Consider the following 922,746-nt stretch of genomic DNA (forward strand, 5'->3'; position numbering starts at 1 on the left):
GCTGAACGGTGGCAATACCGCAGGTGACCACACGGTGAATCTGACAGCGACAAAAACGGCAGATTGCAATGAGTGGATAACTCCCCCACTGATCTGTCTACTAGATATTCTCTGCTTAAATGGAACGCCCGCCGGTACACGAGGTGCCGGCGGGCGTCTTGACTAACTAGTTAAGAATCCGTGTTTAGCGGAAGTCCGAACCGTGGTCGTAGTCATCCATCGAGATTGCCTGGAACTCTGGCGAAAGGTTGCCCTCAAGCGCATCGTCGTACAGTCCCGAAGAGAAAGCCGAAGAACCGGTGAACAAAGTTGCCTTTGCTTCGTCGGTTGGCTCGACGTTGATCTGGGTGTAGCGATCCAAGCCGGTACCGGCCGGGATCAACTTACCGATGATCACGTTCTCCTTCAGACCCAGCAATGGATCCGACTTGCCTTCCATCGCAGCCTGAGTCAAGACGCGGGTGGTTTCCTGGAAGGAAGCAGCCGACAGCCATGAATCGGTGGCAAGCGATGCCTTGGTAATGCCCATCATCTCGTCACGGCCAGCGGCCGGACGCTTGCCCTCGGTGACGGCCTTCTTGTTCGCAGCGGTGAAGCGCGAACGGTCGGCCAACTCGCCTGGGAGCAATTCGGTTTCACCGGATTCGATGACGGTGACGCGACGCAGCATCTGACGGACGATGACTTCCACGTGCTTATCGTGAATGCCTACACCCTGGGACTGGTACACGTCCTGGACCTCGCGGACCAAGAACTTCTGAGCTTCACGTGGGCCGAGGACTCGAAGAACCTGCTTCGGATCCAAGGTACCGCTGGTGAGCTGAGTACCGGCGACGATGTTTTCGCCCTCTTCAACCATCAGGCGAGCACGACGCAGAACCGGGTAGGCCTGCTTCTCGTCGCCATTGTCTGGAGTAACGACAACGCGCAGCTGCTTCTCGTCGTCCTCGATCGACACGCGACCGGTGACCTCGGACATCGGAGCCACACCCTTAGGGGTACGGGCTTCGAACAGTTCCTGGATACGAGGCAGACCCTGGGTGATATCGTCAGCCGATGCCACACCACCGGTGTGGAAGGTACGCATGGTCAGCTGGGTACCAGGCTCACCGATGGACTGCGCGGCGATAATGCCGACAGCCTCGCCGATGTCCACGGTCTTGCCGCTGGCCAGCGAGCGGCCGTAGCACTGAGCACAGGTTCCAACTGCCGAATCACAGGTCAGCACGGAGCGGACACGGATCTCATCGATGCCAGCTGCGTACAGCTCGTCGATGAGCACGTCGCCCACATCGGCGCCGGCTTCTGCCAGCACCTTGCCCTCGGCGTCCTTGACCTCAGTGGCCAAGGTACGGGTGTAAGCCGAGTTCTCAACGGTTTCGTGCATCATGCGAACGCCAACAGAGTTGTTGGCGATCGGCACGGTCAGGCCGCGGCGGGTGCCACAGTCTTCTTCACGCACGATGACGTCCTGCGAAACATCCACCAGACGACGGGTCAGGTAACCCGAGTTAGCGGTCTTCAACGCGGTATCGGCCAGACCCTTACGGGCACCGTGGGTCGCGATGAAGTACTCCAGAACCGACAGGCCTTCGCGGTACGAAGACTTGATCGGGCGAGGAATAATTTCACCCTTAGGGTTGGACACCAGACCACGGATACCTGCGATCTGTCGCAGTTGCAGGTAGTTACCACGAGCCTTGGAAGTCACCATACGGTTAATGGTGTTCAGCTCTTCCATGCCGTTCTTCATCGCCTCGGCAACCTCGTCGGTAGCCTTGGTCCAGATGTCGATCAGGTCCTGGCGGCGTTCGGTATCGGCAATCAAGCCCTTATCGAATGAAGCCTGAACCTTGGCGGCGCGGATCTCGTAAGGAGCAAGGATGGCTGCCTTGTCCATATTCGAGGTGATGTCCGAGATAGCCACGGTGACGCCCGAGCGGGTTGCCCAGTAGAAACCGGCATCCTTCAGGTTATCCAGGGTTTCAGCGGTGGTGATCTTCGGGTAGCGCTCGGCCAGATCGTTGACGATCTCCGAGAGCGCATCCTTGCCGGTCACGTGGGCAACCCATGGGTAGTCCGCTGGCAGGGTGTCGTTGAACAACACCTGGCCCAGCGAGGTCTCCAAGAGTGCCTCTTGGCCTGGCTCCCAGCCTTCCGGAGCTGGCTGCTCCTCGGAAGGAATGAAGTTCGGCACGCGAATCTTGACCGGTGCGTTCAAGTGCAGCTCACGCAGGTCCATTGCCATAATGGCTTCGGCCACCGAGGTGAAGGTACGACCTGCACCCTTTTCGTTGGCGCGCTTGGTGGTCAAGTGGTGCAGACCGATGATCATATCCTGCGAAGGCAGAGCAACCGGGCGGCCATCCGAAGGCTTCAAGATGTTGTGCGAGGACAACATCAAGATGCGAGCTTCGGCCTGCGCTTCTGGGCTCAGCGGCAGGTGAACTGCCATCTGGTCGCCGTCGAAGTCGGCGTTGAAGGCAGCACAAACCAGCGGGTGCAGCTGAAGGGCCTTACCTTCAACCAGCTGTGGTTCGAACGCCTGGATGCCCAAACGGTGCAGGGTAGGTGCACGGTTCAGCAGTACCGGGTGCTCGGTGATGATCTCTTCGAGAACATCCCAAACCTGCGGGCGGTAACGCTCAACCATGCGCTTGGCGCTCTTGATGTTCTGTGCGTGGTTGAGGTCAACCAAGCGCTTCATCACGAACGGCTTGAAGAGCTCCAGAGCCATCTGCTTAGGCAGACCACACTGGTGCAGCTTCAGCTGCGGACCAACAACGATGACCGAACGGCCCGAGTAGTCAACACGCTTGCCCAACAGGTTCTGACGGAAACGACCCTGCTTGCCCTTGAGCATGTCGCTCAGGGACTTCAGTGGACGGTTACCCGGTCCGGTGACCGGACGGCCACGACGGCCGTTGTCGAACAGGGAGTCAACAGCTTCCTGCAGCATGCGCTTTTCGTTGTTCACGATGATCTCGGGGGCACCGAGATCAAGCAGACGCTTCAGGCGGTTGTTGCGGTTGATCACGCGGCGGTACAGGTCGTTCAGGTCCGAGGTGGCGAAACGGCCACCGTCGAGCTGAACCATTGGACGCAGCTCTGGTGGGATCACCGGAACGGCATCCAGAACCATGCCCTCAGGCGAGTTCTGGTTGACCAGGAAGGCATTGACAACCTTCAGGCGCTTCAGTGCACGGGCCTTCTTCTGGCCCTTGCCCTCGTCGATGATCTTCTTGAGCAGTTCAGCTTCGCCGGCAAGGTCGAAGTTCTGCAGGCGCTTCTGGATCGATTCTGCACCCATGGAGCCTTCGAAGAACAGTCCGTACTTCTCACGCATGGTGCGGTACAGGCCTTCATCGCCCTCAAGGTCAGCGACCTTCAGGCCCTTGAAGCGTTCCCAGACCGCACGCAGGCGCTCGGCTTCAGCCTTCGCGCGCTTGTCGATCTGCAGCACGGTCTTCTCTGCCAGGGTGCGAGCCTTGTTCAGCTCGGCGCCCTTGGCACCGTCGGCTTCCATGCGCTCAAGCTCGGTTTCGAGCTCGGCCGCAATAGCCTTCTTGTCGGCTTCCGCGTTATTTGCCAGGTTGCGCAGTTCCAGATCGTGCTGGGCCTGCAGGTTAGGCAATTCGGCGTGGCGACGATCTTCGTTCACCGAAGTGATCATGTAGGCAGCGAAGTAAATGACCTTTTCGAGGTCCTTCGGAGCCAGATCAAGCAGGTAGCCCAAGCGCGATGGAACGCCCTTGAAGTACCAGATGTGGGTCACTGGAGCGGCAAGCTCGATGTGTCCCATGCGCTCACGGCGAACGTTGGCGCGGGTCACCTCGACGCCACAACGCTCACAGATGATGCCCTTGAAACGTACGCGCTTGTACTTACCGCAGTAGCATTCCCAGTCACGGGAAGGACCGAAGATCTTTTCGCAGAAAAGTCCGTCCTTCTCTGGCTTCAGGGTGCGGTAGTTAATAGTTTCCGGCTTCTTGACTTCGCCGTAGCTCCAACCGCGAATTTCTTCTGCGGAAGCAAGGCCAATGCGCATGAGGCCGAATGAGGAATCGTTGGACATAGGGTCCTTTTCTCTCTTCTTTGGTGTCTGAAGTCGATACGAATAAGTAAGTCTCGGTGCGCCGCTGCGCTTGCTGGGCCCTTAGGCCACTCAAGGCAGCGGTTGAACCTAGACCTCCTCTACGGAGTTTGGCTCCGACCGGGAAAGGTCGATGCCCAACTCTTCGGCTGCACGGAACGATTCCTCGTCCGATTCACGCATTTCGATAGTGTTGCCGTCGGTACCAAGTACCTCAACGTTCAAGCACAACGACTGCATTTCCTTGATGAGCACCTTGAACGATTCTGGAACACCTGGCTCCGGAACGTTCTCGCCCTTGACGATTGCTTCGTAGACCTTCACACGACCGTGGATATCATCCGACTTGATGGTCAGAAGTTCCTGCAGGGTGTAAGCGGCGCCGTAAGCTTCCAGTGCCCAAACTTCCATCTCACCGAAGCGCTGGCCACCGAACTGGGCCTTACCACCAAGTGGCTGCTGGGTAATCATGGAGTATGGACCGGTGGAACGTGCGTGAATCTTGTCGTCCACCAGGTGGTGGAGCTTCAAGATGTACATGTAGCCAACAGATACCGGATCCGGGAATGGCTCGCCGGAACGACCATCGAACAGGCGGGTCTTACCGGTGTTGCCGATCAGACGCTCGCCGTCACGAGTGAGGTTCGTCGAATCCAGGATTCCACGGATTTCCTCTTCCGAGGCACCATCGAAGACCGGGGTCGACACGGTGGTCGGACCGGACTGGCGAGGAAGGTTAGGCAGGTTTCGCACCCAAGCTGGCTCGTTTTCGATGTTCCAACCCTGCTTGGCAGCCCAACCCAGGTGGATTTCCATAACCTGGCCGACGTTCATACGACCTGGCACACCCAGTGGGTTCAGGACAACGTCAACCGGGGTTCCGTCCTCGAGGAATGGCATATCCTCAAGTGGCAGAATCTTGGAAATAACACCCTTGTTGCCGTGACGGCCTGCAAGCTTGTCACCGTTGGTGATCTTGCGCTTCTGCGCCACGTACACGCGAACCAGCTGGTTCACGCCTGGGGACAGATCATCATCGTTGTCGCGATCGAAGATGCGAACGCCAATGACGGTACCGGACTCGCCGTGCGGAACCTTCAGCGAGGTATCGCGAACTTCGCGGGACTTCTCACCGAAGATCGCGCGCAGCAGGCGCTCTTCCGGGGTCAGCTCGGTCTCGCCCTTAGGGGTGACACGGCCTACCAGCACGTCGCCTGCTTCAACCTCGGCGCCGATGTACACGATTCCGCGGTCATCAAGCTGAGCAAGGATGTCCTCGGAGACGTTCGGGATATCGCGGGTGATTTCCTCGGCACCAAGCTTGGTGTCGCGGGCATCAACTTCATGCTCTTCGATGTGAATCGAGGTGAGCACGTCCTCGAAGATCATGCGCTGCGAAAGGATGATCGCATCCTCGAAGTTGTGGCCTTCCCATGACATGAATGCCACGAGCAGGTTCTTACCCAGGGAAAGCTCACCCTTGTCGGTCGAAGGACCGTCGGCGATGATCGACTGGAACTCCAGGCGATCGCCCTCGGTGACCAGCACGCGCTGGTTGTAGGCGTTGCCCTGGTTCGAGCGTGCGAACTTCATGATTGGGTACATCGACTCGGTGCCGTCATCGTTCATGACAACAACCAGGTCTGCGGAAACCTCGGTGACAACACCTGGCTTCAAGGCAACAACGGAATCGCCGGCGTCAATAGCGGCGTACTTCTCCATGCCGGTACCAACCAGTGGCGACTCGGAAGCCAACAGCGGCACAGCCTGGCGCTGCATGTTGGCGCCCATCAGTGCGCGGTTCGCATCGTCGTGCTCGAGGAATGGAATCAGCGCGGTTGCAACCGACACCATCTGGCGAGGGGAAACGTCCATGAAGGTCACTTCGCCCGGCTCAACGATGACGGGCTCGCCGCCACCGCCCTTTTCACGGACGAGTACGCTGTCTTCCAGGAAGCTGCCGTCTTCGCCCAGCGGAGCGTTAGCCTGTGCGATGAAGTGCTGAAGCTCGTCATCTGCGGTCAGGTACTCAACCTCGTTGGAAACAACGCCATCCTTCACCTTGCGGTAAGGGGTTTCGATGAAGCCGAAGGAGTTGATCCGGCCGTAGGTAGCCAACGAACCGATCAGACCAATGTTTGGACCTTCGGGAGTTTCAATTGGGCACATACGTCCGTAGTGGGACGGGTGAACGTCTCGAACTTCCATGCCTGCGCGGTCACGGGACAGACCGCCTGGGCCCAGAGCCGACAAGCGACGCTTGTGGGTCAGGCCGGCTAGCGGGTTGTTCTGGTCCATGAACTGCGACAGCTGCGAAGTACCGAAGAACTCCTTGATTGCAGCTACCACCGGGCGGATGTTGATCAGCGTCTGCGGGGTGATCGCTTCGACGTCCTGGGTGGTCATGCGCTCGCGCACAACACGCTCCATACGCGAAAGACCGGTGCGGATCTGGTTCTCGATCAGCTCGCCGACGGCGCGGATACGACGGTTGCCGAAGTGGTCGATGTCATCGACGTTAACCGGAACGTCGACGATCTCGCCCTTGCGGGTACCGGAGATCGTCTTCTCGCCTGCGTGCAACGCAACGAGGTAACGGATCATGGCGACGATGTCGTCCACCGACAAAACGGCAGGGCTCTCGGCGTCAACCGGAGTCTCGACACCCAGCTTGCGGTTGATCTTGTAGCGACCAACCTTGGCCAGGTCGTAGCGCTTTGGTTCGAAGTACATGTTGCGCAGCAAACCCTGTGCGGCGTCAACCGTTGGTGGCTCGCCCGGGCGCAGCTTGCGGTAGATATCCAGAAGTGCTTCGTTCTGGTCCTTGATGTTGTCCTTTTCCAAGGTGGCACGCATCGAGTCGTACTGACCGAACTCGGACAGGATCTTCTCTTCGCTCCAGCCAAGGGCCTTGAGCAACACGGTGACCGACTGCTTGCGCTTACGGTCCAGGCGCACACCGATCTGGTCGCGCTTGTCGATTTCCAGTTCGAACCAGGCGCCACGCGAAGGAATGATTCGCGAGGAGTAGATGGTCTTGTCACTGGTCTTGTCCGGAGCGGACTCAAAGTACGCACCCGGGGAACGGACCAGCTGCGACACAACGACACGCTCGGTGCCGTTGATGACGAAGGTGCCCTTGTCGGACATCAGTGGGAAATCGCCCATGAAAACGGTCTGCTGCTTGATTTCGCCAGTTTCATTGTTCATGAACTCGGCCTTGACATACAGCGGTGCCGCGTACGTGGCGTCGCGATCCTTGCACTCAGCGATGGAGTACTTTGGATCAGCGAATTCCGGATCCGAGAAGCTCAAGGACATGGTGTCCTGGAAGTCTTCAATCGGGGAAATTTCCTCGAAGATTTCAGCCAGGCCCGAGGTGTTCGGCACGCTGGTGTCACCAGCGGCTTCGGCCTTGGCTAGGCGGGCCTTCCAAAGTTCATTGCCGATGAGGCGGTCAAAGCTCTCAGTCTGCAATGCCAGCAGGTTAGGCACTTCAAGGGGTTCGTGAATCTTTGCAAAAGAAAGTCGGCCAGCGTATGCAGCATCGCGAGCCGAACTAGCGGTTTGGTTGTTAGGGTTGCTCGAGGCGACCAAGATGGATCCTTCCAAAGACCGTCAGGTTTCCGAACGCCTACCGTGCTAAGGTGCCTGTCATAGGACAAGTCCTCTTGTGACGACGCGAACCCACCGCTATATGAAGGCCGCGCGCAAACAGGTATGGCGCAAATTTCTACTCTACCGGAGTATTTTAAGCTTGTCGATATCCGCGGCAGAGATTCATGCTATAGTTTCTTGCCGTCTTTTACAGTCGCCGGAAAATTCTTGAATTTCCAACCCCGCCCCTCCCCCGGAAAACTAACCGGCTATCGGTAGCACGCGCGAGGCTTTGGCATTGACCCATGTGAACAGGCAAATAATTCTTCACCCCATAACCTCGGGGCGAGCGCACGCAGACGCTACTTACCTCACTATGGGCAGAGCCAACTTTTCATGTGCTGTTACTCACATCCAGTATTCCAGTTACTGATATGTACGCCTTTGCGGTCCATTAAACCCGCCCACGAATTGCCTTATGGCCGTGCGCGACTGATTATTACATGCCATCGGCGCGTTCACTGAGCAGTCCTTCACTGAATTCGCAGAAGCCGCATTTGCCTTTTCGCATGTTCCCCGCAACAGCAAACGCTTAACTTCGACCCGTCTGAGATTCCAGACTGCAGATCTAAAAACTCCTTATAACAAGCCATGTGATCGCGATTACATGTACAGGTAGCTCGGCGGCGATGGCTGGATATCAATTGTCCAACTCCCCGCTCGAATCCCCTAGCTTCCCAAGGAGAGCAGTGAGAACCAGTCAACCAGCCCAAAGCCTCAAGCGAGGTTTAAGCACTCGACATATACGATTCATTGCACTCGGCTCGGCAATTGGCACGGGACTGTTTTACGGTTCGGCAGGTGCCATACAAATGGCAGGACCGGCAGTGCTGCTCGCATATCTCATCGGAGGCGCCGTAGTCTTCATGGTCATGCGAGCACTGGGCGAGATGGCGGTTCGAAACCCGGTCTCAGGTTCCTTCGGCAGCTACGCGTCGACATATGTCGGAAGGTTCGCGGGCTTCGCTACCGGGTGGACCTACACATTCGAAATGTTCGTCGTAGCCCTAGCAGATGTGACGGCCTTCGGCGTGTACATGGGCTTCTGGTTCCCCAATGTTGAACGCTGGATTTGGATCCTCGCCGTGGTCTTCTTCATTGCTGCGGTAAATCTGCTTTCGGTGAAGGTTTTTGGCGAGCTGGAATTCTGGTTCTCGCTGATCAAGGTGGTCGCTATCATCGCGATGATCGCGGGCGGTGTACTGGTTATTGTCTTCGGACTGGGTAATCAAAGCGAAGATGCCGCCGGAATCTCAAATCTCTTCGCCCATGATGGATTTATGCCGCAGGGCATTTGGGGAGTCCTGATGTCCTTCACCATTGTGATGTTCGCTTTTGGTGGCACTGAGGTTATTGGCATTACCGCCGGAGAAGCGCAAAATCCCCGCAAAGTCATCCCTCAGGCAATTAATTCAGTTCCAGTACGTATTCTGCTGTTTTACGTATTGACCTTGGGCGTCATTATGAGCATCCAGCCCTGGAACACGATTAACGGCGAAGAAAGCCCATTCGTCTCTATCTTCTCCAGTATCGGGCTCACCTCTGCCGCGCACGTTTTGAACTTCATCGTTATAACCGCAGCATTGTCAGCAATTAACGCAGATATTTTCGGTGCCGGACGAATGATCCATGGGATGGCCCGAATAGGGCAGGCTCCGCAAGTATTCACCAAAACCACCGCCAACGGGGTCCCCTGGGTAACATCGCTGTCTATGATCGGTGCGCTGCTGATCGGCGTTCTGCTCAACATCTGGTTCGAGGATCAAATTTTCTTCTTGATTGCAGCCCTAGCAACCTTTGCGACTGTCGTGGTTTGGTTCATGATCCTCATTTCCCATATCGCGATGAAACGCAGAATCATGCGAGACAATCTTGAGCCCTCGGCCTTCCCGGTACCCCTGTGGCCGTTGGGAAGCTATATTGCCGTAGCGTTCATGGTCTTCGTAATCATCATGATTGGCATCGTTCCGCAGACTCGTAGTGCTTTGCTGACGGGCATCGCGTGGGTAGCTCTCTTGGCGATCTGCTATTGGTGCTTTGTACGGGGCAAACCGATACCTGCCGGAGGGAGCGACGAATATGACGGCGTTCAACCTCAGCGTGATTCAGTGGCGGCGCAGGATGCACGCAGCTAATCTAATCAATCTCTGAACGAAGCAGCGGGCAGCGGGCAGCGGGCCAACCACTGCTCGCTGTTTTGTCGGGCACCAATCACCCTTGTGCCCCATGTCACCAAATCGTATTGATTATGCGTTAGCCTCGGGGGAAGGACAATTCTCTTCGAGAGGAACTCGATGGGCTGCACGACTAGATTCTGACACTGACCGCCGCGGTTATGTCTTGAAATCTGAACTGTCCAGAGAACAGCAACGATCATGCAGGAGTGAAGAAAATGAATCAGTCAAAAGTCAATGAAGCTCTCACCCGTGTCAGCCTCGATGCCTCACGCCGTGATATCTCGATCGAAATCGTGCCGCGGGAAGCCGCTTCCTCGCTGGAAGAAGCTGCTGAGTTGATGGGGGTCATTCCAGCTCACTTGCTTAAAACCTTAGTCATCAAGCGTTCCGACGATACATATCTATTTGCGCTGATCCCAGGTGGTCGCAAATTGAGTTGGCCAAAGTTGAGAGCCGAGGTTGGGGTCAATAAACTTTCCTTGCCGGCTGCTGATATCGCTTATGACGTCACCCGTTATGTACACGGCACCATTACGCCGTTCGGTTCGCACACTGTCTTGCCGGTATACATTGATTCCAGCGTCTTTCAAGAACCAGTGCCGGAAGTTATCGCTTTGGGCTGCGGCGAACCAGAACACGGTCTGCTAGTTCATCCGCGTGCTTTGGCTACCGGCTTTGATGCCACGATTGCTGATATTTCCGAGCCCGAGTAGTTGATATCGACTCTGGTACCGGAAGCTTTTTGGCCCATGCGTTCAACGCGGTGAGCGACCTGATTGATTCGTTTCGCAGCCAAAGGCCAACCGGCTTCTCCACGTAGCGTGCCACGACGTAGGCCACAACCAGCATGATGCTTACGGTCAAAGCGAGCAACACATATTTATTCAGACTGGAGCTCAAGGAATTGATGATCCACCAACCCCAAAGCTGGTGGAACAGGTACAGCGGATAAGTTAGCGAACCTGCAACGACAAGCCAACGAGCCTGCACGTGCTTCAATGGGGTGAGTACGCAGGCTGCCAGCAATGCAACGCAAACCACCGCGAGTACCGAGAAATGCCAGGCCGGCACGCTCAGTCCGGAAAGGTAATCGCTGTCAAAGCTTCCCTTGATGCCAGTGAAGTAAGCAGAAATCACGGTATTGAAAGCTACCAAAGCCCAGCGTCCGAGGGTATGCCCATTCTGATAGATCAGGAACAGGACCATGCCGGCAGCAAACTGTGCTGCGTATTGGCCGGCAAACCAATCTTGCATTTTAGGCATATCAGCCACATGCAGGAGGACTCCCAGAGCAGGCCAGATAAATGCCAGCCACATGATGTTCTTGGTCTTTACCAGTCCGAATACCAGCAACAGTCCGAGCAGGACGTAGAAACGGAACTCCACCCACAGCGTCCAATAGACGCCGTCTAGGTCTCGAACGCCCAACCCCTGCTGAACCATGGTGAGGTTTGGAACGATATCTCCGCTGCTTCGACCGTCCTTTTCAGCTGGCCAAATCTTAAAAGTCAGAATAGCTGCCGCGATGACAGCCAACCAATAAGCCGGATAAAGTCGGCCAAGTCTCGAGCCGATGAAGTGAATTATGCTCTTTCCCTGTACGGACAACAGAATCACGAATCCGGAGATCAGGAAGAAAAGTTGCACGCCGATCGAGCCGTACCGAGTGAATTCTGACAAGACCGGCCAAGCTTCCGGCGCTTTAACACCCCAGTGACTGTGACCCCAGGTCGTGTAGTGGTAGAGCACAACGATCAGGGCAGCACTAATACGCAACCCGTCTAGTAAGCCTAGCCGTGCACCCGTTTTCTTTGATTCCTGCGTTTCGGTTGTCGACACCTATTCACTGTAAACAATGAACTTGAATAAACCCTGTTAATAGAAACGTTATAAACTTATAAATTTGTGACATGCGCCTAGTCAGGTTAACGACCAAAGGGCCCATAGACACGAAGTCTATGAACCCTTTGATAATAAGTTGCGAGTGACCGCTGAACTTACTACTTGACCGAGACGGTGGCGCCGGCAGCTTCGAGAGCTTCCTTTGCCTTTTCTGCGGCTTCCTTGGTAGCACCTTCAAGAACAGCCTTTGGAGCCGAATCAACGACCTCCTTGGCTTCCTTCAGGCCGAGGGAAGTCAACGCGCGAACTTCCTTGATGACTGCGATCTTCTTGTCGCCAGCCGACTCGAGGATAACGTCGAATTCGGTCTGCTCTTCAGCTGCGGCTTCGCCACCGGCTGCTGGGCCTGCAACTGCAACAGCAGCTGCGGAAACCTCGAAGGTCTCCTCGAATTCCTTCACGAACTCGGAGAGCTCGATGATGGTCATTTCCTTGAATGCTGAAAGCAGCTCTTCAGTGCTGAGCTTCGCCATGGTCGGCGTCCTTTCGGTTTTGGCCCTGGGGCCTATGAATTGGGGTTACGATGCGAGAGAGTCGCGAAAGCTTAGGCTTCTGCCGGAGCTTCCTCGGCAGCAGCGCCGCCGTTCTCTTCTAGCTTCAGACGCAAAGCGTCCACGATGCGTACAGCTGCGGAAGCCGGAGCGTTCAGTACAGCTGCAACACGTGCCAGCTGAACTTCGCGGGATTCCAAAGCTGCAAGAGCAGCGATGCCAGCCTGATCAAGGGCCTTGCCCTCGAAGAAGCCGGACTTGACGACAAGCTTCTCGTTAGCCTTGGCAAATTCCGTGAGGCTCTTTGCGGCAGCAACTGCGTCACCCTTGATGAAGGCGATTGCAGTCGGACCGGAAAGCTGACCATCGAATGCATCGATGCCAACTTCCTTCGCTGCGATAGCGGTCAAGGTGTTCTTCACAACTGCGTACTTGGTGTCCTGACCAAGTGAGCGGCGAAGTTCCTTGAGCTGTGCAACGGTAAGCCCACGGTATTCAGTCAAGACAGCCGCAGTTGATTCCTTAAAGTCTGCAGTGATTTCTTCAATCGCTACAGTCTTGGTAGGCGTTGCCATAACACTCCTTCCGGGGATTTGTTCGGTACCGTTTCATAACCGGCGGAGCCCATAAAAAAGGCCCCGCGCAGGAGCACAGGGCATTTCAACTAATTCAAGTCAAAACAAATCTATGAAACCTGCGTTGGCCGCTCTTTCGAACTTTTAGGGGTTTGTGTAAAACACTTACCCGGCCGACGGTCTTCGGTACATCTAGTCTAAACGGCCACCGCAGTATCTTCCAAATCCTAAGTCGCCAGGGGCGCATGATTCGAATCACTAAGTGGCCGTTAAAGTGACAAGGCCTGAGGTCAGCACTTGGGGGACGCTGACAACAGGCTACTTGTCGACAGGAAAGTTTTGGGGAAACTTTCGTGCCCAGCGTCTACATGGTCTTGGGGGGCCCATGTAGAAACTGCCGATCAAGTCGGTGATTCAAGCCTATCACCTCTCCTTGCAACAACGGAATAGATCACAGGAAGATAACGGTGAGAATCCAGCTAATTCACATATTCGACCCTCGCTAGTCCTTGGCGAGTGGGTTTCCTCTGGTCAGGACGATTTTTCCGGAATTCTAGTTGCCCGGTGGTCTAGCAGCAGCACGGTGTTATCGCTGCGCCACCTCGTGTTCCTGGAATAGCCAGCAATGGGCCTAAACAACCATTTGACTAGGTATTTCAACTACCATTTCGGACACTTCGTTTAAGCTGGCGAGAGCGAAAACAAAAACCGCGGGGCAGACCAGATTTCTCTGGTCCGCCCCGCGGCTTTAGTGCTCGTTAAGCCTTAGGCTTCGATGCGAGTCACGTTCGAATCAACAGGGATACCTGGACCGAAGGTGGTCGAAACGGTTGCCTTCGAGATGTAGCGGCCCTTGGAGGAGGAAGGCTTCAAGCGAAGAACTTCTTCCAGAGCTGCTGCGTAGTTCTCGGTCAGCTGCTTGGCTTCGAACGAAGCCTTGCCGATGATGAAGTGAAGGTTCGAGTGCTTGTCGACGCGGAAGTCGATCTTGCCACCCTTGATGTCATTGACAGCCTTGGCCACATCCATGGTCACGGTGCCGGTCTTAGGGTTTGGCATCAGGTTACGAGGACCCAAAATCTTACCCAAGCGGCCAACCTTACCCATGAGGTCTGGGGTCGCTACGGCCGAGTCGAAGTCGGTCCAGCCGCCCTGGATCTTTTCGATCAGGTCGTCCGAGCCAACGAAGTCGGCGCCAGCTTCACGGGCTGCTTCAGCCTTGTCGCCAGTGGCGAAGACAACCACGCGGGCGGTCTTGCCGGTGCCGTGTGGAAGGTTCACGGTACCGCGAACCATCTGGTCAGCCTTGCGTGGGTCAACGCTCAAGCGGAAAGCTACCTCAACGGTGGAGTTAGTCTTTTCGCCTGCGATTTCCTTTGCCAGGACAATTGCCTCGGTTGGATCGTAGAACTTGTCAGCCACGATCTTGGCCGCGGCGGCTACGTATGCTTTGCTGCGCTTTGCCATCTGCGTTATCTCCTTATGCAGTCGTGGTCATATGGACCGCGCCCGGTCCTGCCACGGGCGGGCAGGGGGTTCCCTGCTCACCTTAAAATAAATTCTTTGTTGCAGTCACCGAAGTGAACTACGGAAAGCTAAAAATTAGCCTTCGACGGTGATGCCCATGGAACGGGCGGTACCGGCGATGATCAACGAGGCGGCAGCCAAGTCGTTGGCGTTGAGGTCAGCCATCTTGGTGGTGGCAATTTCCTCAACCTGAGCCTGGGACAGCTTGGCAACCTTGTCGGTGTGCGGGGTAGCTGAACCCTTAGCAACGCCAGCAGCCTTCTTGATCAGCTCTGCAGCTGGAGGGGTCTTGGTGATGAAGGTGAATGAACGGTCTTCATACACGGTGATTTCAACTGGAACAACGTTACCGCGCTGCGACTCAGTCGCTGCGTTGTAAGCCTTGCAGAATTCCATGATGTTGACGCCGTGCTGGCCAAGTGCAGGACCAATTGGCGGAGCCGGGTTAGCGGCGCCTGCCTGGATCTGCAGCTTGATGAGTCCGGTGACCTTTTTCTTTGGGGCCATGTCGGGTCCTTATACTCTTGCAGTTCCCACAACACAGGAGCGTGCTGCGGGTTTTGGCCGTCGTGGCGCGACAGCCGAACGTGCCCTCACCCCGTAAAGCAAACGGAATGGGGCACGAAGACTTAATACTACTGGATCTTGGTGACCTGATTGAAGTTCAAGGTCACTGGGGTCTCGCGTTCGAAGATCGAAACGAGGACAACCAGCTGTGCAGCTTCCAGCTTGATTTCCGAGATCGTCGCCGGCATGGTCTCGAACGGACCATCGTTGACGGTTACCGCTTCGCCAACCTCGAAATCGACGGTGACTTCGGTGATTGGTGAACGGCCTGGCTTCGAAGCCGATGGCTGCTCAACCGGATCGACTACCGTGTGCTCCAGCATGGAGAACACTTCATCGAGGTTCAGCGGGTTAGGATCATGCGCGTTTCCAACGAATCCGGTTACGCCTGGAGTGTGTCGAACAACACCCCATGAAGCGTCAGTCAGCTCCATGCGAACCAGGACGTAGCCCGGGATACGCACACGGCGGACGATCTTGCGCTGAGTGTTCTTAACCTCAACGACCTCTTCCATCGGAACCTGGATTTCATAGATGAATTCATCCATGTCCTGAGTCTGGATACGGGTCTCTAGATTCAGCTTCACGCGGTTTTCGTAACCTGCGTACGAGTGGATGACGAACCAGTCGCCCGGCTGACGACGCAGCTTCGAGCGGAATTCTTCCTTGAGCACGGCGACTACGTCGACTTCGTCCTCAGCAACTTCGCCCTGAACATCTTCTTCAGTGGCTTCATCCTGAACGTCTGCTTCTGCAGCTTCGCCGTCTACGTCGGCTTCGTCTTCGGCGGCTTCGCCGTGAACTTCTTCTTCAGCAACAACGGCTGGAGCTTCGGTCTCGTCGGTTGCAACTTCCGCGGCGGTTTCTACCTGCGCGCTATCAGTTTCAACGAACTCGTTTTCGACCTCGTCATTAATCTGCGGTTCGAGTTCCTTGTCGGACACTGCAGCTCCTGCTTTCTTTGACTGAATGACATCTACTACCTGCCGGCGATTATACCGCCGCGGCAAATAAATTACTGTTCTGGCTGATTGGTGAACAGGAGGATCGAGCCTTGGCCCAGAACGAAGTCAAGGATCGTAACGATCAACATGACGACGCAAACAAAACCGATTACAACCAACGTGTAATTGATGAGCTCGCTACGCGTTGGGGTAACGACCTTCTTCAGTTCTGAAATTACCTGGCGCAGAAATAAGAAGATGCGTCCGAAGAAGCCCTTCTTTTCCTTCTCACCATTTCCGGAGTTGACGGCAGCTGATTCGCTCAACTTGATCCTCGTTTCAATTTATTTGGCCAGTTGAAACAATCACGGTGTGCCGCAGCCTGACCGACCACAACACACCGTGATTTGAGATTCGCTGTGCGATTATTACTATCGCTACTGCGCAGGGCAGACAGGACTCGAACCTGCAACCTGCGGTTTTGGAGACCGCTGCGCTACCAATTGCGCCACTACCCTTTGAGCTACCGCTCTTGCTTCTACATCTTAGCCGATCAGGACTTTCTCCATGTCGGTTGCGATGTCTCAGCAACGAGAAATAACTTTACGCAACGAACTAGCAAATGTCGAACTGACTGCACCCTGTGTGTCGCACACCGCATTCTGACCACCAGTTAGTGACCACTTGGTGTCATTTTTCGATTTCACCGGGCATCGACAAATGCTGCGTTCTAAGATTGAAGACAACAGCAGCTTACGTAACCGTCAGGATGCATTTTCTATGTCTAGAATTTCACGCCGCATCGGCGCCATTTCCGAGTCCGCAACCCTAGCAGTAGATGCCAAGGCAAAAGCGCTCAAGGCCGCCGGTCGTCCAGTCATTGGCTTTGGTGCCGGAGAGCCGGACTTCGCAACTCCGGATTACATCGTTGAGGCAGCGGTCAAGGCCGCCCAGGATCCTAAGAACCACCGCTACTCCCCCGCGGCCGGACTGCCTGAACTTCGCGAAGCAATTGCCGAGAAGACTCTGCGTCACTCCGGATACGAACTGACTGGCGCCCAGGTATTGGTGACCAACGGCGGTAAGCAGGCGGTTTACAACACCTTCGCCACCTTGCTCGACCCAGGGGACGAAGTAATTATTCCGGCTCCCTACTGGACCACCTACCCGGAGGCAGTGCAGCTGGCAGGTGGGGTACCCGTTTCCATCTTCGCCGGCCCCGAGCAGGGCTATAAGGTCACCGTCGAACAGCTTGAGTCGGTACTGACCGAACGCTCCAAGGTATTGCTGTTCGTTTCCCCGTCGAACCCTACCGGCGCGGTCTACACGGCAGAGCAAATCAAGGAAATCGGCCGCTGGGCAGCCGAAAAGGGCTTGTGGGTTGTCACCGATGAGATCTACGAGCACCTGACTTACGGGGATGCGTCATTCAGCTCGATTGCGACTCTTGTCCCGGAGCTCGAAGACCGAGTGGTCATCCTCAACGGTGTAGCCAAAACCTATGCCATGACCGGTTGGCGCGTGGGCTGGATGGCGGGCCCATTGGACGTCATCAAGGCGGCCACCAACCTGCAGTCCCACGCGACCTCGAACGTTGCCAATGTGTCCCAGCGTGCAGCTTTGGCCGCGGTAGCCGGCCCCTTGGATGCTGTCGAAGAGATGAAGGTTGCCTTCAACCGCCGCCGGCTGGCCATCGTCGAGGGCTTGAACGCCATCGACGGCCTGCACTGCCCGATGCCAGACGGTGCCTTCTATGCATACTCTGACGTACGCGGGCTGTTGGGCCGGAAGATCCGCGGCGTCGTGAACAACACCAGTGCCGAGCTCGCCGCGTTCATCTTGGAGCAGGCAGAAGTAGCGGTCGTGCCGGGCGAAGCTTTTGGGCCTTCGGGCTATATCCGCATGTCCTATGCATTGGGAGATGCCGATCTGGCCGAAGGCGTGTCCCGGATGGCCCGACTGCTGGGCGAAACCGAATAACATCTCAACGTAAAACTGCGGGCTCGATCCATTGGATCGGGCCCGCAGTTTTTGACGCTTAGAAGATCTTCCGGTCAACTGCCCAACGCGTGAGCTCATGTCGATTCGAGAGCTGCAATTTACGCAGCACATTCGATACGTGGGATTCCACGGTTTTCACCGAAATGAACAGCTCCTTGGCAACTTCTTTATAGCTGTAGCCTCGTGCGATCAAGCGCATCACCTGCAGTTCCCGGTCAGAGAGCGAATCTAGTTCTTCGTCGATTCCCGTCGCTTCATGCACCTTTGCACCACCGAATGCGTCAAGCACAAAACCTGCCAATCGTGGGGAGAACACCGCATCTCCCCCGGCTACCCGGCGCACGGCGTCCGAGATCTCGGGTCCGGAAATACTTTTAGTCACGTAGCCCCGTGCCCCGGCGCGAATCACCGTGACCACGTCCTGGGCCGAATCCGAAACGCTCAAGGCCAAGAACTTGGTGGTCCCCAGCAGATGCGCGCAACCGCGCAAGACCTCGGCGCCACCACCACCACGACCGCCTGGAAGATGCACGTCGAGCAGAACCACATCCGGTCGCTTGCTTTCGATAACTTCGATGGCTTGTTCAACCGACCCCGCTTCACCCACGATCTGCAGGTCTTCCCCGAGATCCGCGCGGAGTCCGGAGCGGAAGATTCCATGGTCATCCACCAACACCACCGTGAAGCTCTGCTGTTCGCTACTCATGATTCTGTTCTTCCTGACTGCTGTTCCTTGGCATTTTCAACTCTACTTCGGTGCCCGTCTCGCCACTTCGAATAGCGGCTTGTCCGCCGGCACGCTGCATCCGACCGATAATCGATTCGCGGACCCCGTAGCGATCTTCCTCGATCTCTTCAATGTCAAAGCCCGCCCCACGATCCCTGATGAACACCTCGATGAGTTGCTCGCTGCATTCCACATATACAGAGATCGTCCCCTCGGCATGTTTTGCCGCGTTCATCATGGCTTCTCGGCTCGCCGCAACGAGTGCCTGCTGCCCGGCGAAACCTCTCGCATTGCCGACGGTAATCACATCGACATCCCGCAACATCAATTTCTCTACGTAGTCCGCTTCGGTCTGAATTTCTACGACCACGTCTTTTTCGTCAAGATCTTCGGTCTCATAGAGCCAAGCTCGCAATTCGCGTTCTTGCACGCGCGCTAAAGTTCTCACCGCTGCCGGATCATCGCTGCGTTTTTGAATCACTGCAAGTGTCTGCAAGACAGAGTCGTGCAGATGGGCGGCAAAGTCCGCGCGTTGCGCAGCCGCCTGCCGGTTGCTTCTTTCCGAGAGATAGTCGCGCCATAATCTGGCACCCCATGGCAATAGCACAACCACAGCGCCCGCGATAATCGCCAGCGCCGCCCACATTCCACCAACAAGATCGGAGGTGCTCACGCTCCCGCTGAGAATGGCCAGCAGTCCGCCGATAGCCAGGAGCAGCCCGAGAATCAACCGCCCGAAGACTAGCGCCTTGGCTTTGCGGTCACCGTCCAGGCTCTGCCCGTCGATCTGCAACCAGGCGAGCAAGACACCGGCAAGGATTCCCAAAGTAGGCCAGATGAGATCCCAACGAATATTCAGCCCGAGCCACTGCCCTAAAGCCAGTAGCGCTACCAGTAGCAAGGCCACCCCAATGAGGGTTTCGCGCCATGAGGCAAGCTTCTCGCTCATCTCGCGCGGGGAAAAAATCCCCTGCTGCACGCGGCCCATTTCTTCGGCGAGTGTTCGCGGGCCGGTCCCCCAGGAGCGCAACTCCCCGGCCTTGGATTCCTCGGCACTTGGGGTGAATACCCACAACCAGGCATAGAGCAATACTCCGACCCCGCCCAGGGCGGTAAGCCCCAAGAATCCGATACGGAGGTAGTTCACCGGTATGCCAAGGTGCACAGCAAGACCGCCGCACACCCCGGCGATCAGCCGGGATTCACTGCGGACGATCTGGTTTCGCTGCTCGGATCTTTCCATACTGACAAGTCAAGCACGTTCCAGGGCAGAAAACCGGGTCAAGGCCAGAAGTCAGGGCCTCCCCTAGGGAAGAATCAGGGTAGCCCCTCATAGCGCAAATCATGCACCCGCGAGAAGATTTAAGCATGGACAACGAGAACTCTTCGCGTAGCAACGTTTTCGACCAGTTACGCAAAATTGGTATCGAACGTCAAGACTCCCAATGGCTGGGCGGTGTTGCGGCGGGCATTGCACAGCGTTTCAACTACGACGTGGTGCTGGTGCGCGGCGTATTCGTCGCTTTGAGCTTGCTAGGCGGAGCAGGCTTCCTGCTGTACGGGCTAGCTTGGGGCCTATTGCCCGGCCCTAAGGGCACGATCCCGGTGGAACGGGCAGTGCACGGCAAGGAGTGGACCAGTGCACTGACCGGAGCACTCGTATTTCTGGTCATTGGCTTCTTCCTCGCTCCATGGCTGCTCAGCACCGTGGCCCCGATCCTGTGGCCACTGCTGGTGGTCGCCGGAGTACTCTTCGTGATCTTCAGTCGACGCGACACCAAGTTCGCCGGCACTTCCAAACCACGGCGTACTCCCAAGAACCATGATTCGGCACCCGGCTCCGTCGTTGAAAAGCCCTGGCGGGAACCGCACGCCCAGTCTTTCAGCGCGCAGGCAACCGTTTATCCCGAACAGTCCCCACCGGCTACGAAGCCGATGCGCGGTCCGGGTTCCACACGCTCAAACACCAATAAGAACAACGCAGACTCTGAGGAGGACGCCATGGACCCCGAACCTCGTGGCTTCGGTCATGTCCCACATGATCCCGTGCCGCATCTGGATCCGCATTTCCCCAAGACTTACAAAAAGCAGCGCAATGCGCCTCCCGTTCCCGGTTGGGTTGCCACGGTCATCGTCGGCGTCACGATCCTCACGGTTGCGTTGGTGCTCGCCGCGGATTATCTCGGTGCCATCGCGCTGCCCGGCAATGGTTGGGGCACGGCGTTTGCCGTCGGGTTGTTCGTGGTCGGCTTGTCGCTCATCTTTGCATCCCTGGCGCACCGCACCAGTGGCGGGCTGCTCGGACTTGCAATCCCGTTGCTTGTTCTGACGGTGATTTTCGGCGGAAACGACTTCCGCGGCTCACAAGGCCAACCGGTGAGCGCCGCGACTGATTCGAATCAATACAGCTCGGTGTTCAGCAAATCTACGGTGGACCTGCGGCATCTATCCACTATCACCGAGCCAACGACGGTGGAAGTTTCCTCGGTCTTCTCCAAGGTAGATATCGAACTGCCTTCGAATATCCCGGTGCAGATCCAAACCGACGGACTGTTCCTCTCTTCGCTCAACGAAAATGAGTCGCAGCCGGCCGGCAACTTCGCCGAAGATGCCCCCACGCTGACAGTGGTCATCAATGGCGTATTCTCTGGGTACGATCCCGAGTACTCGAAGGCTGGAACCAATACCGTCACCCCAACGTTCTAAGGAGCGGACAGCATGAATTCTGATCAGCAATCTGAAGCAAAATTTCCCGCCGGTACGTTGGTGTTTGGCTTGATCCTCGTAGTGGTCGCGCTCGCGACGCTCAGCCAGACCCTATTCAACTGGCACTTCGATACCCCGTTGTTCTTCATCGCGCTAGTTGCACTGGCCGGTGTGGGGATGATCTTCGCAGGCATCTCCTCGGCACGCAAAGCCAGCGCCAAGAACTCCGAACTACCATCCCAAAACGACTAGCACTCAACATTCTTAGGAGCACTCATGGATACCTTCTTCAATCAGATCCGTTCGATCCCACTGCGCCGAGGCCCTTCGCGCATGGTTGCCGGGATCGCCGGCGGCATCGCAGATAAGTTCGGCTGGGATGTCACCTTGGTCCGCATCGGGCTGCTGCTCTCGTTCCTCCTGCCGGTCATCGGCATTGGCGCCTACCTCCTGGCCTGGCTGCTGATCCCGGCACAGGATGACACCATCGTGATGCAGAAGCTGCTGCGCAAGTTCTGATCCCCCAGCTTCTATCCGAAGCAGAGCGGGTTGTTCGCTACCTCAAGTGGCAAACAACTCGCTCTTGTGGTTTTAACCACGTAGAATCCTATACAACTCGATGCTCAATGGTGCGCTGAATCGAATGAAGTCCGAAGGGTTTTCCTCGGATATCCGGCCCACTCCGCAACAGCATTCAACAAGGAATCCGCCGCGTATCCGAAGTCTTCCCTACTTACTAAGTGAGGGTAAATGCGCATTGGAATCATGACTTCGGGAGGCGACTGCCCGGGGTTGAACGCGGTGATCCGTGGTGCGGTGCTCAATGGCATCAAAAGCTACGACTACGAATTTGTTGGCTTCCGCGACGGCTGGAAGGGAGTCAAGGAAGGAGACTTCTTCGAGCTTCCCCGCACCGCCGTCCGCGGTATCGCCAAGCAGGGCGGAACCATTTTAGGCACCTCGCGCACCAATGCGTTTGAGGGAGAAAATGGTGGAGCCGAAAATATCGCTGCCACCCTGAAACGAAATAATATTGACGCCTTGATTGCCATCGGCGGCGAGGGAACCCTCGCCGGTGCGCAGCGCCTCTGCGAAGCCGGCCTGCCGGTGGTTGGCGTCCCGAAGACCATCGACAACGACCTTGACGCCACCGACTACACCTTCGGCTTCGACACCGCGAATCAGATCGCCGTGGAAGCCATCGACCGGCTGCGAACTACCGGGGACTCTCACCATCGGTGCATGATCGCCGAGGTCATGGGGCGGCACGTGGGCTGGATAGCCATGCACGCAGGCATGGCTTCGGGCGCCCATGCGATCCTGATCCCAGAGGTTTCCACCACCATGGAAGAGATCTACCAGTGGGTGGGCGAAGCCCACGAACGTGGACGTGCTCCATTGGTTGTGGTCTCCGAGGGCTTCGTCCCCGAAGGCCTGGACGAGGCCTTCTCCGTGCGCGGGGTGGATACCTTCGGCCGGGCCCGCCTCGGTGGAATCAGCGAAATGCTCGCTCCCCTGATCGAAGAGCACACCGGCTTGGAAACCCGCGCCACCGTGCTGGGCCACATCCAACGCGGTGGTGTGCCTACCGCATTCGACCGGGTGCTGGCCACGCGTCTTGGCATGGCCGCGGTGAATTCGGTCGCCGATTCGGCCTGGGGCACCATGGTCGCGATCCACGGCACCAAGGTCAACCGTGTCCCGCTGCGTGCGGCGCTGAACAATCTCAAGCGGGTTCCGATGGACCGCTACAACGAGGCCCGAGTACTCTTCGGATAAATTCCGCACGAGCAAAACGAACAGCGGTCCGGTACCTCCAGCTGGAGGTACCGGACCGCTGCTTGTTTACCTCTGCTAGGCAGTGGGCGGAGTGCGCAGGAAACCGGTGAACCGGCCCGCGGTCTGTCCGGCGTCAGTAGCCACAATGACTTCCTGCGAGGCCGGGTAAACGCTCTCGCCGTCCACGACGCTGAGCACTGCTTCGGGGTCCACATTGCGTTTAATCACGCCCAGCGCAATCGGTCCGGCTTCATAGTGCAGACTCGCCGAGGTCAGTTTGCCGATGGTGCGTTCACCGAGCTTGATCTCCGAACCGGGAGCCGGCAATGTGTGCATCGACCCATCTAGGTGAAGGAACACCAATCGACGAGGTGGATGGCCGATGTTGTGCACGCGAGCAACTGTTTCCTGGCCCTTGTAGCAGCCCTTGTCCATGTGCACCGCGGTGCGTAGCCAGTCCAGTTCATGCGGGATGGTCTTGTCGTCGTTCTCAAAACCGAACCGCGGCTCCCAGGCGGCGATGCGCAGGGATTCAACCGCCATGGTTCCGGCGAGTTCTTCTTCCCCGACAGCTTCTGCCAGGCGCTCAAGTTCAACTACATGCAAGAACCATGGGCGCTCCAGACCCGGGTGGTCCGCGCGCGAGTAGGCCCATCCTCCGGTGCTGATTTCCGGCCAAGGATTGCGCCATACCAGATCGTTGCAGGTGGGAATCTCACGCACCGCGCCGAGCACGCCATGGGTGCTCGAAAGGTTTGTCAGTTCCACACGCAGCATGAACCGCATCGATTCAAGGAACTTCTGCAGCGGCTCGGCGCAGTCCTTCTCGACGATCAGCAGCACCCGGTCGGTGTCGATGAGTACCTTCATCTCGTGCTCGATGCGCCCCTGCACCGAAAGCAGCAACGCCTGGCTGGACTGCCCCGGCTTCAGTCCGGTGATCGACTGGCTGCTGAGCGTGTTCAACCAGCTCTGCCGGTCTTCGCCACGAAGTTCCAACACGTCCAGGTGGCTCAGGTCGGCGATTGCTTGGCCTTGGAAAAGTTTGCGGGCCTCGCGTGTGGGCGCGCCGTAATGCGCTGCCACGCCGGCATCCGCACCGGATGCCTCGATAGCTGCCGCACGGTTGAGCAGCACGGAACGATACTGGTTTTCGCTCATTTTCAGGAATCCATCGCCTCTGTAGTAACACGTTTTAGCGCGGCTGAGGCATGAGCCTTGAGATCTTGATTGCCCAAGGACACGTCCCAACGCCAAAATAGATCGCCGCCAACCAGCCCATACATCCGGGTCGAGGAGGCGTACTGCTTCGCATTCTTGCTTCGCAACAATGCTTCGGTTGCCAGGTGCACCCGCGGGCCGTCGATCAGCCCGTAATAAAGTTCGCTGATCCCTCCAGGCTGCACGATCTGCGCTTGGATTTTGAATCCTTCGGTGGTGTGCAGCCGCTGCACGTCGTCTGCCGAGCGCAATGCCGGGAAGATATCACCCGGGGTCATTCCTGGCCCCGCGTCCGCGTCCTGCTGCTGGCGATCCAGCGACCAGAAACCATTTTCCAGGGCTAAGATCCGCAGCTTCGTCCCATCGGCTTCGGTGAGCCAAGCTTCGGAGCGGTATTCCAGATAGGGGGCGCCGACATCACGGAAGGTGACCTGCTGCCAAAAGTGTGGGTCCGTTTCCTCCCCATCGCCTAGGCGTCCGTTTCCTGCCCAGCTGCCAATGAGCCACGAGAAGGGTACGAGTTCCGGCGTGAGGTCCGTGGGAATGTCAAAAGCCATAGACTAGCTGCTCCTTAACTGCCAGGTTAAATGGAAACAGCGCACACGTTTTTGTGTGCGCTGCTTCTACTTCTGCCCCTTGAAGAGACGCTTTACTACAAGTCCGGCGAATCCGGCCATGCCCAGACCTGCAACGGTCAGCAAGGCGAGGAAGAAAATTTCGAGTGCAAGGTAATTTTCATTCATGCCTACATCTTAGCCCGAGCACTTCGGTATTTCCGACACTCGTGACGAAGCAGGCATCACATTTCGTGATTAGCTCAGCAAAGCCATCGCGTACCAACTCATCGCTCCGGCCAGGATCAAGATTCCGCTAGCCAAGGCGAGCACTCCCGATAGCGTTCGTACGCTGCGGGTGGCCAGTGCCAGGGCGCGCAGGCTGCCCACCAGCAGTCCCGCCAGCACGCCAATGGTCAGCGCCTGGTACCAGGTGGGTCCGAAGGTCAACGCGCTTGCCGCCGCGCCCAGTGCCCCGCCGATCAATGGCGCCAGCAGAAAGGTGATGCGGTCTGGCAACCGGGTGATTGCGATCGCCCCGGCCCCAACGAGCGCGATGAGCGTGAATACGGTGATCCCGAATGCGCCCTCGCCGATACCCATGGCGGCCCAGCCCGAGCCTTGAGCCACGATGGCTAAACCGGTGACTCCGGAAACCACTCCAGCCAGTCGGCCGTCGGCGGTGGCGCCGCGCATAACCTGCGTAATGAAAATCACCAGTACACCGGCCGCAATGACCTCAACGCTATGCGAAGTTTGCGTTGCTCCCGGCATAAATAACGTTGCCGCGGTGGAGGCCAAAGCGGCGACCGCGAGGATGATGCTGATCGTCCAGGGAGTCTCCGAACGAGTCATCCGTGGCCAAGTGTAGGCAAAAACTAGTTGCAGCACCACGGCGACAGCTGCCATCGCAAAGTCCAGCGAACTGAGGCTGGCGGCGCCAACCAACAAGGCCGCGGCGAGCAGCCCACTAATCAGTACCTTGATTCGCAAACTAAATTTCCCATCGGTAATAGTCCGGGCACTTGCTCGTTCACATGCGCACTTTGATTGATTCTTTCTTTATACTGTGACACGTAAAAACGAATTTTTCGTAACCACTGGCAGGAGGAACTCCATCATGGCGCACCTACTGCTCCTGAGTAATAATGCAAGCACCGGTGCCGAAGTGCTTCCAGCACTGGAACTGCTGCTTCACGAGAACCGCTGCTTGCCGGCCAACACCGAGGCGCTGAGCCAAATCGGCGACGCCGAAGCGGTCATTCTCGATGCGCGCACCGAACTGATTTCCGCGCGAGCCCTCGCGCAAACCATTCACTCTACCGTCAATTTACCGTTGTTGCTGGTCATTGGCGAAGGCGGTCTGGGCGTCTTGAATTCCGCGTGGCATGCCTCCGATTTCATTTTGCCCACCGCGGTCCCGGGTGAACTTGAGGCTCGTATCCGGCTGATCCTTTCGGCCGCTCCAGAGGTAGTTGTCCCGGACAATACCTCCGGGCTGACCATCGATGAGCTGAGCTACACCGCGCGAATCGATCGACGCATGCTGGATTTGACCTACAAGGAATTTGAGCTGCTGAAGTACCTCTCGCAGTTCCCGGGACGAGTCTTCACCCGCGAGCAGCTGCTCCACGAAGTGTGGGGCTACGACTACTACGGCGGAACGCGCACCGTGGATGTCCATGTGCGCCGCTTGCGCGCCAAACTCGGCACCGACCATGAACAACTGATTGGCACCGTGCGAAATGTCGGCTACCGCTTCTACACCGAAATATAACTTTCTTTCTTTACTGGTAGCTCTAAGGAATCTCGGGCTAAAGTGAAGGTATGAGCGAACTGCCACAAACTACTTTGTCCATTGAGAAAACTCAGGGTGAGCTGGAAGAACGCGATCTTGCGGAAGTACGAAAGCTCGCCACGGCGGCTCAGGAGACCGACGGCAACCCGCCACTAAGCGACCAGACGTTGGTTGCCCTTGGATCCGAAGATCTCTCGGACAAGGTCTTCTCGCTGCGCGCCGAGCAGCAGGCGGCGCCCGGGGAGTCCTCGCTGGTCGGCGTGGTGGCTGCGGTACGCGAACCGGAGACCGATTCCTGGGTCGTGGAACTTGTGGTGCACCCGCAATATCGACAGCAAGGCGTCGGTTCGGCACTCTTGCAGCGCCTCGGCGAAGAGCTGGATCTGAGCACCATTCAGACGTGGGCGCACGGCGGGCATCCCGCGGCGAAGAAGTTGGCCGAAGGCATCGGCCTGTCAACCGTACGTGAACTTTACAAGCTTCGCCGCGAAGGCTCCGAGGCATTGGAGATTCCGGAGCTGGACCGCCGCAGCACTGTTCGCAGCTTCCGCGTGGGAGAGGACGAACCTGCTTGGCTGGCTGCCAATGCGGCGGCATTCGCCGACCATCCGGAACAGGGATCGCTGACCTTAGCGGACCTGGATTCGCGGATGGCTGAAGCTTGGTTTGATCCCTTGGGCTTCTTCTTGGCTCTCGACGCCACGGAAAAGGTCATCGCTTTCCACTGGACCAAGATCCACCCGGCAACCACAGACTCGGTCCGTCCGCTGGGCGAGGTGTACGTGGTCGGGGTCGTACCCGAAGCCCAAGGCATGGGCCTGGGCCGAGTCCTCACCGCCCTTGGCGTGAACTACCTGCTGGAGATGGGCGTGGGCGCCGTCATGCTCTACGTTGATGCCGAGAACCAGGCGGCGGTCAATCTCTACCGGTCGATGGGCTTCACGCTTTGGGACACGGACATCATGTACGGCCCGAAGCCGATAGAATCATAAAGTGCCCGGCCAGAGAGTCATCTCTGGCCAGCCCAATGAGGTGCAACTAGGTTTCCACTTGCAGAAAGAAGCGAGTTAGTAGATGACTACCACCCCAAAACAGCCGGCCTCGCAGTTACGCGATGTGCCAGCTTCAAAGATGAATGAAGACCGCATCGAGCCGGCAACCAAATCGCCGGCTCGGCATCCCGAGGGTGGGTTCAACAACGAACGATTCTTGGATCGGGAGTTGTCCTGGTTGCACTTTAACGCGCGCGTTCTGGAACTCGCCGAGGACGAGGATCTACCGCTTCTGGAGCGAGTGAACTTCCTGTCCATTTTCGGATCGAATCTCGACGAGTTCTTCATGGTGCGCGTGGCAGGCCTCAAGCGCCGCATCGCCACCGGCATGGCGGTGCCCGCTGCCAACGGGATGAACCCTGTCGACCAGCTCGAACTGCTGCTGAATTCGGCCCACGAGCTGCAGACCCGGCATGCCTTGGTCTTCTCCGAGCAGGTTCGCCCGGCCCTGGCCAAAGAAGGCATCCGGATTACCCGCTGGGATGAACTCGGCGAAAGCGAACGCCAGCACCTCTCCTCCTGGTTCGTTTCCCAGGTGTTCCCGGTGCTCACCCCGCTTGCCGTAGACCCGGCACACCCCTTCCCCTACATCTCGGGGCTCTCACTGAACCTCGCGGTAGTGGTCCGCAACCCGCTGACCGGCAAGGAACTCTTCGCCCGCCTCAAGGTCCCCGACACCATCGCCCGGCTGGTCGGAATCGACGGCACCAAGGCCGCGCACTCCTCGCAGCGCACCGCGCGGTTCATCCCGCTCGAAGCGCTGATCGCCGTGCACCTGGATCTATTGTTCCCGGGCATGGAAATCGTTGAACACCACTTCTTCCGCGTCACCCGCAATGAGGATCTCGAGGTCGAAGAAGACGACGCCGAGAATCTGCTCCAGGCTTTGGAGAAAGAATTGCTGCGCCGCCGCTTCGGCCCTCCGGTGCGCCTGGAAGTCGCCGACGATGTGAACCCGCAGGTGCTCGAATTGCTGGTGCGCGAGCTGAACATCGAGGAAGACGAGGTGTTCCGGCTGCCCGCACCGCTGGATCTGCGCGGGCTCGGCGTCATCTCGGCGCTGGACCGGACCGAGCTGCACTACACCAAGCATGTGGGACACACCTCCCGCTTCCTGAACGAATCGGAGACCGCGAAGGCTGCGAATGTCTTCGGCGCGGTGCGCCGGCGCGATATCTTGCTGCACCACCCCTACGATTCCTTCTCCACTTCAGTGCAGGCATTCCTGGAGCAGGCGGCCGCGGATCCGAAGGTCATGGCGATCAAGCAGACCTTGTACCGCACCTCCGGCGACTCGCCGATCGTCGACGCATTGATCGACGCCGCCGAGGCCGGCAAGCAGGTGCTGGCCCTGGTGGAAATCAAGGCGCGCTTCGACGAGCAGGCGAACATCTCCTGGGCACGCAAGCTGGAGCAGGCCGGGGTGCACGTGGTCTACGGCATTGTGGGCCTGAAAACTCATTCGAAGCTCTCCCTGGTGGTGCGCAAGGAAGGCGACAAGCTGCGCCGCTACTGCCATATCGGCACCGGTAACTACCACCCGCGCACCGCCCGCTACTACGAAGACTTTGGTCTGCTGACCTGCGATGAAGCCGTAGGCGAGGATGTTTCCAGGCTGTTCAACCAGCTCTCGGGCTATGCTCCGCGTTCGACCTACCACCGGCTGCTGGTGGCCCCGCGCACCGTGCGCACCGGGCTGCTGGAACTGATCGAGAAGGAAATCGCCAACGCGCAGAACGGGCTGGAAGCCCACGTATGCATCAAGGTGAATTCGATGGTTGACGAGGCAATTATCGACGCCCTGTACCGGGCGAGCCAGGCCGGTGTGAAGGTCGACGTGATCGTGCGCGGCATTTGCGCGCTGCGCCCGCAGCTGCCCGGATTGAGCGAGAACATCCGGGTCCGCTCGATCCTGGGCCGCTTCCTGGAGCACAGCCGCGTCTTCGTCTTCGCAAACGCCGGCGACCCGCTGGTCTACATCGGCAGCGCGGATATGATGCACCGCAACCTGGACCGCCGCGTGGAGGCCCTGGTTTCGCTGCGCAATCAGGAAGACATCGACGGCATGATCGATCTGCTCAAGCGCTACATGGACGATTCGACCATGGGCTGGCATTTGGGCTCCGATGGCGACTGGACCCGGCACCACCAGGACGCCGACGGCAAGCCGCTCACCGATATCCAGTTCTGGCTTATGGAAGAGCACACCCGGCGCCGACAGAGCGGACTGCACAGCTAGTGACCGCCTCCCCTCCTCAACATCCGCGCTTGCACTTGTTCGAACTGCAGCGTTCAAGCGACGCCGAAGAGATTCGCCTGGGCGAATTCGACGTGATCGCGGCCGGGGCGATCCCCTGGCAGCTGCGCAACGGCGAACTGCAGGTACTGCTGATCCACCGTCCGCGCTATGACGATTGGTCCTGGCCCAAGGGCAAGCTCGACGCCGGCGAATCGATCCCCGAATGCGCGGTCCGCGAGCTGAGCGAAGAGGTCGGCTTGCAGCTGACCCTCGGCATCCCGCTGGCGGCCACCGCCTATTCGGTCAAGGGCAAAACCAAGGTCGTCTACTACTGGGCGGCCAAGGTGGATGCCTCCTTGCAGGCGGCGCCCGACGGCGAAGAATGCGATGAAATCCGCTGGGTCCCGGCTTCCCAGGCCGCCGCGCTGCTGACCAATCCCTCGGATCTCGCGCCACTGGAAGATCTGCTCAAGGCCCATGACAAGCAGCGCTTGGAGAGCCAGGCATTCATCATCTTGCGCCATGCCAAGGCCAAACCGCGCGGCAAGTGGACCCGCGCCGAGGGCGAACGCCCGCTGGCCGCCACCGGCCGCCGGCAGGCCCAAGCGGTGGCGCGCATGCTCGAGGCGTGGCGTCCGGGACATGTTGCCTCCTCCCCGTGGACCCGCTGCGTGCAAACGGTCACCCCATATCTGGCCTTGCATTCGCTGAACCTGAAGACCATTCGAGCCATCACCGAGTACGAAGCGAATCGCAAGCCGCACAAGGCCCAACGCGCCATCGAGAAGCTCGTCGGCAAGTCGCGTTCGCAGGTGATCTGCACGCACCGCCCGGTGCTGCCGCTGATCATCGAGGTGTTGCGCGCACGGGTCTCGCCGAAGGTCGCCGCGGTGCTGCCAACGCAGGATCCATTCCTGGATCCGGGCGGGGTGATTGTGGCCCAGCAGGTGATCGGCGCCAAGCATCAGTTCGTGTCCGTGGAAATCCACGCGCCTTATCACGACTAACTCGTTCATACCCGTTGCATCTATCCCCAAATGCGACTATGACTAGAGGTGAGAGAAGTCACGTTCGAGGAGGCAACAGCCATGACTGCCCAACAGCCAGAACACCCGGTGCAGAAGATTGTGCATCAGGGGCTGCGCCTGGACCACGATCCGGGACGCGGGCGCTATTCGCTGTGGCATGGGTCCACCTTCGTGGGCTTCATCGGCTACCACCGCGAGGAGTCGCTGGTGACCTTGCAGCATACGATCGTGAACGAGGAGTTCGGCCGCCGCGGCTACGCCCGCGCGCTGGTGACCATGGTGCTCGATGAGCTACGCGCCGAGGGAGCCAAGATCGTGCCCGAATGCAGCTACGTGCAGGATTATCTGGCCCGCTACCCGGAGTACCACGACATGCTCGCCTAGGGCGGGCATGGTCCCGCGCACCGCTCATCAAAAGCTAAGATGGAATGGTGACTTCACAGACTATCGCCACACCATACGAAGACCTGCTGGCCGACGTGCTCGCGCATGGCGCCGCGAAGGAAGACCGCACCGGAACCGGCACGCGCTCAGTTTTCGGCCGTCAGCTGCGCTTCGACCTGAGTGAATCCTTCCCGCTGATCACCACCAAGCGGGTGCATTTCAAATCGGTGGCCGCGGAACTGCTCTGGTTCTTGCGCGGCGAATCCAATGTGAAATGGCTGCAGGACCAAGGTGTGCGCATCTGGAACGAGTGGGCTGATGAAAACGGCGAGCTCGGCCCGGTCTATGGCGTGCAGTGGCGCAGCTGGCCGACCCCGGACGGCGCGCATATCGACCAGATCTCCCAGGTCATCGACTCCTTGCGCAGCAACCCCAATTCGCGCCGGCACCTCGTTTCGGCCTGGAACGTCGCCGAAATCCAGAAGATGGCTTTGCCTCCCTGCCACGTGTTCTTCCAGTTCTACGTCGCCGAGGGCAAGCTCTCCTGCCAGCTCTACCAGCGCAGCGCCGACATGTTCCTCGGCGTTCCCTTCAACATCGCTTCCTACGCGCTGCTGACGCTGATGGTCGCCCAGCAGCTCGACCTGGAGCCGGGCGAATTCATCTGGACCGGCGGCGACACCCACATCTACACCAATCATCTGGAGCAGGTCCGCGAACAGCTTAGCCGCGATCCCTACCCCTACCCGAAGCTTGAATTCGCTTCCAAGCCGGCGTCGATCTTCGACTACACGCTGGAAGATTTCGTGCTCAAGGATTACCAGCATCACCCGACCATCAAGGGGGCCGTCGCCGTATGAGTCCACGGCACGCCACCGGCCAGCAGCCGATGATCGGCGCGATCTGGGCGCAGGGAGCCAACTCGATCATCGGCGCCGCAGGCACCATGCCCTGGCATGTGCCAGAGGATCTCGCCCATTTCAAGCGCGTCACCGCCGGGCACCCTGTGATCATGGGGCGCAACACCTGGGAATCCTTCCCGGCCAAGTTCCGCCCGCTGCCCGGGCGCAGCAATATCGTGCTGACCTCCCGCGCCCACGAGCAGCTGCGCGCCGACGGCGGAATCCCGGCCGGCGACCTGAGCGAAGCGCTGGATCTCGCCCGGCAGAGCCCGGGCAGCGAAGAGATCTGGATCATCGGCGGCGGACAGCTCTACGCCGCGGCGCTGAGCCTGCTCGACGTTGCGGTGATTACCCGGCTTGCGCTGAGCCCCGAGGGCGATACCAAAGCCCCTGCGCTCACCGACGATTTTAAACTCTCCGCGGCCGACCCGGCCGGGGCATGGCACAGCTCAAAGAGCGGTATTGGCTACCGCTTCGAATCTTGGACCCGCGAAAAGGACTAACCAACGTGAAAAAATATCTTGGCGAGCTCAAGAGGCATTCCGAGGCGCTGTTCATCCTCGGCTACATGCTCTTCCCCCTGCTGGCACTGGTGGTGGCGGGCTTGGGCTTCTTCATGGTGCTCAGCGGCAGCAAGGTCTTCGGGCTGATCATGCTGCTGGTCCCCACCCAGCTGTTCATCTTCGGCGCGATGTGGGCCATCAACAATCGCAAGAAGCTGCTGGAGGAAAAGTAACTCTTCGGCTTCCACGAATCACACTCGATCCCTGCTGGGCCTCGGGTGTGATTCTGCTTTAACTGCTGTAACGAACCCGGCCAAGAACCAGCGCGCGCCCTACCATGGAGATATGACTTCATCTGTTGGATTTGTTGGTTACCGTGGCATGGTTGGTTCCGTGCTGATGCAGCGCATGCTCGACGAGGGCGACTTCGCGCAGCTCGACCCGGTCTTTTTCTCGACCTCGAACGCCGGCGGCGCAGCCCCGGCCTTCGCCGAAGGCGCCGGCGCGCTGCAGGACGCCTACGATCTTGAAACCCTGGCCAAGCTGCCCATTATCGTCACCGCGCAGGGCGGGGACTACACCTCCAAGGTCCACAGCGAACTGCGCAGGGCCGGCTGGGACGGGCTGTGGATCGACGCCGCCTCCACGCTGCGCATGAACGATGACTCGGTGATCGTGCTGGACCCGGTGAACCGCAGCGTGATCGACCATTCGCTTCTCGCCGGAGTCAAGGACTTCGTCGGCGGCAACTGCACCGTCTCGTGCATGCTCATGGGACTGGGCGGGCTGTTCAAGAACAACCTGGTCGAATGGGGCACCTCCATGACCTACCAGGCAGCTTCCGGCGGCGGCGCCCGCCATATGCGCGAGCTGCTCACCCAGTTCGGCCACCTCAACGAGCACGTCGCCTCCGAGCTCCAGGACCCTGCCTCGGCCATCCTGGAGATCGACCGCAAGGTCCTCGCCGCGCAGCGCGGTGGGCTGGACGCCACCCAGTTCGGCGTCCCGCTGGCCGGCTCGCTGATCCCGTGGATCGATGCGGACCTGGGCAATGGCCAGTCCAAGGAAGAGTGGAAGGCAGGGGTCGAGACCAATAAGATCCTGCAGACCAGCGGCGAAAAGCACATTATGGTGGACGGGCTGTGCGTGCGCATCGGCGCGATGCGCTCGCACTCCCAGGCGCTGACTCTGAAGCTTAAGGAGGACCTGCCGGTCTCCGAGATCGAGTCCTTGCTGGCGGGGGACAACGAATGGGCAAAGGTCATCCCGAACACCAAGGAAGCCACGGTCGACGCGCTGACCCCGGTCGCCGCCTCGGGCACCCTGGACATTCCGGTGGGCCGCATCCGCAAGCTGGAAATGGGTCCACAGTACATCTCGGCATTCACCGTCGGCGACCAGCTGCTCTGGGGCGCCGCCGAGCCGCTGCGCCGCATGCTGGCCATCGCCCAGGGCCGCCTCTAAGCACAAGTCAAAGCCCCTTCGAACTTTTCGTTCGAAGGGGCTTTTGCGCGCTATCTAGAGCGCCAGGCCGATCAGCAGCGGTTCGTTGACCAGCGTGATGCCAAATCGCTCGTGGACCCCTTCGCGCACCGCGCGGGCGATGGTCAGCAGATCCTCTGCGCTGGCCCCTCCGCGGTTGGTGATCGCCAGGGTGTGCTTGGTGGAGAGCGCCGCCCGGCCGCCTGCCAGCGCGTAGCCCGCGGTGCCCTGAAGCCCGAAGCCCTTGGAAAAGCCTGCCTGATCGATCAGCCAGGCCGCCGACAGCTTCACCAGGCCCGCCTCGGTCACCGGGTAATTAGGTGCGTTCTCCGGCAGCCGCGTCAGCGCCGCGGCCGGGACGATCGGGTTCGTGAAGAAGGACCCGGTGGAGTGCGAATCGGGGTCGTTCTGGTCGTACACCATGGCCTTGGAGCCGCGCAGCTCCAGCACGCTCTGGCGCACCAGCGCCGCTGGCGCGCTGTCGCCGGCCCCGACGCCGAGCCGCTTGGCAAGTTCCGCATAGCGGATCGGCGCAGAGCTCTCGGTGCGCCGCAACCGGAAGCCGGCTTCCAGCACCACATAGCGCGGCGATCCGTTCGCGGAAGTTCGCTTGATCAGCGAGTCGCGATAGCCGAAGTCCAGCTGCGCGTTGTCCATGGTGAGCTGCTCGCCAGTGTTCCGGTCGTAGAGCCGCGCCCATTCCAGGGTCTGTGAAATATCGGCGCCATAGGCCCCCACATTTTGCACCGGGGTGGCCCCGGCGCAGCCCGGAATGCCAGAAAGCGCTTCCAAGCCGCTGAGCGATTCGACAAGGCTGTATTCCACGGTGGCATCCCAGTTCTCGCCGGCTGCCACGCGCAGCAACGCGGTGTCCTCGGTCTGCTCTTCCACGCGCACCCCGCGGGTGGCGATCTGGATGGCGGTTCCGGGGAATCCAGCATCGGAGATGACCAGATTCGAGCCGCCGCCGATGAGCAGCATGCTCTGCCCGGCGGCGTCGGCGCCGGCGATGGCGGTAATCAGTTCCGCTTCGGTGGTGGCCCGAACCAGCCGCTGGGCCGGGCCGCCGACCTGCGATGTCGTCAAATTCTTCAGCATGCTCCTACTTTCGGATAGTTACGTGTGCTAGCTGCGCTCGGAGGGACGGTACCCTGCCATATTGGAGGAAAGGCAGAAGGCGAGCACCACCAGAATCGAGATGCTTCCCAGCGCCGGCAGCAGCCCGATCACCCCGGCCAGGAGCCCCAGCAGGGGCGGGCCGCCGAGGAAGGCGCCATAGCCGATGGTGGAGACCACCGCTACTCGGGTGGCCGCATGCAGCGGATCGTCCGAGGCGGCGCTCATCGCCAGCGGGAAAGTCAGCGCGACGCCCATCCCCCACACCGCCAGGCCGATGAAGGCCAGCGGCAAACTGCCGCCGAAGGCGAAGAGCAGCACGCCCGCCAGCGCGGCGATCGCGCTGGCTTGAATCATCCGCACGCGGCCCAGCCGCAGGATCAGATCCCCGGACAGCAACCGGGTCAGGGTCATGGTGCTCACGAACACGCCGTAGCCTATGGCGCCGACCGCTGCGCTGCTTTGGTAGCCGTCGGCCAGCGCGAGGGCCACCCAGTCGCCGGCCGCACCTTCGGCCAGGGCCATGCCCAGCACCAGCACGCCGAGCAGCACCGTCTGCGGTTCTTTCCACGCCGCCTTCAGCGAGGGCCCGGAGCCGGTGCGCGCAGTCCTGGCGAAGTCCTCGCCGAAGTACCGTGCGCTGCAGAGCACCGTGCCCACGATGAGCAGGCCCATCGCGCCGTAATGGTATTGCAGGGGAAGGCCCAGCGCGGCAGCCCCGGCCCCGATGCCGGCGCCGAGCACGGTGCCGATGGAGAAGAAGCCGTGCAGGGCTGGCATGACGCTTTTGCCCAGCGCCCGCTCCATGGCCGCGCCCTGCACATTGGAGGCGACATTCCACGAGGCGGTCCCCAGGCCCTGGGTGAAGAGGAACGCTCCGGTCAGCCAGGTGGAGCCCAACGCCCCGGAGCTGACCCCGACCAGCAGCAGCGAACTGCCAGCTATGCTCGCCGCGCCGCGCATGACATTGGTGGCTCCAAAACGCAGAACTGCCTGCCCCGAGAGGGCTACCGAAAGGAAGGAACCGGCGCTGAGGCAAAGCAGCAGCAAACCGACGTTCGCGTGATCCAGCTCCAGCGCATCGCGCACCGCCGGCAGCCTGGAAACCAAGGCCGAGATCAGCAGTCCGCTGGCCAGGTAGGCCGCCATCAGCGAATTGCGCCAGGCGGTTACCGCGCCGGGCGCCTCGCCTATGGGGTGCTTGTTCAGAGCTGCACCACGGCCTGGCACTTCATCAGCACCTTGGTTCCGTTCGCCGATACCGTCAAGTCCACGCGCGCGGTGCGTGCTTCTTCGTCCAACGCGCCGATCTTGCCTTCGATGTCGATGGCGGTGCCCGCCGCGTCGCTCGGGTTGCTGCCCGCTGGATCCTCGACGATGACCGGCTTGGTGAAGCGGGTTTGGTAGTCCAGGATCGCGCCGGGGTTTCCGACCCATTCGCTGACCAGTTCGATCACCGAACCCATGGTGAACATTCCGTGGGCGATCACCGAGGGAAGCTCGACTTCCTTGGCGAAACGCTCGTTGTAGTGGATCGGGTTGAAGTCCCCCGAGGCCCCTGCATAGCGCACCAGATCGCCGCGGTTTACGCTAACCGTCTTCGAACCGATGACCTGGCCCTTTTCCAGGGTGGAGAATTCGATCATGGCCTAGTCCTCTGCTCTTACCAGTAGCGATGAAGTGGTGGTGGCGACCTTCTCGCCGTCCACGGTGGTGATTTCCGAGCGGGTGGTAATCATCGCTCCGGCACCCATTTCGCGGACCTGGTCCACGTAGAGTTCGGCGAGCAATTCGTCGCCGGCAACGATCGGGCGGTGGTGGGTGAACCGCTGATCGGCATGCACTACGCGGGAGAAGTCGATCCCCGAAGCCGGATCCGCGATGAGCTGGGCATCGGCACGCTGCGCGATGATGATTGCGAAGGTTGGCGGGGCAACCAGGTCCGCGTAACCCAGATCGCGGGCCGCGCTCACCTCGAAGTGCGCCGGGGAGCTTGCCTTGGTTGCCGTAGCGAATTCGCGAATCTTCTCGCGTCCTACCTGATAGGACGCACCAGCGGGGTAAATACGCCCCACGAGGTCAGGGTTGATACCCATTGGTTCTCCTGAACGTTGTAAGTGGCTTTTGGTGACCTGGTTACTTTTTCTTCTTGGCGCGCGGGGTAGCCAGGCCATTGGCGATGCGCCAGTTGCGGGTGTCCCGGGCACGAACCGCCAGCGCCACAATGTGGCACAGCATGCCAACGACCATAATGCAGATTGCGGTGTAGACCAGCGGCAACGAAGGAATGTTCGACCCGATGATTGCCAGAATGATTCCAAAGCCCATTACACCCATGGCGGTGAACACAAGCTTCTTGTAACGCGGAGAGGCCGCTTCCCATGGAGTGTTGGTCATGGCATCCAGTTTAGTTCAGAGTGCGCCCCGCAGCGCCCAGCGTGAAGCGAAATCGCCCGTGAGACTCAGAACAGTGGCGATTGCTCTTCGAAGAACTCGCCTCGCTGCTCTTTCACGCTCACCACACGCGTCTTCAGTTCTGCAGCATCTAGCAATCGAAAGGTTGTCTCCGCGCCGCTGTCCACGAGGATCGTCTGGCCAAGCACCCCGCGGATACGCAGATTCAATTCGCTGCCCGGAACCGCTCCGGCCCATGGATGGATGGACTTCGCATCCCACGCGCGGATCACTTCTCGCGCAAATGACGGTTGCTCCCACTGCTGATCCAGCAATTCCACGCCATAGGCCGACAAATCGCCCTGGGATTTGAGGAAGGCTTGCGTGCGTTGCGCGGCCGTTGCATTCGCAGCGTCCAAACTCGCGGCATCCATTTCCCAAGAAGTCAGTCCTTTTACCTTGGATTTTTGTCGAATTTGTTGTTTCAGACCCACATGTTCGGTGACAAGATCTTCCAGCACGCGGATCGCTGCGCCATCCACGGCCCGTGCGACGTAGCGCGCTGATACCGCCCCCTGTTGCGCCAACCGCGCCCATTTGCTCTGCGTCGAGGTCGTTCCAACCTTGGTGGCCCCTTGGGCGAAGCTTGCGACGTAGAGGAAATGCGGTTGTTCCAGGTATTTGCGCAATCCCTCAGGCGCTTCGCCGGTCTTGTGAAATTGGTGCATGAATTTGCTTTGGTCCAATCTTCGGCAACCGTCGCATTGAGTACCGGTATTCAGACCCTTGAGCTTCGGGCAGGTATGAAGGCTGCGTGAACCATCGGCGCGCATGCTCACATATCCAAGGCAGAACTTCGTCTCCCCCACGCTCAGCGTGATCGATCGGTTCTCACGTAGTGGTTCATTGATCCACTCTTCGCCTCGGCGAAGTCGCAGCATTGGAGCTGGCTCATTTTGCGAAAAACTAATCCCGTGACAGAGCTGCCGGTTTTCACGTTCGAGAATCATCCGACCCTTTCAAAAAGTCCTGCACTCAACGTTAGAGCGTTAAACACCATGAAGATGCACTCCCAACATGTATCTAGTTCATGCCCAATTCTTAGAGGACAGGATTATCGTGGAAGAAGTTGACGAAATATTGGTATGCCCCCGGGCCTACTACTTTATGCAGAGGTGGCCAAAATTTCTCCCCATTCAGAAGATCATCACGCCGTCCTACCTACTCCGATCAGCAATTCCGGTGGTGGTGACGGACCGCTAGCCTATGACTTCGCGTTGTCTCTTCGACAGTCGCTCCCCAAGTTCATGATGGAATACCGCTTCGCCGCGGACGAAGTTTTGACCAAGGTTTCGATCCTGCGCGAGGAATTCTTGTACTTGCATAAGTACAACCCGATCGAGCATGTCACCTCTCGGGTGAAATCCCCGGAGAGCATTCTCCGAAAAGTTGTTAAGCGCGGCATCGATCCGGCTCTTCCGTCAATCCGAGCAAATATTACCGATATTGCGGGGATTCGAATTACCTGTAGCTTCATCAAGGACACCTATAAGATCCTTCATACGCTCACGTCGCAGAACGATTTGAAGGTGCTTCAGATCAAGGACTACATCAAGAACCCGAAACCTAACGGGTATAAAAGCTTGCACTTAATCTTGGAGATTCCGGTATTCCTGTCGGAAGGGCCAGTCCCGGTGATTGTCGAGGTACAGATTCGCACCATCGCCCAAGATTTCTGGGCCACTTTGGAACACAAGATTTTCTACAAGTACGAAGGCTCCGTGCCTAAGCATTTGGTCGAGGAACTGACGGAAGCGGCCGGCGCAGCCGAAAAACTTGATTTCCAGATGCAACGGCTTCATACCGCCGTGCATGGGCACGATGCGAATGCGGGAGACCCCGCTACTGGTGAACCATTTGATGAAGACTTGCTTGAGCAGGTCCGCGCGTTGGCGCTGAAATCCTCGTCGAACACGACTGGCAATATGGAAAAGCGTTAGAGAACGAAGAAAGCCTCGAAAACTTAGAAAGTTTTCGAGGCTTTTGTCGGTAGCGGCGCCGGGACTCGATCCCGGGACCTCACGATTATGAGTCGTGCGCTCTAACCAGCTGAGCTACGCCGCCACAAGTGGGAAATCATCCTGTAGAAGCCAAGAAGACTTCCCACTCAGAGCCCCCTGCCGGAATCGATCCGGCGACCTCGTTCTTACCAAGAACGCGCTCTACCACTGAGCTAAGGGGGCAACAGGTAAATACTTTACACGGATTTCTCAGCAAAGAAAAATCGGACCAACCCCACGTGAACCGAATGCCAAATTTTCACAAAGCCCCAAGTCGGAATCACTATTCCTATTCCTGAATCCTGGACTTTCAACACCTCTCAAGAAAAAACCTACCCGTGACGCTACTCACTCCAAGCTACCTACCGCAGATACAGGTCCGAAGCTCTTTCCTTCGAATCACTTTCGGTCTACTCAACCCAGTCGGCCAGGGCGGCAACCGTCACCGCTCGCCAGATGCGCCATTGCCGCACGGCGCCTCATCTCCCGCTCGGAAATACGCAGAACCCCTACTGAGCGCGTATTTTGTGAGGTCGAGCACTTACCTGCCCCTGATTTTGAAAACACAAAAATTGTGTGTAAAGTATTTACCTGTTGCCCCCTTAGCTCAGTGGTAGAGCGCGTTCTTGGTAAGAACGAGGTCGCCGGATCGATTCCGGCAGGGGGCTCGGATAAAAGGGAGAAAATCTGTAAACAGATTTTCTCCCTTTTTGCTTCCCAAAAACATTTTCGAAAACTGCGCACGGGCCACAGTCCTCGTTGCACACAGCCCGGGCACCGACCTCTTGCCCGTTAACGGGCAATTCTTGTCGAGTCAATCAACGGCGTTAACGCCACTGCCTGCGACTCTTCATTAACGTTATCCACAAGCGCTCGACCAGGTAAATTTCCACTAGTCCACAGTTGGTAAACACCACCCCAAACCGTCCCAACCACCCCGTACAGTGGAAACATGTTCGAAGAACAGAACGAAGCCAACAAAGACTTCGAAACCCAGCCCCCAACCAGGCCACCCACCCCAGGCGTCCTGGACACCCCCATGCCCTTCATCGAAGACCTCAACACCCGCCTCGCCACCACCTTGCAGCACCGCGACAGAGCCACCCTCACCCAGAGCATCGACGACCTGGAACGCCTCAAAGCCAGCTGCAGCGCAGCCCAAGCCAAACTCGCCTACCACTACGAAAAAGAAGTCGTCCGCGCCCACGAAGACCGCGGCATCCATATCGACCGCAGCGAACGCGGAGCCGCCGCAGCCATCGCCATCAACCGCCGCCAATCCACCCACGGCGCCTGCAGCTACCTCACCTCCTGCCGCATCCTCAACGAAGACACCCCACACCTGGCCCACGCCTTCGAACAAGGGGACCTCACCGAGCGACAAATACTCGCCATCACCGCGCCACTCCAAGAAATCGACACCAACCCCCGCCGCGAATTCGACGCCCTCTTCGCCACCCACCCGGACATGTTCACCCACCTCGGCCTCAACGCCATCACCGACACCGTCCGCAAATTCACCGAACGCTTCCAAAGCAGCGAAAAAGCCATCCAAGCCGAAGACGAAGCCGCCAATCGCCACGTCCACTTCCGCAAAGGCAAAAATTGCGTCCTGCTCAGCGCGAAACTCCCCCTCATCGAGGGCACCGCACTAGCCAAATCCATTAAAGACCGCGCCAAAGCAATCCACCGCACCGGCCAAGACCCCCGCACCAAAAAACAACTCCAAGCAGACATGCTCATCTGCAGCCAACTCGACGGATTCCCACCCAAAATCCCGCTGTTCCTGGACGTCAAGCTCATCATGACCGACAAAGCACTATTCCTCGGCGACCGGGAACCAGCAAACCTGCCAGGCTACGGAATGCTCCCCGCGCAATACGCCCGCGAACTAGTCGCCGGAGCCCGAGTAGACCTCAAAGACCCCTTCCACCTCACCGTCCACGATGACGAACTCAACCGACGGATCTGCACCTTCCCCGAAATCCAACGAATCTACACCGCCCCAGGGAATCAAGACCTCATCGCCATGGACTCCAAAGCCCGCGAATTCCCCGAAGGACTCAAAGAATTCATCCGAATCCGCGACGTGCACTGCCAAACCCCCTACTGCAACGGAGTCCCGGAAGAAATCGACCACGTGGTCCAACGACACCTCAATGGGCCGACCACGGTCCACAATTCTTCGCTCCGCTGCTCCTTCTGCAATAAAGCGAAGGAACTGCCGGGCTGGTATGAAAAAGTGGATCCGTATCTGCCCCATTCCATCGTGATCGACACCGGAGACGGACGGACCTACCGCTCCTTGGCGCCACCAGCGACGGGAGTGGTCCGGGACTATGCGCCCCCGGTGATTCACCTTCCGCAGCATCAGCAAGAGTAAACAACCCAGAAGCCTTTACTCTGCCCAGCATGCATGCGCTATCGGCACCTACATGCTGCTAGCGGTCTTCGAGTGGGCTCTTGCATCGCTGCACCAGCACAGCGAAGCCTGGCCTGCAATCATTGCCAAATGAGCGAGATCTTTGGCCCGATATCCAACGACTGTTTGTCGGACAGCAAGGGTAGTGCAGCCTCGACGGCGGTAAGCGGCTCGGTGGCCAACTAGCTGAGAGTCGAAGCATTACTCTCTAGAAGTATCAGGGTTAAATCAAAGCACCCTCCCGAGCCGTTTTCACGGCTCAAGAGGGTGCCTTCAATTCTAGTGCTTAGTAGTCCCGACGTCCGCCGCTACGGCCTGATTCGCCGAAACGGCTCTTGCCGCCGCGTCCGCCACCGCCGCCGAAACCGCCGCGCTTTTCGCCACCGCGTCCGCCGCCGCCGAAGCCGCCGCGTCCGCCGCCAAAGCCACCGGAGCGCTTCCGGTCGCCGTAGCCACCGCGATCGGAGTCTTCAGCTGGGCTGCGACCGTTGTCGAGCTCCAATTCGATAGCTTCGCCGCCGATGCGTGTCTTGGACAGTGCACGCCACTGGTCCTTGCTCAGCTCTGCTGGCAATTCGACCAGGGTGTGATCCGAACGGATATCAATGCCACCGATTTCGGAGGAGTCGAAGCCACCTTCGTTTGCCAGTGCGCCGACGATCGAGCCTGGCTGAACGCGGTTACGACGGCCAACGGCCAGACGGTACATAGCGTTGCCCTCAGCTGCAGTCTTGCGTGCACCGCGCTCACGTGGTTCGCGACGGGCGCCGCCGTCACGACCACCCTCACGGCCACCTTCGCGGTCCATACGGGCCTTCTTCGATGGTGGAATGACTGGTTCGGTCATCAGCAATGGACGACCGCCCTGAGCCATCAGTGCCAGTGCGGCAGCGATTTCCAGCTGATCCAGGTCTTCGTGCTCAGCAGCGAAACGCTCGACGATTTCACGGAAGGTCGTCAGATCCTGACCGCTGATGGTCTGATCGATGCGATCGGTGAAGCGCTGGATACGACGGTCGTTGACCGTGTCCAGGGAAGGAAGCTGCATCTGAGTCACCGGCTGGCGGGTAGCCTTCTCGATGGCACGCAGCAGGTACTTCTCGCGCGGGGTCATGAAGAGGATTGCGTCACCCGTACGGCCTGCACGGCCGGTACGGCCAATGCGGTGTACGTAGGACTCGGTGTCGTGTGGGATGTCGTAGTTGATGACGTGGGAGATGCGCTCCACGTCAAGTCCACGAGCGGCCACGTCGGTTGCGACCAAGATATCGATCTTGCCCGAACGCAGGTTCTCGACGGTGCGCTCACGCTGCTGCTGTGGGATGTCACCGTTGATGGCGGCAGCGGTAAAGCCCCGGGCCTTCAGCTTGTCGGCAAGATCTTCGGTAGCCATCTTGGTACGCACGAAGGCGATAACGCCTTCAAATGGCTCGGATTCCAGGATGCGAGTCATGGCGTCCAGCTTGTGGGCACCCATGACCTGCAGGTAACGCTGGGTGATGTTCGTACCGGTCGAGGTGTTCGACTTGACGGAAACTTCCTGTGGGTTACGCAGGTATTCCGCAGCGATACGACGGATGGTGCGTGGCATGGTTGCCGAGAACAGTGCAACCTGCTTGTCCTTTGGAGTCGACTCCAAGATCTTGTCGACCTCTTCGGCGAAGCCCATGCGCAGCATTTCGTCGGCCTCATCCAGTACCACGTACTGGAGGTTGGACAGGTCCAGGGAACCCTTGTTGATGTGGTCGATAACGCGACCTGGGGTACCGACAACAACCTGTGCACCGCGGCGCAGGCCGTTGAGCTGTGGGCCGTATGGGGAGCCACCGTATACCGGCAGGACGGTGAAGTCGCTGAGGTACTTAGCGTAAGAAGTGAAAGCCTCAGCAACCTGTAGTGCCAGCTCGCGAGTTGGAGCCAGAACCAAGATCTGTGGGGTGCGAGCTGGACCGTTGAGGTCAGCAAGCTCGGCCATGCGGGACAGAGCCGGCAGCGCGAACGCAGCGGTCTTACCGGTACCGGTCTGAGCCAAACCAACAACGTCACGGCCTTCAAGAAGCAGTGGGATGGTGGCGGCCTGGATTGGCGATGGCTTCTCGTAGCCTAGGTCGGCCAGTGCAGCAAGCACTCGGGCGTCAAGACCAAGTTCGCTAAAGAGCACAGTCGGCTCTTCGGTGGTCTTTTCGTCATTGGTGTTTACGGGCATGTCAGATGACACGAAGAATTACCTCATTCGTTTGGGGAAGGCCTACCCGTCCCCAAATGAAAGAACGACGCATAGGCTACACAGTAAGAAAACTACTCACGCTCATCAAGCGCTCCCCTATGACATAAAAACCGCGCTCACACTTGGCGGAAGAAATACAACACGAGAAGGCTCTAGCCTCAAAAATTGGGCGAGATGCAAGGAAACCCTGATGTTCGCGAACACCTAATACTATCGACATAAGGGCTCATTTGTCAGGGTGGGAGCCGTGTGAGTTCGGGCACCGCGATTCAGAAGACCCAAAACCAGCTCTGTAACGCTAGGCTGGAAGACGTGAAAAAGCCCGCGAACCCCACGCTTACAGACGTACCAACCCCCGGTGCATTGCGCATTTCTCGGTTCGTTTGGATTTTGGCCGGCGTGCTCTTTCTGGGCTTCGCAGCGAATTTATTCTTCGACACCTGGACTGGTCAATCCCTGGACTTTGGTCCGCTGGCCCTCGTAGCGCTGCTGGCCGTAGCCGGCATTGCGTTCTGCCTATTGGCCATCCGGCTGTGGAAGGGCGAACGGTCAGCGCGTGCCCAATTGACTTGGATCGGGTTGATTGCAGCGCTGCCTACCCTGCTGCGCATGGGACGCTATGCGATTCTTGCGGCCGTGGTGCTGGTCGCTGTGCTGCTGATGTGGACGCCTGCAAGCATCAAGTATTTCAAGCGCGTCTCGCCGAAGCCCAAACGAAAATAGTCGAGGGCCCAACCGCTTAAACGCTGCGGGACTCGCAACCTATGTGGTTACGAGTCCCGCAGCGTTTTTCTGCCTACAGCGCCGTGAAAGCGCGCTCCAGGTCATCGATCAAGTCGGCGGTATCTTCGATACCTACCGAGAGGCGAAGCAAGTTCACCGGAACGGCCAGTTCGGTGCCCTTGACCGAAGCGTGAGTCATCTCCGATGGGTAGTTCATCAGCGATTCGATGCCGCCAAGGGACTCGGCCAGAGTGAAGAGCCTAGTGCTTTCGGCAATCTTCCGGGCAGCGGCTTCGCCACCGGAGAACTGCACGGACACCATGCCGCCAAATCCACTCATCTGCTTCTTTGCGATCTCATGGCCGGCGTGGTCTTCGAAGCCTGGGTAGAGCACGCGCTCCACTTCCTTGCGTTCGCGCAGCCACGAAGCAACCTGGGCCGCGTTCTCGCTATGGGTGCGCATGCGCACACCGAGGGTCTTCAAACCACGGGTGGTCAGGAAGGCATCCATCGGGCCGGATACGGCACCTACGGCGAACTGGATGAAGCCGATCTTCTCGGCCAGCTCGTCGTCGTTCACGATGACCGCTCCGCCAACAACATCGGAGTGTCCGCCGATGTACTTGGTGGTGGAGTGCACCACGATATCTGCGCCCAAGGTCAGCGGCTGCTGCAGGAAGGGGCTGGCGAAGGTGTTGTCCACGACCAGCAGCGCGCCGGCTGCGTGGGCGATCTGGGCTACCTTGGCGATGTCGGTGATCTTCATCATCGGGTTCGACGGGGTCTCGACCCAGACAAGCTTCGCCTTGTTCTTCTCGATCGCGGCGGTCAAGGCTCGCTCATCGGACATGTCTACCGGGGTGTTCCCGATGCCCCAGGCCCCGAGCACGCGGTCGATCAGGCGGAAGGTGCCGCCATAGGCGTCGTTGCCCAGCACGATGTGGTCCCCCGGGCGCAGGATCGCGCGGATCAAGGAATCCTCTGCAGCCAGGCCCGAGCTGAAGGAAAACGCGTGTTTGCCGAATTCTGCGCCGGCCAGCTGCGTCTGGAGCGAGTCGCGGGTTGGGTTGGTGCCGCGGCCATATTCATAACCGTTGCGCAATTTGCCGATCGCTTCCTGCGCATAGGTCGAGGAGAAGTGCAGCGGTGGTACAACAGCGCCGGTCACCGGTTCAAATTCCTGACCAGCGTGTACGAAACGAGTATTTGATCCCTGAGTATTTTCGGTCATGACGTTCCTGTCCTTGTGATGGAATTCTTTAGCGGGTGACGTAGGCCAGCAGGTCCGACGCGGACAATGCGGCGACTACGTCTCCGCCTTGCGTCAGCAATACCGCCGGGTGCGTTGCCAGCATTTCTTGGGCCCGGGCGACTTCTTCGCCCACGCCGAGCAGCGGAATCGGCAGCTGCGCAAGGTCCGCCAGCGTGCTGGTGGCCTGAGCGCCGGCCAAGAGCGCGTCGGTGATGGCTGCCGCGCCGAGTACCCCACGAATTTCGCCAATCCGGGCGGGCAGCTGGCCGGTGGCCACGATCAGCGCCTCAGCACCCGACTCGCGCAGCGCCTTGGCGGCCTGAGCCAAGGTGGTTTCGGGAGCAACGGTCGGCTGTGGCTGCGTGGCTAGCGCGCGGGCAATGCTCGATAATTCGGAGTCCGCATCGCCGGTGAAGCCTTGGGTGAGCATCCAGGAGTCGTTGAAGATCTTCGCCAGATAGCCTCGGCCGCCATCGGGCGCGATGACCACCACGACGTCGTCTTCGCTCAGATCCTTGGCTACGCGCAACGCTGCCACGATGGCCATCCCTGAAGAGCCGCCTAGCAGCAGGCCCTCCTCGCGAGCCAGCCGGCGAGTCATTTCGAAGGATTCAGCGTCGTTGACTGCTTCGACGACGTCGGGCACCGCAGGATCGTAGTTGCCCGGCCACATGTCCTCGCCGACGCCTTCTACGAAATATGGGCGGCCGGTGCCGCCGGAGTAGACCGAACCATCCGGGTCCGCGGCGATGACCCTAACCGGACCGCCCGCACGGTCGGCGGAGATCTTTTTGAGGTAGCGCCCGGTACCGGTGATGGTGCCGCCGGTGCCCGCGCCGATCACCACGTGGGTGAGCTTGCCGTCGGTATCGTTCCAGATTTCCGGGCCGGTCGACTCGAAGTGGCTTTCCGGGGCTCCGGGATTGGAGAACTGGTCTGGCTTATAGGCGCCATCGATCTCGCGGACCAGACGATCCGAAACACCGTAGTAGGATTCTGGGGATTCCGGGGCAACTGCGGTCGGCGTCACGACGACTTCGGCGCCATAGGCACGCAGTACGTCACGTTTTTCCTCGCCGACCTTGTCGGGGGTGACGAAGATGGTCTTGTAGCCTTTTAGCTGTCCAACCATTGCCAACCCGACACCGGTGTTGCCACTGGTAGGTTCGACAATGGTTCCGCCGGCCTTCAACTCACCGCTTTGCTCTGCACGCTCAACCATTTTCAGGGAGATGCGATCCTTGATGGATCCGCCCGGATTCAGATATTCGAGCTTGACCAACACGGTGGCTTTGATACCGTCGGTCACGCGATTGAGTTTGACGAGTGGCGTGTTGCCAATCAGATCTAGAACTGTAGACGCATACTTCATGTCAAGAACTTTACCGGCGGATGTCACACATGTCGTGGCGGCTCGTAGCTTTGCGTCATCCAATAGCCATCGCTGGCCTGAAATGTTAGCGGTAGATCCGAAACGGGGGAAGAGGAACTGAGCGTGCAAACACCAGCAGTCAGCAGCACCTACGACCCTCAGCGCCCGGTGAACCTGCTGAAGTCCTTGGCAATCATGCGTCGCGGCCTCGGCGACCCGACGATCCGGCTAACGGCGACGGACGCCTGGATAGCCTTCATCACGCCCTTGGGAGATGCGACGCTGCACATCTCAAAAATGTCGCTCAATGATGCCGCTCAATTCAGTGCATGGGGTCCTGGCGCACAGTGGGCCATCGATCATGCGCCAGACCTTTTGGGCAAAAAGGATGATTGGGCGAGCTTTGACCAAAGAGATTTCTTCACGGCCCTGCCCGAAATTGTGCAGCGCCAGCGCATCGAGCACCGGGATCTGGTTTTGCCACGAACCCACCGGCTCTTTGAGCATGCCGCCGGTGCAGTGCTGGAACAACGCGTCACCGGTATCGAAGCGAATCATGCCTGGCGCTGGCTGATCCGGCACCATGGAAGGGCAGCGCCCGGCCCAGTACCCGAGGGACTTCGGCTTTTTCCGCAACCGGAACAAGTAGCTGCGCTCAAACGCTGGGATTGGCAAAGCGCCCGAGTCGATAATCAGCGGGCACAAACCCTGAACAGGCTAGCGTTCGCAGCTAGCCGTTTGGAATGGTGGGCCACTCATGATTTGGCTGAGAAGAAACCGCAGGCAAGCGGTGCCGGCACACTCGAAGCTGCGTTGCTGGCCGTGCCCGGCATTGGCCCCTGGACGGTGGCCGAAACCTTGCAGCGTTCCCACGGCTCTCCCGACCACATTTCGGTCGGGGACTTCCATTTGGCCGGGTTCGTTGGCCAGGCGCTGACCGGCCGTCGCATCGACGATACGCAAATGCTTGAGTTGTTGTCCCCGTTTGCCGGACAGCGCCAACGCGTTATTCGGTTGCTTCTGCTTTCCGGCCAGAAAAAGCAAAGCTTCGGGCCACGCTACGCCCCATTGGATCACCGAGGTCGTTAGCAGCCCGAAGCTTTAGTTGCTAGATAACTGTTGTACTACTCCGCCTGTGCGCCTTCCTCGGCGATCTGTGCGTGCACCTCGGACATGTCGATGCCCTTCACTGCGGTGACTAGATCTTCGAGCTGTGCCGCATTCAGGACACCAGGCTGGGAGAAAACTAGGACCTTTTCGCGGAATGCCATCACGGTCGGAATTGACGTGACGTTGGCAGCGCGGGCCAGACCCTGTTCGGCTTCGGTGTCCACCTTTGCGAACACTACGTCCGGGAACTTTTCCGAAGTTTGCTCGTAAACCGGCGCGAACTGACGGCAAGGACCGCACCACGCTGCCCAAAAATCAACGAGCACAATGCCATTGTCTTCAATCAGCTGGGCGAATTCTGCTTCGCTCACATTTTTAGTTGCCATGCTTATACGGTAGCCGAATTCAGTCAGAAATACGTAGCTGAGAGAGATTGAACGCAGTGCGAAAGCCCGAGATACCGGGATATTTGCGTAATTTTCGCGGGAAGCAAAAAACTCCCAGATCCTAAGATCTGGGAGTTATTTGTGGCAGATACTGGATTCGAACCAGTGAAGGCGTTGCCAGCTGATTTACAGTCAGCCCCCTTTGGCCACTCGGGTAATCTGCCCTGTTTGTTCACGTCGGAACGAGAAATAACTCTACAGGAGTTTTCCAGAGTTGTGAAATCGAGGGGCGTATTTTTGATGTAACCCTGATCACAGCCCAAATTCATGTTGCTAAACCGGTAGGCTATGAAGCGAATTGGACCCGTAGAACACCAAGGAGAAATCACATGGCTAGCGATTCCACTTTTGATGTCGTCAGCAAGGTAGACAGCCAAGAAGTCGCCAACGCACTACACCAGGCCCAGAAGGAAATCGTTCAGCGATACGACTTCAAGGGCGTCGGAGCCGAGATTGATTACAGCGGCGAGAAGATCCTGATGAAGGCCAACGCCGAGGAGCGTGTCAAGGCTGTGCTGGATATCTTCCAGTCCAAGCTGGTCAAGCGCAACATCTCGCTGAAGTCCCTAGATGCTGGGGACCCATACGCATCGGGCAAGGAATACCGCATCGAAGCGTCCATCGTTGAGGGCATCGCCCAGGACGTTGCCAAGAAGATCAATAAGCTCATTCGCGACGAAGCACCGAAGGGCGTCAAGTCCACCATTCAGGGTGACGAGCTACGCGTTTCCTCCAAGTCCCGCGACGACTTGCAGGAGACCATGACGCTGCTGCGTGGCTTCGACGAAGCCGACCTGCAGTTCGTGAATTTCCGCTAGGCCAATGCCGGAGCGCTAGGCCATCACATGGTGGTTTAGCCGGAGAATGACAAAGCCGTTGCCAACAATCAGTTGGCAACGGCTTTGTCGTCGCATAGCGAAGTTTCAATCGCAGATTTAGTGGCCGCGAGCCATGGCTTCCAAGCGGGCGACGCGGTCGTCCATCGGCGGGTGGGTCGAGAACATCTGCTTCAGGCGCGATCCGAAGGGGTTCGCGATCATCAGATGCGAGCTGTTCACCAGCTTCTGGTCCTGCGCGGCCAGCGGGGCGGCGCTGATCCCGGACTCAAGCCGGCGCAAAGCACTGGCAAGGGCCAGCGGATCTCCGGTGAGTTTGGCGCCATCTTCATCCGCGTCGAATTCACGGGTTCGGCTCACTGCCATCTGGATGAGCGAAGCAGCCAGTGGTGCCAGCAATGACATCGCGATCAGCGCAATCGGATTAACGTTTCGGTTGTCCCGTCCGCCGAAGAACAGCATGAATTGGGCGACGGCGGTAATCACACCGGCGACGGCCGCGGCCACCGAAGAGGTGAGGATGTCACGGTTGTACACGTGCATCAGTTCATGGCCCAGGACCCCACGCAGCTCGCGCTCATCGAGCAGCTGCAGGATTCCCTCGGTACAGCACACTGCGGCGTTCTGCGGGTTGCGTCCGGTCGCAAAGGCGTTAGGCGAGGTAGTCGGGGATACGTAGAGACGCGGCATCGGTTGCTGCGCGTTGATCGAGAGCTCGCGAACGATTCGATACATGGCTGGCTGATCCGCCTCGGTGACCGGATAGGCGTGCATCGAGCGCAAGGCAATCTTGTCGCTGTTCCAGTAGCCGTAAGCGGTGGTGCCCACACCGATCAGGGCAAAGATCCAGATGAATGACCCGTTTCCACTTCCGAAGGAAATCAGCGATCCGAGCGCCAGCAGGAGGGCAAACATGCCGCCGAGCAAAAGCGCGGTTTTGAAGCCATTATTGTGTTGATGCACCTTAGGTCCACTCCCCGTGTACGAAATCCCATTGCGGTTCTCTTTAGTGTATTTGAACGAGCCGTTTGATGGTTTTGTTCCCAGCAGAAGCCCGCCACAAGCGATGCGAGATGAATCACGGCGCGGTTTATTGGCGCGAAGTGACTGCGCTTAGCCGTTGGGCATAGCATCGACTCATAATGCTCTGATCCATGGCGCACCTCGTGGCCCGTGGTGACTCGGTGGAAGTGGAAACGATTAACTAATGAGTTCAGGCAGCACTAAACCAGTTCGCTCCGAACATTCCCTTGGACTGATCCAAGGCACGACCGCATATTTGGTCTGGGGTCTACTCCCCCTGTATTTCCTCTTGCTGCCTGAAATCTCAGCCTTCGAATTCGTCGCCGTGCGGATCGTCTTCTCGCTGATTTTCTGTGCCCTGTTGCTCTTCGCAACCAAGCAGATTCGCTTGTTCCTCAACATGTTCAAGGATCGCCGGACGATGGGCCGGCTGGCCCTGGCCAGCGTGCTGATCGCGGTGAACTGGACGCTCTACGCCGCAGCGGTGCTCACCGGCCATGTCCTTGAAGCGTCTCTGGGCTACTTCATCAATCCCATCGTCGCTATTGTCCTCGGCGTGATCGTCCTGAAGGAACGGCTGAGCCGGTTGCAATGGTCCGCCTTGGCTGTTGCGACCATTGCGGTGCTGGTTTTGACCTTTGGTCTAGGCCGAGTCCCGTGGATTTCCCTGGGCTTGGCGTTTTCCTTTGGCTTCTACGGACTGGTCAAGAGCCAGGTGGGGAAAAGCGGCACTGCCCTTGGCGCACTGACTATGGAAACGCTCATTCTGGCGCCGCTAGCTGGCGGCTTCCTGATCTGGACGTCGAGCCAAGACACATCGGTATTTACCGGGGTTGCCTTGCCGATGCTGGTGCTGTTGGCCACCAGCGGCATTATCACCGCCGTGCCGTTGCTGCTCTTTGGCGGGGCGGCACGTCGTCTGCCGCTGAGCACCCTGGGCTCGTTGCAGTTCTTGGCTCCGATTATGCAGTTCATCCTCGGCCTGCTGGTTTTCGGCGAGGCCATGCCGGTGGAGCGTTGGGTCGGTTTCGGCTTGGTCTGGGCAGCGGTTGCACTGATCATTCTCGACATGGTTCGAACTTCCCGGGCCGGCCACGACCCGGAACCAAAACAAGTTAGTTAACCCACTAGGGGCCTGGTTCAGCTGAACCAGGCCCCTAGCGTTTAAACGAGTTACACGTGCTTGCGAATCGCTGCCTCTAGGACATCAAATGCTTCGCTCAGCAGAGCGTCACCGATGACTAGCGGAGGCAGCAGGCGCACCACGTTGCCGTAGGTGCCGCAGGTGAGAATCAGCACGCCCTGCGCTAGGCATTCCGCAGCGATCTTCTTAGTCAGATCCGCATCTGGCTCCTTGCCCCCGGCCTTGACGAATTCGAGGGCGACCATCGCGCCGCGGCCTCGGACGTCGCCCAGTGCGGAAATTTCCTTCTGCAGGGCACCGAAGCGGTTGAAGAACTGCTCTTCGATCTCGCGCGCGCGCCCGGCCAGATCTTGCTCTTCCATGAACTTGATGCTTTCCAGAGCTGCGGCCACCGCGACAGGGTTACCACCGTAGGTGCCGCCAAGTCCGCCGCCATGAACCGAATCGAGCAATTCTGCGCGTCCGATGAGGCCCGACAACGGCATGCCGCCAGCGATCCCCTTGGCTACGGTCACCAGATCGGGTTCGATTCCTTCGATTTCCGAAGCAAACCACGCGCCAGCGCGAGCGAAGCCGGCCTGGACTTCATCGGCAACGAAGACGATGCCGTTTTCCTTGGCCCACTCGACCAGACGCGGCAGGAAGCCGGTGGCCGGGACAATGAAGCCGCCCTCGCCCTGAATTGGCTCGATGATGATCGCGGCGATCTGGTCGCCGCCAATCTGCTTCTCCATAGCCAGGATCGCGCGCTCGGCTGCTTCCTTGCCGGAGATGTTCGGGTTCTCTTCGCGGTAGGGGTAGCTCATTGGCATCCGGTAGATCTCCGGAGCCAGCGGACCAAAGCCGCGCTTATATGGAGCTGCCTTGGCGGTCAGTCCCATGGTGAGGTTGGTACGCCCATGGTAGGCGTGATCGAAAGCGACAACTGCCTGACGGCCGGTAGCAACACGAGCAACCTTGATCGCGTTTTCTACCGCTTCGGCCCCGGAGTTGAAGAATACCGCACGCTTTTCGAAGTGGCCCGGAGTGATCGCTGCAAGCTTCTCAGCTAGCTCGATGTAGTTCTCGTATGGGGCCACCATGAAGCAGGTGTGGGTGAAGCGCGCCGCTTGTTCGGCAACTGCTTTGGCCACCGCGGGGTTGGAAGCTCCCACGGAGGTTACCGCGATGCCAGAACCGAGATCAATGAGCTGATTGCCGTCAACATCGACGATAATTCCGCCATCTACATCGGCTGCGTAGACCGGCAGGCTTGATGCCACTCCGGCTGCGACTGCCTTGGCCCGGCGGGCGCTCAGTGCCTGGGACTTGGGTCCTGGGAAGGCACCAGTAATCTGGCGTTTCTGCTCAATGCGGTAAGTTACGTCCACCGTGTTTCCTTTCGAAAATTCTTGCCGGCCCTTGTTGCCGGAATGACTCTATCTAGAACAATATGGCTGTGCGGCTTATAGCTCTACCCGTACCAGCACAATAATGAACCATATTCATAGTGCACTTGCACAGAGAAAAAGCCTCTTCCTCTCCGGATAGTTATCCGGAGAGGAAGAGGCTTAGCTGTTTAGGCAGTGGCCTAGTGTTTATTCGTTGCCTGTGGTGGCCGGCTCGACATCGTCATCGTGCTTTTCCGGATTGCGCGAGAGATTCACTAGGCTGATCGCCAGACCGCCCCAAATGGTCAGCATGGCGATGATCATGAAGGTAATTGCAATTCCGCTCATGGCTAGAACTCCTTTCCAACTGGATCAGGCAGTTCTTCTGCCTCAACTTTTTTCTGATGTTCCGCAAATTCGGGATCATTCAGCTTCGATTTCTTGCTCCATGGAACGAGCGAGAGCAGCACGGCACCGACGATCAGGGCGCCTGCCATGCCCCAGCCGAAGACACCGTTGAACCAGACCGGGTAGCCGGAATACGGCTCGGAAATCTTGGTCTGGATCTCGTTGATCAGCATGTAGCCGAGCGCAGCCGGACCGATGCCACCAACAAGAACCATCCACCCGGTACCCAGCTTGATGGAGCTGTGGCGGTTCAGGTGCTTGGCCAGCCGCGGCAGCATGCCTAGGCCAGCGCCGAAGACAATGATCAGCACCAAGGCACAGGCGAGAATGCCGAACTGGTTCACGAACGCGTCCATCGTATCCAGCAGGTACAGCCCGGTCGTGGTTGGGAACAGAACCATCGAGATCAGCGCAACCGGAATGGTCACCACCAAGGTGGCGGCCTTGCGGTTCCAGCCCAGCTTGTCCTGGAAAGCCGCCACGATAACTTCGAGAATCGAGATCAACGAAGTAATCCCCGCAAAGACCAGCGAACCGAAGAACAGCACGCCGATGACCGAGCCGAATGGCGCGGCAGAAACGATGGTTGGGAAGGCGATGAAGGCCAATCCAATACCGCTGGTGGCTACATCTGCAACCGCGGAGTTCGCGTTGTAGGCCATGAAGCCCAGCGCCGCGAAAACGCCAATGCCGGCAAGCAGTTCGAAGCTGGAGTTGGCGAAGGCCACCACGTAGCCCGAACCGGTCAGGTCACTCTTGCGCCTCATGTACGAGGAGTAGGTGACCATGATGCCGAAGGCGATAGACAGGGAGAAGAAGATGTGGCCGAAGGCCGCAGCCCACACGCCTGGGTTCGACAGCGCTTCGAAGTTCGGGGTGAAGAAGGCGTTCAGGCCATCGACTGCTCCGGGCAGGAAGACCGACTGGACGACAAGGATCAAGAACATCACGATTAGCAGCGGCATAAAGATGCCGTTGGCACGTGAAATGCCCTTGTTGACGCCAGCGACCATGATGATGATGGCTACCAGCCAGACGCCGAGCATTGGCCCGAAGACCCCGCCCACAATATCCATCGAGACACCGGCTTCCGGCGCGACCTGGAGGAAGCCCTCCGTGAAGAAGGTCGCTGCGTCATCGCCCCAAGCCTTCGTGATGGAGAACCAGCAGTACATGGCTGCCCACGCGATGATGGCCGCGTAGTAGATGGCGATAATGAAGCAGATCAGTACCTGCCACCAGCCAAGCACCTCGGCCTTGCGGCTCGCGCGGCGGTATGCCAGCGGGGCCGAGCCCCGGTAGCGGTGGCCGATCGAGTAGTCCAGGAATAGCAGTGGAATACCTGCGCAGAGAATTGCGACGAGGTAGGGAATGAGGAATGCGCCGCCGCCGTTCTCGTAGGCGACATAGGGGAAACGCCAGATGTTTCCCAGACCAACGGCTGAACCAATCGCCGAGAGAATAAAAAGCTTGCGCGACGAGAACGTCTCGCGCTTGCCTTCAGCGAGTGGAGCGCCCTTTTTCAAAGATGGAGTGCTCATGGCACTAAACTAGCGCAAGTGGTTCACATTATGGGCAATTCTCCAAGAAAAATGTCCATAATCTGAACAATCTGATTTTTCGGGAACTTTTGCGCGGCAACCTAGAATTGCAGTATGGCAATCACATTACGCGCCCTATTGGCCCTTGACGAGCTGGATCTTCGTCCGCTCAACGATCATTCGGCAGCCAATAACACCGCAATCACCTGGGGCGCGGTCACCGAACTTCTCAACCCGGCAGACTTCCTCACCGGCCGAGAAATCGTGCTCACGACAGGCGTTCGGCAGAAAACCACTGCCAGCCAACGAGAATTCGTCAAGACCCTCGCGCAGAACGATGTCGTGGCTTTGGGATTCGGCACAGGTTTGGGCCATAAAAACGTCCCGGCCTCAATCTTACAGACAGCAAATGAGGTTGGACTACCGGTCTTCGAAGTTCCCTATCAGATTCCCTTTGCCGCAATTACACGAGTCATCGCCGAGGCGCTGAATGCCGACCACCTGCAGCGGCTCGAACGACTGCTGCGCTCGCACCAGCGGCTGACCCGCGCACTGCTATCCTCCGATCTGGACACCATGCTCGGCGAACTGGCTCGGATTCTCAAGACCGATGTCGCTTTGACGCTTTATGGCGAATGCATCAGTGGCAGCTATGACGAGCAGCGCGATTGGAATAGCTTGCCGGTGGCCACCGGCGTCCGCGACAAATGCATTTTGCACCTAGCGCAGCCGTATGCACCGGATCCGTTGATCGAATACGCGCAGTCGCTGATCGGACTTGAGGTAGCCAACAATGCTCGACTGCTCGCTTCAGAGCGTCAATCCAACGGGCAAGTGTTGGCGGATCTGGCCACCGGCACGCTGGCCGGAGCCGATGCTGCGGTCAGAATCGGCGCGCTTGGCCTCAACCCGAAGCGCGAGCATGCGGTGATCTTGATTCAGGCGGCCGAGCACCCCGAACGCTTATCGGCTTTGCCGCTGCCTGCAGAACTGAGTTCACAGGTTTCCGTCATCATCGAGGATCGTCTGGCGATCATCGTGGCGCATAACCAGCTGCAACTCTCGGTTCGACGGCTTGATAGCTATCTGTATGAAGCGGGTATCACCGCACGGGTGGGATATGGCGGGCGCTACCCGAATACCTCGGGCATCCGGTGGAGCTATTTTGAGGCACTCGAAGCCCTACGCCATGGCGATCGCGTCAACGTGCCCAATAAGTTGTCCCTTACCTCGCTGCTGCTTGCAGCCCGCGATGTGCCCTTACAGGACCTAGCCGAGGAAGCCTTGGGGCCAATTCGCAAATTTGATGCAACTCACGATGCGGATCTGGAGCAGACGCTGCGTGAGTACCTTAATCGTGACGGCTCGGTCGGTGCCGTTGCGGAATCACTGGGCTTGCACCGCAATACCGTGCGCTATCGAATGCAGCAGATATCGGAGCTCACCGGGTACGACCCGAACGTCACTAGCGATCGAGTGCAGCTGTGGATCGCGTTGAGCGCACTTGAACTTGGCTAATTCTCGATAGGATAAAGACATGGCTGACATGTTTCTTGAGAAGTTCCGTTCCCTGGTCCCCAAATACCTTGAGGACCAGTGGAATGAAGCTGATGGATTGACCGCCGAAGAATTGGCTGAGGGGCTGGCTCAGTCCGGGGTTTCCATTCCTTTTGTGCTCGAAGAGTTCTACCTCGCGGTGGGTAATAATGAAGACTTCACCGAGGCTTACCACTTCTTCTTCGACCCCGAAGAGCTGGAAATCGACGGGGACTACTTGTTGTTCCTCGAAGACGAAGAAGAGAAATACGTGTGGGGCTTCAAAGCCTCCCAGCTCGACGTCCCGGATCCGATCGTTTACCGCCGTAACAATGCCAAGGGAACCTGGGCCAGCGAAGAAGGAACCTTCAGCGAATTCACTTTGGACCTGTTCAGCTGGGTCTTTGAAGAACTAGCTGCCGAACTGGACGACTAGTGCTGCATAGTTCCCACGAACCAGCGGGCTATCGTTGCCCTTTTTGTGAGCTTGTCAATGAGCAACCATTTAGCGAAGGCAACCTCTGCGCGCCGAGCGATCTGATCTATCAGACCAAATTGGTCGCAGCGATCATGGCCTGCGATGGTTTCGGGAACTACGGTGGGCACGTGATGATCATTCCCACGGCGCATTTGGAATCGCTCTACGATCTTGATGAGCAAACCGGGTCTGCCATCATGTGGGAGACCAAGCGCGTCGCGTTGGCGATGAAATTGGCGTGGAATCCGGAAGGCACCAGCACCCGTCAGCACAACGAGCCTGCGGGCAATCAGCACGTGTGGCACTATCACCAGCATGTGTTCCCGCGGTACGCCGATGACGAGTTGTACCGCCAGTTGCGCCACCGCGTCGGCGTCGAAGAACGTGCGCAGAAGGCCGCGGAGCTGCGCACGGCGGTACTCTCCGCCAGCCACCCAAACCGACTTCAGCAGGCGGAAATCATTCGCTGAGCGCGGATTGCGTTTGTCCCCTTCACCATGCGCCCTGCACCGGCTACGGTTATGGGAATAAACCGGCTACGCTCTTTGGTGATGGTGATGGTGCAACGCAGTAAAGACACGCATAAACCCACGATCCTGGCCGTTCTCGCGGTCTTCATTTCCTGCGCCGTGCTCTGGAGCATGACTCAAGCGACACCCAGCGCGGCACAGAACTGGCTAATCATAGCGTGGATTATTCTGGCTTCCGCGGCGACCGCAGGCATGCTCAATACCCCGAAGGTTTCTCGGCTTGCGTGCTTGGTGATCACTCTTGGGTCGTTGGCTGTGGCGCTGTCCGCCAAGCTCTCGGGGATTAGCGAACCGCTGCTGCTCACCCCGTTCTTCGGTCTCGCATTTTGCTTCTTCCTGCAATTACTCGCCGCGAAAAAACCGGCAACGCCCTAGCAGATTAAAACAAAGCGCTGCTTGCGATCGAGATCGCAAGCAGCGCTTTAGTGCGTAGAACTAGGCTTCGCGGGTCACTACCGCATCGGCGAAGGAAATCAGCGCTTGCTTGATAGTTCCTTCAGGCAATGGCGCAAGTACGGCAATGGCGTCATCTGCCCACCGGCGGGCAACGTTCCAAGCCTCGGCGGTGGCCGGGTGCGCGGCGACCGCCGCGACGGCGACCGCCAGTGCCTCATCGGTGCTCAAGTCTGCCTCGACCAGTGCTACGGCCGCCTGCGCCGCTTCGTCGCCGTCCCGGGCTGCTTGGCGCAGCAGCAAGATTGGCAGGGTTGGCACCCCTTCGCGTAAGTCGGTGCCCGGAGTCTTGCCCGATTCGGCTTCCTTGGATGCAATGTCAATCACGTCATCGGCGACTTGGAAGGCGACACCGACCTTTTCACCGTACTCGCGCAATACGTCGATGAATTGCGGGCAGCCGCCGAAGTTGGCGCCGTAGGCCCCAGAGGTTGCCAGCAGGGAAGCGGTTTTGTCGCTGATCACCTGGATGTGGTGGGCGATCGCGTCTTCGTTTTCGTGCGGCCCAATCGACTCGTGCAGCTGGCCCAGGCACAAACGTTCGAAGGTCCGAGCCTGCCATTTCACCGCCTCGGTCCCAAGCTCGGCGCCAAACACCGAGGCGCGGGCGAAGATCAGGTCGCCTGCCAGGATGGCCACCGAGTTGCCCCAGACCTCATGGGCGGTCGGTGCACCGCGACGCATGGGAGCTGAGTCCATCACGTCATCGTGGTACAGCGTAGCCAGGTGGGTTAGCTCAACGATGGCGGCGGCCTTGATGACCTCGTCGTTGATGCCCTCTCCGAGCAGCGCCGTGAGCAGCACCAGCAGTGGGCGCACGCGCTTTCCGCCGGCCTCCACGAGGTGCCGGCTGGTGGCATCTATTAGCGGGTCGGAGTTGGCGATCGCGTCGCGCAGCAGCTTCTCAACCTTGGCCATGCCCATGGAGATGGCGGGACCAAACTCCGGGTCCTCGGCGATCAGCGCGAAGCCCGAGGGAAGATTGATGGCCGCAGCGAGTACCGCGGTTTCAGGATTCAGCTCAATCGAGTCGGACACGTCGTGTCCGGCTGCGGTCCAGTTGCTCTTGGAATCAGTCACTGTTTTACGGCTTACTTATCTTTCATCGGGTTGGTCATCGCAGGGTGCGAAGACTCCATGCATGCCAAATGCACGCAAACTTCACTCTAGCCGATGCTTACCACTCAACGTCTTCGGGCGCTCCGCAACCACCGTCAGTGACAGTCGGAGCACCTGAACTGTATTCGCCCCCGAGTTTACCGGTTGCTGCGGGCTCGGTGGAACAGACCCGCTGCATCTCACATGGGTGAGCAGCAGCACTTGGACAAGACCGTCGACCGCGTTGCGCGGTAGGCTTAGGCTTATCATGTCTGCCGATTCGACCGCTCTCACCGCCAGCGCGCATCAATCCACGACACCGGCTCTGACCAGTGTCACCTTCGATTTCAAAGATGCCGCGCAGTCACTAATTTCCGACTCCCTGCGCCACCACGCCATGGTGTGGACACGCAACGGAAATGGCCTCGTCGGGTTCGGCGTCGCCGCCCAGATCCACACTCAGGGCGAAGAGCGCTTCGCGCAGGCCCGCCAGTGGTTCGCGCAAATCATCGAGCTGGCGCAGATCACCGACCCAATTGCTCGTCCCGGCAGCGGCCTGGTCGCCTTCGGGTCCTTCGCTTTCTCCTTCACCAGCACTTTCGCCTCACGGCTGATCATCCCGGAGGTCGTGCTGGGCAAGGATGGAGATCAGGCGTGGATCACCATCACAGGTCCGGCGGCGAAGCTTGCCGGACTGCAATTTGCCGACGCGCTGCGCATGGCCGAAGCCAAGCTCGCAAGTTCGGGCATTCCCGCCCAAGAACCAGGGGAAATCGAACTCACCACCGGCCAGCTCACCGCTGGATCCTATCTGGAAGCGGTGACGGCGGCATTGGGCCAGTTCGAAGCGCGCGGCATCTCCAAGCTGGTGCTGGCACGCGACATCCTGGCCCGCAGCACCAAGCCCATTGATCTAGCCTCCGTGCTGCGCACATTGACCGAGCAATATGAAAATTGCTGGACCTATGCGGTTGATGGATTGGTCGGGGCGACTCCGGAGATGCTGGTTCGCGTCACCAACGGGCTGGCCGAGGCTCGGGTGCTGGCTGGCACGCTGGATCGGGCCACCGAAGGCGCTGACGCGTCCGGATATGCGCAGGAAAAGCTTTTCGAGGACCCTAAGCAACGCCACGAACACCAGTTGGCCATCGACTCGCTGACCGAATCCTTGAACCCGATATCCCATGGCATGCTCTCGCCCGATCAACCGTTTATCTTGCAGCTGCCCAACGTCTGGCATCTGGCAAGCGACGTGCGTGCGGAATTGCGCGCCGACGCCGATGGCCAGGTCCCATCGGCACTGGCTGTCGCCGAGATCTTCCACCCGACCGCCGCGGTGTGCGGCACTCCGACGAAGCCAGCCGGAGTCATGCTGCGCGAGTTGGAAGGCATGGACCGCGGCCCCTATGCCGGGCCGGTGGGTTGGGTGGATAGCCGCGGAGACGGCGAATTCGGTATCGCCCTTCGTGGCGGCATGCTCGAAGCCGAGAATCTCATGCGGCTCTACGCTGGTTGCGGCATTGTGCCCGGTTCCGAACCCGAAGCGGAGTTGGCCGAGTCGTGGGCCAAAATGCGTCCGATGCGCCAAGCGCTGCGAGCAGAATAGAATTTCAGCGGGCCTCGCCAAGGCATATCTCAGCATAAGTAACACTTAGGCTTTGCGTCTCATGTGTGATGGAAATCTCGGTCTCGCGTGTCCGTGGTTATGATTGTTTCTACGCAATGATCCACTCGCATTACCGAAAGTAGGTTCTGATCCTATGCGTCCTCTTAAGAAGCGCTTCGTATCAACTCTCGCCGTTTCCTCGGTGGCCCTCCTGGCCTTCACCGCCTGCGGCTCAGATGGCGGTTCGGGGACCTCCACCGAGTCCGAAGGCAGTGGATTCCCGGTCAACGCCGGCAAGCTAACCATCTGTTCAGATATCCCCTACGAGCCTTTCGAATTCGTCAAGGACGGAAAGAACGTCGGCTTCGACATGGACATCGCTGCCGAAATCGCCAAAGATGCAGAACTCGAACTGAATGTCATCGATGCCAGCTTCGACTCGATCGAGTCGGGCCTCTTCAACGTTCAATGCGATATTGCGATCTCCTCGGTCTCCATCACCGAAGCCCGCGCAGCAAAGATGGACTTCTCCACTCCCTACATGGACGACGATCTAGTGCTGATCGCGGCCGAAGGTTCAGGAATTACCGATTTGGAGTCCGCAAAGGACAAGAAGGTCGGTGTGCAGCAGGCGACCACCGGCGAGAAGTACGCCAAGGAGCAGGGCCTGAATGACACCATCGGTTACGAAGATGCAGGCCTGCAGACCCAGGCACTTCTTGCGGGCCAGGTCGATGCGCTGCTGGGCAACCAGTCGGTACTCGGCTACACCATCAAGGACAAGCCAGGCTTCAAGGTCGTTGCTGACTTCAAGACCGGTGAACAGCTAGGCATCGCAGTGCCAAAGGAACAAGCCGAGACCCTCGAGCTGGTCAATGGCACCCTGAAGCGCCTGACCGATGCAGGAACCATGGAAGAACTGACCGTGAAGTGGTTCGGCGAAAAGTAATTCTGCACCGCTGAACGCATTATCACCGAGCGGAGTCGAGACGGGACTCAACGAGCCCTCGTCTCGACTCCCTCACCTTTACGAGAGGTTTTCAAGCATGGCAATGACCACAAGTCAGCGTGCCCGCATGAGCAAGACCATCCAGATCGCGATCTTTGTTATCGCGATCATCGCGATACTGTTTGCCGTGGATTGGGAGAAGACCCGCTACGCGTTCTTCTCCTTCGAAAAATTGGGACCGATGTTCCCGGACATGATCCTCATCGGCCTGAAGAACACCCTGTTCTACACGGTTATTTCCTTCGCATTTGGCCTGACCCTGGGCCTCATCCTGGCGCTTATGAAGATGGCCTCATTCGCCCCGTATCGTTGGTTTGCCACGGCATTCATCGAATTCTTCCGCGGTATCCCGGCAATCTTGGTACTGCTGGCCTTCGGCTTCGGATTGCCTCAGGCCTTCGGAACCAACTGGCCGCAACCGGTGAACGTGATGTTCGCCCTGGGTCTGGTCTCCGCAGCCTACATCGCAGAAACCTTGCGTGCGGGTCTGCAGGCAGTGCCTAAAGGGCAGACCGAGGCCGCGCGGTCCTTGGGCATGCCGGCATGGCGCGCGATGGTCACCATCGTGATCCCGCAGGCGTTCAAGATCGTGCTTCCACCGATGACCAACGAAATCATCTTGCTGACCAAGGACACCTCCTTGGCCTTCATCCTCGGTGCCGCCTTCGCCCAGTACGAGATGACCAAGTTCGGTCGAGACGGCATCTCATCGCTGGACGCGGGCATCACCCCGCTGGTAGTCGCTGGTCTGCTTTACCTAGTCATCACCATTCCATTGAGCTTGGTTGCTCGTAAGTTCGAATCCCGCTCGGCGCGGACCAAGCGATAGTTAGGACTAGAGAATGACAACTCCAAACAACGAGCTATCGGTCAAAGCTTCGGGCGTGGACATCGTCGGCCTGCGCAAGGCCTATGGCTCAAATGAAGTGCTCAAGGGAATAGACCTCGAGGTCAAACCGGGCGAAGTGGTGTGTCTCATCGGTCCTTCGGGCTCCGGTAAGTCCACCTTGCTGCGCTGCGTGAACCTGCTCGAACAGCCAAACGGCGGAACCATCCACGTGGCAGGTTACGAGACCACCGATCCGGAGGTGAACCTGGATAAGATGCGCCAGAATGTGGGCATGGTCTTCCAGCAGTTCAACCTCTTCCCGCATCTGACGGTCCTGGAAAATTGCACGGTGGCCCAGCTCAAGGTGCTCAAGCGCAATAAGAAGGATGCCAACAAGGTCGCCCAGGGAAATCTGGAGCGAGTGGGCCTAGGCGACTTCGGCGAACGCTACCCTGATGAGCTCTCCGGCGGACAGCAGCAGCGGGTGGCTATCGCCCGAGCGCTTTCGATGGACCCTTCACTGATGCTCTTCGATGAGCCAACCAGCGCGCTTGACCCGGAGACTGTGGGTGAAGTTCTTTCGATTATGAAAAAACTCGCCAAGTCCGGCATGACGATGTTGGTAGTCACCCACGAGATGAGCTTCGCGAAGGAAGTCGCGGACCGGGTGGTGTTCATGGACGGTGGCGTGGTGGTCGAAGAAGGCAAGGCCGTGGATGTGATCGGCAATCCGCAGCAGCCGCGTACGCAGGACTTCCTGCGTCGCGTTTTGGACCCGACTCACGTAGACCTCTAAGCGCTATGTCCAGCTAGTCATTTTGCAGGGCGTGGAATCAGCTAACACTGATTCCACGCCCTGCTTTTTTGGGATTACGCGGGCCAGCGAAGCCTGGCTATGCGCGAGGACAGCTCTAGGTTCTCGGCCCGCAGCCCCGCTCGGCTCGCACTGATTTCGATCAGCCGCAGTTTGCGAACTTTGTGGCCGCGCAGCGTGGCACGCAACTCGGCCGGCGTTGCCACCAGTTGATATTCCCAGCCATAAGCCGCCGCCAGCTCCTTGAGCCGGGCGTTCTGCGGTGTGGCGAAGAGCCGCTCCACCGCCTGCTCATAGCGGCCTGATTCGTCTACCAGGCCGTGTTCCAGCGTGGTGAAGATGGCTCCTCCCCCGTCGTTGTAGACCACTACGTCAAGGTCCGGTTCCATCTCGCCCGGGGTCCATGCCAGGGAGCTTGCATCGTGCAGGAAGGTGATATCTCCCATGATGCTCAACGTCGGTTCACCGGTAGCCACCGCAAGGCCCAGCGCGGTGGAGATCGTTCCGTCGATCCCGGCAAGCCCACGGTTGGCGAACACCGTGGCGCTGGCCGACGCGGCGGGAATTGCCGCTAGATCGAAGTCACGAACGATATTCGAGGATCCCAAAAGCAGCGGGCCGCAGTGCGAGCGCCAAATCTCCTCGGCCACCATCGGGCCGGTGAGCAGCGCTTCGCGTTGCAGATCCTGCCGCACGGCGAGCGCTTGGGCATCTAGCTCTTGCCAGGTCGAAGTCCACCCTTGCGGCGCAGTCCCTGCGAACTCGACCAGCATCTGTGGTTCGCTGATCACCAGCTCGCGGCGGCGTCCGGGTTCATACCAGGCCACCGGATCCGGTTCCCAGATCGCAGTGGACACCGCTGGGTTCGCCAATAATTTGCCCACCGGACGGCTAAGCGTGGGACGCCCAAAGAGCACCACGCGCTCAATCTGTGCCTCCCCCACGGAAAGCAACGGTCGATAATGCCCGATGGCTTGGGTTGAGAAGCGCGCATTGGAGGAAGGTTCGGCGAAGAGCGGCAGGCCTAGCGACAGGGCAAAAGCTTGCGCCTGGGCGCCCGCACCATGGCCTGCGACCACCACTGTACGGCGGATCTCCAGACCTTCGGCTTTCGGCCAGCGAACGGAGTCTGTGGCCGTGCGCCAGCGGTCCGGCGTAAGCTCGGTCCAGGCTTGCTGCGCGACATGGTCGGCTTCCCCGGGGGTGAGCGGGTCACGGAACTGCAGGTTCAGCTGTACCGGGCCACCGGGACGCTGGTCTGATCCCGCCAAGGCCGCGAGCGCTTGGGCTAACGCCGGTGCCGGGTCGACACCGGCGGCGACGTTCAGCGCCGCTCGCACGTGGGAGCCGAATAGGGTCTTCTGGTCGGTGCTTTGGCTTGCGCCGGTGCCCAGTAATTCATCGGGACGGTCCGCGGCGAGCACCAGCAGCGGCGTTGCCGTGTGGTTGGCTTCCATAACGGCTGGCAGGAGCTGCCCGATCGCGGTTCCGGAGGTGGCGGCGAGCGCCACTGGAGTCTTTGATCCTTGGCTCAGTCCCAGTGCCAGGAAGCCTGCAGAACGCTCGTCGATGCGTACGTGTATCCGCAGGTGTCCTGCGGCTTCCGCCTCGGCCGCGGCGTAGGCCAGGGGCGCGCTGCGTGAGCCTGGCGAAAGCACCAGGTCGCGCAGGCCGGCCCGAATGAGTCCGGCCAATACCTGACGGGCTGTGCCAATTGCTGGTTGACCTTCATCTTGCCGCGCGCTCACGCCGTGTTCCACCCCTGAAGTCTCGCCTGAAAGCATCGGTTCAAGTCTATGCCCAGACATGGCAAGACCCCGGTGCAGACGCTCAGTGATGCACTGAGTCGCCTGTACCGGGGTCTATGGTCGGCTAAGACCGAAGATCAGTCTTTGTTTTTGCCGTTTCCATTACCGTTTCCGTTGTTGCCGTTGTTTCCGTTGCCGTTGCCCTGCTTGAAAACCTGGACAACAGATGGACGTGGGCCGTAGAACTGGCCCTTGCCAACTGAATCAGCCGAGTTGATGAAGTCCGGGAAAAGCGAGGTCGGCTGCGCAAAGCTGCCGCCTTCACCCGGGTGCTGGACCGAAACAAAGACCGAATTGTCTTTGTCGTGCACTACCGGGCCGCAAGTCTCTGCTCCGGTTGGCACGGCCAGGAACTGCTCGACCCGTCCACGATCCTTGCCGTGCAGGCTGACCTTGTGCAATGCGTCGGACAGTCCGATGACTCCTGGTGCGCCGTCGGTGGAGATCCACAGGTTACCGGCTGAGTCGAAGGCCAGGTTATCCGGGCAGGAGATCGGGGAGACCTTATCGGTCGGGTACCCGGAGAAGTAGGTCGAGGAGTTGACCCGGGGGTCTCCTGCAACCAGCAAAATGTTCCAAGTGAAACGAATGCTGGTTGCATCGTTCCCGGCCTCGGTCATTTCCAGTACGTGGCCGTCGCGGTTGGCGATGCGAGGGTTCTGCTCGGTGGCGCCTTCCTTGCCTGCCTTGCCTCGGTCGGTGTTATTGGTCAGCGCGACATATACCTTGCCCGATACTGGGCTCGGCTCCACGTCCTCTGGACGGTCCATCTTGGTGGCGCCGGCCTTGTCGGCGGCCAAGCGGGTGTATACCAAGACCTCGTCAACGCTCATGCCTTCGACCATCGATTCACCGTTTCGCACCAGTGGAATCCACTGGCCGGTGCCGTCGAATGCGCCGTCCGTTGGAACCTGGCCGCTTCCGTCAAATTCGGAAACCGGGGAGTTCCCGGCGAACTTGGCCACGTACAGGTCGCCCTCGTTGAGCAGGGACATATTGTGCTGGCGATCGTTCTTGCGGTAGGTGTTCTTCGAGACGAACTTGTAGATGTATTCGAAACGCGAGTCATCCCCCGAGTAGGCAACTGCCTTGCCGTTCTTCGCAATGCGTACCGTAGCGCCCTCGTGCTTGAAGCGTCCTAGGCTGGTGTGCTTGACGGGCGTGGAGGTTGGATTCTGCGGATCGATCTCAACGATCCAGCCGAAACGGTTCGCTTCGTTTTCGTAGCCCGCATTGTTCAGGCCAAAGCGTGGATCGGTCAGTTCCCAGCCTCGGTCGGTAGCACCGGTGCCGAGTCCGTAACGGGTTTCCTCGGCGGTTCCGCGGCCCTGGAAGTACTGGTCGAAATTCTCTTCGCCGGAGAGCACGGTGCCCCATGGGGTGGTTCCGCCGGCGCAGTTGTTCAAGGTACCGAGCACAAGCTTGCCGGTTGGATCCGCGACGGTCTTCAGCAGATCGCTGCCGGCGGCAGGGCCAGTAACGGCGAATGGGGTGCTTGCGGTGATACGGCGGTTGCGCTCGCCACCGACAACGTAGGTCCAACGCTTGTCATTCTTCTTGCGCTTGATCTCTACGACGCTCATCCCGTGGGAGCTCATCGCGATGCGGCGCGCTTCGTCGGTGTTCTCGGCAAACCACTGGGCATCGAACATCATGTCTTCATTGGAGTACTCGTGGTTAGCCACCAGCACGCCGGTGCGTCCGGAGTACTTATCGGCAATGATGTCCAGGTAATCGCAGTTGTAACCGAACTGCAGATCCTGAGACTTCGCGGACTGCTTCGCAGCATCAAATTCCGGGCTCGACTTGAACAGCGGGTCACCCCAACGGATGATCGCGTGCCAGTCATATCCTTCGGGCACGCTCATATCGTCCACGGAACGCGAAACCGGGTCGATAGCTTCGAATTTAAGGTGGCCGCCTTTGCCGTTGCCGGTTTCCACCAGTGGTGCTGCCACGGCGCCCGGGGCACCCAGCAGCTGTGGGCCGATAACCAGTGCCGAAGCGCCGACAGCGCCTAAACCGAGCACGTTGCGCCGGGAGAGCGCCTGGTCGGCGATGTCTTTGAAGTAGCTATTACCCGAGGTGTTGCACTCTGGCTTAACGCAGGCGTCACCACATTTGAAGTGGCAGGTCGCTGCGGATCGTCCGCCACGGGTGTGGCCCAGCATCGGCAACAGGGTTCGGATGGGATTCATAACTACGGCACTTCCTCATTCTTTGGCTCAAGTTCAGGGGAACGAACTAGTTGAGCTTTTCATCGCGAAGTGAGCTGTTGCCGACGACCAGATTAACTGCGCGTAAACACCTGTCAGGGCAAAAGTGCTGATTGCACCAGCTGTGCGTAGCAGTCTCGGACGCGCTGTTCCCACCAGGTTCTGCGTTCCGCGCTGACCCGCAGCTTGTGCAGTTTCTCTGGTTCCGGTGCTATTCGCCGTACCGGAAGCTGACCGGCGGTGGCCAACAACGGGTTCGAGCTCACGTCTTCGGTGAATAGCGACCCGGTTGACAGTCCGCAGGCGTAGGGAAGCTCTGGCAAAGCGGCAGCGAGGGCAGCGGCCTGTCCCAGTCCCACGGAGGTATCCAAGGCGCTGGAGACCACTACGTCCAGCCCTGATTTGGCGGCGATTTCCAGTACCGCGTTGATGCCTCCCAGAGGTTGGGCCTTGATGACCATCAGGTCCGCTGCACCGAGCCGGGCGACTTCGAGGGGATCGGTATGTTTGCGCACGGCTTCATCGGCGGCGATTTTCAGGTTGACCCCGCGGGCGCGCAGCCGTTCGCGGACCTGGGCCAGCCCCACGATTCCGGGAACTGGTTGCTCGGCGTACTGCAGGTCGTAGTCCGCAAGTGCGAGTAGCGCAGTGACGGCTTCCTCGATCCCCCAGCCGGTATTCGCATCAACACGCAAGGCGGCCTCTGGGAAAAGCTGTCGAGTCTTCGCGACCCGGGCAATGTCATCTTGCAGGCTTTGGCCCTGCTCGGCGACTTTAATCTTGATGGTGTGCGGCGCATCGTAATTTGCAAGGACGCGGCTCACTTGATTTGCGGCTACCGCCGGGAGCGTCGCATTCACCGGAATGCTGGACCGCAGGGCCGGTGGATAGGGCTGATAAGCCGATTCAATGGCCGCGGCCAGCCAGCGCGAGGCCTCTTGCGGACCGTATTCAAGGAAGGCGGAGAATTCTCCCCAGCCGGCTGGCCCCTGAATCAGCAGGGCTTCACGTTCGATTACCCCGCGGAATTTCACCCGCATAGGTAAACGCACCACGTGCGCATTGGCAATCAAGTCTTCCACCGGAGGCAAGGCAAAATTCATAATCCTAGACTATCGATAGTGTCTAGGCTTACAGGCATCGGCGATAGGGCTGGGCACCCAAAATGTGAGATTCTTGAATCATGAGTCCGCGGCCATTTTTCAGTAGCCCTCACTACCTTCGCTGGTGGTGGGCTTTGCTGTTGCTTGCGGGACTCCTTGCCGTCGAATATTTGTTTTTCGTTCGGCTGCGCGTCGGGCAATGGGCGGATCAGGCAGCTTTCGTGGGGTGGACCCAGTGGTGGCCACGCACTGAAATAATAGATCCGTTGCGCCAATTCTTGGATCTCCTGCCGTGGATCTGCGCCGGAATTTCAGGGGTTTTTTTACTCTATCGGGTGATTCGGGATCGCAGTTTCCTCCGGGCCGCGCTTGCCGTTTCTGCGGTGGCCGCAGCGTTGCTGAGCACCCAGGCGCTAAAACATCTGCTGTTGGATCGGCCTGATTTCAACTTCGGCACGGCCGGAAACTCATTCCCTTCCGGACATACCACGGCCGCCGCGGCGGCCATGGGTCTGATGTATCTCATTTCGCCGCCAAAACTTCGTCCGGTGGTGCAGCCTATCGCCTGGATTTTCACTACCGCCACGGGGCTCGCTACGCTGATTTGCGGATGGCACCGGCCCAGCGACATCGCCGGCGGATTCCTCATCGTGGCGTTCTGGCTGGTGCTGGCAAGTGCCATCTTGCAGCGCATCCAACCACTGGCCCCGGTCGTTTCAGAATCGGCGTGGTCCCGTAAAACCGGCGTTAGCTGTCTACTGATCTGGTTGCTGGTTTTAGCTGCCTCGGCGTGGTTGCCGCACCCGCATATCCAGCGCATCCCCGACGCACTGCTGATTGCTTACGCAATCATCGGTCTGGTCCACGTGACCGCAGTTTCGCTCATTGCCAGCCTGTGCCTGCGCTCGGTAATTTTGGGTCCAACGCGCAAGCAGCTACAGGACTAGGCGCCGACGCACGGTCTACCCATCGTTTCTGGCGCGCGCACGCGAAGCCTGCGGATGCTCAGGATTCAGCGAACTGCAGCAGGCGAACTGAAAATTTGAGGTTAGGCGTGCTGCATCTTTGCCTGCAAGATCGCGGCCGCGCGTTGCGACTCTGGGACGGTGACCGCGAAGCGTTTGCCGTTATGCAGATCGAATGCCAGTCCTTCACTCTTGCGCAGCACGACCGCAGATCCTCCTGGGAAGAAGCGCCAACCCCAACCGCCCCACAGCATCGGAGAGATTTCTTCGCTTTGCACTTCCTTGATTTGGCCCACGGTGAGGTTTCTTAGCGGGAATCCGAAAATAGCGGAGGAGACGCGAATTTTATCGCCGTGGATTCGCACGCGCACCAAGCACAGTCCAAGAACCAATGGGGTCAGCAACAAGATGAATACCGGTCCGGTAACCAGCAGAATGAGAGTTTCGGAGCTGTCCTCGCCTTTTATCACCGTTAGCATGAGGATGCCCAAAACCAGTGGGAACAGTCCCAGCAGCCAGAACCACCACGGCGCGCTAGCTTTCTGATTAAATTCCTCGGCGGCCTTCTGGGCTACTACCTGCGCTGGTTCATCCACTTTACGGCCCTGAGCTTGGGCTATGCGACGACGGCGCTTTTCTTGATGTTCACGCGCGTATTGCTGGTACACCCCTGCGATCCAGACCGGCAGCAATCCAACCAGCGAAGCGAGAACACCAACAAAAGTCAGCCAACCGGTTACCGCCTGAGTAGGATCCCCCGCTATTGCAGTTGGCACGGCGCAGGTTACGAATAATCCGGCGCCGGTCCAAGCCGCCATGGGTCCGAGGAACAGCAGCGCAAGATGAAGCACTGGCTTGTTTGCCAACGCTAAGGAAAGAAAACCGAGCAGCCCTCCCCCGATGGCCAGACTGGCGCACGCAGCTACAAAAACGCGAGTGTCGGTAAAACCGTCAGGGTATGAGCTGCCTGACCAGTGGGTAGCGGTGATCGCAGGCAGGCTGTCGCCCAAGAGCATCCGCGTTCCAAGCACAATAAGGATCGGAAGGATCAGTAAGAGCGTGACCAACGAGCGGCGCTTGACCTCATAGCGTGATGTTGAAATGATCGCATCCTTTTCACTGGGGTTTGCACTTAGCCGGTGCACATTAATCCCTGAGGACCTCACCGAAGCATTGAAACCATTCTAGTAAACCACTGATGACTTGCAAACAATTCATACGTTCGCCATTCGATTTGGCGACTGGCCGGCAAATAGCTATCGCCCGGCACAGGGCCGGGCGATAGCTTGTTAGGGATCTTAGCTACAGCGCTGTCAGCGCTGCCTTCGGATCGGTCATGGCATCTGCAACAAAACGCAAGAAGCCTGCGGCCGTTCCGCCGTCGCACACGCGGTGGTCGAAGCTCAACGTCAACTCACAGATCGAGCGGACCTTGATCTTGCCGTTGACTACCCACGGCTTTTCGACAACTCTGCCAATGCCCAGAATTGCCGCTTCCGGGTAATTGATGATTGCAGCCGAACCATCAACGTTGAAGACGCCATAGTTATTAATCGTGAAAGTACTGCCGGACAGGTCGCTGACCTGAGCCTTGCCCTCACGGGCCAAGGCAGCTAGGCGGGCAAACTCTGCCGAGAGTTCCACGGCATTGAGCTTGTCTGCACCACGCACATTCGGCACGACCAAGCCGCGGTCGGTCTGCGCGGCGAATCCCAGGTTTACCCCGTCGAATACTGTATGGCGCAGGGAACCATCGGCTTCGGTATCGATGCGGCTGTTCATCGCCGGGAATCGAGCAAGTCCGGCGACAGCAAAGCGTGAAATCAACGCGAGCATGCTTGGCGCACTGCCCTGCGCTTCCTTGAGCTTGCCGCGAAGCTTCAGTAACTTGGTTACGTCCACGTCGACCCACACGGTGGCTTCAGGAATCTCCCGACGCGAGGTAGCCATCGCATTGGCGATGGTCCGGCGCACGCCAGTAAGTAACTGCGAGCTGGCCACCGGCAAGCCGGTGCGCGAGTCTGCGTCCGAGGACGTGCGCTGCGCTGCGGAATCCTGAGCAGGCTCAACTGGTGCGGCCTTGGCCGGGACCGGAGCATCGGAGGCCGGCGCCCCCTGGCCAATGAGTGATTCCACATCGCTGCGCAGAATCAGCCCGTCGGTTCCGGTTCCCCGCACCTGGGTGATATCCACGGAGTTCTCGCGAGCGAGCTTGCGCACCAGCGGATTGATAACTCGGGTTGCCACCGAGGTCGTTTCACTGGAAGCCGCTGCCGTGGTGATTCCATTGCGCGGGCGACGGCGACGGCTGGCGCTGCTCTTCGAGGCACCGGTTCCGTAGCCGATCAGCACGTTGCCGCTGCCTTCGTCTTCTTCCTCTGGCACCTGCGTTCCGGCAAGCTCCTCTTCGAGGTAGGTTTGCGCCCCAGAGGATGCTTCCTCTGCCGGTGCTTCTTCCGCTTCCCCAGTGGTCACCGAGAAGAATGGTTCGTCAACCAGCATCATCTGGCCGGCCTCGCCATGCAGGGTGGATACTACTCCCTCGAAAGGCGAAGGGATCTCCACCAATGATTTGGCGGTTTCCACCTCTGCGATGGGCTGGTCTACGGCTACCGAGTCACCGGTGGCAACCATCCAGCGAACAAGTTCCGCTTCGGTTAGCCCCTCACCCAAGTCGGGCAGGAGAAAAGTCTTGACGCTCATTTATGCCTCCCACTGAAGTTGATCTACCGCATCGAGGATGCGTTCGGCGCTTGGCAGGTTGTATTTCTCCAAGGTTGGTGCCGGATAAGGAATATCGAAACCGGTCACGCGCAATACCGGCGCGGCCAACGAGTGGAAGCAGCGTTCTTGGACGCGGGCAACGATTTCGCTGGCTACGGAAACGAAGCCCTGGGCTTCGGCCACCACAATCGCTCGCCCGGTTTTGCGTACCGAGGCGCAGACGGTTTCATCGTCGAAGGGCACGATGGTGCGGATGTCGATGACTTCGAGGCTGATACCTTCCTCGGCGGCGAGCCTTGCCGCCTCCATGGCGGTGGACACGCTCGGTCCGTAGGTGATCAGCGTGGCGTCGGATCCGGCACGAGCGATGCGCGCGGTGCCTTCGGTGCGTGCCGCACGTTTGGCTTCGTACTCGGCTCCCAAGGCCTTGAGGTCTACCTGGTCCTTGGACCAGTAGAGCTTCTTGGGTTCGAAGAAGACGACCGGGTCCGGCGAGTCGATGGCCTCGCGCAGCATCAGGTAAGCGTCCTTGACGGTGGCCGGGGTGAAGACCTTGAGCCCTGGGGTGTGTGCGTAGTACGCCTCGGAGGAATCGCAGTGGTGCTCCACGCCGCCCACGCCTCCGGCGTAAGGGATGCGGATAACCATCGGCAGATCCACCTTCCCGCGGGTGCGGTTGTGCATCTTTGCCACATGCGAGGCGATCTGCTCGAAGGCCGGGTAGGCGAAGGCATCGAACTGCATTTCGATCACCGGGCGCATCTCATTGATGGCCATGCCGATGGCCATGCCCACAATGCCAGACTCGGCCAGCGGGGTGTCGAAGCAGCGGTCGGTGCCGAAGCGTGCGGTCAACCCGTCGGTGATGCGGAAGACCCCGCCCAGGGTTCCCACGTCTTCGCCGAAGATGACAACCGAGTCATTGGCTACCAACGCGTCGGCCAGTGCCGTGTTCAGTGCCTTGCCGAAGGTGACCGGCTGGTTTTCGTTCGCTGCCTTGGCGGCTGCGCGTGCGGTTGCATCGCTGACGTTCGGGTTCACCCGTGATGTCGTGGCGGTCATGGCTAGGCCTCCTCGCGGGCTAGTTCGTCGGCCAGCAGCGCCTGCTGCTCGGCCAGCTGGGTGGTCTTGGAAGCAAATACGTGTTCGAACAGTTCGCTCGGCGGGGTGTCGGCGTCCTGGTTCATGCCGTCGCGCAGTTTCGTGGCTACCGCCTCGGCGCGCTCGGTGATCTTTGCCTGCGCCGCCTCGGTGAGCAGTCCGGCATCGTCGAGGTAGGCCTGCATGCGCGTGACCGGGTCCTTCGCGATCCAGGCCTTGACCTCAGCGTCCTCGCGGTAGCGCTTGTCATCGTCGGCATTGGTGTGGGCCTGCATGCGGTAGGTGTGCGCCTCGATCAGCAACGGACCGTTGCCTTCGCGCGCCAGCCGCACCGCGCGTCCCATGACGGCCATGAGCGCCATCAGGTCGTTGCCGTCTACGCGCTCGCCCGCCATGCCATAGCCGACGGCTTTGTGGGCCAAAGACGGCGCAGCAGACTGCTGCGAGAGCGGCACTGAGATGGCGTACTTGTTGTTCTGCACAAAGAAGATCACCGGAAGCTTGAAGACCGCGGCGAAGTTCAGCGCCTCGTGGAAGTCGCCCTCGCTGGTGGCGCCGTCCCCGCACATGGCGACCACTACGGTGTTCTCCCCGCGCAGCTTGGCCGCGTGGGCCACGCCAACCGCGTGCAGCAGCTGCGTGGTCAGCGGGGTGGACATCGGAGCGCAGTTGTACGCCTTTGGATCGTAGCCGCAGTGCCACTCACCGCGGAAGCTGGTCATGACCTCCATCGGGGCTACGCCCTTGGTGAGCACGGCGACGGTGTCGCGGTAGGTCGGAAACAGCCAGTCTCCGGATTCCAGGCATAGGGAGGCAGCCACTTGGCAGGCTTCCTGTCCGTGGCTCGAGGGGTACACGGCCATGCGTCCTTGGCGGACGAGAGCCGAGTTCTGGTCGTTGACGCGGCGGCCGACGGCAAGGGCAGAATATGCGTCCATGAGCTCGGCGGGGCTTGGCAGCGGGTACTCGTGCCCTGGCTCGGTGCCCTGTTCGCTCTGCTCGCGCAGCGTTCCATCGGGATCCAAAAGATTGATCATGTGCCGCGCTGGCAGCATGTAATCTTCGGGTGTTATCCCGAACTTTTTACTGACTTCGGAGATGCGATCTTCGTGAGCTTCGGTGCTCATGCCATCCCGCCTTTCGTTCTCTGGTTGGGTCTCAAGAAACAGCGCCTTGTGACTCAACTCACCCAAACATCATTTGCAATCAATTATGCGCAGGACGTTCATTTTGTATCCACTCCGGACTCGAATCGTAGAAAGTTGCGCTGAGGATCCGTATACTTGTAGACGATTAGTACTCACAAAATGGGTTTGGCGGATACTCGTCCTGCCCCTGCAAGGAGAAGAAATGGCCGCGGATGCCGAGCTGAAGCTGGACGATGTTGACCGAGCGATCATGGCCGAGCTCACCAACGACGGGCGGCAATCGGTGACGACGGTGGCGCAGCGCGTTCACGTTTCCCGAGCACATGCCTATTCACGAATCGCAAAACTGCAAGATGCCGGGGTCATTACCCGATATACCGCGGTGATTGATCCGGTGAAAGCGGGATTAAAAGCAAGCGCCTACGTGACCCTTAAATTGCGTCAGCACACATGGCGAGAACTGCGCGACCACCTCGCATCGATTCCCGAGGTGCATCATATTGGCTTGGTCGGCGGAAATTTCGATGTGATCCTGTTGGTACGGGCCAAAGACAATCTGGACCTACGCCGCGTGGTTTTTGAACAATTGCAATCTTTGCCTGCGGTGCTGGATACCCAGACCTTATTGATTTTCGAGGATTCTGATACCCGCTAAGCGCGGACAGACAGAAGCGGGCGGAACAGTGAATACTGTTCCGCCCGCTTCTGTCTGTCTAGTTGCCGCCGGTAAAGACCGGAGGTCGCTTCTCCTGGAAGGATTTGAATCCTTCGGCGTAGTCGCTCGTATCGCACAGCGCCGCCTGCGCCTTGTTTTCGGTGCGCATCGAGGCCCAGAGTCCTACCCGTTGATCGCGGATCTCGGCAACAAGCTGCTTGGACGCGACGAAGGCCTGAGTCGCGCCGTGGGCCACCTTGGAGATGATCTCTTCACTGCGCTCGATCAGCTCATCGGCTGGGAACGCGCGGGAGAATAGTCCCGAACGCACCGCTTCCGCTCCGGAAATGAGCTCGGCGGTGTAGATCATGTCGAGCGTTCGGTGGGCTCCCAAGCGTTCGGTGAGCAGCCAGTGCCCGCCGGAGTCGAGGGTGGCGCCGAGATTTGCAAACGGCGAACCGATCTTCGCGTTCTCCGCGACATACACCACGTCGGTAGCTACCGCGAGTCCCAGACCAACACCCAGGCAGGCTCCCTGCACGATGGCGAAGGTGGGTGCCGGGAAGCTGGACATTTTCTCCAGCAACGGCTGAACCTGGCCATCGAGGTAACCCATGACGTCGTCATCGGCCGGGTTGACGCCGGAAATATCGCGTCCTGCGCAGAATCCTCGGCCTTCGCCGGTGAGCACCAGGGCACGCACCGTTCCCTCGGCCACCCCGGCAGATGCCCGGTCATAGGCCTCGGAGAGCTCACGCAATGCGGCCGGGTCCAAGGAGTTCATCTTCTTCGGTGCGTTGAGCACCACACGGGCAATGCCCTGGTCAATGCTGAGCTCGATCATGGCCTATCCCCTAGGAGTCGAAGTTGACGCTGAGCTTGTCGCTGGTCGGGTGCGACTGGCAAGTGAGCACGTAGCCGGCTTCAACCTCTTCCGGTTCCAGCGCGTAGTTCTCCGCCATGGTCACGGTTCCTGAAGTCACCTTGGCCCGGCAGGTACCGCAAACGCCGCCGGCGCAGGCGAAGGGCACGTCCTGGCGAACCCGCAGGGCCGCATTGAGCACGGTCTCGTTGGCCCTAACCGGGGATTTCACCTCTCCCTGCAAGCCATCGAGGGTGAAGGTGATTTCAATGCTCTTCTCGTTTTCATCCACCAGCACGGGACGGCCCACGTGGCCCTGTGGACGATTCGGCACACCGGTGGTGAACAACTCGAAGCGCACCTTTTCGCTCGGGACTTCAAGCTCGCTGAGCTGATCGCGAACCAGCTGAACCAATTCGAATGGACCGCAGAGGAACCACTCGTCGACCTGCTGCGCCTGCAGCACATTGGTGAGCAAGGCCGAAAGCTTCTCGGCGTCGATGCGTCCGGACAGCAATGGGGAAATCCGCTGTTCGCGGCTCAGCACGTGGTGCAATGCCAGGCGTGCCGGGTAGCGATCCTTCAGATCAGCCAGCTCCTCCAGGAACATGACGTCCATGGCTGCCTTATTGGCGTAGATCAAATCGAAGCGGGTATTTTCGTTGGCTGCGAGAATGGTCCGCGCGATGGCCAGAACCGGGGTTATCCCGCTACCGGCGGCCACCGCCACGAACTGGTCCTGATTCACGGTATCCACCGAGCTTGGGTCGTTCATTTCGGTGAGTTTGTGCTTTGAAATGAACGCGCCGGTTGGGCTCATCACGTCGATCTGATCTCCGGCGACAAGTTCTTCGTTGGCCCAGGTGGAGAACTGGCCGCCAAGGTCACGCTTGATTGCTACCTTGATCTGTTCACCGGTCGGCACCGCGCAGATCGAATAGGAACGGCGGACTTCGACCAATTCGCCTTCTGCGTTAGGCAGCTCTTTGCGCAGCGCGACATATTGGCCGGGCAAGTAGTCGAAGTCGCTTGAGAGCTCTGCGGGAATTGCGAAGCTGACCTCGATGGAATCCTTGGTCAACCGGCGCACTTCGGCGACCGTCAGGCGGTGGAAAGTGGCCCGACGACGGGTGGGGATAGTTTGTTCGCTCATGAAAGCACCTTGAAGTAGTCGAAGGGTTCTAAACAGTCTTTGCAGGAGTACAACGCCTTGCACGAAGTCGAAGCGAAGCGCGCGAGTTCACGGGTGTTCAAGGAGTGGCACCGCGGGCATTTGACGCTCATGCCCAAGGTGATGCGCCCGCTATGTCCGGTACCGGTCGGTGGCGCAATTCCATACTCTTGGAGTTTGCGTTTGCCATCCTCGGTCATCCAGTCGGTCGACCAAGCCGGGGTCAGCACCAGCTTCACGTCGACCTTCTCGATGCCCTCCTCGCGGAAGGCCAGGTACAGATCTTCGGTGATCACGTCCATGGCCGGGCAGCCCGAGTAAGTTGGTGTGATCACCACCTGCACGCTACCGTCCGCATTCGCGTTGACCTCGCGCAGGATGCCCAGATCCGCGATGGAAAGTACCGGGATTTCTGGGTCATTGACCTTAGCGGCAATGCCGTAGAGCACTTCTGCGCTGGTTATTACTTTGCTCAAGGCTGTTGCTCCCTTCAAACGGATTAGGGAATCGGTTACCAGCTCGCACCGGGGTGCTTGCGGGCAAGTACTTGCATCTCGGCCAGAATGAAGCCCATATGTTCGGAATGTTCTCCGGCGCGTCCATGCGCCATCGCCAATCCCGACTTCGGAATCTCCAGCCCTGCCTCGGCAAGGACCGCGGTGATTTCGGTGTCCCATGCTTCGCGCAGCGAGGACGGGAGAACCGCCACGTCGCCGAGCTCGCGGTGGAGGTCTTCATCCTGGAACATTTCTCCGGTGTATGGCCAAAGAATCTCCAGCGCGTGGCGCATCTTTTCGGCCGACTCTTCGGTGCCCTGTCCCAAGCGGATGGTCCAGGCGATGGCATGGTCCCGGTGGTAGTCAACTTCCTTGACCGCCTTGGCGCAGATCGCCGAAATGGTTTCATCCGCGGAGCCCAGCAATCGGCTGTAGAGCAGATGCTGGTAGATCGAGACGATTAGCTGGCGGATGATGGTCACGCCAAAATGACCGTTTGGCTGTTGCACGATCTGCAGGGAGGTAAATTCTTCCTCCTCGCGCCAGTAGGCCAGATCGTCTTCGGTCTTGTCCCAGGCCAAGCCGGCGTAGGTCAGGAATGAACGGGCGTGTCCCAGAACGTCGAGGGCAATATTGCCCAAGGCAATATCTTCTTCGATTTCTGGCGCGCGGGAGATCCAGTGCGAGAGCCGCTGGGCCAAGATCAGCGCGTCGTCGCCTAGATGCAGGGCATACTGGGCGACTTCGTCGCTTGGCTTAGCTCCTGCAACGGCGATGTCTTCCGGACGCAAGGCGTTGCCCGGGGTGACACGGGTGGCCGAGGCCAGCGCGTCGCCGAAGCTGTCCAGCGATGCGTCGAGTTCTTCGTGGTTCACAGGTGCTTCACTCCTTCGCTGGCCTTGTAATAGGTCGCGTGGCGGTAGTCCTTGCCCTGAGGGGATTCGAAGAACGCATCCTTGCTATCCGGATCAGAGGTGATGATGTCGGTGGAAAGCACTACCCAGAGGGAAACACCCTCGTTGCGGCGGGTGTAGAGATCCCGCGCGTTACGCAGAGCCATCTCTTTATCCGGTGCGTGCAGCGATCCGGCGTGGACGTGTGAGAGTCCTCGGGAGGATCGGACGAATACTTCCCACAGGGGCCAATTGCTCTTTTGGCTCATGTTAGGCAACCTCACTTTGTTCTTGCTTTGCGGCGTAGGCGGTAGCTGCTTCACGGACCCAGGCACCTTCGCGGTGGGCCTCGCGGCGACGTTCAAGTCGCTGGGCGTTGGCTGGGCCGTTGCCCTTGATGACGTTCATGAATTCGTCCCAGTTCAGATCCTTGTGGATCCACTGCTTCTTCTCTTCGTCGAAGTGCAGGTTCTCATCTGGCAAGCTCAGGCCCAAGACCTTGACCTGCTCGGCGATCATTCCCACGAAGCGCTGGCGCAATTCGTCGTTGGAGAAACGCTTGATTTTCCATGCCATGGACTGGGCGGAGTTTGGCGATTGGTCATCCGGCGGGCCGAACATCATCAATGACGGCTCGTAGAAGCGGTTGATCGCGTCCTGCGCCATTTTCTTCTGCTTCTCCGTACCACGGGACAGCGCAAGAAGGATTTCGAATCCCTGACGCTGGTGGAAGGATTCTTCCTTGCACACTCGCACCATGGCGCGGCCGTAGGGGCCGTAGGAGGCCCGGCACAGTGGCACCTGGTTGGCGATGGCTGCGCCATCTACGAGCCAGCCAATGGCGCCCATATCTGCCCAGTTACGGGCTGTGTAGTTGAAGATCGAGGAGTACTTGGCGCGCCCGATCAGCAGCTGGTCGTTCAGCTCGTCGCGGTCGGTGCCTAAGGTTTCGGCTGCGGAATACAGGTACAGTCCGTGGCCGGCCTCGTCCTGGACCTTGGCCATCAGGATGGACTTGCGCTTGAGCGATGGAGCACGAGTGATCCAGTTTGCTTCGGGCTGCATGCCAATAATTTCGGAGTGAGCGTGCTGGGATATCTGACGGGTGAGCGTTTTGCGGTAGGGCTCGGGCATCCAGTCACGAGGTTCCACACGGGAATCGTCGTTGATCAGGGCGTCGAAGCGCGCCTGTGATTGCTGCTCTTCATAGCTTGGGACGGCACTCAGTCCCGGCTCCTGCGGTGTGGTCGGGGCCATGGTTCACCTCACTGAAATTCAATTTACATACTGACCGTTCGTTCAGTATATGAGAGTGCGCTCGATCACGTCAACAGCAACGCCGGCAAGGGGCGTCACATTCGAAGGCAAACGCCACGAGGACGGCTCGCGGACGCAAAAATGCCCCGGATATCATCCGGGGCATTGGTGGTCGTACGGTTACAGGCTATGCGTTTACGGCGACCTTCTTGTTCTTGAAGATCAACGCATCGACCGAAACGCGGCCCGGTCCAACAAGGAACAGCGCAAGTGCGCCGGCGGCCAATGCCAGTACCAGCTCAAAGCCGCCATTCTCAACAAAGACGCCACCTGGAGCGTGAACCATGAATAGCGCGACAACCATCTGCGCGCCCAGCAGGCCGGCGAATACGCGGGTCAGCAGGCCGAGGATCAATGCCGCGCCGCCGACGATCTCAAGGGTGGCGGCAACCGGCGCGATAATCCCGGCGGCCGGAACGCCCATCTGGCCGAAGGCCGCCGTAGTGCCTTCCAAAGTGAACTGGAAGTACTTCTGCCAGCCGTGAGCCAGGAACAGGAAACCGAATGCAAGGCGCAGCATGGTTTGGGCAATGACCTGCAGGCGTGGGTTGTCGATGAGGTTATTCATATGGGTGACTCCTGGTGAATTGTTCCGAAAGCATCGGATCTCGAATGGGTAGCTCCGCGCCGACGGGTCGGCGTTAGCTCTGATTCAAGACTAAATTAATTTACTTGAATCTTCAACTAACGTTGCGTGGTGCAACAACCAAGCCCAATTACCGCCGCCGGAGGCATCAAAAGGAATCCACCAAGCACGCACACAAAATCGGCCCACCCTTGCACCGCCTCGAATGAGGACGCTGCAAGGGCGGGCCGAAGTTACGCAGGAAAACTAGGAAGACCTAGAGAACTTTGGAAAGGAAGTCGCGGGTACGTTCCTGCTGAGGGTTTCCGAAGAGCTCCTCTGGCTTGCCTTCCTCGCAAACCACGCCACCGTCCATGAAGACCACGCGGTCCCCGACCTCACGGGCGAAGCCCATCTCGTGAGTGACCAAGACCATGGTCATTCCTGAGTCGGCGAGCTCCTTGATAACCTGCAGCACCTCGCCAACCATCTCCGGGTCCAACGCGCTCGTTGCCTCGTCGAAGAGCATGATGCCTGGGGACATGGCCAACGCGCGGGCAATCGCCACTCGTTGCTTCTGTCCGCCGGAGAGCGAAGCCGGACGGGCATTTGCCTTTTCAGCCAAGCCCACACGGGCCAGCAGCTCTTCGGCTTTGGCCCGAGCCTCGGTCCGGTTCAGCTTCTTCAGTTCTACCGGTGCCAACATGATGTTCTCTGCCACCGACATATGCGGGAACAGGTTGAAATGCTGGAACACCATGCCCACGTGACGACGAACCTCGTTGATATCAACCTTCGGATCGGTGACATCAAATCCGTCAACAATCACCTTGCCCGCGGATATATCTTCCAGCTTGTTCAGGCAGCGCAGCAACGTTGACTTGCCGGAACCCGAAGGGCCGATGACGCAGACAACTTCGCCTTCGGCCACCTCTAGATTGATGCCCTTGAGGACTTCGTTTGAGCCGAAGGACTTACGCAGATCCTTGACCTGGATCTTGGCCGCGGCGGTTTGTACGCTTACGGTGCTCATTTGTTAAACCTCCGATCGGCAAAGTTTGCCAATTTGGTCAAGGCCATGATGGCGATGAAGTAGATGATGCCGACGATCAGCAGAGTCTCGGTGACTCGGAAGTTCGCAGCGTAAATCTGCTGGCCCTGGTAGAGCAGCTCGGCAAAGCCGATGGCGAGCAGCAAGGAGGAATCCTTGAGCATGATGATCAACTGGTTGATCAAAGAAGGAGTCATCATCTTGAAAGCCTGCGGAACAACAACCTTCTGCATTGACTTTCCGTAGCCAAGGCCCAGCGAACGCGAGGCTTCCAGCTGCCCTGGATCAACCGACTGGATACCGCCGCGAACGATCTCGGCAATATACGCGCCGGCGTTCAGCGACAGGGTGAGCACACCAGCAACCCAGATGCTGACATCCCAGCCGGTGAGCTGAGGCAGGCCGAAGTAGAACATGAAAGCCCAGAGCAGCAGCGGCGTGCCACGGAAGATATTGACGAATGACGTCGAAATTCCGCGGACCACTATGTTGCCCGAAATCTTCATGAAGCCAAAGAGCAGACCAAGGACCATGGCCACCGCGAAGGAAATCGCCGTCACCAACAGGGTGTTCCCCAAACCGGTCATCAACGCCGGCAAGGACTTGGCCACCAGGTCGAAGAAGTTGCTCGGCACCGCCGCGCTTGGATCGGCCAGGTACTCGTTCAGGATCTTGTCGTACTCCCCGCTGGCCTTCAGCTCGGCCAGCCCGTCGTTGAAGGCTGCCAGCAGCGCGGTATTCTCGCCCTTGTTGACCGCGAAACCATAGGATCCGCCGGGCACCTTGTCGGTCACCGTCTTCAAACCGTTGTTCTGCGCAATACCGTAGGCAAGGACAGGGTAGTCGTCGATGACGGCCACGGCGCTGCCGGACTTCACCGATTCGTACATGGTGGCCGACTGGTCCAAGGACTTGACGGTGAAGCCGTACTCGTCCGCGATGGACTTCGCGTAGGTCTCACCCTCTGAACCGGTCTTGGCTACAACGGTTTCGCCCTCGAGGTCTTCATAGCCCTTGGTGGTCTCGTCGTCGCGATCCACCGCCATCTGAACACCGGATTCAAAGTATGGCTCGGAGAAATCATAGATCTCCTTGCGCTCGTCGGTAATCGACATGCCAGCGATCACGCCGTCTACCTGGTTCGAGGACAATGCCTGCAATGCAGCGCTGAAGCCCAGCGAACGAATCTCGACCTCGAAGCCTTGATCCTTTGCAATGGTATTGATCAGATCCATATCGATGCCGGTGAGCTCACCGTCCTGGCGGAACTCGAACGGAGCGAAGGTGGTGTCTGTGCCGATCACGTAGGTTTGACCCTCAACGCTCTCGTTGCCCTGAGCTAACGCCCCTGGGGCTCCGGCCACCAGCGCCATGAAACCGATGGCGGCCGCAGCAATCCACCGAGTCAAACGCCTCGACCTCAAAGTTGTGCGTGTGTTTTTCACTGCTGAATCACTTTCTATTGCGAATAGGGCTCTATGCCCTCGGTGCAGTTCGATTCTTTATGTTAGTTAGCCTATGGCCAATGTCGGCTAGCCGACACCCTTTCAGCCATGTCCGCGTGACGAAAATGATGAACTAACCACCGGTTTCCTGTCCGCGCTGAGCATAGCCAACCCCACAATTGCTTCTCGTGGGATTGAATAGGGGCATGACTTCTGCATCGACTACCGCCAGCGCGCCACTCGCAGCCAAGATTCCCACCATCCGCGAATTCCATGGGGACACTTTCACCGACGACTACGAGTGGTTGCGGGAAAAGACCAGCAAGCAAGTACTTGACCACCTGCATGCGGAGAATGCATACACCGATGCGGTCACCGCGGACCAGGAAAAATTGCGCCAGGAAATCTTCAATGAAATCAAGGCGCGCACCGTGGAAACCGATTTGTCGGTTCCCACGCGGCGACGCGGCTGGTGGTACTACACCCGAACCGTTGAAGGTAAGCCCTACACCATCCAGTGCCGGGTAAAGGCCGAGGACTCCGCCGATGCCCGCGCCGACTGGACGCCCCCGGTGATCGACCCCGTCGAAGAGCTGCCCGGTGAACAGGTCCTGCTCGACGGCAACGAACTGGCCGAAGGCCAATCGTTCTTTGCGCTCGGCGGCATGGCAATCAATGAGCCGAGCAACCTGCTGGCATATTGCATCGATACCCAGGGGGATGAACGCTTCACCCTGTACATCAAGGATCTGGAAACCGGGCAGCTGCTTCCGGACGTCATCGAGGGAGTGTTCTACGGACTTGCCTTCTCCCCCGACTCTTCCACCGTCTATTACCTGGTCGTTGACGATACGTGGCGCCCTTATCAGGTGCGCTCCCACGTGCTGGGCAGCGATCCAGCCAGCGATGCAGTAGTTTTCCAGGAAGATGACCCGGGCATGTGGCTCGGCTTCGACCTCAGTGCCAATCTCCAGCAGCTGCTGATTTCCAGCGGCAACTCCGAGTACGCGGAAACCAGCGTTTTGGATTTGAACGACAAAGAAGGACAAGTTCGCTTGCTCGTTCCACGCGAGCTGCGCCTGCTCCACGGGGTAGACCTGTTGCCCGGAGACGACGAACGCGCGTTGATCACCCACGATCATCAGGCGCCGAACAACATGGTGTCGCTGGTCGAGCTTGGACAGCTGGGGGCGGGCACCGATCCGGCAAGCTGGCGCACAGTGCTCGGGCACGAGTCGACGGTCAAGGTCGAGGGTACTGCGCTCACCGCCACGCATCTGGTGCTCTCGGTGCGTCGCGACACCTGCGAGCGCGTGCAGCTGATCCCGTTGGACGCGCTGGGCACCGAAGCCCAATTGCCGCTGATTGAACCGGCCTTCGATGAGGAGCTCTTCACCGCCGCAGCCACCTTCGCCAGCTTGGAAGCACCGCTGATCCGCATCGGATACACCTCAGATTTCACTCCGGCACGCGTCTATGACCTGTGGCTGGATGACAAGGAATTGGTGCTGCGCAAGCAGACGCCGGTAAATGACTATGACTCGGCGGATTACCTCTCGACCCGCGAATGGGCCACGGCCGCCGATGGCACCAAGATTCCGCTGACGGTGCTGCGCCGCGCGGATTTGGACACCTCGGTTCCAAATCCCGTGCTGATCTACGGCTACGGTTCTTACGAGGTGTCCATGGATCCGGGATTCGGTATTCCGCGTTTGAGCGTATTGGACCGCGGAGTGGTCTTCGTGATCGCCCATGTGCGCGGCGGCGGCGAGTTGGGCCGTGACTGGTACCTGCAGGGCAAGAAGCTCGCCAAGCAGAACACGTTCACGGACTTCGTCGATGCCACCTCGTACCTGATCGATTCGGGTTGGGCGGATCCGGCGCGCATCGCGGCCCTGGGCGGCTCGGCGGGCGGCTTGCTGATGGGTGCCATCGCCAACTTGGCGCCGCAGCTTTATACCGCGATCATCGCGCAAGTGCCATTCGTGGACCCGTTGACCTCGATCCTGGATCCGGAGTTGCCGCTCTCGGCCCTGGAATGGGAAGAATGGGGCAACCCGATCGAGGACAAGGAAGTCTATGACTACATGAAGGCTTACTCGCCCTACGAGAATGTTGCGGCCGTGGACTACCCGCGCATCGCGGCGGTGACTTCATTGAACGACACCCGCGTGTTGTATGTGGAGCCAGCCAAATGGGTGGCGAAGCTACGCGAAGTTGGTACCGGCAGCGAACCGATCTTGCTGAAGACCGAGATGGAAGGCGGCCACGGCGGTGCCTCGGGCCGCTACGAGGCATGGAAGAATCGCGCCTGGGATTATGCTTTTGCCCTCGATTCGCTGGGCAAAAACCCGGCTACGCAGAAGTAACCCACGAGGATATCTGAGCCTGAATCCACCGATCCGCCCGCAACCTTCGTTTGATTTAGATGGTTGTGGGCGGTTTCGTTTTTAGCCGCGAGGAATTCTCTGGCCTCGCTGTCGGCGATGTTCCACTGCAGGAAGCGCTTCTGGATCTGCGCGCACCCCTGCCGGAGCCCGCCGCCGGGCGGGGCAGCGCCGGATGATTATGGAATATAACCGGCTCAAGGAACCCTTGATTCTGCATGCTCATCAGCGTCTTTTTGTCTAAGCGACGCCGGTTCTCCACATAATTGTGACGTCCGCCATTAGACAGCGGGGCTTGAGATGGGTCACAATCTAGTATTACCTAATGATCGTTCGGTAACTAATTCGGCGGAGGCCCCTATGAGCGAAACCCAAATCGATAAGTCACTGCCCCACGCAATCTTGCACAATGACTATGCCACCCAGTGGATGGGTATTGAAGTGGTGGAAGTGAGCGACGGATTCGCAGTCATCACAATGACCCTTCGCCAGGAAATGCTCAACGGCTTCGGCATCGCCCATGGTGGGATGATCTTCTCCCTCGCCGATACCGCGTTTGCCTTGAGCTGCAATCCTCCCGAAGGCTCTGCGGATACCATCACAGTGGCCTCTGGCGCAGACATCAATTTCCTCAAGCCAGGGATTCCGGGACGGTTGCTGACCGCAACCGCTCAGCGCGTCTCGCAGCAAGGGCGCAGCGGAATTTACGACATCACGGTCACCCAGCCAGGCACCGATGGAGTGGTCGAGACTTTGGCCGAGTTTAGAGGTCGTTCCCGCACCGTCCCTAAGCCAAAAACCCGCTAAAACATTCAGTCACCACACGAAAGTATGAGCATGTCACAGCCAACTGACCGCGATAACTTGCCCAACCCACTGGATCCCGAAGAGACCATGAGCCGGGACCAGATCGAGTCGATTCAGCTCACTCGACTGAAGGAAACGCTGGACTACGCGTACACCAATGTTCCTTATTACAAGGACAAGTACGACGCGGCAGGCGTGCACCCCACGGATTTGAAGGAACTGGCAGATCTGAAGCTGTTCCCTTTCACCGAAAAAGAAGATCTGCGCAAGAGCTACCCCTTCGGCATGTTCGCCGTTCCGCAGCACCAGGTAGCTCGTATCCATGCTTCCTCAGGCACAACCGGCCGCGCCACCGTGGTGGGCTACACCCAGCAGGACCTGGATGATTGGGCCAAGATGGGTGCGCGTTGCTTGCGCCTCTCCGGGGTCAAGCCAGGCTGGAAGGTCCACAACGCCTACGGTTACGGATTGTTCACCGGCGGGATGGGCGCGCACGCAGCTGCCGAGCGCCTGGGCACTACCGTGATTCCGATGTCCGGCGGACAGACCGAGAAACAGATTACGCTGATCAAGGACTTCGAACCGGACGCGATCCTGTGCACCCCGACCTACCTGCTGACTATTGGCGATGCCATGCAGCGGGCAGGCTTGGACCCGCGCGACACCTCGCTGAAGGTCGCCGTATGCGGCGCCGAACCGTGGACCGAAGAGATGCGCCACGAGCTTGAAGAGATGTTCGGCATTGATGCCTGCGATATCTATGGCCTCTCGGAGGTCATGGGCCCTGGCGTGGCCGGCGAATCTGTCGAGCTCAAGGACGGCAGCCACATCTGGGAGGACCATTTCCGTCCCGAAATCGTGGATGCATTCGATGAAACCAAAGTTTTGGACGACGGTGAACATGGCGAACTGGTATTCACCTCGCTGACCAAGCAGGCACTGCCGATCATCCGCTACCGCACCCACGACCTGACCCGGCTCATGCCCGGCTCGGTCCGCCCCGGCCACCGCCGCATGGGCCGTATCACCGGACGCAGCGATGACATGATCATTCTGCGCGGTGTGAATCTCTTCCCAAGCCAGATCGAAGAGCTGATCCTGAAGCTGCCGGCGCTCTCGCCACACTTCCAGCTGGTGCTGACTCGTCCGGGCCGAATGGATCAGCTCGCGGTCAAGGTCGAGCGCCGCGCCGGCGCTTCGGCTGCGGAAGCAGCCAATGCGGCAAATGATCTGGCGAAGCTAATCAAAATCCATGTGGGATCCTCCTGCGCCATCGAGGTATTGGATCCGGAAACGCTCGAGCGCTCCATGGGCAAGCTCAAGCGCATCTACGACATGCGAGACAAATAAAGCCCACTTGTCGTGGGATAATCGAGGGATCATGAGACTTATCGAAAAAGCGAACACCCCCGTCAAAAGGGGACGCCCGGGCTACGACCAGGAGTCCGTACTGCGCATCGCAGTAGAGGCTTTTAACGAACACGGGTATGAAGCCACCTCGATGGGTAAGCTGGCGGATCGGCTGGGGATCAGCAAGTCCGCCATCTACCACCATGTTCCTTCGAAAGAGGACCTGCTCCGTTTGGCCCTTGATGAAGCGCTGATTCCCCTGGAAGCAGTCATCATTGAGCTGCGCGCCCATCAGGGCAGCGCCGATGAGCGACTGGATTTCTTCTTGCGCTCGACTTTCCGCATCCTGATCTCCAAGCGCAGCTACGTGACGTTGCTGCTGCGACTGCGTGGCAACACTGAGCTAGAACGGGCCGCGTTGGAACGTCGTCGTGCAATGGACCGCCAGCTCGCCGAGCTGGTGACCGCCGCACAGTCCGCAGGCAAGCTCCGAGAGGATCTCGATCCACGCGCCACCGCTCGTTTGCTCTTCGGTCTGATTAACTCCGTGGTTGACTGGTTCCGCGAAGATGGCCCGATCGATGCGAAAACCTTGGAAGATCAGGCGATCACTTTGCTCTTCGACGGGCTTCATTCCACCAGCGAATAAATTCACTAGCTTGGCTCCGAGGCCACCGCCGACAATGCGCGGCAGCCTCGGGGCCGAGCTTTTTATTACCTTCTCGTGCCCGGTCGATAATCGTCTTCACAGGATTCGGCGATAGCATCGTTAGGGTGCGTTTTGCGCCCACTCGATCATTTCCCAGTCAACCTAAGAAGCGTCGTGGAAGAACTTTTTTACACTCTTTTCTCCCAGCTGCCAGGCACCGATTCAGGCATGCAGGTCGCATTGTTCTCACTGAGCGCTTTGCTCTCGGTGGTCGCCTGTGCCTTGCTGGCACACCGCAACGATCTGGGCTGGTGGGCCCAAATTCTTGCGGTCTTCGCCGGCCCTCTGGTCATTTCCATGCAATACGACGCCCTGTTCTTGGTGTACGCGATCCCGGCGCTGCTCATCGGCGTCTTCGGCCTCTGGCGGTTCTCCAAGTACGAATTCCAGGGAAAGTTCACTCGGCTGGTGCTCCGCGCCCCGTTCGGGATCACCGCAATCATCTACGCGGTGATTGGTGTGGCGGTGCTGACCGCCTTGCATCTGGGTGAAATGCTGACCACCGGTTTCGCATTTACCGCCGGCACTGGAACCATCTGGGTTTCTTACCTCACCGAAGCCGTGGTCCTCATCTCCTTCGCGCTCGTCGCCTGCGGCGTACGGGCCGGGTGGCTGCTGATGGCTCTGGCCTCAGCCGTCTACGTGGCGACCCTGTTCGCAAACAACCCGGCCTTCGCTTTGCTGCTGGTCTGGGTGTTCATGTTCATCGCCTCGCTCTATGCGTGGTTCATGTGGCGCACGCTGCCGCGGCGGAATTCTGCGGATCTCTCCGTAGGAACAGTGGCCGCCGCAGACTAGCGTCCGGCTCCCGAAACGGCGAAAAGCAGTGGCTGCGGAATATTCTTCCGCAGCCACTGCTTTTTCATTGCCCTTCGATGAAGGCCTAGTCCTGCCAGTTGGCGTAGGTGGTGTCTTCCTTTTCCACCAGCGTCAGCACGTCGTAGGTCGCGACGATCTCATCGTTCTGGTTGTGCAGAATTGCATCCCAGGCGACCTCGCCGTACTCGTCGGTGACGCGCGGGGTGATCTTCTTAGCGGTCAACGTGACGCGCACCGAATCGCCGACGGCTACCGGAGTGATGAAACGCAAGTTCTCCAGGCCGTAGTTAGCCAAGACGGGTCCCGGAGCCGGTTCCACGAAAAGCCCGGCGGCCCAAGATACCAGCAGGTAGCCGTGCGCCACGGTGCCCGGGAAGAACGGGTTGGCTTCGGCGGCCTTCGGGTTCACGTGGGCGTAGAAGGTGTCACCGGTCTCGTTGGCGAATGCGGTGATTTCTTCTTGGCTGACTTGACGCAGGTCCGAGGCCAGTCCGTCGCCGATCTTCAGTTCCGCAAGTGACTTGCGGAACGGGTGGATGTTTCCGGCCTGGGCACCGAACTTCTCGCTGCCGGCAAGTTGCCGCGCGGCACCGGTGTGCCACACGCCGGTCAGCGCGGTGAGCATATTCGGGGAGCCCTGCACCGCGGTGCGCTGCATGTGGTGCATGACCGAGCGGATACCGCCCAGCTCCTCGCCGCCGCCTGCGCGGCCCGGGCCGCCGTGGACCAGGTGCGGAACCGGCGAGCCGTGGCCGGTGGTGCTCCGTGCGGTCTCGCGGTTCAGGATATGCACGCGCCCGTGGTGCGCTGCGATGCCTAGGGTCAGGTTGCGCATGATTTCCGGATCATTGGTGCAGACCGTGGCAACCAACGAACCCGAGCCCATGGCAGCAAGCTCGATGGCTTCATCCACAGAATCGTAGCCGATGACCGAGGACACCGGGCCGAAGGCCTCCCGCGAGTGCAGGATCGGGTTGCGGGCATCGTCCCAACGCAATACCAGCGGGGACATGAAAGCGCCGCCTTCGGCAATCGCGTCGCGTTCCGGGGCCACGCGTACCGCCGGGGCATCCAAGCGGCCAAAAGCCAGCTCGCCGCCGGCGTCAAGCATGTCTTGGACCGCGGCACGCACGTCGTGCAGCTGCTCGACGGAGGCGAGCGCGCCCATGGTGACACCCTCAACACGCGGGTCCCCGAGGACCACACGCTCATCGATGCGCTTGCCGATCGCGCTGATCACCGCGTCGACTTGGGCGGCCGGGACGATATTACGGCGGATAGCTGTGCACTTCTGTCCGGCCTTCGAGGTCATTTCGCCGACGACAGCCTTGACGAAGGCGTCGAATTCGGCGGTGCCCTCCACGGCATCCGGACCAAGAATTGCGGCGTTCAACGAGTCGGTTTCTGCGCTGAAGCGCACTCCCCCGTCGATCACGTTTGGATGGGACTTCAACCGGCTTGCGGTCGCGGCCGATCCGGTAAAGGAGAACATGTCGCGGTAATCGAGGTGATCCATCAGGTCGCGCGCGGAGCCCGAGATCAGCTGCAGCGAACCCTCGGGAAGGATGCCTGATTCGATGATCATCCGGACAGCCACTTCGGTCAGGTACCCGGTGGGAGTCGCCGGCTTCACGATAGTGGGCACCCCGGCGATGAAGGCTGGGGCGAACTTCTCAAGCATTCCCCAGACCGGGAAGTTGAAGGCATTGACCTGTACGACCACCCCGGACAGGGCGGTGTAGATGTGCGAGCCGAGGAAGGAGCCGTCCTTGCTCAGCGGTTCGGGATTGCCGTCGATGATGACGTTGCTGTTGGGAAGTTCGCGGCGTCCCTTGGAGGAGAAGGTGAACAGCACGCCGATGCCGCCGTCGATATCGACCATTGAGTCGATCTTCGTGGCGCCAGTCTTATAGGAGACCTCGTAGAGATCCTTGCGGCGCTCATTGAGGTACATGGCAAGTTCCTTGAGCTTCAAGGCACGCTCATGCAGGGAAAGCTTGGACAGTTCGCGCTGTCCTACGCCTCGGCCGTACGCGACGGCTCCTGCGACGTCTAGGCTTCCGCCGGTGACTGTGGTGAGCAGCTCGCCTGTGTTGGCGTCACGAACTTCGGTGCCACCCTGGGCTTCGGGGGTCTGCCATTGGCCGGCAATGAAACTTGGGACCACACCAATCTGGGATGTCGACATCGACACAATTCCTTCCTGAACGATCGGTCAGTAATACCATTAACAGTATCAGCAACCACGTGATCGACGACACTCAGGAGCCAAAACAATGGCAATTACGTCCTCAGCTACCCCCGCCTCGGAACCATGGACCATCGAGCTCGGCGCCCTTGACCGCAAAATGGGGGTCGAAATCCTCGAAGAGTCGGTGCAGAAGGTGGTAGCCCGCATGCCGGTCGAGGGAAACACCCAGTCCTTCGGCATCCTGCACGGAGGAGCCTCGCTCGCCGTAGGTGAAGCGGTGGGTTCCTGGGCCGCGGTGAAGTATGCCTCAACTTTCGGCAAGGTAGTGGTCGGGGTGGATGTCAACGCCACCCATCACCGCTCCGCCAGCGCGGGAATGATCTTCGTTACCGCCACACCGATCAAGCTGGGCAGGCGCATGACCAGCCACGAAGTGGTGATCAGCGATGAGCGCGAACGCCGAATCTGCACCATGCGCATTACCAACCTGGTCATCGATAAGCCGATGCCCTAGCCGGGATTTAGTGCTTTGCCCAGACCCCGAGTTCATTTCCGCTCGGATCGGCAAAGTGCAATCGGCGCCCGCCAGGGAACTCGTAGGGTTCTTGCAGTATCTTGCCGCCGGCGGCGGTAATCCCCTGTGCCGTCGCGTCCAGATCTTCGGAATACAACAGGACCAGCGGGCCTCCGGCTGCCCGCGGCGCCTCGGCGAGCGCAAGCCCGCCGACCTCTTCGCCATCCCCGGAATGCGAGCTGATCCCCGCATAGCTTGGCCCATAATCATTGAACTCCCAACCGAAGGCGCGCGCATAAAAGGCCTTGGCTTGCGCCAGGTCGGTGACGCTTAATTCGATGTAGTTGAACGCGTGATGACGTGGCTGAGGGCTCATGCGCCGAGCTTACCTCGGCTTCCGCGCAGTTGTCACGGCCTTGGCCGGCTCGCCAAGATCTGCAGCCGTTGCAGCACCGTTTCAGACATGCCGCAGGACGCCAGGAATTCTCGGGCGCTGCCCAACCATTCGAGGAATATCTCAAGTTCTTTAGCACGTTCGGCGATCGCTTGGCGCAATTCGGGGTCGCGCTGATGGGACTCGTAGGGGTGCTTGCGCGGGGAGACTCGGTGCCATTCGTTGATGCCGCGCACCGCGAGCTCATCCTGCTCAAGTATTTCATCGCGTCGCCCGGCAAGATCGAGCAAGAGCGTCGCGACAAGACCGGAGCGATCGCGTCCTGCGGAGCAGTGCACAACCGTGCCCCGCTCGGTTTCTGCGAGTGCTTCGAATACCGCTCGCAACTGCCCGCCGAACTCTTCGCAGACCAGCCGGTACATGCTGGTGTGATTCATATAAGGCACTGCAACCGCGTCAAAGCGCTCGTTGCCGGAGATTTCCAGCGGTAGCCGGAGGATCTGAACTCCTTCCAGAACTCCTTGATCAACGACCGGATCATGTTCACGTCGCCTGACTTCCGCAGAATTGCGCAGATCAATGACGCGTTCGATTCCATCCCGGTGCATCTGCTTCCAGCCGAGGTTAGTGAGCCATTCATGGCGGCCCATGCGATAGAACGCACCGGTGATCCACCGGGCATTGATGGACCCATCCCAGTTCACATCTTCGGGCAGTCGGCGGTAGTCGGGAGCATGGCTCATGGAATCCATTGCATCACATCTACTGGTTCCTGTAGAGTTCTAGTCATTGGTAAATGCCAATTAGTCTGTCTTGAAGGAGGGGTAACGATGAATGTCTTCTACCCGCATGCGTTAACACCCCTACTTCTCAAGGACTTACAGTGTCTTCTTACCCCGGAAAATTCGCTAATTTAGACGATTCCGAACCCCAGCTTCGCACCCGACGGAAAACAACTATTTGGGACGAAACATCTACCGATGAGCTAGCCCCGGACGAGCGCTACTCCAGCTGGCCCTTTATCGAAAAATCCTGTCGCGGCCCCAAGCCATACCCCGCGTGGTTAATCGAGGACGCCGCGGCGATCGATCTCGAACTTGGCGTGCTGAAAACAGGCAAGGAAGGCGATGTCTTCCTGATCGAACGCGCCACGCCGCAGCGCAGCGTCCTGCTTGCGGCTAAACGATATCGCAAGCGTGAGCAACTGCAATTCAGCCGTTCGCAGTCCTATAGCGAGGGGCGAGCCGCGCGCCGCTCGCGTGATAATCGTGCCATCGACAACAACTCCACCTATGGGCGCGAAATCGCCGCCCTGCAATGGGCCAGTGCCGAATGGACGTATTTGCGCCGCTGTCATTCCGCTGGAATCCCGGTCCCCTACCCGGTGCAGATCGAGGGAACCGAGATCCTGATGGAGTTCATCGCGGATCCGGAACGGCCCGGAGTCGCCGCTCCGCGGCTCCATCAGCTGCCACGCAATGATCCGCGGCTTCCCCTGCTCTGGGATCAGCTGGCCGAGACCATGGAGAAATTCGCGGCCATGGGGATCGCCCATGGGGATTTGTCGGCATACAACCTACTTGTCGCCGGCGACCGTCTAGTGGTAATCGATGTACCCCAATGCGTGGATCTGGCCGGGAATATGCACGGACTGGATTTCTTGCATCGCGACTGCGTGAACATGTGTGATTGGTTCACCTCGAAAGGCCTCGCACGGGACGCCGACGCGTTATTCACTTCCTTGCTTGCCAGCATGTTCGCCTAACCTGACTGCAGCGATACCCGACTTGCGCCAACCCCGAGCGGCAGGTTCAAGCCGAGTATCGCTGCACGCAGGGCGGCTAGATTCGAGCCGATTCCACCGGAATCCACAGTTGGCCCCGGCCGCTGTTGCCATCGGCGTCTGGCTGAATACTGAGCAGCTCAGGACCGGGAACCCAACGATAGGGATTAGCCGGGAACCATTCGGTGGCCGCGTCCGCCCAGAGGTGTTGGAGAACGTCCGGGAATTTCCCTTCGGCCTCAAAGACAACCCAAGTGCCGGCGCGGACCTCCAAAGTTTCGAAGCCCTGCGGGGCTTCGAGACTGGTGGCTACGGCTTGCCAGTAATCAAGTTGCGACCCTTCGGCCCGTGATTCTTCGATGTTGATCGACGCCGAAACCATTCCCGGAAGTCCGGGGTCTGCCAACTGGCGCAATCGAACCATCTGTTCCGGAACAAGATTCCTCTGAAACTCTATGATGTGCGGATTCGGCCCCTCATGGATCAGCGGTACACGGGTGGTAAACCCGACTAGCCGGAACTCGCCCAACTCTTCAATGCGGTGCTTCATTTCATGGCTCCCTTCAATGCGTATATGAATCCTCAAACGAGGTTGGGAGTGGAGCACTGCGCCAGGTCGACGAGCTTGACTTGGCGTCAGACCATGCAGGGCCTTGAACGCTCGATTAAAAGCCTCACCCGAGCCGTATCCGTAGCGGACGGCAACGTTCAGAACAGAATCGCCGGCAACGATCTCTGCGGTCGCAGCGGTCAGCCGACGCCGGCGAATATATTCGGATATTGGCAGACCCGCGAGCGAAGCGAACATTCTTCGAAAATGATATTCCGAGGTCAGCGCCGTGCGAGCAAGCCCCATCACGTCAACTGGTTGGGTAAGGTCTTCCTCGATGGCTTCAATAGCTTCATTCCACTGGTGCATGTTTACCCCTTCTCCCACTATTGAACTCTAGGAAGAATCGTATGTCGCGCACCCGATAATTGATGCCATAAAAAGTCAGCCCACCCGAGTGGAAATTACCCTATGCAAGTGGGCTGGCAGGGAAATTCACCTAGCGCAAATCAGCCCGCCAGGAAGGGTGCTTTGCCGTTCCTAGCGGGCTGTAGAAGCTATGAGTGATTACCAGCTGTAGAAACCTTGGCCGGCCTTTCGACCAAGCTTTCCTTCGGCCACCAGGTCCTTCAGAATCTGTGGTGGAGCAAAACGATCACCCAGGGTCTCGTGGAGGTATTCAGCAATCCCCAGACGCACGTCGAGTCCGACGATATCGGTTGTCTTCAACGGTCCTGTTGGGTGCTTGTATCCGAGGACCATTGCATTATCGATGTCTTCGGCGCTGGCCACCCCTTCTTCGACCATGCGCATGGCTTCCAGCGCGATGGCCACGCCAAGGCGCGAGGAAGCGAACCCCGGTGCATCGTTGACCACTACGGCGGTCTTCCCCAGCGCCGCTACCCAGCCGCGCGAAGCCGGCACAAGTTCTTGCGCAGTCTGCTTGCCGATCACGACCTCGATCAGCGTGGAGGCTGGTACCGGGTTGAAGAAGTGCAGACCCAAGAAGTTTGCCGGGCGTTGCAGCTTTTCGGCCATACCGGTCACAGACAACGAGGAGGTATTCGAGGCAAGAATAGCTTCCGGGGCGAGCACGGCCTCCACCGCCTGCAGCGAGGAGATCTTCAGCTCCCAGATTTCGGGAACGGCTTCGATGACCAGACCGGCGGCGGCGAAGTCTGCATAGTCGGTGCTGGTTGAAAAGCGCGCCAGAAGTTCATCTCGCGATTCTGCGACAGCACCACGGGCGAGCGACTTATCAACCGAATCCGCAACGCGCGCGTAGGCCGCGTCGGCTGATTCCCGGTCGCGTTCGACCACGGTGACCGTGGCGCCACTGGTCAAGAACGCGTGGGCGATACCTGCACCCATGCGGCCGCCGCCAAGGACGCCGACGATTGCTGGCAGATTACTTGCTACAGGGTCATTGCTCATATGCTTATTTCTTCTTTCGATCAAGGAATGTCTGCATCCGGTCAAACTTTGCCTGTGACTCAAAAAGCATGCCCTGAGCCAGCGTATCGATCACCGGGTGTGCCTCGCGTGGAGCGTGGAATACCGATTTGGTGATGCGTATCGCCAGCGGATCCTGGGCCCCGATGCGATCAGCCAAAGCTTCGGCGGCAGCATCCAGTTCACCCGAGGCGTGCAATTCGGTAATCAGTCCGACCCTCAGGCATTCGGCGCCGGTGAGCACCTTGCCAGCCAGCAGAATTTCCTTCGCCACCGGCTCCCCCACCAATTCCTTCAGGCGCCAGGTCGCGCCGGCGGCGGCCATGATGCCCAGGTTGGTCTCCGGATTTCCCATGCGCAGGTCTTCGGTACCGATACGGAAGTCGGCGGCGTAGGCCAGTTCGGCGCCGCCTCCTAGTGCATAGCCATCAAGTGCCGCGATCACCGGCATCGGCAATTTGGCAATCCGATCGAAGATGCTTGAATTGATCCCGGCGAGCGCATCCTCGCGTCGGCGTTCGCGAAGTTGGGCAATGTCCGCTCCGGAGGCGAAGATCCCCTTGGAGCCCTTGGGCTTTTGAGCGCTAGGTTCCTGACCGGGGCTGCCCGCCAGGATGAGGGTCTTAGGTTCGCGTTCCAGGTAGCTGCACACCATGTGCAGTTCATCGACCATCTTCTGGTCGATCGCGTTGCGGACTTCGGGTCGGTGCAGTCGCACCCAGAGCCGGTCTGCCGTTTCTGAGATCTTCAGCGTACTGAAATCTGCGGAGTCAAGGCTCATCCTCAGACGCCTTCCACCAGCAGTGCGGCGCCTTGGCCGACGCCAACGCACATGGTGGCTACGCCTAGTTTCCGCCCTGCACCGCTCAGCTCGCGTTCCATCCGGCCGAGCAAGGTGATCGCGATGCGTGAACCACTGGATCCCAGCGGGTGTCCCAGTGCGATCGCGCCGCCATCGCGGTTGACGATGCTCGGGTCTACCCCCAGCTCGCGCATGCTCGCCAACGACTGGGAAGCGAAGGCTTCGTTGATTTCCATGGCACCGAGATCCCCGATGGATAGCCCGGCCCGCTCCAGCACCTTGTTCGTGGCCGGGACCGGTCCCATGCCCATGATCTCCGGCGCCAGGCCCGCTGCTTGACCGTCGATGATCCGTGCGCGCGGCTTCAGGCCGAAACGTTCGATGGCCCGTTCGGAAACGACGAGGATCGCCGAGGCGCCGTCGTTGAGCGTGGACGCGTTTCCGGCGGTGACGACCGAGCCTCCTTTGACCACCGGACGCAGTCCGGCAAGGACTTCCATGGTGGTGCCAGGGCGTGGGCCTTCGTCGGTGTCCACAATGTGCTCACCCTTGCGGGTCTTCACCTTCACGGGAACGATCTCATCTTTAAAGCGGCCCGCTGCGATCGCGTCCAGGGCCTTGGCGTGGGAATCCACCGCGAACTGGTCTGCGTCCTCACGGGAGATGTTGTAGACCCGAGCGACTTCTTCAGCGGTTTCCGGCATCGAGAAGGTTGCTTTGCCCTCGCGGGAGAGCTCACCGGAAAGAAAGTTCGGGTTGGTGAAGCGCCAGCCTATCGAGGTATCAAAGACGGCTCCCGGTTTAGCGAAGGCCTTATCAGGCTTTTCCATAACCCAAGGGGCACGGGACATGGATTCCACACCACCGGCTACGACGATATCTGCCGCACCTGACTTCACCATGTGGCTTGCCATGGTGATTGCGCTCATGCCCGAGGCGCACAGCCGGTTGACCGTGATGCCCGGGACGCTGTCGGGAAAACCTGCAAGCAGCCAGGCCATGCGGGCCACGTTGCGGTTCTCTTCACCGGCGCCGTTGGCATTGCCGAAGATCACTTCTTCAACCGCGGCCGGATCGATTCCGGCGTCTTCTACGAGCTGGCGAATGGTGATAGCTGCCAGATCATCCGGGCGGACTGCGCTTAACGCGCCGCCGTAACGACCAACAGGGGTGCGCGTTCCGCCCACCAAGAATGCCTCAGCCATGAATACTCCTTCGTACTCCGGTCTCACATCCAGCACGCGTCGCGCGAGCTGCATCTGACCCAGATAGATATTGATGCCAGCAGAGTGATCCCCACCACGCAAACTTACCGACCATTCGTTCACTAATAGAATCACAGATATGCTCACCCAGCGTCAAGAAAGCTACGCCCAAAGCTCGGATTTGCCTACCGCCCTGCCTGAAATTCCTTCCACCAAATATAGGCGATACGAAAAATATCCATGTCAAAGCTTGATACTTAAATAGCGCTCGCGTAATCTTTGGTAACTGACCGACTCTGGACCTATCCCCAGATCGTGGACCGCACCCAAGGCCATGTAGTTCGGAAGGCTTTGGGCATCCGGTCGACGGAAAGCTGAAGAGTAACGGAGCATTTATGCCACCGGAAAACAGCCACCCAAAAATTAATCCAAGTACCGAACATTTCGCCCCGGATCTGAGCCACGACATTGGCCCCGATATGGATACCGCCGCAGGACGCAGCGAAGTACGCAAAGCCACCGCAGCTTCGGCAATGGGCAATATGACCGAGTGGTTCGACTATGGCGTCTACGCGGTAGCCGTCACCTATATCACCGCGCATTTCTTCCCCACCGAGGGCGGAACGCTGATGGCACTTGCCACGTTCGCGCTCTCCTTCCTAGTTCGCCCGATTGGCGGTCTGGTGTGGGGGCCGCTGGGCGACAAGCTCGGACGCAAGAAAATCTTGGCACTGACAATCATCATGATGTCGCTGGCGACGTTCATGATCGGCGTCTTGCCCACCTATGCAACTATCGGTGTCGCCGCGCCAGTGCTGCTGATACTGCTGCGCATGGTCCAGGGCTTCTCCACCGGCGGCGAGTACGGTGGCGCGGCGACCTTCATGGCCGAATACGCCCCCGACAAAAAGCGCGGCTACTTCGGCTCATTCCTGGAGTTCGGCACCTTAGGCGGATTCGCGCTGGGTACCGCAGTGATGCTCTCCTTGCAGGTGATGCTCGGCGAGCAGGCCATGATGGACTTCGGTTGGCGCATCCCGTTCTTCATGGCCCTGCCCATGGGCCTCATTGGCCTGTACCTGCGTAGCAAACTCGAAGACACCCCCGTCTTCCAAGAAATGGAAGCGGCCGGAGAAACCCAAGAAGGCGGAACCCTCAGGGCGCTCATCAGCTCCTACTGGCGCCCCATGCTGGTCATGAGCGGGCTGGTCATCGCCTTGAACGTTGTGAACTACACGCTGCTGAGCTATATGCCGACCTACTTGGAAACCCAAATCGGTTTGGCACCCAGCGCCTCGCTTGCAACGATTTTGATCGGCGAGGTCGCAATGATGGCAGTGATCCCGTTTGCCGGTTCGCTCTCGGATAGGATCGGCCGAAAACCCATGTGGAAAATCTCTGTGATCGGGCTGTTCGTTCTCGCCCTCCCCATGTTCTGGCTTATGGGACAGAGCTTCATGTGGGCGATCGTCGGGTTCGCAGTCCTCGGTTTGCTGTACATCCCGCAGCTAGCAACGATTACCGCGACCTTCCCCGCAATGTTCCCTTCCCACGTCCGATTCGCCGGTTTTGCCATTACCTACAACGTGGCTACCGCGGTCTTTGGTGGCACCGCTGCCATAGTCAACGAGGCGGCCATCGACGCTTCGGGGTTCTTGCTGTTCCCTGCTGTCTACATGATGATCGCCTGTGTGATCGGAATGGTTGCCATCAAGTTCATGCCGGAGACCGCAGGCGCTTCACTGCGCGGCACCGATATCCCCGACGCACTGGACACAGGTATTTTGTCCACCGTGTCAGCCGATGATCCAAAGTCCAAACAAAGCTAGGCATTCGACGCAAAACACTCAGGGGATTGGTTCGCGCCAGATGGCGGGAACCAATCCCCTGAGTGTTATCGAAGATCTTTAGCGATCAGCGGTCACTTTGGCTTTCTGGCCAACGAATTTCCAACCGACGAAGAGGACTATCGCGAACAGTGGGATAGCAGCGATCGTGTACAAGCCTATGTGGAATACCTCGCCGTTCTCTCCGGTCAAGGTATCGAAGGAGATCAGTGCGGTAATGATCAGCAAGGAACCTAGCCCGATCCAACTGGTGACCGGTGCTCCGGGCATGAGGAGTTTGGATACCTTGCCCTTTTTCTTGCGCAGCATCAATTGGCAGGCGAAGATCGTAGCCCACGTGAACAGCACACCGATCGATGCGGTATTCAACGCGAGATCGAAAGCGAAGGTGCCCCCAAGCCACACGTTGAGCAGCACTCCCAGCAGGTAGACAGCGCCAACGGTGAAGATACCGGCCGAAGGAACAAAGCGCTTGTTCATCTTGGACAGCCAAGCTGGCGCATGGCCGTTGCCGCTCATCGTGCGCAAGATCCGGCCGATGGAATACAAGCCAGAATTGCAGGAGGAAAGCGCCGCGGTGATCACTACAAGGTTCATGACCGAACCGATCCAGGCAAGCCCCATCTTGTCGAAAACTGTGACGAACGGGCTAACTCCGGACTCATATTCATGCCAAGGCAAGATCATGGCGAGCAAGCTGACGCTGCCAATGTAGAAAACGAGAATTCTGAAGACGACGGCGCGAATAGCCGAAGGAACTTCCTTCTCTGGATTCTCCATCTCGCCCGCGGCGATACCCACCAGCTCGATCGCGTTGTATGCAAAGATCACGGAGTTCAGCACCAGGATCGAGACGAAGAAACCACGCGGGAACATGCCGCCCTCGCCGTTTTCATTGCCGATAAAGAGATTCGACACCGAGGCCGTGTGCTCCCCGATCTGCGCGTTGGTCACCACCATGTAGGTACCTACTGCGAGGAACAAAATGATCGCCGTGACCTTGATGAAAGCTGCCCAAAATTCGAATTCGGCGAATGCTTTGGCGCTAAACAAATTAATTGCCACAAGCATCGCCAGCGCACAGAGCGCTGAGGCTGCGACGGGTAGATTCGGGAAGAAATACTGGAAATACAGGCCGATGGCAACCAACTCAGCGATTCCGGTCATCACCCAGTTCAAAACGTACATCCAGCCCGAGACGAAAGCGCCCTTGGGGCCAAACAACTCGCCTGCATAGGAGACAAAGGAACCCGAGGTTTGGCGGTACATGATCAGTTCGCCCAACGCCCGCATCAGCAGATAGGCGATGCCCCCAGCTAGCGCGTAGGAGAAAATCAAGGCCGGTCCGGTGGTTGCCAACCGGCCGCCAGAACCCATGAACAGTCCAACACCTATGGCACCGCCAATGGCAATCATTTGCACATGTCGACGACCGAGCGTTTTCTTGTAGCCTTCGGAGCTGATCTCAGCTTCTTTAGTGCCCGGATTATGGTGGCTAGATGACACTTACTCACTCCTGAAATACATACGACCTTGGCTTGCCCACGGCGACTGCCTGGCTCAAGGCTCCGAGGAAAATTTACTCCCTTTAGCCCATAAAGCACGAATCATTGACATGACACATTCTCTTCAAGACGGTCGATTGCGCGCACCTACGCCGACTTCACCCGCCGTTCGACTAGCATTTAGAGGGTGAGTAGCCAGAATAATTCAGCCCTGCCAGAAAAGGTCTCCGACATTTTCGATCCCGTGCGTTGGCGCGTTGTCGAAGGTTTCGATTTCACCGATATCACCTATCACCGCCAGGTGGAGCGCGACGCGAACGGCGAGATTGTCCGCGACCTGCCGACGGTGCGCATTGCCTTTGACCGTCCCGAGGTACGCAACGCGTTCCGCCCGCACACGGTAGATGAGCTTTACCGTGCAATGGATCATGCGCGCATGACCAGCAACGTGGCCACCGTATTGCTCACCGGCAATGGTCCTTCGGCCAAGGATGGCGGACATGCCTTCTGCTCCGGTGGCGACCAGCGAATTCGCGGCCGTGACGGCTACCGCTACGCCGAGGGCGAGACCGGCGAATCGATCGATCCAGCGCGCGCCGGCCGACTGCACATCCTTGAGGTGCAGCGCCTGATGCGCACCATGCCGAAGGTTGTGGTCTGCGTGGTCAACGGATGGGCTGCCGGTGGCGGCCACTCCCTGCACGTGGTCTCGGACCTGAGCATCGCTTCGAGGGAGCATGGCAAGTTCAAGCAGACCGACGCCACGGTGGGTTCCTTTGACGCCGGTTATGGTTCGGCGTTGCTTGCCCGACAGGTCGGTCAGAAGACCGCGCGTGAAATCTTCTTCTTGGCTCGTGAATACTCCGCCGATGACATGGTGCGCATGGGCGCGGTCAACGAATCGGTCGAGCACGCCAGGCTCGAAGAGGTCGCGCTGGAGTATGCCGCAGATATTGCCAAGCAGTCTCCCCAGGCCATCCGCATGTTGAAGTTTGCATTCAACCTGGCAGATGACGGTCTGGCAGGCCAGCAGGTCTTTGCCGGGGAAGCAACCCGCATGGCGTACATGACAGATGAAGCCGTAGAAGGCCGTGATGCTTTCCTAGGCAAGCGCGACCCCGACTGGTCTAACCACCCGTACTATTTCTAAGCCACGGAGGATTCGCTGAGTATGCAGGCGCCCCACCATAATCTCATGCAGGCCTTGGCCGCCAACGCCAACGACTCCGGTCCGGCCTTGGAAGTCCTCGCGGACCCCTCGGCTCCCGGCGGCTTGCAGGTCAACTACCTGCGCCCGGAAGAGCTTCCGGGGTTTGCGGAGACCATGGTGGTGGTGCGCACCTCCGGATCCACCGGGAGGGCCAAGCGCACGGTGCTCAGCGTCTCGGCGATGGCAGCCAGCGCACAGGCTACGGCCGAGTACCTCGGATTCGAGGGACAATGGCTCCTTGCCTTGCCGGTGCACTATGTCGCTGGCCTCAGCGTGCTGACCCGATCCCTTTTTGCCGGGACCAAACCGGTCGGCATGGATCTTGAGGGAAGCTTCTCTGCCGAGAAGTTCACCACCGCGGCCGAAGAAATGGTCGATGCCCACCGGCTGACTTCCTTGGTACCCACCCAATTGGCACGGCTCCTGGATAATCCAGAACCACGCACCCTAGCCGCGCTGAAGCGTTTTGACGCCATCTTGCTCGGCGGAGCTCGGGCCAGCAAGGACCTGTTACAGAGCTCGCGGCACCTTGGACTGAAAATCTTCCAAACCTACGGTTCTTCGGAGACTTCAGGCGGTCTGGTCTACAACGGAACCGCCTTGCCGGGGGTGAAACTGGCCGAACGGGAGGGACGCATTCTGGTCTCCGGCCCCATGCTTGCCGACGGCTACGCGAATAATCCAGAGGCCACCGCCGAACACTTTGTCATCCATGAAGGCTCACGCTGGTACCTCACCGATGATTTAGGCAGCGTGGACGGGAATCGGCTGAATATCGCCGGGCGTATCGACGATGTGATTAATACCGGTGGCGTAAAACTGTCTGCCGGGAAAATTGAAGGCCTCCTCGAAGAGTTCTTCAGCCAGAGCCTGGTCCTGCCGGTACCCGACGCGCAATGGGGCCAAAGCGTAGGTTTAGCCTATTCAGGGCCTACAAATACGCAGGATGCTTTCGAAGCCGTACGCCAAACTATTGGAGCCGAGGCCGTTCCCAAACGGATCCGCCACTACCCTTCCGGGCTTCCCCTGCTGCCCAACGGAAAGTTTGATCGACGCAGAATCCTCGATGAGTTGCGCCTCAACGACTGATCCGATTCGCCTTGCCCGAAGTTTCGCGGGAAACTAAAGGGTCCGAGTTTTTGATCTCGCCGAAAGGAACGAGAAGTGGCATCGATTTCCCAGTGGGTCGCCGGAGCACGTCTGCGCACCCTGCCCATCGTCATTGCCCCGGTAGTTATCGGTACCGCGGCCGCAGTGGGTGAGACCGGCCAATTTTTCTGGTTCCGCTTTGTCCTCGCCCTGCTCGTAGGACTTCTGCTCCAGGTCGGCGTGAACTACTCGAATGACTATTCCGACGGAATCCGCGGAACCGACGACGAACGAGTCGGCCCGCTCCGCCTGACCGGCTCCAAACTAGCCGAACCGAAGCACGTAAGAAACGCCGCCTTCGGATGCTTCGGGTTGGCGGCCGTACTCGGATTGCTGCTCGTCATTCTTTCGGCGTCCTGGCCACTGCTGTTGGTAGGGGTCGCCGCGATCTTTGCCGCGTGGGGTTACACCGGCGGCAAGAACCCCTACGGATACCGCGGTTGGGGCGACGTTTACGTCTTCATTTTCTTCGGCCTGGTGGCCACGCTAGGCACCACGTACACGCAGATCGGTCAGCTTACGCTCACTTCCCTGCTCGGCGCCATCGGTACCGGTCTGATCGGTTGTGCACTGCTGATGGCAAATAACGTCCGCGACATTCCAACGGACCGCGAAGTTGGCAAAATTACTTTGGCGGTGCGCCTTGGCGAACAGGCAGCCCGCGTGAGCTACGTGCTGATGCTGAGCGCTGCCATTGTCTTGCCGCTTTTGTTAACGGGTACAAACGGTTGGATGTGGCTCATCTTGCTCAGCTTTGTCCCCGCCGCCGCACCAAGCTGGCTAATGCTTCGGGAAGAATCGCTGCCTAAGCTGGTGACTGTGCTCAAGCAGACGGGCCTCGTCAACATGGTCTACGCTGCGCTCTTCACCTTAGCCATCATGTTGAACACCTGGCTGTAATTCTTGTTATTAAGTCCGAAGCCTTCCAAAGTGTGAATCACTTTGGAAGGCTTCTCTTATTTGTTTTCCGGACGCTGCGATTCGTCGTAGGAATCTTCGATGGCCTCTTCGGCCAGCTGGGATTCGGTCTTCGACGCGTTAGTTTTGGCAAACGCGTTGCGTGCGTCCTCGTTGGCTGCCAGCCGTAATTTGTTGAAGAACAAATAGGACACGGCAAAGGCGACTATCAGGGCAATCAGGCCAGAGGTGAAGATCGGCCAAGCCATTAGCTTCCACAGTGCCAAGAAGACAACGCAGAACAGACCCAACCGAAGCACCGAATATTTCACAAACTGCATATGTTAAAGTCTACCGATGAACCTGTGCGCCGGATTGTCATTAGACTAGAGACATGGTCCGCATCATTATTTTTGCCGCACTCATTTCGGTGGCACTCATGATCTATACATTGATTGAGTGTGCACGCACCGAGCGACATCGGGTGCGCTCCTTGCCAAAAACGGCATGGATAGTCATTGTCATTCTCCTACCCCTGATCGGGCCGGGATTATGGTTTGTTTTAGGTCGTCCGCAATCCGGCTCACGCAAGCCTCCGGAAACGCAGAATGCCCCCGACGACGACGAAGATTTCCTCCGTCAGCTCGAAATCTGGCGGCGCCAGCAGCAACGCGAAACAGAGCTCAAAGCACGTGAGGAAGAACTCAAACGAAAAGAACGCGAGGCGAAGAAACCTAAGAAGGATAATTCTTCAGACGATTCCGACACTCCGTCCAAAGACAGCTAATCTTCCAGCGAAGTGAACCTGCAGGGCCCGGCATATGCCGGGCCCTGCAGCTCTTTCTAGGCGATGTTTTGTGCTCGATGCTAGCCGTGGCCGAGGTTGCCTCGAAAGGCCGCCTAGGCGCCGTTGGAGGCTGGTCGGTGAACAGTTTCACCGCGGTGCACTTCGTCTTCGCCGGGAGCCAACAATGCGCCTGGGATTTCCGGGCATGAAAAAGCCCCGGGGGCCGAACCATTCAGTGGTTCAACCTCCGGGGCTACGCCATCAACCGAGATTGTTGGCTAGGTTTATACCCCCGCGTAGGAGTGCAGACCGTCGAAGAACATATTCACGATGGTGAAGTTGAAGATCACGCAACCGTAGCCGATGATTGACAACCAGGCCGAGCGAGGCCCGGTCCATCCACCGGTAGCTCGTGCGTGCAGGTAGCCGGCGTAGACCACCCAAATCACGAAGGACCAGACTTCCTTTGGATCCCAACCCCAGTAGCGGCCCCAGGCGGCTTCGGCCCAGATCGCTCCGGCCATGACGGTGAAGGTCCACATGACGAACGAAATGGTGTTGATCCGGTAGGCGAAGTTTTCCAACGCGCCCGCTCCGGGAACCAGACGCATGAATGGAAGCTTGTCAGGCTCACCGGCAGCCAGTTTGTTCATGCGCGAGTGCTGGATCAGCTGCAGCACATTCATGGCGAAGCTGATGGAGAACAGCGCCGCGGAGAAAACAGCGATGGAAACGTGGATGACAATCCATGGGCTCTGCAGGGCGGGTACCAGGTGGCCCAACGGAGTAGGGAAGCCCAAGGTAGCGCCGCACAGCATCAGGGTCACCAGGCCAATGATGAAGCTGCCCATGAACCGCAGGTCCTTGAAGAACAAGACCACCAGGTAGACCACGGTGACAACCAATGCACCGGTGGACAGGAACTCATACATATTGCCCCAAGGCACGCGGTGCGCCGCAACGCCGCGGGAGATAACCGCAAAGCCATGCATTGCCGCGCCAAGCCAAGTCAGCACCACCGCGATCCGGGCGATATTACGAGTTGAGGAGTGCTTGGTGTAATTCATCTTGTCGTTGACGATGTCCTCGCCAACGTTGTCGGCGCGTGCCAGCTGCGCACCACGCTTAGGGCGTCGGGGCTGGGCCACCGCGGTGGCTCCCGCACCGACGAGCATCTGCGAATCGCGTGCCAAAGCGGCCGCATCAATTTCGCTGATGCTCTTATTGCTCTTAGCCAGGTCCAGCGCGAAGAAGACAAAGGCGACCATGTAGACGAAAGCCGACAGCAACATAAACAGCTGGCTGTAGTTGCCCAGCGTTTCGTTGATGGGCGCGAGGTTTGAGCCGTTAGGCATTTACTTCTCCTTGGTCCTGCTTCTGGCTGGCCAACGGCCACTTGCTGTCAAAGATATTGTGCAACTCTGTGGATTCACGTTCAAGGCGTGGGTCCTCGCCGCGGGCCAGCAGCGCGTATTCAATACTGCGCTGCCCGTTCTCGTTCTTCAATTTCACCCAGACGCGGCGACGTGGGGTAAAGAGCGAAACAGCCAGTCCCGCGAGTGCCAAAAAGGCGAAGATCGCGATCGGGATCTTACTTGGATCGTAGTTCACGTCTACGGCGATGAAACGCTTCAGATCGTCGAAGGTGATGCTGCCCTTGCCCTCGGGCAGATCGTAGGTCTGACCGGCTTCGAGCACGATGCCACCGGAGTCGAGATTACGTGAATTCAGCTCGGTGAGGTTTTCGGTGTCCAGCACGTACACGTTCTGCGGCACGCCGTCATCGAGTCCGAGGTTTCCGGAGAAGGAATTCAGGTGAAGCTGCGGATTGATCGCGTTGGGATCCCCGGAGATACCAAAACCGGTTTCATCAACCAACGCGGTAGGAAGCAAGAAGCCCTGGAAACCTAGCTGTTCCGGATTCGCGTCCGGGGCCTTGATAACCATCAAGGAGGTGTAGACCGAGTCCTGCGGCACCGAAACTACCGGCCCGGAGAACGCTACATCGCCGTTGCCGTCGCGGACCGTCACCACCGGCGCGTAGCCGTTGCCGACCAGATATACGTCGGCCCCGTTAATGCGCAGCGGGTGATTGACCTTCAAATCTTCCTTGACCGGTTCGGCGTCAGCCGAACGCCGCGTCTCCACGTGCGCGGTGAAATCCAGTGGCTGGCCGAAATGCGACTGAGATTCACGATCGAAGATGATGTCGAATTTGTCGAGCTTCACCGAATAGGCGCTGAGGTTCTCTGGGTTGAAGCTGGTTCCCGGAGTGAATGAATCATAGGAAACCAGGGAGTTCACGAAGGTCTCCCCCTCGACGATGACGCGCTGTCCGCCGTAGCCGAAGGCGCCTCCGATGGCAACGGAGACGAGCACGCCGATCAGCGAAATGTGGAAGGTCAGGTTTCCGATCTCGCGGGTGTAGCCGCGTTCGGCGGCTACCGAGCGGCCGGAGTCGTCCGCGCGGCGTTCCGCCCGGTAGCCGCGCTTGCGCAGCAATTTGTAGGTCCCCTCGATGATCTCGTCATCGCTCGGGGTATCCTCTTCATCCTCGGCCAGCGGCAAAGAAGTGTACTGCGGCAACCGGTTGAGCCGGGCGGGGGTGCGCGGCGGAGGAGTGCGCAGTGCCTGCGCATGCTTCTTCACGCGGGGAATGATGCAACCCACCAGGGAAATGAAGAGCAGAATGTAAATTGCGGAGAACCACGCGGAGGAATACACATCGAAGAACTGGAACCGGTCAAGCCAGGGGCCAGTTGTCGGGTTCTGTTCAAGATACTCGTTGACCGTCTCGGGGTTCATCGACCGTTGCGGGAAAATGGACCCCGGAACTGCAGCTACCGCAAGCAATAGCAGCAAGAACAAGGCGGTTGGCATCGAAGTCAGCTGAGTCCAGATCCACCGCAGCGAACCAAGGAAACCTAGGGCAGGTGCGTCGCCTCGGTCCTTAGTGGTTCGTTTATTTTTCGCCATTAGATCGGCAACCTCACTTCATTGGCAAACCAGTTTTGTAATTCAGCGACCCAGGATCCCCAGAGCCCGGAGACCATGACCAATCCGAGAAGGATCAGCATTCCCCCACCCAAACGCATTATCAGCAGCTGATGTTTGCGGAAAAACGCGAGCGCCTGCATGCCGCGTTGCAGTCCGAGGGCGATCAGGATGAACGGAAAGCCCAATCCCAGACAATAGAACACCGTCAACAGCGTTCCGCGGGCAACGTTGGCATCGGTGCCAGTGGACATGATCAGCACCGCGCTGAGCGTAGGCCCGATGCACGGCGCCCAGCCCAAGCCGAAAGTCAGCCCCAGCACCGGCGCTCCCCAGAGTCCTGCCGGGGGTTTGCAGTGAATTTTTCGGTCCCGTTGCATCCAGGAAATGCCGCCCATGAAGACGATGCCCATGATCACCACGACCAGGCCCAAGGCCTGGGTCACCCATGCGCCGTTGAACTTCAACCACGCGGTGGCCTGGCTGAACAGCACTCCGGCCGCGATAAAGACCACCGAAAATCCGAGGACAAACAGCAGCACTCCCATAAGCACTCGACCGCGACGGTGCTCGCGCAGATCGGCGCCCGTCAACCCGGTGACATAGCCAAGATATCCGGGGACCAAAGGAAGTACGCATGGTGAGAGGAAAGAAACCAGTCCCGCAAGCATTGCCACCGGGGCAGCCAAAAGCAGCGACCCATCGAGCACAATGTCGGCGAAGGGATTCGAGGAAATCAACGGGAGGCTCACAACTCTTCGGTGAGCGCGGTGTCGATCAGGGACTTCAGCGTGCCCTTTTCGATAGCACCAATGACGCGTGCGCGAACCCGTCCCTCGCGGTCGAGCACCAGCGTGGAGGGAACCGCCTGCAGGGGAACATACTTGGTCATCGCCAATTGGATCTGACCGTCGGTGTCCTGCACGGATTCATAGGGAATCTCGAAGGTACGCTCGAAGGCCAACGAGGCTTCGGCTTCATCGCGGACGTTGACGCCGATGAATGGAACGTCCTCGCCGAAGTCCTCGGACAGTTCCTTCAGGTGCGGTGCTTCGATTCGGCAAGGCGCGCACGCCGCGTACCAGAAGTTCAACACCACTGGCTTGCCGCGCAGCGCCGCCAGATCGATTGGCGTGCCCTGGTAGGTCTCGGTGGTGATTTCGATTGGCTCGCTACGCTTTTCGGGGAGATATTCCTGAACGGCGCCGTCGCCGGCGATGTAGTTTTTGTTATCTCCGGAGCGTGCCTGTTTGGCCAGCGGATCCTCGGTGACCGAGCATGCGGCCAGCGGCACAGCCGCCGCAGCAACCAGCATCGAGCGCAGCATGGTGCGACGATTCAGGAAGCGAGGATTCGGCGAGGATTCATTCATTTACTTTAGGCTCCAGGGATGTTCGCCGCGCCAGCCAGCAGGTCTGGGCTCGGTTCGGTGTAATTCACGGAGCGAAGTTCGTCTCCGTCAAACTCAAAACTGGTAATTGAGGTCAGCGTGCATTCGCGCTTACGTGGGTCATGCCATAGCGGCTTGCCCTCACCAGCACGTCGGGATACCCAAATGGGCAGCTGGTGGCTGACGATGATGACCTCTGCACCGTCGCCGTGTTCGGACACCGCTGCCTGGCGCTGGGCATCCATGGCCTGTCTCATGCGGGCCACCTGCGCTGCGTAAGGTTCACCCCATGAGGGTTTCAGCGGGTTGCGCAACAGCGGCCAGTAGCGCGGATTCTTCAGGTGCGACTTGATCTGCGCCAGACCTTCAAAGCTGTTGCCTGCTTCAATCACCCGGTCGTCGGTGATGATTGGCAGGCCGAGGGCCTGAGCGGTGGGTTGCGCAGTCTGCTGCGCGCGAAGCAGCGGAGAGGCAACCAGACGGACCACGTGGGCACCTTCGGCCTGACGCTTGGCGAAGTACTCTCCGGCTCGATCCGCCATCTGGAAACCCAGCTCGGAAAGGCCATACCCCGGGATCCGTCCATACAAAACGCGGTTCGGGTTGAAAACTTCCCCATGGCGCAACAAATGAACGGTTGAAACTGGCATGGTTACAGTCTCTCAAACAATCAACCTAAAAGATGAAATTTGTGGCCACGATCAAGTATTCACAGCATCCGCATGGGATTCCCATATCAAAAAACCATCCTTTCGGAGGGGCACATCACAATCGCCACGGACTAGGCTAGTAGTTGGAGTTACTCACTGTTTAGCAGCAATCAAAGGACGATCATGAGCACCAACGATCCGAACCAGCCAGGCCAGCCCTATGACCCGCTAGCCGGGTCTGGGAATTCAAGCCCGAACCCTTACGGCGAAAATCCCTACGGTGGGCAGCCGAACCCCTACGGCCAGCCGGCAGGGCAGCAGGTTCCGCAGTTCCAGCAAGCTCCGCAGCAAGGCGGCTACGCTCCGGTCCAGCCACCTACCGAGCGTCCCAAGACATTGCAGATGGCGTTCATCTTGATTGTGCTCGCAGGGGTGCTGAGCGCGGTGTCCAGCTGGTTGATCAATAGCACCAATCTTTTCGGCAATATGGTGCGTTCGCAGTGGTCGATGTTCGAAGAGCAGATGCGCATGCAGCTGGAGTCTTCCAATGACGCCGCGACCAATGCTGAGATTGAGCGCATGATGGAAAACCCCGACACTTTCCTGGCGCAAATTACCTCAACGATGACTACCTTCACCATTGTGGGCATGGTCATCACGCTCATCGCCTACTTCCTGGTTGGATTCTTCGTCGGCCGAGGAGTCGGCGCGATGCGAATTATCGCCACGATCCTGGCGGCACTCTCGGTGATTGGCTTGCTGATCAGCCTGCCGATGTTCAGCTTGTACGCCAATGCAGCAGATTCCACCATGATCAATGTGGTGTACGCGCTCGGGACCATTGCGGGCGTCGCCGGCGTGGTCTTCGCTTGGTTGCCTGCTTCCTCGCAGTACATCGCGCAGCGTCGCCTGGCGCGCCGGGCTGGCTACCGCTAAACCGATTTGTACTGCAAATCCCAGTTTTAGAATGAATGTGGGCCGTGACTCGATTGAGTCACGGCCCACTGCCGTGATGCCTGGCTGGTGCGTTGCCGCTTAGCGCTGCACCGCGTGATAGGCCAAGATCTGCAGCTCGGTGGACAGATCCACGCGTCGCACGATCATGCCTGCCGGAATTCGCAGCGGTTGCGGCGCGAAGCTGAGCACAGATTTCACCCCATGCGCCGCGAGTGCGTCGATCAGCCCCTGGGCCGCGACTCCGGGAACCGCTAAGACCGCGATATTGATCTGTTCACGCCGGATTACCTCGCCCAGCTCGCTGACCGGCTCCACCACAAAATCGCCGACCTCGCTTCCGACCAGAGCTTGTGCTGTATCGAGGATTGCGCGCACTTGGAAACCTCGGCTAGCGAAACCTGCGTAGCCGCTCAGCGCACGTCCGAGGTTACCCGCGCCTAGGATGGCCACCCGCCAGTCCTGGTTCAGGCCCAAGGTCCGGTTGATGTGTTCCGCCAATTCGGTGACCACATAGCCCACGCCACGCGTCCCATAAGAACCGAGCAAGGAAAGATCTTTGCGGAGGATCGCCGGATTGACCCCGGCTTCTTTAGCCAGCACACCCGAACTGGTACGTTCCACACCCTGAGCTTCGAACGCGTTGAGCGCGCGCAAATACTGCGTCAGGCGAGTCAACGTCGCCTCGGGCAAAACCCGCGGTTCAACTTCAGCCATTAGCTGCCCAACAGGCGTTCGAGCCGTTTAGCATCGATAGTCCAAAAGTCTCGAACCTGACCATCAACGAGAAGTACTGGGACCTCTTCGTGGTGGCGTGCGAGCAGTTCGGGGTGCTCGTCAATGTCTATTTCGGAGAACTCCATGTTCATCCGTTCGGTGACGTCTTTGACGGTCGCCCTGGCAGCCACGCACAGATGGCATCCTTGGCGTACCAGTAACTGGACCTCATGCAATTTACTCACTCGTCCATAATCTCACGAGCCGCAACCCGCGTCTAAGTCGGCAATGAAATAAACTGGATCAAATGCAGTCTTCAGAGCACCTCACCAGCCAGAATACGTCGGCGCAACGCGACGTCGTTGCCGCCTTCTTCGACGTGGACAACACCATGGTCCGTGGCGCATCCCTATATTTGGTGGCCCGGAAGATGCATCAGCGCCGCTTCTTCCGCCTGCGTGAAATTCTCTGGTTTGCGCTCAAGCAGCTGCGCTTTGCCGCCCGCGGTGAGCATATGGGTGACATCCACCAGATTCGTGACCGCGCGTTGCTGATGGCCAAGGGCATTTCGGTTGACGAGATGGCGCAGATTGGCCAGGAAATCTATGACGAGTACATCGAGCCGAAGCTCTGGAAGGGTACCGTCTCCATCGCCCATCAGCATCGCGCAGTGGGCCGAGAGGTTTGGCTGGTTACCGCGACACCGCTAGAAGTAGCGAACGTCATATCGGAAAGGCTGGAACTCACCGGTGCATTAGGGACCGTGGTTGAAAGGTTGGATGGAAAGTACACCGGCGCCTTGGCCACCCCGATCTTGCATGCAGCCGAAAAAGCCCAGGCAGTTCGCACCCTGGCTAAGGAACGTGGAATCAAGCTTTCCAAGTCCTGGGCGTACTCGGACTCCTACAACGATGTGCCGCTGCTTGAAGCCGTAGGGCACCCGGTCGCTATCAACCCGGACGCTCGGCTGAGAGCCTATGCCAAGCGTCGCGGCTGGCAGGTCTACGATTTCCGTACCGGACAGCGCGCCGCACGGATCAGCCTGCGGCTGGCCGGCGTCCTAGGCGCGTTGTGGGCCGCGAAACGTTCACTGCCAACCCGCCGCGGGAAATAGCCGGGGATAAAGCAATCGCCACCGTCAAGGTCAAACCTTGATACGGTGGCGATAATTGCCAAGAGGCAAATGCTGCTTGAAGCAGATTTACTTCTTATTACGACGCTGGTGACGAGTTTTACGAAGCAGTTTACGGTGCTTCTTCTTCGACATACGCTTACGGCGCTTCTTGATAACAGAGCCCATAGTGGTTCCTCACAAACTAAATAAATATGTCAACCAAAATTTAGGCTTAAAAACAAGTCTAAGCTACTAGGTTGACCGGACGTTAAACGTTCCTTAATAGATTACCCGCTTTTCGGCCAAGCTCTGACCATCGCGCGGCTATCGACCGAGGGAACCTGTTCCACGCTGCGGGTCAATCGCCGCAGCTTGCAGGTAGGCTTCCACTGCGTTTTCAGGAACGCGATAGGAGCGACCGAATTGAACAGCAGGCAAATCGCCTGCATGAATCAGGCGATAAACCGTCATTTTGGAAACACGCATCATCTCGGCCACTTCAGCGACCGTCATGAAACGGGCTCCTGCAAAATTCTGTTTATCCGCCATAGGGGAATTTCTCCTGACGCTGATCTCTGAATAGTCGTGTATTTTGCTCACGTGAACAAATACGACTTGGGATCAACATCGGCAATCATATTCACGTTCGCTCGATTCCAGTCTAGTCGCACTTAAGTAACTTTTGCATCACGGAACACACCTGAACCACATTTGGGTCTCGATTATGACCTTTAAAAACTACTGGTCGCTGCCCCGACGCCTAAAACGGCGGTGGGCAGCGACCAAAAGATCACTAGCAAGTCGAAGGACTAGATCAATCCTTGGGCTAGCATTGCGTCCGCAACCTTGACGAAACCAGCAATATTGGCGCCGGCAACGTAGTTGCCTGGCATGCCGTATTCGTCAGCAGTGGTTGCGCAGCGCTCGTGAATACCGACCATAATTTCAGTCAGGCGAAGCTCGGTGTGCTCAAAGGTCCACGAGTCGCGGCTAGCATTCTGCTGCATTTCCAGCGCAGAAGTTGCTACGCCACCGGCGTTTGCAGCCTTACCCGGGCCAAACAGGATGCCTGCATCCTGGAATACCGAGGTAGCTTCGGCGGTCGTCGGCATATTTGCGCCTTCGGCCACGGCGATGGTTCCCGCGGCAACCATCTTCTTGGCCGATGCTGCACCAAGTTCATTCTGCGTGGCGCATGGCAGGGCCACAGCGCCCGGGACGTCCCAGACGTTTCCATCGGCCACGTAGGAAACCTTCTTGCTCCCACGACGCTCGGCGTATTCGCTGATGCGACCACGTTCGACCTCTTTGATCTGCCGCAACAGATCCAGATCGATACCATTTTCGTCGACAATGAATCCACTGGAATCCGAGGCGGTAATCACCTTCGCGCCCAAATCCTGGGCCTTCTCGATGGCGTGCAACGCCACATTGCCGGAGCCCGAAACGACCACGCGCTGCCCGTCGAAGCTCATACCGCGAGTCTTGAGCATCTCGTCGGTAAAGATCACCGCGCCGTAGCCGGTAGCTTCGGGGCGTACCAATGAGCCGCCCCAGCTCAGACCCTTGCCGGTCAGCACACCGGATTCGTAGCGGTTGGTGATCCGCTTGTACTGGCCGAACAGGTAGCCGATCTCACGGCCACCCACACCAATATCACCGGCGGGAACGTCGGTGTACTCACCGATATGACGGTAAAGCTCGGTCATGAACGACTGGCAGAAGCGCATTACTTCGCCGTCGGACTTACCGCGTGGGTCGAAGTCCGACCCGCCCTTGCCGCCACCAATTGGCATACCGGTAAGAGAGTTTTTGAAGATCTGTTCGAAGCCAAGGAACTTGACGATGCCCAGATATACCGAAGGATGGAAACGCAGTCCACCCTTGTATGGGCCCAGCGCGGAGTTGAACTCAACACGGAAGCCGCGGTTAATCTGCACACGGCCCTGGTCATCCACCCAAGGTACGCGGAAAATGATCTGGCGTTCTGGCTCGCACAGGCGCTGAAGAATTGCCGCTTCTGCGTATTCAGGGTGCTTAATTGACACAGCTTCGAGGCTCTCAAAGACTTCGGTCACTGCCTGATGGAATTCTGCCTCACCGGGGTTACGGCGGAAGACTTCGTCGCGAATAGTCGCTAGTTGCTTGTCCAAGTTTCTCTCCTCATCACTTGGGGCAGGCCACCGGGGCGCGCAAAAGACCACCGGTCCGGCAACTCTGCCCCACGCATGAGAATGCCATGTCTGACATTCTCAGTGAAAATTCTTTGTTACAAAGTGCGCCCAGTTGCGTAACGTAAATATCACCGGTCGCATAGTTCTTGTTTGGCTTTTATCAGGTCAGATAGCTAACGTCGGCGGCCGAAACGTGGGAATCGCTCCAATATTTCTTGCGCTCGTCCCGTGACTTGTTCAAGCCCCCGCCCTACACTGCGTCCGAGCTGATGAGCTGCCGCAGGAAGGGCGTTGGCATCCTGTGGATCTTGAATCAGGTCGAGGTCCACCGAAACGAGCTCAGCCGCCGGTTCTTCGGCCGGCAAAAACTCTACGCACCAGGACACCAAGGTGTCGATGGCTTCGCACTGCACACTGTAAATGCGGCGTTGCCCTTGGGCTGTCATGTGCACCAGATCCGCTTCACGCAGAACTTTCAGATGCTTGGATACGGTCGGTTGAGAGATCTCCAGTTGAACCACCAATGCACCGACCGCCATCGGCTCAGCCTTCAGCGCCTCGATGATCTTGCGTCGGGTTGGTTCTGCCAATGCAGAGAATACTTCGTCAATAGCCACAGACATTACCCTATCGGCATATGACCATCCAGGAGCGAATTTTTTGCTCCTGCATGGGGTCGACATTGATCACAGAAAACCGAAAACCTTAGTCAAACCAGGGGTCCAGGCCATACAGCGGGAAAATTTCCTTACGCGTGGCGATGATCGTACGGTCCACAGGATCTGCCGGGTCATACCCGACTTCCCAGTTCCGCCACCACAACTGGGCGTCATCCCCCATCAGGTAGGGCACCGCTCTGCCATAGGTTTCCAGCACATGGCGCCGGAAACCCTCGGGAACGTAAGTACGCAGCGCAATGGGTTTACCTGCCGCGATCGCCGTCAGGTGAGTCCACATGCGTGGGACAACGCCGGTGACGTTATAACCGCCGCCACCGGTAGCCAGCCAACGCCCCTGGCAGACCTCGTCTGCCAGTTGGGAGATGTCCAGCGCCACCTGACGCTGGGCATCCACCGATAACTTCAGATTTGTCATGTCGTCATCGCGATGGGCATCGCAGCCGTGCTGGGAGACGATAATCTCCGGTTTGAAGGCTCGCACCAGTTGTGGAACCACCGCGTGGAAGGCGCGCATCCAAGCCGCGTCCCCCGTCATGGCAGGCAATGCGATATTCACTGCGCTGCCTTCGGCTTGCGGGCCACCAATTTCGTTGGCGAACCCGGTGCCGGGAAAGAGCGAAAGCCCCGATTCATGGATGGAAATCGTCAAGACCCGGTCATCATCCCAGAAGATCGATTCGGTGCCGTCTCCGTGGTGGGCATCAACATCGATATAGCAAACACGCTTGGCACCGCGCTCCAGCATCCGGTGGATGGCAGCGGCGGCATCGTTGAAGATGCAAAAGCCGCTGGCCTTGTTGCGCTTTGCATGGTGCATCCCGCCGGCGAAGTTCACCGCGCGCACTGTTGATTCATCCATGATCGCCTCGGCGGCGATCACCGATCCACCCACGATTCGCGCGGCCGCCTCGTACATCCCGGCAAAGACCGGGTCATCTTCAGTTCCCAGTCCGAAGTCGACCGCAATCTGGGTGGGGTCTGCGCTGACCTGCTTCACCTGATCCAGATAAGCCTGGTCATGGACGGTCCGCAGCACGGCGTCGCTCGCGATCTCGGGAGCGGAGATCCGCACCGTGGGAGAGTCATAAACTTCAAGCTGCTTGCTGAGCCGATGGGTCAGCTCAAGACGGGCGGGGTGCATCGGATGGTAGTCGCTGAACTTATACTTCAAGTACTGCTCATCCCAGAGCACCAGGGTGGGTTGAGGCGCATGTCGAGGTTCTAACACCTTTGTAGGCTACCCGATTGTGATCCTTGTTACCCATTTATGCTCGTCCGGGACAATTTGCACGTGTTTCGCGGGCCTTAGACGAGCGCAATGGGTTGCGAACGCGTAAATTACAAGGAGAACCCTCCGACCCGACGAAATGGCGAATTAAGGCGATGAGCACCCAGAGCGAACCGAGCGACAAGGCGCGGGTTGCTGAAATACGCGAAAAGCGGCGCAAACAGTGGTTGGCGCTGCGCGTGCGGATCGCGGATTTCACCGTCCGATCCCCCGCCCGCTTGGCCCTAGGCGTCTTCCTCATAGCCATCGCTATTTTTACTTCTCTGCTGGCGGCACCGTTCTCCTCGGCTACCGGGGAACCCACCGCTTTGCACGACGCCATGTTCACCGCCGTCTCTGCGGTTTGTGTCACGGGTCTGACCACGGTCTCCACCGCGGTCCACTGGTCCTTTGCCGGGCAGCTGATCATGTTGATTGGTACATTCATGGGCGGGTTGGGAATCCTGACCCTTGCCTCGATCCTGACTCTGGCGGTATCCCGAAAACTTGGTGTGCGCGGCAAGCTGATGGCGCAGAATTCCATGAACGCCACCGGGGCTTCCGCCCTCGGCGAGGTCGGCTCGCTGCTGCGCATCGTGATCCTCACGGCAATCAGCCTGCAGGCGCTGATCGCGCTGCTGCTGGTTCCGCGCTTCGCGGTGCTCGGCGAGACCCTCCCCTCGGCGATCTGGCACGGGGTGTTCTATGCAGTCTCCTCCTTCAACAACGCCGGCTTCACCCCGCACTCCGATGGCCTGGTGCCCTACGGAACGGATATGTGGATCCTCGGGCCGCTGATGCTGGGTGTGTTCCTGGGCTCTTTGGGCTTCCCCGTCATCATGGTGCTGCTCGTCCACCGGTTCAACGTGAAGAAATGGAACCTGCACACCAAGCTCACCCTCATGGTGACCCTGATCCTGCTGGTCTCCGGCACCCTGCTTTGGCTCCTGGTCGAATGGAACAATCCACGCACCATTGGCGCCATGGATCCCGGGGACAAGCTCGTGCATGGCCTGTTTGCCTCGATCATGACCCGTTCGGGCGGATTCAACCTCGTAGACCAAAACGACATCGGCCAGGTTTCGGTGCTCATCACCGACGCCCTGATGTTCGCCGGTGGCGGTTCGGCCTCCACCGCAGGCGGCATCAAGGTGACAACCATCGCCGTGATGTTCTTGGCCATCATGGCCGAGGTACGCGGTGAACGCGACGCGAAGGCCTTTGGCCGGCGCATCCCGGAGGGAACCATGCGCGTGGCCGTGTCGGTGGTCGCTCTGGGCGCCACCTTGGTCATGGTGGCCACCGGCCTCCTGCTGACCATCGACCAGGACGTCGGATTCTCCCGCGCCTTGTTCGAATCGATCTCCGCGTTCGGTACCGTAGGACTGAGCATGGGAGTCTCCGCTGAGATGCCGCCGGCAGGCAAATACGTGCTGAGCGCCCTCATGTTCGCCGGACGTATCGGAAGTATCACCCTAGCCAGCGCCCTGACCATGCGGCATCGCGATACGCTGTATAGCCTCCCCGAAGAAAGGCCGATCATTGGCTGAGAAAAGTATGGAGCACAACGCACCGGTGCTCGTCGTAGGGCTGGGACGCTTCGGCGCCTCGGTCGCGGAGACCCTGGTCAAGCAGGGCCGCGAGGTGCTCGCCATCGAACGCAGCCCGGAATTGGTCCAGCAGTGGGCCAGCACGCTGACCCACGTGGTGGCGGCAGACGCCACGAATATCGATGCGCTGCGCCAGCTTGGAGCCCAGGAGTTCAGCTCCGCGGTGGTCGGCGTCGGCACCTCGATCGAGTCCTCCGTGCTGATCACGGTGAACCTGGTGGATCTGGGCATCGAGCACCTCTGGGTGAAGGCGATTACGCCCTCCCACGGCAAGATCCTCACCCGCATCGGCGCGAACCACGTGATCTATCCGGAAGCCGATGCCGGGGTCCGCGCGGCGCACCTGGTCGGGGGGCGGATGCTGGACTTCATCGAGTTCGACGACAGCTTCGCCATTGTGAAGATGTACCCGCCGAAGGAAACCCAAGGCTTCACGCTGGCTGAATCGCAGGTGCGCTCCAAATATGGAATCACCATCGTCGGGGTGAAATCTCCGGGTGAGGACTTCACCTACGCGGTGCCGGACACGATAGTCACCCGGCGTGACGTGCTGATCGTATCCGGGCATGTGGACCTGCTTGAGCGCTTCGCGGCCCGCCCCTAAACAGGACGCAAATACGACCATGGCGCCGGTCCCCTACGCGGGGTGCCGGCGCCATGATGCTTTAATCGCTGGACTAGCCCAGTTCTGCGCTTAGCTGCGCGGCACGCGCGGCGGCGGCCTTTGCGCCGGCTTCGATAATCGCTGGGATGCCCTGCGCATCGAAGGTCAGAATCGCTTGCTCGGTGGTGCCCTTGGGACTCGTTACCGCGCGGCGCATATCCGCCGGGTTCGCTTCTGGGTCAGAGAGCATCTTGCCAGCTCCGGCTATGGTGGCTCGCGCCAGATCCATTGCGAGCTTTTCATCCAGTCCCATGGCGATGCCTGCGTTTGTCATCGCTTCGGCCAGGTAGAAACCGTAGGCCGGGCCGGAACCCGAGATCGCCGATAGCGCATTTTGCTGCGACTCGTCGATGATGTGGACATCTCCGGATCCGGCGAAGAGCTCGGCGACGAGGTTGATCTGCTGATCGCTCACCGCTTCCCCTGAGCTTAAGCCGACAACCCCGGAGCCAACCATCAGCGGCGTGTTTGGCATGGAACGGACCACCGGCTGGCCACCGCGCAGATGCGCTTGCATGGTAGCTAAGGTGATCGCAGCGGCCACCGAGACCACTACGGTCTGCGGTGCCAAAGCGTCGGAAATCTCATCGCAAAGCTCGGTAATACCTACCGGCTTCACCCCGAGGAAAACAATGTCCGCGTCGGCGGCGGCTTTCGTATTCGCTTCGCTGTCTTCGGCGCCGATCAGCACGTTGATACCCAATTCGCGCAGTTCCCCGGCGCGGCTATCGCTGCGCAGGGTTGCGGTAATTTTCTTCGGGTCATGTCCGGCACCCAGAATACCGCGCAGAATCGCGCCGTTCATGGAGCCGGTACCCAAAAACGCGAGTCGCAGATTATTCGTAGCTTCGCTCATACAGTTACTTTGTCACCCGTTCGGAGTCTTGATTAATTGACAGATGCTGGCGCGCAAATTCGAGCGTCTGGGCCAGCCATTCTTCTTTTTGCCCTGCCTGTTTGGCCTTGCGAGTGGATACTTCCACCGCGACCACGCCGTCCCACTGGGAGTCCCGCAAGAAATTCAGCGATTCAACAACAGGCTGCGTGCCCAATCCGGGCACCAAATGTTCATCTTTACCGTTATCCAACCCATCACACAGGTGCACGTGAGTCAACCTGTCCCCGAGGTCCTCAATCGCTTGGCGCGAGTTCATAGTCGCAATGGCCGCATGGGAGAAATCCCAGGTGACATGGCGGTAGTCTTCGGGGACCGGGTTCCAATGCGGGAGGTACATCTTGGATGATTCACGTCCGCGGCTACGCCACGGGTACATGTTTTCAACCGCAATTTTCATCCCGGTGGAGTCGGTCAGCCGTCGTACGCCGTCGACGAATCCCTCGGCATAGGTCCCCTGCCAGCGAAATGGCGGGTGCGCGACAACCACGCTGGCGCCTACCGCTTTGGCCAGGATCACCGACCGCTCGATCTTCGCCCACGCCGAACCCCAGACCTGCTGGGTCAGCAGCAAGGTCGGCGCGTGAATGGCCATAATAGGCAATTGGTATTTGTCCATCAGGGACATCAGCGCGGTGGCGGACTGGCTGGCCTGGTTGCCGGTCACCAGCACTTCTAGCCCGTCGTAGCCCACGTCCTTGGCTATCGCGAAGGCGTCATGTACGGTCAGCGGATATACCGAGGCACTGGATAGTGTCACCGGTACCCGAGGTACACGCTGTTGGTCTTCCATATCCGACCCCTCCTCGTCGCACCGCTTCATAGCGGTGCCTTTTCCTGTGAAGCGTTAGGCCGTAGGTTCGCCGAGACTAAGAGTCTTCAACGAGCCCAAGGCAACCTCGCCTACCCCCACGCTACTACTGAGCGGTGTCGAAGAGTCAAACATCACGTGATCAAAACGTCGCAGCATGAGACCTTCGCGTAACGCCCATGGGCAGATACGGACACTTTTAAGTTTTAGTGCGCTCATCGCTTCATGTGCCACGATCGCACCAGCGAGCAATTGCGGGGCTCGGATTTCCGAGACGCCTGGCAGCTCGGCGCGTTCGGCCCAGCTCATCGCGGTCAGCCGGTTGGTCCAGAGTTTCAGCGAGTCCCGCTGCAGCACGCGTTTAACGTACGGGCCCTCCCCGCTGGGCGCGGAACCGGTGATCCGCGACAGGGATCGGAAGGTTTTCGAGGTGGCCGTGGCGAGCGTGGGTTTACCGTACTGGCGCAGTTCCGTGGTCGGGTCGGTCAGCACATCGCGCACATAGTTGCGCAGCTCCCTGACTTCCCTGATCGAAGGCAAATCGTTGGGCAGCCATTCGCGGGTCAGCCTTCCGGCGCCCAGTGGCACAGAGAAGGCGACCTGCGGGAATTCGTCGGTGCCCACCGCAAGCTCGAGCGAACCACCGCCCATATCCAGGTTGAGGATCGACTCCGATGACCAACCGAACCATCGGCGCACCGAGTAGAAGGTCATCCCGGCTTCTTCTTCGCCGGAAAGCTCCATGAGGCTCACACCGGTCTCACGGGTCACCCGTTCCAGCACCGCAGCGCCATTGGAGGATTCCCGAATGGCAGAGGTGCAAAAGCCCATGAAGTCTTCGACCTGATGGCTCTTGGCGAACTCGGCCGCCTCCTTGATGAAGGCGATCAGCTCTAGCTGCCCCTCTTCGGTGATGGCCCCGTACTCGTTGAGGTAGCGCACCAGCGACAGCGGTCGCTTATGCGATGCATAAGAAACCGGTCGGGCCCCTGGGTAGGCGTCCACCAATAATAGGTGGACGGTATTCGAACCAATGTCCAACACGCCAAGTCTCATGGTGCGCTCCTCAACTCAGCGACGAAGTCTACTTCTCGCTCTTCTTGGCGGTGGTTTTCTTAGCCGGAGCCTTTTTCGCCGCTGGCTTCTTCGCAGGAGCCTTCTTCGCGGCGGTACGCTTCACCGGGCCACGGGCGCGCTTATCCGCCAGCAGCTCAATGGCCTGCTCACGAGTCAGCTCCTCCAAGGAGGATGTGCGCGGCACGGTGATGTTGGTGACGCCGTCGGTAATGTACGGACCGAAGCGACCGTCCTTGACCACAATGTTCTTCTCGCTGGTCGGATCCACACCGAACTCTGCCAGTGGCGGCACCGCGGCGCGGCGGCCGCGTTGCTTGGGCTGCGCGTAGATCGCCAGCGCCTCTTCGAGGGTGATGGTGAAGATCTGCTCTTCGCTTTCGATGGAACGCGAATCGCTGCCCTTCTTCAGGTACGGACCGAAGCGGCCGTTCTGCACGGTGATCTCTTCGCCCTCGGCATCGGCGCCGAGCACGCGTGGCAGGCTCATCAGCTGAAGAGCTTCGTCCAAGGTGACGGTTTCAACGGTCATGTTCTTGAACAACGACGCGGTGCGCGGCTTGACCTTTACTGGTTTCTTAGGCGGCTTGGGCTTGCCGTTCTTGTAGTATTCCACCGGCTGCGCGGCGATATCCTCTTCGGTGAGCTCCGGAATGATCTCGGTGACATAGGCACCGTAGCGGCCATCCTTGGCCACGATCTGGCGGCCGGTTGCCTCTTCGACGCCCAGTTCGCGTTCGGAGACCTGAGCGGTAGCGAACAGCTCCTCCGCCTTCTCCGCGGTCAGTTCGTCCGGAGCCAGCTCTTCGGGCACATTCGCGCGCTGCGGATCGGTGCCTTCCTCGGCGCCTTCCGGGATGGCGCGTTCCAGGTATGGACCGAACTTGCCCACCCGCAAGGTGATGTCGTCGGTGATTCTGATGGAGTTAATCGCCCGGGCGTCGATGTCGCCGAGGTTGTCCACCACGTGCTTCAGACCCTCCGGGCTGGTTTCGCCCTTGCCGCCGTAGTAGAACATATTCAACCAGTCGGTGCGCGCACGATTGCCCTGCGCGATTTCATCCAGGTCGTCTTCCAGGCGTGCGGTGAAGTCGTAGTCCACGTACTTGGCAAAGTGCTCTTCGAGCAGCCGGATTACCGAGAATGCGATCCAGCTTGGCACCAGGGCGCCGCCGCGCTTGGTCACGTAGCCGCGATCCATAATGGTGGAGATGGTTGGCGCGTAGGTCGACGGGCGGCCAATCTCACGCTTTTCCAGCTCGGCCACGATGGAGGCTTCGGTATAGCGAGCCGGAGGGGAGGTTTCGTGGCCTAAAGCGGTCAGTTCGTCGCCGGTCAGCCCCTGTCCTACGGTGAGCTGTGGAAGGCGCGCCTCGGCGTTGTCCGGCTTGTCTGCCGCATCGCTCTCGGAGTCCTTGCCCTCTTCGTAGGCCGAGAGGAAACCACGGAAGGTAATGACGGTGCCGGAGGCGGAGAATTCAGCCACGCGCTGATCGCTTGCGGTGCCCGCGAGCTTGATGGTGGCGGTGAAGCCCTTGGCATCTGCCATCTGCGAGGCGACGGTGCGCTTCCAGATCAGCTCGTACAGCGCGAATTCATCTTTTGAAAGCTGGGAACGGACATCCTTGGGACGGCGGAACATGTCACCGGCCGGACGGACTGCCTCGTGGGCTTCCTGTGCGGAGTCAGATTTGCCCTTGTACACGCGAGGGCTCTTGGGAATCGAATCCGCGCCATAGAGTTCGGTGGCCTGGGCGCGAGCGGCACGGACGGCTTCGTTGGACAGGAATACCGAGTCGGTACGCATGTAGGTGATGTAACCGTTTTCGTACAGTCGCTGCGCGATCTGCATGGTCAGCTTAGAGCTCCAGCGCAGCTTGCGGCTGGCCTCCTGCTGCAAGGTGGAGGTGGTGAAGGGAGCTGCCGGACGACGAGTGTACGGCTTATCTTCCACCGAGGTGACGGCGAAGTCGCTGTTGGCCAAGTTGGCGACCAACGATTCGGCGCCTTCTTGGTTCAGCTCCGCGACCGGGTTGCGGGTGGTCTTCAGCTGGCCACGGTCGTCATAGTCGCGGCCCGAGGCGACGCGCTTCCCGTCCACCGAAGAGAGCTTGGCGGCGAAGTTTTCTCCGCCGGTAGTGGCGAAGCTTCCCTTGACGTCCCAGTACCCGGCGGAGATGAACGCCATGCGCTCGCGTTCGCGCTCAACGACCAGTCGAGTTGCGACCGATTGGACACGTCCGGCGGACAGACCGCGGGCAATCTTGCGCCACAGGACAGGGGAAATCTCGTAACCGTAAAGGCGATCCAGGACGCGGCGGGTTTCCTGCGCATCGACCAGATCGGTATCCAGCTCGCGCATCGAGCCCAGTGCGCGCTCAATGCCTTCCTTGGTGATTTCGGTGAAGGCCAGACGGCGTACCGGCACCTTGGGCTTGAGCACCTGGAGCAGATGCCATGCGATGGCTTCACCTTCGCGGTCCGCATCTGTTGCGAGATAGAGTTCGTCGGCATCTTTGAGCTTGGCCTTCAGCTCGGAAACGCGCTTCTTCTTATCCGGATACACCATGTAATAAGGTTCGAAGTCGTTGTCCAGGTCGACCGCAAATTTGCCCACGGAGGTCTTTTTGAGCTCGGTGGGAAGCTCTGAGGGCTGGGGAAGATCGCGGATGTGGCCCACCGAGGCGTCCACGTCGAAGCCCTCGCCCAGATATTTGGCGATCGACTTTACCTTGGCAGGAGACTCCACGATGACGAGTTTCTTACCGGTCTTTTCCTTGGCCTTTGCGGGCACAGCTCTCCTTCTATACAACGCGGTTCCGAACGCTCCCCCTGCGGGGAAGCACTCGGGCAGCAATCGCAGCACCAATCCTTGCGACCAGAAACAGTCGCAATTCCCGATGATCTTACACCGAAGAACTGCACAACTTTTCTCTAGCTCGCACCTTCACCCGGGTGCTGGTACTCGGGTAGTAGTGAGATTAAGTAGAACATACGCTTTGAGTCGATGTTGCGTTCCTCGGCCGTGGCCATTGCCTCATATTCGTAAACGAGGTCCAAAAGGCGCCTATTGAACTCCTTTTGTTTCACTTCGGGGAGAAACACTAAACCACTGGTCAGCAAGGGAGGGCGGTCGGCAGCAGGCTTGATTCCGGACTTGGCTTCAGCCTCGCGTCGCTCCACTTCTGCGTTCAGCCGTGTGCGGAACGCGTTCAATTGCACGTTAAGGTAGGCGGTTTTCGCATTGATCGAGTCGATCTGGGTGTTGAGCTCCAGCCGTTCACCGGCGGCGCGCCACCGGCGTTCGCGAGCGTCTCCCTCGCTGGCAGCACGCGCCACATACCCGTACTTCTCCAGGGCGCGCAGGTGGTAGCTCATGGCGCTGGGCGTCAATGAGCACATCGATGCCAGCTCCGTCGCGGTGCGCGTAGTTTGCGATGCGAACAGCTCGTCAAGTACGATCAGCCGAGCGTCATGGGCCAGTGCCCGGATCGCCTGAGGGTCGGTGATCGAGACAACTTGTGGCGGATGTTCTTCCGCGTTGGCGCGTTGCGCGCTATCTTCCTCGACTGTGTTCCGTGTCATAACGAAAAAGTTTAGCCTTTGTTTCACATTTTACGAAGCATTCCGTGCTTCAGAAGACGAGCAATTGCTTCATACAACCGTTCGGTGAACGTCCCATCCCCCTCACCGATCAGTGAATCAAGGGCTACAACAAGCTGGGCAACCGACAATTCACCGTCACAAGCCGACAAGAAACCGGCCTGCGCCGAGTCCAAAATCTCGGTTCGGCGGACCCCGGCACCCTGGCGCAAGAGGATCACTCCCGGATGTTCGGCACCGGGTCGCTGATGCCGTTCTTCAGTAACGTCCTCTGCGACCAGCAGGTGCCACTGTTTCCACTCATTTCCCGCTTCGCGCAATGCATCGGCCATCAGGATGTCGCGCTCTAAGGCAGGAGCCAGCGGCTGTTCCATCTGGTGAGGTATCTGCTCGAAGCGGCGGAAGGTCACTTCCTGTCCCGCGGGCTGGCGGAAATACACCATTCCAAAACCGACAGCACCGACCTGACGAGACTCAAAATCGTCCAGGTAGGCATCGTAGGCGGCCGCGTAAGCGGCGCTGTCCTCGCTTTGCGAAGCATCGCGCAACCAGGTTTCAGCGTAAACGCTCGGAGTGGTCTGTTCGCGCTCGATCACCCAGACATCCAAGTCATCGGCGAACCAATCTGAGACCCTCCGCTCCCAAGATTCATTTGATTCATCGTCTAGGCGAGGAATCTCCCAATTTGAGAGCATTTGCATGTGCGCTCCGGGATTTAGATGATCAGGAGCCTGAGCAATCAGCGTGCTCACTAGGGAATCGCCAGCCATACCACCATCACGGTAGGTGAACCGGTCTTGTTCGCGCTCTGACTTGTTGCGCGGGGTAATCACAAATGGCGGATTGCTGGCAATCAAATCGAATTTTTGACCGGCCACTGGCTCGAACAGGCTGCCTTGCAATAGCGTGACGCGCTCACCGAGCAATTGCGGGTCCAGCTTCAAAACTCGGTGGTTGAGCACCAGGTTAAAACGCGTAAAGGCCAGCGCACGGTCTGAAAGATCGGTGGCGGTCACGTGCTTGGAATGCGAGAGCAGATGGAATAGCTGAACTCCACACCCGGTACCCAGATCAAGGGCCTGCTCAACGTTCTTCCGGATGGTGACCTGCGCGAGAGTCCTCGAAGCATGGCCGATGCCTAAAACATGGTCCGTGCGCAACACTCCAGGGCGCTGGTGTGAACCCAGATCATGGGCCACCCACATTTCGCCATCGGCATCCGAGGCATGAACGGCTAACGCCACCTTGGCCCGGTACCCGGATGCCCAAGGCTCAATCAACCCGAGTTTGAGTAGTCCTTCTGCACGCACTGCGGGGAATGCCGCGGCGATCACCGCTATCGATTCGGTCTGCCCTAACTGGAACAGTCGAATGGCGCATGCCAAGGGGCCGTTCTCGGACTGCTTGCTCAGGACGCGAAGCGCCGGATAGACCTGATCCCGGCCATAAGCAGCCACCGCGTCATCACCTAAAAGTTCGGTGACGGCATCAAAGCCAAACTTCATGGCGTTCAAGTCGGTATGGAGCTTGTCCACCAACGCGAGGTCGTAACTACTTGGGGCATCTTCAATGGCAGAAAATTCAGCGGCATTCACAGGTCTAAGTCTAACGAGTCCGCTGGTGTTACAAGAATGCGCAACAACGCCCCATCCACCTTAGGATGTTCCGTATGCCAGTCGTGACCATCACCTATTTGCAACAGCTCTCAAGCGCCGAAATGCGCCCAAGCGCCCGGGAACTTCCGCAGCAGGCGCGAATCGAACGTGTCCAACAGATCTCAGCCGAGTTCTCCCGTTTCCTCTATCAAAGCGTAGGGAGCAAATTGAATTGGGCAGATCGGCTAGCCTCCAGCCGTGAAGAGTGGGATGCGACCCTGCGCCGTGCGGGCTCCGAGACCTACGTGCTCTATCAGGATGGGGCTCCAAAAGGGTACGCAGAATTGGTGACCGAGGTAGCCGAGACCCAGAGCGAGGTCGAAATCTATTACTTCGGATTATTCCCCGAAGCTATCGGGCAGGGGCTCGGCGGGCTCCTGCTCAGCGAAGCCAATCGTCGGGCTTGGGATCTTCACACACGTTTCGCAGAGCTCCCACCGGTAGGCCGCGTATGGGTGCACACCTGTTCCTTGGATGGGGAAGCGGCCATTCCGAACTACCAAGCACGAGGCTTCAGCATTTATGACGCCACGGCAGAGGAAACCGCAATAGTCGACGCATCCCTTGGCTTGTGGCCAAGTTCCTAAACGCCGGTTAAAAGCCAACGCGCTGAATGATCTGTAAATCATTCAGCGCGCTGGTCTTTCGCTAGGCGTCGATCGATGTTTCGGTACAGTCCGGGCACCGGCGCAACTCTTCGTCCTTGGCGCAGTCTTCGCAGAATAGGCGCAAGTTGCGGCACGTCGGGTTTGCGCAGTTCTCGAACTTGTTCGTTGGGCCCTGGCACCCGACGCATTCGCCGATGGTCACTGCATCATCGGAAAACTCGGTGTGCATGCGCTTGTCAAAGACATACAGGGAGCCTTCCCACAGGCCCTTGTCACCGTACTGTTCGCCGTAGCGGACAATTCCGCCCTGCATCTGGTAGACCTCTTGGAAACCACGCTTGACCATCAGCGCGGAGAGCACCTCGCAGCGAATGCCGCCGGTGCAGTAGGTGACGATTGGCTGATCTTTCAGGTGGTCGTATTTGCCCGAATCAAGTTCATCCATGAACTCTCGGGTCGTTTCCACATCTGGAACGATTGCGTCCTTGAACTTGCCGATCTGGGCTTCGAACGCGTTTCGGCCATCGAAGAAGTGAATCTTCTCCCCGGCCTTTTCCTTCGTTTCAACCAGTTCGTGCAGCTGCTCCGGGCGCAGATGGACACCACCACCGACCACACCGTTTTCGTCAACCTCAACTTCACCGGGCGCGCCGAAAGTGACAATTTCGTCACGGACCTTCACAGAAATACGTGGAAAATCTTCGGCCGAACCCTCGGACCACTTGATATCCATTTTGGTGAATGGAGGGAACTCGCGGGTTGCCTTCACGTACTTCTTAACGGCGGAAATCTCGCCGCCGACGGTTCCGTTGATGCCGTCTTTGGAGATGATTATTCGACCGCGCAAGCCCCAGCGTTCCAGCAGCGAACGCTGCCACAAGCGGACGGCTTCCGGGTCGGGAAGCGGAGTAAATGCGTAATACAAAACGATGCGATGAATGGACACCATATAAGGGTAGTAGCTTTTCGGAACAAATCGCCGCGCAAAAGAGCAAAGTCACATTCTCGGTCCCGAGCAGAGTTCGAGTATCAGCATTGACTATAGTTTCAAGTACGCAACGATTAGCTCAACGTCAGCTAATTCCTAGTTAAGACAGGGTAGGGTCAAAACATGGCATCAAACGCAAGCGATGAACTGATTGGTACCTGGGTAGACGGCTGGGCAGGCGTCCGTGGATACGAGACCCGCCATGAGGGGCGAGTCCACGCGGCTCTCCGCCACGATACGACCGGGGACTGGGAATACGTAATTTATGAGCCTTCCAAGGAAGAGCTAGCGGCGGTCGCCGAGACGCTTAAGAAGCATCCAAAGCGTCGCCTCACCGCATTCGATGACTCGATCGAAGAGCTGCTGCGCACCGCCAACGAGGTTGGCCTTCAGGTGTCCGCAGACGATGAAGTTCTCATGGTCACCGAATTAGCTGTGCATGACGTCGAAGTACCTTTGCCCGCAGAAGGCTTTGTCTTCCAGATCGAACGCGACGGCACACACGCTTATGTTTCGCTGCATCCAGAAGATAACCAGGATGTAGTTGCCGCTTCTGGCCACGTCTCGGCAGTCGCCGGATTCGCGATATTCGACCGCATCATCACCGGTTCAGATTTCCGCCGTCAAGGTCTTGGAACTCTGATCATGCGCGCGCTTGCCTCCTTGGCTCAAGAGCATGATGTAGACGAGGGGCTTCTCATTGCCTCAGTTGACGGCCAGCAGCTGTATGCATCCCTGGGCTGGACCTCGCTAGGCAAGGTTGTCCTGTTCAAAGGCTAGACACCACCGTTTCTTCGCTTATCGCCGTCGGAATTAATTTCGACGGCGATAAGCTTTTAACCACCCACCGATGCTCAGAAAGGCTCTAGACGTGAAGTCCGTGCGCGCGTTACTGGATCCGTTCAATCGGCAAAACGATCCTGAAGCTGTCATCCATCGCAAAACCGTGGCCGCCAAAGATGAAATTACCGCGCCATGGCCAACCTGGATCCACGACTCGGTGCGCCAGACTTTTGAAGGATTAGGCATTCAGCAGCCTTGGCTTCACCAAGTGCAAGCCGCAGAATCAGTTCATGCAGGGAACCACACGATCATTTCTACCGGCACAGCCTCCGGTAAATCTTTGGCATATCTAATGCCCAGTATCGATCTGCTCTATCGCACCCGAGAGACCGGCCCCAATGATGCCGGAGCTCAAGGGACCATCTTGTATATCTGCCCCACCAAGGCCTTAGCGGCAGACCAGCTGGCCTCGGTACAGGCATTGAACGTGCCAGGTGTTCGGGCATCAAGCTATGATGGCGACACCGATCAAGGGACCCGCAGCTGGGTGAGGCAACACGCGAATTTTGTTTTCACCAACCCGGATATGCTGCATCGCGGCATCTTGTCCAACCATCAAGCGTGGTCGCGTTTCTTCAAAAGGTTGCGCTACGTAGTCATCGATGAAGCGCATTCGTATCGCGGGGTTTTCGGCGCCCACGTAGCGAACTTGATGCGCCGATTGCGGCGCATCTGCGCCCACTATGGAAACGACCCGGTATTCATCGGTGCCTCGGCAACCAGCTCGGACCCGGAAGAATCCTTCTCAAGGCTCATCGGTGCCCCAGCTAAGGCTGTTACTCATGATTTCTCCGCCTCGGGCGAATTAGTCATCGGGCTGTGGGAGCCTCCGTTGACTGACCGAACAGGTGAAAATGGTGCCCCGCTACGCCGCACCGCGATCGCAGAGAGTGCCTCAATCCTTACCGACTTAATGGCCGATCACGTACGCAGCATCGTATTCATCAAATCCCGTCGCGGCGCAGAGACCATTGCGGCGCTCACGCGCAAGCATTTAGAAAAGTTCGCTCCAGAACTCAGCGTCCGCTTGGCGGCGTATCGATCGGGATACCTACCGGCCGAACGCCGAGAGGTGGAAAAACAATTGCGCTCCGGGCAATTATTGGGAGTCACCTCGACTTCCGCGTTGGAGCTTGGCATCGACATCGCCGGGTTGGACGCAGTGGTGGTGGCCGGATGGCCCGGAACACGCGCCTCATTCTTTCAACAGATCGGCCGTGCCGGCAGAAGCGGGCAAGATGCGCTTGCCATTTTTGTGGCCGCCGAAGACCCCCTCGACACTTATCTGGTGCACCATCCCGAGGCTATTTTCGAGCTCGGCGTCGAGGCAACGGTCTTTGACCCGCACAATAAATACGTGCTCAGCGGCCACCTGTGCGCAGCTGCCCAGGAACACCCGTTGCGGCCCGAAGAATTGGATCTGTTTGGCCCGCAGACCGAAACGTTGCTGGATTCCTTGGTGCAACGCGGCTACCTACGCCGTCGACCGGCCGGATGGTTCTGGACTCATCCACAACATGCAGCCTCGATGTTCTCCATTCGGGCGGACGGCGGCGGCCCGGTTGACATTATCGACGCTGAAACTGGGGCTCTGCTTGGGACCATGGATTCACCGCAGACACATTATCAAGCACACCCCGGAGCCATCTACGTGCATCAGGGCGCCAGTTACCATGTTGAAGAACTCGATGAACAGAATCACGTGGTCGTGGTCAGCCGGGTCAACCCGGATTATTACACCAATGCCCGGGACTTGACGACAGTAGCGGTCCATTCCCAAGAGCGCAGTCGCAAACATCAAGAGCTCAACATATTTTTCGGAGAGGTCACCGTGACCACTCAGGTGGTCTCCTTCCAACGCAAGTCGGTAGCCTCCAATGAAGTGCTCTCCGAGGAACCGTTGGAGTTAGAAGCTCGCGAACTTCATACAAAATCTGTGTGGTTCACGCTTACCGAACAGCGGCTACTCCGCGCTGGGCTCTCCGTGGACCAGTTCCCGGGGGCGTTGCATGCGGCCGAACATGCGATGATCGGGCTACTTCCCTTGGTGGCGACCTCGGACCGCTGGGATATCGGCGGGGTGTCCACGGCTCTTCATATGGACACCGGCCACCCCACGATCTTCGTTTATGACGCTCAACCAGGGGGAGCCGGTTTCGCCGAGCGTGGTTTCGAACGTTTCCTAGATTGGGTGCGAGCTACCCGAGACGCAATACAATCCTGCGAATGCGCCCACGGGTGCCCCAGCTGCGTGCAGTCGCCAAAGTGCGGAAACCGCAATAACCCACTGGACAAACCCGGAGCTATTCTCCTGCTCACCACCGTTTTGCAAGACATTGAGCCTGCTCATCATCGCTGATCTAAGGGTGGTGCACCGGCCCGGGCACGCGCTGAAGCGGCGTACAACTTCAGCTCAAGTGCCACAAATGTCACCGGTACGCTGACAGTCACCCGCACAGAACTACCGTCGGCTTCTACGACGCATTGCTCAATATCGGCTTCGTTGACCGCCGATACGCTCGCGGCGACTTCGCAGGGATCTCCGGATCGTAGTCCCCTGGCGGTATCAGCGGCCGCTAGCGCCGCCAAGTCTGCGGCCGTGGCCGCACGCATCGATGCATGCGTCGCAGCCGTCCACAGAAGTACCGCCGAAGCCAGGATCAGCGCCACCGCAACCAGCGCGGTGGCCGTCACCGTTCCATTGCCGTATTCCTCTCGAACTCTGATTTTTCGTCTCATTCCAGCGCCACGCTTGCTGCGCCCTTGACCTTGATCGGTCCTAGTAATGGAATGCGCATTGACTTACTTACATGTACTTCGGAGAATCCGCCACCTTTCGAAATCGAATATGTCGCGTCATGTCCGGCGAGCCTGATCCCGCTTGAATGCACTACCGAGCTTTCTTCTCCGCGCGCCAATTCTCTGGCCATGGCAGCGGCGGCCTGTTGCACTTGAATCTGTTTCATACCCAATATTCCAAAGCACAACAGCAAAGATAGAAACACGGCGACAGCCGGTAGCAGCACCGCGAATTCCGCGGTGCTGCTACCTCGTTCATCGTTGAGGTTCATGGCCTACAGCGATAATGCTTTGCTGATCAGTCCCATGAGCATGCCACGCACATCCCCGCTGGACAGGATGCTGATCAGCAATCCGGCGAAAGCCACGGCAGCCAGAGTGACCATAGCGAATTCTGCGGTAGTTGACCCTGCTTCGTCGGCAAGACGCTCAGAAATCATAGATTCCATACGTTTCACGATGTTTCCTTTCGTTGTTACCCAAATGCGAAATATTTGGGGTTGGTGCTTTCAGCTTGAGCCCCACCAACGGTTCACGGATTAGGTTCCTTTCAAGCTGGGGATTACTTGCTCAGAGCCCCGGAAGCAAGGCGATAATCAGCGGCACCACACCTAAGGCGATGAATGCTGGCAAGGCGCATGCGCCCAAGGGAAGCACAAGTCTGGTGCCAAATTGCGCGCCTAATCTAGCGACCTTTTGGCTGCGTTCGCGCCGTTGTAAGGCCGCCGCGTTACGCAGCAAGCTGGCAGCTGGCGCTCCAGTGACATGAGCGAAGCGCAGAGCCTTTTCAAGTGGCCGCAACCAGTCCGGTGACGAGTGCCAGGCTTTATCCCACTCCATGTTCATTTCTAAGCATCGTGCGACGGTGCATAGCTGTGCGCTTTGCGGAACGCAGCGCCCTAGCGTGTCGAGAATTTCTTTAATGGGCATTCCCGAATCCAACAAGCTTGCGCTGACATCCAGAATCAGCTCGACCGGTTGATTCTGGATGTCAGTGATTTGAGTTTGCGGACGCTTCAGGCTCAGCGCGCCCCTTCGACGTTCGTAGCTAGAAAAGACCAGTAGGACTGCGGCAACCGCACAGCACAACGCGAGAAAAGTCATTGCAGGGCCTGCCTAGTGGTGGTGCGCAGCAGGTATCTGCACCACAAGCGATTCAACAACCACAACACCATCCCGAGGAGCACGCTAAGTTGCGCCGCCCAGGAGGTGGCCAAGGCGCCGAGAACGTCAATGCCCAAAAGCATCCCGGCACCGAAGCCGACCAGGGGCAGCCAGGTCAACAATTTGGTGGTTGCCTTAGGTCCGGCCATTGCTGCGTCAAATGCCTGTGACGCAATCAGGTCAGCCTCCAAATCGTCAGCTAACCGTTCCAGTACATCCGCTAGGCTCGCACCGCTTCGCGCCGATACCTTCAAGCACCAGTGCATTCGATGTACCGATGACGGGTAGACCCCGCCCGCCGTCGGTTCTGCCGGCGAAGGGCTCCTGGCACCCAGCCGGTGCGTGGCGCGTAATTGGTGAAGTGCCTGGTGCACCGGGCATTGGCTGTGATCGACGGCCAATAACGCCTCCACGGCGGGATAGAAAGTGAGCCCACTACGCACTAGTGCCGCAAGTTCGCGAATTGTACGGGCATCTTCGGCCCACACGTTCTTCGGCTCATTCCGCCGCCGCGAGGACTTGAAAATGCTGTGGTGCAGCCAAGGGCGACCGGCTGTCACGGTACTGGCGGTGCGAGGAAACCAGAGCCAGAATGCCACCGCACACAATAGGAGAATCAACATGGCTGTTCACCCTTCGCTTTGCGCTATCTGCTCGGCGAGCGCACTAATAGTTTCGTGACCGAGTTTTCGTTCAAGGATCGGCAAGGACGCTGGATCCAGTGGTGTGCGCCTATCGCTATCGATCGCCGTGGTCACACTCATTTGTCCGTCTCGGTCGGTGTTCAGGATGCCTAGAGCTACCGGACCACGCTGCCCATGCACACCACGAGACATGTGAATAATTAGGTCAAGGGCGCTGGTCGCCTGCAGGGCCGTCGCTTGAAGGTTCCATCCGGCCAGCGCGCCGAGCGCGGCGAGGCGAGCGGGAACGGCTTCAGGATTATTTGCGTGAAGGGTCCCGGCAGCGCCTTGATGGCCGGTATTCATTGCGGCCAAGAAGTCTCGGATCTCTGCACCGCGGCACTCTCCGACAATCAATCGGTCCGGTCTCATGCGTAGTGCTTGAACCACCAGATCGCGCAGTTCGATGTTGCCGGCCGCTTCAACATTTGCCGCACGAGTCTGCATGCCCACTACATGGCGGTGAATGATCTGAAGTTCTTGGGAGTCTTCCACGACAATGATGCGTTGCCCTTCGTAGGCCAACGAGAGCATCGCCTGAAGCAGAGTGGTTTTGCCGCTGCCGGTGCCTCCAGTGACGAGAAAGTTCAGTTCCCGTTTCATGATCTCTTCGAGCAGCGGATACCACCAGCACGCCGCGTGTTCTAGTACCCCGTCGAGATCCAAGGGCTTGGTTTTCTTAACTCTTACCGAGATCAACGGCCCCTGCGTTGCTATTGGAGGCAGTACCGCATGAACCCGGTAGTGCTTCAGGCTCATGTCCATAAATGGGCTTGCATCGTCTAATCTGCGACCGGACAACGTGGCCAGGTGGACGGCCAGCCTGCGGACTTGTTCGGCTGACTCAAAAACGAACTCGGTGGGTTTCAACCCACGCGGCGAGTCGGTCCACACTCTGCCCTGCCCATCGACCAAGACATCTGTCACGTCTGGCTGTCGGGCGAAAGGTTCAAGTACTGATAGTCCGGCGACTTCGTCTTGCAACGCTTTCAATGACTCAGCAGCTCCCGAGGATCCTAACGCGGCCCCCGAATCCTGTACGGCCCCAGCCAGTGCTACCGCGTCGAGTCGACCACCGGTGGCCATGGCCCGCTGTCGCACCGATTCCAGAATGCGTTCATCGACTTCACGACCCGTTGAGCGCTCCGCACCTTGCGCACTGTGTTTGCCCGGGCTCATGGCATGTTCCCGTCGTTATCCGGCAGAAGCCGCAGGTCGGCCAGAACGTGTCGGACCTTTCGAGAGCGCAGGGCGTCGAAGAGCACTCCGCGCTGAACAGCCCGGGAGATCCTCGGCAAGCTCACGAAATACCCTAGGTACTGTCCAGTCGCGACATTCGAAGTGCGCGGATTCCTTGGACCGCAGAGGATATGAGCATCGGCCGGTGGTTTGCTGGTATCTTCACAGGTCAAGATCTTCCGGTCAACGAATTGTTCAATCACCGTGTGCTGCGGGTGCACCGATCGTCCGGCATCGACCACCAACAGGTCGAAGCCTTGCCTGGCCGCTGCCAGCAAACGCACCACCAATTGTTCATCCACCGCTGTTGGTGCGACGTTGGGCGACCAAGTCAAGATGGCAGTGTCTTGCACAGTTGGCAAAGTCTCCACCAGCTGATGTGGTGCTAACGCACCACCGGAGCGGCAGAGCTCTTCCCAGCCGACTCCCGTGGGCGGTTCATGCATCAACCGGGGCCACAATCCTGTGGAATGAGGATCCAGATCGATCAGCAGACTCTTCAACCCGCACAGCGTCCCCGCGTGGGCAATGAGCGCCGCCAAGGTACTAGTTCCCAATCCACCGGCGAGGGATGCGAAGGAAAGACAATGCGCCTGGCTCGCTCGCATTCCCCAAAGTCCTAGGTACTCCCCCAGCCATTGGTGTGCCCTGGGCAATATGGCCACTCTGGCACGCGGGATCCGACTAGCCACAGACCACAACTGCTGGTCATCCTCTTCAAATCCGAGGACAACGTCGCAGAGTCCGGGGAACCCCAACGCATCGGAGGCCATATCCGCGCCCCAGAGCACCGGGCCGTTTCCAGAAGCCGGCAGATCCTTGAGCTCGGCACATTGCTGTATGCGCACGGCCGCGCCCAAGGCGATCAGCGCACAGCTTTCTATAAGTCGTTCATCGTGGCTGACCAAGGTGCAGACTAGTTCACCATCGCCCCAGAGGCGCTCAGAGTTTATCGCGGCAGGCGCTGGCGCGTTGAGCGTTTGTGCGGTTGCCACGAACCGCCCATCGCCTTTTACCCGCGATGGACCGGAGCTGGGAAAGGATAACCAATTCATAGTTGAACGTTGGCATCGTTTCACCCGTTGCCGAGCCGATGCCCGGCAAGCTGGGGATAATGACCGGCTTCAATGCACAATAGAACAATGAGCATGCTTGCCTTTATCGGCGCTGACCCCGAAGGCTACGCCATCCTCGAACTTCGCCACGCACAGAGTGGCAAACCAGTTTTCCCCGCACGCCCGGTGCCCAAAGCGGAATTCCCGGCGGCGGTTCGGGCTATTGAGGACGAACACGCACCACGATGGGTCATGCTGCGCACCGCAGACTGGATGCCCGTCTTGCTGGCAGCGGGAGTCTTCATTGCAAAGGCCCACGTACTTTCGCTCACGCAACGAATCATGCACCGCAGCCCGCTAAGCGCCCAAGCGCTGGACGATGTCGATTTGGACAGCTCGCATGGTCCAATAGCTCGACCGAACCAAGACGCCTTATTTGAGACTCCCGTCAGTGGGGAAAGCTTGGACGAAGTCGTGGCCATGTATGTGCTGCAGCGTCAGGCCCTGCCGGAAGAACCTGCCCAGCGCAGAAGGCTCGAATTGCTCATTCATGCCGAGTCAGTTGGTGCGCTCGTTGCCTGCGAAATGGAGCACGCGGGGCTCGCTTGGAACGAGGCAGCTCACCGGGCGTTGCTACGCGAGAAGCTTGGGCCCGCCGTTGGCGAGGGCGTGCGTCCGGCCAAACTCGCCCAACTTGCCGAGGCGCTGGGCCAGGGGCTTCGTTGGCCCGGGCTGAATCCTGACTCTCCGCACGAACTTCTACGTGCCCTGCAACGCGCGGGTTTTTCAGTCCAATCGGTGCGTGCCTGGGAGCTGGAACAGCTCAATGATCCCCTGATCGGGCAAGTCCTTGAATATAAGAAGCTCTCCCGCTTGGCAAGCACGCACGGTGATGTTTGGCTCGACTCCTGGGTCAAGAACGGGCGGTTCCACCCGCACTACGTTTTAGGCACGGTAGCCTCCGGACGTTGGGCTGCCAGCGGTGGCGGTGCGCTCCAGTTGCCACATTCGATCCGTCAGGTGGTGCGCACCGCCGCCGAGCGTACTTTCGTGATTGCCGATGGCCGCCAGCTCGAGCCGCGCATTCTCGCCGCGATCTCCCAAGATCGGAGGCTCCAGGAAGCTGGCCAGCAAGATGACCTGTATCAATGGCTCATCGATGCCAGGCTCGTCGCGGACCGAAACGAGGCGAAATTAGGCATGCTTTCGGTTATCTACGGCGGTGGAGGAGGCACGTCCGGCGCGGTAGGCGTTGCCTTGAAGAAAAACTTCCCGCAGGCCATGGCCTACGTGGACAGGGCTGCGAAAGCCGGTGAGCGCGGCGAAGGTGTGAGCAGCTGGCTAGGGCGCGGTTGCCCACCTGCAGATGACAGTTGGCTGCAAGCTCAGCGAGACACCAACGATGAAGCCGGGCAACGAGCCGCTGACGCTGCGGCACGCTCACGTGGCAGATTCACCCGAAATTTCGTGGTGCAGTCAACCGCCGCCGAGTGGGCGCTGGTGTGGATGGGTCATGCCCGTCACCTGATTCGTCAAGCCGGATGGGGCCAATCCTGCCAGCAGGTGTTTTTCGTTCATGACGAAGTCGTATTCGAATGCCCAGTAGAACTGGCCGAAGGGCTGGGCGATTTGGTGCGCCACGCGGCGCTGCTCGCCGGGCGTACGCTCTTTGGCGAGCACAGCCCGAATTTCCCTGTCAGCGTCGCAATTTCGCAGAACTACTCCGAAGGAAAATAGCTGCTTACTTCATCTTGATTTCGCGTTGCGCGTTCCAGGGCTTGTTCCAGCCCAATTCGTCGAATAACCGGTCGATCACGATCGCGGTGAAACCCCAGATCAAATGCCCCTCGTATTCGAAGGCAGGGGATTTGAAGCGCTGTGTTCCGCGTTGCACCACCGCCGTCAGACGGTTATGCGGATCGAGCAGGTGGGCTACCGGCGCCCGAAAGACATCCGAGCTTTCGCGCAGATCCGCTGCGTAGACCTTGGATTCAGTGTGCCACCAGCCCACAACGGGGGTGACTAAATAGCTTGAAACCGGAAGTTCCGTTTCGGTCAGTTGGCCCAGTACTTCGATCCCAGAAATATCAACGCCGGTTTCTTCCCACGCCTCGCGCAGGGCAGCAGCGCTCGCCGAACCGTCTTCGGGATCCACCCCGCCGCCGGGGAAAGCGATCTGCCCGGCATGCTTGCGCAGCGTGGAGGCACGCTCTACAAATAGCAGGTCAAGATCCTCGGGTTTGGCGCCGTCCTGCACTCCCTGCCCGGAAGCCGACCCGAATAAGATGAGCACCGCCGCCTTGCGCACGCTGTTGACGTCCATCTGGTCGAATACCCATTTTTTTGGAAGTTTAACCGTGGAACCCATTTTCTGGGCATGCGTCGCGATGACTTTTTCCAGCTCTGCACGGGCGCTCATGCGTCCAGTCCGTATCCTTCGGCGCGCAGTTCGCGGCGGGTCGCCCCGTCCTGCATTTTCTGCAGCAGTCCTTCGCGCCCCGGAGCGAGCTCGTACTTCAGCAATTTTTGCGCTTTTGCGGGAATCTCCTCGCCGATCCCGGACGAGGGGCAGAGCTTCGCCAAGACGCAAACGCCGCAGGCCGGCTTGCGCGCATGGCAGACCCGGCGTCCGTGGAAGACCACACGGTGGCTGAGCATGGTCCAGTCCCGCTTTTCGAATAGTTCGCCCACCGCGTGCTCGACTTTAACCGGGTCCGTTTCATCGGTCCATCCAAAGCGGTTAGCGAGCCGGCCGAAATGCGTGTCCACGGTGATGCCCGGTACGCCGAACGCGTTTCCCAACACCACATTCGCGGTCTTTCGCCCCACCCCGGCGAGTTTGACCAGATCTTCGAGCCGTGAAGGAACTTGTCCGCCGTGGCGTTGGACTAGTGCGGCCGAAAGCCCCAGCAGAGATTCTGTCTTGGCACGGAAGAACCCGGTGGGCCGGATCAGTTCCTCAAGATCCGTCCGTTCAGCTTGACTCATCGCCAACGCGTCGGGATACCGCGCGAAAAGTCCAGGGGTAATCGAGTTGACCCGGACGTCGGTGGTCTGCGCGGAGAGCACCGTTGCGACCAGCAGCTGAAAGGGATTCTCAAAATCCAGTTCGGCCACCGCATAGGGGTAAGCCTCGGCCAGGACGCGGTGCATCTTCCGTGCCCGCCGCTTGAGTCCGATCTCTGTTTCAACTTTCACTTTTACAGCCACGAGATGATCGTGCCACGAGCCAGCAAAAATATCACTGTTTACCTGCATTTCACCGCGTCAAATTGACCGTTCGGCGCACAAAATGCCCGCTTCTAGCCCTGCTGGTGACACAAACCACAGGCCCGCCGTTCAAGCGTGTAACTTTGATCACAGAGTAATTTTTGTTTAACCGAAAGGACGCGATCACCGGTGAGTGATTCCAAAACCCTGGACAACCTATCGCATGAAACTCGTGCGTTTGCCCCGAGCAAGAACTTCAGCGATCAGGCCATTGGCTCGGCAAGCCAGTACGCGGCAGCGAGCGAAGACCGGTTGGGCTACTGGGCGCAGCAGGCACGCAGCGTGTTGACTTGGGACACCGATTTCACCGAGACCTTGGACTGGTCCGAAGCTCCGGTGGCCAAGTGGTTTGTCGGCGGAAAACTCAACGCTGCATATAACGCGCTGGACCGCCATGTGGAGAACGGCTTGGGCGAACGCGTTGCCATTTACTTCGAAGGCGAGCCCGGAGATACCCGCACCTACACCTACGCGCAGCTGACCGAAGAGGTGAAGAAGGCGGCCAACGCTTTCGAATCCCTGGGCGTGGCCAAGGGCGACCGAGTGGCCGTCTACCTGCCGATGATCCCCGAAGCGGTAATCACCATGCTGGCCTGCGCCCGCATCGGTGCCATCCATTCGGTGGTCTTCGGCGGTTTCTCCGCCGACGCGCTGCGCAGCCGCATCGATGACGCGGACGCCAAACTTGTGGTCACCGCTGACGGCACCTGGCGCCGCGGCAAGCCATCCGCGCTGAAGCCTGCGGTGGACGCAGCCCTTGAAAAGCCTGGCCACACCGTGGAAAACGTGCTGGTGGTCAAGCGCAACGGTGAAGAAACCGCCGTCGGCGAGCTCGATAAGTGGTGGCATGACGTGGTCGATGGGGCAAGCGCCGACCATGTTGCGGTAGCCCACAACGCCGAGCACCCGCTGTTCGTGCTCTACACCTCGGGCACCACCGGCAAGCCCAAGGGCATTGTCCACACCACCGGTGGATTCCTGGCCCAGGGCGCGGTCACCCACCGCGACACCTTCGACCTACACCCGGAATCCGATGTGTACTGGTGCACCGCCGATATCGGGTGGGTTACCGGGCATTCCTACGTCACCTACGCCCCGCTCATCAACGGCGCCACCCAGGTCATGTACGAAGGCACCCCGGACACCCCGCACCAGGGACGCTGGTGGGAGCTGATAGAAAAGTACAAGGTCTCGATCCTCTACACCGCACCGACCGCGATCCGCACCTTCATGAAATGGGGACGCGAGATCCCAGACGGCTACGACCTCTCCAGCCTGCGTGTGCTCGGCTCGGTCGGCGAACCCATCAATCCGGAAGCCTGGATGTGGTACCGCGATGTCATCGGCACCAACAACGGCAAGAACGGCGAACGCAAGGAACACCCGACCCCCATCGTGGACACCTGGTGGCAGACCGAAACCGGTGCGCACATGATTACGCCGATGCCAGGGGTGACCTCCACGAAGCCGGGCTCAGCGCAGGTCGCAGTGCCAGGAATCAGCATCGACGTGGTCGACGAGGCAGGGGTGTCCGTGTCCAACGGCGAGGGCGGCTTCCTGGTCATCCGCGATCCGTGGCCCGCGATGCTGCGCGGCATCTGGGGCGATATGGACCGCTATAAGGAAACCTACTGGTCCCGCTTCGAGGACATGTACTTCGCCGGCGACGGCGCTAAGAAGGACGATGATGGCGACATCTGGCTGCTGGGCCGGGTGGATGACGTCATGAACGTCTCCGGGCACCGGCTGTCCACTGCAGAAATCGAGTCCTCGCTGGTGGCCCACCCGTACGTGGCCGAAGCCGCCGTGGTCGGAGCCAAGGACGAGACCACCGGCGAGGCCGTGGTCGCGTTCGTGATCCTGCAGACCGAACCGCCCGAGGGCGAGGACGTCGTCGCCACGCTGCGCAACCACGTAAGCAAGGACATCGGCCCGATCGCCAAGCCGCGCCACATCCTGGTGGTTCCCGAACTGCCCAAGACCCGCTCGGGCAAGATCATGCGCCGCCTGCTCAAGGACGTCGCCGAGGGCCGCGAGGTCGGAGATGCGACCACGCTGTCCGACGCGACGGTAATGACGCAGATCGCACAGTCGATGAAGAAGTAGTAGTCCACGGCTTCTGGCCGGGATTCACGGGCCATCGTAGTCCTCGCTCCGCACCGGTTTCACCGGAAACGGAGGACGACCACGGTGGCTCGTCTCGTTTTACCTGGTACATGCACGTTCATGAATCGCCCTGCGAAACGCGAGGTGTATTAGATTGTTTCCATGTCTGAAAACGCATCGCGCACCATCTTGTTACTCAACGGACCGAACCTGAACCTGCTTGGAACTCGTGAGCCCGAAATTTATGGCCATGAAACTCTCGCGGATGTGGAAGATCTCGCGCGGCGCACCGCGGCGGACTACGGACTCTCCGTGGAGGCATTCCAGTCGAACCACGAGGGCGTGCTCATCGACGCGATTCACGAAGCGCGGCTGACCAAGGCCGGCATCATCATGAACCCGGGTGCCTACACGCACACCTCTGTGGCCATCGCGGATGCGCTCAGCGGAGTATCGCTGCCGGTGATTGAGGTCCACATCTCCAATGTGCACCGGCGCGAGGCATTCCGCCATCATTCCTACGTCTCCCCCGTGGCCTCGTCGATCATCATAGGGGCCGGGGTCAACGGCTACCGGCTCGCGGTACAGCAGCTGGCGCACCTGCTCGGCAACTAGTCGCCGATGCATTCACCGGTTTTGATCGAGGTGGTGCGGTCCCCGGCCACTTTGAGGGCGCGTTCGATCTCTTCGAGGCTCAGTGCGAAGCCCACCTCGTCATTGCCTCGTGACTTAGCGAAGATCATGCCCACCGCTTCGCCGTCCTCATTGACCATGGGACCGCCGGAGTTGCCTTGGGCCACCTTGGCCGTCAGTTGGTAGACCGAGAGCGAGGCCGGGTCTTCGCCATAAATATTGGCGATGGACACCGTGGCTCGCGAGGCGACTACCGCGCCTCGCACCTGCAGCGGCCCGCCGGCTGGATAGCCGATGAAAGCTGCTTGTTCTCCACGGCCCAGGTTTTCTTCGGCGAGCTCAAGTGGCTGGGCTTCCATCCCGTCCACACGCAGCACGGCAATATCGGCTTCGGGATCAAAATAAACCACTTTTCCGCGGTGAAGTTGATCACCCTCAATCTCCACTGTGGCCGCGCTTAAACCCGCTACGACGTGGGCGTTGGTCATCACCAATTGGTCGGCAATAACAAAGCCCGAACCGGTGAGGTTCACACCGCATTGAACTGCGGTGCCGGAGATCTTAGCCACCGAGTTCACTGAGGCTCGCTGCAGGTCATTGGCGGACCACTGGCCCTCTTCTACCGGCTCGACCGGAGGTGCAAAGGGATCAAGCAGTGCAGGGATTGTTTCGGCCATCACCGCCGAACGTGCCGAGGAGATTGCCGAGTTCACGAACTCTGGTGTCAGCCCACGGATCGAGGCGATCATTTTCGACTTATCAATTTCGCTCGATAGACGCGGAATACCCATGCTTGACGTGGAAAATGCCAGCGCGCCGATGATCGTGGCGGTGATGAAAACCGAGAGCACGCCACCGGCCAATCCGTCTGCGGCACGCAGGAAATCGAAGTTCATCCAGCGTCTTATTCGGGTGGCCATAACCCTGCCGAGCGCCTGACCCAAGATGATCAACACGGCAGCCGTAGCGACCATCAGAGCGACCCGCCACCAGGGGTTCGAAGCCAGGGTTGAAACTAGCGGTATGGCGAAGAACGCGGCAGTGCCGCCGGCGATGAGCCCGAGCATGTCGCCGACCGTGTAAAGGAAGCCACGACGGATTCCGGCGATAAAAAATGAAAGTAAAACTACGCAGATGGCAAGGTCCAGCCAACTGAATACTCCGAGCACCGAGACCCCGCTTCGTTCACAAACTTACTATTAACCCAAGGTACCCTTAGAAGCTGATGGATTTCTGCGAAGATATTCGCGAGTTTTTGTAGGACGAGCGTGATTCTCAACATTTCTTGGTTAAACCACGTGTGGAAACTGTCACATTGTTACCGAATACGGCACAATGAAGTGAGCGCTTACTACTGTTGACAGGAGATTTTATGGATATCGAGGTACTGCGCCGTGCGCCGCTTTTCGCGTCGCTGGGTGATGAAGTATTCGCCACGCTAACCGAAGAATTGACCGAGGTCGATCTGTCTCGCGGTGCATCAGTGTTCCGCGAAGGCGATCAGGGCGACCGTCTCTACTTCATCGTCTCGGGCAAGATCAAGCTTGGCCGCACTTCCGCCGACGGACGTGAAAACCTGATTGCCGTCCTCGGCCCAGGCGAACTGTTCGGCGAAATGGCGCTGTTCGATCCACACCCGCGCAACGCAACCGCAACCGCCGTGTCGGAGACCCGGCTGGCAGGTCTGAGCCATGAAAACATGCGCAAGGCGATCTTGAACTCCCCGGAGGTCTCGATCCAGTTGCTGCAAGCTCTGGCTGCGCGTCTGCGTCGCACGAATGAATCCCTAGCCGATCTGGTGTTCTCCGATGTTCCTGGCCGTGTGGCTAAGGCTCTATTGGATCTCGCTGACCGTTTCGGCCGCCCAGCCACCGATGGCATCCTGGTCGCTCACGAGCTGACCCAGGAAGAGCTGGCTCAGCTGGTCGGTGCCTCCCGCGAAACCGTGAACAAGGCCTTGGCCGAGTTCGTGCAGCGCGGCTGGCTCCGTCTGGAAGCCCGCGCCGTCGTGATCCTGGACATCCAGCGTTTGCGTCAGCGTTCGCGCTAAGCACCGCTGCGCAAAAGGTCGGACAACCCGCAAGGGTTGTCCGACCTTTTGTTCTTCGACGGCCGTTTTAGTGGCCAGGTTCTGCCTGCCACGGACGCGTGGATTCGACTCCGAGTGCGCTGAGCACTTCAAGATAATAGGTTCCATCGCGCACCAACAGGTCCGGATGCTGCACATCTAGGTTGCGCGCTCGTGAGAGATAGGCGACCGCACCGTGGGCACTAGCCATCCGCTCCAGCATCTGTTCCACCGCTGGACTGGTTATCTGGGACAACCTCAGGCCTGCCGTGCTGGGCTGGCCAATACGGTCTCCCAGCGCGCTGGTGGCCCGCTGCGCCATAACTTGCTCTGAGCTGCACCACTGCGCCCATTTGCCCTTAGCGCGCAGCAGGCGGGGTTCCTGGTGCACGGGAACCGTTGCGGTGAAGTACCAGGTGTCGAATCGCCGGAAGGCGAAGTTGGGACTTAGCCAATGGCTGACCGGCCGCAATAGGTCGGTGCGCAGACCCAGCCCTCGTCTGAGAAGAAATTCCTCAAAGGCTAAATCCTGCCCGGCGATAGCTTCGCGGGCGGACATCCATTCCTCGGGGTCGCTCATTTCGACAACCGACTGTTCTTCGGTGCCAGCGAGCAAGATCCCGGTTTCTTCAAAAAGTTCTCGGATGGCGCACACCAAATGTGCGCGAACCAGTTGCTGATCCAACACGTCCATGCGCTTGGACCACTGTGAAAGATTCGGGCCGAACCACTTGTACTCGGCGCGGTCCCCCGCTTCGACGCTGCCGCCTGGAAATGCAACGCTGCCCAGTGGCGATTCACCGGGGCGGTAGCTCAGTAAAGTCTCGACTCCATGCGCCCCATCTTGCACCAGGCAGACCGAGGAAGCACGGCGGGCGGCTCGCGGGGTTCGCGAACCGAAAGTGAACCAGTTTTCCGCCGCTGGAATTTGATGCGGCGGTAGCTCAACGAGACGACGCGCAACTCCGGTGCGCGCGGCGGACGGAATGGACCGCCCTTGGCGCACACCGGAATCACGTTGTGGACTACTCAAATTCGGCGATGACCTCAACCTCGACCGGAGCGTTCAATGGCAGTACCGCCACGCCTACGGCCGAACGTGCGTGCACACCGGCCTCGCCCAGGACATTTCCGAAGAATTCCGAAGCGCCGTTGATGACGCCAGGCTGACCGGTGAACGTAGGGTCTGACGACACGAAGCCAACGACCTTCACGATACGCTTAATGCGATCTAGGTCACCAATTTCTGCCTTGATCGCAGCCAATGCGTTTAGTGCGCAAGTCTGCGCCATTGCCTTAGCTTCTTCGGCGGAGACCTCGGCGCCGACTTTGCCGAGAGCTGGGAGTTCTCCATTAATAAGTGGCAGCTGTCCGGAGGTGTAAACGTAGTTGCCGGTGGTGACCGCCGGCAGGTACGCGGCGACCGGCTTTGCCACCGCTGGCAAGGTCAGATTGAGTTCGGCGAGGCGTGCTTCGACACGCGAGGAAGTAGCTTCTTGCATGGGGTTTTACTCCTTATGAAAGTTAGGCTTTTGGACGCTTCATGTAGGCCACCGGATTGGTTCCGTTAGGGCCCGGAACGATTGCTACGAGCTCCCAACCATCGTCACCCCACTGATCCAAAATCTGCTTGGTTGCGTGGATAACGAGCGGCAAAGTGGCGTATTCCCATTTAGTCATACTGGATACGTTAGCGCGTCCTTGTAAACTAGTACGTATGGCAGCCAAGAAGTCACCCTTTTTTGATACAGCTACCACTTTGGGAAAGATCGTTGCGTTCTTCGGAATCAGTGCCCTTTGTGGTGTCCTGGCCGCGGGCATGCTCATTCCCGTGGCAGCTATCGCAAAAACCGGTTTGACCACCGGAAATAATATTGTAAGCGCGCTTCCGAGCTCATTCGAGAAGCTACCTATTCCCGAGCCTTCGCAAGTCTTGGATTCGGATGGAAAGCTGATTGCGTCGTTCTATGAACAGAACCGCGATCCAGTGAAACTCAAAGACATCTCCCCGGCGATGCGTAAAGCAATTATTTCGGTGGAAGACGAGCGTTTCTACGAGCACAGCGGCATTGACCCCAAGGGCATTGCCCGCGCGGTCATTAACAACGCAACCTCTTCCTCACGTTCCGGCGCGTCGACGCTGACCCAGCAATATGTCAACAACTTGCTGGTCAACAACCAGATTTTGACCGGTTCCGATGAAAGCACGGTGTCGGGCAACAAGGATTACTCCGACAAGATCCGCGAGCTGAAGTACGCGGTGGCCATTGAAAAGGAAATGTCCAAGGACGAAATCCTCGAAGGCTACCTGAACCTCGTGCTGTTCTCGGGTCGCGAGTATGGCGTGCAGGCTGCCGCTCAACGCTTCTTCTCAGTAGACGCCAAGGATCTGAACCTCCAGCAGTCGGCAATGCTCGCCGGCATGGTGCAGCTGCCTAACGTCTACAACCCAATCAAGAACCCAGAACGTTCCTTGGATCGACGCAATAAGGTGCTGGGCAATATGTACCGCACTGGCGCGATCACCAAGAAGGAATACGACACGGCCGTGAAGTCCAAGCTCGGCGTGAACCCGAGCTCTTCAGCTTCAGGCTGCATGGCTGCCGATGACGCAGGTTACTTCTGCGACTACGTCACCAACTTGATTCTCAAAGACAAAACATTCGGCAAAACTAAAGAAGACCGCGAGAAATTGCTGTTCCGCGGTGGCCTGGTCATCAAGACCACGCTGAATTCGGCTTTGAATAAGAAGGCCGCCAAGGATGCGCGCGAGGCGATCGATCCTAACGCCAAATCGAACGAGGACATCTACTCGTCATTGGTTTCGGTCGAGCCAGGCACTGGAAAGATCTTGACCATGGCGCAGAACACCACCTACGCGCCAGAATCCGATGAAAAGGGAAGCCGAACCTTCTACAACTTCGCAGTTGAGCGCGCTTACGGTGGCGCTGGCGGCTTCCAGGGTGGTTCGACTATGAAGCCGTACACCACACTTGCCTGGCTCCACGAGGGCAACAAGATGTACGACAAAATCAATGCTAAAAGGCCGTATTTCCCTGTCAACCATCGCTGGAGGGCATCATGCATGCCCGGCGGTTCTACAACAACCGGTGGGTCGCAAGCATGGGAGCCTAAAAATGCTTCGCGCGGCTTCTACCGCACGATGACCGTGGACACTGGCCTTTATTGGTCCATCAACTCCGCGACTATTCAAGAGGCAGCCAAGGTTGACTTATGCACCATCGCTGACTACACCAAGAAGCTGGGCCTTTTGGACCAGGATGCAGACAACGGCAAGCCAGGGCCAATTTCCCCGGCGAACCCGGCCTTCATTATCGGTTCGGCAAATATCACCCCGATGGCACAGGCTGCAGCCTTCGCAGCTTTCGCCAACAAGGGCGAATATTGCGAACCACGAGCCATTACCTCGGTGGTCGACAAGGACGGCACCAAGTACAAGGTTCCGCAGCAAGCCTGCTCACAGCAGATCGACCCACAGTACGTGGCCGACCTGAACGGCACACTGAAGAAAATTGCCACTAACCGTGTCTCCAAGGGCCAGGTTGCAGGCCCGATCGCCGGCAAGACCGGTACAAATAACTACGCCACCTCCACCTGGTTCGTCGGCTACAGCAGCGGTATCTCCACCGCGGCTTGGGTCGGACGACTAGATGGCAAAGCAGCTACCGAAGAGTATTCTCTTCACGGTGCGATGATCAACGACAAACGCGCTCCGGCGATGGTTGACTCCTCGACTTATGCGGCTCCAATGTGGGTTGACTTCATGTCTAAGGCAGTTCAGCAATACGAGCGCAATTCCTTCGGTTCCGTAAGCAAGGCACCTAAGCCAAAGCCAGCGCCGAAGCCCAAGGATGACGACGAGAACAAAAAGGAAGACTCGAATAAGGAAGATTCCCAAAAGGAAGATTCCAATTCGGACGATTCTCAAAAAGAGGAATCCAAGGAGTCCGACGACGACAAGTCTGAAGCAAACGGCAACGGCAACGGCAACGGCAATAACAAGTCGAAGCCGACTACTCCAGCCAAGCCCGGAGATGATTCGGACGACTAAGTAGTCAGCGAAAGGCCGCGTTCAACTTTGGTTGAACGCGGCCTTTCGGTTTAGATTGGCACTATCACCAGACTCAAACGGGTCTGTTCCCTTGAAAGGACAATGACGGACCGGTCATGGTTGAACACACTAATTTCTCTTCGGCATTCGGTCGCGCCACGGGCACGGCAGCGCTACTTGCCGGCGGCGCTGTCGCGGCAGGCGCCGCGGTGCTTGGTTACGGACTATACGAAACGCAGAAATTCGGGCTTCGTCGCGAAACCGTCAAAGTGCTCCCCCGCGGTGCGAGCGATATCCGCGTCCTGCACCTCTCAGACATCCACATGATCCCCGGCCAGGCAGTCAAGCGACGCTGGCTGCATCAGCTCGCTGACGAGCGCCCCGATTACGTGATCAACACCGGTGACAATCTCAGCCACCGGGATGGCGTTCCAGCGCTGATCGACGCGCTGAAGCCGCTGATGCAATTCCCCGGCGCTTTCGTCCCGGGGTCCAATTGCTACTATGCGCCTCGAATGAAGAACCCGTTGCGCTACCTTATGGGAAGCTCCGGAACACCAAACCCTTCAAGCCGTGACATGTTGCCCTTCGAAGAGATGCACCGTGCCTTCGGATCCGCCGGGTGGGTCAATATGACCAACCGGGCCTACTCCACAGTGCTCAACGGGATACGACTTGATCTGACCGGCATCGATGATCCGCACCTTAAACGCGACCAATTCGCCGGATGGCCGCAAGGCTCGATCACCGGATACCAGGCTCCGCATGTAAGACTCGCGCTTACCCACGCCCCCTACCAACGAGTGCTGGATCAACTCACTGAGGCCGGCGCAGATCTCATCTTCGCCGGCCACACCCACGGCGGGCAGGTGTGCATCCCGGGATACGGTGCATTGGTGTCGAATTGCGATTTGCCGACTTGGCGAGCCCGCGGACTAACCGACTGGGATTATGCCGGACGCACCGTCCCCTTGAACGTATCGGCAGGCTTGGGCCATTCTCGCTTCGCACCATTTCGCATCGCCTGCCCTCCAGAGGCAGTGCTGCTCACACTCACCGCCAGGGACTAATCCTCCACCCCTTCAGGCCCCGCACTTGGTTTAAGTGCGGGGCCTGAAGCCGTCTCTGAGGCAGTAACAAATAATCTATCCACTAGTGATTATTTGATTGAATTTTCCCAACTACTGACTGTAGGCTGTAGTCCGGTCGATATTGTTATTGGTGATGGTGGGGTACTCGCATGGCGCGAAAACAGAACTCAGACGCAGCTGAAGCGGTGTCGTTGACGACCACCTTAAAACGACTGGGGCCGTTCGTCCGCCCGATTCTTCCGCGTCTCATCGGCGGCTTCCTCTGCGCCTTGGGCGCCGGTATTGTCGCCCTCGTCATTCCACAGGTTCTGGCCTGGTTGGTGAACAACGTGCTGGACAGCAATGGGACAAACAACGCAATTTGGATCGCCATGGCCATCGTGGGTGCCTTAGGTTTCTTGGAAGCGCTGTTCATCTTCCTGCGCCGCCAATTCGTTCTCAACCCCGCGGCGGGGCTGGAAGCGCAGATGCGCATTCGCTTCTATAAGCATCTGCAACGCCTGCCGGTCGCTTTCCACGAGCGGTGGGGCTCTGGCCAGTTGCTTTCCCGCTCCATGTCGGATTTGTCGCTGCTGCGCCGCTGGCTCGCCTTCGGCGCCATGATGCTCGTCGTTGATACCGTCACCGTGATCACCGGGCTGGCGCTGATGTTTTTCCACTCGTGGATCCTCGGACTGCTCTACCTCCTAGGTGCCATCCCCATCTCAATCAAGGCCTACCACTTCCGCAATAATTACCGGGCAGCGAGTCGGTTGAGCCAAGACCAGGCAGGTGACCTGGCGACGGCTGTCGAAGAGTCGGTACATGGCATTCGCGTCATCAAAGCCTTCGGACGCGGTCCCCACGTGTACGACGGATTCAACGAGCAGGCGAAATCGCTGCAACAGACGGAGATCAGCAAGGCCAAAACCTTGGCCAGTTTCCTCATGACAGTCGTCGCCATCCCCGAAACGATCCTTGGTCTAGGCGTACTGATCGGTATCTCCTTGGTTGCAGCTGGGCAGCTGAGCATCGGCTCATTAGTTGCCTATTTCGCCATCGCAGCAGTCATCGCAGGTCCCGTAGAAGGCATGGGCATGCTGTTGGGTATGACGCTGAGCACCAAAACCGCATTGGATCGCCACTTCGAAGTGATGGACGCTTCCAACGACATAGTTTCCCCGGACAACCCAAAATCCCCTGCCGAACGAAACGGCGAAGTACAACTCAAGCACGTTAGATTTGCCTACCCGGATGCCTCCGGGCGTGGGCGCCCCATCCTCGCTGATATCGATCTAACAATCCAAGCAGGCGAGACCATGGCCTTGGTGGGAATCACCGGCTCAGGCAAGTCGACATTGTTGAACCTGATCCCCCGATTACACGAAGCGAGCGCTGGTCAGGTGCTGGTGCACGGGCAAGATGTCCGAGAGTGGGATCTGGAAGAACTACGCCAAGAAATTGCTGTAGCCTTCGAAGACACCACCCTATTTTCAAATTCGGTCCGTGAAAACGTGCTGCTCGGTGCCCCGGCAAATTACGATCCCGCTCAGCGCGAGCAACTCCTGGCGCAGTCCCTTGACGTGGCACAGGCACAATTTGTCTACCAGCTGCCACAGGGGGTCGACACGCTGATTGGTGAGGAAGGCTTGTCCCTGTCCGGCGGTCAGCGCCAGCGTCTGGCGCTAGCCCGGGCCATCGCCGCCCGACCACGCATCTTGGTGCTGGACGATCCGCTCTCCGCCTTGGACGTCCGCACGGAGGAAGCAGTCACCTCGAAGCTACGCGAGGTCCTGGGTGGCACCACCACCTTGGTGGTGGCTCACCGGCCCTCCACCGTGATGCTCGCCGACCGGGTGGCGCTGCTGCGTGATGGTCGCATCGACGCGATCGGCAGCCACACACACCTGTTGAGCACGAATGAACATTACCGATATGTGATCGCCAGCCTGGATGACGAAGCACCGATGAGCGAAGAGGTCTCGCGATGAGCCAACCATTGGGTGTGACCGGAGAAGACAACATCAACCTCTCCGGCGCGCAACGCAAAGTAGTACGCCGCCGCTCCTTCAAGCTTCTAGCGGCGCTCGCCATGCCGCAGAAGAAACTCTTCATTCTTACCGTGGTGCTGGTATTGGTTTCCAATGCTGCCCGCGTCATTTTGCCAATACTCATTGCCTTGGCCATCGATTGGACGCTGCCACAGGTTCGCGAGGGCAACTGGAGTGCGCTTGGGATTTCGGGCGGCGCCTATATTGTCTGCGCCATTTTGGCGGGCGTACTGCTCGCCTGGTACATCAATTGCGCTGCAAAGATCTCTCAGGCCATGCTCTTAGATCTGCGTCAGCAGGTCTTCCGCCACACTCAGCGGTTGAGCCTCGAATTCCATGAGAATTACACCTCGGGCCGGATCATCTCGCGGCAGACCTCGGACTTGGAAACCCTGCGTGAGCTGCTGGATCAAGGCGTTTCCGAGCTCGCGTCCTCTTGCGTCTTCGTGATTTTCACGCTGGCCACCATCTTTATCCTGGATTGGCGCAGTGGGCTGGTGCTGTGTATTGCGGCCATACCGGTAGCGATCCTCTTCTTCTGGTACCAGAGCCGTTCCGAAGTCCTCTACCGTGAGTCTCGGGTTGTTTCTGCCAAGGTGATCTCCATGTTTGTGGAGACGATGACCGGCATTCGCGCGGTAAAGGCGTTTCGCCGGGAAGCTGCAAATGACGTCAACTATGGTGTGATCGCCGAAAAATATCGGGTCAACTCGGTGCGCTCCTTCAACCTTTTCGGCATCCTTCAGCCGGGTCTGGTGCTCATTGGAAACCTCACCGTCGCGGTGTTGCTTGCCTACGGTGGATTCCGCATTCTGGATGGGACGCTGGCGGTCGGTGTGATGGTGGCGCTGCTGCTTGCAGCTAAACGCGTCTTCCAACCGGTCGAACAGATCGCCATGTTCTACTCCTCGTTGCAGTCGGCCACGGCAGCCCTGGAAAAGGTCTCCGGTCTCCTAGAAGAGGAACCCAGCGTCAGGGAACCGCTGAAGCCGCGCAGCATCGAGCAGGTCAAGGGAGAGATCGTCTTCAACGACGCGGTCTTCGGCTACGGGCAGGGGCCGATCATCATGGACCGGTTCGACCTGAAGATTGAAGCCGGGCAAACAGTGGCGGTTGTTGGGCAGACCGGCGCCGGCAAATCAACCCTGGCCAAACTTATTTCGCGTTTCTACGATCTGCGTTCGGGCACCTTGGAAATTGATTCGGTCCCCATCAATGAACTGTCGAATCAGGAACTGCGCAAGCACGTTGTGATGGTCACCCAGGAAGCGTTCTTGTTCTCCGGGACAGTTGCCGAAAATATTGCACTCGGGAAGCCCACCGCGACGCTGGCTGAAATCCAGGACGCGGCCAAGGCTGTGGGAGCCGACGAATTTATCCGCGAACTTCCCGAAGGTTATGAGACCGACATGAACAAGCGCGGCGGTCGAGTATCCGCCGGACAACGCCAGCTCATCTCATTTGCACGCGCCTTCTTAGCTGACCCGGCCGTATTGATCTTGGACGAAGCAACCAGCTCGCTAGATATTCCATCGGAGCGTGCGGTGCAGCGAGGCCTGCAACAGCTACTTGGAAACCGTACGGCGTTGATCATCGCCCACCGGTTGTCCACCGTGCAGATCGCCGACCGTGTGCTGGTGGTTGACGATGGCAAAATCATCGAGGACGGTTCCCCGCAGCAGCTGATAGCGGACGAGGGGCGCTTCGCTTCGCTGCACAAGGCGTGGAAGGACTCGCTGGTTTAACCGGCTGTCGGCTCATGACAAGCGAACTGGGCGATTTCCTCCCGGCCCCAAACCAGGGGGCGCACCCGGAAGTCTACGAAATTGAGAATAACGCGCTTGACCGATCCGGAGTGCTCTTTGCTCGTTTGCGCTCCTTGGCACCCTGGGACGGCAGGGTCCTGCTGGACCTGGGATGCGGCACTGGTTTTTGGCTACCCAAATATCTCACCGAGCAGGGCACCGTCATCGGGGTAGAACCGGACCTGAATCTATTGCCTGCCGCTCGAGAGCGTAGCCCGAAAGTTCAAGTGCTGCACGGGTCTGCCGAACATCTTCCGCTGCTAGACGCCAGCGTAGACGTAGTGCACGCACGCTTCGCTTATTTCTTCCCCTCCCCGAACTATGACTGCGCCGCCGGCCTGCGCGAAGTTCTGCGTGTCCTGCGCCCCGGTGGATCGCTGCTCGTGATCGACAACGACCACCAACACGGACAATTTGCTACGTTATTGCGGCAAAGCATCTGGGCGTCGACTCAGGGCGAGGATGACTACATACAGCGATGGTGGGCCGCGCAGGGAGCCCAACGGCATGAAGTGATGAGCAGCTGGAACTTTGACTCGACCAAAGATCTAGCCCAGGTCCTTCACCTGGAATTCCCTGCAGAGCTAGCCCAAGGCTGGATCTCGCAGCATCCGGATTCGACCGAGTTGAGCTACGGCTACGTGCTTTATCACGTCCGCAAATCGCAGCTGAGCTAAACGCGAGACGAATACAAAACAAAATTGGTCGGGGTGAAGGAAATTTTCCTTCACCCCGACCAATCAATTTTGCGTCTAGGCCGAGAATTTCTCCCCGGTCAAACGCTCATACGCATCGATGTACCGGGCGCGCGTCTTTTCCACGATCTCGGCCGGCAAGGCCGGAGGTTCGGCACCGGAGTTCTTGTCCCAACCGGAAGCCGCAGAGGTCAACCAGTCGCGCACGAACTGCTTATCAAAGCTCGCCTGGGCTTTGCCCGGTTCGTAGGACTGGGCATCCCAGAAGCGCGATGAGTCAGGGGTGAGCACCTCGTCGCCGAGCGTGATTTCGCCGTTGCTCGGATCGGCACCAAATTCGACCTTGGTGTCGGCAAGGATGATGCCGCGTTCGCGGGCGATCTGCTCGGCGCGTTCGTAGATTGCGACGGTCTTCTCGCGCAGCGCCTCGGAGATCTGCGCACCGACGCGTTCAACCGTCTGCTCGAAGGAGATGTTATCGTCGTGTTCGCCAACTTCGGCCTTAGCCGAAGGTGTGAACAACGCTGGCTGAAGACGTGAACCATCAACCAATCCCGCTGGCAAAGGCAGCTCGCATACGGTCGAGGAGACCTTGTACTCTGCCAAACCGGAGCCGGTCAGATAACCGCGGGCGATGCACTCGATGGGGTACATTTCAAGCTTCTTGCACACCATCGCCCGACCGGCAACCGCCGCAGGCACCTCGGTGGAGATCACGTGGTTGGCGAATTCGTGCAATTGCTCGAACCACCACAGGCTCAGTTGCGTCAGCACCTTGCCCTTGTCCGGGATCTCGCTGGTCAGCACGAAGTCGTAGGCACTGATTCGGTCCGAAGCCACCACCAGCACCCGGTCGGAGTCCGCGAAGCTCACCCCGGCAGGCAGGTACAGATCCCGCACCTTGCCGGAATAGAAGTGGTCCCAACCTTCTAGGGGAAGCGTTTCGGTCTGGAATCCTGCCATTACTTGCTTTCCCCGTTCACTACGATTTCTCCACGTTCGGCCTTCAACGCGATGTCACTGCGTGACTGAGCACCGCTCCAACTGATCTTGGCGACACCCGCGTAGGCGTTGGCCCGGGCAACTGCCAGGTCATCGCCCAAGGCGACGACCGCCAAGACGCGGCCACCGGCCACCGTGATGTTGCCTTCGGCATCGGTGCTTGTACCTGCATGCATCACATGCACATCGCTGACCTTATTGGCTTCTTCCAGCCCTTCGATCACCGCTCCCTTGACCGGGGTATCGGGGTAGTTCTCGGCGGCAATGACCACGTCCACGGCGGTCTTCGAGGACCAACGCAGCTGCTCTGCATCATCGAGCTTGCCGTTGGCCGCCGCGAGGAGGATTGCGCCCAGCGGAGTCTTCAGCCGAGCCAGGACCGCTTGGGTCTCCGGGTCGCCGAAGCGGGCATTGAATTCGATGACGCGGATGCCGCGTTTGGTGATGGCCAGGCCGCAATAGAGCACACCGGTAAATGGGGTGCCACGCTTTTCCATTTCGCGCAGGGTTGGGTATGCAACTCGGTCCATAACCTCGTCGACAAAGCCTTCCGGAAGCCATTCCAACGGAGAGTATGCACCCATGCCACCGGTGTTCGGGCCTTCGTCGTTGTCGAAAATCCGTTTGAAGTCCTGGGCCGGGGACAGCGGGACGGCGTGTTTGCCGTCGCAAATGACGAACAGTGAAACTTCCGGGCCATCGAGGAATTCTTCGATAACCACGGTCCCACCGGCCGCAAAGCAGACCTCTGCATGAGCCAGTGCCTCGGCACGGTCCGCGGTCACCACAACACCCTTGCCGGCGGCTAGCCCGTCGTCTTTGACCACATAGGGTGCGCCGAAATCGTCAAGGGCGGCTTCGGCTTCGGCAGTATTCGTTGCCACATGCGCCATGGCGGTGGGAACCTGCGCCGCTGCCATGATGTCCTTGGCAAATGCCTTGGAGGCTTCTAGCTGTGCTGCCGCGCGAGTTGGCCCGAAGACGGGAATTCCGGCTTCGATGAGCGCATCGGCAACCCCGGCGGCCAGTGGCGCTTCGGGCCCAACGATTACCAGCTCGCTGGCTAGCTCGCGGGCTAGCGCCAGAACCGCTTGCGGGTCCTGCGCGTTGATCTCATGGGTAGTGACGTCCTGTGCGATTCCGGCGTTGCCGGGAGCGCAATGAACCTCATTGACGTAGGGGTCTGCACATAGTGCACGGACAATTGCATGCTCACGGCCGCCTGGGCCAATCACCAGTACCTTCACTGCACCGAGTTTACCGGAGATCCACGTTCGATTAGTGGTCTATGACTGGCCGACGAAAACTTCTCGCAGCTGGCCGCGCAAATCGCCCGGAGGCCTGCGTTCAACAGGGAAGACCGTCTATTCGGGCCACCGCCTAAACTTGGTTCCATGGGTTCGGCGATAGACATCACACAGAGCAGCGAACTGCTTCAGATCACCCGCAACGCGGTGATCGAATCGCGGCATTACGGAGTAGCAGTTGTTTTGGATCCGGCCGGAGAGGTACTGGAGGCCCTCGGCGATCCCGAGGCCCTGATCTTTCCCCGGTCAGCGCTGAAGCCTTTTCAAGCGATCGGTTCGCTACGCGCCGGGGCAGTCCTGGAAACCGCGCAGCTGGCACTTGCCTGCGCCAGCCATCTGGGAACTGAACAGCATCAACTCCTAGCTCGCAGCATGCTCGACTCGGTGGAGCTGGGCGAAGAGCATCTGCAATGCCCGAGCTCGTGGCCCGGCGATTCGGCCACCCGCTCCGCGATGGCCGCCCGCGGCCAGCGCCAGAACAAACTCGCATTCAATTGTTCGGGAAAACATGCCGCCTTCCTCGCTGCATCGGTGGCCAGCGGTGAATCGGTCGACACTTATCTGTCCGCCGAGCATCCGGTGCAGCTCTCTGCCTATCGGGCGATGGAAGAGTTCTGCGGGCCGATCTCTTTCCTTGGGGTGGATGGCTGCGGCGCTCCGGCCCCGCAGATGTCGCTCAAGTCCTTGGCCGAGGGTTTTCGAAAACTGGCAACATCAGCCGAGCCGGCTGCCCGGTCGGTGTCCAGCGCCATGCGTGAACACCCATGGGCGGTACGCGGTACCGGCAGCCCCAATACGATTGTCATCGAATCCACCGGAATCATCGCCAAGCTCGGTGCCGAAGGAGTGCTGGGCATGTCCGCGCCCAATGGGGTCAGCGTGGCGATAAAAATCCTTGACGGTGCTTCCCGCGGGATCGATGTGCTGGCCTTGCAGCTACTGGCCACCCATGGAGTGCTAAGCCCGCAGAAGCTGGAAGAATTAACTTCGGCGTTGATGCCGGCTGGCAGCACCGCAGGAACACGCGCAGCCGGCGTTTCCTACGTAGGTCGGGATTTCGACGCCCGCTAGCCGCACCTAGGACTAAAATCAGGCGCGGAATATGACATTTCCACGTCATCGAAGCAAGGAAATTTAATGCCATGGCAATCAAGAGAAGAATCGACGAGGCGGCCGGTCGCGCAGCCCTTCGCGACTGGGCCAAAAACGCTGAAATACAAGGAAAAACACCCCGTCCAGCACTAGCCATGGCGGTGCGTTTCGCATTGGAAGAACTCGCTTCTCGGGCCGAGGGAAACTCGGTTGAAGTGCGCATTCCGCCCTTTGGTGTGACCCAATGCATTGAAGGGCCCCGCCACACCCGTGGTACACCGCCAAATGTGGTCGAAATGCCCGCCGAATTATGGCTTTCACTGGTCACCGGACGCACCGACTGGGCATCGGCCACGCAAACGGGCCAACTGCACGCCTCGGGACTAAGGGCAGACTTGTCGGCACACCTGCCGCTAATTGAGTACCCTTAAAGCTATGGAGCAACACCCCGCTACCCCCGCATCCGCTGACCAGCCAATCCAAGTGCAGGTTCATGCAGCACCTCGTTTCTGGCCATTCGTTCTCACCGGAGCCGTTATCGGCGCTCTGATCGGTGCAATCATTGGCTTCATCGGTGAACCTTCCATGGATTACACCGTCGGTTCGGCTGTCGGATTCTTCGCCATGTTCTGTGCAGGACTTGGCATCGGGCTAGGCGCGCTCGCATATGTAATTATCGATCGCGTGACTTCGCGCAAGACCACCCAAAAACTGGCGGTACCCCTGGCCGGGGACACCGGCAGCGAGCAACAAGGCTAGGCGCCCTCCCCTTCCCAGGAAGGCAAGCGGTGGCCGCGCACCTGGTCGCCGCTCACCACATAAACGGTCGGTGTCGACCAATAGATACATGAGAGAATAATTGACATGGCGCGTGGCGATGGATTCCTAAATCATGACTTGCTTCCCAACGAAAAAGGGCCGCAGGACGAATGCGGCGTTTTTGGTGTCTGGGCACCTGGCGAAGAAGTAGCAAAACTAACCTATTACGGGCTGTACGCTTTGCAGCACCGCGGACAGGAGTCCGCCGGCATCGCAACTAGCGACGGCTCACGAATCAACGTGTACAAAGACATGGGCCTCGTATCCCAGGTCTTTGACGAAAACACCTTGAACTCGATGACCGGTCAATTGGCCGTTGGCCACTGCCGCTATTCGACGACCGGTGCCAGCCACTGGGCCAACGCGCAGCCAACCTTGGGCCCGACCCAGACCGGCACCGTAGCCCTGGCACACAACGGCAACCTCACCAACTCGGCGCAGCTGGCCGAAATGGTTGAGGCCAAGCAGGTCGCCGAAGGCGGCAAGCTCCGCGGCGAAATCGCCCAGGGCAACACCACCGATACCGCGCTGGTCACCGCCCTGCTCGGTGGCAAAGAAGGCCAGAGCCTCGAAGAGACCGCACTGGAACTCCTGCCCAAGATCGAGGGCGCCTTCTGCTTCGTGTTCATGGATGAAAACACCATGTACGCGGCCCGCGATCCGCACGGGGTACGCCCCTTGGTTCTGGGACGGCTGAACCGCGGCTGGGTGGTTGCCTCCGAGCAGCCCGCCCTTGCCACCGTGGGCGCCTCTTTCATTCGCGAGATCGAGCCCGGTGAATTGATCGCCATCGACGAGACCGGCATCCGTTCCACCCGCTTCGCCGAAGCCACCCCGAAGGGTTGTGTCTTCGAGTACGTCTACCTAGCTCGCCCGGACGCTACCATTGCCGGTCGTTCGGTGTACGAGGCCCGCGTCGAGATGGGCCGACAGCTGGCCCGCGAAAATAGCGCAGACGCAGACATCGTCATCCCGGTCCCGGAATCCGGAACCCCAGCGGCCATCGGCTACGCCGAGGAGTCGGGCATTCCGTTCACCCACGGCTTCGTGAAGAACTCCTATGTGGGCCGTACCTTCATCCAGCCTTCGCAGACGCTGCGCCAGCTGGGTATCAAGCTGAAGCTCAATGCGCTGGAGACCGTGCTGCGCGGCAAGCGCGTAGTGGTCGTGGACGACTCGATCGTGCGCGGCAACACCCAGCGTGCGGTAGTGCGCATGCTGCGCGAGGCCGGAGCCGCCGAGGTGCACGTGAAGATCTCCTCGCCACCGGTGAAATGGCCTTGCTTCTACGGCATCGACTTCGCCACCCGCGCCGAGCTGATCGCCAATGGCGCGGCTGTGGAAGAGATCGGCAAGTCCATCGGCGCCGATTCCTTGGCCTACATCTCCGAAGACGGCATGATCGGCGCCACCATGCAGCCGCGCGAGAAGCTGTGCACCGCCTGCTTCACCGGCGACTACCCGATCGCGCTGCCTGGTGAAGATCGCCGCGGCAAGAACCTGCTGGAGCAGGCGAATCAAAGCGGCTGCGAGCCCGGCCCGGATGCCGAGCTCGAAGCAACACTCTAATCAGTAATCCATCACCCACCTCGTTGCAAGCGGCACCGGCTATCCGGTGTTCACGACAGAAAAGGATCCATCTGCCATGAGCGGCACGCAAGAGCAGCCAACCTCCATCACCTACGCCGGAGCTGGCGTCGACGTCGAGGCCGGTGACCGTGCCGTCGAGTTGATGAAGGGCGCGATCAAGGCCACCCACACCAATGGCGTGGTTGGCGGAGTCGGCGGATTCGCCGGCCTGTTCGACGTTTCCTTCCTCACCGGGTACAAGAAGCCCTACCTGGCCACCTCCACCGACGGTGTGGGCACCAAGGTTGCGATCGCCCAGAAGCTGGACATCCACCACACCATCGGCCAGGATCTGGTGGGCATGGTGGTCGATGACATCGTCGTGGTCGGCGCCAAGCCGCTGTTCATGACCGACTACATCGCCACCGGCAAGGTGGTTCCGGAGCGCATCGCGGATATCGTGCGCGGCATCGCCGAAGGCTGCAAGCTGGCGGGCACCGCCTTGGTGGGCGGCGAAACCGCCGAGCACCCGGGTCTGCTCGCGGAAGACGAGTACGACGTGGCTGGCGCCGCCACCGGCGTCATCGAAGCCGATCAGCTGCTCGGCCCCGAGCGCGTGAAGGTCGGCGACGTCATCATCGGCATGGCTTCCTCGGGCATCCACTCCAACGGCTACTCGCTGGTGCGCCGCGTGATCGCGCACGCCAAGTGGGAGCTGGAGCGCGAGGTCGCCGAATTCGGCCGCACCTTGGGCGAAGAGCTGCTGGTTCCGACCCGCATCTACACCACCGCTTGCCTGGACCTGATCGGCGAGCTGAACGACGGGGAGAACTTCGGCGTGCACGGCTTCAGCCACGTCACCGGCGGCGGGTTGGCGGCCAACCTGGCCCGCGTGCTGCCTAAGGGCCTGATGGCTCGCGTGGACCGCTCCACCTGGTCACTGCCTGCAGTCTTCTCCACCATTGCGCAGCTGGGCAATGTGCCGCAGCCGGACCTTGAGCGCACCCTGAACCTGGGTGTGGGCATGGTTGCGGTGGTCGACCAGAACGTCGCTGACCGCGCGGTGGCGCTGCTGAACAAGGCCGGCATGGGCGCCTGGATCATGGGTTCCGTGGAGAACCTCGAGCCCTCCGCTAGCTCCGCAGGTCTGGACTTCGTCCAGGGCGCCAAGGGCGTGGATGGCGGCGCGGTCCTGCTGACCGGCAACTACGCCAAGTAAGTTTCGAAGCATCCCGCAAAAAGGGGGCGATGTAGCACCGCGCTGGTGCCGCATCGCCCCCTTTCTGTAAGCCCCCATAGTTTCCAGCCGCTTATCCACAACTTGCCCGCCAGCTGCCCGCAGCAGGCAATCCTGGGCCAGGCTGGGGCACATGAGTACGCACGATGCCACCGCCCAAGCGCTGGATCAGCTGGCTAAAGCCGTCAGCCAGGTCCAGCAGGCAACTCGCGCCCTCGCCCGGATTGACTTGGCACCGGGCCACGCCGCGTACTACGCCTGGCTCACCGAGAAATGCGCGGCCGAGCTCACCCGCAGCCAGATTCATGCGGCCGACGCACTGCGCTCCAGCGGTGCCCACCAGCTCGATGAGCAGTCGCTGCAGGCCGTGGTCGATGCCGGCCCCTCCCCCACCATCGAAACCCTTGAACAGCTTTCGGGCCACCGGGCCACCGGGCGTGCTCACTTCACCGACTGCACCTCGATGTACACCTCATGGCTTCAGGTCCCGGTCTCCGCAGCCAACTACCGGCTTGCCCAGGCGGACGCACTGATTGTGCGGGTCAGCGAGGACGGAATGCGCCATGCACCGAGCTATCCGCTGCTCTCCGCCGAATTCACCGGCCAGCAAACCGACCCACGCCTCGTGGCCCAGGCCGCTGCCAAACTCCGCGGCGCTCAAAAAGACCTGCCTTCCGCCGCGCAACGCGATGCTCTCGAAATCCAGGCGGCCGCCTTGCTCCGGCAGGAACCAGAAACCGCCATGACGCACCTGGGCAGGCTGGTCCAAGAGCAGATTGGCATTCAGCGCCCGCCCCAGGCACTCGTCGCGGAAGCCGGGATATTCCGCAAAGGCATCCGCAACGGCCTGGTGATCTATCAGCTGAAGGTCCTGCCCCACGAGGCGGAACTCATCGAATCCATCCGTACGCAGATCAATAATCCGGGGACCATCGCCGGTAACCGGCAGGAACTCGCCCAGCTGACCGCGCGAACCTACGCCCAGGCAGGCAGTGGCGCATCAACGAGTTCCGCCGAGGAGTCCGGGGCAGTGCCAGAATCACCTCCGGCAACCGCCCAGTGGGATGATCCAGAGACTATGCCCCGCTGGGCCCGGGAAGGCACCGTCGATGAGCAAGGAATCGCCGCGGAGAATGCCGACGCGCAGGAAACTGCCAAAACGTTGCCCGGCACCCCGGAACCCGACGCGTTCGTTCCCATCGATCCCACCACCGCGCTGGCAATCCCGTCCGGCGATTCCTTCTACCCGCAGACCTTCGAAGATCTCACCCCTGCGATGCGGCATCTGACCGCCTTGCTCAGTGCGCTTCGGTCCACCGGTGCCGCGGGGAAGAAAACCACCGGAATCGTCACTCCCCAGGTGGTTGTGCATCTGGACTTCGCGAAAATGATCGCTGGCGATGCGAACTACGCGATCACCGAAAACGGCATCTCGCTCTCCGACGCCGAGGCACGCACGCAGATGTGCAATGCGGGCATCCTCCCTGTCGTCTTTAACGGCCAGGGACAGATCCTCGACGTAGGTCGGGCTGAACGGCTCTTCCCGGCACATATGAAACGAGCTTTGATTGCCCGCGATCGCGGTTGCCTGTATCCGGGGTGCACCATGCCGGCGGGACGCTGCGAAGCAGACCATCTCCTACCTTGGGAGGAAGGTGGTGAGACGAGCGTCGAAAACGGGGCAATGTTCTGCCCCCGGCACCACCACGCGCGCCATGCAGGGCTGTTCCGAATCATCATCCGAAAAGACCAGCCTCCGGCCGTTCTCCTACCTCGGTCTTTGGACCCGCCGCAAATTCCCCGCCGTAATACCTACTGGCTATCGCCGGCAGAAGTACTTGGATCTCGCGCAGGCTGACTTCTGAGCTGGGGTGCCCATACCAGTGCAGGAGTCCATTTCGAGGCAGGGAGATTTCTCTAGAATCGGTGCGCCTGGTCTTTCGATTCGGAATGCGGCATGCGTGAACGGCAGCCGGTGCGCGGATCGGGGTGGACCGCCAATCGACGATTCTGGAAAATCGCCAACCGGCTTGGCGCATCCCCAACCGTGTCTGGTGCATTCAATTGCTAATTGAGCTGTTCCATCGCATGCGATAGCGGGACCCGCCAGCGCCACGTGGCTTTCTCCTCGCCGCGCACATGTCCATTGGTTACTAAAGCGACCGGTAAGCCGCGTTTGACGAAGTTCAACAGGATCTTGTAACCGCTCATGACCGCCAGTGACGAACCCAGCACCAACAACCCGGTAGAGCCCTCCTCAAGCTGTGCCATCTGCTGTTTGCGCTCGACCGGAACGCTCTCGCCGAAGTACACAACATCGGGTTTCAACGCCAAGGAGCCGCAGTTTTCACAGCTCGCCATCACGAACCGGTCAACCCAATACTGTGGCAGTTCCACATCGCCGTCCGGATTGATGGCACTGGGGTCGATTTCAACGGATTCTATGTAGCCGACGTTAAGCTCCTGCAAGCGGACGTCAAAATGTTGGCGGTCTTCTGTCTGGCCACATTCCAGACACCGCACAATTGACAGGTCTCCGTGCACCGGTATCACTGTTTTTGATCCGGCCTGGTGATGCAGACCATCGACGTTTTGCGTAATGATTCCACTGATCAGGCCGGTATCTTCCCAGAGCACCAACCGGCGGTGAATGTCATTTGGTTCGGCTCGGAACATGTGACGCCAACCCACGAATCCGCGGGCCCAGTAGCGATGGCGCGCCTCAGGCCGGTATTTGAATTCCTGATAGGTCATCGGGCGGTGGCGTTGAAGCGAGCCGTTTGGTCCTCGGTAGTCGGGGATCCCGGAATCGGTGGAGACGCCCGCCCCTGTCACCACCAGAACATTTCCACGGTCGAGCATTGACTGCACGCCGGCTCTGGCATCTTCTTCTGCGGAAGGTTCCGCTTGCTGCTCCACAATGCGTTGCATGGATCGGATCGCCGAGTGATGCGCCATTTGGATGGAAAGCTCTTCTGGGGTGCTCACGTTCAGACCTTTCGGAGCGTTCGGGGACGACAAAGGCCGCAACGACCTTGTAGCTAATTTAGCTTAGTCGTTGCGGCATGTCGTAAAAATGTACTGAAGAGCTGCACAACTTCATATGAAGGCAGGCACCCGAGCCAAGGACTCTCGGTTGAGTAGCTGAGGGTTAGTCAGCGTCGTCGTCTCCGGAGTACTTCTTAGTCAGCTCGTCGTAGTCAGACTCTTCGTCGTCATGCGACGAATTATCAGGCTCCACATTCTGGGCATGATAATCGGACCGGACACCAAGCTCGCGCTCTAGTGCCGTAAGGTCAGTCGAGGGCGAGTAGTACTTGATATCTCGCGCTTGACGCTGTGCTTTAGCCTTTTGACGGCCGCGCCCCATGGCGTGACCCCCTCTTTTCAGTAGAGTCGGGAGGTGGTCCACCTAATAGGTGAAGGCCCCCGAATATGTGATCAGTTCTTTCGTAATTAAAGGTTAACACGATTCGACGGCGAGCGCTGAACGCAACACGTGTCAGACCCGTTAGACTGTCGATTAGTCCAACGACTATTTAGTGAGCTTGCTCCCTTTCAAACCTAGGCGAACCTTCAAGGAGCATTACAGGTGGTGGAAAAAGATCTACCCGAGCCGCAGGCGGCCTTACCGCCCTTGCAGCCTGAACCGGAGAAGTCCAAACGGCAAATCGGCCAGTGGGTCCTACTTGTCATAGCCGTTTTAGCCCTGAGTGCCGCGGTGGTATTCGTTGTACTTCGCTTTATTACGCCCACTACGCCAGAGGCGAACAATGTGGAGCGTAATCCAAGTCCGGGCCTGGATGGAATCATTGCCGCGTCCATTCCACCCGAACAACTCATACTCGGCGATTGCCTTCGTGGTTTCGAGTCCCCGTTGGCAACGCAGACCGTGGTTACTTGTAATTCGGCCCACAATGCTCAGCTCATCGGAACTTTCGAGCTCACCGGCGAAGACTACCCTGGTTCCAACGAGTTGCTGACCGAGTCCGAGACGCTTTGCAAGTCAGTGGCTTTGGACCCCAGCGCTGGCCTCGATTCGACCTGGACCTATCACTTCTCTCGCCCGTCGGAAAGCACCTGGACGCAGGGGGACCGTCAGGTCTCCTGCTTCCTTAGCCTCTCCGAAGGAAACGTGCGCAACTCGCTGCTTCCCGAGAACGAAGAAAGCTAAGGCACGCTATATTTTTCGCTCACTGTGGCCGGTGGATTCCACCGGCCACAGTTGCTTCCATTGCCCTACTACTCTGCTCGCGTTTCCTCGCCGCGGGAGACCATGAGCTGGTCGCCCTCTGGGTCGAGGCTCACCTTGACGGTATCCCCGTCTTGGATGTTTCCGCTGAGGATCTGGCGAGCTAGCCGGTCACCGATCTCTCGCTGAACCAGCCGGCGCAGCGGGCGGGCACCGTAGGCCGGATCGTAGCCAGTCAAGGCCAACCACTCCCCTGCGGCTTCGTCCACGTCGAGGCTTAGCCGGCGTTCGGACAGTCGCTCGCCCAGCAAGTCGATTTGCAGCTTCACGATATTGCCAAGCTGGTCGATGCTCAACGGATCGAAGATGACGACCTCGTCCAAACGGTTCAAGAATTCCGGTTTGAAGGACGCATTGACCACGCTCATCACAGCAGCTCTCTTGTCTTGCTCCTCCATATTCGGATCCACCAGGAACTGGGAACCCAAATTAGAAGTCAGAATCAAGATCGTGTTTCTGAAATCGACGGTGCGGCCCTGCCCATCGGTCAAGCGCCCGTCGTCCAGCACCTGCAGCAGAATATCGAAGACCTCAGGATGCGCCTTCTCCACCTCATCGAGCAGGATCACCGAGTATGGCCGACGGCGCACAGCTTCGGTGAGCTGTCCACCCTCTTCATATCCCACATATCCCGGAGGTGCACCGACAAGCCGAGCAACCGAGTGCTTCTCGGAGTACTCGGACATGTCTATTCTCACCATGGCTCGTGGGTCATCGAAGAGGAAATCGGCCAGTGACTTAGCCAGCTCGGTCTTGCCCACACCGGTAGGTCCAAGGAACAAGAAGGACCCGGTGGGGCGGTCCGGATCAGCGATCCCGGCACGCGTGCGCCGCACCGCGTCGGAGACTGCCGCAACCGCTTGGTGCTGCCCGATCAACCGCTGACCGATGCTTTGCTCCATGTCCAGCAGCTTTTGGCTTTCGCCCTGCAGCATACGCCCGGCGGGGATGCCGGTCCAGGCAGAAATGACCTCAGCGATATCGTCGGCCGTAACTTCGTCCGCCACCATGGTGTGTTCCGTAGTTTTGCCAGCTTCGGCTTCGGCAGCTGCTTCCAGTTCCCCTTGCAACGTCGGGATCTCGCCGTACAGCAGGCGCGAGGCGTTCTCCAGGTCTCCCTCGCGCTGGAACTTTTCGGCCTGCGAGCGCAGGTCGTCCAATTTCACCTTCAGGTCACCGACGCGGTTCAGCCCTGCCTTTTCCGCGTCCCACTGCATGTTGAGCGCATCCAGCTTTTCCTGCTTATCGGCCATATCAAAGCGCAGCGCTTCCAGCCGTTCGATCGAGGCAGGGTCCGTCTCTCCGGAGAGCGCCAGCTCCTCCATGGTCAGCCTGTCGACCTCGCGGCGCAGCTCGTCGATCTCTTCCGGTGCGGAGTCTATTTCCATGCGCAGTCGGCTCGCAGCCTCGTCAACCAGGTCGATGGCCTTATCTGGCAGCTGCCTGCCGGAGATGTAGCGGTTGGACAACGTGGAGGCGGCCACCAGCGCCGAGTCGGCGATGGAAACCTTGTGGTGCGCCTCGTAGCGCTCCTTCAGGCCACGGAGGATGGCGATGGTGTCATCCACGCTTGGCTCCCCCACGTAGACCTGAGCGAAGCGACGCTCCAGGGCCGGGTCCTTCTCGATATTCTCGCGGTATTCATCCAGAGTGGTCGCACCGATGAGCCTCAGCTCGCCACGGGCGAGCATCGGCTTGAGCATATTGCCCGCGTCCATGGCACCCTCGGAGGCGCCGGCACCGACCACGGTGTGGATCTCATCGATGAACGTGACGATCTGCCCATCGGAGGATTTGATCTCTTCCAGTACCGACTTCAGCCGTTCTTCGAACTCGCCTCGGTATTTGGCGCCAGCGATCATGGATCCGAGATCCAAGGAGATCAGCGTTTTGCCGCGAAGGGATTCTGGCACGTCACCGGCGATCATGCGCTGGGCGAGTCCTTCGACGACGGCGGTCTTGCCTACGCCTGGTTCACCGATCAGCACCGGATTGTTTTTGGTCCGCCGCGAAAGCACCTGAACTACGCGTCGGATTTCCTTGTCACGGCCGATGACCGGATCCAGCTTGCCCGAGCGAGCAAGCGCAGTCATATCCGTACCGAACTTTTCCAGCGCTTGGAAGGTGTCTTCCGGGTTCGGGTTGTCGACCTTGCGGTCCCCGCGGATGGTTGGCAGGGTCCCTACCAGCAGTTCGCGAGTGGCTCCGGCATTGCGCAAGGCTTCGCCAGCCCGGGTCTGGTCGGAGGCCAGTGCGATGAGTAGATGCTCTGTGGAGACGTAGGTGTCCCCCATATTGTTCGCGATCTCTTGTGCGGTGCTGACCGACTGGAGCAGTTGACGCGAAAATTGTGCTTGAGCCACCGAGGATCCCGAGTTTGCCGGCAGTGCATTAATGACGGCGCTTGCCTCGACCGAGAGAGCATCTACGTCTAGCCCTGCGGTTTTCAGCAGTGCCACGGCGACCGAGTCCCGCTGATCCAGCAGAGCCTTCAGCAGGTGTGCTGGTTCGATCTGCGGGTTGCCCGCGGTCGACGCATTCATCCCGGAAGCAGATAGTGCCTCTTGGCTTTTGGTGGTGAGCTTGGTATCCACGCGCATCCCTTCTCTCTGAGGGTGAATCAATAAACTTGAGTGTACTTAACTCAACTCTACTCTTTGTATCGATATTCCGCGGTTGCGAAACAATTTTTGAGAATTTTGCGTGGCGACGCAAATAGCTTGCCCCGAGTTATCGCCGGCAACTCAGGTACGGACATACATTGCGCGGCCCCTCCCTAGTTCCGGTTCACGCATCGGAGAACAATGCGCTCCATGGCTATTCGGCGCCAGCACCACGGCCTGGCGCGTGCACCACGAAAGCCTCGTCGAACGGCAACGGATCTGAGCCGCAGATTTTGAGCTCTTGGCTCCTGGATCGATGCGCAGCCGACGCGGTTCAGCCTACGCGAGGGCGCGACTTCGCGATACGGCACCTAGGTGGTCGGCACGTCACGCCGGCGGAAGCCAACGAAGCCAAGCGCGAACAAGAGGACGGCGACTCCCGCCAGCCCGAGCATGTACCCGATGTCTGGTTGCTCGGTGAACGCGGCTGGCAGCCAGTAGAAGGGCGAGATTCCGTGCACCCAGTCCGGCAGGTCCTGCAGCAGCCCGCCGAACATGCCGATCACGAAAGTGTAGATCAGCAGCACCCACCCGGCGCCCGACGCCCGCGGGATCCACGCATACAGGACCGTGGCAAATCCCAGATAGCTGGCTAGGGCCACAAGATAGGGCCACAGCACCCCGGTATAGTCAGCGAAAGTCTGTTCCGCGTAGCCGACGGACACCGCGCCTAGCCACATGGCCCAGATGCTGACCGCGGCAAGCATGCCTGTGCCCAGCGCCGCGACCAGCAGCTGGGAAGCGAACCAGCGGTACCGGGATACGGACGTGGCCAGTGCAATTTCGGCACGGCCGGCGCCTTCCTCCGCCTTGGGTCGCTGCCCCATCACGACCGCATACGCGGCGCAGCACAGCATGGCGAACAAGATCATCACCCCAAGGAACGCCGTGGTGAACTGGCCCGGATCTTCGCCGAACACTGCGGCGAAGACCGGATTGCTCTCCGGGATTTCGGAGATCATGGAGGTGATGTCAGGCAGCAGCGTGCCCGACGCAAACCACATGAGGCCCAGCCCGAGTGCGCAGCAGATGAGCGCGGTGCGCTGCTGGAGCCAGGCGAGGGTGGCCGGCCCGCGCAGAGTACCCCGGGCGTCGGACCGTCCGGCACGGACCGCGATCAGGCCTCCGCCGAAGTCGCGGCGTGATCCGAGGAAGGCTCCAACCAGGAGGAAAAGGACGATGGCGACGACGCACAGCGCGGCGGGCCACCAGCGCACATCGACAAAGGGCCGCATCTGCTGTGGCCAGGCGATCGGTGAAAACCATGACAACGAGCTGCCCTGCCGCTGTTGGATATCGCCTGCGGCGCGGATCATGAACGCGAGACCGAATGCCGCGAGGCTGATGCCGACCGCGCCGCGACCGCGCTCGGTCACCTGCGCGGCCACCAGAGCGATCGCGCCGAACACCATGGCGCCCAGCCCGCTGCCGACCGTCAGTGCGAACGAGTCGCCCAGGGGCAGCTCGTCCCCACCCACGCCGGAAAGCGCGAGAGCCGACACTATCGCAATCACCGCGTTCACGAGAAACAGGGTGAGCGCCGCCGCGACCGCGGGCGCGTGCCGCCCCACCGCCCGCGCAAGCACCAGCTCCGAGCGCCCGCTCTCCTCCTCGCCACGCGTGTGCCGCACGATGTGCAGGATGCTCATGATCGCGAGCCCCATGACCATCCAGGTGATGCCCTCGTTGGCGATGGCGACGCCCACCGTGTAGTTCTCGATGCCGTATCCGGGTCCGCCCATGGCGATCCCGCTCGGGGTCTCCATGATCAGCGCGCGCCCGGCGAGCGCCGGGTCGCCCATGGCGCCGAGCGCCACCACGAAGTACGCATAGAAGAACACGATCGACGCCGTCCATACGCCCAGGCGCACGCGGTCCCGGCGCAGCATGAACCGCACCATTCGTCCGGTCCCGGTCAAGGCCGCCGAGAAGGCCGGAGGAGCCACGGAAGCGGCCGACGAAGACGCAACGTGGGCGTTCATCGCGCACCCGCGCCCTTGGAGCCGGCGGCCGCTTGGTTCGCCGCTGCCTCGTCGGGGTCGAGCACGTCGCCGTAGTGGCGCATGAACAGGTCCTCCAGCGACGGCGGGGTGGCACTTATGCTGCGCACATCGAGAGCCGTGAGCGCCGAGAGCACGGTGCCGATCTGCACGTTGTCGGCATCGAACGTGACCCGGGTGGCGCCGTCAAAGGAGGTGGCCACCAGATCATGGACCCCGGGCAGCGCGGCGAGCGCCGACGGGTCTGCACCGACCACCGCGCTCACGCTGGTGCGAGTGAGGTGCCGCAGCTCCTCCAGTGTGCCGGACTCGACATCCTTCCCGTTGCGGATGATCGTGACGGTGTCGCAGACCTTCTCGACCTCGGAGAGGATGTGGCTGCTGAGCAGCACGGATTTGCCCTCGGCTCCGGCCTCGCGGAGGTACCCGGTGAACACGGACTCCATCAGCGGGTCCAGGCCGGAGGTCGGCTCGTCGAGCAAGTACAGCTCCGCGTCCGCCAGAAAGGCCGCAACCAACGCGACCTTCTGCCGATTGCCTTTGGAATAGGTGCGCGCCTTCTTGCGCGGATCCAGTTCGAAGCGCTCCAGCAACTCGGCTTTGCGGGCTTTGAGCCGCGGCTTGTCGACGCGGCCACCGAGCCGGGCGAGGTAGTCGATGCACTCGCCTCCGGTCAGGTTGGGCCACAGGCTGACGTCGCCGGGCACGTAGGCGATGCGCTGGTGCAGCTTGACGGCGTCGCGCCATACCTCGCCGCCGAACAATCGTGCGGAGCCGGCGTCGGCCCGCAGCAGGCCAAGCAGAACACGCAGGGCGGTGGATTTGCCGGCCCCATTGGGACCCAGGAAACCACGGATCTCCCCGGGCTGCACACTCAGGCTCAGCCGGTCCAGGGCCCGCACCCTGCCGAAGGACTTGGACAGCTCGTGGATCTCGATAGCTGGTCTCATGCTCATGGCTAGCTCACTTTCAAATGCCTGTCGCAGTTGTTGCTAATCAGCGCGCTCGGGCGCGCCGGGCACTGTCGCCAGCCGCTAGGGCGGGGTGGACATATATGCGAGGCAGTCCTCCAGCGCACGACGGGAGGTGAGATAGCCCTCGGTGAACAATTCCAGCAACGGCAGGTAACTGCGGCTCAGATAGCCGCGGACGATCGACGCGAGGTCTGCTGGGTTCGCCGGTGGCCTGAGCGTCACCTCCAGAAGCAGCGCGCCTAGCGCGGAAAGCGTGAGGTATCGCGCCCGCGCTGCTTCATCCCGGCTGGGCACGATCACCCCCGCGGCGACGTTCTCGCGCTTGAGCCGGCGAAAGGCGGCCAGCATGTTTTCATCGCACGCGTCGCGCGGCTTGGCCTTCGAGCCGAAGTGGTGCATCGCCAGGCCGGCGCTCACCCCGGGGTCTGACGCGATGATCCGCGCTGAGACGCCGAAGCCTTCCATCGCAAGCCGGTAAGCCGCCGCATCGCGGATCCTGGCGCGCGCGGTCAGGTCGCTACTACCCGGCGACGACGCGGACGTCGTGCTTCCCGCAGGGTCTTGCCCACCCCTAGCTGAACGCATGTTCAAGATTCTAGTCCTGTGTTCAGCCCGGTGCATAGGTCCTGCCGGCGTTCGGCTCGCGGGAATGCCGAGGGGTCTGCGCACGCAATCTTTGGCATGGCTCGGTCTGCGGATGGCGAAGCCTCAGTCAGCCAAGGCGGAACCTAGCCAAGCCGCCTCTTCGCAGAGGCATCGCGGGCCGCGGTCTTGACCTCGCTACCGCATCTGGCACAGTAAGTCGCATGACTAATCCAGATGCCCCAATCCACTACCGCCAAGACCCGGCCGAGCTGGCGGACGAGTTCATTGACCAGCACCGCCAGATGCTGCTTGGATATCTCGACGGAATGACCGAGGCTGAGGCAAGGACGCGCTTGGTTGCCTCGAAGACCACGCTGCTCGGGTTGCTGAAGCACGCGGTGTTTGTAGAAAGAGTCTGGTTTGGCGAGGCCGCCACCGGGGCTACGCGCGCAGAACTCGGTATTCCGCAATCCCCGGATGAATCATTTGACCTGGCGCCAGAGGACACGATCGCCTCGGTAAGCCGAGCTTATCGACAAGCAGTAATCCGCTCCCGCGAGATCCGCCAAGGCCTGGCCGATGATGCGGTGCTTTCCGGAAATCGACGTGGTCCGCTCTCGCTCGCGTGGGTGCAGCTGCACCTGCTGCGCGAGCTCGCCCAACACTGCGGACACGCAGAAATCCTTCGCGAACAGCTGCTCGACGCACGCACCGATAGTTGAACAAGTCTCGCAAATGAGCAAGGGCCGACTCCCAAGTTATGGGAATCGGCCCTTACCTCGCTAGTGGAATATTAGCGGCGAACGTTGCCGATGAAATAGTCGGAAGGAACGATTTCCTTGCCCAACGGCATCAGAGATACCGGAATCATCTTCAGGTTCGCGATGCCCAGCGGGATGCCGATGATCGAAACAAACATCGGGATCGCGGTAAGCACGTGGCTAATGGCAATCCAGATACCGGCAAAAATCAGCCAGATGATGTTGCCCAATGTTGAAAAAGCGCCCACCGGCCCGCGATCAACGACCGTGCGCCCAAAAGGCCACAGCGCGTAACCGGCAATTCTGAATGAAGCGATGCCGAATGGAATCGTGACAATCAACAAGCAGCAGATTATGCCGGCCAGCACATAGCCCAACGCTAACCACAGTCCCCCAAAAAGAAGCCAAATGATGTTCAGTAAACCGCGCACTAGATCTGTCATACTTCAAGGATGCCGGTTCGAGGCTGTTTCCCGCCATAGGGGAACACCCGGAGCGCCCCCTAGTTTTTCGCCTTGCCTGCTCGGCGGGTGTGCAACGCCCTAAGGAATCCAAGTTTGTGCCGCCCGGTACTCGGCTAGGATTAATGATCATGAGCGAACGTAGCGAAGAGCAGCCTGCAGTTACCGGCAAGGCGGCCAAAGACCCATCCTATTTCCGTGCCGAACCGGTCTCTTTCGTACGCAGAGGCAATCGGCTGCAAGGACGCCGCGCGGCGGCTTGGGATCGCAATGCCGATCGCTACGTAATCGAGCCACCGCGTAAAATCGCAGATACCTCTGTAGCAGATGACTTCCGTTTGGATCCCGAGCAGGCGTTCGGACGCGTCGCTCCGCTGATCGTAGAAATCGGTACCGGTTTGGGCGAATGTATCGCAAACGCCGCGAAGGACGATCCGGAGCGGAATTACTTGGCGGTCGAAGTGTATCTTCCAGGATTGGCCCAGCTAATGCTCAAGGTCGAGTCATTCGAGCTGGAAAACGTGCGTGCGGTCCAGGCCAACGCGCCAGAAGTATTGGACGTGATGCTCGAAGAGAATAGCGCCGACGAGCTCTGGATCTTCTTCTCAGATCCTTGGCATAAGCCGCGCCATCACAAACGCCGCCTCATCACCTCCACATTTTTGGACAAGGTCGCACGCGTGCTGAAACCCGGCGGAACCCTGCGTCTTGCCACCGACTGGTCGAACTACGCCGAGCAAATGCGCGAGGTACTGGAAGCTCACATGGCTTTCGAAAATCAGTTCTCCGGACATAGCGCCGGCGAAGAGAGCAACCTGACTAAGGTGCGCCAGAACGGTATGGAAGGCTTTGATCCTGAACCAGAATTTGTTGACGACCGTGGAGGCTGGGCACCTCGATTCGAGCGCCGCATCCTCACCAGTTTCGAAGGCAAAGCGCTTAAGGCAGGTCGTTTAGTCTTCGACTTGGCCTACACCCGGACCGCCAAGTAAGCCATAGTTTCGCAGGGCCATGATTGCAATAGACTTGCAGCCATGGCCCTTTGCGCAACCCCCACCCTTGAATTTGCCGATGTCAGGCTCGAACAGCTCGGTCAGAAGCATTCGGCTGACCGCAGCGACCTGGTGGCCCGGGGTGGACTAGACCGGGTCTGGTTCGCCAAGACCCCATCGGCGCAAGGCATGGACACTGAGATTGAGCGGCGCCTGGCCTTGCAGGTCGAAGGCAAGATGGCCCCATTCGCAATTCTCGACCTGCGCAGCAATAAAGTGGTGGGCGCGACAACCTATCTCAATATCGACGCTGCCAATCGTCGAGTGGAAATTGGTTCGACCTTCCTTGGGCTTGCACATCAAGGCACGGGCATCAATGTCGCAGCGAAGTACCTGCTGCTTCAGCGTGCTTTCGAAGAGCTCGATTGCATTGCCGTGGCTTTCTGCACGCATTGGCATAACCAGCAGTCCAGGGAAGCCATCGCCCGGCTAGGCGCTAAGCAAGATGGGGTGCTGCGCAATCACATGTATGACCCACGCACCGGCACCTTGCGAGACACCGTGGTTTTCTCGATTTTGCCGCACGAATGGCCTACCGTGAAGCAGGGCCTCTTGGCACGTTTAGCCAAACACGGTCGCGTCTAGGAATTCGCAGTACTCAGCCGAGCAAGGATTTCGCCGCGTCTTCGCGCAGTTGTACCTTGCGAATTTTGCCGGTGACGGTGATCGGGAATTCGTCGATGATCATGACATAAGCCGGGATCTTGTAGTGTGCCAATTTCCCTTCGGCGAATTCCTTGATGTCCTGTACTTGGAGCGGGGCCTTATTTGCTTTCATCTTGATGCAGGCGCAGATCTCCTCACCATATTTTTCATCTGCAATGCCCACCACTGAGACATCTTCGATATCGGGATGCTTGAATAGGAACTCTTCGATTTCCCGAGGATAAATGTTCTCACCTCCGCGGATCACCATGTCTTTGATTCGCCCCACGATGGTGCAATAGCCATCCTCGCGCATCACCGCGAGGTCTCCAGAATGCAGCCAGTGCTCGGAGTCGATAGTTTCTGCGGTTTTTGCCTTGTCGTTCCAGTAGCCGAGCATCACCGAGTAGCCTCGGGTGCAGTATTCGCCTGGTTGCCCGCGTTCTACCGTCTCGCCGGTTGCCGGATCTACGATTTTAACTTCAAGATGCGGGTGCACCCTGCCGATAGTTTCCGTCCGCGCCTCCAAATCATCATCGGCACGTGTCTGGCAGGAAACTGGACTGGTTTCGGTCATTCCGTAGGCAATGGATATCTCGCTCATGTTCATCTCGTCGAGGCAGACACGCATCACCTCGACAGGACATACCGATCCTGCCATAATCCCGGTACGCAGAGTACTCAGATCGTGGGTGCCAAAGCTGGGATGATTTTGCATGGCAATAAACATGGTGGGTACGCCATATACCCCCGTGCATTTTTCTTCGGCGATGACCCGCAAGGTAGTTTCGGCGTCAAAGCTCGGGGCCGGAATCACCATGGTGGTCCCGTGCGCGGTGCATCCGAGGTTTCCCATCACCATGCCGAAACAGTGATAGAACGGCACCGGAATGCAGAGCCGGTCCTCCGGTCCAAGTCCAATGGTCTCCGTGACAAAGTACCCGTTGTTCAAGATATTTCGATGGCTGAGCGTTGCACCCTTCGGGTAGCCGGTGGTCCCCGAGGTGTATTGAATATTGATTGCTTGATCCGGGGCAGTCTGCGCCAGCCGTATCGCGATCTGGCCCGGTTCCACGTCCTGTCCGGCTTGGAGGAGTTCGGTCCAGTCACCGGTGTCGAGGTACACCACACGCTCAAGTGTTGGGGTTTCCTCCGCACAGCGTTCAACCATGTCTCGATAATTGCTCGTCTTGAAGTTAGACATGGTAATCAGCATCCGCAGGCCGCTGTGATTAACCGCGTAGGAGTATTCGTGGCTGCGATATGTCGGGTTCACGTTGACGAGGATCACGCCGATTTTTGCTGTGGCGTATTGGGTGAGCGTCCATTCGGCGCAGTTCGGTGCCCAGATGCCCAACCGGTCTCCCTGTTCCAGACCTACCGCGAGCAAGCCGCGGGCGAGGTCGTTGACCGCTTGGTCTAGCTCATTCCAAGTCCACCTTCGCCCGCTGGCCACTTCCACAAGCGCCTCGCGATCACCGTATTTGGCAACGGTGCGCTCCAAATTTGTGCCGATGGTTTCCTCGAGAAGCTGCGCGCCCATTTCACCTTGTGCGTAGGATTTCATGCGTGCACCCCCAAACTGGGGAATTTAGAAACCTTTGGTGTCACATGAAAGTGCGCCGTCGCGGATTGGTGTTCGTGCACGAAGCTCTCCGTCCTCAAAGCAGTCATGCTGCGCTGTTTCTGAGTCCGGAACGGTGATCCGGCGCGCAACACCGCGATTCGCGAAAGGTGAGGCGGATCACGTCATTCTGAGACTAATCCGTAAGCCGGCAATTGGCCAGTTGAAATCGGAGAGAGGTGTTGCTTAGCGTGAGAGATGCGTGGCGTCCCCGCGCTTGGACCTATCGGCCGATGGCGCGGCGGGTGGTGAATAGAGTAACGCTTGGTTCTCGGCGTGCCGGGCGCATGCCGCGGGCCATGGACACCACGTCGCCGGCGACCGTACCTGCGGCGAAGACGCGAGTCTGTCCTTGCTGAACCATTAGCAGTTCATCGCGCAGCTCGGCCACTTGGCCTTGGAGGAGGGCTACCTGGTTTTGAAGCTCGATGATGCGTTTAATGCCTTCGAGCGAAACGCCTTCTTTGCTCAGCTGCTGCACCTGACGCAACAACGAGACATCTCGTTGGGAGTAGCGACGTTGCTTGCCCGATTGGCGGCTTGGCGAGACCAATCCGATGCGGTCGTATTGCCGCAGAGTCTGCGGATGCATATCGGCTAGTTGCGCGGCGACTGAAATGACGAACACAGGTCGCAAGAACTCGTGGGCCATGAAAGTCAGTCTCCTTACTACCTCTGCTTGGTACACATCCATTGTCCACCTCGGCGCGCCCCTTTCGGGGCACGCCGACGCGTTGCACTACAACGCTCCAGGAATATTCCTAGAGCCTGGCCTTGGCTTCAAGACCCACGCGAGGATCTTCGCCCTCGGTGGCTGCGGCGAAATCTTCGATCGCCGCCTTGGCCTTGTCGTTCAGGTTTTGTGGAATCACGACGTCCAAGACGATCAGCATGTCACCGGTGGCCTTAGAGGTCTTCACCCCACGCCCCTTCAGGCGCAATGTCCGACCTGAGTTCGAACCGGCAGGCACCTTCATGGCAACCTGCTCCCCTTCGAGAGTTGGCACGTGGATCTTGGCTCCGAGTACCGCCTCGTCAAAGGTGATCGGCAGGTGCACACGAATGTTGTTCTCTTCGCGTTTGAAGAACGCGTGCTCGGTGACCTTGACCTTGACCAGCAGATCGCCGTTGCCGGCCCCTCCTGCCTGGCCCCGGCCGCGCACGCGCACCGATTGCCCATCCTTGATTCCTGCCGGAATACGCACGTCAATGACTTCACCGCTCTGCTCACGCAATCCGATGGTGGTGCCCTTGATGGAGCCCGCGAAGGAGATTGTGGTGCTTGCCGTTCGATCCGCTCCCTTGCGTGGTGGGGCGCTTTGGCCGAATCCGCCACCAAAGCCTGCCCCGCCACCGAAGAGATCGGAGAAGTCGGGCTGGCCGCCGCGGCCGCGTGTCGCTCCTCCACCACCGAAGAGGTTGGAGAAGACGTCGTCGAATCCTGCTTGGCCGCCCGGAGCGCCGCCGGCTCCGCCAGCGCTGAACCTCGCGCCGCCGCCCATGGCACGGATGGCGTCGTATTGTTCGCGCTCTTCCTTATCGGAGAGCACCGAGTTGGCCTCGGAGATATCCTTGAATTTCCGTTCGGCGTCCGCATTACCCTGATTAGTGTCCGGGTGGTACTTACGCGCTTGCTTGCGGTACGCCTTCTTGATGTCCGCCGCATCGGCGTCCTTGGAGACGCCCAGAATGGCGTAGAAGTCTTTGTCGATCCAGTCCTGACTTGCCATCAGGGCCCCCTTTCTTTCGACTAGCGATTCGAAACTGCCCACTGACGAATTTTCGGCAGTGGGCAGTTTCGCTATCCAGATGTGCGGCTATTCGCCGGTGGCGACTAGTACCTGCGCGGCGCGCATGGTGTAGGTGCCCTTGCGGTAACCGGCTCGCAATACCTGTCCTACGTGATCCGCCGGAATCTCGGGAACCGGTTGGCGCAGCAGAGCTTCGTGGACGCTAGGGTCAAATTCAACCCCAGCCTCGTCGATTCGCTCCAGGCCATGCGATTCCAAGATCGTGTCCAGCTTCTTGGCGATGGCCGCGAAGGGTCCATCGGCCAAGTCGCCGTGAGCACGAGCGGCATCGATGTCATCGAGTACCGGAAGCAAGGTGGCGAGCACCGATTGGACGGCGCCATCACGCACTGCCACTCGGTCACGCTCAACGCGCTTGCGGTAGTTGACATACTCTGCCTGCAGGCGGAGCAGATCGTTGCGCAGCTCGTTTTCCTTCTCGGTGACCTCAGCCTGTGCCTCTTCGACACCGGCGGCCGCCTCGTTCAGGATCGCCTCGGCCTGACCCAAAGCGTCTGCAGTCTGCTGCTCATTGGCGGCGTTCTGCTCGTTCTCCGGCTCCTGGCCGGAGTTGGCGTTCTGGTCCTGTGCCTCGGACATATTCCCTTCTCTCCCTTACTTCTTGACGTTCTCGTCGTCTTCGTCGATGACCTCGGCGTCAACGATGTCTTCATCAGCATTCGGAGCCTGCTCGCCTTCGGGAGCTTCGGCGCCTTCGGTCTGGGTGTTGGCGTAGATTGCCTCGCCCAGCTTGGTCTGCGAAGCCTGCAGCTTCTCAAACGCGGCCTTGACCTCGTCGTCGTTATCCTGCTTCTCCAGGGCTTCCTTCAGTGCGTCGACGTCGGCCTGAACCTCGGTCTTGACCTCTTCAGGAAGCTTTTCCTCGTTGTCCTTGATCAGCTTGTCAACCGAGTAGGCTGCCTGCTCGGCCGCGTTGCGGGTCTCGGCTGCCTCGCGGCGGGCCTTGTCCTCTTCGGCGTGAGCTTCGGCTTCCTGCACCATGCGCTCGATGTCTTCCTTCGACAGCGAGGAGCCTCCGGTGATGGTCATCGACTGCTCGGTACCGGTGCCCTTGTCCTTAGCGGAGACGTGCACGATGCCGTTGGCGTCGATGTCGAAGGTGACCTCGACCTGCGGGATGCCGCGCGATGCCGGTGCGATACCGGTCAGCTCGAAGGTGCCCAGTGGCTTGTTGTCGCGGGTGAACTCGCGCTCGCCCTGGAAGACCTGGATGGACACCGAAGGCTGGTTGTCCTCGGCGGTGGTGAAGGTCTCCGAACGCTTGGTTGGGATCGCGGTGTTGCGCTCGATCAGCTTGGTCATCACGCCGCCCTTGGTTTCAATACCCAGGGACAGTGGGGTGACGTCGATCAGCAGCACGTCCTTGCGCTCGCCCTTCAACACGCCTGCCTGCAAGGCTGCGCCCACGGCAACGACCTCATCAGGGTTGACGCCCTTGTTGGCTTCCTTGCCGGCCATGTCCTTGACCAGTTCGGCAACGGCTGGCATACGGGTGGAACCGCCGACGAGGATCACGTGTGCGATCTCCGAGACCTTGACGCCGGCTTCGGCGATCACGTCGTGGAATGGCTTCTTGGTGCGATCCAGCAGATCCTTGGTCAGGTCCTGGAACTTGGCACGCGATAGGTGCTCGTCCAGGTGAACCGGGCCCTCTGGGGTGACCGAAAGGTACTGCAGGGAGATGTTGGTGCTGGTAGCCGAAGAGAGTTCCTTCTTGGCCTGCTCAGCAGCTTCCTTCAGACGCTGCAGCGCGATCTTGTCCTTGGACAGGTCGGCGCCCTTCTGCTTGGCCTGAGCCAGCAGCCAGTCAACGACGCGCTGATCCCAGTCGTCGCCGCCGAGGCGGTTATCTCCGGCGGTGGAGCGAACCTGGATGGTGGAGAAGCCATCGTCGTCCTTGCCAACTTCCAGCAGGGAAACGTCGAAGGTACCGCCACCGAGGTCGAAGACCAAGATGAGTTCGTCTTCTTTGCCCTTTTCCAGGCCGTAAGCCAGAGCTGCGGCGGTTGGCTCGTTGACGATGCGCAGTACGTTCAGGCCTGCGATTTCGCCGGCTTCCTTGGTGGACTGGCGCTCGGCATCGTTGAAGTATGCAGGAACGGTGATGACCGCGTCGGTGACCTTTTCACCCAAGTACGACTCGGCGTCGTTCTTCAGCTTCATCAAGGTACGAGCGGAGATTTCCTGAGCGGTGTACTTCTTCTCGTCTACGTTGATGGACCAGTCGGTACCCATGTGACGCTTGACCGAAGCGATGGTGCGGTCAATGTTGTTGACTGCCTGGCGCTTGGCGATATCGCCGACCAGAACTTCGCCGCTCTTCGAGAAAGCAACGATCGACGGGGTGGTGCGGTTACCTTCCGCATTTGCGATAACGGTTGGCTCACCGCCTTCGAGCACGGATACAACCGAGTTAGTGGTTCCTAGGTCAATGCCTACAGCACGCGACATATTGGCTCTCCTTTGCAGTGGTTTGAAAGTACTAACGCCTGGAGCTGATGCCCTATTGAGCGTTCTGGACTCAAGTTTATGCACGGTCTTTTTTGACTGTCAAATCAACTTGAGCGAACCTGACTCAACTTTACGTTCTGTCCTGTTCAACCGCCATAGTTCGAGAATAATTCCCAGGAGACAGAAATAATCTCGGCGTGGGCTTTAGCCAGTGGGCTAGCGTGCACGAAAGGCAGGCTCGCGCATGGCAGCGATAACGCGTACGAGAGGCTCGTCATCGCAGCGCAGAGCGTCGTCACGATCACCCCAATTACGGACTTGACCTTGATGATCATCTTCTAGCGCAACCTGTCTGAACGACTCGCAAGGCAGGTCGACGGCACCAGCTGACCATGCGCGCCCGCCAGCTTAGCCAACGCATTCGAGCCAATTGCCTGGTTCCCTTTTTGGGCGACCAAGGTAGTCGAATTTGATCCGTGGGCGCCATATGAACGAGCCACCCGCGGATGTTCCGAGGGTGGCTCGTTCGCTCAGAGCATGCCTACTTGCTCAGCAGCGGGAGTCCCGTAGCGGCAAGCACTCCGAAGACTGTGCCCCACAAAACAATGGAAATCAGCTGCCAGAAGATGACCTTTTGCTTATTCGCGCCAAAGGACACCAACGCCGCTGACGTGATCTGCGACGGCAGAATGGTCTGGCCCAAGAGGCTGACGCCGGCAATGCCGTACTTATCAAATGCCCTGTGCAGCTTTTCGTATTTACGTGCCTTATTTTCGGATTCGACGCCCTTTCGCACCTTCGTGCGCACTGCATGCGCGCTATTGACGAAAAGTAGCATCGAGATCGCGTTGCCGATCACTGCTGAAATCACCGCGAGAATCACCGGAATCCCGAGCAGTACACCGATCACCGATCCAAAATAGGATTCAACAAATGGGATCGAGGCGACGACCGCCACGGCTAACCACTGCAACGGCTCGGGAAATGATGCGGCAAAATTCTGCAGTGTCTCGATCACGATATAGGCTCCTGAAAGCGTAAATGCACGGGTGACTTGTAAATCTAACCCTACTTTTGGCCTAGTCGCAGAGGATCATCCGATAGGGGTAATCTTTCGGGCCGCATCTGGACGAGGTTAACGAACTGGTCCCCCGCATCCGATGAAGATCAGATACGAGGGACCAGTTCTAAAAACCAACCGCTAATGTTTAGCGGCTACGAGTTGCCGGGCTCGATGCGCGGCGCGGGCCGCGGGAACCTCCACCGGCAGCCGACGCGCCAGCTCCTGCGCCGCGGCCACCCTGACGTGGTGCACGGTTACCACCGGTTGGGCGCTCGGCATTCGCGTTTTGCCCGCCGCGTGACGGACGTTCGGCATTAGCCGAGTGACCTGCGCGGGCTGGACGTTCAGCATTGGCCGAAGCGCCTCGCGCTGGGCGACGGTTGGAGTTGTGCTGAGCTTCGCCTTCGCCACCCGAGCGAGTGCCACGAGCCGGACGGCCACCACGGCTTGCACCATTACCGCCACGAGCGGATCCGTTGCTTGAAGCTGCCGCGGATTTCTTGCGTGGTGAAGATTTCTGCTGGACCGGAGCAACATAAGCCACAGATTCTGCAACTTCGCCAACGACGTTCGCAACGACACTGGAGTTCAAGTTGACCTTCTCGAAAGGAACCTTCAAGCCAGCCTGCTTGAGCAAGGTTGCGACATCGCCCTGCTGATCTGGAGTGCAAATGGTCACCACGGTGCCGCTGGATCCGGCACGCGCGGTACGGCCCGAACGGTGGGTGTATGCCTTGTGCTCTGCCGGTGGATCGACGTGCACAACAAGCTCCACACCATCAACGTGTACGCCACGGGCGGCAACGTCAGTCGCTACCAACACCTTGGCTTCACCTGAGGAGAAGGCTGCGAGGTTGCGGTCACGAGCGTTCTGCGACAGGTTTCCGTGCAAATCAACTGCTGGAACGCCTGCCTTTGAAAGCGCTACGGCCATCTTCTTGGCATGGTGCTTGGTTCGCATGAACATGATGCGGCGTCCGGTGCCCTGAGCCAAAATACGGATTAGTTCCTTCTTGTCGCCAGCCGGAATCACGAAGACATGGTGTTCCATGGTGTTCACTGCGGCTTCCGGGGCATCAACCGAGTGGACGGTTGGATTGCTCAGGTAGCGCTTGACGACCTTGTCCACGCCGTTGTCCAAGGTGGCGGAGAAGAGCATGTGCTGGATGCCCGTTGGCATGCGGTCCATGATGCGACGCACGACTGGCAAGAACCCCATGTCGGCCATGTGGTCAGCCTCGTCCAGAACTGAAATTTCCAGCTGGGACAGGTCAACGACCTTCTGCTTGATCAAATCGTCGAGGCGACCGGGGCAGGCAATGACAATGTCAACGCCCTCGTTCATGGCCTTCTCCTGGCGGCTCTGAGCCACGCCACCGTAGATTACGGTGGTGCGCAGTCCGGAGGCTGCAGCCAGTGGGTCAACTGCCTTGGCGATCTGGGTGGCCAACTCGCGGGTTGGAGCCATGATTAAGGCTCGTGGGAAGCGAGCCTTGCGACGCTGTGGACGCTGCGCCAAGCGCGCTACCAGTGGGATCGAGAAGGCAAGGGTCTTACCGGAACCGGTCTGTCCGCGGCCGAGTACGTCGCCGCCGGCAAGAGTGGTGGGAAGCGTTGCTTCCTGAATTGGGAAGGCGGTTTCGATGCCGAAGTTCGCCAAAACGTTCGCTAGGTTTTCGGGCACGCCAAGGGCGCTAAAAGTTGTAGTCATGCTCAAACTTTCTCTCTGATTCGCACGCCGGTTTCGGCGTTTGGTTTCGCCGAGCCAGGAGGAAGTCCACTACAAGTCAAAGGCGTAATCTGAGCCGATAACTTGGGGAGAAGAAAGGCGCTTTGCGGCGCAGATCATCAGAGGGAAATCTAAACTGTCGACGAATGCACACCGAGCTTTTCGGGAGAATCACCGAATCACTTGCTGGTGCGCACAGTTCCATTCTACAGGCCTCGGACGGACCCAGCCAGCGTCTGGGTCCGTCCATTGTCCGCAAATCAAGAGATCTCAGACACGTCGAGGGCTAGTCGGCCTTCTTGGCTAGCTTCGAAGGCCACCAGACTTTCGGTCCAATTTCCTCCACGAGCGCTGGCACCAGCAGGCTTCGAACGATGAAGGTATCAAGCAAGACACCGAAGGCCACGATGAATCCAAGCTGGGCGAGGAACATGATCGGAACGACTCCCAATGCCGCGAAGGTCGCCGCCAGAACTACACCTGCCGAGGTGATCACTCCGCCAGTGACTTTCAGTCCCCGGCGCATGCCTTCGCGGGTTCCATACTTCAAGGTCTCTTCACGCACGCGTGTCATCAAGAAGATGTTGTAGTCCACGCCCAGGGCCACCAGGAACACGAAACCGAACAGGGGAACCGCCGGGTCCGCGCCGGAGAACTTGAAAATGCCGTTGAATACCAGAGCACTGACGCCCATCGCAGTTCCGTAGGAGATAACCGTGGTCACGATCAGCAGCACCGGCGCCAGCACCGAACGCAGCAACAGCATCAGAATGATCAAGATCGCGATGAGCGTCAGCGGAATAATCTTGACCAAATCGGCCAAAGCAGTATCGGCGGTGTCCAGCTGCGTCGCGGTGGTTCCGCCGATCAGCGCCTCGGCGTCAACTGCATGAACCGCGTCGCGTAGTGCGCCAATGGTTTCCTTGGCCTCATCCGAGTCGGCAGCGTCGCTCAACGTAATGGAGATCAGGCTGCGCCCCTCGATCACCTGCGGCTCGGCACCGCGTTCGGCGAGGGCCGGACCGCCGTCTTCTGCCTGCAAGTAAGCCGAGTCCACTCCGGTGACATCCAGTACATCTTCGAGAATTATGGCCGCATCGGCTTCGCTCACCACCGCGATGGCTGGTGAACCAGATCCCGCAGGGAAGTGCTCACCGAGCGCGGCCTGTCCGTCCCGTGATTCCGAACCGCCAATGACCAGCTCGCTTTGCGGAACACCATGCGCCTTGAGCTGAGTTATCCCCAGCGCACCAGCGGCAAGAACCAACAAAGTGAGGATCCAAATGGGTCGCGGATGGGCCGCGACGAAGTTCGCGATGCGCCCCCACAGCCCTTCTTTCACCACGGCATGCTCACCGTGCTGGGCGACTTTGGGCGGGAATGGCCAATAAGCAGCCCGTCCGAGCAGGCCAAGCACTGCGGGCAGGAAGGTCAGAGCGGCAATGATGGAGAAGATGATGCCGCTGGCCCCAATGGGCCCCAGCGCCTTGTTCGAGTTCAGATCGGAGAACAGCAGGCAGAGCAGGCCGACGGTCACGGTGCCGCCGGAGGCAACAATGGGCTCCAAGGAACTGCGCCAGGCCTTGGCCACCGCTTGCAACTTGCCATGGCCCTCGGCCAAGGCTTCCTTATGCCGAGCTACGAAGAGCAACGAGTAATCCGTCGCCGCACCGATCACCAGAATGGACAGAATTCCCTGCGACTGCCCGTCGAGGCTAATCCACTGCGCATCGGCCATGTAGTAGACAGTGACGATCGCCGCGCAGAGCGCCACTACCGAGGTGAGCAATACTGCAAATGGCAGGAGCACTGACCGGTAGACCAAGAGCAGGATGACTAGAACGGCCACCAGAGCCACGCCTAAGAGCACCCCGTCAATTCCGCCGAAGGCTTCGATGAGGTCTGCGCTGAATCCAGCGGGACCGGTGACATAACCCGTCGCACCCTCGGGAATAAGCTGCTCCAGCGTCGCCCGAAGTTCATCGACGCCAATATTCGCTTTGACCTCTGAGCTCACGGGCACCAGCAGTTCAACGGCTTTCCCGTCTTCGGAGATGAAGGGACCCGTGACCTGTCCATCAAGATAGGCAAAGTCCGTCAGCTGCTTCGCCAGATCCTCACCGGCACTGGCAGGCAGGTCGGTTTCGCTCGTGACGAGCACCACCGCTGGAATCGCATCCGAGGTGCGGAACTTGTTTTGCCATTCGAGAGCTCGCGTAGCTTCGGCCGTTGCCGGAAGGAAGGCAACTTGGTCATTTGTCTGGACCTCGGAGAGCTTGCCAAAGGTGGGACCGCCCACGGCCGCTATGGCCATCCAGAGCAAAATCACCAAAGAGTACACCACCAGGCGCACGCCTACAGCTTTCTTAGTTGACGGCGACTCTGGCTTTCTCAGGTGTGACACGGTGTGGTCCTTTTCGCAGTTACACGGACTTGCAAAGAATGTCGAACAAGTTCAGCCTAGCAGAAAGTAGTTCCATCATGGAATGATTAGATCACCTATACAATCAACTCCATGTCTACGACTACAAACCATCAGCTTGTGGCGCTCTTGCGCGAATTCGGCCATGCGACCGATCGATACGTCGAGTCGACCGGATCGATCCACGGCACCCACCGTACGGACATGAATGCGCTTTCGATCATCATGAAGTATCAGATACGCGGGACCCTCCCCTCCCCGCGTGATCTCAGCCGGGAGCTGCAGCTGAGTTCGCCGGCAACAACCGCGATGCTTGACCGGCTCGAGAAGATCGGCTTCATTGAGCGGCAACGTACCGATAAGGATCGCCGTGTCGTACGCATCGCCATGACCGACAAAGCACGCCGCGAAGGCAGAGAGATGTTCCTGCCCCTAGGCAAGAACATGCTCGAAATTATTGCCGACTACGATGCCGAGCAGCTTTCCCTCATTACCGACTTCATGAACCGCGTCGTTGCCGGGGTCGACGCGGCCCGAGCCGAAGTGGTGTCACACCATGAAGCCAAATCTGCTTTGGGGACCAAAACGATCTAAGCTGATCCAGTGACTCTTGCACTTTGGATTTCCCTGCTCGGAGCGAGCATCGTCATTAGCTTCACTCCCGGCGCCGGCGCAATCAATACGATGACCAATGCGATGCGGCTTGGTTTCCGATCGTCCATCTGGGGAATCCTGGGCCAGCAAATCGCATTGCTCATCCATGTGATCATTGTTGCCGCCGGCGTGGGTCTCTTAGTTGCCAGTTCGCCGGCGATCTTCGCCATGGTGCGCTATGCCGGCGCGGCCTATCTGGTGTATTTGGGCATCCGAATGATTCTCTCGAAACCAGATGTTGCCTCGGACGGCACCACCCAAAGCAGTGCCGTAGGCCGCTGGGCGATGGTTCGGCGCGGGATTCTAGTGAATCTGCTGAACCCCAAAGCCATTGTGTTCTTCCTGGCGTTCACACCGCAGTTCATTCGGCCCGACGAACCGCTTCTCCCGCAGTATTCCATCTACATCGGCACGATCATCTTTGTAGATATCTTGGTGATGTGGTTCTTCTTCGCCGCCACAGCGCGTACCTTCCAACGCTTCACCGCCACTGTACGCGGAGCAAAAATCCTTAATCTGGTCTTTGGCACCCTCTTCATTTTCGTGGCAGCCCTGCTGCTTTTCCTGCATTAGCCCCCGCGCGAGTTCGCGGCACCGAAGCGCATCGAAAAATCGTTGCCTTTTTGTTCTCATAAATAGGGCGCGTAGCTCTCGAAGGTTAGCCCCACTTGTGCCTAGACTAATGACATGTTCCGGATAATGATCGTGTGCACGGGAAACATCTGCCGTTCGCCTATGGCCGAGTACATGCTCAAGAATGCGTTAGGCGACGCGGGAATCTCCGAAGTCGAGCTCTCGTCCAGAGCGACTACCGACGGGGAGGTCGGCAATCCCATCGACCCACGCGCGGCGAACACCCTTCGCGCCCATGGCTTGGACGCGTCCGGGCATGTGGCGCAACAGGTCACCGGCGAAGAACTGGCACAAATGGATCTGGTGTTGGCGATGGACACCGATCACTTCGAATTCCTCGTACCGGATCTCGCCGAAATCGACCAGGCAGGTCGCCCGCTGCTACGCATGTTCAGGTCTTTCGATCCGGCTAGCGCCAATGAGCCCCACGACAGCCAGGGTGTCTACGACCCTTGGTATGGCGACGCCGGAGATTTCAGGGAAACTTGGAAGATGATCGCTGCCAGCCTGCCCGCCCTCGTCGATTATGTGCGGAGTAACATCGCCTCCCGTGGAAACCGCTAGACCATACATTATTGCCCTCGACGGTCGTTCCGGAGCGGGCAAAACACAATTCGCAGCTGCGCTAGCCACCGCGCTGGGTGCCAACCCAACTGCAGATATATTGCACCTCGAAGACCTGTACCCGGGATGGGACGGGCTTGCCCAAGCCAGGAATCTCTACGCTGAGCTCCTGCCTAAGCTAGCTCAAGGCCACGAGGTCTCTTGGAATACCTGGGATTGGGAAACGAACCAATTCGCGCAACCGCGCACCTTTGCCCCCGGTCGAGTTCTCATCATCGAAGGAGTTGGCGCTGGCGGAGCCGTCGCACGCGACTACGTGGATGTGAGCATCTGGTTGGAGGCACCGACGTCGCTGCGCCGCGAACGGGCCTTGGCACGAGATGGCGAAACCTACCGCCCCTACTGGCAGCAGTGGGCCGCGCAGGAAAGCTCCTATCTCGAAACCGAAGCCCCGCAAGATCACGCCACCATCATCCTCAACGGCGCAGCCGAGCAAAGCCCGAGCGAACAGCTGCGCGGCGCACAGCGATTCCTGCCAACTGCTCTGCAGCGCTTGCTCCCCCACAATGGAATTTTGGGGGCGCCAGCGCTCCAGGAGACCTTCGCGGCACCGGTGGATGTAGCGTCCCTGTTTGAGGCCTTAGCATCTTCCCTGTCCACGGCAGCATTGCTGGAATCAACGAGCCATAGACTCAGCGATCCGTTGGATCGCAATAGGTACTCGGTGCTTGCCCTGGCGCTGGATCCGGACGCCCCAATTCTTTCGAGCGCAGCGCACAAAACTGTGGTCCGGATCGGCTCGGCCACGGTGCATCTGGGTGCTGAGTTCTTTACCGCTCTTCACCGCTTGTGGCCCCAGCAACCGGAGTTGGCCTGCGACTATCCGATGCCTCAATGGGTGGGCTATCTGGGTTATGAATTGAACCGTGAGCTCGGCGCGCAAGATCGTACCGTCTTATTGGCAGATGGCAGTCCACGGCCCGACGCGCAGTTCTTCCGCCCCGACGCGGTGCTGGTCGTTGACCACCGGCTGCATCGGATGATGCTGCACTGCTCCACCGATCGGGTAGCTCAGCTACGCGAGATCATCAAGGCTGCCGCTCTTGCCGGGGTTCGCCATGCCTCCCCCCTACCCCCGCTGGCCTTTGAATGCGCAGATTCCGCCAACGGGTACCAGCACAAGGTCCGGACGGTGCAGCAACAAATTTTTGAGGGAAACACCTACGAGGCCTGCCTCACCACGGTGTTGAAAAGCCGGAGCGAAGAATTCTCGCCTTTCGAGGCGTACTGCCGGATGCGCGAATCAAGCCCCGCCCCTTTTGCGCACTATCTGCGCCTGGCCGATCTCGAAGTCGCAAGCATCTCGCCGGAAAGATTTCTGAGCTTGGACGCGCAGGGCAAACTTCGTGCCGAACCGATCAAAGGAACCCGCCCCCGCGGCAAAAGCGAACCGGAGGACCTAGCGCTCGCCCACGACTTGGCCACGCACCCGAAGGACCGCGCCGAAAACATCATGATCGTAGATCTGCTGCGCAACGATTTATCGCACTATGCCCTGCCCGGCACGGTATCCGTCAAACGCCTGTGCGCAGTGGAAACCTATTCGACGGTTCATCAAATGGTCTCCACCATCGACGCCAGATTGCGCAATCGCCAAGACGCGGCACTTGCGCTGCGCGAAGCCTTCCCGCCCGGATCGATGACCGGAGCGCCAAAGCTTTCGAGCATGGCGATCCTCGACGAATTAGAAGAGCAACGCCCCCGTGGGCTTTACTCGGGCGCGGTGGGCTATCTTGGCTACGATGGATCGGCCGATTTTTCGGTCGTAATCCGCACTTTGGTCTGCGACCGGTTCTCCGCCGATGGCTGGGAACTGAGCCTCGGACTTGGCGGTGCCATCACCGCCGATTCCGATCCGCAAGAGGAATGGGAAGAAGTGCTTACCAAATCGGTGGGAGTGCTTTCCGCGCTCGGCACAGAATTCCCGGTGCGGGATTAGGCCTCGCGAATTACTGCAAGGTAGCGGTCAACCGGCACACATTGTCGATCCAGCGTTGCAGGCGCGGCCGGCGGCGCCATTCGCTCAAGGTCAGCTCCGAAGAAATTTCGCGGTAGTGATCTTGCACTTGGTTCACCGCGTCGACGATCTCCGGGCCAAGCATCATCACCGAAATTTCCATATTCAAGCTGAATGACCGCATATCCATATTCGAGGAGCCGACCACGGCGACATCATTGTCGGCGGTGAAGCATTTCGTGTGCAGAACCATCGGGGCCGGGTAGCGGTGGATTCTCACGCCGGCTTGCAGAAGCTGCTGATAGTACGACTGCTGAGCGTGATGCACCAGGAACTGGTCTCCTTTTTCGCAGACGAAAAGATCGACTTCGACGCCGCGTTGCGCAGCGGTTGTAATGGCATAGAGCAGCGAGTCGTCGGGCACGAAATACGGACTCGTGATTTTCAATCGTTCGGTGGCCGAATACATCAAGGTATTGAAAAGCCGCAAGTTATTCTCGGATTCGTACCCCGGCCCACTCGGCAATACCTGCGCGAGAGTTGTTCCGGGTTGATCGGCCTGCGACAGCGGATGCGAAGCTTCAGTCAAATCCGACAGGACATCGGAGGCGTCATCTTCCTGCCACCAATCGGTCGCGAAGGTGACATCCAAGCTGCGCACCAGCGGACCCTCTACGCGCAGCATCATCTCGACCCATTCACGGCCTACAGCGTGAGCGGATTCGCGTTTATAACCCGGTTCAATCAGATTCTGGCTGCCGGTGAACGCGACTGCACCGTCCACGACGAGGATCTTGCGGTGGTTGCGCAGATCCGGGCGTCGCCAGCGTCGGCCGATCGGGTCGATGGGCAGCATTGCGCGCCATTCGATTTCGGAGTTGCGCAGCCGCTTCTTCAAATCCCGGTATCCAGACACCCGCAGGGTACCTAGATGGTCGAAGAGCAGACGGACATTCACACCGCGGCGTGCGGCGGCTTCCAAAGCCTCTAGGACCGGACCGACATACTCTTCATCATCGCCCATGATGTAGAACTGAATGTGCACGTAGCGCTGGGCCTGTTCGATGGCCTGGCGCATAGATTCGAGGGACTGCTTGTAATTGGAAAGCACCTCGACGTTGTTCCCTCCGTCAAGCGGGAACGCCCCAAGCTTGCGATTGAGTGCAACCGCCGATTCCACCCACTCTTCGGAGGAATGGAACTCTTCGGGAAGCTGCATGTGGGACGTGGCATTCATAATGCTCTCGTTGGCTCGACGCTGCTTCTCCAAACGACGACGCGAAAGCCTCGGGTTCGCAAAAAGCAGGTAGGCTGCCAGCCCCGCCACGGGAATGAAATAAATCGCCAATAGCCAAGCCATGGCGGTTGTTGGACGGCGGTTTCCGGGGACGATGCCAATCATCACGAAGCGCACAATGATGTCAATTGCAACGGCAATTGGCCACAGGACGGCACCAATCTGAAGCAATAATTCGCCGCTAGGCAACATCTAGACACGCTCCGCTCTCTTTTTCTTTGATGAATTTAGCGCCTTTGACGCAGTCAGCACGCCAAACTACTTGACTTAGACTATCCAATCCGTGGCGACTTGCCCGTGTTTGAAGCACCCATTGGCGCGTACTGCGGCAAAGTTTCGATAATCTTGAACTATGAGCTCACTCGTATTCCTTGATCCGGCGTATCCTGCCGGGCGCTTGGCAGATATTAATGCACCGCAACTTCCAGTAACCGCCCAAGGCGTGACTCGAGGCGATGGTGTGTTCGAGTCGATGCTCTACACCAATCAAGCCGTGCGCAAAATGGAAGCGCATCTGGCCCGTCTGGCAATTTCTGCCGAAGCCTGCGATCTCAGCATTCCCGACGAGCATCGTTGGCGCGCGGCCATCGATACCGCCGTGGCCGACTTCGACGCGGATGGCGGCGCCGAAGAGGCTGTGGTCAAGCTCGTGGTTTCCCGTGCAGCCACCGACGCCGAGCAGGCACTGTGTTGGGTCACCGTAGCCCCCTCCCCGCAATTGGGCAAAGATCAGCGCGAGACGGGAATCGACGTCCTGCTGCTCGATCGCGGCTACGATTCTAAGCTTGCCGAGCGTGCCCCTTGGCTGCTGATGGGCGCCAAAACATTGTCTTATGCAGTGAATATGGCGGCTTTGCGTTTCGCCCACAAGCACGGAGCCCAGGACGTCATCTTCACCTCGTCCGACGGCGTGGTTTTGGAGGGCCCGACCTCCACCGTGCTCATTGCCCAACGCGATGGTGACACCAAACGGCTACTCACCCCGATGCTGGAAACTGGCATACTGCCCGGCACTACCCAAAGCGCGATCTTCGATGCGGCGGAACAATACGGTTGGGAGCTGGGCTATGGTCCGCTCCGCCCGGAGGACCTCTATCAGGCGGACGGGGTCTGGCTGGTTTCTTCGGTGCGACTGCTCACTCCGGTTCATACCCTCGATGCCAAACCACTACGCTTGGACGCTGAGCTCCACGCGGAGCTCAGCGACCTCAGCGATTCTGTGCGTTAACTCCAAACCAGGTTGAAGGTGCCCGCCCACAGGGCGGCACCGATAGCCAGGATACCGAGTAGTACTCCGGTGGCCAGCACCGTACCGTCAAGCCAAGTGAAAGTCGCGGCGCGCACCCAGGTACGTGGTCCCGTGCCAAAGCCTTTGGCTTCCATGGTCACAGCGAGCCTTCCGGCGCGTCGCAATGCTTGCACCAACAGCGCCAGCACTTGCCCTAGCTTCGCTTTCACCCGTTGGACAGGTGAACGAAGATCACCGACTCCTCGCGCCCGGCGGGCTAAGGTCAGGGTCGTAAATTCCTCAACCAGCAACCCCAGCAAACGCATCCCGGCCAGGGCTCCCAGGACGAATCGGTGAGGAACCTTTAACTGTTGAGCCAGGGCACCGCCTAGGTCGCTGGGGTTCGTGGAGCTGAGCAAGAGCACCGTTGGCACCGCGAGCGCCAAGGTGCGTAACCCGGTCGCTACCCCGGCGCTCACCGATCCTTCGGTAATGCTCAGTATCCCGAGATTGAGCAATGTCTCTCCGGAATCTTCTCCCACCAGGGCAATTCCCCAGGCAGCGAGGGCTCCAGCAACAATTAATGGCCAGCCCCGGCGCATGAATGCACCCAAACGGAGCCCTGCCAGCGGCAAGGCGAAGAGCGTGGCAAGGATAACCACGCAGGCAGAGATCCAGTCGATAGTCGAGATCAAGGGCAAAGTTGCCCCGGCTACCGCACCCAGCTTGGCCAACGGATTAATTTTGGCCAGCCAGCTTCGCCCCAAGGGTGCGTCGAGCATCGTCCCCTGTCTTACCTGTTCCAGTTCGGCACCCGATTGGTCGCGGGTCAAAACGATCTGCTCCGCGTTGAGTGCGTGTGCAAAATCCTCGTCGTGAGTCACTGCGACAACGGCGATACCCGCTTCAAGCGCCTCGATCAGGATGTTGGCCAGTTCCCGCCACGTATTAGCGTCCTGGCCGAAGGTGGGTTCATCCAAGATCAACACATCTGGGGAGGCCGCCAGTACCGTCGCTACGGAAAGCCGGCGTTTCTCGCCGCCGGAGAGCGTAAACGGGTTGGCATCTTCCAGATGGGTCAGCCCCAGACGGTGCAGCAGTTCATCGACCCGCAGCGTTATCTGCTCTGGAACATACTTCTCATCCGCCACCCCAGCCAAGCGGGCGCGGGTGGGAGCGAATGCCAATTCCTCGCGAACACTTTGCGTGACGAATTGATGTTCCGGTTCTTGGAAAACCGAACCGATCCGTGCAACCAAAGCCCCTGCCCGCCACTGGAATGGGTACCGGCCCAACCCATCTGCCAGGGCGTCGCTAGCCTCAACCCGGCCTGCAGAAGGCTCAAGTAATCCTCCTATGGTCAGGGCCAAGGTGGATTTTCCTGCACCATTTTCTCCGTGAATCACCAAGGCTTGCCCGGCATGCAACTGCATATTAGTTTCCGCTGTGCGTTCCGCCTGAGCATTGCGTGCCGCGCGTAGTTTCACGGTACCGAGCAGCTCCTGCCCCACACGTGAGCCGATAGGGTCAGTGTGCGGAACGTAACCCGGAATCCAAATGCCCGACGAGGCCAATTCGCGGCGAATCTGTTCATTCTCAAAGAGCGCCCGTGGCGCGAGGTCATGGGCGATCCCGCCACCCGGCGCCAGGACAAGTACGCGATCTACGTGTTCCGCCCAGGCCTGCAAACGGTGTTCCACCACGAGCAGTGTCGCGCCGGTGTCATTAGCGGCGGCGATCACGGCATCGCGCAGTGGTTCGATTCCCGATGGGTCAATGTTTGCGGTGGGTTCGTCCAGGAGCATCAGACCGGGACCCATCGCAAGAATTCCCGCTAAGGCCAAACGCTGCTTCTGTCCTCCGGAGAGTTCTTGGGTGCGGTGCGCCAGATCGAGATTCCCAAGCCCTACGGCGCGAAGCACCTCGGGGATTCTCGAACGGATCAGTTCGGGAGCCATTCCAAGATTTTCCGCGCCGAAGGCGACATCATCACCGACCCGGCTTTGGACGATCTGTGTCTCGGGATCTTGCTGCATCAATCCGACGGGGAAACGACGGGCAAAGGCATTCTGCCGCTGAATCTGAAGTTCACCGGTGGCTTGCTGCCGTTCGTCTATTTCTAGAACCCCGGCCAAGGCGTGGAGCAGCGTTGATTTACCGGCACCGGATGGGCCCAGCAACAGCACCTTCTGACCGGCCGGTATAAGCAGGTTCAATCCGCTGAGCGCTGGCTCTGAACGCTCGGCATGATGCCACCCAAAATTTTCGGCCTTGATCTCAAAGCCGCGACCACCGAGGTGCCCGGCAACGGCTTCGGTAGTCGAAGAACTCAACTCAGACACCGCGCAACGTACTTTCAAGGTGTGCCGATCGGCTAGCCAACGCGCCTAAGGCGCCGGTCTTCGCCAAGGCACGAGTTGCCAGCCACGACAGTAGTCCCGCAATGACCAGACCAGAGATGCCCATAGCAACTACATGGAAGAGCTTCATCGCCTCGGTGTATTCTGCGAAATAACCTAGCAGGTAGGCTTCCCCGATACCGCCGAAAATGCCCGACATTAATCCTGCAAGAAGGGCCACCGGCAGGTTCCACCGGCGATATCTCACGGCGGCAAAGACCACTTCGGCGCCGAGTCCCTGGATCAAGCCGGAGAACAGCACCGCGAGTCCCCATTGAGAACCTAGCAAAGCCGAAATAACGGCGGCGAGGATCTCGCAATACAGCGCGGCACCGGGTTTGCGGATAATCAGCGCGCCGAGCACCGCAGGGAAAAGCCACATGCCAGATACGAAGGCGCTTGCCGGAGGGAAAGCCACGAATGCGAGGCTGACTAATCCGTATCCGGCGTTCCAGGCCCAAAAAATAACACCCGAGGCAACCGCGATTACCGAGGCCACGACGATGTCGACCACGCGCCAGCTGGCGCGTGTAGTTGCTGGTGCAACGTTCATAAGGTTTGTCCTCCTGGGTAAGGAGGGGAGATGTACGGACTCGTGGGCGTTTAATTGCGCGCCATGATCCGCATCCGAGATGCTCGACTTCCTTCGCCGGTACTAGCCGGAGCAGGTTCGAGGGTCTGCGATCTATCGCACTCTCAGCGTCTTGCACCGCGAACGGCATGACGCTCCCCTGTCGGAATGATTACTGCTCAACCACCATACCGCAGGTATGCTGGGCTACAGAACTAAACCTTACGACGCAAATGAGAGGTCCCAATGAACTCAGTGCAGAAGCTTGTAACCCTTGGAATTTCAATGGGAGCAGGAATGCTTGGAAGTCGACTGGTAGACAAGGTCTGGAAGGGCTTCACCGGAAATGACGCGCCACGTCACGGCAAGGAAGCAGCGGCAGAAGCAAGTATCCGCCAGGCTCTAGGGTTCGCTATATTCTCGGCCGTGGTCGCATCGATTATCCAGGTTTTGGCTGATCGCGGCACCAACAAGGCCATGAAGAAGTTCAGCAAGTAACATTGTGAAATTCCATTTGTGGGGCGGGCCCTCTGGCCTGCCCCACAAATGTTTAATCAGACTTAGGAATTCTCGGATTCGTCGGTCTGCGCAATTTTCGCTTGCGGCACCGCTCCGGTCGTTCCGGTTGTCTGAGAATGATTGCTGATGACCTGTTTGAGTTCATCAACATACAAGGTTTCTTTCGCAACGTGCTTCGTGCGATAACCGGCTCGGCCGATCATGTGCGCCGATACCGGAGCAGTCAACAGTTGCAACCCCCAAGCCAGAACAAAGACTGGAATTAGAGCCCAGCTGCGCAAATGGATGATGAGCCCGGCGAACAGCAATAAGAAGCCCAGTACTTGTGGCTTGGTGGCCGCATGCATGCGCGAAAGTAGATCCGGAAAAGTGATCAAGCCTATTCCGGCGATTAGCGACATCAAAGAACCAAGTACCAGCAGGACCGCAGCGAGTGCTTCGAGAAATGTATCCACTAGGCGTTCCTCTGATCCGAGACGAACCGTGACACGGTAACCGAGCCGATGAATCCCAGGGTGCAGGCAACCACCGTGAACAGCAGGTAATCCGTGTGTCGGTTTAGCGCCATGTCCAGGCACAGCGCACTGGAAATGATCAACAGCATGACATCAAGGGCGAGTACCCGGTCGAGAATCGAGGGGCCTTTGAAAACCCTCCACAGGCAAGCGATGGAGCCCAGCGCCAACATCACTCCGCCAATCCAAACAGCTATTTCAATCATTTCTTGGGCTTCCTGCTAGAGAAATCCGAACCGCATTCATTCTTGATCGCTTCGTATTCGTCGGGGCTTCCGATAGCCATGATCAAGCGGCGTTCAATATCGTGGATATTCGCTCGAGCTTTTTCTACTTCCTCGTCGCTATTCACATCAAGATAGTGCAGGTACAAGGTAGAACTGCTGCGGTCCACATCCACCACAAACGAACCTGGGATCAAGGTCAGCACGTGGCCCACGGTCATGACAATCAAGTCGGATTCGGTCCGCAGGGGCACAGCGATCACCGCGCTACGCGCATTTTTACCGCGTAGTATCGCAACTCGCGCGACCTGGACGCTAGCGACGACTACCTGCCCGATGAACCAGATGAAGAGCTTCAGGCAATACCAAGGGTTTATTCGTCCGGGAAGCACCACCGGCGGCAGCGGGAAAAGATTCACGATGACGATGGAAATAATCGCCCCAAACAACAGGTTCCCGGCCGAGAAGTCCTGCCACAGTGCACCCCACACGAAAATGAGAAGCAGGAGCAACGGCCACTCCTGCTTGAAGGTGGCACGGTGGCGGACACCGGAAGTGTCTAGCGCATCGTCGATGCGCTGGTCACGATGTATGAGATTCTTATTCGGCATCTGTCCGCCTCCTAACTCAACGGTAGTACTGCGTTGATGAATGGTTCACGTGCGATCAATTCGGCGGCCACGCGTTCGCAGAATGCGAAGATCGGTCCAGCGAAAATTGTCAGTGCGATGCCGGCGGCAACTAGCGATCCTGTCGCATAGCGCATGCCCCAGGGCAGCGATTCGGATTCCAGCTCACGGGCAAGCTTCCTGCCCAGATGCGGTGACTCAGCGCCACCTGCCGCGGCATGTTCTAGAACCCGGGTCGACTCGGCAACCAGTTGTGCGTTCGGCACCTCGGCATCCGCTGCACGGCGCCAAAACATACGCGCCCACACACGAATAATCGCGAGCAGGGTAAGCAAACTGGTCAGCAACCCGGCGCCAATGACAACCCAAGTCAAGGTGTCTGCCTCAGAAGACGCCGCATGCAGCAGACCAAACTTCCCGAGGAATCCGGAGAAGGGTGGAATGCCGCCGAGGTTGATGGCTGGAATGAAGAAGAGCAAGGCAAGCGTCGGAGACAGCTTGGCCAGCGATCCGAGTTTGGTCACGTTCGCGCTGCCGGCCCGGCGTTCAATGAGCCCGGCGACCATGAACAGCGAGGTCTGCACGATGATGTGGTGGCCCACGTAGTAGATGGTCGCGGCGATAGCCAGCGGTCCGCCCACGGCTACACCAAAGATCAGATAGCCAATATGGCTGGTCAGCGTGAACGAAAGCATACGCTTGAGGTCCGTCTGGGCCAGCGCACCAAGGATACCGATGACCATGGTCAGCGCCGCTACTACCAGCAGCGCCGCATTGACCGACCCACCGGGGAACAACAAGGTTTCGGTACGGATGATCGCATACACCCCAACCTTTGTCAGCAGCCCGGCGAACACCGCGGTGACCGGAGCCGGCGCGGTTGGATAGGAGTCCGGCAGCCAGAGCGAGAGCGGGAAGACGGCGGCTTTAATGCCGAAGGCGATCAGTAGCAGCACGTGCAGGATCAGCTGCGGGCCCTGGTCCAGTTCGGGGAGCTTCACGGCCAGGTCTGCCATGTTCACGGTACCCGTCGCGGCATAGATCATGGCGATAGCCATCAAGAAGATCACCGAGGAGACCACCGAAACCACCACATAGGTGGTACCGGCACGGATGCGTTCTGCGGTACCGCCAAGGGTTAGCAGCACGTAACTGGCGGTCAGCAGGATTTCGAAGCCGACGTACAGGTTGAATAGATCCGCGGCGAGGAAGGCGTTGGACACGCCGGCAAGCAGAATCAGGTAGGCCGGGTGGAAGACGGACACCGGTCCCGGCTCATCGCCATCGGCCAGACCCTGGCTGGTCGCGTAGAACAACACCGCGAGAGACACCAAGGTAGAGATCAGCAGCATGAAGGAGCTGAAGCCATCGACCATCAGCGCGATGCCGAAGGGCGAATCCCAACCGCCAATGTGGATGGCATAGCTTTCGCCGCCCCACACCGCTGCCACCATTCCGGCTTCGAGGACCAGCGTCAGGCAGAGGATGCCGATCGTGATCAGCCGCTGAACACGTAGGCGGCGGCGGGCCAGGAACGCTGCGCCTGCACCGAATATCGGCAGTAGGACAGCCAGTGGGGAGAGTTCGAGAAATTCCATGTTTACTCTTCCCCTTCTCTAATCGGTCGGCCTTCTTCATCGACGAATTCTGTCGTGTCTTCGGCTACCGGTGAATCTTCTTCTTCGTCATATGCCGTGGACAGCGAAACCTTGATATCTTCGGTATCGTCGGCCACCACATCAGCGCTGGTCAGTGCCCAAGAACGATAGATCATCGCGAGCAGGAATGCGGTCACCGCGAAGGTGATCACGATGGCGGTGAGGATCAATGCCTGCGGTAGCGGATCGGAGTACTCGTTCGGGTCAAGGCTCGAATCAAACAGTGGCGCTACCCCGCGGCGCCCGCCACTGGTCAGGATCAGCAGGTTCACCCCGTTGCCCAACAGCATGATGCCCAGCAGCACGCGGGTCAGAGTACGTTCTAGGACCAGGTAGAAACCGGCGGCCAACAGCACACCGGTAATCACCAGGAAGGTAATATTTACGCTCATCGTCCGACCCCCGAAGCTGCGGCGTGGGTGACATCGTGTTGTTCGATCGGTGAGCGTCCCTCGGACAGCTCATCAATTTCGCTGCCCAGTGAGCGCAAGACGTCCTGTACGAGGCCAAGGACCACCAGATACACTCCAATATCAAAAATCGTTGAGGTGACGAACTTATGTTCGCCAAAGATCGGTAGCCAGAATTCCCATACGTAGGTGGTGAAGATCGGGTCGCCGAAGAGCAGCGGAATCACCCCTGCAATTCCCGCTAGTGCAAGGCCTCCACCGATCAGCATCCCCGGTGCAACGCGCATCGATTCGGAAAGTTCTACGCGTCCACCGGCGAGGTAGCGGATGGTCAAAGCCAGACCCGCGATCAGGCCTCCGGCGAATCCACCACCTGGGGCGTTGTGGCCTGCGATCAGTGCATACACGCTCAGCAACAGCACCGTGTGGAATACCAGCCGGGTAACAATTTCAAAAATGATCGATCGCCGTTCGGCCACCAGCGTGTTGCCGGCCATCAGCCAGTCTTGGTTGGTGGAGGTTGCGAAACGTCGCGCCACCCGCAAACCGACTTCCTTGCTCCTCTGGTCGCCCATGGCTTCAGAGCCGCGGTCGATGCTTCCCGGGGCAACCTGGTGGGCGCGCACTCGCTGTCCGAAGCTCCGGCCGGCGAAGATCAGCGAGGCCACGCCCGTGGCCGCAGCTGCCAGCACGGTGATCTCCCCGAAGGTATCCCAGACGCGGATGTCGACCAGCGTCACGTTCACGATGTTCTCGCCGAAGCCCTCGTAGTAGGCCAGGTCCGGGTAGGCAAGCGAGATCGGGGCTTCGGTGCGTGCGGCCATCATTGCGATAGCGATATACACCACCATGATCGCCAGCGCGATGGCTAGCACCGCCCGCCCCCATTTGATCTCGGTCAGGCCAACCCAGAGGCGTTTCGGCAGGGCGCGCAGCGCCAGCACGAAGGAAACCAGCACAATGGTTTCCACCAAAAGCTGAGTGAGCGCCAGATCCGGGGCACCTTGCAAGGCAAAGATTGCGACCATCCCATAGCCGGTCACCGAGACCATCAGCACCGCCATGAAACGCTTCGGCGCCACGATGGCGATCACGCAACCGGTGATGATGATCGCGCCGATGACCAGCTGGGCCGGATGATCGGCGATGACCCAATTCGTGGGCCACGGAGTTTCGACGGTCAACGCGATTGACAGCGGCAAGATGAGCACGACCATGAGGATCACGCCCAAGTAGAAGGACAACGAACCACGCTGGGTGCGACCGGTAGTCCAAATGGCGACGCGGTCCAGCACATTGATGCTGCCGCGGTAAATTTCCTCGGCGGAAATCATGTTGCGCCGCAACGGTGCTCCGGTATCGGTGCGCTTACGCAGCCAGAAGAACAAAATACCTACGATGACCGAGATGGCGCTCAGCCCCAAGGCCGGGTTGAAGCCGGCGAAAAGCATCAGATGCATCTGGCCCGGTCCCCCCTGCAATAGCGACCAGTGGGCGATCAGCGGTTCAATGAGTTTCGGGTAGACCCCCAGCCCGAGGGTGCACAAGGTCAAGACCAGCAAGGGGCTCAGGAAGATCAGCGAGGGACGCTTATAGGTGGTCTCGCCGGCGATCTTCGGTTTCACGCCGAAGGCCCCGATGAGGAAGCGCAAGGAATATGCCATGGTCAGTGCGGCACCCATAACCAAGCCGATCAGCGCGAATATTCCCCAAGCAGTGTCAAGATGCAAGGCGGATTCGTAGACGGCCTCCTTGGCGACAAATCCGAATAATGGCGGGATTCCCGCCATCGATGCGACGGCGATAGCGGCGATCAGCGCCAGACCCGGCATGCTGCGCCGCAGGCCCGAAAGCTTGCGGATGTCACGGGTACCGGTGTTGTGGTCAATGATGCCCACGGTGAGGAACAAGGTCGCCTTGAACAAACCATGGGCCAGCGTCAACGCCAATGCGGCGAAGGCCGCTTCGGCGGTGCCGAAGCCGAAGATCGCGATGATGAAACCAAGTTGAGAGACGGTGCCGAACGCGAGGATTAGCTTCAGGTCATATTGTTTCAGCGCGCGGTAGCCGCCGATGAGCATGGTCAGCACACCGATGCCCACCGTGAGGGGCACCCAGAAAGAAGTGTCGGAGAATCCTGGAGCCAGTCGGGCGACGAGGTAGACGCCGGCCTTGACCATTGCCGCGGCGTGGAGATATGCGGAGACCGGAGTCGGTGCCGCCATTGCCCCTGGCAACCAGAAGTGGAAGGGAACCAGCGCAGACTTGGAGATGGCTCCGAGCAGAATCAACGCGATGGCCACATCAACGAACATTCCAGTTGCTACCAGTTGCTCGGACTGCTCGATCCACTCGGAGAGTCGGTAGCTGCCGGTTTGGGCGCCAATCATCAGCAGCCCGCCGAGCATGGCCAAACCACCGAAGGTCGTCACGATCAGCGCGTTCATCGCCGAGCGTCGCGCGGTGATCAGGTGCTGGCTGAAACCGATGAGCAGATAGGAAAGCACCGAGGTGATTTCCCAGAAGATGAACATGATGATGACGTCATCGGCGGTCACCAGACCGGTCATGGCGCCGGCGAAGGCGACCATTTTGGCGGCGAAGGCACCGATTTGCGGGTCATCGTTCTTGAAATAGCGTCCGCAGTAGATCAGAACCAGTGCGCCAACGCCGAGGATCAGCAAGAGCATGCTCGCAGCTAGGGCATCCATGCGGAAGTTCAGCCCGATGTTCAGGCCCGGGATCCAGTCGATGCTCAAGGAAGGCGGGGCGTTCGGCGCACCGGACGATAACGTCGGGTCTGCTGCCAGAACTGCCGGCATGCGTGTTAGGAGCCAAATAAAACCCACTGCAGGAACAATCGCCACTACATAAAAGGCGTTTCTTCTTAGCACCCTGAATAGCATGGGTGACAACGCCGCGGTTGCAAAGAGTGCAATGAGAATTATTAACACACGATTCCTCTGTCGACTGAACAAGGGGCCAGAGTCCGACGAACATTAAATGTCCGCTACGCAATTTTATCAGTCCAGAGCGGGATTTTATTCAATGTTGTGCGCTTCGGGGAGCAATTGCGCCACCGGAGAACATCGCCATGAATTCCGACACTGGAATATGCGCCAGCGAATTCATTTTCCGATCACCGCAAACCTGTACGATGCCCACATGGGATCGAATATTGAACCGGCGGTAAACCAACGCGGTGACAAGTGGCTCAATAAATACACTTGGGCTTGGGCAAGCTGGGATTGGGGCCAAGCGGCGATCAATGCCGTCATGATCACCTTCGTGTTCACCGTCTATCTGACCAGTGAACTTTTCGGCGATACCGACCACTCATCCTTAGTGCTCTCTCAAGCCCTATCGATCGCAGGTTTGCTGATCGCCTTATTGGTTCCGGTAACCGGACTCCGGGCCGATGCCTCCGGGCGGCGCAAACTCTGGATCATCGTCAATACCTTGCTGCTGGTGGTGGTCTGCGCAGCCGGCTTCTTCGTTTACCCGGATCCAGGATACCTGTACCTTGGCGTCGGGATCATTGCGGCCCTGTCGTTGTTCTCTGAATTCGCCGGGGTGAACTACAACGCAGTCCTGAACCAGATTTCAACGCGCTCCACCGTCGGCAAGGTCTCCGGCTTCGGCTGGGGCATGGGATACGTCGGTGGTATTTTGGCGCTCGCCCTGGTGCTCTTCGGATTTGTGGAGCCAATCGTCGACTGGCCCGGAACGAATACGGTCGACTCGCTGAACTTGCGCTGGGTTGCGGTGTTCAGCGCCCTGTGGTGCTTGATCTTCGCGCTGCCGCTTTTTTTCGTGATCCCCGAAAGCGCTGCCACGGTTTCCACGAAGATTCCGTTATCGCAGTCCTACAAGGTGTTGTGGGGCCGCATCGTGGGCCTGTGGCGAGAAGACCGCAATCTGCTCTTCTTCCTGGGTTCTTCGGCAGTATTCCGCGACGGGCTCAGCGCGATCTTCACCTTCGGCGGGGTGATCGCCGCTGGAACCTTCGGGTTCACCCTCACCGAGGTGATCATCTTCGCGATTGTGGGCAATATGGTCGCCGCCCTAGGCGCGGTCATCGGCGGTCGACTCGATGACGTGATCGGCCCGAAAGCGGTAATCACCGGCTCGCTCATTGGCTTGCTCGTTGCCGGAGCAGGTGTGTTCCTCTCCCCCGGCGCCTCCGGATTCTGGATCTTCGGCTTGTTGCTCACCCTATTCGTGGGCCCGGCGCAATCAGCCTCGCGCTCCTACCTTTCCCGAATGATCCCCGAAGGGCGCGAAGGTGAACTCTTCGGCCTCTACGCGACCACCGGACGTGCGGTGTCCTTCTTGGCACCAATGCTCTTTGGGCTCTCCATTGCGCTTGCCACCCCCTTCGTGGAAAGCGGCCAGGCGCAGCGCTACGGCATTCTTGGAATTTTGTTGGTGCTTCTGCTCGGCCTGTTACTACTGATCCCAATCCGGTCTCCGCATAAAGCACCTGCAACTAGAAAATAACAAATGCCGAGGCTCTCCAGGCTGGCAATGGCAGGTGGACTAGTGGTTGACTGTCGCTCATGGACGTAGAGAATATCGAGCACGGAATCGAACCGCATGATTCCGGGGTGACCGAACGGCTCAATTGGCTACGCGCGGGCGTACTCGGGGCTAATGATGGAATCGTCTCGGTTGCCGCCGTGGTCGTTGGTGTTGCCAGCGCCACGACTGCCAACGCCCCGATCCTCGCCGCTGGCGCAGCGGCGGTGATCGGTGGAGCGATCTCCATGGCCCTTGGTGAATACGTGTCGGTCGCCAGCGCCGCAGATTCTCAGCGGGCGCTGATCGACAAGGAACGGGCCGAACTGCGCGACACGCCCCAAGCCGAGCTCGAAGAATTAACCCAGCTCTATCAGGACAAGGGATTGAGTGCCCAAACCGCGGCACAGGTAGCTGTCGAGCTGACCGAGCATGATGTGCTGAGAGCGCATTTGGAGGCCGAACTAAATCTCGATCCAGACGAAGTGCTCAGTCCGTGGCATGCGGCCATCGCCTCGGCCATTGCTTTCCTCAGCGGTGCGGTGCTGCCTTTTGCCACGGCCGTATTCCTGCCCGGTGAATTGAAGATTCCGGTGACTTTCGTGGCGGTTTTGCTCGCCCTGGCGGTCACCGGAGTTTTAGGTGCCAAACTCGGTGGCGCACCGGTGCTACGTCCGACATTGCGTGTCTTGATCGGTGGAGCCGCTGCGTTGGTAGTCACCTTCGCCATTGGTTCTTGGCTAGGCGGCGGTTCACTGTCAATTTAAACGACGACGGTGTGGCTGCTCCCTGGTTATAGGAACCAACCACACCCAGAAATCCTGCCCCCGCTGCCTGCTCACTGACAGGGCCAGAGGAAGTCAGGACTTAATCGGCGATGGTGGTCCGGTGGAAATTCAGGTGGCTGCGTGAAGCGGTGGGGCCGCGTTGGCCCTGATAGCGATTACCGTATGGGCCAGAGCCATAAGGGTGTTCGGTATCTGAAGTCAGTTTGAAGAAGCACAGCTGACCGATCTTCGATCCCGGCCAAAGCTTGATCGGCAGTGTTGCCATATTCGACAACTCAAGGGTTACGTGCCCGGAGAATCCTGGATCAATAAATCCCGCAGTTGAGTGCGTCAATAGACCCAGACGCCCCAAGGAGCTCTTGCCTTCGAGTCGCGCGGCTACTCCATTACCGAGAGTCACCACCTCATAGGTGGATCCCAGCACGAATTCTCCCGGGTGCAGGATGAATGGTTCATCCGGGGCAACCTCAACAAGTCGGGTCAGCTCATCCTGATCTTGCTCTGGATCGATATGAGCGTACTTGTGGTTATCAAAGAGCCTAAAGAATCTGTCCAAACGCACATCAACGGATGCGGGCTGCACCATCTCGGGGTCAAACGGCTCTAAGCCAATTTCACCGGACACAATTTCTCGACGAATATCACCATCTGAATACAACACGTAACTAAATTTATCCTGTTCGCCACTGGAAGACGCAGTCGGGAACGCAAAAAGTAGCGTTTTTAGGTCAAACTTCTTCTGGATCCAGTAAATTGCCCACGCTAGACGCGAGTTTGAACGATATTCGCGTAGGGTAGCTGGCCATAGTGCGCAAGGAACTTCGTCTGGTAGTCGGCCAGAGCCTGGTTCAAGTCCTCGGCTGGTAGCTCCTTCCAGGCAACGATGAGCTTCCCGGAGCCTGCAAGTTGCCAGAGCAACCGGCTGTCCCAGTGACCTGGCGGTTTGCCCGCCCCAAAATCGATGATCTCTTTCAGCTGTATTCGGAGGCCGCGATTACCTTGGCTGCCCGGGCTGGCCTTCCCGAAATACAGGATGTCTGCCGGCTGGACCCATCGGGCTTTCAAATCTTCGGTCGGCAGCGAAGGGTTCTTCTTCTTGAATATGCCGGCGCTGCTTTTCGACAAGAAACGCGGTTCGAAATCCGCGGGGCACAAGACCACGAAGATGCCCTGACGCTGTGGCACACGATTCGTTTCTAGTGACTTAATGGGCCGAAAACCGGTGAACCCATCAGCTTTGAGTTCGTTCTTGTTCAACTCGATCTGGTTCCTTGCATGATTGGGGCTAGCTGCTGGTCTCGTTCGCGAAACAAGCCTCTTAGTTCGTCTTATTGATGCTACCGGTCATTGACTCGGATGCTGCGCGGACCACGGGCTGAACGCAGTGAGATGGAAACATGTGGTTCTGCTCAAATTCCCATTCATCGTTGAGGTTTTGGGGCTATCGTTGAGTAGGGACTTATGTCTCATTCGAGGATCTACGACCGAAGGTTGTTTCATGCGCTTGGCTTCAGCAGTCACTAGTGCCGTCTTGGCAGGTGTTGTTGTGCTCTCTGGCAGTTTGGCAGCTCACGCGGCTCCCGAATCCCTGCCTGTAGTCGAGGCTAAAGAATTTACCGACGCCGCAAGCTTCCTCGCGTTGATCAATCCCGACACCCAGCTCTCCCCTGCCGATTACACGCCAAAGAAGCTGGTGAATGTCGCGGGAACCACTTATAAGTTGCGCCCCGAGGCGGCCGAAGCCGTTGAGGCTCTGATCGCCGGTGCACGCAAGGCCGGCCACCCCATTAAGCTTTTGAGCGCGTACCGTTCCTACGGACGCCAAGCCGTACTTTTCAATCAGTACCAGGCTCAATACGGCACGGCCTACGCAGAACGCATTTCTGCACGTCCAGGTACCAGCGAGCACCAGCTTGGCTTAGCTGCCGACGTTGGAAGCATCGGCGGTGGCACCGATCTCAAAGAAGAATTCGGCCAAACAAACGCCGGAATTTGGGTTGCCGAGCATGCAGTGGACTACGGATTGATTATTCGTTATCCGCAGGGCATGGAAGAGATCACCGGCTATAAGTACGAGCCTTGGCATGTGCGTTACGTCGGCAAGGAACACGCTGCTGCCATGAAGGACTCGAAGGCAGATACCTTCGAGGAGTATCACGATTTCTTGCACGAAGAAAAACAGAAGGCAAGCGAAAAAGCTGACGAAAAGACCGTGGAAAACGCGGCAACCGTCGAAGAGGAGACCGCTCCATCGGCTTCCAAAACCAAGGAGGAGCAGACCTCCGAAACGAAGAACGAGTCAGGGCCGGTCAAGGATGACGACCTGTTGGTACTTCGTTTTCTGCCCCCATATCGGGATTGGGGTTTCGGTTTCACCGAAAAGTAAACCAATATCTAAACGTTAAATGCTGTGGGGCTCACCGAACGGTGAGCCCCACAGCATTTAAGCGTTATTAGCCGACTACTTGGCGCGTACCGGAATACCGGTGAAGGTTGGCTTCATAGTCGATTCAAAGAAGTCGTTGCCCTTGTCATCAACGACGATGAACGCTGGAAAATCTTCGACCTCGATCTTCCAGATAGCTTCCATGCCAAGCTCTTCGTATTCAACGACCTCGACCTTCTTGATGCAGTCCTGCGCCAGTCGGGCAGCCGGACCACCGATCGAACCAAGGTAGAACCCGCCGTGGGTGTTGCAAGCGTCGGTGACCTGACCCGAACGGTTGCCCTTGGCCAGCATGACCATCGAGCCGCCAGCTGCTTGGAACTGATCCACGTAGGAGTCCATCCGGCCGGCTGTAGTTGGACCGAAGGAACCCGAAGGCATGCCTTCAGGGGTCTTCGCAGGCCCCGCGTAGTAGACCGGGTGGTCCTTCAGGTACTGCGGCATCTCTTCGCCGGCGTCCAGACGTTCCTTGATCTTGGAGTGAGCGATATCGCGGGCCACAACCAGCGGACCGTTCAGCGAGAGTCGAGTCTTGACCGGGAACTTGGACAGTTCAGCCAGGATCTCATCCATTGGCTTGTTCAGATCGATTTTGACCACGGAGGATCCGCCGGTGCCTGAGACGCCAGCGGTTTCGTCGTCGTGAGCGGCAATCGCCGGGTGGTTTTCATCTGGCATGAAGCGTGCCGGATCGGTTTCCAGTTGCTCCACGAACAGACCGTCGGCGGTGATCTTGGCCATCATCTGGCGGTCAGCGGAGCAAGATACGGCAATAGCCACCGGCAGCGAAGCCCCGTGGCGTGGCAGGCGCACCACTCGCACGTCGTGGCAGAAGTACTTGCCGCCGAACTGGGCACCAATACCGAAGTGGCGGGTCAGCTCCAACACTTTGTCTTCCAGCTCGGTATCGCGGAAACCGCGACCGGTCATGGCACCCTCGGTTGGCAGGGAATCCAAGTATTTGGCCGAACCGTACTTGGCCGTCTTCAAAGCCATCTCCGCGCTGGTTCCACCGATGACGATGGACAGGTGATATGGAGGGCAAGCCGCAGTTCCCAGGGAGCGCAATTTCTCATCCAAGAACGTCAGCATGGCGTTCTCATTGAGGATCGCTTTGGTCTCCTGGTACAGGAAGGACTTGTTGGCAGAGCCGCCGCCCTTAGCCATGAACAGGAACTTATAGTCGGTATCGTGACCGGCCTTGGTGTCGGCATACAGGTCAATCTGCGCGGGCAGGTTGTTGCCGGTGGCCTTCTCTTCCCAAGTAGTGATCGGGGCGAGCTGCGAGTAGCGCAGATTCAGTCGGGTGTACGCGTTGTAGATTCCGCGCGACAGCGAGATCTCGTCCTGCTCTTCGGTCAGGACACGCTGGCCACGCTTACCCATGACGATTGCAGTTCCGGTGTCCTGGCACATGGGCAGGATACCGCCGGCGGCGATATTCGCGTTCTTCAGCAGATCCAGTGCCACAAACTTGTCGTTCGGGCTGGCGTCGTCATCGTCCAGAATGTTGCGAAGCTGCTGCAAGTGAGCGGGCCGCAGGTAATGATTGATGTCGTGCAGTGCCGTTTCGGCCAGCTGCTCCAACGCTTCGGGTGCTACCTGCAGGAAGTTTTTACCGTCCGGTCCGGCGACAACGTTGACGCCTTCGGAGGAAATCTTGCGGTATGGGGTCTGATCCTCGCCAATAGGCAGAAGATCTTCATAGCGAAATTCAGGCATGCTCAGTCCTTGGAAATGAAGATGATTGCTCTTGGACTATTTTAGGCCTTTGCGTCGATTTTCCTCATTCGGGGTTTGCGCCTGCGGGTTTGGCGCGACATGCTTGAGTACATGAGCTCCGAAAACAGCAACGCCCCGCGGGACGGACACAATCCCGACGAACGGCCAAATATGGTCGTCGAAACGCCAATGGATAAGGAACGGGAACGTCCCAAAACGCACTTCGAGATGATGTTGCAGGCCGGACTTAATAAACCCGAGCTTTCCGGATCCGTGATCAGCGCTTTCATGACCGCTGAGGTTTACTTCCTTTCGCGCGAAGAAGTCACCGAGGACAATAAGAACGCTCAACCGATGCTGCTCACCAACCCTTCAGGGGCCGCGATGGTCGCACTGTTTACCGGGTTGGATCGAATCCCTGGCACTTACATCGATATGGCACCTTATGGCGTCAAGGTTCAAGGTGCCACTATAGTGCGCGCGTTGGAAGGAACCGGTTTTGTGGTGAATCCGGGACATGAACTGAGCTTTGAAGTTCCAGCGGATGGAGTGGCCATCCTGAAAGAGGAACTACTCAAGGAAAAACGGGCTGAGTAAGTTCGGTTCAAAACTTAGACATGTCGGCTCGCAGATTTCTGACCTGCGTTTTCGTAGGATAAGCTGGACTTCGCCCGGGCCGCCATTAGGCCGCCCGGAGCATTGCGGGCGTAGCTCAATGGTAGAGCGCTAGCTTCCCAAGCTCGATACGCGGGTTCGATTCCCGTCGCCCGCTCGCATCAAGCCGAACGTCGGGACACCTTAGGTGTCCCGACGTTTTGCGTTGGCATCCATTGACTTATTGAACCAAGGAGTTTCCATGACCGGTGTGCTGTCAGGATTCTCAATCATCTGGATAGTGATCTTGGTGGGTTACCTGGTAGGCCGCACCGGGGTGCTGGGGGAACAGGGACGCCATGTGCTGAGCCGGCTGACGTTTTTCGTCGCTAGCCCGGCACTGTTGTTTATCACCTTGGCGGAGTCAGAACCGGCAGCAGTGCTGGGACCCCTTTTGTGGGTTGCCGCGATCTCTGCCGGATTGACGGCTGTAGTGTATCACCTGGTGACCTATAAATGGCTCAAGCGCGAACCGGCCGAACGAATCGTGGCGGCCATGTCGGCCTCCACCGTGAACTCTGCAAATCTGGGTCTGCCCATCGCCTTGTACGTGCTTGGCGACGTGTCTCATGCAGCGCCCATCATCCTGTTTCAGTTGGCCCTCTACCAGCCGATCAATTTGGCAATGCTAGATGCGACAACCAGCACCCATCGCACTACCCCGCTTGCTTTGGTGGTTGCCACCGCGAAGAACCCGATGATCATCGGTTCGTTGCTGGGACTTGCGGTGGCACTGACGGGTTTCGAGGTTCCCGAATTGGTGTTGGCACCGATAGAACTAATCTCTGGTGCGTCGATTCCAGCCATGCTGATGGCGTTTGGCATCTCCTTGGTCGGCTCCAAGCCACTGGAAAAGAAGTCCGGGCGACGTGCGGATGTGTTACTGGCATCGGTTGCCAAGCTATTCCTACAGCCATTGCTCGCATGGCTGGCCGCCACCTACCTCTTTGGTCTAACCGGCGGGATGCTGGTCGCTGCGGTCATCATGGCAGGGCTCCCCACCGCACAGAACATTTTCATCACGGCGCAACGCTATGAACGTGGTGTGACGGTTGCTAAGGATACGGTGTTACTGACCACTATCTGCGCCGTCCCCCTGATGATGGTTCTGGCATTGCTCCTCGGAATTTAGCGGAAGATCCTGCTACGGATGGCCGATTGCCAGAAGAAGTTATATGACATGTCAGTTGCTTCAAAGATTTATTCACGGAAATCTTACGGAATAGCCGGTCAGCTATCTCCGTTGAACTGGGTAGAGAACACCTCGTCACCTCTAAATGTTAGGTCGTCATGAAGCGCACAGCTCCCCTTCTTGCAATTACGGCAGTACTCGCACTGGCACTGAGTGCATGCGGTGCCTCCAGTACAGAGTCTTCTGGCTCGCCCGCCGCGGATGAAAACCTGCTGCAGCATGTCAAAGACAGCGGCGTACTGACCGTAGGAACCGAAGGAACCTACCGTCCTTTCTCCTTCCATGAAGGTGATCAGCTAACCGGTTTTGACGTAGAAGTTATCGAGGCAGTTGGCGATCAGCTCGGTGTCAAGGTTGAGTTCCAAGAGACTCAGTGGGATGGTATTTTCGCTGGTCTGGAAGCCGAACGGTTTGATGTCATCGCGAATCAAGTCAATGTGACCCCGGAACGCGAAGAGAAATACCTGCTTTCCGAGCCATACAACTTCTCCAGCGGAGTCATCGTCACCAAAAGCGATAACAACGACATCACGTCCTTCGACTCTTTGGAAGGTAAAACCACCGCTCAGTCGCTGACCAGTAGCTTCCATGATGATGCCAAAGATGCGGGTGCCAAGATCCAAGCTGTCGAAGGTTGGGCCCAGGCGGTCACACTGCTCAAGCAGGGTCGTGTCGATGCCACGGTCAACGACAAACTGACCTTCCTGGATTCGCAGACGACCAACCCTGATGATGGCATCAAGATCGCTGCCGAGTCCGAGGAGAAATCCGAAACCGTTGTCGCTTTGAAGAAGGACCAGCCCGAGCTCCGTGATGCCATCAACACCGCGTTGGACGAATTATCGGCTGACGGGACGCTCACCAAGATCTCGGAAAAATACTTTGGTGAAGACATCACCAAGTAAGTAGCCTCATTCGTCATACCTGGACACGTAAGCTGGCCCCAAGGATCCCCTCTGGGGCCAGTGTCCGCTGTCTAGGACGGGAAGATAACAAATGGATTCACTCTGGCAGCTAGCCTTAGATTCGCTGTGGCCGATGGTCAGCGGCGCGTTAACGGCCACCATTCCCCTGACCTTGATCAGTTTCGCCCTAGGTCTGGCGCTGGCGTTGATGGTCGCGTTGATGCGGATCAGTGCCAACAAGCTGGTCTCGGGGATTGCTCGTGGCTATATTTCCATCATTCGTGGCACCCCGTTATTGGTCCAGCTGTTCGTGATCTTCTATGGTTTGCCCTCGTTGGGAGTGACCATCGATCCCTGGCCTTCGGCAATTTTGGCGTTCACCCTCAACGTCGGTGGCTACGCGGCGGAAATTATTCGCGCCGCAATCCTGTCGGTGCCTGGTGGACAGTGGGAAGCCGGTTACACCATTGGGATGTCCCGTACGCGCACCTTGTATCGGCTCATCCTGCCGCAGGCGACACGTGTGGCAGTTCCGCCCCTGTCGAACACGTTTATTTCGCTGGTTAAAGACACCTCTCTGGCTTCGATGATTCTGGTGACCGAGATGTTCCGGCGTGCCCAGGAAATCGCTGCCACCACCTATGAATTCATGCTGCTATACCTTGAAGCGGCAGCCATCTACTGGGTCATTTGCCTGATTCTCTCGGCAGTCCAGGACCGCATGGAAAGCAGGCTTGAAAAATATGTCGCTTAAGAACTCCACCCCCTTGCTCAACGTCACCGGGCTGCACAAGGCCTTCGGAAGCAACCAGGTTCTGCGCGGCATAGATTTCAGTGTTCGCGCAGGTGAAGTTGTCGCACTCATTGGGCCTTCTGGTTCGGGTAAAACTACGGCACTGCGTTGCTTGAATGGATTGGAAAACCCAGACCAGGGAGTCGTGGCTTTCGCCGGTGGCCCCGAGGTCCATTTTGTCCCCGGGATGCCAACGAAGAAATCCCAGGTTCTCCGCGATCGTTCGGCCATGGTTTTCCAAGGGCACCATTTGTTCCCGCATCTCACGGTGCTGCAAAATGTGACAATTGGCCCCTTACAGGTACAGCGCCGGCCACGTGAAGAGGTCATGGCTAGAGCCAACGAACTACTAGAGCGGGTTGGACTGTCGCAGAAATCCGCAGATTATCCTTCTTCGCTCTCCGGCGGTCAGCAGCAACGCGTTGGAATCGTTCGGGCGCTGATGCTGCAGCCGGATCTTTTGCTCTTTGACGAGCCCACCAGCGCCTTGGATCCGGAACTTGTCGGTGAGGTCCTGACCGTGATCAAGGAATTGGCGCAGGAAGGCTGGTCGATGGTGCTCGTCACTCACGAACTGGCTTTCGCCCGCGATGTCGCTGATACCGTGGTGTTCATGGATGGTGGCGTCGTGGTCGAACACGGGCCCGCTGTGCAGGTTCTCGGTAATCCTTCACACCATCGAACCAAGGCTTTTATGCAGCGATTGTTGCACCCCTTCTAAGACTTCTATGAATTTTTACGTGCCGTTCTCCCGATAACGACACGCGATGCGTAGGCTATGTGCATGGCTGAAAGTACCTCGCAGGAGATCACCGCACAACTTCAGGCTGGCTACGCTTTTGACGGCGCATGTTTGGAGCTTGGAGCTGCAATTGTCGCTGGAACACCGGCGCCCGAAGCACAGGTTCGTGTTCCTTTACGAATGCTCAACCGGCACGGAATCATTGCCGGTGCTACGGGCACTGGTAAAACCGTCACCTTGCAGGTGATGGCAGAACAGCTCAGCGCTCAGGGAGTGCCAGTATTCTTGGCAGATATCAAGGGCGACTTGGGCGGCTTGGCACAACAGGGCGAGCCCAGCGACAAACTCAACGCACGCTTGGCTGGTATAGGCCACGAGTTCACGGCACGCGCGAACCCGGTGGAATTTTTGAATCTTGGCGAGGGAACTGACGGGATTTCGGTTCGTGCCACTATCGATTCTTTTGGGCCGATCCTTCTTGCACGCGTCCTAGAACTCAATGAGACGCAAGAAGAATGCCTCCAGTTGGTCTTTCACTACGCCGACCAACGTGAACTGCCTATGGATGATCTCAAGGATCTCAAAGCGGTCTTTAATTTCTTGCTCAGCGATGAAGGCAAACAGGACCTGGAAAGGCTCGGCGGAGTTCCCGCCGCAACGGCTTCAGTTATCTTGCGCGGACTGACCATCTTGCAGTCTCAGGGCCTGGATAAATTCTTCGGCCAGCCCGAATTCGACACCGATGACTTTTTACGTTTCGACGAGGCTGGGAACGGCATCATCAGTTGCCTTGAGCTGCCGTCCTTGAATCGTCAGCCGTTGCTGTTCTCCACATTTATGATGTGGCTACTTGCCGATCTCTTTGATGACTTGCCAGAGGCCGGTGATTTGGAGAAGCCAAAGCTAGTCTTCTTCCTTGACGAGGCCCACCTCCTGTTTAAAGACGCTTCCAAAGCTTTCGTCAACGCGATCATTTCGACGGTTCGCCTCATTCGCTCCAAGGGCGTCGGGCTATTCTTCGTCACGCAGTCGCCTGCGGATTTGCCCGACGAGGTCCTCGGCCAGCTCGGTAACCGGATTCAGCATGCGGTACGCGTCTTCACGCCTAAGGACGGCGAAGCGCTCAAGGCGATTATCAAGACCTTCCCTGCTGGTCCTTTGGACCTACAGCAGGCGCTCACCCAAGCTGGCGTGGGTGAAGCGGTAATTACCGTCCTCAATGAGCGTGGTGCGCCGACTCCCGTGGCTTGGACCAAGCTCACATCGCCGGGCTCGCATATTGGGCCACCGTCGCCGGAAACTCTGGCTTCGTTGGTTAAGGCTTCTGAGCTGGGACCAAAATATGCGACAGCGGTCGATAGGCACTCGGCCATGGAGATGCTCAATGGCCAGCCGGCAGCGGAAGACGCCGATGTTCCAGCTGGAGCGCGGGACTCTGATTCTTCGGATGTGCAAGATGTAGATGCTGAAGCCCGCCGAATAGCCGATTCAATTCTTGGTAAGCCCACCTCAGTACCGCCTAGTTCGCAGAACCCAGCGGGGCAGCCATCGGTTGAAACGTCGCCGCCATCTTCGTCACGTACTAATTCACCTCCTACGGCGTCCGCTCCCCCGCAGCGCTCCAACGATTCTTCAAACAATCAGGTCAACCCGTTGATGGACTTCGCTATGGATGCTGCAAAGATGGTGGGGCGTGAAATGCTCCGAGGAATGTTCGGCACAAAACGCCGCCGCAGCCGCCGCTGAGTTACAACCTCCGAACGGAAACCCGCTAGCCTGATTAATAATGAAATCTCGTATCTCCGTGCCGCGTCTTGCCCTCCGCTGGGCAACTGCGGCCATCATCATCGTTGCCCTGGCAGTTACTAGCGCCATCGTAGCCAACCGCACCCTATTCTCAGCTGAGCATGCGGTTGAATCGTTGCACAAGCATCTGATCGCCGGCGAAGGCGCCGAGGCACTCGGCCTGATGGGTGCCCAAGTTCCCCAGGGCGACGCTGTGGCACTCGACGGCGAGGTGCTCAAACGCACCCAGGCGGGGATTACAGAATTTGACGCGCAGAAAGCGGACCCTTCCGAGAACGACCCGGATGTTCATACTGTCATCGCCAAGTACAAGGCCAACGGCGTCGATCAGGAATCCACCTATACGCTACGCCGTAGCGGCAAGTCTTGGCTGTTCTTCGACCAATGGTCCTTTGAACCGGTGACGCTGCCGACGGTGCAGATTAAGGCCAACACCGTCAACGAGGTCGCCGTCAATGATCAGAAGATCCCTCTGGTCAAGGGCGTGAGTACCTTAGCGGTGTTCTACCCCTCAATTACCGACGCGAGTTTCAGCACCAAGAACTTTGAAGCCGACACCCGTGGAGTCGTGGTGACCGGCCCTGCCAAGGAACCGGTGGAAATTTCCTTGAAGACGCAGCCAACCAAGGAATTCATTGCGCAGGTCAATTCCAAGGTACGCACCTACCTCAATGAATGCGCCGCGCAGCAGGTGCTGATGCCTTCGGGCTGCCCCTTCGCTTACCACACCCCCTCGCGGGTGAACCCCGAGACCATCGAGTGGTCCATCGCGAAATACCCGACCATCGAAGTCAATTACTACAATGGTGCGTGGGTGCTCAGCCCGTTGAAAGTGACCGCAAAATTGTCGTTGACCGAGCAGGATCTGCGTACCGGTACGCTGGAGAAGAAGACCGTGAATGAGCAGTTCTCCTTCACCGCCCAGCTGACCACCAGCACCTCCGAAGTCAGCGTGGTTCCGGTAGCGGGCACCGAGGAATAAGTCGGGCTTAGCCGCGTCGTTTGCGAACCGGTACGAGTTCTCTGAACTGGGTGCGCAATGGCACCGCATCGGAACGGAAACGCTGCCAAACCAGCAGAGCAACGACGCTGACCAGCAGCGAAAGCATTGCGCCGAATGCCACCGCTGCGCGCACCCCCAGCAGCTCGGCGAGCCAACCCACCAGCGGGGCGCCCAACGGCGTTCCGCCTTGCACCACCATCAGATAAAGCGCCAGGACTCTTGCCCGGTACTGCGGCGAGACCGAGGTCTGCACCATGGTGTTGCAGCTGTTCAGGAAGGTCAGCGCGCTCAACCCGACGAGGACCAGGCTCGCGGCAAAGAGCAGATAGTGCGGCATGAACGCCGAGAGCAATGCGGTCGCACCGAAGGCGATGCCGCCACCGATCACAAAACGCCAGCGTGGCCTCGAGCGGCGTGCCGCAAGCAAGGCGCCGGCGAAGGTGCCGACCGCCATGATGCTGCCGAGGATTCCATATTCTGCGGCACCTACACCGAAAACTTCAGCGGCCATCATCGCGTTGGTCATCTGGAAGTTCAGCCCGAAAGTGCCAATGACAAAGGCCATGGCGAAAATCAGGAGCAGGTCCTTTCGGTTTTTAACGTATCTGAATCCCTCACGCACCTGTCCCTTGGCGCGAGCCACGGGTTTGGACTGGCTCAGTTCGGTGACTTTCATGGTGCTCAGCGAGAACAGCACCGCCAAGAATGACAAACCGTTGATCAGGAAGGCCGGACCGGTCCCGACCAATGCGATCACCGCGCCGGCTATACCGGGCCCCGCGAGCCTGGCCAGGTTGAAGTTAGCACTGTTCAACGCCACCGCGTTTGTCAGATGCGTGCCGGGCACAATCTCGGAGACGAACGCCTGGCGGGCGGGGGCGTCAAAGGCCGATCCGATGCCTAACAGGGTGGCGAGAACGTAGACATGCCACAGCTGAACCGTTCCGGTGATGACCAAGGTGCCCAGCACCAGCGCGCAGAGGCCCATAAAGGTTTGGGTGGCCAGCAGCACTTTGCGTTTGTCATACCGATCGGCAACCAGGCCGGCGTAGGGTCCGAGGATCAAGATGGGCAGGAACTGCAGGCCGGTGGTGATACCGGTGGCCACCCCGTCATGATCGGTCAGTTCTGTGAGTACCAGCCAGTCTTGGGCGACTCGCTGCATCCAAGTCCCGATATTTGAAACGAGCGCACCGATGACCCATAAACGATAGTTCGGCACTTCAAGTGCCCGGAACATCTTATTTGCCACGAATTAATTAGCCGAACACCTGATGTTTCGACTCCTCCCGTCGGCATCCAGTCTAACTACTGGGCATCGCGATTTTGGTGAGGTTTCCTCATTTTCTTGTCACTTAAATATTCAAGGCGCACCAAGTGATACTTGATGCGCCCCGAACGGTATGCTTTTTTGCTAGTTCACGCCACGCAGATCAAGCAATAATTCGTTGTCTCCGGCTGCATCGAGTTCTACCGGAATGCCCCAATCCTGCTGGTAAAGGTGGCAAGCTGCGTGATCTGGGATCTCGCCGCCCGGCTCACCGTCGCAGGCCGCTGCCCTTGCGGTGATGTGCAGGACGCCGTCGGTGATTTCGGGGTTCAGCACCAAGGTGCGGGTCAACCCGACAGAGGTACCAGATCCTTCAAGAATTAGCTCTTCTGGGCTAGCCGAGATCTTTAGCTGTGTTGGGTCTCCCCAGCGATCATCGAGCTTTTGCCCCTTGGGCGCCGCGAATCGCACCAGGATCTCGTGCTTGCCGGACTGCACCTTGGTCTTTGGACGCTGAGTCTGGCTTGCTCCCTCGTCCACTACCAGGGCCTCTGCAGGAACGGGGATACGGATCAGCTGGTGGGTATTGGTCTCCACAACCAGGAGCACCGGAGCTCCATCCACCGAGTCGTCCAACAACACGTCTGCAGGTTCCTTCAGTCCCTTGGCCAAAGTGGAAACCATATTTGTCACCGGATCATAGCGGCGCACCGCACCGTTATAGGAGTCAGCCACGGCAATCGAGCCATCTGGCAATGCGGTCACACCAAGCGGGTGCTGCAGACGAGCCTGCTCGGCTTCGCCATCGCGGAAGCCGAAGTCGAACAGCCCCGCGCCTATTGCGGTATGCACCGCAACCGCGTTGCCCTGCGCGTCGATTTCCAAGCGGCGAAGGGCGCTGGTCTCCGAGTCGGCGACCCAAACATCGTCATTCGTATCCAGGGCTAGCCCCGAAGACTGGGCAAACCACGCTTCGAGCGGCTTGCCGTCGGCAAGGCCTTCCAGGCCACTGCCGGCGAAGACATTAACCGCACCGGTGACCGGATCGAAGGAGAAGATCTGGTGAGTTCCAGCCATCGCGACGATGACCTTGCCCGTTGGGTGGTACAGCACATCCCACGGCGAGGACAGCGAGATGTTCAGTGCATCGGTGCCAAGTTCGGTTGGCTGCTGTTCTTGGCGAGCGTTTTCCGCGTCCAAGAGTCGCTGCACTCCATTGCCTGCGATGGTTCCGACCACACCGGTGGTCAAATTGACCGAGCGCAGACGGTGGTTGACGGTATCGGCGACGATGACGTCGTAACCGACTTTTGCTGCAAGTTCCGTCGGCAACGCGGTCAGGCCCTGCAGTTCGTTGAACTGCGCGGTCTCCGCGTCACCGTCGGCATAGCCCTTGTTCCCGGCGCCGATGGTGCGCACCACGGTGCTCAGGTCGTTGCCCAGCTCCACGAGGCGGTGGTGGCCGGAATCGCCAACGAGGAAGTTTCCGTTCGCCAAGGCGATTGTCTTGCCTGGGAAACGCAGGTCTCCTTCGCGGGCTTCGGGTGCAACGTATGGTCCGTCACCACGATTGAGCGTGCCTTTGGCCTCGTGTTCTGCAACGAGCTCGTCAATTAGGGAGCCCAGTCCTTGAGCATGGCCTTCACCGGAAAGGTGTGCCACGATGTAGCCCTCGGGGTCGAGCACCACTAGCGTTGGCCAGGCACGAGCACCGTAGGCCTGCCAGGTGACAAGCTCTGGATCGTCGAGCACTGGGTGATGAATTTCGTAGCGTTCCACGGCGGCGGCGAGCGCCTCCGGATCTGCCTCGTGCTCAAACTTTGGCGAGTGCACGCCTACAGTCACCAAGACGTCGGAGTATTTCGCTTCCAAAGGGCGCAGCTCGTCCAGCACATGCAGGCAGTTGATGCAGCAGAAGGTCCAAAAATCCAGAATGACAATCTTGCCGCGCAGGGCTTCGAGATTCAGTTGCTCTCCACCGGTATTCAACCAGTTGCGGCCCAACAGTTCGCTGGCCCTGACCTTGTAGTTTGCGCGTACTGAGTCGGAAGTTGCACTCATGGTTGTCCTTTCAAGGCGACTTCACTATCTAGATGCGACAGTGAGATTTCAATTATCTGCCACTAGCCCTTCACTGCAGAACAGTATGAAGCGATGCTAAGCCGGCTAAAGCTGCGAGATCGCGGTGTCCATGATGGTCTTGGCTACATCGTTGAATTCTTGCTCGGCCAGAGAAGTCGTGGCCATGAATGAAACCATCACCACATAGTCTCCCTTGCTCTGCAATAACACCAGCGATTCACGGGCGTTCGCGGAATCTCCGGTGCGTGTGTAGTACAACTGAGACTCCATCTCGGATATTCCGGGGCTGGAGAATTTCAATGTCTCGGTGTATTCGGGGCCATTGAGTTTTACGCTCTTGCATTCGGTGCGGATCTCAAGAACGGTGCGGTAGTGATCCTCCAACTTTTCGCGATTATTCACCTTGGCGACTTCAATGGAACCGGCAATATTTTGCGCTTCATTGGTAAAGTCGGTGCGCGCAACTTCGGTGCCTAGCTGGGCCGGAGACCAATTCAGCTCTTCGACCGGTTTCGAACACTGTGCGGGGAGCACGACGACGTCTTTCAGTGTGTCGGTCGGGGCAACCGCGAGGCCTTTGAGTTCCTCGTCGGTAATTTGACGCGAGTTTGGGAATCCCAAGGTCGCTGCCATTACCGCACCGGTGGAGGCAACCACCTGCGCCCTAGTCAGTTCGGCTGCTGCGGACTCCGACGGCGCTGATTCCGTGGTGGCCGCGGTGGGCCGCTCGGCGGCTTTTTGGTGCGTGAGGTCATCAGGCATTTCATCGCTAGCATCTTGAGCTGAGCAGGAAGTAAGTAGCAACGCTCCGGCCAATATCCCGGCGGTTAGCTTCCATGCCTTAACGGCCATCGTGTTCTCCCTTTGCTTCTTGCTGCTTCATTTTTGCAAACATCTCGTTGTAAGCGGCCAGCTCGGCATCTCCGTCGCGGTCTGCCTGACGGTCATAGCGTTTGGTGTCCTTCTTATCTTGGCGAAGCCAAGAAACCACCACGAGGATGGCCAACACTAAGGTTGGAACCTCGCCAATGGCCCACATCGCGCCTGCACCCACCACTTGGTCTTCCATCGCGGTGCCACCCCAGGTGCGTCCCATATTGCCGTACCAGTCTGGCGCTAGCAGGTTCTCGTTACCCATCAGCGCCACTCCGAAGAAGGCATGGAAAGCAACGGTGGCCAGGAGCACGATCAGCCGCATCGGGTACGGGTAGCGCTTGGGAACCGGATCGGCATCAACCAGCGAGAGGGCGAAAATATAGCCGGTGAGCAGGAAGTGCACGTTCATCAGTTCGTGACCAGCGTGGTATTTCATCGCGATTTCGAGTATCGGGGTGAAGTAGAAAACGACAATCGATCCGGCGAACATCACCGCAGCAAAGATCGGGTGGGTGACTACAGAAGAATACTTCGAGTGAACTGCCCATAAGATCCATTCGCGTGGACCACGGGTTCCGTCGGTTCGTGAACCAAGTACCTGCAGGGCCAAGGTAACCGGAGTTCCTAGCACCAAGAAGATTGGCGCGATCATGGTCAACGACATGTGGTCGACCATATGGACCGAGAACTGAACCTTGCCATACACGGCCAATGCGCCACTGGTGATGTAGAACAGGACCACGAGGCCGATAATCCAGCTGAACAGGCGCAGGAAGCTCGGCTTGTCACCGCGTTTGCGCAGGGTAATAAATGCCCAAAGGTAGAAGGCCAGGAGGAACAAGCACACCGCAACCCAGAGCCAGTCCAAACGCCAGACGGTGAACCAGCTGGCGGTGGTCGGAGGTGCTGGAAGTTCGTAACCAGTCAGCAGGCGTGCGGGGGTTGCTTCCACAGGTGGCTGGTCATCGGTGGGCGGCGCGGTGCGGGCCAGCACCGTAGCCAGGGACATGGTGGCGCCCATCAGGATGAGTTCGGCCATCACCACACGCCACGCTGCGTTGAGCGCCGTGAGCTTCCCGGTCAGCAGTTGCGGAATGACGTACTGGCGATGCATGAAACCTAAGAAACCAAGCCCTAGAGTCAAAATCACCTTGGCGATCACAATTAGCCCGTACCTTGAAAGCCATTGGTCCAGCTCGGTGATGCGGATCGTGGCTGAGGCCAGTCCGGACCCGGCCATCAAGACAATAGCGATCGTTGCAAGTGCAGAGAAACGCTTGAGCACCAGCCCGGCAAGCACCGGACGGGATTCGAAGCGCCCGGGGGCGTTAGATGTTAGCGTCGGCGACAATAGAGCCAACACCACGATGCCACCGAACCAGATGACCACGGCCAACAGGTGCAAGGCAATGGAGTTCACCGCACCATAGTGGTCGTCTCCGCCGGCGGCGTGGCCGATAAAGGCCAAGGGGAGAATGCCGAATATCGAGAACACAGCGGTCAGTCCCACGCCGGTGTGGGAGCGGATCGCTAGGGACAGCGAACTGGTGATCGCTGCAATGACGATCATCCAAGCCCAGGCACGTCCGGTCGCCAATTGCAGGATGTAGTCAAGAATTGCCGCGGTATAGCTCGCGTCGAGGTTCATCGGCACACCGGCCAAGTCCCAGAAGGTCAGCAGCAGCACGGTGGCCGCCGCGAGGGTCCACACGACACCGGCACCAGCGGCAATATTCATGGCACGGCTGAAGGCCGGGTGGCTCTGGCCCACCTCTACCCGGGGGTCATCTACACTGGGCCGCCGTACCTTAGTACTGCGTGGAAGTATGACCGCGGCAAAGATAAGCGCCGCGATGGTGATTGCCATGGAGCTGTGGTGGATTGCCCGGGAGATGGGCAGCGCCCAACGCACGAATGCCCCGGGATCTGCGAGCTCGCTGGGAGTGGCGATTCCGGTGAATAGCGCTGCACCGAGGAAGACCAGCGCCATAGCTGGGATTGCCGGTAGCAGGTAGCGCGAGATGGAGGGTTGCTGCGATGCAGACCTGCTCGCCGATTGCTTTGGTGTTTGAGTGGCCATAACCTCTCCATCATCTCACTTGCGTTTACCCCGTCTGGAATCGGGTAGTAGTTTTGGGCCGGGGAGGCGGTGCATCTCACACCTCCTCCCCGGTTGGTGACGCTCTTACTGCTTAATTTGGGAGAATACTTCTTCTCCCAAGTATCTGCCTTCGGCTACCCCAGGGAGGATTGCGTACAGCGCGGAGCCCACGTGCGTGATCCACTCATTGAGCGCGTCGACTTGCGCCAGGCGGCGTTGGACCGGGATAAAACTCCTTGCCGGTTCACGCTGGTACGAAGCGAATAACAACCCCGAGCTCTGGGTCTCGTGATAGTTGTAGCCGCGGCGCCACAATACTTCGTCAGCCGTTTCCGGTTTCGCCCTGGCTATATGTGCATGAGCCGCAATAGCAGGTAATCCGCTGGCGTCCAGGGCTTGCAGATCGACCGGATCCGTGGACTTCGTTCCGGATAGCGGCGAGCCGTCGCTCTGCCGTCGCCCCAAGGCGAAGTCGCGTCCGGCGCGATCCACCTCGTCCCACTTGTCCAGATTCATTTCGATGCGGCGAAGCACCAAGGTAGTACCGCCGGTGATCCAACTCGGTTCCTGCGCATCTCCAAACACCGCTAGCTCGCGTGCCTGGCCGGTGGGATTGTTGATCCCGTCGAGTTGCCCGAACAGATTGCGGAACCCCGGGCCCGGGCGTACTGGTTGAGCCGCGTGCATAAAACCGCTCTGGGAAAATGCCAGCTCGGTAATGCCACGTAGATTCTTACGTAGCGCACGCACCGCATGGTGAAGCACGGTCGGATCTTGAGCACAGCACTGAATGATCAAATCGCTCTGACCATAGCGAGCGTCGAGTTTCTCTCCCTTGAATTCTGGCAGCCTCCCCAAGGCGGAGGATTTGTAACCCAGAACATCCAAGATGCTTTGCCCGACTCCAACCGTCACAGTCAGATCGGACTGCGCATGAGACATTTCCGGCTCGGTATCCGCAAGTACTCCCCTACCGGACATCAGCTGCTGGGCATCCGCGGTCAGCATTTTAAGTATCGAACGAATGTGTTCAATGCTTTCGGTTCGATCCATCGCATCCAAGGGCAGATTGAATCCTAGGAATACTGCATGGGCTTGCGGGTCCGAGAGAATCCCCGATTGATATTTGCCGTGGAAGGGCTGGAATCGTGGGCTGTGCGCAGCGTCGGTAGGCTGTGGCGCGGAACTGCTCGATGCTGTGGCGGTGGCGCGCCCAGCACCGAACCCTGCAAAAACACCGCCAATGGCCGCGGCGGCCGAACCGCCCAGTACTACGCGTCTGGATGGCTGGACGTTTACCGCGCGCACCTAGTGGCCCTCGTGTTCATCATGTTCTTCGGATGAGCCGTGGTAGCTTTCGTTGGCACCGCTGAAGTTTCGTATCGGGAACTGCACATCAGCGCTAGAGCCATCGCTAAAGTTCAGTTGCAGCGTCGAGGTTTGCGAGGCCACCAGTTCTGTCTTCAAATCCATGTACATGAAGTGAGTACCACCGGGGGTCAAAGAAACGGCCTCATCTGGCTTGATGAGCAATGCGCCTTCGTGCTGAGACATCGTCGCTTCGGTTCCTTGGCCCTGCGTGTCATGGATTTCGATCACCGTGCCGTGAATTTTGTCGGTGACTGATTCCAGTTCCAGCGTTGCTTCGCCATCGTTGTGCAGCACGCCGAATGCGGCGCTCATGCCTTGCTCGGCGGCCTTAGCCCACGTTTCGTTCGTGCGTAGATTCTCTGCCTGGGTCCGCTGCACCTGGTTGGTGGAGCCGTCTTGTGAGCTGGGTGCCGGTTCTTGGGCGCAACCACTGAGCAGCAACGTGGTGGCCGCGGCAAGGGTGGCGGTGAGCTTGAAATACTTCATTGGTTTGTCAGCTTTCGCTTGCTCGCAAGGCTGAACCAGCATGGCGGGCGATTTGGGCGCGCTAATGCACGCGATCGCTCAGCCGGTTTCAAATCTGGCTCACGTCGCCTTGCGAAGATCTCATATGGGTGGATGCAGTTGCGCTGAAGGCGCTACGGCCTACTTATTCTGGCGAGTGAATTTCATCAGAACCGCAATTGCGGCACCGAGGATCGCCAGGCCAAGGACAACCCAAATGATCGGGCTAACCTGAGATCCGAGTTCCTGGATCGGTTGTTGCTGCTGGTCTGCTGGTTCCGAATCAACCGGTGCGTTGCTGGCAGGGGCGTTTGCGGACTCGCTGGCTTCCTCCGCAACGTTTACGGTGAAGGAGATGCTGTCCTCGATTGGATGTCCATCAGAAGAAGCCACACGGTAGGCCAACTTATACGTTCCCGAGCTCAGTTTCGTCTCTGGCACCACGGTAACGTCTGTGCCTTTGGTCGTAGCCTCGCTAGCGATCTTTGTGCCATCCTCAGTGCTCAGGGCCACCACGCTGGTTTGCGCTCCAGCGAGCTGCTGCAATTTCCCGGAGAATTCCAAGATGATTTTTTCCGGAGCCTCGGTCACCGTCGAGCCGCTGGCTGGGTCCGAAGAGATGAGCTGGTCGTGAGCCGAAGCGGCGCTAACGCTGCCAAAGACCGCTAATAATGCCACGAGGATGGCGGCCGAAAGTCGCGCGAGATGCGTGTGGGATGCATGGATATCAATGGTTTTCAAGATTTTTCCTTCCAATGATCGGTACACTACGTGCACGATCGAAGCGTATTGATTCGTTTAGGCGAAGAGAGTCGATACGTTGGAGGGAGGCCCACGCCGGGCGGGAAGCCGGAGCAGGACCGAAATTTGGTTCAATACAGGTTCGATGAATGTCGCTAGTACCTGCGGGAATTCGGGAACGAGCTCGCGGGCGCGAGCCAGGATATGCCGTACGTTGCTCAACGTCAGTAGGCCACCAACGGCGGCTAAGAGACGTTCACCTGAATACAAAACGACAATGCTGCTCACCGCTGCCAGTAGGTGTGCGTAGAGCATCGATTCTGATTGCACCTCGCCGTACTGGGAAGCAATATTTCCCACCAGCTCACCACCGTGATGGTGCCCTGCATGTTGCTGGGTAAGCGGCAAAGCTGACGGCGTATGGTGCGTCATGACGGACAGCGCAAAGTGGTAAAGCCCTTGGCTGAACAGCACCACGATACTGGTAGCTGGCAAACTGAATTTCTTGCCAAGCATGGCGGTCGCAATGACCGCTGAGACGCAGGTAATCAAAACCATCACCACGAGCGAGGCTTTGGTTGGCGCACTGTGTGCGTGCGCCGCAAAGGCAGTCCAGGTGCAAAGGCTCGCAGCTAGCCAACCGCGCATTACGCGGGTTGCGCCGATGTCCTTGAGCACGAAGAGCTACCGTTCAGTTGGTGTGATTACCCTGCAAATCGATTCTACGCTAGGTAGAACAATGACTCAACGAGGTTGATGGCATTAACGGTTAATGACGCAGAGAGCCCAATTCTCTGACGAGAATCAGGCCCTCTGCGAAAGTCTGGGGGCTTTACTTCTTGGAGACAGCAGCCTTCAGCTTCGAACCAGCGGTCAGCTTGACCGAGTGGCCAGCTGGGATCTGGATAGCTTCACCGGTCTGTGGGTTGCGGCCGGTGCGAGCTGCACGATCGGTGCGCTCCACTGCCAACCAACCTGGGATCGAAACCTTCTCACCCTGGGAGATCTGGTCAACGAAAACTTCGAACAGCGCATCCAGCACACCGTTGACGGCTACCTGGGAGTTTTCGGTCTTAGCTGCAACAGCGGCAACAAGTTCGCTACGGTTCATAGCCAATGTGTGGTCCTCCTGGACTAGTGATCCATGGCCCAATGGGCCACAGATGCCGCACGCTCGCGCGGACTTATCAGTGAGAACATATCAAACCTTTGGCCCCGAAACCGACGAAAACGTGCGCATTCCCGGGATTTTTTCAACTATTTACGGTTCTGAACGCCAGACGGTCTAGTTTTTAGGTTGAGGGGAGCCGAATATCCAGATTCTGCTGGTTAACGACATCAACCCGTCACCACGAAATAAGTTCGAGTAACGGGTCGATGGAACGCACGAAGTGCGCCGTGGCCTTACTTCTTGGAGACAGCAGCCTTCAGCTTCGAACCAGCGGTCAGCTTGACCGAGTGGCCAGCTGGGATCTGGATAGCTTCACCGGTCTGTGGGTTGCGGCCGGTGCGAGCTGCACGATCGGTGCGCTCCACTGCCAACCAACCTGGGATCGAAACCTTCTCACCCTGGGAGATCTGGTCAACGAAAACTTCGAACAGCGCATCCAGCACACCGTTGACGGCTACCTGGGAGTTTTCGGTCTTAGCTGCAACAGCGGCAACAAGTTCGCTACGGTTCATAGCCAATGTGTGGTCCTCCTGGACTAGTGATCCGCCGCCCCAATCCGGGGGCCGGATGCCGCACGCTCGCACGGGCTTACTTGAGAGAACTTACCAGCAAATACCGACAGTAGGCGTACAGTTCCGCGGTTTTTGCCGATATTCGGCGAACTTTCATGGTGTGAAAGTTCACTGTAGCTCAAATTTGGAATGGATCTATCCCGTGATTCGCCTCAACAAATATCTTCCAAACGGGGTCCATAAGTCGTTTACGTCGAGTAGCTTTTGCCGGTCTGGCCAGTGAAGATTCGCCTTTTGAGAGGAATCGCGGGCCGAGATAGGTTCCGCGGGGACTCTCGGATATACCCGGGTTCAGAGCCGCTTCTACGATGGATACCGAACCTTCATGTTTGCCCTGCGCGAAACTGGCCTGCATTTGGTCTCGAACCCGCTTGGAATAAGGCGGTTCGTTGATTCCAGGCACCTTGATGCTCAGCCCGGAAATCGAATATCCGGGGTGTACTGCGATAGCTCGCGATGGCCATGAAAGCTGTTTCAGGCGATGATCCATGGCCAGAGTAAACGCTTGGACCGCTGCCTTGGACTGAGCATAGGCCCGGTAGGCGTGGTAGCTGTGATTCAGCGCCAAGTTATTTGGGTCCGTTTTCATCAGCCTTGTGGCCACCGACCCGAGACTGATGAAACGCAATGGCCTCTCACTGAAAATTTCGGCAAGCTCTCCTACTAGTCGGGCGTGTCCCAAAAAGTTTGTGCTCATCGCTGCCTCGTACCCTAAGCTGCCGTTCACTCGGGTTGCCGGCGTGCGAATTATCCCGGCATTAGCGATTAGGATATCCAGCTTCCGGTGACGCAAGATACTCCCAAGTGCGGTGGCAGATTCAAGAGACGAGGCTTCGAAGTGAAGATGCTCTAATTTTGCATGGGGTACGCGCTCTCGGATCTCTTTCATCGCAACCTCGGCCTTCACCTCATTACGACAGGCGAGCACCACATGTGCGCCGCTCTCTGCCAATGCCAGGCTCGTGAAGAATCCGAGGCCTGAGTTAGCGCCGGTTATCACTGCGGTTTTCCCCTCGCCGAGACCCGCCCAACGGGAGCGATTGGCGTACACGTCATGGTGCGGCGTTCCATAGCCTAAAAGGTCCAGGGCTCCAGCACGGGCTTCAATGCTCATAACTCAACGCTACTATGCCCAGCGCTCCAGATCGCCGTGTCACAGACGCGGCATATCCCGCCCTATTGCCGGTTTGATCTCTGGGTGCAAGCATTGGAGGGTGAGTAGCAAACCGGAGAAATCAGCCCAGAACGCAGCACTGAATGCCGCACGCTACCAAATGGCGACAAATTCTGATGTGCCAGTTCCGGTAGACAAATACGCCGAGCAAACGGGTAAACCGAGCGTTACCGGACCGGCGCGCACACCCCTGCAATATCATGCCCAAGATGAAGCGTGGGAAGTTGCAAATAGCGTTTTGGATGGGGCCTTCGCCCGCGGAGAATTCGACAATCTGCCCTTGTCAGGAAAAAATATCGATCACATCACGTCCTCCACCGATCCTGACTGGTGGCTAAAATCCATGATGCATCGAGAGCAGCTCTCCGGGCTCGGCCCGCCTGCATTGACCTTGCGCGTTGAAGACGAGCAGTTGCAACAGACACTCGATCGTCTGCCCACAGCCGCCGCGGTACGTGAGCACCTCACCGATTTTAATCAGCGTATCGTCGAAGCGCGCCGACAGCTGCTTGGCGGTCCCGCGGTGGTCACCATGCTGCGCGACGTTGAAGCCGAGGTGCTGGCTTGGACAGCACGCCGTTCCATTCAGGTTGTTGAGCCCATACGGCCGGCGTCCACGCCGAGACGCCGTTGGTGGTCGCGGCGTAAGTAACTGGAGGGTTAAACGACGAATGCCGTCTCAATCCCTTGCGGGTTTGAGACGGCATTCGTGCTAGAAAGCTAAAGCCGTAAGACTTTGTGGCTTACCAGGAAGACTTGGTGATGCCCGGAAGCTCACCACGGTGTGCCATGTCGCGGAAGCGAACACGGGAGATACCGAACTTCTGGAAGGTACCACGTGGACGGCCGTCGATGGAGTCGCGGTTGCGAACGCGGATCGGCGAAGCGTCGCGTGGAAGCTTCTGCAGACCAACGCGTGCAGCCTCGCGGGCTTCATCGGTTGCCTTCGGGTCAACCAAGGTCTTCTTCAGTTCGAGGCGCTTTTCAGCGTAACGCTCGACAATGACCTTGCGCTGTTCGTTCTTTGCGATTTTGGACTTCTTGGCCATGTCTTAGCGCTCCTCTCGGAATTCGACGTGCTTACGGACAACTGGGTCGTACTTCTTCAGAACCATACGGTCTGGATCGTTACGACGGTTTTTGCGGGTCACGTAAGTGAATCCGGTACCGGCGGTCGACTTCAGCTTGATGATAGGACGTACGTCCTTATCCTTCTTTGCCATATTAGAGCTTCACACCCTTCGCAAGCATGTCGGCAACAACAGCGTCGATGCCACGAACGTCAATGAGCTTGATGCCCTTAACCGAAAGGGTCAAGGTCACGTTGCGGCGCAGGGATGGAACCCAGTAGCGCTTCTTCTGGATGTTCGGATCGAAACGACGCTTATTGCGACGGTGCGAGTGGGAGATGCTATGTCCGAAGCCCGGGGTAGTACCGGTTACCTGGCAAACAGCTGCCATGATCACTCCTTAGTTAGTTAGTAGTAAAATTCGGCGGTTCTCGCGCGCAGTGTCTTTACCGAAATAACGACACTACTTAGTGCGTTATGAGCCCCGCCAACCAGTGAAACACCGTTAATACTGCACACTAGGAAGGTAACCAGGCTGGGTGAGAACCAACCGAAGAGCCTTAAAGTATGTAAGTCGGTGAACTTCGCAACCGGTTGAGCAATTTCCCCGTACTCAGGTGGTCACGATATTCGGTATTACGGGCTACGCGTACCCGCTGGTCCACCGAAATGGCGGCACAACGAAACACGCGATTAACGCGCTATAAGAATATCTGGGATTGTTCAGGGAGCCAAATCGGAGGTGGAACCCTCCAAGACCCAGTGATCTGCGTCCAAAACCTTGACGACCTTGTGCGAAATCCTCGCAAGATCCTTAATGTCCTTGTCATCCAAGGTTTCGAGGAGAAGAGCGCGGACCGTGTTGACGTGGTGCGGCGCCATTTTCACCACCGCCTCCCAACCTTCCTTGGTTAATGAGGCAATCTTCACACGTGCGTCGCCGGCAGATTGTGCACGAATCATCCATCCGCGCTTTTCCAGCTTCTTGACCACATGCGACAAGCGCGACAGCGAAGCGCTGGTGCGAGCCGCAAGTTCAGTCATGGTCAATTCGCGGTCCGGCGTTTCGGAAAGCATTGCGAGCATGTGGTAATCGAAGAGGGTTATCCCCTCGAGGCCTTGAAGATCAGAATCTAATGCGGCAGGCAGCAAGGACATCAACGTGTTCAGCCCCAGCCAAGCCTTTCGCTCTTCAGCAGAAAGCCAGATGACCTGTTCAGTCATGTATTTTGCACCATTCCTCTACCGCACACGCAGCAAGTCGTTACTACATCGTGGGAATATTCTAATGGGTCGAATCCTACCTTGTCGCCTTCAGGATTCTGAGGCTAACTCTTATTTAGCAAAACGCCGTATCAGACACCCGGAGAGCCGAACCGCGCACCCTCAGCCAAGTTACTTGCGCAAACGAGGCTCCTACCCCGGACACTCGAAACTATTTACGTCCGCAAGACTTCGAATCAGGGGTCAACGACATCTACGAGGATATCGTTGAGCGCCGAATTGGTGCCCATAGCCAACAGTCTGCCCAATGGCGGTTACGGAGGAATCCCGAATCTGTGACTCCAATAGGCGGAGCCCACCCGCTCCTCATGGCGAAGGAACGGGCGGACCCCAAGGTACGATTTGCTGTTTTAGACCTGCTCTAGGCGTTTTCGTTTTCGATAGGCCATCACCTGTCCGATGATTACTACCAGCAACGCGGTGATGAACATTGCGGAACCGATGACGTTGGCCTGAGCCGGAATGCCACGCGTAGCCGCCACGTAAATGAACTTCGGGAATGTCTGGAAAGTTCCGGAGTTGAAGTTCGTGATGATGAAGTCGTCAAAACTCATCGCGAAAGACAACAACGCTGCCGCGATAATGCCAGGCACCAACAGTGGGAAGGTGATCTTCCAAAAAGCAGCTCGGGGCGTGGAGTACAAGTCGGCTGCTGCTTCTTCTAGACGCGGGTCCAATGAAGAGACGCGAGCTCGAACCGTCACGATCACAAAGGACATGCAGAACACCGAATGCGCGATCACAATGGTGGTGTAGCCCAATTCCCACCCGAGATTCAAGAACTGTGCCAGGAGTGAAGCACCGAGCACGACCTCTGGGGTTGCTAAGGGAAGAATGATCAGCACATCGGTCAGCTTTCGGAAGCGGAACTTGTAGCGCACCAATCCGATAGCGATACAGGTCCCAAGCGCGGTGGACACGAGCGTGGCAACCACACCGACCTGCAATGAATTGACCAACGATTCGCAAACAGCAGGCGCACCGCAAGGGTTCTGCCAATTCTCTAAGGTGAAGCCGCGCCATTCAAGGTTTGTACGCCCTGCATCATTGAACGAAAATACGAAGATATAAGCGATCGGTACCAGCAGGTAGATGAAGGCCAAACCGGCAACGACGGGAATGATCCAGCGCCCTATTTTTTGTTTCATCATGGCCTCCTACATCAATTCCTTGGTACCGAAACGACGAATGTATATCGTGACCAGTATCAAGATCGAGAGCATCAGCACGAAGCTCAGCGCCGCGGCGCCTGGGTAGTCGATGACCTTGAAGAATCGTGAATCGATAACTTGTCCGATCATCGTGGTGTTTCGGTTGTTGCCCAGCAGAGCAGCATTGACGTAGTCGCCGGCGGCCGGGATGAAGGTCAAGAGCGTACCGGCAAAAACACCCGGTGCAGATAAGGGCAGCGTCACTTTGAAGAACGAGGTCATTGGTCCGGCGTATAGATCCCCGGATGCTTCTAACAGTCTCGTATCCAATCGTCCGAGGTTCGCATAGATCGGTAGCACCATGAAGGGCAGGAAGTTATAGGTCAAACCTGCCACCACGGCAAACGGCGTAGCGGTCAGGTGCCCATCGGCAGGGAGGATCGCGATGAATTTCAGAGTTTGTGCCACAAATCCTTCGTCAGCCAGAATTTGTTTCCATGCCTGGGTGCGCAAAATGAAGCTGGAAAAGAAGGGTGCGATCAGCAGAACCAGCAAAATCCCTTGAAGCAAGCCATGCTGGCGCAGCCGCACGGCGACGAGGTACGCCATCGGATAGCCGATCAGCAGTGCCAGTACGGTAGCGATGAGCGCGAAGCCGAAGGAGCGAAGCAGATCAGGCCAGTATGATCCGAGAACCACCGCGTAGTTGCGGAATTCCAATGCCGGGACGAATTCACCGATGCCTGCGCCTTCTGGTCTGGCGTACAGCGACATCGAAAGCAAGACAATGACCGGAATTGCGAAAAACAGCAAGAGCAGCAACATGCCCGGCACAATGAGATAGACACCGGTTCGCCCCTTGCGGCGTTCGGCCTTGATTTCGTCGGGGCTGCGCAGATCCGCGATCTTTCCTTTCTTGGTCATCACCGCGTTGTTCATGTCTGATCAACCCCGGCATCAACAATTTCATCGCCAGCTAGGCCGAAGGAGTGTCCGCTATCCCAGCTGAGATACACGGTGTCCCCCAATTGCGCCGATTGCTGTCCGCGATTTTGCGAGAAGGTTCCGATTCGACCAATGCCTGCGACCTCGATCAGATACTCGGTTGTGGTTCCGGTGAACGACACGTCGATAACCTCGCCGCTAAGCTCGTTGTGCCCCGTAGCGTCGTTGGGTGCTTCGAGGTTCAAATGCAGTTTTTCCGGGCGCACTCCAACAACGATCTCTCCTTCGTGTTGCACAGCCCGATCCTTTGCGACGAGAATCTTGCGTCCAGAGGCCACAACTTCTAGAAGTCCGTCTCGTTCCCCGGTAACCGTTCCGCGCATAAGATTTGATTTGCCCAAGAAGTTCGCCACAAAAGCAGTCTTAGGAAGTTCGTATAGATCGCGCGGCGCGCCCATCTGTTCGATTCGTCCCTCGTTCATCACCGCGACGACATCCGCCATGGTCATGGCTTCTTCCTGATCGTGCGTCACATGGATGAAGGTCAGTCCCACTTCGGTTTGGATGGATTTCAGTTCCATTTGCATTTGCCGACGCAACTTCATATCTAATGCTCCGAGCGGCTCATCGAGCAACAGAACCTGGGGACGGTTCACTAGCGCCCGGGCCAAGGCGACGCGCTGTTGTTGTCCACCGGAAAGCTGTTCGGGGCGCCGGCTTGCAAGGTGCGCCAATTCCACCATTTCGAGACCTGCTTTGGCTTTTTCCATGGCCTGTTTATCTTTTTTGCGCTTCAGCCCGAAGGCCACGTTTTCCAGCACCGTCATGTGTGGGAAGAGCGCGTAGGACTGGAAGACCGTGTTGACTTGGCGTTGATGACTCGGCAACGAAGTCACGTCCTTGCCCCCGATAGAAATTTCCCCTTCGCTTGGTGCTTCCAACCCAGCGATCATGCGCAAAGTGGTCGACTTGCCGCAGCCTGATGGTCCGAGCAAGGCGAAAAATGTTCCTGAAGGCACAAGCAGGTCCAAGTCTTTGACCGCAATAAATTCCGCGAAGCGTTTGGTGATGCCTTTAAGCTGCAGATCCGCGCCCTCGCTGCGCGGAAGTTCCACCTTCTTGATAGCTGGCTCTGCGGTGTTGGTATTCATCACGTTTTATACCCCAATTACTTCTTGGAACTGGTTTTTGAAGTCGTTTTCTTCGTCGACCGACAGCTCTCGTTCTGTACTTGCTTTGTTCAGGAATTCTTCAGTTGGGAATATCAGCGGATCATTGACCAGATCCGGGTCGATTTTTTCCATTTCTTCCTGCGCGCCAACTACTGGGCACAGGTAGTTCACGTAGGCCGCGACCTCTGCCGCAACATCGGGCTGATAGTAGAAATCCATCAGCTTTTCGGCATTTTTCTTATGCGTAGCACCAATGGGAACCATAAAATTATCCGACCAGATCAATCCACCACGCTCGGGCATAATGAACTCCCACTTATTTCCCTCTTCAAAGTTCAGCTGCGTGATATCGCCGGAATAGGCAATCCCCGCCAATGCATCTCCCGAGATGAGGTCCTGTTTATAGGAATTGCCCTTGACCTGGCGAATCTGTCCGTTTTGGATGTTCTTCTCCACAATTTCAATCGCACCGGAGAATTCATCTTGGCCCCATTGCCCCGTGATATCGATGCCTTGGTCAAGAAGCAGAAGGGGGATGGTATCTCGCATTTCATCGAGCAACGTCACTCGACCCTTGAGCTCAGGAGCCCAGAGGTCTGCAACGTTGCGTAGCCCCTTAGGGAATGCTTCTTTGTTCCATACCAAACCTTTATAACCGGACTGCCAGGTCAGTGACTTGGTACGTCCTGGGTCGAACCGGACGTCGTTAAGACTAGGCAACAGATTCTTCAGATTCGGAATGTTTGCATGATCAAGATCCTGCACATACCCAAGACGAATCATGCGTTCGGTCATCCAGTCGGTGAGAACCATCAGGTCTTGGCCAATATCCTGTCCGGATGCCAGTTGCGACTGCACCTTGCCGTAATAGGAATCGTTGGAATCGATATCTTCTACGTACCGCACGTCCAAACCGCTGGATTTCTTGAACTCTTCTAACGTTGGGTAGTGCTTGGCTTCGTCGTCATAGTCCAGGTACAAGGTCCAATTTGCCCAGCGAACGAGTTTTTCGGTATCCGAAATATCAATTCCCGGGGTTAAAGCCTGTACCGGACCGCTTCCGACGCCTTTGGTGCCGCAGGCACTAAGCAGGCCAGCGAGTGCCAAGCCTGCCGCACCAGCCAGCACACCCTGTCGGCTGGCTTGAGCCTGACCGATGGCTTGGGATAGCCGGCCTCGCTGCTCGCTGATAGCTCGTTGGCGTGACATATATTAGCTCCTACGCTCCAATCGCGCTTTGGAATTCGCTGCCGAGGGTGCTTTCCTCGTCAGCATTCAATGAACGGAAAACGTGTGCATGGCTCAGGTCTTCCTCGGTCGGGAAGATCAGTGGGTTGTCGACCAAACTCGGATCGATCTTTTCCATTTCTTCCTTGGCACCGACGACCGGGCATATGAAATTTACGTAGGCTGCTACTTCGGCGGCGACTTTCGGGTCATAGTAGAAATTCATGAGCTTTTCGGCATTGCTCTTTCGAGGGGAGGCGACGGGGACCAGCAAGTTATCGCTCCAAAGCGTTCCGCCTGCTTCCGGGATGATGAATTCCCATTGGTCATCGTTTTCGAAGTTCATCTGAACCATGTCGCCGGACCAGACAACGCCTGCCACCGCGTCACCGGAGATGAAATCTTCCTTGTACGAGTTGCCTTTAACCTGTCGGATCTGGCCGTTGTCGATATTCTTGCGCAGATCATCCAGTGCCGCCCCGAATTCCGCTTCACCCCAAGAACCGGTGATGTCAACGCCATTCTCCAACATCAGCAGGCCCATGGTGTCGCGCATTTCATCGAGCACCGTGATGCGACCTTTGAGCGCAGGATCCCAAAGATCCGAGACGCTCTTCAGACCCTTCGGGTACTTCTTCTTGTTCCAGGCAATTCCGGCGTAGCCGGTCTGCCAGGTCAGGGAATGTTTTCGTCCCGGATCGAAGTCGACATCTTTGAGATTCGGCAGCAGATTAGCCATGTTTGGAATGTTCGCGTGATCGAGCTCTTGGGTATATCCCTGGCCAATGATCCGTCCGGCCATCCAGTCGGTGAGCGTAACCAGGTCCTGTCCGATGTCTTGACCGGCCTTGAGCTGGCCTTGCACCTTGCCGTAATAGGTGTCGTTGCCGTCAATATCTTCGACGTATTTGACGCTGATTCCGGTTTCCTTCGTGAACTGGTCAAGAGTGGGATAGGTCTTGCCCTTGTCGTCGTAGTCCAAGTACAAAGTCCAGTTGGCCCAGTTGACCGTTGGATCGGTTTCCGAAATGTCTTTGATATCGACCACCGGCCCATTGCCGGCACCGCCGGTTCCGCCAGTGCCACAAGCCGCCAGCAAACCGGTGAGCCCCAATGCACCGGCTGCCCCCAGCACACCGCGTCGAGACATCGATCGCTGACTCATCGCCTGCACGAGAGCTCGAATCTTTGGATCTTCAGGAAGTTGTCCTCGCGAGTGAGACATGGATCCGTCCTAACTAGAATTGCCCAAAATAATCTGATGACTGTGATGTGCCACACAAGATATCAATGACGTTCATAATGTCAGTTCTTCGCGAGCTAAACAAGGTTTGAACGCCAGAATCCTTGTTAACTTTGCGTTTCTGGTACCGGAAACAATAAAAATAGCCCCTTTCGCAACTGGATCAGTAGCTGTAGGGTCTGTGCTATACCCAAAACGCTGGCAGTTTTTGGGTGGCGAAAATGCATCGAATGACCTGGGAGGCCGATACCGAATGACCATGCCACCGAATGGCCACGCGACGGCGATGATCGATGAAATTTCTAAAGAAATCATCGAACAACTACAAGAAGACGGACGCCGCTCCTACGCGGCGATTGGCAAAGCTGTGGGCCTGAGCGAAGCAGCGGTCCGTCAACGCGTGCAGAAATTGGTGGACAGTCGAGCCATGCAAATTGTGGCGGTAACCAATCCCTTGGAGCTGGGATTCACCCGGCAAGCAATGATTGGCATTACCGCCTCAAGCGACATCAATGGGACCGCGGACCGCATCGCAGCAGTTCAAGAAGTGGACTACTGCGTGGTGACCGCAGGAAGCGCCGACATCCTGGCCGAAGTCATTTGTTCCAGCGATGAAGACCTCCTGCGCGTGATTAGCAAAATCCGCGGCACCGAAGGCGTCGTCAGTACGAATACGTACACGTACCTTTCACTGAAAAAACAGGAATACAACTGGGGAACACGATGAGTACAACTCCACGCGGTACCGATCGCCAGCAGGCAGCTCGCGATCATCTTTGGATGCATATGGCCCGCCACTCAGGACTTCATAATGGTGGCAATGTGCCAATCATTTCCCGTGGCGAGGGGCACAAGATCTATGACGATCAGGGCAAAGAGTATATCGACGGGCTCTCGGGCCTGTTCGTCGTCAATGCCGGCCATGGTCGCGCCGAACTTGCTCAGGTCGCAGCCAAACAGGCCGAAAAGTTGGCGTTTATGCCGCTTTGGTCCTACGCCCACGAACCGGCAATCGACTTGGCCGAGCGCCTAGCGCACTATGCACCGGGAGACTTGAACAGGGTCTTCTTCACCACCGGTGGCGGCGAAGCGGTGGAGTCGGCTTTCAAGCTTGCCAAACAGCACTTCAAGATGAAGGGCCTGCCCGGAAAAACCAAGGTCATTTCACGCGCGCTGGCCTACCACGGCACCCCGCAAGGTGCGCTGGCGATCACTTCCTTGCCAGATATGAAGACACCCTTCGAACCGCTGGTTCCTGGAACATTCCGAGTTCCAAATACCAACTTCTATCGGGCACCTGAAATGTTTGCCGATAACGAAAAGGACTTCGGGCTGTGGGCGGCGGAAAGAATCCGTGAAGCAATCGAGTTCGAAGGCCCAGACACGGTCGCGGCAGTTTTCTTGGAACCTGTCCAAAACTCCGGCGGATGTTTCCCACCGCCGCCGGGGTATTTCGATCGTGTACGCGAAATCTGCGACGAGCACGATGTCTTGCTCGTTTCGGACGAGACCATCTGCGCTTTCGGCCGCATCGGTTCAATGTTTGCCTGCAATGACTTCGGCTATGTCCCGGATATCATCACTTCGGCGAAGGCACTCACCAGCGGTTACGCTCCCTTGGGCGTCATGGTGGTCTCGGACAAGCTCTTCGAGCCGTTCACCAAGGGCGACACCACGTTCTATCACGGCTATACCTTTGGCGGGCACCCAGTGGCGGCAGCCGTTGCCATGGCAAACCTCGACATTTTCGAGCGCGAGGGACTCAACGACAATGTCAAGAACAATGCCGACAACTTCAAGTCGACCTTGGAGAAACTCAAGGACTTGGATATCGTCGGTGACGTTCGCGGCGCCGGCTACTTCTACGGAATTGAACTGGTCAAAGACAAGAGCACCAAGGAGACCTTCAATGATGAGGAATCCGAGCGCTTGCTACGCCAGTACCTCTCCCCTGCGCTATGGGAAGCCGGGCTGTATTGCCGCGCAGATGACCGAGGCGACCCAGTGATTCAACTTGCTCCTCCGCTAACCATCGCCCAACCGGAATTCGATGAAATCGAATCGATCTTGCGTTCGGTGCTTTCTGAGGCCGCTAACAAGATCTAGACGGCACCCAGGCAACTTGTTTTTGACCTAAATATAGCGGTCGGCCCCTCTAGGGATCCGACCGCTATATCTATTGGTGTCAGCTTTAGCGGTGCGCCGCTGCCCGTGCCGAAGCTAACCGATTGAGCGCCAGTGCGCCGACAAGCAATCCAAAGTCGCGCAAGGCAACGTCGAAGTACCCGGGTAATATCAGCAGGTTCACGATAATTCCCAGTAGCCAGAGGCTCACCACGATGGATCCGAGCTTTGGCCGCAAAGCCACCAAGATGCCGGCGGCAATTTCAACAACACCAACGGCGTACATGAACTGTTGAGACGACACCGGAATGATATCCGTGGCCAATGGTGCGAGGTAAACGGTCCAATCGGTGAGCAAGTTGAAGAACTTGTCCAAACCGAACAAGATCGGGGCCACCGTAAAGATTGTGCGCAGCAGCAAGAACGCCTGATGTTCCATCGTGCGCGAGCGAACAGCCGATGCCTTCACTGTTGTCGAAGCCATGTCCACCCTCTCCTTTCTAAAACTAGTAATTCTAACTTTAGAACGTTGCGCTTTCTAAGTCAACAAAAACCAATTTTAGATTTATGCTTAATCCATGCATCTTTTTCCCCGTAAACGTTCGGTCCAGGCCGTGTCAGCATTAGCCGATCCGATCCGCGCCAGAATCTACGAATACCTCTACCGTGCCGCGGAGCCTGCCAACCGCGATGCGGTGGCGAACGCACTGGGACTGCCACGTAATACGGTGTCGTTTCAGCTTGAACGACTGGTGAAAGAGGGCCTACTGACCTACGAGTTTCGCAAGCTCAGCGAAAACACCGGCCCAGGCTCCGGGCGTCCTTCAAAACTGTACTCACCGGTTGCTCAAGAAATTGAGGCCAGCGTTCCACACCGCGAATACACGCTGGCCGCTCAAATTATGGCCAAAGCTATAGAACGGGCCACACAGGAACAGCGGCCGGTCAATGACTTGCTCGCCGAAGTATCGCGTGAGGCCGGGCGGAATCTTGCAGCCTCCAAAGACTCCCTTCAGCAGACCCTATCCAATGGCGGTTACCTTCCGCAGACGGATACCGCAGGTTCAATTCACCTCACCGATTGCCCCTTCCACCAGCTTTCGGCACAGCACCGCGACACGGTCTGCCTGATGAACCGGGAGCTGCTTGGCGCGGTCGTCGAATCCGGGGCTGCCCCCTATCGGGCCTGTCCGGTCACACCTGAAACCGGACACTGCTGCGTACGTTTGGATCCACTGGCTCAATGAGCGGTTAATGCTGGGGCGAGCCCGGCAGCTCGGCCCAGCGATGCTAATTGATCCGTGTCCAGAGACCGGCGATGTCGTTCAAGTCCGTCGACGCGTGGCCAGTGCCTGCCATGGGCGCTAAGGTACCGCCCCTTTCTTGTCTGCCACTTCAGGGCTAGGCTTGGGCCAACCAAAGGACAGGCGCTGATGCCACCAGGGCAAAGCGCGCCTGGAGTGCAAAGGATCTGCCATGTGCCCGAATCCGGAACCATCAAGCTCAAGCATCGACGCAGCTAAAGCCCGAGAAGTTGCCGAGACTTCCCGCGAGCAAGGCTGGGACCGGCCTAGTTTCGCCAAAGGCATCTACATGGGCGACGTTGATTTCTCCCTGATCACTCCGATGCCAGCTCCGGAACCGAAAGCGGCTGCCCGAGGAGAAAAGTTCCTTGCCGAGCTGAAATCTGTGCTGGATAGTTTCAACGTTTCCCGTATTGAGGATGACGCGCGCGTACCGGATGAATACATCGCGGCGTTGCGGGGCGTGGGTGCCTTCGGAATGAAAATACCTGAAGAATACGGCGGGTTGGAACTGAGCTTGCTGGATTATGGGCGAGCACTGATGCGTGTGGGTTCGGTATCCCCCGCACTCGGCGCGCTGCTTTCTGCCCACCAATCCATTGGTGTCCCAGAGCCGGTGAAAAGCTTCGGAACCGATGCCCAGAAACGCGAGTACCTGCCACGCTGCGCGGCAGGCGAAATCAGCGCATTTCTCCTCACCGAAAACGATGTCGGCTCTGATCCTGCACGCTTGGGTACTCACGCGACGCTTAGCGACGACGGCACGCACTACGTTCTGGAAGGTTCAAAGCTCTGGACCACCAACGGTGTTGTGGCAGATCTGCTTGTGGTCATGGCCGCGGTCAAGCCTCACGAAGCCTGCGGAAATGAGCAGGCAGGCCGAGGCGGCATTACCGCGTTCGTCGTCGAGGCAAGCTCGCCGGGCATCACGGTGGAAAATCGCAACGCATTTATGGGGCTGCGCGGAATTGAAAACGGTGTCACCCGTTTCTCCGCGGTCAAGGTTCCGGTGGAAAACCGGCTGAGCAGAGAAGGTTCGGGGCTGAAAATTGCCCTGAGCACGCTAAACACCGGAAGACTATCAATTCCCGCGATGTGTGCAGGAGCCGGAAAATGGGCGACAAAAATCGGTCGCGAGTGGTCCGCTGCCAGGGTGCAATGGGGCCACCCCGTGGGCAAGCACCAGGCGGTAGCCGCCAAGCTCTCGTATATGGCGGCAAGCACCTATGCGCTGGAGGCAGTCTTTGAATTGAGTGCGAGCCTGGCAGATGCGGGAATGAAAGATGTCCGCATCGAAGCCGCTTTGGCGAAGCTCTACAGTTCCGAAGTCGCCTGCAATATTGCAGATGAGCTCATTCAGATCCGTGGAGGTCGCGGTTTCGAAACCGCCGCCTCCCAGGCCGCGCGCGGGGAACGCGCGGTCCCAGCTGAGCAACTACTTCGCGACCTGCGCATCAACCGCATCTTTGAGGGATCCACCGAAATCATGCACCTGTTGATCGCCCGCGAAGCGGTCGACGCTCATCTTCAAGCCGCCGGCGCATTAGCTCAGAGCGACTCCACGCTCGAAGAAAAAGCCCGAGCGGCTTTGGACGCCTCCGGCTTCTACGCCCGCTGGCTCCCAAAACTCATGGTCGGCGCCGGCACCGTACCGGGATCATTTGCAGATCGCGGGCCGCTGGCCAAGCACCTGCGCTACATCGAACGCAGCTCACGCCGCTTGGCACGCCAGACCTTTGCCGGCATGGCCAGGTGGCAGGCCGGAATGGAGAAGCAGCAGGTCTTCCTTGGGCGCATCGTGGATATCGGCGCAGAATTATTCGCCATGGCCGCAACGATCTCCAAGACCTTATCCCTCCACGATTCGGGCGCCGACCAAAGATTCTCGGCCGAAACCTTGGCCCAAGCATTTTGCGAACAGGCAACAAAACGCTGCGAAGAGCACTTCAGCCACCTGTGGAGCAACACCACCCATCGAGATGAGCAGGTCGCCGCGAAGCTATTGTACGGAGACTTCCAATGGCTGGAAGACGGTGTTTGCGACGTTTCGGAAGGCACCGGTCCGTGGATCGCTGATTGGTCCACGGAACCCCGCGAAGATGTCCGCAGACCCTACGGCACCGCTGCGCAACGCCCAGCCGAAGACTAGCTGCGGGAGAATTCAGAAGCGCGCCGTACCTGGTCGTCGCTGAGCCGAATCCCGGTGTACTTCTCGAATTGCGCCGCCGCTTGCAGGGCAATCACCTCGGCACCGGTAATGGTTCGCTTTCCCGCCCGCTGGGCGGCACGGATCAATGGCGTCTGCGCAGGAAAAGCGACGACGTCGAAGACCGTTTCGGCGGCCGCTATATGCGGTGCTTCGAACGCCAGCGCGTCCTGGTGCGGCCCGTCCATTCCGAGCGGAGTCACGTTCACCAAAATATTGTGACCAGGCTCGGGGTCGCTAGCCTGATGGCGGTAACCGTACTTGCCTGCCAGGCCTTTTCCATCGGCTAGATTGCGGGCCAGCACCGTCAAATTTTCGAATCCTGCGTCGCGGAAGGCCGCGATGACCGCCTTCGCCATGCCTCCGGATCCCCGAACCAGCACCGAGGACTCCGGATCCAGTGAGTGTTGGCTAATCAACTTCGATATGGCTTCGTAGTCAGTATTGGACGCGGTCAGCACGCCTTCGTCGTTGACTATAGTGTTCACCGATTCAATGGAAGCTGCCGACTGCTCGATCACGTCCACGAGATCCATGACATCTTCTTTGAAGGGCATTGAAATCGCACACCCACGGATGCCCAGGGCCCGAACTCCGGCTATGGCACCGGTCAGATCTTGGGTTGCGAACGCCTTGTAGATGAAGTTCAGCCCGAGTTCCTCATAGAGGTAATTATGGAATCGCGTGCCCAGATTGGAGGGGCGCTCCGACAGCGAGATGCAAAGGGTCATGTCTTTGTTCAGAATGGGCATTATTTCTCCGCTTCTTCGGTGGGCTGGGCTTATCCATGCATTCGATACCAAAGCAACGCTACCTGCAGGCTGGCTCGGGATTCTGCAGACCCCAGCGATACCCCGAGTTTGTCTTCAAGTTTCGCCAACCGGGCGTACAGAGTTGGCCGCGAGAGGTAGCCCTGCTTGGCAAGGGTGCTCTTATTACCTGCATGCTCCAGATATAGCTGCAGCAGCTCAAGGCCTGATTCATCGGGCGGGTTCAGCAGCCCGGAAAGTTCGGTCAGCGCGAAACTGCGCATTCGCGCATCCTGGCCCATGGCCGACAACACCCCGCGCAGGCGCAGGTCAGCGAAGCGGTAATAGGGCTGCGCTCGGGTCGGGAGGTTCGGAACGATCTCGGCCACAAGAGCCGCTTCTTCCAATCGGCGAGCGCTTGCGCCAATGCTCGTTTCTTCGGCCGCCACTCCGACGGCGACTTGGGAGGAGAGCATCTCGGTCAGCTGACGGGTGAACCGCTGCAGCGAGTTTTCCACCAGCTGCTTTGCCGCGACAGGAAGAATGACCCCGAGGTATCCGGAGCGCAGCGATCCGGCGAGCATTCCCACGCGCATGTTCTCGGCCACCTGGTCCACGACTTCGAGGACTTCTCTTTCGCGCAGCTGGATATCCGTGGGGCTGTGCGTCTCCCCCACGGTAAGCGAAACCACCAAGGGGACATAGTGCGCTCCGGTGTCCAGGCCAAGGGACTCGGCTCGCACGGCCACTTCTTTGTCCGTATAGGAGTGGTGCTGCTGCAGCTCGTGCAGCATCGAGGTGCGCGCTTGGTAGAGAAGTTCGCGCTGGTCACGTCCGGCTAATCGTGCGATGGTCAGCGTTTGGCCCGCTCGTTCCAGGACCAGGGCCGCGTTATGCTCATCGTCGAGCTCGGCCGGAACCACAAGCCGGCCCCATCGGCTGCGTACCGCGCCTACCGGGGTTTGCAACCAGTTTTCCGCTCCGTGGCCACGCCCGGTCTGCTCGGCGTATCCGACGAATTTCGAGCGGTTGATCCAGTGCTCGAGAACCGATTCGGCCCCGTAGCCGGCACCTGCGTGGGCGAGCACGTGGTGCCGGACATCTTCCAGTACCACCGGTGCCTGCAAAAGCTGAGCTGTGCGCTCGACAATGCGCTGTTCGTCGGCTTCATGCAGCGAAAGTTCGGTGTAGATCTCATGGACATTTCGGGAAAACTGCACCGCGGCTAGTTGTTCGGCCACAAGGCGCTCGTGGATAACTTCGGTAATCTCCACGAACCGCACTTTCTTGCGCAGCTGGATAACAGGCAGCGCCAAGTCCTTCACCGCAACAGCTAGTCGAGCGCCGCTGGCGGTGCCTGCGCCGGAGGGATCCTCCAGCAATTCCACTACGACCCCGGCCGCTCCGGAATCCTCCAGCTTTCTCATGAACGCGCGCAACCGCGCCACGGTGGGCTCCACGTTCCGCAAGGTGGTCAGCACGACTTCGCGACCGAAGAGCAGGTCGACATTCTCAGCTGACTCGGTGACATGCACCCAGCGCAGGCGCACATCGAGGTTCTTCTCCCCCGAAAGGACCAACGGATCGGCGTTTTGCACGACTTTCAGCGCGAGCACATCGGCCATGGTCAAGGAACCAGTTACTTCGGCATTCATCCGTCATCCTTTACAAAACGTAAGGCCTGTCATCTAAATCATGACACATCGCTTGTGTCGCTTGTCATATTGGTGGCGCAAGATGGAGTCAGATAACCACGAACGCTTTCGAAGGGACTTTCTCATGACGACTACTTTGACCGAAACTCTGCAGCACTGGGTTAATAACGCACCGTTCTCCGGTGAAGGCGACACCCGCACCGGCAAGGTCTACAACCCTGCCACCGGCGAGATTGCCCGCGAAGTCGCCTTAGCTTCCAAAAGCACCACCGAAGCTGCCATCGCCGCAGCCCACGCAGCATTCCCCAAGTGGCGCGATACTTCGCTGGCGCGCCGCACCGCGATCATGTTCAACTTCCGCCAGCTGCTCGCCGAGCGCAAGGGCGAGCTTGCCGCCATCATCACCGCGGAGCACGGCAAGGTGCTCGACGACGCATTGGGCGAAGTTGCCCGCGGCATGGAAGTTGTCGAACTGTGCTGCAACGCCCCGTACCTGCTCAAGGGCGAGTACTCGGAGAATGCCTCCACCGGCGTGGACGTCCAGTCCCTGCGCCAGCCAGTCGGCGTATCCGCCATCATCTCCCCGTTCAATTTCCCGGCCATGGTTCCGCTCTGGTTCTTCCCGGTAGCCATCGCCTCGGGCAATGCGGTAGTGCTGAAGCCTTCGGAAAAGGATCCCTCAGCAGCACAGTGGATGGCCGAGCTCTTCGCCGAGGCAGGCCTGCCAGAGGGCGTGCTCAATGTGGTGCACGGTGATAAAGAATCTGTCGACACCTTGCTGACCGACCCACGCGTGGACACCGTCTCCTTTGTCGGCTCCACCCCCATCGCACAGTACGTGTACTCCACCGGTGCCGCCCACGGCAAGCGTGTCCAGGCCTTCGGCGGAGCGAAGAACCACATGCTCGTCCTGCCCGATGCAGATCTTGATCTGGCCGCAGACATGGCGGTGAACGCCGGATTCGGCGCCGCAGGCGAGCGCTGCATGGCGATCAGCGTAGTCGTAGCACTGGAGACCATTGCCGATGAACTGGTAGCGAAGATCGCCGAGCGGGCCAAGTCCCTGCGTGTCGGCGACGGAACTCGCGGTTGCGATATGGGACCGCTGATCACCGGGGAGCACCGCGATAAGGTCGCAGGCTACATCGAGCAAGGCATCACCTCCGGCGCGGAGCTAGTGGTTGATGGCCGCACCGGAACTCTTGACGCCGAAGGCGACGGATTCTTCTTGCACCCCACCTTGTTCGACAAGGTCGGCACCGACATGTCCATCTACACCGATGAGATCTTCGGCCCGGTGCTCTCGGTGGTCCGAGTGGAGACCTTCAACGAAGGCATCGAGTTGATCAACTCCTCGAAGTACGGCAACGGCACCGCGATCTTCACCAATGACGGCGGCGCCGCACGACGCTTCGAGAACGAAATCCAGGTCGGCATGGTCGGCGTCAACGTGCCTATCCCGGTGCCGGTGGGTTACCACTCCTTCGGCGGCTGGAAGGCCTCGCTGTTCGGGGACCAGCACGCGTACGGCCCAGAGGGTTTCAAGTTCTTCACCCGCAACAAGGTTGTCACCAAGCGCTGGCTTGACCCAAGCCACGGCGGCATCAACCTCGGCTTCCCGCAGAACGACTAATTTTCGCCCCGTACCAACGTGGATTGAGTAGAAGGATTTAGCTTCATGACCGAACAGCTCACCGCCGACATCTCGGCGGAAGAGATCCAGGCAGGCAAGCGCGCCTATCAGCTGGATCGCGACCATGTCTTCCACTCGTGGCAGGCGCAGGGACCTTTCAACCCGATGACCATTCTGAAGACTCAGGATTCCTACGTCTGGGATGGCGAGGGCCGGAAGCTGATCGATATTTCCAGCCAGCTGGTGAACACGAATATCGGCCATCAGCACCCTAAGGTGATTGCAGCCATCCAGGAGCAGGCCGCGAAGATCGCGACCATCGCCCCGCAGCATGTGAACGAGACGCGTTCCGAGGCGGCCCGGCTCATCGCCGAGCGCACCCCGGGCGACCTGAACCGGATCTTCTTCACCAACGGCGGCGCCGACGCAGTGGAGCACGCCATCCGCATGGCGCGGCTGCACACCGGAAAGCACAAAGTGCTTTCCGCCTATCGCTCCTACCACGGCGGCACGCACCTGGCGATCAATGCGACCGGCGACCCGCGGCGCTTCGCCTCGGACAAAGCAACCGACGGGGTAGTGCATTTCTTCCCCGCCTATCCCTACCGCTCCTACTTCGGTTCAACCACCGAAGCCGAGGAAACCGAGCGGGCGCTGAAGCACCTGGAAGACACCATCATCCTTGAAGGCGCTTCGACCATCGGCGCGTTGATCCTCGAATCGATTCCGGGCACCGCAGGCATCTACATGCCGCCCGCCGGTTATATGGCGGGGGTGCGCGAGCTGACCCGCAAGTACGGGATCGTGTACATCGCCGACGAGGTGATGGCAGGGTTCGGACGCTCCGGGCAATGGTTCTCGGTCAACCACTGGGATGTCACTCCCGATCTGTTGACCTTCGCCAAGGGTGTGAACTCGGGTTATGTGCCGCTGGGCGGCGTGGCGATCAATGACGAGATCTTCGAGACCTTCCGCGAACGGGCCTACCCGGGCGGCTTGACCTACTCGGGACACCCGCTGGCTTGCGCTGCGGCGGTTGCCACCATCAATGCGATGGAGGACGAGTCGATGGTGGCCAATGCCAAGCGTTTGGGCGATGAGATCATCGGTCCACGGCTTGCGCAGTTCGCCGCGGACCACCCATCGGTGGGCGAGGTACGCGGCGCCGGAGTGTTCTGGGCCATCGAATTGGTCAAGAACCGCGAAACCCGCGAGCCGCTGGCGGCTTATGGCGGCTCCTCCCCAGAGATGAACGAGGTGGTGGCCGCGGCCAAGGCCGCAGGGCTGTTGCCTTTCGCCAACTTCAACCGGCTGCACGTGGTTCCGGCCTTGAACATCCCGGACGATGTTTTGGTCGAAGCCCTGGATCGGCTGGAGCAGGCTTTGGTTGTGGCGGACAAGTTCGTGACCGGCTAGCCATGAGTTGCATCGGGCCCGGCGGGAGAGCATTTTGCGCTCCCGCCGGGCCTTTTAACGCCCCGAATTCCCTTCCGAGCCAAGGACGTATCAGTGATCCCCGCAGAAGTTAACCAGTCAAGCATGCAGCTGCTGAACGCGCACCCGCAGGCCTCAACGCTTCCCGAAGACTGCAAACGGGCAAGCATAGACCGCTCCGGCTATCTCCCGGACTCGTTCGCGGACGGTGTGGTTTTTGCCCGAAGCACCGAGGACGTAGTGCTGGCCATGGAGCTGGCCAGCGAGTACGGCGTGAAGATCGTGCCGCGTGGAGCTGGCACCGGATTGGCAGCCGGCGCAGCAGCCCGACGCGGCGAAGTGGTCCTGGATGTCTCGAAGATGAATCAGATCCTCTCCATCGACCCCATTGAACAGCTCGCGGTAGTCCAGCCCGGAGTCATCAATGCGACGGTCAACGCTGCCGCCGGCGAGCTTGGCCTGTTCTATGCACCGGACCCGGCAAGCACTGCCATCTGCTCCATCGGAGGAAATATTGCAACTAACGCCGGGGGCATGTGGTGCGCCAAGTATGGGGTAACCCGTGAATCGGTCTTGGCGCTGACCGTGGTGCTCCCCGATGGACAACTTCTGCACACCGGACGTCGCACCATCAAGGGCGTTGCCGGCTACGATATGAATGCCCTTTTCATAGGTTCCGAGGGAACCTTGGGCATTGTGGTGGAAGCGGTACTGCGCCTGCGGCCAAAGCCGATTCGCACCGCTACCACTGTCGCGTATTTCGCTGACCAGTCCCGCGCCGCGCAAGCCGCCTCGGCGATTATTTCCGCTCGGCTGCAGCCTTCGGTCCTAGAACTCATGGACGGGCCCACCCTCACGGCCGTAGATGGCGCCATGGGCACCAATCACCGGGAGCTGGGTGGCGCATTGCTCCTGGCGCAAACCGACGGGTTCGGAGCCGAATTGGAAATGCAGGCGCTGGTGGATGCCATCACGCCCCTGGCAACTCGTATCAGCCGAGCCGAGGATGAAGCGCAGGCAGAGGCGCTCATGGAAGCACGACGCCAAGCGATCCCCAGCATGGAAAAGCTCGGTACGGTATCCATCTGCGACATCGGGGTGCCGCGCAGTAAGCTTGCCCAGGCGTTGGCCGGTCTCGCTGAAATTGGCGAGCAACGCGGTGTCCGCATCTTTACCATCGCCCACGCCGCGGACGGCAACCTGCACCCGGTCATTGTCGTGGAGCCCGGGCAGTCCATCACCTCCGGGCCGCCCAAGGCGGCACTGGGTGACATGTTCTATCTAGCCCAGCGTTTGGGCGGCACGCTGACCGGCGAGCACGGCATCGGCCTGCTCAAGCAGGATTGGCTTGAGGAAGAAATTGGGTCGCGCTCGCTTCGGTTGCAGCGTTCCATTAGACAGGTATTTGATCCGCAGGAGATACTCAACCCCGGCAAGGGGATCTAGGCGCGGCACCGGTTTGCTGCGCAGGACTGCGGCTTAGAACTGCACAGCGTCCAAGAAATCCTCACATCCTCACCGATTGAGCAAGCTGCTGGTGTTTAATACCTCTGGTCAGCATGATTATCTGAGGATAGGATCGGATAATGGAGATCCTGGCATACGAACCGATCGATTTTCTGCGGCCGCTAGTTTTATTGGGTGTCGCGGTAACTCTGTTGATCATCTGCTTTCCAACGCTCATTCACGGGTTGATCCGCCGCAGTGGGTATAAGCGCTTGGCCGATGGACTGCAAACCTATGCGTTGAAGTCCTCGATCCGCATCGAACTGATCGTTGCCGCCGCTGCTGGTGCCCTCGCCATCGTGTGCACGATTGCCGCGGCCAATGGATACTTCGCCTCCATGAACCGCCTCGAGGCAAACATTGCGTTGAAGTACCAGCCGACGAGTCTGGATCTGGGCTACTGGAATGGTTCCTGGGGCACCGCTAGCTTGGTATTGCCCGATGGCACGTCGTTTAGCGATGTGGTCGTTGAGGTTCACGAGGCCGGGGAACCATTTATCGAAGAGATTTGGTACCACGAGCGCAAACAAGGTAACGAGTAGTCTCTTTCAAGCTAGCGAGTATGTAATACTGATCCCCGGATCTAATTTGCGCACCGCGCGCTACGTCAAGCCGCAAAGGGGAATGAACACGATGATGGGTATGAATGGTGCACCGGCAGGTGATCCGTTCCAGCCTCACCTCGAGTGGGGGCTGAAGGCTTCCTTTGTAGGCTACATTTCTTCACTTCCCGACGGCCGTATCGAAGCATCCAACGGTGTATGGCAAGTTGGAAATAACCTCGCATTCCCGGTTTCCGTAGACTCGGAATCACCCGAAGGCGAGCTGCATTTCAAAGGTCGCGTCTCCTTCGTGGGACATGGCGGGATGATGAAGCTGGACCTCATCGAACCTCGCATCGAAGAACATGGCGATTCGGTGTTGCTCAGCGTCGCCGACCAGGACGGCGAGCGCTTGCCTATCGCCGTACTTACCGAGACCGGGGTGTCCAATGCCTTCGGTCTGGTCAAAACCCGCTTCGCAGCATCGTTGACCGAACAAGGCTCTGCTCTATTCAACGGCCAGTACAAGGCGGGGCAGGATATGGAACCTGTAGAAGTTGTCTTGCGCAGCTAGCAGTCAAGCACCGCAGGCTTCAAAGGGTCCGCAACTCCATCCGGGAGTTGCGGACCCTTCGCGGTTAATTCCCTTTTAGCCCTTGATCAGCTGTGGCTGAGCCAGTGCTTTGAGCCCGTCCAGCCCGAACTCCAAACCATAGCCGGACTGCTTCGCCCCACCGAACGGAATGCGCGGATCGATAGTGCCGTGCGAATTAATCCAGACCGTGCCGGCCTGGATCTGTGCCGCCACGGCAAGAGCCTTCTCGCGGTCCGAGCCCCATACCGAAGCGCCCAGTCCAGTCTCCAACGAGTTCGCGTGGGCGATAGCTTCTTCCACGTTCTTAACCTTGACGATAGGCAGGGCCGGACCGAATTGCTCCTCGGTCACCAGTGGATTTTGCGGATCGATGTCTGCCACCAAGGTAGTTGGGTAGAAATAGCCTACGGCTTCGCTATCCGGGTTGGCTCCCAGAAGGACCGTCGCACCGGAGTCCACCGCGTCCTGGACCAAGTCCGCGACGATATTATATTGGGCCTTATTCTGCAGCGGACCAAGGACATTGTTCTCATCGCGGCCCACACCCATCGGCATCTTGGCGGCCACTTCGGTCAAGGCTTGGCAGACCTGCTCGTAGATGGACTCCGGTACGTATAGACGCTTCAAAGCGGCACATGTTTGGCCGGTGTTGATGAACGCTCCCCAGAATAGGTCCTCGGCGATGGCCTTCGGATCCGCGTCTTCCATGACGATTCCGGCATCATTTCCGCCGAGCTCGAGAGTCAGCCGCTTGACGGTATCGGCCGAAGAGCGAATGATCGCCTTCCCTGTGGGAGTGGAACCGGTGAACATGATCTTGTTGACATCAGGGTGCGCGGAAAGCTTCTCTCCCACTTCACGACCGCCGGCGACTACGTGCAGCACATCTGCTGGCAATATCTGATTCAGGACATGCCCCAAGGCAAGCACGGACAGCGGCGTGTATTCGCTTGGCTTCATCACCACGGTATTACCCATGCGCAGGCTTGGTGCCAACTGCCAGATGGAGATCATCATTGGCCAGTTCCATGGGCCGATTGCGCCGACCACTCCCAACGCCCGATAATGCTTGGCGGCATAGGTTTCCCCGTCATCCACCACGACCTCAGGCTTCACTTCATATGCGGTGGCCGCACGCAGCCAGGCCGCGCACGCCCCGACTTCAAAGCGCGCATTCGGGCCATTCATTGGCTTGCCTTGTTCCCGGGACAGCAGCTCGGCCAAGGCCTCGGCGTTGGCTTCGATGTGATCCGCCGCCAGGTTCAACAGACGATTGCGTTCATCATGGCCGAGCGCATCCCACGCAGGTTGGGCATTTCGTGCGGCACTCACTGCGGCATCCAGGTCTGCCACGCTGCCCTGGGCTACCCGTCCGACGAGCTCTCCGGTGGCAGGGTCAAGGATTTCGGTGCCACCGGAGGCAGGCTGAATGGCTGCCAGCAGTTCTTGGGCGTTTGAGTAAGACATTTTTGATCTCCCTTAGTTAGTTCAGAGTATTTTCATGAATTTTAGGTTGAGCAGCATTATTCCGTTTCTTTCGCACCCACCAGGAAAGCAGGAAACCGATAATGCCGGGCACAACGACTATGGCCTGCAGGACTAAGGGCAGCGCCCCTGGTTCCTCCAAGCCGATCAGGACGTCAAAGTTAATGACGATCTGGACAAAGACGAAACTCAGCGCCAGCCCGGCAACAATTGGGGCGATAACACGGGTAATCAGCGAATCTGCCGTACGGTTCCGGGCAAAGTATCCGCACACCGCGAACGAAGTCAGTGCCATCAGTAGCACCAGCCCAAAGGCGGCGGAGTTAGTCATCCAAGTGAACATGGTAAAGACGATAAACATCGGGTCCTTGCCGGTGGAGATCACGGCGAACACCACAATCACGGCCAAGGCAATCAATGACTGCGCTTGGGAACCGGCGACCGGCGCGTGGGTTCTGCGTGAGGTTTTCGCGAGGAACTTCGGCAATGCACCACCACGGCCCATGGAGTAGAAATAACGCGCCACCACGTTGTGGAAGGCAAGCAGCGCGGCAAACAGACTGGTAATGAACAGCAAGTTGGCGCTGTCTACAAACCAGCTCGGCGCATGGGCTCCGAGGAAGACGAAGATCAGATCGGGCCCGAATTCTGCCGAGGCCGCCGCTACATTTGCCTGCCCCTCGCCTACGGCAACTGCCCACGCGGAGAAGGCATAGAATACTGCGATGATCGTGACGGCAATCAGCGTGGCACGGCGGGCTGTGCGCTTTGGATCCTTAACTTCTTCGTTGTAGATAGTTCCAGATTCAAAACCCATAAAGGCCGCGATACTAAACGCCATGACCGCGCCCATGCCCGGGGCAACCGCGTCACCAATGTTGAAGGCAGCGCTAAATTCTGGTGCTTCCGGAGCGACGGCGAAGGTCATGGCATCGTAAACGATGACCACGAGGAATTCCAACGCGACAACAAATCCTAGAATTTTGACGGAGAAATCGACCCGGTTCATCCCCAGCACCCCAACCAGAACCCACGCGACTAGCGCCATTAACCACCAGGGGATGGTGGAGCCCAGCAGGGAGGAGGCAAAGGAAGCCGCTGCGAACCCGAAGAGCCCGTAGATACCAATCTGCATGAGGTTGTAGCTGACTACCGCGACCATAGCCGCGCCGACGCCTGCCGCTTGGCCAAGTCCTCCAGCAATATAGGCGTAGAAGGCGCCCGCATTAGGTATATGCTGGCTCATCGCGGTGTATCCGATGCTGAAGATCAGCAGGATAACTCCCAGAATGACAAATGACAGCGGCACCGAATCCATGCCGGTCACCGCGTAGTTTGTCGTTACTCCCCCGGCGACAACAGTCAGCGGTGCGCTGGCGGCGATGATCATGACTACTAGCGCGGGCACCGATAAGGTGCGTTGTTCGAGTCCCATTGGTTTCCCCATTCAATCTATCGATATCTCAAGGATCCATGACGGGGTTCACATTCAAGTTGTCGTTGCGTGCAGCACTGTTGCCCATGCGTGCATACGAGGACTCAGGCCAACGCGTTGAGCCTGTATTTGCCGGGGGTGAGCCCATATTCTCGGGCGAAGGCTCTGGTAAATCCGGGTGCATCGACGATGCCTACGCGTGTGCCGACGCTCTGGACCGAGACCTGTGCCAACAAGGGGTCGCTCAATAGCTCGGCAGCGTATTTCATCCGGTAGTGCCGAATGAGGGCGGCCACGCTGCGTGGTTCCTCCTCGAAGAGTGCATGAAGGGTTCGCACCGAGATGAAATGGGCTTCCGCGATATAAGCGGGCGTCAGCTCCGGTGCATCTAGCTGCTGCCCTATGAACTCGATAATGCGTTCGCGCTGGGCAATCCGCGGGTCTACCGCATGGGCATGGGAAAGCACCCCGCCCAGCGAGGTCGCCAGCAGATCCACGGTGTTGCGGGCAAGTCCAGCGCCACCGTGTTGATCCCACTGTGCAAGGTTTTCGCCCAGATGCCGCAGCAGTGGTGTAACTGTTCCGGTGAGCGGATGCCCGGCTTCCATTCGAGTAGCGGTGATTTCGCCGACCTGATGCCGCGAGAGTCGAAACTGATGATGGGGAATGAGCACCACCATAATTGAGGCAGCTCGGTCGAAGCTCAGCGTGTAAGGTCGCTGGGTATCGTAGATTGCCAAGTCTCCGGGGGCTAAAACGGTTTCACGTCCATCTTGAATCAACAGGCCATGCCCGGCGAGCTGATAAGAGACTTTGTAGAATTCCCCGTCTCCGGTGGAGGTCAGGTCCTCGGTGCGCAAGACGGTGTGTGCCTTGGCGTTCACTCGCATCAGTCCGATGTCGCCGAGCATGTTGACCCCGAGGCTGGCGGTGAAGTGACCGGCCGTTACCTGCTCGCTGCGTAATTGCACGAAGGCATCAGAGATGAGCCTGGACCACGCGGTGAACGAGTCAACATGTTGAATCTGATACATCGAAACCTCTCTGGACCGCGCCCAAAACGTGCCGGGCGTCACATCTGAGGGTACGGCAGTTCCAGTCCGATGTCACCTTTATTCTTCAGGCGGAGAGTAAAGATTTATTGCCTCGGCAGCAACTCGAGCGCACGCAGTTGATATTCCAACTGCTCAACCAGCGATTGAACGGTATTAGCCCGAGCATCGAGCACGCTCGCACCCTGAGCCCCAAGCATAAAATTGAGCAGCGAGTCACGAGCCACCACAGCACCCCGGTGCCCGTCGCCCAAGACATCGACCAGCCAACCGTCCAGCATTGTGCGCCAGCGATCCATTGCCACCGCATTCACCTCAGCCAATTCCGGTTCGCCGAGCGCCAGATGCCAAAAATGCACGGCAACGCGCCCTTCGTCGCGGCGTTCCTCATCAAGGGGCAGAACTTCTAGCGCGAAGGCGCGGATGGCCTCCACGCCTTGGAGGTTCGCAGTTTTTTCGGCAATGCGTCGACTGGTTGAGTCGGCAACGTAATTGAATGTTGCGATCAGAATCGCGTCACGGTTCGGAAAATACGTTTTCAATCCGCCGTTGGCATAGCCAGCCGCGGCGGACAGGTCGCGCAGATTCAGCTTATCGAAGCCCTGCTTGGCAATAAAGCGCCAGGTGACTTCGACAATCTCTCGGCGCCGCTGGTTATGGTCAACAATTCTTGGCATGCACCCAGCCTAGCCAAGACAAGTTTTCTTAGCCGCGCTATTGCCACGAGTCGCCATTTTCCGTATTCTCTACAAGCAGAGAGAATAAAAAGTGGTTCGACTCACACCAATTCAAAGGATGCGATTGTCATGCAAGATACGAAAACCAGCTTCTCCCTGCTTTCTGCAGATGAAATCGCTGCGGCTAAGAACATCTTGGTGGCAGAGGGGCTCTACGGGAAGAACACCCGCATTGCCTACATGGGACTTGAAGATCCAAACCCGCAAGCACCTGGGCGCAAGGTCCGCGCCATGCTCATGGACCGTGTGAAGAACGAACCGAAGGACGTAGTCCTTGACCTCTCCAGCGAGAAGATAGATACTCTCGTGGAGCTGGATCCGGGTGCCACCGGTCAGCTGCCGGTGCTCGTGGAAGAATTCGAAATGGTCGAATCCATTCTGGCCAAGAGCGAGGAATGGGCCGCGGCCCTATCCAAAAGAAATCTGAAGCCCGAACAGGTTCGCGTCGCTCCGCTGTCGGCCGGTGTATTCGAGTATCCGCAGGAATCCGGCCGCCGGATTCTGCGCGGACTCGCCTTCCGTCAGGACTTTGCCGAGGATTCCGCCTGGGCACACCCTGTGGATGGGCTTGTGGTCTACATCGACACCATCGCCGGGACCGTTGACCAACTGCTAGATTTTGACATCGTCCCGGTGCCGGAAACCCACGGAAACTACACAGACCCGGCACTAACCGGTCCGGTCCGCACCACCCAACGCCCCATCGAGATCACCCAGCCCGAGGGCGCAAGTTTCACGGTGGCCGACGGAAACCACGTTGAGTGGGAGAAATGGTCGCTGGATATCGGCTTCGATATGCGCGAAGGCCTAGTGCTCTACAACATCGCCTTTGACGACAAAGAACAGCGCCGCCGCATCTTGGATCGCGCCTCCATTGCCGAAATGGTGGTCCCCTACGGCGACCCATCTCCGGTACGCAGCTGGCAGAACTATTTTGATACCGGAGAATACCTGGTGGGCCGATTCGCCAACTCGCTGGAACTGGGCTGTGACTGCCTCGGCGAAATTCACTACATCTCCCCCGTCATCACCGACGCCAATGGCGAAGCTCAAACGATTACCAATGGAATCTGCATGCACGAGGAAGACGCCTCGATCCTCGCAAAGCACACCGACGACTGGTCAGGAGTCAAGTACACCCGACGCAACCGTCGCCTGGTGATCAGTTTCTTCACCACTGTGGGCAACTACGACTACGGCTTCTACTGGTACCTCTACCTGGATGGCACCATCGAGTTCGAGGCCAAGGCCACCGGTGTCGTGTTCACCTCCGCCATGCTTGATGAGCGTTTCGCCTCGGAGATGGCTCCGGGACTAGGCGCACCATTCCACCAGCACATCTTTGGCGCCCGCCTCGACTTCGCGCTAGACGGCGGCCCCAGCCAAGTCATCGAGGAGGACGCGGTCCGCCTGCCAATCAGCGAGGAGAACCCCCGCGGCAACGCCTTTAGCCGCTCGCACACCGTGCTGGCCACCGAGCAACAGGCGGTCCGCGACGCAAATATGGCAGCAGGGCGTACGTGGGTAGTCACCAATCCTGAGTCAAAGAATTACCTCGGTAAACCTGTTGGCTACAAACTCATGCCGCAGGGATTGCCGACTTTGCTTGCGGCCGAGGGATCCTCGGTGCAGAAGCGCGCCGAATTTGCTTCCAAGGCGCTATGGGTAACCCAGCGCAATGCAGCACAGCGCTACCCCACCGGCGATTTCGTCAACCAGAACCCGGGAGTTGCAGGGATTGGTTCGTGGATCGAAGAAGATAAGAACATTGACGGCAAGGAGCTGAGCCTCTGGCACACCTTTGCGCTGACTCATTTTCCACGTACCGAAGACTGGCCAATCATGCCGGTGGACACCGTTGGATTCAAGATCCGCCCCGAGGGCTTCTTTGACCGTTCACCGGCTCTCGACGTGCCCGAACCAGCCAAGCACGGTTGCTGCTCCACCGAATCGGACTCCACCGGTGGATGCTGTACAACGAACGGCTAAAGCCATGCCGGTGTGCCTCCGAATCCTAGTTGCCGCGGCACTCGTCATCTCAGCTACCCATCTGGTGCTACTTATCGTGGCACCGCATGACCTTGGCTGGTCGCTGGCGCTGCTGCTCATGACCGCATGGTGCGTAAAATGCACGCTTGCGGTGGCAAAAGGCGAGTCACCACAAGCGTTGATGCTGATGAGCGCATTGATGGGTCTGGCGCACATCATCATGGTGCTAGGGCTCCCCGGAGGCACCGCTCATCACTCATCAGGCGCCGCACCTGAACACGTTGCCCACGCAGTGCCGATGCTTATGGTGGGAGCAGCCGAACTCATGCTGATGTTCTTCGCGGCAGTGTTGCTCAACCGTTCACGAAGCAGGACTCTGGACCCGCGATACGCGGTAAATTAGGCGCTGAGGATCAGATCTTAGATCTGGTCCTCAGCCAATTTGTGCCATTTTTTCTCTGCATTGAATATTGATGTTTCCCTTGACCTGCCCGGGAAACCGGGCTTAGATAAGTAATGAATGACGTTCACTGCGAGGCAAGCACTCCGAGAAGAGGGATATCCGTGGCCAGCCAATGGCTATCGATTCATGCCGCGCACCGCATTGCCGCCACACTCGATTTTGGCTTTCGGCAATCGTCATCCGTTATGCCTGCAATCCTTGAAGACCAGATATCCGCTGCCATCTTGTGTCCGCTTGTGGTTCCCCTGTCGTAGCCCACCACAGCAAACTTCAAAGTTGTACGACTCAAGGACCAATAATGACCAAGAATTTGCCCCTCACCTTTGATCGGCACGAAGCAAACGCCTCAACGCAGCTCATCAAAGACTCCCTGTCCGATGCCAAACACATTTCATACTGGCTTGATAACGAGCACCGCCCAGAAGCAACTAGCGCATTGGATGGCACCGTCGAGGCCGATCTACTCGTTGTCGGCGGTGGATACACCGGGCTCTGGACGGCGCTTCAAGCTAAAGAGCGAGACCCCAACCGTGATGTGGTGCTCATCGAGGGGCAACGAATCGGCTGGGCGGCTTCGGGAAGAAATGGCGGTTTTTGCGAAGCCTCACTGGTACATGGCGAGGCCAACGGTGAAAACCATTTGCCTCGGGAAAATGCTCTGCTGGGAAAACTAGGAACCCAAAACCTTAATGAGTTCCAAGCCACCGTTGAGCGTTATGCCATGGATGTTGAGTTCACTCGTGCCGGCGTACTCGAAGTGGCCACCGAACCGCATCAGGTTCAGTGGGTTGCAGAAGCTGCCGAAGCTGAAGGCACCGATTATCTTGATGCCCAGCAAGTCAAAGAGGTCATCAACTCACCCGATTTTCTCGCCGGCTCTATAGATCGAGATTCCACTGCATTGGTGCATCCAGCAAAACTTGCGTGGGAACTATCCCGGGTCTGCCGAGAGCTGGGAGTACGCATTTACGAGCACACTCACGCCACCGAGCTGACTGAGCACAACGGTCAGATACTCGTGTTGACGGCTGCCGGGCAGATCCGAGCCCAGCGTGTGGCATTAGCCACCAACGTCTTTCCCTCGCTGCTCAAACGCCACCGCGCAAGGGTCATCCCCGTATACGATTACGCATTAATGACCGAACCGCTGACGGAAGAACAACATCGTTCATTGGGCTGGAAGGAACCGGTCGGGCTGGCGGACCTGAACAACAGATTCCACTATGCCAGGCCAACGGTAGATGAAAATGGCAAATGCCGAATTCTCTACGGAGGCTATGATGCCATTTACCATTTCGGCGGCAAGGTCCGTTCAAGCTACGACACCAGCAGCTCCACATTCGAGAAGCTCGCAGCCCATTTTTTCGGGAACTTCCCACAGCTCACCGACGTGAAATTCTCCCACGCCTGGGGCGGGGCAATCGATACCTGCTCGCGTTTCTTCTCGTTCTTTGACCTGACTCACGGCGGAAAGGTGGCCTACTGCGCAGGATTCACCGGGCTCGGCGTAGGCGCCACAAGATTCGGCGCTAAGGTCATGCTGGATCTGCTCTCGGGCGAAAAAACCGAGTTAACCGAACTGGAAATGGTTCGCACCAAGCCGATTCCTTTCCCACCGGAACCCGCCGCGTATGTAGGGGTGAAGCTCATGACCAGCCAGCTGATCAGCGCCGATCGCAATGAGGGTAAGCGGCCGGCCTTCCTGAAGCTGATGGATAAGATCGGCATGGGATTCGATTCCTGATGCCAGATGAAGCCAAACCGCTAGCCACCCTCGTTGACGCTGCAAACCTCCCAATAGCGGCCGAACTCATTCCGGAGCACCAACAATTGGAAGTGCCCGGCACCAGCACGTCCGTGCACGAAGTCGGGAACCTGGCCGGTGCATCAATAGGGATCTGGGAGATGTCGGTCGGCGCCATGCGCAACATCGAAGCCGAGGAATATTTCGTGGTGCTTTCCGGGGCCGGAAACATCAAGATTGAGCAGCGCGCGGGTTTCACCGCGCAAGAAATTGAGCTTGTCCCCGGCTCCCTGGTCCGCCTGCACGCAGGCATGCACACCGAATGGCGCGTCACACAAACTCTTCGCAAGATCTATCTGAGTCTCTAACGCTCAAAGAATCCACAAATCCAAGGAACGATAGAACATGTCAGGTTTCAATTTTTCACAAGGACACCAGTTCATCAATGATTCCTGGTGCCGCGGCACCGGTGAACAACTTATGCGAGTCAATCCGGCGACCGGAGAGCTACTGGAAGAAATTGATACTGCGAGCGTGGACCAGGTAGACGAGGCGGTTCAGGCGGCGGCGAATGCCTTCAAGATCTGGTCGGCACTCACCCCTGGCGAACGGTCCGATCACCTGTTGGCGCTGGCCCGAGAGCTGCAATCCCAAGCCCAGGTACTGGCCGAGGTAGAGACTGCACAGACCGGCAAGAGTATGCGTATGTCCACCGAGTTTGATGTGCCGGGTTCGATTGACAACGTGAACTTCTTTGCTGGAGCGGCACGAAACCTGCAGGGCTTGGCATCCGGGGATTACGCGGGTAATACGACCTCGATGATTCGCCGTGAGCCTATCGGCGTGGTTGGCTCCATTTCGCCGTGGAATTACCCCTTGCAGATGGCCGCTTGGAAGGTCCTGCCGGCCATCGCAGCCGGGAACACCATCGTGCTCAAGCCCAGCGAGCTGACTCCTGGGACGAGTCTGCTCTTCGCTCAGGCTGCCAAGGATGCGGGCCTGCCCGACGGCGTGATTAACGTTGTGGTCGGTAGCGGCGCAAGCGTCGGTCAGGCGTTGGTCAGGCACAAGCTGGTTCGCATGACCTCCTTCACCGGCTCTACCCAGGTCGGTTTGAAGATCATGACGATGGCAGCCGAGACAGGAAAGCGTGTGCACTTGGAGCTCGGTGGCAAAGCGCCATTTGTGGTCTTCGACGACGCAGACATCGAGGCGGCAGCCCATGGCGCAGTAGCCGGGTCAACGATCAATGCAGGGCAGGATTGCACCGCGGCCACACGCGCCTATGTGCATTCCTCGGTCTTCGACAAATTCACCCGGCGCGTTGCCCAACTTATGGACGCCATGGTGGTCGGCGACCCCCATGATCCGAACACAGATATGGGGGCACTAATCAGCTCAGCCCATCTAGAGAAGGTTGCCTCGATGGTACAGCGCGCGGTCCGCTCCGGTGCCACCATCCTGAGCGGTGGACGTCAGTTAGAGAGACCGGGGAACTTCTATCGTCCAACGCTGCTAGTCGGGGCCAGCCAAGATTCCGAGATCGTCCAGCACGAGGTTTTCGGTCCGGTGCTGGTCGCATTGCCTTTTGAAACCGACCAGGAAGCGATCGAGCTGGCCAACGATACTCCGTATGGTCTAGCAGCCAGCGCCTGGACGAAGGACCTCAACCGGGCCATGCGCGCCAGTGCACAGATTCAGGCTGGATGCGTGTGGATCAATGAACATATCATCATCGTTTCCGAGATGCCTCATGGCGGCTATAAGTCCTCTGGCATGGGCAAGGACATGAGCCAGTACTCATTTGATGAATACACCAACGTCAAGCACGTGTTGATCTCGCACGACACTGAGGCTCACCGCGAATGGCAGAACACAGTGTTCCTTCAGCGCTAGACAGAACCCAGCAACTGGCCCAATTTCTTGGTCGCCTCTCCCGGAGCGGTCGTGGCAAAGAAAAACTGGGCCAGTTGCTTCTGCCGGCCAGATACGCCCGCTTTAGCAAGTTCTGCCACACGCTGAGCTAGCCCATTTGCCGAGTCCAATAGCTGCTCGTGCGGTAAACGGTCCCTCAACTGTGAGGGGCGTTTTCCTGTCAAAAACAGCGGAACGTTCAATGCCACCGCGTCATAAGCCATCGCTGAGGTGTCGCAGATTGCGACATCTGCCCAAACCAACGATTGCCCCGGGTCGGCCACGGGATCGAGCTGCGAGGCGAATCGAGTGCGCAGCACCGCGATTTCTCGTTTGGTTTCAGCGGAATGGTCACCGGTTTTGGGATGCGGACGGAATCGCACTTCGAAGCGACTATCGCCCTCGAATTGGGTCAGGATGCTTTCACCTAGCCGCACCACCGATGAATAGTCCATTGCCTCCGAGTCTCCTTCCCACGTCGGCGCGTAAAGCACGCGAATTTTTGCCGAAGGGCTCTCGGGTGTTAACGCGTCCAGTTGCGGTCGGCCTATCTGCACCAGATGTTTGCTATCGAAACGAGCGATCGACGCTGAAATGCGTGCCACGGCCGCCGGACCGGCAACACAGGCATAGTCGTAGGCTTTGAGCTGGTTTGAAACCATGGAGGCCTTTTCGCTTTCACCGTGGTTCAGGTGAATATGCGCTGGTCCATTAAAGCGGAGCATGGTGAAATTTCGCTGCGAATTATTCACGTAGCAAATGCTTTTCGTACCCAGCTCGGTAAGCTTTCGTTCAATCTGTTCAATTGAACGCGAGAAGTAGACAGGCAATTTGCTGACCTTGAGCAGCTCGCGGGCAGTCAATGAATCCATGACCACCACGCCGGCAGATTGTCCCTGCGCCGCCAGCCGTTCGAAAGTTTCCAGCCAGACACCCAGTTGATAAAACTGTCTGGGTCCTTCGGCGAAAAACAAAATGTTCTCTGCCCTGTCCAAGTCTTGCTTGGCCTCGGTAATCTGAGTTCGCACCGCACGTTCAGCGAAAAGCGACCTTGCACGGCCCGCGACTTGATTGACTTGGGAGGTAATCAGAGACATGCCCCTAGTCTACGTTTTAACTACCCTTTGATCGCGGAAGTCAGAGAGCTAATATTTTCCTCCATCCAATCAAGGTAGTTGGAGTCGTCGGTGATGGTTTCGCGGAAGTCTACCACCGCCACTTTCCCGGTTTCGGCGTTTGAACGAAGTGCCGTGGTTTCAGGCCCTTCGGTCTGCACGTTGTAGGCCAGTACATCCAGTTCTCCAGCGCTAAGCGTGTCACTCAGTGCCTTAAGCGTCAGTGGTGCAATCCCTTCACCGGCCTCGACCGCTTCACTCAGTCCGGCAGGTGTTTTATTTTCCATTCCTGCATCCTCCAGCAAATGGAATGGAACCGGCTCGGTCATGGCGTAGCTACGATTATCGAGCTTCGCAGATGCGAGCTGATCTTGTAGCCCGCTTATTCCTTCCGAGAAGCTTTCAGCATTGGCTTTGAAGGTCTCGGCGTTTTGCGGGTCGGCCTCTCCAAGCTCGGTAGCCAAGATGGCGGCGAGGGCATCCATGGAGTCCAGGTCGTACCAAATATGTTCGTTGTATTCCGCGTGATCATGTCCAGCATGCTCTTCGCCTTCATGTTCAGCGTGCTCTTCGCCTTCATGATCAGCAGGCTCTTCGCCTTCATGCTCAGCCGCCACCGGCGAGGAGTCCACCGCATGGATCAGGTGCACTTGATCAGCCTCAGGGGCCGGCAAAGATGAAACCAGCGAGTCCATGAACTGGTCATAGCCGCCGCCGTTAGCCAATACGATCGAGGCCTTGGACACGGTGAGCTTGTCGCGTGCGGTTGGCTCATAAGAGTGCGGGTCCTGCGCCGTAGAGGTGATGATTTCTGTGACTTCCACATGCTCGCCACCGATAGCCCGAGCGATCTGCCCGTACACATTCATCGTCGTAACTAGCTCAACTTTGCCACCGGCAGCTGGATCCTCAGTGCCCCGCGCCTCGGCGGTAGAATTTGCTGAGCATCCTGCCAGCAGTAGACCGGTCAGCGGGATCGCTACCAATGAGGCCATCATTCCACGGTTTTTCATCTATTAGTCTCCATTCACCCAGCACGCTATTGAGAACTATTCTACATTACATTTGAGAATCATTCGCACTTAGCTTTGCTCGGCGTCCGAGCGGCACGCTACCTTTACCGTGCGCACCGCCGGTCCCGGTGGCCTTGACGACAACCACAGCGATAGCCGTCGTGACCGGGATTGCGAGTACCAATCCGATGGAGCCAATGAGGATTCTAATGACCTCCTCCGCCATTGAGCCGGAACTCAGGGTAGTCCCGAAGCTTTGATCACTTAGTGCTGCGATAGCCAGGATCGGAAGTGCCGCACCGGCATAGGCGAAGGCGATCGTGTACACAGTCGAGGCGATGTGATCGCGTCCGATACGCATGCCCTTGAAGAACAGTTCTCTGGCTGAAGCATGCGGAGCGGTCTCTGCCAACTCCCAAACCGTCGCGGATTGGGTGATGGTGACGTCGTTGAGCACACCCATGCCGCCCACCAGCAGGCCACAGATCAGCAGGCCGGGAAGCGATATTTGCGGCACTACGGTGGACAGCGTCATCGCATGTTCATCGTTGGCACCGGTGAGCGCCGCGGCATCTGTCAACCACACCGCCAAACCGGCTGTCACCGCTAAGCCAAAGAGCGTTCCGAGCAATGCCGTAGAGGTTTTCGCGTTGAGCCCATGGGCGAAATACAACGCCACGAACATGATCGCGGTGGAACCCGTCAGCGCAATCAGCACGGGATTCCCGCCCTCCAGCAATGCAGGCACCATGAAAATGATCATGAACGCGATACCACCGACGAGCCCAATGACCGCGCGTGCGCCACGCCAGCCAGCTACCAGTACCACTACCAGCCCATAAGCCACGGCCAGCAGAGCCATCGGCAAGGTACGTATGAAATCCACGAAGACATAGGGGCTTCCGCTGCCCGAGTCGACGCTTGACAGGTCCAAATACCGAATCTGGTCACCGGCTCGCGCCTCACGTGAATGCAGGGTCTCAGGTGGAATCTCCAGCTGAATTTCAGCCCCTCCACTATCTGGCATCAGGTAGGTGACGTTGCATTCAAGCGTTTTGCCTCCGACGTCTTCAAGCCCGATGCTAGAGGGACAGTCCTCGATCAAAGATCTAGTCACGGTGCCCACTTGCATGCTCGCGCCACCGGTTGTCTCCATCGCTCCGTTCAAGGCAAAGCGATCGTAGTTGCCCTGCGGCCAGAGCGCGATGACCATGATCAGAGCGAGCGCACCAACTGGAGCGAGCAAGGCCCACAGGATAATGGATGCTCGGCGTCGGCGGCTTGGGTCTTGCAAAATCGGCTGATCGTGATGGTGATGCCCCACGTGCGGTGTACTCCTCAAAGGAATTTTCAGAACTCGTCGCGCCCAAGTCTAGCTAGCCAACCTGTACTCCCGGTAAAGAACACCCCTAAAGGATGATCCAACAAATCCTCCGCAAGGTTCATACCTAAAAGGCCTGTTCGGGGCCAAAATTGTAATATGAGCATGTCAGAGATTGATGGGTCCTTACCCAACGAAGAAAGCGCAGATGAGCCTCGGTACGAGTTCCATCGGCTGATGCGCCGGGACCCGAAGTATGCGTGGTGGCGTCCGTTAGCGCTGTTGGGAACGGCCACAGGTTTCTACCTTGTGGCAGTTGCCATCTTGCTCATTGGCCTCATGATTCTGCTCTTCAGCTCAATGGGGTCGCAACTCGATGAGCCTAGCAGTCCGGTGATGATGGCTTTTGAGAGCACGAACATGGCCGACCCTGCGGTCTTCCTATTCACTATGCTCTCGCTCATCGCACTGATACCGGTAGCGTACTTCGCTTATTTGCTGCTCGGTCCCAAGCCAGTGGGACTTCTGGTCTCGGTGGCCGGCAAGATCCGCTGGAAATGGTTGGGGCTGTGCACCGGGATTGCGGTAGGGCTCTATACAATTTATTTCGGGATTAGCTTGGGCATCGAAGCCGCTGGTCTCGTGGCTCCGACGAATGTTCCCGCCGAGAACCTTCCAGCAAATCCACTCTTCTTCGCTTTGCTCGTGGTGCTGCTTGTGCCGTTCCAGGCAGCGGCCGAGGAAATCGTCTTCCGCGGGATGCTGATGCAGACCATTGGCAGCTGGCTTAAACATCCGTTGTTCGCAATTTTGCTTCCGGTGCCGCTGTTCACCGCTGGACATTTGTACGATATTTATGGGCTTCTCGACGTGGCATTCTTTGCCATAGCCGCAGGCTACCTCACCTGGCGGACCGGTGGGTTGGAAGCAGCCATCGCGATGCACGTGATCAACAACGTGGGCTTGTTCCTGCTCGCTGCGGCCGGCGCGGTTGATGTCAATGCCACGCAATCCACGCTGTCTAACCTGCTGACTTCGATAGCGTTCACCGCGCTAGTTACCTATATCCTGCTTTGGGTCGCCAAGCGACGAGGTATCGAGAGAACTGCCGGGCCCGCACCGAAAGACCGTGCGCCACAGCTGTTGCAGCCTTGGCCGATGGCCTATCCACAAATTCCGCCCACGCAGGCATACTGGGCTCCTCCCACCGGGCAGAGCGGTTCGGCCTACCCTCCGGCTCAGCCACCGCAGGGAAACTACCCCAATCCCAGCCAGCCGGGCACGAACCCAAACGACCCTAACAAGCCAAACCCATAGCCTGAACCACGATTAAAAGCTTCGCCGGTGTGAACGCATAGTGCGCTCTCACCGGCGAAGCTTTTCTGATTATTAGGACTTGGCCCAGCGTAGCAAGGCCGCGATGCCTGCACCGTCCGGAAGGATCGAGTCAGGAACGTAGCGGATCGTTGCATCCGTCAACGCTGTCGCCCGAAGAAGCACCTCTGGAGCTGGCCACTGTCCCATTACCAGGTCCGAGTGATCGTCTCCTTCTTCATGAGCGATCCAAGGTTCTGCGGACAACGCCCGCAGGGTGTGTTCATCTTGATACTGACCTACCAGCACCACCTCGGCCTGAGCGGATTGAAGCGCTGCCACGACCTCGGCAAGGCCCACCGCCAGTTGTGCTCGACCGTTGCCGGCCTGAGCCGACACTCGCTTCTCTAGCTCCGCTACCGCTTCCGCGTGCGTATCGGAAACCAGCTGCGAAATGCGATCGTCAACTTGCTTGGTATCTGCGCCACCGGTACGTGTGTGAGCATCCAGGACCTCGACATACGGTTTGAGCGCCACCGGGAGCATCCCGGCAATGGCCTCTCGTGATTTTACGTCGCCGGAAAGCACGATGAGCCTGATGTAGGTGTCCTTGGACATTTCGGTGATCAATTCCGCTACTTCTTCGGCGTTGCGTCGCGCCATCTCGTCAGCTGCGGATTGGTTCTTTGGCTGGTCATACTCACCTGGCACCTTTCGTGCATGGTGAGTTTCTTCCGGTGATCCCACAATGCCGCGACTGCCCACTCGCTCCGGGGACGTGGTGTTGTATAGGTGCACTTCTCCGCCATCGCGCCCAACCTCGGCGACGAGGTAGGAAAATGCGCCACCTCGGGCCCTAGCTAACGCGGTGAAGTTAGGAAATGGTCCAACATCCACGGCAGCGGATTCGACTTTCAACCCTGGAATGAGTTCGTTGAGCACCACCGCTCCGTCATGGACTGCTATGAATCGGGCTACCGGTGCACGAAGCCCCTTCGCCGATTCCAAAGCCCCCGTGACAGCTTCAACATCATTGATGCTGGCTTGCTGGCTTTTCAGTAGTTTGGCCACTTCTCCCGGCAATCGGTCAGCTGCTTCGTGCGCCGCGGTGGTTCCCAATGATGCATCCACTAAAGCGGTGCACCACGAACCATTTTCCCGATAAAGCGAAGCGTCGATTCCATTAGAATCCGCGCGTAGTGCCATGCTGACTCCCTTCCGCACATGACCTCTGGTCACCGTGCGACTAGCTCCGTGTGACTAACCTAACACCGCGCGTCGATAGCCGGAAGAGCAAAGCACAAAGATCGCTTGGGTTAACCCCAAATAGCCACCCGACCTAAGTTTTTTACCAGCGCCCACGCCAATATTGCGCAGGATGCGACTTGCTAGCGCCTAAGGCCTGGGCCGCACGGTTTGGCCATTGTGGGTCGCCCAATGCGGCTCGCCCAATGCATACGCCATCGGCCTGTCCGGTCACCAATATTTGCTCGGCTTGATGCGCTTCGGTAATTCCACCCACGGCGGTCACAAATGCGTCATCTGGCAGCGCCTGCTTAACCGCTTGGGCCAGTGGAACTTGGTATCCGGGGCCACTGGGGCCCTGGAAGGCGCCGATTCCGGCACTGGAAAGGTCAAACGAGCGTACTCCGGCCGCGTAGAGTTCCTCAGTCAGCTTGATGGTGTCGGCAATGCGCCAGCCCTCTTCGACCCAGTCTTCTCCGGAGAGCCGAATGCCCAAGGCCTTGTCTTCGGGCCAGCGGGCGGCGATCGCGTGCACCAGTTCGCGAAGGTAGCGGGTGCGGTTTTCCCAGCTTCCGCCATACTGATCGGTTCGCTTATTCGACAGCGGCGAGAGGAACTGGTGAATCAAGTATCCGTGGGCGGCATGGATTTGAATCATGTCAAAACCTGCCTCATCGGCACGCACTGCCGCGGCTGCCCAAGCTTGGACGGAGTCGGCGATCTGCTCTGCGCTCATTTCGTTCGCTGGCTTCAGTCCGTAAAGTTCGCTCGGCGTGGAGGTGACCGTGTCCCACCCACCCTCGGATACAGGAATACTTCCAGTTTTATTCTCGGCTTCAAGCTCCTGAAGCCAGCCGTAGGTCGAGGCCTTCGCCCCGGCGTGAGCTAGCTGGATTGCCACAGCGGCTCCGTGCGAGTGCACATATTCGTTGACGCGTGCCCACGATTGAACCTGCTCGTCGTTCCAGATTCCGGCATCACGATCCGAGATGCGGCCCTCGGGAACCACCGCCGAAGCTTCGGTGACTATCAGCGAAAATCCACCATGTGCCATCGAGCCGAGGTGCACTAATTGCCAGTCGGTTGGCACCCCGTCCGTCTTGTCAACGGCGTACTGGCACATCGGTGGCAGCACGACCCTGTTGCGCAGGGTCAGACCCGCTCCGCGTCGAGTTGGGATGGTGACTGGTGTGAACAATTTGCTTAGAGGCATATCTATTGTGACGCTGTAAGGGCGAGTATTATTCCAACGGACTATGCGCCGTGAGCTAGGACACGCTAATTTCCGAGTACAGCCATGGCCACGCTGAAGTACACGATCAGCCCAGTTGCGTCCACGAATGTTGAGATAAACGGATTCGAGAAGACCGCGGGATCGACTTTCAACCATTTGCCGATAATTGGCATAATCCCGCCGACTCCTGCCGCAATCGTGCACAGCGCGACCAATGTGATTCCGATAATCAGTGCGATGGACACACCGAAGATGAGTCCGGCCAATGCAAACCCAAGAGTTCCCAGGCATAATCCGAGGATGAGGCCCACACAAAGTTCGCGCAGCATCACCTTGCCGAGGTCCCCCACGCGGACGTCACCCATGGCGATGGCGCGGGTGACCGTGGTCGCTGCCTGATTACCGGTGTTCCCTCCGATGCCGACGATCAGCGGGATGAACAAACTGAGCACCACCATCGATTCGAGGGTTTCCTCAAAATTCGAAAGCACCTGCACCGTAAGGCTTGCCCCGACCGCAAGAACCAACAGCCATACGATGCGGCTTTTAACCAGCGAGCCCACAGCGGTGCTCAAGTAAGGCCGCCGTAGTGGTTCGGCACCGGATCCTCGCGCGGCCCGTTCTTCGTCGGCCGTGGCGAGAACCGAGATCGCGTCGGCGGAGCTGAAGACTCCGACAACGCGCTGTTCGGAATCCACCACCGGGATCAGCAGTTCCTTGCTCAGCACTACTTGGCGCGCCGCCTCGGTTGCGGACTCCTCGGCGCTCAGGCCATAGCCAGTGGTGAGCAGCTCGGATACCTGCTGATCCTTGTCGGCGGCCAAGAGCTCGCGAAGTGAAACCACCCCGAGCAAGCGGCGCGTTTCATCTGTGACTACCAGCGTGTAGATGCTCTCGGCGCTGTCCAGTTGACCATGCACCCTTTGCAGGCTTTCGGCAACGCTCAACGAGGGGCGGGTCGTGACAAAGTAAGGATTCATCAGGTGTCCCACTACCCCTGCACGATAGCCGAGCAGCACGTTGACCTCGTCGCGTTGTTCCGGTGCCAGACCTCGTATCAGTTTCGCCGCAAGTTGGGCAGGTAGTTCATCGAGCAGAGCCACGCGATCATCGCTTGCCATCTTGGCGAAGGTTTCGCTAACCGTGTCTTGCTGCAAGGTGCCAACCAATTCAACTTGGATTGAAGGGTCTAGGCGTTCGAAAACCTCCAGGGCCTGATCCTTGGCGAGCAACCGGTATACAATTGCCATGTCTTTTGCCGGCAGACGGTGTAGCTGCTGGAGGGTTTGCGGCAAGCTCAGTCCCCGCAGCAAGACTGCAAGCCCGTTGAGATCCTGCGAGTCGAGGTGAGCCTGGATCAGCGATGAAATAGTGGAGAAGTCGACTTCTTTGGAAATGTGCATGGTTATCAGCCCAAACGGTGAATTGGCGCATTATTCCGGGGATACAAGCGAATTTCTGACTAGGCTCGCCCACCAAGAATCGGGTGAGAAGTCACTTAGAATTCGTTTGCGGAAATCATGCGTGAAGGAAGGAGTTGAAGCACGACTCTCCCAAGCTCACTCTCCGCTACACAGTCCTCGGCGTGTAGCTCAGCGGCTGATATACAGAGGTCGCGTGAACATAGATCGACTAGAACCGTCGTCCATGTAGCTCACCTCCTAGAATCTGTTCGGGCGTGCGCCCAAGAACATTCACCTTAGTTCTATCACCTTATAGCGCAATAGTTGCCATGTGAGCGACAAGATCACATTTGCTAAAAACAAAAAGCGTGCGGTGGACAAGGCCCACCGCACGCTTATTGGAGGTACTGAACTAGCACTCAACCACGTTCACGGCAAGGCCGCCCATCGCAGTTTCCTTGTACTTGTCACTCATATCCTTGCCCGTCTCGCGCATGGTGATGATGACTTCATCCAAGGTGACGTGGTGTTGGCCATCGCCCATCAATGCCATCTTGGCCGCGTTCACCGCCTTGGAAGCTGCAATCGCGTTGCGTTCAATACATGGGATTTGCACTAGGCCGCCGATTGGATCACAGGTCAGTCCAAGATTATGTTCCATGGCGATCTCTGCTGCGTTTTCAACTTGGGCTGGGGTGCCGCCGAGAATTTCGGCCAGTCCACCTGCTGCCATCGATGAGGCGGAACCGACTTCACCTTGGCAGCCGACCTCGGCGCCGGAAATCGATGCCTGTTCCTTGTACAGAACGCCAACGGCTCCAGCGGTGAGCAAGAAGCGAACCACTGCGTCGTCCTTTTCCTCTTTGTTCCAGTACTTGGCGCCTGGCGCATAGTGGGTTGCGTAGAACAGGACCGCCGGAATGATGCCCGCGGCACCGTTGGTTGGAGCCGTTACGACTCGACCACCCGAAGCATTTTCCTCATTGACGGCCAGCGCGACGAGGTTGATCCATTCCTGCCAGTAGACCGGATCGCGATCTTTGTCTTCCTTGCGCAAGCGTTCGTGCCATTCGGGGGCGCGTCGGCGAACCTTCAAGCCTCCGGGAAGAACGCCAGTGCGTTCTAGCGACGCTTCCTTGCACTGTTCCATGACCTCGTAAATGTGCACGAGGCCAGAGCGGATTTCCTCCCGGGTACGGAAGGTTTCCTCATTGGCCATCATAATCTCGGAAATCGATTTTCCGGTATTCTCCGAATGCTCCATCAAACGAGCAGCGGTAGTAAAGGGATACGGCTGCTGCTTGACCTTTTCTTCGATATTCTTCTCGATGCGTTCTTCGGCGCCTTCGCGGACAATAAAACCGCCACCGACGGAGAAGAACGTTTCGTTGAGCAGTTCTGTGCCAGCTGCATCCAAAGCTATGAACTTCACGCCATTGGTGTGACGCGGCAGGACCGTCAACGGGTGCTGAATCATGTCGCTGACCTTGTAATTCAGATCCTTGTGCACATCCAACCGAGATCCGAGACGAAGGATACCGGTGGTCTCCATCTGGGCCAGACGCTCATCGACCTGTGTCGGGAGAATGGCCTCTGGTTCGAAGCCCTCCAGTCCGAGCATAATTGCTGTAAAGGTCCCGTGCCCGCGTCCAGTTGCCGCAAGCGAACCGTACACATCGATGCGCAGGGATTCAAGTGCCTCAATCTTTCCCTCGCGAATGACTTGGGCAATAAATGCGTGCGCCGCACGCATTGGTCCCACGGTGTGGCTGGAGGATGGTCCGATACCAACCGAGAACAGATCGAATACGCTAACCGCCATGACGGTTCACATCCTTAGAACTTGGGGCAATAGGTGATGCTCACACCTAATGAGTGTGTGGTGAGACAGAGAATAGGGTTTTCCCGTCCCCGGTGACGCGCGATATGGGCCTGTTTGGCATTCGCACGAGAGACGAAGGGCCCGGAACGCCATATTTCTGCTTTCCGGGCCCCTCCTCAATTAGAAGCTGTTACTCGGAAACCTTTGCAAGTTCCGGGTACAGCGGGTGCGCCTGCGCAAGGCCCAGAACACGATCCTTCAACTCAGGCAACACACCAGTATTACCATCAGCACCAGCAATCAACGTCTGCGCAATAATCTCCGCAACCTCAGCAAACGCAGCCTCAGAAAAACCACGAGTCGCCAACGCCGGAGTACCAATACGCAAACCAGAAGTCACCATCGGCGGACGCGGATCAAACGGCACCGCATTACGATTCACCGTAATCTCCACCTGCGCCAACAAATCCTCAGCCTGCTGGCCATCCAACTCCGAATTACGCAGATCCACAAGCACCAAATGCACATCGGTGCCACCAGTCAACACACTGATGCCCTTGGCAGCCACATCAGCCTGAGTCAAACGCTCAGCCAAAATCCGCGACCCAGCCAACGTCCGCTCCTGACGCTCCTTGAACTCCTGTGAGGCAGCAATCTTGAAGGCCACCGCCTTACCAGCAATCACATGCTCCAACGGACCACCCTGCTGACCAGGGAACACCGCCGAATTGATCTTCTTGGCAATATCAGCATCATTAGTCAAAATAATGCCACCCCGAGGACCAGCAAGAGTCTTATGCGTGGTCGAAGTGACCACATGCGCGTGAGGCACCGGCGAAGGGTGCAAACCAGCAGCAACCAGACCAGCAAAGTGCGCCATATCCACGAACAAGTACGCGCCGACCTTGTCAGCGATCTCGCGGAAACGAGCGAAGTCCAGCTGACGAGGATACGCAGACCAACCAGCCACAATCATCTTCGGCTGGCTCTCCACAGCAAGGCGTTCGACCTCGTCCATGTCGACCTCGTAGGTCTCTTCGTTCACACCGTAAGGAACGATGTTGAACAAACGACCCGAGAAGTTGATCTTCATCCCGTGAGTCAGGTGACCACCGTGAGCCAAATTCAGGCCCATCACGGTATCGCCCGGGCGAACCAAGGCATGGAACACCGAAGCGTTAGCCTGAGCACCGGAATGCGGCTGAACGTTCGCGAACTCCGCACCGAACAGTGCCTTCAAACGGTCGATAGCCAGCGTCTCAACAACGTCAACCTCTTCACACCCACCGTAGTAACGGCGGCCCGGATAGCCTTCGGCGTACTTGTTAGTCAGCACCGAACCCTGCGCCTGCATCACTGCCTGCGCAGTGTGGTTCTCCGACGCGATCATTTCCAAGCCACGCTGCTGACGCGCCAACTCGGCATCGATACGCTGCGCAATCTCTGGATCAAGCTCCGCCAGCGACTGCGTCAACGACGCAGGGGCCAGGGATTCAAAAGTCTTATTGCTCATTACTCGACGTTTCCACCGTTCGCGCTGGCGTAGTCTGCGGCCGTAAGCAACGGACCTTCGGACTCAACTTCAACGGTGAACAGCCAGCCGTTGCCGTATGGGTCTTCGTTCAGGATTGCAGGGTTGTCCACTGCTTCCTGGTTGACCTCAACGATGGTGCCGGTCACTGGCGAGTACAGGTCGGAAACCGACTTCGTGGACTCGACTTCGCCACAGGTCTCGCCTGCGGTGACGGTGTCGCCAACTTCTGGCAGGTCAACGTAGACCACGTCGCCAAGTGCGTCGGCAGCAATCTGGGTGATGCCGATCTTGGCTGGTGATGCTGCATCGATCCACTCGTGCTCGGCCGAGTAGCGCAACGATGAAAGAACTTTACTCACGATAATTCCTCTCCCAAGGGGAATGGTGGGTGTCTTACGAACACCCGCTTATGTTAAACGTTACTTGGCTCGGGTGTAGAACGGCAGTTCTACGACCACAAATGGCAAAGTCTTGCCACGGAGATCGACATCTAGCTCGGTTCCCACTTCACTAAACGCGACATCTACGTAACCTAGGGCTACCGGGTAACCCAAAGTTGGTGATGGCTGGCCGGAGGTGATTTCACCAATGGTCTCCCCATCCTTGACGATGGCGTATCCGCCACGACCTGCGCGCTTGCCCAGGCCCTTCAGGCCCACCAGCTTGCGGGCTGGAGTCTGTCCGCGCAGGGCTTCAAGAGCTTCGCGACCGACAAAGTTCTCGGTCTTCTTGAAGGACACCACTGGACCGAATCCTGCATCAAATGGGGTGCGCTCAATGGAAAGCTCGTTGCCGTAGAGCGGCATGCCAGCTTCTAGGCGCAGCGAGTCACGCGAAGCCAGACCGCAAGGGACCAGTTCGTGATCCTTGCCGGCTGCGACGGTCTTGTCCCAGATGGCGGTGGCATCTTCGTTGGCGATGATGAGCTCAAAGCCGTCTTCGCCGGTGTAGCCGGTGCGTGCAAGCAGCACGTCGATTCCGCCGAGAACTACTTCGATTGCCGCGTAGTAGTTCAGTTCCTTCACGGCGGTCACGGTCTGCTCATCTGCAGCCATGGATACCACGATGGCCTCGGCGTTCGGACCCTGGACTGCGATCAGCGAGGTGCGTGCCGAGGCGTCATCCACCACGACGTCGAATCCTGCTGCGCGTTTGGCCAGTTCGGCCGCCACGACCGGTGCGTTGCCGGCATTCGGCACGACCAAGAAGCGTTCTTCGCCGAGGCGGTAGACGATCAAGTCGTCAATGATCTTGCCCGCTTCATTGAGGATCAGCGAGTACTTCGCCTTGCCGACCTTCATGACGGACAGGTTGCCTGCCAGCGCGGTGTTCAGTGCCTCGCCGGCCTGTGGACCGGTGAGCCAAACCTCCCCCATGTGGGAAAGGTCGAACAGGCCTGCGGTGGAACGCACTGCGTTGTGCTCTGCAAGTTCCGAACCATACTTCAGGGGCATATCCCAGCCGCCAAAGTCGGTGAACGAAGCGGCTAGCTCGGCATGCTTCTCGTGCAGCGCGGTGTGCTTAATATCGGTGCTGGTCTCAGTCATCACGATTTCCTAGTCTTCGAAGGCTTCTGGAGGTGGGCAGGAGCAAATCAGGTTTCGGTCGCCGGCTGCGCCATCGATGCGACCGGTAGCCGGGAAGTACTTGTCGCGCTTGAGGCTGGCAACCGGGAAGGCGGCCTGCTCGACGCTGTACTTGCGATTCCAGTTGCTGGTGATCAGCGCGCTGGCGCTGTGCGGCGCATTGCGCAACGGCGACTCATCGATGGTGTAGACACCTGCGAGCACCTCCTGCATTTCCTGGTGGATGGTGATCATCGCTTCGATGAAGCGCTCAATCTCCTTCAGGTCCTCGGACTCGGTTGGCTCCACCATCAAGGTGCCGGAAACCGGGAAGGATAGCGTTGGCGCGTGGAAACCGAAGTCAATCAAGCGCTTGGCTACGTCTTCTGCGGTCACCCCGGTTTTTGCTGTCAGTTCACGCAGGTCCAAGATGCACTCGTGTGCAACGAGGGACTTATTGCCGGTGAAAAGGATCGGGAAGTACTCGTTCAGGCGCTTGGCAATGTAGTTCGCGTTCAGGATCGCGGTCTTGGTTGCTTCAGTCAGACCGTCGCCACCCATCATCGCGATGTAGGCCCAGGAGATGGGCAGCACGCCGGCCGAACCGAATGCGGTGGACACTACTGGCACGCCGTCGCGTTCGGTGTAGGTGCCCGAAGCATCGCCTGGCAGGAATGGAACGAGGTGCTCGGCGACGCCGATCGGGCCTACGCCCGGTCCGCCACCGCCGTGCGGGATGCAGAAGGTCTTATGCAGGTTCAGGTGGCTGACGTCGCCGCCGAACTGGCCCGGCTGAGCCAGGCCAACCAGGGCGTTCATGTTCGCACCGTCGATGTAGACCTGTCCGCCAGCGGCGTGGATCTTGTCGCAGACCTCGCGCACGTCGGCGTCGTAGACACCGTGGGTGGACGGGTAGGTGATCATGATGGCCGACAGGACGTCCTTATTTGCCTCGATCTTGGCATCCAGGTCGTTTGCGTCGATGGTGCCGTCCGCTGCGGTCTTCACCACGACGACCTTCATCCCTGCAAGCACAGCGGAAGCCGCGTTGGTGCCGTGGGCCGAAGCCGGGATCAGGCAGACGTTGCGCTGGCCTTCGCCGCGTGAAGCATGGTAGCCGGAGATGGCAAGCAAGCCGGAGTATTCGCCCTGCGAGCCGGCGTTCGGCTGGATCGAGACCCCTGCGTAACCGGTGATGGTGGTCAACCGGCCTTCGAGGTCGGTGATCAGTTCGCGCCAGCCGATGGACTGCTCTGCGGGAACGTAGGGGTGGATCGTGGCGAACTCTGGCCAGGTGATGGATTCCATCTCGGCGGCGGAGTTCAGCTTCATGGTGCACGAGCCCAGTGGGATCATGGTGCGGTCCAACGCCAGGTCGCGGTCCGAGAGGCGACGCAGGTAGCGCATCATCTGGGTCTCGGAGGTGATGGTATTGAAGATCGGGTGGGTCATGTAGGCGCTGGTGCGGACCTGCGCCTCGGGGATGTCGAAGCCCTCCGGAACGCTGAGCTCAACTCCGAAGACCTCAACCAGGGTGCGGACGGTGTCCGCGGTGGTTGCCTCATCGGTGGAGATGCCCACCTGGGTCTCGGAAACCTTGCGCAGGTTGATGCCCGCGTCGACCGCCTTGGAAATGATTGCTGCGGCGTTCTCGACGTTGACAACTACGGTGTCGAAGAAGGAGTCGCTGGCCAAGGTCAAGCCGCCGGAAACCAGCGAGCTGGCAATGACGCGAGCGTGGTTGTGCGCCCGGGTGGCAATCTGCTTCAGGCCCGCTGGGCCGTGGTAGACCGCGTACATCGAGGCGCAAATGGCCAGCAGTGCCTGTGCGGTACAAATGTTGGAAGTGGCCTTCTCGCGGCGGATGTGCTGCTCGCGAGTCTGCAATGCCAAACGGTAGGCAGTGGTGCCAGCGTCGTCGCTGGAAACCCCTACCAGGCGGCCCGGCATCGAGCGCTGCAGCCCTTCGCCCACGGCGAGGTAGGCTGCGTGCGGTCCACCGAAGAACAGTGGAACGCCGAAGCGCTGGGTGTTGCCCACTGCGATATCCGCGCCCTGTTCACCGGGAGGGGTGATCATGGTCAGCGAGAGCAGATCGGCGATGACAGTGACCATCGCGCCGGCGTCCTTGGCGGCGGCGATGATCTGCTTGTGGTCGGCAATCGAACCGTCGTTGCCTGGCTGCTGGAGCACGATTCCGGAGATATCGCCTTCTGGCAGGCCCTGGGACAGATCAACAACTTCGACTTCGAAGCCGAGAGCGTCGGCGCGGCCCTCAATGACCTTGATGGTCTGCGGGAAGATGTTCGAGTCCAGCACGGTCTTGCCGCTGGCCTTCTTCTTGTTCGAACGGCGCATCATCAGCACGGCTTCGGCTGCGGATGAGGACTCATCGAGCATCGAGGCGTTGGCGATAGGCAAGCCGGTCAGATCCATGACCATGGTCTGGAAATTCAGAAGCGCTTCGAGGCGACCCTGAGAAATTTCTGGCTGGTACGGGGTGTAGGCGGTGTACCAGGCTGGGTTTTCCACGATGTTGCGGCGAATCACCGGTGGCGTGATGGTGTCGTAGAAGCCCTGACCGATCATCTGGGTTTTCATCACGTTTTTGGACGCCAAGTTGCGCAGGTGAGCCAAAGCTTCGGTTTCACTCAGTGCAGCAGGAAGATCCAGTGCCGCACCCTGGCGGATGTCAGCCGGAACTGCGGTGTCGATCAGCTCATTGAGGCTGGAGTATCCCAGCGTCTGGAGCATATGGTTTACATCGTCCGGACGTGGGCCGATGTGGCGGGACACGAATTCGCTACTCGTGGATGCCGATGTCTGCGTAATAGTCATGGTGCAGTTATCTCCAGGGGGATCTGTCTTGGCGCACGCCAAAGGAAGGTCTCTGTCCCTCCCCATCCCTGTTGCATAACCTGAGAGTTTTACGCAACCGACCTACGAAGCCGGGTGCCTGCACCTTCGGTGAACCGGAACGGGCCGGTTACTTTCCAGAGTTGCCTCGTGATGGCGGTACGGGTGCCTGAGAGTTTCCTGGGGAGGAATTGCTCCTACGGCGCCCATCCATGGTGTGAACGGGTCTCTCCCGCCATCCGTCGAAGGCTGTGCTGTGGATCTAATGATCCAAAACACATCACCATCGTACCTGCATCACATGTGATCTCCAAGGCCTGCAGTTCGTCTTGGTTCATAAATCAACTTACGCTGAGCGTTTGAGCAAGTTTCACATAGTCCGGATACCTCGGCGGCAGGGAATCTCCCGAGGAGGTGCCCGTCAGCCGACGCTTAATCCAGGGACCCAAATGTTCTTTCAACCAGCCCATATCTTCACGCAGCCGCTCGCCACGGGAATTGACCGGGAGCTCGGGCAGCCCCGGAAGCTTGATCTGCTCGGCCCATTCCGGTTCCACGACGCCATGCTTGCCGAGCAGTTCCAGCACCTTGTGCGCCATCAGCGCGTGGCCGAATTCGTTCATGTGGAGCCGGTCCCCCGCCCAGTAACGCAGGTCTGAAAACTCACGCCAGCGCCAATAATCAGCCACCAGCGCGCCATGAGTGTCGGCGATTTCGCGGATCTTCTCATTGTAAATGGCGGTCCGCGGGCGGGTCTTGTTGAACAACGGCGAATCCACGGTGTCGAACCCGGTGAATAGCACCACGATGCTGCCAGCCTCGGCAAAGCGGCGCACCATTCCTTCATAGCCGCGCATGAGCGCATCTAGATCCGCGCTGGGCCGCAGAATGTCATTACCACCTGCATAGATGGTCACCAGATCGGGTTTTAACGCAAGCCCTGCGTCGAGTTGCTGATTGATGACCTGAGAGATTTTTTTGCCGCGGATGGCAAGATTCGCGTATTGCCAGTCGCCCTGAGTGCCCAGCACTTCGGCAACACGGTCAGCCCAACCGCGCACCCGGTTAGGGCGCACCATGCTGAGATCTCCGACGCCTTCGGTGAAGGAATCCCCTAACGCAAGGAATTTCATTTCGCTCCCTTGGCCAAGATGAGCTGGCGCGCCAGCTGGCTTAGGCGAATACCGGTGGAGATATCCTTTTCTCCCTCATTGCGTGAAGGAATGTAGCCGAAGCCCAGCTGGTAGGCCGGGTCGGCGAAGGCCAGTGACGAGTTCGCCCCGTCATGCCCATAGGCGAAGATCGAGCCGTAGTCCTTGCGTGGCGTGGGCTTCATGAAGCCGACCGCGAAAGCTTGCAACAGGCCGTTGGTGCGGTCCGGGCCGTATACAAGTTCCGTGGAAACCTCGGCCCAGGTATCTGCACTGAGCAGCCCCTCGGAGACGCCCAGAGCCGGCACCGCGCCGAAGGATGCCGCGTAGATCCCGGCGAGCGCCTGGGCGTTGGCTACCGCGCCCATGGATGCCGGTCCGAGTGCACGAACCTGCGGCGAGTTTGCCAGTTCGTGCCAGTTGTACACCGGCCCGGATTCGAGGGCGAAGCCCGAGGTGGAGTTGACCGAGAGTCCAGTGGGCGAGAACGGATCCATGAAGGCCGGCGTTTCTTCAACGGCGGGCAACACCTCGCGGTAGCGTGGTTCAAGCTCTGCACCATGGCCGATGAAGGCATCAACTCCCAACGGCTTGCGGATGCGCTGTTCGTAAACTTCTTTGAGCTCTTGGCCGGTGACCCGGCGTACCAGTTCCTCCATGAGAACGCCCATGGTGATGGCGTGATATCCGACGATATTCTGCCCTTGCGGCCAGATGCTTGGCATGGAGGCTAGTACCTTGGCGTATTCGGCCGAGTTCAGCAGAACGTTGCTCGGCACTCCCCCGGGGACACCGAGCACCCCGGCCTGGTGGCTGAGTACTTCACCGAGGGTCAACCGCTGTTTCCCGCCGGTGGCGAATTCAGGCCAGTAAGTTCCGATGGATTTGGATGGATCGAGCAAACCGTCCTGGATCAGCAAGGCGATTACCAGCGCACCTAGGCCTTTGGTGCAGGAGAAGACACAGGTCACTGCGTCGCCGGCGAGGTGTTCGCCGACAGTGTGGCTGAGCACCAGCTCCCCGCGGTGATAGATCGCCAGCTGGGCCGAGTAGCCTTCCACTTCCGCCGCTTGAGCGTCAAGCACTTCGGCGAGTGGCGCAAAATCTTCTGTAATGACCGAATCCATGAAAATCCTTAAAGTGCTTGTTACTTGTCAACTAACACTAGTGCTAAAGGGTAAAAATCTAAGCGTGGTTCTCCACTGTTTCTTGGCGGAAACGCAGCTTCCAGCCCCGCTCCGTCTGCTGCCACCACGAGGAACAGACTAAGACCGAAGAGTTTTCCGGACTCATCCGGTAGGCGATCAGCACTAACCGGGAATCCAGCGGACGAGCGGTCAGTAGCTGCACCGGGCCGGTAGCCGGAAGTGCCCCGCCGGCGTCGAGGATTGAGCGCACGGTGGAGACGTCCAGTAGCGAACCGTCTCGGCAAACTTCCTGGTAGCTCGGGTGCAAAAAATCGCTGACCTCGGTGAAGTTCGCTCGCACCTGCGCGTCGAGCAGCCCCTGCTCTAATTCGAAGACGGTACTTGCGAGGTCCGCGGCTGGTTCGGGGGTAGCCTCGGCCGCCGGCGCCTCAGCTTGATCGAGTGTGCCACTAGGTGTTGAGCGCGAAGAACCGAGATAACCGGGCCCGCCATCTGGTTTCTTCCCGCTTTGATGTGCGGTGGCTGCAGCTCGGGCACGGTCATCGGCTTCCTCGTTGAGTTCGTGGCCGGCGTGGCCCTTGACCCATTCAAAGGTGTATTTGCGGCCAACGATCACCGTATCCAATTCACGCAGAATGTCCTGGTTGAGCACCGGCTTCCCGTCGGACTTCTTCCAGCCCTTTTTCTTCCACCCCGGCATCCACTTGGTGATGCAGTTGATGGCGTACTGAGAGTCGCAAAGGATTTTCAGTTCGGTATCGGGTTCTTTAGCCGTGGCGCGGAAGAGTTCCAGCACGGCTTGAAGTTCGCCCATATTGTTGGTTCCGTGATCCCAGCCCCCGGCTCCCCAGTTTTCTTCGTCGATATACCAGGCCCAACCGGCAGGTCCAGGGTTACCGAGTGCAGAACCGTCAGCTGCCGCAATGATCGTCATAGGAATAATCCTGCCATGTCCACCCCACAACTATGGGTGACTAGGTGTGCCATGTTCGGTTTTTAAAGGGCAAAGTCCCGGCGAAAACCGTAGGAGTTCTCGCCGGGACAGCGCTAGGACCGAATAATGCCTCGGTTCTGCGGGTTTGCCTTCGAATCAGCTAGGCAGGGTACATCGGATTATGTCCGGTGGCCACGCGCTCTTCGGCACGCACTTCGCCCGGTGCAGTGCCGTCAAGGAACGGGCCGGAATCTGCGAGCTCTTCGCGTCCGTGGGCTTCGAGCCAGTTGCTCAACTCGGGCCCCTTAGGCACGATCTGGGTGGGATTGATGTCTTCATGAACCACATAATAGTGCGCCTTGATCTGCTCAAAGTCTGTGGTGTCGCCGAACCCCGGGGTCTGGAACAGGTCGCGCGCGTAGCCCCACAAATTAGGCATGTCGATCAGCTTGTTGCGGTTGGCCTTGAAGTGCCCGTGGTAGACCGGGTCGAACCGAGCCAGCGTAGTGAACAAACGCACGTCGGCTTCGGTGATGTGGTCCCCCATCAGGAAGCGACGGGTTTCTAGCCGTTCTTCGAGGTAATCCAGTGTGGTGAAGAGCCGGTCATAGGCATCATTGTAGGACTGCTGGTCTCCAGCGAATCCGGCGCGGTAAACGCCGTTATTCACTTCGGTGAAGATGCGCTTGATCAGTGGCAGCATCTGATCAAGCTGATCCTCGGGAATCAGATTCGGCGCCCCCTCGCGGTGGAATTCCTTCCATTGCGTCGACATGTCCCAGGTGATTTGCGGGTAGTCGTTGGTCACCACTGCTCCGGTGGGAATATCCACAATTGCAGGAACCGTGATGCCGCGCGGGTAGTCCGCGAATCGCTTGAAATAGTTCTCCTGTACACGTTCGGTACCCAGCACTGGATCCTTGCCGCCCTCGTCCAGGTCGAAGGTCCAGCTGCGTGCGTCATGGGTTGGCCCGGGCAGGCCAATCGAAATCGCGTCTTCCAGTCCCAGGAGGCGACGCACAATCAGCGTGCGGTTAGCCCAGGGGCAGGCACGTGCCGCAACGAGGCGGTAGCGTCCGGCTTCCACCGGCCACAGCTGCGCGCCCTCACCGAGTCCGGCCTGCGGGTGGCCGATCGAGCTATTAGGCATGCCATCTGCGAAAGCTTCGGGGCGCGGGTCTGCCACGATGCGGTCCTGGATGTAATTGGTATCCCGGCTGAACTCGCCTCCGGTGACGTATGCACCTTTGGTCGAAAATTCTTTTGTCATTTCTCCCCTTGAAGCTTTTGGCTTAGTTCCGGCAAGGCTATTAGCTCTCAGGCTAACGCGCTGGGTTGGTTAAAAAGTAGTCAATTACTCAGAACTGCGAAAAGTTTGTCTACCGGCTTCTCGCAGTTCTTTGAATGGAATTTAGGCGTTGGCCATGACGCCAGAGCGCACGGTGTTCATCGCGGTAGTCCAAGAAATCAGCTGGTCGAACATCGGCTGGACCGAGGCGGCCGACTGTTCGGTCGGCTTGAATGCCGAGAAGTTTTCGAAGTCGGTGAACAGCGAGAACATGCCGGTCTTTTGCACGTGGGCCACTTGCAATTCGGAAAGAATTCCGCGCAGGTGTTCCACCGCACGCGCACCCATAGCCGATCCGTAGCCGACGATTCCGGCTGCCTTATTAGAGAATTCGGCGTTCAGGTAGGACAGCGCGTTAGCGAGGGCCGGAGCGATCGAGTGGTTGTATTCAGGGGTAACGAAGATGTAGCCGTCGAATTCAGCGATCTTGGCCGACCAGCTCTTCGTGGCTTCATTCTGGTAGTTCTGGTACGCAGCCGGGTAGGCCTCGTCCAGCAGTGGCAGGTTGAAATCGGCGATATCTACCAGCTCGTAGTTTGCGTCGTTGCGCTGCTGGGCCTGTTCCAGCACCCACTGTGCCACTCCAGCGTTGTTGCGACCTGGGCGGGTGGAACCGGTAATGATAGCGATCTTCAACATGTTTTTGCTCCCTCAAATTGTCATGTGCCCAACCATCATGGTTGACACGTCATCAAGTCTTGCTAAAAACAACATTACACGAGATAATTGATGTGTCAACAACTTTGCAGGCTTGCCCCGCAGTCACTACCAATTCAGGAGAATGCAAAACATGGGAACCGAAAACACCCGCTGGCTCAACGGCCGCGAACAAGATCTCTGGCGGACTATTCGAGAGTTCCTCTGGCAATTCCCAAGCGCAATGGACCGCCAGCTCACCCAGGACTCGGCCATGCAGTCTGGAGAATACTCCGTCCTCGCGGTGCTGTCCGAGGCGGAGGAATCCTCGCTACGCCCCGCCGAGGTTGCCCAAGAGCTGCGCTGGGATCGCTCCCGGCTTTCGCACCTATTGCGCCGTATGGAAGTCAAAGGCCTGATTACCCGCTGCTCCGATGCCTCGGATCGCCGCGGCCACCAAATCGGCTTATCCGAGCTGGGCTGGCAGGCGATTCGCGCGGCGGCTCCGAAGCACGTTGAGTTCATCCGCTCTTCGCTTTTCGACTCGCTCACAGCAGAGGAGAGCGCCGCCCTGGAAACTGCTCTGCCTAAAATTCTAGCGGCGATCGCACCACAAGGTGCAGACATGCCGCGGTGCGACTAGCTCACTTGCTGGGCAAACTCGCTGTTGCGCACTAGGCGAGCAAATTTCCCGTCGATTTTCACCAACTGCTCAAAGGTTCCAGACTCGATAATCCGCCCCTCGTCGAGCACCACAATCCGGTCTGCACGCAACACTGTACTCAGACGATGCGCAATCAGCAGCGTAGTGCGCCCGGAAGCCAATTGATCCAAGGCCTGCTGCACCAGCGCCTCGGTCACCGTATCCAGGGCACTGGTTGCCTCATCCAGCACCAAGACCTTCGGCCTGCGCAGCATGGTGCGCGCAATCGCCAGCCGTTGCTGCTCGCCACCGGAGAAGCGGTGCCCGCGTTGTCCGACCCGGGTATCCAAGCCCTCGGGCAACCCGCGAATCAGCTCCGCGATCTGCGCAGCTTCCAAGGCTTCCCACAACTGCTCCTCGCTGGCGTGCGGCGCTGCCCAAAGCAGATTTTCGCGCACGCTAGCGTGCAGCAGATAGCTTTCCTGCGCCACCACGGAGACCACCTCTGCAATGTCTTGCGGCTGCACCTCGCGAAGATCCACGCCGTCCAAGGTGACGCTGCCCGAGCTCGGATCTAACAACCGCGGCAGCAGCGAACCCATTGTTGATTTACCCGAACCGGTGGCCCCCACAATCGCGGTCATGGTTCCGGCCGCTAGCTTGAGGTTGATGTCATGCAAGGTGTTTGTTCGCGCCCCAGGGTAGCGGAAGCTCACATCTTTGAGCTCCAGTTCGCCGCGTATCTCGCCAGCCATGAGCTGGCGTGGATTACGCGGAACCGGCAGCGCTTGATCGGCGTCGAGGTATTCAAAGACTCGGCTGAATAGCGCCATCGCCGAGACCCACTGGATAGAGATGCTCATCAATCCCAGCACCGGGCGGAAGATTCCCGCCTGCAGTCCGGTAAAGGCCACCAAGGTGCCAATGCTCATACCTTCTCCGGTGACCGGAAGACCTGCCACAATGTAGAGAACCGCTGGAACTGCAGCAAAAATGATTGACATAGCGGCCATGCGCCAGCGGCCTGCCAAAGCGCTTTGCATCTCTAAATCGATGAGCTTTGAACTGGATTCGGTGAACTGCTCAGCGTCAAGTGTTCCGGTACCCATCACCTTGGCCAGGCGTACACCGGAGATGCTCAAGCGCTCTTCGATAATCGAAGTCAGCGTAGACATTTCCCGCTGCCGTTTTCCGGTGATCTTGCGCCGCAGTTTGGCGGTTTGCTTAGCCAGGATGATCGCAGGTGGCAGGACTACGAGCGAGATCAGGCTCAATTGCCAGGAAATAGCTACCATCGCGCAGGCGGTAGCCACCACGGTGGTCAAGTTGGAGGCGATCGAAGTCGCCGAGTTGGTGATCACCGATTGCATCTGACCAACGTCGTTAGTCAGCCGGGACTGCACCTCCCCCGACCGAGAGTTGGTGAAGAAGGCCAAGGATTGCTTCTGCAAGTGAGCGAACAGCCCGGTGCGCAATCCATGCATCACCTTCTGGCCCATGAGGGTCGCTCGCCACGTTTGAATCACGCCAAGCACCGCGTTGACCAAGGCAATGAGCACCAGTCCACCAGCCAGCGCCAGCAGAAGTTTGACATTCTGCTCGGGGATAGCCACGTCGATGAGTTCACGAATGATAAATGGTTGCGCCAGCCCAATCAGCGAAGAGGCCACGATCAACAGCATGACCAAGATGACTGTCTTCAGATGCGGCCGGAAGAGTCCAGCGATTCGGCGCAGCGAGACCGGATGCTCCGCCAACCATTCTTTATCTTGCTTCGAGTTACCCGGTCGTCCGCCGACGGGTCCACCCATTCCCATTGGAATCATGAGCACCTCCATTTATCTCCGCGTTCACAATCTAGAATAACAGAGGTTACCTCACTATGTGGTTCCATCTTGAATTTGTTGGGAAGAACACCCTATTCTTTAACCATGCCTACCCAAGAGTCCGGCCCTGACTTGGTCGACCTGTTCAACCGCAGCTCGCGCCTGCTTCGCGGCAAGTGGCGTCAAACGCTCACTCCATACGACATCACCCCGCATCAAGTACGAACTTTGATGCTGCTGGGACGCGAAGAAACTGAGGGAATGCGTAACTCTCAATTAGCCGAAAGACTGCACATTGCACCGCGCTCCACCACCGAGGTCATCGATCAGTTGGTAGCCAAGGAGCTGGCCAAACGCACCCCGGATCCTGCCGATCGTCGAGCCAGCCTGATTACGCTGACCGTCCCGGGCAAGGCCCTGTTGAAAATACTGCTCGAGGAACGCAAACATAGCCACGAGGAATTCTTCGCGACCCTCGGCGATGATGACCGCAACGAGCTAACCAGAATATTGGGTTTGCTCGTCGCAGATGCTCCAGCTAGACCCCGGTGCTAACGCAACATCATTGAGCAGAAATAGAGCAGCTCCCAACAGGAGAATTCCTGATGGGAGCTGCTCTATTCTTTAGTGGCTTCGACTAGTTCTCGGTCTTTCCGCGACGCCAGTAACCCATGAAGGCCACCTGCTTTCGGTCAATTCCCGCCTCGCGCACCAGATAGCGGCGCAGTTCCTTGACCATGCCTGCCTCACCGGCAATCCAGGCGTAGAACGGTGCAGATTCTGCAGCGCCGGTTTCCCAAAGGATCTGGGCATCCACGTCGATGTCTTCCGGATCCGCATCGGTGTGTACAGCACCAGCCGCCGGAATAGCGACCACGTCGCGGACGGCGGCCGAGAGCAGCGTACCGTGCTCGTTGGTGCCTCGAGTCAGCCACTGCACCGAAACTCCGGATCGAGTGGAGGCACCAAGAATATCGGTGGTCTCCGGAACCTCAATAAGTGCATGACCCGTCACGTTGGAAGGCAGTGCTTCCAGAATCGCGCAGATTGCGGGGGCGGCGGTCTCGTCACCGGCCAGGACTACTCGGCTGGCACCTCCCGGACGGAATTCGATTCCGCCGTAAGTTTCATCGCTCAGCGCCCGGTTCGGGCCAAGGAACAGCAGCTCGTCGCCAATCTGTGCTTTGTCGGCGAATTCGGTCGCCGGGCCGCCCTGCAGGCTGCCGTCGACAATCTTGCCATGCATCACAAAGTCGATATCCAGCTCGGCGGTATCCCCGAGATTGTCGCGGTGCCCCATCTCGCGGAAGGCACGCACCGTGTAGGTGCGCATATATCCGCGCGATGCTGGGTCGATGGATAGCCAGCGACGGTACCAGCCGTCCTGCTCCGCCGTGCTGGACAGGGCGCGCGGCCGCAAGGCTGCGATCTCCGGGGTCAAGGCCGAACCGCCGGCAGGCGGCAACAGGAGCTTGATCCGCATATCCAACGGGTGGCTGTTCGTTCCAAAGTGTTCGAGGTCGGTGCCGCCGATGGTGACCCGCCGGAAGGAAGGCGCCAGGTCCTGGGTGCGCACAACGGTGCACTGGTAGGCCAACGTTGACAGATGCTCGGCGCCCGGACGAACCTGCGTCTCCTGGTCTGCTTCCGGCTCGGCATCCGCATTCATAGGCGGTTGCGCCACCGGTTTGGGGCTCTGCGCAATATCCGAGGTGCGCACGATCCCCTGAGCCGCCAACACGTTCTCGGTGCGCAGCACACGGTGGCGACCAATCGGCAACACCAGCGGGGTACCTGCTACCGGGTCCGGTATCACCCTGCTGGGCATGCCGAATACGTCCTTAACGGTGCGTTCGGTGACCACATCATTCGGGTGGCCTGCGGCGTAGATCTTTCCCTCACGCAGCGCCACTAGGTGATCGGCATAGCGAGCGGCGAGGTTCAGGTCATGGAGCACAATCACCACCGTGATCCCACGGGTTCGATTCAACTCGCTGACCACGTCCAGCACCTCGAGCTGGTGGGCCACGTCCAAGAAGGTGGTGGGCTCATCCAGCAACAACAGTTCTGTCTCCTGGGCCAGGGCCATGGCGATCCACACTCGTTGGCGCTGTCCACCGGAGAGCTCATCGACCGCGCGGTCTGCCAGTTCCATGGTGCCGGTCAGGTCCAGGGCGCGATTAACCGCCGCCTCATCTTCCGGGCCGAAGCGCTTGAACAATCCTTGGTGCGGGTAGCGGCCACGGCTAATGAGCTCGCGAGCGGTAATCCCATCCGGTGCGGTAGGCGACTGCGGAAGCAGCCCCAAGGTCCGGGCCACCTCTTTGGCGGGGCGTGTGTGAATATCTTGCCCGTCGAGCAGCACCTGGCCACCGGCCGGGCGCATCAAGCGCGACAGCGCCCGCAACAGGGTAGATTTGCCGCAGCCGTTGGCTCCGACAATAATAGTCACCTCCCCGGTGGGGATGTCCAAGGACAGTTCGTCCACGATGGTGACCTTGTCATAGGCCAGGGTCAGATCGTTTGCCTGAAGTTGGGCCATGGGTTATCCCCCGCTTCCTGTTGAGTTGGAACGCACCAGCACCCAAATCAGGAATGGTGCGCCGAATGCACCGGTGATCACGCCCACCGGTAAAGACAAATCCGAAAACAGATTTGCGGCGAAAAAGTTTGCAACGACCACTATGACCGCACCTGTCAGCCCCGCAAGCCAAATATTTATGGCACCCCGAGTCAAAGCTGCGGTGATCGGGCCTGCAAGAAACGCTACGAACGACAGTGGTCCGGTGACTGCAATGGGAATGGCGCCAAATGCCACGGCAACGAAGACCAGCAAGATGCGTGCCCTGGAAACGTTGAGGCCCAAGGCGGCTGCCGCGTCATCTCCGAGCTCCAGCAGCTTGAGCTGCCGCACCACAAGCGGAAGCAAGCAGAGCGCAAGTATTCCCAAGGTCACCAGCAGAATCGTGGCACGTTCCCAGGTGCTCGGCGCGAGCGACCCGGTCAGCCAGCGCATCGCATCCCCGGCGGTGTTCAATTGAGCCTGCGTGAGCAAGTACTGGATGATTGCCTGCAGCATCGCACCGATGGCCAGCCCGGCCAAGATGAGCCTGGAACCGGTGCGCTTGCCCGATGCGGAGAGCCAGTAGATCAAGGCAGCCACGGCCAAGCCGCCTGCCAACGCCGCGGCATTCAACTGCCACCCGGTGGTGCCAAAGTAGATCAGCGCCACAATGGCGCCGGTAGCCGCTCCGTAGCCCACGCCGATCACATCAGGGCTCGCTAACGGGTTGGCCAGCCACCGTTGGAAGAGCGAACCCGAAATTCCCAGCCCTGCCCCGGCAAGTGCACCCACCGCAATGCGAGGCAACCGATCTTCTAACAGGATGAAGCTGGTCCCGGGCACCGTTTCACCGGAGAAGACCGCGATGATCTCCTCTGCGGGAAGCCTGTCTCGGCCCCAGAAAATATAGGCCGCTGATGCTGCCACGAAAGCCAGGATCAGCCAGAGCGCGCTGGACAGCACTCGCTGTTTTCTTCGGGCGGGGAGGATACTTTGCATTGGTGCCATTACAGGGTCACCGACTTCATACCGCTACGCATCATGATGATAAACAGTGGCGCACCCAGAATTGCGCACATCACGCCAACCTGAATTTCGCCCGGCGGATTGATCAACCGGCCCAAGGTGTCGGCCACCAGCAGCAGGATCGGTCCGGCGATAATGCTCGCAGGCATCAGCCAACGATAGTCCGAGCCCACCAGAAGTCGCACCGCGTGCGGAATCATCAGACCTACGAAGGCAATGGGCCCGGCCACCGCGGTAGCGGTTCCCACCAGCAGCACGATGCCCACCGACCCGAAGACTCGGGCACGTCCCAGCCGGAAGCCCAACGCGGTTGCCGAATCCTCGCCCATGGCCACTGCGTTGGAAACCCGCGCGGTGCCCAGCACGATCAACGCACCCACCGCAACGACCGGAATGACCATCAGGTACGTGTCAACGCCTCTGGCCGCCAGCGTGCCGATTTGCCAGAAGCGGAACTCATCCAAGGCCAAAGTTGAAACCATCAATACCGCGCTGGTTACCGCGGTGAAACCCACCGAGAGGGCCGCGCCAGACAGGGCAAGCTTGATTGGTGTGGCACCTTCACGCCCCACGCTGGCCACCACATAAACCAAGGCCATCACCACAGCGGAGCCAAGGAAAGCGGCGATCATGGTGCCGGTCAGGGAAGTCATTCCAAAGAAGGCGATACCCGAAACGACTGCGAGGGCCGCCCCGGCATTCAATCCAAGAATTCCCGAGTCCGCCAACGGGTTACGGGTCAATCCCTGCATGGCGGCGCCAGAGAGTCCCAGAGCCGCGCCGACAACGATTCCACCCACCGTACGGGCAATCCGAGAGTGCACCACAACGTGGTCGGGGGCGCTGTCGTCAAAGTTTGAAAAAGATTCCACAAGTGTTGCCAGCGGAACCGGGCGCGCACCAAAAATCAGCGAGGCGACCACCGCTAGGGCCAGCACCGCCAGCAGGCACAGGCAGGCGATAACCTTACGCCCCAGCTTAATCTTCGGCGCGGTGACGCGCTTGGTACTATCGGTGGCCGTCATTGCTTCCTACACTCGTTGCTATGGAACATCTTGCTTTTCCCACCGTACTGTCCCCTGGAATTGCCGTACTCCGCGCGGATAATCCCTCGGAGATGACCTTGGACGGGACAAATACCTACCTGCTCTTCGACCCGCAGACTACCGAACTGAGCCACGACACCGAAGTCGTGGTGGTGGATCCGGGCCCCGATTTGCCTGAGCATCTGCACGCGTTGGCGGCCTTTGATGTCCGAATGATTCTTTTGACGCACCGCCATGCGGATCATTCCGGCGGGATCCCGTTGCTGCACGAACTGACCGGTGCACCGGTTCGAGCTAAACTCGCCGAATTCTGTCGGAATGCCGAACCGCTGCGCGATGGCGAGCAGCTCAATGTCTGCACAACCACCCTTAGCGTGCTCTTCACCCCGGGCCATACCTCTGACTCGGTGTGCTTTGTCCGCGAGGGCAAGCAGGGTGCGTTGTTCACCGGAGATACCGTGCTCGGCCGCGGAACCACAATTCTTGAGCATCCGGATGGAACGCTGGCCGACTACCTGGGCTCGTTGGAACGGCTTTCGGCACTGGCAGACGTTCCGCTGCATCCGGCCCACGGCGAGCAGCATGCTGGCTCGCATAAATTGCTGGCGGCCTATCGGGATCACCGCGAGACTCGGCTGGAGCAAGTTCGAGTAGCGCTGGGGAAACTCGGCAAGGCCGGGGCAGACGCCAAGCCAGCCGATTTGCTGGATCTTGTCTACCCCGACCTGGATCCGCGCCTGATCGGTGCGGCTAGTAGCTCCTTGGAAGCGCAATTGCACTACTTGGCGGTAAATTCTTAAGGCTTACTTTGCCGCGTTCTCTGCGGCCTTGGCGATGGTGGGCACCACGTTCTCGATTGCCCATTCAATGGACAGCGGGGATGCTGCCGAGACCGAAAGAACTGCCTGATCATTACCGAGGATTGCCACCGAATCGGTTGCTACCGCAGGAAGCTGGCCGTAGAGCTTGTTGCTCTTGACCACTTCGTCAATGCCATCCCCGGCGAGCGCCGAGGCAAAAATGACGTCTGCCTCTAATTCATTGGCGCGCTCTGGGGACCATTCGAAGAAGAACGCGTCCTTAGGAGTGTTCTTGGTGACGATTTCAGCCTGCTTCATGCCCAGCGAAGTCAGGAAGCGTGGGCGGTTGTCCCCCGTGGCATAGACGTACATGGTCTTCGGGCTAGAGAGATCTACCGATGCGAAGGTTGAGTCTTTCAGCGCAGGGTACTTTTCCGTCTGCGCCGACAGCTCGCCTTCCAAGTCCGAGACCAGCTTGTCCGCTTCCTCGCTCTTGCCCAGCAAGTCGCCGGCCGCTTCGGTGGTGGCCTGCCAGCTGGTGAGGTAGTTCGCCTTCAGCGGTCCCACGGTCGGAGCGATCTTGGAGAGTTTGTCGTACTGCTCCTGAGTCAGTCCCGAGTAGGCCGCGAAGATCACGTCTGGATTGGACCGGGCAATCTCGTCAAAGTTCACGCCGTCGGCGATGTCGTACTGGGTCGGTGCCTCTTCCGAGCCGATGGAAGCGCCCAGCTCCTCAAGCTTCGCGTCCTTCCAGTCGGTCGAGTTGTTGGCGTTCTGCCCATAGGCATCAGTATCCATACCCACCGGAACCGTACCCAGCGCCAACAGCGCGTCTGCGTTGACCCATGAAATGGTTGCTACCTTGGTTGGCTTCTCGGTGATCGTGGTTTCACCGTAGATGTGCTTAATGCTCACCGGAGCGTAACTTGACTCAGCAGTAGCCGAGGCGGTTGGTTCCGAAGAGGAAGCCGAGCCACAGGCGCTGAGGCCTAGTGCCAAAATTGCGGAGGATGCGGCCAGCAGGCCAGCACGGCGCGAAATTTTCATGGGTCATAATCCAGACGTTGCGAGTTGTCATGAGATAAAGGTTACTTAGGTTAGCCTATGCGAACCGCATGCAACATTACGCTGATTCTGTTTCAATACGCAACATGAAGGACATGTAATCCACGTCTCATTGCCCGCAATTGCTTTAGTTACGCCTAACGTTTCCTGTTTCATTAGTCACGACGTGGGCTACCCGGCAACAATCGGCGTGGATCTGCAATATTAAGCGATACCCGAATCATCAGCAGTCCAGCCACCAGTACCACCAGCACTGTGCCAACGGTCAGCGGTTTCATCAATAGCGCCAGCGATGCAAAAGGCAGAACCAGCACCACAGATGCCACAGCGAATCCGATCGCCACGGTCAGTGCCGGGATCATCAGGCTTTTGACCCGGGCTGCGTTGATCACCCCTAAATCCATCCCGAGCTTATTCAGTCCGGAGTACAGCTCTTCGCGGTCCAACGTGCCTGCGCACTGGCTGATGGCCGCCGAAATTACGACGCAGATCAGCGCAAGACCGAGCGTCACCAGCACGCCGGTGAGCACATCCGTGCCTAAATAGTCTTCCCACGTTCCGGTCGCCTGAGCATCGCCAAAGTCGAACATGGCCGCTCCGGTACCGCCGATCACCGCCACGAAGGCGGCCATGGCTACGCCCGAAACTTGACGCCAGGCGGCCACCGGAGATTCAAGAATCATCCGGGCGGCCAGCAGCTGCTCCGCGCTCGTTGCCTTATTCAGCTTCGACTTCCCCACCTTGGCCACCAGCCACGGTCCAATAAGATTCAGCGCCAGCAGGCCCAGGGCGAATCCTCCGATAATGATCGCGATCAGCACGCCCAAATCAACCGGAAGCAGACCTACATTGGTGAAGAGCGCATAAAGCACCACGATGCTTCCCAGCGTAATCACCGCACGCAGCCAGCTGGGCACCGGGGCCACGCGCCTGGTCGCCACGGCGAGCGGGGTAATTACCAGCTTGCGCAGTCCAGCCAGCGCGCTAATCACCGCAAGCAGTACGACGGCCAGAACTGCCAAGGCGGCAGCACCCGCAGGCAGGTAGATCCCCGTCCCGATGGCTTCGCCTTGGAATGGAACCAGCGCCACGGCCGGAGCAAGCGCAAGATACAGCACCACACCGAACAGGGCCCCAACCAGCGCCGTTGCCCCCGCTTGGGCGACGGCTACCGCGCGCACTTGAAAACCGGTGGCACCCAATAACCTCAGGGAAGACAGGGCCCGGTCCTGGGCACGGGCGGAAAGCTTGGCAGCCGAGGAGCCAAGCACGAGCAAGGGAACAATGAGCAAGACCAAGGCGAATGCCGCCAGGGGAACATAGAAGCTCTGCGCTTCACCGTCGAGTTTCGTGAACGACCAGGCCCCGCCGAGCACTATGAGCACCATCGCGCTGACCATTGTGTAGGCGCCTACGGTGAGCAGCTGCGGGGTGCGGCTGGCGCTGGTGGGCCTCCCCAGGAGCCATGCCATATGCAAGATGTTCATGAGCGGTGTCCTCCAACAAACGCATCATCGGCGGTGATCTTTCCATCCTGTAGCGTCAGGACACGATCGCAGCGTGCGGCAACCTGCCGATCATGGGTGACCATGACCAAGGTCTTGCCCGCTCCAACGGTGCACCGCAGCAGGGTGTCGAGCACCTCGGTGCCGGTGACCGAATCCAGGGCACCGGTCGGTTCGTCGGCAAAGACAACGCTGGCCCCGGTGACCTGCGCCCGTGCGATCGCCACGCGCTGGGATTGCCCGCCGGAAAGCTGGCCAATCCGGCGCTGCTCCATTCCTGCAAGGCCCAGCTGCCCCAAGGTGTCCACGGCGCGCGCGATTGCTGCGCCGCGTGGCACACCATTGATCATGAGAGCCATCGCCACATTTTCTTCGGCCGTGAGCTCGGGAATCAATAGCCCCGACTGAAAAACGAATCCGAACGCCTCGCGGCGCAATTTGGTTCGCGCGGTGTCTTTGAGCTGATCGATCTGGAGTGGTGCTTGGCCGGGAAGGTTCAGTGCCACCGTGCCTGAGTCCGGCAGTTCGATGCCGGCTAAGGCGTAGAGCAACGTGGACTTTCCCGAACCGGAGGGGCCCATGATGGCCACCGCGGTCCCGCGGCCCAGATCAACATCGATGTTGTCCAGCGCGAATGTGGTGCCATAGCTGCGGGTGAGCCCTCTGGCGGAAATTAGTGGATTGGAAACCTTCGAATTCTGAAGCATATTTCAATGTTCCCAAGTCCGCCGGCTTTGCACCTCGGAGCACCGATTGAGTTCTTGGTGGGCGATCTCATCCCGCGGTAGGAGCCAGCTCACCGCGCTTGAAGCCATCTCGCAGTAGGCTCGATAGCGATGAAGCTCGAACTGTATACCCAGCCTTTCTGCGCCCCGTGCATTCGGACCCGGCAGATAGTCCTGCGCGCCCAAAAGTTGCTCCCGCAGTTATCCGTTGAAGAGATCGATGTCGTCGAGCAGGTCGCCCGTGGTCAGGAAATGGGAGTGACTTCAACACCGGTGATCCGCTTGCTCTCCAACGGCGAAGAGCGCTTTCGGGCCAGCGACACCCCTACGCTGCAGCAATTATTAGCGGCTATCGCCCACGTCAGCGACTAGGCTCACGCACCGTCAACAGCGATGCTGCACCGGTTCGCGGACTTTATGGGGAACAATGGATCAGGTGACTAGCGTGCCTAAGATTGACCATGAATGCTTCCAACGAGTGTTGGCGGATTCCTCCAACCGCATCGAATGGTTGCGAGCACGGGCACAAGGCATCACCGCCACCGACGTGGCCAAGCTATCCACCGAGAAGTCCATCCGCAATGCCGCTTGGGACAAGCTCTACGGCTCAGGGTTCTCCGGAAATACCTACACCGATCACGGACGACGCCGCGAACCGGTGATCGCCGCCTGGGTGCAGGAGAACTTCAATATTTTCCCGTCCTCCCAGCTTTTCTACTCGCAGCATTCCCGGCTGCATCTGGCAACCCCCGATGGTTTGGGGTTCGACGAGGACGGCTCTCCGGTGCTCGCGGAAATCAAGACCACCAATAAGCCGTTTAAGAAGATCCCGAAGAACTACCTACGCCAGGTGCTCTGGCAGCAGCACGTCATCGGCGCGCAGCGGACCTTATTCGTCTGGGAACAGCACCATAATTTCGTCCCAGTTCAGGCAGTACCGGAGTTCATTTGGATCGAACGCGACGATTCGATGATCCAAGACCTCATCGACAAGGCCGAATTGCTTATTGAAGCGCTGCGCGAGTCGACCTCCCGCGAGCAGCAGTATCTCGACTACAGCCCGGCCGCGCTTCACCTCTAGAGCGCTGCGCGCACGTTACACATTGGGATTTTGTATGGTGCGTGGATCTGGCAGACATTCCGGGTAGCTTTGCACCAGCTCGCTCAAGAGCTTCTCTCGCAGCATGTTGCGCAGGTTCCACAAGTCTCCCGGGTCCCTGGAAGATAAATAAATGGTCACCGTCTGCAACCCGCCGTAGGTATCGGTCACGAGCAGGCTATTACTGCGACCATCCCACCAATCCGAAGATTCAAGCAATTCGGTGGTGCGCGTACGGAGGTATTCGATCGGTGCGTTGAGCTTCAACTGCAGGGTGATATTTCCGTCGATTTCGGTACTGCGCCGAGACCAGTTCTCAAATGGCGTGGTGGTGAAATAGGTCGAAGGCAGGATCATGCGACGGCCGTCGATCAGGAGCACCACCACATAGGTCAGCGTAATTTCTTCGACAGTGCCGCGCTCGGCTTCCACCACCACGATGTCATCCACGCGCACCGAATCGGTAAAAGCAATCTGCAAACCGGCGAACACGTTGGCAAGCGAGGACTGCACGGCAAGACCAACAACCACCGAGACCAGGCCAGCAGAAGCGAGAATACCCGCGCCCAACGCCCTGACTTGCTCAATTGTCAGCAACACCGCGGCTACCGCAAGGATGCACAAAACCGCGATCAGCACTCGGCGCAGCAGTCCCACCTGGGTTTGCACCTTGGCCAGTCGCCGGCCGGGACCAAAGCGGCTTCTGATCCTTGCCAGCACTACTTCTTCAACGATCTTCACCAGCACGATAATCAGCCAGGTGAGGAAGAAGACCAAACAGATCAGCAGCGAAAACTGCCATATCTTGTAGCCATCGATTCCTCTATGGAAGGCAAGGAATGACGTCTTGAGAATGATCGAGGCGAAGGTGCCGAAAATCGGGATCCGTGCGCCCTTGACCTTGATCTCACCGAGCCCGATGCGTTGGAAAATGCGGTGCGTTATCCCGCTGATTACGAAGGCAAGGATCGCTGCAATGGTTAATCCAACGGCGATAACGGCCAGAAATTGCAACGATTCAGGTAGGAACCTGGAAACTTCAATTACATCGTCGACAGTGTCATCGATAGGTGCAGATGGGCTTGGCAACATCCTTAAAGCATGTCACATGACCCTAGCCGAAGGCTGTGCGACACCTTGAGTAAACCCTGAGGAGCTCACCCGTATTACGGAAGCGCACCAGATGAATTCCAGTTAATCTCAGGCTATTGCACCTAGTTGGCGACGGGTCTTTAGTAGTCTTGAGGGCTCGTACCGGGCTCTATGGCGCAATCGATAGAAAGCCGGTGGTTTACATGCGCCGCACCAAACTCGGATTACTAACAGCTCTCGCTGCGGCAACGATGCTCACGGTGACTCCCGTGGCGGCAGCCGCCCCGGTGGCCAACTCCGCGACCGCTTGCGAAACCGTTTATTGGGGTTCATTCGCCAAAACCTCGAACATCTCAACCACGTCGTCAATGACCAATATCCGTACCGGACACCACACTTGCTTTGACCGTATGGTCCTGGATCTGAGCGGCAAGCCGGCCGGCTATTCGGTGAAATACGTCAGCGCGCTGACCGGAATCGGATCGGGACAGGCGGTGCCCACCACGGGTGGGGCCAAGCTGGAAATTCTCTTGAAGGCCGCTACCAGCCCGAACTACAACCCGGGCGCTACCGTGAAGACACTGAACTATCAGACCTTCCGCCAACAAGTCTGGCTAGGTAGTTTTGAAGGTCAAACGAAGATCGGAGTATCCACGCGGGCACGGCTTCCCATGAGGGCATTTGTCCTGTCCGGCCCGGGTAATGGATCGCGTTTGGTCATCGATGTAGCTCACTATTGGTACTAGCCTGTGCCCGCGCTATGAGCTTGCCGTCATGACGGGATCAACCGCGTAATACCGTGTCAACCTGCTGAATTATGTGCCACGATGCTTATATGTATCGCACATTTGCTTATCAGCAGGTTGACGTTTTTGCCCCCACTGCCTTCAACGGCAATGGGCTCGGCGTTGTCTTTGAGGCAGATCATTTGGACTCTGAACAGATGCAGCGCTTTGCCCAGTGGCTGAACCTTTCCGAGACCGTCTTCTTCGTCACGCCCACCAACGCCGAGGCCGACTACGCGATTCGCATATTTACCCCGACCACGGAATTGCCCTTTGCCGGACATCCAACTCTTGGAGCCGCACACGCCTGGATCGAGGCCGGCGGTGAGGCCAGCCCGAACGGGCAGCTGGTTCAGCAATGTGATGCAGGGCTGATCCAGGTGCGCATTGAACGCGAAGCCGGCGAAAACCATGCACGCCGCCTCGCGTTCCTCGCTCCCCCATTGACTCGCAGCGGACCGTTGGAAGCAGATGTTCTGCAGTGGGCGATCTCTGGACTTGGAATCAACGCAGACGACGTCATTGCGCACCAATGGCTGGTCAACGGTCCCCACCATGCAGGGCTGATGTTGCGCGACGCCGATCTGGTCCTAGGTATCGAACCAGATTATGTGGCTCTGGACGGCTTGGAGCTGGGAGTCATTGGCCCCTATACCGCATCTAGCGTGACCCAAGGTGTCTGGCAGCCACACGCCACCGTGCTTCCACGGATCTCCGGAACCCGTGAAGAATTACGCCCCTTGGATTACTCCGATCAGACACGTTCGGAGGAGCGCTTCGGCTCGGTGGTGATGCAGCCTCCGGCAGACTTTGAGGTGCGGGCATTCGTTCCGGGCGAAGCTATTCAAGAGGACCCGGCGACCGGTTCACTGAATGCCGGGTTTGGTGTTTGGCTGACTAAGACCGGCCTTGCCCCGCAGCGTTATACGGTACGTCAAGGAACTCGTGTAGGCCGCGAGGCAATCTTGCATATTGAAGCGACCGAACGCGGAGTTTGGGTCAGCGGTGACGTGACCACCCGTATCGATGGCACTGTGAGCTTCGACTAATTCCGGCGCCAAGCCAGCACAGCTATTTTAGTTTCATCATGCAAGCATTATTCTTGGTCAGTGTCAGAAACTGTGAGCTCCCAACCAAACTTTGATCGAAAAACCGCATGGAATGCCCTCTGGGCACTAGTCATTGGGTTTTTCATGATCTTGCTGGACACCACCATCGTGTCCACAGCCATGCCCGCGATCATGAAATCCCTAGATGCCGACATCTCAGGGATCTTGTGGATCAACAGCGCTTACCTGCTCGCCTTCGCGGTGCCGCTGTTGATCACCGGCCGCCTCGGTGACCGCTTTGGTCCGCGCAATATCTACCTGATCGGGTTGCTGATTTTCGCGCTTGCGTCGCTCTGGTGCGGACTGTCATCCTCGCTTGCTTCACTGACCATTGCGCGGGCAGTCCAAGGTCTGGGTGCGGCGCTGATCTCTCCCCAAGCAATGACGCTGATCACCCGGCTCTTCCCATACCAGCACCGCGGAGCTGCGATGGGCCTGTGGGGCGCGGTAGCGGGTATCGCCACCCTGATCGGCCCGATTGTCGGCGGACTCTTGGTAGATTCTGTCGGCTGGGAGTGGATCTTCTTCATTAATTTGCCCATTGCAGTCTTGAGCTTCATCATGCTGCTGAAATACGTGCCCCGCTTGGCGCCCCAGGCGCACTCCTTCGATTGGGTCGGAGTCGTACTTTCCGCTGTCGCCATGTTTGCTTTGGTCTTTGGCATTCAGGAAGGCGACTCAACGAATTGGGAACCGTTTATCGGTCTGCTCACTTCTTGGCATTTGATTGGAATAGGCGTAGTCCTATTTGGAGTCTTCATCTGGTGGCAGTCAAAGACTGCAAAGGAACCTTTGGTTCCGTTGCGCCTATTCGCTGTACGGAACTTCTCGCTGGCGAACGTTGCCATCAGCTGCATGGGTCTGACCATCTCCACCATGAGCCTGCCGATGGTGTTCTTCTTGCAGAATGTGCGGGGGTTGACGCCCACTCAGTCGGCTTTGATGATCTCGCCGATGGCCATTGTGGCGATATTTGCCGCGCCAATTTTGGGCAAGACAGTCAATAAGTTCAATCCACGCAACCTTGCAGTTCCCGGTTTTGCACTGATCGGTGGAGCGACGGTGGTGTACGCATTCATGATGCATGCAGATGTCCCGTTGTGGACCTTGCTGATCCCTTCCACCGTGCAGGGACTTGGCTCGGCAATGATCTGGCCTTCGCTCTCACTGGCCGCGACGAAGGATCTGACCCCGCGAGACGCTGGTGCCGGTTCAGGTATCTACAACACCACACGGCAGATAGGCTCGGTGCTCGGTTCGGCATTGATTGCCGTCATGATGGAATCGCGCGTTTCCGCGGAAATCCTCAAGGTTCAATCACAGGGCGCAGCGGCGATTCCTGAAGCCACCGCGGTGGGAATGGGCCAGGCCCTGTTGCTGCCCGGCTTTGTGGCCCTCGCCGCAGTCCTGGTCGTCGTGTTCTTGAATTCCGCAGAAAAGAAGCCGGCCAGTTAGCCACTCGAAGCAAAGAAGCAGGTGTGGCTCAGCGTAATTAACGCTGAGCCACACCTGCTTCAGGCTTTGAACAAGCTTATGCGGACTGGTCTGGCTTGTCGTCGCCCTTGACCTTTTCGACCGTTTCGCCAATCTTTTCCTGCGCGTCTGCAGCGAAGTCCTTCACGTTCTCCGAGGCGTCGGCAGCGAACTCTTTGACGTTCTCGGTTGCATCACCAGCGAATTCCTTGACGTTTTCGACTGCTTCGCCCAGCTTCTTCTTTGCGTTATCCAAGAAACCCATGGGTTCTCCTTTTAGTTAGAAACGTGAAAGTGACTACTGAAAAGCTGCAGCCCTGAGTCCAACTTACGTTGAACTCAATGCTCTGCTCAATAGCTTGCGAATTACTACTTCTTGTTCTTAACGTGCTTTACTGCGCGTCGGCCAAAAATCAGGGCTACGGCGATGCCTGCAAGCCAGACATCCTTGGCCAAAGCGGTACCGTCGCTCGTTGGGCGGATCCCATCAGATTCGGTCATTCCCGGGGTACGCAAATACGCGGACAGCATGACACCCGAGAAGGCCCCAAGCCCTATGCCGGCTAGACGCGAGGGGATGATAGGCAGGAGCAATGCACTGCCCAGCGCGATTTCGGAGACCGATACCGCTTTGCCAAATGCTGCTGGCTCCAGCTCACCCAACTGGGGAATGCCGTTGGAGGCAATCTGCTGCAGTCCAGCGGCACTAGCCTCATCGATACGCAGCTTGTTGATTCCGCTGTTGAGAATGAATGCGCCACTGACCAAACGTAGTGCGGCGTTTGCGATAGAGATTCCCATGGGCCCTCACTTCTCTTCTAAGTTGTTTTCCGGCTGCACTCCTTAAATGAGTGGCCTTGAACCTCAGCGTAGCCACCCCGGGGAATGATCACAATCATTTAGTCCCGTGAGCCGGAGCTGAAAAGTGGAAACATGCTAAATTCAAGAATCATGATCTCTTCATCCGCCGTACCTTCAGCAGCCTTGGACCTCCTCATCACCCAAGGTTTCGACACGACAAGTGTCGACGAGCTTGCCGCAACCGCCGGAATGTCGCGCTCCACATTCTTTCGCCGTTTCGGCTCCAAGGAAAACATGGTGTTCGCGGATCAGGAAATGATCATCACCCACGTCAAGACAACCCTCGCGGCTTCTTCGGTGAGCGCAACCCAGACCTTGATCGATGCAGCGCATGTGGTATTCGACCAATACACCATGAATCCCGAAGCGGCGCAGTTGCGTCACCGGCTGCTGTCCTCGGTGCCGTCGCTGCGTGAACGCGAACTCGTTTCCACTCACCGCTACGAGCGAGCCTTCTACGATTTTTTATCTTCGCGCGAGCTTGCCACCAGTGCTCCGAACCGGGCACTCTGCCTTGGCATCAGCGCCGGATTAGTCGCCATTCACAATGACCACCTGCGTTTGTGGCTGCGAGACGCCTCGGGCACCAATAGGGAGCGCTTGGCCACGGATGTGCGGTTATTCCTTGACCGTTTCGTCGACTTGCTCGATCCGAGCAACGCGCCCAAGTCCGCGGCTAGGGCACCGCGCGTTGTGGTGTCCGTGCTCGACGAAGGCAGCGATGAGCAGGCAGTGCTGGACGCGGTCGCTAAAGCTCTGCGCGACCACAAATAGTGACACCTAGTTTCTTGACATGACACTGCGTTCCATTAGGCTGGTTGAAGAATAGTTTTCAACCTTCCCTGAGGAGCATCCCCAAATGACCCAGCAGCATACCGAATTCGAGTTCCCCACCGGTGTTGTGGAGCCCGAATACGATCTCTGGTCAGACGGAGTAGATATCGACCCCACCGGTGTGCTGGCAGAGGTCGACCAGATCGACGCCGACTGGCGCTCCAAGGCTCGTAAATTCATCCTCGAAGAGGTCAAGGACGACATTCACGAATACTGGGACAAGGCGGACTACCCAGTACACCTGATCAAGAAGCTCGGCGACTACGGCCTCTTGCGTGATGGCTTGGACATCGCGGGATTGCCGGCCATGAGCCCCATGGCCGCCGGCTTGATCAACATGGAAATGGCCCGTGGAGATGGCTCGGTGGCCACCATCGTGGGCGTCCAAGGCGGCTTGGCGCTGCGCTCGATTATGTTCTGCGGCAGCCCGGAGCAGAAAACCAAATACGGCTTGCCGATGCTCGCCGGCGAACTTCCCGGTTCCTTCGCCCTGACCGAGCCGACCCACGGTTCGGACTCGGTTGGCTTGGAAACTCGCGCGCATAAGGTTGCCGGCGGCTACGTGCTGAACGGCGAAAAGAAGTGGATCGGCAACGGCTCAATTGGCGGCATCACCGTGGTCTGGGCCCGCGACGACGAAGGCAATGTACGAGGCTTCCTGGTTGATCAGAACACCGCGGGGTACCGCGCAACGACCATCGAGAACAAGCTCTCGTTGCGTGCCATCTGGCAGGCGCATATCCGCTTGGACAACGTCTTCGTGGCCGACGCCGACGTGCTTCCGGATTCGCACAGTTTCAAAGACACCGCACGCGTGCTGTTCGCGACCCGGCTGGGGGTCGCCTGGTCGGCCGTGGGACATGCCACCGCCTGCTACGAATCTGCCGTGCTCTATGCCAAGCAGCGAATCCAATTCGGTCGCCCGCTGGCAGCTAGCCAGATCGTGCAAGAACGCTTGGCTCGGATGCAGTCCGAACTGGCTACCATCCAATTGCTCGCAGTGCAGTCGGCCAAACGAGAAGCCCGCGGCGAGTTGACCGGACCGCAGGCCTCGCTGGCCAAATACACCGCGACACGTACCGCGCGCCAGATCGCTTCCAATGCACGCGATCTGCTTGGCGGCAACGGCATCTTGACCAGCAACCGCGTGGCCCGCCACTTTGCCGACATCGAGGCCATCCACACCTACGAAGGCACCGAAACCGTGCAGGCGCTGCTGATGGGCCGCAGCATCACCGGCATTTCGGCCTTCGCCTAGACCGCTGCATCAAACCCCGTTGGCCAGCACCAAACTTTTGGTGCTGGCCAACGGGGTTTGGGCTGCTACTTTGAACTTTCCCGGCGCAGGCGATTCTTGGTGTAAGCCGTCGCCTGATGTTCCCACGGGTCCTCCGGCCAGGGATGCCGTGGATACTTGCCCCGCATTTCGGCACGCACCTGGGCATATGGTCCGTTGAAGAAAGAGACCAGATCTTCGGTGACCGCAAGCGGGCTGCCCGCTGGAGAGAGCAAATGGAACTGCACCGGAAGCTTCCCGTGCACCAGCCGCGGCGATTCGGTAAGCCCGAAGCACTCCTGCAGTTTGACCGCCACCACGGCCGGACCGGCGTCATCCACCGGCGGGTAGCCAATGCGAATCCGCGAGCCGGAGGGAACCTGCAAACGCTCGGGAACCAACCCATCGAATTCGTGTGCATGCTGCCACGGCAGCAAGGCGCGCAATGCACCGACGAGGTCCACCTTTGCCGCAGACTTGCCCGCGGCGATCTGTTCCAGGCCGGTGGCAAGCCACTGGTTAGCGCTCTGGACGAGTAGCTGCTCATCCACCGGCACGAATGGCGGACCAAGCAGCCGGTGGGCCACGGCCATCCGGCGGCGTAGCGCTTCAAAGGCCGGTTGCTCGCCAAAGAGCGCCAGCGACTGTTCGCATAATGCCGCGGCCGCCGCTTGCCGGCCCAGTTCCTTGGTGGCCTTGATCGGATGAGCGGAAAGCTCGATGGCGCCGAACGATTCGACCTTACGCGCAGAAATTTTCCCATCCACCAGTTTCGCGCTCTCGGTGATCTTGTGCAGATGGCCGAGCAGCCCGAGCACTTGCTCCAAATCGATGGCCGCGGCGCGGCGGATCACCGCTCCGGTGCTGGTTCCGGCCCGCGTGACCTCGGCGATGGCCAAGAATTCATGATGGGCCAAATGGCTTCCCCGGGGTAGCGAAGCCCGGGTGCCCGAGGCGAGCAGGTAGTCATTGTCGTGAACTCTTCGCGCCACCCATTGCGGGTAGGCCAACGCGCAGACACCGGCCAGCGCCCCGCCAGGATCTGAGACCGGCACTTGGCCGGCGAGGCGTTCAAGACGTTTAGTTTCTTGCACCCATGCCCGGTGTCCCGGATGCGAGGGCCGTCGAATGGAGGTCAGCAGCTCGTTGAGGTCGGCGTTGGCTATGCGTTCGGTGCTCGCCAACAGGGCCACCGCTTCCGCGGTGGAACGCGACCCGAAATGCTCGGCGCCCTCAAGCAGCGCGCGAGCCGTGCGTGGATCTGCCGGAATCTTGACCATTCGCTCGCCCATGGCGGTGATTTTTCCTTGCTCGTCCACCGCATCCAAGGTGCGCAGCACCTCTTCATCCGTGCGCATGGTGCCCGACGGCGGCTCCTCCCACAGGGAGAGCCCTTCACCACGCGGGGTACCCCAAGCGGCCAAAGAAAGTGCTGCCTGAACCAAATCTCCGGTCAGTATCTCAGGTGCCGAATGCGCCGGTGCGGCCGCGAAAGCCTTGGGGTCAAGAGTTCGGACGACGATTCCGGCCCCGAGCCGCCCGGCACGGCCCGCGCGCTGAGTTGCTGCGGCACGGCTGGCCACCACCGTGACTAGGCCGCCAAAGCCACGTGCCGCGTCCCTGCGTGGTTCGCGCGCATATCCTGCATCGATGACCAGGCGGACGCGCGGTACTGTCAGTGAGGATTCGGCGATCGAGGTGGAAACGATGATTCGTGGTCCTTGCGACCCCTCGGGTTCGCTGAGCACTTCGTCTTGCACCTTGGCCGGAATCTGTGAATGCAGCGGAAAGGCTTGCATGCCCGCAGAACTGATCTGAGCGCAAACCCGGTCAACCTCACGGGCACCGGGAACGAAAACCAAGGTATCCACCGTCGTCTTTGACATTTGGTTCTGTTGGCGAGAATGCCTCACCGCCGCCTGTGCCACGTGGCGTAGGTATTCCTCGCTCAACCCCCGCTCGGAATTGCGCTTGCCTGCAAAACTATCGAAGAGCTCGGTCACCTCAAATTGTGCGGTGTTGGCGGTGAGCACCGGGGCCGGAGACTGCCTGGCCAGCAGTTGGGAAAGCTCTTGGGCATGAAGGGTGGCGCTCATGACAACCAGGCTGAGGTCATCGCGCAATTCGCTGACTTGGTTGACCATGGCCAGCAGCAGGTCGGTGTCAATGGACCGTTCGTGGACCTCGTCGATAATGACCGCGCTGATCCCTGCCAGGTCGGGGTCGGCCAACAGCCTGCGCAGCATCAGACCTGCGGTGACAAATTCAATCTGAGTGTTTGCCGAGCTTTGGCGTTCCCCGCGTACCGCGAAACCCACCCGGTCCCCCAGCACCGAGCCATCGAGCTGGGCAAGACGCCGAGCCGCGGCACGTGCTGCTACACGGCGCGGTTGGGTGACGATTATTTTGCCGCGCAGCCCATGCTCCGCCAACGCTTCGGCCACGGTCGGCGGAACGATGGTGGTCTTGCCTGATCCCGGTGGTGCCTGAATCACCAGCGGCTGGTTCGGATGCTCGCGCAGCGCAGCGTGCAGTTGCACCCGGCTGGGGCCGAACGCCAATCCCGAGGCGATGCGGTCCAGGTTAAATGCTGCGCGGCTCATGCGCGCGGTACCGTCCAGAAAGTTTCGATCGCATTCACCACCGGTTCAATGGGGAACAGCGTGCTGCCGTGGGTGCGCCCGGTGAGGGGCACCATGCGGGCGTTGGGCATGGCACGGGCCATGATCTTATTTTGGTCAAAGCGCGGCTGATCTCGCGTGCCGATGAGCAGCAAGGTGGGGACCTTGATTTTAGCTAGCTGGCTCAGCTCGATGTTCTGCAACGTTTCCGCCGCCTCATAGTAGGCGGCTAGTGCGAGCGGATCGTTGGAGAGGAACGCATGCCTCGTGGCGGGATCGAGCCGAAGCCCGGTTTCCTGACCCGCAACAAATCCTTCGATGTCCCCCCTGCGCAATACGTCGAGGTAGCCCGGGAAGAAGAGCTGGCCGATTTCCCCGTCCGTGATCTCGAAGGTGCCACCGAGCATGCTCAATGACAACACTCGTTCAGGGCGGTCCATCGCCACATGCAGACCGCTGCGAGCCCCAAAGGAATAGCCGATGATATGCGCGGCCGGAATGCCTAGATGATCGAGCACCGCGTAGATGTCGCTGGCAATCTTCTCCATGGTGTAATCGGCTACCTGGTGAGATTTAGCCGTTTTGCCGTGGCCGCGAAGGTCCATGCGAATCGTGCGGCGGTTTCCGCCCAGCGCCTTGGTATATCCCAGGCCTCGCCAGATCGAGCGGGATAGCGCAGACCCGTGGAGGAAAAGAATCGGCTCGCCCGCGGCACCGTCGTCATCAAAGAAGATTTCGGAATTATCTGCGGGGTTATTGATCATTGGCATACTAGCGATTAAATCCTGTTGCGAGCCACCGAGCAATTCACGTTCCCGCGCACGGGCGGAGTTACGGAATTTCTATCGACATAGCACTGTAAAAGGATGACACTGAAGGTATGTAGTCGACGGCTTGACCGCCCAGACACCCAGACCTGCGAGGGAAGGAGCAACATGAACCATCATCCAGACGAAGAAGTCGGCGTCGAGACCCAAGAACAAGCTAAAGCTCACGTGAAGCACGATCATGATGAGGAAATGGTGGAGGAATGGGAAGACGAATCATTCCCTGCCTCAGACCCGCCATCAAATTACTAAGTGCAGCGAATTCTAGGAAGCGTTTACTTGGCGCCCAGCTGGCAGTAAGAATGTCGTCCTAGAGTAGCTATTACCTTCTCAAAGGTGCGAGTGAATTATAAGAACCGATCCGCGAGGATGTTACCTCCTTGACTCCGCGGATCGGTTCTTCATTTAAGCAGAATCGCTACTGCTTGGTGAACTCGATCGTGGTGGCAGTGCTCGCCGCCAAATCTAGCTGCAGCTTTCCCGTCGCATTTTTCGCCACGCCGCTGCCCTTGGTGGCGAATGGGGCTAAGGGCGTCAGCTCGGTTGCTTCAACCGCGCCATTCTTCGGAGCATGAATCTGCGCCGCCCGGGTGGCTTTGTATCCTTGGGGAACATTCACCGTGACTGGATTCTTTGATTTCTTCGCCGCATCGTTCTTATTTACGACAGTGACCAATACTCGGCCGTTCTTCGCTTTGACCGCATAGCTTTGGAGGTTCTTATCTCCAGCGAGCTTTGTCTTCATGAATTGGCTACCGATGCTCAAGCGCGCCAAACGCATGGCGAGGTAGTTCGGCTGCGCCAGCACCTCGCCGGCGCCCTTTTCGCCAGAGCCTTCCGCAGAGCAAACGACAGACATTGGGGCGCCTCCGCGGCAGGCACCTAGCATCGAATGCATATTCATGCGCTCTACGCCCAAACGCGCAGAGTCGAAGATGTGGTCCACCGTCCACAGTGCGCTCGCGTGAGTGCGTGACGTGTTGTTAGTTCCCGGGCAGCTGGTTGAACCGGTCTCTTCCACCCACAGCGGTAGCTTCTTCGCTTCGGCCTTATCCAACCCGATACCAATCATTTTCCTGGCGCTATTGCTCACCACAGGGTCCAACAGATTCTGCCACTCGGGGCCACGGCCGGGAACCTTATCCGAGGAACATTCATAGGTGGCGTAGTAGTGCTGGGTCAGCGCGGTGGTGTTGGGGAGTTTTGCGTTGAGGAATGCGCTCATCCATGAACCATCAAAGACTCCGGGGCCGACCAACGGGACCTTGGTTCCGGTCGCCTCGTTAATGGCCTTGGCGTACGCGCGCACCTGAGTGACAAACTTCTTTTCATTCCATTCGGAAGTTTTGCGTATCTGAAGCCCCGGGCGTGCATCGTTGGTATATCCGTTTGGCTCGTTGCCAATGGAGATGCCCACCAGATGATCCCCGAAAATATCTACGGCGTGCTTAGCCATATCGGCCCCGCGTTTCGGGTCAAAGGTCCCTAGCGGAATGCCGATGGTCACCTTGGAGTCGACTTTCTTGACGGTTTTCATCACCCGTTCGAGGTCTTCAGGAGTCACCAAGTTCTTACCCTTGGGAGCTTTTTCACCGGTTGAGGTCCAGAAAGTCTCTCGGTCCAAAACATTGCCGCCGAAGCGCAAGCCTGGATTCCCCAAACCGATGAGCATTTCATCCAGGTTCCCCACCTCCGGGTCCCACCTTGGGTCACTGAGTTCGGTTGCCTCGAAGGACACCCCGATATTGTCGTCGCTCAGACTGGTGCCGAGGTTCGAGGCTCCTACCGTGAGAGTGGTCGACTTTCCCTCGGGTAGTTTATTGAACTCCTGCACGAAGTCAGGCAGTGGCTCTGGGGTAGGTTTGGGCGGAGAAGCTACCGGCGAATTTGAGGGGTTGGGATCTTGCGGATTCTGTCCTGGCCAGCCCGACGAACAGCCCGCCAACAGGCCGCAGATCAACATGGCGGCAAGGGATTTTGTCGCTTTGGAAATCACGAGTGTCCTCACGGTTATTTGCAGCATGTCCAAGCTTCACTCTATCGCGGGCTCACTTATTCTCTGCTGACGTGACTTTTCTGCACCTCATGAAAATCCACGAAACGTACCAATAGATTGTTTGTAGTTTTCAGCTCTCTGCCCTCAGGATCTCGGGTTCTCTTTTATTCGCGGTCCTTGAATCGATGATGAATTAGTAGTTCTGCCATAGAGTTGTTCAAAGTGAACAACAGGTCTTTCTACAGAGAGGTTCTACGTGGAGTACGAACTAGTTAATCCGCACCCGGACAGCCACCGCCCCTACGTCGCGGCCGCTAGTCGCTACGAGAACTTCGGCTACCGTCGCGTCGGTGATTCCGGCCTCGTGCTGCCTCCCCTATCTTTGGGCCTGTGGTGGAACTTCGGCGATAACCGCGCTTTCGCAACACAGCGTGAAGTCTTGCGCCACGCGTTTGATCACGGCATCAACCACTTCGACCTGGCGAACAACTACGGCCCGCCGGCCGGCTCGGCGGAAGAAAACTTTGGTCGCATGATGCGCAAGGATTTCATGCCGTACCGCGATGAGCTGGTCATCTCCTCAAAGGCCGGTTACGAGATGTGGGCCGGTCCTTTCGGTACCTACGGTTCACGTAAGTACTTGCTGGCTTCAGCAGAAGCTTCGCTGAAGGCAATGAACCTGGACTACGTGGATATCTTCTACTCGCATCGCTACGATCCGAAGACTCCCTTGGAGGAGACTATCGGTGCGCTGGATACGCTGGTGCGCCAAGGCAAGGCCACTTACGTAGGCATCTCCTCCTACTCGGCCGAGCGCACCGTGCAGGCTAAGGCAATCGCTGACGAGCTGGGCACCCCGCTGGTAATCCATCAGCCGTCCTACAACATTTTGAACCCATGGGTTGAGCACGGCCTGTTGGCTACCTTGGAAAAGGAAGACATGGGGGCCATCGCTTTCACCCCGCTAGCCCAGGGACTGCTGACGGATAAGTACCTCAACGGCACCGAAGTGCAGCGTCAGGGCGGGCGCCGCTCCCTCGAAGCTCAGCTGACCGAGGAAAACCTGACCAAGATCCACAAGCTCAATGACATCGCCCAACACCGTGGCCAGTCATTGGCGCAAATGTCCTTGGCTTGGCTGTTGCGCGATGGCGCGGCAACTTCGGTACTGATCGGAGCATCCTCTACTAAGCAGCTCGATGAGAACCTTGGCGCGTTGAATAACCTCCAGTTCACCGCGGCTGAACTCAAAGAGATTTCTGAGATCGCCCAAGGCGATGCCGGAATCGACTGGTGGAAGAACTCAGCGATCAGCTAAATTCTGTGTTCATCCGAGGCGCCCGCAGTACGTTGTCCTAAACGTTTTGCGGGCGTTTTGCATTCCTCCGCAAATAGGAGACATTCGCGCGGAATCAGTCTTGAATTTCAGACGTTTCAACGGATCTGCGTGTGGCCGAATTTTTGAACTGAGGATATGCTCGAATAAGACGCTTCGTGAAGTGATTCACATTCATTTTACGGACGTGGTGCGTATCGTGGAACCCACATACCCTACCCAGACCTCAACACAGACTAGACAGGAGCATCATGAGCGCCCCGACCTATAAGGTACTTAACCCAGCGACCGGTCAGATCGTTGAAGAATTCCCGGCAGCCACAGACGAACAGGTCGAGCAGGCGCTCACCGCCGCGCAATCCGCCTTTGAATCGTGGCAGAATGTCGACATCAACGAACGCTCTAACATCGTCAACCGGGTCGCGCAGCTCTTCGCAGATCGCGCAGATGAGCTCGGCAAGATCATGACCATTGAAATGGGCAAGCCGCTGTCCGAAGCTGTGGGCGAGGCTGAATACTGCAAGGACATCTTCGAATACTTCGCAACTGAAGGGCCGACCTTGGCCGCCGATCAGGAGATCAAGTCCTTCTCCGGTGGCCGGGCAGTCGTCCAGCGCCGTCCGGTCGGGCCGCTGCTTGGCATCATGCCGTGGAACTTCCCGCTCTACCAGGTGGCGCGCTTCGCCGCTCCCAACCTGATGCTGGGTAATACCATCGTGCTCAAGCACGCAGAGTCCTGCCCGCGTTCGGCACTGGCTCTGCAGGAAATCATGGACGAGGCTGGCGTACCCGCTGGAGTCTACAACAACGTCTTCGCCACCCATGATCAGATCTCCACAATTATCGCCGACCCACGCATTCAGGGCGTATCGCTGACCGGCTCCGAACGCGCAGGTGCAATCATTGGCGAGCAGGCCGGACGCAATCTGAAGAAGGCCGTTCTCGAACTCGGCGGCTCGGATCCGTTCGTCGTCCTTGACTCCAATGACGTTGCAGGCATCGCCGAAACCGCGTGGGCCTTCCGCATCGACAACACCGGCCAGGCTTGCAACTCCAATAAGCGCATGATCGTCATGGACGATATCTTTGACGGTTTCGTCGCCGAACTGACCAAGCGTGCCGACGGGCTCACCCCTGGTGACCCATTGGCGGAACTTGAAGGTACGTTCGCGCCGCTGTCCTCGCGCAAGGCCGCCGAAGACCTAGATGCCCAGGTACAAGACGCGGTATCCAAGGGCGCCACATTGCACGCCGGCGGCGTTCTGCACGAGGGACCAACAGCCTACTACTCCCCTGCAGTACTCAGTGGTGTCACCAAGGACATGCGCGCCTACTACGAGGAGCTCTTCGGTCCGGTCGCCGTGGTGTACAAGGTCACCAGTGACGAACAGGCACTCGAGCTAGCAAACGACACCATCTACGGCTTGGGTGGTTCGGTGCACTCCACCGACGAGGCCCGCGCAGCGAAGGTAGCCATGGGCTTGCAATCAGGTATGGCCAACGTAAACATTGCAGCCGCCGAAGGTGCGGAAATGCCGTTTGGCGGCGTGAAGCGTTCAGGCTTCGGCCGCGAACTCGGACCGCTGGGCATGGAAGAATTTGTGAACAAACGCCTGTTCTACATCGGCGACTAATGAGTTACGGATTCTAGATCCGCACTGCAGATAAATTCGAGGGTGGGCTTCCGACCGGAAGCCCACCCTTAAGTTTATCTTTTTAGTTTTCTACACGGACGCTGAAATTTCGTCCTTCGATTCGGTCTTCAAATCTTCCGGTTCGTCAATGACTGCATCTCGATTGCGCGGACGAAAGACCTTCCTCCAACATCCTGCCAACCAAGCCTGAATGGTGATCCAAGTTGCGCCCGAAACTAGGACAGCATCAGCGGAAGCCATGATTCCGGAGAAAAACGGTAGTCCCATAACCACAGCAATTCCGATGTGCATGCCCAGAATTGTAATCAGAGCAATTCTTCGGCTGATCCTATGGAAGAGCATGAAGGGGAATGCTATTTGCGCAATGACCGTAACGTACGTGATCAGTGCAACGATCCATGAGTTGGAGGATAGCAACTCACTTAGCCATGGGAATACACCATAGGCCTCGGAACTGATCGGATAATACATGGCTGTGCCGTTCTGCCACAGGTTGCCCTGCACCTTGTACAGGCCAGCTTCGAGGTACACAATGCATAGCTGAGCAACTACGAGGCACAACGCAATGTTGTGGAGTACCGTTACTATTTCGAACTCACGGTTCGCTTTACCCTTGCGCTTTTTCAACCACGCGTCGAGCGACCAATGCTTAGAAAGATCCGCAAAAATCAGGTATATCAGCATGATACGAATGAAATAATTTCCACCGTCGGATATCGGCGTGTTCTGCGCATTAATCGCGGTGTAGAAAATGAAGAACAGGGGTGTGATTATCCGTGTTTTCCAGCCGATTGTGAATGCAACAGCCAAGAGGATTGCGACGACATACCAGCTGACAAAGAACCCAAGGCCAGCATCACGAAGGATATCAAGTGGCCAGTTGTACCCCAGAACAGCTCGATAAGGTTCAAGGTACTCCGAGCCAGGTCCCCAAATCTTGACTGCGATAGGTGCATTAATCAACAGCCATCCCAGAATGAAGAGCCCAGAAGCCATTCTCATTACGGCTAACCCATATGCACCATGGCGTTCGTTGACGAACCAACGATAGACCCACGCAAGCGAATCGGCAGGCAAACTCTTGTTTCTAGAAATCCAGCTTCGAATGGACGGATCGTTTTTCTGATCTAATTTCATTTCCATGCCGCTACCGCCGCTTCGCTAAATTCTTTAGTATCACGCCATCCAATATTGGTTTCTTTGGGGGTGCTTTCTACATCAGGATTATGCCGTTGCGCGAATGATGTGACTGGTTCGCGTCGCAGTTTAATTTCAACAATGGCGGCCCCACCCCATTGTTCGATGGCATACAAAGATGCAAATCCAACTGCTGTGTCTTCAAGTCGCTTATAAGCGCGAAGGTTTGCTAGCTCCGAAGAAGAGTACTTATCCATAGCCTCAGGAGAATTGAGATCAACCCCGAAAACTGGGGTTCCCTGGATGAACGGCTTTGCAATTTCAGAGCGTGCGTCGCTGCTCAAATCTGATGTAGCGCCCCACAAACGACCGTGAATCACCTTTGATTGTTTAGTTTCACGATCAGAAAACATGTTGCCTGCTCGTTTGACCATTTCTTCAGCAGTCACGTCACGCCATTCCGTAAATTCTGCCCCCTTTGACTGGCCTCCGGCACAAACATCCATGCTCGACAGACAAGCCCGTAACGTGAAGTATTCGTCCTGCGAGTACGGACCAGGTGCAAAGAGACTCCATCCTTGATCTAAGGGACCAAGGAAATACCTATTAAGTTCAGGTTGCAACGAGGTCTTGATGGGAGTTGAAGGCCCGGTGAATGCCATGGTTGCCCCAACATGGCCAAGGGCGGCGATTCCAGCCAAAATGAGAACCACCAGTGTAGCTACTTTTGGCTTCGTTCTTTGTTGCCTCATCTGACTATTCTCTCCCATTCGGACCTTCCTATAAATTTCATACCTGATGAAATTCTTAATGCGAAATGGAAGGGGCATCCGTGGATGCCCCTTCCTATTTCTGGACTAAATAACTACTGCTTTAGGCCTTGCGCTTACGAGCTAGCAAAGTAGCTCCAGCACCAAGCATCAGCAGCAACAGTGCCCCAGCACCGATCAGCAGTGAACCGTTGGTACCGGTATCTGCAAGACGGTCCTTATCGGAGTTCTTGTCCTTTTGCTTTCCGTCGTTGTCGCCGGAATTCGCGTCAGCGTTATCCGAAGTGTTCGCATCGGTATTAGCTTCAGTGTTCGCATCAGCGTTATCGGTGGTGTTCACATCGGTGTTCGCGTCAGCGTTATCCGAAGTGTTCGCATCGGTATTAGCTTCAGTGTTCGCATCAGCGTTATCGGTGGTGTTCACATCAGTGTTCGCATCAGCGTTATCCGAAGTGTTCGCATCGGTATTAGCTTCAGTGTTCGCATCAGCGTTATCCGTGGTGTTCACATCAGTGTTCGCATCAGCGTTATCCGAAGTGTTCGCATCGGTATTAGCTTCAGTGTTCGCATCAGCGTTATCGGTGGTGTTCACATCGGTGTTCGCATCAGCGTTATCCGAAGTGTTCGCATCGGTATTAGCTTCAGTGTTCGCATCAGCGTTATCGGTGGTGTTCACATCGGTGTTCGCGTCAGCGTTATCCGAAGTGTTCGCATCGGTATTAGCTTCAGTGTTCGCATCAGCGTTATCGGTGGTGTTCACATCAGTGTTCGCATCAGCGTTATCCGAAGTGTTCGCATCGGTATTAGCTTCAGTGTTCGCATCAGCGTTATCCGTGGTGTTCACATCAGTGTTCGCATCAGCGTTATCCGAAGTGTTCGCATCGGTATTAGCTTCAGTGTTCGCATCAGCGTTATCGGTGGTGTTCACATCGGTGTTCGCATCAGCGTTATCCGAAGTGTTCGCATCGGTATTAGCTTCAGTGTTCGCATCAGCGTTATCGGTGGTGTTCACATCGGTGTTCGCGTCAGCGTTATCCGAAGTGTTCGCATCGGTATTAGCTTCAGTGTTCGCATCGGTGTTGTCTGCAGTGTTATCTGCGTTCGACTCATCGGCTACGACCGTGAAGGTTGTGAAACCGTATGATCCGGATTCCACATCCGTGAGAACCAGGAGGTAGTTTCCGAGTTCGATGTCAGTGGTATCCACCTTGAAGCTGACATCGCCAGCATCATTCGCGGTGACATCTGCTGGCAGCGCTGCCGCAACAGCATCGACCATACCGGCGTCAGTTGCGCCCAGGGCGCTCTGCTTGATTTCGACAACTCCACCAGGAGTGAATTCCTTACCGGTTACTTCACCAGATTCGCCCTTGATCAGGCGGTTCGGGGTGATGTCAACGCCCACGATCAAAGAAGCATCGTCTGAAGGCTTGACCTGGAAGTACTCGGTGTAGGTGTTGCCGGTCTCCGGATCAGTGACTTCAATGATGTAGATGCCTTCAGGCAATCCTTCAGTATTGAAGTCGTGCTTGAAGTGACCATTTTCGTCTACGGTGATCTCCAAGTCTTGGACTGGATCTCCTTCGCCGTTGACGTTACGGACTACGAGTTCGACAGTTCCCTCTGGAGTGAATTTGTCGCCGATGACCGTGACGTCGTCGCCTTCTTCAACGCTATCTGGAACAACGTTCAGCACTGGGTGCTCGGTGTTGTCCGAGGTGTTATCCGAAGTATTGTCGCCCTGGTTCTCAGTCGTGTTCTCAGCTTCGTTATCCGCAGTGTTCACATCAGTGTTCACATCAGTGTTCACATCAGTGTTCACATCGGTGTTCTCAGCTTCGTTATCCGCAGTGTTCACATCAGTGTTCACATCGGTGTTCTCAGCTTCGTTATCCGCAGTGTTCACATCGGTGTTCACATCGGTGTTCTCAGCTTCGTTATCCGCAGTGTTCACATCGGTGTTCACATCGGTGTTCTCAGCTTCGTTATCCGCAGTGTTCACATCGGTGTTCTCAGCTTCGTTATCCGCAGTGTTCACATCAGTGTTCACATCGGTGTTCTCAGCTTCGTTATCCGCAGTGTTCACATCAGTGTTCACATCGGTGTTCTCAGCTTCGTTATCCGCAGTGTTCACATCAGTGTTCACATCGGTGTTCTCAGCAGTATTGTCAGCAGTACTATCTTCTACGACAGTGAACGTGACGGAATCTGTATTATCGACGCCCTCACCAACGGCTGTTGCAGTGTGGGAACCCGCGGCGACGTTTTCAAAGGTCGTCGTCCAGTTTCCGTCCTCATCTGCCGTCTCAGTTCGAGAGTCGCCACCATCAAGAGTGACCACTACGTCAGTCAAGGGTTCAGTTGTACCCGATACAACAACATCCCCTGCAGGGACGTCAGCTTGGTTGTCAGTCGGCTGCAGAATTTCAACTGGTGCTACCGCAGCTTCAGCCGCAGCACGAACTGCTGAAGTACCCAGATCAACGCCAACGGCCAGAGAACCAGGCAAAACATCGATTGCCAGGGCAGTAACGTAATTGAGCTCACCCTCAGGAGCTGGGTCTACGATCTGGGCGGCGGCAGGAGCTGCCGGAGGATTGGTAACTGCCGAGCTCGCGATCGTGCCCTGCTCGTTGATAGTGATTTCAAGTACGCCTTCGAGCAACGGCTCGATCGCGTTGTCAATCACTGGAGATACGACATCAGCAACAAGCCCGTCGAGGGCTACTGGAAGTCCATTTACCAGGCCGGTCAGGGTACTCAAAACAGGCGAGGTTGCGGCCAGGACGCTATCGACGAGACCATCCAAGACTACAGTCAGATTGACCAGACCACCTAGGGCCGTAAGCTCACTGTTGTTAGTGAACTCTGTCTTGTTGTTGTTCAAGAAGTCAGCCAGAGAACCACTGAGGTCTAGCGTACCGCTGGCGACTAGAGGAATGTTGACGTCGCCAGTGAGGCTGAATTCTGCATTGTCAAGAATTTCGTTAAGTGCAGTCGTAATCTCAACGGTTAGCCCTTCAAGCAGAGTGCGAAGTTCCGCGCTCACCTGCTGTGCCACAGTGTCATCCAACAACTTAGTGTTCGCAGGCTGATCATTTAGACCACCCGTGACGACCTTGGACAAATCCAGAGTGACGATACCTGTACCCAGATTCACAGTCACTAGTTCCGACTCGGAAACGAGATCTTTAGTGACCAGCGCGTTCAAAGTAGTAACGACAGCTGGGAGCCCTGTAACTTCGAAGTTCACGCCAGAAACACCCGGTACGAGATTCAGGGCATTCGTAAGCCCCGATACGAGGCTACCCTCACCAACCAGGCTATCAAGCAACTCGCCCACGCCTGTAGTGGCAGCAGTTAGATCTTCACTCAGATCGACCAAGAGAGGGCTGTGCAGATCTACGGTAGCCGAAGCGATCTGGTACTCGTGCGTAGGGTCGTTACCATCGATACGCTCGGTCGTCGAACCAAGTGCGCCCAGCTGCAATTCGGCAACGTCAAGGACGCCAGCGGTTGCTTCAGTAAGTTCAAGGTCATCAAACAGCTTCGTCAGGTCGATGGTCGCAAGCTCGCCGGTGTTCTGGTCAACGGCCAACGCGCCGTCAGCACCCAGAACGCCAGCCGAGGCCTTGGCATGAGTCGCAGTATCGGCAATGGCATACGAAGACAGCGCACCTGCCTGACCGAGGTCAAGCAGACCGGTGCCGTCGTCGCTAATCACTGGAAGAGCAATGGTCGGCAGGGTTAGACCCACTAAGCCTTCCAAAGCGGAAACATTCAGCGGATTTTCCTGCTTGCTCGGCGAACTAGGGTTTCCCGAGTAGGAGTAACCGGCCTCTGCTAGATCTAGTCCCAGTCCATCGGCATTGATGACCCGGCCAAAGGCTTCCGATTGATCTGTCGGGGCAGCAAATGCGGCAGTAACGGTCGGGGCAACGAAAAGGCTTGTGACAACAGCGCCGGCTAGAACCCGACGAGCACCTTTGGCCTTCGTTCCCTTCTTCTTCGGCGGGGAATTAGTAGCTTGCACCGCTGTCCTCCAAGTTAGATGTAGTGGTCTTCGGGTCATCAAAATCAGACCCAACCTAGAGCCTATGCCGAACCGCCCAACATACTCAGGTTTCTTTCAGCTAATTCTTGGGTAATTCAGGTTATCAATCTTGGCCACATGGCTAAATGTGATAGCTAATCAGGGCTACTGGCCAGTAGTTCAGATACACGAGTCATCCCGAATTCATCAAAATTAGGTATTGACACCAGTTAGGCAACGGCTAGTCAAGAAAACCGTGTCTGATTTGAGACTTAACAGTCACCGATCAGAGTGATTTTTTTAGCCACGTGGCTATAGAATAACGCTACAAGCAATGGACGAATTCATGCAACGGCATGAAAATCGATTCATTGCACGTCAACCTGAGTATTTTCTGAACAAGGAGGATGCAGTGCGCCCCATTCGAGTCCATTTGGCCGATAGTGATCATTTTTCACGCGCAGGAATCTCTGCAGTATTAGCATCCGCCAGTGACATTACGATCGAGAAAATCTCAGATTCCATGCATGAAGCTGTGCAGAATGCTGTGAGCCTCACCCCACACATTGTGATTCTGGAGTACTCGCTCAGTGGCGCCGATATTCATCACGCTATCGAGGAAATCACTTCCCAGGCGCCATCATCAAGAGTCGTCCTGCTCGCGAATTCATACGGGCGCGCTGAACTCGGGAAAGCATATGATGCGGGAAGCTCCGGACTGATTTCCAAAAATTCCATTAGCGCCGAGCTGCCCAGCGCACTTCGCATGGTCGCGGCCGGCTATCAATTGTTTGCCCAGCCATCTGATGGCTGGGAGAAACCGATGCGATATGCCAAACGGTCTCAGAATCAATCCATCGTTAGCGACTTAAGCGATCGAGACAAGCAACTTATGCGCGGTGTTGCTTCAGGGATGACGAACGTTCAAATTTCTCGATCCTCGCACATCAGTGAAGGCTCGGTGAAGTTGCATCTAGCACGGATCATGGATGAGCTTGAGGTCTCGAACCGTGTTCAGTTGGCGGTCATCGCCTCTGAAACAGGACTCATTACCTCGGCTGATCTACGGACCGCCTAGTAGACGGTCCGCAACTGGCTGGCTGGAATCCACATTTCTTCGCCGTCGCGGTCAATCTGTCGCCAAGCGCCTTGGCGAGCCACTATCACCACGGCCGTATCGGCCTGCAGAATGCGCGCCAACGAGTGATGATCTCCGGGGCCTCGACGGGCGTTAAGCTGAATGGTTGTCAGTGCTCGCTGGTTGGGGACCGCGATGAGCCCCCCTTTAGCGGGACGAGATGGCAAAGTCTGCAGATACATGCTCGGGACCCAGCCCAGCAGTTGGCCGAACTGAATTTGCGACCAAAGTCCCTGTTGCAGAACCATCCGCACCTTGCTCATTTGTTCGACAACCTTGAGCACCGGATAACCAGTGCCACTTCCCTTGCGCAGGTTGAGAGTTGCGGTGGTGACGTGGGTTGTCTCGATCAGCGAATATCGCGAAAGCACTCGCGATCCGCTAACCGCTTCTTGATTGCCTTCGACGTTTTCTTCAAAGGCAGCAGGAATCGGTTCAAGATAAATATTTGGTAGCCATCCGTAAATTCGGTGAACGTAAACGTGCGCCCAAGAGCCACGCACCTCAACAAGCGCTAGTTCTGTTCCCGAGTTCAGATTGCTCTGAATAAGGTAGTGTCGCCCCGCACCCTTACGTAGTTTCAGCTCTGCCGTTGTGCGGTGCGTATGCGTCGGTGACGACGTCCGAGCCGAAGGATGCGGATAACCCAATTGGTTCACAACCACCTCGATATAGAAAAACTTAGAGAACCAGCAAGTAGCTGATTCCCTAAGTTTATTTCATGTTTGAAGACTTTTTATCTTCCTGAAGTTTTATTCGCCTGCCGACGTGCGTCCGCCGAGCTCACGGTCAAGCCGCAGAATGCCGCTGCCGTCGTCTCCTACGAGTTTGAGACGGTCCAGAATCTCGGAAACGGAGGCTTCCTCTTCGACCTGCTCTTCGATAAACCAGTTCAGCATCGGGATCGAATCAATGTCGCCCTCGGTCTGCGCCAGTCGGTACAGTTCCCGAATAGCTTCGGAAACTTTACGCTCATGGGCCAAGGACACGGAGAACGCGTCAACAACAGTTTTGACGTTCATCGTCGGTGCAGGCTGTTCGCCGATCATTGGGCGAGCATCGCGGTCGGTCATGTGAGTCATGAACTTTTCCGCGTGCACTACTTCTTCAGCAGCCTGCGCACGGAACCAACCGGCAATGCCGGAAAGGCTCATGACATCCATTTCCACTGCCAACTGACGGTAAACGGTCGCAGCTGTCAATTCGAGGGTTAACTGAGTGTTGAAGGCTTCTGCCAATTTTCCGGTAAGTTTCATGTCTAAAGACTACGACTCATTTTCTTAGTTGTCACCGAAGTTCGGACACACTTATCACGACAGCAATTAGCACATACTTTCGCGTTGACCAGTAGTTAATTGAGCCGATGCTAACAAAGGTAAGGGCAACAACTCAGGGAGACCGGCTATTTCCCTAGACCCGCACGACGCAAAGCCTCGGCCATGGCGGTATTGGCGTTAGGTGCTGGTGCTGCCTTACGGTTGCCACCGTGTCCACGCTCGCTGCGATTGCTTTGACTTCCGCTGGAACCCCGTCCGCTTTGACTGCGTGTCTTTGGTTGTTCTGGCTTCTCTTTCTCGCCTGGCAGCTCGTCATCCAGACGCAAGGTGAGCGAAATGCGCTTACGCGCTGCGTCGACTTCCAAGACCTTCACCTTAACGATCTGTCCGGAGCTGACCACTTCACGCGGATCAGAAATGAACTTGTTGCTCATCGCCGAGACATGGATCAGCCCGTCCTGGTGCACTCCCAAATCAACGAAGGCTCCGAAGGCAGCCACATTGGAGACGGTACCCTCCATGATCATTCCCGGCTTCACGTCCGAAAGTGTTTCCACTCCCTCACGTAGTACTGCGGTAACGAATTCGCCGCGGGGGTCACGCGCCGGACGGCGGAGTTCTGCAATGACATCCCGAATCGTTGGCTCGCCGAACTGCTCCGTGGTGAAGTGAGCTGGGTTCAGTTCTTCTAATCGACGACCCTGGCTCTCGGCTGCCTGCTGCAGCTTGTTGGCCAGTGCATATGCTTCGGGATGGACCGAGGAAGCATCCAGGCGCTCCTTGCCACCGGTGATGCGCAAGAATCCAGCGCACTGTTCGAAGGCCTTGGCACCCAAGCGCGGCACCTTCAACAGCTCCTTGCGTGTAGCGAAAGCCCCATTGGCGTTGCGGTGATCCACAATATTTCGGCTAAGCAACGGGCCCACACCCGCTACGCGTGAGAGCAATGCCGGTGACGCGGTATTTACATCCACGCCGACCGCATTCACACAGTCCTCGACGACAGCATCCAAGGCTCGGTCCAGTTTCGTGGCACCAACATCATGTTGATACTGGCCCACGCCGATCGACTTCGGATCGATCTTCACCAGCTCGGCCAACGGGTCCTGCAGGCGCCGGGCAATGGACACCGCGCCGCGGATCGAGACGTCCAGGTCCGGTAGTTCCTGGCTTGCGAGTTCGGAGGCAGAATAGACGGACGCTCCGGCCTCGGACACGATGACCTTGGAAAGATCCTTGCCACCGAGGACCTTGATGACCTCTGCCGCGAGGCGATCGGTTTCGCGCCCTGCGGTGCCGTTGCCCACCGCAATAAGCGAGGTGCTGTGCTTCTGCGCCAGCTTGGCCAGGGTCTTCACCGATTCATCCCACCGGTTAGCCGGGGCATGAGGGTAGATGGTGGCAATATCGACGACCTTGCCGGTGAGGTCAACTACCGCGACCTTCACCCCGGTGCGCAAACCTGGATCCAGCCCGAGAACTGCCTTGTTTCCCGCCGGCGCGGCCAGCAGCACATCACGCAGATTAGCCGCGAAAATCTTCACTGATTCGTCCTCGGCGGCATCGAAGAGACGAGCACGCAAGTCGGATTCAAAACGGGTGAGCAACCGAGCCTTCCACGCCAGGCGGACGGTCTGCTGCAACCAGCTCGCGGCCGGCGCATCGGTGCTGGGGGAAATTCCGAGCGAGGCAGCGATGGCATTTTCGTATCCGCTGCGAGCTGCGGCGAGCGCCTGCTCATCGCGCGGATCTGCCTCGGCGAACTGCAGCTTCAGCGCTCCCTCACGTTCACCACGCAACAAGGCAAGCACGCGGTGCGACGGCAATGAATCCAGGGTCGCCACGTAGTCGAGGTAATCCTTGTATTTTCCTTGTGCGTCAGCGGTCGCGGTGGCCGAAGCGCTGGCGCCGATCTTGCCCGACTTCCACAGTCGCTCACGTAGTTCGGAAGCCAGCCCTACGTTCTGAGAGACCCTCTCGGTCACAATTGAGCGTGCGCCAGAAAGCACATCCAGCTCGGTGCCGAAGCCTGCTTCGACGTTGAGGTAAGTGCCCGCGGCCACGTGCGGATCGATATTCGGATCCTCAAGCAGCAAATCCGCCAGCGGCTCCAGGCCAGCTTCACGAGCAATCTGCGCCTTGGTTCGCCGCTTGGATTTGAACGGAAGGTAGATGTCCTCCAACTCGGCCTTGGTAGCCGCCGCCGAAATCGCAGCGTCAAGCTGATCTGTCAGCTTTTCGGCTTCGCTTATCGCCTCGCGCACTGCCGATCGGCGTTCTTCGAGTTCTCGTAAGTACCGCAAACGCTCTTCGAGCAAACGCAGCTGCGTGTCGGAAAGCATGCCGGTGACTTCTTTTCGATACCTGGCGATAAAGGGAACCGTTGACCCCGAGTCCAAAAGTTCCACGGCCGCTTTGACCTGCCAGACCGCAACTTTGGAGTCACCAGATAGTTCGGCTGCCAGCTGTTCAATGATCTTCTGCTCTGTGCTACTCACCGAACCATTGTGCCCCAAAGAGTTTAATCTTCAGATGATCAACTCGGTTGACACCCAGCAGATCCTAAAACTTGGACGCTAGACTTGCTAACTATGGGGAATGTAGCAATTCGAAAGTCAGCCGCGATACTAGCCGTATCGTCGCTCATAATGGTGACCGCTGGTTGTTCCGTGCTGGAAGATACCGCTTCGTCGGCAGCCTCGCAGCTCACCGACGCGGCTGCCACGGAGATGGTCCGCCAGGCCTGTGCGCCAGTTCAAGATGGCAGCATCGATGCGGGAGAGCTGCGCGTGCTCAGCTCCATTATCGGTTCGGTTGAAGGCGGCGGATTGCCGCAGCCTATGGTCGATGTGCTCAAGGACCTCGCAAGTTCCGGAGACCAGGCACCGCAAGCGCTGCAAGATCGTTTAGTGCAGGCCTGCGAAGATGCCAACGCAAACAACAACTAGCCCCACGGTGATCTAGACTTTTGACATATGGTCGAAATTCCCACCAGCGGTAAGGTCCGCCTTGATGCGTGGCTCTGGGCAGTGCGCATGTACAAAACTCGTTCTGCGGCGACCACCGCGTGCCGTGCCGGACATGTTCGGCTCAACGGGGATCCGGTCAAAGCTTCCCAAATAGTTGTTCCCGGGGACCGCATCCGAGTACGCAAGGACGGCTGGGACCGAGAACTCGAAGTCACCGGCCTTATTGCAAAGCGCGTCGGCGCCCCGGTAGCCGTCAAATGCTACCTTGACCACACACCTCCCCGTGAGAAAGTCGTCATCCCGCAGGTGCCGATCCGCGACCGGGGCGCAGGCCGCCCCACCAAGAAGGATCGCCGCGAAATTGATCGCTTGCGCACCTCTTGGCAGGGACCCGAAGACTAGTTCAATTCGATCGCTGGTACGTCCGCCGCGAATTCGAAAATCTGCGCATAGAACGCCAGCGAGCTTTCCAACGCCGTGACGATATTTGCCGACTTACGGAAGCCATGCTGCTCCCCTGCAAATAAGATGTAGGCATGCGGGATCCCCCGCTTGGCCAGGGCGTCTGCCACCACCTGTGACTGAGCTGGCGGGACTACCTTATCTTCATCCCCTTGGAGCAGCAGTACCGGGCAAGAAATCTTATCCACATGGTTGATGGGCGCCCGCTTTTCGTACAGCTCTGCTGCTTCCGGGTATGGGCCCACCAAGGAGAACATGTACTGGGATTCAAAGTCATGGGTATCTTGTACCAGTCCCACCAGATCTGAGACGCCATAACGGCTAATGCCAGCGGTAAAGACGTCGGAGAATGTCAGTGCGCACAGCACCGTCCAGCCCCCGGCGCTGCCACCTTCAATACCAATTCTTGCCGGATCGGCAAGGCCCCGGGAGATGAGCGCCTGGATGACCGCCACGGTATCCGCCACGTCAACCACGCCCCACGCGCCACGTAGTCGGTTTCGATAGTCTCGGCCATAGCCGGTGGAGCCACCATAGTTCACGTCCACCACGCCGATACCCCGCGATGTGTAGTAGGCGATGGCAGCACTCAGTGTGGCTACTGCTTGGCTAGTTGGCCCGCCGTGCACGAAGGTGACATACGGGGGCAGCTCTCCGTCAGCCCCGGCATAGCCTTCTTGGCGAGGCTTGTACAACAGTGCGTGGACCGCTTGGCCAGCCACATTGACGCATTCAAATTCTTCGACTTCGGGAAGCATGGCAGGGTCTGGAAGCTCGGCGATTGATCGAGTCACCGACTGGTGCTCCAAGGTCTCCAGATTGATCAAGGAGATCTCTTCTCCTTGGGTCAGCGAAGAGGTCCCGGCCAGCAGCCACCCATCTTGCAACGCTAGCGGGCGTACCCGGGTGAAGGGAAGGGAAAGATCTTCCAGTCCCCCGGTAATCGTATGCACCCGAGCGATTTTGGTAGTTCCAGTTCCATAGGAGCACAACAGGGTCTGCTGGTTTTCGTTCAAATACCAGCCGGTCCCTACCTGCCACAGCGGACCTGCAAACTCTGCCGCGCGGTCAACTAAACGCACGGTTCGCCCGGAGCTGAGCTGGTAGGTGTAGGGGTTCCACCATCCCGAGGCATCCGAGATGAAGGTCAGCCGGTCATTATCTGTCCATTCGGGCTGCATGACCGAGATGTCGAGGCCGCCGGCGATCACCGAGTCTTGCAGGATTCCCTGCTCGGCGTATTCGGCGAGGTGAAGTTCGGTCGCATCCCAAGGCATATCCGGGTGGTCCCAGCTGATCCAGGTCAGGTGTTGAGCATCCGGACTCAGCCGCGGCCCGGCGACGAAGCGAGCCGGTGCGCTGAGCAAACGGATTGCCGTGAGATCTTCGCTGGCGCTGCCATCCAAGGGGATTTCCACAATATGGCGCACCGGTTCGGAGCGAAGGTCCTCCATAATAGCCAGTACCCGGCCTGCCGGGCCCGGAACAAACTCGGCGAAGCGCAACGCCGGATCGCCATCGACCATACTTGGCGGAGTCAACGCCACGGGTTCTTCATTGGCCAGCACCTTCAGGTAGACGCGCTGGTCATCGAAGTTCGCAAAGACCACCGCGGGGATGTCCCCGACGAGCAGCAGCCAGCTGGCGCCTCCGTACTCATGAACTCGCGAGCGCACGTTGTACGGCGCCTCGATCAGCTGACGCCCGGCAGCGGCAGCGTTGCGTTCATACTCGATGAGAGTCATGCGTCCGCCCTCTGCGGGCAGCCCCTCCTGAACGATCAGCTTGTCTCCAAAGAAGGAGGCTGCGCCTAAAGGTTTAGTGCCAGCTGCTACTTGCTGAGCTGAGATTGACGACGGCCAGGATCCAAAGGGCATGTGCTGAAGCATGTGTTCGATCCTAGTCATATTTTGAGCTGAGAACGACCCTCGACAAGCGATAACTCGGTGCGCTTGGATGGAGCCATGGCAAAGTTTGTATTGTTCCTACGCGGAGTCAACGTCGGTGGCGTCAAAGTATTGATGAAAGATCTCGCTACACTGCTCAGCGAAGCCGGCTACGGCCAGGTTAAAACCGTGCTCGCCAGCGGCAATGTCATCCTCGACGCACCGCACTGCGAGGCTCTCGAAGTTCGTGAGCGCTGCGAGCAACTGCTTGCCGAACACTATGGCCGCCCGATACCGGCGCTGGTATTCAGCGCCGCCGAGGTCCACGAACTGGCGACCGGCTTCCCCCTGGCGGTTCCCGAGCCAGCCGCCGACTACCACCGTTATCTGACTCTCTGCGCAGGAGCCCAGGATGCGCAGGAGCTTCATGCCGCGGCGTCCCAGCTCGTCGATGCCAACGTAGTGGCGGTGCGAGCCAGGAGCTTGTGCTGGATCAGTGAGAAGGGCCAAAGCCTTGAATCCCCGATTTCGAAGCTTGTCACCGCCCAAGCTCGCCAGCGGATTATCACCACGCGCAACCTCAATACCTTAGTAAAACTTTCGACGATTATTCGTGCGCAGGAACTCGGAGAATAATAAGCACTGCATCCGCTTCCGCTTCAACTCGCTGAGGGCCACACCATGCTCATTGTCATCGAACTCGTTGGCATTTTCTTTTTCGCCGTTGCCGGCTCACTGATGGCTGCCCGACGCGGTTTCGACATGCTTGGTTCGGTGTTCCTCGGCGGCGTCACCGGCCTAGGCGGCGGTGTGGTGCGCGACCTGATCCTGAATGAATCCCCGGCCACGTTCGGGCACCCAATTTATTTCCTGCCACCGGTGCTCGCCGCGCTGCTTGTCTATGGTTTCACTCCTGCCATCCAAAAGCTTCACCGTCTGGTACTGGTCTTCGACGCCGCGGGGCTGGGACTGTTCTGCATGACCGGAACGCTCAAGGCGCTGCAGCACGATTTTAATCCGGTCACCGCGGTGCTTCTGGGAATGATTACCGGTGTCGGCGGCGGACTGATGCGCGATGTCATCTCCAATGTCACCCCGGATTTGTTCAACCCGCGGGACATCTATGCGATCCCGGCAATGATCGGCGGCATCCTCACCGCGGTGTTCTGGAGTTTTGACCTCTTCAACCCCCTAGTTGGCGTGGGCATTGCGGCGCTGACCTTCGCCACGCGCCTGGCCTCGTTGAAGTTCGGCTGGCGGATACCGCTTGCGGCAGGTCACTGGCACCGGCCCACTCCAAGTCCCCCACCGGAGAACGGACCGCAACGACATTTCTAGGTGCCGCTAGTCCAGGCGTTCGAGTTTGCCTTCGTTTTCAGCGCCCGGCGCTGAGTCCTCGATGGTGCGCGGCGGATTGATGATCATTGCTCCGAGCAGCATCACCACGATGCACACGCCGAGCATCGAGAAGGCGGCACCCCAGGATCCGCTGGCCTGTTGGACGACGCCAAAGAGCATCGGGACGATGGCGGCACCGGCATATCCCAGACCCTGGGCGAAGCCGGAAAGCACACCTGAGCCGTAGGTTGTGCGCGAGCGCAGGTTCATCATCAGCAGCGCGATAGCGAAGGTGCCCTGGCCCAGGCCTGCCATCGAAACCCAGAACCAGGTTCCCTGTGTCGGTGAAAGATAAATTCCAAGGTGGCCGATAATCCAGCAGAGGGTGAACACACCCACCGCGATGATCGGGTTCTTCAATCGTGGAACCCACAGCGGAACCAGCAGGGCCACCGGCAATCCGAGGATCGCGAAGAGCGCGAGCATATTTCCGCTGGTTGCCTCGTCCAATCCTTGGGCGTGCAGGTAGGGCGGTAGCCAGGTGAAGTAAACGTAGGTCTGCGCGGAGTTGCCGGCAAGGAAGATGGCCAAACCCCAAGCTACCTTGGACTTCCACGGGTTGATCCGCGCGATCTCATGTCCGCTGGCCGCCGGCATTGGCACCTCAGGGCGTTCCACGCGGCGGTCTGCGATCAGTTGCGCCGTCCACGGGATCAGCACGATCCCGGAAAGCAGAGCCCACGAACCGATCGAGGTCTGCCAGCTGCCGACGTTGGCAAAAGGAACCGAGAACTGCGGTGCCAGCCAGGTGCCGATGGCTATCATCGTGACGTATCCGCTGGTGACTACGCCGATACGATCCGGGAAGTATTTCTTGACTAGTGGCGGCAGCACCACGTTACCCATGCCGTAACCGGCCAAGGTGACAATGGACAGAGCCAAGAAGGGGTAGACATTTGGCATAAATGGTCGTGCCAGCTGTCCGGCTACCGCCAGCGCCACAGAAATGATGAGAGTGCGCTCCAGGCCCCAGAGGCGAATCAACCGCGGGGTCAGCAGCCCGAAGACCGCAAATGAGATCGGTGCCAGCATGGCTAGCAGTCCGGTAGTGAACTCGGTGAACTCGATATCATCTTGGATGCGGCCCAATAGCGGCGGCACGGACACTACCGCCGCACGCAGCGACAAAGCCATCAACAAGATGCCTAGCAGCGCCCCGAGACGACCTTTGAGTCGGTTCCTTGTGCCGTCTTCGGCCATGTGACACATCCCTGCAGAATTATTCGTTGAGTTCTTTCAACTTTTTAAGTTGCGGGACCAAGTCTAGTAATTCTTGCAGCCGACCATCAAAATTGGTTTGATACCAGGAGCCCGGCGTGGCCAAATGGGCATAGAGCCCTTCGCCAATCAGGATGACCAGATGCGCGATCGCCGGGTCTCCAACTTCGTCGAGGATTAGCTGCAGCCACCGGGAGTGCACGTCCTCTAGCATCGCCGCTGCGCTCGCAACACCGGCCTGAGCCAGACGCTGCACAGCGACCAAATGACGGTCCAATTCGGTGTCGACTTCCGCGGAGGTCTGCACGTAATATACCGAGGCGCCTTCGGCGGCCTCGTGCATCCGATCGAGGTCTAACTGGACATGTTCCTCCGTCGACTCGATCACACCGGCTGCAAGCGCCTCCTTTGAAGCAAAGTGATAAAGCAGTCCGCCTTTTGAAACTCCTGCTCGTGTCGCGGCGGCATCAAGGGTTGCCGCACGCTCCCCTTCTTCGCAGAGCAACGAGATATAAGCATCTAGCACCTTCGTGCGTGCCGCAGGTGGACGGGCCATGAATCTCCTTGAGTTTTAGACGGTGACGGATTTAACCTTACATTCGATGGTAACTATACCAACCAGACGGTATAGTTACGATTGGAGTGAAACAGCACTCCCCACTTTCTGCACACAAATTTCGAAGGCCAATCCAATGAGCTCACAGATCACCGAACGCACCTCCACGCTGAGTCGTTCGCGCCGCTGGGCCGCTCTGACTGTATTACTTTTCCCGGTACTACTCGTCTCCGTGGACAACACGGTGCTGTCATTTGCGGTTCCCGCCATCTCGGGTGCGCTATCGCCTAGCGGTACGCAACTGCTATGGATCATCGACATCTACCCACTGATCCTCGCGGGACTGCTAGTGCCCATGGGTTTCTTAGGCGACCGGATTGGCCGACGCAAGGTGCTGCTGATCGGCGCCACGGGATTCGCCCTGGTTTCAGCGCTAGCGGCTTTCGCCACCGATGCCTTCCAGCTTGTGCTCGCCCGCGCACTGCTCGGCATTTTCGGCGCCATGCTGATGCCGGCCACCTTGTCACTGATCCGCAATATCTTCCCCGACGCGAAAGAACGCCGGACCGCGGTAGCCATCTGGGCCTGCGCGTTCTCCGGAGGAGCGGTCCTCGGGCCAATCATTGGCGGGATCCTCTTGGAGCATTTTTGGTGGGGTTCGGTCTTCCTGCTGGCAGTTCCCATGCTGCTACCGCTGCTGATCGGCGGGCTGCTGCTTCTGCCCGAATCCAAGGACCCGAATCCCGGGCGAGTCGATCCGGTTTCCATCGTCTTGGTCATTTTGACCCTGCTGCCCTTCGTCTACGCGATCAAGTCCTTCACCTCCGAACCTCTATACGTGGTGATTGGGTCCGTAACGCTCTCCGTAATTAGCGGAGTGAGCTTCGTGCGCCGGCAGCTGGCTTCCGCCAATCCAATGATCGACGTACGCCTGTTTTCCAACGCCGCTTTCTCGGGAGCGCTCACGGTGAACCTGATCGGAGTCTTCTCGCTCGTTGGATTCATTTACTTTGTCTCCCAGCACCTGCAGCTCATCGCAGGGTACAGTCCGCTCGATGCTGGTCTGCTGATGACCCCGGGCCTCGTTTTGACGATGGTCTTCGGCCTCGTCTCGGTGCCGTTGTCCTCACGATTTGGCGCGCCGGCGATTATGGTCGGCGGACTCCTGCTTTCTGCCTTGGCCTACACGGTGGTTGTTTTCGCAGGTTCCTCTGGAGATGTCTTCTGGCTCATGGCGGCCTTCTGTGTCCTGGGAATCGGTGTAGGGATGTCCGAAACCCTTTCCAATGACATGGTCCTCAGCGCTGTACCAGCCTCGAAATCGGGGGCAGCCTCGGCGATCTCGGAAACCGCCTATGAGGTCGGAGCGGTCCTTGGCGTGGCCGTGCTTGGCACCATTTTGAATACCGTCTATGCCGCACAGCTCAAGGTTCCAGGTGCCCTCGACGCGGCGCAGACCCAAGCGGCCGGGGAAACTCTGAGTGGCGCGCATCAGATTGCGCAGGGGCTGCCGACCGATCAGGCGCAGTCGCTCTTGAGCTCTGCAGCCCACGCATTCGACCACGGAGTACTCATCACTTCCAGCATTGCGGCGGTACTGGCATTAGTCGCCGCGATCGTAGTAGCTCGAATCATCAAACCCGCTACTCGGTAAACGATTTGGGACACTTTCCGAAAATCTAGATTAATTAGGTCAAAGTTATTCAAAAGTTGCGAATCTCGACGTAGGCTAGGCAGTGTAGTTCCAAAGTAATTCGCGAAGAACCCTTTAGAAGTTTGTGAATGTCGATCCGCATGGTTGGCGCGAACCCCTTCTAGACGTGAAGTGAATGACTTGGCTGCTTCGTAAGAAGATGAAACTTCGGTTTCAACGTCTCGCGTGGATTACAACCAAGCTCACCAACAAAAACGGTGAGGAACGTCTGAAAGGACCAAATAGAATAATGGCAACCGGTATCGTCAAGTGGTTTAACGCTGAAAAAGGCTTCGGATTCATCGCTCCAGACAGCGGAGATCCAGACGTCTTTGCTCACTTCTCCGCCATCCAGACCCAGGGCTTCCGTACCCTGGAAGAGGGCCAGAAGGTTGAGTTCGAAGTAGTTGAGGGCCCTAAGGGTCTTCAGGCAGCGGACATCCGCGGACTCTAAAGCGTCTTAGGCGAATAGCCCCTAGACATTAGCGTCAACGGCGCCTTCCCAGAATTATCTGGGAAGGCGCCGTTTTCACGTTTATTGCCCGATGCGGAATAGTCCCGCGCCTCGTCAGGTTGTATCAACTGTGAAGCTTTCGATTCTGGACCTTGCCCCGGTTGCACCTAATAGCACCATCTCCGACTCATTCAAGTCATCTGTACGCCTCGCTCAGCTTGCTGAGCGCACCGGTTATGAACGTGTTTGGTACGCCGAGCACCACAACATGCCGACTATCGCCTCCAGCGCGACCTCCCTACTGATCAGCCACGTGGCCCACCACACGGAAAGCATCCGTTTGGGCTCTGGCGGCGTCATGCTCCCCAACCATTCGCCACTGGTGATTGCCGAGCAATTCGGAACCCTGGCCGAAATCTTCGGCGATCGTATCGATCTAGGAATGGGACGCGCACCAGGCACCGATATGACCACCTTGCGCGCGCTGCGACGAGACCCGTCGGCCTCCGATTCCTTCCCGCAGGATGTATTGGAACTTCAGGCCTACCTTGCCGGCGAGTCACGCATCCCGGGCGTTCAAGCGATTCCCGGCGCGGGCACAAACGTTCCGCTCTACATTCTGGGCTCCTCGCTCTTCGGCGCGCAGCTTGCCGCGCAGCTCGGTCTTCCATACTCTTTCGCTTCGCATTTCGCTCCGGCGGCGTTGCATCAGGCGGTCAAGACCTACCGCGAGCAGTTCAAGCCTTCGGCTCAGCTGGCCGAACCTTATGTCATCGCCGGAGTCGGCGTGATTGCCGCCGAGAGCGTTCAGCACGCCCACGATCTCAAGGTGGCCTCCGAACGCCACCGCGTCGCGTCCTTCTTAGGTCGCAACGCGAAGAAGGAATTTACCGAAGCCGAACTTGACATGGTGATGGAGACTCCGCAAGCCGAGCAGATCTTGGACATGATGCGCTACACGGCCATCGGTACCGGGCAGAACGTGGCCGAGTATCTTGAAGCTTTCGCGGAAAGCGCTCAAGCGGACGAGCTGATCACCGTGCACCACCCATTGCTCGAGGAGGACCGATTGAATTCGGTCAACCTCACCGCGCAGGCCTGCCGGTTGGTTACTGCGGGCTAATGCGCACCCAGCGCTTGACCGCAAAGATCAGCGCGATGATTAGTGCAACGGTCAATACACCTTCAACGCCAATATAGGCGTAGTGCCATAGCGATCCGCCCGCGGAAGAACCGGCCAGCACCGCATCGGTGCGTGCCGACAGCCCGGGGCGGATCGCTACCGTTTTAATGGCCAACAGGAATCCGATGAGTCCCAGCAGCCACCACCAGGCTCGGTCCGCGCCACGTTTAATGCTTCCGGCGAGCAAAGCAATGAAGAGCACGATTTCCACCGCGTTCATGGCCGCGAAGACCAGCCGTCCGATGCCTAATCCCAGCCCGATGGTAATCCCGGGTGCGGTGAACTTCAGCGGCGCCTCAATGAATGAAATTCCAATGATCAGTCCGAGCCAGATGGCTGGGACGAAAACTCGGGCGGCGGCCGCCCAGGTGGCGGACCGCGTGGCCACCGCAGAAGTGGAAGTACTCATACCTGCTAGGCTACGCCCGGGAATTACGGTCCTTCACCAATGAAGCCACGGACCATCCGGTGAGCAGCAGGGCCAGCAGCGCGCAAAGAATACTGAAGATCAGAATACTTAGTTCCTGGCCATAGACTCCCACGGCCCAGCCCAAGGCAATCACCGGCAGCGCGCTTCCGAGGTAGGTCACCAAGTAAATAGTCGACACGGTCTGCGCGTGAAGGGACGCCGATACCGCGTTTACCGCACCGCTGAATGCGGTCCTGAACGCTATTCCCTGCCCTAGGCCAATCAGCGCCAGCGCCAGAATTGCCAGCCACAGCGAACCGGCTTCCGCGGCCACCACCAGGCCAATGGTGCTAGCGGCCAGCATCACCAAGCCAACGGGCAGCAGACGCTGGCCACCGCGGATCACTACCTGGGACAGCGCCGATATGCCCAGCGGAAGACCAGCGACAAGCCCGATCATCGGCAACGAGGTCAGCCCGAAAACCTGCGCGAAATATCCCGGGGCCAGCGATAATGCGAAACCGAAAACCGCAAAGCTCAAGAATCCAACCAGCGCACCCATCCAGAACTTGGACCGGGCATCGCTCGGGATGCCCAATCGACGAGGCGCCAATGCACGGTGCCGTTTGCCGCGTTCGGCCATGGCAATCGCCGGACGCGCCTTCAATGCGACCAATGGAATCAGTGTAGCGAGCAGAAGCACCGCCTGCACGGTGAAGACCGTGGCACGTCCGCCTGGCAATAATGCCAGCACGCCGCCGAGCAATGGGCCAAAAGCCACTCCTCCAGAAGATGCCAGAAGGGTGAAGCGCGAAGCCCATTCGGGTTTATGCGGCAATAACTCGCGCAGCGCTGCGGCGCTAGCACCGGTAGCTAGGGCAACGCCTGCGCCCTGCAGCCCGCGGCCGATGCACAGTTCCCACAGGCTTGATGCATCGCCGAAGCTCAGTGTGCCCACCAGCGAGATGATGATGGCAAGCACCAGTGCGGCGCGACGGCCGATATGATCGGACCAGTGGCCCACGATGTAGAGGAAGAACATCAGCGAACAGACGTAGCTGGCGAAGGCGATGGTCGTACCCATAGCATCCAGTGAAAGTTCGGCTTGCAGCTGCGGGTAGAGCGGCGTCGCCAAATTAGCGCCCACCAGCAAGGTGAAGCTCACCAGCACGGTGATGCTCAAACGCGTGGTGATGCCCGGGTTCCAGGTCAATGGCCTGGTTCGAGCTGGTTGCATGCGTAGTTCGCTGATTACCGACATGAGGTCTCCCAAAAGGCGGGTGGTCCAAAGGATGTCGCCATGTTGTTGCACAAAAAAAGTTTTTACCGGTGGGGCTACTCGATACCCCACCGGTTATTTGAGCGATCTGTAAGAAAATGTCTACTGATCTAGACCGTTCACTCATAAATATCCTCTAAAGAGGGACACTCGGACTTCAAACTTGTTAGAGTTTGAGCAAAATAGTCAAAAACTTGGCCTCTGTGGGTCTTAGGAGTGAGCAAATGGTGCGTTTGGATGACGTCGATCTGAAAATTCTCTTGGCGTTGATCCGGGATCCGCGGATCCAAATCTCGGACCTCGCCGACGAAGTTGGCGTGGCCCGTAACACCGCCCAGTCGCGTCTGCGCCGCCTGCAGCGCGCGGATGTGCTCCGCGAAGGCGGCCGAGATCTTGACCTGGCAAAACTCGGCTATGACGTGTTGGCCTTCGTGACCTTGGAAGTCGTGCACCGCGACCTGGATACCGTGGTGACCTCGCTGCGGCAGATCCCCAACGTGCTTGAAATCCATGAAACTTCTGGCCGCGGAGATGTCTGGGTTCGGTTGATCGCCACCGATACCCACCAGCTGCAGTCGGGGCTGCGCCAGATCCTGCGGATCAAGGGTGTCACCCGGTCCGAAACCACATTCGCGCTCCACACCCACCTGGCTTACCGGGCCGCACCACTGTTGGAGCACTATGCCGAACACAATCACTGAAATCCGCGAAAATACAAGTCTTTCCTTGTAGGCATTCCCGGCCTAGGCTGTGATTACGAGAAGTCATGAGGGATAACCCCGACTCTCGTCGGATCCCTCGCATTCTGTGGAGGAGTACGTGATGACTAAAGATTTTGAACCAACCGACTTCGCTCCCGAGTACGGGAACGACATCTACGAACCCGATGACGGTCGCGATTCCCAAGCCTATGAAGGTTCCAGCGACGCGCCCGAAACGATGCGAAACATCGATCCATTAGCCACTCGCAACTACCTGCTCGATGACGATCTGGAAACCGAAGCGGAACTGGATAACGAATTCACCGAAGAATCCAACGACGACGAAGATGAGGACTAGCTCACTGACTAAGCATCCCTTAGGCTTCTGCGTTTAGACTTTAGACGTGATAAATCCAGTTCATCTGCGCACCCTTCTCGAAGTGGTGGCGCATCGTTCCTTTGCCACAGCCGCAAACCGGCTGGGCTACACTGCCAGCGCCGTCTCCCAACAGATGACTGCCTTAGAACGCAGCACCGGAACCACGTTGTTCCTGCGTGGTGCCCGCTCCATCACGCCCACACCGGCCGCGATGCGCATGGTGCGCCACGCCAAGCGCGTGCTCACCGACCTCGACGCCCTGATGGCCGACGTAGCAACCATCTCCACGGATTCCACAGACCGCGAAGAGATCAAACTCGGCATTTTCCCATCCCTGGCCACCTACGCGCTGCCCAAGCTGTTGACTAGCGAAGACTGGAACGCGCTGGGCATCAACTTGCGTCTCTGGATCGGCGAACCGCAGCAAACCGTCGCTGGGCTAGGCAACGGTGGCGACCTCGACCTAGCGCTCATCTTCCAGGTGGGTCCCGGAGGGCTGAGCTGGCCCGCCTCGCTGGAGCGCGCATGGCTGGGCGATGACCAGTTCCGCGTCGTCATCCCCGCCTCATGGCCGATCGCAGACGACGCCCAGCTCACCGTGGACCAGCTCGCCGAATGGCCATGGATCTTCCATCACCCGGGCACCTCGGATGCCACCTTGATTTCCCGGCTCTTCGCCTCGTACAACATCCATCCTCAGGTCGCTGCCTACTGCGACGATTTTAACGCCTCACTGAATTTGGTCTCTTCGGGCCTCGGCGCCGCCTTGGTGCCGGACCTCGCCATGACCCAGGCCCCCGCGGGTCTGCGCATTGTCGATGCACCGGAAATCCGCCTTGCCCGCTCGATCTTCGCTTTGAAACCAGAGAATTCGAAGAAGCCCAAGGTAGCCCTCGTTTTGGACCGGCTCACGCAGATCCTTTCCGACTAGGCTAGTAAGCGGCCATCGGTAGGCAGCCTCGGAAAGGGCGATCGTGGAAGAACTTGTCATTGCGTCCGTGCACGGACCGGTAGGACATCTTGAACTGAACCGTCCGGGCAAACTCAACGCCTTGACCCTGGCTATGCTCCAAGAGCTGCACCGGGTTCTGCGGTCTTGGGCCGAAGACCCGAAGATTCAACTCGTATTGCTCACCGGACGAGGCGAGCGAGGTTTCTGCGCCGGCGGGGATATAGCCGACTTCCATGCTGCGGTCACCGGTGGCAGGCACGCGGATTTCCTGGAACTGCTCGCCTTGGAGTTCCGCACCGACCACTTGATTTCGGTCTACCCCAAGCCGTTGATGACCCTGGCCCACGGAATCACCATGGGCGGCGGTATCGGTCTGGCAAGCCACGCGCCGGTACGGCTGGTCACCGCCGATGCGAAGCTGGGCATGCCCGAAGCCCGCATTGGCTACACCCCGGATGTTGGCGGTAGCCATCTGCTGGCCAACGCGCCGGGCCACTTTGGCGAGTACTTCGCAATGACTGCCAGCTCATTCAGCGGCGCGGACGCGGTATATCTGGGATTCGCCGACACGGTCATCGGCGAAAGCTTCGCCGAGTCGATTCTTGACGAACTCGATGATTTGATCGGCCTCGGCGCCGCCGAGATCGCTTCGGCCATAGAGGTGCTTCACTCGGTCCCCGAATCCCGTCAGCTCGAAATCGAGCAAGGTTGGGTCGACTACGCTTTCGGAGCGGACACCCCAGAAGAAGTCCTGGCACGCTTGGACACGATGGTGCATCCCGCTGCCCGCCGCGCGGCCGAGGCGATCGCCGCGAACTCGCCAACGAGCGTGGTCGCAGCTTTCCATTCGGTGCGTGCGGCCCGCGCCGAGCAGAACCTGCGCGGCGCACTGGACCGCGAGCTGCGCTTGGCGGCGCACCTGATGCATCAGCCCGATCTAGCCGAAGGCATTCGAGCCCAAGTCATCGACAAGGACCGAAACCCGCAGTGGCAACCCAGTTCGCCGCGCGAAGTCAACGCTTCGGCGTTGCTGGCCCTCATGGACCAGTAGCTTCGGCTCAGGATCCTGGCTGGCCTTCGGGCCTGGTGGCATCGCTGGGCACCGGCTGGACCTTCTGGGAATCCCGCGGTTCCACGCGCGTGGGCTTCACCGCATCCTCGGGTTCGCGGATCTGCCGGTCGGGAGCCAACGCCACAGTACTCGGGATGCCGAAATGCACCGGGGCATGTTCGCCGAAGTGGTCCGAGTCCGCTTCCTGCCAATCATCCCGCCACGATGCAGGAGGATTCTCGAGCAGCTCGCCGGGCCGCAGCCAGTGGAACAGCGAGGCATAGGAGCGAGTTGACTGGAGGTTCACCCGGCGGCGCAGCATCCTGGTATTGAGCTGGTCCGGACCGCGCAGGCCCATGGAGGCCATAATCTGCCCCGCCTCGGTCACCGTCAGCCGGTGATAGTTGTACACGCGGTGGCCCTTGTCCTCAACGTCCAAGGCCCGCATCAGCCGCTTGTTCTGCGTCGCTACGCCTACCGGGCAATGGTTCGTATGGCATTTCTGCGCCTGGATGCAGCCGGTAGCCATCATCATCGGGCGGGCGGAGAAGGCGAAGTCCGCACCCTGGATCATTCGCTTGACGATATCCGAACCGTTAGCGATCTTCCCGGCCGCCGCCAAACGGATCTCGTGACGCAGCCCGGCGCCCATCAGCACGTTATGGACCAGCATGAGCCCCTCGGTCAGCGGGGTCCCCACATGATCCTCATATTCCAGCGGCGCGGCGCCGGTGCCGCCTTCGGCACCGTCTACGGTGATGAAATCAACCAGCACCCCGGTTTCAATCATGGCCTTGCAGATGGCCATCACGTCGGTGCGAGAACCCACGCAGAACTTGATCCCCACCGGTTTGCCGCCAGATAGTTTGCGCAGCTGGGAGACGAAGGCAAGCAGCTCGCGCGGTGTCGAGAATTCTGGGTGGCTTGCCGGAGAAATGCAGTCCTGGCCCATCGGCACCTCGCGGGCCTCGGAAATTTCCGCGGTCACCTTCGCCGCGGGCAGCACCCCGCCAAGTCCGGGCTTGGCGCCCTGCGACATTTTGATGGTGATGCCCTTGACCTGTGGGAGATTGGCCTTCTGCGCAAAGGTCTCCGGGTTGAACCGGCCTTCTGGGGTGCGGCAGCCAAAGTAGCCCGAACCGATCTCCCAGAAAAGGTCCGCACCGTGCTCCAGATGGTATTTGGTCAGCCCGCCTTCGCCGGTCTCGTGGACGAAATCGCCCATTGCCGCGCCCTTGTTCATCGCCAGCACCGCATTGGCGGACAGCGATCCGAAACTCATCGAAGAGATATTCAACAAGGACATCGCATAGGGCTGAGCGCACTGGCTCGAACCGACGACCACCCGGTGCTGCTCCTTATTCGGAGCCACCGGCGCGCTTGAATGCAGCAGATATTCGTGCCCAACCTCGTTCACCTTCAGCTCGGTGCCGAAAGCCTTGTGGCTGTCGGTGCCCTTGGCACGGGCGTAGATCATCGAGCGGGTATCTCGGTCAAACGGCGTGCCGTCGGTGTTCCGCTCGATAAAGTACTGCTGGATCTCGGGGCGGATGAATTCGAACAGGTAGCGGGCGTGCCCCAGAATGGGGAAGTTACGCAGGATCGCATGCCGTTTCTGTGTCATATCCCGGATCCCGACGGCCACCAGCACCGCGGTGAGCACCACCAGAATCCACCACACCCAGTTGCCGGAGGTGCCCGCCAACAGCGCGGTGAGCACAAATCCGGCAGCAAGCACGAACAGGAACAGAATTACGACTATCCGCATCATATTTTCGACCCTACTGCCTGAGCCGGTACTTGTCAGGGATTATGCCCCGGTAATGATCCGATCGTTTTCACGCAGCACCATCTGGTAGAACAGCGTGGAGGCATCGGCCAGAAGCCGTGCCGGGGAACCGGATTCAGCAATGCGCCCCTCGCGCAGAACCAGCACCTCGGTAGCTTCTTCCAGGATGGAAAGCCGATGGCTGATCATCAGCACTCCCATCCCATATCCACGGCGCTCATTAATCGCGTTCATCACCAGGCGTTCGCTCGCGGCATCTAATCCGCTGGTCGATTCGTCCATAATCAGGAGCGCAGGGTGACGCACCAGTGCGCGCGCCAAGGCCAACCGTTGACGCTGGCCTCCGGAGAGCCGAGTGGAGCGGTCCGCCAAACGGGTGTCCAAGCCCTTGGGTTGCTGGCTCAGCCATTGGCCCAGACCCAGTTCATCAAGCACCGAGCAGAGCTCCGCGTCGGTGGTTCCGGTGATTCCCAATAGGAGATTTTCGCGTATCGTGCCGCGCACCATGACCGCTTCTTGGGAAACCACGACGATTCGCGAACGCAAGACCTGCAGCGGCACCGCATCCAGGGATACCCCGCCAAGGCTCAGCGTTCCGCCGGCCGGCAGTGCACGGGCCAGCGCGGACGCAATGGAGGATTTCCCCGAGCCCGAAGCTCCCACCAGCGCCACCAGATCCCCCGGATTCACCGTGAAATCCACATCGCGCACCACCTGGCGCTCCGCGTGCCACACGGCTAGGCCTTGGACACTCACCGTCCCGGTATGCGGGAGTTCGCCTGCGTCGCTCGTTTCCGAAACAATCGGTGGTCCGCTGGCGGTCTTGAACAATCGGCGAGCGCTCGCCAGCGAATCCTGGAGCCCAAGCACAAATCCGTCCACTGCCCGCACCGATTCGAAGGATGGCACCGCGATCACCACCAGAATGATCGTGGCCGCCAGCGATCCTTCGGCGGATCCGTGGATCAGCAGCGCCAACGCGCTACCCCAAACCACGATCTGGCTGAACGCCGAGCGCAGCCCGGTCACCCAGCCGGCCCGGCCAGCTTCCCGGGTATCCGCCGCTCCGGCGCTGTCCATGCGCTTGAGCATTCGCCCACCGGCGCCGAATCCGTGGATTACTTCAACGCCAGCCAAGGACTCCATGATGATCTGGTTTTGGCTGCCGCGCACCTGAGCGGCCATGGTGGCCGCCCTGCGTAGCGCGCCGACTCCGAGCATCGGCAGCAATACGCCGACCAGCAGGTAACCTCCGGCGAGGATCAGCGCCGCGGTGCTGCCGAAAACCAGGTGGACGCACCACAGGACCGTGCCGCTGACCAGCAGCGCTGCCGCGGCCGGCGGGAGCGTGTGCGCAAAGAACACCTCCACCTTGTCGATATCCCGGGTGGCCTTGGCAAGCATGGACCCGGAATTCTTGCTGGCCGCAGTGAAGGGGGCCTGCCGCTGGTAGGCGTCATACATGGTCGACCGCAGCCTGGCCAAGGCCAGGAAGGCGACCTTATGCCCCACATACTGCTCGGCATAGCGCAGCCCTCCCTTGCATAGGCCGGCGAGGATAATCGCAACCGCCAGCGCTCCGAGGGAAAGCCGCGGCAGCCCAGCGGGCAATTCAAGGCCTATGGCTTGCACCAGCCCCAGCCCGGCAAAAAGATAAATGCCCAGTGCGGCCAGGCGCGTGAGGCAGGCGATCAGGCAGGCAAGCAGCAGGGGGGCCAAGAGATCCAGGCTCTGCGCAATCAGCCACCGGGCGCTGGCGAAGCTGCTTGGCTGCGCGGAATTCAGTTTCTTCACTTCGTCTCGTTCCCGCGATGGCTGCCCAGCGCTGCAACGCGCTGGCTGAAATTCTCCATCGCCGCTTTCAGGTACCCCTCGGTGCCCAGTAGTTCTTCGCGCTGCCCGCCTTGCACGATCCGTCCCTGATCCAAGACCAGAACCTGGTCGTAATCGGAGAGCAGCCCCAAACGGTGGGTCACGGTGATTACTGTGAGCTCCGCTGCCACTTCACGCAGGGTGTCCAGCACTTCGGCTTCGGTCTGCACATCAAGGGAGCTGGTCGGTTCGTCGAGCAGCAAGATGGGCCGCTCGGCCAGCAAGGCGCGGGCGATGGCCAGGCGTTGGGCTTGGCCCCCAGAGAGCGTCGCCCCGCCTTCGCCGAGCACCGTGTCCAGTCCCGCTTCCTGCTGGGCATACCACTGCGCCAGACCGGAGCGGTGCACCATCCGGCGCAGCTTTTCGTCGCTGGCCTGTGGCGCGGCAAGCAGCAGGTTCTCGCGCAGGCTGATCCCGAAGAGCGTCGTGCCTTGCTCCACCACTGCCGTATTGGCCCGCAGGGTGGCCGGGCCCAAGGCTTGATGCCCCTCATGGATAATTCCCGCAGTGGTTTCCAGCTGGCCCTGCAGCACTCGCAGCAAGGTGGTTTTTCCGCTGCCCGAGGCCCCGATCACCGCGGTTTTCGAACCGGCCGGGAAGGTGAAGTTCAGCTCGGCTAGCGCCTCGGGGTGCCCCTCGTATCCGGCCCCCAGGTCTTGGAGCTGCAAGTCATCGGTGCGCAGGTCAACGCTCAACGGATTCGCCGATGCACGGTGCCGCGGGGTGCTCATGAAGCTGTCTATTTTCTGTTCGGCGGCCCGTCCGGTCATCCCAATGTAGAAGAAGCTGCCCACATAGTTCACCGGAGCGAGCATCAGGAAGCTGAGCAGCACCAGGGATAGACCCTCCCCGGCGGTGATCGCCGTAGTGCTCACCCGCCACCAAGCGAGAATCGCTGCGGTGGCTAGCAGCAAGACGGCGAAGCTCGCGTCGATCACCAGCAGCACCAGTTGATTGCGGGCCAACAGCTTCATCACCTGTTGGCGCACCCTTTCGCTGGCCGCAGCGATGCGCCGCCCCATCCAGCTGGCTCCGCCGTTGAGCTTGAGCATAGTCAGTGCCCGCAGCGCGTCGAGGAAGGTGGCCGAGAGCATGCCCTGGGCGCGGCGGTATTCGCCGGAAGATCCGCGGAAAAGTTTTTGGAAACCGATGACTATCGGCGGGACCAGCGCGGTGGGCACCAAGAGAATCAGTGCGCTCAGTGGATCAATGAAGAACATGATGCCGATCAGCACCAGCACCGGGGTGGCTACCGCGCAGATGGCCGGACCCATGAAGCTGGTGCGGAACCGTACCGAACGATCTACCGCGTCCGTGGCCGCATCTACCAGTTCCCCTTCCCCCAGCCGGCGCACGGCCAAGGGGCCGATGGCTAAATAGTGGCGCACCAGTCTTTGGCGTTGCAGCGCGCCGAGCGTGCGGGCCGAACGCGCAATGAGCACCGGGGTGAGCAGTGCCCCAAGGGCCACCACCAACAGTTCGTAGCCCACCGCTATATACCAGCCAACATCCAATGGCAGATCTGCGCGCAACGAATCGATGGCGCGGCCTATGAGCACCGCCAGCCCGATGGCACCGATAGCCGAGAGCAACCCCAGGCAGACAACCGCCGCGGTGGATGCCGAAAAAATTCCAAAGACCCTACGCACTCCTCCATCCTAGGGCGAAAGGCCACGTCATAGGTTGGCAACCTATGGCTAGGCAGGGGAAACTAGCTAAATGACTGATCTCCAAACGGCCAGCCGGCCGCATTCGGTGACCCTCCGCTTCCTCGCAGCGCCCACGGATGTGGGAATCACCGGAACGGTTGCCGCCGGCACGGTGCTCGAATGGGTGGATAAAGCCGCCTACGCCGCAGCGGTGGGCTGGTCCGCCAGCTACTGCGTGACCGCCTACGTGGGAAATATCCACTTCGCGGACCCGATCCATTCCGGAGATCTGGTGGAGGTCACCGCCTCGGTGGTCTACACCGGTTCCAGTTCCATGCATATCCGCACCGAGGTGTCCTTCTCAGATCCCCGCGAGCTGCGCCCCGTCATGTCCTCCACCTGCCTGGTGATCTTCGTGGCCGTGGATGAGCAGGGCAAACCCACCCCGGTCCCCTCCTTCACCCCCGGCACTGCGCGCGAGCTTCAATTGCGGAAAAACGCGTTGGCCCGCATCGAGATCCGCGAACGCATCGTCGAGTCGATGAACGACCAGTCCTATACCGACGCCGGCACCGCACCGCGGGTGACCCTGCGATTCCTCGCCGCACCCACCGATGTGAACTGGGGCGGCAAGGTCCACGGCGGCATCGTGATGAAGTGGATCGATGAGGCGGCCTCACTCTGCGCCGGCCGCTACTGCGGGCGGGACACCGTCGCGGTATTCTCCGGCGGCGTGCGCTTCTACCGCCCGCTGCTCATCGGCCATCTGGTCGAGGTCGAGGCCCGGCTGGTCTACACCGGGTCAAAGGGCATGCATATTGCGGTGCACGTGCGCTCCGGGGATCCGAAAACCACGCAGATGGAACTGACCACCTACTGCCTGACAGTGCTGGTCGCCCGCGATGAAACCGGCACGGCGGTGCCGGTGGAAACCTGGGTGCCGGTCAGCGAGGAGGACTCCCGGCTCTGGGAACACGCTCGTGAATTGCTTGAAATCCGCGCCAATGCGCCCGGCGGCTACACCCCGACGCATCTGAGCGCCCCGCAGACCAGCGCGGAGGTGGGCCGATGAGCAGCCGCCCGTTCGTGAAGATCTGCGGTCTGGCCACCGAGAATGACGTCAGCGTCGCGCTGGAGCATGGTGCGGACGCGCTGGGCTTCGTGCTGACCGATTCGCCGCGCGAGGTGTCCCCAGAGCTGGCGGCCTCCCTCACCGCGCAGGTCCCCGCCGGGGTGGCCACCGTGGCGGTTTTCCGCAGCGAAGACGTCGGCACCGCTATCGAGCGGACCAGCGCCGCCAAGCTCGGCTGGATCCAGCTGCACGGCACACGCACCCGCAAAGATGTGCAAACGGTGCGCGAGGCCGGATTCCGGGTGATCCGCGCGGTGCGCATGGACGCGCAGCCCGAAGAATTCGAGAACTGGGGCGAGGACTTCTTGCTCATTGACGCCGCGGTCCCGGGCAGCGGGGAAAGCTGGGACTATTCCAAGGTGCGCGCCCTCGCGGCCGGACGCAACTGGCTGGTGGCCGGCGGATTATCCCCGGAGAATGTGGCCGCGGCGCTCGCCGAGTCCGCGGCGAGCGGCGCGGACGTCTCTTCCGGGGTCGAGTCCGCTCGCGGGGTCAAGGATCCGGAGCTGATTGCCCGCTTCTTGGATGCCGCCCGCCGTCCGGATTAGCGGATCCATGAGTGCGGCGCGGGCCTGCGCGCACCGGGCAGGGCGCTTTCTTCACGCCAGCGCGTGATCCATTCGGGGATTACCCGGTCCTCGGGCATGCTCAGCCCTAGTGCGGAGAGGATCTGTGCGTTGGGCACTGGCCCGGTTTTGGAGGTCATGCGCGTGGCAATGTAGCCGCGGGCGTAGATCTCGCCGTCCACCACGATGCGCTGTTCGAAGTAGATGCAGCGCTCATCCATGCCCAGCACTCGGGTCTCCTGGGTGAATTTCACCCCGAGCTTCACCGATTTCCTGAAGGCCATGGTTTCGGCCTGCACCACCGGGCTCCACTTGTTCTTGCGAATGACATCCCAGGCACCGGAGCGGAACATCAAATCGAAGCGGCCCAGATCAAAGATCGAGAAGTACATGCCGTTGTTGATATGTCCGGCGAAGTCGATATCGGTCAGCGTCGCGCGCATGGCCAGGGATCCGGAATCGAGCATGCTCAGCCTTGGAGCCTTCTTGCCTTGGAGCAGCATCAGTAGGATGCGAAAAATCATGTGCATGCCATCACATTACCGTTCGGTAACTTATTTGGCCATGCTCCCTTCGCCCGCCGCGACCAATGGCCTAATCCCTAAGGCTCATTCGCCAGAACCCCGCGGGCAGGTAAAGTCCAGTGCGGAAGAGATCGCGCATCTGCAACGGATGCCCCTGACCAGGAAGAGCTATGCACCGCCTTTCGCAGCTGCTGCACCGACAGGTCCCCTCGCTGCCACCGGCCGACTGGGAACGCGAGGCGCCCTCGACGTCCTCGCTGCGCCGCGACATTTGGGTGGCGCTGGGTTTCTACCTGCTGGCAATTCTCATGCTGGAGCTGGTGCTCTCGCTGACCGAGGTGGGCAAGAGCGCCGAACGCCCCCTGGCCTTCGCCCTGCTCGCGGCCCTGATCCTGCCGCTGATGTTCCGCCGGCGCTGGCCGATTACCATGATGCTCATCGGTTCGGCCGCCTTCCTCATTGGTAGTTCCCCCGCCACGGCCACCATCGTCATGCAGTTCTGCGCCCAATTGGCCTACTTCCTGGGCCTGTACACCGCCGTCGCCTGGGCACGCAACCGCCGGGGGCTGTGGACAGCGATGGGCCTGGTGCTGTTGAGCATGGCCGTGTGGCTGATTCTCTCCTTTTTCACCGGAGACCTGTATTCGGAGGCGAATTGGGTCATGGTAGAGAACCCAGCGGGTTCGATTCCCGAGGAGGTGGCCATGCCGCTGTACAGCTTCCTGATCAACGTGCTCTACTTCGGCGGGGCAATCTTCCTGGGTCTGACCAGCTGGTCCAGCTCCTATTCCAAATCCCTGGTGCTCATCCAGGCCAGGCGCATCGCCGCGCAGGCCGAACAGCTCGCGGCGCGCGCGGTCAACGAGGAACGCCTGCGCATCGCCCGCGAACTGCATGACGTCATCGCCCACCACATCGCCTCCGTCGGAGTCCAGGCCTCCGCCGCCCGGCTGGTCCAGGACCGCAATCCGGCCCAAGCCATCGAGCTGATGCGCGGCATCGAGTCCTCCGCGCGCAGCGCGGTGGCCGAAACCCGTTCGCTGCTCGGCGTGCTGCGCGAGCAGTCCCCCCAGGATTCCGAACTTGGCACTACCTCCGCGCGCACCCCGGAGCCATCCCTGGCACAGCTGCCCCAACTGATCGAGCAGAACGCCACGCACGGTCTGCGGGTGGTCCTCTCGGAAGACGAACATGCTCCGGGGTTCTTCGCCTCCTTGGCCCCCGGCCTGTCCCTGGCCGCCTATCGCATCTGCGGTGAAGCGCTGGCCAATGTGCGACGCCACTCCACCGCCCGCACCGCCACCCTCGCACTGCGCTCCGGACTGGACGAACAGGGACACTGGCTGGAAGTGGAAGTCACCGACGAGGGAACGCCTCGACCCCACAGCGCAGGCAGCGGCTTCGGGCTGCGCGGCATCCGTGAACGCGCCGCGCTGCATCACGGGCTGGTGGAGATCGGCCCGCGCACTCCGCGCGGTTGGCGCACCCGCGCCCGGCTGCGCCTGCCCGGGGAACTCGAAGGGAACTAGGGTTAGAACATGAGCCAAATTACCGTCGTGATCTGCGATGACCAGCCACTGATCCGCTCTTCGCTGAAGCTCATCTTGGAAACCGACCCGCGGTTGTTGGTCATCGGAACCGCCGCCAACGGGAACGAAGCGGTCCAGCTGATCACCTCCCGAATCCCGGATGTCGCGCTGATGGATATTCAGATGCCCCAGCTGGACGGCATCGCCGCCACCGCGCAGCTAACCGGTGCTGTGGACACCAAAATCATCGTGCTCACCACCTTCGACCGCGAGGACTACCTCTTCGACGCGCTCGATGCCGGGGCCAGTGGCTTTTTGCTCAAAAACGCCGAACCGGAACTGCTGCTCAACGCGGTCCACCAGATCCACGCCGGGTACGGGCTGCTCTCCCCGGAGGTCACGCTTAAACTGATCGCCCGCAAAACCACCGCGCGCCCCGGAACTCCGGCGCCTTCAGCGGAATCCGGAGCGCTGCACACGCTGACCGCCCGCGAGCGCCAGGTGCTGAGCGCATTGGCCGCCGGCAAGAACAATCAGGAAATCGCGGCCTTGCTCTCCCTGTCCGAGGCGACGGTGAAAACCCACCTGTCCAATCTCTTGGCCAAGCTGCACCTGCGCGACCGCGTCCAGGCGGCCCTCTATGCCCACCGGGCCGGGCTCATCCAATAGTTTCATCCGCTAGCATCAGGCGGATCCGCCCCAGCTTTCCTAAGCTGGATCACAAGCGCACACATTCCTAGGCCAGAAAGACCGAGCATGCTCGAACTGCATCAGATCACCCGGTCCTTTTCCGGACGCAAGGTCTTGGACGAGGTCAGCTTCACCGTGCCGCGCGGGGCGCTGACCGGCTTCGTTGGGGCCAACGGCGCAGGCAAGACCACCACCATGCGCATCATCATGGGACTGCTCAACGCCCACAGCGGCCATCTCACCTTGGACGGGGCGGCCTTGAACGCGGCCACCCGCCCCAACTTCGGCTACATGCCCGAAGAACGCGGCCTCTACCCCAAGCAGCCGGTGATCGACCAGCTGATCTATCTCGGCCAGCTCCACGGGCTGCTGCGCGGCACCGCACGCACCCGGGCGATGGAATTGCTCGCCCGCTTCGGCCTGGCGGACCGGTCCAAAGACAAGCTTGAGTCACTCTCGCTGGGCAACCAGCAGCGTGTGCAGGTGGCCGCGGCGCTCTTGCACGAACCGGACGTGCTGGTGCTCGACGAACCCTTCAGCGGGCTGGACCCGCTGGCGGTGGACGCGATGAGTTCAATTCTGCGCGATTACGCCGCCCGCGGCGTCCCGGTGCTCTTCTCCTCGCATCAACTGGATCTGCTCGATACGCTGGTGGACCACCTGGTCATCATCCAGGAGGGCAGGGTTCTGGCCGACGCCCCGGCAGATCAGCTGCGCGCCGCGCACAGCAGCGTGCACCGGCTTTCCTTAGGTGCCGACGCCGGCTGGCTGCGCACCGAGCCCGGAGTTCAGGTAATCGACCTCTCCGGCGCCAACGCGCTGGTCAGCTTCGCCACCGTCGCCGACTCGCAACGGGTCCTGGCCCACGCGCTGTCCCGCGGCACCGTCACCGAATTTGCCGTGCAACGCCCGGCACTGGCAGATATCTACCGGGAGATCATCGCATGAGCACCCAGAGCACCCACCCCTGGTTGATCGTCACGCTGCGCGAGGTGGAAACCAAGCTGCGCGACAAGGCCTTCATCATTTCCACCCTGGTCACCCTGGTGCTGATCATCGGTTCCATCGCCGTCACCGGGTTTCTGGCCACCCGCACCACGCAATTTTCGATGGCCGCCACCGACCAGGCGAGCCTCGCCGTGCTCAAACAGGCCTCCGCCGATGCCGAGGAGAACGTGAAGTTCAGCATCAGCTTGTCTACCGCCTCCGAGGCCACCGCGCAGCTGGAGGCCGGAACGCTCGACGCCATCCTCACTCAGAACTCCGCGCAAAAATTCACGCTCAACGGCGCAGACGAGGTCCCGGAGGAACTGCACGGCGCGCTGCGCGAGGCCACCGGCACGGTGCTGACCGGCCAACTGCTCACTTCTGCCGGGCTGAACGCCGATCAGATGCCCGGCGATGACGCACTGACGATCTCCCAGCTGCACGGGGACGCCGAACGCGCCTCGATGATCAAGGTGATGGCCTTGCTCTTCTCCTTCCTTTTCTACATGTCCGCGCTGATCTTCGGCATGCCGATCGCCAACTCGGTGATCGAAGAAAAACAAAACCGCGTGGTGGAGATCCTCGCTTCGGCCATCAACCTGCGCCAGCTGCTGGCAGGAAAAATCCTGGGCAACGTAGTCTTGGCGCTGGCCCAGCTGATGCTCTTCCTCGCGGTCGGGCTGTTCGCCGCCTACCTCTCCCCGGTCCAGCTCCCATTCTTGGGGGTTCTGCCTGCGGTGGCCGGCTGGTTTGTGGTCTTCTTCCTTGGCGGGTTCTTGGTGCTCGCCGGCATCTGGGCGACGCTCGGCGCGCTGGCCAGCCGCACCGAGGACCTGCAGCAGTCCTCCGGGCCGGTAGTCGGCGTATTGATGGCGGTGCTCTTCATCGGAATCTACGCGAAGGGCGGCTTCTTGGTCATCGCCTCCTACGTGCCGATCGTCTCTTCCGTGGCGATGCCAATCCGCCTGCTCGGCGGTGAAGTATCTCTGGTCGAACCGCTGATCTCGCTGGTCATCACGCTGGCTGCCTGCTGGTTCACTATCTTGTTCGCCGAACGGATCTACCGCCGGGCAGTGATGCACACCGGCGGGGCGCTGACCCTGCGCAAGGCGCTGAAGCTGGAACTCTGAACCGCGCGGATAGCCGGCACACAGCCGCACTGACTACACTTGATCCGGTGAACGAGAACAAGCCCCGCATGCAGCTGTCAGCAGTGTCCATTTTCATCTGGTTTGCGGTATTGCTGGGTCTGGCCGGCAACACCGCGCTGGCCATGACCCACCTGGTCCTCGGCTCGTCAACCCTGGTGGTCTTGAGCCTCTGGGTGCTGCGCTGCCTGGTGCTAGCCGCTTTGTGGCTGCTGCCGATCACGCGCGCCGCCAAAATCTTCGGCATCGGGATCAGCCTGCTCAGCGTGCTGCTCGACGTCCTGCTCAAACTCCCGGTCCTAGGCACCGTCGAATACGGCGACTGGTTCTTCGTCTCGGCACTGGATCTCACCGGAGCGTACACCGTCTACTTCCACACCCTCGGGCTCATCTTGCCGCTACTGACCCTCACCGGCTGGTTCATCCTGCGCCCGCGCCGGCTGGCCGGCTGGATCACCGGACTGGCCGCCGCGCTGGGCTTCGGCTTCCTCGCGCTGAACACCGCACAGGCCGCCGATGGAACGCTGGCCGTCTTCATGCTCGCCACCCTGGCCCGCTATATCTTGCCTGCTTGGCTTGCGGTCGCCGCCGACGCGCTGGCCACCCGCTTCAACAGCGGACGCCAAGCAAAGAAGCAATCGGAAAAATCCTAGTTCTCCGTTGCCAGGCGTGCGGCACCGAGCCCCTGGGTTCATGAACGGGATCAGTCTGAAGACCAAGGCCACGGAACTGAGCGCGCAGCTGCACCCGTTGCCTCCAGTCGAGCGGCCCCCGCTCGACTGGGCCACGGTGCGCGCCTCGTTGCACCTCTCTGCTGACCTGCTTACCGCCGTTCGTCCTCTGCTTGCCACCACCGACGTTCCACGACTCGCACTGGAACTAGCCACCGGCTTCCCAAGAAATCACCTTCCACCAGGCCAATTGCGGGCGTTTTGGTGAGATGCAAAAGCCATCGTGTCGGTTTACCCACCTCGACATATACGAAAGACCGGTACTCGCTACGGAACTCACTGAAATCGCAGATCATAGTATCCTCACCGGTGTGGGATACCACCAGATCATCCGATATCTTTGCGTACTGCAATTAGACTGAGAAGGTAAGGAAAACCAGTCGGTCCGTGCTGACTAAGTAGAACAGAAGACCCTGACCACACGTAAAGTGCAGGGATAAGGTGACAAAACGTTGGCGTTAGAACTCCCTAGGCAATCGCAGCTATTCGTCGACGAATGCAAAGCCAAGGAATACTACCTCGCAGCTGCCGTAACAACTTCCGCGTCTCTCGCCAACGTACGCAACGAGCTCAAAGCAGGCCGGCACAAAGGCACCGACTACGTCCACTTCGTGCGAGAACGCGACGCCATCAAAGACAAATTCATCAGCATCATGCGCGAATGCGACCTCACAGCCATCATGTACGTCTCCGAAGCGAAGAAACACGCCACCGCACGTGAAGCTTGCCTGCACACAATGCTCGACGACATCGCCTCACAACAAATCCGACAACTAACCATCGAATCAGACGCCTCAATAGATGCAGCCGACCGACGAATCATCGCCAAACGTCTCAGAGAACTAAACTACGCAGACCTGCGCTACCAACACCGAGGAAAGAAAGAAGAGCCGCTGCTATGGGCCAGCGATGCCATCGCCTGGTGCTACAACCGCGGCGGAACATGGAAACAAAAAATCGAGCCGCTACTTCTCGACATACGGTCCTGTTAAATGCGCTAGCCCGGCTCGTCACACCTCCGGAGGACTGCCGGGCCTACTTTCGAACGCTACTGCCTTCGACTCTCCTATTATGGCAACTTAAGTCGACTTGTGTCCACACACAGTGACTTAACTTCCAACTAACGCGTATTCTCGCGGAAGTTGGCAGTACCTCTCAGTGTCCACGTGTATCACTGCACTTTTCTCAAATTCACCACTGCCTACTTCCTCGACTGCCTGGTTGCACGTGACGCGGTCGCGAACCGAACATATAAATCGACCTGCACGGCGCTTCAATAACGTTCATTTTCGACCCAATTTCGGAGCTTGAGATAGGTATCACTGACCATGCCGTCGGGAGATCAAAACAAAAGAGGAACCCTGAGCGCACATCTCTAAGCGACGGACGAACTGGCTTCTATGAGCTAGTGCTTGAGCGCGGCTTGTAGAAGGCGAATAGCCTTTGGCCCAACTCCATGAAGTGCTGCGAGGTAATCGAAGCCAAAGCGCTCCGCATCATCCAAGCTCTGCACGCCAGTCTCAGCCTCATGGAACCGTTCCCGCCCAACAGCAGAAATTGGAGAGCATGGATACTGATTCGAAACGATACACAAAAAACCGCGGGCCGATCCACACCTCAAACGAGGTACGGACCGGCCCGCGGTCAACGGGCGGAAACGAGCGGACTACTAGATCAGCCCGTCGCTGAGGTGGTTCGGCGTACCGAACCGGTGCGCGGTGATCGATACCGCCTGCTCGTGCAGGAACGGCAGCATTTCCACGCGTCCGGCGCCGGTGACCGGCGAGGCGTAAATCGCAACATCCGGCTTGCCATCGGTGGCCTCGGCCAGCACCTTCACCGATCCGCCGATCAAGCGGATCCGCGAAGAAGAGGTTGGTCCGGTTTTCGCAGCCAGGCGTGCGGCCCGGGCGGCGAACGCGTCCCCATCTTCACGTACCACGGTCACCGAATGCTCGGCGAGCAGGTTGCGCACCCCACGCGGCAGGTCCGCATCCGCGGAGAAGACCAGGCGCGAGCCTGCGGTGACCCCGGCGGCCACCACGCGCAATGCCTCGGTGATGCCGTGTCCGCTGGTCGCGGCCTCAAAGCGCACGGTGACATCCACCGGCTTGTAGCGGAAGATATTGCGCTCCGCTTGCAGACCTGAACGGTCCTTGGCCTGGTTGAATTCCTGATTCCACCACAGCTGGTCGCTGCCCAGCGCACCGCGCAACCAGTCGGCGTCTTCGCCCGATAGCTCCGCGGCGTTCAGCAGCCGCTCGTCGAAGGTCGACAAGGTGGCCGTTTCGGTCACCGGTGCGTCGCGCCAGCTGCCCATGCCGATCAGGTAGTTCGGGCCGCCTGCCTTGGTGCCGGCGCCAATAGCCGACTTCTTCCAGCCGCCAAATGGCTGGCGCTGCACAATCGCCCCGGTGATGCCGCGGTTCACGTAGATGTTGCCGGCCTGGATGTTTTCCATCCAGTAGGCCAACTCACCGCGATCCAGCGAGTGCAGCCCGGAAGTCAAACCGAAGTCGACCTCGTTGACCAGTTCAACTGCTTCTTCCAAGGTCTGTGCGGTCATCACGCCCAGGATCGGGCCGAAGTATTCGGTCAGGTGGTATTCGCTGCCGCGTTTGACCCCGTAACGCACACCAGGCGAGTAGAGCTTGCCGGACTCATCAAGCTGTTTCGGCTCAACGGCCCAACGCTCCCCGGCACCGAGGGTGGTCAAACCACGCTTCAGCTTTTCGCCCGGCTCATCGATCAGTGGGCCCATCTGGGATTCCGGGTTCCACGGGTAGCCGACCTTCAGCGACTTCACCGCGTCAATCAGCTGGCTGTTGAAGCGGCGCGAGTCTGCCACGGAGCCAACTAGGACTACCAGCGAGGCGGCGGAGCATTTCTGTCCGGCGTGCCCGAAAGCCGAGGCGACCACGTCGCGTGCGGCCAGGTCCAGATCCGCATGCGGTGTGACGATGATGGCGTTCTTTCCCGAAGTTTCGGCCAGCAGCGGCAAGTCCTTGCGGAAGGAACGGAAGAGTTCTGCTGTTTCGTAGCCACCGGTGAGGATCAGCCGGTCCACGCGCTCATCGGAGATCAATTGGGTCCCCAGGTCGCGGTTGCCGGCGAAGACCAGCTGCAACACGTCCTTGGGCACACCCGCATCCCACAGGGTCTGCACCATCACCGCACCGATCCGTGAGGCCAGGGTGGCAGGCTTGATGATGACCGCGGAGCCGGCGGCGAGTGCGGACATCGTCGATCCGGCGGGGATCGCCATCGGGAAGTTCCATGGCGGGGTGACCACGGTCAGCTTCGAAGGCACAAAGCTGGCACCGTCGACGTTTTCCAGGTCCAGGCCGCGCTGTGCGTAGTAGTGGGCGAAGTCGATCGCCTCGGAGATCTCCACGTCGCCCTGGTCGATGTTCTTTCCGCATTCGGAGCCGAGCACCTCCAGCAGCATCGCGCGGCGCTCTTCGAAGAGCAGCCCGGCACTGTGCAGGATCTCCGCGCGGCCGGCTGCGCCGAGGGCCTGCCAGCTGGCCGATGCGTCCACGCCCATGGCGATGGCCTCATCCATTTCGGCAGCCGAGTGCAGAGTGTTGGCGGCCACCAGGTCCTTGCCCAGGTTCGACTCCTGCATTTTGGACAGGATCTCCCGTCCCCAGGCGCGGTTGGCGTTCAGGTTCGGGTCGGTGTCCGGGGTGTTGAAGAATTCGGTGGTTCCATCAGCGAATCCGGCCACCACCTCGGTCAGCGAGGAGTCGGGCACCTGGCGGTTCTGCACGCGGTGCGAGGCGGGCACCACGTCGCTCAAATTTTCCAGCGAGGCGAGGAACCTGTTGGTTTCGCGTTCGAACAGTGCCTCGTTCTTCTCCAGCTCGAAGACCGCGGACATGAAGTTCTCTTGGCTCGCGCCTTCTTCGAGGCGGCGGATCAGGTAGGCGATGGCCACGTCGAACTCGGCCGGGTGCACCACCGGGGTGTAGAGCAATAGCTCGCCCACGTCGCGGCGCACCGCTTCGGCCTGGCCGGTGGCCATGCCGAGCAGCATCTCGAATTCGATGCCCTGCTGCACGCCGCGGGCCTTGGCCAGCAGCCAAGCCAGCGCCACGTCGAAGAGGTTGTGACCGGCGATGCCGATGCGCACGTTCTCTACATGCCCCGGGCGCAGCGCGTACTCGAGCACCGACTTGTAGCTGGTGTCGGTGTCCGCCTTGGAGTGCCAGGTGGCCAGCGGCCAGCCGTGGATATCGGCTTCCATGATTTCCATCGGCAGGTTCGCGCCCTTGACCACGCGCACCTTGATGGGCGCACCGCCGGCGGCCACGCGGGCTGCGGAGAATTCCTGCAGTTCGATCATCGCGCCCAGGGCATCTGGCAGGTAGGCCTGCAGCACGATCCCGGCGGAAAGTTCCTTGAACTGCGGCAGCGACAGGATCTTGGTGAAGACCGCGATGGTCAGCTCCAGGTCCTTGAACTCTTCCATGTCCAGGTTGATGAACTTCTTTGCGCTCGCATTGTTCGCCAGCTCGTAGAGCGGGCGCAGCTTGGTCACGATGTGCTCCACTGCCTCGTCGAAGGCCCAGTGGTTGTGCGGAGCCACGGTGGAGGAGACCTTGATGGAGACGTAGTTGACGTCATCGCGGGCCAATAGCTTGGTGGTGCCCTCCAGGCGGCGGTTCGCTTCGCCTTCGCCGAGGATCGCTTCGCCGAGCAGGTTGACGTTCAGGTTGACGCCATCGCGCTTGATCTTGCCGATTGCACCGCCCAGCTTGGTGTCCGAGGCATCGATGATCAGGTGGCCGACCATTTCACGCAGCACCTTGCGGGCTACGGGCACGACGATTCCCGGCAGCAGCGGCGCCATGGTGCCGCCCAGGGCGACTGCCTTGCGCAGGTACCACGGCAGGAAGGTTGGCACCATCGGGGCTAGCCGCTTCAGGTTGCTGGCCGCGACCCGATGATCTTCGGGGCGGATCACGCCGTCGACGAATCCAACGGTGAAGTCCAGGCCCTTCGGGTCCTTCAACACTCCCGCGAGTCGCGCCGCAGAGGCATCGACCGGAAATTTAGCTGCTTCGGTCAGCCAATGGCGGACCAAGGAGATGGTTTCATCGGCAAGTTCTGAGGGGTGGGTCAGTGGCTTGCCTGCTGCGTCAACCGCCGGTTCGACGGTTCGCAGTGTGGTGATAGAGGATGACATATTTGCCGTTCCCTTCGATGCGGTTCGTACTTATATTGATACACCGATCGCGAAATTCGTTATGGCTGACGAGCTTACGGAATCACCGGATAGTTGGCCGCGAAAATGCTGTGTGCAAGATCGAGTATGACCCCAACTTTCATTAAGCAAAAGTGAACAAACCCGAAGAGCTTCGTTCGGTTTTGCTAATGTATTGGTAGGTGCGCGAAACGCCCGGGCATTACTTCACTTCAAAGGCGTGACGATAGGATTTAAATCAGTGCTTGAACTGCGACGATTACGTCTCCTCAGAGAACTAAGTATCCGCGGAACGATCGCCGAAGTTGCAGATGTACTGCGCTACTCTCCCTCATCTGTTTCGCAACAGCTCAGCCAGCTCGAGGACGAAGCCGGCGTCCAGCTTTTACGGCGCAACGGACGCAAGCTCCAGTTGACCCCGCAGGCCCAAGTTCTCGTGGCCCACACCGAGGAATTACTCGGCTCGATGGAACGCGCCGAAGCGGATCTAGCGGCGACCATGTCCAGCGTTTCGGGCACCGTGCGCCTTGCGGTATTCCAGACCGCGATGCTCGCCGTCATGCCGCCTGTCCTGCGCAAGCTGCACTCCATGCATCCGCATCTGCGCGTGGAGATGACCCAGCACGAACCCGAAGAAGCCCTGCACGAAACCAGCGCCCGCAACTTTGACCTGGTGATCGCAGAACAGTATCAGGGGCATGCGGCACCGATCTTTGAAACCCTCGATCGGCGTCACCTCGCGCACGATCCGATCCGGCTGGCTCTGCCGCTGCTCGGCGGCGAGGGAAACGCGGAATTCGACCGGACCGCTTCCCTTGCCGATGCGGCCAACCTCCCGTGGGTGATGGAGCCCGAAGGTGCGGCGAGCCGGCACTGGGCGGAGCAGTCATGCCGCATGGCCGGATTCGAGCCGGATGTGCGTTACGAAACGGCCGACCTTCAGGCTCATGTCACTCTGGTCGAGACCGGCACCGCGGTGGCACTGCTGCCGGATCTGGTGTGGACCCAGTTCGAGCGGCAACTGCGATTCGTGGACCTGGACAACGCTCCGGTACGCACCATATTCACCGCGATGCGCCACTCTTCGGCCCAGTCCCCAGCGATTCAGGCGGTACGCACGCTGGTGCACGAACAGCTGGCGATTCTGCACGAAGCGCATGAACTCGATTCTGATTCTGCCAATTAGTTCGATACGGTCTTTAAGGTTACAAATCGGTAACAACCAAAGAAGGCAGTCAAGACAAATAAATAAATAAGTGCAATAGTGGTGACTCGCACCACTAGATCCGCGGCTCGCCGGGCGGTAACACGCGCCGGTGAGCAAAAAACGGCAATGAGGAAAAATGTCTGACCAGACTTATCAGATCATCGCAATCGCTTTTTATATGGCCGTGATGCTTGGCATCGGCTATGTGGCCTTTAGGCGAACATCGAATATCGACGACTACATGCTTGCAGGCCGCGGCCTGAAGCCGTGGGTGGCAGCGCTATCCGCAGGCGCAAGTGACATGTCAGGTTGGCTCCTGATGGGGTTGCCCGGCGCCATCTACCTTGGCGGCTTGCACGAAGCTTGGATCGCCATTGGCCTGCTGATCGGCGCCTGGGCGAACTGGAAGTACGTCGCTCCTCGTCTGCGTTCCTACACCGCCATCTCCCAGAACGCGATCACCATTCCGAGCTTCTTCGAGAAGCGCCTGAAGGATAAGAAGCACCTGCTGCGCATCGCCTCGGCGGTCATCATTCTCGTGTTCTTCACCTTCTACGTGTCCTCGGGCATGGTCGCAGCGGGCAAATTCTTTGAAGCTTCCTTCGGCTGGCCATACCTGAACGGCATGATCTTCGTTGCGGGAATCACCTTGCTCTACACGCTGTTCGGCGGCTTCCTCGGAGCCTCGCTGACCGATGTGGCCCAGGGCCTGCTGATGTTCACCGCGCTGATCGCGGTGCCAATCGTTGCCGTCATCCAGATGGGCGATTTCGGCTCCTTGGCTTCGAAGATCACCGAGGTGAATCCGGAAGCATTCAACCTGTTCTCCTCCTTCTCCGGCAGCAACTGGTTCCTCGCGGTCGTGGCTATTTTCTCCACCGCTGCCTGGGGCTTAGGTTACTTCGGCCAGCCGCACATCATCGTGCGCTTCATGGCGCTGCGTAACCCGGGCGAGGCCAAGACGGCACGCCGCATCGGTATCGGCTGGATGTTCTTGTCTTCGGCAGGTGCCATCGCCACCGCGCTGGTTGGCGTCGCCTACTTCGCCGACGAGCCGTTGACGGACGCAAGCAGTGAAACCGTATTCCTGCTGCTCAGCCAGATCTTCTTCCACCCGCTGATCGCAGGCTTGGTGCTGGCCGCCGTACTGGCAGCCATCATGTCCACGATGTCCTCGCAGCTGATCGTGTGCTCCTCGGCATTGGTCGAGGACCTCTACAACATCTCCGGACGCAAGGCCTCGCCGAAGGCTCTGGTCATGCTCGGACGTACCGGCGTGCTGATCGTGGCGCTTGTCGCCACGCTGCTTGCACTGAGCCCGAGTTCCTCGATCCTGGACCTCGTTTCCTTCGCCTGGGCAGGTTTCGGTGGTTCCTTCGGTCCGATCGTGCTATTGGCCCTGTACTGGCGCAAGCTGACCGCTTTGGGCGGCTTCGCAGGTATGGTTTCCGGTGCCGCGGTCGTCTACATCTGGGGCAACGTCGACGTGCTTGCCAGCAACATGTACGAGATCGTCCCGGGCTTCATCGTCTCGCTGGTTGTCGCGTGGCTCGTTTCACGGGCGACCTTCAAGCCGAATGCGGAGATCGACGCGGAATTCACTGCCATGGAAGAAGAGCTCGGCGCGAAGGTTACCGCCTAATTCGCAAAGCGTTCTTCCTTGTTAATCCACCGGCCCCTTCCGATTGCTCAACAGCAATCGGAAGGGGCCGGTTTCTTTGGTTAATCACCACGCCACCAGCTAGTTGAGCGCGACACTTCGAAGCGCCGATGAGCCCGCGTGGCGCCTTGGCACAGCAAACCGAAGTAGCCTTGGAGATGTCCGAAGTTTCTGATCAACTCGAAGGATGATCCGACCATGGCCGACCTGCTCAACAAGTTCACCCGCTGGCAGCGCACCGAATCCCAGTACCTCGCCGCGGACCCCGAGGCCGTGTATTCCATTGTCGGAAACCTGTCGCAGACCGGCAGCTGGATGAAGAGCTTCGATGGCTTCATGGTGCACGATGACCAGCGCGGAGTCGGCACCAAGGTGGACTTGCTCCCACCTGGCAAGGTGTTCGGTCCGCTGCACCGCGCCACCGCCCCGGCAGGTTCAATCACCCGCCGCAATCCGGCCCAACGCATGGTTGAATTCACCCAGCCGCAGCCCGGCGGGGACATGGTCCTGCGCTGGCAGGTGGATCCCTCCGGCAGCGGCGCGCTGCTGCGCTTCACCGTGGCACTGCGCGGAGTGGGCACCACCGCCTTCAAATTCAGCGTCGCCAATGCGCTGTGCACCGACTTCGCGCTGGCGGCCGCCCGCCTGTTCAAGGTCATCCCGCCGGCGGCACACCGCACCATTGGCGCCCATGTGGTCATCTCCGGGGGACGCGGCTTCCTGGGGCGCAACCTGGTCGCCGAGTTGGTCTGCCGTGGCGCCTCGGTCGCGGTGCTCACCCGAAACGCGGAAGCGGATTTCCCTGCCGAGCAGTACCCCTGGGACGGACGGCATCAGGGTGCTTGGGCCAGCGCACTGACCCACGAAAAGTACCCCGTCCACCTGATCAATCTCGCCGGGGAACGCGTGGACAAACGCAATACCGAAGAGAATATCGCCAAGTTGACCGCTTCACGCGTGCAAAGCACCGCCACCCTCGCCGAGGCTGCGGCCGGATTGGAAACCCCGCTGGCCAGCTGGATCCAGTCGAGCACTACCGCGATCTTCGGCGATGGCGGAGAAACCGAGTTCACCGAAGACAGCCCGCTGCCCGAAGGCGTGCGGGCATTGCCGGAAATGACCGGAGTGGCGTCCGCCTGGGAGCGGGCATTCAACGACGCGCACATCAACGCGGCGCGCAGCTACGTGCTGCGCACCTCATTGGTGATGCACCCGGACGCCCCGCTGCTCAAACCGCTGAGCTTGCTGGTGCACACCGGCATGGGCGGCCCGATAGGCGGCGGCAAGCAGTGGTTCAGCTGGATCGGGATGGAGGACTGGCTGCGCCTGGTGCGCAACCTGCTGGGGCTGGAAACTCCGCCGATCCCCGAGGGCGTTGTGCACGCGGCGAACCCGCACCCGCTGCGCAACCACGAGGTGATGTCCGCGCTGCGTTCGACTGCCGGACTGCCGGGGCTGCCCACCGGCTCGCTCTTGCCAAAGCTAGGCGCCGCGATCATAGGTTCCAACGCCCGGGTGGCCTTGACCGGACGCAAGGTCACCAGCCGGGTGCTGGCCGACGCAGGCTTCGAATTTGCGCAGAACGACTTCGCCGCCACGCTACACGGCGAATAGCCGGCCTCCGCGCTTGCGCGCCGAGAGCACCATCGCGGTCTTGAGCTGCACCATCTCGCCCCATTCGGTGTTCGAGATGAACCGGTACAGGTCCTTCTGGGTGCGCACGGTGACGTCGACGATCAGCTGCGCGTCCCCGGCGACGGCCGCCGCGTAACGCACTTCGGGCAGCAGGCGCAGACGCTGGCCGAGGGCCTCGACGCTGTGCGGGGACGTCTGCACCCACAGCAGCGCCTCCACGGGGAAGCCGAGCAGTGCCGGTTCCACCAGCGTGCGGATGCTGATCTGTTCGCCGCGCAACAGCCAATCCACCCGGCGGGAGACCGAGGATTCGCTCATCTTCACCTGCCGGGAAATCGCATCGATGCTGGCCCGCCCGTCCTTGCGCAGCACCTCGATGATCATCGAATCGTTCTCGGTGAGCCCGGGTGCCGGGTTCCATTCGGTCAGCTCGCCACCGGTGAGCGGGGTCAAAGCGCGCTCCTGAGCCTCGCTGACCGGTTCGGCGCGCCAGGCGCGAATGGTCTTGAAGTACTTCATGATCGGGTAGACGGCCAGCGAGTTCACCCCGGGGGTGGCCGGCAACTGCATGGTGAGGATTTCGGCCAGGTCCCCGTCGTAATGCAGCTCCGTGACCACGTCGCTCTGCCCGGTGACCATATAGCTGAAGCTCGTATCCGCACGTTGGGCCAGCGCCTCGCAGGCCACCCGCACGGTGCCCGGCGCGCAGGTGAAGGAGGCGACCAGAGACCCGGAATGGTGCTGGATCGCGGCCACCGAAACTCTCCCGCTTTCCAGCAGCGCCTGGCCATAGCGGGCAACGGTCCGTTCCGGCTCGCGCAGCACCCGGGCGATCTTCCGCCAGGTGGCCCGCCCATCGATCTGCATCGCGATGACGATACGGCGTTCCAGATCGTTGAAAACTTCGTGCTGCGTCATTGCTGCCGACCCTATATGGCTAGATCCTGCGTTTACTCCGTCAGTCCATCATGCTTTTGGTGGAAAACGACAAAAAATTGGCAAGATGTGCCAATTATTGCCGTTCTTTACGGGAACTAGCAAGGTTGTATCTGGATGCGATCCACATCACATCAACCTTAGCTATCTACCCTTTCAGGAGCCCACTATGCAGCCACAGCTCGTTCTGGCCGCTGGCGACCCGAGTTCGACGAACATCTGGGCCATCGCCAACACCCCCTTCCTGTGGTTCTGCGCCTTGGGCGTGTTCGCAGTCATCTTCATCCAGACAGTTCTCTACGCTCGTGCGGCCAAGGTCGCCGCACCGCATGTGGACATGCCGGTACGCGAGCTGCAGGAATCCTTCCGCGCCGGAGCCGTCGCCTCCATCGGCCCCTCGTTGGCGGTCGTCTTCGTCGCCATCGCGCTGCTCGCGCTGTTCGGCACCCCGGCAGTCCTGGTGCGCATCGGGCTGATCGGATCCGTTTCGGCGGAAACCGGTTCGGCGACCATCTCCGCAGTCACCATGGGCGCCTCGCTGGGCGGGTCGGACTATACCCAGCAGGTCTTCGCCGTCGCGTTCATGGCGATGAGCCTGTCCGGGGCCATGTGGATGCTCGCCACCTTGATCCTCACCCCGATCATGAAAAAGGGCGGCAAGTCGCTGGCCAAACGCAACCCCGCGGTGATGGCGCTGATCCCCACCGCGGCCCTGCTCGGAGCGTTCTCCGCGCTGACCATCGCCGAGCTGCCGAAGTCCAACGTGCACCTGATCCTGGTCGCGGTGTCCGCCAGCACCATGGCGCTGTGCCTCTGGCTGGCGAAGCTGCTAAACGCCAAATGGTTGAAGGAATGGGCGTTGGGCATTTCCATCGTCGTTGCCATCACCTCCGGCTATTTCCTGCACACCGCAGCCTAAAGGGACGGGACCCACCTAATGACTACTTCATCCGCACAATTGACCAAGGCCGACGCCTCGATGGCGCGCTTCGAAAAACAAACCACCCGCTACGGCTCGCTGACCATGTCCGCTGGCCTGATCTTCTCCCTGCTCGGCCCGATCTATCTGGTCTTCTTCAGCGATCTGGACATCGCCCCGTCGATGATCTGGGTGGCTTTCCTCGCCGTCGCAGCGACCTTCGGGGTGCTGTGGATCGTCGAACCGGCCACCTACTTCCCGATCCTCGGCTCGGCCGCCATGTACCAGGCGTTCATGATCGGCAATATCTCCAATAAGCTGCTGCCCGCGGCGATCGTCGCCCAGGCGTCCATCGGCGCGAAGCCGGGCACCAAACGTGGAGACCTGGCCGCCGTGATGGCCATCTGCGGGGCAGCCACGGTCCACCTGACCAGCCTGCTGCTCTTCGTCGGACTGCTGGGTACCTGGCTGCTGTCAATGGTTCCGCCCGAGGTGACCGAGGTAGCCCGCCTCTACATCCTGCCTTCACTGATGGGTGCGGTGCTCGTGCAGTCCATCGTCGCGATGAAGTCGCTGCGCCCCACCTTGGTGGCGATCACCCTCGCGCTGCTGATGAACTTCGTGATCCTGCCGGCGGCTCCCGCGCTGGCGATGTTCGCCACCGCCCTGGTGGTCATCGCCTCCATCACCGTTTCCTGGCTGGTCCGGGACCGTACCCAGTTCTCGGCGACCACCGAAGACTAAGCACCACCAAGCAAAGGAAGACCATGATTGAGATCGCGCTGAACTCCGAGGAGACTCGTGCGCTGCACGAAAGCTACCGGCACCTGCACGCAAACCCCGAATTATCAATGCAAGAGCACGCCACCGCCGATTACATTCAGCGCCGGCTCACCGAGTTGGGCATCGAGAACTTCCGTTGCGGCGGCACCGGGGTGGTCGGAATCCAAGAAAACGGGCCCGGCCCGGTGATCGCTTTCCGCGCGGATTCGGACGGACTGCCGATCAAGGAGGACACCGGAGCGGACTACGCATCTCTCGCTACCGGGGTGCTGGCAGATGGCAGCGAGGTACCGGTGATGCACGGTTGCGGCCATGACACCCACGTGGCCTCCGCGCTGGCCGCGGCGCAGGTGATGGCCCGCAGCACCGGCAGCTGGTCCGGTACGGTGCTGTGGCTCTTCCAGCCAGGGGAGGAAACCGCGGCGGGCGCTCAGGCGATGCTCGCGGACGGATTGTGGGAGAAGGTTCCGCACCCGCAGGTGGTGCTCGGCCAGCATGTCTTCCCCTTCCAGACCGGGACCATCGCCATCACCGAGGGCAGCGCAATGGCGCTAGCCGATTCGCTGAAGGTGACCCTCTACGGCAAGCAGTCCCACGGCTCGCAACCGCAGGATTCCCTTGACCCGATCGTGCTCGGCGCGCATATCATCACCCGGCTGCAGAGCATCGTTTCGCGTGAATTGCATCCGCTGAGCCCGGCGGTGGTCACCTGCGGCACCTTCCATGCGGGAATGAAAGAAAATATCATTCCGGATCGCGCGGAGTTCACGCTGAACATCCGCACGCTCACCGAAGAGGTCCGCGAGCAGGTGCTCAGTGCGGTCACCCGCATCATCCAGGCCGAAGCCGTGGCAGGCAATGCGCCGGCGCCGTTGATCGAGCCGCTCTACAACTTCCCGCGGCTCTACAACGACCCGCAGCAAACCCAGTCCGTGGTCTCCGCCTTCGGCGCCGAGTTCGGTGCCGAAGCGGTGCGCTTCGTGCCCCCGGCGATGGGCTCGGAGGACTTCGGGGCGCTGGCCGATGCGCTGGGCGTACCGAATGTGTTCTGGATGTTCGGCGGCTTCGACACCACCGTGGCTCCCGCCCCGGTAAACCACTCCCCGCATTTCCTCCCCGATTACGTGCCAGCTCTGGACACCGGAGTGCGGGCGGCCTTGGCAGCCATTGGTTATTACGTCGGCTCGGCAAGCTGACATCGTCACATGACAGCGAAAGTCCTAACGTGTCGTTAAATTCACGTTAGGACTTTTGCGCGTCTAGGCTATTGCACAGCGCGAAAGCGCCCTAAAACTCAGTATTCACCGCAGCTTTACCTCCTCGTAGCTCTCGCCTTACTCGCACCGCCAAGCATGGATAGAGCAACCGCCCAACAGCGCGTCCAGCGTCGGACGCGTGAAGAATTACTAGATCCACCACTTCGAAGGAACGACATCCCATGGCAAATTTTCTTGAGGCGAGCGAAGGCTCCGCGCGACCGCAGATGCCTAAACCAAGCGATCTGGCCAATTTACGTAAACAGGTCGGCAAACCGCAGTCGCAGGAAAGCGTTTTGGACGAGATGACTGCCAATGTCGCAGTGGATGCCGCTTACAACGACGACGAGAGCATCGTGGAACCTCCACGCGTGGTGAATTTTGGCCGCACGCTGAAAAATATGAGCGAAGTGCGCCATTTCTTCCGCACCAATCAGACCCCGATCTACTTTGTGGGCGCCACCCCGGTCAATCTCTTGGGCCTTGACCGCTGGGTGCGCAAATTCAGCTACATTACCTACTACGACGGCTGGGACGGGCACCACCCGCGGGTCTTCACCCCGAGCGAGAAGCCGCAGACCGACTTCCAGAGCGCCGAAGAGATCAACAACTGGCTACTGGAAAACCCCGAGGTGCGCGAATACATCGATGCCCGCCGCACCCCCGGTGGCCAGCGCCCGAAGATCGCGATGGTGTTCTTCGATGAGGAAACCGAAGCGATCTGCGAGGAGCTCGGCTACGACCTGATCCTGCCTTCGGCGGAACTGCGCAACCACCTGGATTCGAAGATCGTCACTACCGAATTGGGCAACGCCGCCGGCGCCCACTCGGTCCCGAACGTTTTGGGCACCGCCGATTCCTACGCGCAGTTGCAGAAGCTCGCCCGCGAGGCGAAGCTCGGCGATGACCTGGTGGTGCAGACCCCTTACGGCGATTCGGGCAAGACCACGTTCTTCATCACCAATGAAGGCGAATGGAACCAGCATTCCAAGCACATCATCGGCGAACAGCTCAAGGTCATGAAGCGGATCAACAACCAGCCGGTTGCCGTGGAAGCGGTGCTCACCCGCTGCGGCACCGTCGTCGGCCCGATCCTCACCGAACTGGCCGGGTACAAGGAGCTGACTCCCTACAAGGGCGGCTGGTGCGGCAACGAGATGCACCCCGATGTGGTCACCGACGGGCAGCGCGCCCGTGCGATCGAACTGGTCCGCAAGGTCGGAGAGGGGCTTGAATCCACCGGATACCGCGGCTTCTTCGAGGTCGATGTGCTGGTCGATACGGACACCGACGAGGTGTACCTGGGCGAATTGAACCCACGCATCTCCGGGGCGAGCGCGATCACCAACGTCACCGCCGGCGCCTACGCGGATATTCCGCTGTTCCTCTTCCATCTGCTCGAATACCTCGACGTGGACTTCGAGCTGGACGTCGATGAGATCAACGCGCGCTGGGAGGAGCTGTCCGGGGCGGATGTGTGGAGCCACATGATCATCAAGGAAACCGATGACATCGTGCAGTACATCACCCATGCCCCGCGCACCGGGAAGTATTTCCTGGACTCCAAGGGCAAGCTGCAGTTCTCCCGCAGCGCGCTGGACTGGCACCAGTTGCAGAACCACAAAGAAGCGTTCTTCCTGCGCATCTACGGCGCCGAAGACTACCGCTGGAAGGGTGCTGACTTGGGCGTACTCGTGACGAAAGCCAAGCTGCAGTACGAGGGGAAGAAGAAGACGAAGCTGACCATCGACGCGAAGCACTTCATCTCTTCGATCCGTGCGCAGTACAAGGGCATCGACGTTCCGCCGATGGATAACCACTAACCCAGCTTCACTTTCCCGTTCAACCGCTGGTGGTAGGCTCCGAAACATAGAGCACAACAGCGTTCCCAAGAGAAGACGGACCACCAGATGACCAGCGGCCTAGCGGTTTCAGAGTTAACGATCGCCAACTGGCAGTATCCGGAAAACATCCAGATATCCTTCCAGAACATCGCCGAGTTCTTGCCAACCACCAAGGTCTCACGTGGCGATGACGCGATCGCGAAACTGCCGTTCACCGAAATGGAGATCGGCGAGCTTGAGGTAGCCAAGGTCTCCGCGGCCGACCCCTCGATGACCGTGCGCGGGGTCATCAACTCGACGAACACCGATGGCCTGCTGGTGATGCGCAACGGCCGGGTACTGGTGGAAAAGTACTACAACACCATGACCTCGCTGACCGACCATCTGCTGATGTCGATGAGCAAAACCGTTGTGGGCACCGTAGCTGGAGCACTGGTAAACGCCGAAAAGCTGGACGTGGACGCGCTGGTCACCGACTATGTGCCGTCTTTGGAACGCTCCGGCTACGCCGGGGCAACGGTCCGCCACCTGCTGGACATGCGTTCGGGCATCCAATTCTCCGAGGAGTACCTGGACCCCAAGGCCGAGGTGCGCATGCTTGAGGAAGCCATCGGCTGGACTCCGCCCAGCGGCGCCATCGGCCCGATCGGCATGTACGACTACCTGCTGACGCTAAAGGCCAAAACCGAGCATGGTGGTCCATTCGAGTACCGTTCCTGCGAGACCGACGTGCTTGGCTGGGTGCTGGAGGCGGCCGGCGGTGCGCGCATGGCGCAGCTGCTCTCCGAGTATGTGTGGGCCAAGATCGGCGCACAGCAGGACCTGGTGATGGGCACCGACCAATTCGGCACCGGCATGTACGACGGCGGCTTTAACGCGACCCTGCGCGACCTGGCCCGCCTCGGCCACCTCTACGTCAATGACGGGGTGGCGCTGACCGGGCAGAAGGTATTTGATCCGGATTGGATTCGCGATACCTTCACCGCCACCGAAGACCAGCTCAAAGCCTTCGCCGATTCACCGGGCGATAATATGATGCCCGGCGGGCATTACCGCAATCAGATCTGGTTCCCCTACCCCAAGTCGAATGTCGCCTTGGCTTTGGGCATCCACGGGCAGATGATCTACATGAACCCCGCAACGAAGATGGTCTGCGTGAAGCTGTCCAGCTGGCCGCTTCCGCAGGATGCCTCAAAGCTCTTCCCGACGATCCGCGCCTTCGATGCGATCGCGAATCATTTGGCCGAGCAGGACGGCGTCTAAGCGCCTAGCGCTGCGCACTAGCAATAAGAACCGCGCCCCGGCTTTGGCACCAAGTGCCGAAGCCGGGGCGCGGTTCATTTTTCCGCACCAACGGGCGGAATTAGAGCTCGCTGCGCCCCTGGAGGTAAGCGCGCAAAACCTGCAGCACCCCATGCTCGGTATTCGCCGGGGCGGTGAAGTTCGCCGCGGCGGCCACCACCGGGTGGGCGTTGGCCATGGCGAAGGAGTAGGTGGCGGCTTTGATCATTTCCAGATCGTTCGGGTAGTCGCCGAAAACGGCCGTTTCATCGGCGCTGACGCCGAGTTTTTCCTGCAGCGCATTGAGCGCTAGCCCCTTGTGCACGCCGTGGTTCATGGCATCGACCCAATGGCTTCCGGAGATGACCACCTGCAGCGGAACGTCCAGGGCCGCGGCCATGTTCTGCACCGCTCCGGTGCCCACGTTCACCGCCATCTTGATGATTTCATCCTGCACCTGAGTCAGGTCTTCGACGATTTCCACCGCGCGGTAGTACGGGGAGATCGCGGCGGCGAAGTCCGCGTCGCTGCGTTCCACATAGGCGGTTCGCCGGCCGCAGAGCACCAGTCCGGCGTTCAGCTGCCTTTGGGCGCGGACCGCGGCGATCACCGCGGTGACCTGTTCTCCGGCGATGATGTTCGAGTAGATCTCATTTTCCCCGTGCATCACCACTGTGCCGTTTTCGGCAATGATGGCGATTTCGCCCAGTTGCGCGAATTGTTCGCGCAGGGTGGCGAACTGCCGCCCAGAGGCCGGGACAAAACTGATTCCCTGCCCTTGGAGTTCGTCGATCACGGCCCAGGCCGCCTCGGGGATTTGGCCCTCACCATCCAAGAAGGTGCCGTCCATATCCACGGCGACAAGCTTAATCTGGGCGTTCGGGTCAATGGTATGCATAGGTTCCTAAGTGCCCGAGTGCATGGCGCGATGCGCGGCGCCCAGCACTCCTGCGGCGTTGTTGTATTCTGCTGGCACGAGTTTGGCGCGCAGCTTCAGTTGCGGCAAGAACTGCTCATGGTCTTCGGAGATTGCGCCGCCGATGACGATCAGGTCCGGGCTGCAGAGGAATTCGACATGAGACAGGTAGCGCTGCAGGCGCGCTATGTACTGCTCCCAGCTGAGGTTCTCCTCGCGCATCACCCGGGCGGCGGCTTTGCTCTCCGCGTTGAAGCCGTCGATCTCCAAATGTCCGAACTCCACATTCGGGAAAAGCACCCCGTCGCGGAAGAACGCCGATCCGATGCCGGTGCCCAGGGTCAGCAGCAGGGTGCTGCCCTTGATCGGCGCACCGTCCCGGGAGCCTGCGCCTGCATATACCTCGGCCATGCCCGCCGCGTCCGCGTCGTTGAGCAAGGATACTTCGCGGTTCAGCATTTGGCTCAGCATCGCAGTGGCGTCCAGCCCGATCCACGCCTCGTCGATATTCGCGGCAGAATGCACCACGCCGTCGATCACGATCCCCGGCACGGTGACTCCGGCGGGGATACCGTCCAGCTCTTCGCCAGTTAGCTGCTGCAGCTGGCCAATAATATCCACCATCACCTGCGCCACGGCGTCCGGGTGGGCCCCGGCAGGAGTTGCGGCCTGGCCGAGTGTGCTCTCCACGAGTTTGCCGGCGTTGTCGACCAAGGCGTACTTGATCGATGAGCCGCCCATATCAAGGCCGATGGCAGCGTACTGCGACGTAGTTGCCGATGCGTCAGGTGTTGCCATCAGGTACTCCCCTGCGAGTGGTTCATGCCGCGCGTTGCCCAGCGTCGAACAAACCAGAAACTATATTAAGGACTCTTTACAATAGCTAGCGGCGGCGCTCGCAGTCAACGCCTAAACGCCGTCCGCCCGGTAGCTCAACCAAAGCTGAGTCAAATATTCTGACCTCGCCCCATGCAGCGCCCCGCAAAGTGCCGCATCCTCGCCCAGCGAGCTGACCTCAAACACGGTTCTTCCCAGCTCCATCCTACGGGTCAGCGCACGTTGCAGGCCAAAGGTGAAGGACTCGTATGGCGCCAGCGGACCACAGAGCACAAAACGGTGCGGATCGAAAAATTCCAGCAGGTTTCCCAGCACCTCGGCTAGCAGCTCGATGAGCCCGGCCACCAGAGCATCGGCTGGCTCATCCCCGCGCAAGGACCGCAGCAGGCGGGCGCAATCCACCCGGGAGCTTCCCGCTTCGGTCAGCCCGGCGGCGTTCAGACGCTCCAGGAAGGTGTCTCCAGCCAGGCGTTGCCCGCTCAGCTCGCCGGCGGTCCCGCTGGCACCGCGATGCACCTTGCCGTCGATAACCATTGCAGTGCCAATGCCCGGACCCACATAGAGCAGCACGAAGGACTGGGCATTGCTGGACGCATCTACTGCGATCTGCGCCTGAGCCATCCAGTTCACGTCATTATCCAGGCTGGTCGGCGCTCCGGTCAGCTTCTGCACCACCGGCGCCAGAGAGGCTGATGACCCCGGGAATACCGGGGTAGGCAGCGCCTGGCTCCGTTCCCCTGCGCGCTGCACCGGAGAACTTTGCGACACCGCCGCGCCTAGGGTGGCGCCGGGGCTGGCGGCGCATAATTCTTGAACCATTCCGGCCGCAAATTCCTGCACCTGTGCGGCGGTGGCTTCGGCTGGCACAACATGGTGCGCATTGGCCAGCGTGCGCCCGGATAGATCGGTGGTTCGTCCCAGCAGCGTTCCGGCTTCAAGGCTCAGCCCGAGCAGATGGCCAAAGCTTTGGTTGATTCCGTAGCTTTCCGGCGCGCGTCCGCGGCGGACCGCGGCCTGCGGGTCGCGTTCGGCCGCAACGGAGGTGACCAGGCGGTTTTCTTGCAGGCGCGAGATCCCTTGGGAGGCGGTGGGCTTGGACAGGCCCAGGGAGTCGGAAATCTCGGTGCGCGTAGCCGGCTGGCGCAGGCACAGGTAATCGAAGATCTGCCGGTCGGTCAGCGTGGCCAAGGCACGCGGTCCGGAGGCTGGCGCGGGGTTGCTCACCGGGTTTCCACCAGCCGCGCCCCGAGGAGTTCGAATTGCTGGCCGCTCAACCCGTGGGCGAGCAGGTAGTCAAGGATGGATCCGTGCTGCGCGATCGCCAAATCCAGGGCGCGTTCCAGCCCCGCAACGCTGGTGCCCACCATCAGGTGGCGCAGCTCTTGGGTCATTTCGCCCCCGTGTTCTGCCAGCATCGTGCGCATGGAATCAAGCCAGGCACCGGAAAGCGCCACGGTGGAGGCGGCGTAGTCGGCGAGCACCGCCTCGCGTTCGGCTCCAACAGCGAGCAGCAGCAGCGCGATGGCCACCCCGGTGCGGTCTTTGCCCGCGGTGCAGTGCACCAGCGTGGCCTTCGGGGATTCTGCCACGGCACCTGCAATTTTTGCCCACACCTGGCCATGCTCCGCCACCAATGGCAGATACAGTTCCTCCAGCGAGGGCAAGGTTCCGGGCACGGCGAACGCGCCTTCGAGCAGCGGAAGCCTGGTGCTGGTGGTCCCGTCCAGCGTGGCAGGGAAACCAGGCAGCCGGCTGCATTCCACAGTGCTGCGCAGATCGAAGATCTGGGTGATTCCCTGGTTGCCGAGCCAGCCGCTCAGCGTCTCGTCGACCAAGTGCGGCACGGCGCTGCGGTACAGCACTCCGGCTCGGATTTTTCCCCCGGCGGCGGGAATCCCGCCGGCCTCACGCAGGTTCGGCAAGGCGGTCGGGTAATTCTTCACGGACATAATCGCTAAACTATCACGGCTAACGCAGTTGCCTGACGCGCTCAGTCGAAGGTGATCAGCTGGCGAATGGTGCTCCCCTCGGCAAGCTCGTCGAAGGCCAGATTGATTTCGCTCAGCGGGCGCTGGCCGGTGAGCAGCTCTTCGACCGGCAGTAACCCGTCGCGCCAAAGTTGTTCGTAGTAGGGAATGTCGCGGGCGGGAATGGCCGAGCCGAGGTAGGAACCGATGAGGGTGCGCGCCCCGCTGGTCAGTGCTAATGGTTCGATCGCGGCCAGCGCCCCGGGGGCCGGCAGCCCCACGGTGACCATGGTGCCGCCGATCGACGTGGCGCGTACCGCGCTTTCAAACGCCCGCGGGTGGCCGGCGGCCTCGATCACCACGTCGGCGGTGATTCCCTGTTCGGCGGCTTCCTCCGGGGTGAGCGCAACGCTGGCCCCGAGTTCTCGGGCGCGCTGGAGTTTATCCCGGTTCATATCCACCGCAATCAGCTTGGCCGGGCGCGCCCAGCTGGCGGTATGGGCTATGGCTACCAGCAGCGCCGCCATGCCTACCCCGCCGAGGCCGAGGACCATAATGGATTGCCCTTGAAGAGGTTTGCCCGCGTTGAGTACCGCCCCGCCCCCGGTGAGCACCGCACAGCCTAGGACCGCCGCCACTGCCGGCGGCACGTCCGCGCCCACCGGCACCACCGAACGGCGGTCCAGTACCCCATGGCTGGCGAAGGCCGAAACGCCCAAATGATGGTGCAAGGGCTGAGCATTGGCCGTGAGCCTGCGCGCACCGCTGAGCAGGGTGCCGGCGGCATTGCTCGCGCTGCCGGCGGCGCAGGGCAGCTTGCCTCCGGTGGCGCAGGCGGCGCAGTTCTCGCAGCGCGGCAAGAAGACCGAGACCACCCGCTGGCCCACCTGCAGGTCGGTGACACCCGCCCCGAGTGTTTCGATAATTCCGGCGCTCTCGTGTCCGAGCACCATCGGCAGCGGGCGTGGCCGATTTCCTTCAATCACCGACAGGTCAGAGTGGCATAATCCGGCCGCCTCGATGCGCACCAGCACCTCGCCGGGCCCCGGTTCGGCCAGCTGCACCTCGGTGACTTGCAGCGGCTGGCTCTGCGCATAGGGCCGCGCGGCTCCGGACTGCCGCAGGACCGCGGCGCGGATGCTGCGCACGGCCTTACCTCCCCACGCTGACCTGCGGGGTGTAGCCGCGAACGACCCCATCAGGCACCAGATTTTTCACGATCAGCGAGCAATCCTTGTCCCCCAGGCCCTCGTCGATAAGTTTGTCGAAGTGTTCGCGGGCGAGCGTGGCGGCCGGCAGGTCAATCCCGGCCATCGCCCCGGCATCCAGCGCCAGGCCCACGTCCTTGCGAGCCAGATCCACGCGGAAGGTCGCCTCGAAATTGTTGTTCGCCGCCGCCGTGCTAATCACTTCGGGCACCGGGTACCAGGTCTGCTGCGCCCAGGAGCGCCCCGAGGAGACCGAGGCGATCTCCCAGAACACCTTCGGATCAAGCCCCAGCCGCTCGGCCAGCTGGGAACCTTCGGCGCTGGCCATCAGGTCGATGAACAGCATCATGTTATTGCAGATTTTCGCCGCGATCCCGGAAGTCGGTCCCCCGGCGACAATGGTCTTAGCCGACATCGGCGCGATCAGCTGCATCGCCCGGTCCATCAGTTCGCTCTGGCCGCCGAGCATGAACGCGAGCGTTCCGGCCGCCGCCCCGGAAATCCCGCCGGAGACCGGTGCGTCGACGAAGTTCAGCCCGCGTTGCGCGCTGCCCTCGTGCAGCGCGCGGGAGGATTCGATGTCCACGGTGGAGGAATCAAGCAGCAGCATCTGCCCGGTCGCGTTCGCCCACACCCCGTCGGGCGCCTCATACACCGCGCGGACGTGTTCGCCCTTGGGCAGCATGGTGAATACCGCGTCGGCCCCGGACATCGCTTCGGCGATGCTGGGCACGATCTGCACTCCGCACTCCTCGGCCGCGGCGCAGACCTCGGCGTTCAGGTCAAAGCCTTTCACGCTGTGTCCGGCGCGGACCAAGTTGGCGCTCATCGGCCCGCCCATATTCCCTAGACCGATCCATGCGTAAACGCTCATTGCCAAACCTTCCGTCGCCTTGTTGACCTAACTATTTTCCAGCGTAGGTGCGCCGGGTCACAACCTCAACGCACAAGGAAAGGCCATTATTGCAACACTGCTGTGCGCTGATGCACACTGTAGTCATGGACCGCCAGATCAATTACCGCCATCTCGAATCCCTCATCGCCTTCTTGACGGTGGCCCGCTTGGGCCGCTACACCGCGGCCGCCAGCGTGCTCGGGGTAAACCATTCGACGATCTCCCGGCGCATCGCCGCATTGCAAAAGGCCATGGGCGGGCAGTTGCTCACCCGCACCCCGAACGGCTGGGAGCTGACCGATCTGGGCCGGCGCGCGATGATTTCCGCCGAGGCGATCGAACAGGCGGTGGCGGCAATCGGCACCGAAGAGGACACCGGGCAGCTCACCGGCCATGTTCGGGTGGCAGCACCCGACGCGTTCAGCGCCCACCTGGCCGCCCCGGCGTTGGCCAGACTCCACGAAGAGCATCCGCATCTGGTATTCGAGATCGTTTCGGAAACCACCCGGGCACGGCAGACACGCACCGGCATGGACCTGGAGATCGTTATCGGCGAACCGCATGTACGCCGCGCAGTTTCCTCAAAACTGTTGGACTATGAGCTGAGGCTTTACGGGACCGCCGAGTACCTGGAACGCCACGGCAATCCCACTGAGCTGAAGGACCTGCGCGATCACTACCTCAACTACTACATCGATACAGCATTAACCGTGGACAAGCTCGACGATGCGACGAGTCTATTGCCACCGATGCGTCGCTCGGTGTCATCCACTAGCATCGCCGTGCAATTCGCCGCGACAATGAACCATGCCGGACTCGGACTGCTGCCGGTATTCCTTTCCGAGCGGTACCCTAACCTGGTGCCGGTGCTGCACGATCAGTTCTCCTTCACCTCGGAGTACTGGCTGGTGGGCCGCGAGGAAGCGCTGCGCAACAAGGCGGTGCAGGCGACGGTGCGTGCGCTGAACGACGCCGCCGCGAACGGCGCCTGGTTCATCCCGCCCTTCCCTTCCTGATAGTGGGGCTATTTCCAGGAAGAGGCTAGCCTCGTATTTGATGCCCTTTGCTTGCATCTAGGCCGGCACTAGCCGCTGCCCATCGCTGCTCGTGCACGATGCCTGCGGACAGCCGCCCGATTCGCGCAGCGCACCGAGCAATACTGCTGCCGGCCATTGCGCGTCACGTCGGCCACCACCGCCGTGCAGGGATCCCCCGGAGTCGATCCCGCAGCACAGCGGTGCAAGCGGTGCATCCCACGGGTCGTGAGATGCAAGGCCGTTCCCACGCTGAAGACGGCCGAGAGCACATGCGGCAAGGCGCGAGCGTCCGCATCCCGGTAGTGCAAATGCCACCCTTCATCATCGTGGTCGGTAAGCCGCGGATACGCAGATGCGGCGGCCATGTGCTCATTGAGGATGCGCGCACGCTCTTGCGGGTCCGGCGCATCCACCACGGTCAGCCAGTCGTCAATGACACGGCGAACGGCATCATAGTCGCCAGCTTCCTCGGGGAAGGGAACCGTCATTCCGAACTCACGTGCGCGAGAGACGATTCCGGAACGGTTTTCCGGCCAGAACGAGGCGAGCGAGGCGGCTAGTAGCACCGCATATTCTCCGTAAGGGTTGAGATGCATAACACCATTACACCATGGTAGAAGAATGCAGATTAAACAGAACATCGAATCACAGCAAAAGACATCGTTCGCTAACGTTCACGAGCACAGCTGGATCACCGAGTCCAAGCACCCAACCTCGATCGGCTACGTCATCTATGTGCGTTGCAATGACTGCGGAACGCGGCGAGTGGACATTCAGAACCGATCAAACCTAGTACCCATGCCGGTGAGCGCCGTGATGCGCCCGCTACCGGATCGAGCAACAGGCAAAGCGATTAAGAGGAGAATCTGACGGCTTCTTGTCTCGGCAGATATCGGGGACGGCGTTGACTCAGCCCAAACCCTGACCATCTGGTGTTCACAAGCGCCTCCAGGCGGTGACTTCAAGGGGCCTTGGCCAAACACCCAGTTGTTCGAAACGGTCGTAAGAGCGAGTGAATAATTTTTTCATTCACTCTCATGCGGCTGCGCAAACGCTTAGCGATGGAACATGCCAGCACCCTGCCTACACAAAACATGGAGCCTCTTCACATCGCCCATGCCCACGAGCTAAGCGACTGACTGAAAATATTTTTCATTCAACCACCGAACCCCGGACACCGCACACACCAGTAACCGGCACCAGCAACCAGAAAACAGAAAACAGCAAATAAACGTTCTATAGATGATCTGATCCAGCAGCAGTGAACGAAAAAATCATTCACCCAACAACGCAACTAGCCAGCAATCCGATCCGGCGGATCCACCCAACCCAACACCCGACGCACCCGATCAGTCAGCTCAACCTCCAACACCGGAGCCCGATCATGAACATGATCAAAGCCCTGCACCACCTGAACACTGCCCGGCAACTCCACACACACCAACCCATGCGGCGTCCGCCAACCCACCGACCCATCCGGACGATACACCGACTGCCACCCCAACGCATGCTTAAACATCTGATGCCGCTTACACAACAACTTCGTATTATTCCGGTCCGTATGCCCGCCCTTGGCCCAATCATCCACATGATCAACCTCCGAAGACTCCGCCGTACGCCGACACCCCGGAAAACAGCAACACACCTCCCGCACCCGCAACAAATCCCGCAACGCCCGCGAAGGTCGATACCTCTTCCGCCCCACATCCATCGCAGCCCCCGACCACGGATCAGTCAACACCCGCACCATCGACGGAGCATCCTTAGCCAACACCAACGCCGCACCCACCGGAATCGGACCATACCCCTCCAATTCCGCCAAACCCCGCCGCGGATCCACCAACGCCTCCACCGCCGGAATAGTCAACGCCACCCGCGCCTTCAACGGCGTCCCACCCCCAGCAGGCCACCCATCGAGCAAAGCATCACGGAAAATATCCGCCTCCCGCTGCGCCTGCGTACGCGAATCCTCCGGATCCACCTCATGCCGCGCAAAATACCTCACCGTATTGACCATCGAAATAATATCCGCCGCCGGCGCCCGCAACTTCAACGCCGCCATCCCATCCGCCTCATTCCAATGCGTCAACGCCCGAGACTCCTTCGCCGCCTCATGACGATCCTCCGCCGACACCGGATTCAACCGATCATGCATCCGCCGCGCCCGCTGCCCCACCGACGCATCCGAAGCAGTCCTCGCCATCGGCAACAACACCCGCTCCATCCGCTCAATATCAGCAGCCCCCAAATCCTGAGCCTGCTTCACAATCTCCTTCGCCGCCTTCGACGTGATCTCCCCGGCCGCCAACGCATCCAACGTATCCGTGCACAAATGACGCAACCCATCGGCAATGAACAACTTCGCCCGGACCTTCTCCTCGGACTCCCGCAACGCGACCGCGGCCTCGGCAATGAAATTCGAACGGATAATCTGCTCCGAGGCAGGATCCACCCCATAATAATTCGCGCTGATCCGCTCACGGCGCTGCTGCTCGGTCTCCGTATTCGGATCCGCACAACCGTTCTCCGCAACAACCTGCGCAACCAGCTCCACCGAGTCCGAAAGAGTCACCGCTTCCGCCGCATCAAGCATGCGCCGCAGCGTCGCAAGCCTCTGCAGCCGCACCAGCCCCGAACCCGGATCATGCAACGGCGCCAGGGAATAGAGCTCGGTGGCCAGCGCGGCAATCTGGCTAAAGTACTTCTCATGTTCAACCACGGAGGATAACAACCCATCAGGGTGGGAAGCATCCCGGCGCCCTGGAGGGTTCAGCGGAAGACGATGAATCCCATCGTCGCTCTGAAATATGTCTTGTAGTCCCATGTTCAATTCTCCCGCGAGCAACCGACAGTTTAGCTATGGGAGTAGGCAACCCAGCACAAAGAATTCGGTGACGAACCACCCACTGTTTCCGGACATGCGATGGTACGCAGCGATGATTTCGAGAACAATGTCCGGGCGCGGCAACGGCCGGCCCCTGGATCGGAGCCGGCCGTTGTCAGACCTCTACTTTTTGATCTTTTCCTTGTCGTTGAGCAACCCGGTATCGATGCGGTCCTGCTCGTCGATCGCGGCCAGGCTAATTCCCTTCGTCTCCTTCATGAAGTAGACGGCCACCATGGTGACAAGCGCGGCGAAGACGATGTAACCGGCCACAGGCACCCAGGACCCGTAGACCTTCAGCAGGAAGGTAGCGATAATCGGCGCCATCGACCCGGCGACGATCGAGGTGACCTGGTAGCCCAGTGAGACCCCGGAGTAGCGCATTCGGGTGGGGAACATTTCGGCCATGATCGCCGGTTGTCCGGCATACATCAGCGCGTGCACGGCCAGGCCGCCGGTGATGGTCAACAGGATCACGAAGTCGTTTGCGGTATTGAACAGCGGGAAGGCAACCACTCCCCAAACGGCCATCAAGATCACGCCGCTGGCATAGACCGGGCGCCGGCCGCGGGTGTCGGTCATCCGGCCCACCAATGGCACGACGATCGCATGGAAGATGTGCGCCAGCAGCATCAGCCCGAGAATCGTGGAGGTATCCATCTTCAACTGGGTGGCCATGTAGGTGATGGAGAAGGTCACGACCATGTAGTACATGATGTTTTCGCCGAAACGCAGGCCCATGGCGGTGAACACCCCACGCGGGTAGCGGCGGAAGACCTCTTTGACGCCGTAGCCGGCGGCGGCGTTCTGTTCCAGCTCTGCCTTGGCCTCCTGGAAGATCGGTGCGTCCGAGACGCGGGTTCGGATGTAGTAGCCGACCACCACGATCACTACCGAAAGCCAGAAGCCCACACGCCAGCCCCAGGCAAGGAATGCTTCCTCACTGAGCGTGGCGGAGAGTAGCAGCAGCACGACGGTAGCCAGCAGGTTGCCAATCGGCACCGCCGCCTGCGGCCACGAGGACCAGAAACCGCGCTCTTTATTCGGCGCGTGTTCTGCAACCAGCAATACCGCACCGCCCCACTCGCCTCCGACGGCGAAGCCCTGCAGGAAGCGCAGCACGATCAGCAGGATCGGTGCCGCATAGCCAATCGCGTCGAAGGTCGGCAGGCAACCCATGAGGAAGGTAGTCGCACCGACGAGCACGATCGCGATCTGCAAGAGGTGCTTGCGTCCGTACTTGTCGCCAAAGTGGCCGAAGACGATGCCGCCGATCGGGCGTGCGATGAAACCGACCGCGTAGGTCAGAAACGCCTTGATGATGTTATCCAGCTCGTTGCCGGCGTCTGGGAAGAAGATTTTATTGAAGACCAGAGTCGCGGCGGTGGCGTAGAGGAAAAATTCGTACCATTCCACGACGGTGCCGGCCATGGAGGCAGAGACGACGCGGCGAAGCCCCTTGCGTTCGGCCTTGGTTGAGGTTTCGGATACCAATGGTTTTCCTTCCAGCCAAGAGGTTCGGATTCGAACCCCACCTGTGATGATCAATCACGAGTATGTCCTAGATCACACTTGGAAAGTAGGTTTTGCGGCGCCGAAACGGGCCCTTCTTTCGCACATCGAGCGTGCAGCAATGCACAATGGATTTCAGGTTACGCGTGCGATGTGCGGTTCACGACAGGATAAGGCCAGCGCACGGACTCAGGCATGATGGAACAGGAGAGCAGATGAGCGATAGGCCCACCGTCATCGGGGTCGAGGTCGACCCGCAGACGCGTTGCGCCCACTACCATCAGGACATCGACGTCATCGCCATCAAGCACTTCTGCTGCGGGCAGTACTATCCGTGCCACCTGTGCCACGCGGAAGTCGCCGGCCACCAAGTGAAGCTCTGGCCCGCAGAGCGCTTCGGAGAACCGGCAGTGCTCTGCGGAGTCTGCGGAGAGCAGCTGAGCGTCACCGACTATTTGGGCACGAGCAATTGTCCTGCCTGCGCGGCGCTATTCAACCCCGGGTGCAAGCTGCACCTGGAGCTGTATTTCGAGGTTTAGAGCAGCCCCGAATCCGGGACGTCCAAACCGAGCAAGGCATTTTCAACGACCTCCATCAGCGCCGGATGGATCCAGTACTGTCCGGTAGCCGCGGTGTGCGCATCGATGCCCAGATTCATCGCCATGATCACCGGCTGGATGAGGTTCGAAGCTTCCGGCCCCATGGCGTGCGCGCCAACCAGTTTGCCCGTGCGCTTATCCGCCAGCACCTTGAATAGACCGGTGCGGTCCTCCATCGCCCAGCCATAGGCGGTGTCCCCGAACTTCTGCGTCTTCACGGTGAGGTGCTCCGCGCCGAGCTCTGCGCGCGCTTCTTCCTCGGTGAGTCCGATGGTGGCAAGCTCCGGGTGGGTGAACACCGCCGCCGGGACAGCGCGATCGGAATTCTTGCGCAGCGCCCCCGGATTCTCCAGGTTGTGGGCGACGAGCCGCGCCTCGTAGTTCGCCACATGCTTCAGCTGCGTTTCGGAACTGATGTCCCCCAACGCATAGGTGCCAATAACGCTCTGTCCGCCGCGCAGCACCCGCTGGTATTCGTCCACCTTCAGCCGGCCGTCCTCGTGCAGATCCAGGCCGGACTCCCGCGCCCCGATCAGATCCGTATTCGGGATGCGTCCGATGGCCACGAGCACCGCGTCGGCACGCAAGGTTTCCACCTCGAGCTCGACGTCCAGCCCGGAGTCGGCCGGGCGCAGCGCCTGTGCTTCGGTGTGATACCGCACCTGCCAGTGGGCATTCGCTTCTGCGTTGTAGGCGTCACGGATCTCGGTATCCAGGTGGCGCATCAGCGCACCGGAACGAACCAGCTGGGTGACCTCGCTGCCCAGTGCGGAGAACATTGCGGCGAACTCGCAAGCGATGTAGCCGCCACCGATGACCACTAGCCGTTCGGGAAGTCTCTCCAGGCGCATGATGGTGTCCGAAGTGTGCACCCCCTCCAGGTCGATGCCTTCCAGCTCTGGCATGATGGGGCGGGATCCGGCGGCGATGACCAGCTGCTCGGCGGTGATCTCGGTGCCGTCTTCGGCCCGCAGGGTTTTGCCTTCGCGCAGCGTGACGAACTGGGAGATGAGCTCTACGTTCTCAAGCCGCTTCCGGTAGTCTTCGCCACCTGCAGAGATCGGGTCGATGCGGCCGAAAATCCGGTCGCGGATGGCCAGCCAGTCGACCTTCTCCACGGCCATCTGCACGCCAAGCCGGGCAGCTTCCTCGGTCCCGCGGGCCAAATGGGCGGGGCGCACGAACATCTTCGTCGGGATGCAGCCGACGTTCAGGCAGGTGCCGCCGAAAGTTGAGCCTTCGGCGATGGCTACCTGCTTGTCATCCCAATATCCGGTGATCAGCGAATTGCCGGAACCGGAGCCAATGATTGCAAGATCTACGTTACGCCGAGTCATGGCTTCATCGTAGGCCAGCGGCCCAGCCGGAGAAACATTTTCACCGCCGAGCGAAGTTTCATGACTTGGCCGACTGCTCCTCAAAGAAGCCGGGAACCTGCGGGACAACGAGCACCGGGCGTGATTGGCGATGGGTCAGCGCGACGGCGATCGAACCATCCATCAGCTCTTCCATCCTGCTGCGCAGCCCCGGACGCCGAGTGCCGATGGCGATCATTTGCGCGTCAAGCTCTTCGGCCACCCGCATCAGGGCTTTGGCCGGATCTCCGGCGACCGTGCGTGCCGCCCAGCTGACCTTTTTCCCGGAAAAGGCCCGGGAAAGCTGTTCGGCGAGCGCCGGAGAGAAGTCTTGCGGTAGCTGTTCGTCTCCGTCGAAAGTGGTGTCTTCGACTATTTCTCCGGTGGGCAGGCGTTCGGTAACGAATCGGCCCGAGTCCGCGTAGAGGCACATGATCTTCGCGCCAGTGGTCTCGGCCAGCTCGATGACGGCTTCGAGGACCGCCGGTGCCTGTCCCGGTTCAATGCCAACCAACAAAATACGCTCAGTCATCATGACTCCCACGGGTCGTGCCGAGTGCGGATTTTCATCCGCCGCAACGAGATTGCGTCGCTATGGACAGTATGACAGCGTCCGTGTGAGTTGTCCGCAAGTTTCGCGATCCGCAGTCAGCAAGCTGTCCGGTCAGGATGGTTTTCCGCAAGGGCACGCGATTGCGGGCCCCGAGCGTTTTCGGGACCCGCAGTGCTCGCCGTCCAAGTTAGCGTTGCTGGTGCAACTAACGCGAATACCTATTCTGGCGTTCCTGGTTGTGCGCCAGCTTTTTCAGGTTGATATGGCGTTTGACTGCCGGGTAGTAGCCCTCCTGGTAGCCGGTGCTCGTCGGATGCAGGTTAAATGGATCGGCGAGGTTCGCCAGATTAAAGCTGATCCAGGAATCCGCGGCACCCAGTCCGTGGTTCTTAAATGCGCCGGTGACCGAAACGAAAGACACGTCCGAACCCTTGGTGGCCTTCTTGATATTCCGGTTCAGCGTATCCCCCAGCTTGTTCAGCTCCCGGGCGTTGCGGGCCGTGATCAGCGGTTGGTCGCCATTAGAAGTGGTGAATAACTGCGGATACCCCACAACCAGGATCTTTGCGCGAGTTGCCGCATCGATGTGCTGCAACGTGGCGCTGACCTCGGAGCGCAGGGCAGGCATGGAGGCGTAGCCAAGCTTGAGCATCTGCTGGCAGCTCGCGGCGGTGCCCTGGGTGCTGCAGGCCGCGACCGTTTGCCCCCACTGGAGATTATTTCCGCCCAAACTGAGAGTGACCAGATCTGCTTGCGCCAGTTGCGGGGCTATCGCGGCAGCAGTAGCCGTAATCTGCGCTGTGTTCAGACCTGCACAGGCGGCATCTGCGGTTAGTTGCACGCCGCGTAGCGCGTCGATCATGGTGACGTGAGTTGCCCCTGTGGTTTGCAGGCAATCCGGGAAAGGCCCGGGTTTAATGTTTCCCGAGCCGAAGCCCGCCGAGTAGGAGTCGCCGAGGTTGACGTAGTTGATGGTCTCCGAATCGCCGGATCGCGAAGTTGGCACCAGCGCCGAGGCCGGTGCCATGCCGGCCAGCATCAGCGCCACTCCCGCCAAGGCAGCGGTGGTGAGAGCCAAAAATCTGGATTTCTTCTTGCCATTCATTGGAATGTCCCCTGTTTCCATCCTGCGCGCTATGCGTGGAACACAGCGCAAAAAACCCGTTAGGACGGGTCGCCATGGAGGTTCGTGCCCTCAAGGGCAGGAATCCGCGGCCTTCATCCCCAAGATAAGAAGCCGCCACCGGGCCGAGCTCAGGACCGGATTGCGCGCACTACGTGTGCCATATCCTACGCCGAAGGTGCTCACCGGTGAAGGCCTTCGGCGAGGGACATGGAACGCGCGAGATACGGCCAGCGCTAAAGTGTCGGTTCGCTGTTCTAGCGTGGTCAGCAGGTTCAAGAGTCGCAGCGTCAAGTACCTGGCTAGTTGCGCGGCAACCCTCCTCAGCGAGCGGGGTGCCCCAGAGGAAGAACCGGTCCGCGGTGAGCATCCGCAGACAAGTCGATGAAAGGGAAGCAAATATGTCTCACACCGAACAGCTTGACGCCTATGGCCTGCCAATAACCGAACTAGCAGCCAAGGGCTCGCGGCTTGCCTGGGAGCGGCGGTGGACCGGGGTGCTCTTGGACCATCCCTACAACCCACCCGGGACCTACGCCGGAAATTTCGCGCAGTTCATGGGCCATAATTTGGCCAGCCGCGGGTTGCTTCATGGCACCGGGACGCTGCGCGTGGATATTTGGCGCGACTACGCCGCACGGTGGGAAAAGGCCGGGGTGAGCCCGGAATTGTTCGCGTTGATTCTTGCCTTGCTTCCGTCGGCCATCGAGGATGCGCTGCGGCGGGCGGCGGATCTCGAGGCTGAATACCGGATTCACGACAGGCTGCGATGCTTGAATGCGGACGGCGGCCAGTGGGGCATGAATGGGCAAAATCTTATTCCCGAGCAGTGGGCGGATTTCCCCTACCTGTTCCAGAAGCTCGGTCCGAAGTGGGCATTGAGCCGTTTTATCACCACGCAGTGCGGCCCAGCGGCGCACTAGAATCCCCTGGCGGGGAACCATCATGCGTGCTCGGCTTCGTCAGCCGGGCACGCATGATGGCCGTTGGCTTAGCGCAGCACGACGGTGCGGTTGCCCCAGAGGAACACGCGTCCTTCGCAGTGCCAGCGCACGGCGTTGGACAGCGCCTTCGCCTCGGTGTCGCGTCCGGCGACCACCAGGTCCTCGGCGGTATAGGTGTGGTCCACTTCCTGGACCTGCTGGGCGATGATCGGACCCTCGTCCAGCTCGGCGTTCACGTAGTGCGCGGTGGCGCCGACGGTTTTGACCCCGCGGTCCCACGCCTGGTGATACGGCTTGGCGCCCTTGAAGGAGGGCAGGAAGGAGTGGTGGATGTTGATCGTGCGTCCCGAGAGCTTATTGGAGAGCTCGTCGGAGAAGATCTGCATATAGCGGGCAAGCACCACCAATTCGGTGCCAGTAGCATCGATGACCTGCATCAGCTTTGCTTCGGCGGCCGGCTTGGTGTCCTTGGTGACCGGGATGTGGTGGAAGGGAACCTGATGCCATTCCACCAGCGAACGGTGATCCGGGTGGTTGGAGACCACGCCGACCACTTCGATGGGCAAGGCCCCGGTATGCGCGCGGTGCAGCAGGTCGTTGAGGCAGTGCTCAAATTTGGAGACCATGATCAGCACCTTGGTGCGGGTGCCGCGTTCGCGCAGCTGCCAGTCCATCTGCCTTTCGGCGGCGATAGGAGCGAATTCCTCGCGCATCTTCTCCAGCAGCCCGGGCACGGCTTCGCCGGCGAAGTCCACGCGCATGAACAAGCGTTCGGCGGACATGTCGTCGTACTGCTTCAGTTCGACGATGGTGCGCGCATGCTTCACCAAAAAGCCGGTGACATCGTGTGCGATGCCCATGCCCTCGGGGCATTGCAGGGTCAGCACATGTCGGATTTGTTCGCCCATTGCGGGAATCCTTCCGTGGTTCAACATTGAATCCGGGTCGTGGCGTGCTGGCGGGCCGGTCCGAAAATGGACCGGCCCGCCAGAAGCCTTCTAGCACTCGGCCGAGGCCGGGCATTCATGATCGTTCTGTGGCTAGATTACCGGTTCGGATGCGAACTCGGCCATTGCGTCGACCAGCCAGTGCACCACGTGTTCGGTGAACGAGGCACGCGGCATCAGGTACCAGCTGTTTTGCCCGGTGCGCCAGAGCAGAATCGGCACGTTCGCGAGCGTGGTGGTGATCGCCTGGTTGACCGCGAAGCTGCGCGGATGCAGATCGGCCGGGCAGCTCTTGCGCAGCACCAACGATGCCGCTTCCCCGGTCAGCTCCAATACCGTGCGATTCGCCGAGAGGTCGGTGACTTGGCCTGATTCCTCGCCCAGGGCTTCGAGCAGCTCGGTGGTGAATTCTTCGCCGGCGGCGTTGAAGACCGCAAATTCATCCGGCGCCAGCCACAATACCGCGGTGCTTTCCACGTTCCCGGCGACTTCGCCTACCGAGGAGGGCAGTCCCACGCCAGTGGCTGCGGCGAGGCTCCGGTGCGCTGAGCTACCGGGAACCGCACGCAGCGAGACCTGGGTGGCGAAAGAAATCTCGCGTAATGATACGCCGCGTTCCCCGGCGACGGTGGCCGCGGCCATCGTCTTCTCCAGGTGCGCCGCCGGCGAGCGGCGCAGCTCGGTGGTTGGTTCGATAACACTGTGCTTAGCCATCTCGGCGGCTGCCTTCCGGGTCGTAGAGTACGGTTTCGGAGACCACGACGTCGACCAGTTGGCCGCCGTACGGGGTTTTGAGCACTTCGCCAATGCGATTGCGCCCATTCTTGATCAGTGCCAGGCCAAAGGTGCGACCCAATGCCGGGGAATTGTACGAGCTGGTGACCCAGCCTTCCATGGGGGTGATCCCGTTTTCTGCCAGGGCCTGAGCCGACACCAGGGCCGCGCCTTCTGGCAGGCGCAGGGACTTGTCCACCGGCAGCACGGAGACCAGCTGCTTGCGGTCCTCGCGCTGGTTGTCCTGGCGGCTGTAGGAGCGGTTGCCGATGAAGTCCTTGACCTTGGAGACCACCCATTCCATGCCGGCATCCTGCGGGGTCACCGTTCCGTCGGTGTCCTGCCCGACGATGATGAAGCCCTTCTCAGCGCGCAGCACGTGCATGGTTTCGGTGCCATACGGGGTGATGTTGTATTCCTGGCCGGCAGCGTACACCGCTTCCCAGGTACGCAGCCCGTACCAGCTTGGCACGGCGATTTCGAAGGCCAGCTCGCCGGAGAAGGAGATTCGGCTGATCCGGGCGGCAATACCGTTGGCCAGCGTGGTGTCCTCGAAGGCCATGAATTTGAAGGCCTCGTTGGACACGTCCAGGTTCGGGGCCAGCTTGGCGATCACCGCGCGGGAATTCGGGCCGACCACCGCGACGGTGGCCAGCTGCTCGGTCACCGAAGTGAACACCACATCCAGCTCAGGCCATTCGGTCTGCGCCCATTCTTCCATCCAGTCCAGCACATCCGCGGCGCCACCGGTGGTGGTGTGCATCAGGAAACGATCCTGCCCCAGGCGCAGGGTCACCCCGTCGTCGAAGATCATGCCGTCGGCCTTGCACATGACGCCGTAGCGGCCCATCCCGACCTTCAGCTTGGAGTAGCCGTTGGTGTAGATGCGGTTCAGGAACTCCGCCGCGTCCTTGCCGCGGATTTCGATTTTGCCCAGTGTGCTGGCGTCGAGCATGCCCACCGATTCGCGCACCGCAGCGCATTCGCGGTAGACCGCCGCGTCCATGGTTTCACCTGGTTGCGGGTAGTACCACGGGCGCTTCCACTGGCCGACGTCTTCGAATTCGGCTCCCTGGGCAAGGTGCCAGGAGTGCATCGCGGTGATGCGCGCCGGATCCAGCAGTTGACCGCGGTTACGCCCCGCCAGTGCCACGAAGGACACCGGCGTATAGGGGGCGCGGAAGGTGGTGGTGCCGATTTCTGCGGGGTTTTCAATGCCCAGCACTGCGGCGATCACTCCGATCGCTGCCACCCCGGAGGTCTTGCCCTGGTCGTTGGCGGTGGAGATCGAGGTGTAGCGCTTGATGTGCTCCACCGAACGCATGCCTGCCCCTGTGGAGCGCAACACCTCGGCGACGGTCTGGTCGCGTTGCAGGTCCACGAAGTGGAACTTGTAATGCTCCGCGTCTTCACCAAAGCGCGAGGCGATCAGCCACACCGGGCGGGTTTCGCCCAACGTCACCTCGATGGCTTCGGGCACCCGGGCGATGGTTTCAAAGCCCGCGGCAGTGGCCGCCGCGGCACCTGCCGCGGCACCTGTGGACAGTGCCCCGGCGGTGTCGAAGCGTCCGGTCAGCGACCCGGCCAGGTGCTGGTTGGCCACGGCGGCATCGGGCAGGAATGCATGCACGGTACTGTCCCACACCAGCTTGCCCTGGCGCTGGGAGTGCAGGTGCACCACCGGGTTGAAGCCGCCGGAGACGGCTAAGGTGTCCACCTCGAAGCGGGTGGCTTCGCCGATGTTGTTCGCCGCGTCCAAGCTGGCAACCCAGGCGGCGGACAGCTCGCCGTTGCTGCCCGCCTCGGTGTCCACGACCACCGATCCGGTGATCACCCGAACCCCGGCGCCGACGGCCTCGGCGGCGGCGGCCGAAACGTTCTCGCGCGCGTCGATGACTGCCACCACCGAACCGCTGGCGGCCAGCTCGGCGACCAGCGGGTAGACCGAGTCGTTGGTGGTGGCCACCATGATCTGCCGGCCAACGCGCACAGCGTAGCGGTTCAGGTAAGAGCGGACCGCGCCGGCGAGCATGATGCCGGGGCGATCGTTGTTCTCGAAGACCAGCGGGCGTTCGTGGGCACCGGTGGCCAGCACGATCTGCCCGGCGCGGATATGCCAGATGCGTTCGCGCGACACACCGTCAGCCGGGGCCGCATCCAGGTGCGCGGTGCGGCGCTGCACGGCGATCACGTAGTTCGCATCGTAGCTGCCAAGCACCGTGGTGTGCTGCAGGTGCGTGGTTTCTTCAGCCACCGACAGCTCTGCGGTGGTTTGCGCGACCCATTCCCGTGCGTCGATGCCGTCGATCTGTTCCGCTGCGCAGTCCAGCAGGCGTCCGCCGGCTTCGGAGCGCTCGTCGAGCAGCAGCACGCGGGCTCCGCTGCGCGTGGCTTCACGGGCCGCGGCCAGGCCCGCCGGGCCGGAACCGACAATCAGCACGTCGGTGTGCACATGCACGTGGTCGTAGTAGGCCTCGTCTTTGGCCGGATCCATCGCGCCCAGACCAGAGAGGGTGCGCGCGCTGAGGCCATTGACCGCGGTGACCACGGGAGCTGCCAGCATTGATTCGCCGACGTCCTTGGTGTGGCGGGCGTTGACGTGGACCAGCGCGTTGGGCTCCTCGACCCCGGCGGCGAAGATGCCGCGCGGACGATTCAGGTACAGCGAGTCCCCTACCCTGCGGATGCCGGAGGCGAGCATGGCGCTGGCCAGGCTGTCACCGCGCAGGGCCGCCAGCGGCTGGTCGTTTAAGGTGACGTCGAGGTTCTGCTCGAAGTCCACCCTGGCGCAGGCTGCGTGCGCAGCGTTCAAACGGTATGAACCGGTGTTGCTCATCGGGTGCCTTCCGCAATGTTCTCTTGTACCGGGCGTGCTTCGCCGACCCGGTAGATGGCCTTGAATTCGTAGGTGACGGTGTCGCGCAGGGCGTTGAACCACTTGCGGCAGCCGGTTGCGTGGACCCAGCGTTCGGCGTTGATGCCCTTGGGGTTCTTGCGGTAGAACAGGTACTGTGCCCACTGCCTATCGCTGAGCGAATGTGGATCTGCCGGGTAGGCGACGTGGGCCTGTCCCCCGAATTTGAATTCTGTTTCGTTGCGTGGCCCGCAGTTCGGGCAGTCAATCAGCATCATGAGTTGGTTCCCCTGTTCCTAGTGGGCCACGGCTGCGGCGCCGTGTTCGTCGATGAGGTGGCCGGTTTCGAAGCGTTCCAGCGAGAAAGGTGCGTTCAGCTTGTGCGGCTCATCGTTGGCGATGGTGTGGGCGAAGGTCCAGCCTGCGCCCGGGGTGCCCTTGAAGCCGCCGGTTCCCCAGCCGCAGTTGACGTAGAGGTTCTCGACCGGGGTCTTGGAAACGATCGGTGAGGCGTCCATGGTGGTGTCCACGATGCCGCCCCAGGTACGTAGCACGTGGGCTCGTGCGAAGATCGGGAAGAGTTCCACGGAGGCCGCCATCTGTTCCTCGATGACGTGGAACGCACCGCGCTGGCCGTACCCGTTGTATGAATCGATGCCCGCGCCCATGACTAGTTCGCCCTTATGCGCCTGGGAGACGTAGACGTGGATGTGGTTGGACATGACCACCGTTGGGTGGACCGGTTCGAAGAGTTCGGAGACCAATGCCTGCAATGGGTGGGACTGGATGGGCAGATCCACGCCAGCCATTTCGGCCACTACCGAGGAGTGCCCTGCACTAGCCAGGGCGACCTTGCCTGCCAGGATGGTGCCGCGGTTGGTTTTCACACCGGTGACCCTGTTGCCGTCCTTGATGATTCCAGTGACTTCGCAATTCTGGATCAGGTCTACGCCCATTTCGTTGCATTTGCGGGCGAAGGCCCAGGCAACGTGGTCGTGCTTGGCGATGCCTGCACGTGGCTGCCAGGTGGCTCCCATGACCGGGTAGCGGATGTCATCACTGGTATTGATGATCGGGCAGGCTTCCTTGACCTGGTCCGGGGTGAGCCATTCGGCGTCGACCCCATTGAGCTGGTTCGCTTCGACGCGACGCACCGATTCGCGCACGTCCCCCAGGGTGTGGGCCAAGTTCATGACACCGCGCTGGGAGAAGAGGAAGTCGTATTCAAGTTCTTCGGGCAGCTGCTCCCAGAGCTTCAGGGAGTGCTCGTAGATGCCTGCTGATTCATCCCACAAGTAGTTCGAACGGATAATGGTGGTGTTGCGGGCCATGTTTCCGCCGGCCAGCCACCCCTTTTCCAACACCGCGATATTGGTCATGCCGTGGTTCTTGGCCAGGTAGTAGGCAGTAGCAAGTCCGTGCCCGCCGCCGCCGACAATTACGGCATCGTAGGATTTTTTGGGGTCCGGGTTATTCCAGAGAAATTCTGGGTGCTCGGGAAGCAGATCAGCCATGATTATGCTCCAATCTTCTTCAAGTTTGGGTACAGCGGGTGCGCCTGCGCAAGGCCCAGAACACGATCCTTCAACTCAGGCAACACACCAGTATTACCATCAGCACCAGCAATCAACGTCTGCGCAATAATCTCCGCAACCTCAGCAAACGCAGCCTCAGAGAAACCACGAGTCGCCAACGCCGGAGTACCAATACGCAAACCAGAAGTCACCATCGGCGGACGCGGATCAAACGGCACCGCATTACGATTCACCGTGATCTCCACCTGCGCCAACAAATCCTCAGCCTGCTGGCCATCCAACTCCGAATTACGCAGGTCCACCAGCACCAAATGCACATCGGTGCCACCAGTCAACACACTGATGCCCTTGGCAGCCACATCAGCCTGAGTCAAACGCTCAGCCAAAATCCGCGACCCAGCCAACGTACGCTCCTGACGCTCCTTGAACTCCTGTGAGGCAGCAATCTTGAAGGCCACCGCCTTACCAGCAATCACATGCTCCAACGGACCACCCTGCTGACCAGGGAACACCGCCGAATTGATCTTCTTGGCAATATCAGCATCATTAGTCAAAATAATGCCACCACGAGGACCAGCAAGAGTCTTGTGCGTGGTCGAAGTGACCACGTGTGCGTGAGGCACTGGCGATGGGTGCAAACCAGCAGCAACCAGACCAGCAAAGTGCGCCATATCCACGAACAAGTACGCGCCGACCTTGTCAGCGATCTCGCGGAAACGAGCGAAGTCCAGCTGACGAGGATACGCAGACCAACCAGCCACAATCATCTTCGGCTGGCTCTCCACAGCAAGGCGTTCGACCTCGTCCATGTCGACCTCGTAGGTCTCTTCGTTCACACCGTAAGGAACGATGTTGAACAAACGACCCGAGAAGTTGATCTTCATCCCGTGAGTCAGGTGACCACCGTGAGCCAAATTCAGGCCCATCACGGTATCGCCCGGGCGAACCAACGCGTGGAACACCGAAGCGTTAGCCTGAGCACCGGAATGCGGCTGAACGTTCGCGAACTCCGCACCGAACAGTGCCTTCAAACGGTCGATAGCCAGCGTCTCAACAACGTCAACCTCTTCACACCCACCGTAGTAACGGCGGCCCGGGTAGCCTTCGGCGTACTTGTTAGTCAGCACCGAACCCTGCGCCTGCATTACCGCCTGCGCGGTGTGGTTCTCCGACGCGATCATTTCCAAGCCACGCTGCTGACGAGCCAACTCGGCATCGATACGCTGCGCAATCTCTGGATCAAGGATCCCGAGATCCTCGGTCAGCGAGTCTGCTGCAAGGGATGTAGTTTGAGTCATTGCCATTCCTAAATGTATGAATTGCCGACAACTGATATATCAATATGTGATTCACTGTATGATGAGAGTCACACCTCGGTCAATGGGTTAGCTGTAATTTTTTTGGCACATAGCATTCCGTGCAATAACGCCGGGAAAACGGAGGACAAGATGACCACGACCGCTCAACTTATTGCTGGCGCCGAGTCAATGGCCGAACGCGCTTATCTGCTACTGCGCGATCGGCTCATCATGATGGATATCGCTCCGGGCGACCCTATCAACGAAGGCCAGCTAGCCGAAGAACTTGGCATTGGGCGCACCCCACTGCGCGAGGCACTCAAGCGCCTGGAAGTCGACCATCTCGTGCAGTCCTACTCGCGCCGTGGAACCTTCGCCACGCGCGTGGATATTACCGAACTGGCAGATATCACCGAAGTACGCCAGGCACTGGAACCTCTGGCGGCAGGAAAAGCCGCCGCGCTGAATGGCGGAGTCGCCCGCCTTCAGATGCAAGAAACCATCATGGCGGTCGGCGCATTGAACTCCAACAACGCGCGCCGCGAGCTGATGGAGAACGATCTCCAGGTGCACCGCTTGATCTATCGCGCCGCCGGCAATCACCACCTCGAAGAAACGCTCATTCGGCTGGACAACCTAGCCACGCGGATCTGGTGCATGACACTGAATCGGCTGCCTACGGTTGATGAGCACATTTCAGAGCATGCCTATTTGCTCCAGGCCATTCTTGACGGCGACGTTCAGGCCGCCGAGAACCTGGCGCTGGAGCATATCGTTCATTTCGAGTCATCGGTGCGCGCGGTCCTCTAGCTCAACTGTTGCATCACCATCTGGACTGGCACGACGGGTTTCCGGGCGCTATTCGGAACCTGGGTGATCCCCCGCCCGGTGGTCTCGGGTGCGCCCGACACCGCGATCCGGACGCATGCCGATGGGCGCGAAATCCTGCGAACTGCGCTCCGGAGAATCGGTGTTCGCCGGGGACAGCGGATCTCTCTCCCTCCGGGTCCCACCGTTGCTCCGGCGCTCCGAGCAATTACGCAGCGAGGCTCAGAGCTCGCCCAGCTCCACCGACTGATCGGCGAGTCGTTCCGGAGCGATGCTCTTTCCAAGTAGCCCGCGCAAGGTCTCGTTTACGTCCCAGATGTTCACATTCATCGCTGCGGTGAGCCTTCCGCCGTCCAACCAGAAGACGATGAACTCCCCCGATTCAGTGTCCCCGCGCACCACGGTGGTGTCCTCCGGCGCCGCATAGCCGACATATTCCATACCCAAATCGAACTGGTCGGTGAAGAAGTAGGGAGCCCAATCGTAGCTTGCGTCCTTCCCAGCCAGCGTCGCGGCGGCGAGCTTGCCTTGGCGGATGGCGTTATCCCAGTGCTCTACCCGCAATTGCCGGCGCAATGAGCTGTTGAAAGCCTGTGCGATGTCTCCGATGGCGAGGATCCTCGGATCCGAGCTACGCAGTGCAGCATCGACAATCACCCCGCGGTCGATCTCCAGTCCCGCCTGCTGTGCTAGTTCGATATTCGGGACCGCACCGATAGCAAGGAGCACCACGTCGGCGCGGCTGGTTCCGGCGCTGCTGACTATCTCCAGGTGCCCGTCGGTTTCTTGTATCGCCTCGACCTGGGTGCCTGTGCGTACATCCACCCCATTGCGCTGATGCAGTTCTAGCAGGTGATGTCCGAAGCGTTCTCCGAAGACTTTGCCAAGCGGGACTTCGTCCGGGGAGTACACGGTGACGCGAGCTCCCCGGGAGCGCGCGCTCGCTGCGGCCTCCATGCCGATCCAGCCCGAACCTATCACTGCGAGTTGTGTGTCTTCGGTCAGTGATTCGCGCAGTGCATGTGCCTGCTCGACGGTGCGCAATACGTGCACACCAGGTAGTCCATGGCCAGCGAAAGGATGGGCTCCCCCGAGGTTTGGGCGGGCACCGGTGGCCAAGACCAATTGCTCGTAAGAGACGTTGCTGCCGTCGTTGAGCGTTAGTGTCTGGTTTTTCCGGTCGATTTTTTCAACCCGCACCCCGAGCCGCAGCTCTACCTCATTTTCCTCATACCACTGCGCAGTATTAACGGTGAAGTCTTCGAGCCTCTCCTTGCCCTGGAGGTAACCCTTTGACAAGGGCGGCCGTTCATAGGGCAATTCTTGTTCTTCGCCAATCAAGGTGATCGCTCCTGCGTGCCCTAGGCTACGCAGTTCCTTCACGGCGCTGGCTGCGGCAAGACCCGCACCAACGATGACGATTGATTCTTGCCCCATCGAACACCCCTTAGCTTCCGTCGGCGGAAATCATGCTGCCACCGTCAGTTAATAGTGCTTACCTCTTCGATCCTCACACTTCGATGGCCCCGTTGGCAAGGTTTGCGCAGTTCAGCTACTGGTAACGAAAAAGCTGGCGAGCTGACCGCAAGATGCGGTCAGCTCGCCAGCCGACGTTGAAAGTTACCGAGAGCCTTTGCTACTGCCCGGTTCCCTTTTTGTGTTGTCCTTTGCCGCTGCTTTCATCACGTCGGCCAAAAACGCCACGCGAGCGCGTCACCCGGTAGTCAATGCGGTCATCAACATATCGACGGAGTTCCGGCTGGTCGTCCAGTGCGCCCCACAGCTCGTCGGAGACGTGTTCGGTGACCCGCTCGAGGCGGATCTTGGCCTCGATGATCTCCAGCGTCCGGCTTTCGTGGCGCAGCCCCTTGACCGTTGCCACGGCCATCAGGATCATGATGATGCTGAAAGGCAGCGCCGTGGCCAGCGACCCGGCCTGCAGCGCCTGCAGCCCGCCGGCCATCAGCAGCGCCGCGGCCAGCAGACCCTCGAGCACCGCCCAGAGCACGCGGGACCAGGTTGGCGGGTTCGGGTGGCCGCCGGAGGCCAGCATGTCCACAACCAGCGAGCCGGAGTCCGAGGAGGTGATGAAGAAGATCGCCACCAGGATGATCGCCATGACCGAGAGGATCGTGCCCAGCGGCAGGGCTTCGAGAACCTGGAACAGCGAGCCTTCCGCGGACACCGCACCGTCCTGGACCATGTCCCCAGCTCCGAAGAACTGGCGGTACAGCCCGGCGCCGCCCATCACCGAGAACCAGAGGAACCCGACGATGGTCGGCACCAGCAGCACGCCCATGACGAACTGGCGCACGGTGCGCCCGCGCGAAATGCGGGCGATGAAGATGCCCACGAACGGGGCCCAGGCGATCCACCAGCCCCAGTAGAACACCGTCCAACTGGAGAACCAGGTCTGCGCTGCCTCGCCTTGCTGGAAGGCGCCCACATCGAAGGTCATGTTCATCCAGTTGGCCAGGTACACGCCCAGGGACTGCACGAAATTCTGGAACAAGAACAAGGTCGGTCCCAGCAGCAGCACGCTGATCATCAGCAGGCCCGCCATGGACAGGTTGATGTTCGAGAGCCACTTGATGCCTGCGCCCAGGCCGCTGACCACGCTCATGGTGGCCAGGAAGGTGATTACCACGATGAGGGTGACCAGCAACGTGTTGTCCACCGAATCCACCAGCCCGATGGACTGCAGCCCCGAGCTGATCTGCTGCACGCCCAGGCCCAGCGATGTCGCGATGCCAAACACCGTGCCGAAGATGGCCAGCACGTCGATCACGTCGCCCAGCCAGCCCTTGACTCGGTCTCCGAGCACCGGTTCCAGCGCCCAGCGGATCGAGACCGGACGGCCGCGGCGGTGGATGGCGTAGGCCAGGGCCAGACCGATGACCGCGTAGATGGCCCAAGGATGCAGGCCCCAGTGGATGAAGGTCTGGGCCATGGCCAGGCCAGAGATTTCCGCTTCGCTACCTTCCCAGCCCGGCTTCGGGTCCACCGTGGCATAGGTCAGCGGTTCTCCCACGCCATAGAAGACCAAACCGATGCCCATGCCGGCAGCGAAGAGCATCGCGAACCAGCTGAACAAACCGAATTCCGGTTTCTCCCCGTCATTGCCCAGCGTGATCCGGCCAAGCTTCGAGAAGCCGATGGCGATCACCAGGGCCACGAATCCGCCGATGATCAGCATGTAGTACCAGCCCAGATTCGCTACGATCCAGTTCTGGACGCCCTTGAATACTGTATCCGCGGCGTCCGGCAGCGCAATGGCGAAAATTGCGACCGCGAGGATTACGATCAGTGCCGGCCAAAAGACCGCCGGGGCGATCCCGCCCTTGCCCAGGCGCACGCCCTGGCGCAGCAGCTTTGCAGTGATCTGCGCGTCGGTGTCGTTCTCTGCGATGTGCATATGCACCGGAATCGGCGCGGTATGCGGGGAGTCTGAAACAGGATCTTGCGCTTCGGTCTCATCCGGATTCTCGGGAGGTTCGACCTCGTCTATATTTCGCGTCATCGTCCTTTATCCTTCGCTGCGAATGTTGTCCTATGCTTTAACACCCTTATGCGTTGCGGACTAAGATACAAGTGGCGTCGGGAAAATTAGTCCCTTGATCCATGAAAGTTCTGCGCCCCGGGGCAAGCGATCTACCCTCCGATACACCCGCTGGTGCGAAAATTCGAAATCTCTTTCGGTTGACCAATGATTATCGCTTGACAAGTACGTTTGCGGAATCGAAGAAAAATTTTAGTGACGATCTCACATAGGAATTACCGCAGTTTTTCACTGACTCCCGGCACATAATCCGCAAGTCCAGACATCGTGTTATTGAGAGAAAATTCATCTCAGTTGCACGGCACGCTTCGAGGCGAAATTTAATCTCATCCGTATCGAGCGATGCCCCACCGCAAATTACTAGGGCTTTTGACAATTTCATCCCAGGAGTCCGCAGACCGAAAACTTTCATTCCAAATCGTGGTGACACGCACACCAAGCCCGGTACAGTGCTAAGTAACCTCAGCTTCGGCAGCGGATGAATTCACCCAGCGGCGCGGAGCTGGAAGCTGACTTGTTCTGAAGGAGTCGACCATGTTCACCCCAGAGGTTCCCTTTCTCCGATCCAGCGCTACCCCGATTCCAGGCCGCTATGTGCTGGTCTTCGATTCGGCCGAACAGACAGAGTCCACATCTATCGGACTCCGTGCGCGTGCCGAGGAGGTCCCACAGATTCTTGAATCCGAAGGCTATAGCTTGACCGAGTATTTCCCGCGGCTCGGCATCGCCGTGGTCAGTAGCGCCGCCGAGCAACTCGACGAGTTCCAGGCACGTTGCGCCAGCCGGCGGATGCCTACCCGTGTGGTGCCCGAGATGGTGTATCACGCGTTGTCGGCAGTTCCCACCCCGCAACCCACCGATTCCTTCGAGGACACCGACCAAGCAACCTGGGGTTTGCAAGCGGTAGGCGCAGTCAACTCCGAATACACCGGTGCCGGCATCAAGGTAGCTGTCTTGGATACCGGCTTTGACCTAGCTCACCCAGACTTCACCGGACGCACTGTGGTATCAAAATCCTTTGTCGAGGGCGAAGATGCCCAAGACGGCCACGGGCATGGAACCCACTGCATCGGTACCGCTTGCGGCCCACGCACCTTGGCCGATGGCCGCGGCTACGGAGTGGCCTCCGGGTCAGATATCTATGCGGGCAAGGTGCTTGGTTCGGACGGATCCGGGTCCGACGCAACCATCCTGGCCGGTATCGACTGGGCATTGGAAAACGAATGCCAGGTGATTTCCATGTCTCTGGGGGCCGATGTGCAACAAGTCCATCCGCCTTATGTCACCGCTGGGCGCCGGGCGCTGGAACTCGGCTCGCTGATCATCGCTGCGGCAGGTAATAACGCCCAGCGCTCTCAGGGAAACCCTGGCTTCGTCGGAGCACCAGCTAACAGTCCTTATGTGATGGCGGTCGGCGCACTGGACAACACGTTGAGCATTGCCGATTTCTCGGCTCGCACGTTGCCCGGTCGCGGCGGGCAGGTCGATACTTCCGGTCCCGGCGTTGCGATCTATTCCTCTTGGCCCGGAGCCGAGAAATACAACACCATCAGCGGCACTTCCATGGCTACGCCGCATGTGGCTGGCATCGCTGCGCTACTTGCCGAGGCCACCGGCTTCAGGGCACGTGAATTGTGGGCCGAGCTCGTCCAAGAGGCCAAGCGCCTAGAGCTGTTCTCCGTAGATGTTGGATCAGGCCTCACCCAAGCTCCACCACCGGCCGAAGCTTAGGACTGAAAGATCATGAGCGAATCATCGGATGATCGGGCAGCGTCCTCGCACACCTATATCGTGACCGTGACGGCAACTTACACCGCGCGGATCGATCAGGTAGTCAGTTCGCTGGAAGCCTCCGGGCTGCGGATCAACAAGGTACTTGGCACGCTGGGTCAGGTGATCGGTCACGGCGATGAAGAACTGCGCGCCCAGCTGCAGCAAGTCGAAGGGGTGCAGTCGGTAGATGATGAAAAAGTTTATCGTCTGCCAAACCCTGAAGAACCCTTGCAGTAGTCACTGACCTGAGACGTTGCGGAGTGGCGCACGTATAAGGCGTGCGCTATTCTGTTGCGCCTTGGGGAATTGTGCGAGGCTATTTTGCTAGTCAAAATTCTCTGGACGGATGTGGACTCTGGTGGTGAACTGGGAACATGAAACAGTACAACATCGGCTATTTTGTCGGTTCGCTAGCCACGAATTCCATCAACCGTACGTTGTCCAAGGCCTTGATCAAGCTGGCCCCGGAAAACCTGACATTCACCGAAATCCCGATCAAGGATCTACCGCTCTACAGCTACGATTACGACGAGGATTTCCCTGCTGCTGGTGTCGAACTCAAACGAGCCATCGAAGCATCTGACGGGCTCTTATTCATTTCCCCCGAATACAACCGCTCGATCCCCGGTGCATTGAAAAATGCGATCGATTGGGGTTCACGTCCGTGGGGCACTAATTCGTTCGCCCGCAAACCCAGTGGACTGGTTGGAGCTTCGATGGGCGCCATCGGCACCGCGGTGATGCAGTCTTCAATGCGTGGCGTGCTCAGTTTCCTCGACGCCCCGCAGCTGAACTCCCCTGAGGTTTATCTTGCATTCAATCAGGAAGACTTTGATGCCGAAGGAAATGTGTTGAATCATTCGACGGCCGAATTCCTGACTCACTACATGGGCGAGTACTCGGGATTTGTTGCCCGTGTACTGGATGCCACCGCCGAGGGACATATCGGGGACCCAAACCCGCAGCACGGCTAGTTGTCCAGCGGGTAAATTCGACAGATCCTTTCCGGATTCGCCGAAGGGTTGCGGAGGTTTAAGCGAAAAAATCCCGGTATCACTTTATGCAAGTGATACCGGGATTTTAATCTGTGGAGGTAAGGGGATTCGAACCCCTGACCTTCTGCATGCCATGCAGACGCGCTACCAACTGCGCCATACCCCCAGATGAAGGTTTAGTTCCTGCGGTCTTTTGGACCTCCGAACCGAGATATAACTCTACCGGAGCCTGCAGATAAATACCAATCGGCATTCAGAGAGGCTAATCACAATTACACTTCCCATCCACGAATTCCGGTGGAAGAATGTGCCTCGTGGACGGATCCGTCTTACGAACTTCGGCGAAAGGTAACTTCCCAATGTCCGTAGCTATGACCCCTTATCTGCAATTCGGCGGCGTCGCCCGCGAAGCGATGGAGTACTACCACTCCATTTTCGGCGGAGAATACTCCGCCATGACATTCCAAGAAGGAATGAACGACGGCAATCCTGCCACCGCCGACCTGATCATGCACTCTTCATTGTTTGTCGATCGCGGGCTGCACCTGATGGGCGCCGATGCTATGCCGGAAATGAATGTGACCGGAAACGGCACGATTGCCCTGAGTAACGATGCGACCGACCCAGCCGACGAAGCGAAGCTTACGGACTGGTGGGAGAAGCTTTCCGAAGGTTCGCGCATCGATGAGCCCTTGGCCAAAGCCCCTTGGGGCGATTCATTTGGCATGCTGACCGACAAGTTCGGAGTGTGCTGGATGTTCAACATTGGCGCCGTAGGAAGCCAAGAGGGCTAACCTATTGCAGCTGAGTGTGGGGCATAGGCCTATGGGTCCATGCCCCACACCCATCAGTTTTGGTGGTCTAGCGTGTTTCTTGCTCGTCAATCCGTTCGAGAACTGCTGCGGCGCCGATAACCAGCCCGATCTTCTGCGCACGGATCTGCGTAATCCAAGCGATCAGCAAGCCCAAGGCCGCAAGTCCGGCACCAACCACGGATGGGGCCCGGTAGCCGAAGCCCGCGGTGATCACTATCGCACCGAGAGCAGCGCCGAGGGCATTGGCCACGTTCAGCGCCGAGTGGTTCAGCGAAGCTGCCAACGACTGCGCATGAGGGGCCGAATCCATCAATAGCGTCTGCAAGCTCGGGATCAACAGCGAGCCGACGCTTCCGAGGACGAACACCATGATGAGGGTCGGGATCACCCACGAGGCAACGGCGGCGAACACCAGCATGCTGACCACCATCAGCACACTGGCCAACTTGATCGCCCCAAATACCGACCAGTCGGCTAATCGTCCACCGATCAACGAACCAACTACCATGCCCACCCCGTAGAGCGCCAGGGCCAGTGGGACCAGCACGATGTTCAGTCCGGTTTCGTCGGTAAGCGTTGGGGAAATATAGGAGTAGACCGCAAAGAACCCGCCGAAGCCCACGATCCCTGTTGCCATAGCCAACCAGACCTGCACGCTTTTGAGTGCCGAAAGCTCGCGACGCATGCTCGCTCCCGCCTCGGCCTTTCGTAGTGGCACGAATACGGTGATCAGCGCAAAGGTGAGCAAACCCACGGCGGTGACAACGAGGAACATCGAACGCCATCCGACTTCCTGCCCCAACAGGGTCACCAATGGGACACCGCCGACGTTCGCCACCGAAAGACCCAGCATTACCCAGGCGATGGCTCGCCCGCGCATGCTGCCGGGCACCAAGTTACCTGCCAGCACACCCGCTAATCCGAAGTAGGCTCCATGAGGTAGTCCGGAAAGGAAACGAGTTATGAGCATGGTGCCATAATCGGGCGCGAAGAATGAGGAAAGGTTCGCCACGGCAAAGAGCAGGATCAATAGCTGCACAGCACGCTTTTTCGGGATTTTTGCGGCGAGCGCGGTCAACAGCGGAGCGCCGACAACCACGCCAATAGCGTAGGTGCTGATCACGAGTCCCATCTGGGAATTCGTGACATTCAAGTCTTCGGCGCCTTCTTGAAGCAGACCCATCATGGCGAACTCGGTGACACCGATGCCAAAGCCACCCATGCCCAGGGCAATAATCGCGAAGAGCAGGGTCCTGCCTTCTAAATACCTTGGGGGCGCTAAACGGTTCATCTGGGGGCCTCTTACTTTGCTGCGATTCGGGTGTGTTGATGGCACGGCTACGTTGGCGCCCGTATCAATCGTAGTGACAATATCTCTCGGGTGCTCAACACGGAACTCGACGCGGGTATTCCATGCTCAATCCACGGCTCGGCGAAGAACTTGTGGCAATGTGGAATTCTCATGTCCCATGCAGCTCATAATCGCCTCACCGCCGGCCGAATGGCCGCTCGGTTATTGATAGTTCTATTGTCCTTGGCACTGACCATAGTGCTAGTTGCCCACCGCAGCTTCCCCGAACGCGGTGGGCTCGGACTGTTTCTGGACAATTTGGCGCCATGGCTAGGCCTCGGCATCCCAATGTTATTCCTCTGGGCGCTAGTTGCACGCGGCCGCATCTCCTTTTTGGTGCTCCTGCTGCCGGCGGTAGCCTGGTCTTGGATCTTTGGCGCAGCTTTTCTGCCAGCGAATGCCCCTGAACCGGCTGCCAAGTTCACCGTTGCCACACAGAATGTGCACCAAGATGGGGCGCTTAGCTCCGCAGAAGACCTCGCCGCGCAGGGAGCGGATCTAATCAGCCTGCAGGAGCTAGGCGAAGGCCAAGCCGGCGAAGTCGGTGCACTTCTGAAAGAAACTCATCCGCACCAGTACACCGTGGGCACAGTGGGGGTCTACAGCAAGTATCAGATCCTCGATGAACAGCCGTTGGACCTTGGACTGGGTTGGGCGCGGGCTGTGCAGCTACGCGTGCGAACCGATGCCGGGGACGTGACCGTGTACGCGGTCCACGTGGCTTCCGCACGCCCGTTGGAACACACGGAGCGAGACCTGATGCTAGCTAATTTGGGAAGCACTCTCGCCGCCGATCGAAGCGCGAAAATTATCGCATTGGGCGACTTCAATGCAACGAATACCGACCGCCATTTCCAGCCGGTTTCGAATCAGCTCAACAAGGTGCCACATGAGCATTGGGGGTTTGGGATGACCTGGCCGAACCGTCCGATGCCCATGTTGGGAATTGATCACGTGTTGGTCCGCGGCCTGGATATCGGCTCCTCGGACACTTTGGCAGTGGGAGATTCCGATCATCGAGCCGTCATTGCCACTCTCGATCTGGCCTCCGAATGACGGCTTAGCCCATGCCCGTTTCACGCAGCGTGATATTAATTCGGCCGCTGCCCAGCGACCAGTCGGCCGGGGCAGTTCCCGGATAGATCTTCGTCACCGCATGGAAGGCCCAACGGGCAGGGCCTTCAAAGACAAATAAGTCGCCGGAAGCCAAGCGCACGTCTTGATAAGGCTTGGTGCGCGTCTCATTGTTCCCCAATCTGAAGTTCGCGCTCTCGCCAATGGACAACGAGACGATCGGCGCATTGACTTTCTCTTCGGCATCCTGATGCATGCCCATGGTCGAGCCGGGTGGATAGTAATTGATGATCGCCACGTCGGGGTCGTACCCCCTCGCTTTGGCTCGGTCTCCGGTAGTTTCAAGCACCGCTCGCTGCCCCAGCTGCACGAGCCAGTTCGGCATCGGCGGAACCCGCTGGCCGTTGAGGTCGTCGGCGGTGCGCGTATAAGTGTAGTTTCCCCAGTGCCATCCGAGGCACACCGTCTTGACCTTCATCGGGTGCCCGTTCACTAGCGTGGAATGCGGCGGAACCGGCCCATTGCCCCAAGCTAGAAAGCGTTCGGTGATCCAGTCTTGCTGCTCGCGGGTCAGCCAGCCGGGCACGTGCACCGCGCCGGCTCGCACCGTGTGGGGCCGGCGCTCCAAGGCGCCGTCATCAAAGAGCGACTGCATATTTCCACTGTGCCGTGCTTAGCACCAACGGGCAAGTAGAGGATTCTGGTGTCGGTCTAAGCTTGGGCCGCGGTGAATCGTTCCAGCGCGAGATTCACCAATTCGGTAGGCACCGGAGCATCTGCGGCAAGCAACGGCGCGCTGACCAAATCTGCACCGCATTGCTCGACCAGAGACTGGAAGTAGCCTGGCGCCAACAGATAGCTGGCAACGACCACGCGTTGTCGCGGGTTCGCAGTCCGAGCTGCGAGAACCGCCACTGCCAGGGACGGGTCCGCCGCAGCCACAAAGGCAGCGGTGACCTGCACGCCCAGCAGGTCGGCCAGCAGGCCTGCAACCTGTTGGCAGTCATGCACGCCCTGGGCCAGGCGCGTCCCGGCACCGGCGAGGATGACAGATTCGCCGGGCAGCCATCCGGCCTGCACGAGTCGGTGCTCGATAACCAGAGCGAGCGACGGGTGCGGGCCGAGGGCCAGCGCAATGCGAGTATTGGGCCGAATAGCTGCCGCTTCCCTGAGGTCTTGCTCGACGTGCACGCCCCTCGAAAGCAGCAGCGGCACGAGGACCGCGTGCGGTTCTTTGTCCGGCAGCCCGAGGAGCAGCGTACTTGCCCGGGGCTCTTGGACGTCAACGAATGACTGGTGTACGGCCACGGTGGCCGCGCAGCGGATCTCATTCACCAAGGCGGTGATGGCCTGTTGGCCTGCCGGGTCGCTGGTGCCGTGCGAGACGGCCACCAAGGACTCGGTTTGCGGGTCTGACGTTGATCCCCGGCTCACGCGGCGTTACCGTGCTCCGGCTATTCGCGGGGCGGTGTCGCGCTCCGAGCCGAATAATGGCTGGTTCGGCCGGTGGCTCGACTTGGCTCCGTCGGCCTGCCAGGATCCGCGGGCAATGAGTAGGCCCATTGGTCTTGCCTTTCATAGTTTCGACGCTCGTTTTCACGAGCCGGTGAATCCAGTCTACGAAGTGCGTGTTACAGCTAATCGCAAGTTTCTGTTGCGTCCAGGTAAATCCCCTCTCACCGGCACCAGGTGGCATCCAGATGCCGGTGCGAAGTACCTCAAACACGACCCCCATAAATCTCGTCTAGTTTATGTATGAATTATTCCTATGGAAACAAATGGGAAATTCCTGGGTAAAGGTTCCTGGATAGTGTTGTCAGCATCGAGCCATCGCGATCCAAGTGGAGCTGATTCCCCATGTCAAACCGTTCAATCGAACGAACAACCTTAACTGACGGCGACTGCCTGCCTGCTCGCCGCGTCAACGAAGAGTTGAGCAGAAGAAGGATTTATGACAGGCAAACTGGCTTATTCAGCGCCGAGCCACGAGGCAGCCACGACACTTGCTGTGCCGCCGGCACGAGCCACCGGGCCGGCATTCTCGCGGCGGGGCTTATCCGATGAGCGGCCTGGCGTTCGAGGTCACCGGGTGCACACTCCTGCTCGCCGGAGATTCATGCGGGGCACGCAGGGCTGCCGAGCATTTCACCGCGCAGGGGGCGCACGTGCTTTCCGTGGATACTTCGGCAGCCGGACGTGCTGTTCTTGACACCGCAAGCCTGCTGGTCATCTGCGATGCCTCCCCCGAGCGGTTCCAGTCGCTGCGCGAGTCGGCCCAGCGAGGCGGACTTCCCGTTCTGATCCGGCAACCGGTCGCCGAAACCGGCCAGATTACCCTGGTCGGCGGTGGCCCCGGCGCGCTGGATCTGCTGACCGTACGCGCGGTCACCGCCTTAGCCGACGCCGACATAGTCTTCGTTGACCGGTTAGGTCCCGGCGACCTCGTGGGGAGGCTCGCCCCGCAGGCGGTTATTGTGGATGTCGGCAAGCAACCAGGTCACCACAAGGTCACCCAATCCCAGATAGAAGAGCGGATGCTGGTCGCCGCTCAAGCTGGTTCGAACGTGGTCCGGCTCAAAGGCGGGGACCCATTCGTGTTCGGCCGCGGATTCGAAGAGATGGCCGCGGCGTCCAAGGCAGGCATTGCCATCAGCGTGGTTCCCGGACTCAGCTCCTGCATCACTGTTCCCGCCGCCGCCGGCATCCCGGTCACGGCACGCGGTGTAAACCGGGTGTTCTCGGTGATCTCGGGACACGATCCATTGGAAGAGCGACAGCTGGAGCAGCTCACCGGGCTGGGTGGCACCATCATCATACTTATGGGCATGGGCACCCTGGAAAGCACCGTCTCAGGCCTGCTGCGCCAGGGCATGGCGACCACCATGCCCTGCGCGATTATCGAATCCGGGACCACCGGGGACCAACGCACCACCTTTGCAACGCTCGCGACCTTGACGGAGAGTTCCCGGGCGCGCGGCTGCGCGAATCCGGCGGTAATTGTCATCGGCGAGGTGGCGGCCCTGCCGCAGAAACTGCTGGCCGACGAGCTAGCCAATGCGGGAGCCAACGCATGAGCACGCTAAACCTGCCATTGTCCGGTTTCAGGATCGCGGTGACCAGTGACCGGCGTTCGGCCGAACTGATCGAAGCACTGGAACGCCGGGGCGCCGAGGTCACCCACGCACCACTGCTGAAGCTCGCGCCGCTGGACGATGAGGCGTTGCTCGTGGAGCAGACCCGGAAGCTGATCGAGTTGCGCCCCGAAGCTGTCATCATTTCCACCGCCTACGGGTTGCGGCGCTGGTTCGATTCGGCTGAGGCAGCTGGGCTAGGCCACCAGCTCTGCCAGTCCATGAAGGCAGCGAAGCTCTTCGTACGCGGAGCGAAGGCCCACGGCGCGGTGCGCGCCCTGGGGTTCCACGCGGCCGGTGTCGCCCAAGACGGCACCACGGCCGGGCTGCTTCCAATGCTGTCGCATTCGATCGCGGGCCAAGCGGTGGCGGTACAGCTACATGCGGACAGCGATCATGGGCTCACCCAATCCCTGCGGGATCTGGGTGCCTCGCGGGTCCTGAAGGTCGAGCCTTATCGGTGGCTGGACACCAGTTCGGATCAGCATCTTTCGTCGCTGATCGAAGGCATCTGCGCCGCCCATTTCGACGCGATCACCTTCACCAGTGCGCCGAGCGTGCATGCGCTGTTCGCCGCAGCCCGCACGCGAAACCGCCACCAGGCGCTGATCCGCTCGTTGAACGAACGCATTGCGGTGGCGACAGTGGGCCCGGTAACTGCGGCCCCGCTGCAGCTCGCCGGTGTGCACGGCGCGTTAGTTCCCGAACGCCACCGCATGGGTGCGATGATTCTGCAATTGGTTGAGCATCTAAGCGCGATGGGCACACTCAGCTCGCCGACGGTTTTCGGGGATTGCGAACTGCGCGGCCGAACATTGAGCCTGAACGATGAACGCTGCGAACTCACCCCGGCTCAAACCGAGATCCTGCGCTGCCTGCTGGAGGCCGGCGGCTCGGTCGTCTCGCGCGATGAACTGGGTGCTGTGCTGCCCGCGGTGTCCTCGAAGCACGCATTAGACATGACCCTCAGCCGCCTGCGGCGCACGCTCCCGCACCCGGACCTAATCACCACCGTCATCAAGCGCGGCTACCGGTTAAACGTTGAAGTAGCACGCTATTGATTCGTCCGGCCAGCTGAATCCTGAAACATTCACCATTCAGCTGGCCGGATATCCCTGCTCCCCCGAGTCCAGATCCTCGAGGGGGCTCTGGCGGTTCAACGAATCGGTAATATCAGGTTCCTCAGCGGGACATAGCTCACCAATTTTCTCCGGGTTTGAGGCCCATTTGTGAGGTTCCGCGCAATATCGGCCGATCCCACGCTCGGGAAATGGCTATTTAGGTGATTTTCCGTAGTATCGAGTCATGGCACAGATACAGGTGGTTGGCGAAGCTCTAGCCGATATCGTTGATGGCGTGGCGCATCCGGGCGGTTCCCCGATGAATGTCGCGGTGGGTCTAGGCCGTTTAGGCCATCAGGTCACCTTGCATACAGAGCTTGGCGAGGATGCTCACGGCAAATTGATCGCCGCGCACCTCGACGATTCCGGTGTAGCACTCGCCGCGGGCAGTTACTCGCAGCGGTCCACGAACTCCGCAACGGTTTCCGTAGACGGCGTTGGCGACGCGAGCTATGAATTCGATCTGTCCTGGGAGCTTCCTGGCGGTGTTCCAAGCTCCGAGGCACAACTTCTACACGCCGGTTCGATCGCCGGATGGATGGCACCGGGATGCGAGAAAGTATTGGAAGCATTCCAAGCTTCCCCGGCATCGCAATTGCGCAGCTATGATCCAAATCTGCGCCCGCAACTAATTCCTAAGCGCTCCGCGGCACTGAAGCAGGTAGAAAAATTGATGAGCTTGTCCCATGTGGTCAAGCTCAGCGATGACGATGCCCTATGGCTCTACCCCGGATGGGACTGCCAGCGAATCCTGGACCATATATTGGAACGCGGCGCCAAACTTGCCGTCATGACATTTGGTGCACGTGGCGCTACTGCCCGCACGAAGAATATTGAAGTGATGGTCCATTCCCGTGCGGTGAAGGTAGTGGACTCCATTGGCGCTGGCGACGCTTTCATGTCTGGCCTGCTCCATGGGCTGCTCAATAGTTCGTTGGCCCAGGCGCTCACCACGAAGCACGAAACATTAGACGAAACGGAGTTAGAGGCTGCGCTGGCACAGGCAACTCGTTGTTCGGAGCTGACAGTTTTGGTCTCTGGCGCCAATCCGCCGAGGCTAGAACAACTCAACGAGTCTTTTCAGGACCAAATCTCCTAGGGACTATAACGCTCCTTGGCTCTGACTCTTGCTAGAGTTCGCTAGCAGATAAGCGTTTTCGACTAAGGGGTCAGTAATGGGCAGCAAGGTTCCGGCAGCAGAGAATACGCTCCGTGTCTTGCGTTTACTCGCAAGCCGAAAGTCGCCGACCCCGGCGGCGATGATCGCCAAACTGCTGGAACTGCCCAGGTCCAGTGTCTACCAGCTGCTGAACGTGATGCTCGAGCAAGGATTTATCGCCCATTACCCCGAAGAGAAAGCCTACGGTTTAGGGGTATCGTCTTTCGAGCTCTCTAGCGCTTACACCAGGCAGGAACCTCTGGCCCGCTTCGGAGCGCCACTGATTGCGCAGCTCGTGGACAAGGTGGGCGAAAGCGCCCACCTAGCAGTCCTTCACGGGTCTGATGTGCTCTATATTGTGGAGGAACGCGCCAAGGGACGCCCCTCGCTGGTCACCGACGTCGGGGTGCGCCTGCCTTCGCATTTAACCGCCTCGGGTCGCGCGATTCTGGCTGCACTACCGAAGTCACAGGTTCGTGCGCTGTACCCGGGCACATCAAGTTTCAGCAATCGCGCGCAAGATAGCGGGATTAATTCCTATCAGCAGTTACGCCGCGAGCTAGATCTGACTACAGAACGCGGATTCGCGGTAGAACGTGGGGATGTCACCGCGGAATTCCATTCCGTTGCCGTTGAAATACTGGATGCAAATAGCTGGCCGGTGGCAGCCGTTGCAGTCACTTTCTTGGGCCATCGAGTCCCCGAAGAACACTGGGAACCGCTCGTTGCACAGATCCGACACACCGCAGCGGAGCTGACCGCGCGTATTCGGGGACGCCGATAACCATCACCTGCAACGCTTGGTGTTGCCGGTGAAATTTAGGCCCAGAGGGCAACTGAATTCTGCTCCACTTCGGGCAGCGAGTCGACCTCGTGATGCCTCTACGATTTTACTGCTGGGAAAAAGCCGCATCGAATGAAGCTGCGGGACGTTTGAAAAGCAGTTGGCGGATATACTTCACTGCTTCCTCCGCCCCATGCAGCCGGTCCATGCCGGCATCCTCCCACTCGATAGAAATTGGGCCTTGATAGCCATGGAAATCTAAGGCACGAAACGCGTCCTCCCAATCGATGTTTCCGTGGCCAGTGGAGACAAAGTCCCACCTGCGCCGCGGATCTCCCCATGGAAGATGCGAACCGAGGATACCGTTGCGACCGTTGGGTGTGCGCAGCCGAGTGTCTTTGCAATCCACATGGTAGATCCGGTCGGCGAAGTCGGTAATGAATCCGACCGGGTCAATTCCCTGCCAGAACATATGGCTTGGATCCCAGTTCAACCCGAATGCTTCACGGTGCCCGATCGCTTCGAGGGTGTGCACCGTCGTCCAATGGTCATAGGCGATTTCCGAGGGGTGCACTTCGAGCGCGAATTTCACGCCATGATCATCGAATTCATCCATGATGGGATTCCAGCGATCGGCAAAGTCTTTGTATCCAGCTTCGATGACCTCACCGGGTACCGGCGGAAACATTGCCACATATTGCCAGATTTTGGAGCCGGTGAATCCCACCACGATGTCTGCTCCGAGTTTTCGTGCAACTCTCGCAGATCGTTTCATATCTTCTGCCGCACGTTGACGAACCCCCTCACCGTCGCCATCTCCCCAGACGTAGTCACGCAAAATTGCTTGGTGCCGGAAGTCGATTGGATCATCGCATACGGCCTGACCACCCAGATGGTTTGAGATGGCCCAAACCTTCAGACCGTACTTGTCCAGAATGTCGAGGCGAGATTGCGCATAGTCATCGTCTTCATCGGCCCGCAGCAGGTCCAAGTGATCTCCGCTGGCCGCAATTTCTAAGCCGTCGTACCCCCATTGAGCGGCAAGGCGGGCGACTTCTTCAAAAGGCATATCTGCCCATTGACCGGTAAATAATGTGACCGGATGCGTTGCGTTCATCTGTTCTCTTCCCTTATTCATTCGTATCAACCCATTGACCGCTCCGAGCAGACAGGAGTACGGCTTCGGTCAAAGAAGCGGCTCGCGCGCCATCAAGGAAAGTCGGCAATCCCTCGGGCTGGTTCCCGCCAATTGCGGTGTAAGTGTCGGCTACAAACGCGGCGAAGGCATCAAGGTATCCCATGGGATGACCTGCTGGCACCACCGAGAGCCGGGCGGCATCTTCGCTCAGCTCGGTGCTCTGCCGAGACAAGATCTGGGAGACATCCGACTTCCCGATCCACAGTTCTTCGGGTCGCTCTTGCACAAATTCAATAGCGGAAGCGACGCCTGAAAGCTCGAGGTTCAACGTGTTTTTCCGTCCGGCGTTGACCTGCGAAACCATCAGGCTGCCGATGGCTCCCGACTGCATTTGGACGCTCAAGACCGCTACGTCTTCGGTGTCCACCTGTGTACCGCCACGATGTTCATGAGCTATCGACGTTGCCGCATTTATGCGCACGATTCGCTCACTGGAAATAAATTCAAGCAGATCGACAAGGTGCGATCCGATGTCGCCGAAGGCACGCGAGGCGCCTCCCTGTGATTGTTCAACGCGCCAGTTGCTGTCAGCGACCGAGTGCATCCAATCTTGGAAGTATTCGCCCCGAACGGTCAGCAATCTGCCCAGTTTTCCCTCCCTAACGTGCGCTCTGGCTTGACGCACCATCGGATGGAACCGGTAGACGAAAGGAACTGTGGCGATGACGTTAGCGTCCTTGGCCAGTTTCACCAAGTGCTCTGCTTCCTGGGCACTGACCCCCAAAGGCTTCTCACAAACAACGGCAACGCCGGATTCCAATGCTGACGCAACTTGTTGGGCATGCAGGGCATTAGGTGTGGTCACGTGTACGACATCGCAGAGCTCGAGGAGCGAGTCGATGTTTGGCATTGCGGTTGCGCCCAAGGCACGGGATGCAGCTTGGGTTGACTGATCACCATTCGATCGAACCCCGACGAGCTGAGCGCCAGCCCGTCGGATCGCTTGCGCATGCGTTTTAGCCATGAACCCGCCGCCAATGACGCCAACCCTCAGATTTTGCATGGACGGTGCGACCTGGTGACTGTTCAACTTGGACATGTTATTCCTTTTCTAGCTTTTACTTGACCGCGCCGGAAGACAATCCTGCGACCAGATGTTTTTGCGCAAACAAGAACCCGACTAATACTGGGATCGAGACAACCACCGAGGCCGCCATCATCTGATTCCAATAGACATCCGTCTGTGATGCGTAGGCTTGAAGACCGATCGACAAGGTGCGGGTATCGGCGTTGGTGAGCACACTTGCAAAGAGCACTTCACTCCACGACGTAATGAAGCAATAAACCGCGACGGCGATAATCCCGGGACGTGCGACCGGTAGCACCACGCGGATCAGCGCACCAAGTCGGCCAAGTCCATCCACCATCGCCGCCTCTTCTAATTCCTTCGGCATTGCGGCGAAGAATCCCACAAGCATCCAGATCGAAAAGGGCAAAGAGAATGTCATGTAGGTGATAATCAGGCCAATATACGTGCCGTTAAGCTGCACCCCTACAAGCCGTTCCAGCTGCGTAAAAATCAAAAACAACGGCAGCAGGAATAAGATGCCAGGAAACATCTGCGTCGAAAGAACCATCAGCCGAAATGTTCTTGCGCCCTTGAAATCGATCCGGGAGAGCGCATAGGCTGCCAACACCGCGATGCTGACGGACAGAACCGTCGCGCTCACCGTCACGATCACACTGTTGAGGAAATACTTGGCCAAGGGGACCGTGGTCCAAATGTCCAGGTAGGGCGTCAACGTGATCTGAGTGGGGATCCATTCAAACGCACCACGCACGTCTTGAAGCGGCTTGATGGACGTCGTCAGCACCACGTACAACGGAAGCACGATGATCAGAGTGATAAAGCTCAGACCAAAGACTCGAAGGATTTTAAAGCCACGTGTCTCAATCATCGATACTCTTTCCCTTTGGCATGACTAACCGGATGTAGAAGGCTGAAACGATCAACAACGCGATGAGCAAGACCACGCTCAGCGCTCCACCCACACCGAAATTCCAGTTATTGAATGACTGCTGGTAAATCAGCGGTGAAATCAGCGTTGCTTCTTCAGGAGAGACAGGGCCAAATAACAAGTAAGGGATATCAAACTGATTGAAAACCCACAGTCCCAGCATCAACAAGAGCACTACATTCGCATGTTTGATCATCGGCAAAGTAATCCGCGTGAATTGTCTCCAGAGGCTAGCCCCGTCCAGCGAGGCAGCTTCATACACTTCGGTAGGGATTGACTGTAGTGCCGCCAGTAGCATCAAGAAGGCAAAGGGCCAGAACTGCCACACTGCCACGACAACCATCACGAAAAATGAGTTGCCGCCCAGAAGCCAGAATGGACCTTCATCCAGAATTCCCAAGTCTTCTACCAAAAACCTGTTCACCATGCCGTCGCGCTGATTGAACATGAACGCCCATGCGATGGTGGTGACGTAGCTCGGGAGTGCATAGGGAATCAGAAATAGGGTTCGGAAGAATCCGTTGCTTCTAAATTTGGAGGCAAGCAGCACTGCGGCAAAAATTCCAAGGCTCCAGGCAATACCCACGACTAGAATCGTAAAGACTAAAGTGCGACCTAGCGCGTCAAAGAATTGCGAACCGATTGGACCGTCAGGATTTAGCGCGGTAGTGAAATTCTGGAGTCCAATAAATGGAGCCGTGACCCAGTTTGCGATCGAGAACTGGGTCAGCGAGAGGAACGCAATCCATACCCCAAGAATCATTGGAATGATGTGGATTAGTAGCTCTAAGAATGCTGCTGGACCAATCAGCGCGTAGGGGAAAAGTCGTCCTCGTCTAATCGAGCTGCGCTGGAGAGTCCTAGAGACCTCTCGTGGAGTGATTGGTTTATTAGAACGTGGTGGTGTCTGAACAGATGTCGTCATACGATTTCCTTTCTTGAAAGCCGAATGGAGTCCTACTGTCCGAAGCCGTGGGTGCAGTGATATTTCGCTGCACCCACGACGTCGAGAGTACGGGCTACAGCTAGCTAGCAGGCATCTGTTTCTGTGCGTTCTCTAGGGCCTTGCGTACGTCTTCTTCGCTGACCTCGTCTCCTTGGGCAATCTGGGCAAAAAGCTTCGCGATGGCTTCGCCGACTAAGCTTTCCATCTGCCCTTCCGTTGGATACAGAGGCATTGGAGCAGCATTATTTGCCAGGATGTCCTTCTTGATATTCATTTCCTGAGTTTCAAATGCCGCGTCTTCGAAGGCTGCGCTTACAGATGGTATCGAGGTATAGGCGGCGTTCAGCTTCTTCTGCTCATCGTCGCTAACCAGGTGGCCCACAAACTCAATTGCGGAATCCTTCTGATCTGAATTCTCGAAAACACTGACGTTGATACCTGCAACTAGGCTCTGTGTCGCCGCGATACCGGTTGCGTCCCCGTCCTTCAACGGAATTGGCGCTACTGCATAATCCTTGAAATCGGCAGCCTTCAACGATTTTCCGGGCGCCTGATCAAAGAACATCGCAGTGTTCCCGGAGACCATTTCTCCGGGCAGCACGCTTCCGTCATTGATTTCAGCGTTTGATTTCGAAACGACACCTTCCTCGCCCATCAGCTGCACCCAATCATTCACGCCAGCAACTACGCCGTCATTCGTGAAATCCGGTTTTCCGTCGGAGGTGTACAGCTCTCCCCCGTTTTGCATTCCGAGAATGAATGCCGCGTGAGCGTTGTTACTGACTCGTTGCCCTGCCAGAGCGAAGCCGTACTGATCGACCTTGCCATCCGAATCGGTGTCCTTTGTCAGCTTCTTGGCATCAGATACAAATTCATCCCATGTAGTAGGTGCCTTGCTGATGCCAGCTTCGTCAAACATTTTGGTGTTGTAGTAGAGGCTGTATGCCATGCTGTACAACGGCAATGAGGTTGGAGCCTGCCCCTCAACGCCACCGGTGGAGAATGCAGCTGGCACAAAGCGTTCGGCACCACCCACAGCTTCTAGCGCTTCACCTTCCCAAGGCACGAACGCGCCACTCGCCTGCAAGGTAGAAGCCCAGGTATTTCCGATATTCAAGACGTCAGGTCCCTCCCCGCTAGAAACAGCAGTGAGGATACGGTTGTAAAGGTCCCCCCACGGGATGACCTCCAGTTCAACCTCAATCCCGGTTTCTGCGGTGAATCGTTTGATTGACTCACCGAGAACTTTTTCATCTTGCGAAATCGAGCTTCCCTGGTTCGATGCCCAGTAGGTAATCGGTCCCGATGTCTCCCCTGCGGCCGAGCTGTTGCCTGAACAAGCCGTCAATCCGCTCAGGGTCAGAGCCGCGATCGAGCTGAAAGCCAAGACGCGTCCGAGGCCGCGCATTCTGGTTGGTTTTGTCATGGAAAATCCTTCATTGAAGTGTGTGCTGCGTTGTGAGTGACGTGGCTATGCGTAGATACGTGGGGCCGAGGGATCCCAGGTAGCGTCGAGAAGTTCAATCGGCTCAACTGTTGAGTCGACATCGACAAAGCTGCCGGACTCCGCGGATTCGGCTAGGGAGACCATAACGTCCAGGACATGGAAGGCAAGTTCGCCCGGCACGCGTTCTTTCCGATTCTCACGGATTGCCTGCGCCAGCTCGGCCACACCTGTTCCTCGTCCGTATTCCGAACCTTCGCTAGGAACGGTGATCGGCTCTTCAGCGCCTGAATGCAAAATCGTGTCGCCGACAAATTCATTGGGATCAGAGAATTGTGCGGTGCCCTCGGAACCGGTAATTTCAATGAAACCTGCGCGCTTCAGCTTTGAGTCAAAGCTGAAGATGCATTGTGCGCTTGCTCCAGACTCAAACGACAACAACGCACTGATGTGAGTAGGGACCTCGACAGGGAAGACAGTGCCTGCTCTCGGCCCTGAACCAATGATGCGTTCACTCTTCGCCTGCGATGCCGTAGCGGCGACCTTAGCGACGGGACCAAAGACGCGCACTAACGTGGTGAGGTAGTAAGGTCCAAGATCAAACAGCGGCCCGGCGCCATGGGCAAACAAGAATTCCGGGCTATGGTGCCATGATTCTGGTCCAGGACCTTGGAAGATCGCCAAACCCGTCAGCGGTGTGCCAATAGCACCTTGGGCCACCTGGCGCAGGCCGGTTTGAATGCCCGCACCCAATACGGTGTCCGGAGCAACTGCAACGCGCACGCCACGAGCTTTGGCAGCTTCCACTAGTTGACGGCCGGATTCTCTATCCAGTGCATACGGCTTTTCGCCCCACACGTGCTTGCCTGCGTTGACCGCCTGCAAAGCAACTTCCACATGTACCGCAGGAATGGTCAGGTTGACTACGATTTCAATATCTTCGCGCGCTAATAGCTCTTCGTAGGTTCCGGATCTTTCTACATTCCACTTCTCCGCTTGACTTGCCGCGCGCTGCGTATCTAGGTCTGCAATGAAACGTACCTTGAGCCCAGCGAATGCTGTGAGGTTCTCCAGGTATTGATCGCTGATCGTTCCAGCGCCGACAATTCCGACGCCCGTTAGCTGACTATCTGTTGCCATCCGGCTTAGTTCACCCCTGCAGCTAGGTACGCATGGCTTTGAGCAACCGCGTCGAATATTTCGCCTTCAAAGTCGTCGAGTTCCACGACGTGCAAGAGGCCGGCAGTCGAGTTGATGATGCTGTCGATCGGCATGTCACCATTGCCAACCGCTACTTGTTCCTTGTGGTTCTTGGAAATAGGCCCGTCCTTGATATGCAGTGCAATGACTCTGCTTCCCAAGGATTCGAGGAGCGCAAGGACGTCGCTGCCGCCTACCGCGACCCAGTACGTATCAACTTCGAGAACAACTTCCGGGGCCAGCAGGGTAGAGAAGTATTCAAGGGCGGTAGCGCCGTCGATCTTGCTTGAAATCTCCCAGTCATGGTTGTGGTAGCCAACACGGATTCCATACGCGGATGCTTTTCGTGCCGCATCATTTAGTTTCGCCGCCGTAGCTTCGATGGATTCTTTGTCCTGCCAATGGTCAGCTGGGATAAAAGGATCAATCACCGTAGCTATCCCAAGCTTTTTCGCCGCTGTGAATACTTCGTCGAAGTCGGACGCAAGCAAAGGTGCATGTCCGGTTGGGGCAACTAGTTTATTTGCGGTTAGCGCCAATGCATACTCATCGGCACGAGCGACGAAATTGTATGGTTCGACTTGCGTGTATCCAATGCTCGCTAATTGTTCAAGCGTTTTTGGAAGATCCTGCGCAATATGATCACGCAGTGTGTAGAGCTGAACAGAAACGTCGTTGGAAGGCATAGGCATCTCCTCGATGAAGTGTGGGCTGGACCAAGCGCGCATGACTTACGTCACAACAGACACTAGACATACTTTTGTCGATAGTCAATGAAAGTATGACGAGATTCAGTAAAAGACTATGAAGTTTGGGCGATCGCTGTGTTTTACTGGTCTCATGGCCAATTATTCGAGCTCCAAAACCCTCCAAATAACGCGAGGCGGCAATGGCGCCGGCGATGTTTTGCAACTCTTCTTAGATGGCGCCGCCCGCAACCGCACGGACTTGGCGAGCCTCACCGGAATGGCTCGTTCCACCTTGCAGGATCGGTTGGATATCCTCACTCAACTTGGGCTCATAGGTGCCACCGAGGAGGGAGCTTCAACTGGAGGCCGTCCACCTCGACTCATGGCTCTAATTCCCAATGCACGTCTAGTGATCGCTGTAGACCTCGGTGCGAGCCACCTGCGCATTGCAATTTCGAATTTGTCTTCCGAATTACTCATTCAGGAAAAAGTCGTCATATCAATAGACCAAGGCCCGGAGATTATCCTGCGGGCCGCCTTGGACTTATCGGACTTGCTCTTAAAGAGTCTTGGACGGGATCGAAGTGATGTGATTGCGGTCGGCATGGGTGTTCCGGGCCCTGTGAATTTCGAATCTGGTCGACCGGCCAATCCGCCGATCATGCCCGGTTGGGATAACTTCGACATTCCTGCTTGGTTCCGCAATCACCTTGATGCCCTCGTGGTGGTCGATAATGACGTCAACCTCATGGCCATTGGCGAACAAAGCCAACTCGATTCCGAAACAGAACACTTTATCTTCGTCAAAATTGCCACCGGAATTGGCTCTGGAATCATCTCCGGAGGCTCACTGCAACGTGGAGCGCAAGGTACAGCCGGAGATATCGGACATGTAAGAATTCGTCGCGGTGACGGAGTATTCTGCCACTGTGGCAATGAAGGATGCCTCGAGGCCCTCGCGGCAGGACCCAAGATTGCGAGCGATCTGCGCGCCCAAGGCATCGAGGCCAAGAGCAACACCGATGTGGTTGATTTGGTGACTGCCGGAAATATCCAGGCAATTCAAGCGGTACGGCAGGCAGGACGAGACCTCGGCGAAGTCTTGGCCGCGAGCGTTAGCTTGCTCAATCCCTCCCTCATTGTGGTGGGTGGCCGAATTGCTGCCGCTGGCGAGCACCTCTTGGCCGGCATCTTGGAAATTGTCTACCAACGCGGGGCTCCCCTGTCCACCCAACATCTGCAAATACGTACCTCACGCGGCGGAGAAGACGGAGCGCTTCGCGGAGCCAGCCTGATTGCCATTCAAACAGCTCTAAGCCCTGCGGCCATCGATAACAGTGCCCGAGACCTCATAGCCAAGAATTAATCTATATCCCCGCATGAGGCTCCTCCACAGTCGCGCCGGCGCGCTCTGATGAGTCTGAAATTTCGGACATGTCCCAACGCAAGGGCGTACCTTCTTTCGCTATTTTGGCCAATGATGGGAGTAGAAAGTTACTTCCGCTGCTGCCAAGGAGCCCATCATGAAGCATGAACCACGAGTTGTCCGCGCCCCGCGCGGTACTAAATTGAACGCCAAGTCCTGGGCTACTGAAGCTCCCCTACGCATGCTGATGAATAACCTTGACCCAGAGGTTGCCGAGCGCCCCGAAGACCTCGTTGTCTATGGCGGAACAGGTAAGGCAGCACGCTCTTGGGAGGCCTTCGATGCAATTGTCGAGACCTTGAAGGACCTAGAAGAAAATGAGACCTTGCTGATTCAGTCGGGCAAGCCCGTCGGCGTCTTCCGCACCAACAAGTGGGCACCCCGAGTGCTCATTGCCAACTCGAATCTGGTGGGCGACTGGGCGAATTGGGAGCACTTCCGCAAACTCGAAGCCGAAGGCCTGATGATGTATGGCCAGATGACCGCCGGTTCGTGGATCTACATCGGTACCCAAGGCATCTTGCAGGGCACCTATGAGACATTCGCTGCTATCGGCGCTAAGCGGTTCAACGGCACGCTGGCTAACACACTGACTCTCACCGGAGGTTGTGGCGGCATGGGTGGTGCCCAGCCATTGGCGGTGACTCTGAATGAAGGTGCCTGCCTGATTGTGGATGTGGACGAGTCGCGTTTGCACCGCCGAGTTTCGAAGAGATACTTGGATGAGGTGGAACTGGATCTCGATAAGGCGCTCGCCAAAGTAGCAGCCGCCAAGGCCGAAGGCCGCGGGCATTCGGTAGGATACGTCGGCAACGCGGCAGAGGTCTTCCCGGAACTATTGCGCCGTCAAAAGGCAGGCGAGATCTCGATCGACATCGTCACCGATCAGACGAGTGCCCACGATCCACTGAGCTACCTGCCTGTGGAATACACGCTGGACCAGTGGGTCTCCGCTGCGGCCGCGGATGCAGCGGATTTCACTCGTAAGGCGCAGGCGTCAATGGCCAAGCAGGTGCAGGCGATGGTCGAATTTCAGGACCTCGGCGTCGAGGTGTTCGATTACGGAAATTCGATCCGCGACGAAGCTCGCAAGGGCGGGTACGAGCGCGCCTTCGAATTCCCGGGCTTCGTTCCGGCCTACATCCGCCCGTTGTTCTGCGAGGGTCTAGGCCCATTCCGTTGGGTTGCGCTGTCCGGCGATCCAGAGGATATCCGTGTGACTGACCAAGCATTAAAGGAACTATTTCCAGAAAACGAACACCTGCACCGTTGGCTCGACGCAGCTGCGGAACGAGTCGAGTTCGAAGGTTTGCCGGCACGCATCTGCTGGTTGGGCTACGGGGAACGCCACAAGGCAGGACTGCTATTCAATCAGTTGGTCGCCGAGGGGAAAGTCTCTGCGCCGATCGTCATTGGACGCGACCATCTGGACTCGGGTTCGGTGGCATCACCATACCGGGAAACCGAAGCCATGGCCGATGGTTCAGATGCTGTGGCCGATTGGCCCCTGCTCAATGCCCTGACCGCAACGAGCTCCGGTGCTTCATGGGTTTCGATCCATCACGGCGGTGGCGTGGGCATGGGCCGTTCGATCCATGCAGGGCAGGTCTCCCTAGCCGACGGAACCGAAATGGCTGCCGCAAAATTGGAAGCACTGCTTACCAACGACCCTGGGATGGGGGTCATTCGCCATGTTGATGCTGGCTATGATCGAGCAATCGAGGTTGCAGCCGAACGCGGTGTACGCATTCCGATGAGCCAGGAATAGCAATTCATAATTTCGTTTCGAGAGCCACGGGGATCTTCGGCGCTAATGCTGAGAGTTGTCGTGACTCTCTGTCGTTCATGGGAAATTTACCGTGTCTTTAGGCAATTCGAAACAAATGTGGGCGTTACCTGACTGTTACATAGCATTTTCCAGTTAGAACTTGCACATACCTTGTGTACTGCGAATGCAGAGCCCTAGCGTGGGACTCGTCAGGAACCACGATCAAGGAGGACTCCATGTCCGAGCACGATTCAAACGAGCAGTTCGGGAACTTCGACAGCAACGATTCTGAGGGCGCCAGCAGCTCCGTCTCTCAGGGCGGCTATGAGAATAGCGGCGGCAACGACGACCGCCAGTCAAATTCCGAGAACAGCGCTAACGAAAACAATGATTTCGGCACCGACGGTGGACAGCAATCCTATGGTGGCGGTAGCGACCAAGAATCCGGCCAGGAATCCTACGGCAGCAACAGCAACCAAGAATCCGGCCAGGAATCCTACGGCAGCAACAGCAACCAAGAATCCGGCCAGGAATCCTACGGCAGCAACAGCAACCAAGAATCCGGCCAGGAATCCTACGGCAGCAACAGCAACCAAGAACCCGGCCAGGAATCCTACGGCAGCAACAGCGAAAGTGGAGAAGGCAACCAGTTCGGAAATTAGAATCGCAATGAATCGTGCTACTGGATTGATCCACCACCGACTAATGATGTCGGCGACGGGCAGCATCAGGTACTAAGGATCTGGATTCCTTTGCAGACGCTCCGACGGAGTAAAGCATGCGGTATCTGTCTTGTAGCAATAACGAAGCCACTGTGCCACTTCGACTTGAAGTGGCACAGTGGCTTCGATTTTCTGACCTCTGCGTGCTTGATCCTACCCAGGTTGGAAACATTCGTTCCTAGGCTAGGAACCGGCGCTGGTACCGCCATTAAAATGGTCGAGGCTGCTTGGTCCGGCGATCAACCGGAAAACACCCCAACACATGAGCATGGCGCCCCATGCGACAACAATCCACATGGGATTCATGCTTGGAATAAGTCCCATGGGAACCCAAAAAATGATGGCTAGGAACATTGCAGCAAGCAGGGCACCACCTGTAGCAAGTCCCAAACCCAAATGTTTACTGTGTGGTCTGGACGCTCCGTGAACTGTCGACATGGCGTCACTCCAGTTTCTTGCCGGTACTCCCGGCATAGAATCGGCTATCTTCCATTGGATTGGCGGTGTAGCTATATAGGTTCCGCCTACGAAGCGAGAAGGCCGCGATGTGAATACCCATAATCAAACTGAGACTCGCAAATTACCTCGATGGCCTAGTCGCCGCCGTTGTTTTGAACTCCCATAGTTTGGTCCCTTCCGGGTGAGTTTTCGACCATTAAATGGTCAAGTAGCCATGCCATCAAAACATGTCCACTGACTCCTACGATACTCTTGAAAATGCGTACCTACGAGGGTTCACACCGAACCTTCAGCTATTGGAAATCAGCTATCCGGCGTCAAATCTGTCGTCGTTTGCGTCTTGCTCGAGTTCCTCGACCGACGGATGGTGAATTGGACCGCGACGGGCAATGTATTGCTCTTTGATCGCTTCACTCTGAGCCGGCTCGGCCTGGTCTTCGTTAGTGTCGTCGTTATTCATGGCGCGACGTCCTTAGTTCGCTAGGAATTTCGAAGGGCCTGGATCAAATCGGCCTTTCGTTTGTCGGAGTAGCCCGTCAGCCCGATTTCTTTCGCACGACCTTTGAGCTCTTCGACGGTCCAATCCTCGTAGTTGCCAGACTCGCCTCCGCGTTGACCTACGCTAGACCTGCCGTCCCGGGCAGCTGCATTGGCAATGCGCGCAGACTTTTGCTTGGAGTTTCCTTCCTCCTGCAATTTCTCGTAAAGTTCCTCGTCCTTAATTGGGTTTGAATTGTCGTTCATAGCCATAGATGATTCACCTCTCGATTGACGTATAGCCCGTTTCAAGAACAGTTGCCTAACTCCAAAGGTATGCTCTTCGTGCGACAGATTCTAGGGGTAGTGCTTGTTTCAAACCGGTGCCTAAAACGGCGAAAGAGCCGACGCATATTTGCGCCGGCTCCCCCGATTCCTACGATTTTATGGTTTGCGATTTTCTGCGCTTATGAACCACGCCTGTTGTTCAAGGCCCGCAATGTACTCATGCAGGATGTCGGCACTAGTCGGATCTTCCTCATCGACTGCGTCATGTACGTCTCGGATGACTCCGACGGTGTTCTGCAGCGCCTTGACCACGAGGTCCACAGCGTTTGTCGTCAGAATCTCGCCATTAGTTGGTTGCTCAAGTTCGCTGTATTTACCTATGGTGGCGGCCAGACCGTCCGGAGTGATGTGCATGGCGCGCATACGCTCTGCGATTTCATCCGAACCACGGCGCGCGATTTCAACGATCTCATCGAGATTCTGGTGTAGGTCGCGGAAGTTTGGACCGACAACATTCCAGTGGATCTGCTTGCCCACAAGTTGCAGGTCGAGAAGCTGAACCAACACGGATTGCAAGGCATCTCCGAGGGCAGCGGTGGCAACGAAACCACCTTCAGCGTTTTCCTTAGGGGTTTTGCTTGCTGGGGTGTTCTTGGTTTTCGACATAGATTCTTCTCCTTTTACAGTGAAGTTACCGTGCGATTGGCGCAGCCAGTGGGGCTGACACCCTCCTTACGGACGTTACCTGCAACGAGTCAATGATGCCAGTCCAGCTCGGATATTCACAGGCTCCACTCATACTTTCACAGTTGTCAGAGTCGGTTATGAAGAACTGCAAGCGCAGCGACTGGGCAAGCGTATGGGCGGGAATCTCAGTTGAGATCCCCGCCCATACGCGATGCTTATGACTTCTTCGCTGCTACCTCGGCCAATGCTTCGCGGGTAAAGACCTGATACCCGAAGTCACTGTGGTATCCATGGATTTCTCGGGTATCGAGCACATCCATGTAATCGAGGATTTCTGTCGACACGACCTGCCCCGGGACTAATACCGGGAACCCCGGAGGATACGGGGTGACGAACGCCGCCGAGACCACCTGCTCACCGCTTTGAATTCTTTGACGAATTTCTGGTGAGAAAATAAAGTGCGTAGCCGGATCCTTATACGTGAGGTAGTAGGCCGAACGCATGTCGCCGCTGCCTCCACCACCGCTGAATTCGTCAGCAAAGTAACTGAAATCAGGCATTGGCACCTGAGTTGGCGGCACTTTTTTCCCGTCCGCTAATGCCCGCCCATCCAATCGGCGCTTATGTTCCAGCTCTTCGGCAATCTTGACCAACACCTCAATCAAGTGGGCCACCGCAGAGCGGTTTGTGCCGATATTGGTCATCAATAGGACCGAGGTGCGACTGGTCTTGTTCACCTGAATAGAGTGACCGTCCATCAGATAGGTGTGCTTGAAGGTATCCCCATCCACTCCAGTGCGACTGATATCCAAGGTCAGCCGTGATGGGTCAACGACGAATTCGTCTTCAGACCAGGACCTGTCCCAAACTTCCAGCCCGTCGCGAACAGGATTGGAAGTATCGCTGCAACGGTATTTCTGCGGAATGAGTTCCCTGGTATCGAGCACCTGGAAGTACTTGCTGAGCAGTTTATTGCGTGACATCGCCCGGACGATCGATTGTGCCAAGTCGACTTGGCGCTGCACCAGTGCATAGCCTTCAAGCTCGGCCTGGCGACGCCCGATATCAAGCGAGGCGAGGATCTGATAGTTCGGCGAAGTCGAGGTGTGCGTCATATAGGCTTCGCGGAAAGTGTTGCGGTTGCGTTCTGCGAAGTCTTGGTCATGAATGTGAATCATTGAACCCTGGCGCAGAGAGGTCAACGTCTTGTGCGTGGATTGTGTCGTGTATACGCGTAATCGGGTCTTTGCGGGATCAGCGAGCAGTCGAGTGTTCAGCCAGGCTTCGTCGTTTGTCGGGTCAACCGTCGTTCCTGGTTCAGGCAGTTCGGCACGCTGGGCGGCAAAACGCTCGCGGTATTCAGATGACTCAAACGCGGTTTGCATGCGTTGCGCTGCAGACATACCGGTGCGCTGACGGTAGACAGGATGGAACCCGGCAAAAGCGAACCATGCTTCGTCCCAGAGAAAGACCAGATCTGGCTTGATGGCCAAACATTCTTCCATGACTCGACGTGGGTCGTAAATGATTCCGTCGAAGGTGCAGTTGGTCAACGTAAGCATTTTGACCTTGTGCAGCAGGCCTTCGCGGCGCAACTGCAGGAGCCGTCCCTTGATTTCCTCCAGCGACACGGCACCATACAAAGAGTGCTCGTTTAGCGGATAGGCCTCTAAGTAGCTGACACTCGCACCTGCGAGCACTAGGGAATAGTGGTGCGATTTATGGCAGTTACGGTCAACCAGGACGATATCGCCGGGAGCAAGAATCGACTGGTGAACGATCTTGTTCGCGGTGGAGGTCCCGTTGGTGACGAAGTAGGTGCGGTGGCTGTTGAAGGCACGAGCCGCCAGCTCATGGGCTTCCTTAATAGAGCTCTGCGGATCCAAGAGGGAATCCAATCCTCCAGAAGTGGCGGAGGTCTCTGCCAACAACAGGTTCTTCCCATAGAAGTCCACCAGGTCCCGAGCCCATGGCGAGTTCTGCACCGAACCACCGCGTGAAATCGGCAACGCGTGGAACACTCCACCGGGTCGTTTGGCGTACTTTTGCAGGGCGTGGAAGAACGGGGTGTTGTAGCGTTCGAGCACCTCGGCGATGATCGAAAGATGCAGATCCATGCCATCACTGCGCGAGAAAATGCGCTTGAAACGACCGGTAATCTCGTGAGCGATAGATTCCAGGGCGACGCCGGCGATCAGGTAGACCGGGATCTCCGGGCGGAGCAGGTCGATGATCGCTTCCAGATCCAAGATCCGGTCAATTTGTCGGGCCGTGGAAAAGTATCCGGCTGCATGCCGTGACACGTACTTGCCAAGTGTGGAGCTTAGACGGCGACGAGTCTCCAATTCGAAGCGGGCCGTGAGCACGACCGCCTGAATGGTCGGGTTGATGACAATCGCGGCCAGCGCATCCTCGACACTGGGCACCACAACAAAGCTGTAATTAAACGAATCGGTTCGCTGACGCTGTTCGAGCATCTCGATTTTAAATCGCTCAATCTCATCGGCTGGGCCATTGTCCACCAAGAGAATTTCAACCTTGGGCACGAATTTCCGATAGCTCGACCGGTGCTCGACGCCGCCGAGCTCATTGCTCTGGGCGATTGCTTCGGCTTCCTCCGCATCGCTCTCATTGCTTTCACCGTCGATGTACTGGGTCTGCGTCCGGAAGGACTGATTCGCTAGATATACCTTGCTCAACGCGTCACGAAAGTGACCTCCGTGCATCAACGATTCAACTTCGTTGAAGTAATCCAACCCCGGAGTGGCCCAGTAGGGTTCGATGGCAGAAAGAAGGCTCAGTAGTTTCGTAGCTTCGTGCTCATGTTGCTCGCCGGAGACCTTGTCGTCGATACCGCGAATGATCTCGCCAAGTACATACCCCAGGTGCTCCCATGCGTCCTTGCGCTTTCGCCAAGCGCTTTCTGGTGTTGCAGTCACTTGATTCTTCATTGTGGTCAACCTTGTACCCACGGTTGCCGGTCCTTCGCTCGTTCTTCGTTGCTTCGTTAACCGGTTTGTTAACAAAGCCCTATCACGTCTTTGTGCTTTGGTCTCCAGAGCCTACGTCAATCTCATCATAATTTTGGTATTCATGAAGCCAATTGAACAATTTCTCGTAACTATCACCCGCGTTTTCAGTCGCAGAATGAAATATACGAAATCCGACATTTAATTGGTGGCCACGGGATGAACAAATTTGAAATTCAAATCTTAATACGCACTTCGCCAAGTCGTCCGAAACCCCAGACAGATGAGTTCAATAGTGCGAGAATCTGAGTGGTTTCTGGCGAAGAATGGATGACAGAGACAACTTCAAGTACGAATGGAAGAGCTTCAATGAATTCCAACCAAGCATCGGTAACACTCCATCTATCAAACACCACCGCGGAAGATGTATTACGCGTAGCCCGTCATGATATTCGCGTTGAAATATCCACCGAAGTCAGCGAGAAACTAGCAGAGGTCCGCGCGCACATAGATGTCCTAGCTGCATCGGACACTCCGGTATATGGGATTTCCACTGGCTTTGGAGCACTGGCCACCCGGCATATCGCTCCGGAAGACCGTGCCAAGCTACAACGTTCGCTGATCCGCTCGCACGCTGCTGGCATGGGGGCACCCGTGGAACGCGAAGTGGTTCGTGCCTTAATGTTCCTCCGCGCCAAAACTCTGGCAAGCGGCCGCACCGGTGTGCGCCCCGTAGTACTTGAGACCATGGTGGCGCTGTTGAATGCCGGAATCACCCCGCTGGTTCGCGAATACGGTTCGTTGGGTTGCTCTGGTGATCTCGCGCCACTCTCGCACTGTGCGCTGGTGATGATGGGTGAAGGTGAAGCCGCCGATAAGCATGGAGCGATCCGCCCGGTTCCCGAACTCCTAGCCGAAGCGGGCATCAAGCCTTTACAACTTGCAGAAAAGGAAGGTCTCGCACTGGTCAACGGCACCGACGGAATGTTGGGCATGCTGCTGATGGCCTTGGCAGATTTGGAAGATTTGGCCGATATCGCGGATCTGAGCGCCGCGATGAGCGTCGAGGCCCAGTTCGGCACTGATCAGGTGTACCGACCCGAACTCCATGAGCCGCTTCGTCCGCACCCCGGTCAGGCGGTGAGCGCCGCAAATATGTTCGCCGCGCTGGCCGACTCCGAGCTGGTCGCCTCGCACCGCGAGGGAGACGGCCGAGTACAGGACGCCTACTCGTTGCGTTGTTCCCCGCAGGTCACCGGAGCTGTGCGCGACACCATCACCCACGCCCGCATGGTCGCCACCCGCGAATTGGCCGCTGCCATCGACAATCCGGTAGTGCTGCCCACCGGTGAGGTTTCTTCCAACGGCAACTTCCACGGTGCCCCGGTCGCCTACGTACTCGATTTCCTGGCGATCGCCGTGGCCGACCTTGGGTCCATCGCCGAACGCCGGACCGACCGCATGCTTGATCCGGCACGGTCGCGGGACTTGCCAGCGTTCCTCGCCGACGACCCGGGTGTGGATTCGGGCATGATGATCGCGCAGTACACGCAGGCCGGACTCGTTGCGGAAAACAAGCGCTTGGCCGTACCAGCCAGCGTTGATTCGATTCCGTCTTCCGCCATGCAGGAAGACCATGTGTCCTTAGGATGGCATGCGGCACGCAAGCTGCGCACCGCGGTAGACAATCTACGCCGCGTGCTCAGCATCGAATTAGTAGTCGCCTCGCGTGCATTGGACCTGCGCCTGCCACTGGCACCGGCGCCGATCACCGGTGCCGTGCACGACGTTCTGCGCACCAAGGTTCCCGGCCCCGGAGAGGATCGATTCCTCTCCGCCGAGCTCGAAGCGGCCTACGGATTGGTAGCAGATGGAACGGTACTCCAGGCGTTGCATCGCGCGCAGGGAAAATAGCCCACAGGAAGTTTGCCGTGCCGGGTAGTAAACTGGCACGGCAAACCTTCTTTGAGATTGGGAACTCGTTCCATGCAACGCACCATGTTTAAGTCCAAAATCCACCGCGCGACGGTCACCCAAGCTGACTTGCACTACGTCGGTTCGATCACCATCGATTCCGAGCTACTTGCTGCCTCGGATATCCTGCCAGGCGAACTGGTCAGCATCGTGGATGTCACCAACGGGGCACGCTTGGAAACCTACACCATTGCCGGTGAGCCCGGCAGCGGCGTGATCGGAATCAATGGTGCGGCCGCCCACCTAGTTCATCCAGGAGACCTGGTGATCATCATCAGCTACGCGCAGATGCAGGACGCCGAGGCACGCGCCTACGTGCCAAGCGTGGTGCACGTAAATGATCAAAACAAGATGATCCACCTCGGTGATGACCCGGCCGAAGCGATTGCCGCTGGCGTGCAGAGTCCACCGTACGCGCAGCTTCGCCGCAACTAGCTAGTTGGCGTTTCCGGCCAGCCGACGTGCAAGAAATGGCGCGGTCCGGCTGGTTGGGCTCTGCGCCACCTGCTGCGGCGTTCCTTCGGCGATAATTCGTCCGCCGCCGTCCCCTCCAGCGGGCCCCAGATCGATCACCCAATCACTGGCTGCCACCACGTCCATATGATGTTCCACCACGATCACGGTATGCCCTTGGTCCACCAGCTGGTGCAGTTGCGCCACAAGCAGCTGCACATCTGCAGGGTGCAACCCGGTGGTCGGCTCGTCCAGCAGGTACAGGGTATGTCCGCGTCGCTGGCGCTGCAGTTCGGTGGCCAATTTGATCCGCTGGGCCTCGCCACCCGACATTTCGGTGGCAGGCTGCCCGAGGGACAGATAGCCCAATCCGACTTCCCGCAAGGTTGCCAGCGCCCGGGCAGCTGCCGGAATTCCGGCCAGGAACTCTTCTGCCTGGGTAACACTCAGTTCCAATACCTGCGCAATGTTCTTCCCCCGGTATGCAATCTCCAAGGTCTGTTCGTTATACCGGGTCCCCTGGCACTGCGGGCAAGGTCCATAAGTGCCAGGCAGGAAAAGCAACTCAATTTCTAAGAATCCCTCCCCAAGACAGTTCTCGCAGCGACCGCCGGCGACGTTGAAAGAGAATCGTCCGGCCCCGTAACCGCGTTCACGTGCCAAGGGCTGGTCGGCGAAGGTTTTGCGGACTGCGTCGAACAAGCCGGTATAAGTGGCCACGTTGGATCGCGGGGTACGGCCGATCGGTTTCTGATCCATCAGCACCACCCGATTGATCCGTTCCGCTCCGCGCACCTCAGTGATGACAGCCTGCGCAAGGGCATCTTCTGGTTCGTCTTCAGCTGGCACGGCCGGACCGCCGGCGCCTTGAGCTAGTGCCCCGGAGACGAGACTGGATTTACCCGAACCGGATACGCCGGTTACCGCACAAAAAACTCCTAGCGGGAAACTCGCGTCAACATCCACCAGGTTGTGCAGATTCACTCCACGCAGCTCCAGCCAATCGGCGGCGTTACGCAGGTTGCGCACCGGCGCGGGGGTCGCATCCAAGAACCTGCGAGTCACCGATTCCTCGACCTGAGCCAGGCCTGCGACTTCCCCGCTATAGAGCACATGGCCACCACCGCTGCCTGCCCCGGGGCCCACATCTACAATCCACTCAGCACGAGCCACGACGTCCATATTGTGTTCCACTACGAAGACCGAATTACCCTCGTCTTTCAAAGCGCCAAGAACCTCGATCAGTGGTTGCACGTCGGCTGGATGCAGTCCGGCCGAGGGCTCATCAAGGACGTAGATGACTCCGAATAACCCTGCACGCAGCTGGGTGGCGATGCGTAGCCGCTGCATCTCCCCCGGGGAGAGCGTTGGAGTGCTTCGGTCCAGGCTCAGGTAACCCAGCCCGAGTTCCAGGAGCACTTCTATTCTGGCGAGCAGGTCGGTGCTGATCATGCTCACCACGTCGGCTTGGGCTTCGCCTCCGGCCGCGGTCGCGTAGGGACGCAAGAGCTCTGCTAAAGATTGCAAGGAGCGTGCGTTGAATTCGGCAATGTCCAGATCGGCGAAGTGCACCCGAAGCGAGTCACGGCGAAACCCCGTTCCAGAACACTCGGGGCAGTCTTGCGAATGCATGAAGGCCAACGCCTTGGCGCGCAGATTCTCGCTCTTGGACGTCGCCACGGTGTGGCGCACATAGCGCTCGGCGCTCCAGAATCGCCCCTTATATGGTTTGGATACGCGGTCTCTTTCGGGGGTCACCTCGACCACTGGCTGCTCCTCGGTGAACAGCAGCCAGTCACGCGTTTTCTTCGGCAAGGTACCGAAGGGAGCATCGATATCGTAGCCGAGGTGGGTGGTGATATCACGCAGGTTTTTGCCCTGCCAGGCCCCGGGCCACGCGGCAATCGCGCCATCGCGGATGCTCAGGGACGGATCGGGAACGAGAGACCGCTCGCTGACCGAGTGCACCGTGCCCACTCCGTGGCATTCTGGGCATGCGCCGACTGCGGTGTTCCTGGAAAATGCATCCGAGTCGAGCCGCATGGCTCCCTTCGGGTAGGTTCCTGCGCGGGAAAAGAGCATCCGCACTGAGTTGGATAGCGTGGTCAGCGTGCCGACGCTGGAACGTGAGCTGGCAGTTCCCCGGCGCTGCTGCAAGGCGACCGCTGGCGGCAACCCTGAGATGAATTCGACCTTCGGAGCATGTCCTTGGGCGATCAGCCTGCGCGCATAGGGTGCTACCGACTCGAGGAAACGCCGTTGGGATTCGGCGAAAATTGTGCCGAAGGCCAACGAAGATTTCCCGGAACCCGAGACCCCGGTGAAAGCCACGATCGCGTCGCGCGGTATTCGCACTTCCACGTTATCTAAGTTATTCTCGTTGGCGCCGCGCACATGGATGTATCCGTCGTGGTTCGCTGTCGCCTGGCTCGGTGCAATACTCTTCATCTTTCCCACAGTATGCGCCACGGGCCTTGCCGCTCAATTTCCCGGCAGTCTGATTGTCTCCAGGGAACGCGGTCGCCCGAACGTGTCTGGGACGTTTGGCTAGTCATCGCCCCCGCAAACCTCCTCGGGGCATCCCTGCCAAGTTTTCGAGAAGTACCCGACAATGTCGATCCCTACCGCGAACGGATAATGCTCGGCCACCTTGCCATGGATAATTTGTGCCGCATCGTTCAGGGCGAGATGGAAGAAACGGCAAACTTCTTCAAAGTTCCACACCTCCATGGTGAGTTCAATCAGCTGGAGGTGCGACATCGATGAACGAGGATCTAGCCTGAGCTCTTCGGCGAATTCGTACACGATGTCGGCGCTGAGCTCATGGGCTTCACCGCAGTCGCACCACGGTTGTCCCTTGTCGGGCATATTCCAGACATCTGGCTTGATGTGCACTTCTTTCTCAAATTTCATCATGGTATCCCTTATGGTTTCCTCCTGGGATACTCAAGTTACCTACGGGGATCGACAGTTTGGAAAGCTCGAGATCCGAATGTCTTGTCTAGCTTCAGGAAGATTGGGATAGTCGAAGTTGGCAACCATGTTCCGCTGGCGGGCCCTTCATATCGAGGAGAACTGTGATGAATAATCGTTCCCATCCGGATACAAGCGACGGCGCCCCGCATCGTCAATGGAACGAGTTGCTTCAGGAAATGCGCGTGATGCAGACCGGGGTGCAGATTCTTGCGGCGTTCTTGGTGGTACTGCCTTTTCAGGCGAGATTTGACGTGCTCACCCGAACGGATGAAATTGTGTATGTCGCTTTGCTCGTCGCGGCGACCTTGCTGATCCTATTGATGATTACCCCGGTGGCGGTACATCGCTATTTCTTTGGCCAGCGCCTGAAGGAACAAACGGTGAATCTTGGCCATATCGTATTAAAAATCGTGGGTATCGGTGTGGGATTACTAGTTTCCGGTTGCGTTTGGTTCGTGTTGCAGGTGTTTTTCGGCTGGCAAACCGGTGCATGGATCGGCGGATCGCTGATCTTGGTGACGCTATTCCTGCTCCTAGCACTACCGCGCATTTTGATTCCGGCCAGAGCTCAAAAGGATTGACCTGCGAAATACCGCAGACTAGCCCATTTGGTCCACGTGGCGCAGCAGCATTCGCATCGGCGCGTGCCTGACGAATTTAGGGAGTACGCCCGTGGCAAACCTCGCGAAGGAGATGACCCGCGTGCTGCGTTTGGCGACCTTCGGGGAAAGCTCGTAACCAAATTGTTCGCGCACCGAGGGCGGAAGTTGGGCGATGGTCACGTCCCGCATCACGGGCAGTCCGATACGGATCCACCACGGGGCGTTGCGGCCCAAGAAGAGTTCATCGGCGAGACTGCGAATCTGCGGGGTAACGCTCAGCGTGCTGAGGGTACGGTCAAAATACTCATCAAATTCGCTGAGGCTATCGGGCCAGAAGTGAGCTGGCATCTGCAACGCGTCACCTAGTCTGGCGTACTGGTGGTACAGGTCCACATTGTCGCTGGATTCAGCCTTCGGAAGGATTTCGGCGGCGATGACCCGCGCCGAGTCGTAGAGGGTTGCGGCAACCCACAACTGTAATCTCGGATCCAACGCCGAATAGGCCGGAGTTTCTTGGTCGGGGTTTCGTGTTCCGTGAACCGGTTGATGAGCGGTATTTACGTAGTCGACCATGGTTCGCTGCTGTTCGGGTGTCCCATTGCTCAGTGCGTAGATATAGCCAAGTGTATGGATCAGTCGACTCAACGGATTTGAGGCAAAATCGGAATGTGTGGCGATGGCCAAGCCGATCTGCGGGTGGGCGAGCTGCAGCAGGATGGCACGTCCGGCACCGATCAAGAGCCCGGCTTCGGGCGCGAGACGGGTAAACAGTTCCCGCTCGACCTGGGCATCGGTGTTCGCTTCCATGCCTAATATTCTAGGCACTGATTCCGCGTATTTCCGACGCGTACCGCTGGCCAGGGCTCTCGTGGCCAAAAGACGCGCGGGAGCCGGCTTCATTTCATCTCCCGGACTCATTTGAGTACGGATGCTGCCACAGAATTCCGGCTTCCGTGGCAGCATCCGAGATCACATGCGGCGGGTTCTGGCCACTACCGAGTAGCCGAGATGAACATGGATTGCTCCAGTGGTGTAACCTTCAGCGACCTGAGTTTCGCGGTGCCTCCGTCAGCGAAGAGCGCGAGCTGGTCGGCGCCCTCATTGGGGAAGACCAGATCGGTCAGGGTGCGCTGGCCGTCCTGGGCGAAGACTTCCACCGAGGAACGGTCCAGGTAGACGCGCATCGTCACATCCCCGTTGCTGTCCACCTTCACCGGCATATCCTCGACCGAGGCAAAGGCAGAGTGGAAGTCCACGTTGCCGGAATTGCGTCGATCAACATAGACCTTCTTGGCCTCGGAGTCATATCCGATGACGGTGGAGTTGGTGCCGTCGCCGTGAACGGTAATGCCCGAGGTCTTGGCGGTTCCCGGGTTGAAAACGAGATCCACCTTGGCGATGGACCCGGAGGCCTGTGCCGGCAATGGGTGGGTGCCCTCGGTGATGGTTCGGTTTTGGTCCTTGTAGCTTGGCTTGCCGCCGAGTTTGCCGACCTGCTCAACCGGTGCCTGGGTCAGGCGTGGGCCTTCTTCGGTTTGGGTCAGTTCCACCTTGCGCGGCAGCGACATGGTGCTTCGCCATGGATCGGTAGGGATCTCGTTGGCGTAGTCCCAGTTGTTCATCCAGCCGAGCATGACTCGCTGGTCCTGGGGCATATTCGCGAAGGATACCGACGCGTAGTAGTCGCGGCCGTAATCCAGCCAGTCGTAGTTCTCTACCGATGACTTTGCTGCGATGCCGGACAGGGTGAACTCGTCAGCGAGAATATGTCCCCAACCGTCGCGGTTGTTGTCAACGATTTCGATTTGAGCTTGCTGGCCGGCAAATTCCTTGACGTTCCAGGAGGCGAAATCAAGGGATTCGCTGTTTCCACCGGTGGTTGAGCGCACAACCTTGTCGTCTACCAGAAGATTGACCGTAGTCTCATCCGAACGCTGAAGGACCTGTTCATCGGTCTGGACGATGTGATCCAGCGTCAGATGTCCCCAGCCTCCGGTGGCTTGGTCAACAACACGGATCTGGGCGTTCTGTCCCTCGTATTGTTCCACTTCCCACGACTTCCAGTTCAAGACCCCCGCGTTATCTCCGGCTGCCGTGTCGACGACCTCGCCGTTGACCAGCAGCTGTGCTTCAAGTTTCTGGCTTGAGTCATTTTTCCGGTTTCCGCCACCGACCAGCATGCCGATGCGGTTTTTGGAAATGATGAATTCAGGTGAGGTGACTGTTCCGCCCTGGTCATCTCCGGCTGCGCCCACTTCAAAGGTGTTGATCACGTGAGAGCCGATGGCCATATTTCCGCCCCCAGCAAATGGCAGGTTTTCCGGGACCAGGGATCCGGTGCCGGTCCAGCCGAATTCGGACAGGTCGGATCCTTGTGGCACTTCGAACCCGTCAAAAAGCAGTTCACCGGCCGGGGCCGTGTTGTCCCGCTTGTCGCTGACACGTGGGTGGTTGCCACCGCCAACAAGAAAATTCAAATAATCCTGGTTCACGGTAAACGGGTCCGAGAGCATGGAGCCCATTGGCTGGTCGCCGCCGAGGAAGGAGTTGACCAGACCAGCACCCTTGTAGCCGGATACTTCCTGCTGGCCTGGGACCGTACCGGCCACCGGCATGGCGCCAAAGGGTCCGTTCTGGTCATTTTTCGGATCGTTGGTGACGGTCCATCCGTCGTAGGTTCCGTCGTTAAACCCGGACAGCACGGTGCCCTCCGGCATTTCCGCCGCAGGCTTGTTGCTTTCGGAGGTGAAGGTAGTTCCGTCGAAATCGCCCACGAAGTACTGGCCCGCCGAACCGCCGGCGACGCCGCCGGGGCTGAGGCTGACCACCATGACCCACTTGACGTTCTCCGGGTCGCCATCCACGGCAAGCGGGAAGAAGTCTGGGCATTCCCACACGCCGCCGGTGGCATTGGCTGGACCGAACTCGCTGAGTTCGGTCCAGTCCTTGAGGTTCTTGGACTTGTAGAGCATGACTTTATGCTCGGCGGCTTCCACCGCGGTCATCACCCAGTAGCCGGAGCCGTCCTCGGCCGTGTACCAGAAGACCTTGGGGTCGCGGAAGTTTGCCGAGTTCCGATTGAGCACCGGGTTGTTCTTGTATTTGGTCCAGGTCTGTCCGTCATCCAAGCTGTAGGCCAGCGATTGGGCCTGCAATCCTTCGTGTTCCGAGCCTGTCTTGTAGGCGCTGGTGTAGAGAGCGATCAACGGTGGGTTCTCGGCCGTGCCAAAACCGGAGCTGTTGTCCTTATCCACTACGACGCTACCGGAGAAAATATCCTCTTCCGCATCACCGGCGATGGCCAGCGGTTGTTCTTCCCAATGCACCAGGTCCTTGGATGTAGCGTGCCCCCAGGACATGTTTCCCCAGGTGTTTCCCTTGGGATTGTGCTGGTAGTACAGGTGGTAGACGCCCTTATGGAAAACCATTCCGTTCGGGTCGTTCATCCAGTTCTTTTCCGGGGTGAAGTGCATGCCGGGGCGGTAGGGTTCATCGCCGAGATCGGCGGCGGCAGGAATCGCGCTGGCCAGCCCCATTCCCAAGCTCAGGCTGACAGCGGTGACAAGCGAGATGGATTGCTTAGTTCGAACAGTACGGATCGTCATTGCTGGGACTCTCTGATTGATGGTCGGGCAGAAATAGACAACGTTGTCGCTAGCAAGGACTGTAGGGGAAGTCCAGCGGACAATTCAATAGCCATCAATAAGTATTATTTGTACAGGTCAGATCATATTTTTGACATGGCAATGAGCCCCGACGACAGGTGCCACCGAAGCCGCTATCCACCGCCCGACCGCTAGTCGACCGGGTGCAACCAGGTCAGTTCCGACCCCTCCCCTTCTATATGCCCGGCGAGCTCGGCATTGAACACCGCGCCATAGTCTGCGGTGATATGTTGCTCGAACGCCTGTTCGTCGGCATACACTTCAAAGACGAAATATTCGCGAGGATTCTCTTCGCGCACATAGGGCAGGAAAAGAATGTTGCCCGGCTCTTGGCGGACCTGCCCGGCCAGCTCGATCATCATTTCAGCCACACGCTGCTCACTGCCTTCTTTGACGGTGAATTCCGCATAGAGAGTTTTCTGAGACACGGGAATACCTTTCCACGTTGGGATCTACGAAAGTATTGGGCACTGCTACCAGGACGGCGGAATTTCTCCCGACCCACGGACTATCAAGGTGGTTTCCACAACATACGTACGCGGCGGCTGCGCGTCCCCGTCGATCCGCGCCAGCAGGCGCTCGGCAGCCAGCGCACCGATCCGCCCCGGATCCTGGGCGATGACGGTAATGCCCGGATCCGTCATGTCCGATAGCGTGAAATCGTCGAATCCGACCAGGGCGATCTTGGCACTAAGCCCGAGGTCTCGAAGCGCCCGCATGCAACCGAAGGTCACCAAGTTCTGGCTGGAAAACAAAGCGGTGGGCGGATCAGCAGAGGTGAGAATTTCCAAAGCGGCCAATCTCGCGGCCTCCACGTCATGCAGATTCTCGCGCACCGGCACAGTCTCAGTGGCAATCCCCAGGCCACTGAGCGCTTCGAGGAATCCCCGTCGGCGTTCCCTAGCCGTCTGGATATCCGTGCGGTCACCCAGGTAGGCAATCTTCCGATGACCACTGCTGACCAAATGCGCTGCAGCCTTGGCGCCACCGGCAGCGTTATCGGTAACCACCGCGTCAGCTTCGATGCCGTTTGGCTCACGGTCGATGAACACCACCGGCATGTCACGCGAATGCTCCGGGATCACATGCGCCTGGTTGGCGGCTATAGGCGTCAGCACCATGCCGTCAACGCGACGCCCGAGGAACGCCCTGACTATAGACCGCTCCCTGTCCGGGTCGTCATCGAGGCTAGCGGCGAACACCGCGACACCCTTTGCGCTCAGCGCATCTTCCATCGCCCGGTGGATTTCGGCACTGAAGGGGTTGGAAACGCTGGGCAGCAGCAATCCGATGGTCTGCGTCCGCCGGCTGGTGCGACGCAAACTTCCAGCAGTGACATCTAATTCGTAATTAAGCTGCCTCGATGCCAGCAGGACCTTCTCCCGCGTCGCTTCCGAGACTCCGGGCTCCTCGTTCATCACCCGTGACACCGTCTTGACGCCGACACCAGCCAATGCCGCAACATGCCGCATGGTAGGTCGGGTGCCAGCACCCCCGGCTTGAACCGCATTTGACATCGTTGTCAAAATCTTTCCTCTTTCTATTGACTATGGAATGTGATCCGGCTTACATTCTACATGATCACGTTGTCAAAGCGCGAGGAATACTCGTCTCTCAAGGAGTTCCAAATGTCAGGTTTCAAAGCATCGCATTCCCGGACCACCCGCTTGCTCGCGGCAGGAGCCATCCTGGGACTTGCCTCCCTGGGGCTGTCTGCATGCTCGGGCTCCGCATCCGGCGGAGACGCGGCCAATGGGGATATCGGAGTTTCCTTGATCGTGAAGACCACAACAAATCCCTTTTTCGTCGCCATGCAGGACGGAGCGAGCAAGGCTTCTGAAACCAGCGGGGTAGATCTGAAGCTCGCCGCAGGAAAATCCGATGGAGACGAAGCTACCCAGATCCAGGCCATCGAAAATGCCATCTCCAATGGCGACCAGGGAATCCTGATCACTCCCAACGGCCCCTCGGTGGTGGACGCGCTGAAGAAGGCCCAGGATGCCGGCCTGTACGTCATCGCCTTGGACACCCCTCCAGACCCGGCCGACGCTGCCGATATCACCTTCGCCACGGACAACTTCGCCGCGGGCGAGCAGATCGGGCAATGGACCGCCGGCCAATTGGACGGCAAGAAGGCCGTCATCGCGCTCGTGGACCTGTTCGATGACAAGCTCGTCTCCGTGGATTATTCCCGAGACCAGGGCTTCCTGACGGGGATGGGCATTGATACTGCCGATGAGAAGGTCAACGGCGACGAAGCCAAGTCCGGCAAGTACACCGGCGGCAAGGGCGGCGAATACGAAATCGTCGGAAACCAGGCTTCCCAGGGCGCCGAAGACGGCGGCCGAACCGCGATGGAAACACTGCTGGCCGCGAATCCAGATATCAATGTCGTCTACACCATCAACGAACCCGCTGCCGCCGGAGCCTATGAAGCACTGAAGTCGGCGGGAAAGGAAAAGGACGCGCTGGTCGTCTCCATCGATGGAGGCTGTTCGGGGGTGGCCAATGTGAAGGATGGCATCATCGATGCAACCGCCCAGCAGTACCCGGTGAAGATGGCCGAACTGGGAGTGGAAGCCATCGTGGAACTGGCCAAGACTGGCGAAAAGCCGCAGGCCTCTGAAGGACTGGACTTCTTCAACACCGGCAGCAAGCTGGTCACCGAAACCCCGGTTTCCGGGCAGGAAAGCATCGACGCCGACGAGGCCTCGAAGATCTGCTGGGGCGAGTAGCCCTGCGCACCGGCACAGCTCCGTATCCTGCATCCAGCTTCCGGCTGGCTGCTCCTACTGAAGATCAGGATCTATCGTGACCCAGCAACAGACCGTCGGACCTCCGAGCACAGGAAAGGCCGACCTCGCAGAGGAATTCCTCGACCGCCAGACAACGCTCGGCAGGATACGCCATACCCTGCACCGCTATCCCGCGCTCAGCCCCGCGCTGGTGCTGGTCGTATCAGTAATCGTGTTCGGTCTTCTCAACGAGAGATTCCTGCGCGTGGAGAATCTGTCCCTGATCACCCAGCAGGTCTCGGTGGTCGGCACCATTGCCATCGCCCAGACGCTGATCATCCTCACCGCGGGCATCGATCTTTCCGTGGGAGCAGGCATGATCCTGTCTTCCATGGTCATGGCGCAGCTGGCCGTACATCAGGGACTTCCCGGGCTGGTGGCTCTGCTGGCCGGTCTGCTGGCCGGGTTGGCCACCGGCGCTTTGAACGGGTTCCTGGTCACCCGGTTCCGGTTGCCGCCGTTCATCGTCACCCTGGGCACATTGAATATCTACATCGCCCTGACTCTGCTCTACTCGCATGGTGCGACGGTGCGCGGTTCGGATATGCCAGGTTTGCTGACCTGGACCGGAGCCACATTCCCTATCGGTTCGGTGCGCATTTCCGCCGGCGTGATCGTCATGCTGGCGCTGTATCTGGTCATCGCCTACGTTCTGGGCAAGACCGCGTGGGGCCGCCACGTCTACGCGGTAGGCGACGACAAGGAAGCCGCCCGGCTGGCCGGTATTCCGGTGAACCGGGTCCTGATGACCGTGTATCTCTTCGCGGGCTCGGTTCTGGCGGTCTGCGCCTGGTTGCAGATCGGGCGGACCAACTCGGCCAGCCCCAATGCTGCGCTGGACCTGAATCTCGACTCCATCACTGCAGTGGTCATCGGCGGCACCAGCCTGTTCGGCGGGCGCGGCTCAGTCTGGGGCACGCTTCTTGGTGCGCTGATCGTCGGCGTCTTCCGCAATGGCCTATCGCTGGCCGGACTGGATGTGCTGTACCAGACCCTGGCCGTAGGTGTACTCATCATCGTCGCTGTGTCTGTGGACCAGTGGATCCGAAAGGCGAAGTCATGACCATGACTGAATCAGCAACGCAAAAAACAGCAACCCGAGAACCAATCCTGAGGGCCCGCAACCTGGTGAAAACCTTCGGCCGCGTCGTTGGCCTGGACGGTGTGAGCCTGGATCTGTACCCCGGCGAAGTGCTTGCCGTGATCGGAGATAACGGTGCCGGCAAGTCAACCTTAATCAAATGCCTGACCGGCGCCGAGGTGCCCGACTCCGGTGAATTGGAAGTCTCCGGCAAACCGGTGTCCTTCAAACGTCCGCAGGATGCCCGGGCGCACGGAATCGAAACCGTGTACCAGAACCTGGCCGTCTCCCCCGCCCTGGATGTCGCCTCGAACCTGTTCCTGGGCCGCGAAATTCGCCGCAGTGGCCTGCTGGGCAGCGTGTTGCGCATGCTCGATACCAACGGCATGCGCCGCCAGGCCCGCGAGGAACTGACCCGTTTGGGCATCTCCACTCTGCAGGACGTGACCGTCCCGGTGGAGAACCTCTCCGGCGGCCAGCGCCAGGCGGTGGCCGTGGCTCGCGCCGCGGCCTTCGGTTCAAAGGTCGTGGTGCTCGATGAGCCCACCGCGGCATTGGGTGTCCGCGAGTCCAACCAGGTGCTGCAGCTGGTACGAGATTTGCGCGAACGAGGGCTGCCGGTGATTTTGATCAGCCACAACATGCCGCACGTTTTCGACGTGGCTGACCGGATCCATATCCAGCGTCTGGGCAAGTGCGCTGCGACCATTACGCCGCAATCGCATAGCATGACTGATGCGGTAGCTATCATGACCGGTGCTGCCACCGCCTGACCCGGATTCGCTCCCTTGCGACTTTTGCCGCCCCAATATTTCCCCACCTAAGAGATGGATTATGGACCACCTGACGAACACCGCGCCGCAGCAACCTATCGACCATCAAGTCCTGGTTGTCGGCGAAGCCCTGATCGATGTGGTTGCCAGCGCCGAGGGATCCATTTCGCATCCCGGCGGATCACCGGCCAATGTGGCATTCGGCCTGGGCCGGCTGGGCGCCGAGGTCGGGTTGCTGACAGCCCTGGGTGATGATGACTTCGGTGACCGCATCCAAGAGCACCTGCGCACGGCGCAGGTGCGGCTGCTGCCTGGCTGCGTGTCGCTCCCGCGCACCGCATCGGCAACCGCTGTGCTCGGTGACGATGGTTCGGCCCGCTATGAATTCGACATCAATTGGGACCTCGCCCCGCGCACGCTTGAGCCGCTGCCGAAGATACTGCATGCCGGGTCGATCGCCACGTTCCTGGAGCCCGGGGCTGCCGCGGTCGCCGCGCTGCTGGAGCAGGCCAAGGGCCGCTGCCTGGTGACCTACGATCCGAATATCCGGCCGGCCCTGCTCGGAGCCCATGACCAGGCGCAGGCAACCTTCGAACGCATGGCGCAGCTCTGCGATCTCGTCAAGCTCAGCGATGAGGACGCGGCATGGCTGTATCCCGACCTCGACGCGGCGCAGGCCGTGGGGCGCATCCTCGAGCTGGGCGTTTCGCTGGTGGTGCTCACACGCGGCGCAGCCGGCTCCACCTTCAGCACCGCCGAAGACCAGGTTGAAATCCCGGCTGTGCCCAGCCAGGTTGCGGACACCATCGGCGCCGGCGACGCCTTCATGTCGGCCCTGCTCTATGGCTTGCTGCATCAGGGAAACCTGCGCCTTGACCCGCTGGCCCTTGCCGAGCTGGGCCGGACCTCCGCGGCCGCCGCGGCTCTGGCAGTTCGCCGTCCGGGCGCCATGCCGCCGACCATCGATGAGCTGGCAGTGCTACTGGACGAGGAGTCCAGTTCGCCGGTCCGCGGATAGCTTCGGAGACGAAGGGACCGCGGAGCCGTGCCCCATTCAACTTTTAGAAGGCTACGCCGCAATGCAAGATCACGTTTGCGTAGGGGGTGGCTTCCCCGGTGCGCACGATGATCTTCGCTTTAGGCAATTCGGCCTTCAACGATTCGTGAGAGATGAATCCGGGCTCAAGTCCGTAGGAAGCGCAGAGTTCCTGGACCGCCCCACCCTCGGCTTCTGCAGCCAGGGTGCTGTTCTCAACCACCATATTGCGGGTCAGCACCGACAGGACCTGTTCGAAGCTGAGCAGTCCTTGCACTACCGCCAAATCGATGACGGTGGCTCCTGCCGGAATCGGCAGACCGCAGTCGGCGATCACCACGGTGTCGGTGTGCCCCAACTTGGCCAATGCGCCAAGCAGTGGAGCGTTGAGAATTTCGGATTTCAGCACGAAGGCTTCCTTAGATCTTGCTCGAAGTGGACTTAGAGGTTCTCTAGCGAACGCGGGTAGGAGGCTTGGGCACCGTGCGCCTGGACCGTCAGCGCCGCGAATTTCCCGGCGAATTCCGCTGCCTGGACCAGGCTGTCACCCTGGGCGAGCCGGGCTGCTACCGCACCAGTGAAGGCGTCCCCCGCGCCGGTGGTATCCACCGCTTTGACCTTGACTGCCGGCAGCTGCTCGAGGCTGTGCTGCTCTCCGTGGCGCTGGGCGACAAGGCAGCCGTTGGCACCCAGGGTGATGAGAACCGAGGACAGCCCATGGGCCATGAGCTTTTCGGCGATGACCGGTTCAGACTCGGTGGAGACGCTTTCGCTGCGATCAAGCTGTTGCAGGATAAGCGCCGCTTCGTGCTCATTGACCACCAGCGGATCTGCCTTCAGCAGGTATTCGCGGTCCAGCTCGATCACCGGGGCGAGGTTCAGCACAACCCGATCGGTTGCCAGATCCATGGCCGTGGTGATGCCCGAGGCCGGGATTTCGCCCTGCAGCACCAGGATGCCGTGTAGCTCCCCAGCTGCGCTGACCGCCTCGGCGGTCACCGTGGAGTTGGCGCCGGAAACCACGGCGATGGAATTCTCCGCGGCCGCATCGACCTGGATGATTGCCACGCCCGTGGGCTCGGAGACCGTGGCCACCCGGGCAAGGTCTACGCCTGCCTCTTCCAACTGCGCGAGGGCAACCTGCGCATGGCTGTCATTGCCAACCGCACCGATGAATTCGGTGTGTGCACCGGCCAGCGCTGCGGCCAGTGCCTGGTTGGCCCCTTTGCCGCCGGGCGAGAGCTGATAGGAATCGGCCAACACGGTCTCACCGGGGCCGGGCAAGCGGTTCATCAGTGCGGTGATGTCCACGTTGCTCGATCCAACGATGGTGACTTGTACGTTGTCCTTCATGATTTTTCCTTAGCTTGTTGTAGCTGCATTAGCTCTCGACCGGCGAAAGGGGGTGCTGGCTGGAATTACTTGGTGGCGTACTCGGCGACGTTTTCGGTGTCCACGGTGTCCACCGCGACCTGAACGGTTTCCTCTACGGCTTCATCCTTCATGGCCTTTGCAAGGATCTGCACCGACTGCTTGCCCAGCTCGGCTGGGTTCTGCGCGATAGTGGCAACGAGGGTGCCCGCCTCCACTGCCTTGAAGCCGTCTTCGGTGCCATCGAAGCCAACAACCTTGACGGCCTTGCCTGCCTTGTCGCCCAGAGCCTGGATGGCGCCGAGCGCCATTTCGTCATTCATAGCCAGCACGCCTGCGGCGTCCGGGTTTGACTGCATCAGGTTGGTGACCACGTCCAGTGCCTCGGCCCGGTCGAAGTTAGCGGTCTGCGAGGAAACGACCTCGATGCCTGCAAATTCCTTCAGGCCCTTGGTGAAGCCCTCGCCGCGCTCGTTGGTTGCCGAAGCGCCCGGTACACCTTCGAGGATGATGATTTTGCCCTTGCCATCCAGGGATTCTGCCAAGGCCTTGGCTGCCTGCTCGCCGCCAGCCACGTTATCCGAGGCGACGAATGACGCGACCTTGGTCTCTCCCACCGAACGGTCAACGGCGACGATTGGAAGTTCGGCGGCGACTACCGGGGCCAGGCCGGCTTCCGCGGTCTCGGTATCCACGGCGTTGATGATGACTCCGGCGCTGCCATCGGTGGCGGCGGTGGCCAGCTGGTTCGCCTGGCTGGCCGAGTCATTCTGGGCGTCGACCACCGACAGCTCGATGCCCTGAGCCTTGGCCTCGGCTTCTGCGCCGTCACGCAGGTCGACGAAGAATGGGTTGTTCAGGGTCGATACGGCCAGGGTCGCTTTGCCACCCTCGGCTGCCGCTTCGCCGCGGCCGCAGGCGCTGGCGCCGAGTACGAGGGCCAGGCCCAGGGTCAGGGCGGTGGTCTTGCGCACGATGTTCTTCATCGGGTTCTCCTTTGAACTAAATGTTGAGTGGTTGATCAATAAAAGTTTTAGTGGCGCACGTTCTTGCGGCGCAGCACGTCGAAGCCCACGGCGATCGCGATCACCAGGCCGATGACTACCTGCTGCCAGAAGGCGGACACCGAGAGCAGATTCAGGCCGTTGCGGATGACCGCGAGGACCAGGGCGCCGATCAGCGTGCCGGAGATGCGTCCGACACCGCCCGAAAGCGAAGCGCCGCCGATGACTACCGCGGCGATGGCGTCCAGCTCGTAGCCGCTGGCAAGAGTGGGCTGCGCCGAATCCAGACGGCCTGCCAGGATCATGCCCGACAGCGCGGCGAAGATGCCGGAGATGACGAAGACGGTGACCAGTACGCGCTTGACCGGGATTCCAGAGAGCCGCGCGGCTTCGGTGTTGCCGCCCACGGCGAAGGCGTTTTTGCCGATGATGGTGCGGTTCAGCACGAACGCCGCGATCAAGCCCGAGACAAGCAGAATCAAGATCGGCACCGGCATGAAGCCCAAATCCCCGCCCAACCAGGACACCGCCTCGCCGGTGGCGATGGGGCGTCCGTCGGAGATGACCAGGGTCAGCCCGCGCACGATGGTGAGCATCGCCAGCGAGGCGATGAAGGTGGGCAGTTTGCCGTAGGCGCTCATTGCACCGGTGACCCAGCCGCAGAGTCCGCCGATGGCAAGGCCGACGATGATCGACATCCCGTCGGGCAGTCCGGCGGTGGTTACCCAGTAGGAGGAGGTCATCGCCGAGATCGCGGCGATGGAACCGACCGAAAGGTCGATGCCGGCGGCGACGATCACGAAGGTCATGCCGAAGGCCATTACCGCGATGGTGGAGACCTGGATGCCGATGTTCATCAGATTCGGCCCGGTCAAGAAGCGCGGGGTCGCGATGAACATGGCAAGGCAAAGAACAACCAGGCCGACTAGGGCACCGTTGTTTGCAAGGAATGCCTTGAAGTCAAAGCCCTTCTTGGGTGTGGTGGCTACGCTGCTCATTACTTCTTTCCCATTTCATCTTCGCGGTGCACATTGCTCACGGCCAGGGCCATGATGCTGTCTTGAGTGGCTTGTTCGGTGGCTAGTTCTCCGGCGATCCGGCCCTGGCTCATCACCAGGACGCGGTCACTCATGCCCAGCACTTCGGGCAGTTCGCTGGAGGCCATCAGTACGCAGCCTCCGGCGGCGGTGATCTCATTGATCAGCTCGTAGATTTCGACCTTCGCCCCGACGTCCACGCCACGGGTTGGTTCGTCCAGCAGCAGCACCTTCGCGCCGGCGGAGAACCAGCGGCCGAAGACCGCTTTCTGCTGGTTGCCTCCGGAGAGGGAACGGATCGGCTGGTCGATGCTTCCCATGCGGATGCGCAGCCGGGCGGCCACGGATTCGGCGCGCTCGCGCTGGCCCTTGCGGTCCACCAGGCCGCCCTTGGCGGTGGAAGCCATGGTGGCGTAGCCGATGTTCTCAGCTACGGATGCGTCCAGCACCAGCCCCTGGGTTTTGCGGTCCTCGGGCACATGGCCGAGGCCCGCGCGCGTGGCGGCCGCGACATCGTTGCTTGGAAGTTTCTTTCCGGCGACCTTCACGGTTCCGCTGGAGTACTTATCTGCTCCGGCGATCGCGCGGATCAGCTCGGTGCGCCCGGCGCCCATCAGCCCAGCCAGGGCGACGACCTCACCGGGGCGGACCGACAGCGAGATGTTCTCAAGCGCGCCGATGGACAGGTTCTCCACGCTCAGCAGCGCGGTTTGTCCGGGGACTGTTGCCTGGCGCGGGAACTGGGCGTCGATATCGCGGCCGACCATCAGGCGCACGAGTTCATTCTCGTCGGTGTCCGCGGGCACGGTGGCGATGAACTTGCCGTCACGCAGCACGTTGACGAAGTCGCCAATCTCGGCGATCTCATCCAAGTGGTGGCTGATGAATACCATTCCCACGCCCTTGGCCTTCAGCTGGTTCACTACCTCGAAGAGGCCTGCGATTTCCGCGTTGGTCAGCGCTGCGGTCGGCTCGTCGAGAATCAGCACGCGGGCATCCAGGGACAGCGCCTTGGCGATTTCCACCAGCTGCTGCTCGGCTAGGCCGAGGTTCCCCACCGGGGTGTTCACATCGAGACTCAGGCCCAGCTGGTCCAGCGCCTCGCGGGCGATGCGGCGCATCTCGCGGCGGTTGATGATGCCGAAGCGGCGCGGTACCCGGCCCAAGGTGATGTTCTCGGCGATGGTCATCGAAGGAACCAGGTTCAGCTCCTGGTGGATGGTGGCGATGCCTAAGGCTTCGGAAGCCTTGGTGTCCGGGATCTTCACTTCCTTGCCGTCCATCAGGATGCGTCCGGAGTCGGCGGTGTGCACCCCGGCGATCATCTTGATCAGGGTGGACTTGCCCGCGCCGTTTTCGCCGAGCAGGACCGAGACCTTGCCGGCGTGGACCTCGACGGTGACCTCGTCGATCACTTGGACGGGCCCGAACGATTTACAGACCCGGTCAAGGACCAGTAGAGCGTCATTACTCATGGGCGTGCCTTTCCTTCCATCACTGGTGTTGCTTGAGCGGCCACCGAGGCGCGCGAAGTAAATTTGCTTTGCAGCTCTTGGGGTGCCGGATCCTGGCCTTGCATCACCGCGGTCAGGGAGCTGACCGCGAGCCGCCCCATAAGCCCCAAATCGTGGCTGATGGTGGCGATCGGCGGGTCATGCATCAGCATCGCGTCGACCTCATCGAAGGTGATCACCGACAGGTCCGTGCCCACGCGGATGCCGGCTTCGCGCCAGACGGTGAGCGCTCCGATGGCCATCGGCGCATCGGCGATGATCACGGCGCTTGGCTTGTCGCTGCGGCTGAGCAACCAGCGAGCTGCCTCGGCCCCCGACGCGGGCTTGAAGTCGCCGACGAAGTGCAGCGATTGATCGTGATCCAATCCGTTCGCCGCAAGAGCTGATTTGAAGGAGCTGTAGCGTTCCAACGCGGTGGAGGCATGCTTTGGTCCGCCGATGAACGCGATCGTGGAATGGCCCAGTTCTTTGAGCGTGGCTACCGCTTCGTTGACCGCGTTGGTGCTGTCGGTGGTGATCGCCGGGACGTTGCTTCCGCGCAGTGCGCGGTCCACGAAGACCGTGGGGATGCCGCTGGAAAGTACGCGCTGCATCATCTGGCTGGGCGTATCGGCTTCTTCGTCCAGGCCTTGCGGGACAATGATCAGCCCGTCCACGCGGCGTGAAAGCATGGTTGCCAGAAAGTCGTCTTGCTGCGTGGAGTCTTCGTTGGCATTGCCCATGAAGGTCATCAGGCCCGCGGCCCGGGCATGCTGTTCAACGGAGTGCGCCAAATCGGAGAAATAAGGGTTGCGTACATCCGAGATGAGCAAGGCAATGGAGTCTGTTTTGGTGGAGCGCAGGGAGCGGGCTTGCGCGTTAGGCATGAAGCCCAAGTCGCTGGCAGCTGCCTCAACCTTGGAGCGGGAGGATGGCGAGGTGGCCGGGTGACCGGACAGGACGCGCGAGGCGGTGGCAACAGATACACCTGCTGCGCTGGCGACGTCCTTGATGGTGACCGCATTCATGGCCAATAAGCTCCCTTGCTTACTCATGTAATCGATTCCATGGAATCGATTACACAGTCTTCCCTACGGAGGATTTCTAGTCAAGGCAGACGCGACGGCTTAGGCAGGGGAAAACCCGGCGCATACTCGGGACACGCCCCTGACCAGCCAGTTTGGAGAGAGGCAGGAATTGATCACCGAAAAACTCAGATTTATTCCGCTGGATCGGCGCCACCCCATGCCTCCGGTGTGCGCAGTTGACTATGATGAAAGCGTGTCGGTTACTCAGCTTTCGGATAGCGCGCAGAATTACCTCAAGATCATTTTCAGTCTGAATGAATGGTCTGATGAGCCGGTGACCCCTACGGTCATCGCCGAGAAGGCTGGGATGAAGCTGTCCACGGTATCCGGCGCCATGGCCAAATTGCGCCAGCAAGGCTTATTGGACCACGCACCCTATGGTGCGGTTTCGCTGACCCCGCTCGGTCGAGAGTACGCCGTCACCATGGTGCGTCGGCACCGGCTGATCGAAACCTTTCTGGTGCAGATGCTCGGCTACCGCTGGGATCAGGTCCACGATGAGGCCGAGCAACTTGAACATGCAGTTTCGGAGTTCATGATTCAGCGCATCGATGAGCTGCTCGGACACCCGACCCGCGACCCGCATGGCGATCCGATCCCCACCGCAGAGGGGGCCATCTCGATTCCCGTTGCCATTCTGCTCGCCGAGGCGCAGCCAGGGCAAAAAGTGACGGTAGAGCGGATCTCCGACTCGGATTCCGAACTCTTGCAGTATTTCTCGGAGAATGGCATCACCGTGGGAGCGCAACTGGCGATCGCCACCGGCGCCCCATTTTCCGATACCTTGGAGGTCACTGCCAACGGCAGTGAGTCGGTGATTCGACTTGGCACGCGCGCCACCGAAGCCGTCTGGGTCTCCGCCCTGCCCTAAAGCGTTTCTTCATGCGCCGCTAGTTGGCGGACAGCTCCAGGGATTTGCGGCGGCGGAGCAACATGAGCCGATGGGCCACCAGCCCTTGCCGCGGGCTGAACAGGTAAATCAACACGAAGATCGCGCCTTGCGAAAGCACCACCATGCCGCCGGTTGAAGCATCCACGTAGTAGCTGACGTACACGCCGATAATCCCAGCCAACGCGGCAAGCGCCGGAGCGATGATCAGCATCTTGCCGAAACTATTGGTTAGCAGGTAGGCGCTGGCGCCGGGGATGATCAGCATCGCCACCACCAGAATGACCCCAACCGCCTGTAGCGCCACCACCGAAGTCATCGCGAGCAGCCCCAAGAGCACTGCTCCAATCAATCGCGGATTCATCCCCAAAGCATGCGCGTGGGTCGAATCGAAGGCATACAAAGTGAAATCCTTGCGCTTCAAAACCAGGATCAGGAAGGTCACCGCCCCGAGGATGATGACCTGCCATAGATCTGCGGCCGAGACTCCAAGCAGATTTCCGAAGATGATGTGGTTCAAATCCAGATGGCTTGGGGTGACCGAAATCAGCACCAGGCCGAAGGAAAAGAGCGTGGTGAATACGATGCCGATGGCTGCGTCTTCTTTCAGCCTTGAGGTATCGCGGACTCCCCCGATCAGCGCCACTGCCAGGAACCCAAAGACCAAGGCCCCCAGTGCGAAGGGTGCACCGACAATGTAAGCGAGCACAACCCCGGGCAGCACCGCGTGGGAGACCGCATCTCCCATCAGCGACCAGCCAATGAGTACCAGCCAGCAGGAGAGCACCGCACACAGGATTGCCGCGATGACCGTGACGGCGAGCGCCCGCACCATGAAGGTGTAGCTCAGCGGTTCGGCCAATAGCTCGATCAGGTTCATGCTGCGTCGCCTCGGTTCATCGGGTCCAGGCCAAAGGCCATGGCGAGATTCTCAGGTCGCAAGACCAATTGCGGGTCGCCTTGCATCAAAACCTTGCGCATTAATAGAATCGCCTGGTCCGCCAAGGCCGGTAGCGCATGCAGGTCATGGGTTGAGATCAGCACGCTTCCGCCCTGATCTGCCACCTCACGCAATAGCTTGGTAATTGTCGCTTCGCTGCGCTTGTCCACCCCGGCAAATGGTTCGTCCAGAAGCATGATGCTTGATTCCTGTGCGATGCAGCGAGCCACGAAGGCCCGCTTCTTTTGCCCACCGGATAATTGACCTATTTGCCGTCCCGCATGCTCGGTCAATTCCACGCGTTCCAGCGCAGCGTCCACCGCCGCCTGATCCGCCTTCTTGGGACGCCGGGTGAAGCCCATATGCCCGTAGCGTCCGGTCATCACGACCTCGCGCACCGAGATCGGGAAGTCCCAGTCGACCGCCTCATTTTGCGGGACGTAGCCGATAGCCCCGGATTTGCGTGCCTGCAAGGGGGTCGCCCCGTTGACCAGCACCTTGCCGGTATCGGGCTTGAGCAACCCCATAATCGTTTTGAAGAGCGTGGATTTTCCGGACCCGTTCATGCCGACTAATCCGCAGACGGATCCGCGTTCTAGTTGCACCGAAGCCTTGTCCAGGGCGAGTACAGATCCATAGTGAACCGTCGCCGCGTCAACATCGATTGCAAGTGTCATTTGAGTTCTCCTCTTAAGGCACGGGCGATGGTTTGCGCGTCATGGGTGATGAGGTCAAGATAGCTGGGCACCGGCCCGTCGGGCTCGGATAAGGAATCCACGAAGAGCGTTCCTCCGTAGACCGCGTCGGTGGATTCCACCACGCGCTGCATGGCAGCGTCCGAGACGGTCGATTCGCAGAAGACTGCCGGAACCTCGTGCTCGCGAATGTAGTCAATGGCTGCCGCAACCTTGCGCGGGGTGGCCATGGACTCGGCGTTCACGGCCCAGAGATATTTTTCGCGGAGTCCGACGTCTCGGGCCAAATAGCTGAAGGCTCCCTCGCAAGTGACAAGCACCCTTTGCCGCTCTGGCACTTGAGCGAGGTCCCTGGCGAGCTGGTCTTGGACCGCTTGGATCTCCTGCTTATAGGCTTCACCGTTTTTAGCGAAGTCCCTCGCGTGTTCAGGATCGAGTTCGCTGAACCCTTGGATCATATGGTCCACGTAGATTTTGACGTTCAGCGGACTCATCCAGGCATGCGGGTTGGGTTTGCCGATTCCGGCATCTTCAGCAATGCCAATGACTTCCACTCCGTCGCTAACCGTCAGGTGCGGCGCAGGGTTATCGTGGACAAATTGTTCGAACCATGCTTCCAAATTCAACCCGTTGTCAAGGATCAGATCCGCGTGAGAGGCCCGCCGCAAATCATCCGGGGTTGGTTCGTAGCCATGAATTTCGGCCCCAAGTTTAGTCACCGATTCAACGCGCAAATGCTCGCCGGCAACATTTTGCGCAATGTCCGCGAGAACGGTGAAAGTCGTCAGAACCACTGGCCGATCATCCTGCGCAGGCTCTAATTCGGGCTCATCTGAAACACTGCAGCCACTAAGCACCAGTACGAAGATGCAGGTCAGGGTCAGGGCGCGCAGAAGCCAAGACCCCTGCCACCTGCTTTGCGCTGTTTGCACCGTTGCCCACACCATTTCACGTTTGACCGCCACGAAAAATCCGCTTACACACAGCATAATGTTTGAGGGGTCAAACATCAAAGTTGGCGACTAAATTTCTGCGAAATATATGTGCGGGCTAGACCCCTACGAGCGTATTAATCAGCCGCGCAGCGGTACGTGCGGTACGTCCGTCAATATCAAAACGCGGGTTAAGTTCCACCACATCGACAAGCGCGAGCTTTCCACTGTCGACAACTTGCCGGCAGATTGCATGAATGACCTCTAGTGGAACTCCGTAGGCAGCCGGTGCACTCACCCCTGGCGCAACCGAAGCGGGTAATACGTCGAGGTCGATAGTCAGATACAGCTGATCGACGCCGTGCAAAAAACTATCGATGAACTCGGTGACGGCCCCGAGGGAGCTCGCCCCGCATTGCTCATCAAGCAGGTACCTAACGCCCAAAGCCGCGGCCTGGTCAAATAACTGCCGCGTGTTGTTCGGCTGGCTGATGCCAAGAACTGCGTAGTTGAATGCTCGCCCGGCGGCGAGCATGTCGTTGGCGATGTCTTTAAAAGGCGTACCGCTACTTCGGCGTGGTGCACTGCGCAAGTCGAAGTGCGCATCAAGGTTGAGGATTCCGATACGCGCATCGGGATGGTTTTGGAGTTGATCAAAAAGGCCACCAAAGGATCCATAGGCCGTCTCATGCCCTCCGCCGAGGACCACCGGGAGTGCCCCCGCGTTTAATAATTCGCTAACGCTCTTAGCTAATCGCATCTGGCCTGATTCGAGCTCGTCACCAACAACCACTATGTCGCCTGCGTCGCAGACCGCGCGCGATTCATGGATCGCAAACGAGCTCAGCGCAGCGCGTAGAGCAGCCGGCCCTTCAGCCGCACCGATTCGTCCGTGGTTTCGCAACACACCTGCATCCGAGGCAAAGCCGAGAAGTGCTACCGGACGACGGCCCGCCTGCGGTGCGGACATCTCGCATGGCCCAATTGCGACGTGCTGATGCCAGCGCAGATGCTGCTCACCGGTCCCGTCAGTTCGACCGCTCCAGCTTGCGGCTTGTCGGTCTACTTGAATTTCCGGGTTCGGCACAAATTTCTCCATGTCACCAGCAGACCAGATACTTGCCTTCGCATGCTAGAGCTTCAACCGATGCAAGTCCGGGATTTCGGACTGATCCACAGACGACGGTCCCTTCGTTGCACCATCCATCAGTTTCAGCGGGCCAGAGCGCTGAGATCCAGCCTGCCATCAGTTCCCGAATCCCCATAGACCTCAACGTGAATATGGTCTAAGTGCAGTGTGGTGTCGTTCCAGTTATTCGAGAACTGGTTTCCGTACTTGCCCGAACCGGAGTATTCATTCCAGCCCGTCACCGGAAGCCAGATCTGATCCTGCCAAATAAGATAATAGATTCCCAGTTGAGCGCGATTATCGATCAGGAACTGAGCTAGCTCATCACCCTGAGCGATCCGGCGCTTGTTCTTGTAGTCCCGGATCATCAAATCCACTGCTTTGCCTGCGCTATGCCCGACTGAACCACTGCGAATCGTGTGGATGTAGCTGACCGTGTCGCTGAATCGGCCATCAATTGCCTTCATAACTCGACGCGCATCAGGTTGGAGGGTTGCCGGCGCCCGCTGGGATAGGTAGCTCTCCTTGATCCACCCGTAGCCTCTGGATGTTTTCACGTTCGCCCAGCCAGTGCTTGACTTCAGATACGTGACCTTCTCACCTGAAGGTACGACGCCTTTGCTCTGATGAGTGACCCCAGCGCCAGCGCGAAGGTTGACGTTGGCTGTCGTCCATCGGTAGTTGTTTGTTTCCTGCAAGTCTGGCGCAGGTTTCTTGGGCGCAGTAGTTGACAGGTAGCCGGAACTGATCCATCCGGTGCCTTTGGAGGTGCTCACCCGTATCCAACCATTGGCGCTTCCAAGTGCAGTGACCAGCTGGTGCTTAGTGACAACACCCAGAGACTGGTGGGTCACCGAGTACCCCGCGCGCAAATGCACGTTGCTTGTCGTCCAGCGTTTCAGCTTATTCAGTGGCTTGTAGGCACTGTTGACCAGTGAGCTGGTTGCTACCCAGCCGGTACCGCGGGAAGTTTTCACCTGGGACCACGAGCCGCTGGCGGCGTAGAACCCAACCTTCTCCCCAACCCGGATGACACCATAAGACTTGGCTTTAGTGGAAGCGCTGGCGCGCACCGCTACGGATTTCACGGTCCAACGGTTGCCCTTCAATACGTTGGTGACGGGCTTGCTCGCGGTCAGCTCCCGAGTGGCCACCCAGCCGATGCCCTTGGAGGTTTTGACTCGGGCCCAACCGTTGGCGGTGCCATACATGCTCACCTTTTCATTTTTGGGAACGGTACCTATGTGCCTGCTTGATCCAGCGTTATTCGAGCGCAGTGCCGTCTGCTTAACGGTCCAGCGAAATGTGGCGGAATAAGGCTTGTAATAGCTGCTCACCAAATTTTTGGTAGGGACCCAACCTGTACCGCGCGTTGTCCTCACCTTGGACCATGATCCCTTGCTCAGGTAGAGGCCGACCTTTTCGCCGGATTTAATAGTGCCCAAGGATTTGGACTGATTCCAGTTGCCCTGGCGCACCACGGTGCTAGTGATCACCCACCGATTGCCAAGGACCTTATTGACCACTGGCTTCGTGCTGGACAGTTGCTTGGCGGATATCCATCCCCTGACACCAGAAGCGGAGACGTAAGCCCAGCTTCCCGAAGTTCGCAACCATTCGATCTTTGCTCCGGATGCGACGCGGGTGACGGTGGTTGCTCTAGTGGAAGCTGATTTGTAGACCGACTGAGCGGACTTGGTGTACCGATACACCGCAGCCGGCATAGACGAGGAAAGCTGGTTAGTCGGCACGAACCCAATCGCGCGTCCGATCTTAATGCGAGTCCAAGCTCCCGAAGACCCTAGTCTTTGAACCTTGGTTTTACGGATCACGCCGGTCAATGAAGTCGATGAGGCGGATGCCTTCTGGCGTAATGCCTGGAAAGACTTCAGGTAGCGATAAACACTTGCCTTCGGCTTAGACTCGCTCGGAACCGCAACCCCAGTCAGGTATTTGGATGAGACCCATCCGGTCTTTTTCGCATAGCTCACCTGGTCCCATCCGGTGCTGCTCCGGATCACCGATACCGTGGTATTTTTTGGAATCACCAGCAGCGAAGCGGATTTGCTTGACGCGGTTTTCCGCAGGTTCAAATTTGCTGTGGTCTTCTTGGAGAACTTCGCTTTCGCGGTGGCAATTTCCACCACGGATTCCGACCGAATCTGCGGTGAAGCAACAGCCGGTATTCCGAGCCCTACAGTCAAAACTGCTGCGAGCGCAAGACTCAGTACACGGTTGACGCGCATTAATTTATGTACCCTCGTGACAAGGCATTTCTGCCGATCCTCGTTGGCTCACGAAAGTGAACAGCCATACGCTGTGGTGACATGACTGTTACCGCCAAAAAGAATCATGACACAAAAACGAGGCTCGCGTATACAAGAGGTAAAACTGTCGTTTAAGGCTTATCACAGAGAATGAATGCGGTGGTCGAGCCGGGGTCAATTTCGGTTCGACCGGCGTCTTGGATCACCGGGCCGGAAGCGTGATCAGAGAGCCGTTCGAACTCGTTGCGCGGCAGTTGTTTGACGCCGACCGGTGCGTGATCATTGAGCCAGTGTTCGATGAAGCTCGGCTCTGCTTCAGTCAGCCAAGCGAATAGCGCATGCGCTGCTTGCGCCGCGGCTTTGCCGGTGGACATACCCAAAGATTTGTTCAGAACAATATTCACCGAGGAAACTAGAACCTCATCGCTTTTTGGCAGCTCGGTTCCGGAGACCTGCAGCTTGGCGATCAACTTGGGCAAGTCAGCGGCGGGCAGTGGTGGCAATCCGACGGCTTGGGCCTTGCCCACCTCGCTGACCATCTGCTCAGGGAACAACTCTAAGACTTTGGCGAACATTTTTGGATTAGCGCGGCGCACCGATTTCGCGAAGGCTTGGCTAGCCCAGGTTTGCCACTCAGGGTTCTGCGGATCTTGCAGATAGGCAATGATCGCCGCCCGTGCCACCGCCGAGATCCCTTCATCCTCGGTAGATGGATCTTCCTTGTCGATCCGCAAGATGATGGGTTGCACTAATTCGAAAGGTTGTCGCTCAGTTTGCTCGCTCACCACTTCATTCTATGTGCCGGTCACTTGCTGCGTAGTGGAACGTTGAACCGTACAACGTCTAGTGTCCCGCTTTCCGTCGTCACGAGACGAAACTTGCCAACCACTTTCAGGCGTTGAGAAACCAACCTCCAGTAGTCGTCGGGCAAGGAACTACACATACGACAATCCTCATGTCGAGGACTCAGGAACCACACTGGTTCAACCCAATATCGGCCAAATCGTAGAATTAGTGGCTGCCTCGCCATCGAGTACACCTGAATATTGGACCGGTGATTTCCGCCTGTTTCAGGCATTGAATTGCACGCAAATCGGTCCTCTTCATGTTTGACTTCCCTGGCCGTGAGCGCGACGATTAGGGATGCTCCCTAGATGCCAACGGGGCGTACTTGCATCATTCGCCGGACCCCAAGGAGAAAACAAGATGACTTCTCAGGATCCGGATACTCGCGATGCACGCACCGCGGTAGACAAAGCTATGGCCTTGCTTCGTGCTTTCGGCGATGAAGCGGCCACTGGTGTCGGAGTCAGCGAACTCGCTCGACGAGCCGAACTGTCCAAGTCCACCGCCTTTCGCCTCTTGGCATCCTTGCAATCGAACGGCGCGGTGGACCGCGCAGGCAATGCTTATCGGCTCGGCAAGCTGATCCAGGATTTGGGGACCACGCAGGAGTCGGATCTGCATGCCAGATTGCGTGATGCGCTGACCCCGTTCATGGTGAATCTCTACGAGGCCACCCGGCAGACGGTGCATTTGGGCGTCTTGCAAGGCACCGACGTGGTGTACCTGAATAAGCTCTACGGTCAGCTTGCCGTGCGAAGCCCTTCACGAATCGGCGGCCGTCTCCCCTCTTACTGCACGGCAGTGGGAAAGGTTCTCTTGGCATACAATCCAGACGTCGCTGGCGCCGTGATGGCCAAGGAAATGTACACGTGGACGAAAAACACAATTACCTCCCCTGATCAGCTCGCCGCTGAGCTCAATACCATCCACAAGGAACATGTGGGCTACGACCGGGATGAAATACTCATTGGTCTCAATTGCGTGGCGGCGCCGGTATTCGATGGCAGCGGCCGCGCGATAGCAGCCCTATCCATCTCAGGTCCGACCGGGCGTTTCAATCCGCAGAGCCAAACCACGGTGCTGCGCAAGGTGGCGTTCGAAGCATCACGGGCTGCAGCTGCCGTCACGGCGGCGGTGCAGCGCTCGCAGTGACTTGCCGGTGAGATTTCTGTCAACGGCACGAACATAATGGGCCGGCCGAGGTCTCGTGCTGACGGCTGAAAACCCCTGTTCCGCTGAGCCCTGGATCGGCTATTCCACGCCCTAAATAGCCGGACCTTCTCCGTAAATACTCAGCGGGCTGTGATTCTTGCAAGGAACAGCGGCTTCAGCAAACTCCAAGGCCTTGAGCGTTCATGAGCTCTCGGCAGTGCCTGGAGAAGAAACCGAGAAGCCGGCACAACGCAATTTAGCATTTCGTTCCGCAGTCCGGAACGCTCCTTCGTGTTCTTGCACACCGCACCGGCAGACTGTAATCCGCGCCACAAAAGCGAATTGCAAGGCGCGCTCACATACTCTTCACCATCAGCATGGAGTTCGCATGACCAATTCAGCACCCCAGTCACAGGAGCCTTCCTCCTCAAAAGGAACCCGCCGCGCACTGATTTCTAGTTTCCTCGGCTCGACCGTTGAATACTACGATTTCCTGCTCTACGGCTCGGCGGCAGGTCTAGTTTTCCCGCACCTGTTCTTCTCCGATGACATGGATCCGACCGTGGGCATGGCACTGTCCTTTGTCATCTTGCTCGCTGGCTACGTCACCCGCCCCATCGGTGGCATTCTCTTCGGGCACTTCGGCGATCGCTACGGTCGCAAGAACATGCTGTTCATAACGCTGATGATGATGGGTCTGGTCTCGGTGGCCATTGGCTTGATGCCGACCTATTCAACCATTGGCATCGCCGCCCCACTGCTGCTGGTGCTGCTTCGCGTGGTGCAGGGTCTTGCGGTCGGCGGTGAATGGGCCGGTGCCACACTGATGGCCGCCGAACACGTTCCGGAAAAGAACCGTGGTCTGGCCGCCTCGATCGCCGTGTCCGGCGGTCCAACCGGTTCGGTGCTGGCGACATTGATCCTGGGCCTCTTTGCGGGACTCCCCCAAGAGCAGTTCCTGAGCTGGGGCTGGCGCATCCCCTTCCTGCTTTCGGCGGCGCTTGTGGTCATTGGCCTGTATATGCGCTATCGCGTAGCCGAGTCACCTGACTTCGTCGCGGCTAAGGCGAACAATGAGATTAGCACCGGAGTGCCGATTCTCCGTGTACTTACCAAATACCCGCTTTCTTCGCTTTACGGCATTCTCGCCGGGGCCGGGCCGCTGTTCATGCAGTCGCTGATCGCAATTTTCATGGTCCCCTACGTCGTCAAAACCGGGGTGGTCACTCAGCAAGAAGCCCTGATTATGCTCACGGTCTCCTCGTTCGTGCACATCTTCGCGATTCCGTTCTTCGCAAATCTTTCGGATCGCTACGGCCGACGTCCGGTGATGCTCGCCGGAGCCTTCATCTCCATCGTGTTGGTCTTCCCGATGTTCGCGCTGTTCAATTCGGGGAACTTCTGGATGATTGCCGCAGCGTTCCTGCTCGGCAACCCGATCATCCAAGCTTCCATGTATGGACCGATCGGTGCGTTCCTGGCCGAGAAGTTCGATACCCAGGACCGCTACACCGGTGTTTCTTTGACCTACCAGCTCGGTTCGTTGCTGGGCGCCGGTACCGCACCGCTCATGGCTACCTGGTTGCTCAACCTCGACAACGGTGGTGGAACGAGTAACATCGCCTGGTACTTCATCTTGCTGATCGTGCTCGCAGGCGTTTCGGTAATCCTGTCCAAGGAAACTCGCAACCGTGCCGCACGTACCGCGGCGCGCGCCGAAGAAACCATAGACGACCAAGTAATCAGCCTGTAGTCAATCCGGCGTTCGCTCGATACGAGTCGCATCCGAGCATCAGCCTGCATCCGCCATGTGCATCTACGTCACCGAGGAACGCCAAATAGGCAAGTAGCCCGGCGCGTTCCATCTAATGGAACGGCGAGAAGCTTAAGCAGCATGATGTTCCTATGGTGGAGAGTAGTATCCATGCCGCTTGGCAGTTCAGCGTCATCCGGCAATCGAGACCAATCGATATAAGGAGTACCCCAATGACTCAAACAGCAATCCCGGAATACACCACCGACAAGTTCTTTGGCCTCGAAGACAAATGGTTGCAGACCGCCGAGGGCGAGCTGACCCACTACCACGAGATGGGCGAGGGTACTCCAATCCTGTTCCTGCACGGCTCGGGAACCGGGGTCACCGCAGCTGCCAACTGGTGGTTGAACCTGCCAGAACTCTCCGAGGCAGGACGCTGCATCGCGATCGACTCCGTCGGCTACGGACAGACAGTTGCGGCTGAAGGCATCCAATACGGCATCAAGGAATGGGTCCGCCATGCGGTTCGCACCCTCGACGCGTTGGGTATCGAGAAGACCTGGATCGTGGGCAATTCGCTCGGCGGCTGGTTGGCCTTCCAATTTGCCATCGACTTCCCGGAGCGTTTGCTCGGTGTCGTTTCCATGGGCACCGGCGGCGCCAAGCTCACCGGCGCGCTGAAGGGTCATTCCAACCCGACGCTGACCGAAGAGGGCATTCGCAAGACCCTGGAAATGTTCGTTGTCGACAAGTCGTTGGTGACCGACGAATTGGTGTCCCTGCGCTACCAGTCGGCGCTGAACGACACCGCCAGCGACCGTCTTGCGGAGGTAGTTACCGCTCGTGACCGCGATCGTACCGAACTGCCACTGGACTTCGAGGTGCTGGCCAAGCTGGATATCCCGGTGCTGCTCATCCATGGCGTGCAGGATGTTGTCATTCCTGTCTCGCGCACCTGGGAACTGCTGAATTTGATCCCGAACGCGGACGCGCATATCTTCAGTCAGTGCGGCCACTGGTCGCAGGTTGAACGTGCCGAGGAATTTAATCAGGTAGTTTCTTCATACCTGAAACGCCACGTCTAAAATTTCAAGCATCTAGTCAAAGAGATCCGGCTGACGCAGTTTTCCTGTGTCGGCCGGATCTCTTTGAATTTGATCAGTTGGTTTACACCATTGGACTAAACACCTTCGGGAGCCAACACGATGTCGAATCGAGTTTTAGCCCAGCTCGCTCCTCCTAAGTCGCGACCATCCGGAGTTGGTGTGCCCACCGGCTGTTGGACGAAGTCCTTCACTAGTGACTGTTTCACACCGAAAACTGTGTCGTATTTCAACAGCTCGTCTCCAGCGACGAATATATGGGTCACTAGTGTCCTGCGATTTTCCGCGGTCACCATGAAATGCAAGTGGCTGGCTCTCATCGGCGAACGTCCAGTCGCTTCGAGCATCTTGCCTGCCGGTCCGTCGTCCGGAATGAAGTATGGGGCCGGAGTCAGAGCCCAAAACTGATAATATCCGCACTCAATCTGCGGGGCATCGTCCACAAAGAACGGCCCAAAAACTGTAGACTCATTGGTTTCGCCATAGGCTTCGTTGTTCACGGTTGATACTCTGCATCGAAGAACCGAGGACATCCGAAAGCAGGATGAATTCCTGACGATTGTCGTCGGTGATATACCCGTCCGAAGTATGTCCGGCTCATTTCGATGCGCTCTGGATACTGGGCAGCGTCTGGATTTCGTGGTCGAAAGTTCATGCAGAAAATCTGTGAAATCCAACAAAACGGTAGGGGAAACTACGACAGCTTGCCAAAGTATCCCTGGCTCGATCTCTGACAGTGCTACCTTGTCCACGGCAATCAACCGGGGCATTGCTTGACTATGTTGGTTTGTCCTCGGCCATAGATCCCCGCCAGTAGTCCGGATTAGGGCAGCCACCGCGCTTCGCTGGATCCTCGCGGGACGAGCGGAAAGATGTATCGTCCCGGGGTTTCCGACATTATTACCTGATCGGTGACCCCTTGGTAGTGCCCACTTGGGGTTTGCGCTTGGAAAACTTCGGGATCCAGGAATGCATGCTCACCGGCGGTAGCGCCAACGTTTGCGGCGTAGTTCTTATCGAAGATTCCGAGCTCTATCAGCCACAGCGAAAGACGCGCAAGCGACAGGTGGATCTTGTAACTGCCACCTTCCACCGACCTTCGTTTCAGGGTGGCCATGACGGCCATGGACGCAAGCCATGACATGGCGTAGTCGTTGATAACAAAAATTTCCGTCAGCTGGGGTTTTTCATTGGTTCCCTCGCGCGAAAGGATCCCGGTGACCGCGCCAGCGTTCTGATCAAATCCCGTACGGTCTGCCCATGGGCCAGTGGGACCATACAGGGACATTTCCACGTGGATGATCCCGGGGCGGATTTTTGCCAGGTGCTCGGCCTCCAGGTTGAAGTGGTTCAGGTAGCCAGGCCGGCGGTTCGCGAAGAACACATCGCAGTCCCGAGCCAAGTCGAGCATCCTACTCATTCCTTCTGGTTCCCCGATTTCCAGCGTTGCTGAACGCATGCCCACGTTGGAGGTGCTGTAGATGGAATCCATTTCGAAGTCGAAAGGTCTCCAAATGTTCAGAACATCGGCACCGTGGTAGGCCAGGGTCCTACCGAGTCCTGCGCCGGCAATGACATGTCCCAGACCTAGGGCTCGCACGCCGTCCAGCGGCGATACTGGTTCCGTAGAAAAGGGTTCGGGTGCGGATTCTCCTATTTTCTTGATTTGAATCAGTGGGAGTCCAGCAAGGTGCGGGAACTGCTCGTGTTCGAGAAATTCTTCGGTACTGCGAACCACTGTGGCTTGGAGGCCACGTCGATTAGCTTCCTTCTCTAGATCAAAGGAATCCCACCCGCGGGTGATTTCGGCGATGGCGTCATAGTTATCTGCGCAGCCCAGGAATTCTAGGGCTCTAGTTTTTGCTTTCGGGTAGATGTTAAGCAACTGGATCAGACGGCCGTCTCGGGTGGGGTACATGAATGACGGAAAGAACGGGTTCGTCGGATCATGCGCGTTGACAGGGGGATATCCGTTGAGAAGTTCCCACTTTTGATCATAGAAGGGGCACAGACGATGCGGCACCCGACGTAGATCCAAGGACAGGTCTTGTCCCGTACCCGTGCGATGGCGCCATAGGTCGGCCGCAGCGACGGATTTGGCCATCAGCGCCACTCCGCCCATGGTTGCAAGCGGCCAAGGACTCTTCAAGATGGGGTCTTTGCCGGAGAAGGTCACAGTTCCTCCCCCACCGTTTGCGTCAAGTCCCACAAGGGACAAGATTTTTGCCAACTCTCGCTCCGGATCAAGCTCATTGTCGGAGGTCAGCGGCGCGGCCAGAGAGGCGCGAATCTTTTGCTCGAGCGTAAGTTCTGACAGGGTAATCATTCCTTAGAGATCGTCGGGGCCATCCCCGTCCGTGGGGAACTGAGTTCCTCAGGGCTAGCCGTGAAGATTGCCTGGAGGCCGCGCGCTTTGGGTCGGGAGCGCCGTCCGAGATCGACCCGGCGACGCTCCCAACTCTTAGTTCGCTGTGGCCTTGACCTTTGCCGCTATGGCTTGGTCCTGGGACTCGGCGTTGTAGAGTGCTTCCTTCCGTCCCCAGCCACCGGGGAGCAGAGAAACCGAGACGACGGAGATCACCGAAACAATGATCATGTATACGGCTACGGCGTCAGAGGAACCGTAGGCTGCGAACAGCGCGGTCGCGATCGTTGGCGCAAATGCCGGTCCCGCCAAAGTGCCAAGCGTGTACCCCACCGAAGCCCCGGTGTAGCGGACTTCTCGGGAAAATACCATGGCCATCAAGGATCCAGTGACGCCTGCGGCAGGCGGCATGGCAATGCCGAAGAGCAGGACGACAGCCGTTGTGAATCCCCAGGCGGTTCCGGTGTTGATCAGCATGAACGCCGGCCAGGTAACTACGCCCATGGCGAGGGCACCTATCAGGTACATGGTTTTGCGTCCGTAGGTGTCCGATAATGCCCCAAATACCGGGTAAAGCACTGTGGCAATGACGGCTGCAATGAAGACGCCCATCAGTGCAGTGCTCTTATCCAAGTCAACGACCTTGGACGCGTAATTCACCAGGTAGCTCATGGTGATGTACGCGTAGACACCTTGGGACATGTAGGTTCCTGCGATCAGGAAGATCTCCTTCGGGTGGCGCTTGAACGCCTCCTTAAGCGGGAGCTTGACAATCGCATCCTTCGAACGTGCGGCGGCGAACGCCGGAGACTCGGAAACCGCCATACGAATGACGAGACCGACCACTACCAAGACCGCACTTACCAAGAACGGCAGACGCCAGCCCCATGTGAAGAAAACGTCGTCCGGCAACTGAGAGACGGAGAGGAACGCCACCGTGGCCAGAGCTGTTCCGGCAGGGGCGCCAGTTTGAGGGAATGCCCCGTAGAATCCGCGTTTGCCCTTAGGCGCATGCTCGACGGCCATCAGCGTCGCGCCACCCCATTCGCCTCCAACCATGAAGCCCTGGAACAGCCTCAGGAGGGTGAGCAAGATCGGGGCAGCGATGCCAATTTGCGCATACCCGGGGAGCAAGCCCATGAGCATCGTCGCCAAGCCCATCCCCACGAGGGAGATGATGAGCATTTTCTTGCGTCCAATTCGATCGCCGAAATGCCCGAATACGATGCCACCGAGCGGACGCGCCAAGAAGCCGACACCGAATGTAGCGAAGGACAACAAGGTTCCCATTACTGGCGTGGCTTCGGGAAAGAATAGCCGGGGAAAGACAAGCGCGGCTGCGGTGCCGTAAATGAAGAAATCGTAGTATTCGATAGTCGTGCCGATGAAGCTTGCCATCGCAACTTTAAAGGGACCGGCAGTACGCCGATCATTTTGATGAGTAGACACAGAAGGTCTCCAGAGTGAGCGCTGTAGGGGAGTTGGGAATCAATGTCGCAATTCCGAATCTGGTCGGCACAACATCGTTCTTCGTGACTACTCTCACACAAAATTACTTAACTAGCAAATAACTTTTTTGAAATTCTCTCCTCTGCGTCGCACTGGATCAGGCGCCGCCATGGCCGCATTCCTAGTCAGATTCCCCTTTCGACTCTCGGACTGCGGATACGAAAGCCCGCAAGCTTTCCGTAAGCTGAATTACGTCCCTGGGCTCCAACTTGCCCAACAGCGTCCGCTCGTAGTCAGAGATGGACTCCACGACGGGCTGAAAGATTTCCAACGCTTGATTCGTCGGCTCTATTAGATATCCACGTTTGTCACTTGGGTTCAAAATTCTATTGACTAGGCCGTCAGACTCGAGTTTCTTGATCCTCTTGGTCGTACCCGGAGCACTAATCAAGGACTGGACCGTAATTTCGGTCGGGCTCAATGCTCGCCCACTCCGCACCAGCACCGAAAGGATATCGAAATCCGCTCGGGTCAGCCCCTGTCGGGCCAGAACTTCGTCACTGCCCGCCTGAATGGCCTGCGCAAGGTATCTAATGCGCCCGGTAATTACCATCGGCGACGTATCAAGCTCGGGCAAGATTCGCGTCCACTGTCGCTGAACCTCGTCAACGGAGTCTCTTTCAGAATTCAATTTACTTCACCAGCTAACTAGTTTATGATAATTGTGACGGCACTCACTGAGGACTTCTTGCTTAGGCAAGAAACATTCTCGTTCATATAAAGCTAAGGCTTGTCCATCCGGAAACAACAATCAGAATTCCTCGTCCGCCACCCGATTTAGCCAAGGAAACGAAAAATGAACAATTTCACAAGCATCATCGGCGCTGCCGATCACCTAGATAATTCTTCGGACCACAACGAATTCGACACCGATGTATTCATCGTCGGCACCGGACCGATGGGCGCTACCACGGCTCTCGCGTTGGCGAGCTACGGTGTGCGGACAACAATGATTTCCCAATGGTCTTGGCTGGCAAACACTCCACGCGCCCACATTACGAATCTTCGAGCCGTCGAGGTTCTTAGGGATCTCGGGATAGAAGAAGAGGCGAAAAAATATGCCGTCTCGTGGAAGGAAATGGGCGATACGCTCTTCACTACTTCTCTGAACGGGCCAGAAATTGCTCGATTGGAAACCTGGGGTACCGGAGATCTCCGTTCAGGGGACTATGTCAAAGCAAGTCCATGCACCATGCTGGACATACCTCAGACCTATATGGAACCACTTCTGGTCAAGAACGCGGCAGAACGAGGGGCAAAGGTCCTTTTCTCCACCAAGTATCTTGGCCATGAACAAGACGCCGACGGCGTGACAGTCCGTCTGCTCAATCGCGCCTCCGGTCAAGAATATAGTTTGCGCGCCCGCTACTTGGTAGGAGCAGATGGAGCCAAGAGCCAAATCGCCGAGGAACTTGGACTGGAGTTCAAGGGCCACACCGCCCGCGCAGGCACCGCGTATGTCCGATTCAACGCAGATCTGTCCTCCTACGTCGCCCATCGGCCCAGCATTCTGCATTGGATCATGAACCCTGCGGCTGATTTCGGCGAAATCGGCATGGGACTGCTCCGAGCAGTCCGGCCATGGGATGAATGGATTGCGGGCTGGGGTTTCAGCGTGGACGACGGTGAACCCGATCTCAGCGACGAGCGGGTTATCTCCCAAATTAGAACGCTTGTGGGCGATCCTGATCTGCAGATCGACTTGCAAGGCACTTCTACCTGGTACGTGAACCAACAACATGCGCTGTCCATGTCGAAGGGTCGCGTGTTCTGCGGTGGAGACGCAACGCATCGTCATCCGCCAAGCAGTGGATTGGGATCTAACACCTGCATGCAAGACGCTTACAACCTCGCCTGGAAATTGGCATACGCTGTCAAGGGCTACGCCGGAGAATCTCTTCTGGATTCCTACTCTGAAGAACGAACACCTGTCGGTGCCCAGATCGTTGCACGCGCTAACCAGTCCCGTTTGGACTATGCACCGCTGAGAGAGTGTTTCAACACCGAGATGGGAGATGGAACAAAGTCCATCGAAGCAGGACTGGCGCGATTGCAGGCACCGACCAAGGAAGGCGCAGACCTCCGAGAAAAGCTCGCTACAGCACTGGAGCTGAAGAACACCGAGTTTAATGCATTGGGTGTCGAATTAAACCAACGCTATTCCAGCACGGCGGTCCTCTCGGATTCCCACGAGGAGGAAGTCTTTGCGCTCGATCCTCAGTTGCATCTGCAGGCCACGACGCGCCCCGGTGCCAAGCTACCGCATGCATGGCTCGTTGGTGCCAACGGACGACGAGTCTCTACATTGGATGCCGCGGGCAAGGGGCGGTTCACGCTGATTACTGGTTTGTCCGGACAGGCGTGGAAAGAAGCCGCCAAAGACCTTAATCTGCCGTTCTTGGATACCTTGGTCATAGGGGAAGAACAGTTCAAAGATCCGTACGCTTACTGGGCCAGTATCCGTGAAATCGGGGAAGCCGGAGCCTTGCTGGTACGCCCAGACGGATATATTGCGTGGCGCCAGATCAGAAATACTTGGGAGCCCAGCGAAGCCGGTAAGCAGCTATCCATGGCTCTGGAACAGGTCCTTGGAACCACCATGTCTTCACTTGTCACGGCTGGTTAGCCAAACTCGATTCATTTGTCCACTTCATATAACACCTACGATTCAAAGGAAAATTCAATGACGCAAACAGCAATCCCGGAATACACCACCGACAAGTTCTTCGGCCTCGAAGACAAATGGCTACAGACCGCAGACGGCGAACTGACCCACTACCATGAGCTTGGCGAAGGCACTCCGATGCTTTTCCTCCACGGTTCGGGAACCGGTGTGACCGCCGCAGCCAATTGGTGGCTCAACCTCCCGCAACTAGCTGAAACCGGCCGTTGCATTGCCATCGACTCCGTCGGTTATGGTCAGACAATCGTCCCAGAAGGCATCGAATACGGCATCAAAGAATGGGTCCGCCACTCGGTACGAGTTCTCGATGCACTGGGCATCGAGAAAACTTGGATCGTCGGCAACTCCATCGGCGGCTGGGTCGCAATGCAATTTGCCATCGATTTCCCAGAACGCTTGCTAGGCATCGTCTCCATGGGAACCGGCGGCGCGAAGAAAACCGCAGCACTCTCCGGACATTCCAAGCCAGAACTCTCCGAAGCAGGCATCCGCCGGACCCTCGAACAGTTCGTCGTCGATAAATCACTAGTCACTGACGAGCTCGTCTCCCTGCGCTACCAGTCCGCCTTGAACGACACCGCCAGCGATCGTCTGGTTGATGTTGTCACCGCACGTGACCGCGACCGCGACGCGCTACCGCTGGATTTTGAAGTGCTCGGCAAGCTGGAAATCCCAGTACTGCTGATCCACGGCATGCAAGACGTCGTCATTCCCGTCACCCGTACCCACGAACTGCAAAACGTGATTCCCACGGCCGATTCACACATTTTCAATCAGTGCGGCCACTGGTCACAGGTCGAACGATCCGAAGAATTCAACCAGGTAATCTCGGCGTACCTGAATCGCCACATGTAAGACGTGTTGTAAATGATAAGGCGGTGCCCGATGACGCTAATGCCGTTTTAGGGCACCGCCTTATCGGCCCCATAGAGAACGCAACCCACTAGCCATTGCACCAAGGAAATTGCGGGCTGTGTCGTCAATTAATTGTGCGCTGTTCCGACTGATGGAACACAAACTAGCCTCGCGGTTGCTTACCGAGTGAAATGGATAACAAGCCATCACGGACTCGTTTAAGTCTGCCGCCAGTTCAAGGAGAACATCATGCCCCAGGCATTGCTATGTATGTCCCACAGTCCACTGTTGGAACACGCCGATCCACCAGCTGAGGTCAAAGCAGCAGTTGAGGCAGCTTTCGCAAAGGCTCGCGCCTTCGTCAAGGACTTCGATCCGGACCTGGTCATCAACTTCGGCCCGGACCACTACAACGGTTTCTTCTACGACCTGATGCCACCATTCTGCATTGGCTATGAAGCCTTGGGCACCGGCGACTACGACTCCTGGGAGGGACCGATCAATGTTCCGACCAACATCGCCGAGGAGCTGGCGCAGTACGTGATCGATCAGGACATCGATACCGCGATCAGCCGCAAGATGGAAGTCGACCACGGTGCGGTGCAGCCAATGGAAATCATGTACGGCAATCTTGCCGAAAAGCCAATGATTCCGATCTTCATCAACTCCGTCGCGCGTCCCTTCTCCAAGGTGTCACGCGTGCGCAAGTTCGGCCAAGCAGTTGGTGAGTTCTTCAAGGACTCCGATAAGAAAGTCCTGTTCATCGGTTCGGGCGGGCTCTCTCACGATCCACCGGTGCCACAGATCGCGACCGCCACTGAAGAGCAACGCGCATTCCTCACCGACGGTCGCAAGCCAACCCCTGAGGCTCGGGCAGCTCGCCAACAGCGAACCATTGATACTGCTTTGGCCTTCGCCAAGGGCGAGGCAAACATCATGGAGCTGAACCCTGAATGGGATCGCGCGTTCCTTGAGATTTGCAAGTCAGGGGATGTGACCGGTTTTGATGCGCTCAACGCAGATGAGATGGATGCAGTTGCGGGTCATTCCTCGCACGAGGTACGCACTTGGGTAGCAGCTTACTCGGCGCTCAAGGCTTGCGGTGACTACGAAGTCACCTACGAGTTCTACAAACCAATCAAGGAATACATAGCCGGATTCGGCGTAACGACAGCGGTGATCAAGTAATGACTCAGTCTCCACAAACAGGCGCAACGGAATGGGCAAACAACCACTCCTCCGAGGTCCCTCGCAGCGAACTCATCAATCGGCTGGCAGAGGAACTACTTGTAGCCACCGAAACTCTTGTACCCGTGCCACCATTGCGTGACCGAGTGCTCGAAATGACCTTGGAAGATGCGTACAAAATCCAGGATGCCCAGTTGCAGCATCACTTGACCAAGGGTCGGGTCCTTTCCGGACGCAAGGTCGGGCTGACCTCGCTGGCCATGCAGAAGCAGCTCGGTGTTGATGCGCCGGACTTCGGCTATTTCTTCGCCGACATGGTGCACAACGATGACGCGGTGCTCGCCGCGGACTCCTTCGTCTCTCCAAAGGTCGAACCAGAGTTCGGTTTCGTGTTGAAGGAAACGTTGACCGGCCCCGGCGTGACCCGCGAGCAGGCAGCGGCAGCCATCGGTGAAGTCTACGCAGCTATTGAAATCATCGACTCCCGAGTCGAGGACTGGAACATCAAGCTGGTAGACACCGTCGCGGACAACGCTTCCTGCGGCGCTATCGCGGTGGGCACCACCCCACTGGATGTGCGCATCGAAGATTTGGCTGAGGTTGAATGCTCGCTGCTGATTGATGGCGAAAAGGTCGCTACTGGCAAGGGAAGCGACGTTATGAATGATCCAGTTGCCCCACTTGCGTGGCTAGCCAATGTGCTCGGCGAGCAGGGCGTTGCTCTTGAAGCCGGCCAGCTGATCTTGCCAGGCTCTTTCACCGGCGCTGTACCCGTGGTCAAGGATTCGACCGCCACCGCTGATTTTGGTCAGCTCGGTTCGCTGACGATCAACTTCTCCTAGTGACGCTACGCGTTGCCCCACTATCCATTTTTGCTCTGTAGCTAAGGAAACTCTCCCATGGCCAAGAAAACAGCCGCCATTGTCGGTTCCGGAAATATCGGTTCTGATCTGATGTTCAAGATCATGCGCCGTTCGACCAACGTCGAAGTTAAATACATGATCGGTGTCGACCCAGCCTCTGACGGTCTGGCTCGCGCGGCACGCCTGGGCATCACCACCTCCGCCGAAGGTGTGGACTGGTTGCTCGCTCAGGATGAACTGCCTGACTTTGTTTTTGAATGCACCTCCGCCAAAGCCCACGAGGCCAACGCCCCGAAGTACAAAGCCGCCGGCATTCACGCCATCGACCTGACCCCGGCAGCAGTCGGCCCGTACTTGGCGCCGGTGGTGAATCTGGATTCTTTGACCGACACCATGAACGTCAATATGATCACCTGCGCAGGTCAGGCCACCACGCCAATCGTCGCCGCCGTATCCTCGGTGGTTCCTGTTGAATATGCAGAAATTGTTGCCTCGATCGCTTCGAAGTCCGCCGGCCCGGGTACCCGCGCCAACGTGGATGAGTTCACCGAAACCACTGCCAAGGCTCTGGAGGTTGTTGGCGGGGCCAAGCGCGGCAAGGCAATTATCATCATCAACCCGGTAGAACCACCGATGATGATGCGCAACACCATCTACGCGATGATCCCGGCCGAGGCCGCTGCCGCAGGCGAGACTCAGGACAAGATCCGTGCGGCCATAGACAAGGCCGCTGCCGACATCCGCGACTATGTCCCGGGTTACGCGCTCCGCTTGGAACCTCAGTTTGAGGAAGCCCGCGAAGACTGGGGTGGCTTTGGCCGGGTCGGTATCTGGGTTCAGGTCGCCGGTGCCGCCGACTACCTGCCAGAATACGCAGGCAACCTGGACATCATCACCGCCGCAGCGACCCGCACCGCGGACCTGCTCTCTGACAAGATCGACGCCGCGCGCTCCGCCGCGTCGGTGAACTAGGAATTGGGGACGCACATCATGACTGCACCTATGGACACCACTTTTGATATTCGACTGACCGACACCACCTTGCGTGATGGTTCGCATGCGATGAGCCACAAGTTCACCGAAGAGCATGTTCGCTCGGTAGTGCGCGCGCTGGATGATTCGCGCGTTGAGGTCATCGAGGTCACCCACGGCGACGGGCTGGGCGGCTCTTCTTTCAACTACGGCTTCTCGCTGACCCCAGAACTTGATCTGATCAAGGCCGCGGTAGATGAGACGAAGCAGGCGAAGATTGCAGTACTGATGCTCCCGGGTTTGGGCACCATCCATGACCTGAACCAGGCTCACGAGGTTGGCGCGTCTGTAGCCCGCATCGCGACCCACTGCACCGAGGCAGACGTTTCAATTCAGCACTTCCAGCATGCACGCAAGCTGGGCATGGAAACCGTGGGCTTCTTGATGCTCTCCCACCGTGTCTCCCCCGAAGAATTGGCCAAGCAGGCGCGCATCATGGCTGACGCCGGTTGCCAATGCGTTTATGTGGTTGATTCGGCCGGCGCTCTGATCCTTGACGATGTTTCGGACCGTGTCTCGGCACTGGTATCCGAGCTTGGCAACGATGCACAGGTTGGCTTCCACGGCCACCAGAATATGAGCTTCGGTGTCGCGAACTCGGTCTTCGCCGTCCGTGCAGGCGCAAAGCAGATCGACGGCACCCTCATGGCGCTGGGTGCCGGTGCTGGCAACTCCCCCACCGAGGTTCTCGCCGCAGCCTTTGATCGCCTTGACATCAAGACCGGCGTGGACATCCAGGGGTTGATGGGTGCTGCCGAAGATATCGTGAAGCCATTCATCACCCGCATGCCGGTCATGGACCGCGCCTCGATCATGCAGGGCTACGCCGGGGTTTACTCCTCGTTCTTGATTCACGCAGAGCGTGCCGCGGAACGCTATGGTGTTCCTGCCTACAAGATCCTTGAAGAGGTCGGCAAGGCCGGCTACGTTGGCGGCCAGGAAGACATGATCGTTGACGTTGCCGTGCAGTTGGCGGCAGCTAAGTAAACGATTCATGCAGGGCGACGAAGGCCGGGTTGATCAGCGGATCCACCCGGTCTTCGCGCATTTCCCACCGGACTGATCATGTATTTGGCGTAGGCCTGGCGCTGAGCGACAAGAGCGTTTTCCGCTCAAGCCCAGTGCAAACTTGAACGACAACCTTGTTCAGCTCGACTAGGAACCACCGCATCGTCAGGACAAGCCACGGGTTCCGCCCTACGCAACGCGGGTGAGTAGATAGTGCTCTTGCTATGGCACTATCTACATATGAATAACGGCGTTGAATCCTCTTCTTCACGAACCGCCGGGTCCCAGACCCTTGCCCGTGGGCTGTCCATCTTGCGCCAAGTAACCACCTCACATGATGGGTTGAATGCCACCGAGGTAGCGCAGCACGCCAAGGTTCACCGCACGGTCGCCTACCGAATTTTAAACACCCTCTGCGACGCTGAATTATTGCATCGCGGCGAGGATAACCGCTACCGCGGGGCCGCTGGCTTGTTATCTCTGGCAGCTGCGGGGCACCAGCATCTGCGCAATGCCGCAGTAGCCCACCTTCGCAGTACCGCGGATGCTTTGGGAGTGACCGTGGCCTTACTGGTCAGGGAAGGAAATAGCGCGGTCTCGCTAGCAGTAGTTTCCCCTCGGGCCGGAACCTACCACGTGGCGTTCACCGAAGGCTCGCAGCATCCGGTCACTCGGGGTGCCGCCGGGTTGGCGTTGCTGGCCGCCGAACCTGCATCCGTGCAGGACAGTGAGCAGGTCCGGTTGGTGCGGGAACGTGGCTACGCTCAGACATTTGGCGAGGTGGAACCAAATATGTACGGCCTGGCGATTCCGCTTCCAGCCGCGGGATCACGACCCACCGCATGTCTCAACGTCATTACATTGCATGAACAGGCAGCAATTAATTGCGTGGAACCACTCAAATCAGCGGCTGCTAGCCTGCTCAACGAATTGGATACCTAGCGTTTCTAGGCCCAGCTAGAGAGAAAACGTTCCGACATGCAGAACGTTCCTTTGAGCTGGGCCACATCTTATGGTGTGATGAACCACAGGTTATGTGCACATGCAGTTCACTGTTGTGCGTTATTCACACAAATAAGTGAGGGTTAGATGTCTTCAATGACTACCAGCGAAGTCCTTATCGTCGGTGCCGGACCAACCGGTCTGATGCTTGCCAACATCCTAGGGATGTATGGCCGGACGGTCACCGTCCTTGAGGCGCGCGATACCCTCATTGATTACCCGCGCGGAGTGGGCCTAGACGACGAGTCTCTGCGCACCATTCAGACCGTGGGCCTGGTCGACGAGGTCCGCCCTCACACCACCCCACAGCACATCATGCGGCTGGTCAATGGACGCGGCAAGACAATCCTGATCAATAATCCGCAGACCGACGAGTTCGGCTGGGAACGCAAACACGGATTCATCCAGCCTGAGGTCGACCGAGTTCTCTATGAAGGCCTAGAGCGCTTCGAGAATGTCCAGGTGCTGTTCGGCCATGAGGTACTCGATGTCACCGAGACCGCGGACGCCGTCACTACCCGAGTCAAGGTCCTCGATGTGAACGGCAACGAGTCCGAGCGCAGCTTTGAGGCAAAGTTCATCGTGGGCTGCGAGGGTGGCAAATCCCCGACTCGTAAGCGTCTGGGTGTCAGCTTCGAGGGCGAATCACCTTCGACTCGCTGGCTGGTTGTCGACGTCAACAATGATCCGCTGGGCACCCCGAACGTCTTCCTCGGCGCCGATCCCGTACGCCCCTACGTCTCCATCGGCCTGCCGCACGCGGTGCGCCGCTGGGAGTTCATGCTGCTCGACGATGAAACCGAAGAGATGGCTACCGACCCAGAGTTCGTGAATCGAATGCTGGCCGATCATGTACCGGATCCAACGACGCTTGAGTACATTCGTCGCCGTGTATTCACCCACCACGCACGCGTGGCAGGCGACTTCCGCAAGGGCCGCCAGCTCATCGCCGGAGACGCCGCACATCTGATGCCTGTCTGGATGGGCCAGGGGTGGAACTCGGGCATGAGGGATGCGACGAACCTTGGTTGGAAGCTCACCTCGATTCTTACCGGCCAGGCAGGCGACGAACTGCTGGATACCTACACCGCTGAGCGCAAGCAACACGCCAAGGCCATGGTTGACCTGTCGCTGACCATGGGCAAGGTCATCAAGATGACCAACCCGGCCGGTGTGGTGCTGCGCGATACCGCCGCCAGCGTATTAAACCTCTTCCCCTCGGTGAAGAGCTACTTCGCGGACATGCGATTCAAACCGATGCCACGCTACACCTCCGGGGTCCTCGCGGATCCCACCACCGCGCAGGCAGGCACCGCCGAAGCAACGTTGCGCAGCAAGTTGATCCCGGTGGCCACTGCCAACACCCGTGTCTCCCCCGTCGGTGTCCAGTTCATCCAGCCGAATGTGCGCACCGATGAGTTGGGAATCGGCAAGCTCGATGACGTTGTAGGCAACTGGTGGACGCTGCTCGTCTGGGGCAATGACCCGATCGACGTGCTGCCGACGAAGACCATCGAAGACCTGCAGGCGTTGGGCGCCCGACTGGTCGCGGTAGTCCCGGAGACCCAGTACGAGTGGGCCAAACGCGATATGAGCTCAGAAGTACTCGTTGTTTCTGACGTGACCGGACGATTGAAGAAGTGGTTTGATGATCGCCCAACTCCAATGGTCCTGCTGCGTCCTGACCGATTCGTCGCTGGCGCATGCCTGCATCAAGATGGTCCGCGCACAATCGCTGCGGTGCTGCAGTCGATGAGCTTCAAGGGTGCGCGCACGGACATAGCAAACAGGACTCTCACCGGCGCATAGCCAGCCCGCCGGGGCTGGCCAAGTGCAACGCATCGTTCCGTGGCGGAACTTGCACTGAACGGAATCTAGAACACCTTCTGCCCTCTTCTTATGAGGGCAGAAAGTGGCGGGCTTCGGCTTGTCTAGCCGTTCATTGTGCGGTAATTCAGCGCGCCGCCGCCGGCGGAATCTCCCCAAGATTCCATTTGGATGTGGCCCACTTGCGGCTGCTGCCATTCCAGTCGTTGGTGACTTGGGGGCTGTGCTTGCCAAAGATCGGGTACGGTTCCCAGCGGATTACCAGACCTCCTCCTTCAAATCAGGAAGTGGACGGCCAGCTGTTTACGGTTGTCCAGCAAGCCTTGGGCCACACGGTCCCAGGCAGCGATTCCGAGAGCGCACTGCTCGTTGCCAATCATCGTGTCCACGGCTTTGCCTGATTTGTGGTCACCCGAACCAGGTGCAGCTCCGCTGTGCTCAGATAACGGGAACTGACGTAACGGGCGCCCTCGGAGGTGAAGACCTTCGACCAACCGCGGTAAATCGTGTGCTTGATGGTCTTCTCACCCAAGGGCACCACGCCGAGCGAGCGGTATCCGGCTCCGGCCCCGGTGCGCAGGTTGAGGTTCTCGGTCGTGCAGCAAACCGAGTCGCCCTCGGATTCCGTGGTGGACCGGACTTCAAGAGATAGAAGCCGACGGTGCGTTCCGGCTTTCTCGCATGTTCCTGCTCGGTATCAGTCGGTGGCATTCACCCATCACCGTTCAAAGAGCATCTGGCAATGTCCGAGCGGCCTGTGGTGGTTCTTTTTATCGGTACCCGTCCCGGTCAGGAAAGCCATCCCAAGCTCGCCAGCAAAAGTGCTTCTACCCAAAACCCTTCACAATCGGGTTCGGTTTACACAATCTTTACCCAAATCAGCCTCCTACGACACCCGGAGGCAAGTTGGCTAATTTTTGATAAATCCTGAGGTCCGCTGCACCTCAACCGACGTAACTGTTCTGTGTTCTCAGGCCGAATTCCACCACGTAGGCTTGAGCACATGGGCATCCAAAATTCTCAGTCACAGATTTTCTACGCGTTGGCTACCGCGCGCGAGATCGAGCTGGCAACGGAGTACTTGGGCGGCCCCAAAGAGATTCTCGGCTCCGAGGCGAGACGCGCAACTGACTTCCTGCACGCCGAAGACCGCGAAGCCTTCATCGGTGCACGTACCTTACTGAGGCTGTTGCTGGCCTACGTCCAGCACGGCGACCTGAAGATGGCCGCACAGCTGCAAGTCACCCGTCACTGCACTTCATGCGGTTCAGTTGAACATGGGAAACCTGAAACGGCAGAGCATTCGGTATCGCTGTCGCGTACCCGCAAGCTGTTCATTGCGGCAGTTGGGCCGAAGAAGATCGATTTAGGTATCGATATTGAACGTGGGCCCGGCTTTTCTCCCGAGGGTGTTTTTGCCGGGTTTGATGAAGTCGCACTCACCGCCGAGGAACGCAAACTGGTACTTCGACAAGCCGACGCAGATCGGGTGCGACTGATCGCCTGGTCAGCGAAAGAGGCCTTGCTGAAGGCATCGGGGACTGGCCTGCGCCAAGAGCCCTCTGCCGTCCCAGTGCTTTCGTCGCGTGCGCTTCGCGCCGAGCGCCAGGGACATTGGACCGAATTGAAGCACCAGACCCAGTACCACCTTCGTTGGCTTCCCGTGCCAGCGACCCATGTCTCGGCGTTAGCCGCCTCCGCTGCTCTGCCGGTCTTAGACCTCAGCGCAGAATTATTCGGGAAGGATCTGCGCCAGCGGTTAAGTCCCTAGCCGTTGATGAAAGTGATCAGAATGCGGGCGGGATTTTCCGCGTAAACGGCATGGATCACGCCGGCCTCCAGCTGGATCATTCCGCCATATCTCAGCTGATGGGTCTGATCACCCACGCTGAAATCCACCTGCCCATCGAGAACCTGAACAATGATGGGAGTGGCAGCCTTATGCTCAGCCAACTCGACATCCGCGTCGAAAGCGATCTGCACTAGCGTGACGCCAGAACCGGAACTAATACGCTGGGCCGAGTAGCCCCCTGGCTTGATCGGATTCGCCAATTCAAGATCGCCCAGTTCCTGAGCCAACAGGGAACTTGCAATCTTGGTGTCGTTCTTATCCATAAGAAATCTTCCTTTACCTCAGATGCTGCCTGCTGATTAAAGTCCAATCCCCTTCGAGTATTCCAGAGAATATCTGCAATTTCTGGTTACGAGTGGTTTGGCCCCATCGGGTTAGTAGGAACGCCGCCGGAATTTGCGGACGATGAGCAGGATGACGCTCACCAGCATTGCTGTCGCGAGCGTCACCAGCGCCGGAATGATCCAGTCCGTTTGCACCGCGGAAGCTGCGGTCAGCTCGCCGAATTTGCTCACGGAATTACCCCATGACCCCGCGGGGTTTTCCAGGATGGTGACTACCGCGGAGATCACTGAGGGCATGATCCATTGAATGGCTAAGGCAAACAGCCAGAGGACCAAATGCCAGGCCCGGAGAAAACCTAGAAATCCCAGTACGATACCAAGCAACAACGGTCCAGCGTAGATCAGCGAGGAATAGATTTTTGGATCCGCCGGGGTGTAAGTCGCGACCATTTGCAGCCATTGCCCCGCACTGAAGGCTAGCAATGCGACTAGAAGCGCCACTACGCTCAGTCGCAGTTTCGCAAGGACAAAGTAGAGAACCTGAGAAATCACCAGTAGCGTCCCGAAGATCCATAATTCTCTTTGAGATTCGGGGCTGGAGCTTCCTTGCAGAAAACCCGGGTCTGCTCCCAATATCCACTGCGTTGCGAGTCCTAAAAGCGAGAGCATTATGCCCACATCTGTGCGAATCGCGAAGCCTGTCGCGCCACGTCCAACCACGCGTGCGAACCAACCACCGAGCAAGGCCACCAGAGACAAAACCACGATCAGGCCCGCTGCATCCGAGTCTGGCGTGGGCAACAGTGGCTCGCCTCGTTGCCCGAGCCAAAGCCAGATCCAAGGAGCTACCGCCAGCAGTACAACGAATAGCCCCGCAACGATCTGAGCCCACCAGGGACTCCAGAACTTCCGGCTGCTTCTCATATTCAATACGTGTGCTCCCACGGTCTCATTCTGTCAGAGGAGCGAGCTTGATCCTATGATCTCAGAAGCCGTTTCACCGCGTCGACCTTCGCCCCCGCCGTCCAGCAATTGGTCCGCGCTAAAATACCGTACGTATTGCCATTCATCAGGCTCGAATCATGCTCGTGAAGGCAGGAAGTCGAAGAGACCCGTCGTTGTTCCCCCAAGCGAGGAAACAACGACGGGTCTCTTGATCAGACCTTTCGATGCCCGACGACGGTGTATTTGTCCCGTGTCTAAATGCGACCGAGAAGATGTGGGTGATCTTGACGGTGATCGGCATAAGCCATGCCAGGCGATAACCCGATGGCTCCAACTGGAACCAGTAAATACCAAATCAGTCACTGTGTGCAACAGGCATGAGTATGACTGATCAATATGATCAGTCAAGTCAACTAAGAACTCATTAGAACCATCATTCTGCTGACTCCATTGAATTTAGTGTCGCGGGTCACTCTCTACGGCGATTGAACCGGAGACTCTTTCAAGCTTGATCTTTCGTTCAGACACTGCAGAAGATAAGAACATCGCTGCGACCACAAAGCAAAGTGGCAGGATCAAAGCCTGACGCAGCCCAAATTCGTCGCCCACGAATCCGAGAAGTGGCGGGCCGACCAAGAATGCGATATACCCAATGGTTGCCGCCACAGCCACTCGTCCCGCAGGATCATTTCCCGACGCACCAGCGGCCGAAATCGCCAGCGGGAATGCTAGAGAGGTGCCGATACCCCAGAGAATGACGGCAATGCCGGCGAGCACCGGACTATCGAGAAAAATGACCCCGGAAAGGCCCGTGGCACCGAGGAATGCACTCACGGCAAATGTTCGGCTCGCGCCGAAACGTGCGATGAACCAGCCGCCACAGAACCTGCCAATGGTCATCGCTAGAGCGAATCCGGTGAAAATCAGTGAGCCGGCAGCCGGATCAAAACCGTGACCGTCAACCATAACCAGCGGGAGCCAATCGTTGGCTGACCCCTCGGCGAGCGCCATCGCCAACACAATGAAACCGATCAGCAACAGGCGAGGATCCAACCACAGCCCCGCGGTGCGCTGTGGCCCCTGACCGCCGTGCGGGGACTTGTCGACCCTGCCGGTACCTTGCGGTAGGTAGCGATTGACGCAGAGGAACAGCGCGAGAGATAGCATGCCGCTGAGCACCAGGTGCCAAACTACGGGGAAGGCCAGCGAAGTGAAAATAATACCGAGGCTCGCCCCGATGACGGTGCCCAGCGAAAAGAAACCATGCAGGCTTGCAAGAAATGGCTTCTTGGTGATTCGCTCGACCTCTGCGCCTTCTACGTTCATGCCAACTTCTGCACTGCCCATCCCTGCACCGAAGAGGAATAATCCCGCGGCGACGCACCATTCCAATTGGAAGTGGGCGCTGATGCCTATCAACGGCATCGAGACAATCACGGCGGATGATCCTGCTTGGATCACTGGGCGAGCCGCGAAACGTGCAACGAGCTTTCCGGAGAAAATAATTCCAAGCATTGATCCGACGGACAAACCAAAGAGCACAAGCCCCATCTTGGCCGGAGTGGCTTCCAGCAGGTCACGAATGGCCGGCGTACGAGTGACCCAGGAGGACATGGTCAACCCGGGGAGGAAAAACAGCGTGTATAGGGCCCAACGTCGTTGGGTAATGGTCGATGCCAATTCCGCTCCTGGTGCGGGTGCAGTCGGTGCCGAAATCGGCATTCATATTAAAACTACACAAGGTTGCTATGGGCGGGAAAAGTTTGTCTACAGAATCATCTCTACGTGTTGACCTTGACGTTGCGTCAACACTTAGCGTGGTAGGCATGAACGATTTTCAGTTAGCCGATGCTGGTGATGCGTACTCGATTAGTGAAGTGGCACGAGCCGCAGGCGTGAGCAGCCGAACCCTGCGCCACTACGACCATATCGGTCTGCTCCAGCCGAGTTGGACAGCGGACAACGGATACCGCTTTTACGAGCAGCAGCAGTTGGTGCGCCTGCAACGCATTCTTTTGCTGCGTCAGCTCGGCCTGAAGTTGGAAACCATTGGTGAAGTGTTGGACGAACAACAAGATGAGACTGTTGCTCTTCAAAAACATATCACCGAGTTGCGAAACCAACGCACCGCTTTAGATGCGCAAATCAACGCTATTAAGCACACCATTCACTCATTAAAAACGGGAGAGACCATGAACGTAGGTCAAGCCTTCGAAGGCTTCAATGAACAATATAAGGATGAAGTAGTCTCCCGCTGGGGCGAAGACAGCTATATTAAGTCGGACCAGTGGTGGCGCGGACAGTCAAAAGAACAACGGACCGCACAGATGCAGCTGGTGAAAGACTTGAACGAAAAGTGGATCCATGTTGGGCGCGCCGGCATGGATCCAACGAGTGAGCAAGCGCAACAGATCGCTGCAGAGCATGTAGCTTGGCTGAACAGCATCCCCGGAACTCCAGGCCATGATGGAGACGAAGGACAGCTAAGTCAGTACGTACTGGGTTTGGCTGAGATGTATGTGGCCGATGAACGATTCGCGAAGAATTACGAGGGCCAAGCTCCCTTTGTCAAGGCGTCTTTAGAACACTTCATGCAGAAGTAGCTGAACTACCAGGCGAAGAACTGGCCGGGCTGTGGCTCTCGGCCGGTTCTTCTGCCTTAGGCATAGCAACCGCTATTCGACGTCATCGACGATTTCTTCTCGCGCCTGGGCGTAGCGGTGCTGAATATAGTTTTCCAATTCGACTCGCTCCACCCGCCACATGCCACGTCCGCCAATCTGGATGGCTGGAAGTTCGCCGCTTTTCACCAGCGCTCGCACCTGCGGAAGCTTAACGTTCAGCTCTTCCGCTACATCTTCCAATCTCATAAACCTCATACTTGAAAGGTTACTGTGATTTGAAGTTATTTGGGGCAAGAATAGCCAAGTTGTGCATAGGTCCGTGTTCGCAAATTCGACTGCGTCGGGGCGATGACACATAATGAGTTAGGCGCAACAAAACCGGTCAGACCGTGCAACACACTTGGGTGTGGCTGGTCATTTTGACTAAAATCCTATGAAGGCACCTTACGCCGCCCATTCAACATGCCAGCACAGGAGAAACTCCATATGCATTCGGAAACGTATCAGCTCGATGAGACCGACCGCCGAATTCTGCTGGCCTTGGATGCCGATCCCCGAGTTCCGATCATGATGCTGGCACAACAGCTAGGCCTGGCCCGCGGAACCGTGCAGACACGGCTGGAACGGCTGGCGCACTCTGGTGCTTTGCGTCCAAATACAGCGCGAATCCTGCCAAGTTCGATGGGACGCGGAGTCGGCGCCTTCGTCAGCGCAGAACTCAATCAATCAAGTTTGAATGAAGCCATCGAAGCGTTGCGCGGCATCCCCGAGGTACTCGAATGCGTTGCCCCGGCCGGGGAAACCGACCTGCTGATCCGTGTTTCGGCCACCGACCCTGATGATCTGTATAGGGTCTCCGAAGAGATTCGTTTGTGCCCCGGCATCACGCGCACATCTACCTCGATGATCCTGCGCGATGTGATCCCCTACCGTACTACCGAGTTGCTCAAGAAACTCAGCGGAACCAAGAACTAGTCTGCTACTAGATCCAGCGTCCTTGCCGGAAGATACTTACGCGCGGCAAACACGCAGACCATGCTCAGCAGGCAAAGCCCGATTAGTAGAACGATAAACCAGATAGGGTCTGCAAACGGACGCCACATGGCGAAAAGGGTTGGGAAGCTAAATCCGATAAAGCACACCGCATAGAACCTTCCGGTGAGCTTCCCCATTTCCGCTGATCCGGCGAGGTCAAGCACTTGGCTCAATCCTGCCACCAGCAAGACGCCATTTGCCGAACCCGAGAAAATAAACGCAACGACGCCCAAGGCCTCGGAGCCAGTCGTGTAAACGAGGATCATTAACGCAAAAGCTACAACCGCCAGCGTGAGCCCTGCTAACAATAGGTTCACCTTGCTGGTGTCGTTGTACCGTTTGGCCAGCGGCTGGATGATGACTCCCATGCCCATGGTGATGGCAACCGCGGCGGTGGTGTAAAACAGCGATGACTGACCGGCCGCCGTGCTCAATGCAGGAACAATGGCAAAGCCACTGGCTGCCAAGCCAAAGACCCACGGAGCTGCTGGAAGCACTACCAGTTTGAAGCGGGCTAGATTCTCCGCCGTGGTGCCGGCTCCAGCCGTTCGAAGTCGGGGAGCTTTTTCTTCCTTGACCGTGGTGATCAGCAATAGCCAGGTCACCGCAGCTACTGCATGAATGCCATAAGCCAGTTCCGGGCTAGCGCTTGCACCGACTACGGCCCCGGAAATTATCGGTCCTAAGGCAAAACCGGCCGAGGTGCACAATGCCGCACGAGTAGCACCTTCTGGGCCGACGCTCAGTACTTTAACCCAGCTGGTCACCGCGACCATCGCCAGGCCCATCCCCATGCCGGTGAAGATACGGCCGAGATACAGCCCTGAGTCGTTCACCATACCGAACATCATGGCAACTGAGCCCAACGTGGAGGCAGTCAGCGCCAGGAGCGTGAATGGCTTGCGGCCAAACTTGTCGGCCATGGGCCCGCCCAACAGCAAAGTGGGGATCATTCCAAGCAAATAGCTGCCCATCACCAGCATCGCTTCAATTTCGTTCAGTTCGCGGTGTTGCTGGTACCAGCTAATAAGCGATACGTACTGATTCGCGCACCATCCGGTGAGGACCAGGCAAATACCCGGAAGCCACCACGAAGTTTTGCCCTTCTTTGTCTTGCTCTTGGTGATCTTACTTCTCCAGTTCATGGAACAGTTCGCGAACGCGATCTGCAATTTCGTCGCGGATCATGTTCATTCGTTCCGCACCGGTGATCCCGTCTTCGCTCGGTTCATAGGTGATCCAGCGTTCGGTCGGGATCGAGTCGTCCAGGTTCGGATTAGCTTCGCTACCCAAGATGACTACGCGGTCCACCTTCTCCACGACCGAGGGATCAATAGCCTTCGGGGTTCCGGCAGACATGTCTGCGCCGGTTTCAGCCAATGAATCGACTGCCTCGTGATTGATTGCTGTGCCAGGATTCGTACCGGCCGAATAGCTGGTGACTTTGCCACCAGAAACGAGATCCATCAGAGCTGCAGCCATTTGCGACTTGCCGGCATTGCGAGAGCATATAAAAAGAACCGAAGTATTCATGAAATCATTGAACCACCCGCAAGGCATTCGCGGGTGGTTCAATGATGATTGTTGAGCGAACAGCAGGGATGCGCTTAGCGTGTTTTGATCGTCTCTCCCTTGAAGAACGCAGGATGCCGCACCCTTGTGAAGAGCATGATTGCTACGCCAAGTAGCAGTACACCCACTCCGAGTATGAAGACCATTCCCACGTTGCCGATGGCGGATCCGGAACCGTAATCGGGGTTCATTGATTCGATCGCAGTGCTGAAGAACATCACCAGCAGCACCACACCGCCGACCAATGGAGCCAAGAATTTGAAGAAGAAATTCCGCACGCTGCTAAAAAGTTCACCGCGGAAATACCAGACGCAGGCCAGCGCCGTCAGCCCGTAATAGAAGCAGATCATCAGCCCGAGCGCCGTGATGGTATCCCACAAGGCATTCTCTGAGATCAGTCGTGTCACGACATAGAACACTGCGGCGGCAGCGGCCGAGACAATGGTAGCTACCGAGGGCGACATGAATCGTGGCGAAATCTTGGCGAAGCTGGGCGGCAAGGCCTTGTAGTAGCCCATGGCGAGCAAGGTACGTGCCGGGGAGACCATGGTTGACTGCAGCGAGGCTGCCGAGGATGAGAGAATGGCCAAGGACATCAGGATCGCCAGTGGTCCCATAATCGGCCCCGAAAGCACCGCGAAGATCGATTCTTGGTTTGCCTCATTCCCCGCACCGAGTCCGGTTTCACCAACACCTGCCCAGTAGAGGACCCCTAAAGATACCGCTAGATACAGGGCGATGATAAGCAGCACCGTCCAGGTCGCTCCGCGTCCTGGAACCTTATTGGGGTCGGTAGTTTCTTCGTTCATGGTCAGCGTGACATCCCATCCCCAGAAGACAAAGATGGATAGCGAGATGCCTGCAGCAAAGGCCGAGAACGAATCCACGCTCGCCGGGTTGAACATATCCAAGGTTATCGGCGTGCGATCAAAAGGCGTGCTATTAGTGAATGCCATGATGGCAAAGAGCAACAACACCGATACTTGGAAGCCCACTAAAATGTACTGAAACACTTTGGTTGCGTTGAGTCCGCGGTAGGAAATGTAAGCCGCTGCGGCGATGAAGGCCAATGTGGTCGGGATGTTTATCCATAGGTTCTCCGTCAGATCAGCTATTGCTTGATTGCCGGTGAGCTGGGCGATGAGGATATAGAAGAAATCCACCGCTACTGCTGCCAGGTTCGATAAGACGATCACTGTCGCCGCGATCAACCCCCAGCCTCCCATCCAACCGATCATCGGTCCGAATGCGCGGGTGGCCCAGGTAAACGAAGTCCCCGAGTCCGGCATCGCATTGTTCAGCTCGCGGTAGCCCAGTGCCACGAGCAGCATCGGAATGAAACCTGCCAGCAAGATCGCCGGAAGCTGTGTGCCGACCTCGGCAACAGTAGCGCCTAGCCCGGCAGTCAAGGTGTAGGCCGGGGCGATACAGGAAATACCGATCACGACTAGTCCCAGCACACCTACGGTGCCGGTGGACAGACCCTTGGAGTGCAGGCCGGTGTCCGGTTGCTCGACAGTTTCCCGTCCGAGATCTTGCGACATAGTGATTACCTTCTGGGGGTTCATTCTGGGCAGACATCGATGCCTGACCAGGGTGCGGGCAGCGGACCGCTCCACGGATTATTTGTTAGGTACCACGGCCATGGGGACATTGAGCTGACGCAGGATTCGTTGCGCCTTAGGGCCGATGAATAGGCGCCGGGTCGCGGCAAGTCGTGCCGAGCCAAGAATCGCCAGTTCGCCATCGATCCATTCCAAGGACTCAATAGCGCTATCCAGGCTTTGCCCCGAAACTACTTCAACGGTTGCCTGCAGTCCCATGGAGTCTGTTAGTTCGGTTAGGAACTTCCTGGTGAGCACCAGATGCTGGTTCAGCTCGGTGGCCGGGTCTGACACATCGGTGTCCGCCACGAGGGTGGCAACACGCAACCCCACGCCACGAGTCGTAGCGAATTTGGCAGCGTTTGCGATTACCTCGCGAGCCCCGGGACGGTCCCCCACGAATGCAGTCATGCGAGTGATCTTGCCTTGCGCCGCACGCAGCGAGGCAAGTGCCTGCGGACTGGACATGATCACCGAAACATGCGAGGCGTGCAATAGCGCGTTTGCGACGGTGCCTGGCATGAAGAATCCTGCCCGATGGCGTTTGCGTCCGCCCAATACGATCCCCTGGGCTCCAACTTCTCCGGCCAGTTCCATCAGCCCTTCGGCCACCGAAGGTACCGAACGGGCTACGACGCGAGCGCTGATTCCCGTCGGCACCTGATTCAGCGCATGGGCTGCCCACTCATCTACCTTGGCGGAGAGAATAGAATCGAATCCGTGGTCGCCTCCGGGATAGATAGCATTGAAGGGTGCACTTGCAGGGAGCACTATCGCGATCACAAGGGTTGGTGAAGAGATGCCCTGCACCAGGGCCGCAGCGAGTTCTATGGCTTCGGCACCGCGCTGGTCCGCGGTATAACCAACGAGCAGATTCATGGCTGGGCCGTGACCTTATTCAGCGGTGCCACGCCGTTGTAGTTTTCCTCGTAAACGGTCCCGTCGAGTTCGGCGATGATTCGGGCGGCCGAGCGGCGGCCCATCCGCACGGCGCCATCCACGTGCTGGAATCCTTCACCGGCAAGGTCTGAGGAGGAGAAGTACAGCGGTCCGACGTTGTCATTTTGGGTTGCGCCAAAACGGGAGAGCCCACCAAGGTCATAGCTGGTGGCATAGGCCCCGCGGGTCCATTCTTCGGCGCCGAAATCAGAAAGGTAAAAGACCTTTGGATCCAAGGCTTTCTCCCCCAGGAAATCGGCAATCCCCTGCAGAATCTGCGCTTTGCGCTCGTCTTCGTTCAGTTCCCACATGGCGTCTGCGTGGACGTCAGAGATGAAACCCACCAAGGTGCCAGTACTTTCGCCAGTGTAAGTGTTGTCGTAGAGTTCCTGAACCAAGGAGCTAGGGCCGAAACAGGTTCCGGATAAGCCTGCTTCTCGCCAGAACGGCGTCTCGTACACCGCATGGACCTTGATCACTAGACCCATGGAATGGTGCTGGTGGGTGATCAGCTGCCTGCGGGGAAGCGCCGGCACATAGCTGATGCGCGAATACAGGTTCGGCGGAACTGCAATAACGGCCTTCTTGGCCTTTACGCTGACAGTAGCGCCGTGGGCGATGACCCCGTCTTCGGACCATTCGAGCTTTAACACAGGATTTTCCAGGAACACGTCGTCACCGAGGCGTTCAGCCACAGTTTTGGAAACACCCTGCATCGTGCCCACAATGCGGCGGTCAAGGATGAAGTCCTCGTCAACAAGATTGTCGAAAGATCCGGCCGAGGATGCCATCAGCACCGCTTGCAGCGCTGAAAAGGTATGCGCCGGTTTGGTAAGCATGCCACCGGCGATAAATAGTCCCACGTTCTCGCAGGCGAGATTATCCGCCGAATTTTCCCGCAAGAAATGGTGGAAGGAGATCATATCCAGTTCCTTGGCGCGCGGGTGTTCCCAGGGCCTGTCTGGATTCATCTGTGCTGACAGCTCGTTCATCAGCTCAATGAGTTTGTTCATCTCCTGCACGGTGCTTGGTGCGACTGGGAAATCTGCACCCTCGTAGACGATGCTCTCGCCCTCGGAGTTGCGGTAAACGCTCTTGCCTTCTTTGTAGCGCTCGAACGTTTCGATGCCCAACTCTTCGATCAGCGAGTAAAGACCTGTCTGGTCCGGGCTGATCCACTGGCCCCCGATCTCGATAGTGGCACCGCCCATTTCTTCGCTCCAGGTGCGCCCGCCTACGCGGTCGCGCGCTTCGAGCACCGCCACCGTCTTTCCGCATTTCTGAAGTTCATAGGCTGCGGTGAGACCGGATGGTCCAGCGCCGATCACTACGACGTCACGTTCAAGTTGTTTCATGATAATTCCCCTCAACGCTAAATGAATTTGGTTCATTTACCTCTGCGTATAGCATAGGGTACGAACATGCGCTTGTGAAGCATGCCACGTCAGGGGGAAATTGGAATGACCAACGAAGGTGCCCGAAGGGCCGGTCGACCACGTACTGCAATCCTCAACCGAGACCGCATCACCGAACACGCACTGAGCCTTGTATCGCAGGACGGTTATGATGCACTGACCATGCAGCAATTGGCCAGGTCCCTAGGGGTCTCGCCTTCGGCGCTCTACAACCACGTGGATTCAAAACAAGACCTACTGCAGTGGATTCAGGAATTGGTGATGGCAGAGGTAGATATCTCGGCCTTCGAAAAACTGGAAATCCACGAAGCGCTGATCCACTGGGCAACCAGCTACCGCGACATTTTCGCAAAGCACATTCCACTGATCCCGATTATCGCGGTGCTCCCGGTGGCCGATTCGCCGGGCACCTTAGGAATGTATGAACATGTTGCAAAGACGTTGAAAAACTACGGGCTAGTCGAAGCCGAGATCATTCCGACGATTGTCACCCTGGAGTCATTCATCTTTGGCTCAGCCATGGATACCGCCGCGCCACATGACATTTTCGATACGAGCAATCATCGAGACGCCACCCCGTACTTCACCCAGGCCGTGGCGGCGCAACGCGAGACGGGAATCAACACCAGCGACGATTCCTTTGGACGCGGAATCCGCGCCCTGGTGCACGGTTTGCTGGGATCGCGAGCCCAGCGTTGATTCAAAAACCAGCCCCTGGCGAGGGCCCACGGCTTTCAGTTAAACAATGGGCAGCCATCGCACTAGGAATAGTCGCCCTAATCTTCATCTTGCAGAATTTGAATTTCGTGCGCGTGGAATTATTGTTCTTCCATACCGCGGCTCCGCTATGGGCTGTGCTTACCGCAACCCTAGCCATAGGCTATGTGATTGGACGCTTCTCCAAGAAGCGGGACTAGTCATCAAGGAACGCCCATTCGCCAACTTCTTCACCCTCGGCATCAAGGATGTCCTCCTGAGCCCCAGGTTCTAGCGGGTAGATGGCGATATTCTTTGACCAGTCCGCGAGGATCTTCTGCAACTCCTCGAGTGGTTTGAGCTTCATACTCTCGGAGTCGAAGTTTACTTCCATTACGAAACGCATGCCGGGCTCCAATCCTTGGGATTGTCGCCATCCTATGCCCAGAAATTCTTAATTACGAGACTTGTCAGGCGCGCCCCGAGATGCGTGTACACCCGAAGCGTTAACAGCGCAGACGCAGCAAGGGCGAAACCATCAGGTTTCGCCCTTGCTGACTGAAAATTATGAAGCTGCTACATGGTACCCATGGTCGACAAGGATGTGATCGCCTCGTTGCCACCGACCTTATACAGGGCCAGCAGCAAACCGCCGAAGACGATTCCCATCACTGCGCTGAAGCCAAGAGAGATCTTGACCAGCGAGCGAACTTCATCGCGGCTGACTGACGACTCGTCGTCCAGGTAGGACACCGCTCCTCGACCAATCGACTCTGCCGGGCTTAGCACGCGGGTGCTGAGCAGATTGGAAGCCGAATCCGTTGCGCCACCTCGCAGATAGGCAACGGTTGCACGGTTTTTGCGATCCTGACGAAACTTGATGATACTTCCGCCATGGCGGGCCAAGAGTATGTCTTCACCAAGAGGGATCGCACCCATGTTCTGCTCCTATTATTTTGCTGACATCGTAATTCCAGTAAAGCCCATAATTTTCCCCCTTTTTACAGAACCCCCTATATCGTTCACAAGGTCACAGCTCTTTGTGATTCAATCCGCATAAATAGGCGAATGCCGAGAAGATAATAGTGACCTGCATCATTTATTGAATAGGTCAAAATGAACCCACAATTCAGATTACGGAAAATATTTATTCTTTAACTAATGTTTAGATTGCGAGCAAGTCCGCATTGGCCGAGGCAGCGGAAGTGACAAGATGCCAGAGGGCCGCGAGCTAGAAAATAGAAGATGACGGCGAGTGGAGCACTAAGTGCGCTACCCGCCGTCATCATTAAAAGGAAGTGGCTTATACCTTCTAAGCGGCCTTCATCTGCCCTTGCTTGCGGTCACGTTTAGCTTCGTGAATTTGCGCCAGGAGCTCGTTGTTCGACAGACCCTCCGGGAATACGATGCCGTGCTTATTTGCTCGCTGAATCAGAGACTCACGAATCTTTATCGCGTGCGCTCGGCTATATTTTGCGACTAGGTAGGTACTGGCACCTGCAAGCACAGCAAGGGTGACCAGTGCGGTCAGTACAGTTACATCAATACTCATTAAGTTCTCAGCCTCCTCGACACTCAACTGCGGATGCGGCCCGCCTCGATCGAGACGTTGTCATCGACGGATCGTGACTTCACCGCATTTCACCTAAGAAGAGAACGACTACTTTAGCATTTTTATTCGAATCAAGCAAACCTTGATAGCTAAGAAGTACGAATCCAGCGATGCTTCGGAAGTACAAAATCGGACTGTTTTCGCGGCTTGGCTTCAATACCGTTGATATCTACAGCGGCTGGTGCACACTTTTCAGACAACAGTATTCTCGGCGCTTCCGACCCAGCCGCAACAATTCGCTAGTACTCGTCGGTACCGTGGCTGTGTTCAAAGACAAGTGAAGTTTGGGTGGTGGCTACCGCGGGATTTGCCGAAAGGTTGTCCAAGACGAACTGCCGCACGTCTGAAGAATTTCGGACCGCAACGTGAAGGACGAAGTCGTCAGCGCCACCGAGGAAGAACAACTGCCGGACCCCGGGTTTTCCACGCATATCCGAAGCGAAGCTGGACATCAGGTGACGTGCACCCGGGCGTATTTTGACGAAAATCAGAGCTTCGAGTTCTCGACCAAGTACTTGCGGGTCAACCTCGATAGTAAATCTGGAAATGACTCCGGAGTCGCGTAGCGCATTGAGTCGAGCTAGGCAGGTAGATGCCGCGATTCCCAATTCCTCGGCCAACGAGTTGTTTGTTCTGCGCGAATTCTCCGAGAGTAGCGCCAAGAGCCGTCGGTCTAGCTCGTCGAGCTGGGCGGTTTTATTTTCGCCAGAAGCGGGGGTATTGAGCATCTGCTTGCACCAGCTTTCACTACCAACTTTTGGAATTTATTGCCGTGGAGGGATTCGCACTGTCTAGAACAACATCATAATGAATCATGTTTGATCAGGCTTAGCCTCTTCGAATGCGACTTCGCCTATCCGTACGGATTTACGTTTGTGGTAGCGGAGGACAAAATACACGATCACCATGATGACCAACAGGCCGGCAACGATAAATGGCCAGTCCAGCGCGAGCCAGGCGTAGAACACCGCCATGCCAATGGTCGTGTAGATCAAGGCCCAAGCCAGCGCGCCTACCGTCACTGCAGGCAGGTAGCGTCGCAGTGGCATGCGGCTGGCGCCAGCCGAAGCATTAACCGCAGACTGAATTCCGACCGTGAGGAAACACAAAGGAACCGCGAGCATTCCCCACCGTGCAATGAATCTTTGAGCACGCCGGTACATGATTCCGTGCATGATTCTTTGATACCGAGTGTTCTCTACCCCGCGTGCCACCGCACGGCCCACCCAATAGGTCGCGTTTCCACGAAGCAACGCTCCGAAAAAGAAGAAAGTGAACGTGACCATAAAGGGAGCGTCATTCACCAGCCAATCAATGGTCATTGACGGCTATGGCACACTTTTGATCTTCGTGACCAGTACGGCACCTACGAGGCTGATCACCGCCGAGCAGATGAACAAGGTTGAATATCCTCCGAACCAGGTCACCGAAAGCCAGGCGACAAGTGGGGCCACGACCTGTGGCAAAGAGTTCGCAATATTGATCAGGCCCAGATCCTTGCCACGCGAGTCTTCATGCGGAAGCACCTGGGTTAGCAGGGCAAAGTCCACCGCTAGGTACGCGCCGAAACCAATTCCCAGCAATGCCGCGGCAATGATTGCGGTGCCGAAAGTTGAGGCGAAGGCGAGCGTGAGCGCTGCGACGGCCACAATGACAGAGGAGATAATCACGTACTTCTTGCGCTTGCCGTCCCGATCTGACAATCGTCCGGAAATCACCGAGGAGAAGATCACGCAGAAAGCGTAAATGGCGGTTAGCACCAGCACGCCAGTAGCCGGCTCTGGATGGTGCAGTTCGTCTTGCAAGAAGAAGAGCAGGTATACCAAACACAGTTGGCTACCCAGGTACAGGAGGAAGCGAGTTAACCAAGCCCACCCGAAATCGGTGTACTGCAAGGGGTTGATCCAGAAGCTCTTGACGAAATCCAAGAGCTTCAACGGTTCCAGCGACCCCTTGGGCAGAGGCACGTCCTGGCGCATCAATACGAACGGAATGGCACAGATTGCCACCGCGGTAGCGACCATCGCATAACCAAAAACCAGATTCGAGGCGGCGACCATGCCAATGACCGCACCGATAAGCGAACCACAGGTCTGACCCAGGGCCACCAGCCCACCGACAAGGCCACGCTGCTCCACCGGAACCTTATCCGGGATGGCGGCGAAGATCGCGGCCAGTGCCGCATTACCGGCGGCCTGCATCAGCGCCCAGCCGAGAACCAGCATGGTCACCGTCTGCGCGGTGGACATCAAGAGCAATGCCAGGGCGGCAAAGACGGTTCCGCACATCACCCAGGGGACGCGTCGGCCAAACTTCGAGGTACTCCGGTCGCTCAAGGCACCGAATAACGGGTTCGCCACCAGGGACACCGCTGCGCCAACACCGGTGACCAGCGAAAGAATAGCGTTCTTCTGGCTGGCATCGAGTTGTTCAGCGTGCAGGCCAAGCAGTACCTGAATCGGCGCGAAGAAACCGACATTGATGCCGATGTGGACAATAACGACCGAGGCTATCCAGCCTGCTCCTACGCGCTTTGTCGGAATGCGCAGAGCTTCGGGCAACCCCGAATTACGTTCTGTGATCATGCTCGGTCCTGCCGTCCAAGGTCGCGAGGACCGACCAGTGGGTCTCGTAGTTCTTCAATGCTCGGAGTGACGCCTCGGGCGATAAGCCGCTTAACTGCCTTGGACATCAGCCCGCCATCAACCATTGATGCGGCGATCAGGCTGCCGGACTCGTCCAGTCCAAAGAGCACCTGCAACTGGCCCCTCCGGTTCAATCGCGAAATCGTTCGAGATGCCTTGCTGAAGTCCCCCACGGCTTCGACGTGGCTGTCATGGCGGTCAGACCAGAACCAGGGAACAGAGTGGGTGGGTGCTTCGCTGCCCATAATGGTTGCGGCAGCTATGGCCGCATCTTCCATGGCGGCTTCCCAATGCACCGCACGAGGCCGCTGAGCCATTCGCGCAGCGTCCCCGATGGCAAGGACTTGCCGCTGACGGGTGGTGCGCAGGGATTCATCAACGAGAATCCCATCGTTGATCTCCAACCCCATATCGGCTGCGAGAGTGGTTTCAGCACTGACGCCAATTGCTGCAACGATGATTTCTGCGTCGATCCGCCGGCCGGAGACCATTGCGTGAGTCGGGCCGATTTCGGTCACAGCACCTGTCATCGAGGTAATCCCACGACGGGAATGTTCGGCATGCAGCGCCGTTGCCATATCCGTGCCCAAGACTTTGGACAGCGGAGCCGATGAGCTGGATACGAGGGTTACCTGCGCACCGAGCATTTTTGCTGTGGCGGCGAACTCTGCACCGACCAGTCCTGCGCCGATAACGAGAACCCGTTGCCCGAACATTCCATCTTCCAGCATCGACGACAGATAAGCTGCGTCTTCGCTGGTGTGCAGGCTCCGCGCATATTCGGCGCCTGGGACCTGCAGTTTCTTGGGAGTCGTGCCGGTGGCGAGCACCACCCAGTGATCCGGCTCCGTTGGTGCATTCAGTTCGGTGACCGATTCCTGGACTAGACCCACACCATGCTCTTCGAACCATGCAAGTGGGACGAAGTGCTCGCGCTGTAGCGATTTGCTAAGCGGTGGCCGGTCGTAGGGAAGCCCCTCGGGGTCGCTGATCTTGATGCTTCCGGAATACCCTTTGCCCACTAATTCGCGAGCAAGGGTAAAACCGGCAACACCACCGCCGACGATATGAACTGACGGCATTTAGATATCTAGCTCCAAGTTCCCGTCAACAACCTCAACCTTGTAGGTGCGCGCATCTTCGGTGGCCGGAAGGCACTGCACCTTGCCGCTCTTCAGATCAAAGGTGGAGGCGTGCAATGGGCATTCAACCTCGCACCCTTCGATCCAGCCGTCGGAGAGCGAAGCGATCTCATGAGGGCATTCGTCCTGCAGTGCATAAAAGTTGCCGTCTCCGGCATGGAAAATCGCAATATCTTCACTGGCGCCGCTTTCGCTGGCTGGGACCAGCAGGGCGTCTCCTCTGGAAATCTGTTCTGCGGGACCGACTTGGTAGCTCACGATGACTCCTTTGAAGTGGATAAACGTCTAGAACCATCTTGTCACTGTTGGTGCCCGCTGTCCTATCTGGCAGGTCGTGAGTCGAATCATCAACGTCGAAATGCCAACTGTCCATTTGCTTGAGACCGTCGGGGAATAACCTCGACGGTCTCAAGCAAGCGCGTAGCCCAATGATTTTATTATGCCGGGACCAAGCCAGCTTCCGCCGGGCTGGTCACCGGAAAATGGCATTCAGCCAGATGTGCCGAATCCCCGGGTCCGAGGCCGGGCATCCCCAAGACGATCTTGCCTGATTCATCTTTCGTCCTCTTTTCTGGCCGTTCGGCACTGCAAATCGGCTGGGCCTTCCAGCACCGTGTCCGGAAGCGGCATCCCGACGGCGGATCCAAAGGAGAAGGAAGCTCACCTTGCAATACGATGCGCTGTGCCGGACGTTGGGCCGGATCAAGCTTGGGAGACGCCGACATCAGCGAAGCGGTGTATGGGTGCAGCGGTGATTCAAAGACCTGTTCGGTGGTTCCCGTCTCAATAATGCGCCCAAGATACATCACGGCGACCCGGTCGGTGACGTGACGGACTACCGAGAGATCGTGGGAGATAAAAATATAGCTGACGCCCAGTTCGCGTTGTAGGTCGTTGAGCAAGTTGAGCACCTGGGCCTGTACCGAAAGGTCCAGTGCGGAGACCGGCTCGTCAAGGATGATCAGATCCGGGTCCAGCGCCAATGCGCGGGCGATACCGATACGCTGACGCTGTCCACCGGAGAATTCCTGCGGCGATTTTGAGGCATCGGTGGAACGCAGACCCACCAGGTTAAGAAGTTCGTTGAGCCGCTTCGTCTTCGCCGCGCTGCCCCGATACATGTCCTTATGCGTGGCGAACGGTTCGCTGATGATTTGCCCAGCGGTCATCCGAGCGTTGAGCGACGCGAACGGATCTTGAAACACCATCTGCACACGCCGGCGCCACTTGAGCAGCTCCTTGCCACGCAGGCCGAATGGATCTTGTCCTTCAAACCTCACGGTTCCGGAATCTGGTTGTTCGAGCATCATCAGCGTTCGGGCCAGCGTTGATTTGCCGCATCCCGATTCACCGACCAGACCAAGAGTTTCTCCCTTGCGTACCGTGAGATTGATTCCGTCCAAGGCACGCAGTTCCTTGACGCCCGCGGCACCGGCAGAAACGTGGAAGGTCTTACTCAAGTCTTTGACTTCCAGCACATTCTCGGCGTTACCGCCAGTTGTTTGGCTCACTGGTTTTCCTCCTCAAATTCGTTTGCCAGTTCGGTGCTGACCTTTGCCGAAGACACCTTTTCGGAGAAATGGCAGGCAGCTCGCTGCGCCACGCCGGTCTCACGCAATACCGGTCGCTCCTCTCGGCAAATGGCGCTGACTAGCGGGCACCGCTCTTGATAGACACACCCCGGAGGTATTTTGTTCAATTCAGGTGGACTTCCGGGAATTGAGGACAGTCCCTCGCCGCGCTGCGCATCGGTAGGTACCGAGTCCAGTAGCCCCTTGGTGTAGGGGTGGGTCGGGTTTGAAAATACCGTGTCCACAGGGCCCTGTTCCACCACGTTTCCGGCGTACATCACGCACACCTCGTCTGCTTCTTCCGCCACGACGGCCAGGTCATGGGTGATCAGCACTACTGCCATCTGGTCCTCAGTACGTAGCTTGTGCAGCAGCGACATGATTTGCGCTTGGACGGTGACATCCAAGGCGGTGGTTGGCTCGTCGGCGATCAGCAGCTGCGGGCTGAGCGCTACGGCCATGGCAATCAGAATTCTTTGCCGCATTCCGCCGGAGAACTGATGCGGGTAGGAATTCACTCTTGTTTCGGGTTCCGGGATGCCTACCCTTCGCATCAAATCAATAGCTTCGGACTTCGCCTGCTTCTTGCTCGCGCCGCGGTGGATGCGGAATGATTCACCCAGCTGCGCACCGATGGTGTAGACCGGGTTCAAAGCCGTCAGCGCATCTTGGAAAACGATGCCCAAGCCGGGGCCGGCAACGGCGCGACGCTGTTTCGGGGTCATCTGATTGAGATCCGCACCATTTAGTTCGGCCCGACCACCAGCCACCGAGGCCACCGGGTCCAAGAGACCGGCGATGGCCTTCGCAGTCATGGATTTGCCGCAGCCGGATTCGCCGAGCAAGGCCAGCGTGCGTCCGCGACGGGCGGTGAAGCTAACCTGGCTGACCACTCGCACGGTGCCGCGCGGGGTGCGAATATCTACGTCGAGTCCGGTCACTTCAAGGACCGTGTCGTTCGCGGTGGCCTTCTCTGCTGTGGGTTCACGCATCTCGGTCATCATTTCGTGTCCTTGATTACTTTGGTGAGCGATTTCTTGGTCTGCTTATCAAGCGTCAGACGCCAACGCTGTGCGGGATCGGTAGCGATGCGCATCCACGCCGCAAGCATATTTGCGGCTACGGCGGTGATGACAATGGCTAGTCCTGGAAGGATCGATAGCCACCAGGCAGTCTGCAGGTACTGGCGTCCCTGAGCGACCATGAGGCCCCAGGAGACATCCGGTGGCTGAATACCGATGCCAAGGAATGACAGCGAGGACTCGGCAAGCATCACAAAACAGAATTCGAGTGTTGCCAGCGTCAAAAGAGTCGGGGTGACCACCGGGATTACGTGGCGGACAATGATGGCGTTTGGTTTGGTGCCAAAGGTTCGAGCGGCATCAACGAAAGTTCGTGATTGCAGTTCGGCCGATTCGGCGCGGGCTGTACGCATGTAAATGGGGATTCGCGTAATGGCCAGGATTAGCACGATGTTTGCAGCAGAAGGGCTGAAGACGAACAGCACGACTACCGCAAGCAGCAGCGAGGGGAAGGACATGATGATATCGGCAATGCGCATCGAGATATTCTCGCGCCGACCGCGATGGTATCCGGCCCAGACTCCCCAGAGCGAGCCGATGAGTAGCGCAATGAGGACCGCGGGAACTGCAACCAACATGGTGGTCTGCGTGGCGACGACCATGCGGGCGAGCATTGAGCGTCCCAGCGAATCGGATCCGAGAATATAGGCCCAGCCGTTGGATGGATCGAAGGGCTCCTTATTCATGAACATCAGGTCCTGCTTGGTGGCCAACTCACCCATGAGGCTCGGACCAAACAGAGCAAGCAGGATCACGAAGCTGAGGATAGCTGCGGCCACGGTGGCGAACTTGTCACGCAAAAGCATGCTGAACATGCTCGGACGTCCCAGTCGTTGCGCCGCACTGACCTTCGTCTTCTTCTGGTCTGCTGGTTTTTCTTGAGTTTGTGTCATGGCTTTGCCCTAAGCGTCAATCACGGCGGCGTGGGCCGGACCGGTGGTAGTTGGGGTTCCAGAAGTGCCCGGCATGATGTCTTGGCCACGATGCTCGTTGCGCGACTTGCGGCGTCCGCGAGCACCGGCGCTGGGCCGGACCCGTGGATCCAGCAACGCGTAGCCGATATCGATGAGGATGTTGAGCACGAAGATCGCTATCGCGGTGAGCAGCACACAGGCTTGGAGCACGGCAAAGTCGCGTTGCAAGATTGAGTCGATCATGAGCTTTCCGATACCCGGCCAGCCGAAGATCGTTTCCACCACTACCGCACCGTTGACCAGACCAACTGTCAGGTCCCCGGCCACGGTCAGCCCGGGCGCCGCGGCATTTCGCAATGCGTGCGCGCCGACCACCCTGGACTGTGTGGCTCCCTTGGAGCGGGCAAGTTTGATGTAAGGCTCGGAGAGAGATGAAACCATCGCCCCGCGCACCACCTGAACCAGTGTGCCGAAGGGTCGCATCACCAAGGTCGCGACCGGAAGCACCCAAGCCGCCGCGCCCAGCACGCCAGAGGTAGGAACCCAGCCGAGCGTAATGGCGAAGACCCAGATGCCCACGATAGCCAACCAGAAATCCGGAATGGAGGCAGCGGTCATGGAGATGAAACTTGAGAACCTGTCGAGGATTCCGTTGGGTTTCAGTGCTGCGGCGGAACCAACAATAACTGCCAGCACGATGGCTATGACCATCGTGGTGCCGGCAAGCTGCAATGTTGCGGGAAAGGCCCGCAACGCCATATCTGCTGCGCTTTCGCCGGTGCGCATCGAAGTACCAAAATCAAAGCGCAAGACTCCGCCGAAGTACTGGGCCATTTGCACCCAGATTGGCTGATCCAGCCCATTGCGAATTGCGAAGTCCTCGCGCATGGCTTCGGTGGCGTTCAGCGGCAGGTACAACGCGGCCGGATTGCCGGTCATGCGAGCAAGCGCGAACACGCCCACGATGACCACCAGCAACGGCACGGCCGAAGAAATAATCCTTTTACGCAGATAGGTGAGCATTAAACTATGTACTTTCAGTAAGTTTTGTCATTGTCGGTTCCGCTTGGCACTCAGTGAGCGTCCTGGCTATTCAGCCGCGGTGACTTCTGCCAAACGCAATTCGTCACCCGAGGATGAGTTCGGCTCGTAGCTCACTGTGCCTGCGATGCCGAGCATGCCAGTCTGGTGCGAAATGTGAGCGAACTGCACCACGTTGTCGTTCTGGTACTGGAAGACCTTTTCAAAAGCTGCCTGGCGGTCTGCTTCAGAGGAAGCGTCCGCTTCTTCGATCAGCTTGTCCAGTTCCGGGGTACCAAAGGCGGACTGAGCTCCCTTAGTGGTCATGTACTGGTCCACGGTGAAGGCAGCATCACCTGCCTGGTTGCCGTGCTGGATCATCAACGAGATGGCACCCTCATCCTCGGTCGGGAATGGACGGACCTGGTAGGTCAGGTGCTGGCTGGTCTCAAGCATCTTCAGCTTCACATTCAGTCCGGCCTGGGAGAGCTGCTCCTGGATGACCTGTCCCAGTTCCTCGATCTTCGGGAACTGAGCGGTGCGCACGATCAGGCTGATCGGTGCCGAGGTGTCAACGCCTGCGGCCTTGGCCTCCTCCACTAGCGACTTAGCCTTTTCTGGGTCATATGGCCACGCTTCCAAGGAGTCGCTGTGTCCGACAACGCCCTCGGGTACCAGCTGGGAGGCGACCTTGTCACGTCCGCCGTACAGTGAAGCGACGATGGCTTCCTTGTCGATGGCGTAGTTCACGGCCTGGCGAATCTTAATGTCGGTGAAGGGGGCCTTGTCATTGTGCATGCGCAGGGCGACGGTCTCATTGTTCGGGTAGGCGACGCCCAGATCCCCGATATTGTCTTCCGGGCTCAGGCCGGTGGCGATATCTGCTTCACCTGAGGTGATCATTGCTGCGCGGACGCTTCCCTCGGAACGCCACTGGTAGTTGGCTTTGGCGAAGGCCGGGGCTTCGCCCCAGTAGTCGGCGAAGGCGGAGGCGTTGATGCTTTGCCCTGCCTGCCAGTCATCAAGCTGGTAGGGACCGGTGCCGATCGGTTCGCGGACCTTTTCGGTAGTGGAGGTTTCGGCTGGGACCACTTCGAGGAAGGACAGACGCAGCGGAAGGATCGGATCCGCCTTGGCCGCGGTGACCTCCAGCGTGGTGTCGTCTACGGCCTTGACCTCGAGGTCATCGTCGCCAAAGACGTAGCCCTCGACGTTGCAGCCTAGATCCGAGTTGACCGCACGCTCGATGGTGGCGGCGGCGTCTTCTGCGGTGAAGTCGCTACCGTCATGGAACTTCACGCCCTCGCGCAGCTTGAGCGTCCATGTGGTGTCATCCTCGCTGGACCACTCGGTGGCAAGTTTGGGTTCCAGTTCACCGGTGGTGGGGTTGCGTTCGATTAACGGTTCGGTGATCGTCGAGCGGACAACTACGCCGGTGCTGGTCAGGTTTGATTCGCAGGCTTCGAGCGTTGGCGGTTCCTGCTGAAGCACTACACGCAGGGTGTCGCTCGCGGTTGCTCCCGGCGCCGCCGACCCTCCGGCTGCGTCTTCGGAATTGGCAACCGAGCAGCCGGCCAATGCGGTGGTGCTCAGCAAAGCTCCGGCGGCGACCGCCATGGAGATGCGCCGTGCGCGCTGAATGGGGGTTTTCGAATTGAACATCATTGTTTCCTTCTGCGTGCGAGTGTGAGGTGGCCGTGGTGCTTTTTGACCGTGTCCGTATCCAAAGCTTTGACCGGTCCCGGGAGGCGGTCAAGGGATGGCGGCCCTCCGCAACGTAACTTAGCCAGTGATGTAACTCCCTACCCTCCGGTAGCCCAGTGTGACTTACGCTACAATCCGGGGGAATTCCTCAATCAATGCTCCAAGGGCATTGATCTATCCAATCTGAGTGTTGGACTTGAATCGTTGATCATTCATAGGATGCACGTATGTCAACTGATACCAGCGCGTCCGCACGACGCAACACCACTACGATCGCCGGGAACGCCATTGTGCGTGTGGGCCCGGTCAATCCCACCGTCGCCCAGGCACTGAGTGAAGACTTCGGGTCGCTGGTTCTGCCTGCCGCCGGCAGTGAGCGCGATGCTTTCCTCAGCGAGCATGGGCAGAGCATTCGAGTTGCCGTCTGCTCCGGCAAAATCGGGGTCGACTCCGAGCTGATGAAGGCACTGCCGAACTTGGAAGCCATCATCAACTTCGGCGTGGGCTACGACGCTACCGACGTAGCGCAGGCCGCCGAACGCAACATTCCAATCAGCAATACTCCGGATGTGCTCACCGATTGCGTCGCAGATACCGCCCTGGGCCTGTACCTGATGACACTTCGCTCGTTCGGCTCGGCCGAACGCTTCGTCCGTAACGGCACGTGGGGCAGCGGAGAGAACTTCCCGTTAGCCACGCGGGCCAGCGGCAAGCGCGTAGGAATCCTCGGGCTAGGACGAATCGGGCAGGCAATTGCCAGCCGGCTTGAGGCTTTCGGCTGCGAAATCCACTACCACAACCGCTCCGAGAAAACCGATACCGCATATGCGTATCACCGCTCCGCCGCAGAGTTGGCCGAAGCCACGGACGTGCTGATTATCGCGGCCGCCGGCGGGCCGCAGTCGGCGCACCTGGTCGATGCAAACGTGCTCTCCAGCGTAGGTCCGCAGGGCTTCGTGATCAACATTGCCCGTGGCAGCGTCATCGATGAGGCGGCCTTGGTCAACGCACTTGAGAATAACCTCATTGCGGGCGCCGGCCTTGATGTGTTCGCCCACGAACCATCCGTTCCGCAGGGCTTGCTGGAATTGGATAACGTGGTCCTGCTGCCGCATTTGGGTAGCGGAACCCACGAGACCCGAGCGGACATGGCGGCGCTCACGCTGGAAAATCTGCGCTCGTACATCGCTGAGGGCACCTTGGTTACTCCCGTTTCCTAACGGAGCAATCCGCTGTCGAATGGCTTAAAAACACCCTGCGGTGGCGCGTTATTTTCCTTGATCTGCAATGATCAGGAATATCGCGCCACCGCTTGGCGTTGTGCCAAAGACGACAACCGAGGAGAAAAGAGCATCATATGTCCGATACAAATCGAGTAGTCATCATTGGTGGGCACGGGAAAGTTGCTCTTCTTGCGGCACCAAGACTTGCAAGCAGTGGCCTGAACGTTGAGTCCGTGATTCGAAACCCTGAACATAGCGAGGAAATCAGCGCGCTGGGAGCGACTCCTGTCGTGCTGGACATCGAACAGGCAGACGTTGATTCCCTGGCCCAGCAATTTGCCGGAGCGAAGGCCGTGGTCTTTTCCGCCGGCGCCGGCGGAGGAAGCCCCGAACGCACTGTTGCGGTGGACTATGAAGCCGCAGTGCGCACCATGAAGGCAGCCGAGCAGGCCGGGGTGAAGCGCTTTGTCATAGTTTCCTATGCACGAGCATCAGTTGATGTAGGCACCCTAGAGAAGGACAATTCCTTCTATCCGTATGCCAAGGCCAAGCATGACGCCGATGCGTTCCTGCGCGGCACCGATCTGGACTACACGATCCTTGGACCAGGCCTGCTGACCTTGGACCCATCAACTCAGCAGGTCACCCTGGCTGACGGCGAAGGAAACATCCAGGGTCGCGCACCAGAAAATGACGAGGGCAATACCGCGCGCGAGACCGTCGCCGATGTCCTCACCCACGTCGTTGTCAACAATGCAGCAATTCGCCAGACCGTGAATTTCTACGATGGGCAGAGCCCTATCACAGAGGCGATTAGCTAGCCCTTCCAGCTACACCTTGAGGGACCGCTCGAATGTTTTCGAGCGGTCCCTCAAGCTTTTGACTGGCAATCGGACAGACTCCCGGGCACGGATTCAGGCGAGCAAGAAATACTCCTCAAAACAGTTGTATGATAAGTTTTCAACTTGTACTATAAGTAAATAACAAGGCCCGTCCGGGCACCTTGACCGTCAGGAGTTTTCAGTCATGAGCTACACGCCAGATGCCATCCGCCACGTCAAACTTTCCACCGCACGTTTGCCGCTGGCAACGCCCATCTCGGATGCAAAGGTCTTCACCGGACGGCAGAAGCCAATGACCGAAGTGGTCTTCCTCTTCGCGGAGATCACCACCGAACAAGGTCATGAAGGTCTTGGCTTCTCCTACTCCAAACGTGCAGGCGGACCGGCGCAATATGCCCACGCCAAGGAAGTCGCCCAGACAATGATCGGCGAGGACCCGAACGACATCGCCAAGCTCTACACCAAGCTGCTCTGGGCCGGTGCCTCAGTGGGGCGCTCTGGCGTAGCCACGCAGGCCCTGGCGGCCTTAGATATTGCCCTCTACGACCTCAAATCCAAGCGCGCAGGACTTCCGCTGGCCAAGTTCCTCGGCTCCCACCGCGACTCAGTGCGCACCTACAACACCTCCGGCGGCTTCCTGAACGCAAGCATCGAAGAGGTCAAGGAGCGCGCAAGCCAGTCCATTGAAGAAGGCATTGGCGGCATCAAGATCAAGGTAGGGCTTCCTGACAGCGCAGAGGACCTGCGTCGAGTGGCGGCGGTACGCGAGCATATCGGCCCGGACTTCCCGCTGATGGTTGATGCAAATCAGCAGTGGGACCGCGCCACCGCGTTGCGCATGGGCCGCAAGCTCGAAGAATTTGACTTGGTCTGGATCGAAGAACCGCTGGACGCTTATGACGCCGAAGGCCATGCCGCATTGACCGCGGCCTTGGATACCCCGATTGCCACCGGTGAAATGCTCGCCTCCGTCGCCGAGCACGAACGGCTGATTGCAGCGCGTGCCTGCGACATCATTCAGCCAGATGCCCCACGCGTTGGCGGCATCACCCAGTTCCTGCGCCTAGCCACCCTGGCAGACCAAGCCGGACTGGACCTGGCTCCTCACTTCGCCATGGAAATCCACCTGCACCTTGCGGCCGCCTACCCACGCGAGCCATGGGTGGAGCATTTCGACTGGCTGGACCCGCTGTTCAACGAACGCCTCGAAACCAAGGATGGGCGGATGATCGTGCCAAACCGCCCGGGCCTAGGATTCAGCTTCAGCGACCAGGCCCGAGTCTGGACTACCGAATCGGTTGAATTCGGCATCGCCTAACAACGCCACTACGTCGCCGTTGCTCGCCAAGCGTGAGCAACGGCGACTACTCTTTAAGGATGCATAGCGTGAAACCGAATCTGACTACCACTTTGGTCGACTATCTTCGTGAGCAGATCATCAGTGGACAGATTACCGCCGGCGAAAAACTCCCCAGTGAGAACTCGTTGATAACCGAGCATGCAGTCTCACGCACGGTAGTGCGTGAAGCTATCACCCGCTTGCAAGCCGAGGGGTTGGTTCACACACGGCGTGGCGCGGGCAGCTTTGCGCTGACTCCCCCAGCCCAGGAAGGCGAGCATAACAGCAGAATTCCGCGGACCTTGGAAGAACGCCGGCAGCTGCTGGAATATCGCTTGGGGTTCGAGACCGAGGCGGCAGCCCTGGCCGCGATGCATCACCAGGACAATGATCTTCATTCCATGGACCAGGCGTTGCAAGGATTCGAGGCCGCCGCAGGCAACGCCGCGCAAAGCATGAGTTGCGACTATGAATTCCATCTGGCACTGGCCCGCGCCACGGGCAATGCGTACTTCATCCAGGCAGTGACGACCTTCGGCCCCGCCATGATCGCCATGCCCCGCCAACGATTTGCGACCGCAATATCCGGCGCAGCTGATCGCCTGGGGTCTGTGATGGCCGAACACGAGACAATACGCCAGGCGGTAGCCTCGGGAAATGCGCTGGCTGCGGCAGCTGCCATGCGGGTTCATTTGGGCAATTCAATCTCAAGATTAGAATCCGAGGCCGGAGGGAAACCCTGAACCCTGCGGCCTCAGTCTCCGACCAGAACAACAAATGGGTGCCCTTCGGCTTAACTGTTCGCTAGCCAAAGAGCACCCATCAATTTTCTACGTTCAGCGCAGTGGACTCGTGTCCATTCCGATCAAGAAAGACCTATTCCGGCTTGACCGCTAGTACCGGATGCTGGGCTTGCAAGAGGATCCGCTGGGCATGCGAGCCCATGATGAACTTTCCTACTTGGGAGCGCTGGCGCAGTCCGATCACAATGAGCGAGACGCTGTGCTGATCCGCGAGACCAAGAAACTCCTCAGCCAGATCATCCCGGTAACTTGATTCCAGAATCTTTGCCTGCACGCCCGCCTGCGCCGCGTTCCCCAGGATCCTTTCCAGGTCCTCAGCCGAGGCGGTGTTCTTGTCCACGAGTGACCCGGCGCGTGAAGAGTTGACGATCAGTAGCTCCTCTTGGCGCAGTTTGGCTTCGTTAATGGCCGCGGTTACCGCCGCCTCTCCAACGTTGGTGGGCACGTATCCGACGATGATGCTCATGCGTTTTCCTTTTCTTTTTCCTGCGTTGCCAAGGCTGCAAGAGAGCCGGACTTACGCTTGTCGATAACACTCTTGATCATTGGCCACACGGCTACGAAGACGAATAGCACCAGCAACGTGGCCGAAATTGGCCGGGTGAAGAACCCTGTGGGATCTCCCTCTAGGACCAGCAACGAACGGCGCAGGTTTGATTCGAGCAGGCTGCCAAGTACGAAGGCGAGCACCAGCGGGCCAGGTTCAAAACCGAACTTCTTCATCAGGTAGCCAATGGCACCGAAGATGACCACCAGTAGCACGTCGAACATCGAGTTTCGAATGGTGTAGGCACCGAGCATGGTGATCAACGCGGTGACCGGAGCGAGGATCGCCGCACGAATCCGCAGGATTCGAACGAAGACGCCAATGAGCGGGATCGACATGATCAACAAGAGGATATTGCCGATGTACATCGAGTTCACCACGCCCCAGAACAGCTCCGGGTCATCGCTGATTAGCTGCGGGCCAGGAGTAATTCCCTGTATCAGCAGCGCACCAAAGATGATGGCCATGGTGGCGTTCGCCGGGATACCCAGGGTCAGCAACGGGATGAATGAGCTGGTCGCCGCCGCGTTGTTGGCAGACTCTGGACCTGCCACACCTTCGATTGCACCCTTGCCGAAGCGCGAAGGATCCTTTGCGGTCTTCTTTTCCATGGCGTAGGAAGCCAGCGAGGCAATGGTAGCGCCGCCGCCGGGAAGAATGCCCAAGAAGAAACCGAGAACCGAGCCACGGCCAATAGCACCGGAGGCTTCTTTAATGTCTTTGCCCTTGGGCCAGACATTTGAAACCTTCATCGGGGCTGTCGCCGCACGGTGGCGTTCCTCCAGGTTGTAGAGAATCTCACCAAGACCAAAGAGGCCCATGGCGATGGGAACAAAGTCGATGCCATCTGCCAGCGATAAGTTGCCAAAGGTGAAGCGTTCAGCGCCGGTAAAACCGTCACGTCCCACAGTGGCCAGGAACAGCCCCATGGCGGCGGCGATAATCGCCTTGATTTTTGTGCCGCCGGAAATCGTTGCAACAAGCAAGATGCCCAGCATTGCCAAGGCCGTGTATTCCGGCGGGCCGAAGTCCAGCGCAAAGCTGGCAACCAACGGCGCGAGGAAGGTCAAGCCGATAATGGAGACCGTGGCACCAAAGAACGAGCCGATGGCGGCAATGCCCAGCGCCGTGCCGGCTCGGCCTTGTTTAGCCATGACGTAGCCGTCGAAGACTGTCACCACGCTGCTGGCTTCACCCGGCAGGCGAAGTAGCACCGAGGTGATGGTGCCACCATACTGGGCACCGTAGAAGATACCCGCCAGCATGATGATCGCGGTAACCGGCTCAACGCCGTAGGTCATAGGCAGCAAGATGGCGATGGTAGCTGCCGGCCCGAGGCCCGGAAGCACACCAATGAGCATGCCGACGACCACGCCGAGCAGGCAGTACAAAAGATTTGTGGGGTCAAGTACGACGTTGAATCCGTCTAAGACCGGTCCGAAGAATTCCATGCGAGTAAACCTTTACGTGCGACTTAGAATAGTCGGGGAATGGTGGTGCCAAGTGCGGCGATAAAAATTCCGTAGAAGGCTCCAACGATCAGAATCGAGTAGATCGTGGCGGACCTCCAGCGTTCGCCGCCCAACCAGCGCATCCAGACGAAGCACAACAGCAGCGATGGGATCTCGAATCCAATCAGTGGCATCAGCACCACCATGAGGATCAGCGTGGCAAATCCAATCACGGCGTACCAGCTCAAGGAGCTGAACTTTTCGCCGTCCTTGCCACCTGTGCGGCCCACGATGATCTGCGCCACCGACATCACCGCCGCGATCAGCGTGATGATAAATGGCCACATTCCAGCAGCCGGGGCTGCGGGGGTGCCAAGCCCCAACCCGAGGGAGATCACCATACCGGCGATGCTCAGTGCAAGAACTACCAGGGAGGAAAGCAGGTTTGCGACAGGCCCCGCTGGATCCGGTGCTTCTGCCTCCCATTGGGCAGCGAGTTCCTCCGGAGTGAGGGTCTCTTCTTCGTCAGCGTTTGGCGTGACGTCGAGATCAGCAGGCACTTTCTCCTGTTTGCTCTCTGCCTTTTTCGCATCCATTACTTTCATCCTTTGGTTCTCGCTTTCGAGTTGGGAGCCGGTAGCTGAAAACTACTTGCCTGCCAGCGAGATGTCGTGCTCCTCGGTCAGTTCCTTGTACTTGGCAGCCAGTTCGTTCCATTCGGTCACGACTTCTTCGCCCGAGACTTCATGAGCGGTCAACAGGTTCTGCTTGTTGAAGTCCTTGTAGCTATCTGCGGCTACCCCGTCCTGGATGGAGGCGACAAGCTTTTCCTTCGCCGCATCGTTCAGGCCCTTAGGGGCTGCGATGGCACGGTACTGGGAAACCGGAACTTCGTAGCCGGATTCGATGGCAGTTGGTACGTCAGGAAGGAACTCATTACGATCCTTGGAGAAGACCACAATCGGGGTGACCGTTCCGGCGTCGATCTGCGGCTTGGCTTCACCGAGCTGAACGGTGGATACCTGAACCTGATCACCCATGACGGCTGTCAGCGCTGGGGATCCGGAGTCGAAAGGAACCGTGGTTCCGTCAATCTCGGCCTGGGCCAGGAGCAGTTCCTGGGCCAGCTGTGAACCCGTTCCCACGCCAGTGGTGCCGAAGGACAGCTTCTTGCCGCTGTTCTTGATGTCATCCAGATTCTTCACACCCGAAGCGGTGCTGGCGACCATGACATAGTCATCCTGGGACAGGCCCATCAAAACATCAAGGTCATCGAGGGAGACGACTTCGTCTTCCGAAACGGCCAATGGGGTGATGGTGATCAGCGAGGCGTTGAGCAGAATCAGGTTCTGTCCATCGGGAGCCATGGCTGCAACTTCTTTAGTGGCCAGGGCGCCGTTGGCTCCAGGCTTATTTACTACTGGCATCGAGACGCCGAGCGATTCGGCCATGCCCTCGGCAGCCGCGCGGGCGATCAGGTCGGTGGATCCACCTGGTGCCTGGCCTACGGTGAGAGTGACCGGACCATTAGGGAACTGTGCAGATGATGCGTCGCTGCTGCCGCCCACATTTCCGCCGCATGCGGTCAGGGCCAGAGCGGCACCTGCTGCGGTGAGTGAAAGCATTGCGCGTCGGGTCATACGATTTTTCACGGGAGATTCTCCTATGGTTGCGAGTGAACGTGGCCAAGCACAAGCGATCAGGTGAAACAGATCACGCAATTTGGCCTCGGGTACAGCCTAAGAAACAGATATGATGCATGTCCAAGGTCAACTATGCATGGAATGATGCCTGAAAGGTATTGAATGTTTACTCTGGATCAGGCCCGCAGTTTTGTTGCGGTCGCCGAAGAGCTCCATTTTGGACGGGCAGCCGAGCGGCTGAATATGACTCAGCCTCCGCTCAGCCGCCAGATTCAAAAACTGGAACGTTCGGTCGGTGTCGAACTATTGGACCGAGACAACCGCCGGGTTTCACTGACCGCAGCGGGCCACGCTTTTCTCATTGACGCCAGACGCCTGGTCGTTGCTGCAGAGCGGGCCCCGGATAATGCCCGGCGGATTGCCGCCGGGCAACTGGGTGAAATCCGCATTGGCTTTACCGCGGCATCCGGCTTCAGCCTGCTTGGGCCATTGCTGGCGGAGATCAGCGAGCGCATGCCCAAAGTCCACCTCGATCTTTCGGAATTGGTCACTCACGAGCAGGTGAATGCACTGCTCGATGGCGATCTTGACATGGGTCTGGCCAGGCCTCCCTTTGATGAGAAGCTCTTTGAATCGGCCCTCTTGTTCTCTGAAGGCCTCTTCGTTGCGGTGCCCAGTGGACACCGCCTTGCGACTTTACCCCGTGACATCCTCTTCGCGGATCTGCGTGACGAGGCGCTGATCATGCATTCGCCGATTAAAGCCCGTTACTTCTATGATCTGGTGGTCCGAAGAGTCGAGGTAGAGCACAAAAATGTGCGTCATACGGTCAGCCAGATTCTGACCATGGTGGCCCTTGTCGCGGCAGGACGTGGAATCGCCTTTGTGCCTGAAAGCGCCAAGCTTCTGGGTGTGGATGGTGTGCGCTACTTGCGGTTGGCGGAAATTACCGATGACCCGGTCCAATTGCACGCGATCTGGAGCCGGGAATCTCGCAACCCTGCCCTGGGCGGATTGGTGGACATTATCAAGGGCGGATTGCACCACTGACCATGTTCTTAGGGCACCTCCCGTCATTGATGCTCAGAGGGTATCAAACAATATAAATATGGGCTTGGACAGGCATCATGGAACGTCCATACGCTGGGATCAACGAACACGTTCCACCCACCTTCGGCCGAAGAGGCTTCGGCAGAATAAGAAAAGGACATTTCCATGGCTCAGTACACCCCTCTCGAACTTGCCGACAAACTCAAAGACGGCCTGCTTTCCTTCCCCGTCACAGCTTTCGACAAGAACCTCGAGATCGACGAGGCAGCCTACCGCAGCCATCTGGACTGGCAGTCAAGCTTCGACGTGGCAGGGCTCTTCGCAGCCGGTGGAACAGGCGAAGGATTCGCCCTGACCGCCGAGGAAGCATCCAAGGTAGTGCGCATGGCAGTCGAAGAGGCAGGTTCACGAGTTCCCGTACTGGCCTCGGCCGGCGGCTCCACCAAGCAGGCCATCCAGAATGCGCAGGACGCGGAAGCCGCGGGCGCCGAAGGTTTGCTGCTGCTGCCTCCTTACCTGACCGAATGCGATCAGGACGGCCTGTACGAACATGCTTCACAGATTTGCTCCTCCACAAAAACCGGCGTGATCGTCTACAACCGCGCCAACGCCATCTACTCTGCAGAGACCGTGGCCCGTTTGGCGGACAACCACGAAAACTTCATTGGCTTCAAGGATGCGCTGGGCGATATCGAGCACCTCACCAAGGTCTATGCCAAGAACGGTGACCGTCTGTTCTACCTGGGCGGACTGCCAACCGCAGAAACCTTCGCGCTGCCGCTGCTGCAGCTGGGCATGAGCACCTACTCCTCGGCGATGTACAACTTCGTCCCAGAGTTCGCTCTGGACTTCTACAAGGATGTCCGCGCTCAGGACCGCGTCGCTGTCAACGAGAAGCTGAACCGCTTTGTCCTTCCATACCTGGAGATCCGCGACCGCGTGAAGGGCTACGGCGTTTCTATCGTCAAGGGTGGCCTGAAGGCCATCGGCCGCGACTCCGGCCCGGTACGCCCACCACTTCAGGACTTGACCGAAAAGGATCTTGCGGATCTTTCAACCCTGATCCAGCAGGCAGGCATCGTTCCTGCCGGCGCGAGCCTCTAAGCAGACTTCGTTCCTCACCGACACACCAACTCGTCGACTTAGGAGTAATTCATGAGCACCACAACACAGAACTTGACCGGACAGTCCATACTCGCCGGCGTCAGCACCACCGGCACCGGGCGTGCGGTACACGGCTATAACCCGGCCACCAATGAGCCTTTGGAACCTGCCTATTCTCTGATCGATGAGCAGCAGCTGAAGACCGCCACCTCTGCGGCGGCGGAAGCATTCGAATCTTTCCGCTCCTTGGAACCGGCAAAACACGCAGATTTCCTGGATGCCATTGCCGATAACATCGAGGCAGTGGGCACCGAACTAGTAGCACGTGCCATGGCCGAAACCGGACTGCCTGAAGCACGCCTGACCGGCGAGCGCGGACGCACCACCGGCCAGCTGCGCTTGTTTGCGAAGGTTGTCCGCCAAGGAGACCAGCATGGTGTCCGCGTTGACCCGGCCATGCCAGATCGCAAGCCGGCACCTCGCGTGGATATCCGCCAGCGCAAGATCGCTGTGGGTCCGGTTGCAGTCTTTGGCGCCTCCAACTTCCCGCTGGCATTCTCCACCGCCGGCGGCGACACCGCCTCGGCGTTTGCGGCCGGCTGCCCGGTGGTCTTCAAGGCGCATAATGCCCATCCTGGCACCAGCGAAATTGTAGGGCAGGCAATTACCAAGGCAGTCGCCGACCTCGGTCTGCACCCGGGTGTCTTCTCACTGGTATACGGTCCCGGTGCATCCATTGGCCAAGCTCTGGTTGCCGACCCGGTGATCAAGGCGGTGGGATTCACCGGTTCGCGTTCTGGCGGTACCGCGCTGATGGCCACCGCGGCTTCTCGCCCGGAGCCTATTCCGGTGTACGCCGAGATGAGTTCCATCAACCCGGTGATTTTCTTCGAGGGTGCCCTTGCCAAGGATCCTGCCGCGCAGGCCCAGGCTTACCTGGCTTCGGTGGCTGGATCCTCGGGCCAGCTGTGCACCGCCCCGGGCTTGGTCTTCGTTCCCGTGGGCGAAGCCGGTGACGCGTTCGCTCAGGCTGTTAGCGGCCAGGCCCCCAACACTGCGGGCCAGACCATGCTCACCGCGGGGATCTACAAGTCCTGGAACCGAGGCGTCGAAGCCTTGGGCAGCCAAGACGGTGTTGAGCTGTTGGGCCGCGGCGTCGAAGGCGCCGGCGAAAACGCTCCAGCTCCGACCATTTACTCCTCAAACGTTGAGCGGTTGCTGAGCAATCCGGTGCTGCAAGAAGAAATCTTCGGTGCAGCTTCGCTGGTTATCCGCTATGCAAACGCGGAAGAACTGAAGACTGCGCTTGCCAAGCTGGAAGGCCAGCTCACCGCGACCTTGCAGCTGACCGATTCTGATCATGAAGCAGCCGCGGCGGTCATCCCCACCTTGGAAACCAAGGTAGGCCGCATTCTGGTCAACGGCTGGCCAACAGGCGTTGAGGTAGGACATGCCATGGTTCATGGTGGACCGTTCCCTGCCACTTCTGATCCACAGACCACCTCGGTCGGCACGCTGGCAATCGAACGGTTCCTGCGCCCGGTGGCCTACCAGAACTTCCCTGATGGACTTCTGCCCAAGCCAATTGGCACGGATAATCCCTGGAACCTGACCCGTCGTATTGATGGCACACTGAAGATTGTTGGAGAGTAATAGATGAGTAATCAACCAACAATCGCTTCGGTCCAGGTTATCCCCGTCGCCGGTCACGATTCGATGCTCCTAAACCTGTCCGGAGCGCACGGTCCATTCTTTACTCGCAATATCACCATCGTGACCGATTCCGAGGGCCGCACAGGCCTCGGTGAGGTACCGGGCGGCGAAGCAATCCGCTCGACCATAGAAGAGGCCGGCGCACTGTTGACCGGCGCTCCGGTGGCCAAATATCGTTCGTTGCTTCGTCAGGTTTCTGAGCGTTTCGCAGATCGTGATGCCGGCGGGCGCGGTGCTCAAACCTTTGACTTGCGCACTACCGTCCACGCGGTCACCGCGCTTGAATCTGCGCTGCTTGACCTGCACGGCCAGTTCCTCGGCGTACCCGTGGCCGAGCTACTCGGCGACGGCCAGCAGCGCGATGCGGTGCCAATGCTCGGCTACCTGTTCTACGTGGGCAACCCGGACCATACCGATCTTCCCTACCTGCGCGAACCGCAGGGTGCGGACGACTGGGAGCGGGTACGGCGCGAAGAAGCGATGACCCCTGAGTCCATAGTTCGTCTGGCAGAGGCTGCACAGGCGCGTTATGGATTCAAGGACTTCAAGCTCAAAGGCGGTGTCCAAGACGGTGATGCTGAAGTCGACGCGGTCATTGCGTTGAAACAGCGTTTCCCCGAGGCCCGCATTACCTTGGACCCTAACGGCGGCTGGCTATTAAAAGACGCTATTCGATTGGGTCAGCGCATGAAGGGAATCGTCGCCTACGCCGAGGATCCTTGTGGTCCGGAAGGACGATTCTCTGGCCGCGAGGTCATGAGCGAATTCCGCCGCGCCACCGGCCTGCAGACAGCCACGAACATGATTGCCACCGACTGGCAGGAAATGGCCCATGCGATCCGCACCAATGCGGTAGATATCCCGTTGGCTGACCCGCACTTCTGGACCATGTCAGGTTCGGTGCGTGTAGCTCAGTTGTGCAATGAATTCGGTTTAACTTGGGGTTCGCACTCCAACAACCACTTCGATGTCTCGTTGGCGATGTTCACCCAAGTTGGTGCTGCTGCCCCCGGGGAGATCACCGCACTGGATACCCACTGGATCTGGCAAGATGGTCAGGGACTAACCGAAGAACCATTGCTGATTCGTGACGGAGAAATCAAGGTTCCGCAGCGTTCAGGATTGGGCGTCACCCTGGACATGGATCGTGTGCAGCAAGCTCACGAACTCTACCTTGAACATGGTTTGGGTTCACGCGATGATGCAGTATCCATGCAGTACCTGATCCCTGGCTGGACCTTCGATTCGAAGAGCCCAGCGCTGGTTCGCTAACCGGTACCTCGCATATTACGGCGATGAGTTCAAAGACGGTGGGAACAGCCTTCGAGGTTGTACCCACCGTCTTTGGCCGTGCTTCAGCACATTTGGCAGTGACAACTTTTTGGTGAGGAAAAAATATGCAGGGAGTAATGCAGGGATTCACCATAGTCCTGATCTTGATTGGCCTCGGGCTGGCCGTCTCGGTCTTTCTGCCGCATAAACGCGAAGCCATCTCCAAGGGGTTGACTCCCCTGATCTTCTACATCACCAACCCCGCCCTGATGTTTGTCCTGCTTTCAGACACTGACTTGCGTGCGGTCATCGGAGTCTTTGCCCCCATTGCGCTGATCACCGCGGTGTTGACCGGCGGGTTGTACGCGCTGTTGGCAAGGCTGTTATTGAAAACTCCCGGCAGTCGATTACCTGCCGCTGCAATGTCCACCAGCTATGTGAACGCGGGAAATATCGGCGTTCCCTTGGCGCTATACGCGGTGGGTAGCACCAGCCCGGTAGTCTCGGTGCTCATTGCTCAACTATTAATCATTGCGCCGGTTTATCTTTGCATCTTTGCGCTGACTTCACGCAAGAACCGTGAGGCTCAGGTCAACCAGCACTTGGGAATAACCATTCTCAAATCCATTGCCAATCCGGTCACCATTGCCACGTTCATTGGGGCAGTATTCTCCCTCTTTGGATGGAAACTTCCCGAAGTGCTGCACTCCCCCATTCAGATGTTGGGAGATGCATCGATCCCGTTGCTCCTCATGGCTTTCGGCATGGCTCTTTACGGCCAACGTCCGCTATCCGACAAGGCGTTAAGACCCGAAATCTACCTAGCCACTTTCTTCAAGGTGCTGTTCATGCCCATCCTCGCGTGGGTCGTAGCCCATCTGGTCTTCGGGTTGGAAGGTGTAGAGCTGCTCGGAGTGGTCATCATGGCCGCACTGCCCACGGCGCAAAACGTCCTGCTCTTTTCCCAGCAGTTCAAGCTCAACGTCTCCATCCCGCGAGAAGTCATCCTGACCAGTACCCTATTGACCATTCCAGTCGTGCTGCTTGCAACGTTCCTCCTTGGATAATGACCTTCACCTGTCGTCTGTGTAAGGACTTTGAGGGCCAGGTTGTGTGGCCAATCAAGATCCTTCACATCTCCGTTTGCACCTACTGGAAGTCCGCCAACCACAGGTCAGGTCCGAAGACTTCGTATTGGATATCCTTTGCGGGAATCCCCCGGGCTAACAGTGCGCTGCGCACATGTGCAGCCCATTTTTGACTTGAGGTTTGTACCACAACCATTTCGCCTATCGGGATATTTGGTTCATATTTGCACGTTTCTGGCGCAGAATATTACACCCCGTTATTCGCTGAATCTGCCATAATTACGTCCCGAACAAATAATTCCAATACAGACAATTAGTCTGTTCACTTTACGAGCGCGCTGCTTCGCTCTTCGGAATGACTGCGCCTTCCACGCTTTCCAGCGAATCTAAAAACACATCCTTGAGACGCCGTACCGCCGGATTAGTTGACGACTCATCCCACGCGAGAAAAATGTCCGAGTGATTCAAGTCCTGCAACCCATCAGGGCCAATGAGTTCTTCAAAAACGACATTGTTCGGCGCAAAATCCATAGCACTGGCCGGAACAAGTGAAACTCCCAGACCTACCGCGACAAGCGCCATCAATGCGGGAATCTGACTCGCAATCTGGGAAATTGTAGGTTTAGCACTCACCGAGTCAAAAAGCCTCAGCACCAAATCATAGAAGTATCTCGCCTCATTGGTGGAATACATCATCAGCGGCAGTCCGACCAATTCTTTGATCAGCACCCCTTTACCAGTTATCAGATGGTGGCCAACAGGTAGAGCGACCACCAATCGATCTTTCATAACCAGGCAGGTTTCCACGCCAGCCCGGTGAACTACCGGTCGCAACAGGCCAATATCGATGGTTCCCTTGCTCAGCGCGTCTAGCTGATCCACCGAGACTGCTTCGCGTAGCACCATGGTCAGATCTGGAAGTTTCTGAGCTGCCCGCGCCAGAAATTCAGGCAAAATCGATTGTCCGGCGACCGAGGTATATCCAACAACGACCGTGCCTGAATCACCGGACGATACGCGTGATACCTCGAGGCTGGTTTTTCGACTCATGTCCAAGATTCGACGTGCATTGGGGAGAAGCACTTCGCCAGCTGCGGTGAGCGCGACATTGCGCGAGGTGCGAATGAACAACTTAGCCTGGAGCTCACGCTCAAGTAATTGAATCTGCCGGCTCAGCGGAGGCTGGGTCATGTTCAGCCGTTCAGCGGCTGCACCAAAATGCAGCTCTTCGGCGACCGCGACGAAGGACTCGAGCTGAATCAGCGAGAACATCAATTCACTCCTTGAATCGTTGATTGCATTATTTAGCTTGGACAGGTATCGATCCGCACTCTTAGTGTGAGTCTAAACGGCAATGAAAACGGGAGTACAACTATGTCGCATTTTTCCTCGATCGACAGCATCGCGCCACGATCGGATAGCACCGCGAGATGCCCTGTGCGAATCACTGATATTCAGATCACCCCGGTGGCCTTCGCCGACCCTCCCCTGCTGAACTCCGTGGGAGTCCACGAACCATTTGCGCTGCGCGCTGTTGTGGTGATGCGCACCGAGGATGGGACCTATGGCCTAGGCGAAACCTACGGGGACGAGGCCCATCTGATTCGTCTACGGCGAGCTGCCAGCTTCCTCATCGGTGCAGATGTATTTAACACCAACCAAATTTCGGCCCTGGTCTCGCAATCGTTAGTGGATGACCACGGCCTTGGCGGTCACGGTACTGGTGGGATGGTCACCACGACATCTCTTGATGACCGGGTGCTTTCAGCATTTGATGTTGCCTGTTTGGATATTCAGGGAAAAATTCTCGGGGTACCGGTGAGTGCGCTGTTAGGCGGTGCGGTCCGCGAAAAGGTTGACTTCAGCGGATACCTTTTTTACAAATGGGCATCGCATCCCGGGGATGCAGCCGACTCGTGGGGTGCAGCACTGGATCCTGAAGGAATCGTTGACCAGGCACGCAAAATGGTACGGGACTATGGCTTCAAGGCCCTCAAGCTCAAGGGTGGAGTTTTTCCACCGGCGCAAGAAGTCGAGGCTATCCTCGCCTTGCGCCACGAATTTCCGCAGATGCCATTGCGCGTCGACCCAAATGGTGTGTGGAGCGTGGAAACGGCAATTCATGTGGGACACCAGTTGGAATCGGTTCTTGAATACCTGGAAGACCCCTGCCTCTCGATTGCCGACAACGCGCAAGTTCGAAAGGCCATCATGCTGCCCATTGCCACGAATATGTGCGTGGTCTCGTTTAACGATTTACCGCCGGCGATTGCGGCAGAAGCCATCGACGTGGTGTTATCGGATCATCATTTCTGGGGCGGCCTCAACAGGTCTCGGCTCTTGTCGGGGATCGCGGAAACGTTTGATCTTCGCCTTTCCATGCACTCAAATTCTCATCTGGGGATCAGCTTCGCAGCAATGATTCAGCTCGCCGCGGCGACGAAGAACATCGATTACGCCTGCGATACGCATTGGCCTTGGAAACGCCCCGACGATGATGTCATCGTTCCGGGAGTCTTGAAGATCACTGACGGTTCGGTCAATGTCCCCACCGCCCCGGGATTGGGGGTGGAACTCGATGAAGCGGCGCTGGCACGGCTGCATCAGCAATATTTGGACTGCGGAATTACCCAACGCGATGACACCAGTTATATGCAGAGCATTGCTCCATCCTTCGAGCTCAAGAGCCCTCGGTGGTAACCCCGCTACGAGTCGTCGTTACCGACCCGATCGTTTCCCGATTTGCTTCGTTGTTCAAAAATCTCGGGCCTGAGCACCACTGGCTGTTCGTCGCACACCTTTCTTCCGCCGAACAGTCACGGTTCATCTCTGAGGCGGAGGTGCTTGTCTGCGCGAGGCTCAGTGCCGAGGATGCCAAAATTTGTTCGGCAGGGCTGGTGCATGTGACAGGCTCGGGTACTGACCGGATTGCCTTAGCTCAGTTGCACGAATCGACCGTCATCGCTCGCACAGCTCATCATGAACGTTCAATTGCCGAGCATATCTTGATGGTCATCATGGCCTTTCAACGACGTCTGCTTAATGTCACCGAAGAGCTACGAGATGGTGTCTGGCGAACGGTCTCTACGGACCCTTTAATCCCTATGCACCGCACCTTCGCGGATCTCACGATTGGCTTTATTGGATTAGGCGGGATTGGCGAACAAACCTTGGAATTCACCACTGCTCTGGGTGCCAGCGCCGTTGCGGTGCGCCGCACCAAAGCAATCAATGATCACCCGAATCCACGGGTCAAGTGGGTGAAGGAACTCGGTTCATTACCGGAACTGTTAACGGTCAGCGACGTAGTGGTTCTGGGTTTGCCATTAACTGAGGAAACTCGTGGATTGATCGGAACCAAGGAATTGGATCAAATGCGCAATGATGCCCTCTTGGTCAACGTCTCGCGCGGATCAATCATCAACCGAGAAGCGCTCCACACAGCGTTGACCCAAGGCTCTATAGGTGGAGCAGCACTAGATGTGTGGTGGGACGCTCCCGTTGGCGTACAAGCACCGAAAGATGTCCAAGACTTCGCGAGCCTGCCGAACGTCATCTGCACGCCTCACTACTCAGGGCACGCAGCCCAAACCTTCGAAATGCGTGTCAGAGAAATTACCAACAATATCAATGCATTTGCCAGCGAACGACCGCTGCGCAACATCGTTGACTAGCGCTCGCACCCATCGTTCTCGGCGGGCGTCCGCACGATAGCCCGCTTCGGCACGGCGCGAGTACCTGTGGCGTGCGGGGCAGCTTGTGACTTCGCGTTTGCAAAGAAATACGGGAAGCCTAGGGCAGTCAATTTACTTAACGTTCGTTCGGAAATTCTGCACAGCAGAATCATAGAGCCTGCAAGTGTGAGACAGGGAACACTTGAACCTATGATTTCACCCATCTCTGATAGTGCCTCCGGTTTGGCTGGCGAGAACCATACGGACTCCACCCCGTCCGCCGGCCCAAAGAAGCTGTCACAGCGCAAAGCTGTTCTTGCGATTTTGACCTGCTGGCTACTGGTGGTCTTTGATGGGTACGACTTGATTGTCTACGGTACGGTTCAGTCCTCGTTGCTTGCTATGGATGATTGGGGTCTCACCCCAACGACCATGGGAACCATCGGTTCTCTGGCATTTGTGGGCATGATGATTGGGGCGCTTGGCGCCGGACGTCTCGCCGACGCACTGGGTCGACGCCGTACCATTCTGGCCTGCGCCATTATTTTCTCCACGCTTACCGTTTTGTGCGCCTTCGCGCCGAACCCTGTAGTGTTCGGGCTGCTGCGTCTGTTGTCAGGTATCGGCTTGGGTGGACTGGTTCCGTCCGCGAACGCCATGGTCGCTGAGTTGGTTCCTGACCGCTGGCGCTCCACCATGGCTACTTTGATGATGTCCGGTGTTCCTATTGGCGGATCCATCGCCGCCATCACCGGTATCTGGGTTATTCCCGCCTTCGGCTGGGAGATGATGTTCATGCTGGCCATCATTGCATTAGTTGTCGTGGTCCCCATGGGCTTCCGCTACCTTCCAGAAACTCTTTCATTCGAGCACCGCAGCGGACCAGGCTCTCGCCGCAATTCCGGTTTCGGGCAGATTTTGCGCGCCCCTTACCTTGGCGCTTCAGTCCTCTTCGCCGTGGCTTCGTTGGCTATTCTCTTTGCTTGGTATGGCCTAGGCACTTGGCTGCCTAGCCTCATGGAACAAGCAGGCTATGATTTGGGTTCCGCTTTGACCTTCGCACTGGCACTGAATCTCGGTGCGGTGGCGGGCTCCGTCGTTACCGCCTGGGCTGGAGACCGATTTGGGGCGGCCCCTTCCTCAGCAGTTGCCGCCCTCATTGCAGGCATTGCATTGGCGGTCATCATGACGACTCCCCCAGTCGCCGTCGTCTATGCGATGTTGATCCTCGCCGGTGTAGGTACTCACGGTACAGCCGCGTTGCTCATTGCCGCCGTGGCCAACCACTATCCTGAGCATTTGCGCGGCACTGCGCTTGGCTGGGCCATGGGTATGGGCCGCATTGGCGCGGTGGCGGCTCCCCAGGTCGGCGGCCTGCTCTTGGCCTCGGGGCTCGGCGTCAATTCGAACTTCCTCGTTTTCGCACTGGGTGCCGTCTTGGCGGCAGTACTCTTCGCAATCATCACTTTCCGGGTGAAACCGGTCGTGAAAGCGGTCTTGGAACCGGTTGTGGAACCCGCGGTGCACGAGGTTCACTAGCTGGAGACTCTGTCCAAGAAAACGGGTGCTCGCCTTCTTTCCGAAGGCGAGCACCCGTTTCTGCTTGGAGTGCAATACAACTGGGCCATAACAAGTTTGCGGGTGCCGCCATTCGACGGGCACCCGCTATCTTCTTTCGGTGTCCAGCTCATCACCGCAAAAAATCTGCTGTTAAGTTAGCGTCCAGGACCGCTTGGACAGTCCGTACCAGAAGCCGTCGATTGCAGTCTTCGCATCGATACCGCCAGATGCATAGGCGGCACCAAGGGATACGTACAGCGGCGCCCAGTGCTCGGAGCGCGGGTGGGCCTCGCGTGCCGCCGGGGCCTTATGCATAAAGTCGAGGATCGAGTCCACGTCCCCGCGCGCCATCGCTTCTTCGGCCCAGTGATCAAATTCGCTGGATGCGCTCGGCGGGGTGGTGTCGGCGCCCGCGGCAGGATTGAACCAGCGCAGATTGTGGGTGGTGAAACCCGAGCCGACGATGAGGGTCCCACGCTCACGCAAGGGAGCTAATGACTTACCCAGCTCAAAGAGCCCTGCCGGGTCAAGGGTCGGCATGGACATCTGCACCACCGGAATATCAGCCTCCGGGAACATTTCCTTGAGTGGCACATAAGCGCCGTGATCAAGTCCGCGAGACTCGTCGCGCTCCACGTGGTGACCATGCGTAGCGGTCAGCCGCTCAACCTCCGCGGCCAGGTCCGGAGCCATTGGCGCGTCATAACGGACGTCGTAGTACTTCTGCGGGAAGCCCCAGAAGTCATAGACCAGTTCGTTTTTCTGCTGCGTTGCGCTCAGCGTCACCGGAGCATTTTCCCAGTGTGCGGAGATCATCAGGATGTCTTTGGGTTTTTCGATGGTGCCGGACCAGTCAGCTAATTCGCTGGTCCATCGGGCATCGTCAGCCAATGGCGGTGCGCCATGGCTAAGGAAGAGGACTGGAGGGAGTTCCGCTGGCTGTGTCATATAACAAGGATACACTTAAGTTTATTGAAGCTTCAAGTAAATAGTTTTGTTTTCGCCCTCCCCTCCGGGCCGCAGAAAACACTCCGCACGCAGTGGACACGGCCGGGCAAGTGTCTTATTTACGAGCTAAAAGTCGATGACCGGGCTGGGGATACCTAGAATGGTAACTATGCACGATGAAAAGCTGCTCTCCGAGGTGGAAAAAGAGTTCACCGCCACCCTGTTGCGCGCGCGCCAAACAATCCGCGAACGCGCCAAAGAGATCCATCCGGAATTACAGGCGCCGGGCTACCGGATCCTGTCCTTCCTGGTTCACCACGATGCGCAGCAGCAAGGTGTCCTTGCCGAACATCTCGAACTGGATAAGGCCACCATTTCTCGTATGGTCAAGCAGCTTGAGACCATGGGGCTCATTACGCGTACTTCGGATCCAAACGATGGCCGGGCTCAATTAGTTTCCGTCACTGGCAAGGCCCGCGAGGCTTGGAAAGCCAGTGGAAATACCCTGCGCGCTCGACTTCACCGTCGCTTGGCCGAATGGGATGAGTCCGACGTACGGCGTTTTGCCGACCTGCTGCACCGCATGAACGAAGAACTCGAAGATACCCGTTGAGCTCGTTTATTCGAGCAGCGCCAAGAAATCTTCGGTGCCTAAAGATGTCGCCGATGCCATTTGATCCGCATCCCCCAGCACGTCGTTGAAGAGCTGAGTCTTTCTTGCCTGCAAGGCCAGAACCTTATCTTCGATGGTGTCCTTCGCAACCAACCGGTACACATACACGGGCTTATCCTGGCCGATGCGGTGCGCCCTATCAATAGCCTGAGCTTCGGCCGCCGGATTCCACCACGGATCCAGCAAAATACAGTAGTCCGCGGCGGTGAGGTTGATGCCGAATCCACCGGATTTGAGCGAAATAAAGAAGACCGGGAATTTACCGAGCCCGAAATCCTCAATGAGCTGGCGGCGCCTAGCCCCGCTGGTGCTCCCGTCTAGATAGCCGGTGTCAAAGCCGAGGCCCAGCGCAACACCGCGCGCCTTGGACAGGAACGAAGTGAACTGGCTAAAGACCAAGATCTTATGGCCTTCGGCCACCGCATCCTCCAATAGGGAATGCAGCAGTTCAAGTTTTGCGCTTGGACCGTTACCTTCATCGACAAGAGAGGGATCCAAGGCGAGCTGGCGAAGCAAAGTCAGGGACTGCAGAATCTTGAACCGGTTGGAATCAACGTCTTGAACTAGGCCCAGCACCTCTTGGCGAACACGCTGGAATCGCCGGTCGTAGGCTTTGCGGTGTGCCGGTTCCAGCTCGACATGGATGACCTGCTCGGTTTTCGCCGGGAGATCCTTGGCCACCTGTTCCTTGGTCCTGCGTAGGACAAAGGGCCGCAATCTGCTCTTCAGCCGTTGCATCCGTGAGCTATCTCCGGAAGAGATTGGCTTGGAGTAGTTGTCCTTGAAGGACTTCAGCCCACCGAGCAGGCCGGGCGCGGCCAACGAGGTCAGCGCCCAGAGTTCCAGGAGGTTGTTTTCCACCGGAGTTCCGGTGACCACAAATTTGCAAGGTATCTGTATCTGACGTACCTGCTTGTACCCCTTAGAGGCATGGTTTTTGACCATTTGAGCCTCGTCCAGGATCAATACTGAGAAACCCATCGCTTCAAAGTTTTCGAAATCCATACGGAAAATTGCGTAGCTAGTGATCACCAGCTGTGCATCGCCGGTTGCTTCGGCCACACTCGTACGGCGCTTGGTACTCGTTTCGCCCAGTGTCGTTGTGCGAAGCTGCGGCGTGAATTTGGCCGCTTCACTCGCCCAGTTGCCCACCACAGAGGTAGGTGCGACCACGAGATATCTGGCCTCCGGATCCTCAAGACGTGCCGTTTCCAAAGCCGCTAGCAGTTGAACTGTCTTACCCAGACCCATATCGTCCGCGAGCACGCCACCCAACTGATGGCGACGCAGGAAATCCAACCAGTTGAGCCCGTGTTGCTGATAATCACGCAAGGTGGCGGTGAAAGCCTCGGGGACCTGCACGCGTTCTAGGCCCTCTGCCCCGGTCAGCTTAGCCATCGAGGCTAGCCACTCGTTTTCCTGAGCTTCGATGATGCCCAGAGCCACCAATTCTTGCCACCAGTCAATGCTCAACCGGTGCATTCGCACTCCCGAGGAAGTGCTCTGCGCCAGTTCGCCAGCTTCCGCGATGAGCTGGCGCAAGGCATGGAATTCTTCGCCGTCAATGGGTACTACCCGTGCATCGTCCAGCACCAGGTACTCTTCCCCGGCGCTGAGTGCGCTGAATAGCTCGACAAAGGGAATATCCCGGTCCGCAAGCTTGATGTCGACATTCAGGTCGAACCAATCATTGCTCGATTCACCGGCCCCAATCTTCACAACGGCCGATCCCTCGACGACCCGATAATCGGGCACTGAGGTCTGCTCGTCGACGTGGACATCGGGGTGCTCACGCAACAATGGGAGGACACCAATCACGAAATCGATGCTCTCGCTGATGCCCAGATTCAGCGGCGCGAAGTTTCCCGTGCTCGACTGGACCAAGGGACCCTCGGAACCGACTTTGTCTAGTACGCTGCGTATAATCAGCCGCTCGGTATTCCGTTGGCGAACGCCTGAATCGGCATATTTCCAGGAGAAAACTCCGGTCAATTCTTTGTGCGAGTGCCGCAGTTCGAGCATCAGCATTGGCCGCGCGGGCTCCGGGAATTCGAAGCTGCCATCGGTACTGCTCAACGGCGCAACGAGACGTACCCGGGACATGAACGATTGATTGAATTCGTCTATCTGATCCGCCGGAATTTCCAACGGCCCATTACGGATGAGATCTATGAGCTCGTTGGTAATCGCCGGTTCGAAGCAGGCAAGGTGCAAGGGACCCGCCTTATCCGGCGCTCCATCGGAGTACACGGCTGCGGCCGGCGGCCTGCCCAGCGCGACCATAGATTTTGGGAATCCCTCGGGAGTCACAAGCTTAGGCTCCAGAGTCAGCCCGGTGGGATCTTCCTTGAAATCAATGAAACCCCTCGCGGTGCTTTGCGGGAAGTTGACGGGTTGCTTCGTCTTAGCGGACACGATCGCAACACCCGAATCGCGGATCTTCTTCAAACTGTGCGCCAGCTCTTCACCGGGCAGGGCGTTGAGGGTTACCCAATCGTTGCCCCAGTGATTGTAATAGTAGGCTTCACTTTGTCTGAGCATCAGACCGTGCAACTCCATCATTGCCTTGCGTTGGGTCTGATCGAAACGCTTGTCATTTTGTAGGTTCGCCCATGAGACGCCGCTTTGCACCCAGGGCGAACGGCTACCCGGTTGGGCCGGACGCACTTTGATGTCATAGGACGCTGCGTGCCGATGCTGCACATGGGCTACAGAGACCAGCAGGCCTAGCCCAACGATATCGGCCTCGGATTCCACCTTGGGCAAAAGTGCTTGCAAGGATCGTTGCCAGTGCGGAATCGGCCGCGGGCTCGATCCTTCGTGGGCTTGGAGCCCCGCGTCATCGCTGACCGTCAGTTCCTCATCGGGATTACGTGTTAGATGCAGCCCAAGTGCCGCGATGTGCTTGCAGGGCCCCGCTAATTCCTTGGCCGAACAGTTGAAGGCATAGTGGATTTTTCCATCATTCAGTTCGAGCTGGATAAACACATTCGCGTCGGCCACATCGGCATGGACACGGCTCATTCCGCCGATCTGCACCCAGCGGTACGGGTTCACCTCACCAGAAGAATGAATGAGGCTTCCCTCCATCATCGTCCGGGCAGCGAAATACCGGTTCAGCTCAGGAAAAGACAGCGTGTATTCCATGTCCACCATTCGTTGCGGCTCGGGTCCAAGGGAAACGGTACTCCAAGTCTATGGCTGGGCCGACAATATTCTTCGTACCCCAGACTCCAGCCGAAGCCCATAGGAGTTCTGCCGGGTCATTCGCTGCAACCCAGACACAACAGAGAACACATCAACAAATGCAATCGTTCATAGGGACGAGTAAGCCCGGCAGTGTTCCCACATTCGGAAAAACTACCGGGCTGGCCCTTTTGCCTTAGCGCGTCTGCGAATAGAACCAGGTGATGTGTTCTTCTAGCAACTGCGCTGCACGTTCGCGCTGATTGGTGGCGAAAGCGTGGTGAATAGCTTTGTGCTGGCGTCGGAGAACCCGCACGATCGGCTGCCAGGACTCGTCATCCGGAATCGCTTCAGAGACGTATTGGCTAATCGAGTTTCGCAAGGATTCCATCATTGTTTCCACCACCGAATTACCCGCCATAGAAGCCAGCAGCACGTGGAATTCAGCATCGATACGGTGGAAGGCTTCGCGGGAAAGCTGCGGGTCGTCCATGCGCATAATCAACACCGCGGTGCGGTCTATAACCTGCTGCGCATGCGCCGGATTTCGCGGATTCATCTGGGCAGCCCAAGTTTCCATCAAAATTCTGGATTCGACTATTTCGCGAACATTGATGCCCTTGGCTGCCAAATGCATGCGTAGAGCTTGAGAGATCCCCGCGGACGGGTTGGAGATGATGACCGCACCCGAGTTCGGACCTGAGCCCGTTGAGGTTCTCACCAGACCCAGCACATCCAGCACGCGGATGGCGTCACGAACGGAGGCTCGAGAAATCTGATGCTGCTCCGCGAGCGCACGCTCACCGGGAAGCTGGTCCCCTATGGCGAGTTTTCCGGAACGGAGGTCGGCCTCGACTGATTCAAGGACGACTTGGTACGCACGCGGGGCTGGATTTATAGACATCAAAAGACCATTCTAGCCTTGAACTAGATTACGGAAGCATCCACGACAGGATCGGCGTGGACTGCAGATAAACCAAGGTACACAGTACTAGCAACATGCCCACGGACCAGCCGGCGACCTTCTTGAGGATAACCGACTCCTGGCCTTCCATCTTCACCGCGGTAGCGGCAATCGCCAGGTTCTGTGGGGAAATGAGCTTGCCAACAACACCACCGGAGGTGTTCGCTGCGACCAACAGAGTTGGGTCGATGCCTGCGTTGACACCGGCGGTCTGCTGAAGTTTGGCAAATAGTGCGTTGGCGGAGGTATCCGAACCGGTCACGGCGGTACCGATCCAGCCCAGGATTGGGGAAAGGAATGCGAAGGCGCCACCGGCACCTGCAAGCCAGGTACCCACGGTAATGGTCTGCCCGGACAGGTTCATCACATAGGCCAAGCCGAGCACCGACAAGATGGTCAGGGCCGCATAACGCATGTTGTAGATGGTCTTGCCAACTTCTGACATGCCTTCGCCGAAGGTCATCGCGTACTTGCCGTTGCCGTTGTTGCGCGAGTATACGAATGCAACAATCACGCCGGTGATCAACAGCAGTGTGCCCGGGGAGGAGAGCCAAGAGAAGTTGTAGATAGTGGACGATACCGCTTCACCCTGTGCATCAATCACACTGCCGTGCAGTCCTGGCCAGCCGAACTTAATATCCGTGCTTGCCAGCCACGCAGGAATATCCACACCCAGCTTCCATAGTTTGGCAATACCGAAGATCACGATTACCAGCAGGTATGGGAACAAAGCCATCCAGGTGTTGTTGATGTGAAGCTTCTTGTTGTGCTCCACCGGCGCAGCAGCAGCCTCCGGGGTCAACACCCGTTGACGCGCTTCGTCAGCACCCTTTGGAGTCCAGAAGCGAAGCAGAATCACTGCGGCGGCCAAACCAACGAGCGAAGCCACAATGTCGGTCAGCTCGTAGGAGAAGTAGGTCGAGCAAAGCCACTGAGCCACACCGAAGGAAACACCGATAGCCAGAGTCGCAGGAAGGGTCTGGCGCATACCGCGCCAGCCGTCGATAACCAATACCAGAATTGACGGCACGAATAATGCCAGCAATGGCGACTGGTGGCCAACAACTGCACCGATTTCAGCGGCCGGAATGCCGGTCAGCGCGCCGGCGGTGGTAATTGGGATGGCAACTGCGCCGAAGGCAACCGGAGCCGTGTTTGCGATCAATACGGCACAGGCCGCACGCAATGGGGCCAGTCCCAGAGCCAACAGCATGGTGGCGGTAATTGCCACCGGTGCGCCGAAACCTGCCAGCGCTTCGAGCAGACCACCGAAGCAGAAAGCGATTAGTACTGCCTGGATTCGGACATCGCCACCACCGATCACGTCAAAGACGCGGCGCAGATCCTCGAAGCGACCGGACTTCACCGTCACCTGGTAGAGGAAGATGGCCATGACAACGATCCATACGATCGGGAAGGCGCCGAAGACCATACCCATCACGCCGGAGTTCAACGCCATGCCCACTGGCATGTGCCAACCGAAGATCGCGATGATGATGGCGACGGCAAGCGAGCCGAGGCCAGCTACGTGCGCTTTGGTTTTAATTACTGCCAGCAAGACGAAGAAGGTGAGAAGCGGGATCAGGGCAACAAGTGCAGAGATTGCTACACTTCCGGCAACTGGATCTGTGGAGGGTGTAAACACGGTGTGGGCGTCCTTACTCGAAGTTGGTCTGACCATACGTGGTCCGACCACTAAGAGTACAAGGTGAGGGCCATCACAACAAGTCTTGACTTATCGAAAGATCAACGCATAGTATGGTCAGACCACACTTCGAAAGAGTTATTTACCATGCGGATCGCTCTCTTTGCCACATGCATCGTGGATGCCATGTACCCCGAAACCGCCAAGTCGACCGTCAAAATTCTGGAACGCTTGGGCCATGAAGTTATTTTCCCCAAGGCTCAGGCCTGCTGTGGGCAAATGCACATCAACTCCGGCTACATGCCGGAAGCACTGCCCGTGGTGGAAAACCACATTAATGCTTTTGATACCAACGACTATGACGTCGCGGTAGCTCCTTCTGGTTCCTGCGTCGCCTCCGTCAAGCACCAGCACCCGTATCTCGCGGAACGACTCGGCAAGCCGGAGCTGAAAGAACGAGCGGTTGCGGTCGGCAAGCGCACCTACGAACTTTCACAGCTCCTGGTTGACGTGCTCGGAGTGACCAACGCCGCCGAGCAACTTGGCAGCTATTTCCCGGACACCATCACCTACCATCCCTCTTGCCACGGAATGCGTTCGCTGAAGCTTGGCGACCGCCAGCTGGACCTCCTCAAAACAGTGGGCGGCATTACCGTCGAGGAACTTCCCGAAGCCGATCAGTGCTGCGGCTTCGGTGGTACCTTCTCGTTGAAGAACGCCGACGTTTCCTCGGCAATGCTCGAAGACAAGGTGAAGAACATCTGCTCCACTGGCGCTTCGGCATGCGCCGGAGGCGACGCCTCGTGCCTGATGCACATCGGTGGCGGCCTCTCGCGCACCGGAGCCAAACCCAAAACTCTGCACCTGGCCGATATCCTGGCCAGCACCATGGAAGAGACGGTGACACTGTGACTCAGGTATTCCTCGGCATGCCAGCCGCGGGACATGGCAATCTTTTCGAGGAAGAGCCATTCCCCCAGGCCGCGCACCGCGAACTGGGCAACACCCAGATGCGCAAGAACTTGCGTCACGCTACACACACCATTCGCGACAAGCGGTTGAAAGTTGTAGGCGAACTCCCCGACTGGGAAGAGCTGCGCGACGCCGGCTCGGCCATCAAGAACAACGCGATGGCAAATATCGAAGACCTGCTGCTTCAATTCGAGAAGAATTTCAGCGCCCGTGGCGGCATCGTTCACTGGGCACGGGACGCGACAGAGGCCAATAAGATCGTCACCGAGCTGGTCAAGGAAACCGGCTCCACCGAGGTCGTCAAGGTCAAGTCCATGGCCACCCAGGAAATCGGCCTGAATGAGTACCTTGAAACGCAGGGCATCAAAGCCTTCGAAACTGACCTCGCCGAACTTATTGTCCAGCTGGGCAACGACAAGCCAAGCCATATTCTGGTTCCTGCAATTCACAAGAATCGCACCGAGGTGCGAGATATCTTCTTGAAGGAAATGCCTTCGGTTGACCCCGAACTCACCGACGACCCAGCCAAGCTGGCCGAGGCCGCCCGTTCGCACCTGCGCAAAAAGTTCCTTGCCGCCAAGGTCGCGATCTCCGGCGCGAACTTCGCCCTGGCAGATACCGGCACCCTAGGTGTCGTGGAATCCGAAGGAAACGGCCGCATGTGCCTGACCCTTCCGGAAACTCTGATTACCGTGATGGGTATCGAGAAGGTCCTGCCACAGTGGGAAGACCTCGAAGTCTTCATGCAGCTGCTTCCGCGCTCTTCCACTGGCGAGCGCATGAACCCTTACACTTCGCTGTGGACCGGAGCCAGCGCCGACGACGGACCAAAAAATGTGCATATCGTGCTGCTGGATAACGGTCGCACCCGCGCATTGTCGGACCGTTTTGGCCGCACCGCGTTGAACTGCATTCGCTGCTCGGCCTGCATGAACGTGTGCCCGGTCTATGAGCGAACCGGTGGCCACGCCTACGGTTCGACCTACCCCGGTCCGATTGGCGCGATCCTCTCGCCGCTGATGACCGGCATTGAGGCCGAGGACAACGGTTCACTGCCTTATGCCTCCTCACTGTGCGGCGCCTGCTACGACGCTTGCCCGGTGAAGATCAACATCCCCGAGATCCTCGTCCACCTGCGCGGCGAAGATGTGGATGCCAAGCGCGAGACGCATAAGATCCCAACTCAAATGGATCTGATGATGAAGGGCGGTTCTTGGGCGCTGGGTAAGGGCAAGAACCTCGGCCTGCTCGAAAAGGCGCTGCCGCTGGGCCGCCTGATGGCCGGCAAGGATAAGAAAATCAAGAAGCTTCCGGGCATCGCGGCCGGTTGGACGCAGAGCCGCGATATCCCCGCCCCGCCGAACAAGTCCTTCCGCGACTGGTGGAGCGACGAAAAGGAGTCAAAGTGAGCGCCAAAGAAGAAATCCTAGGCCGCATCCGTTCGGCGCTGTCAGATGCGCCGGTGGCCGAGGAAACTCCCCGCGAATACCGCACCTCCTCGCAGATGTCCGAGGAAGATCTCATCGAGATGCTGGTGGACCGATTGGTCGATTACAAGGCGGGCGTAGAGGTTATCGAGACCGCGCAGATCCCCGAGTTTGTCGCTGCGAAACTGAAGAACGCAAATTCTGTGGTCTACCCGCATGGGTTGGATCAGCGGTGGCTGGCTAACCTGCCGCAGGGTGTCGCCCAGATTGCCGACGCTCCAGGTGCACGGCTAACCGTTGCCGAACTGGATGCGACCAGCGCCGTGGTCACCTCCTCGCAGGTTTCCATCGCCGAGTCCGGAACCATTGTCCTTGACGGTGAGCCCAACCAAGGGCGCCGCGCAATCTCGCTGGTCCCGGATCATCACCTGTGCATCGTTCCGGTGTCCAGCATTGTGCAGCTGCTACCCGAAGCAATGCCGCGACTGACCATCACCCGCCCTTTGACGTGGATCTCTGGCCCTTCGGCCACCAGTGACATCGAGTTGGAGCGTGTGGAGGGCGTGCATGGTCCGCGCATCCTGGACGTGCTGCTGGTACGCGGGCTGTAGTCCAAACCTCGTTCAAGCCATCGTGGCCGGATCCCGTTCCTAAACTTCCAAGGGGATCCGGCCACGAGTCCATTAAGCGGCTCTGGCTTTTTGTTGCCACTGCCATTTCGTTGAGCTGCCCTGCGGGCCAAACCGAAGCATTCTTCTTTCCTGGCACCAGATCCAAGCTACGCGCCTCGGGGCAACCGGTGCCATTGCTCGACGACCGGCGAGCAGGACCCACGCCATCTGGCAGGTAGTATGCTCGCGCTATCGGCACAGAGCTTTAAACCAAAAATCCCGCTCGCGGCGGGATTCTTTGGGGTCAAAGCCTTAGAGGTGGGAGAACATCTTCAAGCGCATCGACTTGGCCGTCGACATGTGAGCGCGGATTTGCTCCTGCGCTTGGTCGGTACGGCGCTCACTAATCAGCTCAACGATGCGCTGGTGCTCATCCAAGGACTCGGTCCACCGAGATCCCACCGAGAGTGTCGAGGTCGGGGCGTGCAGTTGATGCGTTGCCAAGCGCTCCAGCAGATCTTCGAGCACCGGATTGTGCGCAGCACGCCAAAGCGCGCGATGGAACTCGATATTTGTCAGCAAACGTGTTGAGTCATCGGGATCGACCAGCGCACGATCTCGTTGCACGAGCGCTTCCAGCCTGACCAGGTCCGGCTCGGTCCGGCTCAGCGCGGCTTCCGCAGCGGCCTGGCCTTCGAGCATGATGCGCAGATCATAAACCTGCATGATCTGCTCGGGGTCGATTTCGCGCACGAATAATCCGCGGGCACGTCGTTCGAGCAGGCCCTCGTGCAGCAACCGGGTGAGCGCTTCGCGCACCGGGGTGCGCGAGACGCCGAAGCGTTCGGCCAGCGCGACCTCACGCAACGGGTCACCGGGCGCGAAGGCGCCACGCAGCAAGTCTTCCTTCAACCGCTCGTGAATCGTTTCCGAATCGATCTTCGCCATGCCCCGCCATCCTACGTTCAACACATTTAATCTGCAGTTCCCTCGCACGCGGTGCCGCGTGCGAGGGAACTGCACTTTGCCTTAGGCCAGATTACCGGCTCGGCGACCGAACACGACACCAGCTGCAAGACCCGAACCACCTGGGTAGTTGGCCGAGAATAGTCCTCCGAGCATCTCGCCGCAGACGAACAGGCCCGGTACCGGCTGGCCCTCTTCGTTCAAGGCGCGGCCTTCGGTATCGCCCTTCAGCCCACCGAAGGTGAAGGTGATGCCGCAGGTGACTGGGTAGGCGTAGAACGGACCGGTGGCCAGCGGAGTGGCCCAGTTGCTCTTGACCGGGGTGACCTTCGCGGCGCGACCGTCCAGCACGTTCGGATCGAACGGGATGCTGGTGTCGATGGCACCATTGAATTCGGTGATGGTCTTGGTCAGCGATGCCGGGTCCACATTGATCTTTGCGGCCAGCTCTTCAACAGTGTCGGCGACGATTTCAGAGATGCCTGGCATCTCGTATTCTTCACTGCGCAGCATCGGACGCAAATTCGCGTCGAAGATCTGGTAGGCGACCGAATCCGGCTGCTTCAGGATTTCACGGCCATACTTCGCATAGGTCAGATTGCGGAAGTCCGCGCCTTCGTCAAGGAAGCGCTCGCCACGGTTGTTGACGATGATTCCCAGCGGGTAGGACTGGCGGGTCAGACGGTTGGTCAGTTCGCGGTTCGATTCGTTCTTCGCGGTGAACGCGTCCCACTGCACCGAGTGGCAGGTGCTCCAATCGCCGCCCTTGGCGATGCCGATCTCCAGCCCGGCCTGGATCATCGCGCCGTGGTTGTAAGGGGTGCCGCGAACCTTTGCGTTCTCCCAGCCCTCCCCCAAGTGCTCCTTGCGCAACTCAGGGTTGGCTTCGAAGCCACCGGCGCCTAGGACGACCGACTCGGCGCGCAGTTCCTGCACGCTGCCGTCGTTCTGGCGGACCTTGACTCCCTTGACCGCTCCGTCTTCAACGATCAGCGCGAAGACATCCTGCTCGAAGCGAACCTCGGTGCCCAGTTTTTCGGCTACCGCGAGGTGGTCCTTCATCAGGCCTTCTCCGCCGTCCACGTTTCCGACATGCAGACCGCCCCAGAAGAGGAAGGTTCCGTCTTCGCGGGCGTAGGCTTGGCGCTCGTACATGAGGCGGTACTTCAGCCCCAGGGACTGCAGCCAGCGCAAGCCCGGAGCGGCTTCGGTGACCAGAACCTCGGTCAGTTCCTTGTCGTTTCGGCCCTCGGTGACTTTTGCCATGTCACCTGCGTAGTCTTCCGCGGTGTAGGGCGGAACTTCGGAGACCGGGTGACGCTCGTCGAATTCGATGAAGTCCTGCAGATCTTCCAGACCATTGTGCGCGATGCGGGTAGCACCAGCGGTGTAATAGCTGTTTCCGCCGAACTCGTCCTTCGGAGCTTTTTCCAACAGCAACACCTTGCGGCCGCGAGTGACCGCGGCGTGTGCGGCGGTAAAGGCCGCGTTGCCTCCGCCGACGACGATGACATCTGCGACGTTAGTGGTTTTTTCCTGGACTGGAGTAGTCATATCTGGTGACCTTTCGGAATTCTTGAATTCAGCGGCTCCGACCGCGTGAAGACCACGGGAGCGGAGCAGAATTCAACGTCTGAACGTTGCTTCCTAATTAGTGTATACACAAAAGAACATTAAAAACCATAAACGTGCAGAAAGTTTTTTAGGTTACCTCCAGCGGTACCTGTGCTCGGGCCTGCCGGCCGCACCATAGCGTGGCTTTAGTTCGGCGAGCTTGCGCTCCACCAAAAAATCGAGATACCGCCGAGCACTCACCCGGGAAATACCGCAAGCGTCCGCCAGCTCCTTAGCCGAAATTGCCCCGTCCTCCTTGGGCAGTGCTTCGCGCAGGGCTTGACTGACCAATGCCATCGTCGGTGCGGTAAACCCTTTGGGAAGGCTGGTTGAATCGGAAGCCGGAGCGGCCCCCGCTTCCAAATGCACCGTCGCGCCCGAAGCAGCCGGGGCTCGTCCTGTCGCAGCGGCCAGCAATCGGTCCACCTCTAGTTGGCCCAGCGCCGCCGAATTCGGTGAACGCCGACGTGCGCGTTGCGCATAGGCTTCAAGCCGAGCCCTGAAGTCCTGCACGTTGAACGGTTTGACCAGATAGTCTTCGACCCCATGCCCTACCGCCTTGCGGACCGACTCACGCTCACTGTCTGCGGTGATCATAATAATGTCCACGTCCATCTTCAGCGCGCGCACCACCTCGAGCACTTCCAAACCGGTCAGATCCGGCAGGTGGACGTCAAGCAACACCAAATCCACCTGATGCTTCTCCAGATAGGGAGCCACCGAGCTTCCACGCTCAAGCATCCCGACTACCTCGAAGCCTTCCATGGCCGCTAAGTACCTGCGGTGCAAACCTGCCACCGCAAAATCGTCATCGACCACCAGCGTCTTGATTGCTGGCGAGCTGCGTTCCTCGTTCATCGTCTCTCCTCTGGTAGCGGCCAGCCGGCTGGCCGGGTCCGCAGCGGCCACGCGGCAATAACCATAGCGCCACCGAGTGAGGAGGCTTTAAAATGCAGGACTCCTGCGCGGCGGCGCACAATGCGGTCTACCAGTGTCAAGCCGATACCTCGCTCATGCAACGGGTCCAATGCTCCACGTTTGCTGCTAAACCCGAGCTCGAGCACCTTGCTTTGCGCCGTGTCGTCGATTCCGGGCCCGGTGTCCTCAACTACCGCCCGCAGCCCCCTCCCATTGGCGTTGATCTGCACCTGCACGGTTCCACCATCACCGGCTGCTTCAATGGCATTGGAGATGAGATTTGAGATGACCGTGACGGTGTCTTCATCCGATACCCAATCGCGACCGGTATGCGAGCCCTCAAGCACGCGCAGTTCGACTCCGGCCTCGTGGGCGACCGCCAATTTGGCGCTGAGCAATGCACCCAGGGTCGGGTCCTCCAATAACTGCACTCCATCACTTTGATGCGGGCCAACAAATCTTTGGATATGCGCCTCCGCCTCATCCACTTCCCCAATGGATAAAAGTCCCGAGATCAGGTGCAGCCGGTTGGTGAATTCGTGGGCTTGGGCTCGCAAGGTATCAGTCAAACCGCGCTGGCCACGCAATTCACGCAAGGTATTTTCCAGTTCGGTACGGTCTTTGAGCGTCAACGTGCTGCCAAAGCGTTGACCGGAGACGGTGGCTTCGCGGCGGGTAGCGATCAGCACCCTCTCGCCGGAGAGCACATTTTCGGTCACGTCCCGGTCGTTGCTCGTGTTGCGCAGAAATTGCACCATGGAGGGTTCAAGAACTTCTTCGATCATTCGCCCCTCGGCATCCTCGGGCAAACCGAGCAAGCGGATCGCTTCCCGGTTGGCGAGGCTCAGCCGGCCATGCTCATCCACGCCAATCACTCCGTCACCCACCGCATAGAGCACTGCCTCGCGGGCCTGGAGCATTCCATGGACCTGGTCTGGATCCACCCCGTAGATCTTGCGGACCTTGCGCGAGGCAAAGGCTGCACCCACCGTGCCCAGAGCGCCAGCCAGCAAAATCCAGGGGGCAAAGGCGCCGACAATATCTGCGAGCTTCATCCGGGTTTTGCTCTGCAAAATGCCCACCGAAACGGTGCCCACCACGGTTCCTTGATCCCAAATGGGTTCCTTCACCCGAAGCGTCATTCCCAGGGTTCCATCTTCGATTCCGCGGAAGGACTGGCCATCGCGGACCAGTTCGTGGTTGGAGGAAACTTGCTTGCCGATCATCGCAGGATTCGGGTGCGCCAGGCGAATTCCATCCATATCGGCTACCGTCACATAGTCCACCCCGGAAACTTGTTGGGCCATCTTGGCCATCGGCGCGATGATCGTTTCCGGATGCTGCGTTTCGAAGGCATGCTGGATTTCGGTGAGCACCACAAGTTCGCGGGCCACGGTGGCGACCTCGTCGAAGGCGGCATCCTGAACCCGGCGCATTTCCACGGCCATCACGCACGCGGCGACCAGCACTAAGGTGCCAAGCACGATGCCCAGCTGCAACAACAGCATCTGGGCACGCAGCCGTTTGGCCGTGGGACGTCTACGTTGAGAAATTCGAGTTCACCGTTTTCTTTATTTTCTTTATTGCCAGTTATGACCAGAACCCCATTTTAGCTGTGCTCCACGTCACCGTCGCTGTCATTGTTGAATCTCCTCGCCGATCCGGTGAGGCACGTCACTAACAACGAGGTTACGGAGCATCGTGAGTAAACGCATAACAGGCAAGATCGCCTACGGTGCCGTAGTCGCCGTCGTCGCTGGGCTTGCCTTCACCAACGCCGCAGCCTCCGGCGGCGAATCATCGGCACGCAGCAAACTGGTCCTCATGGCACCGGCCGCCCCCGGCGGCGGCTGGGACGGGTTCTCCCGTGAAGCGCAGCAAGCTATCAAATCCATCGGATCAGTCAACAACGTTCAGGTGACCAACGTCCCTGGTGCCGGCGGCACGATCGGCCTGAGCCAGTTCGCTCAGATGACGGGCCGTCACGACATGCTGATGACTACCGGCGGGGTCATGATTGGCGCCACCGAGCTGGCAAAGAGCGAAACCACGCTCGAGGATGTGGTTCCCATCGCCCGGCTAGCTGACGATTACGCGGTGCTCGTGGTCCCCGCCAAATCCGCTATCAAAACCTTGGACGACTTCGTTGAGGTGTGGAAGAAAGATCCGGGCGGAACCTCCATTTCCGGCGGTTCGCTGGGTTCCATTGACCATCTGCTCACCGGACTGGTGGCGCAGAAGGTCGGAATTGATCCGGCAGAGACCAACTACATCGCTTATTCCGGAGGCGGCGAGGCACTGACCTCCATGCTTGCTGGAACCACCGCCGGCGGGATGTCCGGGTACAACGAGGTGGCCGACCAGATCGAGGTCGGTACCCTGCGTGCCCTGGCGATCTCCTCCCCCGAACGCCTCGAAGGCGTGGATGTCCCCACCTTCAAGGAACAGGGCGTTGACGCCGAAATGGCGAACTGGCGTGGTTTTGCCGGAGCCCCCGGCATCACCGAAGAACAAGAGCAAGAGTTCGTGGAGATCATCACCGAATTCCGCGAATCGGAACACTGGCAAAGTGCGCTGGAACGCAACAGCTGGACCGACAACTTCATGGTTGGCGATGAATTCGATCAGTTCATCGACAACGAAACAGCCGTCACCGCAGAAATTGTTAAAGGACTTGGACTATGAGCATCGTCAACGAGCAGGATACCGGTAGCTTGCCCCAGGGCAAGACACCGCCCGAGCCTGCCGCGGCTGCGCAAAGCTTCTGGGCCGGACGTAGTGAATTTATCGTCCCAGGTCTGATCCTTGCCCTCGCGGTGTTCCTCAGCTACCAGACTGCCACCATGGAAGTCATGGGCAGTTCGGTGCCCGGACCGCAATTCTTCCCCACCATCGTCTGCGTGCTGCTTTACCTCGTGGCCATCGTGCACATCGTGCAGATCATTCGCCACCCTCAGCCGGCGGACCCCACCAACGACTCTTCGAACCCTGATTTCTCCGCGGAAATGCTCGGAGATCTGGCTTCGGCCACCGACCGTGGACGCAGCAAAATTGAAGGCCGCACCCCCGACGCAAAACTTCCGCAGAATTGGAAGACCTACTCGGACTGGAAAACGGTGGGCGCCATCGTCGCCGCCGTAGCCGGTTTTGCCCTGTTGCTGAAGGTGGTCGGTTGGATCCTTTGCGCTTCGGCTCTGTTCTGGGTGGTATCCCGCGCACTGGGCAGCAAACGCGCCATCTTCGACATCAGCATCGCGCTGTTGTTCGCTTCCCTGATCCAGCTGGCGTTCAACGCCGGCCTGGGACTGAACCTGCCAGGCGGCTTCTTGGAAGGACTGCTCTAAAATGGAACAGCTGAATTTACTCTTTGAGGGCTTCCAGCATGCGCTGACGCCCATGAACCTGCTCTGGGTTCTGCTCGGTGCCATCTTGGGCACCGCCGTTGGCGTGCTGCCTGGTCTGGGTTCCTCCATGGCTGTGGCGCTCTTGCTGCCCATCACCTTTTCGCTGGACCCCACCGCGGCGTTCATCATGTTTGCCGGCGTCTACTACGGCGGACTGTTTGGCGATTCGACCTCCGGCATCTTGCTGAACACCCCGGGCAACTCCTCGGCGATCGCTTCCACCTTCGAAGGCCACCGGATGGCCCGGAACGGTTTGGCGGCCAAAGCCTTGGCCACCGCCGCGATGGGCGCGTTCATTGGCGGCCTGCTGGCCACCACCGTCGTCGTGTTCTTCGCTCCAACCTTGGTCAAGCTGGCCACCGCTTTTGGACCTGCAGAATACTTCGCGCTGGCAGTGTTCGCCTTCCTGGCGATTTCCTCCGTCGTCTCAGAGTCAATCGTCAAGGGCCTGATGTCCCTTGGGGTTGGCTTGGCGCTGGCAATGGTTGGCGTAGATGGCCCCAGCGGGACCGTGCGCTACACCCTGGACATTCCGCAGCTCTTTGATGGCATGTCCATCGTGGTCATCACCGTGGGTCTGCTGGCTCTGGGCGAGGTCCTGCACATCGCCTCCCGTATCCACCGCGATCCGGCCGCCGAACGGGTGAAGCCCAATGGCCGTCCACGTCTGCGCAAGCACGACATCAAGAAGGCTTGGCCAGCATGGTTGCGCGGCACCGCGTTTGGCTTGCCTTTTGGCATCATTCCCGCAGGTGGCTCAGAGGTTCCAACCTTCTTGGCGTACGGCACCGAAAAGCGCTTGGCTAAACGTCGTGGTGATATTGAGTTCGGCCAGATCGGCTCGATCCGCGGCGTGGCGGCTCCCGAAGCGGCGGCTAATGCCACCGCCGGCACCGCCATGGGCGCACTGCTCGCTTTGGGCCTGCCCACCAGCGCGACGGCTGCGATCATGCTTGCCGCATTCCAGCAGTACGGAATGCAGCCGGGCCCATTGCTCTTCGAACGCAGCGGTGACATGGTGTGGGCGCTGCTTGCTTCCTTGTTCATCGGCCTGGTGATCTTGCTGATCTTGAACATGCAGTTCGCGGTGCTCTGGGCCAAACTGCTGATGGTTCCGCGCCACTACCTGTACGCCGGCATCACGGTATTCTCGGTGCTGGGCGTCTACGCGATCAGCTCCTCCACCCTTGACTTGTGGGTGCTGCTGGGCATCGCCTTGATCGGCTTTGTGATGCGCCGCTACGACCTGCCGTTGGCCCCAGTGCTCATCGCTGTCATTCTTGGCCCGCTAGCCGAGACTGAACTACGCCGTGCGTTGACGGTCTCGGAAGGCGATGTGACCACGCTGGTCTCCAGCCCAACGACCATCATCCTTTACGGCATCTTGCTCGCGGCCCTGCTCTTCAGCGGTGCGAAGCACTTACACCGTCGAGCACGACAGCGCACCGGTGACAGCGAAGGGGATAAAGAACTGATCGACGCCTAGCGGTTGCTGCACTACCAATGGTTCAGACCTGGGGAGACTCCCCAGGTCCGAACCATTTTTGTGCTTAGTGCCCCGCCACGAAGTCGGCGAGCGTTGCCTCGATGTTCGTTTTGGCTTCAAAGACCGCGGCTACCAGACCCGAGTCGAAGCTCTGGCGAAAACGCACGGGTGGAATCGAAACGCTCAACCCAGCGATCACCTCACCGGCGCCATCGCGCAAGGCCACACCCAGCGCATTGGTTCCGGCTTCGGTCTGCTCAAAGTTCACCGCAAAACCAACGTTCCGCGCAGCCATGAGATCCTGTTCCAAACCGGCGAACCAACTTTCATCCAGCGGCTTTTGGGAAATCTTTGATTCCCGCACATACAACTCGCGCACCGTCGTTTCGCCCAGCTGGGCCAAGATTGCCTTGCCTGCCGAGGCCGCGTGCGCGTCCATCACCTCACCTTGGCGGTCCCCAACCCGCAATGGCCGAGAGCCCTGGACGGTGGCCAAGAACCTGACCTGCGTTCCGGCACGAACCATCAGGTTGACAGTTTCATCGATTCGGGCGGACAAGAGCTTCATCTGCGGCAAAACTCTTCGGCGCAGTTCCGCGGTCCAGGACATTCCCGCAGGAGCAACACCGAGGGCCGGTCCAGGAATGTAACGCTGAGCCGCATCTTGGGATGCAAAGCCCCGGTACACCAGCATGGCTAGCAGCCGGTGGGCGGTGGATCGAGATACCCCAAGCTCCACCGCCGCATCGCTCAATCGCAACGCACCAAAGTCGCGCAGCAATTCGATGAGTGCCAAGGCATTATCCACCGATTCAATGGGATAAGCCGGCGGCTTGCGTCGAGGATTTTTAGGCTGCATAACTTGCATTTTACGACTGAACCTTAGGGCACCGCGAAAGGGCGAGAGAAATACATCTCTCGCCCTTTTGTGAGCGTGTTGCGTTACCGCAGATCAGTCTACGAGCTGTTCACGTTGTTCTTTCGAACCGTGCAACCCAAGCAGTGCAAGTAATGCTGCCACGCGCGGGCCGCCGAGCTGAGCGCTACCGCTCCCACGAGCACCGGCCTTTGGCAGCTCCACCAGCGAACGCATCAGCTGCACCTTGGAACAAAAGTGAAGATAGAAGGTAGCGCGCGTGGCATCGGCGGCGCAGGCACACCGATCCACCGAGGTTGCGGCATAGCCGTGTTCCATCATGCACGCCAGGACGTTATCCATCAGCAGCTGGCCAGTCATCAGTCTTAGGGCCTGGCGCAGGTTGCTCGCGCATTCACTGAATCCGTCCCAGCCAAGCCTGCAAACGGGCCAACACCTGCCAGTCTGTTCCGCTAGGCAGAACTTCTTAGAGGGACTGTGCCTTGGAACACTACGCTCGGTAAGAGTTCAGCAGACGAATACTTCAGGAGTTGCACCATGCAGTACTACGAAAACGGCTACCACCCCGGTGACCCGGAAGTTCAGCCAGCCCACACGCCGCAGGCACAAGCCAAGGCTATCCCGGAACAGGTTGACGTTCTCGTAGTAGGCACCGGCCCGGCCGGTGCGGTGCTTTCAGCGCAACTGTCCGAATTCGAAGAAATCACCACCCTCATCGTGGAGCGCAACGCCGAACCGCTCAAGCTCGGTCACGCCGACGGCGTCGCTTGCCGAACCGTTGAGATGTTCAATGCCTTCGGGCTCGCAGATCGCCTGATTCGTGAAGCCTATGCAGTGAACGAGACGGTCTTCTGGCGCCCGGATGAAAACTTGCGTGAAAATATCTCGCGCAGCGGCAGGGTGAAAGATGTCGCCGAAGGCCTGAGCGAGTACCCGCATCTGATCGTCAACCAGGCGCGTCTGCAGGAATTCCTCTTCGAAAAAATGAGCAAGAATCCCAGCCGCCTCGCACCTCACTACGGGGTCGAGCTGCTCAGCGTGCTGGACACCGAGAACGGTGACTACCCGATACGCGCGCAGCTGCGCCGCGGCGGAGAAGACGGCGAAGAATTCACCGTTCACGCCAAGTACGTTGTCGGTGCCGACGGTGCCCGGTCAAATGTCCGGCGTTCCATGGGGATCAAGCTCGAAGGCGATGCCAAGAACCATGCCTGGGGCGTCATGGACATTCTTGCCACCACCACCTTCCCCGACATTCGTTTCAAAGCTGCCATCCAATCAGCAGACGGTGGCAATATCTTGCTGATCCCGCGCGAGGGTGGACATATGGTTCGCCTGTACGTGGACCTAGGCAAGCTCGACCCGGCAGACCGCGAAGCACGCAGCCGCTTCACCTCGGACCAGCTGATCGACACCGCGCGTCGCATCATGCACCCGTACACCTTGGACGTCAAAGAAATCGCATGGTGGTCTGTGTACGAGGTGGGCCAGCGCCTGGCAGGCCGTTTCGATAATTTGAACGCCGAATCGGCCAGGGACACCGAGCCTCGCATCTTCATCGCCGGGGATGCTTGCCACACCCACTCAGCCAAGGCCGGACAGGGTATGAACGTATCCATGCAGGACGCTTTCAACCTCGGTTGGAAGCTCGCCGCGGTGCTGCGCGGGCAAAGCCCGCAGTCCCTGCTGCGGACCTACTCCCAGGAACGCCAGGTCATTGCCCAGGAATTGATCGACTTCGACACCAAATGGTCCAAGACCATGTCCACCGCCCCGAAGGATCCAAATAATCCCGAGGCCGGCGGAATGGATCCGGAAGAAGTCCAGGCGCAGTTTGTCCAGGGCGGGCGTTTCACCGCCGGGTTCGGAACACAATACACAAAGTCGCTGCTCACCGGCGACACCGCGCATCAGGCACTGGCTGCCGGGTTCCCAGTCGGCGAGCGATTCTATTCCTCGCCGGTCACCAGAATCGCCGACGCCCACCAGATTGGCCTGGGGCACACCGCCAAGGCCGATGGCCGCTGGCGCCTGTATGCCTTCGCGGATCAAGACGCATCCGGGGCTTCGCCGAAGTTCGACGCGCTGATGGAATTCCTAGCCGAGGATGCGCAGTCACCGCTGAACGCCTTCACTGCACCCGGTGCCGGAATGGAATCGGCGTTTGATCTCAAGGGAATTTTCCAAGGCTCGCACACCGACACCACGGTGGCGCATTTACCTGCGGTGCTCCTGCCAAAGGTCGGTTCCTTGCAACTAACAGACTATGAAAAGGCCTACTGCTCTCAGCTTGAGGATGGCCAGGAGATCTTCGAGGCCCGCTCAGTAAATCGTGAGCACGGTGCGCTAGTGGTGGTTCGTCCGGATCAGTATGTGGCTCAGGTTCTTCCCCTGACCGCGACCGGAAAACTCGCCGAATTCTTTAGCGCCTTTATGAACCCTGCGCTGGTCCAGGCCTAAATACTAGAGCTTTACTCATGGTCCGAGTCGTCATCTGGCGGCTCGGACCATGTCATCTCCGCGAATACCTCGGCCCGCCTTTGAGAGCATAGGGTGTTCGTAGGTTATGGGTACAACGGTAGGAAAAATATTGAGCAAGTCACCGGCTGGCGAACCTCGGCAGCTGCCCGACTCAGCACTGCGTTTTGTTGGTTTTTTAGCTTTCTTCGACCGCTACGCCACGCCACCGATGTTCGTGGCGCTGTCACTGAGTACCGCCCTGTCACTGTCCCAAGCCGTAGAACTTGTGGCCGGCTACTCTTTGCTTTATGCCCTGGGACAGCCACTTTGGGGGCTACTGAGCGACCGGTTCGGCCGCTTGACGGTGCTTCGCTGGGCATTAATCGGTGCCATCCTCGGCGCGATCGCTAGTACGTTCTTCACTTCGTACTTTGCCCTGCTCATCGCACGCTCGTTGACCGGGCTGATGTTCGGCGCCCTTTACCCCACGTTGCTGACCCTGCTCGGGGATACCCGCGTGGGAATGGCCAAGGCCCGCGGGCTTTCGGATCTGCAAATCTTTTCATCCTTGGGCACCACATTGGCGACCCTTGTAGCCGGTGCTATAGCCTCTACCCTCGATTGGCGTTTGGTCTTCCTGCTGCCTGCCGCTGGAGCCGTAGCTGCCCTCTTGTCACTGCGCCAAGTGCAAGAGCCACAGCGTGTGCACACCACCACCAACTACAAAGCTGCTTTTGGCCGGGAGAACTTACTGCTCTACGCGGTGGTCTTCCTTGAAGGCGGGCTCCTGATGGGATTTTTGACATACATTGTTCCCGCGTTGCAAAGCGTCGGGATGGGCATCTGGCTCTCCGGCGTGCTGGGATGCGGATTTGCGGTAGGAGTGATTCTGGGTGCACGGTTCATGCGGCTGCTCGTGCCACGATTTTCACGCACCTGGCTTATCGGAATCGGCGGGGTCATCCTGATCCTGAGTTTTGCACCCTCCGCGGTGCTGCCCTCTGCAGGTTCTTATACGGTGACGGCTTTTCTGATAGGTGCCGCGAATGCCATCATGCACTCCTCCATGCAGGGTTGGGCCACCGAGGTTGCGCCCCAAGCTCGTGCCACCACGGTTTCCTTCTTTGTGTTCGCCCTTTTCTTCGGGGCTTCGGTAGCCACATATCTGACGGCAGACCTTGCAGAGCAAGGAAACTTCTCGCAGATTTTCGCGATAGGTTTTTGGCTGAGCATCCTGCTGGTGGCCGTCGCCACGTGGCTACATGCGCACTGGTACTCGAAGCGCGTGCACTAGAGCAGAGTACTGAGCAGCACTCCCACGCCCATGATGAAAAGTGCTGCACAGGCAACCCACTCCAAGCGCAGAGTGATCTCTGGCTTCTTGAACCAATGCATCGCTTTTGAAGCTGCGGTGCTCAATATCAGCAAATACAGGAAACCAACCGCCGCAAAGATCGCGCCCAAGCCCATCCCCCACAGCAGGGTATTGGAATCTTTGGGGATAAAACTTGGCATCATGGCAAGGAACAATAATCCTAATTTCGGATTCAGCGCTGCCGAAAGCACACCGGCGGCATAGGATTGGCGCAAGGTCTGAGACTGCCCCTGAGCGCCAGCTCTCGTTTCGGTGCGCGCAATGGCGCTATCGGCTTTGGCAACGGCGCGAGATTTCAAGAATCCGGAAAGTCCCAAGTACATCAGGTACAGCCCGCCAAGAATTGCAATGATCGATTCGATGACGGGGTAGCGTTGCATCACCGCTGCGGCGCCAGCGCCGGCCAGGGTGGCCCAGGCGAAAATTGCAGTCACCATGCCAAGAGCCGCGATGACACCGTGGAGCTGGCGTACCAGAGAAAAGCGAAGTACCAAGAAAGTATCTGGTCCTGGTGAGAGAGTCACCATCATGCAGACGCCGAGGTACGCCAAGAATGAAGCCCAAGTCATGATCACTAATTATAGAAATTAGTCACCAGAGTGTGTTAATCCATGACGTGGGCTTAGCATTAGAAGTGCACTACTTAGGAGGCAGAGGCAAAATGTCACAGCCGCAGTACGAACCGCAGCCCGGCGACCAAGCTCCCGCTGCACAGTTCAACGGACAATATCTGCCACCGCATCCTGGTGTTTCCTTGTCGCAAACTTCAATGATTCTGGGGATTCTCTCACTTTTTGTCGTTGGTGTGATCCTCGGTCCCATTGCCATCATGAAAGGCAATGAAGCCGAACGTGTCTACGGCGTCCCAGCAACGGTCGGCAAAGTCACCGGGATGATCGGCCTGATCTTCGGAGCCCTGCAGGTGCTAGCCATCGTTGGATACTTCCTGCTGATCCTATTCATAATTCCGTTCTCGATTTACGGTTCAGGAATGTAAGAGCAGTGAAGACTGCCAGAACGACACAATCATTCACTCTCAAAAATTAGGAGCCACCATGAGCACTTCGAATAACGAACCGAACAATCCCTACACCTCCGGAACCCCAGGCCAGCAGCCACAGTACCCATATCAGGCCCAGAACCAGGCCCCGGGTCAGAACCAGCAGTTTGGAGCCGGTCCGGGTTACCCCGGATACGCATATCCTCAGCAGCAGGCCGAAGGCGCCCAGCTGGCACAGACTTCGATGATTTTGGGCATCATTTCGTTATTCGTCGTCGGCATCATTCTGGGTCCAATCGCCATTTCGAAGGCTAAGAGGGCCGAGCGGGAATTCAACACCGATGCCACGGTCGGCAAGGTGACTGGCTGGATCGGGACCATATTCGGAATTATCGGAGTGCTCTACATAATTTTGATGATCGTCATGGCGGTCACCTTTGCCGGAACCGGTGCCATGTATTCCGATTACTCGTAGTCACTGAGAAGAATTAACGACAGAGCCCTGGCGATGCGCTTATGCGCACCGCCAGGGCTCTGTCGGTATCGGCCTTTCACCATCCCCCATGGATGGCTACAGGAAGCTTATTCTGCGGTTGGCAGAACGAAGGAAGCGTCGATCTCGATCTTGACCTTGTCGCTGACCAGCACACCGCCTGCTTCAAGAGCAGCGTTCCAGGTGATGCCGAATTCCTTGCGGGAAATGGTGGTCGAGGCGAAGAAGCCTGCGCGGGTTGCGCCGAAAGCGTCAACGACCTGGCCACCAAGCTCAGCCTTGAATTCAACCTGCTTGGTGACGCCGCGGATGGTCAGGTCGCCGATGAGAACGAATTCTTCAGCGTCACCCTTAGTTCCGGTGGACTTGAAGGTCATGACTGGGAATTCCTCGGCGTTGAAGAAATCGCCACTCTTCAAGTGGCCATCGCGGTTTGCGTCCTTGGTGTTGACCGAGGCGATCTGTACGGTAGCCTCGATCGACGACTCTGCCAGGGTCTGGCCGACGTTCAAGGTTGCGTCGAATTCCTCGAAGCTGCCGCGGACCTTGGAAACGCCTGCGTGGCGAACCGAGAAACCGATTTCGGAGTGCGATGCGTCCAGGTTCCAGGTACCGGCGGTCAGTGGTGAAGTTGCAGTTGAAGTCATTTTCAAATCCTTTTCCTCGACGCCAACCCGTAGTTGACGTTTCAATTTGTTTTGCTGATACAAGTATTGCACTAGTTAAGTTGAAGCGTCAACCATGTCACGGAAAAACTTTTGCCTCTCTTGAAAATAAGCCAGCTATTGATACTCTGACTAGTATTTTAATTTCAAAAACTTTTCAAGAGAACCTGCACCGATTACAGCGGTTCTGGTTAGACTAAGCGCATGACCATTGATTCAGGCAGCCCCAATAAAAAAGAGCAGGAAGCCGAACTAGCAGCGGATCTCGAAGAGATCTGGCAGGAGGAATCACCCACCACCGCACGAGCCACCAACGCGGCCGACGAAGTCGACGGCGAACTCGGCACCCGTGACGAATCCTAAAAATTCAGTCGAGCACTGCCGCACTTGCCTAGAGCCATAGGCACTAGCTATTCAAGTATCTCGACCCAATGCCGCCAGGAGAACAAACGGCGCATGAACACTGCGCAAGTTTTTTTGCTTGGGCTTCAACCACGAATGACCGCACCCAGGAACTTGTTCCGGGTACGGTCATCTCGCTCGGCGTTTTACTAAGGCGCGCTGATAAGACCTTCGTTTAGCATCCATTCATAGGCGACGTCAGCCGGCTCGCGCCCCTCAACATCAACCTGGTAATTCAACTCAAGCAATACCTCATCGTTCAGCAACGGAGAAATCTGCGCCATCACGTCTTTGACCCCGGGATTCTCCTGCAAGAACTCGGCGTTGAACGCGGGAGCCGCGTTATAGCTCGGGAAGTACTGTTTGTCGTCCTCTAGAACGGTCAGGTCTAACGCCCTGATTCGCCCGTCGGTTGTAAATACCTCGCCAAAGCTACAAGCGCCTTCTGCGGTTGCCTGATAAATGGCGCCCACATCGTACAAGCCAATGTTGTCTTCCTTCACCTGGCTGCCGCGCTTGATCCCGTAATGCTCAAGCATCGGGGTCAACCCATCACGACGCGAATTGAACTCTGGGTCCACACAGAAGGTCAGCTCTTCGGAATCAAGGGTCGACAAGTCCGAAAGCTTGGTAATACCCAAACGATCGGCAACTTCTCGGTTCATGGCCATGGCGTAGGTATTGTTCAGTGGGGCGGGTTCGCCCCAGACAATCCCATTGGCCACATCCTCGTCGCGCACCGCTTGCCACTGTTCTTCGGCTCCGGGCACCGGCTCTTCATGGCCGAGATAGGTCAGCCACGCGGTACCCGTGTACTCCCATAGCGCGCTGGCGTCCCCGGAAAGCAACAGTTCACGTGCCGGTTGTGACCCGGGCACATTTGTCAGGTCCGTAACATCATAGCCGGCGACGTCCAAGGCAATCACGGAGATTTTTCCCAAGATCAGTTGCTCGGTAAACGCCTTGGAGGTGACGGTGACCTTTGCATCTTGACCCAGATCAGGAATCTCTTCAATAAGTCCCGAGTTGGCGTCGGGCACCGAGCCGGTGGAGGGACTCAAGCCGCAACCGGTCAAGCCGATCAGCGCCGCGAAGGACAAAGCTCCAAATTTCAATTTGCGATTCACGAGAGTCCTTTCGGCCGGGCGACTTGCTCTACGACTCGACCAATCCAGTCGATGGTCAAGGCAAGCAATGCGACTAGTAATGAGCCCGCAATGAGCACAACGTTCAGGTTCAAATTCACCCCGGTGGTGATCAGAATTCCCAGTCCGCCACCATTGATGAAGGTTGCCAAGGTGGCGGTGCCTACTAGCAGCACCAACGCTGTGCGGATGCCGGAGAGCATCACGGGGACCGCGAGCGGAAGCTCGACCTTGAACAAGACGGCCATCTGGCTCATGCCAATTCCGCGCCCGGCTTCCACCAGCCGTTCATCGACCTGTTGCAAGCCCACAATGGTGTTTGAAAGTACCGGCAGGATCGCATAGATCACCAAGGAGACAATGGCAGTTGCCGGTCCGAAACCAAGCCAGAACGCCAAGAGCACAACCACGCCGATGGCCGGCGCAGCTTGGCCGAAGTTCGCGACCGCGCGTACCGCGGGAGCTGCCCGGCGGAACGCTGGTCGGGTCAGGATGATGCCGAGGGGAATCGCAATAATCAGCACGATCACCGCTGAGATGACCGTGATTTTCAGGTGATCCAGGGTGTATCCCCAAATCGTTGCCGGATCCAGGGTCTGCCGTTCGGTATCCGTGAGGTTGGCATTTACCAACCAGATCACCAGTATGGCGAAGGCCACCGCAATGCCAAGGAGCTGGTAGATCAGCCCACGTCTTTCCGAATTCATGAAGATTCACCGCCTGATTTGCGGCGGTCCATTTGGATGGCTTCAATATTGATGGCACCGGAGTTCAATCCGACCGGTGCGTCATGGTCATCATCCAGGTTGGCGTTGCTCGCAGAAATCGCTTCCATCACCGTCTGTACCGTGATGATGCCGCGGAGCACATCGCGACGCCCGGTCACCAGCGCCGATTCGGTGCTTGCCACCAACATCGTGTCCAGCGCATCGTTCAAGGTAGCCTGTTCGCCGACAACCGGTAAATTCGGGTCATAGGTGCCGTCGATAATCTCCGCACGGGAGAGCTGACGTCGGTTGAGCCGGCGCAACGGGCGACCACGCGAATCCAGAACCACCGCATATTTGCGCCCAGCGCCCTGCAGCTGCGAAAGCACCTCGGAAGCATTCTTTCCGGCGGTGGTAGTGATGGCTTCGGAAAGTTCCACCTCGTTCACTCGCGTCAGCGTCAACTGCTTGAGGCCAGCACCGGAACCGATGAAGTTTTCCACGAATTCGCTGGCCGGGTTGGCCAAGATCCGCTCGGGGGAATCATACTGTTCCAGTTGGGCGCCTTCATTGAAAATCGCGATCCAGTCCCCCAGCTTCACCGCTTCGTCGAAGTCGTGGGTCACGCAAACGATGGTCTTCTGGACTTCCGACTGAATATTCAGCAGTTCGTCTTGCAAGCGCTGACGGGTGATCGGGTCTACAGCGCCGAACGGCTCATCCATCAGCAGCACCGGAGGATCCGCGGCTAGCGCGCGGGCCACGCCTACACGCTGCTGCTGGCCACCGGAGAGCTCCTTCGGGAAGCGGTCGCGGTACAGTTCAGGGTCCAGCGAGACCAGTTCGAGCAGCTCGTCGACGCGAGCGGCAATTTTTTCCTTGGACCAGCCAAGCATCTTCGGCACCATGGCGATATTAGTTGCCACCGTCATGTGCGGAAACAGGCCTCCGGCCTGAATGACATAGCCGATGCGTCGTCGCAGTTCATCGCCGTCCATGTCGGTGACGTCTTCGCCATTGATTACGATCTTGCCGGACGTCGGCTCGATCAGACGATTGATCATTTTCAACGTCGTGGTTTTGCCGCAACCCGAGGGGCCGACAAACATCACGATCGATCCGGCAGGGATCTCAAGGGTGAGTCCGCCGACCGCGGATTTCTTCTGTCCCGGGTAGGTCTTGGTGACCTCCTGGAGCATGATCGATGCCCCGGTGACATTATTTTCGGTGCTGGTTTCGACTTTATTTTCAGACACGGATACCTCGCGGGGTAGTCAGTCGGCCAATGCCGAGCAAGATCAAATCAAGTATGAGCGCCAGAATGACGACCCCGATCACGCCGGTGATGACGGATTCAAGGGAGTTTGCGCCACCTAATCGGGAAAGGCCGGAGAAGATGTAGCCGCCAAGTCCTGGACCCAGTACGTAGGACACAACGGCCGCCACACCCATAACCATCTGCGCCGAGATGCGCACTCCGGTGAGTATGACCGGCCACGCCATAGGCAGTTCAACGGCGAGCAGAGTTTTCATTCGGCTCATCCCGATGCCCTTCGCCGATTCGACGATGGTCGGTTCTATGTTGTTCAGCCCCACAATTGCATTTCGCAAGATCGGTAGTGCGGCGAAGAATGTCACCACGATTACCGCTGGCAAGACGCCGAATCCAAAAGGAACAATTAACAGACCAATCAGCGCGAAGGACGGGATCGTCAATCCGATGGCGCTGATGCCGTTAGCCACTCCGGATAATGATTTACTGCGATATACCAATACTGCGATCAGTACGGCAATGATTGTCGCCAAGACAAGGCACTGGGCTACAAGCCACAAATGCTGCCAGGAGGCGAATAAGATTTGGCGATATCGCTCGCCGAAAAAGTCACCCACATTAAGACCTGCTTCACTTTAGTTTCGTACCATCCGTTGAGTTCGAAGGATTACTTCGACTCAGCTTTTGTCCTAAGTTTACGTGGCGAGCGGCCACACCTTCGGTTTCAATTTGATAAAACTTCGCTTGACTTGGTTCGATGCGAGTGTCGTTTTGGCCTAATTAGACTCCGCAACAGGCTAGCCAAGACGGTGTGGATGTAGTGAGATAGGAACATGAAACTAGCTACCGTGCGACTGACCACCGAACCGGGCCTGACGACAGCAGCCGTCATTGAAGAGGGCCGACTGTACTACTTGGAAAATCTTGCCAACGTTCAAAAATTCCTGCGCCTCGATAACGCAACGCAGCAAGAAGTCGTCGCCCGTGCACTTGTCGGTGAATCCATCGCCGAGGGCGAGGCGGATTATGCTGCCCTGATCCCAACCCCAGCAAAGGTGTACTGCATTGGGCTGAACTACCGGAACCACATCGCCGAGGTGGGAGCCGAAGAACCAAAGTTCCCCACGGTCTTTGCCAAATTCGCTTCCACGCTCTGCGGAGCAAATGACGACATCGAAATCCCCGCCGAAGACCACCGGATGGACTATGAGGGAGAGCTGGCCATTGTCATCGGCAAACCGGGACGTCGGATCTCTGCCGAGGACGCGGAGAATCATATCGCCGGCTACGCGGTCTCCAACGATGTCTCCATGCGCGGCTTCCAAGGACGAACTACCGAATGGCTCCAGGGCAAGGCCTGGGATAAATCAACACCGGTAGGACCATGGTTGGTGACGACCGAAGAATTCACCCCCGGAGCCAAGATCACCACAAAGGTCAACGGCGAGGTAGTCCAAGAAGATTCAATCGACGATCTCGTCTTCTCCGCCGCCGAACTGGTCTCCTACCTATCGGTGATTAACGAGTTGCAGCCCGGGGACCTGATCCTCACCGGAACCCCTGCGGGCGTTGCCTTAGGGCGTCGCGACGATCATGGTCGACGCCCCTGGCTCAAGGCCGGCGACGTCTTGGAGACGAGCATCGAGGGTCTAGGTACCTCCGCGGTGAAGTTCACCTCCGCTTAACTCTGTTTGAATTCCAGTTTCCCCGAGTCGCATCCGCCGGCTCGGGGAAACGTTTTTAACCCCGAACGCGACACGAAACAGTGTTTGTGATTTGACTCTCAGCATCACGTATGATGGCTCACAATGTCACCTATGGTGGCAGTCATCACCGCATATCACTCGCATCGAAGGATCTAGAGCTCATGGACTCACTGGGAACACTCTTCGGAGATATCTCCTCGGTCATTTGGGGACCGTTTGTCCTCATCCCTTTACTTTTAGGAACAGGCCTGTACCTCACCATCCGCTTGGGCGGATTGCAGTTCCTCAAACTCATCCCAGCAATTAGGTTAGGTATCTTCAAGCGCAAGGATGCGGGCGCCGAAGGCGATGTCTCGCAGTTCCAGGCGCTCACCACCGCACTAGCAGCCACGGTGGGCACCGGTAACATCGTGGGCGTTGCCACAGCCATCGGCATCGGTGGCCCGGGCGCGTTGTTCTGGATGTGGGTGACCGGCTTGCTCGGCATGGCCTCCAAATACACCGAAGCCTACCTAGGCGTTCGCTTTCGCGGCACCGACGCTGCCGGCGAAAAGTCCGGCGGTCCGCAGAACTATCTAGAGCGTGGCATCAGAGGCCCATTCGGCAAGTTCCTGGCACTATTCTTCGCTATCGCCGCGACGCTCGCCAGCTTCGGCATCGGCAACATGACCCAGGGCAACTCGATTGCAGCCAACTTGGAGAACTCCTTCAACGTGATCCCATGGGTCACCGGCGCGGTTCTCACCGTCCTGTCCATGGCAGTGCTGGTCGGTGGCATCAAGTCCATTGGTAAGGTCACCGCAGGATTCGTACCGATCATGATCGTCTTCTACGTGGCGGCCTCGGTCTTCATCTTGATCTCTAACGTCAACGGCATCCCAGCCGCCTTCGCTCAGATCTTCACCGATGCCTTCACCGGAACTTCCGCAGTAGGTGGCTTCGCCGGCTCGGCAATTATCATCGCCGTGCAGTTCGGTGTGGCTCGCGGTATCTTCTCCAATGAGTCGGGCATGGGTTCGGCAGCTATCGCTGCGGCCGCGGCGCAGACCACTCACCCGGTCCGCCAGGGCCTGGTCTCCATGACTCAGACCTTCATCGACACGATCATCGTGGTTACCTGCACCGGCTTGGTCATCATCACCACCGGCACCTGGAAGCTGATCGATGAGGAAACCGGCGAGCAGATCTCCGCGGCATTGATGACCGGTGAAGCCTTTACCAATGGTCTACCAGGTGAATGGGGCCACTGGATCGTCACCATCGGATTGGTCATGTTCGCTTTCTCCACCATCCTCGGCTGGTGCTACTACGGCGAACGCAATATCGAACGTCTCTTCGGCCGCAAGCTCGTCATGCCATTCCGCATCGTCTTCTCACTGGTCGTCTACGTAGGCTGCACCACCGAGCTGACCGCTGTCTGGAACTTCTCGGACATGATGAACGGTTTGATGGCACTGCCGAACTTGATCGGTCTGCTCATCCTGTCGGGCATGGTGGCTCGTGAAACCCGCTGGTACCTGAAGAATGATCCGAAGTTGGAAGCCAACAAGGCCGAGATCGAGGACTTCATGTCGGGCCGTCCAGGCTGGGTCGAGTGGAAAGCCGGTGACGTCATCGGTTCATCACGCAACCGCGGCGCTCACCAGTCTCGGCAGGATCCGGATCCAGTCCGCTAAGAACTGAGAGCCGGTTCTCTTACAGAATCGGAGAGCTGCCGTTCTTACCCCTTTGGGTAGGAGCGGCAGCTCTTTTTTGTTGCAGCAGATAGGACGCAGAAGGCCGGCGCCTGCACTGTTCATGGGGTCTTTGCGTTGCTGTGATGTTTTAGGACTTGATCATCTAGCTCTTGCATCCCTCATCTTCACCCACGAAACCTACTGTCAACTAAATCACCCAACCCTCCTACAAAAGTATGATTTACATCCAGATCCATCCTATGTAGTGTATTTACACAAGAGGGTTGGTTAAATTCGTACAAGACATCCGGCTCGACTTATCTATTATAAACCAACTAAATCTTCATGAAAGGAAATAATGCTGAAGTTTCTCGGACTTTCTGCTGACACTTCATCCGAAACCACTATCCCAATCTGGCAGGGAGTACGACGGAAGCATAGAATAATCGCAAACCTCGTTTCGATTGCGCTAGCAACAGCTGTCTTCTTCCTGACTCGCTGGCTACTTGCAGATCTACCTTCCGAGGGCTATTTGCCACACGTTCCATGGAACGCTGCTGCAGCTATCCTCCTACTTTCCAAGTTAATTGCAGAGCGCGGACTGATCCGGAACACGTCGACGCAGGATTCCGATCACTAACCGGAGCCTTATCGCAACCACGTATATTCACTCAGAAGTACAAAACAATTAAAAGAGTAATCGCGGCTACCTGCTCCGCAACATTAGTAGGACTCCTCTTAGTAGCTGCCCCGAGCAGCGCATTCTCCCAACCACTTCCAACGCCCGAGCAGAAGCGCGAATTTTCCGCTGTCAGCGCTCCGACTGGGCCAGTTGCTCTTGACCAGTTTGAGGAATGCCCTACTGTCAATTTGCCCGTTCCAACCACCAGCGACTTGGGCGCAATGCTGGGTCCGGGCATCTCGGAAGAGCTCACTTCGGGGCAGATAAAAATGCTTAACCAATCACGCGTATCACAGGGAAAGAAACCCTTCGCTGGTGATTTCACAGGCATCCGCTACTTCGATTCTGGACGGATTGTTAGTTTAGATTCCTCGGGACGCGTCATCGAAGAACTCGCCTCGTCAGACGTCGCCTCAGGATTCGTCATTTCCGATAAAGAATCCCCCGGGAATTTTGCTCAGGTAGCTTCGTTTACTTCAGAAGCGAAACGCGTATTGAAGGCATGCCTAGGTCTCGATGCATTAACTATCGAAGCACTCGTTCAGGAGCTTGCCACCCCTAAGAATGCAGTGAAATTTGTCGTACGCCGTATCGGTGTCTTTGCCGCTGTAGCCTGTGCCGGTGGCATTATCTGGGAATACATCTAAGACGGCAATTAAAACTCTTCAAGTCAGCGAATCAGAATAGCGGCCCGAGGCCTGCACAGATCTTTCGGTGCAGGCCTCGGGTATTCTTTTACGCTTCCAGCATCGCGGTACCTTCCAAAAGCTTCGGACCTCACTCGGCCAGGAACTGCCCCGGGCACGGGTTCACTGGTGCATCATTGCCACCCAGATGGCGCACCACACCCCACATTGTGTTCAGCCCAGTGGTTAACGCACCCTCGGCCCAGTCTGACGTCCAAGACACATCGTCGTCACGGGGAAGATGCCGCGGTGCTCGGGCGCAATGTCCTGCTGGTCGAAGTGCGTGTACAACCGATCCTGATAGCGGTAATGCCCTGGCAGGTTCGCCTTGAAGGTACCCAGGAAGTTCGCGTCCGACTTCGAGGACATAGTAACTGGTTGACCCACGAAGTGGTGCGAATGTCTACACCCGGGTTAATCTTCTCCATCGTGTGCGGCATCAGTTTGAATCGCACCGGGTTTAATAGAGGCAAGGAAATTGGAAAATTGGATTCCTCTCTTGCCGATCAAATACACTGACTCGCTGAAGACCCGCGCTATCAAGCTAGTGCTCCACGCTCAGTCGAATTCGGACTCAGCTAACGGAGCGAACAGACGCGTAGTCGAGAAGCTGGAACTGAGCAGCGAGACTTTGCGAACCTGGGTCCGAAGACACAAGTTGAGCGGCGCCCCGGCGCCGGCCCGGGCAGTAGATCTGGATGCCGAGAATAAGCGCATTCGCGCCGAGCTTGCCGAAACCAAGTGAGCAAACGAGATCCTTCAGAAAGCCACGACTTTCTTCGCCGCGGAGCTCGATCGCCCTGAGTTCGTACTATGCGTTCAACAAACACCAAGCATCGGCCCGCAACGTGCGTGACGAGCAGCTGCTGCCTAAGACCCTAGAAGTCTACGAGGATAATTATTTCTGCTACAGGGTTCGGAAGATTTGGCACGCGATGAACAATGCGCGTGCCGATGAATTCGAGCTGTTTGTTCGGTACAACTTTCAGAGGCAGATGAAGAAGCTGGGGATTGATGGGGGTGCGGCGTAAGCGGTAGAAGCCGCGGACTCGTTCCTCTCACCCGGAACCATGCCCAGGGGATTTGGTGGAACGCAAGTTCACCGCTAGTGCTCCTGTCCAGCTATGGGTTGCTGACATCACTTATGTGTCAACCCGGACGAGGTGTATACGATGTTTATTTTGGATGTCTTCAACCGTAAAATCGCTGGCCGGCAGGTGACGAACCCTATGCGGGAGTCGCTGGCTAGGGATGCTGTGAGGATAACTCTGAACAATAATACAAGGTTGATGAGGACGCGACGCGCGGCTGCTTCACCATTCGGATCGCGGCGTACACTTCAGATCGATCAAATATGGCCAGACGCTGGCAGAGTCCAAGGTCGTCGCATCGGTTGGTGTCTGTGGGGATTCGCATGAGAACTCCATGGCAGAGGCGCTGAATTCGGCCTACAAGACTGAGCTGTTTGACCGGCGCGATTGGTCGGGGCAGGTTGGAGTCATGGCCGCGACATCGAGTTCGGGGGGGCTGGCACAACTTGAAGCGGCTTCATCAGCGGCTGGGTATAGGCTGCCGGCTGTGGGTAATGCACAGTGGTCGGGATAGACGGTTGAGGCCGCTTAGGAAAACAAGTTAAAGAGTCTCTACAAAACCCGGTGCTTGACAATCCCCGACGGCGGCGGGCACTGCATCATGGAACGGGCCCCGGGAAACGCAACAAGACCAAGACGCCTCAGAACTGCCGCCCCTGCTACGCTTACCTGCACAACGAGATGGACGACCACTCGTGCCTGGCCTACACCGAGATCTTGGAGGATGAGAGGTAGGAAACCGTGGCCCTGTTGTGGGAACGGTCCAACGCCTACTTCCGGGGCGCCGGGGTCACCGTGAAGCGGGCACTCACGGACAACGGGCCGGTTACCGCTCCCATGCCTTCGCCGATGTTCGGGGACCGGAGATCAAGCATAAGCGCACCCGGCCCTGCCGGCCCCAGAGCAACGGCAAGGTCGAACGGTTCGACCGCACCTTGCTCGGGGAATGAACCTATGCTTGGCCTGGCCGCATGGAAGCCCGCAGAGTGACTGCCTTCCCACACCCGGTTAGTACGTGGAGACTATGCGTTCCACAGTCCGTAGGAGTCGGCAAGATCTGCAATTTTCTGTGCACGAGCTAGTCGTGGCAGGTAGGATCCGTCGCCAACCGAGGCACCTGCAGCGTGTGCTTCGAGTAGTTCCATGGCCCACGAGAGTTCGTCTTCGCTTGGTGCCAGTGCGGCGTTGATGCCATCGACGTGGTCACGGGACAGCGAGAGTTTTCCGGTCATACCCATGGATGCGGTCACCAGAGTTTCTTCGGTCACCTTGGCGGCATCGGCACCAGCAGGTGGTGGGCCGTCGATAGCTCCTGGTAGCTTGCCCACACGGGATGCGATCACCAGTTTGCCACGGGCATAGGCCAAAGCCAGCGGGTCATCGGAAACACCAGTGTCTTTACGGAAGTCATTAACGCCGAAGGCCAGACGGAAGGTGCCAGGCGCCGAAGCGATGTTCGTGGCGTTTTCAATACCCACGGCGGTTTCGATCAACGCGAGCACTGGGGTGCCGGCGCGCAAGCGCATCGCGGTGTAGGTAACCTGCTCCGGCTTTTCGGTCATCGCGAGCATGACACCGCGCAGGCCCGGAGTTTCAGACAAAGCGGCAAGATCATCGGCCCAGAAATCTGTGTCCGTGCCGTTGACGCGAACCCAAGCGGTCATGCCGTTGGAAAGTGCGCGCACCACGTTGTCGCGAGCCAGAGTTTTTTTGTCATCTGGCACGGCCGCTTCCATGTCAAAAATCACCGAGTCGGCTTCACAGGCTAGACCGGGTCCGAAGTCTTCTTCTTTGGCAGCATTAACCAGAAGCCACGAACGGGACAATTTTGCTGGGAGAGCCGCAGCGCGACGATTTCGGAAAGCCATATTACAAGCCTACTCACTTTTTTAGCCGGTCTTCCACCGACACTCATCGGCAGCTACTACTTGCACTGCAGCTCACAGATGATGCTGATTACACACACCTGTGGTCAGACCAAATAGGATTCGTGTTTCCGATTCTAAGGAAGAGAATTTAGCTCACTACGCCTTTACGGCGACCGAATTTCAACAGGGATGAAACCATGAAAAAATGGCAGAACATCCCTGCCACCGGAACCAGAACGTGAAGTTTCTGTGGCGACTGGCTAAAGGCACTGTCCGCCGCCCGCGCCAATACCCACTCGATTTCTGTCGTCGCAAATCCCGTCGCGCGGACTTAATTCAGGTTGGCGCGTAGCGCTCCAGGGGGAAAACCTTCACCGGCAAAGACAATCTCTAGCACTCGGACCGCTTCGCCATAGCGCCTGTACGCATAGGGCACCTGCAACCTAATACCCGACGAAATACAAGAGAAAACCAGAAGACTGCCGTCTTTCCAACACGAGGAGTGTCCATGGCTGAACTTCTCATGTTGATCCAGTACGGATGCAGAAAATCCGTTTAACATCTGCATGCTGTCTTCCGTGCTGAGACCCCGGACAAGAAACTCTGGGTGACCGATTTTGCTCAAACCGACCGTATACGCGTACGGCTCCGTACAGTCATCGCCTTCTGCGTAGATAATTTCCCGGCCGTAATCCAGAATTCGTTGGGCAGTTCGAGCTTCAAACTGCTTGCGCGTCATTCCATTACACATATCGCACATGACATACTCCTAAGGATTCGTGCGGACTATGGAGTTCTTTCACCATGAATAAAGTTCATCTTCAAGACTGGCAAAGCTCAAAGGTTCATCGCACTGTAGCCAGTTGGGCGTTTCTTCGCCGTAAATTTCACCAACGATTTCCATGACGAGCAGACCGTCTGGTGCCTCTCGGAAAGTCAGGTCCTTGAACAGCGATGTGCTCTGGGATCCTACGTCGAAGTTCTGTCCATGCAGAGTTACCTGTTCGGCTAGATGCGATAGCAGTGCATGGACGTCATCGTCGGCTCCGCCGACGGTCATTGCCTCACAATGTCCGAGATTGGTCAGTCCAAGGGTGAATCCAAGTACTCGTTGACTGCCTCCCCGCCTGCATAGCAAGATGGCAAAACCCTTGGCGTCGATCTCGGCTTTGGTCAGCAAAACCAATCCTCGCAACGGCAAGTCGCAACGGATTCCCATAGTGACTTCCGTTTCCTCTTCCATGACAATTCCTCCCGTGCTGTTGAGATATCTGCAAGTGTTCCGTCAAATGGTTCCTCGTGGGTGGAGGCATCCAGATTTGTGGATAACTTAGATAAGTCGACGGGCCGAGTGCGGAATCAGAGGAGCTCCAGTCATCGCAGGTGCAGGTAGTTGGTGTTGTTCTGGCAAAAGATGACAGCCGTAGTCATCGCTCACGTGCTCGGCCTCATTTAAGGACTTGTGGGGTCTTTCAACGACATAAATAGGCGTCATGTTCCGGCAACAAACCCGTATGCGCTTCATTTAGCTACCTCTCGGGACCTCTTTGTTAGCAAAGCTGGCTTAGCCATGAGGACGCTGAAAGCATCGAGGAAGCCACCGATTCAGCCATGCCACAGACCCCGGGAGCAGCACATGGGCAAACCACTTCACTTCAACGCATTCGTCATGAATACGACAAGCCATATCCATCACGGTCAATGGCGTCGTCCGGACGCCCAACAGACCGAGTTCAACGATGTGAACACGTGGATTAATCTTGCCAAGATCCTCGAAGACGCGAAATTTGATGCGATGTTCTTCGCCGACGTCTCCGGTTTATATGGTGACTCAGATGCCGACTACGACGTTTATGCGCATGAAGGGCTGCAGATTCCTTCAAATGATCCGACGGTACTGCTTGGCGCACTGGCGGTAAGCACCAAGCACATTGGCTTGGCCACGACCTCCAACGTGGTGCAGAACCATCCGTTTAATTTTGCCCGGCAGATTTCCACTCTGGACCACATTTCAAATGGTCGCATTGCCTGGAATATCGTCACCGGTATCAATGACAATGCATCGCGCAATTTTGGGCTGCCACAGCTCACCGATCACACCGAACGTTACGCGTGGGCCGACGAATACGTTGATGTCGCATACAAGCTTTGGGAAGGCTCCTGGGACGAAGATGCCCTGCTCAAGGACAAGGAAGACGGTCGGTACTCGGACCCATCCAAGATCCACAAGATCTACCACGAGGGAAAACGCTACAAAGTCGAAGGTCCGCACCTGCCAGCCCCTTCCCCGCAGCGCACCCCGCTACTTTTTCAGGCAGGTTCCTCCACCTCGGGACGTGACTTCGCCGCCCGCAATGCCGAGGCAGCGTTCATCATTGCCCCGTCTCCAGCCATTGCCAAGGAGCTCATCGCCGACACCCGCCGGTTGGCGGTGTCCTACGGCAGAAATGCAGATGACATCAAGTTCTTCCAGGGCCTGTCCTTCGTGATTGGAGATACCGACGAGGAAGCACAGCAGAAGGCCACGTACTACGACGAATTTGTCAGTATTGATGGGTATCTGGCGCACATGGCCGTGGTCGATAAAACGGGTCAGGTATATCCTCCCCAGACTCCGCTCTCCCAGCTGGATACCAATACCGGCAAGGGATTCACCGAGTGGGTTTCCAAATACATTACAGACCGCGAGCCGGTGGTCGCCGACTTGGCGCATCTGCAGGCGCAGAACACCCGGGTGGTTGGCACTCCCGAGCAAATCGCGGATCAGATCGAACTGTGGCAGGCAGCGGGAGTGGATGGTATCAATGTCATCAACTGGGTGATCCCGGGTTCCTTCCAAGAGTTCGCGGATAAGGTTCTGCCGGTTCTGCGCGAGCGCGGTCTGGCGCAGCGTGAATACTCCGAAGGCACCCTGCGCCAGAAGCTCTTCGGCGACGGCGATTTGCTCAATGAGCGCCACCCGGCCGCCGGCTACCGCGGCGCGTTCACCCAGGGCCCCGGGAACTGGGATGAAGCCAACGCGTTACGTAGCGAAAATAGTGAATTACCAGTGGTGAGCTAATCGCTGCAACTTTGAGTTACTCGCGCAAACCTAAACGGCACCCGAGCCCCACCCCCTGCAGGGATGGAAACTCGGGTGCCGTTTGGTTCTGCTGACTTAGCTGTTTTACTTGGCTGATTCGGCCAGTGCGCCAACTGCGGCGGCAACTGCTGGCATCACGCGTTCGTCGATGGCCGATGGAATGATGAAATCTGCGGCCAAATCATCACCGACAAGCTCAGCGATGGCGTGTGCCGCGGCAACCTTCATTGCTTCGGTGATCTTCTTTGCGCCCGAGTCCAAGGCCCCGCGGAAGATACCTGGGAAGGCGAGCACGTTGTTGATCTGGTTCGGGAAATCACTGCGTCCGGTGGCCACCACTGCGGCGTACTTCTTGGCAACATCCGGCATGATCTCCGGGGTTGGGTTCGACAGTGCAAAGATGATGGCGTCCTTATTCATCTTTGCCACCGCTGCCTCGTCAAACTGCGAGGAGGACAACCCGACAACAACATCGGCACCTTCCAAAGCTTCTGCGAGGCCGCCCATGACATCGTCGCGGTTGGTGCGGCCGGCTAGTTCGGCCTTGACCGCGTTCAGGTCATCGCGTTCGCGGTGGATGGTGCCGCGCGAATCGAGCACGATCACATCTGCCACCCCAGCCTGCAGCAGCAAGTTGGTGACGGCCACGCCGGCCGAACCGGCACCTGAGACGACAACCTTCAGCGAGCTGATTTCGCGCTTGGTGTGGCGGGCTGCACCGATCAAGGCCGCGAGCACCACCACGGCGGTCCCGTGCTGGTCATCGTGCATGACAGGGCAGTCGAGTGCTTCGATCAGACGCTTTTCAATCTCAAAGCACCGAGGTGCCGAGATGTCCTCGAGGTTCACCGCACCGAAGCTAGGGCGCAGGCGAATCACGGTTTCAACGATTTCGTCCACGTCGGTGGTGTTCAGCACCAATGGGATCGAATCCAGACCGCCGAATTCCTTGAAGAGGGCGCTCTTGCCTTCCATGACCGGAAGCGAAGCGGCGGCACCAATGTCACCGAGTCCGAGGACTGCGGTTCCGTCCGAGATGACGGCGACCAAACGCGAGGCCCAGGTGTGAGTGGCGTGCATTGCAGGATCATCGGCGATGGCCTGCGATACCTTCGCGACACCCGGGGTATAGGCAATGGACAGGTCACGCTTGGAGTTGAGGGGCATCTTCGAAGCGACGCTGAGCTTGCCGCCAAGATGGGCGTTGAAGATCTCTTCGTCGGTGATGGTGGTCAGGTCTGAGCTGGTTTCAATAGACATTAAAGTCACTGCTTTCAAGAAAGTTCTGAATGACGAAAACGCAGTACCCACGAAACTTGTGGCATAGCGTAGGAACGCGCATGACCATTCATCCGACCGCAAAGGAACCCGAGCCGACGCATTTAAGGTGGACAACAGGCTTCCTTGTACACAATTCCCACTCCGTCGTTGCCAGGTAAGGCGAAACGCTCCGTCGTGGTGTGCCGGAAGATGGCTGGTCAGTACTTTCTTTAGACCTACAATTTCCACCATACGGTAACCGCTGAACGTGGCACAACCCCCGCTCGTCGTATTCGGGTCATAATCGACAAGAAAGCTCGCGGGTTGCCTCGGGTCCAAAATCTATGCATTCTCCTCTTTCCTCAGGCAAGATGAACATATGGCATCACCTACTTCGGCCCTTGGTCGGGTCCGCACCTTCGAAGCACTGGATGAGAAAACTACGCAACGACTGCGTCGTGCGCTAGCCGAGTCCAGCGACACCACTGTCTTTGTCAATGGCACAGCGCTGCAACTGCCGAAGGACGCTCATGATGCGTTGCTGGAAGTGCTCAATCGATTCGCTGCGGGCGAGGCGGTCAGCGTGGGGACGACCGAATTATTGCTGAACACCTCGCAGGCCGCGCAGATGGCCGGAATCTCGAATTCCTATCTGCGCAAGTTAGCCGATTCCGGTATTATTCCGGTGGAATACCGCGGAACTCACCGTCGCATTCGACCTAGCGCCGTCCAGGCTTGGCTGGATCAGCGTCCGGCGGCGGGGTCAGAAAACAAGGAATAGCACCAGAGATTTAGCGCCACTTCTTGTCATCTGGTAATTTTCCTGCTGGAATACCAAAGTAGCCTAATAGAAAACTTTGCCCGTATGCCACCGCCTGCGGGATTATTCTTCCCGTTACCCACGGGCAGATGCCGGTCGAGGGGGACCATGTCAACGAACCAGTCAGTCGACGCACTGCGCACGACGCACGAAACGCTTTTCTCCGATAGAGCGGCAGGGATCAAGCAGTCTGCTGTACGCGACGTCTTCGAGCTGTCGCTGGATCCTTCGCTGGTTTCGTTAGCAGGAGGCAACCCGTATCTGCAGGTGCTGCCACTTGAAAAGATCGGGGAGATCTCCAAGCGGATCATCACCGAACAAGGCCATGTCGCGCTGCAGTACGGCTCGGGGCTGGGCACTCCAGAATTGCGGGCACAGATTCTTGATGTCATGGCGGCCGAGGGAATTACCAACGTTTCGGTGGACGACGTTGTCATCACCAACGGTTCGCAGTCGGCGCAGGACATGGCCTGCAAGGTATTCTGCAACCCTGGTGACACGGTACTGTGCGAAGACCCTACATATGTGGGAGCACTGAACACTTTCGAGGCCTATCAGGTGAAAGCAGCCCCCGTGCTCACCGACGAAAACGGCTTGGTCCCGGACGCGCTACGGACAAAGATTCAAGAATTACGCGCGGCCGGCGAAAAGATCAAATTCCTCTACACCATTCCGAACTTCAACAACCCATCTGGCATCACCTTAGCCTCCGAACGACGCCCAGAAATCGTGGATATCTGCCGCGAAGAAGGCATCCTGATCCTTGAAGACAACCCATACGGCCTGCTGCGCTATGAAGGCGAGGCCGTACCAACTCTGCGCAGCCTCGATGAGCAGAACGTCATCTACATGGGCTCCTTCTCCAAGATCCTCTCCCCCGGGCTGCGCATCGGCTGGGCCGCGGTACCAACTCACCTGTTCCGCCGCTTTTACCTTGCTGGCGAGGCGGTGGCGCTGTGCCCGCCAACGCTCAATCAGATGATCATCAGCGCCTATCTTGAAGAGCATGACTGGCGCGGACAGATCCAGACGTACAACGAGCTCTACCGTTCCCGGCGTAATGCAATGCTCGAAGCTTTGGCCAAGTATCTTCCGGCAGGCATCACCCATACGCATCCCGAGGGCGGTTTCTTTATCTGGTTGACCCTTCCTGCCGGAATCGACACCTATGAGCTGCTGCAGGAAGGCGTGAAGGCAGGTGTGATCTTCATTCCCGGCGCCGCGTTCAGCTCCTCGGAATCGGCGCACCACAAGTTGCGTTTGGCCTTCTGCGCGGTGGATGAACAGACGATCTCCGAGGGCGTGCGCCGCTTATCGGCACTGCTGGAAACCGAAATTTCGAAGCTGCCGAAGTAACTGGACCCGCCGGGAAACTAGTGCCCGGCGATGTCCAGCAAGGCTTGCTCCGTGGAACTCAGCGAGTGGCTGCGCACCCATATCGCACGAAATTCACGGAGCAGACTCGGCCCGTCGAAGGGAATCTCAACCAGGTTTCCAAGCCTCAACTGACTCTCAACGGCGAGTTGGCTCAGCACTGCCGGCCCCATGCCCGCGGCCACGCACTGGCAGATCGTTGAATTGCTATTAAATTCAGCGATCGGCTCGGGGCGTTCAACGTGGGCGATATAGTCCAAAAACGCCCGCGTACCAGAACCATCTTCGCGTTCAATCAGCGGCGTGCTCTGCAGCTCATGGAGTCCGAGCGGCGTCGTGCGTTGCGCCCATGGGTGCGATGGAGCGGTGACGACCACCATTTCATCGCTCCAGACCTTTTGGTAGCGCAGCGACTGCGGAACTTCTGGCGTCTCGACAAAACCAAAGTTCATTTCTCCGTTTTGAACCGCCAAAATGACATCTTGAGAGTTCATGATCCGCATACGTGGTTTCACCTTTGAGAATTTGCGGTGCAGCGTGCCGATCCATGTGGGCGCGAGGTATTCGGCTACGGTCATGCTCGCGCCGAAGACGAGTTCGGATTCACCTGGCGTTGCAAGCGTGCGGGCCCCGGCAGCCAAATTTTCCAGAGAGTTGAGCACCTCGCGGGCCCACTGCACCGTGAGAACGCCCTCAGCTGTCAGCGTTGACCCGGTGGTTTTCCGAATGACCAGCGGATAGCCCAGACGGCGTTCAAGGGTTTTCAGCGCGCGCGTGGCATTGGGTTGCGCAATCCCGGAAGCCCGCGCCCCGGCGCTGAGACTACCATGGTCTGCGATACCTACCAGCAAGGTCAGGGAAGAGATCTGAATCCATTGGGCGATATCCTGCAGGACATTAGAATGCTGATCCATATCATGATCATATGCCTGTGATAGCAAATCAAGGAATACCGTCCACACCACTTGCGTGAGAAGTTGTATGTATGCCAAAGAACAGCCAGGCCCCCGGGACGAATGAGCAGCAAAGTTCCTCAAATCCCTCCCCACAGCCAGCGGTGACAAGCCAACGGCGGATGATGATCCCTGGCCTCGCGGTATGCCTTGCCACAGGTTTACTGTGCATATTCGTCAGCCAATTCCTCAACGGGCTCAGCGCGCTCTTGCTGGCGATCATTCTCGGCGCGGTATGGCGCAATGTCGCTCCGATACCGAAAGTACTGAACCCGGGCATCACAATCGCTTCCAAAAGACTCCTACGGCTGGGAATCGTCCTGCTGGGTTTGCAGCTCTCGCTCGGGACGATTCTCGGTCTTGGCCCCGGAGTACTGCTGGTCGTTGTCCTCTCCGTCGGCGTTACCTTTGCCCTGACGTTATGGATTGGCGGGAAGATGGGCATAGATTTACCGCAACGCTTGCTGATCGCTACCGGATTCTCAATTTGCGGCGCAGCTGCAGTGGCGGCGACCGAAAACGTGACACGTGCCAAACAGGATCAGGTGGCCACCGCAATTGGATTAGTAGTACTTTTTGGGACGCTGATGATTCCAGCCATGCCATTGCTCGGAGCCCTATTAGGCCTGGACGATCGCAGCACCGGAATGCTTATCGGCGCGTCAACCCATGAGGTTGCTCAGGTTGTCGCTGCCGGCGGTTCGGTAAGTGCCGCAGCCCTCGCGGTGGCAGTAACCGTGAAACTTGCACGCGTAGCCCTGCTGGCTCCGATCATCGCCGGGCTCGGTATTTACATGCGTCGCAAGCACTCGGTAGAAGGCGGGAAAAACCCTCCGCTCGTACCACTTTTCGTCCTAGGATTTATCGCTGCCATGTTGTTGCGCACCACCGGCGTGCTCCCAGAATCCGCGCTCTCGATTGCACAGAGCGCACAGACGCTGCTACTCGCGGCCGCCATGTTCGCGCTCGGCCTTGGCGTGCACCTTCGTAGTATCGTGAAATCCGGTGGCCAAGCGTTACTTCTGGGCTTGCTCGGTACGCTAATCATCGTCAGCGTTGCGACGGTTGGAACCTTGCTCTACCCGCCTGCTTAGGCCCGATCTCCAGTCGTGTCTTCCGTATTGGGAATTCCACAAGATATGACGCTATAAATCTAGATCGTCCAGCGCGACGGGAACGGCTCCATTTGGAAACGACCCTCAGCAACGCCTTGGGCGGATTCCTTGGATGATCGCCATGGGTCGACGCTAGCCCACCCGGCCCCCGAAGTCACCTGCGATATCCTTCGCCGACCTGTATAAAGCCGGGAGCATGGTTTCGGCAATCGTCGCCGCGTCGGCGCGGCCCGACTGCACCGATACGTTAAGCGCCCCAAGAAGTTGGCTTCCGCGATAGACCGGCACCGCCAGCCCACGTAGGCCTTCGTCAAGTTCTTGGTTGACCAGCGACCAGCCCTGCTCGGCTACTAGATCCAGTTCCGCGCGTAAGTCCTCCAGGCTGCCCACCGTATGTTCGGTGTAGTTGCGCAGTTCAATGCTCTGTAAGAACTCTTCGCGTTCTCCAGCGCTCAGATTCGCGATCAGCACGCGGCCCGTCGATGTGACCCAGGCTGGCAGCCGGTTGCCAATCGAGACATTCATTTGATGCAGGCGCGGTGCCGAAACACGCTCCACATACAAGATGTCCTGGCCTTCGAGGACGCACAGGGAGCTAGTTTCATCCAACTCGCGAGCCAACTGCTGCAGGTGCGAAATCGCGGCACGCGGCAAGGTGAGACCCGAAAGGTAAGAAGCACCCACATCCAGTACTCGTGGAGTCTGTCGATAAGTGTTCCCCTCGACCGCGAGGTATCCCAGATCAACGAGAGTGAGCAGGAACCTGCGAGCAGAGGCCCGCGTCTGATCGGTAGCGGCCGCCACCTGTGAGACCGTCAGGGCCGAGCTTTCGCCGTTGAACGCAAGAAGAACCGCTAAGGTCTTCTCTGCTGACTTAACGTAATAGTCAGGTTGCTCCGCCACGATAGGGGTCCCCATTTTCACTCAATTGCCTTGCCGACCGAATGCCTAATGCCGGTCGAAACGGTTGTGTTCGAACTGCGCCGCTAGGCGAATTGGGGCGTTCGGAGCCCCATATCCATCGTAGCCGTCACGGCGTTCAAGCACCTCGAAGAACATGTTGCCCACAGTGGCTGTGTAGAAATGCAGGAACTCGCCGCGCTCATCCCTGTCATATAGCAAGTTCAGTTCCTTCAGTGTGGCCAGCGACTGTTCATCAATGTCGAAACGCGCGGCTAGATCCTCATAGTAGTTGGCCGGAACTTGCAAGAACTCCATGCCGGCCCGCTGGGCCCGGCGAGCCAAGGCCACCACATCGTCGGTATGCAGTGCAACGTGTTCGGGGTATTCGTGGTGGCTTTCGATCGCCGCTTCCAGCCCCTTGGGCACAATATTTAGTGCCAGGCGCACGCAGCCATCATCGGTGCGTAGCACCTGGGAGCGCACTAGGCCCATGGGGCTTGGTACCTCGGTTCCAGGCCTTGCCTTCAAGTTCAGCACGCTGGTGTAGAACAATACCGATTCGTCGAATGCCTGCCACGGTTGTGCAAGGTTAATATGGTCGATTCCGGCGATGCTGCCGTGTTGCGCTTCCGCGGTTGTCTGGCGGTGCGCCCCGAATTCGGTTTCCCAAAGACTGGTCCCGGCAACCGATCCAAAAAATACTTCCGTGGCATCCGGGGCTCTGAAGCCCGCGAGTTCCTGCTCGTCACTGGTGTGGTGCCGCAGCACCGGTTTGGCCAGCAAGTCCTTTGCGCGTGCACGCCCGGCGACAGGATCAGGGACCTGTACGCCGAGTCCGGATACGGTTGCGGTCACGCCGCGGCTGCGTTGCGAGTTGACGATAATCCGTGCGTTTCCGGCGCGCCAGAGCTGTACTGGCTTGCGCCGATGCTGGCCGAGGAACGAGAATCCCAATTGCGCGAGCATTCCGGCGATCAGTTCAGGATCTTCGGTCCGGATTTCGGCGAAGTCGAACCCGATGGCTTGCTGAACGCCGGGAAGTGAATCAAGTTTTAACGGGAATTCCTGCGCGGTACTGCCAAGCAGTGCGGCCGTGCGAGCCTGCAACCATATCAACGAGCGCAGCCCGTCAACTGCCGTCCGCTCCACATTCGATTGCCTGAACACGTCATTGAAGATCTCAAGCGAAACGATTCCGGAGTATCCCGAACGCACCAGATGGCCCAGGAACGCATCCAGCTCGAAGCCACCTTCACCGGGAAACACCCGGTAGTGGCGGGACCAGGAAAGAATATCCATGGTGAGAACCGGGGCGTCAGCAAGCTGAACGAAGAAGATTTTTTCTCCCGGGATCTGGGCGATCTGAGCCGGATCATCACCTCGGGAAAGAATATGAAAACTGTCGATGCACAGCCCCACATTCTCGCGGTCCACCAGCTCCACAATTTTCCACGAGTGCTGATAGGTGTCCACATATTTACCCCAGGCCAGCGCCTCGTAGGCGATGCGGACTCCATAGCGTGCGGCAACATCCGCCAACCGGCGAATCTGCTCGGCGAATAGCTCGTCATCATTGATGGTCGCGGTGCCCACGTTCGAGCAGAGCAGGATGAGATCCATGCCCAGACGTTGCATGAGCTGGAATTTCGCTTCGGCGCGGCGCAGATTTGCCAGCAGTATTTCTTCTTCTACGCCCTCGAAATCGCGGAATGGCTGGAAAAGGTCCAGGGTCAGTCCCAAACGCTGAGCAAGTGCTTTGACTTCCTCGGGCGACATGGGGCTGACGGTGAGGTCTTGCTCAAAGATCTCAATTCCGTCAAACCCTGCCTTGGCGCAGGCGAGCATCTTTTCTTCCAGCGTGCCCGAGAGGCACACCGTGGCGATTGAGGTGCGCATTAGAGTCCAGCTTCCAGCATCTCTAGAAGGTGGGCGCGCATTCGAGGCGCATCGGGGGTCAGCCCGGTGATAATGCCGAAGGCATCCACTGCCTGGCCGACAGCCATATTTCCGCCGTCCAGCACCTTGCATCCGAGTTCGCGGGCTGCGGTGATCAGTTCGGTATCCACCGGACGATAGACGCAGTCGGCAACCCACTGCCGGGAGTGGAGTCCGGAAATATCAAGTGGAAGTCCCGGGTGGTGATGCATTCCGATGGGGCTCGCGTTGAGCAGCCCATCTACCTTCGCCAGCAGCGCCGGTGCTTCTTCCGGGCTGGCGGGCGTAATTGTGGCCTCAGGGAAGTGGATGGCCAGCTCTCCGGCTCGTTCGCTAGCTCGGGATGCATCCGGATCGACCAGGAACAGTTCCTTGACTCCGGCATCGAGCAGCGCATAGGCGACTGCCGCGCCGGCTCCTCCTGCGCCGAGTTGCAACACCTTGTCCAAGGTGGCTCCGGGAAGGCCGGTAGCAAGCGCCCAACCAAATCCAGAGGCATCGGTATTGTATCCGTGGAATTTACCGTCCTTGATGAGCACCGTGTTCACCGCGCCGATGGCCTTGGCGTTGTCGCTGATCTCGTCCAGGTGGGTGATCACCAATTGCTTGCAGGGATGAGTGATGTTGAAGGCGTTAAATCCCAGTTCGGCGCCGGACTTCAAAAGCTTCCCCACATCGTCGCCGGGGCGGTCAAGAACCGTGAGATCAATGGGGCGATAGAGGTAGCGCAGCGAATGCGCATCCGCTTCCCGTTCATGCATGGGCGGGGTCAGCGATGGCAACACGCCATCGCCTATGAGTCCGACTAAAAATGACTGAGTAAGAGTACTCACCGTATTACCCAACTTTCCGTCATGCTTGACGCAGGTGTTGCCTCAGCTGTGATTTACATCTACTCTATATCAACGTACACATTCCGTACAACTGTACGCATAGCGCACACTGTTTATGATTTCAGCGTTCGTCACTCAGCAAACAAAGGAGTTTTCCGATGCCATCCACACGTGAACCGTCGGCGTCCGAGGTGCCCGGCGCCGGGAAACGCACCCCCGTCAAGGCAGCCGTTGCCAGTTTTATGGGAAGCGCAGTGGAATACTACGATTTCTTCATCTTCGGCTCGGCCGCGGCGCTGATCTTCCCGCATATTTTCTTCCCTGACGCCGATGCCAATGCATCGGTCATGTCGCTGGCCACCTTCGGGTTCGCCTACATTGCCCGCCCCATTGGCGCGGTGATCCTGGGCCACTTCGGCGATCGCATCGGCCGCCAGAAGGTGCTGATGTTCACGCTGGTGCTCATGGGCGCCTCGACATTCGCAATTGGCTGCTTGCCTACCTTCGACCAGGTCGGTTGGCTATCCCCCATCCTGCTGGTTCTCGCACGCCTTTGCCAAGGCCTCTCGGCGGCCGGCGAGCAAGCCGGTGCCTCCTCGATGACCTTGGAACACGCACCCGATCACCGACGCAGCTTCTTCACCTCCTGGACCCTGACCGGCACCCAGGGCGGCCAAATCCTTGCGGCTCTGATCTTCATTCCAGTGGTGGCACTGCCCGACGACATCAAGTACGGCATCGGCTGGCGCATCCCGTTCTGGCTCTCGGCCGTAGTGGTGCTGGTGACCTTCTTCATCCGCCGCTCGCTGCATGAAACCCCGGAGTTCGAAGAAGCCAAGAAGAACAACAACATTGCCAAACTGCCACTGGCGGTACTGCTGAAGTTCCACTGGAAAGACGTTTTGCGCGTGGTGTTGTGCGCTTTCATCGCCGCGGTATCCACCGTGTACGGAACACTTGCCATCTCCTACGGCAAGAACATCGGCAATATGGACGCCTCGATCACCCTCTGGCTGGTGGTCGCCGGCAATATCGGCGCACTGTTTACCCAGCCGTTGTTCGGCAAATTGGCAGATATTATCGGCCGCAAGCCGGTCTTCATTTATGGGGCCATTGCCTCGGCGGTCATCATGCCGTTCTACCTTCGCAGCATGGAGACAAACAATACGCTCTTGCAGTTCGTTCTCTCTGTGGCGGTCTTCTCCTGCGCCTATGCAGCGGCCAATGCCGTGTGGCCCAGCTTCTACGCGGAGATGTTTTCCTCCAAGGTGCGTTTCTCGGGACTGGCGATCGGCACGCAGCTCGGCTTCCTCATGGCCGGGTTTGCTCCGTCCATCGTGGCGGCCATGGGCGGTCTGGAGCCAGGTGGCTGGGTCAAGATCAGCCTGTTCACTGCCGCAATTGCGTTGATTTCAGCGATTTCCGCGTTGACCGCTCGCGAGACCTACCGAGTGCCAACCGCGCAATTGGGAAGCACCCCCGAACTTGCGACTAAATAACAGCAACTAGAAAGACAAGCCCGGGATGCCGCCCTATCGTTGGATAGGTGGCATCCCGGGCTTTGTTGTCCCTGGACTCATGCGTTTAAACGGCATCTGCGCAGTGCCTTAGCATCGCGCGGATATGGCCCGCCACCACATTGCGCCCGGGAGCATCCATGACAATCGTGTAGTGATTGGTCTCGGGCACTTCATGGGTTTGAAGTCCCGGCAACTTCTGCGCCCACGACTTCACATAATCTGCCGTATACAATCCTGGTTCGGCACCCATCAGCCCTTTCGGCGAGCGCAGGAAGGTGACCGGATGGTGCAGCTCTTCCAAGGCTTTGAGCAGCGAGGCTCCACGATGAAGCTCCGCGGTGTCCTCGGCCAACGCGCGATATTTAGTGGCAGGCCGGAGATTCGGGGCTTGCCCATCCAAGTCGTAGTCGATGTAGTCCTCAACCAGCTCATTCCAGTTATCGGCGAAGGCAGGATGCGGCCTCCAGAATTCCTTGTAGTCGCCCAGCGACCCGAAGGTCATCGACAGTCTTTGCGCCGCCGGGCCCAAGACCGCGTCGATAATCTGTTCATCGTCCAACCCCTCAGGCACCTGCAAGGGCAGTCCCCCATCAACGAGCAACACCGAGGAAACCAAGTCGGGGTGCAGGTCGGCGAACACCAAGGAAACGAATGCACCCATCGAATGGCCGATGACCGGGATCGACCCCAACTCGAAATGCTCCATCAGGCGTGCCAGATCCGCGGCATGCACCGGCATTCCGTACGGTCCGGGCAGCTGATTGCTGCGACCGCGGCCGCGCAGATCCGGGGCGATCACCCTCACGCCGGGCAGCGCTTGCGCCACCATGCCCCAGGCCTTGTGCGAGGCGGTCACTCCATGAATCAGCAGTACCGTGGGCACCTGTGGATCCTGAGGACCCCACAATCCCACCTGCATGTTGCCGCCGTTGACCGGCACCAATTCGGTGCGGTAGGTGCTTTCAGTCATCGGGCACTCCACCCGCCGTCCATGGTGTAGGACGCGCCGGTGACCATTCCCGCATCCTCCTGCGCCAACCAGGAAACCAACGAGGCGACCTCCTCGGGCTCCACCAGGCGTTTGACCGCCGCCTCGGTGAGCATGATCTTCTCCACCACTTCGGCCGGAGCAATGCCATGGAATTTGGATTGGTCCGCGATCTGCTTCTCCACCAGTGCGGTGCGCACATATCCGGGGTTGACGCAGTTACTTGTTACTCCGTGCTCAGCACCTTCCAGTGCGGTGACCTTGGACAATCCTTCAAGACCGTGCTTCGCCGAGACATACGCGCTTTTGAAGGCGCTGGCCCGCAGACCATGGACACTGGAGAGGTTGATGATGCGCCCAAACCCGCGTTCATACATTCCAGGAAGCACCGCACGGATCAGCAAGAACGGGGATTCGAGCATCAGCCGGTGAATGAGCCGCCACGCTTCGGGATCAAACTCATGAATCGGGGCCACCCGCTGCACCCCGGCATTATTGATCAGAATGTCGGTATCCAGACTCAGTTCTTCCAACGCCTTGGTGTCAGACAGGTCTACGGCCCACGCCTTGCCCTCGAGGCTTTGCGCCACCTCGTTAGCTAATTCCTCGTTCAAATCTGCCACCGTGACAGCTGCCCCCTGCGCGCTCAGCTTCTTCGCGCAGGCCAAGCCGATACCCGACGCCCCGCCGGTGATCAGTGCAGTGCGTCCAGCCAAGGTTTTCACGGCTGGGGCTGATGTTGTCTTAGTTTCGGTCATGGGGCTAAACCTTCCACGGTTGGTTGCGAGCCGGTTGGCGCCAACGCACGATCAATAAAGTTCATCATTTCTTCGAATACATCCTCGGGCATCTCGGGGCGGTGCCCCGAAGAGTCCTCGGTTCCTTCCCACAGCACCCAGCGCATACCCACTAATTCGCCGATACCCATTAATGCCCAGGCGGCTACTTCCGGGTTCATTGCCCGGATCTGCCCCGCCTGCTGCGAGGTTTCGAGGCCTTGGATGTACCCTTCAACAATCTTGCTGTAGTGCTTACGCAACGCCCCCGGCGAGACAAACTCCGCCTGCCGGATGATCCGATACAACGCAGGATGCTGCGCGGTGAAGTGGAAGAAGGCCTTGAACCCCGCCCGCTCTGCGGCAAATCTGTTTTCTTCCGCAGCCGAGGCTTCAGCCATCGCCATGCGCACCCGCCGGTTCAGATCCTCGACGACTTCATCAAAGATCTCTTGCTTGCCTGCAAAATACAGGTAAAAGGTTCCCAACCCCACTCCGGCGCATTCGGTGATCTTCACAATCGACGCGTCGTGATAGCCCAAAGTGGCAAACACCTTCTCGGCGGCCGCCAGAATCTTGCTGCGCGTACGAGTGCCCCGTTGAGTCCTAGGTGTTACGGTGCTCATCGCTGATCCTCCTGCCGCGTTAAGAGTTGTTCAGCCCGTTGCAGTTCACGCAATTTCTGCCGCGAAACCTTTTCAATTCCGATCCGTGGCAGCGCGGAGGTAAACCTGAACGTTGCCGGAATCTTGTATCTGGCCAGCTGTTTGGCGCAATGCGCCGCTAGCTCCACGGCATCGGCATGAGCTCGCGCCTGCAGAACCACCCAGGCTTGCCCCACCTCACCCCACTTGTCATCCAGAACCCCGATGACCGCAACCTCGGCCACCGCAGGATGAGTCAGCAGCACCTGTTCCACCTCGGTAGGCGAGACATTTTCCCCACCGGAAATGTACAGGTCCTTAATCCGGTCAATAACCTTCAGGTACCCTTGGCCATCCCGTTGAACCAGATCTCCGGTGTGCAGCCACCCGTCAACAAAAACTTGGGCGCTCGCGGCGCTGTCACGAAAATACCCCGGAGATACGCTCGGACCGTTCACCAGCAGTTCGCCAGCACCGGCTCCGTGGATTTCTTCGCCGGTGACCGCATGAACAAGTTTCACCTTCACGTGCGGGTAGGGCCGCCCGGCGAAACCAATCTTGCTCATCGCCTCTTCGCTGGACAGGCACAAGACATTCGGTCCCGCTTCGCTCAGCCCATAGCCCTGGACCAGCGCCACACCACGTCCATGCCAGCAACGCAGCAGGCTTGGAGGCATCGGTGCCCCGCCCACTACTGCCAGTCGCAATGCGGCCAGATCGGTTGATTCAAACTCCGGATGGGTAGCCAGCATTCGGTAATGCGCGGGCACCCCCATCATCATGGTGACCTTGCGGTCCTCCAGCAATTGCAGTGCCCGTCCGGCATCGAACGTCCGTTCAAGTACTACCGTGGCACCGACCCACCAGGCTAACAACGGCTGGATATTCCAGCCGCCCAAATGGTACTGCGGAAGCACCGCCAGAATAGTGTCCTGGCTGGTGAGGTCCACCGTGCGCGAGAGAGCCAAATTGTTCCAGAAGCAATTTGCGTGGGTCAGCACCACGGCCTTGGCTTTCCCCTCGGAGCCCGAGGTGAACACCATCAGCAATGGATCATCGTCGGTCGGGGCGCAGCCACGCAGTTCATTGCGTTTCCGCGCAGATCCTTCGATGCTTGCTTCGACTCCCGCCGGTCCCATGGTGAGCACGGGTACCGGCTGCAACAGCTGCGCATTGCTCTGTTCGGCCAGCGTCTGGAACTCGTCTTCCACCACCCACAGCGATGGGTCGGCAATCGACAATTGCTCCCGTAGCTCCGCAGCGGTCAGCCGCCAGGAAAGCGGCACCAGCACCAGCCCGGCCTTGGCGCAGGCGAAAAACAACACCACTTGGTCGGCACTGTTCCCCGAGAGCGTGGCAATCCGATCCCCCACGCCAAAACCCGCGGCCTCGAACTTCGCAGCTAAGGCGCTCGCCCGGCGTTCAAGCTCCCGGTATGTGGTCCGCACTCCACGGTCATCGATGGCAATGCGTTCCGGGGTGCTCAGCGACCGATCGGTAGTCCAGCATCCCAACGTATGAAGTCCCTGATCATTTCTCATGATCGATCCTTAATTCTGCTTAGCTGCAGGATTGCGAGTGAAACGCCCACGCAACCGGCGTACCGCACCGGTCAAACCACCGGGCATGAACAGCACCACCAGCACAAAGAGAGTTCCGAGAATAAATAGCGGTTCAGACAATGGCACATGCAAGAACGCCGGCAACGACTCCACGGCGCTGGAGTTCGCGAAAGCGCTCAACCGCTGATCCAACAGCGTGTATAACACCCCGCCAATCACCGCACCCCACTTCGAGCCGACCCCGCCGAGCACCACCATCACCAGCAAGGTGATCGTGAAGTCCGCAGAGACCTGCCGGGGCACCGTTCCGGACTGCAAGAGCACGAACACCATGCCGACCGCCGCCGCCAGCACACCGGCCACCACGAAGATCAGCAGCTTCGCCCAGTATGGCTGCAATCCCAGCACCCGCACACGCAACTCGTTCTCGCGTACAGCGGCGGCCACATGCCCGGCGCGAGATGACTGCACCCAAGTAACCACCACGATCACCACCAGCAAGGTCAGCAGTGAAAGCCAGTAGAGATTCCGGGTATTCGCCACGCCAATCAAGAAATCCGGGATACCAGCGGTATCGGGGCTCACGCCCTCTTCACCGCCGGTGGCACCGCCAGGATTACGGCGCACCAAGACACTTCCGGCTTGGGCGAAAGCCAAGGTCACCATGGCAAACGGAATGCCAGTCACCCGCAGCGCGACCATCCCCGTCAAGGTGGAAAGCACCAATGCCACCACCAATGTCAATCCCATGGCGGGCAGCAGCGGCAGGCCTAGGTTGTTGAGAATAATCGCCAGCCCATAGGATCCGGCACCAAAATACAGTGCGTGTCCGAAGGACAGCAGCCCGGCCACGCCAATGAGCAGGTGATAGCTCAGCGCTGCGGCAGCCATCAGCATGCACATCGCCAGCAGTTGCAGCGACCCTGGCTGATAAGTAGGGGTAGGCAGGATGCCTGGAATTGAAATGTTCAACAGCGGCAGCGCCGCCATGAGCAACAATCCCAGCAGACCTAGCACCCACGCTCCAATTCTGTAGCCGGGTTTTTTCACCCGGTCCGAGGGCTGGACTCGGACCCGACGGGCCACTTTGTCCATGGCCGCCGCGGTTGGTTCACGGCGCTCGCCGGTCGATTCTTCAGTAGGCAAGGTGTTCGTAGGTTCAGGGCTCATGCTGGCTTCCCCATCAGTCCGGTGGGTTTGGTCAACAGGACGACCGCCAACAGCACGATCACCACGAAGTCACCCACACCCCAATAGAAGTTTGTGATCTGTTGCAGCACTCCGACCACCACGGAGGCTATGGCTGCCCCGGAGAGTGAGCCGAGTCCGCCAATTACCGTCACGATAAACGCGAAGATCAACAGGGATCCGCCCAAGGCCGGGGATACATAACCGAAGTAGTGGCTGGCCAGCACCCCGCCGATACCGGCTGCGGCACCGCCAATGGTGAAGACCAAGGTGAAGGCTTTGCGTACATCGATGCCCAGCGCGGTAACCATTGATCGGTTCTCCACGCCGGCGCGGATGATCATTCCATAACGGGTCTTCTTCAAGAACAGCACCACACCCAGCAGCACTAGTGCCGCGACGATGATCGTGACGAACCGGTCGTTGGGAACCTGTGCGCCCAGTACGTCGGTGGTCCGGGTGAACCATTCAGGTCCCTTGGTGTACTGCGGGTCGGTCCCCCAGACGCCTTCGAAGATTGCCACTGCCGCCAGAGACAATCCGACGGTGACCAGCACCTGCTCAATATGCCGGTTGTACAGCGGTCTGATGAGCGCAAATTCGGTCAGGGCCGCGAAAACCCCGCCCACCACAGCACCGATCACCAAGGTGATGATGAAAGTGAGCCAAGTTCCTTCGCCGATTCTGCGCGACATTTCCCAGGAGACGAAGGCCCCTAATGTCAGAAACGCACCGTGGGCGAAGTTCAGCACGCCCATCAACCCGTAGATCAGTGACAGCCCGGAAGCCACCAGGAAATACAGGGCGCCGAGTCCGACGCCGGTAATCAGTAGAAGTATCAGGGTGCTCATAGCATCCCTCCATTGCTTGTTTCCACTGCCTGCTCCAGCGCTTCTTCGCTTTGCACACCCAGGAAACGTTGGGTCAGCGCCTCATCGTCGAGAAACTCGGTGGCCGAATCGGTGCGGTGCACGACTTTGCCTCCGGATAAAATGATGGCACCGGCCGCTAGCTGGCGAACCACCGAGAGGTTTTGTTCCACCAGCAGAATCGGCACGCTGTGCGCCGCTACCGCGAGAGCCTCGGCAACTTCCTGCACAATCTTTGGTGCAAGCCCCTTGGTTGGCTCATCCACCAGCAGCAATTTATTCACGTTCAGCAGCGCCCGTGCCAGCGAAACCATCTGCTGTTGCCCGCCCGAGAGTGAACCGGCCGTTTGGCTTGCGCGCTTGACCAGGTCGGGGAAGAGTTCTTCGACCAGCTGGCGGTTGGGGTGTTCGTCGCGTTCGGCAAGTTTCAGATTTTCGGCCACGCTCAGCGCGGAGAACACCTCGCGGTCTTCGGGTACGTAGCCCACACCGCGTTGGATGATCTTATGGGTGGGAACCTTGTCTATGCGTTCTCCGGCTAGCTCAATGGTTCCGCCGGTACGCTGAACCAGGCCGATAATTGCCTTGATCGTACTGGTCTTGCCCACACCATTACGGCCGAGCAGCGCGGTAATGCCGGTGGCCGGGACCTCGAGGTCGACACCGTCCACCACTTGGGATCCGTCGATGGCGGCATGCAGGCCGCGCACCCGCAAGATAGGTTGAATGCTTTCCTGGCTCATCTAAGCTGCTCCCTGTCCGAGATAGGCGCTTTGTACCGTTTCATTGGCAATAATTGCGTCCGGTTCATCGATGGCGAGCAGGCTGCCGTTGTGCATGACCGCCACGCGGTCTGCCAATCCGAGAACCACGTCCATGTGGTGTTCGACCATCATCAAGGTGCGTCCCGATTCGCGGTGCATCCGCCGAATGATTTCTACCAGTCCCGGGACATCGCCGGAGCCGACTCCGGCCATGGGTTCATCGAGCAGGATCACCGCCGGGTCCGCCGCGAGCAGCATGGCGATCTCCACCTTGCGCTTGTCTCCATGGGAAAGATCTGCCGTTCGGGCATGCGACTTGGCTTCTAAGCCAACTTGTTTAATGCAGTGCTCGGCAATCGCTCCGGCCGCGTCCGCGCGGCGCGGGAAGCTGAGCAGCGACAGTGATTTTCCGAGTTTGGATTGGGCGGCAAGCCGAATATTTTCGGTGACGTCCAGTCCGGGGAACAGTGAAGAAGTTTGGAAGGTTCGCCCCAGCCCGGCGGCTGCTCGGGCGTGGATCGGCAGCTTGTCCATGGTGCGTCCGGACATTGCGATGGTTCCGCTAGTGGCCTTGAGCACCCCGGAGATGAGGTTGAACAAGGTCGTTTTTCCGGCGCCGTTGGGTCCGATCACACCGATCATTTCGCCGGGCTGCACGGTGAAGCTGACATCTTCCAGGATGCGAGCTCCACCGATCTGCAGTCCCACGCCCTGGAGCTCCAGGGCTGGTGTTGTCTTCTGCATGGGGTTTACCTTTGTGAGATTTTGACGCGTGGACTGTGAGGCCTAGTTGACGACCTCTGGAGTTGCCACTTCTTCGCCCGGCACGGTTTCCACGAGTTCCGGAATCCACTTCTCGCCATCCTTGGACAAGGAGACCTGATACATCTTCTGGATCAGCGCATGGTCCGAGGCACGCACGGTGGTTTCCCCCTTAGGTCCTTCGAAACTCCAGCCTTCCAGCGAGGTGACCATCTTCTCGACGTCTTCTCCACCCTCGGCTACTGCCTGGACGATCATCTGTCCGGCGACAAATCCATCGGGGGAGAATAGGTCCACTTCTTTGCCAGCCTCTTCGATGGAGGAGATCATGGCCTTTTCAACGTCGGTTCCGGCAGCACCCGGGAAGTAGTGGTTCAGGAAGGAGATCTTTTCACCCGCGTCGCCGAAGGCCCCGTAGGTTGCTACGTCGCCGAGCCCAGTGACGATGGGGGCAACGTCGAACGCTCCTTGCTGGTCCAGCGCCTGCCACATGGATCCGGAGGTCGCCCCAGCCCAGGCCGCGAAGACCAAGTCAGGTTTGGCGTCGACTAGCTGGCGGGCGAATGGGGTGAATTCGGTGACGTCCTCGGGAACGAGGATGGAACTGACTTTGGCACCCTCCATGCCGAGGATCGCGTCAACGGCGGCCAAGTTGCCCTGCCCGAACGCGTTGTCCTGAGCGAACACGGTGACCTTTTTGTCCTTCAGGTCATCAACGAAGGTACCAGCGGTGGCCACGTCCTGCATGGACTGGCGTCCGGAGCGGAAGGTGTACTTGTTGGCGCCGGTAATGGCATCCGAAGCTGCGGGGCCGGAAATGTAAAGAACCTTGTTCTGCGCTGCCTGCTCCACGAGTTTCAGTGCGATTCCCGATGAGGCGGTTCCCGCCAGGATCTTGTAGTCCTTGCCGATCAGTTCCTTGGCGACGGTGACCGCTTTGTCCGGATCTCCGCCATCGTCGTGATAGGTGATATTCAGTTCGGTATCGCCGACTTTGTTCGTGCCTTCGGTGGCGTAGTCCAGGCCGGCTTGCAGCCCCTCGTAGTAGGCGTCCCCATAGGCCGCTAGTGGGCCGGTCTTCGAGTAAACAATGCCGACATTGACAGTCTTTGCGGCGTCGCCGCCTTCTGCGCTGGTTCCGGTTTCGGCGGTGGGTGCGCAGGCGGTTAATGCCAAGCCAGCGCTTAGTGTCAGGGCCGTTACGACCTTGCTGCTTCGCTTCACGTGTCTAGCCTTTCCTCGCGGGGCGTCCAGTGCTTGGAGCAGGTCCCGAAGTGAAATTGTGCGGAGTGTGATTCCCCAAACCTGAAAGGTGATTCAGGTTACAAATCAAAGCTATGACGGTCTGCTCAACCAGTCAACGGATTTTGCGCACAGAATGCTTTAATCACCGTGCATTTTTGCAAAGACGCCGTGCGTACATGTCTTCTTCGCCTTCGAATCGCGTTTCCCACGCCACAGGAATTCCCAGTCCCCTGACGAAGAAAGCCGCCGCAACCATCTCGAATGAGCTCGCTCACTGTGCTGCCGTAAGAAGTGATGCGCTCAAGAAGAGAGCTAATCTCCAAGGCCTCGGCTGTCACGAAAGGCTCGATGATGTTCACAAGCCTCAGCGCATTCCCACTGACCCCGCTCGTTGATGATAGTGCGGATGAGCCCGAGTAGCTCAGCTGGCAGTTGATAATGTCGGAAACACGCCGATTTTTGTTGGCATTGGAGCCCTGCGCACCTCGTAAGTCATCACTCACGCCGTGGCCGCGCAACGTGCCGGAACGGCGGGACTTCTGCTGGCACCGATGAGCTACCAGCCATTAACCGAGGCAGATGTCTTCGAACTATTTCGTACGCTGGCCGAACACAGTGATCTACCGGTGGTCGTCTACGACAATCCTGGCACCACGCATTTCACTTTTAGTTTCGATTTCCATCGACGCCTCGCAGAGTTACCGGGCATCGCCTCAATAAAAATTCCGCCAGTTCCATCCGTTGCCGCCTAAGCGGACAACACTACTGAAGCACTGGCCGAATCGGCATGTCTGGGGCTCCGCTGTGGGAGTTATTCACCGAGCTTGGTGGTAGCTTGCGTGTCGTCGCAGCGATCGCTGAACATCTGGGGCGCGTTCAGCGTTCGTGCCTCCCGCGACCGCTTCTGGGCCTGAATAAAAACGAGCGCGCCCGCGTGGTGCGGTTTTTGTCAGGGCTTGGGCTCTGAACTGCCTTGGCTGCTAGGACTCGATCAATCCGCGCCCCACGATCAGTTGCATGATTTCATTGGTGCCTTCTAGGATCTGGTGCACCCGCAGATCCCTGACAATCTTTTCCAGCCCATATTCGCTGAGGTAGCCATAGCCACCGTGTAATTGGATGGCAGTATTGGCGGCGTTAAATCCGGCATCGGTTGCCACCCGCTTAGCCATGGCACAGAGCCGCACTGCATCTGGAGCCTTCGCATCCAGTGCCGCTGCCGCACGGCGCAGCAAAGTGCGCGCGGCCTCTAGCTCCATATCCATGTCGGCCAGCTTGAACACCAAAGCTTCCTGTTTGGTCAGCGGGCCGCCAAAAGCCTCACGTTCCTTGAGATACGCCACGGACTTTTCCAAGGCGAGCTGTCCCCCGCCGATCGAGCAGGCGCCGATGTTCAATCGTCCGCCGTTCAGCCCGCGCATCGCAATGGAAAAACCTTCGCCCTCGGCACCCAAGAGGTTGCCTGCAGGAATTCGCACGTCCTGCATGATGACTTGGCGCGTTGGCTGTGCGTTCCAGCCCATCTTCTTTTCCTTAGGCCCGAAAGACAGCCCCTGCGTACCGGCCGGAACAAGGAATGCGCTAATTCCCCGCGCACCGGTATTCGCGGTGCGCGCCATGACCAAATACAGTGCGGAAGAACCAGCACCTGAAATAAACTGCTTCGCCCCATTCAGGACGTATTCGTCCCCGTCCAAGACGGCACTGGTACTGAGCGCGGCCGCGTCCGATCCGACCCCCGGTTCGGTCAGGCAATAGGAGCCAAGGTCATGCATTGTTGTCATGGTCGGGAGCCATGCGGCACGCTGTTCGTCGTTTCCGTAGCTATCGATCATCCACACCACCATGTTGTGGATGGAAATGTAGGCGGCAATGGTCGGGCAGGCCTTTGATAATTCTTCAAAAATCAGTACGGCATCGCTACGCGTCAGTCCGGAGCCACCGTATTGCTCGCTTACGTAGATGCCGCCGACTCCTAGTTCGCCGGCCTCAGCAAGTACATCAACGGGAAAATGCTCCTTCGCATCCCATTCCAAAGCGTGGGGTGCGATTTTCTCTGCGGCGAAGTCGCGAACCGCTTCGACCAGCTCACGCTGTTCCTCGTTGAGCTCAAACATGACAAACCCTCTCTGACCACCACTCGTTGTGACCCACACTACATCGAGCCGGTGGGCTCTAAAACCGCTGGACAACGGAGAATGACCGGTACCTGGTCTCGCCTTAGCGCGCCTCGCCGACAGGACGATGAGTTCTCCGAGCTGCACCAGTTCGTCATCGTGCACCCTTCCCCGCCACTTCTCGGCCATACTAGAAATTATGGATTCCAGCTCAACTGCCCCGAAGAACCAGCACGTGACACCACGTCGTGCCGCCAGCGTCCTGATGATTCGGGAGGCGGCGCAAGGGCTGGAGGTCTTCATCCAGCACCGTGTCTCCACCATGGACTTCGCCGCCGGAATGGTTGTTTATCCTGGCGGACGGGTTGATGCGCAAGACGTGGCCGAGGCGCAGACTGAGGCGATTGACCGCGCACTTGCCGTGGAGCACGCACAGTTGTGGAAAGACTCTTCGATCTGGGAAAAGGACGAGCAGCAGGCGATACTCGATGCCGGAACGTTGTTGGCCGCAGCCAGACGTGAAATCTTCGAAGAAACCGGCGCTCAATTGGATGCCAGCCAGTTGCGCCCGTGGGCCAACTGGATTACTCCCCCAGATAACCCCAAACGTTTCGACACCTTTTTCTATGTGGCACATGTACAGCCTGGCCAAGAACCGCGACACCAGACAACCGAGGCTTCTAATTCGGAATGGATCAGGCCCGCGGAGTTATTCGCCAAGTTCGAGCGTGGCGAGGTGGGGCTCATGCGCCCGACTCGAACCACATTACAAGATCTTGCCGCTCTGAAAACCGTCGCCGCGGCCATGAGTTCCCAAGCTCCGATCGTGACGGTCCGGCCCCAGCGCATGCCAGCGGCAACGGACTCCCTGAAGGAACGCACGCTTTAAACGGACGGAGGAAGCCGCCACGCAGGAGCAAACAACCCCGAAAAATTCTTACCGATTTCGAGGTTGTTTGCCTGATCCTGGATATCTAGTCGAGCTCTAGAATGGGTACTGCTTATCCGTGGTTTGCACACCGATCCAGTGGTCGGTGGTGAATTCCTCGATGGCCCATTCTCCGTTGAACCGGCCCAGCCCGGAGTTCTTCTCGCCACCGAACATCACGTGAGGTTCATCATTAACGGTGATGTCATTGATATGAGTCATGCCCGCCTTGATTCCGCGGGCAAAGCGCACACCTTTTTCGATGTCGGTGGTGAATACGGCGCTGGATAGCCCGAACTCGGTATCGTTAGTCAGTTCAAGTGCATGCTCTTCATCGTCCGCCCGAACGATGCCCACGACCGGGCCGAAGATCTCTTCACGGAACAATTCCATCTCGCTGGTGACATCGGCAAAAATATGCGGTGGAATCACCCGTCCGATAACTTCCCCGGCCAGAACTTCCCGGGCGCCCTCGCTTCGTGCCCGCTCGATTTTCCCCTGCACGCTGTCCAGCTGCGAATCATTGATGATCGGGCCCACAATATTTTCCGGGTTGGCTACGTCCCCGTACTTGATGGTAGCCACGTGGGCCGCAAATTTTTCAACGAACTGGTCGTAGACCGGGGCTTCGACGATAATCCGGTTAATCGCCATGCAGATCTGCCCCTGGTGCAGGAACTTGCCCATGGCCGCGGCGCGAACCGCCTGCTCCATGTTGGCGTCGGCGAGCACCACGAACGGGGCGTTGCCTCCGAGTTCCAGCGCCACCCGCTTCATATGCTTGCCGGAAACCGCCAGCTTTCCAACATTCTGCCCCACCGGGGTGGAACCTGTGAATGAAATGAAGGATGGAACGCGGTGAGCCACGAAGTGATCACCAATTTCAGAGCCCGAACCTATCACCGCGCTGAAAACACCGGCAGGGATTCCAGCTGCTTCGAAGGCCTTGGCCAAAATCAGCGCGCCGACCAGCGGAGTATCACTGGCGGGTTTGAGCACCACCGCGTTACCTAACGCCAAGGCGGCAGCCACCGAACGCTGAGAGAGCAGCATCGGGAAGTTCCACGGGCTGATCACACCGACTACCCCGACAGGTTCTCGGTATACCCGGTTTTCCTTACCGGCGCTGTTTGATGGCAGGATCTTGCCATGCACGCGGGTTGGGAAGGTGGCGGCTTCCCGGGTAGCTGAGATAGTTCCGGAGACTTCCACGTTGGCTTTGAGGACTGAGGAACCGGACTCTGCCACGAGCAGCGCGACCAAGTCGTCGTAGTTTGCCTGAAGGTAGTCCGCGGCCTTGTTCAGCACCGCTGCCCGCTTTGCCGGAATGAACGCTGCCCATTCGTGTTGGGCTTCGGCGGCCTTTTCGTAGGCCTCGTCCACATCCGCGGTGGAGGCTTGGCGGATTTCGGCCAGCACCGAGTCGTCAAATGGATTACGCGTGATCAGCGTTGAGTCGCTGCGCCCTTCGCGCCAGAGACCGGCAATGAATAACTGTGCCGGTAGCTGGTCCAAGAATGCTGGGCGGTTGGATACTGCTTGATTGGTCATTGACAATCCTTCCCACAGTGCGGCAAGTGGTGCCGCAGCGAATCGAGCTCTTAGGCCCATTGTTCGCGGGAAGCAGGCGCTCTTCAAGACTCTTATCCAAGAGCGCAATTACCAGATGGACCGGATCCTAACTTTCGTCAAAGATTTCCCTGGCGGCCATCACTTTGGCCGCGTGCTTTTCGGACCAGATCCGAATAGCGTCCATGGGTTCAAGCAGGCTATGGCCTAATTTTGTCAGTTCGTAATCTACCCGGATTGGCACCTGAGCGGTCACCTGGCGATCCACCAGACCATCGCGTTCCAATGTACGCAGCGTGCTCGTGAGCACCTTCGGAGTCACCGCGCCGATTCGCTGGCGTAACGCGGAGAAACGAAGCGGCCCGTTCGCTAGGGTAAGCATCACTAAAGGGGTCCATTTATCCCCCAAACGTTGCATAATTTCACGTGAGGGGCAGTCCTGAACGAGTACGTTAAACGTCGAGGCACTATCCATTTGGTAACCAAGTTCCTTTGAAGTAGTCGGTATCTAAAGGATACTATAAAGGCGAACGACACAACTACGAGAGGACCATCATGAAGATTGCAGTATACGGAGCCACCGGAATGGTAGGCAGCCAGATCACTTCCGAGGCGCTGAGCCGTGGCCACGAGGTCACCGCCGTCAGCAGCAGCGGCAAAACCGTCGAAGGCACCACCGCGGTCACGGCTGAGCTCAGCGACACCGCTGCCTACCGCGATCTGGGAAAGAACCACGACGTCGTCGTGGTCTCCGTGCCGCCATCGCGCACTGGTGGAGACCATCAGGACTACCTGGATGCCTTCGAGGAGATCACCGAAACCCTCGTCCCAGCACGTCTGATCGTGGTCGGCGGCGCCGGAGCTACCGAAGTCGACGGCGTTCGCCTCTACGACACCCCCGGATTCCCCGAAGAATACAAGGCCGAAGCCCTCAGCAGTGGCGCCGTGTATGACATGTTGACTTCGGTCTCCGGGATTACCTGGACCATGGCCGCACCGGCACCGGTGATCGCACCGGGCACCCGCACCGGCAAATACACGCTGGGCGCCAACTCCCCTGCCGGTGACTTTGTTTCAACCCAGGACTTCGCGGTGGCGATCCTCGACGAAATCGAAACCCCGGTCCACGATAACCGCCGTTTCACCGTAGCCAGCGAAAAGTAATCCACCAGCCAACCGGCCAGCCAAGGCCCAAGGCTCGGGTTTCGCTTACTTCGGCAAGCAAACGATCTGACCTTTCGGCCTTGGTTGGCTAAGGTTGTCTACGTCATCGCTCACTCACTCAAAGGTCACTCACCGTTCATGCAACGAACTCAGCGCGCCACCCGCTTGCTTACCGGAGCACTAGCTCTGCCGCTAGCTGGAGCCCTCATCGCAGGCTGCTCAACCAGCTCCGATCCATCCGCCACCGAGGATCTGAAACCTGTCACTGGCGGCACGTTGGTTTACGCGTCGGGTGACGCCGAGCCAAGCTGCTTGGACCCGCATGTGGGCGGGAACTATCCGCAAGCGCTGGTTGCCTCGCAGTTCATGGAATCATTGTTCAGCAAGGATGCCAACGGCGAGATCATCCCATGGCTGGCCGAGAAGTCAGAGGTCTCCGAGGACGGGCTGTCGCGCACCATCACCCTGCGTGATGGAATCAGCTTCCATGACGGAACCCCGCTCACCTCCGAAGCCATCAAAGCGAACATCAACCACCTCAAGGATCCGAATACAGCGTCCTCCACCGGTTATCTTGCCGTTGGCAAGGTTACCGAAATCAAGATTGTGGACGAGCTGACGGCCGAGTTGGAACTCTCCGCCCCAGATAACGCGCTGCTTGAGTCGCTTTCCATGCCGTGGACGGCCATCCAGTCCCCCGAAGCGCTCAAGCGCGATCAGGCGGCAAACTGTGCAGCCCCGGCAGGCACCGGCCCTTTCAAGGTAGAGTCCTGGGACCGCCAGCAGGCGGTCAACCTGGTTCGTTACGAAGACTATGCCTCGCCGGTAGCTGACCCCGAGCGCGAGGGCTCCACCTCCTACCTGGACGGCATCACCTGGCGCTTCATCCCGGAGGCCGCTAGCCGCTACGCAGCATTGCAGTCCGGCGAAGCCGACGTAATTGACAATCCGCAGCCGGACACCATCGCCACCGCGGCCGATAGCGGACTTGGCCACCTCGCGGCACCACGTCCGGGCGCCGCAAACCGTGTGGAGCTCAACAGCTCCAAGGCGCCTTTTGACGACGCCTCCGTGCGCGAAGCATTTATCCGTTCCCTCGACGTGAACACCGGAATTGAAGCCTTGTACTTCAATAGCGCCGAGCGCAGCTACTCACTGCTTTCAAGTGTTGAGCCACTGGGCATCTCGGATGAATCAAAATTCGGCACCGACGTGGAGAAGGCAAACCAGCTCCTCGATGAAGCAGGCTGGACCGAACGCGATGCACAGGGCTACCGGGTCAAGGACGGCAAGCGCCTGAGCCTGACCTTCCCGGTGTCCACCAACCAGTCGGTTCCCGCCGAGCAGTCACTCTTCGAGCAGATGCAGGCAGCCGCCAAGAACGTAGGCTTCGAGGTCAAGATCGACTTGCTCGACCTCTCCAGCTGGTACGGCGCACTCGCCAAACACGAGTATGACCTTGTCTCGGCTCCATACACCAAGGTCGGCCCGAGTGTGCTGCGCATCTTGTTCCATTCCGACTCCACCGTCCCTGCGCCGAGCGGCTATTTCGCAAACAACGCGCAGATTAAAAACCCCGAGCTGGACCGGTTGCTAGTTGAAGCCGAGCTGACCACGGACGAAGCCGAACGAGCAGAACTCTACGACCAGGCGCAGCACATCGTCTTAGACGGCTATTACGTGCTTCCGCTCTACGATCAGCAGAACCACTTCCTGCATTCGAAGAACGTGCATGGAATGGGTGAAACCACGGCGGTCTCTTCACCGACCTACTTCAACGTTTTCTTGAACAAGTAACCAACGAACACGTCCAGAGATGAAAAAGCTCGCTTGGTTGGGTCGCAAGATTGGCGGCGCGCTGGTGGTGTTGTGGCTGGTAGCCACCGCCATCTTCATCGGCGTGCGGCTGATCCCTGGAGACCCGGCCGAAGCAATTATGGGTGGGCCAGGGTCGCAAGCCTCGGCCGAGGCCCTCGCGGCCGCGCGCAGCGAATACGGGTTGGATCTTCCAATGCTCACCCAGTACTTCCTGTTTCTGTTCAAGCTGGTCCGCCTGGATTTTGGAACCTCCTATGCGCTGAAGGATCCGGTGCTGCAGATCATCGCCGAGGTGCTGCCACCGACCATTTCGCTGGCACTCATCTCGCTGGCGGTAGCTTGGTTGCTGTCGCTCGTCTTTGCGATGCTGGCCATGCGTGCCACCCGGGTCGGTCAGTGGGTGGGCAACGCGGTGGAAATCGTCGCCGCAGCCGTCCCGCACTTCTGGCTCGGCGCCGTGCTGATCATGCTTTTCTCCACGATGCTCGGGTGGTTCCCTGCGGTGGATAACGGGACCGGGGCGGGGCTCGTATTGCCGGTGCTCACCCTGGCGCTGCCGCTTGCGGGCTTCCTCACCCAGCTCATGCGCGACTCGCTGTCCACCGCGTTGGGAAGCCAGTTCGCGCTGGCCGCCCGAACCCGCGGCGAAAGCCAGGTTACGGTGTTCTGGCGCCACGGCTTACGTCATGCGGCGTTGCCTGCCTTGGGGTTGACCGGCTGGGCTTTTTCATCTTTACTTTCCGGCGCGTTAGTTGTCGAGGCGATCTTTGCCCGCCCGGGACTAGGGCGTTCCTTGCTCTCGGCGGTCCTTTCCCGGGATATTCCGATGGTCACCGGCATCGCACTGTTCTCCGCCTTGGTGTATATCGTGGTGATGGCGCTGACCGAGGCCATCGAACGGCTCATTGACCCGGCGGGAGCGGAGTCATGAGCCGGCCCGCGAAGATTTTCGGTGCAGCCTTTATCCTCTTCTGGCTCCTTACGGCTTTCGCGCCGGGGCTTATCGCACCGGGCGACCCCTTGGCAGTCAACCCCGCGCAGGCCTTTCAGGCGCCAAGCTTCACGCACCTGATGGGAACCGACGAATCGGGACGCGACGTCTTCACCCGAGTCATCCACGGTGCCGGAGACTCGCTATATATCGGACTGGCCGCGACGGCTCTGGGCATGGGAATTGCTCTAGTTCTCGGTACCGCCGCAGCTCTTGCCCCGCGCTGGCTTGATGAAGCGATCTTGCGTGTGCTCGAAGCACTCTACGCGGTGCCCTCGCTGCTGCTTGCGTTGCTGATCATTGCCTTTACCGGACCCGGGGTAGGGCCAGCCATCGTTGCAGTTGGCCTTTCCACCGCACCAGGTTACGCCCGTTTAGTGCGCAGCCAGATCCGGTCCTTGAAGAACTCTGAAATGCTGGAAGCCGCCACTGTGCTCGGCCGCGGCACCTGGCTGAAGGTGCAGAATCATTTGGTGCCGAACGCGCTTCGCCCATTGCTCGCGCTGGTAACTCTGGGAATTGGGCAGGCGGTTATCTGGGCTGCCGCCCTTTCCTTCCTCGGGTTGGGCACTCCTCCTCCGGCTCCCGAATGGGGAGCCATGCTCTCAGCCGGGCGCACCTATCTGCCTCTGGCATGGTGGCTGAGTTTCTTCCCTGGCTTGGCGATTGTGGTGGTGGCAGCCGGTGCTACGCTGATCGGGCGCTCTTTGGGCGGAAAGGTAAATGCCGCATGAGTCCGCTTTTTGAAGTCAAAAACCTCTCGGTGAGCTTCGCCGGCCAGCGTGCCGTGGACTCGGTCTCCTTCGAGCTGTCCGCCGGCGAATGCCTGGCCCTGGTAGGTGAATCCGGTTCCGGCAAGTCCGTCACCGCCCGCAGCCTGTTGGGCTTATCCGGCGGTAAGGTCAGCGCTGAGAAATTCTCGATCTTGGGGCACAACGCCACCACGATGAGCGAACGGGACTGGCAGCAGATCCGCGGTAATTCCGTAGCGATGATCCTGCAAGATGCGCTGATGGCTTTGGATCCCTTGCGCCCGGTGGGCCACGAAATCGCCGACGCGCTGAAAGAACATAGTTCGCTGTCCAAGGCTGAGCGCACGTTGAAGGTCCGCAGCGCCTTGGAAGCGGTGGATCTTCCCGAGCCTGCTTTGCGGATGAAACAGCGCAGCGCCCAATTATCTGGTGGCATGCGGCAACGCGTGCTCATAGCGCAGGCGATGATCGGGGACCCGCAAGTGGTGATCGCCGATGAAGCGACTACTTCTTTGGACTCCCGGCTGACAGCTCTGGTGCTCGAACAGCTCCGTGCACTGAAAAATGAGGGTCGGGCGGTACTGATGATCAGCCACGATCTGGCACAGGTCGCCCATCTGGCGGATCGGATCGCCGTAATGCGCGCCGGAAAGATCGTCGAGGCCGGTCCCACAGACCAGGTGCTGAATCATCCGCAACACGAATACACGCGCACCCTCTTACGTGCAATTCCGTCCGGGGTGCCACGCTTCCAGCCCTTGAGCCTCGCTTCGCGCAAGGTGAATCTCGAAGCCAGAGAGCCGGCGCAGGAAGATCAGCTGCCGGCGCTACTGGTGAAGGATCTGTCCAAAACCTTCGGCAAACATAACGCGGTCCAGGGAGCCGGTTTTGTTGTCCAGCAAGGACAGACGCTGGGCCTTGTCGGTGAATCCGGGTCGGGCAAAACCACGACCGCACGCATGGTGCTCGGCTTGGAGCGCCCAGATACCGGTTCAGTCCGGCTATTCGGCGAGCATTTCTCCCCGCAGCGCGAAGCCCAACGCCGAAACTTACGCGAAAATATTGGTGCGATCTACCAGAACCCGCTGGGTTCTTTCGATCCACGCTATACCGTGGGCCAGTTGCTCACCGATGCGCTCTCAGCCGGTCGGAGCAAACGCGGAGCCAACTACAGGGCTCAAGTCTCCCAGCTCCTCGAACAGGTGGAGCTGGATCCGGCACTGAGCTCCCGAAATCCGCGTGAGCTATCCGGCGGTCAACGCCAGCGCCTGGCGATCGCTCGTGCACTGGCTCCGAGGCCCAAGGTGCTCGTTTTGGATGAGCCTGTCTCGGCCCTGGACGTTTCGATTCAGGCGACCGTCTTGGACTTGCTGGATCGGTTGCAGCAAGAGACCGGCACGAGTTATCTATTTATCAGCCACGATCTGTCAGTCATTGAACATATGAGCGACACCGTTGCGGTGATGTACCGGGGAAGCATTGTCGAACAGGGAGCTACCGCCCAAGTGTTCGGCGACCCGCAGCATGAATACACCCGCTCATTGCTGACAGCAATGCCGCGACTGCGTTAGCAACCGCGGCATTGCCGTTTCAGGCTATATCGTTCAGGCTATAGCTCGTCAACGAACTGTTCACGGACCTGCTTGCGCAAGACCTTGCCCAGCATCGAACGCGGCATCTCCTCGATGGCAACGATGCGCTTAGGCACCTTGTAGGCCGCCAGCAAGGTGCGGCAGTGTTCGCGCAGTACAGCCTCATCCAAGGTTGCCCCCTCGTCTAGTTGCACCGCGGCAACCACCATTTCGCCGCCGCGTTCCAGCGCCCTGCCGAACACTGCGGCGTCGGCGATATCTGGATGCTGGCGCAGAGCGTTTTCCACCTCGCTAGGCGAAACATTAAATCCTCCGGTGATGATCAGTTCCTTGGCGCGGTCTACGATCTGGGTAAACCCGTCCTGATCGACGGTGACTACGTCGCCGGTGTGCAGCCAGCCATCCTCGGTGAGTGTTTTCGAGGTCTCCTCCGGGCTGTTCCAGTATCCACGGAACACCTGGGGACCTTTGATCAATAGTTCTCCCGCTTCGCCCTGTTCCACCTCACGACTCGGGTCATCCACGTCCACGACCTTCATCAGGGTCGAGGGGAATGGCACACCGATGGTGCCGTTTCGACGCGATGGATGGAATGGGTTGCCCAAGGCCACCGGTGAGGACTCGGTCATCCCGTAGCCCTCGACCAAAAGTCCGCCAGACATCGATTCCCAGAGCTCCACCACGTGATCTGGCAGATTCATGGCGCCTGAGATGCAGTACTTGGCCGAACGCAGCGAAATGCCCTGCTCTCTAGCAGCCATGGCGGTGCGCTCATAGATCGGTGGGACTGCGCAGTACACCGTGGCTGGGGACTTCTTCCATGCATCCAAGATCATCTGTGGTTCAAACTTCGGGAAGAGCACCAACAGGCCCTGCTTCTTTACCCCGAAGGTCAGATACAAGGTCATGCCGAAAGCATGGAACATAGGCAAGATCGCATACAGGATTTCTTTGCGCTCTTCGGCGCCTTCCATCCAGGCTTCGCCCTGCAACGCGTTGGAATAAAGGTTGAAGTGCGTAAGCATTGCGCCCTTGGGACGCCCGGTGGTTCCCGAGGTGTATTGGATGACTGCCAGGTCCTGGACGTCTGGGTATCGATGTTCCGGATCTAGTCGCCCAGATTTCAGAAGCTGCTTCCATGCCATGGTGCCTACCGTGGAGGCGGTCAGCGAGCTCTTGGTTTCGCGCAGCTTTTTCATCGGCAGATTTAGTGCCATGCGTTTAACCGCAGGAAATGCCTCGAGCAGGTTGACGGCGACTATCGTATCGATCCGGACGTCCTTGGGAAACTCCTGCAGGTTTGGTACGACTTTATCCCAGGCGATAGCCACCCGTGCCTGGTGGTCTTCGAACTGGTGGCGCAGTTCGCGCGAGGTGTACAGCGGGTTGTGCTCCACAACCACTGCACCCAATCGGAGCACCGCGTAGAACGCGACAACGTGTTGTGGGCAATTGGGTAGGACTAGCGCAACCCGGTCGCCGGGCTTCACTCCCAGCTGGCGTAGCCCTTCAGCTGCCTTCTCGACCTGTTGGCCTAGTTCGAGGTAGCTTATGCGGCGACCAAAGAATTCGGTGGCCGGGCTCTCGCCGGCTTCACGGACCGAGCGCTCAAACATGTGGCTCAGCGACTCGGTGGGAAGCTTGATTTCGGCAGGGACACCTGGCTGATAGTTAGCTACCCAGGCCGGTGCAGCAGTATTCTCCATGCCTACAATCATGCCCGATACCCAAGGTTTCAGGTTAAACGCGAGGTGGACTTTCGGTGATTAAACAGGGTGTCTGACTCTTCAGAAGTCTTGACTCGGCGTCGTTCACCAAGACCTCAGCACGGCCGATAACGCAACCCTTTCTAGGGAATATGAGTTGCTTCAGTGGATGATGCTCTACCCAACGGCTCAGATGAAAACCTCCAGGAAGCAGATCGCACCGCAGTTCTAGACCCTCGCGTCCTGTGTGATCCGACGACAGCGCCGGTCGAACACCCAAAGGTTCGAAGCAGCCTTGGAAGTGAGTGAATAATTTTTTCATTCACTCTCATGCGGCTTCGCAAACGCTTAGCGATGGAGCATGCCAGCACCCTGCCTACACAAAACATGGAGCCTCTTCACATCGCCCATGCCCACGAGCTAAGCGACTGACTGAAAATATTTTTCATTCAACCACCGAACCCCGGACACCGCACACACCAGTAACCGGCACCAGCAAACAGAAAACAGAAAACAGCAAATAAGCGTTCTATAGATGATCTGATCCAGCAGCAGTGAACGAAAAAATCATTCACCCAACAACGCAACTAGCCAGCAATCCGATCCGGCGGATCCACCCAACCCAACACCCGACGCACCCGATCAGTCAGCTCAACCTCCAACACCGGCACCCGATCATGAACATGATCAAAGCCCTGCACCACCTGAACACTGCCAGGCAACTCCACACATACCAACCCATGCGGCGTCCGCCAACCCACCGACCCATCCGGACGATACACCGACTGCCACCCCAACGCATGCTTAAACATCTGATGCCGCTTACACAACAACTTCGTATTATTCCGGTCCGTATGCCCGCCCTTGGCCCAATCATCCACATGATCAACCTCCGAAGACTCCGCCGTACGCCGACACCCCGGAAAACAGCAACACACCTCCCGCACCCGCAACAAATCCCGCAACGCCCGCGAAGGCCGATACCTCTTCCGCCCCACATCCATCGCAGCCCCCGACCACGGATCAGTCAACACCCGCACCATCGACGGAGCATCCTTCGCCAACACCAACGCCGCACCCACCGGAATCGGACCATACCCCTCCAATTCCGCCAAACCGCGCCGCGGATCCACCAACGCCTCCACCGCCGGAATAGTCAACGCCACCCGCGCCTTCAACGGCGTCCCACCCCCAGCAGGCCACCCATCGAGCAAAGCATCACGGAAAATATCCGCCTCCCGCTGCGCCTGCGTACGCGAATCCTCCGGATCCACCTCATGCCGCGCAAAATACCTCACCGTATTGACCATCGAAATAATATCCGCCGCCGGCGCCCGCAACTTCAACGCCGCCATCCCATCCGCCTCATTCCAATGCGTCAACGCCCGAGACTCCTTCGCCGCCTCATGACGATCCTCCGCCGACACCGGATTCAACCGATCATGCATCCGCCGCGCCCGCTGCCCCACCGACGCATCCGAAGCAGTCCTCGCCATCGGCAACAACACCCGCTCCATCCGCTCAATATCAGCAGCCCCCAAATCCTGGGACTGCTTCACAATCTCCTTCGCCGCCTTCGACGTGATCTCCCCGGCCGCCAACGCATCCAACGTATCCGTGCACAAATGACGCAACCCATCGGCAATGAACAACTTCGCCCGGACCTTCTCCTCGGACTCCCGCAACGCGACCGCGGCCTCGGCAATGAAATTCGAACGGATAATCTGCTCCGAGGCAGGATCCACCCCATAATAATTCGCGCTGATCCTCTCACGGCGCTGCTGCTCGGTCTCCGTATTCGGATCCGCACAACCGTTCTCCGCAACAACCTGCGCAACCAGCTCCACCGAGTCCGAAAGAGTCACCGCTTCCGCCGCATCAAGCATGCGCCGCAGCGTCGCAAGCCTCTGCAGCCGCACCAGCCCCGAACCCGGATCATGCAACGGCGCCAGGGAATAGAGCTCGGTGGCCAGCGCGGCGATCTGGGCGAAGTACTTCTCATGTTCAACCACGGAGGATAACAACCCATCAGGGTGGGAAGCATCCCGGTGCCCTGGAGGGTTCAGCGGAAGACGATGAATCTCATCGTCGCTCTGAAATATGTCTTGTAGTCCCATGTTCAATTCTCCCGCGAGCAACCGACACTTTGATCGGGTCGTAACCCACTGTGGAAAGAGACCTCATGGCAGAACGCTGACACCCAGACGCGCCACCGAGGCCGCCCATGACCAACCCAAAAACTTTCACCGCACCCCATTGTTTGAGGCTCGCGCCAGGTACCCAATGACGAATGTCCGAGAAGCCTGGGTTCCTCAAGCTGATAGCGGAGAACGACTAGAGGCTAACGCTTGGGTGCCATGCGTTGGGTTGGACTTTTTGATATCCACTACGCATTTTCGATCGCTTCCTGACGGTTGGCACACATAGACTTCGAAGCAATGCTCGTGGTTGATGGGTGCCACAAATTGTCTAGGGGGGAACAATGGTCCACTGTATTCCAGCAGAACCTGATTTTTCGGACGGTCAGTCAGCCGAGAAAGCTGTCTGGGAAGAGCTACGTCGTTCGTTGCCCCAGGAGGCCGTACTCGCCCACTCGGTCGCGATACGCCATGGAGCCGTGGAACATGAGATCGACTTGCTCATTTTATGGCCCGGGATTGGGCTTGTGGCGATTGAGGTCAAGGGAGGATTAGTCGGCATAGAAAACGGCGCTTGGTACCAGTCCGATAGCAAAGGCCGGCATCCCATGAAGGATCCCATGGCTCAAGTCCAGAGCGCGGCGCACGCCTTTAAAAAGTGGATCGCCGAACAGACCGGCACCCCTTTGAACAGTCGTTTCGCCCACGTTGTATGCCTGCCGTATTCGGAGGTTCCGGCGACTTGGCAGAAGGCGGATACGCCACGTGATCTGCTTATGGACCAAAACGACCTGAAGCAAAGCGCGGACTATCTGCGTCGCGCTATCGAAGATCAAGGCGGGGGTTACTCGGCGTTGGCACAGTCCTTCGCGCAACGCATCTCTCGGCATCTGGCGGCAGACTTTACGCCCGAGCATCTGGAAACTTCTGAAGCCCTCGAAAACGAGGATCTGCAAGAACATCTCACATCGCGCCAGGCGATATTGTTGAGCGCCACGCGTTCGCTCCCCCGAGTGAAATTTATCGGTGGAGCCGGCAGCGGAAAGACCTGGATGGCGGTTGAAAAAGCCAAACAGCTGGCCAAGGACAACGCGCGCGTCGGGCTATTTTGCTACAACAAAGGACTGGGCCATTACCTGAAGAAACAAGTGAGCGGCTGGCGGCAGAATAAGCCGGTGCATATCGGAGAATTCCACGAGTACGCCCGGAGCCTTGGAGTTCCAAACGGCACCGGACAGGATTACTTCGACGTGCAGATGCCTCGGCTGCTGCGTGAGCTGGCACTCGAGCTGCCCGAGGAAGAGAAGCTTGACGCGATCATTGTCGATGAGGCCCAAGACTTCGCCCCCGAATGGTGGGAGGCACTGCTTGCGTGTACCAAGGATCCGTTGCAGGGCAAGATCTATGCATTCATGGACGTCCGGCAAGATGTCTACCGTCGGTGGAATGGTGAAGACCTAGGCGGAAGCTTTGGCACCGCGGCGCCGCTGGTTTCCATTCACGTAGATGACAATTTGCGCAACACCCGCAGGATAGCCGAAACCTTCAAAAACCTCGCCGGAGACCAATTCAAGCCCCGTGGCGGGCAGGGAGTGCCGGTGCGCTTCGTCGGTTGTTCCACCGAAGATGCGGTGGACATCGCCTCGGATTGCGTGGATCCGCTCATTAGCGAGGGCTGGGCGAATAACCAGATCGCGCTGCTCACCACGAATCGGCGCCATCCGATACATCAGGAACACTTCGAGCAGGGATCCATCGATTCCGAATACTGGCCCGCGTTCCACGCTCATGAGGAGGAATTCTACGGGCATGTGCTGGGATTCAAGGGGCTGGAACGTTCGGTGGTGGTGCTGTGCATCAATGGTTTCAAAGACATGTCCCGCGCGGTGGAGCAACTCTACGTGGGCCTCTCCCGGGCCCGGAGCCTGCTGGTTGTTGTCGGCGACCGCGAACACATCGAGGCGGCCTGCGGCAGTGAACTGCACGCCGCGCTGCGCGCCGCGAGGAGCTGGTCCCCGGCCATTACTGCGGAAACAGTGGCGGGCTAGGGCAAGGCGCTAATAGTTCAATCCGCGGGCTGCCACGTCCCATCGTTCGACGACCTCGCCAGCGCGAACCACCGTGACCTGATCCACCAGGTTCACCGCCACACAGACATGGTTGGGGATCACGCGGAGCTGTTCTCCGTGCGCCGGAAGCGGCTGGTCCTGGGGCCACAGCACCGTAGCGTGATGTTCGGACACCGCGCTGACCCGCGCGTCCGGATTTTCGAGGATCCGGCCAAAGCCGCTAGCCCAGGCAGGCCGGTCGCCACCGAGGATCTTGCTGCCTGCGTCCAGAACAATCCGCCGCGGGATGTGCTCGTCCCCCTCATGCCGGCTGATCACTGTGGCGGCTACGCTCAAGGCGATGTCCTCCCAACGGAAGCGTCCCAGTTCGAATTGCTGTGCGTCGCCAAATACGTACACGCCAGGGCGCACCTCGGTCAGCAGCGAGTTGTCCGTAAGCTCTGCCGTTGGGGTGGAGCCACCACTGATGCGTTTGAGTTCGAAGCCGTCTTCGCGGAGCAAGGTGGCTGCTTCGGCGAGCGCTTGCTGCTCTTCCGCGGCTGCTTCTTGCGGTCGGCCCGGAGCGTAGCTGTGACCGGGGAAGGTGAAAATGCCAATGACGTTCAGGCCCGCTGCTCGGGCGGCCCGGGCGATTTCCAATGCACCGCTGGGATGCACACCGCTTCGATGGTGGCCGCTGTCGATCTCGATCATCAGCCCCAATTTGTCGGCCTTGTCGCCCAGCTGCCGGGCAAGCTGCTCGACGGCCGCAACGGAGTCGGTGCCCAAAGAAAGCCTGACATAGCGCAGCAGCTTGCGGATGCGCGCCGCTTGAACCTCGGAGACCCACAAGGGGAAAGCGACAAAGAGATCCGCTACGCCGTGCAGCGCGAAGGTCAGTGCCTCGCCTATGGTTGCGACGGTCAGCCCCACGGCTCCGGAGTCGAGCTGGAGAGCGGCGATCTCATGCATCTTGTGCGTTTTCGCATGGGGCCGCAAGGCAAGTCCCTTGGCAGCGACGTGGTGAGCCACACGGTCGATGTTCCGTTCGAGAATATCAACGTCGACCAGGATTTGCGGGGTCAATAGCCCTTGCGGGATAGTGTTCACTCGTGCCAGCTTTCCTCGTAGTGCTCGGGCGATCCATTTTGTACGTTACCCGAGGAAAATGAACGGCTCGCCGTTGACACCCGGCCTCGCTCAGCGGCATGGCAGGGGTTCGAACGGCATAGCTCATCTGTTGGCCGGGAGTCCCGATCCGCGAAGCTTCAGCGATAATTCGTGCGCATGGTGCAGCAGTAGTTTGCCCAGCGATTCTTGCCGGGCCACCTCGAAGCGCGATTCGATTCCCGTCAGGCTCAACGCCCATGCAGGCTGTCCCGAGGAGTCGAAGACCGCGGCTCCTATCCCCCAGCTGCCTTCGACGATCAGTCCTGGATTGACCGAGTACCCCAGGGTGCGGGTCTCTTCAACTTTTTGACGCAGCTGCTCGGTGGAATGCGCTGGTCCGTATTCGGCCACGAGGCTATTGGCATCCAGATAGCGTTCGACGGTTTCTTCGGGAAGAAAGGCAAGGATCGCAATGCCCGCCGAAGCGACCCCCAGCGGGAAGCGCCGGCCCTCATAGAGGACAAATGAACGGATCGGGAACGCTCCGTCTTGGCGCAGCAGGCAGACGGTTTCATCTCCGCGTCGGGCAGAGAGAAAGGCGCTCTCCCCGGATTCTTCGGCCAGCGCGGTCACGTGCTCTCTGGCAAGCTCGCTGATGTCGTAGCGTTCGGCCGCGACGGCACCCATCAGATAGAGTTCGGGGCCCAGCAGCCAGCGCCCTGCCCGGTGGTCGTGGTCGCAGAAGCCTTCGGCGACCAGGGCCGTCAGCAGTCGGTGCACAGTTGGCCGCGCCAATCCGGTGCTCCGAGCGACCTGCGTTGTCGTGATTCCTTCCGGCATGGATGTGCTGACCGTGCGTAGGACTGAGGCCAAGCGTCCGACGACCTGTGCCCCGGCAGGAGTTTTGCTCATGACCACATTATGAACGAATACATTCCATAATGTGGGTACATGACGCGTGCGCTCGACAGCTCGTTGCAACTTCGCGGAGGTACCTTAGGCACTTCCGCACCTCGTCCACTATATGAACGTTTTTATACTTACTCCTCATCCATCGAGCAATACCGAATTCTTTTGCCATATCTATTGAGCTATCGACTTGGAGTTACTACCTTCGAAGATAGAGAACACTCAAATCCATAATATGGACGGATGGAGTTAGATGATGTCAACGAAGTATCGTGAGGACGCCGCCCAGGCGCTCGCCGCAGTGGTCAAGGACGGAATGACCATTGCCGTTGGAGGTTTTGGGCTCAGCGGAATACCCAACCGCCTGATCACCGCGCTGCGCGACTCGGGCGCTCGCAACCTGACCATCGTGTCCAACAATATGGGCGTGGACGGCAAAGGACTGGGCATACTGCTGGAGAACAAGCAGGTCTCCAAGGTGCTTGCTTCCTATGTGGGGGAAAATAAGCTCTTCGCACAGCAATTCCTCAACGGAGACCTCGAAGTTGAGTTCGTCCCGCAGGGGACTCTGGCCGAACGCCTGCGCGCCGGAGGTGTGGGGGTCCCCGCCTTCTACACCCCTACCGGGGTGGGCACACCCGTAGCCGAGGGCAAAGAAGTGATGGAATTTGATGGCAAGCAGGCCATCTTGGAACGCGGCATCGTCGCGGATATCGCTTTGGTCCGCGCCCACCAGGCCGATAGCGAGGGCAACCTGCGCTATCGGATGACCTCCAAGAACTTCAACCCCCTTGCCGCCATGTCCGGCAAACACACCTTTGCCGAAGCCGAGGAAATCGTTGCAGGTTACCTTGACCCGTCCTTGGTTGAAACACCCGGAATTTTCGTGAAGACGCTCGTGGATACCGACGACGTCAAAGACATCGAACAGCGCACCGTCCGCCCGAAGCAGGAGGCCTAACCATGTGGACCAGAGATCAAATGGCTGCGCTTGCCGCCAGTGAGCTGACCGACGGCCAGTATGTAAATCTCGGAATCGGCATCCCCACTCTGGTGGCGAACAACCTTCCGGCCGGAGTCTCGGTCAAGCTGCAAAGCGAAAATGGCCTGCTGGGCATGGGTCCGTTCCCTTTCGAAGGCGAAGAGGATGCGGATCTGATCAATGCCGGCAAGCAGACGGTGACAATTCTCCCCGGCGGAAGCTTCTTCGATTCGGCCACGTCCTTTGGCATGATCCGCGGTGGCCATGTGCAAACGGCAATTCTCGGCGCTCTGCAGGTTGCCGCCAACGGCGACCTGGCCAATTGGACCATCCCGGGCAAGCTGGTCAAGGGCATGGGCGGCGCCATGGATCTGGTGGCAGGCACCCCACGGGTCATTGTGCTGACCGATCATGTGGCCAAGGACGGCACCTCGAAGATCGTGGAAAAGTGCGACCTACCGCTGACCGGAGTGGGCGTGGTGGATCGAATCATTACCGACCGCGCCGTCTTCGATATCGTTAATGCAAAACTGGTCTTACGCCAAGTGGCCCCGGGCGAAACTCCCGAAAGCATCAAGGACATCACCACAGCCGAATTCAACGTCGAACTCCAGGAGGACCTCACAGCATGAGCGTCAAAATAGTAGGTTACGCCCGCACTCCCTTTATGCGCTTCAATGGAGCTCTGGCAGGCATCCCCGCGACCGAATTGGGCGCCCACGCGGCCAAAGCAGCACTGGAGCGCGCCGGTGTTGCTCCAAGCGAGGTCCAGCGCGTTTTCGCCGGCCAGGTATTGCAGGCAGGCGCAGGGCAGAACCCTGCCCGGCAGACAGCGGTCGGCGCCGGGGTCGGGCTGGACGTTCCGGCCATTACGCTCAACGCGGTATGCCTATCCGGCGCCGAAGCAGTGGTAGCTGGTGAGCGGCTGATCGCCAGCGGCGAGGTTGACGTGGTGCTGGCCGTAGGACAGGAATCGATGTCCCTGGCGCCGCACGTGCAGCGTGCCCGCGCAGGCACCAAATACGGTGCCATTGAAATGATCGACACCTTGGACTACGACGGTTTGACCGACGCGCATGAACAACGTTCCATGGGTGTTTCCACCGAAGAGCACAACAGCACGCTGATGCTGGGCCGCCAGCCGCAGGACGAGGTCGCCGCGGCCTCGCACCAGCGCGCCGCTGCCTCAGAAGAATTCTTCGCCGGCGAAATCGCACCCTTCACGGTGAGCGGCCGCAAGGGCGATACTGCTCACTCCACCGATGATGGGATCCGCCCGCAGACCACAGTCGAATCCCTGTCGGGCCTGCGCCCGGCCTTCGCCAAGGATGGCACCGTCACCGCCGGCAACTCCTCGCAAATCACCGACGGCGCCGCAGCGGTCGTCTTGGCAAGCGATAGCGCGGTCGAGCGTTTGGGTCTGAAGCCGTTGGCCGAGATCATTTCCCACGCATTTGTCGCCGGCCCGGACCGCACCCTGCATGATCAGCCATCCAACGCGATCAACTCCGCCTTGGCCAAGGCAGGGCTCAAGGCCGCGGATTTGAAGGTGGTGGAAATCAATGAGGCTTTCGCCGCCGTCGCGGTGCAGTCAACGGCCACGCTGGGCATTGATGCGAAGATTGTGAACCCGCATGGCGGCGCAATCGCGCTGGGCCACCCCATCGGCGCCTCCGGTGCTCGCATCGTCGGCACGCTTGCACGCCAGCTGCAGGAGCTGGGCTCCGGTTCGCTCGGCGCTGTCGGCATTTGCGGCGGCGGCGGCCAAGGCACGGCGGTTCTCCTGCGTTCGCTCTAGCTCGGCGGCGGCAGACAGCCAAAAAGAAATCCACGTTGACTTCAAGTCAACGTGGATTTCTCATTTCTGCATGGAATCAGTGCCACAGTGGCTCACGGGCCACATAATTTGTTAGCAGTTCGATTTCAACGCTGATGATCGCTCCATTGCTGACTCGATCTTGCCCCGGCCCCTGCAATTCGTTGCACACCGAACGGATCAACGAGCCGTGGCTGACCACTACTACCCGCTGGCCGGGATGCTGCACGGAGATCTTGAACAGCACGTTGATCGCGCGTTCCACCAGGTGCTCTTCGCTCTCCCCCAGATCCATCAGGCGATGGATATTCTCCTCGCTCAGCCCCGCCACTACGGTTCCCTCGGCATCGCCGTAGTCCCGTTCCATCAGCTCGGTGAATTCTTGCACGCGAGGCACCGCGAGCAAGTCGGCAATGATTTGCGCTGACTGGCGAGCCCGGAAGAGCGGGGAGGAAACGACCGCGTCCCATGCTCCGCTGGCTGCCAGCTCCATGCCTGCTTGCTGAGCCTGGCGTCGTCCGGTCTCATTCATCGGCAGATCGCTGCGGCCCTGCAAGCGTCCGGCGCGGTTCCACTCGGTTTCTCCGTGCCGCACGAAGACGATTTCTGTTGCGTTCATAATGTTGTCTCTCTCGAATGTGCCGGAATTCTGGCACGTGTTGCGTTACTCGTTTTACTTGCGAGTTGGTTCTTGTTCTTGCGTGAGCTGTGCCGTACCGGGATCGGGCTACTCCGGATCGATTGCGCATCAATTTGCAGCAATGAGAACCAGGAACTCTCCGGACCGCACAAGATCTCTTCTGGTGCGTAAACGTTGGTGTTGTATGAGGTGGCCGGAGCCATGAAGACGTTCGTCCCCTTGAGTTGCCCGACACCGGCCTGGTGGAAGTGGCCGCATAGAATGCCGCGCACATCGCTTCCGCTCAGCACCAGGGCGAGGTCTTCGGGGTTGGCCAGGCCGCGTCCGCTGAGCTGTTCCGACATCGCTTCCACCGGCGGGTGGTGCATGAGGATCAACGAACCGCGTGGGGCTGGCTGTGTGAGCAGAGATGTCAGCCAGCGAAGTTGCGGCGCATCGAGCCATCCGCGAGCCTCTCGGAATCCTCCGCTGTCCAAACCGATGATGCGCAGTCCGTTGATCTCGTGCACGGTATTGGCGATATGAGGTCCGGTAGACAGGCGAAAGGTATTAAATGCTTCGGTGATCGAGTCCTTGGGGTCGTGATTGCCCGGCACCGTGATGATTGGGCAGCCCAGTTCATTTTCGAACTTCGCGAATAGCCTGGCGGCCCGTGCATGGACCCGTGCCCCACGGTCGGCAATGTCCCCGGTCACCACCACAACATCCGGTGCGAAGTGTTTGGCGGCGTGTAGTGCCGCGCGTAGCCGAGCCCAGGCATCGATGGTGCCGTGCAGAAGTTTCCCCTCGGCGCAAAGATGCGTGTCGCTCAGGTGAACTACGTTCAGAGTTTTCACTAGCTTGCCACCAAGCTGCGCAGTTCACGGGGTGCCGAATGATTGGCCAGCGACTGCAACCGCAGAAGTTCGGCTCCGGTGAACCCCTTGCTGAGCAGGTACCCGGCGACCGAACCGTAGCTTTCTGTCAACCAGTCCAGGGTGCTGTCCATGGTCGCGCGGTCACGCTGCCATTGCGTGTCGGAAGATTGGAAGGACTCCGGTGCGAAATCAGCGAGGATCTGAGCCCGGTCCAAGCCGAGGGCTTCTGCTAGCAGGGCAAGCACCAGCCCGGTGCGTTCCCCACCGTTTCGGCATTGCACAACGATGCTTCCCCCGGTGGCGTTCGCAATCGCGCGAAGGGCAGCGACCAACCGTGCACCACGACCATCTAGGAGGATTCGCTGCACTTCGCCGAGTGTTCTGTCCACCGGCAGCAGTCCGGAATACAGAGAGATCGCTCGGTACCGCAGCCCGGCGAGCACCGGAATGGATTGCGGCTGGATTTCTTGAGGTTCACGCAGATCAATGAGCGTGCCCACATCCAGACCTTGAAACTGTTCGATGGCACGTGGACCAAAGTTGCTCAGGGCGCCGGCTCGATAGATCCGGTTCGGCCCGATTCCCGGAACCGGGCGTAGGCTCATTAGTTCGGCAGTCTTTGCGTGAGTTGCAGACATCGTTCTCCCCTATCCTCGATTCCTTATCCGGAGCTTTCCTACCATTGCACCGCACGCTGTTGGCCGACAGGTGAACGGCGAACCACAACGTCATGAACCTGCCCGAAAAGCAGTGAAAAACAGGAGTTTTTTGGACGTTTTGCCGGTTTTCTGGTCAATCTCATACCCCGGAGATCGAATGTGAACAGCGAGTAGGCAGCAAAACGACTAACCTTGAGTGCAAGAGCATTCATTTTCCAAGGAGCTAATCTCATGACCGGCAGCAAAGTCGTAGCCTTTGGCCACTTCCAGCCAGAGCGCATCGTGCCCAACACCGAGTTGGAGAAGCTGGTCGAAACCAGTGACGAGTGGATCACCCGCCGTGTTGGTATCCAGGAACGTCGTTGGGGCACCGGAGTCGAGACCGTCGATTCCATGGCTATCAAGGCAGCAAAAATGGCATTGGACAATGCCGAGAATATCGATGCAACGGACATTGATCTGGTCATCGTTGCCACCTGCACCGCGGAGGACCGTTCGCCGAATATGGCCGCTCGCGTGGCTCAGGCGCTGGACATGGAGCAGGGCCCGGCAACGATGGACATCAACGCTGCGTGTTCCGGCTTCGCCCACGCCGTGGGCCTGGCTCAGGGTGCTATCGCCGCCGGCAGCGCCACCAAAGCGCTGGTGATCGGTGCGGAAATGCTGACCGACTTCACCGACTTCACCGACCGCACCACCTGCGTGCTGACCGCCGATGGTGCTGGCGCCTTCATCATCACCGCCTCGGAAACGGCAGAGATTTCGCCGGTGGTTTGGGGTTCGGTCCCTTCGCTTTCCGACGCGGTGCGCATCGAAGCAGAGAATGACATGAAGTTCGCGCAGAACGGCCAGAGCGTTTACCGCTGGACCGTCACGCAGCTTCCAAAGATTGCCTCGAAGATCATCGAGCGCGCAGATATGAAGCCCGAAGATCTTGATGCCATCATCTTGCACCAAGCAAACCTGCGCATTATCGAGCCACTGGCCGAGAAGATTGGTGCACCGAACGCACGGGTCGCCACCGATGTGGTCTATTCCGGCAACACCTCTGCCGCCTCGGTGCCGCTGGCCCTCTCCAAGCTGATGGCTTCGGATGAGCCGCTGCCTTCGGGTTCCAAGGCGCTGCTCTTCGCCTTCGGCGGCGGGCTGTCCTATGCCGGGCAGATCATCACCATTCCATAGTTTTTCTCTTCGTCGGGGCGGTACCAATTTTCGGTACCGCCCCGATGTTTTAATTCTTGTACTTCTAAACTGCAGCCTTTGAGTCACCATCGATGGGGAACATCTGTCCCGAGATAGTACGGGCGTGAGGTCCGGCCAAGAACAACACCAAGGCAGCGATGTCATCCGGGTTGATGAACTGCTTGACCGACTGGTTGGCCAGAGCCGCATCAATTTCTTCTTGCACGGTACGGCCGGAAACGTCGGCACGACCTTCAAAAACGTTCATGATCCGCGGACCATCTACAGCGCCAGGATGGATGGTGTTTGAGGTAATACCCATCGGGCCCAGCTCCATGGCGAGGGTCTTAGCAAATCCCACGAGCCCCCACTTTGTGGTGGAATAGGCGATGCGGTTTGGGTAACCAAAACGACCAGCCAACGAACTCATCGTGATAATCGAGGCAGCTGGTGAATCCTTGAGCAGTTCTATCGCCTGCTGGGTGACGTTGAACGTTCCCTGCAGGTTCACCGCAATCACCGAGCTGAAGGCCTCGGCGTCATACTCTGCGATGCCCGCGGTCGGACCGGCAATCCCCGCATTGTTCACCAGCACGTCCAGCCCGCCGAGCTCTTGCACGACGTCCCGATACATCTGCGCAACCGCCAGCGGGTCGGCAACATTCGTGACCGAGCCGCTGAGATTTTCCTGTTCAACCACCGCCGCATTGACCGCGTCGGCGTTGATATCGGCAATATGCACCCGCGCCCCTTGAGCAAGAAACGCTTTGGCTGTTGCTAGGCCAATACCGCCGGCCCCGGCAGTAATAAGAACTCGCTGCATCTCTGTGTGCTCCTCGTATAAAACCAACCGGTCAAATTTAGCTGCCAATATTCCTTAGTGCGGAATTAGCTAATCAATCCTCTCCAAGAGTAGCAATGAACGTTTTCCACCGAAAGAGAATAAACACAAAGGATTAAAGGAACTCGAGCATGCGATCAATTCCTCAGGGCGGAACCTCTGAACAAAATATAGATTACTTGCCCTGCTGTGAATAAGCTCACACCAGTATCAATTCCGCACTGCCCGCATAGGAGCCCACCATGTCGACCTCAATCGATTTCCGCTCATCGGCCATGAGCCGATTCCAGATCATGGCGGTGATCATTTCACTCATCTTGATCTTCATTGACGGTTTTGACGTGGCAGTCATGGCCTATGCCGCGCCATCGCTCTCTCGCGAGTGGGGCATCAGCCCGGTCATGCTGGGCTACCTACTGAGCGCCAGCCTGTTTGGCATGGCAGCAGGTTCCATCTTCCTCACCCCAGTGGCCGACAAAATCGGTCGCCGCAAGCTCACCCTGATTTCGCTCACGATTATCAGCATCGGCATGGTGCTCTCGGTCCTCGCCGGTGGCGTGGGCCAGCTCATCGCATGGCGCGTCCTCACCGGTCTGGGCGTAGGTGGCATGATGGCAAACCTGAACGTCTTAGTTTCGGAATACTCCTCGGACCGCCGCCGTGGTTCCATCATGGGAATCTACGCCGCCGGCTACCCGATTGGTGCCACCATCGGAGGCCTAGTTGCCGGTCCGATGATCCCTGCCTTCGGCTGGCACTCGGTCTTCGCCGTAGGTGCCGCACTGACCATCATCATGCTGGTGGTCTCCTGGCGCTTCCTGCCAGAATCACTGGAATACCTGGTGACCAAGCGTCCAGAGAAGGCTCTCGAAAAGATCAACACCATCTTGTCCAAGACCGGCCGCGAAACCGTAAGTGTACTTCCCGCTCAGAACACCGACGAGCGCTCCCAATCGGCAATCTCTGAGATTCTCACCAGCCCGGTTCGCCTGCGCACCTTGATGCTGTGGATCGGTTACGCCTGTCTGGTAGCGGCCTACTACTTCGCGAACACCTGGACACCAAAGATCATGGCCGGAGCCTCCGGCGATGACACCCTAGGCGTCACAGTTGGTGTGATCGCCAATGCCGGTGGCATCTTGGGCTGCTTCATCTTCTCCGGGCTAGCGGTTAAGTTCCGCAGCCGCCCACTGCTAGTCTCCGCTCTGGTCGGTTCGGCCATCGCATACATCGTCTTCTCCCTGGTCTTTGAACAGATCTCACTAGCAATGGTCTTTGCCCTGCTGCTAGGCATGCTGACCACCGCAGGCATCGCCGGTTTTTACGCGGTCTCCCCCGACGTATACAGCGCTCGGGCTCGCGCCACGGGCATCGGCTGGATGATCGGCCTAGGTCGTCTGATGTCCATCGCCGCTCCGATCCTGGTGGGCTATCTGCTCTCCGGTGGTTGGGCTCCGGAGACCATCTTCGCGGTCTTCGCAGCTCCACTGCTTGCCTCGGCACTGTGCATCATTGCTCTGGGTTACTCCTTCAAACGTGAGCAGCGCGCCGCCAAGAACTCCCCGCTGGCCACACCTGCCGCTTCCTAAGCAACCGCCTGAGACAAAGGAAAACATCTCATGAGCCAAATAATCACCTCCGCGTTGGTCGCCGTTGATATGCACGTTCATATCGAAGCAGACGAAGCCGGCCACACAGATATGCCTCAGGATTTCCGTGACGCCGCACAGCAGCACTTCGGCGCCTCCCATGATCCACTGGGTGTGGACGCCGTGGCGTCCCACTATCGAGAACGAAACATGGCTGCTGTGGTCTTCACCGTTGACCACGAGCCAACCACCGGCCACCCACCGATCAGCAACCGTCACATCGCCGAAGCAGCAGCCCGGCACGCAGACGTGCTGATTCCCTTCGCCAGCTTGGATCCTTCTCGCGGCAAGGCTGCAATCGCCGAGGCCCGCATTCTGGTCAACGAGTATGGAGTTAAAGGGTTTAAGTTCCACCCAAATCTGCAGTCCTTCTATCCGAATGACCGGATGGCCTACCCGCTGTACGAGGCCATCGAAGAGCTGAACGTACCGGCACTGTTCCACACCGGTCAGAGTGGCATCGGTGCCGGGATGCCCGGCTCCGGCGGCATTCGATTGAAGTACTCCCAGCCTTTGACCCTTGATGATGTGGCGGTTGATTTCCCCAACATGCCAATCATCATGGCCCACCCGTCTTTTCCTTGGCAGGATGAAGCGCTGGCCGTGGCAGTTCGCCACAACCACGTGTACATCGACCTCTCCGGTTGGTCACCGAAGTACTTTCCGGCCAACCTGGTGCAGTATGCAAACACCATGCTGCAAGACAAGGTACTTTTCGGATCCGATTTCCCCCTGTTGCCACCAGATCGCTGGCTCCAGGACTTCGCGAAGCTAGAGATCCGCGAGCAGGTCCGTCCAAAGATTCTGAAGGACAACGCCATCAAGCTCCTGAGCCTCTAAGTCCCCGCGCCCCTGTTCTTTACACCCCCCAAAAACTTTTTGAAGGATCATCATGCAACCGATTAAATCTGGAGCTCTGCTTTACCCCTCACCGGCACCCCACGACTGGGATCAGTTCGAAATGGGACGCTTCCTGCACAATATCGAAGCCAAATACCGGGTGAAGTTCACCGACTATGAGCAGGCTTGGGCTTGGTCTGTGGAGAACCTCGAAAATTTCTGGGCCGAGGTCTGGGATCACTTCCAGATCATCACCCACGAGCCTTACACCTCGGTACTGGCTGAACGCACCATGCCCGGGGCCAAGTGGTTCGAAGGTGCCCGCATCAACTTCACCGAGCACATCCTGCGCAGCCTCACCCAGTGTGCCGAGAACACCATGGTCAAGTCACGCAGCCAAACCAACGGAAGTCTCAATTGGAGCGGAAAGCGTCTGGCCGAAGAAATCCAGCGCATTCAGCAGGGCCTGCTCAGCCATGGAATTAAGTCTGGCGACCGCGTGGCAGGCTACCTGCCAAACATCCCACAGACCCTCGCCACGTACTACGCGGTGGTTGGGCTCGGCGCCATCTGGTGTTGTGTGCCCCCAGAAATGGGCGCCAAGGCCACTTTGGACCGCATCGAACAACTGGAACCACAACTGTTGATCTCCATCGATGGCTACCGCTGGGGCAAGCGAGAAATTTCAAAGCTTGAAGACCTGTCAACAATTCGTGCCGGCCTGCCGAATATGGCAGTGGTCCTGTTGCCATACCTAGATGAAAATCTGGACGTCAGCTCCGCGGCCCCGGGCGCACAGGTCTATGCAGAATTCACTGCCAAGCATGCCCCGGCAGTTATCGAACCTGTACCGTTTGACCACCCGATGACGGTGCTCTTCTCCTCGGGCACCACCGGAAAGCCAAAGGCTATCGTGCATGGTCATGGCGGATTGTTGCTGGAACATTACAAGGCCATGGGCCTGCACTTCGGGATGGATGAATCCGATACCGCATTCTGGTTTTCCACCACCGGTTGGATGGTGTGGACCATGGGTGCCTCAAGCTTGCTGGTTGGAGCCGCAGTAGTCCTGGAAGACGGCGATCCGAACTGGCCATCGCTTGATGGCGAGTGGTCACAGTGGTCCATCCTGGCCGAAACCGAGGCTACCTATCTGGGAACCGGCTCGGCCTATCTGGCAGCCTGCGCCCATGCTGGCCTGAATCCCGGAACGCAGTGGGATCTGAGCAAGCTTCGTGAAATTCAGTGTTCGGGCTCCCCACTGTCTGCAGACGTGTCCGGTTGGGTTTACAACTCGGTGAGCATGAACCTGCTGCTTGCCCCGACCTCCGGCGGCACCGATATCTGTGCAGCCTTCGTCGGTGCGAGCCCGCTCACCGCTGTGTACGCCGGAGAAATGTCTTGCCGTCCACTCGGTGTTGCGGTTGAGTCCTGGGACATGGATCGAAACCCGATGGCAGGAGAACCAGGCGAGCTGGTGGCAACTTTGCCAATGCCGTCAATGCCAGTCTTCTTCTGGGGAGACGAGAACAAGGAACGCTACACCAACAGCTACTTCAACGTCTTTGAGGGCGTATGGCGCCACGGCGACTGGCTGGTACGCACCGAACGTGACACTTGGGTCATCAACGGCCGCTCCGATGCCACGCTCAATCGTGGTGGGGTTCGTCTAGGCACCGCCGAGTTCTATGCGTTGCTAGAAAGCCACCCGGGAATCTCGGACTGCATCATCTTGCACTTCGAAGAGGGCGGAGGCATGGGTCGACTCATCCTGTTAGTAGTTGCCGAAGAAAACGCAGAAACGACCGCACTGGAAGGTTCAATTCGCACCTCGCTACGCACTAACCTCTCACCACGCCATGTGCCGGACAGCATCTTGTTTGTACGCAGCATTCCGCGTACGCGAACCGGCAAGCGATTAGAGATTCCACTGAAGCGTCTAGTCCAGGGAGACACCACCGGTGGTGCCCTGGATACCGGTGTGCTGGTGAACCCAGAGGATCTTCAGGACGCCGTGCAGAGCATCAGTTCGGTTCTTCAGGGTGCGAAGTAGCTTCACACCATTGATTTTGGCGACTAGAAAGTACCAATCGATAGTTGATGCGTGATCATACTGGCCCCCTGATGTAAGGCGGCCACATGCTCGGGCATGGCCGAACGGTCAAACCGGATGCTCGGTGTTGCGGTAGTGAGTGCCGCCACCGGGCATCCTTCGGAGTCATCGATGCTCACCCCAAGACCCACTACACCCTGTTCGGTTTCTTCAAAGTTTGTGGCGAACTCACTGCGACGAATCTTAGTCATGGAACGCTTGAGTTCCTGCATGGTGGAGATCCGTCCCGTGGGCCATTTAGGCAGCCCCCCACGGTAGAGCTCTTCAAGTTCGGTGTTGGTATACCGGGCAAGAATCGCCTTGCCTCCAGCAGAGACGAAAGCCGGCATCTGGTCCCCCACGCGCATCCCCACCCGCAAAGTTTGCGTGCACTCCACGCCGTCAATAAATTGGATGTTGCCGGCGCGCATGACCATGAGCTGGACGGTTTCACCCACCTGTTGCTGCAGCCACAGCAGTCCCTCCTGGGCTAGTTGGCGAAGCATCTGGATAGGGAAAGTTTCGGTGCCGGAATTGCTCATCATCGAGCCAACTCGGTACCTACGATCGTGGGATTGCACTGCAAAACCCCGGAAGGTTAATGCCCCGAGCAAACGGTGCGCCGTGGAAGGGGCAACGTTGAGCATCTCGGCAGCTTCAGACACCGATTTTGGGCCCGAATCACGGAGAAAGACCAGGAGCCTCAGCGCTCGGTCAACGGATTCTATGGGTGAAGTTTTTTCGCTCATATTAGAATAATGCCACAGAATTTTCCGTCTGCCAGAATGGATTTTTCCTCCCTGCGGTAGTGGCGAACCACCATGAGAAACCGACGGCGAGCGCATTGCTGAAGATCCCCGGCCAAGACTTGACGTAGGGTGCGTCACACTCCACACTAGTATTTATGAACCTGTCAGACAGCTGGACAGCCGGACAGCAGCCGATCGCTCGCACCAGCGCCTCCGAGGCCGTTTTCAACACGCTGCGCGCTGCCATCGAGGCCCAGGAGATCCCGCTGGGCGCAAAGCTCGGATCCGAAGCGAGCCTCGCGTCGACCTACGGAGTCAGCCGCTCGGTGGTCCGCGAAGCCCTTCGCTCCTGTGCCGCCCTCGGGTTGACCCGCACCGAAACCGGCCGAGGCACCTTCGTCATCTCCCACCGGCCCACCCGTGATCTGGTGCTCGGCACCTTCTCCTCGGCGGACCTCTACGAGGCGCGCCCGCACATCGAAATCCCCGCAGCCGAATTGGCTGCGGCCCGGCGCACCTCCGAGGACTTGGAGCGGCTGAACGGGCTCATCGAAGACATGGAATCCGAAGACGGCGCCGAAGCCTGGGTCGAGCTCGACGCAGCCTTCCACGCGGCGATCGCCCGCGCGAGCGGCAACTCGGTGTTCGACCGCGTCGTCGGCGACATCCGCGAGGCCATGGCCCGCCAGTCCGAAACCGTCAACTTGGTCACCGGACGCCGCTCCCCCTCAAATGCCGAGCACCGCAAGATCCTGGAAGCCATCTGTTCGTCCGACGCTGAGGCCGCCGGCCAGGCGATGGCCGAACATCTGAGCGCCGTGCAGCAAGCAGTTTCAACTATCGTCAGGAGTTCCAAGTGACCCCATCCGCAGCCGCGTCCGCGGGATTGGCGCAGCGCGCTGCCCCAGAGCTTCCAAACCATGTGCCGCTGGTCGCCGCCAGCCGCGGCGAGGTGCTCGAATCGATCCACTATGGTTCGGCAGTACTGCTCGATTCCCACGGGGAGATCATCACCGCGCTGGGAGACCAGCAGACACGCTTCTACCCGCGCTCCGCGCTGAAGCCGCTATTTGCCGTGGCGATCCTGCGCTCGGGCCTGGAACTGAACGGCGAACAGATTGCGCTGGCCGCGGCCAGCCACTCCGGATCCGAACGCCACCAGCAGGTCGCCGAATCGACCTTGGCTGCGGCCGGACTCCGCGTCGCGGATCTGGGGAATTCCACCGATCTACCCTACGGTGTGGCCGAACGGGCCAGCTGGCTGGCCAACGGCGGCACCGCCACTCAATTAGCGCAGAACTGCTCGGGAAAGCACGCGGCGCTGGTGGCCATGTGCAAGCACAACGGCTGGGCAACCGAGAATTACCTGGACCCCGATCACCCGCTGGCCGCGGCGCTGCGCGACATCGTTGAGGAACTCACCGAAGAGCGCATCACCACGATCAGCACCGACGGTTGCGGCACGCAGGTCTACCCCTTGACCCTCACCGCACTGGCTCGCGGCTTCGCCAAGTTGGCACAGGCCGCACCAGAAACCGCCGAGGGCCGCGTGGCCGCTTCCATGCGCGCCTATCCAGAACTCGTCGCCGGCGAAGGCCGAGATGTCACCGACCTGATGCGCGCGGTGCCCGGCGCCGTGGCCAAGGATGGGTTCGAAGGAATCCAAGCAGTTGGCCTGCCCGATGGTTCCTCGCTGGCGGTCAAGATCTCCGACGGTTCAGACCGGGCACGCATGCCGATCACCATCAAGCTGCTTGCCAGCCATCTCGGGGACCAGACGCCCGGAGCGCTAGAAGATCTGGCCACCTCCCCCGCAATGGGCGGCGGCCAGCCTGTCGGTGAACTGGCAGCCCTCTAAACCGACAATTTTCAGTTTCCATCCAACACCTATGGTGCATTTAGTGCGCCTAAAATCAGGAGTGAGCACTCATGTCTGAAACCATTCAGGCTCCCGTCACCCGCAGCGAACACGATCTGATCGGCGACCGCGACATCCCAGTCGACGCCTACTGGGGCGTGCATACCCTGCGCGCCAAGGAAAACTTCGATATCACCGGCACCAGCCTCGCCGGCAACCCGCACCTGATTGCCGCGCTGGCCCGCGTGAAGCAGGCGGCCGCCCGGGCAAACCACGAGCTGGGCTTGCTCGACGCCGAGCGCGCCCGGGCCATCGATGAAGCCTGCGAGGCCATCGCCAACGGCTCGCTGCATGAGCAGTTCATCATTGACCCCATCCAGGGCGGCGCCGGGACCAGTACCAATATGAACGCCAACGAGGTCATTGCAAACCTCGCCTTGGAAATCATGGGACACCAAAAGGGCGAGTACTCCTACTTGCACCCGAATGACCACGTGAACCTCTCGCAGTCCACCAACGACGCGTACCCGACCGCGGTGAACATCGCCACGCACTTCGCGACCCAGCCGCTGCTGGAAGCGATGGTGGTGCTGGAGAATTCTTGCCTGGCCAAGGCCAAGGAATTCCGCAGCGTGGTCAAAATGGGCCGCACCCAGTTGCAGGACGCCGTGCCAATGACGGTAGGCCAGGAATTTGGCGGCTGGGCCGTCACCCTGCGCGAAGACCGCGACCGCTTAGCCGAATCATTGTCGCTAGTCACCGAGATCAACCTCGGGGCCACCGCGATCGGCACCGGGTTGAACGCGCCGGCAGGCTACGCCGAATCGGCGCGCGGGCACCTGGCCGCGTTGACCGGCCTGCCGTTGACCACCAGCCCCGATTTGATCGAGGCCACCAGTGACGTGGGTGCCTTCGTGCATCTCTCCGGCGTGCTCAAGCGTGTGGCGCTGAAGATTTCTAAGATCTGCAACGACCTGCGCCTGCTCTCTTCCGGTCCTCGTGCCGGGCTCAACGACCTGCAGCTGCCGGCCGTGCAATCCGGCTCCTCGATCATGCCCGGCAAGGTCAATCCGGTCATCCCGGAGGTCGTCAACCAGATCGCCTATCAGGTGGTCGGCTACGACATGACAGTGACCATGGCGGCCGAAGGCGGTCAGCTTCAGTTGAACGCCTTCGAACCTGTGATCGTGCATTCCATTGGGCTTTCGCTCAAACACCTGACAAACGGTTGCCTCACCCTGGCCACCCGCTGCATCGATGGAATCACCGTCGATGAAGACGCGTTGCGCCGCGAGGTGGAGAACTCCATCGGCCTGGTCACCGCGCTGAACCCGCGGCTGGGTTACACCCAGTCGACCTCGATCGCACTGGAAGCGCTGCATTCGGGACGCGGCGTGGCCGAGCTGGTGCTTGAACGCGGCCTGCTCTCGGCCGAAGATCTGAACGAACTGCTCAAGCCAGAGCGCCTGGCAAATCTCTCCGACTAACACGCAAGGATACTGATGGAGCATTCCACCACCCACGCCACCGCGGCGCATGTGCCCGATGCGGGGCTCACCGCCGGTGACGACGACTACCATAAGGGACTTTCTTCCCGCCAGATGCAGATGATCGCCATTGGCGGCGCCATCGGCACCGGCCTGTTCATGGGCGCCGGCGGGCGTCTGGCGGCTGCCGGTCCGGGCATCGTCGTCAGCTACGCGGTCTGCGGTTTCTTCGCATTCTTGATTCTGCGCGCATTGGGCGAGCTGGTCATGCACCGGCCGACCTCGGGCTCGTTCGTTTCCTACGCTCGTGAGTTCTACGGCGAGAAGGCAGCCTTCGCCACCGGCTGGCTGTACTGGCTGAACTGGGTCATGACCTCAATTGTGGATATCACCGCCGTGGCACTGTATATGGCGTTCTTCGGCAAATACGTTTCCTGGATTGGCGCGGTTCCGCAGTGGGTCTGGGCGTTGGCGGCGCTTGCCCTGGTGCTCGGCATGAACCTGGTTTCGGTCAAGGCCTTTGGCGAGATGGAATTCTGGTTCGCCCTGATCAAGGTCGTCGCGCTGGTGGGCTTCCTGATTGTTGGCTGCTACTTCGTCATCTTCGGCACCCCGATCGACGGTCATGAAGTGGGCTTCTCCATTCTCAGCGACAACGGCGGATTGCTGCCTAACGGCTTATTGCCGGTGCTGGTGCTCATGCAGGGCGTGGTCTTCTCCTACGCTTCGATCGAGCTGATCGGTACGGCGGCCGGTGAGGCAAAGGATCCTGAGAAGGTCATGCCGAAGGCGGTGAACACGGTGATCATCCGCATCGCGGTGTTCTACGTCGGTTCCTTGATTTTGCTTTCCTTGTTGCTTCCGTACACCGCGTACAAGGCAGGCGAGTCCCCGTTCGTGACGTTCTTTGGCTCCATTGGCATTCAGGGCATGGACGTGGTGATGAATCTGGTGGTGCTCACCGCCGCGCTTTCGTCGCTGAATGCTGGCCTGTACTCCACCGGTCGCATTATGCGCTCAATGTCCTTGAACGGTTCGGCCCCTCGCTTCGCCGGACGCATGAACAAATCCGGTGTGCCTTATGGCGGCATCTTGATCACCGCTGCCGTTGCGGTATTCGGCGTGGTCTTGAATGCTTTTGTTCCGGCAAAGGCCTTCGAAATCGTACTGAATTTCGCTGCCGTGGGAATCTTGGCTTCGTGGGGAATGATCGTGTTGTGCCAGATGGCATTGGTCAAGGCCTCACGCCGTGGAAGCTTGGAGCGCCCTAGCTTCAGGATGCCGTTAGCTCCCATTTCCGGCTGGGTGACGCTGTTCTTCCTCGCCGCCGTGCTGGTCATGATGGCCTTCGATAATCCGGTGGGCACCTGGACCATCGCTTCGTTGGCGATCATCATTCCGCTGTTGATCCTCGGCTGGTATGCCAGCCGGAAGCGGATCAACGAGCTGGCGAACGCACGACTGGCTGCACAGCGCGCACGTAATGACGACTCGGGAAATGAGAAGTCCCTAGTATAAAGGTCCTGCAACATGGTGTGGAGCTCTATTGAGCTCCACACCATTGGCGTTTAACCAGCAGCGTGACGAACGGTGAGCAAGATATTTTCAATGGTTTTGTACTCTTCGCTGTCAAGAAAACTGTCCACGCCTTCACGAGTTGGATCATCACCGATCCCTTGATCTTCCATATATTCCTCGTCCACCCAGAGCATCGGTGCCTGGCTTTCGCCGATCTTGAAATAATCCAGATCTGGGTTGTCGGTGCGGTCGTTCATGACTTGATCATCGACGAGCGCCAAGGAGAAGCCGGTTTCCTTCTCGCCGTCTTCTTGGCTGGTACCCGTCCAGAACTCGGCGATAAGACTCGTTGGAGTTTCCAGTCCGGGGATTGGAATCTCTTTGAGTAGTTCGCGTTCGTAGAGGTTCGTATCGCCATCTGGAGAGGTTGCGGTATTCGGGAGCAAGGTCATCACGTGTTCTCCTCTGCGATCTTTGATCTCCCACCTGTCGTACTCGGTGCATTCTCCGTCGCAGTCTTCTTCCACGGACCATTCAGTCGGCAGCTGGAAACCGATGCCCATAATCTCTTGAGTTTGAGATAGGTCGGTTTCACCGGTTCGACTCGCTTCATCTGATTCGTCCGTGCTCGGACTCTGCGAAGCACTGGCGCTCGGCGCGGGTGTTGTTTCTGAAGCATCAGGGGTTTGGGTGTTCTCGCTCGGCACCGGATCCGGATCATTCGTCGAACACGAAGTCAGCGCGAGTGCGGAGACCGCTGCTAGCGACATCAGTCGTAGCGATAGTTGCAATTGTTTCACCTTGTTCTCCTAGGAATTCTCTCCGGACCGGCGAGCCGGCCGGCACGCCGCGCTACGCGGGTGCGGTGCCTCACCCCTCTCACGATCCCCTATCCAGTACTCCATTCCAATATCGAAAGCATTAAATCTTGGCCGCAACTCGCTTGATTCGATTTAGAAGTTGCTCAAAAATCATCTGCGCATTGCACTAGTACCTTGACGCCAATAGTGGAAAGATGTGTCGTGTGGCACATACAAAGCAACCTTTTCATAATATTGATAGTTACATCTCCCTTCCTCGTCTCGGTGGCCTGGCACTTTCGCCGGACGGTACCCGGCTGGTTACTTCGGTGAGCTCGCTTGCCGAAGACAAAACCAAATACTCGAGTGCCTTGTGGGATATCGACCCAGCAGGACAAGAGCCAGCACGCCGCTTGACCTTTGGCGAGAACGGCGAATCACAGCCGAGCTTCACCGCCAACGGGGACTTGATCTTCTTGGCTAAGCGCTCTTCCAAAGAGGACGCCAAACCCGAGGCTTGGCTACTTCCGAAGGCAGGGGGCGAAGCCCGTTCCATCCTGAAGCATCCGGCGGGCATCGAGTCCGTCACCTCTTTCGCTCGCAACCAGAAAGACCTCCTGGTGCGCGCCGCCGGCATGCCAAACGCCAAGGATTTGGAACACGAGGAAAAGATACTCGGAGAACGCAAAGACAAGAAGATCTCCGCCATCCTGCACACCAGTTATCCGGTGCGTTACTGGGATGCAGATCTTGGACCTCAAACACCGCATTTCTATAGGACCGAACTGCCTGAAAGCTCAAGCTCCGACGCTTGCACGCTCAAGGACCTCACCCCCGGAATCGGTGCGAACCAGACGGAATCCGAGTTCACCGCTGCAGATAGCGGCGAGTTTCTGATTACCGAGTGGATGGTGCCGGAAGGCCGCGGCTCGGTGGCTACGGGATTGATGCGCATCGATCTGCACACCGGCGAACAGGAAATGCTCCTGTCTCCGGACCAGGACTACGAATACACGGTCGGAAAGATCAGCCCGGACTCGGCCAAACTGATCTACTGCCGCTGGACCCGTTCCACGCCGGAAGTTGCTCCGGTGATGAGCCTTTGGCTAATGGAGTTGGCGAGCGGAGAAACCCACGAAATCGCAGTCGGTTGGGACCGCTGGGCAGAAGACATCATCTGGTTCCCGAACGGCAACTCGCTGCTGATAGTAGCGGACGAACACGGACATAGCCCGATCTTCCACCTGTCGCTGGATCGGGATAAAATCACGCGGCTGACCGACACCGGAGCATACGGGAACGTACTGATCAGCCCGGATTCGCGAACGGCTTACGCGTTGCGTTCAAGCTACGAATATCCTGCGGAACCGGTAGCGGTGGAACTTACCCACCTCTCAGATCTGGAAGATAATGAATACGCGCGGGTATCCGAGCTGCGCTCCCCCGCACCGCGGCCCGAGCTTCCGGGTGAACTCACCGAAGTCACGGCTACCGCCGAGGACGGAACCCCGGTGCGTGCATGGCTGGCGCTACCCGAAAGCGCTGGCCCTAAAGCCAAAGCGCCACTGCTGCTCTGGGTGCACGGAGGACCTTTGGGCTCATGGAACGCCTGGAGCTGGCGATGGAATCCTTGGTTGGCGGTCGCTCAAGGGTATGCGGTGCTCTTGCCGGATCCTTCTCTATCCACCGGTTACGGCCAGGAATTTATTCAGCGTGGTTGGGGACGTTGGGGTTTCGAGCCTTATACCGATTTGATGGCAATCACCGACGTTGCCGAGGCTCGCTCAGATATTGATGAAACTCGGACTGCCGCCATGGGTGGATCCTTCGGCGGCTACATGGCCAACTGGATCGCTGGGCATACCGATAGGTTCAAGGCAGTTGTGACTCATGCGAGCCTATGGGCACTGGATGGTTTCGGCAAGACCACCGATGCCTCGTTCTATTGGACACGTGAGATGAGCAAGGAAATGATCCAGGTCAATTCCCCGCATAACTCCATTGCAAATATTGTGACTCCAATGCTGGTGATTCATGGCGATAAGGACTACCGCGTACCCATTAGCGAGGGGTTGCGGCTGTGGTACGAACTTCTGGCCGAGTCCGGGCTTCCGCAGGAAGCGGACGGAACCACCGTCCATCAGTTCTTGTACTTCCCGGATGAAAACCACTGGATTCTCACGCCGCAGAACTCCAAGATCTGGTATCAGGTGATCTTCGAGTTCCTGTCGCGGAATGTTCTGGGCAATGAGCCTAGCCCGTTGCCCGAAGTTCTCGGCTAGCCGATACTGCTAGCGCCGGCGGCGGTCGCGCCTCTCTGAAAGTTTTGGGAGCATGACCGCCGCTCTCACTTTTCGGCGACAGCGCGGGACTACCGGTCGTGCCAATCGCGGTCACAGGTAGATCCCATCATCTTCAGCACATTTCCCTAGGTGAGTAGGAGCCGAACTCCTGCTCCAATGACTGTTATCTGTGCCAAGATGGCTGCATGGAGCTCCCAAATGTAGAAGTAAAGTCCGCCGCTGCGGCCTATGATCAGATCGCTGATGGCTACACTGCCGAAAACGATACAAGCCTGCTCAACGAGTATTACAATCGTCCGGCCATCCGCGCGCTGCTTGGAGAGGTCAAAGGCCATCATGTGCTGGACGCGGGCTGCGGATCAGGTCCAAATATCGTCGACCTGCTTGAACTCGGGGCAACCGTTGTCGGCATCGATGGCAGCGCCGCAATGCTCGAGATTGCCCGCGATCGACTGGGGGTCGAGGCGGACCTGAGAGTCGCCGATTTAGCTGCACCGCTCCCCTTCGAAGACGAAACCTTTGATGACGTGCTCTGCTCGCTCTCGTTGCACTATCTCAAAGACTGGCAAGACACCTTGGCACAGATCAAGCGCGTGCTCAAGCCCGGCGGACGTCTGATTCTCTCGGTCGAACACCCATTCGCAACGTGGTTCGGACAACGTGAGGCAGGGGTGAAGACCAACTACTTCGAAACCCGTTCAAGGACTGAAAACTGGGAGATGGGCGGGCAGGAAACCGAACTGACATTCTGGGATAGGTCTCTGTCAGCCATGGTGAAAGCGTTCTTGGAGGCAGGCTTCCGTCTGACCCACCTCGAAGAGCCGGCCCCTTCGCCCGAAGCCATCGACAAGTTCCCAGAATTCTTCAAAGACCGCCAGGACCCCCGATTCCTAGCTTTCCTCTTTATTGTCTTGGAAGCCTAGAACAGAAATCATCCGGGAAGAATGACCGGGGCCGGCTCATCTCCACCGGCACCACGGGTCGCGGCCACCAGCGCCTTGGCACGGCGGGCGACATCTGCATCACGTTCACCCAACATCGCCACCAAGCGCTCAAGGTGGGCCACTCGGTGAGCATAGGGCTGGTGCAAACGTTCAGACAACGGAAGCTGCGAAAGTTCTTCTGCTTCGTGCCAGGCCATGACAAGTGCACGTTCGAAGAGCCGCTGTCCGGCCTCGTCTGAGCGCCCTCGTCCGCCAGCACCGAGCACCGCAACCGCATTAATTTGTGCGTCGTCCAAGCCGAGCATCAAAGCTTCGAGCTGTTTCTTCGCCCGAGCCAAGGCGCCCGCTCCGCGTCCGAAACGTCCGATGCGGGTTGTGGCACCGAGTAGGTACCGCACAAAGAGCACCAAATTGATGACGGTGAAGAAGAACATGAAACTGAGCATCCAGAAGAGACCCACCGTGGAGAAGCCAGCTCGCTCATAGCCGTTGCGTTCAAGCGCCTCGTTGTAGTCGTCCAAGGTCCCGGCGACTTCCATTTCCAAATAATTGGATTCAGTAATCGAACCGTGTTCCCAGGCGCTCAAACTTCCCCAGGAGTACTCACCGCGTTGCACCTCAGAAGTGATGATCCCCGGGACCACGGTCTTTTCGGCGTCGGTGACCAGCACCGGGATGATCGCTACCTCGGGGTGCAGCTCACCGGTAACCGGATCGACCTTGTCCTTGAATTCGTCTTTCAATCGCCATTTGGCATCGAGGATGCTGCCGGGTCGCACATCGCGGAAAGTGCTCCCGGGCTCTGCAGGAAGGAATTCGAGATAGCTTTCGGCATCGCGTACCGCGAGGGTGAAGCTGCTGTCATGTTCGAAATCGGTGTCCATATAGCGCAAGACATCTTCCTCGGAGAGCATCCCGGCCGGATCATCTACCTCAAAGCTCACGCCTTGGCCGCTTCCATCGCTGGCCACCTCAGGTCTTGCAGTCAGCTTGGCTACCAGAATCCCCGCGGCAATCATGCTGCCGACCAGCGTCAATGCCGCGAGGGCAATCACCAGCCCGCGGCGACGCGGTGTGAGTTCCTCGGTACCGGTGGAACCTGGCTTCTGCCGCGCCGGAGCATTCACCGCGTTGGGAAGTGCTCCGTCGCCCGGGGGTTGAGCCCCGCCGTCCGAGGCCAGGGTGTCTCCAAGCGTTGCTCGCACCAGGGCATTGGCCAAGCGCAGGTGGTGCAAGGCGCTAGATTTTTCTGGTGCTTCGAGTCCGAGGCTTTCACGCAGTTGGCGATGGTCTTGGGAAATCTGCGCCACCGCGGGAATTCGGCCGTGCGGGTAACGGCGCAGCGAGGTAATCAGCGTGCGGGTGTGCCGGGCAAGTTGATGTTCGGCTTCCCGCCACCGGGCGACCGCCTGCTTGCTGTCGGTGTCCCCCGTCGAAGCATCCAAAAGCTCGCCAAGCTCCGCGCGCAAAGTCTGCAGATCCTGGCCCGCGACCATTCGCCCTGGCGCTTGATCCAGGCGAATCAGCAATGCGGTAGCGGCATCATAGATCGGGCGGCTGAGCTTATCGAAGGTGCTTCCGGTTCCAGCGAGATTTGCGTGAACCGACCCGGCCCCCATCAGCGAATCGGCTAATTGAGTGAGCTTCCGACTGGTGTTTTCAAATTCGGCCAGTTTGGCACCAGTGTTCTGGTTCAGGGCCTCAGCTTTGCTGAAGAGCGCGGCAACCAGCGGGTCTTCGTTGCGTGCCGCCTGCAAGGACAGGCTTTGCAGGTCGTTCCAGTTTTTGGTGAACCCTGCTGGGCGGGAATTCTCCGGCGCGGCAGCATAGGTCGCTTCCAAGGCTTCGAGATCCAGGACCGCTCGGGACAGTTTGCGTTGCGCGGCAACCAAACGACGATATCTGGAGCTCCACCGCGAACTGTACCGCAGTGCAAGGTACAGCAGCACCGCGGTGAGCATGGCGCACAAGCCGATCGCTCCAAACCAGTAGAGCGGGTTTTGCACCGGGCCGTCAGTGAGCACAAATGCCGCACGCTCGGCTGCGGCGGTCACCGCTTGCGGCCCGTGGCCTAACCCGACATTGTCCCAAAATGCATTGCTAATCTCGAAGCGCGCATCCGTATACTCGTCGTCTGCGGAAACGAATTCGGATTTCAGCGCACTGCCGGAGAACCGCTCGTCGACGTTTTGGTTTTCGGCTTCAAGATTCTGCGGCTGGGTGGAGAGCAGTACGTCGTAGTCTGGGAGCTCTCCGCGCAGCAGCTCGTCCCCGCTGAGATGCCTGTCCGTGACAGTGAGCGTCAAAGGTCTATGGGATTTGATTGGCTGTTGTTCGAGGGCAGCGTCCACCGTGGACTGACTGATGTCAAAGCCGTGGGAACCCTCGACGACGATCGACACTTCGTGCAGTGGTTCCTCTGGGATCGAGGTGTACCCACGCACGGCGATCAGCGTGGTGATGATGGCCATGAGTATTGCGCCAAGTGCCGCCCAAGACCGCGGGCGGCGTAAGCGACGGCCGCGAGAATCGAGCAATTTGTCGCGGCTCATGGATTCACCTGTTGATTCTTGCCCGCTATTTCTTGAGCACGCGTGTACGCGCGGTTCACTGCGCTCAGCGGATCGGAGTAAACCTTCGCCGCGGAGGCACCCAGCATGCGTTCGCGCAATGAATCAACGAGTTTCAAATTTGCGGCTCTTGCCTGTTGGACTGCTGTTGATTGTTCGCGCTGTAGTTCCTGGCGCATGAGCCACAACTCATCCAGTACCTGCGCTGTAGTTTTCTCTCGCTGACGGCTTCCGCCAGTCCATTGGCGAACCTCGTCCAGCCGGTTGGTGTGCTCGATAATTAGTGTGCGCAAACGTGGCACGCATTCTAGTTGACCGGCTGACGGTATGTTGAGGAACTGTGCGGTATCTTCGAGCCGTTCGCGGTGGGTGAGCACGATGGCGTTCCAGTCGTCTTTGTTCTTGAACTTCGAGCCGAGCAGAGTATTGAGGACCTTGATTCCCTCGACCAGCACTTCTTGATCGGCAAAGGTGCTTTCCATGGTTGCCAACCGACCGGCATCCAGCGGACCGCCGTCTTGGTATTGTTCGGCCAGCTGGCGGGCGCGAGCATTGAGCGGTGGAATCGCGGTACTAATTGCCGCGCTCGCCTGCGTGCTGGGCCCCTCGGCGAGTCCGGCATCATGAGGTGCGCCATGGCTATCTAGTCGCAAGGCCCGCTGGCGAAGCAGCTCCACGAGCATGTCCCCGCGTTTGCTGCGTGCAGTGGCAGCCGCTGCACGTGCCTTGCGATGACGCACAATGAAGGTGGCGATGATCGTTCCGACCACAATCAGGCCTAGCAATCCGAAGCCAATGATTTTCGTGGTGGTGCTGTCTCTGGGTGCCTTCAGCTCGGTGGCGCTGGCCCGTGCCACCTCGATGATGCCTTGAGTGTAATTCTGGGATTCAAACTGTTGCCGGCCTGCCCCCTGGACCCGCTCTTCGGCGCCCGAGCCGACGGGCGTGACGTTGCGGCCCGGATCCACTGAGACCTCAGTTGGTGCGCTCGGGTCTTCGGGCAGCATTACCCCGACAACGATCCAGCCCTTGCCGACATACCCCAGCTCTTTGCCGTTTTCCAACCAGTCATCGCTGAGCGCGTCGCTGTCACCGAAGAGCAGCAAGCCACGCACCAACTGGGAGGCTCCTGCGAGGTTGTTTGGTTCCTTGTCGACTCCAACCAGAATCTTTGCATTTGAAAGATCCATGGATTCGCGTACCTGAGCAAGAATTTCTTGCGTATTGACCGAATTTTGAGCCGCGTCGCTCACCGCAAGATAAAAGTTCTCTTGCTGCGCGGTGACACGCGGAATGAGGACTGGCTCTTCGTCTTCCGCCGGGGCGCTTGACTGCACTGTGGGGTAGACCGGTTCTGACCGGAGGTCTTGGGCCTGCGCTTGGTTTGGCAACGCGAGAAGCGCCATCAGCAGCAGGAGCAGTGCTCCAAATCGGGGCAGGGAACGGACTGCAGCGAACGGTCGAGTCATAGTGCCCCGAGTATATCAATAAGAGTTTGAATAACCGGGCGTGGAAAAACCCGCCATGTGAGATGCGCATAGGCACTTACATGGCGGGTTGATTTCACCGCTTAGTCCAGCAGCATGGCCGGTTCTTGCATGATCGAGGCAACGTCGGCCATGAAGCGGGCCGACAGGTCGCCGTCAACCACGCGGTGGTCGAAGGAGCCACCGAGGGTGGTGATCCAGCGTGGCACCACTTCGCCGTCGACTACCCAAGGCTTCTGGCGGATCGTGCCGAAGGCGACGATAGCTACCTCGCCGGGATTGATGATCGGAGTTCCGGTGTCAATGCCCAACGCACCAATATTGGTGATGCTCAATGTGCCGTCACGCATTTCTTCCGGGCTGGTCTTACCTGCGCGGGCGGTAGTGGCCAGCTCGTTGAGGGAAATGGCCAGCTCACGCATGTTCAGCTCTTGGGCATTCTTGATGTTCGGCACCAGCAGCCCGCGCGGGGTGGCTGCGGCGATGCCCAGATTCATGAAGTGCTTCTGGTGGATCTCCGCACCGTTCTCGGTCTCCACCCAAGAGGCATTGACCGAGGGGTTGCGCGCGGCTGCCCAGATCACTGCGCGGGCAAGCACCAGCAACGGGGAAACCTTGATGCCTTCGAAGTCGCGGGACTTCTTCAGCCGCTGCACGTACTCCATGGTGCGGCTCGCATCCACGTCGACAAAGATCGAAACGTGCGGGGCGCTGAAGGCGGAATTCACCATGGCCTTGGCAGTGGCCTTGCGTACCCCGCGGACCTGAGTGCGTTCAACGAGCGCGCCGCCTTCGGCGCCGTGCCCCCAGTAGGTTGGTGCCGCGTCGCGTTCGGCGTCGCGCTGGCCCTGGTAGCTATTGACGTCTTCGCGGGTGACCTCGCCCTGTACGCCGGTGCCGACGATCTCGTTGATGTCCACGCCAAGATCCTTGGCTAGCCGACGCACCGGAGGCTTGGCAAGCACCCGGTCGACAAAGTTGGCCATGGCAGGTTTGCGGCGGTCGACCTCGCGGGCCACCGCCTGGCCCAGGCCTTGGGCGCGACGCGAGATGGTATCTGCCAGGCCGGCGGCGCCGGCGCCCCCACGGGTTGGCGTGGTCCGCGCATTGGCGGCCGAAGGGGTCGGGCGGCTGGTGCGCTGGCGGCGTACCGCTGAGTCGGCTGCCGGGCCGGAGCCGACCAGCGGGCCGGGCTCCTCGGAGGCCACCGGAGTTTCGGTATTTGCGGCTTCCACCGGTTCGGGGACACCGGTAGGTGGCACCGGGTCGCCTTCTTCGTTGATGGTGATCAGTGGCTGGTCCACCAGAACGGTGTCGCCTTCGCCCGCGTGAAGTTCGGTGACTACCCCGGCAAACGGGCAGGGAAGCTCGACCAGCGATTTAGCCGTTTCAATTTCCACGAAGATCTGATTGACCTCGACGGTGTCTCCCACGGAGACCTTCCATGAAGCGATATCGGCTTCGGTTAGCCCCTCGCCCACATCGGGAAGATTAAAGACAGTCATGTTTTTCTCCTTGGTTCCTTAGCGCTTAGTAAGCGAAGGACCGGTCGAGGGCTTCGAGTAGCTTGTCGATGTCCGGCAGGTACTGGGATTCGACCTTCGAGATGGGGTATGGCATGTGGAATCCACCCACACGAAGCACCGGTGCCTCCAAAGACAGGAAGGCGCGTTCGCTGATCCGCGCGGCAATTTCGCCACCGAGACCGCCAAAGGTAGGCGCTTCATGGGTGATGATCAGCCGTCCGGTTTTCTGCACCGATTCGGTGATGGTGTCGAAGTCGATCGGCGAGAGCGAGCGCAGATCGATGACCTCAACCGAGCGTCCGTCTTCGCGGGCGGCCTCGGCGGCAGCCAGCGCGATGGGGACCAATGGTCCGTAGGCGACGATGGTTGCGTCTTCTCCGGGGTGAACTATCTGAGCCTTGAATGCGTCCAGCGCCGGGGTTTCGGTGTCAACCTCGCCCTTGAGCCAGTAGCGGCGCTTCGGCTCGAGATAGATGACAGGGTCCTTGCATTCGGCGGCCTGCTGGATCATCCAGTAGGCATCATGCGCGTTGGAGGGGGTGATCACGCGCAATCCGGCGGTGTGCACAAACAGCGCTTCCGGGGATTCGGAGTGATGCTCAATGGAGCCGATGCCGCCTCCGTAAGGAATGCGAATGACCACGGGCACGGTCAATCGCCCCTCGGAGCGGGCATGCATTTTGGCCAGCTGGGTGGTGATCTGGCTGAAGGCAGGGAAGACAAAGCCGTCAAACTGGATTTCCACCAGCGGGCTGTGTCCACGCAGTGCCATGCCGACCGCGCCGCCCACGATCCCGGCTTCGCCCAGTGGGGAGTCGATCACGCGGTGGGCACCGTACTTGTCGAGCAGACCTTCGGTGATTCGGTACACGCCGCCGAGGCGTCCAATATCCTCGCCCATGAGGATGGCGCGATCATTGGATTCAAGCACTTTATCCAAGCCATTGGTGATGGCCTTGGCAAGAGTCATGGTTGTCGTCATTTTACTTCTTCCCCTGTCCGGCTTCATCAGCGAATCCGGCTTCGTAGTCCAGATGCCACTGCAGTTCTTCCTGGACTAGTGGGTGGGCTTCGGCATACACCTGCTCGAAAGACTTGGACAGCGGTGGAACCGGGAACGCCATGGCGTCCTTGCGGACCTGGGCGGCCATTGCATTTCCGTCCAGTTCGAGCTGTTCAAAGAACGCGTCGTCGACGATATTGTTCTCTCGCAGGTAAGTTTCCATGCGGATCAGTGGATCCTTCGGTGCCCAAGCCTGCTCTTCTTCGCTCTGCCGGTACTTGGTCGGATCATCTGCGGTGGTGTGTGCGCCGAGGCGGTAGGTGACCGCTTCGATCAGTACCGGGCCCTTGCCGCTTCGAGCATATTCCATGGCCCAGCGGGTGACTGCCAGGACCGCCAGCACGTCGTTGCCGTCCACGCGGATGCCCGGCATGCCGTAGCCGGCAGCGCGGGTTACCAGCGGGACCTTCGACTGAACTTCAAATGGCACCGAAATGGCCCACTGGTTGTTCTGGCAGAAGTACACCACCGGTGCGTCGAAGGAGTTGGCGAAGACCATGGATTCATGGGTTTCACCCTCGGTGGAGGAACCATCGCCAAAGTAGGTCAACACCGCGTCGCCCTGTTCGGCGCGTTTCGCCTCATCCCAGCCATGCTGTTCGAGATTAATTGCCATGCCGTAACCTGCAGCATGCGGCAGCTGGGCGGCAAGCACCATGGTGTACATGTGGAAGTTGTTTTCCCGCGGGTCCCAACCGCCACCGGAGATTCCGCGGAATAAGCGGAGCATCTCGGAGAAGGAGACGTCGCGGGTTAGCGCAACACCGTGCTCGCGGTAGGTCGGGAAGATGTAGTCCTTCGGTCGGGTGGCTCGGCCCGACCCGATTTGTGCCGCTTCTTGCCCTCGCAGCGGAACCCAGAGGCAGAGTTGGCCTTGACGTTGCAAGGCCGTGGCTTCTTGGTCGAACCTGCGGGTCAACGCCATGTCGCGGTAAAAACCACGCAACATGTCGTCGTCAACATCGCCCAAATACGAATCATAGGTTTCGTTGGGCAGACGCTGGCCTTCCGGAGTCAGAATCTGAATGAGATCCTGGTCCGTTGCCTCGATTGCGGCACGCGGCATAAAACATCCTTCGATCGTTTATATGTCCCACGAGGAATACATTCCCTATGGGACATATAGCGGCTTAACTAATAAACAGCCTATATCTCAAGGCGTCTAAAACGCGAGAATTAGAAGCAGGTCAGCTCTGCTTTAAATCGAGAGAATTCTTGCATAATTCAATGATCCGGTCGTTGGCCTCGGCCTCGGCGATCGAGATTCGCACGCCTTCGCCGGCAAACCCACGTACGGACAGCGCCTGCGCCTGAGCTCGTTCGGTGAAAGCCTGGGTGTTTTCGCCCAACGGCAACCACACGAAGTTCGCCTGCGTTGCCGGGAAAACCCAGCCCAGCGCCTTCAATGCGGCCACCACACGCTCACGTTCCTGAACTAAAGTGTTCACTCGTCCGAGCACCTTATCAATGTTGTCCAAGGAGGCGACGGCGGCATCTTCTGCCACTGAAGAGACAGCAAAGGGTGTTGCTACGACGCGAATGTTGTCGGTGATTTCTGGGTGCGCGACGCTGTAGCCAACTCGCAGATTCGCCAGTCCGTGCGCCTTAGAGAAAGTGCGCAACAACACCACATTTTCATTCTCCAGGTAGGTGTTGACACCGTCCACTGCTTCGGGGTCACGCACGAACTCGATGTAAGCCTCGTCCAGCACGATCAGCACATTGCGGGGCACGCGCGCAATGAAGTCATCAACTTCGCTCTGAGTCAAGATCGGGCCGGTGGGATTGTTCGGAGTGCAGAGCAAGATGATCGAGGTATTTTCGTTGACCGCTTCGATCATCGATTCGAGATCGTGACGGCCATCTTCCAGCACGGGAATTTCTACCGGCAGCGCGCCCGCACTCTGCACCAAAATCGGGTAAGCCTCGAAGGAGCGCCATGCGTAGATGACCTCATCTTGGACGCCATCCTCGTTCTGACCGGCAAAGGTCGTTAAAATCTGCGCGAGCGCGCCGAGCGAACCAGCACCTGTGACGATATCTTCGGCAGGAACGTCGAGGTACTCGCTCAGGCTCTCGCGAAGTTTCGTGGACAGGCTATCCGGATAGCGGTTCAGCGCATCCTGATCCATGACCGCCCGGCGCACCTCATCCAATGGGCCAAATGGAATCTCATTGGAGGACAACTTGAAAGATTCAAGTCCCTCGATAGCTGCGGGTGGCTTCCCGGCAGCGTATTTTGGCAAGCGTGCAACGATGGAACGAGGTTGCACCAAATCTTGGGTCACGGGGTTCTCACTCATACTTCAAAGCCTAGCCCTCAGTAGGACAATAGGCAGATTCTTCGCTCACCCTGCTTTCAGTCTTTTATGACAAAGTTGTCTCATGAGCTTTTTGATTCGAGTCATCGTTAATGCATTGGCACTGGCCGCAGCTGTCTGGATTGTTCCTGGAATTCAGATCAGCGCCATGAGCGAAGGCCTCGTTGGATCTGTCATCGCCTATTTGATTGTTGGCTTGATCTTCGGTCTGATCAACGCGCTTGTGCGACCAATCGTTTCGTTCTTCTCGATGCCGATCACCTGCCTCACTTTGGGTCTTTTCACCGTCATCATTAACGCACTGATGCTGATGCTGACCAGCTGGCTGACTCAGTTCACTCCGGTGGGCTTGAATATTGACGCATTCTGGTGGGACGCCATTGTCGGCACCATCATCATTTCCATCATCTCCGCAGTCCTAGGCTTCTTCGTCAGCAAGGAAAAGCGCTAGGCGCTAGCGGCCTGAACTATATTTCTCCTCCTCCCATTTTTCGTGCTTTGTGTTTCGTGGGCGTTCTTTGCGTTCGATCTTGAATTTTCGATAGTTCAATGGTCCTGGAGGAAGCGCGAATTCCCGCAGGTTTTCATGCAGATCCGGGATTGGGTTGTCCACCATTTCTTTGAGGTGATCCCCGTAGTTATCTAGGTCGTGTGGTTTGCCAAACAGCCCCTCATCGAGTTGTTCTTCGAACCTCGGACCGTCGAATTTCACGGTGATTTGATCCTTTTTGCGTTTGTTTTCCACCCCGTCGGTGCCCGGAACCATGTCTTTAGAATCCTCAATCGACAGGCTTCGGATGTCCTCTGGTAGGTCAATGTGGCCAATGGGAGAACCAAATGTCAGCATCTTTTTCATCTTGAACTTCTTGCGCAAGAATTTGTTCTTCATCAGGTTCGCAATGTGAATCCCACCTTGTGAGTACCCGCTGAGGATCACTTCGTCACCCTCGCGCGCGCCACTTATGTCTAGGGCTTCGTTGATCGGGCCGACGAAGTTCTCCGATTCGAGGCTGAATGCGTCGACGATGCCATAGGTGTCGAAGGGATTATTGTGGTCCCCCTCCTCTTGAGTCCCGGGAAGAATGACCAGATAAACTTTTTTACCGTCTTTCTCAGCCTCGGCGATAATAAACTTCCCATCATCTTTGGGATCAGCATCGTTGAGAATCTTGTGAAGCTGGTAGTAGCTGTTCAGCTTGCCATCAACTTGAACCTGTTTCACCGATTCCCTGTCGCCTAGTTTTAGATCTTTGTTGCGTAGTGGACCCCAGGTCGAGAGGAAATCGGCCAGCTTTTCGGTCGTCTCGTGCATCATCAAAGGCTGTGGGCGTGCAAAGCCGAACCGGTCTCGTGGCGAGGACAGGAGGACAAGAAGTTTGAGTATCGTTTCCATGTCCTTAGTCGGCGGGCGGGAATCGTTGTTACGCATGTTGTTCCAAACGTCCACCAATACCTGCCATTTGGCAGAGACCAGAATCGAGTTTTCGATTCTGGTCTCTGCCCTGACGTAGTTCTCGATTGCTGCGCCCACCTTCTCCTCCAACCTCCGCGCATCGATAACTGCCTCGGTTGCGTGGTGGTAGCCGGTGCGTAATTTGTCCGCCAGGATCCCCAGCGAATAGCCACGATTCCCTATCCCGGCAGCAAAGCATTGAGTTTGGGCTTGTTGCTGGCATTCTTGCGCGATAACCGACGCCCTCATCAGTTGCGTCTCTACACTTTGGAGTTGTCCGTAGACTTGTTGGCAAATTTGACGCGATTGAGCGTAATCCAAGGCGTTGTAATTGACGTCATATCCCATGGCTAGGAGGCCATTCGCTGGTTGAGGATCTCCGCTTCTAATGCGTTCATCTCTTTAATGGCCAGCGACAGATACGACTCGGCTTCCCCCAGCGCTTTGGTGAGTCCAATTAGCCTGTCGCTGAGTTGGTTCACTTCCGAGGCAAAGGCCTTGCCTGCCGAAGATCTCCAAGTCAGCGAACCGATTGAGGAGAGCTGTTCGATGGCATAACGCGTTGTTGACTGGGCATCATCCAGCTGGAAGGCCACCGAGTCCAGGGTCGCCTGAAACATCATGATTAGCTCCAACCCGTAATTCTCCACCGTTGAGTCGGTGAAAATCTGTCTTCATCTTCGCCCCTCTGCTGCTGCTTTTGGCCGGTAACGGCGCCGGCTGTGGAAAGAAGGATGAAAGTAAAAGATGTGATGTGCACGCAGTGATGAAAGAATATGAGCATGGCTGAGATTGCGCGCACTTCCCTTGCTAATGAACCCCTGGCACTTGGTGCCCTCGACGGACGCTACCGCAGCGCGGTGGCACCGTTGGTTGACTTCCTTTCCGAAGCGGCCCTGAACCGCGATCGCGTTCATGTGGAGATCGAATGGTTGATCCACCTGGCCGAGCACTCCGTGCTGCCGGGTACCTCCCCGTTCACCACCGAACAGCAGGCTGCCCTGCGTAAGATCGTCACCGACTTCAACGCTGACTCGGTGAAGGAACTGGCCGAGATCGAGGCCGTCACCGTCCACGATGTGAAGGCAGTCGAGTACTACATCGCTAATCGTCTGGATGCTATCGGCATTGGCAACCTGAAGCCGCTGGTGCACTTCGGTTGCACCAGCGAAGACATCAACAACCTTTCGTACGCTCTGGGCGTCCAGGGCGGTGTCACCCAGGTGTGGATGCCTGCGGCACGCGACCTGGTGGCCCAGCTGACCAAAATGGCCGAAGAGTCCCGCGACGTACCAATGCTTTCGCGCACCCACGGCCAGCCGGCAACCCCAACCACCCTGGGCAAGGAGCTGGCAGTTCTTGCCTGGCGCCTGACCCGTCAGCTGAACCGCATCGAGAAGACCGAGTACCTGGGCAAGATCAACGGCGCCACCGGCACCTACGCCGCCCACTACGCCTCGGTTCCAACCGCTAACTGGCAGCAGGTTTCGCAGTCCTTCGTCGAGCACTTGGGCCTGACCTGGAACCCACTGACCACGCAGATCGAATCCCACGACTGGCAGGCAGAGGTCTACGCCGATATCGCACGCTTCAACCGCATCCTGCACAACCTGTGCACAGATGTGTGGAGCTACATCTCCATTGGCTACTTCGCACAGATCCCGGTAGCCGGAGCCACCGGTTCCTCGACCATGCCGCACAAGGTGAACCCGATCCGCTTCGAGAACGCCGAGGCGAACCTGGAGATCTCCAACGGCCTGCTCGACACCTTGGGCGCTACCTTGGTCACCAGCCGCTGGCAGCGCGACTTGACCGACTCCTCTTCGCAGCGCAACATCGGTACCGCCATCGGCCACTCGGTGCTTGCCATCTCAAACGTCGCCAAGGGCCTGGATCGCTTGGACGTCGCCGAGGCGGTACTGGCAGAGGATCTGGACCACAACTGGGAAGTCCTGGCAGAGGCCATCCAGATGGTCATGCGCGCCGAAGCCATTGCCGGCGTTGAAGGCATGGACAACCCATACGAACGCCTGAAGGACCTGACCCGTGGACAGCGCGTGGATGTGGCCCGCCTGAAGGAATTTGTTGGAGAGCTGGGATTGTCGGCGGATGCCGAAGCTCGTCTGCAGCAGATGACCCCGGGAACCTACACCGGTATCGCATCCGAACTGGTTGACCACCTGAAGTAAGCAGCACCATGCGGGTTAACCGCACCTGGTTCGCAACGTACTTCGCCCCCGGACAGCTGTCCGGGGGCGAAGTACGTTAATCGCTAGCGCAGGATCCGACCGAGAATTTGCGGTCCGCAAACCGTAACGGCAGCAAAGGCGCCGCGCGTGCTGCCAGCCAAAGCTGTTGCTAGAACTCGAAGTCCCCAATGCCGTTGTCGGAACCGAAGCTTCCTCCGGCACCGCCCAGGAAGTCCCCGAACATGCCGCCGGCCTGGTCGCTCAGGCCCTCGCCGGCGCCGGCGAAGGAATCGCCGAGACTCTCGGCCGCCGAGCCGAACTCTTCGCCGATCCCGGCAAATCCGTCGAGCAGCGGGCCGGCGATCGCGGTGCCGATGAAGGCACCGGCCACGCCGCCCAGCAGGCCGACGCCGAGTCCGCCGGCAGCGCCAGCGGCTAGGCCACCCATCGATTTCCTGCCAGAACCGCTCTGACCGAGAATCTTATCCATGAAGCCCGGACGGGATACCTCGGCGCGGGTCGCGGCCCGGGCCAGATCCTCTGGCCGCTGCGATACCGGGCGCTCTGCGGCAGGCAGCTGATCCGCCAGCTCCGCATGCAGCAGTTCCCGCTGCTGCGGAGTCAACCGGGCAAAGGCTTCGGCGTGAGCGCGTTCCATATCCTGGGGCGGCGCGGTGCGCAGCATGTACCGGTACTTCTCGATCGCTGCCTGGTCCTCGCGTGAAGCATTCTGGGCACCGGCCGGCCGCGGCTGCGCCGCGCCGCGCTGGTCCGGGTAGTTCCGGTTTTCGTACCCGGATTGGCTTCGGCTGCCGCGCGGATCCTGCTGGTGGTTTCGCTGGCCATTGGAGCTGCGCTGGTTCAGCTGCTCCCGGACGTACTCCCCTGCCAGCTGCTTTCCCTTGCGCAGTAATTTGTCGAACATTGCCACGTAGCGGCCTCCTGGATTTTCGTTGTGGCGCGCAGAGCGCCGGTCTCCCATGTATTAACTCCCGAGCCGCTTCACTAGTTCCCGCAGCTCCGGATTTTCGGCGTTGCTCTTCAGCGTTTTGGCGTGAACACCCCGGCCCCGTGGCGCCAGCGGTAGTAGCCCAGGCACAGCAGGGTGAAGGGAACACCGAACCAGAGGGCAGGGCGCTGCACCGGGTCGAAAGCGACGCCCACCAACGAGGCAGTCAGCAGCAACAGCGCAAGGATTGGAAGCACCGGGAACAGCGGCGCCCGATAGGGCAGGGAATCGGTGCCGCCGTGCACCGCAACATAGTGCCGGCGGAAGGACAGATGCGATGCGCAGATGACGATCCACACCGCCACCACCGCGAATCCGGAAATCGAGACCAGCGCCAGGAACAGCGAGTCGGCGGCGATGACCCCGGAAAGCAGGGAAGCCAACCCGCCAAGCAGCGACAGGCACAGCGCCAGCATCGGCACGCCGCGGCGGTTGGTCTTCGAGAGCACCGCCGGCGCCTGCCCTGCGGCGCCCATGGCGTGCAGCATCCGCGCGCAGGAATACAGTCCGGAGTTACCCGCGGAGAGCAATGCAGTGATGATCACGAAGTTCATGATGTCTGCCCCGGCCGGCAGCCCGGCGGCATCCAGCACCGTGACGAACGGGCTTTCATTCGCGCCCGCTTCGGCGAACGGAATGATCGCGGCTATCACCACGATGGCGCCGATGAAGAACACCGCCAGGCGAACCACTGCGGTGCGGATGGCCCGCGGGATGCTCAGTTCCGGGTTTTTGGCCTCCCCGGCGGCCACACCGATGAGCTCCGTACCGCTGAATGCATAGAACACGGCCAGGATGGTGACCAGCACCCCGCTGATCCCCATCGGGAACAGCCCCTGGCCGGTGTCGAAGTTCGCCAAGCCGATTGGCCCTGCGTCGCTGGCCGGGTTGATGCCAAGGATCGTGGCCGCTCCCACCACGATCATGAGCACCACCGCGGCCACCTTGATCAGCGAGAACCAGAATTCGGTTTCGGCGAAGACCTTCGAGGACACCGCGTTCAGCATGAACAGCAGGGCTGCGAAGAGCAGGGAGAACACCCATACCGGCACCGTGGGGAACCAGCGCTGCATGAGGATGCCCGAGGCGGTGAACTCACTGGCCAGCGCCACCGCCCAGCACATCCAGTACAGCCAGGCCGTGGCGAATCCCCACGCCGGGCCCAGATCGCGGGTGGCATGGGCGTGGAAGCCTCCGGCCACCGGATGGCGTGCGGACAGCTCCCCGAGCCCGCTCATCACCATATAGGCCACCAGCGCGCCCACGGCGTAGGCAAGCACGGCGCCAAGGGGTCCGGCCTGCGCAATCGTGTAGCCCGAAGAGACGAACAGCCCCGAACCGATCACCCCGCCCAGGGCGATCATCACCAGATGCCGCGAGGTCATGGTTCTGCGCAGCCCGGAATCGCTGGACGCGGTGGCCGGGGTGGGGCTGGCGGGAGGCTGCTGCGCCGGCGGCGCGCTGAGCTCGGACATGGGGCTCCTTCTGAAGTGAATGCGTTTGAAGGATATCCGCCGCACCCCCGCTGCCGGGGAGCCTTTGTCATGCACTGTCACGGACCGTCACAGTGGGTCATCAAGGCGTCACCGGGATACTCTCGGAGCGTGAAAAATCCCAGTGAAACCGACACTTTCCGCGAGGCGCTGAGCGCCGCACACAGCACGGCGCTGCTTCTTGACGGCGGGCTCGGCACCCATCTGGCGCAGCGCGGCAACGACGTGAGCGGCGAACTGTGGTCCGCGCAGATCCTCAAGGACCGCCCCGAAGAGGTCCGCGCCGCACATGCCGACTTCTTCGCCGCCGGCGCGCAACTGGCCACCACCTGCTCCTACCAGGTCAGCTTCGATGGCCTGGTACAAAGCCGCGACGGCGCGACTCTGGAGGAAACCGAAGAGCTGCTGCGCACCAGCGTGCGGCTGGCGAGTGAGGCCGCCGAGCTGGCGGACGGGTTCGCGCCGCGCTGGGTAGCCGCCTCGGTGGGACCTTACGGCGCGGGGCCGGGGGCCGGCACCGAATACGACGGAGCCTACGGGCTCAGCGTCGCCGAATTGGCTCAATGGCATCGCGGTCGGCTGCGGATCTTGGCCGATTCCGGAGCCCACGTGCTGATCTGTGAAACCGTGCCGAGTCTGGCGGAGGTTCAAGCCCTGGCCGGCGAGGTAGCCGGGCTGGGGCTGCCGGTATTGCTCAGCCTCACGGTGCGCACTGCCGAGGACGGAGAGGTGGTGCTCGGCGACGGCAGCAGCCTGCGCGAAGCCGCCCGGATCGCCAACGACTCGGGCGCCTTTGCCGCGCTCGGCGTGAATTGCTGTCCGGTGCCAGTGGCCCTCTCAGCCGTGAAGATGCTGCGCGAGGTGACGGATCTTCCGCTGATGGCCTACCCGAACAGCGGCGAAATCTGGGACCGCGAGGCCCGTCGCTGGATTCCGGGGACCTCGGGCACCGACCTGCCCCAGGCTGTGCCGGAGCTGATCGCCGCCGGCGCCCGCCTCATCGGCGGGTGCTGCCGGGTCAGCCCCGAGCAAATCACCCGGCTCAGGGACGAGCTTGGTAGCTTCCGCGCCTAAGGCCGGTGCCCGGCGGCTGATCAGCGGATTTCAGGCATTGACCTTGCTGGTGGAATTGATTTTTGCCAGCAGCTCGGCGGCCACGCTGACGGCGATGACCGCCGGCTGCTTGCCCGAAACCTCCGGCAATCCGATAGGGCATTGGATCTGCCGGATTTTCGCTTCGCTGTGCCCGCTTTGGCCAAGGTTCTTCTGGAAGCGAGCCCATTTCGCGCTGGAGCCGATCAGTCCGATCGACCCGAGCCCCGGATGCCGCAGAGCCGCATCGCACAAATGGAAATCCTCGGCATGGTCATGGGTCATGATCAGCACATGGGCACCTTCCGGAAGGCAGCTTATGACCTGTTCGCCCAGCACCGCCACCTGCGCATGCACTCGCGCCACACCGGGTTCCATGGCCGCTAGCCCTTGAAGGAACTCGGGGCGAGAATCGGTCAAATGCAATTCCAGCTCATGCCGGGAGAGGATGCGGGCAAGTTCCATTCCCACGTTGCCGATACCGAAGATCGCCACGGTGGCCGGCACCGGCAAAGGCTCCAGCAACAGGCTCACTTCTCCTCCGCAGCATTGCCGCCCGTATTTTGCCGGGGCCTTGTCGTTCAGCCTCAGCGTCATGCTCTGCGGTTCCCGATCGCCTTGCGCGATCATCTCGCGGGCCCGTTCCATGGCAGCCATTTCCAGGTTGCCGCCGCCGACGGTGCCGAAGGTTTCATCCGCGGCGATCACCATCTTCGCGCCGGCTTCACGCGGGGCATGGCCGCGCACGGCGGTCACTGTGACCAGCACCGCCGCGCGCCGTTCATTGCGCAGAACCGTGACCGCTTCGATCCAGGACAGCATGGCTAGCGCACCTTTTGTTCGGCCAGGCTCGGCTCACGCACGGATTCAATCGCCCAGAACACCGCTTCCGGAGTAGCTGGCGAGGCCAGTTCAACCGAGCAGCCGGCCGGGCCGAATTCGGCGACCGCCTGCCGGAGTGCTTCGCGCACGGAGAAGGCAAGCATCAGCGGTGGTTCGCCGACAGCCTTGGATCCGTACACCGCACCTTCTTCATGGGCCTTGTCCAAGAGTGCGACGTTGAATACCTCTGGCATCTCAGAAAAGCTGGGGATCTTGTAGGTGCTCGCGGCTTGGGTGGCCACGCGTCCACGTCCTGGACCATCGGAGGTATCCCAGCGCAGGTCTTCGAGGGTCAGCCAACCGGCGCCCTGCACGAATCCGCCTTCGATTTGCCCCAGGTCCACCAGTGGCGAGAGCGAGTCGCCCACGTCATGGACGATGTCCACCCGGGCCAAGGTGTAGGAGCCGTCAAAGCGGCTGACCTCCACCTCGCTGGCGGCCACCCCATAGGCGAAATACTTGAATGGGGTGCCGGACATCTGGCTCAGATCCCAGTGCAGTCCCTCGGTGCGGTAGAACCCGGCGGCCGAGAGCTGGATGCGCTGGAAGTAGGCGTCCCGCACGACTTCTTCCCAGCTCAGTTCCTGGCTTTTGCCCAGAGCGGTTATCTTTCCGTTGCCAAAGCGCACCTCATGCGCCGGAACGCTAAGCTTGCCGGCGGCGACTTGCGCCAGCCGGGCCTGGATCTGCTCGCAAGCATCCTTGACGGCCCCGCCGTTGATATCGCTGCCGGAGCTAGCGGCGGTGGCCGAGGTATTGGGCACCTTGTCCGTCCGGGTAGGCGCGATGCGCACCGTGGACAGCTGCACACCCAAGGTGGTGGCCGCGACTTGCAGCATCTTGGTATGCAGGCCTTGGCCCATTTCGGTGCCGCCATGGTTCATCAAAACCGAGCCATCCTTGTAGACCAGCACCAGGGCACCGCCCTGGTTGAAAGCGGTGAGGTTGAAGGAGATCCCGAATTTCACCGGGGTGAGTGCCAGCGCGCGTTTGCTGTTTTCATTGTGCGCGTTGAATTCGCGAATTTCCCCCTCGCGTTGCGTGATCTCGGCGGATTCAAGGACCTGCTGCCAGGCGGCTTCGAGCCGCTCGGGGTGGCGCACCGGCTGGTAGTACGGGGTGTCTTGTCCCTGCTCATAGAAGTTGAGCCGGCGCAGCTCACGGGCCTCGATCCCCAGCTTGGGCGCGACCCGGCCCAGAATATCCTCCATCACCAGCATCCCCTGTGGCCCGCCAAAACCGCGGAATGCGGTTTGCGAGGTCTTATGGCATTTGGCAATTCTTCCGTGCACGCGGATATTCGGGACCCAGTAGCCGTTGTCGATATGGCACATCGCGCGAGTGAGCACCGGTTCGGACAAATCCAGGCTCCAGCCTCCGTCCGCGGTGAGCTCGGCGTCCAAAGCCAGGATCTTCCCTTGCGCGTCGAAGCCGATCTTCCAGGTGGCGTAGAACCCATGGCGTTTACCGGTCATGGTCATATCGAGGGTACGGTTCAAGCGCACTCGCACCGGACGCCCGGTGAGGACCGCGCCCAGCGCGGCGAGCGCCGCATAACCGTGCGGTTGCATTTCCTTGCCGCCGAACCCGCCGCCCATCCGCAGCACCTGCACCGTCACCTCATGGGCCGGGATGCCGAGCACATGGGAAACGATATCTTGGGTTTCGGTGGGGTGCTGGGTGGAGCAATGAATCAATATCTGGCCTGACTCATCAACCAAGGCCAGCGAGTTCTGCGTCTCAAGATAAAAATGCTCTTGGCCGGAGAACTCAAAGTCTCCCTCAAAGACATGAGCCGCATCAGCAAACGCCCCTGCAACGTCCCCCTTGTCGATGGTGGGTCTGATCCCATGGAAGCTATCGGCCGCAATGGCTTCCCGAATGGTGATCAGGGAATCAAGCGGCTCGTACTGAACGGTGACCGCTCCGGCACCGGCCTTGGCGGCTTCCAGATCTTCGCCGAGCACCCACGCGACCGGCTGGCCGTAGAACATCACCTCATCCACCGGAAGCATGGGTTCATCGTGTTTAGCGCCCTGATCGTTGACACCTGGAATATCGGCGGCGGTAATCACCCGCACTACCCCGGGAATAGCGCTGGCATCAGTGATATCCAGACCCAGGATCTTTGCGTGGGCGTGGGTGGACTGCACCGGGTAGGCGTGGAGCACCCCGGCGAGCCGAAGTGCCAGATCATCGGTATAGAGCGCGGTGCCGGTGACATGTTCGGCCGCGGATTCGTGCCGCTGGCGCTGCCCAACTACGGCCGATTCCGGGCGTTGTGAAAGCTGGCTCATGAGATCTGTTCCCCCTTTGCTTCGATAGTGCGGGAAAGCTGCTCGGCGTAGAAACGTTCGAGCGAGGACTTCAGCATGGCTTTCCGATAGCTTGAGCTGGCGCGGTGGTCATCCATGGGAGTTCCTTCCTGCGCCATCACCTCGGCAGCCGCGTAGATGGTCTCCAAGCACCATTCGTTGCCCTCTAAGGCAGCTTCCGTAGCCGTAGCTCTTAAGGGAGTTGCTGCCACTCCGCCCAAGCCAATGCGAGCCTTGGTGATGTAGTTGTTTTCGACGGTCACCGCGTAGCCAATGGCCACCGAAGAGATATCGTCAAAGCGCCGCTTGGAGATCTTCTGGAAGCTGGTCAGTTCTGCCAGCGGCAGTGGGATTCGGATCGCCGTGATCAGTTCCCCCGCAACGCGTACGGTCTGGCGATAACCGGTGAAGTACTGCGCCAAAGGCACGATACGGCTACCCGAGGTGCTGCCCAGCACGAGTTCTGCTTCTAGCGCCAGCAGCGCCGGAGGGGTATCCCCAATAGGCGAACCGGTGCCCAAATTGCCGCCAATGGTGGCGCCATTTCGGATAAGCCGGGAAGCGAACTGCGGGAAGAGCTTGCCCAGCAGCGGGATCTTGCCGGCCAGGAGACGTTCGAGTTCGCTCAAGGTACAGGCCGCGCCGAGCTCGATATAGTCTTCGGTCAAGTGAATCTGGCGCAAGTCCGCAAGACGGTCGATAGCCAGTATCGAGCGGGCACGCGCACCTTTGATATTGACCTCAACACCCCAGTCGGTGCCACCGGCCACGAGCAGGGTTCCGGGTTCTTCGGCCAGGATGCTGAACGCCGCATCCAAGCTGGCCGGACGCCTGAAGCGACCGGTAGTTCCGGTGGGTGTGTCCACACGCGTAATATCGGTGGACACCGCCACCGGTGCGGCTTGCTCGCGCCGTGCGGCAAGCTCATCTTGTGCATCCGGTGCACCCAAGGCATAGGCCGCGTCACGAATGGGTCGATACCCGGTGCAGCGGCACAAGTTGCCAGAGAGTGAATGAAGATCGAATCCATTGGGTCCGCACCGGTGCTCCTCGCCATGATCCGCGATTACTGCGGTATTTGCGATTCGCTCCGGACGGTAGTACTCGGCGGCCATGGAGCAGACGAATCCGGGAGTGCAATAACCGCACTGGGATCCGCCACGATTGGCCATTTCTTCCTGCACCGGATGCAGGTTTTCCACGCTGCCCAGGCCTTCGGAAGTGATCACTTCCTGGCCGTCGAGCGATGCGGCTGGCAGCAGACAGGCGTTCAACGCCGTCCAGCGGGTCCCCTGCCTGTCGCTGCGGGCCACGAGGATCGAGCAGGCGCCGCATTCACCCTCCGCGCATCCCTCCTTGCACCCGATCAGCCCTTCGCCGCGCAGGAAATCCAACGCGTTGGTATGCGGCGGGCCGTCGAATTCACGGACGGTTCCGTTAACGGTTATTAGACAGCTCGATTTTTCCGTTGTCTCGGCGGTCATGCCGCTGACACCTCCTGCACCTGAGAGCTCAGGCGCACTTTGAATGAATTGGATGGTTGACTAGTTTCCATCAGGTGCCACCCCTCGGGAAACGCTCGGTGAGCTACGCGCGAAAGGTTCCCCTCCGAGCGCGGCAACGATTAGTCTCCGTGCGCGATCTGGCCCTTAGACCAGGCAACACATCCAGCCATGATTAGCCTCCAAATTTCGGATCATGGAAAACCAAGTTCATTCATTCTAAGTGAAGTGCATCACAGTGAGTTATGTCAACTTTTGTTCGCCCTGAGGTCAGCCAAGAAGTGTCGTGATCGGTCCGCGGGCGAAGTAGACCAAGAACCCGCCCGCAACCACCCACATCAGCGGGTGAATCTTCTTGTAGCGGCCGACCGCGGTATTCACCACCACCCATGCGATAAACCCAGCTCCAATGCCATTGGCGATGGAGTAGGTCAGCGGCATGGTGATCAGCGTCAGGAAGGCAGGCATTGCCGAGGAGAACCGCTTGAAATTAATCTCGCGGATTTGTGCGCACATCATGGTTCCGACCAGCACCAGCGCCGCGGCCGCCACCTCGATGGGCACCACGGAGGTCAGCGGCGTGAAGAACATGGACCCCAGGAACAGCGCTCCAGTGACCACAGAGGCCAAGCCGGTGCGCGCACCTTCCCCAATCCCGGCGGCAGAATCCACATACACGGTATTCGAGGATGAGGATCCCATGCCGCCAGCGACGGCACCCAGGCCTTCGACCACGAACGCAGCCTTGAGCCGCGGAAAAGTGCCATCCTTTTTCGCAAGCCCAGCATTTTTGGCCAGTCCGGTCATAGTTCCCATGGCGTCAAAGAAATTCGTGAACACCAGGGTGAAGACCAGCATGGTCGCCGCGAGTGCACCAATGCGGGAGAAGGAGCCAAAGAGATCGAAGTCGCCGGCCAAGGACATGTCCGGCAGTGCGACAACCTGCCCTTCGAGCACCGGAATATTCAGATGCCAGCCGTGCGGATTATCCGCGCTGCCTGCACCTATCTTGAAGACCAGTTCCGCCACGATGGCCAGCGCGGTGGAGATCACGATGCCAATCAAGATTGCACCCTGCACTCCACGAGCCACCAAGGCGCCCATGATCAGCAACCCAATGACAAAAATCATCGTCGGGATCGACACGATCGATCCGCCATCTCCCAGTTGGACCGGCGGGCCGGCCGGCGTGCGGGTGACAAAGCCTGAGTCCACGAAACCAATGAAGGTAATGAACAGGCCAATGCCCACCGTAATGGCGGCCTTCAGATCCTTCGGAATCGCTCGGAAGATGGCGGTTCGAATACCTGTCATTCCGAAAATCACGATCAGCACACCATTGATCACCACCAGCCCCATGGCTTCGGCCCAGGTGACATCCTGGATAACCGAGACCGCGAGGAAAGAGTTAATACCCAAACCGGCGGCCAGCCCAAAGGGCAGGTTGGCAATTATCCCGAACATGATGGTCATGACCCCGGCGGTCAGCCCGGTCATTGCCCCAACCTGCGCTGCCGGCAACCAGGTTCCGGCGACATCTACCGGTGCTGCCTCGGCGCTGAACCCGCCAAGGATCAGAGGATTGAGGATGACAATGTAGGCCATCGTGAAGAAGGTGACGATTCCACCGCGAAATTCCCGCGCGAGCGTGGAACCACGTTCGCTGATTCGAAAATACGCATCAAGCAGATTGCGTGAACCGCCAGGACGCGGCCGCAGGCTCGCCTGTTTGGGTAGATGGCCCGTATTTTTCGGTTCGGCTTGCGGGCGACTTGTCATAGTCATGGCCCCGGTCCCCTAATAGTCCGTCCGGGTCTCTAGCGAGTCCCATTCTTGGAACGGCTTCAAATGTTCCTTGCTGGCGCTCTGGAAGCAATCCACCGGCATCAGCGAGCGGCTGGAATTGGGTTCAAAGTATTCATAGAACACCGCATCGTCAAAGCCAGCGTCGGTGGCGTCATGCCGGTTGGCGGCGAAGTAGACCTTGTCGATTCGCGCCCACAGCGAGGTGGCCAGGCACATCGGGCATGGTTCACAGCTGCTGTAGAGCACGCATCCGCTCAGGTCGAAGGTACCTAGCGCGGCGGCCGCGGTGCGGATAGCCACCACCTCGGCATGGGCCGAGGGGTCATTGTTCGCCGTGACGCGATTGACTCCCTCGAAGACCTGCCCCGAGGCAGTGACGACAACAGCGCCGAAGGGACCTCCGGCGTTGCGAACATTGGTGGTGGCAATATCGATGGCCATCGAAAGATAGTCCTGGCCAGTGGTAGTAATGCTCATCGTGTGGCTCCTCATGCTTCGGACAAGCCAGTCGAACGGTCCCGTTAGTCTCGGGCGCCGACCGCACTTATCTGCTGAAATAGATCAGTTGCACGCCCGGTAGATAGCGACCCAGAGGTGGGTGCCCGCCATAGACAGGTATGAGATTATCAACGGAATGTGACCCACGCAACACTTTTCGAGAAAGCTTTTTCGCATGCTGAACATTTCAGGTGCTCTGATTTCACCTCGTTTCAGCATCGACAAGTGCGAATGCAATCGTGGACGGAATCGTGCGGAAGAAAAGTAATCGGCGTCAAAGTACTCCCCAAAGTTTGGCTTGAGGCGTCCGCGCTACCGAAGAAGCAAATGCAAGGCCTGCGCTGCCCACCGGATTCGAGACTAGAAGTCGACCCGAGTGATGCGGGGCAACACGATCCAAGGTATTCTCGAATTCGAATCACTTGTCTCTTGCCGGCGCACCTTTGGCGACCTTGAATTATCGCTGCTGGCCTTTGGCTGCTGGGTCTCAAGAATTCAATGTTGACCTGCCATCTCGGTAGCTTCGCATACAGTGCGGATGGCAGTCTTCCCATATCAATAGCTTGCAGCCGCCCAATCAGCAACTTTTCAGGAGGTGCACCGTGGCTCTGAACGTAGATCCCATCAGAGTGGCAGACGCTCGCGGTCGGGCATTGCGGGACTTGCGGATCTCGGTGACCGACCGGTGCAATTTCCGTTGCGTCTACTGCATGCCCAAAGAAGTCTTCGGCAAAGATTTTCAGTTCCGCGAACGCTCGGAACTGCTGAGCTTCGAAGAAATTGAACGGCTAGCTAGCATCGCGGTATCCCTCGGTGTCAGCAAACTTCGCCTCACCGGCGGTGAACCGCTGCTGCGGCGCGGAATCGAGGACCTGATTTCCCGGTTGGCGGCGCTGCGCACGCCAGAAGGAAAACCGGTAGATCTGGCGATGACCACTAACGGGTCGGCCTTGGCCATCAAGGCCGCCGCGCTCAAAGAGGCAGGGTTGAACCGTGTGACGGTATCCCTTGACTCGCTGGACAACGAACGTTTTCAAGCCATCAATGACGTCAAGTTCCCGGTTGATAAGGTACTTGCCGCCATCGAAGCCGCGGCACAAGCGGGCCTTGGCCCGGTGAAGATCAATACCGTGCTCAAGCGTGGAGTCAACGACGACGAAATTCTCGACCTCGCCGAGCACTTCCGCGGTACCGGGCATATTCTGCGATTCATTGAATACATGGACGTCGGGGCCTCCAATCAGTGGAAGCTGGACGAGGTTGTCCCCTCCGCTGAGGTCATCAAGAGAATTTCCGCACGGCACCGGCTCGAACCCGCAGCACCTACGCAACTGGGGGAAACCGCAAAACGCTGGAATTACGCCGATGGGTCCGGGGAAATCGGCGTGATTTCCTCGGTAACCGGAGCCTTCTGCGGGGACTGCACCCGGGCCCGGGTGTCAGCAGAAGGTCGGCTATACACCTGCCTCTTTGCCTCCGAAGGCACGGATCTGCGCGCATTGCTTCGCTCGGATGCCGATGACCGGGACATCGCCTTGGCGCTCGGTGGACTGTGGAACAAACGCGATGACAACTACTCGGAGCTGCGCGCGGCCTTGGAACCAGGGGACCGCAAGCGTATCGAAATGTCGTATATCGGCGGATAACTCGCACGATGTTGGAACGCCCCTGGCCGATTCATTCCGCCGCGCATGGCCGCTTTGAGCGCGCTCCACCTTGAACGCGTAGGGACACGACAACGAGAAATCACTCGGCGAGCGTCGTCCCCCAATCCCTGAAATCCGCTGCCCTGCAGGCAGCTGGGTGAGCCACGAATAGACGCTTTCACTTGGTGCTACTCCGCTGGTTTCGAACAGATTACGAGAAGCTATCGCAGGACCCGCACGCGCAGTGAATTTAAATTCCCTTGGGTGCAACACCGCTCGTACCTAGGCGAAATACCTCTCTGGAATGCTCAAAAGCATCAGCCAGTAGTGAGAGGGAACGATTCGCGTGAGCACCAAACTAGATTCAGACCCGCAGACGGGCGGCGCAGTCACAGAAGCCGGTATATCGCTTCAGCTATCCAAGGGACGCTGGATCAATAATTGGGACGCAGAAAATCCCGCATTCTGGAATGCCGTGGGCCAGAAAACCGCAGCGGTCAACCTGCGCTGGTCGATCTTCGCCGAATTCCTCGGCTTCGTGGTGTGGCAGCTATTCGCCATCGTCGCGGTGTATCTGCCGGCGGCAGGTTTCGAATACAGCACATCCCAGCTGTTCTGGCTGATCTCGATGCCGAGCCTCGTGGGCGCCACACTTCGCATTCCCTATACCTTCATGGTGGCCCGTTTCGGTGGCCGCAACTGGACCATTGTCTCGGCCCTGTTGCTGCTGATCCCGGCCGGCGGTCTGGCCCTTGCCGTCGCAAATACCAGCACCCCCTTCTGGGTGATGCTGACCCTTGCGGGCCTTGCTGGTTTCGGCGGCGGCAACTTCGCCTCCTCGATGGCAAACATCACCTACTTCTACCCCGCCTCGCAAAAAGGTTGGGCCTTGGGGCTCAACGCCGCCGGTGGCAACCTCGGCGCGGCCGTAGCCCAGCTGCTGGTACCGATCGCCATCACGGTGTTCGCCGCCGGATCTTTGCAGCTTTCACTGGCCGGAATCATCTGGATCCCGTTGATCCTGATCGCCGCATTCGGTGCGTTGCGCAATATGCATAACCTGTCCAACGCCCGTTCGGATGTGCGCGGAGCGCTCGCCTGCCTGCGCGAAAAGCACCTGTGGATCATCGCGTCCCTGTATATCGGCACCTTTGGTTCATTCATTGGATTCTCCGCGGTCTTCCCGAAGCTGATCGTGGATACATTCGCCGAATATTCGGCCTTCGCACTGGGCACCGCCACCATCACCTTGGCCTTCCTAGGCCCACTGGTCGGTTCGCTGACGCGCCCGTTCGGTGGCAGGCTAGCGGACCGATTCGGCGGAGCACGCATAACCTTGGCTTCCTTGTCAGTGATGGCACTGGTCACCGTAGGGTTGGTCCTCACCCTGCCGGCCGCGAACTTCTGGGTGTTCCTTGGCCTCTTCCTGGTTCTTTTCACCGCCAGCGGTGTTGGCAATGGTTCAACCTACCGAATGATTCCAGCGGTCTTTGCATTGCGCGCGGAGCTGAGCACGGACAGCGTCGGAGCGGCTCGCAAGGGTGCGGCGGCCTTGGGACTGATCTCGGCCATTGGAGCCTATGGCGGTTTTTTGGTCCCGCAGGCCCTAGGGCTTTCAGTCTCCTGGGCGGGATCTTACCTCCCGGCCTTCTGCGTCTTCGTTGGGATCTACGCGCTGCTGATGGCAGTGACCTGGTTCTGCTACGTACGACGAGGCACCATCTTTGCCCAGCAAGGAATCTAAATGAGCCCGCTCACCGATACGCACTGCCCCTACTGCGCCTTGCAGTGTGGCATTACCCTGCAGCCCGCCGCCACCGAGGCATCCGAACCCGTGGCATTGCAGGGCCGAAACTTCGAAACCAACGGCGGTGCCTTGTGCCGCAAAGGCTACAGCGCCGCGACGTTGCTCAAGCACCCCGACCGCTTGACCGCTCCACTGCTGCGCCAGGCCGATGGTTCCTTTGCACCCATCGGGTGGGATGAGGCACTGGATCTGATTGCCGAGCGCGCCGCCAGCATCCGAGCCGAATATGGCGCGGATGCCGTGGCGGTGTTCGGCGCCGGCGGATTGACCAACGAGAAGGGCTACCAGCTGGGCAAGTTTGCCCGACTGGCGCTGGGGACCTCGCGCATCGACTACAACGGCAGATTCTGCATGTCCTCGGCCGCGGCGGCCGGCAACCGCAGCTTCGGACTGGACCGCGGCTTGCCATTCCCGTTAGCCGATCTGGACGGCGCCTCGATGATCCTCATGCTCGGGTCAAACGTCGCGGACACCATGCCGCCGTTCGTGCGGCATCTTGCCGGGGCCCGCGATTGCGGCGGGCTGATCGTGGTGGACCCACGGCGTTCTGCCACCGCCGAACTCTCAGCCAACGGGGCGGGTTGGCATCTGCAGCCCACCCCGGCCAGCGATCTGCAACTGCTCTTAGGCTTGTCCCACGTATTGCTTGCCGAGTCTTTAGCCGATGCGCAGTACCTGGAAGCGCGGACCAATGGTTTGGAGCAATTGCGCAGCTCGCTAGCCGCGTGGTGGCCCGAACGCGTCGAGAAAGCCACCGGCGTTCCGGCCGCCGAGATCCGCCGCACCGCCCGGGCATTGGCGGACGCCGCACGCAGCGCAAGAAACGGGGGCCGCCCGGTCTACATCCTCACCGGCCGCGGAGTGGAACAGCATGCCAACGGCACCGACACCACCACCGCAGCCATCAATCTAGCGCTATTGCTGGGTCTGCCCGGCAGCACCGCCGGAGGGTTCGGCACCATCACCGGGCAGGGCAATGGTCAAGGCGGGCGCGAGCACGGGCAGAAGTGCGACCAGCTGCCCGGATACCGCACGATCACCGACCCGGCGCACCGCAAGCATGTGGCCAAGGTCTGGGGAGTCGACCCGGACATCCTTCCGGGCCCGGGAATTCCCGCCACGCAATTGCTGCACAGCTTGGGAACCACCCAGGGATCAAGGATGCTCATGGTGCACGGTTCCAATCCGGCGCTCTCCTCCCCTGACGCATCCCAGGTCATCGAGGCGCTGCGTCGACTCGACTTCCTGGTGGTGTCCGATTTCTTCCTTTCCGAAACGGCAGCCGAGGCGCATCTGGTGCTCCCGGTACTCCAGTGGGCCGAGGAGGAAGGCACCATGACCAATCTGGAAGGGCGGGTGCTGCGCCGCCGGGCAGCATTGGACGCACCGGGCCAGGCCCGCAACGAATTATGGATTCTTGCCGAACTGGCCACAAGGCTGGGCTCCCCCGGCCGCTTTTCCGCCGATGCCCGGGAGGTCTTCGAAGAGCTTCGCCTGGCCTCCGCCGGCGGTCTGGCCGACTATTCGGGCATCGACTGGGATGATCTGGATGCAGGAGCCGCCGTGTATTGGCCCTGCACCGCGGAATCTACAATTTCCCGCACGCCCGGTACCCGTTCCGGTACCCCACGGCTCTTCCTGGACCGCTTCGCGCACCGCGACGGCAGGGCGAAGCTGATCGCGGTGTACCCGGAAGCAGCAGCCGAGCAGGCACCGCATGCGGACAAAATTTCTCTGGTCACCGGACGCCTGCTGGAGCACTACCAATCGGGGGCGCAAACCCGCCGCGTGGCCGAGCTGCAGGCGGCAGCGCCCGAGGCAAGACTGGAAATCCATCCAGCCACCGCGCTTTCCTTTGGCATCGCGGACGGGCAACGGGTCCGGGTGGGGAGCGGACAAGGACAAATGCTTGCACGGGCCCGTCTGACCACAGCAATCCGTCTGGACACCGTATTTCTTCCCTTCCATTTTCCCGGATCAAATAACGCAAACATTCTCACTGCCGCGGTGGTTGACCCGCTCAGCTCCATGCCCGAGTTCAAGCATGTCCCCGTCTCGCTTAGACCTGTAGGAGAAGAGCCATGATTCAGCAAGCCAAGGAACGCATTGTCATTATCGGATTCGGTCCGGTGGCTGCTTCCCTCGTCGAGGGGCTGTTGCCCGGAGCCGCGGCTGGAACTATCGAGCTGACCGTGGTCTCGTCCGAAAAGCACCTGGCCTACAATCGCGTGCTGCTTGCGGAGCTGGCCATCGGTTCCACGCGCGCAGAGCATCTGGGCATGGTCGATGAAACCCGACTGCTAGCTGCGGGCGTTATCCTGCGAATGGGGCGCACCGTGAAGCGGGTGGACCGTTCCCGCCGCCACGTTCTCTTCGAAGATGCCGCCCCGCTGGGCTACGACCGTTTGGTCTTCGCCACGGGCGCCAGGCCAACGATTCCGCCGCTCAATGGGTTGAACTTCGATCCGCATGCCGATGCGCAACTCCCCCAGGGGGTACTCGCCCTGCGCACCATCGAGGACGCCGAGAACCTCAACGGCGTGCTGCAAGGCAGTGGCCGCGTGCTGGTGCTCGGTGGTGGAATCCTCGGTATCGAAGCCGCGCTGGCCATGGCCGAGTCCGGACACCACCCGGTGCTGATCCACCACGGACCGGCACCGCTGGGTCGGGTGGTGGATGCTGACGGCGGCAAGCTGCTGATCCGCAATCTGCGCGACGCTGGGGTCGAGGTGATCTCCGAGGCACGCGCCACCGGAATCCAGAAAGATGAAACGGCGTTCACCGGGCTGATTACGCAAACCCACGGCGTGATCGAAGGCGCTGCCTTAGTGCTGTCTACCGGCGTGCGGGCACGCACCGAGCTGGCCTCCAGCTGCGGGCTCGGCGTCAATCGCGGAATAAAGACGAATGAGCATCTGGCCGCGGATACCGAACATCGCATCTTCGCCATCGGCGACTGCGCCGAGGTGGCCGGCCAAGCGCCGATGGGACTGCTCGCACCGGGGTGGGCCCAAGCCGGATGGTTGGCTCAATATATGCTCAATACACCTGCTCCGGGGCCGGCCGATCCAACGCTGCACGATCCGATCGACCTCGCCCCGCCGGCTCTGGAATCATCGGATGTGCTGATGCTCAAGGGCCAGGGAATTGAGCTGACCGCCGGTGGAAATATTTCGGACGGACTCTGGGACGAGTCCGGCAGCCAAGTCACCGTCTACGCCGACCCTGCTGCGGGCAAGTACCTGAAAATGGTTTCCCAGGCAGGTGTGCTGACCGGGTTCCTCGCCATGGGGCTGCCAAGAACCAGCGCGGAGCTAGTGCTCAGCTATGAACGCGGCAGCTCGCTTCCCGCGGACCGCTCAACGTTGCTGCGCCTAGATGACCCCGGAACCTTGGAACCGGTAAGCGCCCCCGGCCCAGATGATCAGTTATGCCGTTGCTCCGGAGCGACCCATGGGCAGGTCGCCCATGCGGTTGAGTCAGGGTGCACCACGGTGGCCGAGGTCGGAACGGCGTGCCGCGCGGGCACCGGTTGCGGAGGTTGCCGCGCGGTGATTGAAGAGATGCTCAAGATGCCGGTTCCGGCCTGAGACGCCAGTCCTGCAGTACCCGTACTGGCGCACCCTTGTGCACTCTGGTTCAACGCTCAGAAGGTCCTGGTGCATGCGTCCACAGTGTAGGCCTTCGGTGTTCTGCCGATCTCTAGCGCACCGGTGCGCCAGGGCCAAGTGGGATGCCAAGGGCCCACCAGGCGAAGAACAAGCCAAGCCACACCACGAACATGATCAGTGCACAGGGCAAGGTGAAGGAAATCAGCGTACCAATACCGGCTTTTTTGTTCAGTGTCTGAAGGTAGCCAACGCACAGCACAAAACTGGTGCTCATCGGTGTGATGGAGTTCGTGCATGAATCCGCTATGCGGTATAGCGCCATCGTCGTGGCGGGATTCGTGTCAAGGAGCATCATCATTGGCACGATGACCGGAGCAACCAAAGCCCATAGCGCCTGGCCGGACGTGATCAGCAGGTTCAGCATTGCGATGGCTACGACGACTATCAGGAACAATCCCACGCTGTTGATGCCCAAGCCCTGGATGGAATCCGAGCCAACCACCGCAACCACAGTGCTGATTTTCGTGTATTTGAACAATGCGAGGAACTGCGAAACCGCAAAGAACAAGACAATCAGAGGAGCAATGGAGCGCACACCGTCTGCCATGAATCGCGGGATGTCGGAGGCGGATTCCAATTGCCCGGATCCCTTGGCGAAAGCGGAGCCTATGGCCAGGAAGAACAGGGACAGGAAGAACGCGATTCCGTCCAGGAAAGGAGACTCGAGGAATTCCCCACCCTCTCCGCGAAGCGGTGACCCTGGCATGAGGATGGCAGCTACCACAAGCACAATGAACGCTATTGCAGTGAGTCCGGTGACGCGCAGTCCGCGTCGTTCCTGGGCATCGGTGAGCACCGGGCTGGAATCTACGCCGGCATTGCCGGATTCCGCGTGCTGCTCGTCGACCACCAGTGTGTGCTCGCGCTTCTTCAAGATCAGCTCGGTGACAATAGTGATGGTTATTGCAAGTATCAGCGCGGAGACCGTCGTGAAGTACATATTGTCCGTGGCACGAACGGTGAAAGTTGGATCGATAATATGCGCCGCTTCGGTAGCTACCTGAGCGAAAACGACGTCGCCCGGAGCGATCAGCGGATTTGCGTCACCGGCGGCATTGATCGAAACGAAAGCCACAATCATTCCCAGCATCGGCGAACGGCCCACGGCTTTGAATGCCACCGCTCCCAACGGAATCAGTACGACGTAGGCGGAATCCGAGAGGAACTTGGATAGTGCCCCGCCCAAGGCCACAGCGAACACAACCGAGCGTGGGGATACATTGCTCAGCGCACGGCGTGCGATCACTTCAAAGAGACCGGATCTGTCCGCAACGGCAACGCCCAACATGACGATCAAGACCGTGCCCAGCGGACCGAAGGTGACGAATGATTCTTCGGCTCCGGTGAGCAGATCGCGGATTGCCTCGACGCTCAGCGCGTTGTTAACGCCGACCTTATCGCCGGTAGCAGGATCCACAACCTGAATTCCCGTGCTCGAGAGAATCCAGCTGGCCACTGCAAGCACACCAAAAAGAATCCAGAACAGCCAAAACGGGTGTGGCAGAGCGTTTCCTGCTCGTTCCACCCCCGCAAGTAATCTGAGCCCTAACGGCTCCTTGCGGCTCTCGGTTTTGATGGTGGTCATGGAATCCTCCAATAGTGGGTTTGCTCAAAGCTCCCAGTTGCACTTGGTAGCGTAGGGGCACTTACCCCACTAGTGATTTCTATTACAATCCGCCGCGGCGGCTGGCATGATTACCCAATTTAGGACAATCGTTTCCTTGCCTAGCGCCCGATAATGCAGTGACGTTCTGCAAACTGATGCAGCCTGTTTCCCCAGCGTTTCCCGGAATTTCGGAATCTGGTTCAGCAGTTCACCGGGTCAGCGTGGCCAACAGGTCAGGGCCGAGCCGAAGCACGGTGGCCGTGTCGATCCGGTGGTAGACGAGTTTGCCGCGACGTTCCGAGACCACCAGATCGGCTTCGCGTAGAACACGCAAGGAGCGGGAAATCTGCGCTGCTGGCTGTCCAAGCCTGGTCGCGAGTTCGGAGGTGGTCATGGGCTCGGCCGAGATGTGCCTGAACAGTTCCATTCTTGACTCCGCGCTCAGGGCACTGAGCCGGTCGCGTACTTGCTGAATCTTAAGGAGTTCCTTCTGGCCGGCCTGCGCGGGAAAATGGACGATGACCGGATAGCCGTCGCGGTCCTTGACCGTGAGGTGGTTGCCGATCCACCGTGAGGGAATCAGCAGCAGCTGCCTGCCGGCTAGCTGAACTCTGCGCTGCTGAAGCTTGTCGAAGCGAACTTCGGATAGCCCAGGGAACGCTTTGGCAGTCACGCTCAGAGTGGCAATGACCGTTGCGGGGTCAGCTCGATTCAACTTGCCCGCGAGCTGTGCCGCAGCACCACCCAATGGGACAAATAATCCTTCCCATTCTCTGCTGAAGAAGGAGCTCCAGCAATCGGCTAAGAATCTAATGATTCTGCTCCGGAACCCCTGCGGGTTCTGCAAAAGTTGATCGGCTAGCTCGAAGCGGCCTAGTGATCGGGAGCGGCAAGTCTCAAGGAATTCCGCTCGGTCGCTTTGATCATGCAGCAGTTTTTCAGCCGCCGGCAGCCCCTGGCTGAATCCGCGGATTCCTTCCGCGGCCATGCTGACGAATGTTTCCAACGGCAATGCTGCCAAAGCGGCCAATTCCCGTTCGAAAATCTGATTCGTATCCGAAGCCAGAGGAAAGAAGAAGCGTGCCCGGAACCTAGCCCACAATGGGGAAAGTTCGTTGAATTCTGCGATCAACCCGTCGTCCAGGTGACGTGCAATTTCCTGGATTTCTGCTGATGAATCGAAATGGTGGTCAGGTTCGGCCCACACATGGAGCACCGCCATCAGCTCCGCCAGTGGAGATATTGAAACGCCTAGATCCTTCGTGTCGAATCCGGCGAATTGCAGCGTGATGGCCATTTGTCCTCCTCCACCGTGGCGAGCCTGCATGAACAATTGGCTCACTTTTGCCAATTGTCTCACGCGCTGCCACTTCACTGGATAACTTCATATTGGCAGGAACCGCCGATCCGCCTGCAAGTCACACCGGTTGATCAACTACTAGAAATGAGTTCAGCCTTGCCCACCTCTATCGATGACGCTTCGTTGCTATCTGAAACGACCGCCCAGCTTCAGGAATTCATGGTTGCTCTCAGCGATGGCTGCAAGCTGGCAACCGATGTCTACGGAGTCAACCAGCACGATCGGCCACTTCCCGTTGTCCTGGAACGCACTCCCTATGGAAAACGTTCAAGCCGGGATTCAGATCAATCTGTGCACGACCAAGCAGTTCCGCAGCCCTCTGAAATCGCCGACTTCTTCGTCCAACGGGGCTACATCGTCGTGCGGCAAGACTGCCGAGGCCGAGGACGCTCCGAGGGCGATTTCGTCAAGTACCTCAACGAGGGTCAGGATGGCGCAGATACCATCGCCTGGATCACCTCCCAGCCTTGGTGCGACGGCCGTGTGCTGATGAATGGCGTTTCCTACTCGGCGCATGTCCAAACGGCGGCCGCAGCATTGTCGCCGACAGGCCTAGCCGGAATGTTCATGGACTCCGGCGGTTTCTCCTCGGCCTACGAAGTTGGCATGCGCATGGGGGGAGCCTTCGAACTCAAGCAAGCCACGTGGGCTTTCCGCCACGCGGTCCGCAGTCCCGAAGCAGCCGTGAACCCCGTCATCGCTTCGGGTCTGGCAGAGGTGGACGTTGCCGATTGGTTCCGGCAAACGCCATGGCGGAAAGGCAACTCCCCGCTAAGCCTGACCCCTGAGTACGAAAACTTCTTGCTGGAGCAATGGGCCAACGAAAAGTTCGACGACTACTGGAGCCAGCCAGCCATTTATGCCCGGGACTCCTATGACAAATTTCCCGACGTTCCCAGCTTCCACATTTCCAGCTGGTACGACCCGTACGTCGCTTCGGCCACCGAGAACTTCCAACAGCTGTCCGCGCGTAAAACCAGTCCGGCCTATCTGCTCCTGGGTCCTTGGATTCACGGCAAGCGTTGCCAGAAATACGCGGGCGACGTGGACTTCGGTCCGAACGCATACTTTGACGGCAATCTCGCGGCCTCGTACCTGGATTTCCGGGCAGACTGGATGGACGAGGTGCTCCGCAGCAATTCCACGGCCGACAAACGCAGCCGTGTCACCTATTTCCTGATGGGCGGCGGCAGCGGCCGCGCCACGGAGCAGGGACGGCTGGACCATGGTGGCCGCTGGGAACAAGCAAGCACCTGGCCGCCGGAGAACACGCAGGAAATCTCCCTGTACTGCTCGCCTCAGGGGCAGCTGATCACTGAACCGGTGGCAGCAGAAACCAGCATCACCTATTCGTTCGATCCCAATAATCCGGTTCCCACCATCGGCGGACAAGTAACCAGCGGGGAGCCGGTAATGCGCGGCGGGGGCTTTGACCAGGTGGTCAACGACTCGGTATTCGCCGCAGATCAAACACCGCTTCCGCTCAGCGCCCGGCCAGACGTGCTCGTCTTCCGAACCGATCGGCTCGAGGAATCGATGAGCATTGCTGGCGAGGTCACCGCCGACATCTATCTCTCCTCCTCGGCCAAGGACACCGATTTGACCATCAAATTAATCGATGAGTACCCGCCAAGCAGCGATTTTCCTCAGGGGTACGCCCTGAATCTCACCGAAGGCATCATGCGTGTCAGATACCGGGATTCCTTTGCCGAACCCGAGCTGATGAATCCGCATCAGGTCTACCGTGTTCGGGTTTCGGCGCCGGCCACTGCCAATCACTTTGCAGTCGGGCACCGGCTGCGGCTGGATATCTCCTCGAGCAATTTTCCGCGCTTTGACATCAACTCGAATACCGGTGGGTCGATAGCCACCGACAGGGTCAAGGTCGTGGCCGAGAATACGGTGCATATGTCCGCGGACCATCCAACAGCGATCTCGCTTCACCTTGTGAAAGATTAGACCAGAAACCGTCTTCAGTGGTGCTCGGCAAGCCAATCCACCGTCCGGTCTCAGGACCGTAGCAACGAGCCGCTGATTGAGGCCGGGACAAACGCATTGCGTGTTTGTCCCGGCCTCAATGGCTGCCTGCTCTTGGATTTTCCCACTCAGGTATTGTCAGTGCGCTGGCCAGATTCCAGCAGCCGATTGGACCTCTATCCAGCCTTGCCAGGCCGAATGCTCTATGCGCTCCAGGGGTTCATAATCGTAAATCATCGGCTCTGTTCCATCCATAGCTGTCCCTCGATCTCGATGAGTTTATGTACTGGAAGTGGCTGCGAGTCGGAATTCAGGCATGCACCGGTGTCGAGCCGATACACTTCCTTATGCAGCGGACAGGCGACTGTTGGAACGCGCTGGCCCGCAATGCTGGTGTCACCGAGGATTCCGCGAGCCATGACCTTTGCACCGCTGCTGGGACAGTGGTGGGAAGCCGCGAAGAAATCCTCGGATTCGGTGCGGTACAACGCGATCTGCTGGCCTTCCAGCAAGGCGGTTTCGCCCCACCCTGGTTCCAGATCATCCGGCCGGCAGACCGATGCGTGCTTAGGTGGAATGCCTATTACGTGCTCTTCGACTACAGCGCTCATCGCTGCGCTCCTTTCAACTGGTTTCCTTCGATAATTCGAGCTTAGAACTGCAATGTTTCACGCCATACGTTCTGGTGTTGCACCTCGGTAAACCGTCTATCACCGAGTCGCACCGGCGCGGTGAGCTCCCAATTCCTCCCGGAATACTAGGATTTCTGTGCGGATATCCGGAAATTGGGCCACGTAGTCAGCTGGTTTGATTCCAACATATTTCGCGCTGCTCACCGGCGCTTTGCTCGGTGGTGGAGAAATTTGTGGCTATCGAAACATAAGGGAAATTGGGGCGCAAAACAGATTTTCTAGGCTGGGAGCAGTCAGCAACAAGCACTGATTGTTCCCGAGCGAAAGTCGAGTTTCATCATGGGCACAGCACATGGATCCCGCCGCATCGTGGTGGTGGGCGGAGGCCCCGCCGCACACCGTTTTACGCAGGCTGTTTCAAGCCGCGAGCCAAGCGACCTGCACATCACAGTGCTCACCGAGGAGACGCACCTGCCCTATGACCGGGTGGCCCTCTCCCAGGCGCTGACCAACCCCGGAGTCGACCTGACCCTCGGGGAGGCCGAGCTGTGGGACCTCGCTCATGTCACCCTGAAGACCGGTGCCGCGGTCACCGAGCTCGACAGCATCAACCAGATCGTGCGCACCGCCGACGGACGCGACTTCGAATACGACGAGCTGGTGCTGGCTACCGGCTCGAACGCAGCAACTCTCCCGATTCCAGGAGCCGAACACACCCACGTTTACCGCACTCTGGAAGATGTGTGGGGCATCGCCGACCAGGTCCGCACGCTGGCCGAGACTTTGGGCAGGGCGCCGGTGGTGGCGACCATCGGTGGCGGACTGCTCGGTCTGGAAGCCGCGGCCGGCGCGCAGGCGCTGGGCGCCGAAGCCGTGGTCATCGATGGAGGCAAATGGCTGATGGGCACCCAGCTCGACGAAGGTGCAGGCCAGGCCATGGGTCGGCTCATCGCCGATACCGGCTTCACCGTCCACGGCGGAGTCTTCCCGAAAGAGATTCTCACCTGCTCCGAAACAGGGGTGGTCTCCGGGGTGCTGATGGCCGACGAGCGCATAATCGACGCGGATATGGTCATCGTGTCAATCGGGGTGCGTCCCCGCGATGAAATCGCCCGCAACTACAACGCCGCCCTTGATGCCGCCCAAAGCAGCCAATTGCGCTTCGGCATCGGCCCTCGCGGCGGCATCGAAATCGACGCCGGCTGCGCCACCACGATCCCGAACGTCTATGCCATTGGCGAGGTCGCGAACTTTCAAGGGCTGTGCATCGGCCTGGTGGCACCGGCCAACGCCATGGCCGAGATCCTCGCCGACCGGCTGCAGGGAGGCAGCGCCGAGTTCACCGGCTTCGATACGGCCACGAAACTGAAGCTCTCCGGGGTGGACGTGGCAAGCTTCGGCGACGGGTTCGCCCGTACCGAGGGCGCGCTGGAGGTCGTCTATGCGGATGCGCCGCGTGGGCTCTACCAAAAGATCGTGGTCTCTTCCGATGCAAAGGTGCTGCTTGGCGGCATCTTCGTCGGCGACGCCAGCCCCTATCAGTCGCTGCGTCCGCTGCTGGGCCGCGAACTGCCAGGTGAGCCGGGAGCCTATCTCAGCGCGCTCGGCGGCGAAACACCGCAGGGTGAGCTGCCCGATGATGCGGTGCTCTGCTCCTGCAATAACGTCAGCGTCGGTTCGATCCGTGATGCGGTGGGAGGCTGCGGAAGCTGTGAAGGCCAAGCGCCGGTCACCACCCTTGCCGGGCTCAAGGGCTGCACCCGCGCCGGGACCCAATGCGGTTCCTGCGTGCCGATGCTCAAGAAGCTGATGGAAACCGAAATGCTGAAGAACGGCGCCGAGGTCTCCGCTGCCATGTGCGAGCACTTCGAGCTGTCCCGCGCGCAACTTTTCGAGGCGGTGGCCTTGGCCGGGTTGACCAGTTACCCGCAGATCATGGAACGCTTCGGCACTGGTGCGGGCTGCGATATCTGCAAGCCGGTCATCGCCTCGGTGCTTGCCAGCCAGACCTCGGTGCACCCGATGGAAGCTGGCCTGGCCGGTGCGCAGGACACCAACGACCGGGTGATGGCCAATATGCAGAAGGACGGCACCTACTCGGTGGTCCCGCGTATCCCGGGCGGGGAAATCACCCCGGAGAAGCTCGGCGTGATCGCGGCGGTGGCGGCGAAGTACAACCTGTACACCAAGCTCACCGGCGGGCTGCGCATCGACATGTTCGGCGCCCGCCTGGAGCAGCTGCCGGAGATCTGGAAGGAACTGGTGGACGCCGGCTTCGAATCCGGGCAGGCCTACGGCAAGTCGCTGCGCAATGTGAAGACCTGCGTCGGCTCCTCCTGGTGCCGCTACGGCATGCTGGACTCGGTGGCCATGGGCATCGAAATGGAGCTGCGCTACCGCGGGCTGCGCGCCCCGCACAAGTTCAAGATGGGCGTCTCGGGCTGCGCCCGCGAATGCGCCGAGGCCCGAGCCAAGGACGTCGGCGTCATCGCCACCGCCGAGGGCTGGAACCTGTATGTGGGCGGCAATGGCGGGGCGAACCCGGCCCACGCCCAGCTGCTGGTCGGCGGTATCGATGACAAGACGCTGATCCGCTACATCGACCGCTACCTGATGTACTACATCCGCACCGCGGACAAGCTCCAGCGCACCGCACGCTGGATGGATGATCTGGAGGACGGCATCGAGCATGTGAAGGCAGTGGTGGTCCAGGACTCCCTGGGCCTGGGTGCGGAACTTGAGGCGGCCATGGAGTCGCATGTGGGCAACTACCAGGACGAATGGGCGGCGACACTTGCGGATCCGGAGAAGCTGCGCCGCTTCCGCTCCTTCGTCAATGCCCCGGACCAAAAGGACGAGGAGCTGCGCTACGTGCCCGAACGCGGCCAGCACCGCCCGGCCGAGCCGGTGCGCCTCGGTGCCACCATCTCCATCGGGGCACCGGGCTAAGCCGCTGAACCCATGGGCGCAGCTAAATGGCTACCAACGTGGGTGGATCTGCGCGCGCAGCTTCGTGTCATACAACTCGCGCACCGCGGAGTTGAAGCTTTCAGAGATCTGCAGCGAACCGGCGGCGGCATTGGCCCTGGCTTGGTCCGCGTTGCGGGCCCCGGGGATGATGGAGCTGATTCCCTCTTGGGCGGCCAGCCAAGCCAGGGCTACCTGGGCGCTGGTTGCCTGCGGCGCCTCGACTCCGGCCAGCTGCGCGAATTGCCCGGCGGCCTGCAGACCTGTGGCGTAGTCAACCCCGGAGAAGGTCTCTCCCACGTCGAAAGCCGAGCCGTCGCGGTTGAAGTTGCGGTGGTCATCGGCGGCGAACTTCGTCTGCGGCGTGTAGCGGTTGGTCAGCAATCCGCTGGCCAGCGGGACGCGGGCAATGATGCCGACTCCGGCTTCGCGGGCGGCGGGCAGAACCAGCTCCAGCGGCTTATGCCTGAATGCATTAACGATGATCTGCACGGTGGAGATGTTCGGACGGGCGATAGCGCTCAGCGCTTCGTCCACGGTCTCCACCGAGACGCCGTAGGAGCGCATCCGGTCTTCGGCCACCATGGTGTCCAGCGCATCGTAAACTGCATCGGTCGAGTACACCGGGGTCGGCGGGCAATGCAGCTGCACCAGGTCGAGGGTGTCCACCCCAAGGTTGGCGCGGGAGCGGTCGTTCCACGCACGGAAGGCATCGAGGTTATAGGCTTCGGGTACCTGCTCCACCCGGCGGCCCATCTTCGTGGCCACCGTGACCTCGGCCTGCGGGTTTGCCTTCATCCAGCTGCCGATGAGCTGCTCGCTGCGTCCGTCCCCGTAGACATCAGCGGTGTCGAAGAAGGTGACACCGCCGGCATAGGCGGCGTCGAGCACCGCGAAGGCCTCTGCTTCATCCACCGCTCCCCAGTCGGCGCCTAGCTGCCAGGTGCCCAGGCCAATGACGGAAACGGTACGGTCGGTGCGTCCAAGTAGTCGTTGTTGCATATATCCGAGCTTACGTGGAGTTGCTGCCTGACTTGCAGCATTTGGATACGCTACGAACAGAATTGCCAGATAATTGCTCATTCGCATCCAATGGGATCCTGGCTACTGATCCCGCACAACTATTGCTCTCCACAGACGCAAAGAACAATCGGCTTTCAAACCAGGCGCAGGTGCCCGCTGCCCTTAGCCGTTAGCCTGAAGCACATAGAACTCGGCACCCGTAGGGTCCGCGATTACCGCGAGCCGCCCGAAGTCCGAGTCCACCGCCGGGCTTACTTCCGAGCCGCCTGCAGCAATTGCGTCGGCCACCGTCTGATCGGTGTCGTCTACCGCAAAATACACCTTCCATCCGGCGAGTTTTGGGTCTTTGAAATGGGCTATGTCCATTACGCCGGCTTTTGCTTCGTTCCCGGCGCCGAGCGTCTGATAGCGGAACTCGTCGCTGTCGCTCATCACTTCCAGCTCCCAGTCCAGTGCTTCGCGATAGAACTTGGTTGCGGTTTCGAATTTCGTGGTGTGCAGCTCATGCCAGACCGGCGTTCCTTGCTCCCCCATCTTCTGATAGCCTGCATGGCCACCTGCCTGCCAGAGTCCCACGCCAAGGCCCGATGGGTCACCAATCATTGCCATTTTTCCCTGTTCGGGAACTTCCATGGGTGGCATGTAGACATGCCCGTTATGCGCTTGGACCTGGTCTACCGTTGCCTCGATGTCCTCAACGCGTAGGTAGGTGCACCACACATCGGGGAAGCCATTGTCCGGGTCATTCTCCATGAGCCCCGCGATGGGGAGACCATCGATACCGGCAGTGGTGTATCCACCGTAGGTTTCCTCATCTCCGACGACGTAGCTCCACCCAAAAAGTTGCGTATAGAACGCTTTGGCAGCCTCAAGGTCCTTGGTCAATAAATCGATCCAACACGGAGTTCCCGGTGGAAATTCAGGCGTCGACATGGTGCTCCCTTAACTTGCGAGTTGTCAGAGATGACACGCTGAGTCTAAATCGCCCTTGGAGTCTATTCAATGGTTGCGACCAGCAAAGATCAAGATTCCGCTAAGGGAGAGACCGGCTCATGGGACTTAGTGCCCCAATTCGACACAAAGTTTCATTAGGCTTGTGGAGTGATTCGCTCTAATCCAACCCTGACCATGTCAGAGGCGGCATCGATCACCTGGGTGCCCGGTTCGATATTGGATCCGGGAAGTGTCGGTCAATGGGTCAGCGAGCAGATCCTCAAGCGTTAGCTGGTTGCCAAACACAGAGGCTGGGGAGCTGCGCACTCCTTCGGCAGCAGCTGCGCCCCTAGGCGGTCCCCTCATAACGCCATTTGAATTCCGGACGGCGTTTAGCGGCGAACGCTTCTCGACCTTCTTGGAGATCTTCGCTGCGCGCGTTGTTCTGCCACAGCGCCTCCCAATAGGCGTCAAGCAATGGGTCCGGGTATGCCCCAGCGCTCATTGCGATGGCTTCCTTAGTATGCTGTATCGAGAAGTTCGAGTTGGCGGACATCTGGAAGATCAAGGTCGCTAACTCGCTTTCCAGCTTTTCTTGTGGGACAACGCGGGTGAAAAGACCCCAGACGGAAGCCTCTTCCATGGTGATTCCGGCGCCGCTGAACAGCAAGTATTTCGCGCGGCTTTGACCCACCGTTTGCACCAGGCGTTCAATACCGGGCCGGGGAAACACTAATCCAACCTTGGCCGGGGTAATAGCCAGACGGGTATTGTCCGCCGCCAATTGGATGTCGCAAGCAGCTGCTAGCTGCCAGGCGCCTCCAAAGCAATTGCCGCGCACCACTGCGATGGTTGGCTTGGGACAACCAGTGATCGCGCGATCCACCAGATCAAAGTGGTTTACTAGTTCGTCGTCGCTGGGCTTATCAAAGAGCACCAGGTTCATTTGATCAATAGCAATGCCTGCGCTGAAGTTCGATCCGGCCCCGGTCACCACGATGGCAGCCACTTCGGGGTCTGCTGCTAGCCCGGCAAAAGCTCCAATGAGTTGCAGGCACATGTCTTTTGTCAGTGCGTTGTGCTGGTCCGGATTATCCAATGCCACCGTGGCTACATTGTTGCTGATCTCGACACCGATGCGGCCCTGTTGTTGCTGACTCATCAAACACCTCAAAAATTCTGCCCGCGCCCAGAAGTTATTCTCAAGCTCACCGTGCCACACTAAGTGTGTGGATGCACAGATTATTTACACCATTATTGCTGGGTTACTGCTGATCGTTTCCGCATTGGGAACAATCATTCCGGTACTTCCCGGCTCATTGCTCACTATTTTGACGCTTCTCGGATGGGGCTGGCTATTGGGTTCCGGTGCTTCCTGGTGGGCAGCGGGGCTCGGCATGCTGATCGCGGCTTTGGGCTGGTCGGCGTCCGCGGTATTGACCGGACGCAAGCTCAAACAGCATCAGATCCCGAAAGGATCAATCCTTTGGGGATTGCTTGGCGCGATCGCCGGAGCCATCCTCATTCCGGTGGTGGGCCTGTTCATCGGATTCGCTCTGGGGCTATTCCTCGGCGAAGCAGTTCGTCACCGTAAGTTCGGCGGGGCCTTAGCCTCATCATGGGCAACCTTGAAGGCCATGGGAATCGGAATCATTGTCGAGTTCGGCTGCGTCCTGTTGGCGACGTCGATCTGGGTCATCGGTCTGATTACCCACTTCGCGACTGCCTAGATCCAACCGCGTTCCTGGGCAATACGCGCGGCTTCGATCCGATTTGACCCATCCGTCTTGCCGATCGCATTCGATAAATGATTGCGCACGGTACCTACCGACAGATGGATTTCTTGGGCAATCTTGGAGACCGGGCTCCCGGCCGCCGCTAGAGCCAGGATCTCGCGTTCTCGCTCGGTCAGCGGGTTGCTCGCGGATTCAACCGACAGCATGGCAAGTTGCGGGTCGATCACCTTCCCTCCGGCTTGGACCCGACGCACCGCATCGGCCAGCTCGGCGGGCGATGCGTCCTTGACGAGGAAGCCGTGCGCTCCGACCTCGAATGCTTGCCTGAAGTATCCCGGGCGGTCGAAGGTAGTCACGATCAGTACTTTGATCTGCGGATGCTTCGCGCGGACCAGCCCAGCAGCCGTTAGTCCATCCATGCGTGGCATTTGCACATCTAGCAGCACCACGTCCGGTGCATGCTCTGCCACTGCCGCCAGCACTTCGTCCCCGTCGGAGCATTCGGCAACAACTTCAAGGTCGCGTTCCATATTCAGCAGCGCCGCCAGCGCGCCGCGGACCAGGTGTTGGTCATCGGCTATCAACACCTTGATCATGCGTTTACTCCCGTAGTTCCGAAGTCGATTCGAATGCTTGTTCCGCCTAGCTTCGACTCCCCCACTGTACAGCTGGCTCCGAAAAGCCGAGCTCGTTCACGCATTCCCCGCAACCCATGACCCTCCTTGGCGTTCTGCAGGCCATCACCGTCATCATCGATCCTGAGCGTTTGCTCTGACAAGCTAACCCAGACTGCACTGGCGTGGGCATGGCGCAACACATTGGTCAATGATTCTCTAACGATCCACGAAACGTGCGAACGCAATTCGTGCGGAACGATGTCCGCCCGGCCAACGACGTTAAATTCAATGCCGCTATCGGCACACACTTTCTCCAATGCCAGCAGTTCTCCTTCGAGATCCATACGGGCCATCCCGTGCACCGTGGTGCGCACCGAATCAAGTGCCGCGAGCGCCAGTTCGCTAAGCTGCACAACCTCGCTTCGGGCTTTCTGGACTTCACCTTCGTCCAGAAGGCGTAGCGCCAGCTGCGCCTTGAGGTTCAGCGCAGTCAGCGAATGGCCAACTCCGTCATGCACGTCTCGAGCCATTCGTTCTTGCTCACTCAGGACAAGGAATTCATCCTTGATCTTGTCTGCGGCAACGGCCCGGCGGATCACCCCGGAGGTGACAAAGTAAATGACCATGAGCATCACGTTCAACCCGGTGAGGAAGAGCTGCTGCAAGAACACACCATAGGCCAGCGGTAGGCCGAAGCTCAGTATCAGTGCCACCGCATAGGTCACGGCCATGACCGGGCGTTTGAGCAAAAAGGCCGAATATGAGGTGAGGAAAGGCAGTAATCCCAAAGCTCCATCGTGCAGTATCGGAATACTCGCGAACATGATCGCTGCCATGATGCCGAAGTAGACATAAACTTCGAGCGAGCCGCTCCCTCCGTGGCCCACTGTCCAGGAGAAACGTCCGTAGCCGCGAAGGTAACTTGCCGCGTATACGAGAATCAGGCCCAGCCCAACGACCCGCGTCGCCAGCGAGAAGTCTTCCTGAAGCAGGGTGAGCGTCGGGTAGATGAGGAAAACAATCCACACTCCCGAAACCCACCAGCCAAATTTGCTCCAGAACCGATCTACATCGGCCTGTGCCTGACTACGTTCGGTCACTGCCGTGCCCGTGCCTTTCGCGTTGAGATCAGAGCGAAGATTGCGAAGAACGCTGCCCATAGCACCACATTAGTCACTGGGATCCACAATGCGTCGGGAGCGAACCCGGTTTCTGCTGGAACATCTTGCAATTGCAGGAATCGTACGAGCGCGACATAACCGTACATTGGGGTAAATCGTGCGATATCCAGCATCATGCCGCTCAGCGGCATGAACACGTTGCCGAAGAAGGCAAAGAACACCATCAGCCCGGAGGCCAAGCCCAGAGCGGACTCGGATTTGAAGATCATGCCGACGCCAATGCCATAGCAAGCGAACATCAGCGACCCGACCATCGTGATGCCAAAAGCCGCGATCCATAACCACCATTCGGTCGTAGTGGCGCCCGTCGCGGCACCCAATGCATAGACCAATGCCGCCGAGATTGCAGCGATGGTGGTCGCAACGAACATCTTCGAGGAGACGAAGGTTGTCGGCGGCATTCTCGTCAAGGCGATCTGTCGTCCCCAGCCCTGCATGGATTCAGTCGCAACGGTGCCTGCGATGGCAACCGTTGAGATTGCTGCACCGTAGGCGGCCATGGAAGCCATAATGTAGAACTTCACGTTGCCCAGCCCGAGGACTTCCTCGCCATAGCTGGGGATGTTGCCGAAAAGAAGGTACATTGCCGAGGGCATCAGCAGAGAGAAGAACAAGTTGTAGCCGTCTCGAATGTGTCGAGTGAACTCGACACCGACATATGTGGGATTCATGATGCGTCCTCCGTCAACTGAACAAAAGCGTCCTCGAGGCTTGGTGCGGCGATCTCCAGATCGTAGGCGCCATGCCGAGTCAGAAGTGCACGTGCTAGATCGTCCGAGTCCTGGCATCGGAAGGTCACCCGCATCCCTGACTGTTCTTCTATCTCAGGCTTAGCTCTTTCGCTCATGACCTGTTCAATGCTTCGCGCGTTTGGCATGGTCGCGACTACCTTGCGGCCAGAGATCATTTGCCGTAATTGCTCTGTTGCGCCGTCTGCGACCACCTTGCCGCGGCTGATCAGCACCGTACGCTCGGCGAAATTTTGTGCTTCTTCGAGGTAATGGGTTGCGAAAATGATGGTTCGCCCATCGATGGCTTCGTTGCGCATGGTGTTCCAAAATTCGCGGCGAGCCATCACATCCATCCCTGCGGTGGGTTCATCCAGGATCAGCACATCTGGGTTGGGCAAGAGTGCCAGGGCAAATTTGATTCGTTGCTGTTCACCACCGGAGCATTTACCGACTCGGCGCTTGGCGATCTGGGTTAGTCCGGTACGTTCCATCACTTCGTCGATTCGTCCGGGGACTTGGTGCATTGACGCGATGACCTTGATCGTTTCGTAGACCGTCATATCTCGCAGCAGTCCGCCGGTTTGCAATACGGCGGAGACCCGACCGCTGGACACCGCCTTGTGCGGGTCGAGGCCAAGCACCTGAGCAGATCCTGCGGTTGGTTTGGTCAGCCCGAGGATCATGTCCACGGTGGTGGTCTTGCCAGCGCCGTTCGGCCCTAGAAGTGCGACGATTTGACCGGTGTGAATTGTTAGATCGATGCCTTTAACGGCTTCGACTTTGGTGCGAGGTGTCGTGAAAGTCTTATGAAGCCCCGTCAGCGTTACAGCGTCAGTTCGGTTCAGCGTTTTCATACTCTTATTTTTCTAAATTTCTGGTGCTGTGCACAGAGTAGAAAGTCATGTTCAGCCCATGACGGTTGTCATGGGCCACCAGAGAGACGGTCAATTCGGAGCCTCGGCGACTTTGCCTAGGACAAGCGCCAGAATATGAACGAGCTAGCTGTGACCTTGCCGATACGCTCAAGAGTGTCCCCGCCACATGCCTTACTTAATCCTGCATCGGCAATAGTCCGGTAAACACGTGTCAGAGCGTGAATTGAGTTTTTTCCCAAGTGTTTTCGGTCTGTGATCTGCATTAACGTGCAGGGAAACTCCCAGTGATTTACCGTAGGCTTTTACCGTGCTAGATCTATCTCCTTTCCTCTCGCTTATGACCGAGTTTGGGACACCAACCATGGGAGCCGCGTTTCTCCCCGACTGGTTGAACCCCAACGTCTTCCTCCGCGACCCAGCTTTAGGCCCATGGGTCATGCTGCTGGTGTGCGGCATCGTCTTTGCCGAGACCGGATTGCTTGTCGGGTTCTTCCTGCCAGGCGATTCAATGCTCTTTACCGTGGGGCTATTGATTGCTTCGGGAACCTTAGATATCTCGCTATGGGTTTTTGCCCTCGCGATCTTCGTTTGCGCCTTCGCCGGAGACCAGACGGGCTACATCATAGGTAAGAAATCTGGCCCCGCCATTTTCAAAAAGCCAGATTCTCGTTTCTTCTCCCAGTCAAACGTTGAACGAGCACACGAATTCTTCGAGAAATTCGGTGGGCGCGCGGTTATCCTTGCACGTTTCGTACCGGTGGTTCGCACCTTCGTTCCGGTGATTGCTGGCGTCGCCAAAATGAACCATAAGACCTTCATTTTTTACAATCTTGCCGGTGCACTGCTCTGGGGTGTTGGCGTGACTCTGCTGGGCTACTGGTTGGGCCAGATCAGCTGGATTGAAGAAAACGTCGACATCATCTTCATCCTGATCGTGCTGATTTCGGTTATCCCGATCTTCGTGGAACTTCTCAAGGCCCGTATGGCGTCCAAAAAGAAGGCAGCAAATAAGTCTGACGCAATCGAAGACTAAGAACTTTTAGCACCCCGGCTGCGGAATTGTCCGCCAGCCCATTGCACGCCGCGGCGTATCAACCACTGTTCGCAGGGTTGAATACAGCCGCGGCGTACTCCTTTGCAAATCAAGTCGGTTCCCTGGTCCAAGGCCCTGATGGCTTCGGTAGTGGCCGGCCTCATTGCGTTCATGAGAACCTCGCAATCGCAATATCCGCCCAGCATCTTGATCTTCCGTTCCAGCGCTGTGGCGCGGGGTGCTGCGTGGTCTCGGTATTGCTTGAGCATGCGCAGCGAACCTTCGCACGGGACGTCTTCGGCTACCCGGTAGAGGTAGCAAGCAAGGCATTCGTGTTCGACGGGCAGGGGCAGATCAAACATAATGGGCTCCTAGCTGGGTGGTGAACTTCAATCCATCCCAGCTTCGGGCAGTTGTGCTAAGCACATAGATCCGCGACCGCGAACTGTGCATAAACCCTGTTTGTTAAATATTCCTTTGCAGGAATGCATCGACTCGGTCCAGCGCTTCAGCCACGCGATGGTAGCCCGCAGCGAAAGACAACCGGATAAAGAGATGACCCTCAAATGGGTCAAAGTCCCCTCCTGGGGTGAGCGCCACATGAGCTTGCTCCAACACCGCCGCACAGAACCCAGAAGCCGAACCAAACTTTTCGAGCACCCTCGGTGTCAGTTTTCCATAGAGGTAGAAAGCTCCATCGGCCGGTGCCGCCTGCGAGATTCCGAGCTTGTCCAGGCTGCCGAGCACTAACTCACGAGTGCGAGCGAATTCGGTTACCCGGCTCTCGGCTTCTTCTAGACTCGCTGGTTCAAAAGCGGCAAGGACAGCGCGTTGCGCGGGCGCTGGTGCGCACAGGGCAAGGTTAGAGGCTAACCCATCCACCACGGAGACCATGTCGTCGGGCACCACCATCCAGCCCAAGCGCCACCCGGTCATTCCCCAGTATTTGGAGAACGACGAGACGACGATGCTCGTCTTGGAGTATTCCCACGAAGTGTGTCCCCTGCGATCGGGAACAAACTCGATTCCGTGATAAATCTCGTCGCTGATCAGCCGCACCCCGTTGGCTTCGCACCAGGAGGCCAGGCGTTCAAGCTCCTCGGCGCTGAACATGGTTCCCGTGGGGTTGTTCGGTGAAGCAATTACCAGCCCATCGAGGCGCCCGTGTTGAGCCTTGGCCGCTTCAAGAAGTTCCACCGTCGGCTGGAAGCGCTCATCGGGTCCGGTGGGCAGATCAACGACTTGCAGCCCAAGCGCTTGCAGGATATTTGCGTAGGCCGGGTAACCAGGGCGAGCCAATGCGACGATATCGCCTTGGTCGAAGGCCGCCAAGAACGCTAACTGGAATGCGCCAGAGGAACCAGCGGTCATGACGAAGTTCGTCGCAGGAATCTCTACGCCATACGTCTGACGGTAGTGGTCGGCTAAAGCTTGTCTGGTTGCGGCTAAGCCAATGGTGGAGGTGTAGCCGAAATCCGCCTGTTCGGCGTGGAGCTTCGAAGCCAACTCATTAACCGCGGCCGGTGCCCCGCCACCGGGCTCACCGACGCACAGCGAAATGACGTCGTGTCCGGCCGCGCGCATGGTGGTCACCGAATCCACGATTTGCATCACTTCGAAGGGCGGAACTTGTCCGCGAGCAGATACTTTCACTTGGCGGTCTTCTGTCCAAGTTCACGTTTCCTGACCGGATGGCGAGACAGTATGGAAATTCTATTGAAAGCGTTCATCGATATCGCGATCCACTGGATGGCGGCAACTTGTTCATCGCTGAGCAGAAGTCGTGCCGAAGCCACCGCGGCAATGCGTTCCTCCGGGCAAGGCAGATCCGTGGTGGCCTCAGCGATGGCAAGCGCCGCGCATTCGAGCTCATCAAACTGCCCGCCGCATTCATCCCAGGTGCTGAGCAGGACGATGCGCTGCATGCTCTCTCCGGCTTCCAGCGCCTTGCGGGTGTGCATATCGAGGCAGTAAGCGCAGCCATTGATCTGTGAAACTCGAAGGTTGATCAGTTCCGCTGTCCGGTCGCTGATGCCTGCTGCGCGGTAGGACTTGGCGAGCTGGTTGGAGAACTTCCCAATGGAGTTCCACAACTCGGGATTGGTCTTGTCTAAGTAGAGTGGGTCTGAAACGGCCATATCTGAACCATACCGGTTTGGGCCGTGATTGCTCTTGCCGAGATGGCACTTGTGTCTTGGAGACCAGCGCCGGAAATTTCATGCACGGGGTGCGGCTGCGCGGGGCGGACTCGCTACCAGTTCTCGGTTTTCAGAATTTGCTAAGCGTCGCTCAGCAAATCTCTCAGCGATTCGGCCGATACCTCCGGAAAACGAAAAGGGGCTTTGCTTCACGTGTTTCACGTGAAGCAAAGCCCCTAGTCACAGATGTTTAGTCTTCGTCGGCCGCGAGCTGCCCGCAGGCGCCGTCGATTTCCTTGCCGCGCGTATCGCGTAGCGTGGTGGGCACTCCAAGGCTGTCCAGACGTCGCACGAACTTGCTGGTGATGTCTTTCTCGCTCCGGGTCCAGATGGAGCCCGGTACCGGATTCAGTGGAATTGGATTCACATGGACCCAACCGCGTCCGCGGGCGTTGAGCTTCTTCGCCAACAGCTCGGCACGCCACTCGTGGTCGTTCATGTCCTTGATCAGCGCGTACTCGATGGAGACGCGACGGCCGGTCTTCGCGTAGTAGTCGAACGCGGCGTCCAGCGCTTCGTCGACCTTCCAGCGTGAGTTCACCGGGATCAGTTCATCACGCAGTTCGTCGTCCGGGGCGTGCAGCGACAGCGCGAAGGTGACCGGCACATTCTCTTCGGTCAGCTTGCGGATGGCAGGAACCAGACCCACGGTGGAAATAGTGATGCCGCGGGCACTCATGCCCAAGCCTTCTGGGGCCTCGGCGACCATGCGGTGCACTGCGTTCATGACGCGCTTGTAGTTAGCCAGCGGCTCACCCATGCCCATGAAGACGATATTGCCCACGCGCTCGTCCGGGTGCTTCTGTCCGCCGAGGCCACCCTCGGCGATCACGCGGTTTGCCTGAACAATCTGGTCCAGGATTTCCGCGGTGGACATGTTGCGGGTCAACCCCGCCTGTCCGGTGGCGCAGAATGGGCAGTTCATACCGCAGCCGCACTGCGAAGAGATGCACAAAGTGATGCGGCCTGGGTAACGCATGAGCACGGACTCGACCAGCGAACCGTCAAACAGGCGCCAAAGGAACTTGATGGTCTTGCCATCATCGGTAGTCAGTCGCTTGACCTCGGTGAGCAGCGGCGGGAACATGGCCGCTGCCAGTTCCTCGCGCCGTTCCTTGGGAAGGTCGCTCATCTTCGCCGGGTCGGTGGTGTAGTGCTGGAAGTAGTGCACCGAAAGCTGCTTGGCGCGGAAGGCCGGAAGGCCCAGTTCCTTCAGCTTGGCTTGGCGCTCGGCCAAGGAAAGGTCCGCGAGGTGAGTTGGCGGTTGGGAGACGCGGCGCTTGGTGGCGAACTGCAGTTCTGGGCGGCCATCGGCACCCATCTCCTGTTTCCATCCTTCGGCCGTTGGTACGACTTGGGCGCGGCCTTCGGCCTCGGCTCGGGACTTGGAGATGCGTAGCTGCTGGGCACGCTGAGCAGCGGCCTGCTCGGTGCGCAGGGCCTTGCGTTCAACGGCGGAAAGTGTGGTGGAGTCGCTGGAAGTCATTGCTACCTATTGTTTCACGTATCCACTGGATATTGGCGGTGAGTTTGGGCACGCAAGGTTCGAACCGCTCCAGGTCCTCCCCAAGGGAGAGCCGGGAGCGGTTTCCATCAATTAAAGGAGTAGCGATCCTGCTGGTGAACCAGCTGACCTTTTGCACCAGTGAGGTCCATAGCACCGAGGCTTCCGCTGACCACAGTGGCCGAACGCTCTTTGCTCCAATGCTTTGAGCCTTCCTGCTTATCGTGCGATTTTATGATGCCTCCCTCGCCGGCCATGCTGACTTCCAGCTGATATGCCTGTCCGAAGATCGGCTCGCCGCTTTCGGTTTCGCCCTCATAAACGCGGACGGTGCCGCTTAACGTGCCGGCCGATAAGTTTCTACTAATCTCCACGTCGAGGTCGTAACCATACATTCCGACCGTTTCCAGGACTTCGCAACCGCTTTCGGGATCCCATGAAGGCGGCGTTCCTTCCGGACAGTTGAAGCTCGTCACCGCGGCATCGCCCGACCCGGTGGTGCGTGCGAAGAATCCGATGAGTTGCGCATTGCCGGCAAAGCCTTCCAACTCGCCTACATGGGCTGCTTCGGCTCCCATCCACGCGCTCGTGGTTATTTCCGGGGGTGCCGCCGTGGCGGGGACTAAGGCGGTCATCGATAGCACCGCGCCCGCTGCCGACAGCATGATAGTGCTCATTTTTCGCATAATGATTCCCTTCGAACTTCGCACCTAATTGGCGCGCTGGGCCATGAACATTCTCAGTGTGGGATCAGCGGACAGTTTATTCAATAAGTAGAGATAATAGTTATGATGTCGAAACACCACCGGGAAGTAAATTCGATTCCGCAGCGACTAAAATATCCGGTCATCACTCCCTATTCCGGTTTGCGGATCGGGATCGCAACGGAATTCCGACGCGCACGGCTTCCTCGCCGAATACTCCACCCCACCAGCGACCAGATGGACATGAACATCCACAGCTAGTCCATGCCCCGAATTTCTCGCCCTACCGCGTGGATTGCCTAAACCGTGTCAATTTTGCAACAGAATCATGATGAGCTGGATCGCCAATCAGATCGCTTAGTTCCCGGAATTTCACGTGTAGTCATCGTAAAGCTGCGGGCTACTCCGTCATGGAGACGTTGGTTCACCGCCAAGCGTGAAACCAGTACGTCACGCGCCGGTATCAGCCAACCCGGCAGGGGACGGCCCAGCATCATATTCAGCTGCGCGCGTGATCCCGCCTTGCGCGCGGCATGCAATCTCGTGTCGGAAAAACCGGCCAGGTGCGAATCGGAAGATAACCGACCGGCCAAGTCCAGCGCGTCGGAAAATCCTAGGCTAAGCCCCTGTCCACCAATGGGACTGATCTGGTGAGCTGCATCCCCGAGCAGCACCACGCGCCCATGGACCATCGAGGCGACCTGCTTGTTGGCCGTAGTGAACCGGCTGTGCATAGTGCAGCTCGCAGCTTCGAGCACGAAGCCCGCCCGATGACAGACGGCATCAACTATTCCGGAGGCCGAGCTGCCGCTGACCTCTCGGTCCACGCGCACCACCCAACGCCGCAAGGATCCGGGCAATGGAAACGATTCAACAATCCCCGCCGCATGCATGAACAGGGCCGCGGTGTGGGGCAACTGCGTGGTATCCGGAAAGTCTCCCATCAGGTAGGTGTCGGGCAGATCTCTGCCGGTGAATGGCACTCCGAGACTCGCACGCACCGCTGAGTTCACCCCATCCGCGGCGACGAGCCATCGCGCATGGCGCGCGGTACCGCCGACGTTGAATTCCACCTTGTCCGGTGACTGCGCCACCACGGTGGTGAAATCGGCCCCGGAGACCAATGCACCCGGGGCAAGTTCTTCTAAGCGTTCGCGCAGGATCGATTCGGTGATCTGTTGCGGCAGTGACAAGACGTAGGGGTATTCTCCGCCGATCACTGCGAAGTCCATGGTTCCAATGCTGCGGCCCGCCGAAATTCCGATGCCGCGGCGGATTTGGACTCCGCGTTCCTGGACCCGCGCGCCGACCCCTGCAAGTTCAAGGATCTTCTGGGCTGGCGGATGCAGGCCAATCGCCCGAGAATGCACGGCCTGCTCGGTTCGTTTTTCGTACACCGTGGCTTTACATCCTCGTTGGGTCAGTAGGATCGCCAGGGTCAAGCCCACCGGTCCGGCACCAATGATCGCTACCTCATCCATAGCCGGTTGCTTTCCAGAGCAGCATATTCCGGTAAGTCCGTTGTGATTGAACTTCCCAGCCTGGCCGGGCCCGGTCAGCCAGTTCCTCCGAGGTGTAGCTACGCCGAATGGAGAGCAGCCCATCGCGGCGGATCAGCGAGGTCCCGGCCAACGGCAGCGTTGCCGTGCCGAAGAGCAGCAAAGCCGCTCTGGCCCGGCGAATATCGCTATGCAGGCCGATCCCGGTGCACAGCCCTTCGGTGTCCACCTGCAACTGCTGCAATTCCTGCTGCGCCAGGTGGTGCAGCAGGTGGTTGGAAAGCACCACGTCGAACTGCTCCCCGGCAGAGGCAAGCTGCGAACTGGTAGTCTCACCGAATTGCAACGCGTCTGAAGGCAAGTTCGCCCGGCGCAGGGCTTGCCGGGCGTATGCGATAGCGCGCGGATCCGGATCCACACCGAAGATCTTGGTGGAAAACCCATCGGCGAGCGCCCAGCGGGCCAGGTTTATTGCGATATCTCCAGCTCCGCAGCCCACATCCAGGATTCTTGTTTCGGGTTGGCGGCGCAGCATTGGGCGGATGAAGCGCACATAGTTTCCGCGCCATCCGGCAACTGCTCGATTGACCAGCGGAAACTGGGCGTAGGTACGGCGTAGCAATGTGGGGTCGCAATCCGGTCGATCCATTTCCTCGGCCACGCCTGTGCTGCGCCGCAGACTCGTCATCCAGCTCCCTGTCCCAGGGTGAAGAGCCCGGTTTCCACGGTCAGTCCGGGACCGAATGCCATGGCGCAGACTCGTTCACCCGAGCTGGCTTGCTGATCATCCATAATCTCTTTGAGCACGAACAGGACCGTCGCGCTGGACATATTTCCGTATTCCGCCAAGACTTTACGGGCAGGTGCCAACTGGGTATCGCTGAGTTCCAAGCGCTTCTGGACTCGATCCAGGATTGCTCTGCCTCCGGGGTGAATCCCCCAATGCTTGATCTTGGAGACTGTCGTCTCTGGCGTGGTAACCTTCGCGAAGAGCGGTTCCAAGGCACCGCTAATATGGTCATCGATAATGTGAGGAACATAGGTTCCCAACACCATCTCAAATCCCTCATCGCCAATATTCCACGCCATGGCATCTTCGCCTACCGGAGTCAGCACGGTTTCGAAAGCGTCCATAATCATTCCGCCGCCGCCGCGTGCCGTGACGATCGCCGCCGCGGCTCCGTCTGCAAAGAGCGCAGAGCCCATTATGGTGTCCGGGTCGTTCGAGCTATGCACATGCAGGGTGCAAAGTTCTGCGCAGACTACCAGCACCGTCGCGTGCGGGTCGGCGAGGCAAAAGTCCTTGGCCGCACGCAATGCGGGGAAGGCCGCATAGCATCCCATAAAGCCAAGGTGGTGGCGTACCGTATTGGGCTTGAGACCGAGCGCGCGCACAATCTGGTAGTCCGGTCCGGGGTTATAAAAACCGGTGCAGGAGACGGTAATTACGTGGGTGATATCCGCTGGCGCTAGATCCGGGCAGGCATCAAGGGCTTTCTGCGCAGCTCCGATGAAGAGTGCGGGCGCATGGGCCACATATTCACGGTTGCGTGTTGCCGTACTGGGCGAGTGCAGTTGCTGCGTTCCGGCATCGTAGAACAACGGACTCGCTGGAGGGTTTTGGGTGTCGAAGTCTTTGACGCAACTGTAACGGGTGTTGATCGCCGAGGAATCGAAGGAAGTGGCGATCAGCCGCTGCCCCAACCGGGTCAGCCCTGGTTGCAGGGCAAAGACATCACGGACTTCGTCTTGTCGAAGGAGCGTTTCTGGCACGGCGGTCTGAATGGTACGCAGCATCACTGGCATGAGCCGAGCCTAGGCCTACCGTGGCTCTGCGTAAAGGGTGAAACGCAACTCTTAGCAGGCACGAAGAAATGATGTCGGCCAATACTCTGAGTAGTCAGACATAATATGATTATCTTGGATATTGCGCTCCATGATCCGCTAATAAGAAAGAGGCCAGCGTGGCAAAGGCATCTACGCATTCGCTCGAAGGAATCCGACGCACCATTCTGGACGGTTTCTGGTCACCGGGAGATCGGTTGCAGCCCACCACGTTAGCTGAGCAATTCAGCACCAGCACCACCGTCATTCGCGAATCTTTGACTCGTCTAGCCGGTGAAAACCTTGTCGCCATCCGCCCGAATCGCGGTTTTTTTGTTCCAGATCTCAACCTTGGAGAATTGGCTGACATTACCGAGCTGCGTTGTGCCACCGAGGCGCTCGCGGCACGGTTGGCCGTGGAGCGTGGAACCGTAGCCTGGGAATCTGGGCTCATCGCCGCACACCATAAGCTTTCGCGCACCCCACGCCGTCTACCCGAAGATCCGGATCGGGTAAACCCATTGTGGTCGGCCGCGCACCGCGAATTTCATCAACAGCTTTTAGCGCCTTGCGATTGCCAACCGATGTTGAAGCTCTCCACCGACCTAGCGAATTTCACGGAGCTTTACCGCCGGTGGGCCGCCCCGTCGCAAGCGGCTGTGGCTCGAGATGTTGAGCAGGAGCATGTAGAAATACTTGATGCGGCGTTGGCACGCGATGCGCAGAAGCTCGGAGACCTTTTGCGCAAGCACTTCCAAGCCACGGTTGACGTCGTGATGCATGCAGGATTGGTTCAGCAGCCTGCCTAAGTCACGGTCGTTTTAATTTGCTCCAGGCAGGATCGTTGTCGTGGCGACCGCCTCGTTCATGGTTGCTACCGCTTTGCGCACCGCGTCACCGGCGCGAGCATCTATGGCAACTTCCCTGATCCGCGCTTGAGCCTGCGCTATACCGATGGGCTCAATTTCTTCGGGCAACACCTGCTGCAACACACCCATGCCGTGGATGATGGAAAGTAGCGTCGCCTCGTGGGTTGCAGCTTCGCGCTGTCCCTGGAGCACCAAGCTCAATCCACTGCGAAATTGACGTTCCAGCTGCCCGTTGAGCACGCGGACCGGCGCCTTGCCTAAGCCCAATAGGCCACGCTCGCCATATTCGACGAGTCCCTGCTTGGCCAAGGAGTCTGTGACGAGGCGAATATTGCACAACCCGCTGATGGCTACCGCAGAATCAAGATTTATCCCGTTCTTGCCCTCTAGCTTTTCCAGCGGGTGTTCCAAGACAGGGTCGGCTATTGGTCCAGCGCCGATAATGGTGATTCGTGGATTCGGGTCATCAGTTAGCCCGATTCTTCCTGCCAAAATCAGGTCGGCGATGATCGCTGAGTTCATCCCATATTTGTAGGAGCTCATCACCGTTTCCGGCTGTCCGTCGTCCTTGGTGAGCAGCAAATACAGCATCTCGGAGATCAACATATTTCTAGGCTAACGAGTTTGGAACCCTATGTCCTCACCATTACGACGGATATCGTCGTGGACAAAAGATGGTTCGGAAGATGCATCCCCGTCCGCCGGCGTAGCTGTCAGTTTATTGTGTTGTGCCCGCCTGCGTGTCCGCTTTTCCTTGCGCAGTTGCTGCTTCTTATCATGGATGAGCGCCGACGTTGTTCGGATGAACACCGAGATCCAGGTGAAGAGAATCGCGACCACGGCGAGTTCAAATCCGGTGAGGTTGTAGTAGTTCCACTCCTGCCAGAGCAAGAAGGACAACCATAAGGCGCCTAGAGCCGTCAGCGACATCAGGTGGAATATTACCGGATAGCCCGGAAGAAGCACGGTAGTCCCCATCAGGAGCAACATCATACCGGCCGCAGCCAAACGAACGAATGCAGCGTGCACCTCGGGAGCGACATTCACCGGAACTATGCCAATCAGAATGACGCCAAGGGCCACGGCCAGCAGACACCAGCGGACCACCCCGGGGCGCGGTCGCAAATACTTGGCAAGCCGGTATTTCTCCAAGCTCGGGCGGCACCTATAGGTTCGTGCGAGCTTCGCAAGATCTCTGGTCATGAATTCGGTAAATGCCATCAGCACGAGTCCAGAAACCACCAAAGTGGTGTTGAACGTCCAGAAGGAACCGATACCCGCGTCGTAGGTACCAAGAGAGGAGAACATCGACTGCCACCAACCTCGGTCCTCGGCGAGCAGCATGCTGATGACGACACCCGAAGCCATGAAGATTCCCAACACCACTGACAGCGTTTCGGCATTCGTCCGTGCTGTGGCAACCAAGCACAAATAGGCGCTGATACCGGTCGCCCCGCTAACTAGCAGAGAACCTGCAAGCATATCCACGCGCAGTCCAAAAAATGCTTGCTGCATCAGGTGGAAAGCCACCATCAAGATCATCACCGAACTCGCTGCGTGAACTAAAACTAGCCCAATCATGGTGACTACCTGACGCCACCTCGGGATCCTTCTGAGCCACGGTTCGCGTGATAACAACAACCGCCGAAAAGCCACCACACTTGCCAGTGCTGCTGAGACAGCCCCGGTTGAAGCGGCCACAGCGCCGACGGATAACCCACCGGCCAGAGCAGGTCGATTACCTGCAAACAGGATGAACCCAACTACTAATCCCAGGATCGAACAGATGAACCCTGCCCACAATGCCTGTCGTTCAATGTCTAGCTCTGTGGCAGGTTTGCCTTGAGTCTGAATGCTGTCTTCGGTCCGCACGGTACCAATTATCTCACTGATAGATTTTTATTCCGTTTCGGCCTACGCCAGCGCCAGGGTGAGCCCGCTAGCCATCAGCGTCACGGCACCGGCAAACGCAATGAGGATAACGAACAAGCGACTGAACTTCTCCGGAATTTTGGGAGCCAGGAAATTACCCAGCAGGATGCCCGCAACCATGGCCACCAGACAGCTCACCCATTGCGTCCAATGAAGTTCGGGAACTCCGCCCTTGGCCAGCAACGAAGCAATAGCCAAGACGAAGAAATACAGTTGCACCGAAATGGCGAATTTCGTCTGTGGCCAACGGCTGGCCACAGCGTACCCCGCGATGGCTGGGCCCGATACACCGGCGGTGACCGACATGAAACCTGAGACAGCGCCGGCCCCGATAGCTAATCCCTTGCTTTGTGCGGTCCGTAGGTTGCGCACTAGGAAGCTCGAACCTAGCGCAAGGATAACCATCACGGCAATCCCAACTGTCAGCCAGGGGCCTCCTAACCGCGAGGCAACCCAAGCACCTGGAACGGTCATGATGACCGCTGGAATCAGCATCAGCAAGATCTTCTTATATTCAACGTCCTTGAATACTTGGATCAGTATCAAGAAACTACGGCAGGCTCCAAGAAAGTTGACCACCATAACCCCGTGGTGCGGCCCGAGGACCATAACCAAAAATGGTGAAGAGACCAGCGCGAAACCCATTCCGGAGATACGTTGCGTAGAAGCCCCCACAAAAACGGCCGCGGACAGTCCGAGCAATGCGCCGAGTTGTAGCGTATCCAATAGCTTTTGCCTTCCAGTTCCTGCGCCGAGCACAACCGCGCCCTCTTGCTTTACGTTAGTGCACGCTCCCACGACTTCAGAATACGAATTCGGCGGTGTCTCGTTCCACGCTATTCAGGTGAGTGTCGACGCTGATTGCCTAATCATTGGCCGTGGAGCGATGGGTTCTGCCGTTTCCCACGCTTTAGCCGCGCGCGGTGCCGGGGTGCTCAAGCTCGAGCTATATGCACCGGGCCGCCAGCACGGTGCTTCGCATGGCGCGACCCGTAACTTTAATCCGGCCTACGCGACGACTGCCTACGTGCGTTGCGGCAACGCGCGAACCTTCTATGGGCCGAAGTCTCCAAAGCCTGTGGCACTGAACTGCTACACCGCACCGGACTGGTGAACCACGGCGAGGTAACCGGGCAACGTCGGATCCAGCGCAGTATCAGCGCGGCGGGATTCGACAGCCAGCGGCTGAGCATCGCCGAGGCCGAAGAACGTTTTGCAGGGATGGAATTTGAGACTGAGGCTTTGTACATTCCCGCAGGCGGTCGGGTCAATGCCGATCTTGCGGTTTCGACGTTGCAACGTATGGCTTCGAACTCCGGAGCCGCGATTCGCCACAACCAGCGGGTAACAACCCTGAGTGCGATTTCAGATGAGCGCGTCAGCGTCCAGTTGGAGGATGCTGCGGGGTGCACAACCCTGCGCACGCCATGTCATTGTCGCCGCCGGCGCTTGGACACGGAGGTTAATTGGAGAGGTTATCGATCTTCCGCGGATCCATGTCACCGAAGAGCATCCGGTTCATTTCGCCCAATCCGCGTTTTCTGCTCGGTGACCCGGCTTCAATCACTATCTAGATCCCGCCCGCGACCTCGGGTCCCCGGTTTATGGCCCGATTTACGGAATGCACACCCCCGGAGAGTGGATTTAGGTCTGCTGGCACGGGTCGGGCCGGATAGTTGACCCGGATGCCCGATCTCACGAACTCGTGGACGCGCAAATCCGGGCGTTGCAAGCCTACGCTGCACGATGGTGGTTACCCGGTGTTGATTCCGAACGTTTCGAGTCGGTCTCCTGCACCTGTTCGAATGCCGAGGACGAGGACATCATCCTGGATCGTTTCGGTCGCCTTGGGTGCCGGATTTGGCGGTCATGGGTTTAAGTTCGTGCCGGCCATCGGCGAGCATCTAGCCGATATGGCAACTAGCGCCTGCGCCTCTGAGCCGATCTTCGCCGCAAACCGCAAGATCACGCGTCCACTAATTCTGGAGCGGCGCCATCAGGTCGAGCTGGGCCAACCCTGCGCCCAGCGCCCGGTTGCTGCTGGGTGAAGCAGCCAGCCCCGCCGTTGGTTCATTAAACGCGTTTTGGTGAATCCGATCCGCTCGGATTCACCAAAACACCGCCATTGGAGCTAGCTCGCCTAGCGATACCAATAAACCTTCTTCGACGCCTCGCGCCTAACGCGCATTACTTACCGCACGTTTCTTGTTGCATCCTGCCAAATCGATGCGTAAGAGGCCGATCTTGATTAGTTCTTCGGGTCCTACGTACGGGCAGGTTTCACGGTGACCACCGGAATGTCTGCCTCCATGATGATTCGTTGAGCAGCGCTGCCCAGAATAAACTTGCCTACAGTTGAACGTCGACGGGTCGCAACGACAATTAATACTGCATCATGTCGCTGCGCAGCCTCAAGAACCTCAAAGTCAGGATCCTCGTTGCGGATTGGCTGTTCGATCTCGATTGCGACACCCGCTTGTTCCGCAAGATCGCGCATGGCGGACAGCTGCTCGGCTGAGGCCAATTGTGGATCGCCGAGCGCTCCACCACGCGACGAATTCACCACTATTAATTTGGTCTGGTGAAGGGATGCTTCTTTAATCGCGAACTGCAGGGCAGCTTCGCCTGCTGGACCAGGCACATATGCCAATATAATGCTCATCGGGTTCCTCTCGGGTTTTAGTTCTGGGTAATCCGCGGTTGGCTATCTAGTCAACCGAAAGGTGGTTAAGCACTGTTTCGGTTACAGCTTCGGTCCCTCCAGCGGGAGATCCCGTGGGCAGAATGGATATATGCCCGCCGGCGAAGGCTGATTCAACTGCTGAATCTATGAGGTCAGCCGTTTCGGCATGACCGCAATGATTTAAGAGCATCGCTCCGCTGAGTATTTGAGACACAGGGTTGGCCAGATTTCGACCCGCGATAAGCGGGGCGCTACCGTGGATGGGTTCAAAATAAGCGGTATCTTCGCCGATATTGCCCGACGGGCACATTCCCAGTCCGCCAACCGTCCCAGCGCCTAGATCGCTCAGGATGTCACCGAGGAAATTTTCCATTACCAGCACATCGAACCGTTCCGGCTCCGTCACCAGCGCATGCGCTGCCGCATCGGCATAGCAGTGATCCGCTTCAACCATCGGGTAATCGGCGGCCACCTCGTCGAAGACTTCGCGGAACAACGCGAAACTGCGCAAGACGTTGCTCTTGTCCACACAGGTCACTCGGCGTACACCATCTCGCGGCGCCCCCGACCGTCGCAATGCTTGCTCGAAGGCAAAACGGACAATTCTCGCGGTTCCCTCACGAGTGATCAGCATCTGGTCCGAGGCCGCATGGTGATTGCGTACTCCGGCGCCACGAGACAGGTATAGGCCTTCGGTATTTTCGCGCACAATAAGATAGTCGATTGAGCCAGGTTCAGCCCTGGTCGCCGCGCGAACGCCTGCCCGAAGACGGACAGGACGTACATTGGCGAAGGTGTCAAGGCCGATGCGGAGCAGACCTCCGAGCAGCCCTCCCTCCGTGCCATCGGGTTTGCGTACCGAAGGCAAACCCACTGGCCCTTTAAGCACTCCATCGGCAATACGGAGCCTATCGAGGGCACCACCCAGTAGTCCTGCCCCTGTCGCCTCGTAGACGCCAGCGCCTCCGGGCTCTTCACTCAGGTTGAGATTGACCCCGGTCATTGAGCAAGCTTGTTGCATAATCTGGACCGTGCTGTGCACCAGCTCAGGACCAATCCCGTCGCCTGGCATAATCACCAGATTGAGGTCAGCTTGCTGTTTTTTGCTCGTAAGTGCGGTAATCGAGTCCAACGAGTTCACGATACTTCCTTAAAGGCTTGTTCAAATACCGAGATAGATGTAGCCGACAGGCATGACGATTTGGGCGTATTCCTGAAGGAGCAGCAGGAATCCGAACACCACGATCGGGTAAACGATAATGGTGCGGATTCGCGCCTTGGCGACGAGCCAGAGGAAAACTGGCACGAAGATGACAGTACCGATCATCATTCCGAAGATGTAGACGATAGCGATGTATCCAAGGATCCATAGCAATGAACCGGCCACGGTGCGCAGCGTCGCGTGCCATTCACTTCTATCCGGGCTACCGCCGAGCTTCTTTGCAGCGCGGTGCTTGCGGATATCGACGATCAGCGCGATGATGCAGAGAATCGCACCGATGCCTGTAGCCAGCTTGGGGAACAGTCCTGCAGCTTCCGAGAATGACTGCGACAGGATGAAGCCAGTAACGAATATCGCCAGGAGCGATGCGGTGACAACCGGGTACCAGAACGTGGGGGCAAGTGGGCCTCCGGTTTCATCGCCTTCGCGAATCATTCCTTCATCGTTGCCCTTGCCACGGATCTTTTGCACAAGATTAACCACACCGGGACCGACCAGGATGAGGATCATAACCATAACTGCAGGGCGGAAGATCCACTCGTTGAGATCGTACAAGTTTGCGGTCAGGAAGTAATAGCGTTCGAGCGGGACAGCGAGCACGAAACCGATCAGGAATGGCGCACGCGGCACATCGAAGATCTTCATGATCCAGCCGACGATGCCCAGCAGCAGCATGACCCAGAACACTTGGAGTTCAAGTGGTTCCTGGAAGCCGCTCATGAAAATCAGCGGAATAATCGCCGCTGCGAGCAACGGGAAGCGGATGAAGCTCAGCTTGGCCAATGGCTTGGCGAGCAGGAAGCAGAATAGCGCACCGACGACGCTGGCGATCGCGAATGACCAAACAATGACGTAGACGATGTCCAGATTCTGCGTGAGGATACGTGGACCTGGCTCGATGCCAAAGATCAACAGTGCGCCCAATAGCAGTGCGAATGGCGCCGCGCCGGGAATTCCGAACAGCAAGGTTGGGATCAATGCGCCCGCTTCGACTGCGTTTCCTGCCGCGCTTGGCGCAATGACGCCTCGTGGGTCACCATTTCCGAAGTTGCCCTTGTTCTTGCCCCGCGACGTTGCTTGGGCTTGGCCGTAAGCCATCCAAGACCCCGCAGTTGCTCCCACACCGGGCAAAATCCCGACCAGCACGCCGATTACTGAGGCACGTACAACATGCGTCCAGTGCCTAACAACGTCCCGGATGCCATCTCCCCATCCCGTTCCGAGGCTCGCGACGTCCGAGACGGCGGTCTTGCGGGCAACAAGGGAGATGAATTCTGCAACACCGAAAATACCCAATGCTACAGCGACTAGTCCCAGACCTTCTGTCAGGTAAAGCGAGCCGAAGGTGAACCGGTACTCGGGAGAGGTTGGCGCCCCGCCGATCTGTGCGAGAAGGATGCCAAAGAGACCTGCAATGAGCCCCATGAGCACATGGCCCTTGGACAACATGGCAGTCAATGCAACACCCAGCAGGGTCAGCATGAATATTTCTGGTGAACCCAGAGACATAACAATCGGTCGGGCAATCGGGATGCTCACCGTCAAGATGACTACGCCGATGAGTCCACCGATCATCGAAGACAGGAACGAGATCGACAGAGACCGGGCTCCCTGGCCTTTGCGGGCCATCTTGTGGGCGTCAAGGAGCAAAACGGAAGCAGAAGCCGACCCGGGAATTCCTATGAGGATGGAAGTGACCGCATCGGATGTGTGCACAACTGCGACTGCACCGATAATCAGTGCCATGGCCGGCCCGGGCTCAAGCAAGAAGACGAAGGGTAGCAAGACCGCAACGGCGCCTGTCCCACCAAGTCCCGGAATAACGCCGATTACGAGTCCGGCGACCACTCCGATCAAGAGAAACAGAAGCATGCTCGGATCAAGGAATGATTCTAGTGCCGTAAGGGCTGCATCCATCATGAGAGTACCTCCCGCTTGCATTCAGCGCCGGCGGTCTTTGGAAGAGACCCCAACTGGTGCCAAGAGCTTCTGGACAGCCCAATTCCGCGAATCGCCTCCGCGTCGCCCCGTTGTCGAGGGAGGGATCGTGCTTTCTGAACTTTTTTCGTGAGAACGGCTTTACCGAACTGCACTGGGGTCATAAATGGTCCCACTGTGTTCCTTTCCAAGCTGAGCCACCGAACCGGAAGCTAGTGACTCAGCTAACAATAGCGAGCCAAGAAGCCGACTTTCGACCAGAATACGACTTAAGAAGACTCGAAATACTGGACTGGGAGTGAAGAGATACTTCAATCGACGTTGTGCAGGTCGGAACCAACATCCAAAGTTCGCTAAAAGGGCATGCCATTTTGATGCCATCGCGTTATCCCGATGCACTTCTCTGTGGGTACGAAGATTAATTAGCAACACTCGGGAAGGCGCGAACCGCTTGGCCGCTAATATTCCCATCGCAGGATAGAACGCCATGACTCGGCCCCATCGGAAAACCTCGTCCACCAAAACTGCCTGAGCCTCGGCACCTGCGGGCTCCCAGTCTTCACTGCAAAAGTTGAGCCCGAATGAGGTGCAAGATTCAGCGGAAAAGTTGGGTCGTATTCATTGAAGTATTACCGGCTCTGCAGCTGGATATACTCGGTGGCGCTCGGCATCGGGTCCTCCAACGGCAGAGCGCGGCGCCTCAAGGAGACCACAACGAAACGATGCGGTGCCTGAAAGTTCTGATGGCCGAGAAGATCTATTGATAGGTCCTTGCCGATCCGAACTCAAGCTGCTCTGCCTTTTATCCACTGGAGAGGCGTTGCTATGCGGGGTTCGAACTGTTGGGTGGTTTAGGTGACTTCCATGTATTAGCCCAACGGATCAGCAACGGAAGCGTCCACAGGCTCGCTAGGAGCCGCAAGATATGGAGGCCCGCAACGAGCGCGCTGTCGGCGTTAAGTGCGGTGCTGGCTGCCACCATTTCACCGACACCGCCAGGAACCAGGCCCAGCAGTGCTACCCGGGGCTCCAGCATTCCCGTCATTATCGCGAGGCATGCCCCTCCGATCCCCACTGAAATCAGCAGCCCCGCAATGACCACTGCAGGCAAAAGTAGACGTCTCAGTTGCTTGAGGAATCCGGGCAAGATGGCAGCGCCGACTGCAGTTCCGATGAGCACCTGCGCGAAGAATCCGAAGATAGACGGCACTGCTGCAGTCACCGAAAATATCAATGCCGCTGCCGCAGATCCCACAATCGACCCGGTAATTGGCCACATTGGAAGCTTCAGCAAGCGTGCCGCTACGGCACCAACTACGCCACCTCCGAGAAGCAGCAAGAGCGCGGGGCTCATCGGATATCCAGGTTCAGGATCATAATAGGCAGGACGATCAAAACCACCACGAGCACACGAAACATATGGATGGTAAGCACCGCATGGAGCTGCGCCCCTTGCCGTTGGGCAAAGGGGAGAATTTCGCTGAGGCCTCCTGGCATTGCGGATATAACAGCAGTCACCGGGTCGATTCCGAACTTGATGAAAAGGTACCGCGCCAGCAGTATCGTGCTGGCAAGGAGCGCCACCACGTAGCCAAGCATAGGAATCAAGACGCCGAACAGCTGTTCGAGTGTATATACGGTCAGCTGGGAACCAGCGATAACCCCCAGCAGAACCTGCCCGGTAATTCGAAGAGGCCGCGGAAGTGCGCGGATGTGCGTCGCGGAAGTTCCACGTTGCTTCTTCTGCTTGGACAGACGCCTGGCAACGAGCGCGTTCACGACCATGGCTCCTCCCACGGAGCCTACCAATGCCCCCGCCGGAATTTGCAGCAACGTAAATACCGTGGCTCCGAGAAAACCCCCGGCAAGCAACAGCGCAGAGCTTTTAAAAGACTCGCCCTTTGTTGGTTTCGCCCCGCTACTATCCACTTGTTTGACCACCTGTGTCTTGTTGATCAAAGCGCCCTAGAGACGCGCGCTTTCGCTCCGGTACTTATATGGGAGGCAGTACCGGAGCTCGACTGCTCACACTTCCCCCGCCTGCCCGCAAATGCTCTTCCAACGGAACTTCTAGGCGTTCGATGAACCGTGCTTGCTTTCCCACTGACAAGGCCAGCTGCAGGTAATCAGCGCGTTGAAAAGACGGCGACCGCGAATTCAATGCAGCAAGGGTTCCCGTAAGACTTTTAGCACCGTATATTTCTACCGTCGAGAACCCAGGCTTCGGCCGACACAAGACACGCGATAATCCGGAAAACTGGAAGCTGAGCCAGAGACGTCTGCCGAGCCGTCCAGATTCAGAAATGAGCGTGGCCGCCTGCATCCTAAAAGGATGCAGGCGACCACGCATGCTACAACTATTTACTACGAATCGTCACGCCGTGCTCATTTTCGAGCATATCCAACGTGTAATTGCGAATTTCTTCCGGAATCTGGAAGGACTTACGCAGCTCCTCCTCGGCAACGTCACCGGCCACCAGTGGATAGCCACCTAGGATGTCCTCGCTAGAGCTAAGGAATTCCTCGTCCTCAACGATTTCGCGTACCGATTCACGGTAAGCATCGACAACTTCATCAGGGGTACCGGCGTTCGCCCAAATCCCCTTCTGGTACACATACGCGGGAACTAGAAAGGCTCGATAGGCTTCATATGCTGGCCCCTCAGGCGAACCGCCATGGATCAGCTCATATGCTTCTTCCAAGGTAGGCAAGTCCGGGAAAGCCGGATCACGCACAACTTCACCGTCTTCGATGACACCGAAGCTAAACAGCGGAACCGCGGTTCCCTCTTCAACCATGGGTTCAACCTGCGTCAAATATGCAGAGGTCGTCTGGTAGTCGAGATTCACCTCACCACGTTCCAAGGCAAGTCGGGCTGGGCCTCGTCCCTCGAAACCGAAGGTCGCATCGATGTCGATGTCCAGCACGTCCATAGCCTGAAGCAGGGTTACGTCCAGCCCGGTGGCGCTAATTCCACCGTAGGTGAGGGTCGCATCATAATCTGCCAGGTCTGCCACACTTTCGATGCCAGTCTTGGAGCTAACGTACGCCACGCCACCGGTACCGTTGAGCATCAGCGGGCGCATTTCGGAAAAATCGAACTGCACCTCGGGCTGGCCGAGTAGCGCTTGGAGATAAGTAGTGCCAGAGGTAACTAGAATGGTTTCGCCCGACGTCCCACCGGTATTCACAAACGCATTACTGCCCGTAACGGATTCGCCTCCGGGCACGTTCTCAACCAAGAATCGCGGGTTGCCTTCGACATATTGTTCCAAGTAAGGACTCAAGAACCTCGCCCAGGTGTCGGTTCCGCCGCCGGCCGAATACGGCACGGTCAGGTTGACGTTGGATGGCATGCCGCCGTCTGTCGATTCTCGGCCGACGTTCTGCTCGGGAGCACCGCATGCTCCGAGGGCCAGAACCGATGTCACGGCAACCATAGCCATGGCTCGTTTGCTGAATTTCATTTTCATTTTTACTACCCCATTGTATTTTCGTGCAGCTTTTACGCTGCTGTGCGTTGATGATCCAATGGATCAATCGGCGAGCTGGTTTGCAATCATTTCGTCCGGAACAAAGACTTGCCCTTTCATCAACCGACGGGCGGTCCGAAAACCGGAAACACTGTTTACTCGACTTTCATGCCCATCAAATTCCACATCGGCTGTCACGGTCAGCAGTCCTGCCGGGTGGCCAATGACAAACTCATCGCTGCCCTTCTGGATAAGGTCATGCACTAGGGTGCCAGGCAGATTCGCGGCAACACTCGTTGCAAATGCACCAGTCAGCGGGTAGGAGTTATGGGCTCGGCCCATAGACATCATCATTGCGCGCAGGCTAGTGGCTTCGGCTGGAATCATCTTGCCGTTTGTGGCCGTATAGTCACGCGGTGCGCCGACGAGTGAAAGTTTTGGCACCGAGGGTGCGTCCCGAGTAGCCTGCTTCACGCTGTCCGTTATCCCTGCAAGTACAGATGCCTGAGCACGCACGGCCTCAATCCTCGCCAAAAGTTCCGGGTCGGCGTCGATCTGCGCAGGAAGCTCAAGACCCGTCAATCCAAGATCTTCCCACCGCACAAAGACAAGCGGGTTCGTCGCATCGACTATAGATACGGGAATGGTTCCCACGCCTGGAACGTCCAGCTCGTCCCGGACAGATCCAGTGGGAAGGAGCTTTCCTGTCACGGCACCTCCCGGACTGACGAAGTCAAGCTGGATCTTCGAGGCAAAGCCCGGAACTCCGGGCAATTCGAAATCCCCTATAGGATCGAACCTTCCGTTTTTGGTCGGCACATGGGCGGCAATTACTTTGTTTGTATTGAGGTTCAAAAATTTGACCACCGTAAAGGGTTCGGTAACTTCTACTAGCCCTTCGTCAACGGCAAACGGTCCGACAGCAGACGAGATGTTTCCGCAGTTGCTCTTACGATCCACTAATGGCTGGTCCAAACTAACCTGGCCGAATTCATAGGTGACGTCCACGCCATACGCTGCCCCATCGCCGATGATCGCGATCTTGCTTGTCGTGGACACGGCCCCTCCCAGTCCATCGATCTGTCGACGGTATGGATCCGGGCTACCCATTGCGGCTAGGAGAAACGCGTCGCGCTGGGCAATGTCCTGAGGCAAATCCTTCTCGTGGAAAAACAGGCCTTTACTAGTACCGCCACGCATCAAAACCGATGGGATCTGCATATGTTAGTTCCTTCAACTTTCAAACCTGAGGATTGAGATATCCGCCACATCCAGTTTCGAACAAGGACTCGGGTTAAGCAATGGCATACTTCTGTACGGGATGTGAAGCTATACTTCAATCATGATTAAACCCTCCAGCACTGAGCGAATTCTCCTCCTCGCCGACGTGGCCTCTTTTGGGACAATGACGCTAGCAGCCGAAGCCCTCGGGTTCTCGGTATCCGCTATTTCGCAGCAGTTGCGAAAATTAGAGGCGGAGGCTGGCCAACCCCTGCTGCAACGGCACAGCCGAGGGATCGCGCTTACCGATGCGGGGCAGGCAGTTGTCAAGCACGCGGAACATATCCGCAGCCGCCTGACATCACTCCAGCATTCTCTCGATGACATCGCCGACCTCCGTGCAGGATCGTTGCGAATGGGCACATTCCCCACTGCGGGCGCCTCGCTTGTGCCAATCGCCATCAACAGATTCGCCCGCGAATATCCACGGATCGATCTAACGGTGCGCAGCGCACGTCTTGAATCTCTTCTAAAAATGCTCGCGAATCGAGACATCTCGATGGGTGTTTTATGGGACTACGAGTGGTCCCGCACGGACGTAGCGGAAATCGAATTCGAGCACCTCCTCGACGACCCGACGGATCTTGTGGTCTCGGTGTCCAATCCGCTTGCGTCACGGGACTCAGTATCAATGTCCGAATTACTCGAGGAGACCTGGGTCGTCAGAGCCGACAGCCATCCACTGATCGAAGTTCTAATCCGGGCGGCCAACTCCGTTGGCTTCCAACCTAATGTGGCGTATGAGGCGAACGATTATCAGGAAGCTCAGGCTATGGTCGCCGTCGGCGTCGGAATTGCGCTGATCCCCCGCTTAGCCCTGACTGTCCTGCGCGATGATGTACGAGTCATCCCCCTCTCGGGAAACGTGCCCCAAAGAAGGATTCTCCTTGCCCGCATGAAAGATACCCTCCCCACCGCCGCAGAGTTAGCCATGACGGCGATGCTCAAGGAGTCGGCCCGTTTTCTCCGTGCGCAAGGAACTAGGCGACCTTCCGGACGCAAATGATCCGAACCCCGTTACTGGCACCGAAGTCGAGCTAGCAACGCGGTGGCGAGGCTCGGGAAGCTAGTATGCAGTTGGAACCGAAATCGCTGCGGCAGTCTCAGAATCGGCGTTATCCGATGCTCAGTATTGGGCGCAGAGCGAAAGGCTAGTGGTTTATCGACTGCGGCGAGTTTCAATTCGACGGAGAAGACAGCGCACTTCAACAGCTACGTGGGCCGTTGCGGGATCGATGACCCAAATCGATACGCAGTAGCGCTCTGGGCTCCGACAATGCAGCACAGTTTCCGCATTTCCCACTGCGCGTTGCCCCGAAGAGAAATTCAATGGCCTACTGGATCGCCGGTCACGACCGTGGAGCAAACGAGCTACGGCCTACGTGCTTTCGGCCATGAACTTGATGGTCTCATCAAGTTCATGGCCGCTGCTGCCTGCCGCCAAGATGCCAGCGCCGACGTTTTTTGATGCGTCGGAGCTCGTTCAGCAACGCCAGGGTCCCCCGCAGGCAAATCGACGCTCAAGCGATGCCGTGTTTTCTGGTGCCGGACACGGATCAGCAGATCTACGGTTTCAACGCAATCCGGTCCCAGCCATATCCGATAAGAGAATTTTCCTGGATCTCAAATAATCCACGGCGCCTGCATCTCGTAGGAATTCTTCCAAATGACCCTAGTTTGATTCAGGCTCAGCGCATTTAGCGTGCCCGATTCCCCGATTGTGCTGGTAGCTGCTGGGTAATGCAGTGAATTCCGCCGCCGCGAGCGAATAGCTCTCGGGCGTCAACGCCCACAACTTCTCGCCCGGGATAGGCCTCGGCAAGGATACGTAAGGCCTGAGCGTCCATTGGATCATCAAAGGTACAGGCGATGACTCCGGCGCTGGTGACCAGATGGTTGATGTAGGAGTAATCAACCCATCCTTCGGCGTCCTTGAGGGCCGACGGAGCAGGCACCGGAATGAGCCTGAGTCGACGCCCCTTGGCGTCAACCGCAGTTTCCAGCTGGCGGCGTACCTGCTGGGAAATCTCAAAGTCCGGGTGCTCGCGGTTTTGCTGGTCGTGGAAGAGCACCACGCCGGGGGCGGCAAAACAGGCCACAATATCCACGTGTCCGCGAGTTCCGAATTCTTCGTTGTCGCGGGTCAACCCGCGCTCCAGCCAGATGGTCTTTTCCGTCCCGAGCAGCCGTGAAAACTCGGCCTCGATGTCGGCTACAGTTTTCCCCGGGTTTCGCCCCGGATCCAGCTGGACGCTGCGCGTGGCCAATACCGTGCCTTCCCCATCCACATGGATGCCGCCGCCTTCATTGGTAATCAAAGATTGCAGCACCTTGGTTTCGGCCAGCGCGGCCACCTCGGTGGAAATCTTGCTGTCATTGTCCCAACTTGCCCAAGTTTGGGCACCCCAACCGTTGAAATTCCAGTTCACCGCAAGAAGCTCACCGTTGGTATTGCGAACAAAGGTCGGACCGATATCTCGCATCCAGGCATCATCCAAATCGCGCACCTCGAAGACCACGGACTCGCCGAGATGGCGGCGGGCATCGGCCAGCGCGCTCGGATCGACCAGCATCGTCACCGGGGTGAAACGCGCAACCGCGCGGGCCACGTGGGCCCAGGCGGAACGGGCGGCTTCCGCCTCGGCCTCGTTCTCTCCCAGCGTGTAGCCACCGCAAGGGAAGGCCATGAAGATCCGCTCGTGGGATTCGGTTTCGGCGGGCATGAAGTAGTTAGGCACGAGACCTCCCCTCTTCTCCGAGTCCGGTCTCAACGCGGGGGTTGGTTAGAGCGACGTAGGTTTCCGGGCGGCGGGTGCGCAGGAACGGGAAAAGCGTCAGCCAGTCCCGGCGGGCATCGAGGTCCAAGGTTGCGACCAGCACCGCTGATTCGTTGCGCGGCGCGCGGGCCAAGATCCGTCCATAGGGGTCGGAGATGAAGGAAGAACCGTAGAAGTTCAATGCCCCTTCATCGCCCCAGCGATTAGGGACGACCATGAAAAGGCCGTTGGAGATGCCGTTGCCGATAATCGTCTGGCGCCACAGCGGTTCGGTATCAAAATCCGGGTGCCCCGGTTCAGACCCGATGGCCGTGGGATAGGCCAGCAGGTCGGCCCCGGCCAACGAGTAGATGCGCGGTGGCTCGCTGAACCATTCGTCCCAGCATGTGGGTAGCCCCATGGCCAGTTCATTCAGACCCGAGATACGGTGCACCGGGTAAGGCTTTTCATTGGGGCCTTCGCGGAAGTATTTGTCCTCGTAGTATCCGGCGGTCCGTGGAATATGCAGCTTATTAGTGGCTGCTACTAAGTCACCGTCCGGAGACACAACAATGGCGGTGTTCAGCCCCAGACCATCACCTGAGGGTGCCTTGCGGAACAAGGAGATATGCACGTGGATCTGATGCTTGGCTGCCATCTGCGCAGCGAAGGTGAATGTTGGACCGGTCATTAGGTCTTCTGCGGATGCATCGGCGGCCTCAGCGGTCGGCACTTCGAAGGCCGGATATTTACTCAGGGTCAGTTCCGGCAGAAACACGATTTTGGTTCCGTGGCTTGCGGCTCGCCGAATTCCATCTTCAAGCTCAGCCTCTAGCGCTTGGTGGTCTTCATGCCAGCGGTGCTGCACCAAGGCTACGGTGATATCACCACGAACTTTTTCTGCGGCTCGCGCCGGCGAGATCGGTGGATTCAGGGCGAGAACTTCTTGCATTTGGACCACCTCGAGATACATAACGAATGCTATTCGTTTTCAGACTAGACGTAGGTTATGCGCAAAATCAAGGAATTTAACGAATGATTTTCGTTTAATTTGTGTATGCTCTAGTCAAAGAGTCCCGATGCAAAGGAATACCGCATGACTAGGCCGTCGAATCCAAAGCTCAGCACAACAGCTATCGCCGACACCGCGCTCAAGCTTGTGGATGCACACGGTGAGTTCACACTGCCACAACTGGCTAAAGAGCTCTCAGTGACGGCATCTTCGCTCTACAACCACGTCGACGGCAAGGCTGAAATCATTGAGCTAATGCGAGGGCGTGCGATGTCAACTATCAGCCTCCCGGAAGCAAAAAGTCAGGACTGGCAGTCAACAGTCCGTGCCATCGCGATCGAATATTGGCGATCTTACGCGCAACATCCGCGGCTTATCCCATTGCTGACTAGTAATACGGTCCGCGACCGCACAACGCTGCGAGTCTACGACGCTTTGGCTGAAGCCTTTTTGACCGGTGGATTCCAACCTGCAGAACGGCTGCGCGCCATTACGATCATCGATTCGTTCGTACTCGGATCGGCATTGGATGCGGCCGCGCCAAGGGAAGTATGGGAAGCCGATGCAGAGTCGTCACCTGCGTTTATTGAAGCGCTAGAGGCCGGACTAAACGAGTGCAATAGAGCAGAAAGTACGTTTACCCATGGGCTGACCTTCCTGCTCACCTGCTTGGCCGCGGAATCATTACATCCAACATCAAAGTGATCGGCTCCAGCATGCACCTGGGGGCTAGAAGGTTAGCCAGAACACTTGGCCAATTAGCCATAGACTCCGACCAAGCAGGCAAGTGAAGACTGCATTTCATTACCGGAGTGGCTCATTTTTCCGCATTATTCCGGATTTGAGAAATAATATCCTGGGAGTTAAGTTTTTTCATTACGATGGTAATAACGCCACAGATTAATATATAACTTAGCGCTTTCCCAGGAGGAAATTATGGCAACATCGACCACCAATCCAAGCCCTAAATCACGCAAGGTCAAAGCACTCCTCGCGGGCGGACTTGTCCTAGGCGTCGGCGCTGCTGTGACATTGGCAGCGTGGACGGATCAGGAATGGACTGAAGGGCTCTTCGGCTCCGGCAGTTTCAATATTCAGGGCAGTACCGACGGTACGACTTGGGCTGAACATGAGAGTTCTGCCGGGTCAGCGAATCTAGTATTCGACCTCCCAGCAAGTTCGAACTTGTCCCCTTCCGACGTGGTTGCTGCACCGTTCGCACTACAGCTTGACGCCGGTACGACCTACGATGCAACGGTTGCACTTGCATCAGCGACCGTTGATGGCTTGAACGCAGCGAATCTGACATACGGCATCGTCCAAGTTGCTAACTTCGCTGATTGCAATCCAACTGCAACCGGCACCACCATTGTTCCAGCTGGCACTACTCTCGGCACAACGACAGGAGCCTCGGACTTTGCACTGACTGCAGGCACCGACGGCGCTGCTGGCTCCACAGTCAACCTCTGTTTCCAGGTGACTGCCGGTGAAGACTTGGTACAGGGCGATGAAACGACTGCACAGTGGCAGTTCATCGGCACCTCTGTCGAGTAGGTAGCAACTTTTAGAATTCCAGTTCGTGACTGGTGAATCCCAAGATGCAGCCCGCACTAGTTTTACAAAACTGGGGCGGGCTCCTCGACGTCGGCTGCGCAAGCTACGGGCCATTCTCGCAGGTGGTTTAGTATTTGGCATTGGAGCCTCTGCCACATTAGCGGCATGGACCGATACGGAGCTCACAACTGCGGAATTCACAGCTGGAAGCTTCGCGATCGAGGCCTCCGTTAATGGCGCTTGGGGCAGTAGCACGCAGATGACCTTCAGCGGCCAGAACATGTACCCAGGTGCCACCGCGTATGCCCCTGTCTTCATTCGAACAACGCCCAATAGCACCAGCGATGCCCTGGTCACGGCAAGCGGCGCTGGCGTCACCGGGTCCACTGGCGTGGGGAGCGCGCTCCAATATCGGACCGTAACCACTACCCTCGCCGCAGGCGGCGCATCTTCCTACACCTGCAATGCCGGAAATTTCAGCGGAAGCGCACAATACGTCTTTGGCAGCTCCTCAACGAGTGTCAGTTTGAGCGGCCAGCGCACGGCCACCATCAAACAAGAGGCACAATCTGGCATGAAAAATGTCGTGGCCTACTGCTTCGAAGTCCAGCTTCCATTAACCACCCCTAGCTCGGCTCAAGGCACCACCGCTATGCACACCTGGACATGGAACGCGCAGTCAACCCCTCTAGGGGGCAATTGATGAGCCACAGCGCTGCGCCACAAGATTCAAGACGATCATTCGCCTCCAGACTGGGCGATCTAGTTCTGACTTTCCTCGCGATTGGTGGATCTGTCTGCATGATCTTGGTCATTCTTGGCGTGGTTTTCAACGTCTCAATCATGATGTTTCGAACCGGTTCAATGAGTCCAACCATTACTGCCGGATCAATTGCGTTCGTCCGGGAAGTCCCAGCCACGGAGATCGCGGTGGGCGATATCGTCACCGTTGAACGCGGGGAGAACATTCTTCCGGTAACCCACCGAGTCATCGAAATTCTTGAAACAGACGGCAATGGCTTCGTGACCTTCACGATGCAGGGTGACGCCAACGAAACCCGCGATGTTGACCCGTACAACGTTTCGACGGTCAAGACGGTCCTGTTCTCAATCCCGGGAGTAGCACCAGTTATTCAATGGTTCAGCATCCCCTATGTCCTTGGCGGACTAACCGTAGGGGCAAGCGCACTCGTAGTTTGGGCTTTTTGGCCTCGCAAGGGGGAAGAACGCATCCAGCTTCCTCAGGAAAGTACACCACAACATTTCTCTCTGGCAGTCCCTGCCTCACTACTGCTGGCTACCGTTTCTCTCTTTTCGGCACAGCACCCGGAAGTCCCGGTCAAAACGACCAACGGCGAGGTGCTACGCATGTCCTCCAGCGGCAATACAGGACAGATGAGCAACCTCAGTCCTGAACAGTCGGCAAGTTGGATTGTTGATGTCTGGGCCGAGACTAAGGAACCCGGAAAAATCAGTCTGACACTGGAACCTAGCTCTGGAACCGGAATCACGAGCCTACCCTTGTTGGTCAGTGTGACAGAATGTCTGGTGGCTCCCAAAGAACCTTTTACTGCCGGTTGCCCTAGCGGGTCCCCGCAGCTGGCCACCAATATCCCACTGGACAAACTGCAGGATTCTAGTGGACATGCGGGGCTGCAGCTCTCTGAATTTGGCACCGCTGACCGACGCCGAGTTGTTGTGAGCGGTACGCTCTCAAGCACTGCTGTTTCATCTCAGAACCAGAGCGCTTCGATCCGGCTAACCGCCGTTGGGATGGGAGAGGAGCTTTCCACCTCCCCGGATGAGCAGCCAAAGTCTCCAGATAGCGAAGATAACGAGCATAGCCCCTTGCCTCCCACCGGTATCAATGGCTGGCAGTGGGTAGTAGCCGTCGGACTAATACTCGTGGCTACCGGAGCAACCCTCTTTGGCAAGAGGAGGCGAACAACCAGTGCCTGAGATGGATCGGAACGCGACGAAAACGAAGCGCACCCGCCTTCGCCTAGTACTGCCAACCCTGCTGTTGGTCGTCGCCCTGCTACTGGGCATGGGGGCAGATCGACCCGCGGAAACCAGCGCAGCTTGGACGTCGCAGAAAACTAATTCTGGATCGTTTTCGGCGGCAAGCGTTGGCCAAGTCAATAATTTACAATGTTTCGATCATGACAGTGGGTTCTTAGGGACGAACATACTGAGGCGGCAGCTAATGTTGAGTTGGAGCCCTCCAACGGGCCTGGAATCGGCACCGGTCACGTATAGAATCGACTGGAACGGAGGGCTTCTTGGCCCCAAAGGAAGTGCGACCGTCAGCGCAGGAAACACAGAATATCTCTACACCGCCCAGTTGCTGGGATCTATCCTGAGTTTCAGCATTGACTTCACTATTACTCCCGTTCTTGGACAGTGGATAGGGCCAGGGCAAACAGTGAGCGCCACAGGCATTTCGACTGTTCTATCCCTGACCCTGAGCTGTTGAGTTGTCCTCGTAAGAACTAACTCTCATTCGGAGCCGACGCAAACAGGTTCAAGCCCATGGCTCGCGAAAGCTGTCCGATGGCCAGCTGCGCTCGAACCGAGTTGCCAGCCATATCCAGCGGTGGCGAAAATGCGCCGATGGCGCCTTTGCCGGGAGCTACTGCGACGATGCCCCCGGAAACTCCGGATTTGGCTGGAATGCCGATTTCAAAAAGCCACTCACCGGAACGCTCGTAAAGGCCGTTGGACGCCACAGCGGCCAAGGTGTCACGGCAGACATCCGCATCGACTACTTGCTTTCCGGTCACCGGGTTAACTCCACCGTCGGCAAGGGTCGCTCCCATGACGGCAAGGTCATAGGCCGTGACGTTCAGCGAACACTGCTTGGTATAGGTATCAACCGCATCCAGCGGATCCCCCTCAAGCCGTCCATAGCTCTTGAGCAAACGGCCCAACGCTTTATTTCGTTCATTGGCCAGCGACTCGGAGTGGTAGACCTCATCGTCCAGAGACAGCGCGCGGCCAGCGAACGCCGAAAGTCCTTCTCTGACGTTCTCCCACTTCTTCGCTGCGGTCTTGCCGGGAATCATTTCCGTTGTCGCGATGGCTCCGGCGTTCACCATGGGGTTCATCGGGTGGCCATTATTCAGTTCAACTGCCATCACCGAATTGAAAGACATTCCAGTGTTGTTCACCCCGATGCGTTCCCGGACAACTTCGCGCCCGTGCTCCTGCAGTACCAGCGCGTAGACGAACATCTTGGAAATGGACTGGATGGAGAAGAGGTGCCGGCAGTCGCCAACTTCATGCACCGATCCGCGAACGTGAGACATGGCGATGCCAAACAGCTTTGGATCGGCTTGGCCGAGGATTGGGATGTAGTGGGCCAGCAGACCGTCGTCTGCATCGGCATAGCGTTCATGGGCCTCTTTGAGAAGCTCGTCGATGCGCAGATGTTCCAAGTCACCAGTGGATACTTGCTGCTCGACGTCGTCAAAGTCGGTAGGAATAGTTTCATTATTCCCCTCCGAAGGATAGTTCATCTTCACCTGCCTTTGCCTATGGCGCTATAAGTTTCCTACTACACATTTTGAGACTACCAACAGCAACCTCAGTTGGCATCTTTCGGTTCGATAAGCGACTTACTGACTTTTCTCAGCGCGTCCGAGCTGAATGCTCCCTTGCTGGTTTTGCTGGTGCTTTCACCTAGGGCCAGATGTGTTTTCACCGACAATGTGTACGGCCTTACAGCCAAGGGACCCCGTTCTGACTTAGCATTTTCAGTATGGCTAAGGGAATCACTTTTCACACACGCAAATGGGTTCGCCCCGAAGACCTCAATGCAAACGGCACGCTGTTCGGCGGAAGCTTGCTGCGTTGGATCGACGAAGAGGCGGCCATCTACTCGATCATTCAGCTTGGCAACAAGCACGTGGTCACTAAATTCATGTCCGAAATCAACTTCATCGCTTCCGCTAAGGAAGGCGATCTCATCGAGATGGGTCTGACGGCTATCGACTTCGGGCGCACCTCGGTTACGTTGCGTGCTGAGGTACGCAACATCTTCACTCAGGAATCCATTCTGACCATCGAGAAGATCGTGTTCGTAAACATCGGCGAGGACGGCAAGCCAGAACCCCACGGTTACGACCACATCACCTACACCCGCGACCGTATCCCACTGGAAATCACCAAAGCGCTCATCTAATTTCCGGCGGATGCCTTCAGCCACTCCACGGTTAACAGTGTGAACACGGCCCCGATCCTCAAGATGAGGATCGGGGCCATTTCGTCTCAAAGCCCAAGGTGCGAGGACAATTTTTGCATGCTTTACCTCTTGTTCCCCAAGCCCTCGTAAGGCAAAGTAAGTGCCGGGCGTATAAAACGCCGTTCTCCAACCGAACGAGGTATGAGTATGAGCCGGATGATCTTCGTCAATCTACCCACCGCTGATTTAGCTAAAGCGGACACTTTCTACGCTTCGTTGGGGTTCGAGAAAAACCCGGTCTTCTCTGACGAGAACGCTTCCTCCTGGATGATCAGCGACAACATCACCGTCATGGTGCTTGTCCAAGACTTCTTCGCAAGCTTCCTCGTCGATGGCGACGTGCCCTCAATGGGCACACCGCACCGCGAGACCCTCAACGCAATATCGGCTGAGACCCGAGAAGGCGTGGACGAGTTTGCAGCTAATGCCCAAGCCGGCGGCGGTAGCATCTACCGTCCGGCTGTCGAGCCGTTCCCGGGAATGTACCAAGTAGCTGTGAAGGATCCCGACGGCCACGTTTGGGAAATCGCTTGGATGAGCCCAGAAGCCATGGAGAATCCCGGCGGATAATTCAACAATTAGCCTGGCAGGGGTTCTGTTGCTGGCCCGTTCGGGCCGCGGCAGGACCCCCTGCCTTGCTCCCGCGTTACTCCGGCGTTTTGACGTGCTGCCCGGCCTTCTTCTGTAGCCCCTTGCGGTACAGCTTCTTCATGCCGTCCGCCGGGCGGATCGGTTGCTGCCATCTCGGTTCCAGCTCATCGCCCAGGGTCACCCCGCGTAGCCTGCGTCCGAACATGGGTAGGACCCACTGGCGCAGCCACTCCACGTCTCGACGCACCGCCTGCACCGGAGATACCCGCTCGATATCGCCGAAGTCTTCAAATGCGAGCTGATGGCTTGCCCCAAGAATCTCTAAAACCCTGATCGCCATGTAACGATGCCCGGCCCGGTTCATATGCAGTTTGTCGACGTCCCACATGCGCCGATCGTTGTAGACATCCCATTCCCAGTAATCCACCAACGTGACCGTGTCACCGTACTTAAGTGCCAGCTCCCGGACGCAGTCGTTGAATTTCCAGTTGCGTCTCTTGAACGGTGCAAGCATCGGGTGCACCGGGATGTCGAAGCCGGTGAACAGCAGAATTTGGGCACCGGAGGTCGCAAGCCGTTCGACCGCGGCAGTGTAGTTTTCCAGCACCACCTCGAGATCCTTGCGAAACTCCAAGATGTCATTTCCGCCGGCATAGAAGCTGACGACATCCGGATTCATAGCCAGGGCAGGTTCGATCTGTTCTTCGATGATTCGATCCAGCCGGCGGCTGCGGATTGCAAGGTTTGCGTAGCGCCAGTCAGGATCTTCTTTGGACAGCTGCTTAGCCACTCGATCGGCCCAGCCGCGCACCCCATTGGGCAGGCGGGGTTCCCAGTCCCCCACACCCTCGGTGAACGAATCCCCAATTGCAACGAATAGCCGACTCATGACTGGCTACGCTACCGCCGGCAGTTGACCAGGCCATGACTTGGCGGCAAACGATTCCTTACCGCCACATGTCGTGTGGACTTCTCTTGGCGCGCGGGAACCTCCGCGCTGGCCCGCGCCGGGTGATCGAACAACGAGGGACCGCAAACCCCGCTTAGCGCACCTCGGCCAAACTGTTCATCACCGAGTGGCCGCCCACTTTCTCGAAGTCCTGCGAGACTAGAAGCGCAATCGCATCGGCGATCCCGGCGGTATCCATTCCCATAGCCGGGCCCGCGAGCACCGGGAGCTCGCCGAGTACGCGCACCGCTGCCGATTCGATGGCTAGCGCCGCTTGAGTTTCACCCAGATGACCCAGCAGCATGGCGGCAGATAAAATCGCGCCGACCGGATTGGCCCAACCCTTTCCAGCGATGTCCGGGGCCGAACCATGGATAGCCTCGAACATGCTCGGCGCCGATCCGTCGAGGTTGAGATTCGCGCTGGCTGCCACACCGAGCCCGCCCTGGATCACTGCGCCCAAGTCTGTGATGATGTCGCCGAACAGGTTATCCGTGACCACCACGTCGAATCGTTCCGGGGATACCGGCAGGTGAAAACACATGGCGTCAACATGCACATAGTCCACTTCAACTTGCGGGTAGCTTTCCCCAACCTGAGTGACCACTTCCTGCCATAGCTTGCCGGCTTCGATGAGAATGTTCTTCTTATGGCAAAGAGTCAGTTTTCCGCGCCGGCTTGCGGCAAGTTTGAATGAGTACTCAACCACTCGTTTGATGCCAGCACGGGTATTGACTGACTCTTGCACTGCCACTGTGTGTGGGGTGTTTGCGTGAATGGTCGACCCCTGGCCCACGTAGGCTCCCTCGGTGTTCTCCCGGACGATCACCAGATCACAGCGTTCGGGAGTCAACCCCGCGATGGGTGTTGCCACGCCCGGATAGAGCTTGACCGGGCGCAGGTTCACCGCTTGCTCGAATTCCTGGCGCATAGCCAAGATGAATCCGCGCTCAAGGATTCCGGGTTCCACCGCAGGGTCTCCCATGGCGCCGAAAAGGATTGCCTCATGACCGCGAAGCTCTTCGGCAAGTTCGGTGCCCCACAATTCTCCGGTCTGCAGATAATGCTGTGCCCCCGCCTCATATTTGGTCAGCTCGAGAGCAAATCCAAACGCCTGCTGAGCCGCGGCCAATACCTTCAGCGATCCGTCCATGACCTCGGGGCCGATGCCATCTCCGGGAATCGCTGCAATGTTGTAAGTTTTCATGGGGAATGCCTTTCACGGTTTTCCAGTAGAGCTAGTTGTTTATGGAAGTACTCGGTGAGGTGGTGCAGGGCACTGCCGCTAGCACCCTCACGTAGGGCGAGGACAAGCTCCGATAAGTCAGTTAATGACTCTTGAAGAGCCTGCCCGTGCCATCCGAAGCTCGGAAGGATGACTTCTTCGGTCATCCGCACCAAGCCTGAAAAACCTTGCAGGTGACTGTTATTCGAAGCATCGAGAAGTACCAGATGGAATCTGGACATCGAGCGTTGATCACCGGTGCGGGCTTGCTGAATCAACCGCTGGAGTTCACCCAAAGCTGGCTCGGACAGCTGGCCGCACACCATCTTGCAGGCCGCGGATTCAAGCACTTCGCGAAAGACCAGAGCCTCGCGAAGTTGGCTCCCGGTCATGGTCCGGACCATAGCGCGGCCGGCAGCGTCGATATAGATGGTTCCCTCGCGCTCAAGCAGGTTCAGCGCTTCCCGCAAGGGGGTGCGGCTCAAGCCCAGCTCTTGGGACAGTTTGCTCTGCGCAAGAACCTGCCCGGTGCGATAGCGCCCGGAGAATACGCGTTCGCTGATTACTCCCGCAGTTTCGCGCGCGAGGGAGACATTGCTACGCCATTCGGAAGTCATCAGCACCGCCTTGCGCTCCAGCGGTTGCCCGCGATTTTGGTATCCAGAAGATGTTTGGTGAGAATCACTGTTCCCGGTGCATCCAAACATGTCAATGAAATTAGGAGTTTAAGCAAAAGACGGTGCCATTTAGTCGAAATCCATTGACTGCGAGCTAGATCACTGATTAGCTTTGGTCATCTACTGGTCAGACCAGTAGAAGACTTGATTGCCTACGACGCGAAAGCAGGAACGGTGTCAACTTATTCAAAGGCCTTCCCGGATGGCTTGCCCATTGGTGATGCGTGGGTTCCGTGCGAGAGCTCCTCGCCGGTCGTTTTTCCCTACGATTCCTCGATTGTTGCGCAGGCTCCTGTTGGCACCACCAAGCATGCGAGCCAGGCGCTCGATGCGGCGCAAGCCGTCGCCAAGGAAATCGCGCAGCTGAGCACCGGAACCAGACGTGCAATTCTGCTTGCCGTCCATGAGAAATTAGCTAGCCACCGCGAAGAGCTGGAAAACCTGCTGGTACTCGAAACCGGCAAGCCGCTGGTCGATTGCCGCGTTGAGGTCGCAAGAACACTGACTACCTGGGCAGCGGCGGCCGAAGAGGTCGCTCATGCCCATGGCGAAACTGTCCCGCTAGATCTTCAGTCCTCTGGTGAGGGAATGATTGGCTATTGGACCCGCAAGCCCGCAGGAATTGTCATCGGGATCGCCGGGTTCAACTACCCGCTGCTGCTGGCGAGCCACAAACTGGCCCCGGCCCTCGCGGCCGGCTGCCCCATCATTCTCAAACCCGCCCCTAACACTCCGTTGGCCACGTTGTGGACGGTCCACTTGATCCGCGAGGTCCTTCGCGAACAGCAGGTGAATGCCGCGGCAGTACAGCTGGTCACCGGTGGAATCGACGTCGGCGAAGTACTTGTCGGCGACCCCCGCTCGGCCGTCGTTTCCTTCACCGGCTCGGCCGCGGTGGGCCACCAGATCGCCAAAAACGCGGCACCCCGCAAGGCGGTGCTCGAGCTGGGTTCCAACACGGGCTTCATCGTGGCCGAGGACGCGGTGATCCCCGACGCGGTGGACGCAGTACTTCGCGGTGGCTTCTACGCGAATGGGCAAGCGTGCATCTCGGTTCAGCGAGTGCTTCTTGATCAGAAAATCGCCAAGGACTTTGAACAGCAGTTGCTCGCACGCATTTCTGAGGTCATCGTGGGCGACCCGCGGTCTGCCCACACTCGTGTAGCGCCGGTGATCAACCAAACCTCCACCCAACGCATCATGGCTTGGATCAACACCGCCAAGGAGCGCGGAGCACAAGTGCTCTCCGGTGGCGAGGTACGCGAGGGTGCGATTCTGCCTACGGTGATGAGCGAGGTACCCACCGATGCGCAGCTGTGGTGCGAGGAAATTTTCGGGCCGGTGATCTGCCTGAAGAGTGTTCCGGATCTGGACACCGCCTTCGAACTGGTCAATGACTCGCGTTATGGCCTGCAGGCAGCGATCTACAGCACCTCGCTGAAAACTGCATTCCGGGCTATCAATGAGTTGGAAGTCGGCGGAGTGGTGGTCAACGAAATTCCAGGTTTCCGTTCCGACATCATGCCCTACGGCGGAGTCAAGGATTCAGGCATTGGCCGCGAGGGACCGCGCTTCGCCATCGAAGAATTCACCGTGACCCGCATGGCCATTATCAGGCCGTAATCAGAAGTCCTCAAAGAAAGATTCATCGATGGATTACACACAGCTATTTCAGTTTTCCGGCCGCCGCGTCCTGGTGATTGGCGCCGGCAGCGGCATCGGCCGCGAGGCCGCACTGGCCCTAGGCGCTCATGGCGCCACCGTCATCTGCGCCGACCGTGACCTGGAAGCAGTCCAGGAAACCGCTGCAGAACTCGGCGCGAACGCTTCCGCGGTGCAACTCGATGTCCTGGATTTTGAGGCAGTACGAGCGGCGGCCGCCGAATATAGCGACATCAGCGCGCTGGTTTTCACCGCCGCCACCAACGTACGCAAACGCATCGTGGATTACTCCATGGAGGAATTCGATCGCGTTGTGAACCTGAACCTGCGTGCCTCCTTTGCGCTGCTCCAGGCTTTCGCCCCTCGGATGGCGGACAACGGTGGAGGATCCATTATCGGCATCGCCTCAATCCGCGCCACCGTTGTCGAGCCCGGGCAGAGCGTGTACGCGGCCACCAAGGCAGCGCTGGTCCAGCTGGTGCGCACCGCGGCGGCCGAGTTTGGCGCTCAGGGCGTGCGCGTCAATGTCATTGCCCCTGGTGTTGTCGAGACTCCGCTGACCAGCCAGATCAAGGCAAACGAACAGTGGTACAACGCCTATTCCGAGAAGAGCGCGCTGGGACGCTGGGCCAAGCCAGAAGAGATGGCAGGGGCAATCGTGTACCTGGCCTCAGCTGCCTCAAGTTTTGTCACCGGCTCGGTGCTGACGGTTGACGGTGGCTGGACCGCGATCGACGGACGCTTCACCCCGCCAAACTAGGCTCCACTCAAAACGAATTGAGCAGTGAACACTCTCCGGAAAAGGAATCCAAGATGTCGCAGACACCCGAAGCGCCGGTGGCGGTGAAAACCCGCGCCTTCGAGGCGATTGTCAGCCATATCGAGAATCAGGTGCTCACCGGCGAACTGAAAATCGGCGACCACCTGCCCGGCGAGCGGGAACTAGTCAGCCGTTTTCAGGTCAGCCGCTCTTCGGTGCGCGAAGCCATGCGGGTCCTGGAAAGCAGCGGCATGATCGCTTCCCGTCCTGGGGATCCACGCGGTGCGGTGGTGCTCTCCCCTACAGCCGCGCCTCTTCGCAAAATGATCACCCGGCTCACGCATACTTCCGCCTCCAGCCTGGCAGATCTGCTCATCTACCGGATGACCCTTGAGTCCTCGGCCAACTCGCTCGCCGCGACGCGGCGCACGGATGCGGACCTCTTGCAGCTGGAGAAGGCAATGGCCCGCATGCGGGCCGCGCGCCTGCAAGGTCAGATTGCATTCAGCCAGGCAGACCTCGATTTTCATGATGTGGTCGCCAAGGCCAGCGGCCACGCGCTATTGCAGATCTCCGGTGAAGCCGTAAGGCAGTCCATTGAACAGCTCATCGCCTCAAGCATCGAGGAAAGCTCGGATGACCATGCGCTGATGCTGCGCACCATCGATCACCACGCCGAGGTATTCGAGGCCATCCAGAACCGGGATGCCCATCTGGCGGAGCATCTGGCTCGCAGTAGCTTGTTTGAATACTATGGACACCTGCTGGATCCTGGAGAGCGCGAAGCGCTGGCAGCCTTGGCATCTTTCGGAAGCCCAGTCGGGTCCTGACCCACCCGAGAGCAGGATTCTAGGGATCAGTGGAGAGCGCAAGCCGCGGTCTTCGGGTGCTTGCGCTCAACCTATTCGCCTCGTTTTAGTCCAGGGCGAGCCAGTCCGGTGCTACCTGCGCCGGACGATGGGTCTCATACCAGCGCGCCGCGCGCAGCACCTCGTCATCGGCGCCGACTCGGCCGGAGAGCTGCACCCCAATGGGCCGCCCGTTGGCGGTGAATCCGCAATTGACCGTGGCTGCAGGCTGCCCCGACATGTTGTAGGGAACGGTGAAGGCAATGTGGCTCATGGTCGCGTCCGGGTCCACTACCGGCATTGGCTGCTCCGCAGGGAAGGCGGCCATCGGTGACACCGGAGAGATCACCAGGTCGAATGCGGCCGTAGCGGCGATCGTGGCTCGTTGCATCTGGTCGATGGCGCCAAAGTTCCGGATGGTGTCCGCACCGTCGAATCCGGAGCCTCCGGCGCACCAACGCACAATGTAGTCCAGGACCTTCGCCTGCTCTTCTTCGGGAAGCTCGCGGTAGTCGGCCCAGGAGCGGGTGCGCCAGAATTTGTCGAGTCGGTCAAGCATGCCTTGATCGATGAACGGGTCAAGGCGCTGGACATTGGCCCCTGCTTCTGCGAAGGTTTCGGCCACTGCTTGCACTGCGGAAAGGACCTCGGGATCAACCTCGGCTCCGGCGTTGGCCACGGTATGCAGGCCGACTTTCAGCCCTCGCACATTGCCCTGGGCAGCTTCGAAGTCCATGGGCGGATAAGGCCGCGCGGTGTAGTCGCGGATGTCTGGGCGGCCGAGGACCGACATGAACAACGCGATGTCATCCACCGTGCGCCCCATTGGTCCCGCGGCTCGTCCGATGTACGGTGCATCCAGTGGAATCAATCCGGCGCTCGGTTTGAGCGTGGCCAGCCCCTGCCAGCCGCCGGGCAGCCGAATCGAACCCCCAATATCCGTTCCTACATGCAGCGGGCCATAGCCGGCCGCGGCCGCCGACCCGGCACCTGCGCTGGAGCCACCGGTGGTCCATGCCGGATTCCAGGCGCTGCGCGAAATGCCGTGCAGACTCGAAACTCCCGAGGAGAGCATGCCCCAGTCCGGCATCGTGGTTGATCCAAGGATCACCGAACCGGCTTCGAGAATCCGGTCGGTAATCGGTGCGTTGGCGCGCGGAACCTTTGGATTGGCGAGCGCGGTCCCCGAGGGCATGGGGATTCCGGCGCGGGCCACATTTTCTTTCACCGTTGCCGGCACCCCATCCAGGAGACCTCGCTGCTTTCCTGTCGCCCAGCGTTTCTCACTCATCCGCGCCTGGCTGAGAATATCCTCCGGTTCGAACTGGTACATGGCGTTCAGCACCGGTTCGCGCTCTTGGATGCGGGTGATCACCGCTTCGGCAACATCTACCGGGGAGAGCTCTTTGGCCGCATACCCCCGGCCGAGTTCCCGGGCAGAAAGCTGGTACAGCGCTGTGTTGCGCTTGGATAGCTGAGACATCTGGACCTTTCAAAATGCACAAGTGCTTCTAGCGCAGTGCCAGTTCGTTTTGGAGGGACATCGAGGAATTCACCAGTGTGCGGGTGTAGTCGTGTTGTGGGTTGTCATAGATTTGCTCGGTGGTGCCGCTTTCGACAATTTGCCCCTCGTTCATCACCACCACGTTGTCGCAGATATAACGCACCACCCCCAAATCGTGGGAGACAAAAACCAAGGTGAGCTGATAGTCATCCACCAGATCTGAGAGCAGATTCAGCACCTGCGCCCGCACCGACACGTCTAGGGCACTGACCGGTTCATCAGCCACGAGCACCCGCGGTTCGCAGATCAGCGCGCGGGCAATCGAAATACGTTGACGTTGCCCACCGGAGAATTGGTGCGGGAACCGTTCGGCCGCGTCGGCCGGCAATCCCACCGCGCCGAGCATTTCGGCCACCTGCTTGCGGTGCTTGGCGTTGTCCACCTTTTGCCCCGGGGCAAGCAGCGGCTCGGCGATGATGTCCCGGACCCGCATCCGCGGATCCAGGGATCCCATGGGGTCCTGGAAGACGATCTGCAGCTGCTGGCGCAGTTGCACCAGATCACGTTCTTTCGCTCCGGCGACTTGGTTTCCGGCCACCTGCACACTGCCGGAGGACGGCTGGTCAAGGCCTGCAAGAATTCGAAGCAGCGTCGACTTGCCCGAACCCGACTCACCCACCACGCCGAAGCGTTGGCCAGCTGCCACGTCGAAGGACACCCCGCGCAGGGCGTGTACCTCGGATGGCTTGCCGAAGAGGGTGGAGCGTCCCACCGGGTAGATCCGATGCAGGTCCTTGACGCTGATCACCGGTTTTTCGGATGGCTTCTCCGGGGCGGCAGGTTCCGGCTCGCTGATGGTGATTTCCGGCAGGACGGCCGCCGGCTGGACTAGGGCTGGTTCCGCTTCCTCCCGCGTGCTCGGAGGCACATATGATGCGGCCGAGGCCACGGTGAACAATCGCCCGTCCGCGTCGGTGGCGTTCAGATCCGAGGCGGCAAGAAGTCCCCGGGTGTATGGGTGCTGCGGATTGGTGAATACCTCTTCGGTGCTTCCTTCCTCCACCACCCGACCGTTGTTCATGACAAGAACCCGGTCGCAGACATTGGCCACTACCGACAGATCGTGGGTAATGAACAGCAGCCCGGTTCCGCGCTCGGTCACCGATTCCAAGATCAGGTCAAGCACTTGGCGTTGCACGGTGACATCCAAGGCCGTGGTCGGTTCATCACAGAGCAGCAAACCCGGGTTGTTTGCCAGCGCCATCGCCAGCATGGCGCGTTGCCGCTGGCCGCCGGAGAGCTGATGCGGATAGGAGCGCGCCGCCCGTTCCGGGTCCGGAAGCTTCACCGAACCCAGCATCTGAACGGCACGAGCGCGTGCCGCAGTTTTTGAGGGCACGGTCTTGTGGCTCGTCATGATCTCTGCGACCTGCGGACCGACCTTCATCAAAGGATTCAAAGCGGTCAGCGGCTCTTGGAAGACCATGGTCATGTCGTTGCCGCGAATTTTTTGGAATTCTCTGTCGCTGGCCTTGACGAGGTTTCCCGCGTACCCCGCAAGGTGAATCGAGCCTTGCGCGGTGACTCCTTCGGGCAGCAACCCCATCAGTGCCGAGGCGGTCATGGATTTGCCCGAGCCGGACTCGCCGATCAGGCCCACCCGGTCTCCGGGCTCCATGCTCAGATTGAAGTCGCTGACAAGTGTGCGCGTTTTGGTGCTGATGGACAGGTTCTTGACCTCCAGCAGTTTCGTGGCGTCTGCGTGCTTCGCCATAATCAGCGCTCTCCGTTCAGTTTCGGGTCGAACCGGTCGCGTAGCCCGTCGCCCAACAGGGTGAAGCCAAGCACGGCCACGGCGATCGCGGCGCCTGGCCAGACGGCCAGCATCGGGTAGGTGCCGAGGAACTGCTGCGATTCTTGCAGCATGCGTCCCCAGGACGGAACCGGTGGCGGGGTACCCAAGCCAAGGAATGAAAGTGCTGCCTCGGCAAGCACCGCGATGGCGAAGGAAACCGAGCACTGCACTACGACCATGCCCACAATATTTGGCATCACGTGGCGCCTGGCAATTCTCCAGCCGCTCTGGCTGGAGGCCTTGGCGGCCATGATGTATTCGGTGCTCATCACCTGCAAGGTCCCGCTTCGGGCCACGCGGGCGAACCCGGGGATCGAACCGATGCCGATGGCGAGCATCGCGGTGAGCGTGCTGGCGCCGAAGACCGCACCGAACATGATCGCCACCAGCAAGGCAGGGAAAGCCAACAGGATATCCGCGCCGCGCATGGTCACTTCTTCGGTGATCCCGCCGCGCATTCCGGCGAGGATTCCCAGCGGTGTTCCGATCACCAGCGCGATCCCGACGGCCACCAGCCCGACCAGCAAGGTGATCCGTGCTCCATAGAGCACTCCGGAGAAAACGTCGCGGCCATAGCGGTCGGTACCCATCAAGTGCGCGGCGCTTGAACCTTGCAAGCGGTCCGCGGGGAATGCCTGGACCGGATTATATGGAGTCCAGATGAATGAGACGAGGGCGGCGAGCACCACAAGTGCCACCAAGGATCCGCCCACGATGAGCGTGGGTGAAAATTTGCGGCGGCTTTTCTCTACTACAACTTGTTCGGCAGGCATTACGCTCCCTTTCGAATGCGGGGATCCAGGACCGTGTAGAGCACGTCCACCACCAGGTTGATGATCAGCGTAATTGCCACGAGAACCATAACCACCGATTGGACCGTGAGCAGGTCGCGGTTGCCTACCGCGTCGAGCAGCATTGATCCTAGGCCCGGGATGACGAAGACTCGTTCGATCACCACGGCGCCGATGATCAGCGCCGCTAGCTGCACGCTGGTTACCGTCAGCACCGGAATGGAGGCATTGCGCAAACCGTGCTTGACCAATGATTCAAGTTTGCCCAGCCCCTTCGACCGTGCGGTGCGCAGGTAGTCCTCGCTCATCACTTCCATCACCGCCGAGCGGACATAGCGGGTCAGGATTGCTCCCTGCACCGAGGCAAGCGCCAGGACCGGCAAGAACACTCGGGAGAGGAAATCTCCAAAGTCTTCGCCCGGCGGCGTCCACCCGTTTGCCGGAAGCCATCCAAGCCCGACCGCGAAGACGACCACCAGCAGGATGCCTGCAAGGAAGTTGGGAATGGCAACGCCAAGCTGGCTGACCCCGCTGATGATGATGCCGCTGGGGTTCCGATGCTTGACCGCGGCATAGGTGCCAAATGGCACTGCAATGATTAGTGCAACGATCATTGCCAGAAGGACAAGGATCAGGCTTACCTGGACCCGGTCGATGATCAGCGGGCTGATATCTTGCCGGGTGACATAGGAGGTGCCGAAGTTCCCCGCCGGAAGTCCGAGAGCCCAGTCGAAATACTGCACGATCAAGGGTCTGTCGGTGCCGAACTCGGCTCGCGTTTTGGCCAATAGTTCCGGGGTGGCGTTCACGCCCAAGGCAATCTGGGCCGGGTCCCCGGGAATTGCGCGCATGAAGAAGAACACCGCAATAGTCGCAATCACGTAGGTGATAACAAATCTCACGAGGTTAGTCAGTAATCGGATACCCAAGTGCGTTCCTCTCTGCCAAAACGGTGCTGCGGATTACTTCCAACCGAGATTCGTCAGGTCCAGCGCTTCGGTGACGGAGTTCGCCGGAATTCCGGTGACCTCCGCCTTGGCAACCACAATGTTCGGGAAGATGAAGAGGGTGTCGGCCGCCGCGTCATCAACGATGGTGCGCACCACTTGCTTCATCCCGTCCACGTAACCGGCTTCATCCGCGGCGTCAGCCTCGGCCGCGAGGTCCTTGATCTTTGAGTTGTCATAGCCCAGGTAGTAGTCCGGGTTGTTGAACATAGCCAGCACGTCCCGGCTTTCCACGGCCAGCACCACGGACATTTGGTAGTCCTGCTTGGTGAAGACCTCATCTAGCCAAACGGCAGGGAATTCTGCCGATTCGATCTTCGCGTTGATTCCCACCTCTGCCAGCTGGGAAACGACAATTTCAGAGACCGCCGTGGCATACGGACGGGTTGGAACGGTGAAAGTGATATCCAGGTTCTCCGCGCCGGCTTCCGCCAGCAGGGACTTGGCCTTTTCTGGATCATATGGGTACACGTCGTTGAGATCTTCGTAGTACGGGTCGGTGGTCGGAACCGGGCCGCCGACTACCGTGCCGTAGCCGTTCCATGCGGTGTCCACGACGGCCTGCCGGTCGATGGCGTGCATTACCGCCTGACGCACACGCTTGTCGTCGAAGGGTGCCTTGTTGTTGTTCATCGACAATACGATTTCACCGTTTGAGGTGCCGTCGAGGACCTGATATTTGTCATCTGATTCGAAGCTGGAAAGCAGCTCTGGCGACTGCATGTTGTAAACAACGTCCACGTCCCCGGACTGCAAAGCGTTGGTGGTGGCAACCGCATCGGCGAAGTAGCGCAGCGAGACCTTTTCAACTCCGGGAGCTTCGCCCCAATAGCCATCGCGGGTCACGAACTCGATGGACTGACCACGATTCCATGCATCGATCTCGTAGGGGCCGGTGCCGATGGCAGTCGCTGCCAGGTCATCGACTCCGCTCGGGTCGAAGATGGCACCGACGAGGGTCCCCATGTCGAACAGCCACGCGTTGCTTGGCTGCTTGAGGGTGATGGCGACCTCGGTGTCGCTGTTGACTTCCACCGAGTCGACGATGTCCATCTTCTTCTTCAGGCTGGAGACCCAGGCATCGGATTGGACGCGTTCGATGCTGAATTTGACGTCTTCGGCGGTGAACGCTTCGCCGTTGGAGAAGGTTGCGCCCTCGCGAAGTTTGAAGGTGTAGGTCTTGTTGCCATTGCTCAGTTCCCAGGACTCGGCAAGCAGCGGCTGGATCTTGCCTTCCTGGTCGATTTCGACCAGGCCTTCATAAACGTTGGACATGAGCGCCTGCGGGATGGCGGCGCCTGCAGTGGTGGTGAAGTCGAGGTTGACCGGTTCACCGGTTAGTGCCACCGTGACCGAGGTGTTTTCCGCCGAGCCGTCCGAAGAAGTTCCGCCGGATCCCGCCGAGCAGGCGGTCAGGGCCAGGGAACCAACCATTACAGCCGCTGCCAGTCGGCAGTAATTCTTTTTCGCGCTCATGAGATCTCCATCGGGTCAAAGTGACAACTGAGTGATGTGATCCATACAACACCATATATGCTGATATTTCTACTAAGTGTTCTGGTCTTACCAGTAAACGACAAATTTGGTAGAGACCGCGCGGTCGGGGCAGCCGCGCTAGCTTTACCCGCAACTCACCCATCCTCGCAATTAAAGGAAGGCTCCACATGAGCAAGCTGACTTTCACGCCGGCCGTGCCGACATTGACCTACGAGCGAGTTGTGCAACAAATCGAAGAGGCAATTCTTTCCAAGGAAATTGAACCCGGGCAGCACCTTCCCAGTGAACGCGAGCTGATGGTGCAGTTCTCCGTGAGCCGGCCAACGGTGCGTGAAGCGCTGCGCGTTTTGCAAAGCCAAGGTCTGATCGCCTCTAGGCCTGGAAGCCGCAGCGGCCCGATAGTTCTGCCGGTATCTCCAGATAATCTCGGTCGTTCTTTTGCCAATATGGCGCGGATTGCCTCGTTGTCCCTTTCCGAACTGGTCCAGTTCCGCATTGTGCTGGAGAGCTCCGCCTGCCAGCTGGCCGCGGTAATGCACAACGCCGAACAGTTGGCCGCGATGCGCGACGCCATAGAGCGGATGGAGGTGGAGGCGGGAACCGGATCGAATACTTTCAACCGAGCCGATCTTGATTTCCATGCGGCCGTCTGGGAGGCCAGCCACAACGCGCTGCTGCGGATCTGCGGCGAGGCGGTGTCGGGAGCAATACTCAACGTCATGAATGATCAAATGAGCCATTCGGACAATGAGGCTCGCGAAATGAAAAAGGTTGTGGCCTTAGACCGCGCAATCTTCGAGGCCATCGCGGCCGGAGAGCCCGTCGCCGCGGGAAACGCGGCCAAAACGGCCATTTCCTCCTACTTCAGCCCGAGTCTGGATGAAGATGGCCTGCGCGGACTTCAAGCATTGATCAAAACCGCCTAGGGCGCGGCTCAATTCGCGCAGAGATCATTTCGCATGATCAGCCGGGGCATCCTGCTGGCCACCGCATCCGTGCTCCCGACAACTTCGAAGCCCACGCGTTCGAACATTTTCCGTGTTCCCACGAACGCCATGGTGAGATCCATGCGCCCTTCGGGATCCACCGGGTAGGCCTCCACCGCGGGTGCGCCGAGCCCTTTGGCGTATTGAACCGCACCTTCAAGCATCGCGGTGCTCACCCCTTGCCGGCGGTAACCGCTTCGGACCACCACGCAGATGATGCTCCACACCTTGACGCCATCCACCGGTCGAATGAGCTTGGAACGCTCCAGCAGTGGGATCTGCGAGCGCGGAGAAATACTGCACCAACCCACCGGTACCGAATCCCGATAAGCCACCACTCCGGGGGCAATAGGTTCGGAGCTTAAAGCACGCATCGCCTCGGCCCTGTTCCCGCCGCCCAGACGCTCAATCTCCTTGGCTCCCAAACGATGGGAAAGGCACCAGCAATGCTTCTCACGCCCGGTCGAATTCACCACCGAAGCGAAATCGTCAAAACGAGCCGGAGTCACCGGCTGCACCTCCCAGTGCACTTCGCTTTTGGACTGGGTCTGCGCGTTAGCTTCCATGAAACTATCCTGCGCTTCCTCGGGCTAAAGCGATACCCCAAGAAAATCATTCGGGTTTTCCCTACCTATCTTCTCCGGATCGCTCCATGTTGCCGGTGGCCACGTCAGCATACTGTTGAGCTATGACTTCAACACCAAAGCTTCTCCCGGACAAGAACGCCGTCCGGCCACCGTTGAGAATCGGACTGACGATTCTTCATTTGGCAGTTCTGGGCAGCATCGGCACTGCCATCTCTTGGCTCTTGCTCGGCTGGCTCGCGGCAGGTGCTGCGCTGATATTCCTTCTGGGATTCGGCATCATTGTGCTCATCGGCCTGCTCTACGCGCTCTTTGGACTCTCTTGGCTTGAAATACAGCGCGTCTCCGGACTCTACGATCTGAACGTCGCCACCTTATCTTGGCGTCCACGGCGCCGCGAAGGATTCGGCGAGTACATTCGCTCCCTGGGACGGAACATTGCCAGCGGACGCATGTGGGCCGCCTTTGGCAGCTTCGTGCTTTCCTGCATCTTCGGTTCGATGATGATCGGCACTTTGCAGTGGACGGTTCACACCGCAATTGTGGGTTTCGCTCCGCTCAGCGATACCGACACCGTATTCGGTCCCTTCGACCTCCTGGTCCCGGCCTCCCAGGCGCCCTGGCTATTCCTCTTCACCCTCCTAGGCGCAGCGGTGATAGTCGGCTTGGCCTTCTTGCACCGGGCGGTCACCTGCGCCATCATCGGTGCGATTGCCCGTGAATCCGAAATGACCGAACGGGTGCGAACCAGTTCGGTCCAGCGTGAAGGTGCGGTGCGTGCAGCAGAGGTGGAACGCACCCGCATCGAGCGCGACCTGCACGACGGAGTCCAGCCTCGGCTGGTTTCAGTGGGCATGACCTTGGGTCTGGCCCATCAGCAGATCGACAAGGATCCGGCGCAAGCCAAAGAGTTGATCGCCGAGGCGCACGCCTCGACCAAGTCGGCCATTACCGAGCTGCGCCAGCTCACCCGCGGAATCTACGCCTCGGTGCTTGATGACCGTGGATTGGATGCGGCATTGTCCGCAGTAGCCGGACGCAGCCACATTCCGGTGCAGCTGGATGTGCAGCTTTCCGGACGCTACCCGCGAGACACCGAATCGGCAGTTTACTTCGCGATCGCCGAGGCGCTGACCAACTCGACCAAGCACTCCCGGGCGGCGACCTGCCGCGTGACGGTGCGCGAACGCGAGGAGACCGGCAGGCGTTGGCTCTGGGCTCGCATCGAAGACAACGGTGTGGGCGGAGCGCAGATACTTCCCGGAGGCGGACTGGATGGGATCAACAACCGTGTCCTGGCTGCCGGCGGCACGCTCCGCCTGGATAGCCCGCAAGGTGGCCCGACCGCGGTGGAGGTGAATGTGCCATGCGCGTCCTAATCTGCGAAGACTCGGTGCTCCTGCGCGAGGGCCTAGTCAGGTTGCTGGACCACTCAGGGCACCAGGTGGTTGCGGACCTGCCCGACACCAGCGGCCTCATGGATTTTCTGGCCCAAGCCGACGATTCAGCATTCCCGCAGATCTGCATCCTGGATGTGCGGCTCCCGCCGACCTACACCGACGAGGGAATCCGTGCCGCGCTGGAGGTACGCAAGAATTACCCGCAGCTTCCGTTGCTGGTGCTCTCCCAGTATGTGGAGGAACGCTACGCTTCGGAACTGATCTCCATGCAGTCCGGAAGCCTGGGATATCTGCTCAAGGACCGCGTCGCGGACGTCACCGAGTTCATTGCATCCCTGGAGCAGATCGCGGACGGCGGAACGGTACTCGACCAAGAGGTGGTGGCACAGCTGTTGACCAGACGTAATCACGATGACCGGATGCAACGGTTGACCGATAGGGAACGCAGCGTGCTGACGGCACTGGCCGAAGGCAAATCGAATCAGGCCATCGCCGCCTTGCTGTTCCTTTCGGAGGCAAGCGTTGAAAAGTACATTACCTCGATCTTCCAGAAGCTTGGATTAGAGGCAGATGGGACAGGAAACCGGCGTGTGCTCGCCGCCCTGGCTCATATTCAGACTCTGGGCACCACTCGCAGCGACAGGACAAACCCATGAACTCCCCAACGATAAACGCACCGGTTGCGCCGCAGAATCCGCAACCTGCTGGCTCAAAGAAAACCTTGACCCTGGTACTGGGAATCCTCGGCGCATTAGTCATCCTCGGTGTCATCACCACCTCGGCTTGGCGTGCTTCATCCAGCCTCTCCAGCAGCAGCAGCTCGCAGACCGTCGGTAGCGCAGGCATCACCGCTTTGGAAGTAGACGCCGATGCAGGGAAATTCAATATCCTTTTCGCCGATGTTCCCGAGGCGACACTGGATGTACGCAGCGCCCGCAGCGGCGAGTGGAAGCTTCGCCGCGAAGAAGGCACCTTGCTGGTAAGTTCTCCCAACGACTGGGGTGACTGGTGCTTCACCGGTTGCGACTGGGAAGAAAACGAGGTCACCCTGACGCTGCCTAATTCGCTCAACGAAGGAAATCTCGATGCAGACCTGAAAATGTCCGCTGGAGAGTTCTCCGTCAATGGCAATTTCAACGACCTGATCATGGAAATGAGCGGCGGCACTTTGGACGCTTCCGGATCGGCCAAGGGCTTGAATGTGGAGCTAGGAGCTGGGAAAACCGACATCGACATGGCAGATGTGCAAACCGCGAACTTCGATGTTTCGGCCGGCCGAATCGATAGCACCTTCACCGGTAGCGCACCGCGCAGCGTCCAAGCAGAAGTCAGTGCGGGGATGCTGCAGCTGACCCTGCCAGATACCGCCTACAACGTTATCCAGGATGTTTCAGCCGGTGGCATTGAAAACGGTCTGAGCGCCAACCCGGAATCGCAGCACATGGTGAAGGTCGAGGTCTCGGCCGGCAACGTGGTCTTGCGCCCAGGCGCGGAAGCTACGGCGCCAAAGAAATAATCTCAACCGCCAAGTAAACGAAGCTGGCCTCTGGTTGAAGTGGATATTCACTTCAACCAGAGGCCAGCTTCGTTTTCAGCTTATGCTTGGTTCTTCTTCAAAGCTTCCAGTCGAGCCTCAATTTCAGACATCTGTGGAGCTTCGGAATCGATGGCTTGTGGCGCTGGGGATTCATCGAGCACGTTCTGCTCGCCCTTCATTGCCGCAAGGCGAGCCTCGATCTCGGTTTCTTCACCCAAATCTTCTAGCGCAGCGAACTGCGAGTCGAGCGAGGAGGCCGCAAGCTCGGAAGCGCCGCGGACCTTGGCTTCGTCCTGGCGGATCTTATCTTCGAAGCGGCTGATCTCCGAAGTTGGATCATTCAAATCCAAGGCCTTCAGGGTCTCCATCATCTGGCCCTGGGTCTTTGCATTGCGGGCGCGAGCGACGAGCTCATCACGCTTGGCAATAAGTTCTACGCGCTTGGTACCCATGGTGTTCAGGCCATCTTTGAGCTTGGCGACCACCTCGCGCTGGGAGGTAATGCGCGGAGCAAGGTTCTTGACCTTCTTCTCCGCCGCCATCTGGCGCTGAATCGCGACGGTAGCCAGCTGATTGAACTTCTGTGCGTTGGTAGCATCCCCTGAAGCGGAGAACTCTTCGGCCTTGTTCGACGCAGCAAGCGCCTTATTGCCCCAAGACTTAGCTTCTTCCATCGCCTTAGCCTGATCATCCTCGGCCATGCGCAGATTACCGATGGTCTGTGCTACAGCCGATTCCGCTTGGGCAATGTTGTTGGTGTAGTCGCGGACCTGCTGGTCCAGCATCTTCTGTGGATCTTCGAGCGCATCGAGTGCCGCGTTAGCGTTTGCTTTGCCGATCCCGAAAATACGGGCCCAAATTGAGCGTTTCTTGGCCATGGTGCGTCCCTTCGTTAACCGCAGCTTTAACTCTATGCGACGCAGTACTGAGCGCTAAACTCGATTTCGGGATCAGCACAGATATTTCACCGAAAATCTACGTAGAAAATACGTTCTGGAAGATTCTCGCGCAGGGGTGGTCTCGTTAGGTCGTTGCGATACTTATGCTCCGCACGCATCACCTTGGCATTGCGCCGCTGCGAACCCGAAGTTCTGTTATCCCTCGGAAAGGAACTTGCCAGCGGTTTCGAAGACGCGAGCAAATTCAGGGATCCAAGCGAAGTTCACCACAAAACCATGGTTCGCCCCGTTAAAGCGTTCCAATTGCGCGTCGGCTCCGGCTTTTGACAGGTACCGCGCGTACAGCTCCCCTTCGCCGCGCCGCGGATCGAGTTCATTGCCGAATCCGTTCCCTACGAAGTAGAACTGGATGCGGCGCGGGCGCAACGGGTGCTGAACGAAATCCCTGGAATTGAATTACGTATCGCGCAGGCTTCTAACGATCAGCCGACCACTACGGCACAGCCCGAGGACTCCCCCTACGCACCGTTTGCCACCGTGGCCCAAGCATTGAGCTACCAGGGTGATCTGACGTTGGCCCCCGTTCTTCACCTCAATGGCAGCTTATCGACGTCGCGCCATCGCCGCGAAAGCCTGACGGCATGCACTTCTGGCAGGGTTCCTAGCGCTCGAAGTGGCGCAGGAACCTGCCCGGAGCATCTAAGAATAATCGCCAGTTGCGCACCATTTCCAACTCGTCATACGTCGAGCGGCGCAGGCCCCAGTCCCCGGTTTCATAGATGTCGGCTCCGGGCAGCGAAGCCAGGATGGGCGAGTGCGTGGAGAGTACTACCTGCGACCCAGAATCCAGCAGATCCGAAATATGCGAGAGCAACATGAGGCTGCCCTCGAAGGAAAGCGCCGACTCTGCCTCATCAAAGACCCAGAGTCCGTTAACCTGCGAACGAGAGGTGAAGAATTCAATGAATGACTCACCATGGCTTTGCAGGTTATGCAGTCCGCGTTTCTTCTGGTCCAAGCGATCCAAGTCCTCCAGATACGCGAAATGCCCGTGCATCGTTTCGGCCCTGAGGAACACTCCGGCCCCTGAGGCGCCGGCACCACGCACCAGTTGCAAATTCTCAGCCAGCACCGATTCATTCTCATATCGCTGGTGGCGAGCGTTTTGCGTGCCGCCTTCCACGTTCAGCCCGAAGGCCACCGCGATCGCCTCGACCAGCGTAGATTTTCCGGCACCGTTTGGACCGACAAATATCGTCAGCTGCGACAGATCCAGTCCTTCCTCTAGGATCTGGCGGACGGCCGGAATCGTGGCGGGCCATGAGCTTCGTCCCAGCACCGACTCCGGATGCTCTTGGACCCTGCGTACCGGAAGAATCTGGAAGGGCTGGTTCATACCTTCGAGGCTACCAAGGACTACGTACAACAAAGCCGCCGAGGCCAGGTGCTCAGAACGCTTCTGGCCTCGGCGGCTTCGAACCCGTCTTACTTGCTTGTTTGAAGCGGAACCATATTCCCGGCAAAGAAGTCGGCGATTTCCTGGTGCGCGGTCAGCGGGAAGATTCCGGCAACGTACTGGTCCGGGCGGACCACCACAACGGCGCCTTCCTTACTGATTTCACGCTCGCGGAAGATATCTCGACCGTGACCGGCAGCAAACACCTGGTTGATGTCATACAGGCCGAACGGAACCTTCAACGGTTTAAAAGCCTGCGGCACCTCATTGAGCTCTACCTCGGTGTAGTCCTGCTGGTAGGTGGCCTTCAGGTCAAAGACCGCATCCTCATCCACACCGGCCGGGGTGTATAAATTACGTGGCGAAGTTGCATCGGTGCTCCACCAGGCGGCAAACTCGGCCATCGGGGTGCCCTCCAACGCCGGTGCCGTATGGTCGGCAAAAGCGTAGACGCGCCACCGTCCGTCAGCTTCATGGAAGTGGCCCAGGTGGCGCCAACGGTTATCCGCCCGGCGAATGACCTCGGCAGATTTGAAGCGCTTGCCCACTGGGAAGCCCGGAGCCAATTTCTGGTGCTCCATGCCGGTGGTGATCAGCGATTGGGTGTACTGAGTCATGAATCCTGCAGGGAATTCCATGGTGCTCACGTAGTAGCGTTCCAGCTCGTCCGGGTCTTCCCATTCTTCGACTGGCTTGGCCATGAGCGAGGACCATTCCTTGTCGAAGTTGATCAGATTCTGCGCAATCACCTTGCGCTCTTCGGCGTAGGTGTCCAGCAGCGCTTGGGGCGCGCGGCCCTCAAGCACGGCAGCAAGTTTCCAGCCGAGGTTGAAACCGTCCTGAATGGACACGTTCATCCCCTGGCCCGCCTTCGCAGAGTGGGTATGGCAGGCATCTCCCATGATGAATGCGTGCGGCGAACGGGTGCCGCGCTCATCATCGGCCACGTCGTCGAAGCCGTCGGTGATGCGGTGAGCCACCTCGTAGACGGAGAACCAGGCTACGGACTTCACGTCAAAGGTGTAAGGGTGCACGATCCGGTTGGCGGTGGCGATGATCTCTTCAACCGGGGTGTTGCGGATGGCGCCGGCATCCTCGGCTGTCAGTTCGCCTAGGTCCACGTACACGCGGACCAGATATCCGCCCTCGCGTGGGATCAACAGGATGTTGCCTGCGTCGTGGGACTGGATGGAGCACTTGACCTGAATGTCCGGGAAGTCGGTGTTGAGCATGATATCCATGACGCCCCAAGCGTGCAGCGAGGCATCACCGTGCAGCTTGTGGCCCAGCGAACGGCGCACTGCGCTGCGTGCGCCGTCTCCGCCGACCAAGTATTTTGCCTTGACCTTGCGTTCTTCTCCGGCGCGTTCTCCAGCCACATATTTGATGCGCGCGGTCACCGGGAATTCGGCGGCCGGGTCGATTTCGCAGTCCAGGTATTCCACGCCGTAGTCCGGGGTGAGTTTGCCCGGCGCATATTCGGCGTCACGTAAAAAGTAGTCCAGGATTCGAGCCTGGTTGACATAGATGTGCGGGAATTCGCTCATGCCGGTGGAGTCATCAGCCGCACGTGAGTGGCGGGTGATGTTTGCCGGATTCTGCGGATCCGGGGTCCAGAAGCACATCTCCACGTTGCGGTAGGACTCGTCGATGACTTCATTGGCGAAACCGAAAGCTTGGAAAGTTTCCACCGAGCGCGCCTGGATGCCGTCAGCTTGGCCTACTTTCAGCCTGCCTGGGCGTGCCTCGATGGCGCGGGCGTTGACACTGGGAAAGCGGGAGAGCTGGGCTGCGACAACCGCGGAAGCAGGACCTGTTCCCACAATCAGCACATCCATCTCATCGGGGATTTCTTCCGAGCGATCGATTCCATAACCGGCCGCTGGCTTCACGCGCGGGTCTCCGGAGACATAGCCTCTGTGATGGATCTGCATTTTTGCTCCTTAGAATGCCGCGCCATGCAGATGCCACGGTGGCACAACGCCCTGGAACTCGGCACCCCATCGATAATGGCGCTCCAAGCCGGGTAATCCGTTCCCAGCTCAACCCGGAGCAATATCCGCCAGATCAAGCCGGGTGCCATCGCGGTGATCTATCTTCCGCGAGAGTTGGACCGGGACCAGATGGCGCTGAAAATTGCCGCCACCTCAGTACGAATCTCCGCTAGCTTGGGCGTGCGCGCTTAACGATTATTCGCCCCAAACAACCGACTAAGCGGTGCAGGCCTCATTTGAGCATCCGGCATCGCGAGGAAGATATGTTTCGGATCCCTCGACCTTTTCCCACACCACATGCCGATGCTGTCCGCAGCGCGCGCAAGACGGTGCCAAATATGTGGCCCGCTCTTCCATGGTGTATGCCCGAAAATCACCCATCTCGACCTCCCATAGGTTGTGCGAGCCCCGCGCTGTCGCAAGTGCCGCATCGTTTGGTGACTTCACTCTACGCCCGGTTTCCAAACCCGGCTAGAGCTACTTTGGTTCCACCCTCACTAGGGAAGATCGAGGTGCACCTAGCTCTTGGTCAATGAATGCGCCCTTCCTCGCGCCAAGCTTGTGCTGCGCAGTGGGGAATCATGATTTCTTATCAGTCTATTTGCGCACCGTTGCCGACAGCAGAAAGTTCGAGCCCAGCCGTCCCCATTCAATGGTTCCGCCTTCTTCTTCGGCTTCCGCACGCAAACGTGCCAGGCCATACCCGGAACGGGCTTGCGGATTGGGTCCGCGGACACCGTTGTTGCGCACCGAAACTGTCCAGTGCGGGGACCCGTCGGCTTCATCATTCTCGCGGATCCAAATCACGATGTTGCTCGGATCCGCATGCTTGACGGCATTGGTAACGGCCTCGCGGATAATCCGCATGGCCAGCTGTGGGAAGTCCGCTGCTTGTCCTAGCCCAGAGCTATGGATACTGACCTCGATTCCGGCATCGCGCAGCGAAGTGGCAATTCGTTCAACATCTTCGAGGTTGGCAGATAATTCCTCGGGAGGTTCTTGCTGGCCCAAGGCGTCGAAGGTACCGCGCAGAGCAGTTAACGCCCCGGTTACCGCTTGGCGAACATGAATCAGGCTCAAAGCCGTGCGGGTGTCTGTCAGCTCGGAGTCGAGGGCCGCATTCGTATGCAACGAGGCCACCGCGAGATTGTGGGCAATCTCGTCATGGAGCTCATAGGTCACTCTGGCGCGTCTCATCAGATGTTGTTGTTCAGTTTCGGCCTTCGTCGCCCGGAGCGCGACTTCTTCAAGCTGTGCCATATGCCCATGCAGGATCTGGCGGTTGACTCGCAGTTCTCCGTAGGCAATGGCCAGCAGCGCCAACGCCGAAAAGGCCAGCAGCTCATAATCGAAAATCGCCGAAGGCTCTAGCCCATGAATGAATCCCAAGGCCACGCTGATGATTAGAATTCCGGCGGCACTGGCCAACGCAAAGTTGCGGTGTCCGGCGCGAGTTACACCCGCGAGAAAATACAGCAGCGGGACAAGCGCCGCAATGTGCGGCAGTCCAAGGGCCAGCCAAGCACAGATTCCCAAGCCGGCGATGAGCATCGCGGTACGTGGAATTCTTCCCCGAAGTACGGAAAGCACTGCGAATCCGACGGCAAAAACACCAGCGGTGATTATGCCAGCGGGGTCTATGGATTTGCCCCACCCGGAGGGATCACCCACCAGGCAGAGAAGCATGACGGCCAGGAATATGGCCGCTGCCCAGAGACTCTTATTGATGCGCAGGCTGCCTTTTTCTTCCACAGCTTCAGTCTATGTCGCCCCTGCGTAAACCTCGGGATCCGAGTAGCTTCATGTAGGTCTTGCCGGGCCGGAGCGCTCACGAACTGCTAGGCGTCAATGCGAATCGGAACTCCGCTGTCCTCGACAAACCGGGGACGGCCCGCCATGATGCCGGTGTAGGTCTGGAAGATGATCAAGCCTGCGATCAGCAACAGCGGCATGGTCCAGGAGTCGGTCACCTCGTGGAGGGCACCGACGAGGAAGGGGCCGGGAATTGCGATCAGGTAGCCCACCGATTGCCCAAAGGTGGAAAGCTTGCTCACCCCGGCGGCGGTATGCGCTTTGAGCCCAATCATGGTCAGCGCCAGCGGGAAGCTCGAACCGCAGATGCCTAAGAGCGCTGCCCAAATAAAGGCTCCCTGCACCGGCGCAATCATCATGCCGAGCACCGCGAGCATCCCGGCAACGCCATTGATAATCACCAGCGGTCCCTGATGCGCGAACCTTGCCGCGAGGGCCGGCATAATGAAGGACAGCGGCACCCCGACACCGAGGATCACGCCCAGTAGCGCCCCGGAATAGGCCGGGTCGACTCCAAAGTCGGTGAAAATCTTCGGAGCCCATCCCATGAGAATGTACGCGATGGTTGATTGCGCACCAAAGAAGAGCGCCACCCACCACGCGGTGCCATTGCGGCTCATCGGGCCGATCCCTGATGCGGCCGCGGACGGGTATTGGGCAGGAAGTTGCCGCTGTGCGATCTGGTTGCGCAACCCGAAATAAACTACGAACCAGATGAACAGCGCAATCAGCGCCAGCACCGCCCAGATCCCCAGGCCCCTTCGCCAGTCGCCGCCGACCGCTTCGTTGACGGGCACCGCCACGGTGGCGACCACCGAGGCGCCGAGGGCTACCGCGGTGGTGTACGCGCCGGTGACGACACCTATTTTTGTGGGGAACCAGCGTTTGACGAGCACCGGCATCAGAATATTTCCGACCGCGATTCCGGCCAGCGCCAGCGCGGTGAAGATGAAGAACACCCACGTATCGGGTGCCACCGAGCGCAGGGCCAGACCCAGGAGGATCGCCAGCATCGCGGCGATCACCACCACTTCCGGTCCGCGCTTCCCAGCAAGCTTCGGGGCTAGCGGACCGAGCACCGCAAAGCAAAGGGGCGGCACTCCGGTGATGAGCCCTGCGACGAAACCATTCATTGCCAGGCCATCGATAACCTGGTCCAGCAGCGCACCAAGTGAGGTGACTGCCGGGCGCAGGTTCAGTGCAGCAAATACCATAGCAATAATCAGCAGCGCCCCGAGGCCTTTAGGCAGTGCCGGGTGTTTGGAGTCCATGGCTTCATCCTAGCCAGCGAGCGCCCGGATCCAGTCCCATGGTTGAGCCTTAAGTCCTAGACAGCGTGAACTATATGGTTCACGCTGTCTTTTGATGCGAGCTACTGCTGGTGCTGCTTGCGGCCTTCCATCGCCGAGACGACAAGGTTGCTCCCGGCTAGAGGTTCTCCGGCATCAAGCGCGCCGATCCATTCCTCGGTGGCGGCCACCGCGGCCCAGTTGGAGTGCAAGAGCGCCATCAGGGTTTCGTGGACCTGCTTGGCGCTGGCGGAACCCGCCTCGTTGGCAATATCGATGGCGCCGGTGGCATCCGAAAGCACCTCGGCCTTGAAGCCCAGCGGTTCGGCGGCTGCCACGGAACCGATCACGCAGTTGTTTGTCATGTACCCGGTCACCGCGATCGTGTCGATCTCGTTTTCACGCAGCCACGCTTCGAGCCCGGTGCCTGCGAAAACGCTGGCGTACGCCTTGCTGAAGACCTTTGCGGCTTTGCCCGCACGCTGTTCGATTTCCGGGTTCAATTTGAAGGTGGCCGAGCCATCTGCGAACACCGGCGCCTGTTCGGGCATCTGGTGCTGCACGATATATACCGGAATTCCGGCATTCTGCGCGGCGTCGATTGCCTGAGCGGTGCGAGCCAGGGACTGTTCACGTGGCGGGTACTGGATCTGCAGCAGGCCTTCGAAGTACTCCTGCTGGACATCGATGACAATGAGGGCACGGCGTGGGCTGGTCATGTTTTTCTCCTTGTTGCTGTTGGGTAAAGCGAGTACGTTGGGGGCAGTCTGGTTAAGCGCCGTAGTGCTTTGCCAGCAGTTCCAGGGTGCTGATCTCGGCCTCGGGCGAGTAGGTTCCAATGACAAGCATGATCTCGTCGACCCCGGTTTGCTCTTGGAGCTTTTCAAGCTGGCCAGCCACGGTGGCTGCGGTGCCGGTGAACGCGCGTTCGGTGTACATGTCGATGATGGACCGTTCGTTGAGCGTTCCGTCGAAGGCCGCGACCTCTTCCGGTGGAAGCAGCTTATAGGATTCGCGTTTGAACATGCGCAGCATGGCCATGGCTGCGCTGGAGGTCTGACGCTTCGCCTCGGCAGCATCATCGTTGACTACCGCACTGACGCTGACCATGGCATAAGGTGCGTCGAGCACTTCGGAGGGCACGAAATTGTCCCGGTAGATTCGCATGGCGGTATCGATGTCCGCATCGCCAAATTGCAGGGCGAAGGCATAGGGGCGGCCGAGCTTTGCCGCGAGCTGTGCCGAATACGGTGAGGAACCGAGCATCCACAGCTCGGGAGCCACCTGCGGCGGATGGACACGGTTTTCTTTCGCCTGCCATGGACCCGGCACCCCATGGACGGTGCTGTAGTGATGGCCCGCAGGAAAGTCGTCGTTCATGAAACCCATCAGTTCGGCAACCTGCTGGGCAAAGTTTTCATTTGCGCCCTCTCCGCGGCGAAGCGCGGCGGCGGTGGCATGGTCGGTGCCCGGTGCACGGCCAAGTCCCAGATCGATGCGTCCCGGGGCGAGTGCATCCAGCGTGCCGAATTGTTCAGCGATGACCAACGGTGCGTGGTTCGGAAGCATTACGCCGCCAGCGCCTAGACGGATTCGCTCGGTTTCCGCGGTCAGACGCGAAAGCATCAGCGGCGGCGAGGACACTGCCAGACCCGGCATCGCATGGTGCTCTGACATCCAGAAACGGTGGTATCCCAGCTCGTCAGCTTTTCGTGCAAGCTTGATCAACGAAGCCAAGCCGTCTTGGACTGTCTGCCCCACTCCTACGCTGCCGCCGGTATGGGCGTTGAGCGCAAATGGTGCGGATCCGAATTTTGGTGCGGGGTGCAAATGAAACCTCTTTTTCTCACGGATAAAAATAACTTATAGCGTGATTAGACGATAACACTTTCTCACGATAAAAATCTACTGCTACCATGAGAAGTATGTCTGAAGCATTTTTACCACCAGCCCCCGGCACCGAATCGCACCTGAGCATCGATCTGGTCAACAGCAGGATCCACCTGCCCGGCGGGAAGATTGCTGACGAGCTGGATTCACCCGAAGCGACAACGACCTGGCTGATTGAGCGCGGATTGGTCGACGAAGAGGCAGCCCTGCTGTCCTACTGCCAGAACAAGCTCAGTGGCTTGCGCGCCGATCTAAGTAAAGCCTTTTCCATTCGTGCGGCGGGTCAGCCTTTTGATCAGCAGATCGTGGACCGGGTAAACCAAGCGCTGACGGCGGCACCGCATACTCCGCTACTGCGCTACTCCCCCGACAACGGGTTCTACCGATCAACCGATCATCCGGTGACCCGCCTTGTGGAACATGCGATGTCAGTGATCGCCGAAGATGCCGCGGCCCTTTTGTCCTCGGAAGAGGCTGCGCTGCTGACGCAATGCGAGGCTGAACCCTGTGAAAGATTCCTGCTCAGAACGCACGGGCGCCGGCAGTGGTGCTCGACCCGCTGCGGAGACCGCGTCCGTGCTGCCCGAGCCTACGCACGGAAGCGCGAGAACGCATTAAAGAGCTCAGCCTAGGCTGGCTTCGAGTTAAGTCGGAACGGCCACTCAAGACGATGAAGCACAGGCCTTGACTCCTTGAATATTTTTCCTACCCCAGATGATTCTCGGACCTTTACAGGTGATGTCGTAGAAGTAGGCTAACCCTCATCATCAGCACTCCGGTGTCGACTTTCACGCACTGTCCGATGCGCATTTCGATTTGACAGCAAAATTTGACCAAGTCAATCACTGCGCCATGCAGACTGGATGTCAATCTCACCCGCCTAACTAATACCCTGCAATTACCTGACACCACATCGACCGTTCAATCAGTCTTACGGGGGCGTTTTGACAGCACACGAGCCGTACAATTACACGATATTTTCGCACGCATTGGAAATTTCCATCAAGCCTCGCGCCCACTCGGATGAGCTAATACCACTGGCAGTTCCTTCGCGGCAAGCCTAGCCAGCCGCTCTACCATGGCATTATGACAACGACGAACGTTTCATTTCCTGATGAGCTCAAGGAATTTGTTGTCGCACGGATAGTCGTACATGTCTAAGCATCCAGCAACTAATTAGAATGCATGCAAAACCATCGACAGCAAACATTTAGTCGCGACCCTAACCAATGGGCTGTCGCAAATGAACGTTTCCGAGATGCGTCCAATTGATCAGCGAGACTTCACGTATCTGACGATGCCGCTCGCGTCCACAGATTGCTACATACTACGCGAAACTTCACCTCCTGCTATTTGGATTACTGACCGATTCTAGTTGAAGCTTCATCAGCGGCCGGCCATTACAAAGATGTTGCGCCAGCCTCGACCACCATGCTGCAAAACTGCTGGCCAAGCCGAACCCCGTTCATTCACTAGGGTGCCGCGAAGTCTTGAGCGCAACGGAACCCCATATGCGACGTTGCTGTGTCACGCTCCTGCGGCTGTCGAGCAGCAGGTCGGTACCGCAGACAATATTCAGGTGAGCACAAATGAGATCCCCCTTTCACCACGAACGTATCGCGAGGTTGGGCAAGTCCACTATCAGCATTGCGAGGCACGTCCGGCGTACAACACGGGGTCCGTGTCACTACTGGCTGATGCGCGGTCCATCGGTCCGCGGTCCATTCCCAGACGTTGCCGATAAGATCAACTGCTCCATACTCATTGGCCGGGAATGACCCTACAGGGGAGGTTCCCACCCATCCGTCCAAACCAGAGTTCTCATACGGAAAGCGCCCCAACCATGTATTGGCCATGTGTTGACCAGCTAGGCATCGTTCATCACCCCACGCATATAATGTGCCTTCGCGCCCCCCATGTGCGGCAAACTCATGTTCACTCTCGGTTGGCAGCCGCTTGCCGGCCCATCTAGCATAGGCCGCGGCATCCTCATATGAAACTTGAGTCACAGGATGCTCGGATCGATCCACGAGCGCATCGGACCCCGGCCCCTCAGTCTGGCGCCAGGACGCGCCGGCTACCCATGACCACCACAGCGTTGGGTCATGTAGAGGTACAGGACCCTGTGTGGGAGTAAACACAAGAGCCCCCGGAACCAAGAGTTCTGGCCTTACGCCCGGATAATCTGATGGATTCAGCGCCCGCTCGGCGACTGTAACGTATCCGGTGTCCGCAACGAAGCGATGAAACTGTTCTACGGTGACAGGCGCTCGATCCAACAGGAATGTAGATACCTCTACCTGATGAACAGGCTGCTCCTCACGATAGAAATCATTGGATCCCATGGAAAACGTTCCGCCGGGGATTTGAATCATTCCGTCAGGTACGTTTGCATCTGCTGGCAGAACGGTCACAATAGCTCTCCCTAAATGGTGACACAATGCTGGCAGTATTGTGTCGGCCTGAATCAACCTGGATCATTTTCCCTGACGTAACTTGGAGAATACTGCCCAGAACGCCTCAACCAAGTTTTCATGTACGCCATGAAACGGCACCGCATTCGTGGCATCTGGCGAACAGGTTGGCATCTTACTTGGTTAGTTTCGCAGAAGGCAACCGTCCCCGTCGATACTCGCAGCGCCGGAGTGCGATTCTCTATCTAGCAACTAGAACAGCGTTCTGGCCTAGTCCCCCAGAACATCTTCAGCCCTTCGATACAGCCGCTGCAACATGTCGCTAAACTGTTGCCTCTCCTGAGTATTGAAAACCTCGAACAGCCTCTCCGCATGAGCGCGTGCTTTGGGATAGATTTGTTCAAATAGCAACTCACCTTCCTCGGTCAAATACAGTGACTGTTGGCGACGATTCTCTGGATCGGTTTCCGCACGGATACGACCCGCGCTTTTCAACGAGGCGACAGCTCGGCTGACATTCATAGGAATTAACCCAGCAAATCGCCCCACCTCATGCCCTGCGGTACCCGGCCTGTCGTGGGCGACCACCACCACGCGCCACTCATTGAGAGTCAGGTTATGCCGCTTGGCATATTGCTGAAAGAAGGGTCTACTCAAGAGGTTGCCAATGCGCTGCAATGTCATAATATCGGCAAAGACCGGGCGTTCAGCGCCTTCCGGCACACCCTGATTCTCGCTTTTGGCCCGGCTGTGCCGAACGCTTTCTTCGCTTTTCATACTTAATTTTCTTTCTGCACGAATCCAGTTGCAAACCTCGGTGTACGTCAACCAATTATTGAGGAAGTTTGATGCAAACCACCACCCATCACTAACATATGTTACAGTAAGAACCATATGTGACTCATACAACAATCATGGAGGTTTACGATGACTCTAGAAAACGCACCGTTGCTTGATCAGAATATATTTCGAGACGTTGCGGGCCACTTTGCTACTGGCGTCACGGTGCTCACTTCAACCGACGGCACTACGCCGGCTGGCACAACCGCCTCTGCGGTGGCATCCCTATCGATGGATCCACCCATGATGCTTATCTGTTTGAATCGCAGCAGCGATACACATGATGTCATTGCCGAATCCAAAGTCTTTGGCGTCAATATCCTGGCTCAAGACCAGGGAGATGTGGCAATGTGCTTTGCTCGCAAAGGCACCAACAAATTCGAAAACACCGCGTGGTCCAACGCGGTCGCGGACGTCCCCTGGATTGATGGCGCATTAGCGAATATCGTCTGCCGCGTGGTCGATACCGCTGTCGGAGGGACGCACACCGTCTTCTTGGGCGAAGTGCTAGATGCGAAAACGCTCCCTGGCGAACCACTGACTTATTTCCGAGGCAAATTTGGTCGTTTTGAAGATGACGCTGAAGATAACACCTACCGCGCGCTTCGTTTTCATGTGCTCGCTCGCAATACACCCGTAGGCGAAGCGCTGGATCCTCAGGAGCTGGCAGAAGAACTCAAAACTCGTCCACATCTGATTCGTCGGTCGATTGTGCGCCTCACCGCAGAAGGCCTCGTCAACGAACAGCCCGACGGAACTTCACTGGTAGCACCGATTACCGCAGAAATGGCCAAGGGATTTTTCTCGGCTCAAGCAGCCATCGAATCCGGTGTCGTCGATACGCATCTGGCAATGGCCACCCTGGAACAAGTCCAATCGTTTGAGATCAGCTTCGATACACTCGATGCCCTGAAGAAGGCGTCGTCAACCGATCTTGATTCCTACTTGCGGGCCGTTAAAGCCTTCCATAGGCAATTGATTGGGCTCTCCCCTTCAACACAACTGCTTGGTGCATACGGCGAGTTGTCGACCGCGCCGCTGTGGATCAGCCTACTTCCTGAAGGTGAACGCGCCCAGATCCTGGATATAGAAAACTTACTCGACCTAGCTCAAGCATTGGTTTCACAAGATGTCGATGCCGCTCGTACCGCGATTCGGCGCCATCTCAAAGTCGTGAACCTTATTGCACAGCAAGTCATTGAATCGCGTGGCGGCGAAGTCTAAGCGCAGTCGCCCCGCTCGACCATAGGCACAACAACCGTGAAAGAGGTATATTTCCGCCATGAAGTCCCTTCGTGAGTCGGCCCCGGTCGCAACTCAACAACAGACCGTCTCCGAAATAATTGCAGCCATCGTACCGGAATACACAACTGAAGTATTCACGGTAATGGGTAATGGCAATGCATACTTTCTTGATGCGTTAACCCTGCAGGGCAACGTTCGGTTGACTGCGCTACGTCATGAAGCCGGTACCGTGGCTTCGGCCGATTCGTACTATCGTATTAGTCGTAAAATTGCCTGTGCTAGCACAACCTATGGACCAGGATTCACCAACGCCCTGACGCCGTTGGGCGAAGCCGTCTGCTCGCGAACGCCTATGGTCGTCGTGGCGGGCAGCCAACCACGCACCGGTCCCCGCCCCTGGGACGTTAACCAGACCGCCCTGACTGAAGCAATGGGAGCGGTGTCCATGACCGTTGATGCGCGCAATCCGGCTGGTTCTATTCGTGCTGCGTTTGAAACCGCCGTAGCCAAACGGCTACCGGTGGTACTCAACCTGCCATACGATGTTGCCACCGCAACTGTTACTGACGCTGATTCCGCAGCGGATCCTTCTGACGCAGCGACATACGAAACACCATCTGCGCCATGCGCGTCAACTACCCAGGTTCAGTGGATTGTCGATCTACTCAAGGAAAGCCAACGTCCACTGATTTTGGCTGGCCGAGGTGCACGTTATGCGGCAGAGGATCTTGGCAGCCTGGCTGACAAAATTGGAGCGCTCACAGTGTCGAGTGCACCGGCTCGCGGCACATTTGCGGGACGAGAATGGGACCTTGGAGTCTGTGGTGGTTTCGCTTCGGATGCCAGCTCTGAGCTCATCAAACAGGCGGATGTGGTCCTTTCCGTCGGCGTAAGCCTTAACCAATTCACCACGGCATTCGGCTTTCAATTTGCCAAGGATGCGAAGATCATCCAGATTGATCTGAACGAGCAGCCAACAAATCCGCTGGTCACGACTTTTGTCTCGGCAGATGCTTCCGAAACAGTTCGCGCAATCCTTGGGACCCTGCCCAGCAAGCCTGCTCCGTCAACACCCTGGGGTGGCGTTGCCGAGCATGCCCGCGATTCGACGATCAATTTTCAACGCGACAGCGGTAGCGGTACCGCACTGGATGGCCGGCTCGACCCACGCACCGCTATGATCCGACTTAACGAAATCCTGCCAAAGAACCGGCAAGTTATTTCCGATGGCGGTCACTTCATCGGCTGGTCAAGCTATTACTTTGATCTTCCGACACCAGATAGTTTGGTTATGGTCGGAACGCAGTATCAATCAATTGGCCTTGGCTTGCCATCTGCTGCCGGTGCCGCCATAGCTCGACCAGACCGCACCCACGTTGTTGTTGCTGGCGATGGTGGAGCAATCATGGGGCTAGCCGATCTCGATGCGTTGGTTCGAACTTCAAGAAGCGCAGCGGTTCTTATTTTCAACGACGGCTGCTACGGCGCCGAAGTGCATCAGTATGGTTCGCAGGGGCTGGACACCGGCATCATGGAAATCGAGCAGGCGGATTTCGCCAAGCTTGCGGAGGGTTTCGGAGCCACCGGCGCCGTTATTCACACGATGGAAGACCTCGATCTAGTTGATCAGTGGGTCAAAGCCGGTGCCAAAGGCACCTTCGTGATCGATCTACGGATTTCACGAAACGTCGTGGCACCCTACATTGAAGAAATTGTTGAACTGACTCTAAAAAAGTAGGCGACTTCGTTCACACAAAAAGCTATCGATTACTCGGCTGGGGAGCACCCCAGCCGAGTAATTTTGTATCCTGCATCCAAACGAGCCGCAACCGAAAACACCAGCAGTGACGCAGCGTAAATATGCTTAACCGGTCGGCTTCTGTTCATGAGAGAGCACTGATCTCCGCCGTGAAAATGTCTGGCGCTACAAGGAAGGACGTACAATCTGGTCCACGATCCACCACTCACGGCATTACAGACGCGAGAGGGGTACCTTTTCACGGCCGCAATAGCAGACGATCGACATACTCCTCCGAAAGGTGCAATGCAAGATGCCCCATTTTCCGTATAGCCCCTCGATATGCGTAACTCTGAGAGGCAAAAGCTACTCGGACGTTCTCTAATGAACCCTGGTATGACATCACCGGGCAGGTCCGGGCGTGGTACACGCAGTCTTGACCTACCTACCCTCCACGGTGGCAGGTCGTAACTGCTGCCAGCGCACGTGGACTGCTCGTATGGCTACACCAGCAGATCAAATTATGACAACGCTCCCAGACATGCAAAATCCGTCTGCCACGGCATAGTGGTGCGCCGTGAGAGACGGATTTGTGCGCATTCCTAGCAAGCCAGGGCATGTCCATCGGTTGGTAAAATGCTGCTCTAGACCATGAAGACAACTGACCATCTAAGGTCATTTACCAACCGGTCATGACCTCCCACTTATCTCCCGCAAAGGCTTTAGATTCCTTCAAACGAGGGAAATCACGGACTTCAGGAAGCGGGTACTGGACGCGGGCTGCTTCAATAGCTTCCTGGGCTTCTTCAATCGGCGCAGGGGGAACGTTGCCAAGGATCATATCAGCTGCTTTTTCGCCCAGCATTAGCACGACAGCGGTGGGGTTACCCGCCACCTGGCGCGGTAGTACTGAGGCATCAGCAATTCGTAGACCGGAGATACCATTGACACGCAGCTCCTCATCCACCACGGCGTTGTCATCAACGCCCATACGACATGTTGAAAATGGGTGTTGTGTCGTCGATGCTGTGGCCCGTATAAAGTCTTCCAGTTCTGCTTCCGTCGTCGGCAGCGGCGTTGGTCTGGCGACGGCACCGACATGACGCCTCAGACTCGGCTGATCAAGCCATTCAAACAAGAATCGATACGCTCGTTTCAGTCCTTCCACATCCCGCGGATCTTGCAGAAGGTTGTAATTGACCCGCGGTGCATCAAACGGCGACGCTGACCCGAGTCGCACAGTTCCCTTGCTTGCCGGATGTGAGAGGGCGGCATTGGCGATCAACAGATCGCCGCGGCGTTTCGACGACCAGGGATACCAGACCTTTGAATCCGCTGCCCCACCGATCATAAACCGCAGGTCCGGTTCGTCGCTGTCCCTAGTAGTAGATCCGACACCGGTTACAGCGACCGGCATGTGCGACAACCCACCGGTACCAGAGGTGAGGAGTTGCAACACGTTCTTGGCAGCACGGTCGATACGCAGCTCATGGTCGAAAGCGTATTCGGGGTTTGTTTCGAATTCGATTCCCAAAGCAGGCTGATCGACAAGGTTTTGACCGACCTCAGGAGCTTCGTGATGCACCGTGAGACCAAGGTTTCTCAAGTCCTCTGGGTTACCAATACCTGAATGCATCAACATGTGCGGAGTACGGAATGCACCTCCCGAGATAATGACCTCTCGGTCTACTCGCACAACGGTGAGCTGTCCATTCCTTTGATATCGGACGCCGACGGCATGTCCTGCTTCGATATCAATCTTGGTAACCTGCGCTCCCGTCTCAACCGTGAGATTTGGTCGTCCCATGGCAGGACGCAGGTAGGCATGATATGCGCCAAAACGTCGGCCCTGGTATACGTTGGTATCCGGAATACCAAACCCTATGGGTTGTGCGCCCATGTAGTCATCAGTAATTGGGAAGCCCATAGTTTGGGCAGCAAGCAATGCGTCATTCGCAATTGGGTGGGCCGCACCAAATTTGTTAACCCGCATCGGGCCCTTGTCGCCGTGGTAAGTGCTGTTTCCACGCCAGTTTGTTTCACTGCGTTTGAAGTAGGGTAACAGCTCCTTGTAGCCCCACTTTGTCAGTCCCATTTCTTTGAACGCTTCGTAGTCAGTCGGCACCGCACGGTTGAAAATCATGCCATTAATTGAGGTACCGCCACCAAGCAATTTTCCAGCGGGAATCGGCAACGTGCGGTTATTCAAGAACTTTTCTGGTTCTGACCGCAACATCCACGTGTGTTCAGGACTGAACCATGTGTGTACGGCGGTGGCAGGTACACGTGATTTGGCGCTTGTTGGTTCGGTACCTGCTTCTAGTAATAAGACTTTATTTGCAGGATCTGCGCTGAGTCGATTCGCCAGTACGCAACCGGCAGGACCTGCGCCGACAATAACGAAATCAAAGGTTCTGCTCATTAGTGGTTAGCCCCTTACGGCGAGTTAATCTGTGCTGCAGAATTCAGTGAACACGATCTATCCATGTGTGTTGAGATTTCCGCGACAACATTGATCCGATACATTGAAATGCCCTTCAAATTCTTTCAAACCCGCCATGTTACGGCCTTCCCCCTCTTAGCTTCCGCAAGAGGGGTCCACATCGTATTGTCCGCAGAAGAAGATATGGAAAGACCACTGACATCTTGCAGGGTGAAATCTAGTACCCGTCAACCCGATGGCTCCCGGCCATTATCCGCTCCGAGAACTTCCCGCCGGGAGCACGGTTGACGCATAATTGCGTGAGTTACGCTTACTTTTTGATTTCGGCGGGCAACCATGACTCATGTTCATCCCAAGAGTCATAAAGTTCCGCGATTTGTTGTAGCTGGGTTACGTCGTATGATCCCATCTCAGCAACCCGAACGTTTTCATTAACTTGCTCGGGTGTTTGCATGCCAACCAGCACCGTTGAGATGTCCTTATTCGACAAGACGAAACGCAGAGCAGCTTCAGCCCGGGTTTTCACCGGATCTTCCACCAAGAACTCAAAAGCTCCGGCTTGTTCCAAGCGACGCAGGAAGTCGTCTCGATGCCACCAACGACGAGTGTCGTTTTCAGGGAATACGGTGTTTTTGTCATATGCCCCGGTCAGAAGCCCGGTTGCAAGCGGACCGCGAGAAATAATCCCCACTCCGTTTTCCCTCAGATGTGGGAACGCTACTCGAGAAGGCAACTGAGACAGCAAGTGATAAGCAATCATCACCGAACCACATTCTGCGTGACCCGCAGCTTCAATAGCGTCCGGAACTCCGTAGTCCCCTGGGCCGACGGTTACACCAACTGACCGAATTTTACCTTCCTGCGTCAGTTTGCCCATCTCGTCCCACCACTCCTCCGAAGCAAGCATCTCAGGCGGGCAGTTATGAGCTTGATACAGGTCGATATAATCCGTATCGAGTCTGCGCAGGCTTCCTTCGATTGCGTCTCGCACGAATTGTCCAGAATAGATGCGCGGTTCTCCACCGCATGCTGCACCAAACTGCTCCCATTGGTAGCCAAATTTCGTTGCGATGTATACATCGTCACGACGATTCTTTACAGCCCTACCAACGATGCTCTCCGCTTTACCGAAGCCATACATATCGGCTGTATCAAAAAAGTTTATCCCGGAGTCAAGTGCCGCATGCATGGTGTTAATGGAGTCACGATCGTCTTGGTCGCCCCAATCTCCGCCAAATTGCATGGTGCCCATCATCAGCGACGAGACTTTCCAACCGGTTCGACCAAATTCTCTATATTCCAATGGACTTCCCTTTCTAAAATGCGAACATGACGTTTTTGGTGGTTGTGAATGAATACAGTTCTTCCAGGTTTCCTTCACGGCCAACGCCACTACCTTTGACACCGCCATACGGAGTACCGGGCATAAGTCGCGAAACCGTGTTGACCCAGACATAGCCAGCTTCAATATCCCGTGCGAAACGGTGTGCCCGTTGGTTGTCCTTGGTGAAAATACTGGCAGTGAGTCCGTAATCAGTGCTGTTGGCGATTCTTATGGCCTCGTCATAATCGTTAAACTTGATGGCTACCAGCACCGGGCCAAAGATTTCTTCTTGGGCGATTCGATCGTCATACTTAATGCTGTCGAACATGGTTGGCCGAATAAATAAGCCGTTTTCGAGGCCTTCGCCTTCAGGTTTTGTACCACCTGCGACGAGTCGTCCCTCTTGTTTACCGAGTTCAATATATTCAAGGACTTTTTTGTATTGCTGTTCTGAAACAATGGCACCCATGTCGACGTCGTCATCCATAGGATTGCCGGCTTTCAACGCATTGATCTTTTCTGCAACGCGCTGCACAAATTCGTCGTGGATTTCTTCGTGCACCAACAGCCGCGAAGTCGAACCACATGACTGGCTCTGCCAGTTGAAGTTCATACCAAGTACGGCTGCACCTGCCGCAATATCCAAATCCGCATCAGGGAAAATAACCAGCGGGTTCTTGCCACCCAATTCTAGACTGATGTGTTTTACGCCCGCACGAGCGGCGCGTTCCTGAATGGCTCGCCCAACTCTCTCGCTACCGATAAATGCGATACGACGCACCAGAGGGTGATCCACAATGGCGGCACCCGCTTCATCGCCAAAGCCGGTGATGACGCTAACCAGACCCGATGGGAAAATCTCATCAAGGTCTTTTGCCAATTCGAGCATGGCCAACGAAGTGTGCTCACTGGGCTTAATCAAGATGGCGTTGCCCATCACCAGTGAAGGAACGATTTTGATTGCTGCTGTACTCAGCGAGTTATTGAACGGCATTATACGTGCGGTCACGCCGTAGGGCTCGTGCACATTGATATTCAGGTGATCGAATTCATCGGGAATCGTTTCACCGCGGACTTCAGTCGCAAGATTCGCTTGGTAGCGCATGAACATTGTGGCACCCTGCAGTTTCTGACGGGTCACCCACAGTGGCGTACCGTTATCCTTCGAATCCAGGAGCGCTAGTTCTTCACGGCGTTCATCGATCCGGTCCGCTAGTGCATTCACCAACGCAATACGCTTTAAGGTTGGTGTCCGTCCCCACTCTCGAGCCGCGCTCGCTGCCGCTTCGACGGCAATATCAACATCGGCTCGTTGCATTCGAGGAACATATCCAAGCAGTTCGCCGGTTGAAGGATTCCGAGCTTCAAAGCTCTGTCCATCAATGGCGGTTACGAATTTACCCCCAACAAGAGTCGCGATAGTTTCTTTTGTTGATATCTGCGTGATTTCCATTATGTACCTCAAACTTTCCAGGGAAGATAGTAACAACTGTTAGTGTATCTATCGGATGTGATTGACGCAACACTCTCCGTGGCACTTTCAATGATTTAGATTCAGAACTAGCGATTGCAGCAATTCGGCATCTTAAAGAACAGTTATGAAAGCGGCAAACGGCGCGGAAGCGCAATCGATATTAATTGGGGGCACTAATCCTGAGGGTCGTACGCTAGATAGGACGACACACTCCGGGTGGACTCAGGTAAATAGCGACTTAAAAGGCACAACAGAATAACCAAGACGCTACTGCGAGGCCCCGGCGCGAGTGGCGCTCTGGAGCGCCTCTAACCCGGGTGGCTGTTTAGATCAGTGCCCCAGTGCACCAGAAACGTCATTCAACACTTCTGGCGCCCTGTCATGATGAAAAGATGACTGCCCCAATAATTCAGCACAACATACGCAATCATGCAGACATTCATTTACGAGTTTGCGCAATGACAACGTCGGCATCAGGCATCCATGAAATTTGAATCCACCGATCCGCAGGGGTTCCTGCATCATTGAGCTGCGCTGTCCCTTGCGTAGAGCGGCCAAGACGAACATAGTCGCCCATTAGTTCGGTCAATTCAGCAACAATTCCTGGTTCACTCTCGATTAAATTCTGTTCTTCACCGGCGTCCTTGCTCAAGTCATAGAGTTGTGCCGGTTCATACCTTGTTGGTTCGCGTCCGTTAGCTTGTGTCGCCGTCGACCCGAATCCATCTGAAGTGGACGTAAAAGCCAACTTCCAATGACCTTTCCGAATGGCAAACCCGCCACCGCCCGAAGATGACACAATGTCAGTGCGAGTTGACTCTGACGATCCATCCCAGACTGCGAGCTGGGATATGGAGTCAACGGCTGCGGATTCTGGCACTGTTTCACCCAGGACTTCAGCGAGAGTCGCGAAAACGTCGGAATGCGAAATTAAGTGATCAGATGTGGAATTTGGTTCAATAAGTGCAGGCCAGCGAACGATGAACGGTTCGCGATGGCCGCCTTCCCAAATATCCGCTTTTGCTCCACGCCACCCATTGGAAGGATCGTGACCGTGACTTCGCAAATGCTCAAATCCTGCAACCGGCGAAGCCCCATTATCTGAGGTGACAATGACGATCGTGTTATCCGCTTGTCCGGCATCATCAATGGCTTGCACCATCTGACCAACGTATTCATCAAACTGCAAGACGAAATCGCCATACGGACCTAGTCCTGATCTTCCCTGCCAGGATTCCCCTGGCAGTAGTGGGCCGTGAACTAAATGGGACGGCACATATAGGAACCAAGGGTCCTCACCCTGCAACATCTGGTCTAAGACTTCTAGTGTTTTATCCTGGAAATCTTGTGGCAGCTTTTTCACATCGAAGTCGTCAGTCATCGGACCGCGCTGCGTCTGTGTCGATTGTGAGTCAGTGAGCCGGTCTAATCGCCACTGGTCGCCACCAAAATGCGTTGGAATTCCCAGGGCTTTTCCGTTTTCAATGTAGACGAACGGTGGTTGATCATGAGAAGCAGCGGTGATGAAGGAATAGTCGAAACCCAATTGATTCGGTCCGAAGGAGATGGGCTGGGAATAATCGATATCTGCCCCTTCTACTTCCCAGCGGTCTTCGGCTGCAAAATTGCCTTTGCGTCCAAAACGACGCTCTGGCACCGGATGATCTGCCTCGGATAAACCATACTCTTCAAGGTCATCGCCATCCTTAGAGAGCTGCCAGTCCAATCCCAAATGCCACTTGCCAACAACAGCTGTGGAATATCCCCGGCCTGATAAGAATCGCGCTAAGGTCAACCGATCTTTTTCAATCAGAGATTCAGAGTCACCGGGGAGAACCGTGCGCTTCAACCGTGACCGCCAGTTGTACCGCCCCGTTAGCAAACCATATCGAGACGGAGTGCACAGCGAACTTGTGGAATGGGAATCGAACATCCGCATTCCTTGTTCGGCGAGTTGATCAATGTACGGCGTTTTCCATCCTGATTGAAGATTGAAACACGAAATATCACCTTGCCCAAGGTCATCCGCGAGAACTAACAACACGTTCGGCCGGGACGATTTTTTGCTGACGGGTTGAAACATGCATCCTGCTTTCAAAAAAACTGTGACTAGTGGCAATTCATATAAGACACATCTGCTCAGCGCGTAAGTAGCCCATGACTGGTAAAGAAATGTGCCGGTACTATTCAAAATGCTGAGTAGTCCAGTGAGGCTTCGTACCGAGAATACGAAGTAGCTCTAGGGAAGATCCCCGATAACAAGAAAGTGACCGCGGAAGCAATGCACTTTCTTCAACAACAACGGCACAGTGTGGCTCGCAACGGCGGATTCACGGGGCATGTTGGTCCGTCTTGCGGGTACTCGCACGTCGTTCTGGTTGACACATAATTTACAGTCTGATGAGGAACATCAATTATGATGATTAGCTGACAAGGTTGTAGTCAAGCGCAGAAGACCGCGCAATTGCAAGCAACATGTCACGGAAATCGTCACGTTCTTCACCCGTGAGCGGCCGCAGATATTCCGCTTCGGCATCTGCAACCACACCTTGACATACCGTTAACATTTCGCGCCCCGTTTCAGTGAGCTCAATGGAATGAGACCTTCGGTCACTTCCTTTCCCTCTCACGATCAAGCCACTAGCTTCGAGGGATTTCAGTTGCGGTGATATGCGTCGCGGCACGACGTTCAAATAATCGGCAAGTTCCTTCTGGCTCGGGGCTTCTGAAGGGTCTAACGCGGAAAGTATCGCGTAATGCTTCAGGTCAATTCCGTGGCGTTTCAGTTTCACATCGGTAATCTTCAAGGCCAAGGCGCGCACTTTACCAATGAGAAGGGTGATGTCCTCATCCTCTATACCGCCATCAAGCGAATTTCGATGTTCCTTACTGCGTGCCATCATGTTCCTCAGATGAAAATTCGACCTAGTGGTCCGCGCCGTTAATACGTTGTAAAAGCCGCCCTAGCGATTCGAGACTGTCCTCGAAAGTCGTCGTCCACATCAACGGCTCGGGATCTCCTCCGTCCAGCCCTTGCCCCTGTTCCTCAGGTCCATCCCCAGCGTCTGCACGCTGCGGTGTTCCCCGCGCCGGGCTGGGCCCCGGGTCACTTTGGCGAACAGGCTCATGTTGTCACGCCGGGCATAGTCATGGGTCCGTTTCTCAGACATACCCTGTACCAGCGCGAACGCTGGCTGTGGCTTGGACATGACTCGAACTTGGGACACCTCATCGATACTGAAGAGGGTAGCGCATTCGGGCGGGCCCAAATAGAGACCCACGATATCTTCGACCCTCGCGGTTGTGATTGTGGCCGGGCGTCCCGGGCGTGGATCATCGTTGAACCCATCCCAGCTGAGCTCGGCAAACCGGGAACGCCTTTTGCCACCCTCGGAGCAGAGCACCCAATCAAGCGGCAACGCCCTTGTTTGTTATTCCCTTGGCCCAGGCCAACACGATCCATAAAGACAGCAACAGCGTCTGGGACTACTTGTGTCTGCGGTTCCATTGGGGAAGCTGCTCGCGTTCTTCATCGGTCAGAAACGGTTCTACCTAGGGCATCCAGCATGTGATATGCAACAACTTTAACACTTACGCAACGAACCCACAGCGTGGGACACTAGCTTTGCACTACACTTTGTTCCTCGCTCACTTTGAACAAGCTCGCCAACCGCTCTTGACCGGCATCGTCCAACATCGCAAGAATGTTGTCGAATAACTCATGTGCCAAATCTTCTCCAACCGGCGACGCTGCCAAACCAACGAATTTGTCTCGCACTTGCTGCTGGGAAGGCATCCGGCTTGGTTCACCGAGAGGAACTTCGATCCACGATTGCAGTGCAGTACCATCATTAAGCGTGATTTTCACTCGGCTCGGAAACGATTGAGGATAAAGGGCATCAGCTTCTTCGTCCACGTACGCTTTAATCCGCTGCATTAGGTTCTTGATCTTCGGCTCTTGCAGGGAGGACTCATAATCCGCTAGTTCGAACCGCTTCGTTGAAATAGCTTGTGCTAAGCACAGATGCATGGAGAACTGACAATCCACAATGTTATGCGGATTTCGCTTCATCTCCTGGGGGTCACATGTCACTTGGTAGCAGCGTTCTGGCACACCAACGACCAGATCGTGGACGTCGTCTATCTCAAATCCGTGTTCCTGCTGTAAATTCAGGACCGCTTCAAGTGAAGCATGAATCGCCCTGCAGCATGCATATGGTTTCACTCCGGTACCCATGATTTCCCACTTGGCGAGATCTTTAACAGCAAGGTCCGGAGTAGGTTCGTTGCAGTAAAGGTTAAAGAACCCGTCACGTCCGGTCAGCGCGTCGGCAGCCCCGGTGACACCGGCGTTGGCGAGCCGGACTGTGAGGTAGCCATTGGCTGCAGCATTGCCTACGTGCACGCGTTTCGTCCAGGCGCCGTTGAGCATGAACTGACCGGATCCGCCGGTCATGCTCAAAGCGGTACCCCAGGCATGTTCTAAGGTGTCCTGGTCGTAGCCAAGCACGACGTTCACCGCCGCAGCTGCGCCGAAAACGCCAGTGGTGGAGCTCAGGTGAAATCCTCGACGAGCGTGGGAGTCAGCATTGAGACCATAGGATACGCGCGTCATCGCTTCATAACCGGCAATGACCCCAGTGATGAAATCCTGGGCGGTGGGTAGAGTACCGTCATTTCTCGGTGTTTGGGCAGCAGCAAGGGCTGCAGAAACGACAGGTGCACCCGGATGAATCTGAGCTGGCGCATGGGTATCGTCAAAATCGAATCCATGTGCCGAGGCACCGGAGAGCATAGCGACAGCCGTTGGCGACAGTTTTTCTTGCCACCCAGGGATTCGAAATTCGCCATCCAAGGTACCAGCAGCATCCAAACCTCGCATCAAAGCTTGGGTTGAGTCTAGCTCCTGTCCTGCCACCACACTGCCCAACGTATCGGCAATGAGTTCAACAGCACGCTGCCGCACTTCGGCAGGAATATTGTCCCAGCTGATATTGACTATGTGATTCGCAAGTTGGCTTGTGATGCTTCCAGGCGCTAATCCGGTGTGTTGTTCCATGTTTACATCTCCTCTGGCTTCTTACGGATTTGTGCATAGACCCGGGAACGTAGTTCTGCGAAGGCTTTCGTCGATTTGGTCTCGATTTGATCGCGTTCAGTCCCAAAGGGAACATCGACCATTTCTACGAGCCGGGCTGGTTTACCCGACGATGGATGTCCGGTCAGCACCATGATCTTGTCCGATAGGTAGACGGCTTCGTCAATATCGTGGGTGACCAATATGATCGCCACTCCGAGTTCATTACGAACACGAATTGCAAGGTCTTCAAGATCAGCTCTCGTCTGAGCGTCCACGGAAGCGAACGGTTCGTCCATGATGATCACTCTGGGTCGGCAGGCAAGTGCACGAGCAATGGCCACACGCTGTTGCTGACCACCTGAAAGCTGCCACGGATATTTTAGTTCGTTGCCTTCGAGGCCAACTTGAGCCAAGGCTTCGGCAGCACGCTGTTTACGTTCCTTCTTGCTAACACCAGCGGATTTTAATGGCAGAGCCACATTGGACAACGAGGACAACCAAGGCATTAGCGAGTGTGCGTAATCCTGGAAAACAACGGCCAGACTCCGTGGAGGCCCAGTGATGGTCTTGCCGTCGAAGGTAATCGAGCCATGGGTTGGCATCCGCAAGCCAGACAAACACTGGAGCAGTGTGGTCTTACCAACACCGGAAGGACCCACAATACACATAAATTCACCGGGATAAAGCTTTGCGTTCAGCTGATCGATGATCTGTTTTTCGCCATAGAAGAATGAAAAATCATCTATGTCCATCACTGGCGCTACTCCGGACTGAGTAGTCTGTTCTGGTGACGCTTGAGTCTTCACTGTGAGGCTCCTTGAGTATGGGCAACCATCTGGTGGTGCCATTTAAGTACACGTTTTTCCATAAAATGAAAGAGGTAGTTGAGAACGTATCCAAAAATTCCGAGGATGATCAAGCCAGTCCACATTTCCTCGATCCGGAATGAAGCTTGGGCATCACGGATGTAGTAGCCAACGCCACCTGGGGTACCAAACATTTCTGCCACGACCATCACGGTCACACTTATTGCTATAGCAATTCGTGCACCGGCGAATACCTGCGGTGCAGCCGCCGGCAAGAACACTTTCGTGAACCGATCAAACGAGGAAAGGTGGAACGTTTCCATGACTTTGCCCATTGTTGGATGGATGGCTCGCACACCTTCAATTGTGTTGAGCATAATTGGCCACATCGACGCTAATGCGATCAAGAAGATTTTCATTGTTTCGTCGGGACCAAAAAATGTCAGTGCAATCGGCAGCAATGCGGCACCAGGAACAGCACGGAACGCCTCGGTCAACGGCCTAAACGCACGTTCAACGGTTGGCATCAAACCAAATATAGCCCCAAGCGCTACGCCAACAACTAACGCGATCGAGAAGCCAATTGCCACACGTAAGATGCTCGGCCATAGATCAGTCAGCAGGCCGCCAGCCACCACCCAGATTTCCCAGGTTCTGACGAGAATATCTTGCAACGGCGGGAAATAACTCGAGTAGTAAATACCACTGAGAATCCACCAAATTGCGAACAGCCCGACCGGTAGCCAAGCTTTTCGGATAAATGTACGCCCCACACTATTTTGCGTAGAGGTTGAACTTGTCATCATTATTCCTTCCCCCGAAACGCAGGATGCCAACCGAGGACATACTTCTGGATGACGGCAAGACCGGCATTAATCAGGAGTCCTAAGAAACACGCCGTCAGCACCCAGGCATACAGCTGTTCAGATTGGTTATAGATCTGGGCATCCATCAGCGCAACACCAATACCTTCCCGACCGCCAAGTAGCTCAGAAAAGACAACCGCCAACAATGAAGTCGTGGTGGCCAAGCGAATACCGGGCCAAATAAAAGCCAACGCCTGAGGAGCCAAAACAAAGGTAATACGATCTGTGATCGTCAACCCATAACTCCGCGCAACACGATGCAAAATCGGGTCAGCCTGTTGTCCTGCAGCAATCGACTGAATCATCAATGGCCACACCGCAGGGATCATTGCCACAAGAACCACCATCAGCTGCGACTGCCCCAAAATCAGCAAAAACAATGGGACAAACGCAACTGCTGGAATCGTCCGAAGGAAATCAATAGTTCCCTTCGACGAGTCAAAGGCAAAGCTGTTACGCCCGATAAACAGCCCTATAGGGATGCCTACAGCCAAGGCCAGCAGCAACGCCATTGCCCAGGACTCCAACGTCGTAAGCAATGCCAACCAATAATCACTCGTAGCCGCAAGATCTACAAGCGCCAACACCGTAGCACCCGGCCCAGACATATCAGCCCGCTTAGCAACATCACTCTGAGCAAATAATGCCCAGATCACTACGAACCCAACAAGTACAACGATCTGGCTGGCAAGCACCAACCTGTTACTAATTTTCCGTTTGGCCGGGGGTAACTGGCGACGAGTCCTCCCCGCCACATTGCCCCCGACAGTCGTTTGAACTGTCATCGAAATCACCGATCCTAAAAAATCGCCGAGACACTACTCAGCACTGAAAATGACTTCTTCCAAATTTGGCATCTCGTTTTCAGAGATCTGATTGAAAGCAACGAGGCGAGCTGCAATTGGTTCCAGAATTTCAACACTGAGAGGCTCTTCAGCAAATCTCGGTGCCTTCACCATTTCGGCGACCTCATCGTCAAGACCCATGTACTCTTTGATGGATTCTGCAACTAGTGCAGGATCGTTATTCAACCGAGTGTTAACTTCGAAGATCACGTCTCGTACTACTTCGATAACCTCAGGATTCTCTTCTGCCCAAGTGCGGTCTGAGGCGAATCCAAATGACGGAGCATTCGGGAGCGCCCCACTCACTGCAGCAATCGGCCTAACAGAGCCGTCCACCATAGCGATTGAAAGGTTAGGTTCCGGGGTAACTGCTGCAGCTACCTGACCTTGCAAGACTGACGAAACGTGTTGTGGTCCAGGAACTTGGATCCATTCAATCGTGGAAACATCCACACCTTCGTTTTCAAGGACTTGATAGGCATTCAGGTACGCTTCACCACCAAGAACACTGGTACCGATCCGTTGACCTTCCAGGTCTTGCAGCGACTCAATATCACCATTTGCATCAACCACGATCGAGCCTGCGGCATGTGGATCGCTGCTGAGTTCAGCGTCTTGAGTAGTGATGGGAATCGTCATGACGTTATTGTGTCCCTCGATAACCGAGTTAATCGCATTGTCGTAGGAGAACAAAGCGAACTGTGCGTCTCCCCCGGCAATTAACGCAGCACCTTCGGAACCGGACTGAATCGTTTCTATTGAGACCTCTATCCCTGCTTCTTCAAAAAGTCCTTCTTGATAAGCAGTTGCTGGCCCCAGCCCGTGGATGCTTGGTGGAATTGCAATGGTTACCGCGGGCATTTCTCCTGAACCAGTACCAGCAGTGGCTTCGGACTCATTGCCACCGCAGGCGGAGAGCGTGAGTATTCCAACGGTCAACAAACCGCCAACCTTCAGAGTGTTTTTCTTGTTCAGCTTCATGGGTCGATCCTTTTATTAGAACTATGTCGCACTGACTGGGATGGGGTGGCTCACCCGTGGCGCAAGCTGCTGACCGGCGAAGATATCGGAGCCATCAGGGTGCTATTGGACAATTTCCGAGGGAAGCTCATTCTTGAGCGTATCTGTCGGCAAGTATTCGTAGAGGTTAATATCTGCCGGATCTACACCGAGACTCTACTCAGCGTTGAAAATGACATCTTCTAAGCTCGGCATCTCGTCTTGAGCCAGTATGTCGAACTCCACAAGACGATCTGCGACTGCTTGGAGATCTTCAGCAGTGAGAGGCTCTTCAGAATACCGCGGCATCTTCATCATTGAGACAACTTCATCCTCAAGATCCATGTATTCACTAATCGAGGTTTCTGCAAGTTCACGATCAGAGTTCAAGAGCGTGTTCGCTTCCAAGACTGCATTCTGTACTGACCTAACGAGATCTGCATTTTCTTCTGCCCACGTGCGGTCAGAAGCCAATGCAAACGCGGGGGCATTCGGTAGCACGCCATCCCCGTTAATCAATGGCTCGATAGTGCCGTCAAGCATACCGATGGAAACGTTGGGTTCTGCTGTAACAGCTGCAGCGACTTGTCCTTGCAAGACCGCCGAAACCTGCTGTGGCCCTGGAATCTGAATCCATTCAATCGTGGAAACATCCACGCCTTCGTCTTCAAGGACTTGATAGGCATTCAGGTACGCTTCACCACCAAGAACACTGGTACCGATCCGTTGACCTTCCAGGTCTTGCAGCGACTCAATGTCACCGCCTGCCTCAACGATAATCGGACCAAACCCATGTGGCTCGTCACTTCGCTCAGGCCCTTGCTGAGCCAAAGGGACGGTAAGAATGTTGTTATGCCCTTCGACAACCGAATTGATAGCGTTGTCAATAGAGAATATAGCGAACTGTGCATCACCGCCGGCAAGAAGTGCAGCGCCTTCTGCTCCGGATTGGATATGCTCAAGTGAAACATCAAGCCCGGCTTCTTCAAAAAACCCTTCCTGAAGAGCCGTAGCTGGCCCCAGGGCATGGGCATTTGGTGGAACCGCAATCGTAATCGATCTTAGCGCCCCTGTATCAGCATCGGCGGCGGCCTCGGATCCGTTGCCCGCGCAGGCGGAGAGTGTAAACAATCCAACGGTCAACAGACCGCCAACCTTCAGAGTGTTTTTCTTGTTCATCGTCATGGTTAAATCCTTTAATAGTCCTATGTCGCGCTGGCTGGGATGTGGAGACTAACCCGTGGTGCTTGCTGTTGACCGCAGAAGATGTCGATGTCATCAGAGTGGCCGTTGGGTATGTTCCGAGGGAATCTCATCTTGACGGCATGCGCCGGCAAATATTCGTAAAAATCAATATCTCCCGGCTCTACGTCTAGCTTCAATGCCGAGATACTACTCCGCGCTGAAAACGACATCTTCCAAATTCGGCACGTCGGCTTCGGATATCTGATCGAAATTGATGAGACGATCTACTACTGGTTCTAACTGTGTAACAGTCAATTCTTCAACGGGAAATACCGGCAGTCGCACCATTTCGGCAACCTCATCGTCGATGATCATGTATTCTTTCATCGCTTCTTCTGCAAGCTCACGGTCAGAATTCAGCATGGCGTTGGCTTTCAAGACCGAGTTGAGCACAGCTAGGACGATTTGTGGGTTCGCTGATGCCCAGTCACTGTCTGAGGCCAGACCAAATGATGGAGCATTCGGCAGAGCGCCAGTCACATCTGCAATCGGCGCAATTGTTCCTTCAAGTACAGCGATGGACAGATTCGGTTCCGGGGTAATTGCTGCAGCTACCTGACCTTGCAAGACAGCCGAAACATGTTGTGGCCCTGGAATTTGAATCCATTCAATCGTGGAAATATCCACCCCTTCTTCTTCAAGGGTTTGATAGGCATTCAGGTACGCTTCTCCGCCCAGAACACTGGTACCGATCCGTTCGCCTTCCAGATCTTTGAGCGATTGGATGTCACTATCGATGTCAACGATAATCGAGCCGAAACCATGTGGGTCTTCGCCACGTTCTGGACTCTGACCCGCTAACGGAACAGTAATAACGTTGTTATGCCCTTCAATAACGGAGTTGATGGCGTTATCCATGGAGAACTGTGCAAACTGCGCGTCACCGCCGGCTAAAAGTGCGGCTCCTTCTGTACCAGAGGTGATCTTTTCGATTGTGACATCGAGCCCTGCTTCTTCGAAGAGTCCTTCTTGGTAAGCCGTCGCGACACCCAACCCGTTAACACTTGGTGTGACCGCTATGGTTATCGAAGGCATTTCTTCTGAACCAGTACCAGCCTCGGTCTCACTGCCACCGCAGGCGGAGAGCAAGAGCAGTCCAACTGTCAACAGCCCACCAAGCTTCAGCGTGGCTTTCTTATTCATCTTCATCGGTAATTCCTCTATGAGATCTGTGGATTACTGGTTGGGATGGGGAGGTTCACGAGTGGCGCGAACTGTTGTCCGCCGAAGATATCGGTGTCATCAGGGTGGCCATTGGGTAATCTCCGAGGGAAGCTAATCTTGATCGTATGTGCAGGCGAGTATTCGTAGAGATCGATATCTGCTGGATTAACACCGAGTAGCGTTCCGACTTTGTCAGCTGTCAGCGCTCCACTGCGTACGACCATTTCAAAGGTTGCAGCATCAGCGAGCATGACATCAATTGTCATCATCCAAGGACCGGCATTTTTTGAACGGATGAGCTTTGCTAACTCACCGAGAGGTCGGGATTCTCCATGTGTAACCTCTACAATTTGCTGCTGCGTCATACTGATACCTCTTCCAAGTCGAATGAGAAGATCTCATCGGGCGCTTCAAGTTCCACCGAGTGATTGAGTACGAAGTTATACGCTGCGCCTAGTCGAGTGACATGTGGTGAGTGCGCGAATGCCAAGTTCGAGACCAGTCCCGACCACTGTGGCACCGGATAGTGCAGGATTGTGTGACCCATTTGATACGCCACAGCTGCCGCGGTGTCTTCGTCAGGTGCAGTGACAATCATCAGCAACGCCACTTCCTGAGCGGACGCATTACCGTTGCTGGGACCTGTTTGATTTGGAGCAACCGCGCCGGTTCCATAGACGTGATACTGCACGTCGCAGGAATCCATGATTTCTGCACCATAGGTGCGCAGCGCTGATCCCCATCCGCCTTCTTTTGCGGTTTCAAGCCACTCATCCAGATTGCCCAAAATTGCTGGATCCGTGATCGCACCAAAGACCTGGGCGCGATAGCCAACCAAGGATGCGCCTTCTAGCCGGACGGTGTAATGCGCAGTTTCAAACTCTGATCCTCGGACACGGACGGCACGCTGAGTCCACTGTTCATATTCAACGTTGTCGAGAACCATCGTTCCGCCCGGTTCGCGCATCCGGTATGGGTTGGCCGTTTCGTACAGTGCATGCGAAGCAATTGAGGTCGTAGTGCAGGATTGATCCGGCGATACTGGTTCCAGCTCAAAGTAGTCTTCCGTGATCGTGCAAACCATGCCCTCTGGCTTGGTCATTTGCGCGACCGCTGCACCACCACATTCCATAATTTTGGCTGCGTGCCAGACCAATCCTTCCGGCAGGCCCTTTTGCAGTGGGATAGCAGAAAACAGGGCGGCATCAGAGGAGCGACCAGCAAGCACAACATCAGCTCCGGCGGCTATTGCATCAGCGATCGGTTCTGGACCCATCATCGCCACGATACGATGTGCATCGGACAAAGTCTCTTCGCTGATTTCCGGTGCATTAGCCAACGCATGGAAACGACCATCGCGATACCGCTCTAACAAGAATTCACGCGTTGGCTCAGCTTCAATCGTCGCCAAGTTAAACGACAGCCGTTGCTGAGCCGCGACTTCCCGGACAATATCAGCAATGAAAGCAAGATTCGCATTGCCACCAGATCCACCAGAGGACCCAACCACCAACGGCACGTCGAGACGTCGAGCGTTAGCAAGCAAGATACTGAGGTCTCGCTTCAACGCTTCCCGGGTGTTGATGGGCAAATCCGCGCCCAAGTGCACCGGTCCACCGTCCGTGGAACCAGAATCCACGCCGATGAAATCAATAGGATACTTATCGCATGCTTCAACGAAGGACGACTCAGTGAATCCTCCACCCAGCATTCCAACCGGTGAGATATAGCAGACTGATTTAGACATTCTGTGCCTCAGCTTCCTTTGCTGCCTGCTGGGTGTCCCACGCACCTGGACGCTCTAAGCCCAAGTTCTCACGCAAGGTCGTACCTTCATATTCGGTACGGAAATAACCACGTTCTTGCAGTTCAGGAATCAGCAGGTCACAAATGGAGTCAAACCCGCCCATGATATATGGGGCATTGAGGTTGAACCCGTCGCAGGCTCCCGAATCGAACCAGTCGATCATCAGATCTGCAACTTTCGACGGAGTTCCAGCAACCCACTGGTGCCCGTGGCCCCGCGAATGCTCCAGGATCAAATCACGAATTGTATACCCTTCGTCCTGACCCAGCTGACGGAAGATTCCCCAACGACTGCGGGACTGCTTGACCGGCCCTTTGGCCCAATATTCATTCGGGATACGATCATCCAGGTCCAAGCCGCCAAGCTGCATTTCCAAACGGTTCTCCAGCAAGTAGAGACCGGTTTTCATGTTCACATGGTTACCGAGATCTTGCAGTATTTCGTCAGCTTCAGCTTGGGTCTCGCCAAGGATCGGGACGATACCTGGCAGTACTTTGACATCTTGTGGGCGGCGACCATATTTGGCGACAGTCTGCCTAAACTGCTGAGTAAATTCGACCGATTCATTCTTTAGTGGCTGCGACGTATAGATAACGTCTGCATACTGCGCACCGAATTCAAGACCGGCTGCCGAAGATCCAGCCTGAACCATAATTGGACGACCCTGAACAGGACGCTTCATGCACAGCGGGCCCTGAACATCATAGAATTCGCCCTTATGATTGAGCGCTTGAATACGTTCTGGGTCAGCCCACATACTCCGCTGACGATCCGCCACTACGGCATCGTCAGCCCAGCTGTCCCAAAGACGTGTAACAACATCCGCGAACTCAGCTGCTTTACGGTAACGGTGTTCGCCGCTTCCGATTTCGGTGACACCGAAGTTCTCGTGCCCGACTGATGATGTAACCATGTTCCAACCGGCTCGTCCGGCCGACATTTCATCGAGCCCAGCTACGAGACGTGCGACGTTGTACGGCTCATAGAACGTAGTTGAGGCGGTACCAATCATCCCGATATTCTTGGTGTGCTGGGATAGTGCACTCAGTGTAGTGAATGGCTCGTAGTGCCCTGAAACTGTTGGGTCTGCACCAGGGATCTTTCCGGCTGAAGACACATCCCCAAAAAACATGATGTCCAGCTTGGCGGCTTCAGCTTTCTGCGCCATTTCCTTAACTAGCCCGAGTTCACCTAGCTCTTCTACGCGGCTACCAGGACGAGTCCAGCTGTCATAGTGATACCCCGCCGTAATCATGAAAATGCTCAACACCATGTGTTTCGATGGCTTAGCCATATTTCCTACCTTCAAAGGTTGAATGATCGAGAGTTGCCTGAGATGTTCGCAACAATTGTTAGAGTTCAGTAGAGCACTATGATCTACAACACGTCAAGTACGTAGTGATCTTAATGACAAGCAACCAAGCCGCGGCATTCAGAGCATCGTTAAAAGTTCAAACTTTATGTTGCGTTCATCCTAGTCAATTGAGGATTGTAAGAATTTGCAAATTGTCTTACGAAGCATCTTGTGATCCCTAGAGCTACCTATTAGTCACAATTGTTACAATATATTGATAGTTGACAGAAAAATGAGATAGCGACAGATCATGCTGTTTAGAAGCTACCCTCACCTCGACTTCATCCAACGATTTCCCTGAAATAATCTGAAGTCACATCAATGAATCACCGAATTACCGCGTGGCAATAGCGCAAGCGTGCGTTTCAGTCACCTTGACCGAAAGATTGGCTTTCTTCAAAAGGAGCTGCCCCGCCATTCGCTGAGAAACGGAGGGGCAGGGTGTTAAACATCGAAATCGACTACACGTGCTCGAAACAACATTCCACAGTTCTCGTGAAAATCCCGTACATCGAGCACTAGACCGGGCACAGAAGCACCAATATAATAGATTCCACCTGTGGGAATGTGGCTCATCCATTATCAGTCCTTGGTCTTCAAATGACCTCAAAAAGTGCAGCCCAATTGCATACGTGGCATTGTTCTAGCCCTTTGCCTTGTCTTGGCTTGATAAAAATTTGACCGCACCTTCAAAGTGCGTGGCTCGTTAGAGATTAGTCTGACAAGTAATCGTTCCAGGCAGATGCCGAAAATAATGGTGCCGGTTGGGAAGAAGGATCATGTCGTGACCATCATGGCTGAAGTTTACAACTACCTCATCGGAATCGAGACTGCTCATTCACCCACGTCTGGGTCGTCTTCAACACGACGACCGGCGCCAGAAACGGTGTGTGGAAAACGGATCAAATCAATACCAACACCGCGGCCATGAGCACCCGGGACCGACTTTGACGCGTTGCCGCATCGGCGGAATGACGGCGCACGCATCACAATTAGCGTATTGTTTGCTGCTCACCGACGGGGTGCCACTCGGTATAGTCAAGCTATTTTCAGCTCTGGAATGTCGTCGAGGAACCCGTCCCGTATCATGGCGCATTGCACGCACCGAAGCCGTTGATCTGACCAAGCGATGCTAGCCTGCGTCGAAAGTTCCGTTGATCCCCGAGGAACTTCGCGAAACGTGACTCGGTGTCCATGACCAAATGGTGAGTTAAATCGATTTGCAATCTAAGGTTCGTTTATCCCCAGATAAGACAACTAGGTCGAATGTAGATGCTTACAGGCTGCGTGGCGGGAATTTTTTGTACTTGCGGTAGTGGTTGACCGCATTAAGCAACAGATAGCACTTCCGTCGAGGATGCTTCTCTGCGCTGAACTTCAGCGGGTTGGAGACCTTCCCCGACTTCAGCAACGCGGCTGCTTTCTGCCCGGTTTCACTACCCAAGAAGCGACGCAGCAAATGGTGCGGGAGCACGGTAAATAGGTGCTGGCGGCTTAGCTGCGAGATCCCGATGCCCGTATCCACCACCGCATTGGTGTGCGGGTCAGAGGAATCAAACTCGGCACCTAAGAATTCGGTGACGTAAAAACGCGCAGGATTGACGCCGGCCGCGGTCAGATAATAATGGTTGCGCCCTAGACGCGGATTGATTTCAAAGAATTTGATGGATCCATCGCGGTGGTCGTATTTGGCATCAATCATCGCGATCCCCTGCCACCCGAGTTCCTCGAGCAGGCGGGCACCATCTAGGGCCATCTGCTCATGTTGCCCGGTGACAATGGCTGCAGAATTTCCCAACACCAGCGGCGCATGCTCTTCGACCACCACCTCGCCGTATCCGGCAAAGATGACCTTCTTGTCTTGAGTGGCGAAATATGTGCACAGACGCATCGCGTCATCCGAACCGGGGATATATTCCTGCAGGATGTAACCGGAGATATAGCCGCTCGCATCGATACGCGTCAGCAGGTCCTCTAGTTCGGTGAAGCTCTGCAGTGTGTGAATTTTCTGCTTGCCTTCGAACTTGGCTGCGATCCAGTCCCCAGAGCTTGACGGCTTCCCGATCAGCGGGAAGGTCAACGACTCGGCAAGTGCTTGCAGATCATCTCCGGCGCGGTAGACGACGGTGCGCGGATGTGCAATTCCCAACCGGTCCGCGAGCGCGTAGAAGTTCTCCTTCAGCGCGGCCCCTTCGATGATTCCCAGCTCCGGATACGGGATGACAAAATACTCACTCAGCGCAGCACGATGCTCCGCGATAAGCATGATGTGGAAATCGAGGGAACCGAAAAGCATCAGCGGTCGGGCCGTTTCAGCATTGAGCTCTTGGGCCAGATTGATGAGTTCTTCAACTACCCGCGCCTGATCAACCATGGACCCAATAGGGTGCAGTTCAATGGCCACCGAGTGTTCAATCACTCCGTTGCCTGAAGCCGGCACGACAACCGAGCGCACCTGGTACGCCTCATAGAATTCGCGGGCGAGGGTGTAGGTGCCGATATCTCCGCCAAGGATAACGGGAACGAAAGGCTGAGATTTCTCGATTGCCATAAGGTTTTTGGTTCCTACTTCTGTCGCCAGTTCATGTACTTCTCAAATGCCCAGGCAAGTGGCTTGTTGAGCGCCAGATCCCATTCACCATTGGTTTGCACAATGTCGCAGCCGGTGTTGGTTTTGAACTTGGTCAGGCCCGCTAGATGGTGTGCACCGTCCAGGGTGGCACTGACGCCGCCCTGATCTAGATATCTGCATCCATCGTCAGTGGAATCCGAAATCATATGATGCATGAGAGCCTTGGGCGCGAAGAGTTTGCGCTGCTCGGAAGACGAGGCGCCATAGAGGTACCAAGCGAGATTGCTCGAGCGCAGCACAATTGCCGAAGCCAGATCCACACCCTCATGGCTAGCAATGTAGAGGGTGCATGAGCCGGGCACCGCGGCATTAAGTACCGTGTGCATTTTTTCGAAATAGCTCAGTGGGCGTCCGGTGAACTCTTGGCGTTCTGCTGTGTGGTTATACAGGGCATGGAAGCGTGCCATGTCCTTGGTTTCGCCGACTTCGACCTTGAGCTCGCTCTTGAGCGACTTGCGGGTTTCGTTGCGGGTGGTTGAGGAATAGGAAGCCATAACCTGGTCGGTATCCAACTGGTTCCCTTCGGCGTCTTGCAACGCAACTCGGGCCACGTATTCCGGCTGCCCCGCGGCGAAGTCCATTCCGACATCCTGCTTGGTGAACCCCATGCGGTCGAGCGCTTCATTGAGCTTCCGGGCATCATCATTGACCGACGCGGTTTCCAAGTCGTCTAGTGAAGCAAACTCTTCCTTGCCAAATGATTTTCGAACCGCTGCCGCACCCCAGGTACGCACCGTCAACCCTGGGCCGAGTCGCAGTTGGAATGCGCCGCGGTTTTTCAGATAGCTGGCGAGAATGGAAAGCGCACTCTGCGGGTCATAGACGGTGAAATCAATGACCGGGCCATCAGGAATGTAGGCAAGGGTTTTTTTGATCACCGGCGCGTGGCGGTGCAGGACTAGGGCGACGCCGACCAAGGTGTCGCTATCGAACCAACCGAGGGATTCGCCCCGCCAGCCACCCTTGACCTGTGCCCATTCGGGACGCTGAAGGAAGCTGACATCTTGCGCGGTAGCAAGGAACGCAGTGTGCTCGGTGCTGGATATTGGACGCACGCGAAGTTCATTGTGGCTCACACGTAGTAGCCTATCGTGGTTTGCGGACAGCGCCCGGGATGAGACATACCACCAGCGGCCCCCGCAGCGATGAACTCTCGCAGGATCATTGGCAGAAACCAATGCATGGAGCGCAACGGGCTGTGAGCAATTGGACACCCTTATCCACAGAAACCAGCGGTGAAGGAAGTTTGTGGCAGCGAGAACCCAAAAGGTGCATCTCGATTCATGACTTGCAGAGGCCACCTACGAGCCGAACAACCCTTTCTCACTGCTAAGGCATGCAGGCACTTTCCTTGCCGGAAGCCATCAGCGAGGTCATATGCAATTCATACCCCTCGGGGGTATTATTGTCTTATGGACTCGCTAACTAAGCCAACGCAACCCACGGCACCCCACGGATACACCCCTGAAAAGGAAGCGTTGCGGAAGCGCTTGAACCGTATCGAAGGTCAGGTGCGCGGTGTTGCCCGCATGGTGGATGAGGACAAATACTGCATTGATATCCTCACGCAGATCTCAGCCATCAACGCGGCACTGCACAAGGTCAGCCTCCAACTAGTCGAAGACCATATCGGCCACTGCGTTGTGGGCGCCGCCGAAGAGTCGATCCAGTCCGGGGATGCGAGCATCGTTCAGGACAAGATCTCCGAAGCCACCGCAGCAATCTCGCGACTACTGCGCTAACCTCCCAAGATTCTCCACCCTTTTAAACGAAAGTGATCAATAAATGAGCCACGCCTGCAACTGCGGATGTTCCGACAATTCAAAGCCCAGCAACCAGGGCTTGCAGATCATCCCGCGTCCGGAGGCCGCCCCGATCATGAGCCATACCGAACTGAAGATCTCGGGAATGACTTGTGGCCATTGCGTCGCCTCAGTGACGGAAGAACTCAAGGAAATCGCCAACGTCCAGAACGTCGAGATCATTTTGGACGCCAAGGGGATCTCCACCGTGATCGTCAGCGCTACCGGCACCATTGGGCAGGAAAAAATTCGCCAGGCCATCGACGAAGCTGGCTACACTCTCGAATCGATCAGCAACTAGCGACGTGTGGTGCCACAACTCGGCACCTACACGGCCCACTTCGAGCCGCTTTCGTGGAGACAAAGCCTGGGGCTTCGCTGCAAAGCGTGGAACTGATGCCGACCGATCCCGTTGGGCAGCACGCTCCCTATTCACTGCGACAGGAGAGCAATCTAAGGTCCGGAGACTAGGATCACCGCACCGATTCACCTCTTCGACTCCTTCCGTGCACATTCCGTCCATTCGCGCTGTGCATCCTCGAGGTATCGCCCGCCAACTCTGGGCGATCACACTCGCACAGGAGAATCGCTCATGTACAAGCCCACCGCCGTCGCGCTCGCGGCCGCCGTTCTGATCCCTATGGCCATTGCTCCCGCCACGCCTGCAGCAGCGCTGCCGGCCACCGCGCAGGTGTCGCTCCCGGCATCCACCGCCAAATCTCCAGAACCCGGATTTCGTGTTCTGCCCTACCTGCAAGCCCCAAGTTCGACCTCGATGACCATCAACTGGATCAGCGAAACCAATCAACCAGGTAAGCTCACCGTCCAGGGGCCAGGCCTGGGCAACCAGCCAGGCAAAGGCAATAGCAGCGTCCAAAACAGCGAACCTGATTACCTGGATTTGATGGAGTACACCCAGGCTGAACTTCAGGAGCAAATCCCCGGGATCGAACAAGGATCTTGGCTGAAGTCGAACGCGAATTACAAGCATTCGGTGACCATCGAAGATCTCAAGCCAGGCAAGAAATACAACTACACCGTCACCCAATCAGGGCAGACGCATACCGCCGCTTTCGAAACCGCTCCAGACGGAAAGTCTTGGAAGAACATCCGCATTGTCGCCTTCTCCGACTCGGAGACCGAACCGCGCGGACGCACCGAGCACCGCGAATGGGAGCTTTCCCCGGTCAACGGATATACCTCCGAGTCCTTGCAGCGCCCAAGCACCGATTCGAAGTGGGCCGAGACTTTCGGCATGACCACCCGGTACGGACAACCGACCTTGCGTTATCCACTGGACCAGTCCACCGCTTTCAACGAAAACCTCAAGCATATTCAGGCCGCCGACCCAGATCTGGTCATGATGGCAGGGGACCTGACTCAGGGCTCGGGCTACCAGCCAGCATGGGATGAGTTCTTTGGACATGTGGCCGGTGAGCACTCCGACATAGCCTCCAATATTCCGCTGCTTCCTGCCTTGGGCAACTGGGAAACCTATGCGGCCATGAACGGTGGCTACGGCTCGGACGATGACCGCACCCCCGCGGTAATTTCACGCAACCGCTTCCTGGATTACTTCTCCCTGCCACAGGATCCGGAGCACCCCGAATACAAGGGCTCCTACTACCGGGTGGACCACGGACCGGTCACGGTCCTGAGCCTGGACTCCACCAACGGCCGACCTGATGAGAATACCGACACCGGCACCTTGTCCGGGGAAAAATTCTCCGGTGACGACACCAATATGACCGCCGCGGATCTGTCCACCGACACCCAGGGACAGTTCACCTTTGAATCCTACGTGCAGGGCTTCAAGGATCTTTTCCCGGGCTCAACCGAGCAAGATGTGGACCTGCCAAATATGGATGTCCAGTCGGCCCAATGGGAATGGACCGAAAAGCAATTGGCTGAAGCCCGGGCCGACGGCCAGATTGTGCTCGTCCAATTCCACCATTCGGCTTATTCGAACGGCGTGCACGGCACCCCGCCCAATCATGAGCACCCCGATAACCAGTCCGGCACCTCAATGCGTGCGTACTCGCCAATGTTCGAGGAGCATGGTGTCGCCGCGGTCATCTCCGGCCATGACGAAATGTTCGAGCGGTCTTGGGTCGATGCGGACGGCGACGGTCGAGGCTTCCACTCCTATGATGTGGGCGTGGCCGCCGACGGTCTGCGTGGCGAAAAGTTGGTGCAGAATGCTCAGGGCGAGTACGAACCGCTGCGGTTCAACTCGCACTCGGAGTGGTCCGCACCGGCAGACCAGCCAGAGACGTGGGAAGAAGATGAAAACGGCGTAGCGCAACTCGTGTCCGGCGGCCTGCACTATGGCCACCTGCAAATCGACATCGCCAAGAAGGCCAAGGGTGCGGAACTCACTCTGACTCCGGTACATGTATTCCCGAAGTTGGATTCGGAGTACCAGCTTGAACGCACCGAACGACGGGTATACGACGACGTGGTGACCTTCGCGGTCGGCAAGGACGGCGCTCCGCTGGCGAAGTAATCACGGCCCAATTACTGATACCCGGTGCTTGCTGCCTTGTCGCAGAAGCCACCGATGGTAGAACATTAGAACAGGCGGTGAGCAAGTGACTGCCTGTTCTAAGCAATTACCTCTAGCTGGACTCACGGTTGGTGCATCCATGAAAGCAGGACAACAGATGAACGAGCAACGAGTATTCCACGCAGTGGTCGGCAAGCAAGCAGGTTGGTGGAACATCTGGATCCCTGAGCTGGACCATGTCACTTCCACTCGGAAATCCCGCAAGATTGCCGGATACACCAGAACCCTCATCTCGGCGGTTCTCGGCATCCCGGAGTCGTCCTTCCGTGTGGAGCGTGAGTTGGTTTCCGCCGAAGAATTCGAGCGTCGCTACACGGAGGCAGTGTTGGCAACGGACCCGCAGGAAAAGAAGTAGTTCCAGCGCCCCACTTCCCTAAGCATCAATCGGCTACCGATCTCTCTATTCCATAGGGTCCGGTGGCCGTTGCTGTATGCGGCGACCGAATGTGTGCCGCATGAATGCTCGTTTTCACGCTCCCGCAACGGTGTTGATGCTGGCCATTAACCTCTGCCCCGTAGCGTGGCTGAGGTCTTTTGCATCACCTCGCACCGAAAAATAGGAGTGAATCTTGCGTTATCGTTCCCTACCGGGCCTCGCCGCACTAGTTTGTGCGGTTCTCCTAGTTCCTGCAACACCGGCTATTGCGAATTCCTCGGACTCCGCAGATTCCGCCTACACCTTTGGTGTCATCGGGGACATCCCCTACGGCGCAGCCCAGCTGGCCGAATTTCCCAGCATGGTCAGCGAACTCAACGAGCAGGACGAACTACGTTTCATTGCGCACGTCGGCGATATCAAGGCTGGTTCCGAGCAATGCACCGACGAACGCTTGGGCTTGGTCAAGGAGGAATTGGACCGGCTTCGCACTCCGTTGGTATTCACTCCCGGAGACAACGAATGGGTTGACTGCCACCGTGCAAACAACGGCGCCTACAACCCGCTGGAGCGATTGGACACCCTGCGTGAAATGTTCTTCCCGGTTGTAAACAAAACTCTGGGCGGCACCATGCAGGTAGATTCCCAGGCGGATATCGGGCTGCCGGAAAACGTACAGTTCACGAAGAACCGTGTCGCTTTCTCCGTGGTGAATTTGCAGGGTTCCAATAACTCCTTAGCTCCGTGGACAGGGCTCGGGCTGACCGAACCGACCTCCGAGCAGCTAGAGGAAGTCGCGCTGCGAACTGAAGCCAACCTCGATCAGCTGAACGAAACTTTTGCCAAGGCGAAACGATCCCACGCGCGCGCCGTAGTCGTGATGACCCAGGCAGATATGTTCACTCCGGGTTTCGAGGATGAGTCTCTGGATAACCCCGAGTCCGTTTCAGGATTCAAACCGTTCGTCGAAGCCCTGGCCAGTGAGTCAAAGGCCTTCGGCGGGCCGGTGTACCTGGTCAACGGCGACAGCCATGTATTCAACCAGGATGCACCTTTGGCTGCCGGTTCCCCTTGGCTAGAAGTCTACGATGTTGCTCCAGTACCGAACTTGCAGCGGGTAACTGTCGAAGGTGCTGCAACGTCTAAGGAATGGTTGCGAGTGAGCATTGCCCCGAACTCGGCAGAGGCTGAAGGCGTTCTCAGCTGGGAGCGTGTTCCCTTCACCAGCTGAATTGAGCAACGCGGCGAATCAACGCCGGATGCATAGCGAATGAGCACCGCACGCACAGTTGCTAGACAGTAGCCGAACCTAGAGTGGTAACTACCTTCCTCAAAGGTGCGAGTGATGTACGAGAGCCCAGCCAATGAACTGCTCCCCAAAAGTTGGACTGTAAAAGTCACAACAACTTTTGAGGAGCATTTTCATGCACGCACGAAGCACACTATCCGAGTACCAACGCGAGCAACTCGTTGAACTCTTCCAGCAAGGCCATGGCTATGCTGCTTGAGGCGAACACGTGCCGGCGCCGAAGCTCATATCCAGCGCTCGGTGTAACTTTTCCGGAGAAATCCAGAATAATTTTCATACTTATTTCGTCCTAAACTCAACTCGCCAGCGCGTCTACCTCTTCTTGACCAGTAAACTTTTCACTGCTCAAAGTATCTACAAGTCAACTCGCAGTGACGCTCTGCATAGTCGCATTGGATCCCTTCATATTTAATAGCGAGATCCCCGACGAATTGGCCTCAGGCCGGGGAAAAGTATCACGAAGCCATCGATTCTTCGCGCAATAAATCGTCCGCCAGTTTGCATCAGAAGAGACGAGCTGGGCATACTGTGACAGCAATCACAAGCAATGCGCCGTTGACGCGTGGCGGGAGAGTCCCGTCCAAGCCAAGGGCGGGCGCCGTAGGAGCAATTCCTCCCCGGGAAACTCTCAGGCACCCGTACCGCCACGACGAGGCGAATCTGGAAAGCAGCATGGAATATCCATGCTCACCGACGGAGCAACCCTTTGACCCCTCACCGGGTCGAGGCGAAAACTCTCAGGTCTTCAAACAGATTGGGGAGGAACTAAGAACCGTGCCGCACCGTGCGCACCCGATTCGAAAGTTCTCCCTTTGGCAAACTATCTCCACGTTCGCTTCGGGCGGTCCCTAGCTGGACTTCGCCCGCTACGTAACGGCGCAGAGAAGCTTGTCCCGGAGTCTGACGGTTCGAGTGCGAACGTAGATCTGCCGCAACGTGACGAACTCCTAAGTGTTTCGTCACGGCACCTCTTCGAAGCACCTCACCACTCCTGGAAGGCAGCAGCATGAGCGATACTAGCTCTTCGCCCAAACTCGAACGCGGGCTCTCAAATCGTCATATCCAACTCATCGCAATCGGCGGTGCCATCGGCACCGGATTGTTCATGGGTTCAGGTAAAACTATTTCGGTTGCCGGACCATCTGTCATCTTCGTTTACATGGTTATCGGCTTCATGCTGTTCTTCGTCATGCGTGCCATGGGCGAACTGCTGCTTTCGAACTTGAACTACAAGACATTCGCGGATTTCGCTGGTGACCTGCTCGGGCCATGGGCCGCCTTCTTCACCGGCTGGACCTACTGGTTCTGCTGGGTGGTCACGGGCATCGCGGATGTGGTGGCCATTGCCCACTACGTCGCTTACTGGTGGGGCAACCTCCCGCTATGGATCCCGGCACTCGCATGTATCGCGTTGTTGCTGGTGCTGAATCTGGCCACGGTGAAGGCCTTCGGCGAAACCGAGTTCTGGTTCTCCATGATCAAGATCGTGGCCATCTGCGCGCTGATTGTCGTCGGCCTGGTCATGGTCATCACCAGCTTCGGGCACAACGGTGCTACCGCGTCCTTCAACAACCTCTGGACCGACGGCGGAATGTTCCCGACCGGCTTCATGGGCTTCGTTGCAGGTTTCCAGATTGCAGTATTCGCATTCGTGGGAATTGAGCTGGTAGGCACCACCGCCGCCGAAACAAAGGACCCGGAGAAGACCCTCCCCAAGGCCATCAACTCCATTCCTATCCGCATTCTGATCTTCTACGTAGGTGCGCTCATCATCCTCATGGCAGTTCAGCCATGGCGCCTGTTCTCCGCCGGAGAATCCCCCTTCGTGGGCATGTTCGCCTTGGCTGGGCTGGCCGGCGCGGCGGGCATTATCAACTTCGTGGTGCTCACCAGCGCGACTTCCAGCGCGAACTCGGGCATTTACTCGACCTCCCGCATGATCCGCGGTTTGGCCCTGGAGGGCGACGCGCCAAAGGCCTTTGCCCAGCTGTCCGAAAACAAGGTACCGCGCAACGCGCTGATGTTCTCGTGCATGTTCCTGCTTGCCGGAGTCGTGCTGCTCTACAGCGGCGATTCGGTGATGGTTGCTTTCACCCTGGTCACCACCGTGGCGGCTCTCTGTTTCATGTTTGTCTGGTCAATCATCCTGGTCAGCTACCTCGTTTACCGAAAGCGCCGTCCGCACCTGCATGCCCAGAGCAAGTTCAAGATGCCTGGTGGAACCTTCATGCCATATGTGGTTTTGGCCTTCTTCGGATTCATTCTGTGGGCATTGACCACGCAGAGCGATACGTTGAGTGCCCTGCTGATCACCCCGCTGTGGTTCATCGGTCTGGCCATCGGTTACCGCGTGGTGCGCCGCAAGCCAGGGCACGTCGCACTTCGTGCAGCGCATATCGCAAAGGTGGCCAATGAGAAGGAAGACGCCGGCGCATTCCGCATCCACGGCCCAGCAACAATGGAATCGCTCGCAGAACCCGAAACTCAGAAAGTGCCTGTAGATTAATTTGATCGGCACCGAACCCAAGCCACTTGGGTTCGGTGCCTTTCTATTTCTGCAACGAGACTACGCCGCTATCCGGATTCAGGCTGGCGGTTTGCCCTTAACTAAAGCCGAACAAGCTCAGTAAATCCGTGTGCTGCTACGGCGCGGTGACCCCATTCTTGGATCTGCATTTCACCGCAGTTCAGGATCAGGGCCACGCAGCCATTCCCCCATGCTAGAAGGACGGATGGCGCAATCCCTGTCAAGGAGCTGTGCTCACTGCCTATCGGCTGTCCGCACTGCCCCGCGAATTACGCGCTTGGGACAGCCCTGCTGGCACGTTTTAGTGCGCTTTGAGCCCCAGATCCTCGATGAGGATCTGCGCGCCGAGCTCCCCGATCAGAATCGCCGGCGCGTTGGTGTTGCCCGTAGTAATTTTCGGCATGATCGACGCATCGATCACCCGCAATCCAACCAGCCCGTTGAGCTTGAGCCGAGGGTCGACTACCGCCTTTTCATCGCTGCCCATCCGGCAGGTACCCACCTGATGATGGTAGGTGACCACGTTATTACGAATGTATGCTTCAAGCTCCGCATCGCTTTGCACCTGCGGCCCCGGGTAAACCTCCACGGCGCCCCAATCCTCGGCCAGCGCCCGCTGCTTCACAATATCGCGGCACTGCTTGATGGAGAACAAGAAGGACTGCATGTCTTGCGGATCGTCAAGGGCGTTCAGATCAATGACTACCGGGTCTTCGAGGTTCGGCCCACTCAGAGTCACGGTGCCTCGGCTGGCAGGCGTGACGATCCCCGAATGAAGGGTCAGCGCCGTTCCGTCAATTTCTACCATCCCCGGTGAATACATGGGTACCGAGAAGAAGATCGGCTGGGTGTCCGGTACTTCCAGCTCTGCCCGCGATTTGGCGAACATATGGCTCTGCGAGACTGAGACTCCGGTGCGCGGCGGGTCAATATCACGCGTAGTGGTTTGGGCAATGACCGGTGCGAGTAGGTGATCATGCAGGTTCTTTCCCACCTGCGGCGATTCCAGAACCGGTTTCACTCCTACCGCTTCGAGCTCTTCGCCCGGGCCGATGCCCGAACGCAGCAGGATCTGCGGAGAACCGAGCGCCCCTGCACTCAGTACCACTTCATCGGCTCGAAGCTCTTTGAGTTCGCCGTCTTGCTGGTAGCGAATACCAACGGCGGCACCGTCCTGGACGATTACCGAGTGCACCTCGGCGTTGGTGATGATCTCCAGCTTTTCGCGCACCGGCTTCAAATACGCCTTCCAAGTATTGATGCGCTGCCCATCAACGATATTGACTTGCTCCTTGGAGACGCCTTCAATCTCTTCCCCGTTGTAATCAGGATTGAATTTAACTCCCGACTGCACGGCAGCCTCAATAATCGACTGCTGGATCGGTTCCAATTCATAGTTGTTGACTACCGGGAGCAAGCCATCGGTGCCATGAAATTCGCTCGGGCCATCGGAGTAGTTCTCAATGGACTTATAGATTGGCAGGACATTGCGCCAAGACCATTGCTCTCCGCATTCTCTTGCCCAACCGTCAAAATCCTGCGGCGCGCAGCGCACCCAGATGGTCGCGTTGAGCGCGTGGGATCCGCCGAGCACCTTGCCGCGCGGTAGGTGCATTGGCTTGTTTGCCGCGCCCTGCATGGGAGCCGTGTGGTAATCCCAGTCATCTGGGCTGTGCCACAGTTCGCCCATGCGGGAAAGGTCGTGAATCGCCGGGTTGGCGTCTTCTCCCCCGGCTTCGAACAGTGTCACCTTGGCGCCAGCGTCAACCAGCCGTCGAGCCACGACGGATCCTGCAGAACCCGCTCCAACTACAATGACAGATTTACCGTTCATGATCTCTCCTCTTTCCCTGCGCAAGACGGATCTACGGTGACCCGGATCATGCACGCCGTGTTCTCCAAGTCTGCGTCGCGGGCTCGGCGCTGTCCTTGGCATTGCGTGCAGCGACCTTGTCTATGCGCGCAAAGCGCGAGAGTTTGAGCCGTTCACAGAAATCAAGTGATGGAATCCGTGGATAATTCACACGCCAGCGTCAGAGGAGCGGTTGGCCAGGCTCAGCGGCGGATTCTCGCGGAGCGCAACTCGTCGATGCGCACCAACACCACGCCCAGCACGATCAGCAGTCCGCCGAAAAGTTGGATCGGCCCGGGCAGCTCGGAGAGCAGGAGCCACGCCCAGATCACCGCGAAGAGCACCTCCGTCAAGGAAATGAAGGAGGCTACCTTGGAGCCAAGGGCCCGGGCGGCCATCACTCCGGTGGTGTAGGAGAATACCGTGGCGATCAAGATCAAACCCAGCAAGGCAACCCACCACGGAACTTGCACTCCAGCGAAGGACCCACTGCCAAATTCGGCGCGCATCGGCAGGATGCCGAACAGACCCACCAGCGCCAACGAGAGAGCCCCGACCAGCATTCCCCCGGCCGACAGGATAATCGGCGGCAAAGCACCATCAACCCGGGCGCTGACGAAGAAATACACGGTCAAGCCGACTGCGGCCCCCAGCCCCCACAGAATTCCGATGGGGTCCAAAGAAGAGGTTCCGCTAAGATCCAGCACTGCAATCAAGCCGGCGAGGGCAAGCAAGGTGCCGCCGATCGTCGCGACCGAGGGACGCTTCTTGTGCCGCATCCAGAGCACCAGCACGATCAACACCGGCGCCAAATATTCAAGGAGCAGAGCCACCCCCACGTCGAGGCGTTCAACCGCCAGGAAATAACACAGCTGGCAGGCGCCGACCCCGAAGAACCCGAACAGCAGAATCGAGACCCAGTTGGTGCGCAGCAAGGTCCAGCGCCCACGCATCGCCAGGAGTGCTGGGATTGCGAGCACCAATGCGGCCCCTGCCATGCGGACCGCCACCGCTGCTGCCGGGGTCCAGCCGGCCTCGAATAGCCCCTTGGCGAATGAGCCGGACAGCCCGAAAGCAGCCGAGGAAGCCAAAGCAATCCAGATCCCGGCTAGCTGTCCGTGGGGACGTGCTGAACTCAGCATTGATGCCGGAGGAACTGGTGACTTCTGGGGTTGCGACATGTGCTGGTAGGCCTTTGCTACGAATGCTCTTAAACGACATGCGGTATCTAAACACGAAGGTGATTCAGGAGCAAAAGATTATATGATCATGACAATACGGATTCGCTTGAACTCGCGTCAATCCACGAACATCCCGGGAATCATTTATGACCTTTGCACCAGATATTGAAGCGTCGCTGCGCACCATTGTGAACCTATTAAATACCGAGGTTTCTTTCATCGACTTGCTTTCCACGGTGCCGGATCTAGATGAGTTCTTGCGCACCGAAAATTTCAGTGGCCTCCATGCCCAAGACCAGTCAGAGCTGCGTTCCATCCGCCAGCTACGCGCCCAGCTCAAAGGTATCTGGACCACCGATGAGGATGACGCGGTCTTCAAAGTCAATCAGATACTGCGCAATGTCAATGCCCAGCCCCAGCTGATCAAGAACGAAAAATGGGGTTACCACCTGCACGCGACCACTACCAGGGCTCCGCTCTACGACCGCATGGCGGTGGATGCAGCTATGGCTTTGGCCGAGGTGATCCGGTCCGGCGGGCGGGAACGCTTACGCATCTGCGCTTCTACCGATTGCGGCTCGGCCCTGCTGGACCTGTCGCGTAACCGTTCGAAGTTATATTGCGACACCGGGAACTGCGCCAACCGTGAGCATGTTCGTGCCTACAGGGCGCGAAAAGCGAAAACTGGATCCTAAATAGGTCGCGTTATTCACCGCTTCGACCCTAAGATGATTGGATAACAGGAGCATCCTGTCGTTGCAGTCGAAAGGCCAGATCATGACCGGTGAAGCACACGCATCCGAAGAATATGAGGCACGCCTTGAAGCCAGCGAGGATTCCCCGCTGAAGGCAGCCGGCCGGTGGGCCGCAGCTATCGCCTCCGCTACGCTCGGCGACGCAGAGTTTGAAGCGCGCGGCGCCGAGGTAGTCGTTCATTCCTTGAAAAATGATGCAATTCTATTGCGCATGCAAACCTCCAACCTTGAAGAAGCCGAACGCTTGATCGTTCAGATTCGCAAGGATCTAGAGGAGTTGAGCACCGCTGAGTTCGTTGAAGAGTGGGGTCAAGGAAATACGGGAGGCGGAAGACACCTCGCGGGGTAGGTCAAGCTCTTAGCGCTCGACCAGCACACCGTCCGCGTCGGCGTACACCATGGCGCCGGGGCGGATGGTGACCGCGTCAATTTCGATGCTCAGATCACTGAATCCGCCACCGCGTTTCACGGTCTTGCGTGGGTTGCTCCCCAACGCCTTGATGCCAAGATCCATCTTTGCCAGCTCAACGCGGTCCCGCACCGCACCGTTGATGATGACTCCGGCCCAGCCGTTGTCCACCGCGGCTTGGGCGATCATGTCTCCCATAAGTGCAAAACGCAGCGATCCGCCGCCATCTACCACCAGCACCTGGCCTTCACCCGGGGTGTTCAAGACAGACTTAATCAGTACATTGTCTTCAAAACACTTGATTGTTTTTGCAGGTCCCGAGAAGCTTTCGCGCGCGCCGAATGATTGGAACTGCAGTGAAATCGACTGGATCTGCTCTTCGAATTCGTCGTAGAGATCCGCTGTGCTGATCGCTTCTTGCTGCATGGCTGCTCCTGGGCTGTGAGGTCTTGAGAGTTGTTCAACTCACAGCCTAACTCGGAGCAGAATTATTTCGACTTTAGTGTCTCGCGATATGAATCGGTGTGCAGCGCACCCAAGCGAGAATGCTTGCGTCCGTAGCTGAGATACACGATAAATCCGACAACCATCCAGATGCCAAAGACTGCCCAGGTATTCGTGCCGAGGTTGAACATCAGGAACAAGCACGCGGCGATTCCGAGGATCGGGGTCAGCGGGTAGAAGGGCACCTTGAAGGTACGTGGTGCATCTGGTTGGGTCCGGCGCAGGAAGATGACCGCTACCCCCACCAGAGCGAAGGCGAAGAGTGTTCCGATGCTCGTGGCCTCGGCCAGTTCGCCCAAGGGGATCAGCGAGGCGGTAATCGCCACGGCGCTACCGACGATGAGCGTACCGATGACCGGGGTGTGGGTCCTTGGGGAGACCTTGGCAAAAGCCTTCGGCACCAGTCCGTCGCGTCCCATGGTCAGCAGGATGCGTGTCTGGCCGTAGAGGGTGGTTAGCACCACCGAGATGATGGCGATCACCGAGGCCAGAGCGAAGAGCAGCACCAGCCAGCGTTGCCCGGTCACCTCGGAAACGATCATCACCAGGGCCGCTTGGGCACTTTCAAACCACTGCCAGTTACGTGCGCCTACCGCGGCCACTGCCACCAACACGTACACGGTGGTCACCAAAACCATGGAGATGATTATTGAGCGCGGCATATCGCGTTGCGGGTTCTTCGCTTCTTCACCGGCGGTAGACGCGGCGTCAAAGCCGATGTAGGAGAAGAACACCATCGAAGCGGCGGCGCTCACTCCGGCTGCACCCATCGGAAGCAGCGGGGCGAAGTTCCCCGCGTCAAAGGCGGTGAATGCGACGATGGAGAAGAACACCAGGATGGCGATCTTGACCATCACCATTGCGGTGTTCGCCAGGGCCGATTCGCGGGCACCTCGGGCCAAGAGCAGGGTAGCTAGGATCACCGTGATGAGTGCCGGCAGGTTGATGACGCCGCCGTCTACCGGACCACTGGCCAGAGACGCTGGAAGGTTCAGGCCGAAGATCTCCAGCGTCTGGTTCACATATGCGCCAGCGCCTACGGCCACCGCAGCTGCGGAGACCGCGTATTCAAGGATCAGGCACCAACCGCAGATCCAGGCCACTCCTTCTCCCATGGTGGCGTAGGAATAGGAATAACTGGAACCGGACACCGGGACCATTCCGGCCATTTCAGCGTAAGAGACCGCCGAGAGAAGCGCGGTGACGCCAGCGAGCACGAACGCGATCCAGATGGCCGGACCTGCCACAGGCACCGAATCGCCAAGGATCACCAGGATGCCGGTACCCAGCGTCGCACCTACTGAGATCATGGTCAGCTGCAGCACCCCGAAGCTGCGCTTGAGCTGCCCCAGACCGGCGTTGTCTGCCGCCTCGGTCGTCATGGAGTGGATTGATTTACGTCGAATCAGCTGCTCGCCCAGTGGGGTGTGGCTGCTTCTCGACGTCTGTTTCGTGTTGTTCACGTGTCAATCCTTGAAAATGGCGTTCTTTTTCGGTGCGGTGCGTTGGCCGCCAAGCTAACGACAACGCGCTGGGTCCGCCGTGAAGGTGGACCCAGCGCGTTGTCGACGCGGGATTCTAGTCTTCGAACTTATTGTTCGGTTTGGCCGAGGACCGGTTCACACCAGTTCCCTTGCCCAGCTCAGAGTCGTTTTCCTTGCCTGCCATGGTGAGCACCGAAATGATCAGTAAGCTGGCGACGAAGGCCACCCCGAAGCAGACCAGCCCAATGTCAAAACGAATTGGGTTTTGCGAGCCTCCGGTCGAGGAGATCATGCCGACCACTCCGGCTACGATAGCCAGCAACAGTGAGAAGCTCAGTGGGCCTTTAATTGACTGGCTCCACGGTTGCTTCTTCTGCGAGTTGTTTCCCACCAGGAACTCCGTTTCTACTTTTCCCGTTGACCTAAAAGTATTAGTTGTTTTCGATTTCGGTCTCCGCCAGCGCCTTAGCGTCGTGGCGATGGCCGAACGCGGCGATCAGTTCAAAGACCGCGAAGATTATGGTGCCGCCGCCGATGAGGCCAAACATGCCGTGAGCATCCAGCGACGTGCCGAAGAGCAGGGCAATGGCCAGTATCATCGAAACCGCGGCGGTGATCAGTTGGTTGCGGAACGGCGGGAACTGCGCACGGAGTTTCACAAATACGTAGAGTTCGACCACGCCGGTGACGAAAAACGCGAAGGCCGCAAGATAGGCAACCCACATGGGGGTGGTGGCGAACACGCTAGCGATGCCTGCCAGCAGCATTAGTCCAGCACCTAGCGCGTAGGCCCCGCGGGACTTCTCCGGAGCGGACGGCACGGTGACGTACTGCCACATGAAGACACCGGTCACCACCAGCAGCGCGCCGGTCGCGTAGGACAGCACGGTCTGATCCGCGTTGATCCAGAATATCGAGATGAGCGAGTAGACCAAGGCGCCGAGTCCGCGCAGGAATACTGGGCGGAAGACGTCTTGGGCTTGGGCTGGGGTGGTTTTTGGTGCTGGCACACCCCCATTCTACCGGCGATAGAACAAAGATTCAGCCGAGTCAAAGCTAAGTCACATTTAGCAGGTGCGTCCGCGGGCTAACCACGGCGGCGGAACAGGCTGTCATTAGGCTCGGCAACCATTGCCACGCCCATCAGCTGCATGGCAACATCTACGTCCTTGTCCAGCAATTCGATGGCACGGCTCGCGGTCCGGCTGACGTTCGCCGCGCTGTGAGGCAACGATGCTCACTGCCCTAGGCGCATCCACGCGTCGCCGCGGGCTCGCAGCCCCAGGGTGATGGCACGCGCCAGCATGTAGCCGATGGCGAAGACCACCCAGATCCACAAGATCGCCGCCTGCGGTCCAACAGCGAAGTGCTGCACCGCCCACAACATGGGCAGATAGGCGAGCAGGTTGATGGTTCCTGCAATGCCCAGATACTTCGCATCCCCGGCGCCAATCAACACGCCATCCAGGACAAATACCAACCCGCACAAGGGCTGGGAGAGCGCCAAGATCCACAACCCGATGGTGGTCAGACGGTGAACCTCGGTGTCCGGAGTAAACATCATCGGGAACACCCATGAGGTGGCAAGCAGCAACAGCCCGGTGAATATTCCAAAGTAAATCCCCCACCGGCTCATGATCCCGGTGAGCTGGCGAACCTGGGATGCGTCCCCTGCGCCGAGTTCCTTGCCAATGAGCGCTTGGGCCGCAATGGCCAAGGCATCCAGAGCAAAGGCCAGGAAGGAAAAGATGGTGAAGACCAGCTGGTGCGCCGCCAGCGTCAGCTCTCCTGCGTTGGTTGCCACGACCACCGTCAGCAGCAATGCCACGCGCATGGTCAGGTTTCGCAACATGAGCCATGAACCAACCTGGCCGGTGGAAATGAAACCCGCCCAGCTTGGACGCAGGTGGATCTTTGCCTTCCGGATACGCGGTACGAGCATCCATAAATACACCAGAGCCATCAGCCATTGAGCGATCGAGGTTCCCAAGGCGGCACCTGCCACGGACATATGCAACCCGTACACCAACATAAAGTTCAGCACGATATTCAGGCCGAATCCCGCAGTGGCGACCACCAGCGGCGTTTTGGTATCCTGCATTCCGCGCAGCACACCGGTTGCTGCGAGGACCAGCAGCATGGCGGTGAGCCCGGGCATTGAATACTGGATGTAGTCCACCGCAAATTCGAGGGTCTGCCCTTCTCCGCCCATCAGCTTCACCAGCGGCTTGGCAAAAATGAATCCCGCCACCGACAAGACGATGCCCAAAGCCACCGCAAACCACATACCGTCACGTCCGGCGGCCATGGCGCGTGCCTGCTGCCCTGCACCTAAAGCGCGCGCGACCGCAGGAGTGGTCGCGTAGGCCAGGAAGATCATCAGGCCCACCGCGGTATGCAGCACGGTGGTGCCAAGGGCCGCCCCAGCGAGCTCAGCAACACCTAGGTGTCCCACGATGGCCGAATCGGCCATCAAAAATAGTGGCTCGGCGATCAATGCCCCCAAAGCGGGAACTGCCAGCACCAGGATCTGCTTGGCTAGCGTTGGGGAGGTTGTCCGAGACTTTTCTGCATTCACAAGTCCTACTCTACGAACTGACTGAGGCCAACGGCGATTCCCCCGCTGACACCAAAGACTTCACCCTGCGTTTACCTGTGCTTAGCCTTGCAACTAAGCAGTCGCATTCCCGAGATGAAATACTTCTGCTATGACCTCATCCCCCAGCGCAGCGCCCGCCGACCAACGTCCAGCTGGGTCGGTCGGCGAGGTTTTCGCGGCTTTCCTCAAACTGGGACTCACTTCCTTTGGAGGTCCCACCGCCCACCTGGGATTCTTCCGTGAAGAATTCGTGGTCAAAAGAAAATGGCTAAGCGAAAGCGCCTACGCGGATGTCGTAGCCCTCTGCCAGTTTTTGCCCGGACCAGCTTCGAGCCAGGTCGGCATGGCATTGGGCTTGCAACGCTCCGGTGCCTTGGGATTGCTCGCCGCGTGGGCCGCGTTCACCCTGCCCTCGGCGATCCTGCTGGTGTTATTCGCTCTGGCGGCGGACAGCCTCGATTCGCTGATCGGGGATGGGTGGATCATCGGGCTCAAAGCCGCTACCGTCGCGGTGGTAGCGCATGCAGTTCTGGGGATGGCAAAGACCCTCGCTCCTGACGCGCCGCGCGCAACTCTAGCGGTGGCGGCGATGGCCTTGGTGCTGCTATTTCCTTCCCCTGTCATCCAAGTCGCCGTGATCCTCGGCGCGGGACTGATCGGCCTGCTATGGCTTCGCAACAGCGCCGAAGGACCGGAACGGACCGATTTTAGCTTCGCCCGTCATTCCCGGCGCAGCGCCTTGGCTTGCTTAGCCATCTTTGCAATTCTGCTGATCGGGTTGCCGGTGGCCGCCGCAGTATTCGATCACGGCGCCCTGCGACTGATCGAGATCTTCTACAGCACCGGCGCGCTGGTCTTCGGCGGTGGCCACGTAGTGCTGCCAATGCTCGAAACACAAACGGTGGGCGCTGGACTCATAGAGCATGACGCATTCCTCGCCGGATATGCTGCGGCCCAAGCCGTGCCGGGACCCCTGTTCACTTTCGCCGCATATCTAGGAGTGGTCTTCCAGCCAGGGCCAAGCGGAGTGCTCGGAGCGGCAATTGCATTGGTTGCGATCTTCGTGCCCTCGGCCTTGCTGGTCGCGGCCGCGCTTCCGTTCTGGCAACGCCTACGCCATTCGAGTACGGCGCGGCGGGCATTGCTCGGGGTTAATGCTGCAGTGGTGGGGCTTTTGGCCGCCGCGCTCTACTCCCCAGTGTTCCTGCAAGGCGCGTCCACCGTCCCTACTCTGGTTCTCGCGGCGCTCGGATTCGTGGCTCTGCACTCCTGGAAAACTCCGCCATGGATACTGGTGATCTCCAGCGCCGTGATTGGGTGGGTTTTGTTCTGACCCTGTGCAGCAACGGATAACCCGGTTAGGCTGGGACACCCCCGCGCCCTTTTCCGGAGGTAAATCTATGCAACTGATCGATTGGCAGTGTGCTGCCTGCGCCGTTGAGTTCGAGCCGGCGGCCGAACCACCAGAATTCTGCCCCATCTGTGTCGACGAACGCCAGTATGTACCGAATGGAATTCAGCGCTGGACTCACCGCGCCGAACTTTTGGATGCAGGGCATGAAATCCAAATCCATGAGCTGGAACCCGGGCTTACCTCCTTTAGTTCCCCCGAGATCGGAATCGGCCAAAGTGCTCTGCTCGTGCAGACAAGAAACGGAAACCTGCTCTTCGAGGTGCCCGGATTGCTCGACCAACGGACCTTCGAAGCGATCGGCGAGCGCGGCGGAGTGCAAGGGATCGTAGCCAGCCACCCGCATATGTATGGCGTGCAATCCGCCTATAGCAGCGCCTTCAATCAGGCACCCATCTATGTTGCGGCGGCCGACCAGAACTGGGTTCAACGCAGCAGCCCGAATATTAAGCTCTGGTCCGAACCTTTCGAACCATTTCCCGGGATCCGGCTCGAGCAGATCGGTGGCCATTTCCCCGGAAGCACCGTGGCTCTCTGGGAAGAGGGGGCCTCGGCGCAGGGGGTTCTTCTGGCTGGGGACGGGGTGTTTCCCGTGGCAGATGGGAATGTCACTTTCCTGCGCAGCTATCCCAACCGGATCCCGCTCTCCGGGCCCGTAGTGCGACGCATAGCTGCCCAGCTGGCCACCATGAGTTTCGAGCGGCTCTACAACAACTTTGCCAGCGTCGTGCCCGAGCGGGCGGGCGAGATCGTTGCGTTCTCTGCCGGCCGCTACGCGGCTTGGGCCAGCGGCAGCAACGATTCGATGACCTGAGCTACAGCAGCAGGCGCACCAGCGGTGTCGCGATCAGGATGGTCAGCGCGACGCGGATGAACCAGATGATGACCATATCGCGCAGACGCAGCGGAATGCTGGTGGCCAGCAGGCACGGAACCAGCGCGGAGAAGAAGATGATCGCCGAGACGCACACGATGGCGACCACCATGCGCAGCTCGATCGACTCATGCCCGGCGGCCAGCGTTGCGGGCAGGAACATCTCGGCAATACCCGTGGCCGAGGCCTTGCCGACCAGCAGCGGATCTTCCAGGCCGACCACCCAGGCGAATGGCACGAACAGGTAGCCCAGCCAGTCAAAAATCGGGGTGTAGCGGGCCAGCAGCAGCCCGGCGAGCCCGACGGAGAGAATCGAGGGCAGAATGGCCATGGCCATCTTCAGCCCGTCCCAGATGTTGTCGCGCATATTCTTGCCGAAGCTCGGGGCTCGGCCCACCGCGGCGAGCGCTTCCTTCCAGGCGGTGGCCATCCGCCGTCCGGAGATCTTTTGCTCCGCAAGGTGCTCGACGCCCAGATAAGTCTCATCCTTGATTCTGCTCAGCGGCGGGATGCGCACGGTGATCGCGGTGACGGCGAAGGTGACCGCCAGGGCAAGCCAGAAGTACAGGCTCCAGTGCTCCATCAGGTCCAGCGCCTTGGCCACGATGATCATGAAGCTTGCGGAGACCGTGGAGAAGCCGGTGGCAATAATGGCTGCTTCGCGCCCGGTATAGCGCCCGCCGCGGTACATCCTGTCAGTGATCAGCAAGCCCAGCGAGTAGCTGCCCACGAAGGAGGCAACCGCGTCCACCGCGGAGCGTCCGGGGGTGCGCCACAGCGGGCGCATCACTGGCTGGCAGAGCACGCCCAAGAATTCCATAAGTCCGTAGCCCACCAGCAGCGCTAGGAAGATCGCGCCAATGGGAACGATCAGCCCCACCGGGATGACTAGCTTGTTGAGCAGGAATGGACCCATGCTCTCCTCGGTCAGCCACCCCGGTCCCCCGCCGAAGATCAGCACCGCGCCCACCGCGAGTCCCACCACGTTGGCGAAGGCAAAAGCCATCCGCAGCTTCGAAGCTTTCCAGCCGCCGTTGCTGAAGGGCAGGATGGTTCCCGCCAGCAGCAGCGCCAGGATGTAGAACGGCACCGCGGGCCCCAGCGAATTGCGGATAAAGGTCACCAGATGATCAAGGGGTATCGTGCTCGTGCCGTTGAGCGTAATCGGCACAAAAAACATGATGATGCCGATGAGGCTGAAGACGATGAACTTGGTGACGTGGGAGAACCGTGCGGGTTGCGTTGTCACTGATTCTGATGTCATGGCGGACCTATTTCTCATTGGCAGGAGGGCTGCGCGCAGCTACCTCGGGTCAAGTATCAATAACACCCGATCCGCACCTAGCTATGTGACCCGCAACTCACCAATTGTCCGAAACCTCAGACTTTGAAGCCAGGAGTCGAACCAATACGCCAAAAGGCCCAAGGGCCGTCCCTTTCTGGGCAGTCCTTGGACCTCTTGAATTGCGCAGATTCTTAGCGCTTACGCGCCAAAACCCGTGCCAGAACTTCTTCCTCGGCCTGTGGGCCTGGCTTGATGCCGCCCGGAACCTTGACGAAGAACAAAGCGCCGAGCAACCACCAGGCGCCGAAGATCAGCCACGGTTCCCAGCTCAGCGAGGCAGGCATGCCAGGCATGTAGAGCAAGAACAATGCAGCGGTCAGCAGCGCCGAAGCGTATCCAATGATCTCGCCTCCGCGCCCCTTGCCCGCTACACGGAGCGGACGGTCCATCTTCGGCTCCCGGCGACGCAAGATCAGGAAGGTCACCGAGACCAGGAAGTAGGCGATGATGATGCTTGGTGCGCCCGAGTCAACTAGCCAACCGAGCATCTCTGCACCGAAGAACGGCGCCAGCAAGGACAGCCCGCCAATGAACATCAAAGCATTCGCTGGGGTCTGGTACTTAGGGTGCAGCTTGCCAAACCAGGCAGGGAGCATGCCACCGCGTGCCATGGAGTAGACCAGACGCGAGGCACCCAACAGCAGGGAGTTCCACGAGGTCAAAATGCCTGCGAGACCACCGGCAATGAGGACCTTGGCCATGAATTCGGAGTTGAACAGCGCACCGAAGGCGTCTGCGGTTGCGATGTCTGCACCGGCCAGCTGGGCGGCGGGCATGGCTGAGGCGGTAGTCAAGACCACCATCACGTACCAAAGGGTTGCAAGCACCACGGAGATTACCACCAGCTTGCCGATCTGCTTGGCCGGGATCTTCACTTCTTCGGCCGACTGCGGGATCACATCGAAGCCGATGAACAGGAATGGTACGGCGACCAGCACAGCGAAGAAGCCGCTCATGCCCGGAGTGAAGAATGGTTCCATATTCTCGCCCGAGCCGCCGGTGACCGAACCGAAGATCATCAGCAGGCCGATGGCCATCAGGAACAGCACAGTGAAGGTCTGTACGACACCAGCTTGTTTCACGCCGCGAATATTGATCCAGGTCACGAGTAAGCCCGCAGCGACGCCTACCAGCGCCCAGGTGAGATTCACTTCGAATCCTGCCACGGTCCACAGCGGAATCTTGCTCATGCCCGGGAAGATGTATTCAACGGTGCGTGGGAAGGCCACCGCTTCGAAGGCAACGATGGTTACGTAACCACCGATAATCGCCCACGAACCGATGAATGAGGGCCGCGCGCCAAGCGCGCGAAGGATGAAGTTGTGCTCTCCGCCGGCTTTGGGCATCGCCGCGGTGAGCTCGGCATAGGTCAACCCGACGATGGCCATAATGGCACCACCGGCGAGCATTGCGCACACGGCGCCCATGGTGCCGGCGTTATCGAGCCAGCCTCCGGTGAGCACTACCCAGCCGAAACCGATCATGGCGCCAAAGCCTAGGGCCAGTGCGTCCCAGTTGCCCAGAGTCTTGGCCAGGGTGGTTGGTGAGGCCGAAGAATCGGCGACATCTCTACTCATGTTGTACTTCCGTCTCGGTGTCTCGAAATTAAGTCCACTAGCTATTGTCCGGCCCATCACAGACCGGTATTCCTCAGCTCACAAAATCACGATAATACTAAACGGTGAACGGTTCATTAAGCACGATAAAAGGTTATTCGATGTTACGGATCACTTCTTTTGTTTCAATGGAAAGGCAAAGATGACGGCCACCACCTGCAATAGCGCCACGCACAAAACCACCGTGGGCCAGCCAAAGTGCATGAAAGGAATACCAATAAGCCATCCAAGCAGCGAAGAACCCACATAATAGAAGAGGTTGTAGAGGCTCGCTGCTTGGGCGCGAGTGGCGGGTGCAAGCAGCGGAACCCAACCACTGGCCACCGCATGAGCGGCAAAGAAACCAGCGGTGAAGATAATCATCCCCGCTATGATCACCACCAGGGTTCCGGACAAGGTCAGCAACAGGCCAGACATGCTGAGGACCGTGCTCAGCAGCAATGCCCCACGTCGGCCAATTTTGGCGATCAAGCGCCCGCTAGCCACGGCAGACCATGTTCCGGATAGGTAGGCGATGAATACTAGGGAAGCCAGGGAAGCTGGGACCAAAAACGGCGGTGCTTCCAACCGGAAAGCCAGGTAGTTATAGACGGCGACAAAGCCACCCATCAGCAAGAAGCCCTGCAGGTACAGCAGTGGCATGCGTCCGCCGAACGCCCGTTTGAATTTGCCCAGGATGGGTCGCAAGCCGCGTTGCTCGGTCGGGATGAATCCGAGCGCTGCAGGGGCCTTGAGCAGAAAGAACAGGGTACCCAGGGCCGCCATCACACTGACCGCCGCGACGCCCCAGCGCCATCCCGCCGGTTCCCCCACCCAGCTGGCCACCAAGCGCCCGGCCAACCCGCCAAGGGTGGTGCCGGATATGTAAGTACCGCTGGCCAGGGCGACCGCTCGAGGGGTCAGTTCGTCGGCAAGGTAGGCCAGGGCACTACCCGGAACACCTGCAAGCGCAATGCCTTCGAGGAAGCGGATCACGATCAACGGTTCGAAACCCGTCATCATGGAGCTGGTCAGGCCTAGGACCACCGAGGAGAGCAGCGCAATCGCGATTACCCGCCTCCTCCCAATGCGGTCAGAAATGATGGCCCAGGGAGTGACCGCGAGCGCCAGACCCAAGGTGGCCGCGGAAACCGTCAATGCTGCCTGAGATGAACTGATGTTCAGCTCTTGGGCAATACTTGGCAGAAGCCCTTGCACCGAATAAAGCTGGGAGAAGGTGGCAACGCCGCTGGCGAAAAGCGCCAGCAGCATGCCACGATAGGGAACCGAATGCGGTTCGTGCCCGGTAAAGCTCAACCTAGACGCCGGTCGGAAGCAGCGGGTAGACCAAGTAGAGCATGAGCAGGGCCATGGCGTTGTTGATGAAATGCAGCAGGTAGGCGTAAGCCAGCGACTTGCCCGAAAGGATGTAGGCCAGGGACATCAGAATTCCGAGCATCAGGTACGGCAGGACCTGGACGATCGAGGCGATTCCGCCGCCATTGAGGAAGTGGATTCCGGCGAAAATCAGCGTGGAAATGAGCGCGCACACCCAGATATTGAGCTTGCGTGAAAGCTTGCCGATCAGCAGGTGGCGGAAGAGGTACTCTTCGACAAAGGGGCCGAAGACCGCGGTGACGACGAACATCACCGGGAGCGGGACGGCGGTGGTCATGCCCTGCAGGGCTTCCTGGTTTGCGCTGATCTGCGGCCCGCCGAAGATCGTTGTCACGATGGCGGAGAAGATGATTGTCAGCAGCCATCCACCGGGAAGCATCAGCCATTTGGCCCACGGGTAGTACTTCATGGTTTTGAAGGAGTCGAAGAAGTGCGCTCCGCACTGGACCATGGCCAGGATGAAGAAGCTGGTGTAGAGAATCAGGTTGATTCCAAAGAGTGCTTGCTCTTCGGTTTCGAAGGCCGTGAAGTAACCCGGGATCAGCCCAATGAGTGCCGCTCCACCAAGGACGAAGAACACAATGTATGAACCCACCGTCCACCAGTCACCGCGGGTCATCGCTCCGGGGTCGAAGACCCGTTGCTTGCGGCGTGGCAGGAAATACTGCTGTGGGTAGGGCGGGGGCTGCTGCATGTACCTAGACTATCGATTGAGCGCACCACCCCTTGCATCCATAGCCTGGGTTCGTCGTTGAATCCTATGAAAAGCGACTCAATATGCCCGCAAACGACACCGGCTGAGCCCAGCAAATTCTGCTGCGCTCAGCCGGTGAAGCTCAAGGAGCTACTTCGCTGCCTCGGCGGTCACCAGATCGGAGAAGATCTTCGAGTAGCTCAGACCGGCAATGGCCGCACCGACCAGCGGCGCGAGGATGAACAACCAAACCTGGCCGAGCGCTTCCGGTCCGGCGAACCAGGCAACACCCAAGGACCGAGCCGGGTTGACCGAGGTATTGGTGATTGGGATGGAGATCAGGTGAATCAGGGTCAAAGACAGACCGATGGAAACCCCGGCGAAACCTGCCGGCGCGCGCCGATCGGTTGAACCCAGAATGACGTACAGAAAGATCGCGGTCAGCACGATTTCGGCAACCAGAGCCGAAACCAGCGAGTAGCCATCTGGTGATCGGTCGGCATAACCATTCGAGGCAAAGCCCGACTCGACCGCGTTGAATCCATCTTTCCCGGAGGCAATGGCGAAGAGCACGGCACCGGCCGCCGAGGCGGCGATGACCTGGGTGATCATGTAGGAAGGAACTGCCTTCCATTCCACACGCTTGGCGAGCGCGGCGCCCAAGGTGACCGCTGGGTTGAAGTGTCCGCCGGAAATATGGCCAACCGCGTAGACCATGACCAAAACGGTCAGTCCGAAGGCAAGCGCTACTCCGAGGAAACCGATACCCATATTGACGGTCTCGCCGTCGAGAACCTGAGCGGCGAAGATGGCCGAACCGCAACCGCCGAAGACCAGTACGAAGGTACCGAGGAACTCTGCGGTCAACCGCGAGCTCAGGGTGGGTGATGATGACTGTGACATGTTCATCTCTTTCTAGAAGGATTTGCCGCCAGATAGCCACAGTCTATGCTTTGGTCTGCGCAAATTATAGAAACATTTGACAAAAAATCGACGAATCGTTCCGGTGCACCAGCAGAATTCGGAAATACGGTGCCGCGGGTTCTTGTGCTGGGCACAACAAGTGCAAGGGACGGTGCCAAGTGGAAGTGCTATGAACCGATCGAAAAGTGCGCACAACGTTATGAGGAATGGCTGCGAAGACTTAGCCCTTGTCGCCCATAATTCCTCGGTATAGGTTGATAACCCACGTTCCTCTTCGCTGCGAAGGCAACCACATGTCATTTCAGGCCTATCTCGATACGATTGAAACCAAGACAGGGCTCACCCCACGGCAGCTGTTAGCACAGGCTACTGATCGTGGATTCGGTTCCGCCACCAAAGCGACTCCAATAATCCAGTGGCTCAAGGAAGAACATGGTTTGGGGCGTGGCCATGCCATGGCTATGGTTCATGTGATCACCAAAGGTACGCAAATCAGCGACAAACATGTTGGTAGCGGCACAGTCCACGCAGATGCCAGTAATACTTTGTGGCTAGATGGCAAAGCTACCAATCCAAACGCCGCCAAATGAACTCGTTCTCCCCCAACGCTCTGGAGCCCCTCGGCAAGTCGAAGGGCTTCAGCGCGAGCTTTCACTTGAAGTGAAGCTAAGGCAGAAATCTAGATTCGCGGAGCCGAAATATACCTTCGCAGTCTTTACCAGTACGAGACCAGCCAAGCTGGTACTAATCCACCAGCTTCAGCCCGGTGTTATCTGCTGAATCCTGCCACGCCTAGAATCCCGGCGTCGTAGTCCATGACCTGTGCAGTGGAATCTCGGTCATCGCTGAACACCGAGGCAAGTCCCGCCATCGGATCCGATCCTCTCCTCCTACGGGAACGTATTGCGCGGCATTCTCGATGTCGCTGCGACTTTCAGTGTGCGCGGAGATGCGTCGGAGGAATGCTGGCGACCCATCGAAGAAATTCAGCCTGGTTTCGACGACTCGGTCGGGTTTGAGAACACCCGCATGAGCCATCCGGATGTGAACGTGGTGAATATAAACCGCGGAAATACGGCCTGAATTCCTGACCGGAACATCGACTAAGATCGCTGTGCGCAAAGCCCGGAAGTGATAGTAACAAGATTCCTTACTATCACTTTCTAGGAAAGTGATAGTAAGATATTTCTTGCTATCACTTTGGAGGAACGTCATGGCTGATTCCCGAAACGCATCTGCTTCATTCGACTTCCCTCCCATGAAGTACGAAAACCATTTCTGGAAACCCGCAAATCCGCATATCTTCTCCAATGCTGAAGTTCGGCGGCAAACAGGCTCCTACACCTCCGCGTTGCCAGCGCAAATCGCCAATTGGTATCCCCAGCCAGATTCGTTAGTGATCACCGGGCTTGAAGAAGCCATACATGCTCTCCAGGATTTTGACGTCTACTCACTGCTGAGACTTGGCACTGAAAACCCTGAGCTCGGACCCATGTCCAGCGTTTTGCTCCGGACCGAGAGCTCCTCCAGTAGCCAGATCGAGCAGCTCACCACAACGGCTCGCCAACTCGCGCTGGCGGAGATCGATGAAGGCGATAAAGTCAACGCTCGAACAGTTGTTGGAAATGTCCACGCAATGGAATCTGCGCTCTCCCTTGCCAATCAGATCAGTTTGAAGAGCATTCTCTCTATGCATCAAAATTTGATGAATCAACAAATTGGCATGGAAGCCGAAGCGGGCAAGCTTAGGAGAGAACTCGTCTGGATCGGGGGAACAGACAACGCAGGACCCCGCGGTGCCAGCTTTGTTGCACCGAGCCATGAACTGATTCGTGACGCAGTCGAAGACCTAGTTGCATTCATTTCACGCACCGACTTACCTGCCATCGTCCAAGCAGCAATCGCACACGCTCAGTTCGAAACGATCCATCCATTCGTGGACGGCAACGGGCGTACAGGCCGGGCTCTGGTCCACTCGATACTGCGTCACCGACGAATTTCTCAATACACCACGGCACCAATCTCCGCGGGAATCCTCCGTGATACCGCTGGCTATTTTGAAGCGCTGGAAGCATTCCGTGCCGGAGACGCGGCCCCGATCATCCAGAACTTCATCAATGCTTCAATCTTTGCGGCTAGCACTGGTAAGGATCTGATCGACTCAATGGCTGCACAGCTCGATGACTCCGCTACAAAGCTGGTTGGCCTGCGCTCAAGCTCCGCAGCGTGGAGGATACTGCCACGCTTGATCTCCCAGCCTGTAGTCAATGCCCGATATCTTAAAGAACAGCTCGGATTGGGCGACGCTGCCATCCACCGTGCGCTCGGTGTATTGACTGAACGCGGTGTGCTGGTCGAGAAGTCCGGACGAAGCAGGAACCGTATTTGGCAGCACGTTGGGGTGCTGAAAATACTAGATGAATATGCGAAGTCTCTGCGACGGACAGCGGGAACCGCCTAGACTTGCCGCAGGCTCTGGGCAGCGGGTGGTCACCCACCTTGCGCCGCTCGAATTATTGCTCGCCTCGAATTCCTCGAGCCAACAGGCAATAAATCCCTATGGCCAAACCAAAAAGCCATGCCGCGACAGCTGGGATTAGCTCCCTTCCGCCGCGGCATGACTCGTGCCTAGCTGGCACTAGTTTATTTCGTTGCCCTCTTGTGGCGCGGGGGCACCAGCAACCGGTATGCCACCGGTGACCGGCACGGCTGAGGTATCCGGATTCGCATCCACGTCCTCGGCCGGTCCGGCAAACTGCGACTGGTACAGGTTGTAGTAGGCGCCCTGAGTGGCCAATAGCTCCTCGTGGTTGCCCTGCTCCACAATCTGGCCCGCTTCCATCACCAAGATGGTGTCCGCGTCGCGAATCGTGGACAGGCGGTGCGCAATCACGAAGCTGGTTCGGTCGCTGCGCAACGCGGCCATAGCGCGCTGCACCAGCACCTCAGTACGCGTATCCACCGAGCTGGTTGCCTCGTCGAGGATCAGCAACGACGGATTGGCCACGAACGCGCGGGCAATGGTGATCAGCTGCTTCTCACCGGCGGAGACGTTAGTGCCCTCTTCGTCAATGAGCGTGTCGTAGCCGTCAGGCAGGGCACGCACGAAGCGGTCCACGAAGGTCGCCTTCGCGGCCTCGATGACTTCCTCATCCGTGGCATCCAGGCGGCCATAGCGGATATTTTCCATAATGGATCCGCCGAACAGCCACGCATCCTGCAGCACCATGCCGACCTTCGAGCGAAGGTCAGCACGGGACAGGTGCGTGATGTTCACGTTGTCCAGCATGATCCGTCCGGAGTTCAGCTCGTAGAATCGCATCACCAGGTTCACCAGCGTGGTCTTGCCCGCGCCGGTGGGACCGACGATGGCCACCGTGTGCCCCGGGTCCGCATCGAAGGATAGTTTCTCGATCAGCGGCTGCTCCGGGTTGTAGGAGAAGCTCACGTTCTCGAAGGAAACGTGTCCGTCGGTACGTGCCGGCAGTTCCTGCTTTGCATCCTCAGGTTCCTGCTCATCAGCGTCTAGCAGTTCGAAAGTTCGCTCGGCCGAGGCGACGCCGGATTGCAGCATATTTGCCACGCCGGCAATCTGTCCCAGCGGCTGAGTGAACTCACGAGAGTACTGGATGAATGCGGTGGCATCGCCCAGGCTCATCGAGCCGGAAGCCACGCGCAGTCCGCCGACTACCGCGATGCCCACGTAGGACAGGTAGGAAACGAAGTTCATCACCGGCATGATCATGCCCGAGACGAACTGCGCACCGAAGCTTGCCTTGTACAACTCTTCGTTGCGCGTGGTGAAGCGCTCAACCATGTCATCCTCGCGGCCGAAGACCTTCATGAGCTCATGGCCGGAGAAGGATTCTTCGATCTGTCCGTTGAGCGCACCGGTGTTCTTCCACTGCGCGGTGAACAGCTTCTGCGCCTTGGAACCGATAATGCCTGCACCGACGCCCGAAAGCGGTAGCGCAACCAAAGCAATCAGCGCCAACTGCCAGGAGACCACGAACATCATGATCACGATGCCGATAACGGTCATCAGTGCCTGGACCAGCTGGCTCAGCGCCTGCTGCAAGGCGTTCTGGATGTTGTCCACGTCGTTGGTCACTCGGGAGAGGATATCCCCGCGCTGGCGGCTGTCGAAGTAGTTCAGTGGAAGTTTGTTGATCTTGTCTTCCACATCCTTGCGCAGGTTGTAGACCACCTTCATGACCAGCTTGTTCAGCAGCCAGCCCGAGACCCAGGAAAAGATCGAGGCCACGAAGTACATGGCCAACACGATCAAGATGTACTGCGAGAGCTGAGCGAAATCAATGCCCTGTCCGGGGACGAAATCCACTCGGGAGAGCATGTCTGCCTGGGAATCCTGCCCGGCATCGCGCATCCCCTGGATGACCTGCTCGGCGGTGGTTCCCGCCGGCAGCTGCATGTCCTTGCCGATCAGACCGGCAAAGATCACGTCCATGGCCCGGCCCAGGATCCTTGGTGCAATGACCGAGAGCACCACATACACGGTGATCAGAGCGAAGACTACACTCATGCCCACCTTGTAGGGGCCCATCAGGCCGATAAGCCGTTTGGCTGAAGGCCAGAAGTGCTCGGCCTTGCGTACCGGAGTTTCCTCCCAGCCTCCGGAGGCCGCAGCCACCTCGAACTCGTCTACCTCAGCGAGGTCCGCATCGATGTCGGCGAGCTTCTCGCTGCCTTTTTTCTTCGCTGCCACTTAGGCCACCTCCTCCGCACTGAGCTGGGATGAAACAATTTCTTGGTAGGTTTCCGAGGACTGAAGAAGTTCTTCGTGAGTGCCTCGGGCAACGATCGCTCCGTGCTCCAGCACCAAAATCTGGTCTGCACCGGTAATCGTTGAGACGCGCTGGGCAACGATAATGACCGCAGCGTCCTTGGTCGGTTCCTCCAATGCCGCGCGCAGCTTGGCATCGGTGCTCACGTCCAAGGCGGAGAAGGAATCGTCAAAGAGATAGGTGTTCGGTTTCGCTGCCAAGGCGCGGGCGATGCACAACCGCTGACGCTGGCCTCCGGAGACGTTGGTGCCGCCCTGGGAGATCCTGGAGTCGAGCTGCTCATCGCGCTCGGAGACGAAATCATCCGCCTGCGCAATGCGCAGTGCTTCCCAGAGTTCTTCTTCCGTGGCTTGCTGTGCGCCGAAGCGCAGGTTGCTTGCCACGGTTCCGGAGAACAGGTAGGGGCGCTGCGGAACGGCCGAAATATTCTCGGACAGAAGCTCGCGGCCAAGTTCGCGGACCGGGACGCCACCAATGAGCACTTCACCCTCGGTGGCGTCGTAGAGCCGCGGGATCAGGTTCAGCAAGGTGGTCTTGCCCGAGCCGGTGGAACCGATGATCGCGGTAGTCTGGCCGGGCTTGGCCAGGAATGAAACGTCAGAGAGCACCGGTGCGTCTGCGCCGGGGTAGCCGAAAGTGACATTGCGGAATTCAACGGTGCCCGGGGTGGGCAGTTCGATGCCGTTGTTCGCCGCGTCGACCATGCTCGGCTCGCTGTCCAGGACTTCACCGATGCGGTCTGCCGAAACCATTGCACGAGGAACCATCATTGCCATGAAGGTACCCATCATGACCGCCATCAGGATCTGCAGCAGGTACTGCAGGAATGCCGTCAGCGCACCGACTTCCACCTGTCCGCTGTCCACCCGATGCCCGCCAAACCACAGCACGGCTGCGGTGGAAAGGTGCAGGATCATCGAAATGGCGGGGAACATCAGCACAAACAGGTTGCCGACTTTGATTCCAAGGATGGTCAGTTCCTGGTTGGCATCTGCATAGCGATCGGTTTCGTGCTTCTCGCGCACGAATGCACGCACCACTCGGATGCCGGTGATCTGCTCGCGCAGCACACCGTTGATCCCATCGATGCGCTTCTGCATATCGCGGAACAGCGGCATCAGCTTGATGACCAGAATGCCTACGACGATAAGCACCAGGGGAACTGCCACCCAGACGAGCCAGGACAGTCCGGGATCTTCGCGGATGGCCATGACCACGCCACCAATGGACATGATTGGCGCGGTGATCATGAAGTTCAGCGCCATCAAGGTGAGCATCTGAACTTGCTGCACGTCGTTGGTGCCGCGCGTGATCAGCGTGGCAGCACCGAATTTGTTGACGTCTTGGGCGGAGAAGGTGGAGACCTTCTCAAACACCGACTGGCGGATATCGCGGCCGATACTCATCGAGGTCTTGGCCCCGAAGTACACGGCTCCGATCGCCGTGGCTACCTGCACCAAGGCGACCACGAGCATGATTCCACCGGTTCGCCAGATGAAGTCAACGTCGGCGTTGACCACACCGGTATCGATGATTTTGGCATTCAGGCTTGGAAGGTACAGCGTGGCTATTGTGGTGGCCAGCTGCAAGATCACTACGGCGGTTATCCAACCGGCGTAGGGTTTGCTGTGTCTGAGGATGAGCTTCAGAAGCATGAGGTTTTGTCCTTACTCCATCTGCACCGAAAACATCCTGCACCTTCGGATTAAAGGCAGGGTGTTTCGAGCGCGATTGTCAGTCTAACCCCCGCTACCGACGTTGACGATCATCCTTGCGATTGATTTTTGTCAATCATTGACTTGCCCCCGCATTTCCGCATGATTCCGGGCATGGTGGCGTTAATCGCAGAGCATGTACTTAACAACTCAACGCAGCCGGATGAGGCCCTCTGACTGCCAGGCGAGCTCGCTGAATCAACGCAGCCGAATAACTCCCATTGAAACTCCCCCTCGATAGCTTGCGCCGCTACTTCAAAGAGGTTGTTGATTCGCGAACTACGAGCTTGGTCTCCAGCTGAAAAGGGTGGGCAAATCTGCCCGGATCATCGGCTAACGCCAGCAGCCGCTCCACGGCAATCTGCCCCATGGAATCCAATGGCTGGCGCACCGTGGTCAACGGCGGAGACATCCACGAGGCGGCAGCGACATCGTCGAAGCCAACCACACTGAGCTTCTGGGGAATTCCAACACCCAGTTCCTCCGCCGCACGCAGCACGCCTAGTGCCACATCATCCGAAGCCGCAATGATCGCCGTCGGAGGGTTCTTTGCATGCAGCATTTTCAACGCTGCGGCACGCCCAGATTCAGGACTGAAGCTATCGCCCGCAATAAGGGATTCATCGACAGGAACGGAGGCTTCTTGCATTGCGGTGCGGAAGCCTTGCAATCTCTCCCCTGCCGGTACGGATTGACGCGAGCCTCTAGCGAATCCTATTCTTCGGTGGCCCAGAGCAAGCAGATGCTCGGTTGCCTGCTTTCCACCTTGCCAGTTGGTCGCCCCGATGGAGACCATATGCTCCGCATTGGGGGCGGAGGGGTCAATGACGATCACCGGCAACTCATGACTCCGGCACCAGCGGACCTTACTGTCTTCCAGGAAGGTCGTCACCAGAATCAACCCGGCCACACCGCTCTTCACCTGCTCGCGAAGCCAAGGCATCGACAGCACATCGTGTCCCCGGGCCTCCCCCTCGATGCAGGTATTCACCAGGTCCACTCCAGCACGCTTCGCAGCGCGGATCGCCCCATTCAGCACTGTTGCCGCATAAGGGCTGTTGAAGTGATCGAACACGATAACCACTTGCTTGCGTCCATTATTTGCTTTCGAACGGGGACGGGGCGCATATTCCATGTCTTCGGCAATTGCCGCAATTTTTCGACGCACGGATTCACTGACGTCCCCGCGATCATTAAGTGCCTTCGAAGCCGTAGACATTGACACGCCTGCAGCTGCGGCAACGTCCTGAAGGCGAATACCCACAGTGCCACCTCCTCATCATGCGTTCCGCCGAACGCTCAGCGCGCGACTCGCATCATCTGTGATGCACTGCATAATATATCGCAAATCTTCAAAGAAAACCTACGAAACTTTCGCACCCTTCTTGGGAGCGATTGAACGAAAGTGAAGATTCTGCGCTCCCAGCCCCTCCCAGCCCCTCCCGGGCGCTCATGACGAAAGCAGCGCAGGTTCATACTGAAAATTCGGGAACTCGACGTTTCAGCCGTTTCCCCTTGACGAGACCTATGCCACACTATAACCTTTCTCCACCGTCGCGAACTTTCCGAAACTTTCGTTCATATGTGCCGGTTGAACGATGCCTCTCCCCTGCCAAGCAAAGGAATCCCACAATGCGCAACGCCAAGAACTTGCCCTCCTCTTCCTCGCGGAAATTCAGCACACCTCGCCGTCTGCTGGTTTCTGCTGCCATGATTGCCCCGCTGACCTTGGCCGCCTGCGGCGGCGCACAGCCGGGCGGGGAGGCCAACGGCGAATTCTCCGCTTGGGCGCTGACCGGCACCCAGCAGAACGCGTTCAAGGATTCCTTCGCCCAGTGGAACGAAGGGAAGCCGGAACAGCCCATCGCCGCCGACTTCTTCGCCAACGATGCCTATAAGGAAAAGGTCCGTACCGCCGTCGGCGCCGGCAACGCCCCGACCCTGATTTTCAACTGGTCCGGTGGCACCCTGGCGGACTATGTGGCCAACGGCAACGTCGTGGATCTGACCGGCAAGGTCGATGCGCTGGAAGAACGTGCCATCGAGGCCATCGAGAAGAGCGGAGAAGTCAACGGCGTGCAATACGCCGTTCCGAATAACAGCACCCAGCCAGTGGTGCTCTACACCAACAAGAAGCTCTTCGAACAGGCAGGCGTCGAGGCCCCCGCCACCTGGCAGGAAACCCTCGACGTGGTCGAGGCATTCAAGGCCGAGGGCATCATCCCCTTCGCTGTCGCCGGACAGAGCCAGTGGCCCTACCTGATGTGGATCGCCTACCTGACCGACCGCATCGGCGGCCCGGAGGTCTTCCAGGCCATCCAGAACAATGAACCCAATGCCTGGAGCCACCCGGCGGTCACCGAAGCATTGACCAAGATCCAGGAGCTGGTCGAGGCCGGCGGCTTCGGTGACTCCTACGGCTCGGTGGTCGCCGACGCCAACGCCGACGCCGCCCTGGTCCACACCGACAAGGCCGCCATGCTGCTGCAGGGTTCTTGGCTCTACGCCGGATTCAAGGCCGATGCCCCGCAGTGGTATGAGGAAGAGAATCTGGGCTTCGCACCATTCCCAACCATCGATGGCGGCAAGGGCGATCCATCGAATATCGTGGGCAACCCAGCGAACTTCTGGTCGGTTTCGGCCGATGCTTCCGAGGAAGCCCAGCAGGCGGCTTTCGAGTACCTCAACGACTACACGCTGAACGAAGAATCGGTTAAGAGCTTCATCGGCCTGGGCCTAGTGCCTTCGGTTGACGGCGCCGAAGAGGCCATTGCCGCCAGTGAGGACGCAGGCTTCCTGGGCTACGCCTACCAATCGGTGCAAAACGCACCCAACTTCCAGCTCTCCTGGGACCAGGCTCTGGCCCCCGACCAGGCACAGGTCCTGCTGACCAACCTGTCGCAGATTTTCCAGGGTTCCATCACCCCGGAGCAATTTGTGGAAGCAATGAACGCAACCATTAAGTAGCCCCCATGCTGATGAAATCCCATACCCCACCCGTACGTTCGCGCCGACGGCTCGGCACCAACATCGGCCCGAGCAAATGGCTGCTGGCCCCCGCGCTGATCTTCTTCGCCATCTTTGCTCTGGTTCCGCTGTTGGGCGTGGCTGTACTGTCGTTCATGCACTGGGATGGGCTTGGCACCCCGTCCTTTGCAGGCCTGTCCAACTGGCAGCAGACCTTCACCAACCCGGTCACCCTGAACGCCATGTGGCTCACCTTTGCCATGACCGTTCTGTGCTACCTCACCCAAGCGCCGATCTCCATTCTGGTTGGCGTGTTCATGGCAGGCGAGCAGAAGTACCGGGCCGTGTACTCGGTGCTCTACTTCCTTCCGCTGCTGTTCTCTGCAGCCGCCGTGGGCATCGCCTTCAAGGCACTGCTGGACCCGAATTTCGGGTTATCCAAGGCCTTCAACATTGGGCTGCTGAGCCAGGACTGGCTCGGCAGCACCGATCTGGTCTTCTACGTACTGATTTTCGTAATCTCGTGGTGTTTCGTTCCTTTCCACTCGCTGCTGTACCAAGCAGCCGTTAAGCAGATTCCCACCTCCATGAATGAGGCGGCCATGCTCGACGGGGCAGGACGGGTGCGCACCTTCTTCTCGGTCACGCTCCCGCAGATCAAGTACACGGTCATCACCAGCTCCACCCTGATGATTGTCGGTTCCCTGACCTACTTCGATTTGGTGTTCGTCATGACCAACGGCGGCCCGGGCAATGCCACGCGCATCCTGCCGCTGGATATGTACCTCACCGGTTTCCGCAGCTACCAAATGGGTGCGGCCAGCGCCATCGCGGTGATCCTGGTGGTGGTGGGCCTGGTGGTCTCGCTGCTGCTGAACAAATTCAGCGGCACCGACAAGATGGAAAGCCAGCAGGAGGGCGCCTAATGAAATCGCAAATCAAAACCGGGTACGCGCCGAACGTTCCCGGCGGCCTCGCGGCGACCTTCTGGTTGCTGGTCACCGTAGTGCCGATCTACTACATCGTGGTCACCAGCCTGAAGCCGCGCCAAGAATACTTCGGGTCCAACCCGCTGGCGTGGCCCAAGAATCTCACCTTCGAAGCGTACGGACGAGTCCTGGAAAACGACTTCGCACTGTATTTCTTCAACTCTGCACTGGTCACCGTCGTGTCGGTGGGCGTGGTGCTGATCATTTCGCTGCTGGCCAGCTACGTGATTGTGCGCAACCGCGGTGCTTTCGCGAAATTCAGCCACCGGCTGTTCCTGTTGGGCATTGCGATCCCCATCCAGGCGACCATCATCCCGGTCTATTACCTGATCGTGGAAATGGGCCTGTATGACTCGTTGCTGGCATTGATCCTGCCGAGCATCGCCTTCGCCATTCCGATCAGCGTCTTGATCCTGACCAACTTTCTGCGCGATGTGCCTTCCTCGCTCTACGAGGCAATGACGCTGGACGGTGCCAGCCACTGGCAGATGTTCCGGTTGCTGGTACTACCCCTGTCCAAGCCGGCCATCATGGCCGTAGGCATCTACAACGCATTGCAGGTGTGGAATAGCTTCCTCTTCCCGCTGGTCCTGACCCAGAGCTCGGAAGTGCGCGTGTTGCCACTGTCCCTGTGGACCTACCAAGGCGAATTCGCGGTAGACATCCCAGCGGTGCTTGCCGCAGTGGTCCTCTCCTGCGTCCCTCTCCTCGCCGCCTATATTGTCGGCCGCCGCCAACTGGTGGCAGGCCTGACTGCTGGCTTCAGCAAGTAACCCCCAAAAAACTTCTGCAAAGGAACCTCGTGAACTACAAGAATTCGATCTGGCGTGACACCGGCCAGCCTATTTCCACCCGCGTCGAGGCATTGATGGCCGAGATGACAATCGAAGAAAAAGTCTCCCAGCTCGGTTCCTCCTGGATTCGCCCGGCAGAGCGCAACAGCAATGGTGAAGGCAATGTGGCCCCAATGGAGAACACCTTCTCCCAGGACCAAGCCAGTTTCGACACCGAGATTGTCGATGGATTGGGGCAGATCACCCGGGCCTTCGGTTCAGCCCCGCTGGAACCGGCCACGGGCCGGGCACGTCTGGCCGAGCTGCAGCGCAAGGTCGTGGCGGCAAACCGCTTTGGCATTCCGGCCTTGGCGCATGAAGAATGCCTGACCGGTTTCACCACCTTGGGTGCCACCTGCTACCCCGCCTCGATTGCGTGGGGTGCCAGTTGGGATCCGCAATTGGTCAATGAGATGGCCTCGCGCATTGGCGCGGACATGAAGAAGGCCGGAGTGCACCTCGGGCTGTCCCCGGTGCTTGATGTGGTGCGCGATTACCGCTGGGGCCGGGTAGAAGAAACACTGGGCGAAGATCCACACCTGGTCTCGGAGCTGTCCACCGCCTATGTGCGCGGCATCCAGGACTCCGGTGTCCACGCCACGTTGAAGCACTTCGCCGGATACTCCGCCTCCCGTGCCGGACGCAACCACGCCCCGGTGACCATTGGGCACCGTGAATTCGAGGATGTCATCCTTCCTCCCTTCGAGCGTGCGGTGCGCGAAGCCGGGGTGAAATCGGTGATGAACTCCTATTCCGATATCGATGGCGAAACCCCCGCGGCCAGCCACCGGCTGCTGACCGAAGTGCTGCGTGAACGATGGGGATTTACCGGCACCGTGGTCTCTGACTATTGGGCCATCAGCTTCCTCGAAACCATGCACCGCATTGCCAAGGACCAGGATGAAGCGGGCATTGTTTCACTGGCCGCCGGTATGGACGTTGAACTTCCCGAAACCAACGCCTTCCGCAATCTGGCCCAGGCCGTGGCCGACGGCCGGCTCAACGCCGAGATACTGGACACCGCGGTGCGCCGCGTGCTGGTGCAAAAAGCCGAGCTCGGGCTGCTCGATGCGGATTGGTCGCCGGAAGCGGACTGGGAAGGCGATCAGGTTGATTTCGATTCGCCTGCCAACCGCGCCCATGCACGCAAGATGGCCGAAGAATCCATCATCCTGCTCAAGAACACCGGGCTGCTGCCGCTTGGCGGGCCTTCTGCCCCGGCGTCCATCGCTGTGGTGGGCCCGTCGGCCTCCCAGCCGCGAGCCCATCTGGGATGCTATTCCTTCACCAACCATGTGCTCTCGCGCTTCTTCGGAGAGGATGCGCATGGCATCGAATTGCCTTCAATCCTTGATTCGCTGATCTCAGCTCCGGCGCTGGCCGGAGCCGACATCAGCTACGAGCGCGGTGTCGACTTCACCGATATGGACGGCAGCGGCATTGCCGCCGCGGTAGCGGCGGCTCGCGCGGCCCAGCTGGCCATTGTGACCGTGGGTGACCTCGCGGGCCTCTTCGGCCGTGGCACCTCCGGCGAGGGGTGCGATGTGGTGGATCTTTCGTTGCCGGGCCGGCAGGCTGACCTGGTGGAAGCAGTTCTGGCGACCGGCACTCCGACCATTTTGGTTTTGGTGACCGGACGCCCGTACTCCCTCGGTGCCTTCGCGCAGCGGGCGGCCGGAATTGTGCAGGCATTCATGCCAGGTGAGGAAGGCGGGCCGGCTCTCGCTTCGGTATTGACCGGAGAGATCAATCCTTCGGGCAAGCTGCCGGTGCAGATTCCCGATCATATTGGCGGACAGCCGGGCACCTATCTCCAACCCCCGTTGGGCTGGTACTCCGATGGTGTCTCCAACCTTGATCCACGGCCGCTGTATCCCTTCGGGTACGGGCTGTCCTATACCGATTTCGAGCTGCGCGATCTGCAGATATCGGATGCGGAAATCGCCAATGACGGTACCGTGGACATCTCGGTGACGCTCACGAACACCGGTAATCGCTCCGGAGCGGAGGTCATCCAGCTCTACTTGCGAGATGAGCTCGCCTCGGTTGTTCGGCCCCGTCGCTGGCTGACCGGTTTTGCGAAGGTGGCGCTGGAGGCTGCCGAGTCCAAGCGCGTGAGCTTCACGGTGCATGCGGATCGCACCTCGTTCACCGGCCTGGAGAACCAGCGCATTGTGGAGCCCGGCAGCTTCGCCGTGGAGGTTGGCAACAGCAGCGAGGATTTGCCCCTGTCCGGTTCCTTCACGATTACTGGAGAGGTACGCACAGTGCCCGAAGGAAGAGTCATGGATACGCCGGTGCAGGTGAACGCCGTGGTTTCACCCCCTCTCCAGGAAGCTGCGCCGAGCGGAGCCTAGCTCCGCCCGCGGAGCGCTATTCGCTGCTATCTTCCATAGCTCGCCGCCCGACACCATCGAGATGCTTCTCCATGGCAGCTCGGGCGGCTTGCGCATCCCCGGCTTGGAAGGCCTGGAGGATCTTGGTGTGTTCGGCGATGGCACAGTCAGCGTCCGTGACGCCGCGTCCAGCGAAGAGCCGGAACCGTTGCACCTGGCCACCCAGGGCCTGGTAGGCAGTCAGCAAGAATGGGTTTCCCGTATGTTCTGCGATGAGCCGGTGGAAATCCTCATCGGCTTTCCAGTAATCCCGGAATTCGCTGTAGGACCCGCCGGTCGGCGCGGTGCGCAGCCGCTCGATGGTGTCGGCGAGCTGCTCCACCATTTCCCCGTCAGCCCGGGCGCAGGCCAATTCCGCATTTTCGGCTTCAATCAGTTTTCGAACGGCTACCAGCTGGCCATGTTCCTCTGCTGTCATCAACGGAGCCACTCGATAGCCCTTGAGCGCGGCACGGCGCACCATGCCGGTATGTTCCAACCGCGCCAAGGCTTCTCTCACCGGTGTCGGTGAGACTCCTAGATCACGGGCAATTCCGTCAATGCTCAGCGCAGCATCAGCCTCGAACCGTCCATCAATCAGGGCAGCGAGGAGCTCCTCATACACGCGATCGGCCAAGACCTGGCGTGAGGGCAGCGAGGTTTGGGAAAAGACGGAAGCCATCAAACCATCATATATTCGTCGGCGTTCATTGGGGCCACCTTTCAGGTCCATCTATTGACATAGATCACACTTTCCTAGATCCTATAGGAAATAGGATTCAAATATTGGAGGCAGAATGCCCTATACAGCAGCCGACTGGCCGATCACCGCAGCCCTGTTGCAGTTCCCCCACGAACTGCCCGCCGGCGGCACCGTCCAAGAAGCCGACGCATCGGTATGGTTGGACGTTTTCACCGAAGTCCGCGAAGCCGGATTCACCAACGTCGACCTCTTTGATGGTTGGGTCCGCCCCGGAGACCTCAGTGCCAAGCGTCTCGATGAGCTCAAGGCCACCGCGCAAGCGGCCGGCGTCGGCGCACCAGCCATTTCGGCCATCCGACGCAGCGTGATCGATGAACAAAGCTGGGAAGGCAACCTCGCCTACAGCCATCGCACCCTCGAAGCCGCCGCCCACTTGGGTTGCGAAGTTGTCTCTTTCGGCCTGCACCAGGCCTTGACACCAGCCCAGCGCGAACAGCTGTGGTTCTGGACCGTTGAAGGACATCAAGATCCGGTGGGCGATAGCGAAACTTGGGATAAAGCGGTAACGCGAATCCGCGAACTGGGCACCCATGCAGAAGAGCTTGGCCTCCTGGTCTCCTTGGAAATGTACGAAGACACCTACCTCGGCACCGGCGACTCAGCCGTGCGCCTGCTACAAGACATCGATCTTCCCAACGTCGGGCTCAACCCGGACCTGGGCAATCTGGTCCGGGTGCACCGCCGGATTGAGGACATCCATGAGCTCATCGCCAAGACCATGCCCTATGCCAACTACTGGCATGTGAAGAACTACCTGCGCGATGAAAACTTGGCCCGGGGTCATTTCTCAGCCATGCCAGCCCCGCTGGAAACCGGCGTGATCAGCTACCGCGAAGCCTTCAAGGTGGCCCTCGAACACGGCTTCCAAGGCATCATCTGCACCGAGCATTACGGCGGAGACGGACTGAGCGTCAGCGCCACCAACCAGCGCTACCTGCGCGAGCAGATCCTGCCCAAAACCACCGGCTACCAGCTCGGCACCCCGCTCGTAGCCCAGGGCCGGCAGCAACTCCAAGCTTCCTAACTCGATTCCCAACAAGCACAAGCAGGTTCCAGAAGACATGACAAAAATCTTTGACGATCCCACCGGATTCGCTGATGCGGCCATCGACGGGTTGGTCGCAGCCCACCGCCACCGCCTCGAACGTGTGGACGGCGGCGTGGTGCGTGCCAGCGAAATGAAGCAGAACCAGGTGGCCGTGGTCATCGGCGGCGGTTCGGGACACTACCCAGCCTTCGCCGGACTGGTAGGCCCTGGCCTGGCCGCCGGCTCCGCCTGCGGAAATCTCTTCGCTTCGCCTTCGGCCGGACAGATTTACCGTGTAGCCAAGGCCGCCTCCACCGGAGGCGGGGTGCTGCTCAGCTACGGCAACTACGCCGGCGACGTGCTGCATTTCGGCCAGGCTCAAGACCGATTGAATGCCGAGGGAATCCAAACACGCACCGTGGTGGTCACCGACGATATTGCCAGCGCCCCTGTCGAGCGCCGGCATGAACGCCGCGGAATCGCCGGAGACCTCACAGTCTTCAAGATCGCCGGGGCTGCCTCGGAAGAAGGCGCAGACCTCGAAGAAGTCGTTCGCCTGGCCGAGAAGGCCAATGAGCGGACCCGCAGCCTGGGCGTAGCCTTTGATGGCTGCACCCTGCCCGGCGCCGACGCCCCGTTGTTCCACGTGCCAGCACGGAGCATGTCGCTGGGTCTGGGCATCCACGGTGAACCAGGAATCTCCGACCATCAGCTGCCTACCTCCCGCGAGCTGGCGGAATTGCTGGTCTCCCAGCTGCTTGAAGAGCGCCCTTCCGGTGCCGGGACCCGCGTTGTACCTATTGTCAATGGCCTGGGCACGGTGAAATACGAAGAACTCTTCGTACTCTTCGGACACGTAGAACGCCTGCTCATCGCCGCCGGATTGCAGGTCGTTGAGCCCGAATGCGGTGAACTGGTCACCAGCCTGGACATGTCCGGTGCCTCGCTGACCCTCTTCTGGGTGGACGAGGAGCTTGAACGGCTATGGAGCGCCCCAGCCGATACACCTGCATTCCGGCGCGGCAACATCACTGCCGCCGCTCGACGCTCCTTCGCGGTAGCCGGCACTGAGGAACTCACTCACGAAGTAGCCACCGAGTTCTCCTCGCAGCTCGGCCAGCAAGCGGCCAGCCTGCTCGAAATTACACGTGAAATCATCGTGCGCCACGAAGCGGAACTGGGAGATCTCGATGCCATCGCCGGGGACGGCGACCACGGGATCGGCATGCGCCGCGGCATCGAAGCAGCACTCGGCGCCGCCCAAGCCGTCGCCGGGTCGCTGAGCGTGCGCGATGTCCTGTCGGCCGCCGGCGAAGCATGGAGCGAGAAGGCCGGCGGAACCTCCGGTGCCCTGTGGGGCGCGGGAATCACCGCTTTCGGTCAGTCGCTGGGCAACCGTGAACAGTACAGCCATGCAGACCTGGCCCAAGCCGTCGAAGCCTTTCGCGATGCGGTCATCACCTTGGGCAAAACGGATCTGGGTGACAAGACCATGGTTGATGCCCTGCACCCCTACACGGCAGCCATCCGGGAAGGCATTGACGCCGGCCAGCGGCTCGGCCAAATCTTGGAACGCAGTGCCAGCACCGCCAAGGAAGCAGCCCTGGCAACCGCGAATCTGCGTCCCAAGAAAGGCCGTGCCCGTCCGCTGTCGGAGAAGTCGCTTGGCCATCAAGACCCCGGAGCGTATTCCTTCGCACTGATCGTTGCCGGTCTCTCCGCGCAGCATGCCAACAGCACCCTGGCCTAGCCCAACCGAGCACAGCAGAAACCGAGCACAGCAGAAAAGGACAACATGGAAAAGAAACTGAAGATCATCATCGGCAATGACGAAGCCGGAGTGGACTACAAGATAGCCCTCAAGGCCTTCTTGGAAGCGGATGTCCGCGTGGAATCCGTAGTGGATGCCGGGGTGGGATCCAATGACTCAACGGCATACCCGCATGTTGCGGTCGCGGCTGCCAGGCGGGTGGCTGCTGGCGAAGCGGACCGCGCACTGCTGATCTGCGGCACCGGATTGGGCGTGGCCATCGCCGCCAACAAGGTTCCAGGCATCCGCGCCGTTACGGCTCACGACTCCTATTCCGTAGAACGATCAGTGCTCAGCAATAATGCACAAGTGCTGACCTTCGGGCAACGGGTCATCGGCTTGGAGCTGGCCAAGAAACTGGCCTCCGAATGGCTCGGCCACCAGTTTGATGCCTCCAGCGGCTCAGCGGCCAAGGTCGATGCGATCTGCTCCTACGAGCCCGAAACCAACTAAACCCACCGCAGGGTCGGCAAATCTCCTTCTACGAAAGACACATCATGGACATCAAAGTAGCAATTATCGGTTCGGGTTACATGGGCGGTGGCATTGGCCAGGTGCTGGCCTTGGCCGGTGCGCGCGTAGCCCTGGCCGATACCTCGGCAGAAATCGCACAGAAGAATCTGGAACGCCTGTTGGCCGAATCAGTTGATTTCGAATCCCGCGGACTGTTCCCGGAAGGCGCCACCGAGATCCTGAAGCAGAACCTTTCTGCCGCGGCTTCCTTGGAAGAAGCTGTCGCTGGTGCCGACTTCATTGAAGAAGCCGTCCCCGAAGTTCTGGAAATCAAGCACGAGACCCTGCGCCGGATCAGCGCGGCCGCCTCGGCAACCGCAGTGATCGGTTCAAACACCTCGACCATCTCGATTGGCGATATGGCGAGCGCCGTGGCCAATCCAGAGCGCTTCCTGGGCGTGCACTTCTCCAATCCTTCTCCGTTCATTCCCGGCGTGGAAATCATCCCCCATGAAGGCACTTCGCAGGATGCGATCGACACGGCCGTCGGGTACGTCGAAGCCACCGGCAAGGAAACCGCCGTGGTCAAGGATGTTACCGGGTTCGTCCTGAACCGCTTGCAGTATGCGCTCTTCCACGAAGCCACCCAGCTGGTGGAAGACGGCGTCGCCTCGGCCGAGGCCATTGACACCCTGGTGCGCACCACTTTCGGATTCCGCCTGCCGTTCTTCGGTCCCTTCGCCATTGCCGACATGGCCGGGCTGGACGTCTACAACTTCTGCTACACCTCCCTGCAGTCCGACTTCCCGGAACGGTTCGCCACCCCGGGGATCCTCACCGAGAAGATCGAGGCCGGCAAGCTGGGCACCAAGTCGGGCGGGGGATTCCTGGACGTCCCGGCCGATCAGCTCGAAAGCCTCATCGCCTACCGCAACGAGGCCTACGTCAAGATGGGCCAGCTGCTCAAGGAACTCGGTCCGGCGCCGCTGGCCCCGGTCACCGCCAAGTAGCGTCCCATGTCCACGATCATTCGCCCCGAATCCCAATACATTGGCGTCAGCACAAAAATGTATCTGGGCTACGCACAGTCCTTGGCCTGGCTCGAAGGCATCCGCGAGCAACTGCTCGCACACGATGCGCCAGCGGCAGCAACGTCGGAACTCATTACCTTTGTTGCGCCATCTTTCCCGGTGCTCGAATCCGCGGCGCGAATACTGCGCGGTACCGGCTGCCAGTTGGCCGCACAGAACTGCGCGGTCACCGCTGGAGCCGTGACCGGTGAGGTCAGTGCCGGGCTGCTGGCAGAACTCGGGGTGCAGATCGTGGAGCTGGGGCATGCAGAACGGCGTGCCGATTTCGGCGAAGACGACCGCGTGGTGGCAGCGAAGGTACGCGCTGCCACCGCCTCCGGCCTGCGCCCCCTGCTGTGCATCGGAGAGCTGGAACACGGCGATGCCCCCAGCGCAGCACGCCAATGCCTGCAGCAGATCTCCGCTGCACTGGGCAGCGGGACCACAGAGGTGATCGATCCGTCCTCGGTGCTCTTCGCCTATGAACCGGTCTGGGCGATCGGCGCCGCCGCGCCGGCGACCGCCGAGCACATCAATGCCGTATTGCGGATTATCCGCAAGGAACTGACCCGCAGCGAAAAACCCGTGGCACTGATTTACGGCGGCAGCGCAGGCCCGGGACTGCTCCCCCGCCTTCCCGAGGCCGATGGCCTCTTCTTGGGCCGATTCGCCCATGACCCAGCCAACTTCGGCGCCGTGCTCGATGAAGCGCGCGCCCGCCAAATTCATCTGGAGACCTCATGATTCAACTGACCTCCCTCAGGGTGGCCGCAGCTACGCCACCCGAGGCGACGCTGCCGATTCCCGTCCTGCTGCTGATTGCAGTGCTGGCCATAGCCTTGCTGCTGTTTCTGATCATGAAAGTCCGCATGCATGCGTTCTTCTCATTGATTATCGTCAGCTTGCTGACCGCGGTAGCTGCCGGTGTGGGTGCACAGGATCTGCTGGAGACCATCGTCGGACCCTTCGGCAAGACACTGGGCAATGTGGCCATGCTGGTTGGCTTCGGTGCGGTACTCGGTCGAATCATCGAAACTTCCGGCGGCGCGCAGGTGATCTCCGAGAAGCTGATCGGTCTGTTCGGCGAGAAACGTGCACCGCTGGCTTTGTCCGTGGCTTCGTTGCTCTTCGGCTTCCCAATTTTCCTGGATGCCGGCTTCATTGTCATGCTGCCTATTATCTATACCGTGGCACGCCGGGTCGGCGGCGGACTGCTTCGCTACGCGCTGCCTTCCGCAGGAGCCTTCCTGGTCATGCACGCGCTGGTGCCACCGCACCCGGGTCCCGTTGCTGCCGCGGGAATCGTCGGTGCCGACGTCGGGTTGGTGCTCATGGTTGGACTCCTGGTTGGATTACCGACCTGGTATGTTGCCGGATACCGGCTCTCACTGGTGCTCGCCGCTCGCACCCAAATGATTTCCGTCCCTGAACTGCTCGGCAAGCCAAAGGAAGACCAGCAGAACCGTCCGAGCTTTGCGGTAGTGCTCAGCTTGCTGCTGCTGCCGCTGGTATTAATTTTCATGAATACCGGGATCAAGACACTCCAAGCTACCGGGGCCGCCCCGGAAGATGCACTGTGGGCCCAGATTCTCGTTTTCCTCGGCAATACGCCCATCGCCTTGCTGATCTCCACCTTGCTGGCCATGTACCTGCTGGTCATTCGGGGACATGAGGGTCCGCTCGGCGGCGCGTTGGAAAAAGTTGTCGACGACGCGCTGGCTCCGGTGTGCTCAATTATTCTGATTACCGGCGCTGGCGGCATTTTCGGAGGCGTGCTCACCGCCACCGGCATCGGCGGGGCAATGGCCACCAGTCTGCAAGCGGTCGGCATGCCACTGATCCTGGCCGGCTTCCTGATTGCCGTGATCATGCGCGTCGCCCAAGGGTCGGCCACCGTCGCCGGCACCACGGCGGCGGGACTCATGGCCCCGGCGGTCGCCGCGTCTGGTGACCAATCACCGCTGGCGCTCGCCTGCATTGTGGTGGCGATCGTCGCCGGTGCGATCACCCTCTCCCACGTGAACGACTCCGGATTCTGGCTGGTCAGCCGCTTCCTAGGCCTGTCAACGAAGACCGCCCTGTCAACCTGGACAGTCATCGCCACGGCCGTCGGAGTGATGAGCTTCGCCTTGTGCTGGTTGCTCTACGTCCTGGTTGCCTAGCGCGTTTATGGCCGACCGGCACCGAATCACCGCTCTTTTAACTGTCAAACTCCCCAGCGAACCCAAAAGTTCGCTGGGGAGTTTGCTGCATCCCGATGGAAGCCGCTGAATCCAAGGTTCCGGAACCTTGACGCAACCCAGCTGCCCAGCCATGCCCTGCCGACCGCTAACTGCCGAAAGCCGGGGTCAGTAGCCCTAGCGATCTACTCGAACTAATCGTAGAATGAAAACTAAATCCCGCGATACGAAAGTTGAAATATGTCCGAGCATTCCACACCATTGGCCGCAGGCCAGCAGGCACCGGCCTTTTCACTGCGCAACGCGCAGGGAGAAACCGTATCACTGTCCGACTACGCAGGACAGAACGTTATCGTGTACTTCTACCCGAAGGCAGCCACCCCCGGGTGCACCACCGAGGCATGCGACTTTCGCGATAACCTCAACTCATTAAAGAGCGCCGGGTACTCGGTCTTAGGGATCTCACCGGATGAACCTGCGGAGATCGCAAAGTTCGCCACAGATGAATCCTTGAACTTCCCGCTGCTCTCGGATCCGGACAATTCGGTCGCCAAAGCCTATGGCTCCTTCGGCGAGAAGAGCTTTGGTGAAAAGACCTTTGTCGGCACGCTGCGCTCCACCGCCGTGGTTGCTCCGGACGGCACGATCAGCCAGATCGAATACGCCGTGGATGCGAAGGGACATGTCTCCAGGCTGCGCGAGGCGCTGGGCGTTTAACCACCGGCGGGCCTGTTTCCCAGAGATTTCTGGGAAACAGGCCCGCTGCCGCATTCACCAGGAGGTTAGCGTCCGGCGATCTTCACCAGCTTGTGGTTGATGAACTCATCCATGCCGTACTTGCCTAGTTCGCGTCCGATCCCCGAACGCTTCACGCCGCCAAAAGGCAGCTCCGGGAATGAGGCCGAAGGCTCATTGATGGCCACCATGCCGCTTTCCAAGCGAGCGGCGATACGCTCCGCGCGGTCCATATCCTGCGTGTGGATGGAAGCCCCCAAGCCGTAGTCTGAGTTATTTGCCAGCGCCACCGCTTCTTCCTCCCCGTCCACCTTGTAGAGCACGGCCACCGGCCCGAACAGCTCCTCGGAGAAGGCACGCATCTCCGGGGTAACCCCGGCCAAAATGGTCGGTTCGTAGAAGGCGCCATCCCCATCGATCTGCTTGCCGCCGGCGAGCACCGTGGCACCCTTGTCGATGGCGTCCTGCACCTGGGCGGCCAGCCCGTCACGGGCCGCAGCGGAGGAAAGCGGTCCCAAGAAATTCTCGCCTTGAGTCGGATCCCCCACCTTGATTCCGGCGACCTGCTCGGTCAGCGCGGTGGAGAACTGGTCATAGACCGAAGCATCAATGATGAAACGCTTCGCGGCGTTGCAGGCCTGCCCGGTGTTGCCGAAGCGTGCACGCATGCCAAGCTTCGCACTGCGGGTCACGTCTGCATCTTCAAGCACCAGGAATGGATCTGAACCGCCCAGCTCCAGGACGACCTTCTTCAGGTTGCGTCCGGCAATCTCCGCCACCGCTGAGCCGGCGCGTTCGGAACCGGTAAGCGAGACTCCCTGCACCCGGCGATCGGCGATGATGTCTGCGACCTGGTCGTTGGTGGCGAAGATATTGACGTACGCACCTTGCAGGGCACCTGCCTCGCGGAAAATCTCTTCCATGGCCAAGGCCGACTCCGGGCACTGCGGTGCGTGCTTGAGCAGGATCGTATTGCCATTCATCAAGTTCGGGGCAGCGAAGCGGGCCACCTGATAATACGGGAAGTTCCACGGCATGATGCCCAGCAGCACACCGACAGCTTCCTTGCGCACCAGGGCTTTGCCACCCGAGGCAATTTCCAGCTCTTCATCTTCAAGGTACTTCGGACCGTTCTTCGCGTAGTAGCGGTAGATCGCCGCCACGATGCCGATTTCACCTAGGGCCTGCTTGACCGGCTTACCCATTTCACGGGTGATGATCGCAGCGAGCTGCTCGGCGCGAGCCTCGTAGATATCTGCCACGCGTTCGAGCAGAGCTACGCGGTCGGTCAGCGCTGAGACGGACCATCCTGCATAGGCTTCATGGGCTGTTGAAATTGCGGTCTGGATCTGCGCGTCCGAAGCAATGGGGTAAGTTGCTTCCACGACTCCGGTGGCGGGATTCGTTACTGCGTACATATTCGCGCTCCTTCGCTTGGCGGTTTCTATACCATTCCCGGATACCCAAGGTTGTTGAGTCCATGGCATTTGATCCCCAGTCTGCCAGCACCGCCCCACCCCCGGGCAAGGCGGCGCGTGAAGAAACTACATAATCAATACGCTAGGACTGAATCCGGGTGAATTCCAGATGCGTCACGCCACTGCTCGTCGTAGTGGATGCGATCGAGTAGTTTCGCTCCATCCCTTCAAGACCGTCCCAGAGCCGGTCACCGCGTCCCAAGATAATCGGCACCTGCGCCACATGCAGATAGTCAACCAACCCTGCGCGCAAGAAGTCCCGCACGCTGAGCACACCTCCGCCGAGACGCACATCCAGCCCGTCGGCGGCCGAGACAGCCAACTCCAAAGCCTTCCGCGGAGAGGCGTCAGTGAAATGGAACGTCGTCTCCCCCAAGGTCAAGGAATCACGCCGGCGGTGACTGAGGACAAACACTGGTGAATGAAACGGTGGCTCGTCTCCCCACCAGCCGGTCCACTCGAGGTCATCTTCCCACCCCGGCGGGCCGTACTTTCCAGAACCCAAGATTTCGGCTCCGATACCTTCAAAAGATCTTCGGGCAAAAACATCATCTTCGGCAGTAGCATCGTCCGCTGGGACGCGCTCGCGGTTGCCCGATAACGACTGAAAAGTCTGGGTGGGGATGAACCACTCAAGCAGTCGCATCCCGGCATGCCCGAAAGGTTCATCGAAGCTGCGATTCACTCCGCTGCCTATGCCGTCTAGCGAAATACCCAAATTGTGCACTCTGAGTTTTGCCATGATGCCGGATTCCCGTCTCGGTGGGTCAGTGTCATTTCCCGGAACCGCAGGGTGCGTCGGCCAAGCGGCTAGAAGTTGTGGCTAAGTCTTCCACTTCAATGACTGAACCGAAAGGGGTGAAAGCCAGCCTCCGCGCCCTAGTTAAATCGTCGATTTCTGCTGGCACTACTCGGCCCCGCGAGCCACGCCTGAAGCCACACATTCCTCGCAGGAAAGATTTGGCTAGATAATATAAGAGACTCCATTACTCCTCTCTTCCCTGCGGGCACCGCGATTCATAGTATTTGTTCGTCGCAGGACCGTCATAGCGGCCCAACGTGTTTCTAAGGTCTATGAAAACTAGCTCAGCTCGATTCGAAGTTCCCGTTCTCCTCGGAACGCAAACGCTGTTCAACATCGGCTTCTACGCGGTAGTTCCATTTCTTGCGGTGGTCCTTACCAATGATTTCCTCCTGGCTGGCACAGCGGTAGGGCTCATTCTGGGGATTCGAACGTTTGCCCAGCAAGGTCTCTTCCTCGCCGGCGGTAGTCTCGCGGACCGTTTTGGCGCACGAAATACGATCCTCATCGGATGCGCGGTTCGCGCCGCCGGGTTTTTCACCTTGGCTGCGTCGCTGTGGGCCAGCACCCCCATGCTTTGGATGTTCATTCTCGGAACACTGCTCACCGGATTCGGCGGGGCACTATTTTCTCCCGGGCTCAACATCTTGGTGGCCGCGGCTCAGTCCGCCCGAGACCAAGGAAGACCGGCGGAAACCAAACGCACCACGCTCTTTGCCTGGCTGAGCATTACCGGCGAAATCGGAGCGGTCACCGGCCCGCTGGTTGGGGCGGCACTATGGGGTTGGGGCTTCTCGACTGTCGCCGGATTCGGCGCAGCATTTTTCGTGGCGATTGGCCTGTTCTTATGGGCCAATTTACGCAGAGAAGACTCCGAGATCTCCTCGCTGGGTCTGAGCAATGACTCTACGCAGCGAAAGAGCAGTCTGCGTGAGTGCCTGAGAGACCGCAGATTCGTGGCTTTCTGTGGTTTGCACGCATCAGATTTGTTGGCATATAACCAGCTCTACCTCGCCATTCCTTTGGAACTTGAACGCATGGACTTGGCGACCCAGTGGTTGGGAATTGTTTTCGCCTGGATTTCAATTCTGACGCTGACCTTGCAGCTGCCCGTCGCATGGCTTGCCGCCCGTTTAGGACCGTCGATAACTTTGCGTTTAGGGTATCTCTTCAGCGCTTCAGGATTTGCTGTCCTCGCATTCATTCCCGCCTCCGCCTTCGGAAACGAACCCGGATCAGCACGAATCATGTGCGCAGTAACCCTGCTTACTCTGGGACATATGAGCGTGCACCCCACCGCCCTGAGCCTTGTCCCGAAATTTGCCGGAACACTAGCCACCGGATCCTACTTTGGCTTGCTGTCCAGTTGTGGCGGGCTGGCCGTGCTACTGGGAAATATGCTCATTGGTTGGCTGCTCACTCAGGCCATCCAAGAGCTTCTCCCCGGATACCTGCCATGGTTGGTTCTGATTCTTCCGCTGGTCTTGGCTTCCCTCTATGCCCCTGGAATCGTGCGCCGCATAGGAACCACCGCTTTTCGACGGTGAAGTACGACATATTAGGTAAAGTGACGCAGAATTTCCACACCAATCATCAATTCTGCACTACTCAGAATGGCTTATCGCGGCCACCAAAAACAGATCTATTGTCGACCTGCTTTTTCCGTGCGCTCCGCACTGCCTTTCCACACGGTTAATTAGGGTACGCTTACCAAGGCTCTAACGCATTAGAAGCCTATTCATCACGTAATGCCGAAGGATTGCCATGAACTTTGGACGCTTAAGCGCCGCCGCCGGAATCGCGGCCATTGCGCTCGCGCTAACTGCCTGCAGCACCTCCACACAGAATTCCGCGCCAGAGCAGTCCGCAGATCAAGACGCCCGCATAGTAGTGGCTAACTTCCGCGCACCGGTGTCCAACTGGGCCTTGGAAAGCGACGACGCTTACGTGCTCTCAATCTCCGGATGCCTGGAAACCCTGACTCGGTATGACCAGACTGAGAAAAAAGTTGTACCGATGCTCGCTGCCTCGTGGAAGCAGTCTTCCGATACTCAATGGGATTTTGATCTCCGCGAGAACGTGAAGTTCCAGGACGGCACCACATTGGACGCCAAAGCCGCAGCCGCATCTCTGAGCCACGTCCTGAAAACTGCCGCGCCGGCCCGCGCCATCAACCCCAAAACCATCAGCAAGGTTGCTGCCCTCGACGCCGACACCGTCCGAGTCACCACGCCTTCGACAGATCCGCTCCTGCCCTACCGCATGGCAAGCGTGAATGCAGGCATTCTGTCCCCTGATGCCTACACCGCCAAGGGCATAAACCCCTTTGGCCACTGCACCGGACCCTTCACCCCAGTTTCCGAAAAGGCCGGACAATCCCTGACTTTGGACCGCAACGAGAACTACTGGGATGGCACCGCGAAGCTAGCCGGCGGCGAAATTCGCTACATCACCGAAGGCGCCACCCGCGCAACCCAAGTCCAGACCGAAGAAGCCGACATCTCCATGTCCATTCCGGCGACCAGCCTGGCCACCCTGGAATCAGATAATTCTCTGAGCGTGCTCAAGGCTGATTCTCCACGCACCGCGACGCTCTACCTGAATAATTCACGCGCACCGTTCGACGATGCCAGCCTTCGCAAAGCCGCGACCATGTCACTTGACCTGCCCGCCATCGCCGCAAGCATCTACGAGGGCGCCGCGCAGCCTGCCACCGGACCCTTCGCACCGAGCGAAAGCTGGGCCAACGCCGACTTGGCCGTCCCCCAGCTGAACCTGGACGAGGCCAAGAAGCTCGTCGCCGAATCCGGGTACACGCAAGATCAGCCACTGGAAATCATCGCTATCACCGAACGCGCAGAATTTGCCGGGGTGGGCGCCATCATCCAGGAGCAGTTCAAGCAGATCGGCCTGCAGGCCAACGTTGTCACCAAGTCCTACGGTGCCGCAGAGCCAGACGTCCTCGCCGGCAACTACGACATGATCTTGAGCCAGCGCAATCGCATGATCGACATTGCAGACCCCATCGGCTTCCTGCAGGCGGACTACACCTGCGAAGGCGGCTACAACCTGAGCCACTACTGCAATGAGGACTACGACGCACTGATAACCAAGGCCGCGGGGGAAACCGACGAGGCCACTCGCCACCAGCTCTACCGCGAGGCAGGAGATATCCTGGCCGCCGACGCGGCGAACGTGTGGCTCGTCAACGAGCAGTCCATCGACGCCGTCGGCAACTCGGTCCAAGGCTACGTCCAAGACCCGCTAACCCGCTATGTCCTGACCAAGGATCTGGCGAAGACCAAATAAGTTGCTATCCCTCTCATCGGCGCTGCGCCGGGTCGCAGGACTCGGCGCAGCGGTCCTGCTCTCTTCCTTCGCGGTCTTTCTCGTGCCCTTTGTCTCCCCCGGGGATCCGGTGCGCGCGCTGCTCCGAGCCCGCATGGACATTGGCGCCGCCGATGAGGCGGCAGTGCAGGCCTACGCCCAGCAATTTGGCCTCCATGACCCGATGCTCGTGCAGTTCGGGCGTTGGCTTGGCAGGTTCTTCACCGGAGACATGGGGGTCTCCTACGTCAGCGGAACCCCTGTTGTCGACCAGGTTCTGCCCGCCATCGGCGTCACCCTGGCGCTGGCCGGTTGCGCCTTGCTGGTGGCCATCCTCGTCTCCATAGTGCTGGGCGTCGTTGCTGCCACTAATGCCGGGCAGTGGCCAGACCGGGTGATCACCTCGGTGACCCACGCGCTGATTGCCATTCCCGAATATGCGCTGGCTCCGCTGCTGGTCTTGCTCTTCGCGGTGCGCTGGTCGTTGCTGCCATCGGCTGGAATCGACTCCCCCGCATCATTGGTCCTCCCGGTATTCGTCCTGGCGCTTCGGCCCATCAGCTTTTTCAGCGTGGCGGTACGCTCGGGCGTGCACCAAGCCTTGGACTCAGAACATGTGTTGGCTGCCAGAGCCCGCGGCCTGAGCAGCACCCAAGCTCTGCTTCGTCACGTCATCCCCCATGGGCTGCTTCCGTTGTGGACCATGGTCGGGGTGTGGTTCGCCGGGCTGCTCGGCGGATCGGTCATCGTGGAAGTCATCTTCGCCATCCCGGGAATGGGACGGCTGATCTTTGACGCCATCGTGGACGCCGATATCCCGGTAGCCCAAGGCGGGGTGGTGGTGGTCGTGGCCTGCGCCGTGCTGGCTACGGGGATCATCGACCTGGTACATAGACTCAGCGATCCGAATGTACGCATTGGAGTACGCCATGACTAAAAAATCTCTTCGGGGGTTGCTGCTCAGCCCACCGGTGATAGTCCTTCTCATCGTATTATTCGTTACCGTATCAGCACCGTGGATTTCACCATTTGACCCAGATGCGCAGAGCCTCTCCGAACGCCTTCAGGCGCCCAGTTGGGCGCACCTGCTAGGTACCGATGCGCTGGGCCGCGACACGTTGAGTCGGGTACTTCACGGTGGACGTTTCTCCCTGGCCGTAGCGCTGATCACCACGCTGTTTTCATTGCTTGTCGGAACTTGCCTAGGCCTGCTGAGCGCACTGCGTGGAGGCTGGCTCGACGAGATGTTCCTGCGGATCAATGACCTGCTGCTGGCTCTGCCGGAGATCGTGATTGCGCTGTTGATCATCGCGGTGATGGGCCCAGGATTCACCACCATGGTGCTCTCCGTAGGGGTGGTGGCCTGGACTCCAACCGCACGTTTAGTGCGTTCACTGGCGGTGCAGGCACTTTCGACCCACCATGTGGAAGCTTCAAAGCACGTTGGCGCTTCGCGCTGGTTCATCCTGCGCCACCACGTGTTTCCGTTTGTTGCCGGCCCAGTGTTGGCCCAGGCAGCGTTGCGCTTTGGCCTATTGCTGGTCCTGCTTGGCTCGCTGTCCTATTTGGGAATTGGCGTCCAGCCACCCCAGTCGGACTGGGGATCAATGCTCGCCGAAGCGCAACCTCATGCGACGCGTTCCCCCTGGGGCCTGATTGCACCGGGTGCTGCAATATTCTTAGTGAGTTTCTGCGTGACCCTGCTGGGCAACCGCATCACTCAAACACTGAACGGACAAGATGTCCTCGCAACTGAGGTCAAGGCAGATCTGAATGACTAGAGAACTTGAAATCATTGATCTATCGGTCAGCGCCGGACCGAAATCGCTGCTTTCCAAAGTCAGCTGCTCGGTTCGCGCCGGTGAACTGGTTGCTGTAGTCGGACGCTCGGGTTCCGGAAAAACTCTGCTCACCAAGGCGGTCATGGGGCTTCTTCCCACACCGCTACAGGCTCAAGGCAAGATTCTGCTCAACGGCGAACGGATCGACCAGCTAGATGACAAGGGCATGAATGCCGTGCGTGGGCGACGCATAGGCATGCTGTTCCAGCAGCCAAAGCGAGTCATGAACCCTCGCCTCACCGTGCGCGCACACCTGCTGGAGGCACTCGGCGCCCAAGGCCTTGGCAAGGCCCGCAAGCACGAAGCTCAGGTAGAAGCCTTGCTCCATGAAGTGGGGCTAGCCCCCGCCGCAGAGATTGCCGGCAAGCGTCCGGACCAGCTTTCCGGAGGCATGGCGCAGCGTGCCATGCTGGCTATCGCCTTGGCCGCGGACCCGGAGTTCATTCTGGCCGATGAGCCTACGTCCTCCTTGGATTCCATCCTGAAGTCTGAAGTTTTGGAACTGTTGCGCCGCAAACAGCAAGAACGCGGCCTTGGCATTCTGCTCATCACCCACGACATTGCCAGCGTCCGGCATATCGCTGACCGAATCGTAGTGATCAGCGACGGCGAGATCATTGACCAGTGCCCCACCGCCATGATCTTCTCCAAGGATCGGCACGCCAAAACCCGTGAGCTGGTTGATGCGACTCAGGCAGGTCCAAGACGGCCGCGCGAAATTACTTCCGGATGCATCCTCGAAGCCCGCTCGGCCGGTAAGAATTACACACGCAGGGCAAAGGGCCGCGCAGCCTTGGAGCCAACAACCCTGCGCCTGCACGCGGGTGAAATCCTCGGTGTTGTGGGGCGCTCAGGCTCAGGCAAAAGCACCTTCGCGAGATTGCTCGCCGGACTGGAAAAGCCAACGAGCGGACAGATCCTTACGCATCATGAGACAGCTGCGTCCAATGCCGTTCAAGTCATTTCCCAAGAACCATACTCGTCCTTTGATCCTGCCCTGACGCTTCGCAAGAGTTTAAGCGCAGCGGTGCACCGGCTGCCATTGCAAGAGGCAACCAAGATCGTCGAGAACGTCGTGACCCAGGTTGGGCTTTCTCAGCAGCTGCTGGACCGAAAACCTGGCCAGTGTTCCGGTGGTCAACTGCAGCGCATGGCCATCGCCCGTGCTCTGCTGGTCAACCCGCAGGTGTTGATCTGCGATGAATCGACCTCAGCGCTTGATTCCGTGGCTCAGCGCCACATTTTGGATCTCTTGCTAGAGCTAAGTGACCGGCTTGGGTTGTGCCTGGTGGTTATTTCCCATGACATGGACGTGATCCGATATGTCAGTGACAAGGTCGCCGTTTTCTACGAAGGTGAACTCGTAGAGCATCGCAGTCTTGACGAGTTCCTAGCTTCCGCCGAACATCAACACAGCAAGGATCTGGTCGCCGCGTTGAGCGCTTCCGGCGCTATTTCCGCGAAGCCCTGAGTCCGGAAGCACTGCCGGGGCAGGCCTGATAATCCTGGATATGTGAGTCAAGCACATGATTTCTACTCGCTGATGTGCTTATCTTATATATGTTTGCATCGCAGACGTCAGTAGTGTGATCTGCATCCCCTCTTTGTGGGATATGGATCACATAAGGACAGGCGCATGTGCAACACCTCGGATATGGCACCCTCTACCTTCCAGGAGCTCTGGAATAGGGCTGCAGGCAGCTACCCGGACCGGCCGTTTCTGGTCTTCCGGGAACGGACTGGCGGTCAGGCTTCATGGACTTATGCCCAGTTCGATGCCCTCGTCGCCCGCGTGGCCGGAACGATGGCCGCTCACGGAGTCGGCCGCGGCGACGCGGTGCACATTGCCCTGCGCAATTGCCCGGCATTCGTTCTGGTGTGGTTGGCCGCCGCCCGGCTCGGAGCTTGGATCGTCTCGGTGGATCCGGCCTCATCGCGCAAGGACATCGAGCTGCAGATCCGCCGCACGGCACCCAAGCTCGGGTTCTGCGCTGCCGAACGGGCCCAGGTCTACCGGAGCGCTGCCGCCGATCTGCTCCATGCCGTCGTGGAGCTCAGCGAAACGGCAGCGGACACCCTTGACGGCTCCGGCTTGCTCGGGCACGCGGTGGCAGCGGTGGCCGTTGCCCCTGCCGATCGTCTGGCTCTCATGTTCACCTCCGGCACCACCTCCGCACCCAAGGGCGTGGTGCTGACGCAAGCAAACTACCACCACACCTCGACCACCATGTCCGAGGTCATCGGGCTGCAGAGCCAGGACCGCTGGTTCGTCACCCTTCCGCTATTCCACGCCAATGCCCAGTTCTACTGCTTCGGACCGGCCATCGCGGCGGGGGCCAGCGTTGGGCTGACCGCTTCCTTCTCCGCCTCCGGGTGGTTCAACCAGGCCGCGGAGCTGGAAGTCACACATGCCAGCCTGTTCGCGGCTCCCATCCGGATGATCCTGGCCCGTCGTCCGCACCACGCACCCAAGCTGGCCTTGAAGCATCTCTGGTTCGCCCAGAGCCTGGGCGAGGAGCACTACCGCGAATTCGCCGAACATGTCGGTGTGGCTCCGCGGCAGCTGTACGGGATGACCGAGACCACAGCCATCGTCACCGGCGACCTGGGTGCCGCACCAAGCCATGATGTCATCGGCACGCGGGCACTCGACCGCACAGTGCGCCTGGTGGACCCGGCGACCGGGCGGTGGTCCGCCCCGGGCGAGACCGGTGTCATCACGGTCGGCGGCGTCCGCGGGGTGGACCTGTTCGAGGGATATCTCGACGACCCGGTGAAAACGGCGGAATGCTTCACCGAGATCGATGGCCAGACCTGGTTCAGCACCGGGGACCTTGCCCGTTGCGACAGCGAAGGCATCTTCAAATTCGTGGGACGAATCGACGACGTCATCAAGGTGGCAGGGGAAAATGTCAGCCTTACCGAAGTCGAGGCCGCCCTGGCCCAAGCGCCCGGCATCCTCGAGGTTGCCGTGCTCGCCCGGCCCGATCCGATCCGTGACCAGGTGCCGGTGGCCTTCGTGGTGCCCCGCGACCCGGCATGCCCTCCCCTGGCAGCCGAGCTGGACCTGTGGGCCGCGGAGCATCTTGCCCCGCAGAGCCGGCCGAGGGACTGGACGGTGATCGAGGAGCTTCCCCGCACCAGCGTGGGCAAGATCCGCCGCTTCAAACTCAACGCCATGCCAGAGCATGAGCGGACGGTCCCGGAGCAAGCCTCGGCGAGGGCAGCGAAATGACCCTCGAATCCGAATTGCTCAAGGCCCTGGCCGGGGGCGCCTCGGCCCATGAACTCCGGGCGCTTTCCACGCGGGAAACCACCGCGGATTCCCTCGCCGCCCCGATGGCCCTGGGGCAAGCACTGCAAATCCGCCAGCACCTGGATGACCTTGCCGAACGCGAGCGGAGTCTGGTCCAGCTCTCCGATTCCGTGCGGGAACTTGCCGGCCTCGACGCGATGGACAGCGTCTTGCTGTCCATCGTCTCACGCAGCCGGCGGTTGCTGATGGCGGATGTGGCCTACTTCCTTGCCTTCGACCAAGACACCGCGGTGGCCAGCATGATGGTCTCGGAAGGGATCCTCAGCGATGCCTTCGCGAATCTGCAGGTTCCTCCCAAAGAAGGCATTTCGGGGCTGATCGCGGCATCGCGCAAACCGAGCTGGACAGCCGACTACATGGCCGATGACCGCTACCGCCATAACGCGGTGATCGACTCCGCCACCCGCGAGGAAGGGCTGCGCGCCATCCTGGGCGTACCGGTCCTCCGGGCTGGACGAGTGGTCGGCCTGCTGCTTGCCGCAGACCGCAGGGCCCACGACTTCCTCCCGCAGGATGTCGAGCTGCTTTTCTCGCTCGCCCAGCATGCAGGGATCCTCATCGAAAACGCCACCTTGCACCAGGCCGGACTGCAGACGGTGGAGCGGCTCGAAGAGGCCGTGCAGTCGCTGCGCGCCAGCGAGGCAGCCACCGCCACGATCATGGATTTCCAGGATCGGCTCTTCGCCCTGCTGATGACCAAGGGGTCCTTGAATGACCTGGCCCAGCTGGTGCGCGAAACACTGGGCGGGACGGTGATCGTAGGCGACGAGGAAGGACGGCTCATGGCTCGTGCGGGAGCCGCTCAAACGCCCGTCGAGGAAGGGTTCGGCTGGACGATCGAACGGATCGGGATCGATACGGCGCCGATGGGATTCGTCGCCCACCTCGGCGAGCCCATGCAGGTTCCGGTGGGCGCCGCCGACCAGCGGCAGATCCTGGCAAGGGCCGCAACGGTGGCAGCCTTGCTGGTCTCGAAACTGCAGGCAGACCTGAGCACGGTGCGCGAGCGAAGCGTTGAACTGATCGGCGAATTATTGCGCGAGCCTGCCTCGGATCGAGTACCCATGCTGCAGTCCGGCCTTCCCGTCGATATCCATTCGCTGGGCACGGTGCTCATTGCCCAGGCACCTGCCAAATCGCAGCTAATGCGCAGTGCCCAGCAGCGCGCGGACCGCGAGGGCGGTCTGGCGGCGCCTTTTCGCGACGCGGTGCTGCTGTGGCTGCCATCCCAGAAAGTGCGCGAAGCCGCCCGTAACGCAGCCGAGGCGCTCGCGGACCTGACCGGCGCCCCGGTGACGGTGGGCGGCGCAAGTCTGCTAGATGGGCCCGGCAGCCTCGCAACGGCAGCCAATGAGGCCGTACACACCCTGCGGGCGCTGCTCGCGCTGGGCCATGAAGGAACCGGCGCCCACAGTTCTGATGTCGCGCCATTCCCTGCGATCATGGCCAACAACACGCCGGACGAGTTGCGGACCTTTGTCCGCGAGACGCTCGGCACGCTGCTCGACTACGACACGCGCCATGGCACCGACCTTGCCGCCACCCTGGATCAGGTCTATGCCAGCGGCTCAAACGCGACCGTCGCCGCAGACGCCCTGTTTGTGCACACCAACACGGTCCACCAACGGCTCGCTCGCATTGACCAGGTCACGGGCGAAAACTGGCGCGATGGCAACGTTGCCATGCGCCGCCAGCTGGCCCTGAAAATCAGGGCGCTCATGGACCATCCCATGGGCCGGGACCCCGCCACGCATTCCACCTCCGTTTCCACCTCCACAGCCAAAGGAAAAGCATCATGACTTCTTTCCAGCATTCGTCGACAACGGTGTCGGCCATCAGGCGCCGTCGCGCGTTCATCGGCGCCACGGTCGGGCACCTCATTGAATGGTACGACTACGGGATCTACGGCTTCCTGGCCGTATTCATCGGCAACGCGTTCTTCGACGCCTCGAACCCGGTGACCAGCCTGCTCAGCAGCTTCGCGGTCTTCGCGTTGAGCTTCTTCATCCGCCCGCTGGGAGGGATCTTCTTCGGCCCGCTGGGCGACAAGATCGGCCGCAAGAAGACGCTGCTGATTGTCCTCATACTGATGGCAGGCTCAACCTTCACCCTCGGACTGTTGCCCACCCAAGCTGCGGTCGGCATGGCCGCGCCGATATTGCTGATCCTGGTGCGCTGCATCCAGGGATTCTCGGCAGGCGGCGAGATCGGCACGATCACCAGCTTCATCGCCGAATACGCCGGGCCCGGCCGCCGCGGATACTCCACCAGCTGGCTCATGGTCACCGCGGTGCTGGGTCTGGTGCTGGGCGGGCTGGTGGCCAATGGGATGATCTTCATCCTGGGCACCGAAACCATGGCCGCCGGCGGCTGGCGGATTCCCTTCCTCGTCGCAGGTCCATTGGGCCTGATTGCCATGTACATCAGGCTCAAGCTTGAGGACAGCCCCGAATTCCAGGCCCTTCAAGCAGCCGGTGAAACGTCCAAGGCCCCGCTACGCGAAGTATTCCAGTGGAAGCGCGCCATGGGCATCGTGTTCTTTGTCATCACCCTGCACAGCTCGCTGTTCTACCTGGTGCTGACCTACGCATCGACCTTCATGGCCAAGTCCCTCGGCTTTGACAGCGGCACCACCCTGCTCTACGTGTTCCTGGCCAGCGTGCTGTCCGCGGTGGTCATGCCATTCGGGGGCATGTTCACTGATAAATATGGACGGCGCAACTTCCTGCTCGTCATCGGGCTTGCTGCCACCGCCGCGCTCTACTGGTTCTTCGCGGCAGCTTCCGCGGCCACGCCCCAAGGGTTCATCTACCCGCTGCTGGCCGTCGCGGTGCTGTTTGGCCTGTATGCCTCGTCCACGTACGCGATGATGTCGGAATTGCTGCCCACCCGCATCCGTTCCACCGGCATCGCCATTGCCTATAACATCCCAGTCGCCGTGTTCGGCGGCAGCGCTCCTTTGATCGCCACCTGGCTGATTGCCCGTACCGGAGACATCAGCTCACCGTGGTATTTCTTCGTTGGCACGGGCATCGCATCCCTGATTGCACTCGTGGTTCTGCGGAAGTCCGACTTCGACCGCAGCCACGCAGCCTCGGCGCCAGCAGTGGGAGCGACAGTGCCAACGGGAAACGCCAAGCACAGCGTATGACGCGGTCCTGGCCTTGAAGACAGCAACCAGGATCCAGACTAGGGGAAAGAACCACGCATGAGCATCAAAGAGCACTTCGGAAAAGACATCCTGCTGACCGGTTGGGGGCATTCGCCGTTCGGGAAATTGTCCGATGAGACCCTCGAATCGCTGATCGTCCAAGTTGCCGCGGAAGCGATATCCGCTTCGGGAGTGGACGCAGACCAAATAGACGAGATCTATCTGGGCCAGTTCAATTCCGGGCTCACGCCGCTGGCCTTCACCTCGTCGCTGGCCCTGCAAACCGATCCAGCATTGGCCAATGTGCCCGCCACCAGGGTGGAAAATGCCTGTGCTTCGGGATCCGCTGCCTTCCAGCAGGGCGTGAAGTCGCTGCTGGCCGGAACTGCGCGGAATGTGCTGGTGATCGGCGCCGAGAAAATGACCCATGCACCGGCTTCGCAGGTGGGCGCTGCGTTGCTAGGCGCGGACTACGCGATGGCCGGGCAGGAATCCAGTTCCGGCTTCGCCGGGTTGTTCGCCGGTGTGGCCAAGCACTACAACGCGCGCTATGGGGATGCCGGTGACGCCATGGGATCGATCGCTGCCAAGAACCACCGCAACGGCGTGGACAATCCCTACGCCCAGCTGCGCAAGGACCTCGGCGAAGAATTCTGCCGGACGGTCTCTGAAAAGAATCCGATGGTTGCCGATCCGCTGCGGCGCACGGATTGCTCACCGGTTTCCGATGGGGCCGCAGCAGTGGTCCTCTCGCTGGGACCAGGTTCCGGCCGCGCAACGGCCGACCCCGTCCGGTTGGCGGGATTCGGGCAGGCCAACGATTTCCTGCCCGCCGCCCGGCGCGACCCCACCGCGTTTGCTGCCACTCGTATCTCTTTCGAGCGGGCCTTCGACATGGCCGGGGTCGGGCTCACCGACCTGGACTTCGCCGAGGTGCACGACTGCTTCACTATCGCGGAGCTGCTGATGTACGAAGCCATGGGGTTGACGGCCCCCGGCGAGGGCCAGCGAGCCCTCGAGGAGGGATGGGTCTACAAGGACGGCAAGCTCCCCATCAATATTTCTGGTGGGTTGAAGGCCAAAGGGCACCCGGTCGGTGCCACCGGAGTCTCCCAGCATGTCATTTCAGCAATGCAGCTTTCCGGTACGGCAGGTGCCATGCAGCTGCCGAACCCGCGGCGAGCTGCCGTGCAGAACATGGGCGGCGTGGGCATCGCCAACTACGTGAGCTTGCTCGAAGCCATCTAGCTTCATGCTAGGCCTGGCCCTTTGCCCGGGAACCGCGGGATTCCCGGGCAAAGGACTTGCCTCTTGCGCCCTGACTTTGACCGCTTATAGATTGATGGACTATGACCGACAGTTCGCAGAAGAATCCGTCCATCGTCCGCCGGCTGCCATTGCTAGCCCTATGCGCCGCCCTATTCCTTTCAGGCTGTTCGGCTCCAGCCCCGGATTCCGGCGACGCCAAGAACCCTGTCTCCGAGAGCACGCGGCTGGCCAGCGTAACTGAAGCCGGAACGCTCAAGGTCTGTACCACCGGCGATTACCGCCCCTTCACTTACCTTGACCCAAAGTCCGGCGAATGGTCCGGAATCGATGTCGAGATGGCGAAGAGCCTCGCAAAATCGCTAGAGGCCGAGGTTGAATTCATCCAAACCACTTGGAAAGATCTGATGCCTGATTTCACCTCCAAGTGCGACATCGCCGTAGGCGGTGTATCAATTTCCTTGGAGCGCTCGCAGCAGGCCTACTTCAGCGAGGCCACCCTAGACGAGGGTAAAACTCCCATTACCTTGTGTGAAAACGTTGAAAAATACGACACCATCAAGGAAATCAATAAGCCTGGTGTCCGCTCAATCACGCCCATTGGCGGAACGAACGAGAAATTTGCCGAGGCGAATTACCCGGAAGGGGAGATCATTCGCTTTGAGGACAACAATACGATCTTTGATGAAATCATTGCCGGGCGTGCCGATGTGATGACCACCGATGCGTCGGAGACGCGTTGGGTGGCCAATGAACATCCTCAGCTTTGCGCCGTGCATCCAGATAAGCCTTTTAATTTCTCGCAGAAGGCCTATTTGCTGCCCCTGGGTGATGACGAATTCCAAGAATATGTTGATCAATGGCTGAATATGTCCAAGAATGATGGCACTCTTGCAGCCGCAGAAAAGCCATGGTTCGGCTAGCCGATACCGATCAAAACGAACAAGTCGCATCCATCCGAAAAGTCTCGGATAGATGCGACTTGTTTCAGTTCACCTTTATCGGTTCCAGGCGTTAGTTCTGCCAGAACGGGTAGTCCGTGTAGCCTTCGGCACCCTCGGTGTAGAAGGTGGAGGCATCTGGCTCATTCAGTGGAAGCTCTTCGCGCCACCGGCGTACAAGGTCCGGGTTGGCAATTGCGGGGCGGCCCACAACGACTGCGTCTGCCCATCCGCCAGAGGCAACCGCTGTTGCGTCTTCATAAGTGGTAATCGTTTGGAACCCGGTATTCAGCAGCACCGGTCCGCCAAAGGTGGAACGCAGACCCTGAACGAGGTCTCCTGATGGTTCCTTATGCAGAATGCTCAAGGCAGCCAATCCTAGCGGGGCGATACCTTCGAGCAAGGCAGTGTAGGTCGCCGTAACGTCGGCTCGGTCCAGCTCGGTGGTGCCCTGGACGTTGTGCTCGGGCGAGATCCGCAGTCCGGTCTTCCCAGCACCAATTTCATTGGCGACGGCCTTCACTACCTCGATGACAAAGCGGGCGCGGTTTTCCGGGGTCCCTCCATAGCCATCGGTTCGGGTGTTGGAGCTCGGTGCGAGGAACTCGTGCAGCAAGTATCCGTTGGCACCATGCAGTTCGACACCGTCAAATCCGGCGGCGATTGCATTGCGCGAGCCCTGCACAAATTCTTCGATGATTCCCGGCAGTTCTACGGTGCCAAGGGCGCGAGGCACTGGGTATGGGTGCTTACCTGTGTAGGTGCGTGACTCGCCTTCCACAGCGATGGCACTTGGCGCGACTATGTGGTCCTGCCCGGTGGTTCCCGGATGTGTCACGCGTCCGGCATGCATTACCTGAGCAACAATGAGCCCGCCTTCGGCATGGACCGCGTCGGTCACCTTCTTCCAGCCGGAGATCTGTTCCTCGGTGACCAGTCCCGGCTGGCGGACAAAGCCTTGGCCGGTAATGCTGGGATAGACGCCTTCGCTGACAATCAAGCCCATCGATGCGCGCTGCCGATAGTACTCAACCACCTGGTCATCGGGGACCCCGTCCTTGCGTGAACGGGAACGGGTAAGCGGCGCCATGACTAGTCGATTGGAAAGGCTGAGATCGCCGAGCGTAAGCGGTGAGAACAGATCCATAGGTAGGACTCCTGAAGATTGTAGTTGCTTCGTGCAACCAGCCAGCCACCCGCTATATTCCTGCTCCGCACCCTAAGTGAGATGGATTACGCGCTGGCCGAATTGTTCGCCTATGGGCTGCAGATCGATATGCCAGAAGACAAAGACAGCACACGGCAATGAAAAGTGTCAGCCGTTGGCGCCGAGTACAGCCCTTCTGATTCTCGCCTGAACCACCAGCGCAAAGGGCGAGCAGCAGCGCAGAGGATCGCGCTGCTGCTCGCCCTTACTATTCTTCTGTCGAGCTACCAGAAATGAGGTGCTACCCGACCTACCGACCCATCTCGGTGCAAACGCAGAGCCTGTTCCCCTGTGGATCCGTAGCTACAACGAAGTTTGGCGAATTGTCATGGTTCAATCTGGCACCGGCGAGCTTGAGCCCGTCAATGATGTCCCAATGGTGGGAGTGAGGCACCGAGACATCCACATGAAAACGATTGTCATTGGGCGTATCAGTCTTTTGGAACCAGATGGCAGGTCCCCGCCCGTAAGGGTCCGTGAGACTGCCGTCGCTCTGCTCCTTGTATCCCAGTGCGGTGCGCCATATTTCAGAGATTTGCTTCGGGTCATCGGTATCAATGGCAATTTCCACCGGCCGAATGAGATTCAAATTTGCTGGTGCGCCATGCTTTTCCGCGAGATCTGAGATCTTTTCGGCTAGTTGGGTATCGCGTTGCGATACTCCCCCGACATCGTGGGAGACCAGTGACACGAATAAGGTGTCGTAGCGCCAATCCACATCCGGGTGATGGTTTGCTTCTTCGGCTAAGGCACCAATTTCGGCAAAGAATTCCAAAGCAATGGCAGCCGATGGACATTTAAAGGCCGTCCGCAAAACGCCCAGGACGTACCGCCAGTGCGGTAAGTGGGTTAGTTTGGCCTCTCGGGTTGCTTGATCCAAAACTTCATTGTCAGACATGGTCCTCGCCTCTCGTGCATTCACGGATTCACGGTTACCGCGAAACTACGGCTCTTGCATAAACACAGTCTCCCACCATCGAAGTCATGCGTGAAGAGCTGGCAGGAGTCAATCAGAATTCACAGCCTGGGACGTTTATGCAGCGCTCCTTGGGCACCGGAAAAGCGCTCTAGACAGAACCAGATCAGATGATTTACCAGCCAAGTCAACCTCTGGTTTCACAAGCATCACCGCTGGTAGTCTCGGTTCATGGATGAAGAATTGCGCGAGTTCCTGAAGTCTTTCGCCCACGTGGCAGAACTTGCCGAGCAATACCACCAGCAGCCCAAGGGCAAGCTTTTGGCCCCGCTGCTGGCTGAACATCTGGGATTAGATCCTGGCACGCTCTCCCTTGTTGTTGAAAACTTCGCATCCCACCGCTTGGCCGACGCGAATATTGTCCTGGAACGATTGATCTGCGTTGATCCGCAGGCCAGAGTCATCGGTTTGGCAGGCCAAGAACGGCATCACTTTGACCTCAGCGACCTGATTGGCGTTCAAGGCAACTTCGGAGTGCTTGGCGAACCTTCCTACACCACGTTGGCGGTGGGTCCCGGAAAGCAGCAACGATTCCTGTCTTTCGGCATTCACTTATTCATCACAGAGCAAACACCCATGGTCATCCTGTTATGCCAGGCAAACCCGGAATACGGCAAACCGGAAGCGACTTTGGAAGTCTTGTGCGCCGATGAGAAGCTTGTCGATTCCTTCCTCGCCGATTTCCGCGAGGGGCTGCACACCACCAGCATCTACCGCGGCCAAGTCATTTCTTTCAAGTCCAGCGAGTACTCCGAATCCAATGCCGGCATCACCTTCCACCAGCGCGAAGAAATCGGTGACGAGCAGCTGATCCTTCCTGCGGGTCTGCGAGAACGAATCGAAGAGCAGGTGCTGGGCATCGGAATCCACCGTGATGCCCTCTTGGCTCATGGTTCCCATCTCAAACGCGGGGTGCTGCTTTATGGCCCGCCGGGGACGGGCAAGACCCACACGGTTCGATATCTGGCTTCGGCGGCTAAGGATCATACGGTCATCTTGCTCAACGGCAATACCCTGTCCTTGGTTTCGCAGGCCTCGGCCATGGCTCGTGCGTTGCAGCCATCCATCGTGGTGCTCGAGGATTGCGATCTGATTGCCGAAGACCGCAGCTTTGGCCATGGACCGCAGCCCTTGCTCTTTGAGGTCTTGGATTCAATGGATGGACTGGATTCTGACGCAGATGTGTCATTTGTGCTGACCACCAACCGGGTGGAATCCTTGGAACGGGCTCTGGTCCAGCGTCCGGGACGTATCGATCTGGCGGTCCAGATACCCCGGCCCGATTTTGACGGGCGCAAGGCGCTGCTTCGGCTCTACGGTTCAAAACTGGAGTTGTCCCAGGAAACAGTGGACTCGGTGGCTCAGCTGACCGAGGGAACTACCGCGTCGTTCACCCGCGAGGTAATCCGCCGGGCCATCTTGACCGCTTCCATCGCCGGAGTGCAGGTCACCGAGCGGCACGTGCGCATTTCAGCGGCAGACCTCATGGATGATTCCGCGACGCTGACCCGGAACTTCCTCGGCGGCACCGAAGACCCAGACCTGGACGGAGGGGAACCGGACGAGGAAAGCTACGGATCCTTTGGCTGGTCGCCGCTGCCTGAGACGAGGAGTTTCGGATTTGTCACCGATACGGAATCACGTTCCGGCGCGGAGTCGCCTGAAGCGAAAGACGACTAGGCCGTGTCTCGTTATCCTCTAGGAATGGCCTTGCAATGACGGAGAGGTGAATCCTCGATATCGGCTGATGACCGCTACCGTGCCGGGATCGCTTGGCGCGATCTTCCCGAGCACTACGGGGTCATGGGACACCACCTTTGGTGTGCTGCTTTCCCACGCAGACTCTCATGGGTCGATTGCTTGGGAGGTTGTCGGTGGGCTCCGCGATTACTCGCGCCCAGCTGACAAGGTGCCAAGTCTAGGGATGCTGGTTCTTCGGTTAAATGCGACACAGTTGCAACTCCAGAAATATCAGGAGTTGCAACTGTGGGTACTCGCCCTTAATCCTACGGAGGGATATGAGGCCTGTGCTTTGCCACGCAGGTGTAGCGGAGCGCCTAGTTGTATTGAATGACCGCGCGCACGACATCGCCCTGATCGAGTTGGCTGTAGCCTTTGCGGATGTCAGCAAGGCTAAAGCGATGGGTGATCAGTTCATCGAGCTTGTACTTGCCCTGCCGGTACAGCGCGAGAATCGTCGGGATGTCGCGTCGCAACGAGGAAGAGCCCATCACGGTGCCACGCACGGTAATGTCATTCATGACCAGCTGGTTGATCGGCAAATCCAAGCGGAACGAGGCTGGATTGCCCAGAGCCGCAAGTACCAGCCTTCCGCCCTGGTCGAGGATGGATACCGCCTGAGCTGCCAGCGCGGCGACCGGAACAGTCAAGATCACCACGGTTGGTTTGCGGCCGTGGCTCGCCTTATGTATGTATTCACTAGCCTCATCCAATGAAGCAAAAGCGGCATCAGCACCGAATTCGCGGGCCAGCGCCAACTTGTTGGGCGAGAGGTCCACTGCCACGACAGTTGAGGCTCCAGCGACCTTGGCACCCTGCACTGCGTTGGTGCCTACACCGCCCATGCCAACTACCACCACATGGTCGCCTGGCTGCACCTTGCCAGCGTGTACCGCCGCGCCAAAGCCTGTGGGAATCGCGCAGCCCAGCAGGGCCGCCACATCCATGGAGATGTCCTTGTCGATGACGACGCAGGCCGTGGCCTTCACAATGGCGTGCTCGGCAAAGGTGCCAATCAGGCTCTGCGCGTTAAGGGCGACCCCGTCCTGCGAGAAGCGCGGGTTCGGGTCGCCGGCCTTGACCTGGTCGATTTCCGTGCACAGATGCGCCTTCCCATCCACGCAGTAGCGGCACAAGCCGCAACTTGGCCGGAAGGTGAAAACCAGATGGTCGCCGGGTTTGATGTGGGAGACCCCTTCACCCACGGAAACAGCCACGCCAGCACCTTCATGGCCGCCGACCAGCGGGAACTGCGCGGGCAATTCACCGTGCCGGATGTGCTCGTCGGTATGGCACAGACCGGCTGCGCCCATGCGAACCAAGATCTCGCCGGGGCGGATATCTGTCTCCCGCAATTCAACTTCGCGGATATCCCACTCGGCGTCAACGCCGTCGATTACTGCTGCTTGCACTTTCATTTCTAGTCCAATCCAATCCAGGTTGCCTTGACTTCGGTATACGCTTCCAAAGCTTCCGCACCCATTTCACGGCCCCAGCCCGAGGAGCGCATGCCGCCCCATGGTGCTGCCGGGTCCAGGCCCGAGACAGTATTCACACGCACCGCACCCGCGGATATTCGTGCAGCCAGGCGGTGGCCGCGCGCCAAATTTTCAGTCCAGACAGAAGCTGAGAGCCCGTATTCTGAATCGTTGACTCGTGCGATGACCTCGTCTTCATCCGTGTAGGTCATAATGGGCATGACCGGACCGAAGATCTCATCACGGGCTACTGCCATCTGTTCGGTCACTCCAGTGAGCAGTGTCGGCGGATAGAAGCTCCCGGCTGCAAAGTCGCCGCCCATGCGGCTTCCACCCAGCACGGCGCTCGCCCCTTCCCGCAGCGCAGACTGAACCATTTCGTCCACGCGTTCCATGTGCGCAAAACTGTTCAACGGGCCCATCTGGATGCCTTCATCCAAGCCATTGCCTACACTGATGTTGCCCAACTGCTCCTGCGCCCGGGCGATGAACTCGTCGGCGATGGATTCGTGGACATAGAAACGGGAGAGTGCACCGCACACCTGGCCGGAGTTGTTGGTGACATTAGCGATGTTCTTGGCGATGATCTTGTCCAAGTCGGCATCTTCGCAGACGATCGAAGCGGCCTTGCCGCCCAATTCCAGTGAAAGGCGTTTGAGATTTCCGGAAGAAGCGCGAACAATTTCGCGTCCCACGGCGGTCGAGCCGGTGAAGGAGACCTTGTCAATGCCGGAATGCTCGGTGATCAGCCTTCCTGTTGCACCGGCTCCGGTGACGACGTTCAGCACCCCCTGCGGCAGACCTGCTTCTTCCATGATTTCGGCCAAGCGCAAGGTGGTCAATGACGTCTGTTCAGCTGGCTTGAGCACCACGGTGTTTCCCGTGGCCAGTGCCGGTGCCAGTTTCCAAGCTGCAATGAGCAGAGGGAAATTCCATGGCGTGATAAGTCCGCAGACCCCGACTGGCACCCGTTGGGTGTACAGCATGGCGTCCCGGCGGGAAACCGAAGGGACTCTGCCGTCGAGCTTGGTGCACCATCCGGCAAAGTAGCGGAAATGCTCGGCCGCTCCGGCCACCGACATGCCCGCCGAAACGCGCAAGGGCTGTCCCTGATCGAGAGTTTCCAAGCGCGATAACTCGGCGGCGTTAGCCTCAATGCCGTCGGCGATGGCCCAAAGCAGGCGTGCACGTTCGTTGGGAAGCATTTGGCCCCAGGCAGGCGTATCCAAAGCTCGGCGGGCGGCGCCTACCGCGGCATCAACTTCGGCAGCGGTGGCCTCGCCCAAGTTGCCCAGATGTTCGCCGTTCGCGGGATTGATGGCTTCGTGGGCAATACCGGAAATTGGTTCGCGCCATTGTCCGTCAATGAGGAAATTGCTCAATCCGCCGAGGACGAGTCCTCGGTCAGTTTGGCTGGATTGCTCTACTAGGTTCACGCTGCGCTCCTTGAAATTGATACTGAGAAGAGCATCCCAAGGTCGCGACTATATATCCAATACTAAAAATGGGTGCACGATATAGGATAAAAATATGGATACTCGTTTACTTCGATACTTTCTGGCAATTGTCGAGGAAGGCTCCATTTCGCGTGCCGCCTCTCGCCTGCATATGACCCAGCCGCCGTTGAGTGCGGCTCTGGCCCAGCTTGAACGTGATTTATCGGTTTCTCTGGTCACGCGCAATGCGCGCGGAATCATTCCGACCAAAGCCGGCCAAGAGCTAACGCGTTATGCCAATGAACTGCTGGGCTCGATGGACGATGAGCGTCATCGCCTGCAGCTGATTGAGGCCGGAGGAATCGGAGACCTGCGCCTGGCCGTGGTCTCCCCCTTCCTTTGGGGGCGCATGCCGCGTCTGCTTGAGAGCTTTGCCGAAGCCGCCCCGCAAGTGGATGTTACCGTCACCTCGCCGGCACCGCTTGAGGTGCTCGACGCTGTGCGCACTGGAAAGGCCGACCTGGGCGTCATCTCGGTGACTTCAGTTGATGATCTCAGCGAGCGATGGGGCCATCACTTGCACGTCCACCGGGTGGGGTCCTTTCCGCTGATCGCCGCACTGCCCTCTGGCTACAGTGCTGCCCAGGGGCCTTTCGACCTAACCGAGCTGGATGGCGCGACATGGTTCATGGTGCGCGCGACGCTTGGGGTCGACAGCTTGCCGGAAATCATTACCAATGCTTGGCGCGATCATCGAGTGCGGCCCGGGCGTGTGCGCATGGTCGAGTCGGTCCCCACCGCGGTGCCCTTGATTGCCGCAGGCCTTGGCGTCTCATTAGTGCCCGAGCCGGTACGCACCATGCCTGGCGGCGGTGTCGTTCTGCGCGAGTTGAAGCAGGAGCTTCCACAGCTGCAATCGGCGCTCATCTACAGCCGGCGTGTTGAATTCACTGCCGTGATGAAGCTTTTCCTGGAACTGGCTTTAGAGACGGGGGACGCAGGGTATAGGCAAAACCAATAGGGTTGGCAGGTTTTTCCAACTTGTCGTATATGCCGGGCACTGGGATCGTTATGTTGAATGAGTCACACCATTTAGGGTGATGGAGCACTTTTCTAACGAAGGATCCAGATATGAAGCGTCGATCATTGCTAGGCCTGATGCTGGCGGCCCCGCTCTTGGCGGCTTGCAGTGCACAAGGCAATCAGCCAGCGGCAACAGGCGGCTCCGGAACTGCTGCCGGCCTGCTGACCGTAGGCATGATTCCGGTAGCTCATTTCGCTCCGGTTTATATTGCCCAGCAAGAGGGCCTTTTCAAAGCCGAAGGTTTGGAAGTCAAGACCCAAGTGATCCAGAACGCTGCCTCTATCGTTCCCTCGGTGATCAACGGCCAGCTGTCCTTCGGGACCTCGGCCGGCACCCCGTTCATTAACGCGGTAGCCAAGAACCTGCCAGTGCGAGCGGTGGCTCCTGCGGGTGCGAATCCGGCTACGCCCAAGGAAGATACCATCGGACTGGTGGTACGGGCCGACGGACCCAAGACGCTGCAGGATCTGCCGGGCAAAACCATGGCCATCAATGCCCAGGGCGCGCAGCCGCACATCGCCGCATCAAAGGTGCTGCTGGATGCCGGAGTCGATCCGAAGAGCGTGAGCTTCGTGGCAATGCCAATGGCCGATGCACTGGCTGCACTCAAGCAAGGCCGCATCGACGCGGCCGGACTGGCCGAACCATTTGTCACCATTGCCCAGAACCAAGGCGACAAAGTTCTCTCGGCGCTTTACTCACTAGCGTTCAAGGGCACCGGGATGGAATCGGTATATTTCAGTTCCAATAATCTCGTAGAGGGCAATCGCCCTGAAGTCGAAGCCTTCCAGCGTGCGATGCTCAAGGCCAACGAACTGGCAAATGCAGATTCTCAGCTGCTGCAATCGATTCTGGTGTCCAAGCTGGAAATGGACAAGGACCTGGCCGCGAAGATGGTCATCCCGACCTATGGCACCGATATGGATCCATCGACTTTGGTAGAAATCTCGAAGGTCATGGTTGAAACCGGCTTCCTCAACCAGGAGCAGCCGGGCGACAAATTGGTGATGTCATGAGTACCGGCACATGGGGGATGTCTCTCGGCAAAGCGGTCAAAACCCGTCAGCGCCGGCTGCGCATGAACCACTCCCTGCTGGGACTGGGAACTGTCCTGTTTGCCTTGCTGCTCTGGGAATTGGCTGCCAAATCCGGGATTCTTCCGGCAGTGGCGTTTCCTCCGGCAAGCGCGGTGCTCGCAGCACTCGGACAGCTCGTGATCGGCACTGGATTCTGGATAGCATTGGGCGCAACCTTATCCGGCGCAGGGGTGGGTCTGCTGATTGTCGTTGCCCTGGCTTTGCCGTTGGGACTGGCTATCGGACGATTGCAGGCAGTCGCCAAATCAACCACCTTGGTGATTGAGTTCCTCAAGCCTATTCCGCCAGTAGCATTGCTGCCGTTGGCGCTATTGTTCTGGGGCCCATCGCCGACCATGAAGATCTTCCTGGTGGTAATGGGCGCTCTCTGGCCACTGCTGGTCCAGGTGATCTACGGTGCCCGTGGCGTGGAGAAGACGCAGCTGGACCTCTCGCGTTCTTATCGGCTCGGCTGGGTGCGCACGGTGCGCCATATTCTGTTGCCGACCTTGTTGCCGCATGCCCTGGTAGGACTGCGTGTATCTGCCAGCATCGCGATTGTCGTAGCGGTCGTGGCAGAGCTGATCGGCGGCGCCCCGGGATTGGGGCAAGATATCGCCTTGGCGCAGAACTCGGCGGATCTGCCAAAGATGTACGCACTGATTATGGCCACTGGCCTTCTTGGACTGGCCATTAACGGCCTGTTCAGCCTGATCAGCAAGCCCTTGCTGTTCTGGCACCCATCGGTGCGGACGAAGGAGAACTGAGATGAAAGAATTGCTTCGGGACACCGGATTGATGTTGTGGTTGCCGATTGCCATTCTGGCACTTTGGTGGTTTGGTTCAGCTGGTTCACAAAATGTGTATTCTCCGCCGCTGGAAACGATTTTGCAGGTATTTGCCCGCGATTGGCTGGGCGAACGATTCATCACCGATGCGTTGCCGAGCATCGGAAAATTCATCGCCGGCTTCCTGCTCGCTGGTCTGAGCGGCATACTGCTGGGTCTGATGATCGGCATGTCCAGATGGCTCGGCGCCGCGTTGGATCCCTTGATCCAGTTCTTCCGGGCAATTCCGCCACCGGCAATTCTCCCGGTTGCGCTGTTGCTCTTCGGCATCGGAACCACCATGAACATTGCGGTCATTGTGGCTGGGTCCATTTGGCCAGTGCTGCTGAACACCATTGATGGTGTTCGTGCGCTGGATCCGCAGGTCGTGGACATGACTCGCTCTTACCGCCTGTCCAGAACCCAACGGATTTTCAAGGTCCTGCTTCCGGCCGCTGCACCGCAGATCTTTGCTGGTCTGCGAGTGACCCTGCAGCTGGCGATCATCCTCATAGTCGTTTCAGAGATGTTTGCATCGACTGCCGGCATTGGTTTCTACGTTTTGAATTCGCAGCAGTTCTTCGCTGTTCCAGAAACCTGGGCGGGAACCATCGTGCTGGGCCTGCTCGGCTACGTTGCAACTGCCATCTTCGTCCTTATTGAACGTCGCGTCATCTCCTGGCATCACGGGATGTATGCCGCAAGCGAGAAAGCCTGAGAATCATCATGATTAATCAAACTTCAGTTGAAACGCTGCTAAGCGTTGAAGACCTGCGTAAGAGCTACGGCGAGGTGGCCATCTTGGATGGCATCAACTTCGAGGTCAATCGAGGCGAATTCGTTTGCATCGTTGGCCCTTCGGGCTCGGGCAAGACCACGTTGCTGCGAAGCATTGCAGGGTTGCAGCCGCCAACCAGCGGCAAGACTGTCTTCGAAGGGCAGGTAGTTACCGAGCCACCGGCGAAGCTTGCAGTGGTTTTCCAGGATTACTCCCGCTCGCTCTTGCCGTGGATGAGCGTGGCCGATAACGTCGCCCTCCCGCTCAAAGGACAAGGCGGCAAACGAGAGATCTCGGCCCGGGTCGAGCAGGCCTTGATATCGGTGGGACTGGCGGGCAAGGGCAAGCTGTATCCATGGCAGATGTCCGGTGGAATGCAGCAGCGTGCTGCCATCGCCCGCGGGTTGGCTTACAACCCTGACGTGCTCTTGATGGATGAACCTTTTGCAGCAGTCGATGCCCAAACGCGCATTGAGCTGGAAGACCTGGTGCTGCGCTTGCGCGATGAGTACAACACGACGGTGCTCTTCGTTACCCACGATATCGACGAAGCAGTCTACTTGGCCGATCGCGTGCTGGTGCTCTCCGGGGCGCCAACGAAGGTGACCGAGAATATTCGAACGGACCTTCCAAATCCTCGAAACCAGCTGGAGACCAAGCGGTTGGAACGTTTTGGAGAGGTCCGCGAGCAGGTGTTCACCCTGATCCAGAACGCCAAGTCGCACGCCTCGATCTAGCCCTGTTCTTGCGCACAAGGCCTCTGACGACTTTCGCTTTATTCGCAAGGAACTCAAATGCCGGTGGACAGTCATAGCTATGGCCGGGAATCACGATTCGTGATTCCCGGCCATAGCTATGTATTCCGAATGATTAGCAGCGAAACTCAGTCAGGCTACTTCACCTCATGCAGCTGCTGCTTGAACCGCTCTGGCAGCGTTAGCGTAGCGATCATTGACAGCGCCACAATCGACAGGGCGATGGTAGTCAACGCTACCGTGCCGTTCTCGGTGTTCTGGAAGATCCAGGCCGCAATGAACGGAATCGGAGCACCGAAGATCAACCCGCCAAAGGTCATGCCCAGAGCCGAACCGGTGTAGCGCATGCTCGTTGGCAGCGACTCAGCGAAGAACGCGGCCTGAGTTCCGGCATTGATTTGGATTCCGCACAATGCCACGGCAATGATCGCGGTGGTGGCGACCAAGTTCATTGAGTTCATGATGGGGAACAATGTTGCCGCAGCGATGGCCTGGAGTACCAACCCGAGCAGGAAGGTCTTTTTGCGCCCAAGCCGGTCGCTGGCCCATCCACCAAAGATTGCTGCAGGGATGGAGATGAGATTTGCGATGAGGAGAATCCCGAAGGTGACCGAATTGTCGTAGCCCAGAACTGAGGTCAGGTAGTTCACCGCGTAGGTCACGCAGATCCAGAACAGTGCGGCCATGGCCGCACAAGCACCGACCAACCGGATAACCGTCAGCGGACGCTTGATCAGGACTGCCAAAGCACGTTCCTGCGGGATTGCTTCCGCGGCCGCCTTACGCTGATTTTCTTTGAAGGCAGGAGTTTCTTCTAGGCGGCGTCGAATAAAGACACCTACTACTAGCAGGAAGACGCCCATGAGGAACGGGATTCGCCAGCCCCATGAGTTGAAGGCTTCTTCGGAGAGGAATATTGCCAAGCCGGTGAGGGTCAGGGAGGCAAAGCTCTGCGCAAGAGGTGAACCAGTGGCTAAGAATCCACCATAAAGGCCGCGCCGGCCATGCGGGGCATGCTCAACCACCAGAACTTGAGCACCGGTGGATTCTCCGCCTAGCGCGAAGCCCTGCAAGAAACGCAGGATTACCAATAACAGCGGCGCGACGAACCCAATGGTCGCGTAGGTTGGCAACAAGCCAATAGCTACCGAGGACAGGCCCATCAGGACCAAAGTTATCATCAAGACGTCTCGACGGCCGATTCGGTCTCCGAGCGTACCAAAGACAATACCGCCCAGCGGACGGGCGGCCATGCCGGCGCCGAAGGTGGCGAACGATGCCAGCACCGCGGTGTTCGCATCAAAGCCTGGGAAGAATAGTAATGGGAATACGGTGGCCGACAGCGTTCCGTAGACGGCGAAGTCAAACCACTCTAAGGCGGTACCAAAGGTGCCACTGACGACGGCGCGGCGCGAGGTCTTGGGATCAAAGACGATTTCGTCGTTTACTTCCGCGCCGGGAACGGTCTCGTTCGGTTGGGCTGGGTTCACCACATTGGACATGGTTTCTAACTCCTTGAAGTTCGGGAATACCTGATCTCGTCATTTTGATGACAGCGCTTCTATCGCCATCGATAACAAGTTGTGAACCCGCCACTTGTGGTTGGTCCTTCACAGATACGATGTGCCATTTAACGAACGAGCGTTCGTACGACTAAATCTAGTGTGACAGATATCTCAGGATTTTCAATAGGTTTTCGGCAAAATTTTCAGACTTTAAAAATCTACATAAAATGCCCTTGACCTATGCTTTTTGGGCGCGACAAGACGCACATCCCCGATTCGGAATGCGCGTCTAGTGTAGGAGTTTAGACTCCCGCGTCGAGTGTTAGTTTGCAGCTTCCTGCAGTGCAGCGCCTTCGCGACGCTTCATCAAAGCGGTGCGGCGAACCACGCAGACCAATTCGTCTCGCTGGTTGTAGCCACGGTGCTCAATGCCCACAAGTCCGGTATCCGGGCGGGACTTGGAGACCCTAGTATCCAGTGCCTCGGTTTCTACGCGCAAAGTGTCACCAATAAACACCGGCTTGGGGAACTCGATGTCACGGAATCCAAGATTTCCCAAGGTGGTTCCTAAGGTGGTTTCCTGCACCGGGACACCGGTGACTACACCGAGGGTAAAGACGCTATTGACGATCTGCTGTCCGTAGATCGAACCCTTGGAGAACTCCGCATCCAGGTGCAATGGCTGCACATTCATAGTCAGCGTAGTGAACAGCAAGTTGTCGGTCTCGGTCACCGTGCGGGTGACCGCATGGCGAATGACGTCTCCAACAACAAAATCTTCAAAATACATTCCAGCCATGGCTAGTTCCTTTCAAAATCCAATATTTAGAGGCTTGCGAACGCGAGAGCTTCTCGCGCGTGGTTGGCGTGCGCCAAGTCGATATGATCTCCGCGGTACATGACGGCACCGTGTCCTTGACTTTGGCCTTCTTCAAAGGCATCCACCAGGCCTGTGTAGTAATCCCGAATGGTGTCGGTCAGCCCGTATTCCTCGTTGGCCACCGCAGCGTGGGAAGGGTGGATGATGACCTGGCCGCTATAACCAAGACCGCTGTTGTCCTCGGCAAATGTGCGCATCCCCTCCAGGTTGTGCACCTCTTGCCACAGACCCAACACGATGGTACGAATTCCGGCGGCGCGAGCCGCCACCACCACCTTGCTGCGCAGGTACAAAGTTTCTAGACCCTGCGCGGTCCAACGGAAACCGACTTCACGGGAGACATCAGCGTCTTTCGCAGCCGCAGCCATCACGCCGCCAACCCGTGGGCCAGCAAGGATCTCGTCCACCTTGGAAATGGATGCTGCAGTTTCAAGGGATGGAACCAGCTCCACAGTGTTGCGGGCGATTGAGTGGTCCAGCTCTGCCGCGGTCACCAGAGCATCAAAGCGCACCACGTCATCTCGGGAGAACAGCTTGGGCAACAGGAACGCGGTCAGGTTCTGGTGGGTCACCTCGGCAATGTCCTTGCCGAAGTGGACGGTATCCAATGCGTTGGGACGCACCAGAATTCCCTTGGAGCCATGGTGAGCTGCTAGGGCTTCCACCGCATTGCTCCGAGCGAGAGCCTTGTCGGCTTCGGGAACCGAATCTTCGAGGTCAATAATGATGGCATCTGCGGCCGAGTTCAGGGCCTTGTCGATCCAAGCGCGCTTGTGGCCCGGGACGAAGAGCAGTGAGCGGTATGGTTTCACGCCGCCACCCCCGCGGTGACCTGAGTCAGCACGGTCTTGGCGGCCATGGAATCGCCAACCTGAACCTCGAAGTCGCCAACGATTCCATCAAATGGAGCCTTGAGCGGATTTTCCATCTTCATGGCTTCCAATACGAAGAGCACGTCTCCCCTTGACACCTCGGCGCCAGGTTCTACGTTGATCTTCACGATGGTGCCCTGCATCGGAGTCTTGATCGAGCCGTCGCTGACTACGGCACGTTTTGCCCCGCCTGCCTTGCGGCCGGATCCGGCCTGAGCAGATCCGGGCTCCTGGGCAACGGCGGCGCCGTAGCCGCCACCGCCAGTACCGTAATCGCTGAAGGTTGGGATGATGAAGTAGCGTCCGCCGAACTCAACGTTGGAGCGATCTGCTTCCTCTTCTTCTTCGAAGCTGACCGAGTTTTCCAGCCACAGGGTGGAGAATTCGACGTTTCGGAAGTCCTCGTGCGAGAGCACCTTGATAGACGCTGGTGCAGTGGTCTCGATACCATCGACCTTCAACTCGCGCAGTGCGCCGAGCAACCGCTCGATGGCGACTTCACGGGTTGGACCGTAAGCGATGAGTTTTCCGACCAGCGAATCATAAAATGGAAGAACCGTGTCACCGCTGGCATATCCACCATCAAAGCGCAGACCTTCACCCGTCGGAATAACCAGGTTGTCGATCTTTCCCGGGGCTGGGAGGAATAATCCGCCGGCAACGTCTTCGGCGTTGATGCGTGCTTCGATGGCCACGCCGGTGGCAACCAGATTTCCTTCGATGGAAAGCGGCTCACCGAAAGCCACACGAATCTGTTCCGAGATCAGGTCAACCTGATGAACCATCTCGGTGACCGGGTGTTCGACCTGAATGCGGGTATTCATTTCAAGGAAATAGAACTTGTCGTCTTCCACCATGAATTCCACGGTGCCGGCACCCACATACCCGACGTGCTTAGCTAGTCGCACCGAGGCTTCACCCATTGCCTGCCGCATCTGGTTGGACAGTCCCGGAGCCGGGGATTCTTCGATGAGTTTCTGGTGACGACGCTGCACGGAGCAGTCACGGTCACCGACATATACGGTGTTGCCGTGCTTGTCGGCGAAGACCTGCACCTCCACGTGGCGAGCACGAGTCAGATAACGCTCTAGGTAAACTTCACCGTTACCGAATGCCGCGGTGGCCTCACGCACTGCTGAGTCGAATGCCTCGCGGGCCTCGGGCAGCGAGTTGATTCGGCGCATTCCACGTCCACCGCCACCGGCTGACGCCTTCACCAATACTGGGTAACCGTGCAGCTCGCCGAATGCTTCAACGTCATCGGCAGAGTCGATGGGTCCGTCGGAGCCCGGCGCCAGTGGCACCCGTGCGTCCACAGCCACCTTGCGTGCCTCGATTTTTCCGCCCATAGTGCGGATCGCCTCGGCGGTTGGCCCAATGAATGCCAGGCCGGCAGCCTGGACCGCCTCGGCAAATTCGGCATTCTCGGAGAGGAAACCGTAACCCGGGTGGATCGCTTGGGCGCCAGAGTCCAGTGCGGCTTTGATAACTGCCTGGATGTTCAGGTAGTTATCTGCGGCCGGGCCATCCCCGAGGTTGACCGCTTGGTCGGCAACTCGTACATGCATTGAGTGCGCGTCTGCTTCCGAATGGATTACGACGGACGTGATACCCAACTGTTTGCAGCTACGCGCGATTCGGGTAGCAATTTCGCCACGGTTGGCGATCAATACTTTGCTGAACATGATTCTCCTAAGTTGTCATCTCTGCTTTAGCGAGTAGCGCAGGTGTTGGTGCAGGTACCGATCGAGGTGATCGAGGTGGTTACGGTGCTACCTTCGGTCAAGAATTCTTTGGGGCTACGCCCGTCGCCTACGCCTCCCGGGGTTCCAGTGAGGATGATGTCTCCGGCACGAAGCGTGGTGATCTGGGAAATGTAACGAACTAACTCGGTGGGATCGAAGACCAAATCCGCGGTTTGCGAGGATTGCTTGGTCTTTCCATCAATTTCGCAATCCAGTTGCAAATCTGGGTTTAGCCCCAGCTCGTCGACGGTGACTACATAGGGACCCAACGGGGTGGTGTCATCAAAGGTTTTACCCTGAAGCCATTGCGGGGTGAAGCGCTGGAAGTCGCGTGCGGAAATATCGTTGGCCACGGTATACCCTGCGATTGCGGCGGCCGCTTCGTCACTGCTAGCTCGGGACACGGTACTTCCGAGGACGATGGTTAGTTCTGCTTCCCAGTCCACAGCGTCCGAACCTGGGGGGAGGATGATCGGATCGTTTGCTCCGATCAGCGCGTCCGGGTACTTGGCGAACAAGGTGGGGCGCTCGGGCAGCTCGCGTCCCATTTCCAAGATGTGTTCGCGGTAGTTCAACCCGACACACACAATTTTTCCCGGGGCTGGAACGACGGGAGCAAAATCTGCGGACCCGGCACTAAGCCGCGCGGTCTCTTCGCCGGCAACGAGTTCTGGCGAACCTGCCTGAAGCCAGGCACCCACGTCCGAGAATGGGTAGAGCAATAGCTCCCCTTCGGATTCACGAGCAAGCGTGTTCCCCTGCGCCGTGCGAATGGTTGCCAGCTTCATATCGATAATCCCGTTCTTTAGATCGGCCAAACGCACAGGCTGAGTCTGGTGCGTTATCTGCGCGTTTCTTCATTGAGATTACGATAACACGAACGAGCGTTCGTACGCCATTGGTTTTGATGTATTTCTTTTACCTCCTTCGACTACTTGCGCTCAACACAAAGGGGCACGGGCAATTGGGAACTTAAAGCAACAATGCGCCGCAATATCTGCGGCGCATTGTTGTCACGGAAATTTAGTTGCGTACAGGGTTACTGCGAGACCGCGGCGCCAAGTGCACGCACATCCGCATCAACCACATTGAGCTCACGCAGTGCCAGGCGCGTATAAATCCGCACAATTTCACTCAATTCCAGGCGCCCGCCTGGCCGATACCAGCCAGCTACGTGGGTTGCCTGGGCCACGAAGCTATAGACATGAATCTTTGAATCGATCACCTCGGCCAGACCCGCCTCCCCCGCTTCATCTACCAAGGCGGCAAGGAATAGCTCGTACTCGGCGCGTTTTTTCACCACATTGTCACGTGCAGCCTCCGGCAGTGAGCGCAACTCCGCGTTACCGATAAATACCTGTTGGGCGCGTTCGGCATGGAAGGTAATATGCCCGGCGAGCGCGGCCTGAAGGCGATCCACAGGATCCCCCGAAGTCACCGCGGCGACGCTGGCCTGCACGCGTTCGAGCAATTCATCGATCACGCTGCCCATGATTTGCTGCAGCAAATCTTCCTTGCTGGTGATGTGGTTATAAAGGCTTCCAACCTTCAGCCCGGCAGCTGTTGCCACTTGGCGAAGAGTCGTCGCATCATATCCGCGCTCGAAGAAGAGTTTCGCAGCTTCATCCCTGATTACCTGAGCACTGTTGCGCTCTGTCGTCCCAGCCATTTTCCGCCCCTGAATATTGATTTGTTCCAGCTTAACGAATCTTTGTTGAATTTTCAGAGTCCGGTAAACCGTTGACAACAAAACACAACTCCGTAAGACTCAGAATAGCGTACAAACGTTCGTAAGTAACTAGAAGGATTGTCGACTATGTCTGATTCTCGTCTTTTCCACCCGGTTCGCCTCGGAGATCGGCACATCGAAAATCGCATCGTGCTACCTCCACTGACGCGCAGCCGTGCCACCTCGGACGGCTCGGCCACCGAGTTGATGCGTGAATATTATGCTCAACGTTCGGGTGCGGGATTGATCATTGCCGAGGGCACCGTCGTCACTCCGCAAGCTAGCGCCTATGCCAACGTTCCCGGTTTATTCACCGATGAGCAGATCAACGCGTGGCGTCCGGTAGTCGAGGCCAGTAAACGCGTAGGCAACGCGGTGTACTGCCAGTTATGGCATGTCGGACGCCAGTCCCATTCGAGTGTACAGCCAGACGGTTTACCACCGCAGGCCCCATCCCCGGTAGCTATCAAGGGATTTTCTTACCGTAGTCCCGAGGGACGCATCCCCTATGAAACCCCTCGAGAATTAACGACCGACCAGATCAAAGAGATCGTGCAGGCGTTTGGAACCGCTGCAGCGAATGCCGCCAAGGCCGGCTTTGACGGGGTGGAGCTGCACGGTGCCAACGGATACCTCATTGAGCAATTCTTGGACGACGGAATCAATTTTCGAACCGATGAATACGGCGGTTCATTGGAGAATCGCATGCGCTTCCTCTTCGAGGTTTTGGACGCGGTCACCGAACAGCTACCAGCCAACAAAGTCGGTATTCGTTTCTCACCATCCTCGGACTGGATGGATGCTATCGATTCAGATAAGCGCACCCTGTTCTCCACCGTGATTCGACGACTTAACAACTATTCCTTGGCCTATCTCCACTTGGTTGAGCCGGGCATCGCCGGGTCAACCAATGCCGCAAAATCCGATGACTCGATTCCCACCAAGGAACTTGCCGCACACTTCGATGGCACCGTCATCGTCACCGGTGGGCATGACAAAGAGTCGGCCGAGGAACTCATTAAATCCGGTGTCGCCGACTTGGTCGGCTTTGGTCGTCTGTTCATATCCAACCCAGACCTTCCCGAACGGTTCCGGCTTAACGCGCCGTTAGCCGAGCTCAACTCTCATGGCCTCTATGGCGGCACCGAGCGCGGCTACACAGATTACCCGCGCTTGGATTCTCGCTTCTTATAAGACTTTGCCGACCTTCCACTTTATTATTCAAAGGACGAAAACTCATGACCAATAAATCACTCAATGTCCTAGTCACCGGCGCCGGCGGGGGCATGTGTAAAGGCATCAACGCAAGACTCGCAGCGCAAGGCCATCACGTCATCTGCGTGGATCTAGATTTAGAACGCAGTCAAGCTGCCGCACAAGAAGTTATTTCCAACGGCGGCACTGCCACAGCCTTCGCCGCAGATGTCACCGATGAATCTGCGATTTCGGATCTGCGCCAGGAAATCGAACGCACGATTGGCCAAGTCCAGGTGCTGGTGAATGCGGCGGGTATCTTAGACCGCAAATACCTGGCGGACAGCGATGGAGATTCCTTCCGGCGGGCCATCGACATCAACCTGGTCGGACCGTTCCTGTTGATCAAGGAATTCGCCGGACCAATGAAGGCAAACGGCTGGGGCCGTATCGTCAATATTGCGTCCATTGCCGGGACTACCGGATACCCATATCCTAGCTACGCGGCGTCAAAGGCTGGCTTGGCCAACTTGACGCGTTCATTGTTGGAAGACTTCTGGGGAACCGGGATCACCGTCAACAATATCTGCCCCGGAGTAGTTGATACTCCTATGGTCATCGATGAAGTCCGCGCGCAGGTGCGCCGACGCGTACCAACGCAAAACATCATTCAGCCTGACGAAATCGGAGCAATGGTTAACTTCCTCATCTCGGATGACGCGCGAAACATCAACGGAACCGACATGATGATTGATGGTGGCGCAACTAAGCTGTTCTCATTGTTCAATAATCACGAAGGTTAGAGATCATGGGTAGTAATCGAATCGAAATCACCGGCGTCGCGCAAAAACAAGCGTGGATAGACAAGGTGCTTCCGCCAGTTGAAGAAGTACGCCCGGGCCTGCTCAGCATCCCCGTGGTCTTCCCGGAAAACCCCATGCGATACACGCTCTGTTACGCCCTGATCAATGACCAGCAGTGCATAATTATCGATCCCGGATTTGATAGCGATGAGGGTCAGGCGCAAATTGCGGCGGCACTACGCCGAGCTGATATCGGAATTACCGAAATTACGGGCATAATCGCCACCCATTTCCACCATGATCATCTAGGCATGGCGGCTCGTCTCGCGAAAGCTTCCGGAGCTTGGATTGCCTTGGGCGAAGACGAGCGGCGCTACATCACCGACTTCACGGATGCTGATGCCGAGGTGCAAGCCGACCGCGAACGCATGGGAGTCTGGGGAGTTCCCCACGACCGTCGTGCCGAAGGTGCAATGAGCATCGAAGGGTTGATGCTGATGAAGAATCTAGCTGACCCCGATCTCAGGCTTCAGGACGATCAGACTCTGGACGTCGCAGGGCGAAAACTTAGAATCGCGGCAACTCCAGGACACACCCCCGGTCATATCTGTCTCTGGAACGATTCCGAAAGTCTTGTCCTAGCCGGAGACCACGTGTTGCCACGGATTTCCCCGAACGTCTCCTTAGAGATCCGCGGAGATACCGACCCACTGCGGAAGAATATTGAATCGCTTAGGCGTATTGCGCAGAATAATCACTACGAGGTCGCGCCCGCTCACGAATACCGTTTCCGCGGGGTGGCAGATCGCGCCGATGACCTCCGTGAACACATTCAGTCGCGTTCGGACGAGGTGCTGCGGGTGTTGGAAGCTGGTGCACCGTCGGTCCACGAAGTAGCGCGCAAGCTAACGTGGTCTCGAGGCTGGGACTCCTTAGGGCGTCTCCAGTTCCGTCTCGCACTAAGCGAAACCGCGGCGCATATCCAGTATTTGGTGACTTCTGGAATTCATCAAGGGGTTCCGGGCCTTCCTGGCGCACACGCAAAGATCTAATAAGCCGTCGTTTAGATGCAATGGCAATAACAAGTTGTGGCCCTTTCAAAATTTGAGAGGGCCACAACTTGTTATTCTTCGTTCGGTGTCGCTTTCGCTACCCAGGAATTAGGAAGCAAGCTCCGGCGCAACGATGATCTCTTCACTACCCAGATAAAGATGGGCATTGACCACGTGGGTCAGCGCGCCTAGAGCACTGCGTACCTGAGGCAACGCCTCCTGCGCGTCCTCAAGTGAGATGAATCCGAATGCCAAAGCCACCTGCGGAATCCGAGGCTCATGGAGTAGTGCTTGCCGAATCAGCAAATCTTCCGCTGATTCCAACTCATTGACGTTTATCCCCAGCTGGCGGTGAAGGGATGCGCTCAATGACTCGGCCCACGCGTGCATGGCATCCGAATTGTCTATGTTTTCTGCCCAATGCCCCAGCACCCAGAGCTTGTACGGCCAAGGTTCGTGTGGCTCCGCCGAGCGCACCGGACCGCCGGTCAACCCTGAGAGGAATCGTTGCTCATCAATGATCAGCCGGTCCGCAACATTCGAGTCACGGGCCGCGGCGACAACATCTGGTTCGTGGAACCATAACTCCACGATTCCGTCTATGCGAAACGGCTCCGTTACCGAGACAGGGTACTCCGCTAAGTGCAAGTGATTCTGCAGGTAGCAGGCAACACCGGGCAAATACCTGGCAATATCAGCGTGCGTGGTCCGCCAATGCGAACTGAAATCTTCAAAATCCAGATCGTGTTTTTTCTCTAGATAGGTGATTCGCTTGAGCACATCAGACCTTTCCATAACGCTGAGTTCTTTGCTTTAGCTGACCCAGCCGAGATTCGCTTTGAGTTGTGCTTTGACCAATTTTCCTGCCGCGGAACGAGGTAGATCCTCTGCGGTGACAAAAACGATCTGTTTCGGAATTTTGTACCCGGCTAGCTGACCTCGAAGGTGCTGGGTCAATTCCGCATAACCGGCACCGGCCCCATCACGCAGCACTACAACCGCTCGGACTTCTTCATCCCATTTGGGATCTGGAACGCCCACCACCACTGCTTCGAGAACTGCCGGATGCAAGTACAAAGCCTGTTCGATTTCTGCCGAGTACACGTTTTCACCACCGGTTTTAATCATTTCTTTGAGCCGGTCACGGAAGAACATAAACCCTCGTTCGTCCTTCACCGCCAGGTCTCCGGTATGTAGCCACCCGCCACGGAAAGCATCCGCAGTAGCGTCGGGGCGGCCATAGTAGCCGGTCATCAGTGATGGGCCCTTGACACAGATTTCACCGAGTTCACCCGTGGGCACTTCGTTGCCATCTAAGTCCTGTAGCTGGACCTCCGAAAGCAAATACTCGGCTCCGATTGACCCATCAACCGCTGGGTCATACATATTTTCAGGTAATAGCCGGGTCACCATCGGTCCTGCTTCGGTCAGGCCATAGCGGTAGAACAGATCTGCATTTGGAAGCTTGCTGGCAAAGAGGTCTTTATCCGGCATGCGTAAAAGACCGGCACCGGTGTGAATGGCCCGCATGCTCTTGTTGAATCCGGGCGTTTCAAAAACACCGCTCTGACTCAGTCTGCGCATCATATTCGGGATGAGGAAGGTGTTAGTGACACTTTCTCGTTCAACAAGGTCAACAATCAGTTCGTCATTAAACTTCTCGGCTATGACGCTCGTAGAACCCGAAATGAAGTGTGGCACTAGCCAGCAGAGCAATGCGGCCGAGTGGAAGAACGGGGTGAGGATCAGACCTCGCTCGTTTGGCCGAGAACCCATTTGGCAGTCATACATTTCATTGATCGCGTTGGCCCCCGCAGCCCTGTGCGAAATAACCACACCCTTGGGGGTTCCAGTACTTCCACCGGTGTAAATGATGCACAGAGGGCTCTCTAAACTTGTAGGGTCTTCAAAAACTCCAGTCCCCACGCGCAGTGCGTCAATACGAGAGCCTTCGACTACAAGTTTGGGCAGCACTTCCTCGGTTCGGCTGAGGATCTCTAATGCTTCCAACGCCTTCTGCTCAAACTGTGCTTCGACCAAAATGACGGCCGCTCCGGTTTCCTTAATTCCGTTAGCCAGCTCTTGGGTGGCCCAGCGCCAGTTATAGGCAACGTAGCAACCTCCGGAAGTTGCAACACCAAAGAACATTTCGGCGTTGAAAAGGGTATTTGATCCCAGGACACCGACGTTTGTTCCAGCTTCAACGCCGAGGCCTTGAAGCCCTCGTGCTAACTGCCAGGTTCTTTCACCGAGCTCTGCATAGGTCAGCCGACCGTCGTAGCTCACGAGAGCCTCGCGCGTTGGGTACCTACGGGAATTTATCCGAACCCAATCTCCAATGGTGCGCAATGTCTTCTCCTAGTTTTTGGCCAATCGTATAACTCTGTCGGGATACCGATTGGCAGTGTGAACATTCGTTCAATGATTAATACTTTTAGCGTGCGGTCGGCCACGAGGTAGGAGCGTAGTCCTACCTCGTGCCGTTTTTATATGCTGTAAATACTGAGTAAGCAGGCGATTGAACGCCGGCTGATTCCCCACTGCTTTCCAGTGAGCGAAGCTGATCAGCTGTCGAGGCTCAGCGGAACTTCGATTTCCTCTGCAATGAACCATTGAACGTTTTCTAAAAATCCGTTCTCATGTTCAAACAGAGCTTCAGCTTCGGGCCCCGCGTAGGCGGCCTTCACGTCTTCTACCGAATCAAACCAAAGCTCGGCCATCCCGCTAAAGGGCCACTGCTTACGATGCTCAATTGCCGGGTTCTGCCGGTACCGGCGAATCCCGGGAAGCTTACTCACGTAGGCAGGATGCTCTGTGTTCCAACCGTGAAGGAACTGCTCCCGTGAGAGCCCTCCCTTTGCCTGGATAATGGCTACGATTTTGATCATTTGGCCAACCTCCTAGGCTGGGGTCACTGCCTGGCGGCGTTGCACCGGTACGGTCTTCCGCTTGGAGTACAGAGCCAAGCGACGAGTCAGATCATCACGTAGGTCGTTGGCAGGGACAACTGCTTCAACCGCGTTGGCGTTGGCAATCTTGAACACGTCGATGCCCTCGGCGTACTCGGCGTGTTTTTCAGCAATGAATGCACGACGTTCTTCTGGATCCTCGATGGCGTGGATCTGGTTGTAGTAGATGCCATTAACTGCAGCATCTGGACCCATCAGTGCCGGGCGCGCGGTAGGCAAAGCGATCACCGCGTCCGGGTTCATTGGGGCACCGGACATGGCCAGGTAACCGCCACCGTAAGCCTTGCGAACCAGCACGGTAATACGCGGAACACGGCATTCAGAGACCGCGAAGATCATCTTTGCACCATGGCGAATGATGCCCTGTCGTTCCACCTCGGATCCGATCATGTAGCCGGCGATATCCACGAGGAAGACGATAGGAATGCCGTAAGCATTACAAATCCAAATGAAGCGGGCTGCCTTATCCGAAGAATCCGGGAAGATCGAGCCACCCATATGGGTTGGCTGGTTACCCACTAGGCCTACTGAACGGCCATTGATGCGGGCGAACCCGGTCAACATTTCTGGGGCAAACAATTCCTTGTACGGGAACCATGAACCTTCGTCCACCAAAGATTCAACGAACTCTTCCATGTCGAATACTTCTGCTTCGCGCAGCGGCACGATTTCTTCCAGCGTGCGGCCCGGGCGCGGTTCGATGGCAGGAGCCATAGGTGCTGGAGTTTCCCAGTTTGCTGGCAAGAAGGAAAGCCAGACGCGGATTGCGTTTAATGCTTCTTCATCGCTTTCCACCAGTACATCGCCCAGACCGGAGGTGGTGCAGTGCATTTCAGCGCCACCCATTTCTTCCAGGGTGACCTTTTCGCCGGTGACCATTTCGGCCAGACGAGGCGAACCTAGGTAAGCGGTAGCGTGTCCGCGGACCATGATGGTCATGTCGCACAGTGCCGGGACATAAGCCGAACCTGCAGGAGAAGGACCGAACAGTGCACAAACCTGTGGGACACGTCCGGAGATCTGAACTTGGTTGTAGAAGATGTTGCCCCAGGCGTGGCGTCCGGCGAAGCTCTCAAACTGCTCATCGATGCGTGCTCCGGCGGAGTCAAAGAGGTACACCAGCGGGATACCGGCGGCCGAGGCCTTGTCCTGTGCGTGCGTGATCTTCTCGAAGGTGCGGTTGCCCCAAGTGCCAGCCTTGACCGAATAGTCGTTGGCGATCACGCAGACTTCACGTCCATCAACGCGACCGAACGCGATGACTACAGCGTCACCTGGCAGGCCATCTTCATAGCGTGCCAGCAGTCCGTCTTCAATGTAGTTCTCATCATCGAACAGTAGGCGCAGACGGTCACGGACTAGAAGCTTGCCGGAATCCACAATCTTCTTGCGGGCCTTCTCCGAGCCACCCCTGCGGGCAGTTGCAAGCTTCTCAGTCAGTTGTTCGTGAACCGTGGCTACTGCCTTCGGTGATTCAGCGATAGTCGCTTCAATCATTTTGCGCCTCCAATGTAATTGTTGATTACTACCAGTATACGAACGTGCGTTCGTTAGTCTAGTATGAAAGAGAAATAATTCGTGTAATCATGAGAAAAGATCGTGAGCACCAAAGGATGGTACGGATATGACAAGCGAAAGCAATGAAGCTGCTGCTACCAGCACTGCTACCCCTAAGGGCCGCCCAGATCATTACTGGGACGCACTAGTTGAAGGCGACCACCTGCATAGTGCTGGAATGACAATTACCGATGCCCATCTAGTGAACTGGGCAGGCCTCACCGGAGATCTTGTCTCGCTTCACTTAGATGAAACATATGCGGCGCAGACGCAATTTGGTCAGCGTATTGCGCACGGACCACTAACCTTGTCACTCGCCTTGGGGCTGATGACCCAGACGGGCTACTTCAGCAATGTCATTGCTTGGCTGGGTCTGGATGAAGTTCGTGCCCACAATCCCGTATTCATCGGTGACACCATCCACGTCGAGGCCCGGGTTGCTACGGCACGCGAATCAAAGAAGCCTGGAGTGGGTATCTGGAGCATCGAGTACACAGTCCTCAAGCAGGACAACACCGAAGTCATGACATTCAATAGCAGCTTCATGATCAAGAGGAAGTAAGACCATGACTCAGAATCAGCTTTCCAGCCCGCCGCTCGACTCAATCGCGGAAACCGAAGTTTTGGTTCAGCTTCGCGCCAAGGTACGCGGACTCTTGGCCGACGTAGCCACCCCGGAACGCCTGAACAAGTTTGACGAAGAAGAAAAATACGATGTCGAGATGTACCGGGAGATTGGCCGGGCGGGATTGATTAGCCTTGGGTCCGACCTCAACGGGGCCGGGCCTTCACACTCGGCACAAGCGGTTGTCCTGGAAGAACTCGGTGCAGGACCAACTTCTATTGGTGTCAGCATGGTAGTCCAGTACATGGGCATGCAACTGCTGCACTCCTACGCGAATCCCGAACAGCGTCAGAACTTCCTCGCGCCGCTACATACTGGTGACGCCAAAATGTCCTTCGGGCTAAGCGAACCCGGCGGTGGCACGGATGTTGCCCGCGCCATGATCACCAACGCGACAAAACTCGAAGACGGAAGCTACTCGATCTCGGGTCAGAAAAAGTGGATCGGCGGTGCCATGGATGCTGACTACATCATCCTTCTTGCCCGTACGACGCCAATTACTCGCTCGGCGATTGATGGCATCACGATGTTCCTCGTTCCTCGATCGACTCCCGGGATCCATACCGAGGAAATCGACACGATGGGCATACGCGGCTTGGCACAGTGCGATGTTTACCTTGAAGACGTTCGCATCCCTGCGGCAAATATCCTCGGTGAAGCAGACAAGGGATTCCGTCAGGTACTGAGCACCCTTAATGGAGAGCGGCTCAATGGCGCCGCGGTAGCCCTGGGCATTGCTCGCGGCGCGTTGGATTGCGCGGTTTCCTGGGCGCAGAGCCGCGAAGCCTTCGGCCGCCAGATTGGCTCCTTCCAGGCCTTGCAGCATTCCCTGGTGGACTGCAGCGTGAAAATTGAGTCCGCACGTTTACTGCTGCAAAAAGCGGCAACAACTTCTGATGAAGGACCAGACACGAACCAAACGTGGTCAGCCATGGCTAAGCTGGCGGCGTCCGATGCCGCAACGGCAACAACAGATGCCGGGATGCGTGTCATGGCAGGATGGGGCTTCTCCCGGCAGCTTCCAATGCAGCGTTACTTCAGGGATGCGCGACTTTACACCTTCGCGCCATTGACCGATGAAATGATCCGAAACAACATCGGTGAAAAGCATCTGGGGCTGCCGCGGTCGTTCTAGAAGCAAGAAGTGCTGTGGCGTTGTACCCAATATTCCGGGTAACGAGGCCACAGCACTTTTAGACGTCCCCAGATTGGGCAGCGCAAGATTCCGGCTTCAGACCTCGCGGGACCATGGGAGGTTAATGTCGGGAACTCAAACTAAAACAGTCACGAAAACCACTCAAAACGCATTGAAGCCGTGATGACCAGCTGGTCATCACGGCTTCAATGCGTTTTGAACTACGAGCGGTAGTCGATTTCGATATCCGCGATCTCTTGGTTTTCCAGGTTGACCACGATGTTGTCAGGGGTACGAGTAGTCATCCAGACCAACTCTTCGGTCTTGCTGGCATTACCTTCGATATGCGGCATGAATGGCGGGACGAAGACAAAGTCCCCTTCTTCCATGTAAGTGATCTGACTGTAGCCTTCGCCGTAGCGAATAAAGCCGCGACCCTTATGCACGTATCCGCCAGTCTGAGCTTCACCGTGATGGTGCGGATCCGATACTTCACCTGGGCCGGTGTGCACCTTGCCGAACCAGATCTTGTCGGCGGCACTGTTCTCTTTGCTTACGCCGGAAATACGGCGAGCATTTTGAGTCTGGCCCGGTGCGTTCTCAAGGTCAGCAGCCCTGTTTACACGGAAAATGTCTACATTCTGGTTGATGTCAAAAACTTGCTCAGTCATGGTATTCCCTCGCTTGAAGTAGCCTGCGCCTTCACACTTGAAGGGTGCGCGGTTGGTCTAATTCCAGTATCGCCATCTCGAACACGCGAGTCAAGACGTACGCTTGTTCGTATCTAGATATTTTGAAAATTCCATGCCCTCAACCAAAACCCTTCGAAATTGATCGACCGGATCGTCCGCCCGTCATCGTAATCTTGAGGACCCTGGCTCGTAGGGTTCATGAAGATTATTGGCACGCACCGATTGGCCGATGCCAGCATCGTGCTCGATGCGCTGGTCACCATCGATGAAAACTCCTCGATGATCGGAGTGAGCCGAAAGTATCGACTCCACATGAGCATCTCGGATCTTCTAGATCACAACACCACTGGACTTATATCTATGACTGGCGAACCCGGCGTGCAGTCGCACCGACACGCGGTTAGAGATCCTCAGTCCAGGTGCACGAACAAGCAATATCGTCTTAACGAGTTCCACGAAGGAATACGTAAGTACAGCATCTTCCACGGACACGTCGTCTCCTTCAAAACGGGCGACTGCACAGAGTCAAACCTTGGAGTCGCTTTCCATCAACGCGAAACCAAGTCACCCATTGAGCTGGTTCTCCCCGATGGCATTCGATCTCGCGCTGAAGAAATGGCATCGAGGTACTCGGCCCTGACTCAGCCGTGAAAATACCCGAATTAGACAGGGTGTTATCTGGTCCGCGCGCTACTGCTACCAAATCGTTCTGCTAAACAGGCTTACTTCTAACTACCCAGTCCCTCATGAAGTTTCTGGGACCGGTTCACTAAGCAATAATCGTCAGCATGGCGCAGTACGATCCGCACCTTGAAACTGCTCACGATATCTGTCAGCTCATGCGGCCGCCCGCTGCTCCAATCAACTAGTTCTTTGAAACCTTGCCCATGGCCCCTGCAATTGGGCGGATAAACATGGGGCTGGTTAGGAACCATGCCGCCGCGATAGCGACCACCGAGATTCCGAAAACCACCAATCCCCAGAAATCAGTGACGTCTCTAGACGTGAACATGTGGTTGAGGTTTCGGCGCACCCCGGTAAAGAACACCAGGAAGACGTGAACAAGTGTGAATGCGACAAAGTAGACCATTACCGGAATGTGCACCGCACGAGCCAACTCGATGGGGTAAAGCTTGGAGAGTTTCTCGTTCTTGGCAGGCCACCAGGTGGACATTCGTGCACCTGAAATAATTGCCAGCGGCGCTGCAACGAACACCGTGATGAAGTAGGCCATCACCTGCAATGCGTTGTAGTGGATCCAACCGTTTTCTTCGGGCCAATCCAAGGAAAGATACTGGAGGCCGGCAGACACCATGTTCGGAAAGACATCCCAACTAGTTGGGACAATGCGCATCCAGAAACCGGTGATGAACAGCGCTGCAACAAACAGCACCCCGTTGACCACCCACGCCACGTCCAGCACCTGATGCAGCCATTGAGTGATCGAGATTTTCTTCGGTGGCTGGTTCCCCGGGGAGAAGAAGGAACGTTGCTTGGCCGTCCAATACCCAGGGGGCTTATTCTGCAGGCGCACTTGCAATCCTGAACGCACGATCAGCACCATGAAGAACATGTTCAGGAAGTGCTGCAACCCGAGCCATGCAGGAATGCCCTCAGGTGTAGAAATCGGCTGGCTGGCATGTCCTGAGTATGTTGTGATGAATTCTTGGACCAAGGAGGTAGAACGCAGCCACTGCGCCGCAAGGACTGCGATGACAGCGATTGCCAGCACCCCGGCAATCTGCAGACTGCGCTTGGCATATTTGGACGGTGTTTTATTGGCAGTTCGAGAATTCAGGTTCGCGTCGCCAATTGAAGTTTTTGCGGAACCTGCGGAATTTTCCGATGCCAAGCTCTTCGTCGAGCGCGGAGCGGCCCCGCGCTGGTCAGCACCAATAGTAGTGGAGGCAAGTTGGGCGTTGTTGTCCGACGCGGGCTGCGGCGCTTCGACCGCAGCAGGTGCGCCAGCGGCAAGGTTGCCAGCTGCTGCAGGGATCTGCTGGTTGAACGACGTGCTCGCCGGTTCGCTTGCCGACCTGGATTCTTGCAGTGCGGCAACTACCGGCACCGTCGATGCGCCAGGCATGCGCCTGCCCCGGATAAGGGTCGATTCTGGCTTCGGGCTGGGAACTTCGAGGGGCTGATCATGAGGAACTGCGTCTTCAAGTTCCGTGCGAGCTGGTGGCTGGGCAAATTCAACGGCAGTACTATTCGCTGAGGCGTCCGTGAATGTTCCGTGCGTTGCAGCGGACGAAACAAGCAACGGCGCATTTGACGCGCCCGCCATCCGGCGGCGATTGACGCTTGCCGCAGTAGCTGCGGAAGCCTCGGCGCTCGCTTGCTGGCCGGCTACGAGATCCTCTGGGGCGAGGATTCTGGAGGGCTCCGACTGCGGCTGCGGCTGGACTTCGATGGCATGGCTCATCGCTGATTCTCCACCATTGCTGATGAGGTCCGAGGCCAGCGGAGGGATTCCTGCCATGCGCCGTTTCTGGCGTACCGGGTTTCCGATCTCATTCACGCGTTTTGCTCCATTACTATTCGCATTCACAGCCAAATCGTACAAATCCCCAGCGTGGGCATTTGCTCAGTTTTTGCTAGTTCCTGCGTGCATTGATTTCGTCTACGATGCGGGGAACCACAGAGAACAAGTCTCCGACGATGCCGAAGTCGGCGATCTCAAAAATCGGTGCATCCTCATTCTTGTCGATAGCCACGATGGTCTTGGCCGTCTGCATGCCGGCACGGTGCTGAATGGCTCCCGAAATGCCCAAGGCAATGTACAGGTCAGGTGATACTGCCACACCGGTCTGTCCCACCTGATAGCTCTGCGGAACATAGCCGGCATCCACTGCCGCACGCGACGCGCCCACGGCCCCGCCGAAGACATCCGCCAGCTGTTCCACGAGCTGGAAGTTCTCCTTGGAGGCAACTCCTCGGCCGCCGGATACCACCACCGGGGCGATGTTCAAGGCCGGGCGTCCTGCATCATGGTTAATCTCGTTCGAGCTGACCACTTGCGCTCCAGCGTGGGGTGAGTCCGGGACCGAAACGATCTCCACGCTTGGCACAAGCGGCGCGGCCCGATGGGAAATGCTTCCCGAGCGCAGGGTCGCAATCATAGTGCCGCCCTCGACCGTTGATTCCGTGACGAAGTCTCCGCCGAAGACCGAATGCTTGGCGATGATCTCCCCCTCTTCCAACGCCACATCGATCGCGTCGGCTGATACCGACGCGCCAAGGCGCGCGGCCAGTCGTCCGGCGATCGCGCGACCGCTCACGGAACCATCCAGGAATACGCCAAGTGGCGCATGCTGGGCTACGCATTGTTCAAGCAATGCCACTTCGTCGGTGGCGAACCGGTGGGCTCGCTCAGCGGACAGGGTTCCGACGATGATCTGTGCCGCTCCCAGCGCACCCAGTTTCTCGCCCACGATCCCGGCATTCGCTTCGCTGCTGAGTGCCACCACGATTGGCTCGCCCACGGCAGCTGCGGCACCGATCAAGGCGGCCACGCTGCCGAGCGGATTGCCGTCGGTGGCAGTCTCGGCCATTACAAGAATTTTCGACATTTTTTCCTCGGAGTTCAGAAGTTTTCAGATAGCTGGACGCTGCCTTAGAGCAGGTGCTTGGATTCCAAGAAATCAACGAGCTTGCCGACTGATTCATCGTCATCGTTGAGTTTCGGACCGGTCTGCTTCGGAGGTGCCGCCAGCGCGGATACCATAACGGAGCGTTGCGGTGCATAGGCTGGACCGGCCTGGATGCCCAAATCCGCCAGCGAAACCTTCTCCAGGGTCTTCTTCTTGGACGCCATGATGCCCTTGAAAGTTGGAAAGCGGGCTTCCGCTACACGTTCGGTGACGGCAGCCACGGCTGGATAGCTGGCCGAGAGCTGCAGCTCATTGTGCTCAGTGCGCACCGATCCACTGACTTGGCCGTCGGCCACGGTGAAACTGGACATGTCGCTGAGCAGCGGTACTTCCAGCAGCTCGGCAACCATCGCAGGGACCATGCCGCCCTTGCCATCCGTGGACTGGTTTCCTGCGAGAACGATGTCGAATCCCTCTCGCTTGATGGCGGCCGCCAGAGTTTTGGCTGTCTGCAGCATGTCAGAGCCTTCCAAGGCTTCGTCTACGACCTGGATAGCGCGGTCAGCCCCCATCGACATCGCTTTGCGCAACGACTTTTCGGCTTCCTGGGCGCCCACGGAAAGCACCACGACCTCGGTGCTGCTGTCCGCGTCTTTGAGGCGCAACGCGCATTCCAGCGCACGTTCGGTGATTTCATCCGGGATCGCTTCGGTCGCGGCCCGATCCAAAATACCGGTTTCAAGGTTGAGCCAACGTGTCTCACCGGTATCCGGAACTTGCTTGACTAGGACAATGAGCTTCATGGTCATTCCTTACCTGCTGGCCGGCAAGCTGCCGGACCGGTCAATTCTTCGTATCTTCAGCGATCTTTGAGGCCAATTCCGGCGCACCAGAAGTTGGTCATCATTTCGATCAGCTCCGCCGTAGGCTTTCTCTTTTTCCAGCCAATTTCAACCTGCGCAATATTGGTCATCATCGCAAGGATCAAGGTGGCTGACTCGCGCGCGTTGACCTCCTCTGGGACAGCCCCGGCTGCCTGCTGACGGCGGATTCCCCGCGCGATGCGGTCAACGAACAAGTCCCTTATCACCAAGCGGATAGTCCGGAAGTCCTCGTCGTAGTGCGCTACCTGTTCGATCACCATGGAAAGATCCTGCGTATTGGTGTAGTTATTCACGAAACGCTCGATGGTTTCGGTAACTCGTGCGCGATAGTCCGACTTGTCCACGTTGGTGACATTCGTTTGCGAAAGCCGCCCGCGCACGTGCTCTTCGACGACCGCGGCGAAGACTGCCTTCTTGCTGCGGAAGTGCGAGTAGAACGTGGCGCGGGAGATCCCGGCCTCAAGCAGGACATCCTCAACGGAGCTATCGATATAGCCCAGCCGCACGAACACGCTGCGGGAAGCTTCCACGATCTGCGCTCGGGTGTTGATGCCACGCTTGTAGATAGGCGCCGCTTTTGACTTGACGTCGGTCCAACGGCTCAGCGCGTCCAGGAACAGCGCTACTTCAGCCTGTTTCAGCTCACTCTTAGTGCCGCTGTCCGCTTCTACGGGTGCTTCGGTCTGCATGGTCTTCATCCTTCAAGCTGAAGTCAATTTAGCTAAATTGTGCCAGTTCTTCTTTGCATATAGCATCTAAAGCCCCAATGTAACCGCGCGCAGGGCCTCGGCGTCGCGTTCGCTCATGCCCAAGAGCCGGCCCAGCACCTCAGATTGGTCTTGGCCAACTTTGGGAGCGGCGCTCAATTCAGCCCCGGGCTGCAGTGTGGACATCTTCAGCGGATTGCCCACTACCGGTACACGGCCGTTTTCCGGGTGGTCGATGAATCGGATCATTTCGCGCTCGATCAGGTGCGGATCTTGGTCAACTTCCCGCAAGGTCTTGACCGGAGAGAAGGGAACTCCGGCATTGCCCAGCAGATCAGAGATCTCCGCGCGGGTCAGCTGGCTGGTAGCCCCAGTCACCAGCGCATCGATTTCGTCCATATGCTCTGCCCGGCTCACCGGATCGGCAAAACGCGGATCCTCGATGGCCTCGGCAAAGCCCAGTGCCTTCGCCAAGCGGGTCCAGTGACTATCTGAGGCGCAGATAATCGCCAGCCAGCCATCGGCTGCACGGTAGACATTGTATGGAGCAATGGCCATCCCGGAGTGCTGGTTGCCGGTGCGCTCCGGCAGCTGTGCTTCGGGCTGGTTGTACAGGGCGCTGAGCGCTGAGGTGAGCATGGGGTAGATGGTGTCATGCATGGATACCTCGACGATTTGCCCCTTGCCGGTAGCCGTTCTGTCGAAGAGTGCCGCCATCGCGCCGCCGAAGAGATGGATGCCGCCGGAAAAATCGGTGAAGGCCGGCCCCGTCTTGACCGGCGGTCCGTCTGCGAAGCCGGTGGTCCCGATCGCACCGGACATTGCCTGGACAGTCAGATCCATGGCTGGCATCTTCGAGTAGGGTCCGCTGCTCCCGTAGCCTTTGCCCGAAGCAATCACGATGCGGGGGTTGCGTTCCAGCAGCGATTCAAGTCCCAGGCCAAGACGTTCAAGGGTATTCGGCGCATAGTTCTCAATGAGCACATCGGCCCGGTCGATCAGCCTCAGGAAGGTTTCCTTGCCGTCATCGCTCTTCAGGTCCAGGGCAATGCTCTTCTTATTGGAGTTGAGCATGATGAATTCCTGAGGATCAGCGTCGCCGCGGGCACGAGTGCGCAGGCGTTCGCCGCCCAGCGGCTCCACCTTGATGACTTCCGCACCCAAATGGGCGAACAGCAAACCGCAGTACGGTCCGTTGTAGATATGTCCGAGTTCAAGGACGACGAGATTGGAGAATGATTTCAGCACGGGTTCTACCTTTACTGGGGCGTTTAGTGGGAGCGAAACTGCAGTTCCTGGCTCGCTGCATCCGCGGCGAGCTTGAGCCGTTCTACAGTGGCCACGACGTCAGCACCGCTGGTCAGGCCATCGGATCCCCAGACTGTCATCGAAAACAGGCAAGCGCCGTCTTTATCGAAGACCGGGGCGGTCGCCGAATGGAATTCGTAGTCGCCTTCGGCGGTGACATCCGAGGCGTTGAAAGTCTCCGCAGCATCGTTGACGACCGCCAGGAGGCGCTGCCGCGCCTCGGGATCCCGTCCGCTGTAGGCAACCCGTGCCGAAAGCTCGATGCCGCTGCCTCGTTCGTGCCCGATCCCTGCCGCATAGCCTCGTTCGCGTACCTTGGCCAGACATGCTTCGAAGTGCGTTTGCAAGGCATGATCGGCATCCGGATGAACCTGCGCGAGCCACTGGGCCTCGGCCTCAGGCCCGCCGAACGCCGCGAAGACCCCGCCAATCGGCGGCATGAATGGCACGTGGATGCCCACGCGGCTGGAGCGGCCTTGGCGAGTGGAAGAGCCTGCTGATCCTACGTTGATCAGTTCGGTCTCCACCCGGGTCATGACGCTCACTTCTGCCACCAACTCAGTTGCGAGGCGTTCCATATGCGGCCGGATCAGGTCCAACTGGCCCAATAACTTGACCGAGATATCGGTGTTGACGGCCATGGATCCCGGAGCGAAAGAGCCGTAGCCGCCACGGAAGAAGAGCAACGGCAAGTTGGAACTGAGCGTGAACAGATCCAGCACCTTGCCCATCACCCAGTCGTGGTCCCCCGCGTCAGACACCGAATGCATCTCGCAGTCGATGAAGGCAACCGAGTCGGTCAGGATCGGGCTGCCGTTCTTGGACAGCTCCCATTCGAAGCCTTCCAGCTTATTGGTCTTGCGCGAAGCCACCGCCCGGCACAGGTCCTCCTGGTCGCTGGCCAGCACGTTGATGCCGAATTTTGTGCCCGTGCGGTTCTGCAATGCAGCCCATGAGGACGAAGTCTTCGTTGGCAGGAAGCCCACCAGGGCTGGTTCCAAGGACACAGAAACGAAGGAACCCACGGTCATCGCCAAGGGCTGACCTGCGTCGTCCATTCCGGTGACGATGACAACCCCGGTGGGGAAAGCCCCCAGCACCCGGCGGAATTCATAGGCATCGATCTTTGTCATGGCTAGTTCTCCTGATTTCATTGTGCGCTCCCGAGGATTCGACGTGGATTGGCAAACATCATCTGATCAATATCCGAATCCGAAACACCCAGGTTCCGCAAATCGGGGACGACGTTGTCCATGATTTCTCTGGCTCGCCACTTCGGCAGCAATTCGGCACGAGCCTCATCCGGGAAGTTCATGGAGTAGGCCGACGAGTCGGTGGCGATGGCGATCTGCGGGGCATAGCCCTGCGTGCATAGTTCTTTCACTGCCTGAAGCCGCTTTTCATAGGGCAGCCTGGAGTCAAGCCCGAAGCGGTCCATGCCCAGCACGGACCCGCGGTCCGCGATCTGCTTCAAATAGTCCAGATCTTCGCTGTCTCCGCAGTGGCCGATGACCACGCCGCGCAGATCAACTCCGCGCGAGGCCAGGTAGTCCTGCTGGTCCAGGCCGTTGCGCTGGCCCGGGTGCGAATGGGTGAAAATCGGTGCGCCGGTTTCCAGATGGGCGTCGGCCACCGCCTGCATGATGTTCAAGACGCCGTCGGAGAATCCGTAGTGGTCCGTGGCGAATTTCAGCACCCCGGCCTTGACTCCGGTGCCATCGATGCCATCACGGATATCGCGGATGAAGAGCTCGGTCAGCCGGTCGCTTCCGCCGAGCATCCGGCCAGGTCCATTAAGCGTGGCGAAGGTCGGCGCATCGTGGAAGGTGTACCAGCCGGTGGCCGCGATGATGTTCATCTGCGTGCGGTCAGCCACCCGCTTGACCAAGGGGATATTCCGGCCGTTGCCCATCACGGTCAAGTCGACAATGGTGTCGATGCCGCTGGCCTTGACCCCATTCAAATACTCCACCGCGCGGTCAACCAGGTCATCTGCTGGAAACTGGCCCGGGTAGTTCAGGACCAGCTCGGCGTTCAGCACGAATACGTGTTCGTGCATCAGCGTCGCACCTAGTTGTTCGGCAGCTAGCTCCCCATTGAATGTGGGAATCATCGTCTTGGTCCTCTCTGCAAGTCAAGATAGTCGGTGGGAGCCCAGAGGCCGGATATGGATGGTCCGGCCTCTGGGAAGACGTCGGTGAATCGGCAACGAATCACCACTCAGACTGCTGGCTATTGCGGTCGCTGCGGAAGAATGATCTCTTCGTAGACACGCTCGGCAAACGGCTCAAAATACTCCAGGTCTTCGGGATCCACCGAGCCCTCGTACCATTGGGTGAAGTCGGTGACTCCACCTTTTTCTACGTATCCCAATTCCTTGGCTATGCCGGTCCACTTCTCGATCGACGAGGCCACCGCTGCGTTCACGGCCTTGCCGTCCAAGTTCTTGGAATTCTCCACCTGCGCCAAGAGTTCCTTATTGGATTCGGCGATCGCGGCCTCGCTTTCGGAATCAAGGTAGTCTAGCTTGCCACCCTGTTTCTCTGCGGTCTCTGTTGCGATCTTCAAGCTGGCTATGGCGTTGAAATCCTCGCCGGCCACGTAGCCCTCCATGCGGTCGAACATCAGCTGCTGCACCAGCAGCGGGAGTCCGTCCCAGGAGGAGCCAGCAACCAAGGCGCCTGCACCCGGTGCGAAGCTGGCATCTTTCGGAATGCTGATGAATGGGGCAACTTCGAGCCAGCCCACGGAGACAGCGGTGGCGGTTGACTGCAGCGAGCAGTTCAGCACACCGCGTTCCAGCGCTTCGTAGGTTTCGGCGAGCTCCACGGAAGTCAAGACACCGCCCAGCGCCTTGGCCTGGATTTCGTGGGCAGCTGCATTGCCGCGGATTTGGGAGCCTGCCCAATCAGCGGGTGCTTGCTGATCTTCCCGGCAGATCACCGAAGTGTTGCCGTTGGGATTGGCCGGGTGCAAGACGTGCATGCCGCGGTCCTCGTAGTTGGTCATGACCTCGGGAGTATTGAAGCCTACCTCCATCATCACTGCATGCGAGACGAATTCACCGACCACTGGGCTGCTGGGAAGCTGGACCAGCGAAGTGGACATGTCCACAAAGGCAGCCATTTCCTGCGGTTCATAGGTGGTGTAGTAGTGCGCAACGTCCAATCGGCCATCCTGCAGCGCACCGGGAACCTCAGTTGGCTTCGCAATTGCTCCTGCGGCATGGGACTCTATGGTTACCTTGCCACCGGACCATTCCTCCACGGACTCAGCCCATTTAAGATCTCGTTGCGCCGAGAAAGATTTGGGGTTGGTGCTGGAGTACTGGAAGTCCAAGGTGATCGGCTCAATATCTTCAAAGGCAGCGATGTACTGCTCCTTCGTCGCGCCCGGGTCGATACCTGCGCCCCCGGCACTACCTGCATTGCCGCCGGAGGAGTTCAGACCGCCAGCGCACGAGGTCAGCCCCAGCGCTGCCACGGCGAGCATGGACAGCGCGCCGGCAAAATATTTGCGTGAAAACATTGTTTTTCCCTAATCCGATCGTTGAGTTCTAGGACTGGCTGAAGTGCTTGATTGCTCCCTTGAGGCCCTTGTCCTTCATCAGGGACTTCACCTCGCCGATCGAGTCGGCTGTATGCGAAATGGCATCCCACTCAGCGCCTGCGCGCAGGGATTCCACGAAGCCCTGGCGGTCGTAGACCTTGTTCAAGGCCTGCTTCTTCAGATAGAGCAGGTCCAATGGGGTCTTGGCCACGCGAGAAGCCATCGTTTGAGCGCTTTCCAGCGCGGTTCCCTCGGGCACAGCCTTATTGGCCCAGCCCAGCTCCGCGGCTTCGATGCCGCTCATTGAGTTGCCAGCGATAAAGGACAATTCTTTGGCCTTGCGCATGCCGATATGCCACAGCGATACCGGCGACAGCAGCCCGCCGCCCAACGGAATCGATGGCCATCCGATGTTGGCGGTCTCGGAAACAATAACCAGGTCGCTGCAGGAAACCAGCATGGTCGCTCCGCCCAGGCAATGGCCTTCGATGGCGGCGATCAGCGGCTTGGGGAAACGGTAGACGCGTTCCCACAGGTCGATCTTCTCCTGGAGGTTGCGCCAGTCTTCATAGGCAGTCTTGGAAGAATATCCGGAGACCACGTCGTACCCGGCGCTGAAGTTCTTCCCGCTGCCACGCAGGATCACGACCGAGATTTCGTCGTCATCGGCCAATTCGGACAGTGCGGACATGAGCCCCTCGAGCAACGCATTGTTGAAGGCGTTGATCTTCTCGGGACGGTTCAGGGAGAGGGTCGCGATCTTCTTCTCAACATCGCGTTCAACCAGCACGACCTGGGTATCGGAAATTACTTCAGTCATCAGTATTACTCTCCTTGGAATTCGTAGCTGGATTTGGCGTTGAAGGCCGCGACCGAGTTCTTGTGGTCCCCGGTGGTCGAGGTGACCGCCGAGGCGAAGGACTCGTATTCCCAGGCCTGGGCCAAATTCATGGTGTGCGAGGCCTGCACGACCTTGCGGGTAGCGAAATAAGCGGCTGTGGGGCCGGCCGCCAAATTCTTGGCGAACGCCGCCACCTCTTCGCGGAAGTTGCCGTTCTCGATAACCTTCGAAGCGATTCCCATCTCCGCGGCCCGTTCGCCGCTGATCACTTCGCCGGTCATCGCGTAGTGCAGGGTTCTGCGGTTGCCGATCTGCTGGGACAGCAGGAACGGCACCGCGCTATCGGGTGCAAGCCCGCGCTTGATGAATCCGAACTGGAACTTGGCAGTATCCGAGGCCAGGATGATGTCCGTGGCCAGCGCCAGTCCGAAGCCCGCGCCCACCGCGTGCCCTTCGACCGCCGCGATGGTTGGCTTCTTCAGGTTGCGGATCAGCTCCACCAGCTCGCGCCCCAGCGAAATGCGTGCGGCTCCGTTGCTCGGGGTGTTCTTGCCCATGCGCTTGACATCTCCACCGGCGCAGAAGTTCTCCCCTGCTCCGGTGATCACGATGGCGCGCACTTCCTGGTCATCGTTGGCTTCCAGCAGCGCGTCGCGCAGGTCCGCACGCAGATCAGGACTCAGCGCATTGCGCGCTTCTGCGCGATCGAGCACCACCGTGCGGACACCTTGGTCGGTGCTGACGGAAACCAGACTGGTTCGCACTTCACTCACAGCTTGGTATCTCCTGCCAATAGCCGCTTGGCTACCGTGCGGCGCTGGATTTCGCTGGTTCCGTCCGGAATGCGCAAGGTGCGGGCAAAACGGTAGGCGCCTTCCAAGCCAAGTTCGTTGGTCAACCCCAATCCACCATGGATCTGCATGACCTCGTCAACGACTCGGCCGAGCATCTCGGTGCAGGAGAACTTGATGATGGAGGTTTCCTTGATTGCGGGGAGCCCTGCGTCAAGCAAAGCGGCGGTGCGCTGCACGGCCGACTTGCACAGGTAGATGTCGCGGGCGATCTCCGCCAGCTTGGACTGGATCATCTGGTGCTGGCCAATGGTCTTGCCGAAGGTCTTGCGGGTCTTGGAATATTCCAAGGCCTGGTCCAGCGCCCACTGCGCGACACCGATGCAGGTGGCGGACATGGTCACGCGTCCGCGGCTGATGCCGCCCATGGCCAGGTTCAGCCCCTTGCCTTCCTCGCCTATGATCTGTGCCGGGGTGACCTTCAAATCGGTGAAGGAAAGGATCGTTGCGTTCGAACCGCGCTTGCCCATGATCGGGATGCCGGCGTCCACCGAGAACCCTTCGGAGTCGGTGTCAACGAAGAAGCAGGTGATCCCGCCGCTGCGGTTGGCCACAGCCACCGGGTCGGTGATCGCGAAGACGAAGGCGTGCTTTGCGTGGGCCGCGTTGGAGATCCACTGCTTCTGGCCGTTGATCACCCAGCCGCCGTCCACCGCGGTGGCGCGGGTCTTCAGGTTATAGACGTCGGATCCGGCATCTGGCTCGGACAACGCGAAGCACAGGGTCGCGGTTCCCGCACGGATCGCGTCGATGCGCTCTGCCAGGATTTCCTCGTTCAGCTGCAGCAGCAATGGGCTCAGGCCATTGGTGAACGGCGAGGGGATCACCGATTCGTGGATCAGCGAACGCTCGGGTCCGTAGCGGTGGTGCAGGGCCTCCTGGATTTCCACGATGGCCGCGGCGGGCAGCTCAGCACCACCGAGTGACTCGGCGCTGTAGAGCGTGTAGAAGCCGGCTTCGGCAGACAGCTCGCGAACCTGCTGGCTGATCTGCTTGTATTTCTCGGTCATCAAGCCGCGCGAGTCGAAGATGTTGACTTCGTCTTTGAGGAATTCGGCGTGCTCCTGCTCGATGGGCACAACGGCCTTTTCGATGAACTCGATGAGCGCATCAATGATTTCTTTGTACTCGCTCGGACCCACTCGCGGGTCTGCAGTCATGGTCGTCATCATGCCGTCCTTAGGCCCGTGCGGTTTCAACGCTTGAATCGCGGGAGGTCAGCTGCGGGCGGACCTCTGTAGCGAACTTGGTCATCGAGCGCAGAACCTGCTCCTGTGGCTGGCTGCCGGCGTCGAACCAGCCGACGAGGCCGCCGATGCCGGTGGCTTTCTTGTAGTCTTCCAGCTGCTGCGCAACATCGTCCGAAGAGCCAAGCAGGATGGCGCCCTTGTCCACGTAATCCTGGAAGCTCAGCTCGGTCAGGCCCAGTCCGACCTTGGCGCGGTTGCTGAGGATGCTCAGGTACCACATCAGGCCTTCTTCGTATTCCTTGGCGGCGGTGGCGCGGTCATCTGAAACGTGGATGGCCTTGAGCTGCGAGGAGCGGGCAATGTTTGCGTCGATGGCGTCGTAGCTAAAGCCGGCTGAACGGGCTTCTTCACGGTAAACACTCACCAGATGGGCCATGTGATCCCAGGTCGGCATCTGCCCCAGCACGAAAGCGAAGCCTTCGCGGGCAGCGTAGCGCAGCGACTCTTCGGTCTGCGAAACCATGATGTACACCGGTGGATGCGGTTCCTGGATCGGACGCGGCATCAAATTGATCTCTTCGGTCTGGTTGCCTCGGCCAGGGACCTGGAAATGCTTGCCCTGGTAGTTGATCTTTCCGGTTTTCCAGCCCTGCATGATGATTTCGAAAGACTCCTGGTAACGCTCATCGCGTTCTTCCGGGTCGATGTCGTAGGCCTGGAATTCCAGCAGGTCATAGGCCTTGCCGATGCCGAAGTTCAGGCGGCCGTCGCTGATGACGTCCAGCAGCGAGAAGTCCTCTGCGGTCTTCAGCGGGTGGTTCATCGGCAAACGGGTCACGCCCGAGCCCAGGCGGATATTCTTCGTTGTGCCTGCAACGGTTGCGAGCATCATCTGCGCGGATGAGATGATTCCGTAGCGGCGGGCGTTGTGCTCAGCGACCCAAGCTTCTTCAAAGCCCAGCTTGTCGGCGAGGTTGATCTGTTCGATGCCCTTGTGGACCGCTTCGCGTTCGTTGCTCCACTCGGGAACATTAGTCAGGCAGAAAATACCGAAGTGCAGATTGTCCTGGCTCATCGTGGCCTCCATAACCGGTGCCCATCAACTGTGATGGGGATCATTTGTTTTGCGGAATATGTTCATTGAATCACAATACATACAAGTTCGTCTAGAATTTAGCTCTAGATGTCTTGAACTAACTCCCACTGAGTCACGTCGGCAAGCAAATGTTATATAAAGATACAAGTCAGCTATCACTTATCGGACCATTCGACGCCTGCGTGGGTTCGTAACACACTCGGAGAACCGCCGGGCACACCCTAGGAATCCCAGCTCGAAGGGCTACGTTTCCCCGAAGGCGGCATACCGCCAAACCGGCCCAATCATCAACCACCAGCAATCCAGGAGAGACCATGGAAACGAACCGCACATCAACAACCGCAGGACGCCTCGCAGAAAAAGTCATCCTGATTTCCGGGGCGGCCAGCGGAATGGGCGCGGAGCACGCCCGATTCATCTGCCAAGAAGGAGGCCGCGTCATGATCGGAGACATTGCCCATGAGGCAGGACGCGCCTTGGCAGCAGAGCTCAACGAAGCCCACGGCGCAATAGTCGCCCACTACGCCGAACTGAATGTCACAGTCTTCAACGACTGGCTGCAGGCCGTCGAAGACGCCAGAAGCCATTTCGGCGCATTGCATGGCCTGGTCAACAACGCCGGGATTGGCTCCAAGGGGTCCGTGGAAGAAGCAACCCTCGAAGACTGGAAGCGCACCATCGACATCAACCTCACGGGCAACTTCTACGGCATGAAAGCCGCAGTGCCCGCGCTCAAAGAGCATGATTCCAGTTCGATCGTGAACGTTTCCTCGATTGCAGGGCTCACCGGCTTCAAGAATCGAGCTTCGTATTCCGCCTCCAAATGGGGCGTGCAGGGATTGACGAAAACTTCGGCGCTGGATTTGGGCGACGCAGGCATCCGAGTGAACTCGATCCACCCCGGATCCGTGAATACTCCCATGACGGCTGGCCTCAAACGCGGCTTCGGGCAAATTCCTGCCGGCCGCGCAGCCGAGGCAAACGAGGTGAGCCCTCTGGTCGTCTACCTGCTCAGCGATGAGTCGCGCTTCGTCAGCGGCGCCAGCATTTCCATTGACGGCGGGGAAACTGCAGGCAACAACCTGCGCGCCTTCAACTGAAAATGAGCAATGGAATTTGATTTGCGTCACATTCAAAAAAGGGGTGACACGGATCCCGGTTCGCATGTATCGTGGTTCAAGTCACAATAACGAACATACATGTCTATATTCGTATTACGCGATCATTGACATGGCCGAGTCCCGAAAGATTGCTATGCCTGCACAACGCGCGGTGGTAATCACCGGTGGGCTGAGCGGCCTGGGCGCCGCATCAGCCAAGCTCTTCGCCGAAAACGGATGGGCAGTACACGTCTTCGACATCAAGCCCAACGCTGAAGATCCGAGCCCGTGCATCACCTTCCACCAGGTCGATGTCGGCAATGATGACGAAGTCCGCCGTTCCTTCGACGCGGTTGCAGCCGACGGTGTTGAACTGCGCTGCATTGTCCATTGCGCAGGCATCACCGCCTTCGGGCCGCAGAACCCAGGGCAACTGGTTGACCTGGAATCCAGAACTCCTTTGGATAATTTTGAAACGATTGAGAATGTGCTTCGCACCAACTTGCTGGGCACGTTTTCGGTCGTTCGTCACGGCGCGGCGTTGATGTCGCGCAACGCAGACCCGCACGAGAACGGTGCAATCGTACTTACTTCGTCGGGTGCCGCACTGGACGGCAAAGCAGGGCAATCGGCTTATTCGGCATCAAAAGCAGGGATCGCAGGGATGACACTTCCGCTAGCCCGCGAATTGTCCGGCCTCTCCATTCGAGTGGCAACAATTGCTCCCGGACTTTTCGACACGCCAATTCTGGCGGATACCCCTCAGCTGGAACGGCACGTTCCGTTCCCTCCACGCGTGGGGGATCCGCACGAATTTGCGCAATTGGCTATGCAGATCTATCAAAACAAGTACCTCAACGCGGAAGTGATTCGCCTGGATGGCGGCATTCGCGGCGGCTTCGCATCACCGACGCCATTTATCCGCTGATACCAGGACCCCCCACCACACGCTACTGACTGCTCTCAATGGAGAGACAAAAAGAAGTGGAGCATCCCATGCTTAAACTCATCAAGATCCTTGAACGGATTATTTCAGGCCTCGCCGGGCTCGCCCTGTTGACCATGATGTTCCTGAGCCTGGCTAACGCGCTGGGCCGCACGTGGTTCCAGACACCGATCTATGGGGCGAACGAAGTTGCGGCCAATTGGCTCCTCCCTGCCTTGGTGCTGTTGGCCATCCCCGGCGCACAGGTATGGAAGGAACATATCAACGTTGCCCTGATCGTCGAGAACCTGAGCAACCGAACTTTGGCCTGGATCCGGCTCTTCGGCTGCCTGGCAGGCGCCGTGATATCAGCCCTTCTGGCTTGGTATGGCTTTGAAGAAGCCTTGGCAAAAACCGCGGTCCAGGCGACCGGCGGAATCACCTCGATCCCGATATGGCCAGCGTATTACTTTGTCCCGCTGGGCTTCTCGCTCACCGCTTTCGTTCTGGCAATCGATGCATGGCTCGGGTTCAAGAGGCCGGAGCATGACCTCAACACCGGCACCGGCAAACCGACCGCTGACCTCGCAGCCTGATTCTGAGTAGGTACCCACAATGATTGAGACACCTTTGATCGCCCCTTCCAATTCCGGATCGAGCCCGCAAGCAGCACCAGCCGGGAGCAAGCCGAAAGGGACTCCACTTCGCTTTTGGATTCTCATAGCGGTCAACATCGCCTGCGCCGTCGGGCTGTTCACCAGCGCCACAGCGTCCGCTGCTGGACTATGGACCATTGCACTCATGGTTGCGCTAATGCTTGCCGGCATCGCCGTTGGCTTTGCGTTATCTATTGCCAGCATCCTTGGCCTGATCTATGTCAGTGGCACAAGCGCCGCAATCAGCGTTCTATCAACCGCGCCCTACACCGCTTCCAGCGGTTGGTCCATGTCCGTTCTGCCGATGTTCATCTGGATGGGACTGCTATTGACCCAATCCGGTTTGACCCAGCGCCTATACCAGGCGACCCACCAATGGTTCGGCTGGTTGCCAGGAGGTCTTGCCATTGGAACTACCGCGGCGGGTGCAGGCTTGGCCTCGGTCAGCGGCTCATCGATTGGCATGACCTACGCTCTGGGCCGCGCTGGCATCCCGGAAATGCTCAAGGTCGGCTACGATCGCCGAGTGGCAGTCGGAGCCGTGCTCACTGGCGGCTTAAGCGGGCAGCTCATCCCCCCGAGCATCATGATGGTGGTATATGCCGGAATCGTATCCGTACCAGTCGGCCCACAGCTCCTGGCCGGAGTGGTTCCCGGTATCGGGCTAGCCGTAATGTTCGCACTTATCTACTTCTCCATGGCCCTTATTTTCCCGCAGATGTTCGGGCGCGGAAAGAACCAGCAAGCAGCAGCTGCGCTCAGTGTCACTTGGACTGAACGTCTAAAGTCTCTGGGTGGGCTTTGGGGATTGCCACTGATCATGGTGGTGCTTTTCGGCGGCTTGTTCACCGGCTACTTCACTCCCACTGAAGCCGGTGCAGCAGCGGCATTCGCCTCATTGCTGATCACGCTGTTTTACACCCGCAAGAATCAACCCCTGCGCCAGATTGCCGCATCGCTGACCGGTGCCGCCAAAGCAACTGCATCGATCTTCTTGCTGCTGATCGGGGCCGAAATGCTTACTCGGGTGCTGGCCGTAACCGGCATTGCGGGGGACATCACCGACTACATCGCGGAACTAGGATTGTCACGATTCTGGTTCCTCATGGCCCTGGTCGTGCTCTACATTTTCATGGGAATGTTCTTCGATACCATGTCCATGATGCTGTTGACCATCCCATTGCTGCTGCCTGTTTTGGAAACGTACGACATCGGGTTAATGTGGTTCGGCGTCTTCATCATCATCCTGGGCGAAGTCGGCATGATCACTCCCCCTGTAGGAGTCTTGGCCTACATTTGCTACAACCTCTTGAAACGCCGAGAAGTCAACCAGGGAGTCAAGGTATCCCTGACCGACGTATTCACTTCGATTCTGTGGTTCCTGCCATTTGCAATCGTCTTCATCATCATCATGATTTTCTGGCCGGAACTAGCAACTTGGCTCCCGTCAATATCGTCGGCATCATAAATATCCGCTGCTAGTTATTGCAGTAATTGGTCACCAAGGGATCTCATTTTCCTCAGAATTATCATTCTGGAGAAAATGGGGTCCCTTGGTGTTATGAGTTCATTTTCTAAATTCCAGATGGCTTCCATCCATGACCATAAGCCCTTGGGCTAGGCGTCAGATATACCCCGAAACCCTCGGGTCATATTGCCGAAAGTGATGCAAATCATGCCGTTTTATGGTTTACTTTAAATGCAAATACATACATGAATGTTCACTCGTGGGCTTGAAGAAATTGTTCAAAGCAAACGAGTTTTGCATTCGAAGATAAACCGCATGGAATACGTGACGCGAGTCGATCCAACGTCCATTCCATTTCCAAATAAGTGCTCATCGCAGCCACTTTCCTCGGAGCCATATACCACTCCGAGAAATGCCTGGCTTTCAACGCATATTCCATAGGATTTTGCGTTCTTTGACCTGTCTCAGGAAATGAAAGAAATGGCCAATTCGCAAACCATTAAAAGCGCACGTGAACGTTTTGAAGCAACCCACGGGTTCTGGAATTCAGATTTAGGCAATCTCCTGGAACTCGATCCGAGGTATTTCGAATCCTACGACCGGCTTCTACAGGTAACCAACACTCGTGGTTTCCTCACACCGGTTCAACGCGAGCTGATCTGCATATCAGTCAATGCTCAGGTCACCTACCTGAATTCCACGGCAACTGAGCACCACATCCGCCAAGCTATTCATGCTGGCGCTTCAACTGCCCAAATTGCCGAAACGATCCAACTCGCTGCCTCATTGGGAACGCATTCGATGCTAGTTGGGATGCCCGTTGCCCACGAAGTTTTCCAAGAGCTTGGCGTTGCCGCAACAGTGAGCGAGGATCCAGCTGATGGCTACTGCCGAGAACTGAAAGCCAAGTTCATCCGCAACCGAAAATACTGGTCCGAAAGCTGGGACACCGTCTTGGCCTACTCGCCAGAATACTTTGAGGCATACCTGGAGCTCTCAAGCATCCCCTGGGAGCGAGGACCCCTGGATGAGTTCATGAAGGAACTGATCTATATCGCAATAGACGTTGCCACCACGCACCTTTTTGTCCCCGGCATCCGTACCCATGTCAAGAAAGCCATAGAATACGGCGCCAGTCCAGACCAAGTCGTAGACGTGATGACGCTAGCGAGCAATATCGGCATCCATACAACCCTGCTGGGGGCTTCCACACTCGCGGAAGAAATGGGGAGATAGCAGAAATCACTACTCACAGCATGGGAAACCTTCTCCGATACAACGTCCTAAGGATCAAATTATGAAAAGCAAGAATCTGATGAATTTCGCATCACTGGCAGCAGTCGCCTCGTTGGCTCTCACCGGTTGCACCATGGCCGGCAACAGCTCGGCTGAATCCGGTCCCTCCACCAGCAGTACGGGGGTTGACTATGGATCCAGTAAAGCGGACTTCCAAGCAGCTCTAGCCGACATGGAAGAAGTAAATCTCAAGTTCCAAGTCTCCTCAACTTCTGCGACCTCCATTTCCGGACAACGCGACCAAGCCTTCGCTGATGCCATTGAAGAATGGTCCGGAGGAAAGATCAAGGTCGAGGTCATCTACGCCAACGCGGTCGTGGCACCGGATGGCATATCCGATGCGCTGGCTGATGGGCGGTTGGACCTTGCGCATTGGCTTACTTCCTACCATAAGGACGAAATGCCAGCCTTCGTTGCTCTTCAAGATGCATTGGTAGCGGCGCCGTCCAGCCCCCTGCAGGGAGAGATTGTCACGCATTTCGCGGCGCAAGAGGTTGCATTCAATACTCCGGAAATCATGGCCGAATTCGAAGAACAAAGCATGACGGTCCTGAACCCGCTCAATACTTTCGGCTCCACCGCCATGGCTTGCACCGACGAGAAAAAATCCTTGAGCGACTTCGCTGGAACCCAGATTAGGGTCAACGCGGCCGCACAGGTCATACAGTCCGAAGCCATGGGCGCTTCCACAGTCTCCTTGCAGCTGGCCGAGACCTATGAAGGACTTCAGCGAAACGTCATCCAATGCACCTACGGATCAATGACCACCATGGTGAGCAATGGCTGGCTCGAACAGGCCAGCAACGTCTACGTGCCGGAAGAGGGCACATTTGGCATCGGCTCCGGCAGCATCGTTGCAGGTTCCAGCTGGTCAAAACTGCCATTGGCTGCGCAGCAACTGATCTTCGACCAGATGAGCGTCTACAACGTCGGAGAGCTCGGACAGACCTACGCCGCCCAAGCAGAAGGCATCGAGGTGGCAAGCAAAGTCGGATCGGGAATGCACTACCTGTCTCCGGAAATCAGTGCGGAACTAGCGGTAGGCAATGAAAAGATCCTTGAGGAGGTGGGCAAGTCCACCCAGCTCGACGGAGCTAAGCTCGTCGACAATGTGCGCACCACCTCGGAAAAATGGACCGACATTGCCAACGAGCTTGGGTACAAGGACGAAGGAGAAATCCTCGACTTCTCCGATTGGTATAAAGGCAACGGCGAAGTCATGGACCCTGAATACCTGAAACCAGTTGTGGATCGCTTCTTCGAAGAGGTGCTGCTTGAGCGTCGCCCAGCCTAAACCAGTCTAGACTCGGGAATTCCCTAAAGCACAAGCGCATTCAGGGCCGTTGGCCGCCACCCCGTCCGGGTTGGCGGCCAACGGCCCTGACGTCTGTGTTAATCACTAGAGGCACTTGGCGTGGATCTTCGGTCTAGCAATCACCCTCGGCTTTCAGGATCTGCACTTCTGAATTCCGCAGGACCCATCTCTACCGATTCTCTATGTGCACTGCTGGTTCTTGGGAAAACAAAAACCCGGCGGCCGACTCACAAGGTTTCGTGAGTCGGCCGCCGGGTTCCGCGGATCCGTTAGCTGCGGCGGATCAATTTCAGGTTCGCGAACTCGTCGATGCCGTAGGTGCCCAGTTCACGTCCGACACCTGAGCGCTTGACGCCACCGAAGGGCAGTTCCGGGGCGCTCTTGGACACCGCATTGATATAGACCATCCCGGTGTCCAGATCCTCGGCGATGCGTTCAGCCCGGTCCTCGTCGGCAGTGAAGATTGCACTGGAGAGCCCGTACTGCGAGTCATTGGCAAGATCCACGGCTTCCTCAAGGGAACCCACCCGGAAAACCATCGCCACCGGTCCGAAGAGCTCTTGGTAGTACACCCGGTTCTCAGCGGAGATGCCGGACAGCACGGTCGGCGGATAGTAGGCCCCCGGGCGGTCAAGGCGGCTTCCACCAGTGAGGACTTGAGCTCCGTCGGCTACTGCTTGCTTGACCTGGCCGTCGAGTTCCACCAGTGCAGCTTCCGAGGACAGCGGTCCCATGGTCGTCGCATCATCGAGCGGATCGCCGACCACGACGGATTCCATGCCCTGGACGAAGAGTTCAATGAACTCCTCGTAGACGCTGTCCTCGATGATGAAGCGCTTGGCGCCGGTGCATTGCTGCCCCGAGTTATTGCAGCGCCCGATGACGGCTGCCGCTGCGGCTTTCTTGATATCCGCATCGGCGAGCACGATGAATGGATCTGATCCACCGAGTTCCAGTACTACCGGCTTGATGTGCTTGCCTGCCAATGCGCCGATTCGCTCGCCGGCTCCGTCTGAGCCGGTCAGCGATACGCCCTTGATCCGGGGATCCGCGACCAGCTGCTCAATCTGAGCATGGCTTGCGAAGATGTTGGAATACGCGCCTTCAGGCACGCCGGCGGCGTTCATCAGCTCGTCGATGTTCTGTGCTGATCGCGCGCAAATCGATGCGTGCTTGAGCAGGATCGTGTTGCCCAGCAGCAAGTTCGGCGCAACGAATCGGGCCACTTGGTAGTGCGGGAAATTCCACGGCATGATGCCCAGCAGCACCCCAATGGGGTTCTTGCGAACCTTTGCCTTCCCGGTTGCATGGGCGGGGATTTCCTTGGGTTCCAGCATGGCCGGCCCGTGCTCGGCATAATACTCATAGATCGAGGCAACCAGCGCGATCTCCCCGAGGGCGGCCTTGATCGGCTTGCCCATTTCCAGGGCAACGTCCTTGGCCAGCGCGTCGGCGCGCTCGCGGTACTCCCGGGCGATGCTGCGCAGCAGCTCGGAGCGGGCCTGGATCGCTTCCTTTTTCCAAAGTCCTTGCGCGGCATCGGCTCGCACCAAGGATTGCTCGAGCAGTTCATCGGTGAGCTGCTCGAATTCGGCGAACACTTCACCGGTTGATGGATTGACTGCTGAAATATTGGCCACGTTGTGGTCCCTTCAATAGTTGGTCTGGATTTCGGCGCTTCAGCGGACAGCCGACGCGGCCTTGGCCCGGCTGTTGCGAGTGAAGGCAGACAGGCCAGTGATGTCTCGTCCGACAATCAGCGCCTGCATTGAATCGGTGCCCTCGTAGGTGGAGACAACTTCCATGTCAGTCAGGTGGCGCGCCACGTGATTATCCAGCAATAGGCCGTTTCCTGCCAGCATGTCCCGTGCCTCGCGGCACATCGCCAAGGCCTTACGGGAGGTGGTCATCTTGATCATCGAAGCCATGGAAGCTGTCAGCTTGTCGCGTTCCTGCAATTCGGCCATGCGGGTGCACATCAGCTGCATGCTGGTCAGGTCAGAGAGCATCGTGGCGAGTTTTTCCTGGACCAGCTGGTATCCACCGATAGGACCGCCGAATTGCTCGCGTTCCAGGGAATACCGGGCAGCGATCTCAAATGCCGCCATGCCGTGTCCCACTGCCTCCCAAGAGGCACCGCCGCGGGTGGCCTTGAGCACCCGGTTGACTCCTGCAAAGGACTCGCAATTGGCCAAACGGTTTTCACTGGGAATCCGCATGTTCTCTATGGTGATGTCCGCTTGCAGGATGGCGCGCTTGCCGATCTTGCCTGCGATGGGAGTTGGATTGTAGCCCTGCGGGTACTGCCCTTGCCCATCGCGTTCCACGATGAAGGCCTTGACCTGTCCATCTGCCACGTCCCGCGCATAGAGCACGATCACGTCTGCTTCATGGCCGTTGCCAATCCAGCGCTTATGGCCATTGATGACCCAGGTATCCCCTTCCAAGCGTGCAGAGGTCTCAAGGGAGACCGAATCGGAACCGTGGGTCGGCTCGGTCAGCGCAAACGCGCCGGTCTTCTGAAGACTGGCCATCGCCGGGAGCCAGCGGTTGCGCTGCTCCTCATTGCCGAGCATGTAAATGGATCCCATGCCCAAGTTGGAGTGCACACCGAGGAAGGTATTGACCGAACCGTCAATGCGACCCATTTCCCGTGCCACGATTCCCGCAGCCTGCCGGGAAAGCCCAGGGCATCCATAGCCTTGGATGAACGTGCCGATGATCCCCAGTCCGGCCAGGCCCGGAACCACTTCGCGCGGAAATTCAGCGCGTTCCCAATAGCCGTTGATGATCGGCTCGATCTGGTTCACGCCGAAGGCACGCACGCGATCGCGCAATTTCCGATCCGCATCCGTCAGGTCCAGGTCCAGCATCAGGTAATCCGGGTGGTCTATTACAGAAGTCATTGCGTTCTTTCGATTCTTTGTTTCTTGGGCTGCGTCTAGACCGCGAGCTTGTCGTCAGCGGTGCGCTGGGGGTTGCTGCTGATCCATTCCAGAACGGATTCCCTATCCCCATCCAAGGCGGGAGGAGCTTTGTCATAGCGGATTTCGCTGCGGCTGAACGTGGCCGGGTGCTTGATGGTCGGCACGGCATCCATACCGTCGCCTGCCTGCACGATCGGGTCAAGACCGAGGCGCTGCGCGAATTGCAGGCCCTCGGCAACGTTCAGGATCGGCGAGCAGGCAATGCCCTTTTTCTGGAGCTCTTCGAACCACTCATCGGCGGTGCGCGCGGCCAGTGCTTGCTCCAGGATCACACGCAACTCTTCGCGGTTGGCGTTGCGGTCCGCCATCGTGGCGAAGCGCGGATCGATGCCGACCTCGGTGATGCCCAGAGCTTCGGTGAATCGCTGGAATTGCACGTCATTGCCGCAACAGATCACAATCTCGCGGTCAGCTGCACGCAAGGGCCCGTAGGGGAACAAGCTCGGATGGTCATTGCCCATGCGGGTGGGGACGTTCCCGGCCCCGGCATAGCCCATGGTCTGATTAACCAGTCCGGAAACGGCTGAGGACAACAGGTTCACGCCGACATGCTGCCCGCGGCCGGTGAGATTGCGCTCTTGCAGGGCACCGAGGATGGCGACCGTTGCGTGCAAGCCCGTCATCACGTCGAAGACGGCCACTCCGGCGCGTTGCGGTGGACCGTCGGCATCACCGGTGAGCGTCATCATTCCCGAAACCGCTTGGGCCAGCAGGTCGTATCCGGGCATGGAGCTCCCGCCCTCGGTTCCGAATCCGGTGATCGATGCGTGGATCAGGTGCGGCCAGCGTTCAGCCACGGCTTCCTGGTCCAGCCCGAACTTGGCCAGTCCTCCGGGTTTGAAGTTTTCCACGAACACATCCGCCCGCTCGATAATGCTGTAGGCGGTTTCCAGGTCCTCCGCATTGGACATGTCCAGCATGATGGAGTTCTTGTTGCGGTTGATGGACAGGTAGTAGGTGCTCACGCCGTCGCGGTGCGGAGGAACCCAATTGCGCGTGTCATCACCTGCCGGCCCTTCCACTTTGATGACCGTAGCTCCCATGTCCGCCAGAAGCATCGTGCAGTATGGTCCGGCTAGTACGCGGGAGAAGTCTGCAATGACGATCCCCGATAGCGGGCCGGTGGTTGCGGAACCCGTTGAATTCCTCATATGCGCTCCTGGTCTGTTCAACATGCTCATAATGAATCGCGTGGCTTGTTTGCGCGATAGGTCTCAACATTCATCGAACCATTAGTATTCTTAATAGTCCAAGACCTAATATTGATTGAATTGATAACAAATTCACATCAAAAGAGAAGTGGAGCACCGCAGTGGATATCCATCACGCTGAAGCATTTCTGGCGGTAGCCAAGGAGCTCCATTTTGGACGGGCCGCCGCGAATCTTCGCATGGCGCAGCCCGCCCTCAGCCGGCTCATCAAGCAACTTGAGCACACGGTGGGTGCACAGCTCTTCGAGCGCAGCACCAGGCATGTTTCCCTGACTCCGGCAGGCCAGGCTCTGCTTGAACCTGCCTCCGAATTAGTGAGCATTTCACGGCGCGCACAGCAGGTGGTGCGCTCTGCGGTGACCGGTGAAACCGGTGAAGTGCGCATCGGCTTCGCTGGTGCTTCAACGAATACGACCGTTGGCGCCTTGGCGCGCGAATTGCGCAAGGTCCACCCCGGGCTGCGCCAGCAATTCCACAGCTCGCAGTTTTCGCATGTCGGGTTGGAGCGCATTCTGGACAAGACGTTGGATCTGGCCATCGGACGCTGGGATTTCATCCCGCCCGAGGTGGATTCCTACGTCATGGCGATCGAGCAGGTACTCATTGCATTGCCTGTGTCGCATCCATTGTCCACACGCAGCGCCGTGCACATGTCGGATCTAGCCCACGAGCAATGGATCACCCTGCCTGGCGGATTCAGCGCAGCCCTGCAAAACCGGCTGAATACCTTGTCCATGGCCGCCGGTTTCGCGCCCCGAGTGACCCAGATAGCACCCGATACCCTGACTCAGCTCGTCTTGGTCAGCACCGAGATGGGGTGCGCCCTGACGGTTGACTCGGTGCGTGCGAACATCACCATTCCCGGTGTGGTGTATGTTCCGCTCAAGGATGCAAATGTAGAACTCGAAGCGCGGCTCATCTGGCGCCGGGACGACACCAATGCCGCATTGAAAAACGTCATCAAACTCGCCAAGGAAGTCTTCCCGGACCCGCGGGGCAGCTAATTGCTGTAGCTGTACCATCCCTTGCCGGTTTTGCGGCCAAAGGATCCTTCTTCGTAGAGCTTCTTGACCGACTCCGCAGGCAGGCTCTCAGGGTCTGCAGTCTGCTCATATTCGGCCATCCGGATCAGGTAGACCACGTCTATGCCCACGAGGTCCATGAGTTCGAAAGGACCCATAGGATGGCGCAATGCGGTCTTGGCTGCCAGGTCGATATCCTCGGCGCTGGCCACACCATCCTCATAGAGTTCCAGAGCTTCACGGCGAATTGCGTTGAGCAGTCGGTTGGCAATGAATCCAGGAACTTCTTTATTCAACTTCACCACGCGCTTGCCGAAGGATTCGGCCAGTTCGGCGGCAATATCAACGGTCTCTTCTGAGGTTTGGGCATGTGGAATTATTTCCACGCATTCCATGACCAGAGCTGGATTGAAAAAGTGCATATTGCACACACGGTCAGGGCGGGACGTGGCATCAGCGACGCGCGAGGACACGATATTCGAGGAATTCGTGGCCAAAATGGCGTGCGGCGGGGCAATCCGATCCAACGTGGCGAAGAGCTCGCGCTTGATCTTCAAATCCTCGATTGCCGCCTCGATGACAAAATCAGATGCAGCCACTGCTGCTTCCAGGTCCGTAGTGAAGTTCAGCCGTGCCTTGGCCCCGTTGACGTCTTCCAAACTGCGGCGGCCTTTTTGGACATCGCGGTCCACGCGGGACCAAAGCTGCTCCCTGGCCAAGTCCAACTGCTCCTGCTTGATGTCCACCAGCGAAGCGCTGATCCCTGAAAGGGCGGCCACCATGGCGATCTGCGAACCCATCGTGCCAGCACCTATGACGGTGATCCTACTGACGGGACGGTTTTCCTGAGACATAAAGTCTCCTTCCAAAATTGGAGTTACTAGACGTTTTGAGTTGCTGCGTCGGGCTGGCGAACGCTCCGGAAGTCCGGGCGGCGCTTCTCTAGGAACGCCCGAGTGCCCTCCTGCTTTTCCTCGGAGCTGTAGGCCAGGGCCTGGGCCAGTTGTTCCAGCAGCATGCCCGTCTCGTGGTCCACATCGAACCCGCGGCTCACCACCAGCTTGGCCAGTTTGATAGCCAAGGGACCCTTTGAAGCGATCTTTCGTGCGAGCTTCTGTGCCGAAGCCATCAACTCATCCGCTTCGACCAGCTCGGTAATGAGTCCTGCCTGCAGCGCCTGGAAGGCATCGAGCCGCCGGCCGGTGAGGATCATATCCGTGGCACGTCCAATGCCGACAATTCGCGCCAGCCGCTGCGTTCCGCCTGCGGAAGGGATGATTCCCAATCCGGTTTCGGGCAAGGCGAACAGGGCTTGGGTGGATCCGATGCGCACGTCGCAGCACAGAGCCAATTCATGGCCACCGCCAAAAGCGAATCCGTTGACCGCCGCAACTGTAGGTTTCGGGTACTTGGCAATCCTGTCGTAGAGATTCTGCATCCGGCCGCCCAGCGCATCGATGGGGCTACGCGCGGCAAGCTCGTTGATATCGGCGCCGGCAACGAAGGATTTGTCCCCGGCACCCGTGAAGACGACGACCTCTATCGCAGAATCCAACTCAATCTCATCGAGCAGGCCGTGCGTGCGTGCAATGACATGCTGGTTCATCGCGTTCAGGGATTCCGGCCTGTTGATTGTCAGCCAGGCGACTCCGTCCGCATCGCTTCGAAGCACCAATTCTTCGCCAACTGCATCAGCCATCAGATAGATCCCTTCATTGCGGCCTCATCCAAGGACCGTTCACAACATCAAACTTATTTATACGCGACCAGTTCCATGGATAGATAGATCAATGAGCTATTCATGTGAATTCGGCATGAATTAGGGTGGGGATTCACATGATGATTTGACGGTTGACCCGGCTCAGCAAGCGCGCACAATGGATTATGGACACCGTATCGGCCGAGCAGCGCTCGCGGATGATGTCGCGCATTGCGAGCAAGAATACCCAGCCCGAACTTGCCTTGCGCAGCCTGCTGCATGCCGCAGGCTACCGCTACCAGTTGCATGGCGCACTGCCCGCACGGAAGTCAACCGCAATCCGTGCGGAACATCCAGACATCCGCCTGCGCGGCGGCAAACTGCCTGGCTCGCCGGATCTGGTATTCACGGCCAGGGACAAAGTGATTTTTGTGAACGGCTGCTTTTGGCATGGCCATGACTGCCCCGTGGGGCGCCGCCGCCCCACGTCCAATACCGGGTATTGGAACCCGAAGCTGGACGCCAATATTGCCCGCGATCACCGCAACCGCCATGACCTGGCTTCTCTGGGCTGGGAATCTCTGACGCTCTGGGAATGCGAGCTGCATTCACTCGACGAGGTCTTGCGCAAAACCACCGGATTCCTCGGACCTCCGCGCACGGCAGCTTCTTCCCAAGCTAGTCGCTAGCGCATGCTCCGAATTCCACCCGCGCTGAGCTCCTCGCGCCTTCTGTATTGCGACATCTCCGGGGAGTGAAGGACGCGCAAAACCCGAATCTGGACCCGGCGTTAATAATATGACTTGCGTCTCAGGCAAGCGTTGCCCTGCTATAGAGTTTCAGGAAAACATCCCACGTCGAAAGGCAATCACACCCATGTGCGAACACGACCACAACGCCGGCCCGGTCCCCAACCAAGCCCTCGCCCGGCGTAGCGTGATGGCTGGAGCCGCGGCGCTGGCGGGCCTCGGCGCGCTTGGCTTCGCGGCACCCGCTTCGGCGGATTCCGGCGAGCGCGGCGGACTTGCAGCGAGCTACCACGGCTCGGCGCAGAAAACAGTCCCGATCATCATCGAGGGCGGCACGCTCATCGATCCTGCCACCGGAGACACAGTGGAAGACGGTGTGCTGGTGCTGCGCGACGGCAAGGTCGAAGCCGTTGGGACCCGGGAGGCCACCCGGAAGGCGGTGAAGGACGCGGTCGGGCAGGCAACTCGCATCGATGCCACCGGCAAATTCATCATCCCCGGCATGGTTGATGCCCACGTGCACGCCAACGGGTTGGAGGACGTCCGCTTGATCCTGCAAAGCGGGGCGACCACGGTGCGCAGCGGATCATCCACCTTCTACCAGGACATAGCGCTTGCCACGCTGCCGAAATGGAATCCCGGGCTTTCGCCTCGTATGCATCCGGCAGGCTTGTTCGTCTCTCCCGAACAGGGCGACTCGATCCTCGCAGATCCCGAGCTGGCTCCGCTGGCCGCCTTGGAGGGCAACATCCGCGACGTCAAGGATCTCGCCTATCTGACCGGGGTGAATCTGCGCCGTGGCGCAACGGTCATCAAGACGCGCGCCAATCCGCGCGCGGGGCTGGCCGAGCAAGACCCGTTGGAGCTGGTCTACGACCGGGAGCAGCTATCGGCCATCGTGAAGGCGGCCCGCGGAGCCCGGGGTGCTCTGCCACGCCTACAGCGCCAAAGGCATTGCCGGAGCCGTCGGCGCTGGCGTGGCCAGCATTGAGCACGGTGTATTCGTGGATGAACAGACCATCGGCCAGATGGTCCGCCGAGGCACCGCATTCACTCCGACCCTGGCCGGGCTGGCCGGAATGGCCAACTCATCGGATCCGGTGATCGCCGAGCGCGGCCGCGAGTTCGGCCCGGTGCTGGTGCAGGCCGTGCGTGCGGCCAATGAGGCGGGGGTGCTGGTGGTCGCCGGGACCGACTCGTTCGGCACGGATGTCATGCCGATCGGAGTGGAGGCCAAGGCGTTGGAAGACGCCGGGCTCTCTGCGCTGCAGGCGCTGCAATCGGTGACCACCCGTCCCGCGAAGCTGATCGGTGTCGAGCGCCAAGGCGTAGGCCAGCTGCTTCGCAAGGGCGTGGCGGATGTAGTGATTCTGGGATCGAATCCGCTCGAAGGAGCACAGGCTCTGTCCAAGGTAGAGGTGGTCATTGCACAGGGGAAGATCGTGCGCAACGAGTTGAACTGACCCGCCGGGGCCGGTCACCGCACAGCGCTGCACACCGCAGTTGCTATTGGACAACCTCCTAGCTCGACTCACAATTTTCACGTGAACTGAGTTGGGCGAAAGTTGCCGAGACTAGGAAGCCCGGGCCGTTGGCTCGGGGTTCCCGGGCATTTGATGGACCCGGTGTGTGGTGCTGTGCATGAAATTCTTGTCGTGGGTGGAGAGGAGCACCGCTCCCCCACGAAGCAGCACCGAGTCGATGACCTCTTGCAGACGAATCATTCCCTCCGAATCCAAGGCCTCAGTTGGTTCATCCAAGAGGAGAATCTGCGGTTCGCGGACCAGAACGGTTGCTAGGGCTACGAGCCGGCGAGCCGAAGCCGGCAACTCATAGGGATGAGTCTCGGTAAAAGCTTCCAACCCGAGTCGAGAGAGGATTTCGGGAACACGCGGTCGTTGTTTTCCCTTCTTGGGAAGGCCAAAAGATACCTCGCGCATTACGGTGCGTTCGAAAAGCTGGTCGGAGGAATTCTGCAAAAGCATCCCGGTAGCAGCTGAAACGGCCAGCGTGCCGGCGGTGGGCCGCAGCAGCCCCGCGGCGGCTTTGAGCACCGTGGTTTTACCCGACCCATTCGCACCCGCCAGTCCAACGCATTCACCGGCCCGCACTTGCAGGTCCAACCCGTCGAGAACAGGCCGCGCGGCACCCGCGTAACCCAGTTGGACATCACCGAACTCCAAGAGCATTTTCGCTTCGCTAGGCATGGCAGGCCGAGGGCTGGTTCCCTGCACCGCACCCAGTACAACCTCATCTGCCGACGCTTTGCTGAGCCGCCCATTCTCTAATTTATTTAACGCATCTGCGTTGTCGGCCCACGGTTTGGCAGTCCTGCTCAAGACCACCATCGCGGTGCCGTCAGCGCGAAGCCGAGAAATCATTTCATTGACTGCGACCGTCGCTTCGGAGTCCAAACCCGCCAGCGGCTCATCCAAGACCATGACGGAAGGCTCCGAAATAGCCAAGGCTGCCAAGGCGACGAGTCGTTCCTGTCCGCCTGAAATTTTCGCAGGATCGCGTTCGAGCAAATGGTCCAAGTTCAGGTGCTTGGAAAGCCCTGAGATGCGCTGGCGCATTTCAGCTCTTGGCATGCCCTCGTTTTCGAGCGAGAATACGAGTTCCTCGGCCACCGTTTCACGGATTCGCGACAAATAGTGCCCAGCTTCCTGAGGCAGCAAACCGACGTGCTTGGCCCATCCGGCCACGTTAATGCGTTGGCTTTCCAGATCGGTATATTCGATCCATTGCCCAGCCAGGTTCATTGATCCCAGGCATTGGTCCGCACCCTGCCGCGGCAAGATGCCTGCGAGCATCTCACCCAGGGTGGACTTGCCTGAACCGGATTCCCCGACAATGACAGTCAATGAGCCCGGAGCCAAATTCATCTCAATGTGCTGCAAGGAATCAAGCTCGGCACCGGAATAGCGGAAGCGCTTTATGTTGAGGTCGAGCAGCATCGAATTACCCGTGCGCGAGTTGTTCTGATTCTCTATCATGGACTCCCCCAGAAGGGTGCCAATATTGCTATCGGGCCCAGTACGGCGCAGAGCAGGGCAATCCACCGGACACGTTGCTGGGGGACAGAATCTGCGACGGTACGCAGTCTGGTGTGGGAGCCGGCGGCGGGAAATCCGCGGGCTGACAGGTGAGCCGACCTGTCGTGGGCATCTTGCAGGGAGGCGAGCACCAAAGGGACCGCTCGCAACCGCACCCGTTGGAACCAACCGGAAAGACCGCGTCCAGTTCCCGCTTGGCGAAGTGCCTGCGCTTGGCCGATGGTGCGTTGCTTGTCGGCCATATGCGGCAGGAGGAACAGCGTGGCAGCCAGCAGGTACCCCACCTGCGGCGGTGCCGGAGACAGGTCTATGGCCGCCACCAGCTGATGCTTATCAATCAGCAAGGTGCAGAGCAGACCTGCCACCACCAGCACCGCAGTGCGCAGACCCAAAACCATGGCAGTCTCCAATCCACCTTCAGTCACCCGGAACGGTCCGGCGGTGGCAATGAGCCCGGACGCCTCTTGGGAGACGAGCCCATGGATTAATAGCAAGGAGGCGAACGTAGGAATCAGGATGGCAGCGCTCAAGACGGCCATCCGTCGCAGATGCCCAGTCCAACCGGCAATCAGCGCACAGGCAGTGACGACCGCGCAGCTCAACCACCAGAGGCCAGCGGCGGTGGTCATCGTGACGACGGCCGCCGCCAGTGCCAGCACGGTAAATGGGTGCAAGTTGATGGACTTGGGCATAGCTGGTGGGCCTACTTGGTTCCGCGCTGGCCCAGCACCCGGTAACGGCGGATGAAGTCAAAGCTTCCGCTCAAACGCTTGGGCAGTGCGTAAATCAGCAAAGCCGCAATGAGGAAGACGATAGCCTTGTCCCCCGGGTCTGAGATCAAGGCCTGCTTGGTCACGGCTGAAAGCAGTGAATCGCCCATGGAGCGGAAAGCCGCAACCACTGCGCCGGTACCGACACCCGAAGTTCCGCCGAAAACGAAGGCCGCCACCGGAGCTGAAACCACGCCTACCAGAACTCCTGCAACCACACCGGCCACTGGGGCAAGATACGGGCGGCGCAGCGCACCGAAACGAGCGGCGGTTCCGGCAAGGAAGCCGACCAATGCAGCGCCAGCCGCGAAGGGCAAGACGGTGGGGGCGAACAGCGACCAAATCAGTGTGCTGAGCACACCGGTGGCAGCACCGGCCCGGCGGCCCGCCAAGAACCCTACGAGCACCGTGCCAATCGAGTCGAGGTAGAGCGGGACCATTATGGAACCAACAAATTGCCCCAAAATGATGTTCAGGGCCAGCGCTACTGGGATCAGCGTGAGGGTGGAAACCGGCAAGTCCGGAAGCACCGCGACCAAAAGCATGACGGCGGCAGCCAGGTAGGCGGCGAAGGTAACCAGTGCAACGCCCTGTCCCAGTCCTTCAGCTATGCCCGTGGGCTGGGTAATGACTAGGACTAAGTAGGTGCCGATCAGGAGCAGGGTGCCGGCTCCGGCCAAAAGCCTGCGGCGCAGAACTTGGGAGCTGGTTTCTTCGGGCAAAAGCAAATTCGGTGACATAGAAAAGCATTCCTCGGTACGAGTGTGGCTATGCACCCAAGTACTACTGGGTGCGTGCGAGTGCGGGGCCTAATGTCACCTCGGCCCGGTAGACAATTCTAGCTCAGCCTGAGCTGAGTTCAGGAGTCGGTGTTCAATTTCCGCGCCAAGCTCCCCAAACGCGTAACGAGTTCGGCAAAGCCAGCCTCCGGATCGTTGCAGGTGACTACGTGCGCATTTGCTGGCTTGCCCCACAGTCCTCGGAAATCGGCGACTGTTGTCCCGAACAGGAGCTTAGATTCGGTTTCCACGTCCACGGTGGCGGGTCGGCTTTGATAGTCGAGGGTTCCCGCGGCTACGCCTGCGGCAAAGTAATCATGGACGTGGGCAATGTAGCCCTGGTCGTAATGCCGGTGGAACTCGAAGTAGAACCGCAGCGCATCGGACACATAGCGCACCAGCGGATTGGATGCGGTGCTCAGAGTACCTTCGGGATCGCTTGCCAATACAAGTTCGGGCTCGGCGCATCCAGCTTCCGCTGCCAATTGAGTCAAGAATTCCGGCTGCATTTCAAAACGCTCAGTGGTGTCCAGGGAGCACACAATGGGAAGCTTTTCGGAATCAAGGCCTTGCTCCGCCGCCGCCGTGTACGCAGCAAGAACTTCTTTTGCTGCGTGCGGATCCACGTGGGTGTTCCACTCCGCAGTAGGAGTGGTGTTGCCTTGGTAGTAGAAGGCGCCTCCCATAATGACTACCTTGCGCAGCAACCAGGGAAGTCTAGGTTCTTTGCGTAGCGCCAGAGCAAAGTTAGTGAGGGGCGCGCTGAGCAGTGCCGTCAGCTCTCCCGGGTTGGCCCGAGCTGCATCGATCCAGTAATCAACTGCGTGCAGACTGTTCGGACCGTCATCGTCACGATCTGGAAGAGTCGCGTAGCCGACGCCTTGGGGACCATGAGTTTCAGGTGTAGTCACCAGCGGGATCTGCAAGGGTTCCCGTGCACCGACTAGTACCGGAACTTCGGGGCGTCCGCAAAGCGCCAGCAGCGCACGATTATTCGCAGCGACTTGTTCGACGTCGACATTTCCAGGCGTGCTGGTGAGGGCCTCTATCTTCACGTGGTCGCAGGCGCATAGGAACGCGAGCGCCAAGGCATCGTCGATACCTGTGTCGTTATCAATTAGAAGACGAACCTGTGGTTCGCCTCCATCCCGATCCGCATCGGATCGTACTGCATTCAATCGCACTCCTTGAAGCTCTAAAAAATCATCGGCCAGACTACGTCAGGTTTACATTCGGGCTCAAATAGTCGTACAGAGCGTTGTCGATCGCTTTCTCAAAATGCAGGTTCATCGTGACAACGTCAAGCTGCTCTTGGTTCTTTCCAGACATGTGAGTCTGCTCGGCATTACGTGAATCGGCCTGGCCTAAGTAAAAGAATTCGGTACCTTCCGCATCGTCTTTCTTAACGAAGACGTACAGATCAACCTCGTTATCCACTATTCGCCGGACTTCATCGCTCTGTAGCGTTCGCCTTGATCGCGTGAACCATCGCAGATGGGAAGGATCAACCAGTTCATCCTGGTACGCGGTACTAGCCGAGATATCGTCCGATTTGTGCAGCGTCACAAAAATCGGGCAGGTCTTCGATTCTGGGTCGACTTTGTACCCGTAAAGCGTCGAAGTCCACTTTCGTGGCAGTCCCAGAAGACGTGTCACTTCCTTTCGGGAATACTGTCCTCCAACGATAAACGGATCTCCAGCAACATACCGGTCTCGCACTAGGGCCATGCCCGTTTGTATGATGTCGTCCACTTCGTTGGTGAATGCACGGTGTGAACGATATGACCTGAGAAAACCAGGATCAGCCGATATGGACACTCCATCGATGTTCGCCAAGCGAATTCCATATCGACTTTGATCAACTTGTCCGTGATTAGCAAGATTCAGAGTTTCTACGGTGCTCATCAATTCGCGATGAGCCGCGTCGATTCCTTCGTTGAGGAGCGCTGCTTGGAATTGGGGCAAGGTTACCGACCCGTGTGAAAGCAACTCACGGACAAGCACGAACTCATGAATTCTCTTCGCCGTCAGGACTTCATGCGATAGCAGTGACAACGACTTGAGCTCATCCTGGCTAAGCTCATGATCAATCCGCAAAAGACTCTTGACCATTGCTGGATAGTTTTCTTTCTTCGTTGCCAGTAATACTGGATCGACAGATTCAAACCGATAAAAATCGAAGAGCTTCGGTGCTCGTCCGACACGGTTCTGCATCGACTGCATTGCACTGCGGAGCTTTTGAATGCTGTCCAGAGCAGTTGTGCGGATGGAATCAAGTACACGCTGCTGCGAGACCTTATCGAATCGAACACTCGATAAACCGGCAAGCACGCCTGCTTGTTCGGTGGAAATAAGCTTCTCTTTCAGCGACTCTTTGTTCAGTGATTCATCACCGAAAAGCGCGATCGGGATCATGTAATTGTTCGCGTAGTTGCCAATGAAGTCGATCACCACCAAGTAGTCTTTCATCGGTGCTTTACGCAAACCGCGTCCAAGCTGCTGCACGAACACTATTGCCGATTGCGTTTGGCGAAGCATGACGACCTGATTCACCGTGGGGATATCCACCCCCTCATTGAAGATGTCGACGGTGAGGATGTAGTCGAGTTCTCCGCGTTCCAGTTGCCCAACTACTCGTTCTCGTTGTTCCACCGAATCGTCACCGCTGAGACTCACCGTCCGCAATGTTTTCCCACGCAGTTGCTGCTGGTTCAGCGCTACAGATAGAGCAGCAGCTTCAACTTTACGAGAACAGAAAATGAGCCCCTTAGGGGCAACACCCGCCTGCCCATATTTAGCCAGCGCGTCAATAATGTGGTGAATACGGTCCGCCGTCACTAGATGTCCCAGATCATCTGTACTGTCTAGGGTCGTCTGGTCATCAAGCGTTACGTCGGCTATCCCGTAGTAATGAAATGGGCTCAGCATATTCTCTTCCAACGCGTGATTCAAGCGAATCTCATAAGGCACGTTGTAGTCGAAAAACTCAAAAACATTGAACCCATCGCTACGTTCTGGCGTGGCCGTCAGACCAAGCAGGAAAGTAGGATCGAGGTGCCCAAGTACCTTCTTGTACGTTGGAGATCCAACGCGATGTGCCTCGTCAACGATGATGTAGTCAAAAGCGTCTGGCTGAATCTCGTGCAGCACACTATCTTGGGACAATGTCTGCACCGTTGCGAAAACAAACTTGCGGTCGCTTTGTTTGGAGACACCCGCAAGTTTGCCAAAATCGTTGTAGTCGCTACCGATGACGCGGCGGTACTCCTGGATGGTTTTATCAAGGATCTGCTCGCGGTGAACGATAAATAAGAACCGACCAGGATGAGCTGCCCGTACTTCCAATGCCGAGAGAATCGTCTTTCCCGTACCGGTAGCCGAAATAACTATGGCCTTCGACTCCCCGCTCGTCCGAACCTGTTCCAGCGCCTTGAGCGCCTCCGTTTGCATCTGATTCGGGAGGATCGGCATGAGCAACTCGGACGTCACAGCGCCATCCGGTGATTGGCCGGTCACTTCAAGATCTTGCTCAGCCTCTACTGGCAGGAGATGCTCATCAGCGTCAGTTCGAGGGGCAGTTACTACTTTCCGACGTATCGGAGGAGGCGTGTACTGTTCCGCATACGCATCTATCCACCGTTGGCTCAGTGCTATGGATTCTTCAAGCTGGTTCTGGGTCAACAAAGATAGCTGATCGGCTAGATCGCTGCCCTCGGATGCTGAAACCTTCAGGTTCCATTCATGATTTTTCACGATCGCGTTACCGGTCAAATTTGAACTGCCGATCATGGCCGTAACCATATTCTCGGTTTTGAAGATATAACCCTTCGGGTGAAAGGCTCCCGCGTTGTGAATTCGAACGTTGATCCCTAGATTTTCAAGGTTCAGTAGCTCGCTAAAAGCCGATGGCGAGTTGAAGCCCAAATAGTCGGAGGTGACAATCGTTCCTCGACCCGAAAACTCCACGAGCTCCTGTTTGAGCAAAGCAATCGCATTCGGGGTTACGAAGGCGACGGAGAAAATGAATTCATCACAACGGGCGAGCTCTTCGCGAAGGATGCGCAGAACCGTATTGCCGTCAGCGTTCAATACGACGCGAGGGTGGTGATGGCGGCGAGATTGCTGCTTCCCGTCTAAGAATCCGAAAGTGACGTCTCTCGAGAGACCACTACCAAGAACGAGATCAGCGTTAGTATTCACTATGCCGCCTGGATGAGTTCCACCGCGGGAATGTCCGCGGGGGCCCACTCCAAGGACATGAGTTCATCACGTTTGAGCCACTTTGCATCTTCATGTTCCGTGAGCTGCGGCTCTCCTTCAACTAACTCGCAATAGAAGGTTGTCAGAGTAACAATTCCGAAGTCATATTCATAGGTGGTGCTCGTGACTTCATCGTCTACTTTGACCGTGCAGAGGAGTTCCTCTCGAATCTCACGTTCAAGTGCTTCGCGAGGAGTTTCTTTTGGCTCGATTTTGCCACCAGGGAATTCCCACATGCCGCCGAGACTTCCATTTAGGCCTCGTTGAGCGCAGAGGATTTCATCGTTCCTGATGATAACGGCACCAACAACATTGATTTGCTTCTTCAAGCTAATTCTCCTCTGACTTAGATCTCAAATCGCGATTTCCGATAGTTGCGATCCTATCGGTCTGTCCAGACGGAATCACATTCTGCTCCACAAGATCCATGGATTATCGATTCATGGAAGCGGGAACCATAGGACGATTTCAGCGGTGTCTGGATCAGACACCATGAATTCTTGTTCAGTGATCATCCGTACGAATCGACGCTGTGCAAAAGTTGACGAAAAAGACTCGTTCATTACTGCTGATACGGCCAGCTGCATGCCGCACACTTTACTCAACATCCAGGTCTCTGACGGAGAGGAAGCGACCTTAGGCATGCTCACCGGTTTCGACTTGGATCTGGCCCGGCAGATCACTCAGGCCAGCAACAGGATCCGCGGTTTGTTCACCCAGATCCACCCATCGCTGGAACGCGTTCTCGGCCCGTGGCTGGAGCATGATGCTTTTATGCAGGTCCTCGCCGCTTGGCCCACCCCAGCGCAACTGAAGCACGCAGGCAAAGCGCGGATCGATGCGAAGCTGAAAAAGCAGGGAGCCCGCCGGCACACTGTTTGGGCCAGCGCCATCATGGATGCGCTGGATGAGCAAACAGTCGTCGTGGTCGGCACCGACGCAGCAGGTCTGGTCATCCCGCACTTGGCCCGCCAGATGATTTCGTTGCATGACCAGCGCGTGGACGTGGCCACGCATTTGGAAGCCATGGTGGAGGCCCACCCTCTTTACCCGGTCTTGACTTCCATGCCAGGGGTCGCCGTCAGGACCGCCGCGATCTTCATTGCCGAGATCTCCGGCAAGACCTTCACCAGCGCCGCAGCGTTGTCCTCTTACGCCGGGCTGGCACCGACCACGCGCCAATCTGGCACCTCGATCACGTCACCTTCAACTTCGATACCTTCGGTCTGAGTGAGCAAGTCTTCGACGGTAATCCCGATGAGCGCTTGCAGCGCACCCTTGTCATGGATGCGGGTCGCGTAGTGCACTGGCGACCATTGCCATTGCGCGATCTCTTCCGGAATGAGCATCTCAAACACCGAGTCGACGGCGGACTCTTCGATCTCGGTCAGCTGAGCTTGGTTGATGCCTTCCCAGTTCGCCATGAGAGCGTCGTATTCCGTGACATCAGCCCAAGGAGCACGCAACCGTCCGCCCGGCACGTTTTCCTGCACCCCCCCCGGCTTGTCACCGCCGAGGAACTCGACAATATACCGTGGAGTCTTCTTGCGTCTGTCGACCTCCACGATCCGAACACGCGAGGAAAGGGAGTATTCACCCACGTGGTAGATCAGCTCGTCCCCAGTCTCAGGCATGGTGTCTCCTTTACCGTTCAGCTTCCCCTTCTCTCATGTTTCCACGAACTCATCTGTTCCGCATGATGAGCAACATCTTCAAGATCCGCGGCCAAAGCTGTCAGGTGCCGCACAATCCCTGGCAAAGCGGACGGTACTAACATGATGTTCCCTTGCCGAGAAGATAAACCGCGTAACGTCACCGTTTCTTACGCTTTTTCCTTTTGGCGGTACCTTTCGACGCCCGCTTAGCATTCGGCGGGGGTGGGCTCGGCATCTTGTCGACCGGGACCAACCCCACTATCGCGCGATCCATCATTGGATCTGGGGTTGGAAGCGTCCCATCGTAGGTAACGTTAATGAGTTCCTTCGTAGCCTCGTCGTAGAGGAATACGGCACCACGATTGATTTTCAATTGGTATTTTTTCGCGCGCAGATACTCCCGTCCAACCTGGATGACGTCCTCGACATCGCGACCAGCTGGCCGTGTCATCCAGATGAGCAGCCACGCATTGCTGAGACTGCTTCCGATAGGTACCGCTTGGCTCCGTTCTCTTCCATCATCGCGAGGATGGGCCAGGAGATTCTTCGAAATACGTGAAAAATCCTTCTGTGCCTTGGTAGATCCGGAGAGCAAAGTTGCCCCCAAACTCAACCAACCATAGAACCCAAGTTTTTGCAGCTTCTCAGCTAGCGGGATCATCGGGCTTCCAGTGAGAACCGGCTTGTTGACTCGCGGGAGTGCCGGGTCGAGTTTTGCGGAATGCCACGCGTCAAGCGGGCCGGTCCGACTGGTAATGAGGGACCGCCCCTGTTTAGCGCGACGGCGAAGATCACCCTTGCTCGGAGAGTGCATATAGGGCAGCTGTTCCGTCATGAGTTGTGGATCGGGGACGACGTATAGCCCTGCCTCATAGAAGTAAAGGAACAAATCCAGCTCGTCTGGTGCGACGTAAGCGAGCGATACTTCTGGGTCGCGGCGACGGCGAAGGTACAGCAAAAACTCGGCCGGCCGATCGACGACGTCAACGATGACTTGAAGGTCATGGACAGACACAACCCAAGGAATGTGGCTGGCATCGAGGAAACCCGCCTGAACGAGATCACTTGTTGCTGTGGCAACACCGGAAAGATCATCCAGGCTCAGGGCAATCGTATGTATCTCACGAATATGATCCAGATCGAGCCAGCCGCTTTCGTGAAACCTCACGCCGCGGTCATCTTCGATGCGTTTCTGCAATCGAGCGGCTTGGCTCGACGCCTTTGTGATGATATCGGTGAGGCTGCGGCGGAGCTTTCGGGTCTCTCCCGCACGAGCTGCAGGGGTGATGGCTGCTGCCTTAGCTTCGACGATGATGGCAACATCGTCGAGTATGAACAGAAGATCCCCTTCGACTTTCTTTGTGTATTCGCTAGGGCTGACCAAGGCCTCTTGCTCGTTCGCTGGCACAAAGTAATCGAACGCTGAGTACGTTGTTGCGCCCGGGAGCACTCGTTCGAGTGCAGTCCTTCCCAAATCCTCAAGAAGGTCCCCACGCCACTTCTGATATTGTTCCCATTTCTGTGACGTTTTGAGCGCTTGCTCTAGGTTTTCCCGAATTGCTGGCAATACGAGTGCGTCATGCACCAACATGAACTCACCACGTTCCGTGCGGACAACGGGGTTGGTACGGAACGGGTTGTCGCCCTTCACGAAGCTTTCTAGGACAACGTGTGTATCTTGTTCGCCAAGATCTACGGCGAACCAATTAAGCACCGCTTCGACCACGTCGATCTCCACTCCTAAGGAATCAGCTACAGCGGCCGTTGATACGGCCACCAGGTCCGCTGTCGGCTGCCAAGCAATATTGATCGCAATTCGCACTTTCTTCAAGGTTTCGGAGGTGGGGGCCGTTTCGCCGGATTCGGACACCGCACCCATCACATCTAAAAATTCTTCAAGCCGGTCGTTCATCGCATCGACCTGAAGGTCGTGGAGACGTGTGAGAACTCGGTAGGCATCTGAAGCGTCGAATCCTAACAGTGCAGAAAGCGCAGCAGGTATAGCCTCGTGCTCGAAGAGTGCGTCATGAGTGGATTTGACCATGTCCGGATATGAAGAACTCCGTAGCCAGACTTCCGTGGAACGAGCGGAGAACGCTATTCGGTCCAAATCGTCGGCGGTCTTCTCGCTCATGGTCACGAATTCGCGTGCTTGAAGCAACTCAATGAGCTTCTCAACCGACTCAGCCCATTCGTGCGCCGCTTGGTAGAGCGAGTTAGGGATTTCGTCAGTCGCGGATCCATCGTTGTCAGCACCATCGGTTGTTAGCGCGATGAGTGCGAGCAGTTCTGCTTTTGCAGGTCCCCCATCGGTGTCGGGTTTAATCATCCCCGCCATGTTCCATGGAAGACAAGCCAATCGCGCTAATTCGATTATGCGCTCCGGCCGATGTTGCTCAAGCTTGGTCGTTAATTCCGTGAGTTCGACCCGTATGAGCCGATCGATTTCGTCGAGAGGGGCACTATTCTTGGAAATCTCCTTCATAATGCCCATTTGTCGGCCAACGGACTCCGCAATGGAGTGCGCGTGCGGATCTGCCAGACGAGTAACCCTCGATCCGGACTTTGTTGACCTACGCTTCTGACGTTTCCGTTTTCCATTCATCTGACCACTGAACCACAGAGCAACGACACTATTGACGGGCCACGGTCCGCCAGACCCACAACACCGATGCCACTGTGGTCCTAGTGTTCATTCTTCGCACACAGTCCAACCGGTGTTTAGGATCACGAATTGCCGGCTTTAGGCTGCGCCCCCAAGACAGTCATTTTTACGGGCAGCGGGGTGACATTTAGCGCTGCGAAAAACGGTCATGCATCGTAGCGATTCACAGGGTCCGTGAACCGCAACGGTATCTGGCGTTGTTTCATCAGCGGGAAATGGCGGGTGCAGTGAGTCGGCGGGCGACCTTTTCACTTTGTAGCGTCCGGCTTGTTCATCTGAGCGGTGTCGGTTGCAGGCGAATAGTGCACTCGTTTATGCGCAGCCCATCTGATGGCCACATGACTGCATTCAGCACGACGGCCGGTCCGTGTCTTAAAAGCGGGCCGTCGCCTTCGGACGTGGGATGCACGAGCGGTTATCGAAGCAACCTGAATGTCCCGTGAAATTCCAGATGGTGCAACCATCCAGACTAACCATTTGAGGCTAAACGGCATCGTCATGTAATTAGCAGATGCTACGGACAACGCGCCTCTTACCGAGATTCGTCGAGAAAAGATCGTATGCTGAGAACAGGTTTCACCGTATGCCTGCGACTGCTTTGACTTCTTCGCCCGCCTATCCGATCGCGTGCCCAGTTGAAGAAGCGCTCGAGCTGGCCGCGACAATATGGCACCTCGGCCCGATCCGGAGATCGGACCAGTGCTATCTACACTGGGGGAAGCAATAATGGGGTTTTATGTTCGGAAGAGCCTGAAGGCTGGCCCGTATAGATTCAATTTGAGTCGAACAGGGGTAGGCGTGAGCACCGGTGTTCCCGGCTTTCGTATCGGATCAGGTCCCCGCGGGAACCTTGTTCAGATGGGCGCCGATGGCATCAATTATCAGGCCAGTCTCGGCAAAGGGCAATCTCCGGCACCCGAAGAGTACGCTCCTGCCAATCCTGCCCCACCTACTTCAACATCGTCCGACATCGTTTTTGAGGATCAAACGGGGGCGAGCATCCAGACGCTCCTGCCAACATCCTCGGATGACCTCATTTCACAGCTAAATGGTGCCTCGCGGCGTAAGCCGCTGACTCGTTGGGTAGTACTTGCGATTCTTCTGCTGGGCTTGATGACGATGCCCTTTGGCTTCTTGGTGTTCCTTCTAGGAGTACCGCTGGTTTGGTGGGCGATCTTATCAGACCGGGCCCGAAAATCTGCCATCGTTTTTTATGACGTCGACGACGAATATGCGCGTCGCTTTCAGTCTCTCTTTGATGCCGGGCAGTATGTGGCACGGTCGAAGGGACTTTGGCGGATGGATGAATTGGCTTCTCTCAACGAGGGGTACCAACAGAAGGTTAACGCCGGCGCCGGATCGCTGGTCGGGAGAGCTGGAGCCTCCTTCTCCGATCAAGGCCCCAAAGAGCTGGTCACCAATATCACGGTTCCAGGGATGACGTCGGGCCGCTCATCGATCTACTTCTTACCTGACCGCATTCTAGTCGCCGAAAAGGGAAATTTCACAGACTTCGGCTACGACGCCTTGCACGTTCTTGAGCGGGACGTCGAATTCATTGAGTCTCCCGGATCAGTTCCTTCGGACGGCATTCAGATCGGCACGACTTGGCAGTACGTGAACAAGAAAGGCGGACCGGATCGCCGTTTCAAAAACAATCCCGTTCTGCCCATCATGAGATATACGAACATTCAGCTGTCGACGTCCGCTGGTTTCCGCTGGATCCTTCAACTGTCCCAGACGGAATCGGCCAAGAATTTCGCTGAGGAATTGCGGGGTCGCGCGGCACTCCCCCAACGAGGCTGGGCCGGCGAGGACTCCATGCAACTCAAGCCGCCGACCGCTCTGCATCCCGGACATCCATCGATGCCGCTGGAATCTACGGCATCGGGCGCGACAGACGTACTCAACGTCAACGCGTCTACAGGTGGCGCACCGCGACCCAGGGTTGGCTCCCTGGCCAAGGCACGGTGGTACGCGCCGGATGAGACAGTTCGGGTTGGCAGTGAGCTCCGGGTGCCCGGGATGATCTATGCCGGCAAGACGCTCTCGTCCCCACGTGGCGGCACGGAGCCTTCACTGGTCGATCCGTCACTTCGCATCGACCTAAAAAACCCGGACTGGTCCGGGCAGTGCCTGGGCTATTGGCCGTCCTATGCGGAAATTACCCCCGCGGGAAGAGCGGCCTACCTCAGCTGGCTCGCACAGGGGCGGAGGACCCCGGATATCCCGATCGGCTACGTCTTCTTATTCATGTACGGGCTCGAACGGCGTGTCCTTCTCGATATCGCAGACCAGCCGGACCTGGCAGGAGAACTGGTACAGGTCCGTGCCGAGATGGTTGACCTGCTCCGCTTATACGGCGATAGCAGCGGCTCATTCTCCGGCTATGCTTCCCAATTTCTTGATGTTATCGACTTCCTTATGCTGCAGGCACCGACTGCAGCTCAGCTTCAACCTCCGACTTTGGCAGATCCTCGATGGCTCGTTCCCACGAGTCTTAAGGTCCAGCTGGGCGACCTGGCAGCCGATGGCAAGCCGATCCCGGCTGAGTGGGCACTTGCATGGGCATGGTTTCATCCCGAGATTACGGTGCGGACACCGGCCACCCGCTGCACGGAGGAATTCACGCGCTTGTTCCACATAAGATACGAACAAAAATACGCGGAAGGTTTTTCCGTCAGGCCGGGAAAATCCTGGATGAAGCTCAATTACCGGACTGCAAGTTCCCAAATCGGTTCTGTGGATTTGTCCATGAGTCACATACCGGATGTTTTCGCGCAGCAGGCACCAGCCAAGAAACTGTCTGCACTGTTTGAGGAAGTTACTGCCGAATTGGACTCCTATAGTCGTTGGCTGGGCCGTAACCCGGACAAGGCCGGAACCCTGGTTGCCGCTGCCCTTCTACCGCCCGATCTGATCGCCGAAGCCACCGGTCCAGTCCATGAATTCCGGGGTTGGGTGGCGGAAAAACTCGACGCATTCGATACGACGCAGCTCACCGGGGCGGAGCTTTTTGAACATTGGCCATCCGCTGGTGCCGACAAGCTCAGCAAACCCGAGACGGTAAACTTGGCCACACTCTTGGCCAATCTGGGTGCAGGGCTGGAGCCCGATGTCCGGTTCGGAGGACCCACGATCGCGGCCAATGCTCCGGTGATCCTGTTCCGCAGTCAACCCGGCAGCCCGCACTCACCAACCTCGGCCTACAGCACCGCTTTGACGATGGTGCATTTGGCAGCGGCTGTAACAGCCGCAGACGGGCATGTCGCGCCGGCGGAACTGGACCATCTCACGGCCCATCTGGAATCATCCCTGCAGCTGACAATTTCTGAACGCACCCGCCTGCAAGCACACTTGCAGTGGCTGGGGGCGACAGAGGTAAAACTGACGGGCCTCACCAAACGCCTCAACAGTCTCACTGAGGTCCAAAAGATATCGGTGGCTGACATGCTTGTCACCTTGGCTGCCGCCGACGGACATATTGCCCCTGCTGAGGTCATCACTTTGCAAAAGATCTACAAGCTGCTCGGCCTTGATGGCTCCACCATTTCAAGCAAAATCCACGCCGTGATGGCTACGGGAACAACCCCAGCCACGCAGCCTGTTACGGTTCGCCCAGCAGGACAGGAGGATGTGGGCTACCCGATACCTCCGCGCCCGACAGCTCCCGTCGATTCCCTGACCACGACTGGAGGCGGGTTCGCACTGGATCCGAAGGTCATACAGGCCAAAATGGCTGAGACCCTAGTCATATCCGATCTATTGACAAAGATCTTCGACAACGAATCACAAAAGCCCGAACCGGCATCAACGCAACCAGAAACGCTCGAAGAACCCACGCCAGAGGTCGCACACAAGCAGTTCTCGCCAGCCAACGTGGTCGGAGGTCTCGACCCGGCCCATTCGATGCTCGTGCACGCTTTGGCCGGGCTGGAACAACTCAACTGGAATGAATTCCAAGATCTGGCCGCCCTACATGGCCTTCTTCCGGAGGGCGCCCGAGACACCCTCAATGAAGCAGCATTTGAAGCCTCCGAAGAACCCCTCATCGAAGGCGAAGAAACCTTGACAATCAACGCCTACGCCTTGCAGGAGCTTCTTTCATGACCATTCCTTCACTCCCCACCATCCGGCCCCGTGAACGCGACTCACTCCTCCAGTCCCTCCGCGCCGGCGTTGTCCCACGATTAGGCCAACAGCACGTTCAGGTTGGACGGGCCAACGAAGTGCAGGCATTGCTCTCGGACATCAACCGCATCAACGACGGAGGCTCCGGAAGTCGCTTCGTCATCGGTGACTACGGATCAGGCAAGACTTTCTTCCTTCACGTTGTCCGCTCCATCGCCCTCCAGCAAAAGCTTGTCACCGTCCACGCCGATTTGTCGCCCGATCGACGCTTGCACGCCACCGGCGGACAAGCCCGAAGCCTGTATGCGGAGTTGATGCGCAACATGTCCACCCGGGCCAAACCCGAAGGCGGAGCCATGTCCAGCGTTGTCGAGCGCTTCGTCACCCAGGCTCTGACCGAATCCCGCGCCTCCGGTGAAGCAGTGGAAAGCATCATCCGCCGAAACTTGGACTCACTCTCCGAACTCACCGGAGGTTATGACTTCGCGGAAGTCATCGCCAAATATTGGCAGGGACACGATAGCGGCAACGAACAGCTCAAGTCGGACGCCGTCCGATGGCTGCGCGGAGAATTCACCACCCGAACCGACGCACGCATCGCCTTGGGCGTGCGAACCATCGTGGGTGACGCCAATTTCTACGACCAACTGAAGCTCCTGGCACAGTTCGTCCGTCTTGCCGGCTTCGGCGGAATCCTCATTTGCTTAGACGAGATGGTGAACCTCTACAAGCTGGCGAACAGCCAGGCCCGCAATTCGAATTACGAGCAAATCCTGAGGATCCTGAATGATTCGACCCAAGGATCAGCGTCAGGTCTCGGGTTCATATTTGGCGGGACTCCCGATTTCCTCCTCGATCCCCGCCGCGGACTCTACTCATACGCTGCCTTGCAGTCGCGTCTGGAAGAGAACAGCTATGCCGTCGATGGACTCGTGGACTACTCCGGACCCGTGCTGCGCCTGGCCAGCCTGACACCGGAAGACTTTTATGTCTTGCTCACCAAGCTCAGGCATGTGCAGGCTGCCGGAGACGAATCGGCCTATCTCGTCAGCGACGAGGGCATTGCCGCCTACATGCATCACTGTGCTGAACGGATTGGGGACGCTTACTTCCGGACCCCCCGAAATACGATCAAGGGCTTTCTGGACCTTCTCGCAGTGCTGGAGCAAAACCCCGAACATAGTTGGCAGGACCTGCTTTCCGGAGTCACTCTCGAGAGGGAATCGAACCCGGACCTCGCGCCTCTGGAACTCCCAGAACAACGCGTTGAATCGACTGCGCGGAAGATCGCACAGTCGTCTGCACCCGGATCCACCGGCGCCCACCTCCAGATTCCGGAGAACCCCCTGAACCAGAGCACCGACGATGATCTTTCGGTATTCAAGCTCTGAGGACGTGAGCGTTCCCGCCGCAGCATTCGCACGCCTGCACAAACACGTCCAGGCTTGGATTTGGGCCCAGAAGTGGCAACAGCTGCGCTCAACTCAGGCGGAAGCAGTGGACCCCATCCTGCGGGGGAACACCGACGTCATCATCAGTGCCCCCACCGCCAGCGGCAAAACCGAAGCGGCATGGCTGCCGATCCTTTCAACGTTGGCTGAGCAAAGGGACAGCGGCCCGGTGCCCTCCGGTGTCAAAGCCCTCTACCTTTCACCGCTGAAGGCCCTGATCAACGACCAATACGGGCGACTTGAAAGCCTGGCCGAAAGCGTCACCATGCCGGTACACCGCCGCCATGGTGACGTCACCGGGGGTGCCCGCAAGGCCCTGCGGGAAACACCTGACGGCTTATTACTGATTACGCCGGAGTCACTCGAAGCCATGTTCGTCACCCAGGGAACCCGCCTTCCGGGGATCCTGAACGGACTTCAGTACATTGTGATCGATGAGATGCATTCCTTCATCGGAACTGAACGAGGGGCACAGCTCCAGTCACTGCTGCATCGTGTGGAGCTAGCCCTCCGGCGAAGAATCCCGCGCATCGGGCTCTCTGCCACGCTGGCGGACTTAACCGTCGCTGCGGAATTCCTGCGCCCGAAACAGGGAGCCGCTGTTCACCTGATCGGTGAGAACAGCGATGATAAAGCCGAATTGCGCATGCAGCTGCGCGGCTACATCAGTTCTGGCCCCGCCTCGGCCCATGCCGCTGCTGAGGAAGAATTTGATGCCGGTGTCGACAAAAAAGCCATAGCTGAACACCTGTTCCGAAATCTTCGCGGTCAGGACAACCTGGTCTTCGCGAATTCGCGCACCAACGTGGAAACCTATGCTGACCTCCTCAAACAAATTAGCGAACGTAACCGAGTAGTCAATGAGTTTTTCCCCCATCATGGAAATCTATCCAAGGAATTCCGTGAGGACGTGGAGTCCCGGCTGCGCGCTTCGGGAACCCCGGCCACCGCGGTTTGTACGTCGACACTTGAAATGGGCATTGACATCGGATCCGCTGACACGGTGGTCCAGATAGGGGCTCCGGGAAGTGTTTCAGCCCTCAGGCAACGACTGGGTCGGTCGGGACGTCGGGGCGGCGCTGCAACCCTACGGCTATATGTTTCAGAGCAAGTAGTGGATCACCGCACACCTCCCGTGGACCAGCTCCGCGCTCAGACGTTTGAAACCGTGGCTACCATAGAGTTGCTGCTTGAAAGATGGTACGAACCGCCGAACACCAATGGACTCCATCTCTCAACGCTGATCCAACAAGTGCTGTCCGTGATAGCCCAGCATGGAGGCGCAACGGCTGCGGAAATTTACGGTGCCCTTTGCGAAGCGGGACCTTTCGGGCACGTCGACCGGCCGATGTTTATCAGATTGCTTCGGGGACTGGGCGAGGAAGACCTCATCATGCAGGCCTCGGATGGAACTCTGCTTCCAGGGGGCGTTGGTGAGCGGCTCGTCAATCACTACAGCTTCTACAGCGCATTCCAGTCCGCTGAGGAGTACCGTCTCATCACATCGGGGCGCACTTTGGGTTCTATTCCGATCGACCACCCAGTTATCGAAGGCAATCTTCTGATCTTCGCCGGGCGGCGCTGGCGCGTCCTTCGGGTAGACACGGCCAACAAGGTCATTGACCTCACCCAAGCCCGTGGCGGGAGACCACCGGCTTTTTCCGGGGGTGGCGCGGAGATCGCCGATGGCATCCGGCAGCGGATGCGTCAGCTGTATGAGGGAGAGGATATTCCCGCTTACCTCGATCTCGGCGCACAGACCCTCCTGTCCGAAGGGAGGGCCGCGTACAAGAAAATGAATTTGGCAAAGCAGCCACTAATTCCATGGGGCGATGACATAATTCTCTTCCCCTGGGCCGGCGACCGGATCATGAACACCCTACATGTGCTGCTCACGTCCTACGGCCTTGACGTAAGTCTCGATGGCGTGGCATTGAATCTCAGGAAGACATCCCCTGAGCAATTGGGCACCCTGCTAAGAAAACTCGCAGCGTCGGAAAAACCTGAACCACCCGCTCTGGCGAAAAACGTCGCTGTGAAAAACAGGGACAAGCATGACATGTATTTGGACGATGGCTTGCTCACCCTGTCCTATGCGGCAAGTTCCCTGGATATTGACGCGACTTGGCCAGTACTTCGACGTCTCGCTGAAGCATGTGAAGCCTCTGGCGCTCACCTTAAGAATTCAGAAGTTTCCTTCCCTGAGAACATGTCCTTCCCGCCCTGCAATACCTCGACTGAACGCGACACGGTGTCTTTTGCCGTCGTGGATGTCGAGACAACAGGATTCTCCGCACAAAGAGATCGGATCGTGGAGATCGCGATCGTCCGGCTCGACGCGACAGGTGTCATCAGCACCTGGTCAACGCTGATCAATCCGGATCGGCCGACCGGACCAGTTCATATCCATGGCATCCGCCCTGGCGATGTTGTTTCCGCTCCACGATTTTCCGAGGTCCTGGACGAAATTGCCCAACAGCTCGCTGGAGCCGTAGTAGTAGCCCACAACGCTTCCTTCGACATCAGCTTCCTGATCAATGAATTCGCACGCGCCGGAGTGCAGGCCCCGTCCTGGCCCACGCTGTGCACCATGCAGCTAAGCAAGAAATCCCACCCAGACCATCCCGCCACGCTTGCCGAAACCTGCAGGAGACTCAACATAGAAGCAGGAAAGGCGCATACCGCACTGGCCGATGCGACAGCAACGGCGCAAGTGTTGATGGCGTACGTAGAAAGGAGCAACGAAATGGGTAGTCCGGACCTTTTCACCGTTCCTCCCCTTCCAGTTGCCCCACCCTGGATTCCTTCCAAGGCCTCGGGCCGGACACCCTTGAATATCAAGCAGCGAAGCGGAAAACGCTAAGTTGGTGTACTAGATCGAGTGGGCCATAACGCGATCGAGCAGCAACGTCATCGACATCGCCTCTGCATGAATTGTCGTTCCGGAAGATAGCGGTCCGACGGGATCGATGCGAAACGCCCAAATGGCGCGTACACTTCCCGCTTTCACACCCATGAACGCGCCATTTTGCAGAACCGTATTCCGTGCAGCGCCGCACGGCGGAGCGGTCCAGGCCCAGCAATGGATTCGCTCAGGCCAGACCAGGTCAATCCCCAAATACGCTAAACAGTCGATTTTTAGTTGATTTATGGTTTCCATACGGGGTATTGCGGGAGTACGTCCGCAAACTTGTGGGTCACACGGATACACGGATACACGGATACACGGAAAAGGGTTACTCCCATGAGCATTTCCACGATCATTGGAGCGGCCCACGCCCGCACGGCTCGGCTGGGGATCAGCGAGGTCGTCCGCCGACTGAATGCCGCCTTGGGCGCGACGTTCGTCGCTGCCCTGGCCGGAAGCAAGGACAGCAAGATTAGCTACGGCTGGGCCCAACAGAACGGCCCGATGCCAAAACCAGTTGCGGTCAAGCGCCTCCAATTCGCATTTACCCAGTGGAGCTTCGTGACCGAGAGCGAGCACGTGGCCCGCATGTGGTTGATCGGTTCTAATCCTTGGCTCGAGCATGACTCCCCCATCGATGCGATCCGCGACGACCGCTTTAAGGATGTCGCCGCGGCCGCCACGGTGAGGAGCATCAGCACTCTCTCAATGGTTAAGAAGACCGGGTTGATCCGCCCCGGATTGCTGTCTTTTCCCAGCGGACCGCCGACGAGCCGCTCAGGGCAAAGGCCCCTTACTCGGAGGCCTCGGGGAACTGCGCGGCCAGCCGTTCCAGGGTGCGTTCCATATTGGGCCCGGTGCTCCGGGTGAAGCCCATCAGCCGCAGCAGCCAATGGTGCCGCACCCGGCTCGCGTCCCAGGTTTCGCTGACCAGCGTCCCGGACCCGACAGCTTCCAGCTCGTAGCGCCACCGATGCCCGCTGAAGTGCCGCCAGGCGATCTGCCGGTCTTGCTCGAATTCCACCACGGTATTGCTGATCCGGTACGGGACACCCAGGCGCATCTGCATGCCGAACTCGCTGCCCAGGGTGAGCTTGCTTCCCACTGCGTTCGAGGCCCGCACCGTTCCGGAGCCGTCGATGACCGGGTGCATGGCGGGATCCCTGAGCAGTTCGAAGATCTCTCGGGGCGCGGCAGCCACGAGGCGGCGCCGGGTTTGCAGATACGGGGATTCACTCATCAGCCCATCCTATGCAGCATCTGATCCCGTGCCCGGCAGCCAGGCCTATCCGCAACGATGTTGTTGTGCCATTCTTGGTTGACCTGCACCATCAGGAAGGGAAATCGATGAGCCACCGAAACGATCAGGACCTTGTACTTGGCCCGATGCTCCGCCACGTGGATGCCACCTCCGCCAGTATCTGGGTGGAGACAGCCCGGTCTTGCACCGTCGAGGTCCGTTGCGGCGGAGACACCTGGCGTGCGCCGACTTTTCGTGCCCACGGCCACCACTATGCGTTAGTTGAGGTGACGGGGCTGGAGGTTGGAAGCGTCAATCCCTACAGTGTGCATCTTCAGGGGACAGCTATCTGGCCGCGCGAGGATGGCTTCCCCGAATCGATCATCGCCACCATCGACCCCGCCAAGAATCCACGGCTGGCCTTTGGGTCCTGCCGCACCAGCATTCCGCACGACGCGGCGGGCAACCGCAAGCACGGAGTGGATGCGATGCGCGCCTATGCCCTGTCCATGGCGGGCCCGGGGCACGGACCGTGGCCGGATTTGATGCTCTTCCTCGGGGATCAGGTTTATGCGGACTCCACCACTGACCAGATGCGCGAGTTCATCCGCAGCCGGCGCGATATCAGGGAAGAACCCGGGGCGGAGCTGAAGGACTTCGAGGAATACGCCCACCTGTACCGGTTGGCTTGGTCGGACCCGGCCAACCGTTGGCTTCTTTCCACCCTGCCCAGCGCCATGATCTTCGACGACCACGACATCCGCGACGATTGGAACTCCTCGCTGCGTTGGAAGCAGGACATGGAGCAGACCAGCTGGTGGCACCAACGCATTGTTGCGGGCCTCGGCTCGTATTGGATCTATCAGCACCTCGGCAACCTCTCCCCCGAGGGGCGGGCTGCAGATCCGCTGTGGCAACGCATCGCGGCGCACACCGGCCCCGAAGAATTGGATATCACTGCCGACTTGGACCGGTTCGCCGAGCGCGTCGATGCCGCACCGGAAGAATACAGGTGGAGCTACTGCCGCGACTGGGATACGGTGCGGCTGATCGTGGTGGACTCCCGTGCCTCCCGCAGCCTCGACCCCGCAGCGCGTGCCCTGCTCGATCCACCGGAAAATGCGTGGCTCGACGAGCACATGCAAGGCGGATTCCGCCACCTGCTGGTCACTACCTCACTGCCCTTCCTGCTGCCCATGGGCCTGCATCACGTGGAAGCATGGAACGAGGTCTACTCCTCCGGAGAACGCGGCCCGGCCCGGGCGTGGCTCGGCGAACGACTGCGCCGGGCCGTGGACCTTGAGCATTGGGCGGCGTTCCAAAAAAGCTTCCAGAACGTCGCCAGGTGGGCCACCGAGGTCGCCGATGGCAAGCGCGGCCCCGCCCCGGCGTCCGTCACGTTCCTCTCCGGGGACGTGCACTTCTCCTATGTTTCCGAAGTCGAACGCGAGAACGGGAGCAGGATCCTGCAAGCCGTGTGTTCGCCCATCCGCAACCCACTGCCCCGGTTTATGCGCTACTTTGCGGCAGCCTTGGCCTTAGGGCCGGCCGTCCCGTTCGGGGCTTGGATGGCGCGCAGGGCACACGTGCCGGACCCGCCCTTTCGCTGGAACGGCATCAAGGGGCCGTGGTTCGATAACAATCTGGCCATCCTCGAGGACACCGGGGACGGGCTGGTGATCAGCTGGGTCACGGGGGTGGTTGAGCACCGGGACCATCTGCACCCGAGCTTGGAAACCGTCGAAGTGGCAGCGATCGAGCCACGCGAGGGTTGACGCGACCGTCAGGTATCGGGGGTAGCCGGCCCGCATCTGGCTGCTGCTCTCCTAGTACACCCGGGCCATTGCGAATCGCATGGGTTCCAGCTCCGCGCGGCGGCGCGCCAGATCCAGGGCGTGGGCATCCAACTGCCGATCCTCCTCATTGACTGGCACCAGCTACCGCACCTAGGAGGCCCGCCCGGACCCATTGCGGGTGACGAAGATGCTCATGCACTGCGTCGTGTCGCGCCACTGGGCGTCACGACGGGTCCCGCGCCCGCCTATGCACGGCGATGTGCATGGAGTGCGGGCCGGTGTGGATCAGTCTGGCCTCGAGCTCGACGACGGCGCCAATGTGGATGGGGTTCGTGAAGTGGATTCCGCCCGAGTAGACAGCCACCGCATCGGAGCCGCACCACCCATGGCGCAGGCCCGGGCAACCTCGTCGATCCAGCGCATGACGATCCCGCCGTGCGTGTTCCCGCCCCAGTTCACGTCGCCTGGCGAGACCAGGATGCAGTCCATGGCCGGCTTGAAGATCCGTTCGCGCACGTCGGCGGCGGTGCGGCAAGGAAAATTTTCCGGGTTCCGGAGCTCACAGTCGGTGAGGTATTCGTCACGGATCAGCAGGGCATGGCGAATGGGGCGGCCGATTCGGGCGAGAATGCCGTCCAAGGTCCGGTCTGTGCCGGGGTCACCGCCCAGTCATCCTCGAAGCTGAGCAGCAACACCCCGGTGATGTTCGCGAGGCGGTCGACGTAGTGCGTGACTTCGGCGGCCCAGAAACCCGCGGGGGCCTCGGGGCGTGCGGCGAGGCGCAGAGTGACTGTCACTTGGTGGTGTTCCAGCAGCATCAGCGCCACCGAGGAGTGGGGTGAAGGCGATGGAGTGGATGTCCACCGCGACGGTGTCGGCCATCGTGGTGGCGGTGATCATGACTAGTGCTCCTTTGAACTAGTTTCTGTTCAAGGTCGACCAACCGCCGGTAGCAAAGTCTTACATCCACGTTATGACAGGCGTCCATTTTCGGCGCCGCGCCCCTAATTAGCAATCACCTCGCTGCCATCCCAATCTCGGTGGCAACACCCCCTGTGAGTATTGAGGTGGCTGGTCTGTGACTGGCTGGCAGACTGTTTCCACTCCGATGGCTTGATAGGAGGTTGTCCGACGCAGCTGGAATTGTGTTGGGCCGTGATTAGTTAGTGAACTGCCTCGGCGTGATTCTTCCTAGATCGGCGCTATAAATAGCCGTCCGAAGAGAGGACTTGGGAAGACCCCTCGCCGCCAACCGATATGCCCATGTCGTAGGCGTGGACACCTATGCCAAGACCCACACCTACGCCATCCTCATCGCGGCGACCGGGCAGGTCGCTGGCACCGCAACTTTTCCAACCAACCCGCCGGGTATCGTCCGGACCATCGACTGGATGAATCGACAGGTCACAGACGGGAGGGCCTTGGTTTCAGTGTAGGGAGCGGGCTCCTACGACGCGACCTGACGCGAGCGCTCCGGAGTGCCGAAGTGCCGGAGTGCCGGGGTGCCGGGGTGCCGCGATCAGTGTTTGTGATGTGAGGCTCCCGACTGGTGAAGCAGTTCCAGCTGGTCGACTCCGCCACCAGGACCCACGCTATGGAGGGAAACCAGAGACTGCACCATGTCTGGGAGCAGTTCAACATGCGCGAGAAGCTGCGTGCGGAGGCGAACACCGCGGTCGCCCGTGAGTTGGACAGCTGGTGCTGGTCCGTGACGGCACCCTTGCAGGAAAAAGCCGATCGGGAGCCGGTCTTCACGAATGCCGCCATGAACGCGGCCTGACCCTCATAGACAGACCCTGCGGTTCGTTGAAGGCGACGAGGACAGCACGCGGAGCTAACACGAGACAGTGCTAGGGCAGGCAACCGGAACGCAGGTCCCGGCGACGCACGCCACTAGACCTCGATAAGTTTCTGTCGAACAATTGTCATGCGGTACCCAACCCGCGCATACCAGCATTGAACACGTTGCCGAAAGACGTGCCCACACCTTCAACTTCCGCAGTGGTACATGGAGAACGGCCTCGCGCATATGTCCGGCCTCTTCAAAGGCCGACTACCCTCGCACTGAAGCCCTTAATCTTCTCGTGTCGAGACCTGCCATCGAACCAGATGTCGCAGAACAACTTGCGAGACTTGTGGCGCTCCGGGACGCTGGAATTCTCATCGAAGAAGAGTTCGCGACGATGAAGCCTGAACTACTCGCGCACCTTTGAATCCCATGGCTCTCTCGCGTCCCTACGCGATAAAGATGCCGAATTGTGCAGCGTAGGGATGCCATCTATGCCTGTGTTGTCGCTTGAATTTGGGCAAGTAGATCTTGAGCGAATGGCTTGGCTGGCATTTCTGCGACAGTCATCATGGTTGAGGTTCCTTGAGTCCCTGGTATTTGCCAGATGTTGTCCATGAGGAGCGAGCGGAGATGGTTGTTGTCCCGAACCCGGAGGCGAACGAGCAGGTCGAGGTTGCCGGTGACGAGATTGACGTCCTGGACCTCTGGTATGGCCCAGAGCTGAGCCATAATCTCAGCCAGGTCACTTCCCTCAGCGGCTGTTACTGACAGAAATACTATTTCTGTGAAACCGACAGCGCTCCAGTTAATTTGGGCAGAATAGCCCGTGATTACTCCGGCTCGCTCCAATCGAGCCATTCGTTCACCTATAGTGGGCGCGGAAACGCCAAGGGCTGTTGCAAGTGTGCGTTGGGACGCTCGGCCGTCGTCGGCAAGTTTCTTGAGTAGCGCGAGATCCAACTCGTCCAGGGGAGTTGGGTGGACGACTGGGGCCGTGACGCGCCGGACGCCTGCTAGCGGCCCTGTCTCCCGAGTCGAGGTTATTTGTTCCACAATGTATCGCCCTTCATTTCCTGGATAGGTATGCCTTCGGTCTCCACTGTACGTTTCCCCGTGCCGTCCGCATGCAGCGTTTGATACTGGATAGCTCTCGAGGCTCCTGTTTATTCAGGATAACTGTAACGCCAACAAGAGTAGATAGTTCTCAAAGAAAGAGAATCTCCTCTTACAATTTAACGAACGATAGGATATGTTGTAAATCACATTACAAATGCTGGCTTTGGATTGCGGACTTGCCGCCACTCGAGCCAAGGGCATCATTTGGCTGATGTCGCAGATCCTTCCGACGCGAAAGCGCCCACCTAGTAGGAGAACACTTATGATCACACGAAACACGTCCGTGGTCCGAGAAACGAAGCCACGGCCTTCGAAGCGCACCACCGCTGGGCTTGGGGGTGGGATTGCCTTGGAATGGTATGACTGGAACATCTACGGTCTCATGGCGGTGTTCCTTGCACCGCATTTCTTTCCTTCTGACAATCCGGTGACATCGACGCTATCGGCCTTGGCTGTATTCGGTGCCGGGTTCATCGCGCGTCCCCTTGGCGCTATTATTCTGGGACCGATTGCGGACCGGATCAGCCACAAAAAGGTCATGTTGCTGGCCGTCGCAACAATGTCAGTGACATCATTTGCGATCGGGATTATGCCAACATTTGAGACGATCGGCATCGCCGCAGGGATCATTCTGCTGCTACTTCGGCTCCTGCAGGGAATGGCGACAGGAGCTGAAGCTGGTGTTGCCAACGCAGTTGCTATTGAGCTCGCCCCAGAAAATGCTCGAGGTCGTTATCTGGGCCTTGTCAACGGAACGTACCTTCAGCTCGGGATCGTTGGTTCGGCTGTTGTTGCATTTGCCACCAGTGCAGCTATTCCTAGCGGGGGCATGGCTGAGTGGGGGTGGCGGATACCTTTCCTTATCGGCGGAGTGATGGGACTGTTTGTGCTTGTGCTGCGAAGTAGCCTCCCTGAGACCCTCATTGAATCCGCTGGGGCCAAAGGTTCACAGCATGATGAAATCAAGTCCACCACGGTTGGGGTGTGGAAGTCGCTTTGGGAAGTGCGACTCGCTCTTGCTGCCGTCATTCTCGTGATCGGCGCCATTACCGTTGCCAATTACGCATGGATTGTAGGGCTTCCGTCACTGGCCAACGGGGTTTACGCCGAAAATCCGACCGGTGTTTTCGGCATCCTGGTGGGCATGGGACTGACTTGGATTGTTATCGGTCCGATTATCGGTCGGATCTCTGATCACTTTGGGTCATCCAAGGTATTCGTCGTGGTACGCCTCTTGCTCATTCCTGCGGTCTTCACGATCCTGCTTTACAACAAGCCCGGACTTGGCACCTATGCCTTAGTTATGATCGTCGGCGGACTAGCCATCGGCCTGAATATGGGCCTGTACAACTACATCGCGACAACGCTGATGCCCAAGAGCGCCCGGACCACAGGTGTGGCACTTGGTTATGCATTGGCAGCGGCAATCTTTGGTGGCACCGCATCCTATCTAGTTGTTTACCTCCGACAGCACGACTTGTTTTGGGTCTTCCCCATATACGTTGCCGTACTTTCAGTCCTGAGTGTGGTTGTTTACCTTCTCGCCGTAAAAAAGGGTCACCTTTACGTTGAATAGCGATGGTCCCTGCAACTTCAGTGAGAATCTCCCCCAATGTAAGGAACCAGCATGGCAGCAAAGAATGAACCTCTGGACCTGACCGGCACAGTCGCGAGGGATCTCATTCGCTTTGATACGAGTAACTACGGAGATGGCCGCTCAAAAGGGGAAGCTGAGGCGGCCGGGTATGTGGAAGCATTTCTACAGCGTCTCGGGCTGGCCACGGAATGCTTCGAACCTGAAAAGAACCGGACCAGCGTCGTTGCCCGAATACCGGGAAAGGATTCCCGACGCGGGGCGTTGTTGGTGCATGGACATCTGGATGTCGTACCGGCCGAAACTACCGGATGGGAAGTTGATCCATTCGCCGGAGTCGTTCGGGATGGAGTTTTGTGGGGCCGAGGTGCCGTGGACATGAAAAACATGAACGCAATGATTCTCGCCTCCCTGGACTCCATCCTGAAAGGAGGCCACCTACCCGAACGAGATCTGATTGTTGCATTTCTGGCCGATGAAGAGGACGGAGGGCGCCTCGGCGCCCATCATCTTGTCGAGAAGAAGCCAGAGCTTTTCAGCGACGCAACGGAAGCCATTAGTGAAGTCGGTGGCTACTCGATCGACGTCAATGGCCGTCGCACTTACCTCATACAAACAGCAGAGAAGAGCCTGATCTGGCTTCGGCTGAGTGCGGTGGGAGAGCTTGGTCATGGGTCGAAAGTCGTCAAATACAGTGCCGTAGTCCATCTTGCCGAAGCTATTTCTCGTCTAGGTCGGCATGAGTGGCCCATTGAGCTCACAGCAACCACTGAAGCGCTGGTGAGCACCTTGGCTGCGCTACTTGGCCTTGATCGCTCCATCGCCGACCCAGAGGAAGTTGTCTTGGCTACAGGAGCAGCAGGATTTATTCATGGCTCCCTCCGCACGACGGCGAACACCACGGTGATACGGGGCGGCAACAAGCATAATGTCGTTCCCAACTACGCTGAAGCCCTGGTGGATGTGAGGACATTGCCGGGTGAAGAAGGCAAGGTCATCGAAGCCATTCGGCAGATTGTCGGCAACGAAATCCGTGTTGAAGTGATCAAACACCTCGATGGGATCGAAGCCCCAATGGACGGTCGATTGATGCAGACCATGTCAACCGCCATTCTTGACCACGATCCAGAAGCAACCATTGTGCCTTATCTGATGCCTGGCGGCACCGACAACAAAGCTTTCGCCAAGTTGGACATCGCCGGCTACGGATTCGTCCCGCTCAAGCTTCCATCCGGCTTTGATTTTGCCGGCATGTTCCACAACGAAAACGAACGTGTACCCCTTAGCTCGCTTACCGGTGGCACCAGCGTCCTCACACAGCTGATGCTCCACGCATAGCCAACAGCGACAAGATCTCATATGTAAATATTTACAAAGAATGTCTTGGTGTTTGACTGGATATGTGGAAGAATTATCTTACGTTTAATAACTTTCACTCTGAAGTTTTTTCTTAGTGACCTAGAAAGGATTTATCATGACTCGACTTGACGATCGCATTGTTCTCATCACTGGCGCAGCAGGGGGCATCGGTTCAGCAGTAGCCCGAAGCGTCATTGCCGGAGGCGGACGTGCAATTCTGCACGACGTCAACGCTGATGCTGTCCGCGCACTGACAGAGGAACTTGGTGATTCCGCTACTTCCCTAACCGCAAACCTTGCCGATGCGAATGAAACCGCCCAGCTGTGGAGCGATGCTGTGGGGATCCACGGTCGAATTGACGCGCTGGTCAACAACGCCGGAATCTATCCCCCTGCACCGCTGGATGCGCCACTGGATGACTGGATCAAGACTTGGGACATTTCCTTAGCTGTAAACCTCAAAGCGCCAGCCATTTTGTGCCGTGAAGCCGTGTCGACGTATTCAACGCAAGACACCGGTGGCGTCATCATCAATCTGGCCTCACGAGCGGCATTCCGTGGTGAAGATCCTGAGTATTGGCACTACGCCGCCGCAAAAGCCGGCGTGGTGGCCATGACGCGCACCATTGCCCGCCAAAATGGACGTCAGGGTGTTACCGCATTCGCCATCGCACCTGGCTATGTGGACACCTCTTTGAACAAGGTCTTCGCGGAGAGTGTGGGAGTTCAGGCGGCCGCTGAACAGACTGGACTGGGAGAAGTTGCCCAGCCCCAAGACGTCGCCAATGTCATCGCGTTTTTGGCCAGTGGTCTGGCTAAGCACGCGACAGGAACCACCATCGACATCAATGGGGCAAGTTATGTCCGCTAACACTACTTCTAGTCACAATATGAGTGCCGATTTATTCATTGGCGGTTCATGGACCAGGGGGCTGGCGGGCGAACTGCCGAACGTGGATCCAGGCAACGGGGAGACCATCGGTTCCGTATCCATGGCAGATACCAGCCAGGTTGAGGACGCTCTCACAGCTGCAGCAAAGGCATTCCCGCATTGGAGCGCGAAGCTTGCTAACTCCCGCGGTGAGATCTTGAAGAAGGCTGCGCAGTTACTATCTGAGCGTCTGGATTTGGCCAGCGAGACAATTCTTCTTGAAACCGGTAAGACACAAGCAGATGCGCGCGGTGAAATCAAGAGGGCCATAGAGACCCTCAATTGGAACGGCGAGAACGCTGGGCGGATTCAGGGGACAATTTTCCCGGGGATCGCTGACGGTAGCACCCGCCGTTCTGTGCCTACAGCTCTGGGAGTCGTCGCAGCCATCACGGCGTGGAATTTCCCCGCCGTGCTGATTGCTCGGAAACTTGGTGCTGCGCTGGCCGCTGGTTGCACTGTTGTGTTGAAGGCCTCCGAATTTTGCCCTGCCACGGCTCGAATACTGATCGAGGTTTTGGTCGATGCTGGCATTCCGGATGGTGTTGTTAACCTGATTTTCGGTGACGCTGTCGCGGTTTCCGATCAGATTCTCTCTTCGCCGGAGGTAAAGGCGCTGACATTTACCGGGTCGACTGCAGTCGGTAAGAAATTGGTGGCTCTTGCCGCACCGAACCTTATCCGCTCGGTGATGGAACTTGGCGGTCATGCCCCTGTGCTCGTATGGAAAGATGCGGATATTGAACAAGTTGTTGCCGTAACTGCGCCAGCTAAATTTGGGTCGGCAGGGCAATCCTGTGTAGCACCGAGTCGATACTTCGTCCATGAAAGTCTCTATGCGGACTTTGTTGAAGCATTGGCGAAGAAGGCCGCCGCCTACACTCTCGGACATGGGAATGAGGCAGGCACAACCATGGGGGCCGTGGCCCACCAGGGACGCGTTGATGCCTTGGATCGGTTGGTCCAGGACGCCCGGGCGAAGGGTGCCACCGTTGAAACAGGCGGATCCCCTTGTGACCGTGATGGTTTCTATTATCAACCCACAGTGCTTTCCAACGTCCGCGCTGACTCGGACATCATGACCGAAGAGCCATTCGGCCCGCTTTGCGCCGTTGTTCCCATCAGCAATTTGGATGAAGCAATCACGCTGGCCAATTCAGCACCATACTCATTTGCTGCGTACGTGTTCACCGATTCGCTGACAGTCCGCGATGCGGTGTCTTCAAAATTGAACGCATCCAACATCGGCATCAATCAGCTCGCGCCGTCGCTGCCTGATGTTCCCCTCGGAGGGCTTGGCAATAGCGGTTACGGGTACGAGGGCGGACTCGAAGGCATCCTCGCATTCACACAGCTGCGGCTTGTCAGTGAAACCGCCCACGCCTAGCCTTCACAACAATATTTAGGAGAAACCAGATGGTACTTCCCCTGGCAGGAATCCGGATTTTATCGCTGGAACAGTTCGGCGCCGGCCCATTCGGCACTTCGCATCTGGCAGATCTGGGTGCCGAAATCATCAAGATCGAAGACCCGAGTTTTGGTGGCGACGTCGGACGATACGTGCCGCCCTACGCCGAAGGCGAAGACTCACTATTCTTCGAGACCTTCAATCGGGGCAAGAAGTCCATCTCCCTTGACCTGAATTCTGCTGAGGGACGGGAGATCTTCAACAAACTGGTCACCGTGTCAGACGCGGTGTTTTCCAACATGCGCGGTGACGTGCCGGTCAAGATCGGCATCACTTACGACGATCTGAAGGCGTTGAACCCGGCGATCGTCTGTTGCTCGCTCAGCGGGTTCGGCATGACCGGACCCCGACGGGCGGAACCCGGCTACGACTATGTCATCCAGGGCCTGACCGGCTGGATGGACATCACCGGAGAACCGGATGGCCCACCCACGAAGTCGGGCCTATCGATTGTTGATTTCTCAACAGGGTACGTTGCTGCGTTGGCCCTCATGGCCGGTTTGCATGCTGCCAAACGAGATGGCATCGGCATGGACTGCGACGTCAGTCTCTATGACACCGCCATCGGCATGCTCACCTACCCGGGAGTCTGGCACCTCAACGCGGGCTTCGAACCGCGCCGAACCCACCACTCCGCGCATCCCTCGGTGGTCCCGTTCCAGGCGTTTCAGGCCTCCGACGGGTGGTTCGTGATCGCCGCGGCCAAGGAAAAGTTTTGGCAGCGCATCACCGAGGTAATCGAACGGCCCGATCTCGCGGAAAACACGAAGTTCCGGCGTCTGGGTGACCGTCAGAAAAATTCCGGGGAGCTTTTGGCGATCCTGGATGGCATCTTCGCCACTCGGCCAGTGGCGCACTGGGTTGCTGCTTTGACGGCGGCTGCGGTCCCGACCGGTGAAGTGAACACCGTGGCGCAGGCCCTCCAAGATCCGCAAATCGAAGCCCGTGGCATGATTCTCGAAGCCGAGCACCCCGTCTACGGGACAGTGAAGACCATCGCATCACCAGTGAAGGTCGGCAATGAGACCGTGCCCGCGAAGCGTGCCCCGCAACGAGGGGAACATACCGACGAGATTGTCCTTGAACTTGCCGGTTTGGATGCTGAGACCCTCCAAAAGGCCCAGGCCGCCGGGGCCTTTGGCCGGATACCGGCGGTGTAGGTGTGAGCGGGGAATGGGTTCCAAGCACCGTCGAGCGTGAAGACACGGTCACCGTTGGGGCCGCCCGGGCGTTGCATGATCTTCTGGATGCCGGGAGGGAAGAACCGAGGCTCGGTGACGAGCTCCCATTGTTGTGGCACTGGCTTGCATTTTTGCCCCAAGCCCGTCAATCGGACATCGGGCCGGACGGGCACCCACTGACCGGGACGTTCCTCCCTCCGACCGGGGGACGTCAGCGCATGTACGCCGGCGGTCATGTCGCGGTGGTGAAACCGCCCCGCATTGGGGAGCTTCTGATTCGGAAATCCGCGGTGACTGACGTCCAACTCAAGGAAGGACGGACCGGTGAATTAATGTTCGTGACCGTCGAGCACTCTATCGACAGCAATGGCGGGGCGATCGAGGACCGGAACGACATCGTCTACAAAGCGCCGGCTTCGGTATCCGCTGCACCGCGGACTGCCGCACGGGCCATGGGGGACGTCGAGAATGACAATAAATGGGATGGAGGCCGCACCCTGGCTATCGACCCGGCATTGCTATTCCGCTTTTCGGCCTTGACGTATAACGCCCACCGCATCCATTATGACCGCGACTACGCCACGAGAACCGAGGGTTACCCGGGGCTGGTTGTCCATGGCCCACTGCAAGCCGTGCTGCTTGCAGACGCCCTGAACCTGGCGATGCCCGGTCGGCGTCCCTCAAGCTTCACCTTCCGCTCCACAGCGCCGGCCTTTGACACGTGCCCGTTGGAGTTGCGGTTCCGCAACACCGAAGGCAACGAATCGGTCGAGCTCGCGGCATTCAGCAACGGCAAGCAAACCATGGCCGCCACTGCGGTCCTGACACCAGAAACGCGACAAAAATGACCAGTACCTCCCAATCACCCCGTAAAATCGTCGACGTTATCGCCTCCACAGGGTTTGGCGGATTCTTTTTCGACGACCAAGCCGCAATCAAAGCAGGATCACGGCGCGACGGCGCCACATACGAAGGAACCACACTCACCCCCGGATACAAATCAGTACGCGAACCAGCCGAATCCGTCTCCGTCATGCTCGTCCTAGACGACGGCTACATTGCCACAGGCGACTGCGCTTCCGTGCAGTACTCCGGCGTCGGCGGCCGCGAACCCCGCTTCCACAAGACGGAACTCGCCGAGACAATCGAGACGCAACTCGGCCCACTGTTGTACGGACTGGAGGTTGATACCTTCCGAACCGCGGCGGAGAAGGCAGAGTCCGCAGTCAACGGCATTGATGGTCTTGGCCGCGCCGCAGCATATGGTGTGTCCCAAGCGCTCCTCGACGCCGCCTCACACGCCGCCGGCCACCACCTGATGGCACGCATCATTAGTGAAGAGTGGAACCTCCATGGCGATCTTTCGGTGATTCCGGTGTACGCCCAGACCGGAGAGGACCGCTACGACAATGTAGACAAAATGATCCTCAAAAGCGTGCCCGTGATTCCCCACGGTCTGATCAACACCCTGGAGCTGGTCGGTCCGGATGGCTCCGTTCTGGAAAGCTACGTTTCGTGGATTCGCGAACGCGTGCAGCAACTCTCGGTACAGAGTTCCTACCTGCCCGTCATCCACCTAGACGTCTACGGAATGATCGGTGTTGCGGCCGGGGGCTCGATTCCCGGAACGGCCGAGATCCTCCAGCGCCTTCAAAAAGCCGCCGCACCCCACAAACTGCGTATCGAGCACCCGATCCATGCCGGAACCCGGGATGAACAGATTCAGGTTATGACATCCCTGCGCGCCGAGCTCAAAGTCCAGGGAATCGACGTTGAAATCATCGCCGACGAATGGGCCAACACCGCCGAAGACATCCACCTATTCGCCGCGGCAGGGGCAGCAGACCTGGTCCAGATCAAGACGCCGGATCTTGGCTCGATCCACCACACCGTGGACGCTATCCTTGACTGCCAGGCCCATGGCATCGGCACGGTTCTTGGCGGAACATGCGCCGAAACCGACCGTTCAGCGCGCACTACCGCGCACATCGGCATCGCCACAGGTGTTACTCAAATGCTCGCCAAACCCGGCATGGGCGTAGACGAAGGTCTCATGATCGTGAACAACGAAATGAATCGTGCTCTCCGGGTCGACAAGCGCCTGAAAGATATCGAGAAATCATCATGATGACCGCACCCACCAGCTACCTCTACGTCCCCGGCGACCGGCCGGACAGACTCGATAAAGCGTTCAACCGCGGCGCAGGGGCCATCATTGCAGACCTCGAAGACGCTGTCGCCGAAGAGAACAAAAATCTTGCCCTGGATACCATCATCAGATGGCTCGATGGGCTGCCGGCCAAACACGCACCGGTCTGGGTGCGGCTGAACACCGGTCGCCGCCAGGAGAAGGAACTCCACGCCCTCGCCTCCCACCCCCACCTCACCGGACTTTTCCTGCCTAAGGCAGACGCTGCCCGGGATGTTGAAGAAGTGCACGGACTACTGCAGAGGGGTGGTCATGACCTGCTGCTGGCGCCCATGATCGAATCAGCCACCGCCCTCGTCAACATCCATGACATCGCCGCAGCCCCCGGCGTATACCAACTCCACATCGGCGAAATGGACCTCGCCGCAGATCTTGGGCTAACCTCCGGCCCCAACGAAAGCGAGTTGCTCTATGCGCGCTCCCTGCTCGTCATAGCCAGTAGACACGCCGGCTTGCTTCCGCCCGTCGCCCCCGTCAGCACCGAAATCGACGACCACGACAGCTTTCGAGCTTCTACCCAACAACTGAAACGAATGGGATACACGGGGCGCGACTGCATCCACCCCACACAGATCCGCATCGCATCAGAAGTCTTTTCTCCCACAACAGAGGAGGAGGTTTGGGCCACGGAAGTCCTCGCTGCTTCGTCGAGCAACCACGGAGCCTACCGTGATCTAGCCGGCAACATGGTAGACGAAGCTGTCCTTCGCCGTGCTCGTGACATTGTCGCGAGCACGGCGAAGGACAGTAGTCGGTAAACGTCTGAGCACAGTCGTAAAAGATATCGTCACCGTTCGGGGAATATGTGCAAATATCGGCAATATTTACACTTTAGAGTGATCTAAGTCATGATCGTCAGTGATTTCTCCTGACCGACTACCAAAGTTGGTCCACTTCCCCGGTGATCTTGGGACGGCCGGGCAACTGGAGGCAATTGCAACGCGAAGCCGGGATCTCAAGCTTGCTGCGCGTCCAGATCAGCCTCGGCTGAGAGCGCCACGGTAACTGGCGTGACCTGCCTTGGACGTCACTTCAGCTGCCACTGCCCAGGCTGGACAAGTCCCTCGACGGCGTGCAGTAGATGGCAACTTCACGTCTTGCCGAAGTCATCTAGTGCAGGGCGATGGACGATCGTGGGGTTTATCGGTCCACGCCAGGGCATCAATATATCCCGATGGGTGAAATCAGCGTATTCTCGCGACTTTTTAGTCCATCCCTTCGCTCAGCTGAAAAACGGGAGTGTTAGCGCGAGAAAATTCTGACGAAAAGTGGGAGCAAAAGAGGATTGGCCTCGTCCGGCTCTGATCTGCGGTACATAACCGCAGGTCAGCGGCACTGTGTGCTAAACACTCGGGCACTCCGCCTCCCCATGGCCTTAGCCGCCTACACCTATGACCAGCTCACCAGCACCGACCGCACACTACTTGTGACGGCCGAAGAACCAACTCACCACGGCCCTCGACACACAGCGCTCCCGAAAGCCAACAAATAGCCTTCAGCCGCTAACCGTCGGTGCCCGCCTTGCCAGGCGTGGCCCAGCTGCGCCAGGTACAAGGCACCCCGGGAAAGGGTGAAACGTGGGCAAGCCATCGAAGTCGTCAGAGGCGGCACTCTCCAAGACGGGAGCAAAGCTCGCCTCGAATTCTTCGAGCAAAGCGGCCAAATCCAAGGCGGGATCCACGCTCGGCAAGGGCTAGACACCAAACCAGCAGTGGTGGGTGCCTGACGCAGTTCACCGACGACCTTGGAAACAGAAACTCTGTTTATCGTGATTCCCACAAACTTACCGCCGATACTGGCACTTTCGAATTTTCCCGCCGCATTGCAGGCTGACCTGTACCGCTAGAAGACGTATGGCTGGCCTTCCACGGCATCACGCGTCGGGAAGAATCTCCGGGTAGTTCTGAGTGCTGCGGTGATGGCATCCGGAGACGGGAGGGCGGCTTTCTCATCGACGGGCAGTGCCTCGTATGTGTAGAACGGCACGGCCAGGGGCCGGGCGGAACCGTCCAGGGAATAGCGCACGGTGCGGTCGTTCTTGGACCCGCACACCAGGCTCCCGACGGTCGAGACCTACCGGGCAGCTGAAGCATCTCTTCGACGTCCGCGACGTAGAAGTTCAGTTTCCCCAGATACTCGGGCTTGAGCTACACCACCACGGAGCGGTCCGAAGGCCCGTTGTACAGGAGGAGGTCGAAGAAGTCGTCCCCGTCGACATCGAGGTGACGCTGCCGTCCCACGAAAGCTAAGCCCGGGCCGAATTCGGCCAGGGTCTGGGAAAGGCACAGCGCCATGGCCCCCTCCAGGGCGTGTTCTTGAGGCTCTTCGGTGAGTTCCAGGAAGTCCAGAACCAGAGGGTCTTCTGCGACATCCCGCGCTAGGTCGGTGCCTTCGCCCGGCAGCCGCACCTCGAAGTTGTGTGTGATCAACTTTAAGTAGGCCATTACGGCTGAAGAAATAGACCATTTCAGCTCCCACATTTAGGCCATTAAAGCGGTAAGAAGTAGGCCACCTACGCCACCGGGACTGCCAAAAATCCTCGCAGCCCCGACCGCGGCCACCCATTGATCACCACACCCAGACGTTGCCCCCCTTTGCCTCGCTCCTGTCACGAAGAAGACAGCAAAGGACATGGGCCCGTCTGGCCAGATAAATTCCTTACGGCGCCCCATTTTGCCTATGTTCGGCGCCGGAAGGTCTGGAAGGAAATGACGGAACCCATGTCCGTGCAAGAAACTATCAGGAAATTAGACTCTGAGGGTATCTCAGGGCGTAAAATCGCCGTTCAGCTGAACCTCAGCCGAGCCACTGTCGCCAAATACCTGCGCATCACCAACTACTCACCGGCCACACCCAGAACGGGGAAACGGCCAGCTGGTTCGGTCATCACCGGCTTCGAGGAAACCATCAGCACCTGGCTCGAAGATGACATCGGCCAACCACGCAGACAGCACCATACCGCCCAACGCATCTTTGACCGGCTCGTGGACGAAGAAAACTACCCGGGCACGTATTCGCCGGTGCAGCGATTCGTCAAACGCTATAAGCAAGACCGCCAGAGCGAGAACGACGGGTTCCTGGAGCTGGAGTGGGCCCCGGGCACCATCCAGGTGGACTTCGGCGAAGCTGAGGTCTTGTTGGCCGGCGAGCGAAAAGTCGTGGACCTTTTCGTGGTCACTTTCCCGTACTCGAATATGCGCTTCGCGCAGGCGTATGGGGGTGAAACCTCGGAATGTGTTTGCCACGGGTTGCGGACGGTCTTTGAACACATTGGGTCGGTGCCGCATCGGATGATCTTCGATAACGCCACCGGTGTGGGGCGCAGGGTCAAGACCAAGGTATTGGAAACGAAATTGTTTGCTGCGTTCAAAGCGCATTACCGGTCCGAAGCGAAGTATTGCAATCCATATTCAGGCAATGAGAAGGGCAACGTTGAGAACACGGTGGGGTTCCTGCGCCGGAATCTGATGGTCCCGCTGCCTCATGCGGCGACGTTGGAAGGGTTGAACAAGGTGCTGCTGGAACGGTGTGATCGGCTCGGAGGCAAACCGCATTGGCGGCGTAGGACTCTGATCAAGGACCTCTTCGAGCAGGATGTCCAGGCTGGCTTGGCGTTGCCGGGGGCGGGGTTTGACCCGGTGCGCTACGAGTCGCGTAAAGCCGATAAATACGGCCACCTGCAGGTGAGCTCCAATACCTACGCGGCCGGGCCGGTGTTCGCTAGGAGGTCGTTGACGGTCGGGATCCGTCACGATGTCATTGAGATCTTCGATGAGAAGGCGGCCGTGCTGCGGCGGTTTCCACGAGTCTTCGGGGTTCATCCGGAAACCATCATGGAGCCCTCCGGGGTGCTCGGGTTGCTGGCGCACCGTCCGGGGGGGCGTGGTCGAATTCCCCGGTGCGGACGGTGGTTTCTGATCCCGTGCGCGACTGGCTGGATAGCGCCGTGGCCGAGGACCGGCGTCGGTTGCTGACCGAGTACAGCAAGGTCGAGATGGACCCCGCTCTGGAGCGCCGCTTACAGCTGGCAGCCATGGCGAGCCCTCGGTCAAGGACGCCGTGGCGATCCTGCACGGGCTCAAGGGGCCGTGGTTCGATAACAATCTGGCCATCCTCGCGGACACCGGGGACGGGCTGGTGATCAGCTGGGTCACGGGGGTGGTTGAGCACCGAGACCATCTGCACCCGAGGTTGGAAACCGTGGAAGTGGCAGCGATCGAGCCGCGCGAGGGTTGATGCGACCGTCAGGTATCGGGGGGTATTTCATCGCCTTTAGACCTCAAGAAACAGGGAAGTTCACGTTGACCGTGTGCTATCAAGTACGACCAAAATTCATGCCCTCAGCGACAACCGCGCAATCAATACAGCACAGCGCATTGTACTTCTTACCGGTTAGAAGGCATAGGATTCCTACGTGGTGGTGGCTTCGGACAAGATTGCTGGAGAGGGTTTCAACTTGCCGACCCTGGACACCTTGTTCATGGTCTCCCCGGCGAGTTTTAAGGGCAAGATCGAGCTGCTGATTGGACGCATTCAGCGTACCGATGACGCGCAGCGAGTGATCCGCATCCACGACTTCGTTGATGTGGAGGTTCCCGTCTTCGCGCATTTGGCCCGTCGTAGGCACAGGGTCGTCGTCAAGAAGGGTTTCAAGATCATCGTCAGGGACGGTGATCACTCAGCGCAACAACCATGATCGCTCGCTGGTTCCTCCATCGATACGGAAATCTAGTTCGCGAAGAAGAGAGACTACATCAAGACCCTTAACCCACCACCTGCTACAACTTTCATCCCATACTTCGGGTTGAGAGTTGTTAGACAAAGAAATGAAAAAGCGGTATAAGCAATGTGGCTTGTTCCAAGGTGCATCGGTTGGACGGACACCGCTATAGGGGCGGGACGCAACTCCGATGGCAAGCGCAGTTCTGAGGTGAATTCCCTAGAACACTGGGAAGAGCGAGGCGGGAGGAAGACGGTCTTCTGCTCATCGTCGAGGACTCTGAGGGATGCCAAGTTCTTGGATTTCTTCAGCCAAGAGACAGCACCAAAACCGACGAGAAAAATGACTTCACCATCACGGATGCCGCCCGCACTGATGCCGCGCAAGATACGCGGCATCCAAGTCTCCGACGAAGACGGAGTTCGCCTCTGCGCCGCCAATGCCTAGAACAAGGGGCGACCCATGGGCCAATGACCCTGCATTGGTGCCGCGCATCAGCGCCAAGGTCTTACCCGAGGTCACGAACCCTGCGTTCTTCTCCTGGCTCATACCAAGACCTCATCACGGGCAGCTGCGGCGGCAGAGGCTACAGAGAAATACCGAAAGTAACGCGGTAAGTTTAAAACGCAGGAATAGTTTGCCCATTTCTAAATGCACCAAAATGAGCCAATCGCCGCTAGTTCAATTCTGCCGATGAGGATCCAAGCCATGAAAACTCCCATACCTGACTATCTCAATGAAGTCATTGGCGCTCTTCGCGAAGACACCACAGGTGCAACTGAAAGCTACATCCCCGAATTGGCAGAAGCAGATCCTGATCTGTTTGCTTTAGCGGTCACCACCGGCACGGGAAGCACCTATTCGGCCGGGGACGTAGACACAGAATTCTCCAGCCAGTCCATTTCCAAGCCTTTCGCTTATGCCGCCGCGATCATGGACCGCGGAATAGACCGAGTGCTGGAGTCCATTGGCGTTGAGTCCTCAGGCGAGGCCTTCAACGAGCTGTCCCTTGAAGGCGGCACTCACCGTCCGAAGAATCCGATGATCAATGCCGGTGCCATCGCCACGCACGGCTTGCTCGTCGGCGAGCGCGCGGACCCGGAGGAGCGTGTGGCGCGTACGCTGAGCATGTTCTCCCAGCTTGCCGGCCGTGAACTGCGCATCGACGAAAGCGTCTGCGCCTCCGAGCTTGTCACGGCAGATCGAAATCTTGCCACCGCGCATATGCTGCGCAGCTACGGAATTCTCACCAGCGACCCGCATGAGGTAGTTGCCGGGTACACGCGCCAGTGCTCAATTCTGGTGACCGTGGCTGACCTGTCGATGATGGCGGCCACCCTCGCCAACGGCGGAGTTCAGCCGCGCACTCACGAGCGCGTCATTGACACGGACGTAGCCCGTCAGGTCATGGCGGTCATGGCTACCGCCGGAATGTATGACGGTGCCGGAGACTGGCTCACCAGGGTCGGCATTCCCGCGAAGAGCGGAGTGGCCGGCGGGCTGGTGGGAGTGCTTCCCGACCAGGTGGGCATCGGTGGCTTCTCGCCGCGGTTGGACGAGCATGGCAACAGCCAGCGCGCCCGGCGTGCCTTTGAGCGTTTGTCTGCAGATATGGGACTGCATCTGTTTGCGCCGAGCCATGGCCGGTTGGAGGTCGTCGGCGTGCAGCGAGAGAGCAGCCGAGAGGTATTCACTCTGCAGGGCAACGTGCAATTCACTGCGGCGGCCGAGCTCTTGGACCTCATGGCCGATTCCACTTCGCTCGGCGAAGTCCACGTTGACATGTCCCGCGTGCAATCCTTCACGGACGTCGCACGCCGCATGACACTTGAAGGATTGCGCAGGCTGCGCATGGACGGGCGGCGAATCTTCATCAATGATCCATTGCAGTCCTTGGCGAATCCGGATCTGGGAGACGGAACCTACCCGGAGAGATCCTAGAATGCTCATTGCAGGCTCCGGCTCTCCGGGCCTCAACCGAACTCAGCGGTTCAGCGACGCTAACTAGACAGTCTCATAACCGTTACTCGATCATGGCGTAGCCAACTGGGAAAAAGTTCCTCGATATCCGTTGGCTACTCTCAAATCTCAGCTGGCATTTCCACCTTGAGCACGGAGGCCACACGTTGCATGTTCTCCCAGGTCTTCAGGTTCAGCGTGATGGCCGTGGCAGCTTCGATCTGCGCCGGAGACGGCGCACGTTCGCCCGGCACCCGGATGGGTTCGGTCTCATCTAGCAACTCGCCGCCTTTGACGTAGCTGATGAATTCTTCTACCTGTGCCGTGTACTCATCCAAGTCACGCAGCTGAGCCACATCGATGGCGATGATCAGCGTTCCCTGATGGTCTGCCGTTTTCCGCCCGGAGATCGTCTGCGAACCCGAGAGAGCTCCACCAAGCGCCTCAACCAGCAGCCCCAATCCGAAACCCTTGAACCCGCCGAAAGGCTTCAGCAGTCCGTCGGCCCCCACCCAGTCCGCGGACAGTTTATTTCCACGGTCCCGTTCTTCGGCAAGACGCCCGCTGGCCACCGCGCTGGTCGCGAAGTCGATCACCAGATGAGGTGCCTCGGCGCGAGGCACCCCGGCTGCCAACGGGTTCGTTGAGAGCCGTGCCTGGGTTCCACCGGGCGGCACCACGATCTGTCCTGCGCCATTGTTGTTGCCAAAGATCAGCGTCACCACTCCGGCTTCGGCAGCCTGTTCGCAGAAGGGCGCTAGTCTCCCGGCATATTCGCTGCTGTGCACGGCGACCGCGGAAATTCCGTATTTCTTGGATCGTTCTACGGCGAGCGTTGTCGCATCACGCAGCGCAAAGTGCCCATAGGTTTCGTGCGCGTCCAGCCGCACCAAGGCTCCGCTGTCCAGATCCACCGTCGACTGCGCACCAGGCTTGGCGTGTCCGGCGAGCGCCCGATCAACATACTCGGGAAGACGCCGCAGTCCGTGCGAGGCATGCCCCGCCAATTCGGAAGAAATCAACTGCCCGGCCATGTACTCGGCGTCCGTAGCGGATGCGCCTACGGCCTGCATGCAAGCGGAAATGAAGCGGTTCAATTGAACCGGTGAGCTAGTCACCGTTGGAAGCTGGTTAGACATGGATTCCTTAGGAACGTTGGTGCCGCAGTGCGCCGTAGTTGGACGCAGAAAGGCTCGTGTGACTGGTCCTTCTAGCGTACGTAGTCGGCAGCGGTAATATCGGTTGTCGCTCCGGTGACGTGTCGGGACCGTCCCCTGACCAAAAATGCGGCCAGCTCGGCGACCTCTGCAGCCGGGGTGGCCTCCCCCAGCGGCAGCGCCGCAATGGATGGATCTTCCGGGTCCAGATGTGCAGCCAATTCTGTGGCCAACCACCCGAAGAAATTGCATACGAAAGCACCTCATCTTTGCCATATCCGCGCGCGATTCCCTTGGTCAATGCCTGCAGACCGCCTTTGGCGGCTCCCTAGACAAGATGCTCGGCATCGTCCCCGGGTGGGCTGGTCTCTCGGGATGTTGATGTTCCCTCCGTCTCCGTGAAGCTGACGGTGGGCAAAAGCTTCAAAGCATAGATCAGCCGGAGCCTGGAGGGTGTCTTCATTTTTCGGGGAGCAACTCAATCTATTCAAGCCGCTACTATCTGACAGAGAAGATTTATATTCCTACGAGAAGGCTTAAAGCTAGGATGACAGCATGCTAATAAATCTACGACGTAGAGATGTAGTAGCTCTGCCATCGATGCCACTATTTTTGGCTATCTTCGGCATAGCTGCATCCATGAGCACAACGGCTACCTGGGGGACGCTAGGACTGGGGCTTCTTGGCATCTGCGTCGCTTGGATGGTTGTCAAGATTTTTTCGCTTTCGAAGAATATTGGAAACAGCGAACCGGCACATTTAACCAAGCGGCACGCACTTTGGTGCACCTTGGCGGGTCCACTTGCTGCCATCGCCGGTTATTACACTTTTAATGCTTCTATTTCGCTGATTGCCATAGTGCCAATAGCTTCGATATTTTGGGGTGTTTCCATTAGTCGACTATGCGATGATTCGTCAGCCCTCAAAGCGGGCTATGTTTGCGCACTTGTTGGAGTGCTGGTTCTTATTGTTGAATCCGCGGGAGTCATGGAAGGTCTTAATCTACTTGTACAAGGATCAGTCGTTTCACTTGTCGCCATGGCATTCGCAGGAGTGCTGTTCGTTTTAGTCCGTAAAATTTTTGTCGGTCACCGGTAACAAAGAGTGAGGTAAAAGTGAATTTTGGTGTCCTGGATATACCGCACACCAGTTGCCCTTCCATATGAAGAGTTCGTATTTTCGTGAGACTTGGCGAACATTCGTTTAGTTGAATGATCTGGACTATGCCCAGATCTGCACAAGCAGTGGGTTCTGGTTTTTCGTGGGCACATCGGTCTTCGACATGAATTTAACACCAGACCATCGGACCGGGCTCGTCCAATCAGTTTGCTTCGTGTCGCAGCCAGGGCCTTCGCCAGCCCCGTGGCACCGAAAGTCTCGCTTGGTTGGTCTTTCTATCGGACGTAGTCGGCACCGCCCGCTGGCCAACAATGCGGCCAGCTCGGCGACCTCTGGTGGAACGCTCTGCAAGCTGCCCGAAAGATTCTCTGCGGTGGGTCAGGCATGCTGGTGCTCCTGATGATCATAGCTCCACCATGCACGCGTTGCTTCTTGTGTGGCGACGCCACTGCATGGATCGATAGGAGGCTGCTGATTTAGATCAATGGCTCAGCATTGCGTCCTTGTATCCACTTCCAGTATGAACAAAGCTAATCTTCGCGTTCGGCGTCGCTGCGCAGAATGCAGAATTCGTTGCCCTCCGGATCGGCAAGCACCACCCATCCGGTTCCATCCGGATTGCGAAGATCTTCGACTTCACGCGCCCCCAGTGCCAGCAACCGCGCCAGCTCCTCGTCGCGGGTGCCATTTTCTGGTTTCAGATCAAGATGCACACGGTTTTTGAGCTGTTTAGCATTGGGCACCTCAATGAACAGCAAGCGCTGCGTACCGTCAGCGGAGAAGATCATGCACTCTTCCTCCCCGGCAAGGTTCGGGTCATCGGGGTCTTGATGAAAACCGAGAACTTGGCCCCAGAATACCAATTGGGCGAAAGCATCAATGCTGTCAAAAGTCGTATGAGAAATAAGCGCCGTCATGGGCTTCAGACTAACGCCCAACAAGTCACCGGTCTACGGTCTGCGGCGGCCACAACTTGCCTCAACGTCGGCAGGCCAGCGCAGCTTTACCTCGATAGCATTTCGGTGCGCTCCTTGTCGCCAATGTCTTGCGTCCACTGCTGGTTATCCCAGCAAAGATTACGCGCCAAGGGCAGCTGATGGGATCCACTTTCGATGATGTGCATAAGATATCCCCCGGTATTGGGAAATGCCACGAGGTCCCCGGCGGCCACGCCCTGCGGGAACTCGAAACGACGCCGCAAGATCAGCTCTTCCTCGATGCAATAAGCCCCCACCAAAAACGCGCTCAGCGCGACGCGATCGCTTCGTGGTGTGCCTGTTTGGAGGAGCAATGGATCGACGAGGAAGTCCGCCGACGTTGAACGGCATTGGGTTCTGTTCATATGAAGGCCCACTAGTGGCAGCCCATCGCTGCGGGTCTTAACGAAAGCCACCTTTGCAAGCGTCAATCCGCAACCGTCCAATAGTGTCCGGCCGGGTTCGCAGCGCAGCTGAACGCCGCGTCGCTTGAGCATCTGCGCTACGGATTCATGTTCGCCTTCCGGATGGCTTGCAAGAATTTGATTCAGCCATTCTCCGCGGATCAACTTCTGGTGGTAGGGATACACCGAACCGCTTGGCTCCGTTCCCGTTGCGCCCAGCCGATCGGATTTCCACGTCAAGGACTCATCTCCAGCGGGCAAGGCAGCAAGATCCTCCCAAAAACCGGACCATTGCGCGGCATCATCCAGATAGGACATCGGGATTCCGCCACCCATGTCCACGAATTCCGGGGCATGGCCCAACTCCCGCAGCGCGTCAATGAGCCGCAGCGATTCGGCCAGCACCAATGCCCGCTGCTGCGCGCTGTACCCATTGAGGTGGAAATGGATGCCGCACACCTCCAAGCGCGTGGTTCGGTCCTCAGAGCCAAGAAACTCCAGCCACTGCTCCGCGCGGAGCCCGAAACGTGTGGGAGCAATCTTTGGGTTCGTTGAGGCGAGGCGCAGCGCAACCCGAACCCGGCGGACGGACTGAGCCGCAATATCCAGCAGATCCAGCGCCTCGTCAACATTGTCCAGGCTCAGCACCACATCATTTTCCACCGCCAATGTGAGCAGTTCTGGTGACTTCACCGCAGCCGTGACGATCAGCCGCTCTGCCGGAACTCCACGTTTCAGGCACTGGTCGAGTTCGTGGAAACTCGCCACGTCGACGCCACAACCCTCCGCGACAGCCTGGTCGATGGCGCCGATCGTCTTGTTTGCCTTGCGCGCCAAATAGATCTGGAAATCGGTTTCGTGTTCGGCCGCAGCCTGGCGTAGCTCTCCGATATTCCGGCTCATCGGTGCGAAATCGTGCAGGTTCAACGGCGAGCCATGCTCTTCAAGCAATTCTTGGCATAGCACCTGATCGGAAAGAAGCCGCTCCATCCAGGGTTCCAGACGAGCGGTGAGCGGAGCAGTTCCGTGCATGGATGAGGGCATCAAAGGGCTACTTTCTGGCTTGCGGAGGTAATCTTCGTTGCTATTCGCTGGGCCCAAACCCGGTATTCCGGGTGCAGGGTGCGGTTCAAGGTGTCGTGGCCCAGCGTGGGGTCTTCGGTAGGCCTGCCCAGGGCAGCCAGCGATTCGTTCCGTTCGCCTCGGGCGTTCAGGCAGGTGCCGTCGGTGTCCGTCAGCAGTCCGCGTTCTGCGTGGCGGATCAGGATTTCCTGGTTCGCGAGCAAGCTGCTGAACAAGGAATGAGTGGGGATTCCGTCCGGCACCGGGCCACTGAGCGCCCCTGCTGGTGCGGTCACCGCATCGATCATTATCGCGTCCGCAGGCGCGGCATCGGCGGATGGTTCTTGGTGGAGTATTCCCGCATCAAACAGTGCCAGCAGCTTCAGCGCGGTGGGTTCGGGAGGTCCGAAAGCCATACGTTCGAGATTTGCTGCCAGACGGTTGAACCGCTCGCGGTCCCCGACGGTCCACTGGATTCTGGATAGCGCCTGAACCAGCTGCGCATAAAGTCCTGACCAGACTATGGCCCAGATCCATTCGTGGGTGGCAGGGTCAACTCCGCGGTTGGCTCGCAGACTGGCACGCAGCTTTTCGGCCGGTGATGCGATGGCCGACATCGCCTCGGACTGTCCGGCAAATACGGTAATGAACAGCTCCGTGACGGAGGCCCGGATGCCGCTTCGCTGCGCGCACCGCAGGGCGCAAGCCAGCAGGATCTGCCACAGCCCTTCCAGATCCGCTTCGGGTTGCTCATTGGCTTTGGTGCTTTGGGCTGCGTTCGCCGCGCCCCATTGGCGAATCTGAGTTCGAAACTCGTCCAGTACCTCGTGCAGGTTTGCTGGAATGCTCTGCGGTTTGGGGCTCATAGGAATATTGGTACGTGAAGTCATGGTGATGTGCGCCGGTTCTTTTCCGCTAGGAAGATAACGCAGGGAAGAGAGTCCGTCACGGGTTACCGGTTCCCATCCACCGCCCCTCCCATCGGTGAGCGTCAGGACCACGTCATAGGCGGTCAATGCCGCACCGCGAATGAGAACGTTGTTTCCCGGCTGCACCTTGCCCATCGCGTCAGCTTCGCATTCAACCGTCAGTTGCGCAGCGCTGAGTGCCCCATCAAGCATGACTTCCGATCGGTATCCGGCGAGTCCGTGCCCGGTCGCGATCACCACCTCGTCGTAGAGTTCGGCTCCTTGTGCGGTGGAGACTTCCCACTGCGAACCATGGCGTACAACTTCGGTGACAACCGATAACCGGTGTTCCAGATTCAGCTTCCCATCCTCAATGAGTCGCGCAAATTGCTCGCTCAGGTACTCACCTACCAAGGCCCTCGGTGGAAAGTTCTTCTCTCCTGCATTACCGCCGTTTACAGCCCGCCATTCATCGAAACTCTGGGAGCACAAGGTGGATGAGGCGTCGATAATGCGGGAGTTGACGTTCAGCAGCAGCTCACGCGGCTGGCCGGTGTTCCAGACCCTGCCGGCCCCCGGAGGATACGGATCGTAGACATCCACCTGAACGGGAATTCTCTGATCTTTGGTCAGCGCATCGTTGAGCTCAAGCAGCGCGAACAGGCACTTCGGACCGCCGCCAATCATGGCAATGCGGGTCATCGGGCTGGAGAGTCTTCCAACGACTGCGAGTTATCCAGCTCCGGCTCCTCGCCCAGATTGTCGCGGACCCAGTCATCGTTGTACACGCTTTGCAGGTAAGGCACCCCGGAGTCGTGAACCAAGAAGGCAATGCGTGAACCATCCGGAATCTCCGGGAGCAGCTGGTCCATGGCTGAAACAATCGCCCCGGTTGACGCTCCGGCGAGAATTCCTTCGCGCTGTGCAAGCCGCCGGCAGCCGCGGACCATCTGGATCTCCGGAATTCGGCACACTCGATCCGGTTCGGATTGCAGGGCCAGCGCCGGGACAATCCCTGCCCCGAGTCCAGGTAGCCGCCGGTTGCCGGAGTCTCCGCCGAAGAGCACCGAACCCAGCGCGTCCACGGCCACCAGCTCGGTGGCCAAGCCATGTTCGCGCACATATTTCTGGCAGCCGAGAAGGGTTCCGGTGGTGCTGGTTGCGACAAAGAGCATGTCCAGGTGCCCGTCCATAGCTTCAATGATTTCAGGCATGGTGGTCGAATAGTGCGCCTCGGGATTATGCGGTGAACCATACTGGTTGGTTGTCACCGCGCCCGGGTTTTCGGCGAGTAATTGCTCCACGCGTCGGCGGCGGGCGGCGAGCTTGTTCCCGTCCGCCGGATCAAGCACCAGATCAACCTCGGCGCCGTAGGCTCGCATGATCTCCAACGCTGACTTATTGGCGTTCTCGTCGACTACAGCCACGAATTTGATCCCGCGCACCACGCACTGCCTGGATAAGGCGATCCCCAGATTACCGGATGTCGACTCGACGACCATGCCGCCGGCCTGCAACTGGCCCGATCGCATAAAGGCATCGATCAGGCTCCCGGCGGTGCGCTCTTTGGTACTCCCGGAGAGCTGCAGCAAATCCAGTTTTGCAAAAACCTCAATGCTAGGCGCGTCAAAAAGCCTGTCCAGCTTCACCGTTGGTGAGTTGAAAGGACTCAAAGTTCCTACACTATCCATGATCATTACTCGCATTCGGGCGGTGGCAAATCCTGCTGACAAGTGCTTTGCAAAATGAATGCGGTGTGACCTCCACCGCTACCAGTTCGGCAAGTCTAAACATGGAAGATCGGAACTAGCTAGCAAAACGCACCTTTAAGAGTCGATTTTTCGTTTCCCACTGCGCTGCCCACCGCCAAATTCAACGAATACCTGCAGAAACTATGCCTCACCGAACGGTCCTGGCCACATCCCGGATTCGCTGAGCGCGCCACTGTCCCGGTCCGCAACCAGTTGCTCCGCAGCGCTGCTGTCCGACGGGCAAACGCAGGATTTGCGCCAACACTCTAATCTAAGTGATAATCATTCTCATTATGACACTCAAGAGCACACTCGCTCAGCGCGCCACGGACAGGCACGCGGTTCCGCAGCAGCCCATCACTCGGTTCGATACGTCGGCCGCACCACTGATCCGCCTCAAAAACGCTCGGGTCATTGCCGTGCAGGATCAGCAAACCCTGCTTGAAATCGATGAGCTTGCGCTGTTCCCCGGCGAGCGCATTGTCATCACCGGCCCCTCTGGCAGTGGCAAATCCCTGCTTCTCGCCACGCTCACCGGACGATGGGCGGCAGGCCTGGCTTTCACCGGCAGCCGCACTGCGAATTTCAATCGCATCGGATTCATCCCGCAACGCGGACTCGATGCACTGCACCCGCTTCTCCCGCTGGGGCGGCAACTGCACAAGGTCACCGGAAAGAGCGCCGACCAGGTCCACGAGGCGCTCACCGCGGTGGGGCTCAGCGACCCTGCATTGAGTCAGCGGAGGCCCGCGGAACTATCTGGCGGGCAGGCGCAACGCGCCGCGGTCGCGCTGGCAGTGCTCAGCGAGGCTCCGCTGATTCTCGCCGACGAACCGACCAGCGCCCTGGATCACGATTCGCGAGACCAGACCCTGGCTCTGCTTGACCGCGTCATCACCGCCAGGCAAACGCTCGTCGTGGTGACGCATGATCCTGCCGTAGCCAACGCCCTGGCGACCCGTCGGCTCGCGCTGGAATCCGGCAAGATCAGCAAGCTCGCCGAACCCGCTATGGAACGAGCAAGGATATGAGCCGGGCCGTACTGGAAGTAACGCAGATCAGCGCTACCCACGGGCGCGGAGCCAAGGAGCGGCAGGTCCTCGCTTCGACGAATTTTGAGATTTCGGCCGGTGAATCAATCGCCGTAGTGGGTTCCTCGGGAGCCGGGAAAACCACGCTTGCCGAGATAGTCCTCGGGCTGCGCGCACCGGCCACCGGCCAGATCAAGGTGCAGGGCCAGCAGTGGGCCGCACCGCACAGGATCGCCGCAACCGAGCGGCGCCGGCTGGTGCAGGGAGTTCCGCAAGACCCGGCGGCCGCCTTGGTCCCGCGCTGGACTATTCGCAAGTCAATGGCCAATGCCATCGAGCGGCTCTTGCCCGGCCATTCCCCCGAGCAGCTGATTGCACAGGCCTCCGAGCTCGCGCATTTTGATCCTGCACTGCTAGAGCGGCGTCCAAGCCAGCTTTCCGGCGGCCAAGCGCAACGCGCGGCCCTTGCCCGGGCCTTAGCCGTGCAACCTGCGGTGCTCGTAGCCGATGAACCGACCAGCGCCCTGGATCCGCAGACTGCGCTCGCGGTGTCCACCGACCTGCTCGCGACCATAGCCCTTTCAGGTGTGGCGCTGCTTCTGGTGACCCATGACCCCCAGCTCGCCGCGCGGTGTACGCGCACGGTGCGCATCTGTGCACCGGACCAAATTCGCTTCAATTAGCCAAGGAATAGACAACCTATGATTCGACCACGTTCCAGAACCCTCGCACTGCTCCTCTTCCCCCTGGTTGGCGCGCTCACGCTCACCGGGTGCTTTTCTACCGCCAGCCCCGGCGAAGCCAGCGCGGACCGCATCTCCGTCGCGCATATGCAGCCGCCGCGCTCCGGACTCAGCCCGCTGAGCGACGATGCTTTCAAGCTCTCCCGCTGGTCCACCGCGGAAACCCTGGTCAACTTGGATGATGCCGGGGACGCCACCGCGGGACTGGCCACCGAGTGGACCCGCGAAGGCGAGCTGATCTGGAATTTCAGCATTCGTGAAGGTGTCAGCTTCCACAACGGGCAGCCGCTGACCGCGGACTCGGTGGTGAACTCGCTGCGCCGCGCCATCGATTCCACCCCGGTGCCGCGCATCCTTAACGGCACCGAGCTCACCGTGGAACCCCACGGCGAGCAGGGCGTGCGCATCACCACCGCGGACCCCGACCCGCTGCTGCCCCAGCGGCTCTCCAGCCCGCAGCTGGCTATCTTCGACGCGGCCGCTTACACCGCATCCGGGGTAAATCCGCTCGGCACCGGAACCGGACCCTTCCAGCTCATGGCCGTCGACGGCGTCTCGGGCGCCACCCTGGACCGCTTCGCGGACTACTGGGGCGAGCCGGCCAAAGCCCCGGGCATCGACGTGAAATTCGTCCCCGACGGCACCGCCCGCGCCGCGGCGCTGCGCACCGGGGAAGCCGATGTGGTGGAGGCCATTCCGGCCGGGCAGGCCGCCTCGGTGGATCAGGAGCTGCTCACCGAGGTGCCGATGCCGCGCACCAATACGCTCTACCTGAATACCGAGCAAGGTCCCTTCAAGGATCCGGCCATCCGCGCCGCGGCACGGGCGGCCATCGACCGCGCCGCCATTGTCGGATCGGTGTACGAGGACCGGGCAGATATCGCCGAAGGCCTGCTGGGCCCGGCCCTGCCCTACGCAGCGAACTACCGCCAAGACGCCGACTACCAGCAACTGCTGGGCGGCCGGGCCGAACCGGCCAAGGTGCAGGGCGTGAAGATCAGCTTGGGCACCTTCACCGACCGGGCGGAGCTTCCCGAGGTGGCGGTGCTGCTCGAAGCGCAGCTGGAAACCGCAGGGTTCGAGGTGAGCCAGGATGTGCGCGAATACCAGTACATCGAAGCCGATGCCCTCGACGGAAAATTCGACGCCTTCATCCTCTCCCGGGCCACAGTGCTGGACTCCGGGGACCCAGTGGCCTACCTCGCCTCGGACTTCAGCTGCGAGGGCGGCTTCGCCATCTCCCAGCTCTGCTCTGCGGAAGTTGACCAGGCCATCGACACAGCCGCGGAAACCGAGGCCGGTGAAGAACGCCAGCGCCGGATCATGCTGGCCGAAGCCCGGATCCTGGGCACGGACGCCGCGATTCCGCTGCTGCACGAACGAGTCATCCAGGGCGAGCTTCCACAGCTGGAAGATGCCGCGCGGGATCCGCGCGAACGCCAGCTGATCACCGCCACCACCCGGCTCGGCTCCGAGTAAGGCATCTGCTCGATGAAAAATAGTGCTCCCGGCGGGCGGCAGAACACGCTGGCCTCCCTCTCCTCGCGGCTGCTCAGCGCCCTGGCTCTGCTGCTGATTGCCGGCGCCCTGCCCTGGCTCTCGCGCACCGACCCGGCCGCCGCGGTGCTGCGGGCGCGCTATGCGGAACTGGAGCCCACGCCCGAGGCTCTGGCGGCAATCCGCGAGCAACTGGGACTCGATGGCGGGCCGCTGGCCTCCAGCCTGCGTTGGTGGTCCGCGGTGCTGCGCGGGGATCTGGGCAGCTCTTGGGTCAGCGGGGCCGAGATCGCACCGGGCGTGTGGCGCGCGGTGTCCGTCTCGGCCACGCTGACCGTCTTCGCCATCGCCGTGGGACTGCTCGTCACCAGCTGCCTGATCACCCCCGCCGCGCTGCGCGTGCTGCGCGACCGGCCGCACCGCGGTTCCGGACCGGTGGGCGTCGCGCTGACCGCACTGCCCGAATTCCTGCTGGCAAGCCTGCTGCTGGTGTTCGTCTCGGTGCAGCTGCGCTGGCTGCCTCCCTACGGCTGGACCGGGGTGGAGACCGCCATCCTTCCGGCGCTGGCGCTGGGCATCCCGGCGGGCGGGCTGCTCGGACGGCTGCTCGCCGATGCGATCTCCGGGGCCGGCGGGGAACCCTGGGTGAATGTCTGGCGCCTGTCCGGCGCCGGCGCCCCGGTGATCCTGGCCGGGGTGCTGCGCCGGGCGGCCGCGGCAATTATCGACCAGCTGGGTTTGGTGTTCATCGGCCTGCTCGGCGGCGCGGTGGCCGTGGAGCAGATTTTTGCGATCCCGGGACTCGGACGCTACCTGCTCGGCGCCGCCAACGCCCAGGACATCCCCGCGCTGCAGGCCGGAGTGCTGCTCATGGCCGGGGCCGCGGTGCTCATCGGCTTGCTCACCACGCTGGCCCGGCGCTGGCTGCGCGGCGGAGCCCTTCCGCCGGGCTCGCTGCCTCCGGCTCCCGAAGCGCGCGGGGATGGCCGGATCTCGCGCTACACCGCGCTCATCACTTGCGCCGCGCTGCTGGCGATCCTCGGCTTCGGGCTGCCGCGGGACCCTTATGCCATTGCGCACCAGCGGCTGGCCGCGCCAAGCCTGGCCCTGCCGTTCGGCGCGGACTCCAGCGGACGGGATCTGCTGGCGCGGGTCGCCCACGGAACGCTGGGGACGATCACCCCCGCGCTGCTGATCGTCTTGTGCGCCATCATCATCGGACTGCTGCTGGCGCTGCTCGGCGAGATCTCCCGCGGACCGGCGGAAATCGCCAATGCGACCCCTCCGATTCTTGCCGGGGTGATCATTGCGGCGCTCTACGGGCCCTCCGTCGGCGGAGCGGCGCTTGCGGTGCTGTGGGTGACCTGGCCGCCGCTGACCACGCATGCCGCCTCGCTGATCGACGAGGCTCGCGCCATGGGCCACATCCGCTGGCTTCCGCTGGCCGGGATGACACGCTTCGAGATCTTCACCCGGCATGTTCTTCCCGCCACCCTTCCGGCGCTGCTGCGCCACGGCATGCTGCGCCTTCCGGGCGTGGCGCTGGCGCTGGCCGCACTCGGCTTTCTCGGTCTCGGCGCGCAGCCGCCCATGCCCGAGTGGGGGCTGCTGCTCGCCGAAGGCATCAATTATGTGGAGCGCGCCCCGTGGACCACGCTCGCCCCGGCGATTGCCTTGGTGCTGACCTCCGTCTGCGCGGTGGCCGTCGCCGGGATGCGTCGCGCGCCGCGAAAGCCGCTCCGGGCCGCGGCCAAGCCCGCGGAACCTGCGCCCGCAGGCATCTCGGGCGCATAGCGCACTGTAGCGGCGGTGCTCCGGCTGCTTAGGAAGATTGGATGCGTTCCCAGAGCTGGGTCACGCGCTGTTCAATGTCGGCGTAGATCTCTCTCGCCTCCTCAAGGGTCACATCCTGCGGATCGGCGACGTCCCAGTCCAGGTATTGCTTGCCTGGATAGATGGGGCAGGTGTCACCGCAACCCATGGTGATGACATAGTCGGCGGCGCGAACCACGTCATCGGTGAGCGGCTTGGGGAACGCATCCTCCAAGCTAATATTGTGTTCCTTGAGCAGCTCCACCGCCAAAGGCTGTATCTCACCGGCGGGCAACGAGCCCGCGGAGCGGACCTCCACCCGCCCGCCGGAAACCTCGGCGAGCAATGCGGCGGCCATCTGCGAGCGCCCGGCATTTTGCACGCTGACGAACAATACCTGTGGATCCGCCTTGGCAATGCTACCCATGGATTGGGCCAGCGCGCGCAATCTGTCATCTGCGAAACGGGTCGCGATGGCCGCCAGGTAGGTACGCACTCGGGCGGTACGCCCCAAGGTGGTGTACGACTCGAAGACATAGCGTTCTACCATCTCGGGAGTGAATGTGCCCGCGTAGCGTTCGGCTAGATGCTCAGACATCCGGCCCAATACGTGGGTGTCCTTGGTGGGATCGTTGTCGTTCGGTGTCCAAGTCATGTGAACTGCCTTATTCCTTTTTCTCAGCTGGCAACGCATCGCCACTCAGCAACATTGTGAAGATCGGTGATTTTTGCGAGGCATTTTTGATGCCGACGGCAAGAAGAACATCAACTGAAACTCATCGGCCATGGAAGAGCACAATCCGCCTCGCTTCACCACTGACCCTTGCGCCACCAGACATCGATGACTATCGATATCTAATCTTCGGTAATACATCGACGATTGTCAATGTCTCAGTTTGCTGGTTAATAAAGAATTCATTTGGATCGCCGCAGGCAGTACGTCCCCCGGGCAAAATGCAACGCTTCGAACAGTATTTAATCGCCGCCGCACAATCTCGATGGCCACCCAGCAAGTCCCCCACGGCACGCCTGCCATCTTGGGCGAGCGGCTTGTTCCCGGGTCGCACTTTCCGTTATAAAAGCACGTCTTTCGGCAGGACATGAAAGAATCCATGGGAATGTCTTGGATCACAAAATTCGCCGCACGTGGTCCACGATGGAAGGACGTAACATGACACCTAAGACCAACCCGGCCAAAGCGCATCAGCGCTCGGATGCAGCGTGGATAACAACCGTTTTTGCGGGCATCATGGCGGCCCTGCATATCTGGAAACTACCCTCGGCGATTCCCGTACTGCAGGAGCAGCTGCATATCTCGCTGATCCTCTCCGGCGTACTTTTAGGGGTGGTGCAGGTGGCCGGCATGCTCGGCGGCTTGGCCATGTCGCTGCTGGCCGAAATCTACTCCCAGCGGAAAATCATGATTCTCGGGCTGCTCTTGCTCATCCTCGGTTCGGCCCTTGGTTCATTCTCCCCCAACGCCGGGATGCTGCTGGGAACCAGAATCATCGAGGGAGCCGGGGTGATCATGTGCAGCGTTATGGGCCCTGGCCTGGTGCGCGCCCACGCACCACTGCAACGCATGAACCTCGCGGTAGGTTGGTGGGCGGCCTTCATGGGCATCGCCACCTTCTTCGGTGTTTTAGGAACCGCGATTGCCTTG

829 protein-coding genes, 7 tRNA genes, 5 pseudogenes and 4 riboswitches (1 of these 845 running past the window's edge) are annotated in these 922,746 nt (G+C 58.6%); of the genes and pseudogenes, 357 read left to right on the forward strand and 484 right to left on the reverse strand.

The annotated features are described in order from the left end of the window. Nucleotides 1-184: 184 nt before the first annotated feature. Both LG294_RS12695 and rpoB read right to left on the reverse strand, forming a co-directional pair. The gene (locus tag LG294_RS12695) at nucleotides 185-4,075 is read right to left on the reverse strand and encodes a DNA-directed RNA polymerase subunit beta' (RefSeq protein ID WP_404286245.1); all 3,891 of its coding nucleotides are present in this window, start codon (nucleotides 4,073-4,075) and stop codon (nucleotides 185-187) included. Between the two features lie 108 nt (nucleotides 4,076-4,183). Continuing rightward, nucleotides 4,184-7,690, reverse strand: a complete 3,507-nt coding sequence (rpoB, locus tag LG294_RS12700) for a DNA-directed RNA polymerase subunit beta (protein ID WP_404286247.1) — start codon at nucleotides 7,688-7,690, stop codon at nucleotides 4,184-4,186. A 689-nt stretch (nucleotides 7,691-8,379) separates the two neighbouring features. Between rpoB and LG294_RS12705 the strand changes: the two genes are divergently transcribed. Next, nucleotides 8,380-9,885, forward strand: a complete 1,506-nt coding sequence (locus LG294_RS12705) for an amino acid permease (protein WP_404286249.1) — start codon at nucleotides 8,380-8,382, stop codon at nucleotides 9,883-9,885. A gap of 257 nt (nucleotides 9,886-10,142) precedes the next feature. Further along, entirely contained in the window at nucleotides 10,143-10,640 is a 498-nt protein-coding gene (locus LG294_RS12710; protein WP_404286251.1) for an aminoacyl-tRNA deacylase, read from the forward strand. Here the strand turns inward: LG294_RS12710 and LG294_RS12715 are convergent. From LG294_RS12715 to LG294_RS12750, 8 genes are all read right to left on the reverse strand, one after another. Next, nucleotides 10,594-11,766, reverse strand: coding sequence for an acyltransferase family protein (locus tag LG294_RS12715; protein ID WP_404286253.1), 1,173 nt, complete (start codon nucleotides 11,764-11,766; stop codon nucleotides 10,594-10,596). The genes LG294_RS12710 and LG294_RS12715 overlap by 47 nt on opposite strands. A 161-nt stretch (nucleotides 11,767-11,927) precedes the next feature. Further along, nucleotides 11,928-12,302, reverse strand: coding sequence for a 50S ribosomal protein L7/L12 (gene rplL / locus LG294_RS12720; protein ID WP_404286255.1), 375 nt, complete (start codon nucleotides 12,300-12,302; stop codon nucleotides 11,928-11,930). Between the two features lie 71 nt (nucleotides 12,303-12,373). Next, nucleotides 12,374-12,895, reverse strand: coding sequence for a 50S ribosomal protein L10 (gene rplJ / locus LG294_RS12725; RefSeq protein ID WP_404286257.1), 522 nt, complete (start codon nucleotides 12,893-12,895; stop codon nucleotides 12,374-12,376). A 765-nt stretch (nucleotides 12,896-13,660) separates the two neighbouring features. Then, nucleotides 13,661-14,362 (reverse strand): 50S ribosomal protein L1, encoded by a 702-nt coding sequence (gene rplA / locus LG294_RS12730; RefSeq protein ID WP_404286259.1) that lies wholly within the window; start codon nucleotides 14,360-14,362, stop codon nucleotides 13,661-13,663. A gap of 135 nt (nucleotides 14,363-14,497) precedes the next feature. Next, nucleotides 14,498-14,929, reverse strand: coding sequence for a 50S ribosomal protein L11 (gene rplK / locus LG294_RS12735; RefSeq protein WP_404286260.1), 432 nt, complete (start codon nucleotides 14,927-14,929; stop codon nucleotides 14,498-14,500). A 128-nt stretch (nucleotides 14,930-15,057) separates the two neighbouring features. Next, nucleotides 15,058-15,933, reverse strand: coding sequence for a transcription termination/antitermination protein NusG (nusG, locus tag LG294_RS12740; protein WP_404286262.1), 876 nt, complete (start codon nucleotides 15,931-15,933; stop codon nucleotides 15,058-15,060). A 71-nt stretch (nucleotides 15,934-16,004) separates the two neighbouring features. Next, nucleotides 16,005-16,259, reverse strand: a complete 255-nt coding sequence (secE, locus tag LG294_RS12745) for a preprotein translocase subunit SecE (protein WP_404286264.1) — start codon at nucleotides 16,257-16,259, stop codon at nucleotides 16,005-16,007. Nucleotides 16,260-16,378: 119 nt separating this feature from the next. Continuing rightward, nucleotides 16,379-16,451, reverse strand: a tRNA-Trp gene (locus tag LG294_RS12750). Nucleotides 16,452-16,713: 262 nt separating this feature from the next. On the opposite strand from LG294_RS12750, the gene LG294_RS12755 reads away from it, so the two are divergent. Then, a complete protein-coding gene (locus LG294_RS12755; protein ID WP_404286266.1) occupies nucleotides 16,714-17,913 on the forward strand; it encodes a pyridoxal phosphate-dependent aminotransferase in 1,200 nt (399 codons plus the stop codon). A 58-nt stretch (nucleotides 17,914-17,971) separates the two neighbouring features. On the opposite strand, the gene LG294_RS12760 is transcribed toward LG294_RS12755, so the two are convergent. Together LG294_RS12760 and LG294_RS12765 are read right to left on the reverse strand one after the other, a co-directional pair. Further along, the gene (locus LG294_RS12760) at nucleotides 17,972-18,640 is read right to left on the reverse strand and encodes a LuxR C-terminal-related transcriptional regulator (RefSeq protein WP_404286268.1); all 669 of its coding nucleotides are present in this window, start codon (nucleotides 18,638-18,640) and stop codon (nucleotides 17,972-17,974) included. Further along, the gene (locus tag LG294_RS12765; RefSeq protein ID WP_404286270.1) at nucleotides 18,633-19,904 is read right to left on the reverse strand and encodes a PspC domain-containing protein; all 1,272 of its coding nucleotides are present in this window, start codon (nucleotides 19,902-19,904) and stop codon (nucleotides 18,633-18,635) included. The genes LG294_RS12760 and LG294_RS12765 overlap by 8 nt, the downstream gene beginning before the upstream one ends. Nucleotides 19,905-20,029: 125 nt before the next feature. Here LG294_RS12765 and LG294_RS12770 point away from each other — a divergent pair, with 125 nt between their 5' ends. From LG294_RS12770 to LG294_RS12785, 4 genes are all read left to right on the forward strand, one after another. Beyond that, the gene (locus tag LG294_RS12770; protein WP_404286272.1) at nucleotides 20,030-21,367 is read left to right on the forward strand and encodes a PspC domain-containing protein; all 1,338 of its coding nucleotides are present in this window, start codon (nucleotides 20,030-20,032) and stop codon (nucleotides 21,365-21,367) included. A gap of 12 nt (nucleotides 21,368-21,379) precedes the next feature. Beyond that, complete coding sequence (locus LG294_RS12775) at nucleotides 21,380-21,619, forward strand: hypothetical protein (protein ID WP_404286274.1); 240 nt, start codon at nucleotides 21,380-21,382, stop codon at nucleotides 21,617-21,619. 24 nt (nucleotides 21,620-21,643) lie between these two features. Further along, entirely contained in the window at nucleotides 21,644-21,886 is a 243-nt protein-coding gene (locus LG294_RS12780; RefSeq protein ID WP_404286276.1) for a PspC domain-containing protein, read from the forward strand. Between the two features lie 231 nt (nucleotides 21,887-22,117). Further along, nucleotides 22,118-23,146, forward strand: a complete 1,029-nt coding sequence (locus LG294_RS12785) for a 6-phosphofructokinase (protein ID WP_404286278.1) — start codon at nucleotides 22,118-22,120, stop codon at nucleotides 23,144-23,146. Nucleotides 23,147-23,221: 75 nt separating this feature from the next. On the opposite strand, the gene LG294_RS12790 is transcribed toward LG294_RS12785, so the two are convergent. The 3 genes from LG294_RS12790 to LG294_RS12800 form a co-directional block, all read right to left on the reverse strand. Beyond that, nucleotides 23,222-24,307, reverse strand: a complete 1,086-nt coding sequence (locus tag LG294_RS12790) for a YgfZ/GcvT domain-containing protein (RefSeq protein WP_404286280.1) — start codon at nucleotides 24,305-24,307, stop codon at nucleotides 23,222-23,224. Nucleotides 24,308-24,309: 2 nt separating this feature from the next. After that, nucleotides 24,310-24,924, reverse strand: a complete 615-nt coding sequence (locus LG294_RS12795) for an FABP family protein (RefSeq protein ID WP_404286282.1) — start codon at nucleotides 24,922-24,924, stop codon at nucleotides 24,310-24,312. A 255-nt stretch (nucleotides 24,925-25,179) separates the two neighbouring features. Beyond that, nucleotides 25,180-25,914 (reverse strand): hypothetical protein, encoded by a 735-nt coding sequence (locus LG294_RS12800; protein WP_404286284.1) that lies wholly within the window; start codon nucleotides 25,912-25,914, stop codon nucleotides 25,180-25,182. A gap of 127 nt (nucleotides 25,915-26,041) precedes the next feature. Here LG294_RS12800 and LG294_RS12805 point away from each other — a divergent pair, with 127 nt between their 5' ends. From LG294_RS12805 to asd, 9 genes are all read left to right on the forward strand, one after another. Then, a complete protein-coding gene (locus LG294_RS12805; protein WP_404286287.1) occupies nucleotides 26,042-26,698 on the forward strand; it encodes a winged-helix domain-containing protein in 657 nt (218 codons plus the stop codon). Nucleotides 26,699-26,748: 50 nt separating this feature from the next. Beyond that, on the forward strand, nucleotides 26,749-27,711 hold the full coding sequence (gene mshD / locus LG294_RS12810; RefSeq protein ID WP_404286289.1) for a mycothiol synthase: 963 nt from the start codon (nucleotides 26,749-26,751) through the stop codon (nucleotides 27,709-27,711). Between the two features lie 82 nt (nucleotides 27,712-27,793). Then, nucleotides 27,794-30,010, forward strand: a complete 2,217-nt coding sequence (locus LG294_RS12815) for an RNA degradosome polyphosphate kinase (RefSeq protein ID WP_404286291.1) — start codon at nucleotides 27,794-27,796, stop codon at nucleotides 30,008-30,010. Between the two features lie 35 nt (nucleotides 30,011-30,045). Next, complete coding sequence (locus LG294_RS12820) at nucleotides 30,046-31,017, forward strand: NUDIX domain-containing protein (protein WP_404291752.1); 972 nt, start codon at nucleotides 30,046-30,048, stop codon at nucleotides 31,015-31,017. Between the two features lie 81 nt (nucleotides 31,018-31,098). Continuing rightward, complete coding sequence (locus tag LG294_RS12825; protein WP_404286293.1) at nucleotides 31,099-31,422, forward strand: GNAT family N-acetyltransferase; 324 nt, start codon at nucleotides 31,099-31,101, stop codon at nucleotides 31,420-31,422. A gap of 44 nt (nucleotides 31,423-31,466) precedes the next feature. Then, complete coding sequence (locus tag LG294_RS12830; protein WP_404286295.1) at nucleotides 31,467-32,282, forward strand: thymidylate synthase; 816 nt, start codon at nucleotides 31,467-31,469, stop codon at nucleotides 32,280-32,282. Beyond that, entirely contained in the window at nucleotides 32,279-32,827 is a 549-nt protein-coding gene (locus tag LG294_RS12835) for a dihydrofolate reductase (RefSeq protein WP_404286297.1), read from the forward strand. The genes LG294_RS12830 and LG294_RS12835 overlap by 4 nt, the downstream gene beginning before the upstream one ends. Nucleotides 32,828-32,832: 5 nt before the next feature. Then, nucleotides 32,833-33,060 (forward strand): NF038396 family protein, encoded by a 228-nt coding sequence (locus LG294_RS12840; RefSeq protein ID WP_404286299.1) that lies wholly within the window; start codon nucleotides 32,833-32,835, stop codon nucleotides 33,058-33,060. Between the two features lie 148 nt (nucleotides 33,061-33,208). Continuing rightward, entirely contained in the window at nucleotides 33,209-34,291 is a 1,083-nt protein-coding gene (asd, locus tag LG294_RS12845; protein WP_404291754.1) for an aspartate-semialdehyde dehydrogenase, read from the forward strand. A gap of 54 nt (nucleotides 34,292-34,345) precedes the next feature. On the opposite strand, the gene LG294_RS12850 is transcribed toward asd, so the two are convergent. The 6 genes from LG294_RS12850 to LG294_RS12875 form a co-directional block, all read right to left on the reverse strand. After that, complete coding sequence (locus LG294_RS12850) at nucleotides 34,346-35,407, reverse strand: UDP-N-acetylmuramate dehydrogenase (RefSeq protein ID WP_404286301.1); 1,062 nt, start codon at nucleotides 35,405-35,407, stop codon at nucleotides 34,346-34,348. 27 nt (nucleotides 35,408-35,434) lie between these two features. After that, nucleotides 35,435-36,574: an MFS transporter gene (locus LG294_RS12855; protein ID WP_404291756.1), complete on the reverse strand. Its 1,140-nt coding sequence runs from the start codon at nucleotides 36,572-36,574 to the stop codon at nucleotides 35,435-35,437. A 56-nt stretch (nucleotides 36,575-36,630) separates the two neighbouring features. Beyond that, nucleotides 36,631-37,071 carry a MaoC family dehydratase gene (locus tag LG294_RS12860; protein ID WP_404286303.1) on the reverse strand — a complete coding sequence of 147 codons (441 nt, stop codon included), beginning with the start codon at nucleotides 37,069-37,071 and terminating at the stop codon, nucleotides 36,631-36,633. 3 nt (nucleotides 37,072-37,074) lie between these two features. Continuing rightward, nucleotides 37,075-37,521, reverse strand: coding sequence for a MaoC family dehydratase N-terminal domain-containing protein (locus LG294_RS12865; RefSeq protein ID WP_404286305.1), 447 nt, complete (start codon nucleotides 37,519-37,521; stop codon nucleotides 37,075-37,077). 40 nt (nucleotides 37,522-37,561) lie between these two features. Further along, nucleotides 37,562-37,822: a hypothetical protein gene (locus tag LG294_RS12870; RefSeq protein ID WP_404286307.1), complete on the reverse strand. Its 261-nt coding sequence runs from the start codon at nucleotides 37,820-37,822 to the stop codon at nucleotides 37,562-37,564. A gap of 65 nt (nucleotides 37,823-37,887) precedes the next feature. Continuing rightward, on the reverse strand, nucleotides 37,888-38,760 hold the full coding sequence (locus tag LG294_RS12875) for a DUF2797 domain-containing protein (protein WP_404286309.1): 873 nt from the start codon (nucleotides 38,758-38,760) through the stop codon (nucleotides 37,888-37,890). 234 nt (nucleotides 38,761-38,994) lie between these two features. Between LG294_RS12875 and LG294_RS12880 the strand changes: the two genes are divergently transcribed. Continuing rightward, on the forward strand, nucleotides 38,995-39,819 hold the full coding sequence (locus LG294_RS12880) for a GTP pyrophosphokinase family protein (RefSeq protein ID WP_404286311.1): 825 nt from the start codon (nucleotides 38,995-38,997) through the stop codon (nucleotides 39,817-39,819). A 50-nt stretch (nucleotides 39,820-39,869) separates the two neighbouring features. On the opposite strand, the gene LG294_RS12885 is transcribed toward LG294_RS12880, so the two are convergent. Together LG294_RS12885 and LG294_RS12890 are read right to left on the reverse strand one after the other, a co-directional pair. Beyond that, a tRNA-Met gene (locus LG294_RS12885) sits at nucleotides 39,870-39,943 on the reverse strand. A gap of 47 nt (nucleotides 39,944-39,990) precedes the next feature. Then, nucleotides 39,991-40,062 (reverse strand) — tRNA-Thr (locus LG294_RS12890). Between the two features lie 413 nt (nucleotides 40,063-40,475). Between LG294_RS12890 and LG294_RS12895 the strand changes: the two genes are divergently transcribed. Both LG294_RS12895 and LG294_RS12900 read left to right on the forward strand, forming a co-directional pair. Then, nucleotides 40,476-40,547: transfer RNA gene (locus tag LG294_RS12895), tRNA-Thr, on the forward strand. Nucleotides 40,548-40,831: 284 nt separating this feature from the next. Further along, the gene (locus LG294_RS12900; RefSeq protein WP_404286313.1) at nucleotides 40,832-42,262 is read left to right on the forward strand and encodes an HNH endonuclease; all 1,431 of its coding nucleotides are present in this window, start codon (nucleotides 40,832-40,834) and stop codon (nucleotides 42,260-42,262) included. A 325-nt stretch (nucleotides 42,263-42,587) separates the two neighbouring features. Here the strand turns inward: LG294_RS12900 and LG294_RS12905 are convergent, their stop codons facing one another. Next, nucleotides 42,588-44,507 (reverse strand): DEAD/DEAH box helicase, encoded by a 1,920-nt coding sequence (locus LG294_RS12905; protein ID WP_404291758.1) that lies wholly within the window; start codon nucleotides 44,505-44,507, stop codon nucleotides 42,588-42,590. 333 nt (nucleotides 44,508-44,840) lie between these two features. Here LG294_RS12905 and LG294_RS12910 point away from each other — a divergent pair, with 333 nt between their 5' ends. Further along, complete coding sequence (locus LG294_RS12910) at nucleotides 44,841-45,251, forward strand: hypothetical protein (RefSeq protein ID WP_404286315.1); 411 nt, start codon at nucleotides 44,841-44,843, stop codon at nucleotides 45,249-45,251. A gap of 73 nt (nucleotides 45,252-45,324) precedes the next feature. On the opposite strand, the gene LG294_RS12915 is transcribed toward LG294_RS12910, so the two are convergent. Both LG294_RS12915 and LG294_RS12920 read right to left on the reverse strand, forming a co-directional pair. Continuing rightward, on the reverse strand, nucleotides 45,325-46,482 hold the full coding sequence (locus tag LG294_RS12915) for a cystathionine gamma-synthase (RefSeq protein WP_404286317.1): 1,158 nt from the start codon (nucleotides 46,480-46,482) through the stop codon (nucleotides 45,325-45,327). A 28-nt stretch (nucleotides 46,483-46,510) separates the two neighbouring features. Further along, nucleotides 46,511-47,875 (reverse strand): cystathionine beta-synthase, encoded by a 1,365-nt coding sequence (locus tag LG294_RS12920; RefSeq protein ID WP_404286319.1) that lies wholly within the window; start codon nucleotides 47,873-47,875, stop codon nucleotides 46,511-46,513. Between the two features lie 123 nt (nucleotides 47,876-47,998). On the opposite strand from LG294_RS12920, the gene LG294_RS12925 reads away from it, so the two are divergent. Beyond that, the gene (locus tag LG294_RS12925; protein WP_404286321.1) at nucleotides 47,999-48,964 is read left to right on the forward strand and encodes a DNA-3-methyladenine glycosylase family protein; all 966 of its coding nucleotides are present in this window, start codon (nucleotides 47,999-48,001) and stop codon (nucleotides 48,962-48,964) included. A gap of 35 nt (nucleotides 48,965-48,999) precedes the next feature. Here LG294_RS12925 and LG294_RS12930 read toward each other — a convergent pair whose 3' ends face one another. Together LG294_RS12930 and LG294_RS12935 are read right to left on the reverse strand one after the other, a co-directional pair. After that, nucleotides 49,000-49,371, reverse strand: coding sequence for a thioredoxin family protein (locus tag LG294_RS12930; RefSeq protein ID WP_404286323.1), 372 nt, complete (start codon nucleotides 49,369-49,371; stop codon nucleotides 49,000-49,002). A 142-nt stretch (nucleotides 49,372-49,513) separates the two neighbouring features. Beyond that, a tRNA-Tyr gene (locus LG294_RS12935) sits at nucleotides 49,514-49,595 on the reverse strand. A gap of 165 nt (nucleotides 49,596-49,760) precedes the next feature. Here LG294_RS12935 and LG294_RS12940 point away from each other — a divergent pair. Next, entirely contained in the window at nucleotides 49,761-50,249 is a 489-nt protein-coding gene (locus LG294_RS12940) for a YajQ family cyclic di-GMP-binding protein (RefSeq protein WP_404286325.1), read from the forward strand. A gap of 117 nt (nucleotides 50,250-50,366) precedes the next feature. Here LG294_RS12940 and htpX read toward each other — a convergent pair whose 3' ends face one another. Then, complete coding sequence (gene htpX, locus LG294_RS12945) at nucleotides 50,367-51,230, reverse strand: zinc metalloprotease HtpX (RefSeq protein WP_404286327.1); 864 nt, start codon at nucleotides 51,228-51,230, stop codon at nucleotides 50,367-50,369. 244 nt (nucleotides 51,231-51,474) lie between these two features. On the opposite strand from htpX, the gene rarD reads away from it, so the two are divergent. Beyond that, nucleotides 51,475-52,413, forward strand: coding sequence for an EamA family transporter RarD (rarD, locus tag LG294_RS12950; protein ID WP_404286329.1), 939 nt, complete (start codon nucleotides 51,475-51,477; stop codon nucleotides 52,411-52,413). A 50-nt stretch (nucleotides 52,414-52,463) separates the two neighbouring features. Here rarD and gabT read toward each other — a convergent pair whose 3' ends face one another. From gabT to LG294_RS12965, 3 genes are all read right to left on the reverse strand, one after another. Beyond that, on the reverse strand, nucleotides 52,464-53,804 hold the full coding sequence (gene gabT, locus LG294_RS12955) for a 4-aminobutyrate--2-oxoglutarate transaminase (protein ID WP_404286331.1): 1,341 nt from the start codon (nucleotides 53,802-53,804) through the stop codon (nucleotides 52,464-52,466). Between the two features lie 207 nt (nucleotides 53,805-54,011). After that, nucleotides 54,012-54,152, reverse strand: a complete 141-nt coding sequence (locus LG294_RS12960) for a methionine/alanine import family NSS transporter small subunit (protein ID WP_096283508.1) — start codon at nucleotides 54,150-54,152, stop codon at nucleotides 54,012-54,014. A 2-nt stretch (nucleotides 54,153-54,154) separates the two neighbouring features. After that, nucleotides 54,155-55,753: a sodium-dependent transporter gene (locus LG294_RS12965; RefSeq protein ID WP_404286333.1), complete on the reverse strand. Its 1,599-nt coding sequence runs from the start codon at nucleotides 55,751-55,753 to the stop codon at nucleotides 54,155-54,157. A 114-nt stretch (nucleotides 55,754-55,867) separates the two neighbouring features. Here LG294_RS12965 and LG294_RS12970 point away from each other — a divergent pair, with 114 nt between their 5' ends. The 4 genes from LG294_RS12970 to LG294_RS12985 all read left to right on the forward strand — a co-directional run bounded on the left by LG294_RS12970 (nucleotide 55,868) and on the right by LG294_RS12985 (nucleotide 58,672). Continuing rightward, nucleotides 55,868-57,271 carry a PucR family transcriptional regulator gene (locus tag LG294_RS12970; protein ID WP_404286335.1) on the forward strand — a complete coding sequence of 468 codons (1,404 nt, stop codon included), beginning with the start codon at nucleotides 55,868-55,870 and terminating at the stop codon, nucleotides 57,269-57,271. A gap of 19 nt (nucleotides 57,272-57,290) precedes the next feature. Beyond that, nucleotides 57,291-57,725, forward strand: a complete 435-nt coding sequence (locus LG294_RS12975) for a hypothetical protein (RefSeq protein WP_404286337.1) — start codon at nucleotides 57,291-57,293, stop codon at nucleotides 57,723-57,725. Beyond that, nucleotides 57,725-58,237, forward strand: coding sequence for an HIT family protein (locus LG294_RS12980; RefSeq protein ID WP_404286339.1), 513 nt, complete (start codon nucleotides 57,725-57,727; stop codon nucleotides 58,235-58,237). Before LG294_RS12975 ends, LG294_RS12980 begins: the two co-directional genes overlap by 1 nt. 87 nt (nucleotides 58,238-58,324) lie before the next feature. Further along, complete coding sequence (locus tag LG294_RS12985) at nucleotides 58,325-58,672, forward strand: hypothetical protein (RefSeq protein WP_404286341.1); 348 nt, start codon at nucleotides 58,325-58,327, stop codon at nucleotides 58,670-58,672. 60 nt (nucleotides 58,673-58,732) lie between these two features. On the opposite strand, the gene LG294_RS12990 is transcribed toward LG294_RS12985, so the two are convergent. After that, nucleotides 58,733-59,830, reverse strand: a complete 1,098-nt coding sequence (locus LG294_RS12990) for a polyprenyl synthetase family protein (protein ID WP_404286343.1) — start codon at nucleotides 59,828-59,830, stop codon at nucleotides 58,733-58,735. 286 nt (nucleotides 59,831-60,116) lie between these two features. On the opposite strand from LG294_RS12990, the gene LG294_RS12995 reads away from it, so the two are divergent. The 4 genes from LG294_RS12995 (at nucleotide 60,117) to LG294_RS13010 (ending at nucleotide 64,088) form a co-directional block, all read left to right on the forward strand. Further along, the gene (locus LG294_RS12995) at nucleotides 60,117-61,454 is read left to right on the forward strand and encodes an isochorismate synthase MenF (protein ID WP_404286345.1); all 1,338 of its coding nucleotides are present in this window, start codon (nucleotides 60,117-60,119) and stop codon (nucleotides 61,452-61,454) included. Between the two features lie 154 nt (nucleotides 61,455-61,608). Further along, nucleotides 61,609-62,403, forward strand: a complete 795-nt coding sequence (locus LG294_RS13000) for a transporter substrate-binding domain-containing protein (protein WP_404286347.1) — start codon at nucleotides 61,609-61,611, stop codon at nucleotides 62,401-62,403. A 97-nt stretch (nucleotides 62,404-62,500) separates the two neighbouring features. Then, nucleotides 62,501-63,292, forward strand: a complete 792-nt coding sequence (locus LG294_RS13005) for an amino acid ABC transporter permease (RefSeq protein ID WP_404286349.1) — start codon at nucleotides 62,501-62,503, stop codon at nucleotides 63,290-63,292. Between the two features lie 13 nt (nucleotides 63,293-63,305). Beyond that, complete coding sequence (locus tag LG294_RS13010) at nucleotides 63,306-64,088, forward strand: amino acid ABC transporter ATP-binding protein (protein ID WP_404286351.1); 783 nt, start codon at nucleotides 63,306-63,308, stop codon at nucleotides 64,086-64,088. 74 nt (nucleotides 64,089-64,162) lie between these two features. Here LG294_RS13010 and menD read toward each other — a convergent pair whose 3' ends face one another. From menD to LG294_RS13025, 3 genes are all read right to left on the reverse strand, one after another. Next, nucleotides 64,163-65,854, reverse strand: coding sequence for a 2-succinyl-5-enolpyruvyl-6-hydroxy-3-cyclohexene-1-carboxylic-acid synthase (menD, locus tag LG294_RS13015; RefSeq protein ID WP_404286353.1), 1,692 nt, complete (start codon nucleotides 65,852-65,854; stop codon nucleotides 64,163-64,165). A 137-nt stretch (nucleotides 65,855-65,991) separates the two neighbouring features. Continuing rightward, complete coding sequence (locus LG294_RS13020) at nucleotides 65,992-68,112, reverse strand: PhoX family protein (protein ID WP_404286355.1); 2,121 nt, start codon at nucleotides 68,110-68,112, stop codon at nucleotides 65,992-65,994. 113 nt (nucleotides 68,113-68,225) lie between these two features. After that, nucleotides 68,226-69,233: an o-succinylbenzoate synthase gene (locus LG294_RS13025; protein ID WP_404286357.1), complete on the reverse strand. Its 1,008-nt coding sequence runs from the start codon at nucleotides 69,231-69,233 to the stop codon at nucleotides 68,226-68,228. An 80-nt stretch (nucleotides 69,234-69,313) separates the two neighbouring features. On the opposite strand from LG294_RS13025, the gene LG294_RS13030 reads away from it, so the two are divergent. After that, nucleotides 69,314-70,180 (forward strand): phosphatase PAP2 family protein, encoded by an 867-nt coding sequence (locus LG294_RS13030; RefSeq protein WP_404286359.1) that lies wholly within the window; start codon nucleotides 69,314-69,316, stop codon nucleotides 70,178-70,180. A gap of 101 nt (nucleotides 70,181-70,281) precedes the next feature. Here the strand turns inward: LG294_RS13030 and LG294_RS13035 are convergent, their stop codons facing one another. The 4 genes from LG294_RS13035 to pdhA (LG294_RS13050) form a co-directional block, all read right to left on the reverse strand. Continuing rightward, nucleotides 70,282-71,343: a hypothetical protein gene (locus LG294_RS13035; protein WP_404286361.1), complete on the reverse strand. Its 1,062-nt coding sequence runs from the start codon at nucleotides 71,341-71,343 to the stop codon at nucleotides 70,282-70,284. Between the two features lie 157 nt (nucleotides 71,344-71,500). Beyond that, nucleotides 71,501-72,901 carry a dihydrolipoamide acetyltransferase family protein gene (locus LG294_RS13040; protein WP_404286363.1) on the reverse strand — a complete coding sequence of 467 codons (1,401 nt, stop codon included), beginning with the start codon at nucleotides 72,899-72,901 and terminating at the stop codon, nucleotides 71,501-71,503. Further along, the gene (locus LG294_RS13045; protein WP_404286365.1) at nucleotides 72,902-73,984 is read right to left on the reverse strand and encodes an alpha-ketoacid dehydrogenase subunit beta; all 1,083 of its coding nucleotides are present in this window, start codon (nucleotides 73,982-73,984) and stop codon (nucleotides 72,902-72,904) included. Between the two features lie 2 nt (nucleotides 73,985-73,986). After that, nucleotides 73,987-75,150, reverse strand: coding sequence for a pyruvate dehydrogenase (acetyl-transferring) E1 component subunit alpha (pdhA, locus tag LG294_RS13050; protein WP_404286367.1), 1,164 nt, complete (start codon nucleotides 75,148-75,150; stop codon nucleotides 73,987-73,989). Nucleotides 75,151-75,373: 223 nt separating this feature from the next. On the opposite strand from pdhA (LG294_RS13050), the gene LG294_RS13055 reads away from it, so the two are divergent. Further along, a complete protein-coding gene (locus tag LG294_RS13055) occupies nucleotides 75,374-75,826 on the forward strand; it encodes an Lrp/AsnC family transcriptional regulator (protein WP_404286369.1) in 453 nt (150 codons plus the stop codon). Nucleotides 75,827-75,884: 58 nt separating this feature from the next. Here LG294_RS13055 and LG294_RS13060 read toward each other — a convergent pair whose 3' ends face one another. The 9 genes from LG294_RS13060 to LG294_RS13100 form a co-directional block, all read right to left on the reverse strand. Further along, on the reverse strand, nucleotides 75,885-76,670 hold the full coding sequence (locus LG294_RS13060; protein ID WP_404286371.1) for an enoyl-CoA hydratase/isomerase family protein: 786 nt from the start codon (nucleotides 76,668-76,670) through the stop codon (nucleotides 75,885-75,887). A 10-nt stretch (nucleotides 76,671-76,680) separates the two neighbouring features. Next, on the reverse strand, nucleotides 76,681-77,841 hold the full coding sequence (paaE, locus tag LG294_RS13065; RefSeq protein ID WP_404286373.1) for a 1,2-phenylacetyl-CoA epoxidase subunit PaaE: 1,161 nt from the start codon (nucleotides 77,839-77,841) through the stop codon (nucleotides 76,681-76,683). Next, nucleotides 77,838-78,335: a 1,2-phenylacetyl-CoA epoxidase subunit PaaD gene (gene paaD / locus LG294_RS13070; RefSeq protein ID WP_404286375.1), complete on the reverse strand. Its 498-nt coding sequence runs from the start codon at nucleotides 78,333-78,335 to the stop codon at nucleotides 77,838-77,840. The genes paaE and paaD overlap by 4 nt, the downstream gene beginning before the upstream one ends. A gap of 35 nt (nucleotides 78,336-78,370) precedes the next feature. Beyond that, a complete protein-coding gene (gene paaC / locus LG294_RS13075; protein ID WP_404286377.1) occupies nucleotides 78,371-79,231 on the reverse strand; it encodes a 1,2-phenylacetyl-CoA epoxidase subunit PaaC in 861 nt (286 codons plus the stop codon). Further along, entirely contained in the window at nucleotides 79,228-79,518 is a 291-nt protein-coding gene (gene paaB / locus LG294_RS13080; RefSeq protein ID WP_404286379.1) for a 1,2-phenylacetyl-CoA epoxidase subunit PaaB, read from the reverse strand. The genes paaC and paaB overlap by 4 nt, the downstream gene beginning before the upstream one ends. Nucleotide 79,519: 1 nt before the next feature. Next, nucleotides 79,520-80,506 (reverse strand): 1,2-phenylacetyl-CoA epoxidase subunit PaaA, encoded by a 987-nt coding sequence (gene paaA, locus LG294_RS13085; RefSeq protein ID WP_404286381.1) that lies wholly within the window; start codon nucleotides 80,504-80,506, stop codon nucleotides 79,520-79,522. Nucleotides 80,507-80,693: 187 nt separating this feature from the next. Then, entirely contained in the window at nucleotides 80,694-81,134 is a 441-nt protein-coding gene (locus LG294_RS13090; RefSeq protein ID WP_404286383.1) for a DoxX family protein, read from the reverse strand. Nucleotides 81,135-81,408: 274 nt separating this feature from the next. Beyond that, nucleotides 81,409-82,164: an amino acid ABC transporter ATP-binding protein gene (locus LG294_RS13095; protein ID WP_404286385.1), complete on the reverse strand. Its 756-nt coding sequence runs from the start codon at nucleotides 82,162-82,164 to the stop codon at nucleotides 81,409-81,411. Then, the gene (locus LG294_RS13100; protein ID WP_404291760.1) at nucleotides 82,161-83,555 is read right to left on the reverse strand and encodes an amino acid ABC transporter substrate-binding protein/permease; all 1,395 of its coding nucleotides are present in this window, start codon (nucleotides 83,553-83,555) and stop codon (nucleotides 82,161-82,163) included. Before LG294_RS13100 ends, LG294_RS13095 begins: the two co-directional genes overlap by 4 nt. 278 nt (nucleotides 83,556-83,833) lie before the next feature. Between LG294_RS13100 and LG294_RS13105 the strand changes: the two genes are divergently transcribed. From LG294_RS13105 to LG294_RS13125, 5 genes are all read left to right on the forward strand, one after another. Continuing rightward, nucleotides 83,834-85,996 (forward strand): S9 family peptidase, encoded by a 2,163-nt coding sequence (locus LG294_RS13105; protein WP_404286387.1) that lies wholly within the window; start codon nucleotides 83,834-83,836, stop codon nucleotides 85,994-85,996. Nucleotides 85,997-86,374: 378 nt separating this feature from the next. Beyond that, the gene (paaI, locus tag LG294_RS13110) at nucleotides 86,375-86,821 is read left to right on the forward strand and encodes a hydroxyphenylacetyl-CoA thioesterase PaaI (protein ID WP_404286389.1); all 447 of its coding nucleotides are present in this window, start codon (nucleotides 86,375-86,377) and stop codon (nucleotides 86,819-86,821) included. 30 nt (nucleotides 86,822-86,851) lie between these two features. Continuing rightward, nucleotides 86,852-88,171 (forward strand): phenylacetate--CoA ligase family protein, encoded by a 1,320-nt coding sequence (locus LG294_RS13115; protein ID WP_404286391.1) that lies wholly within the window; start codon nucleotides 86,852-86,854, stop codon nucleotides 88,169-88,171. Nucleotides 88,172-88,202: 31 nt separating this feature from the next. Further along, on the forward strand, nucleotides 88,203-88,820 hold the full coding sequence (locus tag LG294_RS13120) for a TetR/AcrR family transcriptional regulator (RefSeq protein ID WP_404286393.1): 618 nt from the start codon (nucleotides 88,203-88,205) through the stop codon (nucleotides 88,818-88,820). A gap of 174 nt (nucleotides 88,821-88,994) precedes the next feature. Then, the gene (locus LG294_RS13125; protein ID WP_404286394.1) at nucleotides 88,995-89,678 is read left to right on the forward strand and encodes a hypothetical protein; all 684 of its coding nucleotides are present in this window, start codon (nucleotides 88,995-88,997) and stop codon (nucleotides 89,676-89,678) included. A gap of 85 nt (nucleotides 89,679-89,763) precedes the next feature. Here the strand turns inward: LG294_RS13125 and paaZ are convergent, their stop codons facing one another. Continuing rightward, a complete protein-coding gene (gene paaZ, locus LG294_RS13130) occupies nucleotides 89,764-91,887 on the reverse strand; it encodes a phenylacetic acid degradation bifunctional protein PaaZ (protein WP_404286396.1) in 2,124 nt (707 codons plus the stop codon). An 88-nt stretch (nucleotides 91,888-91,975) separates the two neighbouring features. Between paaZ and LG294_RS13135 the strand changes: the two genes are divergently transcribed. Next, entirely contained in the window at nucleotides 91,976-92,404 is a 429-nt protein-coding gene (locus tag LG294_RS13135) for a hotdog fold thioesterase (RefSeq protein WP_404286398.1), read from the forward strand. A gap of 7 nt (nucleotides 92,405-92,411) precedes the next feature. Here LG294_RS13135 and LG294_RS13140 read toward each other — a convergent pair whose 3' ends face one another. Together LG294_RS13140 and LG294_RS13145 are read right to left on the reverse strand one after the other, a co-directional pair. After that, nucleotides 92,412-92,780, reverse strand: a complete 369-nt coding sequence (locus tag LG294_RS13140) for a VOC family protein (RefSeq protein WP_404286400.1) — start codon at nucleotides 92,778-92,780, stop codon at nucleotides 92,412-92,414. A gap of 32 nt (nucleotides 92,781-92,812) precedes the next feature. Next, nucleotides 92,813-93,541: a tyrosine-protein phosphatase gene (locus LG294_RS13145; RefSeq protein WP_404286401.1), complete on the reverse strand. Its 729-nt coding sequence runs from the start codon at nucleotides 93,539-93,541 to the stop codon at nucleotides 92,813-92,815. 140 nt (nucleotides 93,542-93,681) lie between these two features. Here LG294_RS13145 and LG294_RS13150 point away from each other — a divergent pair, with 140 nt between their 5' ends. Continuing rightward, nucleotides 93,682-94,563 (forward strand): serine protein kinase RIO, encoded by an 882-nt coding sequence (locus LG294_RS13150; RefSeq protein WP_404286403.1) that lies wholly within the window; start codon nucleotides 93,682-93,684, stop codon nucleotides 94,561-94,563. Nucleotides 94,564-94,639: 76 nt separating this feature from the next. Here the strand turns inward: LG294_RS13150 and LG294_RS13155 are convergent, their stop codons facing one another. The 4 genes from LG294_RS13155 to LG294_RS13170 form a co-directional block, all read right to left on the reverse strand. Next, nucleotides 94,640-95,500, reverse strand: a complete 861-nt coding sequence (locus tag LG294_RS13155; RefSeq protein WP_404286405.1) for a helix-turn-helix domain-containing protein — start codon at nucleotides 95,498-95,500, stop codon at nucleotides 94,640-94,642. A 198-nt stretch (nucleotides 95,501-95,698) separates the two neighbouring features. After that, entirely contained in the window at nucleotides 95,699-96,565 is an 867-nt protein-coding gene (locus LG294_RS13160) for a 3-hydroxyacyl-CoA dehydrogenase family protein (RefSeq protein ID WP_404286407.1), read from the reverse strand. Between the two features lie 4 nt (nucleotides 96,566-96,569). Then, on the reverse strand, nucleotides 96,570-97,364 hold the full coding sequence (locus LG294_RS13165; protein ID WP_404286409.1) for an enoyl-CoA hydratase/isomerase family protein: 795 nt from the start codon (nucleotides 97,362-97,364) through the stop codon (nucleotides 96,570-96,572). 2 nt (nucleotides 97,365-97,366) lie between these two features. Beyond that, nucleotides 97,367-98,590 carry a thiolase family protein gene (locus LG294_RS13170; RefSeq protein ID WP_404286411.1) on the reverse strand — a complete coding sequence of 408 codons (1,224 nt, stop codon included), beginning with the start codon at nucleotides 98,588-98,590 and terminating at the stop codon, nucleotides 97,367-97,369. A gap of 395 nt (nucleotides 98,591-98,985) precedes the next feature. On the opposite strand from LG294_RS13170, the gene LG294_RS13175 reads away from it, so the two are divergent. After that, nucleotides 98,986-100,419: an MFS transporter gene (locus tag LG294_RS13175; protein WP_404286413.1), complete on the forward strand. Its 1,434-nt coding sequence runs from the start codon at nucleotides 98,986-98,988 to the stop codon at nucleotides 100,417-100,419. 78 nt (nucleotides 100,420-100,497) lie between these two features. Here LG294_RS13175 and LG294_RS13180 read toward each other — a convergent pair whose 3' ends face one another. Beyond that, on the reverse strand, nucleotides 100,498-101,943 hold the full coding sequence (locus LG294_RS13180; protein WP_404286415.1) for an amino acid permease: 1,446 nt from the start codon (nucleotides 101,941-101,943) through the stop codon (nucleotides 100,498-100,500). 186 nt (nucleotides 101,944-102,129) lie between these two features. Here LG294_RS13180 and LG294_RS13185 point away from each other — a divergent pair, with 186 nt between their 5' ends. From LG294_RS13185 to LG294_RS13195, 3 genes are all read left to right on the forward strand, one after another. Continuing rightward, entirely contained in the window at nucleotides 102,130-103,092 is a 963-nt protein-coding gene (locus LG294_RS13185; RefSeq protein WP_404286416.1) for a 1,4-dihydroxy-2-naphthoyl-CoA synthase, read from the forward strand. A 21-nt stretch (nucleotides 103,093-103,113) separates the two neighbouring features. Further along, complete coding sequence (locus LG294_RS13190) at nucleotides 103,114-104,241, forward strand: AMP-binding protein (protein WP_404286418.1); 1,128 nt, start codon at nucleotides 103,114-103,116, stop codon at nucleotides 104,239-104,241. Nucleotides 104,242-104,316: 75 nt separating this feature from the next. Further along, nucleotides 104,317-105,201 (forward strand): 1,4-dihydroxy-2-naphthoate polyprenyltransferase, encoded by an 885-nt coding sequence (locus tag LG294_RS13195; RefSeq protein WP_404286420.1) that lies wholly within the window; start codon nucleotides 104,317-104,319, stop codon nucleotides 105,199-105,201. Between the two features lie 56 nt (nucleotides 105,202-105,257). Here the strand turns inward: LG294_RS13195 and LG294_RS13200 are convergent, their stop codons facing one another. Beyond that, entirely contained in the window at nucleotides 105,258-105,539 is a 282-nt protein-coding gene (locus LG294_RS13200; RefSeq protein ID WP_404286422.1) for a DUF4229 domain-containing protein, read from the reverse strand. Nucleotides 105,540-105,592: 53 nt separating this feature from the next. Between LG294_RS13200 and LG294_RS13205 the strand changes: the two genes are divergently transcribed. Further along, complete coding sequence (locus LG294_RS13205) at nucleotides 105,593-105,985, forward strand: PLD nuclease N-terminal domain-containing protein (RefSeq protein ID WP_404286424.1); 393 nt, start codon at nucleotides 105,593-105,595, stop codon at nucleotides 105,983-105,985. 284 nt (nucleotides 105,986-106,269) lie between these two features. Here the strand turns inward: LG294_RS13205 and ccsB are convergent, their stop codons facing one another. The 5 genes from ccsB to LG294_RS13230 are packed head-to-tail and all read right to left on the reverse strand — an operon-like array spanning nucleotide 106,270 to nucleotide 111,019. After that, a complete protein-coding gene (gene ccsB, locus LG294_RS13210) occupies nucleotides 106,270-107,340 on the reverse strand; it encodes a c-type cytochrome biogenesis protein CcsB (RefSeq protein WP_404286426.1) in 1,071 nt (356 codons plus the stop codon). Further along, a complete protein-coding gene (locus LG294_RS13215; protein ID WP_404286427.1) occupies nucleotides 107,333-108,961 on the reverse strand; it encodes a cytochrome c biogenesis protein ResB in 1,629 nt (542 codons plus the stop codon). The genes ccsB and LG294_RS13215 overlap by 8 nt, the downstream gene beginning before the upstream one ends. Then, nucleotides 108,961-109,731 carry a cytochrome c biogenesis CcdA family protein gene (locus LG294_RS13220; RefSeq protein WP_404286429.1) on the reverse strand — a complete coding sequence of 257 codons (771 nt, stop codon included), beginning with the start codon at nucleotides 109,729-109,731 and terminating at the stop codon, nucleotides 108,961-108,963. Before LG294_RS13220 ends, LG294_RS13215 begins: the two co-directional genes overlap by 1 nt. Then, nucleotides 109,728-110,351: a TlpA family protein disulfide reductase gene (locus tag LG294_RS13225; RefSeq protein ID WP_404286431.1), complete on the reverse strand. Its 624-nt coding sequence runs from the start codon at nucleotides 110,349-110,351 to the stop codon at nucleotides 109,728-109,730. Before LG294_RS13225 ends, LG294_RS13220 begins: the two co-directional genes overlap by 4 nt. Before the next feature lie 5 nt (nucleotides 110,352-110,356). Beyond that, nucleotides 110,357-111,019 (reverse strand): histidine phosphatase family protein, encoded by a 663-nt coding sequence (locus tag LG294_RS13230; RefSeq protein ID WP_404286433.1) that lies wholly within the window; start codon nucleotides 111,017-111,019, stop codon nucleotides 110,357-110,359. A 183-nt stretch (nucleotides 111,020-111,202) separates the two neighbouring features. Between LG294_RS13230 and LG294_RS13235 the strand changes: the two genes are divergently transcribed. Then, entirely contained in the window at nucleotides 111,203-111,955 is a 753-nt protein-coding gene (locus LG294_RS13235) for a hypothetical protein (RefSeq protein ID WP_404286434.1), read from the forward strand. Between the two features lie 99 nt (nucleotides 111,956-112,054). On the opposite strand, the gene LG294_RS13240 is transcribed toward LG294_RS13235, so the two are convergent. Beyond that, nucleotides 112,055-112,690, reverse strand: coding sequence for a redox-sensing transcriptional repressor Rex (locus tag LG294_RS13240; RefSeq protein WP_404286436.1), 636 nt, complete (start codon nucleotides 112,688-112,690; stop codon nucleotides 112,055-112,057). After that, the gene (locus LG294_RS13245) at nucleotides 112,690-112,935 is read right to left on the reverse strand and encodes a glutaredoxin family protein (RefSeq protein WP_404286438.1); all 246 of its coding nucleotides are present in this window, start codon (nucleotides 112,933-112,935) and stop codon (nucleotides 112,690-112,692) included. The genes LG294_RS13240 and LG294_RS13245 overlap by 1 nt, the downstream gene beginning before the upstream one ends. 62 nt (nucleotides 112,936-112,997) lie before the next feature. On the opposite strand from LG294_RS13245, the gene LG294_RS13250 reads away from it, so the two are divergent. After that, the gene (locus tag LG294_RS13250) at nucleotides 112,998-113,804 is read left to right on the forward strand and encodes an HAD family hydrolase (protein ID WP_404286440.1); all 807 of its coding nucleotides are present in this window, start codon (nucleotides 112,998-113,000) and stop codon (nucleotides 113,802-113,804) included. A gap of 87 nt (nucleotides 113,805-113,891) precedes the next feature. Here the strand turns inward: LG294_RS13250 and LG294_RS13255 are convergent, their stop codons facing one another. The 5 genes from LG294_RS13255 to LG294_RS13275 all read right to left on the reverse strand — a co-directional run bounded on the left by LG294_RS13255 (nucleotide 113,892) and on the right by LG294_RS13275 (nucleotide 117,799). Next, nucleotides 113,892-113,990 carry a 30S ribosomal protein bS22 gene (locus LG294_RS13255; RefSeq protein WP_005504750.1) on the reverse strand — a complete coding sequence of 33 codons (99 nt, stop codon included), beginning with the start codon at nucleotides 113,988-113,990 and terminating at the stop codon, nucleotides 113,892-113,894. 138 nt (nucleotides 113,991-114,128) lie between these two features. Continuing rightward, nucleotides 114,129-114,353: a helix-turn-helix domain-containing protein gene (locus LG294_RS13260; RefSeq protein ID WP_096257016.1), complete on the reverse strand. Its 225-nt coding sequence runs from the start codon at nucleotides 114,351-114,353 to the stop codon at nucleotides 114,129-114,131. Between the two features lie 260 nt (nucleotides 114,354-114,613). Further along, complete coding sequence (gdhA, locus tag LG294_RS13265) at nucleotides 114,614-115,957, reverse strand: NADP-specific glutamate dehydrogenase (protein WP_404286443.1); 1,344 nt, start codon at nucleotides 115,955-115,957, stop codon at nucleotides 114,614-114,616. Between the two features lie 194 nt (nucleotides 115,958-116,151). After that, nucleotides 116,152-116,595, reverse strand: coding sequence for an ArsR/SmtB family transcription factor (locus LG294_RS13270; RefSeq protein WP_404286445.1), 444 nt, complete (start codon nucleotides 116,593-116,595; stop codon nucleotides 116,152-116,154). 88 nt (nucleotides 116,596-116,683) lie between these two features. After that, nucleotides 116,684-117,799, reverse strand: coding sequence for an acetoin utilization protein AcuC (locus LG294_RS13275; RefSeq protein WP_404291762.1), 1,116 nt, complete (start codon nucleotides 117,797-117,799; stop codon nucleotides 116,684-116,686). 242 nt (nucleotides 117,800-118,041) lie between these two features. Here LG294_RS13275 and LG294_RS13280 point away from each other — a divergent pair, with 242 nt between their 5' ends. Continuing rightward, nucleotides 118,042-119,475, forward strand: a complete 1,434-nt coding sequence (locus tag LG294_RS13280; RefSeq protein WP_404286447.1) for a TrkH family potassium uptake protein — start codon at nucleotides 118,042-118,044, stop codon at nucleotides 119,473-119,475. Nucleotides 119,476-119,482: 7 nt separating this feature from the next. Further along, the gene (locus LG294_RS13285) at nucleotides 119,483-120,139 is read left to right on the forward strand and encodes a potassium channel family protein (protein ID WP_404291764.1); all 657 of its coding nucleotides are present in this window, start codon (nucleotides 119,483-119,485) and stop codon (nucleotides 120,137-120,139) included. A 73-nt stretch (nucleotides 120,140-120,212) separates the two neighbouring features. Here the strand turns inward: LG294_RS13285 and proC are convergent, their stop codons facing one another. From proC to LG294_RS13315, 6 genes are all read right to left on the reverse strand, one after another. Beyond that, nucleotides 120,213-121,055 carry a pyrroline-5-carboxylate reductase gene (gene proC, locus LG294_RS13290; RefSeq protein ID WP_404286449.1) on the reverse strand — a complete coding sequence of 281 codons (843 nt, stop codon included), beginning with the start codon at nucleotides 121,053-121,055 and terminating at the stop codon, nucleotides 120,213-120,215. A 4-nt stretch (nucleotides 121,056-121,059) separates the two neighbouring features. Then, the gene (locus LG294_RS13295) at nucleotides 121,060-121,887 is read right to left on the reverse strand and encodes a sugar phosphate isomerase/epimerase family protein (RefSeq protein WP_404286451.1); all 828 of its coding nucleotides are present in this window, start codon (nucleotides 121,885-121,887) and stop codon (nucleotides 121,060-121,062) included. A gap of 54 nt (nucleotides 121,888-121,941) precedes the next feature. Beyond that, nucleotides 121,942-122,961 (reverse strand): Ppx/GppA family phosphatase, encoded by a 1,020-nt coding sequence (locus LG294_RS13300; protein ID WP_404286453.1) that lies wholly within the window; start codon nucleotides 122,959-122,961, stop codon nucleotides 121,942-121,944. 28 nt (nucleotides 122,962-122,989) lie between these two features. After that, nucleotides 122,990-125,773: a type I DNA topoisomerase gene (topA, locus tag LG294_RS13305; RefSeq protein ID WP_404286455.1), complete on the reverse strand. Its 2,784-nt coding sequence runs from the start codon at nucleotides 125,771-125,773 to the stop codon at nucleotides 122,990-122,992. A 140-nt stretch (nucleotides 125,774-125,913) separates the two neighbouring features. Then, a complete protein-coding gene (locus tag LG294_RS13310; protein ID WP_404286457.1) occupies nucleotides 125,914-126,564 on the reverse strand; it encodes an ArsR/SmtB family transcription factor in 651 nt (216 codons plus the stop codon). Nucleotides 126,565-126,587: 23 nt separating this feature from the next. Further along, nucleotides 126,588-128,177, reverse strand: coding sequence for a methyltransferase (locus LG294_RS13315; RefSeq protein WP_404286459.1), 1,590 nt, complete (start codon nucleotides 128,175-128,177; stop codon nucleotides 126,588-126,590). Nucleotides 128,178-128,251: 74 nt separating this feature from the next. Here LG294_RS13315 and LG294_RS13320 point away from each other — a divergent pair, with 74 nt between their 5' ends. After that, on the forward strand, nucleotides 128,252-128,824 hold the full coding sequence (locus tag LG294_RS13320) for a GNAT family N-acetyltransferase (RefSeq protein WP_404286461.1): 573 nt from the start codon (nucleotides 128,252-128,254) through the stop codon (nucleotides 128,822-128,824). Nucleotides 128,825-128,885: 61 nt separating this feature from the next. Here LG294_RS13320 and LG294_RS13325 read toward each other — a convergent pair whose 3' ends face one another. Beyond that, the gene (locus LG294_RS13325; protein WP_404291766.1) at nucleotides 128,886-129,791 is read right to left on the reverse strand and encodes a rhodanese-related sulfurtransferase; all 906 of its coding nucleotides are present in this window, start codon (nucleotides 129,789-129,791) and stop codon (nucleotides 128,886-128,888) included. A 165-nt stretch (nucleotides 129,792-129,956) separates the two neighbouring features. Between LG294_RS13325 and LG294_RS13330 the strand changes: the two genes are divergently transcribed. Together LG294_RS13330 and LG294_RS13335 are read left to right on the forward strand one after the other, a co-directional pair. Continuing rightward, nucleotides 129,957-130,613, forward strand: coding sequence for a GNAT family N-acetyltransferase (locus LG294_RS13330; RefSeq protein ID WP_404286463.1), 657 nt, complete (start codon nucleotides 129,957-129,959; stop codon nucleotides 130,611-130,613). A 91-nt stretch (nucleotides 130,614-130,704) separates the two neighbouring features. After that, complete coding sequence (locus tag LG294_RS13335) at nucleotides 130,705-133,035, forward strand: DEAD/DEAH box helicase (protein WP_404286465.1); 2,331 nt, start codon at nucleotides 130,705-130,707, stop codon at nucleotides 133,033-133,035. Here the strand turns inward: LG294_RS13335 and LG294_RS13340 are convergent. The 7 genes from LG294_RS13340 to LG294_RS13370 all read right to left on the reverse strand — a co-directional run bounded on the left by LG294_RS13340 (nucleotide 133,026) and on the right by LG294_RS13370 (nucleotide 137,556). After that, nucleotides 133,026-133,415, reverse strand: a complete 390-nt coding sequence (locus tag LG294_RS13340) for an Rv3654c family TadE-like protein (protein WP_404286467.1) — start codon at nucleotides 133,413-133,415, stop codon at nucleotides 133,026-133,028. The two genes, LG294_RS13335 and LG294_RS13340, sit on opposite strands and share 10 nt — an antisense overlap. Further along, complete coding sequence (locus LG294_RS13345) at nucleotides 133,412-133,747, reverse strand: TadE family type IV pilus minor pilin (RefSeq protein ID WP_404286469.1); 336 nt, start codon at nucleotides 133,745-133,747, stop codon at nucleotides 133,412-133,414. Before LG294_RS13345 ends, LG294_RS13340 begins: the two co-directional genes overlap by 4 nt. Nucleotides 133,748-133,750: 3 nt before the next feature. Further along, complete coding sequence (locus LG294_RS13350) at nucleotides 133,751-133,924, reverse strand: DUF4244 domain-containing protein (RefSeq protein ID WP_404291768.1); 174 nt, start codon at nucleotides 133,922-133,924, stop codon at nucleotides 133,751-133,753. A gap of 121 nt (nucleotides 133,925-134,045) precedes the next feature. Further along, entirely contained in the window at nucleotides 134,046-134,579 is a 534-nt protein-coding gene (locus tag LG294_RS13355) for a type II secretion system F family protein (protein WP_404286471.1), read from the reverse strand. Further along, on the reverse strand, nucleotides 134,576-135,262 hold the full coding sequence (locus LG294_RS13360) for a type II secretion system F family protein (protein WP_404286473.1): 687 nt from the start codon (nucleotides 135,260-135,262) through the stop codon (nucleotides 134,576-134,578). Before LG294_RS13360 ends, LG294_RS13355 begins: the two co-directional genes overlap by 4 nt. Nucleotides 135,263-135,268: 6 nt before the next feature. Further along, nucleotides 135,269-136,501: a TadA family conjugal transfer-associated ATPase gene (locus tag LG294_RS13365; RefSeq protein ID WP_404286475.1), complete on the reverse strand. Its 1,233-nt coding sequence runs from the start codon at nucleotides 136,499-136,501 to the stop codon at nucleotides 135,269-135,271. Further along, nucleotides 136,498-137,556, reverse strand: coding sequence for a hypothetical protein (locus LG294_RS13370; protein ID WP_404286477.1), 1,059 nt, complete (start codon nucleotides 137,554-137,556; stop codon nucleotides 136,498-136,500). The genes LG294_RS13365 and LG294_RS13370 overlap by 4 nt, the downstream gene beginning before the upstream one ends. A 147-nt stretch (nucleotides 137,557-137,703) precedes the next feature. Here LG294_RS13370 and LG294_RS13375 point away from each other — a divergent pair, with 147 nt between their 5' ends. Continuing rightward, nucleotides 137,704-139,353, forward strand: coding sequence for a bifunctional 3'-5' exonuclease/DNA polymerase (locus LG294_RS13375; RefSeq protein WP_404286479.1), 1,650 nt, complete (start codon nucleotides 137,704-137,706; stop codon nucleotides 139,351-139,353). 4 nt (nucleotides 139,354-139,357) lie between these two features. Here the strand turns inward: LG294_RS13375 and LG294_RS13380 are convergent, their stop codons facing one another. After that, nucleotides 139,358-140,035, reverse strand: a complete 678-nt coding sequence (locus LG294_RS13380; protein ID WP_404286481.1) for an NUDIX hydrolase — start codon at nucleotides 140,033-140,035, stop codon at nucleotides 139,358-139,360. Continuing rightward, nucleotides 140,032-140,769, reverse strand: coding sequence for an endonuclease III (nth, locus tag LG294_RS13385; RefSeq protein ID WP_404291770.1), 738 nt, complete (start codon nucleotides 140,767-140,769; stop codon nucleotides 140,032-140,034). The genes LG294_RS13380 and nth overlap by 4 nt, the downstream gene beginning before the upstream one ends. Before the next feature lie 246 nt (nucleotides 140,770-141,015). On the opposite strand from nth, the gene acs reads away from it, so the two are divergent. Beyond that, nucleotides 141,016-142,992, forward strand: a complete 1,977-nt coding sequence (gene acs / locus LG294_RS13390; RefSeq protein ID WP_404286483.1) for an acetate--CoA ligase — start codon at nucleotides 141,016-141,018, stop codon at nucleotides 142,990-142,992. A gap of 162 nt (nucleotides 142,993-143,154) precedes the next feature. Continuing rightward, entirely contained in the window at nucleotides 143,155-143,607 is a 453-nt protein-coding gene (gene aroQ / locus LG294_RS13395) for a type II 3-dehydroquinate dehydratase (protein WP_404286485.1), read from the forward strand. Here aroQ and LG294_RS13400 read toward each other — a convergent pair. Beyond that, nucleotides 143,604-144,794 (reverse strand): MarP family serine protease, encoded by a 1,191-nt coding sequence (locus tag LG294_RS13400; RefSeq protein ID WP_404286487.1) that lies wholly within the window; start codon nucleotides 144,792-144,794, stop codon nucleotides 143,604-143,606. The two genes, aroQ and LG294_RS13400, sit on opposite strands and share 4 nt — an antisense overlap. A 203-nt stretch (nucleotides 144,795-144,997) precedes the next feature. On the opposite strand from LG294_RS13400, the gene LG294_RS13405 reads away from it, so the two are divergent. Next, on the forward strand, nucleotides 144,998-145,675 hold the full coding sequence (locus tag LG294_RS13405; protein WP_096257040.1) for a Crp/Fnr family transcriptional regulator: 678 nt from the start codon (nucleotides 144,998-145,000) through the stop codon (nucleotides 145,673-145,675). A 67-nt stretch (nucleotides 145,676-145,742) separates the two neighbouring features. Here the strand turns inward: LG294_RS13405 and LG294_RS13410 are convergent, their stop codons facing one another. From LG294_RS13410 to LG294_RS13420, 3 genes are read right to left on the reverse strand one after another with little or no spacing between them, the layout of a single operon-like run. After that, nucleotides 145,743-146,681, reverse strand: a complete 939-nt coding sequence (locus LG294_RS13410; protein ID WP_404291772.1) for an NUDIX hydrolase — start codon at nucleotides 146,679-146,681, stop codon at nucleotides 145,743-145,745. Nucleotides 146,682-146,718: 37 nt separating this feature from the next. After that, the gene (locus LG294_RS13415; protein ID WP_404286489.1) at nucleotides 146,719-147,195 is read right to left on the reverse strand and encodes a RidA family protein; all 477 of its coding nucleotides are present in this window, start codon (nucleotides 147,193-147,195) and stop codon (nucleotides 146,719-146,721) included. 22 nt (nucleotides 147,196-147,217) lie between these two features. Next, nucleotides 147,218-147,373, reverse strand: coding sequence for a hypothetical protein (locus LG294_RS13420; RefSeq protein WP_096283344.1), 156 nt, complete (start codon nucleotides 147,371-147,373; stop codon nucleotides 147,218-147,220). Between the two features lie 37 nt (nucleotides 147,374-147,410). Between LG294_RS13420 and LG294_RS13425 the strand changes: the two genes are divergently transcribed. The 5 genes from LG294_RS13425 (at nucleotide 147,411) to LG294_RS13445 (ending at nucleotide 155,368) form a co-directional block, all read left to right on the forward strand. Next, the gene (locus LG294_RS13425) at nucleotides 147,411-149,765 is read left to right on the forward strand and encodes a transglycosylase domain-containing protein (RefSeq protein ID WP_404286491.1); all 2,355 of its coding nucleotides are present in this window, start codon (nucleotides 147,411-147,413) and stop codon (nucleotides 149,763-149,765) included. 116 nt (nucleotides 149,766-149,881) lie between these two features. Then, nucleotides 149,882-150,835 carry a metallophosphoesterase gene (locus LG294_RS13430; protein ID WP_404286493.1) on the forward strand — a complete coding sequence of 318 codons (954 nt, stop codon included), beginning with the start codon at nucleotides 149,882-149,884 and terminating at the stop codon, nucleotides 150,833-150,835. Between the two features lie 170 nt (nucleotides 150,836-151,005). Then, the gene (locus tag LG294_RS13435) at nucleotides 151,006-152,826 is read left to right on the forward strand and encodes an ABC transporter ATP-binding protein (protein ID WP_404286495.1); all 1,821 of its coding nucleotides are present in this window, start codon (nucleotides 151,006-151,008) and stop codon (nucleotides 152,824-152,826) included. After that, entirely contained in the window at nucleotides 152,823-154,631 is a 1,809-nt protein-coding gene (locus LG294_RS13440; protein WP_404286497.1) for an ABC transporter ATP-binding protein, read from the forward strand. The genes LG294_RS13435 and LG294_RS13440 overlap by 4 nt, the downstream gene beginning before the upstream one ends. Nucleotides 154,632-154,645: 14 nt before the next feature. Further along, nucleotides 154,646-155,368 (forward strand): class I SAM-dependent methyltransferase, encoded by a 723-nt coding sequence (locus LG294_RS13445; protein ID WP_404286499.1) that lies wholly within the window; start codon nucleotides 154,646-154,648, stop codon nucleotides 155,366-155,368. Nucleotides 155,369-155,443: 75 nt separating this feature from the next. On the opposite strand, the gene LG294_RS13450 is transcribed toward LG294_RS13445, so the two are convergent. Next, nucleotides 155,444-156,349: a phosphoribosylaminoimidazolesuccinocarboxamide synthase gene (locus LG294_RS13450; protein ID WP_404286501.1), complete on the reverse strand. Its 906-nt coding sequence runs from the start codon at nucleotides 156,347-156,349 to the stop codon at nucleotides 155,444-155,446. Beyond that, nucleotides 156,349-157,635, reverse strand: a complete 1,287-nt coding sequence (gene purD / locus LG294_RS13455) for a phosphoribosylamine--glycine ligase (protein ID WP_404286503.1) — start codon at nucleotides 157,633-157,635, stop codon at nucleotides 156,349-156,351. The genes LG294_RS13450 and purD overlap by 1 nt, the downstream gene beginning before the upstream one ends. 147 nt (nucleotides 157,636-157,782) lie before the next feature. Here purD and LG294_RS13460 point away from each other — a divergent pair, with 147 nt between their 5' ends. The 6 genes from LG294_RS13460 to LG294_RS13485 all read left to right on the forward strand — a co-directional run bounded on the left by LG294_RS13460 (nucleotide 157,783) and on the right by LG294_RS13485 (nucleotide 164,270). Then, the gene (locus LG294_RS13460) at nucleotides 157,783-158,766 is read left to right on the forward strand and encodes an asparaginase (protein ID WP_404286505.1); all 984 of its coding nucleotides are present in this window, start codon (nucleotides 157,783-157,785) and stop codon (nucleotides 158,764-158,766) included. 71 nt (nucleotides 158,767-158,837) lie between these two features. Beyond that, nucleotides 158,838-159,218 carry a sterol carrier family protein gene (locus LG294_RS13465; protein ID WP_404286507.1) on the forward strand — a complete coding sequence of 127 codons (381 nt, stop codon included), beginning with the start codon at nucleotides 158,838-158,840 and terminating at the stop codon, nucleotides 159,216-159,218. Nucleotides 159,219-159,222: 4 nt separating this feature from the next. Then, a complete protein-coding gene (locus LG294_RS13470; protein WP_404286509.1) occupies nucleotides 159,223-159,546 on the forward strand; it encodes a hypothetical protein in 324 nt (107 codons plus the stop codon). Nucleotides 159,547-159,651: 105 nt separating this feature from the next. After that, a complete protein-coding gene (purF, locus tag LG294_RS13475) occupies nucleotides 159,652-161,175 on the forward strand; it encodes an amidophosphoribosyltransferase (RefSeq protein WP_404286511.1) in 1,524 nt (507 codons plus the stop codon). Between the two features lie 76 nt (nucleotides 161,176-161,251). Further along, nucleotides 161,252-162,394, forward strand: a complete 1,143-nt coding sequence (purM, locus tag LG294_RS13480; RefSeq protein ID WP_404286513.1) for a phosphoribosylformylglycinamidine cyclo-ligase — start codon at nucleotides 161,252-161,254, stop codon at nucleotides 162,392-162,394. Between the two features lie 151 nt (nucleotides 162,395-162,545). Continuing rightward, nucleotides 162,546-164,270, forward strand: coding sequence for a hypothetical protein (locus LG294_RS13485; RefSeq protein ID WP_404286515.1), 1,725 nt, complete (start codon nucleotides 162,546-162,548; stop codon nucleotides 164,268-164,270). 209 nt (nucleotides 164,271-164,479) lie between these two features. Here LG294_RS13485 and LG294_RS13490 read toward each other — a convergent pair whose 3' ends face one another. Next, a complete protein-coding gene (locus tag LG294_RS13490) occupies nucleotides 164,480-165,370 on the reverse strand; it encodes a Sir2 family NAD-dependent protein deacetylase (protein ID WP_404291774.1) in 891 nt (296 codons plus the stop codon). A gap of 193 nt (nucleotides 165,371-165,563) precedes the next feature. Further along, complete coding sequence (locus LG294_RS13495; RefSeq protein WP_404286517.1) at nucleotides 165,564-165,782, reverse strand: DUF3073 domain-containing protein; 219 nt, start codon at nucleotides 165,780-165,782, stop codon at nucleotides 165,564-165,566. 225 nt (nucleotides 165,783-166,007) lie between these two features. On the opposite strand from LG294_RS13495, the gene LG294_RS13500 reads away from it, so the two are divergent. Further along, nucleotides 166,008-166,586, forward strand: a complete 579-nt coding sequence (locus tag LG294_RS13500; protein WP_404286519.1) for a septum formation family protein — start codon at nucleotides 166,008-166,010, stop codon at nucleotides 166,584-166,586. A gap of 68 nt (nucleotides 166,587-166,654) precedes the next feature. Here the strand turns inward: LG294_RS13500 and clpB are convergent, their stop codons facing one another. From clpB to LG294_RS13520, 4 genes are all read right to left on the reverse strand, one after another. After that, on the reverse strand, nucleotides 166,655-169,258 hold the full coding sequence (clpB, locus tag LG294_RS13505; protein ID WP_404286521.1) for an ATP-dependent chaperone ClpB: 2,604 nt from the start codon (nucleotides 169,256-169,258) through the stop codon (nucleotides 166,655-166,657). A gap of 380 nt (nucleotides 169,259-169,638) precedes the next feature. Continuing rightward, nucleotides 169,639-171,228: an ABC transporter permease gene (locus tag LG294_RS13510; RefSeq protein ID WP_404286523.1), complete on the reverse strand. Its 1,590-nt coding sequence runs from the start codon at nucleotides 171,226-171,228 to the stop codon at nucleotides 169,639-169,641. A 77-nt stretch (nucleotides 171,229-171,305) separates the two neighbouring features. Beyond that, nucleotides 171,306-172,283 (reverse strand): ATP-binding cassette domain-containing protein, encoded by a 978-nt coding sequence (locus LG294_RS13515; RefSeq protein ID WP_404286525.1) that lies wholly within the window; start codon nucleotides 172,281-172,283, stop codon nucleotides 171,306-171,308. 78 nt (nucleotides 172,284-172,361) lie between these two features. Next, nucleotides 172,362-172,886: a hypothetical protein gene (locus LG294_RS13520; protein WP_404291776.1), complete on the reverse strand. Its 525-nt coding sequence runs from the start codon at nucleotides 172,884-172,886 to the stop codon at nucleotides 172,362-172,364. A 221-nt stretch (nucleotides 172,887-173,107) separates the two neighbouring features. Between LG294_RS13520 and LG294_RS13525 the strand changes: the two genes are divergently transcribed. After that, nucleotides 173,108-173,608, forward strand: coding sequence for a DinB family protein (locus tag LG294_RS13525; RefSeq protein ID WP_404286527.1), 501 nt, complete (start codon nucleotides 173,108-173,110; stop codon nucleotides 173,606-173,608). A 71-nt stretch (nucleotides 173,609-173,679) separates the two neighbouring features. Here the strand turns inward: LG294_RS13525 and LG294_RS13530 are convergent, their stop codons facing one another. After that, on the reverse strand, nucleotides 173,680-174,090 hold the full coding sequence (locus tag LG294_RS13530) for a YccF domain-containing protein (protein ID WP_404286529.1): 411 nt from the start codon (nucleotides 174,088-174,090) through the stop codon (nucleotides 173,680-173,682). A gap of 149 nt (nucleotides 174,091-174,239) precedes the next feature. On the opposite strand from LG294_RS13530, the gene trmB reads away from it, so the two are divergent. Together trmB and LG294_RS13540 are read left to right on the forward strand one after the other, a co-directional pair. Next, a complete protein-coding gene (gene trmB / locus LG294_RS13535) occupies nucleotides 174,240-175,100 on the forward strand; it encodes a tRNA (guanosine(46)-N7)-methyltransferase TrmB (RefSeq protein WP_404286531.1) in 861 nt (286 codons plus the stop codon). 42 nt (nucleotides 175,101-175,142) lie between these two features. Next, entirely contained in the window at nucleotides 175,143-175,745 is a 603-nt protein-coding gene (locus LG294_RS13540) for a GNAT family N-acetyltransferase (RefSeq protein ID WP_404286533.1), read from the forward strand. 13 nt (nucleotides 175,746-175,758) lie between these two features. Here the strand turns inward: LG294_RS13540 and LG294_RS13545 are convergent, their stop codons facing one another. From LG294_RS13545 to LG294_RS13580, 8 genes are all read right to left on the reverse strand, one after another. Beyond that, entirely contained in the window at nucleotides 175,759-177,372 is a 1,614-nt protein-coding gene (locus tag LG294_RS13545; protein WP_404286535.1) for an AMP-binding protein, read from the reverse strand. A gap of 280 nt (nucleotides 177,373-177,652) precedes the next feature. Next, nucleotides 177,653-178,081 (reverse strand): heat shock protein transcriptional repressor HspR, encoded by a 429-nt coding sequence (locus LG294_RS13550; RefSeq protein WP_404286537.1) that lies wholly within the window; start codon nucleotides 178,079-178,081, stop codon nucleotides 177,653-177,655. A gap of 109 nt (nucleotides 178,082-178,190) precedes the next feature. Continuing rightward, entirely contained in the window at nucleotides 178,191-179,159 is a 969-nt protein-coding gene (locus LG294_RS13555) for a DnaJ C-terminal domain-containing protein (RefSeq protein ID WP_404286539.1), read from the reverse strand. 87 nt (nucleotides 179,160-179,246) lie between these two features. Beyond that, nucleotides 179,247-179,819, reverse strand: a complete 573-nt coding sequence (locus tag LG294_RS13560; protein ID WP_404286541.1) for a nucleotide exchange factor GrpE — start codon at nucleotides 179,817-179,819, stop codon at nucleotides 179,247-179,249. A 15-nt stretch (nucleotides 179,820-179,834) separates the two neighbouring features. Next, a complete protein-coding gene (gene dnaK / locus LG294_RS13565; protein ID WP_404286543.1) occupies nucleotides 179,835-181,691 on the reverse strand; it encodes a molecular chaperone DnaK in 1,857 nt (618 codons plus the stop codon). Between the two features lie 541 nt (nucleotides 181,692-182,232). Beyond that, nucleotides 182,233-182,709, reverse strand: a complete 477-nt coding sequence (locus LG294_RS13570; RefSeq protein WP_404286545.1) for a hypothetical protein — start codon at nucleotides 182,707-182,709, stop codon at nucleotides 182,233-182,235. Nucleotides 182,710-182,899: 190 nt separating this feature from the next. Beyond that, on the reverse strand, nucleotides 182,900-184,465 hold the full coding sequence (locus LG294_RS13575; RefSeq protein ID WP_404286547.1) for a DEAD/DEAH box helicase: 1,566 nt from the start codon (nucleotides 184,463-184,465) through the stop codon (nucleotides 182,900-182,902). Between the two features lie 304 nt (nucleotides 184,466-184,769). After that, nucleotides 184,770-186,887 carry an MMPL family transporter gene (locus LG294_RS13580; RefSeq protein WP_404286549.1) on the reverse strand — a complete coding sequence of 706 codons (2,118 nt, stop codon included), beginning with the start codon at nucleotides 186,885-186,887 and terminating at the stop codon, nucleotides 184,770-184,772. A gap of 111 nt (nucleotides 186,888-186,998) precedes the next feature. Between LG294_RS13580 and LG294_RS13585 the strand changes: the two genes are divergently transcribed. From LG294_RS13585 to pabB, 4 genes are all read left to right on the forward strand, one after another. After that, nucleotides 186,999-187,499: a MarR family winged helix-turn-helix transcriptional regulator gene (locus LG294_RS13585; RefSeq protein ID WP_404286551.1), complete on the forward strand. Its 501-nt coding sequence runs from the start codon at nucleotides 186,999-187,001 to the stop codon at nucleotides 187,497-187,499. Between the two features lie 9 nt (nucleotides 187,500-187,508). After that, the gene (locus LG294_RS13590) at nucleotides 187,509-188,132 is read left to right on the forward strand and encodes a LysE family transporter (RefSeq protein ID WP_404286553.1); all 624 of its coding nucleotides are present in this window, start codon (nucleotides 187,509-187,511) and stop codon (nucleotides 188,130-188,132) included. A gap of 114 nt (nucleotides 188,133-188,246) precedes the next feature. Beyond that, nucleotides 188,247-188,756, forward strand: coding sequence for a low molecular weight protein-tyrosine-phosphatase (locus LG294_RS13595; RefSeq protein ID WP_404286555.1), 510 nt, complete (start codon nucleotides 188,247-188,249; stop codon nucleotides 188,754-188,756). Next, nucleotides 188,743-190,755 carry an aminodeoxychorismate synthase component I gene (gene pabB / locus LG294_RS13600; RefSeq protein ID WP_404286557.1) on the forward strand — a complete coding sequence of 671 codons (2,013 nt, stop codon included), beginning with the start codon at nucleotides 188,743-188,745 and terminating at the stop codon, nucleotides 190,753-190,755. Before LG294_RS13595 ends, pabB begins: the two co-directional genes overlap by 14 nt. Nucleotides 190,756-190,765: 10 nt before the next feature. On the opposite strand, the gene cls is transcribed toward pabB, so the two are convergent. After that, nucleotides 190,766-192,262, reverse strand: a complete 1,497-nt coding sequence (cls, locus tag LG294_RS13605; protein WP_404286559.1) for a cardiolipin synthase — start codon at nucleotides 192,260-192,262, stop codon at nucleotides 190,766-190,768. Between the two features lie 160 nt (nucleotides 192,263-192,422). Here cls and LG294_RS13610 point away from each other — a divergent pair, with 160 nt between their 5' ends. Beyond that, the gene (locus LG294_RS13610) at nucleotides 192,423-193,298 is read left to right on the forward strand and encodes an aminodeoxychorismate lyase (protein WP_404286561.1); all 876 of its coding nucleotides are present in this window, start codon (nucleotides 192,423-192,425) and stop codon (nucleotides 193,296-193,298) included. Here the strand turns inward: LG294_RS13610 and LG294_RS13615 are convergent. Together LG294_RS13615 and LG294_RS13620 are read right to left on the reverse strand one after the other, a co-directional pair. Then, on the reverse strand, nucleotides 193,295-195,640 hold the full coding sequence (locus LG294_RS13615) for an ATP-binding cassette domain-containing protein (protein ID WP_404286562.1): 2,346 nt from the start codon (nucleotides 195,638-195,640) through the stop codon (nucleotides 193,295-193,297). The two genes, LG294_RS13610 and LG294_RS13615, sit on opposite strands and share 4 nt — an antisense overlap. Continuing rightward, nucleotides 195,633-196,250, reverse strand: a complete 618-nt coding sequence (locus tag LG294_RS13620; RefSeq protein ID WP_404286563.1) for an ECF transporter S component — start codon at nucleotides 196,248-196,250, stop codon at nucleotides 195,633-195,635. The genes LG294_RS13615 and LG294_RS13620 overlap by 8 nt, the downstream gene beginning before the upstream one ends. A gap of 71 nt (nucleotides 196,251-196,321) precedes the next feature. After that, nucleotides 196,322-196,440, reverse strand: a riboswitch (TPP riboswitch). Nucleotides 196,441-196,523: 83 nt separating this feature from the next. Between LG294_RS13620 and LG294_RS13625 the strand changes: the two genes are divergently transcribed. Continuing rightward, entirely contained in the window at nucleotides 196,524-196,766 is a 243-nt protein-coding gene (locus tag LG294_RS13625; RefSeq protein WP_404286565.1) for a DUF4235 domain-containing protein, read from the forward strand. A gap of 62 nt (nucleotides 196,767-196,828) precedes the next feature. Here the strand turns inward: LG294_RS13625 and mnhG are convergent, their stop codons facing one another. The 6 genes from mnhG to LG294_RS13655 are packed head-to-tail and all read right to left on the reverse strand — an operon-like array spanning nucleotide 196,829 to nucleotide 203,129. Beyond that, the gene (gene mnhG / locus LG294_RS13630) at nucleotides 196,829-197,242 is read right to left on the reverse strand and encodes a monovalent cation/H(+) antiporter subunit G (RefSeq protein WP_404286567.1); all 414 of its coding nucleotides are present in this window, start codon (nucleotides 197,240-197,242) and stop codon (nucleotides 196,829-196,831) included. Then, entirely contained in the window at nucleotides 197,242-197,508 is a 267-nt protein-coding gene (locus tag LG294_RS13635) for a monovalent cation/H+ antiporter complex subunit F (protein ID WP_404286569.1), read from the reverse strand. Before LG294_RS13635 ends, mnhG begins: the two co-directional genes overlap by 1 nt. Further along, nucleotides 197,505-198,137 carry a Na+/H+ antiporter subunit E gene (locus LG294_RS13640; RefSeq protein ID WP_404286571.1) on the reverse strand — a complete coding sequence of 211 codons (633 nt, stop codon included), beginning with the start codon at nucleotides 198,135-198,137 and terminating at the stop codon, nucleotides 197,505-197,507. The genes LG294_RS13635 and LG294_RS13640 overlap by 4 nt, the downstream gene beginning before the upstream one ends. An 11-nt stretch (nucleotides 198,138-198,148) precedes the next feature. Next, nucleotides 198,149-199,753 (reverse strand): Na+/H+ antiporter subunit D, encoded by a 1,605-nt coding sequence (locus LG294_RS13645; protein WP_404286573.1) that lies wholly within the window; start codon nucleotides 199,751-199,753, stop codon nucleotides 198,149-198,151. Nucleotides 199,754-199,755: 2 nt separating this feature from the next. Beyond that, the gene (locus LG294_RS13650; protein WP_404286575.1) at nucleotides 199,756-200,205 is read right to left on the reverse strand and encodes a Na(+)/H(+) antiporter subunit C; all 450 of its coding nucleotides are present in this window, start codon (nucleotides 200,203-200,205) and stop codon (nucleotides 199,756-199,758) included. Continuing rightward, a complete protein-coding gene (locus LG294_RS13655; protein ID WP_404291778.1) occupies nucleotides 200,202-203,129 on the reverse strand; it encodes a Na+/H+ antiporter subunit A in 2,928 nt (975 codons plus the stop codon). The genes LG294_RS13650 and LG294_RS13655 overlap by 4 nt, the downstream gene beginning before the upstream one ends. 259 nt (nucleotides 203,130-203,388) lie before the next feature. On the opposite strand from LG294_RS13655, the gene LG294_RS13660 reads away from it, so the two are divergent. Together LG294_RS13660 and LG294_RS13665 are read left to right on the forward strand one after the other, a co-directional pair. After that, nucleotides 203,389-204,723 (forward strand): MFS transporter, encoded by a 1,335-nt coding sequence (locus tag LG294_RS13660; RefSeq protein WP_404286577.1) that lies wholly within the window; start codon nucleotides 203,389-203,391, stop codon nucleotides 204,721-204,723. A gap of 59 nt (nucleotides 204,724-204,782) precedes the next feature. Next, nucleotides 204,783-205,508 (forward strand): VIT family protein, encoded by a 726-nt coding sequence (locus LG294_RS13665; RefSeq protein ID WP_404286579.1) that lies wholly within the window; start codon nucleotides 204,783-204,785, stop codon nucleotides 205,506-205,508. A 100-nt stretch (nucleotides 205,509-205,608) separates the two neighbouring features. Here the strand turns inward: LG294_RS13665 and dcd are convergent, their stop codons facing one another. Further along, nucleotides 205,609-206,190, reverse strand: a complete 582-nt coding sequence (dcd, locus tag LG294_RS13670; RefSeq protein WP_404286581.1) for a dCTP deaminase — start codon at nucleotides 206,188-206,190, stop codon at nucleotides 205,609-205,611. 101 nt (nucleotides 206,191-206,291) lie between these two features. After that, nucleotides 206,292-206,786, reverse strand: coding sequence for a hypothetical protein (locus LG294_RS13675; protein WP_404286583.1), 495 nt, complete (start codon nucleotides 206,784-206,786; stop codon nucleotides 206,292-206,294). Between the two features lie 241 nt (nucleotides 206,787-207,027). Between LG294_RS13675 and LG294_RS13680 the strand changes: the two genes are divergently transcribed. Further along, nucleotides 207,028-207,915, forward strand: a complete 888-nt coding sequence (locus LG294_RS13680; RefSeq protein ID WP_404286585.1) for a D-alanyl-D-alanine carboxypeptidase family protein — start codon at nucleotides 207,028-207,030, stop codon at nucleotides 207,913-207,915. A 75-nt stretch (nucleotides 207,916-207,990) separates the two neighbouring features. On the opposite strand, the gene LG294_RS13685 is transcribed toward LG294_RS13680, so the two are convergent. Next, nucleotides 207,991-209,697 (reverse strand): fumarate hydratase, encoded by a 1,707-nt coding sequence (locus LG294_RS13685; RefSeq protein ID WP_404286587.1) that lies wholly within the window; start codon nucleotides 209,695-209,697, stop codon nucleotides 207,991-207,993. Nucleotides 209,698-209,808: 111 nt separating this feature from the next. Here LG294_RS13685 and LG294_RS13690 point away from each other — a divergent pair, with 111 nt between their 5' ends. From LG294_RS13690 to LG294_RS13725, 8 genes are all read left to right on the forward strand, one after another. Beyond that, nucleotides 209,809-210,294 (forward strand): SseB family protein, encoded by a 486-nt coding sequence (locus LG294_RS13690; RefSeq protein ID WP_404286589.1) that lies wholly within the window; start codon nucleotides 209,809-209,811, stop codon nucleotides 210,292-210,294. Nucleotides 210,295-210,398: 104 nt separating this feature from the next. Next, a tRNA-Gly gene (locus tag LG294_RS13695) sits at nucleotides 210,399-210,469 on the forward strand. An 84-nt stretch (nucleotides 210,470-210,553) separates the two neighbouring features. After that, nucleotides 210,554-211,483 (forward strand): AEC family transporter, encoded by a 930-nt coding sequence (locus LG294_RS13700; protein WP_404286591.1) that lies wholly within the window; start codon nucleotides 210,554-210,556, stop codon nucleotides 211,481-211,483. Nucleotides 211,484-211,641: 158 nt separating this feature from the next. Then, nucleotides 211,642-212,448, forward strand: coding sequence for a transporter substrate-binding domain-containing protein (locus tag LG294_RS13705; RefSeq protein ID WP_404286593.1), 807 nt, complete (start codon nucleotides 211,642-211,644; stop codon nucleotides 212,446-212,448). Nucleotides 212,449-212,539: 91 nt separating this feature from the next. After that, nucleotides 212,540-213,202: an amino acid ABC transporter permease gene (locus LG294_RS13710; protein ID WP_404286595.1), complete on the forward strand. Its 663-nt coding sequence runs from the start codon at nucleotides 212,540-212,542 to the stop codon at nucleotides 213,200-213,202. Next, nucleotides 213,192-213,962 (forward strand): amino acid ABC transporter ATP-binding protein, encoded by a 771-nt coding sequence (locus LG294_RS13715; RefSeq protein ID WP_404286597.1) that lies wholly within the window; start codon nucleotides 213,192-213,194, stop codon nucleotides 213,960-213,962. The genes LG294_RS13710 and LG294_RS13715 overlap by 11 nt, the downstream gene beginning before the upstream one ends. A 63-nt stretch (nucleotides 213,963-214,025) precedes the next feature. Beyond that, nucleotides 214,026-215,729: a helicase HerA-like domain-containing protein gene (locus tag LG294_RS13720; protein WP_404286599.1), complete on the forward strand. Its 1,704-nt coding sequence runs from the start codon at nucleotides 214,026-214,028 to the stop codon at nucleotides 215,727-215,729. Nucleotides 215,730-215,769: 40 nt separating this feature from the next. Next, a complete protein-coding gene (locus LG294_RS13725) occupies nucleotides 215,770-216,771 on the forward strand; it encodes a hypothetical protein (RefSeq protein ID WP_404286601.1) in 1,002 nt (333 codons plus the stop codon). Between the two features lie 7 nt (nucleotides 216,772-216,778). Here the strand turns inward: LG294_RS13725 and LG294_RS13730 are convergent, their stop codons facing one another. The 11 genes from LG294_RS13730 to LG294_RS13780 all read right to left on the reverse strand — a co-directional run bounded on the left by LG294_RS13730 (nucleotide 216,779) and on the right by LG294_RS13780 (nucleotide 228,594). Then, complete coding sequence (locus tag LG294_RS13730) at nucleotides 216,779-218,044, reverse strand: MFS transporter (protein ID WP_404286603.1); 1,266 nt, start codon at nucleotides 218,042-218,044, stop codon at nucleotides 216,779-216,781. Between the two features lie 162 nt (nucleotides 218,045-218,206). Continuing rightward, the gene (locus tag LG294_RS13735; protein WP_404286605.1) at nucleotides 218,207-220,123 is read right to left on the reverse strand and encodes an NHL domain-containing thioredoxin family protein; all 1,917 of its coding nucleotides are present in this window, start codon (nucleotides 220,121-220,123) and stop codon (nucleotides 218,207-218,209) included. 105 nt (nucleotides 220,124-220,228) lie between these two features. Next, on the reverse strand, nucleotides 220,229-220,996 hold the full coding sequence (locus tag LG294_RS13740; protein ID WP_404286607.1) for a hypothetical protein: 768 nt from the start codon (nucleotides 220,994-220,996) through the stop codon (nucleotides 220,229-220,231). Then, on the reverse strand, nucleotides 220,986-223,100 hold the full coding sequence (locus LG294_RS13745) for a cytochrome c oxidase assembly protein (protein WP_404286609.1): 2,115 nt from the start codon (nucleotides 223,098-223,100) through the stop codon (nucleotides 220,986-220,988). Before LG294_RS13745 ends, LG294_RS13740 begins: the two co-directional genes overlap by 11 nt. 105 nt (nucleotides 223,101-223,205) lie before the next feature. Next, nucleotides 223,206-224,429, reverse strand: a complete 1,224-nt coding sequence (locus tag LG294_RS13750; protein WP_404286610.1) for a Dyp-type peroxidase — start codon at nucleotides 224,427-224,429, stop codon at nucleotides 223,206-223,208. Further along, nucleotides 224,430-224,978, reverse strand: coding sequence for a copper chaperone PCu(A)C (locus tag LG294_RS13755; RefSeq protein ID WP_404286612.1), 549 nt, complete (start codon nucleotides 224,976-224,978; stop codon nucleotides 224,430-224,432). A gap of 159 nt (nucleotides 224,979-225,137) precedes the next feature. Beyond that, nucleotides 225,138-225,737: a copper resistance protein CopC gene (locus tag LG294_RS13760; protein ID WP_404286614.1), complete on the reverse strand. Its 600-nt coding sequence runs from the start codon at nucleotides 225,735-225,737 to the stop codon at nucleotides 225,138-225,140. 57 nt (nucleotides 225,738-225,794) lie between these two features. Next, nucleotides 225,795-226,415, reverse strand: a complete 621-nt coding sequence (locus LG294_RS13765; protein WP_404286616.1) for a hypothetical protein — start codon at nucleotides 226,413-226,415, stop codon at nucleotides 225,795-225,797. A 154-nt stretch (nucleotides 226,416-226,569) separates the two neighbouring features. Continuing rightward, nucleotides 226,570-226,854 (reverse strand): HU family DNA-binding protein, encoded by a 285-nt coding sequence (locus LG294_RS13770; RefSeq protein ID WP_096255549.1) that lies wholly within the window; start codon nucleotides 226,852-226,854, stop codon nucleotides 226,570-226,572. A 287-nt stretch (nucleotides 226,855-227,141) separates the two neighbouring features. After that, on the reverse strand, nucleotides 227,142-227,426 hold the full coding sequence (locus LG294_RS13775; RefSeq protein WP_096255549.1) for an HU family DNA-binding protein: 285 nt from the start codon (nucleotides 227,424-227,426) through the stop codon (nucleotides 227,142-227,144). A gap of 172 nt (nucleotides 227,427-227,598) precedes the next feature. After that, entirely contained in the window at nucleotides 227,599-228,594 is a 996-nt protein-coding gene (locus tag LG294_RS13780; protein ID WP_404286618.1) for an SDR family NAD(P)-dependent oxidoreductase, read from the reverse strand. 100 nt (nucleotides 228,595-228,694) lie between these two features. On the opposite strand from LG294_RS13780, the gene LG294_RS13785 reads away from it, so the two are divergent. Beyond that, nucleotides 228,695-229,306, forward strand: a complete 612-nt coding sequence (locus tag LG294_RS13785; RefSeq protein ID WP_404286620.1) for a DnaJ family domain-containing protein — start codon at nucleotides 228,695-228,697, stop codon at nucleotides 229,304-229,306. 91 nt (nucleotides 229,307-229,397) lie between these two features. Here LG294_RS13785 and rpsN read toward each other — a convergent pair whose 3' ends face one another. From rpsN to LG294_RS13830, 9 genes are all read right to left on the reverse strand, one after another. Next, on the reverse strand, nucleotides 229,398-229,703 hold the full coding sequence (gene rpsN, locus LG294_RS13790; protein ID WP_404286622.1) for a 30S ribosomal protein S14: 306 nt from the start codon (nucleotides 229,701-229,703) through the stop codon (nucleotides 229,398-229,400). Between the two features lie 3 nt (nucleotides 229,704-229,706). Beyond that, nucleotides 229,707-229,877, reverse strand: coding sequence for a 50S ribosomal protein L33 (rpmG, locus tag LG294_RS13795; RefSeq protein ID WP_022874359.1), 171 nt, complete (start codon nucleotides 229,875-229,877; stop codon nucleotides 229,707-229,709). Nucleotide 229,878: 1 nt separating this feature from the next. Next, nucleotides 229,879-230,115 (reverse strand): 50S ribosomal protein L28, encoded by a 237-nt coding sequence (gene rpmB, locus LG294_RS13800; RefSeq protein WP_096283268.1) that lies wholly within the window; start codon nucleotides 230,113-230,115, stop codon nucleotides 229,879-229,881. A gap of 332 nt (nucleotides 230,116-230,447) precedes the next feature. Beyond that, complete coding sequence (locus LG294_RS13805) at nucleotides 230,448-230,948, reverse strand: MarR family winged helix-turn-helix transcriptional regulator (RefSeq protein ID WP_404286625.1); 501 nt, start codon at nucleotides 230,946-230,948, stop codon at nucleotides 230,448-230,450. Between the two features lie 410 nt (nucleotides 230,949-231,358). Next, nucleotides 231,359-232,156, reverse strand: a complete 798-nt coding sequence (locus LG294_RS13810; protein ID WP_404286627.1) for an ABC transporter permease — start codon at nucleotides 232,154-232,156, stop codon at nucleotides 231,359-231,361. 9 nt (nucleotides 232,157-232,165) lie between these two features. After that, entirely contained in the window at nucleotides 232,166-233,083 is a 918-nt protein-coding gene (locus LG294_RS13815; RefSeq protein ID WP_404286629.1) for an ABC transporter permease, read from the reverse strand. Between the two features lie 11 nt (nucleotides 233,084-233,094). Then, nucleotides 233,095-234,255 carry an ABC transporter ATP-binding protein gene (locus LG294_RS13820; protein ID WP_404286631.1) on the reverse strand — a complete coding sequence of 387 codons (1,161 nt, stop codon included), beginning with the start codon at nucleotides 234,253-234,255 and terminating at the stop codon, nucleotides 233,095-233,097. A gap of 6 nt (nucleotides 234,256-234,261) precedes the next feature. Next, on the reverse strand, nucleotides 234,262-235,485 hold the full coding sequence (locus tag LG294_RS13825) for a PotD/PotF family extracellular solute-binding protein (RefSeq protein WP_404286633.1): 1,224 nt from the start codon (nucleotides 235,483-235,485) through the stop codon (nucleotides 234,262-234,264). 10 nt (nucleotides 235,486-235,495) lie between these two features. Further along, nucleotides 235,496-236,728, reverse strand: coding sequence for a PotD/PotF family extracellular solute-binding protein (locus tag LG294_RS13830; RefSeq protein WP_404286635.1), 1,233 nt, complete (start codon nucleotides 236,726-236,728; stop codon nucleotides 235,496-235,498). Nucleotides 236,729-236,999: 271 nt separating this feature from the next. Here LG294_RS13830 and LG294_RS13835 point away from each other — a divergent pair, with 271 nt between their 5' ends. After that, nucleotides 237,000-237,473: an Lrp/AsnC family transcriptional regulator gene (locus LG294_RS13835; RefSeq protein WP_404286637.1), complete on the forward strand. Its 474-nt coding sequence runs from the start codon at nucleotides 237,000-237,002 to the stop codon at nucleotides 237,471-237,473. After that, on the forward strand, nucleotides 237,470-238,852 hold the full coding sequence (locus LG294_RS13840) for an aspartate aminotransferase family protein (protein WP_404286639.1): 1,383 nt from the start codon (nucleotides 237,470-237,472) through the stop codon (nucleotides 238,850-238,852). Before LG294_RS13835 ends, LG294_RS13840 begins: the two co-directional genes overlap by 4 nt. Nucleotides 238,853-238,937: 85 nt before the next feature. On the opposite strand, the gene LG294_RS13845 is transcribed toward LG294_RS13840, so the two are convergent. Further along, nucleotides 238,938-239,354 (reverse strand): hypothetical protein, encoded by a 417-nt coding sequence (locus LG294_RS13845; protein ID WP_404286641.1) that lies wholly within the window; start codon nucleotides 239,352-239,354, stop codon nucleotides 238,938-238,940. A 94-nt stretch (nucleotides 239,355-239,448) separates the two neighbouring features. Here LG294_RS13845 and LG294_RS13850 point away from each other — a divergent pair, with 94 nt between their 5' ends. Both LG294_RS13850 and LG294_RS13855 read left to right on the forward strand, forming a co-directional pair. Then, the gene (locus LG294_RS13850; protein WP_404286643.1) at nucleotides 239,449-240,117 is read left to right on the forward strand and encodes a helix-turn-helix transcriptional regulator; all 669 of its coding nucleotides are present in this window, start codon (nucleotides 239,449-239,451) and stop codon (nucleotides 240,115-240,117) included. A 229-nt stretch (nucleotides 240,118-240,346) separates the two neighbouring features. Further along, the gene (locus LG294_RS13855) at nucleotides 240,347-242,323 is read left to right on the forward strand and encodes an acyl-CoA dehydrogenase family protein (protein ID WP_404286645.1); all 1,977 of its coding nucleotides are present in this window, start codon (nucleotides 240,347-240,349) and stop codon (nucleotides 242,321-242,323) included. Here the strand turns inward: LG294_RS13855 and LG294_RS13860 are convergent. Both LG294_RS13860 and LG294_RS13865 read right to left on the reverse strand, forming a co-directional pair. Continuing rightward, nucleotides 242,320-243,132, reverse strand: a complete 813-nt coding sequence (locus LG294_RS13860; RefSeq protein ID WP_404286647.1) for a shikimate 5-dehydrogenase — start codon at nucleotides 243,130-243,132, stop codon at nucleotides 242,320-242,322. The two genes, LG294_RS13855 and LG294_RS13860, sit on opposite strands and share 4 nt — an antisense overlap. Nucleotides 243,133-243,161: 29 nt before the next feature. Continuing rightward, nucleotides 243,162-244,784, reverse strand: a complete 1,623-nt coding sequence (locus tag LG294_RS13865; protein ID WP_404286649.1) for a PucR family transcriptional regulator — start codon at nucleotides 244,782-244,784, stop codon at nucleotides 243,162-243,164. 124 nt (nucleotides 244,785-244,908) lie between these two features. Here LG294_RS13865 and LG294_RS13870 point away from each other — a divergent pair, with 124 nt between their 5' ends. The 5 genes from LG294_RS13870 to LG294_RS13890 all read left to right on the forward strand — a co-directional run bounded on the left by LG294_RS13870 (nucleotide 244,909) and on the right by LG294_RS13890 (nucleotide 250,473). Next, on the forward strand, nucleotides 244,909-246,417 hold the full coding sequence (locus LG294_RS13870; RefSeq protein ID WP_404286651.1) for a CoA-acylating methylmalonate-semialdehyde dehydrogenase: 1,509 nt from the start codon (nucleotides 244,909-244,911) through the stop codon (nucleotides 246,415-246,417). A gap of 45 nt (nucleotides 246,418-246,462) precedes the next feature. After that, nucleotides 246,463-247,833, forward strand: a complete 1,371-nt coding sequence (locus LG294_RS13875) for an aspartate aminotransferase family protein (protein WP_404286653.1) — start codon at nucleotides 246,463-246,465, stop codon at nucleotides 247,831-247,833. Nucleotides 247,834-247,926: 93 nt separating this feature from the next. Next, a complete protein-coding gene (locus LG294_RS13880) occupies nucleotides 247,927-249,297 on the forward strand; it encodes an FAD-binding oxidoreductase (RefSeq protein ID WP_404286655.1) in 1,371 nt (456 codons plus the stop codon). 140 nt (nucleotides 249,298-249,437) lie between these two features. Next, nucleotides 249,438-249,899, forward strand: coding sequence for a hypothetical protein (locus LG294_RS13885; RefSeq protein WP_404286657.1), 462 nt, complete (start codon nucleotides 249,438-249,440; stop codon nucleotides 249,897-249,899). A 100-nt stretch (nucleotides 249,900-249,999) separates the two neighbouring features. Then, nucleotides 250,000-250,473 (forward strand): HtaA domain-containing protein, encoded by a 474-nt coding sequence (locus LG294_RS13890; protein WP_404286659.1) that lies wholly within the window; start codon nucleotides 250,000-250,002, stop codon nucleotides 250,471-250,473. Between the two features lie 75 nt (nucleotides 250,474-250,548). On the opposite strand, the gene LG294_RS13895 is transcribed toward LG294_RS13890, so the two are convergent. From LG294_RS13895 to LG294_RS13910, 4 genes are all read right to left on the reverse strand, one after another. Further along, nucleotides 250,549-251,961: an aldehyde dehydrogenase family protein gene (locus LG294_RS13895; protein WP_404286661.1), complete on the reverse strand. Its 1,413-nt coding sequence runs from the start codon at nucleotides 251,959-251,961 to the stop codon at nucleotides 250,549-250,551. A gap of 16 nt (nucleotides 251,962-251,977) precedes the next feature. Next, nucleotides 251,978-253,414 (reverse strand): APC family permease, encoded by a 1,437-nt coding sequence (locus LG294_RS13900; protein WP_404286663.1) that lies wholly within the window; start codon nucleotides 253,412-253,414, stop codon nucleotides 251,978-251,980. A gap of 104 nt (nucleotides 253,415-253,518) precedes the next feature. After that, a complete protein-coding gene (locus LG294_RS13905; protein WP_404286665.1) occupies nucleotides 253,519-254,448 on the reverse strand; it encodes a helix-turn-helix domain-containing protein in 930 nt (309 codons plus the stop codon). 104 nt (nucleotides 254,449-254,552) lie between these two features. Next, nucleotides 254,553-255,143 carry a TetR/AcrR family transcriptional regulator gene (locus tag LG294_RS13910; protein WP_404286667.1) on the reverse strand — a complete coding sequence of 197 codons (591 nt, stop codon included), beginning with the start codon at nucleotides 255,141-255,143 and terminating at the stop codon, nucleotides 254,553-254,555. A 129-nt stretch (nucleotides 255,144-255,272) separates the two neighbouring features. Between LG294_RS13910 and LG294_RS13915 the strand changes: the two genes are divergently transcribed. From LG294_RS13915 to LG294_RS13935, 5 genes are all read left to right on the forward strand, one after another. Then, nucleotides 255,273-257,192 (forward strand): primary-amine oxidase, encoded by a 1,920-nt coding sequence (locus LG294_RS13915; protein ID WP_404286669.1) that lies wholly within the window; start codon nucleotides 255,273-255,275, stop codon nucleotides 257,190-257,192. A 4-nt stretch (nucleotides 257,193-257,196) separates the two neighbouring features. Next, nucleotides 257,197-257,595, forward strand: coding sequence for a hypothetical protein (locus LG294_RS13920; protein ID WP_404286671.1), 399 nt, complete (start codon nucleotides 257,197-257,199; stop codon nucleotides 257,593-257,595). A gap of 358 nt (nucleotides 257,596-257,953) precedes the next feature. Beyond that, entirely contained in the window at nucleotides 257,954-259,399 is a 1,446-nt protein-coding gene (locus LG294_RS13925) for an NAD(P)/FAD-dependent oxidoreductase (protein WP_404286673.1), read from the forward strand. Continuing rightward, nucleotides 259,399-259,767: a cupin domain-containing protein gene (locus tag LG294_RS13930; protein WP_404286675.1), complete on the forward strand. Its 369-nt coding sequence runs from the start codon at nucleotides 259,399-259,401 to the stop codon at nucleotides 259,765-259,767. Before LG294_RS13925 ends, LG294_RS13930 begins: the two co-directional genes overlap by 1 nt. Nucleotides 259,768-259,804: 37 nt before the next feature. Further along, nucleotides 259,805-261,295, forward strand: a complete 1,491-nt coding sequence (locus tag LG294_RS13935; protein ID WP_404286677.1) for a gamma-aminobutyraldehyde dehydrogenase — start codon at nucleotides 259,805-259,807, stop codon at nucleotides 261,293-261,295. On the opposite strand, the gene LG294_RS13940 is transcribed toward LG294_RS13935, so the two are convergent. The 3 genes from LG294_RS13940 to LG294_RS13950 are packed head-to-tail and all read right to left on the reverse strand — an operon-like array spanning nucleotide 261,292 to nucleotide 264,765. After that, a complete protein-coding gene (locus LG294_RS13940; RefSeq protein ID WP_404286679.1) occupies nucleotides 261,292-262,410 on the reverse strand; it encodes a CDP-glycerol glycerophosphotransferase family protein in 1,119 nt (372 codons plus the stop codon). The two genes, LG294_RS13935 and LG294_RS13940, sit on opposite strands and share 4 nt — an antisense overlap. Nucleotides 262,411-262,430: 20 nt before the next feature. Continuing rightward, entirely contained in the window at nucleotides 262,431-263,441 is a 1,011-nt protein-coding gene (locus LG294_RS13945) for a metal ABC transporter solute-binding protein, Zn/Mn family (RefSeq protein ID WP_404286681.1), read from the reverse strand. 46 nt (nucleotides 263,442-263,487) lie between these two features. Then, the gene (locus tag LG294_RS13950; RefSeq protein ID WP_404286683.1) at nucleotides 263,488-264,765 is read right to left on the reverse strand and encodes a YibE/F family protein; all 1,278 of its coding nucleotides are present in this window, start codon (nucleotides 264,763-264,765) and stop codon (nucleotides 263,488-263,490) included. Nucleotides 264,766-264,921: 156 nt separating this feature from the next. Here LG294_RS13950 and LG294_RS13955 point away from each other — a divergent pair, with 156 nt between their 5' ends. Next, on the forward strand, nucleotides 264,922-266,079 hold the full coding sequence (locus tag LG294_RS13955) for a type II CAAX prenyl endopeptidase Rce1 family protein (RefSeq protein WP_404286685.1): 1,158 nt from the start codon (nucleotides 264,922-264,924) through the stop codon (nucleotides 266,077-266,079). A 72-nt stretch (nucleotides 266,080-266,151) separates the two neighbouring features. Here LG294_RS13955 and LG294_RS13960 read toward each other — a convergent pair whose 3' ends face one another. From LG294_RS13960 to LG294_RS14020, 13 genes are all read right to left on the reverse strand, one after another. Next, nucleotides 266,152-267,282, reverse strand: a complete 1,131-nt coding sequence (locus tag LG294_RS13960) for a hypothetical protein (protein WP_404286687.1) — start codon at nucleotides 267,280-267,282, stop codon at nucleotides 266,152-266,154. Nucleotides 267,283-267,424: 142 nt separating this feature from the next. Beyond that, on the reverse strand, nucleotides 267,425-268,534 hold the full coding sequence (locus LG294_RS13965) for a tRNA-dihydrouridine synthase (RefSeq protein ID WP_404286689.1): 1,110 nt from the start codon (nucleotides 268,532-268,534) through the stop codon (nucleotides 267,425-267,427). A 65-nt stretch (nucleotides 268,535-268,599) separates the two neighbouring features. Further along, nucleotides 268,600-269,958 carry a magnesium transporter gene (gene mgtE, locus LG294_RS13970; protein ID WP_404286691.1) on the reverse strand — a complete coding sequence of 453 codons (1,359 nt, stop codon included), beginning with the start codon at nucleotides 269,956-269,958 and terminating at the stop codon, nucleotides 268,600-268,602. 412 nt (nucleotides 269,959-270,370) lie between these two features. Next, nucleotides 270,371-271,780 carry an L-serine ammonia-lyase gene (locus LG294_RS13975; protein ID WP_404286693.1) on the reverse strand — a complete coding sequence of 470 codons (1,410 nt, stop codon included), beginning with the start codon at nucleotides 271,778-271,780 and terminating at the stop codon, nucleotides 270,371-270,373. Nucleotides 271,781-271,970: 190 nt separating this feature from the next. Further along, complete coding sequence (glyA, locus tag LG294_RS13980) at nucleotides 271,971-273,293, reverse strand: serine hydroxymethyltransferase (RefSeq protein ID WP_404286695.1); 1,323 nt, start codon at nucleotides 273,291-273,293, stop codon at nucleotides 271,971-271,973. Further along, nucleotides 273,293-273,673 carry a glycine cleavage system protein GcvH gene (gene gcvH, locus LG294_RS13985; protein ID WP_404286697.1) on the reverse strand — a complete coding sequence of 127 codons (381 nt, stop codon included), beginning with the start codon at nucleotides 273,671-273,673 and terminating at the stop codon, nucleotides 273,293-273,295. Before gcvH ends, glyA (LG294_RS13980) begins: the two co-directional genes overlap by 1 nt. Before the next feature lie 60 nt (nucleotides 273,674-273,733). Continuing rightward, a complete protein-coding gene (gene gcvT / locus LG294_RS13990; RefSeq protein ID WP_404286699.1) occupies nucleotides 273,734-274,861 on the reverse strand; it encodes a glycine cleavage system aminomethyltransferase GcvT in 1,128 nt (375 codons plus the stop codon). A gap of 9 nt (nucleotides 274,862-274,870) precedes the next feature. Further along, nucleotides 274,871-277,717: an aminomethyl-transferring glycine dehydrogenase gene (gene gcvP / locus LG294_RS13995; protein WP_404286701.1), complete on the reverse strand. Its 2,847-nt coding sequence runs from the start codon at nucleotides 277,715-277,717 to the stop codon at nucleotides 274,871-274,873. Between the two features lie 165 nt (nucleotides 277,718-277,882). Further along, nucleotides 277,883-277,980, reverse strand: a riboswitch (glycine riboswitch). Between the two features lie 96 nt (nucleotides 277,981-278,076). After that, entirely contained in the window at nucleotides 278,077-278,868 is a 792-nt protein-coding gene (locus tag LG294_RS14000) for an SGNH/GDSL hydrolase family protein (RefSeq protein ID WP_404286703.1), read from the reverse strand. Next, nucleotides 278,865-280,013: a serine hydrolase domain-containing protein gene (locus LG294_RS14005; RefSeq protein WP_404286705.1), complete on the reverse strand. Its 1,149-nt coding sequence runs from the start codon at nucleotides 280,011-280,013 to the stop codon at nucleotides 278,865-278,867. The genes LG294_RS14000 and LG294_RS14005 overlap by 4 nt, the downstream gene beginning before the upstream one ends. Before the next feature lie 58 nt (nucleotides 280,014-280,071). Beyond that, complete coding sequence (locus LG294_RS14010; RefSeq protein WP_404286707.1) at nucleotides 280,072-280,968, reverse strand: RNase H family protein; 897 nt, start codon at nucleotides 280,966-280,968, stop codon at nucleotides 280,072-280,074. A 160-nt stretch (nucleotides 280,969-281,128) separates the two neighbouring features. After that, nucleotides 281,129-282,238, reverse strand: coding sequence for a glutathione S-transferase family protein (locus LG294_RS14015; RefSeq protein ID WP_404286709.1), 1,110 nt, complete (start codon nucleotides 282,236-282,238; stop codon nucleotides 281,129-281,131). A gap of 141 nt (nucleotides 282,239-282,379) precedes the next feature. Next, nucleotides 282,380-282,955: an NADPH-dependent FMN reductase gene (locus LG294_RS14020; RefSeq protein WP_404286711.1), complete on the reverse strand. Its 576-nt coding sequence runs from the start codon at nucleotides 282,953-282,955 to the stop codon at nucleotides 282,380-282,382. 151 nt (nucleotides 282,956-283,106) lie between these two features. Here LG294_RS14020 and LG294_RS14025 point away from each other — a divergent pair, with 151 nt between their 5' ends. Beyond that, nucleotides 283,107-283,595: a MarR family winged helix-turn-helix transcriptional regulator gene (locus LG294_RS14025; RefSeq protein WP_404286713.1), complete on the forward strand. Its 489-nt coding sequence runs from the start codon at nucleotides 283,107-283,109 to the stop codon at nucleotides 283,593-283,595. Here the strand turns inward: LG294_RS14025 and LG294_RS14030 are convergent. Further along, nucleotides 283,592-285,421 (reverse strand): ABC transporter ATP-binding protein, encoded by a 1,830-nt coding sequence (locus tag LG294_RS14030; protein WP_404286715.1) that lies wholly within the window; start codon nucleotides 285,419-285,421, stop codon nucleotides 283,592-283,594. The two genes, LG294_RS14025 and LG294_RS14030, sit on opposite strands and share 4 nt — an antisense overlap. Before the next feature lie 105 nt (nucleotides 285,422-285,526). Between LG294_RS14030 and LG294_RS14035 the strand changes: the two genes are divergently transcribed. Then, nucleotides 285,527-285,976: a MarR family winged helix-turn-helix transcriptional regulator gene (locus LG294_RS14035; RefSeq protein WP_404286717.1), complete on the forward strand. Its 450-nt coding sequence runs from the start codon at nucleotides 285,527-285,529 to the stop codon at nucleotides 285,974-285,976. Nucleotides 285,977-286,058: 82 nt separating this feature from the next. On the opposite strand, the gene LG294_RS14040 is transcribed toward LG294_RS14035, so the two are convergent. The 3 genes from LG294_RS14040 to LG294_RS14050 are packed head-to-tail and all read right to left on the reverse strand — an operon-like array spanning nucleotide 286,059 to nucleotide 290,035. Next, nucleotides 286,059-287,963, reverse strand: coding sequence for an SIP domain-containing protein (locus LG294_RS14040; RefSeq protein WP_404286719.1), 1,905 nt, complete (start codon nucleotides 287,961-287,963; stop codon nucleotides 286,059-286,061). Between the two features lie 3 nt (nucleotides 287,964-287,966). After that, a complete protein-coding gene (locus LG294_RS14045) occupies nucleotides 287,967-288,983 on the reverse strand; it encodes a FecCD family ABC transporter permease (protein ID WP_404286721.1) in 1,017 nt (338 codons plus the stop codon). Between the two features lie 8 nt (nucleotides 288,984-288,991). Then, nucleotides 288,992-290,035, reverse strand: a complete 1,044-nt coding sequence (locus LG294_RS14050) for a FecCD family ABC transporter permease (RefSeq protein ID WP_404286723.1) — start codon at nucleotides 290,033-290,035, stop codon at nucleotides 288,992-288,994. 20 nt (nucleotides 290,036-290,055) lie between these two features. Here LG294_RS14050 and LG294_RS14055 point away from each other — a divergent pair, with 20 nt between their 5' ends. Next, on the forward strand, nucleotides 290,056-290,856 hold the full coding sequence (locus LG294_RS14055) for an MBL fold metallo-hydrolase (protein WP_404286725.1): 801 nt from the start codon (nucleotides 290,056-290,058) through the stop codon (nucleotides 290,854-290,856). Between the two features lie 3 nt (nucleotides 290,857-290,859). On the opposite strand, the gene LG294_RS14060 is transcribed toward LG294_RS14055, so the two are convergent. The 3 genes from LG294_RS14060 to LG294_RS14070 all read right to left on the reverse strand — a co-directional run bounded on the left by LG294_RS14060 (nucleotide 290,860) and on the right by LG294_RS14070 (nucleotide 294,133). Continuing rightward, nucleotides 290,860-291,903 carry an ABC transporter substrate-binding protein gene (locus LG294_RS14060; protein ID WP_404286727.1) on the reverse strand — a complete coding sequence of 348 codons (1,044 nt, stop codon included), beginning with the start codon at nucleotides 291,901-291,903 and terminating at the stop codon, nucleotides 290,860-290,862. Nucleotides 291,904-292,076: 173 nt separating this feature from the next. Further along, the gene (locus LG294_RS14065) at nucleotides 292,077-293,408 is read right to left on the reverse strand and encodes an FtsX-like permease family protein (protein ID WP_404286729.1); all 1,332 of its coding nucleotides are present in this window, start codon (nucleotides 293,406-293,408) and stop codon (nucleotides 292,077-292,079) included. Next, nucleotides 293,405-294,133: an ABC transporter ATP-binding protein gene (locus LG294_RS14070; protein ID WP_404286731.1), complete on the reverse strand. Its 729-nt coding sequence runs from the start codon at nucleotides 294,131-294,133 to the stop codon at nucleotides 293,405-293,407. Before LG294_RS14070 ends, LG294_RS14065 begins: the two co-directional genes overlap by 4 nt. A gap of 129 nt (nucleotides 294,134-294,262) precedes the next feature. Between LG294_RS14070 and LG294_RS14075 the strand changes: the two genes are divergently transcribed. Further along, nucleotides 294,263-294,523, forward strand: a complete 261-nt coding sequence (locus LG294_RS14075) for a glutaredoxin family protein (RefSeq protein ID WP_404286733.1) — start codon at nucleotides 294,263-294,265, stop codon at nucleotides 294,521-294,523. A 73-nt stretch (nucleotides 294,524-294,596) separates the two neighbouring features. Next, nucleotides 294,597-295,232 (forward strand): YqaJ viral recombinase family protein, encoded by a 636-nt coding sequence (locus LG294_RS14080; protein ID WP_404286735.1) that lies wholly within the window; start codon nucleotides 294,597-294,599, stop codon nucleotides 295,230-295,232. A 15-nt stretch (nucleotides 295,233-295,247) separates the two neighbouring features. Here LG294_RS14080 and LG294_RS14085 read toward each other — a convergent pair whose 3' ends face one another. Continuing rightward, entirely contained in the window at nucleotides 295,248-296,342 is a 1,095-nt protein-coding gene (locus tag LG294_RS14085; RefSeq protein ID WP_404286737.1) for a mechanosensitive ion channel family protein, read from the reverse strand. A 203-nt stretch (nucleotides 296,343-296,545) separates the two neighbouring features. Here LG294_RS14085 and LG294_RS14090 point away from each other — a divergent pair, with 203 nt between their 5' ends. The 3 genes from LG294_RS14090 (at nucleotide 296,546) to LG294_RS14100 (ending at nucleotide 299,691) form a co-directional block, all read left to right on the forward strand. Beyond that, nucleotides 296,546-297,088: a hypothetical protein gene (locus LG294_RS14090; RefSeq protein WP_404286739.1), complete on the forward strand. Its 543-nt coding sequence runs from the start codon at nucleotides 296,546-296,548 to the stop codon at nucleotides 297,086-297,088. Nucleotides 297,089-297,177: 89 nt separating this feature from the next. After that, complete coding sequence (locus LG294_RS14095) at nucleotides 297,178-298,176, forward strand: PhzF family phenazine biosynthesis protein (protein ID WP_404286741.1); 999 nt, start codon at nucleotides 297,178-297,180, stop codon at nucleotides 298,174-298,176. Nucleotides 298,177-298,248: 72 nt separating this feature from the next. After that, nucleotides 298,249-299,691, forward strand: coding sequence for a DHA2 family efflux MFS transporter permease subunit (locus LG294_RS14100; RefSeq protein ID WP_404286743.1), 1,443 nt, complete (start codon nucleotides 298,249-298,251; stop codon nucleotides 299,689-299,691). A 76-nt stretch (nucleotides 299,692-299,767) separates the two neighbouring features. On the opposite strand, the gene LG294_RS14105 is transcribed toward LG294_RS14100, so the two are convergent. After that, a complete protein-coding gene (locus tag LG294_RS14105) occupies nucleotides 299,768-299,974 on the reverse strand; it encodes a hypothetical protein (RefSeq protein WP_404286745.1) in 207 nt (68 codons plus the stop codon). 104 nt (nucleotides 299,975-300,078) lie between these two features. Next, entirely contained in the window at nucleotides 300,079-300,510 is a 432-nt protein-coding gene (locus tag LG294_RS14110; protein ID WP_404286747.1) for a hypothetical protein, read from the reverse strand. Nucleotides 300,511-300,642: 132 nt separating this feature from the next. Between LG294_RS14110 and LG294_RS14115 the strand changes: the two genes are divergently transcribed. Together LG294_RS14115 and LG294_RS14120 are read left to right on the forward strand one after the other, a co-directional pair. Next, the gene (locus tag LG294_RS14115; RefSeq protein WP_404286749.1) at nucleotides 300,643-301,344 is read left to right on the forward strand and encodes a TetR/AcrR family transcriptional regulator; all 702 of its coding nucleotides are present in this window, start codon (nucleotides 300,643-300,645) and stop codon (nucleotides 301,342-301,344) included. An 85-nt stretch (nucleotides 301,345-301,429) separates the two neighbouring features. Next, on the forward strand, nucleotides 301,430-302,662 hold the full coding sequence (locus tag LG294_RS14120; RefSeq protein WP_404286751.1) for an acyl-CoA dehydrogenase family protein: 1,233 nt from the start codon (nucleotides 301,430-301,432) through the stop codon (nucleotides 302,660-302,662). A 65-nt stretch (nucleotides 302,663-302,727) separates the two neighbouring features. On the opposite strand, the gene hrpB is transcribed toward LG294_RS14120, so the two are convergent. Then, nucleotides 302,728-305,283 carry an ATP-dependent helicase HrpB gene (gene hrpB / locus LG294_RS14125; protein ID WP_404286753.1) on the reverse strand — a complete coding sequence of 852 codons (2,556 nt, stop codon included), beginning with the start codon at nucleotides 305,281-305,283 and terminating at the stop codon, nucleotides 302,728-302,730. After that, nucleotides 305,280-306,071: an alpha/beta fold hydrolase gene (locus LG294_RS14130; protein WP_404286755.1), complete on the reverse strand. Its 792-nt coding sequence runs from the start codon at nucleotides 306,069-306,071 to the stop codon at nucleotides 305,280-305,282. Before LG294_RS14130 ends, hrpB begins: the two co-directional genes overlap by 4 nt. 165 nt (nucleotides 306,072-306,236) lie before the next feature. On the opposite strand from LG294_RS14130, the gene LG294_RS14135 reads away from it, so the two are divergent. Then, nucleotides 306,237-306,380, forward strand: a complete 144-nt coding sequence (locus LG294_RS14135; protein WP_404286757.1) for a hypothetical protein — start codon at nucleotides 306,237-306,239, stop codon at nucleotides 306,378-306,380. A gap of 166 nt (nucleotides 306,381-306,546) precedes the next feature. Here LG294_RS14135 and LG294_RS14140 read toward each other — a convergent pair whose 3' ends face one another. Beyond that, nucleotides 306,547-308,151: a hypothetical protein gene (locus LG294_RS14140; protein WP_404286759.1), complete on the reverse strand. Its 1,605-nt coding sequence runs from the start codon at nucleotides 308,149-308,151 to the stop codon at nucleotides 306,547-306,549. 229 nt (nucleotides 308,152-308,380) lie between these two features. Between LG294_RS14140 and mgrA the strand changes: the two genes are divergently transcribed. Both mgrA and LG294_RS14150 read left to right on the forward strand, forming a co-directional pair. Then, on the forward strand, nucleotides 308,381-309,442 hold the full coding sequence (gene mgrA, locus LG294_RS14145) for an L-glyceraldehyde 3-phosphate reductase (RefSeq protein ID WP_404286761.1): 1,062 nt from the start codon (nucleotides 308,381-308,383) through the stop codon (nucleotides 309,440-309,442). Nucleotides 309,443-309,711: 269 nt separating this feature from the next. Then, nucleotides 309,712-311,094, forward strand: a complete 1,383-nt coding sequence (locus tag LG294_RS14150) for an NAD-dependent succinate-semialdehyde dehydrogenase (RefSeq protein WP_404286763.1) — start codon at nucleotides 309,712-309,714, stop codon at nucleotides 311,092-311,094. A 90-nt stretch (nucleotides 311,095-311,184) separates the two neighbouring features. On the opposite strand, the gene LG294_RS14155 is transcribed toward LG294_RS14150, so the two are convergent. The 3 genes from LG294_RS14155 to LG294_RS14165 form a co-directional block, all read right to left on the reverse strand. Next, a complete protein-coding gene (locus LG294_RS14155; protein ID WP_404286765.1) occupies nucleotides 311,185-312,258 on the reverse strand; it encodes an HTTM domain-containing protein in 1,074 nt (357 codons plus the stop codon). Further along, nucleotides 312,249-313,022 carry a DUF5819 family protein gene (locus LG294_RS14160; protein ID WP_404286767.1) on the reverse strand — a complete coding sequence of 258 codons (774 nt, stop codon included), beginning with the start codon at nucleotides 313,020-313,022 and terminating at the stop codon, nucleotides 312,249-312,251. The genes LG294_RS14155 and LG294_RS14160 overlap by 10 nt, the downstream gene beginning before the upstream one ends. Nucleotides 313,023-313,125: 103 nt before the next feature. After that, complete coding sequence (locus LG294_RS14165) at nucleotides 313,126-317,055, reverse strand: choice-of-anchor G family protein (RefSeq protein ID WP_404286769.1); 3,930 nt, start codon at nucleotides 317,053-317,055, stop codon at nucleotides 313,126-313,128. A 334-nt stretch (nucleotides 317,056-317,389) separates the two neighbouring features. Here LG294_RS14165 and LG294_RS14170 point away from each other — a divergent pair, with 334 nt between their 5' ends. After that, entirely contained in the window at nucleotides 317,390-318,133 is a 744-nt protein-coding gene (locus LG294_RS14170) for a response regulator transcription factor (RefSeq protein ID WP_404286771.1), read from the forward strand. Here the strand turns inward: LG294_RS14170 and LG294_RS14175 are convergent. The 3 genes from LG294_RS14175 to LG294_RS14185 all read right to left on the reverse strand — a co-directional run bounded on the left by LG294_RS14175 (nucleotide 318,130) and on the right by LG294_RS14185 (nucleotide 321,968). Further along, nucleotides 318,130-318,852, reverse strand: coding sequence for an SH3 domain-containing protein (locus LG294_RS14175; protein ID WP_404286773.1), 723 nt, complete (start codon nucleotides 318,850-318,852; stop codon nucleotides 318,130-318,132). The genes LG294_RS14170 and LG294_RS14175 overlap by 4 nt on opposite strands. Nucleotides 318,853-318,945: 93 nt before the next feature. After that, complete coding sequence (locus tag LG294_RS14180) at nucleotides 318,946-319,449, reverse strand: ferritin (protein WP_404286775.1); 504 nt, start codon at nucleotides 319,447-319,449, stop codon at nucleotides 318,946-318,948. A gap of 146 nt (nucleotides 319,450-319,595) precedes the next feature. Beyond that, nucleotides 319,596-321,968: a Tex family protein gene (locus LG294_RS14185; protein WP_404286777.1), complete on the reverse strand. Its 2,373-nt coding sequence runs from the start codon at nucleotides 321,966-321,968 to the stop codon at nucleotides 319,596-319,598. 93 nt (nucleotides 321,969-322,061) lie between these two features. Between LG294_RS14185 and LG294_RS14190 the strand changes: the two genes are divergently transcribed. Both LG294_RS14190 and LG294_RS14195 read left to right on the forward strand, forming a co-directional pair. Continuing rightward, nucleotides 322,062-322,418 carry a hypothetical protein gene (locus LG294_RS14190; protein ID WP_404286779.1) on the forward strand — a complete coding sequence of 119 codons (357 nt, stop codon included), beginning with the start codon at nucleotides 322,062-322,064 and terminating at the stop codon, nucleotides 322,416-322,418. A 27-nt stretch (nucleotides 322,419-322,445) separates the two neighbouring features. Further along, nucleotides 322,446-322,841: an RNA-binding S4 domain-containing protein gene (locus LG294_RS14195; RefSeq protein ID WP_404286781.1), complete on the forward strand. Its 396-nt coding sequence runs from the start codon at nucleotides 322,446-322,448 to the stop codon at nucleotides 322,839-322,841. Here LG294_RS14195 and LG294_RS14200 read toward each other — a convergent pair. Next, nucleotides 322,838-324,790, reverse strand: a complete 1,953-nt coding sequence (locus LG294_RS14200) for a prolyl oligopeptidase family serine peptidase (RefSeq protein WP_404286783.1) — start codon at nucleotides 324,788-324,790, stop codon at nucleotides 322,838-322,840. The genes LG294_RS14195 and LG294_RS14200 overlap by 4 nt on opposite strands. Before the next feature lie 75 nt (nucleotides 324,791-324,865). On the opposite strand from LG294_RS14200, the gene LG294_RS14205 reads away from it, so the two are divergent. Together LG294_RS14205 and LG294_RS14210 are read left to right on the forward strand one after the other, a co-directional pair. Next, entirely contained in the window at nucleotides 324,866-325,423 is a 558-nt protein-coding gene (locus LG294_RS14205; RefSeq protein ID WP_404286785.1) for a DUF1697 domain-containing protein, read from the forward strand. 45 nt (nucleotides 325,424-325,468) lie between these two features. After that, nucleotides 325,469-326,125 carry a trimeric intracellular cation channel family protein gene (locus LG294_RS14210; RefSeq protein WP_404286787.1) on the forward strand — a complete coding sequence of 219 codons (657 nt, stop codon included), beginning with the start codon at nucleotides 325,469-325,471 and terminating at the stop codon, nucleotides 326,123-326,125. Nucleotides 326,126-326,131: 6 nt separating this feature from the next. Here LG294_RS14210 and LG294_RS14215 read toward each other — a convergent pair whose 3' ends face one another. Both LG294_RS14215 and LG294_RS14220 read right to left on the reverse strand, forming a co-directional pair. Then, on the reverse strand, nucleotides 326,132-327,385 hold the full coding sequence (locus LG294_RS14215) for a CynX/NimT family MFS transporter (RefSeq protein WP_404286789.1): 1,254 nt from the start codon (nucleotides 327,383-327,385) through the stop codon (nucleotides 326,132-326,134). A gap of 19 nt (nucleotides 327,386-327,404) precedes the next feature. Further along, nucleotides 327,405-327,959 (reverse strand): TetR/AcrR family transcriptional regulator, encoded by a 555-nt coding sequence (locus LG294_RS14220; protein WP_404286791.1) that lies wholly within the window; start codon nucleotides 327,957-327,959, stop codon nucleotides 327,405-327,407. Between the two features lie 136 nt (nucleotides 327,960-328,095). On the opposite strand from LG294_RS14220, the gene LG294_RS14225 reads away from it, so the two are divergent. From LG294_RS14225 to LG294_RS14235, 3 genes are all read left to right on the forward strand, one after another. Then, nucleotides 328,096-329,613 carry an MFS transporter gene (locus tag LG294_RS14225; RefSeq protein ID WP_404286793.1) on the forward strand — a complete coding sequence of 506 codons (1,518 nt, stop codon included), beginning with the start codon at nucleotides 328,096-328,098 and terminating at the stop codon, nucleotides 329,611-329,613. Between the two features lie 289 nt (nucleotides 329,614-329,902). Further along, nucleotides 329,903-330,106 (forward strand): cold-shock protein, encoded by a 204-nt coding sequence (locus LG294_RS14230; protein ID WP_096286756.1) that lies wholly within the window; start codon nucleotides 329,903-329,905, stop codon nucleotides 330,104-330,106. A 91-nt stretch (nucleotides 330,107-330,197) separates the two neighbouring features. Further along, the gene (locus tag LG294_RS14235) at nucleotides 330,198-331,229 is read left to right on the forward strand and encodes an LLM class flavin-dependent oxidoreductase (protein WP_404286796.1); all 1,032 of its coding nucleotides are present in this window, start codon (nucleotides 330,198-330,200) and stop codon (nucleotides 331,227-331,229) included. On the opposite strand, the gene LG294_RS14240 is transcribed toward LG294_RS14235, so the two are convergent. Next, the gene (locus tag LG294_RS14240; RefSeq protein WP_404286798.1) at nucleotides 331,216-331,698 is read right to left on the reverse strand and encodes a hypothetical protein; all 483 of its coding nucleotides are present in this window, start codon (nucleotides 331,696-331,698) and stop codon (nucleotides 331,216-331,218) included. The genes LG294_RS14235 and LG294_RS14240 overlap by 14 nt on opposite strands. A 10-nt stretch (nucleotides 331,699-331,708) precedes the next feature. Beyond that, nucleotides 331,709-332,959, reverse strand: a complete 1,251-nt coding sequence (locus tag LG294_RS14245; protein WP_404286800.1) for an MFS transporter — start codon at nucleotides 332,957-332,959, stop codon at nucleotides 331,709-331,711. A gap of 242 nt (nucleotides 332,960-333,201) precedes the next feature. Here LG294_RS14245 and LG294_RS14250 point away from each other — a divergent pair, with 242 nt between their 5' ends. The 4 genes from LG294_RS14250 (at nucleotide 333,202) to LG294_RS14265 (ending at nucleotide 336,060) form a co-directional block, all read left to right on the forward strand. Continuing rightward, nucleotides 333,202-333,678 carry an Lrp/AsnC family transcriptional regulator gene (locus tag LG294_RS14250; protein ID WP_404286802.1) on the forward strand — a complete coding sequence of 159 codons (477 nt, stop codon included), beginning with the start codon at nucleotides 333,202-333,204 and terminating at the stop codon, nucleotides 333,676-333,678. 121 nt (nucleotides 333,679-333,799) lie between these two features. Then, nucleotides 333,800-334,036: a hypothetical protein gene (locus tag LG294_RS14255; protein WP_404286804.1), complete on the forward strand. Its 237-nt coding sequence runs from the start codon at nucleotides 333,800-333,802 to the stop codon at nucleotides 334,034-334,036. A gap of 46 nt (nucleotides 334,037-334,082) precedes the next feature. After that, a complete protein-coding gene (locus LG294_RS14260; RefSeq protein WP_404286806.1) occupies nucleotides 334,083-334,988 on the forward strand; it encodes a LysR family transcriptional regulator in 906 nt (301 codons plus the stop codon). 43 nt (nucleotides 334,989-335,031) lie between these two features. Further along, nucleotides 335,032-336,060, forward strand: a complete 1,029-nt coding sequence (locus LG294_RS14265) for an enoyl-CoA hydratase/isomerase family protein (protein WP_404286808.1) — start codon at nucleotides 335,032-335,034, stop codon at nucleotides 336,058-336,060. A 7-nt stretch (nucleotides 336,061-336,067) separates the two neighbouring features. Here the strand turns inward: LG294_RS14265 and LG294_RS14270 are convergent, their stop codons facing one another. Genes LG294_RS14270 through LG294_RS14280 form a run of 3 tightly spaced genes read right to left on the reverse strand, consistent with a single transcriptional unit; the run spans nucleotide 336,068 to nucleotide 341,370 of the window. Next, nucleotides 336,068-337,828 (reverse strand): FMN-binding glutamate synthase family protein, encoded by a 1,761-nt coding sequence (locus tag LG294_RS14270; RefSeq protein ID WP_404291780.1) that lies wholly within the window; start codon nucleotides 337,826-337,828, stop codon nucleotides 336,068-336,070. 42 nt (nucleotides 337,829-337,870) lie between these two features. Then, nucleotides 337,871-339,643 (reverse strand): amino acid ABC transporter ATP-binding/permease protein, encoded by a 1,773-nt coding sequence (locus tag LG294_RS14275; RefSeq protein WP_404286810.1) that lies wholly within the window; start codon nucleotides 339,641-339,643, stop codon nucleotides 337,871-337,873. Beyond that, nucleotides 339,640-341,370: an ABC transporter ATP-binding protein/permease gene (locus tag LG294_RS14280; RefSeq protein WP_404286812.1), complete on the reverse strand. Its 1,731-nt coding sequence runs from the start codon at nucleotides 341,368-341,370 to the stop codon at nucleotides 339,640-339,642. Before LG294_RS14280 ends, LG294_RS14275 begins: the two co-directional genes overlap by 4 nt. Nucleotides 341,371-341,440: 70 nt before the next feature. On the opposite strand from LG294_RS14280, the gene LG294_RS14285 reads away from it, so the two are divergent. Together LG294_RS14285 and LG294_RS14290 are read left to right on the forward strand one after the other, a co-directional pair. Then, nucleotides 341,441-342,442, forward strand: a complete 1,002-nt coding sequence (locus tag LG294_RS14285) for an acyl-CoA thioesterase (RefSeq protein WP_404286814.1) — start codon at nucleotides 341,441-341,443, stop codon at nucleotides 342,440-342,442. Then, nucleotides 342,439-343,050, forward strand: coding sequence for a phosphoribosylanthranilate isomerase (locus LG294_RS14290; protein ID WP_404286816.1), 612 nt, complete (start codon nucleotides 342,439-342,441; stop codon nucleotides 343,048-343,050). The genes LG294_RS14285 and LG294_RS14290 overlap by 4 nt, the downstream gene beginning before the upstream one ends. Here the strand turns inward: LG294_RS14290 and LG294_RS14295 are convergent. Beyond that, nucleotides 343,047-343,592, reverse strand: a complete 546-nt coding sequence (locus tag LG294_RS14295; protein ID WP_404286818.1) for an acyl-CoA thioesterase — start codon at nucleotides 343,590-343,592, stop codon at nucleotides 343,047-343,049. The genes LG294_RS14290 and LG294_RS14295 overlap by 4 nt on opposite strands. Before the next feature lie 170 nt (nucleotides 343,593-343,762). Between LG294_RS14295 and LG294_RS14300 the strand changes: the two genes are divergently transcribed. From LG294_RS14300 to LG294_RS14330, 7 genes are all read left to right on the forward strand, one after another. Beyond that, nucleotides 343,763-345,121, forward strand: a complete 1,359-nt coding sequence (locus tag LG294_RS14300) for a sensor histidine kinase (RefSeq protein WP_404286820.1) — start codon at nucleotides 343,763-343,765, stop codon at nucleotides 345,119-345,121. Nucleotides 345,122-345,130: 9 nt separating this feature from the next. Further along, nucleotides 345,131-345,790, forward strand: coding sequence for a response regulator (locus tag LG294_RS14305; protein ID WP_404286822.1), 660 nt, complete (start codon nucleotides 345,131-345,133; stop codon nucleotides 345,788-345,790). 87 nt (nucleotides 345,791-345,877) lie between these two features. Then, entirely contained in the window at nucleotides 345,878-346,759 is an 882-nt protein-coding gene (locus LG294_RS14310; RefSeq protein ID WP_404286824.1) for an ABC transporter ATP-binding protein, read from the forward strand. Then, the gene (locus LG294_RS14315; protein ID WP_404286826.1) at nucleotides 346,756-347,928 is read left to right on the forward strand and encodes an ABC transporter permease; all 1,173 of its coding nucleotides are present in this window, start codon (nucleotides 346,756-346,758) and stop codon (nucleotides 347,926-347,928) included. The genes LG294_RS14310 and LG294_RS14315 overlap by 4 nt, the downstream gene beginning before the upstream one ends. Before the next feature lie 47 nt (nucleotides 347,929-347,975). Next, nucleotides 347,976-348,599, forward strand: a complete 624-nt coding sequence (locus LG294_RS14320) for a hypothetical protein (protein ID WP_404286828.1) — start codon at nucleotides 347,976-347,978, stop codon at nucleotides 348,597-348,599. 40 nt (nucleotides 348,600-348,639) lie between these two features. Continuing rightward, nucleotides 348,640-348,885, forward strand: a complete 246-nt coding sequence (locus tag LG294_RS14325; protein WP_404286830.1) for a hypothetical protein — start codon at nucleotides 348,640-348,642, stop codon at nucleotides 348,883-348,885. Nucleotides 348,886-349,129: 244 nt separating this feature from the next. Further along, nucleotides 349,130-349,669: a hypothetical protein gene (locus tag LG294_RS14330; RefSeq protein WP_404286832.1), complete on the forward strand. Its 540-nt coding sequence runs from the start codon at nucleotides 349,130-349,132 to the stop codon at nucleotides 349,667-349,669. 677 nt (nucleotides 349,670-350,346) lie between these two features. Here LG294_RS14330 and LG294_RS14335 read toward each other — a convergent pair. After that, nucleotides 350,347-353,868 (reverse strand): bifunctional proline dehydrogenase/L-glutamate gamma-semialdehyde dehydrogenase, encoded by a 3,522-nt coding sequence (locus tag LG294_RS14335; protein WP_404286834.1) that lies wholly within the window; start codon nucleotides 353,866-353,868, stop codon nucleotides 350,347-350,349. Nucleotides 353,869-354,127: 259 nt separating this feature from the next. Here LG294_RS14335 and LG294_RS14340 point away from each other — a divergent pair, with 259 nt between their 5' ends. The 3 genes from LG294_RS14340 (at nucleotide 354,128) to LG294_RS14350 (ending at nucleotide 358,367) form a co-directional block, all read left to right on the forward strand. Next, nucleotides 354,128-355,072 (forward strand): LysR family transcriptional regulator, encoded by a 945-nt coding sequence (locus LG294_RS14340; protein WP_404286836.1) that lies wholly within the window; start codon nucleotides 354,128-354,130, stop codon nucleotides 355,070-355,072. Between the two features lie 157 nt (nucleotides 355,073-355,229). Next, nucleotides 355,230-356,735: a sodium/proline symporter PutP gene (gene putP, locus LG294_RS14345; protein ID WP_404286838.1), complete on the forward strand. Its 1,506-nt coding sequence runs from the start codon at nucleotides 355,230-355,232 to the stop codon at nucleotides 356,733-356,735. A gap of 216 nt (nucleotides 356,736-356,951) precedes the next feature. Further along, nucleotides 356,952-358,367, forward strand: a complete 1,416-nt coding sequence (locus LG294_RS14350) for an NAD-dependent epimerase/dehydratase family protein (RefSeq protein WP_404286840.1) — start codon at nucleotides 356,952-356,954, stop codon at nucleotides 358,365-358,367. Here LG294_RS14350 and LG294_RS14355 read toward each other — a convergent pair. Beyond that, the gene (locus LG294_RS14355) at nucleotides 358,353-359,306 is read right to left on the reverse strand and encodes an Lrp/AsnC family transcriptional regulator (protein WP_404286842.1); all 954 of its coding nucleotides are present in this window, start codon (nucleotides 359,304-359,306) and stop codon (nucleotides 358,353-358,355) included. The two genes, LG294_RS14350 and LG294_RS14355, sit on opposite strands and share 15 nt — an antisense overlap. Nucleotides 359,307-359,493: 187 nt before the next feature. On the opposite strand from LG294_RS14355, the gene LG294_RS14360 reads away from it, so the two are divergent. From LG294_RS14360 to LG294_RS14380, 5 genes are all read left to right on the forward strand, one after another. Beyond that, the gene (locus tag LG294_RS14360; RefSeq protein ID WP_404286844.1) at nucleotides 359,494-360,243 is read left to right on the forward strand and encodes a DUF5058 family protein; all 750 of its coding nucleotides are present in this window, start codon (nucleotides 359,494-359,496) and stop codon (nucleotides 360,241-360,243) included. 18 nt (nucleotides 360,244-360,261) lie between these two features. After that, entirely contained in the window at nucleotides 360,262-360,987 is a 726-nt protein-coding gene (locus tag LG294_RS14365; RefSeq protein ID WP_404286846.1) for a hypothetical protein, read from the forward strand. A gap of 23 nt (nucleotides 360,988-361,010) precedes the next feature. Next, the gene (locus LG294_RS14370) at nucleotides 361,011-362,222 is read left to right on the forward strand and encodes an amidohydrolase (protein WP_404286848.1); all 1,212 of its coding nucleotides are present in this window, start codon (nucleotides 361,011-361,013) and stop codon (nucleotides 362,220-362,222) included. 242 nt (nucleotides 362,223-362,464) lie between these two features. Then, entirely contained in the window at nucleotides 362,465-364,105 is a 1,641-nt protein-coding gene (locus LG294_RS14375; RefSeq protein ID WP_404286850.1) for a biotin carboxylase, read from the forward strand. An 87-nt stretch (nucleotides 364,106-364,192) separates the two neighbouring features. Beyond that, complete coding sequence (locus tag LG294_RS14380; protein WP_404286852.1) at nucleotides 364,193-365,389, forward strand: serine hydrolase domain-containing protein; 1,197 nt, start codon at nucleotides 364,193-364,195, stop codon at nucleotides 365,387-365,389. A 100-nt stretch (nucleotides 365,390-365,489) separates the two neighbouring features. On the opposite strand, the gene LG294_RS14385 is transcribed toward LG294_RS14380, so the two are convergent. The 6 genes from LG294_RS14385 to mmsB form a co-directional block, all read right to left on the reverse strand. Continuing rightward, nucleotides 365,490-366,305 carry an HAD family hydrolase gene (locus LG294_RS14385; protein WP_404286854.1) on the reverse strand — a complete coding sequence of 272 codons (816 nt, stop codon included), beginning with the start codon at nucleotides 366,303-366,305 and terminating at the stop codon, nucleotides 365,490-365,492. 6 nt (nucleotides 366,306-366,311) lie between these two features. Further along, nucleotides 366,312-367,121, reverse strand: coding sequence for a polyphosphate--glucose phosphotransferase (gene ppgK, locus LG294_RS14390; RefSeq protein ID WP_404286856.1), 810 nt, complete (start codon nucleotides 367,119-367,121; stop codon nucleotides 366,312-366,314). A gap of 111 nt (nucleotides 367,122-367,232) precedes the next feature. Continuing rightward, the gene (locus LG294_RS14395; protein WP_404286858.1) at nucleotides 367,233-368,384 is read right to left on the reverse strand and encodes an ROK family transcriptional regulator; all 1,152 of its coding nucleotides are present in this window, start codon (nucleotides 368,382-368,384) and stop codon (nucleotides 367,233-367,235) included. Beyond that, a complete protein-coding gene (locus LG294_RS14400; protein WP_404286860.1) occupies nucleotides 368,381-369,109 on the reverse strand; it encodes a tyrosine-protein phosphatase in 729 nt (242 codons plus the stop codon). Before LG294_RS14400 ends, LG294_RS14395 begins: the two co-directional genes overlap by 4 nt. A 41-nt stretch (nucleotides 369,110-369,150) precedes the next feature. After that, nucleotides 369,151-370,326: an alcohol dehydrogenase catalytic domain-containing protein gene (locus tag LG294_RS14405; protein WP_404286862.1), complete on the reverse strand. Its 1,176-nt coding sequence runs from the start codon at nucleotides 370,324-370,326 to the stop codon at nucleotides 369,151-369,153. Then, the gene (gene mmsB, locus LG294_RS14410; protein WP_404286864.1) at nucleotides 370,280-371,209 is read right to left on the reverse strand and encodes a 3-hydroxyisobutyrate dehydrogenase; all 930 of its coding nucleotides are present in this window, start codon (nucleotides 371,207-371,209) and stop codon (nucleotides 370,280-370,282) included. Before mmsB ends, LG294_RS14405 begins: the two co-directional genes overlap by 47 nt. A 125-nt stretch (nucleotides 371,210-371,334) precedes the next feature. Here mmsB and LG294_RS14415 point away from each other — a divergent pair, with 125 nt between their 5' ends. Further along, a complete protein-coding gene (locus tag LG294_RS14415) occupies nucleotides 371,335-372,246 on the forward strand; it encodes a LysR family transcriptional regulator (RefSeq protein WP_404286866.1) in 912 nt (303 codons plus the stop codon). 68 nt (nucleotides 372,247-372,314) lie between these two features. Here the strand turns inward: LG294_RS14415 and LG294_RS14420 are convergent, their stop codons facing one another. The 3 genes from LG294_RS14420 to LG294_RS14430 form a co-directional block, all read right to left on the reverse strand. Next, the gene (locus LG294_RS14420) at nucleotides 372,315-372,863 is read right to left on the reverse strand and encodes a CGNR zinc finger domain-containing protein (RefSeq protein ID WP_404286868.1); all 549 of its coding nucleotides are present in this window, start codon (nucleotides 372,861-372,863) and stop codon (nucleotides 372,315-372,317) included. A 698-nt stretch (nucleotides 372,864-373,561) separates the two neighbouring features. Continuing rightward, the gene (locus LG294_RS14425) at nucleotides 373,562-375,091 is read right to left on the reverse strand and encodes a DUF222 domain-containing protein (RefSeq protein ID WP_404286870.1); all 1,530 of its coding nucleotides are present in this window, start codon (nucleotides 375,089-375,091) and stop codon (nucleotides 373,562-373,564) included. Between the two features lie 183 nt (nucleotides 375,092-375,274). Next, nucleotides 375,275-376,645, reverse strand: coding sequence for an MFS transporter (locus tag LG294_RS14430; protein WP_404286872.1), 1,371 nt, complete (start codon nucleotides 376,643-376,645; stop codon nucleotides 375,275-375,277). Between the two features lie 233 nt (nucleotides 376,646-376,878). Between LG294_RS14430 and LG294_RS14435 the strand changes: the two genes are divergently transcribed. Then, the gene (locus tag LG294_RS14435) at nucleotides 376,879-377,202 is read left to right on the forward strand and encodes a CHY zinc finger protein (RefSeq protein ID WP_404286874.1); all 324 of its coding nucleotides are present in this window, start codon (nucleotides 376,879-376,881) and stop codon (nucleotides 377,200-377,202) included. Here LG294_RS14435 and LG294_RS14440 read toward each other — a convergent pair. The 3 genes from LG294_RS14440 to LG294_RS14450 form a co-directional block, all read right to left on the reverse strand. Then, nucleotides 377,199-378,599 (reverse strand): mycothione reductase, encoded by a 1,401-nt coding sequence (locus LG294_RS14440; protein WP_404286876.1) that lies wholly within the window; start codon nucleotides 378,597-378,599, stop codon nucleotides 377,199-377,201. The two genes, LG294_RS14435 and LG294_RS14440, sit on opposite strands and share 4 nt — an antisense overlap. Before the next feature lie 58 nt (nucleotides 378,600-378,657). Beyond that, a complete protein-coding gene (locus LG294_RS14445; RefSeq protein ID WP_404286878.1) occupies nucleotides 378,658-379,149 on the reverse strand; it encodes a universal stress protein in 492 nt (163 codons plus the stop codon). 226 nt (nucleotides 379,150-379,375) lie between these two features. After that, nucleotides 379,376-380,275 carry an SGNH/GDSL hydrolase family protein gene (locus LG294_RS14450; RefSeq protein WP_404286880.1) on the reverse strand — a complete coding sequence of 300 codons (900 nt, stop codon included), beginning with the start codon at nucleotides 380,273-380,275 and terminating at the stop codon, nucleotides 379,376-379,378. Nucleotides 380,276-380,566: 291 nt separating this feature from the next. Continuing rightward, nucleotides 380,567-380,682, forward strand: a riboswitch (SAM riboswitch). A 12-nt stretch (nucleotides 380,683-380,694) separates the two neighbouring features. Between LG294_RS14450 and LG294_RS14455 the strand changes: the two genes are divergently transcribed. Beyond that, on the forward strand, nucleotides 380,695-381,216 hold the full coding sequence (locus LG294_RS14455; protein ID WP_404286882.1) for a hypothetical protein: 522 nt from the start codon (nucleotides 380,695-380,697) through the stop codon (nucleotides 381,214-381,216). 68 nt (nucleotides 381,217-381,284) lie between these two features. Here LG294_RS14455 and purU read toward each other — a convergent pair whose 3' ends face one another. From purU to glyA (LG294_RS14485), 6 genes are all read right to left on the reverse strand, one after another. After that, nucleotides 381,285-382,145 carry a formyltetrahydrofolate deformylase gene (gene purU / locus LG294_RS14460; RefSeq protein ID WP_404286884.1) on the reverse strand — a complete coding sequence of 287 codons (861 nt, stop codon included), beginning with the start codon at nucleotides 382,143-382,145 and terminating at the stop codon, nucleotides 381,285-381,287. 132 nt (nucleotides 382,146-382,277) lie between these two features. After that, complete coding sequence (soxG, locus tag LG294_RS14465) at nucleotides 382,278-382,898, reverse strand: sarcosine oxidase subunit gamma family protein (protein ID WP_404286886.1); 621 nt, start codon at nucleotides 382,896-382,898, stop codon at nucleotides 382,278-382,280. Next, a complete protein-coding gene (locus tag LG294_RS14470; protein WP_404286888.1) occupies nucleotides 382,891-385,794 on the reverse strand; it encodes a sarcosine oxidase subunit alpha family protein in 2,904 nt (967 codons plus the stop codon). The genes soxG and LG294_RS14470 overlap by 8 nt, the downstream gene beginning before the upstream one ends. Next, the gene (locus LG294_RS14475; protein ID WP_404286890.1) at nucleotides 385,791-386,090 is read right to left on the reverse strand and encodes a sarcosine oxidase subunit delta; all 300 of its coding nucleotides are present in this window, start codon (nucleotides 386,088-386,090) and stop codon (nucleotides 385,791-385,793) included. Before LG294_RS14475 ends, LG294_RS14470 begins: the two co-directional genes overlap by 4 nt. Before the next feature lie 18 nt (nucleotides 386,091-386,108). Beyond that, on the reverse strand, nucleotides 386,109-387,326 hold the full coding sequence (locus LG294_RS14480) for a sarcosine oxidase subunit beta family protein (RefSeq protein WP_404286891.1): 1,218 nt from the start codon (nucleotides 387,324-387,326) through the stop codon (nucleotides 386,109-386,111). Nucleotides 387,327-387,328: 2 nt separating this feature from the next. Continuing rightward, nucleotides 387,329-388,645: a serine hydroxymethyltransferase gene (gene glyA, locus LG294_RS14485; protein WP_404286893.1), complete on the reverse strand. Its 1,317-nt coding sequence runs from the start codon at nucleotides 388,643-388,645 to the stop codon at nucleotides 387,329-387,331. 150 nt (nucleotides 388,646-388,795) lie between these two features. Here glyA (LG294_RS14485) and LG294_RS14490 point away from each other — a divergent pair, with 150 nt between their 5' ends. Then, nucleotides 388,796-389,455: a GntR family transcriptional regulator gene (locus LG294_RS14490; RefSeq protein ID WP_404286895.1), complete on the forward strand. Its 660-nt coding sequence runs from the start codon at nucleotides 388,796-388,798 to the stop codon at nucleotides 389,453-389,455. A gap of 240 nt (nucleotides 389,456-389,695) precedes the next feature. Here the strand turns inward: LG294_RS14490 and LG294_RS14495 are convergent, their stop codons facing one another. Both LG294_RS14495 and LG294_RS14500 read right to left on the reverse strand, forming a co-directional pair. Further along, the gene (locus tag LG294_RS14495) at nucleotides 389,696-390,910 is read right to left on the reverse strand and encodes an NAD(P)/FAD-dependent oxidoreductase (protein ID WP_404286897.1); all 1,215 of its coding nucleotides are present in this window, start codon (nucleotides 390,908-390,910) and stop codon (nucleotides 389,696-389,698) included. A gap of 199 nt (nucleotides 390,911-391,109) precedes the next feature. Then, nucleotides 391,110-392,993: a BCCT family transporter gene (locus tag LG294_RS14500; protein ID WP_404286899.1), complete on the reverse strand. Its 1,884-nt coding sequence runs from the start codon at nucleotides 392,991-392,993 to the stop codon at nucleotides 391,110-391,112. Nucleotides 392,994-393,566: 573 nt separating this feature from the next. Here LG294_RS14500 and LG294_RS14505 point away from each other — a divergent pair. From LG294_RS14505 to LG294_RS14515, 3 genes are all read left to right on the forward strand, one after another. Beyond that, nucleotides 393,567-394,763 carry a S8 family serine peptidase gene (locus LG294_RS14505; protein WP_404286901.1) on the forward strand — a complete coding sequence of 399 codons (1,197 nt, stop codon included), beginning with the start codon at nucleotides 393,567-393,569 and terminating at the stop codon, nucleotides 394,761-394,763. A gap of 12 nt (nucleotides 394,764-394,775) precedes the next feature. After that, complete coding sequence (locus LG294_RS14510) at nucleotides 394,776-395,042, forward strand: hypothetical protein (protein WP_404286903.1); 267 nt, start codon at nucleotides 394,776-394,778, stop codon at nucleotides 395,040-395,042. A gap of 137 nt (nucleotides 395,043-395,179) precedes the next feature. Beyond that, entirely contained in the window at nucleotides 395,180-395,779 is a 600-nt protein-coding gene (locus tag LG294_RS14515; protein ID WP_404286905.1) for an NADPH-dependent FMN reductase, read from the forward strand. Nucleotides 395,780-395,893: 114 nt separating this feature from the next. Here LG294_RS14515 and LG294_RS14520 read toward each other — a convergent pair. Continuing rightward, a tRNA-Ala gene (locus tag LG294_RS14520) sits at nucleotides 395,894-395,966 on the reverse strand. 193 nt (nucleotides 395,967-396,159) lie between these two features. Here LG294_RS14520 and LG294_RS14525 point away from each other — a divergent pair. Then, nucleotides 396,160-396,594, forward strand: a complete 435-nt coding sequence (locus tag LG294_RS14525) for a VOC family protein (protein ID WP_404286907.1) — start codon at nucleotides 396,160-396,162, stop codon at nucleotides 396,592-396,594. Between the two features lie 67 nt (nucleotides 396,595-396,661). On the opposite strand, the gene LG294_RS14530 is transcribed toward LG294_RS14525, so the two are convergent. Continuing rightward, nucleotides 396,662-397,906 (reverse strand): MFS transporter, encoded by a 1,245-nt coding sequence (locus tag LG294_RS14530; protein ID WP_404286909.1) that lies wholly within the window; start codon nucleotides 397,904-397,906, stop codon nucleotides 396,662-396,664. Nucleotides 397,907-398,077: 171 nt separating this feature from the next. On the opposite strand from LG294_RS14530, the gene LG294_RS14535 reads away from it, so the two are divergent. Next, nucleotides 398,078-399,022 (forward strand): endonuclease/exonuclease/phosphatase family protein, encoded by a 945-nt coding sequence (locus LG294_RS14535; protein WP_404286911.1) that lies wholly within the window; start codon nucleotides 398,078-398,080, stop codon nucleotides 399,020-399,022. Nucleotides 399,023-399,026: 4 nt separating this feature from the next. Here LG294_RS14535 and LG294_RS14540 read toward each other — a convergent pair whose 3' ends face one another. Genes LG294_RS14540 through LG294_RS14550 form a run of 3 tightly spaced genes read right to left on the reverse strand, consistent with a single transcriptional unit; the run spans nucleotide 399,027 to nucleotide 400,603 of the window. Next, entirely contained in the window at nucleotides 399,027-399,695 is a 669-nt protein-coding gene (locus LG294_RS14540; RefSeq protein WP_404286913.1) for an alpha-ketoglutarate-dependent dioxygenase AlkB family protein, read from the reverse strand. A 56-nt stretch (nucleotides 399,696-399,751) separates the two neighbouring features. Continuing rightward, nucleotides 399,752-400,474, reverse strand: a complete 723-nt coding sequence (locus LG294_RS14545) for a sirohydrochlorin chelatase (protein ID WP_404286915.1) — start codon at nucleotides 400,472-400,474, stop codon at nucleotides 399,752-399,754. Nucleotides 400,475-400,480: 6 nt separating this feature from the next. Continuing rightward, a complete protein-coding gene (locus tag LG294_RS14550; protein WP_404286917.1) occupies nucleotides 400,481-400,603 on the reverse strand; it encodes a hypothetical protein in 123 nt (40 codons plus the stop codon). A 497-nt stretch (nucleotides 400,604-401,100) separates the two neighbouring features. Between LG294_RS14550 and cobA the strand changes: the two genes are divergently transcribed. From cobA to LG294_RS14570, 4 genes are all read left to right on the forward strand, one after another. Next, nucleotides 401,101-402,114: a uroporphyrinogen-III C-methyltransferase gene (gene cobA / locus LG294_RS14555; protein ID WP_404286919.1), complete on the forward strand. Its 1,014-nt coding sequence runs from the start codon at nucleotides 401,101-401,103 to the stop codon at nucleotides 402,112-402,114. Then, a complete protein-coding gene (locus LG294_RS14560; RefSeq protein WP_404286921.1) occupies nucleotides 402,111-403,232 on the forward strand; it encodes a uroporphyrinogen-III synthase in 1,122 nt (373 codons plus the stop codon). The genes cobA and LG294_RS14560 overlap by 4 nt, the downstream gene beginning before the upstream one ends. Nucleotides 403,233-403,476: 244 nt before the next feature. Then, a complete protein-coding gene (locus tag LG294_RS14565) occupies nucleotides 403,477-404,391 on the forward strand; it encodes a carbohydrate kinase (protein WP_404286923.1) in 915 nt (304 codons plus the stop codon). A 76-nt stretch (nucleotides 404,392-404,467) separates the two neighbouring features. Next, a complete protein-coding gene (locus tag LG294_RS14570; RefSeq protein WP_404286925.1) occupies nucleotides 404,468-405,235 on the forward strand; it encodes an IclR family transcriptional regulator in 768 nt (255 codons plus the stop codon). A 106-nt stretch (nucleotides 405,236-405,341) separates the two neighbouring features. Here the strand turns inward: LG294_RS14570 and LG294_RS14575 are convergent, their stop codons facing one another. The 7 genes from LG294_RS14575 to LG294_RS14605 all read right to left on the reverse strand — a co-directional run bounded on the left by LG294_RS14575 (nucleotide 405,342) and on the right by LG294_RS14605 (nucleotide 412,667). Continuing rightward, entirely contained in the window at nucleotides 405,342-406,352 is a 1,011-nt protein-coding gene (locus LG294_RS14575; protein ID WP_404286927.1) for a sugar phosphate isomerase/epimerase family protein, read from the reverse strand. 13 nt (nucleotides 406,353-406,365) lie between these two features. Further along, nucleotides 406,366-407,472, reverse strand: coding sequence for a Gfo/Idh/MocA family protein (locus tag LG294_RS14580; protein WP_404286929.1), 1,107 nt, complete (start codon nucleotides 407,470-407,472; stop codon nucleotides 406,366-406,368). 19 nt (nucleotides 407,473-407,491) lie between these two features. Next, nucleotides 407,492-408,331 (reverse strand): carbohydrate ABC transporter permease, encoded by an 840-nt coding sequence (locus LG294_RS14585; protein ID WP_404286931.1) that lies wholly within the window; start codon nucleotides 408,329-408,331, stop codon nucleotides 407,492-407,494. Continuing rightward, nucleotides 408,324-409,316 (reverse strand): carbohydrate ABC transporter permease, encoded by a 993-nt coding sequence (locus tag LG294_RS14590; protein ID WP_404286933.1) that lies wholly within the window; start codon nucleotides 409,314-409,316, stop codon nucleotides 408,324-408,326. The genes LG294_RS14585 and LG294_RS14590 overlap by 8 nt, the downstream gene beginning before the upstream one ends. Nucleotides 409,317-409,416: 100 nt before the next feature. Then, nucleotides 409,417-410,763, reverse strand: a complete 1,347-nt coding sequence (locus tag LG294_RS14595) for an ABC transporter substrate-binding protein (RefSeq protein WP_404286935.1) — start codon at nucleotides 410,761-410,763, stop codon at nucleotides 409,417-409,419. Nucleotides 410,764-410,808: 45 nt separating this feature from the next. Further along, a complete protein-coding gene (locus tag LG294_RS14600) occupies nucleotides 410,809-411,921 on the reverse strand; it encodes a Gfo/Idh/MocA family protein (RefSeq protein ID WP_404286936.1) in 1,113 nt (370 codons plus the stop codon). A 5-nt stretch (nucleotides 411,922-411,926) separates the two neighbouring features. Continuing rightward, nucleotides 411,927-412,667, reverse strand: a complete 741-nt coding sequence (locus LG294_RS14605; protein WP_404286938.1) for a sugar phosphate isomerase/epimerase family protein — start codon at nucleotides 412,665-412,667, stop codon at nucleotides 411,927-411,929. A 154-nt stretch (nucleotides 412,668-412,821) separates the two neighbouring features. Between LG294_RS14605 and LG294_RS14610 the strand changes: the two genes are divergently transcribed. The 3 genes from LG294_RS14610 to LG294_RS14620 all read left to right on the forward strand — a co-directional run bounded on the left by LG294_RS14610 (nucleotide 412,822) and on the right by LG294_RS14620 (nucleotide 416,526). Next, a complete protein-coding gene (locus tag LG294_RS14610) occupies nucleotides 412,822-414,036 on the forward strand; it encodes an ROK family protein (RefSeq protein WP_404286940.1) in 1,215 nt (404 codons plus the stop codon). Nucleotides 414,037-414,193: 157 nt separating this feature from the next. Then, nucleotides 414,194-415,864: a urocanate hydratase gene (gene hutU / locus LG294_RS14615; protein ID WP_404286942.1), complete on the forward strand. Its 1,671-nt coding sequence runs from the start codon at nucleotides 414,194-414,196 to the stop codon at nucleotides 415,862-415,864. A 236-nt stretch (nucleotides 415,865-416,100) separates the two neighbouring features. Beyond that, a complete protein-coding gene (locus LG294_RS14620) occupies nucleotides 416,101-416,526 on the forward strand; it encodes a hypothetical protein (protein WP_404286944.1) in 426 nt (141 codons plus the stop codon). 243 nt (nucleotides 416,527-416,769) lie between these two features. On the opposite strand, the gene LG294_RS14625 is transcribed toward LG294_RS14620, so the two are convergent. The 5 genes from LG294_RS14625 to LG294_RS14645 all read right to left on the reverse strand — a co-directional run bounded on the left by LG294_RS14625 (nucleotide 416,770) and on the right by LG294_RS14645 (nucleotide 421,436). Then, complete coding sequence (locus LG294_RS14625) at nucleotides 416,770-416,976, reverse strand: hypothetical protein (protein ID WP_404286945.1); 207 nt, start codon at nucleotides 416,974-416,976, stop codon at nucleotides 416,770-416,772. A gap of 376 nt (nucleotides 416,977-417,352) precedes the next feature. After that, on the reverse strand, nucleotides 417,353-417,505 hold the full coding sequence (locus tag LG294_RS14630; RefSeq protein ID WP_404286947.1) for a hypothetical protein: 153 nt from the start codon (nucleotides 417,503-417,505) through the stop codon (nucleotides 417,353-417,355). 20 nt (nucleotides 417,506-417,525) lie between these two features. Beyond that, complete coding sequence (locus LG294_RS14635; protein ID WP_404286949.1) at nucleotides 417,526-417,795, reverse strand: Rho termination factor N-terminal domain-containing protein; 270 nt, start codon at nucleotides 417,793-417,795, stop codon at nucleotides 417,526-417,528. A 171-nt stretch (nucleotides 417,796-417,966) separates the two neighbouring features. Then, complete coding sequence (locus LG294_RS14640) at nucleotides 417,967-418,476, reverse strand: Dps family protein (protein WP_404286951.1); 510 nt, start codon at nucleotides 418,474-418,476, stop codon at nucleotides 417,967-417,969. 236 nt (nucleotides 418,477-418,712) lie between these two features. After that, on the reverse strand, nucleotides 418,713-421,436 hold the full coding sequence (locus tag LG294_RS14645) for an aminotransferase class I/II-fold pyridoxal phosphate-dependent enzyme (protein WP_404286953.1): 2,724 nt from the start codon (nucleotides 421,434-421,436) through the stop codon (nucleotides 418,713-418,715). A 399-nt stretch (nucleotides 421,437-421,835) separates the two neighbouring features. Here LG294_RS14645 and hutH point away from each other — a divergent pair, with 399 nt between their 5' ends. Both hutH and panD read left to right on the forward strand, forming a co-directional pair. After that, the gene (gene hutH, locus LG294_RS14650) at nucleotides 421,836-423,380 is read left to right on the forward strand and encodes a histidine ammonia-lyase (RefSeq protein WP_404286955.1); all 1,545 of its coding nucleotides are present in this window, start codon (nucleotides 421,836-421,838) and stop codon (nucleotides 423,378-423,380) included. 72 nt (nucleotides 423,381-423,452) lie between these two features. Beyond that, on the forward strand, nucleotides 423,453-423,875 hold the full coding sequence (panD, locus tag LG294_RS14655; RefSeq protein WP_404286957.1) for an aspartate 1-decarboxylase: 423 nt from the start codon (nucleotides 423,453-423,455) through the stop codon (nucleotides 423,873-423,875). On the opposite strand, the gene LG294_RS14660 is transcribed toward panD, so the two are convergent. Continuing rightward, nucleotides 423,876-426,341 carry an ABC transporter gene (locus LG294_RS14660; protein WP_404286958.1) on the reverse strand — a complete coding sequence of 822 codons (2,466 nt, stop codon included), beginning with the start codon at nucleotides 426,339-426,341 and terminating at the stop codon, nucleotides 423,876-423,878. Between the two features lie 99 nt (nucleotides 426,342-426,440). Beyond that, the gene (locus LG294_RS14665) at nucleotides 426,441-426,806 is read right to left on the reverse strand and encodes a hypothetical protein (protein WP_404286960.1); all 366 of its coding nucleotides are present in this window, start codon (nucleotides 426,804-426,806) and stop codon (nucleotides 426,441-426,443) included. A 167-nt stretch (nucleotides 426,807-426,973) separates the two neighbouring features. Here LG294_RS14665 and LG294_RS14670 point away from each other — a divergent pair, with 167 nt between their 5' ends. Next, a complete protein-coding gene (locus tag LG294_RS14670; protein WP_404286962.1) occupies nucleotides 426,974-427,450 on the forward strand; it encodes a DUF6328 family protein in 477 nt (158 codons plus the stop codon). Nucleotides 427,451-427,468: 18 nt separating this feature from the next. Here LG294_RS14670 and LG294_RS14675 read toward each other — a convergent pair whose 3' ends face one another. From LG294_RS14675 to LG294_RS14690, 4 genes are all read right to left on the reverse strand, one after another. Then, nucleotides 427,469-428,278: an oxygenase MpaB family protein gene (locus LG294_RS14675; RefSeq protein ID WP_404286964.1), complete on the reverse strand. Its 810-nt coding sequence runs from the start codon at nucleotides 428,276-428,278 to the stop codon at nucleotides 427,469-427,471. A 185-nt stretch (nucleotides 428,279-428,463) separates the two neighbouring features. Then, nucleotides 428,464-431,076, reverse strand: coding sequence for a GH32 C-terminal domain-containing protein (locus LG294_RS14680; protein WP_404286966.1), 2,613 nt, complete (start codon nucleotides 431,074-431,076; stop codon nucleotides 428,464-428,466). 191 nt (nucleotides 431,077-431,267) lie between these two features. Further along, nucleotides 431,268-431,564: a putative quinol monooxygenase gene (locus tag LG294_RS14685; protein WP_404286968.1), complete on the reverse strand. Its 297-nt coding sequence runs from the start codon at nucleotides 431,562-431,564 to the stop codon at nucleotides 431,268-431,270. Nucleotides 431,565-431,609: 45 nt separating this feature from the next. Continuing rightward, complete coding sequence (locus tag LG294_RS14690; protein WP_404291782.1) at nucleotides 431,610-432,608, reverse strand: LacI family DNA-binding transcriptional regulator; 999 nt, start codon at nucleotides 432,606-432,608, stop codon at nucleotides 431,610-431,612. 156 nt (nucleotides 432,609-432,764) lie between these two features. Between LG294_RS14690 and LG294_RS14695 the strand changes: the two genes are divergently transcribed. The 4 genes from LG294_RS14695 (at nucleotide 432,765) to LG294_RS14710 (ending at nucleotide 436,803) form a co-directional block, all read left to right on the forward strand. Beyond that, nucleotides 432,765-433,871: a substrate-binding domain-containing protein gene (locus LG294_RS14695; RefSeq protein ID WP_404286970.1), complete on the forward strand. Its 1,107-nt coding sequence runs from the start codon at nucleotides 432,765-432,767 to the stop codon at nucleotides 433,869-433,871. 76 nt (nucleotides 433,872-433,947) lie between these two features. Next, on the forward strand, nucleotides 433,948-434,994 hold the full coding sequence (locus tag LG294_RS14700; RefSeq protein ID WP_404286972.1) for an ABC transporter permease: 1,047 nt from the start codon (nucleotides 433,948-433,950) through the stop codon (nucleotides 434,992-434,994). Between the two features lie 2 nt (nucleotides 434,995-434,996). Further along, nucleotides 434,997-435,785, forward strand: coding sequence for an ATP-binding cassette domain-containing protein (locus tag LG294_RS14705; protein ID WP_404286974.1), 789 nt, complete (start codon nucleotides 434,997-434,999; stop codon nucleotides 435,783-435,785). Between the two features lie 61 nt (nucleotides 435,786-435,846). Then, on the forward strand, nucleotides 435,847-436,803 hold the full coding sequence (locus LG294_RS14710) for a carbohydrate kinase (RefSeq protein ID WP_404291784.1): 957 nt from the start codon (nucleotides 435,847-435,849) through the stop codon (nucleotides 436,801-436,803). A 43-nt stretch (nucleotides 436,804-436,846) separates the two neighbouring features. Here LG294_RS14710 and rbsD read toward each other — a convergent pair whose 3' ends face one another. The 6 genes from rbsD to LG294_RS14740 form a co-directional block, all read right to left on the reverse strand. Further along, entirely contained in the window at nucleotides 436,847-437,230 is a 384-nt protein-coding gene (gene rbsD / locus LG294_RS14715; protein WP_404286976.1) for a D-ribose pyranase, read from the reverse strand. 32 nt (nucleotides 437,231-437,262) lie between these two features. Further along, nucleotides 437,263-438,174 (reverse strand): ribokinase, encoded by a 912-nt coding sequence (locus LG294_RS14720; RefSeq protein ID WP_404286978.1) that lies wholly within the window; start codon nucleotides 438,172-438,174, stop codon nucleotides 437,263-437,265. Between the two features lie 65 nt (nucleotides 438,175-438,239). Next, nucleotides 438,240-439,178, reverse strand: coding sequence for a substrate-binding domain-containing protein (locus tag LG294_RS14725; RefSeq protein WP_404286980.1), 939 nt, complete (start codon nucleotides 439,176-439,178; stop codon nucleotides 438,240-438,242). Between the two features lie 47 nt (nucleotides 439,179-439,225). Beyond that, the gene (locus LG294_RS14730; protein ID WP_404286982.1) at nucleotides 439,226-440,194 is read right to left on the reverse strand and encodes an ABC transporter permease; all 969 of its coding nucleotides are present in this window, start codon (nucleotides 440,192-440,194) and stop codon (nucleotides 439,226-439,228) included. Then, complete coding sequence (locus LG294_RS14735; RefSeq protein ID WP_404286984.1) at nucleotides 440,194-441,708, reverse strand: sugar ABC transporter ATP-binding protein; 1,515 nt, start codon at nucleotides 441,706-441,708, stop codon at nucleotides 440,194-440,196. The genes LG294_RS14730 and LG294_RS14735 overlap by 1 nt, the downstream gene beginning before the upstream one ends. Continuing rightward, nucleotides 441,705-442,781, reverse strand: coding sequence for a LacI family DNA-binding transcriptional regulator (locus LG294_RS14740; protein ID WP_404286986.1), 1,077 nt, complete (start codon nucleotides 442,779-442,781; stop codon nucleotides 441,705-441,707). Before LG294_RS14740 ends, LG294_RS14735 begins: the two co-directional genes overlap by 4 nt. A gap of 226 nt (nucleotides 442,782-443,007) precedes the next feature. Between LG294_RS14740 and LG294_RS14745 the strand changes: the two genes are divergently transcribed. Then, the gene (locus LG294_RS14745) at nucleotides 443,008-443,685 is read left to right on the forward strand and encodes a metal-dependent transcriptional regulator (RefSeq protein ID WP_404286988.1); all 678 of its coding nucleotides are present in this window, start codon (nucleotides 443,008-443,010) and stop codon (nucleotides 443,683-443,685) included. A gap of 19 nt (nucleotides 443,686-443,704) precedes the next feature. Here LG294_RS14745 and LG294_RS14750 read toward each other — a convergent pair whose 3' ends face one another. The 6 genes from LG294_RS14750 to LG294_RS14775 form a co-directional block, all read right to left on the reverse strand. Continuing rightward, a complete protein-coding gene (locus tag LG294_RS14750) occupies nucleotides 443,705-444,583 on the reverse strand; it encodes a metal ABC transporter permease (RefSeq protein WP_404286990.1) in 879 nt (292 codons plus the stop codon). Beyond that, on the reverse strand, nucleotides 444,580-445,320 hold the full coding sequence (locus tag LG294_RS14755; protein WP_404286992.1) for a metal ABC transporter ATP-binding protein: 741 nt from the start codon (nucleotides 445,318-445,320) through the stop codon (nucleotides 444,580-444,582). Before LG294_RS14755 ends, LG294_RS14750 begins: the two co-directional genes overlap by 4 nt. Beyond that, nucleotides 445,317-446,285: a metal ABC transporter substrate-binding protein gene (locus tag LG294_RS14760; RefSeq protein ID WP_404291786.1), complete on the reverse strand. Its 969-nt coding sequence runs from the start codon at nucleotides 446,283-446,285 to the stop codon at nucleotides 445,317-445,319. The genes LG294_RS14755 and LG294_RS14760 overlap by 4 nt, the downstream gene beginning before the upstream one ends. A 103-nt stretch (nucleotides 446,286-446,388) precedes the next feature. Beyond that, nucleotides 446,389-447,369 (reverse strand): formimidoylglutamase, encoded by a 981-nt coding sequence (hutG, locus tag LG294_RS14765; RefSeq protein WP_404286994.1) that lies wholly within the window; start codon nucleotides 447,367-447,369, stop codon nucleotides 446,389-446,391. Nucleotides 447,370-447,482: 113 nt separating this feature from the next. Further along, nucleotides 447,483-449,543: an SH3 domain-containing protein gene (locus LG294_RS14770; RefSeq protein ID WP_404286996.1), complete on the reverse strand. Its 2,061-nt coding sequence runs from the start codon at nucleotides 449,541-449,543 to the stop codon at nucleotides 447,483-447,485. 254 nt (nucleotides 449,544-449,797) lie between these two features. Then, nucleotides 449,798-450,451, reverse strand: coding sequence for a peptidyl-tRNA hydrolase (locus LG294_RS14775; RefSeq protein WP_404286998.1), 654 nt, complete (start codon nucleotides 450,449-450,451; stop codon nucleotides 449,798-449,800). A gap of 421 nt (nucleotides 450,452-450,872) precedes the next feature. Here LG294_RS14775 and LG294_RS14780 point away from each other — a divergent pair, with 421 nt between their 5' ends. From LG294_RS14780 to LG294_RS14790, 3 genes are all read left to right on the forward strand, one after another. Then, nucleotides 450,873-451,664: an IclR family transcriptional regulator gene (locus LG294_RS14780; protein WP_404287000.1), complete on the forward strand. Its 792-nt coding sequence runs from the start codon at nucleotides 450,873-450,875 to the stop codon at nucleotides 451,662-451,664. 388 nt (nucleotides 451,665-452,052) lie between these two features. Further along, complete coding sequence (locus LG294_RS14785) at nucleotides 452,053-453,417, forward strand: MFS transporter (RefSeq protein WP_404287002.1); 1,365 nt, start codon at nucleotides 452,053-452,055, stop codon at nucleotides 453,415-453,417. Between the two features lie 233 nt (nucleotides 453,418-453,650). Continuing rightward, entirely contained in the window at nucleotides 453,651-454,505 is an 855-nt protein-coding gene (locus LG294_RS14790; protein WP_404287004.1) for an alpha/beta fold hydrolase, read from the forward strand. Between the two features lie 95 nt (nucleotides 454,506-454,600). On the opposite strand, the gene LG294_RS14795 is transcribed toward LG294_RS14790, so the two are convergent. From LG294_RS14795 to LG294_RS14810, 4 genes are all read right to left on the reverse strand, one after another. Next, nucleotides 454,601-455,023 (reverse strand): hypothetical protein, encoded by a 423-nt coding sequence (locus LG294_RS14795; RefSeq protein WP_404287006.1) that lies wholly within the window; start codon nucleotides 455,021-455,023, stop codon nucleotides 454,601-454,603. Between the two features lie 323 nt (nucleotides 455,024-455,346). After that, entirely contained in the window at nucleotides 455,347-456,849 is a 1,503-nt protein-coding gene (locus tag LG294_RS14800; protein ID WP_404287008.1) for a CoA transferase, read from the reverse strand. Nucleotides 456,850-456,984: 135 nt separating this feature from the next. Then, nucleotides 456,985-458,337 (reverse strand): MFS transporter, encoded by a 1,353-nt coding sequence (locus LG294_RS14805; RefSeq protein WP_404287010.1) that lies wholly within the window; start codon nucleotides 458,335-458,337, stop codon nucleotides 456,985-456,987. A gap of 181 nt (nucleotides 458,338-458,518) precedes the next feature. After that, complete coding sequence (locus LG294_RS14810; protein WP_404291788.1) at nucleotides 458,519-458,950, reverse strand: MarR family winged helix-turn-helix transcriptional regulator; 432 nt, start codon at nucleotides 458,948-458,950, stop codon at nucleotides 458,519-458,521. 243 nt (nucleotides 458,951-459,193) lie between these two features. On the opposite strand from LG294_RS14810, the gene LG294_RS14815 reads away from it, so the two are divergent. The 8 genes from LG294_RS14815 to LG294_RS14850 all read left to right on the forward strand — a co-directional run bounded on the left by LG294_RS14815 (nucleotide 459,194) and on the right by LG294_RS14850 (nucleotide 468,837). Further along, on the forward strand, nucleotides 459,194-461,023 hold the full coding sequence (locus LG294_RS14815; protein ID WP_404287012.1) for an FAD-dependent monooxygenase: 1,830 nt from the start codon (nucleotides 459,194-459,196) through the stop codon (nucleotides 461,021-461,023). Nucleotides 461,024-461,080: 57 nt separating this feature from the next. Then, the gene (locus tag LG294_RS14820) at nucleotides 461,081-461,935 is read left to right on the forward strand and encodes an alpha/beta fold hydrolase (RefSeq protein ID WP_404287014.1); all 855 of its coding nucleotides are present in this window, start codon (nucleotides 461,081-461,083) and stop codon (nucleotides 461,933-461,935) included. A 249-nt stretch (nucleotides 461,936-462,184) separates the two neighbouring features. Further along, nucleotides 462,185-463,123 carry a 3-carboxyethylcatechol 2,3-dioxygenase gene (locus tag LG294_RS14825; protein WP_404287016.1) on the forward strand — a complete coding sequence of 313 codons (939 nt, stop codon included), beginning with the start codon at nucleotides 462,185-462,187 and terminating at the stop codon, nucleotides 463,121-463,123. Continuing rightward, nucleotides 463,123-463,965, forward strand: coding sequence for a 2-keto-4-pentenoate hydratase (locus LG294_RS14830; RefSeq protein ID WP_404287018.1), 843 nt, complete (start codon nucleotides 463,123-463,125; stop codon nucleotides 463,963-463,965). The genes LG294_RS14825 and LG294_RS14830 overlap by 1 nt, the downstream gene beginning before the upstream one ends. Nucleotides 463,966-464,022: 57 nt before the next feature. Next, nucleotides 464,023-464,958 (forward strand): acetaldehyde dehydrogenase (acetylating), encoded by a 936-nt coding sequence (locus tag LG294_RS14835; protein ID WP_404287020.1) that lies wholly within the window; start codon nucleotides 464,023-464,025, stop codon nucleotides 464,956-464,958. An 18-nt stretch (nucleotides 464,959-464,976) separates the two neighbouring features. Then, a complete protein-coding gene (gene dmpG / locus LG294_RS14840) occupies nucleotides 464,977-466,005 on the forward strand; it encodes a 4-hydroxy-2-oxovalerate aldolase (RefSeq protein ID WP_404287022.1) in 1,029 nt (342 codons plus the stop codon). A 261-nt stretch (nucleotides 466,006-466,266) separates the two neighbouring features. Beyond that, the gene (locus LG294_RS14845) at nucleotides 466,267-466,968 is read left to right on the forward strand and encodes a helix-turn-helix domain-containing protein (protein WP_404287024.1); all 702 of its coding nucleotides are present in this window, start codon (nucleotides 466,267-466,269) and stop codon (nucleotides 466,966-466,968) included. Nucleotides 466,969-467,124: 156 nt separating this feature from the next. Further along, the gene (locus LG294_RS14850; protein WP_404287026.1) at nucleotides 467,125-468,837 is read left to right on the forward strand and encodes a bifunctional 3-(3-hydroxy-phenyl)propionate/3-hydroxycinnamic acid hydroxylase; all 1,713 of its coding nucleotides are present in this window, start codon (nucleotides 467,125-467,127) and stop codon (nucleotides 468,835-468,837) included. Nucleotides 468,838-469,231: 394 nt separating this feature from the next. Here LG294_RS14850 and LG294_RS14855 read toward each other — a convergent pair whose 3' ends face one another. Further along, the gene (locus LG294_RS14855) at nucleotides 469,232-469,396 is read right to left on the reverse strand and encodes a hypothetical protein (RefSeq protein WP_404287028.1); all 165 of its coding nucleotides are present in this window, start codon (nucleotides 469,394-469,396) and stop codon (nucleotides 469,232-469,234) included. 462 nt (nucleotides 469,397-469,858) lie between these two features. Between LG294_RS14855 and LG294_RS14860 the strand changes: the two genes are divergently transcribed. Then, the gene (locus tag LG294_RS14860) at nucleotides 469,859-470,626 is read left to right on the forward strand and encodes a 4'-phosphopantetheinyl transferase family protein (protein ID WP_404287030.1); all 768 of its coding nucleotides are present in this window, start codon (nucleotides 469,859-469,861) and stop codon (nucleotides 470,624-470,626) included. Here the strand turns inward: LG294_RS14860 and LG294_RS14865 are convergent. From LG294_RS14865 to LG294_RS14875, 3 genes are all read right to left on the reverse strand, one after another. Next, nucleotides 470,623-470,970: a cupin domain-containing protein gene (locus tag LG294_RS14865; RefSeq protein WP_404287032.1), complete on the reverse strand. Its 348-nt coding sequence runs from the start codon at nucleotides 470,968-470,970 to the stop codon at nucleotides 470,623-470,625. The two genes, LG294_RS14860 and LG294_RS14865, sit on opposite strands and share 4 nt — an antisense overlap. A 111-nt stretch (nucleotides 470,971-471,081) precedes the next feature. After that, nucleotides 471,082-471,936, reverse strand: coding sequence for a hypothetical protein (locus tag LG294_RS14870; RefSeq protein ID WP_404287034.1), 855 nt, complete (start codon nucleotides 471,934-471,936; stop codon nucleotides 471,082-471,084). A gap of 456 nt (nucleotides 471,937-472,392) precedes the next feature. Further along, nucleotides 472,393-473,616, reverse strand: a complete 1,224-nt coding sequence (locus LG294_RS14875) for an MFS transporter (RefSeq protein ID WP_404287036.1) — start codon at nucleotides 473,614-473,616, stop codon at nucleotides 472,393-472,395. Nucleotides 473,617-473,762: 146 nt separating this feature from the next. On the opposite strand from LG294_RS14875, the gene LG294_RS14880 reads away from it, so the two are divergent. After that, nucleotides 473,763-474,539: a MerR family transcriptional regulator gene (locus tag LG294_RS14880; RefSeq protein WP_404287038.1), complete on the forward strand. Its 777-nt coding sequence runs from the start codon at nucleotides 473,763-473,765 to the stop codon at nucleotides 474,537-474,539. 72 nt (nucleotides 474,540-474,611) lie between these two features. Here the strand turns inward: LG294_RS14880 and LG294_RS14885 are convergent, their stop codons facing one another. Further along, nucleotides 474,612-474,806 (reverse strand): helix-turn-helix domain-containing protein, encoded by a 195-nt coding sequence (locus LG294_RS14885; RefSeq protein WP_404287040.1) that lies wholly within the window; start codon nucleotides 474,804-474,806, stop codon nucleotides 474,612-474,614. Between the two features lie 240 nt (nucleotides 474,807-475,046). Here LG294_RS14885 and LG294_RS14890 point away from each other — a divergent pair, with 240 nt between their 5' ends. Then, the gene (locus tag LG294_RS14890) at nucleotides 475,047-475,535 is read left to right on the forward strand and encodes an Lrp/AsnC family transcriptional regulator (protein ID WP_404287042.1); all 489 of its coding nucleotides are present in this window, start codon (nucleotides 475,047-475,049) and stop codon (nucleotides 475,533-475,535) included. Here LG294_RS14890 and LG294_RS14895 read toward each other — a convergent pair. The 5 genes from LG294_RS14895 to LG294_RS14915 all read right to left on the reverse strand — a co-directional run bounded on the left by LG294_RS14895 (nucleotide 475,532) and on the right by LG294_RS14915 (nucleotide 481,065). Then, nucleotides 475,532-476,740, reverse strand: a complete 1,209-nt coding sequence (locus tag LG294_RS14895) for an MFS transporter (protein WP_404287044.1) — start codon at nucleotides 476,738-476,740, stop codon at nucleotides 475,532-475,534. The genes LG294_RS14890 and LG294_RS14895 overlap by 4 nt on opposite strands. Beyond that, nucleotides 476,724-477,077: a low molecular weight phosphatase family protein gene (locus LG294_RS14900; RefSeq protein WP_404287046.1), complete on the reverse strand. Its 354-nt coding sequence runs from the start codon at nucleotides 477,075-477,077 to the stop codon at nucleotides 476,724-476,726. Before LG294_RS14900 ends, LG294_RS14895 begins: the two co-directional genes overlap by 17 nt. Nucleotides 477,078-477,202: 125 nt before the next feature. Beyond that, a complete protein-coding gene (locus LG294_RS14905; protein ID WP_404287048.1) occupies nucleotides 477,203-478,711 on the reverse strand; it encodes an APC family permease in 1,509 nt (502 codons plus the stop codon). Between the two features lie 78 nt (nucleotides 478,712-478,789). Next, the gene (locus LG294_RS14910; protein WP_404287050.1) at nucleotides 478,790-479,650 is read right to left on the reverse strand and encodes a universal stress protein; all 861 of its coding nucleotides are present in this window, start codon (nucleotides 479,648-479,650) and stop codon (nucleotides 478,790-478,792) included. Continuing rightward, nucleotides 479,647-481,065 (reverse strand): flavin monoamine oxidase family protein, encoded by a 1,419-nt coding sequence (locus LG294_RS14915; RefSeq protein WP_404287052.1) that lies wholly within the window; start codon nucleotides 481,063-481,065, stop codon nucleotides 479,647-479,649. Before LG294_RS14915 ends, LG294_RS14910 begins: the two co-directional genes overlap by 4 nt. 105 nt (nucleotides 481,066-481,170) lie before the next feature. Here LG294_RS14915 and LG294_RS14920 point away from each other — a divergent pair, with 105 nt between their 5' ends. Beyond that, on the forward strand, nucleotides 481,171-481,824 hold the full coding sequence (locus LG294_RS14920; protein WP_404287054.1) for a TetR/AcrR family transcriptional regulator: 654 nt from the start codon (nucleotides 481,171-481,173) through the stop codon (nucleotides 481,822-481,824). Between the two features lie 89 nt (nucleotides 481,825-481,913). Further along, nucleotides 481,914-482,042: a hypothetical protein gene (locus LG294_RS14925; RefSeq protein WP_404287055.1), complete on the forward strand. Its 129-nt coding sequence runs from the start codon at nucleotides 481,914-481,916 to the stop codon at nucleotides 482,040-482,042. On the opposite strand, the gene LG294_RS14930 is transcribed toward LG294_RS14925, so the two are convergent. From LG294_RS14930 to LG294_RS14990, 13 genes are all read right to left on the reverse strand, one after another. After that, on the reverse strand, nucleotides 482,039-482,188 hold the full coding sequence (locus LG294_RS14930) for a hypothetical protein (RefSeq protein WP_404287057.1): 150 nt from the start codon (nucleotides 482,186-482,188) through the stop codon (nucleotides 482,039-482,041). The two genes, LG294_RS14925 and LG294_RS14930, sit on opposite strands and share 4 nt — an antisense overlap. 209 nt (nucleotides 482,189-482,397) lie before the next feature. Continuing rightward, complete coding sequence (locus LG294_RS14935) at nucleotides 482,398-482,760, reverse strand: hypothetical protein (RefSeq protein WP_404287059.1); 363 nt, start codon at nucleotides 482,758-482,760, stop codon at nucleotides 482,398-482,400. A 373-nt stretch (nucleotides 482,761-483,133) separates the two neighbouring features. After that, nucleotides 483,134-483,373, reverse strand: coding sequence for a hypothetical protein (locus LG294_RS14940; RefSeq protein ID WP_404287061.1), 240 nt, complete (start codon nucleotides 483,371-483,373; stop codon nucleotides 483,134-483,136). A 299-nt stretch (nucleotides 483,374-483,672) separates the two neighbouring features. Then, complete coding sequence (locus LG294_RS14945; RefSeq protein ID WP_404287063.1) at nucleotides 483,673-484,161, reverse strand: Lrp/AsnC family transcriptional regulator; 489 nt, start codon at nucleotides 484,159-484,161, stop codon at nucleotides 483,673-483,675. Nucleotides 484,162-484,245: 84 nt separating this feature from the next. Then, entirely contained in the window at nucleotides 484,246-484,719 is a 474-nt protein-coding gene (locus LG294_RS14950; RefSeq protein ID WP_404287065.1) for a DedA family protein, read from the reverse strand. 42 nt (nucleotides 484,720-484,761) lie between these two features. After that, a complete protein-coding gene (locus tag LG294_RS14955) occupies nucleotides 484,762-486,018 on the reverse strand; it encodes an MFS transporter (protein ID WP_404287067.1) in 1,257 nt (418 codons plus the stop codon). Continuing rightward, nucleotides 486,015-487,160 carry an NAD(P)/FAD-dependent oxidoreductase gene (locus LG294_RS14960; protein WP_404287069.1) on the reverse strand — a complete coding sequence of 382 codons (1,146 nt, stop codon included), beginning with the start codon at nucleotides 487,158-487,160 and terminating at the stop codon, nucleotides 486,015-486,017. Before LG294_RS14960 ends, LG294_RS14955 begins: the two co-directional genes overlap by 4 nt. Further along, entirely contained in the window at nucleotides 487,161-487,478 is a 318-nt protein-coding gene (locus LG294_RS14965) for a non-heme iron oxygenase ferredoxin subunit (RefSeq protein WP_404287071.1), read from the reverse strand. A gap of 179 nt (nucleotides 487,479-487,657) precedes the next feature. Continuing rightward, the gene (locus LG294_RS14970) at nucleotides 487,658-488,731 is read right to left on the reverse strand and encodes an ABC transporter ATP-binding protein (protein ID WP_404287073.1); all 1,074 of its coding nucleotides are present in this window, start codon (nucleotides 488,729-488,731) and stop codon (nucleotides 487,658-487,660) included. After that, a complete protein-coding gene (locus LG294_RS14975; RefSeq protein WP_404287075.1) occupies nucleotides 488,728-489,795 on the reverse strand; it encodes an ABC transporter ATP-binding protein in 1,068 nt (355 codons plus the stop codon). The genes LG294_RS14970 and LG294_RS14975 overlap by 4 nt, the downstream gene beginning before the upstream one ends. Next, nucleotides 489,792-490,766, reverse strand: coding sequence for an ABC transporter permease (locus LG294_RS14980; protein WP_404287077.1), 975 nt, complete (start codon nucleotides 490,764-490,766; stop codon nucleotides 489,792-489,794). Before LG294_RS14980 ends, LG294_RS14975 begins: the two co-directional genes overlap by 4 nt. A gap of 9 nt (nucleotides 490,767-490,775) precedes the next feature. Beyond that, nucleotides 490,776-491,810: an ABC transporter permease gene (locus tag LG294_RS14985; protein ID WP_404287079.1), complete on the reverse strand. Its 1,035-nt coding sequence runs from the start codon at nucleotides 491,808-491,810 to the stop codon at nucleotides 490,776-490,778. A gap of 66 nt (nucleotides 491,811-491,876) precedes the next feature. Then, a complete protein-coding gene (locus tag LG294_RS14990; RefSeq protein ID WP_404287081.1) occupies nucleotides 491,877-493,469 on the reverse strand; it encodes an ABC transporter substrate-binding protein in 1,593 nt (530 codons plus the stop codon). A gap of 269 nt (nucleotides 493,470-493,738) precedes the next feature. On the opposite strand from LG294_RS14990, the gene LG294_RS14995 reads away from it, so the two are divergent. The 4 genes from LG294_RS14995 (at nucleotide 493,739) to LG294_RS15010 (ending at nucleotide 497,658) form a co-directional block, all read left to right on the forward strand. After that, on the forward strand, nucleotides 493,739-494,731 hold the full coding sequence (locus tag LG294_RS14995) for a 2-hydroxyacid dehydrogenase (RefSeq protein WP_404287083.1): 993 nt from the start codon (nucleotides 493,739-493,741) through the stop codon (nucleotides 494,729-494,731). Nucleotides 494,732-494,868: 137 nt separating this feature from the next. Beyond that, nucleotides 494,869-495,555: an SDR family oxidoreductase gene (locus LG294_RS15000; RefSeq protein ID WP_404287085.1), complete on the forward strand. Its 687-nt coding sequence runs from the start codon at nucleotides 494,869-494,871 to the stop codon at nucleotides 495,553-495,555. Between the two features lie 205 nt (nucleotides 495,556-495,760). Then, nucleotides 495,761-496,894, forward strand: coding sequence for a mandelate racemase/muconate lactonizing enzyme family protein (locus LG294_RS15005; RefSeq protein ID WP_404287087.1), 1,134 nt, complete (start codon nucleotides 495,761-495,763; stop codon nucleotides 496,892-496,894). 68 nt (nucleotides 496,895-496,962) lie between these two features. Next, complete coding sequence (locus LG294_RS15010) at nucleotides 496,963-497,658, forward strand: FadR/GntR family transcriptional regulator (protein WP_404287089.1); 696 nt, start codon at nucleotides 496,963-496,965, stop codon at nucleotides 497,656-497,658. Between the two features lie 133 nt (nucleotides 497,659-497,791). On the opposite strand, the gene LG294_RS15015 is transcribed toward LG294_RS15010, so the two are convergent. Genes LG294_RS15015 through LG294_RS15030 form a run of 4 tightly spaced genes read right to left on the reverse strand, consistent with a single transcriptional unit; the run spans nucleotide 497,792 to nucleotide 501,368 of the window. Next, nucleotides 497,792-498,184 carry a universal stress protein gene (locus tag LG294_RS15015; protein ID WP_404287091.1) on the reverse strand — a complete coding sequence of 131 codons (393 nt, stop codon included), beginning with the start codon at nucleotides 498,182-498,184 and terminating at the stop codon, nucleotides 497,792-497,794. Then, nucleotides 498,181-499,716, reverse strand: a complete 1,536-nt coding sequence (locus LG294_RS15020) for a tripartite tricarboxylate transporter permease (protein ID WP_404287093.1) — start codon at nucleotides 499,714-499,716, stop codon at nucleotides 498,181-498,183. The genes LG294_RS15015 and LG294_RS15020 overlap by 4 nt, the downstream gene beginning before the upstream one ends. 23 nt (nucleotides 499,717-499,739) lie before the next feature. Then, nucleotides 499,740-500,312 carry a tripartite tricarboxylate transporter TctB family protein gene (locus tag LG294_RS15025; RefSeq protein ID WP_404287095.1) on the reverse strand — a complete coding sequence of 191 codons (573 nt, stop codon included), beginning with the start codon at nucleotides 500,310-500,312 and terminating at the stop codon, nucleotides 499,740-499,742. 51 nt (nucleotides 500,313-500,363) lie between these two features. Continuing rightward, complete coding sequence (locus tag LG294_RS15030; protein WP_404287097.1) at nucleotides 500,364-501,368, reverse strand: tripartite tricarboxylate transporter substrate binding protein; 1,005 nt, start codon at nucleotides 501,366-501,368, stop codon at nucleotides 500,364-500,366. A gap of 153 nt (nucleotides 501,369-501,521) precedes the next feature. On the opposite strand from LG294_RS15030, the gene LG294_RS15035 reads away from it, so the two are divergent. From LG294_RS15035 to LG294_RS15055, 5 genes are all read left to right on the forward strand, one after another. Continuing rightward, nucleotides 501,522-502,409: a LysR family transcriptional regulator gene (locus LG294_RS15035; RefSeq protein WP_404287099.1), complete on the forward strand. Its 888-nt coding sequence runs from the start codon at nucleotides 501,522-501,524 to the stop codon at nucleotides 502,407-502,409. Nucleotides 502,410-502,574: 165 nt separating this feature from the next. Continuing rightward, nucleotides 502,575-503,513 carry a 5-dehydro-4-deoxyglucarate dehydratase gene (gene kdgD / locus LG294_RS15040; RefSeq protein ID WP_404287101.1) on the forward strand — a complete coding sequence of 313 codons (939 nt, stop codon included), beginning with the start codon at nucleotides 502,575-502,577 and terminating at the stop codon, nucleotides 503,511-503,513. Nucleotides 503,514-503,564: 51 nt separating this feature from the next. Beyond that, nucleotides 503,565-505,166, forward strand: coding sequence for an aldehyde dehydrogenase (NADP(+)) (locus LG294_RS15045; RefSeq protein WP_404287103.1), 1,602 nt, complete (start codon nucleotides 503,565-503,567; stop codon nucleotides 505,164-505,166). Nucleotides 505,167-505,169: 3 nt separating this feature from the next. Continuing rightward, nucleotides 505,170-506,498 (forward strand): enolase C-terminal domain-like protein, encoded by a 1,329-nt coding sequence (locus tag LG294_RS15050; protein WP_404287105.1) that lies wholly within the window; start codon nucleotides 505,170-505,172, stop codon nucleotides 506,496-506,498. A 125-nt stretch (nucleotides 506,499-506,623) separates the two neighbouring features. Then, the gene (locus LG294_RS15055) at nucleotides 506,624-507,565 is read left to right on the forward strand and encodes an AEC family transporter (RefSeq protein ID WP_404287107.1); all 942 of its coding nucleotides are present in this window, start codon (nucleotides 506,624-506,626) and stop codon (nucleotides 507,563-507,565) included. A gap of 348 nt (nucleotides 507,566-507,913) precedes the next feature. On the opposite strand, the gene LG294_RS15060 is transcribed toward LG294_RS15055, so the two are convergent. Next, a complete protein-coding gene (locus LG294_RS15060) occupies nucleotides 507,914-508,858 on the reverse strand; it encodes a LysR family transcriptional regulator (protein WP_404287109.1) in 945 nt (314 codons plus the stop codon). Between the two features lie 165 nt (nucleotides 508,859-509,023). Here LG294_RS15060 and LG294_RS15065 point away from each other — a divergent pair, with 165 nt between their 5' ends. The 3 genes from LG294_RS15065 to LG294_RS15075 all read left to right on the forward strand — a co-directional run bounded on the left by LG294_RS15065 (nucleotide 509,024) and on the right by LG294_RS15075 (nucleotide 512,799). Next, on the forward strand, nucleotides 509,024-510,286 hold the full coding sequence (locus LG294_RS15065; RefSeq protein ID WP_404287111.1) for a glucarate dehydratase family protein: 1,263 nt from the start codon (nucleotides 509,024-509,026) through the stop codon (nucleotides 510,284-510,286). After that, nucleotides 510,280-511,260: an NAD(P)-dependent oxidoreductase gene (locus LG294_RS15070; RefSeq protein WP_404287113.1), complete on the forward strand. Its 981-nt coding sequence runs from the start codon at nucleotides 510,280-510,282 to the stop codon at nucleotides 511,258-511,260. Before LG294_RS15065 ends, LG294_RS15070 begins: the two co-directional genes overlap by 7 nt. A gap of 210 nt (nucleotides 511,261-511,470) precedes the next feature. After that, the gene (locus tag LG294_RS15075; RefSeq protein ID WP_404287115.1) at nucleotides 511,471-512,799 is read left to right on the forward strand and encodes an MFS transporter; all 1,329 of its coding nucleotides are present in this window, start codon (nucleotides 511,471-511,473) and stop codon (nucleotides 512,797-512,799) included. A gap of 171 nt (nucleotides 512,800-512,970) precedes the next feature. On the opposite strand, the gene LG294_RS15080 is transcribed toward LG294_RS15075, so the two are convergent. Next, nucleotides 512,971-513,768, reverse strand: coding sequence for a dioxygenase (locus tag LG294_RS15080; RefSeq protein ID WP_404287117.1), 798 nt, complete (start codon nucleotides 513,766-513,768; stop codon nucleotides 512,971-512,973). A 169-nt stretch (nucleotides 513,769-513,937) separates the two neighbouring features. Here LG294_RS15080 and LG294_RS15085 point away from each other — a divergent pair, with 169 nt between their 5' ends. Next, complete coding sequence (locus LG294_RS15085) at nucleotides 513,938-514,381, forward strand: MarR family winged helix-turn-helix transcriptional regulator (protein WP_404287119.1); 444 nt, start codon at nucleotides 513,938-513,940, stop codon at nucleotides 514,379-514,381. 6 nt (nucleotides 514,382-514,387) lie between these two features. Here LG294_RS15085 and LG294_RS15090 read toward each other — a convergent pair whose 3' ends face one another. From LG294_RS15090 to LG294_RS15100, 3 genes are all read right to left on the reverse strand, one after another. Continuing rightward, nucleotides 514,388-517,588 carry a DEAD/DEAH box helicase gene (locus LG294_RS15090; RefSeq protein WP_404287121.1) on the reverse strand — a complete coding sequence of 1,067 codons (3,201 nt, stop codon included), beginning with the start codon at nucleotides 517,586-517,588 and terminating at the stop codon, nucleotides 514,388-514,390. A 235-nt stretch (nucleotides 517,589-517,823) separates the two neighbouring features. Continuing rightward, the gene (locus tag LG294_RS15095) at nucleotides 517,824-518,531 is read right to left on the reverse strand and encodes a FadR/GntR family transcriptional regulator (protein ID WP_404287123.1); all 708 of its coding nucleotides are present in this window, start codon (nucleotides 518,529-518,531) and stop codon (nucleotides 517,824-517,826) included. 28 nt (nucleotides 518,532-518,559) lie between these two features. Next, nucleotides 518,560-520,272: an L-lactate permease gene (locus LG294_RS15100; RefSeq protein WP_404287125.1), complete on the reverse strand. Its 1,713-nt coding sequence runs from the start codon at nucleotides 520,270-520,272 to the stop codon at nucleotides 518,560-518,562. Between the two features lie 111 nt (nucleotides 520,273-520,383). On the opposite strand from LG294_RS15100, the gene LG294_RS15105 reads away from it, so the two are divergent. Genes LG294_RS15105 through LG294_RS15115 form a run of 3 tightly spaced genes read left to right on the forward strand, consistent with a single transcriptional unit; the run spans nucleotide 520,384 to nucleotide 523,246 of the window. Beyond that, entirely contained in the window at nucleotides 520,384-521,148 is a 765-nt protein-coding gene (locus LG294_RS15105) for a (Fe-S)-binding protein (RefSeq protein WP_404287127.1), read from the forward strand. A 17-nt stretch (nucleotides 521,149-521,165) separates the two neighbouring features. After that, entirely contained in the window at nucleotides 521,166-522,617 is a 1,452-nt protein-coding gene (locus LG294_RS15110) for a LutB/LldF family L-lactate oxidation iron-sulfur protein (RefSeq protein ID WP_404291790.1), read from the forward strand. Further along, nucleotides 522,614-523,246: a lactate utilization protein C gene (locus LG294_RS15115; RefSeq protein WP_404287129.1), complete on the forward strand. Its 633-nt coding sequence runs from the start codon at nucleotides 522,614-522,616 to the stop codon at nucleotides 523,244-523,246. Before LG294_RS15110 ends, LG294_RS15115 begins: the two co-directional genes overlap by 4 nt. A 312-nt stretch (nucleotides 523,247-523,558) precedes the next feature. On the opposite strand, the gene LG294_RS15120 is transcribed toward LG294_RS15115, so the two are convergent. The 4 genes from LG294_RS15120 to LG294_RS15135 all read right to left on the reverse strand — a co-directional run bounded on the left by LG294_RS15120 (nucleotide 523,559) and on the right by LG294_RS15135 (nucleotide 528,252). Further along, nucleotides 523,559-524,194, reverse strand: a complete 636-nt coding sequence (locus LG294_RS15120) for a GntR family transcriptional regulator (protein ID WP_404287131.1) — start codon at nucleotides 524,192-524,194, stop codon at nucleotides 523,559-523,561. An 81-nt stretch (nucleotides 524,195-524,275) separates the two neighbouring features. Then, nucleotides 524,276-525,766 (reverse strand): FAD-dependent tricarballylate dehydrogenase TcuA, encoded by a 1,491-nt coding sequence (tcuA, locus tag LG294_RS15125; protein ID WP_404287133.1) that lies wholly within the window; start codon nucleotides 525,764-525,766, stop codon nucleotides 524,276-524,278. Nucleotides 525,767-525,919: 153 nt separating this feature from the next. After that, nucleotides 525,920-526,684 carry a response regulator gene (locus tag LG294_RS15130; RefSeq protein ID WP_404287135.1) on the reverse strand — a complete coding sequence of 255 codons (765 nt, stop codon included), beginning with the start codon at nucleotides 526,682-526,684 and terminating at the stop codon, nucleotides 525,920-525,922. Beyond that, complete coding sequence (locus LG294_RS15135) at nucleotides 526,681-528,252, reverse strand: ATP-binding protein (protein WP_404287137.1); 1,572 nt, start codon at nucleotides 528,250-528,252, stop codon at nucleotides 526,681-526,683. Before LG294_RS15135 ends, LG294_RS15130 begins: the two co-directional genes overlap by 4 nt. 193 nt (nucleotides 528,253-528,445) lie before the next feature. Between LG294_RS15135 and LG294_RS15140 the strand changes: the two genes are divergently transcribed. Genes LG294_RS15140 through LG294_RS15150 form a run of 3 tightly spaced genes read left to right on the forward strand, consistent with a single transcriptional unit; the run spans nucleotide 528,446 to nucleotide 531,634 of the window. Next, nucleotides 528,446-529,429, forward strand: a complete 984-nt coding sequence (locus LG294_RS15140; protein ID WP_404287139.1) for a Bug family tripartite tricarboxylate transporter substrate binding protein — start codon at nucleotides 528,446-528,448, stop codon at nucleotides 529,427-529,429. Then, on the forward strand, nucleotides 529,426-530,088 hold the full coding sequence (locus LG294_RS15145) for a tripartite tricarboxylate transporter TctB family protein (protein ID WP_404287141.1): 663 nt from the start codon (nucleotides 529,426-529,428) through the stop codon (nucleotides 530,086-530,088). The genes LG294_RS15140 and LG294_RS15145 overlap by 4 nt, the downstream gene beginning before the upstream one ends. Before the next feature lies 1 nt (nucleotide 530,089). Next, nucleotides 530,090-531,634, forward strand: coding sequence for a tripartite tricarboxylate transporter permease (locus tag LG294_RS15150; protein WP_404287143.1), 1,545 nt, complete (start codon nucleotides 530,090-530,092; stop codon nucleotides 531,632-531,634). A gap of 64 nt (nucleotides 531,635-531,698) precedes the next feature. Here LG294_RS15150 and LG294_RS15155 read toward each other — a convergent pair whose 3' ends face one another. Both LG294_RS15155 and LG294_RS15160 read right to left on the reverse strand, forming a co-directional pair. Next, nucleotides 531,699-532,493 carry an IclR family transcriptional regulator gene (locus tag LG294_RS15155; protein ID WP_404287145.1) on the reverse strand — a complete coding sequence of 265 codons (795 nt, stop codon included), beginning with the start codon at nucleotides 532,491-532,493 and terminating at the stop codon, nucleotides 531,699-531,701. A gap of 93 nt (nucleotides 532,494-532,586) precedes the next feature. Next, complete coding sequence (locus LG294_RS15160; protein WP_404287147.1) at nucleotides 532,587-532,871, reverse strand: TetR/AcrR family transcriptional regulator; 285 nt, start codon at nucleotides 532,869-532,871, stop codon at nucleotides 532,587-532,589. Between the two features lie 177 nt (nucleotides 532,872-533,048). On the opposite strand from LG294_RS15160, the gene LG294_RS15165 reads away from it, so the two are divergent. Both LG294_RS15165 and LG294_RS15170 read left to right on the forward strand, forming a co-directional pair. After that, the gene (locus LG294_RS15165; protein WP_404287149.1) at nucleotides 533,049-534,971 is read left to right on the forward strand and encodes an FAD-dependent monooxygenase; all 1,923 of its coding nucleotides are present in this window, start codon (nucleotides 533,049-533,051) and stop codon (nucleotides 534,969-534,971) included. A 130-nt stretch (nucleotides 534,972-535,101) separates the two neighbouring features. Continuing rightward, nucleotides 535,102-536,265 carry an MFS transporter gene (locus LG294_RS15170; protein ID WP_404287151.1) on the forward strand — a complete coding sequence of 388 codons (1,164 nt, stop codon included), beginning with the start codon at nucleotides 535,102-535,104 and terminating at the stop codon, nucleotides 536,263-536,265. On the opposite strand, the gene LG294_RS15175 is transcribed toward LG294_RS15170, so the two are convergent. Continuing rightward, on the reverse strand, nucleotides 536,262-536,915 hold the full coding sequence (locus LG294_RS15175) for a LysE family translocator (RefSeq protein WP_404287153.1): 654 nt from the start codon (nucleotides 536,913-536,915) through the stop codon (nucleotides 536,262-536,264). The genes LG294_RS15170 and LG294_RS15175 overlap by 4 nt on opposite strands. Before the next feature lie 92 nt (nucleotides 536,916-537,007). Between LG294_RS15175 and LG294_RS15180 the strand changes: the two genes are divergently transcribed. Together LG294_RS15180 and LG294_RS15185 are read left to right on the forward strand one after the other, a co-directional pair. Next, the gene (locus LG294_RS15180; RefSeq protein WP_404287155.1) at nucleotides 537,008-537,343 is read left to right on the forward strand and encodes a hypothetical protein; all 336 of its coding nucleotides are present in this window, start codon (nucleotides 537,008-537,010) and stop codon (nucleotides 537,341-537,343) included. A gap of 58 nt (nucleotides 537,344-537,401) precedes the next feature. Then, nucleotides 537,402-537,821, forward strand: a complete 420-nt coding sequence (locus tag LG294_RS15185) for a hypothetical protein (RefSeq protein WP_404287157.1) — start codon at nucleotides 537,402-537,404, stop codon at nucleotides 537,819-537,821. 107 nt (nucleotides 537,822-537,928) lie between these two features. Here LG294_RS15185 and LG294_RS15190 read toward each other — a convergent pair whose 3' ends face one another. Next, a complete protein-coding gene (locus tag LG294_RS15190) occupies nucleotides 537,929-538,486 on the reverse strand; it encodes a YceI family protein (protein WP_404287159.1) in 558 nt (185 codons plus the stop codon). Nucleotides 538,487-538,708: 222 nt separating this feature from the next. On the opposite strand from LG294_RS15190, the gene LG294_RS15195 reads away from it, so the two are divergent. Further along, a complete protein-coding gene (locus LG294_RS15195) occupies nucleotides 538,709-538,867 on the forward strand; it encodes a hypothetical protein (RefSeq protein WP_404287161.1) in 159 nt (52 codons plus the stop codon). Nucleotides 538,868-539,055: 188 nt separating this feature from the next. Here the strand turns inward: LG294_RS15195 and LG294_RS15200 are convergent, their stop codons facing one another. Genes LG294_RS15200 through LG294_RS15215 form a run of 4 tightly spaced genes read right to left on the reverse strand, consistent with a single transcriptional unit; the run spans nucleotide 539,056 to nucleotide 542,648 of the window. After that, nucleotides 539,056-540,033, reverse strand: a complete 978-nt coding sequence (locus LG294_RS15200) for a glycine betaine ABC transporter substrate-binding protein (RefSeq protein ID WP_404287163.1) — start codon at nucleotides 540,031-540,033, stop codon at nucleotides 539,056-539,058. After that, complete coding sequence (locus LG294_RS15205; RefSeq protein WP_404287165.1) at nucleotides 540,030-540,758, reverse strand: ABC transporter permease; 729 nt, start codon at nucleotides 540,756-540,758, stop codon at nucleotides 540,030-540,032. Before LG294_RS15205 ends, LG294_RS15200 begins: the two co-directional genes overlap by 4 nt. Further along, on the reverse strand, nucleotides 540,755-541,957 hold the full coding sequence (locus tag LG294_RS15210; protein ID WP_404291792.1) for an ABC transporter ATP-binding protein: 1,203 nt from the start codon (nucleotides 541,955-541,957) through the stop codon (nucleotides 540,755-540,757). The genes LG294_RS15205 and LG294_RS15210 overlap by 4 nt, the downstream gene beginning before the upstream one ends. A 49-nt stretch (nucleotides 541,958-542,006) precedes the next feature. Next, nucleotides 542,007-542,648 (reverse strand): ABC transporter permease, encoded by a 642-nt coding sequence (locus LG294_RS15215; protein WP_404287167.1) that lies wholly within the window; start codon nucleotides 542,646-542,648, stop codon nucleotides 542,007-542,009. Between the two features lie 216 nt (nucleotides 542,649-542,864). Here LG294_RS15215 and LG294_RS15220 point away from each other — a divergent pair, with 216 nt between their 5' ends. The 3 genes from LG294_RS15220 (at nucleotide 542,865) to LG294_RS15230 (ending at nucleotide 546,742) form a co-directional block, all read left to right on the forward strand. Next, a complete protein-coding gene (locus LG294_RS15220) occupies nucleotides 542,865-543,716 on the forward strand; it encodes a fumarylacetoacetate hydrolase family protein (RefSeq protein ID WP_404287169.1) in 852 nt (283 codons plus the stop codon). Nucleotides 543,717-543,898: 182 nt separating this feature from the next. After that, nucleotides 543,899-545,413 carry an alanine/glycine:cation symporter family protein gene (locus LG294_RS15225; protein WP_404287171.1) on the forward strand — a complete coding sequence of 505 codons (1,515 nt, stop codon included), beginning with the start codon at nucleotides 543,899-543,901 and terminating at the stop codon, nucleotides 545,411-545,413. Between the two features lie 870 nt (nucleotides 545,414-546,283). After that, the gene (locus tag LG294_RS15230; RefSeq protein ID WP_404287173.1) at nucleotides 546,284-546,742 is read left to right on the forward strand and encodes a hypothetical protein; all 459 of its coding nucleotides are present in this window, start codon (nucleotides 546,284-546,286) and stop codon (nucleotides 546,740-546,742) included. A 225-nt stretch (nucleotides 546,743-546,967) separates the two neighbouring features. On the opposite strand, the gene LG294_RS15235 is transcribed toward LG294_RS15230, so the two are convergent. After that, the gene (locus tag LG294_RS15235) at nucleotides 546,968-547,150 is read right to left on the reverse strand and encodes a hypothetical protein (protein WP_404287175.1); all 183 of its coding nucleotides are present in this window, start codon (nucleotides 547,148-547,150) and stop codon (nucleotides 546,968-546,970) included. Nucleotides 547,151-547,280: 130 nt separating this feature from the next. Here LG294_RS15235 and LG294_RS15240 point away from each other — a divergent pair, with 130 nt between their 5' ends. Together LG294_RS15240 and LG294_RS15245 are read left to right on the forward strand one after the other, a co-directional pair. After that, nucleotides 547,281-547,526: a transposase gene (locus tag LG294_RS15240; protein WP_404287177.1), complete on the forward strand. Its 246-nt coding sequence runs from the start codon at nucleotides 547,281-547,283 to the stop codon at nucleotides 547,524-547,526. Between the two features lie 920 nt (nucleotides 547,527-548,446). Beyond that, nucleotides 548,447-548,819, forward strand: a pseudogene (locus LG294_RS15245) (IS481 family transposase); the annotation flags it as partial. Nucleotides 548,820-548,894: 75 nt separating this feature from the next. Here LG294_RS15245 and LG294_RS15250 read toward each other — a convergent pair. The 3 genes from LG294_RS15250 to LG294_RS15260 all read right to left on the reverse strand — a co-directional run bounded on the left by LG294_RS15250 (nucleotide 548,895) and on the right by LG294_RS15260 (nucleotide 550,983). Further along, nucleotides 548,895-549,740 carry an HpcH/HpaI aldolase/citrate lyase family protein gene (locus LG294_RS15250; RefSeq protein ID WP_404287179.1) on the reverse strand — a complete coding sequence of 282 codons (846 nt, stop codon included), beginning with the start codon at nucleotides 549,738-549,740 and terminating at the stop codon, nucleotides 548,895-548,897. A gap of 331 nt (nucleotides 549,741-550,071) precedes the next feature. Next, entirely contained in the window at nucleotides 550,072-550,479 is a 408-nt protein-coding gene (locus tag LG294_RS15255) for a DUF4262 domain-containing protein (protein ID WP_404287181.1), read from the reverse strand. Nucleotides 550,480-550,539: 60 nt separating this feature from the next. Then, entirely contained in the window at nucleotides 550,540-550,983 is a 444-nt protein-coding gene (locus tag LG294_RS15260; protein WP_404287183.1) for a DUF4262 domain-containing protein, read from the reverse strand. Nucleotides 550,984-551,376: 393 nt separating this feature from the next. On the opposite strand from LG294_RS15260, the gene LG294_RS15265 reads away from it, so the two are divergent. Then, on the forward strand, nucleotides 551,377-552,801 hold the full coding sequence (locus LG294_RS15265; RefSeq protein ID WP_404287185.1) for an LLM class flavin-dependent oxidoreductase: 1,425 nt from the start codon (nucleotides 551,377-551,379) through the stop codon (nucleotides 552,799-552,801). Between the two features lie 105 nt (nucleotides 552,802-552,906). Here the strand turns inward: LG294_RS15265 and LG294_RS15270 are convergent, their stop codons facing one another. Continuing rightward, entirely contained in the window at nucleotides 552,907-554,082 is a 1,176-nt protein-coding gene (locus tag LG294_RS15270; RefSeq protein WP_404287187.1) for an NADP-dependent malic enzyme, read from the reverse strand. A gap of 379 nt (nucleotides 554,083-554,461) precedes the next feature. Here LG294_RS15270 and LG294_RS15275 point away from each other — a divergent pair, with 379 nt between their 5' ends. Next, complete coding sequence (locus LG294_RS15275; protein ID WP_404287190.1) at nucleotides 554,462-554,863, forward strand: helix-turn-helix domain-containing protein; 402 nt, start codon at nucleotides 554,462-554,464, stop codon at nucleotides 554,861-554,863. Nucleotides 554,864-555,010: 147 nt separating this feature from the next. After that, complete coding sequence (locus LG294_RS15280; RefSeq protein ID WP_404287192.1) at nucleotides 555,011-556,258, forward strand: PLP-dependent aminotransferase family protein; 1,248 nt, start codon at nucleotides 555,011-555,013, stop codon at nucleotides 556,256-556,258. A gap of 17 nt (nucleotides 556,259-556,275) precedes the next feature. Here the strand turns inward: LG294_RS15280 and LG294_RS15285 are convergent, their stop codons facing one another. After that, nucleotides 556,276-557,190 (reverse strand): LysR family transcriptional regulator, encoded by a 915-nt coding sequence (locus LG294_RS15285; protein ID WP_404287194.1) that lies wholly within the window; start codon nucleotides 557,188-557,190, stop codon nucleotides 556,276-556,278. A gap of 71 nt (nucleotides 557,191-557,261) precedes the next feature. Here LG294_RS15285 and LG294_RS15290 point away from each other — a divergent pair, with 71 nt between their 5' ends. Next, nucleotides 557,262-558,323 (forward strand): YeiH family protein, encoded by a 1,062-nt coding sequence (locus tag LG294_RS15290; protein ID WP_404287196.1) that lies wholly within the window; start codon nucleotides 557,262-557,264, stop codon nucleotides 558,321-558,323. A gap of 153 nt (nucleotides 558,324-558,476) precedes the next feature. Here LG294_RS15290 and LG294_RS15295 read toward each other — a convergent pair whose 3' ends face one another. The 3 genes from LG294_RS15295 to LG294_RS15305 are packed head-to-tail and all read right to left on the reverse strand — an operon-like array spanning nucleotide 558,477 to nucleotide 562,015. Next, nucleotides 558,477-559,247, reverse strand: coding sequence for an IclR family transcriptional regulator C-terminal domain-containing protein (locus tag LG294_RS15295; RefSeq protein WP_404287198.1), 771 nt, complete (start codon nucleotides 559,245-559,247; stop codon nucleotides 558,477-558,479). 45 nt (nucleotides 559,248-559,292) lie between these two features. Then, nucleotides 559,293-561,143 (reverse strand): bifunctional sugar phosphate isomerase/epimerase/4-hydroxyphenylpyruvate dioxygenase family protein, encoded by a 1,851-nt coding sequence (locus tag LG294_RS15300; RefSeq protein WP_404287200.1) that lies wholly within the window; start codon nucleotides 561,141-561,143, stop codon nucleotides 559,293-559,295. Continuing rightward, entirely contained in the window at nucleotides 561,143-562,015 is an 873-nt protein-coding gene (locus LG294_RS15305; protein WP_404287202.1) for a shikimate dehydrogenase, read from the reverse strand. Before LG294_RS15305 ends, LG294_RS15300 begins: the two co-directional genes overlap by 1 nt. 158 nt (nucleotides 562,016-562,173) lie before the next feature. On the opposite strand from LG294_RS15305, the gene LG294_RS15310 reads away from it, so the two are divergent. Next, nucleotides 562,174-563,514: an MFS transporter gene (locus LG294_RS15310; protein ID WP_404287204.1), complete on the forward strand. Its 1,341-nt coding sequence runs from the start codon at nucleotides 562,174-562,176 to the stop codon at nucleotides 563,512-563,514. Between the two features lie 85 nt (nucleotides 563,515-563,599). Here LG294_RS15310 and LG294_RS15315 read toward each other — a convergent pair whose 3' ends face one another. The 9 genes from LG294_RS15315 to LG294_RS15355 all read right to left on the reverse strand — a co-directional run bounded on the left by LG294_RS15315 (nucleotide 563,600) and on the right by LG294_RS15355 (nucleotide 572,312). Further along, nucleotides 563,600-564,505 (reverse strand): alpha/beta fold hydrolase, encoded by a 906-nt coding sequence (locus LG294_RS15315; protein ID WP_404287206.1) that lies wholly within the window; start codon nucleotides 564,503-564,505, stop codon nucleotides 563,600-563,602. Continuing rightward, nucleotides 564,502-565,281, reverse strand: coding sequence for a 3-hydroxybutyrate dehydrogenase (locus LG294_RS15320; RefSeq protein ID WP_404287208.1), 780 nt, complete (start codon nucleotides 565,279-565,281; stop codon nucleotides 564,502-564,504). Before LG294_RS15320 ends, LG294_RS15315 begins: the two co-directional genes overlap by 4 nt. Further along, on the reverse strand, nucleotides 565,278-565,925 hold the full coding sequence (locus tag LG294_RS15325; RefSeq protein WP_404287210.1) for a TetR/AcrR family transcriptional regulator: 648 nt from the start codon (nucleotides 565,923-565,925) through the stop codon (nucleotides 565,278-565,280). Before LG294_RS15325 ends, LG294_RS15320 begins: the two co-directional genes overlap by 4 nt. Further along, nucleotides 565,922-567,484, reverse strand: coding sequence for a class I adenylate-forming enzyme family protein (locus LG294_RS15330; protein WP_404287212.1), 1,563 nt, complete (start codon nucleotides 567,482-567,484; stop codon nucleotides 565,922-565,924). Before LG294_RS15330 ends, LG294_RS15325 begins: the two co-directional genes overlap by 4 nt. A 9-nt stretch (nucleotides 567,485-567,493) precedes the next feature. Then, nucleotides 567,494-568,495 carry a branched-chain amino acid ABC transporter permease gene (locus LG294_RS15335; protein WP_404291794.1) on the reverse strand — a complete coding sequence of 334 codons (1,002 nt, stop codon included), beginning with the start codon at nucleotides 568,493-568,495 and terminating at the stop codon, nucleotides 567,494-567,496. Between the two features lie 176 nt (nucleotides 568,496-568,671). Continuing rightward, nucleotides 568,672-569,544, reverse strand: coding sequence for a branched-chain amino acid ABC transporter permease (locus LG294_RS15340; RefSeq protein ID WP_404287214.1), 873 nt, complete (start codon nucleotides 569,542-569,544; stop codon nucleotides 568,672-568,674). Next, nucleotides 569,541-570,305, reverse strand: a complete 765-nt coding sequence (locus LG294_RS15345) for an ABC transporter ATP-binding protein (RefSeq protein ID WP_404287216.1) — start codon at nucleotides 570,303-570,305, stop codon at nucleotides 569,541-569,543. Before LG294_RS15345 ends, LG294_RS15340 begins: the two co-directional genes overlap by 4 nt. Next, nucleotides 570,306-571,070, reverse strand: a complete 765-nt coding sequence (locus LG294_RS15350) for an ABC transporter ATP-binding protein (RefSeq protein ID WP_404287218.1) — start codon at nucleotides 571,068-571,070, stop codon at nucleotides 570,306-570,308. It lies immediately after the preceding gene. A gap of 42 nt (nucleotides 571,071-571,112) precedes the next feature. Beyond that, nucleotides 571,113-572,312, reverse strand: a complete 1,200-nt coding sequence (locus LG294_RS15355) for a substrate-binding domain-containing protein (protein ID WP_404287220.1) — start codon at nucleotides 572,310-572,312, stop codon at nucleotides 571,113-571,115. Between the two features lie 527 nt (nucleotides 572,313-572,839). Between LG294_RS15355 and LG294_RS15360 the strand changes: the two genes are divergently transcribed. After that, complete coding sequence (locus LG294_RS15360; RefSeq protein ID WP_404287222.1) at nucleotides 572,840-573,085, forward strand: dihydrodipicolinate synthase family protein; 246 nt, start codon at nucleotides 572,840-572,842, stop codon at nucleotides 573,083-573,085. Between the two features lie 228 nt (nucleotides 573,086-573,313). On the opposite strand, the gene LG294_RS15365 is transcribed toward LG294_RS15360, so the two are convergent. Then, the gene (locus tag LG294_RS15365; protein WP_404287224.1) at nucleotides 573,314-574,450 is read right to left on the reverse strand and encodes an acyl-CoA dehydrogenase family protein; all 1,137 of its coding nucleotides are present in this window, start codon (nucleotides 574,448-574,450) and stop codon (nucleotides 573,314-573,316) included. 199 nt (nucleotides 574,451-574,649) lie between these two features. On the opposite strand from LG294_RS15365, the gene LG294_RS15370 reads away from it, so the two are divergent. After that, a complete protein-coding gene (locus LG294_RS15370) occupies nucleotides 574,650-575,339 on the forward strand; it encodes an NUDIX hydrolase (RefSeq protein ID WP_404287226.1) in 690 nt (229 codons plus the stop codon). Nucleotides 575,340-575,435: 96 nt separating this feature from the next. Here the strand turns inward: LG294_RS15370 and LG294_RS15375 are convergent, their stop codons facing one another. Then, the gene (locus tag LG294_RS15375; RefSeq protein ID WP_404287228.1) at nucleotides 575,436-576,929 is read right to left on the reverse strand and encodes an aldehyde dehydrogenase family protein; all 1,494 of its coding nucleotides are present in this window, start codon (nucleotides 576,927-576,929) and stop codon (nucleotides 575,436-575,438) included. A 127-nt stretch (nucleotides 576,930-577,056) separates the two neighbouring features. Beyond that, nucleotides 577,057-577,329, reverse strand: coding sequence for a winged helix-turn-helix transcriptional regulator (locus tag LG294_RS15380; RefSeq protein WP_404287230.1), 273 nt, complete (start codon nucleotides 577,327-577,329; stop codon nucleotides 577,057-577,059). 173 nt (nucleotides 577,330-577,502) lie between these two features. On the opposite strand from LG294_RS15380, the gene LG294_RS15385 reads away from it, so the two are divergent. The 5 genes from LG294_RS15385 to LG294_RS15405 all read left to right on the forward strand — a co-directional run bounded on the left by LG294_RS15385 (nucleotide 577,503) and on the right by LG294_RS15405 (nucleotide 583,243). Further along, nucleotides 577,503-578,111, forward strand: coding sequence for an NAD(P)-dependent oxidoreductase (locus LG294_RS15385; protein ID WP_404287232.1), 609 nt, complete (start codon nucleotides 577,503-577,505; stop codon nucleotides 578,109-578,111). 138 nt (nucleotides 578,112-578,249) lie between these two features. Then, a complete protein-coding gene (locus tag LG294_RS15390) occupies nucleotides 578,250-579,908 on the forward strand; it encodes an ABC transporter substrate-binding protein (RefSeq protein WP_404287234.1) in 1,659 nt (552 codons plus the stop codon). 19 nt (nucleotides 579,909-579,927) lie between these two features. After that, the gene (locus LG294_RS15395; protein WP_404287236.1) at nucleotides 579,928-580,860 is read left to right on the forward strand and encodes an ABC transporter permease; all 933 of its coding nucleotides are present in this window, start codon (nucleotides 579,928-579,930) and stop codon (nucleotides 580,858-580,860) included. Beyond that, nucleotides 580,857-581,654, forward strand: a complete 798-nt coding sequence (locus LG294_RS15400) for an ABC transporter permease (RefSeq protein WP_404287238.1) — start codon at nucleotides 580,857-580,859, stop codon at nucleotides 581,652-581,654. The genes LG294_RS15395 and LG294_RS15400 overlap by 4 nt, the downstream gene beginning before the upstream one ends. After that, the gene (locus LG294_RS15405) at nucleotides 581,651-583,243 is read left to right on the forward strand and encodes a dipeptide ABC transporter ATP-binding protein (RefSeq protein WP_404287240.1); all 1,593 of its coding nucleotides are present in this window, start codon (nucleotides 581,651-581,653) and stop codon (nucleotides 583,241-583,243) included. Before LG294_RS15400 ends, LG294_RS15405 begins: the two co-directional genes overlap by 4 nt. Before the next feature lie 38 nt (nucleotides 583,244-583,281). Here the strand turns inward: LG294_RS15405 and LG294_RS15410 are convergent, their stop codons facing one another. Further along, the gene (locus LG294_RS15410) at nucleotides 583,282-584,970 is read right to left on the reverse strand and encodes a long-chain-fatty-acid--CoA ligase (protein ID WP_404287242.1); all 1,689 of its coding nucleotides are present in this window, start codon (nucleotides 584,968-584,970) and stop codon (nucleotides 583,282-583,284) included. A gap of 587 nt (nucleotides 584,971-585,557) precedes the next feature. Beyond that, nucleotides 585,558-587,087, reverse strand: coding sequence for a DUF222 domain-containing protein (locus LG294_RS15415; RefSeq protein ID WP_404287244.1), 1,530 nt, complete (start codon nucleotides 587,085-587,087; stop codon nucleotides 585,558-585,560). A 365-nt stretch (nucleotides 587,088-587,452) separates the two neighbouring features. On the opposite strand from LG294_RS15415, the gene LG294_RS15420 reads away from it, so the two are divergent. Beyond that, entirely contained in the window at nucleotides 587,453-589,156 is a 1,704-nt protein-coding gene (locus tag LG294_RS15420) for an NERD domain-containing protein (RefSeq protein ID WP_404287246.1), read from the forward strand. Nucleotides 589,157-589,165: 9 nt separating this feature from the next. Here LG294_RS15420 and LG294_RS15425 read toward each other — a convergent pair whose 3' ends face one another. Both LG294_RS15425 and LG294_RS15430 read right to left on the reverse strand, forming a co-directional pair. After that, nucleotides 589,166-590,266 (reverse strand): alanine racemase, encoded by a 1,101-nt coding sequence (locus LG294_RS15425; protein WP_404287248.1) that lies wholly within the window; start codon nucleotides 590,264-590,266, stop codon nucleotides 589,166-589,168. Nucleotides 590,267-590,389: 123 nt separating this feature from the next. After that, nucleotides 590,390-591,178 (reverse strand): IclR family transcriptional regulator, encoded by a 789-nt coding sequence (locus LG294_RS15430; protein ID WP_404287250.1) that lies wholly within the window; start codon nucleotides 591,176-591,178, stop codon nucleotides 590,390-590,392. Between the two features lie 253 nt (nucleotides 591,179-591,431). Between LG294_RS15430 and LG294_RS15435 the strand changes: the two genes are divergently transcribed. The 3 genes from LG294_RS15435 to LG294_RS15445 are packed head-to-tail and all read left to right on the forward strand — an operon-like array spanning nucleotide 591,432 to nucleotide 593,955. Further along, on the forward strand, nucleotides 591,432-592,136 hold the full coding sequence (locus LG294_RS15435; RefSeq protein ID WP_404287252.1) for a CoA transferase subunit A: 705 nt from the start codon (nucleotides 591,432-591,434) through the stop codon (nucleotides 592,134-592,136). 2 nt (nucleotides 592,137-592,138) lie between these two features. Continuing rightward, nucleotides 592,139-592,789, forward strand: a complete 651-nt coding sequence (locus LG294_RS15440) for a 3-oxoacid CoA-transferase subunit B (RefSeq protein WP_404287254.1) — start codon at nucleotides 592,139-592,141, stop codon at nucleotides 592,787-592,789. Then, nucleotides 592,786-593,955 carry an acetyl-CoA C-acyltransferase gene (locus LG294_RS15445; protein WP_404287256.1) on the forward strand — a complete coding sequence of 390 codons (1,170 nt, stop codon included), beginning with the start codon at nucleotides 592,786-592,788 and terminating at the stop codon, nucleotides 593,953-593,955. Before LG294_RS15440 ends, LG294_RS15445 begins: the two co-directional genes overlap by 4 nt. A 76-nt stretch (nucleotides 593,956-594,031) precedes the next feature. On the opposite strand, the gene LG294_RS15450 is transcribed toward LG294_RS15445, so the two are convergent. From LG294_RS15450 to LG294_RS15460, 3 genes are read right to left on the reverse strand one after another with little or no spacing between them, the layout of a single operon-like run. After that, complete coding sequence (locus LG294_RS15450; protein WP_404287258.1) at nucleotides 594,032-594,592, reverse strand: histidine phosphatase family protein; 561 nt, start codon at nucleotides 594,590-594,592, stop codon at nucleotides 594,032-594,034. Continuing rightward, nucleotides 594,589-595,449 (reverse strand): metallophosphoesterase family protein, encoded by an 861-nt coding sequence (locus tag LG294_RS15455; RefSeq protein WP_404287260.1) that lies wholly within the window; start codon nucleotides 595,447-595,449, stop codon nucleotides 594,589-594,591. Before LG294_RS15455 ends, LG294_RS15450 begins: the two co-directional genes overlap by 4 nt. Then, complete coding sequence (locus tag LG294_RS15460) at nucleotides 595,449-596,108, reverse strand: tyrosine-protein phosphatase (protein ID WP_404287262.1); 660 nt, start codon at nucleotides 596,106-596,108, stop codon at nucleotides 595,449-595,451. The genes LG294_RS15455 and LG294_RS15460 overlap by 1 nt, the downstream gene beginning before the upstream one ends. 252 nt (nucleotides 596,109-596,360) lie before the next feature. Here LG294_RS15460 and LG294_RS15465 point away from each other — a divergent pair, with 252 nt between their 5' ends. After that, nucleotides 596,361-597,311, forward strand: a complete 951-nt coding sequence (locus LG294_RS15465) for a beta-ketoacyl-ACP synthase III (RefSeq protein ID WP_404287264.1) — start codon at nucleotides 596,361-596,363, stop codon at nucleotides 597,309-597,311. Nucleotides 597,312-597,375: 64 nt separating this feature from the next. Here LG294_RS15465 and LG294_RS15470 read toward each other — a convergent pair whose 3' ends face one another. Continuing rightward, nucleotides 597,376-598,134 (reverse strand): SDR family oxidoreductase, encoded by a 759-nt coding sequence (locus LG294_RS15470; protein ID WP_404287266.1) that lies wholly within the window; start codon nucleotides 598,132-598,134, stop codon nucleotides 597,376-597,378. Nucleotides 598,135-598,394: 260 nt separating this feature from the next. On the opposite strand from LG294_RS15470, the gene LG294_RS15475 reads away from it, so the two are divergent. Genes LG294_RS15475 through LG294_RS15485 form a run of 3 tightly spaced genes read left to right on the forward strand, consistent with a single transcriptional unit; the run spans nucleotide 598,395 to nucleotide 602,694 of the window. Further along, nucleotides 598,395-599,741, forward strand: coding sequence for an MFS transporter (locus LG294_RS15475; RefSeq protein WP_404287268.1), 1,347 nt, complete (start codon nucleotides 598,395-598,397; stop codon nucleotides 599,739-599,741). 30 nt (nucleotides 599,742-599,771) lie between these two features. Continuing rightward, the gene (locus tag LG294_RS15480; RefSeq protein WP_404287270.1) at nucleotides 599,772-600,641 is read left to right on the forward strand and encodes an amidohydrolase family protein; all 870 of its coding nucleotides are present in this window, start codon (nucleotides 599,772-599,774) and stop codon (nucleotides 600,639-600,641) included. A gap of 52 nt (nucleotides 600,642-600,693) precedes the next feature. After that, nucleotides 600,694-602,694, forward strand: coding sequence for an acetoacetate--CoA ligase (locus tag LG294_RS15485; RefSeq protein WP_404287272.1), 2,001 nt, complete (start codon nucleotides 600,694-600,696; stop codon nucleotides 602,692-602,694). A gap of 23 nt (nucleotides 602,695-602,717) precedes the next feature. Here the strand turns inward: LG294_RS15485 and LG294_RS15490 are convergent, their stop codons facing one another. Continuing rightward, nucleotides 602,718-603,482 (reverse strand): IclR family transcriptional regulator, encoded by a 765-nt coding sequence (locus LG294_RS15490; protein WP_404287274.1) that lies wholly within the window; start codon nucleotides 603,480-603,482, stop codon nucleotides 602,718-602,720. Between the two features lie 155 nt (nucleotides 603,483-603,637). Here LG294_RS15490 and LG294_RS15495 point away from each other — a divergent pair, with 155 nt between their 5' ends. From LG294_RS15495 to LG294_RS15510, 4 genes are all read left to right on the forward strand, one after another. Next, the gene (locus tag LG294_RS15495; protein WP_404287276.1) at nucleotides 603,638-604,342 is read left to right on the forward strand and encodes a FadR/GntR family transcriptional regulator; all 705 of its coding nucleotides are present in this window, start codon (nucleotides 603,638-603,640) and stop codon (nucleotides 604,340-604,342) included. Beyond that, nucleotides 604,339-605,340, forward strand: coding sequence for an asparaginase (locus LG294_RS15500; protein WP_404287278.1), 1,002 nt, complete (start codon nucleotides 604,339-604,341; stop codon nucleotides 605,338-605,340). The genes LG294_RS15495 and LG294_RS15500 overlap by 4 nt, the downstream gene beginning before the upstream one ends. A gap of 71 nt (nucleotides 605,341-605,411) precedes the next feature. Further along, nucleotides 605,412-606,827: an aspartate ammonia-lyase gene (locus tag LG294_RS15505; RefSeq protein WP_404287280.1), complete on the forward strand. Its 1,416-nt coding sequence runs from the start codon at nucleotides 605,412-605,414 to the stop codon at nucleotides 606,825-606,827. A gap of 15 nt (nucleotides 606,828-606,842) precedes the next feature. Next, entirely contained in the window at nucleotides 606,843-608,345 is a 1,503-nt protein-coding gene (locus LG294_RS15510) for an amino acid permease (protein WP_404287282.1), read from the forward strand. A 50-nt stretch (nucleotides 608,346-608,395) separates the two neighbouring features. Here the strand turns inward: LG294_RS15510 and LG294_RS15515 are convergent, their stop codons facing one another. After that, nucleotides 608,396-609,145 carry a hypothetical protein gene (locus tag LG294_RS15515; protein ID WP_404287284.1) on the reverse strand — a complete coding sequence of 250 codons (750 nt, stop codon included), beginning with the start codon at nucleotides 609,143-609,145 and terminating at the stop codon, nucleotides 608,396-608,398. A 224-nt stretch (nucleotides 609,146-609,369) separates the two neighbouring features. Here LG294_RS15515 and LG294_RS15520 point away from each other — a divergent pair, with 224 nt between their 5' ends. Both LG294_RS15520 and LG294_RS15525 read left to right on the forward strand, forming a co-directional pair. Continuing rightward, nucleotides 609,370-611,427, forward strand: coding sequence for a S9 family peptidase (locus LG294_RS15520; RefSeq protein WP_404287286.1), 2,058 nt, complete (start codon nucleotides 609,370-609,372; stop codon nucleotides 611,425-611,427). A gap of 206 nt (nucleotides 611,428-611,633) precedes the next feature. Next, a complete protein-coding gene (locus LG294_RS15525) occupies nucleotides 611,634-612,371 on the forward strand; it encodes a class I SAM-dependent methyltransferase (protein WP_404287288.1) in 738 nt (245 codons plus the stop codon). Nucleotides 612,372-612,379: 8 nt separating this feature from the next. Here the strand turns inward: LG294_RS15525 and LG294_RS15530 are convergent, their stop codons facing one another. The 6 genes from LG294_RS15530 to LG294_RS15555 form a co-directional block, all read right to left on the reverse strand. Next, a complete protein-coding gene (locus LG294_RS15530; protein ID WP_404287290.1) occupies nucleotides 612,380-614,944 on the reverse strand; it encodes a DUF5129 domain-containing protein in 2,565 nt (854 codons plus the stop codon). Further along, nucleotides 614,941-616,431, reverse strand: a complete 1,491-nt coding sequence (locus tag LG294_RS15535) for a hypothetical protein (RefSeq protein ID WP_404287292.1) — start codon at nucleotides 616,429-616,431, stop codon at nucleotides 614,941-614,943. Before LG294_RS15535 ends, LG294_RS15530 begins: the two co-directional genes overlap by 4 nt. Before the next feature lie 101 nt (nucleotides 616,432-616,532). After that, nucleotides 616,533-617,954: a dihydrolipoamide acetyltransferase family protein gene (locus LG294_RS15540; RefSeq protein ID WP_404287294.1), complete on the reverse strand. Its 1,422-nt coding sequence runs from the start codon at nucleotides 617,952-617,954 to the stop codon at nucleotides 616,533-616,535. A gap of 25 nt (nucleotides 617,955-617,979) precedes the next feature. Next, the gene (locus tag LG294_RS15545) at nucleotides 617,980-618,957 is read right to left on the reverse strand and encodes an alpha-ketoacid dehydrogenase subunit beta (RefSeq protein WP_404287296.1); all 978 of its coding nucleotides are present in this window, start codon (nucleotides 618,955-618,957) and stop codon (nucleotides 617,980-617,982) included. A 1-nt stretch (nucleotide 618,958) separates the two neighbouring features. Beyond that, a complete protein-coding gene (gene pdhA, locus LG294_RS15550; protein ID WP_404287298.1) occupies nucleotides 618,959-620,104 on the reverse strand; it encodes a pyruvate dehydrogenase (acetyl-transferring) E1 component subunit alpha in 1,146 nt (381 codons plus the stop codon). Between the two features lie 121 nt (nucleotides 620,105-620,225). After that, nucleotides 620,226-621,341, reverse strand: coding sequence for a histidinol-phosphate transaminase (locus tag LG294_RS15555; protein WP_404287300.1), 1,116 nt, complete (start codon nucleotides 621,339-621,341; stop codon nucleotides 620,226-620,228). An 82-nt stretch (nucleotides 621,342-621,423) separates the two neighbouring features. On the opposite strand from LG294_RS15555, the gene LG294_RS15560 reads away from it, so the two are divergent. Further along, on the forward strand, nucleotides 621,424-621,810 hold the full coding sequence (locus tag LG294_RS15560; protein ID WP_404287302.1) for a phage holin family protein: 387 nt from the start codon (nucleotides 621,424-621,426) through the stop codon (nucleotides 621,808-621,810). Between the two features lie 3 nt (nucleotides 621,811-621,813). On the opposite strand, the gene LG294_RS15565 is transcribed toward LG294_RS15560, so the two are convergent. Together LG294_RS15565 and LG294_RS15570 are read right to left on the reverse strand one after the other, a co-directional pair. Then, nucleotides 621,814-623,160 carry a hypothetical protein gene (locus LG294_RS15565; RefSeq protein WP_404287304.1) on the reverse strand — a complete coding sequence of 449 codons (1,347 nt, stop codon included), beginning with the start codon at nucleotides 623,158-623,160 and terminating at the stop codon, nucleotides 621,814-621,816. Between the two features lie 2 nt (nucleotides 623,161-623,162). Further along, the gene (locus LG294_RS15570) at nucleotides 623,163-623,435 is read right to left on the reverse strand and encodes a hypothetical protein (RefSeq protein WP_404287306.1); all 273 of its coding nucleotides are present in this window, start codon (nucleotides 623,433-623,435) and stop codon (nucleotides 623,163-623,165) included. A gap of 159 nt (nucleotides 623,436-623,594) precedes the next feature. On the opposite strand from LG294_RS15570, the gene purB reads away from it, so the two are divergent. Continuing rightward, on the forward strand, nucleotides 623,595-625,001 hold the full coding sequence (purB, locus tag LG294_RS15575; RefSeq protein WP_404287308.1) for an adenylosuccinate lyase: 1,407 nt from the start codon (nucleotides 623,595-623,597) through the stop codon (nucleotides 624,999-625,001). Between the two features lie 169 nt (nucleotides 625,002-625,170). Here the strand turns inward: purB and LG294_RS15580 are convergent, their stop codons facing one another. Together LG294_RS15580 and LG294_RS15585 are read right to left on the reverse strand one after the other, a co-directional pair. Further along, on the reverse strand, nucleotides 625,171-625,926 hold the full coding sequence (locus tag LG294_RS15580) for a hypothetical protein (RefSeq protein WP_404291796.1): 756 nt from the start codon (nucleotides 625,924-625,926) through the stop codon (nucleotides 625,171-625,173). A gap of 116 nt (nucleotides 625,927-626,042) precedes the next feature. Beyond that, nucleotides 626,043-627,485, reverse strand: a complete 1,443-nt coding sequence (locus LG294_RS15585; protein WP_404287310.1) for an amino acid permease — start codon at nucleotides 627,483-627,485, stop codon at nucleotides 626,043-626,045. Between the two features lie 129 nt (nucleotides 627,486-627,614). On the opposite strand from LG294_RS15585, the gene mmuM reads away from it, so the two are divergent. Continuing rightward, complete coding sequence (gene mmuM, locus LG294_RS15590) at nucleotides 627,615-628,577, forward strand: homocysteine S-methyltransferase (protein ID WP_404287312.1); 963 nt, start codon at nucleotides 627,615-627,617, stop codon at nucleotides 628,575-628,577. 30 nt (nucleotides 628,578-628,607) lie between these two features. On the opposite strand, the gene xdhC is transcribed toward mmuM, so the two are convergent. The 5 genes from xdhC to LG294_RS15615 all read right to left on the reverse strand — a co-directional run bounded on the left by xdhC (nucleotide 628,608) and on the right by LG294_RS15615 (nucleotide 635,577). Further along, on the reverse strand, nucleotides 628,608-629,417 hold the full coding sequence (gene xdhC, locus LG294_RS15595; RefSeq protein ID WP_404287314.1) for a xanthine dehydrogenase accessory protein XdhC: 810 nt from the start codon (nucleotides 629,415-629,417) through the stop codon (nucleotides 628,608-628,610). Between the two features lie 2 nt (nucleotides 629,418-629,419). Next, nucleotides 629,420-631,774 carry a xanthine dehydrogenase molybdopterin binding subunit gene (gene xdhB / locus LG294_RS15600; RefSeq protein WP_404287316.1) on the reverse strand — a complete coding sequence of 785 codons (2,355 nt, stop codon included), beginning with the start codon at nucleotides 631,772-631,774 and terminating at the stop codon, nucleotides 629,420-629,422. Then, nucleotides 631,771-633,276, reverse strand: coding sequence for a xanthine dehydrogenase small subunit (locus LG294_RS15605; protein ID WP_404287318.1), 1,506 nt, complete (start codon nucleotides 633,274-633,276; stop codon nucleotides 631,771-631,773). Before LG294_RS15605 ends, xdhB begins: the two co-directional genes overlap by 4 nt. 288 nt (nucleotides 633,277-633,564) lie before the next feature. Further along, on the reverse strand, nucleotides 633,565-635,079 hold the full coding sequence (locus LG294_RS15610) for an NCS2 family permease (protein WP_404287320.1): 1,515 nt from the start codon (nucleotides 635,077-635,079) through the stop codon (nucleotides 633,565-633,567). A gap of 12 nt (nucleotides 635,080-635,091) precedes the next feature. Continuing rightward, a complete protein-coding gene (locus tag LG294_RS15615; RefSeq protein WP_404287322.1) occupies nucleotides 635,092-635,577 on the reverse strand; it encodes a nucleoside deaminase in 486 nt (161 codons plus the stop codon). A 623-nt stretch (nucleotides 635,578-636,200) separates the two neighbouring features. On the opposite strand from LG294_RS15615, the gene moaA reads away from it, so the two are divergent. From moaA to LG294_RS15635, 4 genes are all read left to right on the forward strand, one after another. Beyond that, on the forward strand, nucleotides 636,201-637,244 hold the full coding sequence (gene moaA, locus LG294_RS15620; RefSeq protein WP_404287324.1) for a GTP 3',8-cyclase MoaA: 1,044 nt from the start codon (nucleotides 636,201-636,203) through the stop codon (nucleotides 637,242-637,244). A 340-nt stretch (nucleotides 637,245-637,584) separates the two neighbouring features. After that, nucleotides 637,585-638,988 (forward strand): MFS transporter, encoded by a 1,404-nt coding sequence (locus LG294_RS15625; protein ID WP_404291798.1) that lies wholly within the window; start codon nucleotides 637,585-637,587, stop codon nucleotides 638,986-638,988. Continuing rightward, a complete protein-coding gene (locus tag LG294_RS15630) occupies nucleotides 638,989-641,136 on the forward strand; it encodes a molybdopterin oxidoreductase family protein (RefSeq protein ID WP_404287326.1) in 2,148 nt (715 codons plus the stop codon). After that, complete coding sequence (locus LG294_RS15635; RefSeq protein ID WP_404287328.1) at nucleotides 641,133-642,641, forward strand: FAD-dependent oxidoreductase; 1,509 nt, start codon at nucleotides 641,133-641,135, stop codon at nucleotides 642,639-642,641. Before LG294_RS15630 ends, LG294_RS15635 begins: the two co-directional genes overlap by 4 nt. A gap of 112 nt (nucleotides 642,642-642,753) precedes the next feature. On the opposite strand, the gene LG294_RS15640 is transcribed toward LG294_RS15635, so the two are convergent. Then, nucleotides 642,754-644,307 carry an AbgT family transporter gene (locus tag LG294_RS15640; RefSeq protein ID WP_404287330.1) on the reverse strand — a complete coding sequence of 518 codons (1,554 nt, stop codon included), beginning with the start codon at nucleotides 644,305-644,307 and terminating at the stop codon, nucleotides 642,754-642,756. 229 nt (nucleotides 644,308-644,536) lie between these two features. Next, a complete protein-coding gene (locus LG294_RS15645) occupies nucleotides 644,537-645,625 on the reverse strand; it encodes a DUF5937 family protein (protein ID WP_404287332.1) in 1,089 nt (362 codons plus the stop codon). A gap of 147 nt (nucleotides 645,626-645,772) precedes the next feature. On the opposite strand from LG294_RS15645, the gene LG294_RS15650 reads away from it, so the two are divergent. After that, nucleotides 645,773-647,647: a CocE/NonD family hydrolase gene (locus LG294_RS15650; RefSeq protein ID WP_404287334.1), complete on the forward strand. Its 1,875-nt coding sequence runs from the start codon at nucleotides 645,773-645,775 to the stop codon at nucleotides 647,645-647,647. 251 nt (nucleotides 647,648-647,898) lie between these two features. Here LG294_RS15650 and nirD read toward each other — a convergent pair whose 3' ends face one another. Further along, the gene (gene nirD, locus LG294_RS15655) at nucleotides 647,899-648,276 is read right to left on the reverse strand and encodes a nitrite reductase small subunit NirD (RefSeq protein WP_404287336.1); all 378 of its coding nucleotides are present in this window, start codon (nucleotides 648,274-648,276) and stop codon (nucleotides 647,899-647,901) included. 360 nt (nucleotides 648,277-648,636) lie between these two features. Between nirD and nirB the strand changes: the two genes are divergently transcribed. Continuing rightward, complete coding sequence (nirB, locus tag LG294_RS15660) at nucleotides 648,637-651,246, forward strand: nitrite reductase large subunit NirB (RefSeq protein WP_404287338.1); 2,610 nt, start codon at nucleotides 648,637-648,639, stop codon at nucleotides 651,244-651,246. 30 nt (nucleotides 651,247-651,276) lie between these two features. On the opposite strand, the gene LG294_RS15665 is transcribed toward nirB, so the two are convergent. Together LG294_RS15665 and LG294_RS15670 are read right to left on the reverse strand one after the other, a co-directional pair. Beyond that, complete coding sequence (locus tag LG294_RS15665) at nucleotides 651,277-652,266, reverse strand: aldo/keto reductase (RefSeq protein WP_404291800.1); 990 nt, start codon at nucleotides 652,264-652,266, stop codon at nucleotides 651,277-651,279. 183 nt (nucleotides 652,267-652,449) lie between these two features. Continuing rightward, nucleotides 652,450-653,172 carry a VOC family protein gene (locus LG294_RS15670; protein ID WP_404287340.1) on the reverse strand — a complete coding sequence of 241 codons (723 nt, stop codon included), beginning with the start codon at nucleotides 653,170-653,172 and terminating at the stop codon, nucleotides 652,450-652,452. Nucleotides 653,173-653,388: 216 nt separating this feature from the next. Between LG294_RS15670 and LG294_RS15675 the strand changes: the two genes are divergently transcribed. Further along, the gene (locus LG294_RS15675; protein WP_404287342.1) at nucleotides 653,389-653,511 is read left to right on the forward strand and encodes a hypothetical protein; all 123 of its coding nucleotides are present in this window, start codon (nucleotides 653,389-653,391) and stop codon (nucleotides 653,509-653,511) included. A gap of 58 nt (nucleotides 653,512-653,569) precedes the next feature. On the opposite strand, the gene LG294_RS15680 is transcribed toward LG294_RS15675, so the two are convergent. Further along, a complete protein-coding gene (locus LG294_RS15680) occupies nucleotides 653,570-654,382 on the reverse strand; it encodes an enoyl-CoA hydratase/isomerase family protein (protein ID WP_404287344.1) in 813 nt (270 codons plus the stop codon). 67 nt (nucleotides 654,383-654,449) lie between these two features. Here LG294_RS15680 and LG294_RS15685 point away from each other — a divergent pair, with 67 nt between their 5' ends. Then, the gene (locus tag LG294_RS15685; RefSeq protein ID WP_404287346.1) at nucleotides 654,450-654,950 is read left to right on the forward strand and encodes a DUF456 domain-containing protein; all 501 of its coding nucleotides are present in this window, start codon (nucleotides 654,450-654,452) and stop codon (nucleotides 654,948-654,950) included. Here the strand turns inward: LG294_RS15685 and LG294_RS15690 are convergent. The 4 genes from LG294_RS15690 to LG294_RS15705 are packed head-to-tail and all read right to left on the reverse strand — an operon-like array spanning nucleotide 654,947 to nucleotide 658,339. After that, on the reverse strand, nucleotides 654,947-655,552 hold the full coding sequence (locus LG294_RS15690) for a response regulator (protein WP_404287348.1): 606 nt from the start codon (nucleotides 655,550-655,552) through the stop codon (nucleotides 654,947-654,949). The genes LG294_RS15685 and LG294_RS15690 overlap by 4 nt on opposite strands. Next, on the reverse strand, nucleotides 655,549-656,673 hold the full coding sequence (locus tag LG294_RS15695; RefSeq protein ID WP_404287351.1) for a sensor histidine kinase: 1,125 nt from the start codon (nucleotides 656,671-656,673) through the stop codon (nucleotides 655,549-655,551). The genes LG294_RS15690 and LG294_RS15695 overlap by 4 nt, the downstream gene beginning before the upstream one ends. After that, nucleotides 656,670-657,425, reverse strand: a complete 756-nt coding sequence (locus LG294_RS15700) for an ABC transporter permease (protein WP_404287353.1) — start codon at nucleotides 657,423-657,425, stop codon at nucleotides 656,670-656,672. The genes LG294_RS15695 and LG294_RS15700 overlap by 4 nt, the downstream gene beginning before the upstream one ends. Further along, nucleotides 657,422-658,339, reverse strand: a complete 918-nt coding sequence (locus tag LG294_RS15705; protein WP_404287355.1) for an ABC transporter ATP-binding protein — start codon at nucleotides 658,337-658,339, stop codon at nucleotides 657,422-657,424. Before LG294_RS15705 ends, LG294_RS15700 begins: the two co-directional genes overlap by 4 nt. A 358-nt stretch (nucleotides 658,340-658,697) precedes the next feature. Between LG294_RS15705 and LG294_RS15710 the strand changes: the two genes are divergently transcribed. After that, nucleotides 658,698-659,393: a DedA family protein gene (locus LG294_RS15710; RefSeq protein WP_404291802.1), complete on the forward strand. Its 696-nt coding sequence runs from the start codon at nucleotides 658,698-658,700 to the stop codon at nucleotides 659,391-659,393. Here LG294_RS15710 and LG294_RS15715 read toward each other — a convergent pair. From LG294_RS15715 to LG294_RS15750, 8 genes are all read right to left on the reverse strand, one after another. Beyond that, nucleotides 659,390-659,755 carry a DUF2695 domain-containing protein gene (locus LG294_RS15715; RefSeq protein ID WP_404287357.1) on the reverse strand — a complete coding sequence of 122 codons (366 nt, stop codon included), beginning with the start codon at nucleotides 659,753-659,755 and terminating at the stop codon, nucleotides 659,390-659,392. The genes LG294_RS15710 and LG294_RS15715 overlap by 4 nt on opposite strands. Before the next feature lie 103 nt (nucleotides 659,756-659,858). Beyond that, nucleotides 659,859-661,046: a pyridoxal phosphate-dependent aminotransferase gene (locus LG294_RS15720; RefSeq protein ID WP_404287359.1), complete on the reverse strand. Its 1,188-nt coding sequence runs from the start codon at nucleotides 661,044-661,046 to the stop codon at nucleotides 659,859-659,861. Continuing rightward, complete coding sequence (locus tag LG294_RS15725; RefSeq protein ID WP_404287361.1) at nucleotides 661,043-661,531, reverse strand: carboxymuconolactone decarboxylase family protein; 489 nt, start codon at nucleotides 661,529-661,531, stop codon at nucleotides 661,043-661,045. The genes LG294_RS15720 and LG294_RS15725 overlap by 4 nt, the downstream gene beginning before the upstream one ends. 250 nt (nucleotides 661,532-661,781) lie before the next feature. After that, nucleotides 661,782-663,077: a 23S rRNA (adenine(2503)-C(2))-methyltransferase RlmN gene (gene rlmN / locus LG294_RS15730; protein ID WP_404287363.1), complete on the reverse strand. Its 1,296-nt coding sequence runs from the start codon at nucleotides 663,075-663,077 to the stop codon at nucleotides 661,782-661,784. Nucleotides 663,078-663,184: 107 nt separating this feature from the next. Continuing rightward, a complete protein-coding gene (locus LG294_RS15735) occupies nucleotides 663,185-663,772 on the reverse strand; it encodes a hypothetical protein (protein ID WP_404287365.1) in 588 nt (195 codons plus the stop codon). Nucleotides 663,773-664,125: 353 nt separating this feature from the next. Then, nucleotides 664,126-665,280, reverse strand: a complete 1,155-nt coding sequence (locus LG294_RS15740) for an FAD-dependent oxidoreductase (RefSeq protein ID WP_404287367.1) — start codon at nucleotides 665,278-665,280, stop codon at nucleotides 664,126-664,128. Then, a complete protein-coding gene (locus LG294_RS15745; RefSeq protein ID WP_404287369.1) occupies nucleotides 665,273-665,986 on the reverse strand; it encodes a methyltransferase domain-containing protein in 714 nt (237 codons plus the stop codon). Before LG294_RS15745 ends, LG294_RS15740 begins: the two co-directional genes overlap by 8 nt. After that, the gene (locus LG294_RS15750) at nucleotides 665,983-667,104 is read right to left on the reverse strand and encodes a type III polyketide synthase (protein WP_404287371.1); all 1,122 of its coding nucleotides are present in this window, start codon (nucleotides 667,102-667,104) and stop codon (nucleotides 665,983-665,985) included. Before LG294_RS15750 ends, LG294_RS15745 begins: the two co-directional genes overlap by 4 nt. 158 nt (nucleotides 667,105-667,262) lie before the next feature. Between LG294_RS15750 and LG294_RS15755 the strand changes: the two genes are divergently transcribed. Continuing rightward, on the forward strand, nucleotides 667,263-667,931 hold the full coding sequence (locus tag LG294_RS15755; RefSeq protein WP_404287373.1) for a GntR family transcriptional regulator: 669 nt from the start codon (nucleotides 667,263-667,265) through the stop codon (nucleotides 667,929-667,931). Between the two features lie 12 nt (nucleotides 667,932-667,943). Here the strand turns inward: LG294_RS15755 and LG294_RS15760 are convergent, their stop codons facing one another. Genes LG294_RS15760 through LG294_RS15770 form a run of 3 tightly spaced genes read right to left on the reverse strand, consistent with a single transcriptional unit; the run spans nucleotide 667,944 to nucleotide 670,649 of the window. After that, on the reverse strand, nucleotides 667,944-668,597 hold the full coding sequence (locus LG294_RS15760) for a GPP34 family phosphoprotein (protein ID WP_404287375.1): 654 nt from the start codon (nucleotides 668,595-668,597) through the stop codon (nucleotides 667,944-667,946). A 9-nt stretch (nucleotides 668,598-668,606) separates the two neighbouring features. Next, nucleotides 668,607-669,863 (reverse strand): hypothetical protein, encoded by a 1,257-nt coding sequence (locus LG294_RS15765; RefSeq protein ID WP_404287377.1) that lies wholly within the window; start codon nucleotides 669,861-669,863, stop codon nucleotides 668,607-668,609. Nucleotides 669,864-669,905: 42 nt separating this feature from the next. Then, nucleotides 669,906-670,649 (reverse strand): sulfite exporter TauE/SafE family protein, encoded by a 744-nt coding sequence (locus LG294_RS15770; RefSeq protein WP_404287379.1) that lies wholly within the window; start codon nucleotides 670,647-670,649, stop codon nucleotides 669,906-669,908. Between the two features lie 118 nt (nucleotides 670,650-670,767). On the opposite strand from LG294_RS15770, the gene LG294_RS15775 reads away from it, so the two are divergent. From LG294_RS15775 to LG294_RS15785, 3 genes are read left to right on the forward strand one after another with little or no spacing between them, the layout of a single operon-like run. Further along, the gene (locus tag LG294_RS15775) at nucleotides 670,768-671,037 is read left to right on the forward strand and encodes a hypothetical protein (RefSeq protein WP_404287380.1); all 270 of its coding nucleotides are present in this window, start codon (nucleotides 670,768-670,770) and stop codon (nucleotides 671,035-671,037) included. Beyond that, on the forward strand, nucleotides 670,956-671,603 hold the full coding sequence (locus LG294_RS15780; protein ID WP_404287382.1) for an FAD-dependent oxidoreductase: 648 nt from the start codon (nucleotides 670,956-670,958) through the stop codon (nucleotides 671,601-671,603). Before LG294_RS15775 ends, LG294_RS15780 begins: the two co-directional genes overlap by 82 nt. Before the next feature lie 5 nt (nucleotides 671,604-671,608). Further along, entirely contained in the window at nucleotides 671,609-671,971 is a 363-nt protein-coding gene (locus tag LG294_RS15785) for a hypothetical protein (RefSeq protein WP_404287384.1), read from the forward strand. A 215-nt stretch (nucleotides 671,972-672,186) separates the two neighbouring features. Here the strand turns inward: LG294_RS15785 and LG294_RS15790 are convergent, their stop codons facing one another. The 7 genes from LG294_RS15790 to LG294_RS15820 all read right to left on the reverse strand — a co-directional run bounded on the left by LG294_RS15790 (nucleotide 672,187) and on the right by LG294_RS15820 (nucleotide 680,460). Beyond that, nucleotides 672,187-672,585: a universal stress protein gene (locus tag LG294_RS15790; RefSeq protein WP_404287386.1), complete on the reverse strand. Its 399-nt coding sequence runs from the start codon at nucleotides 672,583-672,585 to the stop codon at nucleotides 672,187-672,189. Between the two features lie 46 nt (nucleotides 672,586-672,631). Next, the gene (locus LG294_RS15795; protein ID WP_404287388.1) at nucleotides 672,632-673,747 is read right to left on the reverse strand and encodes an isocitrate/isopropylmalate dehydrogenase family protein; all 1,116 of its coding nucleotides are present in this window, start codon (nucleotides 673,745-673,747) and stop codon (nucleotides 672,632-672,634) included. Between the two features lie 21 nt (nucleotides 673,748-673,768). Then, nucleotides 673,769-675,700, reverse strand: coding sequence for a tripartite tricarboxylate transporter permease (locus tag LG294_RS15800; RefSeq protein ID WP_404287390.1), 1,932 nt, complete (start codon nucleotides 675,698-675,700; stop codon nucleotides 673,769-673,771). Nucleotides 675,701-676,589: 889 nt separating this feature from the next. Beyond that, nucleotides 676,590-677,120 (reverse strand): AbrB family transcriptional regulator, encoded by a 531-nt coding sequence (locus LG294_RS15805; RefSeq protein WP_404287392.1) that lies wholly within the window; start codon nucleotides 677,118-677,120, stop codon nucleotides 676,590-676,592. Further along, nucleotides 677,117-677,725 carry an AbrB family transcriptional regulator gene (locus tag LG294_RS15810; protein WP_404287394.1) on the reverse strand — a complete coding sequence of 203 codons (609 nt, stop codon included), beginning with the start codon at nucleotides 677,723-677,725 and terminating at the stop codon, nucleotides 677,117-677,119. Before LG294_RS15810 ends, LG294_RS15805 begins: the two co-directional genes overlap by 4 nt. A gap of 398 nt (nucleotides 677,726-678,123) precedes the next feature. Then, a complete protein-coding gene (locus LG294_RS15815; RefSeq protein WP_404287396.1) occupies nucleotides 678,124-679,239 on the reverse strand; it encodes a Bug family tripartite tricarboxylate transporter substrate binding protein in 1,116 nt (371 codons plus the stop codon). 63 nt (nucleotides 679,240-679,302) lie between these two features. Further along, the gene (locus LG294_RS15820; RefSeq protein WP_404287398.1) at nucleotides 679,303-680,460 is read right to left on the reverse strand and encodes a 2-methylaconitate cis-trans isomerase PrpF family protein; all 1,158 of its coding nucleotides are present in this window, start codon (nucleotides 680,458-680,460) and stop codon (nucleotides 679,303-679,305) included. A 121-nt stretch (nucleotides 680,461-680,581) separates the two neighbouring features. Here LG294_RS15820 and LG294_RS15825 point away from each other — a divergent pair, with 121 nt between their 5' ends. Further along, entirely contained in the window at nucleotides 680,582-681,526 is a 945-nt protein-coding gene (locus LG294_RS15825) for a LysR family transcriptional regulator (protein ID WP_404287400.1), read from the forward strand. Between the two features lie 691 nt (nucleotides 681,527-682,217). Here the strand turns inward: LG294_RS15825 and LG294_RS15830 are convergent. Both LG294_RS15830 and LG294_RS15835 read right to left on the reverse strand, forming a co-directional pair. After that, a complete protein-coding gene (locus tag LG294_RS15830; protein ID WP_404291804.1) occupies nucleotides 682,218-683,243 on the reverse strand; it encodes an agmatine/peptidylarginine deiminase in 1,026 nt (341 codons plus the stop codon). A gap of 7 nt (nucleotides 683,244-683,250) precedes the next feature. Beyond that, the gene (locus tag LG294_RS15835; protein WP_404287402.1) at nucleotides 683,251-684,228 is read right to left on the reverse strand and encodes a nitrilase-related carbon-nitrogen hydrolase; all 978 of its coding nucleotides are present in this window, start codon (nucleotides 684,226-684,228) and stop codon (nucleotides 683,251-683,253) included. A gap of 144 nt (nucleotides 684,229-684,372) precedes the next feature. Between LG294_RS15835 and LG294_RS15840 the strand changes: the two genes are divergently transcribed. The 4 genes from LG294_RS15840 to LG294_RS15855 all read left to right on the forward strand — a co-directional run bounded on the left by LG294_RS15840 (nucleotide 684,373) and on the right by LG294_RS15855 (nucleotide 687,801). Then, the gene (locus LG294_RS15840; RefSeq protein ID WP_404287404.1) at nucleotides 684,373-684,993 is read left to right on the forward strand and encodes a TetR/AcrR family transcriptional regulator; all 621 of its coding nucleotides are present in this window, start codon (nucleotides 684,373-684,375) and stop codon (nucleotides 684,991-684,993) included. A gap of 231 nt (nucleotides 684,994-685,224) precedes the next feature. Then, nucleotides 685,225-685,842 carry a SipW-dependent-type signal peptide-containing protein gene (locus tag LG294_RS15845; protein WP_404287406.1) on the forward strand — a complete coding sequence of 206 codons (618 nt, stop codon included), beginning with the start codon at nucleotides 685,225-685,227 and terminating at the stop codon, nucleotides 685,840-685,842. Nucleotides 685,843-685,867: 25 nt separating this feature from the next. Continuing rightward, the gene (locus LG294_RS15850; protein WP_404287408.1) at nucleotides 685,868-686,545 is read left to right on the forward strand and encodes a SipW-dependent-type signal peptide-containing protein; all 678 of its coding nucleotides are present in this window, start codon (nucleotides 685,868-685,870) and stop codon (nucleotides 686,543-686,545) included. A 98-nt stretch (nucleotides 686,546-686,643) separates the two neighbouring features. Further along, nucleotides 686,644-687,801 (forward strand): signal peptidase I, encoded by a 1,158-nt coding sequence (locus tag LG294_RS15855; protein ID WP_404287410.1) that lies wholly within the window; start codon nucleotides 686,644-686,646, stop codon nucleotides 687,799-687,801. Between the two features lie 533 nt (nucleotides 687,802-688,334). Here LG294_RS15855 and glsA read toward each other — a convergent pair. After that, nucleotides 688,335-689,360 carry a glutaminase A gene (gene glsA / locus LG294_RS15860; protein WP_404287412.1) on the reverse strand — a complete coding sequence of 342 codons (1,026 nt, stop codon included), beginning with the start codon at nucleotides 689,358-689,360 and terminating at the stop codon, nucleotides 688,335-688,337. A 242-nt stretch (nucleotides 689,361-689,602) separates the two neighbouring features. On the opposite strand from glsA, the gene LG294_RS15865 reads away from it, so the two are divergent. Both LG294_RS15865 and LG294_RS15870 read left to right on the forward strand, forming a co-directional pair. Next, entirely contained in the window at nucleotides 689,603-690,025 is a 423-nt protein-coding gene (locus LG294_RS15865; RefSeq protein WP_105552734.1) for an acyl-CoA thioesterase, read from the forward strand. 207 nt (nucleotides 690,026-690,232) lie between these two features. Next, nucleotides 690,233-690,655 (forward strand): VOC family protein, encoded by a 423-nt coding sequence (locus LG294_RS15870; RefSeq protein ID WP_404287414.1) that lies wholly within the window; start codon nucleotides 690,233-690,235, stop codon nucleotides 690,653-690,655. 76 nt (nucleotides 690,656-690,731) lie between these two features. On the opposite strand, the gene LG294_RS15875 is transcribed toward LG294_RS15870, so the two are convergent. The 3 genes from LG294_RS15875 to LG294_RS15885 all read right to left on the reverse strand — a co-directional run bounded on the left by LG294_RS15875 (nucleotide 690,732) and on the right by LG294_RS15885 (nucleotide 693,467). Beyond that, nucleotides 690,732-691,565: an SGNH/GDSL hydrolase family protein gene (locus LG294_RS15875; protein WP_404287416.1), complete on the reverse strand. Its 834-nt coding sequence runs from the start codon at nucleotides 691,563-691,565 to the stop codon at nucleotides 690,732-690,734. A 154-nt stretch (nucleotides 691,566-691,719) separates the two neighbouring features. Next, nucleotides 691,720-692,832 carry a 3-isopropylmalate dehydrogenase gene (locus LG294_RS15880; protein WP_404287418.1) on the reverse strand — a complete coding sequence of 371 codons (1,113 nt, stop codon included), beginning with the start codon at nucleotides 692,830-692,832 and terminating at the stop codon, nucleotides 691,720-691,722. Further along, nucleotides 692,829-693,467, reverse strand: a complete 639-nt coding sequence (locus LG294_RS15885; RefSeq protein ID WP_404287420.1) for a GntR family transcriptional regulator — start codon at nucleotides 693,465-693,467, stop codon at nucleotides 692,829-692,831. The genes LG294_RS15880 and LG294_RS15885 overlap by 4 nt, the downstream gene beginning before the upstream one ends. A 234-nt stretch (nucleotides 693,468-693,701) precedes the next feature. Here LG294_RS15885 and LG294_RS15890 point away from each other — a divergent pair, with 234 nt between their 5' ends. Genes LG294_RS15890 through LG294_RS15900 form a run of 3 tightly spaced genes read left to right on the forward strand, consistent with a single transcriptional unit; the run spans nucleotide 693,702 to nucleotide 696,779 of the window. Further along, on the forward strand, nucleotides 693,702-695,150 hold the full coding sequence (locus LG294_RS15890) for an aldehyde dehydrogenase family protein (RefSeq protein WP_404287422.1): 1,449 nt from the start codon (nucleotides 693,702-693,704) through the stop codon (nucleotides 695,148-695,150). Nucleotides 695,151-695,178: 28 nt separating this feature from the next. Further along, nucleotides 695,179-695,949: an SDR family NAD(P)-dependent oxidoreductase gene (locus LG294_RS15895; protein ID WP_404287424.1), complete on the forward strand. Its 771-nt coding sequence runs from the start codon at nucleotides 695,179-695,181 to the stop codon at nucleotides 695,947-695,949. Between the two features lie 53 nt (nucleotides 695,950-696,002). Then, the gene (locus LG294_RS15900) at nucleotides 696,003-696,779 is read left to right on the forward strand and encodes a FadR/GntR family transcriptional regulator (protein WP_404287426.1); all 777 of its coding nucleotides are present in this window, start codon (nucleotides 696,003-696,005) and stop codon (nucleotides 696,777-696,779) included. A gap of 85 nt (nucleotides 696,780-696,864) precedes the next feature. Here the strand turns inward: LG294_RS15900 and LG294_RS15905 are convergent, their stop codons facing one another. From LG294_RS15905 to LG294_RS15925, 5 genes are read right to left on the reverse strand one after another with little or no spacing between them, the layout of a single operon-like run. Next, a complete protein-coding gene (locus LG294_RS15905) occupies nucleotides 696,865-698,280 on the reverse strand; it encodes an amidase (RefSeq protein WP_404287428.1) in 1,416 nt (471 codons plus the stop codon). A 28-nt stretch (nucleotides 698,281-698,308) separates the two neighbouring features. Next, a complete protein-coding gene (locus tag LG294_RS15910; RefSeq protein ID WP_404287430.1) occupies nucleotides 698,309-700,075 on the reverse strand; it encodes an ABC transporter ATP-binding protein in 1,767 nt (588 codons plus the stop codon). Between the two features lie 2 nt (nucleotides 700,076-700,077). Then, the gene (locus tag LG294_RS15915; protein ID WP_404287432.1) at nucleotides 700,078-700,929 is read right to left on the reverse strand and encodes an ABC transporter permease; all 852 of its coding nucleotides are present in this window, start codon (nucleotides 700,927-700,929) and stop codon (nucleotides 700,078-700,080) included. Continuing rightward, nucleotides 700,929-701,876 (reverse strand): ABC transporter permease, encoded by a 948-nt coding sequence (locus LG294_RS15920; RefSeq protein ID WP_404287434.1) that lies wholly within the window; start codon nucleotides 701,874-701,876, stop codon nucleotides 700,929-700,931. The genes LG294_RS15915 and LG294_RS15920 overlap by 1 nt, the downstream gene beginning before the upstream one ends. A gap of 33 nt (nucleotides 701,877-701,909) precedes the next feature. Further along, a complete protein-coding gene (locus LG294_RS15925) occupies nucleotides 701,910-703,430 on the reverse strand; it encodes an ABC transporter substrate-binding protein (RefSeq protein WP_404287436.1) in 1,521 nt (506 codons plus the stop codon). A 188-nt stretch (nucleotides 703,431-703,618) separates the two neighbouring features. Here LG294_RS15925 and LG294_RS15930 point away from each other — a divergent pair, with 188 nt between their 5' ends. Further along, complete coding sequence (locus LG294_RS15930; RefSeq protein WP_404287438.1) at nucleotides 703,619-704,377, forward strand: FadR/GntR family transcriptional regulator; 759 nt, start codon at nucleotides 703,619-703,621, stop codon at nucleotides 704,375-704,377. Nucleotides 704,378-704,385: 8 nt separating this feature from the next. Here LG294_RS15930 and LG294_RS15935 read toward each other — a convergent pair whose 3' ends face one another. Next, the gene (locus LG294_RS15935; protein WP_404287440.1) at nucleotides 704,386-705,003 is read right to left on the reverse strand and encodes a GNAT family N-acetyltransferase; all 618 of its coding nucleotides are present in this window, start codon (nucleotides 705,001-705,003) and stop codon (nucleotides 704,386-704,388) included. Between the two features lie 122 nt (nucleotides 705,004-705,125). Here LG294_RS15935 and LG294_RS15940 point away from each other — a divergent pair, with 122 nt between their 5' ends. Genes LG294_RS15940 through LG294_RS15950 form a run of 3 tightly spaced genes read left to right on the forward strand, consistent with a single transcriptional unit; the run spans nucleotide 705,126 to nucleotide 707,937 of the window. Continuing rightward, entirely contained in the window at nucleotides 705,126-706,400 is a 1,275-nt protein-coding gene (locus LG294_RS15940) for a sensor histidine kinase (protein ID WP_404287442.1), read from the forward strand. Beyond that, nucleotides 706,388-707,077, forward strand: a complete 690-nt coding sequence (locus LG294_RS15945) for a LuxR C-terminal-related transcriptional regulator (RefSeq protein ID WP_404287444.1) — start codon at nucleotides 706,388-706,390, stop codon at nucleotides 707,075-707,077. The genes LG294_RS15940 and LG294_RS15945 overlap by 13 nt, the downstream gene beginning before the upstream one ends. Beyond that, entirely contained in the window at nucleotides 707,074-707,937 is an 864-nt protein-coding gene (locus LG294_RS15950) for a hypothetical protein (RefSeq protein WP_404287446.1), read from the forward strand. The genes LG294_RS15945 and LG294_RS15950 overlap by 4 nt, the downstream gene beginning before the upstream one ends. An 80-nt stretch (nucleotides 707,938-708,017) precedes the next feature. Here LG294_RS15950 and LG294_RS15955 read toward each other — a convergent pair whose 3' ends face one another. The 8 genes from LG294_RS15955 to LG294_RS15990 form a co-directional block, all read right to left on the reverse strand. After that, the gene (locus LG294_RS15955; protein WP_404287448.1) at nucleotides 708,018-708,836 is read right to left on the reverse strand and encodes a PspA/IM30 family protein; all 819 of its coding nucleotides are present in this window, start codon (nucleotides 708,834-708,836) and stop codon (nucleotides 708,018-708,020) included. A 216-nt stretch (nucleotides 708,837-709,052) separates the two neighbouring features. Continuing rightward, nucleotides 709,053-709,283, reverse strand: a complete 231-nt coding sequence (locus LG294_RS15960; protein ID WP_404287450.1) for an alpha/beta hydrolase — start codon at nucleotides 709,281-709,283, stop codon at nucleotides 709,053-709,055. Between the two features lie 235 nt (nucleotides 709,284-709,518). Then, on the reverse strand, nucleotides 709,519-710,253 hold the full coding sequence (locus LG294_RS15965; RefSeq protein ID WP_404287452.1) for an AAA family ATPase: 735 nt from the start codon (nucleotides 710,251-710,253) through the stop codon (nucleotides 709,519-709,521). An 89-nt stretch (nucleotides 710,254-710,342) separates the two neighbouring features. Then, complete coding sequence (locus tag LG294_RS15970; RefSeq protein WP_404287454.1) at nucleotides 710,343-712,247, reverse strand: FAD-dependent monooxygenase; 1,905 nt, start codon at nucleotides 712,245-712,247, stop codon at nucleotides 710,343-710,345. Between the two features lie 657 nt (nucleotides 712,248-712,904). Next, entirely contained in the window at nucleotides 712,905-714,059 is a 1,155-nt protein-coding gene (locus LG294_RS15975) for a sensor histidine kinase (protein WP_404287456.1), read from the reverse strand. A gap of 86 nt (nucleotides 714,060-714,145) precedes the next feature. After that, nucleotides 714,146-715,390 (reverse strand): CynX/NimT family MFS transporter, encoded by a 1,245-nt coding sequence (locus LG294_RS15980; RefSeq protein ID WP_404287458.1) that lies wholly within the window; start codon nucleotides 715,388-715,390, stop codon nucleotides 714,146-714,148. Between the two features lie 101 nt (nucleotides 715,391-715,491). Continuing rightward, complete coding sequence (locus LG294_RS15985; RefSeq protein WP_404287460.1) at nucleotides 715,492-716,127, reverse strand: isochorismatase family protein; 636 nt, start codon at nucleotides 716,125-716,127, stop codon at nucleotides 715,492-715,494. A gap of 52 nt (nucleotides 716,128-716,179) precedes the next feature. Continuing rightward, nucleotides 716,180-717,238 carry an LLM class flavin-dependent oxidoreductase gene (locus LG294_RS15990; protein ID WP_404287462.1) on the reverse strand — a complete coding sequence of 353 codons (1,059 nt, stop codon included), beginning with the start codon at nucleotides 717,236-717,238 and terminating at the stop codon, nucleotides 716,180-716,182. A gap of 95 nt (nucleotides 717,239-717,333) precedes the next feature. Between LG294_RS15990 and LG294_RS15995 the strand changes: the two genes are divergently transcribed. After that, nucleotides 717,334-717,930, forward strand: coding sequence for a CGNR zinc finger domain-containing protein (locus LG294_RS15995; protein ID WP_404287464.1), 597 nt, complete (start codon nucleotides 717,334-717,336; stop codon nucleotides 717,928-717,930). An 840-nt stretch (nucleotides 717,931-718,770) separates the two neighbouring features. On the opposite strand, the gene LG294_RS16000 is transcribed toward LG294_RS15995, so the two are convergent. Together LG294_RS16000 and LG294_RS16005 are read right to left on the reverse strand one after the other, a co-directional pair. Continuing rightward, nucleotides 718,771-719,673, reverse strand: a complete 903-nt coding sequence (locus LG294_RS16000) for a formylglycine-generating enzyme family protein (protein WP_404291806.1) — start codon at nucleotides 719,671-719,673, stop codon at nucleotides 718,771-718,773. Nucleotides 719,674-719,982: 309 nt separating this feature from the next. Further along, on the reverse strand, nucleotides 719,983-720,489 hold the full coding sequence (locus LG294_RS16005; RefSeq protein ID WP_404287466.1) for a MarR family winged helix-turn-helix transcriptional regulator: 507 nt from the start codon (nucleotides 720,487-720,489) through the stop codon (nucleotides 719,983-719,985). 150 nt (nucleotides 720,490-720,639) lie between these two features. Here LG294_RS16005 and LG294_RS16010 point away from each other — a divergent pair, with 150 nt between their 5' ends. Both LG294_RS16010 and LG294_RS16015 read left to right on the forward strand, forming a co-directional pair. Then, nucleotides 720,640-721,776: a flavin reductase gene (locus tag LG294_RS16010; RefSeq protein WP_404287468.1), complete on the forward strand. Its 1,137-nt coding sequence runs from the start codon at nucleotides 720,640-720,642 to the stop codon at nucleotides 721,774-721,776. A gap of 58 nt (nucleotides 721,777-721,834) precedes the next feature. After that, entirely contained in the window at nucleotides 721,835-723,535 is a 1,701-nt protein-coding gene (locus LG294_RS16015; RefSeq protein WP_404287470.1) for a thiamine pyrophosphate-binding protein, read from the forward strand. Nucleotides 723,536-724,214: 679 nt separating this feature from the next. Here the strand turns inward: LG294_RS16015 and LG294_RS16020 are convergent. From LG294_RS16020 to LG294_RS16105, 18 genes are all read right to left on the reverse strand, one after another. Further along, complete coding sequence (locus tag LG294_RS16020) at nucleotides 724,215-725,957, reverse strand: GMC family oxidoreductase (RefSeq protein WP_404287471.1); 1,743 nt, start codon at nucleotides 725,955-725,957, stop codon at nucleotides 724,215-724,217. 331 nt (nucleotides 725,958-726,288) lie between these two features. Continuing rightward, nucleotides 726,289-727,281: an aldo/keto reductase gene (locus LG294_RS16025; RefSeq protein ID WP_404287473.1), complete on the reverse strand. Its 993-nt coding sequence runs from the start codon at nucleotides 727,279-727,281 to the stop codon at nucleotides 726,289-726,291. Between the two features lie 13 nt (nucleotides 727,282-727,294). Then, nucleotides 727,295-728,755, reverse strand: a complete 1,461-nt coding sequence (locus LG294_RS16030) for an aldehyde dehydrogenase family protein (RefSeq protein WP_404287475.1) — start codon at nucleotides 728,753-728,755, stop codon at nucleotides 727,295-727,297. A gap of 460 nt (nucleotides 728,756-729,215) precedes the next feature. Continuing rightward, entirely contained in the window at nucleotides 729,216-730,859 is a 1,644-nt protein-coding gene (locus LG294_RS16035) for an arylsulfatase (protein ID WP_404287477.1), read from the reverse strand. A gap of 340 nt (nucleotides 730,860-731,199) precedes the next feature. Beyond that, nucleotides 731,200-731,676 (reverse strand): MarR family winged helix-turn-helix transcriptional regulator, encoded by a 477-nt coding sequence (locus LG294_RS16040; protein ID WP_404287479.1) that lies wholly within the window; start codon nucleotides 731,674-731,676, stop codon nucleotides 731,200-731,202. A 102-nt stretch (nucleotides 731,677-731,778) separates the two neighbouring features. Continuing rightward, nucleotides 731,779-732,195 carry a hypothetical protein gene (locus tag LG294_RS16045; RefSeq protein ID WP_404287481.1) on the reverse strand — a complete coding sequence of 139 codons (417 nt, stop codon included), beginning with the start codon at nucleotides 732,193-732,195 and terminating at the stop codon, nucleotides 731,779-731,781. Nucleotides 732,196-732,395: 200 nt separating this feature from the next. After that, nucleotides 732,396-733,835, reverse strand: a complete 1,440-nt coding sequence (locus LG294_RS16050; protein ID WP_404287483.1) for an MmgE/PrpD family protein — start codon at nucleotides 733,833-733,835, stop codon at nucleotides 732,396-732,398. Between the two features lie 2 nt (nucleotides 733,836-733,837). After that, nucleotides 733,838-734,608, reverse strand: a complete 771-nt coding sequence (locus tag LG294_RS16055) for an ABC transporter ATP-binding protein (RefSeq protein ID WP_404287485.1) — start codon at nucleotides 734,606-734,608, stop codon at nucleotides 733,838-733,840. Between the two features lie 50 nt (nucleotides 734,609-734,658). Further along, entirely contained in the window at nucleotides 734,659-735,465 is an 807-nt protein-coding gene (locus LG294_RS16060) for an ABC transporter permease (RefSeq protein ID WP_404287487.1), read from the reverse strand. Nucleotides 735,466-735,467: 2 nt separating this feature from the next. Next, complete coding sequence (locus LG294_RS16065; protein WP_404287489.1) at nucleotides 735,468-736,313, reverse strand: ABC transporter permease; 846 nt, start codon at nucleotides 736,311-736,313, stop codon at nucleotides 735,468-735,470. Between the two features lie 33 nt (nucleotides 736,314-736,346). Further along, complete coding sequence (locus LG294_RS16070) at nucleotides 736,347-737,354, reverse strand: ABC transporter substrate-binding protein (protein WP_404287491.1); 1,008 nt, start codon at nucleotides 737,352-737,354, stop codon at nucleotides 736,347-736,349. Nucleotides 737,355-737,549: 195 nt separating this feature from the next. Continuing rightward, the gene (locus LG294_RS16075) at nucleotides 737,550-738,557 is read right to left on the reverse strand and encodes an ABC transporter substrate-binding protein (RefSeq protein ID WP_404287493.1); all 1,008 of its coding nucleotides are present in this window, start codon (nucleotides 738,555-738,557) and stop codon (nucleotides 737,550-737,552) included. 207 nt (nucleotides 738,558-738,764) lie between these two features. After that, nucleotides 738,765-739,766 carry an ABC transporter substrate-binding protein gene (locus LG294_RS16080; protein WP_404287495.1) on the reverse strand — a complete coding sequence of 334 codons (1,002 nt, stop codon included), beginning with the start codon at nucleotides 739,764-739,766 and terminating at the stop codon, nucleotides 738,765-738,767. An 11-nt stretch (nucleotides 739,767-739,777) separates the two neighbouring features. Beyond that, nucleotides 739,778-740,146, reverse strand: coding sequence for a DUF4387 domain-containing protein (locus LG294_RS16085; RefSeq protein WP_404287497.1), 369 nt, complete (start codon nucleotides 740,144-740,146; stop codon nucleotides 739,778-739,780). Further along, nucleotides 740,143-741,348, reverse strand: coding sequence for an acyclic terpene utilization AtuA family protein (locus LG294_RS16090; protein ID WP_404287499.1), 1,206 nt, complete (start codon nucleotides 741,346-741,348; stop codon nucleotides 740,143-740,145). The genes LG294_RS16085 and LG294_RS16090 overlap by 4 nt, the downstream gene beginning before the upstream one ends. 172 nt (nucleotides 741,349-741,520) lie before the next feature. After that, on the reverse strand, nucleotides 741,521-742,882 hold the full coding sequence (locus LG294_RS16095; protein WP_404287501.1) for an NtaA/DmoA family FMN-dependent monooxygenase: 1,362 nt from the start codon (nucleotides 742,880-742,882) through the stop codon (nucleotides 741,521-741,523). A 1,336-nt stretch (nucleotides 742,883-744,218) separates the two neighbouring features. Next, complete coding sequence (locus tag LG294_RS16100) at nucleotides 744,219-745,493, reverse strand: carbamoyl-phosphate synthase (RefSeq protein ID WP_404287503.1); 1,275 nt, start codon at nucleotides 745,491-745,493, stop codon at nucleotides 744,219-744,221. A 14-nt stretch (nucleotides 745,494-745,507) separates the two neighbouring features. Continuing rightward, nucleotides 745,508-746,650, reverse strand: coding sequence for a lipid II:glycine glycyltransferase FemX (locus tag LG294_RS16105; protein WP_404287505.1), 1,143 nt, complete (start codon nucleotides 746,648-746,650; stop codon nucleotides 745,508-745,510). A gap of 336 nt (nucleotides 746,651-746,986) precedes the next feature. Between LG294_RS16105 and LG294_RS16110 the strand changes: the two genes are divergently transcribed. From LG294_RS16110 to LG294_RS16130, 5 genes are all read left to right on the forward strand, one after another. Next, on the forward strand, nucleotides 746,987-747,316 hold the full coding sequence (locus tag LG294_RS16110; RefSeq protein ID WP_404287507.1) for a metal-sensitive transcriptional regulator: 330 nt from the start codon (nucleotides 746,987-746,989) through the stop codon (nucleotides 747,314-747,316). A gap of 43 nt (nucleotides 747,317-747,359) precedes the next feature. Then, on the forward strand, nucleotides 747,360-747,677 hold the full coding sequence (locus tag LG294_RS16115; protein WP_404287509.1) for a heavy-metal-associated domain-containing protein: 318 nt from the start codon (nucleotides 747,360-747,362) through the stop codon (nucleotides 747,675-747,677). A 291-nt stretch (nucleotides 747,678-747,968) separates the two neighbouring features. Beyond that, nucleotides 747,969-749,882, forward strand: a complete 1,914-nt coding sequence (locus LG294_RS16120) for a metallophosphoesterase family protein (protein ID WP_404287511.1) — start codon at nucleotides 747,969-747,971, stop codon at nucleotides 749,880-749,882. 157 nt (nucleotides 749,883-750,039) lie between these two features. Beyond that, entirely contained in the window at nucleotides 750,040-750,297 is a 258-nt protein-coding gene (locus LG294_RS16125) for a hypothetical protein (protein WP_404287513.1), read from the forward strand. A gap of 214 nt (nucleotides 750,298-750,511) precedes the next feature. Beyond that, nucleotides 750,512-751,549, forward strand: coding sequence for a hypothetical protein (locus LG294_RS16130; RefSeq protein WP_404287515.1), 1,038 nt, complete (start codon nucleotides 750,512-750,514; stop codon nucleotides 751,547-751,549). Between the two features lie 211 nt (nucleotides 751,550-751,760). Here LG294_RS16130 and LG294_RS16135 read toward each other — a convergent pair whose 3' ends face one another. Further along, nucleotides 751,761-751,904, reverse strand: coding sequence for a hypothetical protein (locus LG294_RS16135; protein WP_404287517.1), 144 nt, complete (start codon nucleotides 751,902-751,904; stop codon nucleotides 751,761-751,763). Nucleotides 751,905-752,183: 279 nt separating this feature from the next. Continuing rightward, a riboswitch (glycine riboswitch) is annotated at nucleotides 752,184-752,281 on the forward strand. Between the two features lie 352 nt (nucleotides 752,282-752,633). Between LG294_RS16135 and cycA the strand changes: the two genes are divergently transcribed. After that, nucleotides 752,634-754,133 carry a D-serine/D-alanine/glycine transporter gene (gene cycA, locus LG294_RS16140; RefSeq protein ID WP_404287519.1) on the forward strand — a complete coding sequence of 500 codons (1,500 nt, stop codon included), beginning with the start codon at nucleotides 752,634-752,636 and terminating at the stop codon, nucleotides 754,131-754,133. A gap of 322 nt (nucleotides 754,134-754,455) precedes the next feature. Here the strand turns inward: cycA and LG294_RS16145 are convergent, their stop codons facing one another. Both LG294_RS16145 and LG294_RS16150 read right to left on the reverse strand, forming a co-directional pair. Continuing rightward, complete coding sequence (locus tag LG294_RS16145) at nucleotides 754,456-755,988, reverse strand: GMC family oxidoreductase (protein WP_404287521.1); 1,533 nt, start codon at nucleotides 755,986-755,988, stop codon at nucleotides 754,456-754,458. A 221-nt stretch (nucleotides 755,989-756,209) separates the two neighbouring features. Beyond that, the gene (locus tag LG294_RS16150) at nucleotides 756,210-757,148 is read right to left on the reverse strand and encodes an EamA family transporter (protein ID WP_404291808.1); all 939 of its coding nucleotides are present in this window, start codon (nucleotides 757,146-757,148) and stop codon (nucleotides 756,210-756,212) included. A 185-nt stretch (nucleotides 757,149-757,333) separates the two neighbouring features. Here LG294_RS16150 and LG294_RS16155 point away from each other — a divergent pair, with 185 nt between their 5' ends. Both LG294_RS16155 and LG294_RS16160 read left to right on the forward strand, forming a co-directional pair. Continuing rightward, a complete protein-coding gene (locus tag LG294_RS16155; RefSeq protein WP_404287523.1) occupies nucleotides 757,334-757,882 on the forward strand; it encodes a CGNR zinc finger domain-containing protein in 549 nt (182 codons plus the stop codon). A gap of 82 nt (nucleotides 757,883-757,964) precedes the next feature. Then, nucleotides 757,965-758,291, forward strand: coding sequence for a hypothetical protein (locus tag LG294_RS16160; protein WP_404287525.1), 327 nt, complete (start codon nucleotides 757,965-757,967; stop codon nucleotides 758,289-758,291). A 9-nt stretch (nucleotides 758,292-758,300) separates the two neighbouring features. Here LG294_RS16160 and rraA read toward each other — a convergent pair whose 3' ends face one another. The 6 genes from rraA to LG294_RS16190 all read right to left on the reverse strand — a co-directional run bounded on the left by rraA (nucleotide 758,301) and on the right by LG294_RS16190 (nucleotide 762,917). Then, on the reverse strand, nucleotides 758,301-758,777 hold the full coding sequence (gene rraA, locus LG294_RS16165) for a ribonuclease E activity regulator RraA (protein WP_404287527.1): 477 nt from the start codon (nucleotides 758,775-758,777) through the stop codon (nucleotides 758,301-758,303). Between the two features lie 62 nt (nucleotides 758,778-758,839). Then, complete coding sequence (locus LG294_RS16170) at nucleotides 758,840-760,237, reverse strand: amino acid permease (RefSeq protein WP_404291810.1); 1,398 nt, start codon at nucleotides 760,235-760,237, stop codon at nucleotides 758,840-758,842. Between the two features lie 196 nt (nucleotides 760,238-760,433). Then, complete coding sequence (locus tag LG294_RS16175; protein ID WP_404287529.1) at nucleotides 760,434-760,730, reverse strand: hypothetical protein; 297 nt, start codon at nucleotides 760,728-760,730, stop codon at nucleotides 760,434-760,436. A gap of 40 nt (nucleotides 760,731-760,770) precedes the next feature. Next, nucleotides 760,771-761,349, reverse strand: a complete 579-nt coding sequence (locus LG294_RS16180) for a DUF308 domain-containing protein (protein WP_404287531.1) — start codon at nucleotides 761,347-761,349, stop codon at nucleotides 760,771-760,773. Between the two features lie 77 nt (nucleotides 761,350-761,426). Next, nucleotides 761,427-761,570, reverse strand: a complete 144-nt coding sequence (locus LG294_RS16185) for a hypothetical protein (RefSeq protein WP_404287533.1) — start codon at nucleotides 761,568-761,570, stop codon at nucleotides 761,427-761,429. Nucleotides 761,571-761,576: 6 nt separating this feature from the next. Then, nucleotides 761,577-762,917 (reverse strand): MATE family efflux transporter, encoded by a 1,341-nt coding sequence (locus LG294_RS16190; RefSeq protein ID WP_404287535.1) that lies wholly within the window; start codon nucleotides 762,915-762,917, stop codon nucleotides 761,577-761,579. A 130-nt stretch (nucleotides 762,918-763,047) separates the two neighbouring features. On the opposite strand from LG294_RS16190, the gene chrA reads away from it, so the two are divergent. Further along, nucleotides 763,048-764,271, forward strand: a complete 1,224-nt coding sequence (chrA, locus tag LG294_RS16195; protein WP_404287537.1) for a chromate efflux transporter — start codon at nucleotides 763,048-763,050, stop codon at nucleotides 764,269-764,271. Nucleotides 764,272-764,338: 67 nt separating this feature from the next. After that, entirely contained in the window at nucleotides 764,339-765,163 is an 825-nt protein-coding gene (locus tag LG294_RS16200) for a hydrolase (protein ID WP_404287539.1), read from the forward strand. Between the two features lies 1 nt (nucleotide 765,164). Here LG294_RS16200 and LG294_RS16205 read toward each other — a convergent pair whose 3' ends face one another. The 5 genes from LG294_RS16205 to aqpZ form a co-directional block, all read right to left on the reverse strand. Further along, on the reverse strand, nucleotides 765,165-766,487 hold the full coding sequence (locus LG294_RS16205; protein WP_404287541.1) for a YjiH family protein: 1,323 nt from the start codon (nucleotides 766,485-766,487) through the stop codon (nucleotides 765,165-765,167). Between the two features lie 212 nt (nucleotides 766,488-766,699). Then, nucleotides 766,700-768,145 carry an APC family permease gene (locus LG294_RS16210; RefSeq protein WP_404287543.1) on the reverse strand — a complete coding sequence of 482 codons (1,446 nt, stop codon included), beginning with the start codon at nucleotides 768,143-768,145 and terminating at the stop codon, nucleotides 766,700-766,702. A gap of 150 nt (nucleotides 768,146-768,295) precedes the next feature. Beyond that, entirely contained in the window at nucleotides 768,296-769,435 is a 1,140-nt protein-coding gene (locus tag LG294_RS16215; RefSeq protein ID WP_404287545.1) for an MFS transporter, read from the reverse strand. Between the two features lie 46 nt (nucleotides 769,436-769,481). Beyond that, a complete protein-coding gene (locus LG294_RS16220; protein ID WP_404287547.1) occupies nucleotides 769,482-770,255 on the reverse strand; it encodes a lysostaphin resistance A-like protein in 774 nt (257 codons plus the stop codon). A gap of 150 nt (nucleotides 770,256-770,405) precedes the next feature. Further along, nucleotides 770,406-771,158, reverse strand: coding sequence for an aquaporin Z (gene aqpZ / locus LG294_RS16225; RefSeq protein WP_404287549.1), 753 nt, complete (start codon nucleotides 771,156-771,158; stop codon nucleotides 770,406-770,408). 314 nt (nucleotides 771,159-771,472) lie between these two features. Here aqpZ and LG294_RS16230 point away from each other — a divergent pair, with 314 nt between their 5' ends. Both LG294_RS16230 and LG294_RS16235 read left to right on the forward strand, forming a co-directional pair. Then, complete coding sequence (locus LG294_RS16230; RefSeq protein ID WP_404287551.1) at nucleotides 771,473-771,769, forward strand: DUF4287 domain-containing protein; 297 nt, start codon at nucleotides 771,473-771,475, stop codon at nucleotides 771,767-771,769. A gap of 623 nt (nucleotides 771,770-772,392) precedes the next feature. Continuing rightward, nucleotides 772,393-773,640 (forward strand): Fic family protein, encoded by a 1,248-nt coding sequence (locus tag LG294_RS16235; protein WP_404287553.1) that lies wholly within the window; start codon nucleotides 772,393-772,395, stop codon nucleotides 773,638-773,640. Between the two features lie 177 nt (nucleotides 773,641-773,817). Here LG294_RS16235 and LG294_RS16240 read toward each other — a convergent pair whose 3' ends face one another. From LG294_RS16240 to LG294_RS16250, 3 genes are all read right to left on the reverse strand, one after another. Beyond that, entirely contained in the window at nucleotides 773,818-775,905 is a 2,088-nt protein-coding gene (locus tag LG294_RS16240; protein ID WP_404287555.1) for an ABC transporter ATP-binding protein, read from the reverse strand. After that, entirely contained in the window at nucleotides 775,906-777,639 is a 1,734-nt protein-coding gene (locus LG294_RS16245; RefSeq protein ID WP_404287557.1) for an ABC transporter ATP-binding protein, read from the reverse strand. It lies immediately after the preceding gene. Nucleotides 777,640-777,949: 310 nt separating this feature from the next. Next, nucleotides 777,950-778,963, reverse strand: coding sequence for a LacI family DNA-binding transcriptional regulator (locus LG294_RS16250; RefSeq protein ID WP_404287559.1), 1,014 nt, complete (start codon nucleotides 778,961-778,963; stop codon nucleotides 777,950-777,952). A 368-nt stretch (nucleotides 778,964-779,331) separates the two neighbouring features. On the opposite strand from LG294_RS16250, the gene LG294_RS16255 reads away from it, so the two are divergent. Genes LG294_RS16255 through LG294_RS16270 form a run of 4 tightly spaced genes read left to right on the forward strand, consistent with a single transcriptional unit; the run spans nucleotide 779,332 to nucleotide 784,845 of the window. Next, the gene (locus tag LG294_RS16255) at nucleotides 779,332-780,666 is read left to right on the forward strand and encodes an ABC transporter substrate-binding protein (RefSeq protein ID WP_404287561.1); all 1,335 of its coding nucleotides are present in this window, start codon (nucleotides 779,332-779,334) and stop codon (nucleotides 780,664-780,666) included. A 5-nt stretch (nucleotides 780,667-780,671) separates the two neighbouring features. After that, complete coding sequence (locus tag LG294_RS16260; RefSeq protein WP_404287563.1) at nucleotides 780,672-781,592, forward strand: carbohydrate ABC transporter permease; 921 nt, start codon at nucleotides 780,672-780,674, stop codon at nucleotides 781,590-781,592. After that, entirely contained in the window at nucleotides 781,592-782,428 is an 837-nt protein-coding gene (locus LG294_RS16265) for a carbohydrate ABC transporter permease (RefSeq protein WP_404287565.1), read from the forward strand. The genes LG294_RS16260 and LG294_RS16265 overlap by 1 nt, the downstream gene beginning before the upstream one ends. A 29-nt stretch (nucleotides 782,429-782,457) precedes the next feature. Further along, entirely contained in the window at nucleotides 782,458-784,845 is a 2,388-nt protein-coding gene (locus tag LG294_RS16270; protein ID WP_404287567.1) for a glycoside hydrolase family 3 N-terminal domain-containing protein, read from the forward strand. Between the two features lie 16 nt (nucleotides 784,846-784,861). Here LG294_RS16270 and LG294_RS16275 read toward each other — a convergent pair whose 3' ends face one another. Next, nucleotides 784,862-785,545, reverse strand: a complete 684-nt coding sequence (locus LG294_RS16275; protein WP_404287569.1) for a GntR family transcriptional regulator — start codon at nucleotides 785,543-785,545, stop codon at nucleotides 784,862-784,864. Between the two features lie 115 nt (nucleotides 785,546-785,660). Here LG294_RS16275 and LG294_RS16280 point away from each other — a divergent pair, with 115 nt between their 5' ends. From LG294_RS16280 to bcp, 7 genes are all read left to right on the forward strand, one after another. Next, on the forward strand, nucleotides 785,661-786,650 hold the full coding sequence (locus tag LG294_RS16280) for a sugar phosphate isomerase/epimerase family protein (protein ID WP_404287571.1): 990 nt from the start codon (nucleotides 785,661-785,663) through the stop codon (nucleotides 786,648-786,650). 37 nt (nucleotides 786,651-786,687) lie between these two features. Then, complete coding sequence (gene dhaL, locus LG294_RS16285) at nucleotides 786,688-788,403, forward strand: dihydroxyacetone kinase subunit DhaL (protein ID WP_404287573.1); 1,716 nt, start codon at nucleotides 786,688-786,690, stop codon at nucleotides 788,401-788,403. Between the two features lie 45 nt (nucleotides 788,404-788,448). Next, nucleotides 788,449-788,916, forward strand: a complete 468-nt coding sequence (locus tag LG294_RS16290; RefSeq protein ID WP_404287575.1) for a ribose-5-phosphate isomerase — start codon at nucleotides 788,449-788,451, stop codon at nucleotides 788,914-788,916. Between the two features lie 44 nt (nucleotides 788,917-788,960). After that, nucleotides 788,961-789,926: a 3-hydroxyacyl-CoA dehydrogenase family protein gene (locus LG294_RS16295; RefSeq protein WP_404287577.1), complete on the forward strand. Its 966-nt coding sequence runs from the start codon at nucleotides 788,961-788,963 to the stop codon at nucleotides 789,924-789,926. Between the two features lie 6 nt (nucleotides 789,927-789,932). Next, complete coding sequence (locus tag LG294_RS16300) at nucleotides 789,933-790,730, forward strand: triose-phosphate isomerase family protein (RefSeq protein ID WP_404287579.1); 798 nt, start codon at nucleotides 789,933-789,935, stop codon at nucleotides 790,728-790,730. Then, entirely contained in the window at nucleotides 790,727-792,148 is a 1,422-nt protein-coding gene (locus tag LG294_RS16305) for a GntP family permease (protein WP_404287581.1), read from the forward strand. Before LG294_RS16300 ends, LG294_RS16305 begins: the two co-directional genes overlap by 4 nt. Before the next feature lie 258 nt (nucleotides 792,149-792,406). Next, nucleotides 792,407-792,883, forward strand: a complete 477-nt coding sequence (gene bcp, locus LG294_RS16310) for a thioredoxin-dependent thiol peroxidase (RefSeq protein ID WP_404287583.1) — start codon at nucleotides 792,407-792,409, stop codon at nucleotides 792,881-792,883. A 65-nt stretch (nucleotides 792,884-792,948) separates the two neighbouring features. On the opposite strand, the gene LG294_RS16315 is transcribed toward bcp, so the two are convergent. Beyond that, nucleotides 792,949-794,319, reverse strand: a complete 1,371-nt coding sequence (locus tag LG294_RS16315; RefSeq protein ID WP_404287585.1) for an NAD-dependent succinate-semialdehyde dehydrogenase — start codon at nucleotides 794,317-794,319, stop codon at nucleotides 792,949-792,951. Nucleotides 794,320-794,461: 142 nt separating this feature from the next. Then, nucleotides 794,462-795,121 carry a dihydrofolate reductase family protein gene (locus tag LG294_RS16320; protein ID WP_404287587.1) on the reverse strand — a complete coding sequence of 220 codons (660 nt, stop codon included), beginning with the start codon at nucleotides 795,119-795,121 and terminating at the stop codon, nucleotides 794,462-794,464. A gap of 332 nt (nucleotides 795,122-795,453) precedes the next feature. On the opposite strand from LG294_RS16320, the gene LG294_RS16325 reads away from it, so the two are divergent. From LG294_RS16325 to LG294_RS16370, 10 genes are all read left to right on the forward strand, one after another. Further along, the gene (locus LG294_RS16325; RefSeq protein ID WP_404287588.1) at nucleotides 795,454-796,728 is read left to right on the forward strand and encodes an MFS transporter; all 1,275 of its coding nucleotides are present in this window, start codon (nucleotides 795,454-795,456) and stop codon (nucleotides 796,726-796,728) included. A 217-nt stretch (nucleotides 796,729-796,945) separates the two neighbouring features. Continuing rightward, on the forward strand, nucleotides 796,946-798,490 hold the full coding sequence (locus tag LG294_RS16330) for an ABC transporter substrate-binding protein (RefSeq protein ID WP_404287590.1): 1,545 nt from the start codon (nucleotides 796,946-796,948) through the stop codon (nucleotides 798,488-798,490). 1 nt (nucleotide 798,491) lies between these two features. After that, nucleotides 798,492-799,445 (forward strand): ABC transporter permease, encoded by a 954-nt coding sequence (locus LG294_RS16335; protein WP_404287592.1) that lies wholly within the window; start codon nucleotides 798,492-798,494, stop codon nucleotides 799,443-799,445. Further along, a complete protein-coding gene (locus LG294_RS16340) occupies nucleotides 799,438-800,289 on the forward strand; it encodes an ABC transporter permease (RefSeq protein WP_404287594.1) in 852 nt (283 codons plus the stop codon). Before LG294_RS16335 ends, LG294_RS16340 begins: the two co-directional genes overlap by 8 nt. Next, nucleotides 800,282-801,820: an ABC transporter ATP-binding protein gene (locus tag LG294_RS16345; protein ID WP_404287596.1), complete on the forward strand. Its 1,539-nt coding sequence runs from the start codon at nucleotides 800,282-800,284 to the stop codon at nucleotides 801,818-801,820. The genes LG294_RS16340 and LG294_RS16345 overlap by 8 nt, the downstream gene beginning before the upstream one ends. Nucleotides 801,821-801,985: 165 nt before the next feature. Further along, nucleotides 801,986-803,584, forward strand: coding sequence for a class I adenylate-forming enzyme family protein (locus LG294_RS16350; RefSeq protein WP_404287598.1), 1,599 nt, complete (start codon nucleotides 801,986-801,988; stop codon nucleotides 803,582-803,584). Continuing rightward, complete coding sequence (locus LG294_RS16355) at nucleotides 803,581-805,464, forward strand: helix-turn-helix domain-containing protein (RefSeq protein ID WP_404287600.1); 1,884 nt, start codon at nucleotides 803,581-803,583, stop codon at nucleotides 805,462-805,464. The genes LG294_RS16350 and LG294_RS16355 overlap by 4 nt, the downstream gene beginning before the upstream one ends. Further along, nucleotides 805,461-806,816, forward strand: a complete 1,356-nt coding sequence (locus tag LG294_RS16360) for an MFS transporter (RefSeq protein WP_404287602.1) — start codon at nucleotides 805,461-805,463, stop codon at nucleotides 806,814-806,816. Before LG294_RS16355 ends, LG294_RS16360 begins: the two co-directional genes overlap by 4 nt. 57 nt (nucleotides 806,817-806,873) lie before the next feature. After that, on the forward strand, nucleotides 806,874-808,064 hold the full coding sequence (locus LG294_RS16365) for an acetyl-CoA acetyltransferase (RefSeq protein WP_404287604.1): 1,191 nt from the start codon (nucleotides 806,874-806,876) through the stop codon (nucleotides 808,062-808,064). Nucleotides 808,065-808,165: 101 nt separating this feature from the next. Continuing rightward, on the forward strand, nucleotides 808,166-809,005 hold the full coding sequence (locus LG294_RS16370) for a transporter substrate-binding domain-containing protein (protein ID WP_404287606.1): 840 nt from the start codon (nucleotides 808,166-808,168) through the stop codon (nucleotides 809,003-809,005). 91 nt (nucleotides 809,006-809,096) lie between these two features. On the opposite strand, the gene LG294_RS16375 is transcribed toward LG294_RS16370, so the two are convergent. Together LG294_RS16375 and LG294_RS16380 are read right to left on the reverse strand one after the other, a co-directional pair. Further along, nucleotides 809,097-810,170: an alkene reductase gene (locus LG294_RS16375; RefSeq protein WP_404287608.1), complete on the reverse strand. Its 1,074-nt coding sequence runs from the start codon at nucleotides 810,168-810,170 to the stop codon at nucleotides 809,097-809,099. 310 nt (nucleotides 810,171-810,480) lie between these two features. Then, the gene (locus tag LG294_RS16380) at nucleotides 810,481-811,128 is read right to left on the reverse strand and encodes a 4a-hydroxytetrahydrobiopterin dehydratase (protein WP_404287610.1); all 648 of its coding nucleotides are present in this window, start codon (nucleotides 811,126-811,128) and stop codon (nucleotides 810,481-810,483) included. A 249-nt stretch (nucleotides 811,129-811,377) separates the two neighbouring features. Between LG294_RS16380 and LG294_RS16385 the strand changes: the two genes are divergently transcribed. Then, complete coding sequence (locus LG294_RS16385; RefSeq protein WP_404287612.1) at nucleotides 811,378-812,886, forward strand: AAA family ATPase; 1,509 nt, start codon at nucleotides 811,378-811,380, stop codon at nucleotides 812,884-812,886. Nucleotides 812,887-813,263: 377 nt separating this feature from the next. Here LG294_RS16385 and LG294_RS16390 read toward each other — a convergent pair whose 3' ends face one another. Then, a complete protein-coding gene (locus tag LG294_RS16390) occupies nucleotides 813,264-814,364 on the reverse strand; it encodes a zinc-binding dehydrogenase (protein ID WP_404287614.1) in 1,101 nt (366 codons plus the stop codon). Between the two features lie 2 nt (nucleotides 814,365-814,366). Further along, entirely contained in the window at nucleotides 814,367-815,860 is a 1,494-nt protein-coding gene (locus LG294_RS16395) for an aldehyde dehydrogenase family protein (RefSeq protein ID WP_404287616.1), read from the reverse strand. A 94-nt stretch (nucleotides 815,861-815,954) separates the two neighbouring features. Here LG294_RS16395 and LG294_RS16400 point away from each other — a divergent pair, with 94 nt between their 5' ends. The 5 genes from LG294_RS16400 (at nucleotide 815,955) to LG294_RS16420 (ending at nucleotide 820,362) form a co-directional block, all read left to right on the forward strand. Then, nucleotides 815,955-816,881, forward strand: coding sequence for a LysR family transcriptional regulator (locus LG294_RS16400; RefSeq protein ID WP_404287618.1), 927 nt, complete (start codon nucleotides 815,955-815,957; stop codon nucleotides 816,879-816,881). Nucleotides 816,882-816,991: 110 nt separating this feature from the next. Continuing rightward, nucleotides 816,992-817,960 (forward strand): ABC transporter substrate-binding protein, encoded by a 969-nt coding sequence (locus LG294_RS16405; protein ID WP_404287620.1) that lies wholly within the window; start codon nucleotides 816,992-816,994, stop codon nucleotides 817,958-817,960. Then, nucleotides 817,957-818,787 (forward strand): ABC transporter permease, encoded by an 831-nt coding sequence (locus LG294_RS16410; protein WP_404287622.1) that lies wholly within the window; start codon nucleotides 817,957-817,959, stop codon nucleotides 818,785-818,787. The genes LG294_RS16405 and LG294_RS16410 overlap by 4 nt, the downstream gene beginning before the upstream one ends. Before the next feature lies 1 nt (nucleotide 818,788). Then, nucleotides 818,789-819,565, forward strand: coding sequence for an ABC transporter permease (locus LG294_RS16415; RefSeq protein ID WP_404287624.1), 777 nt, complete (start codon nucleotides 818,789-818,791; stop codon nucleotides 819,563-819,565). 8 nt (nucleotides 819,566-819,573) lie between these two features. Next, complete coding sequence (locus LG294_RS16420; RefSeq protein WP_404287626.1) at nucleotides 819,574-820,362, forward strand: ABC transporter ATP-binding protein; 789 nt, start codon at nucleotides 819,574-819,576, stop codon at nucleotides 820,360-820,362. 155 nt (nucleotides 820,363-820,517) lie between these two features. Here LG294_RS16420 and LG294_RS16425 read toward each other — a convergent pair whose 3' ends face one another. The 6 genes from LG294_RS16425 to LG294_RS16450 form a co-directional block, all read right to left on the reverse strand. Beyond that, nucleotides 820,518-821,882, reverse strand: a complete 1,365-nt coding sequence (locus LG294_RS16425) for an MFS transporter (protein ID WP_404287628.1) — start codon at nucleotides 821,880-821,882, stop codon at nucleotides 820,518-820,520. A 325-nt stretch (nucleotides 821,883-822,207) separates the two neighbouring features. Further along, nucleotides 822,208-822,684: a MaoC family dehydratase gene (locus LG294_RS16430; RefSeq protein ID WP_404287630.1), complete on the reverse strand. Its 477-nt coding sequence runs from the start codon at nucleotides 822,682-822,684 to the stop codon at nucleotides 822,208-822,210. Nucleotides 822,685-822,710: 26 nt separating this feature from the next. After that, complete coding sequence (locus LG294_RS16435; protein ID WP_404287633.1) at nucleotides 822,711-823,577, reverse strand: HpcH/HpaI aldolase/citrate lyase family protein; 867 nt, start codon at nucleotides 823,575-823,577, stop codon at nucleotides 822,711-822,713. Further along, nucleotides 823,574-825,322: an acetyl-CoA carboxylase biotin carboxylase subunit gene (locus tag LG294_RS16440; RefSeq protein ID WP_404287635.1), complete on the reverse strand. Its 1,749-nt coding sequence runs from the start codon at nucleotides 825,320-825,322 to the stop codon at nucleotides 823,574-823,576. The genes LG294_RS16435 and LG294_RS16440 overlap by 4 nt, the downstream gene beginning before the upstream one ends. 26 nt (nucleotides 825,323-825,348) lie before the next feature. Then, on the reverse strand, nucleotides 825,349-826,200 hold the full coding sequence (locus LG294_RS16445) for a fumarylacetoacetate hydrolase family protein (RefSeq protein ID WP_404287636.1): 852 nt from the start codon (nucleotides 826,198-826,200) through the stop codon (nucleotides 825,349-825,351). Nucleotides 826,201-826,421: 221 nt separating this feature from the next. Continuing rightward, complete coding sequence (locus tag LG294_RS16450; protein ID WP_404287637.1) at nucleotides 826,422-827,051, reverse strand: TetR/AcrR family transcriptional regulator; 630 nt, start codon at nucleotides 827,049-827,051, stop codon at nucleotides 826,422-826,424. Nucleotides 827,052-827,198: 147 nt separating this feature from the next. On the opposite strand from LG294_RS16450, the gene LG294_RS16455 reads away from it, so the two are divergent. Genes LG294_RS16455 through LG294_RS16465 form a run of 3 tightly spaced genes read left to right on the forward strand, consistent with a single transcriptional unit; the run spans nucleotide 827,199 to nucleotide 830,160 of the window. After that, nucleotides 827,199-828,305: an alkene reductase gene (locus LG294_RS16455; protein ID WP_404287639.1), complete on the forward strand. Its 1,107-nt coding sequence runs from the start codon at nucleotides 827,199-827,201 to the stop codon at nucleotides 828,303-828,305. Between the two features lie 44 nt (nucleotides 828,306-828,349). Next, entirely contained in the window at nucleotides 828,350-829,108 is a 759-nt protein-coding gene (locus tag LG294_RS16460) for an SDR family NAD(P)-dependent oxidoreductase (RefSeq protein ID WP_404287641.1), read from the forward strand. A gap of 5 nt (nucleotides 829,109-829,113) precedes the next feature. Further along, nucleotides 829,114-830,160, forward strand: coding sequence for an MBL fold metallo-hydrolase (locus LG294_RS16465; RefSeq protein WP_404287643.1), 1,047 nt, complete (start codon nucleotides 829,114-829,116; stop codon nucleotides 830,158-830,160). 108 nt (nucleotides 830,161-830,268) lie between these two features. On the opposite strand, the gene LG294_RS16470 is transcribed toward LG294_RS16465, so the two are convergent. The 4 genes from LG294_RS16470 to LG294_RS16485 form a co-directional block, all read right to left on the reverse strand. Continuing rightward, nucleotides 830,269-830,955, reverse strand: coding sequence for an EthD domain-containing protein (locus LG294_RS16470; protein ID WP_404287645.1), 687 nt, complete (start codon nucleotides 830,953-830,955; stop codon nucleotides 830,269-830,271). Between the two features lie 18 nt (nucleotides 830,956-830,973). After that, nucleotides 830,974-832,446, reverse strand: coding sequence for a class I adenylate-forming enzyme family protein (locus LG294_RS16475; protein WP_404287647.1), 1,473 nt, complete (start codon nucleotides 832,444-832,446; stop codon nucleotides 830,974-830,976). 278 nt (nucleotides 832,447-832,724) lie between these two features. Then, complete coding sequence (locus LG294_RS16480) at nucleotides 832,725-833,048, reverse strand: EthD family reductase (protein ID WP_404287649.1); 324 nt, start codon at nucleotides 833,046-833,048, stop codon at nucleotides 832,725-832,727. Nucleotides 833,049-833,060: 12 nt separating this feature from the next. Further along, entirely contained in the window at nucleotides 833,061-834,626 is a 1,566-nt protein-coding gene (locus LG294_RS16485) for an acyl-CoA carboxylase subunit beta (RefSeq protein ID WP_404287651.1), read from the reverse strand. 127 nt (nucleotides 834,627-834,753) lie between these two features. On the opposite strand from LG294_RS16485, the gene LG294_RS16490 reads away from it, so the two are divergent. Beyond that, a complete protein-coding gene (locus tag LG294_RS16490; protein ID WP_404287653.1) occupies nucleotides 834,754-835,248 on the forward strand; it encodes a MaoC/PaaZ C-terminal domain-containing protein in 495 nt (164 codons plus the stop codon). A 4-nt stretch (nucleotides 835,249-835,252) separates the two neighbouring features. Beyond that, a complete protein-coding gene (locus LG294_RS16495) occupies nucleotides 835,253-836,446 on the forward strand; it encodes an acyl-CoA dehydrogenase family protein (RefSeq protein WP_404287655.1) in 1,194 nt (397 codons plus the stop codon). 221 nt (nucleotides 836,447-836,667) lie between these two features. Here LG294_RS16495 and LG294_RS16500 read toward each other — a convergent pair whose 3' ends face one another. Continuing rightward, on the reverse strand, nucleotides 836,668-837,117 hold the full coding sequence (locus tag LG294_RS16500) for a cupin domain-containing protein (RefSeq protein WP_324092684.1): 450 nt from the start codon (nucleotides 837,115-837,117) through the stop codon (nucleotides 836,668-836,670). 219 nt (nucleotides 837,118-837,336) lie between these two features. Between LG294_RS16500 and LG294_RS16505 the strand changes: the two genes are divergently transcribed. Next, nucleotides 837,337-837,789, forward strand: a complete 453-nt coding sequence (locus tag LG294_RS16505; RefSeq protein ID WP_404287657.1) for a hypothetical protein — start codon at nucleotides 837,337-837,339, stop codon at nucleotides 837,787-837,789. 214 nt (nucleotides 837,790-838,003) lie between these two features. Here the strand turns inward: LG294_RS16505 and LG294_RS16510 are convergent, their stop codons facing one another. From LG294_RS16510 to LG294_RS16565, 12 genes are all read right to left on the reverse strand, one after another. Further along, the gene (locus LG294_RS16510) at nucleotides 838,004-839,659 is read right to left on the reverse strand and encodes a cytochrome b/b6 domain-containing protein (RefSeq protein ID WP_404287659.1); all 1,656 of its coding nucleotides are present in this window, start codon (nucleotides 839,657-839,659) and stop codon (nucleotides 838,004-838,006) included. A gap of 76 nt (nucleotides 839,660-839,735) precedes the next feature. After that, nucleotides 839,736-840,692 carry an electron transfer flavoprotein subunit alpha/FixB family protein gene (locus LG294_RS16515; RefSeq protein ID WP_404287661.1) on the reverse strand — a complete coding sequence of 319 codons (957 nt, stop codon included), beginning with the start codon at nucleotides 840,690-840,692 and terminating at the stop codon, nucleotides 839,736-839,738. A 62-nt stretch (nucleotides 840,693-840,754) separates the two neighbouring features. Then, entirely contained in the window at nucleotides 840,755-841,534 is a 780-nt protein-coding gene (locus LG294_RS16520) for an electron transfer flavoprotein subunit beta/FixA family protein (protein ID WP_404287663.1), read from the reverse strand. Between the two features lie 56 nt (nucleotides 841,535-841,590). Continuing rightward, a complete protein-coding gene (locus LG294_RS16525) occupies nucleotides 841,591-842,304 on the reverse strand; it encodes a TetR/AcrR family transcriptional regulator (RefSeq protein WP_404287665.1) in 714 nt (237 codons plus the stop codon). Between the two features lie 66 nt (nucleotides 842,305-842,370). After that, nucleotides 842,371-843,570 (reverse strand): CaiB/BaiF CoA transferase family protein, encoded by a 1,200-nt coding sequence (locus LG294_RS16530; RefSeq protein WP_404287667.1) that lies wholly within the window; start codon nucleotides 843,568-843,570, stop codon nucleotides 842,371-842,373. Between the two features lie 23 nt (nucleotides 843,571-843,593). Continuing rightward, nucleotides 843,594-844,763, reverse strand: a complete 1,170-nt coding sequence (locus tag LG294_RS16535; RefSeq protein ID WP_404287669.1) for a flavin reductase — start codon at nucleotides 844,761-844,763, stop codon at nucleotides 843,594-843,596. 17 nt (nucleotides 844,764-844,780) lie between these two features. Beyond that, complete coding sequence (locus tag LG294_RS16540; RefSeq protein ID WP_404287671.1) at nucleotides 844,781-845,743, reverse strand: phosphotriesterase; 963 nt, start codon at nucleotides 845,741-845,743, stop codon at nucleotides 844,781-844,783. A 119-nt stretch (nucleotides 845,744-845,862) separates the two neighbouring features. Then, nucleotides 845,863-847,158 carry a TRAP transporter substrate-binding protein DctP gene (dctP, locus tag LG294_RS16545; RefSeq protein WP_404287673.1) on the reverse strand — a complete coding sequence of 432 codons (1,296 nt, stop codon included), beginning with the start codon at nucleotides 847,156-847,158 and terminating at the stop codon, nucleotides 845,863-845,865. A gap of 28 nt (nucleotides 847,159-847,186) precedes the next feature. Beyond that, on the reverse strand, nucleotides 847,187-847,999 hold the full coding sequence (locus tag LG294_RS16550; protein ID WP_404287675.1) for an enoyl-CoA hydratase/isomerase family protein: 813 nt from the start codon (nucleotides 847,997-847,999) through the stop codon (nucleotides 847,187-847,189). A gap of 5 nt (nucleotides 848,000-848,004) precedes the next feature. Next, complete coding sequence (locus tag LG294_RS16555; RefSeq protein ID WP_404287677.1) at nucleotides 848,005-848,793, reverse strand: enoyl-CoA hydratase/isomerase family protein; 789 nt, start codon at nucleotides 848,791-848,793, stop codon at nucleotides 848,005-848,007. Beyond that, nucleotides 848,790-850,031 (reverse strand): acyl-CoA dehydrogenase family protein, encoded by a 1,242-nt coding sequence (locus LG294_RS16560; RefSeq protein ID WP_404287679.1) that lies wholly within the window; start codon nucleotides 850,029-850,031, stop codon nucleotides 848,790-848,792. The genes LG294_RS16555 and LG294_RS16560 overlap by 4 nt, the downstream gene beginning before the upstream one ends. A 19-nt stretch (nucleotides 850,032-850,050) precedes the next feature. Continuing rightward, the gene (locus LG294_RS16565; RefSeq protein ID WP_404287680.1) at nucleotides 850,051-851,136 is read right to left on the reverse strand and encodes an LLM class flavin-dependent oxidoreductase; all 1,086 of its coding nucleotides are present in this window, start codon (nucleotides 851,134-851,136) and stop codon (nucleotides 850,051-850,053) included. A gap of 335 nt (nucleotides 851,137-851,471) precedes the next feature. Between LG294_RS16565 and LG294_RS16570 the strand changes: the two genes are divergently transcribed. The 6 genes from LG294_RS16570 (at nucleotide 851,472) to LG294_RS16595 (ending at nucleotide 857,896) form a co-directional block, all read left to right on the forward strand. Then, nucleotides 851,472-852,257, forward strand: coding sequence for an SDR family oxidoreductase (locus LG294_RS16570; RefSeq protein ID WP_404287682.1), 786 nt, complete (start codon nucleotides 851,472-851,474; stop codon nucleotides 852,255-852,257). A 154-nt stretch (nucleotides 852,258-852,411) separates the two neighbouring features. Next, nucleotides 852,412-853,185 (forward strand): SDR family NAD(P)-dependent oxidoreductase, encoded by a 774-nt coding sequence (locus LG294_RS16575; protein WP_404287684.1) that lies wholly within the window; start codon nucleotides 852,412-852,414, stop codon nucleotides 853,183-853,185. Between the two features lie 68 nt (nucleotides 853,186-853,253). Further along, a complete protein-coding gene (locus LG294_RS16580; RefSeq protein ID WP_404287686.1) occupies nucleotides 853,254-853,778 on the forward strand; it encodes a TRAP transporter small permease in 525 nt (174 codons plus the stop codon). A 19-nt stretch (nucleotides 853,779-853,797) separates the two neighbouring features. Further along, nucleotides 853,798-855,306 carry a TRAP transporter large permease gene (locus LG294_RS16585; RefSeq protein ID WP_404287688.1) on the forward strand — a complete coding sequence of 503 codons (1,509 nt, stop codon included), beginning with the start codon at nucleotides 853,798-853,800 and terminating at the stop codon, nucleotides 855,304-855,306. A gap of 480 nt (nucleotides 855,307-855,786) precedes the next feature. Beyond that, on the forward strand, nucleotides 855,787-856,542 hold the full coding sequence (locus LG294_RS16590; RefSeq protein ID WP_404287690.1) for a carboxymuconolactone decarboxylase family protein: 756 nt from the start codon (nucleotides 855,787-855,789) through the stop codon (nucleotides 856,540-856,542). Nucleotides 856,543-856,603: 61 nt separating this feature from the next. Further along, nucleotides 856,604-857,896 carry a hypothetical protein gene (locus tag LG294_RS16595; RefSeq protein WP_404287692.1) on the forward strand — a complete coding sequence of 431 codons (1,293 nt, stop codon included), beginning with the start codon at nucleotides 856,604-856,606 and terminating at the stop codon, nucleotides 857,894-857,896. A 290-nt stretch (nucleotides 857,897-858,186) separates the two neighbouring features. On the opposite strand, the gene LG294_RS16600 is transcribed toward LG294_RS16595, so the two are convergent. The 3 genes from LG294_RS16600 to LG294_RS16610 are packed head-to-tail and all read right to left on the reverse strand — an operon-like array spanning nucleotide 858,187 to nucleotide 862,055. After that, nucleotides 858,187-859,557 (reverse strand): NAD-dependent succinate-semialdehyde dehydrogenase, encoded by a 1,371-nt coding sequence (locus tag LG294_RS16600; protein WP_404287694.1) that lies wholly within the window; start codon nucleotides 859,555-859,557, stop codon nucleotides 858,187-858,189. A gap of 39 nt (nucleotides 859,558-859,596) precedes the next feature. After that, nucleotides 859,597-860,823 (reverse strand): acyl-CoA dehydrogenase family protein, encoded by a 1,227-nt coding sequence (locus tag LG294_RS16605; protein WP_404287696.1) that lies wholly within the window; start codon nucleotides 860,821-860,823, stop codon nucleotides 859,597-859,599. Between the two features lie 35 nt (nucleotides 860,824-860,858). Next, nucleotides 860,859-862,055: a CaiB/BaiF CoA transferase family protein gene (locus LG294_RS16610; RefSeq protein ID WP_404287698.1), complete on the reverse strand. Its 1,197-nt coding sequence runs from the start codon at nucleotides 862,053-862,055 to the stop codon at nucleotides 860,859-860,861. A 161-nt stretch (nucleotides 862,056-862,216) separates the two neighbouring features. Here LG294_RS16610 and LG294_RS16615 point away from each other — a divergent pair, with 161 nt between their 5' ends. Continuing rightward, on the forward strand, nucleotides 862,217-863,119 hold the full coding sequence (locus tag LG294_RS16615; protein ID WP_404287700.1) for a LysR substrate-binding domain-containing protein: 903 nt from the start codon (nucleotides 862,217-862,219) through the stop codon (nucleotides 863,117-863,119). Here LG294_RS16615 and LG294_RS16620 read toward each other — a convergent pair. Both LG294_RS16620 and LG294_RS16625 read right to left on the reverse strand, forming a co-directional pair. Then, the gene (locus LG294_RS16620) at nucleotides 863,116-863,991 is read right to left on the reverse strand and encodes a 3-hydroxyacyl-CoA dehydrogenase family protein (RefSeq protein ID WP_404287702.1); all 876 of its coding nucleotides are present in this window, start codon (nucleotides 863,989-863,991) and stop codon (nucleotides 863,116-863,118) included. The genes LG294_RS16615 and LG294_RS16620 overlap by 4 nt on opposite strands. 26 nt (nucleotides 863,992-864,017) lie before the next feature. Beyond that, on the reverse strand, nucleotides 864,018-864,836 hold the full coding sequence (locus LG294_RS16625) for an enoyl-CoA hydratase/isomerase family protein (protein ID WP_404287704.1): 819 nt from the start codon (nucleotides 864,834-864,836) through the stop codon (nucleotides 864,018-864,020). 185 nt (nucleotides 864,837-865,021) lie between these two features. On the opposite strand from LG294_RS16625, the gene LG294_RS16630 reads away from it, so the two are divergent. From LG294_RS16630 to LG294_RS16640, 3 genes are all read left to right on the forward strand, one after another. Then, entirely contained in the window at nucleotides 865,022-865,525 is a 504-nt protein-coding gene (locus LG294_RS16630) for a very short patch repair endonuclease (RefSeq protein ID WP_404287706.1), read from the forward strand. A 187-nt stretch (nucleotides 865,526-865,712) separates the two neighbouring features. Next, nucleotides 865,713-866,576, forward strand: a complete 864-nt coding sequence (locus LG294_RS16635) for a hypothetical protein (protein WP_404287708.1) — start codon at nucleotides 865,713-865,715, stop codon at nucleotides 866,574-866,576. Further along, nucleotides 866,563-867,048 carry an amidohydrolase family protein gene (locus LG294_RS16640; RefSeq protein WP_404287710.1) on the forward strand — a complete coding sequence of 162 codons (486 nt, stop codon included), beginning with the start codon at nucleotides 866,563-866,565 and terminating at the stop codon, nucleotides 867,046-867,048. Before LG294_RS16635 ends, LG294_RS16640 begins: the two co-directional genes overlap by 14 nt. A 111-nt stretch (nucleotides 867,049-867,159) precedes the next feature. Here the strand turns inward: LG294_RS16640 and LG294_RS16645 are convergent, their stop codons facing one another. The 6 genes from LG294_RS16645 to LG294_RS16670 form a co-directional block, all read right to left on the reverse strand. Continuing rightward, complete coding sequence (locus LG294_RS16645) at nucleotides 867,160-868,581, reverse strand: ATP-binding cassette domain-containing protein (RefSeq protein ID WP_404287712.1); 1,422 nt, start codon at nucleotides 868,579-868,581, stop codon at nucleotides 867,160-867,162. Then, entirely contained in the window at nucleotides 868,578-869,333 is a 756-nt protein-coding gene (locus tag LG294_RS16650) for an energy-coupling factor transporter transmembrane component T family protein (RefSeq protein WP_404287714.1), read from the reverse strand. The genes LG294_RS16645 and LG294_RS16650 overlap by 4 nt, the downstream gene beginning before the upstream one ends. A gap of 11 nt (nucleotides 869,334-869,344) precedes the next feature. Beyond that, nucleotides 869,345-870,151 (reverse strand): ECF transporter S component, encoded by an 807-nt coding sequence (locus tag LG294_RS16655; protein WP_404287716.1) that lies wholly within the window; start codon nucleotides 870,149-870,151, stop codon nucleotides 869,345-869,347. Between the two features lie 119 nt (nucleotides 870,152-870,270). Next, a complete protein-coding gene (locus tag LG294_RS16660; RefSeq protein WP_404287718.1) occupies nucleotides 870,271-871,368 on the reverse strand; it encodes a nucleoside hydrolase in 1,098 nt (365 codons plus the stop codon). Nucleotides 871,369-871,405: 37 nt separating this feature from the next. Continuing rightward, entirely contained in the window at nucleotides 871,406-874,390 is a 2,985-nt protein-coding gene (locus tag LG294_RS16665) for a DUF3427 domain-containing protein (protein WP_404287720.1), read from the reverse strand. After that, complete coding sequence (locus tag LG294_RS16670) at nucleotides 874,390-874,779, reverse strand: (deoxy)nucleoside triphosphate pyrophosphohydrolase (RefSeq protein ID WP_404287722.1); 390 nt, start codon at nucleotides 874,777-874,779, stop codon at nucleotides 874,390-874,392. The genes LG294_RS16665 and LG294_RS16670 overlap by 1 nt, the downstream gene beginning before the upstream one ends. Before the next feature lie 205 nt (nucleotides 874,780-874,984). On the opposite strand from LG294_RS16670, the pseudogene LG294_RS16675 reads away from it, so the two are divergent. Further along, nucleotides 874,985-875,665, forward strand: a pseudogene (locus LG294_RS16675) (transposase); the annotation flags it as partial. Here the strand turns inward: LG294_RS16675 and LG294_RS16680 are convergent. Together LG294_RS16680 and LG294_RS16685 are read right to left on the reverse strand one after the other, a co-directional pair. Then, nucleotides 875,602-876,084 (reverse strand): hypothetical protein, encoded by a 483-nt coding sequence (locus tag LG294_RS16680; protein WP_404287724.1) that lies wholly within the window; start codon nucleotides 876,082-876,084, stop codon nucleotides 875,602-875,604. The pseudogene LG294_RS16675 and the gene LG294_RS16680 sit on opposite strands and share 64 nt — an antisense overlap. A gap of 178 nt (nucleotides 876,085-876,262) precedes the next feature. Next, complete coding sequence (locus tag LG294_RS16685) at nucleotides 876,263-878,590, reverse strand: hypothetical protein (protein WP_404287726.1); 2,328 nt, start codon at nucleotides 878,588-878,590, stop codon at nucleotides 876,263-876,265. Nucleotides 878,591-879,496: 906 nt separating this feature from the next. Here LG294_RS16685 and LG294_RS16690 point away from each other — a divergent pair. The 4 genes and pseudogenes from LG294_RS16690 to LG294_RS16705 all read left to right on the forward strand — a co-directional run. Then, a pseudogene (locus LG294_RS16690) lies at nucleotides 879,497-879,592 on the forward strand (DUF4236 domain-containing protein); the annotation flags it as partial. A 36-nt stretch (nucleotides 879,593-879,628) separates the two neighbouring features. Beyond that, nucleotides 879,629-882,880 carry a TerB N-terminal domain-containing protein gene (locus LG294_RS16695; protein ID WP_404291812.1) on the forward strand — a complete coding sequence of 1,084 codons (3,252 nt, stop codon included), beginning with the start codon at nucleotides 879,629-879,631 and terminating at the stop codon, nucleotides 882,878-882,880. Then, the gene (locus LG294_RS16700; RefSeq protein WP_404287728.1) at nucleotides 882,877-884,292 is read left to right on the forward strand and encodes an ATP-binding protein; all 1,416 of its coding nucleotides are present in this window, start codon (nucleotides 882,877-882,879) and stop codon (nucleotides 884,290-884,292) included. Before LG294_RS16695 ends, LG294_RS16700 begins: the two co-directional genes overlap by 4 nt. Before the next feature lie 4 nt (nucleotides 884,293-884,296). Then, entirely contained in the window at nucleotides 884,297-887,215 is a 2,919-nt protein-coding gene (locus LG294_RS16705; protein WP_404287730.1) for an exonuclease domain-containing protein, read from the forward strand. Between the two features lie 9 nt (nucleotides 887,216-887,224). On the opposite strand, the gene LG294_RS16710 is transcribed toward LG294_RS16705, so the two are convergent. Continuing rightward, nucleotides 887,225-887,512, reverse strand: a complete 288-nt coding sequence (locus LG294_RS16710) for a hypothetical protein (RefSeq protein ID WP_404287732.1) — start codon at nucleotides 887,510-887,512, stop codon at nucleotides 887,225-887,227. An 84-nt stretch (nucleotides 887,513-887,596) separates the two neighbouring features. Between LG294_RS16710 and LG294_RS16715 the strand changes: the two genes are divergently transcribed. Beyond that, nucleotides 887,597-888,130 carry a hypothetical protein gene (locus LG294_RS16715; protein ID WP_404287734.1) on the forward strand — a complete coding sequence of 178 codons (534 nt, stop codon included), beginning with the start codon at nucleotides 887,597-887,599 and terminating at the stop codon, nucleotides 888,128-888,130. On the opposite strand, the gene LG294_RS16720 is transcribed toward LG294_RS16715, so the two are convergent. Continuing rightward, nucleotides 888,054-888,500, reverse strand: a complete 447-nt coding sequence (locus LG294_RS16720; RefSeq protein ID WP_404287736.1) for an SRPBCC family protein — start codon at nucleotides 888,498-888,500, stop codon at nucleotides 888,054-888,056. The genes LG294_RS16715 and LG294_RS16720 overlap by 77 nt on opposite strands. Nucleotides 888,501-888,607: 107 nt before the next feature. Between LG294_RS16720 and LG294_RS16725 the strand changes: the two genes are divergently transcribed. Continuing rightward, nucleotides 888,608-890,275, forward strand: coding sequence for an alkaline phosphatase D family protein (locus LG294_RS16725; RefSeq protein WP_404291814.1), 1,668 nt, complete (start codon nucleotides 888,608-888,610; stop codon nucleotides 890,273-890,275). Between the two features lie 244 nt (nucleotides 890,276-890,519). On the opposite strand, the gene LG294_RS16730 is transcribed toward LG294_RS16725, so the two are convergent. Continuing rightward, a complete protein-coding gene (locus LG294_RS16730; RefSeq protein ID WP_404287738.1) occupies nucleotides 890,520-890,660 on the reverse strand; it encodes a hotdog domain-containing protein in 141 nt (46 codons plus the stop codon). A gap of 71 nt (nucleotides 890,661-890,731) precedes the next feature. On the opposite strand from LG294_RS16730, the gene LG294_RS16735 reads away from it, so the two are divergent. The 3 genes from LG294_RS16735 (at nucleotide 890,732) to LG294_RS16745 (ending at nucleotide 892,076) form a co-directional block, all read left to right on the forward strand. Continuing rightward, nucleotides 890,732-891,022, forward strand: a complete 291-nt coding sequence (locus LG294_RS16735) for a hypothetical protein (RefSeq protein ID WP_404287740.1) — start codon at nucleotides 890,732-890,734, stop codon at nucleotides 891,020-891,022. A 503-nt stretch (nucleotides 891,023-891,525) separates the two neighbouring features. Then, complete coding sequence (locus LG294_RS16740) at nucleotides 891,526-891,732, forward strand: hypothetical protein (protein ID WP_404287742.1); 207 nt, start codon at nucleotides 891,526-891,528, stop codon at nucleotides 891,730-891,732. Nucleotides 891,733-891,890: 158 nt separating this feature from the next. Then, entirely contained in the window at nucleotides 891,891-892,076 is a 186-nt protein-coding gene (locus tag LG294_RS16745) for a hypothetical protein (RefSeq protein WP_404287744.1), read from the forward strand. A 498-nt stretch (nucleotides 892,077-892,574) separates the two neighbouring features. On the opposite strand, the gene LG294_RS16750 is transcribed toward LG294_RS16745, so the two are convergent. Next, complete coding sequence (locus tag LG294_RS16750; protein ID WP_404291816.1) at nucleotides 892,575-892,814, reverse strand: Lrp/AsnC ligand binding domain-containing protein; 240 nt, start codon at nucleotides 892,812-892,814, stop codon at nucleotides 892,575-892,577. Between the two features lie 156 nt (nucleotides 892,815-892,970). Next, nucleotides 892,971-893,138, reverse strand: a pseudogene (locus LG294_RS16755) (hypothetical protein); the annotation flags it as partial. 325 nt (nucleotides 893,139-893,463) lie between these two features. Here LG294_RS16755 and LG294_RS16760 point away from each other — a divergent pair. The 8 genes from LG294_RS16760 (at nucleotide 893,464) to LG294_RS16795 (ending at nucleotide 902,701) form a co-directional block, all read left to right on the forward strand. Next, entirely contained in the window at nucleotides 893,464-894,777 is a 1,314-nt protein-coding gene (locus LG294_RS16760) for an MFS transporter (protein ID WP_404287746.1), read from the forward strand. A gap of 51 nt (nucleotides 894,778-894,828) precedes the next feature. Beyond that, nucleotides 894,829-896,133: a M20/M25/M40 family metallo-hydrolase gene (locus LG294_RS16765; protein ID WP_404287747.1), complete on the forward strand. Its 1,305-nt coding sequence runs from the start codon at nucleotides 894,829-894,831 to the stop codon at nucleotides 896,131-896,133. 136 nt (nucleotides 896,134-896,269) lie between these two features. Then, the gene (locus tag LG294_RS16770) at nucleotides 896,270-897,025 is read left to right on the forward strand and encodes an SDR family NAD(P)-dependent oxidoreductase (RefSeq protein WP_404287749.1); all 756 of its coding nucleotides are present in this window, start codon (nucleotides 896,270-896,272) and stop codon (nucleotides 897,023-897,025) included. 19 nt (nucleotides 897,026-897,044) lie between these two features. After that, nucleotides 897,045-898,472, forward strand: a complete 1,428-nt coding sequence (locus LG294_RS16775; RefSeq protein ID WP_404287751.1) for an aldehyde dehydrogenase family protein — start codon at nucleotides 897,045-897,047, stop codon at nucleotides 898,470-898,472. A 29-nt stretch (nucleotides 898,473-898,501) separates the two neighbouring features. Beyond that, on the forward strand, nucleotides 898,502-899,713 hold the full coding sequence (locus tag LG294_RS16780; RefSeq protein WP_404287752.1) for a CaiB/BaiF CoA transferase family protein: 1,212 nt from the start codon (nucleotides 898,502-898,504) through the stop codon (nucleotides 899,711-899,713). A 2-nt stretch (nucleotides 899,714-899,715) separates the two neighbouring features. After that, nucleotides 899,716-900,582 carry a hypothetical protein gene (locus tag LG294_RS16785; protein WP_404287754.1) on the forward strand — a complete coding sequence of 289 codons (867 nt, stop codon included), beginning with the start codon at nucleotides 899,716-899,718 and terminating at the stop codon, nucleotides 900,580-900,582. Continuing rightward, nucleotides 900,579-901,862 (forward strand): methylaspartate ammonia-lyase, encoded by a 1,284-nt coding sequence (locus LG294_RS16790; RefSeq protein WP_404287756.1) that lies wholly within the window; start codon nucleotides 900,579-900,581, stop codon nucleotides 901,860-901,862. The genes LG294_RS16785 and LG294_RS16790 overlap by 4 nt, the downstream gene beginning before the upstream one ends. After that, complete coding sequence (locus tag LG294_RS16795; protein ID WP_404287758.1) at nucleotides 901,859-902,701, forward strand: HpcH/HpaI aldolase/citrate lyase family protein; 843 nt, start codon at nucleotides 901,859-901,861, stop codon at nucleotides 902,699-902,701. The genes LG294_RS16790 and LG294_RS16795 overlap by 4 nt, the downstream gene beginning before the upstream one ends. A 1,084-nt stretch (nucleotides 902,702-903,785) precedes the next feature. Here the strand turns inward: LG294_RS16795 and LG294_RS16800 are convergent. Beyond that, nucleotides 903,786-903,995 carry a hypothetical protein gene (locus tag LG294_RS16800; protein WP_404287760.1) on the reverse strand — a complete coding sequence of 70 codons (210 nt, stop codon included), beginning with the start codon at nucleotides 903,993-903,995 and terminating at the stop codon, nucleotides 903,786-903,788. 95 nt (nucleotides 903,996-904,090) lie between these two features. Then, nucleotides 904,091-904,387, reverse strand: a complete 297-nt coding sequence (locus tag LG294_RS16805) for a PDDEXK nuclease domain-containing protein (protein ID WP_404287762.1) — start codon at nucleotides 904,385-904,387, stop codon at nucleotides 904,091-904,093. A 276-nt stretch (nucleotides 904,388-904,663) separates the two neighbouring features. Here LG294_RS16805 and istA point away from each other — a divergent pair. The 3 genes and pseudogenes from istA to LG294_RS16820 all read left to right on the forward strand — a co-directional run. Next, nucleotides 904,664-905,926: pseudogene (istA, locus tag LG294_RS16810) on the forward strand (IS21 family transposase); the annotation flags it as partial. A gap of 76 nt (nucleotides 905,927-906,002) precedes the next feature. Then, nucleotides 906,003-906,179, forward strand: a complete 177-nt coding sequence (locus LG294_RS16815) for a hypothetical protein (protein ID WP_404291836.1) — start codon at nucleotides 906,003-906,005, stop codon at nucleotides 906,177-906,179. Nucleotides 906,180-906,357: 178 nt separating this feature from the next. Beyond that, complete coding sequence (locus tag LG294_RS16820) at nucleotides 906,358-906,639, forward strand: hypothetical protein (RefSeq protein WP_404287764.1); 282 nt, start codon at nucleotides 906,358-906,360, stop codon at nucleotides 906,637-906,639. Nucleotides 906,640-907,017: 378 nt separating this feature from the next. On the opposite strand, the gene LG294_RS16825 is transcribed toward LG294_RS16820, so the two are convergent. After that, the gene (locus tag LG294_RS16825; RefSeq protein ID WP_404287766.1) at nucleotides 907,018-907,212 is read right to left on the reverse strand and encodes a hypothetical protein; all 195 of its coding nucleotides are present in this window, start codon (nucleotides 907,210-907,212) and stop codon (nucleotides 907,018-907,020) included. 159 nt (nucleotides 907,213-907,371) lie between these two features. Between LG294_RS16825 and LG294_RS16830 the strand changes: the two genes are divergently transcribed. Continuing rightward, nucleotides 907,372-908,604: a glutaminase gene (locus LG294_RS16830; protein WP_404287767.1), complete on the forward strand. Its 1,233-nt coding sequence runs from the start codon at nucleotides 907,372-907,374 to the stop codon at nucleotides 908,602-908,604. A 140-nt stretch (nucleotides 908,605-908,744) separates the two neighbouring features. Here LG294_RS16830 and LG294_RS16835 read toward each other — a convergent pair whose 3' ends face one another. Next, on the reverse strand, nucleotides 908,745-909,761 hold the full coding sequence (locus tag LG294_RS16835) for an Ldh family oxidoreductase (protein ID WP_404287769.1): 1,017 nt from the start codon (nucleotides 909,759-909,761) through the stop codon (nucleotides 908,745-908,747). Nucleotides 909,762-909,832: 71 nt separating this feature from the next. Further along, nucleotides 909,833-910,000, reverse strand: a complete 168-nt coding sequence (locus LG294_RS16840; RefSeq protein WP_404287771.1) for a hypothetical protein — start codon at nucleotides 909,998-910,000, stop codon at nucleotides 909,833-909,835. A gap of 418 nt (nucleotides 910,001-910,418) precedes the next feature. Between LG294_RS16840 and LG294_RS16845 the strand changes: the two genes are divergently transcribed. Continuing rightward, complete coding sequence (locus tag LG294_RS16845; RefSeq protein ID WP_404287773.1) at nucleotides 910,419-910,877, forward strand: hypothetical protein; 459 nt, start codon at nucleotides 910,419-910,421, stop codon at nucleotides 910,875-910,877. A 551-nt stretch (nucleotides 910,878-911,428) separates the two neighbouring features. Here the strand turns inward: LG294_RS16845 and LG294_RS16850 are convergent. The 4 genes from LG294_RS16850 to LG294_RS16865 all read right to left on the reverse strand — a co-directional run bounded on the left by LG294_RS16850 (nucleotide 911,429) and on the right by LG294_RS16865 (nucleotide 915,946). Further along, on the reverse strand, nucleotides 911,429-911,815 hold the full coding sequence (locus LG294_RS16850; RefSeq protein ID WP_404287775.1) for a VOC family protein: 387 nt from the start codon (nucleotides 911,813-911,815) through the stop codon (nucleotides 911,429-911,431). A gap of 86 nt (nucleotides 911,816-911,901) precedes the next feature. Then, complete coding sequence (locus LG294_RS16855; protein ID WP_404287777.1) at nucleotides 911,902-913,323, reverse strand: alanine racemase; 1,422 nt, start codon at nucleotides 913,321-913,323, stop codon at nucleotides 911,902-911,904. Beyond that, complete coding sequence (locus LG294_RS16860; protein WP_404287779.1) at nucleotides 913,323-914,951, reverse strand: FAD/NAD(P)-binding protein; 1,629 nt, start codon at nucleotides 914,949-914,951, stop codon at nucleotides 913,323-913,325. Before LG294_RS16860 ends, LG294_RS16855 begins: the two co-directional genes overlap by 1 nt. Beyond that, complete coding sequence (locus tag LG294_RS16865; protein ID WP_404287781.1) at nucleotides 914,948-915,946, reverse strand: pyridoxal-phosphate dependent enzyme; 999 nt, start codon at nucleotides 915,944-915,946, stop codon at nucleotides 914,948-914,950. Before LG294_RS16865 ends, LG294_RS16860 begins: the two co-directional genes overlap by 4 nt. Nucleotides 915,947-916,293: 347 nt before the next feature. Here LG294_RS16865 and LG294_RS16870 point away from each other — a divergent pair, with 347 nt between their 5' ends. From LG294_RS16870 to LG294_RS16885, 4 genes are read left to right on the forward strand one after another with little or no spacing between them, the layout of a single operon-like run. After that, complete coding sequence (locus LG294_RS16870) at nucleotides 916,294-917,031, forward strand: ATP-binding cassette domain-containing protein (protein ID WP_404287783.1); 738 nt, start codon at nucleotides 916,294-916,296, stop codon at nucleotides 917,029-917,031. Continuing rightward, entirely contained in the window at nucleotides 917,028-917,714 is a 687-nt protein-coding gene (locus LG294_RS16875) for an ATP-binding cassette domain-containing protein (protein ID WP_404287785.1), read from the forward strand. Before LG294_RS16870 ends, LG294_RS16875 begins: the two co-directional genes overlap by 4 nt. An 18-nt stretch (nucleotides 917,715-917,732) precedes the next feature. Then, the gene (locus LG294_RS16880) at nucleotides 917,733-919,253 is read left to right on the forward strand and encodes an ABC transporter substrate-binding protein (protein WP_404287787.1); all 1,521 of its coding nucleotides are present in this window, start codon (nucleotides 917,733-917,735) and stop codon (nucleotides 919,251-919,253) included. Between the two features lie 12 nt (nucleotides 919,254-919,265). Then, on the forward strand, nucleotides 919,266-921,065 hold the full coding sequence (locus LG294_RS16885) for an ABC transporter permease subunit (protein ID WP_404287789.1): 1,800 nt from the start codon (nucleotides 919,266-919,268) through the stop codon (nucleotides 921,063-921,065). A gap of 28 nt (nucleotides 921,066-921,093) precedes the next feature. Here the strand turns inward: LG294_RS16885 and LG294_RS16890 are convergent, their stop codons facing one another. Next, nucleotides 921,094-921,738, reverse strand: a complete 645-nt coding sequence (locus LG294_RS16890) for an arsenate reductase ArsC (RefSeq protein ID WP_404287791.1) — start codon at nucleotides 921,736-921,738, stop codon at nucleotides 921,094-921,096. Nucleotides 921,739-922,254: 516 nt separating this feature from the next. Here LG294_RS16890 and LG294_RS16895 point away from each other — a divergent pair. Then, nucleotides 922,255-922,746 carry the 5' portion of a CynX/NimT family MFS transporter gene (locus tag LG294_RS16895; RefSeq protein ID WP_404287793.1) on the forward strand. It continues 741 nt past the right edge of the window, so only the first 492 of its 1,233 coding nucleotides appear in the window; the start codon lies at nucleotides 922,255-922,257; its stop codon lies beyond the right edge, outside the window.

The organism is Glutamicibacter arilaitensis, assembly GCF_044793945.1.
Classification (GTDB): Bacteria; Actinomycetota; Actinomycetes; order Actinomycetales; family Micrococcaceae; genus Glutamicibacter; species Glutamicibacter arilaitensis_B.

Bases quoted from the DNA above. Each gene is read 5' to 3' on its own strand.
- LG294_RS16450 (WP_404287637.1), bottom strand. From the start codon at position 827,051: ATGGCTGGGACGACAGAGCGCAACAGTGCTCAGGTAATCAGGGATGAA.
- LG294_RS14605 (WP_404286938.1), bottom strand. From the start codon at position 412,667: ATGCCTTCCAACGACGTTTCTGTTCAGCTCTACACACTGCGTGATCAT.
- LG294_RS13365 (WP_404286475.1), bottom strand. From the start codon at position 136,501: ATGAGCCCGGGCAAACACAGTGCGCAAGGTGCGGAGCGCTCAACGGGT.
- LG294_RS14850 (WP_404287026.1), top strand. From the start codon at position 467,125: ATGACTACCAGCGAAGTCCTTATCGTCGGTGCCGGACCAACCGGTCTG.
- LG294_RS15830 (WP_404291804.1), bottom strand. From the start codon at position 683,243: ATGCCCGCCGAAACCGAATCCCACGAGCGGATCTTCATGGCCTTCCCT.
- LG294_RS15005 (WP_404287087.1), top strand. From the start codon at position 495,761: ATGAGCTACACGCCAGATGCCATCCGCCACGTCAAACTTTCCACCGCA.
- LG294_RS13515 (WP_404286525.1), bottom strand. From the start codon at position 172,283: ATGAGCATGAGACCAGCTATCGAGATCCACGAGCTGTCCAAGTCCTTC.
- LG294_RS15725 (WP_404287361.1), bottom strand. From the start codon at position 661,531: ATGGCCGTTTCAGACCCACTCTACTTAGACAAGACCAATCCCGAGTTG.
- LG294_RS13240 (WP_404286436.1), bottom strand. From the start codon at position 112,690: ATGGCTGAAGTTGAACCGCGGGTTTTGCCCGAGGCGACGTTGACTCGC.
- LG294_RS13890 (WP_404286659.1), top strand. From the start codon at position 250,000: ATGAATGGTGCACCGGCAGGTGATCCGTTCCAGCCTCACCTCGAGTGG.
- LG294_RS15390 (WP_404287234.1), top strand. From the start codon at position 578,250: ATGCAACGAACTCAGCGCGCCACCCGCTTGCTTACCGGAGCACTAGCT.
- LG294_RS12905 (WP_404291758.1), bottom strand. From the start codon at position 44,507: ATGCCCGTAAACACCAATGACGAAAAGACCACCGAAGAGCCGACTGTG.
- LG294_RS15060 (WP_404287109.1), bottom strand. From the start codon at position 508,858: ATGTTCTCGCTGATTCAGCTCGAGTCCTTCGTCGCGGTCGCCGAAGAG.
- LG294_RS16030 (WP_404287475.1), bottom strand. From the start codon at position 728,755: ATGGAAATCACGCAGATATCAACAAAAGAAACTATCGCGACTCTTGTT.
- LG294_RS13870 (WP_404286651.1), top strand. From the start codon at position 244,909: ATGACGACTACTTTGACCGAAACTCTGCAGCACTGGGTTAATAACGCA.
- LG294_RS14540 (WP_404286913.1), bottom strand. From the start codon at position 399,695: ATGCAGTCGCTCTTTGATGACGGCGCCTTGGAGCGCCGGCCCCACACG.
- LG294_RS16720 (WP_404287736.1), bottom strand. From the start codon at position 888,500: ATGAGTGAATCCCCGTATCTGCAAACCCGGCGCCGCCTCGTGGCTGCC.
- LG294_RS15485 (WP_404287272.1), top strand. From the start codon at position 600,694: ATGCAACCGATTAAATCTGGAGCTCTGCTTTACCCCTCACCGGCACCC.
- dhaL (WP_404287573.1), top strand. From the start codon at position 786,688: ATGACAAAAATCTTTGACGATCCCACCGGATTCGCTGATGCGGCCATC.
- LG294_RS14740 (WP_404286986.1), bottom strand. From the start codon at position 442,781: ATGAGTAAGCAAGGGAGCTTATTGGCCATGAATGCGGTCACCATCAAG.
- LG294_RS13825 (WP_404286633.1), bottom strand. From the start codon at position 235,485: ATGTCACGCCAACGAGCTATCAGCGAGCAGCGAGGCCGGCTATCCCAA.
- LG294_RS12805 (WP_404286287.1), top strand. From the start codon at position 26,042: ATGGCGCACCTACTGCTCCTGAGTAATAATGCAAGCACCGGTGCCGAA.
- LG294_RS13820 (WP_404286631.1), bottom strand. From the start codon at position 234,255: ATGAATACCAACACCGCAGAGCCAGCTATCAAGAAGGTGGAACTTCCG.
- paaB (WP_404286379.1), bottom strand. From the start codon at position 79,518: ATGAGCCAAAAGAGCAATTGGCCCCTGTGGGAAGTATTCGTCCGATCC.
- LG294_RS16490 (WP_404287653.1), top strand. From the start codon at position 834,754: ATGACAAGCGAAAGCAATGAAGCTGCTGCTACCAGCACTGCTACCCCT.
- LG294_RS15605 (WP_404287318.1), bottom strand. From the start codon at position 633,276: ATGACCGCCGAGACAACGGAAAAATCGAGCTGTCTAATAACCGTTAAC.
- LG294_RS13260 (WP_096257016.1), bottom strand. From the start codon at position 114,353: ATGGCGGATAAACAGAATTTTGCAGGAGCCCGTTTCATGACGGTCGCT.
- LG294_RS15565 (WP_404287304.1), bottom strand. From the start codon at position 623,160: ATGGGATATGACGTCAATTACAACGCCTTGGATTACGCTCAATCGCGT.
- LG294_RS16330 (WP_404287590.1), top strand. From the start codon at position 796,946: ATGAACTTTGGACGCTTAAGCGCCGCCGCCGGAATCGCGGCCATTGCG.
- LG294_RS14785 (WP_404287002.1), top strand. From the start codon at position 452,053: ATGACCAATTCAGCACCCCAGTCACAGGAGCCTTCCTCCTCAAAAGGA.
- LG294_RS15375 (WP_404287228.1), bottom strand. From the start codon at position 576,929: ATGACCAATCAAGCAGTATCCAACCGCCCAGCATTCTTGGACCAGCTA.
- LG294_RS13175 (WP_404286413.1), top strand. From the start codon at position 98,986: ATGCCACCGGAAAACAGCCACCCAAAAATTAATCCAAGTACCGAACAT.
- LG294_RS13160 (WP_404286407.1), bottom strand. From the start codon at position 96,565: ATGAGCAATGACCCTGTAGCAAGTAATCTGCCAGCAATCGTCGGCGTC.
- LG294_RS15640 (WP_404287330.1), bottom strand. From the start codon at position 644,307: ATGACCACCATCAAAACCGAGAGCCGCAAGGAGCCGTTAGGGCTCAGA.
- LG294_RS16645 (WP_404287712.1), bottom strand. From the start codon at position 868,581: ATGATAGAGAATCAGAACAACTCGCGCACGGGTAATTCGATGCTGCTC.
- LG294_RS13540 (WP_404286533.1), top strand. From the start codon at position 175,143: ATGGCCCTTTGCGCAACCCCCACCCTTGAATTTGCCGATGTCAGGCTC.
- LG294_RS14760 (WP_404291786.1), bottom strand. From the start codon at position 446,285: ATGGTGTGGGCAACGGTGCAAACAGCGCAAAGCAGGTGGCAGGGGTCT.
- LG294_RS14020 (WP_404286711.1), bottom strand. From the start codon at position 282,955: ATGTTGAAGATCGCTATCATTACCGGTTCCACCCGCCCAGGTCGCAAC.
- bcp (WP_404287583.1), top strand. From the start codon at position 792,407: ATGTCCGAGCATTCCACACCATTGGCCGCAGGCCAGCAGGCACCGGCC.
- LG294_RS14885 (WP_404287040.1), bottom strand. From the start codon at position 474,806: ATGAGATTGGAAGATGTAGCGGAAGAGCTGAACGTTAAGCTTCCGCAG.
- LG294_RS16765 (WP_404287747.1), top strand. From the start codon at position 894,829: ATGGCAGCAAAGAATGAACCTCTGGACCTGACCGGCACAGTCGCGAGG.
- LG294_RS16255 (WP_404287561.1), top strand. From the start codon at position 779,332: ATGCGCAACGCCAAGAACTTGCCCTCCTCTTCCTCGCGGAAATTCAGC.
- LG294_RS16085 (WP_404287497.1), bottom strand. From the start codon at position 740,146: ATGACGCAGCAGCAAATTGTAGAGGTTACACATGGAGAATCCCGACCT.
- LG294_RS13430 (WP_404286493.1), top strand. From the start codon at position 149,882: ATGGTTGAACACACTAATTTCTCTTCGGCATTCGGTCGCGCCACGGGC.
- LG294_RS13140 (WP_404286400.1), bottom strand. From the start codon at position 92,780: ATGAGCCCTCAGCCACGTCATCACGCGTTCAACTACATCGAATTAAGC.
- LG294_RS13665 (WP_404286579.1), top strand. From the start codon at position 204,783: ATGGACGTAGAGAATATCGAGCACGGAATCGAACCGCATGATTCCGGG.
- LG294_RS14535 (WP_404286911.1), top strand. From the start codon at position 398,078: ATGTCCCATGCAGCTCATAATCGCCTCACCGCCGGCCGAATGGCCGCT.
- LG294_RS15760 (WP_404287375.1), bottom strand. From the start codon at position 668,597: ATGTTGATCTCCGAGATGCTGTATTTGCTGCTCACCAAGGACGACGGA.
- LG294_RS15735 (WP_404287365.1), bottom strand. From the start codon at position 663,772: ATGAGCACTATCATGCTGTCGGCAGCGGGCGCGGTGCTATCGATGACC.
- LG294_RS14900 (WP_404287046.1), bottom strand. From the start codon at position 477,077: ATGGCTGCAGCTCTGATGGATCTCGTTTCTGGTGGCAAAGTCACCAGC.
- LG294_RS16630 (WP_404287706.1), top strand. From the start codon at position 865,022: ATGGACACCGTATCGGCCGAGCAGCGCTCGCGGATGATGTCGCGCATT.
- LG294_RS14820 (WP_404287014.1), top strand. From the start codon at position 461,081: ATGACGCAAACAGCAATCCCGGAATACACCACCGACAAGTTCTTCGGC.
- LG294_RS16210 (WP_404287543.1), bottom strand. From the start codon at position 768,145: ATGAGTAGAGATGTCGCCGATTCTTCGGCCTCACCAACCACCCTGGCC.
- soxG (WP_404286886.1), bottom strand. From the start codon at position 382,898: ATGGCTAAGCACAGTGTTATCGAACCAACCACCGAGCTGCGCCGCTCG.
- ppgK (WP_404286856.1), bottom strand. From the start codon at position 367,121: ATGGCAACACCTGACGCATCGGCAACTACGTCGCAGTACGCTGCCATC.
- LG294_RS15050 (WP_404287105.1), top strand. From the start codon at position 505,170: ATGAGTAATCAACCAACAATCGCTTCGGTCCAGGTTATCCCCGTCGCC.
- LG294_RS14055 (WP_404286725.1), top strand. From the start codon at position 290,056: ATGGAACATCTTGCTTTTCCCACCGTACTGTCCCCTGGAATTGCCGTA.
- LG294_RS14045 (WP_404286721.1), bottom strand. From the start codon at position 288,983: ATGCAAAGTATCCTCCCCGCCCGAAGAAAACAGCGAGTGCTGTCCAGC.
- LG294_RS13020 (WP_404286355.1), bottom strand. From the start codon at position 68,112: ATGAATCCCATCCGAACCCTGTTGCCGATGCTGGGCCACACCCGTGGC.
- LG294_RS13875 (WP_404286653.1), top strand. From the start codon at position 246,463: ATGACCGAACAGCTCACCGCCGACATCTCGGCGGAAGAGATCCAGGCA.
- LG294_RS15085 (WP_404287119.1), top strand. From the start codon at position 513,938: ATGCACGATGAAAAGCTGCTCTCCGAGGTGGAAAAAGAGTTCACCGCC.
- LG294_RS13520 (WP_404291776.1), bottom strand. From the start codon at position 172,886: ATGCGTTCAGCTAGGGGTGGGCAAGACCCTGCGGGAAGCACGACGTCC.
- LG294_RS16745 (WP_404287744.1), top strand. From the start codon at position 891,891: ATGGAGGGAAACCAGAGACTGCACCATGTCTGGGAGCAGTTCAACATG.
- LG294_RS13930 (WP_404286675.1), top strand. From the start codon at position 259,399: ATGCCAGATGAAGCCAAACCGCTAGCCACCCTCGTTGACGCTGCAAAC.
- LG294_RS15095 (WP_404287123.1), bottom strand. From the start codon at position 518,531: ATGTCTATAAATCCAGCCCCGCGTGCGTACCAAGTCGTCCTTGAATCA.
- LG294_RS13155 (WP_404286405.1), bottom strand. From the start codon at position 95,500: ATGCACCAGTGGAATGAAGCTATTGAAGCCATCGAGGAAGACCTTACC.
- LG294_RS16000 (WP_404291806.1), bottom strand. From the start codon at position 719,673: ATGATTCAAATCCCCGGCGGAACGTTTTCCATGGGATCCAATGATTTC.
- LG294_RS15740 (WP_404287367.1), bottom strand. From the start codon at position 665,280: ATGGATGAGGTAGCGATCATTGGTGCCGGACCGGTGGGCTTGACCCTG.
- LG294_RS12970 (WP_404286335.1), top strand. From the start codon at position 55,868: ATGGCAATCACATTACGCGCCCTATTGGCCCTTGACGAGCTGGATCTT.
- LG294_RS13715 (WP_404286597.1), top strand. From the start codon at position 213,192: ATGTCGCTTAAGAACTCCACCCCCTTGCTCAACGTCACCGGGCTGCAC.
- LG294_RS13000 (WP_404286347.1), top strand. From the start codon at position 61,609: ATGCGTCCTCTTAAGAAGCGCTTCGTATCAACTCTCGCCGTTTCCTCG.
- LG294_RS13945 (WP_404286681.1), bottom strand. From the start codon at position 263,441: ATGAAAAACCGTGGAATGATGGCCTCATTGGTAGCGATCCCGCTGACC.
- LG294_RS13560 (WP_404286541.1), bottom strand. From the start codon at position 179,819: ATGTCCGAGGCACAGGACCAGAACGCCAACTCCGGCCAGGAGCCGGAG.
- LG294_RS14695 (WP_404286970.1), top strand. From the start codon at position 432,765: ATGTCAGGTTTCAAAGCATCGCATTCCCGGACCACCCGCTTGCTCGCG.
- LG294_RS14510 (WP_404286903.1), top strand. From the start codon at position 394,776: ATGAGCGAATCATCGGATGATCGGGCAGCGTCCTCGCACACCTATATC.
- LG294_RS14730 (WP_404286982.1), bottom strand. From the start codon at position 440,194: ATGAGCAGCGTAGCCACCACACCCAAGAAGGGCTTTGACTTCAAGGCA.
- LG294_RS15955 (WP_404287448.1), bottom strand. From the start codon at position 708,836: ATGGCCAAGAAACGCTCAATTTGGGCCCGTATTTTCGGGATCGGCAAA.
- rpmG (WP_022874359.1), bottom strand. From the start codon at position 229,877: ATGGCAAAGAAGGATAAGGACGTACGTCCTATCATCAAGCTGAAGTCG.
- LG294_RS14315 (WP_404286826.1), top strand. From the start codon at position 346,756: ATGAGCACCCAGAGCACCCACCCCTGGTTGATCGTCACGCTGCGCGAG.
- LG294_RS13235 (WP_404286434.1), top strand. From the start codon at position 111,203: ATGAGCACCAACGATCCGAACCAGCCAGGCCAGCCCTATGACCCGCTA.
- LG294_RS14150 (WP_404286763.1), top strand. From the start codon at position 309,712: ATGAGCGCCCCGACCTATAAGGTACTTAACCCAGCGACCGGTCAGATC.
- LG294_RS16350 (WP_404287598.1), top strand. From the start codon at position 801,986: ATGTGCAACACCTCGGATATGGCACCCTCTACCTTCCAGGAGCTCTGG.
- LG294_RS15680 (WP_404287344.1), bottom strand. From the start codon at position 654,382: ATGAGTCAGCAACAACAGGGCCGCATCGGTGTCGAGATCAGCAACAAT.
- hutG (WP_404286994.1), bottom strand. From the start codon at position 447,369: ATGGAGAAATTTGTGCCGAACCCGGAAATTCAAGTAGACCGACAAGCC.
- LG294_RS14710 (WP_404291784.1), top strand. From the start codon at position 435,847: ATGGACCACCTGACGAACACCGCGCCGCAGCAACCTATCGACCATCAA.
- LG294_RS16290 (WP_404287575.1), top strand. From the start codon at position 788,449: ATGGAAAAGAAACTGAAGATCATCATCGGCAATGACGAAGCCGGAGTG.
- LG294_RS12875 (WP_404286309.1), bottom strand. From the start codon at position 38,760: ATGCTGCGACTTCGCCGAGGCGAAGAGTGGATCAATGAACCACTACGT.
- LG294_RS13555 (WP_404286539.1), bottom strand. From the start codon at position 179,159: ATGGCAAGTCAGGACTGGATCGACAAAGACTTCTACGCCATTCTGGGC.
- LG294_RS14830 (WP_404287018.1), top strand. From the start codon at position 463,123: ATGACTCAGTCTCCACAAACAGGCGCAACGGAATGGGCAAACAACCAC.
- LG294_RS16885 (WP_404287789.1), top strand. From the start codon at position 919,266: ATGAAAAATAGTGCTCCCGGCGGGCGGCAGAACACGCTGGCCTCCCTC.
- glyA (WP_404286893.1), bottom strand. From the start codon at position 388,645: ATGACTCAAACTACATCCCTTGCAGCAGACTCGCTGACCGAGGATCTC.
- LG294_RS13585 (WP_404286551.1), top strand. From the start codon at position 186,999: ATGTCTACGACTACAAACCATCAGCTTGTGGCGCTCTTGCGCGAATTC.
- LG294_RS15560 (WP_404287302.1), top strand. From the start codon at position 621,424: ATGAGCTTTTTGATTCGAGTCATCGTTAATGCATTGGCACTGGCCGCA.
- LG294_RS16770 (WP_404287749.1), top strand. From the start codon at position 896,270: ATGACTCGACTTGACGATCGCATTGTTCTCATCACTGGCGCAGCAGGG.
- LG294_RS12760 (WP_404286268.1), bottom strand. From the start codon at position 18,640: ATGAGTAGCGAACAGCAGAGCTTCACGGTGGTGTTGGTGGATGACCAT.
- LG294_RS15385 (WP_404287232.1), top strand. From the start codon at position 577,503: ATGAAGATTGCAGTATACGGAGCCACCGGAATGGTAGGCAGCCAGATC.
- LG294_RS13105 (WP_404286387.1), top strand. From the start codon at position 83,834: ATGACTTCTGCATCGACTACCGCCAGCGCGCCACTCGCAGCCAAGATT.
- LG294_RS16580 (WP_404287686.1), top strand. From the start codon at position 853,254: ATGCTTAAACTCATCAAGATCCTTGAACGGATTATTTCAGGCCTCGCC.
- LG294_RS15445 (WP_404287256.1), top strand. From the start codon at position 592,786: ATGAGCGTCAAAATAGTAGGTTACGCCCGCACTCCCTTTATGCGCTTC.
- LG294_RS15570 (WP_404287306.1), bottom strand. From the start codon at position 623,435: ATGATGTTTCAGGCGACCCTGGACTCGGTGGCCTTCCAGCTGGATGAT.
- LG294_RS15555 (WP_404287300.1), bottom strand. From the start codon at position 621,341: ATGAGTGAGAACCCCGTGACCCAAGATTTGGTGCAACCTCGTTCCATC.
- LG294_RS16400 (WP_404287618.1), top strand. From the start codon at position 815,955: ATGGATACTCGTTTACTTCGATACTTTCTGGCAATTGTCGAGGAAGGC.
- LG294_RS15970 (WP_404287454.1), bottom strand. From the start codon at position 712,247: ATGCAGATCCATCACAGAGGCTATGTCTCCGGAGACCCGCGCGTGAAG.
- LG294_RS16015 (WP_404287470.1), top strand. From the start codon at position 721,835: ATGAAGTCCCTTCGTGAGTCGGCCCCGGTCGCAACTCAACAACAGACC.
- LG294_RS15700 (WP_404287353.1), bottom strand. From the start codon at position 657,425: ATGAATCCCACATATGTCGGTGTCGAGTTCACTCGACACATTCGAGAC.
- LG294_RS16695 (WP_404291812.1), top strand. From the start codon at position 879,629: ATGGGCGCCGATGGCATCAATTATCAGGCCAGTCTCGGCAAAGGGCAA.
- LG294_RS15530 (WP_404287290.1), bottom strand. From the start codon at position 614,944: ATGAGCCGCGACAAATTGCTCGATTCTCGCGGCCGTCGCTTACGCCGC.
- LG294_RS14475 (WP_404286890.1), bottom strand. From the start codon at position 386,090: ATGATGCTGATTGACTGCCCGAACTGCGGGCCACGCAACGAAACAGAA.
- ccsB (WP_404286426.1), bottom strand. From the start codon at position 107,340: ATGCCTAACGGCTCAAACCTCGCGCCCATCAACGAAACGCTGGGCAAC.
- LG294_RS13040 (WP_404286363.1), bottom strand. From the start codon at position 72,901: ATGAGCGTCAAGACTTTTCTCCTGCCCGACTTGGGTGAGGGGCTAACC.
- LG294_RS15235 (WP_404287175.1), bottom strand. From the start codon at position 547,150: ATGTCCTCGAAGTCGGACGCGAACTTCCTGGGTACCTTCAAGGCGAAC.
- LG294_RS14415 (WP_404286866.1), top strand. From the start codon at position 371,335: ATGGACCGCCAGATCAATTACCGCCATCTCGAATCCCTCATCGCCTTC.
- LG294_RS12855 (WP_404291756.1), bottom strand. From the start codon at position 36,574: ATGGCGGCCTACCTGGCCAGCGGACTGCTGATCTCGGCCTTGGTTTCC.
- LG294_RS16865 (WP_404287781.1), bottom strand. From the start codon at position 915,946: ATGATCATGGATAGTGTAGGAACTTTGAGTCCTTTCAACTCACCAACG.
- LG294_RS16320 (WP_404287587.1), bottom strand. From the start codon at position 795,121: ATGGCAAAACTCAGAGTGCACAATTTGGGTATTTCGCTAGACGGCATA.
- LG294_RS16355 (WP_404287600.1), top strand. From the start codon at position 803,581: ATGACCCTCGAATCCGAATTGCTCAAGGCCCTGGCCGGGGGCGCCTCG.
- LG294_RS13285 (WP_404291764.1), top strand. From the start codon at position 119,483: ATGGAGCACAACGCACCGGTGCTCGTCGTAGGGCTGGGACGCTTCGGC.
- LG294_RS15910 (WP_404287430.1), bottom strand. From the start codon at position 700,075: ATGGCGAAGCACGCAGACGCCACGAAACTGCTGGAGGTCAAGAACCTG.
- LG294_RS15155 (WP_404287145.1), bottom strand. From the start codon at position 532,493: ATGCAGCCTAAAAATCCTCGACGCAAGCCGCCGGCTTATCCCATTGAA.
- LG294_RS15340 (WP_404287214.1), bottom strand. From the start codon at position 569,544: ATGAGCACCCTGATACTTCTACTGATTACCGGCGTCGGACTCGGCGCC.
- LG294_RS15845 (WP_404287406.1), top strand. From the start codon at position 685,225: ATGGCAACATCGACCACCAATCCAAGCCCTAAATCACGCAAGGTCAAA.
- LG294_RS13690 (WP_404286589.1), top strand. From the start codon at position 209,809: ATGAGCTCCGAAAACAGCAACGCCCCGCGGGACGGACACAATCCCGAC.
- LG294_RS15415 (WP_404287244.1), bottom strand. From the start codon at position 587,087: ATGGGACTACAAGACATATTTCAGAGCGACGATGAGATTCATCGTCTT.
- LG294_RS13720 (WP_404286599.1), top strand. From the start codon at position 214,026: ATGGCTGAAAGTACCTCGCAGGAGATCACCGCACAACTTCAGGCTGGC.
- putP (WP_404286838.1), top strand. From the start codon at position 355,230: ATGTCTGACCAGACTTATCAGATCATCGCAATCGCTTTTTATATGGCC.
- glsA (WP_404287412.1), bottom strand. From the start codon at position 689,360: ATGAACTATCCTTCGGAGGGGAATAATGAAACTATTCCTACCGACTTT.
- LG294_RS13835 (WP_404286637.1), top strand. From the start codon at position 237,000: ATGACCATGCCACCGAATGGCCACGCGACGGCGATGATCGATGAAATT.
- paaZ (WP_404286396.1), bottom strand. From the start codon at position 91,887: ATGTCGACATCCCAGATTGGTGTGGTCCCAAGTTTCATTGCCGGCCAA.
- hutU (WP_404286942.1), top strand. From the start codon at position 414,194: ATGAAGCATGAACCACGAGTTGTCCGCGCCCCGCGCGGTACTAAATTG.
- LG294_RS16860 (WP_404287779.1), bottom strand. From the start codon at position 914,951: ATGACCCGCATTGCCATGATTGGCGGCGGTCCGAAGTGCCTGTTCGCG.
- LG294_RS15705 (WP_404287355.1), bottom strand. From the start codon at position 658,339: ATGAAAACGCTGAACCGAACTGACGCTGTAACGCTGACGGGGCTTCAT.
- panD (WP_404286957.1), top strand. From the start codon at position 423,453: ATGCAACGCACCATGTTTAAGTCCAAAATCCACCGCGCGACGGTCACC.
- mgtE (WP_404286691.1), bottom strand. From the start codon at position 269,958: ATGCACATTTCCAAAGAAGTCGACTTCTCCACTATTTCATCGCTGATC.
- LG294_RS12830 (WP_404286295.1), top strand. From the start codon at position 31,467: ATGGTGACTTCACAGACTATCGCCACACCATACGAAGACCTGCTGGCC.
- LG294_RS14240 (WP_404286798.1), bottom strand. From the start codon at position 331,698: ATGAGTACTTCCACTTCTGCGGTGGCCACGCGGTCCGCCACCTGGGCG.
- LG294_RS14935 (WP_404287059.1), bottom strand. From the start codon at position 482,760: ATGGGTGCGATCCCTCTTGGTGAAGACATACTCTTGGCCCGCCATGGC.
- LG294_RS14940 (WP_404287061.1), bottom strand. From the start codon at position 483,373: ATGAGTATTGATGTAACTGTACTGACCGCACTGGTCACCCTTGCTGTG.
- LG294_RS13255 (WP_005504750.1), bottom strand. From the start codon at position 113,990: ATGGGCTCTGTTATCAAGAAGCGCCGTAAGCGTATGTCGAAGAAGAAG.
- LG294_RS14360 (WP_404286844.1), top strand. From the start codon at position 359,494: ATGCAGCCACAGCTCGTTCTGGCCGCTGGCGACCCGAGTTCGACGAAC.
- LG294_RS14880 (WP_404287038.1), top strand. From the start codon at position 473,763: ATGAACGATTTTCAGTTAGCCGATGCTGGTGATGCGTACTCGATTAGT.
- LG294_RS14440 (WP_404286876.1), bottom strand. From the start codon at position 378,599: ATGACTCGGCGTAACGTAGATCTTGCAATCATTGGCTCCGGTTCCGGC.
- LG294_RS14050 (WP_404286723.1), bottom strand. From the start codon at position 290,035: ATGACGGCCACCGATAGTACCAAGCGCGTCACCGCGCCGAAGATTAAG.
- LG294_RS14420 (WP_404286868.1), bottom strand. From the start codon at position 372,863: ATGCATCTCAACCCTTACGGAGAATATGCGGTGCTACTAGCCGCCTCG.
- gcvP (WP_404286701.1), bottom strand. From the start codon at position 277,717: ATGACTATTACGCAGACATCGGCATCCACGAGTAGCGAATTCGTGTCC.
- LG294_RS15875 (WP_404287416.1), bottom strand. From the start codon at position 691,565: ATGAGTCGGCTATTCGTTGCAATTGGGGATTCGTTCACCGAGGGTGTG.
- LG294_RS13090 (WP_404286383.1), bottom strand. From the start codon at position 81,134: ATGAATAACCTCATCGACAACCCACGCCTGCAGGTCATTGCCCAAACC.
- LG294_RS12860 (WP_404286303.1), bottom strand. From the start codon at position 37,071: ATGATCGAATTCTCCACCCTGGAAAAGGGCCAGGTCATCGGTTCGAAG.
- LG294_RS14860 (WP_404287030.1), top strand. From the start codon at position 469,859: ATGGGCATCCAAAATTCTCAGTCACAGATTTTCTACGCGTTGGCTACC.
- LG294_RS15940 (WP_404287442.1), top strand. From the start codon at position 705,126: ATGACTTCAACACCAAAGCTTCTCCCGGACAAGAACGCCGTCCGGCCA.
- tcuA (WP_404287133.1), bottom strand. From the start codon at position 525,766: ATGACTACTCCAGTCCAGGAAAAAACCACTAACGTCGCAGATGTCATC.
- LG294_RS16515 (WP_404287661.1), bottom strand. From the start codon at position 840,692: ATGGCCGAGACTGCCACCGACGGCAATCCGCTCGGCAGCGTGGCCGCC.
- LG294_RS16345 (WP_404287596.1), top strand. From the start codon at position 800,282: ATGACTAGAGAACTTGAAATCATTGATCTATCGGTCAGCGCCGGACCG.
- LG294_RS13405 (WP_096257040.1), top strand. From the start codon at position 144,998: ATGGATATCGAGGTACTGCGCCGTGCGCCGCTTTTCGCGTCGCTGGGT.
- LG294_RS13485 (WP_404286515.1), top strand. From the start codon at position 162,546: ATGAGTACGCACGATGCCACCGCCCAAGCGCTGGATCAGCTGGCTAAA.
- rplK (WP_404286260.1), bottom strand. From the start codon at position 14,929: ATGGCCCCAAAGAAAAAGGTCACCGGACTCATCAAGCTGCAGATCCAG.
- LG294_RS15300 (WP_404287200.1), bottom strand. From the start codon at position 561,143: ATGCGCACCTCAATCGCCACGGTGTGCCTCTCGGGCACGCTGGAAGAA.
- LG294_RS15135 (WP_404287137.1), bottom strand. From the start codon at position 528,252: ATGCTGTTGTTGCAGCTGGGCATCGTGCTTGGCACCTTAGTGCTGGTC.
- LG294_RS13005 (WP_404286349.1), top strand. From the start codon at position 62,501: ATGGCAATGACCACAAGTCAGCGTGCCCGCATGAGCAAGACCATCCAG.
- LG294_RS16220 (WP_404287547.1), bottom strand. From the start codon at position 770,255: ATGCAGCAGCCCCCGCCCTACCCACAGCAGTATTTCCTGCCACGCCGC.
- LG294_RS13885 (WP_404286657.1), top strand. From the start codon at position 249,438: ATGGAGATCCTGGCATACGAACCGATCGATTTTCTGCGGCCGCTAGTT.
- LG294_RS13645 (WP_404286573.1), bottom strand. From the start codon at position 199,753: ATGGAATTTCTCGAACTCTCCCCACTGGCTGTCCTACTGCCGATATTC.
- LG294_RS15430 (WP_404287250.1), bottom strand. From the start codon at position 591,178: ATGAGCAAAACTCCTGCCGGGGCACAGGTCGTCGGACGCTTGGCCTCA.
- LG294_RS13700 (WP_404286591.1), top strand. From the start codon at position 210,554: ATGACCGGTGTGCTGTCAGGATTCTCAATCATCTGGATAGTGATCTTG.
- LG294_RS15035 (WP_404287099.1), top strand. From the start codon at position 501,522: ATGTTTACTCTGGATCAGGCCCGCAGTTTTGTTGCGGTCGCCGAAGAG.
- LG294_RS15285 (WP_404287194.1), bottom strand. From the start codon at position 557,190: ATGGATCAGCATTCTAATGTCCTGCAGGATATCGCCCAATGGATTCAG.
- LG294_RS13620 (WP_404286563.1), bottom strand. From the start codon at position 196,250: ATGAACGTTGCACCAGCAACTACACGCGCCAGCTGGCGCGTGGTCGAC.
- LG294_RS14110 (WP_404286747.1), bottom strand. From the start codon at position 300,510: ATGGGAATCTCTATCGCAAACGCCGCACTACGTTTGGTCAGTGGCGCA.
- LG294_RS15645 (WP_404287332.1), bottom strand. From the start codon at position 645,625: ATGGCCATCACGCTGCAATTCGCCGGATTCGACACGAAGGATCTAGGC.
- LG294_RS16605 (WP_404287696.1), bottom strand. From the start codon at position 860,823: ATGACTTCTGTAATAGACCACCCGGATTACCTGATGCTGGACCTGGAC.
- LG294_RS15315 (WP_404287206.1), bottom strand. From the start codon at position 564,505: ATGACTGAAAGCACCTACCGCACCGAATTGGTGCCGGTCAACGGCGGC.
- proC (WP_404286449.1), bottom strand. From the start codon at position 121,055: ATGAGCGAAGCTACGAATAATCTGCGACTCGCGTTTTTGGGTACCGGC.
- LG294_RS13490 (WP_404291774.1), bottom strand. From the start codon at position 165,370: ATGGCGCATCACTCGGCGATCCGATCCATGCAACGCATTGTGGAGCAG.
- LG294_RS13815 (WP_404286629.1), bottom strand. From the start codon at position 233,083: ATGACCAAGAAAGGAAAGATCGCGGATCTGCGCAGCCCCGACGAAATC.
- nirB (WP_404287338.1), top strand. From the start codon at position 648,637: ATGGGCACAGCACATGGATCCCGCCGCATCGTGGTGGTGGGCGGAGGC.
- LG294_RS15400 (WP_404287238.1), top strand. From the start codon at position 580,857: ATGAGCCGGCCCGCGAAGATTTTCGGTGCAGCCTTTATCCTCTTCTGG.
- LG294_RS14505 (WP_404286901.1), top strand. From the start codon at position 393,567: ATGTTCACCCCAGAGGTTCCCTTTCTCCGATCCAGCGCTACCCCGATT.
- LG294_RS16880 (WP_404287787.1), top strand. From the start codon at position 917,733: ATGATTCGACCACGTTCCAGAACCCTCGCACTGCTCCTCTTCCCCCTG.
- LG294_RS14120 (WP_404286751.1), top strand. From the start codon at position 301,430: ATGACCCAGCAGCATACCGAATTCGAGTTCCCCACCGGTGTTGTGGAG.
- LG294_RS13440 (WP_404286497.1), top strand. From the start codon at position 152,823: ATGAGCCAACCATTGGGTGTGACCGGAGAAGACAACATCAACCTCTCC.
- LG294_RS14365 (WP_404286846.1), top strand. From the start codon at position 360,262: ATGACTACTTCATCCGCACAATTGACCAAGGCCGACGCCTCGATGGCG.
- LG294_RS12695 (WP_404286245.1), bottom strand. From the start codon at position 4,075: ATGTCCAACGATTCCTCATTCGGCCTCATGCGCATTGGCCTTGCTTCC.
- LG294_RS14515 (WP_404286905.1), top strand. From the start codon at position 395,180: ATGAAACAGTACAACATCGGCTATTTTGTCGGTTCGCTAGCCACGAAT.
- rplL (WP_404286255.1), bottom strand. From the start codon at position 12,302: ATGGCGAAGCTCAGCACTGAAGAGCTGCTTTCAGCATTCAAGGAAATG.
- LG294_RS15260 (WP_404287183.1), bottom strand. From the start codon at position 550,983: ATGGAAGAGGAAACGGAAGTCACTATGGGAATCCGTTGCGACTTGCCG.
- dmpG (WP_404287022.1), top strand. From the start codon at position 464,977: ATGACTGCACCTATGGACACCACTTTTGATATTCGACTGACCGACACC.
- LG294_RS13115 (WP_404286391.1), top strand. From the start codon at position 86,852: ATGTCACAGCCAACTGACCGCGATAACTTGCCCAACCCACTGGATCCC.
- LG294_RS15715 (WP_404287357.1), bottom strand. From the start codon at position 659,755: ATGTTTGATCTGCCCCTGCCCGTCGAACACGAATGCCTTGCTTGCTAC.
- LG294_RS14255 (WP_404286804.1), top strand. From the start codon at position 333,800: ATGACTAAAGATTTTGAACCAACCGACTTCGCTCCCGAGTACGGGAAC.
- LG294_RS15255 (WP_404287181.1), bottom strand. From the start codon at position 550,479: ATGACGCGCAAGCAGTTTGAAGCTCGAACTGCCCAACGAATTCTGGAT.
- LG294_RS15785 (WP_404287384.1), top strand. From the start codon at position 671,609: ATGCCCGATCTCACGAACTCGTGGACGCGCAAATCCGGGCGTTGCAAG.
- LG294_RS16080 (WP_404287495.1), bottom strand. From the start codon at position 739,766: ATGAAGATGAATAAGAAAGCCACGCTGAAGCTTGGTGGGCTGTTGACA.
- LG294_RS15265 (WP_404287185.1), top strand. From the start codon at position 551,377: ATGGGCAAACCACTTCACTTCAACGCATTCGTCATGAATACGACAAGC.
- LG294_RS14995 (WP_404287083.1), top strand. From the start codon at position 493,739: ATGTCAACTGATACCAGCGCGTCCGCACGACGCAACACCACTACGATC.
- LG294_RS15105 (WP_404287127.1), top strand. From the start codon at position 520,384: ATGCGGATCGCTCTCTTTGCCACATGCATCGTGGATGCCATGTACCCC.
- LG294_RS14640 (WP_404286951.1), bottom strand. From the start codon at position 418,476: ATGTCGAAAACCAAGAACACCCCAGCAAGCAAAACCCCTAAGGAAAAC.
- pdhA (WP_404286367.1), bottom strand. From the start codon at position 75,150: ATGAGCACCGAAGCTCACGAAGATCGCATCTCCGAAGTCAGTAAAAAG.
- LG294_RS16115 (WP_404287509.1), top strand. From the start codon at position 747,360: ATGAGCCACGCCTGCAACTGCGGATGTTCCGACAATTCAAAGCCCAGC.
- LG294_RS13025 (WP_404286357.1), bottom strand. From the start codon at position 69,233: ATGAATTTTGCCTTGCCTCCGGTGGAAGACTTGATTGCCAATGCGCAC.
- LG294_RS13190 (WP_404286418.1), top strand. From the start codon at position 103,114: ATGCAGGCGCCCCACCATAATCTCATGCAGGCCTTGGCCGCCAACGCC.
- LG294_RS16055 (WP_404287485.1), bottom strand. From the start codon at position 734,608: ATGGACATAGATGATTTTTCATTCTTCTATGGCGAAAAACAGATCATC.
- LG294_RS16680 (WP_404287724.1), bottom strand. From the start codon at position 876,084: ATGCCTGAGACTGGGGACGAGCTGATCTACCACGTGGGTGAATACTCC.
- cobA (WP_404286919.1), top strand. From the start codon at position 401,101: ATGAGCGGCCTGGCGTTCGAGGTCACCGGGTGCACACTCCTGCTCGCC.
- LG294_RS16305 (WP_404287581.1), top strand. From the start codon at position 790,727: ATGATTCAACTGACCTCCCTCAGGGTGGCCGCAGCTACGCCACCCGAG.
- LG294_RS16715 (WP_404287734.1), top strand. From the start codon at position 887,597: ATGAGCATTTCCACGATCATTGGAGCGGCCCACGCCCGCACGGCTCGG.
- LG294_RS13055 (WP_404286369.1), top strand. From the start codon at position 75,374: ATGGCCGCGGATGCCGAGCTGAAGCTGGACGATGTTGACCGAGCGATC.
- LG294_RS15275 (WP_404287190.1), top strand. From the start codon at position 554,462: ATGGCATCACCTACTTCGGCCCTTGGTCGGGTCCGCACCTTCGAAGCA.
- LG294_RS14585 (WP_404286931.1), bottom strand. From the start codon at position 408,331: ATGATTGAGACACGTGGCTTTAAAATCCTTCGAGTCTTTGGTCTGAGC.
- LG294_RS13275 (WP_404291762.1), bottom strand. From the start codon at position 117,799: ATGCACCCCGCCCGTCTTGAGCTGACCCATCGGCTCAGCAAGCAGCTT.
- LG294_RS12790 (WP_404286280.1), bottom strand. From the start codon at position 24,307: ATGAGCGAAAACCAGTATCGTTCCGTGCTGCTCAACCGTGCGGCAGCT.
- LG294_RS16870 (WP_404287783.1), top strand. From the start codon at position 916,294: ATGACACTCAAGAGCACACTCGCTCAGCGCGCCACGGACAGGCACGCG.
- LG294_RS12795 (WP_404286282.1), bottom strand. From the start codon at position 24,924: ATGGCTTTTGACATTCCCACGGACCTCACGCCGGAACTCGTACCCTTC.
- LG294_RS12965 (WP_404286333.1), bottom strand. From the start codon at position 55,753: ATGAGCACTCCATCTTTGAAAAAGGGCGCTCCACTCGCTGAAGGCAAG.
- LG294_RS13250 (WP_404286440.1), top strand. From the start codon at position 112,998: ATGCAGTCTTCAGAGCACCTCACCAGCCAGAATACGTCGGCGCAACGC.
- LG294_RS15925 (WP_404287436.1), bottom strand. From the start codon at position 703,430: ATGAGCGCGAAAAAGAATTACTGCCGACTGGCAGCGGCTGTAATGGTT.
- LG294_RS15930 (WP_404287438.1), top strand. From the start codon at position 703,619: ATGAGCAAGCTGACTTTCACGCCGGCCGTGCCGACATTGACCTACGAG.
- LG294_RS13340 (WP_404286467.1), bottom strand. From the start codon at position 133,415: ATGAGACGAAAAATCAGAGTTCGAGAGGAATACGGCAATGGAACGGTG.
- LG294_RS14620 (WP_404286944.1), top strand. From the start codon at position 416,101: ATGTCCGAGCACGATTCAAACGAGCAGTTCGGGAACTTCGACAGCAAC.
- LG294_RS13710 (WP_404286595.1), top strand. From the start codon at position 212,540: ATGGATTCACTCTGGCAGCTAGCCTTAGATTCGCTGTGGCCGATGGTC.
- purM (WP_404286513.1), top strand. From the start codon at position 161,252: ATGAGCGGCACGCAAGAGCAGCCAACCTCCATCACCTACGCCGGAGCT.
- LG294_RS16340 (WP_404287594.1), top strand. From the start codon at position 799,438: ATGACTAAAAAATCTCTTCGGGGGTTGCTGCTCAGCCCACCGGTGATA.
- LG294_RS13840 (WP_404286639.1), top strand. From the start codon at position 237,470: ATGAGTACAACTCCACGCGGTACCGATCGCCAGCAGGCAGCTCGCGAT.
- LG294_RS14780 (WP_404287000.1), top strand. From the start codon at position 450,873: ATGACTTCTCAGGATCCGGATACTCGCGATGCACGCACCGCGGTAGAC.
- LG294_RS15025 (WP_404287095.1), bottom strand. From the start codon at position 500,312: ATGGATGCGAAAAAGGCAGAGAGCAAACAGGAGAAAGTGCCTGCTGAT.
- LG294_RS14155 (WP_404286765.1), bottom strand. From the start codon at position 312,258: ATGGAAATGAAATTAGATCAGAAAAACGATCCGTCCATTCGAAGCTGG.
- LG294_RS16215 (WP_404287545.1), bottom strand. From the start codon at position 769,435: ATGCTGCTGGCGCTTTTCGCCAGCGGCGTTGCCACCTTCTCCCAGCTT.
- LG294_RS13680 (WP_404286585.1), top strand. From the start codon at position 207,028: ATGCGCTTGGCTTCAGCAGTCACTAGTGCCGTCTTGGCAGGTGTTGTT.
- LG294_RS13685 (WP_404286587.1), bottom strand. From the start codon at position 209,697: ATGCCTGAATTTCGCTATGAAGATCTTCTGCCTATTGGCGAGGATCAG.
- LG294_RS15985 (WP_404287460.1), bottom strand. From the start codon at position 716,127: ATGACCAGCCCACGCCGTGCCCTCATTGTCATCGATGTCCAGCAGGAG.
- LG294_RS15280 (WP_404287192.1), top strand. From the start codon at position 555,011: ATGTCAACGAACCAGTCAGTCGACGCACTGCGCACGACGCACGAAACG.
- rplJ (WP_404286257.1), bottom strand. From the start codon at position 12,895: ATGGCAACGCCTACCAAGACTGTAGCGATTGAAGAAATCACTGCAGAC.
- LG294_RS16495 (WP_404287655.1), top strand. From the start codon at position 835,253: ATGACTCAGAATCAGCTTTCCAGCCCGCCGCTCGACTCAATCGCGGAA.
- LG294_RS15965 (WP_404287452.1), bottom strand. From the start codon at position 710,253: ATGAACCAGCCCTTCCAGATTCTTCCGGTACGCAGGGTCCAAGAGCAT.
- LG294_RS13330 (WP_404286463.1), top strand. From the start codon at position 129,957: ATGGCATCAAACGCAAGCGATGAACTGATTGGTACCTGGGTAGACGGC.
- LG294_RS16845 (WP_404287773.1), top strand. From the start codon at position 910,419: ATGAGCACAACGGCTACCTGGGGGACGCTAGGACTGGGGCTTCTTGGC.
- LG294_RS14525 (WP_404286907.1), top strand. From the start codon at position 396,160: ATGTCCGTAGCTATGACCCCTTATCTGCAATTCGGCGGCGTCGCCCGC.
- LG294_RS13845 (WP_404286641.1), bottom strand. From the start codon at position 239,354: ATGGCTTCGACAACAGTGAAGGCATCGGCTGTTCGCTCGCGCACGATG.
- LG294_RS13355 (WP_404286471.1), bottom strand. From the start codon at position 134,579: ATGACTTTTCTCGCGTTGTGCTGTGCGGTTGCCGCAGTCCTACTGGTC.
- LG294_RS13360 (WP_404286473.1), bottom strand. From the start codon at position 135,262: ATGTTGATTCTCCTATTGTGTGCGGTGGCATTCTGGCTCTGGTTTCCT.
- LG294_RS15405 (WP_404287240.1), top strand. From the start codon at position 581,651: ATGAGTCCGCTTTTTGAAGTCAAAAACCTCTCGGTGAGCTTCGCCGGC.
- LG294_RS16410 (WP_404287622.1), top strand. From the start codon at position 817,957: ATGAGTACCGGCACATGGGGGATGTCTCTCGGCAAAGCGGTCAAAACC.
- LG294_RS15080 (WP_404287117.1), bottom strand. From the start codon at position 513,768: ATGACACAGCCAGCGGAACTCCCTCCAGTCCTCTTCCTTAGCCATGGC.
- LG294_RS13030 (WP_404286359.1), top strand. From the start codon at position 69,314: ATGAGTCCGCGGCCATTTTTCAGTAGCCCTCACTACCTTCGCTGGTGG.
- cls (WP_404286559.1), bottom strand. From the start codon at position 192,262: ATGTTGCCTAGCGGCGAATTATTGCTTCAGATTGGTGCCGTCCTGTGG.
- LG294_RS15220 (WP_404287169.1), top strand. From the start codon at position 542,865: ATGAAACTAGCTACCGTGCGACTGACCACCGAACCGGGCCTGACGACA.
- trmB (WP_404286531.1), top strand. From the start codon at position 174,240: ATGAGCGAACGTAGCGAAGAGCAGCCTGCAGTTACCGGCAAGGCGGCC.
- LG294_RS14030 (WP_404286715.1), bottom strand. From the start codon at position 285,421: ATGATTCCAATGGGAATGGGTGGACCCGTCGGCGGACGACCGGGTAAC.
- LG294_RS14180 (WP_404286775.1), bottom strand. From the start codon at position 319,449: ATGAAACTTACCGGAAAATTGGCAGAAGCCTTCAACACTCAGTTAACC.
- LG294_RS15690 (WP_404287348.1), bottom strand. From the start codon at position 655,552: ATGATCAAGGTGTTGATAGCCGATGACCAACACCTGGTCCGCGGCGCG.
- LG294_RS16480 (WP_404287649.1), bottom strand. From the start codon at position 833,048: ATGATCAAAATCGTAGCCATTATCCAGGCAAAGGGAGGGCTCTCACGG.
- LG294_RS16170 (WP_404291810.1), bottom strand. From the start codon at position 760,237: ATGACGACCGAGGCGGCAGACAACGCCGGTCTGGGGCAGCTCAAGCGC.
- LG294_RS14815 (WP_404287012.1), top strand. From the start codon at position 459,194: ATGAACAATTTCACAAGCATCATCGGCGCTGCCGATCACCTAGATAAT.
- LG294_RS15505 (WP_404287280.1), top strand. From the start codon at position 605,412: ATGTCTGAAACCATTCAGGCTCCCGTCACCCGCAGCGAACACGATCTG.
- LG294_RS16135 (WP_404287517.1), bottom strand. From the start codon at position 751,904: ATGAAAATTATTCTGGATTTCTCCGGAAAAGTTACACCGAGCGCTGGA.
- LG294_RS16550 (WP_404287675.1), bottom strand. From the start codon at position 847,999: ATGACTGAAGTAATTTCCGATACCCAGGTCGTGCTGGTTGAACGCGAT.
- LG294_RS13165 (WP_404286409.1), bottom strand. From the start codon at position 97,364: ATGAGCCTTGACTCCGCAGATTTCAGTACGCTGAAGATCTCAGAAACG.
- LG294_RS15330 (WP_404287212.1), bottom strand. From the start codon at position 567,484: ATGAGAAATGATCAGGGACTTCATACGTTGGGATGCTGGACTACCGAT.
- rpmB (WP_096283268.1), bottom strand. From the start codon at position 230,115: ATGGCAGCTGTTTGCCAGGTAACCGGTACTACCCCGGGCTTCGGACAT.
- LG294_RS13640 (WP_404286571.1), bottom strand. From the start codon at position 198,137: ATGCCGAATAAGAATCTCATACATCGTGACCAGCGCATCGACGATGCG.
- LG294_RS13975 (WP_404286693.1), bottom strand. From the start codon at position 271,780: ATGGCGGTTAGCGTATTCGATCTGTTCTCGGTTGGTATCGGACCATCC.
- LG294_RS16230 (WP_404287551.1), top strand. From the start codon at position 771,473: ATGTCATTTCAGGCCTATCTCGATACGATTGAAACCAAGACAGGGCTC.
- LG294_RS14915 (WP_404287052.1), bottom strand. From the start codon at position 481,065: ATGAAACAACTTGAACGTGACGTCGTAGTGATCGGCGCTGGACCATCC.
- LG294_RS13375 (WP_404286479.1), top strand. From the start codon at position 137,704: ATGAGCATGCTTGCCTTTATCGGCGCTGACCCCGAAGGCTACGCCATC.
- LG294_RS13205 (WP_404286424.1), top strand. From the start codon at position 105,593: ATGGTCCGCATCATTATTTTTGCCGCACTCATTTCGGTGGCACTCATG.
- LG294_RS14405 (WP_404286862.1), bottom strand. From the start codon at position 370,326: ATGGGGTCGTTCGCGGCTACACCCCGCAGGTCAGCGTGGGGAGGTAAG.
- purU (WP_404286884.1), bottom strand. From the start codon at position 382,145: ATGGGCGAACAAATCCGACATGTGCTGACCCTGCAATGCCCCGAGGGC.
- LG294_RS16200 (WP_404287539.1), top strand. From the start codon at position 764,339: ATGCAACTGATCGATTGGCAGTGTGCTGCCTGCGCCGTTGAGTTCGAG.
- LG294_RS13655 (WP_404291778.1), bottom strand. From the start codon at position 203,129: ATGCTATTCAGGGTGCTAAGAAGAAACGCCTTTTATGTAGTGGCGATT.
- rpsN (WP_404286622.1), bottom strand. From the start codon at position 229,703: ATGGCCAAGAAGTCCAAAATCGCAAAGAACGAACAGCGCAAGGTCATT.
- LG294_RS16525 (WP_404287665.1), bottom strand. From the start codon at position 842,304: ATGCAGACCGAAGCACCCGTAGAAGCGGACAGCGGCACTAAGAGTGAG.
- LG294_RS13435 (WP_404286495.1), top strand. From the start codon at position 151,006: ATGGCGCGAAAACAGAACTCAGACGCAGCTGAAGCGGTGTCGTTGACG.
- LG294_RS16875 (WP_404287785.1), top strand. From the start codon at position 917,028: ATGAGCCGGGCCGTACTGGAAGTAACGCAGATCAGCGCTACCCACGGG.
- cycA (WP_404287519.1), top strand. From the start codon at position 752,634: ATGAGCGATACTAGCTCTTCGCCCAAACTCGAACGCGGGCTCTCAAAT.
- LG294_RS14380 (WP_404286852.1), top strand. From the start codon at position 364,193: ATGACCAGCGGCCTAGCGGTTTCAGAGTTAACGATCGCCAACTGGCAG.
- LG294_RS16830 (WP_404287767.1), top strand. From the start codon at position 907,372: ATGAAAACTCCCATACCTGACTATCTCAATGAAGTCATTGGCGCTCTT.
- LG294_RS13145 (WP_404286401.1), bottom strand. From the start codon at position 93,541: ATGAGCCATGCTCCCGACTACCGCCGACTGCCCGAAGATGTGAACTGG.
- LG294_RS16420 (WP_404287626.1), top strand. From the start codon at position 819,574: ATGATTAATCAAACTTCAGTTGAAACGCTGCTAAGCGTTGAAGACCTG.
- LG294_RS13595 (WP_404286555.1), top strand. From the start codon at position 188,247: ATGTTCCGGATAATGATCGTGTGCACGGGAAACATCTGCCGTTCGCCT.
- LG294_RS14170 (WP_404286771.1), top strand. From the start codon at position 317,390: ATGGACGAATTCATGCAACGGCATGAAAATCGATTCATTGCACGTCAA.
- LG294_RS15665 (WP_404291800.1), bottom strand. From the start codon at position 652,266: ATGCAACAACGACTACTTGGACGCACCGACCGTACCGTTTCCGTCATT.
- LG294_RS14010 (WP_404286707.1), bottom strand. From the start codon at position 280,968: ATGACGATCATTGCGGCAGCTGACGGTTCTGCACTCGGTAACCCTGGA.
- LG294_RS13860 (WP_404286647.1), bottom strand. From the start codon at position 243,132: ATGCCCATTCTGAACAAAGACATGACCCTTTGCATCTCGCTGTCGGAG.
- LG294_RS15495 (WP_404287276.1), top strand. From the start codon at position 603,638: ATGAACCTGTCAGACAGCTGGACAGCCGGACAGCAGCCGATCGCTCGC.
- LG294_RS16280 (WP_404287571.1), top strand. From the start codon at position 785,661: ATGCCCTATACAGCAGCCGACTGGCCGATCACCGCAGCCCTGTTGCAG.
- LG294_RS15545 (WP_404287296.1), bottom strand. From the start codon at position 618,957: ATGACGACAACCATGACTCTTGCCAAGGCCATCACCAATGGCTTGGAT.
- LG294_RS16855 (WP_404287777.1), bottom strand. From the start codon at position 913,323: ATGCCCTCATCCATGCACGGAACTGCTCCGCTCACCGCTCGTCTGGAA.
- LG294_RS13550 (WP_404286537.1), bottom strand. From the start codon at position 178,081: ATGGCCCACGAGTTCTTGCGACCTGTGTTCGTCATTTCAGTCGCCGCG.
- LG294_RS15195 (WP_404287161.1), top strand. From the start codon at position 538,709: ATGACCATTGATTCAGGCAGCCCCAATAAAAAAGAGCAGGAAGCCGAA.
- LG294_RS16275 (WP_404287569.1), bottom strand. From the start codon at position 785,545: ATGGCTTCCGTCTTTTCCCAAACCTCGCTGCCCTCACGCCAGGTCTTG.
- LG294_RS14750 (WP_404286990.1), bottom strand. From the start codon at position 444,583: ATGAACCTGATCGAGCTATTGGCCGAACCGCTGAGCTACACCTTCATG.
- LG294_RS16060 (WP_404287487.1), bottom strand. From the start codon at position 735,465: ATGACAAGTTCAACCTCTACGCAAAATAGTGTGGGGCGTACATTTATC.
- LG294_RS14490 (WP_404286895.1), top strand. From the start codon at position 388,796: ATGACCACGACCGCTCAACTTATTGCTGGCGCCGAGTCAATGGCCGAA.
- rlmN (WP_404287363.1), bottom strand. From the start codon at position 663,077: ATGACTTCCAGCGACTCCACCACACTTTCCGCCGTTGAACGCAAGGCC.
- LG294_RS12985 (WP_404286341.1), top strand. From the start codon at position 58,325: ATGGTGCAACGCAGTAAAGACACGCATAAACCCACGATCCTGGCCGTT.
- purF (WP_404286511.1), top strand. From the start codon at position 159,652: ATGGCGCGTGGCGATGGATTCCTAAATCATGACTTGCTTCCCAACGAA.
- LG294_RS14690 (WP_404291782.1), bottom strand. From the start codon at position 432,608: ATGCGGCATGTTGCGGCATTGGCTGGTGTCGGCGTCAAGACGGTGTCA.
- LG294_RS13900 (WP_404286663.1), bottom strand. From the start codon at position 253,414: ATGGGACTCGAACAACGCACCTTATCGGTGCCCGCGCTAGTAGTCATG.
- LG294_RS16685 (WP_404287726.1), bottom strand. From the start codon at position 878,590: ATGAAGGAGATTTCCAAGAATAGTGCCCCTCTCGACGAAATCGATCGG.
- LG294_RS13350 (WP_404291768.1), bottom strand. From the start codon at position 133,924: ATGGAATCTATGATTTCTGAGCGTCTTGCCGACGAAGCAGGGTCAACT.
- LG294_RS13850 (WP_404286643.1), top strand. From the start codon at position 239,449: ATGCATCTTTTTCCCCGTAAACGTTCGGTCCAGGCCGTGTCAGCATTA.
- LG294_RS15470 (WP_404287266.1), bottom strand. From the start codon at position 598,134: ATGCAGCGAGTTCTTATTACTGCCGGGGCCGGCGGTATTGGCCTAGCA.
- LG294_RS13280 (WP_404286447.1), top strand. From the start codon at position 118,042: ATGAGCACCCAGAGCGAACCGAGCGACAAGGCGCGGGTTGCTGAAATA.
- LG294_RS13100 (WP_404291760.1), bottom strand. From the start codon at position 83,555: ATGGCGCTGGTGGCCGGAGCCCCAGGGGCGTTAGCTCAGGGCAACGAG.
- LG294_RS16560 (WP_404287679.1), bottom strand. From the start codon at position 850,031: ATGACTGCAGACCCGCGAGTGGGTCCGAGCGAGTACAAAGAAATCATT.
- LG294_RS13740 (WP_404286607.1), bottom strand. From the start codon at position 220,996: ATGGCCGTTAAGGCATGGAAGCTAACCGCCGGGATATTGGCCGGAGCG.
- LG294_RS14305 (WP_404286822.1), top strand. From the start codon at position 345,131: ATGAGCCAAATTACCGTCGTGATCTGCGATGACCAGCCACTGATCCGC.
- LG294_RS14195 (WP_404286781.1), top strand. From the start codon at position 322,446: ATGGTCGAAATTCCCACCAGCGGTAAGGTCCGCCTTGATGCGTGGCTC.
- LG294_RS14355 (WP_404286842.1), bottom strand. From the start codon at position 359,306: ATGACGCAGCACGAAGTTTTCAACGATCTGGAACGCCGTATCGTCATC.
- kdgD (WP_404287101.1), top strand. From the start codon at position 502,575: ATGGCTCAGTACACCCCTCTCGAACTTGCCGACAAACTCAAAGACGGC.
- LG294_RS15935 (WP_404287440.1), bottom strand. From the start codon at position 705,003: ATGGAAGCTAACGCGCAGACCCAGTCCAAAAGCGAAGTGCACTGGGAG.
- LG294_RS12755 (WP_404286266.1), top strand. From the start codon at position 16,714: ATGTCTAGAATTTCACGCCGCATCGGCGCCATTTCCGAGTCCGCAACC.
- LG294_RS14205 (WP_404286785.1), top strand. From the start codon at position 324,866: ATGGCAAAGTTTGTATTGTTCCTACGCGGAGTCAACGTCGGTGGCGTC.
- LG294_RS14370 (WP_404286848.1), top strand. From the start codon at position 361,011: ATGATTGAGATCGCGCTGAACTCCGAGGAGACTCGTGCGCTGCACGAA.
- LG294_RS14070 (WP_404286731.1), bottom strand. From the start codon at position 294,133: ATGCTTCAGAATTCGAAGGTTTCCAATCCACTAATTTCCGCCAGAGGG.
- LG294_RS15365 (WP_404287224.1), bottom strand. From the start codon at position 574,450: ATGTTTGAGCTCAACGAGGAACAGCGTGAGCTGGTCGAAGCGGTTCGC.
- LG294_RS14825 (WP_404287016.1), top strand. From the start codon at position 462,185: ATGCCCCAGGCATTGCTATGTATGTCCCACAGTCCACTGTTGGAACAC.
- LG294_RS13810 (WP_404286627.1), bottom strand. From the start codon at position 232,156: ATGAAACAAAAAATAGGGCGCTGGATCATTCCCGTCGTTGCCGGTTTG.
- LG294_RS14290 (WP_404286816.1), top strand. From the start codon at position 342,439: ATGAGCAGCCGCCCGTTCGTGAAGATCTGCGGTCTGGCCACCGAGAAT.
- LG294_RS14130 (WP_404286755.1), bottom strand. From the start codon at position 306,071: ATGCCAATGATCAATAACCCCGCAGATAATTCCGAAATCTTCTTTGAT.
- LG294_RS16155 (WP_404287523.1), top strand. From the start codon at position 757,334: ATGACCTTTGCACCAGATATTGAAGCGTCGCTGCGCACCATTGTGAAC.
- LG294_RS13425 (WP_404286491.1), top strand. From the start codon at position 147,411: ATGGCAGCCAAGAAGTCACCCTTTTTTGATACAGCTACCACTTTGGGA.
- LG294_RS16470 (WP_404287645.1), bottom strand. From the start codon at position 830,955: ATGGAAAGGTCTGATGTGCTCAAGCGAATCACCTATCTAGAGAAAAAA.
- LG294_RS15345 (WP_404287216.1), bottom strand. From the start codon at position 570,305: ATGAGCCAGGAAAGCATTCAACCTATCTTGCGGGTGCGCGGCCTGCAT.
- LG294_RS16635 (WP_404287708.1), top strand. From the start codon at position 865,713: ATGTGCGAACACGACCACAACGCCGGCCCGGTCCCCAACCAAGCCCTC.
- LG294_RS15915 (WP_404287432.1), bottom strand. From the start codon at position 700,929: ATGCCTGCCGAACAAGTTGTAGTAGAGAAAAGCCGCCGCAAATTTTCA.
- LG294_RS16750 (WP_404291816.1), bottom strand. From the start codon at position 892,814: ATGGCTCAGCTCTGGGCCATACCAGAGGTCCAGGACGTCAATCTCGTC.
- LG294_RS13445 (WP_404286499.1), top strand. From the start codon at position 154,646: ATGACAAGCGAACTGGGCGATTTCCTCCCGGCCCCAAACCAGGGGGCG.
- dctP (WP_404287673.1), bottom strand. From the start codon at position 847,158: ATGTTTTCACGCAAATATTTTGCCGGCGCGCTGTCCATGCTCGCCGTG.
- LG294_RS16050 (WP_404287483.1), bottom strand. From the start codon at position 733,835: ATGGAACAACACACCGGATTAGCGCCTGGAAGCATCACAAGCCAACTT.
- LG294_RS15180 (WP_404287155.1), top strand. From the start codon at position 537,008: ATGTCACAGCCGCAGTACGAACCGCAGCCCGGCGACCAAGCTCCCGCT.
- LG294_RS15895 (WP_404287424.1), top strand. From the start codon at position 695,179: ATGGATTACACACAGCTATTTCAGTTTTCCGGCCGCCGCGTCCTGGTG.
- LG294_RS16095 (WP_404287501.1), bottom strand. From the start codon at position 742,882: ATGGCTAAGCCATCGAAACACATGGTGTTGAGCATTTTCATGATTACG.
- LG294_RS14065 (WP_404286729.1), bottom strand. From the start codon at position 293,408: ATGAACATCTTGCATATGGCATGGCTCCTGGGGAGGCCCACCAGCGCC.
- LG294_RS14235 (WP_404286796.1), top strand. From the start codon at position 330,198: ATGCGGAATAGTCCCGCGCCTCGTCAGGTTGTATCAACTGTGAAGCTT.
- LG294_RS13575 (WP_404286547.1), bottom strand. From the start codon at position 184,465: ATGACTACAACTTTTAGCGCCCTTGGCGTGCCCGAAAACCTAGCGAAC.
- LG294_RS14945 (WP_404287063.1), bottom strand. From the start codon at position 484,161: ATGCTCAATACCCCCGCTTCTGGCGAAAATAAAACCGCCCAGCTCGAC.
- LG294_RS15870 (WP_404287414.1), top strand. From the start codon at position 690,233: ATGAGCCGGATGATCTTCGTCAATCTACCCACCGCTGATTTAGCTAAA.
- LG294_RS14270 (WP_404291780.1), bottom strand. From the start codon at position 337,828: ATGCGGATAGTCGTAATTCTGTTCCTGTTCGTGCTTGCTGCCGGATTT.
- LG294_RS14035 (WP_404286717.1), top strand. From the start codon at position 285,527: ATGCCTACCCAAGAGTCCGGCCCTGACTTGGTCGACCTGTTCAACCGC.
- LG294_RS16835 (WP_404287769.1), bottom strand. From the start codon at position 909,761: ATGTCTAACCAGCTTCCAACGGTGACTAGCTCACCGGTTCAATTGAAC.
- LG294_RS15475 (WP_404287268.1), top strand. From the start codon at position 598,395: ATGTCGACCTCAATCGATTTCCGCTCATCGGCCATGAGCCGATTCCAG.
- LG294_RS14075 (WP_404286733.1), top strand. From the start codon at position 294,263: ATGAAGCTCGAACTGTATACCCAGCCTTTCTGCGCCCCGTGCATTCGG.
- LG294_RS13415 (WP_404286489.1), bottom strand. From the start codon at position 147,195: ATGCAAGAAGCTACTTCCTCGCGTGTCGAAGCACGCCTCGCCGAACTC.
- LG294_RS16890 (WP_404287791.1), bottom strand. From the start codon at position 921,738: ATGACTTGGACACCGAACGACAACGATCCCACCAAGGACACCCACGTA.
- LG294_RS15045 (WP_404287103.1), top strand. From the start codon at position 503,565: ATGAGCACCACAACACAGAACTTGACCGGACAGTCCATACTCGCCGGC.
- LG294_RS12975 (WP_404286337.1), top strand. From the start codon at position 57,291: ATGGCTGACATGTTTCTTGAGAAGTTCCGTTCCCTGGTCCCCAAATAC.
- LG294_RS15250 (WP_404287179.1), bottom strand. From the start codon at position 549,740: ATGGCTTTCCGAAATCGTCGCGCTGCGGCTCTCCCAGCAAAATTGTCC.
- xdhB (WP_404287316.1), bottom strand. From the start codon at position 631,774: ATGAGCCAGCTTTCACAACGCCCGGAATCGGCCGTAGTTGGGCAGCGC.
- LG294_RS14190 (WP_404286779.1), top strand. From the start codon at position 322,062: ATGGGGAATGTAGCAATTCGAAAGTCAGCCGCGATACTAGCCGTATCG.
- LG294_RS14560 (WP_404286921.1), top strand. From the start codon at position 402,111: ATGAGCACGCTAAACCTGCCATTGTCCGGTTTCAGGATCGCGGTGACC.
- LG294_RS15580 (WP_404291796.1), bottom strand. From the start codon at position 625,926: ATGTTCGACAAATTACTGCGCAAGGGAAAGCAGCTGGCAGGGGAGTAC.
- LG294_RS16795 (WP_404287758.1), top strand. From the start codon at position 901,859: ATGATGACCGCACCCACCAGCTACCTCTACGTCCCCGGCGACCGGCCG.
- LG294_RS16655 (WP_404287716.1), bottom strand. From the start codon at position 870,151: ATGTCACCGAATTTGCTTTTGCCCGAAGAAACCAGCTCCCAAGTTCTG.
- LG294_RS13230 (WP_404286433.1), bottom strand. From the start codon at position 111,019: ATGCCAGTTTCAACCGTTCATTTGTTGCGCCATGGGGAAGTTTTCAAC.
- LG294_RS14090 (WP_404286739.1), top strand. From the start codon at position 296,546: ATGCGCCGCACCAAACTCGGATTACTAACAGCTCTCGCTGCGGCAACG.
- LG294_RS14245 (WP_404286800.1), bottom strand. From the start codon at position 332,959: ATGTCGGTAATCAGCGAACTACGCATGCAACCAGCTCGAACCAGGCCA.
- LG294_RS15790 (WP_404287386.1), bottom strand. From the start codon at position 672,585: ATGAGCATTATATTGGCATATGTGCCTGGTCCAGCAGGCGAAGCTGCC.
- LG294_RS14310 (WP_404286824.1), top strand. From the start codon at position 345,878: ATGCTCGAACTGCATCAGATCACCCGGTCCTTTTCCGGACGCAAGGTC.
- LG294_RS14675 (WP_404286964.1), bottom strand. From the start codon at position 428,278: ATGGAAGCGAACACCGATGCCCAGGTCGAGCGGGAACTGTTTACCCGT.
- paaA (WP_404286381.1), bottom strand. From the start codon at position 80,506: ATGGCCCCGACCACACCGCAGGAGCCGGGACTGAGTGCCGTCCCAAGC.
- LG294_RS15270 (WP_404287187.1), bottom strand. From the start codon at position 554,082: ATGTCTATTGAAACCAGCTCAGACCTGACCACCATCACCGACGAAGAG.
- LG294_RS14325 (WP_404286830.1), top strand. From the start codon at position 348,640: ATGAACGGGATCAGTCTGAAGACCAAGGCCACGGAACTGAGCGCGCAG.
- LG294_RS16540 (WP_404287671.1), bottom strand. From the start codon at position 845,743: ATGATTCCCACATTCAATGGGGAGCTAGCTGCCGAACAACTAGGTGCG.
- LG294_RS14630 (WP_404286947.1), bottom strand. From the start codon at position 417,505: ATGAATAACGACGACACTAACGAAGACCAGGCCGAGCCGGCTCAGAGT.
- LG294_RS13470 (WP_404286509.1), top strand. From the start codon at position 159,223: ATGGAGCAACACCCCGCTACCCCCGCATCCGCTGACCAGCCAATCCAA.
- LG294_RS16610 (WP_404287698.1), bottom strand. From the start codon at position 862,055: ATGAGGAATTCAACGGGTTCCGCAACCACCGGCCCGCTATCGGGGATC.
- LG294_RS14670 (WP_404286962.1), top strand. From the start codon at position 426,974: ATGAATAATCGTTCCCATCCGGATACAAGCGACGGCGCCCCGCATCGT.
- LG294_RS15630 (WP_404287326.1), top strand. From the start codon at position 638,989: ATGAGCCCGCTCACCGATACGCACTGCCCCTACTGCGCCTTGCAGTGT.
- LG294_RS13170 (WP_404286411.1), bottom strand. From the start codon at position 98,590: ATGGCTGAGGCATTCTTGGTGGGCGGAACGCGCACCCCTGTTGGTCGT.
- LG294_RS13010 (WP_404286351.1), top strand. From the start codon at position 63,306: ATGACAACTCCAAACAACGAGCTATCGGTCAAAGCTTCGGGCGTGGAC.
- LG294_RS14385 (WP_404286854.1), bottom strand. From the start codon at position 366,305: ATGCATACCATTGACCCGAACGCCCAGATTAAGCTTGTCGCCGTGGAT.
- aroQ (WP_404286485.1), top strand. From the start codon at position 143,155: ATGTCTGAAAACGCATCGCGCACCATCTTGTTACTCAACGGACCGAAC.
- LG294_RS16205 (WP_404287541.1), bottom strand. From the start codon at position 766,487: ATGACATCAGAATCAGTGACAACGCAACCCGCACGGTTCTCCCACGTC.
- LG294_RS14950 (WP_404287065.1), bottom strand. From the start codon at position 484,719: ATGGTCACGTTCACTTTCTTCTTTTTCGGAGCGTTGCTTCGTGGAAAC.
- LG294_RS14665 (WP_404286960.1), bottom strand. From the start codon at position 426,806: ATGAAATTTGAGAAAGAAGTGCACATCAAGCCAGATGTCTGGAATATG.
- LG294_RS14225 (WP_404286793.1), top strand. From the start codon at position 328,096: ATGAGCTCACAGATCACCGAACGCACCTCCACGCTGAGTCGTTCGCGC.
- LG294_RS15835 (WP_404287402.1), bottom strand. From the start codon at position 684,228: ATGCAAGAAGTTCTCGCCCTGAATCCACCGATCTCGCCGGCGCGAGCC.
- LG294_RS14400 (WP_404286860.1), bottom strand. From the start codon at position 369,109: ATGTCCGTGAAGAATTACCCGACCGCCTTGCCGAACCTGCGTGAGGCC.
- LG294_RS15440 (WP_404287254.1), top strand. From the start codon at position 592,139: ATGTGGACCAGAGATCAAATGGCTGCGCTTGCCGCCAGTGAGCTGACC.
- LG294_RS14530 (WP_404286909.1), bottom strand. From the start codon at position 397,906: ATGAACCGTTTAGCGCCCCCAAGGTATTTAGAAGGCAGGACCCTGCTC.
- LG294_RS15820 (WP_404287398.1), bottom strand. From the start codon at position 680,460: ATGCAGATCCCATCGGTTTTGATGCGTGGCGGTACTAGTAAAGGCCTG.
- LG294_RS16805 (WP_404287762.1), bottom strand. From the start codon at position 904,387: ATGGCCTACTTAAAGTTGATCACACACAACTTCGAGGTGCGGCTGCCG.
- LG294_RS13215 (WP_404286427.1), bottom strand. From the start codon at position 108,961: ATGGCGAAAAATAAACGAACCACTAAGGACCGAGGCGACGCACCTGCC.
- LG294_RS14015 (WP_404286709.1), bottom strand. From the start codon at position 282,238: ATGACAAAAGAATTTTCGACCAAAGGTGCATACGTCACCGGAGGCGAG.
- LG294_RS14835 (WP_404287020.1), top strand. From the start codon at position 464,023: ATGGCCAAGAAAACAGCCGCCATTGTCGGTTCCGGAAATATCGGTTCT.
- LG294_RS13135 (WP_404286398.1), top strand. From the start codon at position 91,976: ATGGCAATTACGTCCTCAGCTACCCCCGCCTCGGAACCATGGACCATC.
- LG294_RS14810 (WP_404291788.1), bottom strand. From the start codon at position 458,950: ATGGTAATTACCGGGCGCATTAGATACCTTGCGCAGGCCATTCAGGCG.
- LG294_RS14215 (WP_404286789.1), bottom strand. From the start codon at position 327,385: ATGGCCGAAGACGGCACAAGGAACCGACTCAAAGGTCGTCTCGGGGCG.
- LG294_RS15650 (WP_404287334.1), top strand. From the start codon at position 645,773: ATGAGTTCAGCCTTGCCCACCTCTATCGATGACGCTTCGTTGCTATCT.
- LG294_RS16465 (WP_404287643.1), top strand. From the start codon at position 829,114: ATGGGTAGTAATCGAATCGAAATCACCGGCGTCGCGCAAAAACAAGCG.
- LG294_RS14025 (WP_404286713.1), top strand. From the start codon at position 283,107: ATGGGAACCGAAAACACCCGCTGGCTCAACGGCCGCGAACAAGATCTC.
- rarD (WP_404286329.1), top strand. From the start codon at position 51,475: ATGAGTTCAGGCAGCACTAAACCAGTTCGCTCCGAACATTCCCTTGGA.
- LG294_RS13320 (WP_404286461.1), top strand. From the start codon at position 128,252: ATGCCAGTCGTGACCATCACCTATTTGCAACAGCTCTCAAGCGCCGAA.
- paaI (WP_404286389.1), top strand. From the start codon at position 86,375: ATGAGCGAAACCCAAATCGATAAGTCACTGCCCCACGCAATCTTGCAC.
- LG294_RS15855 (WP_404287410.1), top strand. From the start codon at position 686,644: ATGATCTTGGTCATTCTTGGCGTGGTTTTCAACGTCTCAATCATGATG.
- LG294_RS12900 (WP_404286313.1), top strand. From the start codon at position 40,832: ATGTTCGAAGAACAGAACGAAGCCAACAAAGACTTCGAAACCCAGCCC.
- LG294_RS16120 (WP_404287511.1), top strand. From the start codon at position 747,969: ATGTACAAGCCCACCGCCGTCGCGCTCGCGGCCGCCGTTCTGATCCCT.
- LG294_RS14470 (WP_404286888.1), bottom strand. From the start codon at position 385,794: ATGAGCAACACCGGTTCATACCGTTTGAACGCTGCGCACGCAGCCTGC.
- LG294_RS15950 (WP_404287446.1), top strand. From the start codon at position 707,074: ATGAACTCCCCAACGATAAACGCACCGGTTGCGCCGCAGAATCCGCAA.
- LG294_RS15150 (WP_404287143.1), top strand. From the start codon at position 530,090: ATGGAACAGCTGAATTTACTCTTTGAGGGCTTCCAGCATGCGCTGACG.
- LG294_RS13780 (WP_404286618.1), bottom strand. From the start codon at position 228,594: ATGAGCATTGAAGCCCGTGCTGGAGCCCTGGACCTTTTAGGCTATGGA.
- LG294_RS15100 (WP_404287125.1), bottom strand. From the start codon at position 520,272: ATGGTCAGACCAACTTCGAGTAAGGACGCCCACACCGTGTTTACACCC.
- LG294_RS14455 (WP_404286882.1), top strand. From the start codon at position 380,695: ATGTCTCACACCGAACAGCTTGACGCCTATGGCCTGCCAATAACCGAA.
- LG294_RS15015 (WP_404287091.1), bottom strand. From the start codon at position 498,184: ATGAGCATCATCGTCGGATACGTGCCCACCAACGTTGGAGAGGCGGCG.
- LG294_RS14140 (WP_404286759.1), bottom strand. From the start codon at position 308,151: ATGCTGCAAATAACCGTGAGGACACTCGTGATTTCCAAAGCGACAAAA.
- LG294_RS16710 (WP_404287732.1), bottom strand. From the start codon at position 887,512: ATGGAAACCATAAATCAACTAAAAATCGACTGTTTAGCGTATTTGGGG.
- asd (WP_404291754.1), top strand. From the start codon at position 33,209: ATGGTTGGTTCCGTGCTGATGCAGCGCATGCTCGACGAGGGCGACTTC.
- LG294_RS12705 (WP_404286249.1), top strand. From the start codon at position 8,380: ATGGCTGGATATCAATTGTCCAACTCCCCGCTCGAATCCCCTAGCTTC.
- LG294_RS12770 (WP_404286272.1), top strand. From the start codon at position 20,030: ATGGACAACGAGAACTCTTCGCGTAGCAACGTTTTCGACCAGTTACGC.
- LG294_RS14920 (WP_404287054.1), top strand. From the start codon at position 481,171: ATGACCAACGAAGGTGCCCGAAGGGCCGGTCGACCACGTACTGCAATC.
- LG294_RS12765 (WP_404286270.1), bottom strand. From the start codon at position 19,904: ATGGAAAGATCCGAGCAGCGAAACCAGATCGTCCGCAGTGAATCCCGG.
- LG294_RS14285 (WP_404286814.1), top strand. From the start codon at position 341,441: ATGACTGATCTCCAAACGGCCAGCCGGCCGCATTCGGTGACCCTCCGC.
- LG294_RS16070 (WP_404287491.1), bottom strand. From the start codon at position 737,354: ATGAAGCTGAACAAGAAAAACACTCTGAAGGTTGGCGGTTTGTTGACC.
- LG294_RS13510 (WP_404286523.1), bottom strand. From the start codon at position 171,228: ATGGTGCGGTTCATGCTGCGCCGGGACCGCGTGCGCCTGGGCGTATGG.
- LG294_RS13095 (WP_404286385.1), bottom strand. From the start codon at position 82,164: ATGAGCACCGTAAGCGTACAAACCGCCGCGGCCAAGATCCAGGTCAAG.
- LG294_RS15290 (WP_404287196.1), top strand. From the start codon at position 557,262: ATGCCAAAGAACAGCCAGGCCCCCGGGACGAATGAGCAGCAAAGTTCC.
- LG294_RS14635 (WP_404286949.1), bottom strand. From the start codon at position 417,795: ATGGCTATGAACGACAATTCAAACCCAATTAAGGACGAGGAACTTTAC.
- LG294_RS15525 (WP_404287288.1), top strand. From the start codon at position 611,634: ATGGAGCTCCCAAATGTAGAAGTAAAGTCCGCCGCTGCGGCCTATGAT.
- LG294_RS14660 (WP_404286958.1), bottom strand. From the start codon at position 426,341: ATGAAGAGTATTGCACCGAGCCAGGCGACAGCGAACCACGACGGATAC.
- LG294_RS14295 (WP_404286818.1), bottom strand. From the start codon at position 343,592: ATGATTTTTCGCATCCTACTGATGCTGCTCCAAGGCAAGAAGGCTCCA.
- LG294_RS13200 (WP_404286422.1), bottom strand. From the start codon at position 105,539: ATGCAGTTTGTGAAATATTCGGTGCTTCGGTTGGGTCTGTTCTGCGTT.
- LG294_RS14435 (WP_404286874.1), top strand. From the start codon at position 376,879: ATGAGCGATAGGCCCACCGTCATCGGGGTCGAGGTCGACCCGCAGACG.
- LG294_RS13610 (WP_404286561.1), top strand. From the start codon at position 192,423: ATGAGCTCACTCGTATTCCTTGATCCGGCGTATCCTGCCGGGCGCTTG.
- LG294_RS14960 (WP_404287069.1), bottom strand. From the start codon at position 487,160: ATGCCGTCAGTTCATATCGTCGGCGGTGGTGTTGCCGGTTTTACCCTT.
- LG294_RS14160 (WP_404286767.1), bottom strand. From the start codon at position 313,022: ATGGGAGAGAATAGTCAGATGAGGCAACAAAGAACGAAGCCAAAAGTA.
- LG294_RS16850 (WP_404287775.1), bottom strand. From the start codon at position 911,815: ATGACGGCGCTTATTTCTCATACGACTTTTGACAGCATTGATGCTTTC.
- LG294_RS15210 (WP_404291792.1), bottom strand. From the start codon at position 541,957: ATGCTCCAGGAGGTCACCAAGACCTACCCGGGACAGAAGAAATCCGCG.
- LG294_RS15615 (WP_404287322.1), bottom strand. From the start codon at position 635,577: ATGAGCATTACTACCACTGGCCAGGACTATCTTTCGATGGCCATCGAT.
- LG294_RS14115 (WP_404286749.1), top strand. From the start codon at position 300,643: ATGCTAAATTCAAGAATCATGATCTCTTCATCCGCCGTACCTTCAGCA.
- chrA (WP_404287537.1), top strand. From the start codon at position 763,048: ATGACCTCATCCCCCAGCGCAGCGCCCGCCGACCAACGTCCAGCTGGG.
- LG294_RS13295 (WP_404286451.1), bottom strand. From the start codon at position 121,887: ATGGAAGACCAACAGCGTGTACCTCGGGTACCGGTGACACTATCCAGT.
- LG294_RS14445 (WP_404286878.1), bottom strand. From the start codon at position 379,149: ATGACTGAGCGTATTTTGTTGGTTGGCATTGAACCGGGACAGGCACCG.
- hrpB (WP_404286753.1), bottom strand. From the start codon at position 305,283: ATGAGCCGCGCAGCATTTAACCTGGACCGCATCGCCTCGGGATTGGCG.
- LG294_RS16375 (WP_404287608.1), bottom strand. From the start codon at position 810,170: ATGGATCTGTTCTCACCGCTTACGCTCGGCGATCTCAGCCTTTCCAAT.
- LG294_RS16245 (WP_404287557.1), bottom strand. From the start codon at position 777,639: ATGCTTCTGAAGCTCATCCTCAGACACAGCAAACCCTACGCCGGTTGG.
- LG294_RS12915 (WP_404286317.1), bottom strand. From the start codon at position 46,482: ATGACCGAAAATACTCAGGGATCAAATACTCGTTTCGTACACGCTGGT.
- paaE (WP_404286373.1), bottom strand. From the start codon at position 77,841: ATGAGCGAACAAACTATCCCCACCCGTCGTCGGGCCACTTTCCACCGC.
- LG294_RS14300 (WP_404286820.1), top strand. From the start codon at position 343,763: ATGCACCGCCTTTCGCAGCTGCTGCACCGACAGGTCCCCTCGCTGCCA.
- LG294_RS13735 (WP_404286605.1), bottom strand. From the start codon at position 220,123: ATGAGTGCAACTTCCGACTCAGTACGCGCAAACTACAAGGTCAGGGCC.
- LG294_RS16100 (WP_404287503.1), bottom strand. From the start codon at position 745,493: ATGGCAATCGAGAAATCTCAGCCTTTCGTTCCCGTTATCCTTGGCGGA.
- LG294_RS12960 (WP_096283508.1), bottom strand. From the start codon at position 54,152: ATGAGCGGAATTGCAATTACCTTCATGATCATCGCCATGCTGACCATT.
- LG294_RS14590 (WP_404286933.1), bottom strand. From the start codon at position 409,316: ATGACGACATCTGTTCAGACACCACCACGTTCTAATAAACCAATCACT.
- LG294_RS16365 (WP_404287604.1), top strand. From the start codon at position 806,874: ATGAGCATCAAAGAGCACTTCGGAAAAGACATCCTGCTGACCGGTTGG.
- LG294_RS15480 (WP_404287270.1), top strand. From the start codon at position 599,772: ATGAGCCAAATAATCACCTCCGCGTTGGTCGCCGTTGATATGCACGTT.
- LG294_RS13965 (WP_404286689.1), bottom strand. From the start codon at position 268,534: ATGCCTCTAAGCAAATTGTTCACACCAGTCACCATCCCAACTCGACGC.
- LG294_RS14040 (WP_404286719.1), bottom strand. From the start codon at position 287,963: ATGGCCCAACTTCAGGCAAACGATCTGACCCTGGCCTATGACAAGGTC.
- LG294_RS14955 (WP_404287067.1), bottom strand. From the start codon at position 486,018: ATGATCACAGAACGTAATTCGGGGTTGCCCGAAGCTCTGCGCATTCCG.
- LG294_RS16005 (WP_404287466.1), bottom strand. From the start codon at position 720,489: ATGAAAAGCGAAGAAAGCGTTCGGCACAGCCGGGCCAAAAGCGAGAAT.
- LG294_RS12785 (WP_404286278.1), top strand. From the start codon at position 22,118: ATGCGCATTGGAATCATGACTTCGGGAGGCGACTGCCCGGGGTTGAAC.
- LG294_RS16125 (WP_404287513.1), top strand. From the start codon at position 750,040: ATGAACGAGCAACGAGTATTCCACGCAGTGGTCGGCAAGCAAGCAGGT.
- LG294_RS12850 (WP_404286301.1), bottom strand. From the start codon at position 35,407: ATGCTGAAGAATTTGACGACATCGCAGGTCGGCGGCCCGGCCCAGCGG.
- LG294_RS15585 (WP_404287310.1), bottom strand. From the start codon at position 627,485: ATGTCCGAGCTCAGCGCGCCGCCGGCGCAGCAGCCTCCCGCCAGCCCC.
- LG294_RS13940 (WP_404286679.1), bottom strand. From the start codon at position 262,410: ATGTCTCTGATTACCTCCCAAGTCAATCAAGTCGCGGGCCGTGCAAGG.
- LG294_RS15130 (WP_404287135.1), bottom strand. From the start codon at position 526,684: ATGAACGAGGAACGCAGCTCGCCAGCAATCAAGACGCTGGTGGTCGAT.
- LG294_RS15395 (WP_404287236.1), top strand. From the start codon at position 579,928: ATGAAAAAGCTCGCTTGGTTGGGTCGCAAGATTGGCGGCGCGCTGGTG.
- LG294_RS13755 (WP_404286612.1), bottom strand. From the start codon at position 224,978: ATGAAGTATTTCAAGCTCACCGCCACCCTTGCCGCGGCCACCACGTTG.
- LG294_RS16145 (WP_404287521.1), bottom strand. From the start codon at position 755,988: ATGAACGGTAAATCTGTCATTGTAGTTGGAGCGGGTTCTGCAGGATCC.
- LG294_RS16565 (WP_404287680.1), bottom strand. From the start codon at position 851,136: ATGAGCCAGGACAATCTGCACTTCGGTATTTTCTGCCTGACTAATGTT.
- LG294_RS16295 (WP_404287577.1), top strand. From the start codon at position 788,961: ATGGACATCAAAGTAGCAATTATCGGTTCGGGTTACATGGGCGGTGGC.
- LG294_RS15450 (WP_404287258.1), bottom strand. From the start codon at position 594,592: ATGAACGCAACAGAAATCGTCTTCGTGCGGCACGGAGAAACCGAGTGG.
- LG294_RS14800 (WP_404287008.1), bottom strand. From the start codon at position 456,849: ATGATTACCCTGTCAGAACTTACGCTCGAGCAAAAGATTCGCGCCTCT.
- LG294_RS12780 (WP_404286276.1), top strand. From the start codon at position 21,644: ATGGATACCTTCTTCAATCAGATCCGTTCGATCCCACTGCGCCGAGGC.
- LG294_RS16595 (WP_404287692.1), top strand. From the start codon at position 856,604: ATGAAAAGCAAGAATCTGATGAATTTCGCATCACTGGCAGCAGTCGCC.
- LG294_RS15185 (WP_404287157.1), top strand. From the start codon at position 537,402: ATGAGCACTTCGAATAACGAACCGAACAATCCCTACACCTCCGGAACC.
- LG294_RS15490 (WP_404287274.1), bottom strand. From the start codon at position 603,482: ATGAGCGAAAAAACTTCACCCATAGAATCCGTTGACCGAGCGCTGAGG.
- LG294_RS13450 (WP_404286501.1), bottom strand. From the start codon at position 156,349: ATGGCAGGATTCCAGACCGAAACGCTTCCCCTAGAAGGTTGGGACCAC.
- LG294_RS14250 (WP_404286802.1), top strand. From the start codon at position 333,202: ATGGTGCGTTTGGATGACGTCGATCTGAAAATTCTCTTGGCGTTGATC.
- LG294_RS15350 (WP_404287218.1), bottom strand. From the start codon at position 571,070: ATGCAGAAGACAACACCAGCCCTGGAGCTCCAGGGCGTGGGACTGCAG.
- rplA (WP_404286259.1), bottom strand. From the start codon at position 14,362: ATGGCAAAGCGCAGCAAAGCATACGTAGCCGCCGCGGCCAAGATCGTG.
- LG294_RS16315 (WP_404287585.1), bottom strand. From the start codon at position 794,319: ATGTACGCAGTAACGAATCCCGCCACCGGAGTCGTGGAAGCAACTTAC.
- LG294_RS14565 (WP_404286923.1), top strand. From the start codon at position 403,477: ATGGCACAGATACAGGTGGTTGGCGAAGCTCTAGCCGATATCGTTGAT.
- LG294_RS13545 (WP_404286535.1), bottom strand. From the start codon at position 177,372: ATGAAATCCTACGCACAAGGTGAAATGGGCGCGCAGCTTCTCGAGGAA.
- LG294_RS15435 (WP_404287252.1), top strand. From the start codon at position 591,432: ATGTCAACGAAGTATCGTGAGGACGCCGCCCAGGCGCTCGCCGCAGTG.
- LG294_RS14735 (WP_404286984.1), bottom strand. From the start codon at position 441,708: ATGAGTAATGACGCTCTACTGGTCCTTGACCGGGTCTGTAAATCGTTC.
- LG294_RS12930 (WP_404286323.1), bottom strand. From the start codon at position 49,371: ATGGCAACTAAAAATGTGAGCGAAGCAGAATTCGCCCAGCTGATTGAA.
- LG294_RS15370 (WP_404287226.1), top strand. From the start codon at position 574,650: ATGGATTCCAGCTCAACTGCCCCGAAGAACCAGCACGTGACACCACGT.
- LG294_RS13310 (WP_404286457.1), bottom strand. From the start codon at position 126,564: ATGACACGGAACACAGTCGAGGAAGATAGCGCGCAACGCGCCAACGCG.
- LG294_RS14890 (WP_404287042.1), top strand. From the start codon at position 475,047: ATGCATTCGGAAACGTATCAGCTCGATGAGACCGACCGCCGAATTCTG.
- LG294_RS15540 (WP_404287294.1), bottom strand. From the start codon at position 617,954: ATGACTGTCTTTAATCTTCCCGATGTGGGCGAGGGGCTAACCGAAGCC.
- LG294_RS15020 (WP_404287093.1), bottom strand. From the start codon at position 499,716: ATGGAATTCTTCGGACCGGTCTTAGACGGATTCAACGTCGTACTTGAC.
- LG294_RS14990 (WP_404287081.1), bottom strand. From the start codon at position 493,469: ATGTTCAATTCGAAAACCCCCATTCAGCGCGCACGGCGCATCTCCATG.
- LG294_RS16440 (WP_404287635.1), bottom strand. From the start codon at position 825,322: ATGTTCAGCAAAGTATTGATCGCCAACCGTGGCGAAATTGCTACCCGA.
- LG294_RS14600 (WP_404286936.1), bottom strand. From the start codon at position 411,921: ATGGCAACAGATAGTCAGCTAACGGGCGTCGGAATTGTCGGCGCTGGA.
- LG294_RS15995 (WP_404287464.1), top strand. From the start codon at position 717,334: ATGTCTGAAGCATTTTTACCACCAGCCCCCGGCACCGAATCGCACCTG.
- LG294_RS15225 (WP_404287171.1), top strand. From the start codon at position 543,899: ATGGACTCACTGGGAACACTCTTCGGAGATATCTCCTCGGTCATTTGG.
- LG294_RS14005 (WP_404286705.1), bottom strand. From the start codon at position 280,013: ATGGATTCGGTCATTACAGAAGATTTTGCGCCACTCGCCGAAGTGCTT.
- LG294_RS15120 (WP_404287131.1), bottom strand. From the start codon at position 524,194: ATGGCGAAGATCGATTCGGAAACGATTCACGAGCGGTTGAAGGAAGAC.
- LG294_RS14895 (WP_404287044.1), bottom strand. From the start codon at position 476,740: ATGAACTGGAGAAGTAAGATCACCAAGAGCAAGACAAAGAAGGGCAAA.
- LG294_RS15145 (WP_404287141.1), top strand. From the start codon at position 529,426: ATGAGCATCGTCAACGAGCAGGATACCGGTAGCTTGCCCCAGGGCAAG.
- LG294_RS14085 (WP_404286737.1), bottom strand. From the start codon at position 296,342: ATGTTGCCAAGCCCATCTGCACCTATCGATGACACTGTCGACGATGTA.
- LG294_RS14335 (WP_404286834.1), bottom strand. From the start codon at position 353,868: ATGTCATCCTCTATCACCACACTGCGAACCGTCGAACCGGCGGTTGAC.
- LG294_RS14845 (WP_404287024.1), top strand. From the start codon at position 466,267: ATGAATAACGGCGTTGAATCCTCTTCTTCACGAACCGCCGGGTCCCAG.
- LG294_RS16570 (WP_404287682.1), top strand. From the start codon at position 851,472: ATGGAAACGAACCGCACATCAACAACCGCAGGACGCCTCGCAGAAAAA.
- LG294_RS14575 (WP_404286927.1), bottom strand. From the start codon at position 406,352: ATGAACGCAACGCATCCGGTCACATTATTTACCGGTCAATGGGCAGAT.
- LG294_RS13460 (WP_404286505.1), top strand. From the start codon at position 157,783: ATGGGTTCGGCGATAGACATCACACAGAGCAGCGAACTGCTTCAGATC.
- LG294_RS15980 (WP_404287458.1), bottom strand. From the start codon at position 715,390: ATGGACTCCAAACACCCGGCACTGCCTAAAGGCCTCGGGGCGCTGCTG.
- LG294_RS16040 (WP_404287479.1), bottom strand. From the start codon at position 731,676: ATGGCACGCAGTAAGGAACATCGAAATTCGCTTGATGGCGGTATAGAG.
- LG294_RS16780 (WP_404287752.1), top strand. From the start codon at position 898,502: ATGGTACTTCCCCTGGCAGGAATCCGGATTTTATCGCTGGAACAGTTC.
- LG294_RS14720 (WP_404286978.1), bottom strand. From the start codon at position 438,174: ATGAAGGACAACGTACAAGTCACCATCGTTGGATCGAGCAACGTGGAC.
- LG294_RS15420 (WP_404287246.1), top strand. From the start codon at position 587,453: ATGGTCCACTGTATTCCAGCAGAACCTGATTTTTCGGACGGTCAGTCA.
- LG294_RS14480 (WP_404286891.1), bottom strand. From the start codon at position 387,326: ATGGCTGATCTGCTTCCCGAGCACCCAGAATTTCTCTGGAATAACCCG.
- LG294_RS16370 (WP_404287606.1), top strand. From the start codon at position 808,166: ATGACCGACAGTTCGCAGAAGAATCCGTCCATCGTCCGCCGGCTGCCA.
- LG294_RS16460 (WP_404287641.1), top strand. From the start codon at position 828,350: ATGACCAATAAATCACTCAATGTCCTAGTCACCGGCGCCGGCGGGGGC.
- LG294_RS15000 (WP_404287085.1), top strand. From the start codon at position 494,869: ATGTCCGATACAAATCGAGTAGTCATCATTGGTGGGCACGGGAAAGTT.
- LG294_RS15090 (WP_404287121.1), bottom strand. From the start codon at position 517,588: ATGGAATACACGCTGTCTTTTCCTGAGCTGAACCGGTATTTCGCTGCC.
- LG294_RS13830 (WP_404286635.1), bottom strand. From the start codon at position 236,728: ATGTCTCACTCGCGAGGACAACTTCCTGAAGATCCAAAGATTCGAGCT.
- LG294_RS16790 (WP_404287756.1), top strand. From the start codon at position 900,579: ATGACCAGTACCTCCCAATCACCCCGTAAAATCGTCGACGTTATCGCC.
- LG294_RS15905 (WP_404287428.1), bottom strand. From the start codon at position 698,280: ATGTCTCAGCTATCCAAGCGCAACACAGCGCTGTACCAGCTTTCTGCC.
- LG294_RS16585 (WP_404287688.1), top strand. From the start codon at position 853,798: ATGATTGAGACACCTTTGATCGCCCCTTCCAATTCCGGATCGAGCCCG.
- LG294_RS16590 (WP_404287690.1), top strand. From the start codon at position 855,787: ATGGCCAATTCGCAAACCATTAAAAGCGCACGTGAACGTTTTGAAGCA.
- LG294_RS15165 (WP_404287149.1), top strand. From the start codon at position 533,049: ATGCAGTACTACGAAAACGGCTACCACCCCGGTGACCCGGAAGTTCAG.
- LG294_RS15880 (WP_404287418.1), bottom strand. From the start codon at position 692,832: ATGAAAACTTACAACATTGCAGCGATTCCCGGAGATGGCATCGGCCCC.
- LG294_RS14610 (WP_404286940.1), top strand. From the start codon at position 412,822: ATGGCCAATTATTCGAGCTCCAAAACCCTCCAAATAACGCGAGGCGGC.
- LG294_RS14200 (WP_404286783.1), bottom strand. From the start codon at position 324,790: ATGCTTCAGCACATGCCCTTTGGATCCTGGCCGTCGTCAATCTCAGCT.
- LG294_RS14060 (WP_404286727.1), bottom strand. From the start codon at position 291,903: ATGAAAATTTCGCGCCGTGCTGGCCTGCTGGCCGCATCCTCCGCAATT.
- LG294_RS15750 (WP_404287371.1), bottom strand. From the start codon at position 667,104: ATGCCAGTGATGCTGCGTACCATTCAGACCGCCGTGCCAGAAACGCTC.
- LG294_RS14580 (WP_404286929.1), bottom strand. From the start codon at position 407,472: ATGTCCAAGTTGAACAGTCACCAGGTCGCACCGTCCATGCAAAATCTG.
- LG294_RS13420 (WP_096283344.1), bottom strand. From the start codon at position 147,373: ATGACTAAATGGGAATACGCCACTTTGCCGCTCGTTATCCACGCAACC.
- LG294_RS14450 (WP_404286880.1), bottom strand. From the start codon at position 380,275: ATGAATGGCAAGAAGAAATCCAGATTTTTGGCTCTCACCACCGCTGCC.
- LG294_RS13725 (WP_404286601.1), top strand. From the start codon at position 215,770: ATGAAATCTCGTATCTCCGTGCCGCGTCTTGCCCTCCGCTGGGCAACT.
- LG294_RS15840 (WP_404287404.1), top strand. From the start codon at position 684,373: ATGACTAGGCCGTCGAATCCAAAGCTCAGCACAACAGCTATCGCCGAC.
- LG294_RS15745 (WP_404287369.1), bottom strand. From the start codon at position 665,986: ATGACGAGTCTGCGGCGCAGCACAGGCGTGGCCGAGGAAATGGATCGA.
- LG294_RS15460 (WP_404287262.1), bottom strand. From the start codon at position 596,108: ATGTCTGCAACTCACGCAAAGACTGCCGAACTAATGAGCCTACGCCCG.
- LG294_RS16035 (WP_404287477.1), bottom strand. From the start codon at position 730,859: ATGTTTCAACCCGTCAGCAAAAAATCGTCCCGGCCGAACGTGTTGTTA.
- xdhC (WP_404287314.1), bottom strand. From the start codon at position 629,417: ATGCTGTCCTGGATCGAAGCGGTCACGGTTCTGCGCAATGAACGGCGC.
- LG294_RS14230 (WP_096286756.1), top strand. From the start codon at position 329,903: ATGGCAACCGGTATCGTCAAGTGGTTTAACGCTGAAAAAGGCTTCGGA.
- LG294_RS16150 (WP_404291808.1), bottom strand. From the start codon at position 757,148: ATGCTGAGTTCAGCACGTCCCCACGGACAGCTAGCCGGGATCTGGATT.
- LG294_RS14000 (WP_404286703.1), bottom strand. From the start codon at position 278,868: ATGAAATTCCTTGCGTTAGGGGATTCCTTCACCGAAGGCGTCGGAGAT.
- LG294_RS13380 (WP_404286481.1), bottom strand. From the start codon at position 140,035: ATGAGCGCCCGTGCAGAGCTGGAAAAAGTCATCGCGACGCATGCCCAG.
- LG294_RS14105 (WP_404286745.1), bottom strand. From the start codon at position 299,974: ATGGGTTTCTTGGATAACGCAAAGAAGAAGCTGGGCGAAGCAGTCGAA.
- LG294_RS16160 (WP_404287525.1), top strand. From the start codon at position 757,965: ATGACCGGTGAAGCACACGCATCCGAAGAATATGAGGCACGCCTTGAA.
- LG294_RS13650 (WP_404286575.1), bottom strand. From the start codon at position 200,205: ATGAGCGTAAATATTACCTTCCTGGTGATTACCGGTGTGCTGTTGGCC.
- LG294_RS14095 (WP_404286741.1), top strand. From the start codon at position 297,178: ATGTATCGCACATTTGCTTATCAGCAGGTTGACGTTTTTGCCCCCACT.
- LG294_RS14500 (WP_404286899.1), bottom strand. From the start codon at position 392,993: ATGACGCGAAATATAGACGAGGTCGAACCTCCCGAGAATCCGGATGAG.
- LG294_RS14865 (WP_404287032.1), bottom strand. From the start codon at position 470,970: ATGGATAAGAACGACACCAAGATTGCAAGTTCCCTGTTGGCTCAGGAA.
- LG294_RS14930 (WP_404287057.1), bottom strand. From the start codon at position 482,188: ATGAAGCTCAAACCACTCGAGGAGTTGCAGAAGATCCTCGCGGACTGG.
- LG294_RS14725 (WP_404286980.1), bottom strand. From the start codon at position 439,178: ATGAAGAACATCGTGCGCAAGACCACCGCCCTGACCCTGGGCCTGGCC.
- LG294_RS13705 (WP_404286593.1), top strand. From the start codon at position 211,642: ATGAAGCGCACAGCTCCCCTTCTTGCAATTACGGCAGTACTCGCACTG.
- LG294_RS16825 (WP_404287766.1), bottom strand. From the start codon at position 907,212: ATGAGCCAGGAGAAGAACGCAGGGTTCGTGACCTCGGGTAAGACCTTG.
- LG294_RS15510 (WP_404287282.1), top strand. From the start codon at position 606,843: ATGGAGCATTCCACCACCCACGCCACCGCGGCGCATGTGCCCGATGCG.
- LG294_RS13745 (WP_404286609.1), bottom strand. From the start codon at position 223,100: ATGGCCACTCAAACACCAAAGCAATCGGCGAGCAGGTCTGCATCGCAG.
- LG294_RS15945 (WP_404287444.1), top strand. From the start codon at position 706,388: ATGCGCGTCCTAATCTGCGAAGACTCGGTGCTCCTGCGCGAGGGCCTA.
- LG294_RS16520 (WP_404287663.1), bottom strand. From the start codon at position 841,534: ATGAAGCTCATTGTCCTAGTCAAGCAAGTTCCGGATACCGGTGAGACA.
- LG294_RS13530 (WP_404286529.1), bottom strand. From the start codon at position 174,090: ATGACAGATCTAGTGCGCGGTTTACTGAACATCATTTGGCTTCTTTTT.
- LG294_RS16300 (WP_404287579.1), top strand. From the start codon at position 789,933: ATGTCCACGATCATTCGCCCCGAATCCCAATACATTGGCGTCAGCACA.
- aqpZ (WP_404287549.1), bottom strand. From the start codon at position 771,158: ATGTCACAGTCATCATCACCCACCCTGAGCTCGCGGTTGACCGCAGAG.
- LG294_RS16065 (WP_404287489.1), bottom strand. From the start codon at position 736,313: ATGACAGTTCAAACGACTGTCGGGGGCAATGTGGCGGGGAGGACTCGT.
- LG294_RS14705 (WP_404286974.1), top strand. From the start codon at position 434,997: ATGACTGAATCAGCAACGCAAAAAACAGCAACCCGAGAACCAATCCTG.
- LG294_RS14680 (WP_404286966.1), bottom strand. From the start codon at position 431,076: ATGACGATCCGTACTGTTCGAACTAAGCAATCCATCTCGCTTGTCACC.
- LG294_RS15325 (WP_404287210.1), bottom strand. From the start codon at position 565,925: ATGAGCACCGTAACACCTAGGACTCAACGGGGCACTCGTACGCGCAGC.
- LG294_RS13465 (WP_404286507.1), top strand. From the start codon at position 158,838: ATGGCAATCAAGAGAAGAATCGACGAGGCGGCCGGTCGCGCAGCCCTT.
- LG294_RS15885 (WP_404287420.1), bottom strand. From the start codon at position 693,467: ATGACTTCCGAATGGCGTAGCAATGTCTCCCTCGCGCGCGAAACTGCG.
- LG294_RS15110 (WP_404291790.1), top strand. From the start codon at position 521,166: ATGCCAGCCGCGGGACATGGCAATCTTTTCGAGGAAGAGCCATTCCCC.
- LG294_RS15815 (WP_404287396.1), bottom strand. From the start codon at position 679,239: ATGAAAATGAAATTCAGCAAACGAGCCATGGCTATGGTTGCCGTGACA.
- dnaK (WP_404286543.1), bottom strand. From the start codon at position 181,691: ATGTCGCGTGCTGTAGGCATTGACCTAGGAACCACTAACTCGGTTGTA.
- rraA (WP_404287527.1), bottom strand. From the start codon at position 758,777: ATGCAGCAAGAAGCGATCAGCACAGCGGATCTCTACGACGAATTCGAA.
- LG294_RS12940 (WP_404286325.1), top strand. From the start codon at position 49,761: ATGGCTAGCGATTCCACTTTTGATGTCGTCAGCAAGGTAGACAGCCAA.
- LG294_RS15535 (WP_404287292.1), bottom strand. From the start codon at position 616,431: ATGACTCGACCGTTCGCTGCAGTCCGTTCCCTGCCCCGATTTGGAGCA.
- LG294_RS13895 (WP_404286661.1), bottom strand. From the start codon at position 251,961: ATGTCTTACTCAAACGCCCAAGAACTGCTGGCAGCCATTCAGCCTGCC.
- LG294_RS16360 (WP_404287602.1), top strand. From the start codon at position 805,461: ATGACTTCTTTCCAGCATTCGTCGACAACGGTGTCGGCCATCAGGCGC.
- LG294_RS13345 (WP_404286469.1), bottom strand. From the start codon at position 133,747: ATGAACCTCAACGATGAACGAGGTAGCAGCACCGCGGAATTCGCGGTG.
- LG294_RS14495 (WP_404286897.1), bottom strand. From the start codon at position 390,910: ATGGGGCAAGAATCAATCGTCATCGTTGGTGCGGGTCTTGCCGCAGCC.
- LG294_RS16260 (WP_404287563.1), top strand. From the start codon at position 780,672: ATGCTGATGAAATCCCATACCCCACCCGTACGTTCGCGCCGACGGCTC.
- LG294_RS16265 (WP_404287565.1), top strand. From the start codon at position 781,592: ATGAAATCGCAAATCAAAACCGGGTACGCGCCGAACGTTCCCGGCGGC.
- LG294_RS14985 (WP_404287079.1), bottom strand. From the start codon at position 491,810: ATGCTCACCTATCTGCGTAAAAGGATTATTTCTTCGGCCGTGCCGTTG.
- LG294_RS13300 (WP_404286453.1), bottom strand. From the start codon at position 122,961: ATGAGACTTGGCGTGTTGGACATTGGTTCGAATACCGTCCACCTATTA.
- LG294_RS16075 (WP_404287493.1), bottom strand. From the start codon at position 738,557: ATGACGATGAACAAGAAAAACACTCTGAAGGTTGGCGGTCTGTTGACC.
- LG294_RS16110 (WP_404287507.1), top strand. From the start codon at position 746,987: ATGGACTCGCTAACTAAGCCAACGCAACCCACGGCACCCCACGGATAC.
- LG294_RS16325 (WP_404287588.1), top strand. From the start codon at position 795,454: ATGAAAACTAGCTCAGCTCGATTCGAAGTTCCCGTTCTCCTCGGAACG.
- LG294_RS16430 (WP_404287630.1), bottom strand. From the start codon at position 822,684: ATGGCTGGAATGTATTTTGAAGATTTTGTTGTTGGAGACGTCATTCGC.
- LG294_RS14375 (WP_404286850.1), top strand. From the start codon at position 362,465: ATGGCAAATTTTCTTGAGGCGAGCGAAGGCTCCGCGCGACCGCAGATG.
- mshD (WP_404286289.1), top strand. From the start codon at position 26,749: ATGAGCGAACTGCCACAAACTACTTTGTCCATTGAGAAAACTCAGGGT.
- LG294_RS16380 (WP_404287610.1), bottom strand. From the start codon at position 811,128: ATGTCTGACAATGAAGTTTTGGATCAAGCAACCCGAGAGGCCAAACTA.
- LG294_RS16390 (WP_404287614.1), bottom strand. From the start codon at position 814,364: ATGAAAGTGCAAGCAGCAGTAATCGACGGCGTTGACGCCGAGTGGGAT.
- LG294_RS15610 (WP_404287320.1), bottom strand. From the start codon at position 635,079: ATGACTATGACAAGTCGCCCGCAAGCCGAACCGAAAAATACGGGCCAT.
- LG294_RS13915 (WP_404286669.1), top strand. From the start codon at position 255,273: ATGCAAGATACGAAAACCAGCTTCTCCCTGCTTTCTGCAGATGAAATC.
- LG294_RS14135 (WP_404286757.1), top strand. From the start codon at position 306,237: ATGAACCATCATCCAGACGAAGAAGTCGGCGTCGAGACCCAAGAACAA.
- LG294_RS13925 (WP_404286673.1), top strand. From the start codon at position 257,954: ATGACCAAGAATTTGCCCCTCACCTTTGATCGGCACGAAGCAAACGCC.
- LG294_RS15380 (WP_404287230.1), bottom strand. From the start codon at position 577,329: ATGCTTACCCTAGCGAACGGGCCGCTTCGTTTCTCCGCGTTACGCCAG.
- LG294_RS16700 (WP_404287728.1), top strand. From the start codon at position 882,877: ATGACCATTCCTTCACTCCCCACCATCCGGCCCCGTGAACGCGACTCA.
- LG294_RS14210 (WP_404286787.1), top strand. From the start codon at position 325,469: ATGCTCATTGTCATCGAACTCGTTGGCATTTTCTTTTTCGCCGTTGCC.
- LG294_RS16455 (WP_404287639.1), top strand. From the start codon at position 827,199: ATGTCTGATTCTCGTCTTTTCCACCCGGTTCGCCTCGGAGATCGGCAC.
- LG294_RS15825 (WP_404287400.1), top strand. From the start codon at position 680,582: ATGATTAAACCCTCCAGCACTGAGCGAATTCTCCTCCTCGCCGACGTG.
- LG294_RS13225 (WP_404286431.1), bottom strand. From the start codon at position 110,351: ATGAATGAATCCTCGCCGAATCCTCGCTTCCTGAATCGTCGCACCATG.
- LG294_RS15635 (WP_404287328.1), top strand. From the start codon at position 641,133: ATGATTCAGCAAGCCAAGGAACGCATTGTCATTATCGGATTCGGTCCG.
- LG294_RS15800 (WP_404287390.1), bottom strand. From the start codon at position 675,700: ATGCTTCTGTTTCTCTTGATCGGAGTGGTCGCCGGACTCGTAATCGGC.
- LG294_RS16775 (WP_404287751.1), top strand. From the start codon at position 897,045: ATGAGTGCCGATTTATTCATTGGCGGTTCATGGACCAGGGGGCTGGCG.
- LG294_RS14570 (WP_404286925.1), top strand. From the start codon at position 404,468: ATGGGCAGCAAGGTTCCGGCAGCAGAGAATACGCTCCGTGTCTTGCGT.
- nirD (WP_404287336.1), bottom strand. From the start codon at position 648,276: ATGAGCGCTGTAGTCGAAGAGCACGTAATAGGCATTCCACCTAAGCAC.
- LG294_RS16760 (WP_404287746.1), top strand. From the start codon at position 893,464: ATGATCACACGAAACACGTCCGTGGTCCGAGAAACGAAGCCACGGCCT.
- LG294_RS13495 (WP_404286517.1), bottom strand. From the start codon at position 165,782: ATGGGGCGCGGCCGTCAAAAGGCTAAAGCACAGCGTCAAGCGCGAGAT.
- LG294_RS14350 (WP_404286840.1), top strand. From the start codon at position 356,952: ATGGCCGACCTGCTCAACAAGTTCACCCGCTGGCAGCGCACCGAATCC.
- LG294_RS15075 (WP_404287115.1), top strand. From the start codon at position 511,471: ATGATTTCACCCATCTCTGATAGTGCCTCCGGTTTGGCTGGCGAGAAC.
- LG294_RS16405 (WP_404287620.1), top strand. From the start codon at position 816,992: ATGAAGCGTCGATCATTGCTAGGCCTGATGCTGGCGGCCCCGCTCTTG.
- LG294_RS15310 (WP_404287204.1), top strand. From the start codon at position 562,174: ATGCCATCCACACGTGAACCGTCGGCGTCCGAGGTGCCCGGCGCCGGG.
- LG294_RS16505 (WP_404287657.1), top strand. From the start codon at position 837,337: ATGAAGATTATTGGCACGCACCGATTGGCCGATGCCAGCATCGTGCTC.
- hutH (WP_404286955.1), top strand. From the start codon at position 421,836: ATGAATTCCAACCAAGCATCGGTAACACTCCATCTATCAAACACCACC.
- LG294_RS12815 (WP_404286291.1), top strand. From the start codon at position 27,794: ATGACTACCACCCCAAAACAGCCGGCCTCGCAGTTACGCGATGTGCCA.
- LG294_RS14425 (WP_404286870.1), bottom strand. From the start codon at position 375,091: ATGGGACTACAAGACATATTTCAGAGCGACGATGGGATTCATCGTCTT.
- LG294_RS13960 (WP_404286687.1), bottom strand. From the start codon at position 267,282: ATGGCACTACGCGCGGATTCTAATGGAATCGACGCTTCGCTTTATCGG.
- LG294_RS13935 (WP_404286677.1), top strand. From the start codon at position 259,805: ATGTCAGGTTTCAATTTTTCACAAGGACACCAGTTCATCAATGATTCC.
- LG294_RS15190 (WP_404287159.1), bottom strand. From the start codon at position 538,486: ATGACTTCAACTGCAACTTCACCACTGACCGCCGGTACCTGGAACCTG.
- LG294_RS14595 (WP_404286935.1), bottom strand. From the start codon at position 410,763: ATGACAAAACCAACCAGAATGCGCGGCCTCGGACGCGTCTTGGCTTTC.
- LG294_RS12825 (WP_404286293.1), top strand. From the start codon at position 31,099: ATGACTGCCCAACAGCCAGAACACCCGGTGCAGAAGATTGTGCATCAG.
- LG294_RS13905 (WP_404286665.1), bottom strand. From the start codon at position 254,448: ATGTATCAGATTCAACATGTTGACTCGTTCACCGCGTGGTCCAGGCTC.
- LG294_RS12995 (WP_404286345.1), top strand. From the start codon at position 60,117: ATGTCTGCCGATTCGACCGCTCTCACCGCCAGCGCGCATCAATCCACG.
- LG294_RS12835 (WP_404286297.1), top strand. From the start codon at position 32,279: ATGAGTCCACGGCACGCCACCGGCCAGCAGCCGATGATCGGCGCGATC.
- pdhA (WP_404287298.1), bottom strand. From the start codon at position 620,104: ATGCCGCGTGCCGCAATCGAGGCAACGGACCAGGATCTCATTCAGATT.
- LG294_RS16650 (WP_404287714.1), bottom strand. From the start codon at position 869,333: ATGCCCAAGTCCATCAACTTGCACCCATTTACCGTGCTGGCACTGGCG.
- LG294_RS14910 (WP_404287050.1), bottom strand. From the start codon at position 479,650: ATGAATCTGCTCGTTGGTTATACCGCGGACCAGCGCGGTGCCGAAGCC.
- LG294_RS16415 (WP_404287624.1), top strand. From the start codon at position 818,789: ATGAAAGAATTGCTTCGGGACACCGGATTGATGTTGTGGTTGCCGATT.
- LG294_RS15865 (WP_105552734.1), top strand. From the start codon at position 689,603: ATGGCTAAGGGAATCACTTTTCACACACGCAAATGGGTTCGCCCCGAA.
- LG294_RS15465 (WP_404287264.1), top strand. From the start codon at position 596,361: ATGACCGGCAGCAAAGTCGTAGCCTTTGGCCACTTCCAGCCAGAGCGC.
- LG294_RS16535 (WP_404287669.1), bottom strand. From the start codon at position 844,763: ATGACAAAGATCGATGCCTATGAATTCCGCCGGGTGCTGGGGGCTTTC.
- LG294_RS15160 (WP_404287147.1), bottom strand. From the start codon at position 532,871: ATGACTGGCCAGCTGCTGATGGATAACGTCCTGGCGTGCATGATGGAA.
- LG294_RS12865 (WP_404286305.1), bottom strand. From the start codon at position 37,521: ATGGGTATCAACCCTGACCTCGTGGGGCGTATTTACCCCGCTGGTGCG.
- LG294_RS15335 (WP_404291794.1), bottom strand. From the start codon at position 568,495: ATGGCGGCGCTGCCGCTGTTGAACATTTCAATTCCAGGCATCCTGCCT.
- LG294_RS14790 (WP_404287004.1), top strand. From the start codon at position 453,651: ATGACTCAAACAGCAATCCCGGAATACACCACCGACAAGTTCTTTGGC.
- nth (WP_404291770.1), bottom strand. From the start codon at position 140,769: ATGCACCGCGTCCTGGCCGAGGCTTACCCCTATGCGGTGGCCGAACTG.
- LG294_RS16620 (WP_404287702.1), bottom strand. From the start codon at position 863,991: ATGTCTCAGGAAAACCGTCCCGTCAGTAGGATCACCGTCATAGGTGCT.
- gcvT (WP_404286699.1), bottom strand. From the start codon at position 274,861: ATGACTGAGACCAGCACCGATATTAAGCACACCGCGCTGCACGAGAAG.
- mmsB (WP_404286864.1), bottom strand. From the start codon at position 371,209: ATGAGCGTTTACGCATGGATCGGTCTAGGGAATATGGGCGGGCCGATG.
- purB (WP_404287308.1), top strand. From the start codon at position 623,595: ATGGCTGAGATTGCGCGCACTTCCCTTGCTAATGAACCCCTGGCACTT.
- LG294_RS15410 (WP_404287242.1), bottom strand. From the start codon at position 584,970: ATGGAGAATACTGCTGCACCGGCCTGGGTAGCTAACTATCAGCCAGGT.
- LG294_RS14220 (WP_404286791.1), bottom strand. From the start codon at position 327,959: ATGGCCCGTCCACCTGCGGCACGCACGAAGGTGCTAGATGCTTATATC.
- LG294_RS15900 (WP_404287426.1), top strand. From the start codon at position 696,003: ATGTCGCAGACACCCGAAGCGCCGGTGGCGGTGAAAACCCGCGCCTTC.
- LG294_RS13060 (WP_404286371.1), bottom strand. From the start codon at position 76,670: ATGATCGAGCTCAGCATTGACCAGGGCATTGCCCGTGTGGTGCTCAAC.
- LG294_RS12920 (WP_404286319.1), bottom strand. From the start codon at position 47,875: ATGAAGTATGCGTCTACAGTTCTAGATCTGATTGGCAACACGCCACTC.
- LG294_RS16010 (WP_404287468.1), top strand. From the start codon at position 720,640: ATGACTCTAGAAAACGCACCGTTGCTTGATCAGAATATATTTCGAGAC.
- LG294_RS16725 (WP_404291814.1), top strand. From the start codon at position 888,608: ATGAGCCACCGAAACGATCAGGACCTTGTACTTGGCCCGATGCTCCGC.
- LG294_RS16575 (WP_404287684.1), top strand. From the start codon at position 852,412: ATGCCTGCACAACGCGCGGTGGTAATCACCGGTGGGCTGAGCGGCCTG.
- LG294_RS13955 (WP_404286685.1), top strand. From the start codon at position 264,922: ATGAGCATGTCAGAGATTGATGGGTCCTTACCCAACGAAGAAAGCGCA.
- LG294_RS16235 (WP_404287553.1), top strand. From the start codon at position 772,393: ATGGCTGATTCCCGAAACGCATCTGCTTCATTCGACTTCCCTCCCATG.
- LG294_RS13120 (WP_404286393.1), top strand. From the start codon at position 88,203: ATGAGACTTATCGAAAAAGCGAACACCCCCGTCAAAAGGGGACGCCCG.
- LG294_RS16425 (WP_404287628.1), bottom strand. From the start codon at position 821,882: ATGTCCAATGTGGTGAACCCAGCCCAACCGAACGAGACCGTTCCCGGC.
- LG294_RS15320 (WP_404287208.1), bottom strand. From the start codon at position 565,281: ATGACCGAAACTAAGACAACATCAGCCCCAGCCGTGAAAACCTTGGCT.
- LG294_RS13855 (WP_404286645.1), top strand. From the start codon at position 240,347: ATGTGCCCGAATCCGGAACCATCAAGCTCAAGCATCGACGCAGCTAAA.
- LG294_RS16385 (WP_404287612.1), top strand. From the start codon at position 811,378: ATGGATGAAGAATTGCGCGAGTTCCTGAAGTCTTTCGCCCACGTGGCA.
- LG294_RS13920 (WP_404286671.1), top strand. From the start codon at position 257,197: ATGCCGGTGTGCCTCCGAATCCTAGTTGCCGCGGCACTCGTCATCTCA.
- LG294_RS15055 (WP_404287107.1), top strand. From the start codon at position 506,624: ATGCAGGGAGTAATGCAGGGATTCACCATAGTCCTGATCTTGATTGGC.
- LG294_RS12870 (WP_404286307.1), bottom strand. From the start codon at position 37,822: ATGACCAACACTCCATGGGAAGCGGCCTCTCCGCGTTACAAGAAGCTT.
- LG294_RS13865 (WP_404286649.1), bottom strand. From the start codon at position 244,784: ATGAATGCCGAAGTAACTGGTTCCTTGACCATGGCCGATGTGCTCGCG.
- LG294_RS16020 (WP_404287471.1), bottom strand. From the start codon at position 725,957: ATGAGCAGAACCTTTGATTTCGTTATTGTCGGCGCAGGTCCTGCCGGT.
- LG294_RS14980 (WP_404287077.1), bottom strand. From the start codon at position 490,766: ATGACACAAACTCAAGAAAAACCAGCAGACCAGAAGAAGACGAAGGTC.
- LG294_RS13660 (WP_404286577.1), top strand. From the start codon at position 203,389: ATGGGATCGAATATTGAACCGGCGGTAAACCAACGCGGTGACAAGTGG.
- LG294_RS16500 (WP_324092684.1), bottom strand. From the start codon at position 837,117: ATGACTGAGCAAGTTTTTGACATCAACCAGAATGTAGACATTTTCCGT.
- LG294_RS13805 (WP_404286625.1), bottom strand. From the start codon at position 230,948: ATGACTGAACAGGTCATCTGGCTTTCTGCTGAAGAGCGAAAGGCTTGG.
- LG294_RS13525 (WP_404286527.1), top strand. From the start codon at position 173,108: ATGACTAATCCAGATGCCCCAATCCACTACCGCCAAGACCCGGCCGAG.
- glyA (WP_404286695.1), bottom strand. From the start codon at position 273,293: ATGAGCAATAAGACTTTTGAATCCCTGGCCCCTGCGTCGTTGACGCAG.
- LG294_RS14905 (WP_404287048.1), bottom strand. From the start codon at position 478,711: ATGTCGCAAGATCTCGGACGGGAAACTGTCGAGCAACCGGACACCGGC.
- LG294_RS15805 (WP_404287392.1), bottom strand. From the start codon at position 677,120: ATGAGCCCCGCGCTCTTGCTGCTTCTCGGAGGTGGCGTAGTTGGTGCC.
- LG294_RS12710 (WP_404286251.1), top strand. From the start codon at position 10,143: ATGAATCAGTCAAAAGTCAATGAAGCTCTCACCCGTGTCAGCCTCGAT.
- LG294_RS14975 (WP_404287075.1), bottom strand. From the start codon at position 489,795: ATGATGACCGAGATGCGTGAACCCACAGCAGAGAAGGCCACCGCGAAC.
- LG294_RS14550 (WP_404286917.1), bottom strand. From the start codon at position 400,603: ATGGGCCTACTCATTGCCCGCGGATCCTGGCAGGCCGACGGAGCCAAG.
- LG294_RS16485 (WP_404287651.1), bottom strand. From the start codon at position 834,626: ATGATTGAAGCGACTATCGCTGAATCACCGAAGGCAGTAGCCACGGTT.
- LG294_RS13635 (WP_404286569.1), bottom strand. From the start codon at position 197,508: ATGATTGAAATAGCTGTTTGGATTGGCGGAGTGATGTTGGCGCTGGGC.
- LG294_RS15710 (WP_404291802.1), top strand. From the start codon at position 658,698: ATGACCGAGTTTGGGACACCAACCATGGGAGCCGCGTTTCTCCCCGAC.
- LG294_RS13910 (WP_404286667.1), bottom strand. From the start codon at position 255,143: ATGCCAAGAATTGTTGACCATAACCAGCGGCGCCGAGAGATTGTCGAA.
- LG294_RS14755 (WP_404286992.1), bottom strand. From the start codon at position 445,320: ATGACACTTGCAATCGATGTTGACGCGGCGACGGTTCACTATGGATCT.
- LG294_RS15175 (WP_404287153.1), bottom strand. From the start codon at position 536,915: ATGACTTGGGCTTCATTCTTGGCGTACCTCGGCGTCTGCATGATGGTG.
- LG294_RS16625 (WP_404287704.1), bottom strand. From the start codon at position 864,836: ATGGCTGATGCAGTTGGCGAAGAATTGGTGCTTCGAAGCGATGCGGAC.
- LG294_RS15205 (WP_404287165.1), bottom strand. From the start codon at position 540,758: ATGAATTCGGAAAGACGTGGGCTGATCTACCAGCTCCTTGGCATTGCG.
- LG294_RS12775 (WP_404286274.1), top strand. From the start codon at position 21,380: ATGAATTCTGATCAGCAATCTGAAGCAAAATTTCCCGCCGGTACGTTG.
- LG294_RS13045 (WP_404286365.1), bottom strand. From the start codon at position 73,984: ATGACCGCCACGACATCACGGGTGAACCCGAACGTCAGCGATGCAACC.